Below are 708,239 nucleotides of genomic sequence, written 5' to 3'. Positions count from 1 at the left end.
ACCCAGATCTGACGTCCGGTTCGAGACGTGCGTCACGCCGGGCGGGGCGCGGTGACCCGCCGCTCAGGAAGCCTTGCGACAATGGCGCCCGTGACCTACCCGGACGAGGCCCCCGCCAGCGCCGCGCTGTTCGAGCGCGCGCTGCGCGTCACCCCCGGCGGGGTCAACTCGCCGGTGCGCGCGTTCCGCGCCGTCGGCGGGACGCCGCGCTTCACCGCCCGCGCGAAAGGCCCCTACCTGTACGACGCGGACGGGCGTGAGTACGTCGACCTCGTCTGCTCGTGGGGACCGATGATCCTCGGTCACGCCGACCCGCGCGTGCTGGACGCCGTCCGGTCGGCCGCCGAGCACGGCTTCAGCTTCGGCACCCCGAGCGAGAACGAGGTGCTGCTCGCCGAGGAGATCGTGGCCCGCGTCGAGCCGGTCGAGCAGGTGCGCTTGGTCAGCAGCGGCACCGAGGCCACGATGAGCGCGATCCGTCTCGCCCGCGGCGCCACCGGCCGGTCCAAGATCGTGAAGTTCTCCGGCTGCTACCACGGCCACGTCGATGCGCTGCTCGCCTCGGCCGGCAGCGGCCTGGCCACCTTCGCCCTGCCGGACAGCCCGGGCGTCACCGGCGCCTCTGCGGCCGACACCCTCGTCGTCCCCTACAACGACGTGCCCGCGCTGGAGGCCGTCTTCGCCGAGCACGGCGACCAGATCGCCTGCGTCATCACCGAGGCCGCGCCCGGCAACATGGGCGTCGTCCCGCCGGAGCCAGGGTTCACCGCGGCCCTGCGCCGGGTCACCGCCGCGCACGGCGCGCTGCTGGTCAGCGACGAGGTGATGACGGGCTTCCGCTGCTCGCGCTCGGGTTGGTACGGACTCGAAGGCCCGTACGACGGGGGTGCGCCGGACCTGTTCACGTTCGGCAAGGTGATGGGCGGCGGCTTCCCGGCCGCGGCCTTCGGCGGCCGCGCGGACCTGATGGCCCAGCTCGCGCCGTCCGGGCCCGTGTACCAGGCGGGCACGCTGTCCGGAAACCCGATCGCGACCGCCGCGGGCCTGGCCACCCTGCAGGCCTGCACGGACGACGTCTACGACCGGATCCAGGTGGTGGCCGACACGATCGCCGGGCACGCGTCGAAGGCGCTCGACGAGGCCGGGGTGCCGCACGTCGTGCAGCACGCGGGCAGCATGTTCAGCGTCTTCTTCACCGACCAGCCGGTGCGCGACTACGAGGCCGCGCGCACCCAGGACGCCGACGCGTTCCGCGGCTTCTTCCACGCCATGCTGCGTGAGGGCGTGCACCTGCCGCCGAGCGCGTTCGAGGCGTGGTTCGTCTCGGCCGCGCACGACGACGCCGCCGTCGAGCGCGTCCTCGCGGCGCTGCCGGTGGCCGCCCGCGCCGCCGCCGAAGCGTCCGTACCGACCACCGAAGGGACCCCCGGGTGAGCCAGCGCACCGTCGTCCACCTCCTGCGGCACGGTGAGGTGCACAACCCCGAGGGGGTGCTCTACGGGCGCCTGCCCGGGTACCACCTGTCCGACCGTGGACGCCGGATGGCCGACCTCGTCGCGGCCCACCTGAAGGACCACGACGTCACGACGGTGGTCTCCTCGCCGCTGGAGCGGGCGCAGGAGACGGCGGCGCCGATCGCGGCGGCGCACGAGGTGGACGTCCGGCTGGACGTCCGCCTGATCGAGGCGGGCAACCACTTCGAGGGCCTGACGTTCGGCATCGGCGACGGCTCGCTGCGCCACCCCTCGCACTGGCCGAAGATGGTCAACCCGTTCCGCCCGTCCTGGGGTGAGCCGTACGAGCAGATCGCGGCCCGCATGGTCGCGGCGGTCGAGCTGGCCCGTGACCAGGCAGCCGGGCACGAGGCCGTGCTGGTCTCGCACCAGTCCCCGGTGTGGATCGCCCGGCTCAAGCTGGAGGACCGCCGGCTGTGGCACGACCCGCGCAAGCGCCAGTGCAGCCTGGCCTCGCTCACCTCGCTGACCTACGACGACGACCGGCTCGTGGCGATCGACTTCAGCGAGCCGGCGGCCAGCCTGCTGCCCGGCGCGAGCAAGGTCGTGGGTGCCTGATGCGTCGCCTGGCCCTCGCTGGCATCGTGCTGGCCGCGGTCGCGTTGACCAGCGCGTGCAGTGACGACCCCAACTCCGTTGCCGCACAGGCGAATGCGGGGGACGGCAAGGGCTACGTAGCGGGCGACGGCACGGTCGAGCAGATCGCGCCGACCGATCGCAGCACGAAGATCCGGGTGCAGGGCAAGACGTTGGAGGGCAAGGCGATCGACTCGTCGACCTACCTCGGCAAGGTCGTCGTGCTGAACAAGTGGGGCTCGTGGTGCCCGCCGTGCAACGCCGAGGCGCCGGGTCTGGAGAAGACGTCGCAGGAGCTGGCCGGCGAGGACGTGCAGTTCCTCGGGGTGGACATCCGCGAGTCGGCGGCCACCGGGTTGGCGTTCCAGCGGCGCATGAAGATCAGCTACCCGTCCCTGGCCTGGGACGGCGGCGGCGTCCTGCTGCAGATGAAGGGCAAGGCGAACGCCACCCCGACGACCCTGGTGCTGGACCGCGAGGGCCGGCTCGCCGGGCGGATCTCGGGCGAGGTCACCGGATCCGTCCTGCGCGACATGGTGCAGGACGTCCTGGACGAGCAGCCCGCATGAGGGGCGCCGCGTGAGCGACCTGGTGAGCTCGGGGTCGATGCCGGTGGCGCTGCTGGTCGCGGCGCTGGCCGGCCTGGTCTCGTTCGCCTCGCCCTGCGTGCTGCCATTGGTGCCGGGCTACCTCGGCTACGTCACGGGCCTGGGTGGGCCGTCGCTGGAGCAGCGTCGACGCAGCCGGATGGTCACTGGCGCCGCGCTGTTCGTGGCCGGGTTCACGGTCGTCTTCGTCATCATGACCGTGACGTTCAGCCTGCTCGCCCAGCAGCTCATCGGCCACCAGGACGCGCTGCTGCGGGTGCTCGGCGTCGTCGTGATCGCGCTGGGGTTGCTGTTCATCGGGGTGCTGCCCGGCAGCGGGCGGATGGCCAAGCCGTCGTGGCGGCCGACGGCCGGACTGGTCGGCGCACCGGTGCTGGGCGCGATCTTCGCGATCGGCTGGACGCCGTGCACCAGCCCGACGCTGGCCGCCGTGATCGCGCTCGCCACCGGTGAGGGCGGTGGTGCGGCCCGCGGCGTCGCGCTCGCCGTGGCCTACAGCCTGGGCCTGGGCATCCCGTTCGTCCTGGTCGCGCTGGGCTACTCCCGGGCCGCCACGAGCCTGGGCTGGATGCGCCGCCACCAGCGCCAGCTGCAGCTGGCCGGCGGCACGCTGCTCGTCGTCATCGGCGTGCTCATGGTGACGGGCGTCTGGGGCGACCTGATGTCCCGGCTGTCGAACCAGATCCTCAGCTTCGAGGTGCCGGTGTGACCACCACCGACGAGTCGACGGACGAGCCGACCCAGGAACGCGCCAAGAAGCCTGCCGGCCCGACCCAGCCGCGACTGGGCGTCCTGGGGTCGCTGCGCTTCGTCTGGCGCCAGCTGACGAGCATGCGTACGGCGCTGTTCCTGCTGCTGCTGCTCGCGGTCGCCGCGGTGCCGGGTTCGGTTCTGCCGCAACGGGGGATCGATGCCGGGAAGGTCACGGCGTACCTTCAGGCGCACCCGACGTCCGGGCCGTGGATCGATCGGGTCGGCGGGTTCGACGTCTTCGCCTCCGTCTGGTTCTCGGCCATCTACCTGCTGCTGTTCATCTCCCTGGTCGGCTGCGTGCTGCCGCGGACGAAGGTGCACCTGAAGGCGTTGCGGGCGCAGCCGCCGCGCACCCCGGCTCGGCTGGACCGGCTTCCCGCCCATCGCACCGCCGAGCTCGACCAGGAGCCGGACGTCGTCCTCGACGCCGCGCGAAAGGCGTTGCGGGGCAGGCGGTTCCGGGTCCAGGTCACCGACGACGCGGTCAGCGCCGAGCGCGGCTACCTGCGCGAGAGCGGCAACCTGCTCTTCCACCTCTCGCTGGTGGTGCTGCTCGTAGCCGTCGCGTTTGGGCACCTGTTCGGCTGGCGCGGGGACGTGATCGTGCCGGTCGGCACGACGTTCAGCAACACCGTGAGCTCGTACGACACGATCGACCCCGGCCCGTGGGTGAACTCGGAGGCCCTGCCACCGTTCTCGATCGACGTGAAGTCGATGAAGGTGCTGTTCGAGAAGCAGGCGACGCAGCGCGGGGCGCCGCGGGAGTTCCAGGCCAGCGTGACCTCGCGCAGCGACCCCGACGCGAAGGCCGAGGCCAGCACGATCCGGGTGAACCACCCGTTGCACATCGGTGGCGCGTCGGTCTTCCTGCTGGGCAACGGGTACGCCCCGGTGATCACCATGCGCGACAGCACCGGCCAGGTGGTCTACTCCGACGCGACGCCGTTCCTGCCGCAGGACGGCAACTACACCTCGACGGGGGTCGTGAAGGCGCCCGGCGCCGAGCCGAAGCAGCTCGGCCTGATCGGCCAGTTCCTGCCCACGGTGGCGACGGTCGACGGCATGCCGCGCTCGGTCTTCCCGGACGCGATCGACCCGGCCCTGCTGTTCACCGTCATGGAGGGCGACCTCGGCCTCAGCGCCGGGACGGCGCAGTCGGTCTACACGCTCGACGTGCAGGGGATGAAGGCGCTGAAGACCGCGGACGGCGACACGTTCCGCGCGCTGCTTCGGCCCGGCGAGACGGTGCAGCTGCCGGACGGCAAGGGCTCCGTCACCTTCGAACGGGTGGAGCGCTTCGCGGGCCTGTCGATCCGGCACGACCCCGGCAAGGTCTGGGCGCTCGGCGCGGCCATCGCCGCGATGCTCGGCCTGGCGCTGTCGCTGTTCGTGCCCCGCCGGCGGGTGTTCGTCCGGGTGAGGCGGGCGGACGGCGAGGGCCGTACGCTGGTCGAGGTCGGTGGCCTCTCGCGGGGTGAGGACACCGGGCTGGACGACGAGCTGGCACGGTTGCTGGACCAGCTCGACCCCGCAGCGGCGACGAGGAGGGACGCGTGAGCGTCAACGAGACCCTGGCCAACCAGGCCAACCTGCTGCTGTACGGCGCGATGGCCGCCTACGCGTGCGCCTTCATCGCGTACACGATGGATCTGGCCGGCGGGGCGGCGCGCGCCGAGCGGATCCGCGACGCGGCCCGGGCCGACCAGCGCGAGCTGGCGACCGTGTCAGCCGGCGGGTCGTCGTCCGTCCCGGAGGTTCCCGCGGCGCCGGTGCCCGAGCGGCGCCAGGCGGCCGCAATCGGCACGTCCCTGACGATCCTGGCCCTGTTGCTGCACATCGCGGCTGTCGCGTTCCGCGGGGTGGCCGTGCACCGGCCGCCGTGGAGCAACATGTTCGAGTTCTCGGTGGCCGGCGCGGCCGTGGTGACCCTGGTCTACGTGCTGGCCCTGCGCTGGCGCGACCTGCGCTACCTCGGCGCCTTCGTCGTCGGGCCGGTGCTGCTCACCCTCGGCCTGGCCGTGGTCGTGCTGTACACCAAGGCAGCCCAGGTCGTCCCGTCGCTGAAGAGCTACTGGCTGGCCATCCACGTCAGCGTCGCGTTCATCGCCTCCGCGCTGCTCACGCTCGCCTTCTCGCTCACGGTGCTCTACCTGGCGCAGGACCGGCGCGAGTCCAGGCGGGCGGCGGGCGAGCCGGTGGGCCGCTCCTTCATGGACGCGCTGCCCAAGGCCCGCGAGCTCGACCTGAGCTCGTACCGGCTGCACGCGATCGCCTTCCCGCTGTGGACGTTCACGCTCGTCGCCGGCGCGATCTGGGCCGAGAACGCCTGGGGCGCCTACTGGAGCTGGGACCCCAAGGAGGTGTGGACCTTCGTCATCTGGGTGGTCTACGCCGGCTACCTGCACGCCCGCGCCACCCGCGGCTGGCAGGGACGCAAGGCAGCCCGGATCGCCATCGTCGGCTTCGGCTGCCTGCTGTTCAACTTCCTCGTGGTGAACATCTTCTTCGTCGGCTTCCACAGCTATGCCGGGGTCTCCTGAGCCGGACCGGTCAGCCGTGCTCGCGGCCGAGCGCGAGCGCACCGGCGAGCAGGTCGAGCAGCTGAGCGTCGAGATGGCCCGGGTGGTCGCGGCCTCAGAGTCGTCCAACGCGGACGACGAGCACGACCCCGAGGGGTCGACCATCGCCTTCGAGCGGGCCCAGCTCGCCGCGGTCCTGGACGCCGCCCGCGGCCGGCTGTCCGAGATCGACGCCGCGCTCGAGCGCCTCGCTGAGGGTGCGGACGACGTCTGCGAGCGTTGCGGCCAGCCGATCGGCGCTGACCGTCTCGCTGCGCGACCAACCGCTCGCCTCTGCATCACCTGCGCACGAGATCAGCATCGGGCCTAACCGGCGTGCGACCGGAATTCCCGAGGTGAGTGCGGCCCGTCGAAGCCAGAGAAGTGGGGCACTTGAAGTCGGCGCCACGCCCCACTTCTCTGATCTCGCCGCCGTCATCCCGAACCCACGCTGAGGTGACAGAGATGGGGCACCTCGGACGACTGGAGTGCCCCTTCTTCGTCATCTCACCGAGCGGTCACGCCGCCGAGCGTGAGCGGTCCTGCCGACGCTCGGATGCCCGGCGGACGGCGTGACTTCGGATCAGCCCCGCGTCTTGGACAATCGACGCTCAGCGGGCCACCATGCTTTAGCCTTCCGCGAGAGGTCCGAGGGAGGCGCCTGTGACGAGGTATCGGGGCAAGGTTGGCCCAGTGATGGCGCTCGTGCTCCTGGTGCTCGTGGGGATTGCTGTGTACCTCTTGGCACACTCAAGGCCCGTCATCGAGGATGACGTGACGGGCGCTGCGGGCTCAGCCCTCGCGCGCGAGAACCATCACGCTAGCCGCCTCTGAAGCACCGCTCCTGGATCGAGAGCGACCCAGTCAGATCGAGGATGACCGCGGTTCGGCGCTCGCGGCCAGCTACCGAGCACCTGGCGAGAGGAAGTACAGCCCCACGATGGCGTACGTGACCAGGATGCTCAGGGTCACGAACCGGAACATGAACAGCTGCGCCCTCAAACCCACCTCTTGCGTCTCGTCACCAGGACCCGAGAGGTTGCGCCTGGCCACGTACTTGTACATGGCCACCAAACCGTCCTTGCCCCAGAACTCCCTTCGCCAGGTGCGCAGCCTCTCCCTGCGGGTGCCGCTTTGCGGGTTCCACCAGTTGTTCCACGCCCGGTGGAATTTGTCCCGTCGTCTAACCGACATTGGGCTCGCCCCAGGTGAGCACGACGGCGAGCACGATCGGGACGATGGTCACCAGCAGGCACAGGATCACGGCGCGCTGAACTCTGTGCCGCAGCGTGGCCAGCAGTTGGGGGTCCTCGGGTTCGGCAACCTCCGTGTCGAACGGTTCATCGGTCATCGCCTGCACCTCCCGGCCAGGTCGGACAGGCGGCAGGACCGCCTCGTTCGCGCGTCGAGGCGCCAGCCATGTCCGTATGAGGGCAAGCCTAATGAGGCGATAGCGCGTGGCCGGCAACCTGCACCCGCATGAGCCGGGCCTCCGGACATGCCGCGTTGAAGGCGGCTACACCTGCCCGGGATCTGCCGCGCTGAGGGTGGCAGCGACGGCTGAGGGACCGACGCGCAACAGCTACTCGGGCAGGTACAGCCGGACGCAGTTTCCACCTGTCCCTGCAGTCGCGTACATGGCCCTGCCCGCTCGCATCAGGGCATCGCTGGCCGGCTCCGCGCGATCGGCGAGCGTTGCGCCGATGCTCACTGTCACCGACAAGCTCAACGAGTCCTCGCCGGTGCTTGCCCGCTGGCTGTCTCGGTAGCGGATCGGCAGCGCTACCGCGGTGCACATGAGCTCCAGGACGTCGCGCACCTGGGAAACGTCCTCAACGTTGTCGAGAATGATCAGGAACTCTTCACCGCCATACCGACACGCGAAGTCCCCGGCTCGCAGTTGGCTGCGGATGCGTTGAGCGATGGCACTCAGTGCCTGGTCGCCCACGTCGGGACCATATTCATCGTTAACCAATTTGAGATGATCGACGTCCACGAAGGCGTATGCCAGTCCTGCACCCGATTGCTCGGTCTCAAGTCGCGACAGGACCGCATCCAAGGCTCGCCGGTTGGCTAGCCCGGTGTGCGGGTCCACCATCTCGGGTTCGTCTGGCATTGCGTCACGCATAACCAGAGACTGGCATCCCGCTGAGGCATCACAGCGATCGTGCCGCCTGGTTTGAGCCGCAAGAGTGACACCGTAGGGCGGTGACCTTACCCATCGGCTGACGCCTGGCCGGACGGCGACGACGTCCTCGACGTGGACAACGATGTCCTCGATGGCGCACCGCTGCCTGGTCGTGAGCGCGGCTGAACGACCGGATCCGCCGCGTGACCGGTGCCACGTCATGCTCGGCCGACATCTCCACCACCGGGCGATGTGACGGAACGTGTGCGGGGCAGGAATCCGCACGGGCACTTGGGTGACCTGAGGGCGAATGGCCGGTGTGCCACGGCGCCGCCGCCTAGCGTTGCGTCGGTGGAGCGTGCCCCTTGGCGAGCCCCGATCGAGGAGGACCCGTGCCTGGTTCGAAGGACGCCCGGCCTGACGGCCGCGTGACGCGGCCGCTCCTGGCACTGCTGCTGGCGGGAGTGCTGTGCGGACTGCTTCGCTACGTCACAGGGCTGGGGTGGCTGACGTTGGCCCCCATGGTGCTGGCGGTCTTTGTCGTGTCCGGCATCACGGGCTACGTGCTGCAGCGCCACCTCGACCGGCGTCCGAAGGCGGACCCGCTTGAGGCCCCCAGTGAGCCGGGCACTCCCCGCGCGCTGCATTCAGGGCAGGACTAACCCGTGCTCCGGATGTGTCCGATGCCGCGACACGACTCCATCGCCTCCTGATCGGCGGGGCGCAGTGCTCTGATGCGCCGCTGGCAGACTGACCGCATGAGCGTGGTGGTCCGGGCTGCTGGCCCGCAGGAGTACGAGGCGATCGGCGAGCTGACCGCGAGCGCCTACCTCGCCGACGGCCTGGTGCCGCCGGGCTCGGACTACGCGGACACGCTGCGCAAGGCGGCGGATCGGGCCGTGCACAGCGACCTCCTGGTCGCGGTGGACGACGACACCGCGGGAACGCTGCTGGGCACGGTCGCGTTCGTGCGGGCAGGATCGCCGTACGCGGACATCGCCCGCGACGGCGAGGCGGAGTTCCGGATGCTGGCGGTCGATCCCAGTGCCCGCGGTCGCGGGGTCGGCCGCCTGCTCACCGAGACGTGCGTGCGACTGGCCCGGGACGAGGCCGCCAGTCGGCTCGTGCTGTCCACCAGACCGATCATGGGCGCGGCGCTCGGCCTCTACGCGTCGATGGGCTTCGTCCGTCGCCCCGAGCGTGACTGGGAGCCGTTGCCGGGCGTCTCGCTGGTCGTCTACGTGCTGGAGCTGGCGGGCTGAGCCTGCGCGGCAACCGCGGCGGGGAACCCCTGGGCGCTGACCGGGCGGCCGAGGTGCCAGCCCTGACCGGCGTTCACACCGAGCGCGAACAGGGCGCCGAGCTGCTCGGGGGTCTCGATGCCCTCGGCGATGCAGTCCATGCCGAACGACTTGGCCAGCCCGACGACGGTGCGGGCGATGGTGTCGTCGGCGTGCAGGGTCGCGACGAACTCGCGGTCGATCTTGAGGACCTGCAGGGGCAGCCGGGCGAGGTAGGCCAGGGACGAGAAACCGGTGCCGAAGTCGTCGACGGCGACCGTGATGCCGCGGGTGCGCAGCTCCTGCAGCGTCGCGCGGGTGCGCTCGACGTCGTCCACGACGTCCCGCTCGGTGATCTCGAGCGTCAGTGAGCCCGGCGGAAGACCGCAGTCGCGCACCAGCTCAGCCAGCTCGTCGGCCAGGCCGGGGGAGAGCAGGTCCGTGGCGCTGATGTTGATCGCGACGCTGCCGATGTCGTGCATGCCCTGGGTGCGCCAGCCGGCGAGCGCGTGCATGGCCTGGCGCGCCACCACGACGGCCAGCTCGCGTCCCAGGCCGAGCTCTTCGGCCAGCGGCACGAAGCGCAGCGGCGAGATGGCCTGGCCGTCCAGCTCCCAGCGGGCGAGGGCCTCGGCGGACACGGCGAGGCCGCTGTCCAGGTCGACCACGGGCTGGAAGACCGCGGTGATGGCGTCCGCGCTCATCGTCGGGCCGGTCGCGGCGCCGAGCGAGATCGCCTCGCGCAGCTGCTGCTCGACCGCGAGGTTGGCGGCGACGTCCTCGCTCATGGCGGCGTCGAAGGAGACGGCGCGTCCTCGCCCGCTGCGCTTGGCGGCGTACATGGCGGCGTCGGCGGAGCGCAGCAGGTCGCTGCGCTCCTCGATGCCGTGGCCGGACAGGGCGACCCCGACGGACAGGCCGATCCGGTACGGCGCCCCGCCGACCTCGACGGGTTCGTCGAAGAGCTCGACGAGGCGCTCGCCGGCCAGCTGGGCGTCGGCGGCGCTGGTCGCGGCGCAGACGACGGCGAACTCGTCGCCGCCGAGGCGGGCGGCGCGCTGGTCCGGACCCAGCGAGCCGAGCAGCCGCTCGGCGGCCTCGCGCAGCAACCGGTCCCCAGCCAGGTGGCCGAGCGTCTCGTTGACGTTCTTGAAGCGGTCCAGGTCGAGGACCAGCAGGGCCACCTGGTCGTCCGGCTCGCCTGACCGGGCGTGCAGGGCGATGTCGATGAACAGGTCCAGCGACGTCCGGTTGGGCATGCCGGTGAGGGCGTCGTGGGTCGTCGCGTGGTGCAGCTCGCGCTCGGCGGCCTCAGCGGCCAGCTGCCGGCGGCGCGCGGAGTCGCGGGCGTCGCGGTAGGCCGCGCCGGCCCGGGCCACGATGAGGCCGATGCCGCCGACCAGCACCGCACGCAGCACCCAGCTCGCCGTGGTGGCGGTCGGTGACGCCGTCCCGAGCGGGTACTGGACGTACAGCGCGAGGCCGAGGGCGACGGCGAGGGTCGAGCCGTACCGCACGAGCAGCAGCGGGTAGACGGCCGCGATGGCGTACCACCACTGCAGCACGTGCGGCACGAGGGCCACGTCGACCACCGGGAGCACGAACGCGATGGTGGCCAGCGAGGTCGCGCGCACGAGCAGCGCGGTCGTCCCTCGCCAGCCCAGGAGTCCGGCGACGCCGAGCAGGGCGGGCGCGATCGAGAGCGCCAGGGCCGGCGGCCCGGCGTCCACCGTCAGGCATGCGACGACGGCGACGGCGGACAGCAGGATCGGGACGACCGGCTCGAGCAGCTCGTTCGAGCCTCGAGCCGAGCCGTCCGCCCTGGACTGCTCGGATTCCGGACTCACATGGTCCCCATCGGCGTGCAGGTGGTCAGACCTGACCGATTCTGCGTTCAGCGAGAGAACCGGCGCAGGAGCCGGGCGAGGCTGAGACGCTGTGGGCCGGCGGCCTTGGGCTGGCCCAGCTGGGACAGCTCGTCGATGTAGGCGCGGGCGTACTCCGGGGTAACCATGATGTCCTTCTCAGAAAGGGGCTTCTGCCCTGGGAAACGATGGCGTGATGGGCCATCGATATAAGATCGTAACAGAGGTTTGACGGACCACTCAACAAATCCAAGGTGAAGTGGCACACTGGACCAACGAATGTGTGCCTGGGCTTCGAAAGGGGTGGCTGTGGACGCCACGGATCGCCGGTTGGTCGGCGCCTTGCGGGAGAACGCGCGGGCGAGCTGGGCCGAGCTGGGCCGGCTCGTCGGGATGTCCGGCCCCAGCGTGCAGGAGCGGGTACGCCGCCTCGAGGAGCAGGGCGTGATCAGCGGGTACCAGGCGGTGGTGTCGGCCGAGGCGTTCGGCCTGTCCGTCAGCGCCCTGGTCGACCTGTACCAGAGCGATGACGCGGACGGCGACGACATCGTCGACCAGCTGCGCGACATCCTCGAGGTCGAGGACTGCTGGTACGTCGCGGGCGACGAGAACTACGTCGTCAAGGTGCGCGCCGCGGACGTCGCCGGGCTGGAGAGCGTGATCTCCAAGCTCCGCCGGGTGCGCGGGGTCTCCCGGACCCGCACGACCGTCGTCCTCGCGACGAACTGGGAGGGGCGATCGCTGCCCGCCGTCGTGGAGCCGCCAGATGACGACGAATCGGCTTCCGTAGGCTCTGAGTCGTGACGGTCCTGCGCTACACCTTGCTCCGGTTCATGCTGCTGTTCGCCGTGCTGCTCGTGCTCTGGCTGCTGCTCGCGGCCGTCGACGTGCACAACCCGCCGCTGCTGATCATCCTGACCCTGGTCGTGTCGGTGCCGCTGTCGTACGTCGTGCTGAAGGGCCCGCGCACGGCGATGACCCAGACCCTCGCCGACCGGGTGGCGGCTCGCACGGCTGAGGCGCAGGGGGACGACGACGCCGAGGCCGAGGACGCGGAGGTTGAGGCGCTCTCAGCCCAGCCCGAGGGCGAGCGCGACCAGGACGCCGAAGGCGAGCTCGGCGCGCCCCGTGTCCCGCAGCGCGGGGATGAGCTCGCGCCCGGTGCCGCCGCGCACGACGGCGAGGACGGCCGGCCGCAGCAGCACGGCTGAGGCCAACGTGACCAGCACCCACGGCTGGTGCGTGGCCAGCACGAGGACCAGGACGTAGGGCAGCGACACGAGGGCCAGGTAGAGGCCCCGGGTGCCGCGGTCTCCCAGGCGCACGGCCAGCGTCCGCTTGCCCACCTCGCGGTCGGTCGGGATGTCGCGCAGGTTGTTCGCCACCAGCAAGGCGCAGGCCAGGCAGCCGATCGCCACCGCGACGGCCCAGGCGACCCAGCCGAGCGTGCCGGCCTGGGTGTACGTCGTCCCCAGCACCGCGACCAGGCCGAAGAACACGAACACGAAGACCTCGCCCAGGCCGCTGTAGCCGTACGGGTGCGAGCCGCCGGTGTAGAACCACGCGGCCAGGACCGCCGCGACCCCGACCGGCAGCAGCCACCACGCCTGCGAGACCACGACCAGGGCCAGTCCGGCCAGCCCGGCGACGGCGAACGCGAGGAACGCCGCCCGCTTGACCGCGCCCGGTGCTGCCACGCCGGAGCCGGTCAGCCGCAACGGACCTACCCGGACGTCGTCCGTGCCCCGCACGCCGTCCGAGTAGTCGTTGGCGTAGTTCACCGCGACCTGCAGTGCGAGCGCGACGACGAGGGCCAGCAGGGCCGGCCCGACGCTCGCCTCGCCCAGGTCTGCCGCCGCACCGGTGCCCGCCACGACGGGCGCGACCGCCGCCGGCAGGGTGCGCGGACGGGCGCCTTCGATCCACTGTGCTCGGGTTGCCACGACAGGGATCCTCCCCTGTCGCTGCGGAGGCGCGTGCACGGGGCCTGGCAGCGCCCGCCCGATCAGCCGATCTGCGCCTCGTACTTCACGTCGAGGTTGTGGAACGTCGGCGGACCGTCGCACAGGGCCTGCATGCGGGCGGCGAACTCGCCGGTCTCGGGGCGGTCCGAGTTCTCCATCGCCGCCTCGTAGGACTCGAACTCGACGATGTTCAGGAAGCGCCCCGGATCGTCGCGGTCGCCGACGACGTGGATCTTCGTCGGGCTGGAGCCGGACGCGGACGCCTCGTTGCGGCTGTCCTCGAACTCCTGCGCGAGTGCCTGCAGCTCGTCCCAGCGGGAGGTGCGGAACTCGATGATCTGGATGAAACCGGCCATGGTGACCTCCTCGATCGACTGCCTTGATCGACAGCTCGACCCGACGTTCCACCCGCTGGTTCGCCGGGTCAACGGGCAAGCCGGACACGGGCCAGCTCGGCTGCCGCCCGCCGGTCCGGTTTGCCCAAGGCTGTCGTGGGAAGGGCGGTCACCGGCAGCACCTCGCGAGGTGCCGAGGGCGCGCCGAGCCGGTCGGACACGCTGCGGCGCAACGCGTCCAGGTCCGGTAGCGGGTTGGCGACGACGAGGGCGACCACGCGCTGGCCCCACTCGTCGTCCGGGACGGCGACCACGAGGCACTCCCGGATGCCGGGCTGCTCGGCGAGCACGACCTCGACGGCCTGCGGGGACACCTTGGCGCCACCGGTCACGATGACGTCGTCCGCCCGGCCGTGCACCGTCAGCACGCCATCGCGCAGCTCGCCGACGTCGTCCGTCGTGAACCAGCGGGTGCCGTCGGCCGCCGAGAACTGCGCGGCCTGCGGCCGCAGCCGGTAGCCGCGCGCCACCACCGCGCCGCCCAGCCTGATCCGGTCACCGACCTCGACGCGGACGCCGGTCAGCGGTCTCCCGTCGTACACGCAGCCGCCGCAGGTCTCACTCATCCCGTACGTCGTCACGACACGCACGCCGGCCTCGCGGGCCCGAGCGAGCAGTGCGGGCGGTGCGGCCGCGCCACCGAGCAGGACGGTGTCGAAGCGGGCCAGGGCGCCCAGTGCCTCCCCGCCGTCCGAGAGCACCCGGACCAGCTGGGTGGGCACGAGCGCGGTGTAGGTGCGGCCGGGCCGCTCCGTGAGATCCGTTGCGGCAGTGGCGAACTGAGCCAGGTCGAAGCCGTCGCGCAGGTCCAGCCGGACGGGCCGGGTGCCGGCGAGCAGCGACCGGAGCAGCACCTGCACGCCCGCGACGTGGTGCGGCGCCAGGGCGGCGAGCCAGTGCCCGGGGCCGCCGAGCCGCTCCTCGGTGGCCTTCGCCGAGGCGCGCAGCGCCGACGCCGGCAGCAGGGCACCCTTGGGCTCGCCGGTCGAGCCGGACGTCGCGACGACCAGCGCGGTGGGGTCGTCCGGGTCGTCCTCGCTCGAGTCGAGCTCCGTACCGGCGGCGAGCGCGTCGCGGGCGCCGGCCCCGGCGGCGTCCGAGGAGGTCGGCAGCAGCGCGTCCCCGGTACCGTCCAGGGCGGCGCGCAGCTGGTCGAGCGCGTCGTCCAGCGGGCGGGCCGCGAGGTCGACGGCGGTGAGCAGGCGAGGCACCTCGCCAGCCTAGGGCGGACGCAGCGGAGCTCGACGGCTACCCGACGGCGTGGATCCGGTCGGCCGTGATCGTCAGGATGAGGCGTGTCTGGTCCCGCCCGCCGTACCAGGGATAGGGCCCGCCCAGGTAGCGCTGGGCCAGCTTCTCGATGTGCTCGGCCCCGCCGTCCGTGGTCGCGTCCGTGACCCGACCGCGGACGGCGAAGTAGCGGGAGGGGTTGTCCGGCGACGACACGGTCACGGCGACCCGGGCGTCGCGTTCGACGTTGCGGACCTTCTGGTAGCCCTGCACGGTGTTGAGATGATGTGCTGGCCGTCGGTGTCCACCCAGGTCTGGGTGAGCTGAGGGGAGCCGTCCGGCATGGTGGTCGCGACGAAGCACGTGCTGCGAGCGCGGAGCAGATCGGTCAGGGCTTCTGGCAGGTCCATGGTCGAGACGCTACGTCGGGGACATCGTCGCTGCTCTCCGGCCGCGAGGGCCCGGCGCGCTTGCCGAGGCAGCATGGTCGACGCATCCCAAAGGTCGTGTTTGCCGACCGCGCGGACCACGAGCGCTCTAGGCTCTCTGTCACTCCGCCCGTCGCTGACCCTTCGAAGGACACACCTTGAGCGAGACACCCCCCACGCCGCCGTCCCCGGACGAGTCCGCCGAGCCCACCCCGGTCGAGCCCATCGAGCCGGCCCCGGTCGAGGCCGTCGCGCCGCCCGCGCCGGAGGCCCCTCCTGCGCCGGAGGCGCCGCCCGCGCCGGAGGCCCCTCCCGCGCCGCCCGCACCAGAGGCCACCTACGGCCTGGCGCCGGCCGCACCGTCGTACGCGCCCGCCCCGGCCGCGCCGGTCGGCTACCCGGCGCCCTACGGCGGCCCGGCGCCGATCGGTCAGGTCCGCGGCACCGGCGTGTGCATCCTGCTGTGCATCGTGACCCTCGGCTTCTACTCGCTGTACTGGTTCTACGCGACCCACAGCGAGATGAAGCGGCACTCCGGCCAGGGGATCGACGGCGGCATCGCGCTGATCCTGGCGATCTTCGTCGGGTTCGTCATGCCCTACATCAACTCGTCCGAGGTCGGGAACCTGTACGAGCGGCGCGGCGAGCGGCCGCCGGTCTCGGGGCTCACCGGACTCTGGTACTTCCCCGGCATGCTGATCATCATCGGACCGCTGGTGTGGTTCATCAAGACGAACGGCGCGCTCAACGACTACTGGCGCTCGGTCGGCGCCGCCTGAGCTGGCATCACGTGGCGGGGCCGTCGACGTTGAACGTCGGCGGCCCGTCGCCGCACCGGACGACGACAGCCTTGCTGGCCTCGTCACCGGGGTTTGACTCGCGGTGGACGGCGAACGCCGGCACGTGGATGAAGTCGCCCGCGTGCGCCTCGACGGCGGTGGCGCCGTCCGGCCCGGAGTCCAGTCGCATCCGGCCGCGCACGACGTAGATCGTCGTCTCGTGCGAGCCGTGGTGGTGCCAACCCGAGACCGCACCCGCCTCGGTGTCGACCGTGCCGCTCCACATGCCCGCGACGTCGAGCCCGACGTGCCGGGTCATGCCCGGCGTGGGCTCGCCGTCCCGGAAGGACTCGGCGGGGACGTGCGTGACGGGGACGGCGTTCGGCTCGGCATCCATCCGACCAGGGTCCCTCAGCGGGGCTCGCCGCGGTAGTCGCCAAAGCTCCAGTGCACGCCCCAGGGGTCGACGAACGTGCTCACGCGGCCGCCGTAGTCCTGGTCCTCGGGCTCGCGCACGCTCGTCGCCCCGGCAGCCACCGCGGCGAGGTGGATCCGGTCCACGTCCGCCGCGGTCTCCGTCACGACGTACAGGCCGCCGGCGTCCGCGGGGACCTTCGCGTGCGTGCCCTCGCCGCTACCCAGCATGACCCCGCCGCCGGCCGGCCAGCTGAGCTGGCAGTGCGCGACACCGCCGGTGTCACTGGGCACGACGAGGGTCTCGTCGAAACCGAGGACGTCCACGATGAACCGGATCGCGGACGGCGCGTCGCTGTACCGCAGGCTCGGCCACACGGTCGGAGACGGGGTGGTCATGGCTGCTCCTCGTGTCGTCGAACGGGTGCCGGTCGCCCCGGGCCCTTCACGCCCGCAGGCTACGGGTCAGAAGTACCAGGGGAAGGGGGACCAGTCGGGGTCACGCTTCTCCAGGAACGCGTCCCGTCCCTCGACGGCCTCGTCCGTCATGTACGCCAGCCGGGTCGCCTCGCCGGCGAACACCTGCTGGCCTACCAGGCCGTCGTCGGTCAGGTTGAAGGCGAACTTCAGCATCCGCTGCGCCGTTGGCGACTTGCCGTTGATCTCCCGCGCCCACTGCAGCGCAACGGTTTCCAGCTCGGCGTGGTCGGCCACCTCGTTGACGGCACCCATCCGCTGCATGGTCTCGGCGTCGTACGTCCGGCCGAGGAAGAAGATCTCCCGTGCGTTCTTCTGGCCGACCATCTTGGCCAGGTAGGCACTGCCGTACCCGCCGTCGAACGATCCGACGTCCGCATCGGTCTGCTTGAACCGGGCGTGCTCGCGGCTGGCGATCGTCAGGTCGCAGATCACGTGCAGGCTGTGACCACCACCGGCCGCCCACCCGTTCACCACGGCGATCACGACCTTCGGCATGGTGCGGATCAGCCGCTGCACCTCCAGGATGTGCAGCCGCCCCCCGGCCGCCTTCACCCGCGCCGCATCCACCGTGTCGGCGGTCTCGCCATCCGCGTACTGGTAGCCGCTGCGCCCGCGGATGCGCTGGTCGCCGCCGCTGCAGAAGGCCCAGCCGCCGTCCTTCTCGCTCGGGCCGTTCCCGGTGAGCAGGACGCACCCGACGTCCGGCGTCATCCGCGCGTGGTCCAGCGCCCGGTACAGCTCGTCGACCGTGTGCGGGCGGAAGGCGTTGCGCACCTGTGGCCGGTCGAACGCGATCCGGACGGTGCCGACGTCCCGGCCCTGCTCGACGGCGCGGTGGTACGTGATGTCGGTGAAGTCGAAGCCGTCGACGACCCGCCACGCCGCCGGGTCGAAGATCTCACTCACTCGCTCGCTGGTCACATCCGCGAGGATAGGCGGGTGCACCAGCCCTCCCTGCCCCGGCTCGACGACCTCCTCGCGTCCGCGCACGTCGTGAGCCTGCCCATGCGGGTGCGCTTTCGCGGGGTCGAGGTGCGGGAGGCGTTGCTGCTGCAGGGGCCGGCCGGCTGGGGCGAGTTCTCGCCGTTCCTGGAGTACGGGGACGCCGAGGCCGCCCGTTGGCTCGCCGCGGCCCTCGACTCGGGCTGGCGGCCGCCGCCGGCGGCCGTCCGGGACGTCGTGCCGGTGAACGCCACGGTGCCCGCGGTCCGGGCCGCCGACGTCGCCGGCGTCCTGGCCCGGTTCGACGGGTGCACCACCGCGAAGGTCAAGGTGGCCGAGCCGGGTCAGTCGCTGTCCGACGACGTCGCGCGAGTGGCCGAGGTCCGTGCCCTGCTGGGGGCGTCCGGGCGCGTCCGGGTCGACGCGAACGGCGCCTGGACCGTGGACGACGCGCGCCGGGCGCTCGCCGCCCTGGCGCCGTACGAGCTGGAGTACGCCGAGCAGCCCTGCGCGACGCTGCCGGAGCTCGCCGCGCTGCGGGTCGACCTGGCGCGGGCCGGCCTCGACGTGCTGGTCGCGGCCGACGAGAGCATCCGCAAGGCCGAGGACCCCCTGCGCGTCGCGGCAACCGGCAGCGCCGACGTCGTCGTCGTCAAGGTCGCGCCGCTCGGTGGGGTGGCGTCGGCCCTGGAGGTCGCCGCCGCCTGCGGGCTACCCGTCGTCGTGTCGTCGGCGTTGGACACCTCGGTGGGCATCGCGGGCGGTGTGGCGCTCGCGGCGGCGCTGCCCGTGCTGCCGTTCGCCTGCGGTCTCGGCACGGTCGGCCTGTTCGAGCGCGATGTGGCGAGCGCCCCCCTGAGACCGTCAGGCGGGGTGCTGTCGGTGTCCGCCGCCAGCGACGTCGCCCCGGACGCGCTGGCGCAGTGCGCTGCGCCAGCCGACCGCCGCGAGTGGTGGCTCGACCGTCTGGTGCGGTGCTACGACGTCCTGGCCCGAGCCCGAGCTGAGACGCGCTGAGACTGCGGGAGCCGCGCTCAGCCGTCGGCCGCGGCGCGGAGCGCGGCGACGTCCAGCTTGCGCATGCCGAGCATGGCCCGCATCGCGCGGCTCGCGCGCTCGGGATCGGGGTCGCCCAGCAGCTCGCCCAACGCGTCCGGCACGACCTGCCAGGACAACCCGAACCGGTCCTTGAGCCACCCGCACTGCGACTCCTCGCCGCCGCCCGCCAGCAGTGCGTCCCAGTAGTAGTCGACCTCGGCCTGGTCGGCGCAGGGGACCTTGAACGACACCGCTTCGTCGAAGGTGAACTCCGGCCCGCCGTTGATCCCGATGAACGGCTGCCCGTCGAGCTCGAAGTCGACGCTCAGCACCGATCCAGCCTCGCGCGGACCGGCGTCGCCGTAGTGGGCGACGTGGACGATCCGCGAGTTCTTGAAGACCGAGACGTAGAACTCGGCGGCATCGTGGGCCTGGGTGTCGAACCAGAGGTTCGGGACGAGCTGGGGCATGGTCGGGCCTCCTGTGGTCGGGTACCAGAAAAGCAGACCGGCGGTGCGGCGCGAAGTCATCGGTCGTGCCGCGCCCAGGTGATGGCAGGATCGGCCGGGTGAACCCCGCCACTGCCTGCGCCCGGGTCCTGGTCGACGAGCTGGTGCGGCACGGCGTCCGGGAGGCCGTGCTCTGCCCCGGATCGCGGTCGGCGCCACTGGCGTTCGCCCTTCACGCGGCTGACGGCGCTGGCGCTCTGCGGCTGCACGTGCGCACCGACGAGCGGTCGGCCGCCTTCCTCGCGCTCGGCCTGGCGAAGGCCAGTGGCCGCGCCGTCCCGGTGGTGACGACGTCCGGCACCGCGGTGGCCAACCTGCACCCGGCGGTCCTCGAGGCGTCCCACGCGAGCGTCCCGCTGCTGCTGCTGACCGCCGACCGGCCGCCCGAGCTGCGCGCGACGGGGGCGAACCAGACCACCGACCAGGTCGCGATCTTCGGCTCCGCGGTCCGCTGGCAGCACGACCTGGGCACCCCGGACGACCGTCCGGGCCAGGCCCCCACCTGGCGCTCGGTAGCCTCCCGCGCGGTGCTGGCGGCCCAGGGTGACCGGGGTGGGCAGCCCGGCCCGGTGCACCTGAACCTGCCGTTCCGTGAGCCGCTGGTACCGGACGGTTCGCCGGGCGGAGCGGAGCGCGACGGCCGCGCCGACGGCAGCCCGTGGACGAGCGCCGCGCCGCAGGCGATCTCGACCGAGCCGATCGACGACGACGGACGCCGCACCCTGGTGCTGGTCGGCGACCTGCCGCTGGCCGGGCCGGACTGGGGTGCGGCGGCGGCCGAGGTCGCCCAGGCGCACGGCTGGCCGGTGGTGGCGGAGCCGTCAAGCCGCGGCGCGCGGGTTCGCGCCCTGCCGCACGGCTCGCTGCTGCTCGGCAGCGCGGACTGGCTGGACGCGCACCGACCCGAGCGCGTCGTCGTCGTCGGTCGCCCGACGCTGAGCCGTGCCGTTGCCGCGCTGCTCGGGCACGACGCGACGGACGTCGACCTCGTCGGACCGAGCGGACCGTGGCCCGACCCGGGCGCTCGGGTTCGCCGGGTCCTCCCGCTCGAGGCCCTGCGCGCGCCCGGGCACCACGCAGGGGTGGCCCACCCGGACTGGCTGGCCGCCTGGGAGCGGGCCGGACGGGCTGTGGCACAGGCGGTCTCGCCGCTGACCGCCGACTCCTGGCCCAGCGGGCTCGCGGTCGCGGCGACGTTGCTCGACCGGCTGGGAACCGACACGAGCCTGTTCGTCGGGTCGTCCAACCCGGTGCGCGACCTCGACCTCGCCGGGGCGGGCGGTGGGCCGTTGGTGGCCGCGAGCCGCGGTCTGGCCGGGATCGACGGCTGCCTCTCGACCGCGGTGGGGGTCGCTCTCGCACACGATCGGCCGACGTACGCGCTCATGGGCGACCTGACGTTCCTGCACGACGTGGCCGGGCTGGTCGTCGGACCGCACGAGCCGCAGCCGAACCTCACCGTGGTGGTCGTCAACGACGACGGCGGGGGCATCTTCACGACCCTGGAACCCGGTGCACCGCAGCACTCCGACGCGTTCGACCGCGTGTTCGGCACCCCGCACGGAGCCGACCTCGCGGGCTTCTGCGCGGGGGCCGGCGTCGAGCACGTCAGCGCGCAGACCGCCGAGGAGCTGGCCGCCGAGATCGGACTGCGGCCGGTCGGGTTGCGGGTGGTCGAGGTGCGCGTCGACCGCAGCGCGCACCGCGACCTGCGCGACCGGCTCCACCAGGCCGCGGCGTCCGCCCTCAGCGACCGGGCTGGCTCACCAGCTTCGTGACCCGGCCGGCCGCGCCTGAGCCCCAGCACGCGCCGTCCCGGGTGCAGGCCACGCTGTCCAGGCTGGTGGTGTCGAACGTGCGCCAGTGCCGCCCGGCGTCGGTGGACACGTCCGAGCCGGTCGGGCCGACGGCGATCGCCGACGCCCAGGTCCGCGGCAGCCAGGCCGAGCCGGACCGGTAGCCGCCGTTCGCCCCACCGGCCAGGAACCGGTGCCCGGCGTCGAACGAGGTCGCCGAGACCACGCCGGCGTCCGGCAGGGCGTAGTCGCCGCCGACCGCCAGCAGCTGCGACCGGCCCCGGACGGCGAGCGAGTAGATGCCCGCGCTCGGCCCGCTGGGCACGGCCGTGGTCGCGGCCCGCCAGGTGCGCCCGCCGTCGTGGGTGCGCAGCACCCGGGACTGCGCGCCGCCGCCGGTCGCGATCCAGGCGTCCCGGCTGCCCGCGGTGACCAGGCAGGTGCCACTGGCCGCGAAGCCGAACTCGCCGTCCAGGGCCGGCACCATCCCGGCCGGGTCGACGACGGACCAGGACCGGCCGCCGTCCTTCGTCGTGATGATCCGGAACTTGCCGTCGACCGGGTCGCTCATCGCGATGCCGTGCCGGGCGTCCCAGAAGCCCATGCAGTCGTAGAACGCGGCCGGGTCGGTGTTGGTGAAGCCGAGCTGCCAGGTGCGGCCGCCGTTCGACGTCCGGTAGATCCGGAACGCGCCCGTCGTGTCGCCGATGGACAGGATCACGGCGTGCTGGGCGTCGAACGCCTCGATGTCGCGGAACTGCAGGGCGCTCAGGTCGCCGGCGGGGGAGACGTCGTCCCAGGTACGCCCGCCGTCCGTGGTGCGCAGCACCGTGCCCTCGGTGCCGGAGACCCAGGCGACCTTGCGGCTGACCGGCGCCAAGCCGCGAAACTGGGCCGTCGAACCGGTCGGGGTGTCCTGCCAGCTCACGTGTTCACCACCTCTCGGGTGCGCGGCCGCACCTTGGGCCGACACGAGGCCGACCGGGACGGCCAGGGCGGCCGCCGTCACGACCACGGCGAGGGGACGGATCAGCTGACGCAACGCAATTCGGGCGCTCATGCCTCGGCAACGTACCCCTGAGCACCGCCTGCTGCCAGATGCAGGCGACGGAAGCCGGCGTCGGGCACCATGCTCGGGTGCACCGAGTGATCCGTCCGCCGCTGTGGCAACGCCTGATCCAGCTGCTGGCGCTGCTCGGGTTCGGAGTGCTGCTGCTGGCCGTGGCGCTGTCGCGGGATACCCCGGCCCGCTACCTCGCGGAGATCGGAGCAGCCGCGTGCTTCTTCGCCGCCGCGCGGGGGTGGACGTTGCGGGTGGTCGTCGGCCAGGAACACGTGTTCCTGGTGAACTGGTTCCGCACCGTGGCGATCCCCTGGCGCGAGATCCAGCGCTTCGGGTACGACGGCACGGTCTGGGTGCGGTGCCGGGACTCGCGCACGCACACGGTGTCGGCGTTCTCCGACTCCGGTCGCGCGCTGGCGTACGCGCGCAGGCCGGGCCGGCTCGCTGCGGCCGAGCTCGAGCAGATCCGCAAGCAGCGGCGCCGTCAGGGCGGTGCTCGCGACCACTGAACGGACCCCGCGGTCAGGCCCCGGAGAGGGCGTCGCGCATCGGGACCAGCTTCGCGTCGGACTCGGCCAGCTCGGCCTCCGGGTCCGAACCGGCCACGATGCCGCAGCCGGCGAACAGCCGCAGCCGCTGCGGGTCGCTCGGGTCGGTCTCGGCGCAGCGCAGCGCGATGCCCCACTCGCCGTCACCCGTCGAGTCGGTCCAGCCGACCGGCCCGGCGTACCGCCCGCGGTCCATGCCCTCCAGCTCGCGGATCAGCTCGATCGCTGCGGCAGTGGGGGTTCCGCCGACAGCCGCGGTCGGATGCAGCGCGGCGGCCAGGGTGAGGGACGTCGCGCCGTCCGCCAGCACGCCTGCCACGTCGGTGGCCAGGTGCATGACGTTCGGCAGGTGCAGCACGAATGGCGACTCGGGCACGTTCATCGAGGAGCAATGCGGCGCCAGCGCCTCGGCCAGCGACCGGACGGCGTACTCGTGCTCCTCCAGGTCCTTGCTGGAACGGGCCAGCGAGCCGGCCAGCGCCAGGTCGTGCTCGTCGTCCCCGGTCCGTCGGATGGTGCCGGCGAGCACCCGGGAGTGCACCAGGCCGCGTTCGAGCCGGACCAGCAGCTCCGGGGTCGCACCCACCAGGCCGTCCACCGCGAAGGTCCAGCAACCCGGGTAGCGCTCGGCCAGACCGGTGAGCAGCCAGCGCACGTCGATGGGGCCAGCCGTCCGGGCCTCCAGGTCGCGGGCCAGCACGACCTTGTCGACGTCACCGGCCGCGATCCGCTCGACGGCGTTCGCGATGACGAGCTCCCAGTTCGCCGCGGACATGGACCCGTCCGCGAAGCTGACCGGCCCGGGCCCGCTCGCGCGGTGCACCGACAGGTCGGCGGCCGCGGGCAGAACCCCTTGCGCCGCAATGGTTGTCACCCAGGTGCGGCCGTGCCGGGAGCCGACGAGGACGGATGGCAGGGTGAGGACGCTGGAGCGCGCGGACCGCGCGTCGAACGCGAACGAGCCGAACGCCACGGCGCCGGTGCCCGGCACGCCGACCTCGTCGCGGACCACCGCGTGCTCGACCATCTCGCGCCACCAGGCCTGCGCGGTCTCGAACCGGTCGGTGTCGCTGGACTCGAAGCGCGCGGCCTCGCCCCACCCGACGATGCCCTCGCCCTGCCGGACCCACGACGCGGCGGGCTGGTCGGGCAGCAACGAGAGCAGCGGACCGGGGTCGTCGATCTCGCTGGTGCGGACGACGAGCGGTGCCGCGGCGGCAGACGGGGCGACGGTCACGCGCACCAGAGTAGGTGGGCCTGGCTCGGACGTCGGCACGAGGTGCGCGAGGATGGCGCCGTGAGCAGAGCCCACCTGGACAAGCGGCCCGACGAGGTCGCCGCGATGTTCGACACCGTCGCGGACCGCTACGACCTGACCAACGACGTGCTCTCCCTGGGCCAGGACCGGCTGTGGCGCCGCGCCGTGGTGCGCGCCCTGGACGCGCGGCCCGGTGAGATGGTGCTCGACCTGGCCGCCGGCACCGGCACCAGCAGCGAGCCGTTCGTGGACGCCGGCTCGCGCGTCGTGCCGGCGGACTTCTCGCTCGGCATGCTGCGGGTGGGCAAGCGCCGTCGTCCGGACCTGTCGTTCACCGCCGGCGACGCGACCCGGCTGCCGTTCGCCGACGCGAGCTTCGACGCCGTCACGATGTCGTTCGGCCTGCGCAACGTCGTCGACACCGACCTGGCGCTGCGCGAGCTGCTGCGGGTCACCAAGCCGGGCGGCCGCCTGGTGGTGTGCGAGTTCAGCCACCCGGTGTGGGCGCCGTTCCGGGCGATCTACGTGAACTACCTGATGCGAGCGCTGCCGTCGATCGCCCGGCGGGTCAGCTCGAACCCGGACTCGTACGTGTACCTCGCGGAGTCGATCCGCGAGTGGCCGGACCAGACCGCGTTGTCCAGCCGGCTCCAGCAGGCCGGTTGGGGTGAGGTCGCCTGGCGCAACCTGTCCGGCGGGATCGTCGCGCTGCATCGCGCTCGTCGTCCCTGAGCCCCCAGCTCGTCGTCCCTGAGATGCGGGTCGGGCGCACCAGGTCTTGACTGGAGAGGTTCCCAACCTAAGGAGATCCCCATGGGCGCCGACGACAAGCTGCAGAACAGCGGCGAAGACTTGCAGGGCAAGGCCAAGGAGGCCGCCGGCAAGCTGACGGACAACGAGCAGCTCGAGGCCGAGGGCAAGGGCGACCAGGCCAAGTCCGACATCAAGCAGGCCGCTGAGAAGGTGAAGGACGCCTTCAAGCACTGAGTCGACTCGGCCGGCACACCTCCAGCAGAGGGGGGTGCCGGTCCGTTCGTTGCAGGAGCCTGCGCGTAGAGTGCAAGCGCTCGTGAAGCCAGTCACAAGCCCCACGAGCCGCCTCCGCCGCTAGTGAGGCTTGCCTTACCTAGAGCCCTCGTTCGTCGGCCCTAGGATTGGGTCCGCTAGGGCGCTGGTGAGCGTAGGGAACGACCGCACACGACCCGCCACGACCAGGAACCAGAGGGGAGCGAGACGGCGTGAACCCGTACGTGCCGATCCTCGTCCTGTTCGCCATCGGAGCAGGCTTCGCGGTCTTCTCGATCGCCGCCGGTTCGCTGTCCGGGCCCAAGCGCTACAACCGCGCCAAGCTGGACGCCTACGAGTGCGGCATCGAGCCGACGCCGCACGCCGTCGGCGGCGGCCGGTTCCCGGTCAAGTACTTCCTGACCGCCATGCTGTTCATCATCTTCGACATCGAGTCGGTGTTCCTGATCCCGTTCGCGGTCGCGTTCAACCGCCTGGGTCTGTTCGCCCTCGTCGAGGTGGTGCTGTTCATCCTCACCGTGTTCATCGCCTACGCCTACGTCTGGCGTCGCGGTGGGCTGGACTGGGACTGAGGTCGAGATGGGTATCGAGGAGAAGCTGCCAGCCGGCTTCATGCTGACCACGGTCGAGGCTCTCGCCGGCTACATGCGGAAGAGCTCGGTGTGGCCGGCGACGTTCGGTCTGGCCTGCTGCGCCATCGAGATGATGGCCGTCGGCACGCCGGACTACGACATCGCCCGGTTCGGCATGGAGCGCTTCAGTGCCACGCCGCGCCAGGCCGACCTGATGATCGTGGCCGGCCGGGTCAGCCAGAAGATGGCACCGGTGGTGCGTCAGGTATACGACCAGATGCCCGAGCCGAAGTGGGTCATCTCGATGGGCGTGTGCGCCAGCAGTGGGGGCATGTTCAACAACTACGCGATCGTGCAGGGCGTCGACCACGTGATCCCGGTCGACATCTACCTGCCGGGCTGTCCGCCCCGCCCGCAGATGCTGCTGAACGCGATCATCACGCTCCACCAGCACATCCAGACCATGCCGCTCGGCGCCAACCGCGTGGAGGCGGCCCGCGCCGCCGAGGCGGCCGCGCTGCAGGCCACGCCGACCGAGCACATGCACGGGCTGCTGCGATGAGCGACGAGACCCCGGACCAGACCAAGCAGGACGCCGTCGTGGCCCAGGAGGCCGCGCCGACGACGTCCGAGGTGGCGAAGACCCAGGCCGAGGCCGAGGTCATCGAGGTCCGCACCGGCATGTTCGGCGCCCAGACGGGCGACACCTCCGGCTACGGCGGCCTGGTCCGTCCGGTCGCCTTCGGGGCACCCGCGGAGCGGCCGCTCGAGGGCTGGTTCGAGGGCGCCGCGACCGACCTGGCGGCCGCGCTCGACGACGCGGGGACGAGTTTTGACGACGCCATCGAGAAGGTCGTCGTCGAGCACGGCGAGCTCACCCTGTTCGTCCGTCGCTCGGGCCTGCTGAGCGTCGCCCAGGCACTGCGCGACGAGCCGACGCTGCGCTTCGAGATCTGCTCGGGCGTCGGCGGGGTGCACTACCCCGAGCAGGTGGGTCGAGAGCTGCACGCGGTCTACCACCTGGTGTCCCTCACGCACGGCCGCCGGGTGCGGCTCGAGGTGACCTGCCCGGACGACGACCGCACCATCCCCAGCGTCGTGCGGGTCTGGCCGGGCAACGACTGGCACGAGCGTGAGACCTGGGACATGTTCGGCATCGAGTTCACCGGGCACCCGGCGCTGACCCGCATCCTCATGCCGGACGACTGGCCGGGTCACCCGCAGCGCAAGGACTACCCCCTCGGCGGCATCCCCGTCGAGTACAAGGGCGCGCAGATCCCGCCGCCCGACGAGCGGAGGTCGTACAGCTGATGAGCGACCAGACGGTGCACACCGGCGCAGCCGCCCCTGCGGGCCACTCGGACCCGTACGGCATCACCGACCCCGAGGGCCCCTCGGACGGCCCGGTCTTCAACGCCGCCGGCGGCGACTGGGACGACGTGGCCGCAGAGGCCGCCGCTCTCGGCGAGGAGCGGATCGTCGTCAACATGGGCCCGCAGCACCCGTCGACGCACGGCGTGCTGCGCCTCATCCTCGAGATCGACGGCGAGTCGGTGACCGAGGCCCGCGCGGGCATCGGCTACCTGCACACCGGCATCGAGAAGAACATGGAGTTCCGCACCTGGACCCAGGGCGTGACCTTCTGCACGCGCATGGACTACCTGACCCCGATGTTCCAGGAGACCGCGTACTGCCTGGGCATCGAGCGGCTGCTCGGCGTCACCGACCAGATCCCGGAGCGGGCGTCCATCATCCGGGTCCTCATGATGGAGCTCACCCGGATCTCCTCGCACCTGGTCGCCACCGCCACCGGCGGGATGGAGATGGGCGCCACCACGGTCATGACCATCGGCTTCCGCGAGCGCGAGCGGGTGCTCAAGGTGATCGAGAACATCACCGGCCTGCGGATGAACAACGCCTACATCCGCCCCGGCGGCGTGGCCCAGGACCTGCCCCCCGGCGCGATCGACCTGATCCGCGACATGATCCCCGCCGTGCGGCGCGGGCTCGGTGAGCTCGAGGCGCTGCTCCTGGAGAACCCCGTCCTCAAGGGCCGCACCGTCGACGTCGGCTACCTGGACCTGACCGGCTGCATCGCGCTGGGCATCACCGGCCCGATCCTGCGCTCGACCGGCCTGCCGCACGACCTGCGCAAGTCGGAGCCGTACTGCGGCTACGAGACCTACGACTTCGAGGTCATGACGCGCGACACCTGCGACGCGTACGGCCGCCTCTGCATCCGGCTCGACGAGTGCTACGAGTCGCTGTCGATCATCGAGCAGACCGCGGACCGCCTGCAGGCCACGCCGGGACCGGTCATGGTGGAGGACAAGAAGATCGCCTGGCCGGCCCAGCTCGCGATCGGCCCGGACGGCATGGGCAACAGCCTGGACCACATCCGCAACATCATGGGCACCTCGATGGAGGCGCTCATCCACCACTTCAAGCTGGTCACCGAGGGCTTCCGGGTCCCGGCCGGCCAGGTGTACCAGGCGGTGGAGTCGCCCAAGGGCGAGCTCGGCGTCCACCTGGTCAGCGACGGCGGGACTCGCCCGTACCGAGCGCACTTCCGGGACCCCAGCTTCAACAACCTGCAAGCGACGGCTGCGATGTGCGAGGGCGGCCAGCTGGCCGACGTGATCGTCGCCGTCGCCTCCATCGACCCCGTGATGGGAGGGGTGGACCGCTGATGTCCGCGGAGTACCAGCAGGTGTTCACGGCCGACGAGGGCGCCGAGACCTACTCGGCCGCCGACCTCGAGCGACTCGACGTGGACGCCGCGCAGATCGTCTCGCGCTACCCGCAGAAGCGCTCCGCGCTGCTCCCGCTGCTGCACCTCGTGCAGTCCGAGGAGGGCTTCGTCAGCCAGCGCGGCGTCGAGTTCTGTGCGCGCACCCTCGACCTGACCACGGCCGAGGTGGCCGGCGTCGCGACGTTCTACACCCAGTACAAGCGCCACCCCAACGGCACGTACACCGTCGGCGTCTGCACCAACACGCTGTGCGCGATCATGGGCGGCGACCAGATCTTCGAGGCGCTGTCCGAGCACCTGGACGTCGGCCACGACGAGACCACCGAGGACGGCGCGATCACCCTCGAGCGGGTGGAGTGCAACGCGGCCTGCGACTTCGCTCCCGTGGTGATGGTCAACTGGGAGTTCTTCGACAACCAGACCCCGGCCAGCGCTCGCGAGCTCACCGACCAGCTGCGCTCCGGTGCCGACGTCCGCCCGACCCGCGGTCCGTCCAAGGTCTGCACGTTCAAGCAGGTCTCGCGCACCCTGGCGGGCTTCTCGGACGGCCTGGCCGACGAAGGTGTCGGCGCTGCCGGCCCGTCGCTGGAGGGCCTGAAGCTGGCTCGGGAGAAGGGCTGGCAGGCTCCGTCGGGCGGCAACGGCACGGCTCCCGCGCCAGTCGAGAAGGTCGCCGCCAAGTCCACCAAGAAGAAGCAAGCGCCGAGTGCGAACGACGCAGAGGTCAAGCCGCCGTCGGGTGACGCCGGCAGCGAGGGCGCCGCCCACGAGAAGGAGGTCTGAGCATGGCCACCACGCTCACCCCCATCCTCACCGAGTTCTGGGACGACGAGCGCTCCTGGTCGATGGAGACCTACGAGCGCTACGACGGCTACCAGGCGCTGCGCACCGCCCTCGGGATGTCCCAGGGCGACCTGATCCAGACGGTGAAGGACTCCGGCCTGCGCGGCCGCGGCGGCGCCGGCTTCCCGACGGGCATGAAGTGGGGCTTCCTGCCCCCGCCGGACGGCGGCCCGCGCTACCTGGTGGTCAACGCGGACGAGTCCGAGCCGGGCACCTGCAAGGACATCCCGCTGATGATGGCGGCCCCGCACTTCCTGATCGAGGGCGTCGTCATCACCTCGTTCGCGATCGGCTGCAACCACGCGTTCATCTACCTGCGTGGCGAGGTCGTGCACGTCTACCGGCGGCTGATGCGCGCGGTCGAGGAGGCCTACGCGAAGGGCTTCCTGGGCAAGAACATCCTGGGGTCCGGCTTCGACCTCGACGTCACCGTGCACGCCGGCGCCGGCGCCTACATCTGCGGCGAGGAGACGGCCCTGCTGGACTCGCTCGAGGGTCGTCGCGGCCAGCCCCGGCTGAAGCCGCCGTTCCCGGCGGTCGCTGGCCTGTACGCCCGCCCGACGGTGGTCAACAACGTCGAGTCCATCGCCAGCGTGCCGGCGATCATCCGGCACGGCGCCGACTGGTTCACCGGCATGGGCACCGAGAAGTCCACCGGGTTCGGGCTGTTCAGCCTCTCCGGGCACGTCAAGCGTCCCGGCCAGTACGAGGCGCCGCTGGGCATCACGCTGCGCGAGCTGCTGGACATGGCCGGCGGGATGCGCAGCGAGCAGCACGGCCTGAAGTTCTGGACGCCGGGCGGCTCGTCGACGCCGATCTTCACGGCCGAGCACCTGGACGTCCCGCTGGACTTCGAGTCCGTCGCGGCCGCCGGCTCGATGCTGGGCACCCGCGCGCTGCAGATCTTCGACGAGACCACCTGCGTCGTGCGGGCGGTGGACCGCTGGATCGACTTCTACGCCCACGAGTCCTGCGGCAAGTGCACCCCGTGCCGCGAGGGCAACTACTGGATGAAGCAGGTCCTGCACCGGCTCGAGCACGGCCAGGGCATCGAGGCCGACCTGGACAAGCTCCTGGACATCTGCGACAACATCCTGGGTCGCTCGTTCTGCGCGCTCGGGGACGGGGCGACCAGCCCGGTGACGTCGTCCATCCAGTACTTCCGCGACGAGTACCTGCGGCACCTGCCGTCGGCCGAGAACCCCGAGGGCGGATGCCCGTTCGACCCCGCAGCCTCAGCCCTGTTCGCACCCGAGGTGATCGCAGCCCCATGACCGCCACCACGACCCCCGGCGCCCAGGCGGCGACCCGCGACGACCTGGTCCACCTGACCATCGACGGCGCGGACGTCGAGGTGCCCAAGGGCACGCTCGTGATCCGCGCGGCCGAGGAGATCGGCGTCCAGATCCCGCGGTTCTGCGACCACCCGCTGCTCGAGCCGGTCGGCGCCTGCCGCCAGTGCCTGGTCGAGGTGTCCATGCCCGGCCCGGACGGCACGCCCCGCCCGATGCCGAAGCCGCAGGCCTCGTGCACCCTCGCCGTCGGCGAGGGCATGGTGGTCAAGACCCAGCGCACCTCACCCGTCGCCGACAAGGCGCAGCACGGCGTGATGGAGCTGCTGCTGATCAACCACCCGCTGGACTGCCCGGTCTGCGACAAGGGCGGCGAGTGCCCGCTGCAGAACCAGGCGATGTCCAACGGCCGCAGCGAGTCCCGCTTCGTGGACGTCAAGCGCACGTTCCCCAAGCCCGTCAACATCTCCAGCCAGGTGCTCCTGGACCGCGACCGCTGCGTGCTGTGCGCCCGCTGCACCCGGTTCTCCAAGCAGATCGCCGGCGACCCGTTCATCGAGCTGGTGGAGCGCGGCGCACTGCAGCAGGTCGGCATCTACGCCAAGGACCCGTTCGAGAGCTACTTCAGCGGCAACACCGTGCAGATCTGCCCGGTCGGCGCGCTGACCGGTGCGGCGTACCGGTTCCGTAGCCGCCCGTTCGACCTGAAGTCGACCCCGAGCGTGTGCGAGCACTGCGCGTCCGGCTGTGCGATCCGCACCGACACCCGGCGCGGCGTCGTGCTGCGCCGACTGGCGCTGAACGACCCCGAGGTCAACGAGGAGTGGAACTGCGACAAGGGGCGCTGGGCCTTCCAGTACGCCACCTCCGAGCGGCTCACGCACCCGATGGTGCGCGACGTCGAGACCGGTGACCTGCAGATCGCGTCCTGGCCCGAGGCGCTGGCCGTTGCGGCGCAGGGGCTCTCGGCCGCGCGCGCGGCCGGTGGGGTCGGCGTGCTGACCGGCGGCCGGGTCACCCACGAGGACGCGTACGCCTACGCCAAGTTCGCGCGCACCGTGCTGGACACCAACGACATCGACTTCCGGGCTCGCCCGCACTCGGCCGAGGAGGCCGAGTTCCTCGCGCACGCCGTGGCCGGCGCCTGGGTCGGCACCGAGGGAGTGGACTACGCCGAGCTCGAGGCGGCGCCCGCCGTCCTGCTCGTCGGGTTCGAGCCCGAGGAGGAGTCGCCGATCGTGTTCCTGCGCCTGCGCAAGGCGGTGCGCGAGCACCGCCAGCAGGTCGTGTCGGTGGCCAGCTGGGCGACCCGCGGGCTGACCAAGCTCGACGGCCGGCTGATCCCGGCCGGCCCGGGCACCGAGGCCGAGGTCGTCGCCGCCATCGCGGACGGCGCGAGCGAGGTCGCGGACACCACGAAGCTGTTGCGCACCAACGGTTCGGTGATCCTGGTCGGCGAGCGGCTCGGGACCGTGCCGGGTGCCTTGACCGCCGTGCTGCGACTGGCCGACGTGACCGGCGCCCGGCTGGCCTGGGTGCCGCGCCGTGCGGGTGAGCGCGGCGCGGTCGAGGCCGGCGCGCTGCCGAACCTGCTGCCTGGTGCTCGCCCGGTCTCCGACGCCGCGGCCCGGGTGGACCTGGCAGCTGCCTGGGGCGTGGAGCACCTGCCCTTCGACGAGGGACGCGACACCAGCCAGATGCTGGCGGACGTCCTCAGCGGCGAGCTCGGTGGCCTGCTGGTCGGTGGCGTCGACCCGGCCGACCTGCCCGACCCGCAGCTGGCCCTGGACGCCCTGGACGGCGCCGGTTTCGTCGTCTCCCTCGAGATCCGGACGAGCGCGGTCACCGAGCGCGCGGACGTCGTCCTGCCGGTCGCCCCGGTGGCTGAGAAGGGCGGCACCTTCTGGTCGTGGGAGGGGCGCGAGCGCCCGTTCGACACGGTGCTGGACTCCAGCGCCAACAGCGACTACCGGGTGCTCGACATGATCGCGGACGAGCTCGACGTGGTGCTCGGCCTGCACTCGCTGGACGCGGTCCGCGCGGAGGCGGCCGAGGTCGCCGTCTGGGACGGCGAGCGAGCCGCAGCGCCGGCCAAGGACGCGGCCGAGCCACCGTCCGTAGGACCGAACCAGGCCGTGCTCGCCACCTGGCACCTGCTGCTCGACGCGGGGAGCCAGCAGGACGGCGAGCCGTGGCTGGCGGGTACGGCACGTCGTCCGGTCGCCCGGCTGTCCGCCGCCACCGCGGCCGAGGTCGGCGTCGAGGACGGCGAGCTGGTCACCGTGACGTCCGAGCGGGGCTCGCTGACGCTGCCGCTGGCGGTCACCGACCTGCCGGACCGCGCGGTGTGGCTGCCGACCAACCAGACCGGGTTCGCCGTGCGCGCCACCTTGGGTGTCGATGCCGGCGCCGTCGTCACGCTGAGCAGGGGAGGTGTGCTGGCGTGAGCACTGCACTGTTCGCCGCGGACGGCGCCGCCGACTTCAGCCAGGACACGTGGTGGCTGGTGGTGGGCAAGGCCCTGGCCATCTTCGTGTTCCTGGTCGTCACCACGCTGCTGCTGATCTGGTTCGAGCGCCGGGTGATCGGGCGGATGCAGCAGCGTCCCGGCCCGAACCGGACCGGCCCGTTCGGCCTGCTGCAGACCCTCGCGGACGGCATCAAGCTGGCCCTGAAGGAAGACATCATCCCCAAGAACGCCCACAAGGCGGTCTTCATCGCGGCGCCGATCATCGCCGCCACGTGCTGCTTCATCGGGTTCGCGATCATCCCGTTCGGACCCTCCGTGTCCATCGCTGGGCACATGACGCCGTTGCAGCTGACCGACATCCCGGTCGCCGTCATCTTCGTGCTGGCCGTGGCGAGCGTGGGGGTCTACGGAATCCTGCTGGCCGGCTGGTCGTCGGGCTCGACGTACCCGTTGCTCGGCGGGCTGCGCTCCTCGGCGCAGATCGTCAGCTACGAGATCGCCATGGGCCTCTCGCTCATCCCGGTGTTCCTCTACGCGGGCTCGCTGTCGACGTCCGAGATCGTCTACGCGCAGACGCACCAGTGGTTCATCATCTCCGCGATCTTCTCGTTCGTGGTCTACGTCATCACGATGCTGGGCGAGACCAACCGCCTGCCGTTCGACCTGGCCGAGGGCGAGGGCGAGCTGACCGGCGGCTTCCACACCGAGTACTCGTCGCTGAAGTTCGCGCTGTTCTTCCTGGCCGAGTACGTCAACATGGTCACCGTCTCCGCGCTGGCGACCACGCTGTTCCTGGGTGGTTGGCGGGCACCGTGGCCGATCTCCACGATCAACGACGGGATGTTCAACACCGGCTGGTGGCCGGTGCTCTGGTTCGTCATCAAGCTCTGGATGTTCCTGTTCTTCTTCGTCTGGGTGCGTGGCTCGTTGCCGCGGGTGCGGTACGACCAGTTCATGCGGTTCGGCTGGAAGTTCCTCATCCCGACCAGCCTGCTGTGGATCATCGGCGTCGCGTTCATCCGCGCGATCCCGATGACCGACATCACCCGCCGCCAGCTCTTCCTCGGGATCGCCGTGGTCGGTGTGATCGCCATCGCCATCGTCTGGGTGATCGACGCGACCCGCAGTCCTGAGGAGGACGAGCAGGTCGGTTGGGAGCTCGGTGAGGTCGACCCGTTCGCCGGCGGACACCCCGTGCCCCCGCTGCCCGGCCAGACCGCGATGCTGACCCGTGGGGCACGGCCGAAGGTCGCCGCCCTGACCGCCGCCGGCGACCCCGACGACGAGCCCCTGCCCGAGGAGGATCCCCGTGGCTGACGACACCACTGGACGCGGTCGCGCGCAGTGGCGCGAGCCCCGCAAGAGCGACAACCCGGGAGTGCTGTCCCGGTTCGCGCCGCAGGTCGCCGGGTTCGGGGTGAGCTTCTCGACCATGTTCCGCAAGGTGGCCACCGAGGAGTACCCCGAGAAGCCCCGACCGACAGAGCCGCGCTACCACGGTCGGCACCAGCTCAACCGGCACCCGGACGGGCTGGAGAAGTGCATCGGCTGCGAGCTGTGCGCCTGGGCCTGCCCGGCGGACGCCATCTACGTCGAGGGCGCCGACAACACCGAGGGTGGGCGGTTCTCGCCGGGTGAGCGCTACGGACGCGTCTACCAGATCAACTACCTGCGCTGCATCTTCTGCGGCCTGTGCATCGAGGCCTGCCCGACGCGCGCGCTGACCATGACGAACGAGTACGAGCTGGCCGACGACTCCCGCGGCAAGCTCATCTTCGACAAGGACATGCTGCTCGCGCCGCTGCAGTCCGGCATGCTCGCGCCCCCGCACCCCATGCCCGACGGTGCGACCGACAAGAGCTACTACCGCGGCGAGGTCGTCAAGGCGACCACGGAGCAGCAGGCGTGGGTCGACCAGCAGGCCGAGGAGGTCGGCGGATGAGCGCGTTCGCGATGTCCGCCCAGGTGCTGGCGGCCGGCGACCCCGCCCCGGGCAGCGCCGAGACCGTGCTGTTCTGGGTGCTCGCGCCGGTCATGGTGATTGCGGCCCTCGGGCTGGTCTTCGCCAAGAAGGCCGTGCACGCGGCCCTCGGCATGGCGTTGGTCATGGTCAGCCTCGGCATCATCTACCTGGTGCAGGACGCCGACTTCCTCGGTGTCATCCAGGTGTTCGTCTACACCGGCGCCGTGATGATGCTCTTCCTGTTCGTGCTCATGCTGATCGGTGTCGACTCGGCCGACTCGTTGGTCGAGACGATCACCGCCCAGCGCTGGGTCGGTGCGCTGCTGGCGACCGGCCTCGGCATCCTGCTCATCGCCGGCATCGGTTCGGTGACCTTCGGTGCGCCGGCCGGGCTGGAGGAGGCGAACGCGGACGGCAACGTCAACGGCATCGCCGACCTGATCTTCGGCAAGTACGTCTGGGCCTTCGAGGTGACCAGCGCGCTGCTGATCACGGCGGCGCTGGGCGCGATGATCCTGGCCCACCGCGAGCAGCTCGGCATCAAGCGGACCCAGCGGGTGCAGTCCGAGGAGCGCTTCCGCTCCGGCCGGATGCCCTCGGGCCTGCCGGCCCCCGGTGTCTTCGCCCGGCACAACGCGGTCGACACGCCCGCGCTGCTGCCGGACGGGACGCCGAGCGAGCTGTCCGTGTCCCGGGTGCTGCGGGTGCGCGAGCAGGTCCGCGCCAAGGAGGAGTTCGACCAGGCCGTACCGGCCATCGAGGACGACGTCGAGCAGGGAGGCCGGCGATGAGCCTGGACAACTACCTGTACCTGTCCGCGATCCTCTTCTCCATCGGGTCGGCCACGGTGCTGCTGCGCCGCAACGCGATCGTCGTGTTCATGGGCGTCGAGCTGATGCTGAACGCGACCAACCTGCTGTTCGTGACCTTCGCTCGCATGCAGGGCACGTTGGACGGCCAGGTCGTCGCGCTGTTCGTGATGCTGGTGGCCGCCGCCGAGGTCGTGGTGGGGCTGGCGATCATCCTCAGCATCTTCCGCGCCCGCCGTTCGGCCTCCGTCGACGACGCCAACCTCCTCAAGCTCTGAGCACCAGAACCGGAACGGATTCGATACCCAGATGACGACCACATCGGTACTCGCGGCCGAAAGCGGCGTGCGCGCGGCGGACGTGACGTACGCCGCGGCCTCAGGGGTGTTCTCGATCACCTGGCTGATGATCGGCCTGCCGCTGCTCGGTGCCGCGGTGCTGCTGCTCGGCGGACGCAGGACGAACCGCTGGGGCCACCTGCTCGCCGTCGCGCTGTCCTGGGGCGCGTTCGTCGTCGCGCTGGTCCTGTTCGTCGCGATGCTCGGGAAGCCGTCCGAGGAGCGCGGATACGTCCAGAACCTGTACAGCTGGATCTCCGCCGGGTCGTTCAAGCTCGAGGCCGGGCTGATGCTCGACCAGCTGTCGGTCGCCTTCTGCCTGCTGATCACCTTCGTCGGCTCGCTGATCCTGGTCTACTCCGTCGCGTACATGGAGCACGACCCCGACCGGCGCCGGTTCTTCGCGTACCTGAACCTCTTCGTCGCCTCGATGCTGCTGCTCGTCTTGGCCGACAGCTACCTGCTGCTCTACGTCGGCTGGGAGGGCGTCGGTCTGGCGTCGTACCTGCTGATCGGCTTCTGGAACCAGAACTCGGCGTACGCGGCGGCGTCCAAGAAGGCCTTCGTGGCCAACCGGGTCGGTGACTTCGGGCTCTCCGTCGCGATCATGATCATGTTCGTGCAGTTCGGCGCGGTGGACTTCCAGTCCGTGTTCGCCGGCGCGGACGGCGCCTCCCAGGGAGCGGTGACCGCCATCGGCCTGATGCTGCTGCTCGGGGCCTGCGGCAAGTCCGCGCAGTTCCCGCTGCAGTCCTGGCTCGGCGACGCGATGGCCGGTCCGACGCCGGTGTCCGCGCTGATCCACGCGGCCACCATGGTGACCGCGGGGGTGTACCTCGTCGTCCGGTCCAACCCCATCTTCAACCTGACGCCGGACGCGCAGCTGGTCGTCGTCATCGTCGGCGCGATCACGCTGATCTTCGGGGCGATCGTCGGCTGCGCGAAGGACGACATCAAGAAGGCGCTCGCCGCCTCGACGATGAGCCAGATCGGCTACATGATGCTGGCCGCGGGCCTGGGGCCGGTGGGCTACGTCTTCGCGATCTTCCACCTGCTCAACCACGGCTTCTTCAAGGCGGGCATGTTCCTCGGCGCCGGTTCGGTCATGCACGGCATGAACGACCGCACGGACATGCGGCGCTACGGGATCCTGTCGACCGTCATGAAGATCACCTGGGTCACCTTCGGACTCGGCTGGCTCGCCATCATGGGGGTGCCGCCCTTCTCGGGCTACTGGAGCAAGGACAAGATCATTGAAGCAGCCTTCGTCGGTGAGGGCTGGCGCCCGTGGGTGTTCGGCGGCGCCGCCCTGATCGGGGCCGGGATCACGGCGTTCTACATGTCGCGGTTGTTCTTCATGACCTTCCACGGCAAGAAGCGCTGGGAGGACGACCAGCACCCGCACGAGTCCTCGCTGGTCATGACCATCCCGATGATGGTGCTGGCCGTCGGCTCGGCGTCCCTCGGCCTGATCCTCGGGCCGACGGGCTGGATCACCGACTGGCTGTCCCCGGTGGTCGGCCACCCGCCGCACGACGAGCCCGTGCTGCCCGTGCCGGTCATCGCCATCGGCACGCTGGTGCTCGTGGCTGTCGGCATCGTCCTGGCGTGGGCGCGCTACATCCGCGAGGCCGTCCCGCAGACCGCCCCCGTGGGCTCCCTGGCGACCCGCGCGGCCCGCCGCGACCTGTTCCAGGACGACGTGAACGAGGCCGTACTCATGCGTCCCGGCCAGCACCTGACCCGTTCGCTGGTCTTCGTCGACAACAAGGGCGTGGACGGCGCCGTCGGTGGTCTTGCCGCGTTCGTGGGCGGCACGTCTGCCCGATTGCGAAGGTGGCAGAACGGTTTCGTGCGGTCCTACGCGCTCAGCATGCTCGGCGGCGTGGTCGTCGTCCTGGTCGCCCTGGCGGTGATCCGATGAACGAGTTCCCGTGGATCACGGTGATCGGTGCCGTCCCGCTGGTCGGCGGTGCGCTGGTGGCGGCGCTGCCCGCGAGCCTGGCCTCGCGCGCCAAGCACGTCGCGCTGGCGGTCTCGGTGCTGACCCTCGCCCTCGTCGTGGCGATGGCGCTGAAGTTCGATCCGAACGGCGCGCAGTTCCAGTTCAGCGAGCAGCACGAGTGGATCAAGCAGTTCGGTGTGAGCTACGCCGTGGGCGTCGACGGCATCGCCCTGGTGCTGATCGCGCTGGCGGCCGCGCTGACCCCGGTGTGCATCCTCGCGGCCTGGCACGACGTCCCCGAGGTTGGTCGCCGCGAGCAGAACTACTTCGCGCTGATGCTGGTTCTCGAGACGTTCATGGTCGGCGTCTTCGCGGCCACTGACGTGTTCCTGTTCTACGTCTTCTTCGAGGCGATGCTGATCCCCGTCTACTTCCTGATCGGGTCCTTCGGTGGCGCGCAGCGCCAGTACGCCGCGGTGAAGTTCCTGCTGTACTCGCTGGCCGGCGGGCTGGTCATGCTCGTCGCTGTCATCGCGCTGTACTTCGCCGGCCCTGGCGGCCCGCAGGGCTTCCTGCTCAGCAACCTGACCGGCCTGCACATGGGCGTGGGTGCCGAGCGGCTGATGTTCCTCGGCTTCTTCTTCGCGTTCGCGGTCAAGGCGCCGATGTTCCCGGTGCACACCTGGCTGCCGGACGCCGCGTCCGAGGCGCCGCCGCCCGTCGCGGTGCTGCTGGTCGGCGTGCTCGACAAGGTCGGCACCTTCGGGATGATCCGGTTCTGCCTGCCGCTGTTCCCGGACGCCGCGAAGTGGGCGACCCCGGTGGTCATCGTGCTGGCGCTGATCTCCATCGTCTACGGCGCGCTGCTGGCGATCGGACAGACCGACGTCATGCGCCTGATCGCGTACACCTCGATCTCGCACTTCGGCTTCATCGTGCTCGGCATCTTCGCGATGACCTCGCCGGGGCAGACCGGCTCGACGCTGTACATGGTCAACCACGGCTTCTCCACCGCGGCACTGTTCCTGGTCGCGGCGATGCTGACGACCAGGCGGGGCTCGCGGCGCATCCCCGACTTCGGTGGGTGGCAGCGGGTCACGCCGCTGGTGGCCGGCGTGTTCCTGGTCGCCGGCCTGTCGAGCCTGGCGCTGCCCGGCCTGTCGAGCTTCGTCAGCGAGTTCCTGGTGCTGGTGGGGACGTTCTCGCGCTACCCGGCGGCGGGGGTGGTGGCGACCGTGGGCATCATCCTGGCGGCCATCTACATCCTGCTGATGTACCAGCGCATGATGACGGGGCCCAAGCCCGAGTCGGCCGCCGGCACCCACGACCTGACCGCCCGCGAGGCGTGGGTCGTGGCGCCGGTGATCGCGGCCATCATCGGGCTCGGGTTCTTCCCGAACGTGGTGCTGGACGTCGTCAACCCGGCCGTGAAGCACACCATGACCCAGGTGGGGGTCACCGACCCGGCACCGAAGGTCGCCCCCGAAGCTGAAGGGACCGCGAAGTGACCGCCGCGCTGGTGACGGCCGAGGTGCACGCGCCCTCGATCTCCTACCACCTGGTCGCCCCGATGCTCATCGTGCTGGGGGGCGCGCTGCTCGGCGTGCTGGTCGAGGCCTTCGCGCCGCGCCGGTCGCGGTACGTCATCCAGGTGCCGCTGACCCTGGTCGCGCTGGCCGCGGCGTTCGTCGCCGTCGTCCTGGCGTCCGGGCACACCAAGTCCACGACGGCAGCCGGTGCCGTGGTCGTGGACGCACCGGCCCTGTTCTTCCAGGGCACCATCCTGCTGCTGTCGCTCCTCGCCGTGCTCACCATGGCCGAGAGGTTCGACGGCAACGAGGGGGACGCGTTCGTCTCCACCGCGGCCAGCGTCCCCGGCTCGTCGTACGAGGCGTCCAGCTCGCGCGCCGGGTGGCTGCAGACCGAGGTGTTCCCGCTGACGCTGCTGTCCGTCGGCGGCATGATGCTCTTCCCCGCCTCGAACGACCTGCTGCTGCTCTTCGTCGCCCTCGAGGTCTTCTCGTTGCCGTTGTACCTGCTCTGCGGGCTGGCGCGTCGCCGGCGCCTGCTCTCCCAGGAGGCCGCGCTCAAGTACTTCCTGCTCGGGGCGTTCTCGTCGGCGTTCTTCCTGTTCGGCTCGGCCCTGCTGTTCGGCTTCGCGGGCTCGCTGAACCTCAGCGCCATCGCGACCGCGATCAGCAGCCGCGGCGACGCCGACGCGCTGATGCTGATCGGCGTCGCGATGGTCTCGATCGGCCTGCTGTTCAAGGTCGGCGCGGTGCCGTTCCACGCCTGGACGCCGGACGTCTACCAGGGCGCGCCCACTCCGGTCACCGGCTTCATGGCGGCGTGCACCAAGGTGGCCGCGTTCGGCGCCATGCTGCGGGTCTTCTACATCGGCATCGGGCCGTCGCGCTGGGACTGGCAGCCCATCATCTGGGCGGTGGCCATCGCCACGATGATCATCGGCTCGGTGCTCGCGATCACCCAGACGGACATCAAGCGCATGCTCGCCTACTCCTCGATCGCGCACGCCGGCTTCATCCTCGTCGGGGTGCTCGCGTTCGACCGCACCGGTCTGGCCGGCTCGATGTTCTACCTCGCGGCGTACGGCTTCACCACGATCGGCGCGTTCGCGGTGGTCACGCTGGTGCGGGACAGCGCGGGGGAGGCCACTCACCTGTCGCAGTGGGCCGGGCTGGCCCGCCGTTCGCCGGTGCTGGCGGCCGTGTTCACCTTCTTCCTGCTCGCCTTCGCCGGGATCCCGCTGACGTCGGGCTTCACCGGCAAGTTCGCCGTGTTCTCGGCGGCGATCGGGCACGGTGGCACCTGGCTGGCTGTGGTCGGCGTCGTGTGCAGCGCGATCGCGGCGTTCTTCTACGTCCGGATTATCGTGCTCATGTACTTCTCCGACCCGGACGTCGAGGGCACGGTGGTCGCCGCGCCCAGCGCGTTCACCACGGTGGCCATCGGTGTCGGCGTCCTGATGACCCTGGTGCTGGGGGTGCTGCCCGGACCGCTGCTGGACCTGGCGAGCCGGTCGGCACTGTTCCTGCCGTGAGCGCCGCCCCGGGCGGCGCGAGCTCCTTCGGGCTGCCCTTCGACGACCCGGCGCTCGAGGCCACGGTCGAGGAGGCGATGGCCCGGGTCGAGGCGTCCCTGCGCGAGTCGGTGGGCCACGTGGACAACTACATCGCCACCGCGGCGGGGCACCTGCTCGAGGCTGGCGGCAAGCGGTTCCGACCCCTGCTGACCGTGCTGTCGTCCCAGGCGGGACCGCACGCCGGCAAGGTCCTGGACGATGTCGTCAAGGCCGCGGTGGTGGTCGAGCTGACCCACCTCGCGTCCCTGTACCACGACGACGTGATGGACGAGGCGCTGCTGCGCCGGGGCTCGCAGAGCGCGAACTCGCGGTGGGGCAACACGGTCGCGATCCTCACCGGGGACCTGCTGTTCGCGCGCGCGTCGCAGGTGGTCGCCGACCTGGGGGCCGAAGCCGTTCGGGTGCAGGCCATGACCTTCGAGGTGCTCTGCTCGGGGCAGATCCGCGAGACGGTGGGTCCGGCCGAGGGGCAGGACCCGGTGGAGCACTACCTGACCGTGCTGGCTGAGAAGACCGGCGTCCTGATCGCGACGTCCTGCCGGTTCGGTGCCTGGTTCGGCGGGGCGGACGACGCGACGACCGAGATCCTGCGGGTGTACGGCGAGCGGATCGGCGTCGCGTTCCAGCTGGCCGACGACCTGATCGACCTGGCGTCGGAGTCGGGCCAGTCCGGCAAGACCCCCGGGACCGACCTGCGCGAGGGGGTCGCGACCCTGCCCGTGCTGTACGCCCAGGAGTCCACCGACCCGGCGGACGCCCGGCTGCTGGAGCTGCTGGCCGGCCCGCTGACGGACGACGCGCTGCACGCCGAGACCCTGGGTCTGCTGCGGGCGCACCCGGCGATGGAGCGGGCCCGGGTGACCACCCGGCAGTGGGCGCAGGACGCCCGCGCGGTGCTCGAGGCGCTGCCGCAGGGCCAGGTCCGCACGGCGCTGTCGCTGCTCGCCGACGGCGTCGTCGACCGCTCCGCCTGACCTTCCCGCTCCGCCGCCCACCACCCCGAATAGCGGCCTATCCGGGCTCACTCGGCGTCGTCCAGCCCGAATATGCCGCTTTCTGGGGTGACGGCGGGCGATGGCGGCCTGACAAGTGACTGGCGTGGCGCTTGACGGGAATGTCCGGATAGCCGCAGAATGTGCGAGCTGGGCGTCGTGGGGCCACAAGGGACGTCCAGCAGGAGGGGTGATCGTGGACGTCGCGTTGCTGCACGCCTTCGTGCAGGTGTCAGAGATCGGGTCCATCTCGGAGGCCGCGCCCGCGCTGGGGTACTCCCAGCCGGGACTGAGCCAGCGGATCCAGACGCTCGAGCGCCGGTTGGGCTGTCGGCTGTTCGAACGTGGTCCGCTCGGGGTGCGGCTCACGGACCGGGGTGAAGCGGTGCTGCCCTATGCCCGCATCATGATCGGGGTGGCCGACGCCTTGCGGGCCGAGGCGCGGCGGGACTGACGGACGGCGTCCACGGTCAGGACGACGAGCGCCGCCCAGACGATCCCGAAGCCGACCCATCGCGAGGGTGGCACGGTCTCGTCGAGGACCAGCACGCCGCAGATCAGCTGCAGCACCGGGGTGATGAACTGCAGCAGGCCCATGGTGACCAGTGGCACCCGCCGCGCTCCGGAGGCGAAGAGCAGCAGCGGGACGACGGTGACGATGCCGGTCGAGGCCAGCAGCAGCCAGTGCCCGGGAGCCTGCTCGGTGAACGTGCCTCGTCCGGTGACCTCGAGCCAGACCATGGCCGCAGCGGCCAGCGGGAAGAGCACCGCGGTCTCGGTCGTCAGGCTGGCGACCGCGCCGACGTTGACCCCGACGCGCTTCTTGAGCAGCCCGTAGGTCGCGAACGAGAACGCCAGTGCGAGGGCGATCCACGGCGGGTGCCCGTACCCGGCGGTGAGGACGACGACCGCGACCGCCCCCAGGCCGACGGCCGCCCACTGCAGCCCGCGCAGCCGCTCACGCAGCACGACGACCCCGAGCAGGACGGTGACCAGCGGGTTGATGAAGTAGCCGAGCGCGGCCTCGACGGCCTGGCCGCTGTTGACCCCGTAGACGTACACGCCCCAGTTCACGGCGATGCAGGACGCCGCCAGGGCCAGCCACGCGACCTGTCGGGGGTTGCGCAGCATCGCCCGGACCCAGCCGACCTGCCGGGTGACGGCCAGGATGACGAGGCAGACCAGCAAGGACCAGACGACGCGGTGCACGACGATCTCGATGGCACCGGCCGGGATGAGCGCGTGGAAGTACAGCGGGAAGATGCCCCACAGGAGGAAGGCGCCAGCGCCGTACGCCGTGCCGAGTCGGACGTCGCGGGTGTCGTCGGGGTCGGGACTGCTCACGCCCCGGCGCCGACCGTCCACGTGTCGTTGCCCGAGATGAGCGACTGCAGCGCCTCGGTGGTCGGCGGGCCGTCCGCACTGGCGGTGGTGACCTGCTCGCGCACCAGGTCGTCGTACGTGGCCCGGTCGACGTCCCGGAAGACCCCGACCGGCACGTGCGCCATGTCGGGGGTGTCCAGCCGCGAGATGGCGAAGGCGAGCGTCGGGTCGTCGGCGTGCGCGTCGTGCGTGACGACGTCCGCCGGGTCGGCCTCGGTGGCCGGCACGACGCCGAGGCGCCCGTTCCGCCCGCGGATGACGACCTGCTGGCCCTCGCCCTCGCCGATGGTCAGGGGCTCACCGTGCCGCAGGTGCAGGAGCCGGGCCTCGGCGGAGTCGCGGTCCTTGAGGACCGCGAACGCGCCGTCGTTGAAGATGGGGCAGTTCTGGTAGATCTCGACCAGGGCGGTGCCCCGGTGCTGGGCGGCGGCGCGCAGAACCTCGGTGAGGTGCTTGCGGTCCGAGTCCAGGGTGCGCGCGACGAACGTCGCCTCGGCGCCGAGGGCGAGCGACACCGGGTTGAACGGGTTGTCGACCGAACCGGCCGGCGTCGACTTGGTGACGGTGCCCGGCTCGGACGTCGGGGAGTACTGCCCCTTGGTGAGCCCGTAGATCCGGTTGTTGAACAGCAGGATCTTCAGGTTCACGTTGCGCCGCAACGCGTGCACGAGGTGGTTGGCGCCGATGGACAGCGCATCGCCGTCCCCCGTCACCACCCAGATCGACAGGTCGGGCCGTGACACGGCGAGCCCGGTCGCGATGGCCGGCGCGCGGCCGTGGATCGAGTGCATGCCGTAGGTGTTCATGTAGTACGGGAAGCGACTGGAGCAGCCGATGCCCGAGATGAACACGACGTTCTCGCGACGCAGGCCGAGCTCCGGCAGGAAGCCCTGCATCGTGGCCAGTACCGCGTAGTCGCCGCAGCCCGGGCACCAGCGCACCTCCTGGTCGGAGGTGAACTCCTTCTTCGTCTGTGCCGCAGCGCCTTCCGGCAACGTCGGCACGTCGGCCAACCCGGACGTGCGGCCCGGCATGCCGAGGTCGATGCTCATGCCTGCTCCTTCAGCTCGCGGGCGTCGGTGGCGGCGAGCTCGGTGACGGCCGAGCTCAGCACGCCCACCAGCTCGTGCGTCGTGAACGGCATCCCGCGCACCTGGTTGTAGCCCTGCACGTCGACCAGGAACCGCCCGCGCAGCAGCAGGGAGAGCTGCCCGAGGTTCATCTCGGGCACGATCACCCGACGGTAGGCGCGCAGCACGTCGCCGGTGTTGGTGGGCATGGGGTTGAGGTGGCGCAGGTGCGCCTGGGCGATCCGCAGGCCGCGGCCGCGGGCCTCGCGGACGGCGGCCGAGATCGGCCCGTACGTCGAGCCCCAACCGAGTACCAGGACGTCGGCGGTGCGGCCGCTCGCATCTGCGGGGTCGTCGACCACGAGCGGCCCCGCCGAGTCGGCGATGCCGTCGACCTTGGCCTGGCGCAGGCGCACCATGCGGTCGTGGTTGGCGGGGTCGTAGGAGATGTCCCCGGTGACGTCGGCCTTCTCGATGCCGCCGACCCGGTGCTCCAGCCCCGGCGTGCCCGGCACGGCCCACGGCCTAGCCAGCGTCTGCGGGTCGCGCAGGTAGGGGTGGAACACGGGCCTGCCGGCGTCGTCCGTCGCGTTCGGTGAGGTGGCCAGCTCGACCGTCATGTCAGGGATCGCGTCGATGTCCGGGATCCGCCACGGCTCGGAACCGTTGGCCAGGTAGCCGTCCGAGAGCAGCAGCACCGGCGTGCGGTACGTCGTGGCGATCCGGACCGCCTCGATCGCGGCGTCGAAGCAGTCCGCGGGCGAGCTCGGGGCCACGATCGGGACCGGCGCCTCACCGTTGCGGCCGTACATCGCCTGCAGCAGGTCGCTCTGCTCGGTCTTGGTGGGCAGGCCGGTCGACGGGCCACCGCGCTGGACGTCGCAGATCACCAGGGGCAGCTCGAGCGAGACCGCGAGGCCGATCGTCTCGGACTTCAGGGCGATGCCCGGGCCTGACGTCGTGGTCACGCCGACGGCGCCGCCGAAGGCCGCGCCGAGCGCCGCCCCGATGCCGGCGATCTCGTCCTCGGCCTGCAACGTCGTGACGCCGAAGCGCTTCAGCCCGGACAGCGCGTGCAGGACGTCGGACGCCGGGGTGATGGGGTACGAGCCGAGCACCAGCGGGCGACCGACCCGGTGCGCGCCCACCACCAGGCCGAACGCGAGCGCGGCGTTCCCCGTGATGTTGCGGTACGTCCCGGCCTGCATCGGCGCCGGCGCGATCGAGTAGCGGACCGCGAAGTCCTCGGTGGTCTCGCCGTAGTTCCAGCCGGCGTGCAGCGCGGCCAGGTTGGCCTTGAGGATCTCCGGCTTCTTGGCGAACTTGGCGTGCAGGAAGGACTCAGTGCCCTCCGTCGGCCGGTCGTACAGCCACGACAGCAGCCCGAGGGCGAACATGTTCTTCGCCCGTTCCTTCTCCTTGCGGGTCAGGTCGTAGTCGGCCAGCGCCTCGACGGTGATCGAGGTCAGCCCCACGGCGTGCACGTGGTACGAGTCGAGCGAGCCGTCGTCCAGCGGGTTGGCGGCGTAGCCGACCTTCGCCAGGTTGCGCTTGGTGAACTCGTCGGTGTCCAGCAGCACCATGGCGCCGCGTGGCACGTCCAGGATGTTGGCCTTGAGGGCAGCCGGGTTCATCGCGACCAGGACGTCCGGCGCGTCACCGGGGCTGAGGACGTCGTGGTCGGCGAAGTGCAGCTGGAAGCTGGAGACGCCGGGCAGGGTGCCCTGCGGGGCGCGGATCTCGGCCGGGAAGTTCGGCAGCGTCGACAGGTCGTTGCCCAGGGCCGCCGTCTCGGAGGTGAACCGGTCCCCGGTGAGCTGCATGCCGTCGCCGGAGTCGCCAGCGAAACGGATCACCACTCGATCGAGCTTGCGGACCTGCTTGCCACTCGTGGGGTGCTTCATCTGCGCCGTCATCGCCTCGCTGAACCGGAAACATGCTTCCTACGCCATCGTAGGTCGCCCACGATGCGGATGCTCGTCTGACCGGCATCTGGACGGGAGAAGTTTCGGTCCATGGCGGCCGATCGGGAGTAACGTGTCGTGCCGCAGGGGTACGACGTTCGCGCAGGGAGTGGGCGGTACGCGGGCACACAGCGGATACCAGCACGAGGCGCTGCTCTACTCCGGCGACTCGCAGTTCCTCGACGGCATCGTGGGGTTCGTCCGGGACGGGCTCGAGCTCGGGCAGCCGTGCCTGGTCGCGGTGCCCCGCCCCCGCCTCGCGGGCCTCGCGGACGCCCTCGGCAGCGACGCCCGCGACGTGCAGCTCGTGGACATGACCGACCTCGGCGACAACCCGGCCCGGATCATCCCGGCGTGGCGTGAGTTCCTGGACCGGCAGGGCCCGCACGGCACCCCCGTGCGCGGCGTCGGTGAGCCCATCTGGTCCGGCCGGGCCGACGCCGAGCTCGCCGAGTGCGCGCTGCACGAGGCACTGCTCAACGTCGCCGTCGGGCCTGACGAGCCCCTGTGGCTGCGCTGCCCCTACGACGTGGCCCGGCTGGGCGACGGCGCGCTGCAGGGGGCGCGACAGAGCCACCCCGCGGTGATCGAGGGCGGCAGCCGCCGCACCAGTCAGGCGTACGGCGGAGCGGACCTCGTCGACGAGCTGTTCGCGGCATCGCTGCCCGACCCGCCGTCCGAGCACCTGTGCCGCGAGTTCGCGAGTGGTGACCTGGTCGACCTCCGCCGCCAGGTCGGGTCCTACGCGCGCGCCGCCGGGCTGGCCCCCATGCGGACCGATGACCTGGTGCTGGCCGTTGCCGAGCTCAGCACGAACAGCCTCCGGCACGGGGCCGACCACGGCGTGCTGCGGATCTGGCGGACGGACGAGCACCTGGTGTGCGAGGTCCGGGACGACGGGCACATCGGCGACCCGATGATCGGACGCCGGGCCCCGGGCACCGACCACGAGGGCGGCCGCGGGGTGTGGATCGCCAACCAGCTGTGCGACCTGGTGCAGGTCCGCTCGTCCGACCAGGGCACCGTGGTCCGGGTGCTCGTGCGGTTCGGCCCGACCACCGTCGGCCCGACGACCGACTCGCTAGGGTGACGGCGTGCAGGAGCTGCCGCCGTACGCCGTGGTCGGACTCGTCGTCCTGACCGGCGTCGCGCTGTTCCTCGCCGGCACCCAGGGCACCCGTCTGCTGCGGCCGACGGCCCCCACGCCCGGCAAGCTGACGACGTACGAGTGCGGCGTCGACCCCGTCGGCGACGGCTGGGCGCAGTCGAACATCCGGTACTACCTGTACGCCTACCTCTACGTGGTGTTCGCGGTGGACGCGATGTACCTGCTGCCGTGGGCGACCGTGCTCACGCTGCCCGGTTTCGGCTGGCGCACGCTCGTCGAGATGGGGGTCTTCCTCGCCGTGCTGGCCGTCGGGTTGGCGCACGCCTGGCGGCGCGGCCTGCTGCGCTGGGTCTGAGCGGGTCCGGTCGGGCGAAGAACCCACCCGAACCCCTTCTGAGGGCGGCGCCGTCCCCCTAGGATTCCGTCGACCCGGGCGGCCACGGTGGCCGGCGCCGCGTCGGGGAGAGTCGATGCGCCGGTCGTCCGTGCTCGCTGTCGTGGCGGCTGGCGTGGGCGTCGTGCTGGTCCCGCTGGCCACCCCCGTGCGGTCTGCTCGGGCGGACGTCGCCCCCTACCCGCCGGCGGCCACGGCGGTCGCCGACCCGGTGGGCACCCAGGTGGTGCCCCGCCGGTTGGACAGTGACCCGGTGCCCTCGCCGATCCTGGCGGCGTCGGCCGCCAACCGCCTGCTCCAGGTGCTCGACGTGAAGGGGTGCCCGCGGCTCGCGTGGCAGCAGCACGACCAGGCCTCGCACATCTGGGACGACGGCGCGGCCTGCCCGCAGGTGCGTGGGGTGTGGTCGTCCGAGGGACGGGCGGTCGTCGATCTCGGCGCTCCGGGCTCCGTCGTCCTGGCGGACCTGTCCACGGGTTCGGCGAGTCTCGTGGAGCGCATCGCGGGCGCCACCATGCTCGCCGCGACGCCGGACGGCTGGGTCGACTGGGACGCAGCCAGCGCGTCGGTGGTCCGCCACCACCTGGATGGCACGTCCGAGTCAGTCCCGCTGCCGAGCATGCTCGGTGGCGACCTGACCCTGCCGCCGCAGCCGCCGACGGACGCGCGCGGGCCGGCCGCGGCCGACGCGACCGGGGTCGTGGCGGTCCTGGACTTCAGTGGCAGGGCGCGCCTGGTCTGGCTGCCGTTCGACGGCTCGACGGCCACGGCGCTCACCTCCGGGTTGGCACCGGAGGCTCGGGTCTGGGTGACGGAGCACTCGGTCGTATGGCGCGACTCAGCCACGACCAGCTACCTGGCGCGCCGCCCGAAGACGGGCGGGACGTCGGTCTTTCGCAGCGTGGGTACCGGCGTGCAGAGCGTCGCGGTCGACGACGTGTCCTGGGCGTGGACCAGCCGGGACGCGTCCGGCGTCCGGCACGGCTTCGTCGCCGGCCTGGACCGGACCCTCCCACCGGTGCGGATCGGCGACCTCCCGGCCACGTCGGTGGCCTCGGACGGGACCGACTACTGGATGACGGTCGGCGCGCAGGGCCGGCCCGCGGAGGTCTACCGGGTGAGTCGGAGCGGGGTCAGCGACCGCGTCGCCGACCTGGGGCCCGCGTGGCAGCGGGTGCGGGAACTCGCCTTCGACGGTTCGAACGCCAGCTGGCTGGTCGCCCAACCCGCCGACCAAGCTGCCGACCAGCCGGTGTCGTCGGTTCTGGTGCCGGCGTCCGGGGCGGTCGGCGCCGAGGTCCGGACCCTGTCTCCCGCAGCCGACGAGACGTCGGCGTTGTCCGGCGCCTCGGGCCGGTTGGCGTTCGTGGGGGCGGGACCTGAGGTCAGCGTCGTCGACCTCACCCCCGCCTCTCCCGTCCTGGTCGGCTCGTTCGCGGCCGGTGGCGCGACCGGACCGGTACCCGACCTGACCGCCCGGACGGTCCTGGTGAACGGCGCGATGCGCGACTTCGCCGGGACGTCCTACGGGAACGCGCTGGGTGCGGTGACCGGCGCCCTGTTCGGCCGCAGCTTCGTCTGGTCGACCGACGACGGCGCGGTCTGGCGACGGGTGGGTGCCGGCAACGTCGTGCCGGTGCTGCCGGCGGTGTGCTCGACGCACTGCCCCGCGAGGGTCGGGATCTGGGGTGACACCGCAGTGGTGCAGCCAGCTTCGGGGCCCCTGCTGGTCGTGTCGCTGCGGACCGGTGAGCGGCGGGAGCTGCCGGCCATCGAGGACCTGCCCGACCCGGCGGGCAGTACCGCCGGTCCGCGACCGCTCGAGCTCGAGGACGGAGTCCTCGCCTGGGTCGCGCCGACCGGGACGCGCGAGGGGACGGTCCGGCTGATGGACCTGCGGGCGAGCGAGCCTCGACCGGTGGACGTCGCCCGGGCCATCGTGCTGCCGGGTCAGGCGTCGGTGCAGCTGGCCGGCGGCAAGGTCGCCTGGGTCGGGCTCTCGGACGGCGCGATCCGGCTGGCGCCCGCCGCCGCCGCGGTCGGCCGACCGGTCGGCGCTGCCCTCGTGGACTCCTCCGTCCCGCCATCGGCGTTCTCCCCCAACGGGGACGGCCGCAGCGACACGTGGTCGGCCGCGGGCGAGGCGTCGGCCCCGCTGGCCTCGGTTCGGATGGAGCTGCGTCGGGGGACGACGCTCGTGGCCTCGGTGCCGGGGACGTCGACGGCCGGTCGTTGGACTGTGCGGTGGGACGGTCGCTCGTCCAGCGGCGCCTGGGCCGCGGACAGCCCGTACACGTGGCGCCTGGTGGCGACGGCGGTGAACGGGCAGCCCGTGCTCGATCCGGCGACGGGCGCCCCGCCGTCCGGCACGGTGAACCTGCGCCGGGTGCTGCCGAGGGTCACCATCACCGCACCGGCCGTGTCGGCGACCGCCGTGACCGGCATCCCGTTCCCGGTCCGCTGGGGCACCACCACGACGCAGCCGAGCTGGTCACCCGTGACCTACCAGGTCCGGGTCCGTCCTTACTGGGACGGCGGCCCCGTCGTCGGCACGGCCCCCTGGCGCTACCTGCCCGCCACCACGGCAACGCGCACGACGTTCGACTACCGGCGCTACGCCGACACCCTCGGCTGGCCGGAGCCCGCCTGGCAGCTGCAGGCCCGGGCGGTGGCCCCCGGCGGCGCCACGGGGCCGTGGTCGGCCTCGGCGTACGCGAGCGTGCCGGTCGACGACGCCCAGCGGGGTGGTGGTGCCGTCCGGTACTACGGCAGCTGGACGGCGCAACGCGTCGCGGGTGCCTTCCTGGGGACCCAGCACCGGACCTCGGCTCGGGGTGCGTCCGTCTACTTCCGGATCCAGAACAGGGCGGGTCACGTCTCGGCAGTGATGACCACGTGCCCGGCGTGCGGCCGCGTCCGGGTCTGGGTCGACAACGCGTACCCGATCTACGTGGACACGTACTCCCGCACGGTCGGCCGCCGCAAGGTGGTGCTCACCCGGACGACCCGCTCGAGGAACGAGCCCTACGTCACGATCGAGAACCTGGCGACCAGGGGCCGGCCCTTCGCGTACGTCGACGCTGTCGCGTTCCAGCCCTAGCGGCGCCTACTTCGGCGGGAGCGAGCGGGCGAAGGCGAGCCCGACGTCCACCCACTGCTGCAGGTCCGCGTCGTCGTCGACCGCCTCGGGCTGCACGTGCAGCCAGCCGTCCATCGCACGGCCGCGCATCTCGAACGGCCGCACGTGCGGGCGGCTGGTCAGGTCCGGTGCATCGGCCGGGTCGATCCGCAGCAGCAGGCCGCCCTGGCCGCTGGCGCTCACCGCCAGGTGGCCGTGCACCAGGAAGGCCAGTCCGCCGAACATCGCCTTCTCGCTCAGCCCCGGCTCACCCGCGACGGCCTGGCGGATCCGCTCGGCCAAGCGCTCGTCGTACGCCATCACTCCAGTATGGCGGCCGGACCGTCCGGCGGCTCCTCGCCCCACGGGCGTACGGTCGTCCGCGTGCGCCCACCGGACACGGCCTTCGCCGACCCCCGCCTTGCCGTCCTGTACGACGTCTTCGACGACGACCGCCGCGACCTCGACGCGTACGAGGCCATCGTGGACGAGGTCGGTGCCAGGACCGTCGTCGACATCGGGTGCGGCACAGGGTCTCTGGCTGTACGGCTCGCTGCACTCGGCCTGCGCGTCATCGGGGTCGATCCGGCCCTGGCGTCGCTCGAGGTGGCGCGGTCGAAGCCGCACGCCGACCAGGTCGAGTGGGTGCATGGTGATGCCACCGTCCTCGATGGGCGGCCCGTCGGGGCCGACCTGGCCGTGATGACGGGCAACGTGGCCCAGGTGTTCGTCGACGACGCGGACTGGTCCGCGACCCTGGACTCGGTGCGGGGGTGCCTGCGTAACGAGGGCTGGTTCGTCTTCGAGACGCGCAGGCCGCAGGCCCGCGACTGGGAGCACTGGGACATCGCCCCGACGTCCGTGGTGCTGCCGTCGGGCGAGCGAACGGTCGTCTCGCGCACGGTGATCGCGGTGGAGCCGCCGTTGGTCACGTTCGAGTCGACCACGGTCGTCGCCGGTGAGCAGGTGACCTCCGCGTCGACCCTGCGCTTCCGGGAGCCCCAGGAGATCGAGGACGACCTAGCGGGACACGGGTTTCGGGTCGTCGAGGTGCGTGAGGCGCCGGACCGCCCCGGCAAGGAGCTCGTGTTCGTCGCGCGCCGCGGCTAGAGCCGGCCGGCGTCCACGACGCGGCGCAGGAACTGCTGGGTGCGTACCTCGCGCGGGTCGCCGAACACCTGCTCGGGCGGGCCGGACTCGCAGACCTGCCCGCCGTCCAGGAAGACCACCTGGTCCGCGACGTCGCGGGCGAACGACATCTCGTGCGTCGCCATCAGCATGGTCATGCCGTCGTCCTTGAGGTCGCGCAGCATCGCGAGCACCTCGCCGACCAGCTCGGGGTCGAGCGCGCTGGTCACCTCGTCCAGCAGCATGAGTACGGGCTTGGTGGCCAGCGCCCGGGCCACCGCGACGCGTTGCTGCTGACCGCCGGACAGCTCGTCCGGCCACGCCTTCGCCTTGTCCTGCAGGCCGACCCGGCGCAGCAGGGCCATCGCCTCGTCCTCGGCCTGGTCGCGGCTCACGCCGTGCACCTTGCGCGGGGACAGGGTGATGTTGTCCAGCACCCGCAGGTGCGGGAACAGGTTGTACGCCTGGAACACGATGCCGATCCGGGCCCGGACGGCGTCCGCGTCGACCCTGGGGTCGGCGACGTCGTCCCCGGCCAGCTCGATCACGCCGTCGTCCACCACCTCGAGGAGGTCGATGCAGCGCAGCAGCGTGGACTTGCCTGATCCTGACGCGCCGATCAGCGCGATGCACTGGTGCGGGTCGACGTCCAGGTCCAGACCATTCAGGACGACGTTGCTGCCGTAGGCCTTGCGCAGCCCCTGGACGCGCAGCAGGTGCTCACTCACGGCACACCTCCCGCGCCCTGCCAGCCCTGCCGCCGCGCCACCCGGTCGGTCAGCCGGGTCAGCGGGATGGTCAGCAGCACGAAGCAGATGCCGGCCACGACGTACGGCGTGAAGCTCGCGTACTCGGCCTGCGCGATCTGCGCGGCCCGGATGGCGTCGATGACGCCGAGGATGGAGATCAGGCCGGAGTCCTTCTGCAGGCTGACCAGGTCGTTCAGCAGGGGCGGGACGACGCGCCGAACGGCCTGCGGCACGACGACGTACCGCATGGTCTGCGGGTACGACAGGCCGAGCCCGCGGGCCGCGGCCAGCTGGCTCGGGTGCACGGACTCGATGCCGGCGCGGAAGACCTCGGCGACGTACGACGAGTACGTGAGCACCAGGGCCACGCAGCCGTAGAACAGCACGCTGCTCGGCAGCCCCTGCAACCGCAGGCCGGGCACCCCGAAGCCGACCAACAGCAGCACCAGCAGCAACGGCATGCCACGGAACAGGTCGACGTACGCCGTCGCGAAGGCGCGCAGCGGGAAGAACACCGGCCCGCGCAGGGTGCGCATGATCGCCAGCGCCATCCCGAAGATCAGGATGAAGACGGCGCACACGACCATGATCCGGACGTTCAGCCAGAGCCCGACCAGGATGTCCGGCAACGAGGCCTTGGCGACGTCCCAGTCGAAGAAGCTCGCCTTGACCCGCGGCCAACCGGGGCTGTTGACCAGCACCGTAAGCACGACACCGACGACGACCAACGTGCTGACCAGGCCGATCAGGGCCGATCGGGTGGCCCGCCGACGCCGGTAGGCGAGCCGGTCGACCTGGCGGGCCGACGGCGCGTAGCCGCTCACGTCGGTCGCGCTCACTTCAGCACAGGCGCCCCGGCCGTGCTGGTCAGCCACTGCTGCTCGAGCTTGTCCAGGGTGCCGTCGGCGCGCAGCGCGTCGACCGCCTGCGAGACGCACGCGGTGAGTGCGCTGCCCTGGTCCAGCACCATGCCGAACTGCTCGGGCGTGCCCGTCGTCGGGATCTGGCCGACGAGCTTGCCGTCCTTCAGGTCGGCGGCGGCCAGGTACAGGCCGGTGGGCAGGTCGACGACCAGGGCGTCGATCTGACCGTTCTGCAGCGCGGCCTTCGCGTCGTCGTTCGTGTTGTAGACGGCGACCTTCTGCTCGGGGTCGATCGTCTGGGTGGCGGCGGTGTAGCTGGTCGTGCCGACCTGCGCGCCGAGCTTGAGCTTCTTCAGGTCCGCGATGCTGGTGGCGCCGTCGGCCTTGCTGCCCTTGACGGTCACCACGGCCTGCGCGACGTCGTAGTAGCCGGACGAGAAGTCCAGGTTCTTCTTCCGCTCGGGCGTGATCGAGATCTGGTTGATGTCGACGTCGAAGGTCTTGGGGCCCGGGGCGGTGGCCTGGTTGAAGCTGACGACCTCCCACTTCACGTCGGGTTGCGCGAAGCCGAGCTTGCCGGCCACCGCGTAGGCGACGGCGGACTCGAAGCCCTTGCCGTTGCTCGGGTCGTCGTCGACGAACCAGGGCTCGTAGGCGGGCTTGTCGGTGCCTACCGTGAAGGTGCCCTTGGTGTGCGTCGCCAGGCTGTCCTTGGTGCACGCGGCGGTGGTGGCGCTGCCGGACGAGGACGCCGACGGGCTGTCGTCCTGGGGGGCGCAGGCCGCCAGCGCGGCGACGGTCGCTGCGGTCAGGACGGCGGCGAGGGGGAGGCGCAGCAGGCGAGCAGGCACGGGGAACTCCGGGTGTGTGGCGAGGCGGGGCAGCGACCACGGTACGAGCGGGGGTTCACGCCCCTGGAAACCGTCTCAGATGCCGGACGATGCGTCCACGCTTTGCGGTGAAGTGCCCCGATCGGTGCGGCACCGCGGACGCGCCCGGCGCGGCGCTAGGGTGAGCGCCGTGGCTGTCGACCTGCCTGCGCCGCGCGTGGGGCCCCTGTCCGAGGCGGCGCCGCGCCCGCTGCGGCTGGTGCTGAACTGGGGCCGCCGGTACAGCCTGTGGGTGTTCAACTTCGGCCTGGCCTGCTGCGCGATCGAGTTCATCGCGGCGTCCATGGCTCGGCACGACTTCATCCGGCTCGGCGTGATCCCGTTCGCACCCGGGCCGCGGCAGGCCGACCTGATGGTGGTCAGCGGCACCGTCACGGACAAGATGGCCCCCGCGATCAAGCGGCTCTACGACCAGATGCCCGAGCCGAAGTACGTCATCTCGTTCGGTGCCTGCAGCAACTCCGGCGGCCCCTACTGGGACTCGTACTGCGTCACCAAGGGTGTCGACCAGCTGATCCCGGTCGACGTGTACGTCCCGGGGTGCCCGCCCCGGCCGGAGGGCCTGCTGCACGGCATCCTGCGCCTGCAGGAGAAGATCGCCGGCGAGTCGCTCAGCGGGGCAGCGATCGCGGCGCGACGTCGTCCGGTCTCCGCCGCGCAGGTGAGCCGCCCGCTGGTCGGCCCGGACGACGGCGGTCCGCTGGCGCCCGCCGGAACCGGCTCGTGAGCAGCCCGCAGGACGCGGGCGAACGCCTCGCCGCGGCTCTCGGGCTGGACGACCTGCTCGCCTCCGCGGACGGCCAGGGCACCGTGTGTCTCGACGTGCCCGTCGAGCGCTGGCACGACGCGCTCGGCTGGGCGCGCGACGAGCTGGGGCTGGACTTCTTCGACTGGCTGTCCGCCGTCGACGAGCCTGAGGTCGACCCCGCCGCGGTCGACGTCGTCGTCCACCTGGCGTGCTCGATCCCGTTGCCGGACGGCGGGGTGGCGCGGCTGCTGCTGCGCACCCGGGTGCCAGCCGACTCGGCCACGCTGGCCAGCGTGAGCGACCTGTGGCCCGGGGCGGCGTGGCACGAGCGCGAGACGCACGAGATGTTCGGGCTGGACTTCAGTGGGTTCCAGGACGGCACGGATCTCGGTCTGCGCCCGCTGCTGCTGCCTGACGGCTTCGAGGGCACGCCGCTGCGCAAGTCCTTCGTGCTGGCCGCGCGGGCCAGCAAGCCGTGGCCCGGCGCGAAGGAGCCGGGTGAGAGCGACGCCGGCACCTCGCCGTCCCGCCGCAAGATGCTCCCCCCGGGCGTGCCCGACCAGCAGTGGGGGCCGCGCGATGAGTGAGGTCGTCGAGACCCTCGTGCGGGTGGTCGGCGTGCTGGCCGCGTTCCTGGTGCTACCGCTGCTCGTCGGGCAGACCGAGCACAAGGTGATGGCGCACATGCAGGGCCGGCTCGGGCCGATGTACGCCGGTGGGTTCCACGGCTGGGCCCAGCTCGTCGCGGACGGCGTGAAGTTCCTGCAGAAGGAGGACATCACCCCGGCGGCCGCGGACGGCAAGGTCTTCCGGCTCGCCCCGGCCATCGCGCTGGTGCCGTACCTGGTGGCGATGGTGGCGATCCCGCTCGCGCCGGGCGTGGTCGGTGCCGACCTGGACGCCGGGCTGCTCTTCGTCCTCGCGGTCAGCGCGGTCGGGGTGCTCGGCACGTTGATGGCCGGCTGGAGCAGCGCGAACAAGTACGCGCTGCTCGGCGGGCTGCGGACGGCTGCCCAGCTGCTGTCCTACGAGCTGCCGATCGTGCTGGCGGCCAGCAGCGTCGCGATGGCGGCCGGGACGTTGTCGCTGACGGGCATCGGCGAGGCCTGGCAGCCGTGGTGGCTCATCTGGCAGCTGCCCGCCCTGGTCTGCTTCGTGGTGGGCGGCGTCGCGGAGATCACCCGACCGCCGTTCGACATGCCGGTGGCCGACTCCGAGATCGTGTTCGGGCCGTACACCGAGTACACCGGCCTGCGCTTCGCGTTCTTCCTGCTCAGCGAGTACGCCGGGATCGTCGTCCTGTCGGCGCTGACCGCGGTGCTGTTCCTGGGCGCCTGGCAGGGACCGTTCAGCGACCAGCTCGGCTGGCTGTGGACACTGCTCAAGACCGGTGTCGTGGCCGTGCTGGTGATCTGGATCCGGGTCGCCTGGCCGCGGCTCCGTGAGGACCAGCTGCAGCTGCTGGCCTGGAAGGTGCTGGTCCCGCTGGCGCTGCTGCAGCTCGCGATCACCTCCGTCGTCGTCGTGGCGATGGGATGAGCCCGATGAGCCTGACAGGATGCTGCCGTGGATGAGCGCGAGCCTGACGCACCGGCCCCCGACGAGGGCGGACGTCGCGGACGCTCGCTGCCCGGCCTGCTGAAGGGCATGGCGGTCACCGCGCGCACGCTGGCCACCCCGAGCCATACCCACGAGTACCCGGACGTCGCCCCCGACCTGCCGCCGCGCAGCCGCGGCGTGATCGCGCTGCTCGAGGAGAACTGCACGGTCTGCATGCTGTGCGCCCGCGAGTGCCCGGACTGGTGCATCTACATCGACTCGAGCAAGCAGACGCTGCCCGCGACGACCGAGGGTGGCCGGGAGCGGCAGCGCAACGTGCTGGAACGCTTCGACATCGACTTCTCGCTCTGCATGTACTGCGGCATCTGCATCGAGGTCTGCCCGTTCGACGCGCTGCACTGGAGCCCCGAGTTCGAGTACGCCGAGACCGACATCCGCGACCTGCTGCACGGCAAGGAGCGGCTCGGCGAGTGGATGGCCACCGTGCCGGCGCCGCCCGCCGTCGACCCTGGTGCAGCAGAGCCCAAGGAGGTGGCTGCGGCGACTCGGCCGGCCCGGCCCCGACGTCCCGTCGCCCCGCAGGCCGCCCCGCAGGCCGAGACGCCGGCCGACTCAGCGAGCGAGCCCGCCCGGGACGACTCGTGACGACCCGCGACGTGCTGTTCAGCCTGCTCGGGCTGCTCACGGCGGCGGCCGGGATCCTCGCGGTCACCACCCGCCAGGTGGTGCACGCGGCGCTCTGGCTGGTCACCGCGCTGGGCGCTCTCGCCGGCTGCTACCTGGTGCTCGGCGCCGAGGTCGTCGCCCTCGTCCAGGTGCTGGTGTACGTCGGTGCCGTCGTCGTCCTGGTGCTGTTCGCGCTGATGCTGACGCGCGCCCCGATCGGGCGTTCCGCCGAGGTGGACGCGCCCTGGCCGCAGCGCGTCGCCGCAGCCGTCGCCGGGATCTGCGTGACCGGGCTGCTCGGCACCGCACTGGTGTACGCCGTCCGCGGCCGCGAGGTCGTCATCGACCCCGAACGTGGTGCGGCACAACCACTTGCGCGCTCGCTGTTCGGCGCCTGGGCGCTGCCGTTCGAGCTGTTGTCGCTGCTGCTCCTCGCCGCGCTGGTCAGCGCCCTCGTGCTGTCCCGCGAGGACCGGGAGCACTGATGCACCTCGCGCTGCCCATGCTGCTGGCCGCTGTCCTGGCGGGCACCGGTGTCTACGGCGTCCTCGCCCGGCGCAACGCGGTGCTGGTGCTGATCGGCCTCGAGCTGATCCTGAACGCGGCGAACCTGCTGCTGGTCACTTTCGACGCGGCGTACCGGGACGAGCTGCACGGGGGGCAGTCGCTCGCGGTCTTCGTGATCACGATCGCAGCCGCCGAGGTCGGCGTGGCGCTCGCTGCCGTGATGCTGCTGTTCCGGCGGCGCGGGGATGTCGACCTGCAGGCGGCCCGTGACCTCGGCGAGAACCGTGACCTCACCGAGAACCGTGCGATGACCGGCGACGTGGAGGCCCGGTGAGCGCCGTGGCCGGCGCGGCGCGGCTCGTCGTCCTGCTGCCCGCGTTCGCCGCGCTCTGCACCCTGCTGCTGCCGCGCCGCGAACGGGCCGCCCAGGCCACCGTCGCGATCGCCGGCACCGCGGCGGCTCTCGTTGCGGCAGTGGGGGAGCTGGTCGCCACCGCGAACGGGCACTTCGCGGTGAACGTCCCGCTGCTGCCACCCGTGCCGACCGGTGCGGGGACGATCGAGCTCGCCGTCCGAGCCGACCGGCTCAGCGCCCTGGTCGCCGTCATGGTCACCACGGTCGCGCTCTGCGTGCAGGTCTACTCGACCGCGTACCAGGCCAAGGACCCGCGCTACCGCGCGTTCGCCGCGACCGTCTCGCTGTTCACCGCGGCGATGCTCGTGGTGGTGCAGGCCGACGACCTGATCCTGCTGCTCATCGGCTGGGAGGTCATGGGTCTGTGCTCCTACCTGCTGGTGGGGCACGAGAGCGAGCGCGAGGCCGCCCGGGCGGCCGCGGTCAAGGCGTTCCTGGTCACCCGGGTCGGCGACATCGGGTTCGTCCTCGGGATCATCGTCCTCTGGGTCGCCAGCGGGACGACGTCCATCAGCGTCCTGCTGCGGCCGCGCACGCTGGAGTCGCTCGGCACCACCACCCTGACCGCGGCCGCGCTGCTGCTCCTGGTCGGGGTGATCGGCAAGTCCGCCCAGTTCCCGCTGCACACGTGGCTGCCGGACGCGATGGAGGGCCCGACCCCGGTCTCCGCTCTCATCCACGCGGCCACGATGGTCGCGGCCGGTGGCGTCGTCCTGGCCCGGCTGCTGCCGCTGCTGCTCGCCGCTCCGGCCGCGCGCGGCACGCTCGCAGTGGTCACGGCCATCACGATGCTGGGCTCGGCGCTGATCGCCTGCGTGCAGACGGACCTCAAGCGGGTGCTCGCCTGGTCGACGATCAGCCAGGTCGCCTACCTGCTTGCTGCCTTGGCCGTCACGACGCCCGAGCTCGGGCCCGAGCCGTCCCTGCTGCACCTGCTCTCGCACGCGGGCTTCAAGGCGCTGCTGTTCCTGTCCGCCGGTGCGCTGGCCCACCAGGTGCACAGCACCGCGATGGGGGACCTGGCCGGCGCCGGGCGCCGCTCCCCGCTGGTAGCAGTGCTGTTCAGCCTCGGGCTCGCGTCGCTTGCCGGGGTGCCGCCGCTGTCCGGGTACTGGTCGAAGGAGGCCGTGCTCGGCGCGGCGGAGGAAGGGGTGCACGGCGGTCAGCCGTGGGCCGCGGTGCTGGTGCTGGTCACCGCACTCGTCACCGCGCTGGTCACGGCCGCCTACTGCGCGCGGACGTGGTGGCTGGTGGTCCGCGACACGCCCGCCGAGGCCCACGAGGACCTGGCGGAGGTCGAGAGCGAGTCCGCCGTCGCGACCGAGCAGGCCGTCGAGGCGGCCGAAGGCGGAGCCGTCGCGGTCACGCCGGTGCCGCTGGCGATGACGGTGCCGCTGCTGGTGCTCGCCGTGCCGACGGTGCTCGGTGGGCTGCTGCTGCTCTGGCCGGTCGTGCCGGGCACGGTGCACCTCGGCGTCCCCACGGCCGTGCTCGGCGCGGTCGTGGCGATCGGTGGCGTGCTGGCGACGTTCGCGCTGGCCGGGCGGGTCGGCGATCCGGCGTCCGTGCTGCCGGCCCGGCTGACCCGGGTGCTGGTCGCCGGGTTCGGGTTGGACGCCGCGCAGGACCGGCTGGTGGTGCGGCCCGTGCGCGCGCTGGCCCGACTGGTCACTGCCGGGGACCGGGACGTCGTCGACGCCTACGTCCGCGGGTCCGCGACTGCGAGCCGGTGGGCCGGGATCGCGTTGCGGCGCATGCAGACCGGCGCCACCACCGGCTACCTGACCTGGCTGGTGGCGGGCACCGTCGTGGCCGTCGTGGTGGGGGTGGGGCTGCGATGAGCGACCTGCTGCTGCTCGTCGTCGGACTGCCCCTGGTGGTGGCGATCGGACTGCTGCTCGTACCCCGGGCGCTCGGCGAGCAGATCGCCGCCGCGACCGGCATCGTCACCAGTGCGGTCGTGCTGCTGTTCAGCCTGCTGATGCTGGCCGCGCGTCCCTGGCAGGGGCCGGGACCGGCGCTCGAGGTCGACTGGCCGTGGATCCCGACCCTGGGCGTCCGGCTGCACCTCACCGTCGACGGGATCAGCTGGCCGCTGATCGTCCTCACCGCGGCTCTCGGGGTGGCCGTGACCGTGCACGCCACGCTGCAGTCGCCGGTGCCCACCCCCGAGGCGGTGGCGAGCGGGGAGAGCGCGCCGACCGGCTCGAGGCGCTCGCTGGTCGTCGCCCTGCTGGCCGTCGAAGGTGGGGCGCTGGCCACCTTCACGGCCGCGGACGTCGTCCTGTTCTTCGTGGCCTTCGAGATCGTGCTGGTGCCGATGTGGGCGATCATCCGCTGGTGGGGCGACCCGCACGACGACGCCGGACGACGCGACGCCGCCGCGCGCTTCGTGCTGTACACCGCGCTCGGGTCCGCGGTCATGCTGCTGGGCATCCTGCTGCTGGCGCTGGACAGCGGGACCAGCGACCTCGTGAAGCTGGCCGCCGCGCACGGCACCGGGATGACCCGGCCCGAGCAGGTGGTCGTCGCCGCCCTGCTGGTCGCCGGGCTGGCGGTCAAGGTCCCGGTCTGGCCGCTGCACACCTGGCTGCCTAGTGCGCACACCGCCGCGCCGACGGTGGGCTCGGTGCTGCTGGCCGGTGTGCTGCTCAAGATGGGCAGCTACGGCATGGTGCGGATCGTCGTCCCGGCTGTGCCGCAAGGGTTCTCGGCGGTCGCGCCCTACCTCGGCGCGCTCGGCGTGGTGGGCATCCTGTGGGGTGGTCTGGTCTGCCTGGTCGAGCGCGACCTGAAGCGGCTGGTCGCGTTCTCGTCGGTGGCGCACATGGGTTTCGTCGCGCTCGGCATCGCATCCGGGACGGCGCAGGGGCTGCAGGGCGCGCTGTTCGCGAACGTGGCGCACGGCGTGATCACCGCCCTGCTCTTCCTGGTGGCCGGCGGGTTGAAGGAACGGTCCGGCAGCGGGTTGCTGGACCGGGTCGGGTCCGGCCTGCGCGACGCCCACCCGCACCTCGGCGGGCTGCTGGCGCTCGGCTGCATCGCCGGCCTGGGGCTGCCCGGCCTGGCCGGCTTCTGGGGCGAGCTGCTCGCCGTGTACGGGGCCTGGACCGGGCCCGCCGGCGGCAACGAGACCTACTGGCGGACCCTGGCCGTGCTCGCCGTCGTCGGCACGGCGCTGGCCGCCGCGTACCTGCTGAGGGTCCTGCGGAAGGTCTGGCACGGCGTCCCGGCTGAACCACCCGCTGCCCCACCCGTGGCCCCACCCGCTGCCCCAACGACGACGTCCGAACCGATCGCAGCCATCGGTGCGATCCGTTCGGACGCTACGGCGGCGGAGCTCTGGGTGGGGACGGCCTTGGTGGTCGTCACGGTGGTCCTGGGGCTGGTGCCGTGGCTGCTGCTGCGGATGACCGAGCCGGCGGTGCAGGCGCTGCTGGCCCTGGCCAAGGGGTCCGTGTGAGCGGCGTCCCCGGCGTCGACGTCGCCGCGCTGCTGCCGTGGCTGGCTCCCGCGGCGGGCGCGGTCATCGTGCTCGCCGTGGACGCCGCCCTGCCGCGCGGGCGAGGACGTCGGGTGCTGGACGTGGTCGCCGTGCTGTCCCTGGTGGTGGCCATCGTCTCCCTGGCGCCGTTGGCGAACGGCACCCGGGCGACGTTCTGCTCCTCGCCGGGCGCGTGCGGCTACGAGGCCAGCCGGCTCACGTTCGCGATCCAGATCGTCGTCCTGCTGTCCGCGCTGATCTGCCTGCTGCTGGCGCTCGCGGACGACCAGGAGCCGACCCTGCCGCGGGCCGAGCTGCTGCTCCTGCTGCTCGCCGCCACCGCGGGGGCCTGTGCCCTGGCCGGCGCCCGGGACCTGGCGACGTTCGCGGTCGCCTTCGAGACGGCGTCGCTGCCCATCATCGGTCTGGTGGCCCTGCGGCGGGACGGGCGCGGCGCCGAGGCCGGGGTGAAGCTGCTGCTCACGGCCGTGCTCTCGTTCGGCGTGCTCGCCCTCGGGCTGGCCCTGCTGTACGCGTCGAGCGGTTCGCTGATGCTGGGAGCCGGGGTGTCGGACCGGCTGGGGGATCTGCGGCTGCTGCACGGCCTCGGGCTCGCGCTGGTGGTCGCGGGGGCCGCGTTCAAGCTGTCCCTGGTGCCGTTCCACCTCTGGACGCCGGACACCTACGCGGGTGCCCCGCTGCCCGTGGCTGCGTTCCTGTCGACCGTCTCGAAGGGGGCCGGGCTGGCGGCCGTCGTCCTGGTACTCGCCCTGGGCGCGCCGGAGCGCGCGGCCGACTGGGCCGTCCCGGTCGGCGCCGTCGCCGCACTCACCATGACGGTCGGCAACCTGGTCGCGCTGCGCCAGGACCGCGCCGTGCGCCTGCTCGCCTGGTCCACCGTGGCGCAGGCCGGCTGGGTCCTGTTGCCGCTGGCCGGAGCGGTCGGGCAGAGCCGGCTGGCGGGGGCGGTGGCGGCGTCCGTGGCCTACCTGTTCGCCTACGTGGCCGGCACGCTCGCCGTGTTCGCCGTCGTCGCCCGGGTCGCGCGCACCGCAGTGGACGGCGCCGGGCACCGCCTGGACGCCTACGCCGGGATGTGGCGGCGCTCGCCCGGGCTGGCACTCGTGCTCACCTTCGGGCTGCTCTGCCTGGCCGGGCTGCCGCCGGGTGTGGTCGGGCTGGTCGCGAAGGTCGTCGCGCTGGTCCCGGTCATCGGCGTCGGCGCCTGGTGGCTGGTCGCGGCCGCGGTGGCGAACGTGGTGCTGGGCGTGGCCGTCTACCTGCGGTGGGCCGTGCAGGTGTTCTCCGCTGGCCCCGAGCTGGCCGAGCCGCCCAGCCCGGGGCCCATGTCGGGTCGGATGGCGCTGTCCATCGCGGCGGCCGGCTGCATCGCGCTGTCGCTACTGCCCGAAGGGATCGTCGGTCTGCTGGCCGGGTCGCCGCTGCGCTGACCCACGCCCGGCTCTCAGCTCGCCGAGCCGGCGAACACGCTGCCGAACGCGGTCCCGGCCGCTCCGCCGAAGTCGATGCCGGTCACGAGGTCGACGATCAACGTGTGGAACACGCCCGCATCGACCTTGCTGCCCACGTCCTCGCCGGGGACCGAGATCAGCAGCTCCGTGGGTGGCTGCCCCTGGGGGTAGGGCTGGGCCGGCAGGTAGCCGCCGGCGCCGAGCCCGAGGACCGCACCGAAGCGGTCACCGGCTTCCGCGGTGGCGGAGATGCCCCCGGGACCGCCCTGGTACCAGGCATGCCGACACCAGGCTTCGCTCGGTCGGGTCGGGCCCAGCGGGACGAAGGTCACGGTCCCCGCGTCCCGGCGGGACCCGAGGTCCTCGCCGGGAGCGCCGACGGCCAGGTCGATGGCGTTGTGCCCGCTGCAGCCGCCCTGCGCGACGGCGAACCAGCCGGCCTGCAGGCTGGCCCCGAACTGGTCGCCGGCCTCGACGGCGCCCGGCACCTCCGGGGAGTCCTGGGTGAAGCTGGCGGACGGCCGCAGGGGGGCGGTTCCGAGCATCCCGGTAAAGGTCTGAACCTGCCCGCCGTCCCGATGCGAGCCGACGTCCTCGCCCGGCGTGCCGATGGCCAGGTACGACTCCGCGGGGTCACCCCAGAACGCCACCGCGGCGCCGAAAGTGTCCCCGGTCTCGCTCACGCCGGGGGTGCCGGCCACGCCTTGCGCGACCACCCGGCCGAGGGACAGCCGGTGCGTCGTGTCGTTGAACGACAGGACGGTGACCGACCCGGCGTCGCGCCGGGTGCCGTTGTCCTCGGACGGCTCGCCCACCACGAGCCAGGAACCGTTGGCCTGCGGTGCACCGCTGGCCTGGGTGGCCCCAGTCAGCACCGAGCCGAACCGGTCGTCGGCCTCCGAGACACCCGGTACGCCAGGGGTGTCCTCGGTCAGCGTCTCGAGCAACGTCGGGGCACCGCCGGTGCCGACCCGGTAGTGGTCCACGGCGCCGGCTCGGGCGCGTCCGGACACCGTCCGATCCGGTGCCGCGACGAACAGGTCCTGCCCGACCGCCACCACGACGGCGCCGAAGTGCTCGCCGGGGGTGCGGCCGGTCAGCCGCACCGATCCCGTGCCGAGGATGCCGGTGGTCGAGCCGAGGGCAACGACGACGGCGCCGCGGCCGGCGGAGGCGCCCGGGGCGCCGACAGCGACGTCCGCGCAGCGGTCCGCATTGGCGTCCACGAACGCGACCGAGGTCCCGAAGCCGTCGCCGGCGACCCGCGCGGGGCCGCCGGTGAACGACGACTCCGTCAGCCGCTGGATCAGCCCGGTCGTCGAGCGCAGCTCGATCACCCCCGCCTTCGACACCTCCCTCGGGATGCCGATGACGTGGTCGGGGTACCTCGACAGGTCGTGGTCGACGTCCTGGTTGCTGGCGGTCGTCGCGTCGTCCGGGCCGGCGGCGCAGGTCGTGGCGGCCGCCGCCCGGTCCGGGGTCAGCCCCAGGAGGACCGACGCCAGCAGGGCTAGGGAGACCACGGCGACGGGGCTGCGGACGGGCATGGGCGCACCTCCAGGCGGCGGGTCGACGCGTGCACCTTAGTCCCTGGTCGGGGGTCTCCAGGCCGGATCACGGCCGGCGAACCCGAGTGCCCGCGCGAACGCCGGGGCGTCGTCCGGCACCGGCACCACGGGGCCGAAGAGCCCCTTCCGCATCGGTGCCGCCTCGGGAGCGGCGGATGCCGCGGTGAAGGCCAGCACCACCTCCGCGCTCACCGGGTCGCACGTGAACTCCTGACCGGTCGCGACCGCCAGGTCCCACCCGTGCATCACCACCTCGTCGAGCGCGACGGACGCCGTCACCTCACCCGGCATCGTCACGCCCCCGACCGTGGCCTCGCCGGTCCAGGCGGCCGGGTCGTCCCAGGCCGCGGCCAGCGCTGCCAACCGCTGCGGCAGCTCGGTGCGCCACCCCGGGTCCAGCCGGGAGCCGTCCGCCGACCCCGGCCCGGGGCCACCGCCGACGGGCGGCTCCTGCTTCTGCGCGCCCCAGGTGAACGCCAGGCACAGCCCCAGCAGGTGGTCCAGCAGGGTCGCGACCGTGTCGACGCTCGGCGTCGGAGCGGTCAGCTGGTCGTCGCGCACCCGGGCGGCGACGCGGGCGACCTCGGCGGTTGCGGCGTGCAGGTCGAACGGTGGCATGGGTGTCCTTCCGGAGGTTTCGTGGGGCAGACCTCGCGGGGGCGGCAGAATCATCGCTAGCCGAGCGGGAACGTCCAGGCACCCGTCGCACGTTGATCGTTCGGGCAGCCGGGTGGATGCTTCGAGATCGGACGACGGACGGAAGGGTGAGATGGGCCACCAGCACTACAACGGGCTGAAGACGACGCTGCTGTTCGCGAGCATCTTCGCCGTGCTGCTGATGATCGGCGCCGTGTTCCAGGGCGGGCAGTACATCTGGGCGTTCGCGCTGCTCGGTGTCGTGATGACCGGCTACGGCTACTGGAACAGCGACAAGCTAGCGATCAAGGCCATGCACGCCCACCCGGTGAGCGAGGCCGAGCAGCCCGCGATGTACCGGATCGTGCGCGAGCTGTCGACCGCCGCGCAGCAGCCCATGCCGCGGCTGTACGTCTCGCCCACCATGGCGCCGAACGCCTTCGCCACCGGACGCAACCCGCGCAACGCCGCCGTCTGCTGCACCGAGGGCATCCTGCAGCTGCTGGATGAGCGCGAGCTGCGCGGCGTCCTCGGCCACGAGCTCATGCACGTCTACAACCGGGACATCCTGACCTCGTCCGTCGCCGCCGCCATCGGTGGCGTGATCACCTCGGTCGCCCAGATCGGGCTCTTCTTCGGCGGCGGTTTCGGTGGGGACGACGACGACCGGCCCAACCCTTTCGCGATGATCCTGATCGCCATCGCCGCCCCCCTGGCTGCCACCGTCATCCAGCTCGCCATCAGCCGGACCCGCGAGTACGACGCGGACGAGGACGGTGCGACCCTGACCGGCGACCCCCTCGCCCTCGCGTCCGCGCTGCGCAAGCTCGAGACCGGCACCCAGCAGCTGCCGCTGCCCCCGGACCGCGACCTGGTCAACGCCAGCACCCTGTTCATCGCGAACCCGTTCCGCGGCGACGGGATCAGCAAGCTCTTCAGCACCCACCCGCCGATGGCCGAGCGCATCGCCCGGCTGGAGGCAAAGGCCGGCTACCGCCGCTGAGCCTCGAGCCAGTCCCGCGTCGTCCGCCAGCAGGTCGACGTCGGGTCCAGGTGCGCGCCGTGGTCCTCGCCCGGTACCACTGACAGCTGGACGTCGTCCCCGTCCGCCCGGGCGGCCGCGGCGAACCCGGTGGACTGCTCCAGCGGCACCACGTCGTCGGCACCGCCGGTGACCACCAGCAGCGGAACCCGCAGCGGCACCAGCAGCCGCGGGTCGGCGACCGCGTAGCGCGCGGGTTGCTCGACCGGCGTCCCACCCATCAGGTCGTCGACGGCACCGCCACCGAGCCCTGCCTCAGAGCCGGCCGCCAGGTCGTTGACGCCCGCCTGGCTGACGGCGCCGACCACCCGGACCTTCGGGCGTCCGCCCGGCGCCCGCGCTCCGAGGTTCGAGCGGGCGGCGAGCCAGAGCGCCAGCGGGCCACCGGCCGAGTGACCCACCGCCAGGACGCCGTCCGTCGGGAGGTGGTGCTCGGCGGCGGCGGTGGCGAGCAGGTCGGTGGCGCTCGCCACGTCCGTGAACGTGGTCGGCCACCCGCCGCCCCCGCCGATCCCGCGGTAGTCGATGTTCCAGACCGCCCAGCCGCGGCTGACCAGGTCAGCGGCGACCTGGTCCTCGAGCGACTTGCGGTACTCCGCCTGCCAGTACCCGCCGTGCACCAGGACGGCGACCCGGCTGGCGGGGGTCGTCGGCAGCAGCAGGTCGGCGACCTGGACGTCGTCCGCGCCGTACCGGTAGGTGTGTCGGCGCGCGTCGGGGACGGCAGCGCGGCCGTCGTCCCGGCCGCCGCAGCCGGCCAGCAGGGCGCTCGCCAGCGCACCGCCGAGGACCTGACGTCGGGTCGGCCGGGTCGGCCGGCTCACGGAGTGCGGTCGCGGCCGGCCGGGGTGACGGCGCGGCGGTCGACGTCGGCCAGGCTCGCGCAGCCCGCCAGGGCCATGGTCAGCTCGAGCTCGGCGGCGACGTGCTGCAGCACCGTCCGGACGCCGCGCTCACCGGCCAGCGCCAGCCCGTAGACCCAGGGTCGGCCCAGGCAGACGGCAGTGGCGCCGAGGGCCAGGGCCACGAAGACGTCGGCGCCGGAGCGCACCCCACTGTCGAACAGCACCGGCACCCGCCCGTCGACCCGGTCGACGACGCCGGGCAGTGCGTCCAGGGAGCCGATGGCGTCGTCGACCTGGCGACCGCCGTGGTTCGAGACCACGAGCCCGTCGACACCCGCATCGAGAGCCTGCGCCGCGTCGTCCGGGTGCTGGATTCCCTTGAGCACGATGGGCAGGGTCGTCTGGTCGCGGAGCCAGCCGAGGTCCCGCCAGGTCAGCGAGGGCCGGGAGAACACGTCGAGGAAGGTCTCGACGGCGGCGCGCGGCAGCGGCGAGCGCAGCCGGGTGGTCAGGCTGTCGTCGCCGGGGTAGTGCCGGGCCATCGACACCAGCGCCCGGACGGCGGCGGGCGTGGGCCGCGGCTGGTGCCCGTCGGCGCGGCTGCCGCTGGCCACGCGCTGGGCCACCAGGTCGGCGAAGACCGGATCCGAGGTGTACTGCGCGATGCCCAGGCCGTGCGCGAACGGCAGGAACGCGAGGTCCAGGTCGCGGGTGCGCCAGCCCAGGGAGTGGGTGTCGAGCGTGACCACGAGGGCGCTCGCGCCACTGGCCTCGGCGCGCTGCACGAAGCTCTGGGCGAGGTCGTCGTTGTTGCTCCAGTAGAGCTGGAACCAGTGCGGCGTCGTGCCCATCGCGTCCGCGACCTGCTCCATCGGCCGGGACGCCTGGCTGGACAGGATGGCCGGCAGACCGAGGGACGCGGCCGCGCGCCCGACGGCGAGGTCGGCCTCGTGGTGGGCCATCTCCAGCACCCCGATGGGGGCCAGCAGCAGCGGTGCGGGCAGGTGGTCCCCGAACAGGTCGAGGCCGACGTCCGGGGTCGAGACGTCGCGCAGCATGCGCGGCACGATCTGCCAGCGCTCGAACGCGTCGACGTTGGCCTGGGCGGTGCGCTCCTGACCGGCGGACCCGGCCACGTAGGCGTAGGCGCGGCGGCTCATCCGCCGCCGCGCCGCGTGCTCGAGGGCGGAAGGGGACGTCGGCACCACCGGACGGCGACCGAAGACGCCCTCGCGGTAGATGGCGGCCTGCACCGACCGCCCCCAGTTCACCGCGTGCTCACCGGTAGTTGGTGAACTGCAGCGCCACGTCGAGGTCGGCCGCCTTGAGCATCCGCTGGACCTCCTGCAGGTCGTCGCGGGACTTGCTGGTGACCCGCAGCTCGTCGCCCTGGATGTGCGCCTTGACCGACTTCGGGCCCTCCTCGCGGATCAGCTTGGAGACCTTCTTGGCGTTCTCCTGGCTGAGCCCCTCCTTCAGGGTGGACTCGATCCGGAACTCCTTGCCGGAGGGCTTGGGGTCATCGGACTCCAGGGACTTCAGCGAGACGCCGCGGTGCACGAGCTTGGTCTGCAGGACGTCGAGGACGGCCTTGGCGCGCTCCTCGCTGTTGGCCTTGATCAGGATGGTCTCGCCGCTCCAGCCCACCGACGCGTCGGTGCCCTTGAAGTCGTACCGCTGGGCGACCTCCTTCGCGGCCTGGTTGAGCGCGTTGTCGACCTCCTGACGGTCGACCTTGCTCACGACGTCCATCGACGAGTCGGCCATGGGGTCCTCCGTTTTCAGATCTGGGGTGCGTCCTTGCTATCCTTCCATCCGTCGCGGCAGGGGGTCACTCCCGGCTGCGGCACGGCAGGTTGCCCGAGCGGCCAATGGGAGCGGACTGTAAATCCGTCGCGAAAGCTTCGAAGGTTCGAATCCTTCACCTGCCACTGGTTGGACTCCACCAGACACCTGACCCTCACCTCGCGTGGGGGTTTCGTGTTTTGCGGTTGATCCCTTCGGCTCGACGCTCGCCAACCTGGCCGGCGCTACGGGGCCAGGGGTGCCGTGGCTCGGATCGCTGCGACGACGTCCAGGACCGCCTGACTCGTCGCGGCCGAGTCCCGCTCGTCCCAGAGGAGCTCCTGGTGGCTCGCGCCGTCGATGACGCGGTGCGCACTGTTGGTCGACATGCCCGCGAGCCGCTCATGGCTGGCGAGCAGGTCGGCGTCGCTTCCGGTCCCGGCGGTGAGCACGAGCAAGGGCTTGGCGCCGAAGTCGGTGAACGCCCCTGCCTCGGTCGCCGAGGCGCTGGCTTGGGCGAACTCGTCCACGAAGCTGCGCAGGTTGGCGCCGGTGGCGAGGTTGGCCTGCGCTTCGGCTTCTGACGTGGGCGGCAGGGTGCCGGCCTCGATCGGCGCGTACAGGCGGGTCATACCAAGGCGAGCAGTGGTGGAGAGCAGGGTGGTGACCCGGCCCAGGGGGTAGTAGGCGTTCGGGTCGGCGGAGGCTGCGGCAGGCGGCGTCTTGTGCGGTGCAGTGGTGTCCACGAGGACCATCCCGGCGACCTCATCGGGGTACCGGGCGGCGTAGGTGAGCACGTAGAGCCCACCGAACGAGTGCCCGGCCAGCACGTAGGGCCCGGGGACGTTCGCGCCCAGCAACAGGGTGTGCAGGTCGGTCGCGATCTGGGAAGCGTCCTCGCGGGTACTGACCGGGTCGCTCCCGCCGCGACCGGGGCGGTCGTACACGCAGACGCGGGTGTCGGCGGCAACCCGGGGCGCGATCCAGCCCATGTCCGAGGACAGCGCGCCACCCCCGGGCTGCAGCACGACCGTGGGGCTGCCACTTCCGGTGCAGTGGAGCCGGAGGGAGTGGCCACCGACGTCGACGGACTGGCCGGACATGGCAGGCGGGTTGTCGGTGGCGGCGCTGACCGTCTCGTAGGCGCCGCCCACGGCGGCCAGCGCCAACGTCGCGAGCACTGGGTAGAGCAGCCAGCGTCGGCTGCGGCTCCGCAAGTGCCGGTGGGCCTGCACCACCATCCAGACCACGAGCGCCAGCAAGGTGGGCGGCCACACCCAGCTGAGCACCGTGTCCACCGAGGAGCCGAACAGCAGCAGGAGGAGGCCACCGAGCCCCATGAACGCGGCGGGAACCATGGCCCAGGCCTGAGGCTGGTCGGTCAACCGCACCGAGAGCACGGCCAACATCGTCCAGCCCAGCGCGAACCCGCACAGGACCGCACCGGTGACGGCGCGTGGCTCATCGGCGACGAACGGGGCGGCGACCAGGAGCAGTGCGGCGAGGAGTCCGACCGCCAACGACCCGAACACGACCCAACCGATGTGCCCCCGTGGTTCGGGGACGGCGGGTGACCAGGCACTTGACCCGTCCCCTGGCGTGGCACTCGGCACGGGGACGGGGGTCATCGTCACGATGGACTCGATTCGCTGCACTGGCGTCGCGCGAGTACAGCCGTCTGCACTTGGGGCACGTGCCGTCAGCTGGACAGTAGACCCTCCGGACGGTGCGGGGCCGACGGTCGGGCTAGACCCGACGTTCCGGGACGCTTGGGGCGAGTGGCCGGGTCGAGGTCCAGCCCTGGTGGTGGAGGCGTTCGAATCCGTCGAGCAGCAGGTCGAGTGCGAACTCGAACTCGTACTGGTCGTCGCACCCCGGCCCCACGACGGACCACCCTTCGTGGGAGGCGCCCATGGCGAGCTCCGCGATGTGCGGGTACCGGCCGCCCATCTGGTCGATCATCGCCGCCTGAACTCGTGGATCGACACTCTCCGAGGTCTGTGCGGCGTCGAACACCTCTTGCGTGAAACCCCACATGCGGCTGCCGAGGGCATGCATGACGTGGTGGGTCAGGTCGATGGAGAACCCGCCGGCCCGGAACAGCCCGATCATCGAGTCCAGGTAGGCCAGGACCAGGGGCGTCGGCGACGTGCGCGTCTCGATGACGCGAGACGCCCAGGGGTGACGCAGCAGTGCCTGTCGGGCGGACAGGACACGCTGCCGGACGGCGGTGCGCCAGTCCGTCGTGGCGACCGCCGGCTCGATCTCGGTCACGATGACGTCGACCATGCCGTCCAGCAGCTCCTCCTTGTTCGCGACGTGCTTGTACAGGGCCATCGGAACCACCCCCAGCCCCTGGGCGAGGTTGCGCATGCTGAGCGACTCGATCCCGGCGTCGTCGGCGAACGCGACGGCGGCCTCCAGCACCCGGTCCTTGTTGAGCGGGACGCGCCGGGCCGCCTCAGTCGGCTGAGCCATCTGCTGCCCCTCCTCTCGAGGTGGCCGAGGGGCCGCCCTTGACAGGTGTACAGCGTAAACCGTACCTTGCGAGATGCCAGGTGTACGCCGTACACCGCATGTGTTGAGCAGGTGGTTCCACATGAGTCCCATCCGACGGGTCGCCCTCATCGCGGGCGTGCTCTACCTAGTCACCTTCGTCGCCAGCATCCCGGCGGTCATCCTGCTGAACCCGGTGCTGAACCACTCCGACTACATCCTCGGCTCGGGCAGCGACAACCGGGTCATCCTCGGGTGCGTGCTGGACGTGATCAACGCCCTCGCCGGCGTCGGCACGGCCGTCGTCCTCTTCCCGGTCGCCAAACGACAGAGCGAGGCCCGCGCGCTCGGCTTCGTCACCACCCGGGTGATGGAGGCCGCCATCATCTTCAGCGGCATCGTCGCCCTCATGGCGATCGTGACGGTGCGCCAGGACGTGGCCGGCAGGGCCGGAGCGGACACCGGGTCGCTGGTCACCAGCGGCCAGGCGCTGGTCGCCCTGCGGGACTGGACCGTGCTGCTCGGACCCGGGCTCATGCCCGCCCTGAGCGCACTGCTCATCGGCAGCGTCATGTACCAGTCCCGTCTGGTGCCCCGGATCATCCCCACCATGGGGCTGATCGGCTCCCCGCTGCTGCTGATCTCGGTGCTGTGCACCATGTTCGGCGTCTTCGACCAGTTCTCGCCGGCGGCGTTCTTCCTCGCCCTGCTCATCGCCCTGTGGGAGCTGACGTTCGGGCTCTGGATGACCTTCAAGGGCTTCAACCCCTCCCCGCTCACCGCGGACATGGCTTCGCCCCCCGCCCCGCCGGCTGTGCTGCCCGGCGAGCTGCCCGAGGCTCGGCCGGAGCCGATGCCCGTCGGCTGACCAGACTCCGTCCAGGTAGTTGGCAGCTCCTCACACCTCCGTTAGGAGGGGTCGTCCGTGATCACCGTCGAAGGACTGACCAAGAAGTACGGCACCGTCCTCGCCGTGGACGACGTCTCCTTCACCGCCTCCCCCGGCCGGGTGACTGGCTTCCTCGGTCCCAACGGCGCCGGGAAGTCCACCACCATGCGGATCATGGTCGGGCTGACCAGAGCCACCTCTGGAACCGTCACGGTCTCCGGTCGCCAGTTCTCGGACCTGCCGAACCCAGGTCTCGAGGTAGGGGTGCTGCTGGATGCCTCGGCGCAGCACGCCGGGCGCACCGGTCGGGAGATCCTGACCCTGGCCCAGCGCTACATGGGACTGCCGCGGCACACCGTCGAGGACATGCTCGAGGTCGTCAGCCTCACCCCGGACGAGGCCTCCCGCCGAGTGGGCGAGTACTCCCTGGGGATGCGACAGCGACTGGGCATCGCGACCGCCCTGATCGGCGATCCCGAGGTGCTGATCCTGGACGAGCCGGCCAACGGTCTGGACCCGGCCGGCATCCGGTGGATGCGTGACCTGCTGCGCGGCTACGCCGACCGCGGTGGAACCGTCCTGCTCTCCTCGCACCTGCTGCACGAGATCGAGGTCATCGCCGACGACATCGTGATGATCGGGCTCGGCCGCATCGTCTCGCGAGGCACCAAGACCGAGCTGCTGCAGGCGGCCGGCACCATCGTGCGGGCCACCAACATGCCAGCGCTCGGGATGGCCCTGCACGAGCGGGGCCTGGTCGCCAGCCCGACCGGGGACGGCGCCGTGCGCACCGACGCCGACGCCGCCCTCGTCGGCCAGGTCGCCCTGGACGCAGGCATCGCGCTCACCGAGCTGCGGGCCGCCGAGGGAGCCGGCCTGGAGGAGATGTTCCTCGAGCTGACCTCCGCCAGCCAACGCGAGGGCCCTCCCGCCACCCGACCCGAAGCGGCCGTGGCATGACCGCCATCGCGGTCGGCGCCGTCCACGCCCCTCGAGCCTCCGTCGCCACGATGCCGCTGACCCGGATCACCGGGGTCGAGCTCCGCAAGATGTTCGACACCCGCTCCGGCTTCTGGCTGATCGCGAGCATCGGGATCTCTGCCGTGCTGGCCACGATCGGCGTCATCCTGTTCGCCCCGGACGACCAGATGACCTACTCCACCTTCGCGACCGCCATCCGCTTCCCGGTGGTGATCATCCTGCCGCTGATCGCGATCCTGGCCGTCACCAGCGAGTGGAGCCAGCGCACCGGCCTCACCACGTTCACCCTTGTCCCGCATCGCAACCGGATCATCGGCGCCAAGGCCATCGCGTCAGTCATCATCGCGATTGCCGCCATGGCACTGACCTTCGCCGTCGGTGCGCTCGGCAACCTGCTCGGCGCCGCACTCACCAGCGCCCCGCTGGTCTGGGACGTGACCATGATCCAGTGCCTGTACTACGTCCTGGGCATGGTCCTGAGCCTGCTCATCGGCTTCATGCTCGGCGTCCTGATCCGCAACTCGACCGGCGCCATCGTCACCTACTTCATCTACACCTTCCTCATCCCCACCGTCTTCGGCCTGCTCGCCACCAGCCAGCACTGGTTCCACACCCTGCAGCCCTGGATCGACATCCAGTTCGCCCAGGCCGGACTCTTCGTCTTCGACACGTCCTTGACCGGCGAGCAGTGGGCCAACATCGCCGTCACCGGCGTCGTCTGGCTGGTCATCCCGCTGGCCATCGGGGTCGCTCTCTCCACCCGCGCAGAGGTCAAGTAGCCCACCAGCATCCGAAGGAGCGCGCCATGGAGGGGACCCACGGACGTGGGCCGATGGCCGGCAAGACGGTGCTGATCACCGGGAGCACCTCCGGCATCGGGATGTCGATCGCTCTGGCACTGGCTTCCCAGGGAGCCCGCGTGGCGATCACCGGCAGGCATCGCGGGCGAGCGGAGGCAGCGGCCCAGGAGATCCGCACGGCCGGCGGCCAGCGAGTGGAGGTGTTCCTCGCGGACCTGTCGAGCCAGGTGGAGGTGCGCCGTCTGGCTGTCGAGGTGCTGGCGGCGCTGCCGCGGGTCGACGTCCTGGTCAACAACGTCGGCGGGTACTGGCACAACCGCCACCTCACGGACGACGGCCTGGAGCGCACGTTCGCCCTCAACCACCTCGCGCCGTTCCTGCTCACCCACCTGCTCCTGGACCGGCTCACGCTCAGCGCGCCCGCGCGCGTCGTCACCGTTGCCTCCAACGCCCATGGAATGGGTCGCATCGACTTCGACGACCTGCAAGGCGAACGTGCGTACTCCGGAGCACGGGCCTACAACCAGTCCAAGCTCGCCAACGTGATGTTCAGCCACGAGCTCGCCCGCCGTGCGGCTGGCTCCGGAGTCACCGCCAACGCGCTGCACCCTGGCGTCGTCAGCACGTCGTTCGGAGCCGACGACCCCGGCCGCCTCCAGCGGTGGCTGGTCCCGCTCGTGCGCCCGGTGATGAAGTCGCCCGCTCAGGGAGCCGTGACACCCGTCCACCTCGCCTCCGATCCCGAGCTCGAGACGGTGAGTGGCCGCTACTTCGTCAACCGCCGCGTGAAGGCCTCGTCCAAGCGCAGCTATGACGAGGCCGCCGCGGTGTGGCTCTGGCACGCGAGCGCCGACCTGGTCGGGCTCCCTTCGACGACGGCGCGGGCTTGAGTCCCCATGAATCCGCGACGTGATGGCTGCCCGCGCGGAAGTGCGACGAAGGGCTTGCACGTCACGCGACGTGAGGTCGCAGACTCGACTGCATGGACACCAACAGGACGTGGTCGGTCGGCGAGGTGGCCGAGACGAGTGGCATCACGGTGCGCACGTTGCACCACTGGGACGAGCTCGGCGTCCTGCGCCCGAGTCGGCACAGCATGGGCGGCCGCCGCCGATACACCGAGGACGACCTGGCCCGGCTGTACGTCGTCCTCACCTTGCGCGGGTTCGGCATGTCGCTGGACGCGATCCGGCGCAGCCTGGACGGCGGCGTGGACGTCCGCCGGCTGCTCACCGACCAGGTGGCCCAGGTCGACCGCGCGGTGACGGCACTGGTCGGGCTGCGTTCGCGGCTGGCCGCCGTCCTGGACACCGACGAAGGCGCGGACGGCCGGGCGGACCTCGCCAACCCGGCGGAGCTGCTCGCGCTGGTGCGGGCCGCCCGCGGCGCGGACGACGCGGTCGCCCGGGAGCTGAGCGAGCAGGAGCGCGAGCGCGTGGCCGAGGGCGCCGCCGCGGTCGGGCCAGCGTTGCCGTACCTCCTCGAGGTCGAGTGGCCGCAGCTGTACCGCCGCGCGGAGGAGCTGCGGCGTTCGGGTGCGGCGCCGGACTCCGCCGCGGTCCAACAGGTCGTGGCGCGTATGCAGGAGCTGTCCGCCCGGTTCGGGACGGGCGACGGTAGGGGTGCCGGTGCGGCGGTCCGCGCCGCGTGGCGACAGGAACCGGCGGCGCTGTCGGGGGAGTCGCAGGCGGTGGCCGGGCCGTGGCGTGAGCTCGCCGAGTTCGTCGAGGAGGCCCGCCGCATCCGCTCCACGCCGTGATTCGAGCCGTCCCGGCTGGGGTCACGGTCGCGAGCGGGTCGGCGAGAGCGGCCGTACCCTCGAACCCGTGCCCGAGCTGCCCGAGGTCGAGTCCGCCCGTGCGGTGATCGCCGAGCTCGCGCTCGGGCGCCGGATCGTGGACGTGGACGACACCGACACGTACGAGTGCCGACCGCACCGACCGGGCGACATCCGGGCGGCGATGGTGGGCCGCCGCCTGACCGCCGCGCACCGGCGCGGGAAGACGATGTGGTGCGAGACGTCGGGGGCGGGGCGCTCCCGCACGCCGGGACCGGTCCTCGGCCTGCACCTGGGGATGTCCGGCAAGATCGTGGCGGTCGCGCCGGACGGCCAGGAGAACGACGGTGGTGACTACTGGCAGCGTGGCCGCGAGCAGGGCGACCAGCGGTTCACCCGGTTCGCGCTGTCGTTCGCCGACGGCGGCGGCCTGCTGCTCGTCGACCCGCGTCGGCTTGGCCGGGTGCGGCTCGACCCGGACGTCGAGGGGCTCGGCCCGGACGCCGCCGAGGTGACCTGGGAGGAGTTCCGGGCGCTGCTCAGCCGCGGCACCGCGCCGGTGAAGGCGCGCCTGCTCGATCAGAACGCGCTGGCCGGGGTCGGGAACCTGCTGGCCGACCAGCTGCTGTGGCACGCGCGGGTCGATCCCCGTCGTCCGGTCGACTCGCTGACCCGCCCCCAGGTTCGCCGCCTCTACGAAGCGGTGCACGCCACGATCGCCGAGGCCGTGGCGGGTGGCGGCGTGCACACGCTGGAGGTGGTGCCGTTCCGCAAGGCCGGGGCGCGGTGCCCGCGGTGCGGGGCGGCGATGCAGCGGGGCACTGTCGGTACCCGCACCACGTGGTGGTGCTCGCGCGAGCAGCGCTGACCCCGGGACGTCGCCGCGGTCAGCCCAGGCGGAGGATCTGGATGATGTCCTCCAGGCGGGCCTCGAGCGCGACGGTGGCCAGGTCGCCCTCGATCCGGGCGGCTCGCAGTGTCGCGGGCGCCAGCAGGTCGGGGGAGAAGGAGGCGTCGCAGGTGAAGCCGGTCTGGGTCTGGACGAGGTTCGGGGTCGCGGTCCGGGAGACCGTGAGAGCCGTTGCGCCGTAAGCCATCCCGTGCAGGGAGTAGGACGTCAGCATCACGAAGAACTGCGCGGCCTCGGGACCGGTGAGGGCCTCGGCCATCGCCTTCACCTCGAGGAAGCGGGTAGCCAGCTCGTCCGGTACCGCGTACGGGTCGACGGGTGTGCTCACGGCTCCCGCCCGCCCAAGGTGAAGGACAACGCGTCCGGCACCGCGGTGAGGTCCGCGCGATAGGGGATGACCCCGAGGAGCTTGCGGCGCACCTTCGCCTCGACGCTCGTGGTGCCGGTGACGGCAGCATCCTTCGGTGCGCGGACGACCAGGTGGAAGCGGTAGAGGCCGCGCAGCTCGACCGACTCGGTGCGGTACAACGCCCAGCTCGGGGTGGACTCGAGCTCGTAGAGCGCCTCCAGCGAGGGCACCTGCCGGGACAGCGTCCGTCCGGCCTCTCCCCTGGCCTCGACCCCGACGCCGAGGATCTTCATGGTCGGACCGAGGCTGACGGTGCGGGACACCTCAACCGCGTCGGTCACGCGATCCGGCTGCATGGACCAGGCGATCGGTGCCGGCGCCGATCCGGACTCGCCCAGGTCGATCTCGAGGAGGACCTCGGTGAACGGCTCGTCGTCCTCGTGCCGCAGGGTGCAGGTGAGGTGCACGAGGTAGAAGTCGGAGTCGGCGGCGTCCTCGGCCAGGAAGTGGCGCAGCTCTGGGTCATCGGTCGAGTCCGCGTCGATGCCGCGGTAGATCGGTCCTCCGACGGAGATCCGCTGCCGGACGGGCTCCGTCGACGTGGGTCCGCCGTCGCCGCGACGAACGAACTCCTCCTTGGGCTGCAGGACCAGGTCGAGCGGGACGGGGTCAGGCATGTCGATCGTCGTCATGGGTCCTCCCCGGGAGCTGCGTCACGATCCACCCAGTCGCCCGAGAACGTGAAGGCGCCCCAGTCACGGTACTGCGGGTACGACGTCCTGGTTTCGCGTTGGGCTGCAACGAACGCGTCGAGCAGCGAGCGGCCGTCGGCACGGTTGCGGTGGAACGTCGTGAAGAAGTGGCGCGAGACGGGATCCGGCACGGTCCACAGCGTCCCGATCAGCGTGCGGACCCCGCTGATGAAGAAGCTCGCCGGCAGGCCGCGGAGGTTGTCGCCCCGGTCGAACCGGCCCAGTGCCGTCTCGCAGGCGCTCAACGTGAGCAGGCGCAGGCCACTGAGGTCGCGGCCGAGCAGCTCGTAGGCGTGCAGCCGGCCGTCGGTTTCGGCCGTGGGGTGGACGTACAGCGTCTGGAACGCGGGAGCGTCGACGTTGTGCCGGCCGTGGGTCGCGAGGTGCACGACACCGGACGTGGACAGCGCCTCGACCACAGCGGGTTCCGTCGCACGTTCGTCGGTGAGGGCGCCGCTGCCGAACAGTGCCGCGACGTCCTTCGCCTCCGGCACCGCCTCGGGCAGCGGGTGCAGCCCAGGTCGCCCGTCGTCCGCGAAGCCGAGACCGACCGCGGTACCGATCGGCACGGCCGGCGCCACGCCGTCGCGTCCCGCCAGCAGGTAGAGGTGCGGCAGGTAGGTGACCGCGAAGTCCTCCGCCAGCGGGTGGCCGGGTGGACCGAGCAGGTGGAAGGGGAAGTAGTGCAGGGGCCCGTGCGGCACGATGCACAGGTGGTCCCGCCCGGAGGCCCGGAACTCCGTCAGGCGCTCGCTGACGTGACCGAGCAGACCCGGTAGGTAGGTCGCCAGGGTGTCCTCGGCCTCGCGGGACGCCAGTCGCCGGCCGAGCGGCGGCTCCATGACGGCGCGCCTCGTGGCTGCGACGATCAGTCCGAACGGGTTGGCGGTCAGGCCCCCCATCTCGATCATGCTGAACGGGAAGCCGTGGGGGATGACGCTCACGCCGACGTCGGTGTCCGTCAGGTACAGGACGTAGACCGCCATGCGGCCGTCCTCCGCCGCCCCGAGGTACAGGCTGATGAGGACGGTGCGGTCGGACAGCGTCTGCTGGACCTCCTCGAGGGACAAGTAGGCCGCCGAGGCCACCCCGGGCGTCAGGAGCATCCGCTGGGTGACCACCTCGTCGAACGCGTGCTCGAGGTTGACGATCTGCTCCTCCAGCGTCGAGCCACCATCGACGGACCGTCGACGTGCGTACGCCGTGAGCACCGAGTCCTCGTCGAGCAGCACCTCCGGGTCGCGACCCGAGACGCCCGGCTCGACGGCCAGCTCTGCCCGCAGGTCCGCGATCTGGGCGAGGAGGCGGGCGGGGTACTCGTCCCGTGTCGGGTCGTAGTCACTGGTTGCCGCGAGCACCGGGGCAAGCCGGGCGCCCTTCGCGACCTGCCACAGCAGGTTCATCGCCTCACCGCTGATGGCCCGGCCGCTGAACGTCACCATCGCCAACCGGACCATGTCCTGGATGACCTCGGTCGCGCCGTCACCGAGCCGTGTCTCGATCCGCGCGGCGTTGGGCGCGAGCGCCCGCAGGAACGCGGCCTCGACCGGTGTGTCCGCGCGGCTGGTGATGTCGCCGACGCGCAGCAGCGTCGCGAGCGCGCGGTCGTCGAGACCCAGGTCCAGGAACCCGGACAGGGCCCGCGCGTACCAGTCCGCGCACTCCGCCCACCGGGCGGCGCGGAACGCGTTGACCCCCATGTCCAGCTGCAGGATGGTGCGCAGCCACGCCACGAGCTGCCAGTGCTCGGACGCGACGATGGGGCTGATCGTAGGGATCTGGTCGATCAGCTCGAGGCCGAGCGCTTCCTCGTCCGTGGCGCTCGCCCGGCCCGCGAGGCGGAGCATCGCCGCCGCGCGGTGGGCGCCGTTCCAGCCCTCGGTCGTGGCCCGGGCCTGCACCTCCCGAACGTCGGCGGCCAGGGATCCTCGGGTCGGCAGCGTCCCGACCAGGCTGTCCGCCAATGCGGTCAGCTCCACCTCGAGGGCGGCGACCCGAAGGTCGTCGGTGCCGGCGGAAAAGAACGGCTGGAGGCGCTTCACGGCGTCCAACGCGGTTCGCGGCTGCGTGGGGAGCACCAGGCGGATGGCGGTCAGCAGGGTCGTGGCCGCGTTCTCGGCCCCCAAGGCCTCGGCGAGCTCCTCGGGAGGCGCGACGAGCACCGGCCCGACGGCGTCGACGTCCACCTCCTCCCCGTAGAACTGCAGCGCGCTCAGCAAGGACAGGCGAAGTCGCGCGTGGGCCTCCTCGCCGAGATCGGCGAGCGCCTCTCGGCACACCGCGGTGATGTCCTGGGAGTCGTTCTCTTGGGTCAGCTCGTTGCGCCAGGTCAGCACGTCGACCAGCGCCTTGAGGGCCACGGCCCGTCGACCGGGCCCGCGCAGGGCCAGTGAGCGACGGAGGAAGTCCTCGGCGAGCTCGAGTGCGTCGAGCAGCTCGGGCATGGGCGGCACCTCGTCGACGCCCCGGCCCGCCGCCGCGATCGCCCCACGCTGCTGCCAGGCCTCGCTGCGATCCGCGAGGTGCCCGGTGCTCGCCCCGGCGACGTAGGGATCCAGGTAGAGCGTCCCGAGGCTGAACCACACCGAGGCGCGCGAGCGCGGATCGCCGTCCGGTCCCAACCTGGCGAGCACGCTCTCGCAGAGGGTCCGCGACTCGGCGAGCAGGGCGCCGTCCGGGACGTCGGCGAGGGCAACCTTCGCGACCTCGACCCAGGCGACGGCGATCGCCACGTGCGCGGTGAGCGGCGCCACGGCATCAGTGGCGCCGTCAGCGGCGGCCCGCGCCAGTCGTGCCATCTGCAGGCTCGGGCGCCAGCCCCCGCGCGACACCTGGTCGCCGATCCAGTGCGCGAGCGCTGTGAGGTAGCGGCTGGAGAGGACAGCGGTAAACGCGGGTGCACGTACCCGGCGGACACCCTCGGCCAGGGAGATCGCACCGGAGTCGACCTGCTGCCACACGCCCTCGACGGGCCCGATGCCGACCGGGTAGCCGGCGTCGTACTCCTCGTACCGGTGGCGGACGTCCCACAGGTAGGCCAGGGCCCCCGCCATCGCGGGGCGGGCGTCAGGAGGTGCCTTCTCCACCTGCGGTGCCAGGCGCTCAGCCACGCCTGGTTCGAGGATCGACGGGTGGCGCCAGGCGTACACCTCGCGGTCGTCGTCCGACGACACGGCGGTGAGCTCGACGAGCAGGTCGAGCTCGGACGGCGCCCCGGGGTCCTCCACGATGCGCCCAGGCTAGTGCGCTGACCGGGGCAACACGGGCCATTTAGGAAACCCCGTCCAGGTGGTCCGGGGACGGCGCTACCCCGCTGAGTGCCCATCCTCGGCATCACCTTGCACGGGTGAGGCCGTCCCCGGACGGCGCTGCCAGAGTCCGCGGTAGATGTCTCACGGATGGGAGCGCCGATGACCGGCGTGGAACGCAGCAGGGTGGACTCGTTCGGCCACCCCGAGGACGGCCTGTTCGAGGCGACCCCCTGGTACCACTGGGGTCCGTACCTCTCCGAGCGTTCCTGGGGCACGGTGCGCGAGGACTACAGCGCCGACGGCGAGGCCTGGGACTACTTCCCGCACGACCACGCCCGATCCCGCGCCTACCGCTGGGGTGAGGACGGGATGGCCGGCGTCAGCGACGTCGGCCAGAACCTCTGCCTCGCGTTGGCCCTGTGGAACGGACGTGACCCGATCCTCAAGGAGCGGATGTTCGGCCTGACCGGCCCGCAGGGCAACCACGGCGAGGACGCCAAGGAGTACTGGTGGTTCCTCGATGCGCTGCCCAGCCACTCGTGGCTGAAGTGGCGCTACCACTACCCGCAGGCCGCGTTCCCCTACGCAGACCTGGTGTCCGAGAACGGAAAACGCGACCACAGCCAGCCGGAGTACGAGCTGCTCGACACGGGGGTGTTCGACGACGACCGGTACTGGGTGGTCGACGTGGTGCACGCCAAGGCCGACCCGCACGACCTGCTGATGGAGGTCAGCGTCACCAACGCCGGGCCGGACGCCGCGGCGCTGCACGTGCTGCCGCACCTGTGGTTCCGCAACACCTGGGCCTGGGACGTCGACGCGCCGCGTCCGTCGCTGCGGACCCTCGGACCGGACCGGGTGGCGGTCGACCACCCGACGTACGGCGAGCTGGTCTGGGAGGTCGACGCCGCGGACACCACGGACGGCGCCGCACCCGAGCTGTTGTTCTGCGAGAACGACACCAACACCGGCCGGCTCTTCGGCTCGGCGGACTCGCCGGCGTTCCCGAAGGACGGCATCAACGACCACGTCGTCTCGGGCGCCGCGACCGTGAACCCCGACGGCACCGGGACCAAGTGCGCCGCCTGGTACCAGCTGGCGGTCGAGCCGGGGCAGACCCGGACCATCCGTGTGCGGCTGCGACCGCCGTCCACCGAACCGGCGTTCGGCGCCGACTTCGACGACGTGCTCGCCCAGCGCCAGGCGGACGCCGACGAGTTCTACGGCGAGGTGATTGCGTCTGACGTCGGCGACGACGAGCGACTGGTGGCCCGGCAGGCGTTCGCCGGCATGCTCTGGGGCAAGCAGTTCTACTGCTTCGACGTGAAGCGGTGGTTGAACGGCGACCCCACCCAGCCGCCGCCCGCCGAGCAGCGCCGAGGCGGGCGCAACGCCGCCTGGACCCACCTGGACGCGCGGGACATCATGTCCATGCCTGATCCGTGGGAGTACCCGTGGTTCGCCGCCTGGGACCTGGCCTTCCACACCGTGGCACTCGCCCACGTCGACCCGGCCTTCGCGAAGTACCAGCTGCTGGCGCTGTGCCGGGAGTGGTTCCAGCACCCCAACGGCGCGCTGCCCGCGTACGAGTGGGCGTTCGGAGACACCAACCCACCCGTGCACGCCTGGGCGGCGCTGCACGTGTGGGACATCGACGGACGGCGCGACCGCACCTTCCTGGCAAGGCTGCTGCCGAAGCTGCTCATCAACTTCACCTGGTGGGTCAACCGCATCGACCCCGAGGGCGACAACGTCTTCGGCGGCGGCTTCCTCGGCCTGGACAACATCAGCGCGCTGGACCGCTCGCACCTGCCCGCCGGTGCCCGGCTGGAGCAGGCCGACGGCACCGCGTGGATGGCGTTCTACGCACTCAGCCTGCTGCAGATCGCGAACGAGCTCGCCGCCGAGGACGACAGCTGGACCGACATCGAGGTGAAGTTCATCGAGCACTTCGTGCTGATCGCCGACGCCATGCGGTCGACCGGCCTCTGGGACGAGGAGGACGGGTTCTTCTACGACGTCCTGCACCTGGCCGACGGCACCCAGGTGCCGATCAAGGTCCGGTCCATCGTCGGCGTGCTGCCCTTGCTGTCGACGGTGGTGCTCGGGCCGGGGCTGCTCGGGCCGTTGGGCACGCTGAACAAGCGCTTCCGGCGCTTCGTCGGGCGGTTCGACCCGGAGGAGCTGGCGAAGGGCCGCGGGCAGGTCCTGAAGCGCGCCGACGACGAGGTGCTCGTCCTGGGCGTCGTCCCGCCGGGGGACGGGCTCCGGGTGCTGAGCCGGGTCTTCGACGAGGACGAGTTCCTCTCGCCGTACGGGCTGCGCGCGCTGTCCCGGTACCACCGGGACCACCCCGTGTTCATCGACCTCGACGGCGGCGTCGCCTCGGTCGACTACGAGCCCGCCGAGTCCAGCACCGGGATGTTCGGCGGCAACTCCAACTGGCGCGGTCCGGTGTGGATGCCGGTCAACTACCTCGTCGTCCGGGCGCTGCAGCGCAACGCCCGCAACCTCGGTGAGGTCTCGGTGATCGAGTACCCCACCGGTAGCGGCCAGGTCGTCGAGCTGGACGTCTGCGCGCAGGACCTCCGTCGGCGGCTGATCTCGCTCTTCCTGCGTGGACCCGACGGCCGCCGCCCGAGCTACGGCCAGGTGGACAAGCTGCAGAACGACCCGCGCTGGCGGGACAACATCACGTTCAACGAGTACTTCCACGGCGACAACGGCGCCGGTCTGGGCGCCACCCACCAGACCGGCTGGACCGGCCTGGTCGCTGACCTGATCTGCCGGCCGGACCCGTTCGCCGCGGACGGACCGGGCGGCGTCTGGTGATGACCAGGACGGTCAGACCTTCAGACTGATCGGGAACGTCGCGACCCAGACGAGCGTCCCGAGCAGGACGGCGCAACCGGCCCCGACGAGGGTCAGTCGTAAGAGCGGGTTGCGGATCTTGGTGCTCATCCCGGCGAAGAACAGCGCGACGCTGTAGAGCACCACGGTGAGGACGTAGTTGCTGGCCCGCTGGATGTCCCGGGTCACCTCGGCGGCCGACACCTCGGCGGCCGCGTCCAGCTTGTCGGCGGTGGCGCGCGCGGCAGGTGCATAGCTCGGCATGGCGAACGGGGTCTTCGCCGCACCGGGGCTGGTCAGCGGATCGGTGGCCAGCCAGGCCTCGAACGCGGTCTTGAACTCCGGTCGGAACCGGTCGACGTAGAAGTCGGCCACCTTGGCGTCCCCGCGCTGGTCGGCGTCGGCCCACGCGATGAAGGTGGCGACGTCGACCTGCGTCTGCGAGTCCGCCAGGCTGTCCGCTCGCGCCGCCTGGATCCTGATCGCGGAGGTCCGGCTCGTGGCGGCCGCCTGCTCGCCGTGCCAGCGCGCCGCCTGGTAGCTGCTCCAGGACGTCGCGACCGCGGCCACCACCAGCAGCACGGTCGCGAGCAGCTCGGCCCGGTTCCTGCGCCCGGCGGTGGCGGCGTCAGCCGGCTCGACCATGCGCGTCACACGGGGGTGTCACGCTGGTGCCGGCCGCTGCGAGCTCGGCAGCAGTCAACCGCAGCGTGCGTTCCATCGCGGTCGGGTGCAGGCGCCCGACACCGTTGCCGTGCGGGTGGTCGAAGAACACGAGCAGCATGAGCAGCAGGCTCACCACCACGGTCACGCTGCCCATCAGGATCCCCTGCGTCCAACGGCCCTCACCGCTGTCGGCGAAGAACAGCATGAAGACGAAGATCACGACCGAGATGACGCCGAGCACCATCCAGAGCGGCACGGGGATGATGCCCTCGGCGCCGTGCACCCGTTGCATGCGAGCCTGTTCGCGGTCCGACGTCTGGTCCATCCACCGGTCGTACGCCGACTGCTCGGCCGTCGTGGTCGGGTTCGCGGCCCGGATCGTGTGGAACATCGCGACGCCCCAGGGGTTGATCGAGTCGCCGAGCGTGCCGGACGCCAGCGCATCCCACTCGGGGCCGGACACCGTGCGGGCGTAGCAGATCAGCTCGCCGGTCAGGGCGTTTGCGGTGCTGGGCGGCAGGAACTGGGCCGTCTGCACCTGCTGGACCACAACGGTCGCCTCGTCCTCGGCTCCGGCACGCGACTCGTCGTAGGAGTCGAACGCGAGGAAGATGATGAAGCCGAGCAGCACCGAGAACCCGGTCGCGATCACACCGAAGACACCCGACGCCCGGTCGCCGTCCTTGAAGTAGCTCCCCTCGGGCGCCCCTCGCCGGACGAGCAGCATCACCGTCACCGTCACGGACGTGATGATGATGACGGCGATCGCGCCGACCAGGATGTTCACGTTGGCCTACCGATGCCTCGGGATCCGCCTCTGACTGCTCACGATGTCGCGGGCGCGGTCGCCTGGGATCACCCGCCCCGGGTAGTCGTCAGCCGAGCGCCAGCAGCGCGCCGACGGCCAGACCCACCGCGACCAGCCAGAGCAGTGTCGGAAGCGTGACGAGCACGCGCATAGGAACCTCCTAGCTCGTCAGGACGTCGTCGCCGCTGACGGTCACGGCGACCGGGGGGAGCGGGCGGGGTGCCGGGCCGTCCAGGACCACTCCGGTCCGCGCGTCGAACCGGCTGCTGTGGCACGGGCAGAGGATGACGCCGTCGGCCACGGACGAGACGGTGCATCCCTGGTGGGTGCAGACCGCGGAGAACGCGTGGACGTCGTCGCCCTGACCGCGGGTCAGCACGATCCTGCGGTCAGCCAGGACCAGGCCGCCACCCGGTGGCACCTGGCCCAGGGTGGCCAGGACCTGACCGCCGCTCGGGTCCGCGCCGTAGCTGTTGGCCGCACCGCTCGCCGCGGCGGCGGAGTCGGGCCGGCTCGCGCGGGCCACCACGAATCCCACGACCGCGGCCGCACCCGCGACGGCCAGTCCGGTCAGGGCGGACCGCCGGGTCAGGGGCTCGATGGCCATCAGGTTCCTCCGCTCACGTCAACGGCAGGCCGGAACGGGTGAAGAACCACAGGGCCGAGGTGAGCCAGGTCAGCACCAGGACGGCGAACACCGTGCCACCGAGCACCGGGATCCCCCAGCCGGGCAGCCCTGGCAGCCGCAGTCCCAGCATCTTCGCGGCGTAGGCGCCGTAGAAGACACAGCCCGCGACGCTGTGCAGGAGCACCCGGGTCGTGGTCGTCTCGAACCCGATGGCCCACAGGCAGTGCACGGCCACCGGCACGGTCAGCACGAACGCGGTGCTGCCGCTCCAGCGGTGCAGCGGCGCGACCCACCCTGGCGCAGCCCCCGCCCCGGGCAACCGCTCCCACATCCACGACGCGCTGACCACCTGGACGACGACCAGGACCAGCGCGGCGGTCGCCAGCCAGGTCTTCATCTGCAGCATGCCGGAGAAGCCGAAGGTGAAGAGCGCCCGACCGGCCGCCCCGTGGGCCCTGCCGTAGACGCCGAGCACGACCGTGACGGCGGCGCCGACGAGCAGGACGGCGGCCAGCGCTGCGCCGGGTGTCATCGGTTTCTCAACCTGTGCCGTCGTCGCCATCCGCGGGCACCTCATCTCGCACCGAGCCTGCGACGTCCCGACCCAGCAGCGTACGCCGGTCGACGGCCGGCGGCGTAGCGTTGGGACCGTGGGTGTCTACGCCGAGCACGTCCTGCCGCGGGTCATCAACGTCAGCTGCGGCTCGAAGGAGCTGGACCCGTTGCGCGCCAAGGTCTGTGGTGGTCTCGTCGAGGAGGTCGTGGAGATCGGCTTCGGCTCGGGGCTCAACGTCCCGTTCTACCCGACCGCCGTGACCCGGGTGGCGGCCGTCGACCCGGCCGGGGTCGGCTGGCGGCTGGCCGCCGACCGGCTCGCGCGGTCCGCCGTCCCTGTCGAGCGGGCCGGCCTGGACGGCGCGGCGCTGCCGTTCCCGGACCACTCGTTCGACACGGCCGTCTCGACCTGGACGCTCTGCACGATCCCGGACGTCGGCGCGGCCTTGGCCGAGCTGCGCCGGGTGCTGCGACCGGGCGGCGCCCTGCACTTCCTGGAGCACGGCCTCGCACCGGACGAGCAGGTGCGGGTCTGGCAGCGCCGGCTGGAGCCGCTGCAGAAGCGGCTGTTCGGTGGGTGCCACCTGACCCGGCCGGTCGCCTCGACGCTGGCCGATGCCGGATTCGCCGTGACGAGCCTGGAGTCCTTCTACCAGAAGGGTGTACCGAGGTTCGGGGGTGCGTTCTCGCTCGGTGTCGCGACGTCGTCGTGACCCCGTCAGTCACCCCCGTCAGTCACCCCCGTCAGTCACCCCCCGTCAGTCACCCAGCAGGGCACGAGCGGCGGCGTCGTCCGCGTGGCCGAGCGCCGCGCCGTGCTCGAGTGAACGGAGCACCAGACCCCGCATACCGGTGCGCGAGGACAGGTCCCGCAACGCGTCGACCCACTCCTGCGTCTGCGGGTGCCCGTGCCTGAGCCCCAGCGTGCACTGCGCATCCAGGATGTAGCCGTCGAGCCAGGTGTAGCGGTCCGGCAGCCGGTCGGCCCGAACCCGCGCGTCGGCGAGCAGCGAGAAGGCGCCCCGGGCGTTGCCGCGGGCGTCGGCGACCAGGGCCAGGGCTCGCGCGGACAGCCCCTCCCAGCAGGGATCGGCCAGCTGGCAGGACCGTGCGAACGCCTGTTGCAGCACGGTGTCGGCGCCGTCCACGTCACCCTCGATCAGGAGCACCTCGCCCCGCAACGCCTGCGGGCACGGCAGGAACGCGAGCCAGTGCTCGCTCTCGGCCAGCGCGATCGACGCGTCGAGCTGCTCGGCGGCCAGCCGGACGTCGCCGCGGAGCAGGGCGACCCGGCCCAGCATCGCCAGGCCGTACGCCTCGCGCCGCCGGTCGCCCGCGGCGCGCGACAGCGTGATCGCCTCGCCCAGCAGCGCCGCGGCGCGGGTGTCGTCCGAGCGGTCCGTGGCCACCAGGCCGAGGTAGGTGGTCGCGGCGGCGCGCGTCGAGGACGACGGCTCGCTGAGCTCGATCGCCTCGGTGAGCCAGCGCTCGGCCCGGTCGTAGTGCGCGCGCAGGTAGTCGACGTACCCGAGCTCGGCCCGGGCCCTCGCCATCACGCCGCGGTCGCCGCAGCCGCCGGCGATCTCGTCCGCCTCGTAGAGGGCCGCGAGGCCCTCCTCGTCAAGGCCGCGCAGCGCGTGGATCAGCGTCTCGCCCAGGGTGAGCCGGGCGGAGGTGCGCAGCGCGTCCGTCCCGGCGCCGTCGGCGAGCCGGATCGCGGTCCGCAGCGACTGCACCCCGGCTTCGACCGCGCCGACGGCGACGGCGGCCGACCCAGCCTCGACGAACGCAGCGATGGTGGTTTCGTCGGCGGACTCGACCGTCTCCGCCCGCCGCTCGCGGGCCGCGGCGAGGATCGCCGGCCCGGGGGAGGTGCCGAGCTCGCGCTCCAGCAGGGCGGTGCAGCGCTCGAGCTGGCGGGCCGCGGCCTCGTCGTCGCCGACCAAGCGGTAGAGCCGGATCAGCAGGGCCTGGTTGTCCTCGTCCAGCGGGTCGGCGGCGACCGCGCGGACGGCGTACCCGAGGGCAGCCTCGGGGGCACCGCGCGACATCGAACCCAGCGCCGCCTCGTGCAGGATCGCCACGCTGGCACCGGCCACGTGCCGCTGCTGGGCCAGCAGCCAGGTCTCGAACCCCGCCGCGCCCCGCAGCGACATCCCGGCCAGCAGGTCCTCGCCCAAGCCGTCCAGCGCAACGGCCTGCACCCAGCTGCCGCGGGCGAGCACGTCGACGTCCACCTCAGTGCCCACCGGCAGGCGCAGCACCAGCGGGTCCCCCTCGAGCGTGGCCGCCTCGCCGAGGCCGCGCCGCAGCTCGGACAGGTTCCACCGCAGGGCCCGGGCCGGGTCGTCCGCCTCGGCGAACAGCAGCTCGGCGAGCTGGGCGCGCGGCGCCGGCCGCCGGCTGAGCAGCAGGTAGGCCAGCAGCGCCCAGCTCTTGCGGCTCCGGAACTGGTAGGCGTCACCGTCCGAGCGCGTGAGGTGCGGCCGGCCGAGCAGGCTGATGGTGAGGCTCATGGTTCCTACCGGTTCCGGGGAGGTCTCAGTATTCGCGCGCCCGGTCGGTCGGGACAATGCCGTTTCCCCGGCGCTGTCACGGGGCTATGTTCGGCTCGTGGACCGACCGCCGGGGGTACCCGCCGAGTTCGACGTCCGGACCGTGGTGTTCCTGGTCCGGGCGGACGACCCGCCCGAGCTGGCTGACGACGAGCTCGACGACCTGCAGCGCGAGCACCTGGCGTACGGCTTCTCGCTGGCTGAGCGGGGCATCACGGTGGCGAACGGGCCGATGCGCGAGCAGAGCGACGAGCGGTTGCGCGGCATGAGCGTCTACACGGTCGGGCGGGACGAGGCCCTGCGGATCGCCGGCCTGGACCCCATGGTGCAGGCCGGTTGGCTGCGGGTCGAGGTGGCCCGCTGGTGCGTCGCGGCCGGGAAGGTCGCGTTCCCCCGCCATCCCGAACAGGTCGGGGACGTCGTCGCGTTCGAGCACCTGGACGACATTGACGACCCGCACTGGCGGCCCGATCCCGAGTGGCACTACGTCAACCTCCGGCGGTACCTCGCCTACCTCGAGCACTCGATCGACGATGCCACCCAGTGGGCGGTGTTCGAGCCCAACGACGACCGGTTGTGGGATCAGGTCCGACGCTCGGTCGGTGACGTCCTGCAGGACCAGTGGCGGTCCGGTCGGCTGCTCGGCGAGCGGGCCGACCAGGCGTTCTTCGTCCGCTGCGACCGGACCACGATGACGCAGGCCGACCTGGACAACGGCCGCCTGGTCGTCGAGATCGGCGTCGCGCCCGTCCGACCGGCCGAGTTCGTGGTCTTCCGAATCGGCCAGTGGACGGCCAGCGGCGACGCCGACCCCGACGACGTCACACGTGCTCGCTGACGGGGTAGATCTCGTCGGCGACGAGGCCGTGTGCCTCGCGGTGAACGGTGTTCGCGGCCTCGGCGTCCGGGGCGTCGACCAGGCAGAAGATCTTGCCCGCCTGCTCGTCGACCCAGTACTTGAGGTAGCTGACGCCGTGCGGGCCCTGGGTGGCCAGGTCCGCCTGGTGGGCGCCGGCGACGTCAGCCGCCGACACCCCGCCCTCGATGGTGTGCACGTCCATGAAACGCGGCATGTCGATCTCCTTGACTCTGAGCCGGTGACGGTGGCGTCGGTGGCTCCGTGGATCCAGGAGATCGCGGGGGCGTGTGAGGACGCGTGTGATGGTGGGGTTGGCCCGAACAGAGGCAGGATGTTGGCGGGGAACGGCAGGTCCTGGAGGTGCCATGGCACGCGATGAGGCCACCCACCACGCGCTGGACGACGTCACCAACGCGCAGCGGGAGATGTGGGGTCGAGGCGACTTCCACCGTATCGGCGTCGGGCAGGTGCTGGTCGGCGAGCTCCTGGTGCGGGCGCTCGGGGTCGGTCCGGGGGAGCGGGTGCTGGACGTGGCCGGTGGGGCCGGCAACGCCTCGCTCGCCGCCGCCCGTCGCTGGGCCGACGTGACCTGCACGGACTACGTGCCGCACCTGCTGTTCCGCGCGCGCGTCCGGGCCGCCGCCGAGGGGCTGCCGCTGGCGCTCGCCGTCGCCGACGCCCAGCGCCTGCCGTTCCCGGACGCCAGCTTCGACGTCGTGGTCTCGACCTTCGGCGCCATGTTCGCGCCCGACCAGGAGGCCACCGCGGCCGAGCTGCTGCGCGTGCTCCGCCCCGGCGGCCGGCTGGGGATGGCCAACTGGACGCCGGACTCGTGGGTCGGTGAACAGTTCGCCCTCCAGGCCCGGTTCCTCCCGCCGCCCGAGGGGGTGCGCTCACCCGCGCTCTGGGGCACCACGGCACGACTGGAGGACCTGCTCGGTGTGGCCGTGGACGCCGTCCGGACGACGGTGGCGCAGTCCGAGTTCATGCACCGGGACCCCGACAAGCTGTGGGAGCAGTTCAGCGTCTGGTTCGGCCCCGTCGCCACGGCGCTCGAGCGGCTGGACCCGCTGCAGCGCACGGACTTCCAGCGGGCGTGGCAATCGGTGACTGACCGGCACAACGTGGCCGTGGACGGCGGGTGCCGGATCCCGTCGTCCTACCTGGAGGTCGTGGCGGTCAAGCGGCACGGTCCGGCGAGCGGGCCGTGAACGAGCCGACCAGCCCGATCGGCGCGGTGGTCGCGGCCATGCAGGAGCGGCTGGACGGGCTGCCCGCGGCGAAGCGTTCGCGCGCGGTGTTCCTGGAGACGTACTCCCGCACCACGTCCGCAGTGGCGGGCGCCATCGAGCAGGGCGTCTTCGAGGACGGCCCGTGGGTCGAGCGCTGGGACGTCGCGTTCGCCGACCTGTACCTGGCAGCCCTCGACGCGGACCTGGCGGGCGGTCCGGGGGTGCCCCGCCCGTGGCGGCTGGCCTTCGACGCGCCGCCGGACCTGCCGGCCCTGCGGCACGTGCTGCTCGGCATCAACGCGCACATCAACTACGACCTGCCGCAGGCCCTGCTGCGCGTCATCAGCGACGCCGACTTCGCTGACGCCGCCGTCCTCGGGCGCCGGCGTGGTGACCACGAGCGGATCGACGCGGTGCTGTCCGGGCGGGTGGCCGACGAGGACGACGAGCTGGCGGCGACGTCTGGTCGCACCCTGCTCGACCGGGCCCTGCAGCCGCTGAACCGGTTGGCGTCCAAGCGTTTCTTGCGCGAGGCGCGGCAGAAGGTGTGGCACAACACCGAGGAGCTGCAGCGCGCGCGGCTGGACGGTGACGCGGCATACGGCGTTCGGCTCGGCGAGCTCGAGCTGTTGAGCGCGGCGAAGATCGCCGATCTGCTTGCGCCAGGTCAGGTGCTGCTGCGGCTGGCGGTCGCGGGGTTCGGCGTGGTGCTGCCGCCGCCGCGCTCGTAGCGCAGCCACAGGAACGCCGAGCCGACGAGCACGCCGAGGAAGCCCGCCAGCAGCACCCAGGTCAGCGCTCGCCCGGTGTCGAACTCTCCGCGCGCGCGGACTGCGGCCACCAGCATGAGCACGACCATGAGGACCTCGACCTGGAGCATCAGCCGCAGGGACGACCACCGGGGGTCGGCCAGCACTCCGAGGCCCGCGGCGCCGAGGCAGAAGATCGCCGCCACGACGCGACAGGTCAGGGGCGTCAGGGTCCAGGGCCAGATGCCGATGAACCGTTCCGGGGCAAGGAACATCGCGATGCCCTGGGCGAGGGCGAGCAGGCCGACCAGCCCCACCACGAGCCGCGAGAGGGACCCGAGCCGGAGCTCGTCCGGTCGGGTCGGCGCGGCCACGCGACTGTTGGCCAGCAGCGCGGCCAGGACCAGGAACGGTGCGGCGAAGTACAGCCCAGCCCACAACCAGAAGGCCACGTGCTGGTGGTTGAACCGGTCCCAGTGCACGATCGTGGCCACGCCGAGCAGCGAGGCGAACAGGGCCACCGAGGCGAAGCCGGTGCGCAGGGCGTTCCAGCGGTCGGCTCGAGCGGCGCGGACGAAGAAGTAGGCACCGCCGAGGTACGCCGACGCCAGCACCATCGGGGTCATCGTGGGGTGGATCGTCCACGCGAAGAGCCGCTCGGTGTCGTCCGGGAAGAGGTAGAGCACGACGAAGGCGACGAGCAGGAACGGGCTGATGAACAGCGAGAGTCCCCGGGTGTACGGCAGCACCCGGTCGTCGTCCTCGCGATGAGCCACAGCGCACACGGCGACCTCGCTCCCACGCCCCGCTGCCCTTGCGACGATAGGCCGCCCGCGCGACGTCCGGTAGACGGACGAATCAGGCGCGGATGCCCGCCAGCACGATGTCGACCACGCGGCGGTGCTGCTCGTCCTCGAGAGCGCCCATCATCGAGCAGCCGGCGACCAGCCGGATGACGTCCGCGGGGACGATGTCGGCGCGCACCACTCCGCCCGCCTTGCCGTACTCCAGCACGCGCTCCGCCGTGCCGTTGATGACCGAACGCGAGTAGGTGAGCAGCTCGCTGTCGCGGCCGATCGCCTCGACGAGCTCGGCGAACAGGGCGCGCTTGGTGGACGCGTACGCCAGCAGCGCCTCGACCCAGAGCTCGACGGCGGTCCAGGGCTCGACGTCCGCGACCAGCTGCTCGGTCTGCACCCGCAGCCCGTCGACGTCCTCGCGGTAGACGGCCTCGAGCAGGTCCAGGCGGTTGGGGAAGCGGCGGTACAGCGTGCCGATGCCCACGCCGGCCCGGCGGGCGATCTCCTCCAGGGAGGCCGAAGCGCCCTGCTCGCGCAGCGTCGTCCGGGCGGCGTCGACGATCAGGTCGTAGTTGCGTCGCGCGTCCGCACGCAGGGGGCGCTGCGGGCCGCCGCCCTGGGGGGTCGACTCGGCCGTCGACTCGGCCGTCGGCACCGTCGCCGGCTCCGCGCTCACGTTCACACCTCTTGCCTCGGGAACAGACAGCTCAGCAATGGACTTGCTAAGTGGAGGGACCCTCCGTATTGTTCAACCGGAGGGTGCATCCACTTCTTCCGTCATCGTACTACCTACGGAGCACACCAGTGACCGTGCAGACCCAGAACCCACCCGCCGCCCCAGCGACTGGCGGGGCATCGTCCTCGCCGCGTGGGCGGATCCACGCTTCCCCCGCCGTCATCCTCGGCACGGTGCTCGTCACCCAGCTGATGGTCGTGCTCGACGCGAGCATCGTCACCGTCGCGCTGCCGGACATGGCGCGCTCGCTCGACCTGTCCCAGACCGGCCTGTCCTGGGTGATGAACGCCTACACCCTGGCCTTCGGCGGCCTGCTCCTGCTCGGCGCCCGAGCCGGAGACCTGCTCGGCCGACGCCGGGTCTTCCTCGGCGGCATGGCGCTCTTCGTGCTGGCCTCCCTGATCGGCGGGCTCGCGCCGTCCGGCGCCTGGCTCATCGCCTCCCGCGCCGTGCAGGGTGTCGGCGCCGCCTTCGCCGCACCGACCGTGCTGGCCATGATCACCATCAGCGTCCCCGAGGGGCGCGCCCGCACCCGCGCCATGGGGCTGTTCACCGCGGTCTCGATCGGCGGCGTCGCCCTCGGCCTGCTGGCCGGCGGGATGCTCACCGACTGGGTGTCCTGGCGGTGGGTGATGTTCGTCAACGTCCCGATCGGGATCGGCGTGCTCGTCGCCGCCTGGCTGGTGCTGCCGGAGACCCAGCGGCACACCGGACGGGTGGACGTGGCAGGCGCCATCACCTCCACGCTGGGCATGACCGCCCTCGTCTACGGCTTCGTGCGCGCGGCCGACGCCGGCTGGTCGGACGTCGTCAGCGTGGCCTCGTTCGTGGCCGCGGCGGTGCTGCTGGTCGGCTTCGTGTTCATCGAGCGACGCGCGGAGGCCCCGGTCGTCCCGCTGGCCCTCTTCCGCGACCGGATGCGGGTGGGGTCCTACCTGGGCCGCATGCTGCTGGTGGCCGGGATGATGGGCATGTTCTTCTTCATGACCCAGCTGCTGCAGACCGAGGTCGGCTACTCGCCGCTGCAGGCGGGCCTGGCGTTCCTGCCGACCACCGTCGGGGTGCTGCTCGCCTCGCAGCTGTCCGCCCGTCGCCTGGTCGAGGCCATCGGACCGCGCTCGACCATGGTCCTCGGCTCGCTGGTCTCGGCGTCCGCGGTGTTCTGGTTGAGCCACACCTCGTCCGACCCGGCGTACTGGACCATCGGGGTGCCGCTGTTCCTCATGGGGCTCGGCAACGGCACGGTGTTCGTGCCGATCACCGTGGCCGCCCTGCGGGGCGTCGAGCCCCGGCACGCCGGTGCAGCGGCCGGGCTGGTCAACGTCTCGCAGCAGATCGGCGCGACCCTCGGCCTCGCGGTGCTCGTCACCGTGTTCAGTGCGGCCTCGCGGCACGCGGTCGCCGCCGGACCGGCCGGCCGGGACGCCGTCGAGCAGGCTCGGCACGTGTTCGTGACCGGGGCGGACTCGGCCCTGCTGGCCGCGTCCGTGCTGATCGTGCTCGTGGCCGTCGTGGTGGCGGTGACGAACCGGGCGCCGCGCTCGCCGGCTGCGGTCGCCGTCCCGGTGCTCGCCGACTGACCCCCGGCCACTTCCCCGATCGTGGCAACGGCGCATCCCCCGCGATGCGTCGTTGCCACGATCTGTGGTTACGACGAGCGGGTGGAGGCTCGCGCGACCAGCTCGGGCTTGAACGTGGTGTGCCGGGGGTTCGCCTGGTCCGGGTCGGCGATCACCTCGAGCAGGATCCGGGCCGCCGCCGCGCCCATCTCGTGAGCCGGCTGCCGGACCGATGACAACGGGATCGCCGCGGACGCCGCGAAGTCGATGTCGTCGTAGCCGATGATCGCCACGTCGTCCGGCACGCGGACGCCGGCCATGGTCAGAGCCTGCAGGACGCCGAGCGCGACGAGATCGTTGGCGGCGAAGACGGCGTCCGGACGACGGCGCCGGGGTAGCGCCAGGAACTCCTCTGCCGCAAGGCGTCCGGCCGTCGCGTCCATGGTCGCGCTGGCCATGACGACCAGCTCGCCGGAGCCGAACCGGGCGACCGCGTCCTGCGCGGCCTTCAGGCGGGTCTTGACCTGGGTGATGCCCAGCGGGCCACCGATGAAGGCGATCCGCCGCCGGCCGACGTCCAGCAGGTGCTCGGCGGCCAGGCGCCCGCCGAGCCGGTCGTCCACCGACACCGAGGCGAAGTCGCGGGTGCGGCTGAGCCGGTCCACCAGGACGACGGCGGTGCCGCGGTCGCGCAACCGACGCAGCCGCTCGACGACGTTCCCCGCTGGCGTGATCAGCAGCCCGCTGATCCGCTGCTCCTCGAACAGGGTCAGGTAGGTGAGCTCGCGGGCCGCTGACTGCGCGCTGTTGCCGAGGATCAGTGGACGGTCGGCGGGCCCGAGCTCGTCCTCGACGCCGTGCGCGACGTCGGTGAAGAACGGGTTCGCGACGTCCAGGACGACCAGGCCGACCGACCGGTTGGTACCGGCCCGCAGCTGACGGGCGGCGTCGTTGCGGACGAAGCCGAGCTCGTCGATCGCCGACTGGATGCGGGAGAGCGTCTCGGGCGTGACCTTCGCCGGGTGGTTCAGGGCGTTGGACACGGTGCCGGGCGAGACGCCGGCGAGCGCGGCGACGTCACGCACTCGGGCGATCGGCATGCGCGGACGTTAACACGATTCAATCCCGATGGTTGACGGTCCGGATCGGGTCGGCATAGAGTTCCGGCGCAGGACGCGTTGAATCGATTTAACGAATCGATTCAACGACCACGGCAGCACTTCCGACGACGGCGTCGAGAGGACGGACGATCGATGACGGTGAGCCAGACACCGCCTGCCCTGCAGCTCGACCAGGTGCGCAAGTCGTTCGGTCCCGTCGTCGCGCTGCGCTCCGGCAGCCTCACCGTGCGGTCCGGATCGATCCACGCGCTCGTTGGCGAGAACGGGGCCGGCAAGTCGACGCTGGTCAAGATCGTGGCCGGGGTGTACCAGCGCGACGGTGGTGACCTGCGGCTGCACGGCACCAGCGTCGACTTCTCGTCCACCGCCGAGTCCAAGGCGGCCGGGGTCGCGGTCATCTACCAGGAGCCGGTGCTGTTCCCGGACCTGTCGGTAACGGAGAACATCTTCATGGGCCGCCAGCCGCACCGGTCGCTGCGGCGGATCGACCGCACGGCGATGCACGACGAGGCGACGGCGCTGTTCGCGCGGCTCGGCGTGCACCTGGACCCGCGTCGGCCGGCGCTCGGCCTGTCCATCGCCGACCAGCAGATCATCGAGATCGCGAAGGCGATCTCGCTCGACGCGAGCGTCCTGGTGATGGACGAACCGACCGCCGCGCTGAGCGGGGTCGAGGTCGAGCGGCTGTTCCAGGTGGCGCGCAGCCTGCGTGACGAGGGACGTGCCCTCGTGTTCATCTCGCACCGCTTCGACGAGGTGTTCGCGCTGTGCGACACCGTCACGGTGATGCGGGACGGCGAGTACGTGTCCACCGACGCGACCGCGGACACCACGGTCGACGCGATCGTCGCCCGGATGGTCGGCCGCGAGGTCGGCAACCTCTTCCCGAAGACCCCGGCCACCATCGGCGACGTCGTCCTTGAGGTCGAGGGCCTGGAGTCCGCCGGGGTGTTCCACGACATCGGCTTCACGGTCCGAGCCGGGGAGATCGTGGCGCTGGCCGGGCTGGTCGGCGCCGGTCGCAGCGAGATCGCCCGAGCCGTGTTCGGGGTCGACCGGTACGACCGCGGCACCGTGCGGCTGAACGGCAAGCGCGTCCCCGGGCACAGCCCGCGGGCGGCGGTCCGGGCCGGCATGGCGCTGGTGCCGGAGGACCGTCGTCAGCAGGGGCTGGTCACGGAGGCCTCGGTGGCGCACAACGTCGCCAGCGTCATCCGCCGCCGGATCGCCGCGGCGGGACTGCTCACGACCGGGATGGAGACCGCGGCCGCGCAGACCTGGGCGGCCCGACTGGAGGTCAAGACCAACGCGCTGGACATGCGCGGCGCGACGATGAGCGGCGGCAACCAGCAGAAGGTCGTCATTGCCAAGTGGCTGGCGACCGAGCCGGTGCTGCTGGTCATCGACGAGCCGACCCGCGGTATCGACGTCGGCACCAAGGCCGAGGTGCACCGGCTCCTGTCCGAGCTGGCCGGCCAGGGCCTGGCCATCCTGATGATCTCGTCCGAGCTGCCCGAGGTCCTCGGGATGGCGGACCGGGTCCTGGTCGTGTGCGAGGGCCGGATCACCGCGGACATCCCCAGCGCCGAGGCGACCGCGGAGTCCGTGATGCTCGCCGCCACCCGCGGGTTGGAGCGTCCGGCATGAGCGAGTCCACGCTCGTCGCCCCCAGCCGCGTCTCGCCCGCCCGCCGGGCCCTGACCACGGTCCTCACCTCGCGCGAGCTGGCGATCGCCCTCGTGCTCGTCGTCCTCATCGCCGCGGCCACGGCCAAGACGGACAGCTTCCTGTTCAGCCAGAACAGCTGGCGCGACCTGCTGCTGACGCCGGCGATCCTGGTGCTGCTGGCCGTCGGCGAGGCGGTCGTCATCATCACCCGCAACGTCGACCTGTCGGTCGGGTCCGTCCTGGCCCTGACGGCCTACCTCACCGGTCGCCTGTTCGTCGACCACCCGCAGATCGGCATCGTCCCGGTGTTCCTGGCCGGCCTCGCGATGGGTGCGGTGCTCGGTCTGGTGAACGGGCTGCTGGTGTCGTTCGGCAAGGTGCCGGCGCTGGTCATCACGCTGGGCACGCTGTACATCTACCGCGGCATCGTGCTGACCTGGGCGGGCAGCAACCGGATCAACGCCTCCGACATGCCCGACGACTTCCTCGCGCTGGGAACCAAGACGGTGCTGTCGGTGCCGGTGCTGACCATCATCGCGGTCGTCGTCCTCGCCGCCGTCGGGTACTACCTGCACACCGCCCGCGGCGGCCGGGAGATGTACGCGATCGGCTCGGACCCCGACGCCGCGGTGCTGTACGGGCTGAGCGTCCGCAAGCGGGTCACGGCCGCGTTCGTCCTCAGCGGCGCCCTGGCCGGTCTCGCCGGCGTGGTCTACGCGGCCCGCTACGGGACGATCAGCTCGGGCGCCGGGTTGGGGCTCGAGCTCCAGGCCGTCGGCGCCGTCGTGATCGGCGGCGTCGCCATCTTCGGCGGCAGCGGCACGGTCTGGGGCGCGGCGATCGGTGCGGTGCTGCTCGTCACCATCAACCGGGCGCTGCCGATCCTGGGGATCCCCGACTTCTGGCAGCAGGCCGTCGTCGGCGCGCTGATCATCGGCGCGATCGTGCTCGACCGGGCGTTGGCGCACCGACGATCGCGCCGGCTCGTCGAAGCGAGGGACGCCTGATGGCCCGGACCTACGCCGCCCACGCCAAGCCGGCCTGGCAGCGACTGCTGCTCACCCGCGAGGTCGCCGTCATCGCGCTGCTGGTGGTCGTCGTCCTCTACGCCCGCGCCCGGGTGCCCAACTTCAGCGGGCCGCTCACGCTTCCGTACCTGCTGCTGGACGCCGCGCCGGTCCTGCTCATCGCGCTGCCGATGACCCTGGTCATCATCACCGGTGAGATCGACCTGTCCGTGGCCAGCGTCGTGGGGCTGAGCAGCGTCATGGTTGGTCTGCTGCACCAGCACGGCATGTCGATCCCGCTGGCGGCCGTGGTGGCCGTGGTCGTCGGGGTGGTCTGCGGGGCGTTCAACGGGTTCCTCGTCGCCTACGTCGGCCTGCCGTCGCTGGCCGTCACGATCGGCACGCTCGCGCTCTACCGTGGCATCGCCGTCGGCCTGCTGGGCACCAAGGCGGTGACCGACTTCCCGGACCGCTGGACCAGCCTGGCCACGGACCGCATCGGTGACACCCAGCTTCCCCTCGTGGTCATCCCGATCGTCGTCCTCGCCGTCGGTTTCGCGGTGCTGCTGCACTTCTCGACGTTCGGTCGAGGCATCTTCGACATCGGGCTGAACCGCGAGACCGCGCACTTCTCCGGCGTGGACGTGGCGCGCACGAAGCTGCTGCTGTTCGTGATGTCGGGCGCGGTCGCGGCCTTCGCCGGCATCTTCTACACGCTGCGCTACGGCAGCTCGCGCGGTGACAACGCCACCGGGCTCGAGCTGCAGGTGGTGGCCGCGGTGCTGCTCGGCGGGGTGTCGATCTTCGGCGGCCGCGGCGCGCTGCACGGCGTGGTCGCGGGTGTCCTGCTGATCGGGGTCATCTCCAGCGCCCTGCGCCTGCAGGACGTGACGGTCAACGTCATCAACATCATCATCGGGCTCCTGCTCATCGCCTCGGTGATGTCCACCAGCGTCCTGGGCTGGGTCGCGACCCTGCGTCCCCCGGGATCCAGCACGAAGGGTCAGCTGGGTTCCTCCAGCGCGCCTGAACGCGTCGACGCCACATCGAGGAAGGAAGAACGATGAAGTTCACCCACAAGCGGGCGGGCGCACTCGGGGCGCTCGTCGTCACGGCCGCCCTGGTGCTCGCGGGCTGCGGCAGCTCGGACGACTCCAGCTCCAGCGGTTCGACCACCAAGGCCAGCGGGCCGATCAGCGTGACCTTCCTGCCCAAGAACCTGGGCAACCCCTACTTCGACACCAGTGACAAGGGCGGCAACGCCGCTGTCACCGAGTTCGGTGGCAAGTACTCCCAGGTCGGCCCGGACACTGGCACCCCCGACGCCCAGGTGCCCTTCATCAACACCGCGGCCCAGCAGGGAGTCAAGGCCCTCGTGGTCTCGGCGAACGACCCCAAGGCCATCTGCGACGCGCTGAACGAGGCGCGCAAGGCGGGGACGAAGGTCGTCACCTTCGACTCGGACACCGACCCGTCCTGCCGCGACCTGTTCATCAACCAGGCCACCGCGGAGGGCATCGCGAAGGTCCAGGTCGACATGATCGCCAAGGACGTCAACGACGCCGGCGAGGTCGCCATCCTGTCGGCCAGCGCCAACGCGACGAACCAGAACTCCTGGATCGACCTGATGAAGAAGGACCTGGCGGCGAACCACCCGAACATCAAGCTGGTCGACACGGTGTACGGCAACGACGACGACCAGACCTCGTTCGACAAGACCGCGGCGCTGCTGCAGTCGCACCCGCAGCTCAAGGGCATCATCTCGCCGACCACCGTCGGCATCGCGGCGGCGGCTCGCTACATCAGCACCTCGGACTACAAGGGCAAGGTCGCGGTGACCGGGCTCGGCACGCCGAACCAGATGCGCAAGTACGTCGAGGACGGCACCGTCACGCAGTTCGCACTGTGGAACCCGGAGGACCTGGGTTACCTGGCCGCCTGGGGCGCGAAGGCGCTGGTCGACGGCACCATCACCGGCAAGACGGGTGACAAGTTCACCGCGGGCAAGCTCGGCGAGTTCACCGTCGGCGACGGGGCGTCCGTCCTGCTCGGCGACCCGTTCGTGTTCAACAAGGCCAACATCGGCCAGTTCAACTTCTGACCGTCTCGGTCCGGCCGGTGGCAGCGCGCCACCGGCCGGACCGGACCACCTGCCGTGAGGGGGGAACCCGTGCAGCGCGTCTGCTTCCAGCTCCAGGTCCGCGCCGACCGCCTGGCGGAGTACCGCCAGCGGCACCAGGCGGTCTGGCCGGACATGCTCCGGGCGCTGGCCGAGACGGGCTGGCACAACTACTCGCTCTTCCTGCGAGACGACGGCCTGCTGATCGGCTACTTCGAGACACCGTCCCTGGAGCTGGCCCAGCAGCGGATGGCGCGGACCGAGGTCAACACCCGGTGGCAGGACGAGATGGCGCCGTTCTTCGAGGGCCTGGACGGCACGACGCCGGACCAGGGCTTCGACCGGCTGACGGAGATCTTCCACCTCGAGGACCAGCTCGCCCAAGGCACCGACGACGCAGAAGTGGTGTGACATGACGACGTTCGACGCGATCAGCGACCGGCTGGCCGAGCAGGTCATCGAGGTGCCGTCCTGGGCCTACGGCAACTCCGGCACCCGGTTCAAGGTGTTCGGCTCGGCCGGGACCCCGCGCACGGTGCAGGAGAAGATCGCCGACGCCGCGAAGGTGCACGAGTTCACCGGGTTGGCCCCCAAGGTCGCCCTGCACATCCCGTGGGACCAGGTCGAGGACTTCGCGGCGCTGCAGTCCTTCGCGGTCGAGCACGGCGTGCGGCTGGGCACCGTCAACAGCAACACGTTCCAGGACGACGACTTCAAGCTCGGTAGCCTGGCCAACCCCGACCCCGCGGTGCGGCGCAAGGCGATCGAGCACAACCTGATGTGCATCGACATCATGAACGAGATCGGTTCCACCGACCTGAAGATCTGGCTGGCCGACGGCACCAACTACCCGGGCCAGGACGACATCGCGGCCCGGCAGGAACGGCTGGCCGAGGGGCTGGCCGAGATCTACGCCGCGCTCGGGGACGACCATCGGCTGGTCCTGGAGTACAAGTTCTTCGAGCCGGCGTTCTACCACACGGACGTGCCGGACTGGGGCACGTCCTACGCGCACTGCGTCGCGTTGGGGGACAAGGCAACCGTCTGCCTGGACACCGGCCACCACGCGCCCGGCACGAACATCGAGTTCATCGTGGCCCAGCTGCTGCGGCTCGGGAAGCTGGGAGCGTTCGACTTCAACAGCCGGTTCTACGCGGACGACGACCTGATCGTGGGGGCCGCGGACCCGTTCCAGCTGTTCCGGATCCTGTACGAGGTGGTCCGTGGTGGCGGGTACGGGGCGGACAGCGGCGTCGCGTTCATGCTCGACCAGTGCCACAACATCGAGAAGAAGATCCCCGGCCAGATCCGCTCGGTGCTCAACGTGCAGGAGATGACCGCGCGGGCGCTGCTGGTCGACGCCGACGAGCTGGCCGCCGCCCAACGGTCCGGGGACGTGCTGGCCGCGAACGACGTGCTGATGGACGCCTTCTACACCGACGTCCGGGCCGACCTCGCGGACTGGCGGTCCAGCCGGGGGCTGCCGGCCGAGCCGATGAAGGCGTTCCTCGCCAGCGGGTACCAGGAGCAGATCGAGGCCGACCGGGTCGGCGGGAACCAGGCAGGGTGGAACTGACGTGAACGTATCGACAGGGACGGCGCAGGAGCTGATCGCTCGCTCGAACCGGTTGGGGGCGGACCCCAAGAACACCAACTACGCCGGCGGCAACACCTCGGCCAAGGGTCGCCTGACCGACCCGGTGACCGGCGAGGACGTCGACCTGTTGTGGGTCAAGGGGTCCGGGGGCGATCTCGGCACCCTGACGGAGGCCGGGCTGGCCGTGCTGCGACTGGATCGGCTGCAGGCCCTGGTCGGCGTCTACCCCGGTGTCGACCGTGAGGACGAGATGGTCGCGGCTTTCGACTACTGCCTGCACGGCAAGGGCGGCGCCGCGCCGTCCATCGACACCGCGATGCACGCCCTGGTGGACGCGCCGCACGTCGACCACCTGCACCCGGACTCCGGGATCGCGATCGCCACGGCGGCGGACGGCGAGGAGCTGACCCGAGCCGTCTACGGCGACCAGGTCGTCTGGGTGCCCTGGCGTCGCCCGGGCTTCCAGCTGGGACTGGACATCGCCGCGATCCAGGCGGCCAACCCGCAGGCGGTCGGCTGCGTGCTGGGCGGTCACGGGATCACCGCCTGGGGTGACACCAGCGAAGAGGCCGAACGTCACTCGCTCTGGATGATCGACACGGCGGCCGAGTACATCGCCGAGAACTCCGCGCCCGAGCCGTTCGGGTCGGTGCTCGACGGCTTCGAGCAGCTCGGAGCCGCCGCGCGCCGGGCGAAGGCCGCCGCCCTGGCGGCCACGGTGCGCTCGATCGCCTCCCAGGACCGGCCCCAGGTGGGGCACTTCACCGACAGCGACGAGGTCCTGGACTTCCTCTCCCGCAGCGAGCACGCGCGACTGGCTGCGCTGGGCACCAGCTGCCCCGACCACTTCCTGCGCACGAAGGTCAAGCCGCTGCTGCTGGACCTGCCGGGGACGGCGTCCGTCGAGCAGTCGATCGCCCGTCTGCGCGAGCTGCACACCGCCTACCGGGCGGACTACCAGGCGTACTACGAGCGGCACGCCGACGAGAGCTCGCCGGCCATCCGTGGTGCGGACCCGCTGATCGTGCTGGTGCCCGGCGTCGGCATGTTCAGCTTCGGCAAGGACAAGCAGACCGCCCGGGTGGCAGGGGAGTTCTACGTCAACGCCATCAACGTGATGCGTGGCGCCGAGGGGCTGTCGACGTACGCGCCCATCGACGAGTCCGAGAAGTTCCGGATCGAGTACTGGGCGCTGGAGGAGGCCAAGCTCGCCCGGATGCCCAAGCCGAAGGCGCTGGCCTCGCGGATCGCGCTGGTGACGGGGGCGGCGTCCGGCATCGGCAAGGCCATCGCGCACCGGCTCGCAGCCGAGGGAGCGGTCGTGGCCATCGCCGACCTCGACCTGGCCAAGGCGCAGGCGGCCGCGGCCGAGATCGGCGGCCCGGACGTCGCGATCGGGGTCCAGGCGGACGTCAGCGAAGAGGCAGCTGTGCAGGCGGCGGTCGACGCCACCCTGCTGGCCTTCGGTGGCCTCGACCTGGTGGTGAACAACGCCGGGTTGTCGCTGTCCCGGTCGCTGCTGGAGACGACGGCCGCGGACTGGGACCTTCAGCACGCCGTGATGGCGAAGGGCTCCTTCCTCGTCGCGCGGGCCGCGGCGAAGGTGTTGATCGAGCAGGGGCTGGGCGGCGACATCGTGTACATCTCGTCCAAGAACTCGGTCTTCGCCGGCCCGAGCAACATCGCCTACTCGGCGGTGAAGGCCGACCAGGCGCACCAGGTCCGGCTGCTGGCCGCCGAGCTCGGCGAGTACGGGGTGCGGGTCAACGGGATCAACCCGGACGGCGTGGTGCAGGGCTCGGGCATCTTCGCCGGTGGCTGGGGGGCCAACCGGGCGGCGGTCTACGGCGTGGCGGAGGAGGACCTCGGCGCCTTCTACGCCCAGCGCACGTTGCTCAAGCGCGAGGTGCTGCCCGAGCACGTCGCGAACGCCGTGTTCGCCCTCGTCGGCCCGGACCTGACCCACACGACCGGCCTGCACGTGCCCGTCGACGCGGGCGTCGCCGCGGCCTTCCTGCGCTAGCGCCGTGGCCGTGACCTCCGTGTCGTCGCTCGCGGCGATCGACCTCGGTGCCTCGAGCGGCCGGGTGGTGCTCGCTCGGGTAGGGCCGGACGAGCTGGATCTCGAAGCGGTGGCCCGGTTCCCGAACGACCCGGTGACCCTGCCCTCGGGCCTGCACTGGAACCCGCTCGAGCTGTACCGCAACGTCCTGCTCGGCCTGCGGGCCGCGGCGGCAGCGTCCCCGGACGGTCTGCACGGTGCCGCCGTCGACTCCTGGGCGGTGGACTACGCCCTGCTGCGCGGCGGCCGGATGCTCGGCGTGCCGTTCCACTACCGCGATGCTCGCACGCAGGTCGGTGTCGACCGGGTGCACGCACGGGTCTCCCCCGAGGAGCTGTACCAGCGCAACGGCCTGCAGTTCCTGCCGTTCAACACGCTCTACCAGCTCGCAGCCGACCCGCTGACGGACGTCGCGGACGGTCTGCTGCTCATCCCCGACCTGATCACCGCCTGGCTGACCGGCCGGTCGACCACCGAGCGGACGAACGCCTCGACCACCGGGCTGCTCGACGTCGCGACCGGCCGCTGGGACGAGGACCTGATCGGTCGGCTCGCCCTGCCGCGGCGCCTCTTCGGCGAGCTGGTCGACGCCGGGGACACGGTCGGACCGCTGCTGCCCGGCGTGGCCGCCCAGGTCGGGTCCGACGTCCCGGTCCATGCGGTCGGCTCGCACGACACCGCGTCGGCGGTCGTCGGGGTGCCGATGGAGTCCGCTGACGCGGCGTACATCTCTTGCGGCACCTGGGGTCTGGTCGGGGTCGAGCTCGAGCACGCGGTGCTGACCGAGGCCGGCCGGGCGGCCCGCTTCACCAACGAGCGCGGCGTCGACGGCCGGGTCCGCTACCTGACGAACGTGATGGGTCTGTGGCTGCTCAACGAGTCGGTGCGCGAGTGGGAGCGGGCCGGTGAGCGGGTGGATCTGCCGGCGCTGCTGCGTCAGGCGGACCAGGTCAGCGCCTCGGTGGTCGTGTTCGACGTCCAGGACGAGCGGTTCCTGGCTCCCGGCGACGTGCCGGCGCGGATCGTGGACTGGTACGTCGAGCGCGGGCACCGTCCACCCGAGTCGCGGCCCGAGCTCGTGCGCTGCATCGTGGAGAGCCTGGCGCAGGCCTTCGCCGACGCGGTCGAGCAGGCGCAACGCCTTTCCGGTCAGCAGGTCCGGGTCGTGCACGTGGTCGGAGGTGGGTCGGTGAACCGCAGCCTCTGCCAGTCGACCGCCGATCGCACCGGGCGGCCGGTGCTCGCCGGACCGGTCGAGGCCACCGCGATCGGTAACGTGCTGGTGCAGGCCAGGGCAGTGGGCGCCCTGGCCGGTGACCTGGACATGCTGCGCGCCCTGGTCCGCCAGACCCAGCCGACCACCCGGTACCTCCCAGGGAAGGGGTCCACGACGTGAAGCGTCGCGTACCGAAGCCGCACGACCTCGCTCCGCTGATGCGGTTCAAGCCGCCCACGCTGGACGCGACCACGCGCCGGCTGGAGCGCTGCCACACGATCGCCGACCTGCGGGCGGTTGCCAAGCGCCGCACCCCGCGGGCGGCGTTCGACTACACGGACGGCTCGGCGGACGGCGAGGTGACGCTGGCCCGGGCCCGGCAGGCCTTCGCGGACATCACGTTCCACCCCGCGATCCTGCGCGACGTCTCGAAGGTGGATCCGTCGGTGCAGGTACTGGGCCGCACGTCGGCGCTGCCGTTCGGCATCGCGCCCACCGGTTTCACCCGGATGATGCAGACCGAGGGCGAGATCGCCGGCGCGACCGCGGCGGAGGCGGCCGGGATCCCGTACGCGTTGTCCACCATGGGAACCACGTCGATCGAGGACGTCGCCGTCGCCGCCCCGCACGGCCGCAACTGGTTCCAGCTGTACATGTGGAAGGACCGGGACCGCTCCATGGCGCTGGTCGAGCGGGCTGCCGCGGCGGGCTTCGACACGCTGCTGGTCACCGTCGACGTCCCGGTGGCCGGGAACCGCCTGCGCGACGTCCGCAACGGGATGACCATCCCGCCCACCCTGACCCCGCGCACGGTCGTCAACGCGATCCCGCGCCCCGCCTGGTGGGTCAACTTCCTGACCACCGAACCGCTCTCGTTCGCCTCGCTGGACCGCTGGTCGGGCACCGTCGCCGAGCTGCTCACCACGATGTTCGACCCGACGGTCACCTACCAGGACCTGGCGTGGATCAAGTCCCAGTGGCCCGGCAAGGTCGTGGTCAAGGGCGTGCAGACCGTGGACGACGCCCGGCGCTGCGCGGACGTCGGCGTCGACGCGGTGCTGCTGTCCAACCACGGTGGCCGTCAGCTCGACCGCGCGCCGGTCCCCTTCCACCTGCTGCCGGACGTCGTCCGCGAGGTCGGCAAGGACGTCGAGGTGCACCTGGACACCGGGATCACCAGCGGCCAGGACATCGTCGCCGCGCTGGCCTGCGGGGCGACCTTCACGCTGATCGGGCGGGCCTACCTGTACGGGCTGATGGCCGGCGGGCGCGCCGGCGTCGACCGGGCCATCACGATCCTGAGCAGCGAGATCGTGCGCACCATGGGGCTGCTCGGCGTGCAGTCGGTCGAGGAGCTCACCCCGGCCCACGTGTCGCGCTGGCAGCGCGGCTGAAGGCCGTCCCGGGAATGGTGGCCCGCTCCATATAGTTGAGTGAGCAACAACTAAGGAGCGCCACATGCAGTTCGGGATCTTCACCGTCGGCGACGTCACGCCGGACCCCACGACGGGTCGCACGCCCACGGAGGCGGAGCGGATCCAGGCGATGGTGACCATCGCGAGGAAGGCCGAGGAGGTCGGGCTCGACGTCTTCGCCACCGGTGAGCACCACAACCCGCCGTTCGTGCCGTCGTCCCCGACGACGATGCTCGGCTTCCTGGCCGCGCAGACCGAGCGGATCGTCCTGTCGACGTCCACGACGCTGATCACCACCAACGACCCGGTGAAGATCGCCGAGGACTACGCGATGCTGCAGCACCTGGCCGGCGGCCGGGTCGACCTGATGATGGGCCGCGGCAACACCGGCCCCGTCTACCCGTGGTTCGGCAAGGACATCCGGGACGGCCTGAACCTGGCCGTCGAGAACTACGCCCTGCTGCGCCGGCTGTGGCGCGAGGACGTCGTCGACTGGCAGGGCTCGTACCGGACGCCGCTGCAGGGCTTCACCTCGACACCCCGGCCGCTGGACGGCGTGCCGCCGTTCGTCTGGCACGGCTCCATCCGGAGCCCCGAGATCGCCGAGCAGGCCGCCTACTACGGCGACGGCTTCTTCCACAACAACATCTTCTGGCCGCTGGAGCACACCCAGCAGATGGTCGCGCTCTACCGCCGCCGCTTCGAGCACTACGGCCACGGCCAGGCGGACCAGGCCATCGTCGGCCTCGGCGGCCAGGTCTTCATGCGCGCCAACAGCCAGGACGCCAAGCGCGAGTTCCGGCCCTACTTCGACAACGCCCCGGTCTACGGCCACGGCCCGTCGATGGAGGACTTCACCGCGCAGACGCCGCTGACCGTCGGCAGCCCGCAGGAGGTCATCGACCGCTACGCCGGCATGCGCGACGTGGTCGGCGACTACCAGCGCCAGCTCTTCCTCATGGACCACGCGGGCCTGCCGCTCAAGACCGTCCTCGAGCAGCTGGACATCCTCGGCGAGGAGGTCGTGCCCGTGCTGCGCCGGGAGCTCGCGATCGGCCGCCCGTCGCACGTGCCGGACGCGCCGACCCACGCCTCGCTGCTCGCCGCTGCGCAGACCGAGTCCGCTGAGCAGGCCGAGGCGGTGGCCGTATGAGCCGCCGCTCCCTGGTCGTCGTGAGCGCCGGACTCAGCCAGCCGTCGTCCACCCGACTGCTGGCCGACCGGCTCTCCCAGGCGACCGTCACGGCGCTCGCGGCGCACGGCCAGGACGTCGACGTCCGGGTCGTCGAGCTGCGTGAGCTCGCGCACGACCTGGCCAACCACCTGCTGACCGGCTTCCCGCCGCCCGCGCTGCGCGAGGCGGTGGACGCCGTCGCCGCCGCGGACGCGGTCGTCGCCGTGACCCCGATCTTCAACGCCTCCTACAGCGGGCTGTTCAAGACGTTCTTCGACGTGCTGGACGAGGGCTCGCTGGGTGGCACGCCGGTCCTGCTGGCCGCCACCGGCGGCACCGCGCGGCACTCGCTGGCACTGGACTTCGCCCTGCGGCCGCTGTTCGCCTACCTGCGCGCGGACGTCGTGCCGACCGCGGTGTTCGCGGCCACGGAGGACTGGGGCGGGGGGAGCCTGCCGTCCAGCCTGTCCGCCCGGGTCGAGCGGGCCGGCGGTGAGCTGGCGGCCGCCGTCACGGGCCGCCCGCGGGTCGAGCGGGTCGACCCTTTCGACGACCCGACCCCGTTCGAGCAGCTCCTGGCCGGCCACTGACCCACTTCCGCCACTCACGCCGGTTTCCGCCACTCAGGCCGGTTTTCCGCGCGTGATTCCGGCCTCAGAGGCGGAAAGCGGGCTGGGTGGCGGAGCCGATTTCTCCCCCCGGCTCAGCACCGTGTACGCTCGTCGCGCTGCCCCAATAGCTCAGTCGGTAGAGCGTCTCCATGGTAAGGAGAAGGTCTACGGTTCGATTCCGTATTGGGGCTCTGGTGGGTCCCCGCCGCCCGATCCGGGCGGCGGGGCCCGCATTGGCGGGGTAGCTCAGGTGGTTAGAGCACACGACTCATAATCGTGGTGTCGCGGGTTCGAGTCCCGCCCTCGCTACCAGGCCGTTTGGAGAGCAGACCACTCCTCACGTACCCTTGTGCAGTTGTCTTAGTCCGAAGACCTTCGAAAGTGAGTAGTCCCGTGGCCAGCAAGTCCACCGACGTCCGCCCCAAGATCACTCTGGCGTGCACGGAGTGCAAGGAGCGCAACTACATCACCAAGAAGAACCGGCGCAACGACCCCGACCGGCTCGAGCTCAAGAAGTACTGCCGCCGCGAGAAGCGCCACACGGTGCACCGCGAGACCCGCTGACCACGGTCCACGCACACGACGTCGATGGCGGCCGTCCCCACCAGGGGGCGGCCGCTTCGTCGTGTCCGGGCCTGCCGGTAGCGTGAGCGCCATGGTGAACCCAGCCGTCGCGGGGCGGCAGTACCCGCCCACGCCCCCCTACGAGGTCGGCCGCGAGAAGATCCGCGAGTTCGCCGAGGCGACCGGCGCGCACCCGGCGAGCACGGACGCCGACGCCGCCCGCGCGCTCGGCTACCCCGACGTCATCGCCCCGACCACGTTCGCCGTGATCGTCGCCCAGCGCTGCGACGCCCAGCTGGTCCGCGACCCCGAGGCCGGCATCGACTTCAGCCGCGTCGTGCACGGCGAGCAGACCTTCACCCACCACCGGCCCATCGTGGCCGGTGACCGGCTGGTGGCCGTGCTGCACGTCGACAGCGTGCGCTCGGCCGGCGGCCACTCCATGGTGACCACCCGCAGCGAGATCTCCACCGAGTCCGGCGAGGCGGTCTGCACGGCCGTCTCCACGATCGTCGTCCGCGGAGGCGAGTGATGACCCAGACCACCGCGCCCACGTTCGACGGCCTCGCGGTCGGCGACGAGCTGCCCGAGCACACGTTCACGCTGACCCGCGCCGACCTGGTCCGGTACGCCGGCGCCAGCGGCGACTTCAACCCGATCCACTGGAACGAGCGGTTCGCCCGCGAGGTCGGCCTGCCCGGCGTCATCGCGCACGGCATGCTCACCATGGCCACGGCCGTGCGCCTGGTCGTGGACTGGGTCGGCGACCCCGGTGCCGTCGTCCAGTACGGCGTGCGGTTCACCAAGCCCGTCCCGGTGGACGACGTCGAGGGCGCGCAGGTCACGGTCGCCGGGAAGGTGGCGGTCCTGGACGACGAGGCGCGGACCGCCCGGATCGACCTGACCGCCACCACGCCCGGACCGGACGGCGCGGCGCTCACCGTCCTGGGGCGCGCGCGAGCCGTCGTCCGACTCGCATGACCCCGGCGCCCGGGGCGGCCCGCGCCCGGGTCGCCGTCACGAGCGTCTTCCTGCTCAACGGCCTGATCATGGCCACCTGGATCTCGCGCATCCCGGCGATCCGCGACAGCCTCGGCCTGTCCTCCTCGAGCCTGGGCCTGATCCTGCTCGCGATGTCCGGCGGGGCCGTGCTGGCCCTGCCGCTGACCGGCGCGGTCGTCGTCCGGATCGGCGCGGCCGGGACGGTGCGGGTCGCCTCCGTCGTCTGCGCGACCGGGCTACTCCTCGTCGGCCTGGCCGACTCGGTGGCCGTCCTGGCGCCCGGACTGTTCCTGGTGGGCTTCGGGTCCGGCTCCTGGGACGTCGCGATGAACGTCGAGGGCGCCGAGGTCGAGCGGCGGCTGGGCCGGGCGATCATGCCGCACTTCCACGCGGCGTTCAGCATCGGCACGGTCGTCGGAGCGCTGCTCGGCGCCTGGGCCAACGCGATCGACCTGTCCACCGCCGCGCACCTCGCGGCCGTCGCGGTGGTGGCCGCGGTGCTGACCCAGGTGGCGTGCGGGTCGTTCCTGCCCGAGGCCGAGGTGGTCGAGGCGCTCACCCACGACCGGCCGAAGGAGCGCCGGCACCCGATGCAGGCGTGGCTCGAGCCGCGCACGCTCGCGATCGGGCTGCTGGTGCTGGCGTTCGCGTTCACCGAGGGCTCGGCGAACGACTGGCTCGCGCTGGCCTTCCGGGACGGCTACGACGTCTCGAACGCGCACGCGGTGCTCGGCTTCGCGGTCTTCGTCAGCTCCATGACGGTGGGGCGCCTGCTCGGCACCCGGATGCTCGACCGCTTCGGGCGGGTGCCGGTGCTGCGGGTCACCGCGGCACTGGCGGCGGCCGGGCTGCTCATGGTGATCATCGGCGGGTCGGTGCCGGTGGCGGTGGTGGGGACGGTGCTCTGGGGTCTGGGGGCCTCGCTGGGCTTCCCGGTCGGCATGAGCGCCGCCGCGGACGACCCCGAGCACGCCGCGGCCCGGGTCAGTGTGGTGGCCTCGATCGGGTACACGGCGTTCCTGGCCGGCCCACCACTGATCGGCTTCCTGGCCGACCACGTCGGCGTGCTGAGGGCGCTGTACGTCGTGCTCGGTGCGCTGGTGCTGGGCCTGCTGGTGGTCGCCGCGGCCCGTGAGCCGATCCAGGAGCGGACGCCGTGAGGCTGGCCGAGCTCACCACGCTGCGGGTGGGCGGGGAGCCGGAGCGGCTGGTCACGGCGTCCACGACCGACGAGCTGGTGGACGCCGTCCGCGAGGTCGACGACGCCGACGAGTCGCTGCTGCTGCTGGCCGGCGGCTCGAACCTGCTGGTCAGCGACGAGCCGGTGCCCGGCACCGTCGTCCGGGTCGCGTCGTCCGGGGTCGTGGTGGAGTCGGCCGACGGCTGCGGCGGGGTGAACGTGCGGGTCGCCGCGGGGGAGCCCTGGGACGACCTGGTGGCCCGCGCCGCCGACGAGGGCTGGGTGGGCATCGAGGCGCTGTCCGGCATCCCCGGCTCGGTCGGCGCCACGCCGGTGCAGAACGTCGGCGCGTACGGCCAGGAGGTCTCCCAGACGATCGCCCAGGTGCGGGTGTGGGACCGGTTCGGCCAGCAGGTGGTCACCGTGGCCAACGCGGACTGCCGGTTCACCTACCGGCACAGCGCGTTCAAGGGCACCGACCGCTTCGTGGTGCTGGACGTGCTGTTCCAGCTGCGGCTGGGTGACCTGTCCGCACCGATCGGCTACCGCGACCTGGCCCAGGGCCTCGGCGTCGAGGTGGGTGGCCGGGTCCCGCTCGCCGACGCCCGGCAGGCCGTGCTCGAGCAGCGCCGCCGCCGGGGCATGGTGCTGGACGCCGAGGACCACGACACCTGGAGCGCGGGGTCGTTCTTCACCAACCCGATCCTGTCCGCGACGGACTTCGAGCGGCTGCGCGAGCGGGTGCGCGAGCGCCTCGGGCCGGACGTCGAGCCGCCGGCCTGGCCGGAGGACGCCGGCACCAAGACGAGTGCCGCGTGGCTGATCGAGCGGGCCGGCTTCGGCAAGGGCTTCGGGTTGCCGGGACGGGTCGCGCTCTCGACCAAGCACACGCTCGCGGTGACGAACCGTGGCGGTGCCTCGGCGGCCGAGCTGGTGGCGCTGGCCCGGGTGGTGCGGGACGGCGTGCAGGACGAGTTTGCCGTGACGCTGGTCAACGAGCCGGTGCTGGTCGGGCTCAGTCTCTGAGCAGGCTGCGCACGCCGGCGTCATAGCGGTCCAGGACGATCTCGACCAGCCGCGGGTCCGGCGGGCCCGCGGCGGACAGCAGCGCGGCGGTGAGGACGTCCGCGCCGACGTCGCCGAGCCGGCGGTGGAAGTGGCCGGGGGCGAGCAGGTAGGCGGCCACGACGACCCGACGTCCGGGGTGCTCGCGCCGGGCCGTCTCGACAGCCTCGGTCACCGACGGCTTGGCGGCGGCGGCGTACCCGACCGTGACCGGACCGGAGTGCAGGGCGGCCAGCGCCGCGGCCACCCGCTCGACGTCGCGCACCGCTGCCGGGTCGCTGGACCCCGCGGCGGCCAGCACGAGGGCGTCCTCGTCCCCGGTGCCCGCGGCGAGCAGCCGGTCGTGCAGCAGTGCGGTCAACCGGTCGTCCGGGCCCAGCGCGGGCGTCGCGGTGGCCGCCCGGCCGTGCACGGCCCGCCCGATGTCCACCGCCACGTGGTAGCCGGCGGACAGCAGCAGCGGGACGACGACGACCGACGAACCCGCGTCGGTGACCTCGTGGACGACGTGGGCGACCGTGGGCTCCTGGACGTCGACGAAGGCGGCCCGCACGACCGTCCCGGGCCGTGCCGCCTGCACCGCGGCGACGAGCGTCCCGACGGCGCGACGGCCGTCAGCGCCGCGCGTGCCGTGCGCGCAGGCGACCAGCACCGGGTTGCTCACGGGCCCATTGTGACGGGCGAAGTCCTCAAGGCTGCTGCGCGGGTGGCCGATCCAGCAGGTAGCGAACCCCGACGATACGGAACTGCCATGGACCTCAGCATCTACGTCACAGAGCTCACCGCCGGCCTCATCGGCGCGACCGCCTTCGCGGCGGCCGTGCGCCAGACCGGCCAGACCTCGGACGCCGTGCGCGTCCTCGTGCCGATCGCCCGGCACAACGCGGCCGCCGCCGAGGCGCTGGCGCGGCTCGCTCCGGGCCAGCACCGCTGACCGACTGTCGGTGCCGGGTGGTCTGCTGTCGGGCATGACGCAGATCGCCCTGTTCCACTCCGTCCTCGGTGTGCGCCCGGGCGTGCTGGACGCCGCCGAGCGGCTGCGAGCCGACGGCCACGAGGTGCTCGTCCCCGACCTCTACGAGGGTCGGGTCTTCGACGAGTACGAGCCGGCCATGCAGTACGCCGAGCACGAGCTCGGCCCCTTCGAGGTCATGCGTCGCGGGCTGGCCGCCGTCGCCGACCTGCCTGACGGCTTCGTGACGGCGGGCTTCTCCGCCGGCGGGGGTTCGGCCGTGCTGGTCGCCACCCGGCGGCCGGTGGCCGGCGTCCTGCTCTTCGCCGGCGCCTTCCTGGTCGAGTGGTTGGGGGACGACGTGCGCTGGCCGGCGGGGGTGCCCGCCCAGCTGCACTCGACGGTGGGCGACCCGTTCCGCGAGCAGGGTGAGATCGACGGCACGGTCGCGCAGGTCCAGGCGGCCAGCGGCCGGATCGACGTGTTCGAGTACGCGGGCGACGGCCACCTGTTCACCGATCCGTCGCTGCCGAAGGAGTACGACGCCGTCGCCACCGAGCTGCTCTGGCAGCGCTCGCTCGCCTTCCTGCGGGGACTGGAGGTCTGACTCAGCCGGCGGCGTGCCAGTGCGCCACCAGGTCGGCGACGGACTGGAAGCGCTGGTCCGGATCCCGGTGGGTGGCTCGTGCGATCACCTCGAGCTCGGCCCCGCTTCCCCGCCAGGCCGACTCGGTGTCGCCGGCGTCCAGCAGCAGCCGAGCGACCCGACCGAGCCGGAAGACCGTCGTCCGACGGTCCACGACCTGACCGACACCGACTTCCTCGGGCGCGTAGAACCGGGTCGATCCCGGGAGCTGCGTGTCCGGGACGAACGGCCCCCGGCGGTACTCGTCGACGTCAATGATCCGCACCGCGTCGGCCGCCCAGTCGTACAGGAAGCAGCCGTCGTACAGGTCGACCGCGACCAGGCCGGCCTCGTCCACGGGCACGTGGGCCTCGAGGATGGTGCTGATCGCCCGTCGCACGGCTGGCAGCGGGAGCCCGCGGAAGCGCGCCAGCGGACTGCCCGGGTCGTCTCGCCGGGCCGACGTCGCGCGGCCGTCCGGTCCGACGGTCGCGTGGTAGAGCACGTCGCCGTCGACCCACGGGTAGACCAGGGCGATGCCGTCGCCGTCGGGCTCCACCCGGACCGGGGCCACCAGTGCCGGGTGCTGGACCGCGCCGTGCACCTCGACCGCCCGGCGCAGCGACCGGTCGGCGGCCGGTGTCGTCGCCGTCTTCACGAAGTACCGCTCGGAGCCGCGACGCACCCCGTAGGAGACGCAGCCGGAGTCCTGCTGGTCGAAGACCCGGAACACCTCGCCGATCCCGGTCACGACGGCCGGGGCGGTCACGTCGGGTCGCTCGCCAGCCAGGCGTCGACGTCCCCGAGGAGCCCGCGCTTGACGTCGTCCGGCGCTCGCGAGCCGCGGATGGAGGACGCCGCCAGCGCCGCCAGCGCGGCGTCGTCCAGGCCGTGCACCTCGCGGGCGATCCGGTACTGGTCGGTGAGCCGGGTGCCGAAGAGCAGCGGGTCGTCGGCGCCGAGGGCGACCCGGGCGCCGGCGTCCAGCAGGGTCCGCAGCGGCACCGCCTCGGCCTCGGGGTAGACGCCGAGCGCGACGTTCGAGCCGGGGCACGTCTCCAGGGTGATCTCGCGCTGCACGATCTGCTCGAGCACGCGTGGGTCCTCGACGCTGCGGACGCCGTGGCCGATCCGGTCCGGCGCGAGCGCGTCGAGGGTCACCTGCACGTGGTCCGGGCCGAGCAGCTCACCGCTGTGCGGCACGCTGGCGAGGCCAGCGTTGCGGGCGATCCGGAAGGCCCCCGCGAAGTCCTCGGTGCGGCCGCGGCGTTCGTCGTTGCTGAGCCCGAAGCCGACCACCTCGCCGGGCCCGTCGCCGACGTACTGGACGGCCAGCCGGGCCAGGGTGCGGGCGTCCAGCGGGTGCCGGATCCGGCTGGCCGCGACGACGACCGCGATGCCGACACCGGTCCGCGCGCTCGCCACCTTCACGGCGTCCAGGACGAGCTCGAGGGTCGGGGTCAGCCCACCCAGGTGCACGGCGTACGAGGTCGGGTCGACCTGGATCTCCAGCCAGCGCGAGCCGTCCCGGGCGTCGTCCTGGGCCGCCTCCAGCACCAGCCGGCGGACGTCGTCCTCGGTCCGCACGCACGAGCGCGCGATGTCGTAGAGCCGCTGGAAGCGGAACCAGCCCTTCTCGTCCGTCGCGTGCAGCTCCGGCGGCTGGCCGCTGGTCAGCGCGTCGGGCAGGTGGATGCCGTGCTGGTGCGCCAGGTCGATCACCGTCGCCGGCCGCATCGAGCCCGTGAAGTGCAGGTGCAGGTGCGCCTTCGGCAGGGCGGCCAGGTCGCGCTGTGCTGCCACGGTCGCGGTCAGCGGCCCTCGCCGAGCAGCTCCTGGATCCGACCGACGCCCTCGGCCAGGTCGGCGTCACCGAGCGCGTACGACAGCCGCAGGTAGCCGCTCGGACCGAACGCCTCGCCCGGCACGACGGCGACCTCGACCTCGTCCAGGATCAGCTCGGCCAGCTCGGCAGACGTCGTCGGCGTCCGGCCGCGGATCGTGCGCCCGAGCACGCCCTCGACCGAGGGGTACACGTAGAACGCGCCCTGCGGCGTCGGGCAGTGCACGCCGTCGATCGCGTTGAGCATGTCGACGATGGTGCGCCGGCGGCGGTCGAAGGCCTCGCGCATCATGGCCACGGCGGACAGGTCGCCAGTCAGCGCGGCGATCGCCGCTCGCTGGGACACGTTCGCGACGTTGGACGTGGCGTGCGACTGCAGGTTGGTGGCCGCCTTCACGACGTCCTTCGGGCCGAGCAGCCAGCCGACCCGCCACCCCGTCATGGCGTAGGTCTTGGCGACCCCGTTGAGCACGACGCAGGTGTCGGCCAGCTCCGGCACGACGACCGGCATCGAGACCGACTCGGCGCCGTCGTACACGAGGTGCTCGTAGATCTCGTCCGTGACCACCCAGATGCCGTGCTCGAGCGCCCACTCGCCGATCGCCTTGACCTGGTCGGGCGGGTAGACCGCGCCGGTCGGGTTCGAGGGCGAGCAGAACAGCAGCACCTTGGTGCGGTCCGTGCGGGCGGCCTCGAGCTGGTCCACCGTGACCAGGTACCCGGCGTCCGCGCCGGCGAACACGTCGACCGGGACGCCGCCGGCCAGCTTGATCGCCTCGGGGTACGTCGTCCAGTACGGAGTCGGCACGATGACCTCGTCGCCGGGGTCCAGCAGGGTCGCAAAGGCCTGGTAGACCGCCTGCTTGCCGCCGTTGGTGACCAGCACCTGGTCGGGAGCGACCAGCAGGCCACTGTCCCGCTCGGTCTTGGCCGCGATGGCCTTCTTGAGGTCGGGGAGCCCACCCGCGGGCGTGTAGCGGTGGTTCGCCGGCACCCGGGCGGCCTCGATCGCCGCCTCGACGACGTAGTCCGGCGTCGGGAAGTCGGGCTCGCCCGCGCCGAACCCGATCACCGGGCGGCCCTCGGCCTTGAGCGCCTTGGCCTTGGCGTCCACGGCGAGCGTCGCGGACTCCGCGATGGCGCCGATACGCTGGGAGACGCGGCGCTGCGCGGTCGCGGCGGACATCTTGGAGGGGCTGGTGGACGTCGTCGGCTCGCTCACGACAGCCATCCTCCCACCGGGACCCCGGTCGGCGTCGACCAGGTTCCGCGGCGGGCGGACCGACCGTCGGCCGGTTCGACCCGGTGGCCGTGACTCGCGTACACTTCCTTGCGGTGGTTGACGGCCGCCATGCTGTCGCCTGCCCGGGGTTCGATGCTGGGTGGTCTCAGCGGGGCGTCGACGACCTGAAGGGCAGTAGCTCAATTGGCAGAGCATCGGTCTCCAAAACCGACGGTTGGGGGTTCAAGTCCCTCCTGCCCTGCGTTGCACCCCCTCGTGGGGTGAGCACCGACCCGCCGCGAGGCGGCGGGGCCGCGTCGACGACACGGTCCCGGCCCCGGGGCGCCTGATGCGCCTTGCGGGTGGATTCCGACGAGCACCAGGTGAGGGACAGTGAGCCAGACCAGCACCGCCCGACGAGGGCCGCTGTCGCGGATCGGGCTGTTCTTCCGCCAGGTCATGGCGGAGCTGCGCAAGGTCGTCCGGCCGACGCGCACCGAGCTGCTGACGTACACCGCGGTCTGCATGGTGTTCGTGGTCTCGGTCATGGCGTTCGTCGCCGCGCTCGACATCGGGCTCGGCGCCGTCGTGGTCCGGGTCTTCGGCGGCTCCAGCAGCTGAGCAGGACCAGCAGGACCAGCACGACCCGCACGCACGACTGACGACGAGGAAGCAGGCACGACGTGTCCGACCAGACGGATCCGACGACGCAGACCATCGGTGAGGACGCCCCTGACGGCGCCGCCGAGGTCGAGCTGTCCACCAACGACGACGCTGCCGAGGCAGACGCCGAGGTGGACGCCGCCGTCGTGGACGCGCCCGTCGAGGACGCGACCGAGGACGCGACCGCGGACGAGGACGACGACGTCGACCCGGTCGAGGAGTTCAAGGCCGGCCTGCGCCGCGCCCCCGGCGACTGGTTCGTGATCCACTCCTACGCCGGCTACGAGAACCGCGTGAAGACGAACCTCGAGACCCGCATCCAGAGCCTGACCATGGAGGACTTCATCTTCCAGGTCGAGGTCCCCATGGAGGAGGTCACCGAGGTCAAGAACGGCCAGCGCAAGCAGGTCCGCCGCGTGCGCATGCCCGGCTACGTCCTGGTCCGGATGGACCTCACGGACGAGTCCTGGGGCGCCGTCCGGCACACCCCGGGCGTGACCGGCTTCGTCGGCAACACCCACCAGCCGGTGCCGCTGAGCACCGACGAGGTGTTCTCGATGCTGGCCCCCACGCTCGACGTCAAGGAGAAGCCCGGCCAGAAGGCCGCCGCCCCGGTCCGGGTCATCGACTTCGAGGTCGGCGAGTCGGTCACCGTCATGGAGGGCCCGTTCGAGACCCTGCCGGCGACGATCTCGGAGATCAGCGCGGACGCCCAGAAGCTCAAGGTGCTCGTGTCGATCTTCGGCCGCGAGACGCCCGTCGAGCTGTCGTTCAGCCAGGTCGCGAAGATCTGAGCCCCGGCAGCCCCCACAGACCCCGACGTCGTCGTCCGACCGCGTCGAGAACCCGCACCACGTAAGGACCCGAGAAATGCCCCCCAAGAAGAAGAAGGTCACTGGCCTCATCAAGCTTCAGATCCAGGCCGGTGCCGCGACCCCCGCGCCGCCCGTCGGCCCGGCTCTCGGCCAGCACGGCGTGAACATCATGGAGTTCGTCAAGGCGTACAACGCCGCGACGGAGGCCCAGCGCGGCAACGTCATCCCGGTCGAGATCACCGTGTACGAGGACCGCTCGTTCACGTTCATCACGAAGACCCCGCCGGCCGCCGAGCTGATCAAGAAGGCCGCTGGCGTGGCCAAGGGCTCCGGCGAGCCGCACAAGACCAAGGTCGCCAAGCTCACCAACGAGCAGGTCCGCGAGATCGCGCAGTCCAAGATGGAGGACCTCAACGCGAACGACGTGGACGCCGCCGCGAAGATCATCGCCGGCACCGCCCGCTCGATGGGCATCACGGTCGAGGGCTGAGCACCACCCCTCGCACCACCTGCACGACCCAGAAGTCCGTGGCAGGGCCAGCGCTGGCCCGTTCGACCACACCCCCACCCAGAACCAGGGAGCACCACATGAAGCGCAGCAAGTCCTACCGCTCGGCGGCCGAGAAGATCGACGCCGACAAGTTCTACGCACCGCTGGACGCCGTCCGCCTCGCCAAGGAGACGTCGACCACGAAGTACGACGCGACCGTCGAGGTCGCCTTCCGGTTGGGCATCGACCCCCGCAAGGCCGACCAGATGGTGCGCGGCACCGTCAACCTGCCGCACGGCACCGGCAAGACCGCTCGGGTCCTGGTCTTCGCCACGGGTGAGCGCGCTGAGCAGGCGACCGCCGCGGGCGCCGACTTCGTCGGCAGCGACGATCTGCTCGAGAAGGTCCAGGGCGGCTGGCTCGACTTCGACTCCGTCGTCGCCACCCCCGACCTCATGGGCAAGGTCGGCCGGCTCGGCAAGGTGCTCGGCCCGCGTGGCCTGATGCCGAACCCGAAGACCGGCACCGTGACGATGGACGTCGCCAAGGCCGTTACCGACATCAAGGGCGGCAAGATCGAGTTCCGCTCGGACAAGCACGCGAACCTGCACTTCATCATCGGCAAGACGTCGTTCAGCGAGCAGAACCTCGTGGAGAACTACGCCGCCGCGCTCGAGGAGGTGCTGCGGCTCAAGCCGTCGTCCGCCAAGGGTCGTTACCTGCGCAAGGCCACCGTCGCCACCACGATGGGCCCGGGCATCCCGGTCGACCCGAACCGCACGCGCAACGTCACCGTCGCCGACGAGGCCGAGTCCGCCTGACCCGGCCCCGCGTCGTCCGAAGGGCCCCTGCCACTGCGGCAGGGGCCCTTCGCCGTCCCGTCCGCCGCACCATTCGCGCTCCAAGTGGTTCTCAGGGCCGGATGGCCACGTCTTGCGCGAATGGTGCGCGCCGCGGGTCTTCGTGCTGGCAGGATGCGCCTGGCTCCGGACACCTCGGGCCCCTGCAGCGAGGAGTGCCCGTGCCCCGTCGTCCCGTGCTCGCCGCGCTGACCGCCGGCACCTTGGCCCTCGCCCTCGCCGCGTGCTCCGACTCCGGCGGCTCCGTCGCCAGCCTGGGTGCCTCGAGCAGCCCCTCGACGTCCGCGAGCGCGACGGCCAGTGCCACGGCCACCGCCGGCCCGACGTCCGTCGCGACCGCCTCGGCGTCCGACACCAAGGCGCTGCTGGTGCGTGCCGTGACCGCCCGCAAGAAGGTGCGGTACGTCGAGACGCAGACGAACTACACCTACCGCGACGACCGGATCTTCGCCGAGGTCGACACCATCGACTACGGCGTCACGCCGCACCGGCTGCGCGCCAGCGTCACCTTCGGCAAGCAGGTCATCGAGACGATCGTGCAGCAGGACGGCGACGTGTACGCGCTCGGCCTGATCTCGAACATGCCGAAGACGTGGGTCCGCCTGCGCCCGGGCGGCAAGGACGGCATCTCGAAGGCGTTCAAGCAGTTCGGCGACCAGATGCGGGCGGTGGCCAAGCGCGACGACCTCAAGGACGTCAACGCGCTGGCGCTGGAGCGGGGGCTGGTGCCCGCCGGCTCCAGCCAGATCCTGGACGAGCCGGTGCAGGTCTACAAGGGTGAGCTGGACGTCGCCAAGACCCTGGCGGGCAAGAAGCTGGACCCGCGGCTGCGCAGGGCTCTGCGCCTGCTCAAGGGCGAGAAGGCATACCTGCAGATCGAGATCGACTCGGCGGGCCTGATCCGTTCCCTGGTGCAGGACTTCGGGCCGACCACGTTCGAGGTGAAGGTGCGGCCGGTCAAGGCCGGGCACGCGTTCGACCTGCCGCCGGCCTCGAAGATCGCCTCCCCGGACCGGATCCGGATCACCGTCAACAAGGCCCCGGGCAAGACGACGAAGAGCTGAGCCGCCGGGCCCCGGCACCCCGGCGCCCCGGCACCCCAGATGTCCCGACATTCGGGGTCATGGCGGATCCATAGCCCCGAATATCGGGACATTCGGGGTGGTGGGACGGCCGGAGTGGGCCGATTTGGTCGGACGGCGCCCCGCCCCGTACTCTGGAGGCTGCCCAAGACCGCTGGTCGACCGAGTGCCGCACCTGGCACGACGTCCGAAAGTCCGCTCACGCGGGCGACCCGCGCAGGTGACCGAGGTTCTCGACAGTGCGTCCCCGTGACGCGGTCGTCCACGCCCCGTGCGCCTAGCGCCGGGGCGTTCGTCATGAGCGGGTCCGGAACCGCCGGCGCTTCACCCGTGGAAGGAGGCCCATGGCCAGGCCCGACAAGGCAGCAGCCGTCGCTGAGCTCACCGACAAGTTCCGTGAGTCCAACGCGGCCGTGCTGACCGAGTACCGCGGTCTCACCGTGGCCCAGCTGACCGAGCTGCGCAGCGCCATCCGTGAGCACGCGACGTACGCCGTGGTGAAGAACACCCTGACCGAGATCGCGGCGAAGGAAGCCGGTGTCTCGGCCTTCGACGGCCAGTACGCCGGCCCGTCCGCGATCGCCTTCATCACCGGTGACGCGGTGGAGACGGCGAAGAAGATCAGGGACTTCGCCAAGGATCACCCCGCTCTCGTCGTCCGTGGCGGCCTGCTTGACGGCAAGCCGCTGACGGCCGACGAGGTCAAGCAGCTCGCGGACCTCGAGTCCCGTGAGGTGCTGCTGGCCAAGCTGGCCGGCGCCATGAAGGCGTCCATGTCCGGCGCTGCGGCTCTGTTCGCCGCCCCGCTGGCCCAGACCGCCCGCGTGGTCGACGCCCTTCGTCAGAAGGTCGAGCAGGACCAGGGCTGATCGCCCGAAGCACCACCCCCCGGGCGAGCCCGCCCACACACGACCGCCCGTTCGCGGGCGAAGACAGGAAGGAACGCCGACATGGCGAAGCTCAGCACGGACGACCTGCTTGAGTCGTTCAAGGAGATGACCCTGATCGAGCTCTCCGAGTTCGTGAAGAAGTTCGAGGAGACCTTCGAGGTCACCGCTGCGGCTCCGGTCGCGGTTGCCGCTGCCGGTGGTGGCGCTGCCCCCGCCGAGGCCGAGGCCGAGCAGGACGAGTTCGACGTCGTCCTCGAGGCTGCTGGCGACAAGAAGATCCAGGTCATCAAGGAGGTGCGCGCCCTCACCTCCCTCGGCCTGAAGGAGGCCAAGGACCTCGTGGACGGCGCCCCCAAGGTCGTCCTGGAGAAGGTCGACAAGGCTGCTGCGGAGAAGGCCAAGGAGTCCCTCGAGGGCGCCGGGGCCACCGTCACCCTCAAGTGATCGCCCGCTCAGCGACACGCTGAGCACCCTGAGCCAGGGCCGACCCGGTACGCCGGGTCGGCCCTGGCTCGCGTTTTGCGCGCAGGGCAGGATGAGCGGACGCCCACATCGGAGGTGGCATGCGGTACGTCGTGATCGGGGCCGGGTCGATCGGTGGGGCGATCGCGGCCCGGCTCGCGCAGCAGCGTCGCGACCGGGTGGTGCTGGCGGCCCGGGGCCGTCGGGCCGACCTGATCGAGCACGTCGGCCTCCGCCTGCGCACGCCGGACGAGGACGTCGTCATCGGGGTGGACGTCGTGCGGTCGCCGGCCGACGTGCGGCTGCGCGCGGACGACGTCCTGGTCATGGCGACGAAGACCCAGCAGGTCGAGGGCGCCCTGCGGGAGTGGGTGGACGTGCCCGTGCACGAGGGCGACGACCAGGTCGGGACGGCGGGGGAGCGGCTGCCGGTGCTCCTGGCGCTCAACGGCGTGGCGGCCGAGCAGATCGCCCATCGCTACTTCGACCGGGTCGTCGGGGTGTGCGTGTGGCTGCCCGCGGTGAGCCTGGAGCCGGGCGAGGTGTTCGTCCGGATCGCGCCGAGGTCGGGCGTGCTGATCCTCGGCGAGGTGCCGCCCGGCGGGCGTGCCGACGGCCTGCTGGACGGCGTCGCCGCGGACCTCGAACGAGCCGGGTTCGAGATCCACGTCGTCGAGGACGTCCTGCGCTGGAAGTACCGCAAGCTGTTGACCAACCTCGGCAACGCCGTGCAGGCGCTGGTCGGGCCGGACGCCGAGGGCGCGGGCGCGGTGTCGGCCCGCCTGCGGCAGGAGGGGGCCGCCGTGCTCGCGCACGCCGGAATCGAGTGCGCGAGCGCCGACGAGGAGGACGCCTGGCGCCGGGACCTGTTCGTCGACCGCGTGGTCCCCGGTGAGCCAGCGCAGATGGGCGGGTCGACCTGGCAGTCGCTCGCTCGCGGCGCCGACTCCAACGAGGCGGACTTCCTGAACGGCGAGATCGTCGCCATCGCCCGGGCCCACGGCGGCGAGGCTCCGCTGAACGCGAGGGTCCAGGCGCTCGCCCGCCAGGCGTCGTCGTCCGGTGCCCGCCCGGCGTCCCTGACCGTCCCGGAGCTCGAGCGCGCCCTCGACGCGCGCTGACCCGAACGTGGTGCCACGACAGCAACGGGTGGCGATCTTGGCAGGGTTGAGCCTTGATGGGTGCTCGAGGGCTCGCCGTCCCGACGTCGAAATCCGGAGGTCTTCCCCTCGTACTTTGGCAGTTTGAGCCCTCGGATTTTGGTAGTTAACTAGCCTCGGGGCGTTGACCGGTCGTCTGCACTCCATGAAGATCTGGCCGCTGTCCCAGGGAGAGATCGCCGGCGTCATCGAAGACCTCATCCCGGCGCTTCGCACGAATCCCGAGCCCGCTGTGCTTGCCCACCCCTCCTCGACCACCACCCGTAGCGAGTACATCGAACGCGTCTGCGCAGGCGGGTTTCCCTTGGCGATCAACCGTTCGCTGGCGGCACGCAACCGGTGGTTCGACGATTACGTTTCCCAGTCGGTAGAGCGCGACGCCCTGGAGCTGGTGCGCATCAGGCAGCGACAGGTCCTGCGCGAGCTACTGAACCGCCTGGGTGGCAGGACCGGGCAGATCCTGAACCTGAGCAACGCCATCGACGGGCTCGGCGTGGAACGCAAGACCGCCGAGGAGTACACCAAGCTCCTCGAAGATCTCTTCCTCATCGCGCGACTACCAGCATGGGGCAAGACGCTGCGCGCCCGAGCAGCCTCCAGTCCCAAAGTGCACATGGTCGACTCCGGGCTCGCAGCACGATTGCTGCGGCTCACGCCGGACAAGCTGGCCAGCCTGGACCCAACTGCGTTGACCGAGTTCGGGAACCTTCTGGAAACCTTCGTGGTTGGTGAATTGCGCAAGCAGGTCTCGTGGCTCGAAGAGCAGGTCACCGTGGGGCACTGGCGCACTCACGACGGAGACGAGGTCGACTTCGTCATCGAGTTCGACGACGGCGGTGTGCTGGCCTTTGAGGTGAAGGCCGGCGAACGCGTCCCAGGCAGGGAGTTCTCTGGCCTTCGCAAGCTGCGCGATGCGCTCGGCAAGAGGTTCATCGCCGGAGTGGTCCTGGCCACTGGTCCGCGTTCGTTCAGCTTCGAGGACCGGCTCTACGTCATGCCCATCGACCGGCTCTGGACGCCTGTCGGCTGACCGCACGACTGGGCTGCAACCAACACGGCTGCCCTCATGGGACCGGCAGGGATGTTGCCGTGGTCTGACCACACGGTTGTCCTGCCAAGAGCAACGCTGGATGCTCTCCTGGCACGCGCGAGGACCGTGCCCGCCCGTAACCTCCGCGCCACCCGCTCGTTGAGCACCCTGCAGGGATCCTCAGCGACGAGGGGTGGACACACGTGGGAGTCGAGATCCGTGTCGAGGGACTGACCAAGTCCTTCGGCTCGCAGACGATCTGGCAGGACGTCACACTGACGCTCCCTGCCGGGGAGATCTCCGTCATGCTCGGGCCCTCGGGCACGGGCAAGTCCGTGTTCCTCAAGACGCTGGTCGGCCTGCTCAAGCCGGACCGCGGGTCCATCTTCATCGAGGGCCGTGACCTCGTCACGCTGCGCGAGAGCGACCTCTACGAGATCCGCAAGCTGTTCGGCGTCCTCTTCCAGGACGGCGCGCTGTTCGGCTCGATGAGCCTGTACGACAACATCGCCTTCCCGCTGCGCGAGCACACCCGCAAGTCCGAGTCCGAGATCCGCCAGATCGTCAACGAGAAGTTCGAGCTCGTCGGGCTGCAGGGCGCCGAGGACAAGCTGCCCGGCGAGATCTCCGGCGGCATGCGCAAGCGCGCCGGACTGGCCCGCGCGCTGGTGCTCGACCCCGAGATCATCCTGTTCGACGAGCCCGACTCCGGCCTCGACCCCGTGCGCACGGCCTACCTGAACCAGCTGATCGTCGACCTCAACGCGCAGATCGACGCGACGTTCCTGATCGTCACGCACGACATCAACACCGCCCGCACCGTGCCGGACAACATCGGCCTGCTGTACCACCGCCACCTCGCCATGTTCGGCCCGCGCGAGATGCTGCTGAGCAGCGAGGAGCCCGTCGTCCGGCAGTTCCTGAACGCCCAGCGGATCGGGCCGATCGGGATGAGCGAGGAGAAGGACGCCGACGAGCTGGCGGCCGAGTCCGGCCAGGAGCTGCCGCCGCTGCCGCCGATCCCGATGCAGCTCGGCACCAGCGACGGCACCGTGCGTCGCCACCAGCGCGAGCCCGGTGGGTGGTGCCGGGATAACGGCGTGACGCCGCCGCCGCGCTCGTTCAGCGACGACTCCATGTCCGAGCCGGTGGCGTCGTGAGCGCGCCGGTCACCGGCGCCCTGCGGCAGTCCGGCAACCTCTTCGCGCTCGCCCTCGACGTGCTGCGAGCCCTGCCCCGTCGGCCGTTCCAGGGCAAGGAGTTCATCCAGCAGTCCTGGTTCATCGCGAGCGTCACGATCCTGCCCACGGCGCTGGTCTCCATCCCGTTCGGCGCGGTCATCGCGCTGCAGCTCGGCAGCCTGACCCGCCAGCTCGGCGCGCAGTCCTACACCGGCGCGGCGTCCGTCCTGGCGATCATCCGCGAGGCCAGCCCGATCGTCACGGCCCTGCTGATCGCGGGCGCAGGGGGCTCAGCGATCTGCGCGGACCTCGGGTCCCGCAAGATCCGCGAGGAGATCGACGCCATGGAGGTGCTGGGCATCAGCCCGATCCAGCGGCTCGTCGTCCCGCGGGTGCTGGCCTCGATGCTCGTCGCGCTGCTGCTGAACGGGCTGGTCTCGGTGGTCGGGGTGATCGGCGGCTACTTCTTCAACGTCGTCCTGCAGGGCGGGACGCCGGGCGCGTACCTCGCGTCGTTCACCGCGCTCGCGCAGGTGGCCGACCTCGGCTCCGGCGAGATCAAGGCGCTGATCTTCGGCGCCATCGCGGCGATCGTCGCCTCGTACAAGGGGCTCACCGCCGGCGGCGGCCCGAAGGGGGTGGGCGACGCGGTCAACCAGTCCGTCGTCATCACCTTCATGCTGCTGTTCGTCGTCAACTTCGTCCTGACGGCCGTGTACTTCCAGGTCGTCCCGCAGAAGCTCGGGTGACGTGATGACCAGCATCGGGACCAAGGTGGCCGACACGGCGCGCAAGCCGGTCGAGGGCCTGGACAGCCTCGGCGGCCAGCTGCGCTTCTACGTGCGCTCGCTCGCCTGGACGCCGCGCACGATCCGCCGCTACAAGAAGGAGATCATGCGCCTGCTGGCCGAGGTCAGCCTCGGCACGGGCGCCCTGTCGGTCATCGGCGGCACCGTCGGCGTCATCACCTTCCTGGCCTTCTTCACCGGCACCGAGGTCGGGCTGCAGGGCTACAGCGCGCTCAACCAGCTCGGCACCGGCGCGTTCACCGGCTTCATCTCGGCCTACTTCAACACCCGCGAGATCGCCCCGCTGGTCGCCGGCCTGGCGCTCGCGGCCACCGTCGGCTGCGGCTTCACCGCCCAGCTCGGTGCGATGCGGATCAGCGAGGAGGTCGACGCCCTCGAGGTGATGGGACTGCCGAGCCTGCCCTTCCTGGTGACCACCCGGATGATCGCCGGGTTCATCGCGGTGATGCCGCTGTACGTGGTCGGCCTCCTGTCGTCGTACTTCGCGACCCGCTTCATCACCACCCAGTACTTCGGGCAGTCCACGGGCACGTACGACCACTACTTCCACCTGTTCCTGCCGCCCGGCGACGTCCTGTGGTCGTTCCTCAAGGTGCTGGTCTTCGCCGTCGTGATCATCCTGATCCACTGCTACTACGGCTACACCGCCAGCGGCGGCCCGGCCGGCGTCGGCGTCGCGGTCGGCAAGGCCGTCCGGACGTCGATCGTGGCGATCAACATCGTCGACTTCTTCCTGTCGCTGGCCATCTGGGGCGCCACCACCACCGTGCGGATCGCGGGGTAGCGACGATGCACATGGCAGCGAAGCAGCCGGCCGGGCGCGCCCTGGCCCGCTACTCCACGCACGCGTACGGGCTGGTGTTCCTGCTGGTCCTCGCGCTGCTGCTCGCGCTGTCCGTCGCCATGTACCAGCAGCGGTTCACCCCGGTCACCCTGGTGACCCTCAGGACCGACCACATCGGCAACCAGCTGCAGACCACCTCGGACGTGAAGATCCGCGGGCTGGTGGTCGGGCAGGTCCGCAAGATCGAGCACGTCGGCGACGGTGCGCAGATCGAGCTCGCCCTGCAGCCCGACCAGGTCGGTGCCATCCCGGCCAACGTGAGTGCCCGGCTGCTGCCCAAGACGCTGTTCGGTGAGCGGTACGTCGACCTGGTGACGCCGGACGACCCTGCCCGCACGCCGTTGCGGGCCGGCGACGTGATCGGCCAGGACCGCACCAGCGTGGCCATCGAGCTCGAGCAGGTCTTCGACAACCTGCTGCCGCTGCTGCGCACGGTGAAGCCGGCCCAGCTGGCGACCACGCTGAACGCGATGGCGACCGCGCTGGAGGGCCGCGGCAAGCCGCTCGGCGAGAACCTGGTGCTGGCCGACAAGTTCCTGACCGCGTTCAACCCGAACCTGCCGACCCTGAAGCAGGACATCAGCGGGCTCGCCGACGTGGCCTCGATCTACGCCGACGCCGCGCCCGACCTGCTGAAGATGGCGCGCAACCTGTCGGTGACCAGCCAGACCCTGGTCGAGAAGCAGAGCGCGCTCGCCGGGTTCCTGGCCGGCACCACCGGCTTCGCCAACACCGCGACGTCCGTGCTGAACGAGAACGAGGACCGGATCATCCGGCTCGGCCGGGTCAGCCGCCCGACCCTCGACCTGTTGAAGCGGTACTCGCCGATCTACGCCTGCTTCGCCCAGGGGCTGGCCGGTTGGGTGCCGCGCATCGACCAGGCGTTCGGGGACAGCTCGCTGCACATCACCCTCGAGGTCGTGCCGCAGCGGCCGGCGTACCAGCCCGGCGAGGAGCCCGCCTGGATCGCGAACCGCGCGCCCGACTGCAAGGGCCTGCCGGGCAAGGCGGGCTCGCAGGCGCACCCGTACACCGGCGACTACATCCCGGACGGCACCGCCAACGTCTACCGGGCGTCCAGCGCCAGCGCGCTGCCGAGCTCGTTCGCCGACGGGGCGGCGTACACGGACCCGCAGAGCGGGGACGCCGGGACGGCGGGGGAGCAGGCCGTCACGGACGCGCTGTTCGCGCCCGCGATGGGCACCAGCCCCGACGCCATGCCGGACATCTCGAACCTGCTGCTCGGCCCACTGGTGCGCGGTACCGAGGTCAACCAGGACGCCTCGTGAGGACGACGTCCAGCCTGATCAAGCTGGTGGTCTTCGCCGTGGCGACGATCGCCGCGTTCGGCATGCTCGCGCTCACCATCTCGCCCATCGCCGGCGGCGACCGCACCCAGTACAAGGCGGTGCTGGCCGACGCGACCGGGCTGGCCAAGGGCGACGACGTCCGGATCGCCGGGGTGCCGGTCGGCCGGGTCAAGGACATCGGGCTGAGCGGGCGCAGCCGCGCCCTGGTCACCCTGGACGTCGACACCGACCACCCGCTGACGGACACGACGCAGGTCGTCGTCCGCTACCGCAACCTGATCGGGCAGCGGTACGTCGCACTGGTGCAGGGGGCCGGTGCGGGGAACCAGCTGCGGTCGGGGGCGACCATCCCGATCGAGCGGACCCAACCGGCGCTGGACCTGACGGTGCTGTTCAACGGGTTCAAGCCGCTGTTCGCCGCGCTGTCGCCGCAGGACGTCAACCAGCTGTCCGGCGAGATCATCCAGGTCCTGCAGGGTGAGGGCGGCACCATCAACAGCCTGCTCGCGCACACCGCGTCGCTGACGTCGTCCGTCGCCGACCGGGACGCCGTGATCGGCCGGACCATCAGCAACCTCAACCAGGTGCTCGGCACCGTCGACGCCCGCGACGACCAGCTGGACCAGCTCCTGGTGCAGCTGCAGCGGTTCGTGTCCGGGCTGTCCGCCGACCGGGTGGCCATCGGCAGCTCGCTCACCTCGATCAACGGGCTCGCCGCCGACACCGCCGGGCTGCTCAGCCAGGCCCGCCCGCCGCTGAAGGCGGACATCGCGAACCTGGGCAAGCTCTCGACGACGCTCAACAAGCCCGAGAACACGAAGGTCTTCGAGCACTTCATGGACACCTGGCCCGGCAAGGTCAACACCCTGACCCGCACCGCCACGTACGGCTCCTGGTTCAACTTCTACCTCTGCTCGTTCGACGGGTCGGTCGTGCTGCCCACCGGCGTCCTCGGGCTGGGCAAGGACACCCGCCTCCCGGTGGACGTCGTGTCCAACGGCGCCGCCCGGTGCGGAGGTGTCGGCAAGTGAGCACCCCCTTCCGCGAGCGCAACCCGGTGCCCATCGGGGCCGTCGGGCTGCTGCTGATCGGCGCCCTGCTGCTGGCCGCCTTCAACGTGCAGAAGCTGCCGCTGCTCGGCCGCGGCGACACCTACCGGGCCGCCTTCACCGAGGTCGGCGGGCTGAAGACCGGCGACGACGTCCTGGTCGCCGGGGTGAAGGTCGGCAAGGTCAAGAAGATCGAGCTGGACGGCGCGCAGGTGCTGATCTCGTTCAAGATCACCGAGCCCGCCCACTTCGGCTCCCGGACCGCGGCCGCGGTCAAGCTCAAGACGCTGCTGGGCCAGAAGTACCTCGCGCTCGACCCCCAGGGCCCGGGCCAGCTGAAGGCCGGGACGACGATCCCGACCAGCCGCACCACCCCGTCGTACGACGTCATCGACGCCTTCAGCGACCTCACCACCACCACGGAGGCGATCGACGTCCCGCAGCTGTCGAAGTCGCTGGACGTCATCGCCACCGAGTTCAAGGACAGCCCGCCCCAGGTCAAGGCCTCGCTCGAGGGCCTGACCCGGCTGTCCAGGACCATCTCCTCGCGCGACCAGGAGCTGGCCGAGCTGCTCGCGCACGCCAAGGACGTGTCCGGCACCCTGGCCGCGCGCAACGGCGAGGTCGAGTCGCTGATCAAGGACGGCGACCTGCTGCTGCTCGAGCTGCAGAAGCGCCGGGCCGCGATCCACACCCTGCTCACCAACACCGCGGCGCTCGCCGCGCAGATCACCGGCCTGGTGCGGGACAACCGGGCCCAGCTGACGCCGGCCCTGACCGAGCTGCAGGGCGTGCTGGCCACGCTGCGCAAGCACCAGGACGACCTGGACGCCGGGATCAAGGCCATGGCGCCGTTCACCCGGGTCTTCGCGAACACCCTCGGCAACGGCCGCTGGTTCGACACCTACATCCCGAACCTGGTCCCCGTCGGCGGCACGATCACCGGAGGTGGCAAGTGAAGCGGCCCCGCGTCTCGAACCTGCCCGACCTGCCCGACCTGCGCGGTCTCGACCTGCGCAAGGTGCTGGCCGGCGTCCTCGTGGTCGGCGTCCTGGCCGCGGCCGCGTTCGTGCTGTGGCCCTCGACGCCGGACCGCACGATCACCGCGCACTTCACCCGGGCCGTCGGCCTCTACGAGGGCAGCCAGGTGCGCGTGCTGGGCGTGCCGGTGGGCACGGTCGAGCGGGTCCGGCCGCAGGGCGAGCAGGTCGAGGTGACGCTGAAGGTCAAGGGCGACGTCACCATCCCGGCCGATGCGCAGGCCGCCGTGCTCTCGCCGTCCCTGGTCAGCGACCGGTACGTGCAGCTGCTGCCCGCCTACACCGGCGGCGCGAAGCTGGCCGACCACGCAGACATCCCGATCGAGCGCACCGCCGTCCCGGTCGAGCTGGACCGGGTCACCCAGAGCCTGGACGACCTGAGCACCGCCCTCGGGCCCAAGGGCGCCAACGCCGACGGCTCGCTGTCCCGGCTGCTGGCCACCAGCGCCGACAACCTGGGTGGCGAGGGCGACAAGGCGAACGAGGCCGTGCACCAGCTCTCCCTCGCGCTCGGCACCGTCTCGGGCAGCCGGGGCGACCTGTTCAGCACCGTGAAGAACCTGCAGACCTTCACCAGCACACTGGCCGCGAACGACCCGCAGGTGCGCCGGCTGAACACCGACCTGGCCTCCGTCGCCGACCAGCTGAACGGCGAGAAGGACGACCTCGGGCTGGCCCTGAAGAACCTCGCCGTCGCCCTGAACGAGGTGTCCACGTTCGTCGCGGACAACCGCTCGGTGCTCACGACGGACGTCGCGGACCTGACCTCGGTGACCGGCACCATCGCCGCCGACCGCAACCAGCTCGCCGAGCTGCTGGACAACGCGCCCGTCGCGCTGTCGAACCTGCAGAACGCCTACAACCCGGCCTCCGGCACGCTCGACGTCCGGGACAACGCCGACCAGCTCAAGCACCCCGACGAGCTGCTCTGCGGGCTGATCAACCAGCAGGTCAGCCAGGCCACCGCCTGCCAGAAGGCGCTCGGCCCGCTGCTGTCACCGCTGATCCAGTCCGACCCGACGCTGGCCGGCATCCTGGGGAGCGGGCGATGAGCCCCCGCATGAGCCCCCGGCTGCGAACGGCTGCGCTCGCGGTCGTCGCCGGCGCCGTCGCGCTGCTGCTCGGCGGCTGCCAGGGCGCGTACGACGTCGCGCTGCCCGGCGGGGTCGCGGGCCGCGGCGACATCTACCGGGTGACCGTGCAGTTCGCGGACGTCCTCGACCTGGTGCCGCAGTCGGCGGTCAAGGTCGGTGACGTCACGGTCGGCTCGGTCGAGAAGATCGCGCTGGACGGCTGGACGGCGCGGGTCACGGTGCGCCTCGAGGACTCGGTGAAGCTGCCGGACAACGCGACCGCCGAGCTGAAGCAGACCAGCCTGCTCGGCGAGAAGTACGTCTCGCTGCAGGCCCCGACGGACGCCACGGCGGTCGGTCGGCTGTCCGACGGCGACGTGATCCCGCTGGCCCGATCGGGCCGCAACCCGGAGGTCGAGGAGGTCCTCGGCGCCATGTCGATGCTGCTCAACGGCGGCGGGGTGGCCCAGCTGAAGATCATCGAGACCGAGCTCAACCAGGCCCTGACCGGCAACGAGCCCGCGGTGCGCGACCTGCTCAGCAAGCTCGACACCCTGGTCGGGTCGCTGGACTCGCAGAAAGCCGAGATCAACCGGGCCCTGGACTCGGTCGACCGGCTCGCCGCCCGCCTCGCCGCGCAGCGCGACGACATCGCGACCGCGCTGGACCAGCTGCCCGGCGGGCTCAAGGTGCTCGCCGACCAGCGCAAGCAGCTCACCGCGCTGCTCACCTCGCTCGACCGGCTGGGCGACGTCGGCTCGCGGGTCATCAAGGCGTCCAAGGACGACACGGTGGCCAACCTGAGCGCGCTCAAGCCCGTGCTCAAGGCCCTGAACGACGCCGGCGACGACCTGCCGAAGTCGCTGCAGCTGCTGCTCACCTACCCGTTCCCCGACTCGGCGGTCGACGGCGTCAAGGGCGACTACACCAACCTGTGGATCACCGCGGACCTGGACGCCCGCTCCCTGCTCGACCTGCCGACCGGCCCGAGCGGCCCGTTGCCCGGGATCCCCGGACTCGGCACGCTGCCGCAGCTGCCCGACGTGAAGTCCATCCCGTGCACGATCCTCGGCCAGCTCGTCCAGTTCCCGGGCGCGAAGTGCCCGGCCGCGATCGCCCCCGGCGACCTGACCGTCCAGTGCCGCAACGACACCGTCAAGGCCCTGGTGCTGCCGTTCCGCGGCGTGACCTGCCCGAAGGGCTGGACCAGGACCGCGGCCAAGCCCGCGCCCGCGCCAAGCCCCACCGGGGGCGGCTCCGGCGGCGGGATCTGCCTGCCCGGCGTCCTGTGCCTGGGCTCGTCCGGCAGCGGTGAGGGGAAGTCCGGCGGGGCCGGCCAGTCCGGTACCGACCTCGCCGGGCTGCTGCTGGGAGGTGCTGCCTGATGGTCACCCGTGGAGTCCGGATCCAGCTCGTCGCGTTCCTCGCGCTCGCCCTGGTGGCGGTCAGCGTGCTCTCGGCCCGCTACGTCGGCCTGTTCGACAGGGTGGCCGGCGGCTCGTACGTCGTCACCGCCGACTTCGGCGACTCCGGCGGCATCTTCACCGGCGCCGAGGTCACCTACCGCGGCGTGACGGTCGGCAAGGTCGACCGGCTCCGGCTGACCGACGGCGGGGTGCTGGTCGACCTGCGGATGCGCCGCGGCTCCCAGGTGCCGCGGGACACCCTCGCGGTGGTGGAGAACCGCTCCGCCGTCGGCGAGCAGTACGTGGACCTGCAGCCGCGCACCAGCGCCCGGCCCTACCTGACCGGCGGCTCGCGGATCGCCCGGGATGACACCCGGACCCCGACCCGGGTCGACACGGTGCTGCTGGACGTCGACCGGCTGGTCCGGTCGGTGGACCGGGACGACCTCAGCACCACCGTCGACGAGCTGGGCAGGACGTTCGCGGACGGCGGCACCGACCTGCAGCGGCTGATCGACGCCGGGGACGCCCTGACCCGGTCGGCCAGCGAGGCGCTGCCGGAGACCACGAGGCTGATCCAGGACGGCAAGCCCGTGCTGGACACCCAGAAGGCGTCCGGCAGCGACATCCGTGCCTTCGCCGCCGACCTGGACGACCTGTCCGGCCAGCTGCGCACCAGCGACAGCGACCTGCGCACCGTGCTGGACCGCGGGGTCGTCGCCAGCCAGCAGGTCGACGCGCTGCTGCGGGAGAACCGCACCAACCTGGGAGCGCTGCTGACCAACCTGGTCACCGTCGGCCAGGTCACGGTCACCCGCACCAAGGGGCTCCGGCAGATGTTCATCACCTACCCGGACGTCGTCCGGGGTGGCTACACCGTCGTTCCCGGCGACGGCACGGCGCACTTCGGGCTGCAGCTCAACGTCGACAACCCGCCGTCCTGCACGCAGGGGTACGGCGGCACCAAGCGGACCGACCCGCAGCAGACCACCGGTCTGCCGCCGCTCAACACGGGTGTGCGGTGCACCCTGCCGCGCGGGTCGTCGTCCTCGGTGCGGGGCGCCCAGAACGCCCCGCGGCCGGGGTCGGCCCCGGCGTCGTCCGTGCCCTTCGGAGCCGCTGGCCCCGGCCCGGCCGACTCCACCGACCCCACCGTGCACACCTCGGTCGCGCCGCAGGGCGCCGACTCGTTCGCCTGGATGCTGATCGGAGACCAGTCATGACCCTTGTCCCGCTGACCCCGCGGCTGCGCCGCGGCCTCGCGCTCGGCCTGGCGGCCCTGCTGCTGGTGACCGTCGCCGCCGGTGCGTTCGTCGGACGTCGTGTGCTGGACGACCGGCGCACCGACGCCCGCGGCGCGGACGCGGTCGCCGCTGCCGGCCAGCTCGGCGTCAACTTCACGACCCTGGACTACCGGACCTTCGACCGGGACTCGAACCGCGTGCTGGCCGATGCGACGGGCACGTTCAAGAAGGAGTTCGCGGCCCAGTCCGCGCAGCTCAAGAAGCTCGTGACCAGCAACAAGGCGGTCAGCAAGGGCAAGGTGCTGTCCGCCGGGCTGGTCTCCAGCGACGCCGACAGCGCCCGCGTGCTGCTCGTCGTGGACGCCGACGTGACCAACACCTCGGCCACGACCGCGGTGCCCCGGCACTACCGCATCCAGGTCGACCTGAGCCGGTCCGGTGACCGCTGGCTCGCCAACCAGCTGCAGTTCGTGGCCTGACGGAGGAGACGACGATGACCGACGTACGACGACCGCCCACCGCCCGCCGCCGAGTGGCTGGGGAGCGCACCCGCCGCCCCCAGCCGCACCCCCAGCCCCAGGCCCAGCCCCAGCCCCAACCCCGGCCGCGCCCTGCTCGCACTCGTGACGCGCTCTCGTCCCCTCAGCCCGCACCGGGGCCACGCGACCGCGTCACCAGCGGGGGACGGGCGGTGCCGGTGTGGCTGCTGGGCGTCCTCGCCGGGCTGCTGGTCGTGGCGCTGGTCGGCGTCGGCGCGCTGGTCGTGCTCGATCGCCGGGCCCAGGCGGTGGACGACGCCCGTGGCGCGGCCACCCGAGCGGCCGCGACGGCCGCGACGAAGGTGCTCAGCTACGACTACCGGCACCTGGACGCCGACTTCGCGGCCGGCCGGGCCAGGACCACCGGCGCCTTCCGCGACCAGTACGCGAAGACCACCAGCCAGGCGGTCAAGCAGGTGGCCACCCAGACCAAGGCCACCGTGGTCGCGCAGGTCGCCTCCACCGGCGTCGTGCGGGCCACGGGCGACGAGGTCGTGGTGGTCCTGTTCGTGAACCAGACCACCACCTCGAACCGCCTGGAGCGCCCGCAGTTGGATCAGAACCGGGTGGAGATGACGATGAGCCATCGCGGTGGTCAGTGGCTGGTCTCGCAGGTCAGAGGCCTGTAGCCGCCATCCGGACGTCGGGTCGCGGCGCGCCGTAGGTGGCGGCAGTCTTGACGCGGGCGCCGGGGAGCGTCATCCTCATGGCGCACCGTTGTCGTCACGACAGCAGCCCCGAGCAGCGCGGTTCTGAGCGGTAGCAGAGCCGGGTCTCGTGCGGGCGATCGTGACCTTGACAGGGGCGTTTCCTTGCATGCGCTTCGTCGTGTATGCTTGCGCTTTGCGCTGCCTGTATCCATGCCCGTCGATCGGATGAGCACTTCCGTGCCAGTCCGAGCGCCGGGTCGATCGGCGTGCGTACTTACCGCATCAAAGGCCCGTGGAAGGACCCTCCTTGGCTGCCTCGCGCACATCCGCGAAGTCCACCGCTCGTACGGCCTCCGGCCGCATCAGTTTCGGCAAGATCCGCGAACCGCTTGAGGTCCCCGACCTCCTTGCTCTGCAGACCGACAGCTTCGACTGGCTCCTCGGCAACGAGCGCTGGCAGGCTCGGGTGCAGGCCAGCTCCGGCGACAGCCACATCCACGAGAAGTCCGGTCTGGAGGAGATCTTCGAGGAGATCTCCCCGATCGAGGACTTCTCGGGCTCGATGTCGCTGTCGTTCCGGGACCACCGGTTCGAGCCCGCCAAGTACTCGATCGACGAGTGCAAGGAGCGGGACATGACCTATGCCGCTCCGCTCTTCGTGACCGCCGAGTTCATGAACCAGAACACCGGCGAGATCAAGAGCCAGACGGTCTTCATGGGCGACTTCCCGCTGATGACCGAGCGCGGCACCTTCGTCGTGAACGGCACCGAGCGCGTCGTCGTGTCGCAGCTCGTCCGCTCGCCGGGTGTCTACTTCGAGCGCACCGCCGACAAGACCTCCGACAAGGACGTCTACACCGCGAAGGTCATCCCCTCGCGCGGCGCCTGGCTCGAGTTCGAGATCGACAAGCGCGACATGGTCGGTGTCCGCATCGACCGCAAGCGCAAGCAGTCGGTCACCGTGCTGCTCAAGGCGCTGGGCTGGTCCGAGGCCCGGATCCTCGAGGAGTTCGGCGAGTTCGAGTCGATGCGCCAGACGCTGGAGAAGGACCACACCTCCGGCCAGGACGACGCGCTGCTCGACATCTACCGCAAGCTGCGTCCGGGCGAGCCGCCGACCCGCGAGGCCGCGCAGACGCTGCTGGAGAACCTCTACTTCAACGCCAAGCGCTACGACCTGGCCCGCGTCGGCCGCTACAAGGTCAACAAGAAGCTCGGCGTCGACAAGGCTCCCTCGGCCAGCGTGCTGGACGTCGACGACGTCGTCGCGACGATCAAGTTCCTGGTCACGCTGCACGCCGGCGGCACCACCATGGCCGGTCACAAGCTGGGCGAGCCGGTCGACCTGCGCGTCGAGGTCGACGACATCGACCACTTCGGCAACCGTCGCCTGCGCACGGTCGGCGAGCTGATCCAGAACCAGGTCCGCACGGGTCTGTCCCGCATGGAGCGCGTCGTCCGCGAGCGCATGACCACGCAGGACGTCGAGGCCATCACGCCGCAGACCCTGATCAACATCCGGCCTGTCGTCGCCTCCATCAAGGAGTTCTTCGGCACCAGCCAGCTGTCGCAGTTCATGGACCAGACCAACCCGATCGCCGGCCTGACGCACAAGCGTCGCCTGTCCGCGCTCGGCCCGGGTGGTCTGTCCCGTGACCGCGCCGGCTTCGAGGTCCGCGACGTCCACCCCTCGCACTACGGCCGCATGTGCCCGATCGAGACGCCGGAAGGCCCGAACATCGGCCTCATCGGCTCGCTGTCGACGTACGCGCGGATCAATGCGTTCGGCTTCGTGGAGACCCCGTACCGCCGGGTCACCAAGGGCCGGGTCAGCGACGAGGTCGACTACCTGACCGCCGACGAGGAGGACGAGTTCGTCATCGCCCAGGCCAACGCGCCGCTGGACGAGAACAACAAGTTCGCCGAGTCGACCGTCACGGTCCGCCGCAAGGGCGGCGAGGTCGAGCTCGTGGCCGACGTCGACGTGGACTACATGGACGTCGCCGCGCGCCAGATGGTGTCGGCCGCGACCGCGATGATCCCGTTCCTCGAGCACGACGACGTGAACCGCGCCCTGATGGGCTCGAACATGCAGCGTCAGGCGGTGCCGCTGGTCAAGGCCGAGGCGCCGCTGGTCGGCACGGGCATGGAGCACCGTGCCGCGCTCGACTCCGGTGACGTCGTCCGGGCCGAGAAGGCCGGTGTCGTCCAGGAGGTCTCCGCGGACGCGGTGACCGTCGCCAACGACGACGCGACCTACACCACCTACCGGGTGGCCAAGTTCCGCCGCTCGAACCAGGGCACCTCGTACAACCAGCGCGCGGCCGTCGAAGAGGGCGCTCGCGTGGAGGCCGGCCAGCTGCTGGCCGACGGTCCGTCCACCCAGGGCGGCGAGATGGCGCTGGGGCGCAACCTGCTCGTGGCGTTCATGCCGTGGGAGGGCCACAACTACGAGGACGCGATCATCCTCAGCCAGCGCGTCGTGCAGGACGACCTGCTCTCCTCGATCCACATCGAGGAGCACGAGGTCGACGCGCGCGACACCAAGCTGGGCCCGGAGGAGATCACCCGGGACATCCCGAACGTCTCCGAGGAGGTCCTCGCGGACCTCGACGAGCGCGGGATCATCCGGATCGGCGCGGAGGTCCGCGACGGCGACCTGCTGGTCGGCAAGGTCACGCCCAAGGGCGAGACCGAGCTGACGCCCGAGGAGCGCCTGCTGCGCGCCATCTTCGGTGAGAAGGCGCGCGAGGTGCGCGACACCTCGCTGAAGGTGCCCCACGGCGAGACCGGCACGGTCATCGGCGTCAAGGTCTTCGACCGCGACGAGGGTGACGAGCTGCCCCCGGGCGTGAACCAGCTGGTCCGCGTCTACGTGGCCAACAAGCGCAAGATCACCGACGGCGACAAGCTCGCCGGCCGGCACGGCAACAAGGGCGTCATCTCCAAGATCCTCCCGATCGAGGACATGCCCTTCCTGTCCGACGGCACCCCGGTCGACGTGGTGCTCAACCCGCTCGGTGTGCCGAGCCGGATGAACGTCGGCCAGGTGCTCGAGACGCACCTCGGCTGGGTCGCCTCGCGCGGCTGGAAGGTCGAGGGCTCGCCCGAGTGGGCCAAGGACATGAAGGCCGACGCGCTGGAGGCCCCCGCGGGCACCCGCGTGGCGTCCCCGGTGTTCGACGGCGCCCGCGAGGACGAGATCACGGGTCTGCTCGACAGCACCATCAAGACCCGGGACGGCGAGCGCCTCATCGACGGCACCGGCAAGGGCCTGCTGTACGACGGCCGCACCGGGGACCCGTTCCCGGAGCCGGTCTCCGTGGGCTACATGTACATCCTGAAGCTGCACCACCTGGTCGACGACAAGATCCACGCTCGCTCGACCGGCCCCTACTCGATGATCACGCAGCAGCCCCTGGGCGGTAAGGCCCAGTTCGGCGGCCAGCGGTTCGGCGAGATGGAGGTGTGGGCGCTCGAGGCGTACGGCGCGGCCTACACGCTGCAGGAGCTGCTGACGATCAAGTCCGATGACATCCAGGGCCGCGTGAAGGTCTACGAGGCCATCGTCAAGGGCGAGAACATCCCCGACTCGGGCATCCCGGAGTCGTTCAAGGTGCTCCTCAAGGAGATGCAGTCGCTGTGCCTGAACGTCGAGGTGCTGAGCAGCGACGGCACGTCCATCGAGATGCGCGACGCGGACGAGGACGTCTTCCGCGCCGCCGAGGAGCTGGGCATCGACCTGTCGCGGCGCGAGCCGAGCAGCGTCGAGGAGGTCTGACGGAGCAGCTAGCCGTCAACCAACCGTCAGACCCGATCGACCGAGAAGACTGAGAGAAGGACACACGTGCTGGACGTCAACTTCTTTGACGAGCTGCGCATCGGCCTTGCGACCGCGGATGAGATCCGCCAGTGGTCGCACGGTGAGGTGAAGAAGCCGGAGACCATCAACTACCGCACCCTGAAGCCGGAGAAGGACGGGCTCTTCTGCGAGAAGATCTTCGGCCCCACCCGGGACTGGGAGTGCTACTGCGGCAAGTACAAGCGGGTGCGCTTCAAGGGCATCATCTGCGAGCGCTGCGGCGTCGAGGTGACCCGGGCGAAGGTGCGCCGTGAGCGGATGGGCCACGTCGAGCTCGCCGCCCCGGTGACCCACATCTGGTACTTCAAGGGTGTGCCGAGCCGTCTCGGCTACCTGCTCGACCTGGCCCCGAAGGACCTCGAGAAGGTCATCTACTTCGCGGCCTACATGATCACCGCCGTCGACGACGAGGCGCGTCACCGCGACCTGCCGTCGCTCGAGGCGCAGATCGAGGTCGAGAAGAAGGAGGTCGAGAACCGTCGCGACGCCGACGTCGAGGCCCGCGCGAAGCGGCTCGAGACCGACCTCGCCCAGCTGGAGTCCGAGGGCGCCAAGGCTGACGCGCGCCGCAAGGTGCGCGAGTCGGCCGAGCGCGAGATGAACCAGATCCGCAAGCGCGCGGACATCGAGCTCGAGCGCCTGACCTCGGTCTGGGACCGCTTCAAGAACCTCAAGGTCCAGGACCTCGAGGGCGACGAGGTCCTCTACCGCGAGATGCGTGACCGGTTCGGCCTGTACTTCGAGGGCGGCATGGGCGCCGCGGCGATCCAGGCGCGGCTGCAGAGCTTCGACCTCGTCGCCGAGGCCGAGTCGCTGCGCGAGATCATCGCGACCGGCCGGGGCCAGAAGAAGACCCGGGCGCTCAAGCGCCTCAAGGTCGTCTCGGCGTTCCTGACCACCCGCAACTCGCCCATGGGCATGGTGCTGGACTGCGTCCCGGTCATCCCGCCGGACCTGCGCCCGATGGTGCAGCTCGACGGTGGCCGCTTCGCGACGTCCGACCTGAACGACCTGTACCGCCGCGTGATCAACCGGAACAACCGGCTCAAGCGTCTGCTCGACCTGGGCGCGCCGGAGATCATCGTCAACAACGAGAAGCGGATGCTCCAGGAGGCCGTCGACGCGCTGTTCGACAACGGTCGCCGTGGTCGTCCCGTCACCGGCCCGGGCAACCGGCCGCTGAAGTCGCTGTCCGACATGCTCAAGGGCAAGCAGGGTCGCTTCCGCCAGAACCTGCTCGGCAAGCGCGTCGACTACTCCGGCCGTTCGGTCATCGTCGTCGGCCCGCAGCTGAAGCTGCACCAGTGCGGTCTGCCCAAGCAGATGGCGCTGGAGCTCTTCAAGCCGTTCGTCATGAAGCGGCTGGTCGACCTCAACCACGCGCAGAACATCAAGTCCGCCAAGCGCATGGTCGAGCGTGGCCGCGCCGTGGTCTGGGACGTCCTCGAAGAGGTCATCACCGAGCACCCGGTGCTGCTGAACCGCGCACCGACGCTGCACCGTCTCGGCATCCAGGCCTTCGAGCCCCAGCTGGTCGAGGGCAAGGCCATCCAGATCCACCCGCTCGTCTGCTCGGCGTTCAACGCCGACTTCGACGGCGACCAGATGGCCGTGCACCTGCCGCTGTCGGTCGAGGCCCAGGCCGAGGCCCGCGTGCTGATGCTCTCGAGCAACAACATCCTGAAGCCGGCCGACGGCCGTCCGGTGACCATGCCCACCCAGGACATGATCATCGGCCTGTTCCACCTGACCTCGCTGACCGAGGAGCCGGTGGGCGAGGGTCGGGTGTTCGGCTCGATCGCCGAGGCGATCATGGCCTACGACGCCCGCGAGCTGTCGCTCGGCGCGACGATCAAGCTGCGGCTGCCCGGGGTCGTCCCCGAGCAGAACGTGGAGCTGCCGGAGGGCTGGACCCAGGGCGAGACCCTGCTGGTCGAGACCACGCTGGGTCGTGCGCTGTTCAACGAGACGCTGCCGGTCGACTACCCGTTCGTGAACGAGCCGGTCGACAAGAAGCGCCTGTCCGCGATCGTGAACGACCTCGCCGAGCGCTACCCCAAGGTCGCGGTCGCCGCGGCGCTGGACGCGCTCAAGGAGGCCGGCTTCCACTGGGGCACCCGTTCGGGCACCACGGTCGCCATCTCGGACGTCGTCACGCCGCCGCGCAAGAAGGAGATCCTCGAGACCTACGAGGCCAAGGCCGCGAAGGTGCAGGGTCAGTACGAGCGCGGTCTGATCACCGACGACGAGCGTCGCCAGGAGCTCATCGAGATCTGGACCCAGGCCACCAACGAGATCGCGAAGGAGATGGAGGCCAACCTGCCGGCGTCCAACTCCGTCTACCGGATGGTCAACTCCGGTGCTCGTGGTAACTGGATGCAGGTCCGCCAGATCGCCGGTATGCGTGGGCTGGTCGCCAACCCGAAGGGCGAGATCATCCCGCGCCCGGTGAAGGCGAACTTCCGTGAGGGCTTCTCGGTGCTGGAGTACTTCATCTCCAGCCACGGTGCCCGCAAGGGTCTGGCCGACACCGCTCTGCGCACCGCCGACTCGGGGTACCTGACCCGTCGTCTGGTGGACGTCTCGCAGGACGTCATCGTCCGTGAGGACGACTGCGGCACCGACCGCGGCTTCGTCCTGCCGATCGCGGTCGAGGGCACCGACGGAGCGCTCCGCAAGGACGACGACGTCGAGACCTCGGTCTACGCCCGCAGCCTGGCGGCGGACGTCGAGGTCGACGGCAAGGTCGTCCTCGAGGCCGGCACCGACCTGGGTGACGTCTCGATCGACCTGCTGATCAGCCACGGGGTCCGTGAGGTCAAGGTCCGCTCGGTCCTGACCTGTGAGTCCAAGGTCGGCACCTGCGCCCAGTGCTACGGGCGTTCGCTGGCCAGCGGCAAGCTCGTCGACATCGGCGAGGCCGTCGGCATCATCGCGGCCCAGTCGATCGGTGAGCCGGGTACCCAGCTCACGATGCGCACGTTCCACACCGGTGGCGTCGCGGGTGACGACATCACCCACGGTCTGCCGCGTGTGGTCGAGCTCTTCGAGGCCCGCACCCCCAAGGGTGTGGCCCCGATCGCCGAGGCCACCGGCCGGATCGCGATCGAGGACACCGACAAGACGCGTCGCATCGTGCTGACCCCGGACGACGGCACCGAGGAGCACGCCTACCCGGTGTCGCGCCGCTCGCGCCTGCTCGTGGCGGACGGCGACCACGTCGAGGTCGGCCACAAGATGGTGCAGGGCGCCATCGACCCGAAGCAGGTCCTGCGCATCCTCGGCCCGCGTGCGGTGCAGACGCACCTCGTGGACGAGGTGCAGGAGGTCTACCGCAGCCAGGGCGTGTCGATCCACGACAAGCACATCGAGGTCATCGTCCGGCAGATGCTGCGCCGGGTGACGATCATCGAGTCGGGCGACGCCGACCTGCTGCCGGGCGAGCTCGCCGAGCGCACCCGCTTCGAGTCGGAGAACCGCCGAGTGGTGGCCGAGGGCCAGCAGCCGGCGTCCGGCCGTCCGGAGCTCATGGGCATCACGAAGGCTTCTCTCGCAACGGAGTCGTGGCTGTCCGCGGCCTCGTTCCAGGAGACCACCCGGGTGCTCACGGATGCCGCGATCAACGGGCGCAGCGACCCGCTGCTGGGCCTGAAGGAGAACGTCATCATCGGCAAGCTGATCCCGGCTGGTACGGGGCTTCCCCGCTACCGCAACGTCCGGGTGGAGCCCACCGAGGAGGCGCGGTCCCTCATGTACGCCATGCCTGGCTACGAGGACATCGACTACGCCCCGTTCGGTTCTGGCTCCGGCCAGGCAGTGCCGCTCGAGGACCTCGACTTCGGGGACCTGCGCGGCTGATCGACTGCTCGGACGGCGACTCCGCCCCCTCGCCGGGGCGGAGTCGCCGCGTCCGGGCCGCCTCGTTTTGACCAGGCTGAGCACAGGCGGGTAAAGTTGTGCTCCGTGCCCGGGGAGACCTGGGTGTGCGCGCCCGCTGACGCTCAGGCTGTCGGGGGTGGCGCGAGCACCGGTTGCACATCGCGCGGTGACTCTGACCGACACTCCCGACCGCGGGGGTCGTAGGGCGGGGTCCTGGAGCGCACCACGACACGAACCATCACTGACAGCACGACCGCGCAAGAGACGGAGACAGAGTGCCCACGATCCAGCAGCTGGTCCGAAAGGGCCGGCAGGACAAGGTCACCAAGACCAAGACCCCCGCACTCAAGGGGAGCCCGCAGCGGCGGGGCGTGTGCACGCGCGTCTACACGACCACCCCGAAGAAGCCGAACTCGGCGCTGCGCAAGGTGGCTCGCGTCCGCCTGACCAGCGGCATCGAGGTCACGGCGTACATCCCGGGTGTCGGTCACAACCTGCAGGAGCACTCGATCGTGCTCGTGCGCGGCGGCCGAGTGAAGGACCTTCCCGGCGTCCGCTACAAGATCGTCCGTGGCTCGCTCGACACCCAGGGTGTCCGCGGCCGCAAGCAGGCTCGCAGCCGGTACGGCGCCAAGAAGGAGAAGAGCTAATGCCCCGCAAGGGTCCCGCCCCGAAGCGACCGCTGGTCGTCGACCCGGTGTACAACTCGCCGCTGGTCACCCAGCTGGTCAACAAGATCCTGCTCGACGGCAAGAAGTCCGTTGCCGAGCGGATCGTGTACGGCGCCCTCGCGGGCGCCCAGGAGAAGACCGGCACCGACCCGGTGGTGACGCTCAAGCGCGCCCTGGACAACGTGAAGCCGGCGATCGAGGTCAAGAGCCGTCGCGTCGGTGGTGCCACCTACCAGGTGCCGATCGAGGTCAAGGCGAACCGCTCGACCACCCTGGCGCTGCGCTGGCTCGTGAACTACTCGCGCGACCGTCGTGAGAAGACCATGACCGAGCGCCTCATGAACGAGATCCTCGACGCGAGCAACGGCCTCGGTGCCGCTGTGAAGCGCCGCGAGGACACCCACAAGATGGCCGAGTCCAACAAGGCCTTCGCGCACTACCGCTGGTGATGACGGGGGGCCGGACCGGCCCCCACCCCACCGCCAGAACACTCTCGACGTAGACGGGCAGGAAACCGTGGCACAGGACGTGCTGACCGACCTCACGAAGGTCCGCAACATCGGCATCATGGCGCACATCGACGCCGGCAAGACCACCACCACCGAGCGGGTCCTCTTCTACACGGGGATCAACTACAAGATCGGTGAGGTGCACGACGGCGCCGCCACGATGGACTGGATGGAGCAGGAGCAGGAGCGCGGCATCACGATCACGTCCGCCGCGACGACCTGCTTCTGGGAGGGCACCCAGTTCAACATCATCGACACCCCCGGCCACGTCGACTTCACCGTCGAGGTCGAGCGCTCGCTGCGCGTCCTCGACGGCGCGGTCGCGGTGTTCGACGGCAAGGAGGGCGTCGAGCCCCAGTCCGAGACGGTGTGGCGCCAGGCCGACAAGTACAACGTCCCGCGCATCTGCTTCGTCAACAAGATGGACAAGCTCGGTGCGGACTTCTACTTCACCGTGCAGACGATCATCGACCGCCTGGGCGCCAAGCCGCTGCCCATCCAGCTGCCGATCGGCTCCGAGGGCGACTTCGTGGGCGTCATCGACCTGCTCTACATGCGCGCGCTGACCTGGCGTGGCGACACGGACAAGGGCGAGGCCTACACGATCGAGGAGATCCCGGCCGACATGGCCGAGAAGGCCGCGGAGTACCGGCACACCCTGGTCGAGACGCTCGCCGAGTCCGACGAGACGCTGCTCGAGAAGTACCTCGGGGGCGAGGAGCTCACCCCCGAGGAGCTCAAGGGCGCCATCCGCAACCTCACCGTCACCGGCGACATCTACCCGGTGCTGTGCGGTTCCGCGTTCAAGAACAAGGGCGTCCAGCCCATGCTCGACGCGGTCGTGGACTACCTGCCGTCGCCGCTCGACGTCCCGCCGATGATCGGCCACGACGTCCGCGACGAGTCGGTGGAGATCATCCGCAAGCCGGACTCGACCGAGCCCTTCTCGGCGCTGGCCTTCAAGGTCGCCTCGCACCCGTTCTTCGGCAAGCTCACGTACGTGCGCGTGTACTCCGGTCACGTCGCGTCGGGCTCCGGCGTCATCAACTCGACCAAGGGCCGCAAGGAGCGCATCGGCAAGCTGTTCCAGATGCACTCCAACAAGGAGAACCCCGTCGAGGACGCGACCGCGGGCCACATCTACGCGATGATCGGCCTGAAGGACACCACGACCGGTGACACCCTGTGCGACCCGACCAACCAGGTCGTGCTCGAGTCCATGACGTTCCCGGACCCGGTCATCTCGGTGGCCATCGAGCCGAAGACCAAGAGCGACCAGGAGAAGCTCGGCACGGCGATCCAGAAGCTGGCCGAGGAGGACCCGACGTTCCAGGTCCAGCAGGACGAGGAGACCGGCCAGACCATCATCAAGGGCATGGGCGAGCTCCACCTCGACATCCTCGTCGACCGCATGCGGCGCGAGTTCAAGGTCGAGGCGAACGTCGGCAAGCCCCAGGTGGCCTACCGCGAGACGATCCGTCGTCCCGTGCTGAAGTTCGACTACACCCACAAGAAGCAGACGGGTGGGTCGGGCCAGTACGCGAAGGTCCAGCTGAACTTCGAGCCGCTGGTGTCCGAGGACGGCGCGATGTACGAGTTCGAGAACAAGGTCAGTGGTGGCCGCGTTCCGCGCGAGTACATCCCGAGCGTCGACCACGGCATCCAGGACGCCATGCAGCTCGGCGTGCTGGCCGGCTACCCGCTGGTCGGCCTCAAGGCGACGCTGCTGGACGGTGCGGCGCACGACGTCGACTCGTCCGAGATGGCGTTCAAGATCGCCGGTTCGATGGCGCTCAAGGAGGCCGTCCGCAAGGCCGACCCCGTGCTGCTCGAGCCGGTCATGGCCGTCGAGGTGCGCACGCCCGAGGACTACATGGGCGAGGTCATCGGCGACCTGAACTCCCGTCGTGGCCAGATCCAGTCGATGGAGGACGCCAGTGGCGCCAAGGTCGTCCGGGCGCTCGTGCCGCTGTCGGAGATGTTCGGCTACGTTGGCGACCTGCGGTCCAAGACCCAGGGTCGCGCGAACTACAGCATGCAGTTCGACTCCTACGCTGAGGTTCCCCGGAACGTCTCGGAGGAGATCATCAAGAAGGCCCGGGGCGAGTGACCTGGCTCCGGCCAGCGAGTTCGTTCCACCAGAGCACGACCACACAGACCAGCCGCATCACCCAGAACCGCGGCAACAACACCCAGTCCTGAGGAGGACCCACAGTGGGTAAGGCGAAGTTCGAGCGGACTAAGCCGCACGTCAACATCGGCACCATCGGTCACATCGACCACGGTAAGACGACGCTGACGGCCGCGATCACCAAGGTGCTGCACGACAAGTACCCGAACCTCAACGAGGCGTCCGCGTTCGACCAGATCGACAAGGCGCCCGAGGAGAAGCAGCGCGGCATCACGATCTCGATCGCGCACGTCGAGTACCAGACCGAGGCTCGCCACTACGCGCACGTCGACTGCCCCGGGCACGCCGACTACATCAAGAACATGATCACCGGTGCGGCTCAGATGGACGGCGCGATCCTCGTGGTCGCCGCCACCGACGGCCCCATGCCGCAGACGAAGGAGCACGTCCTCCTGGCCCGCCAGGTCGGCGTCCCCTACATCGTCGTGGCGCTCAACAAGGCCGACATGGTCGACGACGAGGAGATCCTCGAGCTCGTCGAGATGGAGGTCCGCGAGCTGCTGTCCGCCTACGAGTTCCCGGGCGACGACCTGCCGGTCGTGCGCGTCTCGGCGCTGAAGGCGCTCGAGGGCGACGCCGAGTGGGGCGACAAGCTCATGGACCTCATGAACGCGGTCGACGAGTCCATCCCGCAGCCGGTCCGCGACACCGAGAAGCCGTTCCTCATGCCCGTCGAGGACGTCTTCACGATCACCGGTCGTGGCACCGTCGTCACCGGTCGTATCGAGCGCGGCATCCTCAAGGTCAACGAGGAGGTCGAGATCGTCGGCATCCACACCGGCCCGCCGGCCAAGACGACCGTCACCGGTATCGAGATGTTCCGCAAGCTGCTCGACGAGGGCCAGGCCGGTGAGAACGTCGGTCTGCTGCTTCGCGGCATCAAGCGTGAGGACGTCGAGCGCGGCCAGGTCGTCTGCAAGCCGGGCTCGATCACCCCGCACACGCAGTTCGACGCCAACGTCTACATCCTGTCGAAGGACGAGGGTGGCCGGCACACGCCGTTCTACGGCAACTACCGCCCCCAGTTCTACTTCCGGACCACCGACGTGACCGGCGTGGTGACCCTCCCCGAGGGCACCGAGATGGTCATGCCCGGTGACAACACGGAGATGAAGGTCGACCTCATCCAGCCGATCGCGATGGACGAGGGCATGGGCTTCACCATCCGCGAGGGTGGCCGCACCGTCGGTGCCGGCCGCGTCACGAAGATCCTCGCCTGACACCAGCACCACCGGCCACGGGGCTCGGGCGCACCGCCCGAGCCCCGCGGCATGGCCGGGGGACCTGCGCACGGCGGCCGCACTGAGCGGATTCGCCAAGCGGCCGGTCGCTCTGGCACAATAGACAAGTTGCTCGACGCGCCCCGGCGCGGCTGACCACCACGGTGGGCGGCCCTCGGCGCTCCGCCTCACGGCGGGGAAGGCGTGTCGACGTCCGGCCCAGGCCGGTGACCAAGAAGACCCGACGAGGACGGCATCGAAAGATGTCAGCTTCGGCGCGTGGCGCGAGCGCGACACGCCCGACCTCGGGGGTCGGCGAGGTCGCCACCCGGAGCGGCTACCGCCGAACCGGGACACCGAGCAGCGAGAGAGAGTTAACCGAAGCGATGGCGGGACAGAAGATCCGCATCCGGCTGAAGTCCTACGACCACGAGGTCATCGACAGCTCGGCGCGCAAGATCGTCGACACGGTGACGCGCGCTGGTGCGACGGTCGTTGGTCCGGTGCCGCTGCCTACGGAGAAGAACGTCTACTGCGTCATCCGTTCGCCGCACAAGTACAAGGACAGCCGCGAGCACTTCGAGATGCGCACCCACAAGCGCCTCATCGACATCATCGATCCCACGCCCAAGGCTGTCGACTCGCTCATGCGTCTCGACCTGCCGGCGGACGTGAACATCGAGATCAAGCTCTAAGGGACCTTTCAATGACCAAGCAGATTCAGGGCGTCCTGGGTGAGAAGCTCGGCATGACCCAGGTCTGGGACGAGAACGGCCGGCTGGTTCCGGTCACCGTCGTCCAGGCCGGGCCGTGCGTCGTCACCCAGGTCCGTACCTCCGACAGCGACGGCTACGACGCCGTCCAGATCGCGTACGGCGCGATCGACCCTCGCAAGGTGAACCAGCCGATGGCCGGTCACTTCGCGAAGGCCGGTGTCACCCCGCGTCGCCACCTGGTCGAGCTGCGTACCGCCGATGCCGGTGAGTACGCCCTCGGGCAGGAGCTCACCGTCGAGGTGTTCGAGGCCGGCCAGAAGGTCGATGTCGTCGGCACCACGAAGGGCAAGGGCACGGCCGGTGTCATGAAGCGTCACGGCTTCCACGGCGTCGGCGCCTCCCACGGTGCGCACCGCAACCACCGCAAGCCCGGTTCCATCGGCGGGGCCTCGACGCCCGGCCGCGTGTTCAAGGGTCTGAAGATGGCCGGCCGCATGGGCCACGTCCGCAAGACCACCCAGAACCTGACCGTGCACGCCATCGACGCCGACAAGGGCCTGCTGCTCATCAAGGGCGCCGTTCCCGGCCCCAAGGGCGGCGTCGTGCTGGTCAAGACCGCTGCCAAGCTCGTTGTGAAGGGGGCCTGACGCCATGACGACGATCGACGTCCTCTCCCCGGCCGGTGAGACTTCCGGTTCGGTCGAGCTGCCCGCCGAGATCTTCGACGTGCAGACCAACGTGCCGCTGATCCACCAGGTCGTGGTGGCCCAGCAGGCCGCGGCCCGCCAGGGCACGCACTCCACCAAGACCCGCGGCGAGGTTCGCGGCGGTGGCCGCAAGCCGTACCGGCAGAAGGGCACCGGTCGCGCCCGCCAGGGCTCGACCCGCGCGCCGCAGTTCGCCGGCGGTGGCGTGGTGCACGGCCCGCAGCCGCGCGACTACAGCCAGCGCACCCCGAAGAAGATGAAGGTCGCCGCCCTGCGCGGGGCCCTGTCCGACCGGGCGCGCAACGGCCGCGTGCACGTGCTCTCCTCGCTCGTCGAGGGTGACGCGCCGTCGACCAAGGGCGCTGTCGCGGCCCTGGCCGCCGTGTCCGACCGCAAGCACCTGCTCGTGGTGGTCGAGCGCGCCGACGTGACGGGCTGGAAGAGCCTGTCGAACGTCGACCGCGTGCACGTGATCGTGCCCGACCAGCTGAACACCTACGACGTGCTGTGCGCCGACGACGTGGTCTTCACGTCCGGTGCGTTCGACGCCTTCGTCGCCGGGCCCGTCAAGGGCAAGAGCGCCAAGGCCGTCGCGACCGAGTCCGAGGCTGCTGACGAGGAGGCCGCGAAGTGAGCACCGAGTACACCGTGCAGAAGAACCCGCGGGACATCCTGCTCGCCCCCGTGGTGTCCGAGAAGAGCTACGGCCTGCTCGACGAGGGTGCCTACACCTTCGTCGTGGACCCGCGCGCCAACAAGACCGAGATCAAGATCGCGGTCGAGCAGGTGTTCGGCGTCAAGGTCAAGTCGGTCAACACGCTGAACCGCAAGGGCAAGACCCGTCGTACGCGGTTCGGCATGGGCAAGCGCAAGGACACCAAGCGGGCGATCGTGACCCTGAGCGAGGGGTCCATCGACATCTTCGGGGGTCCGGTCTCCTGACCGGGCTGCCGACGAGAGAACTTCGAAGAGGACTTTGAGCTATGGGTATCCGTAAGTACAAGCCGACGACGCCGGGCCGCCGCGGTTCCAGCGTGGCCGACTTCGTCGAGATCACGCGCTCCGAGCCGGAGAAGTCGCTGGTGCGCCCGCTGACCAAGAGCGGGGGCCGCAACAGCTCCGGTCGGGTGACCACCCGGCACATCGGTGGCGGTCACAAGCGCGCCTACCGCGTGATCGACTTCCGTCGTCACGACAAGGACGGCGTGCCGGCGAAGGTCGCGCACATCGAGTACGACCCGAACCGCACCTCGCGGATCGCACTGCTGCACTACGCGGACGGCGAGAAGCGCTACATCCTCGCGCCGGCCAAGCTGAAGCAGGGCGACCCGATCGAGAACGGTCCGTCCGCCGACATCAAGCCCGGCAACAACCTGCCGCTGCGCAACATCCCGGTCGGTACGGTCATCCACGCCATCGAGCTGCGGCCCGGTGGCGGTGCGAAGATCGCCCGCTCGGCCGGTGCCAGCGTGCAGCTCGTCGCCAAGGACGGCCCCTACGCGCAGCTGCGCATGCCGTCCGGCGAGATCCGCAACGTCGACCTGCGCTGCCGCGCGTCGATCGGCGAGGTGGGCAACGCCGAGCAGTCCAACATCAACTGGGGCAAGGCCGGCCGCATGCGCTGGAAGGGCAAGCGCCCGACCGTCCGCGGTGTCGCCATGAACCCGGTCGACCACCCGCACGGTGGCGGCGAGGGCAAGACCTCTGGTGGCCGTCACCCGGTGAGCCCGTGGGGTCAGCCCGAGGGCCGCACCCGTCGTCCCAACAAGGACAGCGACAAGCTGATCGTCCGTCGCCGTCGTTCCGGCAAGAAGCGCTGAGGAGCCCTGACACATGCCTCGTAGTCTGAAGAAGGGCCCCTTCGTCGACGACCACCTGCAGAAGAAGGTGGACGTGCAGAACGAGAAGGGGACCAAGAACGTCATCAAGACCTGGTCCCGGCGCTCGATGATCGTGCCGGACATGCTCGGTCACACGATCGCCGTCCACGACGGCCGCAAGCACGTCCCGGTCTTCGTGACCGAGTCGATGGTCGGCCACAAGCTCGGTGAGTTCGCTCCGACCCGCACCTTCCGCGGGCACGAGAAGGACGACCGCAAGGGTCGCCGGCGCTGACGCGCCGGCACTCACCGGACACAACGAAACTCACCGAGAGACAAGGGACAGCAATGGAAGCCAAGGCGCAGGCGCGGTACGTCCGTGTCACGCCCCAGAAGGCCCGGCGCGTCGTCGCCCTCATTCGAGGCAAGGATGCGACGCAGGCCTCCGCGGTGCTGCAGTTCGCTCCGCAGGCGGCCAGCGAGCCGATTCGCAAGGTGCTGCTCAGCGCCGTCGCGAACGCGCGGGTCAAGGCGGACAAGGCCTCCGAGGCCTTCGACGAGCGTGACCTGGTCGTCCAGGCCGCGTACGTCGACGAAGGACCGACCATGAAGCGGTTCCGGCCGCGCGCCCAGGGGCGTGCCTACCGGATCCGCAAGCGCACGAGCCACATCACCGTGGTCGTGGGCACCGTCGACACCGACACCACCGGCCAGAGCACGAAGGCCGCCACGAAGGGGAGGACCCGCTAGTGGGACAGAAGGTCAACCCGCACGGGTTCCGACTCGGCATCACCACCGACCACAAGAGCCGTTGGTTCGCCGACAGCACCAAGCCGGGCCAGCGCTACCGCGACTACGTGAAGGAAGACGTCGCGATCCGCAAGCTCATGTCCACGGGCATGGAGCGGGCCGGCATCTCCAAGGTCGAGATCGAGCGCACGCGTGACCGCGTCCGCGTCGACATCCACACCGCCCGGCCGGGCATCGTCATCGGCCGTCGCGGCGCGGAGGCCGACCGCATCCGCGGCGAGCTCGAGAAGCTCACGGGCAAGCAGGTCCAGCTGAACATCCTCGAGGTCAAGAACCCCGAGATCGACGCGCAGTTGGTCGCCCAGGGCATCGCCGAGCAGCTCAGCGCCCGCGTGTCGTTCCGACGCGCGATGCGCAAGGGCATGCAGAGCTCGCTGCGCGCCGGTGCCAAGGGCATCCGGGTGCAGTGCTCGGGCCGCCTCGGTGGCGCCGAGATGTCGCGCTCGGAGTTCTACCGCGAGGGTCGCGTCCCGCTGCACACGCTGCGCGCCAACATCGACTACGGCCTGTACGAGGCCCGGACGACGTTCGGTCGCATCGGCGTCAAGGTGTGGATCTACAAGGGCGACGTCACGGCCAAGGAGCTCGCGCAGCAGCAGGCCGCTGCGCCGCGGGCGCCCCGTGGCCCGCGCAGCGACCGCAGCGACCGTCCGGCTCGTGGCGCCCGTGGTGACCGTCCGACCCGTGGCGCTCGCGCCGACGCGCCGGCCGGCACCGAGACCGCTCCGGCGGCCGAGGCCGCCGCTACCCCGGCAACGGAGGGCTGAGGCATGCTGATCCCTCGTCGTGTGAAGCACCGCAAGCAGCACCACCCGGGTCGCTCGGGCGCTGCCAAGGGCGGCACCACGATCGCCTTCGGCGACTACGGCATCCAGGCTCTCGAGCCCGCCTACGTCACCAACCGGCAGATCGAGTCCGCGCGTATCGCCATGACCCGGCACATCAAGCGTGGCGGCAAGGTGTGGATCAACATCTACCCGGACCGTCCGCTGACCAAGAAGCCTGCCGAGACCCGCATGGGTTCCGGTAAGGGTTCGCCGGAGTGGTGGATCGCCAACGTCAAGCCCGGACGCGTGATGTTCGAGCTGTCCGGCGTCCCGGAGCCCATCGCCCGCGAGGCCATGCTGCGTGCGATGCACAAGCTCCCCATGAAGTGCCGCTTCGTGCGGCGTGAAGGCGGTGACCTCTGATGTCCGTTGGTTCCAAGGACCTCACCACCTCGGCCCTGGCCGAGATGACCGAGGAGCGCCTCGTCGAAGAGCTGCGCAAGGCCAAGGAAGAGCTGTTCAACCTGCGCTTCCAGTCGGCCACCGGCCAGCTCGAGAGCCACGGTCGGCTGCGCGCCGTCCGTCGTGACATCGCCCGCATCTACACGGTGCTGCGCGAGTACGAGCTCGGCATCCGGACCCGTTCGGAGGGCCAGGCATGAGTGAGAAGAACGAGAAGGACACCGTGAGCACCAGCACCGAGACCGTCGACCGCGCGAACCGCAAGACCCGCCGTGGTTACGTGGTGAGCGACAAGATGGACAAGACCGTCGTGGTCGAGGTCGAGGACCGCGTCAAGCACGCGCTCTACGGCAAGGTCCTGCGACGCACCAGCAAGGTCAAGGCGCACGACGAGGACAACTCGGCCGGCGCTGGCGACCTCGTGGTGATCATGGAGACCCGCCCGCTGTCAGCCACCAAGCGCTGGCGCGTCGTGGAGATCCTCGAGAAGGCCAAGTAGTCCCAACACCAGTTCCGCAAGGCTCGTACTGCGAGAACCAGCGCGACGACAGGAGTTAGTAGTGATCCAGCAGGAGTCGCGACTCAAGGTCGCCGACAACACGGGTGCCAAGCAGATCCTGTGCATCCGCGTTCTCGGTGGCTCGGGTCGGCGCTACGCGGGTATCGGTGACGTCATCGTCGCCACCGTCAAGGACGCCATCCCCGGCGGCAACGTCAAGAAGGGCGACGTCGTCAAGGCGGTCATCGTGCGCACCAGCAAGGAGCGCCGGCGGCCGGACGGTTCATACATCCGCTTCGACGAGAACGCAGCCGTCATCCTCAAGGGCGACGGCGACCCGCGCGGGACGCGCATCTTCGGGCCGGTCGGTCGCGAGCTGCGCGACAAGAAGTTCATGAAGATCGTGTCCCTTGCGCCGGAGGTGCTCTGACCATGGCGAAGATGAAGATCAAGAAGGGTGACCTCGTCGAGGTCATCACCGGTCGCTCGCAGAAGAACGGCGGCGACCGCGGCAAGCAGGGCAAGGTGATCAGCGTCGACGTCGAGCGCCAGCGGGTGCTCGTCGAGGGCGTTCGCCAGGTCAAGCGGCACACCAAGGTCGGCACGTCCGGCCGTGGCGCCAAGACCGGCGGGATCATCACCCAGGAGGCGGCGCTGCACATCAGCAACGTCCAGCTGGTCGACCCCGAGACCAAGAAGCGCACCCGGGTCGGGTACCGCACCGAGACCGTCGAGCGTGACGGCCGCGAGCGCACCGTCCGCGTGCGCGTGGCCAAGCGGTCGGGGAAGGACGTCTGATGACTGCCACCACTGAGGCCCGCGCGCTGCCGCGGCTGAAGCAGAAGTACCGCGACGAGATCATCGCGAACCTGACCGAGCAGTTCGGTTTCGGGAACGTCATGCAGGTGCCCGGCGTCGTCAAGGTCGTCGTCAACATGGGCGTCGGCGAGGCGGCTCGCGACTCGAAGCTGATCGAGGGTGCGGTCAAGGACCTCACCGCGATCACCGGTCAGAAGCCGGTCGTGACCAAGGCCCGCAAGTCCATCGCGCAGTTCAAGCTCCGTGAGGGCATGCCGATCGGCGCGCACACCACGCTGCGCGGCGACCGGATGTGGGAGTTCCTGGACCGTCTGGTGTCCACGGCGCTGCCCCGCATCCGTGACTTCCGCGGCCTGTCGCCGAAGCAGTTCGACGGGAACGGCAACTACACCTTCGGTCTCAACGAGCAGTCGATGTTCCACGAGATCGACCAGGACCGGATCGACCGCGTGCGCGGCATGGACATCACGGTCGTGACGACCGCGAACAACGACGACGAGGGTCGGGCGCTGCTGAAGCAGCTCGGCTTCCCGTTCAAGGAGAACTGACGTGGCGAAGACGTCCCTAGTCAACAAGGCCGCGGCCAAGCCCAAGTTCAAGGTCCGTGGCTACACCCGGTGCCAGCGGTGCGGCCGTCCGCACTCCGTGTACCGCAAGTTCGGCCTCTGCCGCATCTGCCTTCGCGAGATGGCACACCGCGGCGAGCTGCCGGGCGTCACCAAGAGCAGCTGGTAACCACTACACCGCAGGTCCTGAGCCACGTCGGCTCGTGAAACCACGGTGAGGAAGGGCAGGAAAGCCCGATGATGACCGACCCCATCGCAGACATGCTCACGCGTCTGCGGAACGCCAACTCGGCGTACCACGACTCCGTGGCCATGCCGTTCAGCAAGCTGAAGTCCCACATCGCCGAGATCCTGGAGGCCGAGGGGTACATCTCCTCCTGGGCCGTCGAGGACGCCGAGGTGGGCAAGAAGCTCGTGATCGAGCTCAAGTACGGCCCGAGCCGCGAGCGCTCGATCGCCGGCATCCGCCGCGTGTCGAAGCCCGGCCTGCGGGTCTACGCCAAGTCCACCAACCTGCCGAAGGTGCTCGGCGGCCTGGGCGTCGCGATCCTGTCGACGTCCTCGGGTCTGCTCACCGACCGTCAGGCGACTCAGAAGGGCGTGGGTGGGGAAGTCCTCGCCTACGTCTGGTAAGGGAGGGAAACCATGTCTCGCATCGGTCGACTCCCTGTCACCGTGCCTTCGGGCGTCGAGGTGACCATCGACGGTCAGGACGTGCACGTCAAGGGCCCCAAGGGCTCCCTGTCGCACACCGTGGCCACGCCGATCGTCGTCGCTCGCGACGACGACGGCACGATCAACGTCACGCGCCCGGACGACGAGCGCCGCAACCGCTCGCTGCACGGCCTGACCCGCACGCTCATCGCCAACATGGTCGAGGGCGTCACGAACGGCTACGAGAAGAAGCTCGAGATCGTCGGCACCGGCTACCGCGTGGTGGCCAAGGGCTCCGACCTCGAGTTCGCGCTCGGCTACAGCCACTCCATCACGGTGAAGGCCCCCGCGGGGATCAGCTTCACCACCGACGGCCCGCTGCGCCTCAGCGTCCAGGGCATCGACAAGCAGCAGGTCGGCGAGGTCGCCGCCAACATCCGCAAGCTGCGCAAGCCTGACCCGTACAAGGGCAAGGGCGTGCGGTACGCCGGCGAGCACATCCGCCGCAAGGTCGGAAAGGCTGGGAAGTAAGTCATGGCAGTGACCGTCAAGCGGGCCAAGGGCAAGGTGGCCGCACGTGGCCGTCGTCACCTGCGGGTCCGCAAGAAGATCTCCGGCACGGCAGCGCGTCCTCGCCTGGTCGTCTCCCGCTCCACCCGGCACGTCTTCGTGCAGGTGGTCGACGACACCCAGGGCGTGACCCTGGCGTCGGCGTCCACCATGGAGCCGGACGTGCGCGCCCTGGACGGCGACAAGACCGCGAAGGCCCGCAAGGTCGGCGAGCTGCTGGCCGACCGTGCGAAGAGCGCGGGTGTCGAGTCCGTCGTGTTCGACCGCGCCGGCAACAAGTACCACGGCCGGGTCGCGGCGATCGCCGACGGCGCCCGCGAGGGGGGCCTGGCGCTGTGATGCCGACCAACGCCCTCGAGGCCAACTCCGTAGTCGCAGAGAAGAGGAACGTCTGATGCCTGGACCCCAGCGCCGTGGAACCGGTGCCGGTGCCGGTGCCGGTGGCAACGAGCGTCGTGACCGTCGTGACGGTGGCGGCCGCGGTGGTCGCGACTCCGGCGAGAAGAACGTCTACGTCGAGCGCGTCGTGACGATCAACCGCGTGGCCAAGGTCGTCAAGGGTGGCCGCCGCTTCAGCTTCACCGCGCTGGTCGTGGTGGGCGACGGCGACGGCACCGTGGGCGTCGGCTACGGCAAGGCCAAGGAGGTGCCCGCCGCGATCGCGAAGGGCGTTGAGGAAGCCAAGAAGGCGTTCTTCAAGGTCCCCCGCATCCAGGGCACCATCCCGCACCCCATCACGGGTGAGGCCTCGGCCGGTGTCGTCCTGCTCCGTCCGGCGGCCCCGGGTACCGGTGTCATCGCCGGTGGTCCGGTGCGCGCCGTCCTGGAGTGCGCCGGCATCCACGACGTGCTCAGCAAGTCGCTCGGCTCGGACAACCCGATCAACATCGTCCACGCCACCGTGGCCGCGCTGAAGGGCCTTGAGCGCCCCGAGGCCGTGGCCGCCCGCCGTGGGCTGCCGCTCGAGCACGTGGCCCCCGCCGCGATGCTGCGGGCCCGGGCCGCTGGGATGGGTGCCTGATGGCCCGCCTCAAGGTGACCCAGACCCGGTCCACGATCGGTGGCAAGCAGAACCAGAGAGAGACCCTGCGCACGCTGGGTCTCAAGCGAATCGGCGACGTCGTCGTCAAGGAGGACCGTCCCGAGATCCGCGGCATGATCGCCACGGTGGCTCATCTCGTGACGTACCAGGAGGTCGACTGACATGGCCAAGGACACCACGCTGAAGGTGCACCACCTTCGCCCGGCACCGGGGGCCAAGACGGCCAAGACCCGGGTCGGTCGCGGTGAGGGCAGCAAGGGCAAGACCGCGGGTCGCGGTACCAAGGGCACGAAGGCGCGCTACCAGGTGCCGGCGACGTTCGAGGGTGGCCAGACGCCGCTGCACATGCGGCTGCCGAAGCTGCGCGGCTTCAAGAACCCGTTCCGGGTGGAGTACCAGGTGGTCAACCTCGACCGTCTCGGTGAGCTCTACGCGGACGGCGGCGACGTGACCGTCGACGACCTGGTGGCCAAGGGGGCGGTCCGCAAGGGCGAGCCCGTGAAGGTCCTGGGTACCGGCGACATCTCGGTCGCGGTCAACGTCACCGTGCACAAGTTCTCGGCGTCGGCGAAGGACAAGATCGCCGCGGCCGGGGGCAGCGCAACCGAGCTGTAGCCCGCTTCGAGCCCGAGACCCGGGCTCACGGCTGACACCCCGGACCCCGCCTCGCCGGGTTCCGGGGTGTTATCGTCCGCAGGTCCGTCGTGACGGGCCGTCAACGCCGCCACCGCGGTGGATTTGGAGGATTCGTGCTCACCGCGTTCGCACGGGCATTCCGCACGCCTGATCTGCGCAAGAAGATCTTCTTCACCATGGCGATCATGGCGCTGTTCCGGCTGGGCTCGCTGATCCCGACGCCGGGCATCTCCTACCCGGCCGTGCGCACCTGCATCGACCAGACCAAGGACAACTCGCTCCTGGGCCTGGTCAACATGTTCAGCGGCGGCGCACTGCTCCAGCTGTCCGTCTTCGCGCTCGGCATCATGCCGTACATCACCGCGAGCATCATCGTGCAGCTGCTCACCGTGGTCATCCCGCGGTTCGAGGCGCTGAAGAAGGAGGGTCAGCAGGGCACCGCCAAGCTGACCCAGTACACCCGCTACCTGACGATCGGCCTCGCGGTCCTGCAGTCCACGACGCTGGTGTCCGTCGCGCGCAACCCCGGGACGCTGTTCCCCGGCTGCGCCAACGACCTGGTGCCCAGCGACTCCTGGTCGACGATCATGATCATGGTGCTGACCATGACGGCCGGCACCGGCCTGATCATGTGGCTCGGCGAGCTCATCACCGACAAGGGCATCGGCAACGGCATGTCGCTGCTGATCTTCACCCAGATCGCCGCGAGCTTCCCGACCGCCCTGTGGGCCATCAAGGCCGCCAAGGGCTGGAGCGTCTTCTTCCTGGTCATCGCGATCGGGCTGGTGATCGTCGGCGCCGTCGTGTTCGTCGAGCAGTCCCAGCGCCGCGTCCCCGTGCAGTACGCCAAGCGGATGATCGGCCGCCGCCAGTACGGCGGCACCAGCACGTACATCCCGATCAAGGTGAACCAGGCCGGCGTCATCCCGGTCATCTTCGCCTCGTCGCTGCTGTACCTGCCGGCCCTGATCGCCCAGTTCCAGCACGACAAGACCTCGGACTGGGTCGTCTGGATCAACCGCTACTTCGTGCGCGGCGACCACCCGCTGTACATGCTCGTGTACTTCGTCCTGATCATCTTCTTCACGTACTTCTACGTGGCGATCACCTTCAACCCGGACGAGATCGCCGACAACATGAAGAAGTACGGCGGCTTCATCCCGGGCATCCGGGCCGGTCGGCCGACCGCCGAGTACCTGGACTACATCCTCAGCCGGATCACCCTTCCCGGCGCCCTCTACCTCGGCGTGCTGTCGATGATCCCCCTCATCGCCCTCGCCCTGGTGGGTGCGAGTAGCAACTTCCCGTTCGGCGGCACCTCGATCCTGATCATCGTGGGCGTCGGACTGGAGACCGTGAAGCAGATCGAGTCCCAGCTCCAGCAGCGGCACTACGAAGGGTTCCTGCGCTGATGCGTCTCGTCATCCTCGGACCGCCCGGTGCCGGCAAGGGCACGCAGGCAGCCCGGCTGGCCGCGCACTACGGCATCCCGGCGGTCTCGACCGGCGACATCTTCCGCGCCAACATCTCCGAGGGCACGCCGCTCGGCGTGCAGGTGAAGGAGATCCTGGACAGCGGCGGGTACGTCTCCGACGAGATCACCAACGCCATGGTGCGCGACCGCCTCGCGCAGGACGACGCCGAGCCCGGCTTCCTGCTGGACGGCTACCCCCGCACCAAGGCCCAGGTCGAGGAGCTCGACGCGATGCTGGCCGAGCAGGGCCACGCGCTGGACGTCGTCGCCGAGCTCACGGTGGACCGTGACGAGATCGTGGGCCGCCTGCTCAAGCGGGCCGCCACCGACGGTCGCACGGACGACACCGAGGACGTCATCCGCAAGCGGCAGCAGATCTACGCCGACGAGACCGCCCCGCTGGTCGAGATCTACCGCGAGCGGGCGCTGCTGGTGGCCGTGGACGGTCTCGGTGAGGTCGCGGACGTGACCGACCGGCTCGTCGCCGCCATCGACGCCCGTCACTGAGGGCACGCCGTGATCGGCCGCGACCGCATCCAGTACAAGTCACCGGACCAGGTGCGCCTCATGCGCCGGGCGGGGGTGCTCGTCGGGCAGACCCTGCAGCGGCTGCGCGAGTCCGCCGTCGCCGGCGTCACCACCGGCGAGCTGAACGCCTTGGCCGAGCGCACGATCCGCGAGGCCGGTGCGACCCCCAGCTTCCTCGGCTACGGGCACCCGCCGTTCTCCGGCACGGTGTGCATCTCGGTGAACGACGAGATCGTGCACGGTGTGCCCGGCCAGCGCCGGCTCGCCGACGGTGACCTGGTCTCCATCGACTGCGGCGCCATCGTCGACGGCTGGCACGGCGACTCGGCGATCACCGTGGTGGTCGGCGACGAAGCGCAGGCCGACCCGGCGGACCTGGACCTGCTGCGGGTGACCGAGGAGTCGATGTGGCGGGGGATCGCGGCCCTGGCGGTGGGTGAGCGGCTGCACGCGGTCGGTGCCGCCGTCGAGGACACGGTGCTGGGTGCCGACGCGGGATACGGCATCGTCGAGGAGTACGTCGGCCACGGCATCGGCACCGAGATGCACCAGGACCCGCAGGTGCCGAACTACCGCGTGCGCGACAAGGGTGTGCGGGTCCGGTCGGGGCTGGTCGTCGCGATCGAGCCCATGCTGACCCGCGGGTCGGCCCAGACCCGCGTGCTGGCGGACGACTGGACGGTGGTGAGCCTGGACGGGTCGCGGGCGGCCCACTTCGAGCACACCGTGGCGGTCGGCGACGACGGCCTGTGGGTGCTGACGGCGTTGGACGGCGGCGCGCAGAGGCTCGCCGAGCTCGGTGCCGCATTCGCCCCCCTCGGCTAACGGTTGCGGCGACACCGACCGTGTAGCGTCGAGCCGCATGGGGAACATCGCCGTCTGCGCCTACCTGGCGGCCGCCGTGCTGCTGGTCCTGGCCGGCCTCCCCAAGCTGCGTGATCCACTGCCGCTCGTCCGGGCGGTCCGCTCCGTCGGACTGCCGGCCGGGCGCACGCCGGTCCGCGCCGCGGCCGCCGCGGAGGTGCTCGGGGGCGTCCTGGCCCTGGTGCGCCCCGGCCGGCTGACCGCCGTCCTGGTCGCGGTCGCCTACCTCGTGTTCACCGGTTTCGTCGCCCTGGCCCTGTCCCGCGGCGGGGTCCTCGGTTCCTGTGGCTGCTTCGGCCGCCCGGACACCCCACCCACCCGAGCGCATCTCGTGGTCACCGGCCTGCTGGCGGCGTCCGGCGTCGCGGTGGCGCTCGACCCGCCCGCGGGCACCTGGTGGGCGGCCGCGACGGACGACCCGGCGCTGGCCGTCGCCGTCCTCGGCTTCGCCGTCCTGCTCACCTGGCTGAGCTACCTGGTCATCGCCGTCCTGCCCACCGTCACCCCGAGCGCGGTGCGCTCGGCCACCGCCCCGCAGAGAGGTTGATCCGTGCTCGCTGTCGTCGTCGCCGAAGGTGCGGCCATCGCGCTGCTCGCCCTGCTCGTGGTCGGCCTGCTCCGCAGCCACGCGCTGATCCTGCGCGCGTTGCACGAGCTGGGTGCCGGCCTCGACCTCGAGAAGCCCGGCGCGACGGCGGGTGCGGCGGGGGAGGCCGCGCACCAGCACGGATCCGGCACCGGCCCGGTGGACGTCGACCTCGAGACCGGCATCATGCCGGCCACCCGCCCGGCCAGCGTCCGGGCGGCCGCGGTGATCGGGACGACGCTGGACGGCGACGAGGTGACCATCCCCGTCGCCGGTGGTGGGCGGCGCACCCTGCTGGCGTTCCTGTCGAGCGGGTGCTCGGTCTGCCAGACCTTCTGGGACGAGCTGTCCGTCGGAACGCCGGACGTCCCCGGCCAGGGCCGGCTCGTCGTCGTGACCAAGGGTCCTCAGGAGGAGAGCGTGTCGCGGCTGCGCGACCTGGCCCGGGACCGGCTCGAGGTCGTCCAGTCCGATGCGGTCTGGACCGACTACGGCGTGCCCGGCTCGCCGTACTTCGTGTACGTCGAGGACGGACTGATCACCGGCGAGGGCTCGTCGACCACCTGGGCCCAGGTGCGCGACCTGATGGGCCAGGCGGTCGCGGACACCGCGGACGCGCGTCGCCGCGCGGGCCGCACCGGACCGGGCCCGATCGGGCCCGGGGCCGGCGCAGGTGGGCTGGACCCGTTGCAGGACTACGCGGATCTGGCCCGGATCGACCGTGAGCTGCTGGGGGCCGGGATCCACCCGGGTCACCAGAGCATGTACGAGAACCCCGGTCCACCGGACGACGAGCCGGGTCAGCCATGACCCCCCAGCTCGTCGCCGTCGTCGTCGGGCTGCCGCTGGCCCTCGTGGCCGCGGTGCGCTCGACCTGGTCACCTTGAGGTGAGTCGATGCTGTCCAGCATCAGCCCGCTCGGTGAGCGGGCCCGTGGTGCCCGGTGGGGACTGACCGTCACCGCCTACCTCGTCGGGTCGTTGGTCGGCGGTGCGGTCGCCGGGACGCTGGCCGCTGCCCTGGGCAGCGCGCTGCCGGCGTCCTGGCGTGACTCGGTGGCCGCCGCGGTGCTCGTGGCGATCGGGGTGCTGGTCGGCCTGGCCCTGGATCTGCGGGCCCGCGGGCACGGCCTGCCGTCCTGGAAGCGCCAGGTCGACGAGGCGTGGCTGACCCGCTACCGCGGCTGGGTCTACGGCCTGGGCTTCGGTCTGCAGCTCGGTGCCGGGGTGATGACGATCGTCACCAGCTCGACGGTGTACGCGGTGCTGCTGCTGGCGGCGTGGTCGGGACAGCTGTGGGTGGGGCTCCTGCTCGGCCTGGTCTTCGGGGTGGCCCGCGGGTTGCCGATCCTGGCGCTGCACGGCGTGCACTCGCCCGGTGACCTGCACCGGTTCTTCGCCCGGCTCGACCGCTGGGCCCGACCGGTGGACCGGCTGGCGCGGGGCGCGCTGGTGCTGACCGCGACCGTCGTGGTCGCCTCGGGATGGAGCTGACGATGGCGTCCAGGTACGGGTTGACGGTGCCGGCCGAGCACGGCTGGGAGACACGGGTCTTCCGCCGCGAGCCGCTGGGCGCCGACGAGGTCACCCACCCGGTGCTGCACGCCTGCACCCGGCCGCTGCCCGCCGTCCGAGGGGACTTCGGTTCGGGGGTGATCGACCTGCTCGGCGCCGACGACGTCTTCGTCTCGCTGATCGACTACGGCACCGAGGTGGCCGACCAGGGCCTGTTCGCGCGGCAGGGCCGGCCGGCGCTGCGGCCGTCGCAGTTCGCCACGAACCGGTTGGCCCGGTCCTACCCCGGAGTCAGCGCGGCCCAGCACTTCTTCTCCGAGGGTGGTCGGGCGTTCTGCCTGTTCGTCGTCCTCGGGGCGCACTCGCGGCGGATGGCGACCGTGCCTCGGGCGCAGGCGATGGTGCGGTCGGTGCGGGTCGCCAGCAGGACCGAGATGCTGCGGACAGGAGCCCTGCCGTGACCACCCTGCAGGAGGCGACGACCGCCAGCAGCCCCACGATGCGACTGGTCGAGCGGGTCTCGAACCGGCTGGGCCGGTTCAGCCGCCGCGGCTTCCTCGTGCGGACGGCGGTGGTCGGGTCGGCGATCGTCGTCGACCCACGCAACTACGTGCTCACCCCGATGACCGCCTCCGCCGCCGTGGGGTGCGGCCCGGCCGCGTCGTGCGCGGCGGGTTACACGGTGATGTGCTGCACGATCAACAAGGGCGTCAACGCCTGCCCGCCCGGCACGTTCGCGGCCGGCTGGTGGAAGGCTGCCGACTCGTCGTGGTGCTGCGGCGGCTACCGCTACATCACCGACTGCAACGCGAGCTGCTCGAAGTGCACGTCGGGCTGCTCGGACGACAACATCTGCAGCTCCGGCTGCTGGAGCTGCAGCTGCAAGTGCGGCTCCAAGTCCACCTGCGACCAGCGTCGGGTGTGCTGCAACGCCTTCCGCTACGGGCAGTGCAACACGCACGTGAAGTGCAGTGGCGGGGTGGCCTGCCGGGTGGTGAGCTGCGTGGCGCCGTACAAGTGGGCGAACTGCACCACGACCTCGCTCAGCGACAACGCGACGGCGGAGCACAACGCGCCGTGCCTGCAGGGGTGCAGCCCGATCTCGCGCAAGTACGACGCGCTCGGGTCGCTGGGTTCGCCCCTGGGCGCGTCCACCGGACCTGACCGCGCGGTCGGCGACGGCATCGGCAAGTACGTGAACTACCAGCACGGAGCGATCAGCTGGCGGCCCGAGAACGGGGCGCACGCGGTCTTCGGCTACGCCTACACCGTGTGGGTCGCCCAGGGCCGCGAGCGGGGGAGCCTGGGCTACCCGCGCGGCGACAAGGTGGTGACGTCCGGCAAGTGGGTCCAGTACTTCGACAAGGGCGGGATCGCCGACACCGCCAGCTCGGCGACCGCCCTGGTGCTCGGCGTCGCGTACGGCCGCTGGCGCCAGCTGGGCGGCTACTCCGGGGTGCTCGGCTACCCGATCACGAACCGCGTCGTCAGCAGCGACCGGTGGATCCAGTACTTCGAGCACGGCGTGATCGCGGACACGACCAGCTCGGTGACCGCCTACCTCAGCGGCACCTCCTACACGGTCTGGAAGGCGCTGGGCGGCGAGAAGAGCGCCCTGGGGTTCCCGGTCAAGGACCGCGTGGTCAGCAGCGACCGGTGGATCCAGTACTTCGAGCGCGGCGTGATCGCGGACACCACGAGCACGACCACGCAGTCCGTGACCGGCGCGGTCTTCACCCGCTGGAAGCAGGACGGCGCGGAGACGGGCCGGTGGGGATACCCCGTGGGACCGGCGACCGCGGTGGACGGCGGCGGGACGCAGCAAGCCTTCGAGGGGGGCGTGCTGACCGTCTGAGCACGGTCGCATTTGGGGTCTGAGCACGATCTGGCGTATTCTGCTGTGTCGGCTCACGAGCACCCTCGTCCTCGCCCCGTCCCGCGGCTGGTTCTGGCGGCATGAGGACGCTGTCACGCGTGCGCTGCAGCACCACCACCTGGGGGTTCGTCCGCGTGCGGGCGGCCCACGACACAACGGATTGCGGAGGACATGGCGAAGAAGGACGGTGTCATCGAGATCGAAGGCACGATCGTCGAGGCTCTGCCGAACGCGATGTTCCGCGTCGAGCTGAGCAACGGCCACAAGGTGCTGGCGCACATCTCAGGAAAGATGCGTCAGCACTACATCCGGATCCTCCCCGAGGACCGCGTGGTCGTCGAGCTCAGCCCGTACGACCTCACCCGTGGCCGGATCGTCTTCCGGTACCGCTGAGGTCCGCAGTCCCGCACCACCAGCACCACCAGCACGACAGTCCGACTGACCACCACGAGCAGACAGCAGGGCGATGAAGGTCAAGCCGAGCGTCAAGAAGATCTGCGACAAGTGCAAGGTGATCCGCCGCAACGGCCGGGTCATGGTGATCTGCGAGAACCTGCGCCACAAGCAGCGCCAGGGCTGAGCAGCACCGCAGCACAGCAGGGCTTCACGACACAACGAAACGACAGCCGCAGCACCCGACCCTGACGCGAGAGCGTCGGACGCCACCCCCGGCCACGGAGGCCGGGGACCCCACCTCGAACGGTGGGGACCGGTGCTGCTCCAGACCTCCGTGACGACAGACCAGGAGACACCGCCAGATGGCACGTCTGATCGGCGTCGACCTCCCGCGCGACAAGCGCGTCGAGATCGCGCTCACCTACATCTTCGGCGTTGGGCGCACCCGCGCCCAGCAGACGCTCGTGGCGACCGGGGTCAGCCCGGACGTGCGCGTGCGCGACCTGACCGACGAAGACCTCGTCAAGCTGCGTGACCACCTCGAGGCGAGCTTCAAGCTCGAGGGCGACCTGCGTCGCGAGGTTGCTGCCGACATCCGCCGCAAGGTCGAGATCGGTAGCTACGAGGGGCTGCGGCACCGCCGTGGCCTGCCGGTGCGCGGACAGCGCACCAAGACCAACGCGCGCACCCGCAAGGGGCCCAAGCGCACGGTGGCCGGCAAGAAGAAGGCCGGCCGCAAGTAGCCAGCCCCCGCCGTGTGCTGACGCGCACGGGTCCCGTACCTCGAACGTAGGAGTAACCAGCAGATGCCTCCCAAGGGCCGTACCGCTGCGGGCGCCAAGAAGGTGCGCCGCAAGGAGAAGAAGAACATCGCCCACGGGCACGCTCACATCAAGAGCACCTTCAACAACACGATCGTGTCGATCACCGACCCGACCGGAGCCGTCATCGCCTGGGCCTCGGCCGGCCAGGTGGGCTTCAAGGGCTCGCGCAAGTCCACCCCGTTCGCCGCGCAGATGGCCGCCGAAGCCGCTGCTCGTCGCGCGATGGAGCACGGCATGCGCAAGGTCGACGTGTTCGTGAAGGGCCCGGGTTCCGGTCGCGAGACCGCGATCCGCTCGTTGACCGCGACCGGCCTCGAGGTCGGCTCGATCCAGGACGTGACCCCGGTGCCGCACAACGGTGTCCGTCCTCCCAAGCGCCGCCGCGTCTGAGCTGCGCCACCTGACCCACTAGCGCCTTCACCAAGGAGAACCAGCCACATGGCGCGTTACACCGGCGCAGACTGCAAGCGCTGCCGTCGCGAGAAGACCAAGCTCTTCCTCAAGGGCTCCAAGTGCGATGGGCCGAAGTGCCCCATCGAGATCCGTCCGTACCCCCCGGGTATGCACGGTCGTGCCCGGACCAAGGAGTCCGAGTACCTGCTCCAGATGCGCGAGAAGCAGAAGGCTGCGCGCATGTACGGCGTCCTCGAGAAGCAGTTCCGCGGCTACTACGAGGAGGCGCACCGTTCCACCGGCAAGACCGGCGAGAACCTGCTGCGCATCCTCGAGACCCGGCTGGACAACGTCGTGTACCGGGCTGGCTTCGCCAAGTCCCGTGACATGGCGCGCCAGCTGGTCCGCCACGGCCACCTGCTCGTGAACGGCGTCAAGGTCGACATCCCGTCGTACCGGGTCCGCGAGAAGGACATCATCGAGGTCCGCCAGCGCTCGCACGAGATGACGCCGTTCGTCGTCGCTCGCGCCGAGGCCGGCGAGCGCACCGTGCCCGCGTGGCTCGAGGCGATTCCGACCCAGATGCGCATCCTCGTTCACTCGCTCCCGGCCCGGCAGGTCATCGACACGCCCGTCCAGGAGCAGCTGATCGTCGAGCTGTACTCGAAGAACTGAACCACTGACGGACGTCGGTCCGCGCGCACCTGCGGCGCGGACCGGCGTCCGGCACACCCGGCACGGCGGACAGAGTCCGTGCGGGGATTCGCGAGGTGTCATATGGCGGACACCCGTGGGAAGGAAGAACACCAGTGCTGATCGCACAGCGTCCCCAGCTCACCGAGGACAGCGTCGACGACGCCCGCTCGCGGTTCGTCATCGAGCCGCTGGAGCCCGGTTTCGGCTACACCCTCGGCAACTCCCTCCGTCGCACGCTGCTGTCGTCCATCCCGGGCGCGGCCGTGACGAGCATCCGCATCGACGGCGTGCTGCACGAGTTCTCCACGATCCCTGGGATCAAGGAGGACGTCACTGAGCTCATCCTCAACGTGAAGGCGCTGGTCGTCTCCAGCGAGCACGACGAGCCCGTCGTCATGTACCTGCGCAAGCAGGGCCCCGGCGCGGTCACCGCTGCTGACATCGCCCCGCCGGCCGGCGTCGAGATCCTCAACCCGGACCTGCACTTCGCCACGCTGAACGCGAAGGGCAAGCTCGAGATGGAGCTCACCGTCGAGCGTGGCCGCGGCTACGTCTCCGCCGCGCAGAACAAGTCCGGCGACGCCGAGATCGGCCGCATCCCGGTCGACTCGATCTACTCGCCGGTGCTCAAGGTGACCTACAAGGTCGAGGCCACCCGCGTCGAGCAGCGCACCGACTTCGACCGCCTCGTGGTCGACGTCGAGACCAAGTCCAGCATCTCCCCCCGCGACGCCATGGCCTCGGCCGGCAAGACGCTGGTCGAGCTGTTCGGCCTGGCCCGTGAGCTGAACGTCGAGGCCGAGGGCATCGACATGGGTCCGTCGCCGACGGACGCCGCGCTGGCTGCGGACCTCGCGCTGCCGATCGAGGAGCTCGACCTCACGGTCCGCTCCTACAACTGCCTCAAGCGCGAGGGCATCCACACCGTGGGTGAGCTCGTGGGTCGTAGCGAGGCGGACCTGCTCGACATCCGCAACTTCGGCGCCAAGTCGATCGACGAGGTCAAGGCCAAGCTCGTCGGCATGGGGCTGCAGCTCAAGGACAGCCCGCCCGGGTTCGACCCGGCCGCTGCTGTCGAGGCGTACGGCGCGGACGACGACGCGGCCTACGCCGAGGACGAGCAGTACTGAGCCGGACTGATCCGGACCTGACCCGAACCCCGTGACCGACCGGTAGGAGATCGACCACCATGCCCACGCCCACGAAGGGTCCGCGCCTCGGCGGCGGCCCGGCGCACGAGCGGCTCATCCTGGCCAACCTCGCCCAGGCGCTCTTCGAGCACGACCGCATCACGACCACCCAGGCCAAGGCGAAGCGGCTGCGTCCGCTCGCCGAGCGGCTGGTGACCTTCGCCAAGCGCGGTGACCTGCACGCCCGTCGCCGGGTGCTCGCGGTGATCAGCGACAAGAGCGTCGTGCACCGCCTGTTCACCGAGATCGCGCCCGACGTGGCCGACCGCCAGGGTGGCTACACCCGCATCACCAAGATCGCCCCGCGCAAGGGCGACAACGCGCCGATGGCCGTCATCGAGCTCGTCCGCGAGCCGCTGTCCGCCAAGCAGGCCACCGTGAAGGAGGCCGAGGGCGCGACGAAGCGGGCGGCCAAGAAGTCGGCGGCCAAGAAGTCCACGGCGAAGAAGGCGGCTCCGGCGGCAGAGGCCACCGAGGGTGCGGCCGAGGCGACCGAGGCGCCGTACGGCGAGGGCTCGCACGCCCCGCTGGCCGACGGCTCCGCGCCGGAAGGCTTCCCGATCAAGGGCAACGAGGACTCGAAGAAGTACCACACCGAAGAGTCCCCGTGGTTCGAGCAGACCGAGGCCGAGGTGTGGTTCGCCACCCAGGAGGCCGCCGAGGCCGCTGGCTTCGAGGCCCCGGGCTCCATGCCCGACGCCGAGGAGGCCGCTGAGGCCGAGACCGCTGAGGAGTCCGACAAGGACGCCTGAGCCCTCGCTGAGCTCGCACGAGAGCCCGTCACCCGACCTCGGGTGGCGGGCTCTCGCCGTCCCGCGCTGACCGCGCCCTGCGCCACCGAGGGTGGGTGGTGGCGGTCGGCGGATAGCCTTGCCGGCATGAGCGAGGCCGAGACCGTGCGCCTGCGGATCGACCTCGCGTACGACGGCACCAACTTCTCCGGGTGGGCGGCCCAGCCCGGGCGGCGCACGGTCGAGGACGAGCTGTCCCGGGCGCTCACCACCGTGCTGCGGGCGGACCAGCCGGTCCGGCTCACGGTGGCCGGTCGCACGGACGCCGGGGTGCACGCACGCGGCCAGGTCGCGCACGCGGACGTCGCCGTCGACGCGTGGGCCGCCCTGCCCGGCCGGTCCGACCGCACGCCCGAGGCGGCGTCTGTGACCCGGCTGGCCGGCGTCCTGCCGTCGGACGTCGTGGTGCGGGCGGTGCAGGTCGCCCCACCCGGCTTCGACGCGCGGTTCGCGGCGATGCGCCGGCGGTACCGCTACCGGATCTGCGACGGGCCGGCGCGGCTGGACCCGCTGCGCCGGGTCGACACGGTCGTGCTGAAGGAGCCGCTGGACGAGCAGGCCATGCACGACGCGTCCCAGCTGCTGCTCGGCCTGCAGGACTTCGCGGCGTTCTGCAAGCGGCGCGACGGCGCCACCACCGTCCGCACCCTGCTCGAGTACTCGTGGTGCCGCCAGGACGACGGGACGCTGGCCGCCCGGGTCGTCGCCGACGCGTTCTGCCACTCGATGGTGCGGTCCCTGGTCGGTGCCGTGGTGCCGGTCGGCCAGGGACGACGTCCGGTCGAGTGGCCCGCGCAGGTGCTGGCCGCCGGCGCCCGGGACGCGGCGGTCGCGGTGATGCCGCCCCACGGCCTGTCGCTGGAGGAGGTCGTCTACCCGCCGGACGACGAGCTCGCCGTCCGCGCGGAGCAGGCGCGCGCCGTCCGCACCCTCCCGTAACCCGCAGATGTCCCGCTATCCGGGCTCATTCGGCGCACATGACCCCGGATTTCCCGCTTTCTGGTTGACAGGGGGCCGGGGTGGTTGCATGGTTAGTTACGTGAGTAACCAACCAAGGAACCGGTGATGGTGTTCGAGGACCGGCCGCTGTTCGTGCAGATCACCGAGCAGATCGAGTCCGCGATCATCGACGGCAGCCTCGCCGAGGAGGACCAGGTCCCCTCGACGAACGAGCTCGCCGCCTTTCACCGCATCAACCCCGCCACGGCGCTCAAGGGCATCAACCGCCTGGTCGCCGACGGGGTCCTCTACAAGAGACGGGGTATCGGCATGTTCGTCAGCGCAGGGGCGCGCGACCTGCTGCGGCAGCGGCGGCGGGCGGACTTCGCGCGCCAGTACGTCGACCCGCTGGTCGCCGAGGCGCGCAGGCTCGGCCTGGGGCCGGACGAGATCAAGAGCCTGCTGGACGACGCGGTGGTGGGCTCATGAGCACCCAGCCGGTCGTACAGACCAGTGGCCTGACCCGCCGCTACCGCGAGGTCACAGCGGTCCAGGACGTCGACCTCGCCCTCGAGCCGGGACGCATCCACGGGCTGCTGGGTCGCAACGGCGCCGGGAAGACCACGCTCATGCAGCTGCTCACCGGCCAGGACCGGCCGACGTCGGGTCAGGTCCGGCTGTTCGGCGAGGACCCGTACGAGAACCCGGACGTCCTGGCCCGCACCTGCTTCGTGGCCGAGGGGCAGACCTACCCGGACGCGTACCGCGTCTGCCACGTGATTGCTGCGGCCCGGCTGCTGCACCCGCGCTGGGACGAGGCGTTCGCCCGCCACCTGCTCGCCGAGTACGACCTCCCGCTCGGACGCCGGGTCCGCAAGCTCTCCCGCGGGATGCGCTCGGCGCTGGGGGTGGTCGTCGGACTGGCCTCGCGGGCCGAGCTGACCCTGTTCGACGAGCCCTACCTCGGGCTGGACGCGGTGGCCCGCCAGCTCTTCTACGACCGGCTGCTGGGCGACTTCGCCGAGCACCCGCGCACCGTGGTGCTGTCCACCCACCTGATCGACGAGGTGGCCGACCTGCTCGAGCACGTCGTGCTGGTCGACCACGGCCAGGTGCTGGTCGACGCGGACGCCGACGAGCTGCGCGCCGGGGCGGTCGTCATCAGCGGGCCGTCCGCCGTGGTCGCCGAGGTCGTCAACGGACGCCGGGTGCTGCACTGCGAGCAGATGGCCGGTCTCGCCCGGGTCACGGTCCGCACCCGGGCCGCGGACGACGTCCGGACGCAGGCGCGCACAGCGGGCCTGACCGTCGAGCCGCTGTCCTTGCAGCAGCTCGTCATCCGCACGACCCAGGCCGGCGGCTGCGCCAAGCCCGCCGGCAGCGAGCTGACGCCGTCCGCCCACCACGAGCAGGAGGTCTCCCGATGAGCCACGCCGTCACCGCAGCCCGGCTGCACCTGGTCACCTGGCGCTCCGCCGTCATCTGGCCCTGGGCCGTGCTGGCCTCCTCGTTCGTCATCAACTGGGTGATCCAGGCGCTGCTCGACCCCGGCAGCCGGCAGCAGAGCGGCACCGGGGGGATCGCCTCGCTCTACTTCGTGGCGGCGTGGCTGGCCTACCAGGCAGTGAGCCAGGTCTTCCCGTTCGCGCTCGGCATGGGCGTCACCCGCAAGGCCTTCGCGGCCGGCACCGGCGCCCTGCTGGCCCTGCAGGCCGGGCTGTTCGCGGCCGCCCTGACGATCCTGCGGTACCTGGAGTCGGCCACCGGCGGCTTCGGGGTGGAGCTGAACTTCTTCCGCGTGCCGGGGCTGCGCCAGGACGACCCGGTGCTCCAGCTCCTGGTCTACGCGGCGCCGTTCCTGCTGCTCGGAACGCTGCTGATGGGAATGGCCGTCGTGCAGCACCGCTGGCGTCAGGGCGGGATGATCTGGCTGGCCATCGGGTCGGTCGTGGTGGTCGGCGGCCTGGTCGCCCTGATCACCTGGTTGGCGGCCTGGCACGACCTGTGGGACTGGTTCCAGGACACGTCCGCGCTGGTGACCCTGGTCCTGATCCCGGTGGCGCTCGCGGTCGCCCTGGCCGGCGCCGGGTACCGGCTGCTGCTGAACGCCACGCCGTAGCCGGGCCGACGCCCCTCCGCCCGGAAATGCAGGTGCCTAACCCCCGGCGGACAGAGGACACTGGACCCTCGTGGGACACGTCGACCTGAATGCCATCAGCTACCACCTGCCGGACGGCCGGCCGTTGCTGGACGACGTCTCGTTCCGGGTCGGGGACGGTGCCACGGTCGCGCTGGTCGGCCCCAACGGCACCGGCAAGACCACGTTGCTGCGGATCATCGCCGGCGACCTGGACGCGCACGGCGGGGCCGTCACCCGCAGCGGCGGCCTCGGCGTCATGCGCCAGTTCGTCGGCCAGGTGCGCGACACCTCGACGGTCCGCGACCTGCTGCTCACCGTGGCCCCCGTGCGGGTCCGGGAGGCCGCCGACGCGCTTGCCGACGCCGAGCTGCTGATGATGGAGTCGGACGACGAGCCGATCCAGATGCGGTACGCGCAGGCGCTCGCGGACTGGGCGGACGCCGGCGGGTACGACGCCGAGACGCTCTGGGACGTCTGCACGGTGGCCGCGATCGGCATCCCGTACGAGAAGGCCCAGTGGCGCGAGGTGCGCACGTTGTCCGGCGGCGAGCAGAAGCGGCTGGTGCTCGAGGCGCTGCTGCGTGGGCCGGAGGAGGTCCTGCTGCTCGACGAGCCGGACAACTACCTCGACGTCCCGGGCAAGCGCTGGCTGGAGGAGCGGCTGCGCGAGACCCCCAAGACCGTGCTGCTGGTGAGCCACGACCGCGAGCTGCTGGACCGCGCGGCCAGCCGGATCGCGACGCTCGAGCCCGGCGCGGCGGGCAGCACCGCGTGGGTGCACCCCGGCCGGTTCTCGACGTACCACGCAGCGCGGGCGGCCCGGTTCGCCAAGCTCGAGGAGCTGCGCCGCCGCTGGGACGAGGAGCACCAGAAGCTCAAGGACCTGGTGCAGATGTACAAGGTCAAGGCGGCCTACAACGACGGGCTGGCCAGCCGGTACCAGGCGGCCAAGACCCGGTTGGCGAAGTTCGAGGAGGCCGGCCCGCCGGAGGAGCTGCCGCAGCGGCAGAACGTCCGGATGCGGCTGCAGGGGGGCCGCACGGCCAAGCGCGCCGTGATCTGCGAGCAGCTCGAGCTGACCGGCCTGATGAAGCCGTTCGACCTGGAGGTCTGGTACGGCGAACGGGTCGCGGTGCTCGGGTCGAACGGCTCCGGCAAGTCGCACTTCCTGCGGCTGCTGGCCGCGGGTGGCAGCGACCCCGACGTCGAGCACCAGCCGGTGGACGACGTGGTCATCGCGCCGGTGGTGCACCAGGGTCGGGCCCGGCTCGGCGCGCGGGTGCGGCCGGGGTGGTTCGCGCAGACGCACGAGCACCCCCGGCTGGTCGGGCGCACCCTGCTGGAGATCCTGCACCGGGGCGACGAGCACCGGGACGGGCTGCCCCGCGAGCAGGCGGCCAAGACGCTGGACCGCTACGAGCTGGCCCGGGCCGGCGAGCAGGTCTTCGAGTCGCTGAGCGGCGGCCAGCAGGCCCGGTTCCAGATCCTGCTGCTCGAGCTGAGCGGCGCGACGCTGCTGCTGCTCGACGAGCCGACCGACAACCTCGACCTGCACTCGGCCGAGGCGCTCGAGGACGGACTGTCGGCGTTCGAGGGTACGGTCCTGGCCGTGACCCACGACCGGTGGTTCACGAGGGGTTTCGACCGGTTCCTGGTGTTCGGCTCGGACGGCGACGTGTACGAGTCGACGGACCCGGTCTGGGATGAGACGAGGGTGGTGAGGCAGCGATGACCGAGTCGTTCGCCGGTCTGTCCCGGGCGGCGTGGACCAAGGTGCTGCTGGTGGCAGTGATCGGCATCGGGGTGCTGCGGGTGGTGCTCTGCCACACCCAGCGCATGGCGTTCGTGCAGGCGTACGCGGACTACGCCGGCCTGGACACGAACACGTTCCTCGGGTTGGAGGTGGCCAAGCGCGAGGTGCCGGGGCACTTCGACTCGGCCAACTTCAGCTTGCTCTGCGCCGGCTTGCTGCTGCTCCCGCTGATCAAGCGGATCGGCACCGGGACGCCCTGGGCGCGCAACCTGGCGCTGATCCTGTCCGCGGCCGGCGGGCTGAACACCCTGGGCTCGCTCGCCGTGCCGTCGCCGTGGTGGTACTACGCGCTCACGGTGCTGATGGTGGCCCTGACCGGGATCGTCATCGTGCTGCTCTGGCGGACGCCGGTGATCGAGGACTACCAGGAGCGGCACGACGCCGAGGTACGGGCCCGCCGGCACGAGACCGGCTGATCGGGCCGGGTCGCCGGGTCGCCGGGTCTCCGTTCGGTCACGAGTGGGCGCGGGTTGGGTCACGGGCGCTGACTGGTGGACTCGTCCGCGCCTAAGGTCACCAAGGGACGACGGCCCGCACCAGGTGCCGAGCTCGGCACCGGTGCGCGGCCGACGGGCTGGAGGCGGTGTGTTCGACGTCCGGGACCTCGAGGTGCCCTCGGAGCGCGGAGACTGGGGATCCGCGCCCGATGGCGTGCGGGCTGCCTGCGCCCTCCTGGTGTCGCTGACGGCCCTGGCCGGGCTGCGCGCCTGGATGGTGCTGGGGGAGTGGCCGGAGTTCCTGCGCACCTACGGGCACGCGCACCACCTGGACATGCACTCGGACGCCGGGTGGACGGAGTCGGCGCTGCGGGCGCCGGCGCAGTGGAGCGCGCTGCTCGACCTGGGCCTCGTCCTGATCCTGGTGCTCCTCGTGCTGGGCGTGCTGCACCGGTCCAGCGAGTGCCGGATCTTCGGGGTCGTGGTCGCGGTGGCGGTCACCCTGGATGTCTTGGCGCCGCTGGCCTACCCGGTTCCCTGGTGGTACGTCGTGGCCAGCTCGATGCTGGGCCTGGCGTGCACCACGCTGGTGCTGCTGCTGACCCGTCCGCGCACGTCGATGCACCTGCGGCCCGAGCCGATGAGCCACCAGGAGCGCCAGCTCGAGCCCGGCCCGAAGCCGCCGCGGCCGAACGATCCGTCCTGGCCGCCCCTCTGACGCTGGCACTGAAAGATCTTGCAGAAAGTTTCGGCTAGATCTTCCATCGGGACGGCAAACCGGACTACTGTCACGCACCAAACGGACACCGCGGACACCGACGTCCGCCCCGGTTGGGAGCGCCCCCATGATCGCCGTGCACATCCACCCGTTCCGCCGTCGGCTGGCGCCCTGGTCCGCACTCACCGTGCTGGCACTGGTGGCTGCCCTGCTGGGGGCTCAGGCCGCGCCGTCCGCCCAGGCAGCGGAGCCCACGCCCATCCCGGCGAGTGTGACCCTGGTCGGCTCGCTGCAGAGCGAGCTCGGCTGCTCCGGCGACTGGGACCCGGCGTGCGCGAAGACCCACCTGCAGCGGGTCGGGGACTCCCCGGTGTTCACCGCGCGGTTCACCGTGCCGGCGGGCAGCTGGGAGCTCAAGGTCGCGCTCAACGACGCCTGGGACGAGAGCTACGGCCAGGACGGCGGCAGCGGCAACATCGCGATCACCCTGGCCGGCGCCGCTGAGCTCGAGGTCAGCTACGACCACACCAGCCACCGGGTCGGCATCACTCCGACCGACCTGCCCGGCCCGGTCACCGCAGCGGACCGGAAGCTGGCCCAGCCGAGCCTGCGCGCCCCGCTGACCCGCGAGCAGATGTACTTCGTGATGGCCGACCGGTTCGCCAACGGCAGCACCGCCAACGACGCGGGCGGGCTGACCGGTGGACGGCTCGAGACCGGGTTGGACCCGACCGCCAAGGGCTTCTACCACGGCGGCGACCTCCAGGGCCTGACCACGAAGCTCGACTACATCAAGGGCCTCGGGACGACGGCCATCTGGCTCACGCCGTCCTTCAAGAACCGTCCGGTGCAGGGCACCGGCAGCGACGCCAGCGCCGGCTACCACGGCTACTGGATCACCGACTTCACCCAGGTCGACCCGCACCTGGGCACCAACGCGGACCTGAAGAACCTGGTGAACGCGGCGCACCGCAAGGGGATGAAGGTCTTCTTCGACATCATCACGAACCACACCGCGGACGTCATCGACTACACGCAGAAGCAGTACTCGTACATCGACAAGGCGACCGCCCCGTACAAGGACGCGAGCGGAAAGGCGTTCGACGACAAGGACTTCGCGGGCACCAACAGCTTCCCGACGCTGGACGCCGCGACATCGTTCCCGTACACGCCGACCTTCCGCAGCGAGGCCGACAAGACGGTGAAGGTGCCGGCCTGGCTGAACGACCCGACGCTGTACCACAACCGCGGTGACTCGACCTTCGCCGGCGAGAGCGCGGAGTACGGCGACTTCGTCGGTCTGGACGACCTGTTCACCGAGCAGCCCGCGGTGCTCAAGGGCATGACGGACGTCTACAAGACGTGGGTCGACTTCGGTATCGACGGCTTCCGGATCGACACCGTCAAGCACGTCAACATGGAGTTCTGGCAGTCCTTCTCGCCGGCCATGCAGGCCGAGGCGAAGGCCCAGGGCAACGACGACTTCTTCATGTTCGGCGAGGTCTACGACGCCCGCCCGTCCTTCATGTCGCAGTACACGACGACCGGCAAGCTGCCGGCCACCCTGGACTTCGGCTTCCAGGCCGCGGCCAAGGACTTCGTGCTCGGCAAACCCACCACCGGCATGCGCGACCTGATCGCCGGGGACGACTACTACACCGACACCGACTCCAACGCCTACGAGCTGCCCACCTTCCTGGGCAACCACGACATGGGCCGGATCGGCTACTTCCTGAAGTCCGGCGGCATCACCGACTCCGCCGACCTCCTCCAGCGCGACACCCTGGCCCACCAGCTCATGTACCTGACGCGCGGCCAGCCCGTCGTCTACTACGGCGACGAGCAGGGCTTCACCGGTGCCGGCGCGGGCAACGACCAGTCCGCGCGGCAGGACATGTTCGCCAGCAAGGTGGACGAGTACAACACCGACCCGGTGGTCATCGGTGGCACGACCGGGTCGAAGGACCGCTACCTGACCGGATCGCCCATGTACCAGGCCATCGCGAAGGTGGCGGCCCTGCGCAAGAACAACCCGGCACTGGCCGACGGCACCCAGGTGCACCGGTACGCGTCGTCGTCCGCCGGGATCTACGCGTTCAGCCGGGTGGACCGCACGAGCAAGGTGGAGTACCTGGTGGCCGCCAACAACGCGACCACCGCCAAGACGGTGGACGTCGCGACCTTCGGCGACCGCGAGACGTTCAAGAACCTGCTGGGTGGCCAGAAATCGCTGCGCACCAACGCCGAGGGCCGGACGACGATCACCGTGCCGCCGCTGTCCGTGGCGGTCTGGAAGGGCAGCCGGCCGGTCGACCGCCGCCGGCACGCGCCGGCCGTCTACCCGTCGTCCCCGCAGCCGGGTGCCGTCGTCGGCGGCCGCGCCGAGATCGGCGTCTCGGTCCCCGAGAACGCGCTGGCCGAGGTGACCTTCGCCTACCGGCCGGTCGGCACCACCGCCTGGCAGCGGCTGGGCACCGACGACAACGCGCCCTACCGCGTCTTCCACGACACCAGCGGCCTCGCCAAGGGGACGATGGTCGAGTACCGCGCGGTGCTGAAGGACAGCAGCGGCAACTACTCCGCGACGTCCACCTACGGCATCGTCGGCGACCCGGCCCCGGCCGGCGGTGGCGGTGGCGGCGGCGTCGGCCCGGTCGTCCAGCCCGACAACGTGAGCGTGCCCGGCGACCACAACTCCGAGATGGGCTGCCCGGGTGACTGGCAGCCGGACTGCGACCAGGCCCAGCTGACCCTGGACCCCAAGGACCAGGTCTGGAAGGGCACGTACACGCTGCCCAGCGTCCCGCACGCCTACAAGGCCGCGCTGAACAAGAACTGGGACGTGAACTACGGCGCCGGTGGCGTGCTCAACGGGAGCAACATCAGCTACACCCCGCCGGCCGGGCCGGTCAGCTTCTACTACGACCAGTCGACCCACTACGTGACCTCGGACGCCGAGGGGCCGATCGTGACCGCGCCCGGGTCGTTCCAGTCCGAGCTCGGCTGCCCCGCGGACTGGAGCCCGGACTGCATGCGGCCCTGGCTGCAGGACCCGGACGGCGACGGCGTCTTCACCTGGCGCACCGACCAGATCCCGGCCGGCGACTACGAGGTGAAGGCCGCCCACGGCCTGAGCTGGGACGAGAGCTACGGCGCCGGCGGGGCGGCGGGCGGGGCCAACATCCCGTTCACGGTCCCCGGACCGGGGGTCATCACGACCTTCTCGTACACCCTGGCCACCCACGTGCTGACCGTCGGGACGTCGCGGGCTGGCGCGGCGCCGGACCTGAGCAAGGCGAAGGCGCACTGGGTCAGCCGTGACCTGGTCGCCTGGCCGGCGGACGACGTCCCGGCCGGGGCGACGCCCGAGCAGCTGCGCTGGCGGCTGCACTGGGCGACGGACGGCGGTCTGGCCGTCGACGACGAGGCGGTCACGGGCGGCGAGTCCGCGCCACTGACCTACGACCCTCGCGGCCTGCCGGCTTCGGTGACCGCGAAGTACCCTGCGCTGCAAGGGTTCCTGGCGCTGCGGGTGCCGCGCAAGACGGCCCGTCACGCCGAGCAGATCCTGCGCGGGCAGATGGCCGTGGCCGAGTACGACTCGCTCGGCCGGCTGGCCGACGCCACCGGGGTGCAGGTGCCCGGCGTGCTCGACGACCTGTACCGCGGGGCGCGCTCGGAGCGGCTCGGGCTGACCTGGCGGGGATCGACGTCCTCGCTCGCGCTGTGGGCACCGACCGCCCAGGACGTCGACGTCCTGCTCTGGCGACCGGGGCACGAGTCCGCTGCGCCGCAACGGGTTCAGCTGCGCCGTGATCGTGACGGCGTGTGGTCGGCGAACGGCTCGTCGTCCTGGAAGGGCGGTCAGTACCGGTACGACGTGACCGTCTACGCGCCGACCACCCGGGCCGTCGAGCACAACCAGGTGACCGACCCCTACTCGCTCGCGCTGACCACCAACTCGACGCGGTCGGTGCTGGCGGACCTGTCCGATCCGGCGCTGCGCCCGAACCAGTGGCGCAGTACCGCGTCGCCGCGGCTCGCCCAGGACGTCGACTCGACGATCTACGAGCTGCACGTGCGGGACTTCTCGGTCTCCGACACCTCGGTGCCCGCCGCGCACCGGGGCACCTACCTGGCCTTCGCGGACGACGGCGCCGGCACGAAGCACCTCAAGGCGCTGGCGAGGGCCGGGCTGAACACCGTGCACCTGCTTCCCACGTTCGACCTGACGTCGGTGCCGGAGAGCAAGGCCGACCAGAAGACGCCGGACTGCGACCTGCCGTCGCTGCCCCCGGACTCCGAGCAGCAGCAGGCGTGCGTCACCGCGGTGGCGGCCGACGACGCCTTCAACTGGGGCTACGACCCCTACCACTGGATGGCCCCCGAAGGCTCCTACGCCACGGACCCGACCGGCACGGCGCGGGTGCGCGAGTTCCGCACCATGGTGGGTGCGCTGCACGCCGACGGGCTGCGCGTCGTCCTGGACCAGGTCTTCAACCACACCTCGGCGTCCGGTCAGGCCGAGACGTCGGTCCTGGACCGGATCGTGCCGGGCTACTACCAGCGGTTGAACGCCAAGACGGGCGCCGTCGAGACCTCGACCTGCTGCCAGAACGTCGCCACCGAGCACGCCATGGCCGAGAAGCTGATGGTCGACTCGGTGGTCAGCTGGGCCCGGGAGTACAAGGTCGACGGGTTCCGGTTCGACCTCATGGGGCACGCCTCGAAGGCGAACATGCTGGCGGTCCGGCACGCGCTGGACGCGCTCACGGTGGGCCGCGACGGGGTCGACGGCAAGAGCGTCTACGTCTACGGCGAGGGCTGGAACTTCGGCGAGGTCGCGAACAACGCGCTGTTCTACCAGGCCACCCAGGGCCAGCTCGGCGGCACCGGGATCGGCACCTTCAGCGACCGGCTGCGCGACGCCGTGCGCGGTGGCGGGCCGTTCGACGACGACCCGCGGGTCCAGGGCCTGGGCTCCGGCCTGGCCGGCGACCCGAACGGCGCCGCGATCAACGGCGACGCGGCCCAGCAGGCGCAGACCTTGGCCCACGCCACCGACCTGGTGCAGCTCGGGATGGCGGGCAACCTGCGGGCGTACACGTTCCGCGACGCGGCCGGAGACGTCGTCCGCGGCGACCAGGTGGAGTACAACGGCCAGCCGGCCGGGTACGCCGACCAGCCCGACGAGGTGGTCAGCTACGTCGACGCGCACGACAACGAGACGCTCTGGGACACGCTGACCTACAAGCTGCCCCAGGCGACCGCCATGAGCGACCGGATCCGGATGAACACCCTGTCGCTGGCCACCACGGCCCTCGGGCAGTCGCCGTCCTTCTGGCACGCCGGGGCCGACCTGCTGCGCAGCAAGTCGCTCGACCGCAACAGCTTCGACTCCGGCGACTGGTTCAACCGGCTCGACTGGACCGGCGCGGACAACGGCTTCGGGCACGGACTGCCGCCCAAGGCCGACAACGAGGCCAAGTGGCCGTTCCAGAAGCCGCTGCTGGCCGACGCCGCGCTCAAGCCGACCGCGGCGCAGGTCGCCGGCGCCTCGGCCGCCGCGCAGGACCTGCTCCGCCTGCGCTCGTCGTCGCGGCTGTTCCGGCTCGGCTCGGCCGCGCTGATCGGGCAGAAGGTGAGCTTCCCGGCCAGCGGGACGTCGTCCGCGCACCCCGGGGTGATCGTGCTCCGGGTGGACGACACCGTCGGGCCGGACGTCGACCCCGCGCTGCGCGGGCTGGTGGTCGTGGTCAACGCGACGCCGGAGGCCGTGACCCAGCAGGTGCCTGGCCTGGCCGGGCACGCGCTGCGGCTGTCACCGGTCCAGGCCGGGGGCTCCGACCCGGTGGTGAAGGGCACGACCTGGGCGGCGACGTCCGGCACGGCCACGGTCCCGGCGCGCACGGTGGCGGTGCTCGTCGAGCGCTGACCCCCAACCCTGGTGATCATGCACGTTCGCCCCGCCACCCCCGGCGGGCGCGGGGCGAACGTGCATGATCACGGGGGGAGGGGCGCGTTTTGACCCTCACCGGGCAGGCCGGGTACCCTGGGACGTCGTCGTGCGTGTCCGGTGTGCCCCTGAACAGGGGCGGCGCCGCGAGCGCGACACCAATGCCAGCGGGCGCCACCACTCGGCGCCTGACCATCTGTGACGAGAACGAAGGCTACGACCGTGCGTACCTACACCCCGAAGCCCGGCGAGGTCGACCGCCAGTGGCACGTCATCGACGCCACTGACATCGTGCTCGGCCGGCTCGCCAGCCAGGTCGCCGTGCTCCTGCGGGGCAAGCACAAGCCCACCTTCGCGCCGCACGTGGACACCGGCGACTTCGTCGTCATCATCAACGCCGAGAAGGTCGCGCTGACCGGCGCCAAGCTCGAGCAGAAGAAGGCGTACCGCCACTCCGGCTACCCGGGTGGTCTGCGCTCGCGCACGTACGTCGAGATGCTCGAGAAGTTCCCCACCAAGGCGGTCGAGAAGGCCGTCAAGGGCATGCTGCCGAAGAACTCTCTGGCCGCCGCCCAGCTCGGCAAGCTGAAGGTCTACGCCGGCCCGGAGCACCCGCACCGCGCGCAGAACCCCCAGCCGTTCGAGATCACCCAGGTCGCGCAGTAAGCCACGGCCGAGTCACCAGCAGCACCTATCAGGAGTTCGAGGAGAACCGTGGCTGAGTCCACCACCGAGGTCGAGCTCGACGCAGAGGACGCGCCGAGCAGCTACACCAGCGAGTCCACCGAGGCGCCCGCGCGTCGTGTCGTGGTCACGTCCCCTGCCGCGGCCACCGGCCGCCGCAAGGAGGCTGTCGCCCGCATCCGGATCGTTCCGGGCACCGGTCGCTGGACCATCAACGGCCGCGAGCTGGCCAACTACTTCCCCAACAAGGTCCACCAGCAGATCGTCAACGAGCCCTTCAAGGTGCTCGAGCTGGACGGCTCCTACGACGTCATCGCCCGCGTGCACGGCGGCGGCCCCAGCGGTCAGGCCGGCGCGGTGCGTCTCGGCATCGCCCGCTCGCTGAACGCCGTCGACGAAGAGGCGAACCGCCCGGCGCTGAAGAAGGCCGGCTTCCTGACCCGCGACCCGCGCGCCATCGAGCGCAAGAAGGCCGGTCTCAAGAAGGCCCGCAAGGCTCCGCAGTACAGCAAGCGCTGATCTTGCGCCCGCTGCCGGCTCAGACCGCGCAGCGTGCTCGACGACGGCCTCGGGGGTACCGTTCCCCGGGGCCGTCGTCGTTGGTCCTGGCGTCTGACGAGAGGTCCCCCCTGTGGCTCGACTGTTCGGTACCGACGGCGTTCGTGGGCTCGCCAACCGCGATGTGACGGCTGAGCTGGCGCTCGACCTGTCGGTCGCCGCCGCGCACGTCCTGGCTGATGCCGGGGCCTTCGCCGGCCACCGCCCGTTCGCCGTGGTCGGCCGCGACCCGCGGGCGTCCGGCGAGTTCCTGTCCGCGGCCGTGGTCGCCGGCCTGGCCAGCGCCGGGATCGACGTCCTGGACGTCGGGGTGCTGCCCACCCCGGCCGTCGCCTACCTGACGGCTGCCCGCAAGGCCGACCTGGGCGTCATGCTGTCCGCCTCGCACAACGCGATGCCCGACAACGGCATCAAGTTCTTCGCGCGCGGCGGCCACAAGCTCGACGACGTCATCGAGGACGCGATCGAGCAGCGCCGCGGCGAGCCGTGGGAGCGTCCGACCGGCGCCGCCGTGGGCCGGGTGCGCCGCGACGACGTCGCCGCGCGCGAGTACGTCGCCCACCTGCTGTCCGTCCTGCCGCACCGGCTGGACGGCGTGCACGTCGTGGTCGACTGCGCGCACGGCGCCGCGAGCGAGGTCGCGCCGCGCCTGCTGCGCGACGCCGGCGCCCAGGTGGACGTGATCGGTGGCGAGCCCGACGGGCTGAACATCAACGACGGGTACGGGTCGACGCACCTGGGGAACCTGCAGGCCGCGGTCGTGGCGCTGGGCGCCGATCTCGGGGTCGCGCTGGACGGCGACGCCGACCGCTGCCTGGCGGTGGACGCGGCCGGTCACCTCGTGGACGGTGACCAGATCATGGCCGTGCTCGCCCTGGCCCTGCGCGAGCGTGGGCAGCTGCGGGCAGACACGCTCGTCGCGACCGTGATGAGCAACCTCGGCCTGCTGCTGGCGATGGAGCGCGAGGGCATCACCGTCGAGCAGACCGCCGTGGGCGACCGCTACGTTCTCGAGCGGATGCGCAGTGGCGACTTCTCGCTCGGCGGCGAGCAGTCCGGCCACGTCATCCTCACCGAGCACGGGACCACCGGGGACGGCCTGCTCACGGCCATGTTGCTGGCCTCCCGGGTGGCGGAGTCGGGGCGTTCGTTGGCCGATCTGGCGGGCGTCATGGAGCGGCTCCCGCAGGTGATGATCAACGTCGCAGACGTCGACAAGGCGCGGGCGACGGACCACGTCGACGTCCTCGCCGCGGTCGCGGCGGCCGAGTCCGAGCTGGCCGGCCGGGGTCGGGTCCTGCTGCGTCCGTCCGGCACCGAGCCGCTGGTGCGGGTGATGGTCGAGGCGCCGGAGGCCGAGCAGGCCCAGGACGTCGCCGACCGGCTGGCCGTGGTGGTCCGGGAGCACCTGGCCCTCTAGGAGCCACCGCCCGGTCTGGTCAGCCTGCCTCGCGCGTTGAACCGCACCAGCCGACCCCAGCGCCGCCACACCCACCGCTGCAGCACCAGCACGATCGTGCCGGCGGCGATCATCCCGACCAGGTTGATCAGCAGCTGCTCGGCCGATCCGCGCAGCTCGGACGGGTCGGCCAGGGCCAGCGCCAGGGCCAGGTTCCCGGCTGCCGGCACCGTGGTGACCGAGATGAAGACCCCGACCAGGACCGCGGTGCGGCCGGCGGTCAGGGACAGCGTGCCGGCGATCCCGGCCAGGACGGCGACGACGATCGACCAGTGGTCGGGGCGCCAGATGAAGCCCGTCTGCGGGCGCGGCGCGGACAGCGTGTCGCCGTCGATCCAGCCCAGCGCGGCCCAGACCAGCGCGAACGCCGCCGTGACCAGGATGGCGAAGGTGAACCCGAAGAGCAGGAGCCGGGCGCCGCCGCCGATGAGGTGCCGGTGGAGCATGGCGAGCCCGAGCGCGACACCCGAGACGGCGCCGTACTCCGGACCGACCACCATGGCGCCCACCACGAGGATGGACGAATCCTCGATGACGGCGATGGACGCGATCATGGTGGCGAGGGTGAGGAAGGCGTAGAAGGTCCACGACGGGCGCACCTGCTCGAACGCGGTGTCCGTGACGATGTCCCAGACCACGCCGTCGTCCGGATTGCCGGGGGCGGCCCGCTCGGCCCGCCGGGCGGCCCGCGAGGGCGAGGCGACGATGTCCTGGATCGCCACGGTGCCGCCGTCGTCCAGGCCGAGCTCGCGCAGCCGGGCGATGATGTCGCTGGCGCCCTCGCGGGCCACGTCGCAGCTGACGGCGTCCCCCGGCGGGTCGAGGGCGGCGTCCGCGATGACGACCAGGTTCACGACGCGGGGGTCGTCGAGCAGGAACCGCTCGACGGGCTCGCGGACGGCGGACGGGACGACGAGCCGGAGCTGCAGCACGGGCCCATCCTGCCGCACCGGCGCGAGACGGATATTCGGGTGCGACCCGGTCGCGGCGGCTGGCAGGGTCGGGGCCATGAGTGACGTGCGCATCGTCGAGCTCGACCCCCTGGCCGAGGACGCCGTCTCGGTGGCGCTCCTGGAGGGCTGGGTCGCCGTCGGCATGGCCAGTGCGCGGGCGGAGTTCGGCGACCGGCACACCGTCTACTCGATCGACGAGGTCCGCGAGATGCAACGCGAGGTGACCACCCGTCGCATCCACCGGCTCGCCGCGGTGGCGCCGACCGATGGCGGGGTCGGGCTGGGCGCTGGTGGCCAGGTGGTCGGCGAGGCGGCCATCCACCTCCCCCTGCTGGACAACACGCACTTCGCGGCGCTGTTCCTCAGCGTGCACCCGCGGTGGCGGCGGCAGGGGATCGGCCGCGCGCTGCTCACCGAGCTGGAGCGCCGGGCCGTCGAGGCCGGACGCCGGACGCTCTGCCTGGAGTCCGACCTCGCCCCGAACCCGGATGCTGCGGCGTACTCGTTCGCGCCCCGGCACGGGTACGCCCCGGCCCTGGTCACCACCCGCTACGACCTCGACCTGCCGGACGGCGACCTCGACCCCCTGCTGGCCGGCCTCGAGGCCGAGGGGGCGCGGCACGCCACCGAGTACGACCTGCTGACCTGGTGGGACGACGTCCCGGACGCGTGGGTCGACCAACGCGCCCACCTGTCCGAGCGGATGGCCACCGACGCGCCGATGGGTGAGGTCGACGTGGAGGAGGAGGTCTGGGACGCCGAGCGGGTTCGGGAGACGTTCCGGGTCGCCCGGGCGATGGGCCGGCACGTCGTCGAGACGGTGGCGGTGCACCGCGCCAGCGGCCAGGCGGTCGCGTTCACCGCGATGGCCGTGGCCGAGCACACCCCGGACGTCGCCTACCAGTGGGACACGCTGGTGCTGTCCGAGCACCGGGGCCATCGGCTCGGCCAGCTGGTCAAGGCCGCGAACCTGCGTGCGCTGCGGGACCGCATGCCCGCCGTCGCGCGGGTGGTGACCTGGAACGCCGACGTCAACGCGCCGATGCTGCGGGTCAACCGCGAGCTGGGCTTCGCGCCGATCGGCGTCAACACCGAGTGGCAGAAGACGCTCACCTGACTCAGGGCTTGCGCAGCCGGATCCGGGTCACGGCGTGGTCCGGACCCTTCGTCAGCACCAGGGTGGCCCGACCGCGGGTGGGTCGGATGTTCTCGACCAGGTTGCGCTCGTTGATCCGCGCCCAGATGTCGCGGGCGGTCGCCACGGCCTCGTCGTCGCTGAGCGCGGCGTACCGGTGGAAGTACGACGACGGGTCCGCGAACGCGGTCGCCCGCAGCCGCAGGAACCGCTGGACGTACCACTCGCGCACGTCCTCGGTCTTGGCGTCCACGTAGACGGAGAAGTCGAAGAAGTCGCTCACCGCCAGCCCGGAACGCCCCTGGGCGTCCAGCCGGGGCGGCTGCAGCACGTTCAGCCCCTCGACGATCAGCACGTCCGGCCGGTGCACGACCACCTGCTCGCCGGGCACGATGTCGTACGTCAGGTGCGAGTACACCGGGGCGGCGACCTCGGCCCGGCCGGACTTCACGCCGGCCACGAACCGCAGCAGCGCTCGCCGGTCGTAGGACTCCGGGAACCCCTTGCGCTGCAACAACCCCCGCCGCTCGAGCTCCGCGTTCGGCAGCAGGAAGCCATCCGTGGTGACCAGCTCGACGGACGGGGTGTCCGGCCAGGCCGCGAGCAGGTCGCGCAGGATGCGGGCGGTGGTCGACTTGCCCACCGCCACGGAGCCGGCGACGCCGATCACGAAGGGCACCCGGTCGTGCCGCTCGCCCAGGAAGTCGCGGGTCACCCCGTGCAGCTGAGCCGCGGCCCCGACGTACAGGTTGAGCAGGCGGGACAACGGCAGGTAGACCTCCTCGACCTCCGCCAGGTCGACGCGGTCGCCCAGACCCTGCAGCCGCTCGAGCTCGGGCGCGCTGAGGGTCAGCGGGGTCTGGGCGCGGAGCTCGGCCCACGCCGCACGGTCGAGCTCGACGTACGGGGTGGGCAGGCTGGCGCCGTTGCCGGTGGCCACGGCGGGCAAGGCTACCCTTGCGGGCATGTGTGGAATCGTCGGGTACACCGGCCCCCTAGACGGAACCGATGCGCTGGACGTCGTCCTCGAAGGTCTGCGTCGGATGGAGTACCGCGGGTACGACTCCGCAGGCATCGTCATCGAGGCCGGCGGCACGCTGAGCGTCGACAAGCGCGCCGGCAAGCTCGCCAACCTCGAGAAGGCCCTCACCGACGAGCCGCTGCCGTCCGGGGTGACCGGCATCGGGCACACCCGCTGGGCCACCCACGGGGGACCCACCGACGCCAACGCGCACCCGCACCTGAGCGCCGATGGTCGCCTCGCGCTCGTGCACAACGGGATCATCGAGAACTTCGCCACGCTCAAGGCCGAGCTCGCCTCGGACGGCGTGGAGTTCACGTCCGAGACGGACACGGAGGTCGCGGCGCACCTGGTCGGTCGCGCGTTCACCGAGCTCGGCGACCTGACCGAGGCCATGCGGACGGTCTGCAACCGCCTCCAGGGCGCCTTCACGCTGCTCGCCGTCCACGCTGACGCGCCCGGCATGGTGGTCGGCGCCCGCCGCAACTCCCCGCTGGTGGTCGGTCGCGGGGACGGCGCGAACTTCCTCGGGTCCGACGTCGCGGCGTTCATCGAGTACACCCGCGAGGCGATCGAGCTCGGCCAGGACCAGGTCGTCACGATCACTGCGGACTCCGTCGACGTGATCGGCTTCGACGGGGCACCGGCGCAGACCACCGAGTACCACGTGGACTGGGACGCCTCGGCCGCCGAGAAGGGTGGCTACCCGAACTTCATGATGAAGGAGATCGAGGAGCAGCCCCGCGCCGTCGCCGACACCCTGCTCGGACGCACGGACGCCAACGGCCACCTCGTGCTGGACGAGCTGCGGATCGACGAGGCCGTGCTGCGCTCGGTCGACAAGATCGTGGTCATCGCCTGCGGCACCGCCTCGTACGCCGGGCAGGTCGCCAAGTACGCCATCGAGCACTGGTGCCGGGTGCCGACCGAGGTCGAGCTGGCCAGCGAGTTCCGCTACCGCGACCCGGTCGTCAACGAGAAGACGCTGGTCGTCGCGATCTCGCAGTCCGGCGAGACGATGGACACGTTGATGGCCGTCCGGCACGCCCGGGAGCAGGGCGCCAAGGTGGTGGCGATCTGCAACACCCACGGCTCGACCATCCCGCGCGAGTCCGACGCGGTGATCTACACGCACGCCGGGCCCGAGATCGCCGTCGCGTCCACGAAGGCGTTCCTGGCGCAGATCACTGCCTGCTACCTGCTCGGCCTCTACCTGGCCCAGCTGCGCGGCAACAAGTACGAGGACGAGGTGCGCGAGCTGCTCCGCCTGCTCGCCGAGGTGCCGGACCAGATCCAGCAGGTGCTCGACGGCATCGAGCCGGTCCGGGCCCTCGGCCGCGAGATGGCCAGCGCCAAGGTCGTGCTGTTCCTGGGCCGCCACGTCGGCTTCCCGGTGGCGCTCGAGGGTGCGCTGAAGCTCAAGGAGCTCGCCTACATCCACGCCGAGGGCTTCGCGGCGGGGGAGCTGAAGCACGGACCGATCGCGCTGATCGAGGAGGGCCTGCCGGTCTTCGTCGTCGTCCCCTCGCCCCGCGGGCGCGACTCGGTGCACGGCAAGGTGGTGTCCAACATCCAGGAGATCCGGGCCCGCGGCGCGCGCACCATCGTGATCGCCGAGGAGGGGGACGACGACGTCGTCCCCTACGCGGACACGATCATCCGGGTGCCGCGTACTCCGACCCTGCTCGCCCCGCTGGTGACGACCGTGCCGCTGCAGGTCTTCGCCTGCGAGCTGGCCATGGCCAAGGGCCTGGACGTCGACCAGCCGCGCAACCTGGCCAAGTCCGTCACGGTCGAGTAGCGGCCCGCCGTGATCGTCGGGGTCGGCATCGACGTCGTGGACGTCGCCAGGTTCGGCGCGACCATCGAGCGCACACCGAAGCTGGTGGACCGGCTGTTCACCGAGTCCGAGCGACGGCTGCCGCTCGCCTCGCTGGCCGCCCGGTTCGCCGCCAAGGAGGCGCTCGCCAAGGCCCTCGGGGCCCCAGCCGGCCTGCACTGGCTGGACGCCACGGTCCGCTCGCACCCGACCGGACGCCCGGAGCTGCAGGTCAGCGGCACCGTGGCGGCCCGCGCCGACGAGCTGGGCGTCGTCCACCTGCACCTGTCGCTGTCCCACGACGCGGGGATCGCCAGCGCGGTCGTGGTGGCAGAGTCGGCCTGAGCCCCCCAGGATGGGGCCGTGAGATCCGCCGTCAGCGTCGAGGCCGTCCGCCGCGCCGAAAGGGCGGCGATGTCCCTGCTCCCCGAGGGGACGCTGATGCAGCGCGCCGCCGCCGGGCTGGCCGCGGTCGTCGTCGGCGAGCTCTCCGCGGCCCGCGGCGGGGTGTACGGCGCCCGCGTGGTGCTGCTCGTCGGGGCCGGTGCCAACGGGGGTGACGCGTTGTGGGCGGGCGCCCGGCTCCGCGGCCGCGGGGCGCGGGTGGACGCCGTGCTGGTGGCCGGCGCCGTGCACGAGGAGGGGCTGGCCGGGTTCCGGGCCGCCGGTGGTCGGGTGCACCGGGTGGCCGACGTGCCCGACGGCGGGCTCGAGGCAGGGTTCGGGGACCTGCTCGGGCGGGCCGACGTGGTCGTCGACGGGATCCTCGGCATCGGTGGCCGTCCGGGCCTGGACGACGCCACCGCGGCCCTGCTGGACCTGGCCGCACCGGACGCCTGCGTCGTCGCCGTCGACCTGCCCAGCGGGGTCGACCCGGATACCGGTGCGGTCGGGTCGGGTGCCGTCCGCGCCGACGTCACCGTCACGTTCGGCGTGCTCAAGGCCGCCCTGCTGCTACCGCCCGCCGGGCAGCACGCCGGCCGGGTCGAGCTGGTCGACATCGGGTTGGACCCGGCGGACCTGACCGCGACCGAGGTCGCCAGCCTGGACGTCGCCGACCTGGCCGCCGCCTGGCCGTGGCCGCACGCGGGCGACGACAAGTACCGGCGCGGCGTGCTCGGCGTGGTGGCCGGCGGCCGCGGCTACACCGGCGCCGCGGTGCTGTGCACCGGCGCGGCCGTGCGCAGCGGCGCCGGGATGGTCCGCTACGTCGGCCCGGACGAGCCCACCGCGCTGGTCCGCGCCCGCTGGCCCGAGGTGGTGCCCGGCGACGGACGGGTGCAGGCCTGGGTGCTCGGTCCGGGCCTCGACCCCGACGCCGGCGACGGTCAGGCCGACCGGGTGCGCGACGCCCTGGGCACGGACCTGCCGTGCCTGGTCGACGCCGGTGCGCTCGACCTGCTCCCGCCGCGCCGGGACGCGCCCACCCTGCTCACCCCGCACGCCGGCGAGCTGGCCCGACTCCTGACCCGGCTCGGCGAGCCCACCGAGCGGGCCGACGTCGAGGCCCGCCCGCTCGAGCACGCCCGCGCTGCCGCGCGGCTGACCGGCGCCACCGTGCTGCTGAAGGGTGCGACGACGGTCGTCGTCCCACCCGGCGGCAGCCCAGCAGGGGGCGGCCCCGTGCTCACCCAGCGCGACGGGCCTGCCTGGCTGGCCACCGCGGGCTCCGGGGACGTGCTCGCCGGCGTGGCCGGGACGCTGCTGGCCGCCGGGCTGGACCCGTTGCTGGCCGGTGCCGTGGCAGCGGCCGTGCACGGCCGGGCGGGGGCCCTGGCCAGCGCCGGCGGCCCGCTGGACGCCGGACGGCTGCTCGACGCGGTGCCGGGCGCCGTGGCCGCCCTGAGAGACTGGCCGACGTGAGTGACGCGAACCGCCCGGTCCTGCCGGCCGAGGCCGAGATCGACCTGGCTGCCATCCGGGGCAACGTCGCGTCGCTGCGGGCGCTGGCGCCGTCCGCCGAGGTGATGGCCGTGGTCAAGGCGGACGCCTACGGGCACGGCCTCGTGCCGTCCGCCCAGGCGGCTCGGGCGGGCGGCGCGACCTGGCTCGGGGTCGCCCAGCTCGCCGAGGGGCTGAGACTGCGTGCGTCCGGCGACACCGGCCGCCTGCTGTCCTGGCTGCACGTGCCCGGTGACGACTTCACCGCCGCGGTGGCCGCCGACATCGACCTGAGCGCGAACGCGCCCTGGGCCCTCGACGAGATCGCTGCAGCCGCCCGCAGCACCGGTCGGACCGCCCGGGTGCACCTGAAGATCGACACCGGCCTGTCCCGCGGCGGCGCCACCGCCGACGAGTGGACCGAGCTGGTGGACCACGCACTGCGGCTGCAGGCCGAGGGCGTGCTCGACCTGGTGGGGATCTGGTCCCACCTGGCCTGGGCGGACGACCCCCGGCACCCCACGACCGACCGGCAGGCCGCTGCGTTCGAGGCGGCGCTCGCCGTCGCGCACGACCGCGGCGCCCGCCCGCAGGTGCGGCACCTGGCGAACTCGGCGGCGGCGCTGACCCGCCCCGACCTGCACTACGACCTGGTCCGACCCGGGCTCGCCGTGTACGGGCTCTCACCGGTGCCCGACGTGGGCCCGCCCGCCGACTTCGGCCTGCGGCCGGCGATGACCCTGCGAGCCCGGTTGTCACTGGTCAAGCGGGTCCCGGCCGGCTCTGGCGTCGCCTACGGCCACACCTACGTCACGGAGCGGGACACCACCCTCGCCCTGGTGCCGCTCGGCTACGGCGACGGCATCCCACGGGCCGCCGGGAACGTCGGACCGCTGCAGGTCGCCGGACGTCGGCACGTCATCGCCGGCCGGGTCAGCATGGACCAGGTCGTCGTCGACCTCGATGACCGTCCGGACGTCGCGGAGCTGGCCGCCGGGGACCCGGTCGTCGTCTTCGGGGCGGGCTGCGACGGGGAGCCGACCGCCCAGGACTGGGCCGAGGCGATCGACACCATCTGCTACGAGATCGTCACCAGGATCGGCTCGCGAGTGCCGCGGACCTACGTCGGCGGTGCGGTGTGAGGTCGCCGTCGAAGGCCGTCCTCGGGATCGGCGCCGGGCTGGCCGCGGCCGGTGTCGGCGCTGCCCTCGGCCTCGCCGCCGAGCGCTGGACCGCCGGGCGGGTGGCCGGCACCGGCGAGGGCGAGGCGTACGGCTCGCTGCGCGGCAGTCCCACCCGGGTCACTGCGGACGACGGCACCCAGCTGCACGTGGAGGTCGACGAGCTCGACGTGGACGGCGCCCTGCCATCGGGCGATGCCGGGTCGGACGCTCCGGCGTCCGAGGTGACCGTGGTGTTCAGCCACGGCTTCTGCCTCAACCAGGACATCTGGCACTTCCAGCGGCAGTGGCTGCGCGGCCGCTACCGGATGGTGTTCTGGGACCAGCGCGGCCACGGACGTTCCGGGACCGGACCGAGCGGGCACTACACCGTCGACCAGTGCGGCGCGGACCTGCGCGCCGTCATCGACGCCGTGGCGCCGACCGGCCCGCTGGTGCTCGTCGGCCACTCCATGGGCGGCATGACGGTGATGGCGCTGGCTGGCGAGCAGCCGGACCTGATCCGCGAGCGGATCGTCGGGGTGGCCCTGGTCGCCACCAGCTCCGGCGGCCTGGCCGACGTCAGCTGGGGGCTGACCGGCTCGGTGAGCAAGGTCGCGCACAAGGTGGCTCCCGTCGCCCTGGTCGGACTCACCCGGACGCCCAGGCTGGTCGACCGCACCCGGCGCATCGGCAGCGACCTCGAGCAGTTCGTCGTCAAGCGCTACTCCTACGCCTCGCCCGTGCCGCCCGAGCTGGTCCGGTTCACCGCAGCCATGATCGCGGCGACCCCGATCGACGTGGTGTCCGGCTTCCTGCCCGGCTTCGACCTGCACGACAAGGCCGAGGCGCTCGCGGCCCTCGACGGCATCGAGGCGCTCGTGCTGTCCGGCGAGGAGGACCTGCTGACGCCCGTCGAGCACAGCGACGCCATCGTCCGCCGGCTGCCTGGCGCCGAGCACGTGCTGGTCCCGGACGCCGGGCACATGGTCATGCTCGAGCACCCGGACGTCGTCAACCTGCACCTCGGCGACCTGCTCGAGCGCGCCGACCGGGCCGTCGGGCGCGGACGCCGCGGACGTCGGTTGCGCCGTCCCCGCCGGGCCTGACCCGCACCCCCACCCCCCGGCACCCACCCCCCCGGCACCCACCCTCCGCACCATTCGCGCTTGACGTGGTTTTCGGGGCCGCATGGCCATGGGTAGCGCGAATGGTGCGGGGTCGGGGTGGGTCCTGGGGTGGGCCCGGAGTGGGTCCAGGGGTGGGCCCGACTGAGGTCTCGGGTTGAACCCGCAGGCCCACTGCCGGAACGGCTCGCGGGTGTTGGCTCGGTCTCACCGTCGGTGAGGAGCCCACCATGTTCGCCCAGCCCAGCACGTCCAAGCTGATCTCCCTGGTCGCCGCGATCGCCGTCGGGGTCCTGGTCGGGCTGGTGGCCCTGCTGCTCGGCGGATGCGGGGCCCGGACGTCGGACGCCGGCAGCCCAGGCACCCCAGGCAGCACCGCCCGGTCCGCGAACGCCCTGCTGGTCGGCGCCGACGACCTGCCGGCCGGGTTCGCCGCCAGCGCCGGGCAGGCATCGACCTACCGCCAACAGGTCTGCGGGGTCGACCTCGAGCCGACCAAGCCGGTGCAGACCGCCAGCGCCCGGTTCTCCCAGGGCCCCCTCGGCCCGTTCGTCGAGCAGCGGGTCCGGGTGTACGACGACGACTCCGCGACCGACGTCCTGGCCGACCTGCGTGAGGCGCTCAAGACCTGCGGCAGCTACGACCTGCCGGCCTCGGGCAGCTCCGCGGCGGTCCGGGTCGCCGTGCAGCCGCTCGACGTGCCGCAGCTCGGTGACGAGTCCGTCGCCTGGCGGCAGGCCCCGGACACCCAGCTTCCGATCACCACCGACGTGGTGCTCATCCGCAGCGGCCGCACCGTCGCGCTGGTCACGTCCTACGCGCTGAAGCAGGCGCCGGACGCCGCGACCGCCACGCAGGCCGCCACCGCCGCCGCCGACCTGCTGCACGGCTGACCCGTGATGAGGGGCACCCGGGGGTGGGCCACCCGGCGCAGGCTCGGTGACGCCGGGGCCAGCACCATCGAGTACGCCGGGCTCGTCGTCGCGATCTGCCTGGTCGTCGCCGGGCTCGGGTTCACCCCGATCGCGGCGCGGGCGGCGGCGGCGACGTCCAACGCCTTCTGCCAGGTGTTCAGCCAGGTGGACTGCGCCACGGGCACCGCGGATCCCTCCAGGACCCCCTACGAGCAGGCCACCTCCGGGCACTACGTGGCGATGGGCGACAGCTTCTCGTCCGGCGAGGGGGCCGGTGACTACGACGAGCCGACCGACCGCGACGACCGCGACTTCGCCGACTGGATGGACAGCCACCTCTGGTGGCCCGGTGACCGGGAACCGCAGTACCACAACGGGTGTCACCGCTCGGCGAACGCCTACGGCTCGATCGTGGCCGCCGAGAACGACTTCGCCGGAGGGTCCAGCTTCGTCGCGTGCTCCGGTGCGGAGATCCACGAGTTCACCGACCCGAACTCGGGACAGAGCGGCGAGCAGGCACAGGAGGACGGCCTGGACGACGACACCAGCCTGGTGACGTTCTCCATCGGCGGCAACGACCTGGGCTTCGCCGACATCCTCGCCGACTGCGTGCTCGACGGATCCACCTGCCAGGGCAAGAACGAGGCGACGTTCCAGCAAGGGCTCGTGGACACCAAGGCCCGGCTCATCGCGACCTACCGGCGCATCCACGAGAAGGCCCCGAACGCGCGCATCGTCGTCGTCGGCTACCCGCGGCTGTTCCCCGCCGACCCCTCGGACAACTTCCGGGACCTGCTGTTCGCGGACAGCCAGGTGTGGATGAACGAGAAGGCCGACCAGCTCGACACGATGCTCGCCGACGCCGCCCGCGAGGCCGGCGTGGGCGTCGAGTTCGTCGACCCGCGCGAGGCGTTCGAGGGCCACGGGTTGGGCAGCTCCGATCCCTGGTTCAACGACCTCTCGGTGCAGGCCAACGGATACACGCCCGTCAACCCGGGCAGCTTCCACCCCAACGCGCAGGGGCAACGGGCACTCGCGGACCTCGTGCAGGAGCAGCTGCACCATCCGCACGGCTGAGCCGTAACATGGCGGCCGTGAGCGAGCAGGCCGAGACCACCACCACCGAGCTCGCCGCGCTCACGGTCGCCACCCGGGACGACATGCACGGGCTCGGCCGAAGGCTGGCGACCGTGCTGGGCCCGGGCGACCTGGTGGTGCTGACCGGTGACCTGGGCGCGGGCAAGACGACGTTCACCCAGGGCATCGGCGACGGCCTCGGCGTCCGCGGCCCGGTGACCTCGCCGACCTTCGTCATCGCACGGGTGCACCCGAGCCAGACCGGTGGTGCGCCCCTGGTGCACGTGGACGCCTACCGGCTGGGCACGATCGCCGAGGTGGACGACCTCGACCTGGACGCCTCCCTCGACGAGAGCGTCACGGTCGTCGAGTGGGGCGACGGGCTGGTGGACGACCTGGCGACCGACCGGCTGCACGTCGCGATCGAGCGACCGCACGGGGACGACGACCGGCCCGGACCGGGTGAGGACGGCGACCCCGACGACGACCGGGACGACGGCGCCGACCACGACGAGCCGCGCCAGGTCCGGATCACCGGCATCGGGCCACGCTGGGCCGACGTCGAGCTGGGGTCCTGAGCATGCTGCTGCTGGCGTTCGACACCGCCACCCCAGCGGTCACCGTCGCGCTGCACGACGGCGACGAGGTCGTCGCGCAGTCACTCGCGGTGGACGCCCGCCGGCACGGGGAGCTGCTCGCGCCGGGGATCGAGCAGGTGCTCGGCGACGCGGGGGTGCGGCCGGGCGACCTCACGGACATCGCGGTCGGCACCGGGCCGGGGCCGTTCACGGGCCTGCGGGTCGGGCTGGTCACGGCGATCTCCATGGCCTCGGCACTGGGGATCCGTGCGCACGGGCTGTGCACCCTGGACGCGTTGGCCCTGCGGGCTGTCCAGGAGGACGCCGTCGTCCCCGAGGGAGACTTCCTGGTGGCCACCGACGCCCGCCGGCGCGAGGTCTACTGGGCGGCCTACGAGCAGCGGCCCGACGGATCGGTCGGCGCTGTGCCGCAACGGGTTCACGGCCCTGCGGTGAGCCGGCCGGCCGACGTGCCGGTGGGCGGCCGGCCGGTCGTCGGTCGGGGCGCCGACCTCTACCCGGACCACCTGGGCCTGTCGATCGGCCCGATCGACCCGTCCGCCGCCGCGCTGGCGCACCTCGCCGTGCAGCTGCTGGACAAGGGCGCCGACCTGAGTGACCTGACCCCGCGGTACCTGCGCCGGCCCGACGTGCACGAGGGTGGTCCGCGCAAGACCGTCCTGTCATGACCGGGCCCGGCCCAGACCCCCGGGCGCCGTCCGTTCGCCGGATGCGCTGGTGGGACGTCGAGGCCCTGCTGCCGCTGGAGGACGCGCTCTTCGCCCACGAGGCCTGGAGTGCCGAGACGTTCTGGGCCGAGCTCGCGCAGTCCGGCCCCTCAGGGCAGCGTGACTACCTGGTGCTCGAGGGCCTTAAGGGCCCAGAGGGCCTCGACGGGTACGCCGGGGTGTCGGTCGCGGGTGGCGTCGCCGACGTGATGACCGTGGCGGTGGCACCCACCCGGCAGGGCCAGGGTCTCGGGCGCCTCCTGGTGCAGCAGCTCGTCGCGCTCGCCGAAGGGCGGGGCGCAGCCCGGATGATGCTTGAGGTGCGGGCGGACAACGCTGCTGCACAACGGGTCTACCACGGTGTCGGGTTCGAGCGGATCGCCGTCCGGCGCGACTACTACCGGACTCCGGACGGGCCCGCGGACGCCTGGGTGATGCAGCTGCGGTTAGCCTCGACAGGTGACCGCGATGAACGCTGACGCCCCGCTGGTCCTCGGCATCGAGACCTCGTGCGACGAGACCGGGGTCGGCATCGTGCGCGGGGAGACGCTGCTCGTCGACGCGGTGGCCAGCAGCGTCGAGCAGCACGCCCGGTTCGGCGGCGTGGTGCCCGAGGTGGCCAGCCGCGCTCACCTCGAGGCGATGGCCCCGACCATCGAGCGCGCGTGCCGCGAGGCCGGAGTCCGGCTGGACGACGTCGACGCCCTGGCCGTCACCAGCGGCCCCGGTCTGATGGGCGCCCTGCTGGTGGGCGTCGCTGCGGCGAAGGGCCTCGCGATCGCGCTGGGCAAGCCCCTGTACGGGGTGAACCACCTGGCCGCGCACGTGGCCGTCGACCAGCTCGAGCACGGCCCCCTGCCCGAGCCGACGATGGCCCTGCTGGTGTCCGGCGGGCACTCGTCGCTGCTGCTCGTCCCGGACGTGACCGGGGACGTCCGGCCGCTGGGCGCCACCATCGACGACGCAGCCGGCGAGGCGTTCGACAAGGTGGCCCGCCTGCTCGGGCTGCCGTTCCCAGGGGGACCGCACATCGACCGGGTGGCCCGCGACGGCGACCCGGCCGCGATCGGGTTCCCGCGCGGGCTGTCCCGGCCCAAGGACCTCGAGCGCTACCGCTACGACTTCTCGTTCTCGGGCCTGAAGACCGCGGTGGCCCGGTGGGTGGAGCAGCGGGCGGCCTCCGGTGAGCCGGTGCCGGTGGCGGACGTGGCGGCCAGCTTCCAGGAGGCCGTGGTCGACGTGCTGACCCGCAAGGCGGTGGCCGCCTGCCGGTCCGAGGGCGTCGACACGCTGCTGGTCGGCGGGGGCGTGGCGGCGAACTCGCGGCTGCGGGCCATGGCGGCCGAGCGGTGCGCGGCGGCCGGCATCACGCTGCGGGTACCTCGTCCCGGTTTGTGCACCGACAACGGCGCGATGGTCGCCGCGCTGGGCTCCTCGATGGTGCGGCGGGGGCGCGCGCCGTCCGCGCTGGACCTGCCCGCGGACTCCTCGATGCCGGTGACGACCGTCCTCGCGTAGATCGTCATTTCGCTTGTGCCCGCTCCCGGACAGGAGTTCCATGGATGCGGCCAGGGGAGGTCGATGGGCATGAAGGACGACGAGAGTGGTGGAGTCGACCGAAGTGACTCCATGTTCGTGGTTGGCCCGCTAGAGCCGGTCGAGGATCCACAGCAGCTCCCGGCGGTGGTCGCCGTTCAGGAGTCCGACTTCCTCACGGAGGTCGGCGCCGGGATCGACCAGCCGGACACGGCGGACCCGGACTTCGACCCGGACGTGGACCCGGACGCGCCGCTGGTGGTGGACGGCCAGGACGACGACCCGGACGAGGACCTGCCGGACGACGACACGATCGACGGTCTCGTGGACGACGCGGACCTCGACGCTGCGGACGTCACCGGCTTCACCGAGGCCGACATCCTCGGCCTCGACGTCGACTTCTTCGACGACGTCGCCTCGCCCGGGGGTGCGTGATGGCTGCTCAGCTGACGAATGCCCAGGCGAAGGCGATGCTGACCAGGCTGGGCTTCGACAACGCGAACAAGCACTTCACCATTGCGGTGAACGGCTTCCAGCGGGGGTGGAACCTCGGCCCGGCGCTGAAGGTGGACAGCACGTTCGGTCCGAAGACCAGCGACGCGCTGCGGATCTCGTACGCGCGGCACAAGGCGCACAAGCCCGACATGAGCGCGCACTTCTCGTACCTGGAGTTCCGCTGCAAGGACGGCGGCGTCTTCGACAGCTGCCGGCGCATCTGGATGCTGCGTACGCACGTGCGCCGCCTCGAGGCCTACCGGCACGAGATCGGCGACAAGGCGATCCGGATCGTGTCTGGGTGCCGCTGCAAGCAGTACAACAAGAAGGTGGGTGGCGTCTCGTCCAGCCAGCACCTGTTCGGTGCGGCGTCCGACATCGACGGCCAGCTCACGGTGGACCAGAAGGAGAAGCTGCAGCTCTTCGCCGGGCTCGGGTTCAAGCAGTCCACCAGCAAGGTGATCCACGTGGACTCGCGAGATCGCGGCGGCCACAACCCGAAGGGCTCGTCGCCGAAGCACCCGGCGGAGTGGAAGTACGCCACCTGACGGGGACCCGTCCCGCACGCACCGTCACACGTCGGGGGTGAGGGCGGCGACGAGCCGGTCGAGGTAGGGCCGCTGACCCTTGACCAGCTTGGTCGCCGCCACGTCCAGCTCGAACCACTCGGCCCGGTCGATCTCGGGGAACTCCCGCACGGTGCCGGAGCGTGGCGGCCACTCCAGCTCGAACGTGCCCGGGACGACGGCGGCGACGTCCAGATCGCCCTCGAGCGCCCACACGGTGAGCACCTTGCCCCCGGACACCGTGAGGTCGCCCAGCAGGCGCAGGTCCCCCGGCGGGACGGCGAGACCGAGCTCCTCGACGAACTCGCGCCGGGCGGCGTCCTCGGCGCGCTCGTCGTCGCCGTACTCGCCCTTCGGGATCGACCACGCCGCGTCGTCCTTGCGCGCCCAGAACGGGCCGCCCATGTGCCCGAGCAGCACCTGCGGCGCGCCGTCCGGCCCGCGGCGATGCAGCAGGATCCCCGCGCTGCGCCTCGTCACCGCCCCAGCATCGCTCACACACCCCGAACATTCGACCAACAGGCGTCGCACACCACGCCCCTACCGTCGATCACGGCGCCGCGACCGGCGGCGTCCACCGACAGCGCGAGGAGTTCAGATGCGACGTACCACCATCGCGGCCGTGGCGGCCGCCGCCGTCATCGCCGGGGGAGCCGTCGCCGTGCCGGCCATGGCGTCCGGCAGCAGTCCGACGCCGACGCCGACCTCGTCGTCCGCGCCCTTCAAGGGTCTGACCGACGCGCAGCAGAAGGAGCTGTGCGGTTTCCTGGCCGTGCACCCCAAGGCCGGGACGGCGCTCGCGAACCGGCTCGACACGTGGCAGCGGTTCGCCGATGCCCACCCGGCCGTCGTCGCCGAGCTCACCAAGGTCGCCGGGATGACGCCGGACCAGCGCAAGGCCGAGCTGAAGGCGTGGGCGAAGGCGCACCCGGCGGACGCGAAGGCCTGGCACGAGTTCCGACAGCAGGTTCGGGATGCGCGCAAGGAGCGCCGCGAGGCCAGGAAGAACAGCTGACGCCCCTGACGGCGGGCGAACGTGCATGATCATCGCAGCGGCGGCGCCGCCCCTTCGGCGTGATCATGCACGTTCGCCCCGTTCCGGAAACGGGTTGCGCGGCGCGCCTATGGTGGACGTCGTGGGTCAGCAGCGGCGGCGGAGTGGGCGAGGCCCGCACAGGGACCGCCGGCCGCGGCTGACCCCGGCGCAGGTCGAGGCGCGCCGCGCGACCATCCCGGTGATCGCCTACCCGGACCTGCCGGTCAGTGCGGTGCGGGACGAGATCGCCGCGCTCATCCGCGACCACCAGGTGGTGATCGTCGCGGGGGAGACCGGGTCGGGCAAGACGACCCAGCTGCCGAAGATCTGCCTCGAGCTCGGACGCGGTGTCGAGGGCATGATCGGGCACACGCAGCCGCGCCGGATCGCCGCTCGCACGGTGAGCGAGCGGATCGCCGAGGAGCTCGGGGTCGACGTCGGCGAGCAGGTCGGCTGGAGCGTGCGGTTCACCGACCGCGCGGGCCCGAACACGTTGGTGCGGGTCATGACCGACGGCATCCTGCTCGCCGAGATCCAACGGGACCGGATGCTGACCCGCTACGACACGATCATCATCGACGAGGCGCACGAACGCAGCCTCAACGTGGACTTCCTGCTCGGCTACCTCAAGCAGCTGCTGCCGCGCCGGCCCGACCTCAAGCTCGTGATCACGTCGGCGACCATCGACCCCCAGCGCTTCTCCCGGCACTTCGACGACGCGCCGGTGATCGAGGTCTCCGGCCGCACCTATCCGGTCGAGCTGCGCTACCGGCCGGTCGTCGACCCAGACGACCCGGACGCCGACCCCGACCGCGACCAGGTGCAGGCCATCTGTGACGCGGTCGTCGAGCTCACCGGTGACGGTCCGGGCGACATCCTGGTGTTCCTGTCGGGTGAGCGCGAGATCCGCGACGCCGCAGAGGCGTTGCGCGCGTTGGAGCTGCGGTTCACCGAGGTCATCCCGCTGTACGCGCGGCTGTCGTCCGCCGAGCAGCACCGGGTGTTCCAGCCGCACACCGGACGTCGGGTCGTGCTGGCCACCAACGTCGCCGAGACCTCGCTGACCGTGCCGGGGATCCGGTACGTCGTCGACCCCGGAACGGCCCGGATCTCCCGCTACAGCAGGCGGTTGAAGGTCCAGCGCCTGCCGATCGAGAAGGTGTCCCAGGCATCCGCGAACCAGCGCGCCGGGCGGTGCGGCCGGGTCGCCGAGGGGATCTGCATCCGGCTCTACAGCCAGGAGGACTTCGAGGCCCGGCCCGAGTTCACCGAACCGGAGATCCTGCGCACCAACCTGGCCTCGGTCATCCTCCAGATGACCTCGATCGGCCTGGGGGACATCGGTGCGTTCCCGTTCGTCGAGCCGCCCGACCGGCGCAGCGTGCGCGACGGCATCCAGCTGCTGCACGAGCTCGGCGCCATCGACCCCGACCAGCCCGACCCGCGCAAGCGGCTCACCCACTCCGGTCGCCAGCTCGCCCAGCTCCCCCTGGACCCGCGCCTGGCCCGCATGGTCATCGAGGCCGATCGTGAAGGGTGCCTGCGCGAGGTGCTCGTCGTGGCCGCGGCCCTGTCGATCCAGGATCCGCGGGAACGCCCGCCGGACGCACAGGCCCAGGCGGACCAGCAGCACGCCCGGTTCCGCGACCCGACGTCGGACTTCCTGTCCTGGCTGAACCTGTGGGAGTACCTGCGCGAGCAGCAGAAGGCGCTGTCCGGCAATGCTTTCCGTCGGATGTGCCGCAGCGAGTACCTGCACTACCTGCGGGTCCGCGAGTGGCAGGACGTGCACGCCCAGCTCAAGCAGGTGGTCAAGCAGCTCGGGCTGGCGCGGTCCAGCGGGCTGCACGAGGACGGGTCGGTGGACGCCGACCGCCTGCACCGCGCGCTGCTGTCCGGCCTGCTCTCGCACGTCGGCCTGCGCGACACGGTGCAGCGCGACTACCTCGGCGCGCGTGGGGCGCGCTTCGCGATCTGGCCCGGGTCCGCCGTGGCCCGCAAGCCGCCGACCCTGGTCATGGCGGCCGAGCTCGTGGAGACGTCCCGCCTGTGGGGCCGCACGGTCGCCCGGATCGAGCCGGAGTGGGCCGAAGCCCTGGCGCCGCACCTGATCACCCGGACCTACAGCGAACCGCACTGGAGCAGCAAGCGGGCAGCGGTGATGGCCCGCGAACGGGTCCTGCTGTACGGCGTCCCGCTGGTGGTGGACCGGCTGGTCGGCTACGGCCAGGTCGACCCGGAGCTGGCTCGCGAGCTGTTCATCCGGCACGCCCTGGTCGAGGGCGACTGGCGCACGGACCACCGGTTCTTCCGCCGCAACCGCGAGCTGCTCGCCGACGTCGAGGCACTCGAGCAGCGCACCCGCCGACGCGACCTGCTGGTCGATGACGAGGTGATCTTCGAGTTCTACGACGCGCGTGTCCCAGCGGACGTGGTGTCCGGCCGGCACTTCGACGCGTGGTGGAAGCAGCGCCGCCACGAGGAGCCCGAGCTGCTGTCGTTCACGCCCGACCTGCTGGTGCGCGACGAGGCGGGAGCGGTGGACGACGACGCGTACCCGACCACCTGGGCCGCCGGTGGCGTCGAGCTGGCGGTGACCTACCAGTTCGAGCCCGGCACCGCGGCAGACGGGGTGACCGTGCACGTGCCGCTCCCGGTGCTGGGCCAGCTGACGACCCGGCCGTTCGACTGGCAGATCCCTGGCCTGCGCCTCGAGCTCGTCACCGCGCTGATCCGCGGGCTGCCGAAGTCGTTGCGGCGCAGCCTGATCCCGGCGCCGGACCGGGCAGCCGACGTGCTGGCCCGGGTCGGTCCGGCGGACGGGCCGCTGCTCGACGTCCTGGCCGGCGCCCTGGAGGACCTCACCGGCACCCGGATCGGTGCCGACGACTGGTCGCCGGATGCGCTGCCGGCCCACCTGCGGGTGACGTTCCGGGTCGAGGACGACCGCGGTCGCGTCCTGGGCGAGGGGCAGGACCTGCCCGCCCTGCAGCACCGGCTGCAGCCCCAGCTGCGCGCGGCCATCGCGCGGCGTCCGGACAGCATCGAGCGGACGGGCCTGCAGGACTGGACGATCGACGTCCTGCCGACCGAGCACCGTACCGTCGTGGACGGCCACGAGGTCGTCGGGTTCCCCGCCCTCGTCGACGAGGGCGAGACGGTCGCGGTCCGGGTGCTGACGACGCCCGGCGAGGCGCGGGCGGCGCACACCGCCGGCGTCCGGCGCCTGCTGCGGTCGTCGGCCCGCTCGCCGGTGCCGTACGTGCTGTCGCAGCTGTCCAACGCGAGCAAGCTGGTGCTGTCCCGGGCCAAGCACGCCACGGCGACGGAGCTCGTCGACGACTGCACGGATGCCGCGGTGGACGCGCTCGTGGCCGAGGCGGGTGGTGCGGACTCGGTGCGGGACAAGGCGTCCTTCGCGGCCGTGCGTGACGTCGTGGGCCGCGGGCTGGACCAGCGCACCCTGGCGGTCGTGGAGCAGGTCGAGCAGGTGCTGGCGGCGGCGTACGACGTCCAGTCCCGGCTGCGCGGGACGACGTCCATGACCTTGCTCCCGGCCATGCACGACCTGCAGTCCCAGCTGGACGGGCTCGTGCACCCCGGCTTCGTGCGAGAGGCGGGGGCCGCCCGGCTGCCCGACCTGCTGCGCTACCTCAAGGCGATGGCCGTCCGGCTCGACCGGCTCCCCACCGACCCGGCGCGCGACCGCGGCTCGCAGTCCCAGGTGGAGATGGCCGCCGACGAGCTCGAGAAGGCGCTGGCGGCCCTGCCGCCCGGGCGTGAGCCGTCCCCGGCGCTGCGTGAGGTGCGCTGGATGCTCGAGGAGCTACGGGTCAGCCTGTTCGCCCCGACGATGCGCACCGCCTACCCCGTGTCGCCCCAGCGCATCCACCGTGCCATCGTCGCTGCATGAGCCCACGCGAGCGAGACCTGGACGTCGTTGTGTTCGGGGCCACCGGCTTCGTCGGCCGGCTGGTGGCCGACTACCTGGCCGAGCACGCCCCGGCCAGTCTGCGGATCGGTCTCGGGGGCCGGTCACTGGAGCGGCTCGAGGCCGTGCGCCGCACGCTCGGGGAGCGCGCTCGGGACTGGCCGCTGATCGTCGCCGACGGCGCGGACGACGACGCGCTGGCCGAGCTGGCGGGGCGCACCCGGGTGGTGGCGACCACGGTCGGTCCGTACCTGAGGTACGGGCTGCCGCTGGCCAAGGCGTGCGCGGCGGCCGGCACCCACTACGCGGACCTGACCGGTGAGGTGCTGTTCGTGCGGGCCAGCATCGACGCGGTCGACGAGTCCGCCCGGGCCAGTGGCGCGCGCATCGTGCACGCGTGCGGCTTCGACTCGATCCCCTCGGACCTCGGTGTGCTGCTGCTGCACCAGGCGGCGGCCGCCGATGGCGCCGGCGAGCTCACCGACACCACGCTCGTCGCGGTCATGAAGGGCGGCTTCAGCGGCGGCACGATCGACTCGATGCGCGCCCAGGTCGAGGCGGTGCAGTCCGAGAAGTCGTTGCGGCGCATCGTCGTCGACCCGTACGCCCTCAGCCCCGACCGGGACGACGAGCCCGACCTCGGCGACGAGCGGGACCGGGTGGCGGTGTTCGAGTCCGACCTGCTCGGCGGCTGGGTCGGACCGTTCGTGATGGCGTCGTTCAACACCCGGATCGTGCGGCGCAGCAACGCGTTGCAGGGCTGGGCCTACGGCCGCTCGTTCCGCTACCGCGAGCTCGCCGGGTACGGCCGCGGGACCAGGGCGCGGGTGACCGCGAACGCCGTCACCGGCGTTCTGGGTGGGGTGCTGGCGGGGATGCAGAAGCCCCGGATGCGCGGGCTCGTCGACCGGCTGCTGCCCTCGCCGGGGGAGGGGCCGAGTGCCGAGAAGCGTGCCGCCGGGTTCTTCCGGATGCGGGTGCGCAGCACCACGACGTCCGGCGTCGACTACGTCGCAACCGTTGCGGCGCAAGGTGATCCAGGCTATGCGGCCACCGCCGTGATGCTCGGCGAGAGCGCGCTGGCGCTGGCCGAGGGTTCTGGTCTGCCGGAGGCTGCGGGCGTGCTGACCCCGGCTACCGGCATCGGCGACGCGCTCGTGCAGCGCCTGCGCGTGGCTGGTCTGACGTTGTCGGTGGAACGAGAGGGTGAGTGACGTGGTGCGGATCCTGGTCGGCGTGCTGCTCGTCGTGGTCGGTGCGCTCTGGTTCGGGCAGGGCATGGGGTGGATCGGCGGCAGCGGCATGTCCGGCGAGACGCTGTGGGCGGTCGTCGGGCCGGTGGTCGCGCTGCTCGGCCTGGGCATGGTGGCCTCCGGGCTGCGCCGGCGTTCCGCCCGCTGAGTCGGGGGGCTAGCCGTCTCCGCGCGGGCGGCGACGCGCGCGCAGTCGGCTGAACCAGCCCGCGGTGGCGATCGCCTCCGCGGTCCCACCGCCGGCGACGATCCCGGCGGCCATCCCGGTGAGCGTGTCGTGGCAGGACGCGCAGAGCACCCGCCCGGTCACGGTGCGCTGGCCGGTGCCGTTGGCCCGCCGGCGGCAGGAGTCACAGGTGAAGGACATGGCGCAGAGGGTCCCACACCTCACGCCCGTGCGGGCATCGCCAGCCGGCGGCCTGGCCGCGCGAAGGCGCGTCAGCCGGTCGGCTCGTCCGCGGCGTCCTGCGACGACAGCGGCTCGGCGATGTCCTCCAGCGAGCGCTGCTCCGCGTCCACGCCCACGAAGGCCTCGACCACCCCGCCGGCGATCATCAGCGCGGCCCCGAGGTAGTAGCCGATCGCGACGTTGCTGAGCTGCTCGGTCGCGACCAGCTTGCCGAACAGCAGCGGGCCGATGATGCCGCCGAGCCCGGTGCCGACGGCGTAGAACAACGCGATGGACATCGCGCGGGTCTCCATCGGGAAGATCTCGCTGACCGTCAGGTACGCCGCGCTGGTGCCGGCCGAGGCCAGGAAGAACACGGCGCACCAGCACAGGGTGAGCGTGGTCGCGTTGAGGCCCGTCAGGAACAGCGCCGTGGCGACCAGCAGCAGCCCGCTCCCGACGTAGCAGATCGAGATCATGACGCGCCGACCCACGGTGTCGAACAGCCGACCCAGCAGCAACGGCCCGAGGAAGTTACCCAGCGCCAACGGGATGATGTACCAGCCGGCCGAGCCCGACCCGACGCCGAAGAACGTGGTCAGCACGAGGCCTTGGGTGAAGAACACCGCGTTGTAGAGGAAGGCCTGGCCCACGAACAGCGACAAGCCGAGCAGGGTGCGCTTGCGGTAGTCGGCCAGCAGGGTGCGCGCGATCTCGCGGAACGTCGTGGTCTCGCGCTGCTCGATCTGCAGCTCGTCGTCCTCGCCGACCTCGGACAGCGGCTCGTGCACCTCGTCGCTGACCCGGTGCTCGACGTCCCCGACGATCCGTTCCGCCTCGTCGTCCTGGCCGTGGATGAGCAGCCAGCGGGGGCTCTCCGGAACGTTGCGGCGCACGAACAGCACGACCAGACCCAGCACCGCGCCGAGGGCGAACGCCACCCGCCAGCCGATGTTGGCGGGCAGGAAGTCCTCGTTCAGCAGGACGATCGTCAGCGCCGCGCCGGCGGCCGCGCCCAGCCAGTACGACCCGTTGATGAACAGGTCGATCCGGCCCCGCAGGTTCTTCGGCATCAGCTCGTCGATGGCCGAGTTGATCGCCGCGTACTCGCCGCCGATGCCGGCGCCGGTCAGGAAGCGGCACACGAAGAAGTACATCGGGTTCATCGAGAACGCCGTTGCCACCGTCGCCAGCAGGTAGACGGTCAGGGTGATGAAGAACATCTTCTTGCGGCCGTGCTTCTCGGTGAGGTGCCCGAAGAACAGCGCGCCCAAGCACGCACCGAGGACGTAGATCGCTGCGGCCACGCCGATCTGGCTGGCCGTGAGGGCCAGGCCGCTGCCCTTCTCGGTCAGCCGGTCGGACAGCGAGCCGACGATCGTCACCTCCAGCCCGTCCAGGATCCAGACGGTGCCGAGGCCGACCAGCACCATGCGGTGCCAGGGGGACCAGGGCAGGCGGTCGAGGCGGGCGGGGATGCGGGTCGTCACGAGGCTCACGGGAGGCAACCCTGGACCCGATCGCCTCGTCTCGCACGTCGAAGGCCTGTCGGTCTGGCGCGGCCACCCGGCAGGATGGGCCGGTGAGCATCCCCGTGATCCTGGACGTCGACACCGGCCTGGACGACGCGTGCGCGCTGCTGCTCGCGGCCCGCCACCCCGACCTCGACCTGCGTGCGGTCACCTGCGTGGCCGGCAACGCCGACGTCGACCAGGTCGTCCGCAACACCCTGCTGGTGCTGGCCGCGGCCGGCCGGCACGACGTCGCGGTCGCTCGCGGTGCGTCCCGCCCGCTGCTGGAGCCGGCCCGCGCCGCCCGGCACGTGCACGGGGAGGACGGCCTCGGCGACCTCGACCACGCCGCCCTCGGTCTGCCCGCCGCCACCGGCGAGGTCGACCAGCGGCACGCGGTCGAGCTGCTGCGTGACGAGCTGCTCGCGGCGGCCAGCAGCGGCGAGCGGATCACCCTCGTGCCGCTCGCCCCGCTGACCAACATCGCCCTGCTGCTGCGCACCTACCCCGAGGTCGCGAAAGGCTTGCGGCGCATCGTGTTCATGGGCGGCGCGGCGGCGGTCGGCAACGCGACGGCGGCCGCGGAGTTCAACATCTGGCACGACCCGGAGGCGGCTGCGGTCGTGCTCGACGCCGCCCGTGAGCTCGAGATCCCGGTGACCATGTACGGCCTCGACGTCTTCTACGACGTGCGGGTCAGCCGGGACGAGGCGGTCGAGCTCCTGGCCGTTGCCGCCCCGGCGACCCGACTCGCCGGTGCCCTCGTCCAAGCCCAGTGCGTGAAGTTCGGCACGCCGTCCGCGACCATCGGCGACGCCGGCGCGGTCTGCGCCGTGGTCGACCCGGCCGGGCTGACGACGTCTCCATTGGCAGTGCACGTGGAGCTCGCCGGTGCCCGCACCCGAGGCCAGACGGTGGTGGACCGGCGCGAGTGGGTGGGTGACCTGGACCACGACCCGCACGGCATCCCGCCCACGGTGGTCGACGTCGCCCTCGCGGTGGACGGCGATCGCTGGCGACGGCTGTGGCTGGACTCCGTCGCCTCGAAATGAACTATCTTGATGTCGAGATAGTTTGTTAGGGTGCTCGCATGACCGTCGTCCAGGACCCCGCCCCGGCCAAGCTGACCCGGCGAGGCGTCCCCGTCGACCCGAACCTGCGCACCCTGGCCGTCGCGACCCTGGTCAACACGGCGGGCAACGGCGCGATGATGACGACGTTCGCGCTCTACTTCACCCACGCGGTGGGGATCCCGGCCACCCAGGTCGGTCTGGCGCTGTCCGTCGGCGCGGTCGCGGGGATGCTCGGGCAGGTGCCGCTGGGTCACCTCGCCGACACCCGTGGCCCGCGTGAGGTGCTCTGCGCCCTCACGGCGCTGGCCGGGGTGGTCAGCGTCGGGCTCATGGTCACCCACAACATCTGGCTGCTGTGCGCGGTGCTCGGCGTCCAGGCCGTGTTCGACCGCGGCGCCAGCGCGGTGCGCAGCGGCCTGATCGCCCGGCTGGCCGAGGGCGGGCAGGCGGTCGCGTTCAAGGCGTACCTGCGGGCCGTGACGAACGTCGGCATCTCGTTCGGTGCGCTGCTCGGCGGTGTCGCGCTGGCGATCGACCAGACCTGGGCCTACCTGTCGGTGTTCGGCCTCGACGCGCTCACCTTCGTCGCCACGGCCTTCGCCCTGCGCCTGCTCCCGCACGTCGAGCCCGCGCCGCCGCGCGAGGAGGGCGCGCCGCGGCTGCAGGTGCTGCGCGACACCCCGTACGTCGTCGTCTCGGTCCTCACCGGGATCTTCGCGATCCACTTCCTGGTGATGGAGCTGGCGATCCCGCTGTGGATCGCCACCCGGACGACGGCCCCGCACTCGCTGGTCGCGGTCGTCCTGCTGGTCAACACGGTGTCCGTGGCCCTGTTCCAGGTGCGGTTGTCGCGCGGCGCGACGACCGTGCTGACGTCGTCCCGCGCGCTGGCCCGCGCCGGGTTCTGGATCCTCGGTGGATTTGCGCTGATCGCGGCGTCCGGCGGGCGGGACGCCTGGGCGGCCGTGGTGCTGGTCGTCGGCGGCGCCGGCGTGCACGTGGTGGGGGAGATGGTCGGGTCGGGCGGGCAGTGGGGGCTGCAGATGGGGCTCGCGCCGCGCGACCGGCAGGGGCAGTACCAGGGCTTCGCGGGGATGAGCTTCTCGCTGTCCGGCATCGTCGGGCCGCCGCTGATCGCGCTGCTGTGCATCGAGTGGGGGCAGCCGGGGTGGCTCGTCCTCGGGGGCGTCATCCTGGTGGCCGGGCTGCTCAGCGTGCCGGCGTCCGCGTGGGCGCTGCGCACCCGGGAGCAGTACGGCGTCCTCGACTACACCGGCTGAGGGCGACCCCACCGTCCCGCGGCCCTTGGGGCGAGTTGCTCCATTCCCGTGTTGTCGCGGGGTGCCGTTACTCCAATAGGTTCGTCGCGGGGTGCCCCCGCGACAATCCGCGGGCGCGCTCAGAGGGGGCGCAGGAGCAGCACGCTGGGGCGGCCGCCGACGCGGGTGAGCGCGATGGTGGCCTCGCCGTCGCCGGTCAGCCGGAGCTGGCGACGCAGCTGCACGGGGTCGACGGCGCTGCCGCGCTTCTTGATGGTCAGCGTGCCGACGCCACGGTCGCGGAGCAGGGCCCGCAGCGCCTTGAGGTGGAACGGCAGCACCTCCTCGACCGCGTACGAGTGCACGAGGGGGGACACGACCGGCTGGTCGGAGGTCAGGTACGCGATGGTCGGGTCGAACACCCGCGAGCCGAGCTGCGCCGCGACCTCACCGACCAGACCGGCCCGGATCACCGCGCCGTCCGGCTCGTGCAGGAACGTGCCGACCGCGCCGACCGGAGCTCGGTCGGCCTGGTCGTCCGCGAGCACCTCGTGCGCCGAACCCCGCGCGTCCAGCACCAGGGCGCTGCGCCGGACCCCCTCGCGCGCCAGCGGCCCGAACCACACGGCGCACTCGACGACGTCCCCGTGCACGGACACCCACTGCGCCTCCGCGTCGTCCGGCAGCAGGCGGTGGGCGATGCCGGGTGCCAGCTTGGCGCCCGTCGCCGGGAACCGGCGCGCGACGTCCAGCACGAACGAGTACGGCGGGGAGAACGCCTCCGGGTCGAAGGTGCGCCGCGAGCCGCCACCCTTGGACGACGTCCGCCGGGCCGGGTCGAGCCACACCCCGTCGCGGGGTTCGAGCATGCTTTCGAGGTCGAGGGTGAGGACGTCGTGGCAGCGCACCTCGACGTCCGCCCAGTGCCGCAGGTTGACCGTCGCGAAGGCCGCGGTGAGCTCGTCGGCGTCGATCGCCAGGACGGCGCGGTCCAGCCCGGCGAAGGCCATCGCGTCCGAGCCCAGTCCGCAGCCGAGGTCGGCGACGCGCTGCACCCCGGCGCCGACGTACCGGCGCGCGTGGTGGGCGGCGACGGCGAGCCGGGTGGCCTGCTCCAGGCCGTCGGGGGTGAAGAGCATGGCGTCGGCGAAGGGGCCGAGCTTGTCGTGCGCCCTCGCGCGCAGCCGCGACTGGGTCAGGGCCGCGGCGACGGTGGCGGCATCGTGGCCCTCGGAGCGCAGCCGTTCGCCGAGCGGGATGGCCAGCTTCTCGTCGTACGGGGGGAGCGACTCGAGCAGCGCCCACCCGTCCGGGGTGAGCAGGGAACGCATTCCGGTGAGGTCCACCGGGGTCACTTGTCGTCGACCACGACGATCAGGTCGCCCTCGCTGACCACGTCGCCCTCGCTGACGCCCACCTCGGCGATGGTGCCGGCCCACTCGACCTCGACCGGGATCTCCATCTTCATCGACTCGAGCAGCACGACCATGTCGCCGACGGCCACCGTGTCACCGGGCGCCACGAGCACCTTGATCACGTTGGCCACGAGCTCGGCTTCGACGCGCTGGGTCATCGATCCTCCGGGTGGGTCGGCGGCTGGTCGGCGGCTGAGCGCCTCAGTGCGCCTCATCCTGTCACTGCGCCCCGGCCCGGGGCGAACGCGGTGATCATGCACGTTCGCCCCGCTGGTTGGGGCGAAGGTGCATGATCACCGCGGGGTGGGGGCGAGGTTTGGCACTCGGGTTGACCGAGTGCTAACCGTCGGCATAGATTCAGCGTTGGCACTCTCACCCCGAGTGTGCCAACCGGAAGCCCCGCTCCGACCCCCGCGACGGCGGTGCGACGGCCTCCATCAGACCATTCGTTCATCAGCGACATTCCCGAAGGGGGAGGTCAGCAAGTGTCGGTCAGCATCAAGCCGCTCGAGGACCGGATCGTGGTCCAGGCCGTTGAGGCCGAGACGACCACGGCTTCCGGCCTGGTCATCCCGGACACCGCCAAGGAGAAGCCCCAGGAGGGCGAGGTCAAGGCCATCGGCCCGGGCCGCATCGACGACAACGGCAACCGGGTCCCGCTCGACGTCAAGGTCGGCGACAAGGTCATCTACAGCAAGTACGGCGGCACCGAGGTCAAGTACGCGGGCGAGGAGTACCTCATCCTCTCCGCGCGCGACGTCCTCGCGATCGTCGAGAAGTGACACCCGCGGGCGACTGAGCCCGCACAGCAACCGCCCCGGCGGGCCCGGCCTTCCGGTGCCTTCCGGGGCGGTCGCGTACTGCAACCCTTCTGCGAAAGGCACCTGACTTCACATGGCCAAGACCCTCGAGTTCAACGACGACGCGCGCAAGTCGCTCGAGCGCGGCGTCGACGCGCTCGCCAACGCCGTCAAGGTGACCCTCGGCCCGAAGGGCCGCAACGTGGTCATCAGCAAGGCGTGGGGCGCTCCCACCATCACCAACGACGGCGTGACCATCGCCCGCGAGGTCGAGCTCGACGACCCGTACGAGAACCTCGGCGCCCAGCTCGCCAAGGAGGTCGCGACCAAGACCAACGACGTCGCCGGTGACGGCACGACGACCGCGACCGTCCTGGCCCAGGCCATGGTCAAGGAGGGCCTGCGCAACGTGGCCGCCGGCGCCGCGCCGTCCAGCCTCAAGCGCGGCATCGACAAGGCCGTGGACGCGGTCAGCGACGCGCTGCTCAAGGCCGCCCGTGACATCGACGGCAAGGACGACATCGCCCACGTCGCGACCATCTCGGCCCAGGACGCCACGGTCGGTGCGCTCATCGCCGACGCGTTCGACAAGGTCGGCAAGGACGGCGTGATCACGGTCGAGGAGTCCTCGACCACCACGATGGAGCTCGACTTCACCGAGGGCATGCAGTTCGACAAGGGCTACCTGTCGCCGTACTTCATCACGGACGCGGAGCGCATGGAGGCCGTCCTCGAGGACGCCTACATCCTGATCCACCAGTCCAAGATCTCCGCGGTCCAGGACCTGCTGCCCCTGCTCGAGAAGGTCCTGCAGACCGGCAAGCCGCTGTTCATCGTGGCTGAGGACATCGAGGGCGAGGCCCTGTCCACGGTCATCGTGAACAAGATCCGCGGCACGTTCAACGCCGTCGCGGTCAAGGCCCCCGGCTTCGGCGACCGCCGCAAGGCCATGCTCGGCGACATCGCCGTGCTGACCGGCGCGGAGGTCATCTCCGAGGAGCTCGGCCTCAAGCTGGACCAGGTCGGCCTGGAGCAGCTCGGCCACGCCCGCCGCATCGTGGTCACGAAGGACGACACGACGATCATCGAGGGCTCGGGCGACGCGTCCGAGGTCAGCGGCCGGATGAACCAGATCAAGGGCGAGATCGAGCGCACCGACAGCGACTGGGACCGCGAGAAGCTCCAGGAGCGGCTCGCCAAGCTCTCCGGCGGTGTCTGCGTGATCAAGGTCGGCGCGCACACCGAGGTCGAGCTCAAGGAGAAGAAGCACCGCATCGAGGACGCCGTCTCGGCGACCCGCGCGGCCATCGAGGAGGGCATCGTCAGCGGTGGCGGGTCCGCCCTGCTGCAGGCCGTCTCCGTGCTGGACGACGGTCTCGACCTGTCCGGCGACGAGGCCACCGGTGTGGCGATCGTCCGCAAGGCGGCCGCCGAGCCGCTGCGCTGGATCGCGGAGAACGCGGGCCTCGAGGGCTACGTCGTGGTCGAGAAGGTCCGCGGCCTCGGTGCCGGGCACGGCCTGAACGCCGCGACCGGCGAGTACGGCGACCTGATGGCCCAGGGCGTCATCGACCCGGTCAAGGTCACCCGCTCGGCGCTGCGCAACGCGGCGTCCATCGCCTCCATGGTGCTCACCACCGACACCCTCGTGGTGGAGAAGAAGGAGCAGGAGTCCGAGCCGTCCGCTACCGGCCACGGGCACGGTCACGGCCACTGAGGTCTGAGACCCAGCACCACCCAGCACCACCCAGCACGACGAAGCGGCCCGCCCCCAGCAGGGGGCGGGCCGCTTCGCTGTCTCGCGGGCCTCAGCTGGCGGTGGCCAGCCCGTCCGCCTTGGTCCGCGCGTAGACCGCCTCGCGCTCGTCCTCCGTCATCGCGCCCCACACGCCGTACGGCTCACGAACGGTGAGCGCGTGCTGACGACAGGCGTCGATGACCGGGCAGGTGGAGCAGACCGCCTTGGCGGCGTCGTCGCGGCGGCGGCGGGTCGGGCCACGCTCGCCCTCGGGGTGGAAGAACACCGACGAGTCGACCCGACGGCACGCGCCCTGGTACTGCCACTCCCACAGATCCGCTACCGGTCCGGGAAGTCGTGAGATCTCAGCCATCTGAAAGGCCTTCCACTGCGTCGAACGTGGTCCCGCCCATGGCTCGAGCGAGGCGATGCATGATCAATTCTCCACTGGTTGAACCACCCTTGAAGCGATTCGCAAGATCAACGTACAACCGCGCCAGACATAGTTCAAGAGGCTGTCTAAGGATCTTTCTCGCGCTCTCACCGTCCATCGCCCAGCGGTCGTCGGCGGGCGGCGAGCGGTCACCCCGCGCCAGCCGCACCTGGCAGCCGATCTGGAGACCGAGTGGCGAGCACAGCCCGCACCGTCGAGACTGTGTGACGTGATCGAGCGTCGGACTCAGGACACGGGGCTGCCCGAGTCGTCGACCTTGACCGTGGCGGCCGTCGCCAAACGGCTCGGCGTCGCTCCGGCGACTCTGCGCACCTGGGCGCGCCGATACGGCCTCGGGCCCACCGACCACACCGCCGGCTCGCACCGGCGCTACAACTCGACCGACCTGGCCCGGCTGGTGGTCATGCGCCGGCTCACCCACGAGGGCCTCTCGCCCGCCCAGGCGGCCGAGTACGCACTCAGCGGTGACCCGACGGAGGAGAGCGGCGTCACCGAGCTGGACGTCGTCGGCGAGCGCGTCGCCCGCGCCGGCGGCGGGCGGGTGGTCCCGCTGCGCGAGGCCTCGGCCGCGGCGCGCGGGCTGGCCCGCGCGTCCATGACCCTCGACGCGCACGGGATCACCGAGGTGCTGCGGCGCCAGATCCGCACCGAGGGCGTCGTGGCGACGTGGGAGTCGCTCGTCTCACCCGTGCTCATCGGCCTCGGTGAGCGGTTCGCCTCCACCGGCGAGGGCGTCGAGGTCGAGCACCTGTTCAGCGAGTGCCTGACCAGCGTGCTCAACGCCACCACCGTGACCCTCGAGCGTCCGCGCAACACCGCCCAGGTCGTGCTGGCCTGTCCCACGGACGAGCAGCACAGCCTGCCGCTGCACGCCGTGTCCGCCGCGCTGGCCGAGCGTGGCGTGCTGGTCCGCCAGCTCGGCATGCGGGTGCCGGATGACGCGCTGCTCGCCGCCGTACGGCGCAGCGGTCCCGCCGTCGTGATGCTGTACGCCTCGATGCCCGTGCAGTCCACCGACGTCCTCGCAGAGCTCGCCCGGGTGCGTCCGGCCCCCCGGGTGCTCGTCGGTGGCCCGGGCTGGGGACGGGACGTGCCGCCGTACGTGACCTCGGTCGAGTCCCTCACCGACACGGTCGAGGAGATCATCGCCTCGATCCTGTGACCGCCGGGTAGCACCCGATCGGGCTAGTGCTCAGGTCCGGTGCGGTTCGTGCCGATGAAGCATCCGGACACGGTCGAGCTCAGGCCGTGCCGCCGACCGCCCACGGGGGTGGACGGCAGGACCGGACCTGGAGGACACCGCGCATGGCGACTGTGCTCGTCTGCGATGACTCGCCGCTCGCGCGGGAGACGCTGCGCCGATCCGTGGCGACGATCCCCGGCGTGACCCGCGTGCTCGCCGCCTCCAGTGGCGAGGAGGTGCTCGCCCGTTGGCCGGTCGAGCGCCCATCCCTGGTGCTCATGGACGTCCGGATGCCCGGCATCGGCGGCACCGAGGCCACCCGCCGGTTGATCGCGCTGCACCCCGAGGCGTGCGTGCTCATGATGACCGTGGCGGAGGACGTCGACGGCGTCGCTCGCGCCATCGCCGCCGGCGCTCGCGGGTACGTCGTCAAGGACGCCACCCGCGAGGAGCTCGCCGCGACCGTCGTCCAGTCCCTGACCGACGTCGCCGGCCGCCGGCACGCCGACCCCGCGACCGGCCTGGCCGGTGCGGTCCCGCAGCCGACGCTGACCGAGCGCGAGATGCAGGTGCTCACCGGCATGAGCCGGGGGCGCTCCAACGCCGAGATCGGGCGCGAGCTGTACCTGTCCGAGGACACCGTCAAGACGCACGCGCGCCGGCTGTTCCGCAAGATGGGTGCGGCCGACCGCGCCCAGGCCGTCGCGGTCGGCTTCCGCTGGGGTCTGGTGCACTGACCTCCCCTCCCGCGCAGGTACGCTGGGACATCGATCCCCGCGCGCGAGAGAGGCCCGCATGAGCCACGAAGGCAACGCCGTCCCGGACAAGTTCGCCGCCCTGGGCCTGACCTTCGACGACGTGCTGCTGCTGCCCTACGAGAGTGACGTCATCCCCTCCGAGGCGGACACCACGTCCCGGGTGACCAAGCGGATCAGCGTGTCCATGCCGCTGGTCTCGTCGCCGATGGACACGGTCACCGAGTCCCGGATGGCCATCTCGATGGCCCGCCAGGGCGGCCTCGGCGTGCTGCACCGCAACCTCTCGATCGAGGACCAGGCGAGCCAGGTGGACCTGGTCAAGCGATCCGAGGCCGGCATGGTCAGCCACCCGGTCACCACCGGCCCGCAGGCCACGCTCGGCGAGGTCGACGCGCTCTGCGCGCGCTACCGCGTCTCCGGCCTGCCCGTGGTGGACGACGACGGGCAGCTGCTCGGCATCGTGACCAACCGCGACCTGCGCTTCGAGTCCGACCAGGGCCGGCTCGTCCGGGACGTGATGACCCCGATGCCGCTCGTCACCGGGCACGTCGGGATCAGCGGCGACGACGCGATGGCGCTGCTCGGCAAGCACAAGGTCGAGAAGCTGCCGCTGGTCGACGACTCCGGCCGGCTGCGTGGCCTGATCACCGTCAAGGACTTCGCCAAGTCCGAGAAGTACCCGAACGCGACCAAGGACGACGCCGGTCGCCTGCGGGTCGCCGCCGCCGTCGGCTTCCACGGCGACGCGTGGAAGCGCGCGATGACTCTGGTGGACGCCGGGGTCGACCTGATCGTGGTCGACACCGCGCACGGGCACTCGCGTGGGGTGCTCGACATGGTCGCCCAGCTCAAGAAGGACCCGGCCGCGGCCGGGATCGACGTGATGGGCGGCAGCGTGGCCACCCGCGAGGCCGCGCAGGCCCTGGTGGACGCCGGGGCGGACGGCGTCCGGGTCGGGGTCGGTCCGGGCTCGATCTGCACCACCCGCGTGGTGGCCGGGGTCGGCGTCCCCCAGGTGACCGCGATCTACGAGGCGTCGCTCGCCACCAAGCCGGCCGGCGTCCCGCTGATGGGTGACGGCGGGCTGCAGTACTCCGGCGACATCGCCAAGGCCATCGTGGCCGGTGCCGACACCGTGATGCTCGGCTCGCTGCTGGCCGGCGTGGAGGAGAGCCCCGGTGAGCTGGTCTTCATCAACGGCAAGCAGTTCAAGACCTACCGCGGCATGGGCTCGCTGGGCGCCATGCAGTCGCGCGGCCAGTCGCGCTCGTTCAGCAAGGACCGCTACTTCCAGGCGGACGTGTCCGCCGACGACCAGCTGATCCCCGAGGGCGTCGAGGGCCAGGTCCCGTTCCGCGGGCCGTTGTCCGGCGTCGCGTACCAGCTCGTCGGGGGCCTGAGGCAGTCCATGTGGTACTGCGGCGCGCGCACGATCCCCGAGCTGCAGTCCAACGGCCGCTTCGTCCGGATCACCGCGGCCGGCCTGAAGGAGTCGCACCCGCACGACATCCAGATGACCGTCGAGGCGCCGAACTACAACCGTCGCTGAGCCGGGACTGCTGGGATCCGGTCGGTCCGAGCGGTCCTCCCGAGTTGCGGCGCCCGGCGTCCGTGACACGTTGGACGGCATGAGCGAACAGGACGAGAGCCCGCGCGCCGCCGAGCCCAGCGACCACACCGCCGGCAACCTGGACAGCCGTGGCGTGTCCCCGGTCGAGGGGGAGCCGCAGGTCGACCCCTCGGGTGAGGTGGACAGCCTGGACGACGACCTGGACACCAGCCTGCGCACCGACGGCCGGGGTGGGTCGCCCGACGTCGGTCAACCCGGCGCCGATCAGCCCGACCAGGGCTAGCGGCTGCGGCCCTCGCGCAGCAGCTGGACGGCGGTCTCGACCCGCCGTCGGCGCGTCTGCTCCTGCTTCGCCCCGGTCACGCTCGTCGTGAACCACTTCTGCTTGCTGGGCGAGAGCCCGTCGAAGAACGCCCGCGCGGCCGGCTCGTCGGCCAGGGCGGCGGCCAGGTCCTCGGGCACCTCCACGGTGCGCGGCGCCGTGTCGAGGACGAGGGTGACGTCCACCTCGTCACCGGCCGAAACCCCTGCGGCAGCGCGGACCTCGGCGCTCACCGGGATCAGGTAGACGCCGCCTCGAACCGCCACGGTCGAGCGGTACGAGTAGCCGTTCAGGGTCACCTCGACCGCGGGCTGACGTCCGGACCCGAGCGCCTCGACCTCCGCGTCCGGCACCTCGATCCCGGTGGCCGTCCTGCCGTGCAGCTGGAGCGTCGCGCGAAAGCTCATGCGCCGATCCTGCCACCCGGCGGACCCCGCGCCCGGCCTTCCCGCAGATGTCCCGACATTCGGGCTCAGGTGGGCGGGATAGCCCCGCATGTCGGGACATCTGCGGGGGTGAGGGCGGGGGAGTTGCTGGGTTGGCAAGGGAAGTTGCCCGATGCGGGTCAGGAGGCGCACGCTCAGGGCAGCGCCGTCGTCCGGCCGGCGCGGCGAGCTGAGGAGATCGACGATGAACTCGACGTACGACGTGGTGATCGTGGGAGGTGGCGCGGCCGGGCTGAGTGGGGCGCTGGCGCTGGCCCGGTCCCGCCGGTCCGTGCTGGTGGTGGACGCCGGGTCGCCGCGCAACGCGCCGGCCGGGCACGTGCACAACTACCTCGGCCGCGAGGGAACGAGCCCGCTCGAGCTGCTCGAGATCGGCCGCGCCGAGGTGGCGTCCTACGGCGGCGAGGTCGTCGACGGCGAGGTGGTCTCGGCGCAGACCGTCGCGGTGCACGGCGGCACGGCCTTCGCGGTGACGCTCGCCGACGGCCGGTCCGTGCACGCCCGGCGCCTGCTGGTGACCACGGGCCTGGTGGACGAGCTCCCGGACGTGCCGGGCCTGGCTCAGCGGTGGGGGCGCGACGTCCTGCACTGCCCCTACTGCCACGGGTGGGAGGTGCGCGACCAGGCCATCGGCGTCCTGGCGACCAGTGCGCTCGCGGTGCACCAGGCTCTGCTGTTCCGGCAGTGGTCCGCAGACGTGACCCTGTTCTCGCACACCACGTCCGGCCCGGACGACGAGGCGCTGGCGCAGCTGGCCGCCCGCGGCATCCGCGTGGTGGACGGCGAGGTCGCCGAGCTCGTGGTGGACGACGACCGGCTCACCGGTGCGCGACTCGCCTCGGGTGACGTCGTGGCGTTGGACGCGCTGGTGGTGGGCGCCCGCGTGCACGCCCGGTCCGCAGCGCTCTCGTCGCTGGGCATCGAGCCGGCGCAGGTGCACATGGGCGACGTCCTGATCGGCACGCTCGTGCCCGCGGACCCCATGGGGGCGACGTCGGTCCCTGGGGTCTACGTGGCCGGCAACGTCACGGACCCCCGGGCCACCGTGATCGGCTCGGCCGCCGCCGGGTTCAACGCCGGGGCGGCGCTGAACGCCGACCTCATCATGGAGGAGACCGCCGCCGCCGTGGCCGCGGGCGGCCAGCACCAGCACGGCGCGATGGAGTTCGACGAGGCGTCGTGGGAGGACCGCTACCGTTCTGCCGACTCCGTCTGGAGCGGGCGACCCAACGCGCAGCTCGTCGCCGAGGTCGCCGACCTTGAGCCCGGGTCCGCGCTCGAGGTCGGCTGCGGAGAGGGCGCCGACTCGATCTGGCTGGCCGAGCGGGGCTGGCGGGTCACCGGCGCCGACTTCTCGACGGTGGCGCTGGCCCGCGCGGCGGGCCACGCCGAGGCGGCCGGCCCCGCTGTCGCGGAGCGGATCACCTGGACGCACACGGACCTGACGCGCTGGACGGCGGCGGACCAGCGCTTCGACCTGGTGACGGCGCACTTCATGCACCTGCCGCGGGAGGACCGGGTCGCGCTGTTCGCCCAGCTCGCCCAGGCCGTCGCGCCCGGCGGGACGCTACTCATCGTCGGGCACCACATCCTCGACCTGGCGACGACCATGCCGCGCCACCACGTGCCGGGGATGTTCTACCCGGCCGAGGAGGTCGCCGAGACCCTGGACCCCGGGCAGTGGGACGTCGTGGTCGCCGAGGCCCGCCCCCGGCAGGCGAGCGACCCCGACGGACGCGAGGTCACCCTGCACGACGCGGTGCTGCGGGCCGTTCGCCACGGATGACCGAAACGTCTCGTTGAACCGGTTGGGGCTGGGTCCCGTGCCACTGGGGGACGGGGCCGACCGCGGCCCCACCGACGAGACGAGCAGACATGACCTCGAAGCATCCTGGCCACCCGCTCGCCGAGGCCGAGCGGTCCGGGCCCGTCCTCCCGCGCCGACCGGTGCTCGGCGCCGGGCTGGCCATCGCGGCGACCACGGTCGTCGCGGCCTGCGGGTCCGGCGACGACGCGGCGCCCTCGGCCGGTGCCTCGTCCAGCAGCTCGAGCTCGTCGAGCTCGGACGGCGGGTCCGACCCGACCGCGGCGCCGCTCGCCCAGGTCGCGGACATCCCCGTCGGCGGCGCGGTCTCGGCGCAGGCCGCGGACGGCACCAAGATCCTGCTGACCCAGCCCACCGCCGGTGAGGTGGTCGGGTTGAACGCGAAGTGCACGCACATGGGCTGCACCGTGGCACCGGGGGACAAGCAGCTGGACTGCCCGTGCCACCAGTCGTCGTACGACCTGACCGGCAAGAACATCTCCGGTCCGGCCCCCAAGCCGTTGGCGGCGTTCCCGGTGAAGGTCGAGGGCGGCGCCGTCGTCCCGGCCTGAGTGCTGCCGATCAGCCGGTCAGCCGATCAGCCGGTCCACGAAGGCGTTGCGGAACAGGCCCAGCGGGTCGCGCCGCCGGACGACGGCGGCGAAGTCGCCCAGCCGCGGGTAGTGTCGCCCCACCTCGCGCGGGTCGGTGACGAACACCTTGCCCCAGTGCGGTCGCGCGTCGAACTCCGCCATCAGCGGCTCGATGACGGCCAGCGCCCGTTCGACCGCCGGCTGGTCGGGCACCCAGGTGAAGTGGAAGCCCACGGTGTCCCGGCCGTACGCCGGGCTGAGCCAGTGGTCGTCCCCGGCCATGCTGCGGACCTCGGAGATCTGCAGCAGCGGGGCGATGAGGTCGCGAACCTCGAGCAGGGCGCGCCACGCCGCGGGGGCGTGCTGGCGTGGCACGAGCAGCTCGGACTGAAGCTCGGCCCCGCGGCTGCTCGGCGGCACGTCCAGCCGGAAGTGCGGCAGTCGCTCGTGCCAGGGCCCCGCGGTGCTCTGCCGCGTGGTGCCCATCGGGGGCTGCCCCGGCACGGGGTGCCGCGCGCCGTCCGCCAGCACGCCGTCGCGCCAGTGCGGTGCGGGGGCCTCGAACCCGCCGTCCTCGGCCCGGCGCTTGAGCCAGGCCATGGCGAAGCGGTCGGAGCCGAACGTGCTGAACAGGCTCACGCTGTAGGCCGAGCCCAGCGCGTCCAGCAGGTCGTCTCCGTACGGGCCGACATGCACCTCGTCGTACACGTCCTGGCGGACGTCGTAGGCCGGGACGACATCGAAGGTGAGTCGGACGACCGCGCCGACCGCACCGAGGCTCACCACGCAGGCGTGGAAGTCCGGGTCGCCGCGGCGCACCGTCACCAGCTCGCCGTCCGCCTGCACGAGCTCGACCGCGGCGACGGAACCGGCGAGCGGCTGCGCGGCGTCACCCGAGCCGTGCGTCCCGGTCGCCACGGCCCCGGCCACCGAGATGTGCGGCAGCGAGGCCAGTGCCGGCAGCGCGACGCCGTGCTCGTTCAGGGCAGCGGTGACCGCGCCGAAGGTGGCGGCGCCAGGCACGGTGGCCGTCCGGCCGTCCGCGCTCACCTCGACACTGACCGGCAGGTCAGCGAGCGAGAGCAGGGTGTCGGGCGTGCTGACCAGCGTGCTGAAGGAGTGCCGGGAGCCGACCAGGCGCAGCTTTCGGCTGTGCCGCACCGCTTCCTGCAGCTCGCCGACGCTGGTCGGGCGCAGCACGCGGTCGGTGCCGTAGTCGACGTTCGCTGCCCAGTTCAGTTGGCCCACGTCGTCAGCGTAGGGGCGAGTGGACCGTCCGTGGGTGACCGGTAGCCTGAACCGCGTGAGCGAGATCGAGATCGGGCGCGGCAAGCGCGGGCGACGGGCGTACTCCTTCGACGACGTCGCGGTGGTGCCGAGTCGGCGTACCCGGGACCCGCAGGAGGTCTCGGTCGCGTGGCAGATCGACGCCTACCGGTTCGAGCTTCCGGTGATCGCGGCGCCGATGGACTCGGTGATGTCGCCGGCCACCGCCATCGCCCTGGGGAAGGCGGGCGGCCTCGGCGTCCTCGACCTCGAGGGGCTGTGGACGCGCTACGACGACCCCGAGCCGCTGCTGGCCGAGATCGCCGGGCTGGACGAAGCCACGGCGACCCGGCGGATGCAGGCCATCTACGACGCGCCGATCAACCCCGAGCTGGTGACCGAGCGCCTGCGGGAGGTGCGCGAGTCCGGCGTCACCGTCGCGGGGGCACTCACCCCCCAGCGCACCCAGCAGCTGTGGAAGACGGTGGTGGACGCCGGGGTCGACCTGTTCGTCATCCGCGGCACGACGGTGAGCGCCGAGCACGTGTCCGGCCGCGCAGAACCGTTGAACCTCAAGCGTTTCATCTACGAGCTCGACGTGCCCGTCATCGTCGGCGGCTGCGCGACGTACACCGCGGCCCTGCACCTGATGCGCACGGGCGCGGCCGGCGTCCTCGTCGGTTTCGGCGGTGGCGCCGCGCACACCACCCGCACCACGCTGGGCATCCACGTGCCGATGGCCAGCGCGGTCGCGGACGTCGCGGCCGCCCGTCGGGACTACATGGACGAGTCCGGCGGCCGGTACGTGCACGTCATCGCGGACGGCGGGATGGGTCGGTCCGGTGAGCTGGTCAAGGCCATCGCCTGTGGGGCGGACGCCGTGATGCTGGGCGCCGCGCTGGCCCGCGCCGTCGAGGCGCCGGGGCGGGGCTGGCACTGGGGGCCCGAGGCGCACCACCCCGAGCTGCCGCGCGGCGAGCGGGTCGCGGTCGGCACGCTCGGCTCGCTGACCGAGATCCTGGAGGGGCCGGGCCGGTTCGCCGACGGCAAGACCAACCTGATCGGTGCCCTGCGCCGGGCGATGGCGACGTCCGGCTACTCCGACCTCAAGGAGTTCCAGCGCGTCGAGGTCGTCGTCGCGCCGTACACCCCGGCCTGACCCCCCGGCCCCACCCCCCGGCCCCCACCCCCGCACCATTCGCGCTTGACGTGCTTTTCGGGCCCGAATAGCACCGTCAAGCGCGAATAGTGCGCTGAAGCGGTGGGTTACTCGCTAGTAGCGAGGGCTTGAGGCGGGGCTTAGGGTGAGGGCATGAGCGACCTGATCGCCGATCCCGAGACGGACGCCGCGGCCACCTACGCGGTCGACCCCGCGCTGGCCCGTCGGCTGGCCCGCCGGATCGTGGCGAGCCCCCGCGCCGAGGTGCGCACCCACCACGCTCCCTTCACCGGTGCTCCCGTCGCGGCGCTGCCGGTGTCCACCCCGCGCGACGTCGAGGTGGCTGTCGAGGGGGCCCGGGCCGCGCAGCGCTCCTGGGCGCAGTGGGACCTGGCCGATCGCGCGCGCTGCCTGCTGCGCCTGCACGACCTGGTGCTGGATGCCCAGGACGACCTGCTCGACCTGATCCAGATCGAGAACGGCAAGTCCCGCGCGCACGCGTTCGAGGAGATCCTGGACGTCGCCATCGTCGCCCGGCACTACGGCCGCCGCGCGCACTCCTACCTGCGGCCGCGCAAGCGCCAGGGGGCGTTCCCCGTTCTCTCCCAGTCGATCGAGCAGCGGCTGCCCAAGGGCGTCATCGGCATCATCGCGCCGTGGAACTACCCGCTCACGTTGTCGCTGTCCGACGCCCTGCCCGCCCTGCTGGCCGGCAACGCGGTGGTCCTCAAGCCGGACTCGCAGACCGTGCTCACGGCCCTGCGCGGGCTCGAGCTGCTCAGCGAGGCCGGGTTCCCCGAGGGCCTGGTCCGCGTCGTCGTGGGTGACGGGCCGGTGGTGGGCACCGCGATCGTGGAGCAGGCCGACTACGTGTGCTTCACCGGGTCGACGCGGACCGGTCGCTTAGTCGCCGAGCAGTCCGGACGACGCCTCGTCGGAGCGAGCCTGGAGCTCGGCGGCAAGAACGCGCTCTACGTCGCCGAGGACGCCGACCTGGACCGGGCCGCCGAGGGGGCCGTCCGGGCCTGCTTCTCCAGCACCGGGCAGCTGTGCATCTCCGTGGAGCGGATGCTGCTGCACGAGGAGATCGCGGACGCCTTCCTGGACCGCTTCGTCGCCCGGGTGCGTGCGCTGCGGCTCGGTGCGGCCATGGACTTCAGCGTGGACGTCGGGTCGCTGATCTCCGCGCAGCAGCTCGAGACGGTGACCACGCACGTGGACGACGCGATCGCCGGCGGAGCCCGGGTGCTCGCCGGCGGCCGGCCGCGGCCGGACCTCGGCCCGCTGTTCTACGAGCCGACCGTGCTCGAGGGCGTGACCGAGGCCATGACCTGCTACGCCCAGGAGACGTTCGGGCCCGTCGTGTCCGTCTACCGGGTCAGCGGCGACGACGCGGCGGTGCGGTTCGCGAACGAGGGCGACTACGGACTCAACGCGAGCATCTGGACCCGGGACATCGCTCGCGGTCGCCGCCTCGCCGCCCGGGTCAAGGCCGGCACCGTGAACATCAACGAGGCGTACGCCGCGGCCTGGGGCAGCGTCGGGGCGCCGATGGGTGGCATGCGGTCCAGCGGACTCGGCCGCCGGCACGGGATCGAGGGCGTGCAGAAGTACACCGAGGCGCAGAACGTGACGGTGCAGCGGCTGCTGGGCTTCGGCCCACCGCTCGGCCTGAGCTACGGCGCCTGGGCCAAGACGCTGACGGTCGCCCTTAAGGCGATGAAGCGGGCCGGCGTCCGGTGACCGCTCCGGCCCAGTCCGTCGACACCGACGTCGACGTCCTGGTGGTGGGGTCCGGCTTCGGCGGCTCCGTCGCCGCGCTTCGCTTGCGCGAGAAGGGGTATGACGTCCTGGTCGTCGAGTCCGGGCGCCGGTTCGCGGACGACGAGCTGGCCAAGACGTCGTGGGACCTGCGCCGCTTCCTGTGGGCGCCACGGCTCGGATGCTTTGGCGTGCAACGCATCCACCGGCTGCCGGACGTCGTGCTGCTGGCCGGTGCGGGGGTGGGCGGTGGTTCGCTGAACTACGCCAACACGTTGTACGTGCCGCCCAAGCAGTTCTTCGAGGACGCGCAGTGGGCCGGGATCACCGACTGGGCCGACGAGCTCACCCCGCACTACGACCAGGCGGCGCGGATGCTCGGCGTGGTCACCAACCCGTGCGAGGGCGTGGTCGAGCAGATCATGCGCGCCGTCGCGGACGAGATGGGTGTGGGTCACACCTTCCGCAAGACGCCGGTGGGCGTCTTCTTCGGTCGGGTGGGCGCGGACGGCCAGCAGCGCCGCGAGCCCGGCGTCACGGTGCCGGACCCGTTCTTCGGCGGGGCCGGGCCGGAGCGCACCGGGTGTACCGAGTGCGGCAACTGCATGGTGGGCTGCCGGGTCGGCGCCAAGAACACGCTGGTGAAGAACTACCTGGCGCTGGCGGAGTCGATCGGCGCCCGGGTGGAGCCACTGCGCACGGTCGTGGACGTCGTCCCGCTGGATCCGGGTGACCCGTCAGTGGGGTACCGGGTGACCACCGAGCGGACCGGCGCGTGGCTGCGCAAGGACCGTCGCAGCACGACGGCCCGGCACGTGGTGCTCGCCGCCGGCACGTGGGGTACCCAGCGCCTGCTGCACCGGATGCGCGCCGAGGGCCGGCTGCCGGCCCTGTCGGGGCGCCTCGGCGTCCTGACCCGGACCAACTCCGAGGCGCTGCTCGGTGCGATGACGGAACGGGTGCCGGACGGCGTCGACCTCACCCGCGGGGTGGCGATCACGTCCTCGTTCCACCCGGACGACGACACGCATGTGGAGAACGTCCGCTACGGCAAGGGTTCCAACGCGATGGGGCTGCTCGCCGGGATGCTCGTGGACGGTGGCGGCCGGGTGCCGCGCGTCGTCCGGTCCGTGGGTCTGGCGGCGCGGCACCCCGACGTGTTCGTCCGCTCGCTGTCGGTGCGCCGGTTCAGTGAGCGAGCGGTGATCGGGCTGGTGATGCAGTCGCTGGACAACTCGATCACGGTGTCGCCGCGGACGCACCGGCTGCTCGGCCGGTTGGGGTTCGCCCGGACCGGACTCACCTCCCGGCAGGGTCACGGGGAGCCGAACCCGTCGTGGATCCCGGTCGGGCACAGCGCAGTGCGCCGGTTGGCGGCCCGCCTGCAGGAGCGCACCGGGGTCCGGACCGAACCGGGTGGGACCCTCGGCGACCTGGCGAACGTGCCGCTGACCGCGCACTTCCTCGGCGGCTGCGTGATCGGACGGACGCCCGAGCAGGGCGTGGTGGACCCGTTCCTGCGGGTGCACGGCTACCCCGGGCTGCACGTGGTCGACGGGTCGACGGTCTCGGCGAACCTCGGGGTGAACCCGTCGCTGACCATCACGGCGCAGGCTGAGCGGGCGATGTCGTTGTGGCCCAACGCCGGTGAGCGTGACCCGCGACCGGCCATTGACGAGCCCTACCGGCGGGTCGACCCGGTGGTGCCGTCCCGTCCCGCCGTCCCGGCCGACGCCCCAGGAGCGCTGCGCTGGGCCACCCAGCGTGCGACGGAGGCGGCCGGATGAGCGGCTGGACGTCGGAACGCATCGGTGACCTGCACGGTCGGGTGGCCGTGGTGACGGGCGCGAACAGCGGCGTCGGGCTGGAGGCGAGCGTCGAGCTGGCCCGGCACGGCGCACACGTCGTGCTGGCCTGCCGCAACCCCCAGCGTGGCGACGAGGCGCTCGGGCAGGTGCGGGTTCGGGTGCCCGGCGCCACTGTCGAGCTGCGTTCACTGGACCTGGCCGCGCTGGCGTCGGTGCGCGAGTTCGCCGCCGACCTGCTGCTCGACCAGCCACGGATCGACATCCTGCTCAACAACGCCGGGGTGATGGCGCCGTCCACCCGTCAGGTGTCCGCGGACGGCCACGAGCTGCAGCTGGCCACGAACCACCTGGGCCACTTCGCGCTGACCCGCCTGCTGCTGCCGGCCCTGGGGGCGGCGCGGGTGGTCACCGTGTCCAGCCCCGCGCACCGGATGGGCCGGATCGCCTTCGACGACCTGGACAGCGAGCAGTCGTACCAGCCGTGGCGGGCGTACGGGCAGAGCAAGCTGGCGAACCTGCTGTTCACGATGCAGCTGCAGCGGTTCGCCGACCGCGCGGGTCTTGACCTGCTGAGCGTGGCCGCGCACCCGGGGTGGGCGGCGACGGAGCTGGTCCGCAACGGGCCGGCCGGCTCGGGGTGGATCGGTCGGGTGATGTCGGCCGGGTCCGGGCTGCTCGGGCAGCCCGCGGCGCACGGCGCGTGGCCGCTGCTCTACGCGGCCACCGAGCCCGACGTCCGCGGCGCCGAGTTCTTCGGCCCCGGGTCGTGGGGCGGCTGGCGCGGGTTCCCGACCCGGATCACCGCGATCGATGCGGCCTACGACACCGACCTGGCCGCGGCGCTCTGGCAGCGCTCGGTCGAGCTGACCGGCGTCACCTACGCCTGACCCGACGGCTGGACCACCCTGGGGTCAGGCGGTGAGGTGGCCGGACAGGAAGTCGAGCTGGGCCGGCAGCACGGAGCGCCAGTAGCCGCCGGTGTGGGCGCCCTTGGTGAAGCCCCCCGCCGGCGTGGTCGGGCAGTTGCCGCGGTAGCGCTTGGTCTGCTGGGCGAACGGGTCACTGACGCCGCAGTCGACGTGCAGCGGGGTGCTGCTGACCTGCGGGTGGGCGGCCAGGTCACCCCAGCGCCGCCAGTCCGCCGGGTCGTCGAACGCGCCCGGCGCCGAGGAGCCGGCCGTGGCGAAGAGCGCCGGGCTGGACGCCGCCGCCGCCGCGATCCGCAGGCCCCCGAGTCGCCCGGCCTCGCCCTCGCGCGCCAGCATGAGCGCTCCGAAGCCGCCCATCGAGTAGCCCACGAGCCCGATCCGGCTGACGTCCGCGCCCAGCCGGCCGGCCCGCGGCAGCACCTCGTCGAGGATCATGGCCAGTGAGTCGTCGCCGCTGAGCCGGGGGTGCCAGTACGTGGCGTCCCCGTCCACGGAGACGAGGGCTAGCGGCGCACCCCCACGCCGGACGTGGTCCGCCAGGTAGGCGTCGGCGTGCAGGACGTTCTCGGCGCTGTGCGCGTTGCCGCCGCGCCCGTGCAGGACCAGCGCCACGGGCAGTCCACGAACAGGGCGGTCGTCGGGCAGCGTCAGCGCCCAGGTGACCCGCTTGCCCCGGGCCCGGGACTCGTACTGCTCGTAGCGCACGGGTCCGCGCGGTCCACGCGGGACGTCGGGATCGACCTTGCTGAGTCCCAGCCAGGAGTCCACCGTGGTCCGGCCAGGCAGGACGCCGGTCTCGACCCCGGCGAAGCCAGCGCCGGCGACGGCCGCGGCACCGGCGGCACCGCCGAGCAGCACCGCGCGGCGGGAGGGGCGGCTGGTCACAGCGGCGAACTCTGCCAGGCCGCCTGCTCCGACGGGCTCGACACGCGACACGTCCACCGGATCGGCACAACCGGTGTGCCCGAGGGCTGGGGGAAGGACGCGGGGCCGGCACCGGGGGTGGACGGCCGGCCCCGCGTCACTCGGCTCAACGACGCGGGGCGGGGGAGGTTACGGCTGTTCCGAAGAAACCGTCGACGAGTTCTCGGACGACCCGTCCGGCCCCGTGGGTGCGTCCGTCCAGGAAGCCCAGAGCGCGGCGTACGGGCCACCGGCATCCACCAGCTCGTGGTGGGTGCCGATCTCGCTGACCTTGCCGTCCTCGACGACGGCCACCCGGTCCGCGTCGTGCGCGGTGTGCAGCCGGTGCGCGATGGCGACCACGGTCCGCCCGTCCAGGACGGCGGACAGCGAGCGCTCGAGGTGCCGGGCGGCCCGGGGGTCGAGCAGGGACGTCGCCTCGTCGAGCACGAGGGTGTGCGGGTCGTTGAGCACCAGCCGGGCGAGCGCGAGCTGCTGCGCCTGCGGCGGGGTCAGCTCGAGCCCACCGGACCCGACCTCGGTGTCCAGCCCCTGCGGCAGCCGCTCGGCCCACCCGAGCGCGTCGACGGCCGCCAGGGCCTGGGCGAGCTCGTCGTCCGACGCCGTCGGCTTGGCCAGCCGCAGGTTGTCGGCGAGCGAGCCGACGAAGACGTGGTGCTCCTGGGTGACGAGCGCGACGTGGCCGCGCAGGTCCTCCAGCTCGAGATCGACCAGCGGCACGCCGCCGACCTCAACCCGGCCGGTGCGCGGGCCGTGGATGCCCGCCAGCAGGCGGCCCAGCGTGGACTTTCCCGCACCGGACGGCCCGACCACGGCCAGCCGCTCACCGGGCGCGAGGTCGATCGAGATGCCGTCCAGCACGTCGTGGCCCTCGCGGTAGGCGTAGCGCACGTCGTGGGCGGCGATCTCGTTGCCGTCGGGCTGTGCGCCGCTGGCGGTCCGGTCGTTCGGGACGTCGCCGATGCCGATGATCCGGGCGAAGGACGCCGCGCCGACCTGGATCTCGTCGAGCCAGGACAGCAGCTCGTCGACCGGACCCATCAGCTGCAGCACGTAGAGCGTCACCGCGGTGACCTGGCCGACGGTGGCCTGACCCTCACCGGCCAGCCAGCCGCCCCACAGCAGGGTGGCGGCGACCGGCAGGAAGTAGCCGAACTCGACGCTCGGGAACCACACCGAGCGCAGGAACAGGGTGTACCGCTCCGCCTGGTAGCAGCTGGTGAGGTCGCGGTCCACGGTGCGCCGTCGCTCGGCACCCAGGCCCAGTGCCTCGACGGTCCGGGCGCCGTCGACGGTCTCGGTGACCGTGCCGTTGAGCACGGCGTACGTGGCGCCCTCGCGCAGGTAGCCGGCCGGTGCGCGCTTGAGGTACCAGCGCGTGCCGGTCCACAGGATCGGCACTGCGATGAGCACCGGCAGGGCCACCTTCCAGCCCGCCGCGAACGTCGCGATGGTGGTCAGCACGGTGGCGACGATGGCGACCAGCACGGACGGGACGGCGAACCGCACGGTGTGGGAGAGCGCGTCGACGTCCCGCGTGGTGCGGGTGACCAGGTCACCGGTGCCGGCCCGCTCGACGGTCGACAGCGGCAGGGCGACGACCCGGTCCATGAACTGCTCGCGCAGCTGCGCGAAGACGGTCTCGCCCAGGATGAAGGACTGCTTCCGTGCCGCGTACATGAGCACGGTCTGCACGACGATCGCGGCGGCCAGGAAGGCCGACAGCTTGTTGACCTCGCTGAGCCCGGCGCCGGCGGTGACGTCGTCCACCATGCGACCGATCAGGGCCGGACCGGCGAGCCCGGCGATCGCGGCGAGGCCGTGCAGGCCGAGCACGGCACTCAGCCCACGGCGGTACTCGCGGGCCAGCACCTTGGCCTCGCGGCGCACGCTGTCCGGTCCGGCGACGGGGAGCTTGTTCGAGCCCGGCGTCGGTGTCGGCGTCGTGGTGCTCATTCGTCCTCCCCTCGGATCACGGTGTGCCGGTAGGCCGGCGTGCTGGCCAGCAGCTCGCGGTGCGTGCCCTCGGCGACGACCGCGCCGCCGTCCAGGAACAGCACGTGGTCGGCGTGGTCGAGCAGCAGCGGGCTCGCCGTCATCACGACGGTGGTCTGGCCGGACCGGTGCGCCCGCATGCGGCTGGCGATCCGCGCCTCGGTGTGCGCGTCCACGGCGCTGGTCGGCTCGACCAGCACGAGCGTGGGTGCGTCGGTCAGCAGCGCGCGGGCGAGCGAGAGGCGTTGGCGCTGGCCGCCGCTGAACGAGCGGCCGCGCTCCTCGACCTCGCTGTGGATGCCGTCGGGCAGGGCGTCGAGCACGTCGTGCGCGGCGGCGGTGTCGATCGCCCGGGCCACCTCGTCGTCGCTGGCACCCTGCGGGCCGACGAGCTGGGCGCGAAGCGAGCCGGTGAACAGCCGCGGGTCGCTCTCGCTGACCACGACCTGGTGGCGCATCTCGGGCAGCGGGATCAGGTCGATCCGCTCGTCGCCCAGCAGCACGGGGGCGCCGGGCACCTCGCTGAACCGGCCGAGCCGGTCGGCCAGGGCCGCGGACTCCTCCGGCCGGCGGGACACCACGGCGGTGAGCCGGCCGGCGGGCAGCGTGGCGCCGGACGTCGGGTCGTGCAGCGGGGCGGTGTCGGACAGGTCGACGCGTCGCCCCGGCGTGCGGTCGAGCACGTACGGGCTGACCCGGAGCACGTTGATGACCCGGCGCGCCCCGATGTGCGCGCGGGTGAGCCGGTCGACCATCTCGGTCGCGGTGCGCAGCGGGGTGACCAGGAAGGCGGACAGCCCGTAGAACATCACCAGGTCGCCGACCTCGATCTCGCCCTGGACGACGAGCCGGGCGCCGAGCCAGGTGACCAGCACGACGAAGATGCCGGGCAGCAGGATCTGGGCGGCGTCGAGCACGGCCTGCACGCCAGCCACCCGGACGCCGGTCTCGCGGACGATCTGCGAGCGGTGCCGGTACCGGGTGACGAACGTCTGCTCGCCGCCGATGCCGCGCAGCACCCGCAGCCCGGCGACGGTGTCGGCACCGAGCGTGGTGAGCTTGCCGGACTCCTCGCGCTGCTCGGCCTGGCGCTTCTGCAGCGGCTTGATCAGCAGGCCGAGCACGGCCGTGAGCACGGGGACGCCGAGCAGGACGAGCAGGCCCAGCGAGACGGACGTCCGCACCAGGATGATCGCGACGACGATGTAGCTGGCGATCGCGCCGGCGAAGCGCGCGCTCACGTCGTACGCCCCACCCAGGCGCATGGCGTCGTTGGTGACCGTGGCGACGACCTCGCCGGTCGGCACGGTGCGCGGCAGCGCCTCGCCGGTGTCGGCGGCCTTGTAGCCGAGCAGCTGCGCCACCCGGAAGCTCGCCTGCAGCCAGTTGCTCACGGCGGCGCGGTGTCGCAGGACGCCGGACAGCGCCTGCACGCACGCGAGCCCCAGCACGGCGCCGGACCACAGCAGCAGGGCGCTGCCGTCGTGGACGACCACGCCCTCGTTGATCCCGCGGCCCACCGCGACCGGGATGAGCGCCTGCGCGCACATCCACGCGCAGCCCCACAGGACCCCGATCGCGAGCGTCAGCTTCTGCCCGCGCGCGATCCAGCCGAGCAGCCGCCAGGGGCCGTCGATGTTCGGGGTGCCGGGGTCGGCGTAGGGGAGGGTGCGCACGAGTGTCCACGGTACGTCGTACCCCCGACAGGACCCCAATCGTTTTCGCGTACGGTCAGGGCGTGCTGAGGACCGCGCTGCAGCCTCGATGGCTGGCCCTGCTGGCCCTCGTGCTGGTGGTCTGCGTCGCCTTCGGCTGGCTGGGGTCGTGGCAGCTCGGGGTGGCCCGCGACAAGGGCGCCCGGCAGGCCGCCCGCGAGGTGACCGCGCTCCCACCGGCCCCGCTGGACGACGTCCTCCTTGCGCAGCAGCCCTTTCCGACGTCCGCGGACGGCCGGGCCGTCGTGGCGACCGGCACCTACGACCCCGCCCAGCAGGTGCTGGTCACCGAGCGGCTGCAGCACGGTCGGTCCGGGTGGTGGGTCGTGGCGGCGCTGCGGACGACGTCCGGGGCCTGGCTGCCCGTCGTCCGCGGGTGGGTGCCGAGCCCGGACGACGAGGCCGCCGACCCCGCGAACGCGCCGTCCGGTGTGGTGGAAGTCACGGGTGCACTTCAGCCAGATGATGCACCGGTCGACGGTGCGGCGGCCCTGCCGACCGGGCAGCTGCCCGCGCTGGACGCCGCCGAGCTGGTCAACCGGTGGGGCTCACCGATCTACAACGGGTACCTGGTGGCCGCGGCGGAGCAGCCCGAGGGCGCCGGCGCCCAGCCGGAGCGGGTCACCCGTCCCAAGCCGCAGCCGCACGGCATCGCCTGGCGCAACGCCGCGTACGCCGTCCAGTGGTGGGTCTTCGCCGGCTTCGCGCTCGTGCTCTGGTGGAAGATGGTCCGCCAGGACCAGCGCGAACGCACCGAGAACCAGCGTGAGAAGGTCGGGGCGTGAGCGACCCCCTCAGCCCCAAGGTCCGGTCCGCCCTGACCCGGTTCAAGATCATGGCCGTCATCGTCGGCATCGGCCTGCTGCTGCTGGTCGCCGAGGTCGTGCTGCACTACGGCTTCGACAACGACTCGCTGATCTGGTGGAGCCAGATCCACGGATTCCTCTACCTGCTCTACGTGATCACGGTCGCCGACCTCGGCTTCCGGGTGAAGTGGTCGCTGCCGAGGATGATCGGCGTGATGCTGGCCGGCGTCGTCCCGTTCTTCTCGTTCGTGATGGAGCGCAAGGTGGCGCGCGAGGTCGAGGGGTCGGGCGCCGATACGCTTGCCGGGTGACTGAGACCCCGGACCTCGAGGCCCACCCCGTCCTGGTCGTCGACTTCGGCGCGCAGTACGCCCAGCTGATCGCCCGCCGGGTCCGCGAGGCCGGCCGGTACAGCGAGGTCGTCCCGCACTCGATGCCCGTCGAGCGGATGCTGGCCAAGGAGCCGGCGGCGATCGTGCTCTCCGGTGGCCCAAGCAGCGTGTACGCCGACGAGGCCCCGAGCGTGGACAAGGCCCTGTTCGAGGCGGGCGTGCCCGTGCTCGGCATCTGCTACGGGTTCCAGGCGATGGCGCTCGCGCTCGGCGGCGAGGTCGCGCACACCGGCCAGCGCGAGTACGGCGGCACGATGGCCCGGGTGCAGCCGGAGGGCTCGACGCTCTTCTACGGGCAGGTCGACGAGCAGTCCGTGTGGATGAGCCACGGTGACAGCGTGCACGCCGCGCCCGAGGGATTCCGGGTCACCGGCGAGACCGTCGGGACGCCGGTCGCCGCGTTCGAGGACGACGAGCGCAAGCTCTACGGCCTTCAGTGGCACCCCGAGGTCGTGCACTCCACCTTCGGCCAGCGGGTGATGGAGAACTTCCTGGTGCGCGGCGCCGGGCTGGAGCCGACCTGGACGACGGAGGGCGTCGCCGAGGAGCTCGTCGAGCGGGTTCGCGAGCAGATCGGCGACGCTCACGTGATCTGCGGGCTGTCCGGCGGGGTGGACTCCTCGGTGGCCGCGGCCCTGGTGCAGAAGGCCGTCGGCGACCAGCTGACCTGCGTCTTCGTCGACCACGGCCTGCTGCGGGCCGGCGAGGCCGAGCAGGTCGAGCGCGACTTCGTCGAGGCCACCGGCGTCGACCTCAAGGTCGTCGACGCGACCAAGCAGTTCCTGGACGCGCTCGCCGGGCTGACCGACCCGGAGGAGAAGCGCAAGGCGATCGGGCGCGAGTTCATCCGGGTGTTCGAGCAGGCTGCCCGCGAGGTGGTCGGTGAGGCGGAGTCCGACGGTCACCCGGTCAAGTTCCTGGTGCAGGGCACCCTCTACCCGGACGTCGTCGAGTCCGGCGGCGGCGAGGGCGCGGCCAACATCAAGAGCCACCACAACGTCGGTGGGCTCCCGGACGACCTGCAGTTCTCGCTGATCGAGCCGTTGCGGACCCTGTTCAAGGACGAGGTGCGCGCCGTCGGCCGCGAGATCGGCGTCCCCGAGCCGATCGTGGCTCGCCAGCCGTTCCCCGGCCCCGGCCTGGGCATCCGGATCGTCGGCGAGGTGACCGCGGAGCGGCTCGAGATCCTGCGGGCGGCGGACCTGATCGTCCGCGAGGAGCTCACCGCCGCGGAGCTCGACTCGGCCATCTGGCAGTGCCCCGTCGTGCTGCTCGCCGACGTCCGATCCGTTGGCGTGCAAGGGGATGGGCGCACCTACGGTCACCCGATCGTGCTGCGCCCGGTGTCCAGCGAGGACGCGATGACCGCGGACTGGAGCCGGCTTCCCTACGACGTCCTGGCCAAGATCTCGACCCGGATCACCAACGAGGTCGCTGAGGTCAACCGGGTCGTCCTGGACATCACGAGCAAGCCGCCGGGCACCATCGAGTGGGAGTAGCGCTCGCCGCCGCTAGCTGCGCGGCAGGTCGTCCAGGGCGCCGGTGAGGGCCGCGACGAACGTCGGGACGTCGTCCGCGGTGAACGCCAGCGGCGGCCGCACCTTGAGGGTGTTCACCGCGCGCCCGGTGGTGCCGACCAGGACGCCCCGGGCGCGCATGCCGTTCTTGACCGCCGCGGCCGCCGCGGGGTCGGGAGTGCGGCTGGCGCGGTCGGTGACGATCTCGATCCCGTTGGCCAGGCCCATGCCGCGGACGTCGCCGACGTGGTCGTGCCCGGCGGTGGCCTCGCGCACGGCCTGACGCAACGCGTCGCCCGCGGCCTCGACGCGGGGGAGCACCCGCTCGTCGGCGAGGACGTCGAGCACCGCGTGCGAGGCGGCCATCGACACCTGGTTGCCGCCGAAGGTGGAGAAGAACACCGTGTCGCGGGCGAACCGCTCGGCGAGCTCGCGGCGCAGGATGACGGCGCCCACCGGCTGCCCGTTGCCCATCGGCTTCCCGAGGGTGACGAAGTCGGGCACGATCGCGAACCGCTCGAACGACCACATCGCGGAGCCGGTGCGCCCGTGCCCGCCCTGCACCTCGTCGGCGATCCACAGCCCACCTGACGCGTGGGTCAGCCGGACCAGCTCCTGCACGTAGGCGGGTTCGAGGTCCAGCACCCCGTCGCTCTGCAGCACGCCGTCCAGGATCGTCGCGGCCGGCGCGACGCCGCGGTCGGCCAGCCGCGCCAAGGCGTCGGCGAACCCGGCCGTCGAGGCGTGCGCCCCGCGGTAGGCGTCCGGCGGCAGCCAGGTCTCGACGTGCCCCGCCGCGGACACCCCGGCGGGCAGCACCTCGGGGGACAGGTCTGCCATCGCCTCGGTGATGCCGTGGTAGGCGAAGTCGGTGCACAGGCCGCCGGTGTTTCCGGTGTGGTACTTGGCGATCCGCCAGGCGAGGTCGTTCGCCTCGGAGCCGGAGTTCATGAACAGGACCGTGTCCAGCTCGGGCGGGCAGGTCGCCACCAGGCGCTCGCCGAGCTCGATCGCGGCGTGGTGCAGGTAGCGCATGTTCGTGTTCAGCACGCGCCACTGCCGGGCCACGGCCGACGTGACCCGCGGGTGGCTGTGACCGACGCAGACGACGTTGTTGTAGGTGTCCAGGTAGCGACGGCCGTCGGTGGCGGCCATCCACACGCCGCGGGCGGAGGTCAGCTCGATGGGCTCGTCGTAGCTCAACGGCTCCATCGCCGGACCGAAGACCGCGTCCCGCCGGCCGGACAGGCCAGAACCGTTGCGGGCGTTGGTGCCTGACGCGCCGAGGGCGTGCGCCGTGCGCTCCCACCCGGTGGTCAGCATGTGGTCCATCATGACCAGCGCGGTCTCGTTGAGCCGCTCCGCGAACACCTGCTCCTCCAGGCCCTCGGACGCCCGCCACGACCCGATCGCGACACCGACCGCGGCCCGGGCCGCCCAGAGCTCACCCATCACCTCGCGCTCGAGGGGTTCCAGCGGCAGGACCCTCTCGTACCCGTCCAGGACGAGCCGAGCCACCCGGAACATCTCGTCGCCGCGACGGCCCATCGCCATCGAGTCCAGCACGGACGCGAGGTCGACGACCAGGGCGCTGTGGCTCAGGTCGCCGAAGTCGATGATCCCGGTGATCAGGCCGTCGTCGTCCGCCAGCACGTTGTCAGCGGTGAGGTCGCTGTGGATCACCTGCGCCCGCAGCGCGGACCAGCGCGGCAGGACGCTGGCCTCGAACCGGTCCAGCACCGCCTCGACCGTCCGGCGCGTCGCCCCGTCGCGGATCGAGCCCAGCATCGGGCGCACCGTGGCGGCGTGCTGGACGTCCCACGGCAGGGTGCGGATCGCGTTGGGGTGGATGAAGCTGCGCAGGGCCAGCCCGAGTCGAGCAGTCGTCTCACCCCAGGCAATGAGGGCCGGGTCCGGCAGGGTGAGCGGGTCGAGGCGGGCGCGCCCGGGGAGCAGGTCGTAGGCGCGCAGCCAGTGGGTGTCGCCGGCGTGCTCCCACCGAGCCCGGTACCCGGGTGCGTCCGCGGCCGGGTCGGCCGTCGGGACGCGGCGCGGCTGAGCCACCGCCAGGCCGGGGTCGGCGCGGACGGCGTGGAACGCGACCAGCGCCTCCATGTCCAGCGTCGCCGGGTCCTCGGCGGGGTTGGACACCTTCAGGATGGCCAGTCCCTCGCCCGCGGCGTCGAGCAGCATGAACGTCTGGTCCCGCTCGCTGCCCAAGTTCCGCGCACCCGCCGTCTCGATGCCGAACGCCTGGCGTGCCATCGCGGCGGCGGCGTCCTCGGCGAACGCGGGCGGCTGCGCCAGCAGCACCGCGTCGATCCCGGACGTCGGCTCCTCAGGAGTGCGGCCCATGGGCTCAACCTACCGGCGGCGGGGGGCTCGCGGTACGCGGTCCGACGCGGTCCCGACACGGTCCGTCACGGGTGCTCACACCTACTCTGACCTGCGGTTCTTCTGGGTGGACGGCCGCTGTGCCGCGCGCGCTCGCGGTCCGGGCAGCGACGTGTCGCCGGTATACTCCCCAGGCCTGCCTGCCGCGACAAGAAATCACTTCATGGTCTTCACCAGCACCATCTTCCTGTTCCTCTTCCTGCCCGCTGCGATGCTGCTCTTCTATGCCGCGCCGCCGCGCTGGCGGGTTGCGCCCCTGCTCGTGGCGAGCGCGGTGTTCTACGCGTGGGGCGAGCCGGTGCTGGTCGTCCTGATCCTGGTCACGGGCCTCTTCACCTACCAGTGGGGGCGGCTGCTGGTGCGCCACCGCGAGGACCAGCGGCGCACCGCGTTGCTGGTCGTCGGCATAGCTGTGGTGCTGGTGCCGATCGCGGTGTTCAAGTACCTGGACTTCGCGCTCAACGTGTTCGGGTTGGATGCGCTCGCTGATCGCACCCACCTGCCGTTGCCGATCGGGGTCTCGTTCTACACGTTCATGGCGATCGGCTACCTGATCGACATCCACCGGCGCCGGGACGACGGCGCGCCGGGTCTGCTGTCGTTCTCCGGCTTCCTGACCATGTACCCGCACCTGGTAGCCGGCCCGATCGTGCGCTGGCACGACATCGGACCGCAGCTGGCGGCGCCGCGGTTCGACCCGGGCCTGTTCGGCTACGGCGCGCTCCGGGTGGCCGGCGGCCTGGCGAAGAAGGCGGTCCTGGCGGACTCGCTCGCTGTCATCATCGACGGCATGTTCGCCACCGGCGAGCCGCGCTCGTTCGGCGCGGCCTGGCTGGCCGTCGTCCTCTACAGCCTGCAGATCTACCTGGACTTCTCCGCCTACTCCGACATCGCCATCGGCCTGGCCGCGATGATGGGGGTCCGGTTCCACGAGAACTTCCGCTACCCGTACGTGAGCAAGTCGGCCCGCGAGTTCTGGCAGCGCTGGCACATCTCGCTCGGTTCCTGGTTCCGGGACTACGTGTACATCCCCCTCGGTGGCTCGCGAGTGCGGCCTCTCGTGCTGTGGCGCAACCTGCTGATCGTGTGGGGCCTGACCGGCCTGTGGCACGGGGCGGCGTGGACGTTCATCCTCTGGGGCCTCTACTACGGGGTGCTGATCGGTCTGGAGCGCTCGTTCCTGGGCCGCGCCGTCGAGCGGCTGCCCATCCCGTTGCAGCACCTGTACGGCGTGCTGGTCGCGGTGCTGGGCTGGGTGCTGTTCCGCAGCACCTCGGTCGGCCAGGCCGGGGAGTACTACCGGACCATGCTGACCGGCGGCGGCCTCCCGGCCTGGGACTCGCAGACCACGCTCGACCTGCAGAGCACCTGGGTGATCGTGATCGTCGCGGTGGTCCTGGCGGCGGGCATCTTCCGGCCCCTCATGGACAAGGCCGAGCTCGTCATGGCGGGCCGCTGGGAGGCGCCGAGCGGGGTCGGACGCCGGACCCCGGTGCCCGCCTCCCCGGCCGACCCGGCGACGTCGCCCGCTGCCGTCGAGCCGGTGCACCAGGGCCTGCCGTCGGCTCCGACCGGTGGCACGTCCACGGTGGTCGCGGTGGAGGAGGCTCCGGCGCTGACGACCACGGCCGCCGGGTCCGAGCCGATCGACGTCCAGCTCGACGAACTCGAACCCGACGAGGTGCTGGTGCGCGAGCCGGCGCCGCTGCTCACCCTCGCGCTGACCGCCGCCGGCTGCGTGCTGCTGCTCATCGCGACGGCCTTCGTCGTGGCGACGACCTACTCGCCGTTCATCTACTTCCGGTTCTGAGGAGCTCTTCCATGACCCGCCCGACCCGCCACGGCCGCCGCCTCTGGCTGGCTGCTGCGCCAGGACTCGCCCTGGTGCTCTTCGTGACGGCCCTCGGGTTCGGCGCCGTCGCCCTCGACCCGCCGGCCCGCTCGACGCTCGACGGCCGCTCCCTGCAGTCGTACGAGCCGGCGACGGTCGACTCGGTCCGCGACGGCAGCTGGATGCGGACCACGGAGGCCTGGCTGGACGATCACGTGCCCGGTCGGCAGCGCTGGCTCGAGGCGCACGCCTCGCTGTCCAAGGGCGTGCTGCGGCAGCCGGTCGTGAACAACGTCTACGTCGGTGACCAGGACGGCTTCCTGCTCGGCAAGCCGGCCAAGCTGCGGCTGCCGACGACGTTCGGGGACCGCGCGGAGCAGCTCGGCAAGGACGTGCGCGCCACGGGCACGCCGATCCTGTGGGTCTACGCCCCCCGCCGCGAGGAGGTCTTCGACGACAAGCTGCCGGCCGCCTGGCAGGGGGGCTACACCGGCACCAAGCCGGCCTACCTGAAGGCGATCGCCCGAGGTGGCCCGGTCCTCGACCTCGGCCCGACGCTGTCGGACCCGGCGACCCGCGAGGCCAACTACTGGCGCACCGACCACCACTGGACGCCAGCGGGGGCGATCAGGGCAGTGGACCTGGTGTCGCAGCGACTGGCGGGCATGGGCGTGCGGATCGGTACCGACACCCGCGCCTACCACACGGTGACGTACCCGGACTTCTACGGCAGCCTGGCCCGGGAGGTCACCGCGGGTGCGACCCGGCAGCCGGACGCCTTCGACGTCCTGCAGCCGGACGCGTGGCGCGCCCGGATCTGCCGGGGCTCGGTCTGCAACAAGCCCACCTTCGTCACCAAGGCGGCCAAGGCGAAGGACAAGTACGCCAACCGGTACCTCGCCTTCATGGGCGGCGACTCGGCCTACCAGCGCTCGGTCAACCCGGACCCAGCCGCCCGCGGCACGGTGCTCATCCTGAAGGACTCGTTCGGCGACGCCTTCTCCACGTACTTCTCCGAGCGGGTCAAGACCCTCATCACCATCGACGAGCGCCACTACAACAAGCCCGAGAACATCCGCGACGTCGTCGCCCGGGTGAAGCCGGACGTCGTGATCGTCATGCACAACCAGGTCTCGACGCTGGGCAACGTCTCGTTCGACTCGCAGGTCTGGACGGACATGGACGCGGTGCGCGCCCGCCGTGCGGCCAAGGGGTCCGCCGCGGTCGGCGACGGCTGACCCGCACGCAGCCAGGGCCGGTTCCGCGAGCGACCTCACAGGGCTGCGCCTCGCTGCGTTCTCCGAGTGACGGACAATGGCGGGCGACGGAGGTCAGCAGCATGAGCACTCGGCACGCGGTCGTGCAGACCGTGTTCGGCGAGGTCACGATCGTCGCGGACCGCGACGCGGTCGTCGGCCTCTACTACCCGCAGCACTGGACGAACCCCGACCGGACGGCGTTCGGCAGGCAGGTGGACGCCGATGACGACGTCCTGCTCGGGACGGCGCGCGCTCAGCTGGTCGCGTACCTCGCCGGTGAGCGCACGTCGTTCGACCTGCCGACTGCCGCGACCGGCACCGGCTTCGAGCAGCGGGTCTGGCAGGTCCTGGCCGCGATCCCCTACGGCGAGACCATGTCGTACGGCGAGATCGCCGAGTCGTTGGGTGACCGGAACCTGGCGCGCATCGTCGGCCGGGCCGTGGGGCACAACCCGCTGTCCATCGTCGTGCCCTGCCACCGGGTCGTCGGACGCGACGGGAAGCTCACCGGGTACGCGGGCGGGTTGGCGCGCAAGCACTTTCTGCTCGAGCTCGAGGGGCTGGCCCCGGTCGGGACGGACCGGCTGTTCTGATCGGCGCTCAGCGGCCGGCGTACTCGACCAGCCTGGCCTGCAGGTCGTCGTAGCCGACCGACGCTGGTACGGCCAGGTGGTCACGCACGGCGGTCGCGGCGTCCGTGGCGGCCTGGACCGCGGCGCGGTAGGGCAACGACCCCGTGCTGACCCGTCGGACCCCGAGGGCAGCCAGGTCGAGCAGCGACGTGCCGGGGATGGCCAGCACGTTGAGGGGCACCGGGATCCTCGCGGTCAGCTCGCGCAGCAGGTCGGGGTCGCTCGCCCGCGGCACGAAGACGCCGTCTGCCCCGGCCTCGACGTACCGCGCCGCTCGGGCCACGGTCTCCTCGACGGTGGCCAGCTCGCGGAACCAGTAGGTGTCGATCCGGGCGTTCACGAACAGCTCGGGCCGCCGCATCTTGACGGCCGAGATCTTTGCAGCAAGCACGTCTGGCGGGACGAGGTGGCCCTCGATGCTGTCCTCGAGGTTGACCCCGTCGGCCGGCAGGTTCGCGACGTACTCGGCGACCTCATCGGCGTCCTCGGAGTAGCCGTCCTCGATGTCGATGCTCACGTAGCACCCCAGGTCGGCGAGCTGTCGGGCCAGGCGGAGGTTCGCATCGCGGGTGGCCCGGTCGCCGTCCGGACGTCCGATGGAGCTGGCGACGCCGAAGCTCGTCGTGCCGATGGCCTCGAACCCGGCCTCGACGAAGGCCAGTGCGGACGGAACGTCCCACGCGTTGGGAAGCAGGAGCGGCAGGTCGGCGTGGTGCAGGTCGGCGAAGCTCATGGACAGACGCTAGCGCTCGGCGCCGCCCCGTCGATCGTGAGCAGCGCCGAGCGGTCGCGGGAGCTGTCAGTAGCTCGGCGTTCGAGCCGTGAACTCGGTACCGGCGGCGCCGTTGGGGTCGATGATCCCCTTGGCGTAGGACGTCATGTTCAGGTCGTAGACCATCGGGGTGTAGCAGTCCTGCGCCCCCTCGGCGGTCGTGCACTGGTACTGCTTGCCGTCGTAGTTGCGGTGGATGTAGCCGTGCGGCACCCAGGTCTGGTTCTGCACGGTGCGAGTTCCGTGCACGTGTCCCCAGGCGCTGTGGCAGTGCACCGAGTACATGAGGTCGATGTAGCCGACAGCGGTCGAGCCCTGGTAGATCACCGTGTGGTAGATGACCTGCTGATCCGCGCGACAGCCGTCCTCACGGGCGAAGTTGCCGTCGTGCGGGAAGTTCGCGGCCTGCGCCGAGGTGGCCAGCCCGGTCGCGGCTGTCAGCGCCAGCATCAGCGCAAGGGTCGCTCTGAAGATCGTTCGCGTCATGTGCTCTCCCCTTCAGAAGTGGACGCATCGGGACATTCGTCGCGATGCGGGAGGAACGCTAGCGCCGGGCCTCGAGTTCGGCGACCGGAGTAGCCTTCGCGCACCGGCCGGTGGCGGCCGGGCAGGGGCGAACGGGAACGGGGCGCACCATGGCAGCACCGCTGCAGCACAAGGTCTTGCTCACCGAGGACGAGATGCCGACGCGTTGGTACAACGTGCTGCACGACCTGCCTACCCCGCCGCCGCCGGTGCTGCACCCGGGCACCGGGCAGCCCGTCGGCCCGGACGACCTGGCCCCGCTGTTCCCGATGGACCTGATCCTCCAGGAGGTCTCGGGCGAGCAGTACGTCGACATCCCCGAGGAGGTGCTCGACGTCTACCGGCTGTGGCGCCCGAGCCCGCTGTTCCGAGCACACCGGCTGGAGCAGGCGCTGGGCACGCCGGCGCGCATCTACTACAAGTACGAGGGCGTCTCGCCGGCCGGATCGCACAAGCCCAACACTGCTGTGCCGCAGGCGTTCTACAACCTCAAGGCCGGGATCCGCAAGCTCACCACGGAGACCGGCGCCGGTCAGTGGGGGACGGCGCTGGCGTTCGCCTGCGCGCAGTTCGGCATGGAGTGCGAGGTCTGGCAGGTGCGGGCGTCCTACGACCAGAAGCCCTACCGCCGGATGATGATCGAGACCTTCGGTGGCCGCGTGCACCCCAGCCCGTCCGACCTGACGAACGCCGGCCGCGCCATCCTGGCCGAGCACCCGGACTCGACCGGCTCACTGGGCATCGCGATCAGCGAGGCGGTCGAGGTGGCCGCGCAGAACGCCGACACGAACTACGCGCTGGGCAGCGTGCTGAACCACGTGCTGCTGCACCAGACGATCATCGGCGAGGAGGCGTTGCTGCAGCTGGCGAAGGTCGGCGAGACGCCGGACCTGCTGGTCGGCTGCACCGGGGGAGGGTCGAACTTCGGTGGCCTGGCGTTCCCGTTCCTGCGCGAGAAGTGGGCGGGCCGGATGAGTCCGGTCGTTCGTGCGGTCGAGCCGGCGGCCTGCCCGTCGCTCACCCAGGGCACCTACGCCTACGACTTCGGCGACACGGCGGGCATGACCCCGCTGATGAAGATGCACACACTCGGCCACGACTTCATCCCGGACCCGATCCACGCCGGTGGCCTGCGGTACCACGGCATGAGCCCGCTGATCAGCCACCTCTACGAGGAGGGCGAGCTGGAGGCGATCGCGAAGACGCAGTCGGAGTGCTTCGCGGCGGGCGTGCTGTTCGCGCGCACCGAGGGGAACGTGCCGGCACCGGAGCCGACGCACGCGCTGGCGGCCGCGATCGAGGAGGCGTTGCGCTGCAAGGAGTCCGGGGAGGAGAAGGTCATCCTGACCGCACTGTGCGGGCACGGCCACCTGGACCTGCCGGCGTACGACGCCTACCTGTCCGGCGCCATGTCGGACCGCGAGTGGACGGACGCCGACCAGGCCGCCGTCGCGGAGGCGCTCACGAAGCTGCCGGCGGTGTCGCAGTAGGGATCAGGGGAGCTCGGCGCCCATGGCGTGGGCGATGGCGGCCAGGTCCGCCGCCGGCACCTCGAAGAGCCCGCGGCGGAACGGCAGTCCCCAGCGCTGGGGATCGGCGACGAAGCTGAGCTGCTCGACCAGGGGCTTGGCTGCCGCTTCGTGGGAGGGCAGCACGTCGAGTCGGCGACGCCACGGGTGGAAGGTCTCGCTCATCTCCACCTGGTACGGCTCGTCGTCCGCGACCACCCCGATGGCCGTGAAGCACTGCACCGGATCGCCGGACCCCATCGCCGTCCGCGGGGAGTAGAACACCAGGACGTCGCCGCGGCTGAGTCGGTGCAGCCGGGTGGACCTCCCGTGGTCGGCCTGGGTGAAGCCCCCCTCGACCCCGATCAGCACGTGGTCCCGACTGACGGTGTTGACCCAGTACCTGCGCACCGTCCGAGCAGACCAGAGAGGTCCGACAGTCCGGCGTCCACGAGGGGCTTGACGGCGTCGCCTCCATCCTGTCTTATTGTCGTAAGACAACAGGGAGGTGACCGGTGATCGAGTTCGTCCTGGATGGCCGGTCGAAGGTCAACACCTACATGCAGCTGGTCCAGCAGGTGAAGCAGGCTCTACGCGTGGGTCTGCTCGAGCCGGGGGACCAGCTGCCGAAGGTCCGGGACGTCGCGCAGTCGTTGGCGATCAACCCGAACACGGTCCTGAAGGCCTACCGCGAGCTGGAGCTCGAGGGTCTGGCCGAGGGCAAGCCGGGGGTGGGCACGTTCGTCCGCCGCACCCTGGCCGGACCGTCCCTGGTCAACCAGGCCGAGCTGCGCGAGGACCTCGTCGCGTGGCTCGGCCAGGCGCAAGCGGCCGGCCTCGCTCACGAGGACGTCGTCGCGCTCATCGACACCACAATCCGAGCCACCCTCACCGATGGCTCGCCGCACGAGGAGGACGCGTGAACGGCTCAGCAGCACCACAGACACCCCTGGCGTTGGAGACCGACCAGCTCGGCAAGCGCTACGGCGACACCTGGGCGCTCCAGGACTGCTCGCTACACCTGCCCGAGGGGCGCATCGCCGCCCTGGTCGGGCCGAACGGGGCAGGGAAGAGCACGCTCCTGCACCTGTCGGTCGGGTTGCTCCGCCCGGATGCCGGTGACGTGCGGATCTTCGGTGAGTCGCCGTGGGCGAACACCGGCGTGCTCAGCCAGATCGGCTTCGTCGCGCAGGACACCCCCTTGTACGCGGACTTCAGCGCGGCCGAGCTGATCACCATGGGCAGCAAGCTGAACAAGACCTGGGACGACGTCCTGGCTCGCACGAGACTCGCGCAGCTCGGTATCCCGCCGGACAAGCCCGTCGGCCAGCTGTCGGGCGGCCAGCGCGCGCAGGTGGCCCTGGCGCTCGCGCTCGCCAAGCGGCCCCGCCTGCTGCTGCTCGACGAGCCGGTGGCCAGCCTGGACCCGTTGGCGCGCAGGGAGTTCCTGCAGGCCCTGATGGGCAGCGTCGCCGACACGGGCACCACGGTGCTGCTGTCGTCGCACCTGCTGGCCGACCTGGAGCGGGTCTGTGACTACCTGATCGTGCTCAACCGGGCCAAGGTCCGCCTGGTCGGCGCCGTCGACGACCTGGTCGCCGAGCACTGCCAGCTGGTCGGTCCCCGGCACGACGGGCAGCCGATCGCGGGAGTCGCGGACGTCGTCCGGGCCAGCCACACCGACCGCCAGTCCACTCTGCTGGTGCGCACCGACGGGACGCCGCTCGACCCGGCCTGGGCCGCACACGACATCCCGCTGGAGGACCTGATCCTGGCGTACCTGGCCGACGGTCAGACCCAGGGCAGCCACGAGGCGTGGGGGGTGACGGCATGATCTGGCTCGCGTGGCGGCAGCACCGCAAGCAGGCCCTGTTCACCGGGATCGGCCTGGTGGTCCTGGCCGCCCTGATGCTGCCGACCGGCCTGGCCATGCACTCCGCGTACACCGGCAAGGGCCTCGGTGCCTGCCTGAAGCAGATGGCCGACCCGAGCACCGCGCAGGCGAAGGTGGACGGCTGCCACTACGCGATGGACCAGTTCACCAACCGGTACAGCTCGATGATGTTCATCGGCATCCTGCTGCTGCTCCTGCCGCTGCTGATCGGCCTGTTCTGGGGGTCCCCGCTGGTGGCGCGCGAGGTGGAGCACGGCACGCATCGGCTGGTCTGGACCCAGGGCATCAGCCGCACCCGCTGGGCGGCGGTCAAGTTCGGCGCGGTCGGCGGTCTGGCGGTCGTCGTCGGACTCGCCTACGGGCTGGGGATGTCGTGGTGGCTGCAGCCGCTGACCTCCGTCGGGGAGCAGAGCCGCTTCCAGCAGTTCCTGTTCGACATGTCCGGCATCGCCCCGGTGGGCTACACGCTGTTCGCGGTCGCGCTCGGCATCTTCGTCGGCACGCTGTGGCGGCGGGTCCTGCCGGCCATGGCCGTGACCCTCGCCGCGTTCGTGGTCGTACGGCTGCTGCTGACGGCGCTGGCACGACCGCGCTACCTGCCCGCCAAGACGCTCACGTACCCGCTCGAGGGCCCAGGGAGGCTCTCGCAGACGTCGCCCGAGGACTGGATCCTGGCCCGTGGCATCCGGGACGTCGCAGGCAAGCTGATCGCGCCGGGGGCAGAGATCCGGTGCCCCGTGGGCGCGGCCGGCCCGGACGGCGGCGGCTGCGGTACCCCGCTGGGGATCGGCAAGGGCGCCTACAACTGGCTCTCCTACCAGCCGGCCAGCCGGTACTGGCTCTTCCAGGGCATCGAGACGGGGATCTTCGTCGCCCTCGCCGCGGGCCTGCTGCTGCTGGCCTTCCGGCAGGTCCGGCGCATCGCCTGACGCGCCGCCCACCTGCTCAGGGATCGAGCAGGTGGGCGCCGTCGTCGGCTGCGCCGAGGCTGTCCACGACCCCCTCGATCCGCTTGGCCGAGTTGGCGTAGACGGCGCGGGTGGAAGCCGAGAGCCCCCCGTCCCGGAGGGCCTTCGTGAGGTCGACCCAGCGGTACGGCGACTCGGCCACGTACGACGGCACCCAGTCGAGCCGGCCACTGCGCCACCGGCCGCCGGAGTGCACGAGCTGCACCCGGACCAGCAGTCCTTCGCGGTTGTCCAGCCGCCGGACGCTGTGTGCCGCAACGGTGTTGCCCAGTCCGTAGACCACCCACTTGCCGTGCACCTTGGCCACCGGCTGCACGACGTGGGCGTGGTGGCCGTACACGACGTCGACGTCCTTGCTCGCGGTCAGCCGGTCGGCCAGCGCGCGCTGCTGCGCCGTCGGCGGGTGCACGTACTCGGTGCCCCAGTGCAGCGCGACCACCACGACGTCGGCGCCGCCGGCCTTGGCGCGGTGCGCGTCGGCGAGGATCCTCGCCGGGTCGATGATGTTGACGTGCCACGGCTCGCCAGCCGGATTGCTGCGCCCGTTGAGCCCGTAGGCATAGGACAGCATCGCCACCGTCGTGCCGCGCACGTCGAACGTCAGGATCGTGCGGGCCTCGGCGGCCGAGCGGGCGGAGCCGGTGTGCCGCAGGTGGTCCGCGTCGAGCGTGTCCAGCGTCCGGTCGATGCCGGCGGTGCCGGCGTCCATCGTGTGGTTGCTGGCCGTGCTGCACGCGTCGTACCCCGTGTCCACCAGTGCCGGCGCGATCTCGGGCGGCACCGTGAAGCTCGGGTAACCCCGGTACGGGCCGCCCTCGCGCGCCAGCGGCGTCTCCAGGTGGCACAGGGCGACGTCCGCCCCGGAGACGATCGCCTTCTGCCCGGCCAGCAGCGGACGGAAGTCGAAGGCGGACGACGACGACAGGGCCTTGGCGTCGGCGCGCGCCTGGTCCCACAGCGGAGGGTGCAGCAGGACGTCGCCGGTCATCACGAGGGTCACGCAGGCGTCACCCGGGCAGGCCGGCTGCCCGGCGGCTGTACCCGGCGTCCCCGTCGCCGAGCTGGACGGTGCCGAGCTGGACGGTGCTGGGCTGGACGGTGCCGAGCTGGACGGTGCGCCCGACGGGCCCGCGCTCACCCCGGAGGGCTCGGCCCGTGTGCTGTCGTCGCTGCACGCCGCGAGGGCGAAGGCCGTGCAGGCGAGCGCCGCCACGAGGGCAGGAGGACGGCGACCGGTGAGCACAGGCACAGGCTAGGGCTCGCGTAGCCTGCTGGCCGTGAACCTCGCCTTCGTCCAGGTGCTGGCGCCCTTGCTCGCCCTGAGCTTCGCGTTCGGTGCCGTGCTCTGCCTGCGGGACGCGCGCCGGTCGGCGGTGCGGTTGCGCGGCGCCACGATGGCCAGCGGCGTCGTCGCCGAGATCGACCGCGACAGCGCGCGGCAGGCCGCGTGCACCGTCGGGTTCACCACCGCGGAAGGGCGCGTGGTGCAGGCGACGTCGCAGTCGGCGTCCGCTGCGCACCGGTTCGAGCCGGGCCAGCAGGTGAACCTCTGGTACGACCCGCAGGAGCCGACCTGGGTGGTCCTGGAGGGTCAGTCCAGCCCGGCCGGCATCGGCGCCGTCGTGGGCGCCATCCTCGCTCTGGCCGCAGTGGCGCTCACCCTGGTCTCGGTCGTCGCTCTCATCTGAGCAGCGGATGTGACAAGGTCTCGTGCCTGAGGCACCACTCGTGATTGGGTGCAGGCACACGCACGCCGCCGGACCGCGTCGAGGAGCCGCAGCATGGAGACCAACCCGCCCAGACCCGCCCTGCCGGCGCACTTCCTGTTCGGTGTCAGCACCGCCTCGTACCAGATCGAAGGGGCGGCGACCGAGGACGGCAAGGGCCAGAGCATCTGGGACACGTTCGCCGCCGAGCCCGGCCGGATCCTCGATGGCAGTACCGGAGACGTGGCCTGCGACCACTACCACCGGTGGCCGCAGGACGTGGAGCTGATGCGACGGCTGGGCCTGGACGGCTACCGCTTCTCGATCGCGTGGCCACGCATCCAGCCGACCGGCCGGGGCGTCACGAACCAGGCCGGCCTGGACTTCTACGACCGGCTCGTCGACGCGTTGCTCGACGCCGGCGTCAAGCCGATGGCCACGCTCTACCACTGGGACCTGCCGCAGGCGTTGGAGGACGACGGGGGCTGGCTCAACCGCGACACCGCACTCCGGCTCGGCGAGTACGCCGCCATCATGGGTGACCTGCTGGGGGACCGGGTGACCCACTGGTGCCCGGTCAACGAACCGAACGTCGTCACGCTCAACGGCTACGGCGAGGGCACCCTCGCGCCGGGCAAGGCGCTCACCTTCGGTGCCCTGCCGGTGGCGCACCACGTCCTGCTGGCTCACGGGCTGGCCGTCCAGGCGTTGCGGGCGGCCGGCGTCCGCGAGATCGGGACTGCGACGAACCACCTGCCGGTCTGGCCGCTGTCCGAGAGTGAGCCCGACCGAGCGGCGGCCACCCTGATGGACACCCTCTGGAACCGGCTGTTCGCCGACCCGGTCCTGCTCGGCCAGTACCCCGAGGGCATCGGGGAGGCCATGCCCGGCCCCGTCGCCGACGACCTGGCGCTCATCTCGCAGCCGCTCGACTTCTACGGGGTGAACTACTACAACCCGCTGGGGGTCCGGGCGGCCGCCGAGGGTGCTCCGCTGCCGTTCGAGGTCGACACCGTGCCCGGCTACCCGACCACGGACTTCGACTGGCCGGTGGTGCCGGCGGCCTTCACCGACCTGCTGGTACAGCTGAAGGAGCGGTACCCGGCGATCCCGCCGATCATCATCACCGAGAACGGGTGCTCCTACGGCATGGGACCGGACGAGCACGGCGAGGTCGACGACCAGACGCGGATCGACTACCTGGACTCGCACCTGCGGGCTGTGGCGGAGGCGGTCGAGCGCGGCGTCGACGTCCGTGGCTACTACTGCTGGTCGCTGATGGACAACTTCGAGTGGGCGCACGGGTACACCCAGCGGTTCGGCCTGGTGCACGTCGACTACGAGACGCTGGTGCGCACCCCGAAGAGGTCGTTCGACTGGTACGCCGCGGTGATCCGCGCCCACCACGGGGCAGCTGAGTGAGCAGCCCGGCCCGACCGGTGGACCGGGCCCTCGCGGAGCCGACCGCTTCGCCGTCCCGGCTGTGGGTCGGCTGGCTGGTCCTGGCGAGCATCGGTCTCTGGTCGGGGTTCTTCGGGCCGATCCAGGTGCTGCTCGCGCAGCAGGCCGAGGCGGTCTCGCCGGACCACAAGGAGGCGGTGCTCGCCCTGGTCACCGGCGTCGGCGCCACCGTGTCGATGGTGCTCAACCCGTTGTGGGGCGCGTTCTCCGACCGCACGGTGTCCCGGCTGGGTCGACGGCTCCCGTGGGTCGTCGGCGGTGCCGCCAGCGGAGCGGTGGCGATGCTGCTGCTCGCCCGGGCCGACAGCGTGCCGGCGATGGTGCTCGCGTGGTCGCTCGCCCAGGCCGGGCTCAACGCCATGCTCGCCGCGATCACGGCCGTCGTCCCGGACCAGGTGCCCAGCCGGGAGCGAGGCGTGGTCGGCGGCGCGCTCGCGATCGCTCAGACCCTCGGCGTGATCGCGGGATCGGGCGTCGCCGCGGCCACGGGCAGCATCGCCGCGGGCTACCTGACACTCGCCGCCGTCCTCGTCGTGACGACCCTGCCGTACGCCGTCGACTCGCGGGACATCCCACTGCCGCGCGAGCTGCGCCCCCCGATGCGGTGGCGAGCGTTCCTGCGCGGGTTCTGGGTCTCGCCGCGACAGCATCCGGACTACGGCTGGGCCTGGATCACCCGCTTCCTGATGAACCTCGGCAACGCCCTGCTGGTGCTCTACCTGCTCTACTACCTCACCGACGCGGTCCAGCTGACCGACGACGAGGCCGAGGACGCGGTCTTCGTGCTCACTGCCGTGTACGGGCTGTGCACCGTGGTCACCGCCTACCTCGGCGGGCTCTGGTCCGACCGGCTCGGCAAGCGCAAGGTCTTCGTCATCTGGTCGGGCCTGATCACGGCGGCGGCGTTGCAGCTCTTCGCCCTGGTGCCCACCATGACCGCGGCGTACGTCGGCGCCGTGGTGCTGGGCATCGGGTTCGGCGCCTACACCGCGGTGGACTTCGCCCTGATCACCCAGGTGCTGCCCGCGGCGGGCGACCGGGGGAAGGATCTCGGCGTCATCAACATCGCGAACACGTTGCCCCAGGTGCTCGCACCCGCCATCGCGGCCCTGGTGATCGGGGCCGGTCTCGGCTACCCCGCGCTGTACACGCTGGCGGCGGCGGTGAGCGTCCTCGGCTCGATCCTCGTGCTCCGGATCCGCAGCGTCGCCTGATCGGGCACTCGGTCACGCTCAGGACAGGGCGGCCTTCACCAGCGCGATGACCTGCTTCTCGACCTTGGGGGTCCACTGCTGCAGCGCGTACGACGTCGGCCACAGGTCGCCGTCGTCCAGGTTCGCCGCGTCCTGGAAGCCGAGCGTCGAGTACCGGTACTTGAACTTGCCGGAGTCCTGGAAGAACAGCACGACCTTGTCGTCCGCGTTCGCGTAGGCGGGCATGCCGTACCAGGTCTTCGGAGACAGCTCCGGGGCGTTCGCGGTCACGGCCACGTGCACCCGCTCGGCGAGCGCACGGTCGTCCGGCCCCATCTTGGCGATGGCGTCCAGCACCGCCTGCAGGCCGTCGGCCTTCTTGGCGCCCTTCTTGCCCTCGGCGCGCAGCTCGGCGGCGCGCTCCTTCATCGCGGCGCGCTCGGCGGCGCTGAAGCCGCCGTCGGACTCGGTCGTGGCCTTCTTCGTGGGCATCTCGCGCGCTCCCCTTCTCGCACTCGCGGGCTCAGCGTCCTGCTGGCCTCCGTCCCAAAGGCTAGGCCCCGGGGAAACCGGGCCGCTTCTCGATTCCTGACCGGATCGCGGTCTGCCGCTACCCGGCCACCGTGATCGGCTGCTCGCGCGTCCCGGCGCGGACGACGTCCCGCAGCTGCTCGTCCGGACCCACCCACGCACCGGGCCAGACGACGCAGCGGTCGACCGACCCCTGCACCACCGCGCCCTCGCCCACGACGCTGTGACCACCCGAGGCGTGCAGGTTCGCGGCGAGGTAGTCGGCCGGCGTCCCGCAGTCGATCGAGACGGACGACGGGTCGAGTCGCACCAGGTCCAGCCGCCCCGCGGCATCGAGGTCACGCCAGAGCACCTCGTACAGCCCGCTCGGCAGCGCCTCGAGCTCGTGCACCGCGGACCACGGCAGCAGGCACGAGCCGACGTACCGCACCTGGGCGCCGTCCGACGTCCGGAAGTCGGCCCGGCGTCCGGGCAGCGCGTCCGCGACGAGCAGCCGGCAGCGCTCGCCGTCCCACCCCTCCGTCAGCCGGCTCAGGTCGCCCGGCTGGTAGACGTCGGCGTTCGTCAGCAGGACGTCGCGGCCGTCCAGCCACGGGCGCAACCGGCCGAGCGCACCCGCCGTGCCGAGCGCCTCGGGTCGCTCGCGCGACACCGTCGCCCGGTTGCCGACCCGGGCGCGGACCTGGTCGGCCAGGTAGTGCGCGTTCACCGCCACCCAGTCCGGCGCGACCGCCTCGCCGGCCAGCCGGTCGAGCGCCAGGTCCAGCAAGGTGGTGTGCCCCAACGGCATCAGCACCTTCGGCACCGTGTCGGTCAACGGCCGCATCCGCTCGCCACGACCCGCGGCGAGGGCGACGGCGGCCAGCGAGCCGGTCATGGCAGGACGACGCGCCCGGCGTACCCGTCCGGCTGGGCGACGGCGCGGGCCGCGTCCAGGATCTGCCGAGTAGGGGCGTCCATCTCGTCCACGTCCTGCGGGCGCAGCCAGCGGGCGGTGGTGGCCTCGCCGCCGACCTCCTCGCTCACCTCACCCTCCACCTGCACCTGGAAGATGACGTCCACCCGGCGCAGCGGGGAGTCCACCACGACGGTGACGGGACGGCCCACCTCGATGGTCAGGCCCAGCTCCTCGCGCACCTCGCGGACCACCGCCACCGCCGCCGACTCACCACGGTCCAGCAGACCGCCGGGCAGACTCCAACCCACCCGGTGCGGCTGGCGCAGCATGAGCAGCGTGTCGCCCCGCTGGAGCAGGCACACCGCGCCCACGGTGAAGTTCGGCGTACCGGCCCGCACCAAGGAGCGGCGTACGGGAGCCGGCAGCCTGCGGAAGATCCGCAGCGCCAGCAGGTAGACCGGGCGTGAGTGCACCGGAGCGGCAGCCATCACCCCAGCCTACGGACGGCTAGGGTCGCCCGAGTGAGCGGTGGTCATGGCGCGGGTCACACCGGTGACGCGGAGCAGCCCGTCCCGATGCAGCGGGTGGCCGCGTACGCCATCGTGCTGGCGACCGGCCGGCTCCTGCTGACCCAGCTGTCCGAGCGGACGCCGGCGCCGGGACGCTGGGTCCTGCCGGGTGGCGGCATCGACCACGGCGAGGCGCCGCTGGACGCGGTCGTCCGCGAGGTCTACGAGGAGACGGGGCACCGGCTCCGTGACGTCCGCCTGCTGGACGTCGGGTCGCACCGGTTCACCGGACGCGCGCCCAGCGGCCGGCTCGAGGACTTCCACGGCATCCAGGTCGTCTACTCCGGGCAGGTGGAGCGCGTGCTGGAGCCGCGGGTCCTGGACGTCGGCGGCAGCACGTCGGACGCCCGCTGGGTCGACCTCGCCGACCTGCCGACCCTCGACCTGGGCGACCGCGCCAGGTTCTGGATCGGCCGGCTGCTCGGTCTCCCCCCCACCTGAGGAGCGGCGGTGGACGACGCTCTGCTGGGCCGGCTGGAGGCCGCCGCCACCCGGGTGGAGCCGGCCGGTCCGGACGGCGACGCGTGGCGGCGAGCCAGCGTGCTCGCCGAGCTGGACCGCGCCGTCCTGGCCCGTCACGGCGCCGACGTGCTGGCGCTCGCCGGTCGCTACGACCAGCTGCTCGAGCTCGCGCCCGTCCGCGTCGGTGGTGGGGACGGCGGCGTGCGGTGGCAGCGGGTCGCGAAGCACGGACGGCGCCGGCTGGGCGCCTTCGCGACGCCGCCGCAGCTCGCCGCGGCGCTGGCCGACCGGGCGCTGCCGACGCCGCGTGCGAACCCTCCGGCGGTGCTGGACCCGGCCTGCGGTGCGGGTGCGCTGCTGCTCGTCGCGTTGGACCGGCTGGTCGGGCAGGGCCTCGCCCCGGACACGGCCGTGCGCTGCCTGCACGGGGTGGACGTCGACCCGACCGCGGTCGCGCTGGCCCGGGCCGCGGTCGTGGCTGGCGCCGTCCGGGGCGGCGCCGACCCGGCCACCTGGGCGGACCTGCTGGCGGACGTGGCGCACCGGATCGTCGTGGGGGACGCGCTCGTGGACACCCCGGCGATGACTTGGCGGACGACGTTCACCGAGGTGCTGGCCCGGCCCGGTCCGCGCGACCCGGTGACCGGCTGGTCCGGCGGCTTCGACGTGGTCCTGGCCAACCCGCCGTGGGAGCGGCTGAAGGTGCCGCGGGCCGAGCACCAGGGTGACGACCTCGACGTCCAGCGCGGGTACGTCCGAGACCGGGTGCGCGCCGTCCGCGAAGGCGGGCGGCACCCGCTCACCGGGTCCGGCGACCTGAACGCGCACCTGCCGTTCCTGGAGACCTGCTGGCGGCTGCTCGCCGACGGCGGCACCGCGGCCCTGCTCGTCCCCGAGGGGGCGGTCACCGACCGTCAGGCCGGCGCGCTGGTGCGCGCGCTGCTGGACGCGGACGCGCTCGTCTCGGTGCACACGCTGGCCGACCGGGCCGGCTTCGTCGGCGCCCCCGGGGTGCGTGCCGCGCTGATCACGCTGCGCCGCAACGGGTCCGGCGCCTCCAAGACCACGGGAGCCGAGGTGCTGACCCGGGTGGCTGACGCCCGGGACCCGCAGGTCGAGCGAGCCCGTTCGTGGCGGCTCACCGCCGACCTCGTGCGCCGGGTGAACCCGGGGTCGGGGACCGCCGTCCTGTTCCGCTCCGGTCGGGATGCTGCCTTGGTCGCCGCGGCGCACGAACGCTTCGGCGTGCTGCTGGAGCGCGACCGCGCGGGTGACGTCGTCCACGGCCGCTGGGGGTTCCGGGCGCGCACCCCGATCCACCTGAGCCGCGAGGCCCGGCACGTACGCACCGCCGCGGGGGCTGGGTTGCTGCCGCTCGGCGAGGCCAAGCTGGCCGGGCTGCTGGACCCGCGCGCCGCGACCTGGGACGGCGGGCGGGTCCGTCCGCCGACGGTGGACGAGCTGGCGGACCCGGGCTGGTCGCCGCGGACCCGCTGGTGGGTCCCGACGGAGCTCGTCGAGGCGAGGTACGGCGACCTGCTGACCCGTGGCTGGCTGGCCGGCTACCGGATCGTGTCCACCGACAAGACGGCCCGCACCCTGCTGCCGGTCGCGGTGCCGGCCGGCGCGTACGCGAACTCGCTGGCGCTCCTCGAGTCGCCCGACCTGCCCCTGCTGCTGGCCGCGTTCGCGTCGATCCCGATCGACTACGTGGCTCGCGCCAAGTCGGGCGGGCACAACCTGAGCCTGTTCAAGGTCGAGCAGCTGCCGGTCCCCGGACCTGGCTGCTACCAGGCGATCTGGCGGGGTACCGACGGGCTCACCCTCGGGGAGTGGGCGCTGCGCCGGCTGGCCGACGCCGTGGGCTGGTGCGCCGCCCTGGCGCCGCTGGCCGGCGAGCTGGGCCTCGACGTCGTCCCGCCCGTTCCGTCGCCGCAGGCCCGGGCGCTCGCCCTGGCCGACCTCGATGCGCTGCACGCCCACCTGCTCGGCTGGACGACGTCCGACCTCGAGCACGTGCTGGGCACCTTCGGCGCGCTGCGCGCCGCGGACGAGGCCCGGAGCGGGCGGTTCGTGACGCGCGAGCGCGTGCTGGCGGCGTTCGAGCGGCTCACTCCTGCGGCATGAGGATGACGCCCGCGACGTACAGGACGACGCCGGCGAAGCCGAACAGCACGGACGCGACGGCGACGAGCCGGACGACGGTCACGTCCACGCCGGTGTAGTCGGCCACGCCGGCGCAGACGCCACCGAGCTTGCGTCCATCTCGCGGTCGGACCAGCCGCTTGGGCTGGGTGGCATCGGTCGGGTTCTCGGTCAGGTTCTCGGTCAGGTTCTGTGTCATGCCTCCAGCGTGGCCGGGCCGGCGTCCGGTGACCATCAGGGAGAGCCCGCACCCGACCCTGGCCAACCCCTGACTCCCGGGTGCACGGTGCCGTGGTCGCCGGCGCGGGGTGGACGTACCGTCGAGCCATGACGACCACCGGACAGTTCACCGCCGAGACCGGCACGAGCGGCGAGTTCAAGCGCCAGCCGAACCGCTTCACCGGCCGCATCGCAGCGGACAGCGACAGCGCGCCGGGCGACGGGCCGGACGCGCAGGGGCGGTGGCCGGTCGAGCCGGGCCGGTACCGGTTGGTCGTCTCGCTGGCCTGCCCGTGGGCGCACCGGTCGATCATCGTGCGCGAGCTGCTCGGACTGCAGGACGCGATCAGCCTGGCCGTTGTCGACCCGATCCGGGACGAGCGCGGGTGGCGCTTCTGGCTGGACGACGCGCACCGCGACCCGCGGCTCGACATCGAGTACCTCAGCGAGGCTTACCTGCGCACCGACCCGTCGTACGAGGGCCGGGTCACCGTGCCGTGCATCGTCGACACCGCAACGGGTCTGGTCGTCACCAACGACTACCCGCAGATCACCCTGGACCTGTCGACGGAGTGGACGGCGCTGCACCGGCCGGACGCGCCGTCCCTCTACCCGCAGGACGAGCGCGCCGAGATGGACGAGCTCATCCAGCAGGTCTTCGCCGACGTCAACAACGGCGTGTACCGGTGCGGCTTCGCGACCTCGCAGGAAGCGTACGAGGCGTCGTTCGACCGGTTGTTCGCGCGGCTCGACGTGCTCGAAACCCGGCTGGCCGACCGGCGCTACCTGATGGGCGAGGAGATCCGCGAGGTCGACGTCCGGCTGTTCACCACGCTGGTGCGCTTCGACGCGGTCTACCACGGTCACTTCAAGTGCAACCGGGTCAAGCTCACCGAGCTGCCGAACCTGTGGCGCTACGCCCGGGACCTGTTCTCGCAGCCCGGTTTCGGTGAGACGGTGGACTTCGACCACATCAAGCGCCACTACTACGTCACGCACGACACCATCAACCCGACCGGCATCGTGCCGAAGGGTCCGGACGCGCGGGTCTGGACGAGCTAGGAGGTGCATGAGTGGGTGCGGCGAGGTGGTCGCGATCACGACCACCTCGCCGCACCCACTGGTGCACAGGCCGACTAGGCCTTCTCGTCCTCGGGCTCCGGCTCGAGCAGGAGGTCCGGCTCCTCGGCCGGCTCGGCCTGGGCCTGCCCCGGACCGCGCGACTTGCCGCTCTTGCCCAGCGTGGCCGCCAGGCCGATGAAGCCGGCCACGACCAGGACGGCCGGGCCGAGCACCGACAGGTCCGGCAGGCCCATCGTGTCGCTGGCGACCAGCGCCCACAGCCCCACCACCCCGACGAAGATCAGGCCGAAGACCAGGCTGGTCACATCCGTGTCATGACGTCGCACGACGCACCTCCAGGTGTCCGAATCCCGCATACAGGTCGAGGTCGAGCTGCCCGCCGCCGACGCCGTCCGGGCCGTTGTCGACGCGCACGATGCGCTCGTTCACGCCGCCGCTCTCCTGACCGAAGAGCGTCAGGCCGCCGACGCCGACGCGGCTGGTGAGGTGCACGTCCATCGTGCGCGGCACGGTCACGACGATCTCGCCGAAGCCCATCTGGGCGCCCATGCTCGCGGTCTGACCGGTCAGGTCCAGGCCGGTCAGGTCGTACTCGACCTGGCCTGCGCCGTACCGGTCGTCCGAGGGCAGCTGGTCGACCTGCGTGACGACCACGTTCTTGTCGACCGCGCGGTGGCTGATGCTCCTCGCCTCACCGGCGATGGTCGCGACCAGCATCACCGGGACCAGCAGGATGCCCCAGAAGATCAGCCCGCGGGCCCGGCCGAACCAGGCGCCGACGAGCAGCCCCAGGCCGACGATCCCGAGGGCCAGCGCCGGGTAGGCACCGGTCGGCACGTCCGCGCCGTACAGGTCCGCCGCGCCGAGCACGCCGAGTGCGATCAGGCCGAGGCTGAACGTGATGCCGAACAGGTGCGAGCGCGGCTTCGGCGGCCGGGGCGGCAGGGGCGGTGGCGGCGGTACCGGCGCGGCCCAGGTCGGCGGCTGCGGGGGGACCGGCGCGCCGGCCGTCGGCATCGCCGTCGTGGGGGCGGCGTACGTCGGTGCCGCGGTCGCAGCGTACGTCGGTGCCGCAGCGGCGGCGTACGTCGGCGCGGCCGCCGGGGCGTACTCCGGCGCCGGGGCGTTCGCGGCCCGCGACGTCCGGTCGTCCTGGCGCAGCAGCAGCACGAGCAGAGCGACGACCGCGAGCGTCAGCAGGACCGGTCCGTGCCACTGGGAGAAGGCACCGACGACGCCGATCGAGACGGCGACGACGAGGATGATCGCCAGCCACACCGTCGAGCCCGACGGCCGGAACCGCGGACGGTCCAGTGCCTGCTGCCCGACGGAGGGGGTTCCGTCGTCCTGCGGGACCAGCAGCCACGCCAGGGCGTAGAGCACGATCCCCGAGCCGCCGAACAGCACGAGCACGGCGAGCACCACGCGCAGCAGCAGCGGGTCGATCCCGAGGCTGCGACCGAGCCCGCCGGCGACACCGGCGATCACCTTGTCGTCGGTGCTGCGGCGCAGGCCACGCAGCTGGTCCAGGATCTGGTCGCTGGTGGAGCTGCTGGTGGGTCCGCTCGGCGGCGGTGGGGCGGCCTGTGGTTCGGCCTGTGGTTCGGCGTGGGGCTGGTTCTCATCCATGCATCCATCGTCGGCGTCCGGCGTCCCCGAAACCATCGGTGAGCACCCTGAGCGACCCCTGACGTCCGCACTCAGGGACGCCGCGCCGAATGGGTGCCATGCCTGGTGGTCGGGCGCCTGCGCACGCGAGAGGATCGAGCCGTGCCCCTGACTCCCGGCGACCCGCCGCATCTCGTGCGCCCGACCGACGGGCGCCTGCTGAGTGGTGTCGCCGCGGGCCTCGCTGAGCACCTGCACCTGCCGGTGCTGAAGGTCCGGATCGCCTTCGTGCTGCTCTGCGTGCTCGGCGGCTTCGGCCTCGCGCTGTACGGCGCGCTGTGGATCTTCGTGCCCGCGCAGGGCCTGGACGACGAACCCGCGGGGCTCGCGTCGGCGAACCGCGGCGGACGCCGTCCGCGCCGGGCCGTCCGTCCCGACGACCTCGGTCAGCTGGTGGCCCTCGGGGCGCTCGCGGTGGGGCTCCTGCTGCTGCTCAACCGCACGGGCTGGGGCCTGCCGTTGACCGTGACCGTCCCGGTGCTGATCGCCGGCGCCGGCCTGGCCCTGCTGTGGACGCAGGCCGACGCGAGCGAGCGGGCCTGGTTCAACTCGGGTTCTGGTGGCGGCCTGTCCGCGGTGTCCGGCACGGGCGAGCGGCCGTGGGTGACCGTCGTCCGGGTGGTCGGCGGGTTGCTGCTCGTCGTGGTCGCCGTCCTGACCTTCCTGGTGGGTAGCGGACGCCCGTCCGAGATCGGCAGCACGATCCTGCTGTTCGTGGTCGTCGCGCTCGGGCTCGGCCTGGTCGCGGGCCCGTTGGTCTGGCGTCTGCTGCGCCAGCTGGAGGACGAGCGCCGCGAGCGGGTCCTGCAGCAGCAGCAGGCCGACGTGGCCGCGCACCTGCACGACTCGGTGCTGCAGACGCTGGCGCTGATCCAGCGCAAGGCCGACGACCCGCGCGCCGTCATGACGCTGGCCCGGGCGCAGGAACGCGACCTGCGCGGTTGGTTGTTCGAGAACGCCGCGAACAACGAGGGCACGCTGCGGGGCGCGCTGGACGAGGCCGCCGCCGAGGTCGAGCAGGCGCACGGCGTCCCGGTGGAGGTCGTGGTGGTGGGCGATCGCCCCCTGGACGACGGGCTGCACGCCATGGTGCGGGCCGCCCGCGAGGCGATGGTGAACGCGGCCCGGCACTCGGGCGCCGCGTCCGTCGACGTCTATGGGGAGTGCGCCGACGACCTCGTCGAGGTGTTCGTGCGCGACCGAGGGCGAGGGTTCGACCCGGACGACGTCCCCGAGGACCGCATGGGTCTGCGAGGCTCCGTCACGGGCCGGATGGAACGGCACGGCGGGACGGCGCGGATCAGGTCGGCCCCCGGGGAGGGCACCGAGGTGGCGTTGACGATCGGCAAGGGCGCGGACCGGCCGGTCGGCGACAAGGCGGCGGAGGAGGAGCAATGAGCGAGGACAGTCCCCGCCGGGTGCGCGTGGTGGTGGTCGACGACCACGCGATGTTCCGCAGTGGCGTCCGGGCCGAGCTCGGTGACGCGGTGGACGTCGTCGCGGAGGCCGAGGACGTGGCCAGCGCGGTCGCCGCGGTGCTGCGCGAGACACCGGACGTCGTCCTGCTCGACGTGCACCTGCCCGGTGGGGGCGGGGTCGAGGTGCTCACCCAGGCGGCCGCGCAGGGTTCGCAGTCCCGGTTCCTGGCCCTGTCGGTCTCCGATGCGGCGCAGGACGTCATCGGGGTGATCCGGGCCGGTGCGCGCGGTTACGTGACGAAGACCATCACCGGAGCCGAGCTGGTGCAGGCCATTGAGCGGGTGTCGGACGGCGACGCGGTGTTCAGCCCGCGGCTGGCCGGTTTCGTGCTCGACGCGTTCGCGACGGGCGAGGCGCCGTCGGTGGATCCCGAGCTCGACCGGCTGTCGGCGCGCGAGCGCGAGGTCATGCGGCTCATCGCGCGCGGCTATGCCTACAAGGAGGTCGCGAAGGAGCTCTTCATCTCGGTGAAGACCGTCGAGACCCATGTGTCGGCGGTGCTGCGCAAGCTCCAGCTGTCCAGCCGGCACGAGCTCACCAAGTGGGCCGCCGACCGCCGGCTGCTCTGACCACCTCGTCCGCACCGCGCCTGACATCTGCGCACAGGTGCCAGTCTGAGGACATGGACGTTCCGGTAGAGGCCTCGGTCACGTGGGAGCAGGCGCTGGCCTGGCGGTCCGAACGGCACCTGCTCGACCCGATCGGATCCGCGTCGGTGGCGGACGTCGTACGCCGCCTGGGTGCCGTGCCGTCGATGGACGAGTCGCTGGCTGAGCTCGCCGTTCGAACCCGGCGTCAGACGTCACGCTCCGGCGAGCTGGCCGCGGCGTTGGCGGACGGGACCGTCATCAAGGCGTTCGCCTTCCGTGGGTCGATGAACTACCTCTCACCTGAGGACGGCGGCATCTACCTGGCGCTCCGATCGGCCGGCCGGCAGTGGGAGCTGCCGAGCTGGGTGGACTACTACCGGCTCACCCCGTCGGACTGGCCAGACTTCCGGGCCGCGGTGCGCGAAGCCCTCGATGCGGGCCCGTTGACGATCGCCGAGCTCGGCGAAGCGGTGGTCAGGAACCGCGCGTACCGCCACCTGGGACACGTGTTCGACGACGGCGCGAAGACGTTGATCAAGCCACTGACCTGGCAAGGAGACATCGGTTTCGCGCCACCACGCGACGGCCAGCACACCTTTCAACGCCTGGACCTCAACCCGAGGTGGACAGGTCTGCCTGACCTCGACGACGCGGGTCCGCGTGCCGTCACCGCGTACCTGCGGACGTACGGCCCGGCGACGGTCGACCGCGTCCACTACTGGCTCGGTGACGGCCTGAGCGCGGGCCGCAAGCGGATCAACACCTGGCTGTCCGAGCTGGGCGACCGCCTGGTGCCCGTTGACGTCGACGGCACCACGGCCTACGTCGTCAGGCAGGACGTCGACTCCCTCCTCGCCGCGCGTGCCTCGAACGCGGTGCGGTTCCTACCCGGGCACGACCAGTGGGTGATGGGACCCGGCACCAAGGACGGGCGCGTCACGCCGCAGTCCCGGCGTGATCTCATCACCCGCAAGGCCAACCCGGTGATCTTCCGCGGCGTCGTCTGCGGAACCTGGGCACGCAAGGGTGACGACCTCACCGTCGTCTGGCTCGACAGGCGACGTCCAGCCGATCAGGCCATCGAGCAGGAGGCCGTCAGACTCGGCACGCTCGTCGGCCGCGAGCTGACCGTCACGCTCACCTCCTCACCGACCACTGGGGCGACGAGGGCCGGGTAACGGTCACCCACCACCGGGATGGATCGATCGGCGCCGGCCGCCCTCGCGCCGCGACTCGGCTACCTCCCTGGCAACGGCCTCAACCTGAACATGAGGATGCCGAGGTACTTGTCCATCACCGCTTGCTTGTGGGGATAGCGCTCGGCGGCTTCGGGAGGCATCTGCGGCTCGAGCGCAGCCTCGATCCAGAGTCCGGCTGCGCTGAACGTGTTCAGCAGATCCGACATCGTGTACGGCCGTTTGGTGAGGGTCACGTGGTCGTTCCAGCTCTGGTGCCGGTAGGCGAACGGCTCGGTCGCGAAGTACTCCTCTCCCAGTGAGGTCCCGTTCTCCTCCGCACGCTCGATGGCGTACCGGATCGGCTGGGTCCGGGTGAGGAGAATGAAGCCGTCCTCGGTCAGCATCTCGCGCGCGGTCTGCAAGGCCCTCACCCCGTTGGCCGCGTACCCGAAGGACTGCAGGAACAGGATCCGATCGAACCTCCGGCCCGCGAGTCCGGGGACCACCGCCAGGTCGGAGAGATCACCCTCGATGAGCTCGACTCCCGGCGGGGGGGTGATGAAGTTCCCGCTGATGTCGACGCCGACCGACGCGGAGGCCCCGTCGTTGGCGAGCTGCGCAATCTTCGCCCCGTTGCCGCATCCGGCGTCCAGGATGGCGAGGCCGGTGACGTCGCCGAGCAGAGCGCGCTGGGCCGGCCACTCGACGAGTCGGTCGAGTGAGTCCTCGCGGGCGCGGGCCTGCTCGAAGCCGGAGGCGAGCGTCCCCCATGGGTGGCTCGAGTCGCCGCCAACCGGGCCAGCAGCGTGGGTTACCGAGCTCTCCTCGACCATGTGCGCATGATGCCGGACGACCGACTCTGCGCACTGATCGCCCCGAGGTACGCGGCAGGTGCCGTTCCTCGGCACGACCGCGCCGATCGGCGGGCGGGAAGAAGCCCGTGGTCGGCAAGGTTGCGTGGGGTATGACCACACTTGTCGACCGCACCGTCGCGGCGCTGCGTGCCAACCACAGCGCCCTCGCGGCGCTGACGCCCACCTTGTCCGAAGCGGATCTGAGCAAGCCCAGTGGTGCGACGGAGTGGAGCGTCGCGCAGGTGCTCTCGCACCTTGGCAGCGGTGCGGAAATCGCCCGCAAGCCGATCGCGGCCGCCGCGGGCGGGCGGGTCGAGGATGAGGACAACCAGGCGATCTGGGCACGGTGGAACGCGTCCGCCCCGGCCGACCAGGCAGCCGAGTTCGTCACGCACGACCTGGCGTACCTCGAGACGGTTGAGGCGCTCAGCGACGAGCAGCGCGCAAGCCTGAAGGTCGACCTGGGCTTCCTCCCCGAGCCGGTCCCGCTGGTGGTCGCGCTCGGCATGCGGCTCAACGAAGTTGCCAACCACAGCTGGGACGCGCGCGTCGGCGTCGACCCGTCCGCAACCGTGGACCCCGAGTCCGCGGAACTGATCGTCGAGCTCTTCGGCGGACCGTTGGCGTTCCTGCTGGGGTTCACCGGAAAGCCCCACGAGGTCGAACGGGAGGTCCGCCTGGCGATCCCGGGCGGTGCACTCGAGATCACCGACGCGGTCACCGTGCTGGGCTCGATCGACGATCCAACGGCCGTCTTCGAGGGTCCGGCGGAGGCCGTGGTGCGGCTGCTCAGCGGCCGGCTCGGCCCCGAGCACGCCGCTGAGGTGACCGTGACCGGCAACGTCACGCTGGACGAGCTCCGCAACGTCTTCCCGGGCTACTGAGCCGCAGCAGACTACCCACGAGCGGCGTGACCGCTCTCGTTGTTGAGATGACGAAGAAGCGCCACGCCAGCCTTGCGTTGTGGCCCATCTCCGGAGGCACAGGAGCCGCCGATGTGACTGGCAACGCACCAGGCGTCGCGGAGGTTCGCGCGAGGTTCACCCGACGTTGGCGTCGCGCTCGCCGTCCGATCTGACGGGGGTCGTTGACTTCTTGTGGCACGCAGACCGGCTGCGTCCACGAGGAGGAACCGTGAGTCCCACCGCTCCTGGCTTCACCCAGCGAGGCATCACCCGACGAGCCGCCCTCGGTTCCGTCGCGGCGAGCGTCGTCGCAGTTGCCACGCCCGGCTCGGGCGCCGAGGCAGCGTCGTCGACCGCGGGCCCGGCATCGTCCCGCCGGCCGCTGGTGATCGGGCACCGCGGCGCGGCCGGCTACCGGCCGGAGCACACGCTCGCCTCCTACGAGCTGGCCGCCCGGATGGGCGCCGACTTCATCGAGCCGGACCTGGTGTGCACCAAGGACGGCGTGCTGGTCGCCCGGCACGAGAACGAGATCGGCGGCACCACGGACGTCGCGGATCACCCCGAGTTCGCCGGACGGCGTGCCACCAAAACCGTGGACGGTGTGGCCGTGACCGGATGGTTCACCGAGGACTTCACCCTGGCCGAGCTGAAGACGTTGCGCGCCAAGGAGCGCCTGCCGCTGGTCCGCCAGGAGAACACCCTCTACGACGGGCTGTTCCAGGTCCCGACGTTCGCCGAGGTGCTCGCGCTGCGGACTCGCCTGTCCCGCGAGCTGCGGCGCACCATCGGGGTGTACCCCGAGACCAAGCACCCGACGTACTTCCAGTCGGTCGGGCTGCCCCTGGAGGCTCGGCTGGTGCGCGCCCTGAACCACGCCGGCCTCAACACCCGTTCTGCGCCGGCGTTCGTGCAGTCCTTCGAGCTCACCAACCTGGTCGAGCTGCGAGCCGCGCTCGGGCTGCGCACGCGGGCGGTCTTCCTGACCTCGGCCAGTGGTGCGCCGTACGACCTCAAGAGCTCCGGCGACCCGCGAACGTACGCCGAGCTGACCACCTCGGCGGGGCTGAAGTCGTTGCAGCACCTACGGATCGACGGTGTCGGCCCGGACAAGAGCCAGGTGATCGGACGGGCGGCCGACGGGACCCTCGGCAGCCCGACGTCCCTGGTCGCGGATGCCCACGCGGCCGGGCTCGTCGTCCACCCGTACACGTTCCGGGCCGAGAACCAGTTCGTGCCCGTCGATCTGCGGGTGGGCGCCGACCCCACCGCGTTCGGCCGCGCCCTCGACGAGCAGCTCGCGTTCCTGCGCACCGGGATCGACGGCCTGTTCACCGATCAGAGCGATATCAGCGTGCTGGCGCGGGACCTGCTCCGAGACGGTGGTCAGCGCCGGGCGGCGTGACCGGACGTCCCTGCAGCAGAACGGATCGGACGTCGTGCAGGGCCATGATCGAGGCCGCCACGTCGCCGGCGACGAGGACCAGGTCGGCGTCGTAGCCCGGAGCGACCCGTCCCTTGCGCTCGCCGAGGCCGACGGCGGCGGCAGCCCGTGACGTCGCCGTGGCCAGTGCCTGCGCCACGGTCAGTCCGGCGCTGACCAGGTCGCCGACGGCGAAGGGAAGGGCGCCGTGCCGCTTGGGCGGCTGGATCCCGGAGTCGACGCCGGTGACCAGCTGGATTCCAGCCCGGTGCTGGCGCCCGACGAACTCGTAGCGCATCCGCATCATCTGCTCGGCGGTGACGCCCATCCGGTCCATGACGGCCTTGATCGGCGCCGGCGGCTCCTTCATCAGGTCCGGGTCCGTCCCCAGCGTCGGGCACAGCACGATCCCGCTGCGCGCCCAGGCGTCCAGCAGGTCGTCGGACGCCTGGCCGAAGCCGCGCTCGGTGACGCAGGACCCGTGTTCCACGCCGTCCACGCCGACGTCGAGGGCCTGCTGCACCGACGGTGTGCCGTGCGCGTGCGCGGTCACCGGGAGCCCGGCCGCGTGGGCCTGCTCGACGAGGCGCCGCAACCCGTCGTCGCTGAACTGGGTGCGCAGGACGTCGGTCCCCGGGGTGTTGACCCCTCCCGACGCCATCACCTTGACCACGTCGACGCCGCGCTCCACGCGCTCGGCGACCGCGCGGGCGATGACCTCCTCGCTGGCGACAGCCCCGCCGAGGAAGTGGCAGTGGCCGCCGGCCGTGGTGATCGGCGGCCCCGAGGCGACGATGGTGGGCTCGACGAGCCCAGGATGCTGGCGGTCGCGCCGGTCCACGACGCAGAAGTCGCGGTCGCCCAGGTCGCGCACCGTGGTGACCCCAGCGGCGAGCTGGTCGCCGAGCGCCTGCGTGATGACGCCGTCGAGCTCGGCGGGGGAGTAGCCGGCGACCCGGTCGAGCGCGTTCAGCCCGCTGTCGGCCACCAGGTGGCTGTGGGCGTCGATCAGCCCCGGAAGGAGCGTGCCGTCGTGCACGGTGACGCTGCACCCGGCGGGAAGGTCGTGCCCACGGGATTCGACACCGACGACCACGCCGTCCTCGACGAGCACGGTAGCCCCGCCGTCCAGGAAGGTCTCACCGTCGAAGACGGTCGTGGCCCGAATCGCCTGCACGCCCTCCGTGGTACCCCTGCCATCCCCAGGAGGGCAAGCCCTGGCACGTGGTGCGCGCCGTGGTGCGAGGCACCGGGTCACGATCACGACCACCTCGCTCACACCCCATCTCGCACGACAGGTCCATCCGGCCGAAAGCTGGTGCGAGGTCGAGGATGGCGGGGGTAACGTTCGCGGCCATGCCATTCGAACGCGTTCGCCCACCCGCCATTGCCGACGAGCGCACCCAGCTCACGGGCTGGTACGACCTCCAGCGAGCGCTGGTCCGGTTCAAGGCCGAGGGTTTGAGCGAGGCCGACGCCCACCGCGCCGTGCTGCCATCGTCACCACGGATGACCGTGGCGGGCCTCGTCTCGCACCTGCGCTGGACGGAGCACTGCTGGTTCGAGGTGATCTTCCTCGACACGCCCGCCGCCGAGAACCCCCAGTTCACCGAGGGGTCCGAGGACCTGGACTTCCTGGTGGACGACGTCCCGCTGGCCCAGTTGCTCGACGACTACGAACGCCAGTGCGCCAGGTCGAACGAGATCATCGCGGCCCACAGCCTGGACGAGGCCGGCCACCACCAGGATCCTGACTGGGCCGCACCGACCCTGCGCTGGATGGTGCTCCACATGCTCGAGGAGACCGCGCGTCACGTCGGGCAGCTCGACGCCATCCGCGAGCTGATCGACGGCGAAACGGGCTACTACTAGTCCCGAACACCACCGCAGGCGGCCGTACGATCAACCGCATGAGCGTGGTCTACAACATCGTCGTCGTCATGCACCTGCTCGGCATGGCCGCCGTCGTCGGCGGCTACCTGACGGTGCTGCGTCAGCCGCGGGTGCTCGGCATCATGCGGGACGGCGCGGGCACCGCGCTGCTGGCCGGGATCGTGCTGGTCGGGCTGGCCGAGTCCGACGCGGTCGACAAGGACCTGAACCACGCGAAGATGGGCGTCAAGCTCGTCGTCGCGCTCGCCGTCCTCGCCCTGGCGATCGTCGGGGCCAAGCGCGACAGGGAAGGCAAGGACTCGGCGGTGCTGGCGCACCTCGTCGGCGGCCTCGCCATCCTCAACGTGGTCGTCGCCGCCGTCTGGCGCTGACGCCGCGCCCCGAACCGGCGCTCACCCGGTCGCGACCACCCGGAACGCCTCGGCCAGTCGCCCCTCACCGAGCCCACCGCCCGACGCGACCGTCGTTCCCCACTGCCGCAACCGCTCCTCGAGCCCGTCGCCGAGGTGGCCGGTCTGGCTGACGTGGGCGTGCAGCGCGGCGAGCTTGCGGTCGAAGTCGTCGGTGATGTCGACGGTGTGGTTCGACTCGGGGTGCGCCATCATCCACAGCTCCTGGACGGTCCACGGCTCCAGGCCCTCGTCGGCGATGAGCTCCGGCCAGGCGAAGGGGTTGCGCGCCGCCGGGTAGACGGCCCGGACGGTCGCCTCACCTGCGGCCAGGTGGTCCGGGTGGCTGGCACCGAGCCGGTCCCAGAACCGGTCCGGGCTCTGCGTCAGCACCCGCTGCGGCCGCACCTGGCGGATCACCCGGCAGATCTCCCGCTGCAGCTCGAAGGTCGGCTCCAGCCAACCGTCCCGGTACCCGCTCAGGAAGCGGACGTCGTCCACCCCGACCGCCGCGGCGGCGGCCCGCTGCTCGGCCTCGCGGATCGCCGGCATCTGGTCGCGCGGCGTCTCGTCGAAGCCGCCCTGCTCGCCGTACGTGCACAGCAGGTAGGTCACCTGAAGCCCCGCCTGGACGAAGCCGGCCATGGTGCCCGCCGAGCCGAAGTCGACGTCGTCCGGGTGCGCGACGACGGCGAGGACGCGCTCGATCTCGTTGTCCGGCAAGGGCATGCGGTTCTCCTTCAGAGGGTGCGGCTGGCGGTCAGGCGTGGGCGGCCGGCTCGTGGGCGCCGTGCCGGCGGGCCTCGAACTGCAGTGTGGAGTGCTCGACGTCGAAGTGCCCGGCGAGGCACTCCTGGAGCCGGTCGAGCATGGCGGGCAGGTGCCCGTCGTGGAAGCACTCGTCCTCGACGACGACGTGCGCGGACAGCACCGGCAGGCCCGTGGCGACCTGCGAGGCGTGCAGGTCGTGCACCTCCAGCACGTGTGGGACGTCGAGCAGGTGCTGGCGCACCTGGGACAGGTCCAGGCCGCGCGGCGTCGACTCCAGCAGCACGTCGACGCTCTCGCGCAGCAGCCGCCAGGTACGCGGCAGGATGAGCGCGCCGATCAGCAGGGACGCCACGGCATCGGCGCGCAGCCAACCGAGCGTGGCGATCAGCACGGCGGCGACGATCACCGCCACCGAGCCGAGCGCGTCGTTGAGCACCTCGAGGAACGCGGCCCGCAGGTTCAGGTCATGGTTGCGGGCGCCGACCAGCACCCAGATCGCCACCGCGTTGCCGACCAGGCCGACCACCCCGAAGAGCAGCATCGAGTCGGCGGAGACGTCGGGCGGGTCGATCAGCCGGCGCACCCCCTGGACGAGGACGAACCCGCCGACGGCCAGCAGCACCGCCGCCTGCGCGGCCGCGGACAGCACCTCGGCGCGGCGGTACCCCCAGGTGCGCTTGTCGGACGCCGGTCGGCGGGCCAGGGTGGCGGCGATCAGCGCGAGCGTGAGGCCGGCGACGTCGGTCAGCACGTGCCCGGCGTCCGCGAGCAGCGCGAGGCTGCCCGAGATGACCGACCCGATCACCTCGGCGACCAGGATCGTCACGGTGATGCTGAGCACGACGGCGAGGCGCCCGCGGTGTGCGCCGGCTCCCGCGCCGACACCCAGCGGGACGCCGTGGTCGTGTCCGTGGCTGCTCATCACGGTCAGCCTACGGTCGCCGTCGGTGGCCCGACGTAGGCTGGTCCGTGATGAGCACCCTGTTCGATGACATCCCCGTCCCGGGCTTCGGCACCGACTCCATCGACGACCCCTCGGGGACCGCGCCGGCGTCCGCCCAAGCCCTGCTCGAAGGGCTGAACCCGCCCCAGCGCGAGGCCGTCCTGCACGAGGGCTCGCCGCTGCTGATCGTGGCCGGTGCGGGCTCGGGCAAGACCCGCGTGCTGACCCACCGGATCGCGTACCTGCTGGCCGAGCGCGGGGCCCGGCCGGGCCAGGTGCTGGCGATCACCTTCACCAACAAGGCCGCCGGTGAGATGAAGGAGCGGGTGGCCGCGCTGGTCGGCCCGCGGGCGGCGTCCATGTGGGTCTCGACGTTCCACAGCGCGTGCGTGCGGATCCTGCGCCGCGAGGCCTCGCACGTCGGCCTGAAGTCGACGTTCTCGATCTACGACGCGGCGGACAGCCAGCGGCTGATGGCGCTGGTCTGCCGCGAGCTCGACCTGGACCCCAAGCGCTACCCGCCGCGCTCGTTCAGCGCCCAGGTGTCGAACCTGAAGAACGAGCTGGTCGACGAGGAGTCGTTCGCCCAGCGCGCGGGCGACGAGTCGAACCCGACCGAGCGGATGCTCGCCGAGGCGTACCGGATGTACCAGCAGCGGCTGCGCCAGGCGAACGCGCTGGACTTCGACGACCTGATCATGACGACGGTGAACGTCCTGCAGGCCTTCCCGGACGTCGCGGAGCACTACCGCCGCCGCTTCCGGCACGTGCTGGTGGACGAGTACCAGGACACGAACCACGCGCAGTACGTGCTGGTCCGCGAGCTGGTGGGCGGCTCGGCGGCCGAGGCCAAGCGCCGCCCCGAGGGCAGCGAGGACGTCGTCGAGGTGCCCCCGGCCGAGCTGACCGTCGTCGGCGACCAGGACCAGTCGATCTACGCGTTCCGCGGCGCCTCGATGCGCAACATCGTCGAGTTCGAGTCCGACTACCCGGACGCCAGGACGATCATGCTCGAGCAGAACTACCGCTCCACGCAGACGATCCTGACCGCCGCGAACGCGGTGATCTCGCGCAACCCCGAGCGCCGCCCGAAGAACCTCTGGACGGCGCACGACGGCGGCCCGAAGATCGTCGGCTATGTCGCGGACAACGAGTGGGACGAGGCCGCGTTCGTCGCGGAGGAGATCGACCGGCTCACGGACAACGAGGGCGTCAAGCCGCGGGACGTCGCCGTGTTCTACCGGACGAACGCTCAGTCGCGCGCGGTGGAGGAGGTGCTCGTCCGGGTCGGGCTGCCGTACAAGCTGGTCGGCGGCACCCGCTTCTACGAGCGGCGCGAGGTCAAGGACGCGCTGGCCTACCTGCGGGTACTTGCCAACGGCGCCGACACCGTGAACCTGCGACGCATCCTGAACGTCCCCAAGCGCGGCATCGGTGACCGGGCCGAGGCCGTGGTCGCGGTGCTCGCCGAGCGGGAGCGGATCTCGTTCGCCGAGGCGCTGGCCCGGGCCGACGAGGCACCGGGCATCGCCAGCCGGTCGCTGTCCTGCATCCGCGCCTTCACCGCGCTGATGGAGGCGCTGCGCACCATCGTGGACGGCGGCGCCGGCCCGGCGACGGTGCTGGAGGCGATCCTCGAGCAGACCGGCTACGTCGCTGAGCTGCAGGCCAGCCACGATCCGCAGGACGAGACCCGGCTGGAGAACCTCGCCGAGCTGGTGCAGGTGGCCCGCGAGTTCGAGGAGACGTCACCCGAGGGGACGCTCACCGAGTTCCTGGAGCGGGTCTCCCTGGTCGCCGACACGGACGACATCCCGGACGCCGAGGCCGAGGAGCTCGGCGTCGTCACCCTGATGACGTTGCACACCGCGAAGGGCCTGGAGTTCCCGGTGGTCTTCCTCACCGGCATGGAGGACGGCGTCTTCCCGCACCTGCGCGCGCTCGGCGACGCCACCGAGCTGGCCGAGGAGCGACGGCTGGCCTACGTCGGCATCACCCGCGCGATGGAGCGGCTGTACCTGTCGCGGGCCAGCGTCCGCAGCGCCTGGGGTGCGCCGTCGTACAACCCCGCGTCGCGCTTCCTCGACGAGCTACCCGCCGAGCTGGTCGACTGGCGCCGCACCGACCCGACCGGGGTGCGCGGCAGCTCGACGCCCGCGGTGGCCCGGCTGTCCCAGCAACCCGGCGTCCGGTCACCCGGCAACCGCCCGATCATCCACCTGGAGCCGGGGGACCGGGTCACCCACGACACCTTCGGCCTCGGCACGGTCGTGCAGATGGAGGGCTCGGGCGACAAGAGCCTCGCGCACGTCGACTTCGGCGAGGACGGCGTGAAGCGTCTGCTCCTGCGCTACGCGCCGGTCACCAAGCTCTGACCGCCGGCGTGGCAGCATCCACGCCATGCCTGACGCAGAGACGACCATCGGTCAGGGCGACGCCGCCCTGGACCAGCGCCTCCGGGACGAGCTGGAGGCGTTCAACACCGCGGCCACGCCTGAGGTCGCCCCGGCCCAGGAGCTCACGGTCCGCATGGACGAGGACGGCGACCTGGTCGCCGGTGCCTCCGGGTGGACGTGGGGTCGGGCCGCCGGCATCGGCCTGACCTGGGTGCGGGACGACCGGCGAGGCGACGGCGTCGGCGCGGCGCTGATCGCGGCCTTCGAGGCCGCCGCCCAGGACCGCGGCTGCACGCACGTCTTCGTCACGTCGTTCACGTTCCAGGCCCCCGCCTTCTACGAGCGGCTGGGCTACGTGGAGATCTTCCGCTGGGAGGCCGTCCCGACTCCCGGGCGGGACGACGTCCACCTGCGCAAGGAGCTCTGACCGGCTCAGGCGATGCCGAGCTGGTCGCGCCGACGGGTGATGTAGGCGACCTCGGCGGTGTTCGTGGCGAGGTCGATGGCCCGCTCGTACGCGGCGCGGGCCTCCGCCGAGCGCCCGATCCGGCGCAGCAGGTCTGCCCGCGTGACGTGGTAGGCGTGGTAGCCGTCCAGGTCGAGCCGGTCGACCAGCGCCAGCGCCACCTCGGGCCCGTCGAGCTCGGCGAGGGCCACGGCCCGGTTGAGCGCGACGATGGGGGAGGGGTCGATACGGGCGAGCTGGTCGTAGAGGGCGACGATCTGGGACCAGTCGGTGTCGCGCACGTCCCGGGCTGAGGTGTGCACGGCGTTGACGGCAGCCAGGATCTGGTAGCGCCCTGGGCGTCCCCGGCCCGCTGCGACAGCCGAGATCTGCTCCCAGACGAGCGCGTGGCCCTCCGCGATCAGGGCGGCATCCCAGGCACCACGGTCCTGCTCGTCGAGCGTGACCAGCTCACCCGAGGCCGAGACACGCGTCGACCGCCGGGCCTCCGTGAGGAGCATCAGCGCCAGCAAACCGGCCACCTCACCATCGGCGGGCAGCAGGGCGTGCACCAGCCGGGTCAGCCGGATCGCCTCCAGGGTGAGGTCGCCTCGGACGGGCTCGCGCTCGGGGTCCGAGCTGAGGTACCCCTCGTTGAAGACCAGGAAGAGCACCGTCAGGACGCCGGCGACGCGGGCCGGGAGGTCCTCGGTTGACGGCACCCGATAGGGGATCCTGGCCGCTTTGATCTTGCCCTTCGCCCGGGTGATCCGCTGCCCGATGGTGGCCTCCTGGACCAGAAAGGCGCGACCAATCTCGGGCGTCGTCAAACCCCCGACCATCCGCAGCGTCAACGCGATCCGGGCGTCCATCGCCAGCGACGGGTGACAGCAGGTGAAGATCAGCCGGAGCCGGTCGTCGTCGATCGCGCCGAGCCGCTCAGGTCCGTCGCCTTCGTACAGCACCTGAGCCTCCTTCTGCTTGTCGTCGCGTCGCGACTCCCGGCGCAGCCGGTCGATCGCGCGACGGTTCGCCGTGGTGGTGATCCAGCCGCCCGGATTCGGCGGGACGCCGTCCGTCGGCCAGCGCTCGACGGCGACCGCGAACGCCTCGGCGGCCATCTCCTCGGCGAGGTCCAGGTCGCCGAAGCGCCTGGTCAGGGAGGCGACCACGCGAGCCCACTCCTCGCGGTGGACCCGGGTGATCGCCTCGGCGACGTCCGTCACATGCTCGCGAAGGGGCGTACCTCGACCTTGCCGCGGCAGGCCTTCGACCCCTCGGCGGCCAGCTTCAGCGCCACGTCGAGGTCGGGTGCCTCGATGATCCAGAAGCCGCCGAGGTACTCCTTCGACTCCAGGTAGGGCCCGTCGGTGAACACGGGCTCCCCGTTCTGCCCGTCGACGACGGTCGCGGTCGTGGCCGCCTCCAGGCCGTTGGCGTAGACCCAGTAGCCCTGCTCCTGGAGGCGCTCGTTGAAGGCGCCGGTGTCGGCCATCGCCTGGTTCATGGCCTCCTCGGACGGGTAGCTGCCGAAGTCGGTGCGCTCGGCCGGCCCGTAGACCGACATCAGGTACTGCGTCATCTCTGTCTCCTTAGGGTGTCGTGGGCCGGTCCGCCCACTGTCTACCCTCGCAACGAATGCCTCGGGTCAGATCCGACACCTATCCTGGACGCTTTTCAGGCCAGGGCAGCCAACAGCTCGGCCTTGGGCTTGTTCGACAGGCCGGTGAGGCCGCGACGGCGTGCCTCGGCCCGCAGCTGGACGACCGTCCACTCGGCGTCCGGACCGGCCGCCGCGACGGCTGGCACCTCCGCGGCGCTGGGCTTGCGCGACTTCTTGAGCGACTTCTTCGTCACCTTGAGCTGGGACCGGAGCTCGGCGGCTGACGCCTCGGCCTTCGTGGCGCGCTGCTTCCAGCTGTCTCGCTTGGCCTCTGCGCTCTTCAGGTCGGTGCGGAGCTGCTTGATGGTCGCCTCGTGCTGCTTGTCGGCGGCTGACTTCGGCTTCTTCTTGGCCATGGGACTCCTTCGCTGGAGTCCCCAGCATGGCCCCGCACCGGGCCAAAGCCAACCATCGCCCGGCTCAGGCGGACGCAGCCTCCCAGGCGAACCCGTCCGGGTCGGTGAAGGGCTCGGTGCCACCGACGACGACGATCCGGTGCGACCCGGTCCCGTCCTCGGGCACGCCGGCGTCCTTCGCGAGGGCCCTGCGCCCGTAGAGCGCGAGCTTCACCGTCGACGACGGGGTGTCGAACTCGACGTACTTGGCGCCGAAGCTCTTGCCCACCGTCAGGCCGCGCTCGACGTAGAAGCGCTTGGTCGCACGGACGTCGCTGACCCCGAGGAGGAGCACGATCTGGTCGATCTCCCGGTTGGCCGGTCCGGTGTTCTTCTTGGACGACGACGCGACCTTCCAGATCGTCCCGTCCGGTGCCTGGACGACGCCGCCGTACCCCCAGAAGCTCTTCGCCGCCGGCTTCAGCGACGTCGCGCCCGCGGTCAGCGCGGCGCCGACGATCGCATCGACGTCCGCCGGCTGCGCCACCACGACCGACAGCGTGAACCCGCGGAAGCCGCTCGTCGGCGCCTGCGACTCGCGCAGGCTCAGCAGGTGGTCGACGCCGAGTGCGGCGTAGAACGCCTGGGCGGCAACGGGATCGGCGACGTCGAGGACGACGGACGTGATCGACGTCAGGGCGTGTCCTTCAGTTCGTGACTCGGTGGTATCCATGCCGTTCACGCTAGGCGCGGCACCCGCGGGGATGCTTCTCGATTCCTGACCGCTTGCGATTCCGGCCTGGATTCCGGTGGGAGCGCCGCTACCGGAGTCAGAACGTCCGGAACCCGTTCTAGCCTCACGCCATGAGCGACAACGACTACCCCTGGGAACCCCCGCTCGCGGGCAACGAGGTCCAGCACCTCACCGGCGCCGTCGACCGGCTGCGCACCACCTTCCGCTGGAAGGCCGGCGGCCTCGACTCGGCCGGGCTCCAACACCGCGTCGGAGCCTCGACGCTGACCCTCGGTGGGCTGCTCAAGCACCTCGCCGCCGTCGAGGACTACTCCTTCACCCACAAGCTGCGCGGTGAGCCGATCGGCGAGCCGTGGGAGTCGACCGGCTGGGACGGGGGCAACGACTGGGAGTTCGCCAGCGCCGCTGACGACAGCCCCGCCGACCTCTACGCCCTCTGGGACGGCGCCGTCGAGCGCTCGCACGCGCGGCTCGCCGCGGCGCTCGCGGACGGCGGGCTCGACCAGCCCATCCACGCCAGTAGCGACTCCGGAGAGCACGCCAACCTGCGCCGCCTCGTCTTCGACCTCGTGGAGGAGTACGGCCGGCACACCGGGCATGCGGACCTGCTGCGCGAGGCCGTGGACGGTCTCACCGGTGAGGACCCGCCGGCCGGCTGGCACCCCTGAGGGCCGGCGCTCAGCCGGCGTCGGGGTTGGTCGACTCCGAGCCGATCGCCAGCCGGGAGCCGACCCGCACACCCCAGCGCTCCAGCTGACCGACGCCGGTCTCGACGGTCGACCGCGCGCGCAGACGCCAGCGCGTCATGCCCCAGGTCGGGCGCAGGGTCGCGACGTGTAGCACCACACCGTCCCCGTCCAGCACCGCGACGTCGATCGGGTACTTCATGCCGACCATGTGCACGCTCGGGCACCGGGTGATCCACAGGGCGCCGTCGACGGCGGACGTCTTCAGCAGACCCTTGCGGCGAGCCCCGGAGCTACGGGCCACCGAGAGGGGAGCGACCGGGGCGTCGTCGACGAGCAGGACGTCGTCCCCTGGCCCGAAGACGGGCAGCGCGCCGGAGGCCATCGCCGGGCGGGTCAGATCTTCAGACCGCGCTTGGCCAGCCACGGCTGCGGGTCGACCGGGCCGGCGCCGTCCGGGTGGATCTCGAGATGCAGGTGCGGTCCGGTGGAGTGGCCGGTGTTGCCGACCTCGCCGACCTTCTGGCCGGGCGTGACCTTCTCGCCGACCTTGACCTCGATCTGCGACATGTGGCCGTACCAGCTGACGGTGCCGTCCCAGTGCCGGATCTCGACCTTGTTGCCGTAGCCGCTCTGCTGGCCGGCGAACACGACGGTGCCGGAGGACAGCGCGCCGATGCGGCTGCCGATCGGCGCGGCCAGGTCGTCCCCGGCGTGGAGCTTGCCCCAGCGGGCCCCGAAGTCGGAGGTGAAGCGGAAGTTGCTGAGCGGCATGACCCAGCGGTGCGCCATCGCGCGGGCCTTGCGCTGCTTGTCCTCGAGCTTCTGGCGCTTCTCGGCGCGGCTGGCCCGAGCCGCCGCCTCGGCCCGCGCCTCGCGGGCCTGGGTGAGCATCACGGACTGCGCCTCGCGCTCCCGCAGACCGGCGACCTGTGCGCTGCCGGTGACGCCGCCCGACGCCGAACCAGAGCCGTTCGTGTTCTTCAGTGCACCCGTGTCGTCACCGCTCGCATTCGCCGCCGTACCCGCCAGTCCCGGGATCACAGCCGCACCGGTGGCGGTCAGCGTCAGCGCCGCCGCCGCTGCCCCAGGCAGGGCAGAGGAGCGGGGACGGACCTCGGCGCGGTGGCGACCACGGTGGCGACCGGCGTACTTGGTGCGTTTGGGCAAAACGGGACCTCACGATGGGGCGTGGAGCAAGGGGCTCTCCGACCATACGGTGGTGACGGCCAGTGATCAAGTTGATGATTGACTACGCTGTGTGACGTTCCCGCCAGGCTCGCCCGCCCGCCGACGCCCGCGCGGCGACTGCGCACGCGCCTCGCGCCGCGGCGCGAGCGGTGAGACCCCGGGCCGCAGCGTCGACCCGTCGACGTCCAGCTGGGCGAGCTCGGAGCAGATCCCGTGCACCACCCGCGGGTCGATCGGCAGCGACATGTGCCCCACCCGGGAGACCAGCTCGTTGCGCACGGTGAGGTCGGGGTGCAGCATCCGGGCGTTGCGCTGCGGCACGATCATCTGGTCCAGGTCGGACCAGTACGCGACGAACCGGGTGCGGCAGCCGGCGCTCGGGTCGTCGAGCTCGGCGAGCAGGTCGCTGCCGGGTCGCAGCTGTCGGCCCAGCCGGGCGGGCAGCAGGTACGCGGGCAGGGTGCCGCCGTGCGGGGTGCCCAAGGTGACCAGCGTGTGCACCCGCTCGTCGCCGCCGAGGCGCTGCACGTAGTAGCGGGCGATCAGCCCGCCGAGGCTGTGGCCCACGACGTGCAGCCGCTCGTAGCCGGTGTCCGCGGCGATCGCCTCGACCTCGGCCGCGAGGCGCTCCGCCGCGACCCGGATGTCGGTGGTCAGCGGTGAGTAGTTGATGGAGTGCACCCGGCCGAAGCCCCGTCGCAGCAGGCCGCGGCGCAGCAGCGTGAAGATCGAGCGGTTGTCCACCATCCCGTGCACCAGCAGGATCGGCGTCCCGGCGGCCTCGACGTCCCCGATCAGCAGGCCGCGCTGCACCGGCGGCAGGTGCCCGACGCCGTACTGGCGGGGGACGTCGCCCGCCCGCTCGGACGGCGCGAGCACGCCGAGCGGGTACAGCGCGAGGTGGGTGGCCAGCCAGGCGCCCTCCACGACGGCGCCGCGCATCCCGGACGGCGACAGCAGCGTGCGCGCCCCGCGCGAGACCGCCTTCGACGTGCTGCGGGCCCGGCTGATCGCCCGACGCCCCGAGGTCCTCACGAGCCGGGACGTTACCCGCAGGTAGGGGCGGACGCAGGACGACGCGGCGAAAGCCGCCCACGAAGGGCCGCTAGAGTTTCGGCGCAGTCCGGCGACGGTGCCGGCCCGCCCCGTGACCAGGAGGTCCCGCCGCAATGAGCAGCAGCGCACCGATCCGCGTCGTCGTCGCCAAGCCGGGGCTGGACGGCCACGACCGGGGGGCGAAGGTCGTGGCGCGGGCGCTGCGTGACGCGGGCATGGAGGTCGTCTACACCGGCCTGCACCAGACGCCCGAGCAGATCGTCGAGGCGGCCATCGCCGAGGACGCGGACGTCGTCGGCCTGTCCGTGCTGTCCGGTGCGCACATGACGCTCTTCGCCAAGGTCGTCGCCCTGCTCAAGGAGCGCGACGCGGAGGACATCGTCGTCTTCGGCGGCGGGATCATCCCCGAGGGCGACATCCCCGAGCTGCAGAAGCTCGGCGTCGCGAAGGTGTTCACGCCCGGCGCCACCATGGAGTCCATCGTCACCTGGGTGCGGGAGAACGTTTCCTCCGACTGACCGCCCGGGCCGCCCGCCGGGCGCCCGCCGTGTGCGGTTCGTCGCACTTGGCGCACCGGCGTCGTGCGACGTCCACGCACAGGGCTAGGCTCGCCAGCGGCCCTGCCGGCCGCCCCCCGGGGTGCGTCCGCGGCCTCATGAACCCGACGACGACGTCACCGGAAGGCGAGAAACCCGTGGACCTGTTCGAGTACCAGGCGCGCGACATGTTCGCCGAGCACGGGGTTCCCGTGCTCGATGCGGCGGTTGCCGACACCCCCGAGGAAGCCCGCGCGGGCGCGGAGCGCATCGGCGGCGGCACCGTCGTCGTCAAGGCCCAGGTGAAGGCCGGCGGGCGCGGCAAGGCCGGCGGCGTCAAGCTCGCCCACTCCCCGGACGAGGCGGCCGAGAAGGCCGGCGAGATCCTCGGCATGGACATCAAGGGCCACACCGTCCACCGCGTGATGGTCGCCCAGGGCGCCAAGATCGCCGAGGAGTACTACTTCTCGGTGCTGCTGGACCGGGCCAACCGCTCCCTGCTCGCGATGGCGAGCAAGGAGGGCGGCATGGAGATCGAGCAGCTGGCCGTGGAGCGCCCGGAGGCGCTGGCCCGCATCGCGGTCGACCCGATCGACGGCATCGACGAGGCCAAGGCCCGCGAGATCGTGGACGCGGCCGGTTTCGACGACGACGTCAAGGACGCCATCGCCGACGTCATCCAGAAGCTGTGGGTCGTCTACCGCGAGGAGGACGCGACGCTGGTCGAGGTCAACCCGCTGGTCAAGACCGAGGACGGGGCGATCATCGCCCTGGACGGCAAGGTCTCCCTCGACGAGAACGCCGGCTTCCGGCACCCGGCGCACGAGGCGCTCGAAGACACGGCCGCCGCCGACCCGCTCGAGGCGCAGGCCAAGGCGAAGGGCCTCAACTACGTCAAGCTGGACGGCGAGGTCGGCATCATCGGCAACGGCGCCGGGCTCGTGATGAGCACCCTGGACGTCGTCGCCTACGCCGGTGAGGACTTCGGCGGCGTCAAGCCGGCCAACTTCCTGGACATCGGCGGCGGCGCGTCGGCCGAGGTGATGGCCAACGGGCTGCACATCATCTTGAACGACCCGCAGGTCAAGAGCGTCTTCGTGAACGTCTTCGGCGGGATCACGTCGTGCGACGCGGTGGCCGACGGCATCGTGCAGGCCCTGCAGATCCTCGGCGACGAGGCGACCAAGCCCCTCGTCGTCCGGCTCGACGGCAACAACGTGATCGAGGGACGACGCATCCTCGCCGAGGCGAACCACCCGCTCGTCACGCTCGAGGACACCATGGACGGCGCCGCCCGCAAGGCGGCCGAGCTCGCGGCCGCGAAGTAAGGGACGGACCACACACATGGCAATCTTCCTGACCGAGAACAGCAAGGTCATCGTCCAGGGCATGACCGGCTCCGAGGGGCGCAAGCACACCCAGCGGATGCTGGCCAGCGGCACGAACATCGTCGGCGGCGTCACGCCCGGCAAGGGCGGCCAGAGCGTCGAGTTCGACGGCCCTGACGCACCGGGCGGCGTCCAGATCCCGGTGTTCGGCTCCGTCGGCGAGGCCGTCGAGGCCACCGGCGCGGACGTCACCGTCATCTTCGTGCCCGCGAAGTTCACCAAGGCCGCGGTCGTCGAGGCCGTGGACGCCCAGATCCCGCTCGCCATCTGCATCACCGAGGGCGTCGCGGTCAAGGACACCGCGGAGTTCTTCACCTACGCCCAGCGCTCCGGCAAGACGCGGCTCATCGGGCCGAACTGCCCGGGCCTGATCAGCCCCGGCAAGTCCAACGCGGGCATCATCCCGGCGGACATCAGCGGCGCCGGCCGGGTCGGGCTGGTCTCGAAGTCCGGCACGCTGACCTACCAGATGATGTACGAGCTGCGGGACTTCGGCTTTTCGTCCGCGATCGGCATCGGCGGCGACCCGATCATCGGCACCACGCACATCGACGCGCTGGAGGCCTTCGAGAACGACCCGGAGACCGACGCCATCGTGATGATCGGCGAGATCGGCGGCGACGCCGAGGAGCGCGCCGCTGCGTACATCAAGGACCACGTGACGAAGCCGGTCGTCGGCTATGTCGCCGGGTTCACCGCGCCCGAGGGCAAGACCATGGGCCACGCGGGCGCCATCGTGTCCGGCTCGTCGGGCACTGCGCAGGCCAAGAAGGAAGCCCTCGAGGCCGCCGGCGTGAAGGTCGGCAAGACGCCGTCCGAGACCGCCCAGCTGATGCGCGAGATCATGCAGTCGCTCTGACCCCGCACCAATCGCGAAAGACGTGCCTATCCCGACGCGATAGGCACGTCTTTCGCGTTTGGTGTGCGGTTGCGGCGGCGGGTCAGGGTCAGGTCGACGACGCCGAGCACGAGGGCCGCGCCGATGAACAGCAACGTCACCAGCACGGACGTCGACAGCGCCGACGCGTAGGCCTGCGACACCTTCACGGACGTCGGGCCGGACGTCGTCCCCACCGTCGCGTTCGAGACGCCCTGGGCCGCGAGCGCCGCGAAGAACGCGGACCCGATGACGGCCTGGCCGACCGCGGAGCCGATGCGTTGCGCGGTCTGCAGGACGCCGCCGGCCGCGCCACCCATGCGCGGGTCGACGTCGGCGAGCGATAGCGCCTGGTTCGGCGTGATGATCGCGCCGGCCCCGATCCCGAGCAGCAGCAGCGGCAACGAGAGCCGCAGCGCCGCCTCCAGCGGGTCCGTGGTGACCGGGGCGCTGCGCACCACCAGGTCGATGGCGAGCGCGCCGGCCGCGAAGACGCCCAGGGCCACGATCACCAGGGGACGCCCGAAGCGCGGCACCAGCCGTCCGGCCAGCGGCGCGGCGGTGGCCGACCCGACCGCGAACGCCGTGATCCCCAGCCCGGACTGCAGCGCGGTGAACCCCAGGCCCAGCTGGTAGTAGAGGGCCAGCACCAGCGGTAGCCCGGTGAAGCCGCAGAAGAACAGCAGCGCCAGCCCGACCCCCACGGTGTACGACGGGCGGCGGAACAGCCGCAGGTCGACCAGCGGGTCCTGCCGTGCCTTGGTCAGCCGCCACTCCCGCCGCACGAAGGCGGCGGCGAGCGGCACGGCCGGCAGCAGCAGCCAGAACAGCCTCGCGTCGCGCACGCTGTCGTACTGCACCGTCGGGAAGAGCACGCACAACGTGGTCAGTCCCAGCAGCGCGGCCCCGAGGACGTCGAGCCGTGGCGGCGGGCCGCGCCGAACGTCCCGCGCCGGCAGCCAGCGCCAGGCCAGCACCATCGCGGTCAGCCCGATCGGCACGTTGATGAAGAAGACCAGCCGCCAACCGAGGTCCGGGCCGCCGATCCCGATCAGCAGGCCACCGACCAGCGGTCCGACCGCGGTCGCCGTCCCCACCGTGGCCCCGATGGCCCCGAAGGCCCGCCCGCGCTCCGCGCCGCTGAACAGCTGCTGCACGATCCCCGACACCTGCGGGTTGATCAGGCCGCCGAACAGGCCCTGCACCACCCGGGCCACGATGATCAGCTTCGGGTCGGGCGAGATCCCGACGATCGCGGACGCCACCACGAAGCCGCCGACGCCGATCAGGAACATCGACCGCCGGCCCCGGTCGTCGCCCAGCCGCCCGGCGAGCACCGGCACCAGACCGAAGGCCAGGACGTACCCGGTGACGATCCACTGCAGCTGGGACGGCGTCGCGTCGGTGGCCCGGCCGATCGAGGGCAACGCCACGTTCGTCACGCTGACGTCGATCAGCGTCGCGAACAGCGCGACCTGGCAGACCGCGAGCGCCCGCCACCGGTTCGTGGTGGCGTCGGACGTCATGCCCGCCAGTCTGCCGCCGTCACTGAGCGAGTGCCCACCGCAGCTGGTCGCGGGCCTGCGAACCGATCCGGCGCAGCGCCCCGAAGGTGGCCTGGGTGTCCTCGCTCTTGCGGATCGCGACGGAGGTGACCGTTGATCCCTCGCGGGCCAGGACCACCCACTCGATGGTCTTCGAGCTGGCCGGGGTGCCGTAGTCCGAGGTGGTCCGGTAGACCCGCAGGGACCCGCTCGCGTCGTCGAGCTGGCTCTGCGGGTCCTCGACGACGGTGGCGTTCGGCACGGGAGCGGTCTCGCCGGAGGGCAACGGCCCGGCGTCCGCGATCGCCTGGGCCCGCAGGCGGGCCTGGCAGCGCGGCATCGCGGCGACGAGTTCGTCCATGAGGGTCTGCGCTGCCTGCACCGAGCCCAGGACGCGCACCTTCTGCACCCCGACGTAGCCGCCGGACCGCTCCGTCGCCTGCACCAGCGCGACGTCGCCCTTGAGTCGGGTGTCGGGGTCGCAGTCGAAGTACTGGATCGAGCCCTCGGACTCCTTGAGCGCGGCCGAGACGATCGCCGCGTTGTCGTTCAGGTCGGGCCCGCGCCAGTAGCGGCCGGGCAGGAAGTACCGCGCCGGGACGTCGCCGACACCCACCGGCTGGACGGTGATCACCGAGCGGGTGGCCGGGGTCGCGGGCGTGGTCGCCGAGGAGGTGTCGGTGGGAGACGTGCTCCCGGTACTGGTCCCGGTGGTGGTCCCGGTCGAGGGTGGGGGGACGGACAGCGACTGGGTCGCCGGCGGAGTGGGTGGGGAGGGCGCCGGACCCTGGAGCAGACCGACGCCGGCCGCGACCACCGCGACGGCAGCGACGGCCCCGGCGGCGCCCGCGACCCGCTGGCGCCGCTGGCGACGGTCACCGCGGCGGCGCACGGCACCGGCGTCCGCCAGCGGCACCTGCGCGACGTCGTCGCGCAGCGAGTCCAGGACGTCGTGGACCGGGTCGGTGCTCATGACCGGCCTCCCGGTGCATCGGGCCGGGCTTCGGGCCGGGCATCGGCTCGGGCATCGGGCCGGACGTCGGGAGGCGCGTCGAGCGGCCCGATGATCTGCGCGAGCGCGGCCCGGCCGCGGTGCAGCCGCGCCTTCACCGTGCCCTCGGGGGCGCCGGTCTCGACGGCGACCTGGGCCACCGGCAGCCCGACCAGGTGGTGCAGCACGATGGCCTCGCGCTGAGCGGCCGGGATCTGGCGAAGGGCCTGCACGACGAGCTGGTGGTCCTCGCTGGGCGGCGGCGTCACCGGCTCGCCGCGCTGGCGCAGCAGGTGCCGGGTGGCGGTCACGGTGCGTCGCCAGCGGGAGACCGCGACCCGCCGGGCGACCGTGCGCACCCAGGCCTCGGGATCGGCCATCGACCCCACCCGTCCCCACCGCTGCCAGGCGCGGGCGTACGCCTCCTGGACGCAGTCCTGCGCCTCGGCCAGGTCGCCCGTCATCGCGTACACCTGGTGCACCACGCGACGGCTCGTCGTCCGGTAGAAGTCGTCGAACGACTCCTGCGCCGGGTGCGCAGCCACGTGGTACCTCCGTCCGGTCCGTCCACGTCCATCATCACGCGGCAGCGGGCCGGATGGTTGCAGGCGCGACACCCCGACCTTTCGCGTGGTCCGACGGCGGAGCGGCTGCGCCCGCGACCATGGACAGGACATGAGCCTCCTCGACCGCCTGCGCAACGACTCGCCCCCGCGCGCCTCCGAGCGCGCGTCGTCCACCGCTGCCCAGGAGCGGGCGACGACGGCGACGATGGCGGCGCTGACCGGCGCGGCCACCGCGGCGCTGTCCTGGGTCGCCGTCGTGCTGCCGGCGCTCCTGGCGTGGGCCACGTCCGCGCAGGCCAGCGCCACCTGGGGTGAGGCCGCGCGGGTGTCGACGGTGCTCTGGCTCGTCGTGCACCGCGTGCAGGTGCTGCTGCCCGGCGGCTCGGTCGCCTTCGCCCCGCTGGGCCTGACGCTCGTCCCGATCTGGCTGTGCTGGGTCGCCGGGCGACGGGTGGGGTCCGGGCTGGACCGCAAGACCCTGACCGCGAGCACGTCCCCACTGCGCGCGCTCGCACCGGTGGTGGCGGCGCTGGCGGGCGGCTACGCGATCGTCGTGACGTTCGCCGCGCTGGTGGCCCGCACCGACGGCGGCGGCTCGTCGTCCGGGATGCTCCGGCCGGTGCTCTGGCAGGCGGCCGTGTTCGGGTTCGTGCTGCCCCTGCTGGCTGCCGGTGCCGGCGCGCTGGGGGCGAGCGGCCGGACGCTGGAACGTCCCCTGAGCGCGCTGGTCGCGGACGTCGTCCCGGTGCCGCCGTCGTTCGTCCGGGCCCTGCGCGGGGCCCTGATGGCCACGTTCTCGCTGCTGCTCTGCGGTGCCGTGCTGCTCACGGTGACGCTCGCCTGGCACCTGGACCGGATCCTGACCCTGCACCGGGCCCTCGATCCCGGCGCGGTCGGCGGGCTGGTGCTGAGCCTCGGCCAGCTCGCCCTGATCCCCAACGCCGCGATCTGGTCGGTGGCCTTCCTGGCCGGCCCCGGGGTCGCGTTCGGAGCCGGGTCGCTGGTCTCCGCCGGTGGTTCGAGCCTGGGCCTGCTGCCGCTGGTGCCCGCGCTCGGTGCGGTGCCCGCACCGGGTCCGCTGCCGACCGCGCTGTGGGCCGTGGTGCTGGTGCCGGTGGTCGTCGGCGGCCTGCTCGGCTGGTGGGTGGCGGCGCGCTCGACGCCCGAGCCGGATCCCAGCGCGGTCGACTGCATCCGCGCCGCCCTGACCGCGGCGGCGCTCGCGGCCGGGTTCCTGACCGTGCTGATGGCGCTCAGCGGGGGTGCGGCGGGGCCGGGGGCGCTGGCCGAGGTCGGTCCGTCCCCGTGGCGGGTGGGGCTGGTGCTGGCCGGCGAGCTGGCGTTCGGGGCGGCGGCGGTGGCCTGGATGACCCACCGCCGGATCAGCCACTGACCCGAGCCGGATACCCTCGTCCACCGTGACGACGCACGCGGGCCGCCCGCGCGACCGCCCGCGCAGACCTGCGCGCCTGGTGGTGCTGGTCTCGGGCGCCGGGACGAACCTGCAGGCGCTGCTCGATGCCTGCCAGGACCCGTCGTACGGCGCGCAGGTCGTCGCGGTCGGGGCCGACCGGCCCGGCATCGAGGGGCTGGCCCGGGCCGAGCGGGCCGGCGTCCCGACGTTCGTCCGGCGGGTGGCCGATGCGCCCGACCGCGCGGCCTGGGACCGCGACGTCACCGACGTCGTCGCGGCGTGCGAGCCGGACCTGGTGGTCTCCGCCGGGTTCATGAAGCTGGCGGGTCCGGCGTTCCTGGCCCGCTTCGCCGGCCGCTACGTCAACACCCACCCGGCGCTGCTGCCCTCGTTCCCCGGCATGCACGGCGCGGCCGACGCCCTCGCGTACGGCGTGAAGGTGACCGGTGCGACGCTGTTCCTGGTGGACGACGGGGTCGACACCGGCGCGATCATCGCCCAGCGCGCGGTCGAGGTCGCCGACGGTGACGACGTCGAGTCCCTGCACGAGCGCATCAAGACCGTCGAGCGCGCCATGCTCGTCGACGTCGTGGGCCGGATGGCCCGCGACGGCTGGACCGTCCACGACAGAAGGGTCACCATCCCGTGAGCGAGCCCACCACGAACGGCCGGCGGGTCATCCGCCGCGCCCTGGTGTCGGTGTACGACAAGTCCGGGCTGGAGGACCTCGCGGCGGCGCTGCACGGTGCCGGCGTGGCGATCGTGTCGACCGGTTCGACGGCCAAGCTGATCGCCTCGACGGGCGTGCCGGTCACCCAGGTCGAGGACCTCACGGGCTTCCCGGAGTGCCTGGACGGGCGCGTGAAGACGTTGCACCCCAAGGTGCACGCGGGCATCCTGGCCGACCGGCGCAACGCCGACCACGAGCGCCAGCTCGACGAGCTCGGCATCGAGCCGTTCGACCTGGTGGTCAGCAACCTGTACCCGTTCCGCGAGACCGTGGCCTCCGGCGCGGGCCTGGACGACGTCGTCGAGCAGATCGACATCGGTGGCCCGTCGATGGTGCGCGCCGCCGCGAAGAACCACGCCAGCGTGGCGATCGTGACCGACCCGTCGGACTACCCACAGGTGCTGGAGGCGTTGCAGGACGGCGGTTTCGACCTCGCCGCGCGTCGCCGGCTGGCCGCTCGGGCGTTCGCCCACACGGCGTCGTACGACAAGGCCGTGGCGGCCTGGTGCGCGCAGGAGCTGGACGACGACCCGCAGTGGTGGCCGGCCTACGCGGGCCTCGCGCTGGAGCGGGCGGCGACCCTGCGCTACGGCGAGAACCCGCACCAGCAGGCCGCGCTCTACGTGGACGCCGACGCGACGCCGGGCATCGCCCAGGCGACCCCGTTGCACGGCAAGGAGATGTCCTACAACAACTACGTGGACGCCGACGCCGCGCTGCGCTCGGCCTTCGACTTCGACCGGCCGGCCGTCGCGATCATCAAGCACGCCAACCCGTGCGGCATCGCGGTGGGGGACGACGTCGCGGACGCGCACCGCAAGGCGCACGCCTGCGACCCGGTGTCGGCGTACGGCGGCGTGGTGGCGGCGAACCGTCCGGTGACGCTGGCGATGGCCGAGCAGCTCGCGGACGTGTTCACCGAGGTGGTCGTCGCGCCGTCCTTCGAGGCCGACGCCTACGAGCTGCTCACCCGCAAGAAGAACGTCCGGCTGCTCGAGCTGCCCGACGGCTACGGCCGGGACAGCGTCGAGCTGCGCCAGGTCAGCGGCGGCGTCCTCGTGCAGACCGGGGACCGGATCGACGCGGTGGTGACCGGCGAGGACGGCGTCCCCACCGGGGGCGACGACCCGTCGTCCTGGACGTTGGCGGCGGGTCCGGCGGCCGGCGACGACGTGCTGGCCGACCTCGCCTTCGCCTGGCGCGCGGTGCGGGCCGTGAAGTCGAACGCGATCCTGCTCGCCGCCGACGGGGCGAGCGTCGGGGTCGGCATGGGTCAGGTCAACCGGGTCGACTCGTGCCGGCTGGCCGTCGAGCGGGCCGGCGCGGAGCGGGCGGCCGGTGCCGTGGCGGCGTCCGACGCGTTCTTCCCGTTCGCCGACGGGCTGCAGGTGCTGCTGGACGCGGGTGTGCGGGCCGTCGTCCAGCCCGGGGGGTCGATCCGCGACAACGAGATCATCGAGGCCGCGAACGCCGCCGGCGTGACCCTCTACCTCACCGGCACCCGCCACTTCGCCCACTGACCCGAGCAGCCTCACCCGCACTTGTCCCGACATTCGGGGTCATGGAGCGCCCACGACCCCGGATGTCGGGACATCTGCGTGAGGTCGGGCGGGTCAGGGGGAGGGGTGGCCGGCGTCGTAGGCGGCGCGGGCCTGGTCGTAGATCCGCTGCATGACGGGGTCCACGGACGCGCCCGGACGTCGGGACGCGCGGTACGCGTCGGCTGCGGACTGCCGCTCGGCGAGGTCCGCCTCGACCTCACCGCTGCGGTCCGGGAAGTCGGCGAGCACGAACGCCGGGAAGGCGTCCGCGATGAGCCGCGCGGCACGGCCGGCCCGGGCGACCCGGCCCACCTGGCGCAGCGCGTCGCCGGAGTACGGCCACCACACGTGCAGCGCATCGCCCGCGACCGTCACCGCGCTGCCGGCGGGCACGGCGTCCAGCGCGAGGGCCAGCACCGCAGGCGTGAGCAGCGCTGCCATCGTGCGCAGCTCGGCGCAGTGCAACGTGTACCGGCGGGCCACCTCGACCGACTCCGTGGGCCACGCGGTCCCCGGGTCGTCACCGCCGCGCCGGTCGCGCGGTAGCCAGGCCATCGGCGGCAGCCAGCTGCCGGGCAACCGGACCATCGCGCCTGCCCACTGCGGGTTCGTCCCTCGCGTCGCCAGGCCGTTCAGGGCGCCGGTCAGCGCGTCGACGGCCCAGCTGCCGACGGCCATCGCGAGGTCGACGCTGTCACCGACGTCCGACCCGTCGCCGTGGTCCAGCCGGGGCTGGGTCGCGGTGACCGCGAGGACCCCGAGCGGGGCGATCGGCGCCGGGCTGCCGGCCAGCTGTGCGACCCACTGCAGCTGGCGTGACGAACCCTTGGCGTCACCGAGGCGCCATGCGTGCAGGCGCGGGAGCGAACCCACGGTGCGCACCAGCGCGGCCTGCGCCCAGACGGACTGGAGCGGCTCGACCCGGGACCAGTGCCCGGCCCAGCACGGGGCGTCGTCCGGCCCGCGGGCCTGGTCTGCGCAGTCCACCACGCCCCCCCATCGGCGGTGCGGCGCCTCGGCTTGAGCCAGCGGGTCCCGGGCAGCGCCGACCGGTCGGCATGGAAGGATGAACGGCATGGCGGCAGGCGTGATGGACGGCAAGGCGGTGCTCGCCCAGATCAAGGGCGAGCTGCGGGTCCGGGTGGACCGGCTGCGCGAGCAGGGCGTCGTCCCCGGGCTGGGGACCGTGCTGGTGGGCGACGACCCGGGCAGCCGGTGGTACGTCAACGCCAAGCACAAGGACTGCGCCGAGATCGGCATCGCCAGCCTGCAGCGCGAGCTCCCCGTCGGCACGACCCAGGCCGAGGTCGAGGCCGTCGTCGACGAGCTCAACGCCGACCCCGCCTGCACCGCGTTCCTGGTGCAGCAGCCCACCGGCCTGGACGAGTTCGCGATCCTCGAGCGGGTCGACCCGGTCAAGGACGTCGACGGCCTGCACCCGATGAACCTGGGCTGGCTGGCGCTCGGCAAGGCCGCCCCCACCCCGTGCACGCCGACCGGCATCATCGAGCTGCTGCGCCGCTACGACGTCCCGCTGGCCGGCGCGCAGGTCTGCGTCATCGGCCGCGGCATCACCGTCGGTCGCCCCCTCGGCCTGATGCTCACCCGGCGCAGCGAGAACTCCACGGTCACGTTGTGCCACACGGGAACCCGCGACCTGGCCGCCGAGGTGCGTCGCGCGGACGTCGTCGTGGCGGCCGCCGGCGTCCCCGGTCTGGTGACGGCCGACATGGTCAAGCCTGGTGCCGCCGTCCTGGACGTCGGCGTCAGCCGCGTCGTCGGTGCGGACGGGAAGTCGCGGGTCGCCGGGGACGTCGCGGACGACGTCACGCAGGTGGCCGGCTGGGTCAGCCCCAACCCCGGCGGCGTCGGGCCGATGACCCGGGCCATGCTGTTGAGCAACGTCGTGGACGCCGCGGAGCGGGCCAGCGCATGAACACCACGCCGCGGCTGCTCGGCCCCTGGCTGGTGCTCCCCGTCGGGGTGGCGGCCGGCGTGACCGCGGTGGTCGCGGACGAGCTGCGGCTCGGCGGCTACCTGCTGGCCGCGACGATCGGACTGGTGGCGGTTCTCCGCGCCGTGCTGCCGGCGTCCGCGGCGGGAGCGCTCGTGGTGCGCTCCCGCCCCGCCGACGTCCTGATGCTGGCGGCCGTCGCGGTCGCCGCGATCGCCCTGGCGGCGACCATCAAGCTCACGGCCTGACGCTCAGCCGATCAGGCCCAGCGCCTTGACGGCGTCGCGCTCCTCGACGAGCTCGGCGGCGGTCGCGTCCATCTTGGCTCGCGAGAAGTCGTCGATCTCCAGGCCCTGGACGATCTCCCAGTCACCGTTCCTGGTGATCACCGGGTAGGAGTAGATCAGGCCCTCGGGGACGCCGTACGAGCCGTCCGAGACGACGGCCATCGACACCCAGTCGCCCTCGGGGGAGCCGGTGAGCCAGTCGCGGCCGGCGTCGATGGTGGCCGACGCGGCGGAGGCGGCGGACGACGAGCCCCGCGCCTCGATGATCGCCGCACCGCGCTTGGCGACGGTCGGGATGAACGTGTCGGCGATCCAGGCCTGGTCGTTCACGACCTCGGCGGCGTTCTGGCCGTTGATCTCCGCGTGGAAGATGTCGGTGTACTGGGTGGCCGAGTGGTTACCCCAGATCGTCAGCTTCTTGATCTCGCTGACCGTGACGCCGGCCTTCTTCGCGAGCTGCGACAGGCCACGGTTGTGGTCCAGCCGGGTCAGCGCGGAGAACCGCTCGCGGGGGATGTCGGGGGCGTTGCTCATCGCGATCAGCGCGTTCGTGTTGGCCGGGTTCCCGGTCACCCCGATCCGCACGTCGTCGGCCGCGACCTTGTTGAGCGCCTTGCCCTGCGCGGTGAAGATGGCGCCGTTGGCCTCCAGCAGGTCGCCGCGCTCCATGCCCTTGGTGCGCGGGCGGGCGCCGACCAGCAGGGCGAGGTTCACGCCGTCGAAGATCGTCTCGGCGTCGTCGCCGATCTCGACCTTGGACAGCAGCGGGAACGCGCAGTCGTCGAGCTCCATGACGACGCCCTCGAGCGCGCCGAGCGCCGGCGTGATCTCCAGCAGGCGCAGCTCGACGGGAGTGTCGGGGCCCAGCAGCGCGCCGCTCGCGATGCGGAACAGCAGGCTGTAACCGATCTGGCCGGCGGCTCCGGTGACGGCGACCTTGACGGGGGTGGGGCTCACGACATGCTCCTCAGGACGACGGATCTGGCGCGCCGAGCCTAGTCCGCTCGGTAGGTTCGGGCCTCGTGAGGGTCGAGCCTGCGGTCGTCAGCGCCGTGCACGTCTACCCGGTGAAGTCGCTCGGCGGCCAGGCGGTGGATCGGGCGCGGGTCGAGCTTGCCGGGCTACGGCACGACCGCCGCTGGATGGTCGTGCGGCCCGACGGCGAGGTGCTCACCGCCCGCGAGCGGCACGTGCTCCTGTCGGTCGCGGCGAGCGCCGGCGACGACGGGCTCACGTTGGCCGCGCCGGGTCGAGACACCCTCCTGGTCGCCCCACCGGACGGTCCGCCCGACGTCGCGGTCTCGTTGTCCCGGCTGGACCGGGCGACCTGCGCGGGGCCGGCCGCCGACGCCTGGGTCAGTGACCTGCTGGGCGAGCCGGCCCGGCTGGTCTGGCTGGACGACCCGGCCCGGCGGCCGGTGGGCACCCACCACGGCGGCAGCGGCACGGACCCGCTGAGCCTGGCCGACGCCGGACCCTTGCTGCTCACCACCACTGCGTCGCTGCACCAGCTCAACTCCTGGGTGGCCGCCGAACGGGTGGACCGCGGCGAACCGGCGTCCGAACCCCTGGCGATGCTGAGGTTCCGGCCGAACGTCGTGGTGGACGGAGACCTCCGCCCGTTCGTCGAGGACGGCTGGCGGCGGGTCCGGATCGGGGACGTCGAGTACCGGTTCGGCGAGCACTGCGACCGGTGCGTGATGACGACGCTCGACCCGGTGACGCTGGCCGGCGGCAAGGAGCCGCTGCGGACCATGGCGCGGTACCGCCGGTGGGACCACAAGGTCTGGTTCGGCGTCCGGCTGATCCCGTTGTCCACGGGCGTCGTGCGCGTCGGTGACGCCGTCACCGACCTCGGCGTGCCGTAACCGACAGCCTTGTCTGGCGGTCGGTCAGCCCACCCGGTCGTGCAGCCGGGTGACGAGCTGCTCGACCTGGTCCTCGTCATCGTCCAGGCCGTCCCGCCGGTGCACGTCGTCGATGTCGTCCGGCACCCGCACCACGTACTGCACGACCCGGGCCAGGTCGCGCTGGTCCGCGTCGTCGAGCTCGTTCCACCGGTCGAGCAGCGCATCGAGCCGGACGTCCAGGCTGGTCACCTTGCCGATGTCCGGCCGGGCTCCCTCGGCGTAGGCGGCGCTGAGCAGGGCGCGGTGGGTCTGCAGGGACTGCCGCAGGATGTCGGGGTCGGCGGCGTTCTCGAGCACGGGTGCCTCCAGGGGTCGGCGTGAGTCTGCCGCTCGCGCGCACGGCACGCCAGCGCGCCTACCCTGGGACCACCATGCGCCGAGCCCTGCCGTCCCCGCTGCCGCGCCGCCACGGGCTGGAGCCCGCTGAGCTGCGGCTGCCCGCGGGCGGCGACTGGGCGACGGTGCTGGACTACCTGCACGACCGGCTGCCGTGGGCACCCTCGGGCCGGCTCGAGCAGATGCTGGACGACGGCGAGGTCGTGGACCGCGACGGTCCGCTCGGGCGGCTCGCGCCGTACCGACCGGGGACGTCGATCTGGTTCCACCGCGACCTGCCGGACGAGGCGCCGGTGCCGTTCGAGATCGACGTCCTGCACCGGGACGACGACCTGCTCGTGGTGGACAAGCCGCACTTCCTGGCGACGATCCCGCGCGGCCGGCACGTGCTGCAGACGGCGCTGGTGCGGTTGCGCACCGAGCTCGACCTGCCAGCCCTGAGCCCGGCGCACCGGCTGGACCGGATCACCGCGGGCGTGGTCATGTTCGTCGTCCGCCCCGAGCTGCGCGGCGCGTACCAGTCGCTGTTCGAGCACCGTCAGGTGCGCAAGGTCTATGAGGCGGTGGCCCCGTACGACCCGCGGGTCGAGCTGCCGGTCGAGCGGGCCACCCGGATCGTCAAGGAGCGCGGGGTGTTCGCGGCGGCCGAGGTCCCCGGGGAGCCCAACAGCAGCACCCGGATCGAGCTGGTCGAGCAGCGGGACGGGCTCGGGCGGTACCGGCTGCTGCCCCTGACCGGACGCACCCACCAGCTGCGGCTGCACATGTGCGCGATCGGCCTGCCGATCCTCGGCGACCCGCTCTACCCCGTCGTGCGGGACCAGGCGGTGGACGACTGGTCCCGCCCGCTGCAGCTGCTGGCCCGGACCCTCGAGTTCACCGACCCGGTCAGCGGGCGGCCGCGCCGGTTCGAGAGCCGGCGCTCGCTGCGGGCCTGGACGGACCCGGCCGGATGGGCCGAGGATCCCGGGGTGGCGACCGCGACCGGGTTGCCGATATCTTGACGTCAAGCAATCGCATCGCATCCCCACGAGAGGCTCCCCTCATGGCCAAGATCAAGGTCGCCCAGCCGGTCGTCGAGCTGGACGGCGACGAGATGACGCGGATCATCTGGCAGTTCATCAAGGACCGCCTGATCCACCCCTATCTCGACGTCGACCTCAAGTACTACGACCTCGGCATCGAGCACCGCGACGCGACGGACGACCAGGTCACGGTCGACGCGGCCAACGCCATCAAGCAGTACGGCGTCGGGGTCAAGTGCGCGACGATCACGCCGGACGAGGCGCGGGTCGAGGAGTTCGGCCTGAAGAAGATGTACGTCTCGCCGAACGGCACGATCCGCAACATCCTCGGCGGGGTCGTGTTCCGCGAACCGATCATCATCAGCAACATCCCGCGGCTGGTGCCGGGCTGGACGAAGCCGATCATCATCGGCCGTCACGCCCACGGCGACCAGTACAAGGCGACCAACTTCAAGGTGCCCGGTGCGGGCGAGCTGACCATGACGTTCACCCCGCAGGACGGGAGCGAGCCGATCCAGCACGTCGTCGCCAACTACGGCGCGGACGGCGGTGTGGCGATGGGCATGTACAACTTCAACAAGTCCATCGAGGACTTCGCGCGGGCGTCGTTCAGCTACGGCCTGCAGCGCGGCTACCCGGTGTACCTGTCCACCAAGAACACGATCCTGAAGGCCTACGACGGCCAGTTCAAGGACATCTTCGAGCGCATCTTCGAGGCCGAGTTCAAGGGCGAGTTCGACGCGGCGGGGCTCACGTACGAGCACCGGCTGATCGACGACATGGTCGCGGCCGCGATGAAGTGGGAGGGCGGCTACGTCTGGGCCTGCAAGAACTACGACGGCGACGTCCAGTCCGACACCGTGGCCCAGGGCTTCGGCTCGCTCGGGTTGATGACGTCGGTCCTGATGACGCCGGACGGCCAGACGGTCGAGGCCGAGGCGGCGCACGGCACGGTCACCCGGCACTACCGCCAGCACCAGGCCGGCAAGCCGACGTCCACGAACCCGATCGCCTCGATCTTCGCCTGGACCGGTGGCCTGAAGCACCGCGGCAAGCTCGACGGCACTCCCGAGGTCACGGGCTTCGCGGAGGCGCTCGAGCGCGTCTGCATCGAGACCGTCGAGAGCGGCAAGATGACGAAGGACCTGGCGCTGCTGATCAGCAAGGACCAGCCGTTCCTGACGACGGAGGAGTTCCTCGCGGCGCTGGACGAGAACCTGGCCGCAGCTCAGGTCTGAGACATCCGAAGGAGCCTGGCAGGCTCCGACCGCGGCGCGGCGCCCCCTCGGGGACGCCGCGCTGCGGCGCTCTGGGTAGTTGTTCAGGCACGTTGGGTGAGATTGGGACTAGTCAATCGGCCCATTCACCCCCTACTCTCTGGGGATGCCTTCTACACCCAGAGTAATCGCGCGGGCCGGCGTGGCCGTGGCACTGGCCGCTGGTGTGGTCGCTGGCGCGGGTGTCGCACCGGCGCAGGCGGCCGTCAGCCAGTCCTACCTGAACGCCTACGAGGTGCGGGTCGTCAAGGCGATCAACGCCCAGCGCGTCAGCCACCACCTCAAGCCGCTCTCGTACACCTCGTGCCCTGACCGGTACGCCGAGCGGCTGGCCACCCAGCTGCGCACCAAGTCGACGCTGACCCACCAGGCGCTGCTGCCCATCATGAAGGCCTGCAGCGCGAACCGGGCCTCGGAGAACATCGCGCGCGCCAACCTGCCCGCCCGTTCCCTCGTCGCGCTCTGGATGCGGTCGCCGGGTCACCGGGCGAACATCCTCGACCCCAAGGTCAACCAGATCGGCGTCGGCACCCAGTGCGCCAGCCAGTGCACCACGGTGACCGACTTCATCCGTCGCTGACCCGACCGGCAGGATAGGCGCGTGCTACGCGTCGTCTCCGCCAACGTCAACGGGATCCGGGCCGCCGCCAGGCGCGGCGGGCTCGACTGGCTGGCGGCGCAGCAACCGGACGTCCTGACGCTGCAAGAGGTGCGCGCCGGCGACGACCTGCTGCGCGAGCTCCTCGCCGTCGGTCCCTTCGCCGGCTGGCACGTCTCGCACGACGCGAGCCTGGTCGCCGGGCACGCCGGCGTGGCCGTGCTGACCCGCGACGAGCCGCTCGACGTCCGGCACGGGGTGGGTCGTCGCGAGTTCGCCGGTACCGGCCGCTGGGTCGAGGCTGACGTCGCGACCCAGTCCGGGCTGCTCACCGCCGTGTCGGTGTACGTGCACACGGGCGAGGCGGGTACCCCGCGCCAGGACACGAAGCTGCGCTTCCTGGACGCCATGGGACGTCGGATGAGTGCGCTGCGCCGGGTGGGTGGGCACGTCGTGGTGACCGGCGACCTCAACGTCGCCCACCGCGAGGCAGATCTGAAGAACTGGAAGGGCAACCGCGGCAAGGCCGGCTTCCTGCCCGCGGAGCGAGCGCTGCTCGACCGGTGGACGTCGACCCGCGGCGGGTACGTGGACGTGCACCGGGCGCTGGCCGGTGAGGGCCCCGGCCCGTACACGTGGTGGTCCTGGCGCGGGCAGGCGTTCGATAACGACGCTGGCTGGCGAATCGATTATCACTTAGCGTCACGAGAAATGGCTACGAAAGCGGTAAAAGCGACAGTCGGGCGGGCAAGCAGTTACGCTGAGCGATGGAGTGATCACGCTGCCGTTACGGTTGACTACGATTTGTAACTGAATTCGTTAGTGCATTTGGCCGCGGACCGATCCATCGCTAACGACTATTTCCGCCACGGCCACTACATCGCGAGCGCCTCGCTATGTCGATGCGCAGCTGGTAGCGATCAGCCAGGCTGACCACTACATCTGTCATTCCTTCGCGTCGCGCTCGCCGACGCGCGTGTCGAAGATCGTCGGTGCCGTCGAAGACCATCTGCTCGAGATTCGGAAACACCTGCATCTCGACGACATCGCCGCGTATGAGCTTTGTGATCCACAACTCCATGGCAGCGCGTCGACCCTCCCCGGGGGTTGAGGCTGATTTCATGGCGTCGGCGCAGTCTGGGTCAACGATCCACTCTGGCAGCCGGCCTTCCATGGCAAGCTCGGCTAGGCCATCCCGCATGACCGCCCAGAACCGCGACCAGGCCTCTTCCCGGGCGACGGGCGTCCCGATCATTGGCCAGTAGTAGCCGCCATCTTCACCTAGTACCGATTTGGGAGTCTCGTTGGACACAGCCGAGACTATAGTCTCGTGGCGTCGTGCGGCCACGGTCCGTAGGTTCGCCATGTGCCGGCCCGTGACGAAGTGTTTGCTCGCTCCGTTGCCGAGGAGTTGGCGGTTGCGCGTCGAGAGCGCGGCTGGTCCATGGAACAACTCGCCGGGGAGGCCGGCCTCCACCGCACGTCTGTCGGATTGATTGAGCGTGGCGAGCGTGGAGTCACGCTTCAGGTGGCAGCCCGGCTAGCTTGGGCTCTGGACCTATCGCTCGGTGATCTATGCCGAGCCGCCGAGGCACGTGCCGGTCGTGGCTAGCCCGCCGAGTTGGGTGTCTGAAGATCGGCTATGAAGTACTGCTCGGTCGCCAAGCTCCGAAGCAACTTCGAGACGAGGCGATCCGCTACAGCCCAGGGCTGATCCTCCAACTCGAGGGTGCTAGCTCTCGTCACGGCTCGGTACTGCGCAGCGTCGTAGATTGGAGGCTGACGGCGAATGCTTGAACTGTCGTACACCGAGGACGACAGGTTCTTCAGCCCGGTGGCGGCAAGACCAAAGACCCACACCCCAGAGAAGGCACACTCCGAGCCGTACTCTCGTGCCCAACCCAACATCAGGCGCGCGTAGGCCACGGCGAGCCCGTCCACGATCGCGCGTCGCTCGCCCCAGGTGGTTGTTGCGCGTCCCACGACGGCTCGGATTCCGCCGTCCTCCCGGAACTCGATGTCCACCAGGTCTGTCTCGCGATCGGCGTTGACCGGGCTCTCACGTGCACCCTCCGAAAGCGAGCTCATGGCAATGCCTTCGGCACGCAGTCGCATCGCACCGGCGTACTCAGGTGTCGGGGGAATGCCCCGGGCGCGATTCGACAGAGTCGTACTTGGGGCGTTGATCAGTCGAAACAAGCGAGCCTGGTCCCGTTGCTTGAGAAAGGCGAGTCCAAGGTCTGCCTGAGGCGATAGCGGGTTCGCGGCAAGGTACAAGTGGCCCTCGCGCTGAAGGCCGAGAGGGACAGGATCGCGCTCGATCTCAAGGTCCAAGGTGGCCGACATGCTGGCCTCGACGGACTTCCTCTCGGCGTGCAAGCGAAGGACCTGGGCGTCGGTGAGCCGTCCCTTGGTCTTGTCGACCCTGCCCCAATACGCGCCCTCAACCATATGGGGGGCTAGCGGGCTGGGTGGAACATCAACCCAGAGGTAGCCGCGGGCGGGATCGCTCGCAGTTGGAATCGCGCGGACCTGCACGAAGAGTGGAGGGTCGATGCGAGTCGCTGCTACCTGTTCGATGCGCTCCGCCTGCCCAACTAGGGGGACGGGACTAGGCGTGAGCGTTCCTGTGTCTGTGTCCTCGGCGACGCCGATCAGCAGGGCGCCACCATCAATAGCGAATCCGGCAAGATCCCGCGCCAATTCGCGCCGGGGTCCGTTGCTGTCTCCGACCTCGCGCTTGACATCCAAGCCGCGATGTTCGCGTACATCGCCACTTGATAGAGCGTCGACAAGTTGCTTCTCTGAATCAGGGCGCCACATTCAGGAATCCTCCGGTCAGGGCACTTTCATGACTGTCAGCCACAGGGGAAATGGCGCGAAGCCCTAGCCAGGTGGGGGTGGCGGCCTTCACCGGTCGTAGATCCGAACGGTCACCGCAAACGATTCAAGGCTGGCCTCCCGACTCAGGTCCCGTTCTAGGCCACGCGGGTTATCGAGCTGGCCGTCGTGATCAAATACCAGACAGATCAGGTGCTGGATCTCTTGCCGAGATTGGTACCGGTCTCGATCAACGATGAGTTCCTCGCCGAGTGAAGCTGAAGTCATGCTGCTACGCGCGTACTTCAGCTCTAGTGCGAGCGCGTAGTCGGGAAGAATGAAGTCGATGCGTGAGGAGGCGCCGCCAAGCTTTGGTGCGACCTCTTCAGGGCGAATATCCTCGAAGAACACGGCAAGGAGCGCCCTGAGCAAATCCTGTGCATCGTACTCGTCTTGAATCTTAAGCGTGTCGCGAGAGGCGTGGCGACGGAGCAGTTGCCGTTCCACATATCGAAAGCGATCACCTATGGCCAGCACGACCTTCACAGCGTCTAGGGGCTCGGATGCAAAGTGCAGTGAACCGACTGAGTTTTGTGTACGCAGCGATCCCGCACGGAAGTCAGTCAAAATAGATGCTAGAAGGTGTGATTTCTCCGCAGTGGACCTCTCGCACAAGCCGTAGTCGCCGTCCGAAAACGCCTTTGCTTCGTCACGGCCCGCCTTGAAGAACGAGAGGAAATACCCATTCAACGAGCAAAGACTCAGGAGTTTTGGGTGCTTGGCAAACTGATCGCCGTACCTGGCGCCCACTAGTGAGTCAAGATCGAAGAGACGGTTGCTCTGCCACGGACTGTTGGGTTCAGAGCCCAACAGGTAACGGTATCGAGAGATCAGTGCAGAAAAGCCGTAGGTGGCGTTGTTCATATTCCAGTGAACCCAGAACGCATCGGGGCGTGTGCGTGCATACTCGAAGAATCTGGCAAACATCTCCTTTTCGCGTTCGACCGGGTCTTGGTTTGCTGAAGAATTGGCGATGGAGAAGACGGTTGACTCTCGTCCCCCTGTTGCATCGGTCAGTTCGGAAACAGCGATGGCGCTCACCGCAACAGGGCGGTCGGTGACATCGTGGAAGTTTTCGCAACTATAGTGGATGCAGATTACGCGCTTGCCCTCATCGAGCGCCGCGAAAAGGTCCCGACATGCCTCCTTCAGATCCGTCATGTCTCTCCGTAGAATTGGTAGAAGTTGCGATCTGGCAGCGTGACCAACGTCAGCGGAGCCCCCGCGGTCGTGCCGCTTCCGGTGTCAAGGCATATCAGGTTCCTCGACTCGAACGGCTTCATCCCCCTCTGGATGTAGTGGCCGCAGATGATGAGCGCCTTTGGTGCAGTAGCGCCTCGGGAAAAGATCCCATGATGCCGTCCCAAGGCCAAGTCTTCTGACCTCCTACTTGTTGGTCTGTCAGGGTTATAGCCGGCATGCGACACCAGCATCTCGTCGGTCTCGAAGTGCGTCCCTGTGTCGCCTAGGAGACGTAGATGCCCGTCGGGAAAGGTTTCGCGAAAAGTCTCAATGCTCGCCTGAGCCTCCGTACCCTTCAGGTAGCTGCTGACGGTGGTCAGGCCGCCATGCGAAAGCAGTCGGCGTGGGCTCTCGCCCGAAATGAAGTCCAGCAGCACTTGGTCGTGATTGCCACGCAGGAGCACCAAGCGCTCGCCGAGTGCGTCCTTGGCGAGGATCAAGTGATCGACGACTTCGCGCGATGCCGGGCCACGGTTTACGTAATCCCCGACGAAGATCACCAATCCGTCCCAAGTCTCAAGCCACTCGAAGGCTCGCGCCAACGCCCGAGCGTTGCCGTGGACGTCACCGACGACCGCGATCCGTTCACGCATCAGAACGGGGGGAGGGTGAGTGCGCTGTACTCCAGCTCGTCTTCATCGGTCAACACCGTGGCCATGAGCATTGCCAGTTCCCCATGGTCTGCATGTGCGATGGCGTACGACTCAACGGATTCGATAGGGCCGCTTGGCACGTTTGGCACGATGCGCTCGATCTCATGACGCAGCTTTGCGATATCGGAGAGCGAGAACGTCGCCTGACGGCGAAGAGCAACTGCGTCGGCGAGCCCAGGCTGGTCGAGTTGTTGGCTGAGCAAGCCGATGTCGAAGTTGACCTCGCCCGCCTCGACGCTGCGAAGGTATGCGGCGGTGCGCGCGATATAGACACCGAGACGGCCAAGTCCGCGGAGGTATCCGCGGACATCGTGAGCGGAGACGTCGAGCACGCCTGCTGCGGTCGCCAGTTGGTCCCATATTGGGGCGTATGTGAGCGGCCGCTCATAAGCTTCCAGTGTCCGAGTGAGCAGTCCGAACCGATCCTCGATGACAACGCCATCCGTGCGTAGATGCAACACGAACAAGCTGCCCTGCGCGGCAAGAGCCCTGAGGTGGGCAGGGCGGTACTGCGTCACGTTGATGGTTCCGACCTGATACGTCGCTGCATCGCCGGAGACCAATTCGAGGACGTCGATGTCAGAGTCGTCGCCCTGCGTTCCGCGAGCGACGCTGCCGTAGAGCATCAATGCCAGGCGGTCTGGCGCCTGCTGTCCCAGTGCGTCGCGGATACCTGCCAGAACGCGAGACGTATTCGACGTCGCGCGACCCAGTAGCTGACCGGCGCTCATGCGAACAACGTAGACCCGAGCTCCGACATGCACGGACGATTGCGATCGAGAACTGCCGTGTCGGGCCAAGGTTTGGCCGGAGTCAGACCGAGCGGGCGAGGCGCTCCGGTGGTGCTGATGTGACTGGTGTGCCGATCTATCGGCGTTCGCGAGGTTTGGTGACACAGCGTGATAAATGCTGGTCAGGCAGCCGCGTTCGTAGTGGTTGTGTACATATAGCGGCGATCCCTGGACAACGACTCGGGCTGGCGGATCGACTACCAGCTGGCGACGGCCACCCTGGCCGGCCGAGCAGTGAAGGCCGAGGCCGGGCGGGCCGCGACGTACGCCGAGCGGTGGAGCGACCACGCCGCCGTCGTCGTCGACTACGACGTCTGAGCGCGCGCGGGAACGCCCGGAGCCGTGTGGCCCCGGGCGTCCCGGTCGAGCGTGTGGTGCTGGTGATCAGCCCATCTGGTGATCAGCCCATCTGTTGATCAGCCCAGCGAGGCGGTGACGGCCCAGCGCTTGGTGATCTCGGTGTACGGCTCGATGTAGCCGGTGACCGAGTTGCCCGCGATGACGTGCCCGCGGATCCACGCGCCGGTGGAGTTCTTGGCGTAGAACGTGCCGCCGGAGTCGCCGCCCTGCTGGACGGTGCCACCGGTGTAGGCGATCACCGGGGACTTGCAGCCGGTCGCGGTGCAGACCTGGGCGGTGACGCTGGTCGCGGTGTGACCGCACTGCTCACCGGTGGTCCGACCGCTGTGGCAGTAGTCCGTGTAGCCGACGTACGCGGCGCCCGAACCCACCACGGGGATGCTGGTGCTGCTGGTCACGCCACCGGTGAAGATCCGGCCGGCGTACGACTTGCCGGCGAGGAACTCGACGTCGATGGGGCCGCCGCCGAGCGAGGCCAGCGTGCGCGCCGTCACGGTGCCCTCGACGTTCGCGCCGGACTCGGTCTTGACGCTCGCGCCGTTGGAGAAGCAGTGACCTGCGGTGACCATCCACCGGGCTCCGGTCGAGCTCTGCACGGTGTAGCCGGTCGAGCACAGGAAGCCCTCGGCCGACAGTCCGCCGCCGCCGTAGAAGGCCGGGACGTCGTCGCGGCGGTGGTAGGCGTCGTTCGTCGTGACCTTGTGGGTCGTGACCTTGACGCTGGTCAGGCCGGCGACGCTCTTGGCGGCGGTGGCGGTCTTCAGGTTGGTCAGCGACTTCACCAGGCTGGCCGGGGCGTTGGTGTCGAGCACGAGCGCGCCGGTCTTCGGGTCGGAGTACGAACCGAACGTGTACCTGGTGCCGTTCTTCGCGACGTACTTCGCGATGCGATCCTGCACGGTGGCCAGGGCCGCCTTCGACGCCTTGGTGGCGACCGGGGCCTTCGCGGCCCGCGCCGCCTTGTAGTCCGGCGAGCTCGAGGCCGCGAGGGCCTTGCTGTGCGTCGGAGCGAGCTTGGCCTTGCCGTTGCCGGACGCCGCCGATGCCTGCGTGCCCCCCACGCCGACGGCTGTCACCGCAGCAGCCGCGGTCATCCAGGCGACGATCGTCGTCTTCTTCGAGATGCGCATGCCGTTCCTCCTTGGGGAACCACGACCCCCTGCCGTGGTTCGTCGATGGAAAGAGCGGTCCGGTCGCGAGTTAGATACACCCTGGGTCGTAGGAACGCTGCCTCCCGTCGGCGGATGCCGCTCGCGGGCCGGCCGCGCTACGTTCGCGGGATGGGTGACGTGTCGACCTGGGGGCCGCCGTGGGCGGGTGCACCGTGGGCGGGTGCACCGTGGGCCGGCAGCGCCGTCCGCCAGCGGGCGGTCGCCCGGGTGGTGGCGCTGGTCCTGCTCGTCGTCCAGCTCGGAGGTTCCACTGCGGCGGCCACCCGGCAACCGCAGGCCCGGGCGCTCGACGTGGCCGGCTACCTGCTGCTCGCCCTGGGGCCGTTGGCGCTGCTCGTCCTGCCCCGGCACCGGGTGGCGGTCGCGGCCGTGGCGGTCGGCGCCGCCGCCACCTACCTGGGGCTGGGGTACCCGCGCGGGCCGGTGGTGGCGAGCGCGGGCCTGGCCCTGGTGGTCGCGGTCGCGTCCGGACGGCGGGTGGCGGCCTGGCTGGTCGCGGGGTGCGGGTACGCGCTGACGCTGGGGCTCGGTGCAGTCAGCGACCACCCGGTCGGGCTGGGCGCGGCGCTCGCGGCCGCCGCCTGGTTGCTCGTGCTGCTGCTGGTGGGCGAGCTGCCGCGACGCCGGGCCGAGCAGTTCGCGGCAGCGCGCCGGGCCCGGGCCGCCGAGCAGGAGGCCGCGGTGGGCGAGGAGCGGCTGGCCCTGGCCCGCGACCTGCACGACACCATCGGGCACTCGCTGTCGCTGATCGCCGTCCAGGCCGGCGTCGCGCTGCACCTGCTGGACGAGCACCCCGAGCAGGCCCGGCCGGCGTTGACGGCCATCCGGGACGCCAGTCGGGACGCCCTCGAGGAGGTGCGCACCGTGCTGGCCGTGCTGCGCGCGGAGGGTGACGTGCCGCGCACCCCGGCGCCGGCGCTGGGCGACGTGAAGGTGCTGGTCGCGCAGGCCCGCGCGGGTGGCCTGCAGGTCGACCTCGCGCCAGAAGCGGTGGGGGACCTGGCGATCGGGGTGCCCGGGCCGGTGCAGGCGGCCGCCTACCGGGTGGTGCAGGAGTCGCTGACGAACGTCAGCCGGCACGCCGGAGCGGCGTCCGCGACCGTGCGGCTGCGTCGTGGGCCGGCCGCCCTGGAGGTCGAGGTGTCCGATGACGGGACGGCGCGCGCGCCCGTGTCGGAAGGACGTGGGCTGCTGGGCATGCGGGAGCGGGCCCGGGCCCTGGGCGGCACCGTCGACGTCGCGGTCCGTCCGAGCGGCGGCCTGCGGGTCGCCGTCCGCTTCCCGTTGACACCGGAGCAGGTGCCCGCGTGATCGACGTGGTGGTGGCGGACGACCAGGCGTTGGTGCGCGCCGGGTTCCGGGCGTTGCTGGACGCCGAGCCCGACCTGCGGGTCGTTGGTGAGGCGGCGGACGGCGAGGCCGCACTCGACGTGGTGCGCCGCACCCACCCGGACGTCGTCCTCATGGACATCCGGATGCCCGGGCTGGACGGTCTGGCCGCGACCCGGCTGATCGCCGCGGACCCCGAGCTGTCCGGCACCCGGGTCCTCGTGCTCACCACCTTCGAGCTGGACGAGTACGTGTTCGAGGCGTTGCGGGTCGGGGCCAGCGGGTTCCTGGTCAAGGACACCGAGCCGGCCGACCTGGTCAAGGCCGTGCGCGCGGTCGCGGCCGGCGACGCCCAGCTCTCGCCGTCCGTGACCCGCCGGCTCATCGAGCACGTCGCGGTCGGCGCGAAGCCGTTGCCGCACGAGCGTCCGGACGTCGCCCGGCTGACCGGGCGCGAGCGCGAGATCGTCACGCTGGTCGGCGAGGGGCTCAGCAACGCCGAGATCGCCGACCGGCTGGTGATGAGCCCGGCCACCGCGAAGACCCACGTGAGCAGGGCCATGGTCAAGCTCGGCGTCCGGGACCGGGCCCAGCTCGTCGTCCTGGCGTACGAGTCCGGCCTGGTTCGGCCCGGCTGGCTGGGCTAGTGCGCGGCTCGGTACGCCTGGGGGAGTAGGGCAGGAGCAGCCCAGAGCGGGACGACGAGGCAGTGCCCTTGCGAGCAGTCTCGGGTCACCGGTCAGAGCTGGCCGGTGCGACGGCTGGTCCGTCGTCCGAGACAAGGAGGTCGGCCGATGGTGGCTGGCACGGTGTGTGCTCCCGGGACGCACGGGTTCTTCTGGTTCCCGCTGATCCCGCTGTTCTTCTTCGGCTTCTGGGTGCTGGTGCTGTTCGTGGTGCGTCCGTGGGCGTGGCGCCGACGCGGCTACGGACCGGGCTGGTCGCCGGCCGGGTCCGCTGAGGCGGTGCTGGCGGAGCGGTACGCCCGCGGCGAGGTCGACGAGTCCGAGTACCGGGCGCGGCTCGAGGTGCTGCGGGCGCAGCGGTGAGCCGGGTGCCTGCCCGAGGCAGCCGGCTGGGCCTATGCTCGGCCCGTGCACGCACTCGGGCAGGTGCTCGTCGCGCTGGTGGCGTTGATCCACGTCTACATCGTGGTGCTGGAGATGCTGCTCTGGCGGACGCCGCGGGGCCGCGCCGCCTTCGGGACGACCGAGGAGTTCGCCGAGCAGACGGCGGCGATGGCCGCGAACCAAGGGCTGTACAACGGGTTCCTGGTCGCCGGACTGGTCTGGGGTCTGCTCGCCGGTGACCCGTTGCAGTGGCAGGTCGAGACGTTCTTCCTGACCTGCGTGGCCGTCGCGGGGCTGTTCGGCGCGGTGACCGTGAGCCGGCGGATCCTGCTGGTGCAGACGGTGCCGGCGGTCCTCGCCCTCGCCGTCGTCCTCGCCACCCGCTGAGCGCGGGCTGCCTGCGAGCGGGGGCCTCAGCGCAGGCGGCGACCGGGGGACGACGGCTCTGCGAGCAGGAAGGCCGGCTCGACCCAGCCGCGCTCGACGAAGGCCTCGTGCACGGCGAGCGCGACGTCGTCCACGGACCCCACCGGCACCAGCGCGATCGCCGACCCGCCGAAGCCACCGCCGGTCATCCGGGCACCCAGCGCCCCCGCGGAACGGGCGACCTCGACCGCCACGTCCAACCCGGGCGCGGACACCCGGTAGTCGTCGCGCAGCGAGGCGTGCGAGGCGTCGAACAGCGGGCCCAGGTCCGGCAGCCGCCCCTCGTCGAGCAACGCGCAGACCTGGCGCACCCGGTCGATCTCGGTCACCACGTGCCGGACCAGCGGCCGCAGCTCTCGCTCGTCGAGCGCGGCCAGGGTCGCCTCGACCGGGTCGTCGGCGACCTCGCGCAACGTCTCGACCCGGAGCTCGCGCGCGGCCTCCTCGCACGCGGCCCGCCGCGCCGCGTACTCGTTGCCCGAGTGGGTGTGCTCGGCCCGGGTGTCCATCACCAGCAGGGCGAGCCCGTCGGCGGCGACGTCGAACGGCACCTGCTCGAGGCTGTGGTCCGCGCAGTCCAGCAGCAGCGCGTGCCCGGCCTCGCAGTGCAGGGCGGCAGCCTGGTCCAGCCCGCCGGACGGCACCTGGGCGATGACGTTCTCGCCGCGCACGGCCAGCTGCACGAGCCTCGCGCGTCCCTCGTCGTCGTCCGCCCAGCTCAGCCCGGCCAGCTCGGCGGCGGCCAGCACGGCCGAGCAGGACAGGGCGGCGGACGACGACAGCCCGGAGCCCACCGGCACGTCGCTGTCGACGACGATGTCCAGGCCGCCGAGCGGTCCGGCCGCGGGATCGGCCGCCAGCATCGCCACCGCGCCGGCGACGTACCCACCCCAGCCGCCCGGCCGACCCGGGGCGATGTCGTCGAGCGCGACGTCCACGGGCTCCCCGGCGCGCTGGGCCGACCGCACCCGCAAGCGACCGGTGGCCGTCGCCCGGGCCGCCGCCAACGTGCTCTGCGGCAAGGCGATCGGCAGGCAGAGGCCACCGTTGTAGTCGGTGTGCTCGCCGATCAGGTTGACCCGGCCGGGAGCGGCCCACACCCCGGTCGCCGGGGCGCCGTACGCCTGCTGGAACGCGGCGGCCACCTGCTCGGCGCGCGCCCCCAGGTCGGGCACCGGGTACCAGCGCACCGCGCCCGTCACCCGACCTCCCGCAACCTCGCAGCGATCTGCTCGGGTGTCGCGTCGTTCACCCACGCGCCCATCCCCGTCTCCGATCCCGCAAGGTACTTCAGCTTGCCGGGCGCGCGCAGCACCGAGGTGATCTGCAGGTGCAGCCGGGCCAGGTCGCGGCCGGTGCTCACCGGCGCCTGGTGCCAGCCCGCGATGTACGGCAGCCGCACGCCCGAGCCGTCCGGGGCGACGTGGAACCGGTCGAGCCTGCGCAAGAGGTCCAGGTAGATCTCGGCGAGCTCGTCCCGCTCGTCGCCGTCCAGCGCCGGGAGGTCGGGGACGTCGCGCAGCGGCGCCAGGTGCACCTCGACCGGCCAGCGCGCGGCGGCCGGCACGTACGCGGCCCAGTGTCGGCCCGACAGGACCACGCGCTCGCCGGCGCGCAGCTCAGCGTCGAGCACGTCGCGCAGCAGGTTGCCGCCCGTGCGCTCGCGGTGCTCGGTCGCCAGCGTGAGGATGCGCTGGGTCCGCGGGGTCACCCACGGGTAGGCGTAGATCTGCCCGTGCGGGTGGGTGAGCGTCACCCCGATCTCGGCGCCGCGGTTCTCGAAGCAGAACACCTGCTCGACGCCGTCGATGGCGCCGAGCTCGACGGTGCGGTCGACCCAGGTCTCGACGACCGTGCGGGCCCGGGCGACGGTCAGGTCGGAGAAGGTCGAGTCGTGGTCGCTGGTGAAGCAGAGCACCTCGCACCGGCCGAACGCCGGCAGGGTCGGCCACAGCGGCTCGTCGTCCACGAGCGTGCTGACGCCCGGGACGCCGTCCACCCGGGTCGAGAAGCTGGGTGACTTGTTCTCGAAGACCACCACGTCGTAGTCGTCGGCCGGGATCTCGGACGGCTCCGTTCCCCGGCCGGTGGGGCACAGCGGGCACTCGTCGGCCGGCGGCATGTACGCCCGGTCCATCCGGTGCGTGGCGATGGCGATCCACGACCCGCTGAGCGGGTCGTACCGCATCTGCCCCGCTCGCTCCGGCGAGACCGGTGGGCGGGTGTCGGTGAGCTCGCGGGTCGCGGTCCCGTCGACGTACGGGTGGCTGTCGTCGTAGTAGATGATCTCGCGGCCGTCGTGCAGGTGACCGCGGGTCCGTCGTACCGGGGCGGACTCGCTCACAGCATCACCTCGGCCACCACCAGCTCGCCGACCAGACCGGCCAGGGTGCGGCGCGTCTTGGCCGGCAGCCCGGAGTCCGTCACCAGGACGTCGATCCGGTCGAGCGAGGTGATGCCGGCCAGCCCCACCACGTTCCACTTCGAGTGGTCCGCGACCACCACGACCCGGCGCGCACTGGCCACCAGGGCCTGGTTGGTCTCGGCCTCGACCAGGTTCGGTGTGGTCACCCCGAACCGCTCGTCGATGCCGTGCACCCCCAGCACGAGCGTGTCGACGTGCAGGTCGGCCAGGGCCCGCACCGCGACCGGACCGACCAGGGCGTTGGACGGCGTCCGGGTGCCGCCGGTCAGCACCACCGTGCGGCCCGGGGCCGGGCGCTCGTGCAGCAGGTCGGCGACGGGCGGTGAGTTCGTCACCACGGTCAGGTCGGCGACGTCCACCAGCTGCTGCGCCACCGCGTACGTGGTCGTGCCGGCGGAGAGCGCCACCGACGCGCCGGGCAGGATGAGCCGCGCGGCGGCTTCGGCGATGGCCGACTTCTCGGCCAGCGCCAGCACCGACTTGGCCGCGAACCCCGGCTCGTCGCTGCTGCGCTCGTCGACCGCGGTGGCGCCGCCGTGCACGCGCAGCACGAGCTCCTGTCGGGCCAGGGTCTCGATGTCGCGGCGGACCGTCATGTCCGAGACGCCCAGCAGGTCGACCAGGTCGGACACCCGAGCGCCGCCGTGCCGGCGGACCTCGGTGAGGATGCGTTCCTGGCGCTGCCGGGCGAGCATTCAGACCTGCTCTCGGACGACGGCCACCGCACCGGGGGCCACGGTGAGCTCACCGGTCACGGGGACGTCGGCGACCAGGTCGTGGCCGTTCGCGGTGATCGTCAGGGCGTACTCGGTGTGGTTGATCGCGAACAGGTACGAGCGGCCGTCGCCGCTGCGGCGGACCAGCTCGAGACCGTACGGCGCGGGGGCGACGGCCGGGGCCGACGCCGCGGGCTGCACGCCCGACTCCGCGACGAGTCGGTCCACCAGTGCGCCGAGGGACGCCTCGTCCAGGCGGGTGGCCAGGTACCAGGCGGCGCCCTGGCCGACCGCGTTGCGGGTCAGGGCCGGGACGCCGGGCAGCGGGCCGTTCGTGAACGAGGCCTGCGCGGTGGCGCCGGTCAGGTGCAGGTGCTCGGTCCAGACGGTCGCGGTGGCGCCGACGACGTCAGGGAAGTCGTCCAGGGCGACCTGCTCGCCGGGCATCAGCGGGGCGAACTCCTCGACGCGCACGCCGAGCAGCTCACGGAACGCGCCGGGGTAGCCGCCGAGGCGGATGTGCGCGTTGCCGTCGACGATGCCGGAGAAGAACGTCACCAGGACGCTCGCTCCGCGGTCGGCCGCCGCGTGCAGGGAGTCCGCGACCGCGTCGTCCACCGCGTACAGCGTCGGGACGACGACCAGGGCGTAGCCGCTCAGGTCGGCCGACGGGTGCACGACGTCCGCGGTGATCCCGCGCAGCAGCAGGGCGCGGTGGATCGCGTGCGCGTCGTCGCCGTACCGGACCAGCGAGCTCGGGTGGGAGGGCTGGTCGGTGGCCCAGCCCGCGTCGTAGTCCCACAGCACGGCCACCTGCGCCTGCACGGTGGTGCCGACCACCTCGGCGAGCCGCTCGCAGACCTCGCCGAGCTGGACGACCTCGCGCCACAGCCGGGAGTCCGTGCCCGCGTGCGGGAGCAGGGCCGAGTGGAACTTCTCGGCGCCTGCCTTGGCGGCCCGCCACTGGAAGAAGCCCAGCGTGTCGGCGCCGTGCGCGACGTGCGCGAGGCTGTTGCGCAGCGTGGCCCCGGGACGCTTGGCCTGGTTGACCGGCTGCCAGTTCACCGCGCTCGTCGAGTGCTCCATGAGCATCCACGGCCGGCCGCCCGCGATGCCGCGGGTCAGGTCGCCGCTGAACGCCAGCTCCGCCTCGGGGTCGGGCTCGGCCGCCACCACGTAGTTGTCGGTGCTGACGACGTCCTGCTCCGGCCCCCACACGAAGTAGTCGAGGTGCCGGAAGTGGCTCAGCGTCATGAAGTTCGTGGTCACCGGGATCCCGGGGGACAGGCGGTGCAGCACGTCCCGCTCGGCGACGAACAGCTCCAGGATGTTGTCCGAGGTGAAGCGGCGGTAGTCCAGCGCCTGCGTCGGGTTGGGCACGGTGGGCGCCTCCCGCGGGGGCAGCACCTGGTCGAACGAGGTGTACCGCTGGCTCCAGAAGGCCGTCCCCCAGGCCTCGTTCATCGCGTCGACGTCGCCGTAGCGCCGCTGCAGCCACGCGCGGAACCGCACCGCGCACCGGTCGCAGTAGCAGGGCGCGTCGTGGCAGGCGTACTCGTTGCCCACGTGCCACATCGCCACCGAGGGGTGGTCGTGGTAGCGGGTCGCAAGGTGCTCGACGAGCTGGAGCGAGCGCTCGCGGTAGGTGGAGTTGCTGGGGCAGTAGTGCTGGCGCCCCCCTGGCCACAGTCGGGTGCCGTCCGAACGCTCGGGGAGCAGGTCGTGGTCGAGGTGGAACATCCAGGGCGGCGGGGAGGCCGTCGCCGTGGCGAGGTCGGCAGCGATGTCGTTGGCGTGCAACAGGTCGAGCACCCGGTCGAGCCAGTCCGTGTCGAATCGACCGGGTTCGGGCTCGAGCAGCGACCAGGAGAACACGCCGACGGTCGCGAAGGTGACGCCGGCCTCGCCCATCAACCGGACGTCCTCGTCCCAGACGTGCTCCGGCCACTGCTCAGGGTTGTAGTCGCCACCCAGCGCCAGGGACCTCGTTGGCCAGCTCCGCATGGGACAGACCTTGGCGCGCTCGGCTGAATAAGTCAACAATAACCAACAGATCGAGCCGAACGGTGGGTGAAGGACGACGCGCCAACGCGCCAACTTGGTGAGAAGTCTTGACAACAGCCGGGATCGTGACGATGGTAAGCGCCATCGGCATGATCGAATTTGTCTGATCATGGTTGACCGTGTCGGCTGAAGTACCGTCAAAGGAGACGCGATGTCCCGCCCCCAGTCCCAAGCCGAGTACCTCGCGTCGCTCCTACCGCCGTCGGTGGCGGGCACGCAGTTCGGTCGCAGGGCCCTCTTCCGTGGCGCGCTCGGCGTCGCGGCCGCCGGATCGCTGGCCGCCTGTGGCGGCGACAGCGGCGACAGCGCGGCGGACACCAAGTCCGCCACCGGTGTCGTGACGTTCGGCTCCAACCAGTCGGACGAGGTCCCGAAGGCCGCCTACGCCAAGGTCACGGACCAGTTCCACACCGCCAACCCCAAGCTCACCGTCAAGACGAACACGGTGGACCACAACACCTTCCAGGAGCAGATCAACAGCTACCTGCAGGGCAGCCCGGACGACGTGTTCACCTGGTTCTCCGGCTTCCGGATGCGCTTCTTCGCCGCCAAGGGTCTGGCCGGCGACATCAGTGACATCTGGCCGGACATGAAGGGCTTCTCCGACGCCCTCAAGACGGCGTCGACGGGTGACGACGGCAAGCAGTACTTCGTGCCGTTCACCAACTACCCGTGGGCGATCTTCTACCGCAAGAGCGTGTTCGCCGACAAGGGCTACCAGGTGCCGAAGACCCTGGACGACCTGGTCGCGCTGTCCAAGCAGATGCAGAAGGACAAGCTGGCCCCGATCGCGTTCGGCGACAAGGACGGCTGGCCCGCGATGGGCACGTTCGACCAGCTGAACATGCGGATCAACGGCTTCCAGTTCCACATGGACCTGATGGCCGGCAAGAAGCCGTGGAACGGCCCCGAGGTCAAGAAGGTGTTCGACACCTGGGCAGGCCTGCTGCCCTACCACCAGGACGCCTCGCTCGGGCGTACCTGGCAGGAGGCGGCGCAGTCGCTGCAGCAGAAGAAGGCCGGCATGTACGTGCTGGGCATGTTCGTCGGGCAGCAGTTCCCGAAGGGCGCTGAGCAGGACGACCTGGACTTCTTCACCTTCCCGGAGATCGACTCCGCCATCGGCTCGGACGCGATCGAGGCCCCGATCGACGGCTTCATGATGTCCAAGCGGCCGAAGAACGAGGCCGGTGCCAAGGCGTTCCTGAAGTACCTCGCCACCCCCGAGGCGGAGGGCGTGTCCGTCGCGGCTGACCCGACGGTCATCGCGGTGAACAGCGGCGCCGACACCGGCGCGTACTCGGCGCTGCAGAAGAAGGCCGTCGAGTTCGTGGGGAGCGCGAAGAACATCTCGCAGTTCATGGACCGCGACACCCGTCCGGACTTCGCCAGCAACGTGATGATCCCGGCGATCCAGACCTTCATCAAGAACCCGAAGGACATCGACGGCCTGGTGAACAGCATCGAGAAGCAGAAGCAGTCCATCTTCGCCACCGACAGCTGAGCGAGGACGATCGACCCATGACGACCACCAGCGCGGGAACGCCTGCACCTGCCCAGAAGATTCGTAAGTCCCGAAGGAAGTCCACGTGGCTCACGCGTGGCGACCGCTTCTGGCTGATCGTGCTGGGCGGCGTTCCCGCGGTGGTGGTCGTCGGTCTCATCTGGATCCCCGCCCTGGTGACGGTGGGGCTGTCCATGACGAACTGGGACGGCTTCGCGCCGCTCTCGGACAGCAAGTTCGTCGGGCTGGAGAACTACCGGCAGGTCACCACGAACTACCCGCCCTTCTGGCCGGCGTTGCAGCACAACCTGATCTGGCTGTTCGTGACGTTCGCCATCCCCACCGTCCTGGGCATGTTCATCGCCGTCCTGCTCGACCGCGAGCTGCGGTTCACCCGGGTCTACCAGAGCGCCTTCTTCCTGCCGGTCGTGCTCTCGCTCGCGCTGGTCGGCTTCATGTGGCAGCTCATCTACTCGCGCGACCAGGGCCTGCTGAACGCGATGCTCGGGCTGCACGGTGACCGGGCGATCGACTGGTACGGCGACTCCAAGGTGAACCTCTGGGCCGTGCTGGTCGCGGCGAGCTGGCGACACACCGGGTACATCATGCTGCTGTACCTAGCCGGCCTGAAGGCGGTCGACCCGTCGCTGCGGGAGGCGGCCGCGATGGACGGGGCGTCGCAGACGCGCACGTTCTTCAGCGTCGTCTTCCCGGTCATGCGGCCGATCAACATCATCGTCCTGGTGGTCACCGTCATCGAGTCCCTGCGCGCGTTCGACCTCGTCTACGTCATCAACAAGGGCCGCAACGGTCTCGAGGTGATCGGGGCCCTGGTGTTCAGCAACATCGTCGGCGAGGGTCAACGCATCCCGTTCGGATCAGCCCTGGCGACGATCATGCTGCTGATCTCGCTGGTGTTCATCGTCATCTACATGGTGGCGATCATGCGTGAGGAGAAGCGATGAGCACCGCCACCGGCGACACCCGCACCGGAGCGCGGGACGCCGCGACGGCCGACGTGCCCAAGCCGCCGCACCGCCCACGGCACACGCTGCTCTACGTGTTCCTCAGCGTGATGGCGCTGATCTGGATCTTCCCGGTCTTCTGGGCCGTGCTGAACTCGTTCCGGGACTACGACTTCACGTCGGCGCACGGGTACGTGTCCATCGGCGGCTACACGTTCCACAACTACGCCGACGCGTGGCGGCAGGGCGACTTCGGGCAGCACTTCCTCAACTCGGTGATCATCACCGTGCCGGCCGTCGTGATCACCCTGCTGTTCGCCTCGTGCGCCGCGTTCGTGGTGGCCCGGTTCAGCTTCTGGTTCAACCTGCCCATGCTGATCCTGTTCACCGCGGCGAACCTGCTGCCGCAGCAGGCGATGCTGGTGCCGCTCTACCGGCTGTACAACTCGGTCGAGGTGCCGTTCTGGCTCAGCGACTCCGGGACGCTCTACAACAGCTACTGGGCAGTGATCATCACCCACATCGCCTTCCAGACCGGCTTCTGCACGTTCGTGCTCAGCAACTACATGAAGACCCTCCCGCAGGAGCTGACCGAGGCTGCGGTGGTGGACGGCGCCGGTGTGCTGCGCCAGTTCTGGCAGGTCATCCTGCCGCTGTGCCGTCCGCCGCTGGCCGCGCTGGCGACCCTCGAGATCACCTGGATCTACAACGACTTCTTCTGGGCGGTCGCCTTCATGAGCCAGGGCGACAAGTTCCCGATCACGTCGTCCCTGCAGAACCTGCGCGGCCAGTTCTTCACCGACTACAACCTGCTGTCCGCCGGTTCGGTCCTCGCCGCCATCCCGACCATCATCATCTTCGTGCTGCTGCAGAAGCAGTTCGTCTCTGGCCTGACGCTCGGCGCGAACAAGGGATGAGCCAGCCCTCGACGTCCGAGCCGGACCGGTTGGTCCTGCTGCGTGCGGCCGGTACGAGCGTCCTGCTGGACGTCGGCGGGCCGGCGCTGCCGCGGGTCCTGCACTGGGGCGCCGACGTCGGCGACCTCGGCGCGAGCGGTCAGGCCGGGACGTCGGACGTGCTGGCTGCGGTGACGGCGGCGGTCCCGCGCAGCGCGCTCGACGCCCCCATGGCGTTCACGCTGCTACCCGTGGAGTCCGACGGCTGGTCCGGCGCACCGGGCCTGGCCGGTCACCGCAACGGCGGGGCCGCGCACCCGGTGCTGCGGCTGTCGTCGGCGGTGCAGGTGGACGTGGGCCCGGCCGGTGGCGGGACCGTCACCGCGCAGGCCCGCGACGGGGCCGCCGGGGTCGACGTCGAGGTCGTGCTGCGGCTGACGGAGCACGGGGTGGTCGAGCTCGCCGCGGCGGTCCAGAACACCGGGGACGGCACGTACGACCTGGCCGCGCTGCGCCCGACCCTGCCGCTGCCCGCGGTCGCCGTGGAGCAGCTGGACACCACGGGTCGCTGGTGCCGGGAGGGCAGCCCGCAGCGCGCCCCGCTGCGCTACGGCACCTGGGCGCGCCCCACTCGCCGTGGTCGCACCGGTCACGAGGGCCCCCTACTGATGGCGGCGGGCACCGCGGCGTTCGGCTTCCGGCGCGGCGAGGTCTGGGCCGTGCACCTGGCCTGGAGCGGCGACGGCGAGTACCTGCTGGAGCGGCCGCCGGAGGGCGTCGGACCGCACGCCGCGACGCTGGGCGCAGCCGAGCTGCTGCGGGCCGGGGAGATCCGGCTCGGGCCGGGTGAGTCCTACCGGACGCCGACCGCGCTGTACTCGTGGTCGGGCGCCGGGCTGGACGGCGTCGCGGACCGGTGGCACGCCTGGCAACGCGCCCGCTCGACGCACCCGCGCAGCCCGCGGCCCGTCGTCCTGAACACCTGGGAGGCCGTGTACTTCGACCACGACCTGGCGCGGCTGACCGCCCTCGCGGACGTGGCGGCCCTGGCCGGTGTGGAGCGGTTCGTGCTGGACGACGGGTGGTTCCGTGGTCGGCGGGACGACACCGCCGGCCTGGGGGACTGGTACGTCGACCCCGACGTCTGGCCGCAGGGTCTGCACCCGCTCGTCGAGCACGTGCGCGAGCGCGGCATGCAGGTCGGGCTGTGGGTGGAGCCGGAGATGGTCAACCCCGACTCGGACCTGGTGCGCGAGCACCCGGACTGGGTGCTGTCCCCGAACGCGGACGAGCGACCGCCGGTGTGGCGGCACCAGCAGGTGCTCGACCTGACCAACCCGTCGGCCTGGGAGTACCTGCTGGAGCGGCTCGACGCACTGGTCGGCGAGTACCGGATCGACTACCTGAAGTGGGACCACAACCGCGACCTGCACGCCGCCGGCTCGGCGTCCAGTGCGGGCGGCACGTTCGGGCCGGTGGTGCACGCTCAGACCACGCGGCTCTACGCGCTCCTCGACGAGCTGCGCGCCCGACATCCCGGGTTGGAGATCGAGTCCTGCGCGTCCGGCGGGGCGCGTGTCGACCTGGGGATCCTCGGGCACACGGACCGGGTCTGGGCCTCGGACTGCAACGACGCCCTGGAGCGTCAGCAGATCCAGCGCTGGACGACGCAGGTGCTGGCGCCCGAGCTGGTCGGCGGGCACGTGGGGCCGCCCGAGTCGCACACCACGCACCGCCACCTGGACCTGCAGATGCGGTGTGTCACAGCGCTGTTCGGTCACGCCGGACTGGAGTGGGACCTGACCCGGCTCGCCCCCGACGAGCTCGCGGCGGTGGCGGACTGGATCGCCGCGTACCGGGGGCTGCGCGGCCTGCTGCACTCCGGTCGGGTGGTGCGCGGCGACCTCGACGTGGAGGACGCGCTGCTGCACGGGGTGGTGGCCCAGGACGGCGGCGAGGCGGTGCTGGCGTACGTGCGGCTGACGTCCGCCCCGGCCGCGCACCCCGGGCTGGTGAGGTTGCCCGGGTTGGACCCGCTGCGGCAGTACACCGTTCGCGTTCGGGAGGACGTCGGGGCGCCGGCGGTCGTGCAGGCGTTCGCGCCAGGCTGGCTGGCCGACGGGGTGACGTTGTCCGGGGCCGTGCTGGGCGAGGTCGGGCTCACGATGCCCGTGCTGGCGCCGGGGTCGGCGCTGCTGCTGCACCTGACGTCCTAGCGGTCCGGGCCCGGGGCGGGAGGGAGTGTGTGACGCCCGCCCCGGACCCGGGTCTCAGCCGGTGCGGCTCACAGGTTCGACCTGATCGCCGAGATGAGCTCACCGTTGTCGGTGTCGCCGCTCAGGTCCCAGAAGAAGGCTCCGCCCAACCCCTGGCCCTTCGCGTACGTCAGCTTCCCCGCGATCGTGGCCGGGGTGTCGTAGCTCCACCACTGCCCGTTGCAGAAGCCGTACGCCGTGCCGGCGACGGTCCCGGTGGCGGGGCACTTGGTCTTGAGCACCTTGTAGTCCTCGTTGCCCGCCTCGTAGGTGCCGGGGGCAGCGCCGGTAGCGGTACCACCGGGTGCCGCCTGCGTGACGCCCGTCCAGCCGCGGCCGTAGAAGCCGAGGCCGAGCAGGATCTTGCTGGAGGGCACACCCTTGGCCTTCAACGCGTTCACCGTCGTCGTGGCGTCGAAGCCCTGGATCGGGATACCCGGGTACGACGTCAGCGGCGAGTGCGGTGCCGTCGGTCCCTTGGCGTCCCACGTGCCGAAGTAGTCGTACGTCATCGGCAGGAACCAGTCGACCGAGGCGGCCGCGCCACCGTAGTCGGCCTTGTCCATCTTGCCGCCGGGGTTGCCGTCGGCGGTGATGGCCGAGGTGACCAGGTCGGACCCGAAGCTGGTCCGTAGCGCCGCCATCAGGTTCTTGTAGGCGCTGGCCGGGCTGGTGTCACAGCTCAGGCCGCAGGATCCGGGGTACTCCCAGTCGATGTCGATCCCGTCGAACACGTCGGCCCAGCGCGGGTCCTCGACCAGGGCCCGGCAGGACTGGGCGAACGCGGCCGGGTTGGCCGCCGCCTGACCGAAGCCACCGGACCACGTCCAGCCACCGAACGACCAGATGATCTTCAGGTTCGGGTGCAGCTTCTTGAGCTTGCGCAGCTGGTTGAAGTTGCCGCGCAGGCCGCTGGGGTCGTCCCAGGAGTCGGCGACGCCGTCGACGCTCTCGGCGGCGGTGAACGCCTTGTCGTAGTCGGCGTACGAGTCACCGATCACGCACTTGCCGCCGGTCACGTTGCCGAACGCGTAGTTCAGGTGGGTCAGCTTGTCCGCCGCCCCGCTGGTCTGCACGTTCTTCACGTTGAAGTGCCGGTCGTACGTCCCCCACTCGGGGAAGTAGCCGACGATCCGCTTGCCGGACGGCGGGTTCGTCGTCGGGGTCCCGGTCGGGGTGGTCGTCGGCGTCCCCGTCGGCGTCCCGGTCGGTGTCGTCGTCGGGGTGCTGGTCGGGGTGGTGGTCGGGGTCGTCCCGCTGCAGGCCCCCAGGTCCTTCCACACCCCCCACTCGCCGGTCGTGCCCGGGGTCTCGCCCTGGGTCCACCACTTGGCCTGCCAGGTGTGGTTCGCGTAGGAGACCTGGTTGCCGCCGGTGTACACCGCGGTCGCGCTCCACGCCGGTGCGGTGCAGCTACCGGGGTTGGTGGGCGTGCTGGTGGGCGTGCTGGTGGGCGTGCTGGTGGGCGTGCTGGTGGGTGTCGGGGTGCTCCCGCCGAACATCACGTCGCTGCACGCGTAGAACGCCTCGGCCGAGTCGGTGCGCTGCCAGATGATGTAGACCAGCTGGCGACCGCTGCGGGCCGGGACGGTGCCCTGGATCTGGTAGGCGCCGTTGACCACCGGCGGGTTGAGCACCTTCGCGAACGGGGTGGCGTCGAGGTCGGACCACTTCAGGGGCTGGGTCGGGTCGTACCCCTGCTTGGTGAGGTACAGCTCGAACGTGCCCGGGTGGGCTGCCGTCTCGGTGTACGTGAAGGTGGTCGGGCCGGCCGTCAGTGCGGTGGCCGGCCAGTCCGCCCGCGGCAGGTCGAAGCCGCGGTACTTGTCGCGGCCGGCGCTGCAGAGCTTGCCGTCGGGGATCAGCTCGCGGTGGTGACCGTTGGCGTTGGCGATGTTCACCTCGTTCCAGTCGTACACCGGCTGGGTGCCGCCCAGCGCGATCGCGGCCTTGCAGGCCTCGGACCGGGGGTGCTCGGCGCCCTCCTGCCAACACGTGTACGTGCGGCTGGCGGGTGCCGAGGTGGAGCCGTGCGCGAACGCGGGCGCCATCGTCACGGTCGACAGTGCGGCCGTGACGGCGGCCACCAGGGCCACGCGCAGGGCTCGCCGACGTCCGGTCGGGGGTCTGGTCGTCCTGGGTCTCATCGGTTCCTTCTCTCAGTGAGGTGCGGTCGGGTGTGGCGGCCGGGTCAGAGCTTCTGCCGCAGCGCGGGGACGACGTCCGGCGTCCAGCCGGGGTACGCCGTGTGCGCCAGCAGGCACTGGTCGCGGCTGCCGCCGTACGACACGTGGTCGCCCGCCGGGTAGGCGGTGCCCACGGCCCAGGCCGGGTACTGCCCGGGGCCTGTCGTGATGGTCGGCGTCGACGTGGTGGTCGGCGTCGAGGTCGTGGTGCTGGCTGGTGGGGGTGGTCGTGGGGGTGCCGCCCGCGGACCCCAGGGCCAGGGCCAGCGTGAGTGCGGTGGATCTGGGCATGGTGCGCGCTCCTTGGCCATCCCCACGAAAGGGGAGGGAACGGGACAAGACGGGCCTGAAGATAACTGGCAAGACAACTTCTGTAAAGGGGTCTGTTACGTACGGGTGGACGGGACGCCTAGAATCCGGCGAGACCTCAGGAGGTGGACGCCGGTGACGACGAGCGATGCGGACGTGGGAGCCCGGCTCCGGGCCCTGCGCACCGGTCAAGGGCTGACCCAGCGCGAGCTCGCGGGGGACCGCTACACCACCGCGTTCGTGTCGTCCATCGAGGCCGGACGTCGACAGCCGTCGTCGGACGCCCTCGAGCACTTCGCGAACCAGCTCGGGGTCGACCCGGAGGTGCTGCGCGACGGCCGGCCCTCGACCGCCGTCCTGGAGCTGGCCCTGGCCGAGGCGCGGCACACCCAGGCGGTCGGCGACACCACGCTCGCCCGCGAGCAGATCGACGAGGTGCTGGGCCTCGCCATCGAGCACGAGCTGCCCGTGCTGCGCTCGCAGGCCCTGGTGGCTCTCGGGTTCTGGGCGCTGCGCTCCGGCGACGTGCGCGGGTCGCTCGCCCACTACGAGGAGGCCGAGAAGCTCCTGGTCGACCAGCCCGAGCCCGCCCGCGCGCTGGCGGTGGCCGGCCAGGCCCGCTGCCTGCGCATCCTGGGCGACGTGCGCCGGTCCGTCATGGTCGTCGAGCGGGCGCTCGACGAGCTCGAGCGCGCCGGCCTGCCCGACCCGCTGGCCCTGATGGTGCTGCACGCGCAGGCGGTTCCGGCGTACATGGACCTGGGCCTGTCCCGCAAGGCGGAGGCCGCCGCCGAGACCGCGCTGGGACTGGCCGCGCAGGTGCCGGACCCGTTGCGGCAGGCCGACATGTACCGCGCGGTGGCCCGCGGGTTCCTGGACGGGAACCGTGTCCCGCAGGCCCGCCAGGCGGTCGCCCGGGCGCAGGAGCTCTACGACCAGCTGGACCTGCGCACCGACGTCGGCCACTGCTACTGGGCGCGCGGCTGGATCTACGAGCACAGCGCGACCGCGAACCTGGCCAGCGCCCGCCGCCAGCTCGAGACGGCCCGGCAGATCTTCATCGAGACCGGCTCGCGCTTCGACGAAGGACTGGTCACCGTCGAGCTCGCCGACATCGTGCGCCGTCTCGGTGCCTTCGACCGCGCCCGGGCGCTGATCGCGGACATCCAGGACTACCCCGAGGTCGTCGCGCTGCCGGGTGCCTACGCCGAGGTGGAGCGCTGCCTGGGGCTGATCGCCGCCGACGAGGGCGAGTACCCGCGGGCGCTGACCCACCTGGAGCGCGCCATCGCCCTGTTCCGGCAGGCCGAGGAGCTGCTGCACGAGGCGCGCACCTACCGCCACCTCGGGGACGTGCGGAGTGCCGCCGGCGACGCGGACGGCGCCACCCGGGCCTACCGGGACGGGTTGACCGCCCTCGACCGGGTGAGCTGACCGAGCACCCACGACGCGTCGACCCGCGGCACCTGAAAGACTGTCCGCCATGCCTGCGACCGCCCACCCCAGCCGCCCGCGCGTCCTGTCCGGGATGCAGCCGACGAGTGACTCGCTGCACCTCGGCAACTACCTCGGGGCGCTCGTCCAGTGGGTCGCCCTGCAGGAGACGCACGACGCGTTCTACTGCGTCGTGGACCTGCACGCGATCACCGTGGACGTCGACCCGGCCACGCTGCGCGAGCGCACCCGGCGCACCGCCGCGCAGTACCTGGCCGGCGGGGTGGACCCGCAGCGCTCGACGCTGTTCGTGCAGAGCCACGTCCCGCAGCACGCCGAGCTCGCGTGGGTCCTGGGCTGCATCACCGGGTTCGGCGAGGCCGGCCGGATGACCCAGTTCAAGGACAAGGCCGGCAAGGCCGGCAGCGACCGGACGACGGTCGGCCTGTTCACCTACCCGGTGCTGATGGCGGCCGACATCCTGCTCTACCAGGCCGATGCGGTCCCGGTGGGGGAGGACCAGCGTCAGCACCTCGAGCTCACCCGGGACCTGGCCATCCGGTTCAACGGGCGCTTCGGGGAGGCCTTCACGGTGCCGGAGCCGTTCATCGTCAAGGAGACGGCGAAGATCTACGACCTGCAGGACCCCACCGCCAAGATGAGCAAGTCGGCGGCGACCCTGTCGGGCGTCATCGACCTGCTGGACGAGCCCAAGGTGACCGCCAAGAAGATCCGGTCCGCGGTGACCGACGCCGAGCGCGAGATCCGGTACGACGTCGAGACCAAGCCCGGGGTGTCCAACCTGCTGAGCATCCACTCGGCGTTGTCCGGGCGCCCGGTCGAGACCCTCGAGAAGGACTACGCGGGCAAGGGGTACGGCGACCTCAAGGGTGACCTGGCCGACCTGGTGACCACCGAGCTGAGCCCGTTCCGGGAACGCACGCTGGCCTACCTGGACGACCCGGCGGCCCTCGACGACGTCCTCGCCGACGGCGCCGCGAAGGCTCGCGACGTCGCCGCCACCACCCTGGCCCAGGTCTACGACCGGGTCGGCTTCCTGTCCGCGCGGTCGTGAGGCCCCGATGGGTGTCCGGGCCGGCAACTTAGGGCAGGATCAGACGGTGACCAACGGGCCGGACGACGGGGTGCAGCGAACCATCGGTGTGGCGATCTCCATCCCGGACCCGTACGGCGAGGAGCTGCGCGCCCACCGCGCGTCGTTCGGCGACCCGCTGGCGTCGTCCATCCCCACCCACGTCACGTTGCTGCCGCCCACCGAGCTGGACCGGCCCGAGGCCAGTGTCGTCACCGAGCACCTGTCGTCGGTCGCCGCGAAGGCCACGCCGTTCGAGATCCACCTGCGCGGGACGTCCACCTTCCGCCCGGTGTCGCCGGTGGTGTTCGTGCCGCTGGTTCAGGGCATCGGTGGGTGCGAGGTGCTGGAGCAGGCGGTGCGCAGCGGGCCGCTGGCGCGCGACCTGCAGTTCTACTACCACCCGCACGTGACCATCGCGCACCACCTCGCGGACGACGCCCTCGACCGCGCGGCACGCGAGCTGGCGGACTTCGAGTGCCGGTTCGTGGTGGACGGCTTCCACCTCTACGAGCACGGCGCGGACGGCGTGTGGCGCCCCCAGGGCTGGTTCCCGTTCCCGGGCAGCTCCGGGTGAAGGCGTTGCTCGCGCGCCTCAAGGCCAGCCACCCGTACCGGTCGTGGGAGCACTACGGCCAGGTCCGGGGCAACCTGCTCGCCGGGGGCATGACCTTCGTCGGGTTCTTCTCGGTGATCCCGGCGCTGATCATCGGCTTCACCGTCTTCGGCTTCGTGCTTCGCAATCAACCCGACCTGTTCGACCGGGTCGTGGCGTCGGTCTCCAACACGCTGCCGGGGATCATCAAGGACGAGTCGAACCCGAACGGTCTGCTGGACGCGTCGAACCCGCCCACCCCGGACGTGCTGACCGTGGCCGGCCTGATCAGCCTGGTCACGCTGCTGCTGGCCGGTCTCGGGTGGGTCGCCGCGATCCGCGAGGGCGTCCGGACGATGTACGACCAGCCCAAGCTGAAGTCCAACCCGGTGCTGGGCAAGGTGCGTGACCTGGGGTTGCTGGCGCTGCTCGGCGTACCGATGCTCGCATCGGCCGTGCTGTCGCTGGTGGCCACCGGGGCGGCGTCCTGGGCCCTGGCGCGGGTCCATCTGGACGAGGACGCCACCGGGACGAAGGTGCTGCTGCAGGTCCTCAGCGTCCTCGTCGTCCTGGTCGCCGACTTCCTGCTCATGGTGATCATCCTGCGCCTGCTCAGCGGGATCGCCCTGTCTCGCAAGGACGTCGCTCAGAGCGCGCTGATCGGCGCGGTCGGGCTCGGCGTCCTCAAGCTGGCCAGCGGTCGACTGCTCGCCAGCGCCGGGAACAAGCCCCTGCTGGCCAGCTTCGCCGTGATCATCGGGCTGCTGGTCCTGATCAACCTGATCAGCCGCGTCGTGCTGCTGTCCGCGGCCTGGTCGGCGACCCGGTTGCGGGCGACCGGCCGGCTGGCCGCACCGCTCGGCCCGACGGAGCCGCCGGAGCCGCTGCCGTTCCCGGCCGGCCCGCGCGAGGACGTTCAGCCCAGCTTCGGCCCCCGGGCCCGTGACCGCACGTCACTGGCCGCCGGCGCGGTCCTCGGGGTCAGCGCACTGTTTGTCGCTCGTACCGCGCGCGACGGGCTGCGAGCAGCTGTCGGCGTCGTGCGCGGGCGCTGAGCGCGAGCAGCGTCACGGCGACCAGCGCGAAGGCGATACCGGCCAGGCCGACGACGCGTGCGGTGCTGGTGCTGGTCGGCGTGGAGCGCAGGGCCGCGGACTGCGCGGCGCCCGCCGGAGCGATCGCCGCGGCGGACGGGCCGGACGGCCCCGCCGGGTGGGCCAGGGCCGCCGCCTGGTCCGGGGTGACCAGGGTGCCGACCGGCCGGGCGCGGGCGCCGTACGTGAAGGCCCAGTCCAGCATCGCGGCCTGCGGGCGCCAGCTGCTCTCGCCGCGGCGCATCGCGGTCAGCACGTAGGTGTGCCCACCCCGGGTGGCCGCGCCGATCGCCGTCCACCGCGCCGCCACGGTGTAGCCGTTCTTCACGCCGATCGCGCCGTCGTAGTTGTAGAGCAGCTTGTTGTGGTTCTGGATCTGGTAGCTGGTGCGCTTCTTGCCCTTCACCACCTTGCCGGGGAACCGGATGTGCTTGGTCGCGACCAGCTCACGGAAGCCCGGGACGTCGAGCGCGGCGCGTGCCACCAGAGCCAGGTCGTACGCACTGGACCTCTGCCCCGGGGCGTCCAACCCGCTGGGATTGCGCACCGTCGTGTCGAACGCACCCAGCCGGTTGGCCTCGGCCTGCATGGCGGCCACGGTCTGCGGGACACCGCCGGCCACCCGGGCCAGCGCGGTCGCCGCGTCATTGCCGGACGAGAGCATGGTGCCCTGCAGCAGCTGGCGGACCGTGTACGTGGAGCCCGGGTCCAGCCCGACCTGGGAGCCCTCGACGACGTCGCTCGGTTCGGCCAGCACGACCTGCGACTGGTCGACCTTGGGCAGCGTGGTCAGCACCGTCAACGTCTTCAGCGTCGATGCCGGGAGGTACCGCCCGTGCGGGTTGCGCGCGGCGATCACCGCGCCGGTGTCGAGGTCGGCCAGCACCCACCCCGCAGCGTTGAACGTCGGCGGTGCCGGCACGCCGTCCGGGAGGTCCGTGACGACCGACGTCGCGCCCAGCAGCGGACCGCCGACCACCGGCCGGGTGATCGACGCGTTCGCGCTGGGGCCGGCGGCGACGCTCACCGACAGGCCGGCCGCGAGGGCGACGGCCACGGTGGCGGCGGAGCGGGCGCGGCGGCGCACGCGATCAGACCTTGCGGGTCAGGAGGGCGCGCTTGACCTCCTGGATGGCCTTGGTCACCTCGATGCCGCGCGGGCACGCGTCGGTGCAGTTGAAGGTCGTGCGGCAGCGCCACACGCCCTCCTTGTCGTTCAGGATCTCCAGCCGCTGGTCCGCCGCCTGGTCGCGGCTGTCGAAGATGAATCGGTGCGCGTTCACGATCGCGGCCGGCCCGAAGTACTGTCCGTCGCCCCAGAACACCGGGCAGGACGACGTGCACGCCGCGCACAGGATGCACTTCGTGGTGTCGTCGAACCGGTCGCGCTGCTCCTGGCTCTGGATCCGCTCGCGGCTCGGCTCGTTGCCGGACGTCATGAGGAACGGCATGACCTCGCGGTAGGCCGCGAAGAACGGGTCCATGTCGACGACGAGGTCCTTCTCGACCGCCAGTCCCTTGATCGGCTCGACCGTGATCGGCTTCTTCGGGTTCAGGTCCTTCAGCAGGGTCTTGCAGGCCAGCCGGTTCTTGCCGTTGATCCGCATGGCGTCCGAACCGCAGACGCCGTGCGCGCAGGACCGGCGGAAGGTCAGCGAGCCGTCCTGCTCCCACTTGATGGTGTGCAGCGCGTCGAGCAGCCGGTCGGTGGCGTGCACCGAGACGGTGTAGTCCTCCCAGTGCGGCTCGGTGTCCGACTCCGGGTTGAACCGCCGGATCCGCAGCGTGACGTCGAAGCTGGGCACCACACCGACCTCGGTGCTCGAGGCGGCGGCGTCCGTCGTGGTCGTCATCAGTACTTGCGCTCCATCGGCTCGTAACGGGTCTGCACGACCGGCTTGTAGTCGAGGCGCACGGCGGAACCGTCCGCGCCCTCTTCACGGTAGGCCATGGTGTGCCGCATGAAGTTCACGTCGTCGCGGTGCGCGTAGTCCTCACGGAAGTGCCCGCCGCGGGACTCCTTGCGCTCCAGTGCGCCCAGCACGATGACCTCGGCGAGGTCGAGCAGGAAGCCCAGCTCGACCGCCTCCAGCAGGTCGGTGTTGAAGCGCTGGCCCTTGTCCTGGACGGACACGTTGCGGTAGCGCGCTTTCAGACCCTCGATGTCGCTGAGCGCCTGCTTCAGCGATCCCTCGGTCCGGAACACCTGGGCGTTGCGGTCCATGGTCTCCTGCAGCGCCTTGCGAACCGTGGCCACCCGCTCGCCGTCCTGGCGCGAGCGCATCGACTCCAGCAGCTCGACGGTCGCCACCTCGGGCGTGTCGGGCAGGTCGAGCAACGGTGCGGTGGCCGCGAACTCCGCGGCGGCGATACCGGCCCGGCGTCCGAAGACGTTGATGTCCAGCAGCGAGTTGGTACCCAGCCGGTTCGAGCCGTGCACGGACACGCACGCGACCTCGCCGGCGGCGTACAGGCCCGGGACGACGTGGGTGTTGTCCCGCAGCACCTCCGCCTCGATGTTGGTCGGCACGCCGCCCATCGCGTAGTGCGCGGTCGGGTACACCGGAACCGGCTCGGTGTACGGCTCGACGCCCAGGTACGTGCGGGCGAACTCGGTGATGTCCGGCAGCTTCGCGTCGATGTGCGCGGGCTCCAGGTGGGTCAGGTCGAGCAGCACGTAGTCCTTGTTCGGACCGCAGCCGCGGCCCTCGCGGACCTCGTTGGCCATCGAGCGCGCCACGATGTCGCGCGGCGCGAGGTCCTTGATGGTCGGGGCGTAGCGCTCCATGAAGCGCTCGCCCTCGCTGTTGCGCAGGATGCCGCCCTCGCCGCGCGCCGCCTCGGACAGCAGGATGCCCAACCCGGCCAGGCCCGTCGGGTGGAACTGGAAGAACTCCATGTCCTCCAACGGGATCCCGCTGCGGAAGGCGATCCCCATGCCGTCACCGGTGAGCGTGTGCGCGTTGGAGGTCGTCTTGAAGACCTTGCCGACGCCTCCGGTGGCCAGCACCACGGACTTGGCGCGGAAGATGTGGATCTCGCCGCTGGCCAGCTCGTAGGCCACCACGCCGGCGGTGCGCCGGTGCTCGCCGCTGCCGGTCATGATGAGGTCGAGCACGTAGAACTCGTTGAAGAACTCGACGTCCTGCTTGACGCAGTTCTGGTAGAGCGTCTGCAGGATCATGTGGCCGGTGCGGTCCGCCGCGAAGCACGAGCGGCGCACGGCAGCCTCGCCGTGGTTGCGGGTGTGGCCGCCGAACCGGCGCTGGTCGATCTTGCCCTCGGGCGTCCGGTTGAACGGCAGACCCATCTTCTCGAGGTCCAGGACCGCGTCGATGGCCTCCTTGCACATCACCTCGGCCGCGTCCTGGTCGACGAGGTAGTCGCCGCCCTTGACGGTGTCGAAGGTGTGCCACTCCCAGTTGTCCTCCTCGACGTTCGCCAGGGCGGCGCACATGCCGCCCTGGGCCGCACCGGTGTGCGAGCGCGTCGGGTAGAGCTTGGTGAGGACCGCCGTCCGGGCGCGCTTGCTGGACTCCAGGGCCGCGCGCATGCCGGCGCCGCCGGCGCCGACGATGACCACGTCGTAGGTGTGCGTCTGCATGGGTTGCCTGCCTTTACTGGGTGCAGAACGACGGGAGCAGGTTGGCGGGCTCGCCCACCGGGCACGGGTCGAACGTGAAGATGACCAAGGTGCCGAGCACCAGCACCACGGCGGCGCTGACCAGCAGCAGGGTCTTCAGCACGATGCGGGTGCTGTCCTTCTCCGCGTAGTCGTTGATCACGGTGCGGACCCCGTTGACGCCGTGCAGCTCGGCGAGCCACAGCATCAGCAGGTCCCAGGTCTGCCAGAACGGGCTGGACCACTTGCCGCCGACGAACGCGAAGTCGATGGCCTTGATGCCGTCGCCGGCGACCAGGTTCACGAACAGGTGGCCGAAGACCAGCGCGATCAGCACCACGCCCGACCCGCGCATGAAGAGCCACGAGTAGAGCTCGAAGTTGCTGCGGGTGGCGCGGCTGCGGCGGAACGGGGCGCGGGGCGCGTCGAGGGTCGTCATGTCAGCTCCCTCAGCCGAAGACGTGCATCAGGTGGCGGACGGCGAACGGCGCGAACAGCAGCACCCAGGCGCCGATGACGACCCAGAGCATCTGCCGCTGGTAGCGCGGGCCCTGGGACCAGAAGTCGACCAGCATGATCCGCACGCCGTTGAACGCGTGGAAGATGATCGCGGCGACCAGCCCGGCCTCACCGAGCCCCACGATCGGGTTCTTGTACGTCCCGATGACGTCGTTGTACGCCTCGGGGGACACCCGCACGAGCGCGGTGTCCAGCACGTGCGCGAAGAGGAAGAAGAAGATCAGCACGCCGGTCACCCGGTGGGCGACCCACGACCACATCCCCTCGCGGCCCCGGTAGAGGGTGCCTGCGGGTGCCTTGGGCACGACGTTCCCTTTCGCCTGGCGGGAGGGTGACGCGTCGACCCGCACGGCTGCTGAGATGGCGCTGGAGGCGGGGGACGGCGACGTCCACGACGTGGTCACTGTAGTGACGTGGGGCCGCTGGGGCCGCACCGGGATGGCTGGGTGTGACCAACCCCTCAGAGTGGCTCCGGCGCCGCGGCCGGGTTCGATAGCGTCACCGGGGTGATCGCCGACCTGACCGCCGTGGTGCCCGCCGGCGGTGCCGGGACGCGGCTCTGGCCGCTCTCGCGCCGCGCCCAGCCCAAGTTCCTGCTCGACCTGACCGGCACCGGACGCACCCTGCTGCAGCAGACCTGGGACCGGCTGGACGACGTCGCCGCCCGGGTGTGCGTGGTGACCGGTGCGGGGCACGCCGGTGCCGTGGCGCGTCAGCTGCCCGGGCTCGACCTGGACGACCTGCTGGCCGAGCCCTCGCCGCGTGACTCCGCCGCCGCGATCGGCCTGGCCGCCGCCGTCGTGCACGCCCGGGACCCGCAGGCGGTCATCGGCTCGTTCGCGGCCGACCACGTGATCGCCGACGCCGCCGCGTTCGCCGCCGCCGTCGGCGAGGCCGTCGCGGTGGCCCGCACCGGGCTCCTCGTCACCATCGGCATCACCCCGACCCACCCGGCCACCGGCTTCGGCTACATCCGCGCGGGGGCGGCGCTCGACGTCCCGGACGCGCCGTCGGCGCTCGCCGTCGCCGAGTTCGTCGAGAAGCCGGACGCCGAGACCGCCGCCGGGTACGTCGCGCAGGGCTACCGGTGGAACGCCGGGATGTTCGTGGCGCGGGCGTCCGTGCTGCTCGACCTGCTCGCCGAGTACCGGCCGGCGCTGGCGGAGGGGCTGCGGGTGCTCGGCGCCGCCTGGGACGGCCCGGACCGCCAGCGGGTGCTCGACGAGGTCTGGCCGCAGCTCGAGAAGGTGGCCGTGGACTACGCGGTGGCCGAGCCCGCGGCGGCCGCCGGACGGGTGGCCGTGGTGCCGGGGGCCTTTGGCTGGGACGACGTGGGGGACTTCGACTCGCTCGGCACGGTGCTCCCGGCGGGCGACCTGCAGGTCATCGGGGACGGCGAGCTGCTGGCCACCGACTCCACGGGGGTGGTGGTGACGACGTCCGGCCGGGTCGTGGCGCTGATCGGGCTGCACGACGTGGTCGTGGTGGACACCCCGGACGCGGTGCTGGTGGCGGCCCGCTCGCACGCCCAGCAGGTCAAGGGCGTGGTCGACCGGCTCACGGCCGCCGGCCGCACCGACCTCCTCTGACCCCGTCCCCGCGCAGATAGCCCGCTCTTCGGGCTCATTCGCGTCCCAAAACCCCGGATATCCCGCTATCTGCGGTCGGGGGTGTGAGGTCGGACACGAGGCCGGGCCGAGGCGGGCCCGCGTCGATACCCTGCCCGGGTGAGTGAATCCGTCACCGAGTCCGGCCTGCCCCTGCATCCGCTGTACGGACCGCAGACGCTGCAGGACTGGGACGCCGAGCAGCAGCTGGGCGAACCGGGTCAGTACCCGTACACCCGGGGTGTCTACCCGAACATGTACACCGGCCGGCCCTGGACCATGCGCCAGTACGCCGGGTTCGGCACCGCCAAGGAGTCCAACGAGCGCTACCACCAGCTGGTCGCGGCGGGCACCGGCGGGCTGAGCGTCGCGTTCGACCTGCCGACCCAGATGGGCTACGACTCCGACGACCCGATCGCGCACGGCGAGGTCGGCAAGGTCGGGGTCGCCATCGACTCGATCGACGACATGCGGCTGCTGTTCGACGGCATCCCGCTCGACGAGGTCTCGACGTCCATGACCATCAACGCGCCCGGTTCGGTGCTGCTGCTGCTCTACCAGCTGGTCGCGGCCGAGCACGGTGTCGACCCCGGCAAGCTCACCGGGACCATCCAGAACGACGTGCTCAAGGAGTACATCGCGCGCGGCACGTACATCTTCCCGCCGGCCGAGTCGCTGCGGCTCATCGCGGACACGTTCGCCTACTGCCGCCAGGAGCTTCCGCGCTGGAACACCATCTCGATCAGCGGCTACCACATGGCCGAGGCCGGGGCCACGCCCGTGCAGGAGATCGCGTTCACGCTGGCCAACGCCAAGGCGTACGTGCAGGCGGCGCTGGACGCCGGGCTGGACGTCGACGACTTCGCGCCGCGGCTGTCGTTCTTCTTCGTGGCCCGGACGACGTTCCTGGAGGAGGTGGCCAAGTTCCGGGCCGCCCGCCGGATCTGGGCGCAGATCATGCGCGACGAGTTCGGCGCCACGAACCCCAAGTCGCTGATGCTGCGCTTCCACACCCAGACCGCCGGTGTGCAGCTCACCGCCCAGCAGCCCGAGGTCAACCTGGTGCGGGTCGCACTGCAGGGCCTCGGCGCGGTGCTCGGCGGGACGCAGAGCCTGCACACCAACTCCTACGACGAGGCGATCGCGCTGCCGACCGCGAAGGCGGCCCGGCTCGCGCTGCGCACCCAGCAGGTGATCGCGTACGAGACGGACGTGACCAAGACGGTCGACCCGTTCGCCGGTTCCTACGTGATCGAGGCGATGACGGACGAGATCGAGGCCGCCGCCCGCGACCTGATCCAGGCCGTCGAGGACCGCGGGGGTGCGGTGGCGGCCATCGAGGAGGGCTTCCAGAAGTCCGAGATCGAGCGATCGGCGTACCAGGTCACCCAGCAGATCGACTCCGGTGACCGGGTGATCGTGGGCGTCAACCGGTTCACCGTCGACGTCGAGGACCCGTACGAGCCGCTGCGCGTCGACCCGGCCATCGAGGCCGAGCAGGCCGCCCGGCTGGCCACCCTGCGCGCCGAGCGCGACCAGCCGGCCGTCGACGCGGCGCTGGCCGCGGTTCAGGCCGCGGCCCGAGGTGCCGACAACGTGGTGTACCCGCTGCGCGACGCCCTCGCCGCCCGGGCCACGGTGGGCGAGGTCTGCCACGCGCTCCGGGAGGTGTGGGGGACGTACGTCCCGCGCGACGCCTTCTGAACTAACCTGGACACATCGTGACTCCCGACGCCCAGCACTCTGCGCTCTCGACATCCCAGATCGTGGCGGACCTCGCCACCGAGCTGGTCGACGTCCGGCGTGACCTGCACGCCCACCCCGAGCCGTCCTGGCTGGAGGTGCGGACCTGCGACGTCGTCGCCACCCGGCTGGAGAAGGCCGGCATCGCCGTCCAGGGGCTGCCGCGCAGCGGGCTGGTCGCCGAGGTCGGCCACCCGGACTCGGACGGCCCCGTCGTCGCCCTGCGGGCCGACCTGGACGCGCTCCCGCTGGAGGACGAGACCACCGACCCGTGGCGCTCCACCGTGGACGGCGTGGCGCACGCCTGCGGTCACGACGTGCACACCGCCGCGCTGCTCGGCGCCGGCCTGGCGCTGGCCGAGCAGCACCGCGTGAGCCCGCTGCCCGGCCGGGTCCGGCTGCTGTTCCAGCCCGCCGAGGAGGTCATGCCCGGCGGAGCGCTCGACCTGGTCGCGCACGGGGTGCTGGACGACGTCCGAAGCATCTTCGCGTTGCACTGCGACCCCTCGATCGACGTCGGGACGATCGGGCTGCGCGAGGGCCCGATCACCGCGGCGACGGACCAGGTGACCGTGCGGCTGCGCGGCAAGGGCGGGCACACGTCCCGGCCGCACCTCACCCAGGACCTCACCTTCGCGCTCGCGAAGGTCGTCACCGAGGTGCCGGCCGCGCTGTCGCGCCGGCTGGACCCGCGGGCCGGCGCCAGCATGGTCTGGGGCCGCATCGGCGCGGGCTCGGCGGCCAACGTGATCCCGGCGTTCGGTGAGGTCGAGGGCACGCTTCGAGTGCTCGACATCCGCGCCTGGGCGGCCGCTCAGGACATCGTGAACGAGGTGGTGCGCGCCGTCGTCGCACCGTACGGCGTGACCCCCGAGGTCGAGCACGTGCGCGGCGTCCCGCCGGTGGTCAACGACCCGCGGGCCGCCCGGCGGCTGGCCGCCGCGGCCGGCCAGGTGGTCGGGGCCGGCGCGCTGGTCGGCACCGAGCAGAGCCTGGGCGGCGAGGACTTCGCCTGGTACCTGGAGTCGGTGCCCGGCGCGATGGCCCGGTTGGGCACCCGAACCCCCGGCGGTCCGACATTCGACCTGCACCAGGGCAACCTTCGCGTCGACGACGCCGCCGTCCCGGTCGGGGCGCAGCTGCTCGCTCGCGCGGGGCTCGGCGCGCTGGACGACGCGAGCCGGTCCACGTCAACACTTGACGACGTGACCACCCGGTAACAGTTCGGATACTGCACCGTCTGAGGCGGACAGCACCCAGCCAGCCCAGGTAGCATCCCTGCGAGTTGAGCCGGGTGGTCCACCAGGTATCGGCTCCACCATCCCCGCCTCCAGTGGTCACCTCCACGAGGCATTGAATGAAGGAGACACCCTTGCGTCGGGTGATGAAGATCGTTGCTGTCACCTCGGTGGCCGCACTCGCTCTGGCCGCGTGCGGCAGCAGCGATGACACCAGCTCGAGCGGCAGCACCAGCTCGAGCACCAAGAGCGCCCTGAAGGTCGGTCTCGCGTACGACATCGGCGGCCGTGGCGACCAGTCGTTCAACGACGCCGCCGCCGCCGGTCTGGACAAGGCCAAGTCGGACCTCGGCGTCACCGCCCAGGAGGCCGAGGCCACCACCGGTGAGTCCGAGTCCGCCAAGGAGGACCGTCTGCGCACGCTGGCCCAGGCCGGCTACAACCCGGTCGTCGCGGTCGGCTTCGCGTACGCCGGTGCGGTCGACAAGGTCGCCGCGGAGTTCCCGGACGCCAAGTTCGCGATCGTGGACAGCGCCAAGGGCGACAAGACCCCCGCCAACGTAACCAGCCTGCTGTTCGCCGAGAACGAGGGCTCGTACCTGGTCGGCGTCATCGCCGCGAAGAAGTCCAAGTCCGGCAACATCGGCTTCATCGGTGGCGTCCAGGTGCCGCTGATCCAGAAGTTCGAGGCCGGCTACGTCGCCGGGGCCAAGTCGGTCAACCCGGACATCAAGATCCAGGTCAAGTACCTGACCCAGCCGCCGGACTTCTCGGGCTTCTCCGACCCGGCCAAGGGCAAGACGGCCGCGCAGGGTCAGCTCGACGCTGGCGCTGACGTCATCTACGCGGCGGCCGGCGGTTCCGGTGGCGGCGTGTTCGAGGCGTGCAAGGCTGCCGGCGCCTCGGCCATCGGGGTCGACTCCGACCAGGCCCTGACCGCTGACGCGAGCGTCCGCGACGTCATCATCTCGTCGATGCTCAAGAAGGTCGACGTGGCCGTGTTCGACTTCATCAAGGCGAACCAGGACGGCACCGTCAAGGGTGGCGACCAGGTCTACGACCTGAAGAAGGGCGGCGTCGACTACGCCACCACCGGTGGCCACGTGGACGACATCAAGGCCGACGTCGACAAGGCGAAGCAGGACATCATCGACGGCAAGATCACGGTTCCCACCACTCCGTGACCTGATCGTCGCGGGCCCGTCCTCGGACGTGCTCGTGCTCAACGCCTGACCACGGTCCGGGGCGGCGCGGTAGCGTCGCCCCGGACCCGTTTCCGCCCGGGCCAATGACGTGCCCGAGACCTCGAGGAGGACGTCCTGTCCACCGCAACCGATGCCACCCAGACACCGCCTGCCGCGGCCGGCGACCTGGCCGTCCGGCTGACCGGGATCACCAAGAGATTCCCGGGGGTCGTCGCCAACCACGACGTCAACATCGAGGTCCGCAAGGGCACCGTGCACGCGGTGGTCGGCGAGAACGGCGCCGGCAAGTCGACGCTGATGAAGATCCTGTACGGCGTGCAGCGCCCCGACGAGGGCACCATCGAGGTCGCCGGTCAGTCGGTCGTCTTCAGCTCGCCCAGCGACGCCATCTCGCACGGGATCGGCATGGTCTACCAGCACTTCATGCTGGCCGACAACCTCACGGTGCTGGAGAACGTGGCCCTCGGCGCGGAGAGCCTCTTCGGCATCGGGGACCGGGCCCGCGCGAAGATCCGGGAGATCAGCGGGTCGTACGGCCTGGACGTCGACCCCGACGTCCTCGTCGAGGAGCTCGGCGTGGGCGACCGGCAGCGCGTCGAGATCCTCAAGGTGCTCTACCGCGGGGCGAACACGCTGATCCTGGACGAGCCCACCGCGGTGCTGGTGCCGCAGGAGGTCGACGAGCTGTTCGCCAACCTGCGCGAGCTGAAGTCCGAGGGCCTGACCGTCATCTTCATCTCGCACAAGCTCGACGAGGTGCTGTCGGTCGCGGACGACATCACCGTGGTGCGCCGCGGCGAGACCGTGGCGACCGTGGACCCGCAGCAGACGACGTCCCGGCAGCTGGCCGAGCTCATGGTGGGCAGCGAGCTGCCCAGCCCGCAGACCCGCGAGTCGACCGTCACCGACGTCCCGATGCTGTCGGTGCGCGACCTCACCCTGCGGGTCGGCGAGCGCGCCGTCCTGGAGGGCATCGACTTCACCATCCACCGCGGCGAGGTGCTGGGCATCGCCGGCGTCGAGGGCAACGGCCAGGGTGAGCTGGTGGACGCGCTGATGGGCCTACGGCTGCCCGAGACCGGCGCGATCACGCTCGGCGAGGTGGACATCACCGACTGGTCCACCCGGCGGCGCCGCGAGTCCGGCATCGGTTTCATCCCGGAGGACCGGCACCGGCAGGGACTGATGCTGGAGGCCCCGCTGTGGGAGAACCGCATCCTCGGTCACCAGACCCAGCCCCCGTCGTCCCGCGGGCCGCTGATCAACCGCTCGGGGGCCCGCGCGGACACCGAGCGCATCGTGCGCGAGTTCGACGTCCGGACGCCGGGCATCGACGTGACGGCGCACGCGCTGTCCGGTGGCAACCAGCAGAAGCTCATCGTCGGTCGCGAGCTGTCCGGTGAGCCCGTGGTGCTGCTCGCCGCGCACCCCACCCGCGGCGTCGACGTCGGCGCGCAGGCCGCGATCTGGGAGCACATCCGGGCGGCCCGCTCGGCCGGGCTGGCCGTCCTGCTGATCTCGGCGGACCTGGACGAGCTGATCGGTCTGTCCGACACGATCGAGGTGATCCTGCGCGGCCGGTTCGTCGGCCAGTTCGACCCCGCGAACGTGACCCCCGAGCAGCTCGGCTCCGCCATGACCGGCGCCGACGCGAGCGACCGCCAGGACGGCCAGGAGGACCAGGCATGAAGAGGCTCGACCTGAACCGCATCGGCCTGGCCCTGGCCGCGCCGCTGCTGGCCGTCGCGTTCTCGGTGCTGGTCACCAGCGTGATCCTGCTGGTCGCGGGCGACCCGGTCTGGCTGACCTGGAAGACCCTGATCTTCGGCAGCGGCCAGCCGCACGCCATGACCCGCACGCTGCTCCAGACGGTCAACCTGGGCACGACGTACTACCTGTCCGCGATCGCGGTGGCCATCGGCTTCCGGATGAACCTGTTCAACATCGGGGTCGACGGCCAGTACCGGATGGCCGTGTTCGCCGCCGCGGTCGTCGGCTCCTGGCTGGACCTGCCGCGCCCGCTGCACCTGCTGGTGATCATCGTCGTCGCGATGGTGGTCGGTGCCGCGTGGGCGTCGATCGCCGGTCTGCTCAAGGTCGGCCGCGGGGTCAGTGAGGTCATCTCGACGATCATGCTGAACGCCATCGCCGGCTACCTGCTGGCCTACCTGCTGCGCAAGGTCGCCTCGGGCGAACCGGCCAGCAACAACATCTCCACCAAGGAGATCCCGTTGTCCGGTCGGATGCCCGGCATCACCCTGGTGCCCGACGTCCCGGTGCAGACCTACGGCTTCGTGTTCGTCGCGATCCTGGTCGGCTTCGGCTACTGGTACCTGCTGGGCCGCACCCGGTTCGGCTTCGACCTGCGCGCGACCGGCCGGTCGGCGACGGCCGCCGTCGCCAGCGGCGTCAACGTCAAGCGGATGGTGCTCATCTCGATGGCCCTCAGCGGGGCGATCGCCGGGTTGGTGGGGCTGCCCGAGCTGCTCGGCAAGACCTACCAGTACGACCTGTCGTTCCCGGCCGGCATCGGCTTCACCGGCATCGCCATCGCCCTGGTCGGCCGCAACTCGCCGATCGGGGTGGCGATCGCGGCGCTGTTCTTCGCCTACCTGAACACCTCCAGCAACCCGCTGCAGATCATCGCCGGCGTCGCGCCGGAGATCGTCGTGGTGATGCAGGGCATCATCACGTTCGCCGTCGTCGTGGCCTACGAGCTGGTCCGCCGCTACGGCGTGGCCCGCGAGCAACGGCGGGTGGCTGAACAGCTCACGGCCGGTCCCGGCACCGCGGCGCAGGAGGTGACGGCATGAGCATCGACATCGCCGAGGCCGCAGGCGCACCGGTCCCCGCGCACACCGAGTCCGGCCGCAAGCGCAGCCGGGTCACCCCGGTGACCCTGCTGCTGGCGCTCGCCGGCGGCATGGTGCTGATGTCGCTGGTGCGGGTCATCACGGGCGCCAACGACATCGACTCCAGCGGAACCGTGTCGGCCACCCTGGTGCTCGCCGTGCCGATCGCGATGGCCGGCCTCGGTGGCCTGTGGGCCGAGCGCGCGGGCGTGGTGAACATCGGCCTCGAGGGCATGATGATCTTCGGCACGTGGGGCGCCGGCTTCGGCGGCTACCAGTGGGGCCCGTGGGCCGGGCTGGTGTGCGGCGTGCTGTTCGGCGCGCTCGGCGGCCTGCTGCACGCGGTGGCGACGGTGACCTTCACGGTCGACCACATCGTGTCCGGCGTCGCGCTGAACCTGCTGGCGGCCGGCCTGGTCAAGTACCTGTCGGGTCTGGCCTTCGTCGGCAAGCCCGGCGGCGGCAAGACCCAGTCGCCGTACATCGACAGCCCGCCGTCGTTCACCGTGCCCGGCGTCTCGGACTGGCTGAAGGACGTCGAGGCCAAGCACTGGTTGTTCGTGTCCGACCTGGCGGGGGTCGTGCGCGGCCTGACCACCAACGTCTCGCTGTTTACGATCCTGGCGCTCGCCCTGGTCATCGGGACGTTCTTCATCCTGTGGCGCACGGCGTTCGGCCTGCGGCTGCGCAGCTGCGGTGAGAGCCCGGTGGCCGCCGAGTCCCTCGGCGTGAACGTCTACCGCTACAAGTACGCCGCGGTGATCGCCTCGGGCGCGTTCGCCGGCTTCGGCGGCGTCTACCTCGCCGAGGTGGCCGCCAGCATCTACCGGGACGGGCAGACCGGTGGGCGAGGCTACATCGGTCTGGCCGCCATGATCTTCGGCAACTGGCGGCCCGGCGGGCTGCTGGCCGGCTCGACGCTGTTCGGCTACACGGACGCGCTGCAGCTGCGGCGCGGCGGCGAGAGCGTGCACGCGCTGCTGCTGCTGCTCGCGCTGATCCTGCTCGGCATCGTGGTCTGGCGGGTCCTGCGCCGGGCGAACGTCGCCAGCACCCTGGTCGCGGCGGCCTGCGCGGTCGGGCTCTTCGTCTGGTACGCCACCACGACCGCCGTGCCGGACGACTTCACCGGCATGACGCCGTACGTCGCGACGCTGCTGGTGCTGAGCCTGTCGGCGCAGCGGTTGCGGATGCCCGCGGCGGACGGGTTGCCGTACCGGCGCGGAGAGGGCGGCTGAGGTGGCCGACGTGGTCGGGCCGGACGTGGACTGGGACGCGCTGCGTACCGCCGCCCGGGACGCCATGACGCACGCCTACGCGCCGTACTCCGGCTTCCCGGTGGGCGTGGCCGGCCTGGTGGACGACGGTCGCGTGGTGGTCGGCTGCAACGTCGAGAACGCGGCCTACGGCGTCGCGCTGTGCGCCGAGTGCGGCATGGTCAGCCAGCTGCACGTCACCGGCGGTGGCCGGCTGGTCGCCGTCGCCTGCGTCGACCGCAACGGCGACCCACTGATGGCGTGTGGTCGGTGCCGCCAGCTGCTCTGGGAGAACGGCGGCCCGGACTGCCTGGTGGACACGTCGTCCGGCATCAAGCCGATGAGTGACGTCCTGCCCGATGCGTTCGGCGCGCCCGACCTCGCCCGCTGACCCCGGCCCGCCGACCCCGCCCGCCGACCCCGCCCGCCGACCCCGCCCGCCGACCCCGCCCGCCGACCCGTTGCCCCCAGGTTGTTGATCACGTTCAGTGGGTCTGGGCCCGCTTCTCCAGGGTTGTTCGCCTCGAGAAGCGGATGTTCGCCCACTTCACGTGATCAACAACCGGAGCCCCGCTGGCACGCGCGCTGTACGCCGGGGGCGAACCGCTGGTGACGCCGCGCGCGGCAACAGAGAGGATCGACCCATGAGCGAACCCTTCGATGCCGTCGACGTGATCCGGGCCAAGCGCGACGGCCACGGCCTGGACGACGCGCAGATCGACTGGGTGGTCGACGCCTACACCCGGGGCGCGGTCGCGGACGAGCAGATGTCCGCGCTGGCCATGGCGATCCTGCTGAACGGCATGGACCGGCGCGAGATCAGCCGCTGGACCGCCGCCATGATCGCCAGCGGCGAGCGGATGGACTTCTCCGCGCTGTCCCGGCCGACCGCCGACAAGCACTCCACCGGCGGCGTCGGCGACAAGATCACCCTGCCGCTGGCCCCGCTGGTGGCCGCCTGCGGCGTGGCGGTGCCGCAGCTGTCCGGGCGCGGGCTCGGGCACACCGGCGGCACCCTCGACAAGCTCGAGGCGATCCCCGGCTGGCGAGCGAGGATGAGCAACGCCGAGATGCTGGCCCAGCTCGAGGACGTCGGCGCGGTCATCTGCGCGGCCGGCGACGGCCTGGCCCCGGCCGACAAGAAGCTCTACGCCCTGCGCGACGTCACCGGCACGGTCGAGGCCATCCCGCTGATCGCGAGCTCCATCATGAGCAAGAAGATCGCCGAGGGCACGGGCGCACTGGTGCTGGACGTCAAGGTCGGCTCGGGCGCGTTCATGAAGACCGTGGACGACGCCCGCGAGCTCGCTCGCACCATGGTCGACCTGGGCACCGACGCCGGCGTCACCACCGTGGCCCTGCTGACGAACATGCAGACCCCGCTCGGGCTGACCGCCGGGAACGCCCTGGAGGTGCGCGAGTCCGTCGAGGTGCTGGCCGGTGGCGGCCCGGACGACGTCGTCGAGCTCACGCTCGCCCTGGCCCGCGAGATGCTGGCCGCGGCGGGCCGCGACGACGTGGACCCGGCCGAGAAGCTCCGCGACGGCTCGGCGATGGACGTGTGGCGCCGGATGATCGCGGCGCAGGGCGGCGACCCGGACGCCGAGCTGCCGCGCGCTCGCGAGACCCATGTGGTGACCGCGCCGGCCGAGGGCGTGCTGACCCAGCTGGACGCGCTGAAGGTCGGCGTCGCCGCGTGGCGGCTGGGGGCAGGACGGGCCCGCAAGGAGGACGTCGTGCAGGCCGGCGCCGGCGTCGAGCTGCACGTCAAGCCCGGGGCGCCGGTGCGCGGCGGCGAGCCGCTGATGACGCTGCACACCGATACCCCCGAGCGGTTCGAGCGGGCGCTGGAAGCGTTGCAGGACAGCTGGTTCATCGCGCCGGACGGTTCGCGACCCGACCTGCTGCCGCTCGTCGTGGAGCGCATCGCCGCCGAGTGAGGCGCGGCGGGTCCAGGGTCAACGGGTCTAGGCTCGTCGACATGCCAGAGCTGATCGAGGCCCCGACCCGCATCCCCGTCCCCGGCGGCAAGGTGATCGACGAGTACGTCGGCCGCGTGACCAGCGGCGAGTCCGCGGTCTCGGTCGCGCACATGACGGCGCCGCCGGGCTGGTCCGAGCCCGCCCAGGCACCGGACTTCGACGAGGTCACCCTCGTGCTGCGGGGCGCCGTCCAGGTCGAGCACGAGGGCGGCGTGACCGACGTCCGGGCCGGGCAGGCGCTGGTCACCCGCGCCGGTGAGCGGGTGCGCTACCTCGTCGGCGACGAGGGTGCTGAGTACGTGGCCGTCTGCCTGCCGGCGTTCGCGCCCGAGCTGGCGCACCGCGACGACGAGGACTGACGGCCGCGGATGTCGGCCGACGAGCGCCGTCCGCGGTGGGTCTACGGGGAGGGCACGGACCCGGACCCGCGCTTCTCGCTCGCCAACGAACGGACGGCGCTGGCGTGGGTGCGCACGGCGCTGGCCCTGGTCGCCGGCGGGGTGGCGCTGACCTCGCTGGCCACGCTGGCGGACCTGCCGCGGATGCTCGACGTCCTGGCCGCCCTGGCCTGCCTGACCGGAGGTGCGGTGGCGGTGCGGGCCGCGGTGTCCTGGGCCCGGGTCGAGCGCTCCCTGCGGCGTGGTGAGCACCTGCCCGCTCCTCGCACGCTCGGCGTCCTGGCCGTGGTGGTCGTCGCCCTGGCGCTGCTGCTCGCCGGGTACGCCATCGGTGCAGCGTTGTGAGGACGACGTCGGTGCGGGACCCCGGGCTGCAGCCCGAGCGCACCGGCCTGGCCTGGCAGCGGACGGCGCTGGCCACGATGGTGATCGCGCTGGCCCTGCTGGCGGCCGCCGCGCACCAGCGCCTGCACCTGGTGGTCCTCCTGCTGCTGTGCTGCACGGCGCTGGCCGCGGCCGTCGCGGCGGTGGTCGTCCCGGCATCCGTGCGTCACCTGCACGGGCCGGGGTCGACGTCCCCGTGGCTGCGGCTGTGGTCGGTCGTGACCGCGACCCTGCTGCTCGCCCTCGGCGGCGCGCTGGCGGCACTAGTCTCGGCGGGTGCCCATCACTGACGATGCCCCCACCGCGATCTCCGACCTGGTCCAGCGCGCGCCGAAGGTGCTGCTGCACGACCACCTGGACGGCGGCCTGCGGCCGGCCACGATCATCGAGATCGCCCGCGAGACCGGGTACGACGCGCTGCCGGCCACCGACGCGGGTGAGCTGGGCGCCTGGTTCCGGGACGCCGCGGACTCGGGCTCGCTGGTGCGCTACCTGGAGACGTTCGCCCACACGGTCGCTGTGATGCAGACCCGCGAGTCCCTGGTGCGGGTCGCCAGCGAGTGCGCGCAGGACCTGGCCGCCGACGGTGTCGTGTACGCCGAGGTGCGCTTCGCGCCGGAGCAGCACCTGGTCGGCGGGCTGAGCCTGACCGAGGTGGTCGAGGCAGTGCTGGAGGGGTTCCGGGACGGCGAGCACGCCGCGGCCGCGGCCGGCCACCGGATCAAGGTGGGCACGCTGGTCACGGCCATGCGGCACGCCGCGAACAGCCGTGAGATCGCCCGGCTCGCGGTCCAGTACCGCGACCTGGGGGTGTGCGGCTTCGACATCGCGGGCGCCGAGGCGGGCTTCCCGCCCACCCGGCACCTGGACGCCTTCGAGTACCTGCGCCGCGAGAACGCGCACTTCACCATCCACGCCGGTGAGGCGTTCGGGCTGCCGAGCATCTGGGAGGCCATTCAGTGGTGCGGCGCCGACCGCCTCGGTCACGGCGTCCGGATCGTCGACGACCTGCGGGTCGGGTCCCGGCCCTACGGCGCGGACCCGCAGGCGGATGCTGCGGCCCGGGTCGAGGACGTCACGCTCGGCCGGCTCGCAGCGTACGTGCGCGACATGCGGATCCCGCTCGAGATGGCCCCGTCGTCCAACGTGCAGACCGGCGCCGCGCCGTCCATCGCCGCGCACCCCATCGCGTTGCTGGCCCGGCTGCGCTTCCGGGTGACCTTGAACACCGACAACCGGCTGATGAGCGGGACGTCGATGTCGCGCGAGATGCAGCTACTGGTCGACGAGGTCGGCTGGGGTGCGGACGACCTGCGCTGGGTGACGGTGAACGCGATGAAGAGCGCGTTCCTGCCGTTCGACCAGCGGCTCGCGCTGATCAACTCGGTGATCAAGCCGGGGTACGCCGAGCTGGTGTGAGCTCGATGAGCGAACTGTGGGACGTCGCCGTCGTCGGGGCCGGACCGGCCGGGGTCGCGGCTGCGGTGGCGGCCCGTCGTGCGGGCGCGAGCGTCCTGCTGCTGGACCGCGCCCACTTCCCGCGGGACAAGGCGTGCGGTGACGGGATCGCCGACCAGGTGCTGGCCCAGCTCGCCGACCTCGGGGTGGACGTCGCCGAGGTGACCGCGGGTTTTCCTGCGCTGCAACGGATCCGGCTGACCTCACCCGGTGGGGCGGTCACCGAGGGACGCATGGGTCGACCGGTGCACGTCATTCCGCGCCAGGTGTTCGACGCGCGGCTGGTCGCGCAGGCCGTCCGGCTCGGCGCCGAGCTGCGTCGGTACCGGGTTCGCACGGTCGACGTCGACCGCGACGGCGTCACCCTGGACGACGGCGCCCGGGAGGGGGGTCTGCGCGCGCGGGTGCTGATCGGCGCGGACGGCGTCGGGTCGGCGGTGCGGCGTGCGATCGGAGCGCCGCACCCGGCCGCGGGCCAGACCGCGATCGCGATCCGCGGCTACGCGACTGCCGATCCACTGGCGGACCCGCCGGACCCGGCGTCCGAGGCCACCCAGGTGATCGTGATGACCCGGGCGCACTGGCCGGCGTACGCGTGGTCGTTCCCGATCGGTGACGGACGCGCGAACGTGGGGTACGGGCAGCTGCTGCGGGGGGAGGCGGTGTCCCGCGAGCAGCTGCTCGAGGGGATGCACCGGCTGCTGCCCGGGCTCGGGGCGGTGCAGGACCTCCGCGCCGCGCACCTGCCGCTGTCGCCGGGCCGCGCACCGCTGCCGGACGGTCGGGTGCTGCTGGTCGGCGACGCGCTCGGTCTGGTGAACCCGCTGTCCGGCGAGGGCATCATGCAGGCGGTCGTCTCGGGTGCGCTGGCTGGCCGGGCGGCGGCCACAGCCGCCGACCCGGGGCGCGCCTACCGCGACGCGCTGCACCGCCGGCTCGGGCGGCACCTGCGCGACGCCCGCCTGCTGCAGCGGCTGAACCGGTGGCCCGCCGTGCTGGACGCCGGAGCGCGGGCCTCGGCCAAGGACCGGGTCGTGTTCGACGACCTGATCGAGTTCGGCCTGGCGGACGGCGGGGTACCGCTGCGCACGGTCGCCGGGACCGCCGCGCAGCTGCTGTTCAAGCAGGGCTGAGCAGGGTGCGGATGCGGCGCTCCGCCTGCTTCGGCGTGCACGGCGTCGCGCCGAGTGAGACCTGCCGCGCGACGATCTGGGGCTCGGCGCGCATCAGCCCCCACCCCCGGCGGACGAGCGTGAGCGGCGGCTTGCGGCGCTCCTTCAGGTCTCGGGCGAGCCGCCGGGCGAAGGTCACCATGGGCCGGTGGGTCAGGCACAGCGCGTCGGCGACCAGCCCGGCGTCCCGCAGCGGCCCGATCGCCTCGGCCGCGAAGATCCCCTCGGCGATGACCACGGGCGAACCCGCGCAGTCCACCAGGTAGTGACCGACTGCCCGGGACGTCGGGATGTCGTACCGGGGGACGTCGACCCGGCCGGTCCGGCACAGCTCGGTGGCACAGCGCACGGCCGCCTCGCAGTCCCAGGACGCCGGGTCGTCCCAATCGACGATGCCGAACGCGCGCGGTAACTCGGGGTCGTCGCCGTCGCGGTAGAAGTCGTCCAGGCGCAGCACCGGCAGCCCGAGCCGGGCGGCCAGGTGGGACTTCCCGCTGCCCGACGGACCCGCCAGGACGACGAGTCGGATCGGGTGGGTCGGCACGAGGGAAGATTCTCGCAGATCCGACGCGTTGACCTAACACGGTGGCGAGGGCCACCCCGACGGGAGCACCATGGGGACCATGGGCATCGCGGCCCGCAGCGGGCAGCTCCTCACGCGCGTCGGCGCGGCGTCGCTGAGCGCCCTGGGAGCTCGCGTCGTGCCGTTGCCGTCGCCCGTGCCTCCTTCGCTGCAGCACCTGTGCGCCACGCTGCACCGGCTGGACGACGAGATCGCCCGGCTGCGGGTCAGCGACCGGCGCACACCCGCGCTGTTCCACCGGCTCCAGTCAGCGACCCGGGCCTACGACCTGGTCCTGTGCGACACCTGCCGCGCCGTGGGGGTGCTGCCGCCGGGGGAGGCGCCGTTCAACGCGGTGGCCCGGCTGGAGATCGAGGCCGGGCTCGCCGCAGCCGGTGTCGACTGGTGAGCGAGCTGGTGACGCGCGCTCGCGACTGATCGGGCGCAGACTCGGGACATGCGACTCGGACTGCAGATCCCCTGGTTCACCTTTCCCGACGGCCCCACCGCACTCGGCCCCACCTTGCGCCGGGTGGCCCGCGAGGCGGAGGACGCCGGGCTGTCGAGCATCTTCGTGATGGACCACTTCTTCCAGATCTCGATGATGGGCCCGCCCGAGCAGGACATGCTCGAGGGCTACACGACGCTCGCCCACCTCGCCGCGGTCACCGAGCGGGTCCGGCTGGGCACGCTGGTCACCGGCGTGACGTACCGGCACCCGGGGCTGCTGGTGAAGACCGTGACCACGCTGGACGTGCTGTCCGGTGGCCGCGCGTGGTTGGGCATCGGTGCGGCCTGGAACGAGGAGGAGCACCGCGGTCTCGGCGTCCCGTTCCCGTCGACGTCGGAGCGTTTCGAGCTGCTGGAGGAGACGCTGCGGATCGCGCACCAGATGTGGGCCGGTGACGAGTCCGCGTTCGAGGGCGAGCACTACCGGCTCGAGCGCCCACTGAACTCACCGCAGGCGCTGTCGACGCCGCACCCGCCGATCATGGTGGGCGGGTCGGGGGAGAGGAAGACGCTGCGGCTGGTCGCGCAGTACGCCGACGCCTGCAACCTCTTCTCGGCGGGCCGGGACAGCATCCTGCACAAGCTCGACGTGCTGCAGGGCCACTGCGCCGACGTCGGGCGCGACTACGCCGAGATCACCCGGACGACGCTCGGGACCGTGAACCTGTCCGTCGGCGGCTCCGAGGGGCAGAGCGTGCAGGAGGTCGTCGACCAGCTCGCCGGGCTGGCGGAGCTGGGCATCGACGAGGCCATCGTGAACATGCCGAACGTCGCGCAGGAGGGCGTGTTCGAGCAGGTGGCCGAGGTGGTGGCGGCGGTCGAGCAGCTGGTGCCCGCCGGGCGCTAGCCGGGTCGAGCTAACCGGGGCCCTCGCCCGCCGAGATCTGCTGGGCCAGGTACTGGGGTGCGCCGACCCGGGCGATCGCGTCGAGCTGGCTCTCGAACCAGTCGGCGTGCTTCTCCTCGTCGCGCACCATCTCCTCGAAGACGGCCGCGGTGCCGTGGTCACCGAGGGCGTGGCACTCCTGGGCGGCGGCGTTGAACGCCGCGACCGCGCCCTTCTCGCCGTCCAGGGCGAGGCGCAGCATCTCCTCCGCGTCCTCGCCGACGGTGATCGCGCCCAGCCGCTGCACGTTGGGGTGCCCGTCGAACATCAGGATGCGGTTGATCAGCTCGTCCGCATCGCGCATCTCGTCGATCGACAGGTCGTAGAAGACCTTGCCGAGCCGGGTCAGACCCCAGTTGTCGAGCATGCGGGCGTGCAGAAAGTACGTGTTGGTGACGGTCAGCTCGAGCGTGAGCGCTTCGTTGAGCAGGTCGACGACTCGGGAATCAACAGGCTGCACCTTCGGCCTCCGGCACGGGTGAGACGGCACTGAGGACCGCCCCATGCTCGCACAGGAGTCGCTTCAGGGAGAAGACGCAGCCGCCGCAGTCCTTGCCGGCCCCGCTGGCGCCGCAGATCTGACGCACCGTGCGGGCGCCGTCCTGGATGGCGGCGACGACCTCGCGGTCGCTCACGACCTTGCAGTGGCAGACGATCATGCTGGTCGTCCCCCTGCTCGGTCGGTGTGGTCGCGCCACCGACTCACCTCGATGGCTTAGGTAAGCCTGACCTAAGTCTTGGCTGGCGTCAATTCCGTGTCGCAGGTGTCTCCTAGAGTCGGCGCGTGTCCGAGAACCTCCAGGCCCAGGTCGGGGTCCGGGCGTGGTGGGGCCGATCCTTCAGCGGCTTCCCGCGCCCGTTCTGGGTGCTGTTCGCCGGCACGATCGTCAACCGGGTCGGCCAGTTCGTGCAGCCGTTCCTGTCGCTGTACCTCGTGGGTGGCCGCGGGACGTCGGTGGCCACGGCGGGCACGCTCGTGTCGTGCTTCGGCGCCGGCCTGTTCGTCTCACCCGTCCTCGGCGGTTGGCTGGCCGACCGGTTCGGACGCCGTCCGACGCTGATCTGGGGGCTGCTGGCCACGGCGGCCGGGCTGGCCGCGCTGGGACTGGCGCGCGAGCTGTGGCAGATCGCGGTGTGCGCGTTCCTGCTCGGCGTCGCGATGGACGTCTACCGCCCGGCCATCTCGGCCGCCGTGGCCGAGATCGTCGAGCCGGCCGACCGCCCCCGGGCGTTCGGGCTCATCTACTGGGCGGTGAACCTGGGGGTCTCCGTCAGTGGTGTCCTGGGCGGTTTGCTGGCCGAGCGCGGCTGGTGGCTGCTCTTCCTGCTGGACGCGGTCACCTGCGTCGTGTTCGCGGTGCTCGTGGCCCGTGGGGTGCCGGAGTCGCGGGCGCCGCGCGAGGAGCACGACACGAGCGGGTACGGCGAGGTCCTGCGCGACCGGCTGCTGCTGGCCCTCGGGCTGCTGACCCTGGTCGGGGCGTGCGTCTACATCCAGGCCTACGTCGCGCTGCCGCTGGCCATGCGGGCGGACGGCCTCTCGCCGGCCAGGTACGGCCTCGCGTACGCCGTGAACCCCGTCGTGATCATCGCGGTGCAGCCGTTCACGTTCCCGCAGCTGCGCCGGCTGCCGCCCGTGCCGCTGTACGTCGGCTCGATCCTCCTGCTGGGCGCCGGCTTCTTCCTCACCGGCTTCGCCCACAGCACCCTGGCGTACGCAGGCACCATCGCGGTCTGGAGCCTCGGCGAGATCGGGGTCAACTCGGTCGCGCCGACGCTCATCAACGCGATCTCCCCCGACCGGCTGCGGGGCCGCTACAACGGCGTCATCGGCCTCGCCTACGGCGGCAGCGCGTTCATCGGCCCGATCCTCGGCGCCTACGCGCTGCAGGCCGGTCGCTGGGTGGTCTGGGGCGGAGCGCTGGTCGCGTCGATCGCCTGTGCCGGGCTGGCCGCCGCGCTGGGGCCGAGCCTGCAGCGCCGGATGGGCCAGCGGGAGGGACATAGCGGATGAACGAGGACCGATCGGTCTCGGCGGCGGCTCGTCGGGCTGGGAGAGTCATCCACAACGGGTGACGTGCGCGCCCGCGTCGCCGCGCGATGCTCGGCTCCATGACTGATCAGGCAGTACAGGTGACGGTGGACTCCTCGCGCCCGGTGCACCGCTACACGTTCGTGTGGGTGCTCGTGCTGGGCTCATTCATCTGGATCGTCGGCGCAGTGATCACCGCCGTCACCGCGGACGACATCCTGGTGCCGACGCTGATCCTGATGGGCAGCTTCCTCGTGCCCATCACGATGGTGGTCTTTGCGCTCACCCGTGAGGGCGAGGACCAGCTGTCCGAGGACTGGCTGATGCTCTCGTTCATCCTGGGCGGTTCGGTCGGGGTCGTCTTCGCGGCGCTGGTCGAGACGTACCTGCTGCCGACCGCCGAGGGCACCTTCATCATGGTCGGGCTCATCGAGGAGACGACCAAGGCGCTCCTGGTCATCTTCGTCGCGCGGAAGGTGACCACCCGGCGACCCCGCGACGGCATGGTGTTCGGCGCCACGGTCGGTGCGGGCTTCGCCGCCTTCGAGAGTGCTGGCTACGCGCTCAGCGCGCTGATCCAGCACCAGCAGAACCACCCCGTGCTCAACATCCTGCAGACCGAGATCAACCGGGCGGTCCTGGCGCCGTTCGGCCACATCACCTGGACCGCGCTGTTCGGCGGCGCGCTCTTCGCAGCCAGCCGTCCCGACGGCCGGCTGCGCGTCACGTGGAACCTGGTCTGGACGTGCCTCGGCATCGTCACCCTGCACGCGCTGTGGGACCAGTCGTACGGCTGGGCGATCCTGATCACCCAGGGATTGAACGGCAGCGGCTGGTCGCTGGAGTGGCCGAACACGGAGGCCTGGATCGGCTCGCCCAACCACCATGACCTGGTGGTCTTCCAGGTCGTCTACGCCGCCCTGCTGATCGTCAACGCCACCGTCGGGGCGTCCTGGGTCTTCCGCCGGTGGCACCACTACAAGGCGCTGGCTGCCGCGCGGGAGGCCGCTGCGGCGGTCGCTGCCGCCCCGACCGCCGACGGGCCGGACCCGGATGCTTCGACGGGTCCGTCCCACCGGCGGTAGCCGAGCTAGGCGGGGCCTCCGCTGTAGTGCGTGGCGTCGCCCCGGATGGCGCGGCTCGTCTCGCCGTTCACGCCCACCGGCACCGGACCGGCCACCGTCACACGGTGCAACCGCCGGGCCAGGCCGTCGTAGTTGTCCACCGCGTAGTGCTGGGTGATCCGGTTGTCGAACACCACCACCTGGTCGGGCTCCCAGGCCACCCGCACGACGTTCTCCGGTCGTGTCACGTACGCCTGCAGCAGCCGGAGCACGTCCCGGCTCTCACTCTTGCCCAGCCCGACGATCCGCTGAGCGAAACCGCCGATGTACAGCCCCCGCTCGCCCGTCTCCGGGTGCACGCGTACCACGGGGTGGGCGGTCTCGAACGTGGTCGAGGTGAACTCGGCCCGCCGCTCGCGCACCGCGTCGTCCTCGTCCTCCGGCGGCTGCGCGTAGTCGTAGTCGTTGGTGTGCACCGCCCACAGCGTGTCGGCGAACGCGCGCAGCGGTTCGGGCAGGGCGCGGTAGGCGGCTCCGGTGTTGGCGATGAGCGTCTCACCGCCGTACGGGGGCACGACCTTGCTGGACAACGTGGTGGCCGACGGTGGGGCCTGCACGAACGTGACATCCGTGTGCCACTGATTGGCCACCCCACGCTCGCTGTCCACCGGGAGGACGCGCGGCGCGCCTTCGACGGCCGCGACCGTGGGGTGGGCCGTGGTCAGCGGTCCGAAGTGAGCGGCGAAACGCTGCTGGCCGTCGTCGTCCAGCGGTGCGTTCCGGAAGACGAGTGCCTTGCGCTCGTGCAGCGCGGTGCGCAGGAACGACACGGTCTCGGCGTCGAGGGGTCGGGTGATGTCGACCCCGAGGATCTCGGCGCCGATGCGGCCGGTGAGCCGGCGGACGTCTCGGTCGGTGGCGATGGTGGTCATGCTGCGGTCTCCTTCTGGTTGTGGTGCAGGCGGTTGGCCGGTCTGGCCAGCCCGTAGTTCTCGCGCAGGGTCGAGCCCTCGTACTCGGTGCGGAACAGGCCCCGACGCTGGAGCTCGGGGACGACGAGGTCGACGAAGTCGGTCAGGCCGCCGGGCAGCGTCGGCGGCATCACGTTGAAGCCGTCCGCCGCCCCGCCGGTGAACCACTCCTCGATCTGGTCCGCCACCTGCTCCGGAGTGCCGGCGAAGACCCGGTGGCCCCGGCCGCCGGCCAGCCGCTCGATCAGCTGGCGGACGGTCAGCGACTCGCGCCGGGCCAGGTCGGTGACCAGGGTGAACCGGCTCTGGTTGCCCTCGGTGGCGGTGCCGACGTCCGGCAGCGGGCCATCCAGGTCGGCCTCGGTCAGCCGGGTGTCGAGCATCGCCGACAGCTGCGCCAGTCCGTACGCCGGACTGATCAGCGCCGTGAGCTCGGCCTCCTTGGCGTGGGCCTCGGCCTCGGTTCGGCCGATCACCGGGCTAATCCCGGGGAGGACGAGCAGCTCGGCCGGGCGCCGTCCGTGGCTCGCCAACCGGCCCTTGAGGTCCGCGTAGAACGCTCGCCCGTCGTTCAGGGTCTGCTGCGCGGTGAAGACGGCCTCCGCGAACTGGGCCGCGTACTCCTTGCCCGCCTCGGACGAACCCGCCTGCACGAGCAGGGGATACCCCTGGACCGGCCGTCGGATGTTCAGCGGACCGCGGACGTCGAAGTGCTCGCCGTGATGGTCGACGGGGCGGATCAGGTCGGTGTCCGCGTAGATCCCGGTGCGCTTGTCGGCCAGCACCGCCGCGTCGTCGAAGCTGTCCCACAGTGCCGTGGTGACCTCGACGAACTCGGTGGCCCGGGCGTACCGGCCGTCCGGCCGTCCGGGCAGGCCGAAGTTCAGCGCCTCGTCCTGCCCGGCCGACGTGACGATATTCCAGCCGGCCCGGCCACCGCTGAGGTGGTCCAGCGAGGCGAACGCCCGGGCCAGCGTGTACGGGTGGTTGTAGGTGGTGGACGCGGTGGCGATCAGCCCGACGTGCTGCGTCGAGGCCGCCAGCGCGGACAGCAGGGTCAGCGGCTCGAACGCGCTGTGCGTGTTGTGCTTCACGTTGCCGTGCAGGGCGACGGCGTCGGCGAGGAAGATCGAGTCCAGGCGGCCGCGCTCGGCGGTCCGGGCGATGTCGACGTAGTGCTGCAGGGTCAGGGCGGCGCGCGGGTCGACGGCCGGGTGCCGCCAGGCCGCCTCGTGGTGCCCGTTGGCCATGATGAAGGCATTCAGGTGCAGTCTTCGCGGGGCGGATTCGGTGCTGCTCATGGGTTTGCGTCCTCTCAGGGGTAGGTTCAGCGGCTGTCAACGGGTGGTGGCGTCGACGCGCCAGCGGGAGAAGTGCCGCTCGAGCCGGACCAGGCCGACGTTGACCAGCAGCCCGAGCACCGAGACGGTGAGGATGCCGGCGTACATGTCGGGGATCTGGAAGCTGCTCTGCGCGTTGACGATCAGGTAGCCCAGGCCTGCCTTGGCCCCCACCATCTCGGCGGCGATCAGCACGAGGATCGAGGCCGTGCCGGCCATCCGGATGCCGGTGAAGATCGTGGGGACCGCCGAGGGCAGGATCACCTTGCGGAAGAGCTGGACGCTGGACAGACCCAGCGACCGGGCGGCCCGGACCAGCAGCGGGTCGACCGTGCGCACGCCCGCGACGGTGTTCAGCAGCACCGGGAAGAAGCTGGCGTACGCGACGATCGCCACCTTGCTCACCTCGCCGATGCCCAGCAGCAGCACGAACACGGGCAGCAGGGCCAGCGCGGCGGTGTTGCGGAACAGCTCCAGCAACGGGGTCATCAGCTGGCGCAGCGGCTCGTACCAGGCCACCAGCAGGCCGAGGCTGATCCCGGCGACCACGGCGAAGCCGAAGCCCAGCACCGCGCGGGTCAGGCTGGCCGCCAGGTGCTGCTGCAGCTGACCGGTCTCGATCAGCCCCCACGTCGCCTGCAGCACCTGGTGCAGCGGCGGCAGGAAGACGCGTCGGGAGGAGTCCATCAGGTACAGCGGCGCCAGCTCCCACAGCACCAGGAAGGCGACCAGGGCGGCCGAGTGCCACGCCACCCGCAGGGCCCGCCGCAGACCTCGCCGGCCGACCTCGCGCCATCTCCCGTGGGCCGGTGCGGCGACCGGGGGCGGGTTCGACGTCGAGGCGTCCGCAGCCGACCGGTCGACGCCCTGCTGCTGGTCCAGGGTCACGGTGCTCATCAGGCCGCCCTCTCGGTGCCGTCGGGCTGGATCTTGCGGTGCCCGGCGTCCTGGGCGCGTCGGACCTCGTCGTGCAGCAGCGCCCAGATCTGGTGGCGGTACTCCACGAACCGCGGATCGGCGCGCAGGTCTGCCCCGTCCTGAGCGAGGGCGCGGTCGCCGAGGTCGACGTCCACCAGGGCCTTGAGCCGGCCCGGGCGCGAGCTCAGCACGGCCACCCGCTGCCCGAGGTAGACGGCCTCCTCGATGCCGTGGGTGATGAACACGACGGTCGTCGCGGTGGTCCGCCAGATCCGCAGCAGCTCGTCCTGCAGCTGCTCGCGGGTCTGGGCGTCGAGGGCAGCGAACGGTTCGTCCATCAGCAGGACGCTGGGCTGGTAGGCCAGGCTCCGGGCGATGGCGACGCGCTGCTTCATCCCCCCGGACAGCTCGTGCGGGTAGCGGTCCTCGAAGCCGTTCAGGCCGACCAGGTCGAGGTGCTGGCGAGCCCGTTCACGGCGTTCGCGTCGGGGCAGCCGCTGCTGCTCGAGACCGAACTCCACGTTGGCCAGCGCGGTGCGCCACGGGAAGAGGGCGTACTGCTGGAACACGATGCCGCGGTCCAGTCCGGGTCCCGCGACGCGCGCCCCGTCCACCAGGACCTCGCCCGACGTCGGGGAGCTGAGCCCGCCGAGGAGGTCGAGCAGCGTGGTCTTGCCGGACCCGCTCGGCCCGACCAGGGTGAGGAACTGGCCGTCGGGGACGTCGAGGGTGACGTCCTCCAGTGCGCGCAGCACGCTGCCCGCGGACTGACCCCTGCTGGGGCGGACCAGGAACTCCTTGGTCACCGAGCGGAGGCAGATCTTGGCCGTCATGAGCCACCGCCGGGGGCGAGCGCGTTGAACTCGTTGGTGTACAGCTCGCCCGGCTTCAGCTCACCCCGGCCGACGATGCCGGACTGCTCCAGCCAGGCCTGCCAGCGGGTGAAGTCGACGTCGCTGATCGCGCCGCCCTTCGACGGGATGGCCACGCTCTTCCAGTACTGGAGGTTGTCGGTCTTCTCGTTCCGGCCGCGCCGATTGATGATCTCGGTGAAGCGGGCGATCACGTCCTTGCGCGGGGTGGCGCGCTCCCACTCGATGGCCTTCGCCACCCCCGAGACGAATTCCCTAGCCGCTGCCGGGTGCTTCGCGATGAAGTCGTCGCGCAGCACGTACTGGCCACCGTTGAACGCGCCGAACAGCTCGTAGTCGCTGAACAGCGACCGGACGCCGCCGGAGGCGACGGCGTGGTCCTGCAGCACCCCACTGAGGGTGGCGACGTCGATCTGGCCGCGGCGCAGCGCCTGCTCGGTGTCGTTGGGCGGCAGCACGACGAGCTGGACCTGCTTGATCTCGCTGGTGCTGAGTCCGTTCTGCTGCAGGTACGTGTCGATCACGGCCTCGGCGTGCGCGCCCAGGGTGTTGACGGCGATCTTCTTGCCGATCAGGTCGCGGGGCGAGTGGATGGGGCTCCCGTCGAGCACGAAGAACCCGTTGAAGGACTTGGCGTCCTCGCCGTAGTAGTTCACGACGGCCTTGACCGGGGCGCCGGCGTCGATGAGCTTCACCACGGCACCGGCGAAGGCGCCGCCGAAGTCGGTCTGACCGGTCGCCGCGGACTGGATGTCCTGCGGGCCGCTGATCGTGTTGCCGACCCACTTCAGCTTCACGGTGGGGAGGTAGCCCAGGTCGGCCGCGAGCTCGGGCAGGCTCACGGAGTTCGCGCTGCCCTGGTACCGGAGCGTGACACCGCCACTGCCGTCGCTGGATTCGCTGGCTTCGCTGGTGGGCAGCGAGCAGGCGGCGAGCGTGCCGAGGGCGAGCGTGCCGGCGATGGAGGCGGCGATGGTGGCGGCAAGGACCGCAAGGCGGCGCATCACGCGACCGCTTCGCGGCGAGCGGCTGGCACGGTGAGCAGAGAAGCGCCGGCGACGGCATCGAGGAAGATGCCGGTCACCTCGCGCAGGGGTCGCGCGGCGTCCTCGTCGATGACGGCATCGCCACTGTCGAAGACGGTGACCTGGGAGGCCAGGACGAACCACCCGGGGGTGATGGCGCTCGGCGCCAGGCTGGCCAGCACGGGCCGCAGGGCGTAGTCGACGGCCAGCACATGGGCCTGGGCACCGCCGGTGGCCAGCGGCAGGACGACCTTGCCGCGCAACGCGAACTGCGGCAACAGGTCGAGGAACGTCTTGAGCAGCCCGCTGTACGCCGCCTTGTAGACCGGAGTGGTGACGACGACGGCATCGGCCGCCTCGAGTGCGGCCACTGCGGCGGCGACCGCCGGGTCGTCCGCGACCCCGTGCAGCAGTGGCTGGGCGGGGAGGTCTCGCAGCACGATCGGGACGACGACGTGCCCGTCGCGCTGCAGGCGGTGGGTCACGTCCGCGAGCACGGCGTCGGTCCTGGAGGTGGGGGAGGGACTGCTGGAGATGGTGGCGATGACAGCCATGGGGGTCCTTTCGGGCACGGGGGTATCGACGGATAGGCGGGAGCCCGATCCGTTGCAGGGCAGGGGTGATCGTCAGACGGCGTCGGCCGTCACGATCGCGCGGAGGGGGAGGTGGCGCTCAGGCGCGACACAGCGCGCTGGAGACGCGCTGGAGGTCCACGTGGCGACGCGCAGCGTGACGGCAGGACAGGGCGATCGCCGTGTCGGTGCGGGCCGCAGTCATGTCGTCGCCTTCGTCGTGGAGGTGGGGCGTCGGTCGAAGCCGTTGCCTGGCAACGAAAGTAGCCAACCGTGCAGGGTGGCTCTCACCGCGAGACGGAACTTCTCGGCATCTGAGACCCTTGCTTGCGAAAGTGGCTGCTCAGGGCAGGCGCCATCGTCGCGCGAGGTCGTGGACCAGGTGCAGCGCGCGGGTGATGCTCGGTGCTGTCGACCTGTCCGGTGGGCCGGTGTCCCAGCTGACCGCGCCGTCGATGACCCGGCCGTCGATGCCGACTCGGTGCACGTGGTGGTGATGGTGGTTGCACAGCAACGCTGCGTTGTCGAGATCGGTCGGCCCGTCGTGCTGCCAGGGTCGGAGGTGGTGCGCGTCCGTCCACTCGGGTGGGGCGGCGCAACCAGGCCAGGTGCACTGCCGGTCCCGAACCGCCAACGCCTGTCGTTGCCGTGCCGTGAAGGCGCGCTGGGTCCGCCCGACGTCCAGCGGGGTGCCCACGCCGTCGACCAGGACCGGCACGACGTCGGCCTCGCAGAGCAGTGTGCCGGTGACGGCACGGCTGAGCCGGGTACCGTCGGGCAGGGTGGGGGCCAGCCCTTCGGCCAGGTCGCGCTGGCTCATCGTGACGACCACCCGATAAGGGCTGCCGTGGGTGCTGGGCAGGAAGTCGGGTGCGGCGACGGCCTTCTCGGCCAGCCGCTGGAGCCCGTCGTGGCGCCGTTGTGCGGCCGTCCGTGGGTCCGGAGTTCCGTTGGCGGCTGGCTGGGGCGCGGACCAGGCGTCGATGGCCGTGCGCAGGGCGGCGCCGCAGTTCGGGGTGAGCAGCCCTTCGACGTGCACCATGCCACCCGTGGTGGTCGCCAGCGTCAGCGAACGCACCTGCCGCTGCGCGCGTTCGCTGGCGGCCAGCCGGTCGTCGGCCTCGGGGTCGAGCCGGTCGACGAGGCGGTCGGCAAGGCGACGCAACTCGGTCGGGTCGAACGCGACGGCCTGGTCCAGGAGCCACGCCTGCGCCTCGACGACCACATGCGCGGGCACGACCTCGGCTGGGACGGCCGGCGGGACGAGCGAGTGCACGGTGCGCGCGACGACGTCCGCCTGCTCGACACTGACCCGTCCGGCCAGCATCGCCTCCCGCGCCGGCGCCAGCTCGGCCGCCACCGCAGCGGTGAACAGTCGTTCACTTCGACGGGCCAGGGTCGCCGCGAGCCGTCGGGATGTCGTGGGTACCTGCGCTCGCACCCACTGCTCAAGGCGCGCGTGCCCCTGCTGGCCGGGCAGGCCGCGTGTGCTGGCCTCGGCGAGGAGCCGCAACTGCTGCGCCTCGGCGAGCCGGATCAGCCGGTCAAGGTCGGTCACGGCCGCTGCGACCTCCCCATCGGACAGGTGCCAGACCGGGCGGCTCCCCCCGCATCGAGCTCGCGCAGCGCGCCCGCGAACACGCCGGACGGCGCATCCGGTGGGCCGCTCGTCGCTGAGGTCATGAAGAGGACGGTATCGGCCACCACCGACAGAACCGTTGTCGCAGAGTGGGTCCGGGTCAGCGCATCCGGAACGTGAATGCCCACTGACCCGACGCACGGAGACCCACGTGTGGCGGTGGGCGCCCTGACTGGCAAGGTCAGCGGCTACGAGGACTGGCAGTCGACGATCCCGGCGACGTGCCGATCGGGGAGAAGGGGACGCGAGTGAGCGACAGGACCGAGACGCCGCCCGAGCCGAAGCGCGTGCTGACGGAGCTGGACGTCGACGATGCGCAGCTGCCCGACTGGCGGATGCTGATCGACCGGCTGTACGCCAGCTTCGACACCGGGGACTTCGTCACTGCGGTGAAGCTCGTCGACGCCATCTCGCTGGCCGCCGAGGAGATGGGCCACCACCCCGACGTCGACCTGGCCTACGGACGGCTCGATGTCCGGCTGACCAGTCACGACGTCGGCGGGGTGACCTCACGCGACGTGGCGCTGGCCCAGACCATCAGCGAGCTGGCGCTGGCCGCTGGGGCCACGCCGCACCCGGAACGCACCAGCGTGCTCGAACTCGGCCTCGACTCGGCCGACGAGGCGCAGATCAGGCCGTTCTGGGCGGCCCTGCTCGACTACGACACGGTCGAGGCCTGGGGGGAGATCCAGCTCCGCGACGCCACGGGGCGTCGGGCAACGATCTGGTTCCAGCCCACCGACGCGCACGACGTTCCGCGGCAGCGCTGGCACCTCGACCTGCGCATCCCGCCCGAGGTGGTCGAGGACCGCATCGCCGCTGCGATCGCGGCCGGCGGCCAGCTGGTCGACGACACCGCCGCGCCGGCGTTCTGGGTGCTCGCCGACCCGCAGGGCAACCGCGCGTGCCTGACCACCTGGCAGGGCCGCGAGTGATGCGCGGCCGGAGCACCGCCAGGAGGTGGTCGACTCCTCCGGCCGCACGGAGAGGGTCACCAGCGTGCGGCGCGCTCCCCGGCCTCGACGGCGAGGTCCACCGTGTTGCCCGGGGGTGGGAACGGGCACACGAAGAACTCGTTGAACGCGCACGGCGGCAGGAAGGCCTGGTTGAGGTCGGCCACGGTCGCCCCGTCGGCGTCCGGCGGCGGGAAGTTCACGAACCTGAACCGGTAGGCGCGCCGATCCGGGTCGGGTGACCGGCTGGTCAGGTCGGCGAACACGGCCTGCATCTCGCCGGTCTCCTCGTCCACCTCGACCTGGAGGTTGATCTCGGTGCCGTGGCGGGCGAACGTCACCGTCCCGCCCAGCGGGAGCGGGCGGTCGACGCCGTCCGCGTTCGGCACGACGACCTGTCGGGTGGCCTCGAAGGGCTCAAACCTCGCGGGCAGCACCCAGCTGGGGTCGAAGTGGAACACGTCGAGCCCGCTGAAGCCGCTGGCCGCAGGACCGGCCGGGTCGTACACCCGGACGGCGAGGACGCCGTCCCGGTCGATCAGCCGCAGCCGCAGCGGGCCGGCCCGGACGTCGCTGGGGGTGAGCGCCAGGTCGCTGACGATCGCGGCGGTGCCGTCCAGGAGCTCGCCGTCCACCCGGACGTCGTCCGTCGCCGAGGCGGCCAGCGTCACGCCGCCGCTGCCGCCGCTGCCGCCGGCGACCCAGTGGCCGGGCACGCCGTCCAGGGTCAGCTCGTCGTCGAACCAGTGGGTGCCGGTCAGCGCGAGCGGGCTCGACGGCCCGCGCAGCCGGTCCAGCCTCGCCTGCCGCCAGTCGTCCCAGCCGCTGACCGCGTCCCCGGTGCTCACGACGCCTCCAGCACGGCCACGGTGGTCTCCGGTCCGCGAACCACGAAACCCATGCGGGAGTAGAGTTCGCGCGGCCAGTCGTCCCGGTCCGCCTCCATGAACACCGACGTCGCACCGGCGGCGACGGCGGTCAGCGTCGCGTGGGTCAGGGCCGCGCGGCCGTAGCCGTGCCCGCGGTGCTCCGGCAGGGTCAGCAGCTCGTCCAGCTGCCCCACCAGCGCGCCGTCCACCTCGAGCAGTCGCAGGTCGCACCAGGTCAGCGGCTCGCCGTCCACGAGCACCGCGTGCCAGGTCAGGTCGCAGGCGGCCGCGGTGGCGCGGCGGCGGTCGACGATCTGGTCCAGCTCGTCGTCGTCCGCGTCTGGAACCCACCCGCGCCAGTCCTCGCGCATCGCGTCCCGCAGCGACTCGAACGGCACGACCGCAGCACTACCCGGGCCACCGACGACGTCGCCGACGAGCTCCATGAAGACGGTGTGCGAGAGGTCCCAGGCGGCGTCGACGCCACCCGGCCCGCCGGCCAGCCAGTCGATGCGGCGGTGCGCGACCCCAGCGGCGCCGAGCACCCGCTCGGCCTCGGCGACCGCGACGTCCCACGGCACGCGCTCGGTCAGCAGCAGCCGGTTGTGCTCGTGGGAGAACGGGAACCCCTCGTGCAGGATCGCGATGCCGCCCTGCACCGGCTCCCAGGACGTGCCCTCGCGACGTCCCAGCTCCAGCAGGAACCTCGGCCCCAGCCCCAGCCCAGTGTGTTCGACCGCCGTCACGGCAGCTGCCTCATCGCGACGACCGGGGTCGGGCCGCACTCGGTGAATCCCATGCGGGAGTAGAACTCCCGCGGCCAGTCGTCGGCGTCCGCCTCGAGCCAGATCCGGTCTGCCCCGGCGGCCTGGGCCGCGCGCACCGCGTGCACCACGATCATCCGCGCGTAGCCGTGACCGCGATGGGCAGGCAGGGTGACGACGTCCTCGATCTGCGCCATCAGCTCGTCGCCGACCGCCATCACCCGCAGGTCGCAGAACGACACGACCTCGCCGTCCAGCACCACCGCGTGCCAGGTCACGGCGCAGGCCCGCTCCGTCGCGCGCCGGCGACCGGCCAGGTGCTCGATCACCTCGTCCGGCACGTCCGGCAGGTGCGAGCGCCAGTCGGCCCACAGGGCCGTCCGGACGTCGTCGAAGGTCAGCAGCTCCGCCGCGCCCGGCTCGCCGACGAGGTCGCGCGTCAGCTCCATGAAGACGGTGCGCGACAGGGACCACCCGTCGGGCAGCACGTCCGGGACGTCGGGCGGCGCGCCGTTCAGCCAGTCGACCCGACGGTGGGCCAAACCGGCCTCCGCCTGGACGCGCTCGGCGTCCGCGAGGGCGACCGCCCACGGCGTCGGCTCGGTCAGCAGCAGGCGGTTCTGCTCGTGGGAGTGCGCGTAGGTGGGGTTCGCGACGGCGATCCCGCCCGTCACGTCCCAGGTGGCCGCGGACTCGCGCCGGCTGAGCTCGACGACGAAGTCCGGCGCGTTCAGGTCCCCTTGGGGTGCCATACGGTCTTGGTCTCCACGAACGCCTTGATCCGTTCCAGGCCAGGGGTCGTGCGCCAGTCGGGCTCGGCGTCGGCCGGCCGCAGGACCCGCTTGAGGTTGTCCGCGGCGGCGACCTCGAGATCGGCCCACGCGACACCGTCGGCGTCGACGGCCCCGGCCAGGTCGATGGCGTTGACGTCCATGTGCGAGGCCAGCCACGGCGCCACCTCGGCGGTCCGGCCGGTCAGCACGTTGACCACACCGCCGGGCACGTCGGACGTCGCGAGCACCTCGCTCAACGTCACCGCGGGCAGGGGGCGGTGCTCGCTGGCCAGGACGACGACGGTGTTGCCGCTGACGATCGCCGGCGCGATGACCGAGACCAGCCCGAGCAGCGAGGACCGTTGCGGGGCAAGGACTGCCACCACCCCGGTCGGCTCCGGTGCACTGATGTCGAAGTACGGTCCGGCGACCGGGTTGAGGCCGCCGAGCACCTGGGCGATCTTGTCGGACCAGCCGGCGTACCAGACCCAGCGGTCGATCGCGGCGTCCACGGCCTTCTCCGCCCGCGGACGGGTCAGCCCCTCGCCGCGGGACACCTCGTCGACGAACTGGGCGCGACGGCCCTCCAGCAGCTCGGCGACCCGGTAGAGCACCTGGCCCCGGTTGAAGGCGGTCGCGCCGGACCAGCCCTTCACCGCGCCACGGGCGGCGACGACGGCGTCCCGGGCGTCCTTGCGGGACCCCTGGGCGGCGTTCGCGAGGAAGCGGCCCCGGGAGTCGGTGACCTCGTAGGAGCGGCCGGACTCGCTGCGCGGGAACTTCCCGCCGACGTACAGCTTGTAGGTCTTGCGGACCTCGAGCCGGGCGGAGGTGTCAGTGGGCAAGGTAGGCCTCCAGGCCGTGGCGGCCGCCCTCGCGGCCGTAACCGGACTCCTTGTAGCCGCCGAAGGGCGAGCTGGGGTCGAACTTGTTGAAGGTGTTGGCCCACACCACTCCAGCGCGCAGCCGGTCGGCGGTCCACAGGATGCGGGAGCCCTTGTCGCTCCAGATCCCGGCGGACAGCCCGTAGGGCGTGTTGTTGGCCTTCGCGACGGCCTCGTCGGGAGTGCGGAAGGTCAGCACCGACAGGACCGGGCCGAACACCTCCTCCTGGGCGATCCGGTGCGTGTTCGAGACGCCGGTGAACACGGTGGGGGCGAACCAGAAGCCGGTGCCGGGCAGGTCGCACGCGGGTGACCAGCGCTCGGCGCCCTCGTCCTCGCCGACCTGGGCCAGCGCGGTGATCCGGGCCAGCTGCTCGGCCGAGTTGATGGCGCCGACGTCGGTGTTCTTGTCCAGCGGGTCGCCGACCCGCAGGGTGGCCAGCCGGCGCTTCAGCCGGTCCACGACGTCGTCCGCGATGCTCTCCTGCACCAGCAGGCGCGAGCCGGCGCAGCACACGTGGCCCTGGTTGAAGAAGATCCCGGTGACGATGCCCTCGACGGCCTGGTCGATGGGGGCGTCGTCGTAGACGATGTTCGCGCCCTTGCCGCCGAGCTCCAGGGTGACCTTCTTGCGCGAGCCGGCGACGGCGCGGGCGATGCGCTTGCCGACCTCGGTGGACCCGGTGAAGGCGACCTTGTTCACGTCCGGGTGCTCGACGACGGCCTGCCCCGTGGCGCCGGCACCGGTGACGATGTTGACCACGCCGGGCGGCAGGTCGGCCTGCTGGCAGATCTCGGCGAACAGCAGCGCCGTCAGCGGGGTCGTCTCGGCGGGCTTCAGCACCACCGTGTTGCCGCAGGCCAGCGCGGGCGCGATCTTCCACGCCAGCATGAGCAGCGGGAAGTTCCACGGGATGACCTGGCCGGCCACTCCCAGCGCGCGCGGGTTCGGGCCGAGACCAGCGTGGTCGAGCTTGTCCGCCCAACCCGCGTAGTAGAAGAACCAGGCTGCGGCCTGCGGGATGTCGACGTCCCGGCTCTCCTTGATCGGCTTGCCGTTGTCCAGCGTCTCCAGGACGGCCAGCTCGCGCGAACGCTCCTGCATGATCCGCGCGATGCGGAACAGGTACTTGCCGCGCTCGGCGCCGGACATCTGCGACCAGACCCGCTCGTAGGCGCGCCGGGCCGCGCGGACGGCGCGGTCGACGTCCGCGGCGTCGCCCTCGGCGACCTCGGCCAGCACCTCCTCGGTGCTCGGGCTCACGGTCTTGAACGACTGCCCGCTGGCCGGGTCGGCGAACTCGCCGTCGATGAACAGCCCGTAGGAGGGCTGCAGGTCGACGACGGCGCGCGACTCGGGGGCGGGTGCGTACTCGAACTTCGGCATCTCCATCAGGTCCGCTCAGTCCAGGGTGACGTAGTCGGGGCCGCTGTACCGGCCGGTGGCGAGCTTCTGCCGTTGCAGGAGCAGGTCGTTGAGCAGCGTCGAGGCGCCGAACCGGAACCAGTCCGGGTCGATCCAGTCGTCGCCTGCCGTCTCGCTGACCGTGACGAGGTACTTCAGCGCGTCCTTGCTGGTCCGGATGCCGCCGGCCGGCTTCACGCCGATCTGGCGACCGCCGGCCAGCCGGAAGTCCCGCACCGCCTCGAGCATCAGCAGCGTGATCGGCAGGGTCGCGGCCGGCTGGATCTTGCCGGTGCTCGTCTTGATGAAGTCACCACCGGCCAGCATGGCCAGCCACGACGCGCGTCGGACGTTGTCGTAGGTGGTCAGCTCGCCGGTCTCCAGGATCACCTTGAGGTGCGCCTCACGGCCGTCCTTGGCGGTGCAGGCCGCCTTCGTGGCCGCGATCTCCTCGAAGACCTGCAGGTAGTGGCCGGACAGGAACGCGCCGCGGTCGATCACCATGTCGACCTCGTCGGCGCCGCCCTCGACCGCGTCCTGGGTGTCGGCCAGCTTCACCGCGCGGCTGGCCCGGCCGCTCGGGAAGGCGGTGGCGACGGCGGCGACGTGGATCCCGGTGCCGCGCAGGGCGTCCACCGCGACGTCCACCAGGTCGTTGTAGACGCAGACCGCGGCGACCGTCGGGCAGGCCGGGTCGCTGGGGTCCGGGTGGGCGGCCTTGGCGCACAGCGTGCGCACCTTGCCGTGGGTGTCGGCGCCCTCGAGCGTGGTGAGGTCGATCATCGAGATGGCGGTGTCGATCGCCCAGGCCTTGGACGTCGTCTTGATCGACCGGGTGCCCAGGCCCGCGGCGCGGGCCTCGAGCCCGACCTGGTCCACGCCGGGCAGGCCGTGCAGGAAGCGACGGAGGCTCGCGTCGGTCAGGTGGTCGATGCCGGCGATCGCGGCGAGGTCGGCCTGCGACGTCGCAGGCAGGGTCGGTGCACTCACCGGTCCAGGCTAGTCCAGGTCGGAGGGTGCTCCTTCGGCACGATCACACGGAGCAGCCGCCGGTCACTTGTCGTGTTCACACCTGGGGTGAACGTGCATGATCACGGCGGGGGAGGGGGGACGTCGATCCAGTAGCGACGCTTGGCGGTCGTGCCCTCGCTCTCGGGCTCGATGCCCTCGAACACCCCGCCGCAGCGCTCGATCGTGGCGGCCGAGCCCACGTTGTCGAGGTCGCAGGTCACGAGCGCCCGCTCGACGCCGGCCGCGCGGGCCACCTGCAGCGCCTGGCGAAGGATCTCGGTGGCGTAGCCGCGACGGCGGAACTGCGGCCGCACGCCGTACCCGATGTGCCCGCCGTAGCGCGTCAGCCAGCCGTTGAGCTCGTGCCGGACCGACACCCGGCCGACGATCTCGCCGTCCACCTCGGCGACCAGGAACGTCGCGGGCACCCAGCCCTCCTTGAGGGCCTCGCCGCGGCGGATCGCCGCCAGCCGCCCGACGTAGTCTGCCCAGGGCTGGCCGGGCGTGGTGTCGAGCAGGAACATGAAGTCGTCCGGTGCCAGCTCGGCCTGAGCCGCCAGCGCCTGCTCCTCGTCCTGGACCGTCAGGGGCCGCAGTCGCAGGCTCACAGCCCGATCGCCTCGGCGACCGCCGACCGCAACGCGGCCAACCGCTGCACGGCCACGGCCCGTGCCGCCGGCACGTCGGTGTCCGGCACAGGCTGCACGACCTCCAGGTACGCCTTGAGCTTCGGCTCGGTGCCACTGGGCCGCACGATCACCCGGCTGCCGTCGGCGAGGGAGAACCGCAGCCCATCGGTGGGCGGCAGGTCCCCGATCCCGGCGGCCAGGTCGTCGAGCCGCTCCACCGCGGAGCCGGCGAGCGACGCGGGCGGCGCCGTGCGCAGTCGCGCCATCGCGTCGGCGATCAGGCTGAGGTCGGCCACCCGTACGGAGTGCTGCCCGGTCAGGTGGACGCCGGTTACCCGGGCGATGTCGTCGAGCTCGTCGAGCAGGCTGTGGCCGCGAGACTTCAGCCACGCCGCGAGCTCGGCGACCATCAGCGCCGCGCTGACGCCGTCCTTGTCCCGCACCGCCTCCGGGTCCACGCAGTAGCCGAGGGCCTCCTCGTAGCCGTAGCTCAGGCCCGGCACCCGGCTGATCCACTTGAAGCCGGTGAGCGTCTCCACGTGCCGCACGCCGTGCATCCGGCAGACCGCTGCGAGCTGGCGGCCGGACACGATGGAGTTGGCCATCACCGCGCCTTCGGGCACGCCGCCGTTCGTCGACCAGCGGTGCACGATCCAGGCGCCCAGCAGCACGCCGACCTCGTCGCCCGTGAGCATCCGCCAGCCGCCGTCGGCGGCCGGGTCCGGGACGGCGACGGCGCACCGGTCCGCGTCCGGGTCGTTCGCCAGGACGACGTCCGCGCCGCGCTCGCGGGCGGCGTCCAGGGCGGCGTCGATGGCGCCCGGCTCCTCGGGGTTCGGGAAGGCCACGGTCGGGAAGTCGGGGTCGGGGTCGCCCTGGCTGGTGACGACGTACGGGGTCGCGAAGCCGGCCCGCTCCAGGGCGGCGACCAGGACGTCCCGGCCGACGCCGTGCAACGGGGTGTGCACCACGCTCAGGTCACGCGGCGCGTCGGCCCGGACGACGGCCGCGGCCGCGTCGAGGTAGGCCTCCAGGACGTCGTCGCCGAGGGTCACCCAGCCGTCGTCCGCGAGCGGCACGTCCGCGACGGCGCCGACCCCGGCGATGCAGGCCGCGATCTCGGCGTCCGCGGGCGGCACGATCTGGCTGCCGTCGCCCAGGTAGACCTTGTACCCGTTGTCCTGCGGCGGGTTGTGGCTCGCGGTGACCATGACCCCGGCGTCCACGCCGAGGTACCGGATCGCGAACGCCAGCACCGGGGTCGGCAGCGGACGCGGCAGCACGAACGCCTCGCCGCCCATCGCGGTGACGACAGCCGCGGTGTCCCGGGCGAAGTCGTCGCTGCGGTGCCGGGCGTCGTAGCCGATGACCACCCGCGGTTCCGGACGTCGCGCCTGCAGGTACGCCGCCAGGCCGGCCGCTGCCCGGATCACCACGACGCGGTTCATCCGGTTCGAGCCGGCCCCCACGGCCCCGCGCAACCCGGCCGTCCCGAACTCCAGGGTCCCGTCGAACCGGTCCGCCAGGTCGGTCAGCGCCGCGTCGTCGCCGCCCTCGGCCGCGGCCAGCACCGCGGCCAGCTCGTCCCGCGTCGTCGGGTCGGGGTCGTCGTCCCGCCAGGCGCGGGCGGTGTCGAGCAGCGTGCTCATCCGATCCGCCGCACCACGTCCGCCAGCATCCGCCCGCACCGCTGCGCGGCGGCCCGACCCGCCTCCAGCACCTCGGCGTGGTCGAGCGGCTGGTCGCTGATCCCGGCGGCCAGGTTGGTGACCAGGGAGATGCCCAGCACCTCCAGGCCGGCGTGCCGGGCCGCGATGGCCTCCAGGGTCGTCGACATCCCGACCAGGTCACCGCCGAGCACCTTCGCCATCTGCACCTCGGCCGGGGTCTCGTAGTGCGGCCCGGGGAACTGCACGTAGACGCCCTCGTCGAGGTCCGGCTCGATCTCGCGGCACACCGCGCGCAGCCGGCTGCTGTAGAGGTCCGTGAGGTCCACGAACGTGGCGCCCTCCAGCGGCGAGGTGGCCGTGAGGTTGAGGTGGTCGCGGATCAGCACCGGGGTGCCGGGGGTCCACGCCGGGTTCAGCCCGCCGCAGCCGTTGGTCAGCACGACGGTGGAGCAGCCGGCCCTGGCGGCCGTCCGGACCCCGTGCACGACCGCGCGCACGCCCTTGCCCTCGTAGTAGTGCGTCCGGGTGCCGAAGACGAGCGCGCGCCGGTCGGTGTCACCGATCCGCACCGACCGGATCACGCCCTGGTGGCCGGCGACCGCGGCGGAGTGGAAGCCGGGCAGGTCGGTGGTGGCGATCTCGGTGACGGTCTCGCCCAGCAGGTCGCCGGCCGGAGCCCAGCCGGAGCCCAGCACGAGGGCCACGTCGTGCCGCTCCACCCCGGTCAGCTCGGCCAGCCGCGTCGCGGCCGCCGCCGCGACCTCGAACGGGTCGGTCGTGGGGTCGGCGAGGTCAGGTGTCGGCGTCGTCACGAGCCAGGACGATACGCGCTCAGCGGGCAACCGCGAGCGCCGGCGACGGCCGAACGGTGAGCGAGACACCGGTGCCGGGCGTCAGCCGCTCGACGTCGCTGGTCGGCACCTGCGCGAACACCAGGCCGCCGTCCACGGTCCGCACCTGGACCCGGCCGTGCGCGCCGAGGAAGCTCGTCGCCACCACCTCCGCGTCACCGTCCGCCGCCACCTCGACGGCCAGCGCCTCGGGACGCACCAGCACGGTGACCGGCCCGGACGTCGGGGAGCCGGGCAGCAGCGGCACCGCGGTGCCGAGCACCTGGGCGCTGGCGCCGTCCGCGGCGACGTCGCCGTCGACGCGGTTGGTCAGCCCGACGAAGTCGGCCACGAACTCGTTGGTGGGCCGCGAGTAGACCTCGTCCGGGGCGCCGATCTGCTCGAGGCGGCCGGCCCGCATCACCCCGACCCGGTCGGCGACCGCGAGCGCCTCCTCCTGGTCGTGCGTGACGAACAGGGTCGTCGTGCCGACCTCGAGCTGGATCCGGCGGATCTCGTCCCGCAGCTGGACGCGGACCTTCGCGTCCAAGGCGGACAGCGGTTCGTCGAGCAGCAGCACCCGGGGCTGGATGGCCAGTGCGCGGGCGAGGGCGACGCGCTGCTGCTGGCCGCCGGACATCTGGTGGGCGTACCGGTCGGCCTGCGCGGAGAGCCCGACGAGCTCGAGCATCTCGCCGGCCCGGGCCCGGCGCTCGCCGGCGGAGGTGCCGCGCAGCTGCAATCCGAAGGCCACGTTGTCCAGGGCGCTCAGGTGCGGGAACAGGCTGTACGCCTGGAACACCATGCCCATGTCGCGCTTGTTGGCGGGCAGCGACGTGACGTCCTGGTCGCCGACGACGATCGTGCCGGCGTCGGCGTCCTCGAGCCCGGCCAGCAGGCGCAGGGCCGTGGTCTTGCCGCAGCCGGACGGTCCGAGCAGCGCGACGAGCTCACCGGGGGCGAGGTCGAGGTCCAGGCCGTCCAGGGCGGGGACGCCGCCGTAGTTGCGGTGCAGCCCGGTCAGCCGCACCGGCACCCCGGCCCGTGTCGTGGCGGTCGCGCTCACCCGGTCTCCCGTTCCTTGCGTCGGTGGCCGGTGGCCAGGGTCAGGACGATCAGCAGCAGGAAGCACAGCACCAGGGCGGCGAGCGAGACGGCGACCGAGATCGCCGGGGTGCGCTGGCTCAGCTGCAGGATGCCCACCTGCAGGTTGTTGCGGCTCATCAGCGAGGCGATCGTGTACTCGCCGAGCACCAGGGCGACGCACAGGAACGACGCGGAGACCAGTGCGGTGCGGATGTTCGGCGTGATGACCGACCAGAACACCCGCGGCCAGCTGGCGCCGAGCCCGCGCGCGGCCTCGGACAGGGTGCGGACGTCGATCGCGGACAGTCCGGCGTCGATCGCCCGGTACGCGTAGGGCAGCACCAGGACGACGTACGCGAAGCAGAGCCACACGCTGGACGGGCCGACGAAGTAGGTGACCCACGCGTAGACCGGCGCCAGGCCGACGACCAGCACGATCGCCGGGATCGTCAACGGCAGCAGGCAGAGGAACTCCATCGGACGGCGCAGGGCGGGCAGCCGCAGCCGCACCCAGGTCATGGTCGGCACCAGCAGCACCAGCATCAGCACCACGGTGAGGACGACCAGGATGGCCGAGAGCCGTACGCCGTCGACGAAGCTGGGGTAGTCCCGGGACAGCTGGCCGACGTGCAGCAGCTGGCGCCAGGTGTCGAACGTGACGCCGTGCGGGGAGGAGGTGCTGAAGACCGCCATCGCCCACAGCGGCGTGACGAAGAAGACCACGGCCAGGCCCAGCACCAGCCAGCGCAGCCGGCGCTGGAAGCGCGCCCGTCGACGTCCGGTGGCGCTCACCGGGCCAACCACCGATCGGCCCGGCGCTGCATGAAGGCGTAGGCGACCATGATGATCGCGACGATCACGACCATCTCCAGTGCCAGGGCCTTGGCGACGTTCTGCCGGCCGAGCACGACCTCGCTGCCGATCGCGTTGCCGATCTGCAGCGGCAGGATGAACGTGCTCTGCGCGTTGAGCGCCGCTGCGGTCGCGTAGGCGGACAGCGCGTTGGCGAACAGCAGCAGCGTCGAGCTGAAGAACGCCGGGGCGAGCAGCGGCCCGGCGACCCGGCGCCAGTACTGCCACGTCGTCCCGCCCAGGCTCTCGGTGGCCTCGCGCCACTGCGGCCGGACCCCGTCCAGCGACGGCAGGAACACGATGACCATCAACGGGATCTGGAAGTACAGGTAGACCAGCATGAAGCCGCTCATGCCGTACAGCCACGAGGTGTCGACGTCGGTGCCCAGGTGGTCGCGCAGCAGCGTCGGCACGAGCCCGGACAGCCCGAGCGTGGCGATCCAGGCGAAGGCCAGCATGACCCCGCCGAACTGCGCGAGCACCCCGCTCGCCGCGGTCACCACCCGGCGCAGCAGCCCTTCTGGCGCAGCGGTCACGACGGCGTAGGCGACCACCGCGCCGAGGGCCGCGCCGACGATCGCGGTGACCCCGGACAGCAGCACGCTGTTGACCAGGGCGTGCACGATGTCGGTGTTCCCGAGCTCGCGGACGTTGCCGAGGGTCGGTGCGCCGTCGTCGGTGCGGAACGCCTGCACGACGACGACCGCGGTCGGCACCACCAGGAAGACCGCCACGAAGGCGAAGAACGGCAGGACGCCCAGCGAGGCGCCCGCCGTCTTCCGCCGGTTCAGCCCATCTCCTTCTGCCAGTTGGCGTTCAGGTAGTCCGTGGCCTTCGAGCGCTGCGCCTCGGTGATGAACACCGGGGTGCCGTCGACGGGCGGTAGGGCGTCGTTCGCGGCCTTGTCGATCGTGCCGGCCTTGACCATCTCCTGGGCCAGCACGGGACGAGCCCCGCCCTGCAGCCACAGGTTCTGGCCCTCGTCGGTGTACAGGTACTCCTGCCACAGCCGGGCCGCCGCCGGGTGCGGGGCGTCCTTGTTGATCGCCTGCACGTAGTAGGACCCGGTCACGGCACCCTGGGGGATGACCGACTTCCAGTCGATCTTGCCCGCGAGCGCCTTGGTCTGGCCGGCGTTGTTGTAGTCCCAGTCGATGACCACGGCGGTCTGGCCGGACTGGATCGTCGCCGGTGTCGGGTCGACGGGCACCAGGTTGCCGGCGTCCTTGAGCTTCTTGAAGTAGTCGACGCCCGGGGCGATGTCATCGGCCGAGCCACCGTTGCCCAGGCTCGCCGCGACCACGCCGGAGAAGGCCGCGCCGGCCTTGGTCGGGTTGCCGTTGAGGGCGACCTTGCCCTTGTAGGCGGGCTTGAGCAGGTCCTCGAAGCTGGTCGGCGCGGGCACCTTCTTGGCGTCGTAGCCGATGGAGATGTAGCCGCCGTAGTCGTTGACCCACAGGCCGTTCGAGTCCTTCAGCGCGGTCGGGATCTTGTCGAACGCGGCCACCTTGTACGGCGCGTAGACATCGGTGTTGGCCAGCGCGACGGCCTGGCCGAGGTCGAACACGTCCGGCGCCGTGGACTGGCCCTTGAGGTTCTTGGCCGTCGAGATCTCGGTCGCGCTGTCCGCGTCCGGCTGGGCCGAGTTCACCTTCAGGCCGTACTTGGCCGTGAAGCCCTTGATCACCTCGCCGTAGTTCGCCCAGTCCGGGGGCAGCGCGATGACGTTGAGCGTGCCCTCCTTCTTCGCGGCGGCCACCAGGCCGTCCATCCCGCCCAGGTCCGCGGCGCTGGTCGCCGACGCTGCCGTCTTGCTGTCGCCGGACGCCTCCTTCTCCGGTGGCGAGCACGCCGCCAGGGCAACGGTGGTGGCGGCGATGGCGAGCACGGCAGTCGTTCTCAGCGGATGTGGCACGGGACCTCCCAGGTCGAGGTGAGGCCGCGGTTGTCTCCCGAGGCCCAGCCGCAGGTTAACCCTCATCCGGACGAACGGGCCACGGGTAGATCAACAACGCGATGAACGCCCGTCGGACATTTCCTGCCAAGGTCACCGCAGGGTCGCGCCGGAGACCAGCAGCAGCGCGACGTCGGTGGCGGCCACCAGCGCCGTGCACCCCAGGGCGAGCAGCCGCCGCGGCCGGGCCGACGTCCCGGCCACCGCGGCGACCGCGGCGGCGAGCACCGCCACGCCCAGGCCGACCCACTCGACCGGGCCGGGGTCGTCGTCCGGACCGAGCACGACCAGGACCGTCGCCGCGACCAGGACCAGCGGGGCCAGCACGGCCGTGGCGCGTCGTCCGATCCGGTGCCCGAAGCCGTTGATGCCGGTCGCGCGGTCGTCCTCGAGGTCCGGCAGGACGTTGACCAGGTGCGCTCCGACCCCGAGCAGCGCGCCGGCCGCGACCAGCCAGGCCGGCGGCGGCACCGGCGGGTCGAGGGCGAGCGTGACGACCGCCGGGAGCAACCCGAACGCCACGGCGAACGGCAGCCACGAGAGCACGGTTCCCTTGAGCCACAGGTTGTACGACCACGCGGCGGCCACCGCGACCAGGTGCGCCAGGCCGGCCTGCAAGCCCAGCGCGAGCGAGAGCGGCACCGTCGCCACCGCAGCGACCGCGGCCGCCCGGCCGACCGCCGTCCGGCTCACCCTCCCGGTGGCCGCGGGCTTGTCCTGGCGCCCGGTGGCGGCGTCCCGGTCGGCGTCCCACCAGTCGTTGCACCAGCCGACCGACAGCTGTCCCGCGGCGAAGGCGGCGACCACGAGAGCCGTCGTCCCGGCGTCCGCGCCGACCGCCACGGACAGCACCCCGGCCAACGCCGTCACCGCCGCCGCGGGCGCGGGGTGCGCGGCGCCGACCAGCGCCAGCGGGGCAGCCATCCGGCGAGCATAGGCCGGGGTACCTATGCTTCCCGGATGAGCCGCATCTCGGCCGTCCAGCCCGTGCTCCCGCCGTACCGATACTCCCAGCAGGAGATCACCGAGGTCTTCGCCGACGTCTGCCTCGGCCCCGACGCCCGCCGGCTGCTGCTGGAACGCCTGCACACCAGCGCCCAGGTGGGCAGCCGCAACCTCGCGCTGCCGCTCGAGCGCTACCGCGACCTCGGCGGGTTCGGGGCGAGCAACGACGCGTTCATCGAGGCCGCCGTCGACCTCGGCTCGCAGGCGGTGCTCGGGGCGCTGGAGGCCGCGGGCCTGGCGCCGTCCGACGTCGACCTGGTGGTCTCGACCACCGTCACCGGGGTGGCGGTCCCCTCGATCGAGGCACGGATCGCCACCCGGATCGGCCTGCGCCCCGACGTCCGCCGGATGCCGTTGCTCGGGCTCGGCTGCATGGGCGGGGCCGGCGGGCTCGCCCGTGCGCACGACTACCTGCTCGGGCACCCGCGCGACGTCGCCGTGCTCGTCTCGGTGGAGCTCTGCTCGTTGACGCTGCAGCGCGACGACGACTCCGTGGCCAACCTGGTCGCCAGCGGGCTGTTCGGGGACGGCGCCGCCGCGGTCGTGCTGCTCGGCGACGACCGCGCCGACGCGGACGCCGCGCGCGGGCCGCGCATCGTGGACTCGCGCAGCCACCTGTACCCCGGCACGGAGCGGGCGATGGGCTGGGACGTCGGCAGCGGCGGCCTGAAGATCGTGCTCGGCAGCGAGGTCCCGGACCTCGTCACCCAGTACCTCGGGGACGACGTCCGCGGCCTGCTCGCCGACCACGGCCTCACCGTCCCGGACGTCGCCGCCTGGGTCTCCCACCCCGGTGGCCCGAAGGTGATCGAGGCCATCCAGGCCTCGCTCGACCTGCCGCCGGAGGCCCTGGAGCTGACCTGGCGCTCGCTGGCCGACGTGGGCAACCTGTCGTCGTCCTCGGTGCTGCACGTTCTGCACGACACCCTGGCCAAGCGCAGTCCCGAGCCCGGCTCGCCCGGCCTGCTGCTGGCGATGGGGCCCGGGTTCTGCGCCGAGCTGGTGCTGCTGCAGTGGTGACCTGGTACACCGCGTTCGTCCTCGCGGTCGGGGTCGAGCGGCTCGCCGAGCTGGTGGTCTCGAAGCGGAACCTGGCGTGGAGCCTGGCCCGCGGCGGCTACGAGGTGGGCGCGTCGCTGTACCCGTTCATGGTCGTCGTGCACACCGGCCTGCTGGTCGGCGCCGTGGTGGAGGTGGCGGTGGCCGACCGGCCGTTCCTGCCCTGGCTGGGCTGGACGATGGTCGCCGTCGTGCTCGCGACCCAGGCGCTGCGCTGGTGGTGCATCGCGACCCTCGGCCGGCAGTGGAACACCCGGGTCGTCGTGGTGCCCGGGGCGCCGCGGATCACCGGCGGTCCGTACCGCTGGCTGACCCACCCGAACTACGTCGCCGTCGTCGTCGAGGGGGTGGCGCTTCCGCTGGTGCACACCGCGTGGGTGACCGCGGTGCTGTTCACGGTCGCGAACGCCGTGGTGCTGACTGTGCGGATCCGGACGGAGAACGCCGCGCTGGCCGCGTTGGTCGCGAGCCCGTGACCAGGCTGCGCGACCTGGTCGTCGTCGGTGGGGGACCGGCCGGGCTGGCCACCGCGCTGTACGCCGCCCGCGCCGGGCTGGACGTCGTCGTGCTGGAGCCGCGCTCCGGTGCGGTTGACAAGGCGTGCGGCGAGGGGCTGATGCCGGGCGCGCTGTCCGCCGTGCGTTCGCTGGCCGGCGACGTCGAGGGGGTGGACATCGCCGGCATCGCCTACCTGGACGCGTCGGGGCGGGTGGCTCGGGCCCGCTTCCGCGCCGGTCCGGGGCGCGGGGTGCGCCGGACCACCTTGCACGAGGCGCTCCTGGGGGCGGTGCGGGCGGCCGGGATCCCGGTGCTGGAGCAGCGCGGGGAGGCGCTCACCCAGGACGACGACGCGGTCTCGGTGGCCGGCGTGCGCGCCCGCTACGCGGTCGCCGCGGACGGGCTGCACTCCGGGGTGCGCCGGTCCCTGGGACTGGACCGTCCGGCGTCCGGCCGCGCCCCGGCCCGGTACGGGCAACGCCAGCACTTCGCCGTCGCCCCCTGGACCGACCTCGTGGAGGTGCACTGGAGCGCGCACGCCGAGGCCTACGTGACGCCCGTCGCCCCGGACCAGGTCGGGGTCGCCGTCCTGACCTCGCGCCGGGCGTCGTACGCCGAGCAGCTCGCTTGGTTCCCGGCGCTGCGGGACCGCTTGGACGGCGCCGAGTTGTCGTCGTCCGTGCGGGGTGCGGGTCCGCTGCGGCAGGTCGCGTCGTCCGTGGTCGCCGGTCGGGTGCTGCTCGTCGGCGACGCAGCCGGGTACGTGGACGCGCTCACCGGCGAGGGTATCGCCGTCTCGCTGGCCGCGGCCCGGGGAGCGGTCGGGTGCCTGGTGGCCGGCCGCCCGCAGGACTACGCGCGGGTCTGGCGGGCGGCGTCCCGGCGGTACCGGTGGATCACCGGGGCGCTGCTGGTCGCGTCCCGACGTCCGGTGCTGCGCGCCGCCCTCGTCCCCGCCGCCCGCGCCCTGCCGCCCGTCTTCGCCGCCGCCGTCAACCAGCTCGCCCACTGACCCCGCCCGCCGATCTCGCACCATTCGCGCTACACGTGGTTTTCAGGGCCGCATAGCCACGTCTAGCGCGATTGGTGCGTCGCTGGGGTCAGCCGATGGAGCGGCAGGGGCGGGCGCGCAGGGCGGCCACGTAGTCGTCGGGCGCGCCGGCGAACTGCGCCGCCTCCGCCAGCTCGCCCAGGTACGGCGCCGTCGGCAGCCCGCCCTCGTAGCCGTCGACGACGTACACCCAGGCCAGGTCCTCGCCGTCCAGGGTGTGCACCCGCACCCGGACCTTCCGGTAGACGCCCAGCCCGGCGCCCTCCCAGTCGTCCAGCAGCGCCTCGTCCCCGAGCGTCACGTCGTACAGCGCGACGTACACCGAGGCCACCGGGTCCTCCACGATGGTCGCGAGCGCGCCCTGCCAGCTCAGGTCCTCGCCGCCGAAGGTCAGCCGCCAGCCGGTCAGCCACCCCGTCCCGCACGGTGGCGAGTGCGGGGCGCGGCGCTGCATCTGGCGCGAGTCGAGGTTGCTGCCGTAGGCGGCGTACAGAGGCACGGCCAACAGGCTAGAGGGTCGGGATGGTTGGATGGACGACGTGAGCAGTGAGGTCGCCGGTCGTGCCGCGCAGCGTGTCGTCGTCGTCGGCGGGGGCCCCGGCGGCTATGAGAGCGCTCTGGTCGCCGCCCACCTCGGCGCCGACGTCACGGTCGTCGACCGGGACGGCGTCGGCGGGGCCGCCGTGCTCACCGACTGCGTCCCCAGCAAGACGCTGATCTCGACGGCCGACTTCATGAGCCGCTTCTTCGCCGCCGCGGGGCTGGGCGTCAAGCTCGCCGAGTCACCGGAGCCCGGTGAGGTCGCCCGCGCCGACATGCCCACCGTCAACGAGCGGGTGAAGTCGCTCGCCGCGGCGCAGAGCGCGGACATCGCCGCGCGGCTCGAGCGCGACGGCGTGACCGTGGTGCGGGGCACCGGGCGGCTGGACGGGCCCGAACGGGTCGTCGTCGAGGGCGCCGACGGGACGACGCAGACGCTGGACGCCGACGTTGTCCTCGTCTCGACGGGCGCCCGGCCGCGCGAGCTGGCCTCCGCGATGCCGGACGGCGAGCGGATCCTGACCTGGCAGCAGGTGTACGACGTCCCCGAGCTGCCCGAGCACGTGGTCGTCGTGGGCTCGGGGGTCACCGGTGCGGAGTTCGCGCACGCCTACCTCGGGCTCGGCTGCGAGGTGACGCTGGTGTCCTCGCGCGACCGGGTGCTGCCGGGGGAGGACCCGGACGCCGCCGCCGTCATCGAGGACGTCTTCAAGCGGCGCGGCATGAACGTGCTCGGGCGCTCGCGGGCCGAGTCGGTCGTGCGGGACGGTGACGGCGTGCTCGTGACGCTGACCGACGGGCGGACCGTGTCGGCCTCGCACTGCGTGATGGCCGTCGGGTCGGTCCCCAACACCGAGGACGTCGGTCTGGCGTCCGCGGGGGTGGCGCTGTCGTCGTCCGGGCACGTGCAGGTCGACTCGGTGTCCCGGACGACGGCCCGCGGGGTCTACGCCGCCGGCGACTGCACCGGGGTGCTGCCGCTCGCGTCCGTCGCGGCCATGCAGGGTCGGACCGCGATGTCGCACGCGCTCGGTGACGCGGTGGCCCCGCTGAACCTGCGGGCCGTGGCCGCGAACATCTTCACCGACCCCGAGATCGCGACCGTCGGCTGGTCCGCGCCCGCGCTGGACGAGGCCGGCATCGGCTACGAGGCGGTCATGCTGCCGCTGGCCACGAACCCGCGGGCCAAGATGCAGAACGTGCGCGACGGCTTCGTGAAGCTGTTCTCCCGCAGCGGTTCCGGGGTGGTGCTGGGGGGTGTGGTCGTGGCGCCGCGCGCCTCGGAGCTGATCTTCCCCGTGGCGCTCGCCGTGCAGACGAAGCTCACCGTCGACCAGGTCGCCGCGTCGTTCACGGTGTACCCGTCGATGTCCGGCTCCATCGCCGAGGCCGCCCGGCAGCTGCACGCGCGCCCCTCCTAACCCCGCACCATTCGCGCTTCACGTGGTTTTCGGGGCCGAATAGGCACGTCAAGCGCGAATGGTGGAGGTCGCTGCGCGGACGGCGTCCTCGATCGCATGGATGAGCAGTGCGGAGTTGGCGAGCATGTCCGCCGTCACGTGGACAATGATCCAGCCAGCGCGCCTCAGCTCATGGATGCGGCGGCGGTCGCGCTGAAGCTGTTCACGCAGGGCGTGCCAGGCGCCGTCGTACTCGATGGCTATCCGGAGCTCCGGGAGTGCCAGGTCGACCCGTGCGACGAACTCTCCGCGGGCTCGAATGACGAACTGTGGCACCACGTCGAAACCTGCCTGGCGCAGGACGACCCGTGCCATCGACTCCGGCATGGACTCTGTTCGCGGGTCGACGAGCGCCACGGCGTCACGGACGGCGCGCACGTCGTTCTCGTGGCGCGTCTCCAACCAGATCGCGAGCCCTGCCGGGTCGACCAGCCCAGCGCGCGATACGGCGTCCAGATGGCCCACCGCCCTGGCCAGTGGGTGCCGCGCGGCGAGGTCGAACGCCATCCGCTGAGCGTTGGCCAGCGGTACGCCGTCCACGTCGTGCACCTCGCCGATGGGGCGCTTCGATCGTCGCAGCGTGACCCCACGCCGGCTCGGCATCCGCAGCGCCTCGGGTGCGCACACCTCCACCGGATCGGTTACGCGGGCCAGCGGCACGCCGCGCATGGTGGCAGCGGACCTGCCGGTGACGCAGGCGCCGTCCGGTAGCACCAGTGCCACTGCTTGACACGCGAGCACGTGGGTGAGGGGCGTCCAGCTCGGACGGTAGACGCCCTGCAAGACGCGCTCAACGAGCGGTCCGCGCAGCTGGTTCGGGGTCAGGACACCTTGGGTGACGGCATCCCGGCCCAGGAACACCGGCGGTAGGTCTTGAGTCGGGCGTCTGGCTGTTCGAGGCATGCCAGGACGATGTCCCGCCGATGAACGCTGTCGCTGGCCGCGGACGCGATCTGTGGACGGTGTGACGAACCCCGATCCTGTGGATGACGGGAGCAGGAGCGTCACCAATCGCGCAACTTGTGGCTATGAGGCCGCGAAAACCACGTGAAGCGCGAATGGTGCGGGGTCGGGCGGGAGGGGGTTAGGCCGGGGGGTCCTTGAGCTCGAGGAGGACGGCGCCGCTGGTCACGGTCTGGCCGATCTCGGCGGCCAGACCGGTCACCACGCCGGCCTTGTGCGCGGTGATCGGCTGCTCCATCTTCATCGCCTCGAGGACGACCACGAGCTCACCAGCCTCGACGGACTGGCCCTCCTCGACGGCGATCTTCACGATCGTGCCCTGCATGGGCGCGGTCAGCGCGTCACCGGACGCTGCGGCACCGGACGAGGAGCGCCCCGACCGCTTGGGTGCCTTGGCCTTCGCGCCACCTCCGCCGCTACCGCCCGAGCTGCCGGCGCTGAACCCCGCCGGCAGCACGACCTCGAGCCGCTTGCCGCCCACCTCGACGACGACCCGCTGGCGCTCGCCCTCGTCGGCAGCCTCACCGGCGGCCCCGCCGAACGGCTCGATCGTGTTGTCGAACTCCGTCTCGATCCACCGGGTGTGCACGGAGAACGGCGTCGACGGCTCGGACGGCGCGAACGCCGGGTCCCGCACGACGACGCGGTGGAACGGCAGCACGGTCGGCATGCCCTCCACGACGAACTCGTCCAGCGCGCGCCGCGAGCGCTCCAGCGCCTGCTCGCGCGTGGACCCGGTCACCACCAGCTTGGCCAGCATCGAGTCGAAGGCCCCGCTGATCACGTCGCCGGACACCACGCCCGAGTCCAGCCGGACGCCAGGCCCGGACGGCGGGGTGAACAACGAGACGGTCCCCGGCGCCGGCAGGAAGCCCCGACCGGCGTCCTCGCCGTTGATCCGGAACTCGAACGAGTGCCCGCGCAGCGGCGGGTCGTCGTAGCCGAGCTCCTCACCCGAGGCGATGCGCAGCTGCTCGCGCACCAGGTCGATGCCGGAGACCTCCTCGGTGACCGGGTGCTCGACCTGCAAGCGGGTGTTGACCTCGAGGAACGAGATGGTGCCGTCCTGGCCGACCAGGAACTCGCAGGTGCCGGCGCCCGAGTAGCCGGCCTCGCGCAGGATGGCCTTGGACGCGCGGTACAGCTCGGCGTTCTGCTCGTCGGACAGGAAGGGCGCGGGCGCCTCCTCGACGAGCTTCTGGTGCCGGCGCTGCAGCGAGCAGTCGCGGGTCGACACGACGACGACGTTGCCGTGGTTGTCGGCCAGGCACTGGGTCTCGACGTGCCGCGGCTGGTCGAGGTACTTCTCGACGAAGCACTCGCCGCGCCCGAACGCCGACACGGCCTCGCGCACCGCGGACTCGAACAGCTCGGGGATCTCGTCCCGCTCGCGGGCGACCTTCAGTCCGCGCCCACCGCCGCCGTACGCGGCCTTGATCGCGACCGGCAGGCCGTGCTCGTCGGCGAACGCGAGCACCTCGTCCGCGCCGTCCACCGGGTCGTGCGTGCCGGCGACCAGCGGGGCGCCGGCCCGCTCGGCGATGTGCCGGGCCTTGACCTTGTCGCCGAGGGAGTCGATGGCCTCCGGGGACGGGCCGATCCAGACCAGCCCGGCGTCCAGCACGGCCTGGGCGAACGAGGCGTTCTCGGCGAGGAACCCGTAGCCGGGGTGCACGGCGTCGGCGCCGGCCTGGGCCGCGACCTCGAGCAGCTTGTCCTGCAGCAGGTAGGAGTCGCCGGGGGTCGAGCCGCCCAGCGCGAAGGCCTCGTCGGCGACCTTGACGTGCAGCGCGTCCCGGTCGGGATCGGCGTAGACCGCGACCGAGGCGATCCCCGAGTCGGCGCAGGCGCGGGCGATCCGGACCGCGATCTCGCCGCGGTTCGCGATGAGCACCTTGGTGATCATCCGGTTCCCGTGTCGTCCCATCTCGCCCGCTCCGTCCATCGTCATCGATGCTCCCTCCGACCGGGCGCGAGCCTAGCGCGCCGCGTCGGACCCGCTGGCTACGGTAGGTCGCTCGGGCAGGTTGCGACGGGACGACGAGACGATCGGGAGCGCCGGGATGGTCGAGCGGGTGGGGGAGCTCGTGCTCGTCGACGTCCTGGTACCGGACGACGACCCCGGCCTCGGCACGTGGCGGGCCTGGGACGCCGAGGCCGAGCAGTACGTGCTCGCCGACCTGCGGCACGCCCGGACGTTGCGGGACCCGCAGACCGACCTCGACCAGCGGCTCGCCGGCACCCCCGGGCTGGAGGTGCCGCTGCGCCGCGTCGAGCGGACGTCGCCGCGGCTGGTCGCGCTGGTCGGTGACCTCTCCCCGCGACGCAGCCTGGCCGGCTACCCCGAGGCGTCCGGCGCCGTTGCTCCCGACCTGCCCACGGTGCTGGACGGCGCCCTGCTGGCGCTGGCCGGGCTGCACGCCCAGCACGTGTCGCTGGGCGAGATCGCGGCCCACGACCTGGTGCTGCGCAGGGGTGTCGACGGGCGGGTCGCCGTGCACCTGAGCACGGCGTCGGCGACCGGGGTGGCGCCGGCGTCCGCCCGCCGCCGTGACCTGGAGCAGCTGCTGCGCGTCGTCGGCGACCACCAGCTGTGCCCCGAGGCGCTGGCCGCGCGGCTGACCGTGCTGGTGGACGAGGTGCGGTCCGGGGCGCTCGGCAGCGCCGAGGAGGCGCGCCGGCGGCTGGCCCCTGCGGCCGGGGAGCCGGCGCCGCTGCCCGACCCGCCGCCCTTGCCGCCGCTGCCGGACGGTTGGGCACCGGAGGGTCCCACGGTGGCCGGCGCGGCGGAGTCGGCGACCGTCGTCCCGGACGCGCGACGTCGGCTCCGCCCGCTCGACGTGGTGCTCGTGCTGGTGGTGCTGGGCTGCGTCGCGGGACTGGTGGTCGCACTGCGGGGCGGTGCGACGACGGCGACCGGCACGTCCGACCCCGCAGCCTCGACGGGGGCGACCGGCGCGGGCGGGACGACCGGATCGACCGCGCCGTCGGGCAGCTCACCGACCGTGCTGGCGAGCCCGGCGGCCTCGGCGCAGGCCGGCGCCCCCTGCGGGTTCTACGACGTCGGCGTGCTCGAACGCTCCGGGACGACGACCCTGACCTGCCGGGAGCAGCCCGACGGGACGTACCTCTGGCAGGTCCGCTAGCGCGTCCGCCCCGGGCCTCAACGGTGCCGGATGCGGCCGATCAGCATCCCGACGTGACCGACCCGGAAGAGCAGGGCGAGCACGGCGACGGCGGCGACGCCGCCGAGCAGCCACGGCAGGGCCGACGAGGCGCCGGTGTCGGTGGCCGCGGCCCCGGACGTCGACCCGCCGGCGCCGGCCCCGGGCGAGCCGGGCTGGCTGGAGGGCTGGCTGGAGGGCTGGCCGGAGGGCTGGCTGGAGGGCTGGGCGCTCGGGGTGCTGGCCGCGGCCACCTTCCCGGAGCCCGGCGCGTACTGCGGGCCGGCTGACGCGGCACCGGTGACGGCGACGTCCAACCGCAGCGGCACGGCGAACTCGTTGGTGCTCTCACCGGCCTGCACCACGAAGTAGCTGTAGCCGGCGAGCGCGCTGTCGCCGGTGGGGGAGACCTCGCGGTTGCGGTACGTCGCGGTGGGGCTGGCGGCGGTGAGGGCGAACGGCGAGCCGGAGTACCGCGCGGACAGCGGCGCCGGGGTGACGTCGCGCCGGTCCGGGGCGAAGCTGCGCAGGTCGACGGGGACGGCGTTCACCCCGGCGGCCTGCAGGCGGGTGCCGGTGTCGCCGGCTAGCGCGTTGAGGCTGACCACGGCCCGCTGTCCCCACTGGGTCCGCACCCGGTAGACGAGCACCTCACCGGGGCGGATCGAGTCCGTCCACGAACCCGCGGTGAGGGTGGCGGCGAGGCTGAACGACGACCCGCCCACGACGGGACGGGTGGGCTCGGCGGCGGGCACCGGCGCCGGGCGGACGTCGGCGGCCCCGGCGGGCAGGGACTGGTTGCCGGCCAGCGGGGGCTCCTCCAGGACGACGAGCTCGTACGGCGTGGCCCGGCCGGATGTCACGGCACCGGAGACGTCGCGGTCCACGGTGACGGTGAGCGCCTTCGGCGAGCCGCACGGGCGGCCCGCGTCGCGGGGGTCGGCGGACACGGCCGCGTTGGCGGTTGCGACGAGCAGGCTGGCAACCCGGCCCGGGGAGACGCGGCGGGCGCTCTGCTCGCCGCACACCGTTCCGTCGGGTGCGCGCAGCCGCAGCCTGATCGCGTCCTGCGCGCCGTAGGTGGCGGCGTCCGGGCGCATCGTCACGTTCACGTGGTACGTCGCGCCGGGCAGGGTCGTGAGCCGGTAGCTGCGCTGAGCCGGGCGCGGCCCGAGGGAGTCCACGAAGAGCCCGGGGCCGACGTCCGTGGGCCTGGCCGGGTCGGCGCTGCCGCGGATCGTGGACCCGTTGAACCGGAACGGTCGCAGGGCGCGCAGGGACGCCGTGGTGACCGAGACGCCGAGGTCGGCCGCGTCGCGCGCGTCGTAGTAGCGGCCCCTGCCCTCCCTGGCGATGCACGCCAGCTGCTTGCGGGTGGTCGAGTCGACGCCGAGCCCGATCACGTCGATCTTCAGGTCGATCTGGGCGGCGGACAGCGCACGCGCCGCCGGGCAGACGTCCTTGACGCAGGACTCCTCACCGTCCGAGACGAGCACGATGCTGCGGGGGCCGGTGCTGCCGAGGTCGTGGGCCGCCTGCCGCAACGAGTAGGCGATCGGCGTCTCGCCCTTGGGCTGGACGGCGTCCACGGCCGCGCGCAGCTGGGCGCGGTTGTCGGTGCCGAGCGGGACGGCCAGCTGGGTGTCCCGGCAGGCCTGTGGGGTCGGCTTGCCGCCCTTGACGGTCGCGCCGTAGACCCGCAGCCCGACGGCGGCGTCCCGCGGCAGGGTCGGGATCAGGTCGTCCAGGGCGTGCTTGGCGCCGACGATCTTGGGCTGGCCGCTGGCGTCCTTCTCCTTCATCGAGCCGGACACGTCCAGCAGCAGGAGCAGGCGTCCGGCCTGGTCGTCAGGGTCGGCAGCGGAGCTGGCCGCAGGCGAGACGAGCCCTGCGAGCAGGAGGGCCAGGGCCACCCCGAGCACCGCCAGGCAGGCGAGCGCACGGCGGCGCGCCGACGCACCACGACGTGCTCCTGCGTGCAACGGGCCCCCCTTCGGCGCCGCCAATGGTGGCACAACGGACCGACAGTGGTCAGTCGGTGCGCAGGACTCGCAGGTCGTCCTCGCAGCGCCGCTCGAGGTCCGCCAGCTCGGCGAGGGCGGACTCGACGTCCCGGCGCCGTTCCTCCAGCTCGGCCCGCCGGTCGCCGATCTGGCCGAGCAGGTAGCGCAGCTGGCCCGCCTCGCCCGGCTGCTGGTCGTACATGTCGACGATGGTCCGGATCTCCTCGAGCGGGAAGCCCAGCCGCTTGCCGCGCAGGACCAGCTGCAGCCGGATCCGGTCGCGGGGGTGGAAGACGCGCACGGTGCCGCGGCGCTCGGGTGACACCAGGCCGACGTCCTCGTAGTAGCGGATCGTGCGGTGGGTGATGCCGAACTCCTCGGCCACCTCGGCGATGCTCCACGTGCGGGCCGGGGCGGTGGCCGCGGAGCTGCCTGAGCGGGTGGACATGACCGCCATCGTGCTTTACGTTTACGTCAACGTCAAGAACCGTTCAGGAGATCAACGATGACCGCCTTCGAACTGTCCAAGGAGCACGAGGACTTCCGCTCGGTCGTGCGCGAGTTCGCCACCGAGCAGATCGCTCCGCACGCCGCCCAGTGGGACCGCGAGCACCGCTTCCCGGTCGAGCTGGTGCCGCAGATGGGCGACCTCGGGCTGTTCGGGCTGGTCGTGCCGGAGGAGTACGGCGGCGCCGGCGGCGACTTCACGTCGCTCTGCGTGGCGATCGAGGAGCTCGGCCGGGTCGACCAGTCGATCGGCATCACCCTGTCCGCGGGCGTGGGCCTGGGCATCAACCCGATCCTGAGCTACGGCACGGACGAGCAGAAGCAGCGCTGGCTGCCGGATCTCGTTGCGGGCCGGGCCCTGGCGGCCTTCGGGCTGACCGAGCCGGACGCCGGGTCCGACGCGGGTGCGAGCCGCACCAAGGCCCGGCTCGAGGGCGACGGCGAGTCGGCCGAGTGGGTCGTCGACGGCGCCAAGGCCTTCATCACCAACTCGGGCACGGACATCACCAGCGTGGTCACCGTGACGGCCCGAACCGGCACCCTGGACGACGGCCGCCCCGAGATCTCGGCGATCCTGGTCCCCTCTGGCACACCGGGTTTCACGGTCGAGCCGGCCTACGAGAAGCTCGGCTGGCACGCCAGCGACACGCACGGCCTCAGCTTCGACGGCGCGCGGGTGCCGGCCGACCACCTCCTGGGGGCGCGCGGCGCGGGCTTCAAGCAGTTCCTCAAGACGCTGGACGACGGCCGCATCGCGATCTCCGCGCTGGCCGTCGGACTGGCCCAGGCCTGCCTCGAGGCGAGCACCGAGTACGCCAAGACCCGCACCGCGTTCGGTCGCCCGATCGGCGTGAACCAGGGCGTCTCGTTCCAGGTCGCCGACCTCGCCGTCTCGGTCGAGGCGGCCCGGATGCTGACCTACAAGGCCGCCTGGCTCAAGGACCTGCACCACGAGGGCCAGCGCAGCGTGGCCGAGGTCAAGCAGGCGGCCGCCATCGCCAAGCTCTACTCCACCGAGGCCGCGGTCAACGCCACCCGGATCGCCACGCAGATCTTCGGCGGCAACGGTTTCATGGAGGAGTACCCCGTCGCGCGGTTCTACCGGGACGCCAAGATCCTGGAGATCGGCGAGGGCACCAGCGAGGTGCAGCGCATGGTCATCGCGCGCGGCCTCGGGCTGCCGTCGTGACCCACCCGGCCGACCCCAGGGTCGCCGAGGTCCGGGCGCGGCTGAAGGCGGCGCACGAGGCCTCGGCCGAGCCGACGCCCAAGGCCGCCGAGAAGCTGGCCGGGCAGAACAAGCTCTACGTCCGCGAGCGCATCGCCCTGCTGTTCGACGAGGGCTCGTTCGTCGAGGACGGCCGATACGCCAACGCGATGGCCGAGGGGCTGCCCGCGGACGGGGTCGTCACCGGCCGCGGCCTGGTCGACGGCCGTCCCGCGATCGTGGTCGCCAACGACCCGACCGTGAAGGCAGGGTCGTGGGGCGCGCGGACGGTCGAGAAGATCGTCCGGGCGACCGAAGCCGCTCTGCGCGAAGAGCTTCCGGTGTTCTGGTTCGTCGACTCGGCCGGCGCTCGGATCACCGACCAGGTCGACCTCTTCCCCGGACGCCGCGGCGCCGGGCGGATCTTCCACAACCAGGTCGCGCTGTCCGGTCGGGTGCCGCAGATCTGCTGCCTGTTCGGCCCGTCGGCGGCCGGTGGCGCGTACATCCCGTCCTTCACCGACTGCGTGATCATGGTGGAGGGCAACGCTTCCATGTACCTGGGCAGTCCCCGGATGGCCGAGATGGTCGTCGGCGAGAAGGTGTCGCTGGAGGAGATGGGCGGCGCGCGGATGCACTGCACCGTCTCGGGTTGCGGCGACCTGCTGGCGGTCGACGACACGGACGCGATCGAGCAGGCCCGGCTGCTGTTCTCCTACCTGCCGTCGACGTGGCGCGAGAAGCCGCCGTCGTACGCCGGCGAGGGACCCGCGTCCCCGCTGGACGCCACGGTGGTCCCCGAGGTCGAGAGCCAGCCCTTCGACGTCCACGACGTCATCGACGGCATCGTCGACGACGACTCGTTCTTCGAGGTCAAGCCGCTGTTCGCGGCCGAGCTGGTCACCGGCTTCGGCCGGCTGGACGGCGAGACCGTCGGCATCGTGGCCAACAACTCGATGGTGCGCGGCGGCGTGCTGTTCGCGGACAGCGCGGACAAGGCCGCCCGGTTCATCTGGTGGTGCGATGCGTTCAACGTGCCGCTGATCTACCTGGCCGACGTGCCGGGCTTCATGATCGGGTCCGAGGTCGAGCGCGGCGGCATCATCCGGCACGGCGCGAAGATGGTCAGTGCGGTGTCCGAGGCGACCGTGCCGCAGGTCAGCGTCGTCGTCCGCAAGGCGTACGGGGCCGGCCTCTACGCCATGGCGGGCCCCGGTTTCGGGCCCGACGCGTGCATCGCGCTGCCCACCGCGCGGATCGCCGTGATGGGCCCCGACGCCGCCGTGAACGCCGTGTACGCCAACAAGATCGCGGCGATCGAGGACGAGGACGAGCGCGCCCAGTTCGTGGCCGACCGGCGCCGCGAGTACGAGGAGGACGTCGACCTCGAGCGCCTCGTCAGCGACCTCGTGCTGGACGGCGTCGTCGAGCCCGAGGACCTGCGCGAGGAGCTGCGCCAGCGGTTGCGCTACGCCACGAACCGCGACCGGTCCTTCACCAGCCGACGTCGCGGCGTCCCCCCGGTCTGATCCCCAAGGTAGGCCCGCACCTCTCGCGCTCCACGTGGCTATGAGGCCCCGAAAAGCACGTCAAGCGCGAATGGTGCGTGGGTGGGGGATGGGCTGACCGGGGTCAGGCGAAGAGCTGGTCGGCCCAGGTGCGCGTGTCGTCCGGCAGGCCCGGCGGGCAGGCCCACACCCCGCTGCCGGTGTGCTTGATGTACTCGTTCAGCGCGTCCACCCGGCCGATCTTGCGCTGCAGCGGCACGAACTGCTTGCGCGGGTCCTGCTGGAACGCGATGAAGAACAGCCCGGCGTCCAGCAGCCCGATGTCGTCGATGCCGTCCGTGTACGAGAACCCGCGGCGCAGGATGGTCAGGCCGTCGTTGTTCTCCGGGCTGACCAGCCGGATGTGCGCGTCCTGCGCGATGACCGTCTCGCCGTCCGCGCCCTTGGCGTGGTAGTCCGGCACGTCGAACTCGTCCGTCCCGGTCAGCGGCGCGCCAGAGTCCTTGTGCCGGCCGAAGACGGCCTGCTGGTCGGCAAGGTAGTCGCGGTCCCAGGACTCGACCAGCATCCGGATCCGCCGCGACACCAGGTAGGTGCCCCCGCGCATCCAGTCCTGGTCGGACTCGTCGCCGACCCAGACGTGCTTGTCCATGGCCGCCGTGTCCTCGCCGCGGATGTTGCGGGTGCCGTCCTTGAAACCCATCAGGTTGCGCGGCGTGGACTGGGTCACCGAGGTGGCCGACGTCCGGCCGAAGCCGAGCTGCGACCAGCGCATCGCCACGGAACCGCTGCCGATCCGGGCGAGGTTGCGGATGACGTGGAAGGCGACCTGCGGGTCGTTCGAGCAGGCCTGGATGACCAGGTCCCCGCCGACCCGCTGCGGCTGCAGCTCGTCGCCCGGCAGCGCGGGGATCGGCTCGAGCGCCGCGGGACGACGGCTCGCCAGCCCGAACCGCTCGTCGAACAACGAGGGACCGAACCCGACCGTGACGGTCAGCGCGGACGGCGGCAACCCACGGGCCTCCCCGGTGTCCGCCGGCGGGGCGATCGGGTCGGACGACGACCCCGGCACCGGCACGCCCCGGGTCATCGCGACAGCGGCCGCGGTCCAGTCCGTCAGCACCCGGCGCAGCGCGTCGGCGTCCTTGGTGGTGACGTCGAAGGCCGCGAACGCCAACCGGTCCTGGGACGCCGTCCCGATCCCGGCCTGGTGCACGCCGTGGAAGTCCACCCGGGCACCCGCGCCGACCCCGGAGCCGCCCGGCACCGGGTCCGGCGGCTGGGCGTGCGCCGCGACCGCGACAGCACCCAGCCCGGCGCCGGCCCCGGCGGCACCGAGGCCGCCGAGGAAGCGCCGGCGGGAGATCCGTCCGGTCTCGGTCATGGTTTCCTCCAGCTCCGCGTCTCGCTCACGCGATGAGCGGGGCGACCTTGCTCAGGGACTCGGCGAGCGCGTTGACCTGCGTGGTCATCGTGCGGCGCTGGTCGTCCGTGACGGCCGAGTAGTCCTCGTAGCCGTCCGCCGTCTGGTACTGCGACAGCGAGGCCAGGACGTCCTTGAACTGGCCGTTGATCGTGGTGAGCAGCGCGGCGTCCTTCGCGCGCAGCGTCGGCGCCAGGACGTCGACCGCCTCCCGCGCGCCGGCGACGTTGGCCGCGAAGTCCCACAGGTCGGTGTGGCTGTAGCGGTCCTCCTCGCCGGTGATCTTGCTCTTGGCCACCTCGTCGAGCAGGCCGACGGCGCCGTTGGCGATCTGCTCAGGAGCGAGCTCGACGGTCGTGACCTTGGACTCGAGGTCCTTCACGTCGGTCAGCAGCTTGTCGGCCACCGGACCGGTGCCGTCGAGCGAGCCGTCCGCCCACAGCGCCTTCTCCAGCTTGTGGAAGCCGGTCCACTCGTCACCGGGGTCCACGTCGTTGACCCGGGCGTCGATCTGCGGGTCCAGGTCACCGAAGCTCTCGGCGACCGGCTCGATCCGCTCGTAGTACGCACGGGTGGGTGCGAACAGCGCCTTGGCCTTGGCGACGTCCCCGGCCTTGACGGCCGCGACGAACTTCTCGGTCTGCGCGGTGAGCTGCGCGGTCTGGTCCTCGAGGTACGCCTTGTACGTCGCGACGCTGCTGGCCAGGTCGGCGTCCACCGACGCGGCGGCAGTCGCACCCTTGGCCGCGGTCACGGTGAACGGCGACTGGTCGGTCGCGGCGTTCGGGCAGAGCACCACGTACTCGCCCGGCTCGAGGCGCAGCGTGAACGTCCCGGACAGGCCGGGCGTGAGGTTCTCCTTCTCGCCGAGGATCTTGCCGTCCTTCAGCACCTCGGCTTCGGTCACCCGCTTGGCGTCCGTGTTGGTCACCTCGAAGGTGAGCGCGCCGGCCTCGGCGGTCGCGGGCTCGGCCGCGCAGCCCTGGTCCGTCACCTTGACCGCGATCTTCTTGGCGCCGGCGCTCGCCGCGTCGTCGGAGTTGCTGCAGCCGGTCAGGATCAGGCAGGCGGCTGCTGCGGCGGCGACGGTTGCCGTCGTGAGGCGTGCGGCGGTCATGTCTTGGTACCTCTCGGGTGACGTGTGGGGTGGATCAGCGGGATCGGTGCGGGATCGGTGCGGGATCGGTGCGGGATCGACGAGGGCAGGGTCAGGCGGTGGCCTTGCTGACAGCCTCGTCAGCAGGCTTGGCGGCGGGCTTGCGCCGCGGCTTCCAGAGGACGACGAACAGCATCGGGACGACGTAGAGCACCCAGACGGTCACCTCGGCGACGGTGGGCTGCGGCTGGATGCCCAGGACGCCGGTGATCAGCGCAGCCTGCGCCGTCCCGGGGGTGACCAGCCAGGTGAGGTCCGCGACCGTGCCCTGGCCGATGTCCAGCCAGCCGGCCTCGTGGGCGGTGTGCGCGGCGGTCATCAGCAGGCCGCCGGCCACGACGACGAGCACGGAGCCGGTGACGGTGAAGAACCTCTGCAGGTTGATCCGCACGCCGCCGCGGTAGATGCCGTAGCCGAGCACGGACGCGAGCAGGATGCCGAGCAGCGCGCCGAGCGAGGCGGTGACGGCGTTCGTGCTGCTCTGGAACACCGAGAGCAGGAAGACGGCGGTCTCGAAGCCCTCCCGGAACACCGCGAGGAAGGCCATCAGGACGAGCGCCCGGGCCGAGCCGTTGGCGAGCGCCGCGCCGGCGGCCCCCTCAAGGTCCTTCTTCAGGTGGCGCGCGTTCTTGCGCATCCAGAAGATCATCCAGGTGACCATGCCCACCGCGATGAGGCCGATCACGGTCTCGAGCTGCTCCTGCTGGCGCTGCGGCAGGCTCCGCTCGAGCGCGTTCAGCCCGAACCCGACGCCCAGGCAGATGACGATGGCGGTGCCGACGCCGATCCACACCTGGCGGAGGGCGTCGCGACGTCCCTGGCCGGCGAGGAAGGCGGCGATGATCCCGACGATCAGGGCTGCTTCGAGTCCCTCGCGCAGCCCGATCACGAAGGTGGGCAGCACGCATACTCCTTGAACGTTGAAGGTTAGCCTCACCTAACCCTCTCGTTCGCCCCGCGTCAAATCTCGGTCAGGTCGCCGGCCGGCTCCACAGGTCGGTCCACCGCACGCCGCACTCGGCCAGCAGCTCGCGCAGCACCGGCAGGCTCACGCCGACCACCGTGTGGTGGTCCCCCTCGATGCCGCGCACGAAGGCTCCGCCCAGCCCGTCCGTGGTGAACGCGCCGGCCACGGCCAGCGGCTCACCGGTGGCGACGTAGGCGTCGATCTCCTCGTCGCTGACGTCGGCGAAGTGCACCGTGGTCGACGACACCGCACCGAGCGTCGCGCCGCTGCCGCCGTCGGCGTCGTCGCGCAGGTCCACCAGCCAGTGCCCGGTGTGCAGCACCCCGGAGCGGCCGCGCATCCGCCGCCACCGCTGGGCCGCGGCCGCCGCGTCGGCCGGCTTCCCGTGCGTCTCGCCGTCCAGCTCCAGCACCGAGTCGCAGCCCAGCACCAGCCCGTCGTCCAGGGTGTCGGCGACCGCCTCGGCCTTGGCCCGGGCCAGCACGAGCGCGACCTGGTCCGGCTCGAGCTGGCCGTAGACCTCCTGCGCCGCGACCAGTCGGGCGTCCTCGTCGACGTCCGAGACCTGCACGACGGGGTCCAGCCCCGCCGATCGCAAGGTGCGCAGGCGTGCGGGGGACGCGGAGGCGAGGACCAGGCGCGGACCGGTCACGGCAGGAGCGCCCCGTGCAGGACGTCGAGACCGACCGAGCCGAGGTCCAGGGCACGGCGGTGGAACCGGGCCAGGTCGAAGTCGGCGCCCTCCCGGGCCCGGACCTGGTCGCGGACGTCCAGCCACAGGCGCTCGCCGACCTTGTACGACGGGGCCTGACCCGGCCAGCCGAGGTAGCGGTCCACCTCGAAGCGCAGGATCGACTCGGCCATGTTCGCCTTGTGCCGGAAGAACTCCCACGCCTTGGCGGCGTCCCAGGTACCTCCGCCGAGCTCGGCCGGCGCGGCCAGCTCGCAGTGCACCCCGATGTCCAGCACCACCCGGGCCGCGCGCATCCGCTGCCCGTCCAGCATGCCCATCCGGTCGCCCGGGTCGTCCAGGAAGCCCAGGTCGGCCATCAGCCGCTCGGCGTACAGCGCCCAGCCCTCGCCGTGCCCGCTGACCCAGCAGCCGAGCCGGCGCCAACGGTTCAGCAGCGCCGACCGGTACACGGTCTGCGCGACCTGGAGGTGGTGTCCCGGAACCCCTTCGTGGTAGACGGTCGTGGTCTCGCGCCAGGTGCCGAAGGTCGTCACGTCGTCCGGTACCGACCACCACATGCGCCCGGGGCGGCTGAAGTCCTCGCTCGGCCCCGTGTAGTAGATGCCGCCCTCGTGGGTGGGCGCGATGCAGCACTCGAGCCGGCGCACCGGCTCCGGGATGTCGAAGTGGGTGCCGGCCATGGCGTCGACCGCGGCGTCGCTGAGCTGCTGCATCCAGGCCTGCAGGCCGTCGGTGCCCTCGAGCTGGCGGGCGGGGTCGTCGTCCAGGGCCTGCATCGCCTCGTCCGGGGTGGCTCCGGGCTTGATCTGCTCGGCCACCACACGCATCTCGGCCTCGATCCGGGCAAGCTCGGCGCGACCCCACTCGTAGGTCTCGTCGAGGTCGACGGTCGCGCCCAGGAAGTACCGCGAGCGCAGCGCGTACTCCTCGCGGCCGACCGCGTCGGCCTCGCGGGCCACCGGCAGCAGCTCCTCGCGCAGGAAGGTGGCGAGCTCGGTGTAGGAGTGCGCGGCGACCGCGGCGGCTCGGCCGAGCTCGGCCGCGACGGACGACGGCAGGTCGGTGTCGCCGGCGCGCGCGCCGGAGGCGAGCTCGGCGAAGAAGCCGTCCGCGCTGCCGTGCTTGTCGGCCTGCACCGCGCACTGCTCGACCTGGCGCCGCGGCGGCGTCACCCCGCGCGCGATGCCCTCGCGCAGCGACGCCACGTAGCCCGCCATCGCCTCCGGCGTCCTGGTCAGCCGGGTGGCGATGGTGGCCCAGTCGTCCGGCGAGTCCTTGTGCATCAGGTCGTACACCGAGCGGATCGACTGCAGCGGGCTGGCCAGGACGTTCACGTCGTGGTCGTCCGCCTGGATGGCGTACAGCTCCTCGGCGAGCCCGAGGCGCTCGCGCATGGCCGCGATGGTGACCCGGTCCACGTCGTCGACCGGCTGGACGTCGTCCAGGGCGCGCAGCGTGCGCAGGCCGACCTCGCGCCGTTCCTGGTGTCCGCTGGGGGAGTAGTCCGTCAGCTCGGTCTCGTACCCGGCGACGCCGAGGTAGGTCGCCGCGATCGGGTCGACGGCGATCTCGGCGTCCAGGTGGGCGTCCGCGATCTCGTCGACGGCGGTGCGCTGGCGGGCGTTGTCGGTGGTGGGCGCAGTCACGCTGGCACCCTACCCACGTCGTCCCCGCCGGTCGGTAAATCGTTCGCGGCGTCCGGGCCCGTCGCCCTAGCGTGGACGCCGTGCAGGTGCGACAGGTGGACGTCGGCGACGACGCGGTGCTGACCCAGGCGCACGCCGTGTGGGTGGCCAGCCGGTCGTTCGAGCGACCGTGGAACGACGCCCAGTCCTACGGCACCTGGGCGCTGGAGCGCCGGTTCCGGGACAGCGGCGAGGACCACGAGGTGTGGGGGGCGTACGACGGGGACGCCCTGGTCGGGTTCGCGATGATCTGGATCCCGTTGCACGACAACACCTCCAAGATCCACACGGAGATCCACGTGCACCCGGACCACCGGCGCGCCGGCGCGGGCTCCGCGCTCGTGCAGCAGGTGGTGGACGTCGCGAGGGCGCGCTCGCGCAGCGAGATCATCGGCGACCTGCTGGCCCCGGCTGACTCGACCCCGGAGCACCCGTACCGCCGGTTCGCCGCGAAGCACGGCTTCGAGGAGGCCAGCCAGGACTCGATGCGGAGCCTGCCGCTACCGGTCCCGACGGAGCGCCTCGACGAGCTGGCGGAGCTGGCCCGCGGCGGCTGGGCCGGCCGGTACGAGCTGGCCACCTATCTCGACGGCGTCCCGGGGCACCTGCAGCCGTCGTTGTGCGAGGCGTCGAACCTGGTGGACGCCGAGGCGCCGACGGGGGACATCGACTTCGAGCCGGAGTCCTTGGACCCCGAGCGGTACCAGGCGGAGCTCCAGCTCGAGCGCGACCAGGGCACCCGCCGGTTCACCACCGTGGCGGTCGACCCGACGACCGGCCAGGTCGTCGCCTACACCGACCTGGTCATCGCCGGCGGTTCCACGCGCAGCGTCTGGCAGTGGGGGACGCTGGTGCGGGCCGAGCACCGTGGCCACCGCCTCGGGCTGGCGGTGAAGGTCGAGAACCTGCGTCGCCTGCAGGCCGAGCACCCCACCCGCGAGTTCGTGGTGACGGGCAACGCCGACGCCAACGCGTGGATGGTCGCGATCAACGAGACCTTGGGTTTCCGGGTCCGGGAGATCTGCCCCATGTACCAACGCCGGGTCTGATGCCGGCGAGGGCAGCCAGGCTCACAGCCCGGTGAGCCACTCCGCGTAGAACAGGCCCAGGCCGGCCATCGCGCAGATCCCGGCGATGATCCAGAACCGGATGACGATGGTGATCTCAGCCCACCCGAGCAGCTCGAAGTGGTGGTGCAGCGGCGCCATCCGGAACACCCGCCGGCCGGTCAGCTTGAAGCTGGCGACCTGGATGACCACGGACATCGTGACGATCACGAAGAGCCCGCCGAGCACCACGAGCAACAGCTCGGTGCGAGTCAGGATGGCCAGGCCGGCCAGTGCTGCGCCGAGGGAGAGCGATCCCGTGTCGCCCATGATGATGCTCGCCGGCGAGGCGTTCCACCACAGGAACCCGAAGCAGGCGCCCGCGATGGCGCAGGCGACGACGGCGAGGTCCAGCGGGTCCCGCACGTCGTAGCACGTGGGCGCGGCCGCGGCCGTGCAGCTCTGGTTGTACTGCCACAGGCTGATGCCGGTGTACGCGCTGAAGACCATCACGCACGCTCCGGTGGCGAGGCCGTCCAGGCCGTCGGTGACGTTGACACCGTTCGACGCCCCGGCGACCAGCAGGTTCGCCCACAGGAGGAAGAGGAGGACACCGAGGACCGGCCCGGCGGCGGCGAGATCGAGGGGGGTGTCCCGGACGAACGAGATCGCCGCCGAGGCCGGGGCGCGGCCGGCGTCGTCCTCGGCGAGCAGCGCGGGCAGCGCGAAGGCCAGGGTGACGACGGCCTGGCCCAGCAGCTTCTGCTTGGAGGTCAGACCGAGGCTGCGGGCCTTCGAGATCTTCGTGTAGTCGTCCAGGAAGCCCACGATGCCCATCCCGACCAGCAGCAGCAGGACCAGCAGGGCGCCGAGGCTGAACCGGCCGGGCGCGACCGCCAGGGCGCCGCCGGCACCCACCGCCATCAGGACCAGGTGCGAGCCGACGTAGCCGACCAGAGCGGCACCGATGATGACGGCGCCGCCCATGGTCGGCTTGCCTCGCTTGAAGTGGTGCTGGGTCAGGTCGTCCCGGATGAACTGGCCGTAACCTCGTCGCACCAGGAACCGCGTGAACAGTGGCGTCCCGAGCAGCGACACCACCAGCGAGATCCCGCCCGCCAGCACGATGTTGACCATTCAGGAGTCGCCCTTCCGCGCCGCCCCACCGTCCGTGCGTCGGGTCGGCTCCGGATTCGACTGGACGCAGACCCCGTCGGCCACCTGACTCAGCATCGGACGACCCTGCCAGGCCCGCCGAGCCGGCGCACACCGACTGGCCGAGCGGCGGCCGTGTTTGTCGGACGGCACGCCCCTGTTGCGTGCACAATGACGCGTCGACCATCAAGCCGGTCGGGCCGCCCGTCGAGGAGAATGCATGGGATCGCGTCATTCGACGCGCCGCCGGGGGGCGCGCGCGCTGCTGGTCGCCGTGGCGGCGCTGGGCCTGCTGGTCAGCGGTGCCGGGTCGGCGACCGCTGACCCGGCTGATCCCGCCGACGCCCCGCCGACCCCGCCGACCATCACGATCCTCAGCCCGACCGCCGACGCCGTCGTGTCCGGAACGGTCACCGTGTCGGCCAAGATCGAGCAGCTCCAACCGCCGTACGACAGCGACGTCTGGCTCAGGCTCGGCGGTGCCAGCAAGAAGGTGTCCACGTTCCCCCGGTGCCAGGTGACCTGCACGGTCAGCGCCGCGTTCGACACGGTCAAGGCGTTCGGCTTCCCCGACGACCTCGATGCCGACGGCCCGGGCACGGTGCAGGTGACGGTCTTCGGGCTCAACGGCGCCGCGAACGTCATCGCCACCAGGACGGTCGTGTTCGACAACCAGCGACCCGTCCTGCACGTCGACCTGCCCGCGATGACCGGTGACTGGGGCGACGGCAAGTACCACCTGCTCTCCGACCAGTCCCTGACCCTGCACGCCACCGCCGAGGCTCGCGCGGACGGCGCCACCGTGGCGGTCTGGAACGGCACACCGCAGACCGGGACGCTGTGGGACGCGCCGACCGCGCCCGGTGAGCCGTGGACCCTGACGCTGGACACGGCCGCCTCCCCGGAGGGCGAGCGCACGCTGTACCTCTTCGCGGTCGACAGCCGCGGCGTGCAGTCCGTCCCGCTCGTCGCGCCGCTGACCGTCCAGCACGGGTTCACCCTGACCGGGCCGGACCTGGGTACGACGATCAGCGACGGGATGGTCGGGACCACCCTGACCTACACCTCGGCCCTGCAGGGCGTGCGGCCGGTTCGGGCCGTCGTCTCGGTGGACGGGAGCCCGATCAGCTCCACGGTCTACGACGAGTGGGAGACCGTCGGCGGCCAGGTCAACGTCGACTTCGGCGGGCGCCTGCCGGACGGGCCGCACACCCTGACCTTCACGGTCACGGACAACCACGGTGTCACCAAGGACCTCAGCTACGACGTCGCGATCGTCCGGACCTTCGCCGTGCAGTGGACCACGGCGCCGGCCGCCGACGTCGTGTCCGGGACGGCGATGCCGGTCGCCGCCGCGATCACCTCCACCGCCGGCGGGATCCAGTCGTGGGACCTCACGATCGACGGCTACACCCTCAACAGCTACGTCAACTCGACCTGCCTGGGCGACTGCCCGGCCGAGCTGGCCGCGAGTGCCGACGTCCGCTGGGCCGAACCCGGTCTGCACCACCTCGTGCTGACCGTGCGCCCCAGTCAGGAGCTGGAGTACACCCTGGCGACGGACCTCCGCGTCCTGCCGATCGCCCGGGCCACCCTCACCTCGCACGCGCAGGTCCGGTACGCGACCACGTTCACGCTGCGCGGGACGGTGCGCGGCAACGACGGCAAGCCGTTGGCCGGACTGCCGTCCCAGCTGCAGCGCCGGGTGGCCGGCACCAGCACCTGGACCACGATCGCCAGGACGACGAGCTCGAGCACCGGCGCGGTGAGCTTCCCGCTGCGGGGCTACGCGACCAGTGCCTACCGCGTGGTGACCACGGGGGTCGCGCACCGTGCCGGCTCCGGGACCGGTCCGTCCCTGACCGTGGCGGTCGGCGGGACCGCACGCATCTCCAGCGCCCCGAGCAGGATCAAGCGGTCCCAGACGATCAGGGTGATCGGTGACGTCGCCCCGTACGAGAAGGGACTGACTGCGACCCTCTACTACCGGTGGGGTATCGGGTGGCACACGGCCAAGGCGCGCGTCGCCTCGAACGGCCGCGTCGTGTTCCTGGTCAAGGCGGGCGCGCAGATGCCCGCCCGGTACCAGTTCCGGATCCTGCGGCCGACGACGACCAAGGTGCGCTACGGCTGGTCGACGATCCGTACGGCGCACGGCTCCTGACGCTCGTTCACGATCCCCCGGTGCCGTCTGGTCACGGGGCCTGAGCCAGCAGGACCGCCTGGCCGTCCCGCTCGTTTCCCTGGGCGGTGCGCACCAGGCGAGCCGACTCCCGCAGGCCGGCGGCCTCGAGGTGTCCCGCGACCTGGTCGGCCGGGTAGCAGTGGCGTTCCAGCTCGATCTCGTGGCCGAACCGCCGGTACGCCGCGGACACGTCGCGCGTCCCCTCGCCGGTCTGGAACCCGACGAGCAGGTGGCCCCCGGGGCGCAGCACCCGGGCCGCCTCGGTGAAGATCCGGGCCTGGCCGGCCGGCGGGGTGTGGATGAGCGAGTACCAGAGCAGCACGCCGGCGAACCGGTTGTCGGGGTAGGGCAGGGCGGTCAGCGAGCCCTCGGTGAACACCACGCCGGGCTGCTGGCGGCGCGCGACCGCGACCATCGCCGGCGACAGGTCCAGGCCCTCGACGCGGCACCCCTGCGCGGCCAGGTAGCGGCTCATCCGCCCGGCGCCGCACCCGGCGTCCAGGATCGGTGTGTCGTCCCCGGCGCCCACGGCCTCGGCGAAGGCGTCGACCATGGCGAGGTCGAGCGCGGCCTCGGCCCGGGTGTCCGGGAGGTAGGCGGCGTAGGACTCCGCGACCTCGTCGTAGGCGAGCCGCACGCCTCGGACGCCGAGCGGATCCTCTAGTGACGAGCTCACCGCACGCACGGGGTCAGCGACGGTCCTTGCGACGCCGGATGGTCACCACGCCTGCGACGACGAGCAGGACGGGTAGGACGAGTCCCCACAACAGCCAGCCGTGCACGGGCACCTCCAGGTAGGTCGTTGGTCGTGATCATAGGTGCGCGGCGGCCTCGGGCCGCACTACCGCGGCAGGACCGGGTCCAGCTCGAGCCACTGCGCGAGGTCCTCGAGCTCGGCGCGCACCGCGGCACGGACGTCCTCGCCGAACGGCTCGTCCTCGTGGATCGCGTCGACCCGCAGCACCCCCTTCGTGCGGTCCGTGGTGGCATCGACCTTGCCGACCAGGCGGTCGCCGTGCAGCACCGGCAGGGCGTAGTAGCCCCAGCGTCGCTTCGCCGCAGGCTTGTACATCTCGAGCTGGTAGTCGAACGCGAACAGCTCGGCCATCCGCTTGCGGTCGTAGACGAGCCGGTCCAGCGGTGACAGCAGCGCGGTGCGCCCGGCGAACGGCTGACCGAGCAGCGACGGGTCCACCCGCCACTGCCCGCGGACGCCCTCGACGACCGCGACCTCGCCCACCTCGCCGACGTCGTTCGGCTCGGTCGAGGTCTGCGTGGCGCGGGCCCGGGCCAGCCCCAGCGACCGCAGCCGCAGCTCGTTCCGGGTGCGCCGCGCCTCGTCCGCCGGGACCACGTCCACCTCGGGGTACACCCGCTCGGCCAGGTCCCACAGCCGGTCCCGGCCCTCGTGGCCGCTGACCGCGACCTCGCCGCGCGCCTCCATCAGCTCGAGCAACCGGCCCACGTTGCGGTTGTTGTTCCAGCCCGACGACCCCCACGACCGCACGCAGGTGTCCGGCAGGTCGCGCCCGCGGTGCGGACCGTGCACGTCGAGCCGGTGCAGGATGTCGCGGCGGCACGCGTCGTTCGCCTGCAGCCACGCGCGGTGCGCGGCCTCCCACTCGCCGCGGCCCGTCGTCTCGTCCCAGGCGGCCATGTCGGCGAGGTAGAAGGCCAGGTCCTCCGCCGGGCGGACCATCATCTGCAGCTCGACCAGCACACGAGCGGCCAGCGCCGCCTGCAGCTCGGCCGGTGCGTACCCCGAGCCGAGTCGGCTCCAGGCCACCAGGTCGGCACTGGGGGCCACCGCCTGCACCTGGTCGACCTGCAGCAGCGTCAGGTGCCGGACGACGTCCTGCAGGTCGGTGGGGCGCCGGGCGTCGAGCAGCTGGGCGCGGACGGCGATCCGCCGGGCGTCCTGCCGGGACAGCTGGTGCACCGTCGTCACCCGCACCGCCCCGCGCTCGCTCAGCGCGGCAGGCCGCTGGCCCGCCAGGCGCCCGCACCGGGCATCGGCGCCGTCCGAGCCCGTGCGCCACTGGCCCACAGCGATGTCGGTGCCGGCGGCTCCCCGGCCGACGAACCCCCGGCCACGGCCGAGAGGACGACGACCAGTGCCGCGACCTCCTCGGCCGTCGGCTCGCCGCGGATCACCTGCACCGCAAGGCCTGCGGGCTCGGGCTGCTCGCTCACAGCGGGATGTTCCCGTGCTTCTTGGGCGGTAGCGTCTCGCGCTTGGTCCGCAGCACCCGCAGCGCCTTGATCACGTACGAGCGGGTGAAGGACGGCGGGATGACCGAGTCGACGTACCCGCGCTCGGCGGCGATGTAGGGGTTGGCCAGGGTGTCCTCGTACTCGCGGATCAGGCGCTGCCGCTCGGCGTCGACGTCCTCACCGCGGTCGGCGACCGCCTTGAGCTCGCCGCGGTACACGATGTTCGCCGCCCCCTGCGCGCCCATCACCGCGATCTGCGCGGTCGGCCAGGCCAGGTTGATGTCGGCGCCGAGGTGCTTGGACCCCATGACGTCGTACGCGCCGCCGTACGCCTTGCGGGTGATCACGGTGATCTTCGGGACGGTGGCCTCGGCGTACGCGTAGATGAGCTTGGCGCCGCGCCGGATGATGCCGTTCCACTCCTGGTCGGTGCCGGGCAGGAAGCCCGGCACGTCCACGAAGGTCAGCACCGGCACGTTGAACGCGTCGCAGGTGCGCACGAACCGGGCGGCCTTCTCGGAGGCGTCGATGTCCAGCGTGCCGGCGAACTGCATCGGCTGGTTCGCCACGATGCCCACCGACCGGCCCTCGACCCGGCCGAAGCCGACCAGGATGTTCGGTGCGAACAGCGCGTGCACCTCGCAGAACTCGCCGTCGTCCAGCACGTGCTCGAGCACGGTGTGCATGTCGTACGGCTGGTTCGCCGAGTCCGGGATGAACGAGTCGAGGAACGAGTCCTCCTCCGCCACGTCCGCCACGTCCGCCGCCACGTCGGTGTCGAAGACCGGCGCCTCGTCCAGGTTGTTGCTCGGCAGGTACGACAGCAGCTGCTTCACGTACTCGATGGCGTCGTCCTCGTCCGCGCCCATGTAGTGCGCGTTGCCGCTGCGCGTGTTGTGCGTGCGCGCGCCGCCGAGGTCCTCCATCGTGACGTCCTCGCCGGTGACGGTCTTGATCACGTCGGGGCCGGTGATGAACATCTGCGAGGTCTGGTCGACCATCACCACGAAGTCGGTCAGCGCGGGGGAGTAGACGTGCCCGCCGGCGGCCGCGCCCATGATCAGCGAGATCTGCGGGATCACCCCGCTGGCGTGCACGTTCCGCTGGAAGATCTCGCCGTACAGGCCGAGCGAGACCACACCCTCCTGAATGCGCGCGCCGCCGCCCTCGTTGATGCCCACGACCGGGCAGCCGAGCTTCATCGCCAGGTCGAGCACCTTGACGATCTTCTCGCCGTAGACCTCGCCCAGGCTGCCGCCGAACACCGTCACGTCCTGGCTGAACACCGCGACCGGCCGCCCGTCCACCGTGCCGTAACCGGTGATCACGCCGTCGCCGTACGGGCGCTTCTTCTGCTGGCCGAAGTTCGTGGAGCGGTGCCGGGCCAGCTCGTCCATCTCGACGAAGCTGCCCTCGTCGAGCAGCACGTCGACCCGCTCGCGCGCCGTCTTCTTGCCCTTGGCGTGCTGCTTCTCGACCATCCGCTTCGACCCGGCGTGCACGGCCTCGTCGTTGCGCCGGTGCAGGTCGGCGAGCTTGCCGGCCGTGGTGTGGATGTCGATCTCGGGCTCGGCCGGGACCGCAGCGGCGTCGGCGTTGGTCGCGCTGGTGGCGTCGTCGTCAGGCACGAACCGCAGCGTAGTGCCCGTAGGCTCGGGGGCGTGGACGGGACGGCCTGGGGGGACCTGTCGCGCCCCCCGCTGCGGGAGGGCGCGCTGCGCCGTGCTGTGCTCACCGCCCCCTGGACGGCACTGGACGTCGTCCCGGCCACCGGGTCGACCAACGCCGACCTGGCCGCCGCCGTGCGGGCGGGCCGCGCCGGGCCCGGCGCGGTGCTGACCACCGACGACCAGCAGTCCGGGCGCGGCCGGCGCGACCGCACCTGGACGACACCGCCGCGCTCGGCGGTCGCCGTCTCGTTCTTCGTGCGTCCGGACGGCGTGAGCCGGGCGCTGTGGTCCTGGGTGCCCCTCGCGGTGGGGCTGGGGGTCAGCGACGCGCTCATCCACGTGGCCGGCCTGAACGCCCGGCTGAAGTGGCCGAACGACGTCCTGGTGGGCGACCGCAAGCTGTCCGGCGTGCTCGCGGAGGTGGTGGAGCACCCGTCCGGTGCGGGCATCGTGGTCGGGGTGGGCCTCAACGTCCTGCAGCGCGCTGACGAGCTGCCCGTGCCCACCGCGACGTCGCTAGCGATCGAGGGCGCCGCCGTGACCGACCGGGACACCGTCCTGCGGGCGGTGCTGCGCGCGGTCGGCGTCCGCTACCAGGCGTGGGCCGCGGCCGGCGGCGACCCCCGGCGCAGCGGGGTGGCGGCCGCCTACCGCGAGCGCTGCCTGACGATCGGCCAGCAGGTCCGGGTCGAGCTGCCCGGGTCGAACGTGCTGGAGGGCGTCGCCGAGGGGGTGGACGACGAGGGTCGGCTGCTGGTGTGGCCCGACGGCGGGCCGGTCCAGGCGCTCGCCGCCGGTGACGTCGTCCACGTGCGTCCCGAGCGAGCCCCCGACACGGCATGATGCACGCATGTCCTACGCGCGCCTGCTGTCTGACGACGAGCACGTCGAGCTCGACCTGCACCCGCACTGGAAGACGCTGGTCGTCCCGGTGCTGGTGCTGCTGGTCATCGTCCCGGTGGCGTCCTACCTGACCGCCCGGGTGCCCGAGGGCACGTCGCAGACCGGTCTGCGGGTGGGGATCATCGTGGTCGCGGCGATCCTGCTGTTCCTCGGGACGTTGCGGCACGTGATCCGGTGGGCCACCACGCACTACATCGTGACCGACCGGCGGCTGATCACCCGGCACGGCCTGATCGCCCGCAACGGTCGGGACATGCCGCTGACCCGGATCAACGACATCTCGTTCTCGCACACCGTGATCGAGCGGGTGCTGGGCTGCGGGACGCTGGTCGTCGAGTCCGCCGGTGAGCGCGGCCAGCTGCTGCTGCGCGACGTCCCCGGCGTCGAGATGGTGCAGCGGCGGCTCTACGAGCTGGCGGACGACGCGCTCGCCGCCCGCGACGACGGCGGGCTGCACGACCGGCACGATGCCTGACGAGCCGGCGCCACCGTCCTCGCCGGCGGCGCCGGACGACGAGAGCCTGCTCGGCGCACCGCGCACCCTGCGCCGGCGCCAGGCCAGCCAGGCCGCCGGGGTGTCCCTGTTGTCGGCCCGCAAGTTCTGGCGGGCGCTGGGCTTCCCCATCGTCGACGACGAGGACGAGGCGTTCACCGAGCACGACGTCGTCGCCCTGCGCGCGGTGACCGGGCTGGTCCGCGACGGCCTGATGGACGAGGCGACGGCGCTCGGCATGACCCGGGCCATCGGCCGTTCGGTGGACCGGCTGGCCACCTGGCAGGTCCAGCTGCTCGCCGAGTACGTGCAGGGACTGGACGAGCTGTCCGCGCCCGCCGCCACCCCGGACCGCGCCGCGGCCCGGCGGACGGCCGAGCTGTTCACCCAGATCGCGGACCAGCTCGAGCCGCTGGTCGCCTACGCCTGGCGCCGGCAGGCCGCGTCCGCGCTGGCCCGGATCCTGGCGGACAGCGAGTCCGAGGCCGAGCTCGCGGTCGACCCGGCGCTGGGGCCCGGCGACGCCGCCCCGGGCGAGGACCACGACGACCCCAGCCACGACCACGACGTCGCGGCCACCGTGCGCGCCGTCGGGTTCGCCGACCTCGTCTCGTTCACCCGGGTCGTGCGCCGGCTGACGGAGCGCGAGCTGGCCGCGATGGTGCAGCGGTTCGAGGCCGTGGCCTCCGACGTGGTCACCGCGCACGGCGGTCGGGTGGTCAAGACGGTCGGCGACGAGGTGCTGTTCGTCGCCCGCCCCGGGGCCCGCGCCGCGGCGATCGCGCTCGGTGTGGCGGAGGAGATCAGCAACGACGACCTGCTGCCCGACGTCCGGGTCGGGATGGCCACCGGACCGGTCGTCGGCCGCCTCGGCGACGTCTTCGGCACCACCGTGAACCGGGCCAGCCGGCTGACCGCGCTGGCCCGCCCGGGCACCGTCCTGGTGGACGTCGCGACCGTGCACTCGCTCGCCGACCTCGAGGACGTCGAGGTGCAGCAGCTGCGCGGGCGCTCGCTGCGCGGCATCGGCCACGTCGTCCCCTGGGTGCTGCGGCGGCGATAGCGTGCAGCCGTGACCCCTGAACCGAGCGATGACCTGATCGAGCTGGAGCACGTGACCCTGCGCGCCGTGGGTGAGCACGTCGTCGAGCTCGTGCTCAACCGTCCCGAGGCGCTGAACGCGGTGTCCACCGCGATGGCCCGCGACCTGGTCGAGGCGACGTCCGCGCTCGCCGCCACGCGCGGCACCCGCGCCGTGGTGGTCAGCAGCTCGGCCGAGAAGGCGTTCTGCGTGGGGGCGGACCTCAAGGAGCGCAACGGTTTCAGCGACGCCGACCTGATCGCACAGCGGCCGACGACGGCGGCGGCCTACCGCGGCGTCCTGGACCTGCCCATGCCGGTGGTGGCGGCCGTGCACGGCTACGCGCTGGGCGGCGGGTTCGAGATCGCCCTGTCCTGCGACCTGGTCGTGGCGGACGACACCGCGGTGGTCGGGCTGCCGGAGGTCAGCGTCGGCGTCATCCCGGGCGGTGGCGGCACGCAGCTGCTCACCCGCCGGGTCGGCTGGTCACGCGCCGCGGACCTGGTGTTCACCGCCCGCCGGCTCACGGCGGCCGAGGCGCTCGCGCACGGCTGCGTGGACCGCGTCGTCCCGGCCGGCACGGCCCGCGATGCCGCGATCGAGATCGCCACCGCCATCGCCGCCAACTCGCCCGTGGGGCTCCGCCAGGCGAAGCGCGCGATGCGCCTCGGGCTGGACGTCGACCTGGCCACCGGGCTGGCCGTCGAGGACTCCGCGTGGCGTGCCACGGCCTTCTCGCCGGACCGCGCCGAGGGCGTCCGGGCGTTCGCGGAGCGCCGTCCGCCGGTGTGGCCCGGAGACGCCTGAAGCGGTTGGTGGAAACTGCTCATAGCGACCACCGGACGCCGGTGTCCGCTGGCCCTACGATGACGCCCATGACCCGGGTGCTGCTCGCCGAGGACGACGCCTCGATCGCCGAGCCGCTGGCCCGCGCCCTGCGCCGCGAGGGGTACGAGGTCGACGTCCGCGCCGACGGCCCCAGTGCGCTGGCCGGGGCCCGTGAGGACGTCGACCTCGTCGTCCTCGACCTCGGCCTGCCGGGGATGGACGGCCTGGACGTGTGCCGCGAGATCCGCGCCTCCGGCAGCGACGTCCCGGTGCTGGTGCTGACGGCCCGTGCCGACGAGGTCGACACCGTCGTGGGGCTGGACGCCGGGGCCGACGACTACGTCACCAAACCGTTTCGGCTCGCCGAGCTGCTCGCCCGGGCCCGCGCCCTGCTGCGCCGCGGCGGCCACGAGTCCGAGCCGACACCGCGGGTACGGATCGACGCCGAGGCACGGCAGGCCTTTCTGGACGACACCGAGCTGCAGCTGACTGCCAAGGAGTTCGACCTGCTCCGCGTTCTGGTGCGCGAGGCCGGCCGGGTGGTGCCCCGCGAGCAGCTCATGCGCGAGGTCTGGGACGCCGACTGGTACGGCTCGACCAAGACGCTCGACATGCACGTGTCCTGGCTTCGCCGCAAGCTCGGCGACGAGGCGGGTCAGCCGCGGTTCATCGCGACGGTGCGCGGCGTCGGGTTCCGGTTCGAGCGGGACGCCTGAGCAGCGGCGGTGCGTGCCCGGCTGCTCCGCTCGTCCCTGATCGCCGCCGCCGTCGGCGTCCTGCTGGTCGGTGCACCGCTGGTCGGGCTCGGCGCCTGGTCGGTGTTCCGGCAGACCACGTCGGACCTGAGCCGTCGCGCCTCGGACGTGCAGATGCTGGTGGAGCGCGGGGACGCTCCGCTCCCCGAGCTCGGGGCGCAGATCGAGGCCGAGCTCGCAGAGGGCCGCAACGGCGGGCACCTGCACGCCCGGGTCTCCTCGAGCGAGGGTGTGCTGGACGTCGGCACGCCCATCGCCGGTGACCTCGTGCGGGCCGCGAGCAGCGGCGGGGACACCGTCGTGGTGGTGGAGGTCAGCCGGACCCGGGTGAACCTGCAGATCGCCGAGCTCGGCCTGGGCATCCTGGCGTTGTCCGTGGTCGCGTTCGCGGTCGCCGCCCTGTCGGCGACCTGGCAGGCACGCCGGCTGGTCGAGCCGCTCGCCGTCCTGGCGGACAACGCCGACCGGCTCGGGCGGGGCGAGTCCCGGCTGCGGCCGGTCAGCAGCGGCGTCCCCGAGCTCGACCGGGTGGCCGCCGGGCTGGAGCGCAGCGCGGCGTCCATGGCGGCGGCGCTGGCGGCGGAGCGCGAGTTCGCCTCCGACGCCAGCCACCAGCTGCGCACGCCGCTGACCGCCCTGTCCATGCGGCTGGAGGAGATCGCCACCAGCGAGGAGGTCGACGAGGTCCACGAGGAGGCCCGCGTCGCGCTCAACCAGGTCGAGCGGCTGACCCAGGTGGTCGACAGCCTGCTCGCCCGCTCGCGGCTGCAGCGGCGCACCACGGTGACGTCGGTGAACCTGGTGCAGATCCTGGAGCAGCAGATCGAGGAGTGGACGCCGGCCTTCCGCGAGCGCCGCCGCCGGCTGGTGCTGCACCCGGTGGAGCCGGTGTCCGTGGTCGCCACCCCGGGGGCGTTCTCGCAGGTGCTCGCGACGCTGGTGGAGAACAGCCTGCAGCACGGGCGCGGCACGGTATCGATCACCGCCCGGCACACGGGTCGCTCGGTCGTGGTGGAGGTCACGGACGAGGGGGAGGGGGTGCCCCCCGAGCTCGGCTCGCGGGTGTTCGAGCGCAGCGTGAGCAGCAGCGGCAGCACCGGGCTGGGGCTGGCGCTGGCCCGGGACCTCGCCGAGGCGGACGGCGGGCGCCTCGAGCTGGTGCGGGCTCGCCCGCCCGTGTTCGCGGTCTTCCTCAGCGCCGTCGACTAACCCCAGCCGGCCCTGTGGGTGTCGCGGCGCAACGCAGCTACGAACCTATTGGAGTAACGGCACGCAGTCCCAACCAGCGCTGGTTGCGACTGCGTGCCGTTACTCCATACCTAGTGGAGTGGCGTTGCGCCGCGACAAGAAAGGTGGGCGGGGGTCAGGCGGGGGGCGAGGCGGGCTGGTGCTCGTCCGTGGCGGGGTGCGGGTGCTTGTGCAGGCCGAGCACCTCGTCGTCCGCGAGCTCGGACTTGAACACGAACGTGCGGTAGGCCCAGAAGCGGAACAGCGTGCCGAGCAGCAGGCCGACGCCGTTGGCGGAGATGTTGTCGTCCCGGGCGGTCGTGAAGTCCAGGACGTAGTGGCTGAACCACAGGCAGGCCACCGAGATCAGCATGCCGATCACGTTGAACGCGACGAACAGCGCGAACTCGTGGTGCGCCTTGAGCCGGCCGCGGTGCCGGAACGTCCAGAGCCGGTTGCCGATCCACGCGACGACGGTGGCGCAGGTGGCCGAGATGATCTTCGCGGTGATCGGCTTGCTCTCCAGCGGGCCGCCGTCGCCGAGCCCGTAGCGCAGCAGGTTGAACACGCCGACGTCCACCACGAACGCCAGCGCGCCGACGGCGCCGAACTTGATCATCTCCCGGACGACGACGTCCATCGCGCCGCGTGCGCGGTCGATGAGCGAGGGGGCGTGGGACACGAACGGCTCCGGTGGGGCGACGACTGGGGCGCGGAGCCTGGTCGCCCGCGCGCTGGTCAGGGTAACCCCGTCCGCTGGGAGCGGCACGCCCGGCTAGGCTCGCCGTCGTGGACCACGAACGCTCCCCGGACGCCGTCCACCACCCTGGTGGGTTCCCGCTCGTGGGGGTCGTGGGCGCGGGACAGCTGGCCCGGATGATGCTGGCCCCGGCGACCGCTCTCAGCCTGGGGTTGCGGGTGCTCAGCGAGGCGCCGGACGCGAGCGCCGCCCTCGTCGCGGCCCAGACGCCGCCCGGCCTGCACACCGACCTGACCGCCCTGCAACGGCTGGCCGCCGACTGCGACGTCGTCACCTTCGACCACGAGCACGTGCCGCCGGAGCACCTGCAGGCCCTGGAGGCCGGCGGCGCGACGATCCGGCCCAGTGCGGCCGCGCTCGTGCACGCCCAGGACAAGCTGGTCATGCGCGAGCGGCTCGCCGCCATCGGGGTGCCCTGCCCGCGGTGGGCCGCGGTGCACGACGCGGGCGAGCTCGCCGCGTTCGGTGACGAGGTGGGCTGGCCGCTGGTGGTCAAGACCCCCCGCGGTGGCTACGACGGCAAGGGCGTGCTCGTCGCCGACTCGCTGGACGACGCCGCGGACTGGCTGGGCCGCCTCGATGCCGGCGAGGCGTTGCTCGCGGAGGAGAAGGTCGCCTTCCGTCGCGAGCTGGCCGTGCTGGTGGCGCGCAGCCCGATGGGTCAGGCCGCGGCGTGGCCGGTGGTCGAGACGGTGCAGGAGGACGGGATCTGCACCGAGGTCATCGCGCCGGCACCGGGCCTGTCGCCGGCGATGGCGGCCGCCGCGACCGAGGCGGCGCTGCGGATCGCGGGTGAGCTCGACGTCACCGGCGTCCTCGCGGTCGAGCTGTTCGAGCTCCACCCCTCCCCCGGTGATCATGCACGTTCGCCCCGGGATGGCGGGCCCGCGGGGGCGAACGTGCATGATCACGAGGGGGAGGGGGCGGGCTTCGTCGTGAACGAGCTCGCGATGCGCCCGCACAACAGCGGGCACTGGACGATCGACGGCTCGGTGACCAGCCAGTTCGAGCAGCACCTGCGCGCCGTCCTCGACCTGCCGCTCGGCGACACCCGCCCGCGCGCCCGGTGGACCGTGATGGCCAACGTGCTCGGGGGCGACTACCCGGACCTGTACACGACGTACCAGCACGTGCTCGCGCACGACCCGTCGCTCAAGGTGCACCTGTACGGCAAGTCGGTGCGGCCCGGACGCAAGATCGGGCACGTGACGGTGTGCGGGGACGACCTGGCCGACCTGCGCGAGCGGGCCCGGCACGCGGCGGACTACATCCAGGGAGTGGTGACCGAATGAGTGCGAACCCGCTGGTCGGCGTGGTGATGGGCAGCGACTCGGACTGGCCGGTCATGGAGGCCGCGAGCAAGGCGCTGGACGAGTTCGGCGTCGTGCACGAGGTGGACGTCGTCTCCGCGCACCGGATGGCCCGCGAGATGCTCGACTACGGGACGTCGGCGGCCGACCGTGGCCTGCGGGTGATCATCGCCGGCGCCGGCGGCGCCGCCCACCTGCCCGGCATGCTGGCCTCGGTGACCCCGCTGCCGGTGATCGGCGTGCCAGTTCCGCTGCAGTACCTGGACGGCATGGACTCACTGCTGTCGATCGTGCAGATGCCGGCCGGTGTGCCGGTGGCCACGGTCTCGGTGGCCGGCGCCCGCAACGCCGGCCTGCTCGCCGTCCGGATCCTCGGGTCCGGCGCCGGTGAGGAGGCAGAGTCGTTGCGCCGCAAGATGTCGGCGTTCCAGGACGACCTCGGCGCGCAGGCCCGCACCAAGGGCGAGCGGCTGCGCTCGCGCCGTTCGGGCGGGGTCGGTTTCGGCGGGTCCTGAACGCCGCCCGGTAGGTTGGCTGCCATGACGTGGCTGGTGACGGGTGGCGCGGGGTACATCGGCGCGCACGTGGTGCGCGCCCTGACGCAGGCCGGGGTCGGTGTCGTCGTCCTGGACGACCTGTCCACCGGTGACGCGTCCCGGATCGGCGACGCCCCGCTGGTGCACGCCTCACTGCTGGACCGCGAGCAGGTGGACCGAGCGATCACCGAGCACGACGTCAGCGGGGTCGTGCACATCGCCGCGAAGAAGCAGGTCGGCGAGAGCGTCGCGGACCCCTTCTACTACTACCGGCAGAACGTGCTCGGCCAGCTCGTGCTGATGGAGGCGATGCGCGACCACGGGGTGAAGCGCTTCGTGTTCTCGTCGTCCGCGGCGACGTACGGCGCCCCGGAGACCGCGCTGGTGGAGGAGAAGAGCCACCTGGTCCCGGAGTCGCCGTACGGCGAGACGAAGGTCGTCGGGGAGTGGCTGGCCAAGGACGCCGGTGCGGCGTACGGCGTCCGGTCGGTCTGCCTGCGCTACTTCAACGTGGCCGGCGCGGCGACGCCCGAGCTCGGCGACCCCGAGGCGTTCAACCTCATCCCGATGGTCTTCGAACGGCTCACCAAGGGCGAGCGGCCACGGATCTTCGGCGACGACTACCCGACGCCGGACGGCACCTGCATCCGCGACTACATCCACGTGGCGGACATCGCGTCCGCGCACCTCGCGGCTGCCCGGTACCTGGGCGGCGAGGGCGAGTCGCTGTCCTTGAACATCGGTCGCGGGCAGGGTTCCTCGGTGCGCGAGGTGATCGACGTGATCGGCGAGGTGACCGGGCTCGACGTCACGCCGGACGTCGTCGCGCGCCGTCCGGGGGACCCGCCGCGCACCGTCGCGTCGGCCGACGCGATCCGGCACTACCTGGGCTGGGAGGCCCAGCACGACCTGCGCGAGATGGTCGGCTCGGCGTGGGCGGGCTGGACGCTGCGGCACCCTGAGGTCGCCGACCTGCCGCGGGTCCGCTGAGCTGACCGAAGGGCCGGGCCAGGGGTCAGGCCAGCACCTGCAGCAGCGCGCCGACGGTGTCCGCCATCGCCGTGCGCGCGGGCGCGAGGTACCGGCGCGGGTCGACGAGGGCCGCGTCGGCATCGAGGCAGCCGCGGATCGTGGCAGTCATCGCCACGTTCAGCCCGGTGCCGAAGTTCACCTTCGCGATACCGGCGACCACCGCCCGGCGCAGCTCGTCGTCCGGCACCCCCGACGAGCCGTGCAGCACCAGGGGCACCGGCACCGCCTCGCTCAGCCGGGCGATGAGGGCGTCGTCCAGGCGGGCGGTGCGGGAGGTCATCGCGTGCGAGCTGCCGACGGCGACGGCCAGGGCGTCGACGCCGGTCGCGGCGACGAACGCCGCGGCCTCGTCGGGATCGGTCCGGACGCCGGGCGCGTGCGCGCTCGCCGGCGCGTCCGCCTTGCCGCCGACGTAGCCGAGCTCGGCCTCCACCCACAGGCCCGCGCCGTGGGCGAACGCGGCCGCCCGGCGGGTGCGCTCGACGTTCTCCTCGTGCGGCAACGCCCCCGCGTCGTACATGACGGAGCTGAACACCGATCCGGCCACCTGGGCGAGCAGGGCCTCGTCGGTGACGTGGTCGAGGTGCAGGGCGATCGGGACGTCGCAGTGCCGGGCGATCGCCGCGGCGGCCAGGGACACCGGCTCCAGCTGGCCGCCGTGGAAGCGCACCGCGTTCTCGCTGAGCTGCAGGATCACCGCGGTCCCGGTCGCGGCGGCCGCTTGCGCGACGGCCTCGGCGTGCTCGAGCGTGATGATGTTGACGGCGGCGACCGCTCCTCGGCGCCGCCGCGCCTGGGCCACCAGCTCGTCGGTCCGGACGACGGTCATCGGCCGGGCCGCACGTCCTCGCCGAGCACCACCGAGCGGGTCAGGTGGCGCGGCCGGTCGGGCTCGAGGTGCTGGGCCCGGGCGCGCCGGACGGCGAGCAGCTGGGCGCGGACCAGGTCGGCGACCGGGTCGAGGGGGTCGGCCACGACGAGCGCACCGGTGGCCGCCAGGTCCGCGACCAGGCCGTCCACCGGCCGGCCGAACACCCAGACCGCCCGGCCGGGCTGGGCGATGGCGATCGGGCCGTGCCGGTACTCCATCTGCGGGTACGCCTCGGTCCAGCCCTGCGCGGCCTCGCGCATCTTCAGCGCGGCCTCCTGGGCGATGCCGAACGCCCAGTCCTGCCCGAGGAACGTGAGCTGCTCGACCTGCTCGAGCTCGGCCGGGTAGGACGTCCCGCCGGCCAGCACCGCCTGCGCCTGGGCGATCACCGGAGCCAGGTCCTCGCCCAGCGACCCGCGCAACAGGATCAGGACGGTGGTCGCGAACACGGTCTGCACGACGGACTGCTCGTCGGCGAAGTCCAGGACGACCGTGTCGTCCGCGGCCGCCTCGACGGGACTGTCGTGCACGGCGGTGATCGCCAGCACCGGGGCGCGGGTCGCGTCGATGGCGCGCACCACCTCGGTCGTCGTGCCGGAACGGGAGATGGCCACCACGCGGTCGTAGCGGCGCCCCGCCGGGAACTGGCTCGCGGCGAAGGCATCCGTCTCGCCGGCGCCGCTCAGCTCGCGGGTCGAGGCGTAGGCCGCGGCCATGAACCAGGACGTGCCGCAGCCGATCACCGCGACCCGCTCACCCGGTTGGGGCAGCAGGGGGGACAGCGCCGGAAGCAGGTCCAGCGCGCTCGCCCAGGCGCGGGGCTGGTGACGGATCTCGCGGTCCACGTGCGACGTGGAGGGTTCGTGGTCAGTGCGCATGGGCCCGTCCCGGCTCGTTCAGGTCTGCTCGTGTGGGCTGGCTGCCCGTGCCGCCGAGCGCGCCGACGCTCAGCGTCCCGGCGAGGGTGGCGCGGTGCAGGCAGTCGGCGAGCGGGGTGTCGTCCAGCCACGCGTCGAGGAACGCGGCGTCGAACGTGTCCCCGGCGCCGGTGGTGTCCACCGGGTCCCGAGGTTCGCCCGCCGCGGCCAGCAGCTCGCCGTCCGCGGTGGCGGCGAACGCGCCGTCCGCTCCGTCCTTGACGACGACGAGCGGCCCCCGCCCGGCCAGCGTGGTCGCGGCGCGCCGAGGGTCGCCGTCCTGGCCGATCGCGCAGACCTCTGCGCGGTTCGGCAGCAGGACGTCGAGGTGCGCGAGCAGGTGGTCGACGCCCTGCCAACGGTCGCTCGGGTCGTCGTTGGTGTCCAGCGAGGTGGTCAGGCCCTGCGAGCGCAGCTCCGTCAGCAGGGCCGGCAGGTCCGCGGCCAGCCCGGGCTGCAGGAACAGGGAGGAGACGTGCACGTGCCGCAGCCCTCGCGGCAGCAGCGCGGCGACGGCGTCCCGCACCTCGGCCGCCGTGAGCGTGTCGATCGCGCCCAGGTGGGTCAGCACCGAGCGGTCCGGGCCGGCGGACAGGACGACGGTGAGGCCCGTGGGCTGGTCCACCCGGCGGAGCACGGGCCGGACGTCGACCCCGGCCGCTCCCAGGTCGCGCAGCACGACGTCCCCGAACGTGTCCTGGCCGACCGCCGCGAGCAGCGCGACCGACCGGCCGAGCCGGGCGAGGCCGTGCGCGACGATCGCGCCCGAGCCGCCGATGGTCAGCGTGGCCCGCTCGAGCAGCTGCTCGGCCTGGCCGAAGCGCGGGACGACGTCGCCGGTCAGGACCAGGTCAGGGTTGAGGTCGCCGACCACGAGCACGTGGCAGGGCTCAGCGCCGACGTCCGACATGGCTGCACCTTCGCAGACTCGCGCACGGTGTGTCCAGAACCAATCACGAAAACTGCTCGTTCTTGCTCGGTTGTGGTCGCCGTGGCATGCTCGCCGCATGACCACGGTGTGCTTCGTCGGTGCCGGCTCGGCCGTGTTCACCCGGCAGCTGCTGCGCGACCTGCTGTCCTTCCCCGACCTCGGCCGGCTGGACCTGGTCATGCACGACCACGACCCGCGCCGGCTCGAGCTGGCCCTGGGAGTGGCTCGGATCGCCATCGCCCGGCACGGCAGCGACGCGTCGGTGCGGGCGGACGGCGACCGGCGCCGGGCGCTGGCGGGCGCCGACTTCGTCGTCAACGCGGTGAACATCGGCGGGCACGCCGCGACGGTCACCGACTTCGACGTCCCCGCCCGGTTCGGCGTCCGGCAGACCATCGCCGACACCCTCGGGGTGGGCGGGGTGTTCCGCGCGCTGCGCACCTTCGGCTTCCTCGACGCGCTCGCCACCGACATCCGCGCGGTCTGCCCCGACGCCTGGCTGCTGAACTACACCAACCCGATGGCCATGAACATCCAGTACCTGGCCACCGCGCACCCGGACGTGCGGGTGCTGGGCCTGTGCCACTCGGTCTTCTGGACGGTGCACGACCTGTGCGCGCTCATCGAGGTGCCGCTCGAGGAGGTGCAGTTCCACAGTGCCGGGGTGAACCACCAGGCCTGGCTGCTGCGCTGGGAGCGGGACGGCCAGAGCCTGTACCCGTTGCTGGACGAGCGGATCGCGGCCGACCCCGGGCTGCGGCGACGCGTCCGGGTGGACCTCTACCGGCGGCTCGGCTTCTACCCGACGGAGACCAGCGAGCACTCCAGCGAGTACGTCCCCTGGTACCTGCACGACGACGCCGAGATCGAGCGGCTTCGGATCCCGGTCGGCGACTACCTGCAGATCAGCGCGGACAACGCCGCCGAGGTCGAGGCGCTGATCCCGCAGGTGGCCGCGGGGCAGTACGTCGAGCCGGACGAGGAGGCGGTCGAGTACGCGCCGCAGGTGATCCACAGCCTCGTCACGGGCACGCCGCGGACCATCCAGGTGACCGTGGCCAACAGCGGCCTCGTCGCGAACCTGCCGGCCGGCGCCGGCGTCGAGGTCCCGTGTGCCATCGGCGAGAACGGTGCCGAGCCGGTCGCCGTCGGGGCGCTGCCCCCGCAGTGCGCAGCCCTCAACCGGCAGTTCCTGTCCGTCGTCGAGCTCACCGTGCAGGCCGCGGTCCAGGGCCGGCCGGAGTACGTCCGGCACGCGCTGATGGTCGACCCGAACACCTCGGCGACGCTGGCCGTGGACGACATCTGGCGGCTGGCCGACGCGATGGTCGCCGCGCACGGCGAGCTGCTGCCCGAGGGCTTGCGGGTGCCGCTCGCGCGCTGAGCGCTCGTTCAGCGAGCCGGGACGACGTGCACGGCCGGCCCGAGCCGGCGCAGCTCGTCCAGCTCGCTGGGCGACGCGTCGTCGTCGGTCACGATGTCGGAGGCAGTGGCGATCTCGCCGATCTTGGCGAAGCCGCGACGGCCGATCTTGCTCGAGTCGGCGACGACGATGACCCGCTCGGCGGCCCGCACCAGGGCCCGGTTGGTGTGCGCCTCGACCTCGTGGTGCGTGGTGAAGCCGGCGGTGGGGTGCACGCCGTCGACGCCGATGATCGCGATGTCGAGGTTGATGCTGGACAGCGTGAGCTCGGCCAGCGGGCCGACCAGCTCGTAGGACTCCGCCCGGGCGCTGCCGCCGCAGACGACCAGCTCGATGTTCGACCGCACCGCGAGCTCGGCGGCGATGTTCAGCGCGTTGGTCACCACCCGCAGGTGGGTGCGCGAGGCCAGCTCGCGGGCCACCTCGGTGGTCGTCGTCCCACCGTTCAGCCCGACCGAGCTGACGTCGGGACCGACCAGTGCGGTGGCGGCCTGGGCGATCGAGCGCTTGGCGTCGTGGTGCTGCCCACCGCGGTAGCGCATGGGCAGCTCGTACAGCACGCCCGAGGCGACCGCACCACCGTGGGTGCGGGTCAGCAGCTTCTGCTGCTCGAGCAGGTGCAGGTCCCGGCGGACCGAGGCCTCCGACACCGAGAGCAGCCCGCTCAGCCCGGCGACGCCGACCGACCCGTGCTCGTTGAGCTCCTGGAGGATGAGCCCGAGGCGGTCCTCCTGTCGCATGGCGCTCACCATACGCGCAGGAGGGCGTTCATTTCGAGCAGGTTCGCTCACGCGCCGTCCAGTCGGTTGGTGAGTCGCGCCGTAACGCTCACGAAACCAGGCTCAGAAGGGTTGACCCGTCTCTGAATAGCGTGCAAAACTGCGCACGAATCACGCTCGACTCTGCTTGATTCGGTTGAAACCTGGGAGTGACCGATGGCCGCTGACCGTCCGACCCCTCGCCTGCCGCGCGGCCGCGTCGCCCGCCGTTGCACGGCCGTCATCGCCGTCGGAGCGGTCCTGCTCGTCGGGGTGACCGCGTGCGGCGGCGGCAAGGCCAGCTCCGACGAGGGGACGACGATCACGGTCGCCCACGGGTACACCGACGTCGAGGCGGCCGCGCTCAAGACCCAGGCCGAGAAGTGGAACACCGACCACCCGACGACCAAGGTGAACCTCGTCTACAACGGCGGCAACGACAGCGCCCTGCAGAAGACCGTGGCCGGGTTCACCGCGGGCAACTACCCGGACGTGGCCTACGAGTACGGCTCGTCGGCCGCCCAGCTGGCCCGCCAGCCCAAGCTGGTCGACCTCACCGAGAAGGTGAAGGCGAGCGGCTTCAACTGGGACGACTTCTACCCCTCCGAGCGGCTGGCGGCGACGGTCGACGGCAAGGTCGTCGGGGTCCCGGCGCTGGTGGACAACCTGAGCCTGGTCTACAACAAGAAGCTGTTCGCGGCCGCCGGCGTCCCTGAGCCCACCAACGACTGGACGTGGGAGCAGTTCCGGGACGCCTCGAAGAAGCTGAGCGACCCCGCCAAGAAGACCTACGGGTGGGCCTACGTCAACGACGCCAGCGAGGACACGGTCTGGCGCTACCTGGCGATGCTCTGGCAGGCCGGCGGTGACCTGCTCACCAGCGACAACACGAAGCCCGCCTTCGACTCCCCGGCCGGCCTGGCCTCGCTGCAGCAGCTGCGGGACATGGCCGTCACCGACAAGTCCGTCTACCTCGACACGGGCAACGGCAACTACCTCAACCTGTTCAACAGCGGCAAGATCGCGATGCTCTGGACCGGGCCGTGGGACCTGTCCAGCATCAACGACGACGTCGAGTACGGCGTGACCTACCTGCCGGGCTACCAGGGCAACCACGAGACCATCTCCGGACCGGACCTGTACCTGCTGTTCGACCACTCCTCGGGTCGCACGGACACCGCGGTGAAGTTCGTGAGCTGGCTGACGTCGGCGCCGGTGCACCTGGAGTTCGCCATCGCCACCGGCGACCTGCCGCTGCGCAAGTCCGAGACCGAGCTGCCCGGCTACCAGACCTTCCTGAGCAAGTACCCGGCGGAGAAGGTGTTCGTCGCGAACCTGGACAACGTGAAGCACGTGCGACCCAACCTGCCGGAGTACGCCGAGGTCTCCACGGCGGTCGGCCAGATGGTGCAGTCCGTGCTCCTCGGCCAGGCCGAGCCGGCCGCCGCTCTGAAGACCGGCAGCCAAGCGGTGGCAGCGGCGCTGGCCGGTTCGTGAGCTCGACGGTGGAGCGCCGGACCGACGCAGCGAGGTCGCGCCGTCCGCGCACCATCCTGGCCCGGGCCCCGCAGCCGGACCGGCGCCGCCGGGGCCGGCTCGGCCGCAGCGGCCGCGAGTCGCTGACCGGGTGGCTGATGGTCAGCCCGAGCCTGGTGCTGATCGCGCTGTTCGGGCTGGTGCCCGTGCTCTGGTCGTTCGCGCTGTCCTTCCAGCAGAACGACCTGCAGACCCCGGGGACCTGGGTCGGCCTGAAGAACTACGAGCGGCTGAGCCAGGACCCGCAGTTCTGGGACTCGGTCCGCCGCACCGTCGAGTACACGGTGCTGTTCGTGCCCAGCACGCTGGTGCTCTCGCTGCTGGCCGCCGCCGCGCTCAACCGGCGGATCCGCGGCATCACCGTCTACCGGCTGGCCGTGTTCATCCCGGTCGTCACCTCGACCATCGCGACCGGGGTGATCTTCAGCTGGCTGCTGGACCCCGACTACGGCCTGGTGAACGCCACCCTCAGCAAGGTCGGCCTACCCACGTTCGAGTTCTTCGCCTCGCCGACGCAGGCGCTGCCAGCGGTGGTGCTGATGACGGTCTGGGGGTGGATCGGCTTCGGGGCGCTGATCTTCCTCGCCGGGCTGCAGGGAATCCCCACCGACCTGATGGACGCCGCGCAGATCGACGGGTGCTCGACGCGCGGCGCGTTCTGGCGGATCCAGGTGCCCCTGCTGCGACCGGTCAGCGGGTTCCTGCTGGTCTGGCTGACGATCAACGCGCTGCAGCTGTTCGACGAGGTGTACGCGACCACGAAGGGCGGCCCGTCGCGAGCCACCACCGTGGTCGTCTACTACCTGTACGACCAGGCGTTCAAGTTCTTCCACGCCGGCTACGCCGCAGCCATCGCGGTGGTGCTGTTCGTGGCCATCGCCGCGGTGACCGCGCTGCAGCTGCGGATCACCCGCGAGGAACCGACGCCGCAGGAGGGACGGCGATGAGGACCCGTCCGTCCGCGTGGCACCTCGCGCTGGTGCCCATCGCGCTGCTCATGGCGGTGCCGCTGCTCTGGATGCTCGTCACCAGCCTGTCGACCCTGGCGGAGACGCGACGGTTCCCGCCGAGCCTGCCGTCGCACCTGGAGTGGGCCAACTACGCTACCGCCTGGACGGACTCGCCGTTCGCACGCTGGATGCTGAACAGCTCCGTCGTCTCGGTGACCTGCGTGGTCAGCAACATCGTGCTGTGCAGCCTGGCCGGCTACGCCTTCGCCCGGCTGCGCTTCCGGGGCAGCCAGCTCGCCTTCCTGGCCATCCTCGCCACGCTGATGGTGCCGTTCCAGGTGGTGATGATCCCGACCCTGCTGATCGTCAAGCACCTCGGCCTGGTCGACACGTTGCCGGCACTGATCCTGCCGAACCTGGTCACCGCGTTCGGGATCTACCTGATGCGCCAGTTCTTCGTGTCACTGCCGGTCGAGCTCGAGGAGGCCGCCCTGATCGACGGGGCCGGTCGCGTGCGGATCCTGGCCCGGGTGCTGATGCCGTTGATGGGGCCGCCGGTGGCCACCGTCGCCGTCCTGACGTTCCTGTCGGTGTGGAACGACTTCCTCTGGCCCCTGGTGGTGACGTCCTCGCCCGAGGTGATGACGGTCCAGCTCGGGCTGTCCACCTTCCAGAGCTCGCACTTCACGAACTGGCCCGTCCTGATGGCGGGCACCCTGATGAGCCAGCTGCCGGTGCTGATCCTGTTCGTGGCCGGCCAGCGGTTCTTCGTCAGCTCGATCGCGAACACGGGGATCAAATGAGGGTCGCCACCGCACTCGCCCTGACCGCCTCCTGCCTGTTGGCCGGCGCGCCGCCGGCTGTCGCCCAGCCGAGCGCGCAGCCGTCCGGGCCATCCGCGTCGTCCAGGGTCCTGGTCGTCTCGCCGACCGGCTCGGACCGCGCCGCCGGGACGGCGGCCCATCCGCTGCGCACCATCCAGGTCGCGGTGCACCGGCTCCAGCAGGGCGGGCGGGTCGAGCTGCGGGGTGGGACATACCACCAGCGGGTGCGGCTGGTCGGCGTGCACGACGTGAGCCTCTCGCCGTACCGGCAGGAGCGGCCGGTCCTGTCCGGCGCCGGCCTCGTGCCACCGCCCGGGCTGACGGCGCTCGTCGAGATCGCGGACAGCAGCCACGTCACCGTCCGCGGGCTGGGTCTGACCGGCTACCGCACCGACCAGCTCGACGTCACGCCGGCTGGCATCTTCGTGCACGGCCACGACCGCGCGATCCGCATCGAGGGCAACCGCGTGCACGACCTGGGCAACGACAACGGCACGCTCGGCAGCTTCGACATCAACGCGCACGGCATCGCCGTGTACGGCGACGACCCGCACGGCTCGGTGACGGGCCTGTCGATCGTGGGGAACGAGGTCGACCACCTGCACCTGGGAGCCAGCGAGAGCGTCGTCGTGAACGGCAACGTCGACGGCTGGACGATCGCCCGCAACCACATCCACGACAACGACAACATCGGGATCGACGCCATCGGCTACGAGGAGACGCTGGCGGGCGCCGCCCGCTACTCGACGCTCAACCGGGCCCGGAACGGCGTGATCGCCGACAACACGGTGGCCCGCATCCGGTCCCGCGGGAACCCCGCCTACTGGGAGGGCGGCACCGGCGACGCGGCCTGGTGCAACTGCGCGGACGGCATCTACGTGGACGGTGGGACGCGCATCGCCGTGCGGGGCAACCGGGTGTCCGACAGCGACATCGGTATCGAGGTCGCGGCCGAGAACGCGCGGGGCGCGGCCGACCACGTGCGGGTGAGCCGCAACGTGATCACCGGCAGCCTGTTCACCGGCATCGCCACCGGCGGCTACTGCGACGGCTCGGACGACTGCGGCGGGGAGCAGACCGGCTCATCCCACGACAACGTCTTCGACGGCAACCGGTTGCGCGGCAACAACCGCCTGGACGACGGCTCCCCCGAGCTGCTCGTGCAGTACCACGCGTCGCGAAACACCTTCCGGCACAACACGATCGTGGCCACCAACAGCGCGCACGCCGTCTACGGCACCGTGCCGGGAGGCGTCGCGCACGGCGACGTCAGCGACCACAACACCTTCAGTGCCGTCGGCGCCGGCGCCCAGCAGCTCGAGCTCGGCTGGTCCGGGCAGACGTACACCGGCTTCGACGCCTACCGCCGGGCCACGGGCCAGGACCAGCACTCCCACGCCCGCTGACCCCCACCACCCCCCACCCGCGGTGATCATGCACGTTCGCCCCGCCCCGGCCTGCGCCGATGGGGCGAACGTGCATGATCACCGCGGCGGGGGGTGGGGGGGCGGTGGGGTCAGCCCAGGCCGAGGGTCGGGAACTCGATCTTCGGGCAGGTGTCCATCACGACGTCCAGCCCGGCGGCCGTGGCGCGCGCCGCCGCCGCCTCGTCGACGACCCCCAGCTGCAGCCAGACGGCCTCGATGCCGAGCCGGTCGCGCTGGGCGATCGCCTCGTCCACCACCTCACCGACCCGCCGGCTGTTCACGAAGCAGTCCACGACGGCGACGTGCTCGCCGGGCGCCGGGTCCGGCAGGTCCGACAGGTGCCGGTAGCCGGCCTCGCCGAAGGCGCTCTCACCACGGGGGTTCACCGGGACCACGCGCAGCCCCAGCCGGTCGACGAGCCAGGACGACACCCCGTACGCCGTGCGTGAGGTGTTCGCCGACAACCCGACCACCGCCCAGGTGGCCGGCGTGCTGAGCAGCCGACGGACGACGTCCGGGTCGTTGGCGTGGCTCACCGGTTACCCGGTGGCCAGGGCGGTGGGACGGCCGAGGGCACGCAGCGTCCACCCGGCGGCCGTCCAGCGCGCGACGTCCAGCTTGTTGCGACCGTCCACGACCCGGCGCTGGGCGACGTGCTCGGCGGCGACCTTCGGGTCGAGCTCGCGGTACTCCTGCCACTCGGTCAGGTGCAGCACGACGTGCGCGCCCTGCAGGGCCTCAAGGGCGGAGTCCGCGTAGGACAGGTCCGGCCACTTGCTGCGCGCGTTGTCCATCGCCTGCGGGTCGTGCACCGTGACGTGCGCGCCCTGCAGCCGGACCTGCGCGGCGACCGACAGCGCGGGGGAGTCGCGGATGTCGTCGCTGTCCGGCTTGAACGCCGCGCCGAGCACCGCGACCCGCTTGCCGATGAACGAGCCGTCGCACTGCTCGCGGGCGATGTCCACCATCCGCGAGCGGCGACGCATGTTGATCGCGTCCACCTCGCGCAGGAACGTCAGGGCCTGGTCGGCGCCGAGCTCGCCGGCGCGGGCCATGAACGCCCGGATGTCCTTGGGCAGGCAGCCACCGCCGAACCCGATGCCGGCCCCGAGGAACTTGGCCCCGATCCGGTCGTCGTGCCCGATCGCCTCGGCCAGCGAGACGACGTCCGCGCCAGCCGCCTCGCACACCTCGGACATCGCGTTGATGAAGGAGATCTTGGTGGCCAGGAACGCGTTCGCCGAGGCCTTCACGAGCTCGGCGGTCGCGAAGTCGGTGACCACGACCGGGGTGCCGTCCGCGATCGTCGCGGCGTACACCTCGTCCAGCAGCGCCTTGGCCCGCTCGCCGCGGGGGCCGGCCTCGACGCCGTAGACCAGGCGGTCGGGGTGCAGCGTGTCCTTGACCGCGAAGCCCTCGCGCAGGAACTCGGGGTTCCACGCCAGGGTGACGTCGGGCCCGCCCGGCGCCTTGGCGCGAAGCATCTCGTCGAGCCGCTGGGCCGTCCCCACCGGGACGGTCGACTTGCCCACGACCAGCGTCGGCCCGTGCAGGTGCTTGGCCAGCTCCTCGAACGAGGCGTCGACGTACCGCAGGTCGGCCGCGTTCTCACCCGGGCGCTGCGGCGTCCCGACGCAGACGAAGTGCACGTGGGCGTCCGCCGCGCGGCCGTAGTCCGTGGTGAAGGTGAGTCGCCCGGTGGCCAGGGCCGCCGCCAGCAGCTCGGGGAGCCCCGGCTCGTAGATCGGGGCCTTGCCGGCGGACAGCTGGGTGATCTTGGCCTCGTCCACGTCCACCGCCACGACCGTGTGGCCGAGCTGGACCATCGCGGCGGCGTGCACGACCCCGAGGTAGCCGGTTCCGATGACAGAGAGGTTCAGCGACATGCGAGCAAGCATAGGCAGCGCGCGCGACGGCTAGGTTACGGTTCTAGGCTTCCGAGTATGCGATTCGGTATCTTCGTCCCTCAGGGCTGGCGGCTCGACCTGGTCGGGGTCGACCCCGCCGACGACTGGCCGACCATGCGACGGCTGGCCCAGCGGTTCGACGCCACCTCGGCGTGGGAGTCGATCTGGGTCTTCGACCACTTCCACACCGTCCCGGTGCCCACCCAGGAGTCCACCCACGAGGCGTGGACCCTGATGGCTGCGTTCGCGGCGTGCACGGACCGGGTCCGGCTCGGCCAGATGTGCACCTGCATGGCCTACCGCAACCCGATGTACCTGGCCAAGGTCGCCGCGACCATCGACCACGTGAGTGCCGGCCGGGTCGAGATGGGCATCGGCGCGGGCTGGTACGAGCACGAGTGGCGGGCCTACGGCTACGGCTTCCCGAGCGCCGGCGAGCGGATCGCGATGCTCGACGAGGGCGTCCAGATCATGCGGCAGGCCTGGTCGAGCGGTGTGGCGACCCTGGACGGCGCGCACTACCAGGTGGACGGCGCGATCTGCCGGCCGCTGCCCGTGCAGCAGAGCGGAATCCCGTTGTGGATCGCCGGCGGCGGCGAGCGCAAGACGCTGCGGATCGCCGCCCAGCACGCGCAGTACACGAACTTCGACGGCGACCCCGAGACCTTCGCCCACAAGTCACGGGTGCTCGCCGGGCACTGCGAGGACGTCGGCACCGACTTCGACGCGATCGTACGGAGCGCGAACTACAACGTCTTCATCGGCCGGGACGAGGCCGAGGTCGAGGAGCGGCTGGCGTTCTACCGCGACCGGCTGTCCTCGGTGGTGCCGCCGGCGGAGGTCGAGAGCCGCTTCGAGATGATGCGTTCCGGCCAGCTGTTGGGCACCCCCGAGCAGCTCGTGGAGCGCTTGGGCGCCCTGCAGGAGGCCGGGATGACCTACGCCATCACCAACTTCTTCGAGGCGGCGCACGACACCTCCGCCATCGAGCTCTTCGAGCGCGAGGTCATCCCGGCCCTCGCCTGAGACGTCGCCGACGGGTGGCCGTGATCGACGGGCGGAGCGCCTGTCGTGTCCCCGGTGCCGCCCGCCGGTGGCGCCGCACGGCACAATGAGCGGCGATGACACCAGGCCCCGCGACCATCGCCACGATGTTCCGGCCGTTGCGGTTGGACCAGCCGACGGTCGGCTCGATGCGCGCCCGTGGCGTGCTGAGCACCATCGGCATCGGCCTGCAGGGTGTGCTGCGTTTCGTCCTCAGCGTCGCCATCGGCCGGATCGGCGGCCCAGCCGTGCTGGGCGTGGTGAACAGCGCGATCTCCGCCGCCCTCTTCCTGAGCCTGCTGTGGCCGGCCTCCGCCGGCGCGGCTGGGTCCAAGTTCGTGGCCCGGGCCCGGGGCGCCGGGGACTTCGAAGAAGCCACCGTGGTCGCGGCCCACCTCGGACGGCGCACCGCGGCGTCGACGGCGGTCCTGGCCCTGGTCGCGGTCGCGGGATGGGCCACGATCGGGCACGGCGGCGTCGAGGCCGGGCTGTGCGTCGCGGCCCTGGTGGTCGGGTACTCCGGTTACGCGTTCACCCGCGGCGTCCAGTTCGGCGCCGGGCAGGTCGCCCGGGCGACGTACTGGGACGTGACGAGCGTGCTGCTCGGACTGGGCGGGGTGCTGGTGGCGCTGGCTGCGGGCGTGCGCGGGACCGCGCTGGTGCTCCCGCTCGCCGGGGCGTACCTCGTCTACACGGTGGCCGGCTACCCGCACGGAGTGCACGGACGGCCAACCCGGGTGCTCAGACGCGAGCTGGACGGTTTCGTCCTGCTCGGGGTCACGGCGAGCATGGCCAGCGGTGGTGTCCTGCAGCTGTCCATGGTGGTGGCGCGGGTCTTTGACTCGGCTGCCGCGGCCGGGCAGTACGCCTCGGCGCTCGCGCTCGCCACCCCCGCCTCGCTGCTCGCGAGCTCGCTCAACCTGGTCCTGTTCCCGGCCATGGCCGAGTCCTGGGGGCGCGGCGACGTGATCGGCTTCCGCCGCCAGACGGACTACGCGATGCGCCTGCTGCTGCTGGTCCTCGTCGGTGTCTTCGGCTCCCTGGCGCTGTGCAGCCCGATGCTCGGCCTGATCTTCGGACCCAAGTACGCCCAGGCCGAGGAGCTGCTGCCGATCCTGCTGCTGGGAGTGCTGGCCGTCTCGGTCGCCGTGGTGCCGAGCACCGCCATCACGACCCGTTCGCAGCGCGGCATGGTCATCTACAGCGCCACCTGCGTCGGGGGCCTGCTGGTGGGCATCCTCACCTGGCTCGCGCTCGTGCCCGGCCACGGCGTCCTGGGCGTCGCCGTGGGCAACGTCGTCGCCGGTCTGGTGGTCGCCGTCGTCCCGACCGCGATCGTGTGGCGGGACGGCCAGCGCTGGCTCGCCCTGATGGTTCGCACCGTGCTCGCGGTAGCCGCCGTCGGCGCCCTCCTCGCACTGCGGCAGGCAGTCGACCTGTCCCTGTGGGTGGACGTCGTCCTCGTCCCGGTGTTCCTCGGCACCTGGCTCGCCGTCTCGGCCGGCGACGTCCGCACGGTGCTGCTCCCCCTGCTACGCCGCCGACGCCCCATGATGGACCCCGGGTGATTGGTGCTGGACCGGACGTTCACTAAGGTCTTCGCCATGAGTCTCGAGTCGGTTCGCCAGAGGGCGGCGCGGTCCCCCCTTGGCCAGTGGATCCTGCGTCGGCGCTTCCATGACAGCGGAAGCTACTGGGAGCAGCGGTACGCCGCCGGCGGGACGTCGGGAGCCGGGTCGTACGGCGCGGACGCCGAGTGGAAGGCCGAGGTGGTCAACGGTTGGGTGGCCCAGTTCGGCGTGAGCTCGGTCATCGACTTCGGTTGCGGTGACGGTAACCAGCTCTCGCTGGCCCACTACCCGCGCTACCTCGGGCTCGACCGGTCGGCGACGGCCGTGCGCACCTGCATCGCGAGGTTCGCGGATGATCCGACGAAGAGCTTCTTCCAGTACGACCCCGGGGCGACCGCCGACCCGGCGGGGTGGCTCCGGGCGGACCTCGCCCTCTCGCTCGAGGTGATCTTCCACCTGGTGGAGGACGACATTCGCGAGGACTACCTGACCCGGCTCTTCGCCGGCGCCGAGCGCTTCGTCGTGATCTGCGCGGCCGACCGGGGCGACCTGCCGGACGGCCCGCACGAGCGGCACCGGCCCTTCACCCCGTGGATCGCGGCCAACCAGCCGCAGTGGGACCTCGTGGAGCGGCTCGCGCCGCCGGCGGGCGTCGACCTGGTCTCCGAGCTGTTCCTCTACCGCCGCACGGAGTCGTCGGCCTGACGCTGCGGTGGCGGGCCGGCCTCGTCCAGCGCGAGCCGCCGGGTGAGCACGGTGAGCTGGCGCTCCAGCTGGCGCTGACGGCGCCCGGTGGTCGCGACGAACGCGAGGAACGCCACGAAGAGCAGGTACAGCAAGAGGTCCGTGCCGCGCCCGACGCCGACCCACCCGGCGATCTCGGAGGTCAGCCCGGGCGCGATGATCGCGGCGGTGCCGAACACCACGAACGCCAGCAGCCCCAGGCGGCGCAGGGCGAGGTGGCGGGAGTTGACCGGGCTCACCACCAGCAGGTAGGCGCCGCCGGCGACCATGGCGATGATCAGCACCACCTGGATGATCAGCATGCCGGGCTCCTCTTCGATGCCGTGGTCGACTGGCTCACTTGAACAGCAGGTCTGTGAGGATGTTCACTCCGTTGAGCAGGGACTGCCCCTTGGCCCGGCTGTAGTCGGTGTACAGGATGTGCACCGGTTGCTCGACCATCCGCCCGCCCGTCTTCGCGATCTGCTGGGTCAGCTCGGATGCGTGCGCCATCCGGTTCTGCCGGATGTCGATCTGTTCGCAGACCTTGCGGTCCAGGGCGCGCAGGCCGTTGTGCGCGTCGGTCAGGTGCAGTCCGGTGGTGGCGTTCGAGTAGACCACGGCCGTCTTCAGGACCAGTCGCTTCAGGACGCCCGGCCGGGTGCGCGAGTCGAGGAAGCGTGAGCCGAAGACGACGTCGGCCTCGTCGTCCCGCAGGCGCTGAACCATGTGCACGGCGTCGCTGACCTGGTGCTGCCCGTCGGCGTCGAACGTCACGACGTACTCCATCGCGGGGTCGGCCAGCGCGTACGTGATGCCGGTCTGCAGGGCCGCACCCTGCCCCAGGTTCAGCGCGTGCCGGACCGTCGTGGCGCCGGCCGCCTCGGCCTCGCGGGCGGACTGGTCCGAGCTGCCGTCGTCGACGCACACGACGTTCGGGAACACGTCGAGCAGACCGCGGACGACGTCACCGATGACCGGCTCCTCGTTGAACAGCGGTACGACCACCCAGGTGTCATGCACGGCGGCCATTGTGCCAGGGTTTGCGATCGCGCCCTCGCAGCGGCGAGGGCGCGAAGGGACCCGGCTGGTATCTTCGCTGGCGGCCACCGCACTCGAAGAAGGGCAGTTGGTGTCTACTCACATCGCCCCCGGAGCCGATGTCGCGGACTCCGCGCAGATCGGTGAGGACAGCAAGATCTGGCACCTGTCGCAGGTCCGCGAAGGTGCCGACCTGGGCGCTCGGTGCATCGTGGGTCGCGGCGCGTACATCGGCACGGGTGTGGTGATGGGCGACGACTGCAAGGTCCAGAACTACGCGCTGGTGTACGAGCCGGCGGTGCTCGGTGCCGGGGTGTTCATCGGCCCAGCCGCGGTCCTGACGAACGACCAGTACCCGCGCGCCGTCAACCCGGACCTGTCGCAGAAGCTGGCCAGCGACTGGGAGGCGGTCGGCGTCACGATCGGGGACGGTGCCGCAGTCGGCGCACGTGCGGTCTGCATCGCGCCGGTCACCATCGGTCGGTGGGCGACCGTCGCGGCGGGTGCCGTGGTGACCCGCGACGTCCCCGACTACGCCCTCGTGGCCGGGGTGCCGGCTCGGCGCATCGCCTGGGTCGGCCCGGCAGGTGTCCCGCTGGAGCGTCACGGCGAGGGTTGGCGTTGCCCCACGACCGGTCAGACCTTTCACGAGCTCGACGACACCCTGGAAGAGGACGAAGCATGATTCCCGCAGCCAAGCCGATCATCGGCGACGAGGAGCGGGCCGCGGTCGACCGCGTCCTACGCAGTGGGATGGTGGCACAGGGCCCTGAGGTCGCCGCATTCGAGCAGGAGTTCGCCGAGCACGTCGTCGAGGGGCGCACGTGCGTGGCCGTCAACTCCGGGACGTCGGGCCAGCACCTCGGCCTGCTCGCCGCCGGCGTGGGGCCGGGTGACGAGGTGATCGTGCCCAGCTTCACCTTCGCGGCAACCGCCAACTCGGTCGCGCTGACCGGTGCGACGCCGGTCTTCGTCGACATCGAGCTCGACCAGTTCTGCCTCGACCCGGCCGCCGTCGAGGCGGCGGTCACCGAGCGCACCAAGGGGATCATGCCCGTGCACCTGTACGGCCACCCGGCGGACATGGACGGCCTGCAGGCCGTCGCCGACCGCCACGGCCTGGGCCTGTACGAGGACGCCGCGCAGGCGCACGCCGCCTCGTACCACGGTCGGCGCGTCGGCACGTTCGGTGACTTCGCGATGTTCAGCCTGTACCCGACCAAGAACATGACGTCGGGTGAGGGCGGCATGGTCAGCTGCGCGGACGCCGACCTCGAGCGGCGGGTTCGGCTGCTGCGCAACCAGGGCATGGAGAAGCAGTACGAGAACGAGCTCGTCGGGCTGAACAACCGGATGACCGACATCCACGCCGCGATAGGCCGCGTGCAGCTCACCAAGCTGGACGGGTGGACGGCTCAGCGTCAGCAGAACGCGGCCTTCTTCGACGCCAACCTCGAGGGGGTCGTGGTCCCGCCGGTCGCAGCGGACTGCGTGCACGTCTACCACCAGTACACGATCCGGGTCGCCGACGACCGCGACGGTGCGGCGAAGGCGCTCCGCGAGGAGCACGGCGTCGGCACCGGGGTCTACTACCCGATCCCGAACCACCGGTTGCCGTCTTTCCAGCGCGACCTGGACCTGCCGGTCACCGAGCAGGCGGCGCGCGAGGTGCTGTCGCTGCCCGTGCACCCCTCGCTGAGCCAGGACGACCTCGAGACCATCGTCACCGCGGTCAACACCGTCGTCCGGGCCGGCGCCTGATGCCGGCCACCTTGCGCGGCGCCGTCGTCGGGCTGGGGATGATGGGCCGGCACCACGTGCGCGTGATGCGGGAGATGGACGGCGTCGACCTCGTCGCCGTGGCCGACCCGGGTGGGGACCCGCACGCCGTGGCCGGCGGTCTGCCGCTGGTGTCCAGCGTGGCGGAGGTGGTCGCGCACGGCATCGACGTCGCCGTCGTGGCGGCGCCCACCGGCCTGCACGAGGAGATCGCCCTCGAGCTGGCGGACGCCGGCGTGCACGTGATGATCGAGAAGCCGCTGGCCTCGACCGCCGAGGCCGCGCGCTCGATCGTCGAGGCGTTCGAGGCGAAGGGTCTCGTGGGCTGCGTCGGACACATCGAGCGCTTCAACCCGGCCCTGCAGGAGGCCCGGGCGAGGATCGAGGCCGGAGAGCTCGGCGAGGTCTACCAGATCGTGACGCGCCGTCAGGGTCCGTTCCCGGCCCGGATCGCGGACGTGGGCGTGGTGAAGGACCTCGCGACCCACGACATCGACCTCACGGCCTGGGTCGCGCAGAGCCCGTTCACCAGCGTCGGCGCCCGGATCACGCACCGCAGCGGACGCGAGCACGAAGACCTGGTGGCGGCGGTCGGGTCACTGGCCAACGGGGTCGTGACCAGCCACCTCGTGAACTGGCTGTCGCCGTTCAAGGAGCGGATGACCGTGGTCACGGGGGAGCGCGGCTCGTTCGTGGCCGACACGTTGAACGCCGACCTGACGTTCTACGCGAACGGAACCGTGCCGACGGAGTGGGCCTCGGTGTCCAGCTTCCGGGGCGTCTCCGAGGGAGATGTCATCCGGTTCGCCTTCGCCAAGCGTGAGCCGCTTCGGGTCGAGCACGAGGCCTTCCGGGACGCCGTCAACGGCGATCCTTCGGGGATCGTGACCATGGCTGACGGCCTCCGCACCGTCGAGGTGGCCGAGGCCATGCTTGCCTCGGCCCGCGACGGCTCCGTCGTCCAGCTCGCGTGAGCGACACCGCACCAGCCCCGCGCCCGCCCCGTCGCCGCGCCGTCGTGGTGACGCGGCTGTTCTCGCCGGAGGTGTCAGCCGCGTCCGCCCGGCTGCGCGCCCTGACGGTGGCCTTCGCCGAGGCGGGCTGGGACGTCGAGGTGCTGACCACCCGGCCGCCCACCGGCACGGCGGACGTCGCGGATCCGGACGGCGTGCGGGTCCGCCGCTGGCCGGTGCTGCGCGACGCCCAGCAGACGGTGCGCGGGTACGTGCAGTACCTGAGCTTCGACCTGCCGCTCGTCCTGCGACTGCTGGTCGTGCGTCGTCCCGACGTCGTGATCTGCGAGCCGCCGCCGACGACGGGGCTGGTCGTCCGGGTGGTGTGCGCCCTGCGGCGGGTGCCCTACGTCTGGTTCGCGGCCGACGTCTGGAGTGACGGGGCGGCCAGCGCCGGCGCGCCCGGACCGGTCGTCCGGGCGGTCCGCGCGGTTGAGTCGTGGGTGCTCTCCGGAGCCCGGCACGTGCTGTCGGTCAACGAGGGCGTCACCGAGCGGTTGCTGCTGCTCGGCGTCCGGCCCGAGACGGTACAGCTCGTCGGGAACGGGGTGGACACCGACGTCTTCGGCCCGGACGACGTCCCCGAGGGTGGGTCTCAGGTCCGGGGGGCGCCGATCCCGGAGCCCTACGCGGCGTACGCGGGGACGATGTCGGAGTGGCAGGGTGCTGACGTGTTCGTGCGCGGTTTCGCGCAGGTGCTCGACCGGCTGCCGCGGGACGCCCGGTTGGTGTTCCTCGGCCAGGGCAGTGCGCTGCCGTCGATCCGCGCCGCGGCCGACGAGCTCGCCCCCGGCCGGGTGGACTTCCCCGGGGTGGTTCCGCCGCCGGTCGCGGCACGGTGGCAGCGGCACGCTACCTGCGCACTGGTCTCCATCGTCCCGGGTCAGGGCTACGACTTCGCCCGACCCACGAAGATCTGGGCGGCCACGGCAACCGGGACGCCGGTGCTGTACGCCGGCGTCGGCGCAGCTGCCGAGCAGGTCGAGCGCGAGGCCCTCGGCGAGGCCGTGGACCACGACGCGAGTGCCGTCGCCGAGGGTCTGGTCCGAGCCTTTGCCGCTCCGCCGAGCGACGAGCGCCGTGCGCGGCTGGCGGACTGGACGCGAGAGCACGCGAGCCTGCGACAGGTCGCTCGAGAGGCTGTGGCCGGCGTGCTGCGGGCGATCGGGCTGCCCGGCTAGCTCTCCGAGGTCGACCCCGTCTCACCGAGCAGGACCGCGGCTACCCGCTGTGCCGCGTGCCCGTCGCCGTACGGGGCTGCATCGGTCGCGGGTGGCTCGGGGCGGGCGGCAGCGGCCGCGACGTCGACCAGGTCACCGTCCAGGACGTTCCAGCCGAGGTCGACGGTCTCGGTCCACTCGGTCTCGGTGCGCAGGGTCGTACACGGCACCCGCAGCAGGAACGCCTCCTTCTGCAGGCCACCGGAGTCGGTGACGACGCCGCGGGAGTGCAGCGCCAACCTGATCAGCTCGGGGTAGGGCTGCGGCTCGGCAACGACGACGGATCCCTGGGCGAGGGGCAGCCCCTGGCGTTCGGCAGTGGCCACCAGCCGCGGGTGCGCCAGCAGGAGCACGGGGTGGTCCAGCGCGGCCAGCGACTCAACCACCCGGTGCAGCCGCTGCGGGTCGTCGGTGTTCTCGGCGCGGTGGATGGTGGCCAGGTAGTAGCCCTGCTCGGGGTCGACCCCGGCCGTCGTCGGCGGCTCGTCCTGCACCGCCTGCGCGACCCGCAGGCAGACGTCCGTCATCACGTCGCCGACCATCGTGCTGCGAGCGGCCAGTCCCTCGTCGCGCAGGTGACCCATCGCCACCTCGGTCGGCGCCAGGCACAGGTCGGCGGCGTGGTCGGTGAGCACCCGGTTGTGCTCCTCCGGCATCCGCCGGTTGAAGGAGCGCAGACCGGCCTCGAGGTGGGCGACCTTCTGGTGCAGCTTCACGGCGGCGACGGTGGCGGCCAGCGTCGAGTTGGTGTCGCCGTAGACGAGCACCCAGTCCGGCCGCTGTGCCAGCAAGACGTCCTCGATCCCGGCGAGCATCGCGCCGGTCTGGTGGCCGTGGCTCGCCGATCCGATCCCCAGGTGCACGTCGGGCGCCGGGATCTTCAGGTCGGCGAAGAACACGTCGGACAGCCGTGCGTCGTAGTGCTGTCCGGTGTGCACGATGACGTGCTCGCAGCGCCCGGCCAACGCCTCGGCGACCGGGGCGAGCTTGACGAACTGCGGTCGGGCGCCGACGACGCTGAGTACCTTCACGGCGCAGGAGTCTATCCGCGCCGCGACCGGGCCACGGCGTACGCCTCGTCGAAGTCGTCGGCCACGGCGACCGGGTTGAACCTGGCTCGCACGGGTGCTGCGAACGTCTCAGGGTCCCGGCCGACCAGCCGGGTGTGGGCGTCCTCGACCGCGTCGGCGTACGCCGTCGGGCTGCGCTGGGCCACGAGGCGGCCGAGGTCGGCAGTGACGAAGTCACGCTGGCCGCCGGTGCCGCCCAGGACGACGGGTCGCCCGTGGAGCAGCGCTTCAGCGCCCGCGACGCAGAACGTCTCGTGCTCGCTCGGCAGCAGGAAGCAGGTGGACCAGCCGTGGTGCTGGGCGAGCTGGTCGGGGGGCACCTGGCCCACCAGCTCCAGGTGGTCGCCCACCCCCAGCTCGACGGAACGGCTGCGGACGGCGACCTGCAGGGCGCCGCTCCCGGCCCAGCGCAGCGAGGCCTGGTGACCACGCCGCCGCAGCTCGGCCAGGGTCTCGACGGCGAGCAGCGGGTTCTTGATGGCGTTCAGGCCGCCGACGCTGAGCAGGTTCATCGTTCCGGGTGCCTGGGCGAGCCACGGCAGCGGCTGCTCCGGGCCGGCGACCACGTTCGGCACGACCACGTGCGCGCCGTCCCGCGTGAAGGGCGCAACCCGCTCATCGAGGTAGGAGCTGACCGACGTCACCAGGTGCGGCCACCGGAGCAGGTGGCGGGACCCGCGCAGCGCCGACCAGTACCGCCCGGCCGAGGCGGGGTCGCTGACACCGGACCAGTGCTCGGTGTGCACCCAGGTGCTGGGCCCGCGGGCCACGGCACCCCAGGGCAGTGACGAGAAGGCCATCGTGTGCACGACGTCGGGCCGCCATCGCGCCGCGTGTGCCCGCAACGCCCGAGCGTCGCCGACCAGCGAGGTGGGCACCTTCGAGTACCTGTGGACCGGCGGTGTTGACGGTGAGCCGGCGGGCTCGCCCGTCGTGGAGCCGGTGACGTGCGCGACCCGGACGTCGTGCCGGGCGGCGATGGCGGCCAGGTGCCGCTGCACGAAGACGCCCACAACAGGGTTCTCGTCGCTCGGGTACCAGGTGGTGACGGCGAGGATCCGCATGATCGGCGATCCTATGTCGTCGTTATGCTGCTGGTCGTTCCGCGCCGCTCCGGGAGGACCCTTCATGCAGATCACCGTCGTCGCTCTCGGCAAGATCGGGCTGCCGCTCGCGGTCCAGTTCGCCAGCAAGGGTCACAGCGTCGTCGGGGCTGACGTCAACCAGCAGACGGTCGATCAGGTGAACGCGGGTGTCGAGCCGTTCCCCGGCGAGGCGCACCTCGCTGACAAGCTGCGCGAGGTGGTGGACGCCGGGCGGCTGACCGCAACCACGGACACCACCGCCGCGGTCGCCGGCAGCGACGCCGTCGTCCTGGTGGTGCCGCTGTTCGTGGACGACGACGCGAAGCCCGACTTCCGGGCGATGGACGCGGCGACGGCCGCCGTGGCGGCCGGGCTCCGTCCCGGGACGCTGGTCAGCTACGAGACGACCCTGCCGGTGGGGACCACGCGCAGCCGGTTCCTGCCGGTGCTGGAGGGGACGTCGGGCCTGACCGTCGGGCAGGACCTGTTCGTCGCGTTCTCGCCCGAGCGGGTGCTGACCGGCCGGGTCTTCGCCGACCTGCGCAAGTACCCGAAGCTGGTGGGCGGCGTCGACCAGGCCAGCGCCGAACGGGCCATCGGGTTCTACGAGTCGGTCCTGGACTTCGACGAGCGACCCGACCTGGCACGGCCGAACGGGGTGTGGGACCTCGGCTCGGCAGAGGCCAGCGAGCTGGCCAAGCTGGCCGAGACGACCTACCGGGACGTGAACATCGGTCTGGCCAACCAGTTCGCCCTGTTCGCGGGCAAGCACGGCATCGACGTCAACGCGGTGATCGACGCCTCGAACTCCCAGCCCTACAGCCACATCCACCGCCCGGGCATCGCCGTCGGCGGCCACTGCATCCCGGTGTACCCGAGGCTCTACCTGTGGAACGACCCGGACGCGTCCATCGTGGCGACGGCCAGGGCTGCCAACGCCGAGATGCCGGAGCGCACCGTGGCGATGCTGGAGGCCGAGCTGGGTGACCTGTCCGGCCGCCGGGTGGCCGTGCTCGGTGCGTCGTACCGCGGTGGGGTGAAGGAGACGGCGTTCTCCGGGGTCTTCGCCACGGTGGGCGCACTGCGCGGCCGGGGAGCCGACGTCGGCGTGCACGACCCGATGTACTCGGACGACGAGCTGACGACCCTGGGCTTGCCGGTGCACCACCTGGGCGACCCGGTGGATGCTGCGGTCGTGCAGGCCGACCACGCGGAGTACGCCGAGCTCACCCCGGCCGACCTGCCCGGCGTCCAGGTGCTGGTGGACGGCCGGCGGATCACTGACCCGGCCCGCTGGACGGCCGTGACCCGGGTGCTGATCGGTGCCCCCACGTCGCGCCCGCAGTGACGAACGCCTCGTCCGAGGCGAAGTGACCGGCCGGTAGCATTGACGTTCGTGAGCGACTTCGACCTGTACCGGCTGAGCGAGGACCACGAGGGGCTGCGGGAGGCGGTGCGAGCCGTCGTCCAGGCCAAGGTGGCGCCGCACGCCGCCGAGGTGGACGACAAGAGCGCCTTCCCGCAGCAGGCCTTCGAGGCCTTGCGGGCCGCGGACTTCCACGCCCCGCACATCCCCGAGCAGTACGACGGTGTCGGGGCCGACGCCCTCGCCACCTGCCTGGTCATCGAGGAGGTGGCCCGCGGCTGCGCGTCGTCCTCGCTGATCCCCGCGGTCAACAAGCTCGGCACCATGCCGCTGCTGCTCGCCGCCAGCGACGAGGTCAAGGCGAGGTACCTGCCGCCGGTGGCCAGTGGCGAGGCGATGTTCAGCTACGGGCTGTCCGAGCGCGAGGCCGGCAGCGACACCGCGAGCATGCGCTGCAAGGCCACCCCGGACGGCGACGAGTTCGTACTGAACGGCCAGAAGTCGTGGATCACCAACGCCGGCATCAGCGAGTACTACACGGTGCTCGCGGTCACCGACCCCGATGCGCCGCGCGGCCGCGGCGTCACGGCGTTCGTGGTGGAGAAGTCCGACGAGGGCTTCACGTTCGGCGAGCCCGAGCGCAAGCTTGGCATCAAGGGCAGCCCCACCCGCGAGCTGCACTTCGACAACTGCCGGATCCCCGCGGACCGGATGGTCGGCGAGCGCGGCGAGGGCCTGAAGATCGCCCTGCGCACGCTGGACCACACCCGGGTGACCATCGGCGCGCAGGCCGTCGGGATCGCCCAGGGCGCGCTGGACCACGCGCTCGCGTACGTCAAGGACCGCAAGCAGTTCGGCAAGGCGGTCGCCGAGTTCCAGGGCGTGCAGTTCATGCTCGCGGACATGGCGATGAAGCTCGAGGCGGCCCGGCAGATGGTCTACGTCGCCGCGGCCAAGAGCGAGCGGAACGACCCCGACCTGCCGTTCTTCGGGGCGGCGGCCAAGTGCTACGCCTCGGACGTCGCCATGGAGGTCACCACGGACGCCGTCCAGCTGCTCGGCGGCGCCGGCTACGTCAAGGACTTCCCGCTGGAGCGGATGATGCGGGACGCCAAGATCACCCAGATCTACGAGGGCACCAACCAGATCCAGCGGTTGGTGATGGCCCGCCAGCTGCTGAGGTAGCAGCGACCGCGTCTCGTGCTCCGACGCGGGACGCCCTCTCCAGCCGCAGAGCAATGACGTCGAGCGGCTGACGCGGACGGACCCGGGCGAGCACAGTGGTGAGGTGGCCTGGCCGCAGGGGGCAGGCCGTTGGCTCGAGGGGGTCCCATGCGCATCGCACCTGTCCTGACCGCGCTCACGGTTGTCGCGGCATCCGTCGTGGCGTCGCCATCCGCTGCCCAGGCAGCGTCCGGCGTCCAGTGCGGCGAGACGCTGCACGCCGACGCCCACCTGACCCACGACCTCACGTGCGCCTACGACCAGGGCATCGTGCTCGACGGTCACGTCACGCTCGACCTGCGTGGACACCGGCTGCGCGGCGACGGCGACCCCCGAGGCACGGCGATCAAGGTCACCGACGTGGCCGACGTCGTGGTGCGCAATGGCCGCATCGAGCACTGGGGCACGGGGCTGTCCGGCAGTCGCGACCTCGACAACCCTGGGACCGGCACGGTGAGCGTGAGCGGGATCGCCTTCTCCCGCAACCAGACGGGCCTCGACTTCTCCGACATCATCGGCACGTACCTGCCGGCGCCGCGGTACGTGGTGGCACGTTCCAGCTTCACGCACAACACCACCGCGCTGTCAGCGGTCGCGGGCTTCGCCTCGGTGACCGCCGCCACGCTCAGCGACAACGGCGCGGGGGTGCGCGTGATCACCGGCAGCCTGCGGGTCAGCCACTCGACGGTGACCCGCAGCCAGACGGCTTTCAGCTGCGACGAGTCGTTCTGCTCACTGCGGTACAACACGCTCAGGGGCAACGTCGTCGGTGTCACGGCGGCGGTCTTCGGGGCAGACCTCACCGGCAACACCGTGACCGGCAGCGACGTCGCCTTCGTCACGTTCGGGGCGTTCGGCGGCAGCACGCTGACCGGCAACCACCTCGTGCGGAACCGGATCGGCGTCTCGGTCGGCGAGTTCAGCACGGTGACGTTGCGCAAGAACGTCATCGAGCGGAACACGACCGGCTACACCGCCGACGCGGACGACCCGTCCACCGACCACCGCTCGGCGCTGCTCGACCGCAACCTGTTCCTGCGCAACGGTGACGGGCTCGTCACGAGCAACGACCGCACCAGCCTGCGCAAGAACGTGGCGATCGACAACACGCACCGGGGCATCTACGCGCCGCACGCCACTGACCTCGGCGGCAACATCGCCTTCGGCAACGGGACGTCACCCCAGTGCGTAGGAGTCGCCTGCTAGGGCGAGCCCTCCGTCGGGGTCGGTGCACCGGGCAGGGCGCCGGGCAGGGCTACGGGGAGCGGCTCCTCGGTGACCGGCGGGAGCGCCCGCTCCTGGCGCCAGGGCGCCCGCGGGCTCCAGTCGTAGATCACCGAGGAGCGCAGCACCGTGTCCTGCAGGGAGCGGTTCTGCCGGCTGGCCGCGCACCAGAGCAGCCCGATGGGGAAGAACACGCAGAACACCGCGCGCAGCAAGGACGTCACCGGACGCAGCCGGCCGCCGCGGAAGTTGACCACACGCAGCCCCATGAGGTGGCACCCGTAGGTGCGCCCGCTCACCGCCCAGCCGATGGTGAGGTAGCCGATGAGCAGGGTCAGCACGCACGTCGTCTGCAGCAGGAAGGGCAGCTGCGGCATGCTGAAGCTGCGGGGGTGGAACAGGAACCGGGCCACGGCGACGCCACCCCAGATCGCCAGGGTGATGACGCCGACCAGCAGGCCGTCCACGGTGTTGGCGATGACCCGGGTGACGAGTCCGGCCCGCTGGCCCTGGAAGGGCCTGGCCTCGCGGGGGATCGGCGAGATGGAGCCCGCGGCGCTCATGTCGGGGTGCCCGGGGGAGGCGGCAGGGCGTTGGTCGAGCGGGGACGCCGGCGCAACCGGAACCGGTCGACCACCCGGGCGACGGCCTCGTCGGCGGAGATGCTCTGCAGCCGCACCTCCGTGACGCTGCCGGAGGCCACGGACGTCGTGGACTCGCGGATGATCTCGGGGATGTCCAGCGCGTTCATGATCTCCTCGGTGAGCGCGACCAGGTCGAGCCGCCCGATGATCGCCTCGATGTCGAGCCGCTTGGCGATCGCGTCGAGGTCCACCCGCGAGACGGCGCCGTCGAGGTCGACGACGGCGACGAGCTGGTCGATGTCCACCCGGTCCCGGACGACCTGGGTCAGGTCCACCCGGTCCAGGACGGCGGACAGTGTCATGGGCACCACACGATCGAGGACCGTGGACACTGCCTGCTCGATCGACTGACGGGTGGCCCGGGCCCGCACCGTGAGGTCGTCCCGCGCCCGGACCGATCGGGGACCGGTGGTCAGTGGCGGGGCCGGCAGGGCGCGGCCGATCGCACCGGCCAGGCGCAGTCCGCCTCGCCCCACCCGGAAGGCGGCCACCGTCGTCAGCACGGTCACGTCGGCGACCAGCGCCACGGCGCCGGACATCGGCTCCCGCGGTGGGATCACCACGTGCGTCACGACGTGGCTCATCACGGGGTTCACTACGGGGCCGCTGACCTCGTCGTCCGCTGCACTCATGCCGTGCTCACGTCCCGCCCCGGGTCCTCGACCCGCTGTGGCCGAGTCTAACCAGGCGCCCCGTCGCCCACCGGGACTTCCGCGACAAGGCGTTCGGGTCGCAAACGTCCGGTCTTGAGAGTGATCGAGTTACGAACAGGTCACGATCATGGACGCATAGCGTGACAAGTACCGGCTTCCGGCCAAAGGATGCGCCACAGACGTGCACTCGCGGTCCGTCGCGGGGGCCGACGCTGAAAGGACCTGCTTGTGAGAGACATCTCGGCACGCGGCCGGCGAACCCTCGCCGCGGCCCTGGCATCAGGGGTGACCATCGCGGCGATGGCGACAGGAACACTGTCGGCCGGAGCCGCCGCCACGACGGGCGGCATCACCCCGGTGCCCGCCCCCACCACGACCTCCGGCGGGGCCGCGAAGGACAGCCCGACCGGCACGGCCGACAAGCTCGGCAGCCACGACCGGCAGCTGCTCGCGCAGGCCGAGGCGAAGAAGCAGAAGCAGGTCACCCTCCTCATCGCGACCGACAAGGGCAAGACGGCCGCGGTGGCCAAGCAGGTCGAGGCCCTCGGCGGCGCGGTGACCAACCAGGTCGACAAGGTCGGCTACGTCAAGGCTCTGGTGCCCACCGCCAAGGTGACCCGCACCGCCAAGCTGCCGGGCGTCGCCGCGGTGGACCTCAACGAGACGATCCCGCTGTACGACAGCCGTCCCGACACCTCGAAGGGCTCGGCCGCCAAGGCGGCGCTCTACCCGGCCCCCGGCGCGAGCACCCCGGCGTCGAACCCCTACATGCCGACGAACGAGACCGGCTCGGTCAAGTTCAAGAAGGACCACCCGACCTGGGACGGCCGCGGCACCACGATCGGCATCATGGACTCCGGCGTGGACCTGGACAACCCGGCCCTGCAGACCACCTCCACGGGTCAGCGCAAGATCGTCGACTGGGTCACCGCCACGGACCCGCTGACCGACGGCGACGGAACCTGGCGCCCGATGATCACCAGCGTCACCGGCCCGACGTTCACCGCCGCCGGCCGCACCTGGACCGTCCCGGCCGGCACCTACAAGTTCGCCCTGTTCAGCGAGTCGATCACCGCGGCCGACCAGTACGGCGGCGACGTCAACCGGGACGGCGACACCACCGACCGGTTCGGCGTCCTGTACGACCCGGCGACGCACAACATCTGGGTCGACTCCGACAACGACGCCGACCTCACCAACAACCCGGTCATGCGCCCCTACAACCAGAACTACGACGTGGGCCACTTCGGCACCGACAACCCGTCGACCGCCGTGCGCGAGCAGGTGCCGTTCGTCGTCGAGTACCGGACGAACGTCGACACCACCCCGGTGGGCGGCCCCGGCCTGCTCGACTACGTCAACATCGGCATCATCGAGGACGAGCACGGCTCGCACGTCGCCGGCATCGCGGCCGGTAACGACATGTTCGGCAACGCGAACTACGACGGCCAGGCGCCCGGGGCGAAGATCGTCTCGGCCCGCGCCTGCAGCTGGGGCGGTGGCTGCACCGCGGCCGCGCTGACCGACGGCATGATCGACCTGGTCGTCAACCGGCACGTGGACGTCGTCAACATGTCGATCGGCGGGCTGCCCGCCCTGAACGACGGCAACAACGCGCGCGCCACCCTCTACAACACGCTGATCCACGACTACGGCGTGCAGCTCGTGATCTCCGCGGGCAACTCCGGATCCGGTCTGAACACGATCGGTGACCCGGCGGTGGCGACCGACGTCGTCGCCGTGGCGGCCAGCATCAGCAAGGACACCTGGCTGTCGAACTACGGCTCGGTGGTCAAGGACAAGCTGGACGTCATGCCGTTCAGCTCGCGCGGCCCGAGCGAGGCCGGTGGGTTCAAGCCGAACATCACCGCACCTGGCGCGGCCATCTCCACGGTCCAGCTGTGGCTGCCGGGTGCACCGGTGGCCGAGGCCGGCTACGACCTGCCGCCGGGGTACGCCATGCTCCAGGGCACGTCGATGGCCTCTCCGCAGACCGCCGGTGCTGCAGCCCTGCTGCTGTCCGCGGCCCGGGACAAGGACCTCGGCGTCACGCCGGCCCAGCTGCGGCAGGCGATGTACTCCTCGGCTGACTTCGAGAGCGACATCTCGGCGGCGGCCCAGGGCAACGGGTTCCTGGACGTCCCGGCGGCGTGGAAGCTGCTGAAGACGGACCTCGAGACCCGCAGCTACACCTCGACCGCGCCGGTCTGCACGCCGATCTCGGACTTCCTCGCCACGCCCAACCAGGGCGAGGGGATCTACAACCGGTGCGCGGCGAACGCGGGTGGCTTCAAGCCCGGCCAGACCAAGACCTACAACGTCAAGGTCACCCGGACCAGCGGTCCGGCCGGCAACCGCACCCACCAGGTCGTCTGGGTCGGCAACGACGGCACGTACAGCTCGGCGCGCTCGGTCGTGCTGCCGCTGAACAAGACCGTCAGCATCCCGGTCACCGCCCGTCCCGGCGCTGGCGCGCACACCGCCATCATGCGGCTGGACGACGCGGCGACGGCGGGTGTCGACTTCGCGGTGATGAACTCGGTGGTCGCGTCGACGGACACCACCAAGCCGTCGTACTCGATGACCCGTTCGGGCACGGTGGACCGCAACCACACCACGTCGTACTTCGTCACCGTTCCCGAGGGCGCCAAGTCCTTGCAGGTCAAGATCGGTGGCATCGCGACGGGCTCGCAGGTGCGGTTCATCGCGATCAACCCGTACGGCGTCCCGGCGGACCCGACGTCCACGCCGAACTGCTACCTGAACTACGTCAACCCGGCCAACACCTGCAAGCCCGACGAGCGGTCGTACGACAACCCGCTGCCGGGCGTGTGGGAGATCGAGGTCGAGGCCCGTCGCACGTCCCCGTCGCTGAACAACCCGTACGAGCTCAAGGCGGCGATCCAGGGCGTCACGGTGGACCCGGAGACGGTCACCCTGCCGAGTGTCACCGAAGGGGTGGCGACCCCGGTGACGTGGTCCCTGCGCAACGATTGGGGCCCGGTGAACGTCAAGGGTCAGGGCGGACCGCTCGGGAGCGCGCTCGTCGAGCGGCCGAGCATCGACGACCTGGGCCAGAACGTCAGTGAGGTCGTGGTCCCGGCCGGGGCTACCCGGCTGGACGTCGCGATCGGCAACACGAGCGACCTCGGCGCCGACCTCGACCTGTCCGTGTACAACGCGGCGGGTGCCCTGGTCGGTCAGTCGGCGGACGGTGACTCGGAGGAGTCGGTGTCGCTGGCGAACCCGGCGGCGGGGACGTACACCGTGGTGGTCGACGGGTACTCCGTGCCCGCAGGCAGCACGGAGTACGACTACCGCGACGTGTTCTACTCGCCGGCGCTCGGCACGCTCTCCGCACCCGCCGGGACGCTGGCCCTGGCCAACGGCCAGACGGCGTCGCTGACCGGCTCGGTCACGGCGAACAGCGCACCGGCCGCGGGACGCCAGCTGTTCGGTGAGCTCGTCGTGCTCACCGACCTCGGCGCCGTGGTCGGGCGAGGTTCGGTGCAGATCGGCGCAGTCACCGCTCCGTGAGGTGAGTGAGCCGTGAGCTGAGTGAGCCTGTCGCACGAGCGATCGCGGGCCCACCCCCACACCGGGGGGTGGGCCCGCAGTCGTCCCGGCGGTGGGAGCGGCTGGAACCGGACGACGTCCCCGCGCGTCGTACCGACATGAGCGTGCGCAGGTGGGCGGCGACGGTGGGGGCGACGTCCCTGCTGGTCCTGGTGGCCGGGTGCGGTGGGTCGACACCGACGAGCCCACCCGATGCGACCGCGGTACCCCCGAGCCCCAGCGCGTCGACCAGCGCGACGGCGAAGCCGACCGACGGTGGTCCCGTGTTCGACGGCGGCCCGGTCAGCGTGGCCGGCATCCCGCAGCAGGGCGTGGAGCAGGGCTGCCTGCTGCTGGACGGCTACCTCCTGCTCGGCGGCGACCGGGCCCTGCTCGGCCAGGGCGTGCCCGTGACCGTGAGCGGGCACCTCGACCGGCAGCTCATGTCGCACTGCCAGCAGGGCCGCCCGTTGGTCGTCGACTCCGTGACGGCAGGTGGCTGAGCGCGCCGGACGGGCCGACTATGGTGACCGGGTGAGCTCGCAGACCACCCCCACGACGGCGTGAACGCCCCGCTGTCGGTGTCGGTGGTGATGCCGGTCCTGAACGAGGAGCGGCACCTGGCCGAGGCCGTGGCCGCTGTGCTGGACCAGGACTACCCGGGAGCGATCGAGGTCGTCCTCGCGCTCGGACCCAGCACCGACGGCACCGACGAGGTCGCGGCGCGACTGCACGCGGACGACCCGCGGGTGCGGACCGTGCGCAACCCCTCGGGCCGCACGCCCGCGGCCCTCAACCTGGCGCTCGCCGCCAGCGCCAACCCGATCGTGGTCCGGGTGGACGGGCACGCGCTGCTGGAGTCGCACTACGTGAGCACCGCGGTCGAGCTGCTGCAGCGCACCGGCGCGGCGAACGTCGGTGGGGTGATGGCCGCCGAGGGCACGACGACGTTCGAGCGTGCGGTGGCCGCGGCGATGACGTCGGTCCTGGGCGTGGGGGCGTCGGCGTTCCACGTGGGCGGCGACGACGGACCGGCCGACACCGTCTACCTGGGCGTGTTCCGCCGGGAGTGGCTGGACCGGGTCGGTGGCTACGACGAGCGGTTCGTCCGCGCCCAGGACTGGGAGATGAACCACCGCATCCGCGAGCTCGGCGGGCTGGTCTGGTTCTCACCGCGGCTGCGGGTGTCCTACCGCCCGCGCGCGACCGTCCGCGCGCTGTCGCGGCAGTACCGGGACTACGGTCGCTGGCGTCGGGTCGTCTCCCGCACGCACCGCGGCACGATCAACCTGCGCTACCTGGCCCCGCCGGTGGCGGTGCTGGGCGTCGCCCTGGGGACGCTCGTGGCCGCCGTCGGCGCCGTGGCGGGGGTGCCCGCGGCCGCCTGGGCGCTCGTGCTGCCGGGCGGGTACCTCGCGGTGATCACGCTCGGGTCGCTGGTCGTGGGTCGCGCCGAGCCGATCGCCGTCCGCGCCACGCTGCCCGCGGTGCTGGCCACCATGCACCTGTCCTGGGGATGGGGCTTCCTGACCAGCCCCGGCTCGATCGTCCCGCGGGCGCTGAACGAGTCCTAGCCGCGACCCAGCAGCTGGGAGATCCGGCGCGCGACCCGACGGTTCGGGCGAGGGCGTCGACGGGTGGTGGGCGCCGTCGCCGGCCGCCGTTCGTCCCGGACCGAGAACGAGCCGTGCTCGGTCCGGTAGCAGGCCAGCGGTGGCCAGCACGGCACGCCGTACGCGAGGTCGTGCACGAGCCGCCGTTCGGGTGCCCCCTCCTCGCCGGACCGCAGCCAGAGGTCGAAGATCTGGCCCCCGCTGGACGGGGGGAAGCTGATCGTGACCGACCGTCCGTCGGGAACCAGGGGTGCGAGAGCGAGCTCAGGTTCGTTGCGTCGTCGCACGAGCACTCGCGTGGCACCGTCCGCCGGCTCGGCGAGGACCAGCCGGAGGACGCCCTCCCGCCACTCGGTGCCGATCACCCGGGGCCGCGGGGCGGGCTTGGCGGACAGCCGGAGGGCGAGCGTGCCGCCCTTGGTCACGTACGCGTGTGCTCGGTGCGTGCCGCCGGGATCCTCCACGGTCGCCTCGAGGTCGACGTCGCCGTCGACGGCTAGCCGCTGGACCCGCGGCTCGCCCAGGAACGACACCCGCGCCAGCACGTCCCAGAGGCCGTCCTCGAGCTGCTGCTGGAAGACACCGGACCAGGGGTCGACCCGGCCGGTCCACCGGACGGTGGGGGTCGGCCGGCCGTCCTCGTCACCGAGCTCGAGCACGCTGCGGCCCGGCAGCGGCCACTCGATGCTCGACGGGCGGTGCCGGACCGTCAGCTCGAGCTCGCCGAGGTCCGGCGGGAGCAGACGCCAGCGCTGGCTCGGGTCGTCCACGTCCAGGAGCAGGTCGTCACCGTCCCGGAGGAGGCGCACGGGCTCGCCGGTGGCGTCCAGGAGGCGGGCGCTCGCGCTCAGCTCCAGGCTCGACCCGACCCACCGGACGTCCTCGAGCCGCACGGGCATCGTCAGGTCGCGGCTGAACTCCTGCGCCTGGTCGAACCGCGTCCGGTCCTGTCGCCGCAGCGCGTTCAGCCGCCAGCGGGCCAGCACCGGGACAAGGGGCTCGACGTCCGCCGGGAGCAGCCGCGGCACCAGGTCGTACAGCGGGGCCACCACCGCCGCCTGCTCCTCCTCGGACGACGCCAGGTACTCCGCCGGCCGCGCGTGCAGCAGCATGCGGCGGCCGGACCAGGCGAGGGCGGCGTCGTTGACCCGGCCCGGTCCGACGGTGTCGCTGAAGGTCTGGACCGTCTCCGCCAGGTTGTCCCAGTAGTGCGGGAACTTCTGCTGGTTCGCGCTGTTGTTGGTGCCGTCGTTGCGCAGGACCCAGCGGTAGCAGGGGTAGTCGGCGACGACCGAGATCACCCGGGCCAAGGGCATCGCCCGGGCCATGAAGAAGTGGTCCTCCAGCCGCACCTGCCGCTCCGGGAAGCGGATGTCGTGCTCGACCAGGAAGGCGCGACGGAAGAGCTTGTGGGTCATCCGGCTGATGAGGAGGTGGTCGTCGACCAGGTCCCCGTCAGCGACGTTGCGGTACGACAGCGGCCAGAACGGGGTGGTCATCCCCTCGGTGACGACCTTGCCGTAGACGATGTCGGCGCCGTTGTCGCGGGCGCTCGCGTACATCCGCACCAGCGACTCGGGGAAGAACTCGTCGTCGTGGTCGGCGAAGAAGACGTACTCGCCCTGCGCGAGGTCCGTCCCGAGGTTGCGCGGCGTGCCCGGCCAGCCCGAGTTGGGGATCGTGCGCACCACGGTGTTGGCCCGGCGGTCGGCGTAGGCGTGCAGGCGGGCCGGAGAGTCGTCGGTCGACCCGTCGTCCACGAAGACCAGCTCGAGGTCCTCCACGCGCATGCTCTGGGCGTCCAGCGAGGTGAGCAGCCGGTCCAGGTGCGGCCCGGGGTTGTACACCGGCACGATGACACTGACTTTGACCACAGTGGCCTCTCGACCGCCTCCTCGCCGCACGCCGACCGTGAGGCGCGCTCATGCTAGCCACGCCGACTCCCACGGCGCGTCGGATTCGACCTGACTGGCCGATAGGATCGCGGCTCGTGAGCGATTTCCACCGGTACGGGCTGAGCGACGACCACGAGGGCGCCACCCCGAGAACGTCCCTGGTGATGACCCGCCGACCGAACCAGCGATGAGCCCAGCGGAGCCGACGACCTGGTTCGCGGCGCTCCCCGTCATCCTGGCGACGATCGCCGTCCTGCTCCTGCCCGGCGGACTGGCCCTGCGCCTGCTGGGCGTGCGCGGGTTCCTGGCGGTGGCCTGGGCCCCCGTCGTCACGACCACCGTCATCTCCTGCGGCGCGGTACTGGCCACCCTGGTCGGGGTCCACTGGTCCGTCCCGGCGTTCCTCGCCTGCGTGCTGCTGGCCTGCGGGCTGGCGTGGGGGCTGTCGCGGGGTCTGCGCCGGTGGACCGAGCCGAAGGACTCGGCGGCGGACTCGGCGAAAGGTTCGGCGAAGGGTTCGGCGAAGGGTTCGGCGGCGGCGTCGTGGCTGGGGCTCGCGATCGCCGCCGCGCTGATCGCCGTCGTCTACGTGTCGGTCATCCGCACGGCGAGCGCCTTCCCGCAACAACCGGACACGATCTACCACCTCGGCACCATCCGCTGGATGCTGTCCACCGGCGATGCGTCCTCCCTGCACGGCAACGGCTTCTCGTCCGTCACCGGTGGCGGCTTCTACCCGGCCGCCTTCCACGGAATCGCGGTGACGGTGTGCCAGCTGACCGGCACCAGCGCCGTCGTGGCGGCGTCGGTGCTCGCACTGGTCTCGTCCGCCCTGGTGTGGCCGGCCGGGGTGATCGTGCTGGCCCGGCTCGTGGCCGGAGCGAGCCGGTCCACCGCGATCGCGGCGGGCGTGACGTCCGCGTCGTTCGTCGCGTTCCCCACGTGGTTGTTCGGTTACGGCGTGCTGTGGCCCCTGCTGCTGGGCCTCGCGCTGGTTCCGGCCGCCCTCGCCGCACTCGTCGCGTTCCTGCGGCCCGAGCGGGCCGGCGTGTCGCGCGCCCGGGCGGCGATCACCTTCCTGGTGATGCTGCCCGGCGTCGCGTTGGCCCATCCCGGCGCCCTCATCCTGATCCTGCCGATGGCCGCGATGGCGGTGGGCGAGCGAGTCGTCGAAGGGGCGGTCACCGCTGGCCGGGCGGGTCGGGTGCGCGCGTGCGCCCTGCTCGTTGCGGCGCTGGTCGCGGGTCTGGCCCTGCTCGCCGCCGCCTGGGCGGTGCTCACCACCCGGGCCACCGGTCTGCGTGCCTCCAACCCGCTCGGCTCGGAGGAGGCCGTCCGCCATGCTGCGCTCGAGGCGGTCACCTTCGCCTCGCGCGGGGGCCCGCACCTGCGGGTGCTGACCGCCGTCGTGGCCCTCGGTCTGGTGGTGCTGCTGGCGCGTCGCGGCGGCCGTTGGGTGGTCGGTTCCCTGCTGATGACGTGGGCGCTGTACGTGCTGATCGCCGGATACGACACCCAGCGCACCCGGTGGTTCACCTGGCCCTGGTACAACAACACCCCCCGGTTCGCCGCCCTGGTGGTCATCCCGGCCGCCGTCGTCGCAGCAGCCGGGCTCTCGCTGCCCGGTCGCTGGTGGACGGCTCGGCGACGCCGCCGGCGCGACGGGGCCGACCTGCGGTGGCCCGAGGCGTGGGTGGCCGCGCTGCTGGCCCCCGCGGTGTTCGTGCTGGTGACCGGCGGTGCCTACCTGAGCGCGGACCAGGGCTTCATCGAGCGCTACTTCAGGCCATCGGTCGACCGCACCTGGGCCAGTCCCGAGGAGCTCGCCGCACTGCGCTCGTTGGCCGGCCGGATGGGCCCGGACGGTGTCGTCGCGGCGAACCCCTGGGACGGCGCCACCTACCTGTCCCTGGTGAGCGGGCGGCGACTGCTCCTGCCGACGGAGAAGTCGCTCGCGGCCGGTGACCGCGCGCTCCTGGCCTCGGACCTGGCCGCCGCGGCCAGCCGGCCCGACGTGTGTGCGGCCATGAAGCGTCAGGACGTGCGCTACGTCATCACCGGTGGTCGACCGTGGGCGAAGCTGAGCGAGAGCGCTTGGAAGAGCTACCCCGGTATCGACAGCGTCAGCACCGACGGGGGCTTCCGGGTGGTGGCGAAGGAAGGTCCGTTCACCCTGTGGAGCGTCCCGGACTGCGCGACCTGAGTCAGCCCCGACGGCGCAGCAGTGCGTGAGCCGTCGACGAGACCCGCCGCCGCAGGCGGGACTGCCCGGCCTTGGCCGCCGCGCCCCGCTCGTACTTCACCGACAGGCTGTCGTTGGCGGTCGCGTAGATGCGCACCGGGCGCCGCGACCAGTCGTCGGCCCCCGCGTAGCCGATCCGGCACAGGCCGGCGGCCGCGGACTGCACCGACACGTCGACGATCTCGCCGGGCTGCAGGGACGGGATGGCGACCCGGACGGCGCGGGGTGACGTCGTCGTGACGTCCGTCCGCACGGTGACCGAGTCCGACCGCCGGATGGCGAGCACCTGGTCCCCGGCCACCGGCGCCGGTTCGAGCCGGAGCTCGAGCTGCTCGCCGCGCCAGCGCACGGCCGTGGCGCGGATGCGCTCGGCGCCCGGTGGCAGGGTGGTCAGGGTGAGGTTGTGCCGCTGGCCCACCGCGACGAGCCGGAAGCCGTGCGCCGCAGTCGGATCCGTGGGAAGGGTCTCGGGGTCGTCCACCCGCACCCGCCGCCGCAGCTGTTCACCGAGGAACTGGACGCGCGCCATCAGGTCCCAGGACCCGGGCCCCAACGGTCGGCCGAAGGCGGCCCGCTCCAGGTCGATGGTCGCCGTGCAGGTGACCCGCACCGCCACGCCGCCCCGGCACGGCTCGACGTGCAACTGGCTCACGGAGTGCACCGGCCACTCCATCCCGGACGCCCGCTCGCACACGGTGATCGCGAGGGTGCCGGCATCGGAGGGCAGCAGCCGGCGCGCGGCGGGCGAGGTCCCCTGCGGGCAGCTGGACTCCTTGAGGACCAGGTGCTCCCCGTCGCGGTCGAGCTCGAAGGGCCGTCCGCCGGTCGTCGTCAGGCTCATCTGGACCGTCAAGGAGAGCGTGCCGCCGTCCCAGGCCACGGCCGACACCGCGGGGGTGAAGGTGATGGTGCTGCGCAGGCTCTGCACCGCCTCGAAGGCGTCCTGGTCGCCGTCGCGCAGGGCCATCACCCGCAGGCGCTTCAGGACGGCGAGCCGCTCGTCCAGCTCGGGCGGGACGTGCTCGAGCACGATCGCGCGCACGGCGTCGAACACCCTGGTCCGCTCCACGCGCTCGAGCGCCATGAAGGGGCCGGGGACGAAGCGGGAGAACGCCTGCGAGATCGTGACGAGCCGAGCCGCGTCGAGCTGGGGTCCCGGACCGGCCACGTCCCGCCACACCTCGAGCTGCTTGGCGTACCAGGGCCAGTAGACCTCGGGGTCGACCTTGGTGTCGGAGGTGTTGGTGCCGTCCGACCGGTGGATCCAGCGGTAGCACGGCTCGCTCGCCAGCACCGAGATCACCCGGGCGCGCGGGAGCACCTGCGCCATGAAGTGGTGGTCCTCGAGCCGCACGCGACCCTCGAGGAACCGGATGTCGTGAGCCTCGAGGAAGGCCCGGCGGTAGAGCTTGTGGACCGTCCGGGACAGCAGCACGTCGCCGGCCAGGTCGGCGACCGCGACGTCACGGGTGGCGATCGGCCAGTAGGGAGTCGGTCGCCCGGTCCGCACCAGCTTCCCGTAGACGACGTCGGCGTCGTTCGCCACCGCCGTCGCGTGCATCCGCTCGAGCGCGCGGGGGTAGAACTCGTCGTCGTGGTCGGCGAAGAACACGTAGTCGCCCTGTGCGCGGGAGAGCCCGACGTTGCGGGGGCGGCCGGGCCAGCCCGAGTTGGCGATCGACTCGACGTGCAGGTGGGGGCGGTCCGCGGCCGCGGACCGGAGCCGGTCGAGCGTGTCGTCGGTCGAACCGTCGTCGACGAGGACGACCTCGAAGTTCGTGGCCGGCATGGTCTGACGGTCCAGGCTCGCGATCAGGGTGTCGATCGCGGCGCCGGTGTTGTACGTCGCGACGATGACCGTGACGTCGATGACACGGCTCCTTTGCTCTCGATGGCCGCCGAACAGCCTATACCGGCGGCGGTGCCAGGAAGTCGCCGAACACCGCGTCGACCACCCGGGCGGCAGCCGAGCCGTCGTCCCGCGGTGCGAACTGCTCGACGAAGGCGTCGTAGCGGTCGGCGTACCGGGCGCGGAGCCCGTCGAGGTCCCCCAGCTCGCCCAGCAGCTCGTCCTGGGTGGTCACCACGGGCCCCGGCACCGTCGCCGCGTAGTCGAGGTAGAACCCGCGCAGCGTGTCCCGGTAGGACTCGAGGTCGTAGGCGTAGAACACCATCGGTCGGCGCAGCGCCGCGAAGTCGAAGAACACGGAGGAGTAGTCGGTGACCAGCACGTCGCTGGCCAGGTAGAGCTCCTGGATCTCGGGGTAGCCGGACGCGTCGATGACGTGCTCGGACAGGTGTGCCGGGATCTCGAACTGCCCCTTCACGAGCAGGTGCATGCGCAGCAGCAGCACGACGTCCGGCCCGAGGGCCTCGTGGAACGCCTCCAGGTCGAACGGCAGGCTGAACTGGAAGCCGGCGCCAGCCGACTGGTTGTCCCGGAAGGTCGGCGCGTACAGGACGACGGTCTTCTCCGGTGCGATGCCCAGCCGGCGCCGCACGGCGGTCGACACGACATTCCGCTGCTCGGCGAAGAACAGGTCGTTGCGCGGGTAGCCCAGCTCGAGCACCTCGCCCTGGTAGCGGAACGCGCTGCGCAGGGCGGAGGTGGCGAACGGGCTGGGCGAGAGCAGGGACGTCCACTGCTGGGAGGCGGTGGTCACCCGGTCGACGTAGCCGGCGTCCCGCCCGTGCACCACGTCCAGGTCGTGGAGCATGCGCTTCAGCGGGGTGCCGTGCCAGGTCTGCAGGTACACGCCGTCCTCGCGCCGGCGCACGTAGTGCGGGAAGTTCTGGTTGTTCACCCAGTACCGGGCGCGGCCGAGCGACCAGAAGTACGCCGGCGACAGGCGGTCCACCACCGTCGTGCGCGGCCCGCCCCCGTGCAGCTTCCCGTTGTAGGCCCAGACCGCCTTGACGTCCGTCCCCCGGGCGACCAGCTCCTCGTAGAGGTAGCGCGGGCTGTCGGCGTACTGCCGCCCCACGCCCGCCTCGAAGACCACCAGGCGGGGGTCCGCAGGCAGCCGCTTCGCGATCCGGAACAGCAGCCGCATCAACGGGAACCAGTACCGCTGTCGGTTCAGCCGCTGGTCCGAGGTGCGCCAGCGACGGCGCCACGCGATCCGCCGCCACGGTGCGCGGGCCCGGTGCGCGGACGAGGCGACGTCGAAGATGCGGGCGCTGTTGTTGCGGTCGCGGTGCGTGAGGAACCGTTCGGAGCGCTGCACGAACTCCGGCGCCATCACGAAGTCACCGGCCGCGGAGGCGGCCACCTGGTCCAGCAGGGGCTGCGCCTGGAAGACGATGGGGCCGGGGAGCTCGGCGTCCAGGTCCAGGTGCGATCCGCGCGGTCCGAGGAACTGCTCCTGGTCGAACTGGTAGTAGACGACGGGGCGGTGCAGGAAGCTGAAGTCGAAGCCGACGCTGGAGTAGTCGGTCACGAGCATCGCGCTGTGCTTGAGCAGGTCCTGGACGTCGACCTCACCGAAGCTCACCACCCGGGCGGGCGCGTCGTCGAACAGTCCGACGAACTGCTGCATGTTGGGGTGCAGGCAGAACACGACCTCGAACCCGAACGTCTCGGCCAGCTCGTGCAGCCGCGGGTGGTGCAGCAGCTCGGACCAGCGGCGGTGGTACTCCGAGTCCGGGTAGGTGTCGTCGTCCTGCAACCAGTCCCGCCAGGTCGGCAGGATCAGCAGCTGGCGGGACGGTTCGACGTCGGCGGCCAGCAGGGTGTCGAAGCGGGACAGGCCGGTGACCGCGACCTCGTCCTCGTTGTACCCGAAGTCCTCGACGATGTACTGCTTCTCCCGCTCGCTGCTCACCACGAACGTGTCCGTGACGAAGTCCCCGGCGCCCTTGCCGTAGTTGGGCACCATCCACTTGGTGCCCATCACACCGTGCTGCAGGAAGATCCGGGTGGCCCGGACCGCTCGGCTGAATCGCTTGGTGCGCAAGGGGTACACGAAGTCCGGGTGGTGCGAGCCGAGCACCCGGTCGGCGCGCAGCGCGGCGCGCACGTGCTCGAGGGACCGGTACTCCAGCACGTTGCCGAGCGGCGCCACGTTGCGGTAGTCCGGGGAGGACGGGTCCATCACGTAGTAGCTGTCGATCTCGGGGTGGTTCTCCCGCAGGTACCGGAAGAACGCCAGTCCCGTGTCCTGCGCCTTGTTGGGGCGCTCGCCGACGAGCCAGAGCGGTCGTCGACCTGGACGGATCGCCCGACCCGCTCGCAGCACGTGCCGCCAGCGCAGCTGGCGACGCATGTAGCGCAGGGTCGCGGGCTCGAACCGGTCGAACTGGAGCGAGGTGTTGCGGGCCTTGAACGTGTAGTACGGCGTGACTGCCGCCGCGTGGTCCTTGGTCGCCATCCAGCCGGGGCGCGTCATCAGCCGCGTGAGGAACCGGGTCTTGCCCACCCTGGACATGAACGGCTCGGGCTGCTGGCTGCTGCTCAGCACGAACCACATGTCGAGCACGTCGTCGACGAAGGCCTCGTCGTCCAGCAGCTGGCCGAGGTGGCCGCTGAACGAGAAGGTGTACCAGCGCAGGCCGAACGACTCCCGCGTGCGCTCCGGGTCGGGCGCGAAGGTCACCGGGCGGGCCATCCGCAGGCCGCTGAGGCGTCCCTTGAGGAGCACCTCCACGTCCTGCAGGTCCTCGTGCCGGGAGGCCAGCCGGCCGGCCAGCCGCAGCTGCCCGTCGCGCACGCTGATCCGCCGTACGTGCACGTCCGTGAACGGCTTCAGCGGGCGGTCCAGCAACAGGGAGAGGTTTCCACCCGCGCTGATGTAGAGGGCGGCCGTGCGGTCCAGCGGCCGGGTCACGGGCAGCAGCGGCTCGCTCTCGGTGTCCGCGAAGCGGCCGAGGCGGAGCCGGTAGCGCACCGCGTCAGCGGGACTGCCCGGTGGCGCCGGGTCCTCGTCGGCTACCGGGGGTGCGGCCGCCCGCAGCTCCCGGTCCTCCTCCGAGCGCAGCACGTGGGTGACGTCCAGGTAGAGGTGCGCCGTGGCGCCCTCGCCGGCACCGGCCTCAGCCGCCGCGTCGGACTCGGCCGGCTGGTCGACCAGGTCGAACTGCACGCTGAACGCACCGTCGGCGCGCGGCTGCGGGTCGGGAAGCGGCCACCAGAGGTCGGCCGCCGGGATGTGGCACCACAGACCGTGGACGGCGACGTCCTCGCGCAGCCGCAGGGTCAGCGACACCACCGAGCCGCGCTGGGTGATGGCCAGGTGCTGCGCCACCGCGCTCGGTTCGCGGTGAGCGGTCGAGGCGCCGGGGAGCCGCCGGCGCAGGGCGTGCAGCCGGCTCACCGGGCGTCCGCCTGGGCCGGCCGCTCGAACGAGCTGGGACGCGGGAAGTAGGCCGCCAGGAAGTCGGCCATCAGCCGGTGCCCGGCGTGCTCGCCCGGGGCGTCGGTCTCGTTCAGGCAGAACACGTCCGTCGCCCGGTCGCGGGCGATCCGCTGGAGCTTGATCGGCGCGCGCCGCTCCGTCACGTCGCAGTAGGCGTACGACAGGGTGCCGGGGACGGCTCGTCCGGTGGCGTAGCCGACGTAGTGCGCCAGCGACGCCGGGACGGACAGGTCGTGCGGGCTGCGGAACTGAGCCGACCCCGTGCGCCGGACCTGGTCCGGCAGCAGCTCCTCGACGTCCGCCAGGACGCTACGACGCTGCGGGTGCGCGACGTGCTGGAACCGTTGCGTGACGCTCGCGCCGTAGAGCTCGGCCACCGCGGCCCGGGTCTGCTTGGCGGCACTGGCGACCGGCAGGTCGCGAGCGCCCGGCTCGCCCAGGTCGATCGTCGCGTCGGTCAGGAAGAACCGGGCCAGGCCGTTGCCCTCGTAGAAGACCTCGGGGGTGACCGGTCGCCCGAAGAACACGTCGTCGTTGAGGTACAGGAAGTGCTCGGCCAGCCCGTCGATGTGGTGCAGCCGCGACTCGATCGCGTGCGAGTTGAAGGTCGGCAGCGTGCCGGTCCCGCCGAACAGCTCGCGGTGGCTGACCACCCGCAGCCGCGGGTGGTCGGTGCGCAGCCAGGACGGGGTCTGCTCGTCGGTCACCACGAAGACCTGGCGCACCCAGTCGGCGTTGGCCTCCAACGAGCGCAGCGAGTAGCGCAGCTCGTCGTGGGAGTCGAACCGCGAGCCGGCCGAGGCCGAGGGGTGGTGCTCGCCGTGGTGGGACGCGGCCCAGGCGTCGTCCTTGCGCTGGCGCCACGCGGGGTCGCTGCCGTCCACCCAGGTGTAGACGACGTCGATCGGGAAACGGACGTCGAGCAGGTGCGGGCGCAGCAGCCCGGGGTAGGTGGGCACGGGGCGACCGGCGACCTCCCCGGTGACGGGCCGACGTTGGTCGGGCTCCAGGCTCCGGGTCCAGCGGTTGGGGCGAGGGGCCAGGGCGGTACCGGCGGGGTAGTGGCTGCCGTCCGGGCGGGGCTGGCGGTCATCGCTCAGCGCCCAGAACTCGACGTCGCAGCCCAGCCGCTGCTGTCCCGAGTGCACCCTCAGGACACGCGCCTCCCGGGTCGAGCGGGTCTGCGCGAGGGATGCGATCGGGTGCGCGGCGCCGAGGGAGCCGTCGGCCGCCACCGCCGCCACCAGCAGACCGCCACCCGTAGCCGTCGTCGCCGTCGTCGCCGCCAGCGCCCGACGCGCGGCCGGGGCGTGGTCACCCGTGACCACGACGACCCGGCGCCGCATCGTGCCGGCCTCGAGCACCGCGGCCGGGACCGCACCGGCGGCGAGCGCGTCCAGCACCACGTGCAGGTGGTCGTCCAGGGCCCGCACGCCGCTGAGCGACTCGCCCGGACCGGGCGCGGCGCCAGCCGGCCCGGACGGTCCCCGCAGCTCGCCGTGCCGCACCGCGGAGGCGCGAACCAGCAGCGAGGGGGGCGCCGACGCCACCAGCTGGCGGACCGCGCGCCGGGCCCGCCGGATCATCGTCGGGCTCACTGCGCGGTGGGGTCGGCCCTGCGTGCCGCGTTCGCTCGGGTCAGGTCCTCCTCGAAGTCCACCTCGACCGCGAACAGGTCCGAGATGTCGACAGCGGCCACCCGCACGCCGTCGCGCTCGACGGCGAGCTGGATGCCGCGCTCGAAGTAGTCCTGGTCGTCGCAGTCCTCGAGGCCACGCAGCAGCGCCGGCTTGTCCACCCCGGCGATCACGTTGATGCCCACGGACTCGCCCAGGCCGCCGACGACCGTCTTGGAGAGCTCCTTCACGAAGCCCTCGTCGTCGAGGGTGTACTTGACCTCCTCGTCGGCCACGGCGGAGGTGTTGACCGCGATCGCCGAGTGGTCACCGTCCAGGTAGGGCTGCAGCCGGCGCAGCACCTCGGGGTCGAACACGACGTCGCCGTTCATCCACAGGACCGGTCCGTCGTGCGAGCTGCGGAGGGCCTTCAGCAGGCTCTTGCACGTGTTGGTCCGGTCGAAGTTCTCGTTGTACGCGAACAGGACGTCCGGGACGGCCTCCATGACGGACTCGTGCTTGAAACCGACGACGACCGTGAGTCGGAGGCGGTCGCCGAACACGGCGGTCAGGTTCGCCAGCTGCTGGGCCAGGATGCTGCGGCCGTCCTCGAGTGGGGTCAACGGTTTCGGGAAGGGTCGACCGAGCCTGGTCCCCATGCCTGCGGCGAGAATCGTCGCCTGAACCGCGTCCACGTCGTTCCCTGCTCTCTTCGTCGGCGTGTGGGCAGCCTACCGAGTGGCGATAGCAGCCGAGCCACAGCGGTCGCGTAGGCTGTCCGCCGATTGGTCGCGTGTTCGAGCAGGAGGTGGGGATGGGCCTGGCCGGCCGGGCTCGTGCCCTGTGGCAGCACCGACGCGTTCTCGGGCTGCTCATCATGCGGGACCTCAAGGTCCGCTACGCCGGCTCGGTGCTCGGCTACTTCTGGACCATCCTGGACCCGCTGCTGATGACCGGCGTGTACTGGTTCGTGTTCACGGTCGTGTTCACCCGAGGCTCGATCGGCGAGGAGCCGTACATCCTCTTCCTGGTCCTGGGCCTGCTGTCCTGGCAGTGGTTCTCCAGCAGCGTGACCGAGACCTCGCGGGCGCTGACCTCCGAGTCGCGCCTGGTGCGCTCCACCCGGTTGCCGCGCGAGATCTGGGTGCTGAAGGTGGTCGGCTCCAAGGGGTTGGAGTTCCTCTTCTCGCTGCCGGTCGTGGTGATCTTCATGATCGCCTACCGCAAGCCGCCGGCCATCGAGGTGCTGCTCTTCCCGCTCGCCATCGTGATGGAGGCCGTGCTGCTGACCGGGATCGGGCTGGCCCTGGCCGCGGCCACCGTGCTGGTGCGCGACCTGCAACGCGTCGTCCGGATCGGGCTGCGGGTGATGTTCTACCTGTCACCGGTGATCTACTCGATCCAGCGGATCGACATCGAGGCCGTCCGCAAGCTGTTCGCGCTGAACCCGCTCACCGGCATCATCGAGCTGTTCCGGTCGGCCCTGTTCCCGGCCGTCTTCGCGGGGTGGAAGATCGTGGGCGTGTCGGCGGCCATCTGCGTCGGCAGCCTGTTCTTCGGTGCCTGGGTCTTCAAGCGCCTCGAGAGCGCCGTGCTGAAGGAGCTCTGAGCCTGTGACGATGATCGAGGTCGAGGGCGTCGGGATCGAGTTCCTGCGCAACCGAAGGTACCGGCTGTCCCTGCGCGAGATGCTGCTGAAGGGCAAGTCCACGACGCCGAAGGGCACCTTCTGGGCGTTGCGGGACATCAGCTTCAAGGTCGGCGCCGGCGAGGCCGTCGGGCTGGTCGGTGCGAACGGTCAGGGCAAGAGCACGCTGCTCAAGATCATCGCCGGCGTGCTGATGCCGGACGAGGGCCGGGTGCAGGTCAACGCCGGTGTCGCGCCGTTGATCGAGCTGACCGGTGGCTTCGTCGGGGACCTCACCGCCCGGGAGAACATCTGGCTCACCGCCGGCCTGCACGGGCTGCGCAAGGAGCAGATCGAGGAGCGGTTCGACGACATCGTCAGCTTCGCCGAGATCGGCGACTTCCTGGACACCCCGTTCCGGCACTTCTCCAGCGGGATGCAGGTCCGGCTCGGCTTCTCGGTGATCACCACGCTGGACGAGCCCATCATCCTGGTGGACGAGGTCCTGGCGGTCGGTGACAAGCGGTTCCGGGCCAAGTGCTACGACCGGATCGACCAGATCGTGCACACCGACCGCACGCTGTTCCTGGTGTCGCACAGCGAGAACGACCTCAAGCGCTTCTGCTCGCGCGGCATCTACCTCGACGGCGGCCGGATGAAGGTGGACGGCCCGGTCGAGGAGGCGATCGAGACCTACAACGAGGACCAGGGGCGCCGGAAGTGAGGCCGGCCACGACCGAGGTGCTGGTCGTGGTCGACCAGGTCGCGCCGGGCGCTGCGCTGACGCACCTGCCCGAGGGTGAGCTGCTCGCCGACGTCGTCGGCGAACGCGCCACCCACGAGGCCGGCGTCCTGCGGGGCCGGTTGGCGGCCGACTCGATGACCTCGGCCGTGGACCAGCTGGTCGCTGCTCTGCGCGACTCGACGAGCGCGCCGCTGGCGCTGGTCGACGGCGCCCTGGTCGCCGGCCCGACGCTGCTCGGCGACGTCGTGGCCGAGCCCGACGGGCTCGGCCGGATCCTGCGTGACGACCGTGGTCAGGTCCTGGCCCTGCGGGTGGCAGCGGGAGCCCGCGAGGACCTCGCGCAGGCACTCGAGCGGGCGGCGAGCGGCTGGCCGCCGCGCCGGCTGCTGGACGCCGTGGCCGACGTCGCGGTGGACCTGGGCGGCGCCGGGCGCGAGCTCACCCCCGGCTCGTTCCTGGCCACCCTGGCGCAGACCCCGGACGAGGCGGTGGGCGCGGACGAGCGGGTCGGCGCTGTCGACGAGGCCGCGCTGCGCCTGCGCCGGGCATCCCGTTCGGACGACGGGTTCCTGTCCACCTTCCTGGTCCGACCGCTGTCCCGCCCCCTCACCCGGCGCGCAGTCGGCGCTGGTCTGGCGCCGGCGCAGGTGACCGCGGTGGCCCTGCTGCTCGGCCTGCTGTCGGCGCTCGCCTACGCGGGCGGCTCGCGGGTCTGGCTGGTCGTGGGTTCGGTGCTGCTGCTCACCTCGCTGGTCGTGGACTGCGTGGACGGCGAGCTCGCCCGCTACACCCGCACGACGTCGGCACGCGGCGCGTGGCTGGACGTCGCTGCGGACCGGATCAAGGAGTACGCGGTGTACGGCGCGCTGGCTGCGGGCGTGGTCGGTGCCGGGCACGAGCAGTGGCTGCTGGCCCTGGCCAGCCTGGGCCTGCTGGTGACCCGGCACTTCGTCGACTTCGGTTTCGCGGCCCGCCAGGTGGGAGGCAGCGCAGCGACGACCGCCGCCGAGGGGGCGGTCGGGAGCTGGTCCGCCCGCACTGACGCCCGCCCCGCCGTCCGGTACGCGAAGCGGGCGGTGATCGCCCCGGTGGGGGAGCGCACGATCCTGCTGGCGGTGCTGGCGCCGACGGTCGGGGTGCGGTGGACGTTCGTGGTGCTGCTCGCCCTGGGCGTCGTCGCGGCCGGCTGGACGACGGCCGGGCGGCTCGGCCGGGCACTGGCCAGCCGGGTGCGGCCGTCCGAGTCGGCGCGGGCCCAGCTCGCCGTGCAGGTGGACGGCCGACCGCTGCCGCTGCACGGCTGGCGGGTGGGCGGACCGCTGGGCTGGCTGATCCCGGCGGGCTCGCGCGCGCTCGAGCAGTTCGGCGCGCTGCTGCTGGTCGACTGGCTGGCACCTGCCGCGCTGCCCGGCCTGTTCGGCTGGCTGGCCGTGGTCGCGATCGCCGAGTACGACGTGACGTACCGGGGTCGGCTGACCGGCGCGACGGCGGCGACCGGCCCGCTCACGGTGCTCGGCTGGCCCCTGCGGCTGGCCGCGGTGCTGGTCGTGGCCGCGTTGGCGCCGGACGTCGCGGGCTGGGTCTTCGGCATCGGCGCGGTGCTGCTGGGCGGCTCGGTGCTGGCGTCCAGCCGGGCCTACTGGTCGCGCTGGGTACCCTCGACGCCGTGACGACACAGCCCCCGCCGCCCAGCCTGGACGAGCTGCGCGCCATCACCCAGCCGGCGTCCACGATGGACCGGCGCAACGCCGAGCACTGGATGGCCCGCTGGTTCCTGCGGGACGTCTCGTTGCGGGTCACCCGGGTCCTCATCCGCACGCCCGTGACGGCGAACCAGCTCACCGGGCTGATGATCGTCGTCGGCCTGCTCGCCGCGATCCCGCTCGGACTGTCCGGCCTGGTCACGGCGCTGGTCGGGGTGGTCGCCATCTGGGTCTACTTCCTGCTCGACCTGTGCGACGGCGAGGTCGCGCGCTGGCACCGCAAGACCAGCGTGACCGGCGTCTACCTGGACCGGGTCGGCCACTACCTGGTCGAGGCCGCCGTGCTGACCGCCTACGGGTTCCGGGCCGGTGGGCAGGAGCTCGGGGGCTGGACGACGCTGGGCGTCGCGGCCGGCCTGCTGGTGGTGCTGGTCAAGGCCGAGACGGACCTGGTGGACGTGGCCCGCACCCGGTCGGGCCACACCGTGGCCAGCGAGGCGTCGGTCGAGCTCAAGAGCGCCGTGCTGGGACGGGCGCGCAAGGCGGCCCAGGTGCTCAAGGTGCACCAGCTGACCGGTGCCCTGGAGTCGTCCCTGCTGCTGGTCGTCGCCGCCGTGGTGGACGCCGCCACCGGAACCCTGCACGGCACCCAGGTGCTGCTGGTCGCGCTCGCTGCCATCGCCGCGGTGATGACGGTGCTGCACCTGGCGTCCATCCTGCTGTCGCACCGGCTGGACTGATGGCGGCGCAGGCGGGTCCGGACGACCTGGGCGTCGGCGTCGTCGTCCTGACCATGGGGGACCGCCCGGTCGAGCTCACCCGGGCGCTGCGCAGCGTGCTGGACCAGACCGGCCCGCGGGCCGAGATCCTGGTGATCGCCAACGGTGTCCAGGCGCCCCCCGTGCCGGACGGCGTCCGCACCCTGGCGACCCCGGAGAACCTCGGCATCGTGGGCGGCCGCGACCTCGGCTGGCGCGAGCTGGACGACGAGCTGGTGCTCTTCCTGGACGACGACGCCTGGCTGCTCTCGGACGACGTCCTGGGCCGGGTCCGGGCGGCCTTCGCCGCGGACCAGCGGCTGGGCATCGTCTCGATGCGCATCATCGACCCCGAGACCGGGCTGTCCTCACGCCGGCACGTGCCTCGCCTGCGCGCATCGGACCCGGAGCGGTCGTCGGACGTCACCACCTTCCTGGGCGGTGCCAACGTCATGCGGCGCGCGGTGCTCGATCAGTGCGGCGGCCTACCGTCGGCGTTCTGGTACGGCCACGAGGAGACCGACCTGGCCTGGGCGGCGCTGGACGCCGGCTGGACGATCCGGTACGACGCGGACGCCGTCGCCGGGCACCCGACGACCACGCCGGCCCGGCACGAGACCTACTACCGGCTGAACGCGCGCAACCGGGTGTGGCTGGCGCGGCGCCGGCTGCCCGCCCCGCTCGTCGTGGCCTACCTGGGCGTGTGGACCGCGCTGACCGTCGTCCGGGTGCGCGATCTGCGCTCCCTGCGGGTGTGGGGTCGGGGCTTCGTCGAGGGCTGGCGCTCGGACCCAGGGCCGCGCCGACCGATGCGCTGGCGCACGGTCTGGCGGATGACCCGGCTCGGACGCCCGCCGGTGGTGTGACCTGGAGTCCCGGTCAGGGCGTCCCGATGGTGATCCGGGCCCTGAACCCGCCGGTCCCGGTGCCCGGGTACAGCCAGGCCGAACCGCCGCTGGAGCGTCCGACCAGGTCGGCCTTGCCGTCGCCGGTGGCGTCGCCGGCGGCGGAGATCGCGTAGCCGGTCCAGCCGGTGCCGACCTGGCGCCAGCCGGTGAACCCGCCGGTACCGTTGCCGGAGTAGAGCCACAGGCTGCCGTCGGTGCGCCGGGTGAGCAGGTCCGGGTGGCTGTCCGCGTCCCACGCTCCCGGGGCGACGATCGCGTTGAACGCGCCGAAGCCGGTGCCGATCCGGCGCCAGCCGGTGAACCCGCCGGTGCCGTTGCCGGAGTAGAGCCACAGGCTGCCGTCGGTGCGCCGGGTCACCAGGTCGCGGTGGCCGTTGCCATCCCAGTCGCCGACGCCCAGGATCAGGTTGAACGAGCCCCAGCCCGTACCGACCTTCCGCCACGCCTTGAACCCGCCGGTGCCGTTGCCGGAGTAGAGCCACAGGCTGCCGTCGGTGCGCCGGGTGAGCAGGTCGGGGTGCCCGTCGCCGTCCCAGTCCCCAGGCGCGACGAGGCCGTTGAAGACCTGGAAGCCGGTGCCCACCACGGTCCTCGGGTCGTAGCCACCCGCACCGTTGCCGGCGTGCAGCCACAGCCGACCGCTGGTGTCGCGGGCCAGGACGTCGTCCGTGGTCCCGGCGTTCCAGTGGCCGGGCCCGACGATCGCGTTGTAGGTGCTCCAGCCGCCGTTCGACGGGACCCACCAGACCGACTTCAGGCCGGCGGCGCTGGCGAACTGCGAGCCGGTGAGCGTCTTCGACGAGCTGCTGCCGATGAGCACGACCTGGGTGACCCGGCCACCACCGGTGCCGTGCCCGTCGCGGGTCACCGTGACCGAGCGCAGGGTGCCGATCGCGGGGTAGTTCGCCTGGAGGGCGGAGGCGGTGATCGTGTCGGTCCAGTGGTGCGGGTCGCCGGAGGTGCCGGCGCCGTCGTAGGGGTCGGCGAACGCCTTCAGGTACGGGGTCGAGGCGCTGCCGGCCGTCGTCCAGCCGCCGTTGGAGGCGCTGAACTGGGTGAACGCGGGCTTGCCGCCGTAGGTCACCACCCGCCCCGCGGTCGCGCTGACCGCGGAGTTGCTGGTCGCCGCCTCGTAGCCGCGGGTCAACGTGCCGCCCAGGGTGTAGGCGGCGACGCCGCTGAACACCTGGCAGCTGGTCGTGCTGCAGGTGTCGTACAGCGCGCCGGCGGGCTTGCTCGCGCGGTCGTTGAGCGCGTAGCTGCGCGCTGCGACGGCCTGGCTGCGGAGCGCCTCCGTGCTCCAGGACGAGGGCATCTCGGAGGGGACGACGGAGCGCAGGTAGTTGGTCGTCGTGGAGTAGACGACGGTGAGCTGGTTGGGTGAGCTGCCGGTCTGGACGGCCCGGATGCTGCCGCGGTACTCGCGGAGCGCGCCGCCCAGCACCAGCAGGACCGTGCCCGAGGTGCCCGGGCTGAACTGCACGAACGAGTGGTCGGTGGCCCCGCCGACGGTGGCGGTCTTCCAGGTGCCGGTCAGGTACTGCAGCCTCGTGCCGCTCGCGGTGCGCACCGCGCGCCACCGGGTCACCGTCGCCCCGCCGATGCTGGGGGGCAGGTCCGCGATCGTGCCGTGGTCGGTCACCGCGCCGAGGCCGGAGGACCGGGCCACCTCGACGACGTCGTCCGAGTCGGCGTCGACCAGCACGCGCATCGTCGGCTCGGTCTGCGTGGCCAGCGTGGTGCCGGGGTAGTAGAAGGCCATGATCTGCTGGTAGGTCAGGCCCTTCTTGGCCGCACCGTACGCGCCGTACTGGGACATGCCGTGCCCGTGTCCCCACCCGTACCCGTCGACGGCCAGCGAGCCGGAGGAGGGCCACGCCCAGGTGGCCGAGGCGGCCTGCGCGGGCGTCGCCGCGAACAGCCCGGCCACGAGGGCCCCGGTCAGGGCGAGCGCGAGTGCCGGACGGCGCATGGAGGTCCCTTCGTCGGTGGAGTCCCGTCGGACTCCCGTGACCACTGTGGTCTCACCACTGTGGCATTCGGCGGGCCCGGCAGCGGCGTTGAGTTGCTGCGGGCTGGTATTTCGAACTCTTCGGCTGATCGGGTGAACACGTAGACGGTTCGTCGCCGAACCGGCACACTCACACATGCCCCACGCGTCACAGCCGTATCAATTTGAGCATCTGTGTCAAGGGACACGCCGAGACGGTCGAGGGGATCGTCACATCGTTCTTCTGCAAGGGAGTGCCACCATGTCGGGCCGTCACCGCGTACCCGCACCTCGTCAGACCGGGGCTCCGGCCCGCCTGGCGCTGACGGCGACCGCGGTGGCGCTGCTCGCCCAGCCGGTGCTCGCCGAGACCGCGCACGCCGCGGGCACACCGGTGCCCCAGCCGACCAAGACGCTGCCCACCAAGACCGACGTGGTCCCGACGTACCAGGACCAGCGCAGCTGCGACCCGGCGGCCAAGCCCGGCGTCGAGGCGTACGCGCGGATGGTGCTGACGACGTACCGGCAGGGCCACTCGGGCGGGATCGTGCGGGGCTGCGGCATCGGCGCCACCAGCGAGCACAAGGAGGGCCGGGCGTTCGACTGGATGGTCAGCGTCAACAAGCCCGCCGAGAAGGCCGCCGGAGACGCGCTGACCAAGTGGCTCACCGGCAAGGACGCGCACGGCGTGGTCGGCGGCAACGCCCGGCGCCTGGGCGTCATGTACGTGATCTGGAACCGCCACATCTGGAGCACCTACCGAATGGGCGACGGCTGGCGGCCGTACAGCGGCGCGAGCTCGCACACCGACCACGTGCACACGAGCTTCACCTGGGACGGCGCCGAGGAGCGCACCTCCTGGTGGGACGGCTCGGTCACCACGAACGACGACCGCGGGCCGTGCCGGGTCTACAGCGGCCAGCCGGCCCCCGTCTACACGGGCGTGCGGCGCACGACGGCCTGCCCGTCGAGCCTCCCGGCGGCACCCAAGTCCGCCTACGGGATCATCTGGCCCGGTCAGGTCGGCTCGGCCGTCAAGGTGGCCCAGCAGAAGCTGGGCCTGTCCACCGACGGTGTGTTCGGCTCGGGCACCCGCACCAAGCTGATGGGCTGGCAGCGGGGCGTGAAGGTCCCGGTGACCGGCGTCCTGGACAAGCCGACCTGGGCGAAGCTCGTGCCGGCCACGGCCAGCACGACCCCCACGCCGAAGCCGACCCCCAAGCCGACCCCGACCCCGACGCCGGCGCCGAAGCCCGTGACCCTGCCGGCGTCCGCGGCGACCACGACGACGCTCACCCCGTTCAAGGCCCTGGTGCTGCGAACCGGCTCGCGCGGGGCCGGCGTCAGCGCCCTGCAGCACGCGCTCGGGCTGAAGGTCGACGCGGTCTACGGCACCGGCACCGCCACGACCGTGGCGAGGTTCCAGACGGCCAAGAAGCTGCCCGCGACCGGTGTCGTCGACGCCGCGACCTGGAACGCGCTCGAGAAGGCGGCCTACCCGCTGCTGGCCTACCGTCGCACCGTGGTCCGGTCGGGGTCCAAGGGCGCGACCGTGACGGTCCTGCAGACGGCGCTCAAGGTCACGGCGGACGGCGCGTTCGGGGCCAAGACGCTGGCCGCGCTGAAGGCGGCGCAGGTCAGGGGCAAGCTGCCGCAGACCGGGTCCACGGACGTCGCCACCTGGATCGCGCTCGAGCAGCAGGCCTACCCGCTGGGGCGGGTGCTGGTCCCGGTCACGACGACGCCGACCCCGACCCCGACCCCGAAGCCGACGCCGACGCCGAAGCCGCCCACCACGACGCCGACACCTCCCGCGACGTCCGCCAACGTGCTCGCCCGGACGACCACCGTCTCCGCCTACAAGGGCCAGACGCTGCGCCAGGGCGCCAAGGGTGCCGCGGTCAAGGCGCTGCAGAAGGCGCTGGGCATGTCGGAGGTCGACGGCGTGTTCGGTCCCGGTACCGCCGGCACCGTCAAGGCGTTCCAGAAGGTCAAGAAGGTCCCGGTGACCGGGGTCGTGGACCGCCGCACGTGGGACGCCGTCGAGCTGGTCGCGCACCCGTTGCTGCCGTACCGCACGACCGTGCTGCGCCAGGGCTCGACCGGTGCCGCGGTGAAGGCGCTGCAGAAGGCTCTCAAGGTGACGGCGGACGGCGAGTTCGGGCCGAAGACGGCCGCAGCCGTCAAGGCGGCCCAGAAGGCCGGCAAGATCGCGGCGACCGGCACGGTCGCCACCCTCACCTGGGTCACGGTCGAGAAGCAGGTCTACCCGGTGGGCCGTAAGCGCTGGTGACCCGCTCGGCGTCCCACCGTGCCTGCAGCGCAACGGGTTCGGGGATCGTCGCCGCATCCGACGAGGGGCGGACCAGGACCGCCGAACCGCCGGTGCTCCAGGCCGCGAGCAGCGCCAGCAGGACGTCGTCCACGTCCTGGGCGGTGACCGCGACCCGCGCGCCCGGTGGCCAGCCTCGCTCCGTCGCCAGCCCCCGGGCCGCGTCCACCAGCCCACCGGCCGCCCACTCCCCGCCGGCGTGCCGCAGGGCCGGGTCGTCCGGCTCGGGCTCGTCGTAGGGCACGAACACGTCCGGGTGCGACGCGAGGTCGGCGGCCTCGTCGACCACTCCAGCCGGCAGGTCCGCCGGACCTCGGTCCGTCGGCGTCCAGCGCCGCGCCAGTGCGGGCAGCGACACGGCCACCTGCTGCGCGGCCGTGGTCCCGGCGAGCCCGGTGGGTGCGGTGGGCGTGGCGGTGACCCGGACCGCGGCGGCCGGGTCGTCGCCCAGGGACACCACGGCGCCCACCCGCCACACGGCGAGGGCCCAGTAGGTGGTCCGCCAGTGGGCGGGCAGGTCGAGCGCCACGACGTCGCCGCGCTCGACCCCGAGGTCGTCGACGAGCAGGTTCGCGGCCTTGGCCGTCCAGGTGGCCAGCACCCGTGCGGACAGCTCGATCCGTTCGCCGCGGGTCGGGCCGTCGGCGTCGTCGTACCAGGTCAGCCGGGGGCGGGTCCCGTCCTGCGCGACGAGCTCGGCGAGCAGGTGGGCGGGCGTGCTCGCGCTCATCTGCGCAGCGTGGCGCGGAAGTCCTGCACCTGCGCGTAGGTCGGCAGCAGCCCCTGCTCCCGGGCCTGCGACAGCGTGGGCGCCGCCAGGTCCTTCGGGGACATGAGCGGGGTTAGCGCGGTGCCGTCCGGGGCCGTGGTCGGCCACTCGATCGCCAGCTCGGGGCACATCGGGCTCACGCCGTGCTCGCGGCCGGGTGCGTAGGGCGCGGAGCACAGGTAGGCGAACACGGAGCCGTCCCGCAGGGCCATGTACCCGTGTCCCAGGCCCTCGCTCAGGTACAGCGCGGCCCGCTCGACGTCGTCCAGCACGACCGTCTCGTACTGCCCGAAGGTCGGTGACCCGACCCGGATGTCCACGACGACGTCGAGCACCGCCCCGGACGGGCAGGTGACGTACTTGGCCTGGCTGGGCGGGAGCTGCGCGAAGTGGATCCCGCGCACGACGCCCGCCGAGGACGTCGAGATGTTGGCCTGGGCGAGGTTCAAGCGCTGCCCGGTCGCCTCGGCGAACGCCGCCTCGGCGAACCACTCGAGGAAGACCCCGCGGTCGTCGGAGTGCTGGCGCGGCACGATCTTCCAGGCGCCCTCGATGGTCAGCGGCGTGATCTGCATGCTGCGACACTAGCCGGATGGCTGATGGTGCAACGGACCGCTGGCTCGTCGTCGGGGCCGCGGGGATGCTCGGGACGGACGTGGTCGCCGCTCTCACCGCGAGCGGTCGGACGGTGACCTCGGTCGGCAGTCGCGAGCTCGACGTGACGGACGCCGCTGCGTGCGTCGAGCAGGTCGCGGGCCACGACGTGGTGGTGAACTGCGCGGCCTGGACGGCCGTGGACGACGCCGAGACCCAGGAGGGTCCGGCCTTCGCGGTGAACGCGCTCGGCGCGGCGCACCTGGGCATCGCCTGCCGCCGCAGTGGCGCCCGGCTCGTGCAGGTCTCGACCGACTACGTGTTCGACGGGACGGCGAGCGAGCCCTACGCCGAGGACGCGCCGATGGCGCCGCGCTCGGCCTACGGGCGGACCAAGGGGGCCGGGGAGTGGGCCGCCCGGGCCGAGCACGCGGACGTCCTGGTGGTCCGGACCGCCTGGCTGTACGGCGCCGCCGGGCGCTGCTTCCCGAAGACGATCGCGGGGGCGCTCACCCAGCGGGACACCCTGGACGTCGTCGCCGACCAGGTCGGGCAGCCCACGTGGACGGTGGACGTCGCGCGCGTCGTCGTCGACCTGCTGACCCACGAGGCCCCGGCCGGCACCTACCACGCCACGTCGTCCGGTCGCGGCTCCTGGCACGAGTTCGCCCAGGAGGTCGCCCGGGCGGCGGGTGCCGACCCGCAGCGGGTGCGCCCGACCACGTCCGCGGCCTTCGTCCGCCCGGCACCGCGGCCGGCCTTCTCCGTGCTGGGCCACGGCGCGCTGGTCCGCGCCGGCGTCGAACCGATCGGCGACTGGCGCGAGCGGTTCGCGGCCGCCGCGCCGACCGTGCTGGCCTGACCTGTCGGCCGCGGGGTCAGTCGCGGGCCCGTCAGTCCTTGCCGTTGCGCAACAGGCCGAGCAGGTACGAGCCGTAGCCCGACTTCGCGAGCGCCTCGCCGGCGGCGCGCAGCTGGTCGTCGTCCAGGAAGCCACTGCGCCAGGCCACTTCCTCCGGGCAGCCGATCTTCAGGCCCTGGCGGCTCTCGATGACCCGGACGAACTCGCTGGCGCTCATCAGGGACTCGAAGGTGCCGGTGTCGAGCCACGCCGTGCCGCGGGGCAGCACCTCGACGGCCAGCCGGCCCTGCTCGAGGTAGACGCGGTTCACGTCGGTGATCTCGAGCTCGCCGCGGGGCGACGGCTCGAGGGCAGCGGCGATGTCGAGCACGTCGTTGTCGTAGAAGTACAGCCCCGGCACGGCGTAGTCGCTGCGCGGCTCGGCCGGCTTCTCCTCCAACGAGATCGCGCGCCCGGCGGAGTCGAACTCCACGACGCCGTACGCCTGTGGGTCGCCGACCTGGTAGGCGTACACCAGGCCGCCCTCCAGGTCGACGTTCTTGCGCAGCTGGGTGCCCAGGCCCGGCCCGTAGAAGATGTTGTCGCCCAGCACGAGGGCCACCGTGTCGGTGCCGACGAACTCACGGCCGATGATGAACGCCTGGGCCAGGCCGTCCGGGCTGGGCTGCTGGGCGAACGTGATGCTGATGCCGAACTGCGACCCGTCACCCAGGAGCCGCTCGAACTGGGCCGCGTCGTGCGGGGTGGTGATCACCAGGACGTCGCGGATCCCGGCCATGATCAGCATCGACAGCGGGTAGTAGATCATCGGCTTGTCGTAGACCGGGACGAGCTGCTTGCTGACGCCGATCGTCACAGGGTGCAGTCGAGTCCCCGAACCGCCTGCCAAGATGATCCCGCGCATGCGCAGACCCTAGCCGTCTACTGGGAGGTTCGTGACCGTGAAGGTTCTTGTCACCGGAGGTGCCGGCTTCATCGGCTCCCACTACGTGCGGCAGGCGGTCGGCGGTGCTTACCCCGCGCTGGCTGACGCGCACGTCGTCGTCCTGGACAAGCTCACGTACGCGGGGGTGCGGGCGAACCTCGACCCGGTCGCCGACTCGCCGCGGCTGCGCTTCGTGCACGGCGACATCTGCGACGCCGGGCTGGTCGACGAGCTGATGTCCGAGGTCGACGAGGTCGTGCACTTCGCCGCCGAGTCGCACGTGGACCGCTCGATCGCCGGTGCGGCCGCGTTCGTCGAGACCAACGTCGTCGGCACCCAGACCCTCTTGGACGGCGCGATCCGGCACGGCATCGAGAAGTTCGTGCACGTGTCCACGGATGAGGTGTACGGCTCGATCGACGAGGGGTCCTGGACGGAGGACGAGCCGTTGCTGCCGAACTCGCCGTACTCGGCGAGCAAGGCGTCCAGCGACCTGCTGGCCCGCGCCTACCACCGGACCCACCACCTCCCGGTGAACATCACCCGCTGCTCCAACAACTACGGCCCGTACCAGTTCCCCGAGAAGGTCATCCCGCTGTTCGTGACCAACCTGATGGACGGCGAGCAGGTGCCGCTGTACGGCGACGGGCTCAACGTGCGGGACTGGCTGCACGTCGACGACCACTGCCGGGGCATCGAGCTCGTCCGGGACGGTGGACGCCCCGGCGAGATCTACAACATCGGCGGCGGCACGGAGCTGACCAACCGGGAGCTGACGGAGCGGCTGGTCGCCGCGGCCGGCAAGGACTGGAGCAGCGTGCGCCCGGTGGAGGACCGCAAGGGCCACGACCGTCGCTACAGCGTGGACATCAGCAAGATCTCCGCCGAGCTCGGGTACGCGCCGGCCGTGCCGTTCGACGAGGGCCTGGCGGCCACCGTCGCGTGGTACCACGACCACCGCGAGTGGTGGCAGCCGCTGCGGCATGCCTGAGCGCGGCCGGCTGGCCGCCGCGCTGAGCAGGACCGGGTGCGGGCTGGCCACGTGGGTACTGGCCGTGACCGTGCTGGCCGTCCCGCTGGTCGCCGTCGGGGCCTGGGTGCCACCCGTGGCCGCGGTGGTGCTGCTGGTCGGCGCGCTGCCGGCCGTGCTGCTGGCCCGGCGGGTGCCGGTGGCCGACGTGGGGGCCCCCGCGGCGGCCCTGGTGCTGGCCGTCGCGGTCGGCGCCGGGGTGTGGGCCGGTGCGACGCACGCCGAGCACACGGTGCTCCGCCGGGACGCCGGCACCTACGCGTTGTTCGGCCAGCACCTGGCGACGACGCACCAGGGCCGGGTCGACGTGTCGGTCGACGACCTCGGTGGTGCGAAGGTCCTGGCGCTGCCCGGGGTCGGGGTGGGGTCTCCCGGCTTCTACGAGCAGGGCAGCGGTACCGGCACGCACGTCGTCCCGCAGTTCCTGGTGGCCACCCCGCTCTGGCTGTCCGTCGGCTGGTGGCTGGGCGGCTGGACCGGCCTCCTGCTGGTCCCCGCGGTCGCGCTGGGCGCCGCCGTCCTGGCCTTCGGCGCCCTCGCCGTCCGGCTCGTCGGGGGGTGGTGGGGCCTGCTCGCGACCACCGCCCTGGCCGTCTGCCAGCCGGTGCTGCACGCCGGTCGGGCGACGTACTCGGAGCCGTTCGCACTGCTCGTCGCGTGCGCCGGGGCCGGGTTGCTGGTGGCCGCCTGCCGCGCGCTCTCGCCCCGGCTGGCGCTGCTGGCCGGGCTGCTGATCGGTGGCACCGCGCTGGTCCGCGTCGACGCGGTGCGCGAGACCGCGATGCTGCTGCCCGCCGCCGCGCTGCTGGCCACCCGGGGCCGGCTCGAGCGATCGGTCGCGGGACGGTTCGTCCTGGGGCTGCTGGTCGCGACGCTCGCCGCGGCCGCGTCGGCCGCACTGCTCAGCCGGCCCTACCTGGCCTCCATCTCGGCCTCCCTGGTGCCGCTCGCCGCGCTGGCAGTGCTGTTCGCGGTCGGCTCGGCGGCGGTGGTGCTGCTGGCCGGTCGTGGCGTCCGGTTGCCTGACGGGGTGCGCAGCCGGCTGCCGTGGCTGCTGCCCGCCGCGGTCGCCCTGGTCGCGGTGCTGCTGGCCAGCCGGCCGCTGTGGCAGACGGTCCGGCAGAGCGCGGCCGACTCCGGGTCACGGGTGGTCGCGGCCCTGCAGGTCGCCCAGGGGCTGCCGGTGGACGGTGGCCGCACCTACGCGGAGCACAGCCTGCAGTGGGTGGCCTGGTGGGTGGGACTCCCCGCCCTGCTGCTCGCCCTGGTCGGGGCCGTCGGCGCGGCCCGGCGGGTCGCTCGGGCCTGGGCGGACGACGACGAGCTGCCGGCCTGGACGGTGCTGCTCGTCGCGGCCCTGGGGTCGACGGTCCTGACCCTCTACCGCCCCGGCATCACGCCGGACCACCCGTGGGCCGACCGCCGGCTCGTCCCGGTCGTGCTGCCCACCGTGCTGCTGCTCGCAGTCGCCGGGGCCCGCGGGCTGGCGGCGCTGGCCGCTGCGCGCTGGACCGCGGCCGCCGTCCGGCCGGTGCTGGTCGCCGCCGCGGCGCTCGCCATCGTGGTGCCGGGCCTGCTGGCCACCTGGCCGCTGGCCGGCCAGCGGACCGAGCGCGGTGAGCCGGCCGCCGTGGCGCGGGCCTGCGACGCCTTCGGACCGGACGACACCGCCGTCCTGGTCGACAGCCGGGCCGCCAACGAGTGGACGCAGGTGCTGCGCGGAGTCTGCGACGTCCCCACGGTCGTGGTGGCCTCGTCGTCCGCGAAACCGGCCGACCTGGCCACCGTGGTGGCGGTCTCCCAGGCGGTCCTGGGCGCGGGTCGCCGTCCGGTCGTGGTCAGCGCCGGGTCGCCGGATGCGCTGCGCCGGCTCGGTGCGGCTCCCAGCCAGGTCGTGCGGGTGGGCACGGTCGAGGACCAGCGGCTGCTGACCCGACGTCCGGACGGCGATGCGCCGCTGTCGGTCGACCTGTGGCTGGCGCCCGCCACCTGAGCGACCCTGCCTGGCAGTCCAGGTACGCTCATCGCCGACATGACAGAGCACCCGGCCACCCAGGTCATCCCGACGTCCGACGCCCCCGCAACGTCCGAGCTCGAGGCGCCCCAGCCCAAGCCGTACGTCACGGTCGTGCTGCCCGCGTTCAACGAGCAGGACCACGTGATGGCGGAGGTCGAGCGGATCTGTGAGTCGCTGGACGCCAGCGAGTTCAGCTACGAGGTGCTCGCCATCGACGACGCGAGCACCGACGGCACCCTCGCCGTCCTGCACGAGGCCGCGCAGCGGTTCCCGTCCGTCAAGGTCGTGCCGTTCCGGCGCAACGGCGGGTCCGGCACGGCTCGGCGGATCGGGACCACCATGGCCCGCGGTCAGGTCGTGGTCTGGACCGACGCGGACATGACGTACCCGAACGAGCGGATCCCCGAGCTGGTCCGGATCCTGCGCGACGACCCGTCGTACGACCAGGTCGTGGGCGCCCGGACGACGGAGGAGGGCACCCACAAGATCCTGCGGGTGCCGGCGAAGTGGTTGATCCGCAAGGTCGCCGAGCGGCTCAGCAACCAGAAGATCCCGGACCTGAACTCGGGTCTGCGGGCGTTCCGCCGCGAGGTCGCGCTGCCGTACCTGCGGCTGCTGCCCCCCGGCTTCAGCTGCGTCACCACGATCACGTTGGCGTTCCTGCAGAACCAGCACGACATCAAGTACGTGGAGATCCACTACGCCAAGCGGGCCGGCGTCTCGAAGTTCCACTTCGTGCGCGATGCGTACCGCTACATCCTGCAGGTGCTGCGGATGGTCATGTACTTCGACCCGCTCAAGGTCCTGATGCCGCTGGCGCTGTGGCTGGCCGGGATCGGGCTGCTCAAGGGCGTCGTGGACATGGTCCGGCACCCGTTCTACTTCCCGGCGAGCACCGTGCTGCTGGTGGTCAGCGGCCTGATGATCGGCTCGCTCGCGCTGCTGTCCGACCTCGTCGTCCGGTCCCGAGACGGCGTGTGAGACGGCGTGTGAGACGGCGTGTGAGGGTGCGACGGCGCGCATGCGAGTAGCCGTCGTCGGTCCGACGTACCCGCTGAAGGGTGGCGTGGCCGCCCACACCACCGAGCTGGCCCACCGGCTCGAGCAGGCCGGGCACCAGACCCGGCTCGTGTCGTGGTCCCGGCTCTACCCGAAGGCGCTGTACCCGGGCGAGCAGGCGGTGCCGCAGGGCGTCCCCGACCTCGCACCGTTCCCGGCGACCTCGCGGCCGCTGGCCTGGGACCGGCCGGGTTCGTGGTGGCGGGTCGGGCGCTCCTTGCGTGCCAGCGATCCGATCGGCGTCGACCACGTCGTCCTGGTGCACGTGGTGCCCGCGGTCGTGCCCGCTCACCTGGCGCTGCTGCGCGCTCTCGGGCGGGGGACGCCGGTCACCGTGGTCGCGCACAACGTGCTGCCGCACGAGCCGCATCCCGGTGCGGTGCAGCTGGTCCGGGCGCTGCTGCGCCGGGCGGACGCCGTCCTGGTGCACTCCGCCGAGCAGGCCCAGCTGGCCCGCTCGCTGGGGGCGCGCGCGGTGCGCCAGGTGCCGTTGCCGCCGCACCTGCCTGGCGGTGCTGCGCTGCCGCGGACGCCGCACGACCCGCCGGTGCGGCTGCTGGCGCTCGGCATGGTCCGCGAGTACAAGGGCACCGACCTGCTCATCGAAGCCGTGCAGCGGGCCGTTGCCGGCGGGGTCGACGTGCGGCTGACGGTGGCCGGCGAGCTGTGGGGGAGCGCCGGTGATCGGGTGCGCGAGCTGGCGGCGCAGCAGGGGTCGGCGGAGGTCGGCTCGACGGACGTCGTCGGGCTGCGCGCCGGGTACGTGCCCGCGCCCGCGCTGGCCGGGCTGCTCGCCGAGCACGACGTGCTCGCCCTGCCGTACCGGTCCGCGACAGCGTCGCAGAACGCGCTGCTCGGGTTTGCGCACGGCCTGCCGGTGCTGGCCACCCGCACCGGGACCTTCGCCGACGACGTCCGGGACGGGGTCGACGGTCTGCTCGTGCCGCCGGACGACGTGGGCGCGCTGGCCCAGGCCGTCGCCCGGCTGGCGGCGCCCGGTGTGCTCGACCAGCTGCGGGCGGGGGTGCGGGCGCCCGACCTGGACACTCCGTGGAAGCAGTATCTGGACGCTGCGCTGGGCGACGGGCTGGACACGCCGTGACGCGGGGTCGCTGGCTGGTGGTGGTACGGGTCGTGGTGGGTCTGCTCGTGCTGGCGGCCGTGGTGGTCGCGGTCGTCCGGAACTGGGACGCGGTGAGCGCGGACATCGCGCGCGTCTCGGCCGGGGCGCTCGCCCTCTCGTCCGCGTTGGCGTTGCTGTCGTTGGTGTTCACGCTGATCGGTTGGCGGGCGCTGATGGCGGACCTCGGCTCGCCGCTGCCGCTGGGCCCGGCGTCCGGGGTGCTGTTCATCGGTCAGCTGGGCAAGTACGTGCCGGGCAGCGTGTGGACCGTGGTGGTGCAGGCCGAGGTGGCCAGCGCGTTGGGTGTCCCGCGGCAGCGGACGGCGGTGGCCGGGCTGCTCTCGGTGGTGCTGAGTGCGCTGGCAGGGCTAGGGATCGGCATCATCGCGCTGCCCGCCCTGCTGTCGTCGGGCGGGGACTCCAGCTACCTGCTGGTCCTGCTCGTCGTGCCGCTCGGGTTGGCCGTGCTGCACCCCCGGGTGCTGAACGCGATCATCGCCCGGGTGCTGCGCCGGTTCCGTCGTCCCGAGCTCGAGCACCCGTTGTCCGGCAAGGCGATCACGGTGACGATGGCCGCGTTCCTGGCGGCGTGGCTCTGCCTGGGCCTGCACGTGTTCACCCTGGTCGTGGACCTGGGCGGCTCACCCGGGCAGTCCATCGTGCCGGCCGTGTTCGGCTACGCCCTCGCCGCTGCGATCGGCATGGTCGTCGTGCTGCTGCCCGCCGGGATCGGCCTGCGCGAGGCGGTGCTGGTGCTGCTGCTGACGGGGCCGCTGAACAAGTCCGCCGCCGGTGCCGTCGTCCTGCTGTCGCGGTTCATCATCACCGGCTCGGACGTCGTCGCGGCGGCCGTCGGCTGGCTCTACGACCGCAGCCACCACCTCATGAAGGCGCGGCGCGACGCTGCCGCCGGTGACCAGCCGCCCCCTCCCGCGCCCTAGGCTGACGACCGTGCCGAGGACCCCACAGCGCTCCGCCCAGCTCGCCTACTCCGAGCAGATGGCGGCGATGCGCGACGAGGAGAAGCGCCGTCGCAAGGCCGCCAAGATCCTGGCGGTGCTGCGGCACGTGCTGGGGCGCACCGAGTCGCAGGGGCTGACCGGGCTGAGCGTCGTCGACGTGGGCTGCTCGCAGGGCTTCATCGCGGACGAGCTGGCCGGCGCCGGTGCCGCGACGACGTACGGGGTCGACATCGACGTGCCCGGGCTCACGGTCGCGCAGGCGCGGTTCGGCGAGCGGGTGCGGTTCGTCTGCGCGGCGGGGGAGGCGTTGCCGCTGGCCGATCAGTCGGTGGACGTCGCCGTGTTCAACCACATCTACGAGCACGTGGTGGACCCGGACGCCGTGCTGGCCGACGTGCGGCGGGTACTGAAGCCGGACGGCGTGCTGTACCTGGGGCTGGGCAACCGGCTCGGCATCATCGAACCGCACTACAGGCTGCCGTTCCTGTCGTACCTGCCGCAGGGGGCCGCCGACCGGTACGTGCGCGCGTTCGGGCGGGCCGACCACTACTACGAGCAGTACCGCACCCGGCCGGGCCTGCGGACGATGATGGCCGACTGGTCGGTGCTCGACTACACGCTGCCGGTGCTCGCGGCGCCGGACGAGTTCGCGGACGACGGCCAGGTGCCCGGGCCGGTGACTCGCCTGCCCGAGAAGGCGTTGGCCGCCATGCTGCCGCTGCTGCCGACGTACCTGTGGGTCGCGTCGCCGTCGCCGCTGACCGCGCGCGGCCCGGCCCTGCGCGTCCCCCCGCGCCCCGTCTGACCACCCGCCGGCCGACCCTCGTGAGTGTCGCGGCGCAACGCCACTACGCGCCTAGTGGAGTAACGGCACGCAGTCCCAAGCGAATGTCGGACCTGCCGGCCCGTTCTCTACCTCAGGCTGCCGTAGCCTCACCCCATGTTTCGGCGTCAGCGGGACCCTGATCCGACCGGCGACGTCGTCGAGCCATCGACGCGCGGATGGGATGCTGTCGATGCAGCCTGCCGCGGCCTGTACGGCGACCAGGTCCCCAAGCACGTGGGCTACTTCCCGGGCCGGGACTTTGGAAGCGCCCTCCAGGGGTGCAGCGCCTATCGGGTAGACGACTACTGGCACTACGTGACCTATGGCCTGAGCAACATCTTCGACGATGACGAAGGCGATAACGAAGGGCTCAGTGGCTGGGGCTACGAGCTCACCTGGCGTGTCCGAGACGACAGCGCCGAGCCGGGCGCGGCCCCGGCCTGGCCCTTCACGATCCTGCAGAGGATCGCTCAGTGGGCGAGCGAGAAGCCGTTGCTGCTGGACCCGCACGTCCGGCTCCCGCTTGGGGGTCCGGTCACCGGACATCCCGATACTGGCGGCCCGGACACGCCGCTCACCGTCATCGCGCTCGTGGAGGATCCGACCCTCAGGCGGATCAGCACTCCCAACGGCCTCGTGCAGTTCCTGCAATTCGTCGCTGTGACGGAGCACGACTGGAAGGTCATGCAGGACACGGACACGCAACAGGTCCTCGATGGCATGCGGGCTGTTGACGGCCTGCTCATCACGAACGTGGGTTGACCCCAGCGAGACGACACCGGGACCGCAGGGTCGCTGAGACAGCTACCGAAGCCGCCGATGGAGGACGGCCATGTCCTGGCCGGTGGAGTCCGTGAACACCTCGATCAGGTTCCATCCGCACTGCTCGTAGAAGCCCTGGGCCAGGTCGGTGCCGACCCAGGCTTCGGCGATGTGGTGGTCGGCAGCCCAGCGCTCCAGGGAGTCCATCAAAGCTCTGCCGACACCCTCACCGCGGTGATCTCGCCGGACGATCATGCCGGTCACCCACGGACTGGTCTCTCGCCTCTCGTCGAGGTCGTAGACATCCAGGCCGACCGCTCCCAGGACCGCGCCTGCCGCATCATGGGCAACGAGGGTCACCGGCAGATCCGTGCGCCCGGCTTCACGGATCGTGGTCTCGAGCCACCAGGCTGGATCCTCCGACTCAGGCGGGTGCCCCCATTCCTGCCAGCGCATGTCTGCCACTGCTCGCATCGAGGCGGGGAAGTCGGCCAGCAGCCCCACCGTCCACGTCGGGAGGCACGGCTCGGCAGCTCCGCTCTCGTCCACGCTCCGAGCATCCAGCACCCGTCAAGGCGAATACGTCGGCGAGACCCGTGATCCCGGTAGAACCTCACTGTTCCTGGCGCGTGCGCCATCGCCGGACCAAGGCGTCGATGACCTTCGTCGCCTTGGGAGGTGGCTGGGTCGTGAGCTGGGCTCCCGGTGGATCGGGTGGTCGAGCGAGGTCCCAGACCACCTGACCGTCGCGCAGGGTCGCCACTGCCCCGATCGCGTGGGCGTGGCGATGGTGCCGGCCGCAGAGCAGGCCGGCGTTCGCGACCGACGTCGGCCCGCCCCGGCCGAACGGCACCAGGTGGTGGACGTGACACCACGCTGGGGGAGCCCCGCACCCGGGCCAGGTGCAGCCGCCGTCCCGTAGGGAGACCGCGGCTCGCTGCTTCGGGGTGAACGAGTACTGGGCGTCGCCGACGTCGAGCGGGTTGCCGAGGTCGTCGATCAGCACCGGCAGCACCTCGGCCGCGCACGCGATCAGCTGCGTCGCGACGGACGAGAGCGCCGTCCGGTCGACCAGCGTGGCCGGCGCGTCACCCGGCTCGAGCCCGCCCCCGAGCGCGTGGGCGAAGGTCTGGAACGGCACCTGGACGGCGATCCGGTACGGACTGCCGCGCGTCGTGGGCAGCAGGGTCGGGTCGGCCACCGCTGACTCGGCGAGGTGCTGCAGGGCGTCGTGTCGGCGCTGGCCCGGTGTGCGTGAGTCCGGCGTGCCGTCGGCGGCGGCCCTCGGCGCCGACCACGCATCCAGAGCGGTGGACAGGGCCGCACCGGCCTCGGGGGTGAGCGCGCCCGCGACGTGCACCATGCCGGACGGATCTGTCCCGACGGCGAAGGTTCGAGCGCGCAGCCGAGCGTCCTCGTCCCGAGCCAGCCGCTGGTCGGCGTTTGGGTCCAGCCGGTCGCGCAGGTACCCGGCGATGGTGCGCAGCCGCGGCGCGTCGAACGACCCCGCCTGCTCCAGCAGCACCTGCTGCGCCTCGGCCAGCGTGTCGGCGTCCACCACCTCAGCCGGGCAGCTGGGCGGGCTCAGCGCCTCGATGGTGGTCGACACGACGTCGACCTGGTCGGGAGTGATCCGCGCGGACAGCATGGCCTCGCGAGTCGGCGCCAGCTCGGCGGCGACCGCACTCGTGTACAGCCGCTCCGCCCGACGGGCCAGGGCCGATGCCGCGCGAGGGCTGGTCGTCGGCACCTGAGCGCGCAGCCAGTGCTCGAGGCGCGCATGGCCCTGCTGACCGGGAAGACCGCGCGAGGACACCTCGGCCAGGAGCCGGGTGGACTGCGCCTGCGCCAACCGTCCCACCTGGTCCAGGCCGGCCAGCGCCTCGCTCAGCTCACCCTCGCCGGCCTGCCACCCCGGCACCGCGGCGAGCCGCTCCAGCCCCGCGACGACCTGCGCGAGGGCGCTGGACGCCTCGCTGATCGGTGCACGCGGACCTGCTGTCATGCGTCAACCCTAGCGGTGGCCACCGACAGAGCGACTGTGCCGCAACGGATCTGTGGACAACCCGCCGGATGACCGCGTTCAGCTGCTGAGGTCGAGGTACATCACGTGCAGGCCGACGAGCCCGTGCGTGCGCGAGTCGAACGCCTCCGGCACGGTGCCGATGATCGAGAACCCCAACGACTGCCACAGGCGCACGGCCGGCACGTTCGTCGAGACCACCGCGTTGAACTGGATCCCCCGAAAGCCACTGTCCCGCAACCACTCCACGGCGTCCACCGCCAGCGCCCGACCCACGCCGCGACCGCGCGCGGCGGCGTCCACCATGAAGCTCGCCGTCCCGATGTGCGCGCCGCGACCGGGCCGGTTCGGCCCCATCTTGGCTGACCCGAGCACCGCGCCGGACCCGTCGACGGCGACCACGCAGCGCCCCGGCGGGGACTCCAGCCACCACCCGCGCGCCTCTTCCGACGTCAGGTCGAGCGGGTAGGCGTAGGTCTCACCGTCGGCGACGACGGCGGCGACGAAGGGCCAGATCGCCGGCCAGTCCGCCTCGGTCGCCTCCCGCAGGATGACGTCGCCGGACGACGTCACTGCGCGTTCGGCTCCGGAGCCTCGGTGCGCGGGTGGGCGTCGATGAACGTCGCGACCACCTCGCCGGACACGTTGCCGCACAGCTGGCGGTGGCCGGTCTGCTTGGTGTTGTCCTTGGCGTCCGCGGACCAGTGCGACAGGCCGAAGTGCTTGCCCGACGGGAAGGCGCCGTAGGCCGGGTCCCAGGCGCTGACGATGAACTTCTGCTGCGCCTGCGGCTGGTCGTTCGCCTCGCGGCTGATGGCCTTGAGGTCCGAGACCTGCTTCTCGCTCACCGTGTCGTCGTACCAGAGGATCGTGTAGCCGTGCTCGAGGTTGTGCACGAGCGTCTCCATCGCCGGCCGGTCGTCGGCCGTGTAGAACTGCCGCGCCGGGTACTCCGGGGTGACGAAGTGCTCGCCCGACGTCGGCGGCACCGTCGCGTACTTCACGCTGGTCACGTCGGGCTTGTCGGTGCCCGGGCCGACGTGGCTGCCGCTGCCCGTGGTGGGGTCGTCGGTGATCGCGTTGCAGGACGCCGCGGACGCCGAGACGCCGAGCGACTTGAGCTCGCCGCCGGGCACCCGCGAGTCGTCGGTGACGATCGAGAACGTGACGGCCCCGGCGATCGCCAGGACGGCGACCACGGCCACCCCGACGATGATCAGCGAGCGACGACGCTCTGCTGCCTTCGCCTCGCGCTGCATCTGGGCGATGCGTGCCTTGCGGTCCTGGTCGGCCTTCTTGGCAGCCACGTTCGTCCTCGCGGGTCGGGGCGCGACGAAGGGCGCCGCACCGGTGGAGCGGTGGGCGGTGCGCACCGGCTCGTGATTCGGCGACCATTCTAAACGGCGGACCTGAGTGCGGGGGACGCTGTCGGTCACGGGTGGGACACTCTTGCCGTGGTCAGCGCACCGGACGTCGAGAGCACCTGGCGGCCGGGTCGACCGGTCGACCTGCTGGCCACGCTGAGCGTCCTGGTCCGCGGGGGCGCGGACCCGAGCCACCGGCTCACGGCGGACGGCCAACTGTGGCGCGTCTGCCGCACGCCGCAGGGTGCGGCGACGTTGCACCTGCGGGTGCGTGCGGGGGACGTCGAGGCCCACGCCTGGGGGGCGGGGGCCGGCTGGGCAGTGGACGGCGTGCCCGACCTGCTCGGTGCCAGCGACGACGCGAGGGGGTTCGAGCCGCAGCACGACGTGCTGGTCCAGGCCCTGCGACGGCGCCCAGGCTGGCGGGTGCCGCGCACCCGACTCGTGATGGAGGCCCTCGCGCCTGCCGCGTTCGAGCAGAAGGTGACGGGCCAGGAGGCCTTCGCGGGCTGGCGGCGGATGCTGCTGCGGTTCGGCGAGGTCGCGCCCGGGCCGGCGGGGGAGGCAGGCATGAGGGTGCCGCCGTCGGCGGCGCAGTGGGCCGCGGTGCCGTCCTGGGCGTGGCTGCAGGCGGGCGTGGACGGCGCGCGGTCGGCCACGGTGGTGCGCGCCGCCCGGGTGGCCGGCCGGCTCGAGCAGACGCTGGACCTGTCCACCGCGGATGCTGAACGACGGCTGCGCGCCGTCCCGGGAGTCGGTGTCTGGACGGCGGCCGAGGTCCGCCAGCGTGCGCACGGCGACGCCGACGCGGTGAGCTTCGGCGACTTCCACGTGCCCGGCGAGATCGGGCTGGCGCTCACCGGCAACCGGGTGGACGACGACGGGCTGGCCGAGCTCCTGGAGCCCTACCGCCCGCACCGCTACCGGGTGCAGCGCCTGCTGCAGCTCGAGGCGCCGCGCCGGGGCCGCCGGGCCCCCCGGCCCACCCCGCGCTTCCACCTGCCCGTGCGCTGACGGCAGGACGAAGCGCGGCGGGGCTGCCAGGATGCGCTGGTGCGCGTCGTCTACTGCTCGTTCAACGGTCGGTTCAGCGACAACCCGCTGGCCGTCTACGAGCAGCTCAGGACGCGCCCCGGGCTCACCCACACCTGGATCCTCGACCCGGCCCACGCGGACGGGTTCCCGGCTGACGTGCGCACCGTCCTGACCGGCAGCGACGAGGCGAGCGCGGCGCTCGGGGAGGCCGATGCGGTGATCTCGAACCACCACATCACCACCCCGTGGACGAAGGCGGCCGGCTGCCGGTACCTGCAGACCTGGCACGGCACGCCGCTGAAGCGGGTGCACGCCGACATCGAGCACCCCTCGCCGCCGCTGCGTCGGCTGATCGAGCAGTTCGACCGGGACGTCGCGCTCTGGGACGTGCTGACCAACCCCAACGAGGCGAGCAGCGAGCTGCTGGCCGGTGCCTTCCGGTTCGGCGGCCAGGTGCTGACGACCGGGTCGCCGCGCAACGACGTCCTGGTCGGGCCGCAGGCTGACGAGGTCCGGGCGCGGGTGCGCGGTCAGCTCGGTCTCGGGGACGACCGGACTGCGGTGCTCTACGCGCCGACGTGGCGCGACGACCAGGTCGGCAGTGACGGCGACTTCGACTTCGCGTTCCAGCTCGACCTCGACGCCTTCCGCCGGCGCCTGGCCGGGGACGCGGTGCTGCTGGTCCGGCTGCACCCGTTCGTGTCGGGCCGCCTGGCCGGGATCGTGCCGGCGGACGACCCCGACGTGCGCGACGTGTCGTTCCACCCGCAGGTCAGCGACCTGTACCTGGCGGCCGACGCGCTGGTCACGGACTACTCCTCGGTCATGTTCGACTTCGCCGTGACCGGTCGGCCCATCGTGTTCTTCACCTACGACCTGGAGCACTACCGCGATGAGGTCCGCGGCTTCTACTTCGACCCGCGACCGGACGCGCCCGGCCCGATGCTGCGCACCAGTGCGGAGGTGCTCACGGCCCTGGGCGACCTGGACCTGCTGCGGCACAGGTGGTCCGAGCCGTACGCGCGATTCCGCGAGCGGTACTGCGCGCACGAGGACGGCCTCGCTGCGCAGCGGGTGGCGGACCTGGTGATGGCCGGACGCGCGGTCAGCCCGGCGCCGTGACGACGGTCGCCTCGAGACGACCGTCGCGGTACCCGTCGGCCGCGAGCTCGCCGCGCAGGTCCTCAGCCCACAGCGCGACCAGCAGGCGCTGACCGACTGCGCCGCAGGCGAAGGCGTCCCCGTGCAGGGTGCACCCTGCGCCGTCCGCGGCGACGTCCACCTGCACCCGGAAACCGCCGACCAGCGCGACCTGCACGGCACGCCGCACCCGGTGCGACAACGGTTCGGGCAGCACCGACGGCGGCTCGACCGACCCGGGCGGCACCCCCAGCGCGGCCTGCACGGCCTCGACGTGGCCGTAGCGGAACCAGTCCGACCCGCTGTCCCGCAACAGGATCGAGGCGCCCGGCCCCTCGTCGTCCGTGACGAAGGCCGCCAACCCGCGGACGACGGCCGCCGGGACCCCGGACGCCTTGCCCTTGACCAGGTCGGCGGCGGCGGCGACCTCGTCCGCGACGGCCCGCTCGGTGACCTCCAGCGGTTGGCCACCGGCGTCGAGGCTGCCGCGCAGGTCGTCCACCACCACCAGGCCGGCGGCGCCGAGGGCGAAGTCGGTCTGGCCCGTGCGCCAGGCCCGGCCGGCGGTGTCGCTGACCACGACGGCGATCCGCGGCGCCCCGGCGGCCCGCAGCGCGCGCCGCAGCCGCCGGGCCTCGCCGTCGGCGTCGGCGGGCAGCAGCAGCACGGTGCCCGGCGCGGTGTTCGACGCGTCCACCCCGGCGGCCGCCATCACCGGACCCGCAACGGACTCGACCACCTGGGCGAACCCGCGCGGGGTCCGCCGTCCGGCCACCACCCGCACCGACTGCGCCCGGACGACGTCCTCGCGGTCCGCGGCGTCGGCCACCAGCCCGAGGGCCTTCGAGACGATCTTCGACGACACCACCAGCACGTCCCCGTCGGCCAGGTCACCGGCGGCAGCGAGCAGCAGGCCGGCCAGGTCGTCCCCGGCAGCGATCTCGGGCAGCCCGGGTAGGGCCCGGACGGACAGCTCCGCGGGAGTCAGCGCGCCGTCACGCGCTGGCACGGTCGCCTTGCAGCTCGACCGCCAGGTCGAGCGCCGCACCGGCGATCGCCGCGGCGGCGTCGACGTCCGACATGAGCAGCGGACGCGAGCGCACCGCGAGGCGGGCCGGCCAGGCGGCCTCGGCGTCCGCGGTGTCCACCAGCCAGCCGTCCAGGAAGTCCTCGTACAGCCCGGCCACGGCGAGCGCCGTGGTGTCGACGCCGATCGCGGCCAGGCAGGCGTCGGCGTGCCCGCGCACGGGCCGACCGCCGATCAGCGGGGACACCCCGACGACCGGAGCGCGGGTGCCGCGAACGGCGTCGCGTACCCCCGGGACGCCGAGCACGATGCCGATCGAGACCACCGGGTTGCTCGGCGGCAGCAGGACGACGTCGGCGTCCCGGATCGCCTCCAGCACACCGGGTCCGGCCACCGCCCGCTCCATACCGACGGCGACGATCTGCTGGGCCGCGATGGCCGCCTGGTGGCGCACCCACCACTCCTGGAAGTGGATGGCCCGTCGGCCCTCGTCGTCCTCGATCACCACGTGCGTCTCCACCGACTGGTCGGTCATCGGCAGCAGCCGCACACCCTGCTCGGGCAGTCCCCAGCGGGCGCACAGCACCTCGGTCACCTGGGACAGCGGCATCCCGAGCCCGAGCAGCTGGCTGCGCGCGATGTGCGTGGCGAAGTCGCGGTCGCCGAGCCCGAACCACTGCGGCTGCGCACCGTAGGCGGCGAGCTCGCCCTGCACGGTGTGCGTCTCGCCCTCCCGACCCCAGCCCTGCGCGTCGTCGATGCCGCCGCCGAGGGTGTACATGACGGTGTCCAGGTCCGGGCAGACCCGCAGCCCGAACAGGGTGATGTCGTCGCCGGTGTTGCCGATCACGGTGACCTCGGTCGAGCGCCGGTCGGCGTCCGGTGAGGAGTGCAGGTGGGCGAGCAGGCCGCGGACGAAGCGGGCGCCGCCGACCCCGCCGGCGATGGCTGTGATGCGCATGCGCGAAGTGTCTCAGCCGGCCGGACAGGTGTCGCAGCGGCCCGTTCACCCGTTCGGGCGTATCTGCGGACCAAACGCTGAATATCACCGACCGGCTTGACGAGAGGGGTATGACACGCGTGTAATTCCAGGCATGTCATGGTGCCCTCGGGGAGGGGGCGGCAGGCATCGAGGGTCGAGGAGGGGCCGTGAACCAGCTGAACGCAGCGACTGCACCCAGCGTCATCGGACGGCAGCGTGGCACGGAGGACTTCCCCGGTATCGACCACCCGCCCGCGGGCGAGGACTTCGACGCGTTCCTGCGTCGCGAGGCCTCGGTCGTACCGGTCGCTCCGGTGACCTTGGGCTCGTTGGAGATGCCGAACCTGCTCGAGCTCGCCGATGGTGGCGACGCCGAGCTGTCCTGGCAGGAGCGCGCGCTCTGCGCGCAGACGGATCCGGAGGCGTTCTTCCCCGAGAAGGGCGGCTCGACGCGCGAGGCCAAGAAGGTCTGCGTGTCCTGCGAGGTGCGTTCGGAGTGCCTCGAGTACGCGCTCGCCCACGACGAGCGGTTCGGCATCTGGGGCGGGTTGTCGGAGCGTGAGCGTCGGCGGTTGAAGAAGCAGGCGGTCTGATCACTCTCACCTCGCCTGCTCGACCCGACGGCGCTGCCACCCTCGCCCGGCCGGCAGCAGCGCCGGGGCTGGGCCGCGTCCTGGCGGTGCTCGTCGTGCACGACGGCGCACCGTGGCTGCCACGCGTCCTGGCCGCGCTGGACGAGCAGACCCGCCCGCCCGACCTGGTCGTCGCGGTCGACACGGGCTCCACGGACGGCTCGCCGGCCCTGCTGGGCGCCGCCTTCGACGACGCCCAGGTCGTCACGGCGGCGCGGGACACGGGCTTCGGCGACGCCGTGGGCCGTGCGCTCGAGCACGCGCAGCAGCGCGGCGACCTGGATGGCGTGGGCTGGATCTGGCTGCTGCACGACGACAGCGCCGCCCAGCCGCGGGCGCTCGAGCAGCTGCTCGCGGCGGCCGGCACGTCGGCGTCCGTCGGTGTCGTCGGCGCGAAGCTGGTCGACTGGGACGACGCGAACCGGCTGGTCGAGGTCGGGCTCACGGTCGGCCGTGGTGGCCGGCGCGACACGGGCGTCGACGGCATCGAACGCGACCAGGGCCAGCACGACCACCGCGGCGACGTGCTCGCCGTGCCGTCGGCCGGCATGCTGGTGCGCCGCGACGTCTGGGACGAGCTCGAGGGCTTCGACCCGGCCCTGAAGCTGATGCGCGACGACATCGACCTGTGCTGGCGCGCCCAGCTGGCCGGGCACCGGGTGCTGCTCGCGCCGAACGCCGTGGTGGCCGACGCGCAGGCGGCGACGAACGGGCTGCGCGAGGTGCACGCCGAGGCCGGCGCGCTGCGCCGGGTCGACCTCCGGCACGGCCAGCACGTGGCGCTGGCCCGCTGCAGCTGGTGGGCCGTGCCGTTCCTGCTGTGCTGGCTCGTGCTCCTCTCGGCCGGCCGGGCCATCGCGCTGCTGGCTGCGAAGTCGCCGCGACGGGCCTTCGACGAGGTGCTGGCGACCGGCGTGGTGCTGATCGCGCCGTGGCGCTGGCTCGGCTCGCGCTGGCGCTCGCGCGGACGTCGCCGGGTGCCCGGCCACAGCCTGTCCAGCCTGCTGACGCCCCGCTCCGCGCCGCTGCGTCGGGCCGGTGACGTGGTCAGCGCCTGGGCCGCCACGGAGCCGCCGGTCAGCACGCACGCTGGTCCGGACGCCGGACTGCACACCGTCATCGACGAGGTGGCCGACCCGGCGGACCTTGCGCCGCTCACCTGGCCGAGCCGCGTGGTGCGGCACCCGCTCACCTGGGTCGTGCTGGCCCTGGTCGCCGCGACGGCCGTCGCCTGGCGACGGCTCGGCGACGCGCTGCTCGGCTCGGCCACGCTCACCGGCGGCGAGCTGCGGCCGAGCCCGGCCGGCGCCGTCCAGCACTGGCATGCCGGGCTGGACGCGGTGCGCGGTCCGGGCCTGGGCACCGAGCAGCTCGGCTCACCGGCCGCCGTCCTGGACGCCGGCTGGATCCGGCTCGTCGAGACGGTCGCCGGTGCCGCGGCACCCGCTCGCTCGCTGACCCTCCTGCTGGCGGCCGCGCCGGTGCTGGCCGCGATCGCCGCGTACGTCGCGGCCGGGATCGCGACCCGCTCGCGCTGGCTGCGGGCCTGGGCGGCGCTCGCCTGGGGCGCGGCACCGCTGCTCACCGCCGCCGTCACCCAGGGGCGCGTCGGGCCGGTAGCCATCACGATCGTGCTGCCGCTGGTGGCCGCCGCGCTGGCCCGAGCGCTGTCCCCGGACAAGCCCGGCCGGCTGACCGCCACCTTCGCCGCGGCGCTCGGCATCGCGGTGGTCGGTTCCGCCGTTCCGCTGCTGGGTGCGGTCGGGGTGGGCATCGGGCTGCTGGGCGTGCTGCTCGCCCGGGGTGCGCGCTGGCGCGCCCTGCTGGTCGCCGTGCTGCCGGTGGCCCTGCTGGGGCCCTGGGTCACCGAGATCGTCGCCGACCCGCGCCTGCTGCTGGCCGGCCCGGGCGCGGTCGCCGACCCCGCCCCGGTGTCGCAGGTGGGGGACGGGCTGAACATCTGGCAGGCGTGGACGGACGTCCTGCGCCTGCACCAGGGTTGGCCGCTGTGGACGGTGGCCCTGTGGCTCGGCCCGCTGACTGTGCTGGCCACGCTCTCGCTGCTGCGCGGCGGACGTCGCGGTTGGGCGGTCGCGGCGCTGGGCTGGCTCGCGGTGCTCGGGCTCGCGCTCGCGGTGCTGGCACCGTGGGTGCAGGTGAGCCGGCCCGGGCAGCAGGTCCTGACCGGCTGGTCCGGGACCGGCGCCCTGCTCGCCCTGCTCGCGCTGCTGGCCGCACCGCTGGTGGCGGCCGACGGGCTGCAGTCCCGGCTGGCCCGCTACGGCTTCGGCTGGCGGCAGCTGCTGCTCGGCCCCGTCGTGCTGGTCGCGGTCCTCGCGCCGGTGGTCGCCGTCGGGGCGTGGGCCTGGGAGGGCGCCGACGGTCCGCTGCAGACCACGAGAGGCACCGGCCTGCCCGCGGTGGCCGCGGACGCCGCCTACGGCCCGCTCGCCGTCCGCACCCTCGTGCTCGCCGCGGAGGACGGGCAGATCACCTACCGGCTGGACGGCGGCGAACCCGGTGCCGTCGCGCGGGACGTCCGCGCCCGGGCCGGAGCGGACGAGCGCGCCACGGCGGACCCGGTGCGGCCCGTGGCGGCCGCCCTGGCCAACCCCGACACCGCGCTGCCCGGTCCGGGCACGGTGGCGTCGCTGCGCCAGCTCGCCGTCGGCTTCCTGCTCGTGCGCGACCCGGCCCCGGCGCAGCTCACGGAACGCCTGGACGCCACCGCCGGGCTGGCCCGGATCGGTCGCTCGACCGACGGCCAGCTCTACCGGGTCGGCTCCGGCGGCCTGGACTCCACCGCTCGCGCCCAGCTGGTCTCCGCGGCCGGCGCCTCGCTGGCGGCGGTGCCGACGTCCGGGCCGCACGCGGCGGTCGACACGACGATCCCCGCGGGTCGCGCGGGGCGGCTCCTGGTGCTGTCCGAGGCGCCGTCCGACCTGCGGCACGCCGAGCTGAACGGCATCCCGCTGCGGGTGGCCGGTGCCAGCGCCGTGACCGGCTGGCGTCAGGCGTACGTCCTGCCGACCCACGGCGGGCACCTGGTGGTGCGGGCCGACGACCAGACGGTGACCCGCTGGCGGTGGGCCGAACTCGCTCTCGTGCTGCTCGTCGGCCTGCTCGCCCTGCCGGTCCGTCGTCCGAACGGGGAGCTGCGATGAGGCCCGGCCGCTGGGCGGCGCTGGCCGCCAAGGTGGCCGTCCCGGTGCTCGCGGTGGGCGTCGTGGCGACGGCCCTGATCGTGCCCGCCGCCGTGGCCAGCCAGCCCGGCCCGGCCCGAACGCGCACCCCGCAGGCCGTCCCGGTCGACGCCGTCGACCTGGTCTGCCCAGGTCCGGAGACGATCGGCGTGCGCGGCGCCGACCCGGCCCAGGCCCCGGCGCCCTCGCAGGTCTTCGCCGCAGTGCCCCCGTCGTCCCTGCTGCCCGAGCCCGGCCGCGGGTCGTCGTCCGGGTCGCTGACGATCACCGCTGGCACGAAGCAGCTGGCCACCACCCAGCTCGGCGCCGATGCGGGCACCTCGCTGGCGGCCGGCCAGACCGCGCCCGCGTCCCCGGTGGTGCAGGCCCGTGGTGCGGCGGCTCCGGGGGTCATCGCCGACCAGCTGACGGCGGTCCCGCAGGGTGACCTGCGCGGTCTGAGCACCGCGCCCTGCACGGTCCCCGCGGACGACGTGTGGCTGGTGGGCGGTGGGTCCGAGCAGGGCCGCCGCGGCCGTCTCGTCCTGTCCAACCCGCACGACGCCACGACCGAGGTCAGCGTCGACGTGCTCGGCGCGGACGGACCCGTGGCCAGGACGCCGGGCAGCACCGTCGCCCTCGCTCCGCACGCCCGCACGGTGCTGCTGCTCGACGCGCTGGCTCCCGGGGTCACGTCCCCGGTGGTGCACGTGCGCAGCAGCGGTGGCTCGGTGGCCGCCGTGCTGAACGACTCCTGGCTGGACGGCCTGACCGCGCTGGGCTCGGACGACGTCGTCGCGGCGCTGCCGCCGGCCGAGAAGGTCGTCGTACCGGGCGTGCGGCTCGGGCTGGGCGCGGTCCTGCGGATCGCGGTGCCCGGCGCGGCGGAGGCTGTGGCCCAGGTGCACCTGATCGGCGAGAAGGGTGCCGTCGACCTCGGTGACGCCGGTGTGGTGCGGGTCGCGGGCGGCTCGTCGCACGACATCGACCTGTCGAAGGTGCCGTCCGGCGCCTACGCGATCCAGGTCGACGCGGACGAACCCGTGCTGGCCGGTGCGATGGTGCACTCCTCGCTGTCACCCGCGGGCGGGGACCTCGTCTGGTCGGCCTCCAGCGACGCGGTGACCTCGTTGACCGGCATCGCGCACGCGGTGTCGGCGCCGGGCTGGACCGTCGACGTGGTCCTCAGCGCCCCGGACAAGGCCGCCTCGCTGGACGTCGTCACGGTGCAGGCGGACGGCAGCGCCGTCAGTACGCCCGTGGACGTCACGGCCGGCACGACGCGGGTGGTCCCGGTCGCCGGCACGAGCGTCTGGCTGAAGGCCAAGGCGGGCAGCGGGCCCTGGTACGCGGCCCGCTCCACCATCGTGCGGATGCCTGGGATCGAGCTGGTGAGCTCGGCCCCGCTGCGCCAGCTCGCGCCGCTGACCCGGGTGCCCGCCGACGTCGCCGCCGCGGCCGACTGAGCCGCCGGACCCCACCAGCAGGACCGAACCCCCTGGCTCAGTCGTCGGCCAGGCCGGGGTCGATCTGGCCGGGGTCGAGGTCGAGCAGGTGCGCCACCTGCTCGACGACCACCTCGTGCACCAGGGCGGCGAGCAGCGACCGGTCGGGGGCCCGGGTCTCCAGCGGCCGGCGGTAGACCACCACGCGGGGCGGCAGCGAGCCCTGGGCCGGGAAGAGCCGGCCGAGTGGGACCTCGCCCCGCTCCCACGGCGCCGGGTCGCTCGGCGGGACGTCCTCGACCGCGAACTCGACGCCGTCCAGCTCGCGTCCCCAGCGCTGCTCGAGGCGTTCGGCGGCGTCCAGCACCAGGTCGTCGAACTGGGTGCGGCGAGTGCGGTGGGCCGGGAGGTCGGTCGGGGCGAGCGGTCCGCGGAGCCCGCGCCCACGGCGGTCCCGGCGGCGAGGCGCGGGACGCGGCGGGTCGTCGGCGGGGGAGGGCCGGCGCAGCACCTGGTCAGTCTAGGCGGCGGGACGACGACACGGCGCCGGCACGTCGGGCAATCCCCGGTCCGGTCGGCGCGAGCGGGTAGCGTCGAGTCTCGTGAACCCCATGCGTCGGTGCACCCGCCCTGCGTGCACCCGCACCGCGGTGGCGACCCTGACGTACGTGTACGCCGACTCCACTGCCGTGCTCGGGCCCCTGGCGACGTACGCCGAGCCGCACTGCTACGACCTGTGCAGCGAGCACGCCGAGCGGCTGACGGCTCCGCGGGGGTGGGAGGTCATGCGCCTCGCCCCGCAGGTCGAGGCGATCGGTCCGAGCGACGACGACCTGCTCGCGCTGGCGAACGCGGTGCGCGAGGCCGCCCGGCCGGTCGCGCCGACGGCCGTGCCGACGAGCGGCACCGTCGAGGTGGGACGGCGAGGCCACCTGCGGGTGCTGCGCGACCTCGACCAGGCCTGAGAAGCAGTGTCCGATTTGTCGGGACACGCCGGGTGCTCAAGTTCTTTCGAGTCGTGGACGAAGTCATGGTGGTCGCGCTCCCACGGCGACCTGCCCGCAACGTCGCTCGGAAGGTTCCCCTGATGCCCCGCTCCGCCGCTGCCCGCCCGTCCCTCCCGCTGGGCTCGCTGACCCAGCGCGACGCCCGCACCGCGTCGTCCTGCTTCGACTGCTCGTCCCCGCGCGTCACCTCGCTGTCGATGAACCTGACGGACGGCACCCCGGTCGACTTCACCTCGTGCCGCGTCTGTGGCCACAAGAGCTGGAGCCACGAGGGCGTCGAGCTCACCGTGAGCGACGTCATCGAGCGGACCCGCAAGGTCTCCTGACCCGCACCTGGGCACCCGGCTAGGCTTGCCGGATGCCCAGCCTCGCGTCCATCGTCAAGGCCTACGACGTCCGGGGGCTGGTCCCCGACCAGCTCGACGAGGACGTGGCCCGCGCGCTGGGTCGCGCGTTCGGGCAGGTGGTCGCCGACGACCCGTCCGGCACCGCCGTGGTCGGCCACGACATGCGCGACTCCTCGCCGGGCCTGGCCGCCGCGTTCGCCGACGGGCTCCGCACGACCGGCCGGGACGTCGTCCTGGTCGGGCTCGTGTCCACCGACGCGCTGTACTACGCGTCCGGCGCCCTCGACGCGCCCGGCGCGATGTTCACCGCCAGCCACAACCCGGCCCAGTACAACGGCGTGAAGCTGTGCCGGGCCGGCGCGCGACCGGTCGGGCAGGACTCCGGCCTGGACGACGTCCGCCGGTTCGCCGAGGAGTTGCTGGACGGCGACGCGAGTCCCGCCGAGGTCACCGGCGCGCTCAGCCACCGCGACGTGCTCGCCGACTACGGCCGGCACCTGCGCGGGCTCGTCGACCTGGCCGCCATCCGCCCGCTCAAGGTCGTGGTGGACGCCGGCAACGGCATGGCCGGTCTGACCGCCCCAGCGGTGCTCGGCACCGACGCCGGACTGGACCCGCTGCCGCTGGAGGTCGTCCCGCTGTACTTCGAGCTCGACGGGTCCTTCCCGAACCACGAGGCCAACCCGCTCGAGCCCGCCAACCTGGTGGACCTGCAGGCCGCCGTCGTCGAGCACGGCGCCGACCTGGGCCTGGCCTTCGACGGCGACGCCGACCGCTGCTTCGTGGTCGACGAGCGCGGGGCACCGGTCAGCCCGAGCGCCGTCACCGCACTGGTGGCCGCCCGCGAGATCGCCGTGGACCAGGCCCGCGGGGGCAACCCCACCGTGATCCACAACCTGATCACCTCACGCGCCGTCCCGGAGCTGGTCGCCGAGCTGGGGGCGCGGTCGGTGCGCACCCGGGTGGGTCACTCGTTCATCAAGGCGCAGATGGCCGAGCACGACGCGATCTTCGGCGGCGAGCACTCCGCGCACTACTACTTCCGCGACTTCTGGTTCGCCGACACCGGCATGCTGGCCGCGATGCACGTGCTCGCCGCGCTGGGTGAGCAGCCGCTGCCGCTGTCCGAGCTGGCCGTGGACTACGAGCGCTACGCCTCCTCCGGCGAGCTCAACAGCACGGTCACGGACGCCGCCGCGCGCACCGAGGACGTGCGGCTCGCCTTCGCCGGCGACGTCGTCGAGGACCACCTCGACGGCCTCACGCTCACCTGCGACGGGCCTGACGGCCGGCTCTCGTGGTCGCTGAACCTGCGGGCCAGCAACACCGAGCCCCTGCTGCGGCTGAACGTCGAGGCCGCCGACCGCGCGACGATGGAGCAGGTTCGGGACCGGGCACTGGCGCTCATCCGGGCCTGACCTGGCAGGCTGTCCCCCGTGACGACGCCGAACACGATCGAGCCGTGGCTGCGCGAGATCCTGCGCTGCCCGAAGTGCCACGCCGAGGTGCGGGACGACACCGGCCCCACCGGTGGTCCCGAGCTCGTCTGCACCGGGGCGGACTGCGGGCTCGCCTACCGGGTGGACGACGGCATCCCCGTGATGCTGGTCGACGAGGCCCGGCCCCCGTCGACCTGATTGGTGGGCACCTGATGGACAGCGAGCTGCTGGACGACGCCGAGGCCATCGCCGCCGGCGACCCGAGCGGCGTGCTGCGCGCGCTGGCCACCGCCGGCGCGCAGGTCCGGGCGTCCGTGGTGCGCGGGCACGAGGCCGGGGTCTCCAGGATCGGGGACGGTGACCGGCCGCGGTCGGTGCTGGTCGCGTCGCTGGGCGGCTCGGCCATGGTCGCCGACGTCCTCGCGCTGCTGGCCGGGGCCGGCGCGCCCATCCCGGTGACCGTCCGCCGGGGGCTGCCGCTGCCCGGCTGGATCGGCCCGCTGGACCTCGTGGTCGCGGTGTCGCTGTCCGGGCGGGCCGGGGGGCCGCTGGCCCTCGCGGCCGAGGCCGGACGGCGCGGGGCCCGGCTGCTCACGGTCGGCGCGCCGGGTTCGCCGCTGGCCGATGTCTGCGCGCAGGCGCGGGGCGTGCACGTGCCGGTGCAGAAGCCGCACGAGCCGGGGCGCTCGCCGGCTGGCGCGAGCTCGCGCACCGCCTTCTGGTCGCTGCTGGTGCCCGTTCTGCAGGCCGCGTACGCCCTCGGCATGGCCGACGTCGACGACGCCCTGCTCGGCCGTGTCGCGGACCGCCTGGACCGTGAGGCTGAGTCCGCCCGTCCGGGGTCCGAGTCCTTCGTGAACCCGGCCAAGGTGCTGGCCGTCCAGCTGGCCGGGTCGGTACCGGTCGTGCTCGGCGACGGCCTGGTCACCGGCGTCGCCGCCCGCCGCGCCGCCGCGATGCTCGCCCGCACCGCCCGGACGCCGGCCGTGCACGGCTCGCTGCCGGACGACGCCAGCGAGGTCGTCGCGACGTTCGACGGTCCGTTCACCGGCGGCGAGCAGGACGTGTTCGCCGACCCGTTCCTGGACGGTCCGACCGGTCCGAGCCTGCGGCTGCTGATGCTGCGCGAGCCGCCGCCGGACCCCGCCACCGACGGGCAGGACGCCTTCGAGGCCGCCGCGCTCGCCGACCGGGTCCGCGGGCTCGCGGAAGAGGTCGGGGTCGCGGTCAGCGAGGTCACGGCCGACCCAGGTCACCCCGTCGAGCAGCTGGCCGGCCTCGTCGCGCGCACCGACTTCGCCGCGGTCTACCTGGCCATCTCGCTCGGTCTGGATCCCGGCCTGTCCCCGCACGTGGCCGACCTGCGCGACGCGCGCTGAGACCCTTCTCGCACCGCCCGTTCCGGGCACCGGCTCGACGACCCCAGGAGAACCCGAATGTCAGCAGGCGGCGGTACCAAGGCGATCGTCGCGGCGCTCGCCGCGAACCTCGGCATCGCGGTCACCAAGTTCGCCGCGTTCGCGCTGACCGCGTCGAGCTCGATGCTGGCCGAGGGGATCCACTCGCTGGCCGACTCCGGCAACCAGGTGCTGCTGCTGGTCGGTGGCAAGCGGTCGAAGCGCGGCGCCACCCCCGAGCACCCGTTCGGCTTCGGCCGCGAACGGTACGTCTACGGCTTCATCGTCTCGATCGTGCTCTTCTCGATCGGTGGCCTGTTCGCGCTGTACGAGGCGTACCACAAGTGGCACGACCCGCACGGCATCGATGCCTGGCGGTGGGTGCCGATCGTCGTGCTGCTGGCCGCGATCGGGATGGAGTCCTACTCGTTCCGGACGGCGATCCACGAGTCGAACGAGGTGCGGGGGGACCGCAGCTGGGTGCAGTTCGTCCGGACCGCCAAGGCACCCGAGCTGCCGGTCGTGCTGCTGGAGGACCTGGCCGCCCTGATCGGGCTGGTGTTCGCCCTGTTCGGCGTCTCGATGACCCTGGCTACCGGGAACGGCCGCTGGGACGCCGCGGGCACGGCGATGATCGGGCTGCTGCTCGTCTCGGTCGCGTTCGTGCTGGCGGTGGAGATGAAGTCGCTGCTGCTCGGCGAGGCCGGGACGGTCGAGAACGTGCGTGCCATCGAGGCGGCCCTGCTGGGCGAGGGGGTGGACTCGGTGATCCACATGAAGACGCTGCACCTGGGCCCGGAGGAGCTGCTGGTCGCGGCCAAGATCGAGGTCGCGGCGACCGACTCGGCGTCCGACGTCGCGCTGGCGATCGACGCGGCCGAGCGGCGGGTGCGCGCCGCCGTCCCGATCGCCCAGGTCATCTACCTGGAGCCGGACATCCGCCGTCCCGCTGACACCCCCCAGCCGTGACCCGTTCGCGTGCTCTCGGCAGCAGGTGAGGCCACCGGAACGCGGCACGAGTGCAGGGCGGAGCGCGCCGGCGGCGACCGGGTGCCGGCCCCGGACGCGGTAGGGTGGGTGCCGTTCCGGCGTCGGTGATGCCGCAGGCCCAGAGGGGCCGCGCCGGGTGCGAGCGCACCGGTCCTGTGGGCCGGTCCGTTCCTCGTACCCGATGACGCACCCGATGAAGCACGGCAACCGAAAGGCACCCCATGACGTTCGACTACCAGGTCCGCGACCTCGCTCTCGCCGAGGCCGGCCGCCACCAGATCCGGCTGGCTGAGCACGAGATGCCCGGTCTGATGTCCCTGCGCGAGGAGTTCGGCCCGACCCAGCCGCTGGCCGGGGCCCGGATCGCCGGCTCGCTGCACATGACCGTGCAGACCGCCGTCCTGATCGAGACCCTGACCGCCCTCGGCGCGCAGGTCCGCTGGGCCTCCTGCAACATCTTCTCCACCCAGGACGAGGCCGCCGCGGCCGTGGTCGTCGGCCCGCAGGGCACCGTCGACGACCCGCAGGGCGTGCCGGTCTTCGCCTGGAAGGGCGAGACCCTGCCCGAGTACTGGGACTGCACGGTGAAGATCCTGTCCTGGCCGAACGGCGAGAGCCCGAACATGATCCTGGACGACGGCGGCGACGCGACGCTGCTCGTGCACAAGGGCAAGGAGTTCGAGGGCGCCGGCGCGGTGCCCGAGACGACCGAGGCGGACTCCGAGGAGTACCGCGTGATCCTCGACGTCCTGCGCGCCAGCATCGCCAGCGAGCCCACCAAGTGGACGACCATCGCCGACGGCATCCAGGGCGTCACGGAGGAGACCACGACCGGCGTGCACCGGCTCTACCAGCTCGCCGAGGCCGGCGAGCTGCTGTTCACCGCGATCAACGTCAACGACTCGGTGACCAAGAGCAAGTTCGACAACAAGTACGGCTGCCGGCACTCGCTGCTCGACGGCATCAACCGCGCCACCGACGTCCTCATCGGCGGCAAGGTCGCGCTCGTCGCCGGCTTCGGCGACGTGGGCAAGGGCTGCGCCGACGCGCTGCGCGGGCAGGGCGCCCGGGTGATCATCACCGAGGTCGACCCGATCTGCGCGCTGCAGGCCGCGATGGAGGGCTACCAGGTCGCCCGCCTCGACGACGTGGTCGGCGACGTCGACATCTTCGTCACCACCACCGGCTGCTACGACGTCATCACCGCGGACCACATGTCGCGGATGAAGCACCAGGCCATCGTCGGGAACATCGGCCACTTCGACAACGAGATCGACATGGCCGGCCTGGCCCGGGTGCCCGGGGTGAAGCGCACCGAGATCAAGCCGCAGGTGCACGAGTGGACGTTCGACGACGGCCGCTCGATCATCGTGCTGTCCGAGGGTCGCCTGCTGAACCTCGGCAACGCCACGGGTCACCCCAGCTTCGTCATGAGCAACTCGTTCTCGAACCAGACGATCGCCCAGATCGAGCTGTTCACCCGCGGCGAGGAGTACCCCCTCGGCGTGCACGTGCTGCCCAAGCACCTGGACGAGAAGGTCGCCCGGCTGCACCTGGACGCCCTCGGCGTCCAGCTCACCGAGCTGTCCAAGGCCCAGGCCGAGTACCTCGGCGTCCCGGTCGAGGGCCCGTACAAGCCGGAGCACTACCGCTACTGAGCCGTTCCGGAGCGAGCCCCGGCTCGCTCGACGTCGGCTGGCCACCCCGCGCGGGTGCGCCGTCCAGACCTTCGGGTCAGGGGCGGCGCACCCGCGCGAGTGCGTTCTCGACCGAGTCGGTGGCGGCCAGCCGCTGGCGCCGGTGCTCGTCCCGGGCCAGCCGGACGACGTCCCGGGCCCGTCGCTCGGCGAGCACGGCCGCCAGGAACGCCTCGGGGTGGGTGCCCGCCGGTGCCGGCGGCGCGACGTGCGCGGTGACGGCCGCGGCCAGCGATGACGCCAGCTGGGACCGGGCGCCCGCGTGCATCCCCGGTGCGCGGCTGAGGAACTGGCGCACCGACAGGGCGAGCCCGTCGGGCAGCCGGCCGATGTCGGCGTGCCGGGCCCAGCCCGCCAGCTGCGGCGGCATCTGCGCCATCACGGACGTCGCGCGCGCCGGCCGCTCGCGCACCACGTAGGTGCCGGCGGCCAGGTCGCCGAGCCGCTTGCCCTGGGCGCTGAACAGCGAGCACAGCAGCGCCGGCACGCCCCAGAAGACCCAGATCTCCACGAAGCCGACCAGGCCGCGCACCAGCGCGTGGCGCAGCCGGATCGGCCCGCCGTCGTCCCGCACGGCGCGCATCCCCATGACCAGCTTGCCGAGCGTGCGGCCGCGGGTCAGCGTCTCCGTCACGACCGGGACGCCGACGGTGATCCCGACCACGATGGTCAGCGCCATCGCGGCGGCGGCCGCGCCGTCCAGCCCCGATCCGAGCTGCACCGCGCCCACCAGCAGGAGGATCAGCGCGAGCAGCTCGACGCCCAGGTCGATGGCACCGGAGACCGCGCGGGACGCGAACGAGGCCGGCCGGATGTCGAGCAGGACGGCGTCCCCGGTCACCATCGCGTCGCCGGTCACCTTCACGTCCACCCGGGCAGGCTAGGCCATAGGGTCGCCCCGTGGACCTGGACGCGTACGTCAGCGCGCACCGGCAGGAGTGGGCGCGGCTGGGTGAGCTCAGCGGACGTCGCCGGCTGACCGGGGCCGAGGCCGACGAGCTCGTCACGCTGTACGAGCGGGTCGGCACCCAGCTGTCCGTCGTCCGGTCCACAGCACCCGACCCGGCCCTGGTGGCCCGGCTGTCCGCCCTCGTCACCCGCGCCCGGGCGGCCACCACCGGCCCGCCCGAGGCGGCCTGGCGCGACCTCGCTCGGTTCTTCGCCGTGTCGTTCCCGGCGGCCCTGTACCGCGCGCGCCGGTGGTGGATCTCGTGCGCGCTCGCCTCGCTGGTGCTGGCGCTCGCGGTCGGTTGGTGGGTCGCGGCGCACCCGCAGGTGCAAGCCGCGGTGGCCAGCGACGAGCAGATCCGCCAGCTCGTCGAGAACGACTTCGAGAGCTACTACTCGACGTACGCCGCGAGCAGCTTCGCCGCGCAGGTCTGGACGAACAACGCCTGGATCGCCGCGCTCTGCATCGCCTCGGGCGTGCTGGGGCTGCCGGTGCTGTGGATCCTCTACCAGAACGCGCTCAACGTCGGGCTGGTCGGCGGGCTGATGGCCAGCCGGGACCGGCTCGACCTGTTCTTCGGGCTGATCCTGCCGCACGGGCTGCTCGAGCTCACCGCCGTCTTCGTGGCTGCGGGCACCGGGCTGCGACTGTGCTGGTCGTGGATCGACCCGGGGCCGCGGACCCGCTCCGGCGCGCTCGCGCAGGAGGGCCGCGCTGCCGTCGCCATCGCGATGGGGCTGGTGCTGGTGCTGGCCGTGTCAGGGGCCATCGAGGCCTTCGTGACGCCGTCGCCGCTGCCGACCTGGGCGCGGATCGGTATCGGCGCGCTGGTCGAGGTCGCGTTCCTGACGTACGTGTTCACCCTCGGCCGGTGGGCGGTCCGGCGGGGGGAGATCGGCGACCTGGAGGAGCGGTACGTCGGGGACGCCCTGCCCATCGCGGGCTAGCGCCATCGAGCCGGGCCTCAGAGCCGACCGGCGGCCTTCAGCTCCAGGTAGCGGTCGGCCAGCTTCGGCGGCAGCTGGGCCGGCGACGCGTCGACGACGTCCGCGCCCAGCCGGGTGAGCAACCGGGCGACCCGCTGGCGCTCGAGCCCGAGGCGCTCGGCGGCGGCCGCGTCGTACACGTCCTCCGGGGTGTCCCGCAGGGAGCGCATCCGGTCCATGTCGGGGTCCGCGACCGAGGCGACCAGCACCTGGTGCCGCCGGGTCAGCTGGGCCAGCACCGGCAGCAGGCCCTCCTCGACCGCCGCCGAGTCCAGGGCGGTGAGCAGCACGACCAGCGAGCGCTGGCTGAGCCGACTGGTGATGGCGCCGACCGCGACCGACCAGTCCGCCTCGACCAGCTCGGCCTGCAACGGCACCATCGCGGTGACCAGGGACGACAGCAGGGACGTCGGGCTCGCCCCCTCGACGCGGGCGCGGACCCGCCGGTCCACCGCGATGAGGTCGACCCGGTCGCCCGCCCGGCTGGCCAGGGCGGCGAGCAGCAGCGCGGCGTCCATCGCGGCGTCCAGCCGGGGCTCGTCGCCGACCCGGGCGGCGGCGGTGCGCGAGGTGTCCAGCACGAGCAGCACCCGGCGGTCGCGCTCGGGACGCCAGGTGCGCACCACGACCTCACGGCGGCGTGCGGTGGCCCGCCAGTCGATGCTGCGGACGTCGTCCCCCTCGACGTAGTCGCGCAACGAGTCGAACTCCGTGCCCTGACCGCGCACGTTCACGCTGGAGCGGCCGTCGATCTCGCGCAGCCGGGCCAACCGGCTGGGCAGGTGCTTGCGCGAGGTGAACGGCGGCAGCACGCGCAGCCGACCCGGTACGGCCACCGACCGCTGCCGGGCCGCCACCCCGAGCGGACCGAGCGAGCGCACCGTCACCCGGTCGGCGAGCAGGTCGCCGCGGCGCCGCGCCCGCAGCGGGGTGCTGACCCGGCGTCGCTCGCCTGCCGGCACGGTCAGCTCGTGCCGGTCCGGGTCCGCGCCGGCCGAGGGCTGCCAGGCGTCGCGCAGCCGCGCCCGCAGCCGGCGCCGGCCGCGGTTGAGCACCGTCAGCTCGCTGGCCGCCGGCTCGCCGAGGCGCACCGAGCCGGTCGTGCCGCGGGTCAGCTCAAGGGCGCGCGGGCTGGCGGCGATCAGCAGGTCGGCGCCGATCGCCAGCAGGACGACGAGCAGCCAGACCAGCACGCCCAGCCGGCTCGGCATGACCAGCACGACCCACCCGACGCCGGTCAGCGCGAGCAGCGCGCAGCGCCCGGTCAGCGTCACCAGGCCCTCGTCAGATCGCTCATCGAGGCACGGGGACGGACGCGAGCACCCCGTCCAGCACCGCGTCCGTGGTGACGCCTTCGAGCTCGGCCTCCGGGCGCAGTGACACCCGGTGCCGCAGGGTCGCGCCGGCCAGCGCCTTGACGTCGTCCGGCGACACGTAGGCGCGTCCAGCCAGCCAGGCCCAGGCGCGGCTGCTGGCCAGCAGTGCGGTCGCCCCGCGCGGCGAGACACCCAGCGACAGCGAGGGGGAGACCCGGGTGGCCCGCGCCAGGTCGACGACGTACCCGAGCACCTCGGGCGCCACGTGCACGGTCCCGACGGCGGCGCTGGCCGCGGCGAGGTGCTGCGGGCCGGCGACGGCGCGCACCCCGGCGCCGGCCAGGTCGCCGGGGTCGAAGCCGTCGGCGTGCCGCTGCAGCACGGTCACCTCGTCCTCGCGCGGCGGGACCGGCAGGGTCAGCTTGAGCAGGAAGCGATCGAGCTGGGCCTCGGGCAGCGGGTAGGTGCCCTCGTACTCCACCGGGTTCTGGGTGGCGCACACCACGAACGGGTCGGGCAGCGGTCGCGGCTGGCCGTCGACGCTGACCTGGCGCTCCTGCATGGCCTCGAGCAGCGACGCCTGGGTCTTCGGCGGTGTCCGGTTGATCTCGTCCGCGAGCAGCAGGTTGGTGAACACCGGACCTTCGCGGAACGAGAACTCGGCGGTCCGCGAGTCGTACACCAGCGATCCCGTGACGTCGCCGGGCATCAGGTCCGGGGTGAACTGCACCCGCGTCGTGGTGAGGTCGAGCGCGGCCGCCAGCGACCGGACCAGCAGCGTCTTCGCGACGCCCGGCACGCCCTCGAGCAGCACGTGGCCGCGAGCGAGCAGCGCGATCACCAGCCCGGTGACGGCCGCGTCCTGGCCGACGACGGCCTTGGCCACCTCGGTCCGGACGTCACGCAGCGCCTGCCGGGCCTCATCCGCGGGCGGGACGGGCAGATCAGTCGGATCGGTCACGTTCGGTGAACCTCCTTCTCGAGGGCGTCCAGGTCGCGGGCCAGCCGGACCAGTGTGGCGTCATCCGCCGGGTCGGGGCCGAGCAGCAGGGCCTCGACGTCGTCCAGAGCGCGACCGCTGGCGCGGGCGACGGCCGCTGCGACCTCGGGCGGGGGTGCGCTGCGGGACAGCCCGACCCCGACGGCGAGGCGCTGCAGGCTGGCGGCGCGCAGCACCTGGGCGGCGCGCCCGCTCGCCCTGGCCCGGCGGTACAGCTGGGCGCGTCCTCGGGTGGTCTCGATCGAACGGACGACGACGGGCAGCGGCTCGCGGACCAGCCGGCCGAACCGGCGGCTGCGCCAGACCACCAGCACGGCCAGCACCACGACGAGCTGGAGCGCGCCGTACCGGACCCAGTCCGGGGTGAGGTCGCCGAGCGTAGGCGTGCTCGCCCGGGGTGCGCCGTCCAGCGGGTCCGGCACCCACCACTCCAGCACCGGCTGGTGGCCCAGGACGCCGACGCCCAGGGCGGCGTTTCCGGCGCGACCCAGCCGGTCGTTGGTCAGGGCGGCGCCGGAGCCGAGCAGGGTGGTGCTCCGGCCGTCCCGCTGCGCGACCTGCACGAACGCGCTGGCGCTGGGGTCCGTGGGGTAGCACTGGCGGACCCGGTCGGTCCCGGACCCGCCGATGTCGTTGGTCGTGTATGCCACGTCGGCGCCGAGGTCGGCCGCGCCGGCCCGGCCCGCCGCGCCGTCCTCGCAGGCGGCGTCGAGCCGCACGTCGGACGTGGCCGGGCTCGCACCGAGGGGGAGGTCCAGGTCGGCGAGCACGTCGTCCTGCGCGCCGACCAGCACGAGGTCGGCGCGCGAGCCCTGGGTCAGCCGGTCGAGGTCGGCGACGCGCCCGGCGCCCAACCGGTCCGGCCGCGCGACGACGACGGTGACCGGGGTGCCGGTGGCCTGCACGTCGCTGCTCAGCGCGTCGAACCGGTGCTGGACGCGGACGTCGATGCCGTGGTCGCGCAGCACGTGCACGAGCGCGCGGGTGCCGTCCGGTGCCGGGCTGTCCGGGTCGAGAAGTCCCGACGAGCCGGGGCGCACGAGCAGCAGGCCGATGCCGACGGCCACCGTGACCACGACCCCGACCAGCACGGGCCCGGCGCCGGGTCGCTTCACGGTCGAGCCCCCACGGGCAGCCGCGCCTGGGTGACTGCTTGGTCCAGGGCCCGCAACCGGGCGTCGTCCGCCGGGCCGGCGGCGGCGTCGCCGTAGGTCACGTCGTCGAACCGCCGGGCCGCGTCGGTCAGCCCGGCGGCGAGGTCGGGCAGGACCCGACCCGCCTCGCCGGCCGCCTCGTCAGCCGTTCGGCCCGGTCGGTCGTCGAGCAGGGCGCGCTCGTCGAGCGTCCGGACGACGGCGCGGAACCGTTCGCGGACGGCGTCCGCCCAGCGTTCGGCGGCGGCAGCCTCGTCGGCCAGCCGTCGGTGGGCCGCGGCGGTGCGCGCCACCGCACCGAACAGCTCGCGCCGCTCGGCGTCCTGCGCTGCGCCGCGCAGTCGGCCTCGCCGCAGCCGGACCACGACGAGCACCACGACGGCGAGCGCCACCAGCAGGACGACGGCCGTGCGGGGGTCGGTCAGCCGGGTCGGGTGGATCTCGATGCGGCTCAGCTGGTCGAGCGCCCAGTCGACGGCGCGGCGCAGCCAGCCCGGTCGGGCCCTGGCGTAGACCGGGTCGCTGAGCTCCTGCCTGGCCCACTGCCGGGCGAGCTCACGCCCTGGTTCGAGCGGGGCGTTCGCCGAGCCCAGGCTCACCGGTGGGGGCCGGTCGGGTTGTTGCCGGACGGGTTGGTGCCGGACGGGTTGGTGCCGGACGGGTCCGCGGCCTCGGCCGCGGTGGCGGCCGCGGCGCGGACCAGGGCGACGTCCAGGCCCTCGCGCCGGATGCGCAGGTCGATGTAGAGCAGTGACACGACGGCGGCCGAGAACGGGGAGACCACGGTCGCCGCCAGCACGGCCCCGAGGTTGGACACGATCGCGGAGACCACCACGGCCACGGTGAGCGAGGAGTCGTCGCCGCTCGAGCCCATCGCGACGCCGACCAGCTCACCGATGATCCCGAAGGGCAGCTGGAGCAGCCCCGAGGTCACGCCGGCGATGATCGCGGTGAGCAGCAGCACGCCGAGCACCCGCCACCAGGACCCCCTGCCGAGCCGCCACGAGCGGCGCAGGGCGGCGACCACGCCGAGCCGCTCGAGCAGGAGCGCTGGGGCGGCGAAGGCCAGCCGCACGTACAGGAAGACCAGGACGGCGGCCGCCAGCAGGGTCCCCAGCACAGCGGCCGCCGCCCCCGCAGGGACGGCGACGACGAACAGCGCCGCCACCGGCACCGCGATGACGGCGACGGCGACCAGGCCGAGCCCAGCGGTGGCGAAGGTGACCAGCAGCAGCCGCCCGACGCCGGCCCAGCCGACCCGGCGCAGCACCCCGCCGGCCGTGGGACGTCGTCCGATGACGGCGTCGGAGACCGCGCTGATCAGGACGCCGTTGAGCACGGACATCGCCAACCACTGCACCAGCAGCGGCAGGACGAACGGCACGATGCCCGCCGAGACCAGGTCGACGGCCTGGTCGGAGGTCAGCGTCCCGCTCGCCGGGTCGAACGCGTCGACCGCCTGCGACACCCCGGCCAGCAGCAGCACCGTGGACACCACCACGGACAGCCCCATGACGAGCGCGGACAGCCCGAACATCACCCGCGGGTTGTGCCGCATGCTGCGCACCGCGCCGTCCAGCAGGTCGCCGAGACCCAGCGGACGGAGCGGGACGACGCCGGGCGGCGGTGGCGGCGTCCAGCCGGGTTGAGCGCCGTACCCCGGGGGCGGTCCGTAGCCCGGGGGCGGTCCGTACCCTGCCGTCGCTCCGTACTGGGCGGCGGGCTGGTCCGGAGGAGCGCTCGGTGATGTGGAGGGTGGTGTGGTCGGTGGTGTGGGAGGTGGTGTGGACGGTGCGGGGCTGGGCGGCAGGTAGCGCGGCTGGCCCCAGCCGTCGGGCGGCTGCCAGTCGGGTGGCTGGACCATCGACACCTCCCCCTCGAAGCCGGTGGCCGTCCGCCTGCTCCGGTGCGGCGGACAGGGGTCATCGTGCCACGCGGCACCCGCCCCGCACGGCAACGGCGGCCATCCCGCGGCCCCGCCCCGGCGCGCGACTGTGGACAAAAGTACCGAGCAGTAGCACAGGGATGGGATCATGGCTCAGGCGGACCTCCCCGCCGGCACGTGGACATGCCCTCCGGGCGGACGAGGAACGGGTCGATGAAGGGTCGCGTACTGGTCGTCGACGACGACATCGCACTGGCGGAGATGCTCGGGATCGTGCTGCGCGGTGAGGGCTTCGAGCCCGTGCACTGCGGCGACGGCGAGGGCGCCATGGCCATCTTCCGCGAGGTGCGTCCCGACCTCGTGCTGCTCGACGTCATGCTGCCCGGCGTCGACGGCATCGAGGTGTGCCGGCGGATCCGCGCGGAGTCCGGCGTGCCCATCGTCATGCTCACCGCCAAGAGCGACACCGTGGACGTCGTCGTCGGCCTCGAGTCGGGCGCCGACGACTACGTGGTCAAGCCGTTCAAGCCGAAGGAGCTCATCGCCCGGGTCCGGGCCCGGCTGCGCAGCTCCGGTGACGCCGCTCCCGAGCGGCTGGACATCGGCGACCTCACCATCGACGTCGCCGGCCACTCCGTGGTGCGCGACGGCGAGCCGATCTCGCTGACGCCGCTCGAGTTCGACCTGCTCGTCGCGCTCGCCCGAAAGCCGTGGCAGGTGTTCTCCCGCGAGGTGCTGCTCGAGCAGGTCTGGGGCTACCGGCACGCCGGAGACACCCGCCTGGTGAACGTGCACGTCCAGCGGCTGCGCTCCAAGATCGAGCGCGACCCCGAGCACCCCGAGATCGTGGTCACGGTGCGCGGCGTCGGGTACAAGGCGGGCAGCTCCGGGTGAGGTGGACGACACGTCTCTGGTACGCCCTCGGGCGGCCGGTGGCAGCGGTCCGCCAGCGCTGGCGGCGCTCGCTGCAGCTCCGCGTGGTCGCCACGACCATGCTGCTGGGCCTGATCGTCGTGCTGGCCCTGGGCACCGTCGTGCTCCAGCGCATCCAGTCCGGCCTGGTGGAGGAGCGGCTGAACGTCGCCCGCGGCGAGGCCAGCCGCGGGCTGGCCGACGCGCAGAGCCAGCTCGCCACGGTGAGCGACTCGTCCGGCCTCAACCTGCTGGTCAACGACATGCTGCCGCGGCTGGCCTCACCACCACCGGACGACAGCCGAGACGTGATCCTGCTGCGCAGCCTGGGCAACGACAGCCCCGCGGTGCTGCCCGACCTCAACTCGCGCACGGTCTCGCGCTCGATCATCCCGCCCGAGATGCGCGCGCGGGTGGCGAAGTCGGGCAACCAGGAGGAGCAGTTCATCAAGATCCGGTACACCGGCAGCGACCGCACGGTGCCCGGGATCGCGATGGGCTCCACGGTCAACGTGCCCGGCGCCGGGCCCTACGAGCTCTACTTCGTGTTCAGCCTCGCCCGCGAGCAGGAGACCATCAACCTGGTGCAGCGCAGCCTGGTCGGCGGCGGCGTCGTGCTGGTGCTGCTGGTCGGCGGGGTGGCGTACGTGGTGACCCGGCAGGTCGTGCGGCCGGTCCGGCAAGCCGCGATGGTGGCCCAGCGGCTCTCCTCCGGCCGGCTGCAGGAGCGCATGGTGCCGCGCGGTGAGGACGACCTCGCCAAGCTGGCCGCGTCGTTCAACACGATGGCGCACAACCTGCAGACCCACATCAGCCAGCTGGAGAACCTCTCCCGGGTGCAGCAGCGGTTCGTCAGCGACGTCTCGCACGAGCTGCGGACGCCGCTCACCACGATCCGGATGGCCGGCGACGTGATGCACGAGGCCCGGGCCGACTTCGCGCCGGCCGTGGCGCGCTCGGCAGAGCTGCTGCAGACCCAGCTCGACCGCTTCGAGGCACTGCTGTCCGACCTGCTCGAGATCAGCCGGATCGACGCCGGCGGCGACCTGCTGGACGTCGAGCAGGTGGACCTGCGCGACCTGGTCGCCCGGGTCGTCGAGAACGAGACGTCGCTGGCCGTGCGGACGGGCAGCGAGCTGGTCATCGAGGACGACGGCGTCCCCGTGCTCGCCGACGTGGACCCGCGGCGGATCGAGCGCATCCTGCGCAACCTCGTGGTGAACGCGCTCGAGCACGGCAACGGCAAGCCGGTGCAGGTGCAGGCCGCGGTCGACGAGGACGCCGTGGCGATCTCGGTCCGCGACCACGGGGTGGGGCTGCGCCCGGGCGAGGCGGCGCTGGTCTTCAACCGCTTCTGGCGGGCGGACCCCTCGCGGGCCCGCACGGTGGGCGGGACCGGCCTGGGGCTGTCGATCGCCATCGAGGACGCCCGGCTGCACCACGGCTGGCTGCAGGCCTGGGGCGAGCCGGGCAAGGGCTCGTGCTTCCGGCTGACGCTGCCGCGCACGGCCGGGGGTGAGCTCACGTCGTCCCCGCTGCCGCTGGCTCCGGAGGAGGACGACGAGCCGGCGGCCGCGGTCGGCAAGGCCTACCAGCGGTTGCCCGTCCCGCCGGCGCCGCTCGGTGGTGCGCCCTGGTCCGGCCCGCGATGAGCGCGCACCGGATCGCCGGCCGCGCGGTCGGCCGCCAGCTGATGGTGGTGGTCGGGGTCCTGCTGGCCGGCGCGCTGACCGCGTGCGGCGCCGCGATGCCCGACTCGGGGGTCGCCGGCGCCGGACGTCCGGTGGGCGACAGCCTGCGCGAGCCGCTGCAGATCGCGCCCCAAGGGCCGCGGCCCGAGGCCGGTCCCACCGAGATCGTCGGCGGTTTCCTCAGCGCCGGCGCCGGGTCGGACGAGGACCACGCCGTCGCCCGCACGTTCCTGGACGGCGACGCGCTCGAGCGCTGGCGGCCGAACCAGGGCACCGTGGTCTACGACGACAAGTCGCTGACCGTGACGGCGCACGGCTCCGGCACCACGCGGCGGGTCGTCGTCTCGGCGCCCGTCTACGCGACCATCGACGCGTCCGGCCGGTTCGTCGCGGCCGCACCGGGCACGACGGACAGCACCACCTTCCAGGTGCGCCGGCTCGGCCAGGTCTGGCGGGTCGAGACCCTGGCAACGGACTTCGGGCTGTGGATGTCCCGGTACGAGTTCGAGCGGGCCTACACCCCGCTGCGGGTGGCGTTCGTGGCCATCGGCACCCACCACCTCGTCTCCGACCTGCGCTGGTTCACCGGACCGCGCGCCAGCCTGGCGACGCAGGCGGTGCGCGCCGTGCTCAACGGACCGCCCGACTACCTCCGGGGCGCCGTGGCCACCGGCTTCCCGCCGGGCACGACCCTCGGGGTGGACGCCGTCCCCACCTCGGGCGGCACCGCGGCGGTCGACCTGTCGACCCGAGCCCTGGCCGCCACCCCGGACCAGCGCGAGCAGCTGTTCGCCCAGCTGCTCGAGACCTTGCGCCAGCTGCCGAACGTGACGGACGTCAGCGTGACCGCCGGTGGCGGGGCGTTCCCCATCCCGGGCGTGGAACCTGGCGGGTCCGACGCCGACCTCGGCTTCCGCGCCGAGGTGCCGGTCTCCGGGCCGGTGCTCGTACTGTCCGACGGTCGGCTGATGAGCGCCGACCCCGCCGCCGGGACCATCAGCCCCGACGTGACCGGGCGCTTCGCCGGGCGGCTCGACGTCAGCAGCCTGCGCTCCATCGCGGCCGGCCCGCAGGACGACGCCCTGGTCGGGGTCGACGTGTCCGGCCGGCGCCTGCTCAGCGTGTCCGCCCAGGCCGACCCCGAGCCGCTCACCTCCGGCGGCGACCTCGTCCCCCCGGTCATCGACCCGTCCGGCTGGGCCTGGACCGCCGACCGAGCCGGCACGGGCGGGGTCGTCGTCACGCCGGCCACTCGGTCCAACGCGGTCGCTCCAGCGACCGACGAGTCGGTCGTCCCGCTGCGTCCCGACTGGCTCGCCCACCAGCGGGTGATCGCCGTCGACGTGTCCCGCGACGGCAGCCGGCTGGCGGTCGTGTCTCGTGCGCCGGACGGCTCGACCCGGCTGGACGTCGCCGGCATCGTCCGCAACGAGGAGGGGGCACCGACGTCGCTCGCGCAGCCCTTCCAAGTCGGCCGACCACTGCGGTCGGTGGCCGACGTGTCGTGGGCGGACCGCACGACGCTGGTCGTGCTCGGCGGCAACCCGGGTCAACGGCAGCCGTACCAGGTCGAGGTCGGCGGCCGGGTGGTCGCGCTGCCGAAGCTGAAGGGTGCGGTCGGGGTGTGGGCGGGGTCCGGCGTCCAGTCGGTGTACGCGGTCACCTCGGCCGGCCAGGTCGCCGTGCGCAGCGGGAACGGGTGGCGGACGCTCGGCCCGGGAACGGCGATCACGATCCCCACGTGAGGGAGCTGGTCGACCTGGTGCTGGCCGTGCGCTGCGCCGGCTGCGGCGCGGACGGCGCCCGCTGGTGCCCCGGCTGCGCCGAGAGCCTGGGCGGCCCACCGGTGCGCAGCGAGCGCGGCGACCTGCAGGTGTGGGCCGCGGCCCCCTACGACGGCGTCCTGCGCGAGGCGCTGAACGGCTGGAAGGACCACGGCCGGGCCGACCTGGACGCCGTCCTGGCCGGTGCGCTGTCCACCCTGCTCGCGCACGCGCCGGTCGCCGGACTGCCCGGCTCGGGCCACGGTGCCCTGGTCCCGGTGCCGTCGTCGGCGACGGCCCGGCGGGCCCGCGGCCGGCAGCCGGTGCGCGACCTGGCGCTCGCCGTCCGGCCCCGCCGGGTCGTGCTGCCCGCGCTGCGGCACGGGCGTCCGCTGACCGACCAGGCGGGGCTGGGGCAGCAGGCCCGGGCCCGCAACCTGGCGGGGGCGATGCGGGTCCGCAGCGGCTGGCGGGGGCGGCTGCGCGGTCGTCCGGTGTGGCTCGTCGACGACGTGGTCACCAGCGGTGCCACGCTGCTCGAGGCGGCCCGCGCGCTGCGGGCGGCGGACGCCGTCGTGGTCGGTGGGGTCTGTCTCGCGGCCACCCTCCGTCGACGGCCAAATGATCTTCGGTGAGATCTGCCGCTGGTGACCGCGCTGGCGTACGGTCGGTAGATGAGTCGCCAGACCGTGGTGCGTCGAGGCGGAACGGCCCGCCCGCGGCACGGTCGACAGGGGCATCGGGGGTGGTGCCGCGACTCCAACCCGCCGTATCCCGCCAGCAGGTGGGTGAGCGAGGAGAGGGAGGACCCACTGTGGAGATCGTGGTCACCGGACGGCACGTCGAGGTCAAGGACCGTTTCCGCCGCCATCTGGAGGAGAAGCTGTCCAAGGTCGAGGAGGTAGCCCCGCGGATCCAGCGCTTGTCGATCGTGCTCTCGCACGAGCCCAACAAGCGGCAGGTCGAGAGCAGCGAACGCATCGAGATCACCTGCCACGGCAAGGGTCCGGTCGTGCGCGCCGAGGCCGCGGCGACGGACTACTACGTCGCGCTGGACAAGGCCACCACGAAGCTCCTGGAGCGGTTGCGTCGCGCGCACAGCCGCAAGGTCGAGCGCCGGGGCAAGGCCGCGGAGTCACTGGCCCAGGCCTCCGCCCGGTTGGCCCCCGAGCTGCCGGAGCTCGGCGAACCGCAGACCAACGGCACCTCGGACGCCGCCGCGAGCTCCCTGGACGACAGTCCCATCGAGATCCGCGAGAAGGTGCACTCGGCCCCGCCGATGACCCTGGAGCAGGCGCTGTACGAGATGGAGCTGGTCGGCCACGACTTCTTCCTGTTCTGCGACGCCGACACCGGTCAGCCGAGCGTCGTCTACCGCCGTCGAGGCTGGGAGTACGGCGTCCTGCACCTGGACGTCGAGCAGAACGGGGCGGGTTCCACCGCGTCGCAACGCGCTGCCGCCACGGGCTGAGGTCGGTTCGTGACAGAATGCTCCGGTCGCCCGTCGCGGGCGACGGAGAGTAGGGAACCCCGTGGGTGAAGGCGAGTCGATCCGGGTCCTGGTCGCGGACGACCACGCCCTCTACCGGCGTGGCCTGGAGATGGTGCTCGGTGCCGAGGAGGGCATCGAGATCGTCGGCGAGGCCAGCGACGGTGCGGAGGCGATCCGCCGGGTGGAGGAGCTGCTCCCCGACGTCGTGCTGATGGACATCCGGATGCCACGCCGCTCCGGCATCGAGGCGTGCACGGCCATCAAGGACGTCGTCCCGTCCACCAAGATCGTCATCCTGACGATCTCGGACGAGGAGTCCGACCTGTACGAGGCGGTGCGGGCGGGCGCGAACGGCTACCTGCTCAAGGACGTGCCGGGCGAGGAGATCGCCGCGGGCATCCGCGCGGTGGCCAGCGGGCAGTCGCTGATCAGCCCGTCGATGGCCAGCAAGCTGCTCACCGAGTTCGCCTCGATGATCAAGAAGAGCGAGGAGCGCCCGCAGCTGCCCGTCCCGCGGCTGACCGAGCGTGAGCTCGAGGTCCTCAAGCTGGTCGCGCGCGGCATGGCGAACCGGGACATCGCCAAGGAGCTCTTCATCAGCGAGAACACGGTGAAGAACCACGTGCGCAACATCCTGGAGAAGCTGCAGCTGCACTCGCGCATGGAGGCGGTCGTGTACGCCGTGCGCGAGAAGATCCTCGACCTGACCTGAGCCTGTCGGTGGGCTAGGGCAGGATCGGCCGCATGACCTGGACCGCGCCCGTGCCCGAGCCCGCCCCGACGCTGGGGACCGGATCCGAGCGAGCGCAGCTCGAGGAGTGGCTGGACCAGCACCGCTCGACGCTGCTCTGGAAGTGCTCCGGGCTGACCGCCGAGCAGCTGAAGGCCGAGGCGAACCCGCCGTCCGTGCTGACCCTGCTCGGCCTGGTCCGGCACCTGGCGGACTGCGAGCGCTGGTGGTTCACCCACCACGCGGCGGGGTTGCCGATGGTCGAGCTGTACTGCACGGACGACGAGCCGAACGCGGACTTCGACGGCGTGCCGGACGCGCACGCCGGCGCGGACATCGAGACCTTCTGGCGCGAGGTGGCGGCCTCGAAGGCCGCGACCGCCGGGCTGGACCTGGACGCGCCGGTGACGACGTCCTCGGGTCGGACCGTGAGCGTGCGCTGGGTCTTCCTGCACATGCTCGAGGAGTACGCGCGGCACAACGGGCACGCGGACCTGCTGCGCGAGCAGGTCGACGGCGCGACGGGCGACTTCCAGCACCGGGCGAGCAGCTGACGTGCCGCTCCCGGAGCGGCTGACGGCGGGCGCGGCCCGGCGGATCGCGTTGGCGGCACAGGGTTTCGCCGACCCCCGCCCGACGGGTCCGGTGACGATGCGGCACGTGCAGCGCGCCATCGACCGGCTGGGGATCGTGCAGATCGACAGCGTGAACGTGCTGGCCCGCAGCCAGTACGTGCCCTTCTTCTCCCGGCTCGGTCCCTACGACACCGCGCTGCTGGACCGGGCCCGGGACCGCCGTCCGCGCCGGCTCGTCGAGTACTGGGCGCACGCGGCGAGCCTGGTGCCGCCGTCCACGCTCCCGTTGCTGCGCTGGCGGATGGAGCGGGCCCGGGAGGACGCGTGGGGTGGCATGGTCCGCGCCGAGCAGGAGCACCCGGGGCTGGCCGCGGTGATCCTCGGTGAGGTGCGCGACCGCGGCCCGATCACTGCGGTCGACCTGGAGGTGGCGATCGCGCACGACATGCCGCGCGACCGCACGGAGTGGGGCTGGAACTGGTCGGTGGTCAAGCGGCTGCTCGAGCTGCTGTTCTGGGCCGGCGAGGTGACGTCGTCGGGTCGCAACAGCCAGTTCGCCCGGCTCTACGACCTGCCGGAGCGGGTGCTGCCCGCGGAGGTCGTGGCGGCGCCGACGCCGGACGACGACGAGGCCCACCGCCGGCTCGTGTCCATCTCGGCCCAGGCGTTCGGGGTGGCCACCGAGTTCTCCCTGCGGGACCACTTCCGGCTCGGCGTGGTCGAGGCGCGGCAGGCAGTGGCGGAGTTGGTGGACACGGGCGAGCTGGTCCCGGTCACGGTCGAGGGGTGGAAGCGTCCGGGGTACCTGCACGCGGCGGCCCGGCGGCCGCGGCGGGTGCGGGCGCGAGCCTTGGTCAGCCCGTTCGACTCGCTGGTCTGGGAGCGCGCGCGGGCGCTCGACCTGTTCGGCTTCGACTACCGCATCGAGATCTACGTGCCGGCGCCCCAGCGTCGGTTCGGCTACTACGTGCTGCCCTTCCTGCTGGGGGACACCCTGGTCGCCCGGGTCGACCTCAAGGCGGACCGCAAGGCGGACGGCGGGGCCGGGGTGCTGCGGGTCCAGTCGGCGTGGGCGGAGCCGTCTGCGCCGGCGCAGACGCCGGCCGAGCTCGCCGCCGAGCTCGTGACGATGGCCGGCTGGCTCGGCCTGGGTTCCGTGGCCGTGGCGGGTCGCGGTGACCTCGCGCCCGCACTGAGTGAGCAGCTGCGCGCCTGACCGAGCGCCTGACCGAGGGCCTGACCGAGGTCCTGATCGAGCGCCAATTGGTCGCTGGTTGGCCGGATGCGTGATGGAGCGGAGCCGGGGAGCCCGGCAGGATGGCGGGGTGAGAAGGTTCCACGTTCATCGCGCCTGGCTGGTCGCCCTGGTGACCTTCGGCGCGCTCATCTGCGCGGCGGGGTTCCGGTCGAGCACCGGCGTCCTGATGGAGCCGCTGGAGGACGAGTTCGGCTGGTCCCGCGAGCTGACCTCGGGCGCGGTGACGCTGAACCTCATCGTGTTCGGGGTGACCGCGCCGTTCGCGGCCGCACTGATGGAGCGCTTCGGCATCCGCAAGGTGGTGGCGTCCGCGCTGTGCCTGGTGGCACTCGGCTCGGGGCTGACCACCCTGATGACCGCGCCGTGGCAGCTGGTGGCGTTATGGGGGCTCGCCGTGGGGCTGGGCACGGGAGCGATGGCGCTCGTCCTGGGGGCGATGGTCGCGAACCGCTGGTTCGTGAAGCACCGCGGTCTGGTGACCGGGCTGTTCTCGGCGGCGTCCGCGACCGGACAGCTCATCTTCCTGCCGCTCATCGCCTACCTGGCGGTGCACCTGGGCTGGCGCTGGTCGGCCGCCCTGGTGGCCGGAGCAGCCCTGCTGCTCGTGCCCCTGGTGCTGCTCTTCCTGGCCGACCGGCCGTCGGACGTGGGCACCACCCCCTACGGCGCCGACGGCACCGAGCCCCCGGACCCGGTGCGGGCGCAGGGCTCACCGGGTCGGCTGGCCCTGCGCACGCTGCGCCTGTCGTCCCGCTCGGGCACCTTCTGGGTGCTGGCCGGCACGTTCTTCATCTGCGGCTGGTCGACGAACGGGTTGATCGGCACCCACTTCGTGCCCGCCGCGCACGACCACGGCATGCCCGTGACGACGGCGGCGAGCCTGCTCGCGCTGATCGGGGTCTTCGACATCGTCGGCACGGTGGCGTCCGGCTGGTTCACCGACCGGGTGGACCCGCGCTGGCTGCTGGTCATGTACTACGCGCTGCGCGGACTGTCGCTGCTCGTCGTCCCGGCCCTGCTCGGCCCGAGCGTGCACCCGAACCTGTTCCTGTTCATCGTGTTCTACGGCCTCGACTGGGTGGCGACCGTGCCGCCGACGATCGCCCTGTGCCGCACCCACTTCGGGCTCGAACGCTCCAGCATCGTGTTCGGGTGGGTGTATGCCTCGCACATGATCGGGGCGGGGATCGCAGCCAGCTTCGCCGGGTCGATCCGCGAGCGCACCGGGTCGTACGAGGTGGCCTGGTGGACCGCGGGAGCCCTGTGCCTGGCCGCCGCTGTCGCGGTGCTCGGGATCCCGTCCCCGGGACGACGGCGCCGGACGCCGGAGCCGCCGCCGTCGACCCCGGACGAGACGCTGGGGCGCGAGTCCGCCGCCGGCGCCGTGGCGCACTGATCCTCCGGCGGCACTGATCCTCCGGCGGCACTGATCCTCCGGCGGCACTGATCCTCCGGCGGCACTGATCCTCCGGCGGCACTGATCCTTCACATCCGGCCGCCGACGTCCACAGAACCTGCGCGAAAGCGCTGAGCGCGAACGGTTCCCGCGCTCCTACGTTGACGGGCATGAGCGAGCAGCCGCGTCCCGTGCCCACCACCGGATGGCCCACCTGGCCCCAGCGACCGCCGTCCGCGACGGCTCGGGCGCTCCGCGAGTTCTGGGCGCTGCGGAGCCCAGGGGCGTCGACGGCGGTCCTCGGCGGCTGCCTGGCCGTGGCCCTGGTCGCCGGACCGCTGACCGTCGGGTTCACGCCCGGTCTCGGTCTCGCGGTGGTGGGGGCACTGGTCTGGCTGCCGGCGCTGCCCGCGCTGGTCCGGGGGCGGCGGTGGCTGGACCTGGCACTGGCCGCGGCGTCCGTCGCGCTGGTCGCGGTGGTGGCGGTCCGGGACGCCGACTGGCTGGTCGCCCTCTGCTTGCTGGCCGCCCTGGGCGCCGCCGCCGTCGTGGCCGGGGCGGCCCGCTCCACCCTCGCCATCCTGCTGAGCGGCGCGAGCTGGGCGGTGGGCGTCGTGCGGGCGGTGCCGTGGTTGCGGGACGGGGCGTCTCAGGCCGCAGGTGGACGGCGGGAACGGGTCCTGAGCCTGGTGCGCAGCCTCGCGCTGACCCTGGCGCTGCTGCTGGTGTTCGGCGCGCTCTTCGCCACGGCGGACGAGGTGTTCGCGAGCTACCTGCCCAGCGTCAGCGTGCGGCTGCTGCCCGGGCAGGTCGTGGTCGGCGTCCTCGCCCTGGCGGTCACGGCCAGCCTGGCGCACCTGGCCGGCAACCCGCCGTCCTGGTCGGACCTGGCGCTGGCACCGGCCCGGCCGGCCCGCCGGCTCGAGTGGTTGCTGCCGGTCGGCTCCCTGGCGGCGATGGTCGTGGCGTTCGTGCTGGTCCAGCTGGGTGGGGTGCTCGGCGGTCACCGGCACGTCCTGCAGGCGGCGCACCTGACCTACGCGCAGTACGCGCGGCACGGGTTCGCGCAGCTCGTCGCGGTGACCCTGCTGACCCTCGTGGTGGTGGCCGTAGCCGCGCGGCGGGCGCCGCGGGAGAGCGCGCGGGACCGGCTCGTGGTCCGGATCGCGCTCGGGGTGCTCTGCGTGGGCACCCTGGGGGTCGTCGCGTCCGCCCTGCGCCGGGTCGACCTGTACGTCGAGGCCTACGGCATGAGCCGGCTGCGGATGGTCCTGATCACCGGCGAGCTGTTCCTGGCCGCGGTACTGCTGCTCGTCATGGTGGCCGGGATCCGTTGGCGCGCAGCGTGGTTGGGTCGGGCCGTGGTGCTGGCGGCGGCCGTGTCCGTGCTGGCGCTGGCCGCGCTCAACCCGGACGCCCGGATCGTGCGGTACGACGCGCAGGCGCCGCTCGCGTCGGACCTGGACGTGTCGTACCTGCAGGGGCTGTCCGCGGACGCCGTCCCGGCGATGGACGCGCTGGCCGAGCCGCTGCGCTCGTGCCTGCTGTCGGGAGTCCCCGTCAACGCACCGCAGGGGTGGCGGGACTGGAGCCTGGGGCGCTCGAGGGCGGCCACCGTGACGGCGGCGGCGACGCCGGCCGGCGCCTACGCCGACTACGCCTGCACGCAGTACTTCCTGGCCACCGCGCCGTAGGTCCAGGACGGCTAGGCGCTGCTGCGGCAGAACGTACGTCGGTAGTCCGCAGGGGGGACACCGACGACCTTGCGGAAGTGGTGCCGCAGCAGCGCCGACGAGCCGAAGCCGGACCGCTCGGCGACCTGGTCGACGCCGAGCGAGGTGTCCTCCAGCAGCTGGCGGGCGAGCAGCACGCGCTGGGTGGTGAGCCAGCGGTGCGGTGTGGTGCCGGTCTCGGCGACGAAGCGCCGCGCGAAGGTCCGCTCGGACATGCTGGCCCGTCGGGCCAACGTCGCGACCGTGTGCTCGGTGCGCAGCTCGCTCAGCATGAGCTCGAGCACCGGCTGCAGGCTGTCCGCCTCGCAGCTCGGAATGGGCTGCTCGATGAACTGGCGCTGACCGCCGTCGCGCTGCGGGGGGACGACCATCCGCCGAGCGATGGTGGTCGCGGCCGCGGCGCTGACCTCGCGGCGGACCAGGTGCAGGGCGGCGTCGATACCCGCGGCGGTGCCGGCGCTGGTCACGAGGTTGCCGTCGTCGACGTACAGCACGTCCGGGTCGATGTCGGCGAGCGGGAACCGCTCGGCGAGCTCGTCGGTGTGCGCCCAGTGGGTGGTGCACGGGCGTCCGTCGAGCAGGCCCGCGGCGCCGAGCAGGAAGGCGCCGCTGCACACGGACAGCAGGGTCGCGCCGTTCGCCGCGGCCTGGCGCAGGGCATCGAGGACGGCGGGCGGGTAGTCGTCCCGGATCCGCGCGGCGGGGACGGCGACCAGGTCGGCCTTCCCCAGGTCGTCCAGGCCGTGGTCGGGCACGACCTGCGCGCCGACGCTCAGGCTCAGTGGTCGGCCGGGGTGCTCACCACAGACCCGGAAGTCCACCAGGGGCACGCCCTCCTCGGTGCGGTCGATCCCGAACACCTCGCAGATGACCCCGAACTCGAAGGGCGCGCAGTCCTCGACGAGCAGTACGGCGACGGTTCTCAGCACCCCTGCAGCGTACGTGGCAGGATCTTATTGCACAAGGGCATCTCTGCCACTAGTGGCGGCATATCAATGAGCGCATGATTACTGCCATGAGCACCGTACTGACACTCCTGGTCCTGACCGCCTTCGTCGCGCTGGTGCTGCGCCAGCTCGAGGTCAACGCCAAGCGCACCCGCGCCGGCGTCGACTCCACCGCCGGTTCGACCCAGCTCGACCGAGACGCCGAGCGGGTCTCCGCCGACCTCACCGCCGAGGCCCCGGCCCGGCTGGCCGGTCGCCGCGCCCACTCCGCCGTGCCCACTGCGCGGCGCCGCCGGCCGGCCGGCCGGCACGTGGCCCGCGCCGCCTGAAGCCTGACGTTCACCCCGGCGGGACGGCGTCCGCCAGTGCCTCGTACAGCTCGAGGTCCTGGACGGACCCGTCCCGCAGCCGGTCCACCCGGTGCGCGGTGCCGTAGGCCAGCAGTCCCGCTCGCTCGGCGACCGCCCGCGACGCGCTGTTCTCGGTGGCGGCGCGCAGGGTGACCCGGTCCACCCCGAGCCCACCCTCGGCCGGCGGGGCGAGGGCGTACTCGATGACCAGCCGGGTCGCCGCGGTCAGCAAGCCGCGCCCGCGGGCGTCGGGGTGCGCCCAGTAGCCGATCTCGTTGTCGGGCAACGGCCCGGCGAGCTTCATCAGGCTGATCGCGCCCAGGCACTCGTCGCTGGTCGCGTCCGCCACGCACCAGTACAGCCCGGCCCCGTCGGCTGCCTCGTCCTGGCGTGAGCCGACGTACCACTGCGCATCGGCCAGCGTGTACGGCGAGGGCAGGCCGGGCAGCCAGCGCTGGGTGCGCTCGTCGGCGCAGGCCTGCGCGACCCGCGGGACGTCGTCCGCGCGCCACGGCCGGAGCCGGACCTGCCCGTTCGCCAGCGTCGGCACGGCCAACCACGGGGAGATCGGCTCCATCGGGTCGCCCGGCACGATCGAGCCGATCCAGGCGTCGTGCTGCAGGCCGCGCTGGGGGCACAGCCCGCGAACCGTCCCCTCGACCCGGATCCCGCAGGCCCAGGCCACCCGCCTCGACGGCCAGTTGCCGACGTGCGCCTGCCAGTGCACGACCACCAGGCCCAGCCCGCCCTCCTCAGGAGCGCGGAACCCCCAGGTCAGGGCCTGCCGCAGGGCGCGCGACATCACGCCGCGGCCGCGCGCCCACGGTGCCAGCGCGTACCCGAGGTCGGCCGCGCCGGTCCGGTTGGGCCGCAGGCTGAGGTTGCCCGCGAACCGCGGCGGGCCCTGGTCGTCCGTCGCGTCGACGGCCCAGGTCAGGTCGTCGTCCGACTCGAGCCCGGCGATGAAGTCGACGGCGTGCTGGCGCTCGTAGGGCACCGGCACCGTCGTCCAGCGCTGCACCTGCGGGTCGCTGCACATCGCCAGCACGGCCTCGACGTCCGCCTCCGTGTGCGGCCGCAGCGTGATCGCGTCGGGGTGCTCCTCGTCGGTCAACGTGGGTGGCAGCATCGCCCCACCCTGGCGTCAGGTCGTGGCGCCTCGCAACGCCATTCAGGACGGCGATGGGCATGATGGCGCCATGGGTGACGTGCAGATCGAGGTCAGCGACCGGGCCGACAGGCACCGCTACGAGGCGACGGTGGACGGCGAGGTGGCTGGCAAGGCGTTCTACCGCCGGGACCACACCACCGTGACGTTCACCCACACGGAGGTGGACGACGCGTTCGAGGGTCAGGGCGTGGGCTCCACGCTGGTGCGCTGGGCGCTGGACGACGTCCGCCGGCAAGGCCTGCGGGTGCGCCCGCTCTGCCCGTTCGTGAAGGCGTACATCGAGCGCCACCCGGAGTACGCCGACCTCGTGGTGCCCGCCGAGGCGCCCTAGCGGCGGACCTGCCCGTGCAGGCAGACATCGTGCCGCACCAGCGGCGACTGCGCCGTCTCGCGCAGGGGCAGGAACACGTCGCGGCGTCCTTCGATGGCGAAGCCCGCGCGCAGCGCGGTGCGGCACGAGCCCTCGTTCTCCACCGCGTGGTCGAGCTGGACCCGGTGCACGTCGCCGCCCGCGGGGTCCAGCAGCCAGTCGCCCAGCAGCCGCAGCGCGGCGCTGGCCACCCCACGGCCCCGGGCCGTCGCGGCGACGCCGTAGCCGACGTCCACGATCGAGAACTCGACCATCGGGTGGTCCTTGCGCCAGTCCATGCTGCCGAGCACCCGGGAGGGGTCGGCCTCGTCCACGATGGCGAACGCGTTCGGCCGCCCGTCCGTCTCCGCCTGCATGGCCTTGCCGATCCGGGCCACGCAGTCGGCCTCGCTCGGCGGCTCGATCATCGGTGACCAGCGCCGCATCTCGGGGTCGGACAGCAGCTCGAGCAGGGCCGCGAGGTCATCCGGACGCCAGACCCGCAGGCGGATCCCGGCGCCGGCGATCCCGTCCGCCGGCCACCGCCCGGTCGCCGGCACGGTCAGGGGATCGGTGGGGGAGTGGTCGGCCATGACGGCAGTATCTCCGAAGCAGCCCGCAGCGATGCGTACGATGGACGCGGCCCGCGTGCGGCGGGTCCGTGAACCCTCGGGAGACATGGCGTGCCGAAGATCGTCGAGAAGATGCTGCGCGCGGGCGAGAAGCGGCAGGTCAAGAAGCTGCACGCCCTGGCGATGCAGGTCAACGCGCTCGAGGACGACTTCGTCCAGCTCAGCGACGCCGAGCTGCGCGAGGAGACCGACCGGTTCAAGGCGCGCATCGCGGACGGCGAGACGCTGGACGCGCTGCTGCCCGAGGCCTTCGCGGCCGTCCGGGAGGCGTCCAAGCGCACCCTCGGCCAGCGCCACTTCGACGTCCAGCTCATGGGGGGCGCCGCGCTGCACCTGGGCAACATCGCCGAGATGCGCACCGGTGAGGGCAAGACCCTGGTCGCCACCGCACCGGCCTACCTGAACGCGCTGTCCGGCAAGGGCGTGCACGTGGTGACGGTCAACGACTACCTGGCCGAGTACCAGTCCGACCTGATGGGGCGCGTGCACCGCTTCCTCGGCCTGACCGCCGGCTGCATCCTGTCGCCGATGAACCCGGCCCAGCGCCGCGAGATGTACAAGTGCGACATCACCTACGGCACGAACAACGAGCTCGGCTTCGACTACCTGCGCGACAACATGGCCTGGAGCGCGGAGGAGCTCGTCCAGCGCGGCCACAACTTCGCGATCGTCGACGAGGTCGACTCGATCCTGGTCGACGAGGCCCGCACCCCGCTGATCATCAGCGGGCCGGCCGACCAGCCGACGAAGTGGTACGTCGAGTTCGCCCGCGTCGTCCAGCGCCTGCAGCGCGACCGCGACTACGAGGTCGACGAGAAGAAGCGCACCATCGGCATCCAGGAGTCCGGGATCGACCGCGTCGAGGACTACCTCGGCATCGAGAACCTCTACGAGAGCGCCCACACCCCGCTGGTCGGCTACCTGAACAACGCCGTCCGGGCCAAGGAGCTCTTCAAGAAGGACAAGGACTACGTCGTCATCAACGGCGAGGTGCTGATCGTCGACGAGCACACCGGCCGCATCCTGGCCGGCCGCCGCTACAACGAGGGCATGCACCAGGCGATCGAGGCCAAGGAGGGTGTGGAGATCCAGCACGAGAACCAGACCCTGGCCACGGTCACCCTGCAGAACTACTTCCGGATGTACGACAAGCTCGGCGGCATGACCGGTACGGCGATGACCGAGGCCGCCGAGTTCAACCAGATCTACAAGCTGGGCGTCATCGAGATCCCGACCAACCGGCCGATGGTGCGCCAGGACCAGCCGGACCTCGTCTACCGCACCGAGGCCGCGAAGTTCAGCTCGGTCGTCGACGACATCGCGCAGCGCAGCGAGGACGGCCAGCCCGTGCTGGTCGGCACCACCAGCGTCGAGAAGAGCGAGACGCTGTCCCAGCAGCTGCGCAAGCGCGGCATCGCGCACGAGGTGCTGAACGCGAAGCACCACGAGCGCGAGGCCGCCATCGTGGCCCAGGCGGGGCGCAAGGGTGCCGTCACCGTCGCCACCAACATGGCCGGCCGCGGCACCGACATCATGCTCGGCGGCAACGCCGAGTTCATGGCCGTCGCCGCCCTCAAGCAGCAGGGCCTGGACCCGGTCGAGACCCCCGAGGACTACGAGTCCGCCTGGCCGGCCGCCCTGGAGAACGCCCAGAAGGCCGTCGCGCGCGAGCACGACGAGGTCACCGAGCTGGGGGGCCTGTACGTGCTGGGCACCGAGCGGCACGAGTCGCGCCGCATCGACAACCAGCTGCGCGGTCGCTCCGGCCGGCAGGGTGACCCGGGCGAGAGCCGCTTCTACCTGTCTCTCGAGGACGACCTGATGCGGCTGTTCAACGCCGGCCTCGTGGACCGCGTCATGGCGACCTCGGGCATCGGCGACGAGACCCCGATCGAGTCCAAGATGGTCTCCCGCTCCATCGCCTCGGCGCAGAGCCAGGTGGAGGGCCAGAACTTCGAGATCCGCAAGAACGTCCTGAAGTACGACGACGTGCTGAACCGCCAGCGCGAGGTCATCTACGCCGAGCGGCGCCGGGTGCTCGAGGGTGAGGACCTGCACGAGCAGGTCCGGCCGTTCATCGAGGACGTCGTGACCGGCTACGTGCACGAGGCCACCGCGGACGGGTTCGCCGAGGACTGGGACCTCGAGAAGCTGTGGGCGGCGCTGCGCACGCTGTACCCGGTCGGGATCACCATCGACGAGCTGCTCGAGGAGGCCGGCGGCCGCCAGGGGCTCACGGCGGACATGCTGATGGCCGAGCTGAAGTCGGACGCGCAGGTGGCCTACGACCAGCGCGAGGCATCGCTCGGGGCTGAGGTCACCCGTGAGCTCGAGCGGCGCGTCGTGCTCAGCGTGCTGGACCGCAAGTGGCGCGAGCACCTGTACGAGATGGACTACCTGCAGGAGGGCATCGGCCTGCGGGCCATGGCCCAGCGCGACCCGCTGGTCGAGTACCAGCGCGAGGGCTTCCTGCTCTTCAACGCCATGAACGAGGCGATCAAGGAGGAGTCCGTCGGGTACCTGTTCAACCTCGAGGTGCAGATCGAGGCCGAGGACGCCGCGACCGACGAGGCCGCGGCCGAGGAGCACCCGCAGATCGTCGCCAAGGGCCTGGAGGCCCCGCAGCGCCCGGCGCACCTGCACTACTCCGCACCGTCGGTGGACGGCGAGGGTGGCGTCGAGGTGCGTGACACGGACGCCGCGGACGAGCCGGGTGCCGACGTCGAGTACCCCGGCACGCCGAAGAACGCGCTGTGCCCGTGCGGGTCCGGCAAGAAGTACAAGCGCTGCCACGGCGCCGGCCTGGCCTGAGGGCCAGCCGGTCCTGACCCTCAGCAGGTCTCGAAGGCGGTGACCCGCCAGCGCCCGTCGTGGCCCTCCAACCGGAGGGCCATGGCGTGCGTGCGTTCCTGGCCCGTCACCACGGCGGCCAGCTCGGCGACGCCGTCGGCGGGTTCGCAGACGTGCAGGCTGCCCACCCGGCTGCGTCGGCGTTGGCGGGCCGCGCTGCTCGCGGGTGGGACGGTCATCGCCCGCACGAGCTCGTAGACGGCGGGGGTCGTCCAGCGCAACAGCTGCGTGCCCTTGCGCTGCCCGGACATGACCTCGAGGAGCACCTGGACCAGGCCGCGACCCCAGACGGCCGGGTCGGGCAGGTCCCGGCGCGGGGTCGGGACCGGGCCGAAGTCGTCGTCCTCGTCCAGCGGCGTCGCCAGGACGAGCCTGAGCACGCCCTGCACCGAGACCTGGCCGCCGGCCCGGCTGGGTCGTCGTCCGGCTGCTGCTGCGTCGCCCGGCCGGCCGACCCACTCGACGGGCGGCGCGGTGTCCGGCACCGGAAGGGGTCGCAGCGGCGTCGCCGTGGCCGTCATCGCGCTTGCCGTCATCGCGGTGGCCGTCATCGCCCGCCTGCCGTGGTCGACGGGACGACGAGTCTGGTGCCGGGGACCAGCAGGTCTGGGTCGTCCCCGATCGTGGCCCGGTTGACGGCCCACCAGCGGTGCCACTGCTCGCTGACCTGGGCGTCGCCGGCGTGGTCGCCGAGCTGGCGGGCGGCCAGCGTCCACAGGCAGTCCCCGCGTCGGACGACGACGGTGCCGTCCGGCTGGGCGGCGGCCCGTCCGGAGCTGACGAGGTGCACGTCGGCGGAGGCCGTCGTCGGGGTCCGCGGGGTCGGTGCGACCCACCCGGGGTTGACCACGGGACGTGGGTCAGCCACGTCTGAGGCTGACGCACCCCCGCCCTCCCAGCCGACGCTCACCGACGTGGTGAGCGGCCCGGTGCCGACGGCGGTGCTGGCTGAGGCGGCCGCTGCCCCGCTCAGGCCGATCCCCATGCCCAGGACGGCGATGACGACCGGCCGGAGCAGGCGCGGACTCAGCGCGGTGGCGAGGCCACGCACGCGGGTAGATCGCGGTGCCGCCGCGGCCGCGACGACGGCCACCGTGAATCCGGTCAGCCGGCACAGCAGCAGGGCCAGCACACCGGTCGCGACGACCAGCAGCAGGTCGGCCGGCTGCTGGACGTCGACTCGGAGCTGCCAGGCCGTCCGGGTCGTTGCGCCGGTGGCGACGGCACTGGTGGACGAGCCGAGCAGGCCGGTGCCGAGCACGAGTCCGCGACGCATGGGTAGCCCCTGATACCTTTGTTTGCTTGCGTTTGATGCAGTTAAGACTTGTATGCCGTCGATCGACACGTCAAGAGGATGGGTGAATTTGTGGACAAAGCCGGACTGATAGGTTCCCGCCGTGCGCTGGGACCGGCTGTTCGATGACCTGCAGGCACAGCTGGCCGCCGCCGATGCGGCGGAGGTCGCCGGTGAGCTGACCGAACGGACCAGGCTCGAGCTGTCGCGGCTGACGCTGGCGGACCGGCTGCTCGCGTGGGTGGGTCAGCCCCTCGCGGTGCACCCACGGGTGGGGCCGACCCTGTCGGGCGAGCTGCGCGACGTCGGCCCCGACTGGCTGCTCGTGGGCGGCGTGGCCGTCACCCTCGTCCCGGCCCGCGCCGTGACGAGCCTGAGCGGGCTCGGGGTGGGCGCGGTCCCAGCCGGCCACGGACTCGCCGCGCGCCGCTACGGGCTCTCAGCCGTGCTGCGTGCGGTGGCCCGGGACCGCAGCCCCGTGCGGGTGCTGCTCACGGACGGGGCTGTGCTCACCGGCACCGTCGACGCCGTGGGCGCCGACCACCTGGATCTCGCGGAGCACGCGCCCGACCTGGCCCGGCGGCGTCAGGCCGTGCGGGCCGTCCGCGTCGTGCCGTTCGCGGCACTGGTCACGGTGCAGCCGGCGCCCGGGACGACGTCCCTGGGCTGAGCTCGTCGGCATCCACGGCGTCGTCGCGGTCGGTCTCGTCGCCATCCGTGCTGCCGAACGGGTGGCTGTCCACGAACTCGCGCGTCTGCGCGTACAGGCGCTGGATGTACGTCTCGAGCTCGCTCGTCTCGACGCGCCACTGGCCGCGCCCGCCCACCTTGATCGCGGGCAGGTCGCCGGAGCGCACGAGGGCGTACGCCTGGGCGGCCGAGATGTTCAGCTGCTCGGCGACGTCCGGCAGGGTCAGGAAGCGCGGTGGCACGGCGCGAGTATCGCACCACCGAGGGGTTCGACCGCGGACCCGTTGTGGACAACGACCACCTGCGATGTCCGTTTTGCGCAAGAGTGTCCTCCGCACGTACGACGCTGACGTTCGGACCGGGGGGACCATGACCACCACTGCCGCTGCGCCCACGACCGCCGCGACCACGGTCGCGGGGGCGACCGAGACGCCGCTGCCCGGTCGGCCCGCCCGCCGTCTGCAGCCGCCGTCGTGGCGCGACCCGCGGATGGTCGTCGGGCTCCTGCTCGTGGTCGGCTCGGTGGTCGCCGGCGGCCTGGTCGTCCGCACGGCGGACGACACCGTGCCGGTCTACGCGGCGCGGCACACGCTGGTGCCCGGGCAGCGCCTGGCTGCGGAGGACGTGACGGTGGTCCGCGCGCGGCTGGATCCCGGCCTGGACCGCTACCTGGCCGCCGAGGGACCGCCGGAGGAGGGCCGCGTCGTGCTGCGCACCGTCGGCGCCGGTGAGCTGGTGGCCCGCAGTGCGGTCGGCGAGCGGGCCGAGGTCGACCTGCGCCCGGTCGCCGTCCCGCTCGACCCGTCGGCGGTGCGCCGGCTCGGGCCGGGCGTGCTGGTCGACGTGTGGGTGTCACTGCGCCGCGACGGTGCGAGCGACGGGTTCGCCGAGCCGCGCCGGATCGCCTCCTCGGTGGAGGTGGCGGCGACCACCAGCGAGCACGGCGCCCTCGGCTCGTCCACGTCGTCGGCTGCCCACCTGCTGCTCGGCCCGGACCTGGTCCCCGAGGTCATCGCGGCCGTCGACAACGAGGCCCGGATCACCCTGGTGCCCGTGCCGGCCACCGTGCTGGACGACGGCTCGTGAACCCCACGGTGCGGGTGGCGACGGCCATCACCGGGGACGACGAGCCCGCCCTGGTCTCGGGGCTGGCCACCGTGCCGGGCATCGACGTCGTGCGCCGGTGTGCCGACGTCACCGAGCTGCTCGCCTGCGCCGCCTCCGGGGTGGTGGAGTCCGTGGTCGTCTCGGCGGCGCTGCGCGGACTGGACGCCGAGGCACTGGACCGGTTGCGGCTCGACGGGGTCGGTTTCGTGGTGCTGACTGGTCGCGACGAGCCGGAGGCCGCGGCCCGGCTGGCCCGGCTCGGGGTCGAGCACGTGCTCGTCTCCGGCGGTCCGCCGAGCGTCGTCGGCCAGGCCCTGCTCGCCGCCCACCGATCCCCGGGACCCGCCCTGGGCCACGGCCAGCCGCGGGCCGCGCTGGCGCGGCCGGTGCCGCTGACCGACCCGGAGCCGCTCGACCCGGGCGTCGGCCGGGTCGTCGCGGTGTGGGGGCCGACGGGTGCGCCCGGTCGCACGACCGTGGCCATCGGACTGGCCGCGGAGCTCGCCGGCGGCGGCGCCAGCACCCTGCTGGTGGACGGCGACACCTACGGTCCGAGTGTCGCGCAGAGCCTCGGCCTGCTCGACGAGTCGTCGGGCCTGGCTGCCGCCGCGCGGGCCGCCGACCGCGGGTCGCTCGACCTGGCGACGCTGGCCGGGCACGCACCCTGGGTGGGTGAGCGGCTGCGGGTGCTCACCGGCGTGACCCGCCCGGACCGGTGGCCGGAGCTGCGGGCGGGCTCGGTGCGCGCCGTCCTCGAGCTGGCCCGCTCGCTGGCCACCTGGACGGTCGTGGATGTCGGGTTCTGCCTGGAGCAGGACGAGGAGCTCGCGTTCGACACCGCGGCTCCGCGCCGCAACGGTGCGACGCTGAGCGCACTCTCGGTCGCGGACGTCGTCCTCGCCGTGGGCAGCGCCGACCCGGTCGGGCTGCAGCGATTGGTCCGCGGGCTCGGCGACCTCGCCGAGCTGCGCGACGAGCCGCCCGTCGTGGTCGTCAACCGCCTGCGGGCCGGCCCCGTCGGCACCAACCCGGGACGGCGGGTCCGGGACGCGCTGCGCCGCTACGCCGACGTCAGCCATCCCGTCCTCGTCGTGCACGACCAGGCCTCGCTGGACGCGGCGATGCTGAACGGTCGGACGTTGGCCGAGCACGGCCGCGGCAGCCCCATCCGGCAGGCCCTGCAGGACCTGGTGCTCCGGCTCGCGGCCGGCGAGCCGGACCGCCCGCGCGAGGACCAGCAGCTGACGGTCTGAGTGATGGAACGGGTGCCACCGGGCCCCTCTACGATTTCGGTGTGAGCGCTCCAGGCATCGACGTCAGCCAGGTCAGCGCGCCGACGGGGCAGCTGGTGCGTCTGTTCGACGAGTACCGACAGCACTACGGCGAGCGGCCGGATCCCGCCGGGTCCGGGACGTGGCTGCGGCAGCAGCTGGACTCTGGCGCCCTGATCGGGTTCCTCGCGAAGCTGGGGACCGAGACCGCCGGCCTCGCCCTGGTCGCGCCGACCCCAGCATCCCAGCGACTTGGCCACTTCTGGCAGCTGCGAGACCTCTTCGTCGCACCTGAGCACCGTCGGCTCGGGGTGGGCAAGGCCCTGGTCAACAGCGTGTGCAGTGCCGCCCAGGCGCACGGCGCGAACCGGGTGTCGCTGGTGACGGAGGCAGACAACAGGACCGCCCGGGACCTCTACGCCGACGCGGGCTTCGAGGCAGTGGCCGGCTACACCTCGATGTCGTGGTCGTCCAGCTCTCGTCCCGAGGGAGCCGCCTAGGATGGCGCCGTGGCCGCCCCGACCGACTCGACACAGCCAGCGCGAGCCCAGGGGTCGGCGTCCGAGCGACCGATCGGTCTCGTGGTCGACTGGGGTGGCGTGCTGACTGCGGGGATCGCCGACGCCTTCACGGACTGGGCCGCCGCCGAGGGCATCGACTACGGGCACTACCTGGCCGCGCTGCGCACCTGGATCGGGCCGGACGCGGTCGACCCGGCAGTCAACCCCGTGCACGCCCTCGAGCGCGGCGAGCTCGAGGTGCCCGAGTTCGAGCAGCGCCTCGCGGCGGCGCTCTCGGAGCACGGCTCGACGGTGCGGGCGGAGGGCCTGCTCGGCCGGATGTTCGCCGGGCTCGAGCTGGTCGAGGAGTCCATGATCGGCCTGGTGCGCCGGGCCAAGGCACAGGGGCTGCGCACCGCCCTGCTGTCGAACTCCTGGGGCAACGACTACCCGCGCGAGGGCTGGGACACGATCTTCGACGCCGTCGTCATCTCCGGCGAGGTCGGCATGCGCAAGCCCGAGCACCGGATCTACCAGCACACCCTCGCGCTGATCGACCTCGACCCGGCCCAGGCCGTGATGGTCGACGACCTGTCCCCGAACATCCGCGCCGCCGTCGAGGTCGGCATGGTCGGGGTGCTGCACGAGTCCTACGACCAGACCCGGCTCGAGCTCGAGGCCGTCTTCGAGCTCGACCTGGGCCCGGACGCCTGACGCGCGACCGAGGCAAGCGGCGGCCGTCGGAAATCCGATGGAGGTAGCGGGACCGGGGATGGTTGGCTGCCGATGCAGGGCTCAGTTCTCGGAGGTGGTCACGCTGGCCGGTTACGGGTCGCTCCCCGACGTGTACGAGTGGCTGATCCCGGACGCCAAGATGACGCCGGCCGGGGCAGCCGCGGCCTTCAGTGACCTCTTGACGTCGCTGCCACCCGGCGCGCGCGTCCTCGACTGCGCCTGTGGAACCGGCCAGCTCGCGGTGGGCCTCGCCGGGCTCGGCCTGGACGTGGTCGCGGCCGACGCCAGCGGTGGGATGGTCCGCCGGACCCAGGAGCTGGCTGACGACGAGGGTGCTCCGCTGCAGGCCCTGCACGCCGCCTGGGAGGAGCTGCCGGACCACCTCGACGACTCCACGTTCGACCTGGTCTTCTGCGTCGGCAACTCGCTGGGGCATGCGGAGGGCGCGGCCGGCCGGTCAGCCGCCCTGGCCGCGATGGCACGGCTCCTGAATCCCGGCGGGCGCCTCGTGCTCACGTCACGCACGTGGGAGCTCGAGCGATCCCGCGGCTCCCGGTTGGACGTCTGGGACCGCGTCGTCCGCCGACGTGGGCGCGATGCGGTCGTCGCCTACTCCTGGCAGATCGCGCAGCGGTGGGAGCAAGAGCACCACCTGGAGATCGCCGTCGCACAGCTCGAGCCCGACGGGTCGGTCCGGGCGTGCTCGGAGCGGTTGTCCATCTGGCCGTTCCGGTACGAGGAGCTCGTGGCGCAGCTGGCGGACGTCGGGCTCACGGTCGGGACGACCACCTTCGACCCCGAGGCCGACGGGTACCTGGTGGTCGCGGGCCGCTAGTCAGGCGGCGAACAGCAGGAACAGCCCGCCGCAGGTGTACGTCACCATCAGCGCCAACAGCGGCAGCTGACCGACCAGGGCGTGCCGGCGCGGGAACAGCCGCACCGCCCGGTCGTGCGCCAGCACCACCCCCACGACATGGCCGAGCACGATCGCACACACCTGCACCGTCGCCACCAGGTGCGGGGTCAGCAGGGCCGCGTTCGGGGCCCGGTCGCTGAGCCCCAGCCAGTTCCCGCCGTCACCCAGCGGGTCGCTGAGCAGGATGAAGGCGTTCTGGCCCTCCAGGACCAGCAGGGACCAGTAGTGCGCGACCACGTAGCCCAGCGCGACCGGCACCAGCGAGTGCGCGAACTGCCGGGGCATCGCGGACGGCGCCGCGCCGCCGATCCGCCCGGCCAGCGCCGTCGCCACGGTGAACAGCAGGCCCACCAGCGCGACCACGAGCACCAGGCCACCGGTCTTCGTCAGCACCTGCGGCACCGGCGAGCTCTGCACGAACGTGAACCACCGCGGCGCGTTCGACGCCCCGTCGTAGGCCGTCGTCCCGAGCATCACCGCGACGGTCGCGACCAGCCCCGGCGCGGGACGCAGCGCGTCCAGCCCGGCCAGCGGCGAGCGCACCACGAGCACCCCGTCGTCCCGCCGTCCGAACACGCTCAACCGCCCGAACAGCGCCGACCACACCTCGAAGGCGTCCCCGCGGTCGAACCAGTGCGAGCCGAACACGAACCCGGCCAGGAGCTGCACGGCCGCGTAGAGGGTGATGGCCAGCCGCAGCACCGGCAGGGTCGCGTTGTCCGGCGCCACCAGCTCCAGCCAGGTGAACGCCAGCAGACCGACCGCGGCCGGCCAGTACCCGATGCCCGCGGGCAGCGGCAGCGCTCCCTCGCCCGGGTCCAGCCGGGCCAGCCGCAGCACCCCGGAGTGCAGGTGCCGCAACGGGTTCAGCCGCCGCCACACCGGACCGAACAGCACCGACAGCGGTACCAGCCCGACCCAGAGCAGCACGAACACCACGAACGGCACCGGGTTGTCCGCGTCGTCCTTGCCGAACAGCAACGGCACCAGCACGTACAGCGTCACCACCGCGCCTACGGCCGCCAGCAGCGTCCGGGTCAGCCGCGAGTCCAGCACCAGCGCCAGCCAGCGTGGCAGCGGGCGTCCAGCCCGCGCGCCGTCGATCCGCGGCTCCCGCCACAGCACTGCCAGCAGCACGAACGAGACGACCAGGGCGGCCGCCGCGCCCGCTACCGCGAGCTCGAACGGCAGCGGGAGGTCCTGGCGGCTGCCGACCCCGTGCGCGAGCAGCGCACCCGGCGCGGAGGACCTCACCCCACCTGCACCTGGAGCAGCCGCAGCTCGGGGTGGTGGGTCTCGACCTCGTACAGCCCCGGCTCGTCGGTGACCAGGTCGACCGCCGTCGGCACCCCCGCCTTCAGCTCCTTCTCGACGTCGAAGCCGTGCGCGTGCAGCTCGTCGTCGTGGTCCGCGGTCACCACCAGCCGCAGCGTCTCGCCCGGCGCGATCTTCACCCGGGCCGGCGCCGGCGTGACGTCCTTGCCGTTGACCGTGATCTCGATCGTCTTCACCGAGGCGGTCGGCGAGGGGGTCGGCGAGGGGCTCGCCGACCCGCTCGGGGACGCACTCTCGGAGGTCGGGACCGTGGCCGTGGCGGACGACGTGGGCGCGCTCGCGTCATCGCCGGAGCTGCACGCGGACAGCGCCACGACGACGAGCAGGGCGCTCGCGGGCGCAACGGTGCAGCGGGCGGCACGCCGCCAGGTCCTAGGCATACCAGCAGTGTAGGTGTCGCTAGTGGCACGATGAGTGGGTGCCGGACCGGCTGAGCGCCCTCGACGCGTCGTTCCTCTACCTGGAGGAACCGACGACGGCGATGCACGTCGGCTCGGTGGCGATCTTCACGCCACCGGACGACGGCTTCGACTACGACCGGCTGCTGCGCCTGGTCGCGGCGCGGATCGCCTACGTGCCGCGCTACCGCCAGCGGATCCGGACCGTCCCCGGCCGCCTCGCCAACCCGGTCTGGGTGGACGACGAGGCCTTCGACCTGACGTACCACGTGCGCCGGTCAGGGCTGCCGCGGCCGGGCTCGGACGAGCAGCTCAGCGAGCTCGTGGCCCGGGTGCAGTCGCGTCCGCTCGACCGGGCGCGACCGCTGTGGGAGGTCTACCTCGTCGAGGGCCTGGACAAGGGCCGCTTCGCGCTGCTCACCAAGACCCACCAGGCGCTGGTCGACGGGATCAGTGCCGTCGACATCTCCCAGGTCATCCTGGACGCGAGCGCGGCCACCCCCGAGCCCGCGGCCGACACCTGGCAGCCGTCCAAGGAGCCGACCGACGCCGAGCTCGTGGTCTCGGCGGTCGCCGACGCCGTGCGCAGTCCTGGCGCGGCGATCGAGGCGTTCGAGGGCGGTGCGCACGACCTGCGGGCCAGCGCCGGGCGGGTGCTCGGCCAGGTCGGGCACCTGCTGTCCGCCGCGGCGCGCACCGCCGCCCGCCCGGCCCCGACCAGCCCGCTCAACGTGGACATCGGCGAGCAGCGTCGCTGGGCCATGGTCGCGACGTCCCTGGAGGACCACCGCAAGGTGCGCACCCGGCACAGCCGGCGCGGGCGGGGTGAGATCACCGTCAACGACGTCGTCCTGGCCACCGTCGCCGGCGCCCTGCGCGCGTGGCTGCTGACCCGGGGCGAGCCCGTCGTCCCGGCGACCGTGGTGCGCGCGCTCGTCCCGGTCAGCGTCCGGGCCGACGAGGAGGAGATGACCCCGCGCACGGGCAGCCGGGTCAAGGCGTTCGTGGTCGACCTGCCGGTGGGGGAGCCGAACCCGGCGGTCCGCCTGCACCAGATCTCGTACTCGATGCGGGCCCAGGCGGAGGTCGGTGACGCGGTCAGCGCGGACACCCTGGTCGGCATCGCCGGCTTCGCCCCGCCCACCTTGCACTCCCTCGGCGCCCGGGTGGCCAGCGCGGCGTCCCGGCGGGTCTTCAACCTCATGGTCACCAACGTCCCCGGACCGCAGCACCCGCTGTACGCGGCCGGCGCGCGGATGCTGGCCAGCTACCCCGTGATGCCGCTGGCCAAGCGCCAGGCCGTCAGCATCGGCCTGACCTCCTACGACGGCGGCGTCTACTACGGCGTCAACGGCGACCGGGACGCGATGCCGGACGTGGACGTGCTGGCCCAGTGCCTGGTGGACGCGCTCGCCGAGCTGCGGGACACCGCTCGATGAGGCGCGGGCTGGTCCTGGGCGGTGGTGGGGTCCTGGGCGCCGCCTGGATGGTGGGGGCGCTGAGCGCGCTGGAGCAGCACCTGGACGTGGACCTGCGCGAGTGCGAGGCCATCGTGGGGACGTCGGCGGGGTCGGTCATCGGATCGCTGCTGGCCGCCGGGGTGAGTGTGGCGGAGCTGCGCACCCACCAGGTCGGGGAGGAGCTGACCACGGGACCGCTCCTTGGGTTCAGCTGGGACTACGAGACCGCGACGGGGGGCGGGCGGCCACCGCGGCCGAAGGCCGGGCTGGGGTCCGCGGGACTGATCGCCCGCAACGTGGGCCACCTGCGGCGGCTCCCGCCGACCGCGGTCCTGTCGGCGCTGCTGCCCGAGGGCCGCGGCTCGCTGGACAGCGTGGGTGCGATGCTGCGGCACGTCGTACCGTCCGGCTGGGTGCCGCGGTCTGGCCTGCAGGTGGTGACCATGGACTACGAGACCGGACGCCGGGTCGCCTTCGGTCGGGACGGTGCCCCCGAGGCCGATCTGGCCGACGCGGTCATGGCGTCCTGCGCGATCCCCGGCTGGTACAGCCCGGTGCGGATCGGTGAGGACCGGTACGTGGACGGCGGGGCCTGCTCCTCGACGAGCGTCGACCTGCTGGCCGGGACCGGGCTCGACGAGGTGTGGGTCATCGCGCCGTCCGTGAGCTTCCTGATGGACTCGCCGGAGGCGCTGGCCACCCGGCTGGAACGGCAGTGGCGGGTGCGGGTCACCCGGCGGTGCCTGCGCGAGGTGGCCAAGGTGCACGCCGGCGGCGCGGAGGTCACCGTGATCGGCCCGGGCCCGGAGGACCTCGAGGCCATCGGCGGCAACCTGATGGACGTCGGCCGGCGCCGCGCCGTCCTGGAGACGTCGCTGCGGACGTCCGCCGAGGCGTTGAACGACCCGGAGTCGTTGGAGGCGCTGCCCGAGCGGCTCAGCGCGGCCCAGCAGTCGGCCGGCGACACCGCCGACCTGGACGGCGAGTCGACGTCCGAGCACGCGCCCGCCCAGGTGACCCGGCGGGCGGTCGGCGACTGATGCGGATCTACGTCCCGACCACGCTGGTGGGGCTGCAGGCGTTGCGCGGCAACGGTTTCCCGGCACCCGTCGCCGCGCACGCGGTGACCGGCGAGCTGCGCGAGTGGTACGCCGACGGCGACGCCGACGAGCTCGAGTACGCCGCGAACGACGAGGCCGCGCGGGCCAGCCTGGCGCTGCTCCGGGCCGACCCGGCGGCGGTGCGCAAGCGCGTGGTGGTCGCGGCCGACGTCCCGGACGCGGCGGTCCGCCCGCACGACGGCGGTCGGTCGGCGGTGTCCGTCTCGGTGGACGTCCTGGTGTCCGCCGTCGCCAGCCTGCACGTGGACGACGCGGAGGCCGAAGCCGACGTGCGGCAGGCGGTCGAGGCGTTGGACGCGGCCGATGCCGGAGACGACGACGCGCAGTTCACCGTCGACCAGGCGGCGGGGTACGAGCTGCTCTGGTACGACGTCAGCGAGCTGGACGACGTCCTCGAGCTCGGTCATCGACGTTGACCCGAAAGACGTAGCGCGGTGCCGGCACCTCGGGCCTGGCCGTCGCTCGTGGCGGCACTCGTCGTGCTGCTCCTTGGTGCTGTCGTCGCCGCTGGGCTCGGGCAGGCGCTCGGCCTCAGCTTCACCCCGTCCTCCACGCCGGCGCCGGTGTCGCTGACCCGCGACGTGACGCCGCCGGTCCCGGCACCGCGGATCACCCGGATCGTGATCCCGGCGGGGGAGCGGGTCGTCCTGGCCGCCACTGCGGTCTCGGACGCCCTCACCGCGCGGGGTCTGCCCGCCCCCACCGTCAGCACCAACGATCCGGCGGGCGCCGACCTCGTCGTCCAGCTGGGAGCGGCCGTCGGTGCCGGGTCGGAGTCGTTCCGGGTCAGCGAGGACCAGGGCCGGTACGTCCTCGAGGCGGCCGACCCGGCCGGTGCCGCCGCGGGCCTGTACGCCGTGGCCGACCGGATCCGGTCGAGCGCAGCCGTCGTCACCGCCGCCACGAACGGGGTGGTGCAGGGTCCCCGGCTCGGGATGCGCCTGGTCGACTCGGGCTCGGTGGGTCGCGAGGCCGACCCGGCCGCCTTCGCCGCGGGCACGGACTACTCCTTGAACACCGACGTCGTCGCCGGGGCGGTACTCCCGCGGGCGCCCTGGGTGGACGCGGCGGCCGTCGCGCGGATCGATGGGCAGTTCCGCCAGCTGGTCCAGCACGCGCTGCGCCAGGGCTACAACGGCGTGGTCGTCCCCGGGTTCCTCGAGTACGTCACGTTCAGCGGCGTGGGCGACGGCCACGACGTCTACCCGGCCGGTGACTCGCACGTCGAGCGCGCCCGGGCCATGGTCGCCGCCTTCGGGCCCGTGTTCCAGTACGCGCACGACATGGGCATGCGGGTGTACCTGATGACCGACATGCTCGCGGTCTCGCCGCCGCTCGAGGCGTACCTGGACCGCACGGTCGGTGGTTTGGACGTGGAGGACCCGGCGCTGTGGTCGGTCTACCAGGCCGGCCTGTCGGAGCTCTTCGAGCAGATGCCGTTCGTGGCCGGGCTGATGGTGCGGATCGGCGAGGGCGGCGCGGTGTACCAGGCGGGCTGGGACTACTCGTCCCGGCTCGCGGTGACCAGCGCGGCCTCGGTCCGGGCGATGCTGGAGGCGCTGCTGCAGACCGCCGGGACGTACGACCGCGACCTGATCTTCCGCAGCTGGACCGTCGGCGTCGGTGCGGTGGGCGACCTGCACACCAACCCCCGCTCGTACGAGGCGGTCCTGGGTGGGATCGACGACCCGCACCTCGTGGTCTCCACCAAGTACACGATGGGGGACTTCTACAGCCACCTGCCGCTCAACCCCACGCTGGACCTCGGCGCCCAACGCCGCATCGTCGAGTTCCAGGCGCGGCGCGAGTTCGAGGGGTTCGGCGCCCTCCCCAACGACCTGGTGGCCGAGGACCAGCAGGCGTTGCAGCACTTCCTGGACGCCAACCCGCACGTGGAAGGCGTCTGGAACTGGACCCAGGACGGCGGCCCGCTGCGCGCCGGGCCGATGACGTTGTACCTGCGCACCGGCTTCTGGCAGCTCTACGACCTCAACTCGTACGGCGTCGCCCGGCTGGCCTGGAACCCCGCAGCGGACCCGGCCCAGATCACCGCGGACTGGGTCCGGCAGGTGCTGTCGGCCGACCCGGCGACGGCGGCGGCCGTCAGCGCGGCGCTGGCCCGCTCGCGCGAGGCGATCACGCGGGGGTTGTACATCGGCCCGTACGCCGACAAGAGCGTCAAGGCCCTCGGGCTGGCACCGCCGCCGATGATGTGGATCTTCGAGTGGGACATCGTGACCGGCGACTCGGCCGCGCTGGACAGCATCTACGCGGTCAGCCGCGACGACCTCGAGTCGGCCATCGCCGACGGCGAGCGGGCCGCGGACACCGCTGCCGCGATGCGCGACCAGGTGGCCGGTACCGACCCCGCCACGTGGCACTCCCCGGAGCTGTACCGGTCGATGGTCGACTCCCTCGACTACGAGACCGACCTGCTCCGCACGCTGGCCGCATACCGGACGACGGTGCTGCGCCACGCGCAGTGGCTGGACACCGGGAGCGCGACCGCCTACCGCCAGTGGCGGGCCGCGGAGCGGCGCTACCGGGCGGCCCGGGCCCAGCACGTCGCCCGCTACCAGGGCGACGTCGACCTGCCGGCGTACAACTTCACGGCCGCCGACCTGGGCAGCGAGCGGGCCGACCGGGACCTGGCCATGGCCTGGACCGCCCGGGGTCTGCTCGTCCTGCTGCTGCTGGCGCTGGGTCTGGGATCGCCCGTCGGGCAGCGGGTGCTCCGGCGCGGTCAGGCGCCGGGCGCCGTCGCGTTGCGGGCCCTGTTCGTCACCGTGACCCGTCCGTGGCGACTGGCCGCTCTGCCGTCGCCGCCGGGCCGGGTCGACCGGGTGCTGGTGTGGGCGCTGCCGGCTGCGGCCCTGGTGCTGAGCCGGACGGCCTTCACCTGGTTCGCCGCCCCGGCCCACCTGGTGGTGACCCTGGGCGCCTGGTCGCTGTTCGCGGCGCTCCTGCGCTGGGCGGTGCGCGGGCGCGACCCGTTCCACCTGTGGGCGGCCCTGGGCGGCGTCGCGGTGCTGCGCACGGTGCTGCTGCTGGCGGCCCTGGCGGTCCGGGGGCCGGGGCGCTACTGGTTCGGCTTCTGGACCGACCCGGTCTCCCGGTTCGCCTACGTCACGGTCGCGTTCGCCGCGTTCTGCTGGGTGTTCGTGGTCGCCGCGACGGTGCTGCGACACCGGTACGGACTGCTGCGCGGCGGTGCGGGCGGCACCGTCGCCGCCGCCGCCGGGCTCACCCTCGCGGTGGTGGCCGGAGCCGTCGCCGCGATCGGTCTCGAGCGGGCGCTGACCGTGTGGAACGACCAGATGGCGTTGCTGCCGTGGGGACTGTCGCGCATCCTGGGCATCACCGTGTACCTGGGTATCCCCACCTCGCTGCCGGCCGTCGCAGCGGTCGCCGGCCTGCTCGTGGCGGCGGTGGGAGTGGCCGTCCGGATCCTCGGCCGACGTCGTGGAGCTGGCCCGCTGAGCGCGTGACATGCTGGGCGGCGAGGCCATCCCTCAACGACGAGACAGCCGAGGAGCACCCATCATGGACGCGCGCACGACCGTGCCCACCCCCGTCAACGAGCCGGTGCTGGACTACGCGCCGGGCAGCGCAGAGCGCGCCGAGGTCGAGGCGAAGCTGGCCCAGCTGGGCGGTGAGTCGATCGACCTGACGATGACGATCGGCGGCGAGCAGCGGATGGGCGGTGGGCGTCGGACCCGCGTCGTCCAGCCGCACGCGCACCGCAAGACCCTCGGCGTCTTCAAGCACGCGACGCAGGTCGACGCCCGGGCCGCCGTGGAGGCGGCCAAGAAGGCGGCCCCGGCCTGGCGCGACCTGCCGTACGACGAGCGCGCCGCGGTCTTCCTCAAGGCCGCCGAGCTGCTGTCCGGCCCGTGGCGCCAGACGCTGAACGCGGCGACCATGCTCGGCCAGTCCAAGACCGTGGTGCAGGCCGAGATCGACGCCGCCTGCGAGCTCATCGACTTCTGGCGGTTCAACGTGGCGTTCGGTCGCCAGCTGCTCGAGGAGCAGCCGATGGCCAACAGCAAGGGCATCTGGAACCGGCTGGACCACCGCCCGCTCGAGGGCTTCGTCTACGCGATCACGCCGTTCAACTTCACCGCGATCGGCGCCAACCTGCCGACCGCGCCGGCCCTGATGGGCAACACGGTCGTCTGGAAGGCCTCGCCGACCCAGCAGCTCGCCGCGCACTACACGATGCGGTTGCTCGAGGCGGCCGGCCTGCCGCCGGGAGTGATCAACCTGGTGACCGGCGACGGCATCGCGGTCTCCGAGGTCGTGCTGAAGGACCCGGACCTCGCGGGCATCCACTTCACCGGCTCGACGCCGACGTTCCAGCACCTGTGGCAGCAGGTCGGCGCCAACATCGCCGGCTACCGCAGCTACCCGCGGATCGTGGGGGAGACCGGCGGCAAGGACTTCATCCTGGCCCACCCCAGCGCGGACGTGGACGTGCTGCGGATCGCCATGGTCCGCGGAGCGTTCGAGTTCCAGGGCCAGAAGTGCTCCGCCGCCTCGCGCGCCTACGTGCCGCGCAGCCTGTGGCGCACGCTGAAGAAGGACCTCGTCGAGCTCACCGAGTCGCTCACCATGGGTCCGGTCACCGACCTGTCGAACTTCATGGGCGCGGTGATCGACGACCGGGCGTTCGCGAAGCACAAGGCAGCGATCGACCGGGCGCACGCGACGTCCGGCATCACCGTCCTGGCCGGTGGCACCTACGACGACAGCGAGGGCTACTTCGTCCGCCCGACGGTGCTCGAGGCGAGCGACCCGACCGACCAGATCTTCACCACCGAGTACTTCGGCCCGATCCTGTCGGTGCACGTGTACGCGGACGCTCAGTACGACAAGGTGCTGGACCAGATGGAGTCGGTGTCGCCGTACGCGCTCACCGGGTCGATCATCGCCCAGGACCGGCACGCGATCGCCTCGGCCCGGTCCCGGTTGCGGTACGCCGCCGGCAACTTCTACGTCAACGACAAGCCGACCGGCGCGGTCGTCGGCCAGCAGCCGTTCGGCGGGGCGCGGGCGTCCGGCACCAACGACAAGGCCGGCGCGATGCAGAACCTGATGCGCTGGACGTCGACGCGCTCGATCAAGGAGACCTTCGACCCGCCGACGGACCACCGCTACCCGCACATGGCCTGACCGGCCTAGGTTGGACTGATGGCCGACGACGTCCTGGACCAGCTCGCGGCGGTGCTGCCGCCGGGCGCGCTCGTGGTGGACCGGGACGTCGTCGACGCGTACCGGCGCGACCGCGCCGACACCGTGCGGCCCGGCTGGCCGCTGGCGCTGGTCCGCGCGACGTGCACGGACGACGTCCAGCAGGTGCTGCGGCTGGCCAGCGAGCACCGGATCCCGGTGGTTCCGCGCGGGGCGGGCAGTGGGCTGTCCGGTGGGGCGACGGCCACCGAGGGCTGCCTGCTGCTCAGCCTGGATGCGTTGCGGGACATCGAGATCGACGGCCCCGCGATGCTCGCCGTGGTCGGCGCCGGCGTCCTGAACGGCGACCTGAAGCGCGCCGCCCGCGAGCACGGGCTCTGGTACCCGCCGGACCCGTCGTCCTTCGAGTTCTGCTCGATCGGCGGCAACCTCGCCACCAACGCCGGTGGCCTGTGCTGCGTGAAGTACGGCGTCACCACCGACTACGTGCTCGGCTGCGACGTGGTGCTGGCCGACGGCACCCTGCTGCGCCTCGGCGGGCGCACCATCAAGGACGTCGCCGGCTACGACCTCAAGCGGTTGTTCGTGGGGTCGGAGGGCACGCTCGGGGTGATCACCCGGGCCACGGTGCGGCTGCGTCCGGCCCCCGCGCCGTTCAGCACGATGGTCGCCACGTTCGCCGACGTCGAGTCGGCCGGACGCGCGGTCAGCGCGATCGTCGCGGCCTGGCGGCCCGCCGGTCTGGAGCTGATGGACCGCACCACCGTGCGCGCCGTCGAGGCCTTCAAGCCGCGCGGTTTGGACGTCGACGCCGGTGCGACCCTGCTCGCGCAGTGCGACGCCGGGGCCGCCAGCGTCGACGAGATGGCGGCGATCGAGGCGATCTGCCAGGGCGAGGGCGCGACGTACGTCGCCGTCACCGACGACCCCGACGAGGGCGAGATGTTCATGCAGGCGCGGCGCGAGGCCTTCCCGGCCTTCTTCGACCGCGGCACGACCCTGATCGAGGACGTCGGGGTGCCGATCCCGCGGATCGCCGAGCTGGTCGGCGGGGTCGAGCGGATCGCCGAGCAGCACCGGACGACGATCGCCACCGTCGGGCACGCCGGTGACGGCAACCTGCACCCGCTGATCACCTTCGACCCGAAGGACGCCGACGCCGTCGTCCGGGCCGAGGCGGCGTTCGCGGCCGTCGTCGAGCTGGCCCTCTCGCTGGGCGGCACGTTGACCGGCGAGCACGGCGTCGGCACGGTCAAGGCGCCGTTCCTCGCCGCCCAGCTCGGCCCGGAGGTCCTCGAGGTGACCCGCCGCATCAAGGACGCCCTGGACCCGCTCGGCATCCTCAACCCCGGCAAGATGTTCGGCTGACCTCGCCAGGCGTGACGAAGCGCACGGCCCCACGGCGTTCCGGTGGGGTGGCCCGTCGGGCAGCATGGTCGGCGATCACCCGCGCGAAGGAGCCCCGCATGCAGTTCGGTCGCAGCTACGAGGAGTTCGAGGTCGGTGCCGTCTACAAGCACTGGCCGGGCAAGACCGTCACCGAGTACGACGACCACCTGTTCTGCCTGCTCACCATGAACCACCACCCGCTGCACCTGGACGCGAACTACGCCGAGGAGACCACCGACTTCGGCCGGAACGTCGTGGTGGGCAACTACGTGTACTCGATCCTGCTCGGCATGTCCGTGCCGGACGTCAGCGGCAAGGCCATCGCCAACCTCGAGATCGAGTCGCTGCGGCACGTCGCGCCGACCTTCCACGGCGACACCATCTACGGCGAGACCACCGTGCTCGACAAGCGCGAGAGCCAGAGCAAGGACGACCGCGGCGTGGTGCACGTCGAGACCAAGGGCTACAAGCAGGACGGCACGCTGGTGTGCATCTTCCGCCGCAAGGTGATGGTTCCCAAGCAGAGCTACCTGGACGCCCGCGGCGGCGAGCAGCCGGGCCGGCCGGTGCTGCGCGAGAAGTAGTCGCAGGTTCTCGCTAGGGTCGAACGATGGCTGCAGAGCTCGAGTTGGACGACGTCAGCAAGCGCTACGGGGACGTGGTGGCGCTGGACCACCTGTCGCTCGGCCTGGTGCCGGGCGAGCTGTTCGGGTTCGTCGGCAGCAACGGCGCCGGCAAGAGCACCGCGATGCGCATCGTGCTCGGGGTGCTGGCCAGCGACGGCGGTCAGGTGCGCTGGCAGGGCCACCCCATCACGGCCCAGGACCGGCAGCGGATCGGCTACATGCCAGAGGAACGCGGTCTCTACCCTCGGATGAAGGTCGGCGAGCAGCTGGTCTACCTGGCCCGGCTGCACGGGCTCGCGCCGGCGCAGGCGACCCGGGCGGTCGCCGAGTGGACCGAGCGCCTCGGGGTGGCCGAGCGGATCGACGACGAGGTGCAGAAGCTCAGCCTGGGCAACCAGCAGCGGGTGCAGCTGGCCGCGGCCCTAGTGCACGACCCCCAGCTGCTCGTGCTGGACGAGCCGTTCTCCGGGCTCGACCCGCTGGCGGTCGACGTGATGAGCGACGTGCTGCGGGACGCCTGCTCGCGCGGCGTGCCGGTCATCTTCTCCAGCCACCAGCTCGACCTGGTGCAGCGGCTGTGCGACCGGGTGGGCATCATCCGGCAGGGCGCGCTGGTCGCCAGTGGCTCGGTCGAGGAGCTGCGGGCCGGCGGCCCCAGCCAGCTCGTGGTCGACGTCCCGCAGGCCGCACCGGGGTGGGCCGCCGGCCTGCCCGGGGTCACCGAGCGGGGGACCGAGGACGGCTGCACCGTCCTGGAGCTCGACTCCGGGGCCGACGACCAGCTCGTGCTGCAGGCGGCGATGGCGACGGGCCCGGTGCGCGAGTTCCGGCGGCGCAGCCCCTCGCTCACCGAGCTGTACCGGCACGCGGTCAGCGAGCAGGAGGAGGCGGCGTGAGCGAGCAGTCCTCGGCCCGTCAGACCATCACGCTGATCACCCGCCGCGAGTTCACCCAGCGGGTGCGCGGCAAGGTCTTCTCGATCACCACCGGGCTGATGGTCGTGCTGGTGGTGGCGACCGCCATCGTGCTGAACATCGTGGCCGGGCACACGTCGTCCGTGAAGGTCGGCGTGCTGCCGCAGACCGCGGCGGTCGCCGACGCGCTGCGCGGCACCGGCGACGCGCTCGGCCAGAAGGTCACGGTCGTCCAGGTGCCGGACGTCGCGGCCGGCGACCAGCAGGTGCGCGACGGCGACGTGGACGCCGTCCTGGTGCAGACCGGCGGCACCGTCCAGGTGGTGGTGAAGAAGCAGCTGGACGACTCCCTGAAGTCCACCCTCGCGGTGCTGTCGCGCCAGCTCGCCCAGGACGACGCGGTCAAGGCCGCGGGGGGCGACCCGCAGCAGGTGAACGCGGCCATCGCCGGAGCCCAGGTGAAGGTGCAGCCGCTGGAGACCGCCACCCAGTACCAGGCGGAACGGGTCGTGCTCGGGCTCGCCGCCGGGATCCTCGTCTACCTGGCCCTCATGATCTACGGCCAGACCGTCGCCCAGGGAGTGGTGGAGGAGAAGACCAGCCGCGTCGTCGAGCTGCTGCTGGCCACCGTCCGCCCCTGGCAGCTGATGCTGGGCAAGGTGGCCGGCATCGGCGCGGCCGGACTGGTGCAGATGGTGCTGGTCGTCGGCGCGGGCATCGGGGCCGGCCTGGCCACGGGGGCGCTGACCATGCCGTCGTCCGTGGCGGTCGGCACCGCGGTGTGGGCCGTCGTCTGGTTCGTGGTCGGCTTCGTGATGTACGCGCTGCTGTTCGCCGCCGCCGGTGCGCTGGTCTCGCGGCAGGAGGACGTCGGCGGGGTGACCGCGCCGATCCTGATGCTGATCATCGTGCCGTACGTGATCGGGATCAGCGTGCTGCCCGCCGACCCGTACAACACGCTGGCGAAGTGGATGTCCCTCGTCCCGTTCTTCTCGCCGACCCTGATGCCGGTGCGGATCGCGATGGGCGTCGCCGCGCCGTGGGAGATCGCGCTGAGCCTCACGCTGTCCGTGCTGCTGACGGTGGGGCTGGTCGGCATCACCGGCCGGATCTACGCGAACTCGGTGATGCGCACCGGCGCCCGGGTGCGCCTCGGCGACGCCCTGCGCCCGCTCTGAGGGGTGCTGCTTTCGCAATAGGGTGGGTGGGTGCTCATCGACCTCCACACCCACTCGGCGGTGTCCGATGGCACGCAGTCACCCGCGGACGTGGTCACCAGCGCGGCGCGGGCCGGGATCGACGTCCTCGCGCTGACCGACCACGACACCACCGCGGGCTGGACGAGCGCGGGTGACCAGGCCGTGCGCGAGGGCATCAGGCTGGTGCCCGGCATGGAGATCTCCAGCACCGCCGACGGCATCAGCGTGCACCTGCTCAGCTACCTGCACGACCCCACCGACCCGGCGCTCTCGGACGTCGTCGAGCGCACCCGCAACAGCCGGCTCACCCGCGCCGAGCGCATGGTCGAGCTGCTCTCCCGGGACGTCGACATCACCTGGGACGACGTCCGCTCGCAGGTCGCCGACGGCGGGTCCGTGGGGCGGCCGCACATCGCCGACGCGCTCGTCGCCCGCGGCGTCGTCCGCGACCGCACGGAGGCGTTCGACGGTCTGCTGTCCGCCCGCGCCGGCTACTACGTGCGGCACTACGCGCCGGACGCCGTCGAGGCGGTCCGGCTCGTGGTGGCCGCCGGTGGGGTGCCGGTGATGGCGCACCCGATGGCGCACCTGCGCGGCTGGGTCGTCGAGGACGACGTCATCGCGGAGCTGGCCGGCGCCGGCCTGGTCGGGCTGGAGGTCTACCACCGCGACAACGACGAGGCCGCGCGCGAGCACCTGCTCGGGCTCTGCCGCGAGCTCGGCCTGCTGGTGACCGGGTCCAGCGACTACCACGGCACCGGGAAGCCGAACCGGCTCGGCGAGAACAGCACCGAGCCGCACGTGCTCGCCGAGATCGAGGCCCGCGCGACCGGCACGGCGGTGGTCGGCTGATGGGCTCGTGGATGGAGACGGTGGTGGACGCCCAGCTGCTCGGCTCGGTGTTCGTCACGCTGTTCGTGATCATGGACCCGCCCGGCACGGTGCCGATCTTCCTGGCCCTCACCGCGTCGATGACCGGGCGGCAGCGGGTCCGGGCGGCCCGGCAGGCGGTCGCGGTGGCGTTCGCGGTGATCATCGCCTTCGCGGTGTTCGGCCGCGCGTTGCTCGACTACCTGCACATCAGCCTGCCCGCGCTGCAGTGCGCCGGTGGGCTGCTGCTGCTGCTCGTGGCCCTCGAGCTGCTGACCGGCAAGGACGAGGCGCCGGCCTCCGCGGAGGGGGTCAACGTCGCGCTGGTCCCGCTGGGCACGCCGCTGCTGGCCGGCCCCGGGGCCATCGTGGCGACCATGGTGTTCGTCCAGGGCGCCAACAAGTCCGCCCACCACATCGCGTCGTACGTCGCGATCGGGCTGGGCGTCCTGCTCGTACACGTCTGCCTGTGGGCCGCGATGCGGTTCGCCGGCCGGATCCACCGCATCCTCGGGGACGGCGGGACCACCCTGGTGACGCGCATCGCCGGCCTGCTGCTGTCCGCCATCGCCGTCCAGCTCATCGCCGACGCCGTGCGGGCCTTCGTCGAGCAGGGCTGAGGGTCAGGCGTCGGGGTCCTGGGCGAGCCGCTCGCGCGCGGTCCGCAGGTGCGGCCCCGCGCGCAGCGGCGGCACCAGACCCTGGACGCCGCGCAGGCTCGCCCGCAGCGCGTGCAGGCCGACCGTGGTGGCCGCGCCGTGCAGGGCGGCGGCACCGGGCAGGTCGGGCAGGGAGTACATGCGGCGGGCCCAGGACGGCAGGGAGGCGAAGGCCAACCCGGCCACCGCCGACCAGGCGGGTCGCGCCACGGCGGCGTACCGGGCCGGTATGGGCGGCGCGATCACGTAGCCGACCTCCTCGCGGGCCACCGCCGTGACCCGCAGCTGCGGGCGGACGTCGCGCACCGCCTGCGCGAGACCGGCCAGGTCGCGCGGCACCTCGTGCGGCTCGAGCCCGACGAGCGCCGCCGCCCGGACCTGCTCGGCGACGTACTGGTCGGCGGCGTCGTCGTCCAGCGCCACCCCGGAGCGGCGCAGCACCTCGACCACCGAGTCCACCAGGCAGTCGTGCACCCACGCCAGCAGGTCCGGCTCGTCCACCCGGTAACCCCGCCCCGTGCCCGGGTCGACGGCGCCCATCGCGGCGTGCACCGCGCGGACGTGGGCGCCCGCCGACAGCGCCTGCGCGGTCGTGCCGTACGTGGTGACCCCGATGAACTCCGTCGTCCGGGTCAGCCGGCCCCAGACGTCCTCGCGGAACGACGAGCGCTGGCTGACCGCCTCGGCCGCCCGGGGGTGCAGGGCCTGCAGCATCAGCGCCCGCAACCCGGCGATCCCCAGCATCGGGTCCGCGTGCAGGCGCCAGGTGACCGAGCCGGGCCCGAACAGCCCGACGTCGGGCGGTGGCGGTCGCCTCGAGGTCACGCCTCGACCATGTCAGCCGGGCGCAGGCCCTGCACCTCGGCGCCGCGGGCTATCCGGCCAGCTTCAGCTCGAACCAGACCTGCTTCCCGCGCCCGCCGTTCAGCACTCCCCAACGGTTCGACAGCGCCTCGACGAGGTGCAGGCCGCGGCCGCCGCGCGCGTCCCAGCGCACGTTCTCGGTGGGGACCACGGGGTCGTGGCCGCCGTCGTCCATCGACACCCGCAGGTCGACGCCGTGCAGCTCGGCGTGCAGCTCCATCGGCGGACCGCCGTACCGGATGGCGTTGGTGACGATCTCGCTGGTCAGCAGCACCGCGACGTCGGAGTCGTCGTCCCCCACGCCCCAGTCCGACAGGGCCGCCGCGAGGGCGTGGCGGACGCGCGAGACCTCACGGGTTTCCCCCCTGACGGTCTCCACGAGCTCCACGCAAGGCATTCTTGCCTAGAGCGGCGACACCGATGGGGAATTTACTGTCGTCACTTTCCTGCACTGCTGTCACATCGTCAGGAGGATCCGGTGCCCCGGACCAGCAGCAGTACCCCTCGTTCGGGTCCCCGGGTGGTCGCCGTCGCGAACCAGAAGGGCGGCGTCGCCAAGACCACGACCGTGGCCGCGCTGGGTGCGGCGTTCGCCGAGGCGGGCCGGCGGGTGCTGCTGGTCGACCTGGACGCCCAGGCGTGCCTGACGTTCTCGCTCGGCATCGACCCCGACTCGGTCGAGGTCGCGGTGGACGCCGTCCTGCTGGGCACGGTGGACGCGGCCGATGCGGTGCAGGGGACCGACGACGGCATGGACCTCATCCCGTCCACCATCGAGCTGGCGGGGGCCGATGCCCAGCTGATGGGCCGCCCCGGCCGCGAGTTCGTGCTGCGCACCGCGCTCGAGCCGGTGCTGGACGGCTACGACGTGATCCTGATCGACTGCTCGCCGTCGCTCGGCGTGCTGACGCTGAACGCGCTGACCGCGGCCAGCGAGGTGCTGATCCCGCTGCAGTGCGAGATGCTCAGCCACCGCGGGGTCGGCCAGCTGCTCGACACGGTCGCCGACGTCCAGCGGATCCTGAACCCCCGGCTGAGCGTCCTGGGGATGCTGCCCACCATGTTCGACGGCCGCACCACGCACCAGCGGGCCGTCCTCGCCGACCTCCCCGAGCGCTACGGGGTGCCCGTGCTCGCGCCGCCCATCCCCAAGTCGGTGCGGTTCGCCGAGGCGCCCGCGGTGGGGCGCTCGATCCTCGCCTCGGCCCGCGGCTCGAAGGGCGCGGCGGCCTATCGCGAGGTCGCAGCGACGCTGCTCGACGGCTGGGCCTGATCCCCGAGCGGGATCGACGCGGCGTGCGCCCAGATCTCGTCGTCCCCGCGGGCGAAGACGGCGATCCGGCTCGCGTGCGCCTGCAGCGGCCCGGTCTCGGCCAGCGCTGAGCGGACCTGCGCGAGCACCGCCTCGTCGCCGTCGGCCGAGACGGTCACGTGCATCGTGGGGTCCGGGTGCAGGCCCTCGTACGGCGGGTACTCGGGGAACGCCTGCAGCACGTCCCGCAGGAGCGCATCCAGGGCCGGGTTCGTGGTCGGCCGCAGCCAGACCACGGCCGAGCCCTCGAACAGGTCCGCGGAGGCGAACTCCAGGTCGAACGGCACATGGGACGACGCCACCCGGCGCAGCAGCGCCATCGCGCGCTCGTCGTCCGGGCCGGCCCAGGGCGTGAGCAGGGTGATGTGCGGCGGGAACCGGCGCTCGATCGGCAGCGCCGGGTGGTCCGGCGCGTAGGACGTCGACCGCCACGGCGAGGTGAACTCCGCGAGCTCCGGGAGAGCCAGGAGCAGGCCGGTGGTGAACCGGGCCGGTTCCGGGAGGGTCATTCCCGAGGTGTCAGTCCGCGGTCGGGGTCGCCGCTGCGGCCCCGGCACCCGCACCACGACCGCGGCCGCCACGGCGGCGACGGCGGCGCTGGCCGCCCTCACCGGTGCCGTTGGACGCCGAGTCCGCCTGCTCGCCACCCTGGTCGGACGCCGGGCCGCTCGCGTCGGACTGACCACCGCGCGTGCGACGACGGTTGCGCTCGCGGGGCGGGCGCTCGTCGTCCGCCTTCGGCTGGCTGCTCGAGCCGGTCGAGCCGGTCGAGCGGCTCGCGCCGTCCCGCCGTCCACCGCTGCTGCGTCCGCCGTCCTTTCCGTGACCGTCCTTGCTGCGCCCGCCGTCCTTGCTGCGGTGCGTGCCGGTCTCGCCCAGGTCCTCGACCTGCTCGGCCCGCAGGCCGGCGCGGGTCTGCTGCGCCTTCGGCAGCCGCCCCTTGGTGCCCTCGGGGATGTTCATGTCGCTGAACAGGTGCGGCGAGTTCGAGTACGTCTCCTGCGGCTCGGGGATGCCCAGGTCGAGGACCTTGTTGATCAGGCCCCAGCGCGGCAGGTCGTCCCAGTCGACGAAGGTCACCGCGACGCCGGTGCGGCCGGCCCGACCGGTGCGCCCGATGCGGTGCAGGTACGTCTTCTCGTCCTCGGTGCACTGGTAGTTGATGACGTGCGTGATGCCCTCGACGTCGATGCCTCGGGCGGCGACGTCGGTCGCCACCAGGACGTCGACCTTGCCGTTGCGGAAGGCGCGCAGCGCCTGCTCACGCGCACCCTGGCCGAGGTCGCCGTGGATGGCGGCCGAGGCGAAGCCACGCTCGGCCAGGTCGTCGGCGACCTTGGCGACGGTGCGCTTGGTCCGAGCGAAGATCATCGTCAGCCCGCGGCCCTCGGCCTGCAGGATGCGGGCGATCATCTCGACCTTGTCCATCGCGTGGGCGCGGTAGACGAACTGGCTGATCGCCTTGAGCGTGGCGCCGTCGTCCGCGGGGTCGATCGCGCGGATGTGCGTCGGCTGGGTCATGAAGCGGCGGGCCAGGGAGACGACGGCACCCGGCATGGTGGCCGAGAACATCATCATCTGGCGGCCGTCAGGCGTGAGCGCGAGCAGCCGCTCGACGTCCGGCAGGAAGCCCAGGTCGAGCATCTCGTCGGCCTCGTCCAGCACCAGGGCGCGGACGTGGCTCAGGTCGAGGTGGCCCTGCTGGGCCAGGTCGAGCAGGCGGCCGGGGGTGCCGACCACGATCTCGATGCCCTTGCGCAGGGCCTCGACCTGCGGCTCGTAGGCGCGGCCGCCGTACACGGTGAGCACGCGCGTCTGGCGCAGCGAGCTGGCGGTGTCGAGGTCGCCCGCGACCTGCACGGCGAGCTCACGGGTGGGGACGACGACCAGGGCCTGCGGCTTGCCGGGAGCCTCGAGGGCGTCCCAGCCGTCCTCGCCCGGGGCGACGCTGCGCTGCAGCAGCGGCAGGCCGAAGCCGAGGGTCTTGCCGGTGCCGGTCTTGGCCTGGCCGATGATGTCGTGGCCGTCGAGCGCTACGGGCAGGGTCATCGCCTGGATCGGGAAGGGGGAGGTGATGCCCACCCGGGCCAGGGCCTCGACCATGTCGGCGCGCACGCCGTAGTCGCCGAAGGTCGCCGCCGCCTTCTCGGGCGCGGCCTCCTCGAGCTCGGCGCTGTTGTCGATGGTGGCCAGGTCGTGGTCGACCTGGTCGGGGTCGGTCACGTTGTCGATCGCGTTGTCGGTCACTCAGGAGCCTTCGGTCGGGCGGGGCCGCACGCCGGGCGCTCGGTGGCGCCCAGCGGGCCGCTGCGCTGGGGGGAAGCCGATCGGTTGTCTTCAGGCTCGTGCCGTGGCGACGAAGGTGCCGTCTAGTGCTCTTGATGTCCGACCGGGCATCCGGGATCGCCACCAGTCTACCCGCCCCGGCTACGCTCCGTTGCCATGAGCGTCCCGACCGACGGCGACCAGCCGGACCCGATGGCCGATCCCGACTACCGGGAAGCCGTCGTGGACCTGCTCGGCGCGATGGCGTACGGCGAGCTGACGGCCTTCAGCCGCCTCGCCGCGGACGCCGAGCTGGCTCCGACGCTGCCCGACAAGGCCGCGCTGGGCCGTCAGGCCGCGCACGAGTTCCACCACTACGAGCTGCTCGAGGCCCGGCTCAAGGAGCTGGACGCCGACCCGGCGCGGGCCATGCAGCCCTTCGTGGCGGCCATCGACGAGTTCCACGACCGGACTCGCCCCTCGAGCTGGCTCGAGGGCCTGGTCAAGGCCTACGTCGGCGACGGCATCGCCACCGACTTCTACCGCGAGGTGTCCGCGTACCTCGACCCCGGCACCCGCGAGCTGGTGCTCGAGGTCGTGCAGGACATGGGTGGCGCCGAGTTCGCGGTGCGCACCGTGCGGGACGCGATCGACCGGGACGGCTCCGTCGGCGGACGCCTCGCGCTGTGGGGTCGCCGGCTCGTCGGGGAGGCCCTGTCCCAGGCGCAGCGCGTGGCCGCCGAACGCGATGCCCTCGGTGGCCTGCTCGTGGGCGGGGGCTACCACTCCGGCGGCGCGGACCTGGCCGAGATCGGTCGGATGTTCGCGCGGCTCACCGGTGAGCACACGCGACGGATGGGCCGGCTCGGGCTCTCGGCCTGAGCCGACCCATCCGGGGTCGGTGTCGTGTCAGGGAACGATCAGGTCGTGCGGCCTCGCTTGAACGACGCCACTGCGGCGACCCCGATCACGGCCAGGATCACCTGCACCAGCACCTCGACCCAGTCGATGCCGTTGGTGTCGCGCATGGATCCCACGATGAACGTGCCGATCAGGGCGGCCACGATGCCCACCAGGATCGTCCACAGGATGCCGATGGGCTGACGGCCCGGCAGCAGCAGACGGCCGAGGGCGCCGATGATGGCGCCGATGATGATCGCGCCGAGAAAGCCTTCAATAGTCATGCGGTGAGCGTGACAGCAAGGGCCCGGACCCGCCACACGAGCGGCGGGGCCCCAGGTGGCTCAGAGGGTGCCGAAGCCCACGCGGCGCTCGCCCTCGGCGCCGATCTCGACGTAGCCGATCACGCCGGCCGGGATGACGACGCTGCGTCCCTTGTCGTCGGTGAGCTCGAGCGGCTTGCCGCCGGTGACGGCGGCGGCGACCAGCGCGGAGATCTCCTTCGCGCTCTGGTTCGACTCGAGCGTGATCTCGCGGGCGACGTTCTGGACGCCGATCTTGACCTCCACGGGGGTGGCCTCCTGGCTTCTGGGCGGAGCGGACGGATGTGGGTACGAGGTGGAACGGGAACGAGCTGGGCGGGACGCCGAGACGTCCCTGCTGCCGTGCAGGCTAACGGGCCGCGTCGTCCGCCTGTTCCGCGTCCGCCGGGTGTTCGCCCAGGGTGGACGCCTTGGGGAAGCCGCCGAGCCCGCGCCAGGAGAGCTGGCCGATCAGGCGGCTCGCCGCGTCGCGCGGGATGGACCCCTGCGTCGTCATCCAGTAGCGGGCCGTCACCTGCGCCATGCCGGTGAGGGCGACACCGAGCAGCAGCGCCTCGTCCTCGGGCAGTGCGGTGTCCTCGCTGATCACCTCGGCGATGGCCTCGGCGCAGCGGGCGGTCACCGCGTCCACCCGCTCACGGACCGCCGCCTCGCTGGTCAGGTCCGACTCGAAGACCAGTCGGAAGGGCTCGCCCTTGCGGTCCACGAACTCGAAGTAGGCGGCCATCGTCGCCGCGACGCGCTGCTTGTTGTCGTGCGTCGACGCCAGCGCCTGCCGAACTGCGGACACCATGGCCTCGGTGTGCTGGTCCAACAGCGCGAGGTAGAGCTCCAGCTTGCTCGGGAAGTGCTGGTAGAGCACGGGCTTGGACACGCCGGCCTGGTCGGCGATCTCGTCCATGGCGGCCGCGTGGTAGCCGGCGCGGACGAAGACCTCCTGCGCGGCGACCAGCAGCTGGGCGCGCCGGGCGTCCCTGGGCAGCCGGGCGCTGCGACCTCGGGTGGCCGGTGACGTGGTCACGTTCCTCCTCGGGGAGCCTGCCGTTGTCGCACGATCCTAGAGGCCGGTACGCCGTTCGGGACGCTCCGGTAGCCCATTCGGAGGTTTGGGGCGCTCTCGGGCTCTTGTTGGACCACCCCCGGTGCGACACTCACAAGGTGACCGGGAGCCTGAGGTGAGTGCGTACGAGGTGGACGCTGCCACCATGTGCGACGCCCTCAGCCACGTGCCTGGAGTCGAGCACGTCGTCCTGGAGTTCGACGAGCGCGGCGACGGCGTCCTGCGCGTGCAGGTGTCCGGCGACCTCGACCACGCCTCCGTCGTTGGTGCCGCCGTGCACCAGATGAGGCACCGTTTCGGTCTCGGCATCGAGCACCAGCGACTCAAGCTCACCGGTCCGACCGGCCGACCCGTCGTGGCCGTGGTCGAGACCATGGCGGCACCGTCCGCCGTCCTCACCCAGACCGAGGAGCGGCCGGCGTTCGAGCCCTCGTTCGACGAACCCTCGCCGCTCGAGCGCGCGGCCCTGGCCGCGGCCGCCTCGCGGGACGCGCTCGTCGTGGACGAGGTCGTGGACGAGGCCGACGACGATGCCGACGACGAGGCCGACGACGAGGGTGCCGACGACGCGGCGGGCCAGGTCCACGAGGTGAGCCGCACCGAGGACACCGTGCCCGGCATCGCCATGGCCGACGTCCGGGCCGAGCTCGAGGGCGCCACCGAGCAGCTGCCTGACTTCTGGCCCGAGCTGGGCGACGACTCCGAGCTGCGCAGCGCCGTCGACGACGTGTTCGGCGGTGTCGTCCCGGAGTCCTTCCGTCGACGCGCCGCCCGTCATCGAGCGCTGCCGAAGCAGGCCGAGCCCGCCGACGCTGGGACCCAGCCGGAGCCTGACGTCGAGGCTGAGGTCGAGGCTGAGGCCAGGTTTCCGGAGCCGGCCCAGCCGACGGCCGTGGAGTCCGACCCGACCCTGACCGCGTCCGACCTCGCCGAACCCGACCTGACCGAACCCGACCTGACCGAACCCGACCTGACCGAACCCGACCTGACCGAGCGTGCGCCCGTCGTCCGGGCCGCCCGGCGTGCCACCGACTCCCCGCGGGTCGTCGTGGAGCGGATGGTCGTGACCAGCGAGCACAACAAGGTCAGCGCCAGCGTCCACCTGCGGGCCGGCGACGTCGTGCACGAGGGGACGGCCACCCGTCCCGCCACCGGCTCCGGGGCCCACCGGGCGCTCGCGGCGGCCACCGCGGCCGCGGTCGAGCAGGTCGTCACCTCCCCGGCTCGCCTCGAGGTCGACCAGGTCGACATGCTCCAGGTCGGCCCCGACCACGTCGCCGTCGTCGTGCTCTCGCTGCTCGGCCCGGCCGGCATCGACCGGCTGACCGGATCGGCGCTGGTCCGCGGCGACGCGCAGGACGCCGTCGTGCGGGCGACCTTGGACGCCCTCAACCGGCGTGCCGGCCTGGGCGGGGACCGCGGCCACGCCTGAGGCGTGCCACCCTTGACCCCGTGACGTCCCAGCCCGCGCGGCCACGCCGCCGAGTGTCCGGACGGGTCCCCAGGCGGGTTCGGCGACGTCGCACCATCGTCGCGGTGCTCGCCGTCGCGGTCCTGGCCGCCGGGGCGACCTGGTGGCTGGTGGGCGGCGGCTCCCCGCCGGCGGCGGGTCCGGCGGCGTCGTCCGGGGCGTCGTCCGGGGCCACGTCCAGCCCGACTCGGACCCCGACCGAGAGCCCCACCCCGACGGCCACGGTCACCACCGGAGCCCGGCCGACCTCGACGTCGGTCGCGACCGCGGGTACGGGGCGTCTGGTCACGGTGCCAGGGGACGTCGCGGCGCCGGGCCGCGGGCCGGTGACCACCGTGCGGGTGCGGGTCGAGCAGGGTGTGGACGTCGACGAGGCGGACTTCGCCAACCAGGTGATGGCCACGCTCAACGACTCGCGCTCCTGGGGCCACGGCGGGCGTCGCTCGTTCGCCCGGACCGATGCCAGCGCCGACGTGGACGTCGTGCTGGCCAGCCCGACGACGTCCGCCCGGCTGTGCCGCCCCCTGCAGACCTTCGGCAAGCTGTCCTGCCGCAGCGGTCGGCAGGCCGTGCTGACGTCCTACCGGTGGGTCAGGGGCACGCCCGAGTTCCCGGAGCTGTCCGTGTACCGGCAGTACGTGGTGAACCACGAGGTCGGGCACGTCCTCGGGCACGGGCACGAGCAGTGCCCCGGGGCGGGCCGGCTCGCACCGGTCATGCAGCAGCAGACCAAGCAGGTGGCGCCCTGCCGACCCAACGCGTGGCCGTACCCCTAGCCGCGCTGTCGCAGCCGGTTCGTAGAGTGGCCTGGTGAGCCTGCCGCCGCTGGTCGAACCGGGACCCCCGCTGGACCGCGACCAGGTCGCGCGCTACGCGCGGCACCTGCTGATCCCGGACGTCGGGGAGCTGGGTCAGCGTCGGCTGGCGAATGCCCGGGTCGCGGTGATCGGCGCGGGCGGGCTGGGCTCCCCGGCGCTGCTCTACCTGGCCGCCGCCGGGATCGGGACGATCGGCGTGGTGGACCCGGACGTCGTCGAGGCCTCCAACCTGCAGCGTCAGGTCGTGCACGGCGTCAGCGACGTGGGGCGGCTCAAGGTCGACTCGGCGCGGGCCACCCTCGACGAGGTGAACCCGCTCGTCGAGGTCGTGACGCACCCGGTGCGGCTGGACTCGTCCAACGCGCTCGGCGTGCTCGCCGGCTACGACCTGGTCGTCGACGGCACGGACAACTTCGCCACCCGCTACCTGGTCAACGACGCGTGCGTGCTGCTCGGCGTCCCGTGCGTGTGGGGGTCGATCTACCGCTTCGACGGGCAGACCAGCGTCTTCTGGGGTGGCCACGGGCCCTGCTACCGGTGCTTGTTCCCGGTCCCTCCGCCGGCGGGCAGCGTGCCGTCCTGCGCTGAGGGCGGCGTCCTCGGGCTGCTCTGTGCGGCGATCGGCGCGGCCCAGGGCACCGAGGTGGTCAAGCTGGTCACCGGCATCGGGGTGCCGCTCGTCGGCCGGCTGCTGGTGCACGACGCGCTGCGGGCGACGTGGCGCGAGCTCGCCGTCCGGCCGGACCCGGAGTGCGTGGTCTGCGGGGACGCGCCGAGCATCACCCGCGAGACCGGCCTCATCGACTACGAGGAGTTCTGCGGGCTGCCCGGGGCGGTGACCTCGGCGCCGGGTCAGGAGCTGGGCACGGTCGACGCCCAGGAGCTGGCCGACCTGCTGGCCGCGCGCGACCGCGGCGACAGCGACGTCGTCCTGGTCGACGTCCGGGAGCCGGGGGAGCGCGCCATCGTGTCGATCCCCGGTGCGATCGCGGTGCCCCGGGCGGCGTTCGACACCGGTGAGGCGTTCGCGGAGCTGCCGTTCGACCGTCCGGTGGTGCTGCACTGCCGGTCCGGCGTGCGGTCGGCTACGGCGCTCGAGCTGTTGCTGGCCGCGGGGCACCCGGACGCCCGTCACCTCGAGGGCGGCGTGCTCGCGTGGGTCGACCAGGTCGACCCGAGCCTGCCGACCTACTGACAGGCCTTCTTCAGCGAGGTCAGCGCGGACCTCGTCTGGTACGAGGTGGCGTCGGACGAGCCGAGGGTCGTCAGCGGCTTCACGTAGGTGGCCTCGACGCCGGCCTGCTCGGCCGCGGCGGCCAGCGACGCGACGAGCGCGCGGTCGGCGTCGTCGACCTTGCCGTCGGCGAGCGGGCCGGAACCGTCCTGCAGGTCGCAGGCCTGCTTGACGAGCAGCGCTCGGCCCTGGTCCTTGGCCGCGTCGGTGGCCTTGGACGCCGCCTTGCTGGCGGCGCTGGAGGCGGTGGACTTCGCCGCGTCCTCGGCGGCGCCGCACGCGGCGAGCGAGCACGCGGCCGCGGCGACCAGCAGGGTCAGGGCGGGGCGCCGGAGAGGGCGGGAGGCTGGGTGCACGCGCAGAGTGTGCCACGGACGGCAGACTGGGCCGGTGCCCGACACCGACCGGCCCGACGACCACCTGCCCCGGTTCGCCGCGCTCGTCCTGGAGGTCGTCGACCAGGTGCCGCGGGGCCGGGTGCTGACCTACGGGGACGTCGCCGAGTACCTCGGTGAGGGCGGCCCGCGGCAGGTCGGTGCGGTGATGAGCACGTACGGCGGGTCGGTCCCGTGGTGGCGGGTGCTGCGCGCGGACGGCACGCCGGCGCCACAGATCGCGGACCGCGCGCTGGCCGAGCTGCGGGCCGAGGGGACGCCGATGCGCCCCGACGGCACCCGGGTGGACCTGCGACGCGCCCGCTGGGACGGCGACTGACCGGCGTTGTCGGTCGCGTGTGATGGACTCGCTCCTGTGAATCCGTTGCCCCGCACCGACTCGGCGCCCCAGCTGCGCCTGCAGCGGGCGCGGGTGGCGACCGGTCGAGCGGTGTCGCTGGACGCCGAGCAGCTGGCCGCGGTGCAGCACCGCGGGCGGCCCCTGCGGGTCCTGGGGGCTCCCGGCACGGGCAAGACCACCGTGCTCGTCGAGGCCGTGGTGGCCCGGGTGGCGCAGGGGCTCGACCCCGGCCGCGTGCTGGTGCTGGCGCCGACCCGGCTGGCCGCGTCCCGGCTGCGTGAGCAGGTCTCGGCCCGCCTCGCCGCGACCGTGCAGGAGCCGCTGGGCCGCACGCCGGCGTCCTTCGCTTTCGGGGTGCTGCGGCTCGCGGCTGCCGCTCAGGGCGAGCCGGCACCGAGGCTGATCACCGGCCCGGAGCAGGACGTCATCCTCCGTGAGCTGCTGGCCGGGCACCGGCAGGGGCAGGGCGGTGACCCCGGGTGGCCGGCCGAGCTCGCCCCGGCGCTGGGCACGCGCGGTTTCCGCGGTGAGCTGCGCGACCTGCTGATGCGGGCGGTCGAGCGCGGCGTCCCGCCGGACGAGCTGGCGGCGCTCGGCGTCGAGCACGGCCGGCCCGAGTGGGTCGCTGGCGCGCGGGCCCTGCACGAGTACCTGGACGTCACGGCCCTGGCCACGCCGGGCGGCTACGACCCGGCCGCGATCGCCAGCGAGGCAGTGGCGGCGCTGCTGTCGGACGACCGGCTGCTGGCCCAGGTGCGCGAGCAGGTCCAGCTGGTTGCGATGGACGACGCGCACGAGGCGACCGCCGCGGTGGCCGACCTGCTCCGGGTGGTCGTCGGTGGCCGGCCGGGGCTGCTGCTCACCGGCGACCCCGACTCCGTCGCGCAGTCCTTCCGCGGGGCTGACCTGGGGCTGCTCCTCGGGTCCGGTGACGACGCCGGTGCCGCCGAGTCGATCGTGCTCCGGACGTCGTGGCGGCAGGGCAGCGAGCTGCGCGCGGTGACGGCGCGGGTCGCGGAGCGGATCGGTGCGGCCGGTGGGGCCCGGCAGCGCCACGTCCAGCAGCCCGACGCGGTGGTGGGCCCTGATGAGGTCGTGGTGCACGTCGTGCGCACCGCTCAGCACGAGGTGGCCCTGGTCGCGGACGCGCTGCGGCGCAAGCACCTGCTGCACGGAGTGCCGTGGTCGCAGATGGCCGTTCTGGTGCGCGGGAGGTCCCGCGCCGGCGACCTGCGGCGGGGGTTGTCGCACGCCGGTGTGCCGGTCGAGGTGCCACTGACCGAGCTGCCGGTGCGGGACCAGCCCGCCGTCGTCCCGCTGCTCGATGCCTTCGCGGTCGGACTCGCCGGGCTCGAGAGCGAGGCCCTGGACGCCGAGCGGGCCCAGGCCCTGCTGCTCTCGCCCATCGGCGGCGCCGACGCGATGGGGCTGCGGCGGCTGCGCCGGGCCTTGCGGGCCGCCGACGCCCCGACCGAGCCGGATCCCGGGGGGACGCCAGATCCGGATGCAGCGCCCGTGCCGTACAGCGACGACCTGCTGGTCCAGGCCCTGCGCGACCCGGCGCGGCTCGCGCTCGTCGACCGGTTCACCTCCGCACCGGCGCGGCGGGTCGCCGCGGTCCTGCGCGCGGCGACCGAGGCGTGCGCCGCCGAGGCGGCGACGTCCGAGACCGTGCTGTGGGCGGTGTGGTCCGTGACCGGGCTGGCCGAGCGGTGGCAGCGGGTGGCACTCGGCGGCGGACCGGCCGGGCGGCGGGCCGACCGCGACCTCGACGCGGTGGTGGCGCTCTTCGATGCGGCCGCCCGGTTCATGGACCGGCTCCCGCAGGCCGGGCCGGGGCAGTTCCTGGAGTACCTGCGCGGCCAGGACGTCCCGGCCGACACGCTCGCCGAGCGCGGCGCCGGTGACGCGGTGGCGCTGCTCACCGCAGCCGCCGCGGCGGGCCAGCAGTGGCGGGTGGTCGTCGTGGCCGGGGTGCAGGAGGGCACCTGGCCGGATCTGCGCCCGCGCGGCTCGCTGCTGGGGGCAGAGCACCTGGTCGACGTCCTGACAGGGCGCGACGGCTCCCGGCGGGCCGCTGCTGCGGCCGTGCGCGACGACGAGACCCGGCTGTTCCACGTCGCGGTCAGCCGAGCCAGCGAGTCGCTGCTGGTCACGGCCGTGCGCGACGACGAGCAGCAGCCGTCGACGTTCCTCGACCTGGTCGACCCGCCACCGGCGGCGGCCGACGGGCGTGCCCCCGACGGCTTCACCACCACCGCGCGGTGGGACGACGACGGCGTGCGGGCGGTCACCACCCCCGGTCCGCCGATGTCCCTGGCTGGCGTGGTCGCGGCCCTGCGCCAGCACCTGACGGACCCGCGCACCCCGCCGGACGAGGCCAGCGAGGCGGCCCGCCGGCTCGCCCGGTTGGCGCTCGCCGGGGTGCCCGGCGCCGCGCCGCAGGACTGGTACGGGCTCGCGCCGCTCAGCGACGACCACCCGCTGGCCACCGGTGAGCCCGTCCGGGTCTCCCCGTCCAAGGTCGAGGAGTTCGACCGCTGCCCGTTGCGGTGGCTGCTCACCCAGGCCGGTGGGTCCGGACCGAGCTCGGGTTCGCAGGCCCTCGGCAACCTCGTGCACGACCTCGCCGCCGAGCTGCCCGAGGCCACGGAGGCCGAGCTCGTCGAGGCGCTGCACGCGCGCTGGCACGTGCTGGGCCTGCGGCCCGGCTGGGTCGGCGACATCGGTCGCCGGCGGGCTGAGCAGGTGGTGCGCAAGCTCGCCGGCTACCTCGTGGACGCCCGCGGCCGCGAGCTGGTCGGCGCCGAGCTGCCCGTCGACGTCCGGCTCGAGCTGCCCGGCGGCCCGGTCCGGCTCGTCGGGCGGGTGGACCGGTTGGAGCGCACCGCCGACGGCCTGCGGGTGGTCGACCTCAAGACCGGCAAGTCCGCGCCGAAGGCGGCTGACCTGCCGACCAACCCGCAGCTCGGCGCCTACCAGGTGGCCGTCCAGGGCGGTGCGTTCGCGGACGTCGCCCCCGGCGAACCCGCCGCCGGTGCGGCACTGGTGCAGCTGGGCACTCCCACCAAGACCTACCGCCCGCAGGACCAGCCCGCGCTCCCGCCGGACGGCGGCTGGGCGGTGGAGCTGGTCGACGAGGTGGCCCAGGGCATGGCGTCGGCCGGCTTCGACGCCCAGCTGAACGACATCTGCGACCGCTGCCCGGTGCGCACCTCGTGCCCGGCCCGTGGCGAGGGCCGCCCGGTGACCGCATGAGCGGCGCACCCTCGGCCGTCGAGATCGCGCGGGCGCTCGGCCGTCCCGAGCCGACGCCCGAGCAGGTTGCGGTGATCGAGGCCCCGCTGGCCCCGCTGCTCGTGGTGGCCGGTGCGGGCTCCGGCAAGACCGAGACCATGGCCGCCCGGGTGATCTGGCTGGTGGCCGGTGGCGTCGTCGCCCCCGACGAGGTGCTCGGCTTGACCTTCACCCGCAAGGCGGCCGGCGAGCTGGGGCAGCGCATCCGCAGCCGGTTGCGCGCCCTGCGCCGGGCCGGCCTGTGGTCCGCGCCGGACGCCGACCTGGACGTCACCGTCTCCACCTACCACGCCTTCGCCGGACGGCTGGTCCGCGAGCACGGCATGCGGCTGGGGATCGAGCCCGAGGCCCAGCTGCTCACGGAGGCGTCCTGCTGGCAGCTGGCCAGCGAGGTCGTCGAGGGCTGGCTCGGTGACATGGACTCCGTCGACTTCGCGATGTCCACCGTGGTCGACGCGGTGCTGGCCGTGTCCGCCGAGTGCGCGGAGCACCTGGTCTCGCCCGACGAGCTGGACGCCTACCTGGCAAATCGGATCGCGCACGTGGAGGCGTTGCCGTACAACGACTCCCGGGCCGCGGGCCGGTACAGCGACGTCGCCGAGCTGCTGCAGCGGCTGCAGGCCCGCCGCCAGCTGCTGCCGATCGTGCGCGCCTACGCCGACGCGAAACGCATCCGCGACCGGCTCGACTTCGGCGACCAGCTCGCGCTCTCGGCCCAGCTCGCGGCGTCCGTGCCCCGGCTGGCCGAGGAGGCCCGCGACCAGTACCGCGCGGTCCTGCTCGACGAGTTCCAGGACACCAGCCACGCCCAGCTGGTGATGCTCGAGGCGCTGTTCGGTGACGGCCACGGAGTCACGGCCGTCGGCGACCCGCACCAGTCGATCTACGGCTGGCGCGGGGCCAGCGCTGACACCCTCGCCGGCTTCGCCGCTCGCTTCCGGGCAGACGACGGCCAGCCCGCGACCGTGCGCCACCTCTCGACGAGCTGGCGCAACCCGACGTCCGTGCTGGCGGTGGCCAACGCGGTCGCGGCGCCCCTGCAGGCCACGACCACGGTGCAGGTGCGCGACCTGCAGGCGCGCACCGGCGCCGACGTGGGCTCGGTCGAGGTCCGGTCGCTGGAGACGAGCAGCCTCGAGGCGACGTCGGTGGCGCAGTGGCTGTCCCAGCACTGGCTCGGTCCGGACGGGGAGCGGGTGCCCGGCCGGACAGCCGCGGTGCTGTGCCGCAAGCGCTCCCAGTTCACCGACGTCGAGGCAGCGCTGCTCGCGGCGGGTCTGCCCTACGAGGTGGTGGGCCTCGGCGGCCTGCTGTCCACCCCCGAGGTGGCCGACCTGGTCTGCGCGCTGCACGTCGTGCACGACCCCAGTCGCGGCGACATGCTCATGCGCCTGCTCACCGGGCCCACCTGCCGCCTGGGCGCGCACGACCTGACGGTCCTGGCCGGCTGGTCCCGTGAGCTGCACGCCGAGCGCAGCGGTCGCGGCTCGGGGATCGCAGCGCCGGAGGAGCCGAGCATCGTGGAGGCGCTCGACGAGCTCCCGGCGCCGGACTGGACCGACCGGGACGGCCGGGCGTTGTCCGCCCCCGCCCGGTCCCGGCTGCAGCGGCTGTCGGACACGGTGCGCGACCTGCGCGGCCGGACATCCCTGGCGCTGCCCGACCTGGTCGCCGAGGTCGAGCGGGCCCTGCTGCTCGACGTCGAGGTGGCCTCCCGGCCGCGGGTCGCGCCGGGTCAGGCCCGCGCCCACCTGGACGCGCTCGCCGACGTGGCCGCGGGCTTCGAGGCGACCGCGGAGCGGGCGACGCTGGGCGCCTTCCTGGTCTGGCTGGCCGCCGCGGACGAGCAGGAGCACGGGCTCGAGCCCGGCCAGGTCGAGGTCAACGAGCAGGCCGTCCAGGTCATGACGGTGCACGCGGCCAAGGGCCTGGAGTGGGACGTCGTGGCCGTACCCGGACTGGTCGAGGGCGGCTTCCCGCAGCACCGCGTGCAGGTGCGGGCGGGGGTCGACGGCTGGGCGGTGCCGCGGGTGAACGACAAGGGGTGGCTGGGTGGCCTGGGCAAGGTGCCGCACGCGCTGCGGGGCGACCGTGACGGGCTGCCGGACGTGCGGTGGTCCGCGGCGCCCGACCAGAAGGTGCTGCTCGCCGAGCTCAAGGACTTCTACGCCGCCTGCGGCGACCACGAGCTCGCCGAGGAGCGCCGGCTGGCCTACGTCGCGTTCACCCGGGCCAAGGAGTCGCTGCTGCTGACCAGCCACAGCTGGGGGTCCGCGCTGAACCCGCGGATGCCGTCGCGGTTCCTCTGCGAGCTGGTCCCCGGGCTGCCGATGGGGGAGCCGACCGTCGACCAGCGGGTGGTGGCCGCCGTCCGGGTCGGCGAGGTGCGGCCGATGCCGCCCGCGGACGTCGACAAGCCCACGGACCCGGCGCTGTCCGGTGCGCCGTGGCCGGTCGATCCCCTGGGCGGGCGGCGGGCCGTGGTCGAGGCCGGCGCCGCCCGGGTGGACCAAGCGATGTCCGCCCTGCCGTTCGACCTCGCTCCCGACGGGCAGCCGGACGCCGAGACCCAGGACGCCTCGGACCGGGCCATCACCCTGCTGCTGGCCGAGCGGGACCGCCTGCAGGACAACGCGATCACGGTCGAGCTGCCGACGCACCTGTCGGCCTCCCGGCTCGTCCAGCTGCGGGCCGACCCGGCCGAGCTCGCCCTGACGCTGCGCCGGCCGATGCCGCGGCGCCCGCACCCGTCGTCCCGGCGCGGCACGGCGTTCCACGCGTGGGTGGAGCGCCACCTCGGCGCGGCGTCGATCCTGGACGTCGTCGAGCTGCCCGGGGCAGCGGACGACGACTCCGACGACCTGGGGCTGCGCGAGCTGCAGGAGCACTTCCTGGCTACCGAGTGGGCGAGCCGCAAGGTGGTGGCCGTCGAGGTCCCGGTCGAGACGCCAGTGGACGGCACGGTGCTGCGCGCCCGGATCGACGCGGTGTTCGCCCGGGACGACGGCGGCGTCGACATCGTCGACTGGAAGACCGGCGCGCCGCCGACGGGTGCGCAGGCGCGGGCCCGGGACGTGCAGCTGGCGGTCTACCGCCTCGCCTGGCACCGGTTGCACGGGATCCCGCTCGAGCGGGTCGGTGCGGCGTTCTGCTACGTGTCCACCGGTGAGACGGTGCGACCGGTGGACCTGCTGGACGAGGCCGGAGTCGTCGCGCTGCTGCACGCGGTTCCTGAGCCCGCCGGCGACTGAGCGGCACAATGAGGCCGGCCTCGGTGAGCAGCCCCCTGCAGCGCTCACCGTGGCCGGCACTAGGAAAGACGCTGTGGGCGGCGGTTTAGATCGCCCAAACCCCTAACTTCTCACGATGTGAGACATGTCACAGTCTCACATCATCCGCGACCAGGGCGCGGTGGTCCGAGAGCGGCAGCAACAGGGCCTCCCCGGTTCGGGAGTCCTTGTGCTCGACCGGGTCGGACGCGGCGTCAGTGAGCACGTGGTCGAGCTGGACTCGCGGATCGGCCGCCGGGAACGTGGACGCCCGAGCCAGCGACCGCCACCCGGTCACTCGCGCCGGTACCCCGCCGGGCAGGTTGAGGTCGCCCGCCAGCACGCGTGGGCCCGGCAGGGAGTCGGCCCACCGGCGCACCGTCCGCAGCTGACGCACCGCCGCCGGGGGCGCGAACGACAGGTGGACCCCGATGACCGTGACCGGCCCCGAGTCGCCGGCGACCACCGCCGCGAGGGCGGCCCGCGGCTCGTCCGATACCCACAGCACGCGCATGCCCCGCCCGTCACGCGGCACCGCCACCGGCAGGACCGCCCGGGACCCGCGGAGGCGGCGCAGCCGCCACGCCAGCACCGGCAGTCGTGACACCACGCCGATGCCGTACGACGGCGCCGGTGGTGTGCTCGGGTGCTGCTCGTCGACCTGCTGGTCCAGGCCGGCGGTCGCCGGGACCCAACCCGCGGCGGAGCCGGGCTCGCCGAACACCGTCGGGCAGAACCGCGCGTCGACCGCCCCGAACGCCTCCGCCACCGCACCGAGCTGGTCCGCGCCGCCCGAGCGGGGCTGGCCGCGGTCGACCTCCTGGACCACGAGCACGTCGACGCCGGCGTCGGCCAGGGACCGGACGGACTCCGCCAGCCGCCCGGCGTCCACGAGCCCGTCGCGACCGCGGCCGGACCAGAGGTTGAACGTGCCGACCCGCACGCGCTCAGTCGCCGCTGGACGGGGTGCCGGACTCGCTGCCGGCTTCGTCGCCCACCCGGCCGGCCAGGTCTCGCAGGTGCGCGGCCGCCCGGTCGATGACGGCGACGTCGTCCGCGGCGATCGCGCCCAGCAACCAGCGAGCCAGCGCGAGCTCAGCCGCGAGCTCGGCCCGGGCCTGCAGGTGCGCGTCGGGCTGCTGCGTGCGGGCCATCGCGTAGGCCTCCAGCACGGTGTCGGCCACGTCCGGCTCGAGCGTCGACACCACCCAGGCCAGGTCGTCCGCCGGGTCCGCCACGCAGGCGTCGCCCCAGTCGATCAGGCCGCTGACGGCTCCGTCGTGCACCAGCACGTGCTCCGGCGCGAGGTCGCCGTGGACCAGTGTCGGCACGTAGTGCCAGCGAGTCACGTCCTCGAGCGCGCGCTCCCACCGAGCCAGCAGCGGCGCGGGCACGTGCCCGGTCGCGGCCGCGCGGTCGACGTCCGACAGCCGGCGCTGCCGGTACTCCTCGCCCGAGTACGACGCCAGGCCGACGTCGTCCGCGACCGCCGGGTCGATCTCGTGCAGCGCCGCGATGGCCCGGCCGATCTCGGCGGCGAGCGCCGACCCGGCGGCCAGCTCCGCAGGGTCCACCGGGCGGCCGGGCAGGTACGGGTAGACCAGCGCACTGCCGCCCTCGGGCAGGGCGGCCCGGCCGGCCGGCTGCGGAACGGGCACGGGCAGGAGCCGGCCGAGCACCGGCAGCAGCCGCGCCTCGGTGTCGGCGGCGACCGCGGCGGCCGTCCGTCGCGGCGCGCGGACCACCCAGCGGCGCTGCTGGCCGTCCGTCACCACGGCGACGTCGAAGTCCATGCCGTCCACGTGCGGCGGGTCGACGGAGACGGGGTCCAGCCCCGGCACGGCGCCGCTGGCGAGGGCGGCGAGCTGCAGCGGCGAGCGGGTCACCCGTTCACGGTAAGCCCCACCTGCGGCACGCGCCGGGCCGAGCCGGGCCACGGCGTGTTGGCGCCGCTGGGTAGCGTGCGACGTGTGCTGCCTGACCCCACGCTGCCCGACCTGTCACTCGCCGACCTCCCGCTGACCCACCCGATCACCGACCGGGCCGCTCACCGTCGTGGCCCCGACCTGGTGCCGACCCTGCTGGCCGACCCCGGCAGCCGGGTGCTGGAGGTGAGCGACGGCCGCGCGCGCGTCGACGGCTCGACGCTGCGGCTGCGCGCCCCCGAGCCTGCGGACGCCGACCGTCTCGCCGTGTTCTTGGGTGAGGACGGGGACGCGACGTCGTACCTGGCCGTCGCGGTCGAGGCCGCGGTCGAGGCCGCGGCCGACGACGGTGAGTGGCTGGGGCTGCGCGCGCTCGCGACGACGTTGCCGGCGGAGCAGGCCGGACTGTTCGCGCAGGCGGTCGGGGTGTTCAACTGGCACGCCCGGCACGGGCACTGCCCGTTGTGCGGGGCGGCCACCGAGGTCGTCGCGTCGGGCTACACCCGGCGCTGCCCGGTGGACGGCAGCGACCACTGGCCGCGCACCGACCCGGCGGTGATCATGTCCGTGGTGGACGAGGACGACCGGCTGCTGCTCGGCCGGCACGTCGCGTGGCCGACGGGCCGGTTCTCGACCCTGGCGGGCTTCGTCGAGCCGGGGGAGTCGCTGGAGTCGACGGTGCGGCGCGAGGTGTTCGAGGAGGTCGGCGTCCGCGTCGGCCGGGTCGACTACCGGGGCAGCCAGCCGTGGCCGTTCCCGTCCTCGCTCATGGTCGGCTTCCGCGGGCACGCCGTGACGACGGACCTGCACCCCGACGGCGAGGAGATCGCCGAGGCGCGCTGGTTCACCCGGGCCGAGCTCCTCGACCAGGTGCGGCGCAAGGTCGTCGGCCTGTCGCCGCGACTGTCCATCTCGCGGGCGCTGGTCGAGGACTGGTACGGCGAGCCGCTGCCGGACCCGCCGGCCTAGCCCAGCAGCGCGGGGCGATCCGGGTGGTCGAAGCGCACGACGAGGTCGGCCCGGGTGGCGGGCGCGCACTCGTCCAGGTAGCGCTGCCAGGACGGCCGCGTCCGGGCCCGCTCGTCGTCGTCCGGCAGCCGTCGCTCCTGGGCCGCGGTGGAGGTCTGCAGGTGGACGACGACGTCGAACCCGTCGGCGAGCTCCTCGCGCAGCAGGAACCGCCCGTCGAGGACGAGCACCGTCCCGGGCGGGCAGTCCTGCAGCTCGGCCCGGGTGGACCGGTCGGTCAACGGGTCGCGCAGCGACGGCAGCCAGCGCATCGGGTGCCGGGACGTCGCGCCGTCCGGGCCGAGCGGGTCCAGCACCTCGCGGCGCAGCGCGCGGTCGTCGTACCAGCCGTCCCAGAGCACGTCGGGGTCGGTGGCGCCGTACTCCAGCCGCTGCGAGCGCGGGAGCTCGAAGTCGCGCTGGCGGACCCGGCCGGTCGCGACGCCGTCCGCCGACAGCCGTCGCGCGACCAGGTCGGCGAGCTCGGCGCCGTCGTCCGGCACCGCGCCGTCCACGCCGACCCGGACGGCGCGCCCCTCGCGGGTGGCGCTGCGGGCGACCCGTCGGGCGTGGCTGATCACCCGATCGGCCAGCGCGTCGGTGCCGATCGCGGCGATGGGGCTGGCGGGCACCTCAGCCTGCGCTCAGGCGGCGGCCTCGAGCCGGGCCTTGACCTCGTCAAGGCTCGGGTTGGTGGCCACGGAGCCATCGGGGAACAGCAGGGTCGGGACGGTCTGGTTGCCCTCGTTCGCCTGCTCGACGAACGTCGCCGAGTCCTCGTCGGTCTCGATGTTGACCTCGGTGTAGCCGATGCCCTCGCGGTCCAGCAGGGTCTTCAACCGCCGGCAGTACCCGCACCACGTGGTCGAGAACATGGTGATCGTTCCGGCGGGCGGGGGCGTGGGGACGGGCATGACTCTCCTGCTGGTCGAGGGACTGGCCACCTGGCACAACGGCGCCGGGCGCGCGGATCTTCCCGTGATCCTGGTCATGGTCATGGTCATGGTCTTGGGGATGGTCCGGACGACTGTGGACGCCGGGGCCGCGATGTCGCACCCCGGTGCGAGGATGGTCCGTGATGAGCCAGACGACGACCGGGACGGGCGCCGATGCGGTGCTGGACGCCCTCGACCCCGAGCAGCGCGAGGTCGCCAGCACGCTGAGCGGTCCGCTGTGCGTGCTCGCGGGGGCCGGCACGGGCAAGACGCGCGCGATCACCCACCGGATCGCGTACGGCGTGCACGCCGGGATCTACACGCCGCAGCAGGTGCTGGCGGTGACGTTCACCGCCCGCGCGGCCGGTGAGATGCGGGCGCGGCTACGGGACCTGGGCGTGCACGGGGTGCAGGCGCGGACCTTCCACGCGGCCGCGCTGCGCCAGCTCCACTACTTCTGGCCGCAGGCCATCGGCGGCGCCGCCCCCGAGGTGATGCCGCACAAGGCCGGTCTGGTGGCCGAGGCCGGGTCCCGGTTGCGGCTGCAGCTGGACCGCAGCTCGGTGCGCGACCTGGCTGCCGAGGTCGAGTGGGCCAAGGTCAGCATGCTCACCCCCGAGACCTATCCTGCCGCGGCGCGACGAGCCGGTCGCGACCCGGCGGGCCTGGACGTGACGGCCGCGGCCCGGGTGCTGGCGCTCTACGAGGAGGTCAAGACCGAGCGCGGCGTCATCGACTTCGAGGACGTGCTGCTCGTGACGGCCGGGGTGCTGCAGGACCACCCGCAGATCGCCGAGACGGTGCGCCGGCAGTACCGGCACTTCGTGGTCGACGAGTACCAGGACGTCAGCCCGCTGCAGCAGCGGCTGCTCGACCTGTGGCTGGGCGGGCGGGACGAGCTCTGCGTGGTCGGCGACGCGAGCCAGACCATCTACTCGTTCACCGGCGCCAGCCCCAAGTACCTGCTGGACTTCCAGCGCCGCTTCACCGGCGCCAAGCTGGTCCGGCTGGTGCGTGACTACCGCTCCACGCCGCAGGTGGTGAACCTCGCCAACCGGCTGCTGGACGCCGTGCCGCCGGCCCACCGCACCGCCCGCGTCGAGCTGGTCGCGCAGCGGCCCAAGGGCCCCGAGCCCAGCTTCACCGGCTACGACGACGACGTGGCCGAGTCCGCCGGGATCGCCCGCAGGATCAAGGCCCTGGTCGCCGACGGCGTGCGCCCGCGCGAGGTCGCGGTGCTGTTCCGGACCAACGCCCAGTCCGAGCCGCTGGAGCAGGCGATGGCCGAGGCCGGGCTGGCCTACGTGCTGCGCGGCGGCGAGCGGTTCTTCAGCCGCCGCGAGGTGCGCGAGGCGGTCATGCTGCTGCGCGGCGCCGCCCGCTCCACCGACGCCGAGATGCCGCTCGGCCAGGCGGCCCGCGACGTCCTGGTCAGCGGCGGCTGGACGCTGCAGACCCCCAGCGCGAGTGGGGCCGTCCGTGAGCGCTGGGAGTCCCTGCAGGCGCTCGCCGGCCTGGCTGACGAGGTCGAGGCGGCGCGTCCGGGGGCGACGCTGTCCGACCTGGTGGCCGAGCTCGACGAGCGCTCCGCGGCCCAGCACGCCCCCACCGTGGAGGGCGTCACGCTGGCCTCGCTGCACTCGGCCAAGGGTCTGGAGTGGGACGCGGTCTTCCTCACCGGCATGTCCGAGGGCCTCATGCCGATCTCGATGGCGGACGGCCAGACTGCGGTCGAGGAGGAGCGCCGCCTGCTCTACGTCGGCATCACCCGGGCCCGGGAGCACCTGCACCTGTCCTGGGCCAGGTCCCGCACCCCCGGCGGGCGGGCCACCCGCAAGCCGTCCCGCTTCCTCGACGGGCTGCGCCCCGACACCGAGGACGGCGGCGGCTCGACCGGCTCGGCGCCGTCGTCCAAGCGCGGTCGGGGTGGCAGCCGCAAGGCCACGGCCAAGTGTCGGACCTGCGGCAAGCCGTTGATGACCGGCGCCGAGCGCAAGGTCGGTCGCTGCGACGACTGCCCGCCGACGTACGACGAGCAGACCTTCGAGAACCTGCGCGCCTGGCGGCTTGCCGTCGCCACCGCGACCAGTGTGCCGGCGTTCGTGGTCTTCACCGACGCCACGCTGGTGGCGCTCGCCGAGGGCAAGCCGGACGACGTCGCCGGGCTCGCCCGCATCCCCGGGATCGGCGCCACCAAGCGCGACCGGTACGGCGCGCAGGTGCTCGCGGTCCTCGGTGGTGAGGACCCGGCCGTCGTGGCCGAGGCCGCAGTCGGGCCACCCGCCGCTGAGTGACGGCGCGCGACTGAGGCTCAGGCCGCCAGGTCGGACTCGGCGACCACCCGCAGGGCCTGCGCCGCGATGGTCAGTGCCGGGTTCATCGCCGCCGACGACGGGAAGAACCCGCCGTCGACCACCCACAGGTTCTCGACGTCGTGGCTGCGGCACCAGGGGTCGAGCACGCTGGTCGCCGGGTCCTGCCCGGCGACGACCGTGCCGCACTGGTGGCTGTTCATGCTGAGGTCGAACCACTGGGTGAACACCGCGTCGTAGCCGGCCGCACGCAGCAACGCCTTCGCCCGGCGGTGCAGCTCGCGGTGGGTCGCCGAGCGGGTAGCCGCGCGCGTCGTCACGATCTGCCCTGCGCCGTCCAGCCGGACCCGGCTGTCGGCCGCCGGCAGGTCCTCGCTCATCACCAGCCACTCCACGCTGCGCGCCGCGAGGCGGTCGAGCAGCGGCAGCGGCAGCCGACGCCAGCTCTGGATCATCACGCCCTGGACCTTGCCGATCAGCTGCAGCGAGCCCAGCGGGTAGCCGTCGCCGCCGTCCAGGTACCAGTCGTTCACCTGGAGGGTCTTCTGGAACGTCACGTCGTTGCGGTGCCGCAGCGAGACCGCGGCGACGTGCGCGTTGTGGTGCATCATGAACCGGCGCCCGACCAGGTCGCTGGAGTTCGCCAGCCCGGTCGGGTGCCCCTCGTCGGCCGAGCCGAGCAGCAGCGCCGCCGAGTTGACCGCGCCGGCCGACAGCACGAACCGGCCGCCGCGCGCCACGACCTCGCCGTCCGGACCCTGCGCGACCAGGTGGTCGACCCGGCGTCCCGTCGCGTCCAGCACGATCCGGGTCACCTGCGTGCCGGTGGCCAGCCGCACCAGACCGGTGGCCAGGGCGGGGTCGAGCGCGCTGGTCTCGGCGTCGGACTTGGCGTCGACCCGGCACGGGAACCCGTCGCAGGTGCCGCACCGGATGCACGCCCCGCCCGGCCGCCGGTCCACTCCCATCGACGTCGGGCTCGGGTGCGCCCCCGCCGCGCGCAGCCGGTGGGCCAGCGCGGCGACGTACGGTTCGTGCTCGAGCGCCGGGAACGGGTAGTCGGTGCTGCGCCACGGCTCGGTGGGGTCGTCGCCAGGCGTGCCGTGCACGCCGAGCTGCTGCTCCGCCTGGCCGTAGTACGGCTCCAGGTCGCGGTAGCGGAACGGCCAGGCGGGCGACGTCCCGTCCAGGTGCTCGACGGCGTCGAAGTCGCTCTCGCGCAGCCGGGGCAGGCTCGCGCCGTACACCTTGGTGTTGCCGCCGACCAGGTAGTGCACGCCCGGCGAGAAGGGGCGACCGCGGCCGTCGAACCAGGTCTCGTCCGGCTTGTAGCGGCGGTCGACGAACACCGACCGCGCGGACCAGTTCTGCGGCTCGCGCGGCAGCCGCTCGCCGCGCTCCAGCACGAGGACGTCGACGCCGCGCCGGGCCAGTGCCAAGGCGGTGGTCGAGCCCCCCATGCCGGAGCCGACCACCACGACAGACGCGGACAACCCCGTCACACTGGCCATCCAACACCCCGATCCGTGCGGAGGTCGCTCGAATGGCAGGTCACGGCGCGTTCCTGGCCACGATCACCGGCTCGTTCTCCACCCCCGCCGGCGACAACCCGACGGTCGTGATGGTGGAGGCCGCCTACCGCCACCACGGGATCGACGCCCGCTACCTCAACTGCGACGTGGACGCCGCGAGCCTGGCGGACGCCGTGCGCGGAGCGGCCGCGATGGGCTGGGCGGGCTTCAACTGCTCGCTGCCGCACAAGGTGACCGTGATCGACCACCTGGAGTCGCTCGCCCCCTCGGCCGAGCTGATCGGCGCGGTGAACTGCGTGGTGCGCCGCGAGGGCCGGTGGGTGGGTGAGAACACCGACGGCCGCGGGTTCGTGTCGTCGCTGGACGGGGTGGTCGACCTGACCGGCGCCCGCCTGGTGGTGCTCGGTGCGGGCGGGGCGGCGCGCGCCGTGGCCGTCGAGGCGGCGCTGGCCGGCGCGGCATCCGTGGCGGTGGTGAGCCGGTCCGCGGCGCCCGGCGAGGACCTGGCCCGGGTGCTGCGCGAACGCACCGGGGCGTCGTCCGAGCACGTGCCCTGGGACGGCGACCTCGCGGTCGGTCCGGACGTCGACGTGCTGGTCAACGCGACGTCCATCGGGCTGGGCGACGACCGGGCCCGGGTGCCGGTCGACCTGAGCACGCTGTCGTCGTCCTGCGTGGTGGCCGACGTGATCCCCAACCCGCCGCAGACCTGGCTGCTGCGCGCGGCCGCCGAGCGCGGCAACCCGACCGTCGACGGGCTCGGCATGCTCGTCGCGCAGGGCGCCCACGCCATCACCCTGTGGACCGGCCTCGAGCCCGACCAGGCCGTCATGCGCGGGGCCCTCGCCGCCGCCCTGGCCACCCCCTGACCCTTCCCCGCACCATTCGCGCTTGACGTGGCTATGGCCCCCGGAAAACCACGTCAAGCGCGAATGGTGCGGAAAGCGTTGGGGGAGTGGGGGTTTCGGCGTTCCGCAGGGGCGTGAGGGACGCGTTGGGTGGCCGCGCGGGCGGACGTCGGGGCGGCGGCCGGGTCACGGAACGGTTACGGAATCTGGAACGCACCGATAAATACGTTGTCCCGCGCGGATACCCGGGTCTAGCCTTGTCGTCAACGCCAAGAGACCGCCGTCTACCAAGACGTGCCCGAGATGAGAGCGAGGTGAGAGTCGTGGAGAACATCAACATCCTGCTGGAGGTCGACCAGACCTGCAGCGCGCTGTCGCGTCCGCACGCCTCCCCGCGTTCTGGGGTGGTCTCCGCAGACATCAGCGCTCAGTACCAGGGGACGGGTCTGCCCTTCGGCGGCTTCGACGGCCTCACTGTCGATGCCCCGGCCACCGTCAAGGTGCGCATGGACGGCCCCTCGGGTACCACGACCTGGAGTCCACCGGTCTAGCAGTCTCAGACCGGCTCTTCACAGGCCGCGGAACCCGAAACCCGGGATCCGCGGCCTTTCTGTATTTGCCACCCGACCACCGACGACCGGCAAGGACTCCACACCGATGACGACCACCACCCTGGCGCAGCGCCCGCTCCGCCTCCCGCAGCAGGCCGCACCCGGCCGAACCGCACCACCCCCCACCCATCAGATGGAGGTGACACCCATGCAGCTCACGACCCTGCTCGAGCCGACCCTCGACGACCGGGCCACCAAGCGAGCCATTCCCTGTCGTGCCAACGACGCGGAGCTCTGGTTCGCAGAGTCGCCGGCGGACGTCGAAACCGCGAAGTCCTTGTGCGGCGAGTGCCCCGTCCGCACCGCATGCCTTGCCGGCGCCCTCGAGCGTCGCGAGCCGTGGGGTGTCTGGGGCGGTCAGCTCCTCGTCCAGGGCGCGATCGTGGCGCGCAAGCGTCCGCGTGGCCGCCCCCGCAAGTGCGAGGCCGCAGCATGATCGCCGCCGCCCACGCCGTAGATGTCACCTCCCTCCTGGCCGCAGAGCGCCAGGGGACCCGACCTTCCTCACTCAGGAGTGCTCAGATGCAACAGCTCATGCATGAAGACCTGGCTCGTGCCCATCTCAACCAGCGGCTCGCCGACGCTGAACGTGAGCGACTCGGCCTGTACGTCCTGCGGCTGGCCCGTGCCCGCAAGCAGCAGCGCAAGGCTCGTCGGCACGCCGAGCAGGTCCAGCTCCGGCTGCGCCTGCTGGCTAGCTGACCAGCTCGACCGTGCTCGATCGTGCTCGACGATGCACGACCCAGCACCACCCGACGGGGGTGTCGCCACCAGGCGGCACCCCCGTCGTCCTAGGGTTCCGAGCGTGACCTCGGACCCAGACCTGCGCGAGCGCGCGGTGGCCGCCCTGACCGGTCCCGAGCTCGCGAACGCCGTCGACCTGGTGGTCTGGTGCGAGGGGGAAGGGTCCGACCGGACGGCGCTGGTCGCCAACCACCGCGGCCGGGTCCGGTTGCACGCCGACGGCCGGCACGAGGTCCTCCGTGGTGCTGACCCGGTCGCCAACGAGGACCCGATGGCCTTCCTGCCGTACGAGCGCGAGCTCGCCGACCCGTCGCCGCCCAACGAGCGCAACGCCTACCCGTTCGCGTACCGGCGCCTCGTCTCGCTGTTCGCCGATCCCGACCGCAGCCCGGACCTGGCCGTCGTGCACACGCCCCGGCACTGGTTCGTCGACGAGGGCGGCCACCCGGGCGAGCACGGATCGCTCGACGTCATCCAGTCGCGCGCGCCGCTGGTGGTGTCCGGCGCCGGGGTCGAGCGGCAGGGCTACCTCGACGAGCACGCCTGGCTGGTGGACGTCGGGCCGACCCTCGCGGCCGCGGCTGGGGTGCCGCTCGCCGACCTGCTGGACGCGCACGGCCACGGCCTGGACGGCGCCGCACTGACCCACCTGGTGCGGCCCGGCCGGCGCAAGGTGATCGGCATCCTCTGGGACGGCGCGCACTGCGGTGACCTGCTGCACCTGGCCGAGTCCGGGGAGCTGCCCGGCGTCGCCCGGCTGATCTCTCGGGGTACCGCGCTGCGTGGTGGGGCCCTGGCGCACTTCCCCAGCATCACGCTGACGAACCACACCTCGATCCTGACCGGCGTCGGGCCGGGCCGGCACGGCGTGCTGGGCAACGTGTTCTTCGACCGGGCGACCGGCGAGCAGGTCGTGCCGAACGACGCGACGACGTGGCACCGCAGCGGGGAGTGGCTGCGGCCAGGCGTCCGGACGGTCTTCGAGATGGTGCACGACAACGTGCCGGCGCGGATCGACGGGTCGCCGCGGACGGCGAGTGTCGACGAGGCGATCGACCGCGGCGCCGACTACTCGACCATGGGGGTGATCCGGGCCAGCGGCTCGTCCATGGGCTCCGGCGACCTCGACTCGTTGCTGCCCGACCCGTTCGCGTCGCGGTTCGTCGGCGAGCTCGAGCACCTGAAGGACGGCACCTTCCACTGGGGCTCGCAGGTCGACGACCTGGGGCTGCAACAGGTGCTGCAGCTGTGGGACTCCCCGGCGGCGGCGCCGGACCTGCTGTGGTGGGCCAACGTGGTCACGGACGCCGGTCACCACGCGGGCGGGCCGCGCTCGGCGATCGCCCGGGATGCGTTGCGGGACAGTGACTCTCGGCTCGTGGCGTTCCTCGACCACCTGGACGGCCTCGGGATGCTGGACGACGTGACGATCGCCCTGACCGCGGACCACGGCTTCGAGGGTGCAGACCCGTCGTGCACGGGTTCGTGGCGGTCCGCGCTGGACGGTCTCGGCGTGCCGTACCGGGACGAGGGGCCGGGTTTCGTCTACCTGGACCCATCTCGACGCACCTAGACACACCTGAGGCTTCACACGGAAGTGACCTCGTTGTGACCGCAGCAGGCGTAGCGTCGAGTGACATGGACGGCAACAGCGCGACACCGGCAGGAACGGTCACTGCGACCGTCGCATGCACGAACTGTGGGGCCACCGCGCCGGACGACGGCACCTGGAGGCTCACCTGGACGACGGGCCTGGAGCGCGGCGAGACGACCTGGATCTGCGACCGCTGCTCCCGGGCGAACCTGCGCAGCATCGAGGCGAAGCTGGACAGCACCTGGTGGTGAGGTAGCCAGCTAGTCCAGGTCGGGGTCGTCGGCGAACCCGGGCAGGTGCTTGCTCAGCACGGCCCGGGCGGATACCTCGCCCTCGATCTGGCAGAGCACCCCGATCCCGCCGAGCCACACCCGGTGGATGAGCAGGTACTGCGGCGGCAGGTTCAGCTTGAGGCCGACCCCCCACTGCGGGCGCCGGGGGTCGTTGATGTGACCGAACAGGTCGCGCAGGAACTTGCGGGTGAACCGGAAGGTCTCGCCGCGGGCCGGCTCCAGGAACGGCTCGAGGTAGGTCAGCAGCACGGGCCCGTCCACCGCGATCGACGGCTTGATGAAGCCGTCCTCGCGCAGCCCCGCCACCACGGCCTCGTCGTCCCCGGCCAGGGCGCGGGCGAGCAGCCGTCCCATGTGCTCCGGCAGTCCGTCGGGCAGCCGGTTCACCGCGCCGTAGTCCAGCACGCCGAGCCGCCCGTCGGGGGTGAGCCGGAAGTTGCCGGGGTGCGGGTCGGCGTGCAGCAGCCCGGCGCGCTGCGGGCCGGCGAGCAGGAACTCCAGGTAGAGCCCGGCCACCCGGTCCCGCTCCTGCGGTGAGCCGTCGGCGATGATCCGTGACAGCGGCGTGCCGTCCAGCCACTCCGAGACGATGACGTGCTCGGCGTGGGTGACGACCGCCGGGATCGCGAAGTCCGGGTCGCCGTCGAAGGCCTCGTGGAAGCCGCTCTGGGCCTCCGCCTCGAGGGTGTAGTCCAGCTCCTCGCGGGCTCGCCGCTGCAGCTCCTCCATGATCGGCTTGATGTCGATGCCGGGGATCCAGCCGGCGGACACCCGCGCGACTCGGGACACCTGGGCGAGGTCGGACAGCAGCGCCTGGCCCGCGCCCGGGTACTGCACCTTCACCGCGACCTCGCGGCCGTCCTTCCACACCGCGCGGTGCACCTGGCCGATCGAGGCGGCGGCGGCCGGGACGTCGTCGAAGGACCGGAACTTGCGGCGCCACTGGGTGCCGAGCTCGGCGGCCAGCACGGCGTGCACGGTCTTGGCGGGCATCGGCGGGGCGGCGTCCTGCAGCTTGGTGAGGGTCGCCCGGTACGGGCCGGCGATCTCCTCGGGCAGGGCCGCCTCGAAGATGCTCATGGCCTGGCCGAACTTCATGGCGCCGCCCTTGAGCTCGCCGAGCACCTTGAACAGCTGCTCGGCGGTGCGGGCCTGCACCTCGGCGGCCACCAGCTCCGCCGGGCGGCCGCCGACGCGTCGCCCGAAGCCCAGCGCGGTGCGGCCGGCGAACCCCAGGGGCAGGGTGGCCAGCTTCGCCGTCCGGGTCACGGCCTTGCGCGGCAGCTCAGTCACGAGAGCCAGTCTCTCCCATGCTGGGCAGACGCACGCAGCCGCAGCCCGGATGAGCGCGCCAGCGGCGGCGTTCGACGGTGCCGTCAGGCAGCACGACGTCCAGCGTCCGACCGCGCGCGGCGGCGGGCACCTGCCCGTCGAGGTGGACCAGGACCTGCAGGGCGGCGAGCCCCGCGGCGACCGAGGTGAGCGCCGTCTCGGCGCTGCCGGCGCCCCGCGAAGCCCCCGCGCCGCTGACCAGCTGCGAGACGACGTGCGGCCAGCCGGGGTCGCGGTCGCGCCGGTGCAGGTCCAGGCAGCGCAGGCAGGGGCCGTGCCCCGGAACGACCAGCGGCCCGACGCTGATCCGGTCAGCGCCGGTCACGACGGCGAGGTGGGCCTGGTCCTGGCTGGTCAGCTCGTCCGCGAGCCGGACGTCGACGGCGTCGACGCGCACGAGTACGACCAGGTCCGGACGTCGTCCGGCTTGGGCGGGTGCGGGCGGCCGGTCGCGCACCCGGCGGACCGCGTCGGCCACCGAGGCGCGCCGGGAGCGGCCGACGTCCACCTGGCGGTGGCCCCCCGGCCCGACGTCCTGCGCGGTGACCGGCGTGTTGTCGACGGCGTCGACCCGGCCGACTCCGGCCGCCGCCAGCAGGGTCGCCAGGGTGGCGCCGAACCGGCCGGCTCCGTCGACCCGCACCGCCCGGGCGGCCCGGTCGGCGAGCAGTCGCACGCCGTCCGGGCTTCCCGGGTAGGACAGCGACCAGGCGTCCGCGTCCGCGACCAGGCGCTCCTGGGTGCGTGCTCCGAGCGCGGTGAGGTGCGCGCGGTCCGGACGCCGGGACGGGCCGGCCGCCGCGTCGACCAGCACCCCGGTGCTGACCAGGGTGGCGACCAGCTCGTCCACCCGCGCCGCGGCGACCGCGCGGTCGCGGGCGATGGCCCGCAGGTCCGCCAGGTCGTGCGCGCCGTCCAGGGCGGCGATCAGCGCGTCGTCCCCGTCCTGCAGCCCGGTGAGCACGGTGCCGTGCTCGGGGGACAGCCCGAGCTGGAGCGTCGTGGCGTCGCGCCAGACCCGGCGCAGGCCGGGTCGGAGCTGGGGTCGTTGCACGCTGCCCAGCCTGGCAGGGCGCGGGCCCGCCCCGCGGCGGTCGTCCACAGGCCCGCGCAGCGACGGCAGCAGACCGCCTTGACACACAGCGGAGGGCGGCCCGCGGTGCGGGCCGCCCTCCGGCGATGTGGTGCGGTGTCCTGCGGGTGAGGCTCAGGCCTTGCCGAGGATCCGGTTCAGGTTGGTGCCGCAGACGGGGCACACGCCCTTGGCCATGCGACGGCCGTTCGTCTCGACGACACGGCCCTCGGCCTCGCGCTTCTCCTTGCACTTCACGCAGTAGAACTCGCCGCTCCAGGTCTCGTCGGCCATGTGACTCTCCTCGTCGTCTCGGGTGGTCCTCGGTGGCGGTCGGCGTTCCGGCGCCCACTTCGGGCTGACGCCGAACCTCGGAAGGCGGATGCCCTCGTGCTCACCGAGCGGCCTCACCATAGTCCAGGTCGTGCTCAGCATGGTGGAGGGGACCCCGTGTTGAGCACGCGCCGAATCTTCGGCGCAAGAGTTCGAGACCCCCCAGGGCGCGCTCGACGGCTCCCGCACCTTCCCCGTGCGCGGGGGCAGCCTGGTTATCCCGGGGGGTCTCGTGACCGCCCACGCTAGGACCGGCCGGACCGGCAGGTCAACGCCGTCGGCGTGCCCCCTGTGGACGAGGTTCGGGACAACCTGTGGACGTCCCCCGAGGGCCTTGTGGGTGACCGGGGGACGGAGCTGTGGACAACCGGATCCGGCCGCTCAAAAACCGCCCCTGACCTGCGCGTTCGCTATCCCCAGCCTGTGAAAACAAACTCGTTCCTGGATCGGGTGGTCCCGTAGGGTCGGGGGATGGCTTGCGTCCGGTCCGTGAACGTCGGCAAGGCACGTCCGAACCCGTGGAAGGGCATCGCCTCGACCGGGATCGACAAGCGCCCGGTCGAGGGGCCGGTCGCCGTCGCGGCGCCGGGCCCCAAGGGCACCGGGGCCGTGGGTCTGGCGGGCGACCGGGTGTACGACGTCGCGCACCACGGCGGGGACGACCAGGCCGTGTACGCCTACGCGCGGGAGGACCTCGACGCCTGGCAGGACCAGCTCGGCCGGCCGCTGGCCGATGGCTCGTTCGGCGAGAACCTGACCACCGAGGGGCTCGACGTGTCGGGTGCGCTGATCGGCGAGCGGTGGCGGATCGGCCCGGACGTCGTCCTGGAGGTCTCGTGCCCACGGATCCCGTGCGGCACGTTCCAGGGTTGGCTGGGGGAGCAGCACTGGATCAAGCGGTTCACCCAGGCGGCCGTGCCCGGCGCCTACCTACGGGTCGTCACGCCCGGCGAGATCAGCGCCGGGGACGTCGTCGAGGTGCTGGACCGGCCCGCGCACGACGTGAGCGTCGAGCTCAGCTTCCGGGCGTACACGCTGGAACCGGAGCTGCTGCCGCGCCTGCTGGACGTCGACGCGCTGCCGCAGGAGGACCTCGAGATGATCCGTCGGCGGCTGGCCGCCGGCTCCTAGCCGCCGGTTCGTCCGGGCGCCGGCCCGCGCGTCAGACGGGTCGCTGTCGTGGTCGGCGGGTACCGTCGATCTCATGGCTGCCGACGTCGAGGTCCGCCGCAGCCGCCGTCGTCGGCGCACGGTCAGCGCGTACCGCGAGGGCGGTCGCACCATCGTGCTCATCCCCGAGCGGTTCACCCGCGCCGAGGAGGCCGAGTGGGTCGCTGCCATGGTGCAGCGGCTCGAGGCGCAGGACCGTCGTCGGCGGCCGTCCGACGCCGCGCTGGCCCGTCGGGCCGGCGAGCTGTCCCAGCGCTACCTCGGTGGGCAGGCCCGACCCACGTCCGTCGCCTGGGTCTCGAACCAGGCCTCGCGCTGGGGGTCCTGCACGCCCGCCGACGGCACGATCCGGATCAGCTCGCGGGTGCAGGGCATGCCCGGCTGGGTGCTCGACTACGTGCTGCTGCACGAGCTGGCGCACCTGGTCGAGCCACGGCACGGGCGGGACTTCTGGGCGCTGCTCGAGTCCTACCCGCGCACCGAGCGGGCCCGCGGCTACCTCGAGGGGGTGGCCGCGTCCGCGGGATCCGAGATGTCCGAGGACGACGGCGCGGACGACGGCGCGGACGAGAGCGCTGCGGACAGGTCGGTCGAGCCCGCCAGCTGACGGACGGCCCGCGCAACCCGAGCGAGCCGGCGCGGCAGGTCGGCCACCGCCGTGTCCGGCAGCGCGTCCACCGGCCACCACCCGACGGCGTCGCTCTCATCGCTGACCACGGGCTCGTCGTCCCGCGCGGCGAGCGCCACGAACGCGACGTCCAGGTGCTCGCGGCAGCGGCCGAAGGCGGCGGACAGGGCGTGCCGGTCCAGGTCCACCGGCGCCAGCCCGGGCGCGGTGACCAGCTGCAGCCCTGGCACGCCGGACTCCTCGACGCCCTCGCGCAGCGCCGCGCCGGCGAGGCTGGCGTCGCCGGGCTCGAGGTGGCCGCCGAACTGCACCCAGAAGCCGCCCTTGCGGTGCAGCGTGAGCAGGGCGTGCGTGCCGGTGGGGTCGAGCACGAAGCAGCTGGCCGTCAGGTGCGCGGGCGGCCCCTCGCGCCACAGGCCGTCCGGGTGCTCGCGCAGGTGCGCCAGGTAGCCCTCACGCAGCGCGTCCTGCTCGGCCGAGGGCGCCGGCCAGCCGGTGAGCAGCGCGACCGCCTCGTCGAGCAGCTCCGTCACGCCGGGTCCGAGGGCCCGGACTCGCCCGACAGCAGCTGCTCGATGGCGGCGTCGACGGCGGCGGACCCGGCGTCCGCCTGCGCCCGCCGCTCGGCGTAGCCCAGCGGGTCGTCCAGGTCCTCGGCCGTCGGCATCAGGTCGGGGTGGGACCACACGCCGTCCCGGGCCTCGATGCCCTGGGTGTCGCCGATGACCCGCCACAGCGCGGCGGCGTCGCGCAGCCGGCGCGGCCGCAGCTCGAGGCCGACCAGCGCGGAGAAGGTCTGCTCGGCGGGGCCGCCGATGGCCCGACGGCGGCGGACCGTCTCGCGCAGCCCGTCCGCGTGCGGCAGCGTGCTCGCCGCGGCGTCGGTCACCACCTCGACCCAGCCCTCGAGCAGGGCCAATGAGGTCTCGAGCCGGTCCAGCGCGACCTGCTGGGCCGGCGTCCGCTCCGGCTCGAACAGCCCGCTGGCCAGCGCCTGCTGCATGGACTCCGCGTCGCTCGGGTCGGTCTCGCGCAGGGCCGACTCGATCCGCTCGGTGTCGATGGCGATGCCGCGGGCGTAGGCCTCGACGTCGCCGAGCAGGGCCGCGGACAGCCACGGCACGTGCGCGAACAGCCGCGAGCGGGCCGCCTCGCGCACGGCCAGATACAGCCGCACCTCGTCGGCGGGCACGTCCAGCCCCTCGCCGAACGCGGCCACCCCAGCCGGGACCAGGACGACGACCCCCGGCTCGACGAGCGGCAGCCCGATCTCGGTGCCGCTGACCACCTCGGTGGCCAGCGTGCCGATGGCCTGGCCGACCTGCAGCCCGAACACCGAGCCGCCGATCTGGCGCATCATCGCCTCACCCGGACCGCCGGGGCCGGACGCGGCCATCGGCCCGGCGAGCTCCGGCGGGATCTGCTTGGCGAGCGCGTCGGACAGGGCCCGGGCCACGCTCTCGGCGACGGGCTCGACCAGGCGGCGCCACACCGGCTTGGTGCCCTCGACCCACTCGGCGCTGCTCCAGGCCAGCCCGCGGGCCCCGGCCGCCGGCAGCGTCGTGGCCTCGGTGAGCCAGGTGTCGGCGAGGCGCAGCGCCTCGTCCACGGCCCGCTGCTCGGCCTGGCCGACGGTGGCGTCGCCGTGCTCGCTGACCACCTGGCGGGCCACGTCACCGGCGAGCTGCCAGTTCACCGGACCGCCGTCGCCGGGCGTGCTGAGCAGCTTCTGGACCTGGCCCATCATCGCCCGCACCTGGTCGGCGTCCACGTCACCGGCACCGGCCGCCTGCAGCGCCCGGGCCATCGCCTCGGGGTCGCCGCCGGCGAAGAGCTCGGAGAACGGGTCGGACGACGACCCACCGACCGACTCGTCGCCGTCGTCCGGGTCGGAAGGTCCGGGCGGGCCGAAGCCCATCGGTCGGTCGTTCATCTGCCGCTCCTCGCTCGGTGCCGGGTCGTCCGCGCGGATGGCGCGCCTCTGCGAAGATGGCGCCGCCCGGCCGTTGGTCGGCTGTTCACGACGATAACCAGGGAGGTGGCCGGTGAGTTCCCCCGAGTCGCCCACGTCCCCGGGATCTTCACCAACGGCGAAATCCCCAGCACCGGCGCGCCGCCGGATCGGCCGCCGTCCCAAGCGGCCCACGGTGGCTGTCGTCGGTGCGGCGGACGCCCTCGGCACCGTGGTGACCGAGCGGCTCGTTGCACAGGTGGCCGAGGGCACGGTCGCCAAGGTCATTGCCCTGGACGCCGAGCGCGGGACCGCGCAGCACGCGACCTGGCGGGTCGGTCCGGTCGACAGCCCGGACGTCGCCGAACGGCTGCGGGGGGTCGACGTCGTCGTCCTGCTGGCCGCCCCGACCGACCTGGCGACCGCGCTCGGCGTGCCCGCCGACCGCCGCCGCGAGCAGGCAGTGCGCCGCGCGCAGGCCGTCGCGACGGCCACCGCCGCGGTCGGCGCCTCCCGCCTGGTCGCGGTGACCAGCGCGATGGTGCTGGGCGCGACCGCGGACAACCCGGTGCCGCTGCCGGACGACGCCCCCGTCGCGGCGGTGCCGGACTCGGGCACCGTCGGCGACCTGCTCGAGGTCGAGCAGGTGCTCGCCCGGGTGACCCGGACGCACCCCGGGGTCGGCACGACCGTGCTGCGCCCGGCCGCGCTGGTCGGGCCCGGCGTCGACACCATCGTGTCCCGGCACTTCGAGGCGCCCCGGCTGCTGGTGCTGCGCGAGAGCACGACGGTCTGGCAGTTCTGCCACCTGGCCGACCTCGCCGACGCGGTCGTCACCGCCGTCGTCGCCGGGCTGGACGGCGCGCTGACCGTGGGGTGCGAGGGCTGGCTGGCCCAGGATGACGTCGAGCGGTTGTCCGGTATGCGCCGGGTCGAGCTGCCCGCGTCGCTGGCCTTCGGCACCGCCGAACGGCTGCACCGGGTCGGGGTCCTGCCCGCGCCGGCCAGCGACCTGGCCTTCGTGGTGCACCCGTGGGCGGTCGCGTCGTCCGGGCTGCGGGCGGCCGGCTGGGAGCCGATGTACGACAACGAGACCTGCCTGGGGGAGCTGCTCGAGCAGGTCCGCGGGCACCACGCCGTGGCCGCCCGCCGGCTGGACCGCAAGGACGCCGCGCTGGGCGCGGCCGGCGCCGCCGTGGCCCTGGTGGGCACCGCGGCCATCGTCCGTCGACGTCGAGGGAGGCGCTCGTGAGCGACCCGGTCCGGTTGTGCGAGCTACGCGACACCGCGCTGTCCGTGGACGAGGTGCTGGCCGCCGTCGCGGACCGCACGGCGGGCGGGCTGTGCGTGTTCGTCGGCGCGGTCCGCGACATCGACCACGAGCGGGAGGTGGCCGCGCTCGACTACACGGCCCACCCCAGCGCCCACGAGCGGCTGCGCGACGTCTGCGAGCAGGTCGCCGCGCGGCACGACGTGGTGGCGCTCGCCGCGGTCCACCGGGTGGGGCACCTGGACGTCGGTGACCTGGCCGTCGTCCTGGCCGCCAGCGCGCGGCACCGCGGCACGGCCTTCGACGCCGCCCGCGACCTGATCGACACGTTGAAGTCCACCGTGCCGATCTGGAAGAACCAGGCCTTCGGTGACGGAGGGCAGGAGTGGGTCGGGCTGCCCTGACGGCGGTCTACGCTCATGGGGTGAGTCGTCGTGGGTGAGCCGTCGGTCGTGGCGCTCTCGGTCTCCAGCGCGCCGTTCTGGTTCTGGTGGCTGGTGCCGGTGGCCGCGACCGTGGTCGTGCTCGTCGTCGTGGGAGTGGCCCGGCGCGAGCGCCGGCCCAAGGACGGCACCGACACGATCGAGGACTACACCCGTTTCCGCGAGGCGATGGCGCAGGTGCGCCGGCAAGAGAAGGACAGCGAATGAGCCAGCTGGAGAGCCAGGCGCCGTACGTCGACGCGCCGCCGCCCTCGTCGTCCGGCCTGTCCTCGCGGACCCTGACGATGGCGGTGACCGGCATCCTGGCGATCGTGCTCGGCGGGGTGATCTCGCTGCTGCCCGCGCCGTACGCGATCTACGCGCCCGGGCCGGCCACGAACGTGCTCGGCAAGGTCGGCCCGCTCGAGCTGATCACGATCAACCCGCCGACGAAGAGCTTCCGTCCCGTCGACGGCAGCACGCTGGACATGACCACGGTGTCCGTCTTCGGCGGCCCGGGCAACAAGGTCTCGATGCTCGACGTGCTGCGCGGCTGGATCTCGCCGACCCGCGCCGTCGTGCCCGTCGAGCAGGTCTTCCCGCCCGGGCAGACCCAGGGCGAGGCGCAGGCCGAGACGCAGGCCGAGATGTCGGACTCGCAGCAGCAGGCCACGGCGGCCGGGCTGCGGTTGGCCGGCTACACCGTGCCGGAGAAGATCACCATCGCCGACGTCAGCAAGGGGATGCCGGCCGCCAAGGTGCTCAAGGCCGATGACGTGATCACCGCGATCGACGGCACCAAGGTCGTCGACAGCGCCCATCTGCGTGCGACGGTGCAGAAGCTCAAGCCCGGCGCCGACGTCCGGGTGACCGTGCGGCGGAACGGGACGAGCACCGAGCTCAAGACGACGACGGGCAGCTCGGACGGGCGCACCGTGCTCGGGGTGGACCTGAAGACCACCTACGACTTCCCGGTGGACGTCGAGTTCGCCACCAAGGACGTCGGCGGGCCGAGCGCCGGGATGATGTTCGCGCTCGGCATCTACGACCTGCTGACCGAGGGCGACCTCGGTGCCGGCGCGCAGATCGCCGGCACCGGCACCATCGACGGCGCCGGCAACGTCGGCCCGATCGGCGGCATCGCGCAGAAGCTCGTCGGCGCTCGCCGGGCGGGGGCGAAGTGGTTCATCGCGCCCCAGTCGAACTGCAACGAGGTCGTCGGGCACATCCCCGCCGGACTGCACGTGGTGTCGTCGTCGAACCTGACGCAGACCCGGGACGACGTGGAGAAGATCGCCACCGGCGACGGGGCGAGCCTGCCGGTCTGCAAGGCCTCCTGAGGAGTCAGTCCAGGGTTGCGGCGAGCGCGGCGACCAGCCCCGGCACGAGGTCGGGCCCGACGGCGACCGAGCTGGCGTCGTCCTGCTGGCGCTGACGGACGCCGCACTGGTGCTCGCCGCCACGCAGCACGGCGACGACGAGCCGGACGTCCTGGCGCTGCGGGTGCGCGGCGAGGTAGTCGACGGCCTCCTGCTGCCCGGTGGGCAGGTCACGCTCGGCCTCTGGCGGGACGACGACGCGTTCGGCGGTGATGGCCACCCCGTCGACGTCCGGACCCCAGGCAAGCTGCCCGAGGATCGACTCCAGGTGCGAGGTGGCGGGCACGCCGTCCTGCTCGATGGCGATCAGGTGGTCGGGGTCGGCGGCCGCCGCGGTGAGGGTGCCGGGGTCGAGCTGGGTGCGCAGTGCGGGCTCGCGTTCGAGCAGGTCCGTGGTGCGCACCAGGGCGAAGAGCCGGGGCGGCTGGTCCCAGCCCGCTTCGGCGACGTGCCGCTCGGTCTCCAGCAGGGCTCGGGTCAGGGAGTCGCTCACGGCGCCCATAGTGCCAATACCGGACTGTTACACGACAACGGGAACCCCAGGGAGCACAGGTAAGTTGTCCGGACGAGGCCCGCCCCAGGTTGGCCCCGACACCGACAGCAAGGGGATCAACCGTGAGCTTCAACCCACCATGGGGTGGACAGGGTCGCCGGGACGGCGACCGACCAGTGGTCTCGCCGCGTCGCCGCGGTCCGCTGGTGCCCACGATCATCGTGGTGGTCGGCCTCGTGCTGCTCGTGGTCTTTGCCTCACGGGTGTGGGTGAACGTGCTGTGGTTCCAGTCCGTCGGCTACACGAAGGTGTTCAGCACCACGCTGAGCGCGCGGGTGCTGCTGTTCGTGGTGGCGGCAGTGCTCGTCGGTGGTGCGGTGGCGCTCTCCCTGTCGCTGGCCTACCGGACCCGGCCGGTCTACGCGCCGGTGTCCCCGGAGCAGGCGAGCCTGGACCGCTACCGCGAGCAGGTCGAGCCGCTCCGCAAGCTGGCGACCATCGTGCTGCCGGTGGCGGTCGGCCTCATCGCCGGCGCCGCGACGGCCGGGCGCTGGCAGACCTACCTGCTGTGGCTGCACCGCACGCCGTTCCACGTCAAGGACCCGCAGTTCGGGCTGGACGTCGGGTTCTTCGTCTTCACGCTGCCGTTCCTGCGACTGGTGCTGGGCGTCCTGACCGCCGCGGTCGTGCTCTCGTTCATCGCGGCGTTCGTCGTGCACTACCTGTACGGCGGCCTGCGCCTGCAGGGCGGTGACCAGCGGACGACGACGGCGGCCCGCGTGCACCTGTCCGTGCTGGTCGGCATCTTCCTGCTGCTGCGCGGCGCCGGCTACTGGCTGGACCGGTACAGCCTCACCACGGCCGAGCACTCGCTGGCCCGCGACTTCACCGGCATGACCTACACCGACGTGAACGCGGTGCTGCCGGCCAAGCTGTTCCTGGCGATCGCTTCGATCGTGGTCGGGCTCGTCGTCATCGCGGCGATCTGGCTGGACTCGTGGCGCCTGCCCGGCCTGGGCGTCGCCCTGCTCGTGGTCTGCGCGATCGTCGTCGGCGGGATCTATCCGGCTGCGGTGCAACGGTTCCAGGTCAAGCCGAGCGAGTCCTCGCGGGAGCGGACGTACATCGAGCGCAACATCGCCGCGACCCGCGCGGCGTACGGGCTCGACGACGTCGACGTCCAGGAGTACAACGCCAAGACGAGTGTCACGTCCGGTCAGCTGCGCAACGACGCCGAGACCGTGCCGGGCATCCGGCTGCTCGACCCCGCGCTGGTCTCCGACGCCTTCCGCCAGCTGGAGCAGGTCCGGCAGTACTACGCGTTCCCGGACAGCCTGGACGTCGACCGCTACGTGATCAACGGCAAGTCCCAGGACACCGTGGTCGCCGTTCGCGAGGTCGAGCTGGACGGTCTGGCCACCGCGCAGCGCAACTGGGTCAACGACCACACGACGTACACGCACGGCTTCGGCGTGGTGTCGGCCTTCGGCAACAAGCGCGAGACCGACGGCAAGCCGGTGTTCTCCGAGGGCGACATCCCGCCCACCGGTGAGCTCGGTGAGTACGAGCCGCGGATCTACTTCGGCGAGCAGTCGCCGGACTACTCGATCGTCGGTGCGCCGAAGAGCAGCGCCCCGGTCGAGCTCGACTACCCGGACACCAGCGCCAGCGGGCAGAAGAACAACACCTACACCGGCAAGGGCGGCGTCTCGATCGGCTCGTTCCCGCGGCAGATGGCCTTCGCGATCGCCAACCAGGAGTACAACATCCTGGTCTCGGACCGGGTGAACTCCGACTCGCGGATCCTGTTCGACCGCAAGCCGCGGGACCGGGTCGAGAAGGTCGCCCCGTGGCTCACCGTGGACGGCGACCCGTACCCCGCCGTGGTGGACGGGCGGGTGCAGTGGATCCTCGACGGCTACACGACGACGGACAAGTACCCGAACGCGCAGAAGTCCCAGCTGGGTGACGCGACCGCCGACTCGCTGACCGCGCAGACCACGAGCGTGCAGGCGTTGGCCAACAACAAGATCAACTACCTGCGCAACTCGGTCAAGGCGACCGTCGACGCGTACGACGGCACCGTGCGGCTGTACGCGTGGGACCCGACGGACCCGGTGCTGAAGACCTGGATGAAGATCTACCCGGGCACCGTGCGGCCGGTCTCGCAGATCTCCGGCCAGCTCATGTCGCACCTGCGCTACCCCGAGGACATGTTCAAGGTGCAGCGCTCGATCCTGGCGAAGTACCACGTCAGCGACCCGAGCGCCTTCTACGGCGGTAGCGACTTCTGGTCCGTGCCGGACGACCCGACGCACGCCGGCGCCGTCGACCAGCCGCCGTACTACCTGACGCTGCAGATGCCGGACCAGAAGGGCGCCACGTTCTCGTTGACGTCGACCTTCATCCCCAGCGGTGCCGGGACGCGGAACGTGCTGACCGCCTTCGCCGCGGTGGACGCCAACGCCGGTGACGTGGCCGGCCAGAAGCGTGCGGGCTACGGCAAGCTGCGCGTGCTGCAGCTGCCCAAGGACACCGTGGTCTCCGGGCCCGGGCAGGTGCAGAACAACTTCAACGCCAACCCGACCGTCTCGCAGCAGCTGAACCTGCTGCGCCAGGGCTCGACCAAGGTCGAGAGCGGCAACCTGCTGACCCTGCCCGTCGGCGGCGGCCTGCTCTACGTGCAGCCGGTCTACGTGCGAGGCACCGGGACGACGTCCTATCCGTTGCTGCAGAAGGTCTTGGTCAGCTTCGGCGACAAGATCGGTTTCGGCGACACCTTGGACGAGGCGCTGGACCAGGTCTTCGGCGGCAACTCCGGCGCGACTGCTGGTGATGCCGGGGCCGGCGGCGGCGGGACCAGTGGCGGCACGGGAACCGGGACGGGTGGGACGACGAACGCGTCGACCGACCTCGCGAAGGCGCTCGCGGACGCCCAGGCCGCCATCAAGGACGGTCAGGCGGCGTTGGCGAAGAACGACTTCGCGGCCTACGGCGTGGCGCAGAAGGCGTTGGAGGAGGCACTGCAGCGGGCCGTGGACGCGGACAAGCGCGTCGCGGCATCTGGTGGTGCGACTGCCACGCCTAAGCCCTCGGCGACTCCGTCGGCCACGTCCAGCCCGTCGTCCACGGCCTCGACCCCCTGAGGTCGGCGGCATGGAACCGCAGGTCAGCTTCCTGACGTTCGCCACGGCGGACCTGGATGCGGCGCGCGCGTTCTACGTGGCCGGGCTGGGTTGGGCCCCGCTGCTGGACGTGCCGGGCGAGATCGTGTTCTTCCAGGTCGCGCCCGGCCAGGTGCTCGGGTTCTTCGACGCGGAGAAGTTCGCCGCTGATGCCGGGGGAGCGGTGCCGCCGGCGGTCAGCGGCGTGACGCTGTCGCACAACCTGGGGTCGAGGGCCGACGTCGACTCGACCGTCGCGCTGCTCGAGTCGGTCGGAGGGGCGGTGGTGCGTCCGCCGTCCGAGAGCGCGTTCGGCGGGATCTACAACGCGCACGTGCGCGATCCCAACGGGGTGGTGTGGGAGATCGCGCACAACCGGTCCTGGTCCGTCGCCGCCGACGGGACCGTGTCGCTCGGCTGACCCGCGCCCGCCCCCGGCCGTTGATCACGTTAAGCAGGGTTTCGTCCGCTGAGGTAGGCGTAGGAGCCTCGAGAAGTGGCATCAAGCCTCGAGAACTTCGCCGCCGATTTGGTCGAGGGCCGGGTCTGACGTAAGGTTGAGCCAGTTCGGTCGCAAGGCCGGAACGGCGCGGGGTGGAGCAGCTCGGTAGCTCGCTGGGCTCATAACCCAGAGGTCGCAGGTTCAAATCCTGCCCCCGCTACAAGTCGGAAGAGGCCCTCACAGTCACTGTGAGGGCCTCTTTCATGTGCGCAGCCATCTCCGCCCCGGTGCTCAGGGCCGGCCCGGATGGTGGGGATAACCCCACCACAGGTTCGGGGGTGCTCACCGGCTCAGACACCAGCGGGCTCCAGTGATCTGCCGGTGCCGTTCTTCGACGATGGAGACATGACCCTCTCACCCCCTCGCAACCGCGGTGGCGCTCGCCCAGCGACGGCAGATCACGGCGTCCTCGTCCGCATGGTGCGGGGTTGCGCGCTCGTCGCCCAACGTCATCCGAAGAAGATCATCGCCGCGTGGCTGCTGTTCGTGGTCGCCTGCCTGGCCTCCGGTGCCTTGGTCGGCACCCAGAACCTGACCCAGGTGCAGGCGGAGGTCGGTGAGTCTGCCCAGGCCGACGCCCTTCTGCAGCGGGCAGGGCTTCGCGACCCCGCCTCGGAGAACATTCTCATCACCGCACCGTCAGCGGTGAAGGCGAGCGCTGCGGCCGCGGACCTGACCAAGCGGGCGGCCGAGCTGCCCGGTGTCGCGTCGGTGACGGGGCCCGCACAGTCCAAGGACCTGGTTGCCGATGGTGGCCGAACGCTCCTCGTGCAGGTCCAGCTGAGCGGGAGTCCCGACGGCGCCGCCGACCATGTCGAACCGCTGCTCGACCTCAACAAGCAGGTCTCCGCCGATCACCCAGGCACCGAGCTGCAAGAAGTCGGTGACGGGACCGAGACGAAAGCGATCAGCGACGTCATCGGGACGGGTCTTCACCGCGCCGAGCTGATCTCCCTGCCCATCACCTTGCTCATCCTCGTGCTCGCCTTCGGTGCGCTCGTGGCCGCCAGCGTGCCGCTGGTGCTGGGGATTACCTCTGTCGTAGCGGCCATCGGTGCGCTGGGCCTGGTCTCGCACATCGCACCCAACAGCGAGTCGACGTCGGCCATCGTCGTCCTGATCGGTCTCGCCGTAGGCGTCGACTACTCCCTGTTCTACGTGCGCCGCGAGCGTGAGGAGCGCCGACGGGGACGTGGTCCGGCACGAGTTGCCGGTCGGGCCACTCCCGAGTCCGCCTTGATCGCCTCGGCCGCCTCCGTGGGCCGGGCGATCCTCATCTCGGGCCTGACCGTGATGATCTCGCTGGCCGGCTTGCTGATCACCGGCGCCGGCGACCTCGTCTCGGTCGGCCTGGGCACCATCACGGTCGTCGCGATCGCGGTGCTCGGTTCGCTCACGGTGCTGCCGGCGATGCTCGCCCTCCTCGGTGACCGGGTCGACCGTGGCCGTATCCCCGGCTACCGCCGCCGCGCCGCGGCTCGCGCCCGCCGTGAGGAGCGTGCTGCTGGACAGACGATCGGCGTGTGGGCGCGGCTCGCGCGTGTGGTGACCAACCGTCCGCTCACCTTCGTGGTGGCTGCGGTCGCCGTTCTCGGCGCCCTGACCATCCCGATGGTCTCGATGCACACCGGTGACCTCCGGGTCGCCGACCTTCCCCAGGACCTGCCGGTGGTCCAGGCACTGAAGGGCATCGAGAAGTCCTTCCCAGGCGCCCCCTCTGACACCCAGCTGGTCGTCACCGGACACGACCTCGACACCCAGAAGGCCCAGGCAGACCTCACCGCACTCGGACAGAAGGCGAGAGAGGTCACCGGCGGACAGGGGCCCGTCGCCGTCACGGTGTCCTCGAACGGCGACGTCGCCCGCGTCAACGTGCCCATGCCCGACCAGGGCCTTGACGCGGCGAGCAACACCATCCAGCAGCTCCGGGATGACGTGGCACCCACCGCGACCACCATCGACGGCGTCAGCTCCCCGGCACTGGTCACGGGCAGCGCTGCCTCGACGATGGACTACTCCCACCGCATGAGCGTGGCCACCCCGGAGGTCATCGGGTTCGTGCTGCTCCTCGGGTTCCTGCTGTTGCTCCTGGCGTTCCGCTCACCGCTGCTGGCGGCTGCTGTCATGGGCCTCAACCTGCTCTCGATCGGTGCGGCCTACGGTGTCCTCACCTTGGTCTTCCAGCACAGCTGGGCCGAGGCTCTGCTCGGCTCCCACTCGTCTGCGCCCATCATCAACTGGCTGCCCCTGTTCATGTTCGTGGTGCTGTTCGGGCTCTCGATGGACTACACGGTGCTGGTGCTCGAGCGCATCCGCGAAGCTCGGCTCGCAGGACGAAGTGCCCGCGAAGCCGCCGCGGAAGGCGTCGGTGCCACCGCGGGAACCATCACCAGCGCGGCCGTCGTCATGGTCGCCGTGTTCTCCATCTTCGCGACGCTCGACGTGATCACCTTCAAGCAGCTGGGCGTCGGCCTCGCGGCGGCGGTGCTGATCGACGCGACACTGGTGCGAGGCGTGGCCCTACCGGCCGTCGTCGCCCTCCTGGGTGAGCGCGGCTGGAAGATGCCCGGCTGGAAGAATGCCGCTGTCGCAGCTCGTGGAGGGGAGGACACCGCATGAGGGGGTCCACCCCGCGTGGAGGCGAGGCGGCTAGGCCCATCGCCTCGCCCCTGGCGTTCGTGACCGCACTCAGCGCCATCATCGTGGTGACCTGCACGGCCGCCTGGGCGGCGGCCGGGGGCGGCTACTTCTGGCCCAGCTGGGTGATCCTCGGGTGCGCGACGGTCCTGCTGCCGCTCCTGTGGCGACAGAACCTGCGCGGCAAGGCCAACACGCCGCGTTCTCGGGTGCGACGGCACCTCGAGGTCAGCGTCGCCCTGTCTGCCGCCCTCGTGTTCGTGTGGGCCTTCAGCGGCGCCCAAGGCCCGTGGGTTCTCTGGTCAGTCATCGGACTGGGCGTGGTGCTGGGGGTGCATGCCCTCATCGACCTGCGCGACGAGCTGCCGTCGTTCGGGACCCGCACGCTGCAAGAGCGCGTCGACACGCTCAGCCGTACGCGCCGTCAGGCCGTCGACGCGCAGGCCGCGGAGCTGCGCCGCATCGAACGCGACCTCCACGACGGTGCGCAAGCCAGGCTCGTCGTGCTGACCATGCAGCTTGGCCGGGCCGAGGCCGCGGTCGCTCACGAACCCAAGGCGGCCGCGCTCGTGCGCGCTGCCCGGGAGGAAGCCAACCTGGCCATCCGTGAGCTGCGAGACCTCACCCGGGGCATCGCACCGCCAGTGCTTGCCGACCGGGGCCTGGTCGCGGCTGTTCAGTCCCTGACCCAGCGCGGTCGCGCCACCCTCGAGGTGGTCGGAGGCGACGACGGGCGCAGGCCGCCGCCCACGGCCGAGGGCGCCGCCTACTTCGTGGTCGCCGAGGCGCTGACGAACGCCACCAAGCACGCTCCTGGCGCGGCGGTGCACGTGCGCATCGCGTTCACCCCCGATGCCGTCAGCGTCGACGTCACCGATGACGGCCACGGCAACGTCGACCAGGCAGGCACCGGTGTGCAAGGGTTGCGTGCGCGTGTCGAAGCGCTGGATGGCACGTTCGTCCTCACCTCGCCAGCCGGCGGCCCAACCCACGTGCATGCGGAGGTGCCGTGCGCGTCGTGATCGCTGAAGACCACGCACTGCTCCGCGAGGGGCTCGTCGCCTTGCTCAACGATGTCAACATCGACGTCGTCGCGACGACCGACACCGGGCCTGGTCTGCTCAGCATCGTCGCGGAGCACGACCCCGACCTGGCGATCATCGACGTCCGGTTACCTCCCACCTTCGCCGACGAGGGCATCCGGGCGGCGATCGAGGCGAGAGCCAAGCACCCCGCACTGGCGACACTCATCCTGTCGCAGTACGTCGAGCCCGTGTACACCGCAGAACTCCTCGACTCGCCCGGCGCCGGTCTCGGCTACCTCCTCAAGGAGAGAGTCAGCGACATCGCCGACTTCGTTGATGCGCTGCACCGCGTCGCGGCCGGCGGCACCGCCCTGGACCGAGAGGTCGTCTCAGAGCTCGTCCGCACCCGATCCGCCGTCAGCAACAAGCTCGATCAGCTCACGCCGCGCGAACGCGAGACGCTGGCACTGATGGCCGAAGGTCGCACCAACGCCGGCATAGCCAGGGAAATGGTCGTCACCCTCGGCGCCGTCGAAAAGCACATCTCCAACATCTTCGCCAAGCTCGATCTCCCCGACACGGACGACGATCACCGCCGCGTTCTCGCGGTCCTCACCTTTCTCCGCGCCGAGACCTGAGGGGGTTGACCACGGTCGACATGCAAGCGCCTTGCCCCTCAGCACTCGCCCGGCGAACGGCGACGGGGTGAGCACCAGAGCGCTCACACCCAGGACGCGGACAGGTGCATGCTGACCGGATGACGGATGCGGGGCACGCTCACGAATTCTCGTTCTGGGTCGGCGAGTGGGACGTCTTCGATCCGGACGGCGAACAGGTGGGCACGAACCAGGTCACCGCGCTGTTCGACGGGCAGGTGCTGTGCGAGCGGTGGGTGGGTTCGAGCGGCGTCGAGGGCATCAGCCTCAACTCCTGGGACGCCGACCGAGGTGCCTGGCACCAGACCTGGATGGACTCCACCGGCTCGACGCTGCTGCTGGACGGCGGCGTCCGGGACGGTGCCATGGTGCTGGAAGGGGACAGCCCGGCGGGCTCCGCCGCAGGCGTGCAACGGCACCGGATCACGTGGTCGCCGTCGGCTGGCGGTGACCAGGTCCGTCAGTTCTGGGAGGTCTCACCGGACGACGGGACGACCTGGGAGACCGCCTTCGACGGCCGCTACCGACGGCGCTGATCCGTGCGAGTCGTCGCTTCAAATCCGGACCTGAGTACCGCCGTTGACCCGGGTCGTCCAAGATAGGCGCCGGGCCGCGCAAGCGAGTCCGACGCACTCGATGGAGAGGAGGCCCGATGCAGGACGAGCCCGTCCCGGTGTTCTTCCTCTCCGACAGCACGGGCATCAGCGCCGAGACGATGGGTAATGCGCTGCTCATCCAGTTCCCGGACCTCCGGTTCGAACGCCGGCTCATCCCCTTCATCTCCACCGAGGAGGAGGCGCGCAAAGTCGTCGCGATCCTGGACGAGGCGATGGACGGTCCGGTGACCCCGCTGGCCTTCACCACCGCCGCGACCGACGAGATCCGCAAGGTGCTGCTGACCTCACGCTGCCCGATCATCGACTTCTTCGAGCTGCACATGCAGCGGGTGGAGTCGATCCTCGGCGCCTCGGGCGCACGGGTCGCGGCTCGGCTGCACGGCGTCGGTGACATCCAGCGCTACAACTCGCGCATGCAGGCGATCGAGTACGCGATCGAGCACGACGACGGGCAGAGCCTGCGGGCCCTGGACCGGGCGGACGTGATCCTGGTCGCGCCGTCGCGATGCGGGAAGACCCCGACCACGATGTACCTGGCGCTGCAGCACGGGTTGTTCGTGGCGAACTACCCGTTGATCGAGGACGACCTGGAGACCACCGATCTGCCGCGCCCCATCGCCCACCTGGGCGAGCGGTGCTTCGGGCTGATCGCCACGCCAGGCAGGCTGAGCGAGGTGCGTCAGCAGCGCCGTCCCAACTCGACGTACGCCTCCCTGGAGCAGTGCACCAAGGAGCTGCGACGGGCCGACGCGCTCTACCGGACCCACGGCATCCCGGTCATCAACTCCACGACGAGGTCGGTGGAGGAGATGTCCACGTTGATCCTGCAGACCCTCGGTACCCGACCGTCCAAGGAAAGAGGTCGTCCATGACCAACGTGCTGTGGTTCTCGAGCCTGGGCATGGCCGACCTGGACCAGGTCGGCGGCAAGAACGCGTCGCTGGGCGAGATGGTCGCGAACCTGGCCACGGCAGGCGTCCGGGTGCCGGACGGCTTCGCGACCACCGCGGACGCCTACCGGCGGTTCATCGCCCAGGAGGGGCTGTCGTCGACGATCGTGACGGCGATGTCGGGGTTGGACACGGAGAACGTCGTCCAGCTGGCCGAGGTCGGTCAGCGGGTGCGGACGGCGATCGTGGCGCAACCGCTGCCGGCCGACGTGGAGGCCGACATCCGTGCGGCGTACGACGAGCTGGTCGCCGGCAACCCGGAGGCCTCGTTCGCGGTCCGGTCCAGTGCCACGGCCGAGGACCTGCCGGATGCCTCGTTCGCCGGCCAGCAGGAGACGTTCCTGAACATCCGGGGGATCGAGGCGGTGCTGGTCGCGGTCCGGGAGGTGTTCGCCTCCCTGTACAACGACCGAGCGATTGCCTACCGGGTGCACCACGGTTTCGAGCACGAGACGGTCGCACTGTCGGCGGGGGTGCAGCGCATGGTGCGCTCGGACGTCGGTGCGTCCGGGGTGATGTTCACGATGGACACCGAGTCCGGTTTCGACGACGCCGTGTTCATCACGTCTTCCTACGGACTGGGGGAGGCCGTCGTGCAAGGAGCGGTGAACCCGGACGAGTACTACGTCTACAAGCCAGGGTTGCGGGCCGGCCGGCCGGCGATCCTGAAACGGGCGGTCGGTGGCAAGGCGACCAAGATGGTCTACACGACCGATGCGGCCGTCGGGCGAACGACCGAGTTCGTGGACGTCGACCTGGCCGAGCAGCACCTGTTGAGCCTGACCGATGCCGAGGTCGAGGAGCTGGCTCGGCACGCCCTGGTCATCGAGGACCACTACGGCCGTCCGATGGACATCGAGTGGGGCAAGGACGGCCTGGACGGCAAGCTGTACGTGCTGCAGGCCCGGCCCGAGACGGTCCAGTCGCGCCAGTCCGCGACCACCATCTCCCGGTACCGGATCAGCGAGCGTGGGCCGCTGCTGGTCGAGGGCCGGGCCATCGGGCAGAAGATCGGTGCAGGGCCGGTGCGGGTCCTGGCCTCGGCCGACCAGATGCGCGACTTCCAGCGCGGCGACGTCCTGGTGGCCGACATGACCGACCCGGACTGGGAGCCGATCATGAAGCGGGCCAGTGCGATCGTGACCAACCGGGGCGGCCGCACCTGCCACGCGGCGATCATCGCGCGCGAGCTCGGCATCCCCGCGGTGGTCGGCGCCGGCAACGCCACGGCCGAGCTGGTCGACGGGCGTGAGGTCACGGTCTCGTGCGCCGAGGGGGACACCGGCTTCGTGTACGCCGGGCTGCTCGACTTCGCCGTCGAGGAGACCGACATGCAGGCGATGCCGGAGATCCCGGTCGGGATCATGATGAACGTCGGCACGCCGGACCAGGCGTTCGCCTTCTCGCGCCTGCCGAACGAGGGCGTCGGTCTGGCCCGGCTGGAGTTCATCATCAACCGGCAGATCGGCATCCACCCCAAGGCCCTGCTCGAGCTCGACCGCCTCACCGGGACGGTCCGCGAGCAGGTCGAGGCCGCGGTGGCGCCGTACGCCTCGCCGCGGGAGTACTTCGTGCAGCGGGTGGCCGAGGGGGTCGCGACCATCGCGGCCGCGTTCGCGCCCAAGCCGGTGATCGTGCGCATGTCGGACTTCAAGTCCAACGAGTACGCCAACCTGATCGGCGGCGACCTGTACGAGCCGCACGAGGAGAACCCGATGATCGGGTACCGCGGCGCCTCCCGCTACCTGTCGCAGGAGTTCCGCGAGTGCTTCGCGATGGAGTGCGAGGCGCTGACGTTCGTCCGCGACGAGATGGGCCTGACCAACGTCAAGGTGATGATCCCGTTCGTGCGGACGCTCACGGAGGCACGCGGGGTCATCGACCTGCTCGCCGACTACGGGCTTCGGCGCGGAGAGAACGGGTTGCAGGTGATCATGATGTGCGAGGTCCCGTCCAACGCGGTCATCGCCGACCAGTTCCTCGACCACTTCGACGGGTTCTCGATCGGCTCCAACGACCTGACCCAGCTGACCCTCGGGCTGGACCGCGACTCCGCGCTGGTGGCAGCAGGTTTCGACGAGCGAGACCCGGCCGTCAAGGAGCTGCTCAGCCTGGCGATCGCCGCCTGCAAGGCCCGTGGGAAGTACATCGGCATCTGCGGGCAAGGTCCGAGCGACCACCCTGACCTCGCCGAGTGGCTCCTCGAGCAGGGCATCGACACGATGTCGCTGAACCCCGACACCGTCGTCGAGACCTGGACCCGTCTCGGCCGGACAGGTCGCCGCTGACCTCGCATCGACGCGCCCCCCGGGGGTGAGGGAGCCCGGTTGGGGCTTCACCCGAATGCACCAGTCCTGGGCGCTCAGGTTCACCGTGCGTGATGCCGACGAGGTTCAGGCAACGCTGCAACGGGGGGACCCATCGACCGATGGGGCGACTGAGTGGCGGGCCGACCTCGCTCTACGTCACCGTGCGACCGCTGGGGATCTGCACTCGCCCAGGGGTGGCGCCGTGATGGCTCGAACCCTGACCGGAGCCGGTCAGAGACCGAGACCGACGATCCGTGAACCCGACGCTGTCAGCTGGCAGGCGCGGAGCAGGACCAGGGCGGTGACGACCTGGCCGAGAGAGGAACCTCATGTCCTGGTCCGCCTGGCGCCGCAACCGGTCCGCTGCCCCTGCTCGACGCACCCGCTGGGCTGGTCGCGGTCGCCGGGCGAGCCTGGCGGGCGCGATCGCCGCGGCCCTGCTGGTCGGGCTGCCGGCGGCGCCGGCGTTTGCGATCCAGACGATCGCGTGGACGACGGCTCCTCCCGCCAGCGTGACCCTGGGCCAGCCGATCTCGTTCGCCTGGTCCGGCACCGCGAACACGTTCCTCGGGGCACGCATCACCGGCTGCTTCGCGAACTTCCCCGACGCCCCGAACTACACGAACACGTTCGGCGGGAACTTCACCACCGGCAACTGCAACTACACCAACCGGATCGTCACGACCAGCCCGACCTACACCGTCGTCGTGGGATTCAACCTGAGCACCGGCGGCCAGATGACCATGTCGTGGAACATCAGCGTGAACGCGGTGTCCCCGACCCTGAACAACGTGCCATCGTCCCTGGCGCTGACCGCCACCAGCGCCAGCGGTGCAGCGGTCCCGCCCTGGAACGTGTACGGCAGCGATGCGGTGTACGGCGCCTACTCCGCGACGTGCACCCCGTCGGCCGGCACCGTCCTGCCGGTGGGGACCACGACCGGCAGCTGCTCGGCGACCAACCCCGGCGGGCGCACGACCACCCAGTCGGTCCCGATCACGGTGGCCAAGGGCACCCCGAGCATCAGCTGGTCACCACCCGGCCAGATCAGCTACGGCCAGCCGCTCGCCTCGCTGCTGACTGCTGCCATGGTGCCACCGGACGCGACCGGGCCGATCAGCTACGCCGTGAACGGCACGCCCGTGGACGGCTCCACGGTCCTGGACCCGGGCAACGGACAGGCCATCACCGCGACCTACAGTCCGACCGGTGCGGCAGCCAGCTCGTACACCTCGGTCAGCATCGCCCGCAGCATCGACGTGATCGCCAACGCCCAGTCGGTCGGATTCGACACGGTCCCGACGACGGCGACGGTAGGCGACCCGGCCTTCGCGGTGACTGCCACCGGTACGTCCGGCGGGGGACCGGTGACCATCACGACCGCCCCTGGCAGCGAGTGCACGGTCGCGCCGAGCAGCTCCGGGACGTCTGCCACAGCCGAGGTCACCGTCACCGGGGCCGGGGCGTGCGTGCTGCTCGCGGACCAGGCCGCCGCGACCGGCTACACGGCCGCCCCGCAGGTGCAGCGCTCGGTCACCATCGCCCGGGCCACCCCGGCGCTGAGCTGGGCTCCGCCGTCGCAGATCACCTACGGCACAACGCTCGCGGACCTGCTCGACGCCTCCACCCCCGTGGCGGGAACGTACTCCTACGTCCTGAACTCCCAGCCGGTCACCGGCGCCACGGTCCCCGACGCGGGCAGCGGGCAGGTGCTCCAGGTGATCTTCATCCCGGCCGACCTCGACGACTACACCACCGCGACCACCAGCCGCTCACTGACGGTCGGCCAGGCCGAGCAGACGCTCACCGTCGGCCCGGTTGCCGACCACGTGTTCGGTGACGAGCCCTTCGGCCTGGTCGTCGCCGGCGACGGCCCCGGCGCCGTCACCACCACGGCGGACGGCGCCTGCACGGTCGACGACCTTCAGGTCACGATCGTCGCTGCCGGGGACTGCACGATCACGGTCGCCAAGGCCGACACGGCCAACTACCTGCCCACCGAGGCGGTGACCCGCACCTTCAGCACCGCGAAGGGCACGGTGGACCTGCAGTGGGCCGCGCCGGCAACCATCAGCTACGGCACCGTTCTGACGGGCGCGCAGCTGGATGCGGCCGCCGTCGCCGCCGCGGGCGACCCGACCGGTCAGATCGACTACACCCTGGACGACGGGACGCCGGCCCTCGGCGCCTTCCTGCACGTCGGCGACCACACCCTGCACGCTCAGTGGTCGGCCGTCGGTGGCTCGTCCGGTAACTGGGAGGACGCGACTGCCGCCGTGCAGCTGCACGTCCTGTCCGCCGACTTCACCAGCGGTGCGCTGGCCACGATCACCGGGACACCGCGGGTCGGCCAGCCGTTGACCGCCAGCACCGGCGACACCGTCCCGGCCGCCGACTCGTACTCCTACCGCTGGTTCGCCGACGGCCAGCAGGTCGCCGGCGCCACCACGAGCACGTTCACGCCCACGGTCCGCGAGGGCGGGAAGGCCATCTCCGTCGAGGTCACCGCGACCAAGACCGACTACGTCGACTCCGTCAGCCTGTCCGACCCGACGTCCCCCGTGAGCGGTGGCAGCATCGCGGTGCCCGCGCCGGTCATCGGCGGCACCGTCGCCGGCACGCCGGTGGTGGACGGGACGTTGTCCGCCTCCCTGCCAGCGGGATTGGACCCCGCGGACGCCAGCGTCGACTTCTCCTGGTCCCGCAACGGATCCGTCGTCGGCACCGGTGTCAGCTATACGCCGACCCCGTCCGATGTCGGACAGCCGCTGACGGTCACCGTCACCGCCGGCAAGGCGTTCCTGGACGACGCCACCAGCACCGCCAGCACCGCTGCGGTCGTGAAGGCGCACTTCGCCACCGGTCCGACCGCCGGCATCTCCGGCACCGTGAAGGTCGGCCAGACCCTCACGGCCGCCGCGGGGAGCCCGACGCCGACTCCGGACGGCTACCAGTACCAGTGGTACGCGGACGGCACGCCGATCAGCGGCGCCGACCACGCCACCTACGCCCTGACGTCGGCGCAGACGCACGCCCGGGTCAGCGTCAAGGTCACCGCGGTGCGCGCCGGCTACACCGCCGCATCGAACACGTCCGCGCCGACCAGCCAGGTGGCGACGAACCTCGCCCCGACCGTGCACCTCGGGGTGGACCGGGCGAAGCTGCGGCGCGGGCAGTCCGCACGACTGACCTGGACCTCCGCCGAGGCCACTCGGCTCACTGCCAACGGCGGCTGGACCGGCAGGAAGTCGGCCGCCGGTTCGGCCACCGTCAAGCCCACCGCGCTGGGCGCCACGACGTACGTGCTGCGCGCGGGCAACGACAACGGCACCACCACCGCGCAGGTCACCGTCCAGGTCACCCGTCCCGCCACGGTCCTCAAGGTCACAGCCAGCAAGGGACTGCACCTGGTCGGCACCCGGATCCGGGTCACCGCAACTGGTCTCGACTCCGGTGAGACCTACACCGTTCGCATCGCCGGCACCCGCGTCGCCACCGGCACCGCGACTCGCGCCGGGCAGGTCGACCGGACCGTGACGATCCCCACTGGGCTCAAGCAGGGCGCCGCGATGGTGACCGTCACCGGTTCGACGGCCGACCGTGCCGGCGCCGTCACCGTTCGGGTCGTGACGCCCCGACGCCTCGGGCTGACCTTGGCGCACCACGACGTCCGGGCCTCGGACACCCAGCGCTACACCGTCCGTGGCCTCGCCGCGGGCGAGAAGGTGACCGTGTCCTACCAGGGCAAGCGGGTCTCACCCAAGGCCGCGCGCGCCGACCGCCACGGCACCTACACAGGCACGTTCGGGGTCGGCATGTACTGGGGGACCAAGTTCGTCACGGTCAAGGGTCAGTTCGTCGGCCGCACCGCGTCCCAGACCTTCCAGGTCGTCCAGCGGTGCACCACTGGGCACATCTGCCGCTGACCAGCACGGACTGTCAGACGCCGCCGGAGTGCGCTCGGACGACCTACGGGCCTCCGGGAACCGCGTGGCCGGCTTCGTAGGCGTACATCACCAGCTGAGCTCGGTCGCGGCAGTCGAGCTTGGTGAGCAGGTTGCTGACGTGGGACTTCACGGTCCCGTATCCGAGGTGCAGCTCGGCGGCGATCTCGGTGTTGGACAGGCCTCGGGCCACGGCCAGGAGGACGTCGTGCTCACGGCCGGTGAGGTTGTCGTCGGGGTTGGGCAGGGGCGGCGGCAGCGCGGCGAGTTGCTCGATGAGCCGTCGGGTGATGCGCGGGTGCAGGAGCGCCTCACCGGCGGCCACGACCTCGATGGCCTCGAGCAGCTGGGTGGGTCGGGTGTCCTTGAGGAGGAAACCGCTCGCTCCCGATCGCAGCGCCTCCATGACCAGGTGGTCCTCGTCGAAGGTCGTGAGCACCAGGATCCGGGTGGCGGCGCATGCCGGGTCGGACAGGATCGTTCGCGTTGCGGAAAGACCGTCCAGCTGGGGCATGCGGACGTCCATCAGGACCACGTCCGGGCCGGTGCGACGGCACACCTCGATCGCCTCGAGGCCGTCACCGGCTTCACCGACGACCTCGATGTCCGCGGCCGAGCGGAGCAGCAGGACGAACCCGGATCGCACCAGTTCCTGGTCGTCGACGACCACGACCCGGATCATCGGGCACTGCCGAGGGTGAGCACGGCATACACGCGGAAGCCTGTGCCATGGACGCCGGCATCGAGGGTCCCATCGAGCAGGCGGACCCGCTCAGCCAGCCCGAGGAGTCCGTGCCCCGAGCCTGGTCCGGGGTTCGATCGCCCAGGTCCAGGGTCGATCACCTCGATGGCGAGGCCAACGGACGAATCCCTGAGTGTGACGGTCGCGGCCGTTGCCGTGGAGTGCTTGATGACGTTCGTCAGCGACTCCTGGACGATCCGGTACGCCGCCAGAGAGCCTGCGGCGCCTAGGTCTGGGAGTACCGAGGGCACGGTCAGCTGGACCAGGAGACCTGCGGCCCGGAGGTCGTCGACGAGGCTTGGTAGGTCACCCAGGCCTTGGGTCGGAGGCCGGGTCCCGTCCCCAGAGTTCTCGCGGAGCATCCCGAGCATGGATCTGGTCTGCTCCAGCGCCCGGCGGCTGGTCTCGGCGATGATCTCCAGTGCCTGCTCGGCGGCGGTGACGTCGGAGTGGATCACGTGGGCTCCCACCCCGGCCTGCACCGCGATCAACGACATGCTGTGCGCAACCACGTCGTGCAGCTCCCGGGCGACCCGGAGCCGCTCCTCGGCAACGGCTGACTCCACCAGCTCGCGCTCCTGGACGCGCTGTTGCTCGCGTCGGGACCGGATCGCATCTCCCAACGCCCACGCCGCAACCAGCAGAGCCAGCGACTGCAGGAGCACCGAGGTGCCGAGGTCGGGGACGTCGAGCAGGGCCAGGCTGACGAAGCTGGTGATGCCGGCGCCGAGACCGATCAGCCCGTCGCGACGCCGGCCGTGAGCTGCTAGCGAGTAGAGGCTGACCAGGAACAGGAGCGAGAGCAGACCGATGTAGTGGTCGGTGAGGCTGACCACGAGGCAGCCGGACAACATGGCCGCGAACGAGCGCACGGGGTGACTCCGGCGCCAGGCCAACCCGCCGGCGGCGAGCACGGTTGCTGCCACAGCCACGGCATTTGGGGCCTCTAGTCGGGCGTCGACTGTGGCCTCGTCGGCTCCGAGCAGTGCGACCAGGGACGCCACCAATGCGACGAAGCCGAGGGTGGGATCGAGCAACGGAGCTAGCCGCCGCGTGACGACCGTCCACCCACTCCGTCGTCCCGCCACCGCCGCCGGCTGGCCTGTCATGGTCGGAGACTACGCGGCCGCGACGGCGACCGGTCGCCGCTCTGGCCGCGGTGCCGGCGTCCGCCAGACCCGTGCGTAACGCCACAGCACCACCGCGAGAATCGTGACGACGCCGAGGGTGACGACGCCGGTCTCTCCGGCGATGTAGGCGATGTTCGCGCCACCACTCGCTACCACTGCGGCCGCACCCAGATCGAAGACGGTGTTGACGGTGTTGTGGGCGATCGCGACCGGCCAGACTGAGTTCGACCGGTCCCAGATCCAGGCGTAGAAGACCCCACCCGCCGTGATCAGAGCGACCGCAGAGGGCGCAGCGACCCAACCGGGGACCTGGTTGTCGTAGGTGGTCCCGATCAGGATCAGCGGCAGGTGGAAGCAGCCGTGAACCAAGCCTGTCACCAGGGCAGCCCGACGCTTGTCCGGGACCAGCTGCTGCATCCGCGGCAGCAGGTATCCGCGCCAGCCGATCTCCTCACCCAGGATGAACACCGTCCCCATCACCAGACTGATCAGCAGGTTGATCACCCAGTTGGCGGGCGTGTCGTCGAGGTCGACCCTCAGCCGCCCCGCTCCGACGGCGATGGCGGTCCCATAGGCCGCGGCGCACAACACGACCGGGACGACGACGGCGCTCACCCACGTCCCGCGACCGGCCCGGGCGAGCCCGAACTGGCCCCACAGTGCCCTGCGTGTACCGCGGGGAGTGATGGTGAAGGTCAGGATCGTCACGGTGACGGTCGGGACGAGGACGACGAGCATCATGTTGATGTTGGCGTGCGGCAGGGCCAGCACCACGGCGGTGGACAGCGCGTAGGCGATGGCGATGTACGCCGTGACCTCGCGCTTGACGAGCTGGGTTGGGTTCATGATTCAACCCTCGCCTCCGCGGTCGATCTCCCGCTTCTGGCTACAGACCTGACTCTGCCCTGTCTTCAGACAGGGGCGCCCGGGCTGCCCGCCCGTCGCGCAGGGCATTCATCCGCGTCCCGCTGGGCGGTTTGCTGCGGTCTCCGGCTCTTTGGAACGACGACGAGACCGTGCCCCTGGCACGGTCCCGTCATCGCACCGATCTGAGGCGCCCTAGGTGACGACGATCTTGGCGGTGTTCTGTGGGTAGATCGGGTCGTTGTAGACGAACTCACCCGTGCGTTCGAACGTGTGCTGGAAGCTCTCGCCCGGCATGAGCGTGCCGCTGTCGAACTCGTACTCGAAGAACACCACGGCTCCGTGCGCGTAGTGGTTGTCGGCGGGGTTCACAAAGGTGATCGTGGTCCCCTTGGGCACTGTGAGGTTCTGCGGCGACATGGCGTTCTGCGCGACCAGGTTCTCGGTCGTGCCAGGGGCACCCGTCGTGGCGTTCCAGACGCGCCCGAGGGTCACGGTGTTGCCGGCCGCGGCCGCGGTGACCGCTGCCGTCCGGACCTGGTTGCGCTTGGACGGAGGCAGGGGTGTGGCCGCAGGTGCGACCTTCCCGCGAAGCTTGAAGGCCCACAGGTGATCGCCCCGGGGGATGTCCGGGTAGGGCAGCCCGTTCCCGCCCGCGAACACGGCTAGGTACTGCTCACCGTCCACCTCGTACGCGATAGGGCTGGTGTGCACGCCCGCGCCGCACTGGAAGCTCCAGAGCACCTCCGCGGTCTCGTCGTCCATGGCGTGCAGCACCCCGTCCGGTCCGCCCTGGAACATGACGCGTCCGGCCGTGGTCAGGATGCCGTTGCCGTGAGCGAGCGACCAGTCCTTCTCGATGCTCCAGACCACGGTGTTGTCCCTCGGGTCGACGGCGGCGATGCCGCCGCCGAAGTACTCGCCGAGGGGCCGTGACGTGTTGACCCGACCGCCGATGGTGTTGGAGTAGGCGGAGTTGATCAGCCCGTAGCCGACGTAGATCCACCCCGTGTTCGGGTTGAACGAGACGTGGCCCCAATCGGCGCCGCCGCCGGCGCCGGGGAAGATGATCGTAGCTCGGTCCCAGAAGGTGTCGAACGCACCGCCGACCGGGTAGAACGGCACCGGCCTGGTGGGATTGTCCAGTCGGGGCTTCTGGGGCAGGAACGACTCGCCGCCGGGGAACGGCTGCGTGGGAGCGGTCTTCTGCCGCGGATCCTGCGGCACGGGACGCTCCTCGACACCTTGGATGGGCGAGCCGTCGCGGCGGTCGAGGACGAAGTACATCCCGACCTTGCTGCCGTAGACGACGACCTTGCGCGTTCGGCCCTTGACTTTGATGTCGGCCAGGACCGGCGCCATCACGTTGTCGTAGTCCCAGATGTCGTGGTGCACGGACTGGAAGTGCCAGCGACGTTCGCCGGTCTTGGCGTCGAGCGCGATCAGGCAGTTGGCGAACAGGTTGTCGCCGGCCCGTGTCTCGCCGTTGGTCCGCGGGTAGGGGTTGCCGAAGGTCCAGTAGACGAGCCCGAGGTCCGGGTCTATCGCCGGGTGGATCCAGGGGACCGCGCCGCCTGTCTTCCAGCTCTCGCCCTCCCAGGTGTCGTGACCGTACTGACCCGGCCCCGGGACGCTCCAGAACGTCCACGCCAGTTCGCCGGTCTCGGCGTTCAGTGCGTAGGCCCGGCCGCGGGCCCCGGCTGTGCTGCCCTGCATGCCGACGTAGATCAGCCCGTCCCAGTAGACGACCGCCCCGGCCAGCGACCCGATCGACCCGCCGCACTGGCCGTTCGCGGGGTCGCAGGGTTCGGGGTTCTCGGCGCCCGCGTCCTCGGTGAGCAGCAGTGTCTTCCACCGCACGGCGCCCGTGCTCTTGTCGAGCGCGTAGACGTTGTTCTCGCCGGAGATGGTGAAGACGAGGTCGTCGCTCAGTGCGACGCCGCGCATGTTGGTCTTGTCCGCCCCGACGTTCGTCTTCCACTTGACCGCGCCCGTGCGGCCGTCTACCGCGAACACGTTCTGCTGCTGGGTCTGGACGTACAACACGCCGTGCTCGGCGACCACGGTGCTCTGTTGAGGGTTCGTGGTGTCGCCGCCCTCGAGGTTGGTGTGCCAAGCACCGCCGAGATGCTTCACGTTGCGCTTCGTGATCTGCCGCAGCGGGGAGTAGTTCTGGTTGCCGTAGTTGCCGCAGACCTTCGGGAAGTCGCGCCCGACACGACCGAAGCTGGACGGCTGGGGCGGCGCCGCGTGTCCCAGCGAAGCGGCGTCCGCCGGCGCGGCGCCAGCGATCGCCGCGAGCAGGGCCCCACCGGTCGCAGCCGACGACCCGGAGATGAATGTACGTCTGTCCATGGTGCTCCTCAAGACGGGTGAACCATTAGGCGGTACGAACGAACCGTTTTACCCTAAGGAAGGCAGGATCGAGTGGCAACCCCGCTATGTGGCAATCGTGGGTAATGCCCTGGCTCTAGCGTCGCTCTTGCGCAGTTGGTCCGCCTGCACCTATCGTCAGCGTTCATCCTGGGTAACGGTCTGAATGAACCACCTGGTGGTACGCAAGACTGACCCGCAACCGCGCATCGCAGCGCTGGTCGAATGGACGTGATCGTGAGACGACACTGGAAGTTCTCCTTGACCGCTCTCATCGCGATGGTTGTCGGCGCCCTCGCCGCCGCCCTCGTGACGGGGGCGGCGGCCGACGCCCACCCGAAGCCGTCGACAGCGGCCCAGCAGCTAGGGGATCCGGACTACGGGGTCTGTCGAGGTACGAACCCGGCCTGCTACCACGACTGGGGCAACTTCGACCTGACCCAGGGCGTCAAGGTCCTGCTGTACACCAGGACGGCAGGCCCCCGGCACCAGAACCTCGGGCCAGCCTTGGCCCCGGGGCTGAACCCGCCGCTGACCGACGCGAACGCCGCCCAGAAGGGCGTCATGGCACTGGGCGCCAAGTACGGCTTCACCGTCGACTACACGGAGGACCTGGCCCAGCTCGCCAGCCCGAACAACCTCTTCAAGTACAACGCGGTCATCTTCCTCAGCACGAGCCGCGACACCCTCGACGACGCAGCGCAAACCTCGCTGCGGCAGTACATCCGCGGCGGAGGCGGATTCGTCGGCATCCACAACGCCTTCGGTACCGAGTACAACTTTCCCTGGTACGAAGGGCTCCTGGGCGGCGCGAACTACTACGACCACGGTCCCTACCAGACCGGCACCGTCAAGACGTTGACCCGCAGGGACTCGGCGACCAGGGACCTGCCGTCGTCCTGGGGGTACAAGGACGAGTGGTACAACCTCGTGCCGTTTCCGTCCAAGGTGCGCTTCCTGGCCACCGTCGACGAGGACACCCTGCCGAGCGGCTCCACGGGCAGCATGGGCCACCCCGGCCACGGGGACTTCCACCCGGTCGCCTGGTGCCAGTACTACGACGGAGGTCGGTCGTTCCTGACCACGATGGGCCACGGGCAGACCGCCTTCGACCCGACGTCGAGCGACGCCGGTGACCAGAACTTCCAGAAGCTGATCGTCGGCGGGATCCTGTCCGCCGCCGGCGCCAAACCGTTCTGCCAGTGAGACATCAGGGCGACAGCTGAGCGGCGTGGTGCTGCGAGCGCCGGGACGGGTCGTGCGACCCGCCCCGGCGCTCGCGCTCAGGACGCCGTGAGTCGAGCGAAGTCGCGCAGCATGCGCTCGTCGTCGGCCGGCGTGCCGGTGATCAGCTCGAAGGCGTCAACCGCCTGGTAGACGGCCATCCCGCCGCCGTCCAGAGTTGGGCAGCCACGCTCGCGGGCAGCTGCGACCAACGCGGTCTCCAAGGGTCGGTAGACGATGTCGGCCACCCACTGCCGACGCTGGAGCAGCGCGACGTCGAATGGCGTGCCGGGGTGCTCAGCCATCCCGGTCGGGGTGCAGTGGACGTAGCCGTCGACCTTCTCGTTCAGCACGGCGATCGCATCGACGTCCGACGCCGAGCATCGGTCCACCCCGAACAGCTCGCCCAACATGTGCACCAGCGCATCGGCCCGGTCGCGGGACAGGTCGACGACGACCAGCTCCTGCACGCCCAGCGCGAGCAGAGCGTGCCCGACCGAGGCCCCGGCCCCACCGGCACCGAGAAGGACGACGCGGTCGAGGTCCACGTCGGGCAGCCCACGAGTCATGGCCCGGGTGAAGCCTGACCAGTCCGTGTTGTACCCGATGGCGCCCTGCTCGCCGAACACGACCGTGTTGACCGCGCCGAGCTCCCGGGCGCGGTCGTCCAGGAGGTCGAGGTGCTCGATCACCACCTGCTTGCAGGGGTGGGTGATGTTGAGCCCGTCGAAGCCCAGGGCACGTGCGTAACGGACCAGGTCTCCCACGTCGTCCGGATCCAACGACACCGTCCCGAGGTCGATCGTCCGATACACGTAGGACATGCCCTGGGCATCGGCCTCGTTCATGTGCAGGGCAGGTGTCAGCGACGGGCCGACGCCCGATCCGATCAGCCCGGCGAGGAACCGGCGCGTCACCGAAGCCTCCCGGCCACGGTCGACCGGTGCTGGGCCGCCAGCCGCACCGGCGCATTCGGCGCCCCGAACCCGTCGTAACTCAACCGCCGCTCGACCGCCTCGAAGAACACGGAGCCGATGGTGCGCGTGTAGAAGTGCAGGAACTCGCCCTTCTCATCCCGGTCGTACAGCAGGTCCAGCGACCGCAGCCCCTCCAGGACCTCGTCCGCGAGCCCAAACCGGGCCGCTAGGTCGTCGTAGTAGTTGGTGGGAATCGGCAGGGGATCGAGTCCGCGCTCGCGGGCCTGCCGGGCCAGCGCTGCGACGTCCGTGGTGGCGAACGCGACGTGCTGCGGCAACACGCCGGCCGCCAAGCCGCCGGCGTCGGGGCCGACGTTCAGCACCAGTCGGACGCCGTTCTGCCGACTGGACATCACGCGGCTCTGCACCAGTCCGATCGGGCTGGCGACCTCCGTGCTGGTCGTGATGTCGAGTGCCAACAGCCCCGAGTAGAACAGGGTTGCCTCGTCGAAGCTGGACCTGGGGTGGACGAGGTTGACGTGGTCGACCCTGGTGACCAGCTCGATGTCATCCGTCGGCTCCGAGCCGTTCTCGAACTCGACCAGCCAGGCCGGCGTCGCGTCCTTCGGCGCCGGGCAGAGGAAGATCTCCGATCCGTCCGGCGCCGTGACCGCTTCGAGCGGCTGTTCGCCGGCCTGGTTGCGCCGAAACACCTCAGGAGCCATGAGCTCACGGGCACGTTCAACGGCTCGGGTCGGGTCGGGCACGTCCAGGCCCAAGGCGGCGATCCACGGCGCCCGGTCGCGCGAGCCCTGCTCGTTCAGGATGACCCGTGCGGCCCCTTGGGTCCACAGTCGCACCGGCTTCGAGCGGTGATGACCGCGGAAGCGGAACCCGAGCTGCAGCAACGTCGACTCCACGGGATCGGTGGACTCAGCGCGGATCTCGACGAAGTTCACGCCAGTTGGTTCGGACGCCGCCGAGAGGTGGCTGACCCGGCTCTGCGCGACGTCGCCAGCGAGCAGGCCGTAGGTGGCGTCCTCGAGCCAGATCAGCGACCGGAGGGAGTGAGCGGCCGTGCGTACCGTGTCGGTGCGCCGGAAGACGTCGTTGAAGACCTCCAACGACAGAGGTCCGTCATAGCCGCCTCGGAGGACGTGGGCGAGGAAGGCGGGGAGATCGAAGGCGCCTTCCCCGGGGAACAGCCGGAAGTGCCTGCTCCAGGACAGCACATCCAGGCTCATCGCCGGTGCGTCAGCAAGCTGCACGAAGAAGATCTTCTCCGCCGGGATCGCCTCGATCGCGGCCGGGTCGTGCCCGCGAGACAGGATGTGGAAGCTGTCCAGGCAGATGCCCAAACGTGGGTGGTCCACCGCCTGCACCACCTCCCAGGCGTCGCGGTAGTCGCTGATGTAGCGGCCCCAGGCCAACGCCTCGTAGGCGACCCGGACGTCGAACTTCTCGGCCAGGTCGGCCAGCCGACTCAGCTGCCGCACGGCTGTTGCCCGGTCGTCTGTGACGGCCGTCGCCACGTTGCTGCACAGCAGGAGCGTGTCGATGCCGAGACTGTTCATCAGGGCGAATTTAGCTGCAGCGCGCCGCAAGCTCGCCTCAAGATCCGCCTCTGCGACCCCCTCGAAGTCCCGGAACGGTTGGTACAGCTCGAGTCTGAGTCCCAGGCGATCGGCCAGCGCACGAACCTCGGCGGGCGACTCCTCGGCGACCACGAGGTCCGGCTCGAAGAGCTCGATCCCGTCGAACCCGACCTCCGCGCAGGCCTTCATCTTGCTGATCAGGTCCCCACTCAGGGACACGGTGGCCGTCGATCGCCTCATCGCTGCTCCGTCCAGGTCATGGTGCCGTCGCGATCTGGTGGGCCGCCCTCCGGCCGAAGACGAGCGCCTTGCCCAGTGCCGTCCCGGTCAGGTACGACGCGCCGTGGAAGCCACCGCTCACCTCACCCACCGCGTGCAGTCCGGCGATCACCTCCCCGTCGACGTCCAGCACCTCGGTGGAAGGAGTGACCCGCAGCCCGCCGTACGTGGAGGTCATCAACGTCCGCGCCGGGTACCCGTAGAAGGGTGCGACGTCGATGGGGTCGAGCGCGCCCACGCCGTTGCACAACGAGTCGCGCCCCTGGTCGTCCTCACGTGAGCCGATCGCGGCGTTGTATCGGGCCACCGTGCCGGCCAGACCGTCTGGCTCGATTCCGACCTCCTGCGCGAGCGCGGCGAGGGTCGGCGCCTGAAGCACGTGCCCCTTGTCCTGCAGGTACCCGATGTCCGACAGCGGAACGCCAGGCTGCGAACGATCTCGCACGCGCTGGTCGAAGACTTCGAAACCCAGCCCGCCGGGCTGGCCGAGGCACGCCTGGCCGATTTCCTTGTAGGTCAGTGACTCGTCCACGAACCGCTGGCCATCCCGGTTGACGATGATCGCGCCAAGGTAGAAGGCAGTGAGCAGCTCGTGCTCGTCATCCGTGGTGTCGGGGTGGGACCCGAAAGTGCCCGAGACCCAGCCGACATCGCGTAGGTCAGCCCCCAGTCGCCAGCCGAGCCTCAGGCCGTCCCCAGTGCTGCCGAGTCCGCCGTGTGGGATTGCGGCCAGCTGGGCTGGCGCGAAGAGCGTGAGCAGGTCCCGAGACCGGCTGAAGCCTCCTGTCGCCAGCACCACACCGGCCAGACCGTCGTGCCGAGTTCTGCCGGACGGACCGTTGGCCTCGACGCCGGCGACCGTACCCGCGTCGTTCCGCTCCAGCCTCGTCACGGCCGTGTCTGTCTGCAGGTGCACGCGCGGGGACGCGGCGGCGAGGTCGAGCAGGCGCCCCATCATCGGCCTGATGTCGGCATGGTGGCTGCGTGGCACGCTCTGCCCGGCACTGAGCTTGACGACGTCGTAGGTGGTGTCGAGCCGGCTGCGGGACCAGTGGTCGGCCTCTCGCTGCAGCTCCACGTAGGCGTGCAGCAGGGACTCGTCCGCGTGGCCGCCGCCGGTGCGCCGCAGATCCTCCAGGAAGATCGCGTCACTGTCAGCGATGCCGAGCCGATGCTGGTCCTCGGTGTCCGACCAGGCGAACCAGCCGCCGCTCATCACCGTGCTGCCCCCGACCTCGGCTTGCTTCTCCAGCAACAGGACGTCGAGGTCGTGCTCGGCCAGGGTGACCGCAGCGGTCAGTCCGGCCAGCCCGGCCCCCGCCACGACCGCGTCGTACCGCGGCGTCATCGCGGCCGCACCGCCGCGGCGTCCTGCACATGGTGGAACAGGGCTTCGCAGGCTAGCCGGTACCCGTGCCAGCCGGCACCGGTGACGTAGGTCGTGGCCAGCGGCGCGAAGATGTCGGCTCGGTTGCGGCCGTCCATCGCGAACCAAGGTGAGATGTGCACGACGGCGAACGGCAGTGCCGTGTCGACGATGGCGTCCAGTAGGGGGTAGCCGACCGACGTGAAGCCCGCCGGGTTGACCACGACCGCGTCCAGGTCGTCCATCTCGGTGTGGACCCAGTCGACGAGCACGCCCTCGTGGTTGGACTGGACGTGCCGGGCCTCGAATCCCAGCCGGGCACCGGTGTCGTCGATGCTGGCAGCAACGTCCACAAGGGTGTGAGTCCCGTACTTGGCCGGGTTGCGTCGCCCGAGCCGGTTCAGGTTCGACCCGTGCAGGACGCCGATCCGCATGTCAGGCGTCCCCCGTTCGCTCGGTGGGTGCTGGCGCGCGATAGGTCGGCAGGATCGACGGCGGGATCGGGCCCTTGTTGCGGCGCCCGCCCTGTCGCTCCTCCCACGCGTGCGCGAGGATGCCGACGCTGCGGCTGAGCACGAAGAAGCCGCGGCTCAGCTCGGGCTCGAACCCGAGTTCGGCGTAGATCACCGCGGTGGCGCCGTCGATGTTCATGGGGATCGGTCGTTCGCGTCCTTCGGCAAGCAGGGACTCGACCTCCAGGGCCGCAGCCAGGTGCGCGCCGTCCACCGTTCCCTCGGCCTTAGCCTTGGCGACCAGACCCAACAGCGGATCTCGGCGAGGATCACGTGGGTGGAACCGGTGACCGAACCCGGGGATGTAAGGGGAGCGGCTGCGCCAGCGGGTCAGGACGACGTCCGCGGCCTCCCGCAGCGACCCGGCCGAAGCGGACCCGGCCACCACATCGTTCAACAGCTCGACGCACTGCTGACCGGCGCCGCCGTGGCTGTCGCCCAGCGTGTTGACCGCCGAGGCCATCGCGTTGTTGATACCCACCCCGCAGGTCATGGCCATCCGGGCGATGGCGATGGATGGCGCCTGCGGTCCGTGGTCCATCGACGCCACCAGCGCCGCCTCAAGCAGTCGCGCCTCACCGGGGGAGGGTTGGTCCCCGCGAACCAGGAACCACATGGCACTGACCAGGTCAGTGGTACCGATCAGGTCCTGCACCGGAACACCCCGGTGCTCGACCTCGCCCGGTGCTATCCGGGTCACGGACGTCGTCCACCAGTCGGCGACGCCGTCGACGGTCGGCTCCGGGTACCGGCCGGGACTCACGCAGCGCCGCCTCGGCGGAGCTGCGAACGGGCCTGGCTGGCTCGGCGCAGCTCGTCGAGCTCGTCGTTGTGCTGACCCAACGTCGGGGGAGGGCCTTGCGGACGCAGCGGCCGGCCGTCGAGGTGCACCCCGTTGCCGCTGGTGCGTACCATGCGGTCCTCGCCGCCGGGAAAGGGCACGTCATGGAAGAAACGGCGGTGGTGCAGCTGCTCGGACTCGACTGCCTGTGCCACGGTCAGGATGCGGGCTGCGGGCACTCCGGCAGCGGACAACTCCTTCTCCCACACGAGTGCTGAGCGCCCCGCCAGCGCCTCGTCGATCTCCTGGTTGAGCTCGAACCGGTGCACCTTGCGAAGGTCGCGGGTCAGGAACTTCGGGTCGTCGACCAGGTCCTCGCGCCCGATGAGTCGGCAGAGGGTCTCGAACTGTGACTGCCGGTTGGCGGCGATGTTGAGCGGCCCGTCAGCGGCATGGAACGTGCCGGACGGCGCAGCCGTGGCGTTCTGGTCGCCCATGGCGACCGTCTCCACGCCGCTGATCAGGTAGCTGGAAACGGCCCAGCCCATGGCGGACATGGACGCCTCGAGCATCGACAGGTCGAGGAAGGAACCCCCGCCGCCGTGCGCCCGGCCCACCAGGGCACTGCTGATCGCGAAGGCGGCCATGAGGCCGCCGATGCTGTCGCAGACCGGGAAGCCCACCCGCAGCGGTGCGGTCTCAGCGGTCCCCGTGATGCTCATCATCCCGGACAGGCCCTGCACGACCTGGTCGTAGGCGGGGGCTTGGCTCCCCGGACCGGTCTGGCCAAAGCCGCTGATGGCGCAGTAGACGAGCTGGTCGTTGAGTCGGTGAAGGACGTCCCAGTCGTAGCCCAGTCTGGCTAGCACCCCGGCCCGGTAGTTCTCCAACAGCACGTCGGCGCCTCGAACCAGGTCCTCGAAGGCAGCCCGTCCGTCGGGGTCCTTCAGGTCGAGCTCCACCGACTTCTTGCCGGCGTTCTGGGCGAGGAACGACGTGCCGATCCCTCGGTCGTTGAGCTCGGGATCGGGCCCGAGATGGCGAGCCAGGTCTCCGGACCCCGGCTTCTCGATCTTGACGACCTCGGCCCCCATCAAGCTGAGCTGGAAGCTGCAGTAGGGCCCGGCGAGGACATTGGTGAGGTCGAGCACTCGCACCCCTGCAAGCGGTAGCTGTTCCACTCATGCCTCTTTCCGCGGCGATGCCGCCTCACGTACGCGTCCGCGATCTCACGCCTCGAACGGGTGGGTGAATCCTCTGGTGGTCATCTGTGCCGAGACGCTCTTGAGCTGGGCCACGAAGCTGTCGACCCGGTCGTCCCTGAATCTGGCGGTGGGGCCGCTGATCGCCAGGGCAGAGTCGACGTGCCCTGACCGGGAGACCACGGGGACGGCCACAGCCGAGACCCCGACCTCGCGCTCGCCGTGGCTGACCGCGTAACCGGCCTCTCGCGCGCGAGCGATGCCGTCACGAAGGCGATCCAGTCGTTCTGGCCCTTCGGGTGACAAGCTTGCGACCCGTTCCAACAGACTCTCGGTGGCGTCCTGCAGCAGCACCTTGGACGAGGCGCCCGCCCACAACGGCAGCTCGTCGCCGACGTGCACGACGTGCCGAAGGGTCTGGCTGCTCTGCTGCTGGGCGATGCAGACCCGCTGGACGTCGCGCGTGACGTACAGGTTCACCGTCTCCTTGGTCTCCAGGGAGAGGTCGCGCATCATCGCCCGGAACTGCGATGGCAGCTCCCAGCCCCGCTTCGCCAGGTACGCCCACCGCCACAGACCTGGCCCGGCGGTGACGCCATGGCCCGTGCTCCAGAGCAGGCCGTTCTGTTCCAACGTGTGGAGCATCCGTACCACAGTGGTCTTGGCCAAGCCGGTCTCGGCGACGATCTCGGAGACCGTGACGGTGGTCCGATCCTCGCTGAGCAGGGCGAGGATCTCCACAGCTCGTTGCACGCTGCGGACGCCGCCCACATCGGCCTTCGACAGCTTTTCCTCTGCCGTAACGGACATTCGTGATCCTCTCTGGGGCAGACTCACCTGACGGCAACGCCTTGGTATGGGCTCAGACTGCCATTGTCAGGCTGTCGGCGGAGGTTCATCGGCCGGTAACCCTTGCCAGTTGCCCGGCCACGCCGTAACTTACACGAGGACCACACAGTGGTCTATACGAGCCGACTAGTGGTTTACCAAAGGGGCATCGTGCTGGACGACATCCTCGACGCCGCCGGGCGTGGGCAGCTCATGGAGGCGCCCTCCTTCATCGCCGGCCGATGGAGCCGTGCAGGTGAACCCTTCGAGCGCGTCGGCCCCTGGCTGCGCGAGACCGTCACCCGCGCGTGGACGCCGACCGACGAGGAGATCGACGCGGCACTGGCCGCCACGACGTCGGGCGCAGCAAGGGTTGCCGCGATGTCTCCCGCGCACCGCGCGGAGGCGCTCGAGAGCGCCAGCCGGCTCGCTCACCACCATCGCGACCGACTGGCACACGTGATCGCCCGGGAGCTGGGCAAGCCGATCTCGGACGGCGGCAAGGAGGTCGACCGCGTCGCTGACACCTTCGCCATCTGTGCCCACGAGGCTCGGCAGATCGGCGGCGACGTCCTGCCAGTGGCCGGCTGGCAGGTGGGCGTGGGGAACCTCGCCATGACCTTCCGCGCGCCACTGGGCGTGGCTCTGGCGATCACCCCCTTCAATGCCCCGGCGAACCTGTTGGCGCACAAGCTCGGCGCCTCGTTCGCAGCGGGCAACACCACGCTGGTCAAGTCACCGCCGCAGGCGCCGGCCGTGACGGCGGCCATCGTCGCCCTGCTCGTCGAGGCAGGGGTGCCGGCTGAGGCCGTGCAGCTGCTGCATGGTGGTGGCGACCTCGGGGCACGGCTTTGCGCCGCCCCTGAGGTCGCCGTCATCAGCTTCACCGGCAGCGCCGAGACGGGCGCGGCAGTTGCCCGCGCTGCGGGTGCCAAACGCCTGGTCCTCGAGCTCGGCGGGAACGCGGCGACCATCGTCTGCGACGACGCCGACGTGGCTCGCGCCGCTCGAATCTGCACCCGGACCGGCTACTCCAACTCCGGTCAGAGCTGCATCTCGGTCCAACGTGTCTACGTCCACTCCTCGGTGTTCGACGAGTTCGTCGATCTCATGGGCAAGGAGGTCGCCCAGCTCACTGTGGGCGACCCCAGCAAACCAGGAACCGACATCGGCTCGATGGTCGACGACCAGGCCGCCAGCCGCGTCGAAGCATGGATCAACGCCGCCGTGCGGGACGGTGCCCGCCTGGTCTGTGGTGGCGACCGCGACGGTGCCACCCTGACCCCCACGGTGGTCGCCGACCCGAGCCCGGACGCGACCTTGGTGACCAACGAGGCCTTCGGCGCGGTCGTGGTCGTGCTGCGGTTCGAGGCCTTCGACGATGTCATCGAGCAGTGCAACCGCAGCCGCTACGGACTGCAGGCCGGACTCTTCACCCAGCGCCTGGACCGTATGACGCAGGCGTGGAGGGACCTCCAGGTCGGCGCGGTGGTCGTCAACGGCTCGTCCAACTTCCGGCTCGACCACGTGCCCTTCGGAGGGGTGAAGGATTCCGGCTTCGGCCGCGAGTCCCCAGCTCACATGATCGAGGACTACACGTCGGTCAAGACCCTGCTCGTGCGTGACATGACGATCTGGGGTGAGGAATGACCGACACCGCCGACCTCTGCTCCGCGACCCTCGAAAGGCAGCGATGACGACCTTCCAGACCGCTGACGCCCGCGTCTCCGCCAGGGACCAGCCGACCGCCGCCGAGGCCCTCGTGAGTCAGCTCGAGAGCTATGGAGTCGCGTACATCTTCGGCACCTGCGGACACAGCAACATCGCGTTCCTCGACGCCGTAGGGCGCAGCTCGATCACCTTCGTGATCGCCAGGCACGAACAGGCGGCCGCGCACGCCGCCGACGGCTACGCCCGGGTCAGTGGCAAGCCTGGTGTGGTTCTCATGCACGCAGGGCCCGGGATGATGAACGGTGTCACCGGCGTGGCGACCGCAGCCTTCGACTCGGTGCCCCTCATCGCCATCGCTGGGGACGTCCCGTCCTACTACGCCGGACGACACCCGCACCAGGAGGTGAACCTCCACGACGACGCCGACCAGGGAGCGATCTACCGACCGTTCGTGAAGCGGGTCTGGGACATCAAGCGTGTCGAGGACCTCCCGCGCTTCACCGAGCGCGCCTTCTGGACCGCGACGTCCGGGCGCCCCGGGGCAGTGCTGCTGAACGTACCCATGGACATGTTCTCCCGCCCACTGCCGGCCGGCCGCGAAGCGGACTTCCCGCTGGTTGGTCAAACCTCGACCCCCTCCATCGGCGAGCGCGATGCTGCGCGAGTCGCTGCGACGTTGCTGGAGGCCGAACGTCCGCTGATCTACATCGGCGGCGGACTGCGGACCCCCGCTGGCCGTGAGGCCGTGATCGAGTTGGCCGAGCACCTGGACATCCCCATCGCGCATTCGCTCATGGCCAAGGGAACCGTTCCTGACCGGCATCCCCTGCTGATGGGCATGACCGGGTTCTGGGGCTTGGAGATGACCAACGACTACACCCGCGAGGCAGACGTCGTCCTCGCCTTCGGGACACGATTCGCCGAGACCGACGCCAGTTCCTGGGACGGTCGGTACACGTGGGGGCTGCCGCCCGGACGGCTCATCCAGGTGGACCTGGATCCCTCGGAGATCGGCCGCAACTACCCCGTCGAGATGGGTGTCGTCGCCGACGCCACCCAGACGGTTGGCGCAGTGCTGCAGGCGGTGCGGCAGGCCAGTCCAGCTCCGCGGTCCCGGCCGGGACTTCGCAGCCGCATCGTCGCCGTCCGCGACGAGCTCTTCGACGCGAGTCGCGAACGAGGGGGCAGCGATGCCTTCCCGCTCCGCCCTGAACGGATCCTGCGTGACCTGCGTGACGCGCTGCCCGAGGACGCCATCCTGGTGACCGATGTGGGGTGGAACAAGAACGGTGTGGCCCAGTGCTACGACCTGCCCCCTGCGGGACGCTTCATCACCCCTGGCGGCCTGTCCACCATGGGCTTCGGGCCGGCCGCTGCGGTCGGGGTGCAGGTTGCGGCCCCCGACAAGGTCGTGGTCGCGCTGATCGGGGACGGTGGGATGAGCGCCCAGCTGCCGGCTCTGCCCATGGCCGTCGAGCAGGGACTGCCGGTCCTCTTCGTGGTCATGAACAACCGCGCGCACGGCACGATCGCCGACCTGCAGGCCTCGAACTTCGGCGCGAGTTTCGGTTGCGAGTTCCGCGACCAGGACGGCAACTCCTACAGTCCCGACTTCGCCGCCTTGGCTCGGTCCTGCGGTGCGGACGGGTACCTGCCCCAGTCGGCGGACGAGTTCGCCGAGGCCCTGCGCTCCGCAGTGGCCAACCGTCGGACGGCAGTCATCGACGTCGCGATGGTCAACGAGCCTGTGCCCACCCCCGGGCACTGGAACATCAAGGACATCTACCACGGTCGATTCGCCTGACGGCGCATCACTCCACCCAACGAAGTGAGGTCACACGACATGATCCCGTCGACGAAGACGGTGCTGGCAGTCGCCGCGAGCGCGCTCCTGCTCGTCGCAAGTGGCGCCTGCAGTGCACCAGGCTCGGACGAGGCGTCCGGCGGTTCCGACAGCGGACCCATCAAGTTCGCGCTGGTTGACGCCCAGAGTGGTCAGCTCAGCTCCCTGGGGGCATGGGAGCTCAAGGGCGCCAAGCTGGCTGTCAACGAGTTCAACGAGGCCGGGGGTCTCGACGGCCGCAAGGTCGAGCTGACAGTCTTCGACGACCAGGGCGACCCGACGACCGGCACCTCCATCGCCAGCAAGGTCACGGCCGGTGGGTACACGGCGATGATCGGCACCGCGGAGAGTGCCGTCACGCTGGCGATGAATCCGATCCTGAAGGCCGCGAAGGTGCCGTCGATCACCTCCGGTCAGTCCCCGGCGATCTCCAAGCTCGGTAGCCCCTTCCAGTTCTTCAACGGGCCGACCAGCGTCACCTACGACGAGACGCTCGCGAAGTATCTGGTCGAGGACAAGGGCTACAAGACCTTTGCGATGATCTCCAACAACGGTGGCTACGGCACCGGTGAGCACGACGCCTTCAAGGCCGCGCTGAGCTCCCGCAACATCACGCCGACCGACGACAAGGTCGTCACGACCGACCAGAAGGACTTCAGCTCGGTGCTGACGTCCATCCGGGGCAAGAACCCGGACGTGCTCTTCATCGGTACGGAGGAGGTGGAGGCCGGCCTGATCGCCAAGCAGGCCCGTGAGCTCGGGCTGAAGTCCGTCTTCGCCGGTGCGGCACCGCTGTCCACCCCGGTGTACGCGCAGACGGCTGGCAACGCGAACGTCGAGGGCACCATCGTGAGCACGCCCTACCTGAGCAACGACGCCACCGATGCCTCGAAGAAGTTTGCTGCGGCCTACAAGGCTGCCTACAACGAGGAGGCCGAGCTCCATGGAGCCAAGGCCTACGACGGGACCAACATCTTCCTGACCGCGCTGAAGGCGACCAACGGCGAGGGTGGGCAGAAGCTCGCTGACCAGATCCGCGCCACCAAGTACGCCGGTCTGCTCGGCAGCTTCGCCTACGACGACCAGGGCGTCGGCATCCACGAGACGAAGATCGGCCTCATCAAGTCGGGCGCGCTCACCGCGGCCCAGTGACGGTGGCCCGGAGCCGGGGCGGCGACGTCCTGGCTCCGGGCACCGCAGGTCGGACCCCTCGAGGCGGAAGGAACGTCATGCAGGTTCAACTCCAGACACTCATCGGTGGGCTCACCCTGGGGGCCATCTACGCGCTGGTCGCCTTGGGGTTCTCGCTGGTCTACCGGACCATGGGGCTGGTCAACTTCGCCAACGGCCAGATCGTCATGATCGGGGCCTACACCGCATCGACGTTCTACATGACGGCCAAGCTGCCCTTCGCGGTCGCCATCGTGATCGCCGTCGTGATCACCGGCGCGCTGGGTCTGGTCATCGAAAGGGTCTTGCGCCCCCTGGAAGGCCGGGACTTCGACCTGATGCTCATCGGCACCATCGGCTTCGGAGTGATGCTCGAGGCCCTGGCCACGATCATCTGGGGAGCCACCGGGCGCGCGGTTCCGTCACCTTTGAAGGCGGCGCCGATCGACGTCGGTGGCCTGAGGATCCGTACGTACAGCATCGTCGTCCTCATCGTGGCCGCGCTTGCGACGATCGCGCTGGTCGCCTTCCTCCAACGCACGAAACTGGGTTCGGCGATGCAAGCCGTCGCGATGGATCCGGACGCCGCCACGGCCGTCGGCATTCATGTCGGCAGGAGCAACGCGATCGCGTTCGCCGTCGGAGCCGGCCTCGCCGCGCTTGCCGGAGGACTGGCTGGACCGCTGCTCTACGTCAATGCCTCGCTTGGCGGCTCGTTGGGCATCAAGGGGTTCGCCGCCGCGATCCTCGGGGGATTCGGCAACATCCAGGGTGCGATCGTGGGTGGGCTTGCGATCGGGGTCCTGGACTCGTTCGCCGCCGGTCAGTTCGAGGGTTACTCGGAACTGGTCGTGTTCGTCGTGTTCACGGTCGTGATCATGATCCTGCCGACGGGCATCTTCGGGGAGCGCACGGTGAACCGCGCATGAAGGTCAAGCTCGGTGCAGTCCTGGTGGTGGCCGTGGGGCTCGTCGCCCTGCCTTATCTGGTGGGCTCGTACCAGATTCACGTCGCCGATGTCATGATCATCTTCGCCATCCTCTCCATCGGGCTCGGACTTGCCCTCGGTATCGGAGGGCAGGTCAACCTGGCCCAGGTGGCCTTCTTCGGGGTCGGCGCCTACGGGGTCGCGATCCTGACCACGGAGCACGGTTTCGGCTTCTGGACGGCCGCAGTCGTCGGGCTGCTCGCCAGCCTGCTCATGGGAGTCGTCGTGGGGATCCCCGCGCTCCGCGTGCAGTCCCACTACCTGGGCATCGTGACACTCGGCCTGGCACTCGCGTTCACCAGCTGGATCACCAACGCCTCCTCGATCACCCACGGTGCCAACGGGATCTCCGGAGTCCCGACGCCACCGTTCTTCGGGGTCGATCTCAGCAGCGAGTACCTCTACTACTACCTGGAGATCGCGGCGCTTGCGCTTGGCCTGGCGTTCGCGCTCTTCATCGTGCACACCCGACTCGGCCGCCGGATGATGGCCATGCGCGACGACTCCATCGCCGCCAGCGCGCTGGGCGCGAACGTCAAGGTTCTCCGACTGATGACATTCGGCGTCTCCAGCCTCTACGGCGGAGTGGCGGGAATCCTGTACGCCGGCCTCATCCACTACGTCTCGCCGGACTCCTTCAGCATCGCCACGATGTTCCTTCTCCTCGCCATGGTCATCATCGGTGGCCGGCAGAGCATCATCGGCTGCATCATCGGGGCTGTCGTCCTGTCCCTGGTGCGGGAGTGGTTGATCGACTTCTCGACCTATGCACAGCTCGGATACGGCGCCATCGTGGTGCTCGCGGTGGTCTTTGCACCTACCGGGCTGGCCGGCATCCCAAGACGAATCCGGTCGATGCGTCGCGGGACGGCGGCAGAACGAGCCGCCGTGCAGCCGTTCGCCCCGGACGGCACCGGCGGACTCGGGGCTGGCGAGAACCGGTCCGCCGCCACCTTGCACGTTCGTGGCATCAGCAAGAGCTTCCGTGGCCTCAAGGCGCTGAACGACGTCACCATCGACGTCGAGGCCGGCAGCATCACCGGGATCGTCGGTCCTAACGGCTCAGGCAAGACCACGCTCCTCAACGTGATCAGCGGGCTGTACAAGCCGAACGGGGGACGCTTCCTGCTGGACGACCAGGACGTCACGGCACTGACGCCCGCGCAGCTCTCGCAGTACGGCATCGCACGCACCTTCCAGAACCTTCGGCTGTTCACCCAGCTCACCGTCCGGCAGAACGTGCTGATGGCCCTCGACCGCTCCTCGATGGTCTCCACCACGGCGTACGTCGGCTGGCCCGTCGGCATCGTCCGCGACGAACGCCGGATGCGCGCGCAGGCAGACCAGATCCTCGCCAGGTTCGGGATCGCCGACTACGCCGACGAGCCGCCGGCATCGCTGCCCTACGGGGTGCAGCGCAGGGTCGAGCTCGCGCGCGCTATCGCGACGAACCCCCGACTGCTGCTGCTCGACGAGCCTGCCGCTGGTCTGAACGGGCAGGAGGTGGCTCAGCTCCGGCAGATCGTGGAGGCGATCCGCGACGGGGGAGTCACCGTCGTGCTGGTCGAGCACAACATGGGCCTAGTGATGTCGCTCTGCGATCGCGTCGCGGTCCTGGCCAGTGGCGCCGTCATCGCGGACGGGCGGCCGGCTGAGGTGGTTCGCGATCCGCAGGTCATCGAAGCCTACCTGGGCGACGTGTCGCAGGTGGCCGATCTGGTGCCGGATGAGAAGAGCATCGCGAAGGCGAGCGCGGATCAGGACAGGGAGCTGTCACGATGACCGACAACGCCGCGGTCGCGAAAGCGGCATCCTCAGACGTCGCCCCGGAGCGGCTGCAGGTCGAGGGGCTCACTGTCCGGTACGGCGGCGTGGTCGCCGTGGACGGCGTCAGCTTCATCCTGGAGCCGGGGCAGTGCCTCGGAATCATCGGCGCCAACGGAGCCGGCAAGACCTCGACTCTCCGGGCTCTGATGGGCCTCGCGCCCCGTGCATGCGCGTCCATGAAGCTGGGCGAGGTCGACCTGATGCAGGTCAACGCCCGGGACGTCGTCCGCCACGGAATCGGATACGTGCCGGAGGGCCGTCATGTGTTCGGCGGCTTGACCGTCCGGGACAACCTGGACCTGGGCGCGTACTCACGAAAGCGAAACGCCCGCAGAAAGGCGACGTTCGACGAGGTCTACGAGCTGTTCCCGGTGCTGTCGGACATGAGCAACCGGCTGGCCGGAACCCTGTCCGGTGGGCAGCAGCAGATGCTGGCGATCGGTCGCGCCATGATGTCCGAACCCAGCATCCTGGTACTCGACGAGCCGTCCATGGGACTCTCGCCGAAGCTCGTCGGCGAGGTGCTGGCGTCATTGAACCGACTGCGCGAGCGCGGCCTCAGCCTGCTGCTCGTGGAGCAGAACGCCTGGCTCACCTTCGAGGCGACCGAGCGATGCCTGGTCTTGGAGAACGGATCGGTCGCGCTGGAGGGGCCCTCGGCCGACCTCCGACACGATGCCGGCGTCCGCCAGCTCTACCTCGGCCTGTGACATCGCCGTAGCGCGGGTGCTAAGCCTTAGCAGGGCCGGTACTGCTCCGGACGACTAGCCGTGTCGGGGGTATCGATCGCTGACCCGGAGGCGTCTCTGGCGACGCCAGGAGGATGCGCACCGCCATGGTGGCCGCCTCCGGGCCCGGCACGTGGACAGATGTCAAAGGGGGGTTGGATATCTCACCGAGCCAGGAGTTGTCGATACCGACGACGCTGATATCCTGCCCGATGCGAACGCCACGGGATTGCAGGCTCGACAAGAGCCCTAGGGCGATGAGGTCGTTGTACGCCACGGCGGCGGTCACCCCCAGTGAGAGAACGAGGTCCGCTGCGCGCGCCCCGGCCTCGTAGCGAGGCTCGAACGGTCCGAGCTCGACCAGGTCGATCCCGAAGCTCAGAGCGGCGGCGTTGAGTGTCTGCCTGCGCGCCTCGTTCGAGTACGAGTCGTGAGGCCCGGCCAGGTACACCACCCGTTGGTGCCCAAGGGTATGCAGGTGCGCGATCGCCTGCGTGTATCCATCGAGCCCCGGCACGATGCAATTGCTGACGGCGGAGGACTCGCGGAACAAGAGCACGATCCTTGACCTCATGGCGAGATCCTGCAGCGCTTGGTCATCCATCCGCGGCGAGGCCAGGATCAGGCCCGAGACGGTGTCGATGACGCTGTTGACGGCTTCGCTCTCCTCGTTGGTGTGCTCGTCGCTCTCGACGACGACAACCACGTGCTGGTGTCGACTCGCTTCAGCGTGAACTGCCTTGATCAGTGGCGCGAAGAAGGGGTTGGCGATGTCCGGCACGAAGAGGCCGACCGCTCCAACGCGCTCTGATCCGGTCGCGGTGCGGTACCCCAGGTCGTCTGCCGCCCGCAGTACCCGCTGCCTGGTCCGTCTCGTCACGAGTTCGGGACGAGTGAACGTGCGGGAGGCCGTCGACTTGGACACCTCTGCCAGCCTCGCCACGTCCGTCAGTGAGACCTCGGTCATATCACCCTCAGAATTCCGCCCAATGCTTCGTCAGTCCATCTCTGCAACGGTCTGCAACGGTAGCACGTGGCCGACTGGGGCGTCCTGTGTGCTGCGCTGCAGCGGGATACGCGCGCAGCTTGTTGACAGAGCACGATCACACTGACACGCTACTGCAACGAGTTGCCGCAGCATCCAAGAGGCATATCCACCTCGGAGGTGACGGGCGCAGATGAGCAGCAGCGTCGTTTCGGTGTCGGGTCCAGGTGCCGCGGTTCAGCGAGCCGCTCGGCGAATCGGCCCCCGCTGATGCCGAGCTGAGAACCGCCACCGTGTCCGCACGATTCTCGTTGGCCCATCTGACGGCTCTGAAATGTCCGCCGCCGGAGCTGGTCTACGTTGCGGCCCGAGTTGGCTACGACTCCGTGAGTCTTCGAACGATTCCGCTGGGAGTCCCCGGCGAGCCGGAGTATGAGCTCGCCTCGAACCGCGAGCTGCTTCGCAAGACACGGGTCGCCTTGACGGCGACGGGCATCTCGGTCAGCGACATCGAACTGGCCTGCATCCACGACGATGTGGACGTCCGCGGCTATCAGGCTGCGTTCGAGGTCGCACAATCGCTCGGGGCGCGAGACGTGCTGTGCAGCATCTGGGCGAGGGACCGCGGGTTCTATGTCGACCAGTTCGCCGCCCTGTGCGAGCTCGCTGGCCGGTACCACCTGCGCGTCAACCTCGAGTTCGTCGCCATTGCGGCAGTCCGGACGCTGACGCAGGCCGTGGACGTTCTTCAGGCGGTCGGAGCACCCAACTCCGGACTGCTCCTGGACGCCTACCACGTGGACCGGGCAGGGACGAGAGTCGAGGATCTGGCCGCCCTGCCGCGACACTGGTTCAACTTGTGTCAGCTGTGCGATGCGCCGGCGGCCCTGCCGCAGTCCGAGGAGGGGCTGCGCGTCGAGGTCCGAGAGCAGCGGCTCTACCTGGGTGAGGGCGGCCTGGACGTTGCCGGGCTGCTGGCCCTGACCCCGCCCATGACCTACTCGCTCGAGGTGCCCAATCTGGCGAGACTCGAGGAACTGGGCGCAGCCGAGCATGCTGCTCGAACACTCGACTCTGCTCGTAGGTACCTCGGTGAGCATCCGCGGGCAGCGGCTGGCTGAGAGTTGCATCCGCAGGACCGGTCGTCGGATCCGGCGTTTCCGGCCGGGACGGTCAGTGCGTCGAGGAGGTGCCAGCGAGGCGCGGTTCCAGGGAGTCCGGCCGACGGGTCTTCCGCCGGATGCACCCGTGCTGGGCTCTCAGGTTCACCGTGCGTGATGGTGACGAGGTTCAGGCAACGCCGCAAGGGGCCCATCGACCGATGGCCTCCTGCGGCGACCCTGACGGTCGCGTGCGGGGCCGTCAGCTGATAGCCACGCGCTGCCGTTCCCGGCGTTGCCAGACGCGTCGCGACCGCATCCGCTCCTCGAGGGCCGCCTCCTCGGCGTCCAGGTGCAGAACCTGCGCGGGCAGCGGCGGGGCCGGGGCCAGGTCGAGGACCTCCACCGTCGACTCGAGCAGACCGCAGGCCACGAGGTAGTCGACGGTGCTGCCCAGGGTCGTCGGTGTCGCGATGCCGAACTGCGTGGCGTGCATCTCGAGCTCGGTGACCCGCACGGCCCGCGCCGCGGCTTCCTGGGCGATCACCTCGGCGGCGGTGACCCGCTCCGTGAACTCAGGCTCCTCTCGGCGCAGGTGGTCCAGCTCCGCGTCGGTCCAGTGGTGAGGCGGCTCCCATGCCGCGGACTGCCACCCCAGCTCAAGCCCGATGACCCGACGAAGCTCGGACTCCAGCGCGTCGAGGTGCAGGGGTCCACGCGCGACCAGTGCGTTGACGACCAGCAGCGCACGGTCGGGCAGATGCCGAAGCCAACCGGCTCCGATGAACGACTCGGAGCACCAGTGCTCCCGGTCTGCAACCGCCACGTTCACTCCCGATGGGTCCCGCAGCAGGCAGCTGCGGGCGCGAACGTAACAACGGCGTCTGGGAGTACGGACGCTGAGCGATCTCGGTGCGGTAACGAGTCAGCAGCGCCGTCGACCAGACGGGAGAGCCCAGCCTCGGCGGAGGCAAGGCCGCGGAGCGGTACGGTCGCCAGGTGGCGGCTGAGCGGGTCCGGGGCAGGCTCCGCCTGGCTGCCGCCGCGTTCGCCAGCAACGCCCGCAACCCCAACCTGCGGCGCGCCCAGCTCAGCTTCCTCGGCGCCTGGACGGCGGAGTGGGCCTTCACCGTGGGCCTGGGGATCGTGGCCTACCGCGACGGCGGCGCCACGGCCGTCGGGCTCGTAGGACTGCTGCGCATGGTGCCGTCCGCGATCCTCGCTCCGCTCCTGTCCCCGTTGGCCGACAGGGGACGACGGGAACGCGTGCTGATCCTGGTCTCCTTGCTGCGTGGTGCCGCGACCGGTGCGGCCGCGGTGGTCGTCGGCGTCGGCGGTCCGACGTCCGTCGTCTACGCCCTGGCGGTGCTCTCGACCATCGCCGCCACCCTGTACCGTCCGGCGCACTCGGCGCTGCTCCCATCGTTGTGCCACAGCGGGTACGAGCTCGCCAGTGCGAACGTCGTCCGCGGGCTCCTGGACTCCGCCGCGACGCTGGTCGGTCCGCTGCTGGCCGCGCTGCTGCTCCAGCTCACCGGCGTGACCGTCGTCTTCGCCGTGGCAGCGGGCGCCTCGCTGTGGGCCGCGGCGCTGCTGGTGCGGTTGCGCTACGACGCCCCGCCGCGCCCGCCCGCGCCGGTGGAGACCAACCTCATCGGCGCTGCGGCAGAAGGGATTCGGGCCGTCAGCCAGAACCGCGACATCGCCCTCATCATGGGCCTGGCGGCGGCGCAGGCCTTCACCCGAGGTGCGCTCACCGTCCTCACCGTCGTGGTGGCCATCGACGTGCTGGGGACCGGCGAACCAGGAGTGGGCGTCCTCACCGCCGCTGTCGGAGCCGGTGCAGTGCTCGGCTCGCTGGCGGCGTCCTTGCTGGTCAGCACTCGCCGACTCGGTGCGTGGTTCGCCGTCGGCGTGGCCCTGTGGGGCGTCCCGGTCACGCTGATCGGCGTCTTCCCGCAGCAGGCCGCGGCCCTCGCCCTCCTGGCGTGCGTCGGCGTCGGCAACTCCCTGATCGACCTCGGCGGGTTCACGCTGCTGGCCCGGCTCGCCGGCGACGACGTCCTGGCGCGGGTGTTCGGCGTTCTGGAGAGCCTGGTCGCGCTGTTCATCGGGGTCGGGGCGATCGTCACGTCGCTGCTGATCGGGCTCTCGGGCGTCCGCCCGGCGCTGGTGGTCGTCGGGCTGCTGTGCCCGCTCTGCGCGTTGGTGTCGTGGCCGCGCCTGCGCCGCATGGACCGGTCCATCGACGTCCGAGATCGGGACATCGGCACGTTGCAGTCCGTGGCCATGTTGAACGCCCTGCCGCTGCCCGCGATCGAGCGTCTCGCCCGCGGGCTGGAGCCGGTGGTGGTGACCGTCGGGCGCGCCGTCTTCGAACAGGGCGACATCGGCGACCGGTACTTCGTGATCGAGTCAGGCGAGGCCGAGGTCATCGGGGACGGACACGTCGTCGCCACGCTCGGCCCGGGGGAGGGCTTCGGCGAGATCGCGCTGCTGCGGCGTACCCGACGGACGGCGACGGTCCGAGCCAGCACCGAGCTTCGACTGCAGGCGCTGGGCTCCGACCACTTCCTCTCCGTCGTGCTCGGTTACACGCCGAGCGCGCGTGAGGCGGGGTCGGTGGTCGACTCGATGCTCGACCGGTTCACGCCGCAAGCGGACCCCGGGGAACCGGCGGAATAGCAGGCATTTCAGGCGTTTCTGAGGGTTCGGCCGATTGGTAGGGTCACGCATGACGTCCGGGCGTTCGCTCCTGCTCATCGCTGACATCGGTGGCTACACCGAGTACATGCGATCCCATCGGATGAGCCTTGCGCACGCGGAGGTCAACACGTCCAGGCTGTTGGAGAAGGTGATCGACGCCGCGCCCGGTTTCGACCTGATCGAGATCGAAGGCGACGCAGCCTTTCTCGCCCGCGACGCCGACGCCATGGACCGTGAGGCGACGGTCGCCCTGACCCTTCAGGCCGCCACGTCGATGCACCGAGCGTTCCACCGCGAGCGGCAGTACGTCGCGACGAACCTGTGCCCGTGCAAGAGCTGCACCGAGGCGAACAACCTCAAGCTGAAGTTCGTCGCGCACAGCGGCGAGGTCGCCACCCAGACGATCCGGCAACGGCGCAAGCTCGTCGGGATCGACGTCATCCTCGTGCACCGGTTGCTGAAGAACGCCGTTGACGTCCCCGAGTACGTGCTCGTCTCAGAAGAGCTCTACCGCAGCGGAGACACCGCACTTCCCGGACCCACGCACCAGGTCTCCCAGGACCTCGAGGGGATCGGCCCGGTGGTGGCGCACTACGTGGACGTCGCTGACCTGGCGGGCGCGTTTCCGGCGCTCCCGAAGCCTTCCGTGCTCGGACGCCTCGGCAAGACCCTGTCCGTCGCCGGCGCGGGTCTGCCCTACATGGTCGGCCTTCGCCGTCCACGTCGTGAGGCGGCCGCACACCGAGGCGCGTGGACGGCGTGACAGCAGGCCTCAGGCGGCGCAGACTGGCAGGACCAGCGCCGAGCGAACCGGTGGAGGTCCACCGTGTGGAAGAACGACCGAGGCACACCTGAGCTGATGCCGACCCTGTCGGCGGGCAAGCACCGCAGTCCGCGAACGGGCGCGTGCGTCATGGAGTTCGCTTCCTACCTCGCAGGTGAGCGGTGGAGCGATCAGCCGCGCTGTACCCACCCGCTGCTGGCCGAGCTGGCCCGGGGCGTCAACGACCACGTCAGCGATGACGCCCGGCAGCGCCTGGTCCCGTTGGTGCCGGCGGTGATCGGGCTGACCAGCGACGACCCGCGCGTGGACGCCCACGTGGCCCTCCTCGCCGCGGCCGCGGCGCTGCCGATCGCGGCCGAGCCGACTCAACGCGCCCTCGCGGTCGCGGTGCTGACCTGCAGCCGGGTCCTGGCGGACCTGGACGGAAGTGAGCAGCGAGCCGCCTACGTCGAGGCGGTTCTCGAGCGAGCACCGCAGGCCGAGCAGTGGGCGAGACGGTTCACCGACGGCAGCCGCGTTCCCTCGCTACGGGTGTTCCGCCGGTACGCGGCACCGCACACGGTCCGGTACGCGGTGCGAGGCATCGCCAAGGCCGCCGTCCCCGATCCGGATGCCCGGCTCTGCGCCCTGCTCGAGCAGGCGGTCGCGCAGTTCCCCTCGTGGACAGGATCGCGTCCGGCGACCGAGCTGGCCGAGGTGTCGGCCAGGCAGCCCTCGGTGCGGTAGCCACGGCAGTAGCCAAGCCCGCTCCGCCCGGCTCAGCGACTCAGGTGCTCCCCGCCCGTCATCCGGCGCACCTTGCGTACGTGACGCCGTCGCGTGACGCGTCGGGAGATCCGCCACAGGTAGCCGCCCTCTTGCTCTTCGTTGTCGTGGGTCTCAGCCATGACTGTTGCCTCCTGATCTCATTTCGCCAGTAGTACCCCGAGGAGCACCGTGAACATCTCCGCCGCGAACAGAGCGACGCCGATGCGGTACCAGCGAGCCCGTCCGACCAGCCGCTCGTCATTGCCGTCCCGAGCCACGAGCAGTCGGTCCACCATCTCGCGCAGGACCTGGTCGGGGTCCTTGCCCTCGTCGTGCAGCTGCAGGATGACTGCGGCGCTGGGTCCGTAGCCCCACGCGCGGACCCGCCAGTTCACCCGCAGCACGGTCAGGATCGTCAGCATCAGGAGCACGGTCAGAGCGATGCTGATGAACGTCGGCAGGGTGCGGCCGTCGGAATGCTTCGTCGCGAGGAGGCCGATGCCCACGGGGAAGCTGGCAACCAGCCCAGCCGGGACGAGCAACGCTGATGCGCGGTCCCGCAGGCGGCCGAGGCTCGCATCCTGCTGCTGCAGCCGGAGCACGACGGCGTCGTACGCCAGCGTCAGCGATTCATGCGCCATCGGCTCTCCTTCCCTGCACCGATCGTGCCAGGTCGCGATCTCTCCGGGTGGCATCTGTCAGCATCGCCGACGCCCGCGGCACGTCCCCAGCGCACGTGATGCTGCGCTGGCACGGCCCGGTCAGCCTGCGGCGGGCGCTCCATCGGAGTCGCGGAGCAGCACCTGGTGCTGGGTGCGCACGAGATAGTCCCGGATGATGTCCCGGCTCTTGGTCAGGCAGGCGATCCGCGACTCGAGGCCCAGGAGCTCCTCGGCGAGCTGCTCGGCCACGGCGGCAGGGCAGGTCTCCTCGTCGCGGGCGGCGGCGTCCTCGGCGTCCAGCAGCACCTTCACCAGTCGGGTCGGCAGTCCGGCCTGCACCAGGCCGGCCACCCGCGAGACCCGCTCCAGGTCGTCCTCGGTGTAGCTGCGGTACCCGTTGTCGGAGCGCCGCGCGGTGAGCAGACCCTGCTGCTCGTAGTACCGGATGAGGCGTGGCGCGACGTCAGTGCGCGCGGCCAGCTCGCCGATCTTCATCTCTCGCCCCCACGGGCTTGACATTGACATTAGTGTCAAAGTCTAGCGTCGATCGCATGAGCCGCACAGCCGTCCAGCCCTCACCCGTTGCCGCACCCACGTCCGTACCGAGCGGCGCTGCCCAGCGCCTGCCCTGGCCCAGCCTGCTCGTGCTGGGTTCGGCCACGTTCTCCATGGTGACGGCGGAGATGCTGCCGACAGCGGTGCTCGAACCGATGAGCCAGGGCCTCGGCGTGACGGGCACCCAGGCGGCGCAGCTCGTCTCGCTCTGGGCCGGCGTGGTGGTCGTGGCGAGCTTCCCGCTGGTGGCGCTGACCCGGCGCTTCGACCGGCGGGACGTCGTGATGACGGCCCTGCTGGTGCTGACCGGCTCGGCCGGGCTGACGGCGGTCGCGCCCACCTACGCGACGGCAGTCGCGGCCCGGCTGCTGGGTGCGGCCGCGGTCGGACTGCTCTGGGCGACCGTCAACGCGCACCTGGCCGACCTGGTCCCCCAGCGGCTGCTCGGCGCGGCGGTCTCGGTGGTGCTCGGCGGCGCGACCCTGGGCATGGTCCTCGGTACTCCCGTCGCGCGTCTGGTCGCCGACCTCGTCGGCTGGCGCACCTCGTTCGCCGCCCTGGCCGCGTCGACCGCACTGATCGCCGTCCTGGTCCGGGTGGTCGTCGTTCCCGGCCACCGAAGCCCTCGCACCCCGGTCGCCGGCCGCCGCGGCACCCCGCGCACGCCGATCACGTCGCTGCTCGCGGTGACCGGGCTCGTCGCCCTCGTCCTCGTCGGCCACTACGGCGCCTTCACGTTCATCACCGTGCTCGCCCCGGTTGACCGGCTGCCAGGCGGGACCAGCGCGATGCTGCTGGGTTTCGGCCTCGCGTCCGCGATCGGCATCGCCCTCGCCGGACGGGTGCGCGACCGCACCCGGCCCGCCCTGGTCGTCTCGGTCCTCGCGACCGCCATCACCCTGGTCGCCCTGCGAGCGAGCGAAGGTCACCCGAACCTCGGGCTCCTGGTCGTGCTGCTGTGGGGTGTCGCCTCGGGTGCACTGCCTGCCCTGGCCCAGACCGAGATCATGCGCCAGGCCGGCACCGAGCACCGCGCGACCGCCGGTGCGTTGATCCCCGTCCTGTTCAACGGGGGCATCGCCCTCGGGGCCGCCCTCGCAGCGGTGGTGGCCGACCACAGCGGCATCGATGCGGTCCCGCTGCCGGCGGCGGCCGTCGTCCTGGCCGCCGCGATCGGCCTGGCTGCCACCCGGCTAGGAGGGTGGCGCCGAGCTTCGTGACCGGGTGAGCCGGTGTGCGTGCTTCGATAGCCGGCGTGAGCGCGACGTCCCTGACCCACGAGGTGCTGCGGCAGGCCCTCGGCCCCGTCCCCACCCCGGCGTCTCTGGAACCTGAGGTGCACGAGGAGGTCCAGTGCGACGGGTACGTCCGTCGGCGGGTCAGCTACGACGTCCCGTCGGGTCGCGCGTCCGCGTTCGTCTGCGTCCCGGACGGTCTTGCCGCGCCGGCGCCGCTGGTGTTCTGCCACCACCAGCACGCCGGCGAGTTCGACCTCGGCAAGAGCGAGGTGTGCGGACTGCGCGGTGACCCCGACCAGGCGTACGCGGCCGAGCTCGCCCAGCGCGGGTTCGTCACGATCGCGCCGGATGCGATCGGCTTCGAGGACCGCAACTGGGCGGACGGCGCGAACGTCGGCTGGTTCGAGCTGTCCTCCCGCCTGGTGCTCGGCCGCACTCTGCTGGCCGACTGCCTGCAGGAGGTCTCGCTGGCCATCGACTGTGCGAGCACCCTGGCCGAGGTCGACGCGACCTCGGTCGGCTTCATCGGACACTCCTACGGCGGCCGCATCGCGCTGTGGGCGCCAGCCTGGGACGCGCGCATCCGGGCGAGCGTGTCGAACTGCGGCTGCATCCCCTACCGGGATTCGTTCGCGCGGGACGCCGGCTTCCAGGCCGAGCTGGTCGTGCCCGGCTTCGCCGCCCGGTACGACGTCGAGGACGTGCTCGCGCTGGCCTCCCAGTGCGAGGTGCTGGTGATCGCGGCCGCGGACGACGTGTGGAGCCGCGGCGCGCGCGGCCTCGGGCCCCGCCTGCACGACCTGGGGGCGACCCACGTGCGCGTCCACGTCGTGCCCGGCGACCACGAGTTCCGGGCCCCACAGCGCGAGCTGGCCTACGAGTTCCTCGACGTGCAGCTGGGCCGCACGCCGGCGGGTGGGCCCGCCTGAGCGCGCCGACCGGGCCAGGATGATCCCGGAGCGCCCGGGTCCACTACGATGGCTCCAGCGGTGGGTATGACACCGCCGGTTCCCGCGGATGTGGGAACGATCGGACCCGATGCGTCGATGTCTTCCCGATCTGCGGGACGAGGCGCGTCGGCGGGGCACAGGGGACGGGCGCACAGCGCTCGACGTCCACCGCCCCGAGCGGTACGCCCGCGTTCGGGCGCGCCGTCCCGCCGCGAGACGCGCGCCGGGAACTGAAGGAGGAGCCTGTGGCTCGACAGGGCCAGCGCCAACCGGGCGCTCGTCGTCCTGCCCCGCGGCAGCAGCAGCGTGCCCGCCCCCGCGACAACGAGGGCATCATCCCCGTGCTCGCCCGCACGGTGCGCGACGTCGAGGCCGCCGTCCAGCGGGGCCGCGTGGTGCCGTCGGTCCGGACGAAGTTCCAGGTCGTGGCCCTGCTGGTGCGCGAGGAGCGCGACCGGATCCGGGCCGACAAGACCATCAGCGAGGCCCAGCAGGCGAAGGAGCTCAAGCGCCTCGACGGGATCGCCGTGATCCTGGCCAAGTCCACGGCCCGCGACACCTCGCTGCTCGCCCTGCTCGCCGACGATGCCGTCGTGTCCGACGCGGCCAGGTCGCTGCGCCGCGACATGCTGCGCGAGGCCGGCATCGAGTCCGCGCCCGAGATCGTCGCGCCCGCCCAGCCGCAGACCGTCGTGCCGGTGGCGAACGAGCGCCGCGTCGTGCCGCAGTCGGTCGTGTCCCGGCAGCTCGCCAACCCCTTCCTCGCCCCGGACTTCTCCGCGCCCCGGCCCAAGACCCCCGCGGGCTTCCTGAACGGCTGGGAGCTGCTCGGACCGCTGTTCAACTCGTTCGAGCGGGCCAGTGGTGGCGCGTCGACCGGCCTGGCCCTGCCCGCGCCGTCGTCCCTGAACGCCCCGGGCGGCCACGAGCTGATGAAGCACCAGGCCCAGCTGGTCGCCGCCGCCGCGGCCGGCCACCGGACCTTCCTGCTCGCCGACGAGCCCGGCCTGGGCAAGACCGCCCAGGCGTTGCTGGCCGCCCAGGCGGCCAACGCCTTCCCCCTGCTCGTGGTCGTTCCGAACGTCGTCAAGACCAACTGGGCGCGCGAGGCGAGCATCTGGACGCCGAACCGCCCGGCCACCGTGATCCACGGCGACGGCGACACGATCGACGGCTTCGCGGACATCGTCATCGTCAACTACGAGGTGCTCGACCGCCACGTGGGCTGGCTCGGCGACCTGGGCTTCCACGGCATGGTCGTCGACGAGGCGCACTTCATCAAGAACAAGACGTCCCAGCGCTCGCAGCACGTGCTGGAGCTGTCCGAGCGCATCCGGTTCCGCAACCCGCGGCCGCTGCTGATGGCCCTCACCGGCACCCCGCTGATCAACGACATCGAGGACTTCCGGGCCATCTGGCAGTTCCTCGGCTGGATCGACGAGAAGAAGCCGCGGGCCGAGCTGATGCACGCGCTCGAGGAGACCGGCCTGACGCCCGCCGACCCCGGGTTCTACTCGGCCGCCCGCCAGTGCGTCGTCGACATGGGCATCGTCCGGCGGCGCAAGGTCGACGTCGCCGCCGACATCCCGGCCCGCCGCATCGCCGACCTGCCCGTCGAGCTCGACGAGAAGGCCAGCCGCTCGATCCGCAAGGCCGAGCGCGATCTGGCCCGCCGCATGGTGTCCCGCTACGAGAGCGCCCTCGCCACCCGGTCCGTCGGCCCCACGGTCGACGGCATCGACCACGACCTCGTCCGCCAGGTGGCCACCTGGGAGCGCAAGAACACCTCGGCGAAGAAGAGCGACGAGAACGTGTTCAGCATGATGCGCCGCATCGGCCAGGCCAAGGCCGGACCGGCCGCGGACTACGCCGCGCAGCTGGCTCGCAGCGCCGGCAAGGTCGTGTTCTTCGCCAAGCACGTCGACGTCATGGACGTCGCGGAGGAGACCTTCGCCGAGCGGGGGATCCGGTACTCCTCGATCCGCGGCGACCAGACGAACTCGGTGCGGCAGAAGCAGATCGACGCGTTCGTCAACGACCCGGACGTCGCCATCGCGGTCTGCTCGCTGACCGCGGCGGGCGTCGGGATCAACCTGCAGGTCGCCTCCAACATCGTGCTGGCCGAGCTGTCCTGGACGGACGCCGAGCAGACGCAGGCGATCGACCGCAGCCACCGCATCGGCCAGACCGAGCCGGTGACCGCGTGGCGCATCATCGCCGCGCAGACCATCGACACGAAGATCGCCGAGCTCATCGACAGCAAGGCCGGACTCGCAGCCCGGGCCCTGGACGGCGCGGACGAGGTCGAGTCCTCGGCCGACGTCCAGCTCGAGGCCCTGGTGGCGCTGCTCACCGAGGCCCTGTCCGAGGCATCCGCTGGCGCATCCTTCGATGCGCTGTCCGGCTCATTGTCCGAGCAGCCCTAGCCGCGCGACACTGGGCGGCGATGGTAGGCCCGCTGCTCGATACGAAGACCCACGTTCCCGGTCGGCAGCCGGGCGCCTTGGTGCGGCCCCGGCTGGCTGGGCGGCTGGGGGCCAGCGCCTGGTGCGAGGCCGACGGCGACCCGTCGGCGGCGATCAGCCACGCCCTGGCCGGCGGCGACACCGGCCGCGCCGCAGACCTGATGGAGCTCGCGATGCCTGCGATGCAACGGGACCGGCGCGAACCCGAGCTCGGGCGGTGGGTGCAGTCCCTGCCGGACGAGGTGGTGCGCGAGCGTCCGGTGCTCGGCGTCGCGTTCGTCGGGGCGCTGGCGCAGGTGTCGGACTTCGCCTCGATCGACGAGCGGTTGTCGGGCATCGAACGCTGCCTGCGTGCGGACGACGGGAGCTGGCTGGAGCAGCCACCACCCGGCCTGGTGGTCGTGGACGAAGCCGCGTACCGGACGGTCCCGGCCGCCGTCGAGATGTACCGGGCCGCACTGGCGTTAAGACAAGGGGATCTGGCCGGCACGATCGCGCGAGCCCGGCGGGCGTTGTCGCTGGCGCCACCGGACGGCGACCTCGTCCGGGCGGCAGCCGGTGCCCTGGCCGGCCTCGCCTCGTGGACCGCGGGAGACCTCGCCGGCGCGCACGCGGCGTACACCGAGTCGATCGCCGGCCTGGAGAGCGTGGGGTTCGTCGCCGACGCCCTGGGCTGCTGCATCGCCCTCGGCGACCTGCGCATCACGCAGGGCCGGCTGGGCGACGCCGTCGGCGCCTACGAGCAGGCGCTCGACCTCGCCGTCCGGACGTCGCCCGACGAGCCGTTGCGCGGCACCGCGGACATGCACGTGGGACTGGCGGGCGTGCTGCTCGAGCAGAACGACCTCGCCGCCGCCGCCGAGCACCTGGCGGTCAACGAGCACCTCGGCGCCCACAACGGACTGCCGCAGAACCCGTACCGCTGGCGGGTCGTCACCGCCCGGCTGCGCGAGGCCGGGGGTGACCTCGACGGCGCGCTCGTGCTCCTCGACGAGGCGGACCGCGTCTACGAGGGGGACTACTCGCCGAACGTACGGCCGGTCCCCGCGGTGCGCGCCCGGCTGCGGCTGCGCCGCGGTGAGCTGAGCGCCGCCGCCGACTGGGCTCGTCAGCAGGGGCTGTCCGCCGCCGACGAGCTGTCGTACCTGCGCGAGTACGAGCACGTCACGCTCGCGCGCCTGCTGCTGGCGATGCGTGATGACGCCGCCGTCGGCCTGCTGGAGCGGTTGCTGACGGCAGCCGAGGACGGCGAGCGCGGCGGCACCGTCATCGAGCTGCTCGTGCTGCTGGCCCTGGCCCACGACTCCCGCGCGGACGCCGTCGCCGCGGTCGCCGCGGTGGACCGCGCCCTCGCCGTCGCCCAGCCCGAGGGCTACGTGCGGGTCTTCGTCGACGAGGGCCCGCCGATGACCGCCCTGCTCCGGGCATCGCTCCGCCAGTCCGCTGTGCCGGGCTACGTGCGCCACCTGCTCGCCGCGACCGCGGCAGTGCCGGTGCAGCACCCGTCCGGGCGAACGGCGCTCGTGGACCCGCTGAGCCAGCGCGAGCTCGACGTCCTGCGGCTGCTCGGCACGGACCTCGGCGGCCCGGAGATCGCCCGCGAGCTTTCTGTCTCGCTGAACACCATGCGGACGCACACCAAGAGCATCTACGCGAAGTTCGGCGTGACCAGCCGCCGGGCCGCGGTCCGGCGGGCCCAGGAGCTCGACCTGCTTCCCGGCCAGCGAGGAAGCTGACCCGGAAGGTCACCATCCCGCTCACCACATGTGGTGATGACCGCTCACCAGGTCCGCTGACACCTTCGCGGCATGAGCGAACGAAGCGAGAGCCAGGACGGCGGTGCCGACCGGTACGAGATCCGTGTCCGCGGGCACCTCGCACCCCGCTGGGCCACCTGGTTCGACGGCATGACCCTCACCCGCCACGACGACGGCACCACCGTCATCCACGGACCGGTTGCCGACCAGTCCGCCCTGCACGGACTGCTCCGCCGGCTCAGCGACATCGGGCTGCCGCTCGTCTCCGTCACCGCGATCCCCGCCAGCGCGATCACCCCGCCAGAACCGACTCGAAGGAGCACCTCATGACCACGCACACCGACACCGCACCGACCACCCCACCGGCCGCGACAACGCCTGTCGGCACCGGGATGGACCCGATGCGCAAGGTCGCCCTGGCCGGCGGCCTGATGTACCTGCTCACCTTCGCCGCATCGTTCCCGCAGCTCAAGCTGTTCGCGGGCCTCATCGACGACCCCACCGCGTACATCAGCGGCTCGGGCAGCAACACCGCGGTGTTCTGGGGCTCCTGGCTCGAGGTCATCACGGCCGTAGCCTGCATCGGGACCGCGGTCGCGCTGTACCCGGCCACCCGGCGGGTCAGCCGGACCGCCGCGATCGGTTTCGTCACCTCGCGCGTCGTCGAGGCCACCCTCATCGTCGTCGGCGTCATGTGCGTGCTGTCCGTCGTCACGCTGCAGCACCGCTTCGCCGGCGCCACCGGAGCGCAGGCCGACGCGCTCGGCGTCACGGGGGAGGCCCTCGTCGCCATGCGGCAGTGGACCTTCCTGCTCGGGCCCGGCTTCATCGCCGGTATCAACGGCCTGTTCCTCGGCTACGCGATGTACAAGGGCCGGCTCGTCCCGCGGATCATCCCGACCCTCGGCCTCATCGGGGCCCCGCTGATCCTGATGTCCGCGACCGTCACCATCCTCGGCGGCTGGGACCAGATGTCCGTCCCGAGCGCGCTCTGCACCATCCCGATCGCCGTCTGGGAGTTCTCGCTCGGGGTGTGGCTGACCTTCAAGGGCTTCCGGAACGCCCCGGGCTCCGTCTGAGGCCCACGCGCTGACCTGACGCAGCTGGGGCACCCGGGCTCACCCGGGTGCCCCAGCTGCGTCAGGTCAGCCGGGCGTCGGAGGCTGGCGCGCTCTGGTCGGGCGATGTCGTTGAGTGGTAGACATCGCCACAGACCACAGAGAGGTGGCGACCATGAGCGACGAAGCTGCGGCAGCCGACCGGTTCGACGTCATCGTGGTCGGGGGTGGCTCGGCGGGCGCCGTCATCGCGGCGCGGCTGACCGAGAACCCGGACGTGCGGGTCGCGCTCGTGGAGGCCGGCGGTACCCCACCGGACCGCGCTGCGATGCCCGCCGCGGTCGCCTCGCTGCAGCTCGACCCGGACGTCGACTGGATGTACACCGGTGACCCGGGCGGCGCCGGCAAGGGCCTGACCGACGGCCGGATGATGGTGCCGCGCGGCAAGATGCTCGGCGGCTCGTCGAGCCTGAACTACATGGCCTACGTGCGCGGCCACCCCGGTGACTTCGACGGCTGGGCGGCGGACGGCGCCAAGGGCTGGTCGTACGACGACGTGCTGCCGTACTTCACCAGGAGCGAGGACCTGGTGCCGCCGGACCCGCCGGAGGGCGTGGTCATCGACGACGAGGTGCACGGCACCGGTGGCCCACTCGGGGTGTCGGTGCGATCGCCGCGAACCGTTGCGGCAGAGCAGTTCGTGCAGGCCGCCGAGGCTGCCGGGATCCCGAACGGGGACTACAACGGTCGCGACCGCGGCGGCCCGACCGGCGTCGCGTCGCTGTTCCAGACCACCACCCGCAACGGTCAGCGGTCCTCGACGTACGACGCGTTCCTCGCTCCCGCGATGGGCCGGACGAACCTGACCGTCATCACCCACGCCCAGGTCGAGCAGGTCCTGCTGGACCAGGGACCGAACGGCCTGCGCGCCACCGGGATCCGCTACAGCGACGCGGACGGCGGGACGACGACCCTGCACGCGGAGCGTGAGGTGGTGGTCAGCGCCGGGGCGATCGGCTCGCCGCAGCTGCTGCTGCTGTCCGGTATCGGGCCGACCGCGGAGCTCGCGGCCGTCGGAGTGGAGTGCCTGCTGGACAACCCGCACGTCGGCAAGCACCTCAAGGACCACCTGCACGTGCCACTCGCCTTCCCGGCCCCCGGGGTCGCCTTGACGATGACCGAGATCGCGATCGCGCTCGGCCCGGACGCGCTGCGCGCCCCGGCCGGACCGCTCCCCGCGGACCCGGCCGACGACGCGGGTCTGCCGCCGGAGCTGGCGGGGCTCAAGGCCGAGGCCGTGCGGCAGGTGACCGAGTGGGCGACGACCGGCAAGGGGCTGCCGTCGTCCTCCTTCTACGACGCGGTCGCCTTCTTCTCCACCGGGCTCGGCGACCCGCACACCCACGACGCGCAGATCGGGCTGCTCGCCTGCGGGTACACGCCGGACATCTGGCGCCACGTGTTCCGGGTCGACCCAGCGGCCTTCTTCCCCGATCCCGAGTCGGCGCTCTCGCCCACGGCCCAGACCGTCGTCGTCCTGCCCAACCCCGTGCAGCCGCACTCCGAGGGCGAGGTCCGGCTGGCCAGCTCCGACGTGGCCGACGCCCCGGTGATCGACCTGAACTACTTCGCCGACCCGCACGACGTCACCGTCATGGTCGCGGTGATGCGGCGCGCGCTGGAGATCGTCGACCACTGGCCGGGCGACGGCCTCGGCGCGCTCATGGTGCCGCCGGCCCTGGCCGTCGCCCACGGGCACCAGGCGGGGGAGGCCCCGAGCGACGCGCTGCTCGAGGACCTGGCCCGGCACTACGCACTGACCGTCTACCACGAGACGTCGACGTGCCGGATCGGCAGCGTGGTGGACGCCGAGCTGCGGGTGCTCGGCGTCGCCGGGCTGCGGGTCGCCGACGCGAGCGTCATGCCCACCGTGGTCAGCGGCAACACCAACGCGGCCACGATCATGATCGGCGAGCGCGCGGCCGACCTGATCGCCGCGGACCACCGGCTCACGCCGGACTCGACGGTCGGCTGATCCGGTGTGCCGATGGCTCGCCTACTCCGGGGAACCGCTGCGACCGGCCACGCTCGTCCTCGACACCCAGCACTCGCTGGTCGCCCAGTCGCTGAACTCGCCGCTGGGTGCCGAGCCGGTGAACGGCGACGGCTTCGGCCTGGGGTGGTACTCGGGCGACGCGGGCGCGACCGGGACCCCCGCCCTCTTCCACAGCATCGAGCCCGCCTGGAACGACCAGAACCTGCGCGAGCTGAGCCGGGCCATCGAGTCCCCGTTGTTCTTCAGCCACGTCCGGGCCGCGGCCGGCCCCCCGATCCAGCAGACGAACTGCCACCCGTTCCGGTACGAGAACTGGCTCTTCATGCACAACGGTGGGCTGGCCGACTTCGACGCGGTCAAGCGCGACCTGACGTTCGCCGTCGACCCGTCGCTCTACCCGCACATCAAGGGGACGACGGACTCCGAGGTGCTCTTCCACCTGGCGCTCACGCTGGGGCTGCGGGACGACCCGGTCGCGGCGATGACCAAGACCATCCGGATGGCAGAGGAGGTCGGGCACGCGCACCACGTGCCGTTCCCCGTCCAGGGCACGTTCGCGGTCTCGGACGGCACGACGCTGTGGGCCTTCCGGTACTCCTCACAGGGGCGGTCCCGCACGCTCTTCCACTCGGCCGACGTCGCCACCCTGCAGGAGATGTACCCGGAGGTCGAACGGCTCCGTGCGTTCGGCCCGCACGCCCACGTCGTCGTGTCGGAGCCGCTCAACGACCTGCCCGGCGTCTTCCTCGAGGTGCCGGAGTCGACGGTGGCGGTGCTGGACGGATCGGGGTACCACCACCGACCGTTCCTCGCCGCCGACTGACGCTGGACGAAACGCGAGCGGCCCGCACCGTGACGGTGCGGGCCGCGAGCGTTGCAGGACAGCGAGATCAGCCGAGGTCGTACCGGTCCAGCATCATCACCTTGTCCCACGCGGCGACGAAGTCGCGCACGAACTTCTCCTGGGCGTCCGCGCTGGCGTAGACCTCCGCGAGGGCCCGCAGCTCGGAGTTCGAGCCGAACACGAGGTCCGCGCGGCTTCCGGTCCACGTGACCTCGCCGGTGGCGGCGTCGCGTCCCTCGAAGGTGTCCTGGGTCTCGGACGTCGACGTCCACGTGGTGCCCTGGTCGAGCAGGTTCACGAAGAAGTCGTTGGTCAGGGTCCCCGGCGTCTTCGTGAGGACCCCGACCTGGGACCGCTGGGTGTTGGCGTCCAGCACCCGCAGACCACCCACGAGAACCGTCAGCTCGGGCGCGCTGAGCGAGAGCAGGTTCGCCCGGTCGACCAGCACGTGCTCGGCCGGCGCGCGGTGCGCCTTGGTGTCGTAGTTGCGGAACCCGTCGGCCACCGGCTCGAGCGCGGCGAACGACTCGACGTCCGTCTGCTCCTGGGTCGCGTCCGTGCGACCCGGGGTGAACGGCACCTGGACGTCGTGACCGGCGGCGCGAGCGGCCTGCTCGACGGCGGCGCCACCAGCGAGCACGATCAGGTCGGCCAGCGAGATCTGCGCCCCGCTGTCGTCCGCGGCGTTGAACTCGCTCCGGATGCCTTCGAGCGTCCGCAGCACCACGGCCAGCTCAGCCGGATCGTTGACCTCCCAGCCGGACTGCGGCTCGAGGCGGATCCGAGCACCGTTGGCGCCGCCGCGCTTGTCGCTCGCGCGGAAGGTGGACGCCGACGCCCACGCGGTCGCCACCAGCTGCGCCACCGACAGCCCCGAGTCGAGCACCTGGTCCTTGAGCGCGCTGACATCCGCGGGTCCGACGAGCTCGTGCGTCACGGCGGGGACCGGGTCCTGCCAGATCAGCTCCTCGGACGGCACCAGCGGCCCGAGGTAGCGCTGGATCGGGCCCATGTCGCGGTGGGTCAGCTTGTACCAGGCGCGGGCGAAGGCGTCCGCGAACTGGTCCGGGTTCTCGTAGAAGCGCCGCGAGATCTGCTCGTAGACCGGGTCCACCCGCAGTGCGAGGTCCGTGGTCAGCATCGTCGGCGGGCGGGACAGCGAGCCGTCCTGCGGGTCCGGCACCGTGTTGGCCCCGGCGCCGTCCTTGGGCTGCCACTGGTTCGCGCCGGCGGGGCTGGCGGTGAGCTCCCACTCGTGGCCGAACAGCACCTCGAAGAACGTGTTGTCCCAGGTGGTCGGCGTCGGCGTCCAGGTGACCTCGATGCCGCTGGTGATCGCGTCGCGACCCTTGCCGCTGCCGAAGCCGTTGCGCCAGCCCAGCCCCATCTCCTCGAGCGGGGCGGCCTCCGGCTCCGGGCCGACGTTGACCTCGGGGTCGGCGGCACCGTGGGTCTTGCCGAACGTGTGGCCGCCGGCGATCAGCGCGACGGTCTCCTCGTCGTTCATCGCCATGCGGCGGAACGTCTCACGGATGTCGCGCGCCGCGGCGAGCGGGTCGGGCTGGCCGTTCGGGCCCTCCGGGTTCACGTAGATGAGACCCATCTGGACGGCGGCCAGCGGGTTCTCGAGCTCGCGGTCCCCGGTGTAGCGCTCGTCGCCCAGCCAGGTGTCCTCGCTGCCCCAGTAGACGTCCTCGTCCGGCTCCCACACGTCGGCGCGGCCGCCGGCGAAACCGAAGGTCGTGAAGCCCATGGACTCCAGGGCGCAGTTGCCCGCGAAGATCATCAGGTCGGCCCACGAGATCGACTGGCCGTACTTCTGCTTGACCGGCCACAGCAGCCGACGGGCCTTGTCGAGGTTGCCGTTGTCCGGCCAGCTGTTCAGCGGCGCGAACCGCTGCATGCCGGCACCAGCGCCCCCGCGGCCGTCGTGGATCCGGTACGTGCCGGCGCTGTGCCAGGCCATCCGGATGAACAGCGGGCCGTAGTGGCCGAAGTCGGCCGGCCACCAGTCCTGCGACGTCGTCATGACCTGGTCGACGTCACGGCGCAGCTCGTCGAGGTCGACGGTCGCGAAGGCGGCGGCGTAGTCGAAGTCCGCACCGAGCGGGTTGGCCACGGCGGGGTGCTTGCGCAGGATGGCCAGGTTCAGCCGGTCCGGCCACCAGTCGCGGTTCGCCGTCCCCTCGGGGGCGCGGCTTCCGTGCGCGACGGGGCAGCGAGCCTCGCTCTCCTCGTTCATCTCGCCGACTTCGGCATTGGGATGGTCAGACATCAGGATCCTTCCGGCATCAGGCGGTGGGAACGGTGGTGCTGCAGCTGGGGCACAGACCCCAGAAGATCACCTCGGCCTCGTCGACGGCGAAGCCGTGGTCGTCAGACGGGGTCAGGCACGGCACGGAGCCGACGACGCAGTCGACGTCGGCGATCACGCCGCAGGAGCGGCAGACGAGGTGGTGGTGGTTGTCGCTGACCCGCGACTCGTAGCGTGCCACGGACCCGGCCGGCTCGATCCGCCGGACCAGGCCCGCCGTGGTGAGCGCCCGCAGGACGTCATACACGGCCTGGGTGGAGACCTCGCCGAGGTCCGCGCGCGCCGCACCGACGATCGTGTCCGTGTCGGCGTGCGGGATCTCGCGGACCGCGGTCAGCACGGCGACCCGAGGCCGGGTCACCCGTAGAGCCGCGTCGCGCAGAGACTGCTCGACGTCCGCCCTCGTGGTCACCGTCCGAGTCTCTGACCTTTTCTGGAATCAGTCAAGACCACGGTCGCCGCCGCGCAGCAGCCGGGCGAGCGACGTCCGGCGCAGCTGCGACGACTCCACCTGCGCCACCACCAGCGCGGCCACCACCAGCGCCGCGGCCAGCAGTACCGTCCACCACGGCAGGACGACGTCCGGCGGCCCGGTCTGGCCGGTCACCCGCTGCAAGGCCAGCGAGCCGAACATCACCGCGGCGCTCCCGAGGCCGAGCACCAGCCCGGCTACTACCCCCACTGCCACCGGAGGCACCAGCTCGCCGCCCAGCACCCGGCCAACCTGCCCGGGCCGCAGACCCATAGCCCGCAACCGACCGAGCGACTCGTTGCGGGCCGGTGCCGCGACGGCGGCGGCCAGCACGACGCCGAGGACACCGAACAGCAGCAGCAGCGCGGCCGAGGCGATCGCCAGGTGCCGCAGGGCAGCGGCCAGCGGCGCGTCCCGCCTCGCCTCGAGGACGTCGTCCCGCCGCACGACCGTGCCGCCCGGGCCGGCCGAGCCTGGCGCGGCAGCGCCGTGGGCTGCGGCCTCGAGCGCGCGGACCGCCCCGGGACCGACCGCCCAGACCGTCCCCGGGTCGGCCGCTGCCCCCGTGGCGGCGAAGGCCGCCGCGTCCACGACGACCACCGGATCCTCGCCGGAGCCGATCGCCGGCGCGGTGCCGACCACGTGCAGCGGCAGCCTCGCGTCGTCCCAACCGATGCGCAAGCCCTCGCGCAGCGCGGGGTCACCGCCGCGCAGCAGTGCGGGCGTTCCCGTGGTTGCCCCCGGGGCGAGCCGTTCCAGCTGCGGAGCGTCAGGCAGCGGGGTCGCGGCGAGCAGCTTCGCGAAGGCCGCCGCGTCCACCACGACGAGCCGCACCCGGGCGGCCGTCTGCCCCGACGCCGCGGGGACGCCGTCCGCCACCCGGGCTGCGACGGCCGCGGTGACCCCGGGCGCGCCGGCCACCCGCTGAGCAAGCTGCCCGACGCCCCGGTCCGGATCCGTCTGCAGCTGCGCGTCCGCGCCGACCTCGCGCCAGGCGCCCGCCGACTGTCCGTGCTGCTCGGTCGCGGCCAAGGCCACGCAGACCGTCAGCTGGGCCGCCGTCACCGTCACGAGCAGCATCGGCAGCGCCCTGGTCGCCGTCCGGACGGCGCCGGCCGCCGCGAACAGCGGGACGGCGCGGGGCGAGCGACGCGAGCGGGCCAGCACGAACGCCGCCACCGGCGGGAGCAGCCGCAGGACGACGAGCGCCCCCAGCACGGCGAACCACGTCGGGGCGCTCGCGGCCAGCAGGTCGGGTTCGTCACCGCCGCCGAGGACGCCGCGCTGGCGCAGAGCCGCCAGGGCCGCGACCGCGACCAGCGCGACCGTCGCCTCGAGCAGGATGCGCCGTGCCACCTTCGCCCGGGCCGCCGTCCGCCGCGCGGAGCGGTTGGCCGGCACCCGCCGTCCGCCGCCCGCCCGGGAGACCACCAGCACGCCCAGCACGGGCCCGGCGAGCGCCGCGACGGCGAGCACGGGCAGCGTCCACGGCCATGACGCGCCGCCGACCAGCAGCCGCGCGGCGAGCACCCCCACGCCCGCCCCCACCACCGCTACCGCCGCTGACTCCACCAGCAGCTCGGCGCCGATCGCGACCAGGCCGGCGCCGCGCTCGCGGGCCACGGCCAGGGCGGCGGCCCGGCGGCGGGTCAGCAGCTGGGCGGCCAGCACCAGCAGGAGTGCGGCGCCGGCCAGCAGCCCGACGAGCAGCACGGTGGCCTGGGCGCGCGCCGCGACGACCTGCGACCGCGCGTCGAGCAGCACCCGGTCCAGGAGGCTGTCCCACCACATCGTGGGCGTGCCGTTCGCGTCGACAGCGGAGGACGCCTTCAGCGCGACGACGTCCCGGACGAGCGCCTCGCTCTGGTCGTAGCGCAGCCGGTCGGGCTGGGGGGTGAAGACCACCCGGCGGTCCAGGTCGTCAAAGGGCACGGCCAGCCGCAGGTCCGGCAGCGACTCGGCTGAGACCAGTGCGGCGGCCGACGTGCGGACCACCTTCTCGGTCACCCCGGTGCTGGGGTGCAGCAGCCGGGGGGCCGCCTGCCACGCATCCGCTGCCGGGTCGGTGGGGGAGTAGATCCCGCTGACCCGGGCCTCGACCCGGCGGTAGCGCTCGTCCTCGGCGGCGAACGTGTCGCCCGTCCGGAGCCCCAGCGCGGTCGCCGCGGCCTGCGAGAGCGCGACCTGCACCGGCCAGGGGTCGCCGTCCGGCACCTTCGCCGTGGCCTGCGCGGGCGGCACGCTCGCGCGCGGCGGGCCACCGGACGTCCAGGTCACCGCCGGTGCGCCGTCGCGCCCCACCACGTAGGCCAGTCGCGCGTAGCGGCCCGGGCCGCCACCCAGCACGTGCAGCTCGGTCGTCGTGACGCTGGCCACCCCCGGACGCAGGACCGCGTTGAGGTCGGCCGGCATGGTCAGCTGCGCCTCGCGGCTGGCCTGCTGGACCTGCGCCGCCGACGAGGGCTCGCGGACCCGTGCCGCGCTCTCGGTGTCGTCGGGGAACGGGACGGTGACGACCACGTCGCCCCCGGCGCCGGCCTGCCGCACGGTGCCGGCGACCGCCCGGTCGGCGGTGCGCTCCGCCAGCGGTGGGACGGCCGCGGTCAGCAGGCTGGTCAACGCGACGACGCCACCGGTGAGCAGCAGCAGCCGGACGTCGGCCCGGGCGCGGCCGAGGACGCTGGGCCGGTGCAACCGCAACGGGTTCACGCGTCCCCCGTCCGCAGGTGGGCCGTGTCGGAACGTCGGACCTGGACCAACGCCACCCCGGCCGCCACCGACACGCAGCCCAGCACCAGACCGGCGACCAGAGCGGCCTCCGCGGGCCAGGGCCACTGCGGCAGAACGGGTTGCAGCGGTGCGCCGCCGAGGTCGGAGCGCACCAGGCTCGGGCCGAGGGCGTACGACGCCACCGCCCCGACCAGCGCGCCGAGCACGACGAGCAGGGTCAGGACGGCCCCGTGCTGGCCCACCAGGAGCCCGCGGACCTGCCGGCGGGTGAGGCCGAGCGCGCGCAACCGGGCCAGCTCGACGGCCCGGGTCTCGAGGTCGGCCGTCAGCAGCAGGGCCGTGCCGGCGAGCAGCAGCAGGACGGCCGCGACGACGAGCGTCACGAGGGCGGCGCTCACGCTGACCCGCAACGGCCCACGAGCCAGCTGGTCGGCCCGCTCGTCGCGGGTGGTGACCTCGCCGAGACCCAGCGCCCGGACGGCGCTCGCCGCTCCCGGCTTGGGGTCGCCCACCCACCACGCGTCGGCGACGGGCTCCAGCTGCCCGGCGCCGATCAGCGTGCGAGACAGGGTGTCCGCGTCCGCGAGGACGGCCAGCTGGCCCGGCGCCGAGGGCACCGTCGGCACGATCGCGAGGACGACCACCGGGACGTCCACGCCGCTCACGGTGGCGGTGAAGCTGCCGCCGACCTTGGTGCCCACGGAGTCGGCGAGCAGCCGCGACACCGCGACGGGCACAGCCGCCGGCGCCTCGAGTGCGCTGGCCAGCAGGTCGGTCTCGACGTAGGCGAGCGCGGCGAGGCTGATCCGGGTCGAGGCGCGGATCACGGTCGTACCGCCGTCGTCGGCCACGCTGGCGGTTGCCGCCTCGGCCTCCGCCGGCTGCTCAGCGAGGCTGGCGGCCGTCCAACGCGAAGGCGGCGCGGGGGACTTGGCCGTCCCGGGTACGCGCAGCGCGACCATGATCTCGCCGGTGCCGGCGTCGTCCGGCAGAGGTGAGCTCGGGTCGCCGGCCAGGGTCAGCCGCATCGCGACCACCTGCTGGTCGGCACCGATGGGCGAGCGCCAGTGCGGTGCGTGCCGGCGCCCGTCGAGGGGTACGGGATCGGTCTCGACCGTCGTCCGCAGGCCTGAGGCGTCCTGCAGGACGAGGGTCGGCGCGGCGGTGACGACCGCGTGCTCGGGCGCGGTGCCGGAGAGCGTGAGGCCGGATCCGCCTGCGGGCAGCGGCACGCCGACCACCTGGTCCGGCGGCGCCAGCAGGTCGCCGACCTGCTGCCAGCTTCGTCCGCCGTCCAGCCGCCCGCGCAGCAGCGACCCGGCGTGCCGGGCGTCGATGGCGACGAGCTGCGGTGCGGAGGCGCGGTCGCCGAGGAACTGGCCGAGCGCGACAGGGCGGGCGGTGACGGCCGACACGACGCCGCCGCTGGCGCGGGTGACCGCGGCGGCGTCGCCGCTGGTCGGCGGGGCCGCGAGTGCCACGGTCAGGTCGGTGCCCACCTGGACGGCGGCCTGGTCCACCTGAGATCGCTCCCACGTCGCTCCCAGCGACAGCGCGAACGTGCCGGCGGCCGCCGCGACGGCGAGCAGCACCGACGCGGTGACCGGGTGCGGACGGCGCGCGGCCTCGTAGGCGGCGAGCGGCGCCAGCAGCCGGCGTGAGCGCCGCGCCGGGCGGGTGGTGAGGGAGAACAGCAGTGGCACCAGGCGCACGGCGACCAGGGCGAGGGCGACGACGAACAGGACCGGAGCGACGGTCCGGACGACGTCCCCGCTGCTCGCCGGGCCCGGGGGTTGGGAGCGCAGCTGCCACCAGCCGGCCGCGGCCAGCGCCAGCAGGAGCAGGTCCAGCCCGGACGCGGCGGCGAGCGCGAGATGACCGCGCGCCCCGGTCGTGGTGGTGGTCGCCGCGGCAGCCGTGGCCGGTGTGGACGCGGCCCGCAGAGCGGGCACGACGAGGCTGCCGGCCAGCAGGACCGCGCCGACCAGGACGGTGAGGACCAGGTCGATGGTGACGGTCGGCGGCTGGGCCAGGCCGGCGTCGGCCATGGCGGGGAGGCGGGTCAGGGCGGAGTGCAGCAGGGCGGACGCGGGCACGGCCAGCACGGCCGCCAGGCCACCGAGGAGCAGGGCCTCTGCCGAGGCCGCCAGCACCAGCTGGCGCCGGTCCAGCCCGAGGCTCAGTAGCAGCGCCCGCTCGTCGGCGCGGAAGACGGCGAGCAGGCGGCCGGCCAGCACGAGCGCGGCGGCGGCCAGCGTGCTGCCGAGCAGCACCACCACCAGCACGGTGGACCGGGTGGCGGCCTGCTGGGCGCGGGTATCGGCCAGGGTCTGCGGCAGGTCGGACGCGATCCGGCTGATCCGGGCCCGGCCGTCCAGCACGGCGGTCAGCCGGTCGTCGGCGGTGTCGACGGACGTGGCCACCGTGCTCAGCGCGGCTTCGCTGGTGGAGCCGACCACGGGGTGCGCGGTGACCTGCATGGTGTCGACCGTCGAGCCGCTGGTCAGCAGGGCGTCGGCGGTGACCATGAACGGCCCGTAGGCGGGGCCACTCACCCGGCCGTCGTTGTACGCCGCGTCGTAACCCTTGCCGGCCAACGGGTCCCGCGCCCAGCCGGCCTGGGAGCGTGGCTGGAAGGTGCCGACGACCACCACGGTGACCGGACGTCGGACGTCGGTCGGGCCGGTCTCGCGGCCCAGCGTCACGTGCTGGCCGACGGTGAGCCGCAGCAGCCGGGCCGTGGTGTCGGGCACGACCGCCTCGGCCGCAGGTCCGCTAGCGGCGGCCGGCCAGCGTCCCGAGGTGAGGCGCGCCTGGTCGGCGAGGTCGTCGCGGCTGCCCAGGTAGGCGCGCTTGCCCGGGGAGTCCAGCTGGCGCAGGGTCGAGACGGCGTTGCTGGTCGTGGTCGTCGCCAGCGGTGCCAACGCCGAGGTGATGACCACCTGGGCGTCCTGCCGGGCCGTCCTCGCGTCCTCGCCCGCCACGCTGACCAGGAAGGCGGTGACCTCCAGGTCCGCCGGGTCGGTGCGCTGCATGCCTCGGGTGAAGGCCCGGTCCTGAGTGGCAGTGAGCAGCAGCGCGCACACCCCGAGCAGCGTGGCGCCGGCCGTGACGAGCGCGACGACTCCGAGGAGCAACCGCCGCTGGACGACCGCCCGCCGGGCGACCAGCGTCAGCACCGGGACGTCATCTCAGGCCTGCACCTGTCCGTCGGCGATGTGCAGCACCCGGTCGGCGAGCGCCATCATGACCGGGTCGTGGGTCGACACGACGGCGGTGACGCCCTCGGACTCGACCAGGGCGCGCAACAGCGCCATGACGGACAGCCCGGTCTCGGCGTCCAGCTGGCCGGTCGGCTCGTCCGCCACCAGCAGCCGCGGCGATCCCGCCAGGGCTCGGGCGATCGCCACGCGCTGTTGCTGGCCGCCCGAGAGCTCACCGGGGAGCTGATCGGCGTGCTCGCGCAGGCCGACGAGGTCGAGCAGCAGCTCGACGCGCTGCTCCCGCTCGGTCACCGGCGTCTGCCGCAGGCGCAGCGGCACCCCGACGTTCTCTGCCGCGGTGAGCACCGGGATGAGGCCGAACGTCTGGAACACGTAGGCGACGGACTCGCGGCGCAGCCGGCTCAGCCCCTCGTCGTCCAGCGCGGTGACCTCGGTGCCGTCGACGAGGACCGTGCCGGCGTCCGGGCGGTCCAGGCCGCCGACCATGTTCAGCAGGGTCGTCTTGCCCGAGCCGGACCGGCCGACGACGGCGACCATCTCCCCGGGGGCGACGTCGAACGACACGTCGCGCAACGCGTGCACGGTGCTCGGACCGGTGCCGTACGTGCGGGTCAGCCCCCGGACGGACACCATCGCCGGGACGGGCACCGTCGCCGCTTCGGTCATCGGACGTCGTCAGCGTGGTCCCGGCGGACGGCCACGTGGTCGCCCTCCAGGGTGAGCCGCACCCGTCGGGTCAACGCGAGGGCCTCACGGTACTCGGCCGGCACCTGCACGCGCCCGGCGCGATCCATCACTGCGTACTCCTCGGCGGTGTGCTCGTCGCCGTCGACGCCAGAACCGTTGCGGCGCAACACCTCGCTGCTGGTCCGGCCGTCCCGGATCGCCACCGTGCGCTCCACCTGGCCGCTCACCGCAGCGTCGTGGGTGACGACGACGACGGTGGCGCCGAGGTCGCGGTTGGCGGTGCGCAGCGCGGCAAAGACCTCCTGCGCGGTCTCGCTGTCGAGCTCGCCGGTCGGCTCGTCAGCCAGCAGGACGCGTGGGTCGTTCGCCAGGGCGACGCAGATGGCGACGCGCTGCTGCTCGCCGCCGGACATCTGGTCCGGACGCCGGTCGGCGCAGTGCGTGACGCCGACGGCCCCGAGCAGCTCGGCGGCCCGCTGGTGGCGTTCGCGGCGGGGGACGCCGGCCAGCGTCATCGGCAGGTCGACCACCTGGCTGGCCGTCAGGTAGGGCACGAGGTTGCGCGAGGTCTGCTGCCGGACGAACCCGACGACGTGCCGGCGGTAGCGCACCCGTTCGGTGCGGGACATGGCCAGCAGGTCGTGGCCGGCGACCCGCGCGCGTCCGGCCGTCGGCGCGTCGACGCCCGCGAGTACCTGCAGCAGGGTCGACTTGCCGGACCCGGACGCCCCGACGATGGCCACCATCTCGCCGGAGTGCACGAGCAGGTCCAGGCCCTGCAGCGCCTGCACCTCGACCACGTCGGACTGGTAGATGCGCACCAGGTTGTCGCAGACGACGAGGGCGTCGTGCCCGTACTCGGGTGCGCGTTCGGGGGCCGCGGGCAGCGACAGCTCGGGTCCGGTCACGCAGCGCACCTTCCTCGAGCGACGTCGTCCGGCGGATCGTAACCCGCGAGCGCGGCGTCCGGCGTCAGGTTCGCGCGTCGGCGCCCGTCTGCGCGCGGTCGTGACCGCCGATCGGGATCACCATCGGCGCTCCCGAGACCGGGCAGGGCATGACCTGGCAGTCCAGGCCGAACACGTCGTGCACCATCTCGGCGGTGACGACGTCCCGCGGTGCACCCTCGGCGACGATCCGGCCGCCCTTCATCGCGACGAGCCGGTCGGCGTACCGGAACGCGAAGTTCAGGTCGTGCAGCACCAGCACGATCGTGGTGCCCTGGTTGCGGTTCAGGCCCTTCAGCAGGTCCAGCAGCTCGACCTGGTGGTTGATGTCGAGGAAGGTGGTGGGCTCGTCGAGCAGCAGGACGTCGGTCTGCTGGGCGAGCGCCATCGCGACCCAGACCCGCTGGCGCTGGCCGCCGGAGAGCTGCGACAGCGGCCGGTCGGCGAGGTCCTGCGTGCCCGTCGCGGTCATGGCCTCGCGCACCGCCTGCTCGTCCGCGGCCGACCAGCGCCGGAACCAGCCCTGGTGCGGGTACCGCCCGCGGCCGACCAGGTCCGCGACGGTGATGCCGTCCGGCGCGACGGGGCTCTGCGGCAGCAGACCGACGACCCTGGCGACGTCCAGGCTGGCGACGTCGTGCAGGGTCTGGCCGTCCAGGTAGACCGCGCCGCCGCGCGGCTTGAGCAGCCGGGTCAGCCCGCGCAGCAGGGTCGACTTGCCGCAGGCGTTGCCGCCGATGATGACCGTGATCCGACCGTCCGGCACGACCAGGTCGAGGTCGCGCACGATGGTCGCGTCGCCGTACCCGAGGGACAGCCCCTCGGCCCGCAGCTCGTGTTCCCTCATCCGCCTCGTCCTTCCCGGTTCACACCGATGAGCAGCCACAGCAGGAACACCGCACCGACGACCCCGGTGACCACGCCGGTGGCGACCGGCTTGGGCATCACGTGCAGGGCCACGAGGTCCGCGCCCAGGACGATGCCCGACCCGACGAAGCCGCTGGCCAGCAGGCTGCCGGACGACCCGGACAGCCGGGCCACGATGGGTCCGGCCATCAGGGCGACGAAGCCGATCGGCCCGGCCGCGGCGGTCGCGCAGCCGACCAGGACGACGACCACCAGCACGATGGCCAGCCGGGACGGCTCGACCCGGTTGCCCAGCGCGGTCGCGGCGTCGTCCCCGAGCTCGAGCGCGCCGAGCTGGCGGTCGAGGAGCAGCGCGAACGGCGTCACGACCAGCAGCACCACGACCAGCGTCCGCAGCTCGGTCGGTCCGGCCTGGCCGACCGAGCCGATCAGCCAGGTCATCGCGGCTCGGGCGTCCCAGATCGTCGCCCGGGCCAGGATGTAGCCGATCAGCGACTCCATGAACGCGGCGATGCCGATGCCGATCAGGATGAACCGGAAGCCCTGGATGCCGTCGCGCCAGGCCAGCAGGTAGACGAGGGCGGTGCTGAGGGCGGCGCCGACCAGCGCGGCGCCGGACACGAAGAGCCCGGAGGCGTGGAACACGATCATCGCGCCGGCCGCGAACAGACCGGCGCCGGACGAGATGCCGACGACGTCCGGTGCAGCGAGCGGGTTCGCCAGCATCCGCTGGAACAGCGGCCCGGACAGACCGAGCGCGAACCCGACGGCGAGCCCGGTGACCGCGGCAGGCAGCCGCAGCTCGCGCACCACGAAGTCCACCAGCGGGATGTCGCGCAGGTGCAGCACGGAGGCCAGCACGTCCCAGGGGGCCACGTACGTCGACCCGACGCCCAGGGTCAGCACGAACAGGGCGAGCGCGCACAGCCCCGCGCCGACGGTGACGAGCCGCCGGCGCCGCCGGCGGGGGTCCGTGACGCGGTCCTGGCCCGGCTCGGCGGGCTGGGCCGACCGGGCGGTCTCGACGACGGCGCTCACAGCGTGGCCAGGTTCCGGTAGCGGACCAGCAGGACGAAGACCGGGGCGCCGAGCGCGCCGAGCACGACGCCGACCTGCAGCTCGCCGGGGCTGACGGCGAGGCGGCCGATGACGTCGGCGACCAGGAACACGATGGGGGCCATGACGGCCGAGTACGCCAGCACCCAGCGGTAGTCGGTGCCGACGACCGCACGGGCGAGCTGTGGGACGGCCAGCCCGAGGAAGACGATCGGCCCGCAGGCGGCCACCGCGGCGCCGCACAGGATCGCGACGAGGGCGAACAGCAGCAGCCGGGTCCGCCGCACGTTCTGCCCCAGGGACGTGGCGACCTCGTCGCCGAGCGCCAGCCCGTTCAGCGCGCGCCCGGACAGCAGGGCCGCCACCGACCCCAGCACCAGGAACGGCAGCGTCTGCCAGAGCACCGGGTAGTAGCGCCCGGCGAGCGAGCCCACCTGCCAGTGCCGCATCTCCTCGAAGGCGTCCACGTTCGACATCACGATCGCGGTGGTCACGGCGTACAGGCCGGCGCTGATGGCCGCGCCGGCCAGTGCCAGCTTGACCGGCGTCGCGCCCTCGCGGCCCAGGCTGGCCACGCTGTAGACGGCGACCACGGCCAGCGCGGCACCGGCGAAGCCGAACCAGACGTTCGTGGTCAGGCTCTGCCGCCCGAGCAGCATGATCGCCACCACGATGGCCGCGGCGGCGCCGCCGTTGATGCCGAGGATTCCCGGGTCCGCCAACGGGTTCCGGGTCGCGGCCTGCAGGATCGCGCCGGCCAGCCCCAGCGCCATCCCGGCGCTGAGGCCGACCAGGGTGCGCGGTACCCGCATCTCGCGGATGACCGTCTCGGACGTCGAGCCCGGGTCGAAGTCGGTCAGCGCCTTCCAGATCGTCTCCAGACCCACGCCGCGGGTGCCGAGCAGGATGCTGACCACGCAGACGGCCGCGAGCAGGCCGACCAGCGCAAGCAGCCCCAGGGAGCGCCTCACCCGGCGATGTCCGGGTCGGCCTGCTGGACGGCCTTGGTCAGCTGCTGCAGCTGCTGGGTGTACGCGTCGTAGGTGTGCACCCAGTAGCCCGGCCACGGGGTGTAGGCCCTCGCCTTGGCGGCCGCGATCTTGTCCCAGGTCGGCTGCTTCTCGGCGGTCTTGATGGTGCTGTCGTAGCCGCGGTCGTCGATGAGCAGCAGGTCCGGCTGGTACTTGTCCGACTTCTCCCAGGACAGGTACTCCCAGTAGGGGAAGTCGGCCTTGGGGGAGTCCGGGTCGATGACGTCCAGACCCCAGGACTTGAAGTCCGTCAGGGACGTGGAGTACTTGGGCACCGCGACGTACAGCAGGTCGTCGCCGGGCGCCACCGCCAGGGCGGACAGGCCCTTCTTCGCGGCCACGGTGTCCTTGAAGGTCTGCTGCGCTGCCTCGAAGCTCTGGCGCGCCTTTCCGTACTGGTCACCCTCGACGTCCACCCCCATGCTCTTCGCGAAGCCCTCGTACCACTTCACGACCTCGAGCAGGGAGCCCTGCTGGTTCGCGCCGACGATGGGGGCGAGCTTGGCGACCTTCATGGACGCCGCGTCCGCGCCCTCTTCGAAGCCCTGGTACGCCTTCTGTGCCGGCCACCAGTCGGCCACGATCAGGTCGGGCTGCAGGGCGGCCGCCTTCTCGGCGTCGATCTTGCCCCACTCCTTGCCGACGACCTCGATGCCGGACAGGTCCACGCCCTTCAGGCCGGGCTCCCACTCGAGGTCCTGGGCGAGGTAGATGCCGACCGGCTTGATGCCGTAGGCCATCAGGCCGGCGGCTTCGGCCGCGCTGGCGATGATCCGCTTGGGCTTGTGGTCGAGCGTGATGGTGTCCCCGTTGGCGGAGACGTAGGACCACGAGGAGTCGGCGCTGGCAGCGGCGTCGGAGCCGGAGTCGTCCGCGGACCCGCAGGCGGTCAGGGCGAGGGTGGCGACGGTGAGCGTGGCGAGCAGGACGCGTCGGCGGGCACGAGCGAGCACGAGCGGTTCCCTTCGGGACGGGGCGGCAGAGAAGAACGTGGTGCGCAGGGAAGGGTAGCCTAACCTAACCCTATCGCGGAGTTCGTGAGGGAAGCCGGTATCACGGAACGGCCGGCGAGGGTCTTGTCGGGAGGAGCAGAATCGGCGGAGGAGCTGTCCATGACGACGAACGAGCCCACCCTCTCCGGCGCCGCGCCCTCGTGACATGACACGGGCGCAGGCTCGGTCGTCGGCGTCCGCCGCGGTGATCGCGACTGCCCTCGCCGTGAGCCTGGTCGGGGCGCTGGTCGGGGCGCTGGTCGTCCTCGGCCCAGTCGCGGCCACCGCCTCCGCCACGAGCCCGTCGCTGACCCTCTCGCAGAGCAGCGGGTCCCCCGGGGACCAACGGACGATCTCGGGTTCGGGCTGGTGCGCCAACGGTGACCTCAGCGTCGGGATCGCGGTGAAGGGCACCTTGGACGCCCCGACCCGGTTGTTCGCGACGACGCTGGACGCCGGCACGTTCTCGCGCTCGTTCGAGGTTCCGCAGCTGGTGACCGGTCCCTCCACGATCTCCGCCGTCCAGTCCTGCGTCGGCTTCCGCGCCCCCCGGACCGCCCAGGTGGACTTCACTGTCACGAGCACGTACGTCCTGCAGCTGGACCGCCCGAGCGCCCGGCCGGGGACGACGGTCGTCGCGACGGGGGAGAACTGGGACGCGGCAGCGGGTCCGGTGTCGCTCTTCCTCAGCGCGGACCAGGCGAGCGACCCGGCCAAGGCACTGACCGCCGCCACCCCGCAGGACGGCAGGTTCACCGCGCCGTTCACCACCCCGGACGTCACCCCGGGCGGTTACCGGCTCTTCGCCTGCCAGCTGTGCGATCAGCCGAAGGGCAGACCGTCACAGACCGTGTCGTTCACCATCACCCCGCGCCGGCAGGTGGCGGCCGTCCTGTCGCTCGCCCCCGCCAGCGGCCGGCCCGGGGACGCGTTCGCGGCCTCGGGAACGGGCTGGTCGGCCGATGACGGCGCGGTGTCGGTCTTCGCCCGCAAGGCCGACCTGAGCCATCCGGGGCGCGCGCTCGGTCGGGTCATCCCCGCTGGCGGCAGCTTCCGGCTGGACCTCGCGGTTCCCTCGAGCGCGACGCGCGGCTCGCACGTCTTCGTCGCCTGCCAACGGTGCGGGCAGGGGGCTCGGCAGCGATCGGCTAGCGCCACCTTCGTCGTGACCGCGCGTCCGGCGATCAAGCCGAGCATCTTCCTGGCTCCCGCCGCCGGCCGCGCCGGCGACGCCGCGACCCTGACCGGGGCCGGATGGCGCCCGGACGGCGGACCGGTGTCGGTCTTCGCCTCGCAGGCGGACAGCACGGACGCCACCCGCGCCCTGGCGGTCGCGCAGCCCGCCGCCGACGGTCTGTTCGAGATCGGGTTCACCGTGCCGTCGCGCGTAGCGGGCGAGTACGTGCTGTTCGCCTGCCAGTCCTGCGGTTCGGCCGCCAGCGAGCTGTCGGCCACGGCGGCCCTGACCATCCAGACGTCCCGGCTGACGGTCGGGCGAGTGCTCCTCCTCGTGCTGGCGCTGCTCGCCGGCGCCGCGGCGGTGCTGCTCGCGCGCGGCCTCCGCGGCCGACGGCCGGGTGGTCCCCGTGGCAACCGGCCACCAGGACCCGGACCGGACCCGCACCTCGAACCGCATGCGGGACTCGACGCCGAGGTGTCGTCCCGAAGCGTCGACGGCCTCACCGCGCCCCACCTGCGTCTGGTGCCGCACCCCGACAGCCCGGCGTCCACGATCGACCTGGAGGCACGACGATGACCCAGAACGCGATCAGCGACGGCGCGGTCAGCGGCATCCCCCTGCTGGCGGTGGTCGGTGCCGGCGCCGACGACCTCGTCGCGCAGCTCGAGCGGGCCGGCGCCCTCGAGCCGGCGACCGGTGCGCTGGAACGCGCAGGCAAGGCGCTGTGGGAGGCGGGGCTGAGTGAGCTCGCCGAAGTGGCCCGGGGCTTCCTCGGCGCCGACCTCGGTGGCCTGCTGGTCGTCGGGCTGCAACGCACCCGCGAGCTGGTCGAGGCCGGCCGTGCGACCCGAGGCACGGCCGATCGCGTGCTCGTCGACCTGACCGGGCGCGAGCTCACCGTCGTCCAGCACCCGACGGTGGACGTCATGGTCGGTCCGAGGCGACTGGCCGAGATCCCGTTCGAGCTGCGGCTCGTGGTCACGCTCGCGGCGCTCGCGGCGGTCGTGCGGGACGGCCGGCTCGTCGAGCTGACCAGCGGGACCGGCCAGGCGACCGTGACACTGAGCACCCACGGGGAGGTGGTGGCGTCCGGGTCGCGGCCGTTCGACCCCCACCTGACGGTTCGTCTCGGCGACGGGGTGCGCCTGGTGCCCGACGACACCGCGGTGCTGACCCTGCCCTAGGAGTTGTCGGAGTTTCGCTGACCCACCAGGGGCCCGGACGAACGCCGACCCGACCGACCGACCCGAGAGGACCCCTGTGTCGCCTGCAGCACAGGACCTTTGGCCCTGACCACGGCGCGACGGCCGCGCCAGGGTGGGCTGTGTCAGAAGGTTCACCGACCGGCACCCTGATCGGGTGCACCGTCCAGGGAGGACGTCATGACCGCCACCACCCCGAGCCGGCACACGATGCCGGATCGCGACCTCGTGCACCCCGAGCTCGTCGCCGCCGAGACCCCGCGGCTGAAGGCCCTGCGCTACGTCGGTGCGGCGATCCGCATCAGCCTGGGCTGGATCTTCCTGTGGGCCTTCGTGGACAAGCTGTTCGGCCTCGGCCACGAGACCGCGTCCAAGGCCGCCTGGATCCACGGTGGCCACCCCACCGAGGGCTTCCTGAAGTTCGCCGCGGCCGGCCCGTTCAAGGACTTCTACCACGGCTTCGCCGGCGCGGCCTGGGCCGACTGGCTGTTCATGATCGGCCTCGCCGGCCTCGCCATCGGCCTGTTGTCCGGTGTGGCCATCCGGGTCACCGCAGCGGCCGCAGCAGCGATGCTGGTCCTGATGTGGACCGCGGTCCTGCCCCCGGAGAACAACCTCTTCCTGGACGACCACATCATCTACGCGCTCGTCGTCGTCGCCCTCGCCCTGGGCAACGCGGGCGACACCTTCGGCCTCGGCAAGGCCTGGGGAGAGCTGGCGGTCGTCAAGGACCACGGCTGGCTGAAGTAGCGAGACAGCTGGACGGCGGTGGCCGTCGGACCTCCGGGTCCGGCGGCCGCTCCGTGTGCGCCGCCATACTGGGGCGCATCGTTCCCGCACGACCGAAGGCCGAGCATGAGCGCTGCGTCGCACGCCGAACGGTCCCGGTGGCGGGCCGTGAGCCGGTGGGCCTGGCCCGGGCACCCGGACCGTTGGCGCGACGTCCCGCGGCGCCTGCGCCCGACCATGGTGACGGTCACCCGCCTGACGTCGGCGGCCGTCGTCGCCTACCTCATCTCGTTGGCGGTGACGGACGGCGCGATCGACCTCACCGGTCCGCTGACCGCGCTGCTGGTGGTCCAGGCGTCCGCGTTCTCGACCATCAAGATGGGCGCCGTCCGGGTGGGCGCCGTGCTGGCCGGGATCCTGGTGGCGACGCTGCTGTCCGCCTGGGTCGGGTTGACCTGGTGGAGCCTGGGCGCGGCCATCGCCGCCTCGCTGGTCCTGGCCAAGGTGCTGCGCCTGGGCGAGCAGGCCCTGGAGGCGCCGATCAGCGCCATGCTCATCCTCGGTGTCAGCAACCACGACGTGGCGGCCGAGACCCGGATCCTGAACACCCTGATCGGCGCAGCCGTGGGTATCACCTTCAACCTCGTCTACCCGCCGGCCCTGCCGACCGGGGCCGCCCGCGGGGCGGTGCTGCGGGTCGTCGAGGCCGCCGCGGGCCCGCTGGACAGCGCGGCGGACGCCCTGGTCGACGGTCCGGTGCAACGGCGCCAGGTCGAGGAGTGGATCGACCGTGCCCGCGCCGCCAGCCGGCAGGTCGCGTCCGCGACCGAGACCATCGCCTGGCTCAAGGACAGCCGCCGGTTCAACACCCGTGCCCTCGGCACCGTCGATGTCGAGCCGGTGCTCGCCTCGGGGCTCGACACCCTCGAGCAGTGCCTGCTGGCCATCCGCGCGCTGTTCACCGTCATCGAGGCCGAGATCCCGGCGTCGTCGCGACCGGAGGACCCGTACGGGGCCGAGCTGCGGGACGCCTTCGCCGTCGTCCTGCACGACACCGCCGACTGCCTGCGCGCCTTCGGCAGTCTGGTCGTCGCCGAGGCCGAGGGACGCGAGGACGAGACCGAGCAGGCCCTCGCCGAGAGCCTGGACACCTTCCGCGAGACCCAGGCCATCCTGACCGAGCTCATCATGGTCGACGCGCAGGAGAACACGTCGTCGTGGCTGCTGCGCGCCTCGATCCTCGCCGCCCTCGAGCAGGTCCTGGCCCGGCTCAACCTGGAGGACCGGGCCCGCGTCCACCAGAGCTGGAAGGACGAGCAGAGCAGCCGGCCGCTCGCCCAGCTGCCGCGGCTGGTCGAGGGGGTGCTGCCCCACCCCGAGCGCCCCTACCCGCGCGGTCTCCAACCGGGCGCGGGTCGTCTCAGACGCCGAAGACGGTGAGGACGTCGCAGGTCGCGCGCTGCTGGCAGCCCAGGGCGACGTCGTGCTCGGGGATGGGCAGGTCCCGGCCGACCACGAGCAGTGCGGCGCCCTCGCTGCGCTCGACCAGGACGTCGATGGGGTCACCCACCACGACCTCGAACGTGCACGGCACCCGGTTGAGGCCCTTCAGACCGCGCAACGCGGACCGGAAGGTGGCCCGGTCGAACGCCTCCAGGTCCTCCTCGGCGAGGTTCCGGGGCGCGACCTGCAGGAAGCGCACGCGGCCACCTCGGTGCGCGGCCTGGCGGGCGGCCGCTCGGGCGACGGAGTAGGCGGACCCGTCGTTGACGAGCCCGGCGACGACGTCCGGCACGGGCCGACGTCGCGCGCTGGTCGTCGGGTCGACGGGGCTCGATACCGGGGTTGCGTCCATGTCCCCAGCGTGGCCGCTGGGTGGGAGCCCTCCTAGGGCACAACGTCCCGGTCCCTCGTCCCGCTGGGCGGAACGTGCCTGCTAGACGAGTCCGAGGTGGTGCGCTTCCTCGGTCAGCTCGTCGCGGACGTCGGGGTGCGCAGCGTGCTCGATGATCGCCAGCGCCTGCTCGTGCTCGGTGTGTCCGCGGACCTCGGCCACGCCCTGCTCGGTGATGATCGCCGTGGGTTGGAACGAGGTCACCGGCTCGTCCAGCAACGCCACCACCGTCGACACGTCGGCCTTCGGGTGCCAGGACCGCAGCGCGATGAGCGCCTGCCCGTCGCGGGCGTGCAGGGCCCCGACCAGGAAGTCGGTGGCGCCGCCGAAGCCGGAGTGGATCCACCCTTCCCGTCGCGAGGCGTTGGCCTGGGCGAACAGGTCGACCTCGAGTGCGGAGTTGATCGACGTCATCCGGGGCTGCTGGCTGATGCTCGCCGGGTCGTTGGCCCGCTCGGTGCGGGCCATCCGCACCCGCGGGTTGCGGTCGACCCACCGGTAGAGGTCCGATGAGCCGAACATGAACGACGCCACGACCTCCGCCGCGGGGTCGAGCGCGCCCTCCTGCTCCAGGCGCAGGACGCCGTCGCCGATCATCTCCGACCAGATGCGCAGCCCGGTGCGGTCGACGAGGCCGTCCAGCGCGGCGTCCGGGATGGCGCCGATGCCGAGCTGCAGGGTCGAGCCGTCCGGGACCCGTTCGGCGACCAGCTCACCGATCCGGCGGGAGGCGGCATCGGCGCGGGTGCCGTGCGGACTCGGCATGGGCTCGTCCACCTCGATGGCGAGGTCCACGAGGTCGTCGGACAGCTCGCCGTCCCCGAACGTGTAGGGCATCCGCTCGTTCAGCTGCGCCAGCACCAGCCCTCCGCGCTGCCGGACCGCCTCGACCGCGGCGGGCAGCACGTTCACCTCGATGCCGAGAGAAACCTTGCCGTGCCACGGTTTCGAGCAGTGCAGCAGGACGATGTCCGGCACCAGGGCCGTACCGAGCAGGGCCGGCAGCAGCGACAGCCGACTGGGGACGTAGGCCAGGGCGGCGGACCGGCGGACGCCGGGGCCGACGAACGAGGTCTCGTGCACGACGCCCGCGCGCATCGGCAGTCCCGCCTGGGCGTTCAGCACGTTGAGCCGGTAGGACGCCAGCGCGGCGTCCACGGCCTGCAGCAGCGGGTGCGGGGTGGCGAAGTTGCCGCTGGCGACCACCCGCGGGGGTCCGGACGGCGTCCGCCGGCTCGCGAAGCGCTGCACGGCAGTCGTGACGTCCTCGGCCGACCCGACCCGGATGCTCATGCGTTCCCGACGACGTGGTGGTCGTACGGCACAGCGGCCATGCCACCTCCTCGGTTTGGGCCTGTCTACCAGGTTGGTCAACGCGCCGGCGTAGGGCCGGGACCTTCGGCCCTCCTTCGGCGTCACCGCGCGCGCGAGGGTGGCGGGACGACGACGCGCGAGACGGGAAGTGGGTCATAGTGACGGGGAGGGAGGCGCCATGACGGTCAAGGTGTTCCTGCTGGACGACCACGAGATCGTCCGGCGTGGCCTGCGTGAGCTGTTGGAGCTCGAGGACGACATCGAGGTGGTGGGGGAGTCCGGTTCGGCCCAGGAGGCGACCCGCCGCATCCCGGCGCTGCGCCCCGACGTGGCCCTGCTGGACGCGCGGCTGCCGGACGGCTCCGGCATCGACACCTGTCGGGACGTGCGGTCGGTCGACCCCGGGATCGCCGTGCTCATCGTGACGTCGTACGACGACGAGCAGGCGCTCGCGGCCGCGGTGGCGGCCGGCGCGGCGGGCTACGTCCTGAAGGACATCAAGGGCAACGACCTGGTCTCGTCCATCCGCCGGGTCGCTTCCGGTGAGTCGCTGATCGACGACGAGCGGCGCGCCTCGATCCGTCGGCAGTGGGACGCGGGCCGGGACGATCCGCGACTGGCATCGCTGTCGCCGCAGGAGCGACGCATCCTGCAGCACCTCGCGGACGGGCTGACCAACCGACAGATCGGCGAGGCCATGTCGTTGGCGGAGAAGACGGTCAAGAACTACGTGACGGCCATCCTGAGCAAGCTCGGCTTCGAGCGCCGGACGCAGGCGGCGGTCTACGCGGCCACCCACTCCGCGGCGCCGCAGCCCCCGACGCGGTGAGGCCGGGTCGGTTCAGCGTGGCGAGGGCAGCGGCACCTGCCAGCTGACCAGGGTCCCGCCCCCACTGCGGGCCCGGATGCTGAGCGTGCCGCCGGAGCGCTCGGCGCGACGGGTGAGGTTCGCCAGACCGCTGCGCGCGTGGTCGCCCTCCGCGACGCCTACCCCGTCGTCCTCGACCAGCACGGTGACCTGGTCCGTGACCTCGATGCGCAGCCGGCACCACGAGGCCTCGGCGTGCCGGACGACGTTGGCCAGTCCCTCGCGCACGACGGCGAGCACCTCGGCCTCGAGGTCGGGGGTGAGGGCGTCCCAGTCCGTCGGCGGCTCGACCTCCGGGGTGAACCCGAGCGAGGCGGCCGCCTGCTGGACCAGCTCGGCGACCTGCGACGACATGCCCAGCCCGCCGATCGGGCGGTGCAGCCCGAAGATGGTCTGCCGGATGTCCTTGATCGCGTCGTCCAGCTCGTCCACGGCGGAGTCGAGCCGTTCGCGCACGCGGGCGTCTGCGGACAGCCGAGACGCGGACTGCAGGGAGAGCCCGGTGGCGAACAGCCGCTGGATGACGTGGTCGTGCATGTCTCGGGCGATGCGGTCCCGGTCCTCGAGCAGCTCCATGCGCCCCCGGTCGCGCTGGGCCGTCGACGCCTCGAGGGCCAGCGCCGCCGTCCGGCCGAACGAGCGCAACGCCTCGAGTGAGTCGGCCGCCGTGCCGTCGTCGTCCGCACCCCAGGTGACGGCAAGGACGCCGAGCGCGGACTCGCCGACGGAGATGGCCACGACGGCCGTCGGCCCGGGCGCACCTGGGGCACCCAGGCGGCGGATGGCCTCGACCTCCGGCGCGGGGGTCTCGCCCTCCCGACTGACCAGCAGCAGGGGTGAGCCCTCGGCGACGATGTCGTCCCACCGCCCGGCGCCGAGGGTGTCGCCGACCGCCTGGTCCGGGGGCTCTGCGCTGGTGGCCTCGACGACCAGCCGCCGGTCCGCGTCGTAGAGCGCGATGACGGACAGCTCGGCGCTGGTGAGCTCGGTGCAGCGAACGGCCATGAGCCGCAGCGCGTCGCCGGGCTGTCCACCCTCGAGCAACCCCTGGGTCATCTCACCGATGGCGTCCGCCAGCCCCCGCTGTCGTCGGGTGCGGTCGTACAGCCGGGCGTTCTCGATGGCGACGCCGGCCGCGGCCGCCAGCGCGACGAGCACCTGCTCGTCGTCCTCGGTGAACTCCGGCGCGCTCCGCTTCTCCGACATGTAGAGGTTGCCGTAGACCTCGCCGCGGATCGAGATCGGCGCGCCGAGGAAGCTGTGCATCGGCGGGTGGTTCGGCGGGAACCCGTAGGAGTCCGGGTGCGACATGATGTCCTTCATCCGGCGTGGACGCGGGTCCTCGATGAGCAGGCCGAGGACGCCGCGGCCGTGCGGGGGGTCGCCGATCAGCGAGCGCTCGTCGGCCGAGAGCCCGTGCGTGATGAACTCGACGAGCCGCTCACCCTCGGGTGCGATCACGCCGAGCGCGCCGTACGTCGCATCGACGAGCTCGCAGGCCGAGCGGACGATCCGGCTCAGGACCTGGGCCAGATCCAGGTCGGAGCTGACCGCGACGACGGCGTCGAGCAGTGGTGTCCGGGGGCCGTCGGTGGGGACCTGGGTCACGACGTCAGGGTAGTGGCGCGATCCAGGAAGGCGTGCCGCGCTGCGGGTATGGTGGTGACTCGCCGGGTGGGGCCGTCGCCCGGGCAACGTCTGGGGGCCCGATGTCGTTGAGTGCCAGTTCCCTCGGTCGGGAGCGGGTGCCCGTCGAGCACCGGCTGCTCGGCCTCGACAAGCGATCCTTTCCCTACGCGCTCTTCGTCGTCGCGGTGTTCCTCGTGGCGACGGTGGTCATCCCGCGGGTCAACGACGCGATCGACTGGGACGACCCCGTCCGCGCCGGAGAGCAGCTCGCGCTGACCGACACCATCGCGTTCACCCCGGTGACCGGCTGGGACGTCGAGCGCGGCTACCGGGTCGGTGCGGGTGGCTCCACGGTCCAGAGCGGTGAGGCGACCGTGGTGGGCGACGGGGTCACGTTCGACGTGGTGCCCGGCACGTTCGACGGCACCCCCGCCGAGCTGCTCGACCAGATCGCGAAGGTCACCAGCGCCACCGGTGACCCGACGTTCCGGGTGGACGGCGAGCCCGCCACCATCACGACGACGGGCGGCGACGTCGGGGTGATCCAGACCTACAGCAGCGTCAACGGCGACGGCCTGGTCGCGGCGTTCGTCCTGGACGGTGAGGGGTTGCAGGTCACCGCCTACGGCCCCCCGACGCAGATGCGGGCCGCGGCCGAAGACATCCAGGACATGATCGCCAGCATCCGCGCCAGCGGCGCCGATGGGAGCGCCGGATGAGCAACCTGGTGATGGGCACGGAGGCCGAGTCCGGCTCGGAGGACGCGCTGCGCCGTCAGGCTGATGCCCTCGAGGAGTCCGGCTGGGGTGAACGGTTCGACTTCGTCCAGCCGCACAACCTGTGCTTCTGGGTGTACCTGTGGCTGACCGCGGTGGGGGTCTTTCAGGTCTGGTCGTACTTCGACCCGAAGATCGGGTTCTACGCCGAGGCGTTCGCGATCTCGGCCGTGCTCTGCGGGCTCTGCGGTGCCGCCTGGTGGCTGTGGTTCCGGCACATCGACCGGTGGGAGCGCCAGCCCGTGGGGCTCGTCGTGGCGGGCCTGGTCTGGGGCGCGATCCCGGCGACCTTCGCGTTCGCCATGACCGTCAACACAGCGATGCTCGGCATCTACCCCAAGCTGTTCGGGCAGGACTGGAGCGCCAACTGGGCCGCGGGTTTCACCGCCCCGTTCACGGAGGAGGCGGCCAAGCTGTGCGGCTTCATCCTGCTGATGGGGCTGGCACCACGGCTGGTCCGCACTGCCAACGACGGCCTGGTGATCGGTGCCTTCATCGGGCTGGGCTTCGCCGCGTTCGAGGACTTCCTGTACGCCGCGAACTCCACCGCCTCGGCGTTCGGCACCGACCCGGTCGGCAACGCCGTGCAGATGTCCTTCACCCGGATCGCCGTGAGCTTCGTCTCGCACCCGCTGTTCAGTGCGCTGGTCTGCAGCGGTGTCGTCTACCTCCTCGGCACCGCTGCGCAGCCGCGCCGGATCGGTCGCGGCGTCGCGTTCGTGCTGATCGGCATGTTCCTGCACTTCACCTGGGACGACGCCGGCGGCCTCGGCGGTGGCAGCGGTCTGGGGACGTTCGGGGTCATGTGCGCCTCGGTCGCGCTCGCGTTCACCGTGCTGACGATCGCCTTCCGGCTCGCCGCGCCCCGTGAGCACCAGTTCGTCCGCGACATCCTGGCCCCCGAGATCGAGGCGGGGTCCGTGCACCCCGAGGAGCTCGAAGCCACCCTCGACCGGAAGTCCCGCAAGGCGTTCCGGAAGTCCGCCCCGAACCGTCGTGCCCGAAAGGCGCGCAAGCACCTGCGCCGGGCCATCCTCGACCTGACCCACGACGTCGCCGATGCGCAGGGGGCTGACGTCGAGCCCGTCCGCCACTCTCGCACCGAGGTGGCGCGATGTCGCGCGTCCGCGGAGCTGGCCCCGACCGCCTAGTGGGGGGGGTGGGCCGCCAGGGACGGGACCTCCGGCCCTGGGCAGGGCGGACGCCGGGTACGCATCCTGGGGGCATGGAAACCCACGCCGTACCGGAGATCGAGCAGCTGTTGGCGCACGACTCGTGGCAGCTCGTCCGCGGGACAGCGGTCGGACGGCTGGCGGTGATCGTGGACGACCAGCCCGAGATCTTCCCGGTGAACCACGTGGTCGACCGTGGGGACATCGTGTTCCGGACCGCGCCGGGCACGAAGCTCGGCGGTGCCGACGGCAGCCGGGTGGCCTTCGAGGTGGACGGCGTGGACCTGCAGACCGGTCTGGCGTGGAGCGTCGTGGCCAAGGGACGGGCGCACGTCGTCCGTCAGCTGCACGACGTCCTGGAGACGTTCGGGATGTCGTTGGCGGCGTGGCAGCAGGGATCGAAGCCGATCTTCGTCCGGATCGAGGTCGACGACATCACTGGCCGCCGGTTCGTCCCGACCTGGCGGGACCCGCAGGGCTGAGTCGCCGGTCGCCTAGCTGGGCGCTGCTTCGCGCAGCGCGGGCAGCAGCTCGGACTCGGCGAACGCCAGGAAGTCGCCCTGGCTGTCGGCGCCGACCTGGATCAGCGCGATGTCGGTGAAGCCCGCCTCCCAGTAGTCGCGTACCGCATCGACGATCGGCTCGACCTCGGGCCCGCACGGGATCTGCTCGGCCACGTCGTCGGGTCGGACGAACTGCGAGGCTCCGGCGAACCCGGCGGTGGTCGGCAGGTCGGAGTTGACCTTCCAGCCGCCGGCGAACCAGCGGAACTGCTCGTGGGCCGTCTCGACCGCGCGGTCGCGGTCCGGTCCCCAGCAGATGGGGAGCTGGCCGATGCTGCGGGACGCCGGCAGCCCGGCGTCCGCGCGGTGCTTCGCCCACCCTGCAACGAGATCGGCGTCCGGCTCGACGGCGACCAGGTGGTCGGCCAGCGGCGCGTACCGCTCGATGGAGCGCTTGCCCGAGGCGGCGAGCGCGAGGGGCACGGGGGTCTCGGGCAGGTCCCACAGGCGCGCGGACTCGACCCGGAAGTGCTCGCCGGTGAAGTCGACCAGGCCGCCGCCAAAGAGGTCGCGGATGATCTGGACCGCCTCGACCAGCATCTCCTGCCGAGCCCGCACGGCCGGCCAGCCGCGGCCGACCACGTGCTCGTTCAGGTTCTCGCCCGCGCCCAGGCCGAGGGTGAACCGGCCCTCGCTCAGCAGGCCCAGCGTCGCGGCCTTCTGCGCGACCACCGCGGGGTGGTACCGGATCGTCGGGCAGGTCACGTACGTCATCAGCTCGACGCGCTCGGTGACCTGGCTGACCGCGCCGAGGACGGACCAGGCGTACGGCGCGTGCCCCTGTGCTTCCAGCCAGGGGAAGTAGTGGTCGCTGCTGACCTCGAAGTCGAAGCCGGCGGCCTCGGCGGCGGCCGCGTCCCGCACGAGCTGGCGCGGACCCGCCTGCTCGGTCATCAGGGTGTACCCGAATCGGGTCACCGGGAGTCCTCCGGCGGGCTCGTCACCGGGGCCGTCGCTCCGTCTGCCGCGGTCCCGTCCGGCAACGGGCTCTCGTCCTCGTCGACCTCGGCCAGGTCGGCGTCCTCACGACCGGTCCGCTCGAACTCCTCCATCCCCTCGTCCGGGTGCTCGTCGAGCTGCGGCTCGTCGGACGGCTTCTGGTCGCGCCGGAACTCGGGTGGGTTCGTCATGTGCAGAGCGTGCAGCGGGTCGGCGATGATCGCATCCGGAACCGCTGCGTCAGGAGTTGTCGTCGATGGCCGGGGCAGGGACGACAGGCACGGACGGTGGCGTCGGCGGTTCGGCGCTCACGGCGCCCTTGTCGTCATGATCCGGGTCCCCGTAGCCGTCCCGACCCACTGATGTCATCACGTCACCCTTTCGTCGGGGCCCACCATGCCTCTGGATCGCAGCGGCCGCACGTCGGCCCCGATCCGTTGCACCGCTGGGCAGCTTTCGCCGTGGGCCCGCAGTCTTGACGAACCCGCACCCGACGACAGGAGAGCGCTGATGACCGCCGAGGCCCATGCGAAGGTCCAGGAGCTGGTGGAGGACGTGCGAACCTGCATGCTCAGCACGGTGGACGACCACGGGGTGATCGTCAGCCGGCCGATGACCACCCAGGAGGCCGAGTTCGACGGCGTCCTGTGGTTCGTGGTCGCGGCCAATACCCCTGCGGTGCAGCAGATCCGGGCGCGCTCCCAGGTCAACGTCGCGTACGCCGGCAGCAGCTCGTGGGTCTCGGTCTCCGGCACCGCCGAGGTGCTCGAGGACCGGGCGAAGATCCGCGAGCTCTGGAACCCCGTCGTCGGGGCGTGGTTCCCGGAGGGCCCGGACGACGCGGACGTCGCACTGATCCGGGTGGACGCCGACACCGCCGAGTACTGGGACAGCCCCGGCGGGCGGGTCGCCACGGTGCTGAGCCTGGTCAAGGCCAAGGTGACTGGCGAGCCGTACGACGGCGGCGAGAACGAGACCGTCGAGCTGTGATCTGACGCCCGACGCGGGCCGCCCGGTCAGGGCGAGATCAGGCCCGTGCGGGCCAGCTGCTCGGCGACCACCGCCACCCTGATGTTGGACTCCTGGCTCACCCGCACGAGCAGGCCGAACGCGACGTCCGCGTCGATCTTGTACCTCTCCATGAGCATCCCCTTGGCCTGGCCGATCAGGTCACGGCTGCTCAGGGCGATCCGCATGCTCGCCTCGCGGTTGGCACCCGCCATCGCCACGGCCGCGTGCGCGGCGAAGAGCAGCCCCACGCTCTCGGCCTCGTCGTCGAACGCATGGGGAACCCGGGCGAACAGGTTGAGTGCTCCGAGATCGTCCTGCTCGACGTAGAGCTGGAGCGCGAGCATGCTGCGCACCCCGAGTCCGAGCGCCGCCTCCGCGAAACGTGGCCACCGCGGCTCGTCGGCGAAGTCACGGACCCGGATCGTCTGGTGCGCGTACGCGGAGTCCAGGCAGGGACCCTCACCCAGCTCGTACTGGGCGGCGTCGGCCCGCGCGGCGACGGGTGAGGTCGCCAGCCGCTCGGAGAGCTCCTGACTGCTACGGACCTCGGTGATGCTGGCGAACTCGGCGCCCGGCACGGTGTGCGCGGCCGCCTGGATGATCGCCAGGAGCGTCTCCTCCGCGTTCTTCCACTGGCTCTCGAGGTCGCGCGCCACCTTCGCCAGGGTGGTGGCGATGACGTCGACCTGGTCGCGACTGACACCCGACCCGTGCGAGCGGGCCCCCCGCGTCGCGTCCGACATCGGCATCCACCCCTTGGTCCACCGGAGGCGAGCCCGCCCCGCTGACAGCCTCGCACGGTTCTGGGCGGGTGAGGTCGTCCCAGGGGACCGGTTCTCCTGCGGTGGCCGCATTTGCCGTAGATCGACAGGCGCCGCGGGCAGAACGGCCCCATGCTCAGGTCAGGTCAAGTCAGCGGCCACCTTCCAACGTTTGTTGTAGGAGACCGCAGTCATGGCATCCACCGAGAGCACCCGTGTCGTCGACGCCCCCGATCCGGACGACGAGCGCAAGGCCGACTCACCCACCGAGCTGCACGGTCGCGCCTGGTGGCTGGCGGTCAAGCGCGCGTTCCGCGAGTTCACCGACGACCAGTGCACGGACCTGGCCGCCGCCCTGACGTACTACTCGGTGCTGGCCATCTTCCCCGCGGCCATCGCGCTGGTGTCGCTCGTCGGCGTGTTCGGCCAGGGTAGGCAGACCGTCGACACGCTGCTGAAGATCTTGGACGACGTCGGCGCCGGCTCGGTGACGCAGACGGTGCGAGGCCCGTTGGAGCAGCTGGCCTCCTCGCCGCGCGCGGGTCTGGCGCTCGTCCTGGGCCTCGCGACAGCGCTGTGGTCGGCATCCGGGTACATCGGCGCCTTCGGCCGCGCGATGAACCGGGTCTACGAGATCGACGAGGGGCGTCCCTTCTGGAAGCTGCGCCCGCTGCAGATCCTGATCACCTTGGTGGCCGTCGTGATGGCCGCCCTGGTCGCCCTCGCGCTGGTGGTGACCGGGCCGGTAGCGACGGCCATCGGCGACGCCACCGGGCTGGGGGACAGCGTCGTGACCGCCTGGGACATCGCCAAGTGGCCGGTCATCGCCCTGGTCGTCGTCCTCGTCATCGCGGTGCTCTACTACGCCACCCCGAACGTCCAGCAGCCGAAGTTCCGTTGGATGAGCGTCGGCGCGCTGGTCGCCTTCGTCACCTGGGTCATCGCATCGGTGCTGTTCGGCCTGTACGTGTCGATGTTCTCGAGCTACGACAAGACGTACGGCGCGCTCGCCGGAGTCGTCGTGTTCCTGCTCTGGCTGTGGATCACGAACCTGGCGCTGCTGTTCGGCGCGGAGCTGGACTCCGAGCTCGAGCGCAGCCGCCAGCTCCAGGCCGGCATGGCCGCCGAGATCGAGCTGCAGCTACCGCCGCGCGACGACCACGGCCTGCTCAAGAAGGAAGAGCGCGAGGCCAAGCAGGCCGAGGAAGCCCACGACCTGCGCACCGACCAGTCCACGACCACCTGAGACCCATCACCGAAAGGCACCAGACATGACCGAGTCACCGCGCTACGACCCTGCGCCCACCGACGGGGCAGTGCCCCCGCCGAGCACGTTCCCGTACGCCAACGGTTTCGCCGACGGGAGCACCAGCCCATCCACCGATGGGACCACCAACGGATCCAGCACGGACGTGGCCAAGGACAAGGCTGCCGACGTCAAGGACTCGGCGACGGAGGCGACCGCCACCGTGGCCGGCACCGTCAAGGACCAGACCGGACAGGTGGTCGGGGAGGCCAAGTCCCAGGCCCGCGACCTGCTCAGCCAGGGTCGCGCCGAGCTCACCGATCAGGCCAGCACGCAGCAGCAGCGCGCTGCCGGCAGCCTGCACGCCCTGTCCACCCAGCTGCACGACATGTCCGCCAGCGCCTCCCAGCCCGGGCTCGCCCAGGACCTCACCGGCCAGGTGGCCGACCACGCCGCCTCGATCGCGTCCTGGTTGGAGGACCGCGAGCCCGGTGCCGTCCTCGACGAGGTGCGGGACTACGCCCGCCGTCGTCCAGGTACCTTCCTCGCGCTGTGCGCCGGTGCCGGTGTCCTGGCTGGTCGCCTCGCCCGTGGTGTCCAGGCCGACGCGAGCGCCGAGCCGGTCGAGGATCCCTCCAGCGCGGACGGCAAGGGCACCTCCGAGCTGCCGGGGACCGCGCCGAGCCCGGACGGTCCGCTCGCGACGCCGGCGGCCACGGCCGCCGCCGACGACTGGGCCGCTCACGACGTCGCACCGGCGGGTCACCTGTGACCGCCACGCCGACGGCCGAGGGCACCGTGCCGGTAGACGGCACGGCGACCAGCGAGCGCCCGTCGATCGGTGAGCTGCTCGGCGACGTCAGCCGCGACCTGTCCGAGCTCGTCCGTCAGGAGCTGGCGCTGGCGAAGGCGGAGGCCCGCGAGTCCGCCACCAAGGCGGGCAAGGGTGCAGGCATGTTCGCCGGCGCTGCCACGGCCGGCCACTTCGCCCTGCTGTTCCTCTCGGTCGCTGCGTGGTGGGCGATCGGCAACGGCACGGGGCGCGGCTGGTCCGCGTTGATCGTGATGGCCATCTGGGCCGTCATCGCAGCGGTACTCGCCCTGCTCGGCAAGAAGGAGCTGACCTCCATCCGTGGCCTGGACCGCACGGCGGAGACGGTCAAGAAGATCCCCCCGGCAGTCAAAGGACATGAGGAGCAGAACCGATGAGCAGCAACGACCCGGACCAGATCCGCGCCGAGATCGAGCGGACCCGCGCTGGTCTGAGCGCGAACGTCGACCGGCTGACCGACGAGGTCAGCCCGAAGAACGTCGCCCGCCGTCAGGTCGAGAAGGTGACCGGCCGCGCGTCCAGCATCAAGGACACCGTGATGGGCAGCGCCTCCTCGGCCGGCGACAGCGTCGGCAGCCTGGGCAGCACCGTGGGTAGCGCCGTCGGCGGAGCCGCCAGTGACGCTCCGACGGCCGTGAGGTCACGCACGCGGGGCAACCCGCTGGCGGCCGGCCTGATCGCGTTCGGCGTGGGTGCGCTCGTCGCATCCCTGCTGCCGGCGACCGACGTCGAGGCGCAGGTCGCGGCCGCGGCGAAGGAGAAGGTCGAGCCGCTCACGGACGAGATCACCTCGGTCGCGAAGGACTCCGCGCAGCACCTGAAGGAGCCGGCGCAGCAGGCGGCGCAGTCGGTCAAGGACACCGCGACCGAGGCCGCGCAGACCGTGAAGGACGACGGTGCCGCGGCCGCGCAGGACGTCCGCAGCGACGCGCAGGGTGCCGTGCAGGACGTCCAGCGCCAGCACTAGGCACGCAGAAGACCCAGCGCGCGACCTCCTGCCCTGGTCGCCACCCTCCTCACCGCCCCTGCGGGTGCGGCTGAGGAGGGTGCGCGGGGGGTCGTGCAGGCCCCCAGGAGCGAGACCAGCGGGACCGCTCAGTCCGGCACCGCCGCGTGACCGGGACGGCCGTGCGTCCGCTCGCGGTCCTTCATGGAGGCTTCGTACAGGTGCCGCCGTCCGTCGAGCAGGGCGTCCCGCACGCGCTGCTCGTGCTCGCGGAAGACCGACCAGTACCCGTCGTCGTACTCCTCGACGACCTGGTAGGTCCACCGTCCCTGCAACACGTTGCGGCCCACGAGGTCCTGCTCCAGGGCGTCCGCCAGGTCCGTGTGCCCGGCGTCCCGCAGCCCGGCGACGGCCTCCTGGAGGGTGGCGTCCGCACTCCCGGTGAGCTGGTGGAACGAGTAGAGGTGCCCGCGGGCCCGCTCCACGGTCTCGAGCGCCTCGGTGAGCTTGCCGACGGCTGCCACGCTCGCGTCGTCCATGCTGCCCAGTCTCGACGCAGGAACGGGATGGCGCCACAGGGCGCTCGCCGGGCGGTGACGGCCGGACAGGCGCACCCTGGGGGCATGACCTCACCCGATCCCGAAGTCCCGGACCAGTCGCTCGCGGAGGACGACACGCAGGCGGAGACCCTGCGCGCCAAGGAACGCCTGCAGGCGATCGTGGACGACCTTGCGCGGTACAGCCCGGGCCGGTCCGCGCACGAGGTGCAGCAACGGCTCGTCGCCGCCATCGCCGACGACGGGTTGCCGGAGCAGCCGGCCCGATGGGTCGAGGCCGTGTCGATCGATGCGGCCGCCGGCCGCCGGACGGTGCTGGACGCCCGGTTCGCCGAGGACTGACAGCACGGCGGTCCGCTGCGTCAGCCGAGCGGCAGCGTGAGGGTGTGCGCTCGGCCGACCTTGGCGCTCAGGTAGCCGGCGTTGGCCGCGGACAGGTGCACGCCCGTCGGCACCCAGTCGGTGACCTCGATGCCCAGGCCGCGCAGCTGGTCCACCTTGTCGGGGTTGTTGGTCAGCAGCGCCACCTGGGTGGCGCCGAGCGCGACGAGCATCTGGGCCGCGGCGGCGTAGTCCCGCTCGTCCTCGGCGTGCCCGAGCGCCAGGTTCGCCTCGAACGTGTCCAGCCCGGCGTCCTGCAACGAGTAGGCGTCGAGCTTGGCGTAGAGGCCGATACCGCGACCTTCCTGGCGCAGGTACAGCAGGTAACCACCGACGTCCGCGATCCGCTCCGCCGCCTCGCGCAGCTGGGGTCCGCAGTCGCAGCGCTGGCTGCCGAGCACGTCCCCGGTCAGGCACTCGCTGTGCGGGCGGACCAGCGGTCGCGGCCGGCGGTGGTCGCCGAGTCCGATGGCCAGGTGCTCGCGCTCGTCGACCAGCCCGTCGAAGGTGAGGACCCGCGCGGACGTCGCGTACCCGTCCGCGAAGCGCAGCGGCATCGTCACCTCGGTGCGGATGGTCGCGACCGGTAGGAGTTGGGGCACGGGACCTCCTCAGTCCAGCTCGAAGCGGTCGGAGAGCGCGTACCGCAGCATCACGACGTCCCCGATGCGCCGCACGTCGGCCAGCGCGGCCCGGCGGTCGCGGTGCCAGGGGAACTTCCCGTCACCGACGAACCGGTGCGCGCGCGAGTCGCCGACGAACAGGGGCGCGACGACGAGCTGCAGCTCGTCCGCCAGGTCGCCGGTGAGGAACTGGGTGTGTACGGTGCCGCCGCCCTCGACGAGCAGCCGCCGGACGCCACGGGCGTGCAGGTCCTGGCTCACCCAGGCCAGGTCCACCGGCGAACCGGCGTCCACCACCGTCGCGACGGGCCCGACCCGGTCGTGCGCCAGGGCGAGGCCCTGGCTCGCGCAGTAGACGAGCTTCTCGGTGTCCCCGAGGCGGAAGAAGGCCCGGCACGGGTCGAGCTGCCCGCCGCGGGACACCGTCACCTTGGTGGGCGACGCGGGCAGGCCTCGCGCGACCCTGCCCGCGCGCCGAGAGGCGTTGCGCACCAGCAGTCGTGGGTCGTCCGTGCGCAGGGTGGCGGCGCCGACCAGGATCGCGTCGCAGCCGGCCCGCACCTCGTCGACCCGGTCCAGGTCCGCGTCGTTGGACAGCACCAGGCGTTCACCCGTGGCGTCGTCGAGGTAGCCGTCGACCGACATGCCGCAGCTCAGCACCGTGTACGGACGCTCAGCCATGGACCGCCTCCGGCAGGCTGGGAAGAGCGGCGGCCCGGCCCCGCAGGCCGTCGACGAGCAGCACCAGCAGGCCCGGCAGGCTGGCGACGAGGGCCATCACGCCGTACACCACGGCCGTCGAGATCCCTTGTGCCGCACCGAGTCCGGCGGCGGCGAACGCCCAGGCGGCAACCCCCTCGCGCGGGCCCCACCCGGCGACGTTGAGCGGGATGCCCATGGCGACCAGCACCACCAGGGCGAGCGGCAGCAGCTGGCTCACCGGCGCCTGCGAGCCCGCGGTGCGGGCCGCGACCAGGAACACCGCCACGTGACCGCCGACCGCCACGGTGGAGGTGAGGGCCACGACAGCGGCCGCCCGGGCGGCCCGCGTTCGGGTGGCTGCGGCGCACACCGCGAGGGCCAGGACGACGGCCGCCCCCACCGCGAGCCCGCGGGCCGGGACCGGGACGTGCGGTCGCAGGACCGACGGAGCCAGGAGCAGGACGCCGACCGCCAGGGCGAGCTGGACACCTTGCCCGGCAGTGCGTTCCCACACCACGGCACGGGTGCTGCGCCCGATGGCCGCCACCGCCCGCCCGTGCCGGACGGCGCGTTCCACGTCGCCGAGGACACCCCCGGGCAGCGTCGCGTTGAGGAACTGCGAGCGGTAGTAGGCCGGGGCCGCGGCGCGGAAGGGCACGTGGATGCCGTGCCCGTGGGCGACCAGCGTCCACCGCCAGGCGCAGCACGCCGTGGTGATCGCGCCGATCGCGAGGGCGACGGCCAGTGCTCGCGCGTCCACGGTTCGCAGGCCGTCGACGAACGGGCCGGCGCCGACCTGCCAGAGGAGGGCGGCGAGGATCGCCGCGCCGCCGGCTACCCGCAGCCACCGCCCAGCGGTGCGGCTCATCGCAGGACCCGCTCGGAACGGCCGACCGAGAGAAGCAGGCGGGTGATCTCGTCGGTGGTGTCGTCCCAGCCGGTCAGCCGGGTGCGCCGGTCGAGGGCGTTGAGCCGCAGCTGGTCGCGCAGTCGTGGCTCGGTGAGCCACTGCCGCAGGGCTCGCGCGAGGGCGCCGGGGTCGTCGGGCGGGACGAGCACGCCGGGCCGTGCACCGTCGGCCGCGTGGCCGAGGGTGTCGGGCAGACCCCCGACGTCCGTCGCGACCACGGGCAGGGCGCGAGACAGCGCTTCCGTGACGACCATGCCGTAGGTCTCTGCGCGCGAGGCGACGACCAGCAGGTCCGCTGCGGCGTAGGCGGTGACGAGCCCGGCGTCGTCCAGTGGCCCGGCCCACGTCACCCGTCCCTCGCTGCCGTCCCCCTGGGCCCGGCGCCGGACGCGCGCGGCGAACGCCGGGTCCCGGGTCAGACTGCCGGCGACCGTGCACTGCCAGCTGAGGTCGACGATCCCGTCGAGGGCCTCGACCAGGACGTCGAGGCCCTTGCCGGGGGTCACCGCCCCGACGCAGAGCAGGTGGCCGCCGCCCGGCGTCCCGGGTGCGCGTTCGGCGGGATCGACGCCGGGCCTGGCCACCCGCACCTGGCCAGGGTCCAGGGCGTACTCGCGCACCAGCCAGGCGCGGGTCCACTCGCTGGTCGCCACGACCGCGGTGGCCGCGGCGAGTGCTGCGCACTCGCCGGTCCGGACGTCCGGGGGAGCGGTTGGGTCGACCCCCAGCGGCAGGTGTACGAGGAGCACCAGTCGGAGCCGGTTCGCCGCTGCCAGAACGGAGTCCGCCGCGGTGCTGCCGATCAGGCCGTCGACGAGCACGAGGCCGCCGTCCGGGATGGCAGCGAGCCGGCCGCTCAGCGCAGCCGGGGCGGCGACCGGGCACTCGACCACGGACCAGCCGGTCGCCGCCAGTCCCTGGCACACCCGGCGGTCGTAGCGGTTGCCACCGCTCGGCTCGGCGGGGTCGTCAAGGCCGTCGGGGACGACGACGTGCACCGTCCTCACAGCGCCCGCTCATAGCTCGCCCAGGCCACGTGCGACTCGTGCAGCGTGACGGTGATCCCCGCCAGGTCGCGGGCCGCCTCGCCCAGCTCGCCGGCGTGCACGCGCTGGGCGAGCCGGTCGGCGACTGCCTGGGCCAGCACCTCGGTCGAGGTGTTCACGCCGGTGAAGTCCGGCTCGTCGTCCAGGTTCCGGTAGGTCAGCTGCTCCAGCACCGAGTGCAGCGACTGCGCGGCCCGCCCGATGTCGACGACGATGCCGTCGGCGTCCAGCGTTGCCCCGCGGAACGTCGCGTCAACGACGAACGTCGCGCCGTGCAGGCGTTGCGCCGGGCCGAAGACCTCGCCGGTGAAGCTGTGCGCGACCATCATGTGGTCGCGGACGGTCACGCTGAACATGCGACCTCCCCCTCGCGGTAGGTGATGCTGTGGCACAACGCCTTCAGCTCCCCGCCGGCCAGTCGGGGCATCAGTGCGGGCAGCTCCGTGAAGGGCGAGGCGCCGGTCAGCAGGGCGTCGAAGGCGGTGTCCCGCAGCAGGTCCAGCGCCAGCCGCAGCCGGTCGGACGTCGTCCGCCGCCCTCGCCGGGACGCCGCGACCACTCCGACCTGGCTGGCCCGGACCGCCAGCCGCCCGGAGTGGAACGCCCCGCCCAGGGACAGCTGCACCGGACGGTCGCCGTACCAGCTGAGGTCCAGCACGGTGGCCTCGGCGGCGAGCAGGTCCAACGAGGTCTGCAGGCCGGCAGAGGTCGCGCTGGTGTGCACGACAAGGTCCTGGCCGCCGTCCGACTCTCCGGGGAGCGCGAACCGGACCCCCAGGGCGTCCGCGACGGGCGCGCGGCCCGGGTCCACGTCCACCAACGTCACCTCGACCTGCGGGAACCGGCTGAGCAGCCGCGCCACGCAGCAGCCCACCATGCCCGCGCCGACCACGGTGACCCGGTCGCCCAGCAGCGGCCCGCAGTCCCAGAGCGCGTTCACCGCGGTCTCGACCGTCCCGGCCAGCACCGCGCGGGCCGGGGGAACGCCGTCCGGCACCACGACGACCGCGGTCGCCGGCACGACGTACGCGTCCTGGTGCGGGTACAGGCAGAAGACGGTGCGGCCGGTCAGCTCGCCGGGGCCGCGGACGACGGTGCCGACGTTCAGGTAGCCGTACTTCACCGGTGCCGGGAAGTCGCCGTCCTGGAACGGCGCGCGCATGATCTGGTGCTGGCTGGTCGGCACACCACCGCGGAAGACCAGTGACTCGGTGCCGCGACTGACACCGGTGTGCAGCGTCCGGACCAGCACCTCGCCCGGGCCCGGCTCTCGCAGCGGCTCGGCGCGCAGCTCGCCGACTCCCGGCGCGCTCACCCAGAACGCCGTCGCCTCGGTGAACCGAACCATGGAACCTCCCGTTTCCTGGTCGTACAGCAACGTCACGGAGGCGCGGTGCGTGTGGTTCACCTGCGAGCGGTCCAGCGGGGCAGGGTCGTCGGTGCGCCGGCCCTGCAGCTCGGACTGCTGGCGGGGCTCGCGGCGACGGCCGGGCTGAGTGCCGGGGGCTGGGCGGCCGGCCTGACGTGCCTCGTGGGGCTGGACGTGCTGCTGGTGCGGTCCCTGGTCCGCGCCGGCCTGATCGGCGCGAGTGGGACGAGGCTGGGGGCGGCGAACGCCGTGACGCTGGGGCGGGCCACGCTCGCCTGCGGGGTCGCGGCCCTCGTGGTGACCTCGTTCAGCCGGACGACGCCGGCGCCGCCGGCGGCCGCGATCGTCGGGCTGGCGGTGGTCGCGTTGGCGCTCGACGCCGTGGACGGCAGGGTCGCCCGACGCACCGGCACGGTGTCGGCCGTCGGCGCCCGCTTCGACATGGAGGCGGACGCGTTCTTGATCCTGGTGCTCGCCGGCTACCTCGCGCCCGTGGCCGGCTGGTGGGTGCTGGCGATCGGCTTGGCCCGGTACGTGCTCGTGGCGGCGAGCTGGGCCATGCCCTGGCTGCGGGCAGGCGCCCCGGCGCGCTCCTGGCGCAAGGTGGTGGCCGCCGTCCAGGGGATCGTGCTCGTGGCTGCGGCATCCGGCGTGCTGCCCGCCGCGCTGCTGTCGGTCGTGCTGGCGACGGCGCTCGCGCTGCTGGCCTGGTCGTTCGGCACCGAGGCGTGGTGGTTGTGGCGGCACCGCGACCCCAGCCCGGACGTCGCGCGCCGCGTCCGGGGCCGCGCGCCCCTCGCGGTCGCCGCGACCGGGACAGCCGTGGTGCTGGTGTGGTTCGCGGTGGCCGGGCCGGCCAGTGCGCCCTCGGCCGCCGGCGGGTACCTGCGGCTGCCGCTGGACGTCCTCGTCGTCGCCGGGCTCGCCGTGGCGCTGCCGGACCGGCTCCGGGCGGCGATGGCCGTGGGCGTCGGCGGCCTGCTCGGGCTGCTCACCGTGCTCAAGCTGCTCGACCTGGGCTCGACCACCGCCGTCGGCCGGCCGTTCGACCCGCTGACGGACTGGCGCTACCTGGGCTCGGCGACGGGCCTGCTGCGCGACTCGCTCGGCGCCGCGCAGGGCGTCGCCGTCGCGGTGGCCGCGCTCGTCCTGGCCGGCGGGGTCCTCGTCCTGATGCCGCTGTCGGTGCTGCGTCTCACCACCCTGGCCGCGCGCCGCCGGGCCGGCACGGCGGCCGTCGTGTCGGTGCTCGGCGTGGGCTGGACGCTGGCGGCCGCCCTCGGGTTGCAGGCGGCCCCTGGCGTCCCGGTGGCTTCGACCGGCGCGGCCGGGCTGGCCGTGGACCAGGTCCGCCTGGTCCGCGCCGACCGGCGCGACCGCGAGCAGTTCGCCCGGGAGGCCAGGGTCGACGCCTTCCGGGACACCCCGGCCGACCGGCTGCTGACCGGACTGCGCGGCAAGGACGTCCTGCTCGTCTTCGTGGAGAGCTACGGCCGTGCGGCGCTGGAAGGTCCGGGACCGACGTCCGGGGTGGTCGGGGCGCTGGACGCCGGCACACAGCGACTGCAGGCATCCGGGTACGCCTCGGCGAGCGCGTTCCTGACCTCGCCGACCTTCGGCGGGATCAGCTGGCTCGCGCACTCCACCCTGCAGTCGGGGACCTGGGTGGACAGCCAGCGAAGGTACGACGACCTCGTCGCGGGCGACCGCTTCACGCTGAGCCAGGCGTTCGGCCGGGCCGGCTGGCGGACGGTCAGCGACGTCCCCTCCAACCGGCAGGACTGGCCGCCGGGCCGGTCCTTCTACCGCTACGACCAGCTGTACGACGCCCGCAACGTGGGGTACCGGGGCCCGTCGTTCAGCTACGCCTCGATGCCTGACCAGTACACGCTCGCGGCCTTCCGGCACCTCGAGCTGACCGGGCGGCCGCGGCCGCCGGTGATGGCCGAGATCGACCTCGTGTCCAGCCACACGCCGTGGGCGCCGGTGCCACGGATGGTCGACCCGGACGCCGTGGGTGACGGGTCGGTGTACGACGGCATGCCCGCCCAGGGTCAGGCTCCGGGGGACGTGTGGCCCGACGTCGCCAAGGTCCGGGCGGCCTACGCGACGTCGATCGCCTACTCGCTGGACGCGCTCACCTCGTTCGTGGCCGGCTCGGGCGACGACGACCTGGTGCTCGTGGTGCTGGGCGACCACCAGCCGGCATCCATCGTGTCCGGCGCGCGGGCCGGGCACGACGTCCCGGTCTCGATCATCGCCCGTGACCCCGCCGTGCTGGACCGGGTCGCGTCCTGGGGGTGGCAGCCGGGCCTGCGGCCGAGCCCGTCCGCACCGGTCTGGCCGATGGACACCTTCCGCGACCGGTTCCTGTCCGCGTACCGCTAGCGAGCCGCGCGGCCGGCCGGGATGTCGCTGCCCCGGCATAGGGTTCTGGCTGGACGATGCGTGGCGAACCGCGAGGACGGAGGGGTTGCGTGCTGCACGTGCACCGCTCGGAGCGCGCCGACGCGCTCGTCGAACCGCTGGCCGGTGTGCTCGCCACCCCCCTCGACGACCCGTTCGCGCCGGACGTCGTCGCCGTCCCCACCCGCGGCGTGGAGCGCTGGCTCGCCCAACGGCTCTCCCACCGCCTCGGCGCCGCACCCGGCGAGCAGGACGGCGTGTGCGCCAACATCGGGTTCGGGTCGCCGTCCCGGCTGGTGGCGGGCGCGCTGTCCGCGACCCTGGGGCTGGAACCGGACGACGACCCCTGGCGGTACGACAGCCTCACCTGGGCGCTGCTCGAGGTCGTCGACGCGGTCGCCGAGGAACCGTGGGCGGCCGTGCTGGCCCGACACCTCGGGCTCGGCCCGTCCACCACCGACGACGACGACGTGCGCCGGGGCCGCCGGCTCGCCCTGGCCCAGCACCTGGCTTCGCTGTTCACCAGCTACGGCGCGCAGCGCCCCGAGCTCGTCCTGGCCTGGGCGGCAGGGGCCGACGAGGACGGCACCGGCCAACCGGTGCCGGCCGACCTCGCCTGGCAGCCCCGGCTGTGGCGCCGCCTGCGCGACCGGCTCGACGTCGCGAGCCCGCCCGAGCGGCTCGCCGAGGCCGTGCAGCTGCTCGCCGACGCGCCGGACCGGGTGCCGTTCGCGCCCCGGCTCTCGGTGTTCGGCGCCACCCGGCTGCCGCAGGACCAGCTGATGGTGCTGGACGCGCTCAGCCGGCACCGCGACGTCCACCTGTGGTTGCCGCACCCGTCACCGGCGTTGTGGCGCAACGTGTCCGGGCTCGACGGCCCGGCCCGGCGGCGTCGCGACCAGCCGGTCGTCGCGGCCCACCCGATGCTCGCGTCCATGGCTCGCGACGCGAGCGAGCTGCAGACCCGGCTGCGCGCCGGCGCCACCGTCGACCACTACCACCCGTCCCCTCCCACCGGGCCCACGCTGCTCGGGGCCCTGCAGCAGCGGCTGCGCGACGACGACCCGGACGCCGCGCCGCACCCGCTCGCGGACGGCGACCGCAGCGTCCAGGTGCTGGCCTGCCACGGCCGGGCCCGCCAGGTCGAGGTGCTGCGCGAGATGCTGGTGGGGATGTTCGCCGACGACGCCACCCTGGAGCCGCGTGAGGTCGTCGTGATGTGCCCGGACATCGAGGCGTTCGCCCCGCTGGTCACGGCCACGTTCGGGCTCGGGGCCGAGGTCGAGCCGGTGGACGGGCGGTCCGCCGTGCACCCCGGGCAGATGTTGCGGGTCCGGCTGGCCGACCGCTCGCTGCGCCAGACCAACCCGGTCCTCGCGCTGCTCGCCGCTCTGCTGGGTCTGGCCGACGACCGGGTCACCGCGTCGCAGGTGCTGGACCTGGCCGCCAGCGAGCCGGTGCGGCGGCGGTTCGGGTTCGACGACGACGACCTGGACCGCATCTCCGGCTGGGCCGTCGACGCGGGGGTGCACTGGGGTGAGGACCTGGACCGCCGGGCCCGGTTCGGCCTGCCGGACCTGCGGCAGGGCACCTGGGGCACCGCGCTGGACCGCATCCTGCTGGGCGCGGCGATGGCCGACGAGGACCAGCGTTTCGTCGGGTCCGCGTTGCCGCTGGACGACGTGGACAGCAACGACATCGAGCTGGCCGGACGGCTGGCCGAGCTGCTCGAGCGGCTCACCGGCGTCCTCGCCAGCCTCGACGGCACCCATCCGCTCGGCACGTGGCTGGACCTGCTGGACGGCGCGCTCGACCAGCTCGCGGACGTCGCTGCCGCGGACGCCTGGCAGCTCGTACAGGCCCGCCAGGTGCTGGCGGACGCTCAGTGGTCGCCCGATCTCACCACCGAGCGCGGTGAGACCGTGCTGCGGCTGCCCGACGTGCGCGCGCTGCTGGCCGGGCGGCTCGCGGGACGGCCGACCCGTGCCGGGTTCCGGACCGGCGGCCTGACCATGTGCTCGCTCGAACCCATGCGGGCCGTGCCGCACCGGGTGGTCTGCCTGCTGGGTCTGGACGACGGTGCGTTCCCGCGGCGAACGTCGGCGGACGGGGACGACGTCCTGCTGCGCGACCCGTGCCTGGGCGAGCGGGAGCGCCGCAGCGAGGACCGTCAGCTGTTCCTGGATGCGGTGACGGCCGCGTCCGACCACCTCGTGGTCCTCTACACCGGTGCCGACCAGCGCACGGGGGCGGCCCGTCCGCCGGCGGTCCCGGTCAGCGAGCTGCTCGACGCGCTGGACGGCGCCGCCACCGCCACGGACGGGCGCCCGGTGCGCGAGCACGTCGTCGTCCGGCACCCGCTGCAGGTCGTGGACGAGCGCAACTTCGTCGCTGGCGCCCTGCACCGCCCCGGGCCGTTCAGCTTCGACGCGGTGGCGTTCGAGGCCGCCCGGGCGGGGCGTGGCGAGCGGGTCGGCCCCGCGCCGTTCCTGTCGCGGCCCCTGCCGGTCGAGCCGCGCCCGGACCAGGTCGACCTGGACGACCTGGTGCGTGCGCTCGAGCACCCGGTGAAGTGGTTCCTGCGGCGTCGGCTGAGGGTGTCGCTCAGTGGTGACGACGAGGACGTCGAGGACCGGCTGCCGCTGGAGCTCGACGGCCTGCAGAAGTGGGCGGTCGGGGACCGGCTGCTGGGAGCCCGGCTGGCCGACGTCGACCCGGGGCGCGCGGTGGCGGCCGAGTGGCGGCGAGGCCACGTCCCGCCGCGCGAGCTCGGGCGGGCCACGTTGGCGGAGGTCGCCGAGCGGGTCGAGCCGATCGTCGACGCGGCCGCCCGGTACGCGGCGGGGCAGGCGCGCGTGGTCGACGTCCGGGCCGACCTGCCGGGCGGCTTCGTGGTCAGCGGGTCGGTGCCCGGCGTGCACGGCGACGTGCTGCTGCGCAGCGTCTACTCGCGGGTGTCCGGCAAGCACCGGCTGCGCGCGTGGGTCCAGCTGCTCGCCCTGGTCGCCTCGGAGCCAGATCGCGCGTGGCGGGCGGTCACGGTGGGCCGGTCGGCCGGTCGGTCGGCCAGCTCGACGGCGATGGGGCTGCGCACTCCCGACCCGGCGTGGGCAGCGCAACGGCTGGAGGAGCTGGTGCGGCTGCGCGAGCGAGCCACCCGCGAGCTCCTGCCGATGCCGGTCGACACCGCGCTCGCGTACGCCCAGAGCCGGTTCGCCGGTGACGCCGAGGTGCAGGCGCTGGAGGACGCCCGGCGCGTCTGGAAGAGCGGGTTCGAGGCGAGCGACGAGTACCACGAGCTCGGCTGGGGGCCGGGTGCGGCGCTGGACGACCTGCTGGGGACGCCGGACCCGACCGAGCAGAAGTGGTGGCCGCAGGACTCCAGCCGGCTGGGGGTCCTGGCCCGCCGGGTCTGGCAGCCGCTGCTCGACCACGAGACGAGCCAGCCGTGAGCTCCGACCAGCCCGCCGGCGAGCGCGCCGGCCGGCCGATCCAACCGGTCGCGGTGTTCGACGTCTGCGGCGATCTCCCCACGGGCACCACAGTTCTGGAGGCCAGCGCCGGCACCGGTAAGACGTTCACCATCGCCGCCCTGGCGGCCCGCTACGTGGCCGAAGGGGTCGCCGAGCTCCCCGAGCTGCTGCTGGTCACGTTCGGCCGGGCCGCGACGTCGGAGCTGCGCGACCGGGTCCGCGAGCGCCTGGTGTCGGCCGAGCGCGCGCTGCGCGACCCGGACGCCCGACGCAGCGACGACGACCTGGTGCGGCACCTGGCCGACGTGGACGACGACGAGCTGGCGGTGCGCCGCCGCCGGCTGGCCGCCGCGCTGGCCGACTTCGACGCCGCCACCATCGCCACGACGCACGGGTTCTGCCAGCAGATGCTCACGTCCCTGGGCGTCAGCAGTGACGTCGACGCCGACGCGGTGCTGGTGCCGGACCTGGCCGACCTGGTGGACGAGGTGGTCGACGACCGGTACCTGCAGCGCTTCGCCGCCAACCCGGCGCCGGCCCTGTCGGTGGCCGACGCCCGGCTCGTCGCACGCGCCGCCGTCAGTGACCCGCAGGCCAGGCTCGAGCCCGGCTACGCCCCGCCCGACACGCTCGCCGGTCACCGGTACGCGTTCGCCCGGGACGTCGTCCAGGAGGTGCGCCAGCGCAAGCGGGCCCGGCGGTTGATCGACTACGACGACCTGCTCGTCCTGCTCCGCGACGCGCTCGCCGACGAGCAGACCGGACCGGCTGCGGCCGGGCGGGTTCGCTCGCGCTACCGGGTGGTGCTGGTCGACGAGTTCCAGGACACCGACCCCGTGCAGTGGCAGATCCTGCACACCGCGTTCCACGGGCACCGCACGCTCGTCCTGATCGGCGACCCGAAGCAGGCCATCTACGCGTTCCGCGGCGGCGACGTCGTCGCGTACCTGGCGGCCCGGGCGAGCGCCGACCACGCGGCGACGCTGGGCCGCAGCTGGCGCAGCGACGCGCCACTGCTGGGCGCGCTCGAGCACGTCATGGGCGGCGCCGCCCTCGGCGACGAGGCGATCCTGGTCCGGCCGGTCACGGCCGCCCACGTCGAGCGGCGGCTGGCCGGCGGTGCCCCGCTGCGGCTGCGGCACGTCACCCGCACCGCGTTCGGGTTCAGCGGCACGAAGACCCCACCGGTCGACCGGGTGCGCGCGCTGATCGCGCAGGACGTGGCGGCGGACGTCGTCCGCCAGCTCGAGCAGACCCGGTTGGCGGACGGCGACGGCTGGCGGCCGCTGCGGCCGGCGGACGTCGCGGTGCTGACCCAGCGCAACGCCGACGCCGCCCTCGTCCAGCAGGCCCTGGTCGCCGTCGGCGTACCGGCGGTGGTGTCGGGGCTGTCCAGCGTGTTCGGCACGCGGGCGGCGCGGGACTGGCTCACGCTGCTGCGCGCCGTCGAGCAGCCGGGGCACGCCGGGCGGACCGCCGCGCTGGCGCTCAGCCCGTTCATCGGCTGGGACGCGTCGCGGCTGGCGAACGCGTCCGACGCGGAGCGCGACGAGCTGTCCGACCGGGTGCGGTCGTGGGCGCAGGTGCTCACCGACCGCGGAGTGGCCGCCCTGCTCGAGGCCACCACCGCGGACGGCCTCGCGGAGCGCCTGATGCGCACGACGACGGGGGAGCGGACGCTCACCGACCTGCGGCACGTCGCCCAGTCGATGCACGTCGCCGCGGTGCAGGACCGGCTGGGCGGTGCCGCGCTCACGGACTGGCTGCGCCGGCGGGTGGACGAGGCGGCCGGGGACTACGCCGAGGAACGCAGCCGCCGCCTCGAGACGGACGCGGCCGCCGTGCAGGTCGTCACCGTGCACGCCAGCAAGGGGCTGGAGTTCCCGGTGGTCTACGTCCCGTTCGGCTGGGACCGGTACGAGGCGACCACCCCGTCGGTCCTGCGCTTCCACGACGGCGCCGGCCACCGCGTCCTGCACATCGGTGGCGCCGAGGACCAGCACTACGCCGCCGCGCGCGACCGGCACCTGGCCGAGGAGCGCGGCGAGGACCTGCGCCTTCTGTACGTCGCGCTGACCCGGGCGAGCTCGCAGGTCGTCGCCTGGTGGGCGGCCTCCCGCAACTCCGGCAGCGGGCCGCTGAGCCGGATGGTGCTGGGGGAGTGGGGATCCGGCCAGCAGCCACCGGACCGGGTGACGGTGGCCGCCGACCCGAAGGTGGTCGCGAAGCTCGCCGACCTGGCCGAGGGCTCGCAGGGCACGATCGAGGTGGAGCAGGTCGACGCGGCGCCCCGGCTGGTGCGCTGGCGAGCACCGGCCGTCGAGGACGCCGCCCTGTCCGTCGGCTCGCTGCGCCGGCACCTCGACCTCACCTGGCGGCGGACGTCGTACTCGGGCCTGACTGCGGCAGCGCACGACGCCGGCCCTGGTGTCGCGAGCGAGCCGGAAGCCACCGGCGTCCAGGACGAGAGCGACGTACCGCCGACCGGTCCCGCGTCCGACTCGTCGTCCGACTCGCCGGCCGGGGCGCACCTGCCCTCCCCGATGGCGGACCTGGTGGGCGGTGCCACGTTCGGCACGCTCGTGCACGAGGTGCTCGAGCACCTCGACCCGGTCACGTCGCGGGCGCGCGGTGACCTCCCGGACGCGATCGTGGCCGGGATCCGGCAGGCGCGCAGCGCCCGGCTGGACGACGCGTCCACCCAGACCCTGGCCGATGCGCTCGAGCTGGTCCTCGACACCCCGCTGGGTCCGCTGGCGCCCGGGCGGACGCTCGGCGACCTCGAGGTCACGGACCGGTTGGCCGAGCTGGACTTCGAGCTCCCGCTGGCCGGCGGCGACACCAGCAGCTCCGCCGCCTCGACCGGCGGGACGCTGGCCGACGTGACGACCCTGCTCGACCGCCACCTGCCGCCGGACGACCCCTTCGCCGACTACGGACGGCGACTGGCCGCGGCCGGGCTCGGCACCGGACGGCTGCGCGGGTACCTGGCCGGCAGCATCGACGCCGTGCTGCGGATCCGGGACGAGCACGGGCGCCCGCGCTACGTCGTCGTGGACTACAAGACCAACCGGCTGGCCGCCGTCGACGAGCCGCTGACCACCTGGCACTACCGGCCGGACGCCATGGCCGAGGCGATGATGGCTGCGCACTACCCGCTGCAGCTGCTGCTGTACTCCGTTGCGCTGCACCGTTTCCTGCGCTGGCGCCAACCAGGCTACGACCCGGACGAGTACCTCGGCGGCGCGTTGTACCTGTTCGTGCGCGGCATGTGCGGGCCGAACACCCCGGTCGTCGACGGGACGCCAACCGGGGTCCTGTCCTGGCGGCCGCCGAGCGCGCTGGTGCTCGACCTGTCCGACCTGCTCGACGGGAGGACGTCGTGAGCCGCGACCCGTTCGGACCGCGCACCGCGCTGCGGGCCGACCCCTTGCTGGCCGCCTTCAACGCTGCCTCGATGATCTCCGCCGCCGACGTGCAGGTCGCCCGTCGGCTCGGGGTGCTGGCGCACGAGAGCGACGAGCAGGTGCTGCTGGCCGTGGCGCTCGCCGTCCGGGAGGTCCGCGCCGGATCGGTCTGCGTGAGCCTGGACGACGTCCGGACCCTCGTGCAGGCCGAGGACGACGAGGCCGCCGAGGACGACACCGCGACCGTGCCGACGCTCACCGACGACCTGCCCTGGCCCGACCCCGCGCAGTGGCGGACGGCGCTCGCGGCCAGCCCGCTCGTCGCGAGCGGGGTGGACGGGCCGGCGGACCGACCGGTGCGCTGGGTCGACGGCCGGCTCTACCTGGATCGCTACTGGCGGCACGAGCAGACGGTCCGCACCCTGGTGGACGAGCGGCTGCGCAGCGGACCGCTGACCGTCGGCTCCCGGCTGCTGGCCGACGAGACGCACCGGTTCTTCCCCTCGCCTGGCGACGCCCGGCAGCGGCTGGGGGCGGCCGCGGCAGCGACGAGCCGGCTCACCGTGCTGACCGGTGGCCCGGGCACCGGCAAGACGACCACGGTGGCGCGGCTGCTGGCCGTGCTGCAGTCGGTGGCCGGCCCGGACCTGCGGATCGCGCTGGCCGCCCCGACCGGCAAGGCCGCCGCCCGGTTGCAGGAGGCCGTACGCGCCCAGGTCGCGGGGTTCGAGGACGAGCAGGACCGGCGCCGGGTCGGCGAGCCCGAGGCCACCACGATCCACCGGCTGCTCGGCTGGCGGCCCGGCAGCTCGACCCGCTTCCAGCACGACCGCGACCACCACCTGCCGCACGACGTAGTCATCGTCGACGAGACCTCGATGGTGTCGCTGCCGCTGATGGCCCGGCTGCTGGAGGCGCTGCGGCCGCAGGCCCGGCTGGTCCTGGTCGGCGACCCGGACCAGCTCGCGTCGGTCGAGGCCGGGGCCGTGCTCGGCGACCTGGTGGCCCGGCCCCCGGTCGCGGACGGGCTGCCGGCGACCCTGGCGGCCGTCGTCCCGGCCGACCTGCCGACCGACCCCGGCGCGCTGACCCGGCTGCGCAGCGGCGTCGTCCGGCTGGAGACGGTGCACCGGCACGGCGCGGACATCGGTCGGCTCGCCGCTGCGGTCCGGGCCGGCGACGGCGACCAGGTCCTGGAGGTGCTGCGGTCCGGGTCGGCGGCCGTGTCGTTCGTCGAGACCGCGGGCGAGGGGCCGAACCAGACCGAGGTCGCGGCGGTCCGCCAGGACGCGGAGTCCGCTGGGGTGGAACTGGTCGCGGCGGCCCGCGCCGGTGACGTCGCGGGCGCGTTGCACGCGCTCGACGAGCACCGGTTGCTGCTGGCGCACCGTCGGGGTCGGGCCGGTGTCGCGTTCTGGGCGGCCCAGGTCGAGGAGTGGGTCGCCGAGGCGGTGGGGGCGGCTCCTGGGCCGGACGCCTCCTGGGCCGGCAGCGTCTGGTACCCGGGCCGCCCGCTGCTCGTCACGGCCAACGACCGGGACAGCGGCCTCTACAACGGCGACACCGGGGTGGTCGTCGCGGACGGCGAGGGGGGAGTGCTCGCGGCGTTCGGCGACCCCAGCCAGCCGCTGCTCGTCCGGCCGCACCGGCTGCCCAGCGTCGAGACCGTCTACGCGATGACGGTGCACCGCGGTCAGGGCAGCCAGTTCCAGCACGTCTCGCTGGTGCTGCCGCCGGTGAGCTCGCCGCTGCTGACCCGCGAGCTGTTCTACACCGCGGTGACGCGTGCGAGAGAACGGGTTCGGGTGGTCGGCACGGAGGCCGCCGTCCGGGCCGCGGTCGACCGGCCGGTCCGGCGGGCGAGCGGGCTGCGCCAGCCGCTCAGCGGGTGACCTCGCGCAGCACGGCCTCGCCGTGCGCGACGACGGGCGCCAGGTCGGTGGCCTGGACGACGCCGTCCCGGGCCGCCTCGATCACCAGCCGCACGTGCCGGGCCACCACGTCGCGGCCGGCGTCGTCCCGGCAGAAGTACCCCGCCCGGTGCAGGGTGCGCAGCAACGCCTGCAGGACGCGCGGCTCGTCCCGCCCGTAGCGGCGGATCTGGCCGGTGGCGAGCTCCACGTAGTACTCCAGGTCCCGCCCGTGCAGGACGACCCGGTCCCGGCCGTCGTCGCCCAGCACCTGGCTGCCCAACGGTCGCGCGGCCAGCGTGGCGAGCACCACCGAGATGTGCTCGAGCGACTGGATCGCGGTGTACGGGTCGTTGATCGCCGGCGAGAGCGCCTTGACCGAGATGTCCGCGAGCTGGCGCATGCCGAAGGCGACGTCCTGCTCGGTCGTGCGCTCGAAGCCGATCCGGACGCACTCGTGCACCGCGTCCTGCACCGCGGCGACGTCCGGCGCGGCGTCGCCGGCGGTGACCCGCCACAGCCAGACCATCGGCTCGCCCGCGAGGACGTGCTCGCCGACCATCGGCACCACCGACGCGGTGAGGTCGTGCAGGCGGGCGGCGCGCAGCAGCGGCGCCGGCTGCAAGGTCTGGACGTACCCCGACCGGTACGCAGGCACCGGCACCGCCCACGGCGGCGGCTCGGGCAGGTCGTGGTCGCGGACGCCCTCGGTCGGCAGGTCGTGCTCGATGACCCGCATCGTCTTGGTCTCCACCCCGACCATCACCTGGTCGATCTGGATGGCGTGCGAGATGTGGTGCACGAAGTAGACGAGCACGACCATGCTGGCCACCAGCAGGGCGATGGCCAGGGTGACCGCCAGCCGCGGGTAGTCGTCGGTCGTGGCGCCGCGGCCGACGCCGACGGTGTAGAGGCCAGCGGTGCTGTAGACGAAGGTCGCCACGAAGACGCTGAGCACGACCTGGTTGACCCGGTCGCGCAGGAAGGTGCGCAGGATCCGCGGCGAGAACTGGGTGGACGACAGCTGCAGGGCCACCAGCGTCAGGCCGAGCACCAGGGCGATGACCGTCATCATCGTGCCGGAGATGCCGATCAGCATCACCCGCGCGTCGGCTGCCGTCCCCTTGAACACCAGGGGTTCCAGCGGTGAGCCGTCCGGGATGGTGATCGAGCTGAGCACCGAGCCGGTCACCAGGGCCAGCAGCACCGCCGCCGTCGGGTACACCCACAGCGCGCCCTTGAGGTAGTCCCCAGTCCCGGTCTGCCGCACGATGACCCTCCCGACATCGGGTGCGCCGTCCAGACTGGCACCGGCCGCACCCCGTGTCGACGCCGCCCGCGTCCCCCGTCGTTGATCACGTTCAGTGGGTCTACGCCCGCTTCTCGAGGTGAACGACCCTGGAGAAGCGGGTGTTCACCCACTGAACGTGATCAACAGCTCAGCCGACGGCGGGCCCCGGTGAGGTCGGGTCGGCTGCGTCGGCCAGCTCGGACGGCGACGCCATCGCCGCGACGGGCGCGCGCAGGGCGGCCAGGATGGGCAGGGCGAGCAGGGTGATGACGGCGAGGATCAGGAACGACGCCGTCGGGCTGTCCAGCGTGGCCCCGATGATCGCGCTGACCACGAGCCCGCCGAGGTTGCCCATCGTCCAGACCAGCCCGGACGACACGCCCTCGGCGTCACCGGAGTGCCGCTCGACGAGCTCGAGGACGATCGCCAGCATCGGCAGCAGCATGAGGCCGGCGATCGAGAGGCTGACCAGGCCGGTGCCGAACCCGGGTGCGACCGCGAGCAGCACGCAGACGGCGGCGGTGGTCGCGATGCCGACCATGCCGGTCAGCACCTCGGTCCGGTGGCCCGCTGCCCACACGGGCAGCACGGCGGTCCCGATGACCCCGGCGAGCACGCAGGAGATCAGCATGACCCCGACCTGGTCCACGGTGACCCCGGCGGGCTCCAGCAGCGCCTGGGTCCAGGTGCTGAGCGTGATGAAGGTGCCGAAGGGTAGGAAGCCGAACAGGCACAGCTTGCGGATCAGCGGGTCGTTCCACGCTCCGCGCACGGCCGTCCAGCTGGCGCGCACCCCGGCCGGCCGGCGGGTCTCGCCGAACGGGACGGGACCGCGGATCGCCACCGCCAGCAGCACGGCCGCGACTACCGCGTACCCGGCGTGCACGGCGACCAGCGTCGGCAGGGTGTCCGTCGTCGAGAACACGGCGCTGAGCGCGAAGGCCGCGACGAACCCGGCCCAGGTGCTCGCGGTGGCGACGGCGATACCGACCGGGCGGTGCTCCGGGCGCAGGTAGCCGCGGGTCAGGCCGGTGATGCCGGTCAGCATGATGGGCTGCCCCAGGGCCGCCACGCACCCCCCGGCCAGCATCCAGCCGAACGAGTCGCCGCCGACCCGGATGCACGCCCCGACGGCGGTCAGCGCGCCGCCGAGCACCAGGGCGCCGCGCAGGTTGCGGTCCAGCAGCAGCCCGGCGGGGATGGCCAGCAGCACGAACGCCAGCACGAACACGTTGGCCAGCCAGCCGATCGCGGTCTCCGACACGCCGTACCGCTCGGCGGCCACCGTGGTCACCGGCGCGAAGGTCAGCCACACCATCTGGGTGGCGGCGCCGACCAACGAGAACGCGGCGATGATGCCCCAGCGGCTCGTGGCGGTCGGGTCGGGGCTCAAACGGATCTCCTGGAATCGTCGACGGCGCGATGGGAACAGCGAGAGAGTAGGCCGAGAACCTGACCGAGCGTGGGAGGTGACGGGCGTGCACCACCTCGCCACGCTGCCCGCAGACCTGATCGGCGCAGCCTTCACCGTCCTGATCCTGCTGGTGTTCGGCATGCTGGCCGGCGACGACCCCTGGAAGCTCGGCCGCGCCGGACCGCCGCACGACGGGGTCGCCCGACGGGCCAAGGACGCGCCGATCCGGGCGATGGTGATGGGTACGGACGGGCGGCTGTCCACCAGCAAGGTGACGGCCTTCTCCTGGACGATCGCGATCGTCTACGCCCTGTCCACCATGTGCGCCGTGGTCATCGTCGAGAACCGGCCGTTCGGCGACATGATGGACCAGCTGGCGGACAGCTACCTGCTGCTGCTCGGCGGCCCGTTCGCGGCCCTGGTGCTCGCCAAGGGGATCACGGTCACCCGCATCAACAACGGGTCGCTGGCCAAGCCGAAGGCCACCAACCCGAGCATCTCCATCAAGGACCTGGCCAGCAACGACGCCGGGCAGACGGACCTGGTGGACTTCCAGTTCCTGATGTTCAACGCCATCGCGCTGGCCTACGTGCTGCTGCGGTTCAGCCTGCACCCGCACGACGGCCTGCCGGACCTGCCGACGGCCTTCGCCGGCCTCACCAGCGTCTCGGCCCTGACCTACACCGCCAACAAGGCGGTCGCCGGAGCCACCCCGGCCATCACCTCCGCGGCGTTCGACCCCGCCACCCGACAGGTCACGGTGCGCGGGCTCAGCCTGGGGGCGGCCCAGGCGCAGGTGCGCTTCGACGACCACGCCGTCGAGCTGGTCCGCTCCTCGGCCACCGAGGTCGTGTTCGTCGCGCCGCCGGATGCCGGGGCGGGCAGCCACAGCATCCGGGTCGAGGTGCCCTCCGGCACCGGGCACCACGTCGTCGAGACGACCGTCGTCCTGCCCGCTCCGCCTGCTCCGCCTGCTCCGCCCGCGCCGGCCGCATGAGGCCGGCCCGGCTGAACGCGACCATCGCGTGGCTGTTCATGGTCGGCTCGGCGTGCTTCGTGCTCGGCTCGGTGCCGGCGTACGCCAACGCGGTGGGTGGGACGCCGGACGCGATCACCTACTTCGTGGGCTCGCTGTTCTTCACGTCCGCCTCCTACGCCCAGCTCGTGCAGGCGCAGAGCCCCGCCATGACGGACGTCGCCCAGCGAGGGAGCCGCGGACCGGTCCGGTTCTGGGGCTGGCTGCCGCACGACCGCGGCTGGCTGGCTGCGGCGACGCAGTTCCCCGGCACGCTGTTCTTCAACGTGAGCACGTTGCTGGCCCTGGTGCACAACGCGACCGTCGAGCAGGAGGACCAGCACGTCTGGCGACCGGACTTCTTCGGGTCGACGCTGTTCCTGGTGGCCAGCGGCTTCGCGATCGCGAGCCTCGGCATCGGTCTGGCGGTGCGACGCGGCCTCGTCGTCTGGTGGATCGCCTGGGTGAACATGCTCGGCTCGGTCCTGTTCATGTTCTCGGCGATCGCCAGCTACGTCGTGCCCGGCACGGGCGACCTGATCGACGTCCAGGTCTCGATCATCGGCACCCTGCTGGGTGCGGTCTGCTTCCTCGTCGGTGCCGCGCTCATGCTCCCCGCCTGGCGACAGACCACCCTCACCGGGTGAGGCGGACGCCGCGGCGGCGGCCCTAGCGTCGGGGGCAACCTAAGGAGTCGCGATGACCAGCTCGCGCCAGTTCACGGACGCCGACCGGGCCCTGTTCGGCAACCGGTTCCTCACCGCCGAGGTGCCGACCAAGACCTTCCCGGAGTCCGGGATGTCCGCCGTCGAGGCGATGCGCCTCGTCGGTGAGGACATCGCCCTGGAGGGGGACCCCGCCCGCAACCTCGCCACCTTCGTCACCACGTGGATGGAGCCGGAGGCGCAGCGGATCATCGCGGAGAACCTGCACCGCAACTTCATCGACCACGCGGAGTACCCGCGCACGGCCGAGATCGAGCAGCGCTGCATCCGGATGCTCGCCGACCTGTTCCACGCCCCGGGGGAGACGACCGGCGCGCGCACCCAGGGGTCGTCCGAGGCGATCATGCTCGGCGGCCTGTCCCTGAAGTGGAACTGGCGCAAGCGCCGCAAGGCCGAGGGCGGATCCACGGAGAGTCCGAACCTGGTCTTCGGCGGGGACGTGCACGTGGTGTGGGAGAAGTTCTGCCGGTACTTCGACGTCGAGCCGCGGATCGTGCCGCTGCAGCCGGGCAAGTACACCATCGGGCCGGAGGACGTCGAGCCGCACGTCGACGAGAACACCATCGGCGTGGCCGCGGTGCTGGGCACGACCTTCACCGGGCACAAGGACGACATCGGCGGGATCAACGACCTGCTGCTGCGGATCAAGAGCGAGCGCGGGATCGACGTCCCGCTGCACGTGGACGGCGCGAGCGGCGGGTTCGTCTGGCCGTTCCTGTACCCGGACACCGCGTGGGACTTCCGGCTCGAGCAGGTGCGCTCGATCAACGTCTCCGGGCACAAGTTCGGCCTGGTGTACCCGGGCATCGGCTGGCTGGTCTTCCGCGAGACGGCCGACCTCAACCACGACCTGGTGTTCGAGGAGAACTACCTCGGCAAGACCGACGCGACGTTCACGCTGAACTTCTCAACGGGCTCGGCGATGGTCCTCGCGCAGTACTACAACCTCGTGCGGTACGGCCGCGCCGGCTACACGTACATCATGCAGAACATGCAGGCGAACGCCCAGCTGCTGGCCGAGAAGCTGCAGGCCATGGGCCAGTTCGAGCTCATCGGGGACGGCGACGAGCAGCTGCCGCTGGTCGCGTTCCAGCTGGCCGAGAAGCACAGCTACGACGAGTTCGACATCGCCTGGCAGCTATCGGCGGAGCGCGGCTGGATGGTGCCGGCCTACACCCTGCCGCCCGACGCGCAGGACGTGACGATCATGCGGGCGCTGGTGAAGGAGACGATGAGTCGCGAGCACGTGGACACGCTTGCCCGCGACATCGAGGAGGCCTGCAAGACGCTGGAGGCGAAGGGCGGCGCGCACGAGTCGGAGCGCCAGCAGATCATCACCGGTCCGGGTCACTGACCCGCACCCGAGCCCCTACCCGCTAGATCCGGAAGAACAGGTTGAGGTACTGCTCGGCCAGCGCCAGGTCGCCGCGCACCGTCCCGGAGTTGCTGCGCCCGAACGCGGTCAGCACCAGGCTGCCCGCATCGAACTCGAGGTACGCGGGCAGGCTCTCCAGCTCGCCCGTCTCGTAGCTCAGCCCGTCCGGCCCGACGGTCACCCGGTAGTCGCCGGCGTTGCGCCCGGTGACCCGGATCCCGATGGTGAACGGCTCGCTGACCTGGTCCGACTTCACCGTGCCGCGCCAGATCTCGAACATGAACGGCACCAGCAGGTCCGCCGCGTCGCCGTGCAGGCCGTGCGCCGCGCCGCTGCCCTGCCGGATGTCCCACGAGTGCACGCCGTAGTCCATCAGCTGACCGGCCGCGTAGAAGAACGCCGGCACCGGGCCCATGTAGGGGTGGGTGACCAGGAAACCCGTCCAGTCGTCCTCGCCGACCGCCTCGAGGATGCCCTGCATCTTCTCGAAGTCCGCGCGCAACCGGTCCATCATCTCGGTCTGCGGGGTGCCGCGGAAGGCGGTCGCCGCCTCGTTGACCTTCCCCGCCATCGCGGGCAGCCCGTGCGGTGCGGGCACCGCGTCGCCGGTGCCGCGGGCCGCGTCGAACGCCTTGAAGTAGCCCTCGGTGGTGTCGATGATGTGCGCCACCAGGTCCCGCGACGTCCAGCCGTCGCACGGGGTGGTCCGCTCCCAGGCGCCGGGTGCCTCCGCCAGGGCGAAGAAGTGCTCGGCCTCCGTGCGCACCACCCGCAGGATGGTGTCCTTGCCCTCGTACGACATCGCGTTCCACGTGCTCATGACTTGGCGCCTCTCTACTCGTCGAGCTGGCGTCCGCCGAAGTACATGAGCGGGTCGCTGAGCAGCTCGATCTGGATGCCGTCGGGGTCCTTGAGGTACATCGACTCCTCGATCCCCTGGTCGGGGCCTCCGTAGGGGACGCCGGCCGCGTCCAACCGCTGCTGGGCCAGCTCCCACTGGTCCCGGGGTACGGAGATCGCGATGTGCTGCACCCCGCCGATGGCCTCGATGCCCGGCTCGAGACCGAGCCCGGGGAAGTCGAAGAAGCCCAGCAGGGTCTGGTTGCCCAGGTCGAAGAAGAAGTGCGACGAGCCCGGGTAGTCGCGGTTCTCGACCAGCTCGATCAGCGGGAAGCCAAGCAGGTCCTGGTAGAACCGGATCGTCTGCTCGACGTCCGAGCAGATCAGGGCCGCGTGGTGGATACCGCGCCCGATGGTGGCCGGCCGGTCCGCTGCCGGCGTGAGGTACTGCTCGCGCAGCTCGCCGCGTCGGGCCTCGAGGGTGACCAGCTCGTCGTCCGTGGGCATCTGCGACCTCCTCGGGGGCGCGTCCTCGCGCCGACCTGCGCATCGTAACTCCGGCGCGCCCGGGGTGGTAGTTGTCAGCGCAAGAAAATCCTGATGCGCCCGTTGACCCGGGCCGCGCCCGTGCGATCCACTCCTCACGTGAGCAGTGACCCGCCGGAACCGTTCCGCTACGAGGCGCTGCCGATGCGCGTCCGGTTCGGACCGGGCGTGGCCGGCGACCTCGTGGCGGAGGTCGACGACCTCACGCTCGGTTCACTGCTCGTCGTGTGCACGCCTGGGCACCGCGAGCTCGCCGAGCGCCTGTCGGAACCGTTGCGGCACAGGCGTGCTGGGCTGCTCGATGGGGCGCGGATGCACGTCCCGCAGGAGGACGCCGACCGGGCCCGAGCCGAGGCGCAGCGACTGGGCGCCGACGGTCTGCTGGCCGTGGGTGGCGGGTCGGCGATCGGTCTCGCCAAGGCGGTGGCCCTGACGACCGGGCTGCCCGTCGTCGCCGTCCCGACGACGTACGCCGGGTCCGAGATGACGTCCATCTGGGGGATCAGCGACGGGACGACGAAACGCACCGGACGCGACCGGCGGGTGCTGCCGGTCAGCGTGCTCTACGACCCGGCGCTGACCCTGTCGCTGCCCGTCGAGGTGTCCGTGACCAGCGGGATGAACGCCCTCGCGCACGCCGCCGAGGCGCTCTACGCGCCCGACCGCAGCCCGGTGGTCTCGCTGATGGCCGACGACGGCATCCGCCGGCTCGTCCGCGCCCTGCCGAGGATCGTCTCTGCGCCAACGGATCTGGGCGCCCGCACGAGCGCGCTCTACGGCGCCTGGCTGTGCGGCGCCTGCCTGGGCGCCACCACGATGTCGCTGCACCACCGGCTGTGCCACGCCCTGGGGGGCGTGTCCTCGCTGCCGCACGCCGCCACCCACACCGTCGTCCTGCCGCACGTGCTGGCGCTCAACCTGCCCGCCGTACCGGACGTCGCCAGCCGGCTGGAGCAGGCGCTGGGCGGTCCGGGGTCGGCGGGCGCGCAGCTGTACGAGCTCGCTGCGCTGCTGGGGGCGCCGTCGTCGCTGCGCTCGCTCGGCATGCCCGAGACCGACCTGACCACGGTCGTCGACCAGGTGCTGTCCGCGCCCTACGCGAACCCTCGGCCGGTCAGCCGGCTGGATCTGGTGGACCTGCTGGCCCGGGCGTGGTCGGGCGCGCCACCGAGAACCTGAGCCAGGCCGTCGCGACCTCCACCCGAGAGCGCGCGCCGAGCCGGGCGAAGATGTTGCGCAGGTGGTGGTCGACGGTCCGCGAGCTGATGCTCATCGAGCGGGCGATCTCCCGGTTCGTGAGGCCGTCGGCGACCAGCCGGGCCACCTGCGCCTGCTGCGGGCTCAGCGCGAGCGCGGCCGCGCCCGACCCGGCGCTGCCGCCGTCGACGTCGGGAGCGCCCGTGGCTCGCAGCTCGGCCCGGACCTGCTCGGCCCAGTACCCGGCGTCCTCGGTCTGGAACAGCCGCAACGCATCCCGCAGGTGCTCGCGGGCCGCCGACGGCAGGCGCTCGCGACGCAGCCGCCGGGCGTAGTGCAGCTTCGTGCGCCCGAGCTCGAGGGTCGACCCGGCCTGGCAGTGCAGCGCGATCGAGGTCTCGAAGTGCTCGGCCGCCACGGCGTCGTCGTCGGTGAGCAGGGCGTGACAGCGATGGACCTGCGCCAGCCAGCTGGGGTTCGCGGACCAGCCCACCCAGTGCTCGAACGCGGCCAGCGCCGCCGCCGCCTCGGTCGCGCGGTCGCAGCGCACGGCGGCCTCGACGAGCTGCGGCGCGATGATCACCCGCATCGCCGGGTGGGCCCGGCCCAGCCCGGTGGCCATCGTGCGCAACCGACCCAGCGCTTCGTCGGGTCGCTCGTCCAGCAGGTCCACGCACGCGAGCGTCCACGTCGCCCAGGCGGCCTGCTTGCCCAGGCCGCGCTGCCCGATGCCCGGCAGGGCGGCCGTCACGAGGTCCAGGGCCACGTCGCGCTCACCGCGGGCGATGGCCGCAACGGCCTGCATCACGAGGTTCTCGGCCAGGCTGTTGCGCTGCCCGACTGCCTGTGCCGCAACCACTCCGGCCGAGCAGGCGGCGACGGCGGCCCGGTTCCTGTCCAGGACCAGAGCCGCCGCGCCGTACTGGGCCAGCGCGGTCGGCAGAAGCTCCGCGTCACCCGTCAGCCGGGCCCGGCTGACCGCCGCCGTTGCGTGCTCGAAGCACCGGTCGGCCTCGCCCAGCAGCAGCGCGGTCTCGGTGAGCCACAACGACTCTCGGACGTTGCTGTCCGCGCGCCCGGCGTCCAGCACGGTGCGCAACGCGCGGACGGCGGCGGAGTGGTCTCCGGCCGAGACGGCGACCACGCCGGCGACGTACGAGCGCACCACCGGCGGCACGTCCTCACCCGCGGTCAGCCGGGCGAGGTCCGCGTAGTCCGTGACGTCCCCGGCCATCCGGTGCGCCTCGGCGGCCAGCATCACCGCGACCCCGCGCCGCTCGCCGGTCAGCCGCTGCGCGGCCACCGCCAGCTGGCGGGCCGCCACCCCCGGCTCACCGTCCCGCAGCTCGCCCTCGCCGCGTCGCAAGGCCTTCTCGCCGTCGACGTCCCGCTCGGACGTCGACCTCGCGTCCCGCGTCGACATCGGACCTCCAGCGGTGGGCGGCGCGCGGGCGAGGGGTTCGGGTCGATGAAACACGACGGCAGCGGGCACGCACAAGGTTTCGCCACAAACCGGTGATTTCGCCGATACCGGAACCACGTCCGCCGCAGGCACTGTGATCCCACCCCCACCCGAAGGAGCAAGAGGACCGTGCGCAGACATCGGAACGTCCTGACCGCTCTCGCCACCGCCGCCGCCGTCGGACTCGTCGTCACCACCGCGACTACCGGCGCCGCCACCGTGGACCGCGAGGTCCCGCGCGCAGCGGCCAACCCCTACGAACGCGGACCGGCGCCGACCACCGCGAGCATCGAGGCCACCCGCGGCTCGTTCGCCGTCGCCCAGACCACCGTGGCGCGGTCCGCCGTCAGCGGGTTCGGCGGCGGGACGATCACCTACCCGACCAGCACCGCCCAGGGCACCTTCGGCGCCGTCGCGCTCTCGCCCGGCTTCACCTCCAGCCAGTCCGCGCTCAGCTGGCTCGGCCCGCGGCTGGCCTCGCAGGGCTTCGTCGTGATCGTCATCGACACGCTGTCCGTATACGACCAGCCCGCATCCCGAGGCACCCAGCTGCTCGCCGCCCTGGACTACCTGACCAAGAGCAGCTCCGTGCGCACCCGGATCGACCCAACCCGACTCGCGGTCGGCGGCCACTCGATGGGCGGCGGCGGCGCGATCGAGGCCACGGCGAAGCGACCCACGCTGCAGGCGTCGGTGCCGCTGACACCGTGGGACACCACCAAGACCTGGAGCAGCGTCCGGGTGCCGACGCTCATCTTCGGCGGTGAGCGGGACACCACGGCGCCGGTCGCCAGCCACGCCGAGCGGTTCTACGCGTCGATGACCAACGCGCCCGACAAGGCGTACCTGGAGCGGCGCGGCGCGAGCCACGGTTTCCCGACGAGCGCCGACACCACGACGGCGAAGTACACGATCGCGTGGCTCAAGCGGTTCGTGGACGACGACACCCGCTACGACCAGTTCCTCTGCCCGGCGCCGGCGCCGTCCACGCTGATCCTCGAGTACCGGGACACCTGCCCGCACGCGTAGGGCCGTGTGGCCGGGCTCACAGCACCACCGCCGCGGGCCGGGTTCAGGCTGGCGCGAGGCCTGCCGACAGGGAAGAAGTCCCCCTGTTCGGCGCGGTCCTCGCGCCAGCCCTTCGGCGCGCCCGCACGTTGCGGGGGCGCCGTCGCCACGCCTGCTCCCGAAAGTTGACTGCTGTGTCCGCCCCCGGCCTCATCGCCCTCATCGGCAACCTCCTGGCAACCGTGGCGATCCTGCCGCACCTGGTCCAGGCGATCCGGGAGCGACGACCGAGCGGGTCGCCGTACGGCTGGGCGCTCGGCGCGGCGACGGCGGCGCTGTGGTTGTCCTACGGCTGGGTCACCTCGACGCCGGAGATCGGCGCCCCGGGCTACGTGACCTTCCCGGTCAGCGTCGTGCTGGGCGTGTGGGCCTGGCGCGAGCAGCGGACGGCGGCGGCAGCGGCGGCGGTGGCGCAGGACGTCCTCGACCTCGACGAGCTCGACCGGCTGGTGCTGGACGACGCCGCCCGGCCGGAAGCGCTCGCCGCGGCCTGACGCGCAGCGGCGCGTTCGGTAGCGTTCGCACGTGGACGGTTCCCGCTGGTCGTTGTGGTCCGAGGGCTCGGTGCTGTCCATCGGGTCGACCGGGTCGGTGCTGTCCATCGGCTCCATCGGGTCGGTGCTGTCCATCGGGTCCGTGGGGTCGGCGATGTCCCTGCTGTCGATCGGGTCCGCGCAGTCGATGGTGTCCGCCCTGTCCTGGCAGAGCAACGGTTCACTGATGTCCGGGCAGTCCGGGTCCGGCGTCCTGTCCTGGCAGTCCCAGGGCGGGGTGATGCAGGCCGAGGCCGCCGGTCCGCTTCGTGGCTCCCGGCTGGTCGCGGTCGGCGTCGGCGCCCTCTCGCTGGCCCTGGTGACGCACCGGCTCTGGCGGTCAGCCGTCCGCTAGCCCTCCGCGGGCCGCCGGCTCGCCCAGGCGGCGATCTCGGCGCGTCGGGCGGCGCCCAGCTTGCTGAGGATGTGCTCGACGTGGGCGGACACGGTCCGCGGCGACAGGAACAGCCGTTCGGCGATCTGCCGGTTCGTCAGCCCCTCGGCGACCAGGGCGGCGACCTCGAACTCGCGCTCGCTCAACGGGTGCCAGCGGGTGGTCGCCGCTTTCGGTCGGGCCTGCTCCAGCACCGCGCCGGCCGCGTCGAGCAGGGGCCGCGCCGCGACCGGTCCGGCACTCGCGCGGACCTGCTCGGCCAGGGCCACGGCCTGCGCCGGACGACGTCCGAGAACCGCAGCGGTGGCCTGGTCCAGGACCGCCCAGGAACCCTCCCAGAACCGACCCAGTGCGCCCCAGGCCGCGGCGGCGTCCGTCAGGCTCGCGTCGGCGGCCGTGAGGTCACCGGAGTCGAGCTCGAGCAGTCCCCGCGCGTGGTCCACGGCCGGCAGGGTGCCGGGAATCGACCGGGCCACCAACGCGTCCCGCACCTGGCCGAACCAGTCGCGCGCGAGCCCGCCACTCCCGTCGGAGCTCAGGTGCGCCCGCACGCCGGTCACCAGGAACGGGAACAGGTACGCCGCGTCCGCCACCTCCCGGGACAGCGCGTAGCCGCGCTCGCACAGCTCGACGGCGCGGGCGTGGTCCCCGCGCAGCGCCGCGCTCTGCGCCAGTCCCCACAGCGGCGGCGAGATCCGTTGCAGCTCGGCCATCGACTCGCCCAGCTGCAGGGCCTGGGCCAGCAGGTCGTCGGCGGCGTCCAGCTCGCCCCGACCGAGCTGGACGTACCCCAGCACGTAGAGCGCGGTGATCCGGGTGGTGATCCCGCCCCGCCCGTCCGCCAGGGCGTGCTCGGCCGTCTGCTCGGCCTCGGCCCACTCGCCGCGCGCCCAGTGCACGTGCGCCAGGTGCGCGCTCATGTAGCTGCGGTGGTTCCACAGCTCCACCGCGTCCGCGTAGTCGATGCCCCGCCGCAGCCAGCCGGCCGCCCGCTCGTACTCGACCAGCACTGACGCCGAGGTGCCGAGCATGCGGTAGCCGCGCCCGGCCTCGGCCTCCTCGTGCCCCTGGACCGCCCGGGTGATCGACTCCTCGAGCAGCGCGTGACCGGCGTCCAGCTGACCGGTGAACAGCAGCACGGAGCCGAGGGTGGCGGCGGTGTTCAGGTCGGCGGCCCGCTCGCCGCCGCTCCCGTGGCTGCTTCCCTGGACCAGCGCGCGGCTGAGCTCGCCGTACCGGATCGACTCCTCGAGCCGGCGATCCAGCATGTACGCGGCGGCCAGGCCGCTCAGCAGCCCGGCCCGGACCGGTTCGGCGTCCGGCAGCCCCTCGATGCTGTCCAGCGCCGACTGCAGCCGGCGCACCCGCAGCGGCAGGCTCTCGCCGAGCAGGTGGGTCACCGAGACCAGCGGCGCGACCAGGGCCGCCGCGCCGACCAGGTCACCGTCCGCGCGGCGCAGGTCGTGCGCCCGCTCGAACGCCTCGCACGCGCTGTCGTTGTCGTCCACCGCGGCGGCCTCACCCGCCAGCGCGGCGAGCAGGTCCGCCAGCTCGGCCGGTGCGACGTCGGCGGGCGCGTTCCGCAGGGCCCGTCGGTCCAGCTCGAGCGCCTCGCGGTGCGCCGAGATGGTCGCGGCGGCGCGGGCCGCAGCCCGCGCGTGCCGGTAGGCCGGTTCCGACATCCCGGCCTGGTCGTAGTGCGCGGACACGAACGCATCCGGGTACCCGCGGCGGACGGCGGCCTCGGCCACCCGCTCGTGCAGCAACCGGCGCCGGGGGAGCGGCACGTCGTCGTAGAGGGCGTCCCGGATCAGGGCGTGCCGGAAGTCGAACCCGGCCGGGCCGGCACCCGTCCGGACCAGGTACACCGAGCGCAGCTCGCGCAGGCAGCGGTCCACGGTCTCGGCGTCCGCCGCCGTCACGTCGGCGAGCAGGTCGACGTCGAACGACCGGCCGATGACCGCGGCCGCCGACGCCATCGCCCGGACGTCGTCGGGCAGCGCCGCGGCCCGCGCCAGGACGGCGTCGGCGAGCGTGTCGGGGACGTGCCGCAGGTCCGGCTCCCGGACCACTCCCGTCGCCTCGTCGGTGGCCGCAGCGAGCAGCTCCTCGATGTGCAGCGGGATGCCGTCGCTGCGGTCGTGGATGGCCGCGACGACCTGGGCCGGCGCCGGTCGACCCAGGACGGCGCTCGCCAGCGTCGCCGTCTGGGCGGCCGTCATCCGGGGCAGCCGGACCTCCTCGGCCAGCCGCCCGGACAGCAACCGGGACCGCCAGTCGCGCATCGCCGTCCGCGGGTACAGCTCGTCGCTGCGGTAGGCCCCCAGCATGAGGCACGCCCGGCCCGGCAGCCGCGTCGCGAGATGGGCGACCACCTCCAGGCTGAGCTGGTCCGCCCAGTGCAGGTCCTCCAGCACGATGAGCCGGGGGACGTCGTCCAGGTCGGTCAGCGCGTCGGACAGGTCCTGCACCAGCAGCCGTCGCCGGCGGTGCCGGTCGCCCTCCCGGCGCTGGGGTTCGCGCAGCCGCTCCGCCAGCACGGCTCCGGCGGACCGGGCGGCGTCGTCGCCGGCCCGGCGCAGGTCGCCCGCCAGGTCGAGCAGCACCCCGCCGGAGTCCTGCTGGTCGCCCGGGAACGCCGTGGCGCGCAGTACCGAGAAGCCGAGCCGCTCGGCGCTGCGGGAGACCGAACCCAGCAGCCGGCTCTTCCCGATGCCGGCCTCGCCGGCCACGAAGAGCAGGTGCCCGTGGCCGGCGGCAGCCTGCTCGAGCCGTCGCCCGGCGAGGGCGAGCAGCTCGTCGCGACCGACCAGGACGGGCGAGGCCACCACGTCACGTCCGGACACGTCACCTCCTCGCCGTCACCGTAGCCACCCTGCTCGCGTCCCCACCACATCGTGGCAACCTCGCATCACGGGCGATGCGCGGTTGCCACGATCTGCTCTCTGCGGCCGCCAGGATCGGTCATCTGACCGATGACGGGACGACGGCTCCGGGGCGATGCTCGACGCATAGTCCACCGAGCACCAGGAGCGGGTCATGGCGAGGTTCATGGATGTGCACAGCGGTTTCGTGGGAGTCACCGAGGACCAGCTGCGCGAGGCGCACGAGCGGGACCTGGCGATCCAGGACACCGAAGGGGTCAGCTTCGAGCGGGCCTGGCTGGACCCGGAGTCGGGCAAGGTGTTCTGCCTGTCCACGGGGCCGTCGAAGGAGAGCGTGATGCGGATCCACGAGCAGGCCGGCCACCCCACGGGTGAGGTCTACGAGGTTTCCGTCGACATCACCTGAGGTGCTCGTCCTCCGCGGGGGCTGGCTGCCATGCTTCGGCTAGCCCCCGAGGAGGAACCAGCATGGATACGGCCACCGCCGGCGACATCACGCTCATCACGGTGATCGTCGCCCTGCGCCTGCTCGTCCCCCTGCTGCTGCCGTTGATCCCCCTGCCCGCGATCATCGCCTGCCTGGTGATCGACGCGGCGGACCAGACGATCTTCCAGAACCACCTCACGCCGGCGACCTGGAGCGCGGTCGAGAACAGCTACCAGGGCTACGACAAGTCGCTGGACATCTACTACCTGGCCATGGCCTACATGGCCACGATGCGCAACTGGACGAACCTGGTCGCGGTGTCCGTGTCGCAGTTCCTCTGGTACTACCGGCTGGTCGGCGTGACCATCTTCGAGACGCTGCACGACAGTGCGGACCCCAGCTCGTGGCGCTGGCTGCTGCTCGTCTTCCCGAACACGTTCGAGTACTTCTTCATCGCCTACGAGACCGTCCGGCTGCGCTGGGACCCGCGCCGGATGAGCAAGCGGTTCGTGATCGGTATGGCGGCGTTCATCTGGATCTTCATCAAGCTCCCGCAGGAGTGGTGGATCCACGTGGCCGAGCTGGACTTCACCGACTTCGCGGACGAGCACGGCTGGGTCTACCCGACGCTGGTGGTGCTGCTCGTGGCGGCGGTTCCGGTGACCTGGTGGCTGCTGCACTCGGTGCTCCCGGCCAAGGACTGGAACCTGCACGTCCTGGCCGACCGGCTGCGGCCGGTCACCAGCCCGGCCGGCCGCCTGTTCAGCTGGCCGCTGCTGGAGAAGATCGCCCTCATCGGCCTGATCATCGTCATCTTCATGCAGATCCTCCCCGGGGCCACTCCCCGGCCGAGCCAGATCGTCGTGGCGGCCTCGATCTACGTCGTCATCGACTCGGCCTTCAGCCTGCTGGTCGGACTGCGCCACCGGTCGATGATGACGTCGGTGCTGCTCTTCGTCGGCCTCGCCGCGGTCAACCTGGCGACCACCGAGGTGCTGCACCTGCTGAGCAACCGCTTCCAGGTCGACCACGCGCTGTTCTTCGCGCTGCTGCTGAGCCTCATCGTGACCTGGTACGACCGGTACCGCCCGGTGCTGGACGAACGCCGCGCGGCCGAGCCGGCCCAGGCGGCTGCCTGAACCGGCTCGGCCGGCGCGTCAGACCCCGTCGGGCGGCACGAGCGTCGACGGGTGCGCGGACTTCACCTTGCTGCGGGACTGGCTGTACCAGGCGCTCGACGCCGCTGAGGCGAACAGCGCCGCGGCCGGCACCAGGGCCTGCACCGCGGTGGAGTCCAGCCGGCCGCCGAACAGGGCGACGACGGAGACCGCGAGCGCCAGCAGCTGGGTGAACAGGGTCTGCCAGAACTCGCTGGTCCGCAGGCCCTTCTTCGCCGGTGCCGCAACGACCGCAACGGGTGCGGCCGGCTGCGGTGCTGCTGACTGGTCGGCCGTCGCCTGGTCGGCCGTCGCCTGGTCGGCCGTCACGTCGTCGGGCCCCGCGTCCTCGTCGTCCAGCACGTCGTCCGCCGACGTCGGTCGCGGATCGGCCGCCGGGAAGTCCGGGTCGAACGAGTCGAGGTCGTCCAGGTCGCTGAAGTCGTCCTCGGACGCCGGGTCGGTGGACGGCGCCGGCGCGAGGGTCCGCGCGTAGGGCATGGGGTCGGCCGGGCTCGGCGCCCAGTCGGGTTGGTTCGGCTGTGCAGACATGGTGTCCCCCTCGGTAGTGGCAATGCGTGGTGGCAGTGGATGTGTGGGCCTACGCGGCCTTGCTGGCGGGTTTGGTGGCGAACGCAGCGGTCCAGGTCTCGGTGCCGACCTGACCGTCGACGTCGAGGCGCATCCGCTTCTGGAAGGCGCGGGTGACGGCCTCGGTGCGGCGGCCGAACACGCCGTCCACGCGTCCGATCGGGGTCCACCCGCGCTGGAGCATGCGGTGCTGGTAGACGGCGACGAGGTCGTGGTGCGGCGAGCCGTCCATCAGCACCACGCCGCGAGGCAGCACCGGGTGGGCGGCCGTCCTGCGCTTGCCGCTGCTGGAGTGCGCCATGTGCTTCGGGGTGTCCGAGGCCGGGCTGGTGCCGTGCTGGGTGTACGGCGGCCGGACGAACGCGGCGACGCTCCGGCGCGAACGGTGGTGGTACGCGACGGCGTCGTAGCCGCGCGGACCGGCGGAGTTGCCCTCGATGGTGGTGAGCCGGCCGGCGGGCGAGACGGCGACCACGATCCCCACGTGGTCCGCCCAGACGTCCTTGTCCCACTCGAAGCACACGTAGTCGCCGGGCCGGGCGTGCGCCGTCCGGCCACCGGGCAGCACCCACCCGTGGCGGTGCCCGGAGTTCAGGAAGTGCTGCACGCTCGCCCAGCCGTGGCTGGGGGAGTCCGCGTCCCTCGGGATCGGCAGGTCGGCGCGCTTCCAGACCCACGCGCAGGCGAACTGCGCGCACCACGGCGCGGGTGAGAGGCCGTACGCCTTGCCGTACTTGGTCACGTTGGACCCTGGCGGTAGCTCGTGCGCGCCGAGCTCGGCTCGGGCGATGGCGAGCAGCTGGTGAGGTGATGACATCGTTCCCCCCTCGGGACCGGGTGGTCGGCCCGTTGCCGACCACCGTCAGCGTGCCCGCGCAGGCCCCGCGGCCGGATCGGCAGTAATCCTTAGTCCCCGCACTGAGAACCCTTAGGAGCGAGCGGGCCCCGCGGGCATACTGGGATGTCGTGGGAGCCGGGCTCCGGACCGCGTACGTCGGGCGGGATGCTGAGCGGGGACTGCTGGGGCAAGCCTTGGCGGACGTCGTGCGGGCCGAGCCGCGTCTGGTGCTGGTCCGTGGGGATGCCGGATCGGGCAAGAGCCGGCTGCTCGACGAGTGGTCGCGTGACCTGCAGGAGGTCACGGTGCTGCGCGGCGGCTGCCAGCGGCTGACCACCACGCACCTGCCCTACGCGCCCGTCGTGCAGGCCCTGCGTCCGGTGGCCGCGGGGCCGTTGCTGGATGGCTGGCACCCGGCGGCCCGTGCTGCGGTCTCGCCCGTGCTGGCTGCCGCTGAGCCACCGACGGGGCAGGCCGACCGCTGGCGCGGGGCGCAGGTGCTGGAGCTCACGCTCGCCCTGCTCGCCCAGCTCGCCGCCCAGCGCCCGGTCGTGCTGGTGCTGGAGGACCTGCACTGGGCCGACCAGGCGACCACGGACCTGCTGCTGTTCCTCGCCGGCAACCTGTCCGTCGAGCGGCTCCTGGTCGTCGGCACGCTGCGCACCGACGAGCCGTCCCAGCCGCAGTGGCTGCGGGAGGCCCTGACGCAGCTGGGTTCGATGCCGCGCTGCTCGCGGATCGACCTCGCGGCGCTCACTGACCCGGCGGTGGCGCAGATCATCGCGGACGTCGAACCCGCCCTGGGCGCCGACGACGTGGGCCGCCTCGTGCGCCGCGCGATGGGCAACCCGTTCTTCGCCGAGGAGCTGGCCCGCGCCAGCGACCCGGACCAGCCACTGCCGGAGGCGTTGCGCGACGTGCTGCTGGTCCGGCACGCGCAGCTGCCGCCGACAGCCAGACAGATCGTCCAGGTGGTCTGCGTGGTCGCCGGTCCGGTGCGCCACGAGCTGCTGACCGGCGTCATCGACGCCGACGTGGCCGACCTGAACGTCGCGCTGCGCGTGGCGCTGCGGGACGGGCTGCTGCAACGGCACGGCAGCGACGCGTTCGTCGTCCGGCACGCCCTGCTGCAGGAGGCGGTGTACGGCGACCTGCTCCCCGGCGAACGGGTCGCCTGGCACACCCGGGTCGCCGAGCGGGTCGACGCGGACCCCGAGCTGGTGGGGGGCCCGGAGCGGGCGGCGGCGGTGCTCGCCGAGCACTGGCAGGCGGCCGGGCGCCCGGACCTCGCCGTGGCCCCGCTGGTCCGGGCGGCCCGCGCCGCGACGGCGAGGCGCTCGCCGACCGACGCCGCGCGCCTGTGGCGCACGGCCCTGGGGCTGTGGCCGGACGCACAGCCGGGCGCTGCGCCCGCCACGGTCGAGGGACTGGACCGCCCGGCCGTCCGGATGGAGCTCGCCGTGTCGCTACGTCGCGGGCCGCAGGCCGCCGACGGGGTGGAGAGCCTGCGGCTCGCGCTGGACGAGGTGGGCCGGGACGACGCGGCGCGGCGGGCCGAGGTGCTGGAGCGGTTGGCGCTGCACCTGAACGACACGGGCGACGGCGAGGCCGCGCTGGCCGCCGCGCGTGAGGCCTGCGCCACGGCGCCGACCAGACCGCTGGAGCCCGGCCGGTCGCTGGCGGCGCGCTGCCACGCGACCCTCGGCGCGATCCGGATGGTCCGCGGCCAGTACGAGGCCTCGCACGAGGAGTGCGAGCAGGCGCTCGCGCTCGCCCGAGCCGTGGACGACCTCGCCACCAGGGCGTACGTGCTGGCCGTTGACGGCGTCAACGTGGTGGTCCTGGACGGACCGGACCGGGCCGTGCCCAGCATGCGCGAGGCGCTCGAGCTGTCCGAGCGGCTCGGGGACGTCGAGGCCACCCTGCGCGCCTGGATCAACCTGACGTACGTGCTGGAGAGCGCCGGGCGGTGGGCCGATGCCGCGCAGGCCGCACGGTCCGGGCTGCAGGTGGCCGAACGGCACGGTCTCGCGCTGACCAACGGCGCCTTGCTGACCGCCAACGAGGCCACCGCGCTGCTCGCCTGCGGTCGGTTCGCGGAGGCCAGGCAGATCCTGGAGACCGTGCTCGAGTCGGCCACCGGGCCGACGGCGCGGACCACCCGGCCGTACCTGCTCGCCGTGCTCGGCGAGGCGCTGGTCGAGCTGGGGGCCCTGGACGAGGCCCGGGGGGCGCTGCACGCGATCGGCCCCGTCGACCCGGGCGACGTGCTGACCGCGAACCAGGTGGCCCTGGTCTCCGGTTCGCTCGCCCTGGAGGAGGGCAGTCCGCAGGACGCGCTGGCGCAGGTGGTCGGTCGACAGGAGTTCCTGGCGGACGACCCGACGTCCGGGCTGCGCATGTGCGCGCTAGGGCTGCGCGCCGCCGCAGACCTGCTGGGGCGCCCGACGGCGTTGCGCGCCGCCGACGCTCCTGCCGAGGGGGACCTCAGGTCCGCCGCCGACGACCTCGCGGCGCGGGCGGACGCCCTGGCGGCGGCCGCGCCCTGGCTGCCGCCGTGCCGCACGCTGCTCGCGCTCTGCCGCGTGGAGCTGGCCCGGGGCGGAGGGACCGCGACGGCCCAGGAGTGGACGGCGCTCGCTCAGGCGTGCCTGGACGGCGGACAACCGCAGCTGGCGGGCTATGCGTGGCTGCGCGGGGCCGAGCTGGCGCTCGCCGAGCACGGTGCCCCGGCCGTGGCGGAACCGTTGCGCCGCGCCGCAGACGTGCTGGCCCCGCTCGGCCCGGGGACCTTGGCGACCTGGGTCCGGCGGCTCGCGGACGTCGCCCGGGTGCGTCTGGACGACCCACCGGGCCACGTGGACGCTCGGCAGCCGGACCGCACGGACGGCGTTCTGGTCGACCTGACCTCCCGGGAACGGCAGGTGCTCGGGCGCATCGCCCGCGGCGAGACGAACCGGCAGATCGGCACCGCGCTGCACATCACGGAGAAGACCGCGAGCGTGCACGTGTCCAACATCCTGTCCAAGCTGCACGTGCGAAACCGTTCCGAGGCGACGGCGCTGGTCTATCGCCTCGGACTCGACGAGGAGGTTGTGCTGTGACAGAGCAGAGTTCGACGGACGACGTCCTGGCGGACGTCATGATCCATGTGGACGGCGCCAGCTACGTCGCCTTCGGGGTGTCGTACGAGGAGCTGACGCGCCAGGTCGACCAGGCCCTCGCCGGCGGGGCCTTCCCACCGCTCGAGGTCTTCACCCCGCCCGAGCCCGGTGTGGTGCAGCGCTCCGGGACGCTGTACCTGCGCGGCGACCGCATCTCGAGCATCGCGGTGACGCTGCCCATCGAGAACCTCGCGCACCCCAAGGCCTGACGCTCGAACCCTTACGCTCTGGCTCATGCCGATCGCCCGCGAGCACCGTCAGCGGACGTGGGCCCGGACGGCCGGCTGGTGGTGCGCGTCGAGGGTCGCGCTCGTCGCGCTCGTCATCGGCGTGTCCTGGGCGCAGGGTGTCGACGACGGTCTGCGGGCCCGCGACCTCAGCCGCTGGCTCACCGAGCGGGTGACCTGGTGGGACTCCTGGCACTTCGTCCGGATCGCCGAGGTCGGCTACCTGCCGCCCGGGCTGCCCTGCTGCGACCAGGCGTTCTTCCCGGGGTACCCGCTGCTGATGGCCGCGCTGGCGCCGGTCCTGGCGGGCAGCGTCGTGCTGGCCGGACTGGTCGTGTCGCTCGTGTCCGGCGGCGTTGCGGCCGTGCTGCTGCAACGCATCGGTGACCTGCGGGCACCGGGCTCGGGTACCTGGGCCGTGGTCTTCCTGGCCGTCGCGCCGTTCGGCATCTTCCTGTCGTCGGTGTACACGGAGTCGCTCTTCCTGGCCCTGAGCCTGGCCGCCTGGCTGGCCGCGGTGCGCCGGCACTGGTGGTGGGCCGGTGCGGCCGCCGGTGCGGCGAGCCTGGTGCGGGTGAACGGGTTGTTCCTGGTCGCGGCGCTCGCGGTGACCTACCTGCTGCAGCTGCGCGCGGACGGGCGGCGCTGGCCCAGGCCGGACGCGGCGGCACTGCTGCTCGGCCCGCTCGCGGTGCTCGGGTACGTCGGGTACCTCGCCGCTCGCACGGGCCACCTCGACGCCTGGCAGCAGGCGCAGGACAAGGGCTGGGTGCGCGGGACGGCCTGGCCGTGGCAGGGGCTGGCCGCGGGGTGGCGGGCCGCCCGGACGGCGCCGGCCACCGACCTGGTCGTCAGCCGGTGGGCGGACCTGGTCGTCGTGGTCGGCGGCCTGCTGCTGCTCGGGGTGCTCCTGTGGTTGCGGCGCTGGGCCGAGGCGGTGCTGATCGGGCTGAACGTCTCCGTGCTGGTCTGCTCGACGATGCTGACGTCCGCGGCGCGCTACGGGTTGCTGTGGTTCCCGGCGTACCTGCTGCTCGCGGAGGTCAGCCAGCGCGAGGGCTGGCGGTGGCTGCGCTGGGCGGTCCCGGTGGTGTGCGTGCCCGCCCTGGTCGCGCTGTCCGTGGCCTTCTCCGCGCACTACTGGGTCGCCTGACCTCCTCCGTCGGTTCCGGCGCCCGCACCCGAGGCTGTATCTCGCGGGCACCCGCAGGGCTCTTCACTCCCGAGGGACCGTGGCAGGGGGCCGCGTGCCCGACCGGGAGGTCCGCCATGCGCCGCTCCACCAAGACCATCGCCGTCTGCCTGTCCGCCGCCGCCGCTGCCGCGCTGGCGGTCGGCACCGGACCGGCCCAGGCCGCGTCGTCCGACCCGGCGTCGGCGAAGGGCGTGCCCGTCGCCAGGACCAGGGCGATCCCCGACTCCGCCTCGCCGGACCACCTGGCCGCCAAGGCTGCGGCGTCGGCGCCTGCCTCCCGGCGGGCCGTCGCGACCGTGCAGGCGCGCGTCGCCGACTACGTCGCCACGCACGGCACCCGGTACTCGTTCGGCACCTACTCCGACCCGGTCACCGGCGCGGTGGTCGTGGACACCGATGCTCCGTCCGCCGTCATCGGCAGGCTCATCACCCTGACCGGTGACAGGACCACGGCCGGCATCGCGGTGAAGGTCACCAGGCAGCGGACGACGGACCGGCTCGGCCGTGGCGACGACACGCCACCCTTCTACGGGGGCGGCGGGCTGTCGGCCCCGGGGGCGGTCTGCTCGACGGGCTACACCGTGCAGAGCGCTGCGGGCACCCGCTGGATGATCACCGCCGGGCACTGCTACCCCAACGGCACGGTGGTCATGACCCCGTCCGGCGCGAACACCGTGGGCACGGTCACCGGGCGCACCGTCGCTCCCGTCGACGCGGAGTTCCTGGCTGGCAAGACCTATGCCGGGCGCCTGTTCACCGGCGGGGTGAACAGCGCCGCCAGCATCCCGGTGGTGGGCGCGGGCTCCGCCGTGGTGGGCTACAGCAGCTACTGCCACAGCGGCTACAAGACTGGGGAGCAGTGCGGGCACACCGTGACCAGCACCACTGCCCAGCTCTGCACGGCGACCGGCTGCAAGTTCCCGGTCATCGCCTACACGGGCGGCGTCATCGCCCTGCCCGGTGACTCCGGCGCCCCGTTCTACGCCAAGACCGCGACCCAGGCCTGGGTCCGGGGCCACGTCATCGCGGGGAACGCGACGACCGGGTACGTCGAGCCGTACACCGAGATCACCAAGCACTGGGCGGTCAAGGCCTCGCTGGGCTGACCCGTCGCGCACTGCCCGCACGGCATGATCGGGCCATGAGCAAGCCCTTCACGTTCCTGTCCAACGCGTTCGACGTGTCCAGCGCCCGCGAGCTCGGCGAGCGGGCCCGCGCCGCGCAGGACCTTGGCATCACGACGTTCGCGCTGCCGGACCACCTGCTCGCCCAACCGGCGCCGGTGCCGTACCTGGCGACCGTCGCGGCGCTGACCGAGCGGATCCGGATCGCCGCGTTCGTGCACAACAACGACCTGCGACACCCCGCGGTGCTCGCGCAGGAGCTGGCCACGCTCGACCTGCTGTCCGAGGGGCGCCTCGACGTCGCCATCGGGGCCGGCTGGAACGAGTCCGAGTACGTCGCCATCGGCCTGCCCTTCGATCCGATCCGGGTGCGGCAGGCGCGGCTGGCCGAGTCGGTCGCGGTGGTCAAGGGATGCTTCGGAACCGGCGCGTTCTCCTTCGCCGGCGAGCACTACACGATCACCGACTACGACGCGCAGCCCAAGCCGGTGCAGCAGCCGCACCCCCCGTTCTTCATCGGCGGCGGCGGCCGGACGACACTCGAGCTGGCCGGCCGGGAGGCGCAGACCGTCGGTCTGGCACCGCGGATCCTGCGCGGCGGCCGCCCGGACCCGCGGTCGTTCACCTGGGCCGCGACCGAGGAGAAGATCGGCTGGGTCCGCGAGGCGGCCGGTGACCGGTTCGACGAGCTGACCTTCAACGTCTACCCGTCGTTCTGGCCGGCCACCGTCACGAACGACCTGCAGGGCGAGGCCGAGAAGGTCGTCGCCGAGCTGCGGCAGCGCGGCGGGGTGGAGCTCACCGTGACGGAGGTCATCGAGTCACCGCACGTGCACATCGGCTCCCACGACCGGCTCGTCGAGAAGTTCACCGAGCTTCGCGAGCGGCTGGGCATCTCGTCGTTCCTGGTCGCCGACCTCGACCAGCTGGGTCCGGTCGTCGAGCGGCTGGCGGGGACCTAGCTGCCGCGCTTGCTGCGGCGGGACAGCTCGCGGCCGGCCCGGACGGCCACGCCGCCGAGCAGGACACCGGGGACGACGGCGCGTCCGAGCAGGAGGGCGACCGCACCGACCGCCGAGAGCACGAGTCCGGCCACCACGTACCGGGTCGGCCAGGCGGCGACCCCCTGGTAGCGCCGCACCTTCACCGGCTCGTACCCGTTGCGCCGACGCTCGCGGCGCCGGCGCACGTGCCAGAGCGGCAGTGCGCTCACACCCGCGAGGACGACGGCCACGGCCAGCACGCCGACGTCGAGACCGTCGGCGACCGCCGCGAAACCGACCAGGACGGCGAACAGGAGCCCGACCACGCCGAGCGTGATCCAGGCGCCGTCGCTGGTGCCGGTCACCTCGATCACCGGTGGCCGCGGCGCCTCCCGGTTCGGCGCCGTGCGCTGGTGGCTGGTGCGGCCGGCCGGCACGTGCCGGTCGAGCTCGGCACTCAGCTGCGCCCAGCGGTCCCAGCGCTCCGGGAACAGCGTGAAGGCGAAGCCGTCCCGGCCGATGAGCCGGCGGGTGCCGTCGTCGTAGGCCACCATGGCCGTGCACTCGGTCCACGGCACGGTCAGGCAGACCTCGGCCTGCTCGGCCACGAACGTGATCCCCTGGTCGGACACGTCGACGTAGGAGGTCTGCAGCTGCCCGCGGGGCGGCGTCCACCGGGTGCCGGTGACCCGCCGTTCGCTCTGACCGGATGCCTGCGGGCAGCCCGGCACGGTCACCCCGGGTGGGGCGCTCCACAGCATGGTCGGGCGCATCGCCGCGACGAACCCGGCGACCTGCGCCGGGGTCAGCGCGCGCAGCTCGTCGCGCAGGGCCATGGCCGGACGGCTGGGGCGCCCGGTCAGGTAGTCGTCGCTGAGGCGGGCGAGCTCGGCCAGGGCGGCCGTGCCGCCCTCCTGCTGCCGGTCGAAGGAGGTGAGGACCTCCGCGAGCTCCTCGGCCGTCGGGCCGGTGCGCGCGAGCTCGTCCAGCACCTCGACGGCGCCCTCCGCTACCTGCTGCATGCGATCTGGCAGGCCGTCCACGGTGACGAGCAGGCGGCGGACGTCCCGGCCGACGGAGGTGACGTCGTAGTCGGTGCTGTAGCTGATGCCCTCGGTGTACCGGAGCCGGTCCAGCATCCGCTTGGCGAGCAGGTGCCCGACGACCCCCGCCCAGTGGCCGAACGGCAGCTCGGCCGACAGCGTCACCCGGGTGCCGTCGAGCGGGAAGGACGACGGCAGGGTCGTGGCCCGCCACGGGCCGGTATCGGCCGCCGGAACTGCCTGGCCGCGGGGCAGGTCGAGCGAGGGTGGCTGGCTGCTCGTCGTCCAGAGGACGCCGTTCTCGGCCGTCAGGTACCGAGCCGCCCAGACCTGCACCGGTGCCGGGTCGACCCGGTCGAGACCGAGCTCGTCGTACACGCCGAGCCCGTGGCCCTCGGTGCCCCAACGCCACAGGTCGTGGATCCCGGTCACACCGCCCTGGCGGTGGCAGGCCTCGGCGCGGATGAGGTTCTTCTCGAGCTCCAGCTGGCTCAGCGGAAGCTCACGGATGTTGGCGGCCACCGCGGTGAGGAACCAGGCGACCTGCTCCTCGGTGCCCTCGCACCAGAACGTGACGCGCTCCGCCGACGTGGTGCCGTTCCAGGTGAACTGCGGGCGGCCGAGTGGGGCCAGCACCAGGTGCTCGACCAGGTGGCTGATCCCGTGCTCCACGAGTGTCTCGTCGGCCCAGCCGACCCGGAACGTCAGGGCGGCCCGGGTGGGGCCGTCGGCGGCGGCGGTGAACACCCGCAGTCCGTTGATCGTCGCGGTCATCGCCACCGCAGGGCTGGTCGTCACTGCGGTGCTGTCGGTGGGACGCGTGACCATCTTGAGGGCGCTGGTCTCGCTATCCACCGAACGGCGCTCCCAAACGGATGGCGCGGCGCCGGGCGCGGCCGGAGGATGGCTGGGTGCGCACCTTCGACGAGCTCGTCTCGGAGGCCGATCGGGCCGACGTGACGGGCTGGGGCTTCGACTGGCTCGATGGTCGGGCGAGCGAGGAGCGCCCGCCCTGGGGCTATGCGCGTCTGCTGGCCGGCCGGCTGCGCACGGTCAGGTCGGCTCTCGACCTCGACACGGGCGGCGGTGAGGTGCTGGCCGAGATGCCCGAGCTGCCGGCGCGGATGTGCGCGACGGAGGGCTGGGCGCCGAACGCGGAGCGGGCCCGCGCTCTGCTCGGGCCGCGCGGGGTCGACGTGGTCGTGTTGGACGACGAGAGCCCGCTGCCGTTCCCGGACGCGAGCTTCGAGCTGGTGACGAGCCGGCACCCGGTGCGGCCGGACTGGGCCGAGATCGCGCGGGTGCTCACCCCAGGCGGCCGCTACCTGGCCCAGCACGTCGGTCCGGCGTCCGCCTTCGAGCTGATCGAGTACCTGCTCGGGCCGCTGCCCGAGCAGCGGGCCGGCCGGGACCCTCGCCAGGAGTCAGCCGACGCCGAAGCGGCAGGTCTGGCCGTCGTCGACCTGCGGACCGCCGGGTGCCGGATGGAGTTCCTCGACATCGGCGCGGTCGTGTTCATCCTGCGCAAGTGCGTCTGGTGGGTCCCCGACTTCTCGGTCGCGCGCTACCGCGACCGGTTGCAGTCGCTCGACCTCGAAATCCGTGAGCGCGGCCCGTTCGTCGCGCACTCCACCCGGCACCTGATCGAGGCTCGACGGTGATTCCGGCCGGTCACTAGGGTCGAGGACGTGGAGCTGCTGCGAACCCCGGACCTGCTGCTGCGTCCATGGCAGGGCGACGACCTGGACGCCTACTTCGACCTCTACTCCCGCTGGGAGGTCATGCGCTGGCTGGGGGCGCAACCCCGGGCGGCGGTGACGGACGTCGACGAGGCCCGGGTCCGCCT

Annotated in this window: 681 protein-coding genes, 5 tRNA genes and 6 pseudogenes (1 of these 692 cut by a window edge); 436 read left to right on the top strand and 256 right to left on the bottom strand. The window is 72.2% G+C overall.

What is annotated here, in order from left to right:
• The first annotated feature begins 81 nt into the window (after positions 1 to 81).
• Genes hemL through ABEB17_RS05370 form a run of 7 tightly spaced genes read left to right on the top strand, consistent with a single transcriptional unit; the run spans position 82 to position 6,340 of the window.
• Positions 82 to 1,434 (top strand): glutamate-1-semialdehyde 2,1-aminomutase, encoded by a 1,353-nt coding sequence (gene hemL / locus ABEB17_RS05400; protein ID WP_345715565.1) that lies wholly within the window; start codon positions 82 to 84, stop codon positions 1,432 to 1,434.
• Complete coding sequence (locus ABEB17_RS05395) at positions 1,431 to 2,072, top strand: histidine phosphatase family protein (protein ID WP_345715563.1); 642 nt, start codon at positions 1,431 to 1,433, stop codon at positions 2,070 to 2,072. The genes hemL and ABEB17_RS05395 overlap by 4 nt, the downstream gene beginning before the upstream one ends.
• Positions 2,072 to 2,659, top strand: coding sequence for a TlpA family protein disulfide reductase (locus tag ABEB17_RS05390; protein ID WP_345715562.1), 588 nt, complete (start codon positions 2,072 to 2,074; stop codon positions 2,657 to 2,659). The genes ABEB17_RS05395 and ABEB17_RS05390 overlap by 1 nt, the downstream gene beginning before the upstream one ends.
• 10 nt (positions 2,660 to 2,669) lie before the next feature.
• A complete protein-coding gene (locus ABEB17_RS05385; protein ID WP_345715561.1) occupies positions 2,670 to 3,407 on the top strand; it encodes a cytochrome c biogenesis CcdA family protein in 738 nt (245 codons plus the stop codon).
• Positions 3,404 to 5,008, top strand: a complete 1,605-nt coding sequence (resB, locus tag ABEB17_RS05380) for a cytochrome c biogenesis protein ResB (RefSeq protein WP_345715560.1) — start codon at positions 3,404 to 3,406, stop codon at positions 5,006 to 5,008. Before ABEB17_RS05385 ends, resB begins: the two co-directional genes overlap by 4 nt.
• Positions 5,005 to 5,991: a c-type cytochrome biogenesis protein CcsB gene (gene ccsB / locus ABEB17_RS05375; protein ID WP_345715559.1), complete on the top strand. Its 987-nt coding sequence runs from the start codon at positions 5,005 to 5,007 to the stop codon at positions 5,989 to 5,991. The genes resB and ccsB overlap by 4 nt, the downstream gene beginning before the upstream one ends.
• A complete protein-coding gene (locus tag ABEB17_RS05370; protein ID WP_345715558.1) occupies positions 5,975 to 6,340 on the top strand; it encodes a TraR/DksA family transcriptional regulator in 366 nt (121 codons plus the stop codon). Before ccsB ends, ABEB17_RS05370 begins: the two co-directional genes overlap by 17 nt.
• A gap of 572 nt (positions 6,341 to 6,912) precedes the next feature.
• Here ABEB17_RS05370 and ABEB17_RS05365 read toward each other — a convergent pair.
• From ABEB17_RS05365 to ABEB17_RS05355, 3 genes are all read right to left on the bottom strand, one after another.
• Positions 6,913 to 7,080, bottom strand: a complete 168-nt coding sequence (locus tag ABEB17_RS05365) for a hypothetical protein (RefSeq protein ID WP_345715557.1) — start codon at positions 7,078 to 7,080, stop codon at positions 6,913 to 6,915.
• Positions 7,081 to 7,192: 112 nt separating this feature from the next.
• Complete coding sequence (locus ABEB17_RS05360; RefSeq protein ID WP_345715556.1) at positions 7,193 to 7,360, bottom strand: hypothetical protein; 168 nt, start codon at positions 7,358 to 7,360, stop codon at positions 7,193 to 7,195.
• Positions 7,361 to 7,591: 231 nt separating this feature from the next.
• Positions 7,592 to 8,137, bottom strand: coding sequence for a GGDEF domain-containing protein (locus ABEB17_RS05355; protein WP_345715555.1), 546 nt, complete (start codon positions 8,135 to 8,137; stop codon positions 7,592 to 7,594).
• Between the two features lie 392 nt (positions 8,138 to 8,529).
• Here ABEB17_RS05355 and ABEB17_RS05350 point away from each other — a divergent pair, with 392 nt between their 5' ends.
• The gene (locus tag ABEB17_RS05350; RefSeq protein WP_345715554.1) at positions 8,530 to 8,799 is read left to right on the top strand and encodes a hypothetical protein; all 270 of its coding nucleotides are present in this window, start codon (positions 8,530 to 8,532) and stop codon (positions 8,797 to 8,799) included.
• A gap of 96 nt (positions 8,800 to 8,895) precedes the next feature.
• Positions 8,896 to 9,399: a GNAT family N-acetyltransferase gene (locus tag ABEB17_RS05345; RefSeq protein WP_345715553.1), complete on the top strand. Its 504-nt coding sequence runs from the start codon at positions 8,896 to 8,898 to the stop codon at positions 9,397 to 9,399.
• Here ABEB17_RS05345 and ABEB17_RS05340 read toward each other — a convergent pair.
• Complete coding sequence (locus ABEB17_RS05340) at positions 9,375 to 11,264, bottom strand: putative bifunctional diguanylate cyclase/phosphodiesterase (RefSeq protein ID WP_345715552.1); 1,890 nt, start codon at positions 11,262 to 11,264, stop codon at positions 9,375 to 9,377. The genes ABEB17_RS05345 and ABEB17_RS05340 overlap by 25 nt on opposite strands.
• A 327-nt stretch (positions 11,265 to 11,591) precedes the next feature.
• Between ABEB17_RS05340 and ABEB17_RS05335 the strand changes: the two genes are divergently transcribed.
• Together ABEB17_RS05335 and ABEB17_RS05330 are read left to right on the top strand one after the other, a co-directional pair.
• A complete protein-coding gene (locus ABEB17_RS05335) occupies positions 11,592 to 12,086 on the top strand; it encodes an Lrp/AsnC family transcriptional regulator (protein WP_345715551.1) in 495 nt (164 codons plus the stop codon).
• Positions 12,083 to 12,280: pseudogene (locus ABEB17_RS05330) on the top strand (DUF4229 domain-containing protein); the annotation flags it as partial. The gene ABEB17_RS05335 and the pseudogene ABEB17_RS05330, both read left to right, overlap by 4 nt.
• A 72-nt stretch (positions 12,281 to 12,352) precedes the next feature.
• Here ABEB17_RS05330 and ABEB17_RS05325 read toward each other — a convergent pair.
• The 4 genes and pseudogenes from ABEB17_RS05325 to ABEB17_RS05310 all read right to left on the bottom strand — a co-directional run bounded on the left by ABEB17_RS05325 (position 12,353) and on the right by ABEB17_RS05310 (position 15,281).
• Positions 12,353 to 13,225, bottom strand: a complete 873-nt coding sequence (locus ABEB17_RS05325) for a 1,4-dihydroxy-2-naphthoate polyprenyltransferase (protein WP_345715550.1) — start codon at positions 13,223 to 13,225, stop codon at positions 12,353 to 12,355.
• 62 nt (positions 13,226 to 13,287) lie between these two features.
• Positions 13,288 to 13,602: a hypothetical protein gene (locus ABEB17_RS05320; protein ID WP_345715549.1), complete on the bottom strand. Its 315-nt coding sequence runs from the start codon at positions 13,600 to 13,602 to the stop codon at positions 13,288 to 13,290.
• Between the two features lie 68 nt (positions 13,603 to 13,670).
• A complete protein-coding gene (gene menE / locus ABEB17_RS05315) occupies positions 13,671 to 14,852 on the bottom strand; it encodes an o-succinylbenzoate--CoA ligase (protein WP_345715548.1) in 1,182 nt (393 codons plus the stop codon).
• Between the two features lie 37 nt (positions 14,853 to 14,889).
• Positions 14,890 to 15,281, bottom strand: a pseudogene (locus tag ABEB17_RS05310) (PPOX class F420-dependent oxidoreductase).
• A gap of 176 nt (positions 15,282 to 15,457) precedes the next feature.
• Here ABEB17_RS05310 and ABEB17_RS05305 point away from each other — a divergent pair.
• The gene (locus ABEB17_RS05305) at positions 15,458 to 16,078 is read left to right on the top strand and encodes a DUF4234 domain-containing protein (protein WP_345715547.1); all 621 of its coding nucleotides are present in this window, start codon (positions 15,458 to 15,460) and stop codon (positions 16,076 to 16,078) included.
• Positions 16,079 to 16,085: 7 nt separating this feature from the next.
• On the opposite strand, the gene ABEB17_RS05300 is transcribed toward ABEB17_RS05305, so the two are convergent.
• The 3 genes from ABEB17_RS05300 to ABEB17_RS05290 all read right to left on the bottom strand — a co-directional run bounded on the left by ABEB17_RS05300 (position 16,086) and on the right by ABEB17_RS05290 (position 17,893).
• Positions 16,086 to 16,475 carry a cupin domain-containing protein gene (locus ABEB17_RS05300; RefSeq protein ID WP_345715546.1) on the bottom strand — a complete coding sequence of 130 codons (390 nt, stop codon included), beginning with the start codon at positions 16,473 to 16,475 and terminating at the stop codon, positions 16,086 to 16,088.
• A 14-nt stretch (positions 16,476 to 16,489) separates the two neighbouring features.
• Positions 16,490 to 16,891, bottom strand: coding sequence for a VOC family protein (locus ABEB17_RS05295; RefSeq protein ID WP_345715545.1), 402 nt, complete (start codon positions 16,889 to 16,891; stop codon positions 16,490 to 16,492).
• Between the two features lie 66 nt (positions 16,892 to 16,957).
• Positions 16,958 to 17,893, bottom strand: coding sequence for a 1,4-dihydroxy-2-naphthoyl-CoA synthase (locus ABEB17_RS05290; protein ID WP_345715544.1), 936 nt, complete (start codon positions 17,891 to 17,893; stop codon positions 16,958 to 16,960).
• Between the two features lie 84 nt (positions 17,894 to 17,977).
• Here ABEB17_RS05290 and ABEB17_RS05285 point away from each other — a divergent pair, with 84 nt between their 5' ends.
• Positions 17,978 to 18,931 carry an o-succinylbenzoate synthase gene (locus ABEB17_RS05285; protein ID WP_378227080.1) on the top strand — a complete coding sequence of 318 codons (954 nt, stop codon included), beginning with the start codon at positions 17,978 to 17,980 and terminating at the stop codon, positions 18,929 to 18,931.
• A gap of 17 nt (positions 18,932 to 18,948) precedes the next feature.
• Here ABEB17_RS05285 and ABEB17_RS05280 read toward each other — a convergent pair whose 3' ends face one another.
• Entirely contained in the window at positions 18,949 to 19,422 is a 474-nt protein-coding gene (locus ABEB17_RS05280; RefSeq protein ID WP_345715542.1) for a VOC family protein, read from the bottom strand.
• Between the two features lie 98 nt (positions 19,423 to 19,520).
• Here ABEB17_RS05280 and menD point away from each other — a divergent pair, with 98 nt between their 5' ends.
• Positions 19,521 to 21,239, top strand: a complete 1,719-nt coding sequence (gene menD, locus ABEB17_RS05275; RefSeq protein WP_345715541.1) for a 2-succinyl-5-enolpyruvyl-6-hydroxy-3-cyclohexene-1-carboxylic-acid synthase — start codon at positions 19,521 to 19,523, stop codon at positions 21,237 to 21,239.
• Here the strand turns inward: menD and ABEB17_RS05270 are convergent.
• Positions 21,208 to 22,317, bottom strand: a complete 1,110-nt coding sequence (locus tag ABEB17_RS05270; protein ID WP_345715540.1) for a beta propeller repeat protein — start codon at positions 22,315 to 22,317, stop codon at positions 21,208 to 21,210. The two genes, menD and ABEB17_RS05270, sit on opposite strands and share 32 nt — an antisense overlap.
• Before the next feature lie 77 nt (positions 22,318 to 22,394).
• Between ABEB17_RS05270 and ABEB17_RS05265 the strand changes: the two genes are divergently transcribed.
• The gene (locus ABEB17_RS05265; RefSeq protein ID WP_345715538.1) at positions 22,395 to 22,829 is read left to right on the top strand and encodes a PH domain-containing protein; all 435 of its coding nucleotides are present in this window, start codon (positions 22,395 to 22,397) and stop codon (positions 22,827 to 22,829) included.
• Positions 22,830 to 22,842: 13 nt separating this feature from the next.
• Here the strand turns inward: ABEB17_RS05265 and ABEB17_RS05260 are convergent, their stop codons facing one another.
• Complete coding sequence (locus ABEB17_RS05260) at positions 22,843 to 24,105, bottom strand: isochorismate synthase (RefSeq protein ID WP_378227043.1); 1,263 nt, start codon at positions 24,103 to 24,105, stop codon at positions 22,843 to 22,845.
• Between the two features lie 60 nt (positions 24,106 to 24,165).
• Between ABEB17_RS05260 and ABEB17_RS05255 the strand changes: the two genes are divergently transcribed.
• The 18 genes from ABEB17_RS05255 (at position 24,166) to ABEB17_RS05170 (ending at position 42,685) form a co-directional block, all read left to right on the top strand.
• A complete protein-coding gene (locus ABEB17_RS05255; RefSeq protein WP_345715537.1) occupies positions 24,166 to 24,858 on the top strand; it encodes a demethylmenaquinone methyltransferase in 693 nt (230 codons plus the stop codon).
• 81 nt (positions 24,859 to 24,939) lie between these two features.
• Positions 24,940 to 25,113, top strand: a complete 174-nt coding sequence (locus tag ABEB17_RS05250; protein WP_345715536.1) for a CsbD family protein — start codon at positions 24,940 to 24,942, stop codon at positions 25,111 to 25,113.
• Between the two features lie 251 nt (positions 25,114 to 25,364).
• Entirely contained in the window at positions 25,365 to 25,724 is a 360-nt protein-coding gene (locus ABEB17_RS05245) for an NADH-quinone oxidoreductase subunit A (RefSeq protein ID WP_345715535.1), read from the top strand.
• Between the two features lie 7 nt (positions 25,725 to 25,731).
• Complete coding sequence (locus tag ABEB17_RS05240) at positions 25,732 to 26,286, top strand: NuoB/complex I 20 kDa subunit family protein (RefSeq protein ID WP_345715534.1); 555 nt, start codon at positions 25,732 to 25,734, stop codon at positions 26,284 to 26,286.
• Positions 26,283 to 27,035, top strand: coding sequence for an NADH-quinone oxidoreductase subunit C (locus tag ABEB17_RS05235; RefSeq protein ID WP_345715532.1), 753 nt, complete (start codon positions 26,283 to 26,285; stop codon positions 27,033 to 27,035). The genes ABEB17_RS05240 and ABEB17_RS05235 overlap by 4 nt, the downstream gene beginning before the upstream one ends.
• Positions 27,035 to 28,414 carry an NADH-quinone oxidoreductase subunit D gene (locus ABEB17_RS05230; protein ID WP_345715531.1) on the top strand — a complete coding sequence of 460 codons (1,380 nt, stop codon included), beginning with the start codon at positions 27,035 to 27,037 and terminating at the stop codon, positions 28,412 to 28,414. Before ABEB17_RS05235 ends, ABEB17_RS05230 begins: the two co-directional genes overlap by 1 nt.
• Complete coding sequence (gene nuoE, locus ABEB17_RS05225) at positions 28,414 to 29,259, top strand: NADH-quinone oxidoreductase subunit NuoE (RefSeq protein WP_345715530.1); 846 nt, start codon at positions 28,414 to 28,416, stop codon at positions 29,257 to 29,259. The genes ABEB17_RS05230 and nuoE overlap by 1 nt, the downstream gene beginning before the upstream one ends.
• Before the next feature lie 2 nt (positions 29,260 to 29,261).
• Positions 29,262 to 30,593: an NADH-quinone oxidoreductase subunit NuoF gene (nuoF, locus tag ABEB17_RS05220; RefSeq protein WP_345715529.1), complete on the top strand. Its 1,332-nt coding sequence runs from the start codon at positions 29,262 to 29,264 to the stop codon at positions 30,591 to 30,593.
• Entirely contained in the window at positions 30,590 to 33,058 is a 2,469-nt protein-coding gene (locus ABEB17_RS05215; protein ID WP_345715528.1) for an NADH-quinone oxidoreductase subunit G, read from the top strand. The genes nuoF and ABEB17_RS05215 overlap by 4 nt, the downstream gene beginning before the upstream one ends.
• The gene (gene nuoH / locus ABEB17_RS05210) at positions 33,055 to 34,398 is read left to right on the top strand and encodes an NADH-quinone oxidoreductase subunit NuoH (protein WP_345715527.1); all 1,344 of its coding nucleotides are present in this window, start codon (positions 33,055 to 33,057) and stop codon (positions 34,396 to 34,398) included. The genes ABEB17_RS05215 and nuoH overlap by 4 nt, the downstream gene beginning before the upstream one ends.
• A 115-nt stretch (positions 34,399 to 34,513) precedes the next feature.
• Entirely contained in the window at positions 34,514 to 35,023 is a 510-nt protein-coding gene (gene nuoI, locus ABEB17_RS05205) for an NADH-quinone oxidoreductase subunit NuoI (protein WP_378227081.1), read from the top strand.
• Positions 35,020 to 35,835, top strand: a complete 816-nt coding sequence (locus ABEB17_RS05200) for an NADH-quinone oxidoreductase subunit J (RefSeq protein WP_345715526.1) — start codon at positions 35,020 to 35,022, stop codon at positions 35,833 to 35,835. Before nuoI ends, ABEB17_RS05200 begins: the two co-directional genes overlap by 4 nt.
• Positions 35,832 to 36,131 carry an NADH-quinone oxidoreductase subunit NuoK gene (gene nuoK / locus ABEB17_RS05195; RefSeq protein ID WP_345715525.1) on the top strand — a complete coding sequence of 100 codons (300 nt, stop codon included), beginning with the start codon at positions 35,832 to 35,834 and terminating at the stop codon, positions 36,129 to 36,131. The genes ABEB17_RS05200 and nuoK (ABEB17_RS05195) overlap by 4 nt, the downstream gene beginning before the upstream one ends.
• Before the next feature lie 31 nt (positions 36,132 to 36,162).
• Positions 36,163 to 38,115 carry an NADH-quinone oxidoreductase subunit L gene (gene nuoL / locus ABEB17_RS05190; RefSeq protein ID WP_345715524.1) on the top strand — a complete coding sequence of 651 codons (1,953 nt, stop codon included), beginning with the start codon at positions 36,163 to 36,165 and terminating at the stop codon, positions 38,113 to 38,115.
• Entirely contained in the window at positions 38,112 to 39,644 is a 1,533-nt protein-coding gene (locus tag ABEB17_RS05185; RefSeq protein ID WP_345715523.1) for an NADH-quinone oxidoreductase subunit M, read from the top strand. The genes nuoL and ABEB17_RS05185 overlap by 4 nt, the downstream gene beginning before the upstream one ends.
• Positions 39,641 to 41,197, top strand: a complete 1,557-nt coding sequence (gene nuoN, locus ABEB17_RS05180; protein ID WP_345715522.1) for an NADH-quinone oxidoreductase subunit NuoN — start codon at positions 39,641 to 39,643, stop codon at positions 41,195 to 41,197. Before ABEB17_RS05185 ends, nuoN begins: the two co-directional genes overlap by 4 nt.
• Positions 41,194 to 42,213: a polyprenyl synthetase family protein gene (locus tag ABEB17_RS05175; RefSeq protein ID WP_345715521.1), complete on the top strand. Its 1,020-nt coding sequence runs from the start codon at positions 41,194 to 41,196 to the stop codon at positions 42,211 to 42,213. Before nuoN ends, ABEB17_RS05175 begins: the two co-directional genes overlap by 4 nt.
• 214 nt (positions 42,214 to 42,427) lie before the next feature.
• Entirely contained in the window at positions 42,428 to 42,685 is a 258-nt protein-coding gene (locus tag ABEB17_RS05170) for a LysR family transcriptional regulator (protein WP_345715519.1), read from the top strand.
• On the opposite strand, the gene rarD is transcribed toward ABEB17_RS05170, so the two are convergent.
• Genes rarD through ABEB17_RS05155 form a run of 3 tightly spaced genes read right to left on the bottom strand, consistent with a single transcriptional unit; the run spans position 42,625 to position 46,588 of the window.
• Complete coding sequence (rarD, locus tag ABEB17_RS05165) at positions 42,625 to 43,575, bottom strand: EamA family transporter RarD (RefSeq protein ID WP_345715518.1); 951 nt, start codon at positions 43,573 to 43,575, stop codon at positions 42,625 to 42,627. The genes ABEB17_RS05170 and rarD overlap by 61 nt on opposite strands.
• Positions 43,572 to 44,666, bottom strand: coding sequence for a 2-oxoacid:ferredoxin oxidoreductase subunit beta (locus tag ABEB17_RS05160; RefSeq protein WP_345715517.1), 1,095 nt, complete (start codon positions 44,664 to 44,666; stop codon positions 43,572 to 43,574). The genes rarD and ABEB17_RS05160 overlap by 4 nt, the downstream gene beginning before the upstream one ends.
• Entirely contained in the window at positions 44,663 to 46,588 is a 1,926-nt protein-coding gene (locus ABEB17_RS05155) for a 2-oxoacid:acceptor oxidoreductase subunit alpha (protein WP_345715516.1), read from the bottom strand. Before ABEB17_RS05155 ends, ABEB17_RS05160 begins: the two co-directional genes overlap by 4 nt.
• 133 nt (positions 46,589 to 46,721) lie before the next feature.
• On the opposite strand from ABEB17_RS05155, the gene ABEB17_RS05150 reads away from it, so the two are divergent.
• The 3 genes from ABEB17_RS05150 (at position 46,722) to ABEB17_RS05140 (ending at position 51,250) form a co-directional block, all read left to right on the top strand.
• Complete coding sequence (locus ABEB17_RS05150; RefSeq protein WP_345715515.1) at positions 46,722 to 47,738, top strand: anti-sigma factor RsbA family regulatory protein; 1,017 nt, start codon at positions 46,722 to 46,724, stop codon at positions 47,736 to 47,738.
• 4 nt (positions 47,739 to 47,742) lie between these two features.
• A complete protein-coding gene (locus ABEB17_RS05145; protein WP_378227044.1) occupies positions 47,743 to 48,111 on the top strand; it encodes an NADH-quinone oxidoreductase subunit A in 369 nt (122 codons plus the stop codon).
• Between the two features lie 115 nt (positions 48,112 to 48,226).
• The gene (locus ABEB17_RS05140) at positions 48,227 to 51,250 is read left to right on the top strand and encodes a hypothetical protein (protein ID WP_345715514.1); all 3,024 of its coding nucleotides are present in this window, start codon (positions 48,227 to 48,229) and stop codon (positions 51,248 to 51,250) included.
• A 6-nt stretch (positions 51,251 to 51,256) separates the two neighbouring features.
• Here the strand turns inward: ABEB17_RS05140 and ABEB17_RS05135 are convergent, their stop codons facing one another.
• A complete protein-coding gene (locus ABEB17_RS05135; protein ID WP_345715513.1) occupies positions 51,257 to 51,589 on the bottom strand; it encodes a TfoX/Sxy family protein in 333 nt (110 codons plus the stop codon).
• Positions 51,590 to 51,652: 63 nt separating this feature from the next.
• Between ABEB17_RS05135 and ABEB17_RS05130 the strand changes: the two genes are divergently transcribed.
• A complete protein-coding gene (locus ABEB17_RS05130) occupies positions 51,653 to 52,378 on the top strand; it encodes a class I SAM-dependent DNA methyltransferase (protein WP_345715512.1) in 726 nt (241 codons plus the stop codon).
• Here ABEB17_RS05130 and ABEB17_RS05125 read toward each other — a convergent pair.
• The 3 genes from ABEB17_RS05125 to ABEB17_RS05115 are packed head-to-tail and all read right to left on the bottom strand — an operon-like array spanning position 52,375 to position 54,859.
• A complete protein-coding gene (locus ABEB17_RS05125; RefSeq protein WP_345715511.1) occupies positions 52,375 to 53,124 on the bottom strand; it encodes an amino acid ABC transporter ATP-binding protein in 750 nt (249 codons plus the stop codon). The two genes, ABEB17_RS05130 and ABEB17_RS05125, sit on opposite strands and share 4 nt — an antisense overlap.
• Complete coding sequence (locus tag ABEB17_RS05120) at positions 53,121 to 53,984, bottom strand: amino acid ABC transporter permease (RefSeq protein ID WP_345715510.1); 864 nt, start codon at positions 53,982 to 53,984, stop codon at positions 53,121 to 53,123. The genes ABEB17_RS05125 and ABEB17_RS05120 overlap by 4 nt, the downstream gene beginning before the upstream one ends.
• Positions 53,981 to 54,859 (bottom strand): ABC transporter substrate-binding protein, encoded by an 879-nt coding sequence (locus ABEB17_RS05115; protein WP_345715509.1) that lies wholly within the window; start codon positions 54,857 to 54,859, stop codon positions 53,981 to 53,983. Before ABEB17_RS05115 ends, ABEB17_RS05120 begins: the two co-directional genes overlap by 4 nt.
• Before the next feature lie 169 nt (positions 54,860 to 55,028).
• Here ABEB17_RS05115 and ABEB17_RS05110 point away from each other — a divergent pair, with 169 nt between their 5' ends.
• The 9 genes from ABEB17_RS05110 to ABEB17_RS05070 all read left to right on the top strand — a co-directional run bounded on the left by ABEB17_RS05110 (position 55,029) and on the right by ABEB17_RS05070 (position 63,729).
• The gene (locus ABEB17_RS05110; RefSeq protein WP_345715508.1) at positions 55,029 to 55,625 is read left to right on the top strand and encodes an NADH-quinone oxidoreductase subunit B; all 597 of its coding nucleotides are present in this window, start codon (positions 55,029 to 55,031) and stop codon (positions 55,623 to 55,625) included.
• Positions 55,622 to 56,233 carry an NADH-quinone oxidoreductase subunit C gene (locus ABEB17_RS05105; protein ID WP_345715507.1) on the top strand — a complete coding sequence of 204 codons (612 nt, stop codon included), beginning with the start codon at positions 55,622 to 55,624 and terminating at the stop codon, positions 56,231 to 56,233. The genes ABEB17_RS05110 and ABEB17_RS05105 overlap by 4 nt, the downstream gene beginning before the upstream one ends.
• Positions 56,226 to 57,185, top strand: coding sequence for a complex I subunit 1/NuoH family protein (locus tag ABEB17_RS05100; RefSeq protein WP_345715506.1), 960 nt, complete (start codon positions 56,226 to 56,228; stop codon positions 57,183 to 57,185). Before ABEB17_RS05105 ends, ABEB17_RS05100 begins: the two co-directional genes overlap by 8 nt.
• Before the next feature lie 108 nt (positions 57,186 to 57,293).
• Positions 57,294 to 57,851 (top strand): NuoI/complex I 23 kDa subunit family protein, encoded by a 558-nt coding sequence (locus tag ABEB17_RS05095; RefSeq protein WP_345715806.1) that lies wholly within the window; start codon positions 57,294 to 57,296, stop codon positions 57,849 to 57,851.
• The gene (locus tag ABEB17_RS05090) at positions 57,848 to 58,357 is read left to right on the top strand and encodes an NADH-quinone oxidoreductase subunit J family protein (protein ID WP_345715505.1); all 510 of its coding nucleotides are present in this window, start codon (positions 57,848 to 57,850) and stop codon (positions 58,355 to 58,357) included. The genes ABEB17_RS05095 and ABEB17_RS05090 overlap by 4 nt, the downstream gene beginning before the upstream one ends.
• A complete protein-coding gene (gene nuoK, locus ABEB17_RS05085; protein ID WP_345715504.1) occupies positions 58,357 to 58,713 on the top strand; it encodes an NADH-quinone oxidoreductase subunit NuoK in 357 nt (118 codons plus the stop codon). The genes ABEB17_RS05090 and nuoK (ABEB17_RS05085) overlap by 1 nt, the downstream gene beginning before the upstream one ends.
• Positions 58,710 to 60,635 (top strand): NADH-quinone oxidoreductase subunit 5 family protein, encoded by a 1,926-nt coding sequence (locus ABEB17_RS05080; RefSeq protein WP_345715503.1) that lies wholly within the window; start codon positions 58,710 to 58,712, stop codon positions 60,633 to 60,635. Before nuoK (ABEB17_RS05085) ends, ABEB17_RS05080 begins: the two co-directional genes overlap by 4 nt.
• Positions 60,632 to 62,257: a complex I subunit 4 family protein gene (locus ABEB17_RS05075; protein WP_345715502.1), complete on the top strand. Its 1,626-nt coding sequence runs from the start codon at positions 60,632 to 60,634 to the stop codon at positions 62,255 to 62,257. Before ABEB17_RS05080 ends, ABEB17_RS05075 begins: the two co-directional genes overlap by 4 nt.
• Positions 62,254 to 63,729: an NADH-quinone oxidoreductase subunit N gene (locus tag ABEB17_RS05070; RefSeq protein ID WP_345715501.1), complete on the top strand. Its 1,476-nt coding sequence runs from the start codon at positions 62,254 to 62,256 to the stop codon at positions 63,727 to 63,729. The genes ABEB17_RS05075 and ABEB17_RS05070 overlap by 4 nt, the downstream gene beginning before the upstream one ends.
• Positions 63,730 to 63,743: 14 nt before the next feature.
• Here the strand turns inward: ABEB17_RS05070 and ABEB17_RS05065 are convergent, their stop codons facing one another.
• Positions 63,744 to 65,297 (bottom strand): integrin alpha, encoded by a 1,554-nt coding sequence (locus tag ABEB17_RS05065; RefSeq protein WP_345715500.1) that lies wholly within the window; start codon positions 65,295 to 65,297, stop codon positions 63,744 to 63,746.
• Positions 65,298 to 65,333: 36 nt separating this feature from the next.
• Positions 65,334 to 65,936 carry a TIGR03086 family metal-binding protein gene (locus ABEB17_RS05060; protein ID WP_345715499.1) on the bottom strand — a complete coding sequence of 201 codons (603 nt, stop codon included), beginning with the start codon at positions 65,934 to 65,936 and terminating at the stop codon, positions 65,334 to 65,336.
• Between the two features lie 151 nt (positions 65,937 to 66,087).
• On the opposite strand from ABEB17_RS05060, the gene htpX reads away from it, so the two are divergent.
• Positions 66,088 to 66,957, top strand: coding sequence for a zinc metalloprotease HtpX (gene htpX, locus ABEB17_RS05055; protein WP_345715498.1), 870 nt, complete (start codon positions 66,088 to 66,090; stop codon positions 66,955 to 66,957).
• Here the strand turns inward: htpX and ABEB17_RS05050 are convergent.
• Genes ABEB17_RS05050 through ABEB17_RS05040 form a run of 3 tightly spaced genes read right to left on the bottom strand, consistent with a single transcriptional unit; the run spans position 66,945 to position 69,608 of the window.
• Complete coding sequence (locus tag ABEB17_RS05050; RefSeq protein WP_345715497.1) at positions 66,945 to 67,820, bottom strand: alpha/beta hydrolase family protein; 876 nt, start codon at positions 67,818 to 67,820, stop codon at positions 66,945 to 66,947. The two genes, htpX and ABEB17_RS05050, sit on opposite strands and share 13 nt — an antisense overlap.
• Positions 67,817 to 69,094, bottom strand: a complete 1,278-nt coding sequence (locus tag ABEB17_RS05045) for an alpha-hydroxy-acid oxidizing protein (RefSeq protein WP_345715496.1) — start codon at positions 69,092 to 69,094, stop codon at positions 67,817 to 67,819. The genes ABEB17_RS05050 and ABEB17_RS05045 overlap by 4 nt, the downstream gene beginning before the upstream one ends.
• Positions 69,095 to 69,119: 25 nt before the next feature.
• Positions 69,120 to 69,608, bottom strand: a complete 489-nt coding sequence (locus ABEB17_RS05040; protein ID WP_345715495.1) for a YajQ family cyclic di-GMP-binding protein — start codon at positions 69,606 to 69,608, stop codon at positions 69,120 to 69,122.
• A gap of 83 nt (positions 69,609 to 69,691) precedes the next feature.
• On the opposite strand from ABEB17_RS05040, the gene ABEB17_RS05035 reads away from it, so the two are divergent.
• Positions 69,692 to 69,772, top strand: a tRNA-Tyr gene (locus ABEB17_RS05035).
• 99 nt (positions 69,773 to 69,871) lie between these two features.
• Here the strand turns inward: ABEB17_RS05035 and ABEB17_RS05030 are convergent.
• Both ABEB17_RS05030 and ABEB17_RS05025 read right to left on the bottom strand, forming a co-directional pair.
• Positions 69,872 to 71,158, bottom strand: a complete 1,287-nt coding sequence (locus ABEB17_RS05030; RefSeq protein WP_345715494.1) for an alpha/beta hydrolase — start codon at positions 71,156 to 71,158, stop codon at positions 69,872 to 69,874.
• 214 nt (positions 71,159 to 71,372) lie between these two features.
• Positions 71,373 to 72,104, bottom strand: coding sequence for a TetR/AcrR family transcriptional regulator (locus ABEB17_RS05025; RefSeq protein WP_345715493.1), 732 nt, complete (start codon positions 72,102 to 72,104; stop codon positions 71,373 to 71,375).
• Between the two features lie 121 nt (positions 72,105 to 72,225).
• On the opposite strand from ABEB17_RS05025, the gene ABEB17_RS05020 reads away from it, so the two are divergent.
• The 6 genes from ABEB17_RS05020 to ABEB17_RS04995 all read left to right on the top strand — a co-directional run bounded on the left by ABEB17_RS05020 (position 72,226) and on the right by ABEB17_RS04995 (position 77,437).
• Positions 72,226 to 72,990, top strand: coding sequence for a DUF4386 domain-containing protein (locus tag ABEB17_RS05020; RefSeq protein WP_345715492.1), 765 nt, complete (start codon positions 72,226 to 72,228; stop codon positions 72,988 to 72,990).
• Positions 72,991 to 73,047: 57 nt separating this feature from the next.
• Positions 73,048 to 73,971, top strand: a complete 924-nt coding sequence (locus ABEB17_RS05015; RefSeq protein ID WP_345715491.1) for an ABC transporter ATP-binding protein — start codon at positions 73,048 to 73,050, stop codon at positions 73,969 to 73,971.
• Positions 73,968 to 74,771 (top strand): ABC transporter permease, encoded by an 804-nt coding sequence (locus tag ABEB17_RS05010; RefSeq protein ID WP_345715490.1) that lies wholly within the window; start codon positions 73,968 to 73,970, stop codon positions 74,769 to 74,771. The genes ABEB17_RS05015 and ABEB17_RS05010 overlap by 4 nt, the downstream gene beginning before the upstream one ends.
• Before the next feature lie 26 nt (positions 74,772 to 74,797).
• Positions 74,798 to 75,682 carry an SDR family oxidoreductase gene (locus ABEB17_RS05005; protein ID WP_345715489.1) on the top strand — a complete coding sequence of 295 codons (885 nt, stop codon included), beginning with the start codon at positions 74,798 to 74,800 and terminating at the stop codon, positions 75,680 to 75,682.
• A gap of 92 nt (positions 75,683 to 75,774) precedes the next feature.
• The gene (locus tag ABEB17_RS05000) at positions 75,775 to 76,551 is read left to right on the top strand and encodes a MerR family transcriptional regulator (RefSeq protein WP_345715488.1); all 777 of its coding nucleotides are present in this window, start codon (positions 75,775 to 75,777) and stop codon (positions 76,549 to 76,551) included.
• A gap of 67 nt (positions 76,552 to 76,618) precedes the next feature.
• Positions 76,619 to 77,437, top strand: coding sequence for an Fpg/Nei family DNA glycosylase (locus ABEB17_RS04995; protein ID WP_345715487.1), 819 nt, complete (start codon positions 76,619 to 76,621; stop codon positions 77,435 to 77,437).
• A 19-nt stretch (positions 77,438 to 77,456) separates the two neighbouring features.
• On the opposite strand, the gene ABEB17_RS04990 is transcribed toward ABEB17_RS04995, so the two are convergent.
• Genes ABEB17_RS04990 through ABEB17_RS04980 form a run of 3 tightly spaced genes read right to left on the bottom strand, consistent with a single transcriptional unit; the run spans position 77,457 to position 81,807 of the window.
• Positions 77,457 to 77,807 carry a hypothetical protein gene (locus ABEB17_RS04990; RefSeq protein ID WP_345715486.1) on the bottom strand — a complete coding sequence of 117 codons (351 nt, stop codon included), beginning with the start codon at positions 77,805 to 77,807 and terminating at the stop codon, positions 77,457 to 77,459.
• Positions 77,804 to 78,520, bottom strand: a complete 717-nt coding sequence (locus ABEB17_RS04985; RefSeq protein ID WP_345715485.1) for a hypothetical protein — start codon at positions 78,518 to 78,520, stop codon at positions 77,804 to 77,806. Before ABEB17_RS04985 ends, ABEB17_RS04990 begins: the two co-directional genes overlap by 4 nt.
• On the bottom strand, positions 78,517 to 81,807 hold the full coding sequence (locus tag ABEB17_RS04980; RefSeq protein ID WP_345715484.1) for a CHAT domain-containing protein: 3,291 nt from the start codon (positions 81,805 to 81,807) through the stop codon (positions 78,517 to 78,519). The genes ABEB17_RS04985 and ABEB17_RS04980 overlap by 4 nt, the downstream gene beginning before the upstream one ends.
• Before the next feature lie 183 nt (positions 81,808 to 81,990).
• Between ABEB17_RS04980 and ABEB17_RS04975 the strand changes: the two genes are divergently transcribed.
• Positions 81,991 to 84,663 (top strand): MGH1-like glycoside hydrolase domain-containing protein, encoded by a 2,673-nt coding sequence (locus tag ABEB17_RS04975; protein WP_345715483.1) that lies wholly within the window; start codon positions 81,991 to 81,993, stop codon positions 84,661 to 84,663.
• 12 nt (positions 84,664 to 84,675) lie between these two features.
• Here the strand turns inward: ABEB17_RS04975 and ABEB17_RS04970 are convergent, their stop codons facing one another.
• From ABEB17_RS04970 to ABEB17_RS04955, 4 genes are all read right to left on the bottom strand, one after another.
• The gene (locus ABEB17_RS04970; RefSeq protein ID WP_345715482.1) at positions 84,676 to 85,326 is read right to left on the bottom strand and encodes a hypothetical protein; all 651 of its coding nucleotides are present in this window, start codon (positions 85,324 to 85,326) and stop codon (positions 84,676 to 84,678) included.
• The gene (locus ABEB17_RS04965) at positions 85,310 to 86,134 is read right to left on the bottom strand and encodes a bestrophin-like domain (RefSeq protein ID WP_345715481.1); all 825 of its coding nucleotides are present in this window, start codon (positions 86,132 to 86,134) and stop codon (positions 85,310 to 85,312) included. Before ABEB17_RS04965 ends, ABEB17_RS04970 begins: the two co-directional genes overlap by 17 nt.
• Before the next feature lie 181 nt (positions 86,135 to 86,315).
• Complete coding sequence (locus tag ABEB17_RS04960) at positions 86,316 to 86,762, bottom strand: Rieske (2Fe-2S) protein (protein WP_345715480.1); 447 nt, start codon at positions 86,760 to 86,762, stop codon at positions 86,316 to 86,318.
• 13 nt (positions 86,763 to 86,775) lie between these two features.
• Positions 86,776 to 87,315, bottom strand: coding sequence for a DUF6529 family protein (locus tag ABEB17_RS04955; RefSeq protein WP_345715479.1), 540 nt, complete (start codon positions 87,313 to 87,315; stop codon positions 86,776 to 86,778).
• A gap of 118 nt (positions 87,316 to 87,433) precedes the next feature.
• Here ABEB17_RS04955 and ABEB17_RS04950 point away from each other — a divergent pair, with 118 nt between their 5' ends.
• On the top strand, positions 87,434 to 88,051 hold the full coding sequence (locus ABEB17_RS04950) for a class I SAM-dependent methyltransferase (RefSeq protein ID WP_345715478.1): 618 nt from the start codon (positions 87,434 to 87,436) through the stop codon (positions 88,049 to 88,051).
• 45 nt (positions 88,052 to 88,096) lie between these two features.
• Here the strand turns inward: ABEB17_RS04950 and ABEB17_RS04945 are convergent, their stop codons facing one another.
• The gene (locus ABEB17_RS04945; RefSeq protein WP_345715477.1) at positions 88,097 to 89,854 is read right to left on the bottom strand and encodes an AfsR/SARP family transcriptional regulator; all 1,758 of its coding nucleotides are present in this window, start codon (positions 89,852 to 89,854) and stop codon (positions 88,097 to 88,099) included.
• Positions 89,855 to 90,362: 508 nt separating this feature from the next.
• Between ABEB17_RS04945 and ABEB17_RS04940 the strand changes: the two are divergent.
• Positions 90,363 to 90,731, top strand: a pseudogene (locus ABEB17_RS04940) (phage tail sheath C-terminal domain-containing protein); the annotation flags it as partial.
• On the opposite strand, the gene ABEB17_RS04935 reads toward ABEB17_RS04940, so the two are convergent.
• Complete coding sequence (locus tag ABEB17_RS04935; protein ID WP_345715476.1) at positions 90,715 to 90,966, bottom strand: DUF4242 domain-containing protein; 252 nt, start codon at positions 90,964 to 90,966, stop codon at positions 90,715 to 90,717. The pseudogene ABEB17_RS04940 and the gene ABEB17_RS04935 overlap by 17 nt on opposite strands.
• 151 nt (positions 90,967 to 91,117) lie before the next feature.
• Here ABEB17_RS04935 and ABEB17_RS04930 point away from each other — a divergent pair, with 151 nt between their 5' ends.
• Both ABEB17_RS04930 and ABEB17_RS04925 read left to right on the top strand, forming a co-directional pair.
• Positions 91,118 to 91,963 carry a class I SAM-dependent methyltransferase gene (locus ABEB17_RS04930; RefSeq protein WP_345715475.1) on the top strand — a complete coding sequence of 282 codons (846 nt, stop codon included), beginning with the start codon at positions 91,118 to 91,120 and terminating at the stop codon, positions 91,961 to 91,963.
• A complete protein-coding gene (locus ABEB17_RS04925) occupies positions 91,960 to 92,715 on the top strand; it encodes a DUF5995 family protein (RefSeq protein WP_345715474.1) in 756 nt (251 codons plus the stop codon). Before ABEB17_RS04930 ends, ABEB17_RS04925 begins: the two co-directional genes overlap by 4 nt.
• Here ABEB17_RS04925 and ABEB17_RS04920 read toward each other — a convergent pair.
• Both ABEB17_RS04920 and ABEB17_RS04915 read right to left on the bottom strand, forming a co-directional pair.
• The gene (locus ABEB17_RS04920) at positions 92,652 to 93,509 is read right to left on the bottom strand and encodes a hypothetical protein (protein ID WP_345715473.1); all 858 of its coding nucleotides are present in this window, start codon (positions 93,507 to 93,509) and stop codon (positions 92,652 to 92,654) included. The genes ABEB17_RS04925 and ABEB17_RS04920 overlap by 64 nt on opposite strands.
• Positions 93,510 to 93,591: 82 nt before the next feature.
• Complete coding sequence (locus ABEB17_RS04915) at positions 93,592 to 94,209, bottom strand: TetR/AcrR family transcriptional regulator (protein WP_345715472.1); 618 nt, start codon at positions 94,207 to 94,209, stop codon at positions 93,592 to 93,594.
• 233 nt (positions 94,210 to 94,442) lie between these two features.
• On the opposite strand from ABEB17_RS04915, the gene ABEB17_RS04910 reads away from it, so the two are divergent.
• Complete coding sequence (locus tag ABEB17_RS04910) at positions 94,443 to 95,849, top strand: MFS transporter (protein ID WP_345715471.1); 1,407 nt, start codon at positions 94,443 to 94,445, stop codon at positions 95,847 to 95,849.
• Between the two features lie 68 nt (positions 95,850 to 95,917).
• Here ABEB17_RS04910 and ABEB17_RS04905 read toward each other — a convergent pair whose 3' ends face one another.
• Positions 95,918 to 96,928, bottom strand: a complete 1,011-nt coding sequence (locus ABEB17_RS04905; protein WP_345715470.1) for a LacI family DNA-binding transcriptional regulator — start codon at positions 96,926 to 96,928, stop codon at positions 95,918 to 95,920.
• A 153-nt stretch (positions 96,929 to 97,081) separates the two neighbouring features.
• On the opposite strand from ABEB17_RS04905, the gene ABEB17_RS04900 reads away from it, so the two are divergent.
• The 18 genes from ABEB17_RS04900 to ABEB17_RS04815 all read left to right on the top strand — a co-directional run bounded on the left by ABEB17_RS04900 (position 97,082) and on the right by ABEB17_RS04815 (position 113,590).
• A complete protein-coding gene (locus tag ABEB17_RS04900) occupies positions 97,082 to 98,596 on the top strand; it encodes a sugar ABC transporter ATP-binding protein (protein WP_378227045.1) in 1,515 nt (504 codons plus the stop codon).
• The gene (locus ABEB17_RS04895) at positions 98,593 to 99,624 is read left to right on the top strand and encodes an ABC transporter permease (RefSeq protein WP_345715467.1); all 1,032 of its coding nucleotides are present in this window, start codon (positions 98,593 to 98,595) and stop codon (positions 99,622 to 99,624) included. The genes ABEB17_RS04900 and ABEB17_RS04895 overlap by 4 nt, the downstream gene beginning before the upstream one ends.
• The gene (locus tag ABEB17_RS04890) at positions 99,624 to 100,691 is read left to right on the top strand and encodes an ABC transporter permease (RefSeq protein ID WP_345715465.1); all 1,068 of its coding nucleotides are present in this window, start codon (positions 99,624 to 99,626) and stop codon (positions 100,689 to 100,691) included. The genes ABEB17_RS04895 and ABEB17_RS04890 overlap by 1 nt, the downstream gene beginning before the upstream one ends.
• A complete protein-coding gene (gene rhaS / locus ABEB17_RS04885; protein ID WP_345715464.1) occupies positions 100,688 to 101,725 on the top strand; it encodes a rhamnose ABC transporter substrate-binding protein in 1,038 nt (345 codons plus the stop codon). Before ABEB17_RS04890 ends, rhaS begins: the two co-directional genes overlap by 4 nt.
• A gap of 69 nt (positions 101,726 to 101,794) precedes the next feature.
• Positions 101,795 to 102,154 carry an L-rhamnose mutarotase gene (locus tag ABEB17_RS04880; RefSeq protein ID WP_345715463.1) on the top strand — a complete coding sequence of 120 codons (360 nt, stop codon included), beginning with the start codon at positions 101,795 to 101,797 and terminating at the stop codon, positions 102,152 to 102,154.
• Between the two features lies 1 nt (position 102,155).
• On the top strand, positions 102,156 to 103,319 hold the full coding sequence (gene rhaI, locus ABEB17_RS04875; RefSeq protein WP_345715461.1) for an L-rhamnose isomerase: 1,164 nt from the start codon (positions 102,156 to 102,158) through the stop codon (positions 103,317 to 103,319).
• A gap of 1 nt (position 103,320) precedes the next feature.
• The gene (locus ABEB17_RS04870; protein WP_345715460.1) at positions 103,321 to 105,363 is read left to right on the top strand and encodes a bifunctional aldolase/short-chain dehydrogenase; all 2,043 of its coding nucleotides are present in this window, start codon (positions 103,321 to 103,323) and stop codon (positions 105,361 to 105,363) included.
• A 4-nt stretch (positions 105,364 to 105,367) separates the two neighbouring features.
• Entirely contained in the window at positions 105,368 to 106,798 is a 1,431-nt protein-coding gene (locus ABEB17_RS04865) for a rhamnulokinase (protein ID WP_345715459.1), read from the top strand.
• Positions 106,795 to 108,012, top strand: coding sequence for an alpha-hydroxy acid oxidase (locus ABEB17_RS04860; RefSeq protein WP_345715458.1), 1,218 nt, complete (start codon positions 106,795 to 106,797; stop codon positions 108,010 to 108,012). Before ABEB17_RS04865 ends, ABEB17_RS04860 begins: the two co-directional genes overlap by 4 nt.
• A 64-nt stretch (positions 108,013 to 108,076) precedes the next feature.
• Complete coding sequence (locus ABEB17_RS04855; RefSeq protein WP_345715457.1) at positions 108,077 to 109,186, top strand: LLM class flavin-dependent oxidoreductase; 1,110 nt, start codon at positions 108,077 to 108,079, stop codon at positions 109,184 to 109,186.
• Positions 109,183 to 109,797, top strand: coding sequence for an FMN reductase (locus ABEB17_RS04850; protein ID WP_345715456.1), 615 nt, complete (start codon positions 109,183 to 109,185; stop codon positions 109,795 to 109,797). The genes ABEB17_RS04855 and ABEB17_RS04850 overlap by 4 nt, the downstream gene beginning before the upstream one ends.
• 139 nt (positions 109,798 to 109,936) lie before the next feature.
• A tRNA-Thr gene (locus tag ABEB17_RS04845) sits at positions 109,937 to 110,009 on the top strand.
• A 44-nt stretch (positions 110,010 to 110,053) separates the two neighbouring features.
• A tRNA-Met gene (locus ABEB17_RS04840) sits at positions 110,054 to 110,130 on the top strand.
• An 81-nt stretch (positions 110,131 to 110,211) separates the two neighbouring features.
• Positions 110,212 to 110,382: a 50S ribosomal protein L33 gene (gene rpmG, locus ABEB17_RS04835; protein WP_345715455.1), complete on the top strand. Its 171-nt coding sequence runs from the start codon at positions 110,212 to 110,214 to the stop codon at positions 110,380 to 110,382.
• Between the two features lie 91 nt (positions 110,383 to 110,473).
• Positions 110,474 to 110,914, top strand: coding sequence for an FAS1-like dehydratase domain-containing protein (locus ABEB17_RS04830; protein ID WP_345715454.1), 441 nt, complete (start codon positions 110,474 to 110,476; stop codon positions 110,912 to 110,914).
• Positions 110,914 to 111,363, top strand: coding sequence for a MaoC/PaaZ C-terminal domain-containing protein (locus ABEB17_RS04825; protein WP_345715453.1), 450 nt, complete (start codon positions 110,914 to 110,916; stop codon positions 111,361 to 111,363). The genes ABEB17_RS04830 and ABEB17_RS04825 overlap by 1 nt, the downstream gene beginning before the upstream one ends.
• Complete coding sequence (locus tag ABEB17_RS04820) at positions 111,360 to 112,544, top strand: MFS transporter (RefSeq protein WP_345715452.1); 1,185 nt, start codon at positions 111,360 to 111,362, stop codon at positions 112,542 to 112,544. The genes ABEB17_RS04825 and ABEB17_RS04820 overlap by 4 nt, the downstream gene beginning before the upstream one ends.
• A complete protein-coding gene (locus ABEB17_RS04815) occupies positions 112,541 to 113,590 on the top strand; it encodes a UDP-N-acetylmuramate dehydrogenase (protein ID WP_345715451.1) in 1,050 nt (349 codons plus the stop codon). Before ABEB17_RS04820 ends, ABEB17_RS04815 begins: the two co-directional genes overlap by 4 nt.
• Here ABEB17_RS04815 and ABEB17_RS04810 read toward each other — a convergent pair.
• Entirely contained in the window at positions 113,580 to 114,293 is a 714-nt protein-coding gene (locus ABEB17_RS04810; RefSeq protein ID WP_345715450.1) for a sirohydrochlorin chelatase, read from the bottom strand. The genes ABEB17_RS04815 and ABEB17_RS04810 overlap by 11 nt on opposite strands.
• 87 nt (positions 114,294 to 114,380) lie before the next feature.
• Between ABEB17_RS04810 and ABEB17_RS04805 the strand changes: the two genes are divergently transcribed.
• Both ABEB17_RS04805 and ABEB17_RS04800 read left to right on the top strand, forming a co-directional pair.
• A complete protein-coding gene (locus ABEB17_RS04805) occupies positions 114,381 to 114,563 on the top strand; it encodes a hypothetical protein (protein WP_345715449.1) in 183 nt (60 codons plus the stop codon).
• A gap of 34 nt (positions 114,564 to 114,597) precedes the next feature.
• Positions 114,598 to 115,188: a dienelactone hydrolase family protein gene (locus ABEB17_RS04800; protein ID WP_345715448.1), complete on the top strand. Its 591-nt coding sequence runs from the start codon at positions 114,598 to 114,600 to the stop codon at positions 115,186 to 115,188.
• A gap of 1 nt (position 115,189) precedes the next feature.
• Here the strand turns inward: ABEB17_RS04800 and ABEB17_RS04795 are convergent, their stop codons facing one another.
• Genes ABEB17_RS04795 through ABEB17_RS04785 form a run of 3 tightly spaced genes read right to left on the bottom strand, consistent with a single transcriptional unit; the run spans position 115,190 to position 118,235 of the window.
• Positions 115,190 to 115,975 (bottom strand): protein kinase family protein, encoded by a 786-nt coding sequence (locus tag ABEB17_RS04795; protein WP_345715447.1) that lies wholly within the window; start codon positions 115,973 to 115,975, stop codon positions 115,190 to 115,192.
• A complete protein-coding gene (locus ABEB17_RS04790; protein WP_345715446.1) occupies positions 115,972 to 117,009 on the bottom strand; it encodes an adenosine deaminase in 1,038 nt (345 codons plus the stop codon). The genes ABEB17_RS04795 and ABEB17_RS04790 overlap by 4 nt, the downstream gene beginning before the upstream one ends.
• An 8-nt stretch (positions 117,010 to 117,017) precedes the next feature.
• A complete protein-coding gene (locus ABEB17_RS04785; protein ID WP_345715805.1) occupies positions 117,018 to 118,235 on the bottom strand; it encodes a pyridoxal phosphate-dependent aminotransferase in 1,218 nt (405 codons plus the stop codon).
• Between the two features lie 225 nt (positions 118,236 to 118,460).
• On the opposite strand from ABEB17_RS04785, the gene ABEB17_RS04780 reads away from it, so the two are divergent.
• The 74 genes and pseudogenes from ABEB17_RS04780 to glmM all read left to right on the top strand — a co-directional run bounded on the left by ABEB17_RS04780 (position 118,461) and on the right by glmM (position 185,065).
• A tRNA-Trp gene (locus ABEB17_RS04780) sits at positions 118,461 to 118,533 on the top strand.
• Between the two features lie 131 nt (positions 118,534 to 118,664).
• On the top strand, positions 118,665 to 118,892 hold the full coding sequence (gene secE, locus ABEB17_RS04775) for a preprotein translocase subunit SecE (protein WP_345715445.1): 228 nt from the start codon (positions 118,665 to 118,667) through the stop codon (positions 118,890 to 118,892).
• A 62-nt stretch (positions 118,893 to 118,954) separates the two neighbouring features.
• Positions 118,955 to 119,728, top strand: a complete 774-nt coding sequence (gene nusG / locus ABEB17_RS04770) for a transcription termination/antitermination protein NusG (RefSeq protein ID WP_378227046.1) — start codon at positions 118,955 to 118,957, stop codon at positions 119,726 to 119,728.
• A 76-nt stretch (positions 119,729 to 119,804) separates the two neighbouring features.
• Positions 119,805 to 120,239: a 50S ribosomal protein L11 gene (gene rplK, locus ABEB17_RS04765; protein WP_345715444.1), complete on the top strand. Its 435-nt coding sequence runs from the start codon at positions 119,805 to 119,807 to the stop codon at positions 120,237 to 120,239.
• Positions 120,240 to 120,337: 98 nt separating this feature from the next.
• Positions 120,338 to 121,060: a 50S ribosomal protein L1 gene (gene rplA / locus ABEB17_RS04760; RefSeq protein WP_345715443.1), complete on the top strand. Its 723-nt coding sequence runs from the start codon at positions 120,338 to 120,340 to the stop codon at positions 121,058 to 121,060.
• A gap of 200 nt (positions 121,061 to 121,260) precedes the next feature.
• Complete coding sequence (locus tag ABEB17_RS04755; protein WP_345715442.1) at positions 121,261 to 122,163, top strand: hypothetical protein; 903 nt, start codon at positions 121,261 to 121,263, stop codon at positions 122,161 to 122,163.
• Between the two features lie 362 nt (positions 122,164 to 122,525).
• Complete coding sequence (rplJ, locus tag ABEB17_RS04750) at positions 122,526 to 123,050, top strand: 50S ribosomal protein L10 (RefSeq protein WP_345715441.1); 525 nt, start codon at positions 122,526 to 122,528, stop codon at positions 123,048 to 123,050.
• Positions 123,051 to 123,131: 81 nt separating this feature from the next.
• Positions 123,132 to 123,515, top strand: coding sequence for a 50S ribosomal protein L7/L12 (gene rplL, locus ABEB17_RS04745; RefSeq protein WP_345715440.1), 384 nt, complete (start codon positions 123,132 to 123,134; stop codon positions 123,513 to 123,515).
• 119 nt (positions 123,516 to 123,634) lie between these two features.
• Entirely contained in the window at positions 123,635 to 124,654 is a 1,020-nt protein-coding gene (locus ABEB17_RS04740; RefSeq protein WP_345715439.1) for a ketopantoate reductase family protein, read from the top strand.
• Between the two features lie 163 nt (positions 124,655 to 124,817).
• Positions 124,818 to 125,723 carry an ATP-binding protein gene (locus ABEB17_RS04735; RefSeq protein ID WP_345715438.1) on the top strand — a complete coding sequence of 302 codons (906 nt, stop codon included), beginning with the start codon at positions 124,818 to 124,820 and terminating at the stop codon, positions 125,721 to 125,723.
• A gap of 203 nt (positions 125,724 to 125,926) precedes the next feature.
• Positions 125,927 to 126,883 (top strand): ABC transporter ATP-binding protein, encoded by a 957-nt coding sequence (locus ABEB17_RS04730; RefSeq protein ID WP_345715437.1) that lies wholly within the window; start codon positions 125,927 to 125,929, stop codon positions 126,881 to 126,883.
• The gene (locus ABEB17_RS04725; protein WP_345715436.1) at positions 126,880 to 127,653 is read left to right on the top strand and encodes an MlaE family ABC transporter permease; all 774 of its coding nucleotides are present in this window, start codon (positions 126,880 to 126,882) and stop codon (positions 127,651 to 127,653) included. Before ABEB17_RS04730 ends, ABEB17_RS04725 begins: the two co-directional genes overlap by 4 nt.
• Before the next feature lie 4 nt (positions 127,654 to 127,657).
• On the top strand, positions 127,658 to 128,497 hold the full coding sequence (locus ABEB17_RS04720) for an MlaE family ABC transporter permease (protein WP_345715435.1): 840 nt from the start codon (positions 127,658 to 127,660) through the stop codon (positions 128,495 to 128,497).
• A gap of 11 nt (positions 128,498 to 128,508) precedes the next feature.
• Positions 128,509 to 129,846 carry an MCE family protein gene (locus ABEB17_RS04715; RefSeq protein ID WP_345715434.1) on the top strand — a complete coding sequence of 446 codons (1,338 nt, stop codon included), beginning with the start codon at positions 128,509 to 128,511 and terminating at the stop codon, positions 129,844 to 129,846.
• Positions 129,843 to 130,898: an MCE family protein gene (locus ABEB17_RS04710; RefSeq protein ID WP_345715433.1), complete on the top strand. Its 1,056-nt coding sequence runs from the start codon at positions 129,843 to 129,845 to the stop codon at positions 130,896 to 130,898. The genes ABEB17_RS04715 and ABEB17_RS04710 overlap by 4 nt, the downstream gene beginning before the upstream one ends.
• Entirely contained in the window at positions 130,895 to 131,875 is a 981-nt protein-coding gene (locus ABEB17_RS04705) for an MCE family protein (RefSeq protein WP_345715431.1), read from the top strand. Before ABEB17_RS04710 ends, ABEB17_RS04705 begins: the two co-directional genes overlap by 4 nt.
• A complete protein-coding gene (locus tag ABEB17_RS04700) occupies positions 131,872 to 133,008 on the top strand; it encodes an MCE family protein (protein WP_345715430.1) in 1,137 nt (378 codons plus the stop codon). The genes ABEB17_RS04705 and ABEB17_RS04700 overlap by 4 nt, the downstream gene beginning before the upstream one ends.
• Positions 133,005 to 134,414, top strand: a complete 1,410-nt coding sequence (locus ABEB17_RS04695; protein ID WP_345715429.1) for an MCE family protein — start codon at positions 133,005 to 133,007, stop codon at positions 134,412 to 134,414. The genes ABEB17_RS04700 and ABEB17_RS04695 overlap by 4 nt, the downstream gene beginning before the upstream one ends.
• A complete protein-coding gene (locus ABEB17_RS04690) occupies positions 134,414 to 135,658 on the top strand; it encodes an MCE family protein (protein WP_345715428.1) in 1,245 nt (414 codons plus the stop codon). The genes ABEB17_RS04695 and ABEB17_RS04690 overlap by 1 nt, the downstream gene beginning before the upstream one ends.
• Positions 135,655 to 136,158, top strand: a complete 504-nt coding sequence (locus ABEB17_RS04685; RefSeq protein ID WP_345715427.1) for a hypothetical protein — start codon at positions 135,655 to 135,657, stop codon at positions 136,156 to 136,158. The genes ABEB17_RS04690 and ABEB17_RS04685 overlap by 4 nt, the downstream gene beginning before the upstream one ends.
• A 212-nt stretch (positions 136,159 to 136,370) precedes the next feature.
• Positions 136,371 to 136,847: a hypothetical protein gene (locus ABEB17_RS04680; RefSeq protein ID WP_345715426.1), complete on the top strand. Its 477-nt coding sequence runs from the start codon at positions 136,371 to 136,373 to the stop codon at positions 136,845 to 136,847.
• Positions 136,848 to 137,175: 328 nt separating this feature from the next.
• The gene (gene rpoB / locus ABEB17_RS04675; protein WP_345715425.1) at positions 137,176 to 140,649 is read left to right on the top strand and encodes a DNA-directed RNA polymerase subunit beta; all 3,474 of its coding nucleotides are present in this window, start codon (positions 137,176 to 137,178) and stop codon (positions 140,647 to 140,649) included.
• Positions 140,650 to 140,715: 66 nt separating this feature from the next.
• Entirely contained in the window at positions 140,716 to 144,588 is a 3,873-nt protein-coding gene (locus ABEB17_RS04670; RefSeq protein ID WP_345715424.1) for a DNA-directed RNA polymerase subunit beta', read from the top strand.
• Positions 144,589 to 144,884: 296 nt separating this feature from the next.
• Positions 144,885 to 145,259, top strand: coding sequence for a 30S ribosomal protein S12 (rpsL, locus tag ABEB17_RS04665; protein ID WP_056675708.1), 375 nt, complete (start codon positions 144,885 to 144,887; stop codon positions 145,257 to 145,259).
• The gene (rpsG, locus tag ABEB17_RS04660; protein ID WP_345715423.1) at positions 145,259 to 145,729 is read left to right on the top strand and encodes a 30S ribosomal protein S7; all 471 of its coding nucleotides are present in this window, start codon (positions 145,259 to 145,261) and stop codon (positions 145,727 to 145,729) included. Before rpsL ends, rpsG begins: the two co-directional genes overlap by 1 nt.
• 67 nt (positions 145,730 to 145,796) lie before the next feature.
• The gene (gene fusA, locus ABEB17_RS04655) at positions 145,797 to 147,899 is read left to right on the top strand and encodes an elongation factor G (RefSeq protein WP_345715422.1); all 2,103 of its coding nucleotides are present in this window, start codon (positions 145,797 to 145,799) and stop codon (positions 147,897 to 147,899) included.
• A gap of 104 nt (positions 147,900 to 148,003) precedes the next feature.
• Positions 148,004 to 149,200 (top strand): elongation factor Tu, encoded by a 1,197-nt coding sequence (gene tuf, locus ABEB17_RS04650; protein WP_345715421.1) that lies wholly within the window; start codon positions 148,004 to 148,006, stop codon positions 149,198 to 149,200.
• Between the two features lie 386 nt (positions 149,201 to 149,586).
• Positions 149,587 to 149,895, top strand: coding sequence for a 30S ribosomal protein S10 (gene rpsJ, locus ABEB17_RS04645; protein WP_056675697.1), 309 nt, complete (start codon positions 149,587 to 149,589; stop codon positions 149,893 to 149,895).
• Between the two features lie 11 nt (positions 149,896 to 149,906).
• On the top strand, positions 149,907 to 150,563 hold the full coding sequence (gene rplC, locus ABEB17_RS04640; protein WP_345715420.1) for a 50S ribosomal protein L3: 657 nt from the start codon (positions 149,907 to 149,909) through the stop codon (positions 150,561 to 150,563).
• Between the two features lie 4 nt (positions 150,564 to 150,567).
• Positions 150,568 to 151,257, top strand: coding sequence for a 50S ribosomal protein L4 (gene rplD, locus ABEB17_RS04635; protein ID WP_345715419.1), 690 nt, complete (start codon positions 150,568 to 150,570; stop codon positions 151,255 to 151,257).
• Positions 151,254 to 151,565: a 50S ribosomal protein L23 gene (gene rplW / locus ABEB17_RS04630; RefSeq protein ID WP_345715418.1), complete on the top strand. Its 312-nt coding sequence runs from the start codon at positions 151,254 to 151,256 to the stop codon at positions 151,563 to 151,565. Before rplD ends, rplW begins: the two co-directional genes overlap by 4 nt.
• A 41-nt stretch (positions 151,566 to 151,606) precedes the next feature.
• Entirely contained in the window at positions 151,607 to 152,443 is an 837-nt protein-coding gene (gene rplB, locus ABEB17_RS04625; RefSeq protein WP_345715417.1) for a 50S ribosomal protein L2, read from the top strand.
• Between the two features lie 13 nt (positions 152,444 to 152,456).
• Positions 152,457 to 152,738: a 30S ribosomal protein S19 gene (rpsS, locus tag ABEB17_RS04620; protein WP_345715416.1), complete on the top strand. Its 282-nt coding sequence runs from the start codon at positions 152,457 to 152,459 to the stop codon at positions 152,736 to 152,738.
• A 53-nt stretch (positions 152,739 to 152,791) separates the two neighbouring features.
• A complete protein-coding gene (gene rplV, locus ABEB17_RS04615; protein ID WP_345715415.1) occupies positions 152,792 to 153,193 on the top strand; it encodes a 50S ribosomal protein L22 in 402 nt (133 codons plus the stop codon).
• Positions 153,193 to 154,020, top strand: a complete 828-nt coding sequence (gene rpsC / locus ABEB17_RS04610; protein WP_345715414.1) for a 30S ribosomal protein S3 — start codon at positions 153,193 to 153,195, stop codon at positions 154,018 to 154,020. Before rplV ends, rpsC begins: the two co-directional genes overlap by 1 nt.
• A gap of 3 nt (positions 154,021 to 154,023) precedes the next feature.
• On the top strand, positions 154,024 to 154,443 hold the full coding sequence (gene rplP, locus ABEB17_RS04605) for a 50S ribosomal protein L16 (RefSeq protein WP_345715413.1): 420 nt from the start codon (positions 154,024 to 154,026) through the stop codon (positions 154,441 to 154,443).
• Positions 154,443 to 154,662, top strand: a pseudogene (gene rpmC / locus ABEB17_RS04600) (50S ribosomal protein L29); the annotation flags it as partial. The gene rplP and the pseudogene rpmC, both read left to right, overlap by 1 nt.
• A gap of 16 nt (positions 154,663 to 154,678) precedes the next feature.
• The gene (gene rpsQ, locus ABEB17_RS04595; RefSeq protein WP_345715412.1) at positions 154,679 to 154,981 is read left to right on the top strand and encodes a 30S ribosomal protein S17; all 303 of its coding nucleotides are present in this window, start codon (positions 154,679 to 154,681) and stop codon (positions 154,979 to 154,981) included.
• A gap of 61 nt (positions 154,982 to 155,042) precedes the next feature.
• Complete coding sequence (gene rplN, locus ABEB17_RS04590) at positions 155,043 to 155,411, top strand: 50S ribosomal protein L14 (protein WP_345715411.1); 369 nt, start codon at positions 155,043 to 155,045, stop codon at positions 155,409 to 155,411.
• Between the two features lie 2 nt (positions 155,412 to 155,413).
• On the top strand, positions 155,414 to 155,779 hold the full coding sequence (gene rplX / locus ABEB17_RS04585) for a 50S ribosomal protein L24 (protein WP_345715410.1): 366 nt from the start codon (positions 155,414 to 155,416) through the stop codon (positions 155,777 to 155,779).
• A complete protein-coding gene (rplE, locus tag ABEB17_RS04580; protein ID WP_345715409.1) occupies positions 155,779 to 156,348 on the top strand; it encodes a 50S ribosomal protein L5 in 570 nt (189 codons plus the stop codon). The genes rplX and rplE overlap by 1 nt, the downstream gene beginning before the upstream one ends.
• A gap of 1 nt (position 156,349) precedes the next feature.
• Positions 156,350 to 156,535: a type Z 30S ribosomal protein S14 gene (locus ABEB17_RS04575; RefSeq protein WP_345715407.1), complete on the top strand. Its 186-nt coding sequence runs from the start codon at positions 156,350 to 156,352 to the stop codon at positions 156,533 to 156,535.
• Positions 156,536 to 156,603: 68 nt separating this feature from the next.
• Complete coding sequence (rpsH, locus tag ABEB17_RS04570; protein ID WP_345715406.1) at positions 156,604 to 156,999, top strand: 30S ribosomal protein S8; 396 nt, start codon at positions 156,604 to 156,606, stop codon at positions 156,997 to 156,999.
• A 12-nt stretch (positions 157,000 to 157,011) separates the two neighbouring features.
• Positions 157,012 to 157,551 carry a 50S ribosomal protein L6 gene (gene rplF / locus ABEB17_RS04565; protein WP_345715405.1) on the top strand — a complete coding sequence of 180 codons (540 nt, stop codon included), beginning with the start codon at positions 157,012 to 157,014 and terminating at the stop codon, positions 157,549 to 157,551.
• A 3-nt stretch (positions 157,552 to 157,554) separates the two neighbouring features.
• A complete protein-coding gene (gene rplR, locus ABEB17_RS04560; RefSeq protein ID WP_345715404.1) occupies positions 157,555 to 157,929 on the top strand; it encodes a 50S ribosomal protein L18 in 375 nt (124 codons plus the stop codon).
• Positions 157,930 to 157,984: 55 nt separating this feature from the next.
• On the top strand, positions 157,985 to 158,611 hold the full coding sequence (gene rpsE / locus ABEB17_RS04555; RefSeq protein ID WP_345715403.1) for a 30S ribosomal protein S5: 627 nt from the start codon (positions 157,985 to 157,987) through the stop codon (positions 158,609 to 158,611).
• A complete protein-coding gene (gene rpmD / locus ABEB17_RS04550; RefSeq protein ID WP_345715402.1) occupies positions 158,611 to 158,793 on the top strand; it encodes a 50S ribosomal protein L30 in 183 nt (60 codons plus the stop codon). The genes rpsE and rpmD overlap by 1 nt, the downstream gene beginning before the upstream one ends.
• Before the next feature lies 1 nt (position 158,794).
• Complete coding sequence (gene rplO, locus ABEB17_RS04545; RefSeq protein WP_345715401.1) at positions 158,795 to 159,247, top strand: 50S ribosomal protein L15; 453 nt, start codon at positions 158,795 to 158,797, stop codon at positions 159,245 to 159,247.
• A 134-nt stretch (positions 159,248 to 159,381) separates the two neighbouring features.
• Positions 159,382 to 160,680, top strand: a complete 1,299-nt coding sequence (secY, locus tag ABEB17_RS04540; RefSeq protein ID WP_345715400.1) for a preprotein translocase subunit SecY — start codon at positions 159,382 to 159,384, stop codon at positions 160,678 to 160,680.
• Entirely contained in the window at positions 160,680 to 161,249 is a 570-nt protein-coding gene (locus ABEB17_RS04535) for an adenylate kinase (RefSeq protein ID WP_345715399.1), read from the top strand. Before secY ends, ABEB17_RS04535 begins: the two co-directional genes overlap by 1 nt.
• Before the next feature lie 9 nt (positions 161,250 to 161,258).
• Entirely contained in the window at positions 161,259 to 162,095 is an 837-nt protein-coding gene (gene map / locus ABEB17_RS04530; protein ID WP_345715398.1) for a type I methionyl aminopeptidase, read from the top strand.
• Positions 162,096 to 162,132: 37 nt separating this feature from the next.
• Entirely contained in the window at positions 162,133 to 162,681 is a 549-nt protein-coding gene (locus ABEB17_RS04525) for a MauE/DoxX family redox-associated membrane protein (protein ID WP_345715397.1), read from the top strand.
• Between the two features lie 3 nt (positions 162,682 to 162,684).
• Positions 162,685 to 163,530, top strand: a complete 846-nt coding sequence (locus ABEB17_RS04520) for a thioredoxin domain-containing protein (RefSeq protein WP_345715395.1) — start codon at positions 162,685 to 162,687, stop codon at positions 163,528 to 163,530.
• 86 nt (positions 163,531 to 163,616) lie between these two features.
• Positions 163,617 to 164,213 (top strand): urease accessory protein UreH domain-containing protein, encoded by a 597-nt coding sequence (locus tag ABEB17_RS04515; RefSeq protein ID WP_345715393.1) that lies wholly within the window; start codon positions 163,617 to 163,619, stop codon positions 164,211 to 164,213.
• Between the two features lie 2 nt (positions 164,214 to 164,215).
• A complete protein-coding gene (locus ABEB17_RS04510; RefSeq protein WP_345715391.1) occupies positions 164,216 to 164,695 on the top strand; it encodes a hypothetical protein in 480 nt (159 codons plus the stop codon).
• A complete protein-coding gene (locus tag ABEB17_RS04505) occupies positions 164,692 to 166,089 on the top strand; it encodes an LGFP repeat-containing protein (RefSeq protein WP_345715389.1) in 1,398 nt (465 codons plus the stop codon). Before ABEB17_RS04510 ends, ABEB17_RS04505 begins: the two co-directional genes overlap by 4 nt.
• Before the next feature lie 192 nt (positions 166,090 to 166,281).
• Positions 166,282 to 166,503: a translation initiation factor IF-1 gene (gene infA, locus ABEB17_RS04500; protein WP_013493543.1), complete on the top strand. Its 222-nt coding sequence runs from the start codon at positions 166,282 to 166,284 to the stop codon at positions 166,501 to 166,503.
• Between the two features lie 73 nt (positions 166,504 to 166,576).
• The gene (gene rpmJ / locus ABEB17_RS04495; RefSeq protein ID WP_034266058.1) at positions 166,577 to 166,690 is read left to right on the top strand and encodes a 50S ribosomal protein L36; all 114 of its coding nucleotides are present in this window, start codon (positions 166,577 to 166,579) and stop codon (positions 166,688 to 166,690) included.
• Positions 166,691 to 166,868: 178 nt separating this feature from the next.
• Positions 166,869 to 167,249 (top strand): 30S ribosomal protein S13, encoded by a 381-nt coding sequence (gene rpsM / locus ABEB17_RS04490; protein WP_345715386.1) that lies wholly within the window; start codon positions 166,869 to 166,871, stop codon positions 167,247 to 167,249.
• 63 nt (positions 167,250 to 167,312) lie between these two features.
• On the top strand, positions 167,313 to 167,720 hold the full coding sequence (gene rpsK, locus ABEB17_RS04485) for a 30S ribosomal protein S11 (protein ID WP_345715384.1): 408 nt from the start codon (positions 167,313 to 167,315) through the stop codon (positions 167,718 to 167,720).
• Positions 167,721 to 167,768: 48 nt separating this feature from the next.
• Positions 167,769 to 168,398 carry a 30S ribosomal protein S4 gene (rpsD, locus tag ABEB17_RS04480; RefSeq protein WP_345715383.1) on the top strand — a complete coding sequence of 210 codons (630 nt, stop codon included), beginning with the start codon at positions 167,769 to 167,771 and terminating at the stop codon, positions 168,396 to 168,398.
• Between the two features lie 134 nt (positions 168,399 to 168,532).
• Positions 168,533 to 169,549, top strand: a complete 1,017-nt coding sequence (locus ABEB17_RS04475; protein ID WP_345715382.1) for a DNA-directed RNA polymerase subunit alpha — start codon at positions 168,533 to 168,535, stop codon at positions 169,547 to 169,549.
• A gap of 59 nt (positions 169,550 to 169,608) precedes the next feature.
• Positions 169,609 to 170,361, top strand: a complete 753-nt coding sequence (gene rplQ / locus ABEB17_RS04470) for a 50S ribosomal protein L17, sunset domain variant (RefSeq protein WP_345715381.1) — start codon at positions 169,609 to 169,611, stop codon at positions 170,359 to 170,361.
• 126 nt (positions 170,362 to 170,487) lie between these two features.
• A complete protein-coding gene (truA, locus tag ABEB17_RS04465; protein ID WP_345715379.1) occupies positions 170,488 to 171,339 on the top strand; it encodes a tRNA pseudouridine(38-40) synthase TruA in 852 nt (283 codons plus the stop codon).
• A gap of 126 nt (positions 171,340 to 171,465) precedes the next feature.
• Positions 171,466 to 171,828, top strand: a complete 363-nt coding sequence (locus ABEB17_RS04460; RefSeq protein ID WP_345715378.1) for a GntR family transcriptional regulator — start codon at positions 171,466 to 171,468, stop codon at positions 171,826 to 171,828.
• Complete coding sequence (locus tag ABEB17_RS04455) at positions 171,825 to 172,766, top strand: ABC transporter ATP-binding protein (RefSeq protein WP_345715377.1); 942 nt, start codon at positions 171,825 to 171,827, stop codon at positions 172,764 to 172,766. Before ABEB17_RS04460 ends, ABEB17_RS04455 begins: the two co-directional genes overlap by 4 nt.
• The gene (locus ABEB17_RS04450; protein WP_345715376.1) at positions 172,763 to 173,458 is read left to right on the top strand and encodes a hypothetical protein; all 696 of its coding nucleotides are present in this window, start codon (positions 172,763 to 172,765) and stop codon (positions 173,456 to 173,458) included. Before ABEB17_RS04455 ends, ABEB17_RS04450 begins: the two co-directional genes overlap by 4 nt.
• Positions 173,459 to 173,528: 70 nt before the next feature.
• Positions 173,529 to 175,211: an ABC-F family ATP-binding cassette domain-containing protein gene (locus ABEB17_RS04445; protein WP_345715375.1), complete on the top strand. Its 1,683-nt coding sequence runs from the start codon at positions 173,529 to 173,531 to the stop codon at positions 175,209 to 175,211.
• Positions 175,208 to 175,708 carry a hypothetical protein gene (locus tag ABEB17_RS04440; RefSeq protein ID WP_345715374.1) on the top strand — a complete coding sequence of 167 codons (501 nt, stop codon included), beginning with the start codon at positions 175,208 to 175,210 and terminating at the stop codon, positions 175,706 to 175,708. Before ABEB17_RS04445 ends, ABEB17_RS04440 begins: the two co-directional genes overlap by 4 nt.
• A gap of 169 nt (positions 175,709 to 175,877) precedes the next feature.
• Positions 175,878 to 176,447 carry a hypothetical protein gene (locus ABEB17_RS04435; RefSeq protein ID WP_345715373.1) on the top strand — a complete coding sequence of 190 codons (570 nt, stop codon included), beginning with the start codon at positions 175,878 to 175,880 and terminating at the stop codon, positions 176,445 to 176,447.
• A 127-nt stretch (positions 176,448 to 176,574) separates the two neighbouring features.
• Positions 176,575 to 182,382 (top strand): pullulanase-type alpha-1,6-glucosidase, encoded by a 5,808-nt coding sequence (gene pulA / locus ABEB17_RS04430; RefSeq protein ID WP_345715371.1) that lies wholly within the window; start codon positions 176,575 to 176,577, stop codon positions 182,380 to 182,382.
• A 243-nt stretch (positions 182,383 to 182,625) separates the two neighbouring features.
• A complete protein-coding gene (rplM, locus tag ABEB17_RS04425; RefSeq protein ID WP_345715370.1) occupies positions 182,626 to 183,069 on the top strand; it encodes a 50S ribosomal protein L13 in 444 nt (147 codons plus the stop codon).
• A gap of 48 nt (positions 183,070 to 183,117) precedes the next feature.
• Positions 183,118 to 183,606: a 30S ribosomal protein S9 gene (gene rpsI / locus ABEB17_RS04420; RefSeq protein WP_345715369.1), complete on the top strand. Its 489-nt coding sequence runs from the start codon at positions 183,118 to 183,120 to the stop codon at positions 183,604 to 183,606.
• Positions 183,607 to 183,718: 112 nt separating this feature from the next.
• Positions 183,719 to 185,065, top strand: coding sequence for a phosphoglucosamine mutase (gene glmM, locus ABEB17_RS04415; RefSeq protein ID WP_345715368.1), 1,347 nt, complete (start codon positions 183,719 to 183,721; stop codon positions 185,063 to 185,065).
• Here the strand turns inward: glmM and ABEB17_RS04410 are convergent.
• Positions 185,062 to 186,036: a DUF389 domain-containing protein gene (locus tag ABEB17_RS04410; RefSeq protein WP_345715367.1), complete on the bottom strand. Its 975-nt coding sequence runs from the start codon at positions 186,034 to 186,036 to the stop codon at positions 185,062 to 185,064. The two genes, glmM and ABEB17_RS04410, sit on opposite strands and share 4 nt — an antisense overlap.
• Positions 186,037 to 186,112: 76 nt before the next feature.
• Here ABEB17_RS04410 and ABEB17_RS04405 point away from each other — a divergent pair, with 76 nt between their 5' ends.
• Positions 186,113 to 187,174 carry a GNAT family N-acetyltransferase gene (locus ABEB17_RS04405; RefSeq protein ID WP_345715366.1) on the top strand — a complete coding sequence of 354 codons (1,062 nt, stop codon included), beginning with the start codon at positions 186,113 to 186,115 and terminating at the stop codon, positions 187,172 to 187,174.
• 1 nt (position 187,175) lies between these two features.
• Here ABEB17_RS04405 and coaA read toward each other — a convergent pair whose 3' ends face one another.
• Complete coding sequence (coaA, locus tag ABEB17_RS04400; RefSeq protein WP_378227047.1) at positions 187,176 to 188,159, bottom strand: type I pantothenate kinase; 984 nt, start codon at positions 188,157 to 188,159, stop codon at positions 187,176 to 187,178.
• On the opposite strand from coaA, the gene glmS reads away from it, so the two are divergent.
• From glmS to ABEB17_RS04335, 13 genes are all read left to right on the top strand, one after another.
• Positions 188,158 to 190,014, top strand: a complete 1,857-nt coding sequence (gene glmS, locus ABEB17_RS04395) for a glutamine--fructose-6-phosphate transaminase (isomerizing) (protein ID WP_345715363.1) — start codon at positions 188,158 to 188,160, stop codon at positions 190,012 to 190,014. The two genes, coaA and glmS, sit on opposite strands and share 2 nt — an antisense overlap.
• A gap of 9 nt (positions 190,015 to 190,023) precedes the next feature.
• Positions 190,024 to 190,377, top strand: coding sequence for a holo-ACP synthase (locus ABEB17_RS04390; RefSeq protein ID WP_345715362.1), 354 nt, complete (start codon positions 190,024 to 190,026; stop codon positions 190,375 to 190,377).
• A gap of 18 nt (positions 190,378 to 190,395) precedes the next feature.
• On the top strand, positions 190,396 to 191,895 hold the full coding sequence (locus tag ABEB17_RS04385) for a bifunctional ADP-dependent NAD(P)H-hydrate dehydratase/NAD(P)H-hydrate epimerase (protein ID WP_345715361.1): 1,500 nt from the start codon (positions 190,396 to 190,398) through the stop codon (positions 191,893 to 191,895).
• Positions 191,892 to 193,055: an alanine racemase gene (gene alr, locus ABEB17_RS04380; RefSeq protein ID WP_345715360.1), complete on the top strand. Its 1,164-nt coding sequence runs from the start codon at positions 191,892 to 191,894 to the stop codon at positions 193,053 to 193,055. The genes ABEB17_RS04385 and alr overlap by 4 nt, the downstream gene beginning before the upstream one ends.
• Complete coding sequence (locus tag ABEB17_RS04375) at positions 193,052 to 194,182, top strand: alpha/beta fold hydrolase (protein ID WP_345715358.1); 1,131 nt, start codon at positions 193,052 to 193,054, stop codon at positions 194,180 to 194,182. The genes alr and ABEB17_RS04375 overlap by 4 nt, the downstream gene beginning before the upstream one ends.
• A gap of 248 nt (positions 194,183 to 194,430) precedes the next feature.
• Positions 194,431 to 195,093, top strand: a complete 663-nt coding sequence (locus ABEB17_RS04370) for a hypothetical protein (protein WP_345715357.1) — start codon at positions 194,431 to 194,433, stop codon at positions 195,091 to 195,093.
• A gap of 6 nt (positions 195,094 to 195,099) precedes the next feature.
• A complete protein-coding gene (locus ABEB17_RS04365; RefSeq protein ID WP_345715356.1) occupies positions 195,100 to 196,191 on the top strand; it encodes an SGNH/GDSL hydrolase family protein in 1,092 nt (363 codons plus the stop codon).
• Positions 196,192 to 196,199: 8 nt separating this feature from the next.
• Positions 196,200 to 196,769: a tRNA (adenosine(37)-N6)-threonylcarbamoyltransferase complex ATPase subunit type 1 TsaE gene (gene tsaE / locus ABEB17_RS04360; RefSeq protein ID WP_378227048.1), complete on the top strand. Its 570-nt coding sequence runs from the start codon at positions 196,200 to 196,202 to the stop codon at positions 196,767 to 196,769.
• Positions 196,770 to 196,771: 2 nt separating this feature from the next.
• On the top strand, positions 196,772 to 197,458 hold the full coding sequence (tsaB, locus tag ABEB17_RS04355) for a tRNA (adenosine(37)-N6)-threonylcarbamoyltransferase complex dimerization subunit type 1 TsaB (RefSeq protein WP_345715355.1): 687 nt from the start codon (positions 196,772 to 196,774) through the stop codon (positions 197,456 to 197,458).
• A complete protein-coding gene (gene rimI, locus ABEB17_RS04350) occupies positions 197,455 to 197,976 on the top strand; it encodes a ribosomal protein S18-alanine N-acetyltransferase (protein WP_345715354.1) in 522 nt (173 codons plus the stop codon). The genes tsaB and rimI overlap by 4 nt, the downstream gene beginning before the upstream one ends.
• Entirely contained in the window at positions 197,966 to 199,015 is a 1,050-nt protein-coding gene (tsaD, locus tag ABEB17_RS04345; protein ID WP_345715802.1) for a tRNA (adenosine(37)-N6)-threonylcarbamoyltransferase complex transferase subunit TsaD, read from the top strand. Before rimI ends, tsaD begins: the two co-directional genes overlap by 11 nt.
• A gap of 69 nt (positions 199,016 to 199,084) precedes the next feature.
• Positions 199,085 to 199,468, top strand: a complete 384-nt coding sequence (locus ABEB17_RS04340; protein WP_345715352.1) for a hypothetical protein — start codon at positions 199,085 to 199,087, stop codon at positions 199,466 to 199,468.
• Complete coding sequence (locus ABEB17_RS04335; protein WP_345715351.1) at positions 199,468 to 200,076, top strand: D-Ala-D-Ala carboxypeptidase family metallohydrolase; 609 nt, start codon at positions 199,468 to 199,470, stop codon at positions 200,074 to 200,076. The genes ABEB17_RS04340 and ABEB17_RS04335 overlap by 1 nt, the downstream gene beginning before the upstream one ends.
• Before the next feature lie 24 nt (positions 200,077 to 200,100).
• On the opposite strand, the gene ABEB17_RS04330 is transcribed toward ABEB17_RS04335, so the two are convergent.
• Positions 200,101 to 200,574: an NUDIX hydrolase gene (locus ABEB17_RS04330; RefSeq protein ID WP_345715350.1), complete on the bottom strand. Its 474-nt coding sequence runs from the start codon at positions 200,572 to 200,574 to the stop codon at positions 200,101 to 200,103.
• A gap of 118 nt (positions 200,575 to 200,692) precedes the next feature.
• Here ABEB17_RS04330 and ABEB17_RS04325 point away from each other — a divergent pair, with 118 nt between their 5' ends.
• The 4 genes from ABEB17_RS04325 to ABEB17_RS04310 are packed head-to-tail and all read left to right on the top strand — an operon-like array spanning position 200,693 to position 206,462.
• Entirely contained in the window at positions 200,693 to 201,109 is a 417-nt protein-coding gene (locus ABEB17_RS04325; protein WP_345715348.1) for a hemophore-related protein, read from the top strand.
• A 25-nt stretch (positions 201,110 to 201,134) separates the two neighbouring features.
• The gene (hrpA, locus tag ABEB17_RS04320) at positions 201,135 to 205,043 is read left to right on the top strand and encodes an ATP-dependent RNA helicase HrpA (protein ID WP_378227049.1); all 3,909 of its coding nucleotides are present in this window, start codon (positions 201,135 to 201,137) and stop codon (positions 205,041 to 205,043) included.
• Positions 205,040 to 206,275 carry a saccharopine dehydrogenase family protein gene (locus ABEB17_RS04315; protein ID WP_345715347.1) on the top strand — a complete coding sequence of 412 codons (1,236 nt, stop codon included), beginning with the start codon at positions 205,040 to 205,042 and terminating at the stop codon, positions 206,273 to 206,275. Before hrpA ends, ABEB17_RS04315 begins: the two co-directional genes overlap by 4 nt.
• Positions 206,268 to 206,462, top strand: coding sequence for a hypothetical protein (locus ABEB17_RS04310; RefSeq protein ID WP_345715346.1), 195 nt, complete (start codon positions 206,268 to 206,270; stop codon positions 206,460 to 206,462). The genes ABEB17_RS04315 and ABEB17_RS04310 overlap by 8 nt, the downstream gene beginning before the upstream one ends.
• A gap of 9 nt (positions 206,463 to 206,471) precedes the next feature.
• Here ABEB17_RS04310 and ABEB17_RS04305 read toward each other — a convergent pair whose 3' ends face one another.
• A complete protein-coding gene (locus ABEB17_RS04305) occupies positions 206,472 to 206,681 on the bottom strand; it encodes a hypothetical protein (protein WP_345715345.1) in 210 nt (69 codons plus the stop codon).
• A gap of 71 nt (positions 206,682 to 206,752) precedes the next feature.
• A complete protein-coding gene (locus ABEB17_RS04300; protein ID WP_345715800.1) occupies positions 206,753 to 208,135 on the bottom strand; it encodes an MFS transporter in 1,383 nt (460 codons plus the stop codon).
• Positions 208,136 to 208,284: 149 nt separating this feature from the next.
• On the opposite strand from ABEB17_RS04300, the gene ABEB17_RS04295 reads away from it, so the two are divergent.
• Together ABEB17_RS04295 and ABEB17_RS04290 are read left to right on the top strand one after the other, a co-directional pair.
• A complete protein-coding gene (locus ABEB17_RS04295; RefSeq protein ID WP_345715344.1) occupies positions 208,285 to 209,265 on the top strand; it encodes a nucleoside hydrolase in 981 nt (326 codons plus the stop codon).
• 38 nt (positions 209,266 to 209,303) lie between these two features.
• A complete protein-coding gene (locus ABEB17_RS04290; RefSeq protein WP_345715343.1) occupies positions 209,304 to 210,566 on the top strand; it encodes an MFS transporter in 1,263 nt (420 codons plus the stop codon).
• Between the two features lie 119 nt (positions 210,567 to 210,685).
• On the opposite strand, the gene ABEB17_RS04285 is transcribed toward ABEB17_RS04290, so the two are convergent.
• Both ABEB17_RS04285 and ABEB17_RS04280 read right to left on the bottom strand, forming a co-directional pair.
• Positions 210,686 to 211,891, bottom strand: coding sequence for a class I SAM-dependent methyltransferase (locus ABEB17_RS04285; RefSeq protein WP_345715342.1), 1,206 nt, complete (start codon positions 211,889 to 211,891; stop codon positions 210,686 to 210,688).
• A 5-nt stretch (positions 211,892 to 211,896) separates the two neighbouring features.
• A complete protein-coding gene (locus tag ABEB17_RS04280) occupies positions 211,897 to 212,118 on the bottom strand; it encodes a biotin/lipoyl-binding carrier protein (protein WP_345715341.1) in 222 nt (73 codons plus the stop codon).
• 327 nt (positions 212,119 to 212,445) lie between these two features.
• On the opposite strand from ABEB17_RS04280, the gene groES reads away from it, so the two are divergent.
• A complete protein-coding gene (gene groES / locus ABEB17_RS04275) occupies positions 212,446 to 212,742 on the top strand; it encodes a co-chaperone GroES (RefSeq protein WP_345715340.1) in 297 nt (98 codons plus the stop codon).
• 112 nt (positions 212,743 to 212,854) lie between these two features.
• Positions 212,855 to 214,477, top strand: a complete 1,623-nt coding sequence (groL, locus tag ABEB17_RS04270) for a chaperonin GroEL (RefSeq protein ID WP_345715339.1) — start codon at positions 212,855 to 212,857, stop codon at positions 214,475 to 214,477.
• Between the two features lie 91 nt (positions 214,478 to 214,568).
• Here the strand turns inward: groL and ABEB17_RS04265 are convergent, their stop codons facing one another.
• Positions 214,569 to 214,871, bottom strand: coding sequence for a WhiB family transcriptional regulator (locus ABEB17_RS04265; protein ID WP_345715338.1), 303 nt, complete (start codon positions 214,869 to 214,871; stop codon positions 214,569 to 214,571).
• 289 nt (positions 214,872 to 215,160) lie between these two features.
• Here ABEB17_RS04265 and ABEB17_RS04260 point away from each other — a divergent pair, with 289 nt between their 5' ends.
• The 4 genes from ABEB17_RS04260 to ABEB17_RS04245 all read left to right on the top strand — a co-directional run bounded on the left by ABEB17_RS04260 (position 215,161) and on the right by ABEB17_RS04245 (position 218,746).
• Positions 215,161 to 216,114 carry a MerR family transcriptional regulator gene (locus tag ABEB17_RS04260; RefSeq protein ID WP_345715337.1) on the top strand — a complete coding sequence of 318 codons (954 nt, stop codon included), beginning with the start codon at positions 215,161 to 215,163 and terminating at the stop codon, positions 216,112 to 216,114.
• Positions 216,115 to 216,257: 143 nt separating this feature from the next.
• The gene (locus ABEB17_RS04255) at positions 216,258 to 216,872 is read left to right on the top strand and encodes a response regulator (protein ID WP_345715336.1); all 615 of its coding nucleotides are present in this window, start codon (positions 216,258 to 216,260) and stop codon (positions 216,870 to 216,872) included.
• 58 nt (positions 216,873 to 216,930) lie between these two features.
• Complete coding sequence (guaB, locus tag ABEB17_RS04250) at positions 216,931 to 218,442, top strand: IMP dehydrogenase (RefSeq protein WP_345715335.1); 1,512 nt, start codon at positions 216,931 to 216,933, stop codon at positions 218,440 to 218,442.
• A gap of 79 nt (positions 218,443 to 218,521) precedes the next feature.
• The gene (locus tag ABEB17_RS04245; protein ID WP_345715334.1) at positions 218,522 to 218,746 is read left to right on the top strand and encodes a hypothetical protein; all 225 of its coding nucleotides are present in this window, start codon (positions 218,522 to 218,524) and stop codon (positions 218,744 to 218,746) included.
• Here the strand turns inward: ABEB17_RS04245 and ABEB17_RS04240 are convergent.
• The gene (locus ABEB17_RS04240; protein WP_345715333.1) at positions 218,743 to 219,192 is read right to left on the bottom strand and encodes a YdeI/OmpD-associated family protein; all 450 of its coding nucleotides are present in this window, start codon (positions 219,190 to 219,192) and stop codon (positions 218,743 to 218,745) included. The two genes, ABEB17_RS04245 and ABEB17_RS04240, sit on opposite strands and share 4 nt — an antisense overlap.
• 223 nt (positions 219,193 to 219,415) lie before the next feature.
• Here ABEB17_RS04240 and ABEB17_RS04235 point away from each other — a divergent pair, with 223 nt between their 5' ends.
• On the top strand, positions 219,416 to 221,017 hold the full coding sequence (locus ABEB17_RS04235; protein ID WP_345715332.1) for a methyltransferase domain-containing protein: 1,602 nt from the start codon (positions 219,416 to 219,418) through the stop codon (positions 221,015 to 221,017).
• Positions 221,018 to 221,106: 89 nt separating this feature from the next.
• Positions 221,107 to 221,607: a QcrA and Rieske domain-containing protein gene (locus ABEB17_RS04230; protein WP_345715331.1), complete on the top strand. Its 501-nt coding sequence runs from the start codon at positions 221,107 to 221,109 to the stop codon at positions 221,605 to 221,607.
• 18 nt (positions 221,608 to 221,625) lie between these two features.
• Here ABEB17_RS04230 and ABEB17_RS04225 read toward each other — a convergent pair whose 3' ends face one another.
• Positions 221,626 to 222,876: an FAD-binding protein gene (locus ABEB17_RS04225; RefSeq protein WP_345715330.1), complete on the bottom strand. Its 1,251-nt coding sequence runs from the start codon at positions 222,874 to 222,876 to the stop codon at positions 221,626 to 221,628.
• Between the two features lie 55 nt (positions 222,877 to 222,931).
• Between ABEB17_RS04225 and ABEB17_RS04220 the strand changes: the two genes are divergently transcribed.
• The 4 genes from ABEB17_RS04220 to ABEB17_RS04205 all read left to right on the top strand — a co-directional run bounded on the left by ABEB17_RS04220 (position 222,932) and on the right by ABEB17_RS04205 (position 228,509).
• Positions 222,932 to 224,053 carry a GuaB3 family IMP dehydrogenase-related protein gene (locus ABEB17_RS04220; RefSeq protein ID WP_345715329.1) on the top strand — a complete coding sequence of 374 codons (1,122 nt, stop codon included), beginning with the start codon at positions 222,932 to 222,934 and terminating at the stop codon, positions 224,051 to 224,053.
• A gap of 153 nt (positions 224,054 to 224,206) precedes the next feature.
• Entirely contained in the window at positions 224,207 to 225,796 is a 1,590-nt protein-coding gene (locus ABEB17_RS04215; RefSeq protein ID WP_345715328.1) for a succinic semialdehyde dehydrogenase, read from the top strand.
• Entirely contained in the window at positions 225,793 to 227,601 is a 1,809-nt protein-coding gene (locus tag ABEB17_RS04210) for a GMC oxidoreductase (RefSeq protein WP_345715327.1), read from the top strand. Before ABEB17_RS04215 ends, ABEB17_RS04210 begins: the two co-directional genes overlap by 4 nt.
• Complete coding sequence (locus tag ABEB17_RS04205) at positions 227,598 to 228,509, top strand: oxidoreductase (protein ID WP_345715326.1); 912 nt, start codon at positions 227,598 to 227,600, stop codon at positions 228,507 to 228,509. Before ABEB17_RS04210 ends, ABEB17_RS04205 begins: the two co-directional genes overlap by 4 nt.
• A gap of 24 nt (positions 228,510 to 228,533) precedes the next feature.
• Here the strand turns inward: ABEB17_RS04205 and ABEB17_RS04200 are convergent, their stop codons facing one another.
• The 3 genes from ABEB17_RS04200 to ABEB17_RS04190 all read right to left on the bottom strand — a co-directional run bounded on the left by ABEB17_RS04200 (position 228,534) and on the right by ABEB17_RS04190 (position 233,146).
• Positions 228,534 to 229,436, bottom strand: a complete 903-nt coding sequence (locus ABEB17_RS04200; protein ID WP_345715325.1) for an alpha/beta hydrolase — start codon at positions 229,434 to 229,436, stop codon at positions 228,534 to 228,536.
• A gap of 168 nt (positions 229,437 to 229,604) precedes the next feature.
• Positions 229,605 to 231,431, bottom strand: coding sequence for an ABC transporter ATP-binding protein (locus ABEB17_RS04195; protein ID WP_345715323.1), 1,827 nt, complete (start codon positions 231,429 to 231,431; stop codon positions 229,605 to 229,607).
• A complete protein-coding gene (locus ABEB17_RS04190) occupies positions 231,428 to 233,146 on the bottom strand; it encodes an ABC transporter ATP-binding protein (RefSeq protein WP_345715322.1) in 1,719 nt (572 codons plus the stop codon). The genes ABEB17_RS04195 and ABEB17_RS04190 overlap by 4 nt, the downstream gene beginning before the upstream one ends.
• A 62-nt stretch (positions 233,147 to 233,208) precedes the next feature.
• Between ABEB17_RS04190 and ABEB17_RS04185 the strand changes: the two genes are divergently transcribed.
• From ABEB17_RS04185 to guaA, 3 genes are read left to right on the top strand one after another with little or no spacing between them, the layout of a single operon-like run.
• Entirely contained in the window at positions 233,209 to 233,970 is a 762-nt protein-coding gene (locus tag ABEB17_RS04185; protein ID WP_345715321.1) for an SURF1 family protein, read from the top strand.
• Positions 233,967 to 234,302 (top strand): DUF3817 domain-containing protein, encoded by a 336-nt coding sequence (locus ABEB17_RS04180; protein WP_345715320.1) that lies wholly within the window; start codon positions 233,967 to 233,969, stop codon positions 234,300 to 234,302. Before ABEB17_RS04185 ends, ABEB17_RS04180 begins: the two co-directional genes overlap by 4 nt.
• On the top strand, positions 234,299 to 235,882 hold the full coding sequence (gene guaA / locus ABEB17_RS04175) for a glutamine-hydrolyzing GMP synthase (RefSeq protein WP_345715319.1): 1,584 nt from the start codon (positions 234,299 to 234,301) through the stop codon (positions 235,880 to 235,882). Before ABEB17_RS04180 ends, guaA begins: the two co-directional genes overlap by 4 nt.
• 12 nt (positions 235,883 to 235,894) lie before the next feature.
• Here guaA and ABEB17_RS04170 read toward each other — a convergent pair whose 3' ends face one another.
• Entirely contained in the window at positions 235,895 to 238,255 is a 2,361-nt protein-coding gene (locus ABEB17_RS04170) for an aminotransferase class III-fold pyridoxal phosphate-dependent enzyme (RefSeq protein WP_345715318.1), read from the bottom strand.
• A gap of 202 nt (positions 238,256 to 238,457) precedes the next feature.
• On the opposite strand from ABEB17_RS04170, the gene ABEB17_RS04165 reads away from it, so the two are divergent.
• From ABEB17_RS04165 to ABEB17_RS04155, 3 genes are all read left to right on the top strand, one after another.
• Positions 238,458 to 240,104: an MBOAT family O-acyltransferase gene (locus ABEB17_RS04165; RefSeq protein WP_345715317.1), complete on the top strand. Its 1,647-nt coding sequence runs from the start codon at positions 238,458 to 238,460 to the stop codon at positions 240,102 to 240,104.
• 11 nt (positions 240,105 to 240,115) lie between these two features.
• Positions 240,116 to 241,363, top strand: a complete 1,248-nt coding sequence (locus ABEB17_RS04160; protein WP_345715316.1) for a DHHW family protein — start codon at positions 240,116 to 240,118, stop codon at positions 241,361 to 241,363.
• Between the two features lie 101 nt (positions 241,364 to 241,464).
• Positions 241,465 to 241,977 carry a methylated-DNA--[protein]-cysteine S-methyltransferase gene (locus ABEB17_RS04155; protein WP_345715315.1) on the top strand — a complete coding sequence of 171 codons (513 nt, stop codon included), beginning with the start codon at positions 241,465 to 241,467 and terminating at the stop codon, positions 241,975 to 241,977.
• A gap of 7 nt (positions 241,978 to 241,984) precedes the next feature.
• Here ABEB17_RS04155 and ABEB17_RS04150 read toward each other — a convergent pair whose 3' ends face one another.
• A complete protein-coding gene (locus tag ABEB17_RS04150) occupies positions 241,985 to 242,749 on the bottom strand; it encodes an isocitrate lyase/PEP mutase family protein (protein WP_345715314.1) in 765 nt (254 codons plus the stop codon).
• Positions 242,750 to 242,815: 66 nt separating this feature from the next.
• On the bottom strand, positions 242,816 to 243,238 hold the full coding sequence (locus tag ABEB17_RS04145) for a DUF2690 domain-containing protein (RefSeq protein WP_345715313.1): 423 nt from the start codon (positions 243,236 to 243,238) through the stop codon (positions 242,816 to 242,818).
• A gap of 185 nt (positions 243,239 to 243,423) precedes the next feature.
• Here ABEB17_RS04145 and ABEB17_RS04140 point away from each other — a divergent pair, with 185 nt between their 5' ends.
• Positions 243,424 to 244,803, top strand: a complete 1,380-nt coding sequence (locus tag ABEB17_RS04140; protein ID WP_345715312.1) for a TrpB-like pyridoxal phosphate-dependent enzyme — start codon at positions 243,424 to 243,426, stop codon at positions 244,801 to 244,803.
• Positions 244,804 to 244,806: 3 nt separating this feature from the next.
• Here the strand turns inward: ABEB17_RS04140 and ABEB17_RS04135 are convergent, their stop codons facing one another.
• The gene (locus tag ABEB17_RS04135; RefSeq protein WP_345715311.1) at positions 244,807 to 245,232 is read right to left on the bottom strand and encodes an EVE domain-containing protein; all 426 of its coding nucleotides are present in this window, start codon (positions 245,230 to 245,232) and stop codon (positions 244,807 to 244,809) included.
• A 104-nt stretch (positions 245,233 to 245,336) separates the two neighbouring features.
• Between ABEB17_RS04135 and ABEB17_RS04130 the strand changes: the two genes are divergently transcribed.
• From ABEB17_RS04130 to ABEB17_RS04120, 3 genes are read left to right on the top strand one after another with little or no spacing between them, the layout of a single operon-like run.
• Entirely contained in the window at positions 245,337 to 245,744 is a 408-nt protein-coding gene (locus ABEB17_RS04130; protein ID WP_345715310.1) for a GntR family transcriptional regulator, read from the top strand.
• On the top strand, positions 245,741 to 246,655 hold the full coding sequence (locus ABEB17_RS04125; RefSeq protein ID WP_345715309.1) for an ABC transporter ATP-binding protein: 915 nt from the start codon (positions 245,741 to 245,743) through the stop codon (positions 246,653 to 246,655). The genes ABEB17_RS04130 and ABEB17_RS04125 overlap by 4 nt, the downstream gene beginning before the upstream one ends.
• A complete protein-coding gene (locus tag ABEB17_RS04120; protein WP_345715308.1) occupies positions 246,652 to 247,644 on the top strand; it encodes an ABC transporter permease in 993 nt (330 codons plus the stop codon). The genes ABEB17_RS04125 and ABEB17_RS04120 overlap by 4 nt, the downstream gene beginning before the upstream one ends.
• A gap of 16 nt (positions 247,645 to 247,660) precedes the next feature.
• Here the strand turns inward: ABEB17_RS04120 and ABEB17_RS04115 are convergent, their stop codons facing one another.
• Positions 247,661 to 248,683, bottom strand: coding sequence for a CapA family protein (locus ABEB17_RS04115; RefSeq protein ID WP_345715307.1), 1,023 nt, complete (start codon positions 248,681 to 248,683; stop codon positions 247,661 to 247,663).
• A 7-nt stretch (positions 248,684 to 248,690) separates the two neighbouring features.
• A complete protein-coding gene (locus ABEB17_RS04110; protein WP_345715306.1) occupies positions 248,691 to 248,858 on the bottom strand; it encodes a hypothetical protein in 168 nt (55 codons plus the stop codon).
• Between the two features lie 102 nt (positions 248,859 to 248,960).
• Between ABEB17_RS04110 and ABEB17_RS04105 the strand changes: the two genes are divergently transcribed.
• From ABEB17_RS04105 to ABEB17_RS04095, 3 genes are all read left to right on the top strand, one after another.
• Entirely contained in the window at positions 248,961 to 249,371 is a 411-nt protein-coding gene (locus ABEB17_RS04105) for a DUF3592 domain-containing protein (protein ID WP_345715305.1), read from the top strand.
• A 93-nt stretch (positions 249,372 to 249,464) separates the two neighbouring features.
• Positions 249,465 to 250,811: a GH1 family beta-glucosidase gene (locus ABEB17_RS04100; RefSeq protein WP_345715304.1), complete on the top strand. Its 1,347-nt coding sequence runs from the start codon at positions 249,465 to 249,467 to the stop codon at positions 250,809 to 250,811.
• Positions 250,808 to 252,064: an MFS transporter gene (locus ABEB17_RS04095; protein WP_345715303.1), complete on the top strand. Its 1,257-nt coding sequence runs from the start codon at positions 250,808 to 250,810 to the stop codon at positions 252,062 to 252,064. The genes ABEB17_RS04100 and ABEB17_RS04095 overlap by 4 nt, the downstream gene beginning before the upstream one ends.
• Positions 252,065 to 252,082: 18 nt before the next feature.
• On the opposite strand, the gene ABEB17_RS04090 is transcribed toward ABEB17_RS04095, so the two are convergent.
• The 3 genes from ABEB17_RS04090 to ABEB17_RS04080 form a co-directional block, all read right to left on the bottom strand.
• Positions 252,083 to 252,535, bottom strand: a complete 453-nt coding sequence (locus ABEB17_RS04090) for an iron chaperone (RefSeq protein ID WP_345715302.1) — start codon at positions 252,533 to 252,535, stop codon at positions 252,083 to 252,085.
• Positions 252,536 to 252,653: 118 nt separating this feature from the next.
• Positions 252,654 to 253,451, bottom strand: coding sequence for an NTP transferase domain-containing protein (locus ABEB17_RS04085; protein WP_345715301.1), 798 nt, complete (start codon positions 253,449 to 253,451; stop codon positions 252,654 to 252,656).
• Complete coding sequence (locus tag ABEB17_RS04080) at positions 253,448 to 253,960, bottom strand: NUDIX hydrolase (RefSeq protein WP_345715300.1); 513 nt, start codon at positions 253,958 to 253,960, stop codon at positions 253,448 to 253,450. Before ABEB17_RS04080 ends, ABEB17_RS04085 begins: the two co-directional genes overlap by 4 nt.
• A gap of 33 nt (positions 253,961 to 253,993) precedes the next feature.
• On the opposite strand from ABEB17_RS04080, the gene ABEB17_RS04075 reads away from it, so the two are divergent.
• Together ABEB17_RS04075 and ABEB17_RS04070 are read left to right on the top strand one after the other, a co-directional pair.
• Positions 253,994 to 254,482 carry an NUDIX hydrolase gene (locus ABEB17_RS04075; protein ID WP_345715299.1) on the top strand — a complete coding sequence of 163 codons (489 nt, stop codon included), beginning with the start codon at positions 253,994 to 253,996 and terminating at the stop codon, positions 254,480 to 254,482.
• 9 nt (positions 254,483 to 254,491) lie between these two features.
• Positions 254,492 to 256,630 (top strand): N-6 DNA methylase, encoded by a 2,139-nt coding sequence (locus ABEB17_RS04070; RefSeq protein WP_345715298.1) that lies wholly within the window; start codon positions 254,492 to 254,494, stop codon positions 256,628 to 256,630.
• Here the strand turns inward: ABEB17_RS04070 and ABEB17_RS04065 are convergent.
• Positions 256,614 to 256,847, bottom strand: coding sequence for a PspC domain-containing protein (locus ABEB17_RS04065; protein WP_345715297.1), 234 nt, complete (start codon positions 256,845 to 256,847; stop codon positions 256,614 to 256,616). The two genes, ABEB17_RS04070 and ABEB17_RS04065, sit on opposite strands and share 17 nt — an antisense overlap.
• 80 nt (positions 256,848 to 256,927) lie before the next feature.
• On the opposite strand from ABEB17_RS04065, the gene ABEB17_RS04060 reads away from it, so the two are divergent.
• On the top strand, positions 256,928 to 257,929 hold the full coding sequence (locus ABEB17_RS04060; protein ID WP_378227050.1) for a glutathione S-transferase family protein: 1,002 nt from the start codon (positions 256,928 to 256,930) through the stop codon (positions 257,927 to 257,929).
• Between the two features lie 74 nt (positions 257,930 to 258,003).
• Here the strand turns inward: ABEB17_RS04060 and ABEB17_RS04055 are convergent, their stop codons facing one another.
• Positions 258,004 to 258,276, bottom strand: coding sequence for a hypothetical protein (locus ABEB17_RS04055; protein WP_345715295.1), 273 nt, complete (start codon positions 258,274 to 258,276; stop codon positions 258,004 to 258,006).
• Positions 258,263 to 259,579, bottom strand: a complete 1,317-nt coding sequence (locus ABEB17_RS04050) for a PspC domain-containing protein (protein ID WP_345715294.1) — start codon at positions 259,577 to 259,579, stop codon at positions 258,263 to 258,265. The genes ABEB17_RS04055 and ABEB17_RS04050 overlap by 14 nt, the downstream gene beginning before the upstream one ends.
• A 141-nt stretch (positions 259,580 to 259,720) precedes the next feature.
• On the opposite strand from ABEB17_RS04050, the gene ABEB17_RS04045 reads away from it, so the two are divergent.
• Genes ABEB17_RS04045 through ABEB17_RS04035 form a run of 3 tightly spaced genes read left to right on the top strand, consistent with a single transcriptional unit; the run spans position 259,721 to position 262,865 of the window.
• Positions 259,721 to 261,016 (top strand): ATP-binding protein, encoded by a 1,296-nt coding sequence (locus ABEB17_RS04045; protein WP_345715293.1) that lies wholly within the window; start codon positions 259,721 to 259,723, stop codon positions 261,014 to 261,016.
• The gene (locus ABEB17_RS04040) at positions 261,013 to 261,666 is read left to right on the top strand and encodes a response regulator (protein WP_345715292.1); all 654 of its coding nucleotides are present in this window, start codon (positions 261,013 to 261,015) and stop codon (positions 261,664 to 261,666) included. Before ABEB17_RS04045 ends, ABEB17_RS04040 begins: the two co-directional genes overlap by 4 nt.
• A gap of 53 nt (positions 261,667 to 261,719) precedes the next feature.
• Positions 261,720 to 262,865 carry a DNA glycosylase AlkZ-like family protein gene (locus ABEB17_RS04035; protein ID WP_345715291.1) on the top strand — a complete coding sequence of 382 codons (1,146 nt, stop codon included), beginning with the start codon at positions 261,720 to 261,722 and terminating at the stop codon, positions 262,863 to 262,865.
• A 59-nt stretch (positions 262,866 to 262,924) separates the two neighbouring features.
• Here ABEB17_RS04035 and ABEB17_RS04030 read toward each other — a convergent pair whose 3' ends face one another.
• The gene (locus tag ABEB17_RS04030; protein WP_345715290.1) at positions 262,925 to 263,698 is read right to left on the bottom strand and encodes a class I SAM-dependent methyltransferase; all 774 of its coding nucleotides are present in this window, start codon (positions 263,696 to 263,698) and stop codon (positions 262,925 to 262,927) included.
• 131 nt (positions 263,699 to 263,829) lie between these two features.
• On the opposite strand from ABEB17_RS04030, the gene ABEB17_RS04025 reads away from it, so the two are divergent.
• On the top strand, positions 263,830 to 264,603 hold the full coding sequence (locus tag ABEB17_RS04025; protein ID WP_345715289.1) for a maleylpyruvate isomerase family mycothiol-dependent enzyme: 774 nt from the start codon (positions 263,830 to 263,832) through the stop codon (positions 264,601 to 264,603).
• Between the two features lie 250 nt (positions 264,604 to 264,853).
• Positions 264,854 to 266,029 carry a glycerophosphodiester phosphodiesterase gene (locus ABEB17_RS04020; RefSeq protein ID WP_345715288.1) on the top strand — a complete coding sequence of 392 codons (1,176 nt, stop codon included), beginning with the start codon at positions 264,854 to 264,856 and terminating at the stop codon, positions 266,027 to 266,029.
• Here the strand turns inward: ABEB17_RS04020 and ABEB17_RS04015 are convergent.
• Entirely contained in the window at positions 265,974 to 267,224 is a 1,251-nt protein-coding gene (locus tag ABEB17_RS04015; protein ID WP_345715287.1) for an amidohydrolase family protein, read from the bottom strand. The two genes, ABEB17_RS04020 and ABEB17_RS04015, sit on opposite strands and share 56 nt — an antisense overlap.
• A 179-nt stretch (positions 267,225 to 267,403) precedes the next feature.
• Here ABEB17_RS04015 and ABEB17_RS04010 point away from each other — a divergent pair, with 179 nt between their 5' ends.
• Together ABEB17_RS04010 and ABEB17_RS04005 are read left to right on the top strand one after the other, a co-directional pair.
• On the top strand, positions 267,404 to 267,919 hold the full coding sequence (locus ABEB17_RS04010; protein ID WP_345715286.1) for a DinB family protein: 516 nt from the start codon (positions 267,404 to 267,406) through the stop codon (positions 267,917 to 267,919).
• Between the two features lie 38 nt (positions 267,920 to 267,957).
• Positions 267,958 to 268,311, top strand: a complete 354-nt coding sequence (locus ABEB17_RS04005) for a hypothetical protein (protein ID WP_345715285.1) — start codon at positions 267,958 to 267,960, stop codon at positions 268,309 to 268,311.
• 21 nt (positions 268,312 to 268,332) lie between these two features.
• Here the strand turns inward: ABEB17_RS04005 and ABEB17_RS04000 are convergent, their stop codons facing one another.
• On the bottom strand, positions 268,333 to 269,058 hold the full coding sequence (locus ABEB17_RS04000; protein WP_345715284.1) for a PIG-L deacetylase family protein: 726 nt from the start codon (positions 269,056 to 269,058) through the stop codon (positions 268,333 to 268,335).
• 31 nt (positions 269,059 to 269,089) lie between these two features.
• Positions 269,090 to 270,022: a cation diffusion facilitator family transporter gene (locus ABEB17_RS03995; protein WP_345715283.1), complete on the bottom strand. Its 933-nt coding sequence runs from the start codon at positions 270,020 to 270,022 to the stop codon at positions 269,090 to 269,092.
• A 50-nt stretch (positions 270,023 to 270,072) separates the two neighbouring features.
• Here ABEB17_RS03995 and pcrA point away from each other — a divergent pair, with 50 nt between their 5' ends.
• Positions 270,073 to 272,418, top strand: a complete 2,346-nt coding sequence (gene pcrA, locus ABEB17_RS03990; protein WP_345715282.1) for a DNA helicase PcrA — start codon at positions 270,073 to 270,075, stop codon at positions 272,416 to 272,418.
• A gap of 25 nt (positions 272,419 to 272,443) precedes the next feature.
• Positions 272,444 to 272,866, top strand: a complete 423-nt coding sequence (locus tag ABEB17_RS03985; protein WP_345715280.1) for a GNAT family N-acetyltransferase — start codon at positions 272,444 to 272,446, stop codon at positions 272,864 to 272,866.
• 5 nt (positions 272,867 to 272,871) lie between these two features.
• Here ABEB17_RS03985 and ABEB17_RS03980 read toward each other — a convergent pair whose 3' ends face one another.
• From ABEB17_RS03980 to ABEB17_RS03965, 4 genes are all read right to left on the bottom strand, one after another.
• Complete coding sequence (locus ABEB17_RS03980; RefSeq protein ID WP_345715279.1) at positions 272,872 to 274,110, bottom strand: RNA polymerase sigma factor; 1,239 nt, start codon at positions 274,108 to 274,110, stop codon at positions 272,872 to 272,874.
• Entirely contained in the window at positions 274,107 to 274,466 is a 360-nt protein-coding gene (locus ABEB17_RS03975) for a YciI family protein (RefSeq protein WP_345715278.1), read from the bottom strand. The genes ABEB17_RS03980 and ABEB17_RS03975 overlap by 4 nt, the downstream gene beginning before the upstream one ends.
• A gap of 95 nt (positions 274,467 to 274,561) precedes the next feature.
• Positions 274,562 to 274,903, bottom strand: coding sequence for a hypothetical protein (locus tag ABEB17_RS03970; protein WP_345715277.1), 342 nt, complete (start codon positions 274,901 to 274,903; stop codon positions 274,562 to 274,564).
• A gap of 64 nt (positions 274,904 to 274,967) precedes the next feature.
• Complete coding sequence (locus tag ABEB17_RS03965; RefSeq protein ID WP_378227051.1) at positions 274,968 to 275,615, bottom strand: glyoxalase; 648 nt, start codon at positions 275,613 to 275,615, stop codon at positions 274,968 to 274,970.
• 131 nt (positions 275,616 to 275,746) lie between these two features.
• Here ABEB17_RS03965 and ABEB17_RS03960 point away from each other — a divergent pair, with 131 nt between their 5' ends.
• Positions 275,747 to 276,304 carry a mycothiol transferase gene (locus ABEB17_RS03960; protein ID WP_345715276.1) on the top strand — a complete coding sequence of 186 codons (558 nt, stop codon included), beginning with the start codon at positions 275,747 to 275,749 and terminating at the stop codon, positions 276,302 to 276,304.
• Positions 276,305 to 276,314: 10 nt separating this feature from the next.
• Here ABEB17_RS03960 and ABEB17_RS03955 read toward each other — a convergent pair whose 3' ends face one another.
• From ABEB17_RS03955 to ABEB17_RS03945, 3 genes are all read right to left on the bottom strand, one after another.
• Positions 276,315 to 276,707 carry a DUF192 domain-containing protein gene (locus ABEB17_RS03955; protein WP_345715275.1) on the bottom strand — a complete coding sequence of 131 codons (393 nt, stop codon included), beginning with the start codon at positions 276,705 to 276,707 and terminating at the stop codon, positions 276,315 to 276,317.
• A gap of 11 nt (positions 276,708 to 276,718) precedes the next feature.
• Positions 276,719 to 277,492 carry a M23 family metallopeptidase gene (locus tag ABEB17_RS03950; protein ID WP_345715274.1) on the bottom strand — a complete coding sequence of 258 codons (774 nt, stop codon included), beginning with the start codon at positions 277,490 to 277,492 and terminating at the stop codon, positions 276,719 to 276,721.
• Positions 277,493 to 277,558: 66 nt separating this feature from the next.
• On the bottom strand, positions 277,559 to 278,548 hold the full coding sequence (locus ABEB17_RS03945; protein ID WP_345715272.1) for a lipase family alpha/beta hydrolase: 990 nt from the start codon (positions 278,546 to 278,548) through the stop codon (positions 277,559 to 277,561).
• Positions 278,549 to 278,682: 134 nt separating this feature from the next.
• Here ABEB17_RS03945 and icmB point away from each other — a divergent pair, with 134 nt between their 5' ends.
• The 3 genes from icmB to sucD all read left to right on the top strand — a co-directional run bounded on the left by icmB (position 278,683) and on the right by sucD (position 281,352).
• Complete coding sequence (gene icmB, locus ABEB17_RS03940; protein WP_345715271.1) at positions 278,683 to 279,087, top strand: coenzyme B12-dependent isobutyryl CoA mutase small subunit; 405 nt, start codon at positions 278,683 to 278,685, stop codon at positions 279,085 to 279,087.
• Between the two features lie 176 nt (positions 279,088 to 279,263).
• The gene (gene sucC / locus ABEB17_RS03935; protein WP_345715270.1) at positions 279,264 to 280,433 is read left to right on the top strand and encodes an ADP-forming succinate--CoA ligase subunit beta; all 1,170 of its coding nucleotides are present in this window, start codon (positions 279,264 to 279,266) and stop codon (positions 280,431 to 280,433) included.
• Between the two features lie 16 nt (positions 280,434 to 280,449).
• On the top strand, positions 280,450 to 281,352 hold the full coding sequence (gene sucD / locus ABEB17_RS03930) for a succinate--CoA ligase subunit alpha (RefSeq protein ID WP_345715269.1): 903 nt from the start codon (positions 280,450 to 280,452) through the stop codon (positions 281,350 to 281,352).
• A gap of 26 nt (positions 281,353 to 281,378) precedes the next feature.
• On the opposite strand, the gene ABEB17_RS03925 is transcribed toward sucD, so the two are convergent.
• Genes ABEB17_RS03925 through ABEB17_RS03915 form a run of 3 tightly spaced genes read right to left on the bottom strand, consistent with a single transcriptional unit; the run spans position 281,379 to position 284,450 of the window.
• Complete coding sequence (locus tag ABEB17_RS03925; RefSeq protein ID WP_345715268.1) at positions 281,379 to 282,896, bottom strand: MFS transporter; 1,518 nt, start codon at positions 282,894 to 282,896, stop codon at positions 281,379 to 281,381.
• A gap of 19 nt (positions 282,897 to 282,915) precedes the next feature.
• Positions 282,916 to 283,887: a hypothetical protein gene (locus ABEB17_RS03920; RefSeq protein WP_345715267.1), complete on the bottom strand. Its 972-nt coding sequence runs from the start codon at positions 283,885 to 283,887 to the stop codon at positions 282,916 to 282,918.
• On the bottom strand, positions 283,884 to 284,450 hold the full coding sequence (locus ABEB17_RS03915) for an RNA polymerase sigma factor (RefSeq protein ID WP_345715266.1): 567 nt from the start codon (positions 284,448 to 284,450) through the stop codon (positions 283,884 to 283,886). Before ABEB17_RS03915 ends, ABEB17_RS03920 begins: the two co-directional genes overlap by 4 nt.
• A gap of 130 nt (positions 284,451 to 284,580) precedes the next feature.
• Between ABEB17_RS03915 and ABEB17_RS03910 the strand changes: the two genes are divergently transcribed.
• Genes ABEB17_RS03910 through purH form a run of 3 tightly spaced genes read left to right on the top strand, consistent with a single transcriptional unit; the run spans position 284,581 to position 288,135 of the window.
• The gene (locus ABEB17_RS03910; RefSeq protein ID WP_345715265.1) at positions 284,581 to 285,864 is read left to right on the top strand and encodes a cell division protein PerM; all 1,284 of its coding nucleotides are present in this window, start codon (positions 284,581 to 284,583) and stop codon (positions 285,862 to 285,864) included.
• Positions 285,865 to 285,889: 25 nt separating this feature from the next.
• Positions 285,890 to 286,534: a phosphoribosylglycinamide formyltransferase gene (purN, locus tag ABEB17_RS03905; protein WP_345715264.1), complete on the top strand. Its 645-nt coding sequence runs from the start codon at positions 285,890 to 285,892 to the stop codon at positions 286,532 to 286,534.
• Positions 286,531 to 288,135 (top strand): bifunctional phosphoribosylaminoimidazolecarboxamide formyltransferase/IMP cyclohydrolase, encoded by a 1,605-nt coding sequence (purH, locus tag ABEB17_RS03900; protein WP_345715263.1) that lies wholly within the window; start codon positions 286,531 to 286,533, stop codon positions 288,133 to 288,135. The genes purN and purH overlap by 4 nt, the downstream gene beginning before the upstream one ends.
• 93 nt (positions 288,136 to 288,228) lie before the next feature.
• On the opposite strand, the gene ABEB17_RS03895 is transcribed toward purH, so the two are convergent.
• Positions 288,229 to 289,143, bottom strand: coding sequence for a hypothetical protein (locus ABEB17_RS03895; RefSeq protein WP_345715262.1), 915 nt, complete (start codon positions 289,141 to 289,143; stop codon positions 288,229 to 288,231).
• 88 nt (positions 289,144 to 289,231) lie between these two features.
• Here ABEB17_RS03895 and ABEB17_RS03890 point away from each other — a divergent pair, with 88 nt between their 5' ends.
• Both ABEB17_RS03890 and ABEB17_RS03885 read left to right on the top strand, forming a co-directional pair.
• Entirely contained in the window at positions 289,232 to 290,092 is an 861-nt protein-coding gene (locus ABEB17_RS03890; protein WP_345715261.1) for a bifunctional methylenetetrahydrofolate dehydrogenase/methenyltetrahydrofolate cyclohydrolase, read from the top strand.
• Entirely contained in the window at positions 290,089 to 290,358 is a 270-nt protein-coding gene (locus ABEB17_RS03885; protein ID WP_345715260.1) for a DUF3017 domain-containing protein, read from the top strand. Before ABEB17_RS03890 ends, ABEB17_RS03885 begins: the two co-directional genes overlap by 4 nt.
• A gap of 3 nt (positions 290,359 to 290,361) precedes the next feature.
• On the opposite strand, the gene ABEB17_RS03880 is transcribed toward ABEB17_RS03885, so the two are convergent.
• On the bottom strand, positions 290,362 to 291,354 hold the full coding sequence (locus tag ABEB17_RS03880; protein WP_345715259.1) for a malate dehydrogenase: 993 nt from the start codon (positions 291,352 to 291,354) through the stop codon (positions 290,362 to 290,364).
• Between the two features lie 65 nt (positions 291,355 to 291,419).
• Between ABEB17_RS03880 and ABEB17_RS03875 the strand changes: the two genes are divergently transcribed.
• Positions 291,420 to 292,265 carry an MOSC domain-containing protein gene (locus tag ABEB17_RS03875; protein ID WP_345715258.1) on the top strand — a complete coding sequence of 282 codons (846 nt, stop codon included), beginning with the start codon at positions 291,420 to 291,422 and terminating at the stop codon, positions 292,263 to 292,265.
• Positions 292,266 to 292,289: 24 nt separating this feature from the next.
• Here ABEB17_RS03875 and ABEB17_RS03870 read toward each other — a convergent pair whose 3' ends face one another.
• Positions 292,290 to 292,604, bottom strand: coding sequence for a hypothetical protein (locus tag ABEB17_RS03870; protein ID WP_345715257.1), 315 nt, complete (start codon positions 292,602 to 292,604; stop codon positions 292,290 to 292,292).
• 74 nt (positions 292,605 to 292,678) lie between these two features.
• Here ABEB17_RS03870 and ABEB17_RS03865 point away from each other — a divergent pair, with 74 nt between their 5' ends.
• The 4 genes from ABEB17_RS03865 to ABEB17_RS03850 all read left to right on the top strand — a co-directional run bounded on the left by ABEB17_RS03865 (position 292,679) and on the right by ABEB17_RS03850 (position 296,353).
• A complete protein-coding gene (locus ABEB17_RS03865) occupies positions 292,679 to 293,647 on the top strand; it encodes an RluA family pseudouridine synthase (RefSeq protein ID WP_345715798.1) in 969 nt (322 codons plus the stop codon).
• Between the two features lie 41 nt (positions 293,648 to 293,688).
• Positions 293,689 to 294,906 carry an NADP-dependent isocitrate dehydrogenase gene (locus ABEB17_RS03860; protein ID WP_345715256.1) on the top strand — a complete coding sequence of 406 codons (1,218 nt, stop codon included), beginning with the start codon at positions 293,689 to 293,691 and terminating at the stop codon, positions 294,904 to 294,906.
• Positions 294,907 to 295,051: 145 nt separating this feature from the next.
• Positions 295,052 to 295,525, top strand: coding sequence for a CAP domain-containing protein (locus ABEB17_RS03855; RefSeq protein ID WP_345715255.1), 474 nt, complete (start codon positions 295,052 to 295,054; stop codon positions 295,523 to 295,525).
• Between the two features lie 21 nt (positions 295,526 to 295,546).
• Positions 295,547 to 296,353, top strand: coding sequence for an exodeoxyribonuclease III (locus ABEB17_RS03850; protein WP_345715254.1), 807 nt, complete (start codon positions 295,547 to 295,549; stop codon positions 296,351 to 296,353).
• Positions 296,354 to 296,393: 40 nt separating this feature from the next.
• Here ABEB17_RS03850 and ABEB17_RS03845 read toward each other — a convergent pair whose 3' ends face one another.
• Positions 296,394 to 296,855: a hypothetical protein gene (locus ABEB17_RS03845; protein ID WP_345715253.1), complete on the bottom strand. Its 462-nt coding sequence runs from the start codon at positions 296,853 to 296,855 to the stop codon at positions 296,394 to 296,396.
• A gap of 54 nt (positions 296,856 to 296,909) precedes the next feature.
• Between ABEB17_RS03845 and ABEB17_RS03840 the strand changes: the two genes are divergently transcribed.
• Entirely contained in the window at positions 296,910 to 297,155 is a 246-nt protein-coding gene (locus tag ABEB17_RS03840; protein WP_345715252.1) for a helix-turn-helix transcriptional regulator, read from the top strand.
• Here ABEB17_RS03840 and ABEB17_RS03835 read toward each other — a convergent pair.
• From ABEB17_RS03835 to ABEB17_RS03820, 4 genes are all read right to left on the bottom strand, one after another.
• Positions 297,152 to 298,294, bottom strand: a complete 1,143-nt coding sequence (locus ABEB17_RS03835; protein ID WP_345715251.1) for an AlbA family DNA-binding domain-containing protein — start codon at positions 298,292 to 298,294, stop codon at positions 297,152 to 297,154. The genes ABEB17_RS03840 and ABEB17_RS03835 overlap by 4 nt on opposite strands.
• Before the next feature lie 159 nt (positions 298,295 to 298,453).
• Complete coding sequence (locus ABEB17_RS03830) at positions 298,454 to 299,584, bottom strand: PD-(D/E)XK nuclease domain-containing protein (RefSeq protein WP_345715250.1); 1,131 nt, start codon at positions 299,582 to 299,584, stop codon at positions 298,454 to 298,456.
• The gene (locus ABEB17_RS03825; RefSeq protein ID WP_345715249.1) at positions 299,581 to 300,258 is read right to left on the bottom strand and encodes a metallophosphoesterase; all 678 of its coding nucleotides are present in this window, start codon (positions 300,256 to 300,258) and stop codon (positions 299,581 to 299,583) included. Before ABEB17_RS03825 ends, ABEB17_RS03830 begins: the two co-directional genes overlap by 4 nt.
• Positions 300,258 to 301,049, bottom strand: coding sequence for a nucleotidyltransferase domain-containing protein (locus ABEB17_RS03820; RefSeq protein ID WP_345715248.1), 792 nt, complete (start codon positions 301,047 to 301,049; stop codon positions 300,258 to 300,260). Before ABEB17_RS03820 ends, ABEB17_RS03825 begins: the two co-directional genes overlap by 1 nt.
• Positions 301,050 to 301,271: 222 nt before the next feature.
• On the opposite strand from ABEB17_RS03820, the pseudogene ABEB17_RS03815 reads away from it, so the two are divergent.
• Positions 301,272 to 301,427, top strand: a pseudogene (locus ABEB17_RS03815) (exodeoxyribonuclease III); the annotation flags it as partial.
• Positions 301,428 to 301,525: 98 nt separating this feature from the next.
• Here the strand turns inward: ABEB17_RS03815 and ABEB17_RS03810 are convergent.
• Positions 301,526 to 302,599 (bottom strand): chymotrypsin family serine protease, encoded by a 1,074-nt coding sequence (locus tag ABEB17_RS03810; protein ID WP_345715246.1) that lies wholly within the window; start codon positions 302,597 to 302,599, stop codon positions 301,526 to 301,528.
• Between the two features lie 150 nt (positions 302,600 to 302,749).
• On the opposite strand from ABEB17_RS03810, the gene ABEB17_RS03805 reads away from it, so the two are divergent.
• The 4 genes from ABEB17_RS03805 (at position 302,750) to ABEB17_RS03790 (ending at position 305,427) form a co-directional block, all read left to right on the top strand.
• Positions 302,750 to 303,952 (top strand): sensor histidine kinase, encoded by a 1,203-nt coding sequence (locus ABEB17_RS03805; RefSeq protein ID WP_345715245.1) that lies wholly within the window; start codon positions 302,750 to 302,752, stop codon positions 303,950 to 303,952.
• On the top strand, positions 303,949 to 304,617 hold the full coding sequence (locus tag ABEB17_RS03800; RefSeq protein ID WP_345715243.1) for a response regulator transcription factor: 669 nt from the start codon (positions 303,949 to 303,951) through the stop codon (positions 304,615 to 304,617). The genes ABEB17_RS03805 and ABEB17_RS03800 overlap by 4 nt, the downstream gene beginning before the upstream one ends.
• Positions 304,618 to 304,764: 147 nt before the next feature.
• Entirely contained in the window at positions 304,765 to 305,019 is a 255-nt protein-coding gene (locus ABEB17_RS03795) for an SHOCT domain-containing protein (RefSeq protein WP_345715242.1), read from the top strand.
• 45 nt (positions 305,020 to 305,064) lie between these two features.
• Positions 305,065 to 305,427 (top strand): DUF1304 domain-containing protein, encoded by a 363-nt coding sequence (locus ABEB17_RS03790; protein WP_345715241.1) that lies wholly within the window; start codon positions 305,065 to 305,067, stop codon positions 305,425 to 305,427.
• Between the two features lie 26 nt (positions 305,428 to 305,453).
• Here the strand turns inward: ABEB17_RS03790 and galK are convergent, their stop codons facing one another.
• Genes galK through ABEB17_RS03770 form a run of 4 tightly spaced genes read right to left on the bottom strand, consistent with a single transcriptional unit; the run spans position 305,454 to position 310,611 of the window.
• The gene (gene galK / locus ABEB17_RS03785) at positions 305,454 to 306,668 is read right to left on the bottom strand and encodes a galactokinase (protein WP_345715240.1); all 1,215 of its coding nucleotides are present in this window, start codon (positions 306,666 to 306,668) and stop codon (positions 305,454 to 305,456) included.
• Positions 306,665 to 307,810 (bottom strand): galactose-1-phosphate uridylyltransferase, encoded by a 1,146-nt coding sequence (gene galT / locus ABEB17_RS03780; RefSeq protein WP_345715239.1) that lies wholly within the window; start codon positions 307,808 to 307,810, stop codon positions 306,665 to 306,667. The genes galK and galT overlap by 4 nt, the downstream gene beginning before the upstream one ends.
• A complete protein-coding gene (locus tag ABEB17_RS03775; protein ID WP_345715238.1) occupies positions 307,807 to 308,586 on the bottom strand; it encodes a DeoR/GlpR family DNA-binding transcription regulator in 780 nt (259 codons plus the stop codon). Before ABEB17_RS03775 ends, galT begins: the two co-directional genes overlap by 4 nt.
• A complete protein-coding gene (locus ABEB17_RS03770) occupies positions 308,587 to 310,611 on the bottom strand; it encodes a beta-galactosidase (RefSeq protein WP_345715237.1) in 2,025 nt (674 codons plus the stop codon).
• A 211-nt stretch (positions 310,612 to 310,822) separates the two neighbouring features.
• Here ABEB17_RS03770 and ABEB17_RS03765 point away from each other — a divergent pair, with 211 nt between their 5' ends.
• The 4 genes from ABEB17_RS03765 to ABEB17_RS03750 are packed head-to-tail and all read left to right on the top strand — an operon-like array spanning position 310,823 to position 316,252.
• Positions 310,823 to 312,175, top strand: coding sequence for an ABC transporter substrate-binding protein (locus tag ABEB17_RS03765; RefSeq protein ID WP_345715236.1), 1,353 nt, complete (start codon positions 310,823 to 310,825; stop codon positions 312,173 to 312,175).
• A 17-nt stretch (positions 312,176 to 312,192) separates the two neighbouring features.
• Positions 312,193 to 313,140, top strand: a complete 948-nt coding sequence (locus tag ABEB17_RS03760; RefSeq protein ID WP_345715235.1) for a carbohydrate ABC transporter permease — start codon at positions 312,193 to 312,195, stop codon at positions 313,138 to 313,140.
• The gene (locus tag ABEB17_RS03755; RefSeq protein ID WP_345715234.1) at positions 313,137 to 314,057 is read left to right on the top strand and encodes a carbohydrate ABC transporter permease; all 921 of its coding nucleotides are present in this window, start codon (positions 313,137 to 313,139) and stop codon (positions 314,055 to 314,057) included. The genes ABEB17_RS03760 and ABEB17_RS03755 overlap by 4 nt, the downstream gene beginning before the upstream one ends.
• The gene (locus ABEB17_RS03750; protein WP_345715233.1) at positions 314,054 to 316,252 is read left to right on the top strand and encodes an alpha-galactosidase; all 2,199 of its coding nucleotides are present in this window, start codon (positions 314,054 to 314,056) and stop codon (positions 316,250 to 316,252) included. Before ABEB17_RS03755 ends, ABEB17_RS03750 begins: the two co-directional genes overlap by 4 nt.
• 68 nt (positions 316,253 to 316,320) lie before the next feature.
• On the opposite strand, the gene ABEB17_RS03745 is transcribed toward ABEB17_RS03750, so the two are convergent.
• The 3 genes and pseudogenes from ABEB17_RS03745 to ABEB17_RS03735 form a co-directional block, all read right to left on the bottom strand.
• A complete protein-coding gene (locus ABEB17_RS03745; RefSeq protein ID WP_345715797.1) occupies positions 316,321 to 317,793 on the bottom strand; it encodes a glycosyl hydrolase family 18 protein in 1,473 nt (490 codons plus the stop codon).
• A 12-nt stretch (positions 317,794 to 317,805) separates the two neighbouring features.
• Positions 317,806 to 318,342, bottom strand: a pseudogene (locus tag ABEB17_RS03740) (lytic polysaccharide monooxygenase auxiliary activity family 9 protein); the annotation flags it as partial.
• A gap of 140 nt (positions 318,343 to 318,482) precedes the next feature.
• Entirely contained in the window at positions 318,483 to 318,611 is a 129-nt protein-coding gene (locus ABEB17_RS03735) for a carbohydrate-binding protein (RefSeq protein ID WP_345715232.1), read from the bottom strand.
• A gap of 310 nt (positions 318,612 to 318,921) precedes the next feature.
• Between ABEB17_RS03735 and ABEB17_RS03730 the strand changes: the two genes are divergently transcribed.
• The 4 genes from ABEB17_RS03730 to ABEB17_RS03715 are packed head-to-tail and all read left to right on the top strand — an operon-like array spanning position 318,922 to position 322,963.
• Positions 318,922 to 320,220: a helix-turn-helix domain-containing protein gene (locus ABEB17_RS03730; RefSeq protein ID WP_345715231.1), complete on the top strand. Its 1,299-nt coding sequence runs from the start codon at positions 318,922 to 318,924 to the stop codon at positions 320,218 to 320,220.
• Positions 320,221 to 320,269: 49 nt separating this feature from the next.
• Positions 320,270 to 321,295 carry a tryptophan--tRNA ligase gene (trpS, locus tag ABEB17_RS03725; RefSeq protein ID WP_345715230.1) on the top strand — a complete coding sequence of 342 codons (1,026 nt, stop codon included), beginning with the start codon at positions 320,270 to 320,272 and terminating at the stop codon, positions 321,293 to 321,295.
• Between the two features lie 46 nt (positions 321,296 to 321,341).
• Positions 321,342 to 321,890, top strand: a complete 549-nt coding sequence (locus ABEB17_RS03720; protein WP_345715229.1) for a 2'-5' RNA ligase family protein — start codon at positions 321,342 to 321,344, stop codon at positions 321,888 to 321,890.
• Positions 321,887 to 322,963, top strand: a complete 1,077-nt coding sequence (locus tag ABEB17_RS03715) for a YihY/virulence factor BrkB family protein (RefSeq protein ID WP_345715227.1) — start codon at positions 321,887 to 321,889, stop codon at positions 322,961 to 322,963. Before ABEB17_RS03720 ends, ABEB17_RS03715 begins: the two co-directional genes overlap by 4 nt.
• On the opposite strand, the gene ABEB17_RS03710 is transcribed toward ABEB17_RS03715, so the two are convergent.
• From ABEB17_RS03710 to sdhC, 5 genes are read right to left on the bottom strand one after another with little or no spacing between them, the layout of a single operon-like run.
• Positions 322,890 to 324,089, bottom strand: a complete 1,200-nt coding sequence (locus ABEB17_RS03710) for a D-alanyl-D-alanine carboxypeptidase family protein (protein ID WP_345715226.1) — start codon at positions 324,087 to 324,089, stop codon at positions 322,890 to 322,892. The two genes, ABEB17_RS03715 and ABEB17_RS03710, sit on opposite strands and share 74 nt — an antisense overlap.
• A 4-nt stretch (positions 324,090 to 324,093) precedes the next feature.
• Positions 324,094 to 324,855, bottom strand: coding sequence for a succinate dehydrogenase iron-sulfur subunit (locus tag ABEB17_RS03705; protein WP_345715225.1), 762 nt, complete (start codon positions 324,853 to 324,855; stop codon positions 324,094 to 324,096).
• Positions 324,855 to 326,606: a succinate dehydrogenase flavoprotein subunit gene (sdhA, locus tag ABEB17_RS03700; protein ID WP_345715223.1), complete on the bottom strand. Its 1,752-nt coding sequence runs from the start codon at positions 326,604 to 326,606 to the stop codon at positions 324,855 to 324,857. Before sdhA ends, ABEB17_RS03705 begins: the two co-directional genes overlap by 1 nt.
• A 13-nt stretch (positions 326,607 to 326,619) precedes the next feature.
• Complete coding sequence (locus ABEB17_RS03695; RefSeq protein WP_345715221.1) at positions 326,620 to 327,063, bottom strand: succinate dehydrogenase hydrophobic membrane anchor subunit; 444 nt, start codon at positions 327,061 to 327,063, stop codon at positions 326,620 to 326,622.
• A 10-nt stretch (positions 327,064 to 327,073) separates the two neighbouring features.
• Positions 327,074 to 327,448 carry a succinate dehydrogenase, cytochrome b556 subunit gene (sdhC, locus tag ABEB17_RS03690; RefSeq protein WP_345715220.1) on the bottom strand — a complete coding sequence of 125 codons (375 nt, stop codon included), beginning with the start codon at positions 327,446 to 327,448 and terminating at the stop codon, positions 327,074 to 327,076.
• Between the two features lie 201 nt (positions 327,449 to 327,649).
• On the opposite strand from sdhC, the gene ABEB17_RS03685 reads away from it, so the two are divergent.
• The 14 genes from ABEB17_RS03685 to ABEB17_RS03620 all read left to right on the top strand — a co-directional run bounded on the left by ABEB17_RS03685 (position 327,650) and on the right by ABEB17_RS03620 (position 342,399).
• A complete protein-coding gene (locus ABEB17_RS03685) occupies positions 327,650 to 328,732 on the top strand; it encodes a mannose-1-phosphate guanylyltransferase (RefSeq protein ID WP_345715219.1) in 1,083 nt (360 codons plus the stop codon).
• A gap of 138 nt (positions 328,733 to 328,870) precedes the next feature.
• On the top strand, positions 328,871 to 330,454 hold the full coding sequence (locus ABEB17_RS03680) for an acyl-CoA mutase large subunit family protein (protein WP_345715217.1): 1,584 nt from the start codon (positions 328,871 to 328,873) through the stop codon (positions 330,452 to 330,454).
• A 17-nt stretch (positions 330,455 to 330,471) separates the two neighbouring features.
• On the top strand, positions 330,472 to 331,713 hold the full coding sequence (locus ABEB17_RS03675) for an amidohydrolase (protein WP_345715216.1): 1,242 nt from the start codon (positions 330,472 to 330,474) through the stop codon (positions 331,711 to 331,713).
• Positions 331,714 to 331,865: 152 nt separating this feature from the next.
• Positions 331,866 to 332,915, top strand: a complete 1,050-nt coding sequence (locus tag ABEB17_RS03670; RefSeq protein WP_425551680.1) for a BMP family lipoprotein — start codon at positions 331,866 to 331,868, stop codon at positions 332,913 to 332,915.
• A gap of 135 nt (positions 332,916 to 333,050) precedes the next feature.
• Positions 333,051 to 334,625: an ABC transporter ATP-binding protein gene (locus tag ABEB17_RS03665; protein WP_378227083.1), complete on the top strand. Its 1,575-nt coding sequence runs from the start codon at positions 333,051 to 333,053 to the stop codon at positions 334,623 to 334,625.
• A complete protein-coding gene (locus tag ABEB17_RS03660) occupies positions 334,622 to 335,749 on the top strand; it encodes an ABC transporter permease (RefSeq protein WP_345715214.1) in 1,128 nt (375 codons plus the stop codon). Before ABEB17_RS03665 ends, ABEB17_RS03660 begins: the two co-directional genes overlap by 4 nt.
• Positions 335,746 to 337,026, top strand: a complete 1,281-nt coding sequence (locus tag ABEB17_RS03655) for an ABC transporter permease (protein ID WP_345715213.1) — start codon at positions 335,746 to 335,748, stop codon at positions 337,024 to 337,026. Before ABEB17_RS03660 ends, ABEB17_RS03655 begins: the two co-directional genes overlap by 4 nt.
• A 64-nt stretch (positions 337,027 to 337,090) precedes the next feature.
• Positions 337,091 to 337,435 carry a cytidine deaminase gene (locus ABEB17_RS03650; RefSeq protein ID WP_345715795.1) on the top strand — a complete coding sequence of 115 codons (345 nt, stop codon included), beginning with the start codon at positions 337,091 to 337,093 and terminating at the stop codon, positions 337,433 to 337,435.
• A 253-nt stretch (positions 337,436 to 337,688) separates the two neighbouring features.
• Positions 337,689 to 338,984 (top strand): thymidine phosphorylase, encoded by a 1,296-nt coding sequence (locus ABEB17_RS03645; RefSeq protein ID WP_345715212.1) that lies wholly within the window; start codon positions 337,689 to 337,691, stop codon positions 338,982 to 338,984.
• 41 nt (positions 338,985 to 339,025) lie between these two features.
• Positions 339,026 to 339,385 (top strand): cupin domain-containing protein, encoded by a 360-nt coding sequence (locus ABEB17_RS03640; RefSeq protein ID WP_345715211.1) that lies wholly within the window; start codon positions 339,026 to 339,028, stop codon positions 339,383 to 339,385.
• A 9-nt stretch (positions 339,386 to 339,394) separates the two neighbouring features.
• On the top strand, positions 339,395 to 339,769 hold the full coding sequence (locus ABEB17_RS03635) for a YidH family protein (RefSeq protein WP_345715210.1): 375 nt from the start codon (positions 339,395 to 339,397) through the stop codon (positions 339,767 to 339,769).
• Positions 339,770 to 339,780: 11 nt separating this feature from the next.
• Positions 339,781 to 340,098, top strand: a complete 318-nt coding sequence (locus ABEB17_RS03630; RefSeq protein ID WP_345715209.1) for a DUF202 domain-containing protein — start codon at positions 339,781 to 339,783, stop codon at positions 340,096 to 340,098.
• Positions 340,085 to 341,227 (top strand): adenosine deaminase, encoded by a 1,143-nt coding sequence (locus ABEB17_RS03625; RefSeq protein WP_345715208.1) that lies wholly within the window; start codon positions 340,085 to 340,087, stop codon positions 341,225 to 341,227. Before ABEB17_RS03630 ends, ABEB17_RS03625 begins: the two co-directional genes overlap by 14 nt.
• 5 nt (positions 341,228 to 341,232) lie before the next feature.
• On the top strand, positions 341,233 to 342,399 hold the full coding sequence (locus ABEB17_RS03620; RefSeq protein WP_345715207.1) for an NAD(P)/FAD-dependent oxidoreductase: 1,167 nt from the start codon (positions 341,233 to 341,235) through the stop codon (positions 342,397 to 342,399).
• Here ABEB17_RS03620 and ABEB17_RS03615 read toward each other — a convergent pair.
• On the bottom strand, positions 342,386 to 342,982 hold the full coding sequence (locus tag ABEB17_RS03615) for a uridine kinase family protein (protein ID WP_345715206.1): 597 nt from the start codon (positions 342,980 to 342,982) through the stop codon (positions 342,386 to 342,388). The genes ABEB17_RS03620 and ABEB17_RS03615 overlap by 14 nt on opposite strands.
• 79 nt (positions 342,983 to 343,061) lie before the next feature.
• On the opposite strand from ABEB17_RS03615, the gene ABEB17_RS03610 reads away from it, so the two are divergent.
• A complete protein-coding gene (locus ABEB17_RS03610; protein WP_345715205.1) occupies positions 343,062 to 343,409 on the top strand; it encodes a hypothetical protein in 348 nt (115 codons plus the stop codon).
• A 48-nt stretch (positions 343,410 to 343,457) separates the two neighbouring features.
• A complete protein-coding gene (locus tag ABEB17_RS03605; protein WP_345715204.1) occupies positions 343,458 to 344,357 on the top strand; it encodes an LLM class F420-dependent oxidoreductase in 900 nt (299 codons plus the stop codon).
• A gap of 10 nt (positions 344,358 to 344,367) precedes the next feature.
• On the opposite strand, the gene bfr is transcribed toward ABEB17_RS03605, so the two are convergent.
• Together bfr and ABEB17_RS03595 are read right to left on the bottom strand one after the other, a co-directional pair.
• Positions 344,368 to 344,856, bottom strand: coding sequence for a bacterioferritin (gene bfr / locus ABEB17_RS03600; RefSeq protein WP_345715203.1), 489 nt, complete (start codon positions 344,854 to 344,856; stop codon positions 344,368 to 344,370).
• Positions 344,843 to 345,055 (bottom strand): (2Fe-2S)-binding protein, encoded by a 213-nt coding sequence (locus ABEB17_RS03595; protein WP_345715794.1) that lies wholly within the window; start codon positions 345,053 to 345,055, stop codon positions 344,843 to 344,845. Before ABEB17_RS03595 ends, bfr begins: the two co-directional genes overlap by 14 nt.
• A 125-nt stretch (positions 345,056 to 345,180) precedes the next feature.
• Between ABEB17_RS03595 and ABEB17_RS03590 the strand changes: the two genes are divergently transcribed.
• Together ABEB17_RS03590 and ABEB17_RS03585 are read left to right on the top strand one after the other, a co-directional pair.
• Positions 345,181 to 346,410 carry an MFS transporter gene (locus ABEB17_RS03590; RefSeq protein ID WP_345715201.1) on the top strand — a complete coding sequence of 410 codons (1,230 nt, stop codon included), beginning with the start codon at positions 345,181 to 345,183 and terminating at the stop codon, positions 346,408 to 346,410.
• A 98-nt stretch (positions 346,411 to 346,508) separates the two neighbouring features.
• Positions 346,509 to 347,513, top strand: a complete 1,005-nt coding sequence (locus tag ABEB17_RS03585) for a PrsW family intramembrane metalloprotease (RefSeq protein ID WP_345715200.1) — start codon at positions 346,509 to 346,511, stop codon at positions 347,511 to 347,513.
• Positions 347,514 to 347,518: 5 nt separating this feature from the next.
• Here the strand turns inward: ABEB17_RS03585 and ABEB17_RS03580 are convergent, their stop codons facing one another.
• From ABEB17_RS03580 to ABEB17_RS03545, 9 genes are all read right to left on the bottom strand, one after another.
• Positions 347,519 to 348,424, bottom strand: a complete 906-nt coding sequence (locus ABEB17_RS03580) for a TauD/TfdA dioxygenase family protein (protein ID WP_345715199.1) — start codon at positions 348,422 to 348,424, stop codon at positions 347,519 to 347,521.
• Positions 348,421 to 349,764, bottom strand: coding sequence for an LLM class flavin-dependent oxidoreductase (locus tag ABEB17_RS03575; RefSeq protein ID WP_345715198.1), 1,344 nt, complete (start codon positions 349,762 to 349,764; stop codon positions 348,421 to 348,423). Before ABEB17_RS03575 ends, ABEB17_RS03580 begins: the two co-directional genes overlap by 4 nt.
• Before the next feature lie 36 nt (positions 349,765 to 349,800).
• Positions 349,801 to 350,700, bottom strand: coding sequence for an ABC transporter permease (locus tag ABEB17_RS03570; protein WP_345715197.1), 900 nt, complete (start codon positions 350,698 to 350,700; stop codon positions 349,801 to 349,803).
• The gene (locus ABEB17_RS03565) at positions 350,700 to 351,554 is read right to left on the bottom strand and encodes an ABC transporter ATP-binding protein (protein WP_345715196.1); all 855 of its coding nucleotides are present in this window, start codon (positions 351,552 to 351,554) and stop codon (positions 350,700 to 350,702) included. The genes ABEB17_RS03570 and ABEB17_RS03565 overlap by 1 nt, the downstream gene beginning before the upstream one ends.
• Positions 351,551 to 352,597, bottom strand: coding sequence for an ABC transporter substrate-binding protein (locus tag ABEB17_RS03560; RefSeq protein WP_345715195.1), 1,047 nt, complete (start codon positions 352,595 to 352,597; stop codon positions 351,551 to 351,553). Before ABEB17_RS03560 ends, ABEB17_RS03565 begins: the two co-directional genes overlap by 4 nt.
• Positions 352,597 to 353,172 (bottom strand): NADPH-dependent FMN reductase, encoded by a 576-nt coding sequence (gene ssuE, locus ABEB17_RS03555; protein ID WP_345715194.1) that lies wholly within the window; start codon positions 353,170 to 353,172, stop codon positions 352,597 to 352,599. The genes ABEB17_RS03560 and ssuE overlap by 1 nt, the downstream gene beginning before the upstream one ends.
• A 118-nt stretch (positions 353,173 to 353,290) precedes the next feature.
• Positions 353,291 to 353,395, bottom strand: coding sequence for a putative leader peptide (locus ABEB17_RS20010; RefSeq protein ID WP_378227053.1), 105 nt, complete (start codon positions 353,393 to 353,395; stop codon positions 353,291 to 353,293).
• 138 nt (positions 353,396 to 353,533) lie between these two features.
• Positions 353,534 to 354,748, bottom strand: coding sequence for an HNH endonuclease signature motif containing protein (locus ABEB17_RS03550; protein WP_345715193.1), 1,215 nt, complete (start codon positions 354,746 to 354,748; stop codon positions 353,534 to 353,536).
• A complete protein-coding gene (locus tag ABEB17_RS03545; protein WP_345715192.1) occupies positions 354,745 to 354,873 on the bottom strand; it encodes a hypothetical protein in 129 nt (42 codons plus the stop codon). The genes ABEB17_RS03550 and ABEB17_RS03545 overlap by 4 nt, the downstream gene beginning before the upstream one ends.
• A 204-nt stretch (positions 354,874 to 355,077) precedes the next feature.
• Here ABEB17_RS03545 and ABEB17_RS03540 point away from each other — a divergent pair, with 204 nt between their 5' ends.
• Positions 355,078 to 355,764: a 4a-hydroxytetrahydrobiopterin dehydratase gene (locus ABEB17_RS03540; RefSeq protein WP_345715191.1), complete on the top strand. Its 687-nt coding sequence runs from the start codon at positions 355,078 to 355,080 to the stop codon at positions 355,762 to 355,764.
• A 56-nt stretch (positions 355,765 to 355,820) separates the two neighbouring features.
• Here the strand turns inward: ABEB17_RS03540 and ABEB17_RS03535 are convergent, their stop codons facing one another.
• From ABEB17_RS03535 to ABEB17_RS03470, 14 genes are all read right to left on the bottom strand, one after another.
• Positions 355,821 to 356,630 (bottom strand): DUF1684 domain-containing protein, encoded by an 810-nt coding sequence (locus ABEB17_RS03535; RefSeq protein WP_345715190.1) that lies wholly within the window; start codon positions 356,628 to 356,630, stop codon positions 355,821 to 355,823.
• On the bottom strand, positions 356,627 to 357,397 hold the full coding sequence (locus ABEB17_RS03530) for a GNAT family N-acetyltransferase (RefSeq protein WP_345715188.1): 771 nt from the start codon (positions 357,395 to 357,397) through the stop codon (positions 356,627 to 356,629). The genes ABEB17_RS03535 and ABEB17_RS03530 overlap by 4 nt, the downstream gene beginning before the upstream one ends.
• Positions 357,394 to 358,167 (bottom strand): GNAT family N-acetyltransferase, encoded by a 774-nt coding sequence (locus tag ABEB17_RS03525; RefSeq protein WP_345715186.1) that lies wholly within the window; start codon positions 358,165 to 358,167, stop codon positions 357,394 to 357,396. Before ABEB17_RS03525 ends, ABEB17_RS03530 begins: the two co-directional genes overlap by 4 nt.
• Positions 358,146 to 359,033, bottom strand: coding sequence for an aldehyde dehydrogenase family protein (locus ABEB17_RS03520; RefSeq protein ID WP_345715184.1), 888 nt, complete (start codon positions 359,031 to 359,033; stop codon positions 358,146 to 358,148). Before ABEB17_RS03520 ends, ABEB17_RS03525 begins: the two co-directional genes overlap by 22 nt.
• Positions 359,023 to 360,459 carry an aldehyde dehydrogenase family protein gene (locus ABEB17_RS03515; RefSeq protein WP_345715793.1) on the bottom strand — a complete coding sequence of 479 codons (1,437 nt, stop codon included), beginning with the start codon at positions 360,457 to 360,459 and terminating at the stop codon, positions 359,023 to 359,025. The genes ABEB17_RS03520 and ABEB17_RS03515 overlap by 11 nt, the downstream gene beginning before the upstream one ends.
• A 15-nt stretch (positions 360,460 to 360,474) precedes the next feature.
• Positions 360,475 to 361,419: a deoxyribose-phosphate aldolase gene (gene deoC / locus ABEB17_RS03510; RefSeq protein ID WP_345715792.1), complete on the bottom strand. Its 945-nt coding sequence runs from the start codon at positions 361,417 to 361,419 to the stop codon at positions 360,475 to 360,477.
• A gap of 149 nt (positions 361,420 to 361,568) precedes the next feature.
• Positions 361,569 to 362,096, bottom strand: a complete 528-nt coding sequence (locus ABEB17_RS03505; RefSeq protein WP_345715183.1) for a GNAT family N-acetyltransferase — start codon at positions 362,094 to 362,096, stop codon at positions 361,569 to 361,571.
• Entirely contained in the window at positions 362,093 to 363,766 is a 1,674-nt protein-coding gene (locus ABEB17_RS03500) for a phospho-sugar mutase (RefSeq protein ID WP_345715181.1), read from the bottom strand. The genes ABEB17_RS03505 and ABEB17_RS03500 overlap by 4 nt, the downstream gene beginning before the upstream one ends.
• Positions 363,763 to 364,599 (bottom strand): purine-nucleoside phosphorylase, encoded by an 837-nt coding sequence (locus ABEB17_RS03495; protein WP_345715180.1) that lies wholly within the window; start codon positions 364,597 to 364,599, stop codon positions 363,763 to 363,765. Before ABEB17_RS03495 ends, ABEB17_RS03500 begins: the two co-directional genes overlap by 4 nt.
• Before the next feature lie 19 nt (positions 364,600 to 364,618).
• Complete coding sequence (locus ABEB17_RS03490) at positions 364,619 to 365,683, bottom strand: ABC transporter ATP-binding protein (protein ID WP_345715179.1); 1,065 nt, start codon at positions 365,681 to 365,683, stop codon at positions 364,619 to 364,621.
• Positions 365,680 to 366,495, bottom strand: a complete 816-nt coding sequence (locus tag ABEB17_RS03485; RefSeq protein WP_345715178.1) for an ABC transporter permease — start codon at positions 366,493 to 366,495, stop codon at positions 365,680 to 365,682. Before ABEB17_RS03485 ends, ABEB17_RS03490 begins: the two co-directional genes overlap by 4 nt.
• Positions 366,492 to 367,289 carry an ABC transporter permease gene (locus ABEB17_RS03480; RefSeq protein WP_345715177.1) on the bottom strand — a complete coding sequence of 266 codons (798 nt, stop codon included), beginning with the start codon at positions 367,287 to 367,289 and terminating at the stop codon, positions 366,492 to 366,494. The genes ABEB17_RS03485 and ABEB17_RS03480 overlap by 4 nt, the downstream gene beginning before the upstream one ends.
• 53 nt (positions 367,290 to 367,342) lie before the next feature.
• On the bottom strand, positions 367,343 to 368,536 hold the full coding sequence (locus ABEB17_RS03475; RefSeq protein ID WP_378227054.1) for an ABC transporter substrate-binding protein: 1,194 nt from the start codon (positions 368,534 to 368,536) through the stop codon (positions 367,343 to 367,345).
• Between the two features lie 66 nt (positions 368,537 to 368,602).
• Positions 368,603 to 369,433 carry a UbiA family prenyltransferase gene (locus tag ABEB17_RS03470; protein WP_345715175.1) on the bottom strand — a complete coding sequence of 277 codons (831 nt, stop codon included), beginning with the start codon at positions 369,431 to 369,433 and terminating at the stop codon, positions 368,603 to 368,605.
• Between the two features lie 36 nt (positions 369,434 to 369,469).
• Between ABEB17_RS03470 and ABEB17_RS03465 the strand changes: the two genes are divergently transcribed.
• From ABEB17_RS03465 to ABEB17_RS03455, 3 genes are read left to right on the top strand one after another with little or no spacing between them, the layout of a single operon-like run.
• A complete protein-coding gene (locus ABEB17_RS03465) occupies positions 369,470 to 370,534 on the top strand; it encodes a type III polyketide synthase (protein ID WP_345715174.1) in 1,065 nt (354 codons plus the stop codon).
• The gene (locus ABEB17_RS03460) at positions 370,531 to 371,049 is read left to right on the top strand and encodes an isoprenylcysteine carboxyl methyltransferase family protein (RefSeq protein ID WP_345715173.1); all 519 of its coding nucleotides are present in this window, start codon (positions 370,531 to 370,533) and stop codon (positions 371,047 to 371,049) included. The genes ABEB17_RS03465 and ABEB17_RS03460 overlap by 4 nt, the downstream gene beginning before the upstream one ends.
• Complete coding sequence (locus tag ABEB17_RS03455; RefSeq protein WP_345715172.1) at positions 371,046 to 372,083, top strand: NAD(P)/FAD-dependent oxidoreductase; 1,038 nt, start codon at positions 371,046 to 371,048, stop codon at positions 372,081 to 372,083. The genes ABEB17_RS03460 and ABEB17_RS03455 overlap by 4 nt, the downstream gene beginning before the upstream one ends.
• Before the next feature lie 88 nt (positions 372,084 to 372,171).
• On the opposite strand, the gene ABEB17_RS03450 is transcribed toward ABEB17_RS03455, so the two are convergent.
• Entirely contained in the window at positions 372,172 to 372,621 is a 450-nt protein-coding gene (locus ABEB17_RS03450; protein ID WP_345715171.1) for a gamma-glutamylcyclotransferase family protein, read from the bottom strand.
• A gap of 31 nt (positions 372,622 to 372,652) precedes the next feature.
• On the opposite strand from ABEB17_RS03450, the gene ABEB17_RS03445 reads away from it, so the two are divergent.
• Positions 372,653 to 374,083: an NAD(P)H-quinone dehydrogenase gene (locus ABEB17_RS03445; RefSeq protein WP_345715170.1), complete on the top strand. Its 1,431-nt coding sequence runs from the start codon at positions 372,653 to 372,655 to the stop codon at positions 374,081 to 374,083.
• A 48-nt stretch (positions 374,084 to 374,131) separates the two neighbouring features.
• Here the strand turns inward: ABEB17_RS03445 and ABEB17_RS03440 are convergent, their stop codons facing one another.
• Complete coding sequence (locus tag ABEB17_RS03440) at positions 374,132 to 375,025, bottom strand: endonuclease domain-containing protein (RefSeq protein WP_345715169.1); 894 nt, start codon at positions 375,023 to 375,025, stop codon at positions 374,132 to 374,134.
• A gap of 181 nt (positions 375,026 to 375,206) precedes the next feature.
• Positions 375,207 to 377,036 (bottom strand): acetyl/propionyl/methylcrotonyl-CoA carboxylase subunit alpha, encoded by a 1,830-nt coding sequence (locus ABEB17_RS03435; protein ID WP_345715168.1) that lies wholly within the window; start codon positions 377,034 to 377,036, stop codon positions 375,207 to 375,209.
• Positions 377,037 to 377,148: 112 nt separating this feature from the next.
• On the opposite strand from ABEB17_RS03435, the gene ABEB17_RS03430 reads away from it, so the two are divergent.
• Positions 377,149 to 378,231 carry a hypothetical protein gene (locus ABEB17_RS03430; protein ID WP_345715167.1) on the top strand — a complete coding sequence of 361 codons (1,083 nt, stop codon included), beginning with the start codon at positions 377,149 to 377,151 and terminating at the stop codon, positions 378,229 to 378,231.
• 17 nt (positions 378,232 to 378,248) lie between these two features.
• Here ABEB17_RS03430 and ABEB17_RS03425 read toward each other — a convergent pair whose 3' ends face one another.
• Together ABEB17_RS03425 and ABEB17_RS03420 are read right to left on the bottom strand one after the other, a co-directional pair.
• Positions 378,249 to 380,231, bottom strand: a complete 1,983-nt coding sequence (locus ABEB17_RS03425; RefSeq protein ID WP_345715166.1) for a VWA domain-containing protein — start codon at positions 380,229 to 380,231, stop codon at positions 378,249 to 378,251.
• Between the two features lie 49 nt (positions 380,232 to 380,280).
• Positions 380,281 to 380,700, bottom strand: a complete 420-nt coding sequence (locus ABEB17_RS03420) for a MerR family transcriptional regulator (protein ID WP_345715165.1) — start codon at positions 380,698 to 380,700, stop codon at positions 380,281 to 380,283.
• Positions 380,701 to 380,757: 57 nt separating this feature from the next.
• Between ABEB17_RS03420 and ABEB17_RS03415 the strand changes: the two genes are divergently transcribed.
• Together ABEB17_RS03415 and ABEB17_RS03410 are read left to right on the top strand one after the other, a co-directional pair.
• Positions 380,758 to 381,948 (top strand): acyl-CoA dehydrogenase family protein, encoded by a 1,191-nt coding sequence (locus tag ABEB17_RS03415; protein ID WP_345715164.1) that lies wholly within the window; start codon positions 380,758 to 380,760, stop codon positions 381,946 to 381,948.
• A complete protein-coding gene (locus ABEB17_RS03410; RefSeq protein ID WP_345715163.1) occupies positions 381,945 to 383,495 on the top strand; it encodes an acyl-CoA carboxylase subunit beta in 1,551 nt (516 codons plus the stop codon). The genes ABEB17_RS03415 and ABEB17_RS03410 overlap by 4 nt, the downstream gene beginning before the upstream one ends.
• 103 nt (positions 383,496 to 383,598) lie before the next feature.
• On the opposite strand, the gene efeB is transcribed toward ABEB17_RS03410, so the two are convergent.
• The 5 genes from efeB to ABEB17_RS03385 all read right to left on the bottom strand — a co-directional run bounded on the left by efeB (position 383,599) and on the right by ABEB17_RS03385 (position 389,360).
• Complete coding sequence (gene efeB, locus ABEB17_RS03405; RefSeq protein WP_345715162.1) at positions 383,599 to 384,858, bottom strand: iron uptake transporter deferrochelatase/peroxidase subunit; 1,260 nt, start codon at positions 384,856 to 384,858, stop codon at positions 383,599 to 383,601.
• A gap of 25 nt (positions 384,859 to 384,883) precedes the next feature.
• A complete protein-coding gene (gene efeO, locus ABEB17_RS03400; RefSeq protein ID WP_345715161.1) occupies positions 384,884 to 386,014 on the bottom strand; it encodes an iron uptake system protein EfeO in 1,131 nt (376 codons plus the stop codon).
• A 91-nt stretch (positions 386,015 to 386,105) separates the two neighbouring features.
• On the bottom strand, positions 386,106 to 386,957 hold the full coding sequence (gene efeU, locus ABEB17_RS03395) for an iron uptake transporter permease EfeU (protein ID WP_345715160.1): 852 nt from the start codon (positions 386,955 to 386,957) through the stop codon (positions 386,106 to 386,108).
• A gap of 67 nt (positions 386,958 to 387,024) precedes the next feature.
• Positions 387,025 to 387,672 carry a Maf family protein gene (locus tag ABEB17_RS03390; protein WP_345715159.1) on the bottom strand — a complete coding sequence of 216 codons (648 nt, stop codon included), beginning with the start codon at positions 387,670 to 387,672 and terminating at the stop codon, positions 387,025 to 387,027.
• On the bottom strand, positions 387,669 to 389,360 hold the full coding sequence (locus ABEB17_RS03385; protein WP_345715158.1) for a DUF885 domain-containing protein: 1,692 nt from the start codon (positions 389,358 to 389,360) through the stop codon (positions 387,669 to 387,671). Before ABEB17_RS03385 ends, ABEB17_RS03390 begins: the two co-directional genes overlap by 4 nt.
• A gap of 80 nt (positions 389,361 to 389,440) precedes the next feature.
• Here ABEB17_RS03385 and ABEB17_RS03380 point away from each other — a divergent pair, with 80 nt between their 5' ends.
• On the top strand, positions 389,441 to 390,448 hold the full coding sequence (locus tag ABEB17_RS03380; RefSeq protein ID WP_345715157.1) for a GNAT family N-acetyltransferase: 1,008 nt from the start codon (positions 389,441 to 389,443) through the stop codon (positions 390,446 to 390,448).
• A 21-nt stretch (positions 390,449 to 390,469) separates the two neighbouring features.
• Here the strand turns inward: ABEB17_RS03380 and mraY are convergent, their stop codons facing one another.
• Complete coding sequence (gene mraY / locus ABEB17_RS03375) at positions 390,470 to 391,582, bottom strand: phospho-N-acetylmuramoyl-pentapeptide-transferase (RefSeq protein WP_345715156.1); 1,113 nt, start codon at positions 391,580 to 391,582, stop codon at positions 390,470 to 390,472.
• Between the two features lie 238 nt (positions 391,583 to 391,820).
• On the opposite strand from mraY, the gene ABEB17_RS03370 reads away from it, so the two are divergent.
• Positions 391,821 to 393,764, top strand: coding sequence for a hypothetical protein (locus ABEB17_RS03370; protein ID WP_345715155.1), 1,944 nt, complete (start codon positions 391,821 to 391,823; stop codon positions 393,762 to 393,764).
• A gap of 31 nt (positions 393,765 to 393,795) precedes the next feature.
• Here the strand turns inward: ABEB17_RS03370 and ABEB17_RS03365 are convergent, their stop codons facing one another.
• From ABEB17_RS03365 to ABEB17_RS03350, 4 genes are all read right to left on the bottom strand, one after another.
• Positions 393,796 to 394,461 carry a class I SAM-dependent DNA methyltransferase gene (locus ABEB17_RS03365; RefSeq protein ID WP_345715154.1) on the bottom strand — a complete coding sequence of 222 codons (666 nt, stop codon included), beginning with the start codon at positions 394,459 to 394,461 and terminating at the stop codon, positions 393,796 to 393,798.
• Between the two features lie 165 nt (positions 394,462 to 394,626).
• The gene (locus ABEB17_RS03360) at positions 394,627 to 395,724 is read right to left on the bottom strand and encodes a DNA glycosylase AlkZ-like family protein (RefSeq protein ID WP_345715790.1); all 1,098 of its coding nucleotides are present in this window, start codon (positions 395,722 to 395,724) and stop codon (positions 394,627 to 394,629) included.
• A 29-nt stretch (positions 395,725 to 395,753) separates the two neighbouring features.
• Complete coding sequence (locus ABEB17_RS03355; protein WP_345715153.1) at positions 395,754 to 395,978, bottom strand: acyl-CoA carboxylase subunit epsilon; 225 nt, start codon at positions 395,976 to 395,978, stop codon at positions 395,754 to 395,756.
• On the bottom strand, positions 395,975 to 397,627 hold the full coding sequence (locus ABEB17_RS03350; protein WP_378227057.1) for an acyl-CoA carboxylase subunit beta: 1,653 nt from the start codon (positions 397,625 to 397,627) through the stop codon (positions 395,975 to 395,977). Before ABEB17_RS03350 ends, ABEB17_RS03355 begins: the two co-directional genes overlap by 4 nt.
• A 33-nt stretch (positions 397,628 to 397,660) precedes the next feature.
• On the opposite strand from ABEB17_RS03350, the gene ABEB17_RS03345 reads away from it, so the two are divergent.
• The 6 genes from ABEB17_RS03345 (at position 397,661) to ABEB17_RS03320 (ending at position 402,938) form a co-directional block, all read left to right on the top strand.
• Positions 397,661 to 398,512 carry a biotin--[acetyl-CoA-carboxylase] ligase gene (locus ABEB17_RS03345; protein WP_345715152.1) on the top strand — a complete coding sequence of 284 codons (852 nt, stop codon included), beginning with the start codon at positions 397,661 to 397,663 and terminating at the stop codon, positions 398,510 to 398,512.
• 7 nt (positions 398,513 to 398,519) lie between these two features.
• On the top strand, positions 398,520 to 399,047 hold the full coding sequence (locus tag ABEB17_RS03340) for a PH domain-containing protein (protein WP_345715151.1): 528 nt from the start codon (positions 398,520 to 398,522) through the stop codon (positions 399,045 to 399,047).
• Positions 399,040 to 400,128, top strand: a complete 1,089-nt coding sequence (locus ABEB17_RS03335; protein WP_345715150.1) for an adenylate/guanylate cyclase domain-containing protein — start codon at positions 399,040 to 399,042, stop codon at positions 400,126 to 400,128. Before ABEB17_RS03340 ends, ABEB17_RS03335 begins: the two co-directional genes overlap by 8 nt.
• Before the next feature lie 42 nt (positions 400,129 to 400,170).
• Positions 400,171 to 400,953, top strand: coding sequence for an enoyl-CoA hydratase-related protein (locus ABEB17_RS03330; RefSeq protein WP_378227084.1), 783 nt, complete (start codon positions 400,171 to 400,173; stop codon positions 400,951 to 400,953).
• A 68-nt stretch (positions 400,954 to 401,021) separates the two neighbouring features.
• Entirely contained in the window at positions 401,022 to 401,690 is a 669-nt protein-coding gene (locus ABEB17_RS03325) for a response regulator transcription factor (protein ID WP_345715149.1), read from the top strand.
• 9 nt (positions 401,691 to 401,699) lie between these two features.
• The gene (locus ABEB17_RS03320) at positions 401,700 to 402,938 is read left to right on the top strand and encodes a sensor histidine kinase (protein ID WP_345715148.1); all 1,239 of its coding nucleotides are present in this window, start codon (positions 401,700 to 401,702) and stop codon (positions 402,936 to 402,938) included.
• Positions 402,939 to 403,092: 154 nt separating this feature from the next.
• Here the strand turns inward: ABEB17_RS03320 and ABEB17_RS03315 are convergent, their stop codons facing one another.
• On the bottom strand, positions 403,093 to 403,638 hold the full coding sequence (locus ABEB17_RS03315; RefSeq protein ID WP_345715147.1) for a GtrA family protein: 546 nt from the start codon (positions 403,636 to 403,638) through the stop codon (positions 403,093 to 403,095).
• A gap of 194 nt (positions 403,639 to 403,832) precedes the next feature.
• Between ABEB17_RS03315 and ABEB17_RS03310 the strand changes: the two genes are divergently transcribed.
• The 3 genes from ABEB17_RS03310 to galE are packed head-to-tail and all read left to right on the top strand — an operon-like array spanning position 403,833 to position 406,552.
• Positions 403,833 to 405,008 (top strand): 5-(carboxyamino)imidazole ribonucleotide synthase, encoded by a 1,176-nt coding sequence (locus ABEB17_RS03310; protein WP_378227085.1) that lies wholly within the window; start codon positions 403,833 to 403,835, stop codon positions 405,006 to 405,008.
• The gene (gene purE / locus ABEB17_RS03305; protein ID WP_345715145.1) at positions 405,005 to 405,541 is read left to right on the top strand and encodes a 5-(carboxyamino)imidazole ribonucleotide mutase; all 537 of its coding nucleotides are present in this window, start codon (positions 405,005 to 405,007) and stop codon (positions 405,539 to 405,541) included. Before ABEB17_RS03310 ends, purE begins: the two co-directional genes overlap by 4 nt.
• Before the next feature lie 24 nt (positions 405,542 to 405,565).
• Entirely contained in the window at positions 405,566 to 406,552 is a 987-nt protein-coding gene (gene galE / locus ABEB17_RS03300; RefSeq protein WP_345715144.1) for a UDP-glucose 4-epimerase GalE, read from the top strand.
• 25 nt (positions 406,553 to 406,577) lie between these two features.
• On the opposite strand, the gene ABEB17_RS03295 is transcribed toward galE, so the two are convergent.
• Genes ABEB17_RS03295 through ABEB17_RS03285 form a run of 3 tightly spaced genes read right to left on the bottom strand, consistent with a single transcriptional unit; the run spans position 406,578 to position 409,292 of the window.
• The gene (locus ABEB17_RS03295; protein ID WP_345715143.1) at positions 406,578 to 407,423 is read right to left on the bottom strand and encodes a class II fructose-bisphosphate aldolase; all 846 of its coding nucleotides are present in this window, start codon (positions 407,421 to 407,423) and stop codon (positions 406,578 to 406,580) included.
• Entirely contained in the window at positions 407,420 to 408,343 is a 924-nt protein-coding gene (locus tag ABEB17_RS03290) for an SIS domain-containing protein (protein WP_345715142.1), read from the bottom strand. The genes ABEB17_RS03295 and ABEB17_RS03290 overlap by 4 nt, the downstream gene beginning before the upstream one ends.
• On the bottom strand, positions 408,333 to 409,292 hold the full coding sequence (locus tag ABEB17_RS03285) for a carbohydrate kinase family protein (protein WP_345715141.1): 960 nt from the start codon (positions 409,290 to 409,292) through the stop codon (positions 408,333 to 408,335). The genes ABEB17_RS03290 and ABEB17_RS03285 overlap by 11 nt, the downstream gene beginning before the upstream one ends.
• Positions 409,293 to 409,389: 97 nt before the next feature.
• On the opposite strand from ABEB17_RS03285, the gene melA reads away from it, so the two are divergent.
• Positions 409,390 to 410,697: an alpha-galactosidase gene (gene melA / locus ABEB17_RS03280; protein WP_345715140.1), complete on the top strand. Its 1,308-nt coding sequence runs from the start codon at positions 409,390 to 409,392 to the stop codon at positions 410,695 to 410,697.
• An 8-nt stretch (positions 410,698 to 410,705) separates the two neighbouring features.
• Here the strand turns inward: melA and ABEB17_RS03275 are convergent, their stop codons facing one another.
• Positions 410,706 to 411,476 (bottom strand): DeoR/GlpR family DNA-binding transcription regulator, encoded by a 771-nt coding sequence (locus tag ABEB17_RS03275; protein WP_345715139.1) that lies wholly within the window; start codon positions 411,474 to 411,476, stop codon positions 410,706 to 410,708.
• Positions 411,477 to 411,671: 195 nt separating this feature from the next.
• Between ABEB17_RS03275 and ABEB17_RS03270 the strand changes: the two genes are divergently transcribed.
• Genes ABEB17_RS03270 through ABEB17_RS03255 form a run of 4 tightly spaced genes read left to right on the top strand, consistent with a single transcriptional unit; the run spans position 411,672 to position 416,210 of the window.
• Positions 411,672 to 412,991, top strand: coding sequence for an ABC transporter substrate-binding protein (locus tag ABEB17_RS03270; protein ID WP_345715138.1), 1,320 nt, complete (start codon positions 411,672 to 411,674; stop codon positions 412,989 to 412,991).
• A complete protein-coding gene (locus tag ABEB17_RS03265; protein WP_345715137.1) occupies positions 412,988 to 413,977 on the top strand; it encodes a carbohydrate ABC transporter permease in 990 nt (329 codons plus the stop codon). Before ABEB17_RS03270 ends, ABEB17_RS03265 begins: the two co-directional genes overlap by 4 nt.
• Positions 413,974 to 414,783 carry a carbohydrate ABC transporter permease gene (locus ABEB17_RS03260; RefSeq protein ID WP_345715135.1) on the top strand — a complete coding sequence of 270 codons (810 nt, stop codon included), beginning with the start codon at positions 413,974 to 413,976 and terminating at the stop codon, positions 414,781 to 414,783. Before ABEB17_RS03265 ends, ABEB17_RS03260 begins: the two co-directional genes overlap by 4 nt.
• Positions 414,780 to 416,210, top strand: a complete 1,431-nt coding sequence (locus tag ABEB17_RS03255; RefSeq protein ID WP_345715134.1) for a right-handed parallel beta-helix repeat-containing protein — start codon at positions 414,780 to 414,782, stop codon at positions 416,208 to 416,210. The genes ABEB17_RS03260 and ABEB17_RS03255 overlap by 4 nt, the downstream gene beginning before the upstream one ends.
• Before the next feature lie 110 nt (positions 416,211 to 416,320).
• On the opposite strand, the gene ABEB17_RS03250 is transcribed toward ABEB17_RS03255, so the two are convergent.
• Together ABEB17_RS03250 and ABEB17_RS03245 are read right to left on the bottom strand one after the other, a co-directional pair.
• Complete coding sequence (locus ABEB17_RS03250) at positions 416,321 to 416,767, bottom strand: CoA-binding protein (protein WP_345715133.1); 447 nt, start codon at positions 416,765 to 416,767, stop codon at positions 416,321 to 416,323.
• Between the two features lie 3 nt (positions 416,768 to 416,770).
• Positions 416,771 to 418,117: a UDP-glucose dehydrogenase family protein gene (locus tag ABEB17_RS03245; protein WP_345715132.1), complete on the bottom strand. Its 1,347-nt coding sequence runs from the start codon at positions 418,115 to 418,117 to the stop codon at positions 416,771 to 416,773.
• A 57-nt stretch (positions 418,118 to 418,174) separates the two neighbouring features.
• Here ABEB17_RS03245 and ABEB17_RS03240 point away from each other — a divergent pair, with 57 nt between their 5' ends.
• From ABEB17_RS03240 to ABEB17_RS03230, 3 genes are all read left to right on the top strand, one after another.
• A complete protein-coding gene (locus ABEB17_RS03240; protein WP_345715131.1) occupies positions 418,175 to 419,164 on the top strand; it encodes an LLM class F420-dependent oxidoreductase in 990 nt (329 codons plus the stop codon).
• Between the two features lie 95 nt (positions 419,165 to 419,259).
• On the top strand, positions 419,260 to 420,750 hold the full coding sequence (locus tag ABEB17_RS03235; RefSeq protein WP_345715130.1) for a lipopolysaccharide biosynthesis protein: 1,491 nt from the start codon (positions 419,260 to 419,262) through the stop codon (positions 420,748 to 420,750).
• A 36-nt stretch (positions 420,751 to 420,786) separates the two neighbouring features.
• On the top strand, positions 420,787 to 421,458 hold the full coding sequence (locus ABEB17_RS03230; protein WP_345715129.1) for a class I SAM-dependent methyltransferase: 672 nt from the start codon (positions 420,787 to 420,789) through the stop codon (positions 421,456 to 421,458).
• Here the strand turns inward: ABEB17_RS03230 and ABEB17_RS03225 are convergent.
• Together ABEB17_RS03225 and ABEB17_RS03220 are read right to left on the bottom strand one after the other, a co-directional pair.
• Positions 421,431 to 421,799 (bottom strand): DUF2304 domain-containing protein, encoded by a 369-nt coding sequence (locus tag ABEB17_RS03225; RefSeq protein ID WP_345715127.1) that lies wholly within the window; start codon positions 421,797 to 421,799, stop codon positions 421,431 to 421,433. The two genes, ABEB17_RS03230 and ABEB17_RS03225, sit on opposite strands and share 28 nt — an antisense overlap.
• A 34-nt stretch (positions 421,800 to 421,833) precedes the next feature.
• Positions 421,834 to 422,508, bottom strand: a complete 675-nt coding sequence (locus ABEB17_RS03220; protein ID WP_345715126.1) for a glycosyltransferase family 2 protein — start codon at positions 422,506 to 422,508, stop codon at positions 421,834 to 421,836.
• Between the two features lie 100 nt (positions 422,509 to 422,608).
• On the opposite strand from ABEB17_RS03220, the gene ABEB17_RS03215 reads away from it, so the two are divergent.
• Genes ABEB17_RS03215 through ABEB17_RS03200 form a run of 4 tightly spaced genes read left to right on the top strand, consistent with a single transcriptional unit; the run spans position 422,609 to position 426,490 of the window.
• Positions 422,609 to 423,202 (top strand): acyltransferase, encoded by a 594-nt coding sequence (locus tag ABEB17_RS03215; protein WP_345715125.1) that lies wholly within the window; start codon positions 422,609 to 422,611, stop codon positions 423,200 to 423,202.
• Complete coding sequence (locus ABEB17_RS03210) at positions 423,199 to 424,278, top strand: DegT/DnrJ/EryC1/StrS family aminotransferase (protein WP_345715124.1); 1,080 nt, start codon at positions 423,199 to 423,201, stop codon at positions 424,276 to 424,278. Before ABEB17_RS03215 ends, ABEB17_RS03210 begins: the two co-directional genes overlap by 4 nt.
• Positions 424,278 to 425,270 (top strand): Gfo/Idh/MocA family oxidoreductase, encoded by a 993-nt coding sequence (locus tag ABEB17_RS03205; protein ID WP_345715123.1) that lies wholly within the window; start codon positions 424,278 to 424,280, stop codon positions 425,268 to 425,270. The genes ABEB17_RS03210 and ABEB17_RS03205 overlap by 1 nt, the downstream gene beginning before the upstream one ends.
• Positions 425,267 to 426,490, top strand: coding sequence for a glycosyltransferase (locus tag ABEB17_RS03200; RefSeq protein ID WP_345715122.1), 1,224 nt, complete (start codon positions 425,267 to 425,269; stop codon positions 426,488 to 426,490). Before ABEB17_RS03205 ends, ABEB17_RS03200 begins: the two co-directional genes overlap by 4 nt.
• Here the strand turns inward: ABEB17_RS03200 and wecB are convergent.
• Both wecB and ABEB17_RS03190 read right to left on the bottom strand, forming a co-directional pair.
• Positions 426,487 to 427,560 (bottom strand): non-hydrolyzing UDP-N-acetylglucosamine 2-epimerase, encoded by a 1,074-nt coding sequence (gene wecB / locus ABEB17_RS03195; RefSeq protein ID WP_345715121.1) that lies wholly within the window; start codon positions 427,558 to 427,560, stop codon positions 426,487 to 426,489. The two genes, ABEB17_RS03200 and wecB, sit on opposite strands and share 4 nt — an antisense overlap.
• An 11-nt stretch (positions 427,561 to 427,571) precedes the next feature.
• Positions 427,572 to 428,663: a glycosyltransferase gene (locus ABEB17_RS03190; RefSeq protein WP_345715120.1), complete on the bottom strand. Its 1,092-nt coding sequence runs from the start codon at positions 428,661 to 428,663 to the stop codon at positions 427,572 to 427,574.
• Positions 428,664 to 428,727: 64 nt separating this feature from the next.
• Between ABEB17_RS03190 and ABEB17_RS03185 the strand changes: the two genes are divergently transcribed.
• The 3 genes from ABEB17_RS03185 to ABEB17_RS03175 all read left to right on the top strand — a co-directional run bounded on the left by ABEB17_RS03185 (position 428,728) and on the right by ABEB17_RS03175 (position 432,480).
• The gene (locus ABEB17_RS03185) at positions 428,728 to 430,032 is read left to right on the top strand and encodes a nucleotide sugar dehydrogenase (RefSeq protein WP_345715119.1); all 1,305 of its coding nucleotides are present in this window, start codon (positions 428,728 to 428,730) and stop codon (positions 430,030 to 430,032) included.
• 48 nt (positions 430,033 to 430,080) lie between these two features.
• Positions 430,081 to 431,235, top strand: coding sequence for an acyl-CoA dehydrogenase family protein (locus ABEB17_RS03180; protein ID WP_345715118.1), 1,155 nt, complete (start codon positions 430,081 to 430,083; stop codon positions 431,233 to 431,235).
• 147 nt (positions 431,236 to 431,382) lie between these two features.
• Entirely contained in the window at positions 431,383 to 432,480 is a 1,098-nt protein-coding gene (locus tag ABEB17_RS03175) for a right-handed parallel beta-helix repeat-containing protein (protein WP_345715117.1), read from the top strand.
• On the opposite strand, the gene ABEB17_RS03170 is transcribed toward ABEB17_RS03175, so the two are convergent.
• Positions 432,477 to 433,061, bottom strand: coding sequence for an RDD family protein (locus ABEB17_RS03170; protein ID WP_345715116.1), 585 nt, complete (start codon positions 433,059 to 433,061; stop codon positions 432,477 to 432,479). The two genes, ABEB17_RS03175 and ABEB17_RS03170, sit on opposite strands and share 4 nt — an antisense overlap.
• Positions 433,058 to 433,774, bottom strand: coding sequence for a hypothetical protein (locus tag ABEB17_RS03165; protein ID WP_345715114.1), 717 nt, complete (start codon positions 433,772 to 433,774; stop codon positions 433,058 to 433,060). Before ABEB17_RS03165 ends, ABEB17_RS03170 begins: the two co-directional genes overlap by 4 nt.
• A gap of 321 nt (positions 433,775 to 434,095) precedes the next feature.
• On the opposite strand from ABEB17_RS03165, the gene ABEB17_RS03160 reads away from it, so the two are divergent.
• The 3 genes from ABEB17_RS03160 (at position 434,096) to ABEB17_RS03150 (ending at position 438,924) form a co-directional block, all read left to right on the top strand.
• Positions 434,096 to 437,332 carry a S8 family serine peptidase gene (locus tag ABEB17_RS03160; protein ID WP_345715113.1) on the top strand — a complete coding sequence of 1,079 codons (3,237 nt, stop codon included), beginning with the start codon at positions 434,096 to 434,098 and terminating at the stop codon, positions 437,330 to 437,332.
• A gap of 137 nt (positions 437,333 to 437,469) precedes the next feature.
• Positions 437,470 to 437,853, top strand: a complete 384-nt coding sequence (locus ABEB17_RS03155; protein ID WP_345715112.1) for a hypothetical protein — start codon at positions 437,470 to 437,472, stop codon at positions 437,851 to 437,853.
• A gap of 90 nt (positions 437,854 to 437,943) precedes the next feature.
• Positions 437,944 to 438,924, top strand: a complete 981-nt coding sequence (locus ABEB17_RS03150; RefSeq protein ID WP_378227086.1) for a glycosyltransferase family 2 protein — start codon at positions 437,944 to 437,946, stop codon at positions 438,922 to 438,924.
• On the opposite strand, the gene ABEB17_RS03145 is transcribed toward ABEB17_RS03150, so the two are convergent.
• Positions 438,921 to 440,837: a glycosyltransferase family 2 protein gene (locus ABEB17_RS03145; RefSeq protein ID WP_345715110.1), complete on the bottom strand. Its 1,917-nt coding sequence runs from the start codon at positions 440,835 to 440,837 to the stop codon at positions 438,921 to 438,923. The genes ABEB17_RS03150 and ABEB17_RS03145 overlap by 4 nt on opposite strands.
• Before the next feature lie 208 nt (positions 440,838 to 441,045).
• Between ABEB17_RS03145 and ABEB17_RS03140 the strand changes: the two genes are divergently transcribed.
• Positions 441,046 to 443,061 (top strand): DUF6541 family protein, encoded by a 2,016-nt coding sequence (locus tag ABEB17_RS03140; protein WP_345715109.1) that lies wholly within the window; start codon positions 441,046 to 441,048, stop codon positions 443,059 to 443,061.
• Position 443,062: 1 nt separating this feature from the next.
• Here ABEB17_RS03140 and ABEB17_RS03135 read toward each other — a convergent pair whose 3' ends face one another.
• From ABEB17_RS03135 to ABEB17_RS03120, 4 genes are read right to left on the bottom strand one after another with little or no spacing between them, the layout of a single operon-like run.
• Complete coding sequence (locus ABEB17_RS03135) at positions 443,063 to 444,955, bottom strand: glycosyltransferase family 2 protein (RefSeq protein WP_345715786.1); 1,893 nt, start codon at positions 444,953 to 444,955, stop codon at positions 443,063 to 443,065.
• Positions 444,956 to 445,007: 52 nt separating this feature from the next.
• The gene (locus tag ABEB17_RS03130; protein WP_345715108.1) at positions 445,008 to 448,412 is read right to left on the bottom strand and encodes a CDP-glycerol glycerophosphotransferase family protein; all 3,405 of its coding nucleotides are present in this window, start codon (positions 448,410 to 448,412) and stop codon (positions 445,008 to 445,010) included.
• Positions 448,409 to 450,052 carry a stealth family protein gene (locus tag ABEB17_RS03125; protein WP_345715106.1) on the bottom strand — a complete coding sequence of 548 codons (1,644 nt, stop codon included), beginning with the start codon at positions 450,050 to 450,052 and terminating at the stop codon, positions 448,409 to 448,411. Before ABEB17_RS03125 ends, ABEB17_RS03130 begins: the two co-directional genes overlap by 4 nt.
• Positions 450,049 to 450,765: a phosphocholine cytidylyltransferase family protein gene (locus ABEB17_RS03120; protein WP_345715105.1), complete on the bottom strand. Its 717-nt coding sequence runs from the start codon at positions 450,763 to 450,765 to the stop codon at positions 450,049 to 450,051. Before ABEB17_RS03120 ends, ABEB17_RS03125 begins: the two co-directional genes overlap by 4 nt.
• A 98-nt stretch (positions 450,766 to 450,863) precedes the next feature.
• Between ABEB17_RS03120 and ABEB17_RS03115 the strand changes: the two genes are divergently transcribed.
• The 5 genes from ABEB17_RS03115 to ABEB17_RS03095 are packed head-to-tail and all read left to right on the top strand — an operon-like array spanning position 450,864 to position 455,769.
• A complete protein-coding gene (locus ABEB17_RS03115) occupies positions 450,864 to 451,679 on the top strand; it encodes an ABC transporter permease (protein ID WP_345715104.1) in 816 nt (271 codons plus the stop codon).
• Positions 451,680 to 451,689: 10 nt separating this feature from the next.
• Entirely contained in the window at positions 451,690 to 452,421 is a 732-nt protein-coding gene (locus ABEB17_RS03110) for an ABC transporter ATP-binding protein (protein WP_345715103.1), read from the top strand.
• Entirely contained in the window at positions 452,418 to 454,112 is a 1,695-nt protein-coding gene (locus ABEB17_RS03105; protein WP_345715102.1) for a CDP-alcohol phosphatidyltransferase family protein, read from the top strand. The genes ABEB17_RS03110 and ABEB17_RS03105 overlap by 4 nt, the downstream gene beginning before the upstream one ends.
• Positions 454,109 to 454,885: a CDP-alcohol phosphatidyltransferase family protein gene (locus ABEB17_RS03100; RefSeq protein WP_345715101.1), complete on the top strand. Its 777-nt coding sequence runs from the start codon at positions 454,109 to 454,111 to the stop codon at positions 454,883 to 454,885. The genes ABEB17_RS03105 and ABEB17_RS03100 overlap by 4 nt, the downstream gene beginning before the upstream one ends.
• A gap of 26 nt (positions 454,886 to 454,911) precedes the next feature.
• On the top strand, positions 454,912 to 455,769 hold the full coding sequence (locus ABEB17_RS03095) for a glycosyltransferase family 2 protein (RefSeq protein WP_345715785.1): 858 nt from the start codon (positions 454,912 to 454,914) through the stop codon (positions 455,767 to 455,769).
• Between the two features lie 13 nt (positions 455,770 to 455,782).
• Here ABEB17_RS03095 and ABEB17_RS03090 read toward each other — a convergent pair whose 3' ends face one another.
• The gene (locus tag ABEB17_RS03090; protein ID WP_345715099.1) at positions 455,783 to 457,783 is read right to left on the bottom strand and encodes a SpoIID/LytB domain-containing protein; all 2,001 of its coding nucleotides are present in this window, start codon (positions 457,781 to 457,783) and stop codon (positions 455,783 to 455,785) included.
• A 280-nt stretch (positions 457,784 to 458,063) separates the two neighbouring features.
• Here ABEB17_RS03090 and ABEB17_RS03085 point away from each other — a divergent pair, with 280 nt between their 5' ends.
• Positions 458,064 to 460,094, top strand: coding sequence for a peptidoglycan-binding domain-containing protein (locus tag ABEB17_RS03085; RefSeq protein ID WP_345715098.1), 2,031 nt, complete (start codon positions 458,064 to 458,066; stop codon positions 460,092 to 460,094).
• Here the strand turns inward: ABEB17_RS03085 and ABEB17_RS03080 are convergent.
• Together ABEB17_RS03080 and ABEB17_RS03075 are read right to left on the bottom strand one after the other, a co-directional pair.
• The gene (locus ABEB17_RS03080) at positions 460,048 to 460,863 is read right to left on the bottom strand and encodes a TIGR03089 family protein (protein ID WP_345715097.1); all 816 of its coding nucleotides are present in this window, start codon (positions 460,861 to 460,863) and stop codon (positions 460,048 to 460,050) included. The two genes, ABEB17_RS03085 and ABEB17_RS03080, sit on opposite strands and share 47 nt — an antisense overlap.
• Positions 460,860 to 461,477: a dTDP-4-dehydrorhamnose 3,5-epimerase family protein gene (locus ABEB17_RS03075; protein ID WP_345715096.1), complete on the bottom strand. Its 618-nt coding sequence runs from the start codon at positions 461,475 to 461,477 to the stop codon at positions 460,860 to 460,862. Before ABEB17_RS03075 ends, ABEB17_RS03080 begins: the two co-directional genes overlap by 4 nt.
• Before the next feature lie 17 nt (positions 461,478 to 461,494).
• Here ABEB17_RS03075 and rfbD point away from each other — a divergent pair, with 17 nt between their 5' ends.
• Positions 461,495 to 462,358, top strand: a complete 864-nt coding sequence (gene rfbD / locus ABEB17_RS03070; protein WP_345715095.1) for a dTDP-4-dehydrorhamnose reductase — start codon at positions 461,495 to 461,497, stop codon at positions 462,356 to 462,358.
• A 31-nt stretch (positions 462,359 to 462,389) separates the two neighbouring features.
• Here the strand turns inward: rfbD and rfbA are convergent, their stop codons facing one another.
• Positions 462,390 to 463,262, bottom strand: a complete 873-nt coding sequence (gene rfbA, locus ABEB17_RS03065) for a glucose-1-phosphate thymidylyltransferase RfbA (protein WP_345715094.1) — start codon at positions 463,260 to 463,262, stop codon at positions 462,390 to 462,392.
• Between the two features lie 37 nt (positions 463,263 to 463,299).
• On the opposite strand from rfbA, the gene rfbB reads away from it, so the two are divergent.
• From rfbB to ABEB17_RS03030, 7 genes are all read left to right on the top strand, one after another.
• Complete coding sequence (rfbB, locus tag ABEB17_RS03060; RefSeq protein WP_345715093.1) at positions 463,300 to 464,274, top strand: dTDP-glucose 4,6-dehydratase; 975 nt, start codon at positions 463,300 to 463,302, stop codon at positions 464,272 to 464,274.
• A complete protein-coding gene (locus ABEB17_RS03055) occupies positions 464,267 to 466,306 on the top strand; it encodes a hypothetical protein (RefSeq protein ID WP_345715092.1) in 2,040 nt (679 codons plus the stop codon). Before rfbB ends, ABEB17_RS03055 begins: the two co-directional genes overlap by 8 nt.
• Positions 466,307 to 466,345: 39 nt before the next feature.
• Complete coding sequence (locus tag ABEB17_RS03050) at positions 466,346 to 467,311, top strand: glycosyltransferase family 2 protein (protein ID WP_345715091.1); 966 nt, start codon at positions 466,346 to 466,348, stop codon at positions 467,309 to 467,311.
• A gap of 40 nt (positions 467,312 to 467,351) precedes the next feature.
• Positions 467,352 to 468,491: a glycosyltransferase gene (locus ABEB17_RS03045; RefSeq protein WP_345715090.1), complete on the top strand. Its 1,140-nt coding sequence runs from the start codon at positions 467,352 to 467,354 to the stop codon at positions 468,489 to 468,491.
• Complete coding sequence (locus ABEB17_RS03040) at positions 468,488 to 469,453, top strand: lysylphosphatidylglycerol synthase domain-containing protein (RefSeq protein WP_345715089.1); 966 nt, start codon at positions 468,488 to 468,490, stop codon at positions 469,451 to 469,453. Before ABEB17_RS03045 ends, ABEB17_RS03040 begins: the two co-directional genes overlap by 4 nt.
• A gap of 10 nt (positions 469,454 to 469,463) precedes the next feature.
• Positions 469,464 to 470,279: a class I SAM-dependent methyltransferase gene (locus ABEB17_RS03035; protein WP_345715088.1), complete on the top strand. Its 816-nt coding sequence runs from the start codon at positions 469,464 to 469,466 to the stop codon at positions 470,277 to 470,279.
• A gap of 135 nt (positions 470,280 to 470,414) precedes the next feature.
• Complete coding sequence (locus ABEB17_RS03030; protein WP_345715087.1) at positions 470,415 to 471,062, top strand: suppressor of fused domain protein; 648 nt, start codon at positions 470,415 to 470,417, stop codon at positions 471,060 to 471,062.
• 42 nt (positions 471,063 to 471,104) lie between these two features.
• Here ABEB17_RS03030 and ABEB17_RS03025 read toward each other — a convergent pair whose 3' ends face one another.
• The 4 genes from ABEB17_RS03025 to ABEB17_RS03010 all read right to left on the bottom strand — a co-directional run bounded on the left by ABEB17_RS03025 (position 471,105) and on the right by ABEB17_RS03010 (position 474,392).
• Positions 471,105 to 471,611, bottom strand: a complete 507-nt coding sequence (locus tag ABEB17_RS03025) for a GNAT family N-acetyltransferase (protein ID WP_345715086.1) — start codon at positions 471,609 to 471,611, stop codon at positions 471,105 to 471,107.
• Between the two features lie 64 nt (positions 471,612 to 471,675).
• A complete protein-coding gene (locus ABEB17_RS03020; protein WP_345715085.1) occupies positions 471,676 to 473,067 on the bottom strand; it encodes an HNH endonuclease signature motif containing protein in 1,392 nt (463 codons plus the stop codon).
• Positions 473,068 to 473,145: 78 nt separating this feature from the next.
• Positions 473,146 to 473,658, bottom strand: coding sequence for a GNAT family N-acetyltransferase (locus ABEB17_RS03015; protein ID WP_345715084.1), 513 nt, complete (start codon positions 473,656 to 473,658; stop codon positions 473,146 to 473,148).
• Complete coding sequence (locus ABEB17_RS03010) at positions 473,655 to 474,392, bottom strand: DUF3105 domain-containing protein (RefSeq protein WP_345715083.1); 738 nt, start codon at positions 474,390 to 474,392, stop codon at positions 473,655 to 473,657. The genes ABEB17_RS03015 and ABEB17_RS03010 overlap by 4 nt, the downstream gene beginning before the upstream one ends.
• Before the next feature lie 147 nt (positions 474,393 to 474,539).
• On the opposite strand from ABEB17_RS03010, the gene ABEB17_RS03005 reads away from it, so the two are divergent.
• Complete coding sequence (locus tag ABEB17_RS03005) at positions 474,540 to 475,463, top strand: DNA-3-methyladenine glycosylase family protein (RefSeq protein WP_345715082.1); 924 nt, start codon at positions 474,540 to 474,542, stop codon at positions 475,461 to 475,463.
• 39 nt (positions 475,464 to 475,502) lie between these two features.
• Positions 475,503 to 476,606 (top strand): CDP-glycerol glycerophosphotransferase family protein, encoded by a 1,104-nt coding sequence (locus tag ABEB17_RS03000; protein WP_345715080.1) that lies wholly within the window; start codon positions 475,503 to 475,505, stop codon positions 476,604 to 476,606.
• Here ABEB17_RS03000 and cofE read toward each other — a convergent pair.
• Positions 476,590 to 477,633: a coenzyme F420-0:L-glutamate ligase gene (gene cofE, locus ABEB17_RS02995; protein ID WP_345715079.1), complete on the bottom strand. Its 1,044-nt coding sequence runs from the start codon at positions 477,631 to 477,633 to the stop codon at positions 476,590 to 476,592. The two genes, ABEB17_RS03000 and cofE, sit on opposite strands and share 17 nt — an antisense overlap.
• Positions 477,620 to 478,612, bottom strand: coding sequence for a 2-phospho-L-lactate transferase (gene cofD / locus ABEB17_RS02990; RefSeq protein WP_345715078.1), 993 nt, complete (start codon positions 478,610 to 478,612; stop codon positions 477,620 to 477,622). The genes cofE and cofD overlap by 14 nt, the downstream gene beginning before the upstream one ends.
• A 356-nt stretch (positions 478,613 to 478,968) precedes the next feature.
• Between cofD and ABEB17_RS02985 the strand changes: the two genes are divergently transcribed.
• From ABEB17_RS02985 to ABEB17_RS02975, 3 genes are all read left to right on the top strand, one after another.
• Positions 478,969 to 479,226 (top strand): WhiB family transcriptional regulator, encoded by a 258-nt coding sequence (locus tag ABEB17_RS02985; RefSeq protein ID WP_345715784.1) that lies wholly within the window; start codon positions 478,969 to 478,971, stop codon positions 479,224 to 479,226.
• Positions 479,227 to 479,312: 86 nt separating this feature from the next.
• Entirely contained in the window at positions 479,313 to 482,429 is a 3,117-nt protein-coding gene (locus ABEB17_RS02980; protein WP_345715077.1) for a glycosyltransferase family 2 protein, read from the top strand.
• Entirely contained in the window at positions 482,426 to 483,913 is a 1,488-nt protein-coding gene (locus tag ABEB17_RS02975; RefSeq protein ID WP_345715076.1) for a DUF5719 family protein, read from the top strand. The genes ABEB17_RS02980 and ABEB17_RS02975 overlap by 4 nt, the downstream gene beginning before the upstream one ends.
• A gap of 37 nt (positions 483,914 to 483,950) precedes the next feature.
• On the opposite strand, the gene ABEB17_RS02970 is transcribed toward ABEB17_RS02975, so the two are convergent.
• Complete coding sequence (locus tag ABEB17_RS02970; RefSeq protein WP_345715075.1) at positions 483,951 to 484,403, bottom strand: metallopeptidase family protein; 453 nt, start codon at positions 484,401 to 484,403, stop codon at positions 483,951 to 483,953.
• Positions 484,404 to 484,503: 100 nt separating this feature from the next.
• Between ABEB17_RS02970 and ABEB17_RS02965 the strand changes: the two genes are divergently transcribed.
• The 7 genes from ABEB17_RS02965 (at position 484,504) to ahcY (ending at position 490,730) form a co-directional block, all read left to right on the top strand.
• On the top strand, positions 484,504 to 484,857 hold the full coding sequence (locus ABEB17_RS02965; protein ID WP_345715783.1) for a DUF3499 domain-containing protein: 354 nt from the start codon (positions 484,504 to 484,506) through the stop codon (positions 484,855 to 484,857).
• Positions 484,858 to 484,979: 122 nt separating this feature from the next.
• Positions 484,980 to 485,225 carry a hypothetical protein gene (locus tag ABEB17_RS02960; RefSeq protein WP_345715074.1) on the top strand — a complete coding sequence of 82 codons (246 nt, stop codon included), beginning with the start codon at positions 484,980 to 484,982 and terminating at the stop codon, positions 485,223 to 485,225.
• Between the two features lie 32 nt (positions 485,226 to 485,257).
• Positions 485,258 to 486,664 carry a phosphomannomutase/phosphoglucomutase gene (locus tag ABEB17_RS02955; protein ID WP_345715073.1) on the top strand — a complete coding sequence of 469 codons (1,407 nt, stop codon included), beginning with the start codon at positions 485,258 to 485,260 and terminating at the stop codon, positions 486,662 to 486,664.
• Between the two features lie 18 nt (positions 486,665 to 486,682).
• Positions 486,683 to 486,883: a Trm112 family protein gene (locus tag ABEB17_RS02950; protein ID WP_345715072.1), complete on the top strand. Its 201-nt coding sequence runs from the start codon at positions 486,683 to 486,685 to the stop codon at positions 486,881 to 486,883.
• Positions 486,884 to 486,897: 14 nt separating this feature from the next.
• Positions 486,898 to 488,064 (top strand): SIS domain-containing protein, encoded by a 1,167-nt coding sequence (locus ABEB17_RS02945; RefSeq protein ID WP_345715071.1) that lies wholly within the window; start codon positions 486,898 to 486,900, stop codon positions 488,062 to 488,064.
• A 57-nt stretch (positions 488,065 to 488,121) separates the two neighbouring features.
• On the top strand, positions 488,122 to 489,051 hold the full coding sequence (locus ABEB17_RS02940) for a cation diffusion facilitator family transporter (RefSeq protein ID WP_345715070.1): 930 nt from the start codon (positions 488,122 to 488,124) through the stop codon (positions 489,049 to 489,051).
• Between the two features lie 242 nt (positions 489,052 to 489,293).
• Entirely contained in the window at positions 489,294 to 490,730 is a 1,437-nt protein-coding gene (ahcY, locus tag ABEB17_RS02935; RefSeq protein ID WP_345715069.1) for an adenosylhomocysteinase, read from the top strand.
• Between the two features lie 76 nt (positions 490,731 to 490,806).
• Here ahcY and ABEB17_RS02930 read toward each other — a convergent pair whose 3' ends face one another.
• Positions 490,807 to 491,640 (bottom strand): RDD family protein, encoded by an 834-nt coding sequence (locus ABEB17_RS02930; RefSeq protein WP_345715068.1) that lies wholly within the window; start codon positions 491,638 to 491,640, stop codon positions 490,807 to 490,809.
• 29 nt (positions 491,641 to 491,669) lie between these two features.
• Between ABEB17_RS02930 and ABEB17_RS02925 the strand changes: the two genes are divergently transcribed.
• Entirely contained in the window at positions 491,670 to 492,665 is a 996-nt protein-coding gene (locus tag ABEB17_RS02925) for a stage II sporulation protein M (protein WP_345715067.1), read from the top strand.
• 17 nt (positions 492,666 to 492,682) lie between these two features.
• Here ABEB17_RS02925 and ABEB17_RS02920 read toward each other — a convergent pair whose 3' ends face one another.
• Genes ABEB17_RS02920 through ABEB17_RS02900 form a run of 5 tightly spaced genes read right to left on the bottom strand, consistent with a single transcriptional unit; the run spans position 492,683 to position 498,038 of the window.
• Positions 492,683 to 493,978 carry a DUF58 domain-containing protein gene (locus tag ABEB17_RS02920; RefSeq protein WP_345715066.1) on the bottom strand — a complete coding sequence of 432 codons (1,296 nt, stop codon included), beginning with the start codon at positions 493,976 to 493,978 and terminating at the stop codon, positions 492,683 to 492,685.
• 19 nt (positions 493,979 to 493,997) lie between these two features.
• Positions 493,998 to 494,981: an AAA family ATPase gene (locus ABEB17_RS02915; protein WP_345715065.1), complete on the bottom strand. Its 984-nt coding sequence runs from the start codon at positions 494,979 to 494,981 to the stop codon at positions 493,998 to 494,000.
• Entirely contained in the window at positions 494,978 to 496,135 is a 1,158-nt protein-coding gene (locus ABEB17_RS02910) for a DUF4350 domain-containing protein (protein ID WP_345715064.1), read from the bottom strand. The genes ABEB17_RS02915 and ABEB17_RS02910 overlap by 4 nt, the downstream gene beginning before the upstream one ends.
• Complete coding sequence (locus tag ABEB17_RS02905; protein WP_345715063.1) at positions 496,132 to 496,773, bottom strand: DUF4129 domain-containing protein; 642 nt, start codon at positions 496,771 to 496,773, stop codon at positions 496,132 to 496,134. Before ABEB17_RS02905 ends, ABEB17_RS02910 begins: the two co-directional genes overlap by 4 nt.
• The gene (locus ABEB17_RS02900) at positions 496,770 to 498,038 is read right to left on the bottom strand and encodes a DUF7847 domain-containing protein (RefSeq protein WP_345715062.1); all 1,269 of its coding nucleotides are present in this window, start codon (positions 498,036 to 498,038) and stop codon (positions 496,770 to 496,772) included. Before ABEB17_RS02900 ends, ABEB17_RS02905 begins: the two co-directional genes overlap by 4 nt.
• A 234-nt stretch (positions 498,039 to 498,272) precedes the next feature.
• Between ABEB17_RS02900 and mtrA the strand changes: the two genes are divergently transcribed.
• The 10 genes from mtrA to ABEB17_RS02850 all read left to right on the top strand — a co-directional run bounded on the left by mtrA (position 498,273) and on the right by ABEB17_RS02850 (position 509,570).
• Positions 498,273 to 498,953: an MtrAB system response regulator MtrA gene (gene mtrA / locus ABEB17_RS02895; RefSeq protein WP_345715061.1), complete on the top strand. Its 681-nt coding sequence runs from the start codon at positions 498,273 to 498,275 to the stop codon at positions 498,951 to 498,953.
• Positions 498,950 to 500,623 carry an MtrAB system histidine kinase MtrB gene (mtrB, locus tag ABEB17_RS02890; RefSeq protein ID WP_345715060.1) on the top strand — a complete coding sequence of 558 codons (1,674 nt, stop codon included), beginning with the start codon at positions 498,950 to 498,952 and terminating at the stop codon, positions 500,621 to 500,623. Before mtrA ends, mtrB begins: the two co-directional genes overlap by 4 nt.
• Positions 500,620 to 502,407, top strand: a complete 1,788-nt coding sequence (locus ABEB17_RS02885; RefSeq protein ID WP_345715059.1) for an LpqB family beta-propeller domain-containing protein — start codon at positions 500,620 to 500,622, stop codon at positions 502,405 to 502,407. The genes mtrB and ABEB17_RS02885 overlap by 4 nt, the downstream gene beginning before the upstream one ends.
• Positions 502,404 to 503,060 carry a ComF family protein gene (locus ABEB17_RS02880; RefSeq protein WP_345715058.1) on the top strand — a complete coding sequence of 219 codons (657 nt, stop codon included), beginning with the start codon at positions 502,404 to 502,406 and terminating at the stop codon, positions 503,058 to 503,060. Before ABEB17_RS02885 ends, ABEB17_RS02880 begins: the two co-directional genes overlap by 4 nt.
• A gap of 179 nt (positions 503,061 to 503,239) precedes the next feature.
• Positions 503,240 to 503,896 (top strand): ribosome hibernation-promoting factor, HPF/YfiA family, encoded by a 657-nt coding sequence (gene hpf / locus ABEB17_RS02875; RefSeq protein ID WP_345715057.1) that lies wholly within the window; start codon positions 503,240 to 503,242, stop codon positions 503,894 to 503,896.
• A gap of 61 nt (positions 503,897 to 503,957) precedes the next feature.
• Positions 503,958 to 504,629, top strand: a complete 672-nt coding sequence (locus ABEB17_RS02870; RefSeq protein WP_345715056.1) for a response regulator — start codon at positions 503,958 to 503,960, stop codon at positions 504,627 to 504,629.
• A gap of 32 nt (positions 504,630 to 504,661) precedes the next feature.
• Positions 504,662 to 505,201, top strand: a complete 540-nt coding sequence (locus ABEB17_RS02865; protein WP_345715055.1) for a DinB family protein — start codon at positions 504,662 to 504,664, stop codon at positions 505,199 to 505,201.
• A 1-nt stretch (position 505,202) separates the two neighbouring features.
• Positions 505,203 to 506,438, top strand: a complete 1,236-nt coding sequence (locus ABEB17_RS02860; RefSeq protein WP_345715054.1) for a winged helix-turn-helix domain-containing protein — start codon at positions 505,203 to 505,205, stop codon at positions 506,436 to 506,438.
• 73 nt (positions 506,439 to 506,511) lie between these two features.
• The gene (locus ABEB17_RS02855) at positions 506,512 to 507,876 is read left to right on the top strand and encodes an MFS transporter (protein WP_378227058.1); all 1,365 of its coding nucleotides are present in this window, start codon (positions 506,512 to 506,514) and stop codon (positions 507,874 to 507,876) included.
• A gap of 170 nt (positions 507,877 to 508,046) precedes the next feature.
• Positions 508,047 to 509,570, top strand: a complete 1,524-nt coding sequence (locus ABEB17_RS02850) for a DUF4153 domain-containing protein (protein WP_345715052.1) — start codon at positions 508,047 to 508,049, stop codon at positions 509,568 to 509,570.
• Positions 509,571 to 509,581: 11 nt separating this feature from the next.
• On the opposite strand, the gene ABEB17_RS02845 is transcribed toward ABEB17_RS02850, so the two are convergent.
• The gene (locus tag ABEB17_RS02845) at positions 509,582 to 510,538 is read right to left on the bottom strand and encodes a GlxA family transcriptional regulator (RefSeq protein WP_345715051.1); all 957 of its coding nucleotides are present in this window, start codon (positions 510,536 to 510,538) and stop codon (positions 509,582 to 509,584) included.
• Between the two features lie 86 nt (positions 510,539 to 510,624).
• Here ABEB17_RS02845 and ABEB17_RS02840 point away from each other — a divergent pair, with 86 nt between their 5' ends.
• A complete protein-coding gene (locus ABEB17_RS02840) occupies positions 510,625 to 510,885 on the top strand; it encodes a hypothetical protein (protein ID WP_345715050.1) in 261 nt (86 codons plus the stop codon).
• Between the two features lie 10 nt (positions 510,886 to 510,895).
• On the opposite strand, the gene ABEB17_RS02835 is transcribed toward ABEB17_RS02840, so the two are convergent.
• A complete protein-coding gene (locus ABEB17_RS02835) occupies positions 510,896 to 512,035 on the bottom strand; it encodes a GNAT family N-acetyltransferase (protein WP_345715048.1) in 1,140 nt (379 codons plus the stop codon).
• Between the two features lie 70 nt (positions 512,036 to 512,105).
• Here ABEB17_RS02835 and ABEB17_RS02830 point away from each other — a divergent pair, with 70 nt between their 5' ends.
• Positions 512,106 to 512,408 (top strand): GNAT family N-acetyltransferase, encoded by a 303-nt coding sequence (locus tag ABEB17_RS02830; protein WP_378227059.1) that lies wholly within the window; start codon positions 512,106 to 512,108, stop codon positions 512,406 to 512,408.
• On the opposite strand, the gene ABEB17_RS02825 is transcribed toward ABEB17_RS02830, so the two are convergent.
• Complete coding sequence (locus ABEB17_RS02825; protein WP_345715047.1) at positions 512,405 to 513,019, bottom strand: GNAT family N-acetyltransferase; 615 nt, start codon at positions 513,017 to 513,019, stop codon at positions 512,405 to 512,407. The genes ABEB17_RS02830 and ABEB17_RS02825 overlap by 4 nt on opposite strands.
• Before the next feature lie 111 nt (positions 513,020 to 513,130).
• On the opposite strand from ABEB17_RS02825, the gene secA reads away from it, so the two are divergent.
• Positions 513,131 to 515,869, top strand: coding sequence for a preprotein translocase subunit SecA (gene secA, locus ABEB17_RS02820; RefSeq protein WP_425551679.1), 2,739 nt, complete (start codon positions 513,131 to 513,133; stop codon positions 515,867 to 515,869).
• Positions 515,870 to 515,889: 20 nt separating this feature from the next.
• Here secA and ABEB17_RS02815 read toward each other — a convergent pair whose 3' ends face one another.
• Entirely contained in the window at positions 515,890 to 516,459 is a 570-nt protein-coding gene (locus ABEB17_RS02815; protein WP_345715044.1) for an Rv3235 family protein, read from the bottom strand.
• Positions 516,456 to 517,184 carry a LysM peptidoglycan-binding domain-containing protein gene (locus tag ABEB17_RS02810; RefSeq protein WP_345715043.1) on the bottom strand — a complete coding sequence of 243 codons (729 nt, stop codon included), beginning with the start codon at positions 517,182 to 517,184 and terminating at the stop codon, positions 516,456 to 516,458. The genes ABEB17_RS02815 and ABEB17_RS02810 overlap by 4 nt, the downstream gene beginning before the upstream one ends.
• Positions 517,185 to 517,305: 121 nt before the next feature.
• Between ABEB17_RS02810 and ABEB17_RS02805 the strand changes: the two genes are divergently transcribed.
• Positions 517,306 to 517,872 (top strand): hypothetical protein, encoded by a 567-nt coding sequence (locus ABEB17_RS02805; protein ID WP_345715042.1) that lies wholly within the window; start codon positions 517,306 to 517,308, stop codon positions 517,870 to 517,872.
• Here ABEB17_RS02805 and ABEB17_RS02800 read toward each other — a convergent pair.
• Positions 517,832 to 518,134 carry a helix-turn-helix domain-containing protein gene (locus ABEB17_RS02800; protein WP_345715041.1) on the bottom strand — a complete coding sequence of 101 codons (303 nt, stop codon included), beginning with the start codon at positions 518,132 to 518,134 and terminating at the stop codon, positions 517,832 to 517,834. The genes ABEB17_RS02805 and ABEB17_RS02800 overlap by 41 nt on opposite strands.
• Before the next feature lie 127 nt (positions 518,135 to 518,261).
• Here ABEB17_RS02800 and ABEB17_RS02795 point away from each other — a divergent pair, with 127 nt between their 5' ends.
• From ABEB17_RS02795 to ABEB17_RS02775, 5 genes are all read left to right on the top strand, one after another.
• Positions 518,262 to 518,978: a CpaB family protein gene (locus ABEB17_RS02795; RefSeq protein WP_345715040.1), complete on the top strand. Its 717-nt coding sequence runs from the start codon at positions 518,262 to 518,264 to the stop codon at positions 518,976 to 518,978.
• A complete protein-coding gene (locus ABEB17_RS02790) occupies positions 518,975 to 520,252 on the top strand; it encodes a CpaE/TadZ family protein (protein WP_345715039.1) in 1,278 nt (425 codons plus the stop codon). Before ABEB17_RS02795 ends, ABEB17_RS02790 begins: the two co-directional genes overlap by 4 nt.
• A gap of 41 nt (positions 520,253 to 520,293) precedes the next feature.
• Positions 520,294 to 520,770, top strand: a complete 477-nt coding sequence (locus tag ABEB17_RS02785) for a GNAT family N-acetyltransferase (RefSeq protein WP_345715038.1) — start codon at positions 520,294 to 520,296, stop codon at positions 520,768 to 520,770.
• Between the two features lie 9 nt (positions 520,771 to 520,779).
• Positions 520,780 to 521,484 (top strand): HAD family hydrolase, encoded by a 705-nt coding sequence (locus ABEB17_RS02780; protein ID WP_345715037.1) that lies wholly within the window; start codon positions 520,780 to 520,782, stop codon positions 521,482 to 521,484.
• A gap of 103 nt (positions 521,485 to 521,587) precedes the next feature.
• Positions 521,588 to 522,340, top strand: coding sequence for a class I SAM-dependent methyltransferase (locus ABEB17_RS02775; protein ID WP_345715781.1), 753 nt, complete (start codon positions 521,588 to 521,590; stop codon positions 522,338 to 522,340).
• Here the strand turns inward: ABEB17_RS02775 and ABEB17_RS02770 are convergent, their stop codons facing one another.
• Both ABEB17_RS02770 and ABEB17_RS02765 read right to left on the bottom strand, forming a co-directional pair.
• Entirely contained in the window at positions 522,341 to 523,675 is a 1,335-nt protein-coding gene (locus ABEB17_RS02770) for a hypothetical protein (protein WP_345715036.1), read from the bottom strand.
• Positions 523,672 to 524,136: a cupredoxin domain-containing protein gene (locus ABEB17_RS02765; protein WP_345715035.1), complete on the bottom strand. Its 465-nt coding sequence runs from the start codon at positions 524,134 to 524,136 to the stop codon at positions 523,672 to 523,674. The genes ABEB17_RS02770 and ABEB17_RS02765 overlap by 4 nt, the downstream gene beginning before the upstream one ends.
• Positions 524,137 to 524,174: 38 nt before the next feature.
• Between ABEB17_RS02765 and ABEB17_RS02760 the strand changes: the two genes are divergently transcribed.
• The 11 genes from ABEB17_RS02760 (at position 524,175) to ABEB17_RS02710 (ending at position 537,543) form a co-directional block, all read left to right on the top strand.
• Positions 524,175 to 525,593, top strand: coding sequence for a WS/DGAT/MGAT family O-acyltransferase (locus tag ABEB17_RS02760; protein ID WP_345715034.1), 1,419 nt, complete (start codon positions 524,175 to 524,177; stop codon positions 525,591 to 525,593).
• Positions 525,590 to 526,654 carry a patatin-like phospholipase family protein gene (locus tag ABEB17_RS02755; protein WP_345715032.1) on the top strand — a complete coding sequence of 355 codons (1,065 nt, stop codon included), beginning with the start codon at positions 525,590 to 525,592 and terminating at the stop codon, positions 526,652 to 526,654. The genes ABEB17_RS02760 and ABEB17_RS02755 overlap by 4 nt, the downstream gene beginning before the upstream one ends.
• The gene (locus ABEB17_RS02750; RefSeq protein WP_345715031.1) at positions 526,654 to 527,151 is read left to right on the top strand and encodes a DUF6912 family protein; all 498 of its coding nucleotides are present in this window, start codon (positions 526,654 to 526,656) and stop codon (positions 527,149 to 527,151) included. The genes ABEB17_RS02755 and ABEB17_RS02750 overlap by 1 nt, the downstream gene beginning before the upstream one ends.
• Positions 527,152 to 527,169: 18 nt before the next feature.
• Positions 527,170 to 530,223 (top strand): hypothetical protein, encoded by a 3,054-nt coding sequence (locus tag ABEB17_RS02745; RefSeq protein ID WP_345715030.1) that lies wholly within the window; start codon positions 527,170 to 527,172, stop codon positions 530,221 to 530,223.
• A 55-nt stretch (positions 530,224 to 530,278) separates the two neighbouring features.
• The gene (gene pruA / locus ABEB17_RS02740; protein ID WP_345715029.1) at positions 530,279 to 531,907 is read left to right on the top strand and encodes an L-glutamate gamma-semialdehyde dehydrogenase; all 1,629 of its coding nucleotides are present in this window, start codon (positions 530,279 to 530,281) and stop codon (positions 531,905 to 531,907) included.
• Positions 531,908 to 531,925: 18 nt separating this feature from the next.
• Positions 531,926 to 533,293, top strand: coding sequence for an FAD-binding oxidoreductase (locus tag ABEB17_RS02735; RefSeq protein ID WP_345715028.1), 1,368 nt, complete (start codon positions 531,926 to 531,928; stop codon positions 533,291 to 533,293).
• Positions 533,294 to 533,391: 98 nt separating this feature from the next.
• The gene (locus ABEB17_RS02730) at positions 533,392 to 533,898 is read left to right on the top strand and encodes a MaoC family dehydratase (protein WP_345715027.1); all 507 of its coding nucleotides are present in this window, start codon (positions 533,392 to 533,394) and stop codon (positions 533,896 to 533,898) included.
• A gap of 26 nt (positions 533,899 to 533,924) precedes the next feature.
• Positions 533,925 to 534,836 (top strand): ABC transporter ATP-binding protein, encoded by a 912-nt coding sequence (locus tag ABEB17_RS02725; protein ID WP_345715026.1) that lies wholly within the window; start codon positions 533,925 to 533,927, stop codon positions 534,834 to 534,836.
• Complete coding sequence (locus ABEB17_RS02720) at positions 534,833 to 536,032, top strand: ABC transporter permease (protein WP_345715025.1); 1,200 nt, start codon at positions 534,833 to 534,835, stop codon at positions 536,030 to 536,032. The genes ABEB17_RS02725 and ABEB17_RS02720 overlap by 4 nt, the downstream gene beginning before the upstream one ends.
• A 30-nt stretch (positions 536,033 to 536,062) precedes the next feature.
• Positions 536,063 to 536,905 carry a PHP domain-containing protein gene (locus tag ABEB17_RS02715; RefSeq protein ID WP_345715024.1) on the top strand — a complete coding sequence of 281 codons (843 nt, stop codon included), beginning with the start codon at positions 536,063 to 536,065 and terminating at the stop codon, positions 536,903 to 536,905.
• An 11-nt stretch (positions 536,906 to 536,916) separates the two neighbouring features.
• The gene (locus ABEB17_RS02710; RefSeq protein WP_345715779.1) at positions 536,917 to 537,543 is read left to right on the top strand and encodes a MarC family protein; all 627 of its coding nucleotides are present in this window, start codon (positions 536,917 to 536,919) and stop codon (positions 537,541 to 537,543) included.
• Between the two features lie 3 nt (positions 537,544 to 537,546).
• On the opposite strand, the gene ABEB17_RS02705 is transcribed toward ABEB17_RS02710, so the two are convergent.
• Together ABEB17_RS02705 and ABEB17_RS02700 are read right to left on the bottom strand one after the other, a co-directional pair.
• Entirely contained in the window at positions 537,547 to 538,407 is an 861-nt protein-coding gene (locus ABEB17_RS02705; protein ID WP_345715022.1) for an oxygenase MpaB family protein, read from the bottom strand.
• Between the two features lie 49 nt (positions 538,408 to 538,456).
• Complete coding sequence (locus ABEB17_RS02700) at positions 538,457 to 538,834, bottom strand: ATP-binding protein (protein ID WP_345715021.1); 378 nt, start codon at positions 538,832 to 538,834, stop codon at positions 538,457 to 538,459.
• 90 nt (positions 538,835 to 538,924) lie between these two features.
• On the opposite strand from ABEB17_RS02700, the gene ABEB17_RS02695 reads away from it, so the two are divergent.
• The gene (locus ABEB17_RS02695; RefSeq protein ID WP_378227060.1) at positions 538,925 to 539,719 is read left to right on the top strand and encodes a ParA family protein; all 795 of its coding nucleotides are present in this window, start codon (positions 538,925 to 538,927) and stop codon (positions 539,717 to 539,719) included.
• On the opposite strand, the gene ABEB17_RS02690 is transcribed toward ABEB17_RS02695, so the two are convergent.
• Both ABEB17_RS02690 and ABEB17_RS02685 read right to left on the bottom strand, forming a co-directional pair.
• Positions 539,677 to 540,267, bottom strand: coding sequence for a 2'-5' RNA ligase family protein (locus tag ABEB17_RS02690; protein WP_345715019.1), 591 nt, complete (start codon positions 540,265 to 540,267; stop codon positions 539,677 to 539,679). The genes ABEB17_RS02695 and ABEB17_RS02690 overlap by 43 nt on opposite strands.
• A 10-nt stretch (positions 540,268 to 540,277) precedes the next feature.
• A complete protein-coding gene (locus ABEB17_RS02685) occupies positions 540,278 to 542,005 on the bottom strand; it encodes a DEAD/DEAH box helicase (RefSeq protein WP_378227061.1) in 1,728 nt (575 codons plus the stop codon).
• Between the two features lie 195 nt (positions 542,006 to 542,200).
• Between ABEB17_RS02685 and ABEB17_RS02680 the strand changes: the two genes are divergently transcribed.
• On the top strand, positions 542,201 to 542,905 hold the full coding sequence (locus tag ABEB17_RS02680) for a ferritin-like fold-containing protein (protein ID WP_345715018.1): 705 nt from the start codon (positions 542,201 to 542,203) through the stop codon (positions 542,903 to 542,905).
• Positions 542,906 to 542,943: 38 nt separating this feature from the next.
• On the opposite strand, the gene ABEB17_RS02675 is transcribed toward ABEB17_RS02680, so the two are convergent.
• The 3 genes from ABEB17_RS02675 to ABEB17_RS02665 all read right to left on the bottom strand — a co-directional run bounded on the left by ABEB17_RS02675 (position 542,944) and on the right by ABEB17_RS02665 (position 544,267).
• Complete coding sequence (locus tag ABEB17_RS02675; RefSeq protein ID WP_345715017.1) at positions 542,944 to 543,207, bottom strand: GlsB/YeaQ/YmgE family stress response membrane protein; 264 nt, start codon at positions 543,205 to 543,207, stop codon at positions 542,944 to 542,946.
• Positions 543,208 to 543,267: 60 nt separating this feature from the next.
• A complete protein-coding gene (locus tag ABEB17_RS02670) occupies positions 543,268 to 543,492 on the bottom strand; it encodes a DUF3107 domain-containing protein (protein ID WP_345715016.1) in 225 nt (74 codons plus the stop codon).
• Between the two features lie 103 nt (positions 543,493 to 543,595).
• The gene (locus ABEB17_RS02665; protein WP_345715015.1) at positions 543,596 to 544,267 is read right to left on the bottom strand and encodes a TetR/AcrR family transcriptional regulator; all 672 of its coding nucleotides are present in this window, start codon (positions 544,265 to 544,267) and stop codon (positions 543,596 to 543,598) included.
• Positions 544,268 to 544,421: 154 nt separating this feature from the next.
• On the opposite strand from ABEB17_RS02665, the gene ABEB17_RS02660 reads away from it, so the two are divergent.
• The 3 genes from ABEB17_RS02660 (at position 544,422) to moeB (ending at position 547,790) form a co-directional block, all read left to right on the top strand.
• Complete coding sequence (locus tag ABEB17_RS02660; RefSeq protein ID WP_345715014.1) at positions 544,422 to 545,738, top strand: hypothetical protein; 1,317 nt, start codon at positions 544,422 to 544,424, stop codon at positions 545,736 to 545,738.
• A gap of 104 nt (positions 545,739 to 545,842) precedes the next feature.
• Positions 545,843 to 546,553, top strand: coding sequence for a DUF3152 domain-containing protein (locus tag ABEB17_RS02655; protein ID WP_345715013.1), 711 nt, complete (start codon positions 545,843 to 545,845; stop codon positions 546,551 to 546,553).
• A gap of 34 nt (positions 546,554 to 546,587) precedes the next feature.
• Complete coding sequence (gene moeB, locus ABEB17_RS02650; protein WP_345715012.1) at positions 546,588 to 547,790, top strand: molybdopterin-synthase adenylyltransferase MoeB; 1,203 nt, start codon at positions 546,588 to 546,590, stop codon at positions 547,788 to 547,790.
• Here the strand turns inward: moeB and ABEB17_RS02645 are convergent.
• Positions 547,784 to 548,185, bottom strand: coding sequence for a hypothetical protein (locus ABEB17_RS02645; RefSeq protein ID WP_345715011.1), 402 nt, complete (start codon positions 548,183 to 548,185; stop codon positions 547,784 to 547,786). The two genes, moeB and ABEB17_RS02645, sit on opposite strands and share 7 nt — an antisense overlap.
• 34 nt (positions 548,186 to 548,219) lie before the next feature.
• Here ABEB17_RS02645 and ABEB17_RS02640 point away from each other — a divergent pair, with 34 nt between their 5' ends.
• Genes ABEB17_RS02640 through ABEB17_RS02630 form a run of 3 tightly spaced genes read left to right on the top strand, consistent with a single transcriptional unit; the run spans position 548,220 to position 555,112 of the window.
• Positions 548,220 to 548,543 carry an MGMT family protein gene (locus tag ABEB17_RS02640; RefSeq protein ID WP_345715010.1) on the top strand — a complete coding sequence of 108 codons (324 nt, stop codon included), beginning with the start codon at positions 548,220 to 548,222 and terminating at the stop codon, positions 548,541 to 548,543.
• A gap of 36 nt (positions 548,544 to 548,579) precedes the next feature.
• Complete coding sequence (locus ABEB17_RS02635) at positions 548,580 to 551,822, top strand: ATP-dependent helicase (RefSeq protein WP_345715008.1); 3,243 nt, start codon at positions 548,580 to 548,582, stop codon at positions 551,820 to 551,822.
• Positions 551,819 to 555,112, top strand: coding sequence for an ATP-dependent helicase (locus ABEB17_RS02630; RefSeq protein ID WP_345715007.1), 3,294 nt, complete (start codon positions 551,819 to 551,821; stop codon positions 555,110 to 555,112). Before ABEB17_RS02635 ends, ABEB17_RS02630 begins: the two co-directional genes overlap by 4 nt.
• Positions 555,113 to 555,239: 127 nt before the next feature.
• Here the strand turns inward: ABEB17_RS02630 and ABEB17_RS02625 are convergent, their stop codons facing one another.
• Together ABEB17_RS02625 and ABEB17_RS02620 are read right to left on the bottom strand one after the other, a co-directional pair.
• Positions 555,240 to 556,073, bottom strand: a complete 834-nt coding sequence (locus tag ABEB17_RS02625; protein WP_345715006.1) for an endonuclease/exonuclease/phosphatase family protein — start codon at positions 556,071 to 556,073, stop codon at positions 555,240 to 555,242.
• A 4-nt stretch (positions 556,074 to 556,077) separates the two neighbouring features.
• Positions 556,078 to 557,016: a phosphotransferase gene (locus ABEB17_RS02620; RefSeq protein ID WP_345715005.1), complete on the bottom strand. Its 939-nt coding sequence runs from the start codon at positions 557,014 to 557,016 to the stop codon at positions 556,078 to 556,080.
• An 84-nt stretch (positions 557,017 to 557,100) separates the two neighbouring features.
• On the opposite strand from ABEB17_RS02620, the gene nudC reads away from it, so the two are divergent.
• Positions 557,101 to 558,024 carry an NAD(+) diphosphatase gene (gene nudC, locus ABEB17_RS02615; protein ID WP_345715004.1) on the top strand — a complete coding sequence of 308 codons (924 nt, stop codon included), beginning with the start codon at positions 557,101 to 557,103 and terminating at the stop codon, positions 558,022 to 558,024.
• On the opposite strand, the gene ABEB17_RS02610 is transcribed toward nudC, so the two are convergent.
• Positions 558,021 to 558,695: a nucleoside/nucleotide kinase family protein gene (locus tag ABEB17_RS02610; protein WP_345715003.1), complete on the bottom strand. Its 675-nt coding sequence runs from the start codon at positions 558,693 to 558,695 to the stop codon at positions 558,021 to 558,023. The two genes, nudC and ABEB17_RS02610, sit on opposite strands and share 4 nt — an antisense overlap.
• 12 nt (positions 558,696 to 558,707) lie before the next feature.
• Positions 558,708 to 558,977 (bottom strand): mycoredoxin, encoded by a 270-nt coding sequence (locus ABEB17_RS02605; protein ID WP_345715002.1) that lies wholly within the window; start codon positions 558,975 to 558,977, stop codon positions 558,708 to 558,710.
• 164 nt (positions 558,978 to 559,141) lie between these two features.
• Here ABEB17_RS02605 and ABEB17_RS02600 point away from each other — a divergent pair, with 164 nt between their 5' ends.
• Positions 559,142 to 561,292: an ATP-dependent DNA helicase UvrD2 gene (locus ABEB17_RS02600; protein WP_345715001.1), complete on the top strand. Its 2,151-nt coding sequence runs from the start codon at positions 559,142 to 559,144 to the stop codon at positions 561,290 to 561,292.
• 17 nt (positions 561,293 to 561,309) lie between these two features.
• On the opposite strand, the gene ABEB17_RS02595 is transcribed toward ABEB17_RS02600, so the two are convergent.
• Entirely contained in the window at positions 561,310 to 562,821 is a 1,512-nt protein-coding gene (locus ABEB17_RS02595) for an FAD-dependent oxidoreductase (protein WP_345715000.1), read from the bottom strand.
• A 32-nt stretch (positions 562,822 to 562,853) separates the two neighbouring features.
• Between ABEB17_RS02595 and ABEB17_RS02590 the strand changes: the two genes are divergently transcribed.
• The 3 genes from ABEB17_RS02590 (at position 562,854) to ABEB17_RS02580 (ending at position 564,737) form a co-directional block, all read left to right on the top strand.
• A complete protein-coding gene (locus ABEB17_RS02590; protein WP_345714999.1) occupies positions 562,854 to 563,711 on the top strand; it encodes a shikimate dehydrogenase family protein in 858 nt (285 codons plus the stop codon).
• 293 nt (positions 563,712 to 564,004) lie between these two features.
• Positions 564,005 to 564,241 carry a hypothetical protein gene (locus tag ABEB17_RS02585; protein WP_345714998.1) on the top strand — a complete coding sequence of 79 codons (237 nt, stop codon included), beginning with the start codon at positions 564,005 to 564,007 and terminating at the stop codon, positions 564,239 to 564,241.
• 106 nt (positions 564,242 to 564,347) lie between these two features.
• Positions 564,348 to 564,737 carry a WhiB family transcriptional regulator gene (locus ABEB17_RS02580; protein WP_378227062.1) on the top strand — a complete coding sequence of 130 codons (390 nt, stop codon included), beginning with the start codon at positions 564,348 to 564,350 and terminating at the stop codon, positions 564,735 to 564,737.
• A gap of 68 nt (positions 564,738 to 564,805) precedes the next feature.
• Here ABEB17_RS02580 and ABEB17_RS02575 read toward each other — a convergent pair whose 3' ends face one another.
• The gene (locus ABEB17_RS02575; RefSeq protein WP_345714996.1) at positions 564,806 to 565,072 is read right to left on the bottom strand and encodes a hypothetical protein; all 267 of its coding nucleotides are present in this window, start codon (positions 565,070 to 565,072) and stop codon (positions 564,806 to 564,808) included.
• Between the two features lie 34 nt (positions 565,073 to 565,106).
• On the opposite strand from ABEB17_RS02575, the gene ABEB17_RS02570 reads away from it, so the two are divergent.
• Positions 565,107 to 566,618 carry an alkaline phosphatase family protein gene (locus ABEB17_RS02570; protein ID WP_345714995.1) on the top strand — a complete coding sequence of 504 codons (1,512 nt, stop codon included), beginning with the start codon at positions 565,107 to 565,109 and terminating at the stop codon, positions 566,616 to 566,618.
• 65 nt (positions 566,619 to 566,683) lie between these two features.
• Complete coding sequence (locus ABEB17_RS02565) at positions 566,684 to 566,890, top strand: hypothetical protein (RefSeq protein ID WP_345714994.1); 207 nt, start codon at positions 566,684 to 566,686, stop codon at positions 566,888 to 566,890.
• A gap of 9 nt (positions 566,891 to 566,899) precedes the next feature.
• On the opposite strand, the gene ABEB17_RS02560 is transcribed toward ABEB17_RS02565, so the two are convergent.
• The 3 genes from ABEB17_RS02560 to ABEB17_RS02550 form a co-directional block, all read right to left on the bottom strand.
• Positions 566,900 to 568,225: an ABC1 kinase family protein gene (locus ABEB17_RS02560; RefSeq protein WP_345714993.1), complete on the bottom strand. Its 1,326-nt coding sequence runs from the start codon at positions 568,223 to 568,225 to the stop codon at positions 566,900 to 566,902.
• Positions 568,218 to 569,318 carry a ThiF family adenylyltransferase gene (locus ABEB17_RS02555; RefSeq protein WP_345714992.1) on the bottom strand — a complete coding sequence of 367 codons (1,101 nt, stop codon included), beginning with the start codon at positions 569,316 to 569,318 and terminating at the stop codon, positions 568,218 to 568,220. The genes ABEB17_RS02560 and ABEB17_RS02555 overlap by 8 nt, the downstream gene beginning before the upstream one ends.
• Before the next feature lie 153 nt (positions 569,319 to 569,471).
• Positions 569,472 to 569,630 (bottom strand): DUF5679 domain-containing protein, encoded by a 159-nt coding sequence (locus tag ABEB17_RS02550; protein WP_345714990.1) that lies wholly within the window; start codon positions 569,628 to 569,630, stop codon positions 569,472 to 569,474.
• Positions 569,631 to 570,140: 510 nt separating this feature from the next.
• On the opposite strand from ABEB17_RS02550, the gene ABEB17_RS02545 reads away from it, so the two are divergent.
• Both ABEB17_RS02545 and ABEB17_RS02540 read left to right on the top strand, forming a co-directional pair.
• Positions 570,141 to 570,800, top strand: a complete 660-nt coding sequence (locus ABEB17_RS02545; protein WP_345714989.1) for an MOSC domain-containing protein — start codon at positions 570,141 to 570,143, stop codon at positions 570,798 to 570,800.
• A 73-nt stretch (positions 570,801 to 570,873) separates the two neighbouring features.
• Entirely contained in the window at positions 570,874 to 571,446 is a 573-nt protein-coding gene (locus ABEB17_RS02540; RefSeq protein WP_345714988.1) for a M48 metallopeptidase family protein, read from the top strand.
• On the opposite strand, the gene ABEB17_RS02535 is transcribed toward ABEB17_RS02540, so the two are convergent.
• Together ABEB17_RS02535 and ABEB17_RS02530 are read right to left on the bottom strand one after the other, a co-directional pair.
• On the bottom strand, positions 571,335 to 572,000 hold the full coding sequence (locus ABEB17_RS02535; RefSeq protein WP_345714987.1) for an NUDIX hydrolase: 666 nt from the start codon (positions 571,998 to 572,000) through the stop codon (positions 571,335 to 571,337). The genes ABEB17_RS02540 and ABEB17_RS02535 overlap by 112 nt on opposite strands.
• A complete protein-coding gene (locus ABEB17_RS02530) occupies positions 571,997 to 573,400 on the bottom strand; it encodes a zinc-dependent metalloprotease (RefSeq protein ID WP_345714986.1) in 1,404 nt (467 codons plus the stop codon). The genes ABEB17_RS02535 and ABEB17_RS02530 overlap by 4 nt, the downstream gene beginning before the upstream one ends.
• A gap of 214 nt (positions 573,401 to 573,614) precedes the next feature.
• On the opposite strand from ABEB17_RS02530, the gene ABEB17_RS02525 reads away from it, so the two are divergent.
• The 4 genes from ABEB17_RS02525 to ABEB17_RS02510 are packed head-to-tail and all read left to right on the top strand — an operon-like array spanning position 573,615 to position 576,450.
• The gene (locus ABEB17_RS02525) at positions 573,615 to 574,670 is read left to right on the top strand and encodes an NAD-dependent epimerase/dehydratase family protein (RefSeq protein ID WP_345714985.1); all 1,056 of its coding nucleotides are present in this window, start codon (positions 573,615 to 573,617) and stop codon (positions 574,668 to 574,670) included.
• The gene (locus ABEB17_RS02520) at positions 574,667 to 575,092 is read left to right on the top strand and encodes a molybdenum cofactor biosynthesis protein MoaE (protein ID WP_345714984.1); all 426 of its coding nucleotides are present in this window, start codon (positions 574,667 to 574,669) and stop codon (positions 575,090 to 575,092) included. The genes ABEB17_RS02525 and ABEB17_RS02520 overlap by 4 nt, the downstream gene beginning before the upstream one ends.
• A 30-nt stretch (positions 575,093 to 575,122) precedes the next feature.
• The gene (locus ABEB17_RS02515; protein WP_345714983.1) at positions 575,123 to 575,338 is read left to right on the top strand and encodes a hypothetical protein; all 216 of its coding nucleotides are present in this window, start codon (positions 575,123 to 575,125) and stop codon (positions 575,336 to 575,338) included.
• Complete coding sequence (locus tag ABEB17_RS02510) at positions 575,335 to 576,450, top strand: YlbL family protein (RefSeq protein WP_345714982.1); 1,116 nt, start codon at positions 575,335 to 575,337, stop codon at positions 576,448 to 576,450. Before ABEB17_RS02515 ends, ABEB17_RS02510 begins: the two co-directional genes overlap by 4 nt.
• 4 nt (positions 576,451 to 576,454) lie before the next feature.
• Here ABEB17_RS02510 and ABEB17_RS02505 read toward each other — a convergent pair whose 3' ends face one another.
• Entirely contained in the window at positions 576,455 to 576,991 is a 537-nt protein-coding gene (locus ABEB17_RS02505) for a PPA1309 family protein (protein ID WP_345714981.1), read from the bottom strand.
• Between the two features lie 197 nt (positions 576,992 to 577,188).
• Between ABEB17_RS02505 and ABEB17_RS02500 the strand changes: the two genes are divergently transcribed.
• The 10 genes from ABEB17_RS02500 (at position 577,189) to ABEB17_RS02455 (ending at position 592,768) form a co-directional block, all read left to right on the top strand.
• Complete coding sequence (locus ABEB17_RS02500; protein WP_345714980.1) at positions 577,189 to 580,128, top strand: UPF0182 family membrane protein; 2,940 nt, start codon at positions 577,189 to 577,191, stop codon at positions 580,126 to 580,128.
• A 10-nt stretch (positions 580,129 to 580,138) separates the two neighbouring features.
• Positions 580,139 to 580,567 (top strand): VOC family protein, encoded by a 429-nt coding sequence (locus ABEB17_RS02495; RefSeq protein WP_345714979.1) that lies wholly within the window; start codon positions 580,139 to 580,141, stop codon positions 580,565 to 580,567.
• A gap of 167 nt (positions 580,568 to 580,734) precedes the next feature.
• Positions 580,735 to 580,808, top strand: a tRNA-Met gene (locus ABEB17_RS02490).
• 185 nt (positions 580,809 to 580,993) lie between these two features.
• Complete coding sequence (locus ABEB17_RS02485) at positions 580,994 to 583,267, top strand: MMPL family transporter (RefSeq protein ID WP_345714978.1); 2,274 nt, start codon at positions 580,994 to 580,996, stop codon at positions 583,265 to 583,267.
• Positions 583,268 to 583,353: 86 nt separating this feature from the next.
• The gene (locus tag ABEB17_RS02480) at positions 583,354 to 584,307 is read left to right on the top strand and encodes a histidine kinase (protein ID WP_345714977.1); all 954 of its coding nucleotides are present in this window, start codon (positions 583,354 to 583,356) and stop codon (positions 584,305 to 584,307) included.
• Positions 584,295 to 584,948 carry a response regulator gene (locus ABEB17_RS02475; RefSeq protein WP_345714976.1) on the top strand — a complete coding sequence of 218 codons (654 nt, stop codon included), beginning with the start codon at positions 584,295 to 584,297 and terminating at the stop codon, positions 584,946 to 584,948. Before ABEB17_RS02480 ends, ABEB17_RS02475 begins: the two co-directional genes overlap by 13 nt.
• 119 nt (positions 584,949 to 585,067) lie before the next feature.
• Complete coding sequence (locus ABEB17_RS02470; RefSeq protein ID WP_345714975.1) at positions 585,068 to 585,502, top strand: hypothetical protein; 435 nt, start codon at positions 585,068 to 585,070, stop codon at positions 585,500 to 585,502.
• A 116-nt stretch (positions 585,503 to 585,618) separates the two neighbouring features.
• Positions 585,619 to 586,455: a pyruvate, water dikinase regulatory protein gene (locus ABEB17_RS02465; RefSeq protein ID WP_345714974.1), complete on the top strand. Its 837-nt coding sequence runs from the start codon at positions 585,619 to 585,621 to the stop codon at positions 586,453 to 586,455.
• Positions 586,452 to 588,821 (top strand): phosphoenolpyruvate synthase, encoded by a 2,370-nt coding sequence (ppsA, locus tag ABEB17_RS02460; RefSeq protein WP_345714973.1) that lies wholly within the window; start codon positions 586,452 to 586,454, stop codon positions 588,819 to 588,821. Before ABEB17_RS02465 ends, ppsA begins: the two co-directional genes overlap by 4 nt.
• Positions 588,822 to 589,171: 350 nt before the next feature.
• Positions 589,172 to 592,768: a hypothetical protein gene (locus ABEB17_RS02455; RefSeq protein WP_345714972.1), complete on the top strand. Its 3,597-nt coding sequence runs from the start codon at positions 589,172 to 589,174 to the stop codon at positions 592,766 to 592,768.
• A gap of 43 nt (positions 592,769 to 592,811) precedes the next feature.
• Here ABEB17_RS02455 and ABEB17_RS02450 read toward each other — a convergent pair whose 3' ends face one another.
• From ABEB17_RS02450 to ABEB17_RS02435, 4 genes are all read right to left on the bottom strand, one after another.
• Positions 592,812 to 593,468: a response regulator transcription factor gene (locus tag ABEB17_RS02450; protein WP_345714971.1), complete on the bottom strand. Its 657-nt coding sequence runs from the start codon at positions 593,466 to 593,468 to the stop codon at positions 592,812 to 592,814.
• The gene (locus ABEB17_RS02445) at positions 593,465 to 594,637 is read right to left on the bottom strand and encodes a sensor histidine kinase (RefSeq protein WP_425551676.1); all 1,173 of its coding nucleotides are present in this window, start codon (positions 594,635 to 594,637) and stop codon (positions 593,465 to 593,467) included. The genes ABEB17_RS02450 and ABEB17_RS02445 overlap by 4 nt, the downstream gene beginning before the upstream one ends.
• Before the next feature lie 9 nt (positions 594,638 to 594,646).
• Positions 594,647 to 595,504 carry a CPBP family intramembrane glutamic endopeptidase gene (locus tag ABEB17_RS02440; RefSeq protein WP_345714969.1) on the bottom strand — a complete coding sequence of 286 codons (858 nt, stop codon included), beginning with the start codon at positions 595,502 to 595,504 and terminating at the stop codon, positions 594,647 to 594,649.
• Positions 595,505 to 595,717: 213 nt separating this feature from the next.
• A complete protein-coding gene (locus ABEB17_RS02435; protein WP_345714968.1) occupies positions 595,718 to 597,877 on the bottom strand; it encodes an outer membrane protein assembly factor BamB family protein in 2,160 nt (719 codons plus the stop codon).
• A 255-nt stretch (positions 597,878 to 598,132) separates the two neighbouring features.
• On the opposite strand from ABEB17_RS02435, the gene ABEB17_RS02430 reads away from it, so the two are divergent.
• Positions 598,133 to 599,101, top strand: a complete 969-nt coding sequence (locus tag ABEB17_RS02430; protein WP_345714967.1) for a ThuA domain-containing protein — start codon at positions 598,133 to 598,135, stop codon at positions 599,099 to 599,101.
• A gap of 77 nt (positions 599,102 to 599,178) precedes the next feature.
• Here the strand turns inward: ABEB17_RS02430 and ABEB17_RS02425 are convergent, their stop codons facing one another.
• The 7 genes from ABEB17_RS02425 to ABEB17_RS02395 are packed head-to-tail and all read right to left on the bottom strand — an operon-like array spanning position 599,179 to position 606,608.
• Positions 599,179 to 600,036, bottom strand: a complete 858-nt coding sequence (locus ABEB17_RS02425; RefSeq protein ID WP_345714966.1) for a shikimate dehydrogenase — start codon at positions 600,034 to 600,036, stop codon at positions 599,179 to 599,181.
• Positions 600,033 to 601,871, bottom strand: coding sequence for a bifunctional sugar phosphate isomerase/epimerase/4-hydroxyphenylpyruvate dioxygenase family protein (locus ABEB17_RS02420; protein WP_345714965.1), 1,839 nt, complete (start codon positions 601,869 to 601,871; stop codon positions 600,033 to 600,035). The genes ABEB17_RS02425 and ABEB17_RS02420 overlap by 4 nt, the downstream gene beginning before the upstream one ends.
• A 16-nt stretch (positions 601,872 to 601,887) precedes the next feature.
• On the bottom strand, positions 601,888 to 603,258 hold the full coding sequence (locus ABEB17_RS02415; protein WP_345714964.1) for an FAD-dependent oxidoreductase: 1,371 nt from the start codon (positions 603,256 to 603,258) through the stop codon (positions 601,888 to 601,890).
• A complete protein-coding gene (locus ABEB17_RS02410; protein WP_345714963.1) occupies positions 603,255 to 603,710 on the bottom strand; it encodes a type II 3-dehydroquinate dehydratase in 456 nt (151 codons plus the stop codon). Before ABEB17_RS02410 ends, ABEB17_RS02415 begins: the two co-directional genes overlap by 4 nt.
• Before the next feature lies 1 nt (position 603,711).
• Positions 603,712 to 604,551, bottom strand: a complete 840-nt coding sequence (locus ABEB17_RS02405; RefSeq protein ID WP_345714962.1) for a citryl-CoA lyase — start codon at positions 604,549 to 604,551, stop codon at positions 603,712 to 603,714.
• Positions 604,548 to 605,750 carry a CaiB/BaiF CoA transferase family protein gene (locus ABEB17_RS02400; RefSeq protein ID WP_345714961.1) on the bottom strand — a complete coding sequence of 401 codons (1,203 nt, stop codon included), beginning with the start codon at positions 605,748 to 605,750 and terminating at the stop codon, positions 604,548 to 604,550. Before ABEB17_RS02400 ends, ABEB17_RS02405 begins: the two co-directional genes overlap by 4 nt.
• A 48-nt stretch (positions 605,751 to 605,798) precedes the next feature.
• A complete protein-coding gene (locus ABEB17_RS02395; RefSeq protein WP_345714960.1) occupies positions 605,799 to 606,608 on the bottom strand; it encodes an IclR family transcriptional regulator in 810 nt (269 codons plus the stop codon).
• Positions 606,609 to 606,770: 162 nt separating this feature from the next.
• On the opposite strand from ABEB17_RS02395, the gene ABEB17_RS02390 reads away from it, so the two are divergent.
• From ABEB17_RS02390 to ABEB17_RS02365, 6 genes are all read left to right on the top strand, one after another.
• Positions 606,771 to 608,249 carry an aldehyde dehydrogenase family protein gene (locus tag ABEB17_RS02390; protein WP_345714959.1) on the top strand — a complete coding sequence of 493 codons (1,479 nt, stop codon included), beginning with the start codon at positions 606,771 to 606,773 and terminating at the stop codon, positions 608,247 to 608,249.
• Positions 608,250 to 608,292: 43 nt separating this feature from the next.
• On the top strand, positions 608,293 to 610,074 hold the full coding sequence (locus ABEB17_RS02385) for a thiamine pyrophosphate-binding protein (RefSeq protein ID WP_345714958.1): 1,782 nt from the start codon (positions 608,293 to 608,295) through the stop codon (positions 610,072 to 610,074).
• 39 nt (positions 610,075 to 610,113) lie between these two features.
• Entirely contained in the window at positions 610,114 to 611,265 is a 1,152-nt protein-coding gene (locus tag ABEB17_RS02380) for an ABC transporter substrate-binding protein (protein ID WP_345714956.1), read from the top strand.
• A 77-nt stretch (positions 611,266 to 611,342) separates the two neighbouring features.
• On the top strand, positions 611,343 to 612,212 hold the full coding sequence (locus ABEB17_RS02375; RefSeq protein ID WP_345714955.1) for a branched-chain amino acid ABC transporter permease: 870 nt from the start codon (positions 611,343 to 611,345) through the stop codon (positions 612,210 to 612,212).
• A complete protein-coding gene (locus ABEB17_RS02370) occupies positions 612,209 to 614,053 on the top strand; it encodes a branched-chain amino acid ABC transporter ATP-binding protein/permease (RefSeq protein WP_345714954.1) in 1,845 nt (614 codons plus the stop codon). Before ABEB17_RS02375 ends, ABEB17_RS02370 begins: the two co-directional genes overlap by 4 nt.
• On the top strand, positions 614,050 to 614,808 hold the full coding sequence (locus ABEB17_RS02365; RefSeq protein WP_345714953.1) for an ABC transporter ATP-binding protein: 759 nt from the start codon (positions 614,050 to 614,052) through the stop codon (positions 614,806 to 614,808). The genes ABEB17_RS02370 and ABEB17_RS02365 overlap by 4 nt, the downstream gene beginning before the upstream one ends.
• 19 nt (positions 614,809 to 614,827) lie before the next feature.
• On the opposite strand, the gene ABEB17_RS02360 is transcribed toward ABEB17_RS02365, so the two are convergent.
• A complete protein-coding gene (locus ABEB17_RS02360; RefSeq protein WP_345714952.1) occupies positions 614,828 to 615,793 on the bottom strand; it encodes a LacI family DNA-binding transcriptional regulator in 966 nt (321 codons plus the stop codon).
• A 245-nt stretch (positions 615,794 to 616,038) separates the two neighbouring features.
• Between ABEB17_RS02360 and ABEB17_RS02355 the strand changes: the two genes are divergently transcribed.
• The gene (locus tag ABEB17_RS02355; protein ID WP_345714951.1) at positions 616,039 to 616,932 is read left to right on the top strand and encodes a sugar phosphate isomerase/epimerase family protein; all 894 of its coding nucleotides are present in this window, start codon (positions 616,039 to 616,041) and stop codon (positions 616,930 to 616,932) included.
• A 241-nt stretch (positions 616,933 to 617,173) separates the two neighbouring features.
• Here ABEB17_RS02355 and ABEB17_RS02350 read toward each other — a convergent pair whose 3' ends face one another.
• A complete protein-coding gene (locus tag ABEB17_RS02350; RefSeq protein ID WP_345714950.1) occupies positions 617,174 to 617,737 on the bottom strand; it encodes a DUF6042 family protein in 564 nt (187 codons plus the stop codon).
• Between the two features lie 173 nt (positions 617,738 to 617,910).
• On the opposite strand from ABEB17_RS02350, the gene ABEB17_RS02345 reads away from it, so the two are divergent.
• The 3 genes from ABEB17_RS02345 (at position 617,911) to ABEB17_RS02335 (ending at position 621,127) form a co-directional block, all read left to right on the top strand.
• A complete protein-coding gene (locus ABEB17_RS02345) occupies positions 617,911 to 619,596 on the top strand; it encodes an MFS transporter (RefSeq protein WP_345714949.1) in 1,686 nt (561 codons plus the stop codon).
• Between the two features lie 121 nt (positions 619,597 to 619,717).
• On the top strand, positions 619,718 to 620,380 hold the full coding sequence (locus ABEB17_RS02340) for a DUF2652 domain-containing protein (protein WP_345714947.1): 663 nt from the start codon (positions 619,718 to 619,720) through the stop codon (positions 620,378 to 620,380).
• Positions 620,381 to 620,476: 96 nt separating this feature from the next.
• A complete protein-coding gene (locus tag ABEB17_RS02335) occupies positions 620,477 to 621,127 on the top strand; it encodes a hypothetical protein (protein WP_345714946.1) in 651 nt (216 codons plus the stop codon).
• A 179-nt stretch (positions 621,128 to 621,306) separates the two neighbouring features.
• On the opposite strand, the gene ABEB17_RS02330 is transcribed toward ABEB17_RS02335, so the two are convergent.
• Both ABEB17_RS02330 and ABEB17_RS02325 read right to left on the bottom strand, forming a co-directional pair.
• Positions 621,307 to 621,789, bottom strand: a complete 483-nt coding sequence (locus ABEB17_RS02330) for a hypothetical protein (RefSeq protein ID WP_345714945.1) — start codon at positions 621,787 to 621,789, stop codon at positions 621,307 to 621,309.
• 120 nt (positions 621,790 to 621,909) lie between these two features.
• Positions 621,910 to 622,329, bottom strand: coding sequence for a MerR family transcriptional regulator (locus tag ABEB17_RS02325; protein WP_345714944.1), 420 nt, complete (start codon positions 622,327 to 622,329; stop codon positions 621,910 to 621,912).
• Between the two features lie 32 nt (positions 622,330 to 622,361).
• Between ABEB17_RS02325 and ABEB17_RS02320 the strand changes: the two genes are divergently transcribed.
• The 8 genes from ABEB17_RS02320 to ABEB17_RS02285 all read left to right on the top strand — a co-directional run bounded on the left by ABEB17_RS02320 (position 622,362) and on the right by ABEB17_RS02285 (position 632,712).
• Positions 622,362 to 623,585 (top strand): MFS transporter, encoded by a 1,224-nt coding sequence (locus tag ABEB17_RS02320; RefSeq protein WP_345714943.1) that lies wholly within the window; start codon positions 622,362 to 622,364, stop codon positions 623,583 to 623,585.
• Between the two features lie 35 nt (positions 623,586 to 623,620).
• Complete coding sequence (locus tag ABEB17_RS02315) at positions 623,621 to 624,532, top strand: dienelactone hydrolase family protein (protein ID WP_345714942.1); 912 nt, start codon at positions 623,621 to 623,623, stop codon at positions 624,530 to 624,532.
• 266 nt (positions 624,533 to 624,798) lie between these two features.
• The gene (locus ABEB17_RS02310; RefSeq protein ID WP_345714941.1) at positions 624,799 to 626,979 is read left to right on the top strand and encodes a DEAD/DEAH box helicase; all 2,181 of its coding nucleotides are present in this window, start codon (positions 624,799 to 624,801) and stop codon (positions 626,977 to 626,979) included.
• A gap of 80 nt (positions 626,980 to 627,059) precedes the next feature.
• Positions 627,060 to 628,754, top strand: a complete 1,695-nt coding sequence (locus ABEB17_RS02305; RefSeq protein ID WP_345715776.1) for a LuxR C-terminal-related transcriptional regulator — start codon at positions 627,060 to 627,062, stop codon at positions 628,752 to 628,754.
• Positions 628,755 to 628,826: 72 nt separating this feature from the next.
• Positions 628,827 to 629,105: a hypothetical protein gene (locus ABEB17_RS02300; RefSeq protein WP_345714940.1), complete on the top strand. Its 279-nt coding sequence runs from the start codon at positions 628,827 to 628,829 to the stop codon at positions 629,103 to 629,105.
• A complete protein-coding gene (locus ABEB17_RS02295) occupies positions 629,102 to 629,854 on the top strand; it encodes a DUF4386 domain-containing protein (RefSeq protein ID WP_345714939.1) in 753 nt (250 codons plus the stop codon). The genes ABEB17_RS02300 and ABEB17_RS02295 overlap by 4 nt, the downstream gene beginning before the upstream one ends.
• A gap of 154 nt (positions 629,855 to 630,008) precedes the next feature.
• Positions 630,009 to 631,868, top strand: a complete 1,860-nt coding sequence (locus ABEB17_RS02290; RefSeq protein WP_345714938.1) for a GMC family oxidoreductase — start codon at positions 630,009 to 630,011, stop codon at positions 631,866 to 631,868.
• A gap of 4 nt (positions 631,869 to 631,872) precedes the next feature.
• A complete protein-coding gene (locus tag ABEB17_RS02285; RefSeq protein ID WP_345714937.1) occupies positions 631,873 to 632,712 on the top strand; it encodes a class II glutamine amidotransferase in 840 nt (279 codons plus the stop codon).
• A 67-nt stretch (positions 632,713 to 632,779) separates the two neighbouring features.
• On the opposite strand, the gene katG is transcribed toward ABEB17_RS02285, so the two are convergent.
• The 10 genes from katG to ABEB17_RS02235 all read right to left on the bottom strand — a co-directional run bounded on the left by katG (position 632,780) and on the right by ABEB17_RS02235 (position 647,014).
• The gene (katG, locus tag ABEB17_RS02280) at positions 632,780 to 635,008 is read right to left on the bottom strand and encodes a catalase/peroxidase HPI (protein ID WP_345714936.1); all 2,229 of its coding nucleotides are present in this window, start codon (positions 635,006 to 635,008) and stop codon (positions 632,780 to 632,782) included.
• A gap of 16 nt (positions 635,009 to 635,024) precedes the next feature.
• Entirely contained in the window at positions 635,025 to 635,459 is a 435-nt protein-coding gene (locus tag ABEB17_RS02275; RefSeq protein WP_345714935.1) for a Fur family transcriptional regulator, read from the bottom strand.
• Positions 635,460 to 635,486: 27 nt separating this feature from the next.
• Positions 635,487 to 638,228, bottom strand: a complete 2,742-nt coding sequence (locus tag ABEB17_RS02270; protein ID WP_345714934.1) for an FtsX-like permease family protein — start codon at positions 638,226 to 638,228, stop codon at positions 635,487 to 635,489.
• Positions 638,225 to 641,428, bottom strand: a complete 3,204-nt coding sequence (locus tag ABEB17_RS02265) for an FtsX-like permease family protein (protein ID WP_345714933.1) — start codon at positions 641,426 to 641,428, stop codon at positions 638,225 to 638,227. The genes ABEB17_RS02270 and ABEB17_RS02265 overlap by 4 nt, the downstream gene beginning before the upstream one ends.
• A 12-nt stretch (positions 641,429 to 641,440) precedes the next feature.
• On the bottom strand, positions 641,441 to 642,139 hold the full coding sequence (locus ABEB17_RS02260) for an ABC transporter ATP-binding protein (RefSeq protein WP_345714932.1): 699 nt from the start codon (positions 642,137 to 642,139) through the stop codon (positions 641,441 to 641,443).
• Complete coding sequence (locus ABEB17_RS02255) at positions 642,136 to 643,068, bottom strand: ABC transporter ATP-binding protein (RefSeq protein WP_345714931.1); 933 nt, start codon at positions 643,066 to 643,068, stop codon at positions 642,136 to 642,138. Before ABEB17_RS02255 ends, ABEB17_RS02260 begins: the two co-directional genes overlap by 4 nt.
• 64 nt (positions 643,069 to 643,132) lie before the next feature.
• On the bottom strand, positions 643,133 to 643,954 hold the full coding sequence (locus tag ABEB17_RS02250) for an ABC transporter ATP-binding protein (protein ID WP_345714930.1): 822 nt from the start codon (positions 643,952 to 643,954) through the stop codon (positions 643,133 to 643,135).
• The gene (locus ABEB17_RS02245; protein WP_345714928.1) at positions 643,951 to 645,012 is read right to left on the bottom strand and encodes a FecCD family ABC transporter permease; all 1,062 of its coding nucleotides are present in this window, start codon (positions 645,010 to 645,012) and stop codon (positions 643,951 to 643,953) included. The genes ABEB17_RS02250 and ABEB17_RS02245 overlap by 4 nt, the downstream gene beginning before the upstream one ends.
• On the bottom strand, positions 645,009 to 646,001 hold the full coding sequence (locus ABEB17_RS02240; RefSeq protein WP_345714927.1) for a FecCD family ABC transporter permease: 993 nt from the start codon (positions 645,999 to 646,001) through the stop codon (positions 645,009 to 645,011). Before ABEB17_RS02240 ends, ABEB17_RS02245 begins: the two co-directional genes overlap by 4 nt.
• Positions 645,998 to 647,014, bottom strand: a complete 1,017-nt coding sequence (locus ABEB17_RS02235; protein ID WP_345714926.1) for a TroA family protein — start codon at positions 647,012 to 647,014, stop codon at positions 645,998 to 646,000. The genes ABEB17_RS02240 and ABEB17_RS02235 overlap by 4 nt, the downstream gene beginning before the upstream one ends.
• 205 nt (positions 647,015 to 647,219) lie before the next feature.
• Here ABEB17_RS02235 and ABEB17_RS02230 point away from each other — a divergent pair, with 205 nt between their 5' ends.
• The 4 genes from ABEB17_RS02230 to ABEB17_RS02215 all read left to right on the top strand — a co-directional run bounded on the left by ABEB17_RS02230 (position 647,220) and on the right by ABEB17_RS02215 (position 651,604).
• On the top strand, positions 647,220 to 648,809 hold the full coding sequence (locus ABEB17_RS02230) for a hypothetical protein (protein ID WP_345714925.1): 1,590 nt from the start codon (positions 647,220 to 647,222) through the stop codon (positions 648,807 to 648,809).
• Positions 648,806 to 649,417 (top strand): hypothetical protein, encoded by a 612-nt coding sequence (locus ABEB17_RS02225; protein ID WP_345714924.1) that lies wholly within the window; start codon positions 648,806 to 648,808, stop codon positions 649,415 to 649,417. The genes ABEB17_RS02230 and ABEB17_RS02225 overlap by 4 nt, the downstream gene beginning before the upstream one ends.
• Positions 649,418 to 649,615: 198 nt before the next feature.
• The gene (locus ABEB17_RS02220) at positions 649,616 to 650,185 is read left to right on the top strand and encodes a hypothetical protein (protein WP_378227069.1); all 570 of its coding nucleotides are present in this window, start codon (positions 649,616 to 649,618) and stop codon (positions 650,183 to 650,185) included.
• Between the two features lie 105 nt (positions 650,186 to 650,290).
• Positions 650,291 to 651,604 (top strand): FUSC family protein, encoded by a 1,314-nt coding sequence (locus tag ABEB17_RS02215; protein WP_345714923.1) that lies wholly within the window; start codon positions 650,291 to 650,293, stop codon positions 651,602 to 651,604.
• On the opposite strand, the gene ABEB17_RS02210 is transcribed toward ABEB17_RS02215, so the two are convergent.
• Together ABEB17_RS02210 and ABEB17_RS02205 are read right to left on the bottom strand one after the other, a co-directional pair.
• A complete protein-coding gene (locus tag ABEB17_RS02210; RefSeq protein ID WP_345714922.1) occupies positions 651,585 to 652,019 on the bottom strand; it encodes a hypothetical protein in 435 nt (144 codons plus the stop codon). The genes ABEB17_RS02215 and ABEB17_RS02210 overlap by 20 nt on opposite strands.
• 81 nt (positions 652,020 to 652,100) lie before the next feature.
• Positions 652,101 to 653,351, bottom strand: coding sequence for an acetyl-CoA hydrolase/transferase family protein (locus ABEB17_RS02205; RefSeq protein WP_345714921.1), 1,251 nt, complete (start codon positions 653,349 to 653,351; stop codon positions 652,101 to 652,103).
• Positions 653,352 to 653,550: 199 nt separating this feature from the next.
• Here ABEB17_RS02205 and ABEB17_RS02200 point away from each other — a divergent pair, with 199 nt between their 5' ends.
• The gene (locus tag ABEB17_RS02200) at positions 653,551 to 654,201 is read left to right on the top strand and encodes a response regulator (RefSeq protein WP_345714920.1); all 651 of its coding nucleotides are present in this window, start codon (positions 653,551 to 653,553) and stop codon (positions 654,199 to 654,201) included.
• Positions 654,202 to 654,213: 12 nt separating this feature from the next.
• On the opposite strand, the gene ABEB17_RS02195 is transcribed toward ABEB17_RS02200, so the two are convergent.
• Positions 654,214 to 655,848: a sensor histidine kinase gene (locus ABEB17_RS02195; RefSeq protein ID WP_345714918.1), complete on the bottom strand. Its 1,635-nt coding sequence runs from the start codon at positions 655,846 to 655,848 to the stop codon at positions 654,214 to 654,216.
• A 107-nt stretch (positions 655,849 to 655,955) separates the two neighbouring features.
• On the opposite strand from ABEB17_RS02195, the gene ABEB17_RS02190 reads away from it, so the two are divergent.
• The 3 genes from ABEB17_RS02190 (at position 655,956) to ABEB17_RS02180 (ending at position 658,299) form a co-directional block, all read left to right on the top strand.
• On the top strand, positions 655,956 to 656,588 hold the full coding sequence (locus ABEB17_RS02190; RefSeq protein WP_345714917.1) for a hypothetical protein: 633 nt from the start codon (positions 655,956 to 655,958) through the stop codon (positions 656,586 to 656,588).
• Positions 656,585 to 657,796 (top strand): PrsW family intramembrane metalloprotease, encoded by a 1,212-nt coding sequence (locus tag ABEB17_RS02185; RefSeq protein ID WP_345714916.1) that lies wholly within the window; start codon positions 656,585 to 656,587, stop codon positions 657,794 to 657,796. The genes ABEB17_RS02190 and ABEB17_RS02185 overlap by 4 nt, the downstream gene beginning before the upstream one ends.
• 74 nt (positions 657,797 to 657,870) lie before the next feature.
• On the top strand, positions 657,871 to 658,299 hold the full coding sequence (locus ABEB17_RS02180; RefSeq protein ID WP_345714915.1) for a pyridoxamine 5'-phosphate oxidase family protein: 429 nt from the start codon (positions 657,871 to 657,873) through the stop codon (positions 658,297 to 658,299).
• 12 nt (positions 658,300 to 658,311) lie between these two features.
• Here the strand turns inward: ABEB17_RS02180 and ABEB17_RS02175 are convergent, their stop codons facing one another.
• The 3 genes from ABEB17_RS02175 to ABEB17_RS02165 are packed head-to-tail and all read right to left on the bottom strand — an operon-like array spanning position 658,312 to position 659,688.
• A complete protein-coding gene (locus ABEB17_RS02175) occupies positions 658,312 to 659,298 on the bottom strand; it encodes a TIGR03557 family F420-dependent LLM class oxidoreductase (protein ID WP_345714914.1) in 987 nt (328 codons plus the stop codon).
• Positions 659,295 to 659,510 (bottom strand): hypothetical protein, encoded by a 216-nt coding sequence (locus ABEB17_RS02170; RefSeq protein ID WP_345714913.1) that lies wholly within the window; start codon positions 659,508 to 659,510, stop codon positions 659,295 to 659,297. The genes ABEB17_RS02175 and ABEB17_RS02170 overlap by 4 nt, the downstream gene beginning before the upstream one ends.
• 49 nt (positions 659,511 to 659,559) lie before the next feature.
• Complete coding sequence (locus tag ABEB17_RS02165) at positions 659,560 to 659,688, bottom strand: hypothetical protein (protein ID WP_345714912.1); 129 nt, start codon at positions 659,686 to 659,688, stop codon at positions 659,560 to 659,562.
• 141 nt (positions 659,689 to 659,829) lie between these two features.
• On the opposite strand from ABEB17_RS02165, the gene ABEB17_RS02160 reads away from it, so the two are divergent.
• Positions 659,830 to 660,309, top strand: a complete 480-nt coding sequence (locus ABEB17_RS02160) for a pyridoxamine 5'-phosphate oxidase family protein (RefSeq protein ID WP_345714911.1) — start codon at positions 659,830 to 659,832, stop codon at positions 660,307 to 660,309.
• Positions 660,310 to 660,335: 26 nt separating this feature from the next.
• Here the strand turns inward: ABEB17_RS02160 and ABEB17_RS02155 are convergent, their stop codons facing one another.
• Complete coding sequence (locus ABEB17_RS02155) at positions 660,336 to 661,073, bottom strand: GAF and ANTAR domain-containing protein (protein ID WP_345714910.1); 738 nt, start codon at positions 661,071 to 661,073, stop codon at positions 660,336 to 660,338.
• A gap of 211 nt (positions 661,074 to 661,284) precedes the next feature.
• On the opposite strand from ABEB17_RS02155, the gene ABEB17_RS02150 reads away from it, so the two are divergent.
• The 4 genes from ABEB17_RS02150 to ABEB17_RS02135 are packed head-to-tail and all read left to right on the top strand — an operon-like array spanning position 661,285 to position 664,136.
• Positions 661,285 to 662,337: a YihY/virulence factor BrkB family protein gene (locus ABEB17_RS02150; protein WP_345714909.1), complete on the top strand. Its 1,053-nt coding sequence runs from the start codon at positions 661,285 to 661,287 to the stop codon at positions 662,335 to 662,337.
• A 25-nt stretch (positions 662,338 to 662,362) separates the two neighbouring features.
• Positions 662,363 to 663,109: a hypothetical protein gene (locus ABEB17_RS02145; protein ID WP_345714908.1), complete on the top strand. Its 747-nt coding sequence runs from the start codon at positions 662,363 to 662,365 to the stop codon at positions 663,107 to 663,109.
• Positions 663,106 to 663,546 (top strand): phage holin family protein, encoded by a 441-nt coding sequence (locus ABEB17_RS02140; protein WP_378227071.1) that lies wholly within the window; start codon positions 663,106 to 663,108, stop codon positions 663,544 to 663,546. The genes ABEB17_RS02145 and ABEB17_RS02140 overlap by 4 nt, the downstream gene beginning before the upstream one ends.
• Positions 663,543 to 664,136, top strand: coding sequence for a DUF3618 domain-containing protein (locus ABEB17_RS02135; protein ID WP_345714907.1), 594 nt, complete (start codon positions 663,543 to 663,545; stop codon positions 664,134 to 664,136). Before ABEB17_RS02140 ends, ABEB17_RS02135 begins: the two co-directional genes overlap by 4 nt.
• A 128-nt stretch (positions 664,137 to 664,264) precedes the next feature.
• On the opposite strand, the gene ABEB17_RS02130 is transcribed toward ABEB17_RS02135, so the two are convergent.
• Positions 664,265 to 664,654, bottom strand: coding sequence for a hypothetical protein (locus ABEB17_RS02130; RefSeq protein WP_345714906.1), 390 nt, complete (start codon positions 664,652 to 664,654; stop codon positions 664,265 to 664,267).
• A gap of 84 nt (positions 664,655 to 664,738) precedes the next feature.
• On the opposite strand from ABEB17_RS02130, the gene ABEB17_RS02125 reads away from it, so the two are divergent.
• Positions 664,739 to 665,014, top strand: a complete 276-nt coding sequence (locus ABEB17_RS02125; protein ID WP_345714904.1) for a hypothetical protein — start codon at positions 664,739 to 664,741, stop codon at positions 665,012 to 665,014.
• A 20-nt stretch (positions 665,015 to 665,034) separates the two neighbouring features.
• On the opposite strand, the gene ABEB17_RS02120 is transcribed toward ABEB17_RS02125, so the two are convergent.
• The 6 genes from ABEB17_RS02120 to ABEB17_RS02095 are packed head-to-tail and all read right to left on the bottom strand — an operon-like array spanning position 665,035 to position 669,682.
• Positions 665,035 to 665,610, bottom strand: a complete 576-nt coding sequence (locus ABEB17_RS02120; protein ID WP_378227088.1) for a GTP cyclohydrolase II — start codon at positions 665,608 to 665,610, stop codon at positions 665,035 to 665,037.
• A 54-nt stretch (positions 665,611 to 665,664) separates the two neighbouring features.
• Complete coding sequence (locus tag ABEB17_RS02115) at positions 665,665 to 666,357, bottom strand: RibD family protein (protein WP_345714902.1); 693 nt, start codon at positions 666,355 to 666,357, stop codon at positions 665,665 to 665,667.
• Complete coding sequence (locus ABEB17_RS02110) at positions 666,350 to 667,246, bottom strand: lysylphosphatidylglycerol synthase domain-containing protein (RefSeq protein WP_345714901.1); 897 nt, start codon at positions 667,244 to 667,246, stop codon at positions 666,350 to 666,352. The genes ABEB17_RS02115 and ABEB17_RS02110 overlap by 8 nt, the downstream gene beginning before the upstream one ends.
• On the bottom strand, positions 667,243 to 668,295 hold the full coding sequence (locus ABEB17_RS02105) for a glycosyltransferase family 4 protein (RefSeq protein ID WP_345714900.1): 1,053 nt from the start codon (positions 668,293 to 668,295) through the stop codon (positions 667,243 to 667,245). The genes ABEB17_RS02110 and ABEB17_RS02105 overlap by 4 nt, the downstream gene beginning before the upstream one ends.
• The gene (locus ABEB17_RS02100; RefSeq protein ID WP_345714899.1) at positions 668,292 to 668,690 is read right to left on the bottom strand and encodes a 6-pyruvoyl trahydropterin synthase family protein; all 399 of its coding nucleotides are present in this window, start codon (positions 668,688 to 668,690) and stop codon (positions 668,292 to 668,294) included. The genes ABEB17_RS02105 and ABEB17_RS02100 overlap by 4 nt, the downstream gene beginning before the upstream one ends.
• Positions 668,678 to 669,682: a zinc-dependent alcohol dehydrogenase gene (locus ABEB17_RS02095; RefSeq protein ID WP_345714898.1), complete on the bottom strand. Its 1,005-nt coding sequence runs from the start codon at positions 669,680 to 669,682 to the stop codon at positions 668,678 to 668,680. The genes ABEB17_RS02100 and ABEB17_RS02095 overlap by 13 nt, the downstream gene beginning before the upstream one ends.
• A gap of 45 nt (positions 669,683 to 669,727) precedes the next feature.
• Between ABEB17_RS02095 and ABEB17_RS02090 the strand changes: the two genes are divergently transcribed.
• From ABEB17_RS02090 to recD, 4 genes are all read left to right on the top strand, one after another.
• A complete protein-coding gene (locus tag ABEB17_RS02090) occupies positions 669,728 to 672,091 on the top strand; it encodes a CDP-alcohol phosphatidyltransferase family protein (RefSeq protein WP_345714896.1) in 2,364 nt (787 codons plus the stop codon).
• A gap of 89 nt (positions 672,092 to 672,180) precedes the next feature.
• The gene (recC, locus tag ABEB17_RS02085) at positions 672,181 to 675,561 is read left to right on the top strand and encodes an exodeoxyribonuclease V subunit gamma (RefSeq protein ID WP_345714895.1); all 3,381 of its coding nucleotides are present in this window, start codon (positions 672,181 to 672,183) and stop codon (positions 675,559 to 675,561) included.
• On the top strand, positions 675,558 to 678,968 hold the full coding sequence (locus ABEB17_RS02080) for a UvrD-helicase domain-containing protein (RefSeq protein ID WP_345714894.1): 3,411 nt from the start codon (positions 675,558 to 675,560) through the stop codon (positions 678,966 to 678,968). The genes recC and ABEB17_RS02080 overlap by 4 nt, the downstream gene beginning before the upstream one ends.
• Positions 678,965 to 680,881 (top strand): exodeoxyribonuclease V subunit alpha, encoded by a 1,917-nt coding sequence (recD, locus tag ABEB17_RS02075; protein ID WP_345714893.1) that lies wholly within the window; start codon positions 678,965 to 678,967, stop codon positions 680,879 to 680,881. The genes ABEB17_RS02080 and recD overlap by 4 nt, the downstream gene beginning before the upstream one ends.
• On the opposite strand, the gene ABEB17_RS02070 is transcribed toward recD, so the two are convergent.
• Complete coding sequence (locus tag ABEB17_RS02070) at positions 680,871 to 682,169, bottom strand: DUF2254 domain-containing protein (RefSeq protein WP_345714892.1); 1,299 nt, start codon at positions 682,167 to 682,169, stop codon at positions 680,871 to 680,873. The two genes, recD and ABEB17_RS02070, sit on opposite strands and share 11 nt — an antisense overlap.
• Before the next feature lie 169 nt (positions 682,170 to 682,338).
• Positions 682,339 to 683,583, bottom strand: a complete 1,245-nt coding sequence (locus tag ABEB17_RS02065) for an MFS transporter (RefSeq protein WP_345714891.1) — start codon at positions 683,581 to 683,583, stop codon at positions 682,339 to 682,341.
• An 85-nt stretch (positions 683,584 to 683,668) separates the two neighbouring features.
• Here ABEB17_RS02065 and ABEB17_RS02060 point away from each other — a divergent pair, with 85 nt between their 5' ends.
• Genes ABEB17_RS02060 through gad form a run of 3 tightly spaced genes read left to right on the top strand, consistent with a single transcriptional unit; the run spans position 683,669 to position 686,698 of the window.
• Positions 683,669 to 684,601: an IPT/TIG domain-containing protein gene (locus ABEB17_RS02060; RefSeq protein WP_345714890.1), complete on the top strand. Its 933-nt coding sequence runs from the start codon at positions 683,669 to 683,671 to the stop codon at positions 684,599 to 684,601.
• A complete protein-coding gene (locus ABEB17_RS02055; protein ID WP_345714889.1) occupies positions 684,598 to 685,266 on the top strand; it encodes a hypothetical protein in 669 nt (222 codons plus the stop codon). Before ABEB17_RS02060 ends, ABEB17_RS02055 begins: the two co-directional genes overlap by 4 nt.
• Before the next feature lie 52 nt (positions 685,267 to 685,318).
• Positions 685,319 to 686,698, top strand: coding sequence for a glutamate decarboxylase (gene gad, locus ABEB17_RS02050; RefSeq protein WP_345714888.1), 1,380 nt, complete (start codon positions 685,319 to 685,321; stop codon positions 686,696 to 686,698).
• 22 nt (positions 686,699 to 686,720) lie between these two features.
• On the opposite strand, the gene ABEB17_RS02045 is transcribed toward gad, so the two are convergent.
• Together ABEB17_RS02045 and ABEB17_RS02040 are read right to left on the bottom strand one after the other, a co-directional pair.
• The gene (locus ABEB17_RS02045) at positions 686,721 to 687,539 is read right to left on the bottom strand and encodes a maleylpyruvate isomerase N-terminal domain-containing protein (RefSeq protein WP_345714887.1); all 819 of its coding nucleotides are present in this window, start codon (positions 687,537 to 687,539) and stop codon (positions 686,721 to 686,723) included.
• A gap of 14 nt (positions 687,540 to 687,553) precedes the next feature.
• Positions 687,554 to 688,066 carry a VOC family protein gene (locus ABEB17_RS02040; protein WP_345714886.1) on the bottom strand — a complete coding sequence of 171 codons (513 nt, stop codon included), beginning with the start codon at positions 688,064 to 688,066 and terminating at the stop codon, positions 687,554 to 687,556.
• A 183-nt stretch (positions 688,067 to 688,249) separates the two neighbouring features.
• On the opposite strand from ABEB17_RS02040, the gene ABEB17_RS02035 reads away from it, so the two are divergent.
• Positions 688,250 to 689,284, top strand: a complete 1,035-nt coding sequence (locus ABEB17_RS02035) for a maleylacetate reductase (RefSeq protein WP_345715773.1) — start codon at positions 688,250 to 688,252, stop codon at positions 689,282 to 689,284.
• On the opposite strand, the gene ABEB17_RS02030 is transcribed toward ABEB17_RS02035, so the two are convergent.
• Positions 689,220 to 690,725, bottom strand: a complete 1,506-nt coding sequence (locus tag ABEB17_RS02030; protein ID WP_345714885.1) for a LuxR C-terminal-related transcriptional regulator — start codon at positions 690,723 to 690,725, stop codon at positions 689,220 to 689,222. The two genes, ABEB17_RS02035 and ABEB17_RS02030, sit on opposite strands and share 65 nt — an antisense overlap.
• Before the next feature lie 168 nt (positions 690,726 to 690,893).
• On the opposite strand from ABEB17_RS02030, the gene ABEB17_RS02025 reads away from it, so the two are divergent.
• The 3 genes from ABEB17_RS02025 to ABEB17_RS02015 all read left to right on the top strand — a co-directional run bounded on the left by ABEB17_RS02025 (position 690,894) and on the right by ABEB17_RS02015 (position 692,720).
• Positions 690,894 to 691,793, top strand: a complete 900-nt coding sequence (locus tag ABEB17_RS02025) for a poly(ethylene terephthalate) hydrolase family protein (protein ID WP_378227073.1) — start codon at positions 690,894 to 690,896, stop codon at positions 691,791 to 691,793.
• Between the two features lie 173 nt (positions 691,794 to 691,966).
• Positions 691,967 to 692,326 carry a hypothetical protein gene (locus ABEB17_RS02020; protein ID WP_345714884.1) on the top strand — a complete coding sequence of 120 codons (360 nt, stop codon included), beginning with the start codon at positions 691,967 to 691,969 and terminating at the stop codon, positions 692,324 to 692,326.
• A 31-nt stretch (positions 692,327 to 692,357) separates the two neighbouring features.
• Positions 692,358 to 692,720 (top strand): hypothetical protein, encoded by a 363-nt coding sequence (locus ABEB17_RS02015; protein ID WP_345714883.1) that lies wholly within the window; start codon positions 692,358 to 692,360, stop codon positions 692,718 to 692,720.
• On the opposite strand, the gene ABEB17_RS02010 is transcribed toward ABEB17_RS02015, so the two are convergent.
• Complete coding sequence (locus tag ABEB17_RS02010; protein ID WP_345714882.1) at positions 692,717 to 695,605, bottom strand: helix-turn-helix transcriptional regulator; 2,889 nt, start codon at positions 695,603 to 695,605, stop codon at positions 692,717 to 692,719. The two genes, ABEB17_RS02015 and ABEB17_RS02010, sit on opposite strands and share 4 nt — an antisense overlap.
• Before the next feature lie 193 nt (positions 695,606 to 695,798).
• On the opposite strand from ABEB17_RS02010, the gene ABEB17_RS02005 reads away from it, so the two are divergent.
• Positions 695,799 to 696,050 carry an SCO4226 family nickel-binding protein gene (locus ABEB17_RS02005; protein WP_345714881.1) on the top strand — a complete coding sequence of 84 codons (252 nt, stop codon included), beginning with the start codon at positions 695,799 to 695,801 and terminating at the stop codon, positions 696,048 to 696,050.
• A 62-nt stretch (positions 696,051 to 696,112) separates the two neighbouring features.
• Positions 696,113 to 697,210, top strand: a complete 1,098-nt coding sequence (locus ABEB17_RS02000) for a hypothetical protein (RefSeq protein WP_345714880.1) — start codon at positions 696,113 to 696,115, stop codon at positions 697,208 to 697,210.
• A gap of 18 nt (positions 697,211 to 697,228) precedes the next feature.
• Here ABEB17_RS02000 and ABEB17_RS01995 read toward each other — a convergent pair whose 3' ends face one another.
• Complete coding sequence (locus tag ABEB17_RS01995) at positions 697,229 to 697,780, bottom strand: hypothetical protein (RefSeq protein ID WP_345714879.1); 552 nt, start codon at positions 697,778 to 697,780, stop codon at positions 697,229 to 697,231.
• Positions 697,781 to 697,829: 49 nt separating this feature from the next.
• Complete coding sequence (locus ABEB17_RS01990; RefSeq protein ID WP_345714878.1) at positions 697,830 to 698,636, bottom strand: peptidoglycan-binding protein; 807 nt, start codon at positions 698,634 to 698,636, stop codon at positions 697,830 to 697,832.
• Between the two features lie 149 nt (positions 698,637 to 698,785).
• On the opposite strand from ABEB17_RS01990, the gene ABEB17_RS01985 reads away from it, so the two are divergent.
• From ABEB17_RS01985 to ABEB17_RS01965, 5 genes are all read left to right on the top strand, one after another.
• Entirely contained in the window at positions 698,786 to 701,761 is a 2,976-nt protein-coding gene (locus tag ABEB17_RS01985; RefSeq protein WP_345714876.1) for a helix-turn-helix transcriptional regulator, read from the top strand.
• Positions 701,758 to 702,030: a hypothetical protein gene (locus ABEB17_RS01980; protein ID WP_345714875.1), complete on the top strand. Its 273-nt coding sequence runs from the start codon at positions 701,758 to 701,760 to the stop codon at positions 702,028 to 702,030. The genes ABEB17_RS01985 and ABEB17_RS01980 overlap by 4 nt, the downstream gene beginning before the upstream one ends.
• A gap of 25 nt (positions 702,031 to 702,055) precedes the next feature.
• Positions 702,056 to 703,201, top strand: coding sequence for a mannosyltransferase family protein (locus ABEB17_RS01975; protein WP_345714874.1), 1,146 nt, complete (start codon positions 702,056 to 702,058; stop codon positions 703,199 to 703,201).
• A 116-nt stretch (positions 703,202 to 703,317) separates the two neighbouring features.
• Complete coding sequence (locus ABEB17_RS01970) at positions 703,318 to 704,349, top strand: chymotrypsin family serine protease (protein WP_345714872.1); 1,032 nt, start codon at positions 703,318 to 703,320, stop codon at positions 704,347 to 704,349.
• 35 nt (positions 704,350 to 704,384) lie between these two features.
• Positions 704,385 to 705,329 (top strand): TIGR03621 family F420-dependent LLM class oxidoreductase, encoded by a 945-nt coding sequence (locus ABEB17_RS01965; RefSeq protein ID WP_345714871.1) that lies wholly within the window; start codon positions 704,385 to 704,387, stop codon positions 705,327 to 705,329.
• Here ABEB17_RS01965 and ABEB17_RS01960 read toward each other — a convergent pair.
• Positions 705,326 to 707,248 (bottom strand): peptidase M16 family protein, encoded by a 1,923-nt coding sequence (locus ABEB17_RS01960; protein WP_345714870.1) that lies wholly within the window; start codon positions 707,246 to 707,248, stop codon positions 705,326 to 705,328. The genes ABEB17_RS01965 and ABEB17_RS01960 overlap by 4 nt on opposite strands.
• A gap of 56 nt (positions 707,249 to 707,304) precedes the next feature.
• Here ABEB17_RS01960 and ABEB17_RS01955 point away from each other — a divergent pair, with 56 nt between their 5' ends.
• Together ABEB17_RS01955 and ABEB17_RS01950 are read left to right on the top strand one after the other, a co-directional pair.
• The gene (locus ABEB17_RS01955; RefSeq protein ID WP_345714869.1) at positions 707,305 to 708,054 is read left to right on the top strand and encodes a class I SAM-dependent methyltransferase; all 750 of its coding nucleotides are present in this window, start codon (positions 707,305 to 707,307) and stop codon (positions 708,052 to 708,054) included.
• Positions 708,055 to 708,081: 27 nt separating this feature from the next.
• Positions 708,082 to 708,239: the beginning of a GNAT family N-acetyltransferase gene (locus ABEB17_RS01950; protein ID WP_345714868.1), read on the top strand. Its footprint extends 382 nt past the window's final position; the window shows 158 of its 540 coding nt (coding positions 1-158); it begins with the start codon at positions 708,082 to 708,084; its stop codon lies off the right edge, out of view.

It is taken from the genome of Angustibacter luteus (assembly GCF_039541115.1).
Classification (GTDB): domain Bacteria; phylum Actinomycetota; class Actinomycetes; order Actinomycetales; family Angustibacteraceae; genus Angustibacter; species Angustibacter luteus.
Note: the sequence above shows the minus strand (reverse complement) of the source record. Positions and strands in the feature narration are given on the sequence as shown.

Excerpts from the sequence above, each read along its gene's own strand:
- hemL (WP_345715565.1), top strand. The coding sequence starts at position 82 with ATGGCGCCCGTGACCTACCCGGACGAGGCCCCCGCCAGCGCCGCGCTG.
- ABEB17_RS05390 (WP_345715562.1), top strand. The coding sequence starts at position 2,072 with ATGCGTCGCCTGGCCCTCGCTGGCATCGTGCTGGCCGCGGTCGCGTTG.
- ABEB17_RS05370 (WP_345715558.1), top strand. The coding sequence starts at position 5,975 with ATGCCGGGGTCTCCTGAGCCGGACCGGTCAGCCGTGCTCGCGGCCGAG.
- ABEB17_RS05360 (WP_345715556.1), bottom strand. The coding sequence starts at position 7,360 with ATGACCGATGAACCGTTCGACACGGAGGTTGCCGAACCCGAGGACCCC.
- ABEB17_RS05355 (WP_345715555.1), bottom strand. The coding sequence starts at position 8,137 with ATGCGTGACGCAATGCCAGACGAACCCGAGATGGTGGACCCGCACACC.
- ABEB17_RS05345 (WP_345715553.1), top strand. The coding sequence starts at position 8,896 with ATGAGCGTGGTGGTCCGGGCTGCTGGCCCGCAGGAGTACGAGGCGATC.
- ABEB17_RS05320 (WP_345715549.1), bottom strand. The coding sequence starts at position 13,602 with ATGGCCGGTTTCATCCAGATCATCGAGTTCCGCACCTCCCGCTGGGAC.
- ABEB17_RS05300 (WP_345715546.1), bottom strand. The coding sequence starts at position 16,475 with ATGGATGCCGAGCCGAACGCCGTCCCCGTCACGCACGTCCCCGCCGAG.
- ABEB17_RS05295 (WP_345715545.1), bottom strand. The coding sequence starts at position 16,891 with ATGACCACCCCGTCTCCGACCGTGTGGCCGAGCCTGCGGTACAGCGAC.
- ABEB17_RS05285 (WP_378227080.1), top strand. The coding sequence starts at position 17,978 with ATGCGGGTGCGCTTTCGCGGGGTCGAGGTGCGGGAGGCGTTGCTGCTG.
- ABEB17_RS05280 (WP_345715542.1), bottom strand. The coding sequence starts at position 19,422 with ATGCCCCAGCTCGTCCCGAACCTCTGGTTCGACACCCAGGCCCACGAT.
- ABEB17_RS05270 (WP_345715540.1), bottom strand. The coding sequence starts at position 22,317 with ATGAGCGCCCGAATTGCGTTGCGTCAGCTGATCCGTCCCCTCGCCGTG.
- ABEB17_RS05250 (WP_345715536.1), top strand. The coding sequence starts at position 24,940 with ATGGGCGCCGACGACAAGCTGCAGAACAGCGGCGAAGACTTGCAGGGC.
- ABEB17_RS05240 (WP_345715534.1), top strand. The coding sequence starts at position 25,732 with ATGGGTATCGAGGAGAAGCTGCCAGCCGGCTTCATGCTGACCACGGTC.
- ABEB17_RS05235 (WP_345715532.1), top strand. The coding sequence starts at position 26,283 with ATGAGCGACGAGACCCCGGACCAGACCAAGCAGGACGCCGTCGTGGCC.
- ABEB17_RS05230 (WP_345715531.1), top strand. The coding sequence starts at position 27,035 with ATGAGCGACCAGACGGTGCACACCGGCGCAGCCGCCCCTGCGGGCCAC.
- nuoE (WP_345715530.1), top strand. The coding sequence starts at position 28,414 with ATGTCCGCGGAGTACCAGCAGGTGTTCACGGCCGACGAGGGCGCCGAG.
- nuoF (WP_345715529.1), top strand. The coding sequence starts at position 29,262 with ATGGCCACCACGCTCACCCCCATCCTCACCGAGTTCTGGGACGACGAG.
- ABEB17_RS05215 (WP_345715528.1), top strand. The coding sequence starts at position 30,590 with ATGACCGCCACCACGACCCCCGGCGCCCAGGCGGCGACCCGCGACGAC.
- nuoI (WP_378227081.1), top strand. The coding sequence starts at position 34,514 with ATGTTCCGCAAGGTGGCCACCGAGGAGTACCCCGAGAAGCCCCGACCG.
- ABEB17_RS05200 (WP_345715526.1), top strand. The coding sequence starts at position 35,020 with ATGAGCGCGTTCGCGATGTCCGCCCAGGTGCTGGCGGCCGGCGACCCC.
- nuoK (WP_345715525.1), top strand. The coding sequence starts at position 35,832 with ATGAGCCTGGACAACTACCTGTACCTGTCCGCGATCCTCTTCTCCATC.
- nuoL (WP_345715524.1), top strand. The coding sequence starts at position 36,163 with ATGACGACCACATCGGTACTCGCGGCCGAAAGCGGCGTGCGCGCGGCG.
- ABEB17_RS05185 (WP_345715523.1), top strand. The coding sequence starts at position 38,112 with ATGAACGAGTTCCCGTGGATCACGGTGATCGGTGCCGTCCCGCTGGTC.
- ABEB17_RS05160 (WP_345715517.1), bottom strand. The coding sequence starts at position 44,666 with ATGAGCATCGACCTCGGCATGCCGGGCCGCACGTCCGGGTTGGCCGAC.
- ABEB17_RS05155 (WP_345715516.1), bottom strand. The coding sequence starts at position 46,588 with ATGAAGCACCCCACGAGTGGCAAGCAGGTCCGCAAGCTCGATCGAGTG.
- ABEB17_RS05140 (WP_345715514.1), top strand. The coding sequence starts at position 48,227 with ATGCGCCGGTCGTCCGTGCTCGCTGTCGTGGCGGCTGGCGTGGGCGTC.
- ABEB17_RS05135 (WP_345715513.1), bottom strand. The coding sequence starts at position 51,589 with ATGGCGTACGACGAGCGCTTGGCCGAGCGGATCCGCCAGGCCGTCGCG.
- ABEB17_RS05100 (WP_345715506.1), top strand. The coding sequence starts at position 56,226 with ATGAGTGAGGTCGTCGAGACCCTCGTGCGGGTGGTCGGCGTGCTGGCC.
- ABEB17_RS05095 (WP_345715806.1), top strand. The coding sequence starts at position 57,294 with ATGGCGGTCACCGCGCGCACGCTGGCCACCCCGAGCCATACCCACGAG.
- nuoK (WP_345715504.1), top strand. The coding sequence starts at position 58,357 with ATGCACCTCGCGCTGCCCATGCTGCTGGCCGCTGTCCTGGCGGGCACC.
- ABEB17_RS05075 (WP_345715502.1), top strand. The coding sequence starts at position 60,632 with ATGAGCGACCTGCTGCTGCTCGTCGTCGGACTGCCCCTGGTGGTGGCG.
- ABEB17_RS05065 (WP_345715500.1), bottom strand. The coding sequence starts at position 65,297 with ATGCCCGTCCGCAGCCCCGTCGCCGTGGTCTCCCTAGCCCTGCTGGCG.
- ABEB17_RS05060 (WP_345715499.1), bottom strand. The coding sequence starts at position 65,936 with ATGCCACCGTTCGACCTGCACGCCGCAACCGCCGAGGTCGCCCGCGTC.
- htpX (WP_345715498.1), top strand. The coding sequence starts at position 66,088 with ATGGGCCACCAGCACTACAACGGGCTGAAGACGACGCTGCTGTTCGCG.
- ABEB17_RS05040 (WP_345715495.1), bottom strand. The coding sequence starts at position 69,608 with ATGGCCGACTCGTCGATGGACGTCGTGAGCAAGGTCGACCGTCAGGAG.
- ABEB17_RS05025 (WP_345715493.1), bottom strand. The coding sequence starts at position 72,104 with ATGGCTCAGCCGACTGAGGCGGCCCGGCGCGTCCCGCTCAACAAGGAC.
- ABEB17_RS05020 (WP_345715492.1), top strand. The coding sequence starts at position 72,226 with ATGAGTCCCATCCGACGGGTCGCCCTCATCGCGGGCGTGCTCTACCTA.
- ABEB17_RS05010 (WP_345715490.1), top strand. The coding sequence starts at position 73,968 with ATGACCGCCATCGCGGTCGGCGCCGTCCACGCCCCTCGAGCCTCCGTC.
- ABEB17_RS05005 (WP_345715489.1), top strand. The coding sequence starts at position 74,798 with ATGGAGGGGACCCACGGACGTGGGCCGATGGCCGGCAAGACGGTGCTG.
- ABEB17_RS05000 (WP_345715488.1), top strand. The coding sequence starts at position 75,775 with ATGGACACCAACAGGACGTGGTCGGTCGGCGAGGTGGCCGAGACGAGT.
- ABEB17_RS04985 (WP_345715485.1), bottom strand. The coding sequence starts at position 78,520 with ATGACGACGATCGACATGCCTGACCCCGTCCCGCTCGACCTGGTCCTG.
- ABEB17_RS04975 (WP_345715483.1), top strand. The coding sequence starts at position 81,991 with ATGACCGGCGTGGAACGCAGCAGGGTGGACTCGTTCGGCCACCCCGAG.
- ABEB17_RS04970 (WP_345715482.1), bottom strand. The coding sequence starts at position 85,326 with ATGGTCGAGCCGGCTGACGCCGCCACCGCCGGGCGCAGGAACCGGGCC.
- ABEB17_RS04960 (WP_345715480.1), bottom strand. The coding sequence starts at position 86,762 with ATGGCCATCGAGCCCCTGACCCGGCGGTCCGCCCTGACCGGACTGGCC.
- ABEB17_RS04955 (WP_345715479.1), bottom strand. The coding sequence starts at position 87,315 with ATGACACCCGGCGCAGCGCTGGCCGCCGTCCTGCTCGTCGGCGCCGCC.
- ABEB17_RS04945 (WP_345715477.1), bottom strand. The coding sequence starts at position 89,854 with ATGAGCCTCACCATCAGCCTGCTCGGCCGGCCGCACCTCACGCGCTCG.
- ABEB17_RS04935 (WP_345715476.1), bottom strand. The coding sequence starts at position 90,966 with ATGCCGCGTTTCATGGACGTGCACACCATCGAGGGCGGGGTGTCGGCG.
- ABEB17_RS04930 (WP_345715475.1), top strand. The coding sequence starts at position 91,118 with ATGGCACGCGATGAGGCCACCCACCACGCGCTGGACGACGTCACCAAC.
- ABEB17_RS04905 (WP_345715470.1), bottom strand. The coding sequence starts at position 96,928 with ATGCCGATCGCCCGAGTGCGTGACGTCGCCGCGCTCGCCGGCGTCTCG.
- ABEB17_RS04900 (WP_378227045.1), top strand. The coding sequence starts at position 97,082 with ATGACGGTGAGCCAGACACCGCCTGCCCTGCAGCTCGACCAGGTGCGC.
- ABEB17_RS04895 (WP_345715467.1), top strand. The coding sequence starts at position 98,593 with ATGAGCGAGTCCACGCTCGTCGCCCCCAGCCGCGTCTCGCCCGCCCGC.
- ABEB17_RS04890 (WP_345715465.1), top strand. The coding sequence starts at position 99,624 with ATGGCCCGGACCTACGCCGCCCACGCCAAGCCGGCCTGGCAGCGACTG.
- rhaS (WP_345715464.1), top strand. The coding sequence starts at position 100,688 with ATGAAGTTCACCCACAAGCGGGCGGGCGCACTCGGGGCGCTCGTCGTC.
- rhaI (WP_345715461.1), top strand. The coding sequence starts at position 102,156 with ATGACGACGTTCGACGCGATCAGCGACCGGCTGGCCGAGCAGGTCATC.
- ABEB17_RS04855 (WP_345715457.1), top strand. The coding sequence starts at position 108,077 with ATGCAGTTCGGGATCTTCACCGTCGGCGACGTCACGCCGGACCCCACG.
- ABEB17_RS04850 (WP_345715456.1), top strand. The coding sequence starts at position 109,183 with ATGAGCCGCCGCTCCCTGGTCGTCGTGAGCGCCGGACTCAGCCAGCCG.
- ABEB17_RS04830 (WP_345715454.1), top strand. The coding sequence starts at position 110,474 with ATGGTGAACCCAGCCGTCGCGGGGCGGCAGTACCCGCCCACGCCCCCC.
- ABEB17_RS04825 (WP_345715453.1), top strand. The coding sequence starts at position 110,914 with ATGACCCAGACCACCGCGCCCACGTTCGACGGCCTCGCGGTCGGCGAC.
- ABEB17_RS04820 (WP_345715452.1), top strand. The coding sequence starts at position 111,360 with ATGACCCCGGCGCCCGGGGCGGCCCGCGCCCGGGTCGCCGTCACGAGC.
- ABEB17_RS04805 (WP_345715449.1), top strand. The coding sequence starts at position 114,381 with ATGGACCTCAGCATCTACGTCACAGAGCTCACCGCCGGCCTCATCGGC.
- ABEB17_RS04800 (WP_345715448.1), top strand. The coding sequence starts at position 114,598 with ATGACGCAGATCGCCCTGTTCCACTCCGTCCTCGGTGTGCGCCCGGGC.
- ABEB17_RS04785 (WP_345715805.1), bottom strand. The coding sequence starts at position 118,235 with ATGTCCGCCGCGACCGCGCAGCGCCGCGTCTCCCAGCGTATCGGCGCC.
- rplK (WP_345715444.1), top strand. The coding sequence starts at position 119,805 with ATGCCCCCCAAGAAGAAGAAGGTCACTGGCCTCATCAAGCTTCAGATC.
- rplA (WP_345715443.1), top strand. The coding sequence starts at position 120,338 with ATGAAGCGCAGCAAGTCCTACCGCTCGGCGGCCGAGAAGATCGACGCC.
- rplJ (WP_345715441.1), top strand. The coding sequence starts at position 122,526 with ATGGCCAGGCCCGACAAGGCAGCAGCCGTCGCTGAGCTCACCGACAAG.
- rplL (WP_345715440.1), top strand. The coding sequence starts at position 123,132 with ATGGCGAAGCTCAGCACGGACGACCTGCTTGAGTCGTTCAAGGAGATG.
- ABEB17_RS04740 (WP_345715439.1), top strand. The coding sequence starts at position 123,635 with ATGCGGTACGTCGTGATCGGGGCCGGGTCGATCGGTGGGGCGATCGCG.
- ABEB17_RS04720 (WP_345715435.1), top strand. The coding sequence starts at position 127,658 with ATGACCAGCATCGGGACCAAGGTGGCCGACACGGCGCGCAAGCCGGTC.
- ABEB17_RS04715 (WP_345715434.1), top strand. The coding sequence starts at position 128,509 with ATGGCAGCGAAGCAGCCGGCCGGGCGCGCCCTGGCCCGCTACTCCACG.
- ABEB17_RS04695 (WP_345715429.1), top strand. The coding sequence starts at position 133,005 with ATGAGCCCCCGCATGAGCCCCCGGCTGCGAACGGCTGCGCTCGCGGTC.
- ABEB17_RS04690 (WP_345715428.1), top strand. The coding sequence starts at position 134,414 with ATGGTCACCCGTGGAGTCCGGATCCAGCTCGTCGCGTTCCTCGCGCTC.
- ABEB17_RS04685 (WP_345715427.1), top strand. The coding sequence starts at position 135,655 with ATGACCCTTGTCCCGCTGACCCCGCGGCTGCGCCGCGGCCTCGCGCTC.
- rpsG (WP_345715423.1), top strand. The coding sequence starts at position 145,259 with ATGCCCCGCAAGGGTCCCGCCCCGAAGCGACCGCTGGTCGTCGACCCG.
- rpsJ (WP_056675697.1), top strand. The coding sequence starts at position 149,587 with ATGGCGGGACAGAAGATCCGCATCCGGCTGAAGTCCTACGACCACGAG.
- rplC (WP_345715420.1), top strand. The coding sequence starts at position 149,907 with ATGACCAAGCAGATTCAGGGCGTCCTGGGTGAGAAGCTCGGCATGACC.
- rplD (WP_345715419.1), top strand. The coding sequence starts at position 150,568 with ATGACGACGATCGACGTCCTCTCCCCGGCCGGTGAGACTTCCGGTTCG.
- rplB (WP_345715417.1), top strand. The coding sequence starts at position 151,607 with ATGGGTATCCGTAAGTACAAGCCGACGACGCCGGGCCGCCGCGGTTCC.
- rpsS (WP_345715416.1), top strand. The coding sequence starts at position 152,457 with ATGCCTCGTAGTCTGAAGAAGGGCCCCTTCGTCGACGACCACCTGCAG.
- rplV (WP_345715415.1), top strand. The coding sequence starts at position 152,792 with ATGGAAGCCAAGGCGCAGGCGCGGTACGTCCGTGTCACGCCCCAGAAG.
- rplP (WP_345715413.1), top strand. The coding sequence starts at position 154,024 with ATGCTGATCCCTCGTCGTGTGAAGCACCGCAAGCAGCACCACCCGGGT.
- rpsQ (WP_345715412.1), top strand. The coding sequence starts at position 154,679 with ATGAGTGAGAAGAACGAGAAGGACACCGTGAGCACCAGCACCGAGACC.
- rplX (WP_345715410.1), top strand. The coding sequence starts at position 155,414 with ATGGCGAAGATGAAGATCAAGAAGGGTGACCTCGTCGAGGTCATCACC.
- rplE (WP_345715409.1), top strand. The coding sequence starts at position 155,779 with ATGACTGCCACCACTGAGGCCCGCGCGCTGCCGCGGCTGAAGCAGAAG.
- rpsH (WP_345715406.1), top strand. The coding sequence starts at position 156,604 with ATGATGACCGACCCCATCGCAGACATGCTCACGCGTCTGCGGAACGCC.
- rplF (WP_345715405.1), top strand. The coding sequence starts at position 157,012 with ATGTCTCGCATCGGTCGACTCCCTGTCACCGTGCCTTCGGGCGTCGAG.
- rplR (WP_345715404.1), top strand. The coding sequence starts at position 157,555 with ATGGCAGTGACCGTCAAGCGGGCCAAGGGCAAGGTGGCCGCACGTGGC.
- rpsE (WP_345715403.1), top strand. The coding sequence starts at position 157,985 with ATGCCTGGACCCCAGCGCCGTGGAACCGGTGCCGGTGCCGGTGCCGGT.
- rpmD (WP_345715402.1), top strand. The coding sequence starts at position 158,611 with ATGGCCCGCCTCAAGGTGACCCAGACCCGGTCCACGATCGGTGGCAAG.
- rplO (WP_345715401.1), top strand. The coding sequence starts at position 158,795 with ATGGCCAAGGACACCACGCTGAAGGTGCACCACCTTCGCCCGGCACCG.
- ABEB17_RS04535 (WP_345715399.1), top strand. The coding sequence starts at position 160,680 with ATGCGTCTCGTCATCCTCGGACCGCCCGGTGCCGGCAAGGGCACGCAG.
- ABEB17_RS04525 (WP_345715397.1), top strand. The coding sequence starts at position 162,133 with ATGGGGAACATCGCCGTCTGCGCCTACCTGGCGGCCGCCGTGCTGCTG.
- ABEB17_RS04515 (WP_345715393.1), top strand. The coding sequence starts at position 163,617 with ATGCTGTCCAGCATCAGCCCGCTCGGTGAGCGGGCCCGTGGTGCCCGG.
- ABEB17_RS04510 (WP_345715391.1), top strand. The coding sequence starts at position 164,216 with ATGGCGTCCAGGTACGGGTTGACGGTGCCGGCCGAGCACGGCTGGGAG.
- infA (WP_013493543.1), top strand. The coding sequence starts at position 166,282 with ATGGCGAAGAAGGACGGTGTCATCGAGATCGAAGGCACGATCGTCGAG.
- rpmJ (WP_034266058.1), top strand. The coding sequence starts at position 166,577 with ATGAAGGTCAAGCCGAGCGTCAAGAAGATCTGCGACAAGTGCAAGGTG.
- rpsM (WP_345715386.1), top strand. The coding sequence starts at position 166,869 with ATGGCACGTCTGATCGGCGTCGACCTCCCGCGCGACAAGCGCGTCGAG.
- rpsK (WP_345715384.1), top strand. The coding sequence starts at position 167,313 with ATGCCTCCCAAGGGCCGTACCGCTGCGGGCGCCAAGAAGGTGCGCCGC.
- rpsD (WP_345715383.1), top strand. The coding sequence starts at position 167,769 with ATGGCGCGTTACACCGGCGCAGACTGCAAGCGCTGCCGTCGCGAGAAG.
- rplQ (WP_345715381.1), top strand. The coding sequence starts at position 169,609 with ATGCCCACGCCCACGAAGGGTCCGCGCCTCGGCGGCGGCCCGGCGCAC.
- truA (WP_345715379.1), top strand. The coding sequence starts at position 170,488 with ATGAGCGAGGCCGAGACCGTGCGCCTGCGGATCGACCTCGCGTACGAC.
- ABEB17_RS04460 (WP_345715378.1), top strand. The coding sequence starts at position 171,466 with ATGGTGTTCGAGGACCGGCCGCTGTTCGTGCAGATCACCGAGCAGATC.
- ABEB17_RS04455 (WP_345715377.1), top strand. The coding sequence starts at position 171,825 with ATGAGCACCCAGCCGGTCGTACAGACCAGTGGCCTGACCCGCCGCTAC.
- ABEB17_RS04450 (WP_345715376.1), top strand. The coding sequence starts at position 172,763 with ATGAGCCACGCCGTCACCGCAGCCCGGCTGCACCTGGTCACCTGGCGC.
- ABEB17_RS04440 (WP_345715374.1), top strand. The coding sequence starts at position 175,208 with ATGACCGAGTCGTTCGCCGGTCTGTCCCGGGCGGCGTGGACCAAGGTG.
- pulA (WP_345715371.1), top strand. The coding sequence starts at position 176,575 with ATGATCGCCGTGCACATCCACCCGTTCCGCCGTCGGCTGGCGCCCTGG.
- ABEB17_RS04405 (WP_345715366.1), top strand. The coding sequence starts at position 186,113 with ATGAGTGACGTGCGCATCGTCGAGCTCGACCCCCTGGCCGAGGACGCC.
- glmS (WP_345715363.1), top strand. The coding sequence starts at position 188,158 with ATGTGTGGAATCGTCGGGTACACCGGCCCCCTAGACGGAACCGATGCG.
- coaA (WP_378227047.1), bottom strand. The coding sequence starts at position 188,159 with ATGCCCGCAAGGGTAGCCTTGCCCGCCGTGGCCACCGGCAACGGCGCC.
- ABEB17_RS04370 (WP_345715357.1), top strand. The coding sequence starts at position 194,431 with ATGTTCGCCCAGCCCAGCACGTCCAAGCTGATCTCCCTGGTCGCCGCG.
- ABEB17_RS04365 (WP_345715356.1), top strand. The coding sequence starts at position 195,100 with ATGAGGGGCACCCGGGGGTGGGCCACCCGGCGCAGGCTCGGTGACGCC.
- tsaE (WP_378227048.1), top strand. The coding sequence starts at position 196,200 with ATGGCGGCCGTGAGCGAGCAGGCCGAGACCACCACCACCGAGCTCGCC.
- tsaB (WP_345715355.1), top strand. The coding sequence starts at position 196,772 with ATGCTGCTGCTGGCGTTCGACACCGCCACCCCAGCGGTCACCGTCGCG.
- rimI (WP_345715354.1), top strand. The coding sequence starts at position 197,455 with ATGACCGGGCCCGGCCCAGACCCCCGGGCGCCGTCCGTTCGCCGGATG.
- tsaD (WP_345715802.1), top strand. The coding sequence starts at position 197,966 with ATGAACGCTGACGCCCCGCTGGTCCTCGGCATCGAGACCTCGTGCGAC.
- ABEB17_RS04340 (WP_345715352.1), top strand. The coding sequence starts at position 199,085 with ATGAAGGACGACGAGAGTGGTGGAGTCGACCGAAGTGACTCCATGTTC.
- ABEB17_RS04335 (WP_345715351.1), top strand. The coding sequence starts at position 199,468 with ATGGCTGCTCAGCTGACGAATGCCCAGGCGAAGGCGATGCTGACCAGG.
- ABEB17_RS04325 (WP_345715348.1), top strand. The coding sequence starts at position 200,693 with ATGCGACGTACCACCATCGCGGCCGTGGCGGCCGCCGCCGTCATCGCC.
- hrpA (WP_378227049.1), top strand. The coding sequence starts at position 201,135 with ATGATCATCGCAGCGGCGGCGCCGCCCCTTCGGCGTGATCATGCACGT.
- ABEB17_RS04315 (WP_345715347.1), top strand. The coding sequence starts at position 205,040 with ATGAGCCCACGCGAGCGAGACCTGGACGTCGTTGTGTTCGGGGCCACC.
- ABEB17_RS04305 (WP_345715345.1), bottom strand. The coding sequence starts at position 206,681 with ATGTCCTTCACCTGTGACTCCTGCCGCCGGCGGGCCAACGGCACCGGC.
- ABEB17_RS04300 (WP_345715800.1), bottom strand. The coding sequence starts at position 208,135 with ATGGTGCTGGTCGGCCTCGGCACCGTCTGGATCCTGGACGGGCTGGAG.
- ABEB17_RS04290 (WP_345715343.1), top strand. The coding sequence starts at position 209,304 with ATGACCGTCGTCCAGGACCCCGCCCCGGCCAAGCTGACCCGGCGAGGC.
- ABEB17_RS04280 (WP_345715341.1), bottom strand. The coding sequence starts at position 212,118 with ATGACCCAGCGCGTCGAAGCCGAGCTCGTGGCCAACGTGATCAAGGTG.
- groL (WP_345715339.1), top strand. The coding sequence starts at position 212,855 with ATGGCCAAGACCCTCGAGTTCAACGACGACGCGCGCAAGTCGCTCGAG.
- ABEB17_RS04265 (WP_345715338.1), bottom strand. The coding sequence starts at position 214,871 with ATGGCTGAGATCTCACGACTTCCCGGACCGGTAGCGGATCTGTGGGAG.
- ABEB17_RS04255 (WP_345715336.1), top strand. The coding sequence starts at position 216,258 with ATGGCGACTGTGCTCGTCTGCGATGACTCGCCGCTCGCGCGGGAGACG.
- guaB (WP_345715335.1), top strand. The coding sequence starts at position 216,931 with ATGAGCCACGAAGGCAACGCCGTCCCGGACAAGTTCGCCGCCCTGGGC.
- ABEB17_RS04245 (WP_345715334.1), top strand. The coding sequence starts at position 218,522 with ATGAGCGAACAGGACGAGAGCCCGCGCGCCGCCGAGCCCAGCGACCAC.
- ABEB17_RS04240 (WP_345715333.1), bottom strand. The coding sequence starts at position 219,192 with ATGAGCTTTCGCGCGACGCTCCAGCTGCACGGCAGGACGGCCACCGGG.
- ABEB17_RS04235 (WP_345715332.1), top strand. The coding sequence starts at position 219,416 with ATGAACTCGACGTACGACGTGGTGATCGTGGGAGGTGGCGCGGCCGGG.
- ABEB17_RS04230 (WP_345715331.1), top strand. The coding sequence starts at position 221,107 with ATGACCTCGAAGCATCCTGGCCACCCGCTCGCCGAGGCCGAGCGGTCC.
- ABEB17_RS04215 (WP_345715328.1), top strand. The coding sequence starts at position 224,207 with ATGAGCGACCTGATCGCCGATCCCGAGACGGACGCCGCGGCCACCTAC.
- ABEB17_RS04205 (WP_345715326.1), top strand. The coding sequence starts at position 227,598 with ATGAGCGGCTGGACGTCGGAACGCATCGGTGACCTGCACGGTCGGGTG.
- ABEB17_RS04195 (WP_345715323.1), bottom strand. The coding sequence starts at position 231,431 with ATGAGCACCACGACGCCGACACCGACGCCGGGCTCGAACAAGCTCCCC.
- ABEB17_RS04170 (WP_345715318.1), bottom strand. The coding sequence starts at position 238,255 with ATGGGCCGCACTCCTGAGGAGCCGACGTCCGGGATCGACGCGGTGCTG.
- ABEB17_RS04165 (WP_345715317.1), top strand. The coding sequence starts at position 238,458 with ATGGTCTTCACCAGCACCATCTTCCTGTTCCTCTTCCTGCCCGCTGCG.
- ABEB17_RS04160 (WP_345715316.1), top strand. The coding sequence starts at position 240,116 with ATGACCCGCCCGACCCGCCACGGCCGCCGCCTCTGGCTGGCTGCTGCG.
- ABEB17_RS04155 (WP_345715315.1), top strand. The coding sequence starts at position 241,465 with ATGAGCACTCGGCACGCGGTCGTGCAGACCGTGTTCGGCGAGGTCACG.
- ABEB17_RS04150 (WP_345715314.1), bottom strand. The coding sequence starts at position 242,749 with ATGAGCTTCGCCGACCTGCACCACGCCGACCTGCCGCTCCTGCTTCCC.
- ABEB17_RS04145 (WP_345715313.1), bottom strand. The coding sequence starts at position 243,238 with ATGCTGGCGCTGACAGCCGCGACCGGGCTGGCCACCTCGGCGCAGGCC.
- ABEB17_RS04140 (WP_345715312.1), top strand. The coding sequence starts at position 243,424 with ATGGCAGCACCGCTGCAGCACAAGGTCTTGCTCACCGAGGACGAGATG.
- ABEB17_RS04120 (WP_345715308.1), top strand. The coding sequence starts at position 246,652 with ATGATCTGGCTCGCGTGGCGGCAGCACCGCAAGCAGGCCCTGTTCACC.
- ABEB17_RS04100 (WP_345715304.1), top strand. The coding sequence starts at position 249,465 with ATGGAGACCAACCCGCCCAGACCCGCCCTGCCGGCGCACTTCCTGTTC.
- ABEB17_RS04090 (WP_345715302.1), bottom strand. The coding sequence starts at position 252,535 with ATGCCCACGAAGAAGGCCACGACCGAGTCCGACGGCGGCTTCAGCGCC.
- ABEB17_RS04085 (WP_345715301.1), bottom strand. The coding sequence starts at position 253,451 with ATGACCGGCTCGCTGGCCGCCGTCGCCCTCGCCGCGGGTCGTGGCGAG.
- ABEB17_RS04080 (WP_345715300.1), bottom strand. The coding sequence starts at position 253,960 with ATGGCTGCCGCTCCGGTGCACTCACGCCCGGTCTACCTGCTGGCGCTG.
- ABEB17_RS04065 (WP_345715297.1), bottom strand. The coding sequence starts at position 256,847 with ATGACACAGAACCTGACCGAGAACCTGACCGAGAACCCGACCGATGCC.
- ABEB17_RS04050 (WP_345715294.1), bottom strand. The coding sequence starts at position 259,579 with ATGGATGAGAACCAGCCCCACGCCGAACCACAGGCCGAACCACAGGCC.
- ABEB17_RS04040 (WP_345715292.1), top strand. The coding sequence starts at position 261,013 with ATGAGCGAGGACAGTCCCCGCCGGGTGCGCGTGGTGGTGGTCGACGAC.
- ABEB17_RS04035 (WP_345715291.1), top strand. The coding sequence starts at position 261,720 with ATGGACGTTCCGGTAGAGGCCTCGGTCACGTGGGAGCAGGCGCTGGCC.
- ABEB17_RS04030 (WP_345715290.1), bottom strand. The coding sequence starts at position 263,698 with ATGGTCGAGGAGAGCTCGGTAACCCACGCTGCTGGCCCGGTTGGCGGC.
- ABEB17_RS04025 (WP_345715289.1), top strand. The coding sequence starts at position 263,830 with ATGACCACACTTGTCGACCGCACCGTCGCGGCGCTGCGTGCCAACCAC.
- ABEB17_RS04010 (WP_345715286.1), top strand. The coding sequence starts at position 267,404 with ATGCCATTCGAACGCGTTCGCCCACCCGCCATTGCCGACGAGCGCACC.
- ABEB17_RS04005 (WP_345715285.1), top strand. The coding sequence starts at position 267,958 with ATGAGCGTGGTCTACAACATCGTCGTCGTCATGCACCTGCTCGGCATG.
- ABEB17_RS04000 (WP_345715284.1), bottom strand. The coding sequence starts at position 269,058 with ATGCCCTTGCCGGACAACGAGATCGAGCGCGTCCTCGCCGTCGTCGCG.
- ABEB17_RS03995 (WP_345715283.1), bottom strand. The coding sequence starts at position 270,022 with ATGAGCAGCCACGGACACGACCACGGCGTCCCGCTGGGTGTCGGCGCG.
- pcrA (WP_345715282.1), top strand. The coding sequence starts at position 270,073 with ATGAGCACCCTGTTCGATGACATCCCCGTCCCGGGCTTCGGCACCGAC.
- ABEB17_RS03985 (WP_345715280.1), top strand. The coding sequence starts at position 272,444 with ATGCCTGACGCAGAGACGACCATCGGTCAGGGCGACGCCGCCCTGGAC.
- ABEB17_RS03975 (WP_345715278.1), bottom strand. The coding sequence starts at position 274,466 with ATGACGCAGTACCTGATGTCGGTCTACGGGCCGGCCGAGCGCACCGAC.
- ABEB17_RS03970 (WP_345715277.1), bottom strand. The coding sequence starts at position 274,903 with ATGGCCAAGAAGAAGCCGAAGTCAGCCGCCGACAAGCAGCACGAGGCG.
- ABEB17_RS03965 (WP_378227051.1), bottom strand. The coding sequence starts at position 275,615 with ATGGATACCACCGAGTCACGAACTGAAGGACACGCCCTGACGTCGATC.
- ABEB17_RS03960 (WP_345715276.1), top strand. The coding sequence starts at position 275,747 with ATGAGCGACAACGACTACCCCTGGGAACCCCCGCTCGCGGGCAACGAG.
- ABEB17_RS03955 (WP_345715275.1), bottom strand. The coding sequence starts at position 276,707 with ATGGCCTCCGGCGCGCTGCCCGTCTTCGGGCCAGGGGACGACGTCCTG.
- icmB (WP_345715271.1), top strand. The coding sequence starts at position 278,683 with ATGAGCAGCAGCGCACCGATCCGCGTCGTCGTCGCCAAGCCGGGGCTG.
- sucD (WP_345715269.1), top strand. The coding sequence starts at position 280,450 with ATGGCAATCTTCCTGACCGAGAACAGCAAGGTCATCGTCCAGGGCATG.
- ABEB17_RS03925 (WP_345715268.1), bottom strand. The coding sequence starts at position 282,896 with ATGACGTCCGACGCCACCACGAACCGGTGGCGGGCGCTCGCGGTCTGC.
- ABEB17_RS03920 (WP_345715267.1), bottom strand. The coding sequence starts at position 283,887 with ATGAGCACCGACCCGGTCCACGACGTCCTGGACTCGCTGCGCGACGAC.
- ABEB17_RS03910 (WP_345715265.1), top strand. The coding sequence starts at position 284,581 with ATGAGCCTCCTCGACCGCCTGCGCAACGACTCGCCCCCGCGCGCCTCC.
- ABEB17_RS03890 (WP_345715261.1), top strand. The coding sequence starts at position 289,232 with ATGGCGGCAGGCGTGATGGACGGCAAGGCGGTGCTCGCCCAGATCAAG.
- ABEB17_RS03885 (WP_345715260.1), top strand. The coding sequence starts at position 290,089 with ATGAACACCACGCCGCGGCTGCTCGGCCCCTGGCTGGTGCTCCCCGTC.
- ABEB17_RS03865 (WP_345715798.1), top strand. The coding sequence starts at position 292,679 with ATGCGCCGAGCCCTGCCGTCCCCGCTGCCGCGCCGCCACGGGCTGGAG.
- ABEB17_RS03860 (WP_345715256.1), top strand. The coding sequence starts at position 293,689 with ATGGCCAAGATCAAGGTCGCCCAGCCGGTCGTCGAGCTGGACGGCGAC.
- ABEB17_RS03855 (WP_345715255.1), top strand. The coding sequence starts at position 295,052 with ATGCCTTCTACACCCAGAGTAATCGCGCGGGCCGGCGTGGCCGTGGCA.
- ABEB17_RS03830 (WP_345715250.1), bottom strand. The coding sequence starts at position 299,584 with ATGACGGATCTGAAGGAGGCATGTCGGGACCTTTTCGCGGCGCTCGAT.
- ABEB17_RS03825 (WP_345715249.1), bottom strand. The coding sequence starts at position 300,258 with ATGCGTGAACGGATCGCGGTCGTCGGTGACGTCCACGGCAACGCTCGG.
- ABEB17_RS03820 (WP_345715248.1), bottom strand. The coding sequence starts at position 301,049 with ATGAGCGCCGGTCAGCTACTGGGTCGCGCGACGTCGAATACGTCTCGC.
- ABEB17_RS03810 (WP_345715246.1), bottom strand. The coding sequence starts at position 302,599 with ATGCGCATCTCGAAGAAGACGACGATCGTCGCCTGGATGACCGCGGCT.
- ABEB17_RS03805 (WP_345715245.1), top strand. The coding sequence starts at position 302,750 with ATGGGTGACGTGTCGACCTGGGGGCCGCCGTGGGCGGGTGCACCGTGG.
- ABEB17_RS03795 (WP_345715242.1), top strand. The coding sequence starts at position 304,765 with ATGGTGGCTGGCACGGTGTGTGCTCCCGGGACGCACGGGTTCTTCTGG.
- ABEB17_RS03775 (WP_345715238.1), bottom strand. The coding sequence starts at position 308,586 with ATGCTCGCCCGGCAGCGCCAGGAACGCATCCTCACCGAGGTCCGCCGG.
- ABEB17_RS03770 (WP_345715237.1), bottom strand. The coding sequence starts at position 310,611 with ATGCGGAGCTGGCCAACGAGGTCCCTGGCGCTGGGTGGCGACTACAAC.
- ABEB17_RS03765 (WP_345715236.1), top strand. The coding sequence starts at position 310,823 with ATGTCCCGCCCCCAGTCCCAAGCCGAGTACCTCGCGTCGCTCCTACCG.
- ABEB17_RS03760 (WP_345715235.1), top strand. The coding sequence starts at position 312,193 with ATGACGACCACCAGCGCGGGAACGCCTGCACCTGCCCAGAAGATTCGT.
- ABEB17_RS03755 (WP_345715234.1), top strand. The coding sequence starts at position 313,137 with ATGAGCACCGCCACCGGCGACACCCGCACCGGAGCGCGGGACGCCGCG.
- ABEB17_RS03750 (WP_345715233.1), top strand. The coding sequence starts at position 314,054 with ATGAGCCAGCCCTCGACGTCCGAGCCGGACCGGTTGGTCCTGCTGCGT.
- ABEB17_RS03745 (WP_345715797.1), bottom strand. The coding sequence starts at position 317,793 with ATGTTCGGCGGGAGCACCCCGACACCCACCAGCACGCCCACCAGCACG.
- trpS (WP_345715230.1), top strand. The coding sequence starts at position 320,270 with ATGCCTGCGACCGCCCACCCCAGCCGCCCGCGCGTCCTGTCCGGGATG.
- ABEB17_RS03705 (WP_345715225.1), bottom strand. The coding sequence starts at position 324,855 with ATGACGACCACGACGGACGCCGCCGCCTCGAGCACCGAGGTCGGTGTG.
- sdhA (WP_345715223.1), bottom strand. The coding sequence starts at position 326,606 with ATGCAGACGCACACCTACGACGTGGTCATCGTCGGCGCCGGCGGCGCC.
- ABEB17_RS03695 (WP_345715221.1), bottom strand. The coding sequence starts at position 327,063 with ATGACGACCCTCGACGCGCCCCGCGCCCCGTTCCGCCGCAGCCGCGCC.
- ABEB17_RS03660 (WP_345715214.1), top strand. The coding sequence starts at position 334,622 with ATGAAGAGGCTCGACCTGAACCGCATCGGCCTGGCCCTGGCCGCGCCG.
- ABEB17_RS03655 (WP_345715213.1), top strand. The coding sequence starts at position 335,746 with ATGAGCATCGACATCGCCGAGGCCGCAGGCGCACCGGTCCCCGCGCAC.
- ABEB17_RS03650 (WP_345715795.1), top strand. The coding sequence starts at position 337,091 with ATGACGCACGCCTACGCGCCGTACTCCGGCTTCCCGGTGGGCGTGGCC.
- ABEB17_RS03645 (WP_345715212.1), top strand. The coding sequence starts at position 337,689 with ATGAGCGAACCCTTCGATGCCGTCGACGTGATCCGGGCCAAGCGCGAC.
- ABEB17_RS03640 (WP_345715211.1), top strand. The coding sequence starts at position 339,026 with ATGCCAGAGCTGATCGAGGCCCCGACCCGCATCCCCGTCCCCGGCGGC.
- ABEB17_RS03635 (WP_345715210.1), top strand. The coding sequence starts at position 339,395 with ATGTCGGCCGACGAGCGCCGTCCGCGGTGGGTCTACGGGGAGGGCACG.
- ABEB17_RS03620 (WP_345715207.1), top strand. The coding sequence starts at position 341,233 with ATGAGCGAACTGTGGGACGTCGCCGTCGTCGGGGCCGGACCGGCCGGG.
- ABEB17_RS03610 (WP_345715205.1), top strand. The coding sequence starts at position 343,062 with ATGGGCATCGCGGCCCGCAGCGGGCAGCTCCTCACGCGCGTCGGCGCG.
- ABEB17_RS03605 (WP_345715204.1), top strand. The coding sequence starts at position 343,458 with ATGCGACTCGGACTGCAGATCCCCTGGTTCACCTTTCCCGACGGCCCC.
- ABEB17_RS03595 (WP_345715794.1), bottom strand. The coding sequence starts at position 345,055 with ATGATCGTCTGCCACTGCAAGGTCGTGAGCGACCGCGAGGTCGTCGCC.
- ABEB17_RS03585 (WP_345715200.1), top strand. The coding sequence starts at position 346,509 with ATGACTGATCAGGCAGTACAGGTGACGGTGGACTCCTCGCGCCCGGTG.
- ABEB17_RS03580 (WP_345715199.1), bottom strand. The coding sequence starts at position 348,424 with ATGACCACCATCGCCACCGACCGAGACGTCCGCCGGCTCACCGGCCGC.
- ABEB17_RS03575 (WP_345715198.1), bottom strand. The coding sequence starts at position 349,764 with ATGAGCAGCACCGAATCCGCCCCGCGAAGACTGCACCTGAATGCCTTC.
- ABEB17_RS03570 (WP_345715197.1), bottom strand. The coding sequence starts at position 350,700 with ATGAGCACCGTGACCCTGGACCAGCAGCAGGGCGTCGACCGGTCGGCT.
- ABEB17_RS03565 (WP_345715196.1), bottom strand. The coding sequence starts at position 351,554 with ATGACGGCCAAGATCTGCCTCCGCTCGGTGACCAAGGAGTTCCTGGTC.
- ABEB17_RS03560 (WP_345715195.1), bottom strand. The coding sequence starts at position 352,597 with ATGCGCCGCCTTGCGGTCCTTGCCGCCACCATCGCCGCCTCCATCGCC.
- ssuE (WP_345715194.1), bottom strand. The coding sequence starts at position 353,172 with ATGGCTGTCATCGCCACCATCTCCAGCAGTCCCTCCCCCACCTCCAGG.
- ABEB17_RS20010 (WP_378227053.1), bottom strand. The coding sequence starts at position 353,395 with ATGACTGCGGCCCGCACCGACACGGCGATCGCCCTGTCCTGCCGTCAC.
- ABEB17_RS03545 (WP_345715192.1), bottom strand. The coding sequence starts at position 354,873 with ATGACCTCAGCGACGAGCGGCCCACCGGATGCGCCGTCCGGCGTGTTC.
- ABEB17_RS03525 (WP_345715186.1), bottom strand. The coding sequence starts at position 358,167 with ATGGCACCCCAAGGGGACCTGAACGCGCCGGACTTCGTCGTCGAGCTC.
- ABEB17_RS03515 (WP_345715793.1), bottom strand. The coding sequence starts at position 360,459 with ATGCCGAAGTTCGAGTACGCACCCGCCCCCGAGTCGCGCGCCGTCGTC.
- ABEB17_RS03500 (WP_345715181.1), bottom strand. The coding sequence starts at position 363,766 with ATGAGCACGCTGCTCGACACCGCCCGCGCCTGGCGGGACGACGACCCC.
- ABEB17_RS03475 (WP_378227054.1), bottom strand. The coding sequence starts at position 368,536 with ATGAGGGTTAACCTGCGGCTGGGCCTCGGGAGACAACCGCGGCCTCAC.
- ABEB17_RS03470 (WP_345715175.1), bottom strand. The coding sequence starts at position 369,433 with ATGGCTGCCCCGCTGGCGCTGGTCGGCGCCGCGCACCCCGCGCCCGCG.
- ABEB17_RS03465 (WP_345715174.1), top strand. The coding sequence starts at position 369,470 with ATGAGCCGCATCTCGGCCGTCCAGCCCGTGCTCCCGCCGTACCGATAC.
- ABEB17_RS03445 (WP_345715170.1), top strand. The coding sequence starts at position 372,653 with ATGGACGACGTGAGCAGTGAGGTCGCCGGTCGTGCCGCGCAGCGTGTC.
- ABEB17_RS03440 (WP_345715169.1), bottom strand. The coding sequence starts at position 375,025 with ATGCCTCGAACAGCCAGACGCCCGACTCAAGACCTACCGCCGGTGTTC.
- ABEB17_RS03435 (WP_345715168.1), bottom strand. The coding sequence starts at position 377,036 with ATGACGATGGACGGAGCGGGCGAGATGGGACGACACGGGAACCGGATG.
- ABEB17_RS03430 (WP_345715167.1), top strand. The coding sequence starts at position 377,149 with ATGGTCGAGCGGGTGGGGGAGCTCGTGCTCGTCGACGTCCTGGTACCG.
- ABEB17_RS03420 (WP_345715165.1), bottom strand. The coding sequence starts at position 380,700 with ATGTCCACCCGCTCAGGCAGCTCCGCGGCCACCGCCCCGGCCCGCACG.
- ABEB17_RS03415 (WP_345715164.1), top strand. The coding sequence starts at position 380,758 with ATGACCGCCTTCGAACTGTCCAAGGAGCACGAGGACTTCCGCTCGGTC.
- efeB (WP_345715162.1), bottom strand. The coding sequence starts at position 384,858 with ATGACCGAGACCGGACGGATCTCCCGCCGGCGCTTCCTCGGCGGCCTC.
- efeO (WP_345715161.1), bottom strand. The coding sequence starts at position 386,014 with ATGACCGCCGCACGCCTCACGACGGCAACCGTCGCCGCCGCAGCAGCC.
- mraY (WP_345715156.1), bottom strand. The coding sequence starts at position 391,582 with ATGGTCAACATCGTGCTGGCGGGCGGGATCTCGCTGGTGGTGTCGCTG.
- ABEB17_RS03370 (WP_345715155.1), top strand. The coding sequence starts at position 391,821 with ATGGGATCGCGTCATTCGACGCGCCGCCGGGGGGCGCGCGCGCTGCTG.
- ABEB17_RS03340 (WP_345715151.1), top strand. The coding sequence starts at position 398,520 with ATGTCCTACGCGCGCCTGCTGTCTGACGACGAGCACGTCGAGCTCGAC.
- ABEB17_RS03335 (WP_345715150.1), top strand. The coding sequence starts at position 399,040 with ATGCCTGACGAGCCGGCGCCACCGTCCTCGCCGGCGGCGCCGGACGAC.
- ABEB17_RS03325 (WP_345715149.1), top strand. The coding sequence starts at position 401,022 with ATGACCCGGGTGCTGCTCGCCGAGGACGACGCCTCGATCGCCGAGCCG.
- ABEB17_RS03310 (WP_378227085.1), top strand. The coding sequence starts at position 403,833 with ATGATGCTGGCCCCGGCGACCGCTCTCAGCCTGGGGTTGCGGGTGCTC.
- purE (WP_345715145.1), top strand. The coding sequence starts at position 405,005 with ATGAGTGCGAACCCGCTGGTCGGCGTGGTGATGGGCAGCGACTCGGAC.
- galE (WP_345715144.1), top strand. The coding sequence starts at position 405,566 with ATGACGTGGCTGGTGACGGGTGGCGCGGGGTACATCGGCGCGCACGTG.
- ABEB17_RS03295 (WP_345715143.1), bottom strand. The coding sequence starts at position 407,423 with ATGACCGTCGTCCGGACCGACGAGCTGGTGGCCCAGGCGCGGCGGCGC.
- ABEB17_RS03290 (WP_345715142.1), bottom strand. The coding sequence starts at position 408,343 with ATGCGCACTGACCACGAACCCTCCACGTCGCACGTGGACCGCGAGATC.
- ABEB17_RS03285 (WP_345715141.1), bottom strand. The coding sequence starts at position 409,292 with ATGTCGGACGTCGGCGCTGAGCCCTGCCACGTGCTCGTGGTCGGCGAC.
- melA (WP_345715140.1), top strand. The coding sequence starts at position 409,390 with ATGACCACGGTGTGCTTCGTCGGTGCCGGCTCGGCCGTGTTCACCCGG.
- ABEB17_RS03275 (WP_345715139.1), bottom strand. The coding sequence starts at position 411,476 with ATGCGACAGGAGGACCGCCTCGGGCTCATCCTCCAGGAGCTCAACGAG.
- ABEB17_RS03270 (WP_345715138.1), top strand. The coding sequence starts at position 411,672 with ATGGCCGCTGACCGTCCGACCCCTCGCCTGCCGCGCGGCCGCGTCGCC.
- ABEB17_RS03260 (WP_345715135.1), top strand. The coding sequence starts at position 413,974 with ATGAGGACCCGTCCGTCCGCGTGGCACCTCGCGCTGGTGCCCATCGCG.
- ABEB17_RS03255 (WP_345715134.1), top strand. The coding sequence starts at position 414,780 with ATGAGGGTCGCCACCGCACTCGCCCTGACCGCCTCCTGCCTGTTGGCC.
- ABEB17_RS03245 (WP_345715132.1), bottom strand. The coding sequence starts at position 418,117 with ATGTCGCTGAACCTCTCTGTCATCGGAACCGGCTACCTCGGGGTCGTG.
- ABEB17_RS03240 (WP_345715131.1), top strand. The coding sequence starts at position 418,175 with ATGCGATTCGGTATCTTCGTCCCTCAGGGCTGGCGGCTCGACCTGGTC.
- ABEB17_RS03235 (WP_345715130.1), top strand. The coding sequence starts at position 419,260 with ATGACACCAGGCCCCGCGACCATCGCCACGATGTTCCGGCCGTTGCGG.
- ABEB17_RS03230 (WP_345715129.1), top strand. The coding sequence starts at position 420,787 with ATGAGTCTCGAGTCGGTTCGCCAGAGGGCGGCGCGGTCCCCCCTTGGC.
- ABEB17_RS03225 (WP_345715127.1), bottom strand. The coding sequence starts at position 421,799 with ATGCTGATCATCCAGGTGGTGCTGATCATCGCCATGGTCGCCGGCGGC.
- ABEB17_RS03220 (WP_345715126.1), bottom strand. The coding sequence starts at position 422,508 with ATGGCCGCCGTGCATGACACCTGGGTGGTCGTACCGCTGTTCAACGAG.
- ABEB17_RS03210 (WP_345715124.1), top strand. The coding sequence starts at position 423,199 with ATGATTCCCGCAGCCAAGCCGATCATCGGCGACGAGGAGCGGGCCGCG.
- ABEB17_RS03205 (WP_345715123.1), top strand. The coding sequence starts at position 424,278 with ATGCCGGCCACCTTGCGCGGCGCCGTCGTCGGGCTGGGGATGATGGGC.
- ABEB17_RS03190 (WP_345715120.1), bottom strand. The coding sequence starts at position 428,663 with ATGCGGATCCTCGCCGTCACCACCTGGTACCCGAGCGACGAGAACCCT.
- ABEB17_RS03185 (WP_345715119.1), top strand. The coding sequence starts at position 428,728 with ATGCAGATCACCGTCGTCGCTCTCGGCAAGATCGGGCTGCCGCTCGCG.
- ABEB17_RS03175 (WP_345715117.1), top strand. The coding sequence starts at position 431,383 with ATGCGCATCGCACCTGTCCTGACCGCGCTCACGGTTGTCGCGGCATCC.
- ABEB17_RS03170 (WP_345715116.1), bottom strand. The coding sequence starts at position 433,061 with ATGAGCGCCGCGGGCTCCATCTCGCCGATCCCCCGCGAGGCCAGGCCC.
- ABEB17_RS03165 (WP_345715114.1), bottom strand. The coding sequence starts at position 433,774 with ATGAGTGCAGCGGACGACGAGGTCAGCGGCCCCGTAGTGAACCCCGTG.
- ABEB17_RS03160 (WP_345715113.1), top strand. The coding sequence starts at position 434,096 with ATGGCGACAGGAACACTGTCGGCCGGAGCCGCCGCCACGACGGGCGGC.
- ABEB17_RS03155 (WP_345715112.1), top strand. The coding sequence starts at position 437,470 with ATGAGCGTGCGCAGGTGGGCGGCGACGGTGGGGGCGACGTCCCTGCTG.
- ABEB17_RS03150 (WP_378227086.1), top strand. The coding sequence starts at position 437,944 with ATGCCGGTCCTGAACGAGGAGCGGCACCTGGCCGAGGCCGTGGCCGCT.
- ABEB17_RS03140 (WP_345715109.1), top strand. The coding sequence starts at position 441,046 with ATGAGCCCAGCGGAGCCGACGACCTGGTTCGCGGCGCTCCCCGTCATC.
- ABEB17_RS03110 (WP_345715103.1), top strand. The coding sequence starts at position 451,690 with ATGATCGAGGTCGAGGGCGTCGGGATCGAGTTCCTGCGCAACCGAAGG.
- ABEB17_RS03090 (WP_345715099.1), bottom strand. The coding sequence starts at position 457,783 with ATGCGCCGTCCGGCACTCGCGCTCGCCCTGACCGGGGCCCTCGTGGCC.
- ABEB17_RS03085 (WP_345715098.1), top strand. The coding sequence starts at position 458,064 with ATGTCGGGCCGTCACCGCGTACCCGCACCTCGTCAGACCGGGGCTCCG.
- ABEB17_RS03080 (WP_345715097.1), bottom strand. The coding sequence starts at position 460,863 with ATGAGCGCGAGCACGCCCGCCCACCTGCTCGCCGAGCTCGTCGCGCAG.
- ABEB17_RS03075 (WP_345715096.1), bottom strand. The coding sequence starts at position 461,477 with ATGCAGATCACGCCGCTGACCATCGAGGGCGCCTGGAAGATCGTGCCG.
- rfbD (WP_345715095.1), top strand. The coding sequence starts at position 461,495 with ATGGCTGATGGTGCAACGGACCGCTGGCTCGTCGTCGGGGCCGCGGGG.
- rfbA (WP_345715094.1), bottom strand. The coding sequence starts at position 463,262 with ATGCGCGGGATCATCTTGGCAGGCGGTTCGGGGACTCGACTGCACCCT.
- ABEB17_RS03055 (WP_345715092.1), top strand. The coding sequence starts at position 464,267 with ATGCCTGAGCGCGGCCGGCTGGCCGCCGCGCTGAGCAGGACCGGGTGC.
- ABEB17_RS03050 (WP_345715091.1), top strand. The coding sequence starts at position 466,346 with ATGACAGAGCACCCGGCCACCCAGGTCATCCCGACGTCCGACGCCCCC.
- ABEB17_RS03045 (WP_345715090.1), top strand. The coding sequence starts at position 467,352 with ATGCGAGTAGCCGTCGTCGGTCCGACGTACCCGCTGAAGGGTGGCGTG.
- ABEB17_RS03030 (WP_345715087.1), top strand. The coding sequence starts at position 470,415 with ATGTTTCGGCGTCAGCGGGACCCTGATCCGACCGGCGACGTCGTCGAG.
- ABEB17_RS03020 (WP_345715085.1), bottom strand. The coding sequence starts at position 473,067 with ATGACAGCAGGTCCGCGTGCACCGATCAGCGAGGCGTCCAGCGCCCTC.
- cofD (WP_345715078.1), bottom strand. The coding sequence starts at position 478,612 with ATGCGCATCACAGCCATCGCCGGCGGGGTCGGCGGCGCCCGCTTCGTC.
- ABEB17_RS02985 (WP_345715784.1), top strand. The coding sequence starts at position 478,969 with ATGCCGAACCTGCTCGAGCTCGCCGATGGTGGCGACGCCGAGCTGTCC.
- ABEB17_RS02975 (WP_345715076.1), top strand. The coding sequence starts at position 482,426 with ATGAGGCCCGGCCGCTGGGCGGCGCTGGCCGCCAAGGTGGCCGTCCCG.
- ABEB17_RS02965 (WP_345715783.1), top strand. The coding sequence starts at position 484,504 with ATGCGTCGGTGCACCCGCCCTGCGTGCACCCGCACCGCGGTGGCGACC.
- ABEB17_RS02960 (WP_345715074.1), top strand. The coding sequence starts at position 484,980 with ATGCCCCGCTCCGCCGCTGCCCGCCCGTCCCTCCCGCTGGGCTCGCTG.
- ABEB17_RS02955 (WP_345715073.1), top strand. The coding sequence starts at position 485,258 with ATGCCCAGCCTCGCGTCCATCGTCAAGGCCTACGACGTCCGGGGGCTG.
- ABEB17_RS02945 (WP_345715071.1), top strand. The coding sequence starts at position 486,898 with ATGGACAGCGAGCTGCTGGACGACGCCGAGGCCATCGCCGCCGGCGAC.
- ABEB17_RS02940 (WP_345715070.1), top strand. The coding sequence starts at position 488,122 with ATGTCAGCAGGCGGCGGTACCAAGGCGATCGTCGCGGCGCTCGCCGCG.
- ahcY (WP_345715069.1), top strand. The coding sequence starts at position 489,294 with ATGACGTTCGACTACCAGGTCCGCGACCTCGCTCTCGCCGAGGCCGGC.
- ABEB17_RS02900 (WP_345715062.1), bottom strand. The coding sequence starts at position 498,038 with ATGGTCCAGCCACCCGACTGGCAGCCGCCCGACGGCTGGGGCCAGCCG.
- mtrA (WP_345715061.1), top strand. The coding sequence starts at position 498,273 with ATGAAGGGTCGCGTACTGGTCGTCGACGACGACATCGCACTGGCGGAG.
- ABEB17_RS02885 (WP_345715059.1), top strand. The coding sequence starts at position 500,620 with ATGAGCGCGCACCGGATCGCCGGCCGCGCGGTCGGCCGCCAGCTGATG.
- ABEB17_RS02865 (WP_345715055.1), top strand. The coding sequence starts at position 504,662 with ATGACCTGGACCGCGCCCGTGCCCGAGCCCGCCCCGACGCTGGGGACC.
- ABEB17_RS02855 (WP_378227058.1), top strand. The coding sequence starts at position 506,512 with ATGGAGCGGAGCCGGGGAGCCCGGCAGGATGGCGGGGTGAGAAGGTTC.
- ABEB17_RS02850 (WP_345715052.1), top strand. The coding sequence starts at position 508,047 with ATGAGCGAGCAGCCGCGTCCCGTGCCCACCACCGGATGGCCCACCTGG.
- ABEB17_RS02840 (WP_345715050.1), top strand. The coding sequence starts at position 510,625 with ATGAGCACCGTACTGACACTCCTGGTCCTGACCGCCTTCGTCGCGCTG.
- ABEB17_RS02835 (WP_345715048.1), bottom strand. The coding sequence starts at position 512,035 with ATGCTGCCACCCACGTTGACCGACGAGGAGCACCCCGACGCGATCACG.
- ABEB17_RS02830 (WP_378227059.1), top strand. The coding sequence starts at position 512,106 with ATGGGTGACGTGCAGATCGAGGTCAGCGACCGGGCCGACAGGCACCGC.
- ABEB17_RS02825 (WP_345715047.1), bottom strand. The coding sequence starts at position 513,019 with ATGGCCGACCACTCCCCCACCGATCCCCTGACCGTGCCGGCGACCGGG.
- secA (WP_425551679.1), top strand. The coding sequence starts at position 513,131 with ATGCTGCGCGCGGGCGAGAAGCGGCAGGTCAAGAAGCTGCACGCCCTG.
- ABEB17_RS02815 (WP_345715044.1), bottom strand. The coding sequence starts at position 516,459 with ATGACGGCCACCGCGATGACGGCAAGCGCGATGACGGCCACGGCGACG.
- ABEB17_RS02810 (WP_345715043.1), bottom strand. The coding sequence starts at position 517,184 with ATGCGTCGCGGACTCGTGCTCGGCACCGGCCTGCTCGGCTCGTCCACC.
- ABEB17_RS02795 (WP_345715040.1), top strand. The coding sequence starts at position 518,262 with ATGACCACCACTGCCGCTGCGCCCACGACCGCCGCGACCACGGTCGCG.
- ABEB17_RS02765 (WP_345715035.1), bottom strand. The coding sequence starts at position 524,136 with ATGCCTAGGACCTGGCGGCGTGCCGCCCGCTGCACCGTTGCGCCCGCG.
- ABEB17_RS02755 (WP_345715032.1), top strand. The coding sequence starts at position 525,590 with ATGAGGCGCGGGCTGGTCCTGGGCGGTGGTGGGGTCCTGGGCGCCGCC.
- ABEB17_RS02750 (WP_345715031.1), top strand. The coding sequence starts at position 526,654 with ATGCGGATCTACGTCCCGACCACGCTGGTGGGGCTGCAGGCGTTGCGC.
- pruA (WP_345715029.1), top strand. The coding sequence starts at position 530,279 with ATGGACGCGCGCACGACCGTGCCCACCCCCGTCAACGAGCCGGTGCTG.
- ABEB17_RS02735 (WP_345715028.1), top strand. The coding sequence starts at position 531,926 with ATGGCCGACGACGTCCTGGACCAGCTCGCGGCGGTGCTGCCGCCGGGC.
- ABEB17_RS02730 (WP_345715027.1), top strand. The coding sequence starts at position 533,392 with ATGCAGTTCGGTCGCAGCTACGAGGAGTTCGAGGTCGGTGCCGTCTAC.
- ABEB17_RS02725 (WP_345715026.1), top strand. The coding sequence starts at position 533,925 with ATGGCTGCAGAGCTCGAGTTGGACGACGTCAGCAAGCGCTACGGGGAC.
- ABEB17_RS02710 (WP_345715779.1), top strand. The coding sequence starts at position 536,917 with ATGGAGACGGTGGTGGACGCCCAGCTGCTCGGCTCGGTGTTCGTCACG.
- ABEB17_RS02690 (WP_345715019.1), bottom strand. The coding sequence starts at position 540,267 with ATGACCCTCCCGGAACCGGCCCGGTTCACCACCGGCCTGCTCCTGGCT.
- ABEB17_RS02680 (WP_345715018.1), top strand. The coding sequence starts at position 542,201 with ATGAGCGTCCCGACCGACGGCGACCAGCCGGACCCGATGGCCGATCCC.
- ABEB17_RS02675 (WP_345715017.1), bottom strand. The coding sequence starts at position 543,207 with ATGACTATTGAAGGCTTTCTCGGCGCGATCATCATCGGCGCCATCATC.
- ABEB17_RS02630 (WP_345715007.1), top strand. The coding sequence starts at position 551,819 with ATGAGCGGCGCACCCTCGGCCGTCGAGATCGCGCGGGCGCTCGGCCGT.
- ABEB17_RS02605 (WP_345715002.1), bottom strand. The coding sequence starts at position 558,977 with ATGCCCGTCCCCACGCCCCCGCCCGCCGGAACGATCACCATGTTCTCG.
- ABEB17_RS02600 (WP_345715001.1), top strand. The coding sequence starts at position 559,142 with ATGAGCCAGACGACGACCGGGACGGGCGCCGATGCGGTGCTGGACGCC.
- ABEB17_RS02595 (WP_345715000.1), bottom strand. The coding sequence starts at position 562,821 with ATGGCCAGTGTGACGGGGTTGTCCGCGTCTGTCGTGGTGGTCGGCTCC.
- ABEB17_RS02590 (WP_345714999.1), top strand. The coding sequence starts at position 562,854 with ATGGCAGGTCACGGCGCGTTCCTGGCCACGATCACCGGCTCGTTCTCC.
- ABEB17_RS02580 (WP_378227062.1), top strand. The coding sequence starts at position 564,348 with ATGACGACCACCACCCTGGCGCAGCGCCCGCTCCGCCTCCCGCAGCAG.
- ABEB17_RS02565 (WP_345714994.1), top strand. The coding sequence starts at position 566,684 with ATGGACGGCAACAGCGCGACACCGGCAGGAACGGTCACTGCGACCGTC.
- ABEB17_RS02550 (WP_345714990.1), bottom strand. The coding sequence starts at position 569,630 with ATGGCCGACGAGACCTGGAGCGGCGAGTTCTACTGCGTGAAGTGCAAG.
- ABEB17_RS02545 (WP_345714989.1), top strand. The coding sequence starts at position 570,141 with ATGGCTTGCGTCCGGTCCGTGAACGTCGGCAAGGCACGTCCGAACCCG.
- ABEB17_RS02540 (WP_345714988.1), top strand. The coding sequence starts at position 570,874 with ATGGCTGCCGACGTCGAGGTCCGCCGCAGCCGCCGTCGTCGGCGCACG.
- ABEB17_RS02530 (WP_345714986.1), bottom strand. The coding sequence starts at position 573,400 with ATGAACGACCGACCGATGGGCTTCGGCCCGCCCGGACCTTCCGACCCG.
- ABEB17_RS02510 (WP_345714982.1), top strand. The coding sequence starts at position 575,335 with ATGAGCCAGCTGGAGAGCCAGGCGCCGTACGTCGACGCGCCGCCGCCC.
- ABEB17_RS02505 (WP_345714981.1), bottom strand. The coding sequence starts at position 576,991 with ATGGGCGCCGTGAGCGACTCCCTGACCCGAGCCCTGCTGGAGACCGAG.
- ABEB17_RS02495 (WP_345714979.1), top strand. The coding sequence starts at position 580,139 with ATGGAACCGCAGGTCAGCTTCCTGACGTTCGCCACGGCGGACCTGGAT.
- ABEB17_RS02485 (WP_345714978.1), top strand. The coding sequence starts at position 580,994 with ATGACCCTCTCACCCCCTCGCAACCGCGGTGGCGCTCGCCCAGCGACG.
- ABEB17_RS02470 (WP_345714975.1), top strand. The coding sequence starts at position 585,068 with ATGACGGATGCGGGGCACGCTCACGAATTCTCGTTCTGGGTCGGCGAG.
- ABEB17_RS02465 (WP_345714974.1), top strand. The coding sequence starts at position 585,619 with ATGCAGGACGAGCCCGTCCCGGTGTTCTTCCTCTCCGACAGCACGGGC.
- ppsA (WP_345714973.1), top strand. The coding sequence starts at position 586,452 with ATGACCAACGTGCTGTGGTTCTCGAGCCTGGGCATGGCCGACCTGGAC.
- ABEB17_RS02455 (WP_345714972.1), top strand. The coding sequence starts at position 589,172 with ATGTCCTGGTCCGCCTGGCGCCGCAACCGGTCCGCTGCCCCTGCTCGA.
- ABEB17_RS02450 (WP_345714971.1), bottom strand. The coding sequence starts at position 593,468 with ATGATCCGGGTCGTGGTCGTCGACGACCAGGAACTGGTGCGATCCGGG.
- ABEB17_RS02445 (WP_425551676.1), bottom strand. The coding sequence starts at position 594,637 with ATGACAGGCCAGCCGGCGGCGGTGGCGGGACGACGGAGTGGGTGGACG.
- ABEB17_RS02440 (WP_345714969.1), bottom strand. The coding sequence starts at position 595,504 with ATGAACCCAACCCAGCTCGTCAAGCGCGAGGTCACGGCGTACATCGCC.
- ABEB17_RS02435 (WP_345714968.1), bottom strand. The coding sequence starts at position 597,877 with ATGGACAGACGTACATTCATCTCCGGGTCGTCGGCTGCGACCGGTGGG.
- ABEB17_RS02420 (WP_345714965.1), bottom strand. The coding sequence starts at position 601,871 with ATGAGGCGATCGACGGCCACCGTGTCCCTGAGTGGGGACCTGATCAGC.
- ABEB17_RS02415 (WP_345714964.1), bottom strand. The coding sequence starts at position 603,258 with ATGACGCCGCGGTACGACGCGGTCGTGGCGGGGGCCGGGCTGGCCGGA.
- ABEB17_RS02410 (WP_345714963.1), bottom strand. The coding sequence starts at position 603,710 with ATGCGGATCGGCGTCCTGCACGGGTCGAACCTGAACCGGCTCGGGCGA.
- ABEB17_RS02385 (WP_345714958.1), top strand. The coding sequence starts at position 608,293 with ATGACGACCTTCCAGACCGCTGACGCCCGCGTCTCCGCCAGGGACCAG.
- ABEB17_RS02380 (WP_345714956.1), top strand. The coding sequence starts at position 610,114 with ATGATCCCGTCGACGAAGACGGTGCTGGCAGTCGCCGCGAGCGCGCTC.
- ABEB17_RS02375 (WP_345714955.1), top strand. The coding sequence starts at position 611,343 with ATGCAGGTTCAACTCCAGACACTCATCGGTGGGCTCACCCTGGGGGCC.
- ABEB17_RS02370 (WP_345714954.1), top strand. The coding sequence starts at position 612,209 with ATGAAGGTCAAGCTCGGTGCAGTCCTGGTGGTGGCCGTGGGGCTCGTC.
- ABEB17_RS02365 (WP_345714953.1), top strand. The coding sequence starts at position 614,050 with ATGACCGACAACGCCGCGGTCGCGAAAGCGGCATCCTCAGACGTCGCC.
- ABEB17_RS02360 (WP_345714952.1), bottom strand. The coding sequence starts at position 615,793 with ATGACCGAGGTCTCACTGACGGACGTGGCGAGGCTGGCAGAGGTGTCC.
- ABEB17_RS02340 (WP_345714947.1), top strand. The coding sequence starts at position 619,718 with ATGAGCCTTGCGCACGCGGAGGTCAACACGTCCAGGCTGTTGGAGAAG.
- ABEB17_RS02335 (WP_345714946.1), top strand. The coding sequence starts at position 620,477 with ATGCCGACCCTGTCGGCGGGCAAGCACCGCAGTCCGCGAACGGGCGCG.
- ABEB17_RS02330 (WP_345714945.1), bottom strand. The coding sequence starts at position 621,789 with ATGGCGCATGAATCGCTGACGCTGGCGTACGACGCCGTCGTGCTCCGG.
- ABEB17_RS02325 (WP_345714944.1), bottom strand. The coding sequence starts at position 622,329 with ATGTCAAGCCCGTGGGGGCGAGAGATGAAGATCGGCGAGCTGGCCGCG.
- ABEB17_RS02320 (WP_345714943.1), top strand. The coding sequence starts at position 622,362 with ATGAGCCGCACAGCCGTCCAGCCCTCACCCGTTGCCGCACCCACGTCC.
- ABEB17_RS02300 (WP_345714940.1), top strand. The coding sequence starts at position 628,827 with ATGAGCGAACGAAGCGAGAGCCAGGACGGCGGTGCCGACCGGTACGAG.
- ABEB17_RS02295 (WP_345714939.1), top strand. The coding sequence starts at position 629,102 with ATGACCACGCACACCGACACCGCACCGACCACCCCACCGGCCGCGACA.
- ABEB17_RS02290 (WP_345714938.1), top strand. The coding sequence starts at position 630,009 with ATGAGCGACGAAGCTGCGGCAGCCGACCGGTTCGACGTCATCGTGGTC.
- katG (WP_345714936.1), bottom strand. The coding sequence starts at position 635,008 with ATGTCTGACCATCCCAATGCCGAAGTCGGCGAGATGAACGAGGAGAGC.
- ABEB17_RS02260 (WP_345714932.1), bottom strand. The coding sequence starts at position 642,139 with ATGACCGAAGCGGCGACGGTGCCCGTCCCGGCGATGGTGTCCGTCCGG.
- ABEB17_RS02250 (WP_345714930.1), bottom strand. The coding sequence starts at position 643,954 with ATGAGGGAACACGAGCTGCGGGCCGAGGGGCTGTCCCTCGGGTACGGC.
- ABEB17_RS02230 (WP_345714925.1), top strand. The coding sequence starts at position 647,220 with ATGACACGGGCGCAGGCTCGGTCGTCGGCGTCCGCCGCGGTGATCGCG.
- ABEB17_RS02225 (WP_345714924.1), top strand. The coding sequence starts at position 648,806 with ATGACCCAGAACGCGATCAGCGACGGCGCGGTCAGCGGCATCCCCCTG.
- ABEB17_RS02220 (WP_378227069.1), top strand. The coding sequence starts at position 649,616 with ATGACCGCCACCACCCCGAGCCGGCACACGATGCCGGATCGCGACCTC.
- ABEB17_RS02215 (WP_345714923.1), top strand. The coding sequence starts at position 650,291 with ATGAGCGCTGCGTCGCACGCCGAACGGTCCCGGTGGCGGGCCGTGAGC.
- ABEB17_RS02210 (WP_345714922.1), bottom strand. The coding sequence starts at position 652,019 with ATGGACGCAACCCCGGTATCGAGCCCCGTCGACCCGACGACCAGCGCG.
- ABEB17_RS02205 (WP_345714921.1), bottom strand. The coding sequence starts at position 653,351 with ATGAGCATCCGGGTCGGGTCGGCCGAGGACGTCACGACTGCCGTGCAG.
- ABEB17_RS02200 (WP_345714920.1), top strand. The coding sequence starts at position 653,551 with ATGACGGTCAAGGTGTTCCTGCTGGACGACCACGAGATCGTCCGGCGT.
- ABEB17_RS02185 (WP_345714916.1), top strand. The coding sequence starts at position 656,585 with ATGAGCAACCTGGTGATGGGCACGGAGGCCGAGTCCGGCTCGGAGGAC.
- ABEB17_RS02180 (WP_345714915.1), top strand. The coding sequence starts at position 657,871 with ATGGAAACCCACGCCGTACCGGAGATCGAGCAGCTGTTGGCGCACGAC.
- ABEB17_RS02170 (WP_345714913.1), bottom strand. The coding sequence starts at position 659,510 with ATGACGAACCCACCCGAGTTCCGGCGCGACCAGAAGCCGTCCGACGAG.
- ABEB17_RS02165 (WP_345714912.1), bottom strand. The coding sequence starts at position 659,688 with ATGACATCAGTGGGTCGGGACGGCTACGGGGACCCGGATCATGACGAC.
- ABEB17_RS02160 (WP_345714911.1), top strand. The coding sequence starts at position 659,830 with ATGACCGCCGAGGCCCATGCGAAGGTCCAGGAGCTGGTGGAGGACGTG.
- ABEB17_RS02155 (WP_345714910.1), bottom strand. The coding sequence starts at position 661,073 with ATGTCGGACGCGACGCGGGGGGCCCGCTCGCACGGGTCGGGTGTCAGT.
- ABEB17_RS02150 (WP_345714909.1), top strand. The coding sequence starts at position 661,285 with ATGGCATCCACCGAGAGCACCCGTGTCGTCGACGCCCCCGATCCGGAC.
- ABEB17_RS02145 (WP_345714908.1), top strand. The coding sequence starts at position 662,363 with ATGACCGAGTCACCGCGCTACGACCCTGCGCCCACCGACGGGGCAGTG.
- ABEB17_RS02135 (WP_345714907.1), top strand. The coding sequence starts at position 663,543 with ATGAGCAGCAACGACCCGGACCAGATCCGCGCCGAGATCGAGCGGACC.
- ABEB17_RS02130 (WP_345714906.1), bottom strand. The coding sequence starts at position 664,654 with ATGGACGACGCGAGCGTGGCAGCCGTCGGCAAGCTCACCGAGGCGCTC.
- ABEB17_RS02125 (WP_345714904.1), top strand. The coding sequence starts at position 664,739 with ATGACCTCACCCGATCCCGAAGTCCCGGACCAGTCGCTCGCGGAGGAC.
- ABEB17_RS02120 (WP_378227088.1), bottom strand. The coding sequence starts at position 665,610 with ATGCCGCTGCGCTTCGCGGACGGGTACGCGACGTCCGCGCGGGTCCTC.
- ABEB17_RS02115 (WP_345714902.1), bottom strand. The coding sequence starts at position 666,357 with ATGGCTGAGCGTCCGTACACGGTGCTGAGCTGCGGCATGTCGGTCGAC.
- ABEB17_RS02110 (WP_345714901.1), bottom strand. The coding sequence starts at position 667,246 with ATGAGCCGCACCGCTGGGCGGTGGCTGCGGGTAGCCGGCGGCGCGGCG.
- ABEB17_RS02100 (WP_345714899.1), bottom strand. The coding sequence starts at position 668,690 with ATGTTCAGCGTGACCGTCCGCGACCACATGATGGTCGCGCACAGCTTC.
- ABEB17_RS02095 (WP_345714898.1), bottom strand. The coding sequence starts at position 669,682 with ATGGTTCGGTTCACCGAGGCGACGGCGTTCTGGGTGAGCGCGCCGGGA.
- ABEB17_RS02055 (WP_345714889.1), top strand. The coding sequence starts at position 684,598 with ATGAGGCCGGCCCGGCTGAACGCGACCATCGCGTGGCTGTTCATGGTC.
- gad (WP_345714888.1), top strand. The coding sequence starts at position 685,319 with ATGACCAGCTCGCGCCAGTTCACGGACGCCGACCGGGCCCTGTTCGGC.
- ABEB17_RS02045 (WP_345714887.1), bottom strand. The coding sequence starts at position 687,539 with ATGAGCACGTGGAACGCGATGTCGTACGAGGGCAAGGACACCATCCTG.
- ABEB17_RS02040 (WP_345714886.1), bottom strand. The coding sequence starts at position 688,066 with ATGCCCACGGACGACGAGCTGGTCACCCTCGAGGCCCGACGCGGCGAG.
- ABEB17_RS02035 (WP_345715773.1), top strand. The coding sequence starts at position 688,250 with ATGCGCGTCCGGTTCGGACCGGGCGTGGCCGGCGACCTCGTGGCGGAG.
- ABEB17_RS02030 (WP_345714885.1), bottom strand. The coding sequence starts at position 690,725 with ATGTCGACGCGGGACGCGAGGTCGACGTCCGAGCGGGACGTCGACGGC.
- ABEB17_RS02005 (WP_345714881.1), top strand. The coding sequence starts at position 695,799 with ATGGCGAGGTTCATGGATGTGCACAGCGGTTTCGTGGGAGTCACCGAG.
- ABEB17_RS02000 (WP_345714880.1), top strand. The coding sequence starts at position 696,113 with ATGGATACGGCCACCGCCGGCGACATCACGCTCATCACGGTGATCGTC.
- ABEB17_RS01995 (WP_345714879.1), bottom strand. The coding sequence starts at position 697,780 with ATGTCTGCACAGCCGAACCAACCCGACTGGGCGCCGAGCCCGGCCGAC.
- ABEB17_RS01990 (WP_345714878.1), bottom strand. The coding sequence starts at position 698,636 with ATGTCATCACCTCACCAGCTGCTCGCCATCGCCCGAGCCGAGCTCGGC.
- ABEB17_RS01975 (WP_345714874.1), top strand. The coding sequence starts at position 702,056 with ATGCCGATCGCCCGCGAGCACCGTCAGCGGACGTGGGCCCGGACGGCC.
- ABEB17_RS01970 (WP_345714872.1), top strand. The coding sequence starts at position 703,318 with ATGCGCCGCTCCACCAAGACCATCGCCGTCTGCCTGTCCGCCGCCGCC.
- ABEB17_RS01965 (WP_345714871.1), top strand. The coding sequence starts at position 704,385 with ATGAGCAAGCCCTTCACGTTCCTGTCCAACGCGTTCGACGTGTCCAGC.